This window comes from Paraburkholderia sp. 35.1 (genome assembly GCF_050436525.1).
GTDB classification, from domain to species: domain Bacteria; phylum Pseudomonadota; class Gammaproteobacteria; order Burkholderiales; family Burkholderiaceae; genus Paraburkholderia; species Paraburkholderia tuberum.
On the sequence record NZ_JBNDMJ010000002.1, the window covers coordinates 629763 to 1548815 of the forward strand.

Below are 919053 nucleotides of genomic sequence, written 5' to 3' on the forward strand. Positions count from 1 at the left end.
TTGGTGTGAAGTTCTTCGAGCACTTCCTGTACATCGCGGAAGCGGTCAGTTGCGACGACGGCTGCGACACGGGCCTGTGGGACAGCGAGGACGAATTCTTCTACGACAAGCTGCGCCTGCCCGACGGCAGCAGCATGCCGATGCGCGTTCGCTCGATCGTCGGACTGATACCGCTGTTCGCCGTGCACGTGCTCGAGGAGCGACTGCACGGCGGCTTGCCGGGCTTGCGCGAGCGCCTCGTGTGGTTTCTCGAGCATCGGCCTGATCTCGCGAAGCTGGTGTCGCGCTGGAACGAGCCCGGCAAGGGCAACGCGCTTTTGCTGTCGCTGCTGCGCGGGCATCGGATGAAGGCGTTGTTACGGCGCGCGCTCGACGAAAGTGAATTTCTTTCCGATCACGGCGTGCGGGCGTTGTCGCGTTGCCATCGCGATCATCCGTTCGTGTACCAGCACAACGGCAACAGCTTCTGCGTCAAGTATCTGCCGGCCGAATCCGATACCCGTGTGTTCGGCGGCAATTCGAACTGGCGCGGGCCGGTGTGGATGCCGGTCAACTATCTGCTGATCGAATCGCTGTACGAGTTTCATCGCTATTACGGCGATGATTTCCGCGTCGAGTATCCGACCGGGTCGGGCCAGAAGTTCTCGTTGAGCGAAATCGCCGACGAACTCGCGCGCCGCGCGACCACGCTGTTCCTGAAGGACAAAAACGGCGAGCGGCCGGTGATGGGCGCGTACCCGCTGCTGCAGGCGGACCCGCGTTCGCAGGATCTGATCCTGTTCCATGAGTATTTTCATGGCGATAACGGTCGTGGCGTCGGGGCTTCGCATCAGACCGGCTGGACCGGGCTCGTCGCGTTGCTGTTGCAGCCGCGCGCCATGGCGGCATCGGGCAACGTGCCGCTGGCGGGGGAACCGGCGCCGGTGGCCGCGCCCGCGCCCGCGCCGATTCCGGTGCCGGCGGCTTCTGCCTCCGCGGTAACGCCGGCGGTGGCGAAAGAACCGGTACCGTCGCTCGCGGCCGCGACGACGAAGTAAGCACGCCGCACGCTCACGCGCGAACGCAATTGAACTGTGCGGCAGCGCCCGTGGTCTTTCATATATCGCCGCGTTCGTTCTATCGGCTTACCGAGGTCCAAGTGAATCCCATGTCGACCACACCGAACCCTTCCGCTTCTCCCGATCAACCCAACGCAACGCCCGCGCTGAGCTGCAAGCTCAGCGCGAACCGATACGACGCCCTGTCGTCGCCGGCCGGCAAGAAGCCCGCGCCGCCGTGCACGCTCGTGATCTTCGGCGCGGGCGGCGATCTGACCAAACGTCTGTTGATGCCGGCGCTCTACAACCTCGCGGTCGATGGCCTGCTCGACGACAGCATGAAGATCATCGGCGTCAATCACGGCGAGCGCGAAACGCGCGAATGGTGCGACGAACTGCATACCTCGCTGCAGAAGTTCGCCGCCGACAAGGCCAGCACCTTTCACGCCGGCAAGCTCGACGACAACGCATGGAACTGGGTCGCGCAGCGCCTCGAATACATGGCGGGCGAGTTCGAATCCGACGATACGTTCGCGAAGCTGAAGCAGAAGCTCGATCAGTCGAAAGGCGGTAACGCGATCTTCTACCTCGCGGTCGGCGCGCGTTTTTTCAAACCGATCACCGACCGGCTCGGCAAAGCCGGCCTGCTGAAGGAAGGCGACGGCGCAAACGGCGGCTTTCGGCGTCTCGTGATCGAGAAGCCGTTCGGCACCGATCTCGCATCGGCGCGCGATCTGAACGCGCACATCCTGTCGTATGCGCGGGAGTCGCAGGTGTACCGCATCGATCATTTTCTCGGCAAGGACACCGTGCAGAGCATCCTCGCGGTGCGCTTCGCGAATGCGATGTTCGAGCCGATCTGGCGGCGCGAGTACATCGATTGCGTGCAGATCACGGCGGCGGAAACGATCGGCGTCGAGGGGCGCGGCAGGTTCTACGAGCAGACCGGCGCGTTTCGCGACATGGTGCCGAACCACCTGTTCCAGCTGCTCGGCATCGTCGCGATGGAGCCGCCGAATTCGTTCGAGGCCGAAGCCGTGCGAAACAAGAAGGCCGAGCTGTTCGACGCAATCCAGCCGCTGACGTCCGCCGACGTCGTCTTCGGCCAGTACGAAAAAGGGCCAGCCGGCGTGGGCTATCGCGAGGAGCCCGACGTCGCGCCCGGCAGCACGACGGAAACCTACGCGGCGGCGCGCGTGTTCGTCGAGAACTGGCGCTGGGCCGGCGTGCCGTTCTATCTGCGTACCGGCAAGCGGCTCGCGGTGCGTCGCACCGAGGTTTCGGTGCAGCTGAAGCCGGTGCCGTTCCGCCTGTTCCGCGATACGCCGGTCAACGCATTGACGCCGAACGTGCTGACCATTCGCATCGATCCCGAGCACGGCTCGAGCTTCGATTTCAACGTGAAGGTGCCGGGGCCGGTGATGCAGGTCGGTCCGGTACAGTCGTCGTTCAACTATGGCGACTTCTTTGCGGAAAGCGCGAACGTCGGCTACGAGACGCTGCTGTACGACTGCATGTTTGGCGACGCGACGTTGTTTCAGCGCGCCGACAGCATCGAGACGAGCTGGTGCGCGGTCGACGACGTGCTGCATCCGAGGAGTGGCGGCGCGGTTGCCGTGCGCGGCTATGCGGCCGGCAGCGACGGGCCGGCCGAAGCCGACGCGCTGCTCGCGCGCGATGGCCATGCGTGGCGCCCGTTGCAGCAGAAAGCGCCCGGTGGCAAGTCGTAGCGGCAACTTTGAACCAACCCGCAGACCCGCATCACAACCGCCTCAACACAATCGGGAGACATCGTGGCAACACGCAACAAGAACGCAGTGAAACGGAATGCGCCGACAAGCGGCGGCGAGCACATCCTCGCGATCGATGTCGGCGGCACCGGCCTGAAGGCCGCGATCATCGACGCCGACGGGCAGATGAAAACCGAACGCGTGCGCGTTGCGACGCCGCATCCGTGCACGCCGGATCAACTGGTGGACGCGCTCGCGCAACTCGTGGCTCCGCTCATCGAGCAGGTGCGGCCCGTCCGTATCTCGATCGGGTTTCCGGGTGTCGTGCGCAACAACCGCATTCTGACCGCGCCGCACTTCGGCATCGAAGGATGGCACGACATTGCGCTCGCGGATTCGCTCGCGCAGCGCCTGGGCGGACTGCCGGTGCGGATGATCAACGACGCCGAAATGCAAGGCTTCGCGGCGATCGAAGGCCACGGCCTCGAATTCGTGCTGACGCTCGGCACCGGCGCCGGCACCGCGATGTTTCGCGATGGCGAACTGATGCCGCATCTGGAGCTCGCGCATCATCCGGTCAGCAAGAAGGGCGTGGCGTACGACGAATACATCGGCGAGGCCGCGCGCGAGCAGATCGGCAACAAGCGTTGGAGCCGGCGTGTCGAGAAGGTGATCCGCATTCTCGAGTCACTGGTCAATTACGACAAGCTGTGGATCGGCGGCGGCAACGCGGCGCGCATCAAGTTTTCGCTGCCGGCGAACGTGGCGACCGTATCGAACGACGCGGGGATCGAGGGCGGCGCGAAATTGTGGCATCCGCTGTCGGTGCGCGAGACGCGACAGTATCCGGAGGCGACGCAGAAGACGGGGCGGTTCAAGCCGAAGTGAGGCGGTGGATTGCCGCCGCCATCACGTATCCAGTGCCGCGGCTCCACGTCCAACGGTTCATATCAACCCCTCAACGATTGCCAAGGCGATCCGTGCCCGAGCACTGGTCAGCGCTTCGACGCTGGACGTGCTCATAACTACTTCGGCTCTGCTGGCAACGGATTATCTTGCCGGTAAGTGCGCTTGGGGTTAATGACCAAACGCTTGACCTGTGCGTCCAATTCCTTACTGTGATACAGGTCCAGACACTTCAGGAAATCGAAACGGACACCTTCAGTTTCCGATTCAACCAGCGGGTTTTGATAATTTCGCGCCAAATAATTGTCCACCAAGGTTTTGATCGCGTCTGGAGCCTTCTCCAAGTCGTAGTAAGTCCAGTCTCGCAATGCACTGACGCTGCTTCCCGCATCCATAGCAGCATCTTTGTCGTTCCTGTAGGCGGTCGCTATGCAAGTAGCCAGAACCATGTCTTTGTAATTCTGTGCATAAGTACGTGCTCCAGCTTGAGGAGTCGCACGTTGATCGCCTTTTGCATAGCAAGCAGACATGCCGAAGATGAGGGCAAAACCAGTTAGGATGCCAGCCCCGACCTTCTTCACGGCAAACTCCAGAAGTTCGCGCGGTCAGTGCGATACTTCGCCTCAGGTTCGTTGAAATAGCAGTGGTCGTAACAGTAGTTTTCGCGCAATCCAGTTGTCCATCACGGGGTGACGGTCTCGTTCACTGCTTCCGCGGTTTGTCTAACGCCCGACGTTTGTCGTACTCGCGCGCAAGGTAAATGTTTTGCCGTCGAACGCGTAGTAGTAGGTTCCGTGCTCGGCGTTTTCATTGCGGCTACCGTGAGCGATCAGCAGGCAACTGTCTGCGCGATAGGCAAGCGGATCCGTGATGTCCAGCGGCCAATCGGAAACCGTGAACGGCAGCGAAGTGACGCGGCCCGAGTTCGTATCGATTGCCGCCGCCATCACGCAGCCAGCACCGCATCCCCACGTAGCGAGAACGTAGTGGCCCGCGAAGTTAATCGGCTCCTTTGCGGCTTCACGAAGAATGCTGCGGTAATGACGTGCCGTCGCGTCCGTGAATATCATGCGTGGCATCGCAGCGTGCCTGGACTCGACAGTGGCGGGACAATCCTCAAACCTGAGGACCGATTCCGCAAGGGCCAAACCGGATACTGCGCCGAACATCAATGTGGCAATAAGCCAGGACGAAAGACGCATCGTTTTAATACCAGTGGTGTTGTTGCCAGAATCCCCTGGCCATATTTGCGGAATGGTAGCGGCCATAAATGTAACGGATGCCGCCTTGGCACTCCTCCTTCGCATTACCGAATGATGCCTCTCCGCGCGGGTTCAAGCTGTATTGCGCGCGCAGCAGTTGAAACAGGCCACGTGCTGTTGAAGTCCCGTTGCGCGCATCGACGACACCGGCGGATTCCTGAGCCATGATCCATAGCAGATCGCTGAAATCCGTGTCTGGAATGCGCTCGGTGCGCATGGCGTCTTTCAGCGCATTCTGAACCGTGAGCGGCACAATGCTTGCCGGCTTCTCTTTCCATTGCGGCGGCGCAGTCTTCGTCGGGCGATGCGAGTGGGCGTGTTTTGTAGACATTCAGGCAACTCCATTTCTTTCTTTGAACGACAAAGGGCGAGAACGAATTAATCAATCGATCACGTAGGATCGCTATCTGTTTGATTCGCGTAGCCCCATGCGCAATATGCCGCCTCTTCCATCTCAAAACAACATTCTCGTTATAGTTGCTCTTTGAACTGCAACGCTCTCAACGGCACGTCCAACCCCGGAGACTCCCAATGACTCGCATCCACCTGACCCTCGCGCGGCGCCTCCTCTCCGTCGGCGCGTGCGCGCTGCTCGCTTACGCGAGCGCGCATGCGTATGCGGCACAGGCCTTCGCGGTGTCGTCGCCGGGACTGGCCGATGGCGGCACGCTCAACGCAAGCCACGCGGCGAGCGCGAACAATTGCGGCGGCGGCAACGTGTCGCCGGCGCTGCAATGGCATAACGCGCCGGCCGGGACGAAAAGTTTCGCGGTGACGATCTTCGATCCCGACGGCGCGAAAGGCCTCGGCCTCGTGCACTGGATCGTCTATGGCATCGCGCCTACCACGACCGGACTCGCCGAAGGCGAAGCCGCGCCGGCGGGCAGCGTCGCCGGCACGAATCGCACCGGCGGCCCCGGCTATTACGGCCCGTGTCCGCCCGTCGGCGAGGTACCGCATCACTACGTGGCGCAGGTCTATGCGCTCGATCTGCCGCCCGACGCATTGCCGGCCGGCTTGACGCGCGACGCGTTCCACGCCGCGATCAAGGATCACGTGCTCGCCGCGACGAGCACCGTGCTGCGCTACGGACGATGAAGACGCGCGGCCGAACGCCGGGCCGCGCCTGATCTGCCGGCGGGCGCCTAGCGCGCCGCGTCCCCCCAGCGATACTGCACGCTCGCTTCATCGATCTGAGTCTTGATCGCGGCGTCGAGCGTGAGCCCGGCCGCCGCGAGCGTATCGCTCAACTGCTCCGCGCGGCTCGCACCAATGATCGCCGACGTAATCAGCGGATTCGCGAGCACCCACGCAAGCGAGACCTTCGCCAGCGATTCGCCGGTCGGCGCGACGATCGCCTTCAGCCTTTCGATCGTGTCGAACTCGCGCTCATGCCAGTAGCGCTCCTGATACATCGCGCCAGCCTTGCCGACGCTTTCGGTGAAGCGCCCTTCGGCGGGCGTCGCGTCGAGCCGGTGCTTGCCGCTCAGCAGTCCGCCCGCGAGCGGGTTATACGGCATCACGGCCAGTTGTTCCTCGGCGGCCAGCGGCAGCAGCTCGCGCTCGATCTGGCGAAACAGCAGGTTGTAGCGCGGCTGGACCGACACGAAGCGCGCGACGCGGAGCACGTCCGCGCGCCCCAGTGCGCGCGCGAGCCGGTAGGCGAGAAAGTTCGACACGCCGATATAGCGCGCCTTGCCCGAGCGCACGATCGCATCGAGCGCTTCGAGCGTCTCGTCGAGCGGGGTCTTCGCGTCGTCGGAATGGAGCTGGTACAGGTCGACGTAGTCGGTGCCGAGGCGCTGCAAGGACGCGTCGATCGCATCGAGCAGGTGCTTGCGCGACGCGCCCTGGTCCCACGCGGCGGGCCCCATCTTGCCGACCGCCTTGGTCGCGACGATGAAGCGCTCGCGTTTGCCCTTCAGCCAGCGTCCGACGATTTCCTCGGTGCGCCCGGCCAGATTTTCGTCGCCGCCGAGCGGATAGACGTTCGCGGTATCGATGAAATTGACACCGGCGTCCGCGGCCGTGTCGAGGATGCGGTGCGATGCGGCTTCTTCGGTTTGCAGCCCGAAGGTCATGGTGCCGAGACACAGGCGAGAAACGGTCAGGCCGGTGCGGCCGAATTGGCGATATTGCATAAAGTCGACTCCAGAGGGAAGGAAAGCGCTGCCGAAGCGATGAAACTACATTGTTGTAAAAAGGATAAACCGAGTCGCGATTCGGTGTGCCTGACGCACGCCGGGATTGCTGACTTCCAGTAGATGTGAAATGATATTGATTCTCATTTAAACCTAGCCAGCCATCCCGTCATCTCCATCTCACACTACGGAGAGCGGCAGCCAGCCATATGCGGCTTTGTCATGAATTCGACGTCACTGATGCGGATCTGACAAACGCATTTCTGACGGGATTTCCATGCTCAATCACACGCCGCTCGCGACAGCGCTAGCGCTCGCTTTTGCCATTCCTTTGTCGACCCCGGCGCTCGCGCAAAGCGCGCCGCAGAACGCACAAACCAGCGCACGGAACGACACACCCGCCGCCGCGCCGACGCTGCCGACCATTGGCGTGCAGGCTCAGGCCGTTCAGCAGGACTTCCAGGCCGACCGGGCGACCGTCGGCGCCAAGACGCCGACCGCGCTGCGTGACATTCCGCAGACCGTCACCGTGATCAATCGCGACCTGCTCGCCTCGCAGGGCGCGACGTCGTTTGCGGACGCGCTGCGCAACGCGCCCGGCGTGACGATCGGCGCGGCCGAAGGCGGCCAGATCGGCAACAACATCAACCTGCGCGGCTTCACCGCGCAGAACGACATCTATCTGGACGGCTTTCGGGACCGCAACCAGTACTACCGCGACACGTTCGACCTCGAGTCGCTCGAGGTGCTGTACGGTCCGTCGTCGATGCTGTTCGGCCGCGGCTCGACCGGCGGCGTGATCAACCAGGTCAGCAAGAAGGCGAACCTGACGGACTCGGCGGAAGTCTCCGGCATGATCGGCACCGACGACCGCTACCGCTCCACCGTCGACGTGAATCACAAGCTCACCGACACCTCGGCGATCCGCCTCAATGCATTCGGCCAGAGCCTCGGCTCGACGCGCGACGTGATGAAGAACAAGGACTTCGGCGTCGCGCCGGAACTGCGCTTCGGCATCGGCACGCCGACCGAGATCACGCTGTCCGCGCTGATCCAGCACAACCACGACATGCCCGACTACGGCATCCAGGCGCTGAACGGCCGCCCGTCGCCGGTACCGAAGAACACGTTCTACGGTTTGACCAGCGACCGCACGATCCAGGACGTGCAGATCTTTACCGCGGCGATCAAGCACAAGTTCTCCGAGGACCTGACGCTGACGAACCAGACGCAGATCTCGCACTCGACCACCGACGCGCGCGAAACCGCGCCGCAAGCGGTGCTGACCGGACCGCTGTCGTCCAGCACAGCGTTGACCAACGGCAACTTCACGACGCTGTCGCCATCGCAGCTGTTCATCAAGCTGCAGAGTCATGACCGCGTGATCCAGAATCATGCGATCTACAACGACACGATGCTCGAATACAAATTCGACACCGGACCGATCAGGCACGACCTGATCGTCGGTGTCGAAGTGGGCCACGACAGCTATACGAACCAGGCGTACACGCGCAACAACCTGCCGATCGTGCCGATGCTCAATCCGCCGATCATGGGCACGCCGTCGAACGTGACGACGACGGTCGGCAACTACGCCGATTCGAGCGCGAACGAAATTGCCGCTTACCTGAACGACACGATTACGCTGACGCCGCACTGGAAGCTGATCGGCGGTGTGCGCTGGGATCGTTTCTCGGCGGGAATCCGCAATACGATTAGCGCGCCGGCTTACGCGAGCCAGACCAACTACTTCACGAGCGTGCGCGCCGGCGTCATCTATCAGCCGACCGACTGGCAGTCGTACTACGTGTCGTACGGCACGTCGTTCAACCCGTCGCTCGAAAACCTGACGGTCACGAACCTCACTCAGAACCTCGCGCCGGAATCGACGAAGTCGTATGAAATCGGCGGCAAGTGGGATCTGTTCGGCGGCAACATGTCGGTGACCTCGGCGATCTTCCGCGAGGAAAAGGACAACGCGCGCACACAGGTGTCACCGACCGAGTACCAGCTGGCCGGCAACATTCGCGTCGACGGCTTCCAGGCGGGCGTGACGGGGCACATCACCGACAAGTGGCAGATTTTCGGCGGCTACACGTACATGGACGCGACGATCCTGAAAGCGGCCGACGGCACGCAGGGCCACACGCCGGCCAACACGCCGCGCAACACGCTGACGTTCTGGACCACGTACGCGATCACGCCGCATTGGGAAATCGGCGGCGGTCCGATCTACATGTCGCCACGTTATGCGTCGAATACGAACTACGTGAAGGTGCCGGGCTACACGCGTTGGGACGCGACCGCGGCCTATCACGCGAAGAAGTACGACGTGCGCCTGAACCTGCTGAACCTCACCAACAAGTACTACTACGACGCGTTGATTCCGTCTGACGGCGGACGTTCGGTGCCGGGCATCGGCCGCACGCTGCTCGCGACGTTCGACTACCGCTTTTGACACGCGCTTTTGATACGCACTGAGCGCATGCGTACGGCTTGCCGCTTCTGCAAACGGCAAGCCGACGCGAAGGACACACTATGTTGCTGCACATTCCGAAGGTACTGGACGCCGGGCAGTTGCGCTTCATGCGCGAGCGGCTCGATCGAGCCGGCGACGCGTGGGTCGATGGCCGCGCGACCGCGGGCTATCAGGGCGCGCCGGTCAAGCGCAATCAGCAGATCGCCGAGCACTCGACGCTCGCGCGCGAACTCGGCGATGTGATTCTCGCGGCGATCGAACGCAATCCGCTGTTCATCAGCGCGGTGCTGCCCAACCAGGTCTATCCGCCGCTCTTCAACCGCTACGAGGGCGGCATGCAGTTCGGCAGCCACGTCGATGGCGCGGTGCGCGTGCTGCCGAACGGCGTGAAGCTGCGCACCGACGTGTCGGTGACGCTGTTTCTCAGCGCGCCCGACGAATACGACGGCGGCGAACTCGTGATCGAGGACACCTACGGCGTGCAGCAGGTGAAACTGCCGGCCGGCGACATGATCGTCTATCCGGCGACGAGTCTGCACCAGGTGACGCCGGTCACGCGCGGTGCGCGGGTGGCGAGCTTCTTCTGGGTGCAGAGCCTCGTGCGCGGCGACACGCATCGCGCGCTGCTGTTCGACATGGACACCGCGATTCAACGGCTCAATGCCACCCATGCCGACGAAGCTGCGCGACGCAGCCTCGTCGGCTGTTATCACAATCTGCTGCGCACCTGGAGTGAAACGTGAGCGTCTCGGACACCCTCGACATTCAACCGCCCGCGGCCGGCGAACATGACGCGCAGGAGCCGCGTCGGCTCGATGACCATAAACTGAAATCGCGCCGGCAGCGCTCGCGTCGCGCGACCTTCATCAAGTGGCTGCGCCAGGTGCATGGGTGGGTTGGACTGTGGGGCGCGGCGCTCGGTCTGCTGTTCGGCACGACGGGCTTCTTTCTGAATCATCGCGGCGGCCCGCTGCGCGTCTCGACCGGCGAGCCGCAGGTGTCGGTGATGCAGGTGCCGCTGCCGCAACCGGCGCCGCAAACGCCGCGCGAGCTCGCGAAGTGGCTCAAGCAGGAGCTGAAAATCGCCGGCAATCCGGGGCGCGTGCAGAAGGAAGCCGAGCATCCGGTGGCGTGGGGCGATCGCAGCGTCGTGCAGCCCGAGCACTGGCAACTGAGTTTCGGGTCGCCGAAGGAAAACACGTCGGCCGAATACTGGGTCGGCAACCACACCGTGACGGTCAAGCGCAGCGCGAACACCTTTCTCGCGATGCTGACGAACATGCACAAGGGTGTCGGCTTGGGCGTCGGTTGGGTGCTGCTGATCGATACGCTCGCGGGCAGCCTGATCCTGCTGTCGTTGACGGGCGTGCTGTTGTGGACCGAGTTGAACAAGCGCAAGACGGTGGGGCTCGCGCTCGTGGTCGGATCGATTGCGGCGGCGGTGGTGTTGGGGACGATGTAAGGGCGCAGCGCAACGCTTCGGGCGACGCCTGCGCGCTGGCGGGCAGGCTTTGATCGGTCCGCGCTAGAATCGTCGCAGACCTACTCCGCAGGCTCTGCCGCCATCCGCCGATGACCTCTTCCGCGAACCCCGTCGACACCGCGCTGACCACGCGGCGCTCGGTGCGCGCCTTTCTGCCGACACCGGTGCAGCGCGCCGACATCGAAGCGATTCTCGAAGCCGCCAGCCACGCACCGTCGGGCACCAACACGCAGCCGTGGAAGGTGTACGTGCTGACGGGCGAATCGCTCGCGCGTCTGTCGCGCGATCTGCTCGCCGCCTACGACGATCCGCAGCGCGACGAGCTGTACCAGGAGGAGTACGCGTACTATCCGCGCCAGTGGCAGTCGCCGTTCATCGACCGGCGTCGCAAGATCGGCTGGGACATGTATAGCCTGCTCGGCATCGAGAAGGGCGACAAGGCGCGCATGCACGAACAGCACTCGCGCAACTTCCGTTTCTTCGACGCACCCGTCGGCCTGCTGTTCACGATCGATCGCAGCCTCGAGCGCGGCAGCTGGCTCGACTACGGCATGATCCTGCAGGCGATCATGACGGCCGCGCGCGGGCGCGGTCTCGACACCTGTCCGCAGGCCGCGTTCATGCAGTTTCATCGACTGATTGCCGGACATCTCGGCTTGCCCGAAAACGAGCAATTTGTGTGCGGCATGTCGCTCGGTTTCGGCGACCCCAACGCGCCGGTCAATACGCTGCGCCCCGAGCGCGAACCGGTCGAGCGCTTCGCGCGCTTTCTCGATTGAACGCATCCCTCAGTCCCCACCCAGAGGCAAACGACAATGAAAACATCGCGGCGCCATTTCCTGTTGGTCAGCGCGGGCGTCGGCTCTTCGCTCGCGCTGTCTCGGGTCGCGTTCGCCGCGACCGTTCCCAATGCGCTCAGCGAGAGCGATCCGCAGGCGCAGGCGGTCGGCTATACCGAAGATGCGTCGAAGGTCGACAAGGCCAGATTTCCGAACTTCGCGGCCGGGCAATCGTGCGCGAACTGCTCGCTGTTCCAGGGCAAGGCATCGGACGCATACGGCGGCTGCACGCTGTTCGGCACTAAACAGGTCGCGTCGCGCGGCTGGTGCAGCGCGTATACGAATATGTGAGCACGCCGCCGTAGCGTTCGCAGCGGTGCTATAGCAGCGCCTTCAGCACGAGTTCGTGCGAGTGCCCGATCCACACGGCGGCGTCGCGATGATCGCGCAGCGCGTCGCCGGTGTTCGGATGCAGGAAGACATCGAGCGCGCCGTGATTGAGCGTGAGCCAGCCGACCACGTCGGCGAACTGCGTGTGCGCGAAGGCGAGCTGATACGACCACATCGGATGCGGCCCGACCGGCCGTTCGTGGAAGCGCCCGATCTGCAGTTTGTCGCCCCAATGCGCGTCGATCTGCTCGCGAAACGCCCAGGCGGCATCGCGGCTCGCCGGGTCGAAGTAGATGTGCGCGTGCCAGCTTTGTATCGCTGAAGCAGCGCGAAAAGTCATATCAGAGTTCATTGCCAGGCTCGTTCCGTATCAGTCTTTATCCGACATTCGTTCTGCTTCGCTTTCCGCCGGCGCGCGCGCTGCAAGTCGCATGTGAAACTGTGTCTGATCCTCGCCGACGATCTCGAAGCCAAGACGATCGTACAGCCGTTTGGCGGGATTGCCCTTGAGCACCTGCAAGCTGACCGGCAACGCTTCGGCCGCGGCGGCGCGCAGGATCGTGCGCAGCGCTTGCTCGCCGATGCCGCGACCCTGCAGCGCCGGCGCGATCTGCAACTGCACGACGAACCATTCGTCGTCGTTGCGATGCGCCTTCAACAAGCCCGCGGGCGCGCCGTCGATACAGACCACCTGCGCCGCGTCGTAGCGATGCAACAGGCGCGCGCGATGGACGTCGTCGTCGGTCGGCTCGCCGGCGCGCGCCAGGTGTTCGGTCATCGTCGTCTTGCGCAGTTCGAGCAGGAAGGCTTCGTCGTCGGGTTGCGCGGGGCGCAGGGTCAACCCGGATCGTTGGTCGGGCAGTTGGGCGGACATGTCGGCAAGGTGGTGGCGCGCGATGATCGTGCGAAGCGCTAGTAAGAATTGTCGTCGATTGTCGCGCCGGCTGCGCTTTTTTACCACGCGGCTATGTTGCAGTCTTCTCACTTTGCGATGCAGGGCGAACGCTCGATGCGGCGAGGCGCCGCCTGCTGCGCTGTGTGGCATGCGCATTGCTAAAGGTTGATTCGCTTTTCGCGGGCACGGTCGTCGACCCATCGCGGCCGCGCTTATCCGGGGACGTTCGCGTTATGCGGCGAACGTCGTAATCAACGTTGCGAGGTGGGCTATGACGATGATCGAGGTGGTACCCAGCGTCTCGGCAGATGGACGCGCGGTGATTTTCCAGCTTTCGTCGCAGGGACGAGACCTTGAATGCGCGGTCACGCGCGAGGCGCTCGAGCAGCACTTCTGGCTGCAACGCGGCGCGGGTGAGGCGCGCGTTCTGAAGACGTTCGCGGATGGGCGCAAACGTATTACGGCGATCGCCGAACGAAAAATGCTCGCGCGTCCCGGTGAGAAGGTCTTGCTGACGATCGACGATTTCTCCACACGCGGTTGACGTGCGTGGCGTGGCGCGCGTCATCGCTCGAAGCTGCACACGCGATGACGCCGGCGCGACGGCACCGGCTCCGCTCGGCCTGAATGCGGCCGGCTTCGCACTTCGCGTCTTTTCTCTCAGGCTTTCGCAGCACCGTTTCGGTGCAATCGCTGATTTCACATCGGGAGCTCCGTGGGGCCGCTGTTACATCGATTCGCCAAATTAACCCACCAAAGCGCTTCGGTTCGCTGAATTGCTTTCGCGCGTGCGCGCATACACTCTTTTCCATGGAGCGAGGAATCACCGCCCTCCATCGATGCGATCTTCCCCTCGTGTCGGATTTGAACCGTACCGTTGATAAGTAGTCTGCAGTTCGCAGTCCGCAGTTGACGCAATACAAGCGCGCAATGCATCGAGCACGAGCGCGAAGCAACAGGGGTAGCGGCCAGAAGTAGCAGATAGCGAGGACCGGCCCACATGCAGTCGCAATTGAAGTGGTAGTTTGAATCGGCAGTTGAAGCTTGCTGTCGAGCGGTAGAAATTGCCGGTGCAGTACACGTAAGCAATAGCTTTGCAGGTTAGGTGGTTATAGGTTGGCAGGCATCCACGCGCCCGCTCGGCCGTTCCATCCTGTCAGCCCTGTTCCTCGCGGAACAGGGCTTTTTTTTCGTCGCAACGAAGCGGGCTTCTTGTTTCTGGCGGCGTCGAACCGATATGCGGACATTGCGTTCTTCGATACGTTCGAAGCACGGGCGCGTCCGCATGGGGTGAACTGTCGGGCGCGAAATACGTCGGACGTTTGAGCGCGGCGTTTGCCGCCGTCGCGTGCCGAAGTCCGGGCGCGCTGCCGAAAGAAGGAGGTTGAATCGATGTCCAGCAAGTCGCGAGTTCGCAAGCCCGGCCGCACGGCCATGTCCCCGTTGTTGCGTTCTCTGACCCAGAGCCGCACCGCGCACGCGCCGGTCACGCAGACCATGCTGTTGCAGGCCTACGCCGCGCTCGATGCATTGCGCCGCGGCCACGGCGCGCGCATTCTGCACACGACGCTGAGCCGGCATTTGCTGGTGTCGCAGGAACTTGTGCATGCCGGATGGGGCGCCGACGCGCGCGCCGATATCGAAAGCGCGCATGCGGCGATGGTGCGGCTCGATGTGCGCGAGCGCCAGACTGGCCGCTGGTCGCTCGAAGACGACGACTACGCAAGTCTGTGCGCGGCGCTAGCGATTTTCGACGGACAGTTGTCGGCGGCGTCGCTGAGCGAGCTGGCGAGCGCGGAAGCGAAAATGATCGAAGGTTTGATGCGTTCCGCGCGACTGCGGGCGCTGGCGGAAGCGGCGGTTTGAGCGGCACGCATCTGGCGGCGCGCATTTCGAAAGCGTCGCGGGTCACCGGCGCTTCGCTCAATGCGCTATCGGCGAGCCCGGGCGAGTGGCTGCCCGCTGCGCTGCGTTTCGTCGAACGGCTGATACGACCATTTCAGCGCGGACGTAAATGGATTACGGACACATTGAAAGCGGCATCGACGTGTCGCGCGAGGCCGGCTGGTGCGCGTGGCGCGGCTTGTTACGAGTGTCCGTAGAAGTCCCGCCGGGCGCGTTTGCCGCTGCGATTCCCGCTTGCTAGACTGGCTGCGCCTGCTTGCCGCCTACCTGCTCGCGTACCTCCCGCATACCGCCGAGGCCAGGCGTCGCTGGCGTCGTTGCGATGCCGACGCGCGCGTACAACCGAGCCCTATCGGAGACATCATGTCCTACATGCTGCTGATCGTCGAACCCACGGACCAACGCGAGGAGCGCGCCGAAGCCGCGGGCCGCGACCTCTACGACCAGATGGTGCGTTTCTCCGAGAACCTGAAAGCGCGCGGCAAGCTGCTCGCGGTCGAGTCACTGACTTCGCAGAAGGACGCCGTGCGCGTGCAGGTCCGCCATGGCCAATCGAAGCTCGTCGACGGGCCGTTCGCCGAGGCGAAGGAGATGATCGGCGGCTTCTTTCTGTTGAACTGCGACAGCCGTGAAGAGGCCGTGGCGATCGCGCAAACCTGCCCGGCGGCGTCGTGGTGCACGGTCGAGGTGCGCAAGCTCGGACCGTGCTTCATCTAGGCACGCGTGACTCCCACTTCACTCGCTTCGGTATTTTCCCTGGGATGTGGGGACCGCCGCGCGTGTCGATCGGACCGTGCATCGCGCGTCGTATGAGTAAGGGGCGAGCCGGCGTGGCCCCGCCAGGCGATTCACAGGAATCCACTCACGACCAACCACTAACAACAAGGAGCAACGACATGCGATTCATGATCATCGTCAAAGCCACCGCCGCGAGCGAAGCCGGCGAGATGCCCGAACCGTCGCTGATCGCCGCCATGGGCGCCTACCACGAAGAACTCGCGAAGGCCGGCGTGCTGCTCGACGCGACGGGCCTGCAGCCGAGCTCGAAAGGCTGGCGCATGCGCTATAGCGGCGGCAAACGGAGCATCGTGGACGGGCCGTTCGTGGAGACCAAGGAGCTGATCGCGGGCTACACGTTGATCCAGGTGCGCTCGCGCGACGAGGCGATGGAATGGGCGCGGCGTTTTCCGGCGCCGTTCGGTGAGCACGCCGATGGCGAAATCGAGGTACGGCAGCTGTTCGAACTCGACGACTTCGAGCCGGGGCCGGAAGTCGAGCGCTTTCACAAGCTCGAAGAAGATCGCCGCTGATTTGATGGACTACGTCTGGGAGCTCGCATACATGGTCCTGAACGCGCAACCGCCGGCAGCAGGTGAAGGCTGACGCCGTGACGATACAGGCCACCCATCGTGCGATCGACGCTGTCTGGCGGATCGAATCCGCGAAGGTCATCGCTCACGTCGCGCGGATCGTGCGCGACGTGGGACTCGCCGAGGAACTCGCGCAGGACGCGCTGGTGGCCGCGCTCGAGCATTGGCCGGACGCGGGCGCGCCCGACAACCCCGGAGCGTGGCTGATGACGGCCGCGAAGAACCGCGCGCTCGATCGCCTGCGCCAGGAAGCGCTGCATGCGCGCAAGCGCGAGGAGCTCGGCCACGATCTCGACGCGATCGAAGCGCACGTGGTGCCCGATTTCGTCGATGCGCTCGACGCCGCGCGCGCCGACGACATCGGCGACGATCTGCTGCGGCTCATCTTCACCGCGTGCCATCCGGTGCTGTCGACCGATGCGCGCGTCGCGCTGACGCTGCGCCTGCTCGGCGGCCTCACCACCGACGAAATCGCGCGCGCGTTTCTCGTGCCGGAGCCGACCATCGCGCAGCGGATCGTGCGCGCGAAACGCACGCTGTCGGCGGCGCGCGTGCCGTTCGAGGTGCCGCAGGAGGACGCGCGAGCGGCGCGGCTCGCGTCGGTGCTGCAGGTGATCTACCTGATTTTCAACGAAGGTTATTCGGCCACGGCCGGCGACGACTGGATGCGCCCGACGCTATGCGAGGAGGCGTTGCGGCTTGGGCGCGTGTTGAGCGGACTCGCAGCCGACGAGAGCGAGGTCCACGGTCTCGTTGCGCTGATGGAGATTCAGGCGTCGCGTACGCACGCGCGCACCGACGCCCAGGGGCGTCCGGTACTGCTGCTCGATCAGGATCGCAGCCGCTGGGACCCGCTGCTGATTCGCCGCGGCCTCGCCGCGCTGGACAACGCGCATGCGCTCGGCGGCGAGAGCGGGCCGTATGCGTTGCAGGCGGCGCTCGCCGCGTGCCATGCGCGAGCGCGCCGCGCCGAGGACACCGACTGGGCGCAGATCGTCGCGCTCTACGATGCGTTGGCGCAGGTCGCGCCGTCGCCGGTAGTGGAGTTGAATCGCGCGGTCGCGGTGGGGATGGCGTTCGGGCCGGCGGCCGGACTCGAGATCGTCGATGCGCTCGCCGCCGGTTCGGCGCTCGCGAATTATCACTGGCTGCCGAGCGTGCGCGGCGATCTGCTGGTCAAGCTTGGACGCGTCGACGAAGCCCGCGCGGAGTTCGAGCGCGCCGCGGCGATGACGCGCAATACGCGCGAGCGCGAGTTGTTGCTGGAGCGTGCGCGCGGGCTCGCGGATTGAGGCTGGCACATTGGTGCTCGCGCACACGTCAGTGCCGCCTCAACGAATCAGCTGCCGCACCCCCAACGCAACGATCAAGCCGCCGCACACACGATCCACCCACCTCTTGCCGCGCCGATAAGCCGACGCGATGCGCTGATGCGACAGCGCCAGCGCGACGAACCCATACCAGCTGCTCGCGACGACGAACACCATGCCGAGCATCGCGGCGGACGTGCCGGTGCTCACATGCGCTGGCGCCGCCGAAGCTCTGGGTGAAAAGTAACGCGAGCATTCCGCTCATAGCCCGAAAAACGCCGCGCCCGCGGTCAAGACGCCCACTCCCGCGACGAGGTACGACAGATTGCGCAGCCAGTTCTTGCGCGTGAGCAGCGTGATCGCACACAGCGCAATCGCGACCTGAATCAGCAGCGTCGCCTGAGCCCAGCGGTGATGGCCGTGCAACAGCGTTTCGCTGCGCGTATCGGCGGCGACGACCTGTTTTTCGATCGCTTCTGCGTTCGCGCGGATCGGCTCCTTCTGCTGCTTGTATTTCTCGACGTCGGCGACGAACTTCGCGTGCGCGTCGCTATTGGGCGCCGACAGCGCCGCGCCGAGTTCCGCGAGGTTTTCCTTTTCGCCCTTCGCCTGGTAGTAGCTCCACTGGTTCGACGCTTCGGTCTTCTTGATCGCGGCTTCGTTCTTGTAGAACAGCGCGAGGTTTTCGGCGTTGCCGCTCTGGTACGCGCACAGCGCGCCGATCGTCGCGAGGATCGCGGTCATCACGGCCATGCGGCTCGCGAACGGATCGGCGTCGTGATGCGCGGCGTGGCCGGCGTGTTCGACGGCATGGTCGTGCGGACCGTGCACTTCATATTCTTCAGACATCAGATTCTCCGAGGCAATGCTTTTGTCGTTCTCGCCGGACGGGGCGGGCGCCCGGCGGCCTCAATCTTAGCGTGTCGCCGACGCCCGGAGGCCGCAGCTTCAATGCACTGTGTCAGAGGGACGGTTATTGCATGCGAATCACGACGCGCCCGCGCGTGCCGGCGGCGACCGCCTCGTAGGCTTCGCGCGCGCGGGCGAGCGGGAATTCCTGCGCGATCGCCGGGCCGCTCAGCTTGCCGTTGTCGAAGCCCTCGACGAGCGCCGTCATCAGCGGCGCCGATTCCGCGACGCCGAGCTTCGCGCTGTCGACGCCGAGCAATTGCGTCTCGTTGTGATAGAAGTCGATCAGATCGAACTCGACGCGGCGCTTGCCGGTCCCGCTGATTTCGAGCACGCGGCCGCGCCGCTTCGCGAGACTCAGCGCGGTCTCGAACGCGACACCGCCTACCGTGTCGTACACGACTTCCGCGCCCGCGCCGCCGGTCAGCTCGCGCACGCGTGCGGCCGCGTGTTCGTCGAACGCCACGTAGGCGTCGATCAGGCGGCCCGCGGGCGTGGCGGGATCGAGCGGCCGGCGGTCGACGGCGATCACGCGCGCGCCTCGCGCTTTCGCGATCTGCACGACCGCGCCACCGACACCGCCGCTCGCGCCAAGCACGGCAATGGTCTCGCCGACCTGCAACTTTGCGTATTCGACGGTGCCGAGCCACGCGACCACGAAGTTCACGCCGATCGCCGCCGCCTCGATGTGGCTCAACGCCACGGGCTTGCGCGACAGCGCCGCGACCGGAATGCCGAGGTACTCGGCGTGCGTGCCGTCGCGCGTGAAGCCGATGTCGCCGCCGGTCCCCCACACCTCGGCGTCGAGCCACGCGGCCGGGCCGTCCACCACCACGCCGCTGAAGTCGCGCCCCGGCGTGCGCGGCAGCACCGTATGTTCGAAATGGCCGGACACGTTCTTCACGTCGCTCGGATTGACCGAGGCCGCCATGACCCGCACGACCGCATGCTCCGCGTCGGCCTGCGGCGTCGGCAGATCGACGTATTCGAGCACTTCGGGGTTGCCAAAAGATTTGAACTGAATCGCTTTCATCGTGCGTGGCTCCGGTTGGTCTTGCGCCGCGTTGCGCAGCGAATGCACCGTAGTCTAAGTGATGCGAGTAAGGGCATCAGGACGACGGCTTTCAGATTTCGGACAACCCGCGCGCCGGGTACGCGATCACCCACGCTCTAACCCGCCTGACCCGCCTCGTCGGCCTTCGGCGCCTGAGCATGCCGCTGGTGTTCGGCGGCCAGAAACATGTACATCGCCGGCACGACGAACAACGTGAACAGCGTGCCGATCGACATCCCGGTGAAGATCACGAGCCCCATTGCGTTGCGGCCCGCCGCGCCCGCACCCGACGCGATCACGAGCGGCACCACACCGAGCACCATCGCCGCGGTCGTCATCAGGATCGGGCGCAGCCGCACGCCCGCCGCTTCCTCGACCGCTTCGCGCTTCGCGCGGCCCGCGCGCTGCAGTTCGTTGGCGAACTGCACGATCAGAATGCCATGCTTGCTGACGAGCCCCATCAGCGTGACGAGGCCGACCTGCGTGTAGATGTTCAGCGTCGTCAGGCCGATGTTGATGAAGATCAGCGCGCCGAACAGCGCCATCGGCACCGAGATCAGGATCACGATCGGATCGCGGAAACTCTCGAATTGCGCCGCGAGCGCGAGGAACACGATGATCGTCGCGAGCAGCAGTGTGATGACGAAGCCGCCCGACTCCTGCACGAACTGGCGCGACTCTCCCGAGTAATCGGCTGAATAGCCGGCCGGCGCGACCTGCGCGGTCGCCTTGCGCAGAAAATCGAGCACCTGACCTTGCGACACGCCCGGCACGATCACGCCGGAGATCGTCGCCGAGTTCAACTGCTGGAAGTGGTTGATCGATTCTGGCACGACGCTGTGCCGCAGATGCGCGATCGTCGACGCCGGAATCACGTTGCCGTCCGGCGTGCGCAGATAGTAGTCGAGCACTTGCGACGGATTGAGCCGGTCGATCTGCAACACCTGCGGAATCACCTTGTACGAGCGTCCCGCAATCGAGAAGTAGTTGACGTAGCCGCCGCCCAGCGCCGACCCGAGCGCCTCTCCGACGTCGCTCTGCGACAGCCCGAGCGAGGCCACCTTGTCGCGGTCGACGACGAGCGTCACTTCCGGCTTGTCGATTTTCAGGTCGCTATCGACGAAGAAGAACATGCCGCTCGCACGCGCTTTTTCCAGCACTGCTTGCGACACCTCGTTGAGGTTTTCGAACGGCTCGGTCGTGCTGATCACGAACTGCACCGGCAAGCCCTGCGCGCCCGGCAGCGGCGGAAACTGGAACGCCGCGACGCGCGCGCCCGCGATCTGATTCCACTTCTGCTGCAACTCCTGCTGCAGCACGGTCGCGTTCTTGCCGCGCTGGTCCCAGGTCTTGAACAGCACGCCGCCGATGCCCCGGTTGACAGTCGGCGAGCCCGTGAGCTGGAACATCTGCGAATATTCGGGCAGTGTCTTCGAAGCATCGAACACCTGGTCCGCGTAGGTCTGCATCTGCTGGATCGTCGCGTTGGGCGGCCCGATGATCTGCGAGAGCACGATGCCCTGGTCTTCCTGCGGCGCGAGTTCCGACTTCGAGGTCATGAACAGATACACGGTGCCGCACAGCAGCAGCGCGCCCATGATCACGAACACGGGCCAGGTGTCGAGCGTCGCATGCAACAGGCGGCCGTAGCCGCGATGCACGCGCTCGAACTGGCGGTCGACGAAACGCGCGAAGCGGCCCGACTCCTGCGCGGCGCGGAAGAAGCGCGAGCACATCATCGGCGACAACGTGAGTGCGATCACGCCCGACACCGTCACCGCGCCCGCGAGCGTGAACGCGAATTCGGTGAAGAGCGCGCCCGTCAGCCCGCCCTGGAAGCCGATCGGCGCGTACACGGCGATCAGCACGACGGTCATCGCGACGATCGGGCCGCCCAGTTCGCGCGCGGCGATCAGCGCGGCGTCGAACGGTGTCCTGCCTTCGTGCTTCATGTGCCGATCGACGTTCTCGACGACGATGATCGCGTCGTCCACGACGAGCCCGATCGCGAGCACGAGTGCGAGCAGCGTGAGCAGATTGATCGAATAGCCGAGCACCTGCATCACGAAGAACGTGCCGATCAGCGACAGCGGCATCGCGATCAACGGCACGATCACCGCGCGGAAGCTGCCGAGAAACAGGAAGATCACGACGGTCACGATCACGAGCGCTTCGACGAGCGTTTTGATCACTTCCCTGATTGCGGTGTTGACGAAGTCGGTCGCGTCATAAACGATGTCGCCCGTCATGCCGGTCGGAAACTGCTTCTGCAGATCGGGAAACACGGTTTTCACGCGCTTGGCCACATCGAGAATGTTCGCGTCCGGCGCGACCTTGATGCCGATGAACACCGACCGCTTGCCGCTGAACGCGACGTTGAAGTCATAGCTGTCGGCGCCGAGCACGACGTTCGCGACATCCTCGAGACGCACGAGCGAGCCGTTCTTCTGCTTGACGACGAGCTGCTTGAAGTCGTCGACGGTATGCAGGTCCGTGCCCGCTTCCAGGTCGACGCTGACCATTTGCCCCTTCGTCGTGCCGAGCGTGGCGAGATAGTTGTTGTTGCCGAGCGCGGTGTACACGTCGCTCGCGCTCACGCCGTGCGCGGCGAGCCGGGCCGAGTCGAGCCACGCGCGCATCGCGAACTGCCGCCCGCCGAGCACTTCGGCGGTCTGCACGCCCTGGATCGAATCGAGCTTGGGCTTGACCACGCGCAGCAGGTAATCGGTGACGTTGTTGCTTGGCAGCACGCTGCTGTAGAAGCCCATGTACATCGCGTCGGTGGTCTGCCCGGTCTGCACCGTCAGCACCGGCTGCTGTGCCTGCGGCGGCAACTGGTTGCGCACCGAGCCGATCTGCGTGTTGATCTCGGTCAGCGCGCGGTTCGCATCGTAGTTCAGACGCAGCGTCGCGATGATCGTCGACACGCCCGTGATGCTCGTCGACGACATGTAGTCGATGCCCTGTGCCTGCGCGATCGCCGCTTCGAGCGGCTGCGTGATGAAGCCGGCGATGGTGTCCGAGTTCGCGCCATAGTAGGCCGTCGTGATCGTGACGACCGCGTTCTCGGTCTGCGGATACTGGCTGACCTTCAGCACCGCGAGCGCGCGCAACCCGAGCACGAGGATCAGCAGGCTCACGACCGAAGCGAGTACCGGCCGGCGAATGAAGATGTCCGTGAACATGGTCGGGCGGCCTCGCTTATTGTTCCTGCGGCGTCGGATTCGGACTGTCCGACGGCTGCACGCGGTTGTCGATGATCAGCGGCGTGCCGTTCTTGAGCTTGATCTGGCCGCTCGTCACGACCTGCGTGCCGTCGTCGATGCCCTTCAGAATCGCCACCTGGTCGCCGCGCGTCGGCCCCGGCGTTACGAACACCTGCTGCGCGACGGGCAGCGTCTTGCCGTGCGCGTTGGGCTGCGTGCCGGGCTTCACGATGAACACGGTCGCGCCGTACGGGTTGTAGGTGATCGCCGTTTGCGGCAGGGTCAGGTAGCGCTGTTCGGCGCCCGAGTCGATCTTCACGTTCGCGTACATGCCGGGCAGCAGCTTGCGCTCGCGATTGTCGACGCTCGCTTCGATCTGTACGTTGCGCGTCGCGCTGTCGACTTTCGGGCTCACCGACTGGATCTTGCCGCTGAAGGTTTTCCCGCTGTACGCGTTGGTATCGACGCTGACGGTCGCGCCGATCGCGAGCTGGCCGAGCTGTTGTTGCGGTACCGAGAAGTCGGCGTAGATCGGATCGATGGCTTGCAGCGTGACGATCGCGTCGCCGGGATTCAGGTATTGCCCCGGATTGATCGTCGTGATGCCGAGGCGCCCCGCGAACGGCGCGCGAATCGTCTTCTTGTCGACGAGCGCCTGCTGTTGCGCGACCTGCGCCTTCTTGCCCTTGAGGTCGGCCGCATCGGCGTCGAGCTGCGCCTTCGCGATCGCCTTGATGTCGTACTGCGCGCGGTCGCGCTCGTAGACCGTCTGCGCGAGTTGGGCCGCGGCCTGCAGCGATTGCAGCAGCGCGACGTCGCTGTCGGCGTTGAGTCGCACGAGGATCTGTCCGGCTTTCGCTTCCTGCCCCGACACGAACGCGACCTCGCGCACGAGGCCGGCGACTTCGGTCGTCACGTCTACGCCGCGCACCGCGCGCAGGCTGCCGACCGCCGCGAGCTGCGGCTGCCACGACTGATAGTGGACCACCACCGCCGAGACCGTGGCGGGCGGCGCGGTGTTGGCCGTCATGAACTTCGCGAACATGTGCGCGCGAAACAGGTTGAAGCCGACCAGCGCGGCGAGCAGCAGGCCGACGCTGATCAACATGATCACCATCCGCTTTGTCATCGGTTTTCTTTCGGCCATCGTGATGTCCTTGCTCGGCTTGGGGCGAGGGCTGGGGTTGCGTCAGGGCACGGTCAATGTGGCGTTGCGGCGGTTGCCGTCGTTGCCGATGGCGACGACGTGTTCGACGCGCTCGCCGACGCGGCGGCCGGCGCGGCCGCGGACTCGGGCGCGGCGGCATTCCACCAGCCGCCGCCGAGCGCCTGGAACAGCGCCGCGGTATCGGCATAACGCGCGGCCTGCGCCTGCGCGAGACTCACGACCGTTTGCTGATACTGGCGTTGCGCGTCGAGCAGCGCGAGGTAGCTGACACCGCCGACGTGATACTGTCCGCGCGTCAGTTCGAGCGAATTGCTCGCGGCGCGCGACGCGTCGGTCTGCGCCTTGAGGCCGGTTGCGTCGTGTTCGAGCGCGCGCAGCGTGTCCGCAACGTTCTGGAACGCGAGCAGCACCGTCTCGCGGTATTGCGCGCCGGCCTGCTCGTAGGCGGCCTCGGCCGCGCGCTTCTGCGCGCTCAGCTGGCCGCCGTGAAAGACCGGTTGCAGCAAGCCCGCGCCGATGCTCCAGATCGTGCTGCCGGCCCTGAGCACCTGCGCGGGCGTCAACGCTTCGGCGCCGTAGCTCGCGGACAGCGTGATCTGCGGATACATCGCCGCGGTCGCGACGCCGACCTGCGCGCTCGCCTGATGCAGCGTGGCGTCGGCGGCAAGGATGTCGGGGCGCTGGTGCACCAGCGACGACGGCAGGCTCACGGGCAGCGTGTCGGGCAGCGAGAACATGTCGAGCGTGAAGTCGGGCACCGAGGTATCGCTCGGCAGCTTGCCGGCGAGTACCGCAAGCTGATGGCGCGCCTGATCGAGCTGCTGTTGCAGCGGCGGCAGCGTCGCGCGGGTCTGCGCGAGCAGCGTTTCCTGCGCGAGCACGGCCGTGCGGCTCACGCCGCCGAGTGAGAATTGCTGGTCGAGCACGTTCAGCTGCTGCTCTTCCTCGGTAGCGATCCGCTCGGTCGCGTCGATCTGCGCGCGCACCGACGCTTCCTTGACCGCCGCGGTCACGATGTTGGCCGATATCGTGAGATAGGCGGCCTGCAGCTGGAAGCGCTGATAGTCGATCTGCGCATGCAGCGCTTCGAGTTCGCGCCGCGCGCCGCCGAACACGTCCAGCTTGTACGAGACGTTGACCGACGCGTTGTAGAGATTGAATTCCTCGACGAGGCCGGGCTCGCCGAACGCGATGCCGTTGATCTTTTCGCGCGTGGCGCTCAGTTGCGCGTCGACGCTCGGCAGCAAGGTGCCGCCGGCTTGCGCCGTGTAATTCTCGCGAGCCTGTCGCAACGCCGCCTGCGCGGCGGCCATGTTCGGACTGTTGGCGATCGCCTCGCGGATCAGCGCGTCGAGCGGCTCGCAATGAAACAGCGTCCACCACGCGGCGGGAATGTCCCGGGCCGGCGCGAAACGCTGCGGCAGGCCTGCGGGGCCGGGCGCGGAGGCGGTCTGGTCGGGCAGCGGCGTGGTGGTGAAGGTGTCGGTGGCCGGTGCTGGCGGCGCGTGGTAGTCGGGGCCGACCATGCAGCCGGCCAGCGCGACGCAGCTGCACAACGCAACGTAGAGGCGCCGCCAGACAATACGCTGACTCACGTCGATCATCGATCTACCTTGTATCGCCAATGGCGGGTGGACCGGACGAAGATGTTCAGGGCACCCGAACGTTCTTGGAGTTGTCTTGCCGACGCTGGAATTTACCATGCACGGCGCGAACCGCGCTTGGCCTCGCGTTCGCTGGCGGACGAAGGTGGATACGAGATCACGTAGGAGGGCGGTGATGGCAGGCGGTGCTGCCGCTGTCTGCCACGCCCGGCGCGGTATTCACGACAATTTCACGGATTCGGGCACGCGGTTGGCTCGGCATCGCGCTTGGCGAACTGGTCGAGCTGTTGCCTGGTTATCGATCGTCTGGTTTTACCGGGCCTCGTCCGCCGCTCGGCGCTGCGCGATCAGATCGGCGAGCCGCTCGACCTGCTGCCCTTGCGCATCGAAATTGCCCGCGTCGAGCCACCGCTCATAGCACGAGCGCAATGCCGGCCACTCGCTGTCGATGATCGAAAACCACGCCGTGTCGCGATTGCGCTCGCGATAGACGATCGCCTGCCGGAAGATCCCCTCGAACGTAAATCCATAGCGCAACGCGGCCTTGCGCGACGGCTCGTTCAGCGAATCGCATTTCCATTCGAAGCGCCGATAACCGAGCTTGTCGAACACTTCGCCTAGCAGCAGGTACATCGCATCGGTCGCGATGCGCGTGCGCTTGAGCCGCGGCGAATACGTGACGTGGCCGACTTCGATCACGCCGTTGGCCGGATCGATCCGCATCAGCGAGAGCGTGCCGACCGGCTTGCCCGTCGCCAGGTCGATGACCGCGTAGTGCAGCGGATCTTTCGATGCCGCCATCTGCGTCAGACGCTCGCGATAGGCCGCGAGACTGTCGAACGGGCCGACCGCCAGATAGGTCCAGTCGCGGCCGTCGGTGGCCGAGCCGTACGCGTCGAAGAGGTCGGCCGCGTGGCGCTCGACGTCGACCGCTTCGAGCCGGCAATAGCGGCCGCCGAGCGGCTCGCGGCCCGGCGGCTGCGCGCCGTGCCAGCCGGGCAGGGGCGCGCCGATTGGCTGGCCGTAGGCGTTACGTGTGGGTTCCATGTCTGTTCTCCCGTCGATGAATGAGCGATGCCGGAGGATGCCGATGCGTGTCGATGCAGGAACGATACGGCAAACGTGGTATGTTCAAAAGATCCACGACGTGCTTATTCGATAGGTCCAGCCACCATGATCGAAATCATCGGACCGCTCGTCCATGCGGACGACGCGTTCGCCGCGAGCGGCGCCAGCGGGGCCAAGCGGCCCGCGCCGCTGCAAAAGCAGCTGATCGAACGTCTGCAGCAGGCGATTCTCGCCGGTCGTCTGCCGGCCGGGTCGCTGCTACCGTCGTCGCGGCTGCTCGCCGCCGAAATGGGCGTGTCGCGCAACACGGTCGTGATCGCTTACGAGCATCTTGCCGCGGTCGGCTACGTCATCGCCGATCGCCAGGGCACGCGCGTGAGCCCGCTGTCGAGCCCCGCCGCGCGCGGCGAGCGGGCGGCGGCGTCGGCCGCCCCGGAGGTCGTATACGCGGCGCGCGTCGAGCAGTTCGCGGCGTCGCACAAGCACGCCGACAACGGGTACGCGCTGACCCCCGGCACGCCCGCGCTGGACCGTTTCCCGCTTGCCGCGTGGCGGCGCGCGCTCGAACGTGCGATGGAGCGCGCATTACCACGCGCGCTCGGCTACGGCACGCCGGCCGGCGAGCCCGCGCTGCGCGACGCGATCGCCGCGCATCTGCGGATGGCGCGCGGCGTGCGCTGCGATGGCTCGCAGGTCGTGATCACCGAGGGCGCGCAGGAGGCGCTGAACCTGTGCGTGCGACTGCTGACCAATCCCGGCGATATCGCATGGATCGAGGACCCCGGGTATCGCGGCGCGAAGGCCGCTTTCAACGCGGGCGACTTGCGCACGCTGCCGATTCCCGTCGACGCCGAAGGCATGGCCGTGCCGGCCGACGCGTGGCACACGCATCCGCCGAAACTGATCTACACGTCTCCCGCGCATCAGTATCCGACCGGCGCGGTGCTGTCGGTGGCGCGGCGGCTTGCGCTGATTGCCGAGGCGCGGCGCTGCGGCGCGTGGCTGATCGAGGACGATTACGACGGCGAGGTGCGTCACACTGGCGAGCCGATCGCGAGCATGCAGGGCCTCGTCGACGCGGCGCCCGTGCTGTACGTCGGCTCGTTCAGCAAGACGATGTTTCCGGCGCTGCGCATCGGCTTCGTCGTGCTGCCTCGCGCGATCGCCGCGCATGCCGCTGTTGCGCTGCAAGAGATGCTGCGCGGCGGGCATCGGCTGGAGCAACTGGCGCTCGCGCATTTCATCGAAAGCGGCGAATTCGGGCGGCATCTCGGGCGGATGCGGCGGCTGTACCGCGAGCGGCAGCAGGCGCTGCGCGACGCGCTGGCCGAGCATTTTCCGGCGGCGACGATTCTTGGCGGCGATTGCGGCATGCATCTGACGCTGCGGCTGCCGGCGTCGCTCGACGATCGCGCGCTCACTGCGCGGGCGCAGGGGTTGGGGTTGAGTCCGCGCGCGCTGTCGGGGTTTTCGATCGGGGCGTCGGAGCGGACGAACGGGCTCGTGATCGGGTATGGGAATACGGAGGCGGAGCGCTTGGAGCCCGCGGTGAAAGCGCTGGCGGAGGTGGTGCGGCAGATGGAGGGCGAGGCGCGACCGGCTGCGAAGCGCGCGTCAAAACGGGGCGGAAAAACCGTCGTCCGGTCCCGCAAAAAACCCGCCCCGCCACGCCGTACGCCCGCCACTCCGGGCATGTAATTTTACGTCTGTCCGCCTGGCCCATGTCGCGCTATCGTGTCGTATGCGCGGCGACTTCGCAGGTCCGATGTGCTGGTTTGCCCGCATGTGCCGCGGTTGCCCGTCCCGTCGCGCGGCGGGTGTGGCGCCGGCGATGGGCACGAACAATGCGTTCAGTGTGGTTATCGATGACGATCTATCCGACCGGAGAAGACATGAAGGAAATCGAACCGACCCCGTGGTTTGACCTTGCCATCCATACGCCCGTACGCGAAGGCTGGTACGAAGTGCAGTTGGCGAGCGGGGACACGGCGTTTGCGAAATTTGGCGACGGCGTGTGGACCGAAAAGCCGTTGCTCGTATTCACGCACTGGCGCGGCCTGTGCGCCGATCCCTCGAAAGCCGCGGACGGCGCGGCCGAGTCGGTCGGCGCCGAAGCCACCGCGGCGCAGGGCGTGCGCGCCGCCTGGAACGCGTTCTTCCCGGGACTCGGCGACGAGCAGCACAAGCCGCTCAATGCGGTGCCGAACGGCAAGGCGCCGCATTGAGGGTCCCTTGAGATTCGTTTGAAGTCCGGTCGGGTGGCGGCTTGTGGGCCGCCGCCCGGCAGTTCGATTCGGCCGCCATCCGCGCGTGGTTCGAATCGCTCTCGTATCGCTCGGCCCTACGCCGCACCGCATATGTCCCGCCCCGCTACAATCAGCGTCATCCTTTCGACGCCATCACGATGCTATGAACGCCACCCGAGAAACCGTGGAATTGTCGCGCGCGACTCAACTGCTCAATCACGGACCCGTCACGCTGATCACGAGCGCACACGATGGTCGATCGAACGTGATGGCCGCGTCATGGGCCATGCCGCTCGACTTCAATCCGCCGAAGGTGGTGGTGGTCGTGGATAGCCGCACGCTGACGCGTCGCCTGATCGAGGCGAGCGGCGTGTTCGGGCTGCAGTTGCCGAGCCGCGGTTTCGCCGCGCAAACGCTCGCGGTCGGCACGCACGCGGGCGTCGAACTCGACAACGACGATCCCGACCTGCGCACATGCCATTACGTGGCCGGCGGTACCTTCTTCGCGACGGGCGATGCATTCGAGGTGGCGCCCGTCGCGGCGTCCGCGCAGTGACCGGGCTTAGGTGCTCCGTTCGGTTTCGCCTTCGGCGAAGGCTTTGAGCGCGTCGCCGGCGAGACGATAACGTACCCATTCGCTTTGCGGATTCGCGCCGATCGACTTGTAGAAGCCGATGGCCGGCTCGTTCCAGTCGAGCACGCTCCATTCGAATCGGCCGCAGCCCGTTTCGCAGGCGATTTGCGCGAGATGGCGCAGCATCTGTTTGCCCGCGCCGCTGCCACGCGATGCGGGCGATACGTACAGGTCTTCCAGATAAAGCCCCTGTTTGCCGAGCCACGTCGAATACGAAAAGAAGTACACGCAAAAACCGACTGGCTCGCCGTTCATTTCGCAGATCAGCGCTTTCGCGGCCGCGCCCTCGGAAAACAGGCTCTTCTCGATGTCTTCGACGCCGGCGACGACTTCGTGCTTGGCTTTTTCGTAGATCGCGAGTTCGGTGATGAAGCGCAGGATCAGGGGGGCGTCGGAAGCGGTGGCGGGGCGGATGTGGATCGTCAAGGTCTAGTGCTCGGTGAGTTCGGTGATGACTGCCGGCCGGCGGGCGCTACGCGCCAAATGCGCCGGCTTCGGAACAGACTCACATCGTAGCAAAGAGCCAAAGGTCCCGCCGCGAACGGACGGGGCCTCGGGCGTTTCCTACAGACCGAAGGCGAACAATTTCAGCGGCCCCGGTCCACTCGTCGAGCCAGAGCCCCAGAACACCACGCCGTCCGCAATGGCCGGCCCGGCATTGCATGCACCCCCGCTATTGAATGACCACAGGACTTTTCCGTTGGAAGAATCGAGCGCGTACATCGTGCCATTCGTGTAGTCGAGATTGCGTCCGAAGACCACGCCATTGGCGACACTGACGGCTGCCTCCGCGCGGCTTCAGAGCGGGTCCGGCGTGGTCCACGTCACTGCGCCGGTCGCGACATCGAGTGCGACGACGCTGCCGCGGAAACTCCACTGCCAGGCAGACGGAGGGACATAGGCGGCCATCAATTCTTCGTTCGATGTGGTTCCTACGAAAGCCGTACCGTTCGCGATGACGGCAGACTGCGTGACCATTGAATAGGTGGTTGAATCGACTTGCGTGTGCCAAAGCCGAATCTTATTTGCGGTCTTTAAGCCCGACCGCAATTTGCGTAGTCACCAATGAAAGCGCGGCAACTCCCCTTCAATCGAATGCCCTTCTACATCCCCGCCGGGTTCGTCGGCGAGAGTATGACGGGGTGGTGCGATTCGCGGCTGATTGGATGATCTGCCCGGCATGAGCGCGCGTTCGGACAGGAAGAGAGACCGAAACGGCACTGCCGCGCTTCAACTCTCCGGCAACACCGACTTACCGCGCCGCTTTTTCGGCTTAGGCTCGACACCTACTCGCGGGTCCCGCTCCAGCACGAGTGCCGTCAACTGCTCGACAGTGTCTTCAAACGCAGGATCCTCCTGCGGCACGTAAAGCCATTTCCCAAGCACCGGGTGGGGCTGCAACGCAGGCATATCGGTAATCAGAGCAGCATGGCGTTCCTGCGACGTACAGACGAGCAGCCCATTCCACGGCTTATCGCGATCGGCGGCAACCAGGCACAACAGCCCATCGATATACGCAGCGTCGCTACCAAACATCCGCCGACGCATATACGTCGGATCGCGTTCAAACGCGTCGAAGATCCACAGGAGCGAATTGCTGATCGAAGAGGGCATCGGCGGACAATCTCAGGAAGCGCGGGTGAACGATAAGCTTACGTAAATTCTCCAGACTCGGCAGCGAGCCAATTGAAGATCGAGCAAGTCCGGCTAGGTAAGATGTGTCCAACCTCGGCGACCATATCGAAACTCGCACGATCCAGACCATGTTAGCTCACACAGACGCCGCCGCTGCCTACACGAAGCGCTTCGAAGCCGTTCTCGCCTATATCGATGCAAACCTCGAGGGCGATCTGTCGGTCGACGCGCTAAGCCGCATCGCAAACTTCTCGATGTTCCATTTTCATCGACAGTTTGTCGCGTATGTCGGTGTGCCCGTCGCACGCTACGTGCAGTTGATGCGCTTGCGTCGCGCGGGCCGCCGCCTCGCGTCGCAGGCGTCGTGCCCGGTTCTCGATGCCGCGCTCGATGCCGGCTTCGACAGTCCCGAAGCCTTCAGCCGTGCGTTCAAGCGTGCGTTCGGCTTGGCGCCGAGCGCGTTTCGACGACATCCAACATGGCAATTCTGGAGTGCGAGTTTTGTTGTTCCCTATGTTTCGAGGAAACTGACCATGCAAGTGAAAATCGTCGATTTTGCGGAGACCCGCGTTGCCGCGCTCGAACATTGTGGTTCGCCCGGACTCGTCAATGAAAGTGCGCGCAAGTTCATCGATTGGCGTATTCAAAGCGGACAATCACCGGTGGCGTCGAGCCGAACCTTCGGCGTCCCGCACGGCAATCCAGACACGGTGCCAGCGGATGAATTCCGTTTCGATATCTGCGGAGAGATCGACGAGCCGGTCGCGCCGAATCTCTATGGCGTGCGCGAGCTCGTGATGCAGGGTGGACGGTGCGCGGTGGTTCGGCACACGGGATCGACCGACCACATCGGCGAGACGATCTACCCGGTCTATCGCGACTGGTTGCCTTCGAGTGGGGAAGAGTTGCGGGACCATCCGCTGTTTTTCCACTACCTCAGCGTCTATCCTGAGACGCCGCTGGATCAGTGGCAGACGGATATCTACATTCCGTTGGTGTGATTGGGATGGGTGTAATGAGCATGTGAGATGCCTGCTAGTGCGAAGCAAGTCGCTCCCAATTCTTCGCGAATGCTCATGTCCGAAGCCGCGGTTCGCTCGAACTTCAATTCGATTTCGGCATCGGTATCAATTGCATTGAGCGAGTGTTGCCGGATTGCTAATCCGGCAAAAAATGCAATTTCGAAATGTCTCTCTGGAATAAAGCCCGGTCTCTGCGAATAGTGGTTCGGAGCCGGTTTTTCTCGCCCCGGCCGCCCAGCGATAACAGTAGGCGCAAAGCCGGTTTTCGCTGCACGTACCTCGCGTCCTCACGGGAACCACGCAATACCTCAAATGTCAAAGATGTCACCCTTCCATTTTGGGGAGATATCAAATGGCTGCCACGCAATCAGGGGCGGTGCCCCTCTCGGATGAGGAGGCTCGGCGCCAGTTGCGCCGTGCTGTCATCGCCAGCACGATTGGTACCACAATCGAATGGTATGACTTCTTCCTGTACAGCATTGTCACGGGTCTTGTATTCGCGAAACTGTTCTTTCCTGAATCGGACCCGCTCGTCGGCACACTGCAAGCTTTTCTGATTTACGCTGTCGGCTTTATCGCGCGGCCGGTGGGCGCGGCGATTTTCGGCCACTATGGCGATCGCATCGGACGTAAAGCCACGTTAATCGTGACGCTGTTGCTGATGGGACTCGCGACGTTCGCCGTGGGCTTTGTTCCAACCTATGCGACGATCGGTATCTGGGGGGCAATCCTGCTCACGGCGCTGCGCTTCATTCAAGGTGTGGGCGTTGGAGGCGAGTGGGGCGGTTCGGTGCTGATGTCGATGGAGTGGGCACGTACCAACAAGCATCGCGGTTTCATCGCGTCCTGGCCGCAGTTCGGCGTACCGGCGGGATTGTTCGTCGCGAATCTGGTGGTGCTTGCCATCAGTCAGATCTCCGGCAGCGCATTTCTCACCTGGGGCTGGCGGGTGCCGTTTTTCCTCAGTATCGTGCTGGTCGCGATCGGCCTTTATATCCGCTTGAGTATCCTCGAGACGCCTATCTTCGCGAAGCTGCTCGCTGAGCGCAGGATCGAAAAGGCGCCGATGCGTGAAGTATTGCGCCGGCAGCCGAAAGACATTCTTCTGTCGGCTCTTGCGCGTATGGCGGAACAGGCGCCGTTCTATATTTTCACGGCCTTTATATTCACCTATGGTGTGATGAGTCTGGGCGTCACACGCGATCTGTTGCTCACGGCAGTGCTGGCCGCTTCGGTGCTGGAATTCTTCACGATTCCGCTGTTTGGTCACGTGTCTGATCTGATCGGACGTCGACGCATGTATGTGATCGGTGCCGCTGCTGTCGGGCTATTCGGCTTCCTGTACTTTTTCATGGTTGGAACCCATAACCCGATATGGATCTTCGCGGCCATCGTACTTTCGCTGGTGCCGCATGCGATGATGTATGGTCCCCAAGCCGCGTTGATCGCCGAATCGTTCACGGGGCGCTTGCGCTACAGCGGTGCGTCGATGGGCTATCAGTTGGCTTCCGTCATCGCTGGCGGTCCGGCACCGTTGATTGCGACGGCGCTTTATGCTTACTTCCATTCGGGATTTGCGGTGGCGTGGTATGTCTTCGCGTGCGCGGTGATTAGCGTGGCCGCCGCCATGCGATTGGGCGATTACACGAATAAGGACATTTCGCGGGAATACGACGATGTGCATGCATTGCATGACAGCAGACATGCCACTCCGTGAACGATCAGGCGGATGGCCGGCCACAACGGCCATCCACAACGGCCATCCGCCGAATCGACCATCAACTTTTCAGCGGCAACCAGACTTCGACTCCACCCATCCCCGTCACCGGGTCGAACTGCTCGCCATACCGTTCGAAATGCGGCGCATCGGCAGGCACGTGCCCTGACGCGGGCAACCACTGATTCCAGATCGTATTCATCGTGCGACGAATGCCTGAGATGTGCTCGCGATGAGTGAACACCGCATACCGTTGCGCGGCGATGCGCACACGACTCAACTCTGGCGGCAATGCGGAAAAGTCGCTGACTTCGACGCCGCACATGTAGTCGAAGTTACCCAGTTCATCGGCGTTATAGCCAACGCCATAAGCCACCTTGCCGACCTGTCCCGGCACCCTGCCGTACCAGGCGCCAAAGCGCTGCCATTGGGATGGGATCGCCTTGCTGCTGTCGCACGTATAGCGCTCGCTCAGTCCAGCGACGAGAAACGGTCGCGCGTCTTCGAAGCGCGGCGGGTCCAGACGGGTGAGAAGGGTTTCGTCCATTTTGATCGGCTCCACGATGGTCAGGTTGTCGAGATGACCCCGCGCGCGCAGCGCGTCGGGCGTGAGCCCGAACTGTTCGCGAAACGCGCGCGTGAATGCTTCGTGAGAGCCGTAGCCGGCGTCGAGAGCGACCGCGAGGATGTCGGGCGCACCATCGGCCAGACGTCGCGCGGCCTCGCTCAAACGCCGTGCGCGAACGTAGCGCATCACCGGCATCCCGGTGGCCGCTTCGAACGCGCGCGCGAGGTGAAAGCGCGATACGCAGCCACAGCGGGCGATGTCGTCGAGCGTCAACTCGCCGGCGAAGTGGCTTTCGATATACCAGAGCGCTTTTCCAACCGGGTTCATCTCGGCTCTCATGTCAGCATGAAGCCAGCATAGTCAGCGGCGAACTCACGCATTTGATCGCGCTTGCGGTTTTGCAGCCGCGGCGGAGGGCCGAGACGATTCCGCCGCGTCACCATGCACGCCCGCGGCGCCACCCGCCTGCCCCGGCCTCAGCAACAGCCCACCCAGCACGCCGGCCGCCGCCGCAAAAACCGCCCCAAACAGAAACGCGACGTGATACCCGCTGTTCAGCGCAGCCGCCGCACTCGACGACGCCCGCATCGCCTCGCTACGCGCGGCGGCAAGACTCGCGAGCACCGCAAGCCCGAGCGCCCCGCCCATCATGAACGATGTATTGACGATGCCCGACGCGAGGCCCGAATCGGCGGGATCGACGTCGCTCATCGCGGCGAGCAGCAGCGGATTGAACGCGATGCCCGCGCCAAAGCCGAGCAGCAACATGCCGGGCAACACGTCGGGTACGAAGCTGCCGTCGACGGGCGCACGGGCGAACAGCGCAAGCCCGCATGCCGCGATCAGCAGGCCGGCCGCGAGCGGACGACGCAGCCCGAAGCGCATCACCACGCGCGCCGACAAGCCCAGCGAAAAGAGTCCCATGATCAGGTTCGCGGGCAGAAACGCGAGCCCCACCTGCAATGGCCGATAGCCGAGCACGCGCTGCAGATACAGCGCCGAAATAAAGAACCACGCGAACATCGCCGCCGCCCACAACACGCCGACCAGGTTCGCGGTCGCGACATTGCGCAAACGCAGCAGAGCGAGCGGCATCAACGGGTGTTCGATTCTCGCCTCGATTGCGAGGAACACGGCAAGCAGCGCTAGCCCGACGAACAGCAGGCCGAGCGTTTGCGCCGAAGTCCAGCCCGCTTCGTTGCCGTTGACGATCGCATAGACCGCCAGCATCAGCGATGCGGTCACGCTGAGCGCCCCGGCCACGTCGAGCCGTTCGCCGTGCGCGTGGCCGCGCGCGGCGGGCAGTAGCGCGAGGCACAGCGCGTACACCGCAATGCCGATCGGCAGATTGACCAGGAAGATCCAGTGCCAGCTCAGCAGGTTGGTGAGCAGTCCGCCGAGCAGCACGCCGATGCTGCCGCCGCCCGCGCAGACAAAGCCATACACGCCCATCGCCTTCGCGCGTTCGCCGGCTTCGGTGAACAGATTCATGATCAGCGACAACGATACCGCCGAGACGATCGCACCGCCCAGGCCCTGCACGGCGCGCGCGGCGACCAGCAGCACCTGCGAATTCGCGAGGCCGCAGGCGAGCGAAGCGAGCGTGAAGAGCGTAATGCCGCTGAGAAACAGCTTGCGGTGTCCGTACAGATCGCCAAGCCGTCCGCCGAGCAGCAGGCAGCCGCCGAACGTAAGCATGTAGGCGTTGACGACCCACACGAGCGAAGTTTCGCTAAAGCCGAGATCGGCTGCAATGGACGGCAGCGCGACGTTCACGATGGTCGTGTCGAGCACGATCATCAGTACGCCGAGGCAGAGCACGATTAGCGCGAGCCAGCGTTGCTTGCCGTGGAGGGAATGGGTCATGCGGACGCCCCTTTACGCGGATTCGGTCGATCACCGACGATGGGTTTTCGAGTCTAGCACCCGCACATTTAGCGTCCAACTACGAAATCCTGGGCGGCGGCGCTGCGCGAAGCAGCGCGCGGTGGCGGCTTCGAGCGGGAAGGAAGGCCGTACCAGGGTTGCAGAAATCTCAGGTATCTACGTTTATATTAAGGATAGTTACGACTTCACCGACAAGCCTGGCGAGGCGTCGCAATATCTTGGCCATTGGAGCAAAAACGGGGTGATCGTTCTGGCGTACAACGGCGCGATGTCATATCTGAACGAACCGCGATTGTATTTTTCCTATCCCGTTGCACTGGGGAACCCCGAAAGTCAGGGGCAACGTGTACTACCCGGTTCACAATAAGGACTTTAGAGAGTGGGCAATAAAACACCAGCGAGGAGGTGACTTCGTGATCTATTCGGATCGAAAGCTTGTTCGAATCGACCCACCGATCAAGGTGTATTTATGAAACCGGGGCGATCGATCGGATGGGGCGCTGTAGTGCTCACAGTCGCGTTTGCCGTGCTTCTTGTCGCGACGCACACCGATCACAGGAATGCGAGCGAATGCATCAAAAGCACGTCAAAAAACGGCCGCTACACTGCAGAGCGATGCCTGCTCCAATGGAGAGGCGGCAACGACCCGGCTTATCTCGGTCAGGTCTACGACGCCGCGTCAGGCAAACTGCTAGTGCGCAGAACCTTCAGCACACCGGTTCCTGAATTGATTTGGGTGGACGACGAAGGCGTTTCATTTTCCCGCGGCGGCGGCGACGCGTCGTTTATAAAGCTGCCGCCGTCATTCTATGACCGCATGATCGCCAGATTTTCGTCGATTGGATGATGAGTTTTTCGGTCTTGCATGCCGCGATTAATACGCGCTGCCGGCGCGAGTCATTCGGATGATGCACAGCGACGGCAGCACCACTTCTTTAAACCTTCGACTTACCCCCCATCAACCCATTCGACGGCAACGTCTCGTCGAGCAACTTCCTCGCACTTTCAATCCCCGCCACCGGCAAGCCCTCCGGATCGAGCAGCCCCACCTGCACGAGCACCGAAGCCTGATCCCAATAGATATGCTCGTTATAGAGCTTGTCACCGCGGAAGCACACCACGGCGAGCATCGGCACCTCGAAGTACTTGCCGGTCGGCGCGACGCCCGGCAGCAGCCAGTCGATTTCGCAGCTATGCGTGCAGCTGAAAATGAATTCGTCGACGACACGATCCGAACCGATCGTGCGCGAAATCGGAATCAGCTTCGTGTCGGGCGGATTCGAGTTGACGAAGTGATGGGTGTAAAAGCGCTTCAGATTGTCATGCCCGACGCCGCCTGTCATCGTCGGCACGTGATTGACGTAGGGCTCGGCGACCATCGTCGGCATCACCGCGTCGACGTCGCGTGTCGCGAACTCGTGATAGCAGTGCGCTTCCCACAGCGCGTTCAGATCGTAGACCGGACCGAGCACCTTGCGCAGCAGCGCGAGCGTGCGCGAGTACGCCATCATCGCGGCGGGCTTGTCGTACTGTTTGCGCTGCGGCGCGGCGAACGCGTGATCGCAGCCGGGGTACACGTATTGCTCGATTTGCGCTCGCGTGCGCAGCGCGGCGCTGATGCGCTCGCGCGTTTCGGGTGGGCAGTGCGCGTCGTTTTCAGGGAAGTGGAACACCATCGGGCAGTTGATTGCCGATACTTCGTCGAGATGCGCTTCGAGGCCCACGCCGTAATAGCTGACCGCGCAATCGACGTCGGTGCGCGCCGCGCTCAGAAACGCGAGCTTGCCGCCGAGGCAGTAGCCGACCACGCCCACCTTGCCGGCCTGCTCGGGCAGTTCGCGTAACGCGGCGACGGTGGCGGCGATGTCCTTGACCGCGACATCGGCGTCGAACTGCCCCAGATAGCCGAGCGCCTCTTTCATGTCGGCGTCGCCGTAGCCAAGCGCAATGCTCGGCTTGATGCGCCAGAACAGATCGGGCACGAGCACGACGTAGCCTTCTTCGGCGTAGCGATCGGCGCTCGCTTTCATCGTGTCGTTGACGCCGAAGATTTCCTGCAGCAGCACGAGCCCTGGGCCCGAGCCCTGCGCGGGCCGCGCGACGTATGCGTTGAAACGGCCGCCATCGTGGGCGACGACTTCGATGAAAGAGCCGGCCATGCAGTCCGCCTCCAGTCTCACGAAAGATAGGGGTTACGTCATCATGCGCAACTCGAAACGTTTGAGCTTGCCGGTTTCGGTGCGCGGCAGCGCGCCGACGAACGTGATGACGCGGGGATATTTATACGGCGCGACGTTATTCTTAACGAAATCCTGCAGCTGCGCGACCAGTTTATCGTCGGCGGTGTAGCCCGGGTTCACCACGACGAAGGCTCGCACGATTTGCCCACGCGTTTCGTCGGGCACGCCGATCACGCCGCATTCGGCCACCGCCTCGTGCTGCATCAGCACGCTTTCCACCTCAGGACCGGAGATGTTGTAGCCGGCCGACACGATCATGTCGTCGGCGCGCGCCTGGTAGAACACGTAGCCGTCCGCGTCGAGATAGACCGAATCGCCCGGCAGGTTCCAGCCGTCGCGCACGAAGCGCGACTGCCGTTCGTCGGCCAGATAGCGGCAGCCGGTGGGGCCGCGCACCGCGAGTTTGCCGATCGTGCCGGGCGGCACGGGTTGCATGTCGTCGTCGACGGCTTGCACGACGTAGCCCGGCACCGCGCGGCCGATCGCGTTCGGCCGGATTTCCGCGCCTTGCGACGAAACGAAGATGTGGATCAGCTCGGTGCCGCCGATACCGTCGATCATGTCGATGCCGGTCGCCTCGCGCCACTGGCGCCGCGTCGAATCGGGCAGCGCCTCGCCGGCCGACACGGTCTTCTGCAGCGACGAAAGGTCATGTTGCGCGACGAGCGGCGCCATCTGCCGATAGAACGTCGGCGCGGTGAACATCACGGTCGCATGAAATCGTTCGACCACCTCGAGCAAGGTCTGCGGCGTCAACTTTTCGACCAACACCGTCGAGGCACCGACGCGCAGCGGAAAGCACAGCAGCCCGCCGAGCCCGAACGTGAACGCGAGCGGCGGTGTGCCGCAGAAGATGTCGTTCGCGCAAGGCTTCAGCACATGACGCGGGAACAGGTCGCACATCGCGATCATGTCGCGATGGAAATGCATGCAGCCTTTCGGCGCACCGGTCGTGCCGCTCGTGAACGCGATCAAACAGATGTCGTCCGCGGCGGTGTCGCTGGCGGTGAAGTATTCGGGCTTGTTGACGGCGAGCGTGTCGAGCGAATCGGCGGAGTCGTCGTGAAAGCGGCGGGTCTGTTTCAGCACCGCGCAGTAGAACTCGTCCCGCGGATTCGTGCAGCGCTCGAGTTCCGCGCTCAGGCGCGCGTCGCAAAGCGCGGCGCTGACCTGCGCCTTCTCGATGATCTGCTTGAGCTCCTTCGCGCGCAGCAGCGGCATGGTCGGCACGACGACGAGCCCGGCCTTCAGCGCCGCGAGTGTGGCGACGGCCATCTGCAATGTGTTCGGTCCGCGCAGCAGCACACGGTTGCCGGGGCGCAAGCCCATTTCATCGACGAGCACATGCGCGCTGCGGTTGACCCGCGCGAGCAGTTCGCCGTACGTGGTGGCTTGCGGCTTGCCGTCCACGTCGGACCAGATCGCCGGCCGGTCGCGATGCCCCGCCTCGATGGTCCGCTCCAGCAGTTCGGTCGCGCAGTTCAGCCTCGGCGGATAGGCGACGTCCGGATTGTCGAGCAGCAAGACGGGCCATTGATCCTGCGGCGGAAGATTGTCGCGCGCGAAAGTATCGACGTGTGCTGACGGTTCCATCATGGTCTCCCGAGGCGTTGAGCCGGAAAATGCGCTTCGTTCGGTGTGAAGGGCTTGCCTGTGCGTTCGGTACCTGTACGACGTTCAGTACGGAATCACCGCGGTGGCTTCGATCTCGACCTTCGCGCGGTCTTCCATCAGCGCGACGACCTGCACCGCGCTCATCGCGATGTCGTAGTCGCCGATCAGCTCGCGAAACGCGCGGCCGATGTCCTTCAGCGATGCGAGATACTCGCGCTTGTCGGTCACGTACCACGTGAGGCGCACGAGGTGTTCGGGCTTGCCGCCCGCTTCGCGCAGCACGGCGAGCAGATTCTTCAGCGCCTGCTCGGACTGCTGCGCGAAGTCATCGGACTGGAACTGCGCCTGTTCGTCCCAGCCGATCTGGCCGGCGATGAACACCTGCGTGCCGCTCGCAGCGACGCCGTTCGCATAGCCGCGCGGTTTGACCCAGCCGGCGGGAAGGAGAGCCTGTTTCATGAGCGATGCGCCTCGATGGAGGGGGCCGATAGAGCGTACGCCGCGAGCGCGCTCGCGACATCGCCGGGAATATCGATGGATTTGCCGCTGTCGAACGATATGAACACGAGCACCTGTTTAGAGCGGAAACGCGTTTCGCCGTTGCAATGACCGTGAATCTCGATGCCGATCGAACTGCGGCCGATGGTTCGGACCTTGAGCGTGAGCAGGATCGTTTCGCCCATCTGGCTCGGCCGCGAGAACTCGCAGTCGAGCTTGACGATCGGCAGTCCGATGCGGCGCCGCGCGATCATGTGCGCGTAGTCGATGCGCAAGCCCTCGTTGAACCAGTCTTCGACGAGCACGTTGGTCATCACGAGGTACTGCGGAAAGAACACGATGCCCGCGGGATCGCAGTGCGAAAAGCGGATGCGTATGGGCCGCTCGAACGAAGTGCTCATTGCGCATTCCCGTTCGCGGCGGCATGCGCCCTCAACAGATCGCGGCCGACGATCAGCTGCTGCACCTCGGTCGCGCCTTCGTAGATGCGCAGCGCGCGGATCTCGCGGTACAGCATCTCGACCGCGCTGCCGCTTTGCACACCCATGCCGCCGTAAAGCTGCACTGCCGCGTCGATCACCTGCTGCGCGCCTTCGCTCGCGTGCCACTTCGCCATCGCGGCTTCGCGCGTGACGCTTTCGCCCTGGTCGCGCAGCCACGCGGCGCGATAGACGAGCAGCGCGCTGCTGTCGATCGTCAACGCCATCTGCGCGAGCTTCGCCTGGGTCAACTGGAAGTCGCCGAGCGTCTGGCCGAACATCTTGCGCGACGCCGCGCGCGCGAGGCCCTCGGCCATCGCATGACGGGCAAAGCCAAGCGATGCGGCCGCCACCGAGGTGCGGAAAATATCGAGCGTGCGCATGGCGATCTTGAAACCTTCGCCTGGCGCACCTAGCATCTGGCTCTTCGGCACGCGCGCGTTCGTGAAGCGCAGGCGCGCGAGCGGATGCGGCGCGATTACGTCGATGCGCTCGGCGATGTCGAGGCCCGGCGTCTGCGCATCCACGATGAACGCGCTGATGCCGCGCGCGCCCGGCGCTTCGCCAGTGCGCGCGAACACCACGTAGAAGTCCGCGATGCCGCCGTTCGAAATCCACGTCTTTTCGCCGTCGAGCACGTAGTGCTCACCCTCTTCGCGAGCCGCGAGCGCCATCGCGGCGACGTCCGAGCCCGCTTGCGGCTCCGACAGCGCGAACGCGGCGATCGCCGTGCCGCTTGCGACGCGCGGCAGATAATGCGATTTCTGCTCATGCGTGCCCGCGAGCGAGATCGCGCCCGAGCCGAGGCCTTGCATCGCCAGTGCGAAATCGGCGAGGCCCGAATAGCGCGCGAGCGTTTCGCGCAGCAGGCATACGGCGCGCGTGTCGATCGTGTCGCCGTGCCCGCCATAGGCGACGCCGCCGACGCCGTATTTCAGCCAGCCGGCGTGGCCGAGTTCGCGCACCAGCAGACGGCAGGTCGCATCGGTGTGTCGCCATGCTCGTCATGCGTGTGATGCGCGCGGCACCATGCGTCGATGCCTGCCGCGAGTTCGCGATGACGCGGCTCGAAAAACGGCCACGCGAGCGGGCTGTGCAAATCGATCGGGGTGTTCTGATGGTCGGCGCTCAATTCAGTCTCCTTCGAACACCGGACGCGTCTTCGCCGCGAACGCGTTGTATGCGCGCTCGAAATCGCGCGTGCCCATGCAGATCGCCTGCGCCTGCGCTTCGGATTCGATCGCTTCGTCGATGCTCATACTCCATTCCTGGTGCAGCATCTTCTTCGTCATGCCGTGCGCGAAGCTCGGGCCGGCCGCGAGATCGGCGGCGAGCTTCTGTGTTTCTTCGATGAGCGCGGCCGGGTCGCACAGGCGGTTGTAAAAGCCCCAGGCGTGAGCTTCGTCGCCGCTTGCCGAGCGGCCGGTGAACAGCAGTTCGGCGGCGCGTCCCTGGCCGATGATGCGCGGCAGCATCGCGCACGCGCCCATGTCGCAGCCGGCGAGGCCGACGCGCGTAAACAGGAACGCGAGCTTGCTGCGCGCGGTGCCGAGGCGCAGATCGGAAGCCATCGCGAGGATCGCGCCGGCGCCCGCGCAGACGCCGTCGACGGCTGCGATGATCGGCTGCGGGCAATGGCGCATTGCCTTGACGAGGTCGCCGGTCATGCGCGTGAACAGCAACAACTCGGGCATCGGCAGATCGATCAGCGGGGCGATGATGTCGTGCACGTCGCCGCCCGAGCAGAAGTTTTCGCCCGCGCCGTGCAGCACGACGGCTTTCACGTCGGTCGCGTACGCGAGATCGCGGAACAGGTTGCGCAGCTCCGCATACGATTCGAAGGTCAGCGGGTTCTTGCGCTCGGGACGGTTCAGCGTGATCGTCGCGACCTTGTCGCTCACCGACCAGCCGACATGCTTCGCCTCGTAGCCTGCCAGGGTCAGGCGGTTGCCGGACAACAGTGCGTCGGCGTTGGATCGTGTCATGTATTCCTCCAGTGCGAAGTCAGCCTCTCAGGCTGTCGAGCAGATGCTGCTTGAGCTTGCCGAGGTCCTGATGCGTCTTCATCTTTTCGTCGAGGCTCAGGCCGCCGAACAGTTCGACGACCCATTGCTCGTGCGCGACGGCCATTTTGTCGAAGGCCTTGCGGCCAGCGGGCGTCAGGCACACGCTGATCGAGCGGCGGTCGTTCGGATCGGTGTCGCGCGTGACGAGCCCTTCTTTTTCGAGCTGATCGGTGATGCCAGTGACGTTGCCGCCCGTCACCATCAAACGGCGCGATAGCTCGGTCATCTTCAGGCCATCGGGATGTCGTTCGAGCTGCGCCATCAGATCGAATCGCGGCAGCGTGGTGTCGAATTCGGTGCGCAGACGTTTGCGCAATTCGGCCTGGACGAGGTTGGTGGTGGTCAGCATGCGCAGCCACAAACGCAGGCCCATGTGGCTGTCCGCACCGGTGCTCATTTCGAGGTCCACGACGTTCTCCGCGGGTTGAGCCACGCCTTTGCGCGACAGCTTCGCATCCGATGCCGCCGCCGACTTTTTTGCATTCGTTGATTTGCTCACATCACTTCTCCACCCGAAATGGAAATGGATTGCCCCGTGATCGCATCCGAGCCGGGGCGGCACAGCCACAACACCGCGTTCGCGACCTGCTCCGGATTCACGAAGCGGCGCTGCGGATTCGAGCGCAGCAGCGTTTCGCGCGCCTGTGCTTCGGTGCGCGAGGTCTTGCTCGTGATCTGTTCGAGCGAGGCATGCAGCAGCTCCGTTTCGGTGTAGCCGGGGCACACTGCGTTGACCGTGATGCCGCGCGTCGCGGTTTCGAGCGCGAGCGAGCGCGTGAGACCGATCACGCCGTGCTTCGCGGCGCAATACGCGGCGACGTACGCATAGCCGATCTGCCCCGCGGTGCTCGCGACGTTGACGATGCGGCCATAGCCACGCTCGAGCATGCCGGGCAGGACGGCGCGCGTGCCGAGAAACACGCCAGTCAGATTCACGTCGAGCATGCGTTGCCACAGCGCGATATCGGTGTGCGTGAACGGCGCGGCCTGCGCCTGGCCCGCGTTGTTCACGAGGATATCGACGGCGCCCGCCTGCTCGAATGCGCGCGCCACCGAATCTTCTTGCGTGACGTCCACGCTGATACACGCGACGTCGCCGAGCGCCGCGCATTGCTCGCGCTGCGTGTCGAGGCGTTGCGCGTTGCGGCCCATCAGCGTGACGCGCGCGCCGGCGCGCAGCAGCGCCTGCGCGATGGCCGCGCCGATGCCGCTGCCGCCGCCGGTGACGACCGCGTGTTGTCCGGCGAGAGGAGTGTCCGAGGTGTTCACACGGTTCCTTCGGCGCGTTGCGCGCGTTGTTGCGCCGTGAGGCCGGCGTTGGCGATGGCCTGCGCACGCTCGCGTTCGAGGTTGCGTTCGAGCTGCATTTTCGCGGCGGTATAGGGTTTCGGCCACGCGACGTCGAGATAGCCGATCTTTGCCGCTTCGTTCAACGTCCACGACGGATTCGCGAGATGCGGACGCGCGATCGCGCACAGATCGGCGCGACCCGCCGCGATGATGCTGTTCACGTGGTCCGCTTCCGAAATCGCACCGACCGCGATCGTCGCGATGCCGGCTTCGTTGCGCACGCGATCGGCGAACGGCGTCTGGAACATGCGGCCAAACACGGGCTTTTCTTCCTTGCTGACCTGGCCCGACGACACGTCGATCATGTCCGCGCCGGCCGCCTTGAACGCTTGCGCGATCTTGACGGCGTCGTCGGGCGTGTTGCCGCCATCGACCCAGTCGTGCGCCGAAATCCGCACCGAGATTGGCTTGTCTTGCGGCCACACCGCGCGGATCGCGCTGAATACCTGCAGCGGATAACGCAGACGGTTTTCGAGCGGACCGCCGTATGTGTCGGAACGGTGATTCGTGAGCGGCGACAGGAAGCTCGACAGGAAATAGCCATGCGCGCAGTGCAGTTCGAGCCAGTCGAAACCCGCTTCGATCGACATGCGCGTCGCCTCGACGAACTGCTGCTCGATGGCGCGCAGTTCGTCATGTGTGGCTTCGCGCGAATGCTGGCTGATACCGCGCAGATACTGCTGCGGCGACGCCGAAACGAGTGGCCAGTTGCCTTCGTCGAGCGGCTGATCGATGCCTTCCCACGCGACGCGCGTCGAACCTTTCGCGCCCGAGTGGCCGAGCTGGATGCCGATCTTCGCATCCGATTGCAGATGGACCAGATCGACGATGCGTTTCCATGCGACCAGATGCTCGGGCGCGTACATGCCCGGGCATCCGGGCGTGATACGCGCTTCGGGCGACACGCAGGTCATCTCGGTCATCACGAGCGCGGCGCCGCCCATCGCGCGCGCGCCGAGATGCATCAGGTGATAGTCGCCGGCCACGCCGTTTACCGCCGAGTACTGCGCCATCGGCGACACCATCACGCGATTTTTCAGCTTGACGCCGCGCACCTTCAAGGGGGTGAACATCGGCGGAATCGAATGCCTGTCAGCTGCGCGCTCGACACCCGCGCGCTTCGCGAGCCAGTCCTCGAAACCGGACAGATACTGCGCATCGCGCTCGCGCAGGTTTTCGTGCGAGATGCGCTGCGAGCGCGTGAGCAACGAATACGCGAACTGTTCCGGCTCGAACGACGTATAACGATCGACGTGCTCGAACCATTCGGTCGAATTGCGCGCGGCGTTCTGGATGCGCAGCACGTCGACGCTGCGTACTTCGGTGTAGTGCTTCAATGCGGCGGCCAGATCGTCCAGGTGCGAACCCGGGTGCGCGCTGATGCTGTTCGCGAGTTCGATCGCGTCTTCGAGCGCGAGCTTGGTGCCCGAGCCGATCGAGAAGTGCGCGGTGTGCGCGGCGTCGCCCATCAGCACGATCGGCGTTCGTGTGCCGTTCGCGTTGCTGCGCCAATGCACCCATTCCTTGTTGACGACGCGCGGAAAACGGATCCATTGCGACGAGCCGCGCAGATGCGCCGCGTTCGACATCAGCGCGTTGCCGTCGAGGTACTTCGCGAACAGCTTCTCGCAGAACGCGATGCTGTCTTCCTTGCTCATTTCGTCGAGACCGGCGGCGCGCCACACGCGTTCCGGTGTTTCGACGATGAACGTCGAGGTTTGATCGTCGAAGCGGTAGGCGTGCGCCTGGAACCAGCCGAATTCGGTTTGCTCGAACGCGAACGTGAACGCGTCGAACAGCTTCTTCGTGCCGAGCCACACGAAGCGGCAGTCGCGCACGTCGATGTCCGGCTGGTAGGTGTCCGCGTATTTCTGGCGCACGAGGCTGTTCAGGCCGTCGCTCGCGATGATCAGGTCCGCGTCGTACGCGCTGTCGTCCACGACCTGGGTTTCGAACACGAGCTTCACGCCGAGTTCTTCGCAGCGCGCTTGCAGGATATTCAGCAGACGTTTGCGACCGATGCCGCAAAAACCGTGGCCCGATGAGCGCACGCTGCGGCCGCGAAAGTGAATCTCGATGTCGTCCCAGTGATTGAACGCGTCGAGAATCGCCTCGGCGCTCGGGGCGTCGGCGGCGCGCAGATTGCCGAGCGTCTGGTCGGAGAACACGACGCCCCAGCCGAAGGTGTCGTAGGGGCGGTTGCGCTCGATTACCATGACTTCATGGCCGGGGTTGCGTTGTTTCATCAACAGACCGAAGTACAAACCGGCCGGACCGCCGCCGATACAGACTATGCGCATGCTGGTTCCCCAAAATGAACTCTGCGGTGAGATTAATTTAGGTTTTGATAGTTTAGATGTCAAGTAAATTTCGGGGACGCGCAACAAAGCCTGCATCGAAGCAGGCGAGAACTAGGAGGGCTTGGGCTACGCCCGGAGAAAAGCGCATTCGACTTGCAGCAAAAATCCGCGACGAACTTTTTTTGCGCACCGCAAAGGTTTCTGGCTATCGGGTTCTTCACTCATCGAAGGGCTACTTTGCTTCAGTCTTCCGCTCAAGTCGCATCCGTCCCGGTGGCTCGAAGTACGTGCCCAACCGCACCAGGCCGGTCTTCTTCATGTGGCACGTCATCTCGAAGCTCACGAGCACGCCGGGGTCCTGATTGTCGATGATCTCGACGTCGATTGCGCGAATCCGGGGTTCGTACTTCAAAAGCGTTGCCTCCATCTGCTGCCTGAGCAGGTGGGACGAAGCGGGCAGTGCCTTGTAGATGTTCGTGAGGTCCGGCAGGCCATAATCGGGCAGGTGCTTGAGCGCGCCCGCGCGCGTGTTGAGGATGCGCCGCACATTCTGCTGCACGCTCATGATTTCGAGCGTTCTGTCGTCGTAGGCATCGAGCGGCTCTCCGCCGATCTGGCCAAGGAGCATGTCGTAAAGGGACGGGCCTGCTGGCATCGTGCGCATCTCCTAGTGGTCTGCGTCAAACGGATTGCATCTTATTCAGCTTGGTGCGGGCACGCGTGACTTTCGCCAGAATGTCGGAAGCTTTAGCGGTCCAGATGAAGGGTTTTGGATCACCATTGTGCTTTTCAATGTACTGCTCGATCGTGCTGACCAACTCGGGTACCGAGCGAAAGGCTGACCGCCGTAGCTGGTTCTCGGACAGATCACGAAAGAAGCGTTCGACCATATTGAGCCAGGAAGCGCTGGTGGGCGTGAAATGCATGTGAAATCGTGGGTGCTTGGCCAGCCACGCCTTCACCTCGGGATGCTTATGAGTGGCGTAGTTGTCGGCAATCAAATGTAGTTCCTTACCCTTGGGGGTGCTGCGATCGATCTTGCGCAGGAAGCCCAGCCATTCTTGATGACGATGCTTCGTCTGGCACTGGCCAATGATGCTGCCATCGAGCGTGTTCATCGCGGCGAACAACGTCGTCACACCATTGCGCTTGTAATCGTGCGTCATCGTCTGACCTCGACCTCGCTTCATCGGCAAGCCAGGCTGGGTCCGGTCCAGAGCCTGAATCTGGGACTTCTCGTCACAACTGAACACCAGTGCGTGCTCAGGTGGATCGAGATAAAGGCCGACGATGTCCTCCAGCTTCTCGGCAAAGTGCTTGTCGTTCGAGACTTTGAAGGTTTCTATCCGATGCGGCTTGAGTCCATGCGCCTGCCAGATGCGCCTCACGCTCGCCTCGCTGACGCCGGCCACTGCCGCCATGCTGCGCGTACTCCAATGCGTCGCGTTATCGGGACGCTGCTGCATGGTCATCGCCACGATGGCCTTGACCTTGCGCGCAGAGATCTTCGGCTTGCGCCCGGGTCGCGTCTCGTCCCGCTCGATCCCCGCCACACCGTCCGCGATGAAGCGCGCTCGCCAGCGCGCCACCGTGCCTCGCCAGATACCCAACTGCACACCGATCTCTTTGTCTGTGTGGCCCAGTGCCGCGAGCAATATCATCTTGGCACGCTCGGCCAGTCGTACCGGAACCCTCCGCCCAGCCGCCCACGTTTCCAATTGTTTGCGCTGGCCTTCGCTCAGCTCAACTTTTGCCGCGATTCTCATGGGTTCTCCCTCATCACCTGGAAGGAGACTCGCAAATCGCGATTAAGTTGCATTATTTACGACGCACTACACTAGATGCCGGCGTCGGACGGCACACGTTCGCCCGTTTGCTCCACTGGTGGTGCGTTCGCCCCGGCTGCCGGCACATCATCGTGCTCAACAAAGTCGATCGTGAGATTCCCTTCAGACGAACCGGACAACTGGATTTCCGCCGGCGCGGCGCCCTTCGCCATCCGCGTGAGCAGTTCGCGCGACACGGCGGGCAGGATCCGCTGGTTGAGGAACGCATCGACGTTGCGCGCACCCGATTCACGCGCGAGGCAACGCTGCGCGAGTGAATCGGTCAGAGCGTCATCGGCGGTCAATGCGACGTCGTGCTGCCTGCGCAGACGGTCGGCGATTTTCGCGAGCTTGAGCCGCACGATCGAAGCGAGCGCATCTGCGTCCAGAGGGCGATACGCCAGCGCCTGGAAGCGCGCGAGCAGCGCGGGCTGGAAGTGCGCAACGAGCTGCGGATGGATCGCCTCGAGCAGTTCGGCCTGCGAGATGGCCGGGTTCTCCGCTGTCGCCTCGTCGATCTGCGCGCTGCCGAGGTTGGAGGTCATCAGGATCACGCAGTTGCGGAAGTCGATTTCGCGGCCTTCGCCGTCGCGCATCATGCCGCGATCGAACACCTGATAGAAGATGTCGAGCACATCGCGATGAGCCTTCTCGATCTCATCGAGCAGCACGACGCTGTACGGGCGTTGCCGCACCGCTTCGGTCAGGATGCCGCCGCGGCCATAGCCGACGTAGCCAGGCGGCGAGCCTTTCAGTTGCGACACCGTGTGTGCTTCCTGGTACTCCGACATGTTGATGGTCGTGAGCGCCGCCTCACCGCCGAATAGCACATCGGCAAGCGCAAGCGCTGTCTCGGTCTTGCCGACGCCCGAGGGACCAGCCAGCAGGAACACGCCGAGCGGCGTGCGCTCGCTCTTCAGCCCCGCCTTGGCGGTGCGCAGGCTCTCCGCGAGCGCGGCCAACGCATCGTCCTGTGCGACGACCCGCTTCGCGAGACTGTCCTCGATCGTCAGCAGGCTCCTGAGTTCGTCCTCGACAAGTTCGCCGACCGGCACGCCGGTCCACTCAGCGACTACGCGTGCGATCGCCTGCGCATCAACGTCCGCAAAAACCAGCGCTGTCCTGCCCTGTGCATCGGCCAGTGTCCGCTTCGCGCTCGCAAGCGCTCCGGCATCCGGTTTTGAATCTTTCGTGTCCCGCTGTACATGCAACGCCTGGACAAGCCCCAACTCATGCTCGTAGCGCGCCTGCAAAGCCATCAGTTCACTGTTCGCATCAGCAAGAGCAGCAATGAGCGCATCACGTCGCGGCGTGACGTCCGCAGTGACATTGCTAGCGCCGGCCCGTTCGTCCGCGTCGAGCGTCGAGCGTTCAATTTCGATCGCGGCGACTGCTGCGCGGGCACGCTGCAGCTCGGACGGCGGCGATTCCAGCCCCATGCGCACGCGCGCAGCGGCCGTGTCGATCAGGTCGACCGCCTTGTCGGGCAACTGCCGGGCCGGGATATAGCGGCGCGAGAGTTTCACGGCCGCGACGAGCGCTTCGTCGCGGATATGCACGTTATGGTGTTTCGCGTAGCGGCTCGCGAGCCCCCGCAGCATCAGACACGCTGCTTCGTCATCGGGCTCGTCGACCTTGATGATCTGGAAGCGCCGCTCGAGTGCCGCGTCGCGCTCAAAATATTCCTTGTATTCCGACCAGGTGGTGGCCGCGATCGTGCGCAGTTCACCACGCGCGAGCGCGGGTTTCAGCAGGTTCGCCGCGTCGGCGCCGCCGGCGGCGTTGCCCGCGCCGATCAGCGTGTGGGCTTCGTCGATGAAGAGCAGGATTGGCACGGGCGAAGCCTGCACCTCATCGATCACGTTCTTCAGGCGCTGCTCGAATTCGCCCTTCACACCGGCGCCTGCCTGCAGCAGGCCCAGGTCGAGCGTCAGAATGCGTACGTCGCGGATCACATTGGGCACGCTGCCTTCAGCGACGCGTAGCGCGAGGCCTTCGACCAGCGCGGTCTTGCCAACACCCGGCTCGCCGACGAGGATCGGATTGTTCTTGCGTCGCCGCGCGAGCACGTCGACCATCTGCTGGATTTCGCGTTCGCGCCCGAACACGGGGTCAATCTCGCCGCGACGGGCCTTGTCGGTCAGGTCGATGGCGAACCGGGCAAGTGCCTCGCCCTCGATCGGGCGTTGCGGCGCATGTTTCGTAGGCGCACTGGTGGCCGCCGGCGGTTGGGTTGCTTCGACTCCGGATGCTGGCGCTATCGCCGGTTCTGTTTCGTCGGGCTGGTTTTCGCAGGACTGGTGGCCGAGTCGCGGGATCAGGCGCTGGATCTGCGCGCTACTGACCGACAGCAGCGGCCACGCGTTTTGCGCACGCAGCACGTGCGGCGCGTCAACAATCGCCTGCAACAGATGACCGGAACGGATGGGCTGGTCAGCCTCCTGCGATGATGCCCAGTTCCAGGCATCCTGCAGCACGGTCGCCAGCTGCAGGGAAAGGGCGGGTTTGCCGCGCAGGTTGCGGGGCAGGTGATCGATCGCCGCGATCAGCGCGTCCCAGACGGCATTGATGTCGATTCCGTAGTGGCACAGGATCGCAGGAATGTCGCCGTCGTCTGCCTCGATAAGCTTGAGCAGCCAGTGCTCGACGGTGATCTCGTCCGCGAGGCGCGTCCGGCAGAGGCTCGCAGCCGCCTCGAGCGCTCTCGCGCAGTGCGGGTTGAGCCGGCGAAGCAGGTGGGTAGAGTCGCGCAGTGTCATATCAATGCCGTATCACGGAACGGGGCAGAAACGCCGCTCTACCCGTATCAAAAAAGTGCCAGCCCACGTACGGGGCTGGCAAAAAAGGAACCGGCTGCGGGCTGCAGTACCGGTTCCGGCACAACATGGCTTGTGGCCAGGATCAGGAACGCTCGTTCCAGGTATCCTTGTGGATGATGTTGCCGTCCTTGTACGACCACGTGATCGTCTCGTAGCGCAACTCGACCTCTTCGATGTGGTTGTGCTTCTCGTAGTCCGGATTCTTGATATCGAGCATCTTCGGGTTGACGGCCACGATCTTCACATTGTCGAGCCTGGTGTTGAAGTACTCTTTCTCCTTGCCCGCGTCGTCGATCTTGTACCACTTGATCTCGACCGACTTCAGCGTCTGACCGCTCGTCACCGCCTTGTACAGGTACGGCGTCGACGCATCGGTTTCCTTGGTCAGCTTGATCGGCTTGTGCACGCGCGTACCGGTCAGCTTGCCCGTGTTGCCGTCGGTCGGGATGTTCACGCCATGGTCGAACGCGACGAGCTCGACGCTGCCTTCGCGACCCTGGACTGTCACCGAACCCTTGATGTCCGCACCACCGTCGTCCTTGACCCACATGTAAGCCGGAATTGCCATCTTTCACTCCCTTTTCTGGTACTACGACAATCGCCCGGAGCCAGCCCCCGAGCCTCTGAAACCCGAAGCGTTCGCTTCGAGGGCTAAAAAAGGTCCTGCTATCTGGTCGAATCCTCCAACGGGATTTCTTTTGGGGCGTCCGGCACCAGCGTGATTTCGACGCGCCGGTTCCTGGCTCGCCCCTCCTGCGTATCGTTGCTCGCGATCGGCCGCGTATCGCCGTAGCCCTGGATCGCGAACTGCGTGGCGGCAATGCCCGACACCTCGATGAGCCAGTCGCGCACCGCGCCCGCGCGTGCGACCGACAGCGTCAGGTTGCTGTCCGGACTGCCAACGTTGTCGGTATAACCGGCCACGAGAATCCGTTTGTCCGGATGCGACCTGATCATTTCAAGCGCGCCGACCATCGCGCGCGTCGAGCCGGGCTTCAGTTGCGCGCGGCCGCTGTCGAACAGCGACATGCTGTCAAGCGTGACCACTGCAGGTGGAGGCGGCGGCGGCTGGTAGGTTGCGATCGCCTGGTTGAGCGCCGGCATCAACTGCGCACCGCGGTACATGCCGAAGGAAAGTCCGAGCGGCACCCCTGTGCGTGAATAGCGGTCGAGCTGGTCGCGATCGGCCACGAGAGCCTGCAGCGCATCGCGCTTCGCGGCGTCGTGTGCAGCAGGAATCATCGAATATCTTCCGAGATCCGCGCCGATACGGGTGATCAGCGCCTGATTGTTCCTGGCGGCGCCCCAAAACGCCACCGCGATCGCGCAGGCAACCAGAGCAACGGCGTGGGCGAGAGCCGCCAGGCGCGGCGACATCCACAACCGCCGCGGCATGGCCTCGATCAACGGCTGGGGCAGCGGCCACGGCAGCGGGGACGCCGGCAGTGCAGGCGGCACGACCCGGGTCTGCATTTCGACGTCGCGCTCCCAGGGCCTGCCCGGACCGCTCGCCGGCCCGCAATCGATCCAGCCCGCGCCGAACAGTGCCCACGGCGTGGCCGGCTGCCGGCGGTCGCTTAGCACGCCGATCACGACGCGCTGGGTCCAGCCGACGATCGAAGCCAGGCTTGCCGCGCGTGCCGCCACGGCACGGTCGCCTCCGGCCCGCTCAACTTCAGTTTCGGCCACCTGGACCACGGCTTCAAAACGGCTTGCGTCAGCCAGGCGCGTAGCCGATGACACGCCATACCACTGTGGCATCGCGAGTGTGGCCGGCGCATTGGTGAGCCGCTGGTAGACGGCAACAAAGCCTGGCAGGCGCACGCCGAGCATGCGCGAGGCGTCAGCGACGGACTGCCGCACGACGCGCAGATTCTGCGTCAGGACGTCTTCACCCGCGTGCAATGCCGGCGCAACCGACAGCACGACACCATCGGGTGCGCGCCCATCGCGCCACTGCTTTACGGCCACCGCAAGGCGGGGCAGATCCTGCAGCCGGTCGGCCCGTAGCCATATTGCGCCGTCGCCAACGTGTGCGAGACGTCGCTCTCCGGCAATCCGGTCGAACAGGTTCCCCAAGGCGTCGCCGGTCACGAGCACGAGCGGCATGCGGGTGCGCAGGTTGACCGGGATATTCGACGTAGCGGCGCCGAGTGCGGTCAGTACGTGTACGTTCTGTTCGCGCGCGCGTGAGAGCTGACGGGTGCGCAGCCAGATCAGTACCAGCCAGGACAGGACGATGGGGACAGTGAGCGTCCATGCGAGACCCTGTCCGGCGCCCGGTCCCACAGGGACTTCCGTTGGTCGAAGGAAGCCGCCCTGGGGGACAGGCAACACCAGCCAGATAACGGCGAGCGCGAGCGCGGCCATCAGTGTCACGATGGCACGGAACGGGTAACCCAGGCCCTCCAGCGCGCGGCTCTGCGCCTGGTCCAGTGTGCGGCTCGTGTTCCCGAGCGCCGGTCCGGACGGTTCGTGCAGATCGGACTTCACGGCCGCGGCGCCGTCGGTACAGCTGGTACGAGGTGGGCGAGCTGCGCATCGAGCACCTGTGCCCATATCAGCCAGATCACCGCGGCCGCCACGCACGCGAGGCCGGCAATCGCCCAGGGCGAGAGGCGGTAGAACCAGTCCGAGAACCGCCTGCCGGTACGATCGGCAAAGAAAGGGCGGGCAGCGACCGGGCGCCCCCCAAGGGGACTTCCTTCGGGGCGCAGTTTTTCGAGTTGCGTATTGAGTGAGGCGATCAGCACGGAACGCTTCGCTTCGCCTTCACGGGCGTAGCGGCCCATGAACCCCATCCCGAGGACCGCCGCGTAGCATTCGAGCAGCGCAATGTGCGGCGACGCTTCACGCATCCGCTGCTCGAGCCGTTCGAACACGCGTTCGCCCGCGTCATGCTTGCCAAACCGCTCGACCTGCAACGGCTGCGCATCCCAGACCGGCTTGTTCTGCGCACTCAGGTTGCGCAGTACGGCCTCGTCGAGCAGCCCGCATTGGGCAACCTCTGCGTCTTCGCGGACGTCCGCCGCAAAACCGCGCTGATCGAGCGCGGTTGAGAAACCCGCCATCAGCTGCTTGCAACGTTGACGCAGGGTAGCAGGGTCGTCCGTGTGGCCCCCCTCGGACAATCGCGTCACGAGCAGGGCCGTGTCGCGCAACAGGTCCCGGATACCACCGGCGGAAGTACGGTTCGCAGAGGCCGATCCACCCATCAGGGCGGTCTCGCCGCGGGCAGGGGTGAGCGTGTTCGTCAGCGTGCTCATGAGCGCAACACCGCGTAAAGTTCAAGCGACGCGTCGGGAACCGACGTCGGCAGGTAGATCTGGCAGGCGCGGGCGGCCAGCATCCGCGCGTGCGCGGGATCGCTCGCGTCGAGCGCAAAGTACTGGTTGTCCAGCCGCACCGGGATGGCGGCCGGCACACGCTGCACGGCCTTGAGTGGAATGCCTGGAAGCGCCGAATTGACGATGTGCTCGATATCGTCCGGCGCACCGATCTTGCAGAGCTTCGGGAACTGCTCGACGAGTTCGAATGCAGGCGACGCGGCGTGGACCGACAGGTACCAGTCGGCGGAACTCGCTACGATGCGCTCGTCGAGGAACTGGCCCGCCCACGTCGTCGGATTCCTGTGCGTGAGCCCGATCGACACCACACGCGACGGAATGATCGCGTCGAGCAGATCACGGATCTGTGTCTCGAGCCTGGCGAATACTTCATCGGCACGTACGTGGTCATACGCCGGAATGTCGCCGAGCTGCGAGCCGGTCGAGAACGTCATGAGGACGCTCGCGAGCTGGGCAAGCGTCGAGTACAGCCGCTCCGGAGGCTGGCCCGGATGCGTCGAGAAGAACCGCAGTTGCGGCCAGACCGTATGGATGCAGTGGAGCAACCAGAACAGCTGCACGTCGGCCACGCCGTATTCGGCAACCTGCTCGATCCGTTCGCTTCTACGCGAACCCAGCGCCGTGCTCTTCGCCTGCAGGATCTCGGCAAGACGATTGATCCGTTCGACGTGCAGCGCATGACTGCCAAGCGTCAGGCACGGTGGCACGTATCGGTGGTCGACCTGAAATTGCCCGCTCGTGGTACGCGTCAACCGGGCAATCGCACACACCGTGTCGTCGGCATGCGACTCGAAGTCGAACAGCAGTCGCACCGCATGGCGTTCGGCGGCAATCTCGGCCTCGCCGGTACCGTTGAGGTCGATGACCTTGACGAACTCCCGGTATGAGCGCCGCGGCCGCGCCAGCGTCGCTTCGTCGAACCGGCAGTTGCTGCCCGTGGCATTGAACAGCGGCAGGGCGGCCAGCACGACCACGCTCTGCACATCGGCCGGCAGTCCTTGCGTCAGATCACGTGCAGGCGGCAACGCATCGGTCACCGTGGAGTCGATCAGTGTGCCGTCCGGAAAACGCAGCTTCAGTCGGGTGAGCTTCAGACGCCCAGCTGCAAGCACTTCCTCGTCGATATCGATGCCCTGCGTGCCCCACGGCTCGGCGACGCAGGCGGCAGCGATCTGGTTCAACGTGAAGTCGACGTTTCGACCCAGCTGCTGGAAGTGCTGTTGGGTTAGGATCAGCCCTTCGTGAAAGAGCGGTTTATCGATCCGCATGGGTGTGGTTGTGCCGTTATCTTGGATTATGGTGAGTGGCGATTCTATACGCGTGACTTGTGATCCGTATACAGTTGCGAATAGTTAAGCATGCGAACTACATCAAATAGAGGATGATTATTTTTGAGATATTGTCCGTGCCCAGAATAGGCAATATTCTCGATGCATGGTTAGCGCGATGTTGCCATCGTACCGCCTCTACGATTGAAAGATTGTCAGAGAATGTCATGTCCTTGGAAGCCCATGCCAGTAACGGTTTCGTGAAAATTGGCACGCGTTCGCATACCTCGTTTATCAAATTATTCATATTGACGAGTCTGAATGCGCATTGAATTGACGATAATTAACAATCATTCACGATGTCTTTATAATCCGTATCGATTTCACAACGCCGACATACTTTGACTCGGTGCGGGTAAACCTGTTTAATAGCGCGTGGCAATAATGATCGCATGAATGGAGGCCGCGCTATGGGGTACCGCAAGGAGTCCTTCGCGAGCGAAACACGCATATGCGTGTGCGCCCGATCGAAAGAGGTCACCGCATCGCACCGGGCGAGTTCTGCGGGGATCCTGAACGTCGTTCAATAAGGAATACAAATGGACAGCTTCCAGCGCGAAATTCCGAAAAGTCGGGTTTCGATCACGTTAGATTTGCATACGGGCGGTGCCCAGAAGAAGGTCGAGCTGCCGTTGAAGCTGCTCGTCGCCGGTGACTTCAGCGCAGGCAAGGAACAGGCGCCGCTCGCCGAGCGCAAGAAAACGGACATCAACAAGAATAATTTTGATTCTGTTCTCGCTGACTACGCGCCGGACCTCAAGGTCGCTGCGGAAAACACCCTGGCTGGCGACGGCTCGGAACTGCCGGTGAACCTCTCGTTTCGCTCGCTGAAAGACTTCGAGCCGGAACAGGTGGCACGTCAGATCCCGGAGATGCAGGCGCTGCTGGCGGTGCGCAATCTGCTGCGTGACCTGAAATCGAATCTGCTCGATAACGGCACGTTCCGCCGTGAGTTCGAGAAGATTCTGAAGGATAAGCCGCTCTCTGACAAGCTGCGCGGCGAACTCGCACAGATCGCGACGGCGGCCACCCAGCCTGAAGGCCATGCCTGAACGGCGTCGGCCCAAGACGGCCTTCACCGCGTTCCATAACCGGACAGATATGCAGGTAGCGATAGTTTCGCAGACAGGACACGAAATGAATCCCACTGAATCGCAGCAAGGCGGCACGACCGAGACCGTCGTGCTGGACGCCCCGCAAGGCAATCATGACAGCAGCAGCGACAGCGTCTACGCGTCCCTGTGCAGCAAGATCAACCTGAAGCCCGTCGCCGAAGCGCGACCGCTCCTGGCCTTCCGCGACAACGACATCCTCTCTGAAGCGTCGGCCGACGAGCGTATCGCGCGCGGCATGGGCGCATTCCTGGATCTCGTGAGCAAGGCGAGCAAGCCGGTCGACCGGCTCGACAAGTCGCTGCTCGATTTCCACATCGGCCAGATTGACCGCCAGATCAGCCGGCAGCTCGACGCAGTGATGCATACACCGGAATTTCAGGCGCTCGAAGGTCGCTGGCGTGGTCTCAAGATGCTCGTGAGCCGGACAGACTTCCGTCGCAACGCGCGCGTCGAAGTGCTTGACGTGTCGAAGGAGGCACTGCACCGCGATTTCGAGGATACGCCCGAGATCATCCAGAGCGGCCTGTACCGCCTCACCTACATCGAGGAGTACGACACGCCGGGTGGTCAGCCGATCAGCGCGATGATCAGCGACTACGAGTTCGCGAACTCGCCGCAGGACGTGGCGCTGCTGCGTAACATCTCGAAGGTGGCGGCCGCCGCGCACATGCCGTTCATTGGCTCGGTCGGCGCCGCGTTCTTCGGCAAGCAGTCGATGGAGGAAGTCGCCGCGATCCAGGATATCGGCAACTACTTCGATCGCGCCGAGTACATCAAGTGGAAGAGCTTCCGCGACACCGACGATGCCCGCTACGTGGGTCTGACGATGCCGCGTGTGCTGGGTCGCCTGCCGTACGGCAAAGATACGACGCCGGTGCGTTCGTTCAACTATGAGGAAGCGGTCAAGGGTCCGGACCACGACAAATACCTGTGGGTCAACGCGTCGTTCGCCTTCGCCGCCAACATGACGCGCAGCTTTGTCAACAACGGCTGGTGCGTGCAGATCCGCGGCCCGCAGGCGGGCGGCAAGGTCGAGGACCTCCCGGTTCATCTGTACGACCTGGGCACCGGTGCGCAGCCGAAAATTCCGACCGAAGTGCTGATTCCCGAAACCCGCGAATTCGAGTTCGCCAACCTCGGCTTCATTCCGCTCTCGTTCTACAAGAACCACGACTTCGCGTGCTTCTTCTCGGCCAGCTCGGCGCAGAAACCGGCGCTGTATGAGACCAGGGAGGCGACCGCGAACAGCCGTATCAATGCGCGCCTGCCGTACATCTTCCTGCTCTCGCGCATTGCGCACTACCTGAAGCTGATCCAGCGCGAGAACATCGGCACGACCAAGGACCGGCGTCTGCTCGAACTTGAGCTGAACAGCTGGATCAAGGGCCTCGTGACCGAGATGAAGGATCCGGGTGACGAGTTGCAGTCGTCGCACCCGCTGCGTGAGGCGAAGGTCACGGTCGAGGACATCGAGGACAACCCGGGCTTCTTCCGCATCAAGCTCTTCATCATTCCGCACTTCCAGGTGGAAGGCATGGACATCGGCCTGTCGCTGGTATCGCAGATGCCGAAAGCCAAGAGCTGATCCGCATTACCTGATGTAACCCCCGCCGGGGCGCTGAAACATGCGTCCCGGCGTTGTCCTTTGCGATATGACGTGTGTTCAAGGGGTCTTTAGAAAATGTCGATGGTTTTGCCTTCCCAGGCCTATGAGTTGAAACTGGCGCCGCACCCGGCGCCGTTCTCGATCCTGAAGTTCAGCGGGCGCGACGCGCTCAGCGAGCTTTACCGGTACGAGATCGAATTCACGAGCCCGATGGCCGGAATTCCGATGGATCAGGTGCTGGGGCGCCCGGCGAAGTTCATCATCGACCCGATCGACCCGAAGATGGACTATCTGCGCAAGATGTTCGGCGAGAACGCTGGGCAGTTCAGCAAGATGCCGCCTGCACACACAGTCCACGGCATTATCACGAAGTTCGATGAACTCGGGACTTCGGCCGACGAGACGCGCTACAAGGTCGTGATGGAGCCGAAGCTCGCTGATCTGAATCGCGGCGTCACGAGCCGGCTGTTCCAGAAGCAGTCGGTCGAAGAAATCATTACCGATACGCTGCGCCACTATGGTTTCCGCGCGGGCGTCGATTTCGAGTTCAAGCTGCGTGCGAAATACAAGCGGCACGAGTACATCACACAGTGCGAGGAAACGACGTTTGCCTTCATCCAGCGGATCTGCGCGGAGGATGGCATCTGGTTCCGTTTCGAGCAGAAGCGCGATCACGCCGTGATTGTCTTCGGCGATGACCTGGACGCGTATGCCCGCAATCAGCGCATTGTGCCGTTCCGGCTTCACTCCGGGCTGGAAAGCGTCGGCGTAGATGCGATCAAGACACTTGAGCGATATACGCAGCGTGTCCCGGAAGCTGTCCGCCTGCACGACTATAACCACCGGCAGGCCGACGTGTCGTTGCTCGTCGAGGAAAACGCCGCACGCGGCGACAAGACGACCAACGCGGTTGACTATCGCTGGGGCGAACATTACGAGACCCCTGAAGAAGGGCGGCGCATTGCACGGCTGCGGCACGAAGCCTATCTCGCAACACAGATCACCTACAAGGCAACGGGTAACGCATTCGCCATCGAGGCTGGCGAGGTCGTACGGCTCGACCAGAACCCGGTCGATGCGCCGCATGGGCTGTTTATCACGTCGGTGGAATCCAGCGGTGGCCGCAGCCAGTCCTACACCAATACGCTCACGGCGATCCCGGCCGACCGGGTGTGGCGCACGTCGCTCGATACGATCAAAAGACCGGTGATCGACGGTATCCTGCCGGCGCGTATTACGTCGCCGGGCGGATACAAATACGCGTACCTGACCGAGCAGGGCTGGTACGTGATCAAGCTGCCGTTTGATCTCGACGAGTGGAGCCCGGGTGGCACCAGCCGGCCGGTGCGCCTGGCGAAGCCATACAGCGGCGACAATTACGGCCACCATTTTCCGCTGATCGATGGGGCGGAGGTAGCCATCATCCATACGGCGGGGGATCCAAATCGGCCCGTCATCATTGGTTCGATGCACGACAGCCTGCATCCCGACCTCGTCAATAACCTCAACAACACCCGGAACCTCATCGTGACCGCCGCGGGCAATACGCAGCGGATGGAGGACAAGGAAGGGATAGAGCACATCCACGTGATGACGCCGTTCCAGTCCAGCCAGCTGAACCTCGGGCACATGGTCGATACCGACGGCAAGGAACGGGGACAGGGCGCAGAACTCACCACTGACGGACATCTGGCGGCCAGGACGGCCAAAGGCATGCTGCTCAGTGCCGAAGCGCAGCCTGGTGCATCGGGCCAGCAGCTCGCAATGCCCAACGCGGATACCACCTTCCAGCAGGGCGAGGACATACTGCGCTCGCTCAATGAATCAGCGAGCGCCGCGAATGCGTGGCTGGCTGAGGTCGAACAGCAACGTACGCTTGTCGAACAGAAGCTCGCGAAACTCCAGAAGCCGGTGATCGTCGCGAGCGCTCCTGAGGGTATTGGTCTGGCGAGCGGTCAGCACATGCAGCTGGCAGCCGCAAAGCAGATGTTCGTCACGGCCGGGGCAGGACTCGACATTGGCGTGCTCAAGCGCATCACGGTTGCGGCCGGCGACGCGATTTCGCTCTTTGCGGCAAAACTCGGCATTCGGCTGTTCTCGGTAAAAGGCAAGGTGCAGTTGCAGGCCCAGGGGGATGCAATGGAGTTGATGTCGCTCAAGGACATGGTGGTGAGCTCCTCCGACGGAGAAGTCATGATCACCGGGCGCAAGGGAGTGACGCTCGGCGATGGATCGGGGGCCTATATCAAGCTGGCAGGCGGCAAGATCACCCTTGGCAGTCCGGCGGGTGAAATCGAGTTGAGGGGCAATCTGACTATCAATGGTCCGGACGGTAGCAGTTTTGCATTTCCTCAGTGGTCTGATGCGCCGCTCAAAGATGTCCAGCAACATATCAAACCGGGATTTTCAGGCTAACTGGAAACTGACATGACGACACAATCAAATCCTGAACCCCCGATGATCAGCTTCTCCTTTCCGTTCCGCGACGCGAAGGGAAAGGAGATCGTTGACGAACACGTGTTCTACGACTGGCTTGCCAGCGAGGGAAGTGGCAGTTTCGCGATCACCGGTTCTGGCATGTGGCACGGCGGAATTCATGTATCGGCGGACGGCGCCGGGAAACAGATCGACCTCAGGCACGGTGCGCGGTGCATTGCGGTCGGCGAAGTGGTGGCCTATCGGATGAATCGCATTGCGCTGGCCAGCCAGATTGCGGCCGGCAACGGCAAGCCTGCCCAGACCGGCCACTACAGCTCGGCTTTCACGCTGGTGCGGCATACGCTCGAATATCCCGCGAACAACCGGCTGACTTTCTTCAGCCTGTACATGCATCTGCAAAGCCTGGCCGACTATCAGCAGAACTCGATGCCGGCACCGGCCTACTGGGCACGGTCCTGCGAGGTGACGCAGTACGCCTCGGACAGACCCAAAACTGACCCGCACCTGGGCCCAGCCCCGACTGGGCAGGTGGGGCTGAATATTCATGCCGAGGCGGGAAGCCGCACGATCCTTGGGATCCTGCCCCGAGGGGCGCTGGTCCGTATCGGTGAGCGCGACCGTACCGGCAAATGGGGAAGAATCGAAGCGATCGAATCAGGCACGCCGATACCGCCGCGCGTGGCCAGTGTTGTGCAGCCAGGTGCCGATAAGGGCTGGCTTTACCTCAGCAAGGAGCATGGGCATGTGCTGCTTGCCGAGGTCGTGTCGGACGCGCAGTGCGACCAGGTGGTGATACCGGGGAAACCGATCCCCGTCAACGCTGGCGATCTGATCGGCCACCTCGGGCAGTACTGGCTGCCGGACGATCCGGCACGGGACAACAGGATGGTCCACATTGAGGTGTTCTGCGGCGACGAACTAAGCAGCTTCCTGTCGGGAAGTCGCAAGGCCGCAAAGAAGATCACCGATTTCGACAGGCTTCCCCTGCTGCGGATCGGCAAGGGTGTGAAGCTCTTTGCGGGTCATTCGATCAATGAAGAAGGTGCAGATGCCCCCGAAACGTCCGTGCTCCAGATCTACAGTCAGGCCGCACTCGATGCGCTGCCAGCCGAGAGCAAGGGACCCAAGGACGATGCGTATGGAGACGGCGAACCGTGGTGGAAAGTGACAAGCGCCGACAGTCGTCATGCTGATATCAGCGGCTGGGTGCGCAATCGTCAGATGCCACCCAATGGTGGTGTCACGCGCGAATCACCGCATGGATGGAAAGACTTCGAGACAGTCACAGGTTCCGACGCCGGCAATCCGACGATGTTCAGCACGGTCGATGCGTGGCTGGATCATATGCTCCGTGAGGACAAGCCCGCGACCGGTGATGCCTCAAGGCTCAAGCCAGTGGCGTCCAGCGTGTATCGGGAACTGTCACCGATGCGCAACGAGCAGCAGGCAGCGGATGAGTTGCGCGCGCACAAGGACGACAAATGGTTACGCTTCCGTGCGTCGCGTCTGATCCCGAAACATCGTAGCGAATGGGCCAGTCAAAGCGAATACGAGACCTTCTTCGACAAGGTACTGAAACGGGTAGCGAAAGAACCGTATCACGACGCAGAGATCGAGCGCGTTAAAAAACTTGTCTGGTGGGACGATGTTAAGAATGCAGTAAAGGGGCCGTTTCCGTCGAGTTCGGACGTTTATCATATCCACCCAATCTCACTTGTTGGGAATTTTTTATCTGGAGCGTGCTCGTGCGGAAAAGCCATAACCATGGAACAACTCCGAGCCATATTGCCGAGCGACGTCCTTCAGCATGGGCTATTTTATAAAGCCAATTTTGCTGGCGTTCGCAATTATTCCATTGAGAACTTTCTCTCTCTTTTGAATGAAAATATTCAAAAGCACGGAATCGTGAATTGCATCCATAAGGTCCATTTTCTTGCTCAATTTTCCCATGAATGCGATCAGCTACGAACAAACGAAGAATACCGAAATGGAGATGGATCCACCCCTGCGGGATGGAGTAATTACCGTGGCGGATCAAACTTCCATGGCAGAGGGTTGATTCAGCTAACCCATGACGATAACTACACCAAATATGGAAGCGCGGTTGGCAATTCTTCGATTGCAACAGATCCTGATATCGTAAGCCAGCAAGTAGCGCATACCGTGGAATCGGCATGCTGGTACTGGAGAAAGGGCAGCGCTTGGGGGGATATCAATCCAATGGCCGAGCGAAGCGATTTTCTAAATGTAACGATCGCAGTTAACGGAGGATATAGACACGTGTTTGAAAGAAACTCGCTTCTTCTGAAGCTAGCTCCGCTCCTCAAGCTGGATGAGTGCTGTAATGCGGTGAATGTCAAGCTTAAACACTTCGTATTCGCTGAGAGCGCCGTAGGTACCTCAAATTGGTACAACAATCATATATCCAAGGCGACAGAAGTCGAAGGTGCTTTAGCAGGTCTATAGATACCCACTAATGAGTGATGTCGCATGTTAAAATTCAATCTTCGCAGCTACATTTGTATATTAATTTTTACTCAGGTTGCATTTCTGGCCCTGCCCGCGCTATCCGCTGAGCTTATTGGGCAAACCATGTCCGGAGGCAATTTTACTCTGGAATTAAGTAGCGCTACTAAGCCCTCTAGTCCTGATGGGATTTGGGGACTCGCAACGGTGACCTACAAGGCCGGAAAGACGACGACTCCAGAAGTATATACATTTCCGGTTCAGGCTCCGCCGGTCATAAAAAAAATTGCATTCGGATTATTGGCAATTTCCGAGAAAAATGGCGGCATGAATGGCTCGTATAATGTGACATTTCTTTATCCTGGTGACGAAGGCCTAACAACTATCGGCGGGGTCGAGTCTGATTTGGATAACGGAAAATATATTGAGATAAACCGGATTTCACCGAAATGGATTAATAAATCCGGTGAAACTGAAATGGCGTATTTAATCCAATCAGTCTCAAAAAATAGATCAGGTTTCATTGGCCCAGATGGAAATCAAGCTCTTGACAACGCGATGATATTTTTCGCCATTCCCGATCTGATGAACGAGATTCGCAAGCAGGATTCTCTATTTTCTCATAGCTATACGAGCCAACTAAGCAATGAAGTCAATTCGTCGATCGCAAACCTGATACGTCGAAAGTTCCTGGGGAAAAGCGTTAGTCTGTGCGGCGACGATCAGTTCGATGTGTTTGTCTGCAAACTTGACAAAAGGGTCATCTCTGTCTGCTCCGGAAATATGAACGGCGCTGCAGTTCTTGAGTATCGTGCCGGCTCCGATCGGAAAATTGAACTGTCTTTGTCCAAGCAGATAGATAGCAACTATGTTGCCAACAAAGAGGCCGAATCGTTTGAGAACGGTGGATACAAATACACCGTCAAATTTGGAAATGGCGGGGACACGAGCTCGGGTGGTGTCATTGTTGAAAGAAAAGGAACGATTGTATCTAGCCAAAAATGCCAGCCTGAAATGATCGAACCGTACCTCATACCAAGAAAATAGAATAGATCATGTCAAATTTGATACTCGAAGGTGATTCGACCAGCCACGGCGGTAAGGTCATCTCTGGCTCGGACCGCATCCGGATTCGTGGTCGCCGTGCGGCCCGAAAAGGCGACCTCGTGTCGTGCCCCCTGCATGGCGACAACGAAATCATCGAAGGCAGTGATCGAATCAAAGATGGAGATGTTCCGCTTGCCCTGGACGGGCATCGCGCGCGGTGCGGATGCGTCCTGATCGCGTCGTCTGGGGCGGCGAGGATTCGCTGATGCCTGTTGACTTCGATGCACTTCCAGCACGGGGGGCCATTCCAGATGGGAGACAGGCAGTCGTACCCTGGCTGATCGCGGTGGTCATCATTGTCGCGGCCGGGGCTGCAACCAGTATTGCGACATGGCCGGCGGGACGACCTACGCAGACTCCGTGGTTCTGGATTCGCATGTTCGGACTGCCACTGCTTGTTTGGTTGGGGCTGTATTTCGGCTGGGGATTTCTGGGGGCTCACCGCTTGCGCAATGCTTTGGCTGACAATGCAGCCATTGATCGCAAGGAAGCGCGCCTGCACGGCGATGCGAGCGTGCCGTTCGCGGTCATGGCGCAGTCCTGGCGCTTTTCGGGCGACGCTGGCCAAAACAGACTCGAAGACGCGATGAAGACCCGCGAGTCCACAGAAAATCCGGCTGGCTCGGGCGGGCTTGTCATTCCCGGTCGAGCGTTTTTCCGGGGCAACGAGGCCGACGAATTGCGTCGGCACGCAGTCGTGCTTGAATGGCTGCTCGTTGAACTGATCAGGCCGCTGATGGCCCCGCTGAAGGCCGCTCACGGCCTCACCGTCTGGTTGTGTCTCGATTCGGATCTGACCGCGGATGTTGCAAAGACGGTGATTACCCGAGCGTGGGCAACGCTCGGGCTGAGGTACGCAGAGAAAGTCCAGTTGCTGGAGCCGATGTCGCTTTATTCGCTTGATGCCTGGTTCGACATGAGAGCGCGCAGTGCGCGTCATCTTGCGATCGCGGTGCAACTGAGAGGCGCCATTAGTGGCGGCATTCAGGCTGGACAGGCGGAAGCCGGCGCGGCAGTTCTGCTGACCGGCACGTCGGCCGAATCACCGGATTCGGGGGTACCAGTCCGCGTACACCGGCCCTCCAGGGGCACTGCCGGATCACTCGATGAAGTGGTTGCGAATGCATTGCGCTGGGGACATTGCGCTGAAGGCAGTATCGATACCGTCTGGAATCCGGGATTGGTTGAGCCGCTCGCGGCCGCATTGAGGAGTCTCGATGGTTCCGTGAATGAAGCGCCGGCCGTAGAGCTGGTTCGAACCATCGGCGATGCGGGTGTTGCCACCCCGTGGCTCGCACTGGCACTTGCCGCTGCAAACGCGCAGGAAAGCGTGAGCCCACAACTGATTCTGGATCAACAGGGCGGCGAATTGGTCGCAATGATATGTCGAAAGAAGACTTGAACGAAAAGGCTTCCGCAAGGGTGCTGATCTATCTGGGATGTGCGCTGGCAGCGCTGTTTGCTGGCGTCTGGTTGTGGTTATTGAATGAAGGCCCGCAGCGAGGCTGGCTTGCCGACAACCGGAGCGTTGTAGGCGTTACGCTCGTCGCCGGATGGTTCGCGTGCATGCTCATGGCCGCACTCTACGAGCGCGGCATTCGCCAGTGGGCAGCGGATTCGCGCGTCGCACGGGCGTTCGAGCAGAGTCGCCAGAAAAAACAGCAAACCGCCAGACCCGCAGACGGGCAACACTCCTTTGCATTCTCCGTTTCGCAACTTCGCGACTTTCTTCGGGAACGTCACGGTTGGTGCTGGCGTTATCGCGACCGCTGGTTGCTCATCGCAGGCGACGAGCCGCTCGTCAGGCGTCTTGTGCCCGGGCTCGCGGACACCGGCTACGCGATCACCGGCGATACCGTGCTGCTGTACGCGAAGCAGACCACCGACAAGCTCGATGCCGAATGGCTCGACCAGATCCGCCGTCTGCGCCGGCGACGCCCTGCCGACGCGATCGTAGCCGTGACGCGCAACCGGAGCTCCGCCAACACGCCGTTCGACGCGGAGGGCACCGCACAGCGGCTCGCACGTCACGCGCGCGCGCTACGCTGGGCGGCGCCCGCGTATCTGCTGAACGTCACCGACTTTGGCAACGAACCGTCTGGCCCCGGCGAAGCGATCGGCTTCACCTGGTCGAACGGGCGCATCCGTCCCGACGAAATCGACGCCTCGCTGCGGGGAATCGCAGACAATCTCGCCGACGCGGGTGTGATGCGTATCACGCAGGATCGGGATGACCGGTACCCGGCCGAGCTGTCGCGGCACATTGCGGGATTGCGCAGCGCATTGTCGGATCTGGTCATGCAGACCGGCCAGTCACGTCTGTGGCGCCATGCGGTTCATGGGCTGCTGTTCGCTCCACTGTTCGAGGAGCGGGAGCTGACCGCCCCCACTCCAGACTCCGAAGACGGCGAACCCCTGCCGCCGCAGCAACGCACGATCTGGCAAACGGTCGGCGACCATAGCCGCAGGATCCACGGCCGGCGCGTCGGTTCCTCGCTGTCGACCATGGCCGCGTGGGTAACGACGGCACTCGTCGGATGCTGGATCGCCGGCACGATGCTTTCGGGTTTCACCAATCGATCGACGATCCAGACGTCGGCCGACACACTGACGAAACTCTCGACAACGCAGGACCGCACGCAGGCGGCGCTCGCACTCGACAGCCTGGACAAGCAGCTCGACACCCTAGAAGTCCGTCAGCGCGACGGCGCACCGTGGACCACACGCTTCGGCCTGAACCAGGACAGCGTGCTGTTGACCGCCGCCTGGCCCGGCTACGAAAACGCCGTCAGCCGCATCCTCGTCGCACCGATCCGTCTGAAACTGGAGGAGCGCCTGCACCAGCTCGCCTCGCTCTCGGATGCGGAAATCGCCAGCGGCGGCAACGCGCAGGTCCAGGCCGCCTACGACACACTCAAGACCTACCTGATGCTCGCGAGGCCGGACCGCGCGGTTGCCGCATTCCTGACGCCGCAGCTGATTGCCACGGCCGTACCAGCGCGCCCGGCCAATTCCCAGCTCACGTCCGGCACGTGGGAAGACCTGCGCCAGCGTGCAATCGCGTTCTTTGCGAGTCACCTGGGGCGCCATGGATCCGCCGGGGACTCATCGCTCGCGATCGTTCCGGATGGCGCACTGGTGGCCACGGCGCGTCAGACCATCATCGGCGTGCGCGGCATCCAGAACTCGACTGACGCGATCTACCAGCAGATCCTCGACGACGCGAAGCCGAAATATCCGCCGGTGTCGCTCGCGACGCTGCTCGGCGATACGAGCAGCAAGGGGCTTTTCAATACCGCGGTGACCGTACCGGGCGTGTTCACGCGCACTGCGTGGGACGAGCGGATCTCGAAAGCCATCGACGACGCGAGCGAGCAGCGCAACGTGACCGGCGACTGGGTGCTCTCAGACGTCCACGCGAGCGCGCCGTCGACCGGCTCGCTGAAAGCCGAACTGCGTCAGCGCTATTTTGACGACTACGCGCGGGCCTGGGAGCTGTTTCTCAACAGCCTGCGCTGGCAACCCGCCCCGACGTTGTCAGGCACGGTTGACCAGCTGACGCTGCTCAGCGATCCGCAGCGCTCGCCGCTTGTTGCCCTGATGAACGCAGTGGTTTATCAGGCAGGCGCGGGCACCGCGACGCAATCGCTGTCCGATACGCTGATCAGCAAGGCGCAGCAACTTGTCGGCGCCGACGAGAAAGATCCATCGAAGCAGACCCTGCCGCAACTGGCACCGCTGGCCGTGGCCTTCGGACCGGTCCTGCGCCTGACGGGCAGCGACCTGGCTTCCCTGGCTTCGGGCGCGCCCGCAAACACGAAGGCCGCCACGCAGCTGGCGGCCACGGGCGACCTGAGCCTCGCGCGTTATCTCGAACGGGTGAGCGCGATGCGGCTGAAGGCGCAGCAGATGGTCGACAGTGCCGACGCGGACGCGATGGCCCGCGCGGCCGCACAATCCGTGCTGCAGGGCAAGACGTCTGATATCGCCGACAGCCGGGATTACGCGGGCCGTCTGGCTGCGAGCCTCGGCGAGCAATGGGCAGGCTTCGGCGATCTCTTTCAGGCACCGCTCGACCAGACCTGGCAGGTCGTGGTGCAGCCGGCCGCAGCGAGCCTGAACGACATCTGGCGCACGGCGATTGTCGCGGACTGGAACCGGACGTTCGGCGGCCGCTATCCGTTCGCCGATTCGGATAACGATGCCTCGCTGCCGGAGATGGCGCGCTTCATGCGTCCGGACAGCGGCGTCATCACCGGGTTCGTCACGACGCAACTGGCCGGTATCGTCGAGCGTCAGGGCGACCGATGGGTGGCGGCCCAAGGAGCAAACCACGGCGCGCTCACACTCGATCCGGGCTTCCTCGCGGACCTGAACAGGCTCACCCGCGTGGCGACCGTGCTGTTTCCATCCGGCGACGCGCATGTGCGCTATGAGCTACGCGCGGTACCCACACCAGGCGTGACCGACATGAAGTTCGTGCTGTCGGGCCGCGAGTTGCACTACTTCAACCAGAAGGAAGAGTGGACGCCGTTTATCTGGCCCGGCGACTCGCTGGAGAATCTCTCGCATATCGAGTGGCAGACCGAGCAGGGCGGGTTGCGCTCGGGGCTCGACGCCCAGGGCCGGTTCGGGCTGATCCGGCTGCTTGAGCACGCGAAGGTGTCGCCGCAGGACAGCGCGCGCTATCTGTTGACATGGACGCCGGACCGGAGCCAGGGCATTCCGCTGCGTGTACAGCTTCGCAGCGAGGCTGGAGCGGGGCCACTCGACGTGCTCGAACTACGCCACTTCACGCTGCCGCCGCGGATCTTCGTGACCAGCACGGCGAAAGGCGGACCGAAGCTCTCGGCCGTCAATCCGCCGCCACTGCCGCCGTCAGCGATTGCAGCAGCGAAACACGCTGCGATGCCGCTGCCGCATGGCGCGATGCCGGAGGTCGAGTAAATGCTGTCCGGTCTGCTCAAAACCCTGTTTCCTTCGCGTGATGCGGAGCAACTGATGCGCGCGCGTCTCGATGCGTGGGACGCGTGGCTGGACCCGTTACCAGGCGACCACGGTGTGGGCCGCGATCCGGGCTACGAGGATGCGTTCTTCGAACTGAAGGACGAGGCGAACAGGCTCTCCGCCATTGATGACGGCCTGATCGTGCGCTCCTGCGAGCAGCTCACGAAGGAAACCGGCAAGGATCTGCGCGTGGTGGGGTATTACGCGTTCGCGCGACTGCGCCAGGATGGGACGGCTGGCTTCGCGGACGGTCTGGAGCTTGCGGCCGCGCTGGTGGAGCGGTTCGGCGAGGCGCTGCTGCCCGCACGCGCCGAGGCGAAGAAGGGCGCGCTCGATATGCTGGCCACCACCCGCATGATCGATCTGCTTGAGAGCCGCGGCGAGTTCGCGCCGGCCGATCTCGAACGTGCGCTCGCCGCGCTCGATCTGCTCGTGACCCGCACCGGGGTGTGGCCGGAAGCGGCCCGTCCGAACCTGCGCCCCCTCGTGTCCCGTTTCGAGCGCAGCGACGATCCGGCACGCAGCGCGGAACCCGACTCGACCGCGCCCTCCGCTGTGGCAGGTTCCCCTTCAACATCCAGCGCGATCGGCTCCACGCGCGATCTGCTTGACCAGGCGCGCACGATGGCAACGTGGCTGCGTGATCAGGAAAACGGCTACCTGCCTTCCGTGCGGCTCGTGCGCAGCATCCGCTGGGACACACTCCACGAGGTGCCGCCAGCGGATGCGAGCGCACGCACGCGCCTCGTGCCGCCTCGCGGCGAACTTCGCCAGCAGATGAAACGGCTCGTGCTGCAGAAGCAGTGGCACGAACTGCTGGAGCGCGTCGAAGGGGCGTACATGGAGGGCGTGAACCACCTCTGGTTCGACCTGCAGTACTTCCAGCACGTCGCGCTCGACCACGTCGGTGCGCCCTACAGCACGTGGCGGGAACTGCTGCGCGCCGACTTCGCGTTGTTCCTCGAAAGGTTGCCCGGTATCGAGCGGCTCGCGTTCAACGACGGCACGCCGTTCGCCGACGACGCGACGCTCGAATGGATCGCCCGCCACGCGGTCGTGCGTGATCTCGAGGCGGGCGAAAGCGTTGCACCACTGTCCGTATCCGCTGACAGCGACGATGGTGCTGCTGGCGACTGGCCCGAGATTGAAGCGCAGGCGCGCGACATGGTGGCCGGCGACGGTATCGAGGCAGCCTTCGCATGGCTCGACGCACTGCCTGGCATCCGGACCGAACGCCAGCGCTACCTGCAGCGGCTCGTGATGGCGCGACTCGCCGATCATGCGGGCTGCGCCGATACGGCGATGGCGCTGCTGACCGAACTCGATGCTGCTGCCCGCTCGTTGCCGCTGATGCGCTGGGAGCCGGCGCTCATCTTCGAGGTCAAGCACCAGTTGATGCGTGCGCTGAAAGCGGCAAGCAGCCGCAAGGACGCGGACAAGCCGGCGCTCGCGCACCGCATCGGTCAGTTGCGCGACGAGCTGACTGTGCTCGACCCGTCCCGTGCGCTGACGCTGTCATAAGAGAACGAAAATAAGAGAACACCATGGAAAACGACGATCCGATCCTGCGCTACTACGAAGCCGAAATGCGCTATCTGCGCGAGTCCGGCAAGGAGTTCGCGAAAGCGCATCCCGACCGGGCGCGCATGCTCAACCTCGATCGCGTGGGCGAGCGCGATCCTTATGTCGAGCGCCTGCACGAAGGCTTCGCGTTCCTGACGGGGCGCCTGCAGCAGAAGCTCGACGACGAACTGCCCGAACTGACGGAAGGTCTCGTGAGCCTGCTGTGGCCACACTACCTGCGCATGATGCCGTCGCTGTCGGTCGTCGAGCTGATCCCGCTGGCCGAGACACTGCAGAAGACGGAAAACGTGCCTGCCGGCGTGCCGGTGCGTTCCGCATCCATCGCCGTGCCGCCGGCAGCGGGCGCCGAGGGCACCACGCCCAGGACTGTGCAGTGCCTCTACCGGACCACGCAGGAGGTGACGTTGCAGCCGCTGCGCCTCACGCATGCGGGCCCTACCGTGCGACATGACGGCCGCTCGGTGATCCGCCTCGGATTCCATCTGGACCAGTCTGCGCGACGCGAAGCGACGGACCTGTCCCGTGTGCGCCTCTATCTGAACGCCGATCTGCCGACCGCATTCGCGATGCATCTTGCGCTGACCCGCCAGGTTGATTCGGTTGCATGGCGGATCCCCGAAGTGCGTGATGGCGAGGTGCTGCCGCTGGCTGGCGTCACGATCGAACCGGCGGGCTTCTCAACCGAAGAGCGGTTATGGCCAAAAGCCGAGGCGTCGTTTTCCGGCTACCAGATGCTCCTCGAATATTTCACGTTCCGCGAGAAATTCCTCTTTGTCGACCTGTGCGGACTCGATGTTACGAAGCTGCCGGCGAGCACAACGCGCTTCGAACTGGAGATCGTGCTCAAGCGGGCGTATCCGTCCGACCTGCGTTTCAGCGCGGAGAACGTGCGGCTCTTCTGCACGCCGGTCATTAACCTGTTCGAGCTTGATGCCGCGCCGATCGTGATCGATCACCACGAAACGGAGTACCGGGTCGTCCCGGCCGGGCACCAGGGCGAGCATGTCGAAACATATTCGGTCGACGCGATCGAATCGTTCGACCATGTGACGGCTGAGCGTTACGAGTATGTGCCGTTCGCCACCTTCCGGCATCGCGGCGGCATGCTGCGCCATGAAGCACCCGAGCGCTATTTCCACACCCGCGTGCGGCCAGGCGTGACCGGTCTGCACGAAACATGGGTGATCCTCGGCGGCCACGCGTGGGAGACGATGGAGGATCTGCCCGAGGAGAGCGTATCGCTGCGCGTAACCGGCACGAACGGCATGCTGCCGCGCAAGGGTCTGCGCGAGGCCAGCATTGACGAACTGGCCGCAAGCACGCCCAATGTCGCGGGTGTACGCAACCTGGTGGCGCCGACGTTGCCGCTCTATCCGCCGACCGGCGACCGCTTCCAGTGGAGAGTCCTGTCGCACCTCGCGCCGAACTTCCTGTCGATGATGGACGCGGAAGTGCTGCGGGGCGCACTGGCGCTCTACGACTGGACCAACGACGAGCTGAACCGCCGACGCCTCGCCGGCATCCTGCATGTGTCGGAGGAACTGCTCGAGGAGGTGTCGGGCGGCTCGGTCGAGCGGGGCGTACTGATCGAAGTCACGCTCGATTCGCACGCGTTCGCGGGCGAAGGCGACGTGATGCTGTTCGGCGAACTGCTGCACCGTTTCTTCGGGCTGTATGCGGAGATCAACCTGTTCACGAAGCTCGCCATCGTGAGCCTGCCTTCGCAAACCCGTACCGACTGGCCGCGCAGCAAGGCGCAGCGCGCTCCCCTATGAAACCACGCGAGTTGCCGAATCTTGAACCGCTCGTGGCGTCATTGCTTGCGCGCGCGCCGAAGATGAATTTCATGCAGCTATGCAGGCTGCTCGAAGTGCGCGTACCCGATCAACCCGGCTTCGGCACGCGAGACACGCCGGAGCACGAGCCGGTGAGGTTCCGGCCGAGGCCGCGGCTGGGGTTCCCGGCCGGTGAGATCGCCGCGGTGGAATTCGATGACGGGTCGGACACATTCGGTCCCGATGCGCCGCCGACCGTGCGCACGACCTTCCTGGGCCTGTATGGCGTCGACGCCGCGGTGCCATCGCACATGATCGATGAGATCGTCCTGCGCGAGGAAGGACATGAAGCCGTCGAAGCGTTTCTCGACCAGTTCAACCACCGCTACGTGGCGCTGCTGTACCGCGCCTGGAAGAAGTACCGCTACCCGGAGAGTTTCCAGGCGGGCGGCACCGATGCGCAGTCGCGCAACCTCCTGTGCCTCGCCGGCTTCGGGTGGGGCGGGAAGCCGGCCCGGTCGGGTCTGCCGGATTCACGCGTGCTCGCGCTGCTGGGTCTGCTGGTCCAGCGCACGCGCACGCCCGAGGGACTCGCTGGTGTGGTGGCGCTGGCGGTGCCCGGTGTCGAGGTGCGTGTCGACGAGTTCTGCCCGACGGTCAAGCGTGCCGGACAGCCGCAGCCCCTCACGTCGTCAGGCAGGCTCGCCGGCGCTCAGGAAGACAGCAAGCGCCGCGGACTTGGCGGGGGCTACGTGCTCGGCAACCGCCTCGAGTATCGCAGCCGCGCCGTTCGAGTGACGCTGCGCCCTTCGGACGGTCAGCAGGCGCACGACATGCTGCCCGGCGCATGGCTGCATCGCGAGCTGATGGCGTTCATCCGCCTGTATGTGGGCACGAAGGCCGACGTACACCTGCGGATGGAGGTGTCGTCGCGTCTCGCGCCCGCGCCGTCGGTCGGCACGGCTGCGACCGGCCCGGCACCGCGGCTGGGATGGACCGTCGTGTTGCCGTCTGATGAGGAACGCATCATCACCATTGCGCTCGGCGTCTACGAAGTCTTTCCCACGCCCGGACCGAACCCGCATCTGGTTCCGCGCGCAGCCTGAATCTGGAGAAACCATGCCTTTACGTTTAACCGTGGCCGCCCTCGCGTCAGGTCTGCTGCTTTCCGCATGCGGCGCCTGGCAGTCCGTATCTGATACGACTTCCAGCGCGTATCACTCGGTGTTTTTCAGGCAGGTCAAGGTGCTTGACGTCGACCTGACCGCGCGTGCCGAGCTGAATCCGGATGACGCGGGCCGTTCGACGTCACTCGCGGTCCGCGTCTATCAGCTGAGGGATCGAAAGCTGTTTGACGGCGTATCCTACGACGATCTGCTGAAGAACGACAGGACAGTACTCGCGCAGGACCTTCAGGCCAGTATGGCAGCCGTCGTCAATCCTGGCGCATCGGTCAGCCTGTCTCAGCCCATGCAGGCAGACACGAAGTACGTGGCGATCGTCGCGTTCTATCGCAATCCCGGCAATGGCGATGGCTGGAAATACGTGATCATAAAGAAGAATCTGTCTGCCGATGCCCCGCTGAAGCTCACGCTGATGGATCAGGAACTGGTCGCATCCGGTGATCGCCAGAAGGACTAGCCGGAATGACACGACGTCCGGAAGTGTCTGGGCTTAACGTGTTTGCATGACGGGGCGGCCCGATGAAGACGCTTCGCGAACTGCAGCAGGAACTCGACCAGCTGGATGTTGACATCCGGCTCGCCCGTAAACACGAAACCGGATCGGGAGGTCCTGCGAAGTCGACAGCCCGGCGGACCCGACCGATCGCGACGGCGGTCGGCCGGTCAGGCTGCACAAAAGGCTGATGGCATGGACTCCCGCCCCCTTCGGGGCGACATTTACCTCACCAATTCCCGGGAGAACGTCAATGCCTGCACTTACCATTGGTCTGGATATCGCAAAGAACGTGTTTCAGGTTCATGGCGTCGATCGTCATGGCAAGACCGTTGTGCAGCGGAAACTTCGCCGAGCTGAGGTGTTGAAGTTCTTCGCAAAACTGGAATGCAGTCTGGTTGGTATCGAGGCCTGTCACGGCTCCCATTTCTGGGCCCGTGAGCTGCGATCAAGAGCGCTGAACAGCAGTCGCTGCAGTCGGTTCATCGCATGCGCCAACGGCTCATCCTGGAGCGGACAGCGAAATCGAATCAGATCCGGAGCATGTTTGCTGAAGAGGGGGTGATCTTCGCGGTCGGGGCTTCCGCAATTGAGAAAGGGAGTGGTTGAGCTCGTCAACAATCCCGATGCCCACATTACCGCATTGCTCAGACGGCTTGGCTCGATGTACCTCGAGCAACTGAAGGCACTGCAGCAATGGCTCGACGAACTTACTGCCGAGATAGCGGAGATCTTCAAGAGCAATGAAGCTTGCCAACGGCTCGCTACCGTTCCAGGAATCGGGCCAGTGATCGCGACCGCGCTCGTCAGCAGTGTCGGTGATCCGTCCCAGTTCAGGAACGGCCGGCAGTTTGCGGCCTGGCTGGGGCTGACGCCGAGGCAAAAATCAAGCGGAGGCAAAACCAGGTTAGGCGGTATCACAAAACGCGGCGACACCTATCTGAGAACCCTGCTTGTACAGGGCGCCCGCGCGGTCATGCACTTCGTGAACCGTCGCGACGATCGGCACAGTCGCTGGATCAAGGCTGTGATGCAACGCCGCCACGTGAGCATTGCTGCGATCGCCCTGGCGAACAAGACAGCGCGCATTGCATGGGCAATATTGACAGGTAACGGCTGCTTCCGAGGTGTGTAACAGGCAACAGATATTGAGTATTGCTTTATTTCTTTCGCGATTGCGCAAGAAGCGGCAAGCATGGCGAACCGGTCGGACCGGCGCTTGCAGATCCTGATATATCCGGCGGCTGCAGTACGAAGCCAGAAGGCCGATGAGGAGCAAGCGCGCAAATTTCCATGATGGCTCGTTCAGCAGCAAGCACATCAGAAGCCGAATGTACGGACGCAGTCGTGCCCCCTTCAAAGCGTCTTCGCCGGAAAGTCGCTCTCTTGCTTTCATCGATCTTTCGGCCGTTCTGGCTTCAAAGAAGCCGTTGCAGCTAGACTGGGCCGAACGGCAGCTCAGGGTCAGCGACAACCGCGGGCGGCGGCACCCTCGCAATGGATGTCGCTCGCCTGGTTGTAGCAAAATCTGGAGCCCCACCATGTATGCGATGCATTATGAAATCACCTTGCCCGCCGACTACGATATGCAGATCATCCGAAATCGCGTCGCGGACCGCGGGCACATGACCGACACGTTCGCTGGCCTTGGTCTCAAGGCTTACCTGATCCGCGAGCGCGACAAGGCAGGTGCGACGCTCAACCAGTATTCGCCGTTCTACTTGTGGAATGACACCGTTGGTATGAACCGTTTCCTGTGGGAAGGAGGCGGTTTCCAAGGCATCGTCGAATCGTTCGGACGGCCCGTCGTGCTGACATGGTCGGGCCTCCTGTGCCAGCGCGGACCGGCGTCCGGCGTATTGCCTTGCGCGGCGACGCGGGAGCGAGTGGTCGTTCCTCGCGAAGCCGATCTCGCGCAGGCCGCGCGAGATGCGGTCGCTGAGGTCGAGCGTATCGCACGGCATAGTAGTGTGATCGCCAGCGCCTGTGCGATTGATCCGCGCTCCTGGGAGCGTGTCACCTTCACGGTTTGGGCCGACACACCAGAAGCAGTTGTCCCAGGCGAACGCTACGAAGTGCTGCACTTGTCGCGCCCAGGCTTCGATGAACTGGCGCCGTCAACAGAATAGATAGCGCCAGCAGCCTAACGTTTCGTCCAGTCGGCGACCGCATTCAATTGCCGTCGGGCAGGCTACGCTGAGAACGCTCAATCTCTCATCGAGCAATGGCAGGACATCTCATTTGAGAACAGCCACAGGCCCGTCATGCATCTCTTGCCGATGCCCCCGGCCCACATTCTTGACGTTGGCGCCGGTATCGGAACCGATGCAGCTGCGTTAGGAGCTATGGGGCATACAGTTATGGCCGTAGAACCAGTGGACACGTTGCGCGTCGCAGGAATTGGGCTGCATTCGTCTTCCCGGATTGAATGGGTGGACGACAGTCTGCCGGATCTCATGTCTGTACGTTCGCGACGAAGAGAATTCGACTTGGTGATGCTCTCCGCCGTTTGGATGCATCTGGACGAAGACGAGCGTTGTCAGGCGATGTCGACCGTCAGCTCCTTGCTGCGGGAAGGTGCGATGGTGGTGATGTCTTTACGTCACGGTCCAGTCCCCGAAGGACGCCGAATGTTTGATGTTTCGGCAGCAGAGACCATTCGGTTAGCAAGCGCCCATAGCTTCAGGACTGTGCTAAATGTCCGGACCGAATCCACCCAACGAGGAAATCAGCGGATGGGTGTGACCTGGAGCCGGCTCGCCTTTGTCAAAGGTGGTGGGCAAGATTAGCTTCGATCCCTTCCATCGGCGGTGTCCGGCCATCATCAGCCTTTCGTCCGTGCGTGAGAAGAGACATACGAAGGTCGGCTTCATATCCGACAACGGCCCCTTGCGCTCGAGAGGCTACAGCTCCATCGCGAGTCTAATCGAACATCTCGGCTAAAGATCGAGCACCAGTACCTTGCTTCTCGCGCGCGATACGCAGGCCGTCAGGAATTCGGCCTTCTCGTCGTCGTTGAGAATGCAGTCGTTGTGCTCAACTTCCCCGGACAGATACCGCACCTTGCATGTCCCGCACAGCCCCGCATGACACGATGTTTCGATTGTGACGCCCGCTTGTTCGAGTGCGTCCGCGATGCTCTGATCGTTCGCGACTTCGATCATCTGTCCCGTGCTCGCGATCTTCACGCTGAACGTGTCCGCCACATCGTTCGCCGCGCTCGCGGGTTCGCTTCGCCCCGGCGCCTTGAAGTGCTCGAAGTGGACGGTGGCGGCGGGCCAGTGTGCGCTTGCATCCGCGCATGCCTGCATGAAACCAGCCGGACCGCAGTAATACACGTGCACGCCGTGCGACGGCTCGCTCAGCAAGCGGCGGATGTCGAGCCCCGCCTTCGGATCACCGCCGTCGAAGTGAAAGTGCACGCGGCCGTTCACGCGCATCGGCTCGAGTTCCCCGGAAAGCGCGGCACAGTCCGCATCTTTCGCGCAGTAGTGCATTTCGTATTCGATGCCGGCGTCTTCCAGCCAATGCGCCATCGACGTGAGCGGCGTCACACCGATGCCGCCCGCGATGAGGATCACCCTGCGCGCATCGTCGACGAGCTGAAATTGGTTGCGCGGACGGCTCACGCGCACGATGTCCTGCACATGCACGCGCTCGTGCAGCGCTCTCGATCCGCCACGGCCGCGCTCGTCGCGCAGCACGGCGATCACATAGCGATGGCGCTCGTTGGGTGCGTTGCACAGCGAATACTGGCGCACGAGGCCGTCGCCGAGATGGATGTCGATATGAGCGCCGGCAGTGAAGGCCGGCAACTCGGCGCCGGACGGATCGACCAGTTCGTAAGAGTTGATGCCTTTGCCTTCGAAACGAACCTGCCGCACGAGCAACTGGAGCGTGCTGCCGCCGGAGTTCGATGTCTGTTCGCTTGCCATTTTCCTGATCCCTCATATGTACTGCCGAATCCCGATTCGCCGCACGAGGCGCGCAACGCGCCCCTTGCTTGTCGTGGCGCTTCAGTTCTTCATCGATTGTTCGAGTTCCTCGAACTTCTCGCGCACGAACACTGCGCGTTCATCCGCCTTTAGCCGCTCGCTCTCGTTGAGGATCGAGACGATCGTCTTCGTGACCTTGCGGCGCCGCGCGACTTCTTCTTCGACCGTGTCGCCTTCGGGAATCTCGAACACGTTGCCCGAGCAATAGCTGTTGGGTGCGCCCGCGTTCGCACGGAACCACTCGGCGAAGCTCTGCGCCGATGCCGCCGGATTCGTGCCGCGCAGCGCATCGCGTAGCAACTTGCGAAAGAGGAAGAGGCCGGCGTCGAACTTCGTCGGGTTCTCGAGCGCGTGCACGGCGATCGGTCGCTGGCTGATGATCGCTTCGTAGTCGCCGGGCGCGTATTGCGCGGCCTTGTAGTTCTCGCGCTCGCGATGATTCGGCGGAATGGGCGGCAGATCCTCGAGCTTGTATTCGCCGAAGCGCTCGGGGCGCCGCATCGCGACCTGTCCTTCGAGAAAGTCGATCGACTCATAGCCGACGAGTTCCTTCTTGCCGACGCCGCGCGTATCGATGCCCGGGCCCATCACGCGCCAGCCGATCATCTTGCTGTTCTCGTCGTCGACGGGAACGGTCCAGCGGATGATGTGAAAGCGGCTGAACAGCTTCTTCTTCGATCCGTCTTCCGACGTGTACGCATGCAGGCTCAGATTCGGCAGCACCTGATGTTGCACGCGCACGAAGAGCCGGTCCTTATCGACTCGACGCGCGCCCGCGCAGGCGAGGCTGCGGCCCTGCTGCACCGGCACGAAGTGCATGTCGGGCGCGACTTCCATTGATGCCGCGCCGACCTCGTCGAATGTCGTGCCCTGGTACTGCCCATTCACGACATTCTTGCCGGCATGCAGCGCGGTGGGGTGATAGTTGTCGGCGGCGTTGTCCTGCACCTGCAGCCAATTGCAATGCTGGAAGTTGCTGTACGGCACAAGCTCGTCGCCCGGCAACACCGTGAAGTCGCCTTCCCATTCGGGAAAGGGCGGCTCGGCATCGGGCGGTCCCATGTACGCGAACACGAGGCCGTTGCGCTCGACCGCCTTGTACGCACCCTGCTGGATCGAGCACGCGAATTTCTCGGCTTCCTTCTCTTCGCCCTTCGGAAACGGCACATGCAGGCATGTGCCGTCCACGTCGAACACCATGCCGTGATAGCAGCACCGGATGCCGCGCTCCTGGATCGCGCCGTATTCGAGCGACGCGCCGCGGTGCACGCAATGCGCATGCAGCACGCCCACGCGCCCGCTGCCATCGCGAAACGCCACCAGTTCCTCGCCGAGGATCTTGAGATAACGCGGTGTGTCCGTCAGTTCGATCGACATGCACACGGGATGCCAGAACGCGCGCATGAACTCGCCCATCGGTGTGCCGGGGCCGGTCTCGGTGAGCTCGGGATCGTGGCCAGGCACCTTGCTTGTGTAGTAACCGCCGTACGGAATCAGCTTCTTCGACACGACATTGCCGCCGCTCGTCTTCTGTCCTTCCAGCTTGTCTTCCTTGATCGTCATCGCAAATCCTGTTTTGAGGTGGTGGAGTTGTCAGTCGCCGGCACTTTGAACGCCGAACTCGATATTCAGAACACCGTACTCTGTATCCAAAGATTAGTCGCGCGATACGGCGATGTCTCTATGGGTAAACGCGGAGATTCACCTTTTCCGCTTCAGCGCCGGACATTGACGCTCCCGCGGTGCGGTTATACCCTTGCCGTATTCTGTATCCATAAGCGAGCTTTGATCATGGCGACGAAACTGCTCAAGCTTCAGGCGCGCACCGACTACGTGGACGAGGTCTACAAGGTGCTGCTCGATGCCATTAGCTCTGGGACGCTCGCGCCCGGGACGCGCATCACGCAGGAAGAAATCGCCGAGCAACTTGCGGTGTCGCGCTCCCCGGTGTTGCAGGCGCTGCGCTTGCTCAAGAAGGACGGACTGGTGCAGGACGCGCCCGGTCGGGGTTTGCTCGTGACTCCGCTCGACGCGGCCTGGATCAGCCATCTCTATGAAATCCGCGGCGCGCTCGACTCGCTCGCCGCGCGTCTTGCCGCCGGTCGCGGCGCGAAGCTGGACAAGGCATTGATCACGAACGGCCGTCGCGCGTCGAAGGCCGACGACGTGAAGGCGATGATCGATGCCGACATGGCGTTCCACGCCGCGATCTATGCCGCGTCGGGCAATCCGCTCATCGTGGAGACCGCGCAGATGCACTGGGTCCATCTGCGACGGGTGATGGGCGCGGTGCTGCAGTCGTCGGGGCAGCGCCAGGCGATCTGGGACGAGCACGCAGCCATTGCCGCGGCCATCGCCGATGGCGACCCGCTGCGCGCGACGGAACTGACCGATCTTCATACGACTCGGGCGCGGCAGAATCTCGTCGAGCGGCTCGGGCAGGTGCTGAGCGATCGGCAGGAAGAAAAAGTGAGCTGATGCGATGATCCCGCGATCGCGGGATCTTTGCGTGGAGCGGGACTTCGCTCAAGCCCGCTTGCGCCGGCCGTTCACGAGTGCGGCCGGCACGGTGAAGACGAGCGCGCTGCCGATGATCAGGCTCGCCGCCAGCCCAAGTACGCCGTTGCCGGTCGATCCCGTGCCTGTCTGAATCAGCCCGATCACGTAAGGGCTCACGACACCCGATACGCTGCCGACCGAATTCGCCAGCGCAAGCCCCGCCGCCGCGGCGGCGCCGCCCAGGATAGCGGGCGGCAACACCCAGAACTGCGAAATTGTCGTCATCACGCCCATCGTGCCGATCGTGAGGGCGATCATCGCGATTGGCGTCGAATGGGCGAACGCGACGCTCGTGCACAGTCCGGCCGCTCCGACCACCCCGGGCAACGCGAGATGCCAGCGCCGCTCGCCGCGGGCGTCCGAGCTCTGACCGACGAGCAGCATGGAGACGGCCGCCGCCGCGTAAGGGATCGCGGAAAGCAGGCCGATATTGAGCGGATCGGCCACGCCGCTCGCCTTGACGAGCGTGGGCAGCCAGAAGCTTACGCCGTACAGGCCCATCGTGAAGAAGAAGTAGATCGCACTCAGGAGCAGCACCTTCGGATGCGTCAGGCCGTCCTTCACCGAATGCAGCGCGTGAGCCGGCTCTTCGTCCTTCAGGCCGGCTTCGAGCATGGCTTTCTGCGAGTCTGTGAGCCACTTCGCATCGGCGAGCTTGTCGTCGAGATAGAAGAACGCGACCAGCCCGAGGATCGCGGTCGGAATGCCTTCTATCAGGAACAGCCATTGCCAGCCCGCCAGCCCGTGCGATGCATTCATATGATTCATGATCCAGCCTGACAGCGGCCCGCCGACGACTCCCGACATCGGAATGCCCGTCAAGAAGAGCGCGGTGACCTTGCTGCGGCGCGAGGCCGGGAACCAGTACGTGAGATAGAGCAGGATCGCGGGGATAAAGCCCGCTTCGGCGACGCCCAGCAGGAAGCGCATGATGTAGAAGCTCATCGGCGTTCTGACGAACATCATGCTCGCCGAGACGATGCCCCAGGTGATCATGATGCGGGCGATCCAGCGGCGCGCGCCGACGCGCAGCAGGATCAGGTTACTGGGCACTTCGAAGAGAAGATAGCCCACGAAGAAGACGCCGGCGCCCGCGCCATAGACCGCGTCGCTGAACTTGAGCGCTTGCAGCATCTGCAGCTTCGCGAAGCTCACGTTGATTCGGTCGAGATACGCGCACAGATAGCACAGGAACAGAAACGGCAAGAGCCGCCATGTCACCTTCGCATAGGTGGACGACTCTCTGCCCTGGTAATACGCAACCGGACTGGGGGAACTCATTGTGGTGTCTCCTGGTGTTCAGGTTGCGGCGCAACGCTGCGTTTTTTAGCGCTCGTCTCGCGTTGTCGCCGTGCTCGGACTGCTTCAAAGGAATCATTCGAACATGTCCGGCTGCGTGGCGACGAGGTCGTCCCAGATCGCCTGAAAGTGCAGCCAGCCGATGTAGTCGCTGCCGACGTGCTCGCGGCTGTAGCGCGCGCGTTCGGGGGGGACGAGCTTGGGTGCGATGCCGGTCGACTCGACCAGCAGTTGCTGCTGGCAGCACCGTTCGAGCGCGATGAACCAGAACGCCGCCGATTCGATGCTGTGCCGGCTTGCCGTCAGAAGCCCGTGATTCTGGTGGATCGCGGCCTTCACGTCCCTGAACGCGTTCGCGACCTTGTGACCCGCCTTCACCTCGACGGCTACTTGTCCTGCCTCGTCGCCGATCACGACGTGATCCTCGTAGAACGCCGCGGCGTCCTGCGTGATCGGCTCGAGTTGCCTGCCGAGCGACGCGAACGCGGTGCCGTAGACCGTATGCGCATGGCACATCGCGACGATGTCCTGGTGCATCTCGTGCACGGCCGCATGCAGCACGAAGCCCGCGCGGTTGATTGCATGGCGCCCCTCGACGACGTGCCCTTGATGGTCCGCGCAGATCAGGTTCGAGACCTTCACTTGCGAGAAGTGGATGGCCATCGGATTGGTCCAGTAAAGGCCGGGATTCTCGGGATCGCGCACGGTCAGATGTCCGGCGAAGCCGTAATCGAACCCTTGCTGGGCGAACGCGCGACAGGCGCCGACCAGCCGTTCCTTCACATGCTGCCGCTGCGCGGCGGGATTCGAAAATGACGGAAGCTCCGGAAAGATGAGTCCTTCCTGCTCCGGCTGATAGATCGAAACCTTGCCGTCCTTGATCAGCGCCTGCGGCCGCGTTTCCATCACTGTTGCCATGGGGCGACTCCTTTTTGAAGTGAGGTTTGAACCGGTCGAAGCGGATTGCTTCGATGGGTCCTATGGTCGCGGTCGCTGCCGTCATTGACAAACGATGGCTGTTCATACAAAGATGAACCACATTCATGTTTCGGTGAAAGACATGAGACGAATTCCCAATTTCGTGCTGCTGCGCGCCTTCGAAGCGGCCGCGCGGCTGGAGAGCTTCACGCTGGCGGCCGAGGAACTGCATCTGACGCAGTCCGCGATCAGTCATCAGGTCAAGGAGCTCGAAGAATATTTCGGCCGGCCGCTGTTTCATCGACGCAATCGGCGGGTGGAAGCGACATCGGAAGGACGGCGCCTTTATGAGAGCCTCGGACGCGTTTTCGATGTGATCGAGGCTGCATGCAGCGAGGTCGCGCTCGCGCCCGATGCGCAAGTGCTCGCGGTGCACAGCGCGCCGAGCTTCGCCGCCAAGTGGCTCGGTCCGCGCCTGCCTGAATTCACGCAGGCGCATCCGGGCGTGACGATCCGTCTGTCGTCCGGTCCCGAGCCGATCGACCTCACCCGGGTGCATGAAGTCGATGTCGCCATCTCATACGCGGTCGCACACGAGCGCGCGGGCATCGTGACACGCGCGCTCGGCGCAGAACGCATCGTGCCGATGTGTTCGCCTGCGCTCGTGCGAAGCGGCGTTCCCATCGAGAAGCAGATCGGGGAAATGACGCTGATCGATTCCCAGCTCAGCCGCGTGACGTGGTCCGACTGGTTCGCGCTCAACGGACTCCCGTTTCCGTCGCGGGCGCGGCCCTCGTTCGATCGCGGGGCGCTCGCGATCTCCGCCGCTGTCGATGGCATGGGCGTCGCGCTCGAAACCACGCGTCTCGCCGAGCGCGAGTTGTCGCGCGGCGAACTGGTTGAGCTGGGCGCGGAGGTCTTCGAGCCGGTCTCCCGCGAGACGCATTTTCTGTCGTATCGCGTGAACGAGCGCAACACGGAGAAGGTGAAGTGCTTCTGCGACTGGTTGTGCGAGGAGGTGGGACTCGATGCTGCGCGCATCGCTTAATGCTGAGATCGAGTCTCCTTCTCCGGCTTCTTTAGAGAGGTCCGCGATCGCATATTCGATGAACATACGCGCGGCGATCCTCGTAGCCCGCCGCAGAGGAAGACTGCGTGGATTCTAAATGGGCTAGCCGCCCGGCCGCCCAAAGCTGATTGCGTGTACGTCTCCTCCGCATTGGCGGATTCAACCGGTCGATGCAACACAATGAACGTCGCATGAGCGGCGGGAGTGTTGCAAATGAAACAGAGGCGCCAGTCGCATACGCGAAAAGCAGACGTTCACAGCGCAGAGTCGGCGGCTATCTCAGCGCGCTGGCAGCGTGAATCCGGGAAGCGCCCATTTCCTGGGCCTTGTCCTCCAGCAATCAACGTTCGAGAGCAGCAAAGGTGCGATGACAATAATAGGTAAGCTCGTATCCCTGGTAAGCCGTCGGACCTTGCGGGCTGAAGGTCATGTCTTCGCCATAACGCCCGAGCGCATCGGGATTGCGGAAGGGATACACGCTGCGCTTGCGATGGCGCCAATGCTCTGTGCCGCGGCGATTCTCGGTCGTTCGGATATCGCTTTCGGAGCCGTCGCGGCGTTCTGGAACTGTCTCTGCGATCCGCAAGGGTCCAGGTCACAGCGCCTGAAGGCGATGGCCATCTTCACGGCCATGGGTGTTGTCGTCATGCCGCTGGCGTCCTATGCCGCGCATTGGGGCTATGCCGTCAGCATTGTCACCCTGTTTGTCCTGGTCTTCCTTTGTGGACTGACACGCTCCTACAAGCCCTCGCTCGGGCCTATGCCGGCGCAGGCGGGGTTGGTTGCCTCGCTCGCGGTCGTGATCGGAATTGCGTCGCCCGAGCCGCTTGCCGTTGCACTCGCTCATGGTGGCTATTTTCTGCTCGGGTCAGCCTGGACCATGCTGTTTTGCATCTTCCTCTGGCCCGTCCCGTTCCCACAGTCCGCGGGCTTCACGCTCGCGACGATCTTCGGCAGGCTCGAGGACATGGCCGGTTTTTTGGAGTCGCTGGATTCGCGGCCTGGAATGGATGTGCAGGGCTGGACCGAGTTCGATACCGTTCATCGTCGCGGGGTGCGCATGTCGATCGAGCGCGGCAGGGCATTGGCGGCGCATGATGTTCGCACCGGCCCTGATCTCGGGCCGGGCGTCGATGCCGCGGGCAGGGTGTTTTCCACGCTGATCGCAATCGGTCATGCCCGCCGCAACGCAGCGATTGCCGACGACGATGGATCGCGGCAATTGCTCCAGGGCCTGCGACAGTTGCTGCAAAGCGTGGCCGCGCAGGCACAGCAAGAACTGCCCATTGCCGATACGCTGGTAGCGCAAGCACACGCATTGTTGCGGCAGACGGCTGAACGGACGGACCAAACGGCAAGCGCCGTTGCCTTTGCGGCAAGGGCCATCGCTCGGCTCGCGGACGGGCGACACGCGCTCGCAATGGACCCCGAGACGCCCGCGCCTGCCGCCGCTCGCGCGGTCAAGATTGAAAGGCTGGTCTGGGACCATGCGCTGAGGGTGGCTGTCGCATCGGTGCTCGCTTTCATGATCGGCACATCGCTGAGTGTCACGTTTGCATACTGGGGCGTGATCGCTGCAATCGTCGTGACCCAACCGGTTTCCGCCAATACATGGTTGCGCGTGCTGGAGCGTGCATGCGGCAGCCTCATCGGCGCAACGATCGCCGCTGTTCTTCTGACGAGTCTGTCCGGTCCGGTTGCGGTGACATTGGCAATCTTGCCGCTTGCCGCGGTGACCGTCGCATTGAGGTTGGTGAACTACGGTCTGTTCGTTGTCTTCCTGACGCCGATGTTCATGCTGATGTCGGATTTCATCCATCCGGCGGAGGGATTGATTGTCGCTCGTCTTACCAATGAATTCGTCGGTGCCTGCGTAGGCGTGGCGGCGAGCTTTCTTCTCTGGCCGCCGAGGGAGAGTAACGCGCTGAATGCCGTGATCTCAGCCGCGATTTCGGCCAACATGGCATTCGCGTCCGCCGCGCTTCGGATGGCTGGAGGATCGACCGCCACCCTCGATCGCCTCCAACGCGAAGCCGGTCTGGCCAGCTCACGGCTTGAAGTTGCGAGAGAACGTATGCTCCTGGAGGGCCAGCGGCGATCTGCGCGGCTCGAAGAACTGCGGAACCTGACCGTCGCGGTGCGGGTGGTTTGCGGCGCCGCCGCGGTGATCGAAGTCCTTCGGAGCGGGGAACCGGACGCACATGACCGGGAAAGGGCCAATCGCTACGATGAGATGACCGCCACACTGCTGGAAGCCCTGACGTCGAGGGAAGCGATGCCACTGAATCAGTCTTTTGAAACGCCGGCAGATGACCTCGAACAGGCGATCCAGCATCTCGTGAGCGCATTTGATAGTTACGTGGGAACCGTATAAGAACGCCAGCGAGCCCCTGTTTGACCGCGGCCTTGCGTCGGAGAATTTCCGCGTTTTCATGACCGTATTCTTTCAAGAGAAATGACGGCAAGTCCGCGCTCGTTAGCATAGTCGCAAGAGCAGATGCTCACAGTTCCACGTGACAATTGACGACCGTGCACTGCAATTGAAAACGATCTATACACCAGCGTCGACCGGCCGGTATTGGCCGGAGCCCCTTACCGCGCGAGCGGTTTCGTTCGTTTTGGCCCCGACATAAGCCGCAAAAAGCGTCACACCGACCACGAGCCCTGCGACGAGCAACAAAGAAACAGGCCGGTATGCGGCAGCGCACTCCATTGCAGAACGGTCGCTACGACAGAAAATATCGCGAAGCCCCCGCGAGAGCCGTCGGCCATCCCAAGATCGCCAGCCTGCAATAGGCAATGCAAACGGCCGCCTGCGCAGCAAAGGCGGGTCCATGCTCCAGTGCGGCAAACACTGAGATCGGCCCCGACGTGAGCGGCATTCCCACCAGCAAACCGCCGATCGCATCACCCCAGCGACGACCGGCAAGGCTTGCGGTCAATAACAACAGCGGCGTAACGAGGAGCTTGAAAACAAGAACGATGACCACAGACCGGACTCCAGCAATGTCGGCTTTGAAGGACGTGCGAAGCGCCTCTGTTTTGCGTCAGATGAATGGCGCGATGTTCGCCATCGCCCGCGTCACGTAGATCTCCCTCTCGCCAACCGGGGCGACATGCTGCATCGCGGCGCGCGCAGCCTCGACGCCCTCCAGACGCGCGATCACCCACACGGCCAGATACTGCGAAGCCAGGCACCCGCCTGCCGTCGCGACATTCCCCTTCGCCACGAACGGCTGATTGAGCACCGGCACGCCCGCCTTTTCGACCCACGGTTTGGTAGTCAGATCCGTGCAGGCCGGAACGCCATCCAGCAGGCCCAGTTTCGCGAGTATCAGCGTGCCCGAGCATTGCGCGCCCAGCAGTTGGCGCGTCGGATCGAGCCGCAACTGCGACATCAGCGCGGCATCGGCGGCCACTCCACGTGTCTGTATTCCACTGCCGACCAGCACCGCGTCGGCCTCGCAAGCGTCCTTCAGCGACGCTTGCGCCTCCAGGACCACTCCGTTCATCGAACGGATCTTCGCCGCTGGGCTGGCAATCGATACCTGCCAGCCCGGCTTTCTGACCCGGTTAAGGATATTCAGCGCGATTAGCGAGTCGAGTTCGTTGAAGCCTTCAAAGGTCAGAATGGTGATGTGCATGACGTCCTCGGGCAGATGGAGAGGTTGTGAAAGATCATGGTAGGGCCGATAATCAATACAATCAAATTATTGTCATGGATACATTGAGCCATGCCTGGGGCCCGTTACAAGCAATTGGTTGACCGCTTTGCGGCTGACATCCGCGACGGCCGCCTTCCCCCCGGGACGCGTCTGCCCACGCACCGCGAGCTGGCTGCTCGCGAGGGCCTGGCGCTGGTCACCGCGACGCGTGTCTATGCCGAGCTTCATACGATGGGTCTGGTGAGCGGCGAAGCTGGCCGTGGCACATTCGTCAAGGAACCACTTCCTCGCGGCCAAGGCGTTGACTTGCACGCCTGGAGCGCCATTACGATCGACCTGAGCTTCAACTATCCCTCTGCACCGGGTCAGACAGACCTTCTTCGGGCAGCGCTGCGCCAGCTTGCGGCGGCCGGCGACCTCGAGTCGCTGCTTCGATACCAGCCGCACGGTGGCCGCGAGCACGAGCGCGCTACTGCGGCACGCCACCTGGCGAACCGAGGTCTGGCAGCAACAGCCGGAACGACGTTGCTCGTGAGCGGCGCGCAACACGGACTGACGACGGCCACTATGGCGCTGCTCGAACCCGGCGACGTGGTTGCCGTGGACGCGCTGACTTACCCGGGATTCAAGCTGGCCGCCGAGGCCGTTCGACTGGAACTCGTGCCGATCCCAGCCGCGGGGCGCGGCCCCGATCTGGACGCGCTGACGGCCCTATGCAAGCGACGACGCGTACGCGCCGTCTACGCAATGCCGACGCTGCACAACCCTCTTGGCTGGGTAATGAGCGCGCGGCGGCGCCGCGAGCTTGTCAGTATCGCTCGACAGCATGGACTGATCCTCATCGAGGACGGGGCCTACGCATACCTCGCAGAAGATGCTCCGCCGCCGTTGGCATCGATTGCTCCGGAGACGACGATCTATGTCTCGAGCTTGTCGAAGAGTGTCGCGACAGGTCTGCGCGTCGGTTTCGTCTGCGCACCACGCGAATGGATTCCCAGGCTTGAACGGGTAATCCGGGCCACGACGTGGAACACTCCCGCAACCATGACGGCAATCGCCTGCAACTGGATAAACAACGGCACGGTGGCCCGGCTCGAAGACGAGAAGCGGCGGGATGCGAAGACGCGCCAAATCCTTGCCGCCGAAGCGCTCGGCAAGCTTAAGACGATGAGCCATCCAGCGTCGTACTTCATCTGGATCCCCCTGACGCAGGAAGTCCGCGCCGACGCGATTGCGATGGCGCTGATGCGTGAGCGCATTTCAGTGTCGACGGCCCTGCCGTTCGCGACATCGACGCATGTACCTCACGCCATCCGCCTCGCGATTGGGTCCGTCGATCTGGCCACGCTGCGCCGGTCGCTGGAAACAGTGGCCCGGGTTATTACCGAACAGACCTACTGACCGGCAAGCGCGAGGGCGCGGTCTGTCCACCAGGATTGTCCGGCCGGGACCTGTCGTCTCACTACGACGTACTTTCTGTTGCGATGCAATCGTAGAACACGCCGCGACATACCCTTTCCCGACGACATCGCACGAAACGACCCTCGACACGGAATGCGTCGCTTTCGAGTTGCCAGCACAAGCATAAGACCGCTTCGTTCCTGCACAAACCGGTGCAAAACGGAAGGGAGAAATGTGCTGACTGGTGCGCAGCGCCCGCGCACGTCCGCAGCAGCCACCCTGGATGGATAGCATCGCGTTGTAAAGCGTCGAGGTCTCATCCCCGGACTGCGACGTGTGTGGTAGTGGCCGCACCTTCGTGTGCGGATTTTTTTTGCCTTTTGGAGGTAGGGAAATGAGGCTTGGTGCAAATGTCTCCTGTGTGCGTGAGTACCTCGGATGGACGCGAACCGAGTTCACGTATCGTTTCGCGCCCGCCACGTTCGACCATAACAACAGGAAGCGCTGCTACGACAATCTTCGTTCGCTCGAAGTGCGAAAGCAGCATTCGTCAGAATTGCTTGCGTGGATGGAACCCGTACTGAGAATCAGCGCCGCCGTGTTGCAGACCGACGATCTGACCCAACTCACGCATGATGCGATGTCATCGTTGCGTGCCCGGTATGTCGGCCCGCCGATGGATGCGCTTACGGCGGTGGTGAACCGGTGCTGTGATGGTGTCGAGCCGACGCCTGATGAATACCGGGCCGCTATGGAACAGGCGGATAAAGCCGGCAACCGCGAAGAGGTGTTGCAGTTGCTGGAGAAAATCGCAACAGAACGGCGCAAGTGGCATCGTGGTGGATCGCCCCTGAGGCCCAATCGCTGGAATCAGACGTAACGGCAAAAGGCCCGCGCGGTAGCGGGCCTCTTCGCAGGAAAAGGCCTCGCCGAGGCGGGGATAGCGAGCCGAACTCAGAGATCAACGAAACGCGGCAACAGGTCCTGATCGGCGAGGCGGATTTCGATATCGTTAGCCGCCTTGACGTGCTCCCGGTTGTTCACATCAAAGACTTCATCCGTCACGCTGACGATGATCGTGCCTTGCTGCTTGCCATCGCGCATGACAGGGATTAAGTCGCGCGCTTCCGGCACCTGGGCCGGCGCGAGAGCGTGCGGTAGGTAGAGCATCCAGCTTACGCCTAAGCGGTCATCAAAGACCTGTTGATCCTGATAAGCGCGCGGCCCGAACGTCACATACAGCGAGCGATAAAGCTCAGCCACTTTGGCTACAACTTCGGCCACGGATTTGTAATTGCCTAGCCGCGAAAGACCATTCGCTTTCTCATCCAGAGACAATTCGATGTTATTGGAAATAACTCCCGTGTCGATCATTAAGGACATGATGGCGGTCGCGCCGTCAGTTTGTCTTCCGTTCCATATGCCTATGACTTTCGGTCGATCAATTTTTTTCCCATGTCCATATTCTGCCTTCAAAACATCTATAGCAGCCTTCGACGCTGCTCCATTTGCGAAGACCTCATATTGAAGTGCATCTTGTTGCGTGTCTCCTGCGAGATACCAGTTCCCACCCAAGGTTTCGTCCTTGGTTGCAATAAAGTCGACAATGGCTTTAATGCGTTGAAGATGAAATTCGAATGCGCCTTTTGGTGCGGCAGCTTGATCCCGATGTTGTTCAAGTAAATTCACGATAATCACTCACGGTTGATGGACCGAAGGCACGCCAAACTGGCGAAGTGTGTTCATCATGTAAGCTCGCGTTTGCGGTGTCTCAAAGTACCACATTAATCTGCTCGGCGGATTGGCGCGAACAGCTTCTCCTTGAGTTGCTATTTGCTCCTGCATTTTTGTGAATCCTTTAAACGGAAATTTCAATTCCTTATTTTCTTTGAAAAATTGATCGTAATTTCCCTTGGCTTCCTGCAAGAGACATTGGGAATGCTGAAACCCATCAAAGTCTATGTCAAGCCAGTCCCATTCCATATTCCAGCCTTCGGCGGTCTCACGGCCTTTTCCGTCCGTTGTTATCGCATACTCGAAGCCGGTAATGCGCGCCTGGTAGCGTCGCGGCTCAGGGTTCATGCTGTGGTTCTTTCGCACCAGTGCGCCTTTCTCCGGGGGGCACTTGCACGGTCTTTCGCGTTCGCGGCTCCGGTCACGCGGCAGTTCGTCCCATCCGCCGTCTGCACCCGCGCCAGTACCGCTGCTGCCTGCGGGAGCAGCAGACGGTGCGGCGGTGGGGACCGGAACGGGCATAGGCATTGCTTGCACCATTGCGTTTGCTGCGCGTGCCAGCGTCGCCGGGAATGGAATACCCATCACCGTTTCTCCTTCATTTCCTGTTGTCTTTTACCCGTTGCCTGCATCAACATTTCGAATCGCTGTTCACCCGGAACTCCTGATTTGTACAGCCATGCTATGACCGCCGGAATGCTGTAAAACTCCGGCGTCGTTGCTTCCACATACAGGAAATCGACTATCGGCACGTCATGCGTGAAGCGGAGTAACTTTGTTCGCGCGAAGGCCGCATTAAGCCGGTCGCGCAAAGTCGGATCATTGGCCAGCGCGGGATAATCGCGCACGATATGACCACGGATAAAGTCCACATAGTTACGGTCTTCATAGGCTTTCAGAAGCGCCCATTGCCCTTCAGTAAATTCCATTGTCGTTGATGGTGAGCCGTTATCGTTCGTTGAGGTAGTGCCACGCGTCGGCAGCCCTGAAAAGCTCGCGCTCGCTCTTGCCGTGGCATACCGCATTGAGCGCATGCAGCACCCTGGGGTCCCAGAAGCGCAGCAGGGCGGCTCGTCCTTTCGGTATGCCGGTATTCAGGTGCGGGCGCAGCTTTGCGGCCTGCCTCTCCAGGCTTTCTGAGGTAATCAGCCAGATCACGCCAGGGCGGGCCTGTTCGAGTTCGCCCAAGTCCGCAAGATGGTCGCGCGCCGTCCTCGGATCAACCAGCCACGGCCCCGCGTGTGCGAGTGCCATGTCGTTCGTGCCCGCGAACAGCGAAACCGTCATGTGGTCTTCGGGCGTGAGTTGCTGGCCGGTATGCTGCTCGTACTGGATACCGTCCACTAGCGCCAGCACGTGGCCGCTGTGGTGCCGTTCCCCATACTGTCGAAGCTGTTCATTGACAGAGGCGGGAAGCATCAGCGCTCCAGGGTCATCGCGCCTTGCCCGGCAGCGTGAATCATGCATTCGAGACAGATGGACGACTGCGGAAGCACCGGCCAGGGCGTTGCGCCGTAGCGCGATAACGGGCCTCTTTTCTGCACGGTATTAGGGGAGCGTCCGCGACAATCGCACGCCCACGCGTAACCCAGGGCTTCGGCCATCTCGTAACCAGTTGCATACGACTTCAGCGTATCGAACGGAAACCATTCGCCGGTTTCGGCATTCAGCGCCATTGCCGACGGCATTGGCGGGAAGTTTGAGTAGACTGAATAAGTGATACGGCAAAGCCCGCACTCTTCCTTGTCCCCGGTTTCATCCAGTTTCTGTTGTTCCATCTGACCTCTGCTGTTTTCCAGACACATCCGACGAATTAACCATCTAAAACGCGACACGGTCAACGAATTTAAATTGAGATAAAACCGTTTTGACAGATCTTCACAATTGCTCTGTCTATCTCATTTTCAGGTGTAGTTTTCCAATCTCACCGTCCAACAAAAAAAGCGGCATTGAGCCGCTTTTTCCGTAAGTGATCGACGCCGGTTAGTGCTTTGTCCACGAAGCGTCCATAGCCGCCAGTTTCCCGTTCGCGCCCTGCGCAGCGTCAGCGAGAATCGCTGCGGCGTCCTGCGGTGTCAGTTGGCGGTTAGGAAGCCCCTTGGCGTCGAGTGCAAGCACCGTGAACAGTTCCTGATCGCAGCGGTTGGCGGCGTGGTAGTCCTCGCCGAGCTGGATCATCACCTCCAGCAGGTTCCGGTGTTCGTGCCTTTCCTCGGCAGTCACAGCAGGACTCCTGAACATCGAGGTCGCAAGTGTAATCAGATGTCGGAGTTGCCGCCCCTGCCGGTCGCAAAGATGGAAGGCGGCCAGCGCGAGCCGTTCATACTGGAGAGCGTCTACGGAGGGACGGGAGGGAGATTGCTGCTTCCTGGTGGGTTTGGTCATGCGCGGTCCCGGTTATCGTGAAAGATCGCCCGGACACATAGGGAGGTCCCGCGCGCCCTGGAAACCGACGAGATCGCCGGCGTGGTTGCGGCCTACCGGCACGGCGCTGAAAACGCCAGAAAGGCAGGGTTCGACGGCGTGGAAGTCCACTGCGCCAACGGTTATCTGCTTGACCAGTTCCTGCAGGACTCCACCAATCAGCGCACTGACGCATATGGTGGGTCGATCGAGAACCGTGCGAGACTGCTGCTCGAAGTCACGGACGCGTGCGTCGCCATATGGGGCGCCAACCGGGTCGGCGTGCATCTGTCTGCGCGCGGTGACGTGAAGTCGATGGGCGATTCGGACCTGCGGCAACCTTCGGCTATGTCGCAGGCGAACTCGGCAAACGCCGCATTGCCTTCATCTGCGCGCGTGAAGCGCTGGGAGACGACCGGCTCGGACCCGCACTGAAGGCAGCATTCGGTGGCATCTATATCGCCAACGAAAAGATGACCAAGCACACCGCCGAACGTTTGCTTGCGGTCGGCGAGGCCGACGCGGTTGCTTTCGGGCAGATGTTCATCGCCAACCCGGACCTGCCGCGCCGACTTAGATTGGACGCATCGCTCAATGAGCCGCGGTCCGAGATGTTCTATCACCCAGGACCAGAAGGGTACACGGATTACCCGGCGCTTGCCTGACCGTACAAATAGCCACCCCCGGGCCTCGCACCGGCGAGGCTTTCTTTGGGACGATCAGCCCAGACAACGGAGAAGCCCGCCAGGTCGACGTACGCTTGCACCAGGAGATGCCGCCTCGGACCTCATCCGCATAGCCAGCCAGGTGCCCATGGGTCAACGCCGTTCTTACCGTATGTTTCACAACTCAAGGCGAACATGGAAGCAGGGGTCGTCCCTATGCATGCACCGGCATCACAGACGAAAGCGAACGAATCGACAAGCCGCTTTTGGAGCAGGAGCTCTGGTCCCCCAGCGGTCAGTCGATGGCTAGCGAACAAACTTCGCCGTCCATCGCACCGGGAGCGCGGCCCATCCCGAAAGGGTCCGGGTGGGCTGCATCAGCTTGCAGGCATGCCCGGAATGCTGACGCCGAACGACTGAAGCAATAGCACCGCATTCAGCGCGAGGATGACGACCGTCGCGGCAATCGCTGCAATGTCCGTTAGCCGTCTATTGACGAACTCGCCCATGATGTCTTTGCGGCGGGTGAAGAGCACCAGCGCCACCATCGGGATCGGCAACGCAAACGAAAGAACGACCTGACTGATCACCAGCGCCTGGGTGGCATTCACGCCGAGGCCGACCACCACGAACGCCGGCACCATGGTCACCAGACGTCGCACCCAGACGGGAATCCGGAAACCGACGAAGCCCTGCATGATCATCTGGCCAGCCATGGTGCCGACAACGGAGCTGGAGATACCCGAGCTGATGAGCGAAATCAGGAAAACCGCCGCCGCGCCCGCACCGAGCAACGGCGTGAGCGTATGGTAAGCAGTTTCGATTTCCGCGACGTCGCGGTGGCCGGCATGGAATGCCGCGCTGGCCATGATTACCATAGCCATGTTGACGAGACCTGCGAAGAAAAGCGCAACGATGACTTCCCGGTTCGAGAAACGCAGCAGCGCGCGGTGCTCGCTCGCGTCGCTCGCCGGAGTCCGGCCCTGAGTCAGCCCGGAATGGAGATAGATCGCATGTGGCATCACGGTGGCGCCCACGATACCGACCGAAACGGTCAGCGCTTCCCGGTTCGGCATTGAGGGCAAGATCGAGTGCAATCCGGCCTGTCCCCATGCGACGGGCGCAATGAACAATTCGATCAGGTAACACAGACCGATCACAGCAACGAGCCCGCCGATGATGATCTCCATTGGCCGGTAGCCGCCTTTTTCAAACACGAGGATGCCGTATGTCACCACCGCGGTCACCGCCATGCCGGCCATCAACGGCATTTTGAACAGCAACGCGAGGCCGATTGCGCCACCGAGGAATTCGGCCAGGTCGGTTGCCATCGCAGCCACTTCGCTGACACACCACATGACGAAGACCGCCTTGCGCGGCAGTTGCTCGCGACACATTTCCGCCAGATTACGGCCCGTCACGATGCCGAGTTTGGCAGAGAGCGCCTGGAACAGCATGGCGATCACGTTGGCCATCAGTACCACCCACAGCAGCGTGTACCCAAACTGGGAACCGGCCTGGATGTTGGTCGCGAAATTGCCTGGGTCCATGTAGGCGATCGAGGCAATCACTGCGGGTCCGGCGAACAGCAGCGCAGAGCGCAAGCCGCGTCGTTTGCCGGCCAGCACATCGCGAATCGCAACAGTCGTGCGATCTGTGAGCGTATTTTTGCCGGCAGTGCTGTTCATGGACACTTCCCGACTTCTCTGGACGTACGTGGCACTGCTATTACTCCAGGTTCTTTAGCGCGTGATGGCAATATACAACGGCCAAACTCCGCGGATGATCGGGGCGGGTGCTGCGCAAAGCGCGCCCGGGGCCGCGGGAAGCTCGGTCAAATACGGCGAAATCGCATGCGCATCGTCAGCTTCGCCCGAAATTTGTTAGGCAACTGACAGGAAGCGCTTGAGCATCGCTCCATATCAGCGCCATTCGCAATTCGTCCTTGCGTGACGGTGAATCCATCCAGCAGAATGAGTGGTTAATTCTCTCATGCATGCCCTCCATGAAGCTTTCACGTCGCGAAGTACTTGGCCGTAGTCTGGCCATTCCCCTGAGTCTCGGCCTGTCGCCTTTCCTCGCCCTTCGTTCAGGTATCGCCAGCGCGGCGCCCCCCAATCTCGCTATCGTAATGAATTCCGGCGAAGCCAGCGTTTCGGTCATCGACATGGCGTCGCACAAGATCGTCCGGACATTGCCGACGTTGCGCGAACCCAGTCACTGGGCGCTTTCGCGCGACAGAAGCAAGCTCTATATTGCCGACGCCAGCGGCAATGCACTGTTCATTGTCGACCCGCACACCGGTTTGGCGCTTGGCCATAAGGTGATCGCCGATCCGTACCAGCTTGGCTTCACGCCGGATTTCCGCTACCTCGTCGTCAATGCACTGCGGCTCAACTATGTCGACATCTACCGCCCCGACGACCTGACGCTCGTCAAGCGCTTCTCGCCCGGCGGCATGCCGAGCCACCTCGACTTCTCGCCGGACTCGCGCTGGAGCTTCAACTCGATGCAGCAGTCCGGCACGCTCGTTTCATTCGACCTGACGAACCTGACGATCCGCTGGAAGTCGAACGTCGGATCGACCCCCGCCGGCGTGCTCTGGCACAACGGCAAGGTACTGGTCTGCGTGATGGGCAGCGACCATGTGGCGGAAGTCGATCCAGTGACGGGTAACGTGCTGCGGCGGGTGAAAACCGGCGTCGGCCCGCACAATGTCTTTCTTACGCCCGACGGTGCGACGCTCTACGTGAGCAACCGGATCGGCGGCTCGCTGGTGGCGCTCGATCCAACCACCCTCGAGCTTCGTCGTACCTATCCGTTCCACGCTGCGGGGCCAGATGATATTGCTGTTGGCCCCGACGGCAAGTTATGGGTGACGCTGCGTTTCCGGGAGCAGGTCGCCGTACTCGATCCAGCCAGCGGTAACTATGAGACCATTAATGTCGGACGCTCGCCGCACGGCATCTTCCTCCTCACCACCGAAATGAGCCGCCCAGGTCTCGTTACCGCCGAAATGCTCTAACGTCCATCATGCTGATATTTCTCGACAGATTCTTCAATATGCTGGCCGGTGAAATCGACCAGTATCTCGTTCTGCCGTTGCTGTATCACTTCGGCTGGATGCAATGGGAAGAGCTTTCCTTCGACTGGGCGCTGATCTGCGTCTATGGCCTCTTCGCGGTTATCGTCACGTATGCGGTTTGCTGGCCGCTCGAAGCACTCTTTCCGATCGAACGCTGGGATGACCGCAAAGCCGTCGTAACCGACGCGTTCTATACGATCCTCAACCGCGTGGGGGTGTTGCCTGTCGTCAGTTTCCTGCTGTTCTACCAGGTGCAGGTGTGGGTGAACGGCTTCGTGGTCGATCACGGCTACATACCGCCAACGCTTGAGACGTTGATACCGCCGCTTCTCGGACATCCGGTCATTACCTTCATCGCGTACGCGCTGATTCTGGACTGTGCCGATTACTGGCGTCACCGCCTGTCGCACTCATACCGTAGCTGGTACGCACTGCATGCGTTGCATCATGCGCAGCGGCAGATGAGTTTCTGGTCGGACGACCGCAACCATCTGCTTGACGACCTGGTCGCCGCAATCTGGTTCGGCATCGTCGGCCTCGCGATCGGTATTCCGCCGCTGCAGTTTCCACTGCTGTTCCTGTTCATGCGCTTCATCGAAAGCCTGAGCCACGCCAATATCAAGCTTTCGTTCGGCTGGCTCGGGGACCGGTTGATCGTCTCGCCACGCTTTCACCGGTTGCATCATGGCCTGCGCGCGGCCGGCCGCAATTCCTGTAACTACGGCGCCGTCTTCCCGATCTGGGACGTCGTGTTTGGTACAGCGGACTTCTCCGCCGAGTACCCGCCTACAGGCGACCGGCGCGCACCGGAATCGATGGCCACGGGCGGCTACATCGCACAGCAACTGGGCGGCTTGCAGTTTTTCCTTGAACAGTGGCGGCAACCGGCAAAGGCTCGCCGCAGTCCCTCCTGAGAACATCCCTGCATTGCGCCAATGCCCAAACGGGCCGGTTCATGTGCGCCTGGATTTGGTCTGGACCGGCTGGTGCAAAGAACCTGTCAGCAGACCGTAAAACATCTGCTCTGTGCCTTTGAACCTGAGGTGCGATAATTGCAGTTGCCGGTTTCAGAATGCCCGCATACCGGCATCTACCCGCTCTATCCCGCTATCCTCAGTTCAAAGAGCTCGAAGTGGTAAAGACTGTCAAGCAAAGATCAGGGCAAATACACGCCGCGATACGGCCTGCGCTCCGGCAACATAGGGGGCTGTCTCTCCCCGACGCGACGCGCCCGTCAAGGCGCCCATGGAGTGAATGATGTTGCGCAGAACCAGTTCCTGGTTTGTGCGTTACACGCTCCGCGCGCGCGTTCGCACGCTCGCGCGTAAAGCGATTGGGCTGGCAATCTTTGTCAGCGGTTCCGCAGTGATTGTCGTGTATCTGCTACGACGCGTCTCCGATGGCTAAACGTCAAAGACAGGCGTGGCGCATTTGATTTCCAGGCAGTGCCGCGATGCAAACGTCGGGCGTCTGGAGCTACAGAGCAGCGCCCTCGCGGCTGGCAGCCCGACGCTTCGACTTCCTTTCCCTGGTGTTCAGGCGCGATCGCCGGAGGCACAAGGCAGCCGTAGAACTCTACAGCACGAAAAACGCATCCATACATGGCCGGAGACCGTCCTCTAATTAAACTGGTCATCAATCTCTACCGCGTGATTCGTATGAAGGTCAAATTGGAAAGGCAATGACGAAGACGATACGCTGCCGGTGGGACAGTGGAGAGTTCGCGCTGGACGTGGATGAGGCCGGTAGCGGCGCTTCGGTCGTCCTCCTGCCGGCCCTGAGTACGATTTCCACGCGCCTGGAGATGCGCCCGCTGCTCGACTTGCTCGCGCCTCAGTTTCATGTGACGACGGTTGATTGGCCGGGGTTCGGCGATCAGGCGCGGCCAAAGGAAGAATGGTCGCCGGAGCTTCTCTCGGAGTTTCTTAACTGGTTTCTAAGCGACATCGTGGCACCACCGCACGCCATTGTGGCGGCCGGACATGCAGCCACCTATGCGCTTTACCAGGCCGTCTTGCGCTCAGATACGGTTGATCGCCTGGTCCTCATCGCACCGACGTGGCGCGGCCCGTTGCCGACGATGATGGGTGGCCACCGGGCCTGGTTCTCCCGTGTGCGCTCTGCCATTGATCACCCCCTCGCTGGCCCGCTTCTCTACCGGCTCAACGTCAGCCGCCACGTCATCACCATGATGGCGAGAGAACACGTTTACAGCGATCCTGACTGGCTTGGCGGCGATCGTCTCGCGGCCAAACTCGCCGTCACCCGTGCACCCGGAGCCCGGCACAGTTCGGTACGCTTTGTGACCGGTGCGCTAGACCGGGTCGCCAACCGTGCGGCGTTCCTTGATCTTGCGCGCCGAGCCAACATTCCGATCCTCGTGATCTACGGCGATCAGACGCCGCCGAAATCGCGTGTCGAAATGGAGGCGTTAGGACAATTGCCAAATGTTCAGGTTGAATGGGTCATGAAGGGCAAGCTCGCGATTCACGAAGAGTTTCCAGAAATCGTCTCCATTGCCATCAGGCGGTTTTTGACGAAGGAATCGCCGCTTTAGACGATCAACGACAGACGGGCATAGCCGGACGCTCCGCATTACAGACAGCGGGTTATCCGGGCGTCGCATAGCCACGCCAATATGGCCCGATTACGAATCGATGTGCACCGACACGCCGGTCGACGAGTAGACCGGCGTCGCCTTGTGGCCGTCGACCGTGATCGTCGTGAACCGCTTCGTCGCCCCGTTGCCATCGATCAGATCGATGGTGTCGCCGACCTTGGGCGCATAGCCGCTCACGAACTTCACGTGTAGCGTGCCGCCGTCGATGGTTAGCTGATTACCAACGTGCAGTTGGCCGGCGCCTTTACCGTCAACGTCGAGTTCGAGTGTCGTGCCGGCGAGCTGCGTGTACTTGCCGACGATGGACACGGGCGACGCCGCCGCGATGGTGATGCCACCCGCACCCACATACACGTCGCCCGTGCCGAACGCATTCGGAGAATCGGCCTCGAGCACGCCGCCACTTACCTGGGAGCCGCCCGACCAGGTGTTGTTGCCGCCGAGCTTCAAGGTTCCGCTACCCTGCAGCGTCAACTTCCCTGCGCCGGCAATGTCGTTGCGCCACAAATCCGACGCGTTGAATCCGCCCTGGGACGCATCCATCGAAACGATGACGCTGCCATGGAACGCACCATATCCGTCCCCGGCTGCAAACATGTTGAGGCGGCCCCACCCTTCCGCATCGTCCATGACCGGATAGCCGGAAGGAAGCTCGGTCGTTTTGAGCACCACGCGGCGCTGCTCAGCGCTCAGATACGGAAAGCGCGTCTCCAGTAACACCTCCGCACCCTTCGGCACAACGGGAGGCGCATTGGTCGATTCGATCGGAGCAAAGCCGAACGTCATACGGCGAGTGAAGTCCGCTTTGTTCGTCGCGTAGTCGGCGAAGCGGTCCGTCGCTGCCGTGCCGGAGTGGGCGAAAACGGCGAAGCTCGTCGAATTGGTATTCGTCGACTGCATCAGGGCCGCGTGCGCCTGGCTAAATGCGGCGCTCTTCAAGGTGGCGTTGCTCGGATCGGAAAGATTCGCAGCAGTCGCCGCAAGTGCAAACATTCGACCAGCAATGACGTCGAGCGGCGAGTGCATACCGGCGAAAATGCGGTTTTCGCCAAGTTCGAGGCCGCGGCTCGCCATCTCCTGGAACCGCTCCGGCAGCACGTAGGCCATCGTCATCGCGTCGCGCATGGCCTCCGCCTCGTGACCGCTGATAAATCCGCCATCGGTCGAAGGCGTGGTGCTCTCGGCAGGCACCAGAGTCGGATCTACCACGACACTCGTGCTCCAGCGGTATGGCCGGGCGTATTTGTAGAAGCGCTTGGCCGGCTCGGTGGACGCGTTGTTGCCCATGATGTTGAGCAGGTCGACAACCTGGCCGAAACTGGTGTTGCCGCCACTGCTGCCGACGCCGATGTTGTTGCCGTTGTCGTTGTACAGAACGATCGTCGCATCCGCCGGAATCGACGTGATGGTCGTTACCTGCTGCGCCGCCGCGCGCCACGCATTGGTGAGCGGTCCCATGCCATCGGTCACGCTATAACCTTTGCCGCGCCGGTCGTCGTAGTAGGCTGCGTCGGCCTGTGCCTGAGTCCGGTCGGTCGTCTCGGTGACCACGAATTGAATGTTTGCGGCATGGACGGCACTGTTCACGACAGCCCCACCCGGCGTACCGTCATTGGGTAGTCCTGTCCACGTGGACTGCACGACAGCCGGAAAGGAACCATTGGCGGGCGCGGAGACGCCCGCATCGACGATCTCGGTCAACGGTTGCCAGATGTCGAGGAATCGCGAGACGACACGCACGCCCGCATTCGTGGCGAGCGTCGCATATCGCGCATCGCCGCGCTGGTTAGTCGCAATCGTGTCGACGAACGCGGGCACGTCGGGGATTGCGGCGTTGTCGACAAAACCGGGGTCGGCCGGGGGCGCCGGGATCGTGGCCGTCGCCGTCGTCGTCGAAGTGTTCGAGGCGCTCGGCGTAGAAAAATCATTGCTACCACCGCACGCGGCTAGTACCGCCACGCTTGCGAGCACCGTGAGGCGCAGCGGGAGAGGGACGCGAAAATGAGGCATCACGAGACTTTCTTGTGGTTGTTGGTGGCGTCGGATTGTGCGGATGAATTATGACGGCATTGTTTCGACTGATTACGCGGTATCGGATATCGTGGCGCGATTCGCAGGTATCCCGGAAGACCTGATGGTGGAAGCTGCACATGCTTCGCAGACGTGTGAACGCAGAACTCCTTAGTATTTGATTGCGGCTCATCCACATTCGCGAAGCATGCGAAAGGTTTCATTCCGCGAGGTATTGGTGCAATGTCGATTCGGAACGCCAACCACAGGGCGATCCTTTAACGGACACCGTTTCGCGTGAGCCTAAAACCACCCCTTTACCGTCGCCACTCGCCAGACGACAAACATGACGAGGCCCACCGACGCGGCGGTCAACAGAATGAAGTCAATCGAGCGCACTAGCTTTTTCATATCGACGTTGGATCGGACGCGCGACGTCCGCATGAGAACCGGAAGTTAGGCGTGTGGAAGTATCGAAACGCGCTCGTCTGGAATGTCGAACGCTCACCAGCACTTCAGTGATGCGAGAAAAGCGCGTTATCTGAGGGCGTTGCGAAGGAAAGGCGATGTCCGGATTGCGAATTCACTACCGGCCCTGAACCGTAGTCGTTATTCGCGTGTGCCTGCCGCGGGCTGCTCTCGTCCGGATAGTGCAGTTTCGACTGATGGAGCGTGCCGTTCTGTTCGGCCTGTATGACGTTCGCTTCCACCTCGGAGCGAGTGACGGGCTGCGCCGACGAGAGCGCTGGAATGGCGATTGTGGTTGCGAGGATCGCATGAGCGATAAGTACTTTCATAAGTTGGCTCCTTGGTGAATAGGCAAATTTCGATGGATCGAATGGACCACGCTAACTGCATTGAAAGCGAGTCGATCTTCACGCTGAGGTGGACCGCGAACAGATAGCGATCGACGGGTGCCCGGTATTCAGTGCGTGGATATGAAGGTACGCCCTGCAACCTTAAAAGCCGCTTATCCCGTCTCCGAAAAATGCGCGGCATCCGCGAGCCATGTTCCGACCGTTTATCAGTGAAAAGGCGATCTGGCAGTCGTCTTTGACGAACCGGGTTCGCCTGACTCGCCAGGCACTGCGGACTGACCCGCCGCAATCGCGAATATCCGCACTGCGCCGCCAAACCGGCCATCATGGCGAGCATTCAGCAGATGTCTTTCGAGCGGACGGAGGCTTCGTTTGTTGCAAGCGCTTCAGTACCGCACGCTCCGACGCGCCTCGCGCTTGCTCGCATGGCGTGGACGACCGAACGGTCTGATCAAATCAGGGTCGGTAAATCTGTGCGCTATCGAACACACGCCGGTGAGTCGAATGTCCATGATTTACCGGTAAACGTCATCCCCCTAAGCCGTTTCGAAGTGGCCAGCCGGACTGACTTCGATGGGTGTCAGCATGGCTTGTGCGTAACGCGCTATATTTGAAATCTCACTGCGATGCGGCAATGCTCGTATTCGCCCGACAGGCGGCGATCTCGAGCTTCTTCTGCACGGCGACGCCCTACTTGCCGCGCGTGTATGCGCCGCGAAAGCTTCGTCTATCGTTGTGAGCGTTGGTGATTTTCAATCCCCGAGATTAACCGGGCTCGTGTTGGACCGTTGCAGACAGGCCTGGCTCGGGTCTTCCGCTTAACCACGACTTCACAGGACGGCAATATGTCACTTCGTATCAATGACACCGCGCCCAACTTCACCGCGCGGACCACGCAGGGCACCATCGATTTCCACGACTGGATCGGCGACCAATGGGCGGTCCTGTTCTCTCATCCGAAAGACTTCACGCCGGTTTGCACGACTGAACTGGGCTACATGGCGAAGATCGAGCCGGAGTTCACCAGGCGCAACGCGAAGCTGATCGGGTTGTCGGTCGATCCGGTCGAAGACCACGAAAAATGGGCCGCGGACATCGAGGAAACGCAGGGCGCCGCCGTCAAATACCCGATGATCGGCGACACCGACCTCGCGATCGCCAAGCTGTACAACATGCTGCCGGCCGACGCGGGCGATACCAGCGAGGGCCGCACCGCCGCGACCAACGCGACCGTGCGCTCGGTTTTCATCATCGGTCCCGACAAGAAGATCAAGCTGACGCTGACCTACCCGATGAGCACCGGCCGCAACTTCGACGAAATCCTGCGCGTGCTCGATTCGATCCAACTGACCGCCAAACACAAGGTCGCGACGCCGGTCAACTGGAAGCAGGGCGAAGACGTGATCATCACGTCCGCGGTCAGCAACGACGAGGCGCAGCAGATTTTCCCTGGTTTCAAGACTATCAAACCGTATCTGCGCACCACCAAACAACCGGGCTGACAGATGTGGCACGGCGGCCGCTTGCGGCCGCCGTGCCGACCTTCCTAAGGGATACAGATGATTTTTCGTCAGCTGTTCGATCCTGCTTCGTCGACCTACACGTACTTACTCGGCGACAGCGGCGAGGCGGTGCTCATCGACCCCGTCTACGAGCAGGTGCCACGCGATCAGGCGCTGCTGCGCGAGCTGGGCCTCTGGCTGCTCACGACGCTCGATACCCACGTGCACGCTGATCACGTAACCGGCGCGTGGCGCATGCGTTTGCGTTGCGGCAGCGAGATCGGGCTTGCCGGGGTCGTCGAGGCGAAAGGCGTCACGCGAGCGCTCGCGCATGGCGATCGGATCGACTTCGGCATGCGTCATCTGACCGTGCGCGCAACGCCTGGCCATACGAACGGCTGCCTGACCTACGTGCTCGACGATCTGAGCATGGCCTTTACCGGCGACAGCCTGCTGATTCGCGGCTGTGGCCGCACCGATTTCCAGCAGGGCAGTCCGCAGCAGTTGTTCGCGTCCGTGCGCGAGCAGATCCTGTCACTGCCGGACGACTGCCTCCTCTATCCCGCGCACGATTATCGCGGCATCACGGTGACGAGCGTGACCGAGGAGCGGCGCTTCAATCCGCGTCTGGGCGGCGACGTCGACGTCGGCGATTTCGCCGGATACATGAACAACCTGAATTTGCCGCATCCGAAGCAGATGGCGGTCGCGGTGCCCGCAAACATGCGTTGCGGGCAGCCGGAAGGCGGCGCCGAAGTTGCGACCGAAACGCCGGATTGGGCACCGTTGACGCTGCGCTTTAGCGGCGTGTGGGAAATCGAGCCGATGGCGCTGCTCGAGCATGGCGCCGCGTTTCAGATCGTCGATGTGCGCGAGGCGCCCGAGTTCATCGATCGTTTGGGTCATCTGCCGGGCGCGAAGCTGGTGCCGCTGTCGCAATTGACAGGGCGGCTCGATGAACTGGAGCGCGAGCGGCCGGTGGTCGCGGTGTGCCGGTCCGGCGTGCGCTCGGCGCAGGCAAGCGTGTTGCTGACGAAGGCGGGGTTCGGCAAGGTGGCGAATCTTGCCGGTGGGATGCTGCGGTGGAGGACGGAGGGGTTGCCGGTTGCGTCGGATAGTGTTTGAGGGGGAGTCGGCGCTTCGGAACCCCCACAAGCTCAGCCTCGACCTTGCCCCAAAGCCGCGCCAGCCTTCGAATAGCCAGCGCTCCGTTGCGCCGGCCGCGTGACCAGCCAGATCCCCCCGCATACGAGCACCAGCGCGACGAGATTCTTCAATTCCATGATGTTCTCGTTCAGACATATCGCGGATAGCAAAAGGTGAACGCAAATTCAAACAGACCGCCGCCAAAATTGACGACCATCACGCCGACGAATCCCAGCAGGCATCCAAGTGCCTTGCGTGGCGAGACCTTGTCGTTCTTGTAGATGAAATGGGCAAGCAGCGCACTGAAGAAGGTCGTTGTCGAATTCAGGATCGAACCGCGAACGCCGGTCGTGTAGGCGAGACCGATATAGAAGAAAACGTATTGAATGGGCGTTTGCGTGAAACCCAATAGCATCAGTTGTCCGCTATGGCGCCGATTCAAATCGAAAAGAGGCTTCTTCGAGAGGGTAGATTCCGAGCAACGCATAGCCAATTTTAATTGCCGGGTACGAACTGCCCCACAGCAGGCAGCATACGGTCGCCACAATGACGAGCACTTTCGGTTGGGTGAATAACCGCGCGGAATCGCGCGATCCGGTCGTTGCTGAAGGTACGGACATCTTTCTGGTGATGTTGTCTTTGTGCACTGTGTGGGCAGGCCACAGCAGTGCTTTTTTTGTAATGTCGGGCAGATGCGGCTGCTTCGCGTCTTGCCACGCGTCGCACGGGCACGCCAAATACGGCCGCTGAAACCCATCGGCCATCGAACGAAATGCCACGGGCGACCGGACGTTACGCCGGCTGCTATGTCCGCATCACTGTGTCGGGCGATCTTCCGACCATGCGCTGGCGAGTGCTGCGCACCTTCACACCTGCGGCGCAGGCACCCGTGGGTCCAGTCATTGTGCGCCGACCGGGCGATGCTCGCTCACGCGGCTTCGCCCGGTGCGGACGTCGATTGTCGATCCGCACGCGACTCGTTCGTCGTATAGATGGAACCGATCAGGTTCATCGCCCAGGAGCACATCATGCGCAAGCACATCGTTTCCATGTTCCTCAGTCTGGATGGCGTCGCTCAATCCCCCGGCGCGCCCGAGGAGGATGCCAGTGGTGATTTTCGTTTGGGTGGGTGGATCGTCCCTTACGCCGACGAAACGGTCGGCGCAAGTGTGCATCATCTGCTCGCACAGCCGTTCGAGTTGCTGCTAGGGCGTTGCACGTACGACATATTCGCGTCTTATTGGCCATATGTACCGGCCGATTCACGCAACCGCGACATGGCCGACCAGTTCAATCAGGTCCGCAAGCACGTGGCCACGCATCGATCCGATGCGCTCGGTTGGCACAACAGTCATGCGCTGAACGGAGACCTTGCCGACGCGATACGCGCGCTGAAACTTCAGGACGGTGCCGATCTATTGACGTTCGGCAGCGGCGACATCGTGCGCCAACTGCTGGCGGCGGGCCTCGTGGATGAACTCCAACTCCTGATTTATCCCGTCATGCTCGGGCACGGCAAACGCCTGTTCGGCAACGACGCGCAAGCGTCCGCCTTCAGGCTGGCACACGCGACGAGCACCCCCGGCGGCGTGCTGATCACGCGCTACACCCGCAACGGCGAAGTCCGAACCGGAACGTTCGAGTAAGCGCGAAGCTTCCGATCGACGCTTACAAACGGAGGCCTATTTCTTCCTCACGTCCCGCGCTCGCCTGCCACCCGCCACGGTATCGGCGAACAGGTCGATCACGACCTCGCGCAGCCAGCGATTGCCTTCATCCTGATGGACGCGCTCGTGCCACAACAAATGGATCGGCGCGGCGGGCAGCGTCATCGGCAGCGCGCGCAGGCTGAGCGAGAACGGCGTGGCCAACTCCAGAGCGAGGCGCTCGGGCACCGTGGCGATCAGGTCGGTGCGTTGCAGGATGTAGCCGACGCTCATGAAGTGCGGCACCGTCAGTCGCACCTGACGCCGCACGCCGCGCCGTTTCAGCCACTCGTCCACTTGACCGTGGCCGGTGCCGGCCGACACCACCACCAGATGCTCGGCTTCGCGCCACGCGGAAAGCGTGAGCGGCGCGTCCTCGAGTGGGTGAGCGCGCCTGAACAGACAGACGTAGTGCTGATCGAACAGACGCCGCTGATAGAAACCCCCCTTCAACTGCGGCAACAGACCGATCGCCAGGTCGACCCGGCCGTCGGCCATTTCGTTGCTCAGATTGACGCTCGTATTGCGCACCGTATTCATCGCGATGCCTGGCGCGACGCGCGACAATCGTTCCAGCAATGCGGGTAAAAACACGACTTCGCCGATGTCGGTCATACCGATCGTCATCGTACGGATCTCGCGCAGCGGATCGAAGCCCGTCACCGGATTGAGCGCGGCGTGCAAGGTGGCGAGCGCCTGCGAGACCGGTTCCGCGAGACGCAGCGCGAACGGGGTAGGCACCACGCCGCCCGGCGCCCGCACGAACAGCGGATCACCGAGCAGGCGGCGCAGCTTCGCGAGCGCATTGCTGACGCCCGGCTGGCTCATGTTCATTTGCTCGGCGACGCTCGCCACGCGCCGCTCCTGCATCAGCCGCTGGAACAGCAGCAGCAGGTTGAGATCGAGATCGCTCAGTTCCATGGTCTCGGCATGACCTAAGGTCATTCATTTCAGTGATGAAGTAGATTCATTTCATCTTATTGAGCAATGATCGTCTAGTGCTGAAAATACCAACACGGTATCCGCATGCGACGCGCCGGGCGCGCGTTCCAGAGTGGCCCGAATCGATAAACCCGCAAATCGGAGACACAATCATGAACCGGATGGATCTGAGCATCGCGATCGTCGGCGCCGGCATCGGCGGCCTTACGCTGGCGCTCGCACTACGCGAACATGGCATCGATGCGCAACTCTACGAGCAGACCGATGAGTTGCGCGAAGTGGGCGCGGCCGTCGCACTGTCGGCCAACGCGACGCGCTTTTACGAGCGCATGGGGCTACGCTCCGCGTTCGAAAACGTGTGCGCCGAAGTACCCGGGCTCATTTATCGTGACGGCCGCAGCGGCAGCGTCATTGGACATCATCGCGGCATGCCCAGCTATCGCGAGCAGTTCGGTGGCTCGTACTGGGGCGTTCATCGCGCCGATCTGCAGGCGGTGCTGTCGAAGGCAGTTGGTCTCGAGCACATCGAGCTCAGCCATCGCTTGATCGATCTCGTGCAGCATCCCGATCGCGTGAGTCTCGCGTTCGACAACGGTCGGCGCATCGATGCCGATCTCGTGATCGGCGCCGACGGCGCACGCTCGATCACGCGGCGCTGGATGCTCGGCTACGACGACGTGCTGTATTCCGGTTGCTCGGGCTTTCGTGGCATCGTGCCGGCCGAGCGCATGGACCTGTTGCCCGATCCGGAGACGATCCAGTTCTGGGTCGGGCCCGGCGGCCATCTGCTGCATTATCCGATCGGCGACAAGGGCGATCAGAACTTCCTGCTGGTCGAGCGTCATCCGTCGCCGTGGCCGTCGCGCGACTGGGTCATGCCGTCGACCGAAGGCGAGCAGCTGCGCCTGTTCAAGGACTGGCATCCGGCCGTCGTGCAGATGATCACGGCCGTGCCGATCAGTCAGCGCTGGGGCCTGTTTCACCGTCCGCCGCTTGGCCGCTGGAGCAAGGGCCGCGTGACGCTGATCGGCGATGCCGCGCATGCGCTCGTGCCGCATCACGGCCAGGGCGCCAACCAGTCGATCGAGGATGCCGTGGTGCTGGCCGCGCAACTCGCCAAGGCGGGCCCGGGTAAGTGGCGGGAAGCGCAGGAAGCCTACGAGCGTCTGCGCCGGGGCCGCACGCGCAAGGTGCAGTACGCGTCGATCAGCACCGCGGACGTGTTGCATCTGCCGGACGGCCCCGCCGCGCAGGAACGCAACGCGCGGCTAGGGGCGCGCGACAGCATGCTGCATCACCTCGACTGGATTCACGATTTCGATGCGCTCGCGCAAGAGCCGAGCGCGCGACAAGGCGGCACGTGGCTTTGAGCCTCTGCATGAGGCTTCAATAGGGAGGCGGTGGGCCGCATGCTCATGCCAGCCGCCTCTCTCCAGCCACTACGCGTCACATGCAGCCCATTGACCGAGCTTCGATTGCCCAAACTGGCATCGATATTGTGAAAAATGGGTTCGCGTGTGACGGCCATACGCTCCTGCACGGCATCGAGTGACCGGCAACGCGCGGCCTACCCGGCTCCGCGGCTTCCGATGCGAGCCGTAAATCCTGGAGTTCATGCGTTGCCTGGAAACCCGGCGCGTAATTCCCGGTGGAGAAATGTCGAATAGCGACAGCATGGAACCGCGTAGATCGGTCGTATTAGCTAGCGCCTGCTATCCGGGAAACTGCGCGCCGGTCGCAATTGCACCTATGTCGCTGCGATCGCAGCCCTTTGTGCTTGCGCTGATTCGCGGCTGACGGTCATTTCTACCAGCTGTCAATGGCCGGTAGCGGCTGGCGACACCACGCTCGGGGTCGCCAGCGTGTTGTTGCTCTTCGGAGCGGCGGTGGTGTCAGACGTCGAGCTGCTATTGCTGCTCGGCAGGCCCGAGTTCGGTGCCTTGGCGCCCATGCCGCTGTCCGAGTTGGTGGTGCCTGGCATGCCGTAGCCGCCCGTCGTTGCGCCGTTCATCTGGTTCGACGGACTAGCCGTGCTGCCGCCTGTACCGGTCGAACCGCTGCCGCTCTGGCCTCCGGCCGCCTGCGCAAAAGCGCCGCCCGACAGCGAGAGTGCGGCGACGGCCGCGACTAGTGTGATGGTTGCCTTGCTCATGATCCGCCCCTCCTTAATTGGACTCGAAGATAGACGCAGACAGTTGCCGCCTGCGCTACAGCAATGTCGCAAACAGCGTGCCGCGTGCTTTTGTAGGTAGCGAAGCGATCGGCGGAGCGCGAAGTGGCGGTCGTGGGGCGAATCCAGCCGTTGGATCGCACGAAATCTGCCGCGAAATAAGCCGCTCCCCGCCGGAATAAATCCCGCGCCGTTCTCGTTCATTGACCGTTAGGTCCTTTGCGCAGAACAAGGAGTGCGGTCATGAAGTCTCTACTCGCTCTATTCGGCGTCGTTGCATGCGGCGCGGCCGTCGCGACTCTGATGTCATGTGGCGGCAGTGGCTCGAGTTCGAGCAGCGCGAGCCCATCCGTCCAGTCGTCATTCGCAGCGACGGCCCTCGTATCCGATGGCGCGGTGCCCGCTGCACACACCGACGCTAATCTGAAAAACCCTTGAGACGTGGCCTTCAATGCCAAAGGTTTCGTCTGGGTCGCGGACAACGGCACCAACGTCGCGACGCTCTATGACGGCAATGGCGTGCCGCAATCGCTGGTCGTCACGATACCCGACGGCAAGAACGGCTCCGCATCGCCCACGGGCATCGTTTTCAATGGAACACAAAGCTTCCGCGTCACGGAAAACGGCAAGTCTGGAGTCGCTGCGTTCATCTTCACGGGCGAAGGCGGCACCATCACCGCCTGGGCACCGCCGTAGGGCCGACCAATGCGTTCAACGCGTCGAGCGGTCAGTCGATGGGACAGATCAATGGACCGAACGGCAGTCCGATCGTCGAGCTGGGCGCGTGGGGCATCGCGTTCGGCAACGATCTCAGCAATCAGCCTTCCAGCACGCTCTTCTTCGCGGCGGGGCCGAATGACGAAGCCGATGGCGTCTACGGAAGAATCGATCTGAATACGACGTCGAGCTCAGGTACGAACACGGGCACGAACACCGGCACAAGCGCGGGCGGCGGGATGAGCATTGGAATGTAGCGCTAAGCGCGCAATTGAGAAGCGCCGCTCTCGATGCGAGAGCGGCGGTATTGCTTATGCGGGGCGATGTGCGCCTGAGCAGTGCGTGTGATGATCGTCACATCCACGCGTGGTTGAGCACCAGCGATGTCAGGTCCTGACTGCCCTGACTCACATCTGATTCTGACGCCGGCATGCCCGCAATATCTGCTGAACCGCAAATGCCCCTCGCACGGTTTGCACATTCTGCAGCACACACACGTGATACGACTTTTCCCGCGGCAGAAGCAGTGCGCCATTTCGGTAAAGCGCGTTGCACGAATCGCTAATCACGCGTGCCGCGAAAGTGCTCTGGCTATTTCCTAGCGAACCCAGAATGCATTGATCGTAGTCTGGATTATCGGTGCCGAGCGCCGTAGCCGAAAGCGGCGTGGCGAGTGCGGTCGACATAAGCAGAGAGGCGGGCTTGATCATGAACGTGGGCGAGACCCTCAAGGGATATAACGGTGGGCAATCGTAGCATTTTGCGGTTCGGTGCAGCACCTGGCCGACACCCGTCTTATACTCGACCCGCGAGAGCGGGATCGATCTCGTTGTTTGTCAGGCCGAATTCCGCCATGCGAGCACGATGATCTGGCGAGCCCAGATATGAACGAAGGGCTTTGTTTACCGCCTGGATCAGATCGCTGTTACTCCTATTGAACGAGAATGCCCCGAGCGGAGGCTTCTGCTGCTTGCCCTTCGTTCCCGGTTCGTGCTCGATAGCCTCGAGCATTGAGCCTCCGATCCGGTTCGCAATGATCCGATTCCCCAAGGCCGTGCTCGCATACGCATCGACGGCGCCGGAGAGAACCGCTTCGACAGCGTCGGCCTGATGCTCGAAGACGACTATTTGGTCCTCGCTTACGCCAGACGCTTTCGCTGAGTCGTGCTGCACCTGTCCGGCTATGATGCCAAGGCGCGCATCAGCGCGTTTGGCAAGCGACACGTAGCTGTCGAGCGCTTTCGGGTTTCCAGTCCGAACCAGAAAACCGTCTGCGATCCCCCATACCGGGACGCTGAACGCGACCATATTGGCGCGTTCGCGTGTGACGAACAGCGGAACGTTCATATCCCACCTGCCTGCTTCAACGCCGGGCAGGAGTTCACTAAACGACGTCAGATGATGCTCGATCCGGGCTACGCCGATCGCCCGAAGAACCGCGTTGGCCAGATCGATGTCAGCGCCCGTGGGGGTACTATCTGGTTCCGTCCAACCGAACGGGGGTTCTTCGATGTACGCAATCGTTACCTTCATCGCTGTGTCTCGCCAATTGGGAACGGCCATCAAATGCCGGGCCGAATGTTGACGATTCTACTTACATGCGCGGTTGTCGTTGCGGCGGCTCTCTCTGAAACGAACGCGGTTATGCCTGGATCGGGTGTCGGTCTTATGGACGTTGGTTGGATTGCGCGGCATCGCTACGGAAACGCACCCACGTCTTCCGGTCAATCAATGGTCACAACCCTGTCACGCACTGCCTCAAGCGAACCGGCAGTTGCTCACGGAAAGATTTTTCGCGCTCACCACAATATTCGCGCTCCTGAAACGTCTTCAGGCGCATGGAACCGCCACCCACCTCGCACCCGATGACCGACCGAGACAGCGACATCACCGCGACCGTGGTGCGTGAGCGCACGAGGCTCGTCAATTTTATCCGGCGTCGAATACGCGACCCGGACGACGCCGAAGACATCCTGCAGGATGTGTTCCACGAATTCGTGCAGGCTTACCGGCTTCCCGCTCCGATCGAACAGGCGAGCGCGTGGCTTTTCCGTGCCGCGCGCAATCGCATCATCGATCGTTTTCGCAAGAAGAAGGAGCAACCGCTGACCGATCTGTCTGAGGCCGAGGACGAGACCACCGGTGAGTATCGCCTCGACCTCGCCCTGCCGGCGCACGATGCAGGCCCCGAAGCGCTTTACGCTCGCGCTGTATTGCTCAAGGCCTTGCAGGATGCGCTCGACGAGTTGCCGCCGAATCAACGTGAGGTATTTATCGCGCACGAGTTGGAGGGGCGGCCCTTCAAAGACATGGTGGCGGAAAGCGGCGTCACGCTCAATACGCTGCTCGCGCGCAAACGCTACGCGGTCTTGCATCTGCGAGCCCGACTGCAGGCCATTTATGACGAACTGGATATATAGAGGAGTCGAGGGATGAAGTTTCGAATCAGATATGTGGGCAAAGCGCTGCTGGTGGTGGTCGCCATAGCCGTGCTCGGATGGGTGGTCATGACGCTATGGAATTGGGTGATTCCGGCGCTATTCGTTGGCGCCCGTGCGATCGACTTCGCACACGCGTTGGGCTTGCTGGTTTTGAGCCGCATCCTGTTTGGCGGATTCCGCGGACACGGCGGCTGGCGCGAACGGCGTCACTGGCGCAAATGGGAAGCGATGACGCCCGAAGAACGGGAGCATTTCCAGACGGCATGGCGATCGGGCCGCGACCGGCGCGCGGGAGATTGAACATGCGCGAGAAATCAACGGACGACTGCAAACAGAAGCCGGGCGTGATTGCGCCAGTCGTCGACCTGAAACGTTGCGAAGGCAAGGGCGATTGCCTGGAGGTCTGCCCTGAGAATGTGTTTGAGATCCGGCGCATCGATGACGTCGATTATCTCAGCCTCGATTTGATGCACCGCCTCAAGCTACGCGTGCATGGAATGAAAGTCGCCTACACACCGAACGCGTACGCCTGCCGGTCGTGCGGTCTTTGTGTGACGGCGTGCCCTGAACGCGCGATCAAGCTCGTCAGAACGGCATAGCGTTACGCGTTTTAAGAAAAGCGCAGGCCGCCTGGCGCCGTGGTCAGTATTATCGATCTCCTCAAGGAGCGCACATGGCTTCATCAACCACGGATCTTCTGCGACAGCTTCACGAACAGAGCCAGACAGAAGTGATAGCCCGCGCACAGGCGCAATTTCAGGTATCGAGCGAGGAGTTTCTGAGTCTCGCGGAGGAATACGAAACGCTCGTACCTCGACTCCGTGGACGGTTTCTCGAAACGCTCGGGCTATCGAGCGAGGATTTCGAATCCTCGCAAGGCACTGCTCTATCGTTAGCCGTGTCAGCGGAAACGGGACGGTTCTTACGCAACATGGTGCTTTCGCACAAGCCGGCTCGAATCCTCGAGCTCGGCAGTTCCTGCGGCGTGTCCACGCTGTATTTCGCCGAGGCCCTTCGCACGTTAGGCAGTGGGACGGTTGTAGCGACTGAACTCGATGCTGTTAAGTGCGCACAACTTCGGGCCCACGTCAGAACGGCGGGCGTAGACGCTTATGTTGACCTGCGGGAGGGCGATGTATTCCAGACAGTTGCCGGACTGGACGGCACTTTCGACATGGTGTTTATCGACGTCTGGGCCAACACCTATCTGAATCTGTTCAAGCAGATTGAGCGCCTGCTACGCCCGGGATCTATCGTTCTCGCCGACAACATGTACACCGCCGAGGACGCCGTTCGGCCATACAAGCACTACCTCGACGACGATCCGCGCTTTTCGACCACGACGCTCGACTTTGAATCAGGGGTCGAATTTACAGTCGTCGTGTCATAGGCTGACGAAGAGTGGACGCCGTCCGGAATCCGGTTCATGTGCCGTTCAATCTGGGTTGCGAGCGGAGCAGCTTATGCGTTGCGGGCTTCGCGATGGTATGCGGCACATGACTCTCGAAGAACTCGTGCGTGAGTTACTTGACCACGATCGGACTCATTTGCTTGAACTCGCAGAACTTGATGACGAACTGAAGAAAACCGAAACACGCCCAAAGAGAGGACGACCGATATGAAGAACGGCCCGCCCGTCATTTTCATTCACGGCTTCATGGGAACCTTGGACGTATGGCAATACGAACCCAAGCACGCCTCCCCCGATTTGCTCGGCTATGGAGAGCATCGGTCCGTCCCGTTCGAGCAGATTTCCTTACCCGCGCAAGTCGAGCATATTCGCGGGTTCGCTGACGCACGCTTCGGAGCAAGACGTGTTGATGTCGTTGGTCACTCGATAGGCGGATCGATCGCGATGCTGTTTGCACACGCATATCCAGGAGACGTCCGCCGGATTGTCAATGTTGAAGGCAACTTCACGCAGGGCCCCCGGGGCCGCAGGCGGCGTATCAGCGATCCGACCTGCTGCGGCCCGCTGTCCGGCGTGACCGGGTCGTCGAGCGCGTCGACGAGCGTGCGCCGCCCCGCGTCGAGGATTTCGTCGGGAAGGCCGGATCGGCGCCTGCGATCGCACGCGACAGCACGAGCGCCCCGACCATCTGACTGAACGCTGCAATCGCATCGCGACGGGTTTGTTCCGTCGTCGCGCCTTCCGTGGCGATCATGGCTGCAAGCCGGTCGAGATACGCGGCGAGGCCGCGCGCGTAGGACGCACGCGCCGCGTCGGTCATCCGCAGAGCGTCGCCAGCGAAGCCGGACAGCGGGCACCCTGCTGCGAGGTTGTCGCGGTGCGAGGCGGACAGGTAGCGTGCCGCCTGCTTCCCCAGGCTGCCGCCGCTTGGCGAATCCGCGTAGTCTTGCATCGCCTTTTCCATGACCGCGGTGACCAGCGCATCCTTCGACTTGAAGTGGTTGTAGAAGCCGCCCTGGCTAAAACCGGCTTCCTTCATCAACTCCGTCAGCCCCACGGCATCGACTCCGCGTACCCGGAAAAGCCGCTCGGCGGCCGCGACGATCGCGCTGCGGTTCTCGGCGGCCTGCTGTCGTGACACCCCCATCGATCTCTCCCTTATAAGACGCCGGCCGACGTCGTGCGTCAGGCATACGACGCGATCGAGGCAGGGGCGGAGGAAGTGTCCACCGACGAGTTCACGCGGCAGGTGAAGGCCGGGTTGTCGGCAGGCGTCTATCTCGACGCTCCGGCGCCGCACTGAAGGGGCCGGAGCGCCCGCTCGTTGCGCGCGGGCATCTGGACGGAAAAGCAGGTCGCGGGCTGGAAGGAGGTGACCTCTGCGGTTCACGCAGCCGGCGGTCTGATCGTCTCCCAGTTCTGGCACGTCGGGCGACTCTCCGATCCCATCTTCCACGCCGGCGATATGCGCCACGAATGGCCGGTAGTGGCCGCGCGCTGCCCCATGCATGAGGGACCGTTTCCCGTGGCTCGTAAAGCGGCGATCTGCGGCAGGCGACCCGGAGCGCCCAGCCATCGCTACAAAAAGCGCAAGCATGACGCACGCGATCAAACTGGAGTTGCTCCAGTGCAGCTATCCGTGCGCGTATTTCAAGTACCTGCAGCACGGATTGCCCGCACGGGCTGTTAGCGTCCCGGGCTCACTCGCCTGGTGGCAAGGAAGCCTCAACCGCGGACCGCCGCAGTAACCACAATGAGAGCCGAGAAGATCAGCGCCGGGGCGAGATGCCGGAACGGTTCCCGATTTCGTAGCAACGTGAAGAGCGCACCGATCATGATCGCACCGGCCAGCGTTAGGCCTAAGACTCTGGTTTGTCGTCCAGCAAGAAGTGCCGCACTCAACAACTCGAGAGCGCCACAGAGCCACTGAAACCATGCCGGATAACCCCAGCGTGCGAAGTCGCGCTTCACCGCGCCGGGTCTTGCGAGATTGACCACCCCAGCAACCGCGAACAGAACCGCTACGATCGTCGCGAGGATCGATTCTAAAGACGCACTGTTCCACGCCATCGTCATGCTCCGTTGATTTGCTGAAAGTGTTTTTGTGCAGAGAGGTCCGCAATCAGGCCGGGGCCATGGGGCTCCCACGCAAGAACTCGGCGGGCATGCTGGCCGCTTACTGTCTGGTCGAGCGCCAGTGCGTCAGCGAACAGTCCAAGCGATTTGCGAGCATCGTCGAGCGACCAGAGTTCGACGCGATCGGCGCCGACCGAGGCCCGAATCGCTTCACCCATTTCGGCAACGGCAACGGCATCTTCCGCGACCACGTTGAAGATCTGTCCCGCGACCCGACCGTCCCCGCTTGCCGCCTGCTCCACCGCGCTCAGGTAAGCCGTGGCGAGATCGTCGACGTGAACGGCAGGCCAGTGATCGCGACCATCGCCGACGACCCTCACACTGCCGGTCTGACGGACCATCCCGGCAAGCATGCCGAAGACGCCACCGCCGTAGCCGTGCACCATCGCCGGCCTGAGAATCACTGCGGCAATCGAGCGGCTCGCCGCTAGCGCCCGCACATGTTGCTCCACTGCGGGCCGCCAGGCGATGAGTGGTGTCGGGTTCAGCGCCGAAGCTTCAGTCGCGGGCTCGCCCTCCGTATTGCCGTAGACCCAGGTGCCCGACGTATAGACAAACGCCGCGCCCGGCTGCAAATGCGAAAGCATCGCTACAGCCGCAGCCTCATCAACGGCACCGGCGGAAGCATCATTGGTCGACGCCATGTGCACCACGCCCTCGGCGGCCCCGGCAGTCGCAGCGAAAGACTGTGGCTCACGCAGGTCGCCGGAATGCAGTTTCACGCCGAGATCTGCCAGCGCGCTGGCAGCAGCCGACCTGTCCTGGCGCACCAGCGCCGTCACCTGATGGCCGCGGCTGATTGCCTTGCGCGCGACCGCTTGCCCGATGTAGCCAGTACCACCTGTCATGAACAGTTCCATAGCGTTCTCCTCGATGATTGCCTGCGAAGTTGATAAAGTCACACGAACGAGACTTGCCGGTCTCGTTCTGGCAAATCTAAACGAGACTGACCAGTCTTGTCAACTACTCGGCGATCTGTTATTTATCTGGGATGAACACACCCTCTCTCCCCGACCTGAGCCCGCTGCAACGCCGTAAGCGGTCCGCCATCCTCGAAGGCGCGAGAACCGTTTTTTTAAGCCAAGGTTTCGGCATGGCAACAATGGACGATGTCGCCGCGGCCGCTGGCGTCGGCAAACAGACGGTCTACCGCCACTTCAAGTCGAAGGAGGCGCTCTTCGTTGGTCTGGTGAGTTCGATGTGCGCTCAGGTGGGTGGACTTCTTGCCGGGGCTCAGGACGAGCAATCCGATGGATCACCCGAAGTCGAGTTGCACGAGTTGGGGTGGTTGCTGGCACGAAGCCTTATCGTGCCGGATTACCTGCGGCTTTACCGGGCCATCGTCGCTGAGGCCGAGCGTCTTCCGGAACTCGGCCAGGTGTTTTACGAAAATGGCGCAAAGGTCGTACGTGCCTTCGCGGCAAAAATTCTGCGAAAGCGATTTGACGAATCGACTGCTGTATTGCGGGCAGCGACATTCGTTCAGTTGGTGCTAGGCGACGCGTATCTGGAACTGTCAATTGGCTACACGGTGCCCGATGTTGAAGCGCGCTTTGCGCTGCAGATTGACGAGGCCGTGGCGGCTGCACTTCGCTAAAATGGGCCAACCCTGTCGGTTTTCCGCGTAGCGACCCTCCACATCAGTTCATTTTGACGCCGCGACCAAACTAAGCGCGTATGCTGGGGGTACCACCTTCTCACGCAACGCATCAGGAGCAACACCATGGCCAAGAGTCAATTACGCAGCACTCGCGAAGCGAAAAAGCCCAAGCAACCCGCGAAGCCGTCAGTGCCGGCAAAGCCGTTCAGCACGGTTCGTTCGCGGGTTGCGAACGAAGGTGTCGCCAAGAAGAAGACGTAAATCGGTTGGCCGCGGACACGCGGCACAGCGATCACATGCAACTTGTAACGTTCACCGCAGTAAATTGATATCTCCACATTGAAGGCGCAAACCGCTTCGGGAGGTGCATCATGATCCATCACCACTCGGACCCCACTTTTCGTGGGCTTCCGCTCACGGCCGAGCAAGACTCGGAAATTCGTCATTACCTGAACAGGAAGGCCAAGCTGGGCAAGCCATGGAATACTCCCGAGCTGCGCGGGATGCTTGAGGACATGCTGCTGCCGCCAAGTACCGAAGACGACAGCGAGAGCGATATCCCAGGCGACGCGTCGAGCGCCGCTGAGCGCGCAGCCGCGTTCGTCGATCAGGACATGGAACCAATCGAGGCATATGAGGAATTGCATGCCGCGATGGAAGCCGAAAGCATGAAAGGCGATCCGCACTAGCGGGAGCGCTCCGCGCAGGTAGTGAGCGTGCAATCCGGTCCATCTGAGGCGTAGAACGAAGGACGACACATGGCACTCAGTTTTTCCAACCCCAGCCGCAGCTATGATGGGATCAGGCATGGCGTGTGGTTCTGGGGATACGACAAAGCACGCGAGATTACCTTCTTTGTGGAAGACCGCGTACTGAAGCATTTCGACTCCGCCCTCGGTACTGACGAAGCCGAGGTGCTGGCCTCCTTCGACCGGAATCGCAATGAGATCCTGAAGGTCGCCATGACCCTCTATGCCGAGGGGCCGCAGACTCTCTACACGCTGCACTAAAGCTTCATCCGGTCACCCATGCTGAATGAGTTGATCCAGTTCAGGCGATCAACGCGTTTTCATACAGGCTCGATCCGCTGCTGCCCGTCGACGGCTTCCGCATCCTCAGGCTGTTTTTGATGCACTTCGGCCAGTCTCCGGGGCGATCGCTGACGACTTCTCGACCGTAGCCGACTCTTGATATCAGGACCGGCAAGGCAGTTATAAGTCTCCTTTGCCTGCCTACATTTGTGCATCCACGACCTGGAAGGTCGGGATGCAGGACACCTTGCACGTCTGGAGGCCCTACCATTGGTAGCGCACGCCGAGATCGCCCGCGACGCCACTACGGCGGACATTGCTGTCTCCACTCACGGCGAACTGGTAGCCGAACTGTCCGTAAAGGTTCAGCCGCTCCTTGAGCCTGGCGGTGACACCGCCGGCGAGCTCCAGTCGCGTGGCCTGCACATTCAGCGGCACCCGGTCATTGGCGAAGGTCGTGGTGGCCTGGGCATTGAAATCCCGCCACAGGTTGGCACGCACATACGGCTGCCACACCGCTCCCTGGCTGCCTTCGATGGTCCACTTCCCGCGCACGCCGAGGCGGCCACTCGCGCCCGAAGTGGAGCCGAGGGAGACTTCACCCAGACCATCGTTCGCGTCGGAGAACGACACGTGCTGCCAGATGATCTGCGCCTGCGGCTCCAGCTCGAAACCCGGGCCGAGCGGCAGCGGGATCGGATAGCCCCCCTCGAGTGATGTCGCGAAGCCCGTACCCCGGACCGGCAGATTCGCAAACTGAGTGGTCGCGGCGCCGTCGTAGTGCGTACCCTGCACAACCGCATCGACATACCAGCCACTGGGGCCGTAGTCCGTCCAGTAGCCTCCGCCTGTATATGCATTCAGATGCATTGAGCCGGTGTGCTCCAGCGTGTATCCGGTTGCCGCTGCGTTGGTGACCAGGCCATCGACATCTGCACTGCCGTAGCCGTATGCAAAGTAGACGCCTGCAGCGTCGCGATGACCGGGCCAGACGCTTCCACGCCATAGGTCGAGACCGGTCTGCACGCCTCCGACTCCGCCGCTCACGCGCGGATCGGTGTAAGCCTCGTAGCGGTTGTCGATCTGGCCGCCGAACACGCGTCCCCAGGCGGAGCTTGCCCAGCCCGAGCCGCCCGCGCCGCCGCTCTCCGTCGTGAGCGTGTCGCCGATGCGCTCATGGAGCGTCCCGAGCATCTCTACACCCATCTGCCGGGCGACCGGTTGAACTACGCCATAGGTGGCCAGTTCCGGCCCGATGATCGGGTAGACGCCTGGCGGCAGCGGATCCGGTGGGGGCTCGGTGCCAGGTCCAGTTTCCGGTTCCTCTTCGCTTCCCCCCGGTGGGGGCGGCACGACGAACGACGAGCGCAGAAACCAGTCCTCGGGATTGCTGCTGTTGACGCCACCGCGAAACAAACGATAGTCTTCGGCGCCACCGCGCGCCTCGCCGACGAGCGAAAAGGCGTCCGACGCCGTGGTGCCACCGTTGGTTGTCTCGACGACGAGAATGCCGTTCCCCGTCGTCAATCCACCGGAGCCGCCTGCGTTCGTGATACGTACGGCTGAAGGGTCGGCGCTGCCGCCGTTGATGATGAGTCTGTCCGACGGCGAGCCATCCAGACCGAGGAACGTGCGCAGCGCGAGCGTGCCGCCGGCACCCACGAAATTTTTGACAGTCATCGCACCGAATTGCCCTGCCGGGAGCCCGAAGCCCGGCTCAACCGTTCCGGCATTGGTGACGGTGTTCAAGTCCGTTCCTGTACCGCCCAGGGTTCCGTTCGCCTCCACATTGACCGGCGACTGCAACGAGCCGGTCAGATTGAGCACGCCATCGCGAACGTTGGTCGGACCAGTAAAGGTGTTCTGGCCGGATAACGTGAGCACGCCGTTGCCGGCCTTGGCCAGTGCCCCGCTTCCGGAGAGCACGCCGGACCATGTCGCGCCCATGCCGTTGGTGTCGATGGTCGACGTCGTGCCTCCGACCAGCGTTGCGTTGACGCCTGCGCTCAGCGCCGAACCCACCACCTGTATCGTTCCTCCACCGAGATTGAATGCATAGGTGCCACCCAGATTGTTGAAGTCGCCGAACAGCGAACTTCCGCCAATCTGCAGTGTGCCGCCCGACAGGTTATACGTGCCGTTGCCGGCCGCCGCGAGGAACAGTCTCGACGTGCTGCCGATCGCAAGGGTACCGCCGGTCTGGTTGATCGTACCGGTGCCCTGGTTACCCGTGGACGTGACGTTCGAGCCGATGAACAGCGTCCCATCAGCCACGTTGAAGGTGCCGCCGCTCAGATTGAGCGTGCCGCTGCTCGGGTTGCCTTGCGTATTGCGGCCGAGCGTCATGAAGTCGGTGGTGCTGTTGCCGAATGTGACCGTTCCGCCCGCCAGGTTGTAGGTGCCCGTACCGCCCTGGTTGCCGATGTTCAGCGACACCGGCGTGCCCGGCATACCGAAGACGACGTTGCCCGAAGTCTGCGTAACCGTGCCCGTGCCGCCGAAGTCGCCGACCTGGAGCGCGGAGTTGAACGTGAGCGTGCCGCCGCTCACGTTCAACGTGCCAGACGACGTCGATCCGGGGACCTGCGTCGCGAGGGTATTGCCGAGGCCCAGCGAAAGATAGTCGATCGCGGTGCTGCCGCTGGAGACCGCTAGTCCACCGCCCACCACAAAAGCCGAGCCGCCCTGAATCCGCGCACCGTTGATCGTGAACGTCCCTGCGCCAGTCTTGACGAAGATGCCGTGCAGCGCGTCGCTCGCCGTGCCGGCATTGATGATCGTGCCGGAGAAGTTGGTGCTCGTGTTATCGGTGCCAACCACCAGTATGTTCGTGCCGTCGATCACGGTGCCGCTACCCGACAGGTTCGGCAGCGGCACGACACCCGTCGCGACCCCCGGAATCGGAGTGGTTGTGACGCCCGAAATATCGAAGGTGCCGTTGTTTAACATCCCGCTGGTCAAACTGATGCTGCCGCTTCCCGTTAGCGCCAGCGTGCCAGCGGAGATGGTCGTCATGCCGGTATAGGTATTCGCATTGGTCAGCGCGAGCACGCCGTTGCCGGCCTTGGCCAGTGCCCCGCTTCCGGAGAGCACGCCGGACCATGTCGCGCCCATGCCGTTGGTGTCGATGGTCGACGTCGTGCCTCCGACCAGCGTTGCGTTGACGCCTGCGCTCAGCGCCGAACCCACCACCTGTATCGTTCCTCCACCGAGATTGAATGCATAGGTGCCACCCAGATTGTTGAAGTCGCCGAACAGCGAACTTCCGCCAATCTGCAGTGTGCCGCCCGACAGGTTATACGTGCCGTTGCCGGCCGCCGCGAGGAACAGTCTCGACGCGCTGCCGATTGCAAGGGTACCGCCGGTCTGGTTGATCGTACCGGTGCCCTGGCTACCCGTGGACGTGACGTTCGAGCCGATGAACAGCGTCCCATTAGCCACGTTGAAGGTGCCGCCGCTCAGATTGAGCGTGCCGCTGCTCGGGTTGCCTTGCGTATTGCGGCCGAGCGTCATGAAGTCGGTGGTGCTGTTGCCGAATGTGACCGTTCCGCCCGCCAGGTTGTAGGTGCCCGTACCGCCCTGGTTGCCGATGTTCAGCGACACCGGCGTGCCCGGCATACCGAAGACGACGTTGCCCGCGGTCTGCGTAACCGTGCCCGTGCCGCCGAAGTCGCCGACCTGGAGCGCGGAGTTGAACGTGAGCGTGCCGCCGCTCACGTTCAACGTGCCAGACGACGTCGATCCGGGAAGAGTTGGGGCATTGCCCAGGCCCAGCGAAAGATAGTCGATGGCGGCGTCGCTGCTCGTCGCCGCCAGTCCACCGCCAATCACGAATGCGGAGCCCCCCCGGATCCTTGCGCCGTCGATCGTCAGTGTTCCGCCGCCCGTTTTGACAAACTGGCCTTGTTGCGACGTTGGATCGCTCGCAACGCCAGCATTGTTGATCGTGCCGGAGAAGCTGGTGCTCGTGTTATCGGTGCCAACAAACAGGACGTTGTTGGCGGGGGTGTCGATCGTTTCGCTCCCGGAGAGATTGGGTCGTTCAGTCACCGTCTGCTGCGCCAATGCCGGCACGGGTGCAAGGCCCATGAGCCATATGGCATGGAGGATGCAGAAAGGGTTGAGTCGCTGGTGCCGCGTCGTCAGCGGAATCGTCAATCGACCGCGCGCGCCGCCGGCCAACGTGCTTAACGATGCGCGATGAATCGTTCTTGCCGCCACGACGACCCTCCGTTACCTGCCGGTGGAAGTTTGCCAAGTCAAGCGAGCTTGACTTCGGGAGACCGACCCATCGACGTTGACTTTGGAAAGCATCTCCCCGAACAGTCGTTGCCTTACTGGTTGTGCGCAAGCGATTGAGTTGTTGCCAAGTTCTGCTAAGGGTAGGTAGGCAGATTGATTTGTCAAGAATTAACCTGGAAGGCTTCGATTGCCCTCCTGTCATGCGAGTTACCATCGGCTCGCCACCCGAGAAAAGCGCCTGAGCATATCGTCGTGTCCCGATTGGATGTCCGCTTTCCAGATTGTCACTGACGTTTGACTGTCCCGGCGATGCTTCCGGTGAGCGGCTCTTCGTGGCCGAGCGCAGCCGTTTACCAACCGCGCGACAACCCGGTGATACTTCGGCATCCACACAGTCAGATCGCGCCCGCCTCAGTTAGAGATGCCTCGGACCCGCCGTGATGCCTCCCGCATCCGTTGGGACTTCTGCTTTCCCAACCATTGCAGCGATTCCTGCACGACCTCGGGCGGAACCTCATTGAATGACGCGCTGCGAATCAGCGCCTCGCTTGCGGCAATGTCGTTGAACTGCCCCAGCTTGTTCTGCACGGATGTCAATTCCTTGATGGTGCGACCGTGTCCGCCTTTGATAACGGGTTGAAAAAACTCCAGCAGGTACCTCAGTTTTTTGCCTGCCTTTCGAACGTCGTGAAGATCCTCCTCGTGGGTGTCCTCGCTGCGTGCAGCGCGTCTGCTTCGCTTTTGAAGTGCACGCTGCGCTAGACGGACACGCTTCTCGGCGAACGCCTGAATGGGTAGATTGTCGCAACGCGACAGCAGTGCGGTTTGCGCGCGAAGCAGGACATCGTTCAGAAACGCCTCGACATCGTCGCTTTTGATCATCGTCTGGCTATGCACCACCGCCTGCGCGCGCTTCTCGCGCGCCGCGGCCACCAGCAGTTCGATCGAAGCGCCGGACTCCTTGGCGGCTCTCAGCAGATCGCCTGCTATGTCCCAGTCACGGGTTCGGCCTGCCACGGCCGCAAGACGCTTGAATTCTTCGGTGGCTTGCGCGGTCGATTCCTCTCCGAGGTATGGAGAGTACGCCCAGTACAAAGCCCGAAGCTTTCTGAAAGCGACGCGAAGCTGATGAAACCCTTCTGCATCGCTCTGCGTGGATAGCTCTCTTGCCCTTTGCACGGCTTCGGCCACCACTGGCGCCGCCAGCGACGAGAAGGTACTGGCGATGGAACTCGTTTTTGAAAGTGATGAACCGGCCGTCCGGCGGTTGACTTTGAAGAGAGTGTTTGGCCGTGGCAAGGACCAGTCACCATCCATATTCATTGCAGCCTCGAGTCCGATAGAAAATTCATTTGCCGAGACCTTACCATAGCGACCCTCGACCGCCGAGATTGTGACGCGTTGATGACATACTTTAAGCTGCCGCGCGTCCGCTGTCCTCGCTTCGAAACATTACCGGCTTCTGCTGTTCTGTATTAGGATGCTCAACTATGTCTGGCAACGCCCGATACGCCGCCGCGTGGTGCGCATCTTGAGAGCATCTGGGGCATAAGTGGGAGTTCGGTTTGAAGAAACGCGCCACCGTGATCTGTCGCAGAGGTAAGCGAATCCTTCTGGTCGCACGTAGTCAAGCAAAGTGGGCTTTACCGGGCGGGATCCTCAAGCGTGGAGAACATCGCACGGACGCCGCACTTCGGGAACTCAAGGAAGAAACTCAACTATCCGGCAAGTCGGCCAAGCATCTCTTCGACTTCCGTGGCAAGCAGAAGCACCATCACGTGTTTTCCTGCGAAATCCCGAATCGGGCCAAAGCTCGCCCGAGTAACGAAATAGCCAGGTGTCGCTGGGTTCACATGGACGAGATCCGTCGCCTCATGACCAGCGGGCCGACGACCGATATCGTGAAGCTCATGTATCAGCGGCGCAGGAAGTAGCCCAGACCTTCAACTGATACCCCGGCGTCCGATTGCACTGCCAGGAACTAAACAAGCGAGGCCGGCGCACCAGCCTCGCTCAGAATTTCGAAGGCCCGAAAAACTACGCCGCGAACTTGAGCGCCTGTGCGAAATCCGCAATCAGGTCGTCGATATCCTCGATGCCGGCGGACAGCCGCAGCATGCCGTCGGAAATGCCCATCGCCTTGCGCGTTTCCGGCCCGGCTTCGAAAAAGATCGTCGGCGCGACGGGAATGATCAGCGTGCGCGTGTCGCCGAGACCGGTCGCCTTGACCGGCAGCTTGAGCGCGTTGACGACTTCGACCATGCGATCCACGTTGAGTAATTCGAACGACAACAGCCACGACGCGCCCTTGAACAGCGTCTGTGCGATCTCGTATTGCGGATGGCTCTTCAGGCCAGGATAGAACACGTTGCCGATCGCTTCGTGCCCTTCGAGAAACTGCGCGAGCGCGAGCGCATTGTCGCTGCTTTGCTTCACGCGCAAGGCGAGCGTTTCCGCGCCCATCGCGATCGAGTGCGCCTGCTCGGACGACAATGCCGCGCCCATGTCTCGCAGGCCTTTCTTGCGGATCTGCAGCAGCCCCTGATCCTTTGCCGCCGAACGCCGATAGTCGTCGGCGATGTTCGGATACGCGCTCCAGTCGAACAGACCGGTATCCGTCACCGCGCCGCCGAGGGCCGCGCCATGACCCGCGATAGTCTTCGTCAGCGAGTTGATGACGAGGCTCGCGCCGACCGCCTTTGGCTTGAACAATGCGGGCGAGGTAATCGTGTTATCGACGAAGTACACGATGCCGCGCTCACGGCACACGTCACCGATACCTTGCAGGTCGGGAATCTGCGTGCCCGGATTCGCGATGGTTTCGACGAACACCATGCGCGTATTCGGCCGGATTGCGTTCTTCACGTCGTCGACGTTGCACGCGTCGACGGTCGTGACTTCGACGCCGAGCGCCCGCAACGTGCCGAACAGACTGTTGGTGTTGCCGAACACGTAACGGCTCGACACGAGATGATCGCCCGCGCGCAGCAGCGTCAGGAACGTCGCGGTGATGCCGGCCATGCCTGTGCTGAAGCAGACCGTGCCGACGCCTTCTTCGAGGCTGGTGAGCTTGCGCTCGAGCGCGGCGGTGGTGGGCGTGCCCTGCCGTGCGTAATTGAAGCCGCCTTTCTTCGTGCCCTGGAACACGCCGATCAGGTCCTCGACGCGCTCGAAACCATATTGCACGGACGTATGAACTGGCTGACGCAAGGCACCGTGCTCGGTGCCCGCAATTCTGTCGCCGTGAACGATGCCAGTGGTGAAACCTTGCTTGTCCATTCCTTCTCCGCTTTTTTAGATCGATTGCTTCCAAGCGATTATCACCTGTAACCGCTCGCCGGCGAAGTCCTTGGCGTCCCGTCCGGCGGCGCGCGACACCCCGAATGGGCAAAACCCGCTCCGCGATGTCGCGCTGCGGGGTTGACTAGCCTCGCTGGCACGAACAGGCTCTAAGTCTTCATCGACCAGCACGGGAGCGAACGTGGCCGACCCTGATCATCCTGGTAGCAAGCCGAGGACGGCGCACATCATCGCCGCGCAGGCGAGCCCGTGCGACGAGCTCGTCATCCGCACGCAGCCAATCACGACCGGCCGCCCGTGCCAGCGCAAGCGCCTCGCGCTGGCCGCGACGATCGGTGGTTCGAGCATGGCGTTCATCGATGGCTCCGTCGTCAACGTCGCGCTGCCGGCCATTCAGAGCGAACTCGGCGCGAGCGTCGCGGCGATGCAGTGGGTCGTCAACGCGTATCTGCTGTTTCTCGGCTCCCTCGTGCTGGTCGGCGGATCGATGGGCGACAAGCTCGGCCGGCGCACGGTGTTCATCGCGGGCGTCGCGCTTTTCACGCTGGCGTCGGCCGCTTGCGGGTTTGCACCGAATACGTTTGCGCTGGTCGCCGCGCGCGCGGTTCAAGGCATCGGCGCGTCACTGCTGGTACCCAGCAGTCTCGCGATCATCGGCGCAGTGTTCGACGACGCAGCGCGCGGACGGGCAATCGGCACCTGGGCGGGCGTCGGCGCGATCACGTCGGCCGTGGGGCCGGTGGCGGGCGGCTGGCTCGTCGACGCGTGGTCGTGGCGCGCGATCTTCTTCCTGAACGTCCCGCTCGCGGCGCTGACGATCGCGCTCGCCATATCGGCGGTGCCCAACAGCCACGGGGCCGATGCGCCTGGACAGCTCGACTGGCCCGGCGCACTGAGCGCAGCCACGGGCCTCGCCGCGCTGACGTTCGGCCTGACCGAAGCATCGGCGCGTGGCTTCGCGCATCCGCTCGTATTCTGTGCGATTGGCGCCGGCGTGCTGATGCTCGCCGCATTCGTGACCATTGAGGCGCGCAGCCCCAACCCGATGATGCCGCTCGACCTGTTTCGCTCGCGCGACTTCGCCGGCGCCAACCTCGTCACACTGCTGCTTTACTTCGGCCTTGGCGGCACGTTCTTTTTCCTGCCGTTCACGTTGATCCGCGCGCATGGCTACACCGCGACCGAAGCGGGGGCGGCGCTGTTGCCGGTGCCTTTCATCATCGGTTTGCTATCGCGCTTCACTGGCGGTCTGACTAGCCGCTTCGGTTCGCGCACGCTGCTGACCGTTGGCCCGGGCGTCGCCGGAGTCGGGTTCACGTTGCTGGCGCTGCCGTTCGTGCGCGGCAGCTATTGGGCTGAATTCTTCCCTGCGCTAGTCGTGCTCGGGCTCGGCATGACGATCACCGTCGCGCCGCTTACCACGACAGTGATGGGCGCGGTGCCGAGCGACCGCACAGGCGTGGCGTCCGGCATCAATAACGCCGTTGCGCGCGTGGCGGGACTGCTGGCGATTGCGGTGCTCGGCATCGTATTCGTGTGGTCGCACCACGCGGCGCTATCGGCGCGCCTCGACGAACTGCATGTGCCGCAAGATACGCGCCAGAGCGGGCAATTGCTGGCGCCGGTCGAGCAAGCGGGAGGGGCGGCGGGCGACTCGCATACGCCGCGCGAGACATCCGTGGCGCGCGCGCAAGCCGATGCGATGACAGACGCGCTGCGGGCCGTCGCGCTCGTCTGCGCCGCGTGTGCGTTCGCCGGAGCGGGGCTTGCGATGGTCACCATCCAGCCGCTGAAACGGCCGGCGGTGGCGCGCCCGGAGTGAGATACGAAACTCAGTGGTGAACAGGCCGCACCGGGGACCCCGTCGGCCGGATCACCGCGGCCGCTCGCGCCTCGATTCTTGCCGCCGACGAAGTCGGTTGATGTGGCGCGCTGTCGTACCCGTTCATTTGTTCATCGATGACGAAATCCGCGACTCTCATCGCGTCCATCGCGTTGCCGTCCACGTCGTTCCACTCGCGAATCGCGCGATTGACCTTGGTTAGCGCGGTGACAGCAAGCAGTATGGCGTCGGTCTCGGTGATCTTGCCTTCGAGATCATCTACGAGGTAGTCCGCAACACGTAGAGCCGCGCCGACCAGATTGCTGTCGTCGCTCAAGTCCGTCAGTACCGCATGAACCACTGCGAGGCAAGCATCTTTGCGTGCAAGTGCGATGTCTGTCATGAGGTTCTCCAGAGTCCAGGTGCAAACACAATTTATTCCGGGTGCTCCCTGCATGTCGAATGCGCCCACCGCGAAGCCGCCACCGCGTTGCCTTTACCAGCGCTGATGGACGTGCGGCGCGATATGGCGCTGATAGACATCCCGGACCCGTTGCATTACCTCGTCGGACAGCGGCGCGAGGCTCGCGGCCGAGACGTTCGACGCCGCCTGGGCCGCGTTTTTACTGCCCGGGATGATGACGGAGACGGCATCCTCCATCAGGATCCAGCGCAGAGCCAGCTGCGCCATGGAGGCGTTCACGGGTACCAGGCCGCGCAGTTCATCGACCGCTTGCAACGCGACGTCGTAGGGCACGCCGGAGAACGTTTCGCCGACGTCGAACGCCTCGCCATGCCGATTGAATGCACGATGGTCGTCTGATGCAAAAGTCGAATCGGCGGACATCTTGCCCGTGAGCATGCCGCTGGCCAGAGGCACTCGCGCGATGACCGCAACGTCTTTCTTTTGCGCTTGCCTGAAGAACAGATTGGATGGACGCTGACGGAACATGTTGTAGATGATCTGCACCGAAACCACGTTCGGATATTCGATCGCCTTCAGCGCTTCTTCCACCTTTTCGACCGACACGCCGTAGTAGCGGATCTTGCCGGCGGCGACGAAGTCGTCCATTGCGTCGAACACCTCGGGACGGTAGTAAACCTCCGTCGGCGGGCAATGCAGCTGGACCAGGTCGAGCGTGTCGACGCCGAGATTCGAGCGACTCCGGTCGATGAAAGCTTCGAGCTCGCGCTTGTTCAGATAGCCGCTGGTCACATGCGGGTCGAGTCGGCGCCCGAGCTTGGTGGCGACAATCGGACGTTCGCCGCCTCGTTGCCGCAGCACGTCGCGGATGATCCGTTCGGAGCGACCATCGCCGTAGACATCGGCCGTGTCGATGAACGTGACACCGTTGTCGAGCGCGGCATTTAGCGCGGCCTTGGCGTCATCTTCCGCAACACTGCCCCACGAGCCGCCGATCGCCCATGCCCCAAAACCGATTTCCGACACATTCCAGCCGGTACGACCAAATTTTCTCGTCGAAAGCGTCATTTGGATGCTCATCCTCTGTTTTGTTGCGAAGTTGCGTCGCAGGGGGTTCATGACCCTTGCGGGAGCGCCGGCGGCCTTTGTACATAGTGTAGCAAGCGGACAGGGTCGTTGAAGTAGGGTATGCGTCCGGGCGGAATCGATGATCACCCGCGCGATGCGATGAAGTATGATTTCCACGGCATCGAAGCGGCCGCTCCGACAACAGGACGTGAAACCCGGATGAAGGAGGCGTAATGACAACCAACGCAGGTTCTGACGGCACCGCGAACGACGGGCTCGGCGGCACTCGCACGAGTGCACGGATTCCGGCCATCGCACCATCGCGAACCGCGCTTGTCGTCATGCACTACCAGACCGACATTCTCGGACTCTTTCCGTCGGTCGCGCCCGCCTTGCTCGCCAATACGCGCAGCTTATGCGACGCGGCCCGGGCCAAAGGCGTCAGCGTCTATTTCGCCAACCTCAGGTTCAGTCCGGGCTATCCGGAAGTCAGCCCGTTGAACAGGAACGGGCAGGAAATCAAAAGTCTTGGCCTCTTCCTCGCAGACCGGATCGCGCCAGAGTTGGGCCAGCAGGCCAACGAACCGCTCGTCATCGCGCATCGTGCGAGCGTGTTCTTCGGCACCGATCTGGAGGCGAAGCTTTCGGAGCAAGGTATCGATTCGCTGATCATGGTCGGCATCGCGTCGACCGGCGTCGTGCTCTCTTCGGTCGCGTACGCCAGCGACGCGGACTTCCGCCTGTATACGGTGAAGGATTGCTGTTACGACCCGGACCAGGTGGTCCACGAGCATCTGTTTGCTACCGCATTCGATTCACGCACAACGGTGCTGTCACTGACGGACGCGTTACTGCTGCTCGCGTAGACCAATATCGCCAGCTCGATTACGTCTTTCCCCGGCGTTCCGTTGGTTTCGCTACGAATAAACCCCGCTATCGCAGCAGCGCTTTCGGGCCGCCCGGCGTGACCGAGTAACCGTCGGTGCATGCCGTATTCGGCGATCACGATGAGTTACTCGCCACATCGGCATATGATTTGCTGGCTGATACTGGAAGAGAAACCAACCGGATGACATAACGTGGCGTCGAAAACAACGGGCATCGCCCCGCTCCAGATGTTCGAAAGCGTCGTGATCCGGTTGTACGACGGCGGCGTCCTGTCGCCGGCCGTGCTCGAACGTGTGATCGGCGCCTTCGCGCAAGCGGATGTCGACTGGCATGACACGGTGGAGGGCCGCTCCGTCGACGGTCGTTCACTGCACGAAATCGTCGCGCTGACGATGCTGCCGGGACAACCTGTCCGATCGGCATCGGCATCGTTCATGACCGTGATCGAACACATCGCGGGCGTCGCGCCGGATACGGACGAGAAAGCAGCGCAGCCAAAAACCGCGCGACGCAAAAAAACCGCGCCGCCCGTGGATGAAACGGACGCGGAGTCGGAGTCCGAATCGCAAGAACTGCTTGCGCAATTGTCGGGCGACGGACGATCCAGCAAGCGCCGCCGCGCGACCGAACCGGATCGGCCGGCGGGTTCGCGCGGCTATAACCCGTTCGTCAACGCACGGCCTCCGCGTTCGAAGAAGCCGTGACGCCGGTTGCCTTCGTCGACAGGAACGGTCGTTGGCATCGTCGTTCTGGTCGGCGACGAGCGGGTGAGTTGCACTGACATCGGAGGACGTCTCGCCGACGGGGGCGTTGGCCCGACCCGATTCCCCCGCTGCCGTACACTATCCGCTGGCCGCATCGCCCGCTGCCCGCCAGCTCCAACCCATGCCCACTTCACTCAGTCCCGCCAACTGGCTAATCGCCCGCCGCGATGCCGAAACCGGCATCGAGAGCCTGCGCGCGCATTTCGGCGGCCACGCCTACGATCCGCACGATCACGACGACATTTTGATCGGCTATACGGAGCAGGGCGTGCAACGCTTCCAGTGTCATCGGTCGTTGCACACGAGCGTGCCGGGCCGCGCGATCCTGATCGAGCCCGGCGCGCTGCACGACGGTCACGCGCCAGAGGCGGCCGGCTTCACCTACGCGATGCTGTATCTGCCGCAAGCCTGGGTCGAGCGCGCGGCGCGGCGGCTCGATCTGCCGGGACTGGCCGGCGTCGAGGCGGCGTTCGGCCATACGCTGGTCGACGACCGTGCGCTCATCGATGCGATCGGCCAGGCCTTCGCCGCGATCTACGGCAACGAGGGCCGGCTCGCGCGCGACCAGACGCTCGATCGTCTGCTGCTGCAACTCGGCGCCCAGCTACGCGATGCGCCGCTGACCGGCGACCCCGCCGCGTCACCTGCGATCACGCGGGTGCGCGATCTGTTGCACGAACACATGGACGGCAATCTCGGGCTCGACGAACTCGCCGAAGTTGCCGGCATCGACCGGTTCAGGTTGACGCGTCTGTTTCAGCGCGCGTTCGGCACCTCGCCGCACGCGTATCTGGTGCGCTTGCGCCTGCGCGCCGCGCGGCGCCTGCTCGCGACCGGCCGCACGCCCGCGCAGGTCGCCGCCGAAGTCGGCTTCGCGGATCAGAGCCATCTCGGCCGCTGGTTTCGTCGGGCGTACCGCATGACGCCGGCGGCGTACCGGCAGATGTGCACAAACGTTCCAGACTGATCGCGCGGCATCGTCGATCATGAGCGGCTCAACGAGGAGTCATCATGTTCGATACCAAAGTGGCGCTGATCGTGCGCAGCGATCTCGCGGTCTGGCAGAAGCTCAATGTGGTCGCGTTTCTCGCGACCGGTGTGGCGGCCGCGGCGCCCGATGCGCTGGGCGAACCCTACGAGGATGCCGCCGGGCACCGCTACGGCCGCATGCTCGGCCAGCCGATGATGGTGTTCGCCGCCGACCGGTTCGGTCTGCAGGGCGCGCATCGGCAGGCGTTGTCGCGCGAGCTCGGAATCGTGCCGTATGTGCACGCGATGTTTTCGACGGGGCATGACGCGGCGAATCGCGCAGTCTTTCGCGCCGAGGACGCGGCGAATCTCGATCTCGTCGGTCTCGCACTGCACGGACCGAAGAAAGCCGTCGATAAGGCCGTGAAAGGTTTGGCCTTGCACGAATGAGTCAACGAGTGCGCGAGCCGCTCGATTGTCGACGGTACTCGCGCCGAACTCTAAAAGAAAAACGTTTGCCGCGCCGGACGCGAATTGCGTTAAAAAAGGCTTATTCGGCGAATGCACGGGGCATATCCAAAGGGCATAGATCAGAAAGGCACAAGTAACGCACCCGCTCAATAGCGGATCGTGCCGCCATCGTGGCAATGCGATTGCAAGTCATTGTCGAGAAACGAATTGTCGGCGATTGCACCCGCGCGCTCGCCAACTCGTTTCAAATGATTCTTTGCAAAAACGGCTTTCTACAGCACGACATGCTCGCAAGAAATCCTTCATATACGTTTCATCCTGAATTTGACCTCAGTCAGAATTGAACGTGTTGATGTTACACTGCAACCCGCTGGAGCCATTCTGGCAAAGGGCTTTGGTGTTTCCAGCTCAACTGTGGTTTGAAACGCGTCCACGACTTGTCGCCGGTGTCGTGCGTGCGGCAGCCATTCACTGGACTTCTCCAACACCCTGCTGCGTTCCCGGATTCCTCAGGTACTAATACCGTGTACTCTCAAACGCAAATCGACCCGGTGATCAGCTTCCGCAACTCGCAGCGCGAGCACGTGCGTGGGACGATCATTAACCTCCAGAGAAAGTCTTTGGTCATGGAGGTCTATAACCCCTATTCCATCGTGCAGGTCAGCGAGGTGTTAAGCGAGCTGAGCGTGCGCATGGGCACCAAGAATGCCTATCTCGGCAAGGCGGTGGTGGTGAGTCTGGTGAACACCGGTCTGACCGCGGTGGTTTCGCTGGCACTCATCGACGAATGGCGCGAGCTTAGCGTTCTGCCCAATGAAGCGAAATCGGTCGGCCGGGAAGCAGAACTCTTTATTAGCGACTGGGACGCGCGCTTCAATATCCGGCGCGACTATCAGATCGTCGTGAACGAGATGCGCGCATTCCTGTCGGAAGTGTCGCGCTGGGTCGAGCAGGTCGACCTGACCGAGAGCTTGCCGAAGACCGAAGAAGGCAGGCTGCGCGAGGACCTGTTCTACGAGCTCGCCACGCCGATCATGCTCAAGATCAAGTTCTTCCTCGACCGCCTGGAGGAAGAGGCCGAGCGCGTCGACGCCGAGACCGCACCCGTGCATCGCACGTATGCGCAAGCGGCACTGCATCCGTTGCTGCTGCGCGCGCCATTCGTCTACCGCACGTTCACCAAGCCGCTCGGCTATGCCGGCGACTACGAGATGGTCAACCAGATCCTTAGCGATCCGCAGCAGGGACCGACCACATACTTCCAGATCGTCAATACCGCGTTCCTGCACGCGGCGGTCGCGACTGCGCACCGCAACCGCATCACGTTGCTGATCGACTTTCTGACGCGTCAGGCCGAAGCGGCGCGCGCTGCCGGCAGGCCGTTGCGCATCCTCAACGTCGGTTGCGGGCCCGCTTTCGAGATCCAGCGCTTCGTGCGCGAATATCCGCATCCGGAGCTGCTGTCGTTCGAGCTGGTCGACTTCAGCGAGGAAACGCTGGCGTTTACGAAGGACGCGATCGAAAGCTCGGCGAATGCCGCGGGCCATAAAGCCTCGGTGCAAATGGTGCATCAGTCGGTGCACGATCTGCTCAAGCGTAAAATTTCAACGGACCCCTCCGCGCGCGAATTCGACGCGGTGTACTGCGCGGGTCTGTTCGACTATCTGTCGGACAAGGTCTGCGCGCGTCTCCTGAGTTACTTCGCCGCTCGCACGCGAGCTGGCGGCCAGTTGCTGGTCACCAACGTCCATTCGGCGAATCCGGAGAAGTACGGGATGGAGCATCTGCTCGAGTGGTATCTGATTTATCGGAACGAAAGCGGCATGAGCTCGCTGCTTCCCGCCAACTCCACTGACCAGAAGCTCTACGTCGACGAGACCGGGGTGAATGTGTTCGCGGAAGCCACGATCCTCTGAAACCGTGTCGACATCCCTGTTCATGACTACCAGTCCCCTGCAGAGCGGCTATCAAACCGAGCTGGCCGACTTTCGCGTCACGTTCAGCCGGGGCGGCGCGTGCACAGCGATTGCGCTCGTGCTGCTCGGCGTGGGGCTGGATTACGCGCAGTATCCGCAGTATCAGACGTCGTTCGCGCTCGCGCGCCTGCTCGTGTCGTTGATGATCGGCGGTATCATCGCCTTGCTCGACACCAGCATGGGGCGGCGGCTTACTCCATGGCTGACGCTGTCCTGGCTGCTGCTGCCGCAGGCGATGATTTCATGGATGATCTGGCGCACCGATGGTGTTCTGTCGCCCTATTACATGGGCCTGAATCTGGCCATCTTCGCGTCCGGCATTGCGTTGCCATTCGGTCTGTGGCAAAACCTCGTGTTCGGCGTGCTGTCCTGCTTTCTGTATCTGCTGGCCTGCCTGTTGCCTCCGCATGACGGCGTGCCGCTCGGCACGATGACCGTCAATGTTCTGCTCCTTCTGTTCGCCGCTGCCGCAAGTGCGGTCTACACGTTTTTCAACGAACGTGTGCGCTTCATGCTGTTTCGCCTGAAGGCCGAGGTGTCCGAGAAAAACGCGGAGGTCTCCGCGAAGAACGCCGAACTCGAAGTGATCAATCGGCAGTTGCTCGACATCAAGGGCCAACTGCTGCAGCAGGAAAAAATGGCGGCGATCGGTACGCTCGCGGCCGGCCTGCTGCACGAAGTGAACAACCCGGTGAACTTCTGTCTGATGGCAATCGAGGTTGCGCTGGAAGAGCCGATCTCGAAGAAGGAGCCGACGCTGCAGGAATGTCTGGTCGATGCGCGGCAGGGCATGCAGCGGATCCAGCACATCGTGTCGGACCTGAAGACGTTCGCGTATCGCAAGCCCGGCGCCGAGGCGGAGCTGGGCACGCCGTTCCTGTTCGAAAAGGCGCTCGATTCGGCGATCCGGCTCGTCGGGCATGAATTGCGGGGCGTCACCGTCACGCGCGAGCTGCCCGCGGATACGCTGGTGCAGGGCGACGAGGCGGCCATCATCGGCGTGCTGATCAACCTGCTGTCGAATGCGGTGCTGGCGATGCGCAAGGCGGGCACGCCCGCGCCGGCGATTCATGTCAACGTCAGATGGACCGAAGACCGCCTGCATGTGACGGTAAAAGACAACGGGCCGGGCATCGCGCCGGAGCATCTCGCGCGCGTGTTCGAGCCATTTTTTACCACCCGCGAAGTGGGACAAGGCCTGGGCCTCGGGCTGTCGATCAGCTATGCGGTGATCGAGCGTCATGGCGGCCTGCTGTTTGCTGAGAGCGAGCAGGGAAGTTGGGCGTCATTCAGTTTCGATCTGTCGCCCGCACCCTGAGAAACACCATGAATGACATCCGACAGACACAGCCCACTCTTCTCTACGTCGATGACGAAGAGTTGGCCTGCAAATATTTCGCGCGCACCGTAGGTGCCGATTACGAGGTCCTGCTCGCGACGAGCAGCGACGAGGCGATCGCTATCCTCGAGCAGGACAACGCCCGCATCGCGGTGCTGGTCACGGACTTCCGCATGCCGGGGCGTGACGGTGGCGACCTGCTGCGCCAGGTGGCGCTGGAATATCCGCACATCGTGCGGATTCTGGTCACTGCTTATGCAGACGTCGAGATGTTATTGCAGACGGTCAACACCGGCGAGGTGTTCCGCATCCTCGAAAAGCCGCTGAAGCCGGCGGCAGTGCGCGATACGCTGCAACTGGCGTTTGATCGTTACCACGAACGCGCGATGCAGAATCAGCGCCTGATCGCCATCGACGAAACCCTGGCGTTCATCGCGCACGAACTGAACACGCCGCTCGCGGCGATCGCGTTGAACGCGCACAGCATCGAAGATCGCATCGACGCGGAGCGCGATGCGGAAGGCGAAATTCTCGGCGCCGCGAAATCGATGCGCGAGAGCGCGCAGTACTGCATGGCGGTGGTGTCGTCCTTCTGGCGCTCGGTGCACAACGGGCGGCGCCGGCAACTGGAGGGCGACGAGGCGCGCATCGAGAGTACCGCGCATGGGCTGATCTCGGCGTTGCTCGATACGTATCCGTTTACGACCGCGCAGCGCTCGTGGGTACAGGTCGACGTCGACAGCGACTTTGCCGTGCTCACGCAACCGAATTGCGTGGCGCTCGTGCTGTCGTCGCTGTTGTCCAACGCGTTGCGCGCGCTCGCGGATGTGCCGTCGCCGTCGGTGCGCTTTACCGTGACAACGGAACCCCACCCGAGCATCGGCATCTGCGACAACGGGCCGGGAATTCCGCCCGAGATCAAAGACCGCCTGTTGACGGACCCAATTACAACGCACGCGAAATCCGGGGGGAACGGCTTGGGCCTGATTCTATGCAACCGTGTCATGCAGTCCTGTGGCGGCGGACTCAGGATCGAGTCCACGTCGTGGGGAGGCACCACCGTAGTGCTGGATTTCCCCCATATCAAAGGTCAAACGCACAGGAGTTGTTGATGAACGAAGCAAAAGCCACAGAGGAGTTGGCGCCGGCGATCATTTTCGTCGATGACGAAGCTACCGCCGTAAAGTACTTCCAGCGTGCCATCGGAAGCCTGGCGCCGGTCCTGACTGGCGGCTCGGTGGAAGAGGGCAAGGCGCTGCTCGACGAGCACGGCGACAGGGTGGGGGTGCTGGTTTCCGACCAGCGTATGCCGGGCGAGTTCGGCAACGAGCTGCTGCGCTATGCGAGCGAGCGCTTTCCGCATGTCGTGCGGATCCTGACCACCGCGTATTCGGAAATCGATCAGACCGTCGCGGCCGTCAACCTCGGTCATATCCATCGCTACATCAAGAAGCCTTGGGACATCACGGCGCTGCGCATGGAGCTGAAGCAGGCGCTCGAGCTTGCCGAGCTGCGCAAGGAGCGCGATACGCTGGTGCGCGAGAAGCTGGGCGTGCTGCAAAAGCAGGTGGTCGCCACTCGCATCGGTCTGGTGCGTTCGCTGTCGGCCACGCTGATCGGGCCCGAGCGCTTTCAGCCGGTCGAGACGTATCTCGCCGCAGCGGTACTCGCCGACGTGCCGAACTCCGAGCCGGACTGGCTGCTGCAGGACTACTCCGATCTGATCGCGGCCGAGAGTGCCCGCAGCGGCGCGTTCGGTCATACGGTGGCCGCGCACCTCGCCACGCTGCGTAACCGTCACGGCAGCGCGAGCGTGACTGCGAGCGACGCACTGACGACGCTGGCCGGGGTATTTTCCGAGGCAGGCATCAATGTGCGCCGCGAAGGCGATGGTCTCGTGTGCGACCAGCCGGCCACACTCGCGGAGTTTCTCGCCGAGCCGGGCAACAACGCGGTGTCGAGCGGGCACGCGGTATGGCTGGCGAGCCTTCTGTGGCTCGACGGCAATGACGTTGCACTGCAGCCGGCCAGTGAAGGCGATGCGATCGCGTTCCGGCCGGCGCAGCGCGGTAGCGAGTTCGCCGCCGATCGCCTCGCCACGTGGATCGAGCAGTTCTGATGAGCTTGCTTCGAGGGCGCGGCGTCTGACGCGCCCATCCTGCTACCGGCTTCGCGCTGCAGCCCGCCGCGGCTAGCAGCGCGACGCTGCAAGCGTTGCCTGTCAGGCCTGACTTCTCAAGCCTGAACGCGCGGCGCGAAGCGCCGCGTACGAATCCATTTGGTCGCCACCCACTTGTCGCCCGTGCGCAGCGGCGTGCTCGCGTGCAGCGAGCTCGGATCGCACAGCCCGTAGCGGTTCCCATATTCGAAGTAGAGCGCGTGCCCGCGCTGCGGTGCGACCGACCAGCCAAGCTGCGGAAACACCGTCTCACCGCCGCCTTCGACGTCTTTCAGATACATCAGCAGCGTGCCCATGCGCTGGCCGCTGCGCGCGATCGACTCACGATTCGCTTCGTTGCTCGTCATCAGATAGTCGACGTGCGGCGTCGACTCCGCGCCTTCCTCATAGTGCAGCATTTGCAGGCCTTCGCCGTTTTCGACCGGGGTTGCCGTGAGTTCCGCGATGCGCGCCTCGATGCGCGAGATCAACGGCGTCTCGCCCAAACGGAAAAACATCCCGTGACTGCTGCGATGACCGGCGATCACATCGCGGCCGGTCACTGGATCGACGACGGCCGACCGGTCGAGCCGCGGCTGTGCGAGCGCGATCAGCTGCTCGCATTCATCGGCACTCAGGAAATTGGCGATGTGCACGGCGGCCGGTCGTTGCAGCCGCGACAGCACGCGCACCTTGCGCTCGCCGAGTTGGATCAGCGGAGCGTCGGGCACGCGCAGCGGCTCGGGCTGGTAGCTGAGCGGCGCGCTGCCGACTTCGAGCTTGTCGCCGGGCAGCGCCATACCGTACAGGAACGCCGATGCGACCGCATCGACCATCGCCGACGCGAGCTCGGCCGCGTTGTCGCGGTTTACCAGTTCGTTGACGATCGCTTGGGGCGCGACGCCGCGCGAAAGGTTGGCGGCGATCCAGTCGCGGACTTCGGCTGGGAAATTGACGGTGATGGACATCGGGGCGAGGTTGTGGGGTGTCGTGACAGTCGCGGCGCGCGCGACGCTGGCTCGCGATGATAGCGGACGATTGTGACGATTCTGGACGCACGGCCCGGTTGCCAGTTGGCTGTCGTCTGTTACCGCATATTGCGATGTCCCGCCGGGCCCATAACTCTGCCCATGCGGGTGTCCGTCCCCACGTGCCGCCCGATCGATGCCCCGGACTCTTCCAGCGGCCAACATGTTGCGCCCCTGTAACTCAAGGCCGGCGCAAGCCGGTTACATTCACGCATGCCCGTATTCAAGCCCTCGCCCCATTTCCTTACGTCTTCATAACAACACGTCCGGAGGCGTTCGACTGATGACAACGCGCGTGAACCATGGCACTTTTGCGCAGTCCCGTCAGCGGACGAGCTTCCAACCGAGTATCGACACCAATATCCGTTCCCGGAGATCAACATGAGCGAAACCGTGTCCCCGCCGCCAAAGCGCTCCCGACGCGGGCTCATCATTTTCGCGGTTGTCGTGCTCATGCTGGTCGCGCTCGTCGTGATTCATCTGATGACGCGCAAGAAGCCGGTGCGCGAGAACGCGGCGATCGTCGTCACCGTCGCGCAGGCGACGCTCGGTTCGATGCCGGTCACACTGAGCGAGCTCGGCACCGTCACGCCGATCGCAACCGTGACCGTGCTGCCGCAGCTGAGCGGCTATCTGACCGAAGTCGGCTATCAAGAAGGCCAGGAGGTGCAAAAAGGCCAGTTCCTCGCGCAGATCGATCCGCGCCAGTATCAGATCAGCAAGCAGCAGGCGGAAGCGACGCTCGCGAAAGACCGCGCGTCGCTCGCGCAGGCGCGCGCCGATCTCGAGCGCTATACGCAGTTGAACGAACGCAAGTCGATCGCGCAGCAAACCTTCGCGGATCAGCAATTCCTCGTGCAGCAGGACGAAGCGGCGGTGAAGGTCGACCTCGCCAACATCGCCCAATTCGATCTCGACCTCGCTTATTGCCGCATCACCGCGCCGATTGCGGGCAAGGTCGGCTTGCGGCTCGTCGATCCGGGCAACTACGTGACCGCGTCGTCGTCGACGGGCATCGTCGTCATCACGACCGTGAAGCCGACCACGGTGCAGTTCACGGTGCCGCAGGATTCGCTCGCGTCGATCGTGCAGCGTCTCGCCACCGGCGCGAAGCTGCCGGTCACCGCGTATTCGAGCGATAACTCGCGCGAGATCGCGACCGGCACGCTGTACGCGGTCAGCAACCAGATGGCGACCGCGACCGGCACCGTCACCTTGCGCGCGACCTTCGCGAACGACGACGAAACGCTGTTCCCGAACGAGTTCGTCAACGTGAAGCTGCTCGTCGACACGATGCAGAACGCGGTGCTCGTGCCGACCGCCGCGGTACAGTCCGGCGCGCCGGGCGACTTCGTCTATCTGGTCAATCCGGACAGCACGGTGTCCGTGCACAAGGTCAAGCTCGGACCGGGCGACGGCAAGAACACGGTGATCGTGTCGGGACTCGCGGCCGGCAACCCGGTCGTGACGGACGGCATGGATCGTCTGAACGACGGCGCGAAGATCCAGCCGGCGCATCCGAAGTCCGCCGCCGGCCCGAAAGCGCCCGCCGCCGCGTCCGAAGCCGCGCCGGCGTCGAGCGCGGCGGCATCGCCTGCGCCGGCCGCGTCCGAAGCCGCCTCGTCGTAACGGACCCCCGCGCCGATGAACATTTCCCGCCTGTTCATTCTTCGCCCGGTCGCGACGCTGCTGCTGATGATCGCGCTCGTGCTCGTCGGTCTGATCGCGATGCGCGTGCTGCCGGTGTCGTCGCTGCCGAACGTCGACTATCCGACGATTCAGGTGCAGACCTTTTATCCGGGCGCGAGCCCGACGGTGATGGCGACCACCGTGACCGCGCCGCTCGAGGTGCAGCTCGGCGAGATTCCGGGCCTGCAGCAGATGACCTCGTACAGTTCGGACGGGGCGTCGGTGATCACGCTGCAGTTCGATCTGTCGCTGAACCTCGACATCGCCGAGCAGAACGTGCAGCAGGCGATCAACGCGGCGAACAGCTATCTGCCGTCTGGCTTGCCGGCGCCGCCGACCTACGCAAAGGTCAATCCCGCCGACCAGCCCATTCTGACGCTCGCGGTCACCTCGAAGTCGATGTCGCTGACGCAACTGGAGGACGTCGCGAACAACCGCCTCGGCACGAAGATCTCGGAAGTGGCGGGCGTCGGCGTCGTGACGACGAGCGGCGGCAACGTGCCCGCGATCCGCGTCGAAGCCGACCCGCACAAGCTCGCCGCCTACGGTCTGAACATCGACGATCTGCGCACGCTGCTGAGCTATGTGAACGTGAGCCAGCCGAAGGGCAATTTCGACGGCCCCGATCTCGACTACACGATCAACGGCAATGATCAGATCACCGATCCGAAGGACTACCTCGACACCGTAATCGCCTACCAGAACGGCTCGCCCGTATTCATGCGCGACGTCGCGCGCGTAAGCCAGGCCGCCCAGGACGTCGAGCGCGGCGCCTGGTACAACGGCTCGCCCGCGATCGTGCTGAACGTGCAGCGCCAGCCGGGCGCGAACGTGATCCAGACGGTCAACCAGATCATGAAGGAGCTGCCGCAGCTCGAATCGACGCTGCCGGCCGGCATGAAAGTGACCGTGGTGTCGGACAGCACCGGCGTGATCCGCGCGTCGGTCGCGGACGCCGCGTTCGAACTGATTCTCGCGATCGTGCTGGTCGTCGCGGTGATCTTCGTGTTCCTGCGCAACGTGCCCGCCACGCTGATTCCGAGCATCTCGGTGCCGGTCTCGCTGATCGGCACGCTCGCGGTGATGTACCAGCTCAACTACTCGATCGACAACCTGTCGCTGATGGCGTTGATCATCGCGACCGGCTTCGTGGTCGACGACTCGATCGTGATGATCGAGAACATCGTGCGCTATCTGGAAGAGGGCATGTCGCCGCTCGAAGCCGCCCTCGAAGGCGCGGGGCAAATCGGCTTCACGATTCTGTCGCTGACTATTTCGCTGATCGCGGTGCTGATTCCGCTGTTGTTCATGGGCGGCGTGATCGGGCGGCTGTTCAGCGAGTTCGCGGTGACGCTCGCGGTCACGATCGTGATTTCGGCGGTCGTGTCGCTGACGGTGGTGCCGATGCTGTGCGCGCGGATGCTGCGCGCGCAGGCCGAGCGCCATCCGAGCCGCTTCGAGCGCATCAGCGAGGGCCTGTTCGACAAGACGCTCGCCGCCTACGAGCGCGGCCTGCGCTGGGTGCTCGATCATCAGACGCTGACGCTGATGGTCGCGATCGCCACCGTGGTGCTGACCGGCATCCTGTATGTGGTGATTCCGAAGGGACTGTTTCCGGTGCAGGACGTCGGCGTGATCCAGGGCATCAGCGTCGCCGACAACTCGGTGTCGTACGCGGCGATGGTGCAGCGCCAGAGCGCGCTCGCCGAGGCGGTCCTGAAGGACCCGGACGTGGTCTCGCTGACGTCGTACGTGGGCATCGACGGCACCAATGCGACGCTGAACAACGGTCGCTTCCTGATCAATCTGCGCGAGCGCGACCAGCGCTCGGACACCGCCCAGGAAATCGCGCGCCGGCTCGCGCAGGAAGTCGCGCACGTGCCCGGCGTGAAGCTGTTCATGCAGCCCGCGCAGGACCTGACGCTCGACACGACCGTGTCGCCGAACCAGTACAGCTTCGTGTTGCGCGGACCGAGCCAGCAGGCGTTCCAGAAGTACGTGCCGGAACTCGTCGCGCGCCTGAAGCAGATTCCGTCGCTGTCGGACGTGCAGAGCGATCTCAATAGCGACGGCCTCAGCGTGAACGTCGAAGTGAACCGGCAACTGGCCGCGCGCTTCGGCATCACGCCCGCGACGATCGACAACGCGTTGTACGACGCGCTCGGCCAGCGCATCGTGTCGACGATCTTCGAGCAGTCGGCCCAGTACCGCGTGATTCTGGTCGCGAAGCCGGAAACGATGCCGACCGTGCAGTCGATCGGCAATCTGTATCTGCCGAGCCAGACCAGCAGCACGGGTCAGGTGCCGCTTTCCGGCATCGCGAAGATCCAGATCGCGAAGGCGCCGCTCGTGATCAGCCATCTCGCGCAGTTTCCGTCGGTGACGGTGTCGTTCAATCTCGCGAAGGGCGCATCGTTGAGCACCGCGGTCAAGGAGATTCACCAGGCCGAGCAGTCGATCGACCTGCCGCCGTCGATCACGTCGTCGCTGCAAGGCGCGACCGCGGCGTTCGAGGATTCGCTCTCCAGCGAGGTCTATCTGCTGATCGCGGCGCTCGTTGCCGTGTATATCGTGCTCGGCGTGCTGTACGAGAGCTTCATCCATCCGGTCACGATCCTGTCGACGCTGCCGTCGGCCGGTATCGGCGCGCTGCTCTCGCTGATGCTCGCGGGTATGGATCTCGACGTGATCGGCATCATCGGCATCGTGCTCTTGATCGGCATCGTCAAGAAGAACGCGATCATGATGGTCGACTTCGCGCTCGATGCCGAACGCAATCATGGCAAGGCGCCGCGCGATGCGATCTTCGAGGCGTCGCTGCTGCGTTTCCGGCCGATCCTGATGACGACGTTCGCCGCGATGCTCGGCGCACTGCCGATGCTGCTCGGCACCGGCACCGGTTCGGAACTGCGCCGGCCGCTCGGTCTCGCGATCATCGGCGGCCTGACGCTGAGCCAGGTGCTGACGCTGTTCACGACGCCGGTGATCTATCTGTTCTTCGACCGTATGGCCACGCGTGTGAACCGCTGGCGCGCCGAGCGCGCTAAGCGCAACGGCGGCGACGAGCCGGGTGGGCGTCCGCCGGAAGGCGGCGCGGAGGGCACGCGGTGAACATCCCGGCGATCTTCATCCGGCGGCCGGTCGCGACGACGCTGCTCGCGATCGCGATCCTGATCTCCGGCACGCTCGCGTATTTCCGCATGCCGGTCGCGCCGCTGCCGAACATCGCGTTTCCGGTGATCGTCGTGCAGGCCAACATGGCCGGCGCGAGCCCGAATATCATGGCGTCGACGGTGGCCGAGCCGCTCGAGCGGCGGCTCGCAACCATCGCCGACGTCGCGGAGCTGACCTCGATCAGCTATGTCGGCTCGTCGTTGATCATCGTCGAGTTCGGCCTGAAGCGCGACATCAACGGCGCCGCGCGCGACGTCGAGGCGGCGATCCAGGCCGCGCGCGCCGATCTGCCCACCACGCTGCGCAGCAATCCGAGCTACCGCCAGTACAACCCGGCCGAGGCGCCGATCATGGTGCTGTCGCTGACCTCGGACACGCTGACCAAAGCGCAGCTCTACGACTCCGCCGATTCGGTGATCCAGCAGCAGCTGTCGCAGGTGCAGGGCGTCGGCCAGATCACGCTCGGCGGCGGCGCGTTGCCGAGCGTGCGCGTCGAGTTGCAGCCGGGCAAGCTCAATAGCTACGGGATCGGCATGGAAGACGTGCGCGCGGCGATCAGTGCGGCCAATGCCGACAGCGCGAAGGGGCATATCGACGTCGGCGATCAGCGCTACGTGGTCACCTCGAACGATCAGATCACGCACGCGGCGCCGTATCGCGATCTGGTGGTCGCGTATCGCGACGGCGCGCCGGTGCAGTTGCGCGACGTCGCCCAGGTGCGCGACTCGAACGAAAACATCCGCAACGCGGGGCTCTTCAACGGCAAGTCGGCGATTCTCGTGATCGTCTATCCGATGCCGGGCAGCAACGTGGTCAGCACCGTGCAGCAGATACGCAACGTGCTGCCCGCGATCGAAGCGACGTTGCCGAGCAACGTGCACGTCGATGTCGCGATCGATCGCTCGCAGTCGGTCACCTCGTCGGTCAGCGATACCGAGCGCACGCTGTTCATCGCGGTGCTGCTGGTGGTCGGCGTCGTGTTCATCTTCCTGCAGTCGCCGCGCGCGACGCTGGTGCCGGCGGTCGCGTTGCCGCTGTCGATCGTCGGTACCTTCGGGCCGATGTATCTGCTCGGCTATAGCATCGACAATCTGTCGCTGATGGCGCTGACCATCGGCACCGGCTTCGTCGTCGACGACGCGGTCGTCGTGCTCGAAAACGTCGTGCGGTACATGGAGCAGGGGTTGAGTCCGAAAGAGGCCGCGCTGAAGGGTGCGGGCGAAGTCGGCTTCACGGTGGTCTCGATGAGCCTGTCGCTGATCGCGGTGTTTCTGCCGATCATCCTGTTTCCGGGCATCGTCGGACTGATGTTCCATGAGTTTGCGATCACGCTGTCGATCGCGATCCTGATTTCGCTGGTGATCTCGTTGACGGTCACGCCCGCGATGTGCGCGTACGTGCTGAGCCGCGACAACGCAGGTCATTCGAAAGCGCGTTGGGCGCGGTGGATCGAGCGGCAGTTCGATCGCTTCAAGCACGTCTACGCACGCACGCTGATGGCCGTGCTCGATCATTCGCTGCTGGTGATCCTGCTGCTGTTCGCGCTGCTGGTCGGCAACGTGTTCATGCTGAAGCTGGTGCCGGCCACCTTCTTCCCCGAGCAGGACACCGGCATCGTGATCGGGCAGATCATCGCCGACCAGAGCATTTCGTTCACGGCGATGCAGAAGAAGCTCGCGCAGTTGCAGTCGATCGTGCAAAGGGATCCGGCGGTGCAGTCCGTCGCGGGCTTTACCGGCGGGCGCGCGCTCAATACCGCCAATGTGTTCATCGAGCTGAAGCCGCTGTCGCAGCGGCACGCAACGGCCACCCAGGTCGTCAACCGGCTGCGGCCGAAGCTCGACGAAGTGTCGGGCGCGCGGCTCTTTCTGCAGGCGCAGCAGGATTTGCGCATCGGCGGGCGGCAATCGGCGGCCGAGTACCAGTACACGCTGACGAGCGACGATTCCGCCGCGCTGTTTGCGTGGACGCCGAAGCTCGTCGCCGCGTTGTCGAAGCAGCGCGGGCGGCTGCTCGACGTGAACTCCGACTTGCAGCAGAACGGCCTGCAGAGCTACCTGACGATCAATCGCGCGACCGCCGCGCGCTACGGCTTTGCGGCGAATCAGATCGACAACGTGCTGTACGACGCGTTCGGCCAGCGCACCGTGTCGACGATCTACAACCCGCTGAACCAGTACTTCGTCGTGATGGAGGTCGCGCCTGAGTACTGGCAGTATCCAGAGACGCTGAACCGGATCTATCTGAGCACGTCCGCCGGCAATCCGACCGGCACGGCCGCGACACAGATGCCGCACGGCACGGTATCGGCAACGACTACCGCGACCACGACCGGCACGTCGTCGAACACGAACTCGCGCAACTCGGACGCGCAGTCGAACGCGACCAACAACAGCATCGCCAACAGCAAGGGCGGCAGTTCGACCGGTAGCGCGGACAGCACGGCCGCCGAAACGATGGTGCCGCTGTCGGTGCTGACCTCGTATAGGAACAGCCATACGTCGACGCAGGTGAACCACCAGAGCGGGCTCGTCGCCGCGACGATCTCGTTCAACCTGCCGGCCGGCGGGTCGCTGAGCCAGGCGGGCGCGGCGATCAACGAAACGATCCGCGAGATCGGCATGCCCGCGAGCATCCACGGCTCGTTCGCAGGCGCGGCGGCGGCCTATTCGCAGTCGATGGGCGTGGTGCCGCTGCTGATTCTCGCGGCGCTCGGCGTCGTCTACATCGTGCTCGGCGTGCTGTACGAGAGCTCGATCCACCCGCTGACGATTCTGTCGACGCTGCCATCCGCGGGCATCGGCGCGACGCTCGCGCTGCTGATCTTCGGCACGCCGTTTTCGGTGATCGCGATGATCGGCATCATCCTGCTGATCGGTATCGTCAAGAAGAACGGCATCATGATGGTCGACGTCGCGATCCAGTTGCAGCGCCAGCAACAGATGCCCGCGCGCGACGCAATCCACGCGGCCGCGCTGATCCGGCTGCGGCCGATCATGATGACGACATTCGCGGCCGTGCTCGGCGCGGTGCCGCTCGCGGTCGGCATGGGCCAGGGCGGCTCGCTGCGTCAGCCGCTCGGTATCACGGTGATGGGCGGGCTGATCCTGAGCCAGATGTTTACGCTCTATACGACGCCGGTGATTTATCTGTATCTCGACCGTCTGCGTGCACGGCTGGTCAGATGGTCCGCGGGGCTGCGCTGGAACCGCGACGCGAAGCCGGGACAAGCGGATACGAAGGCATGACGATGAAGATTTCGACTGAACGAATGACAGGATCTCGCGCCGGGTTGCCGAGCATCGCGACGCTCGCCGTCGCGCTGCTGGCGCTGTTCAACGCCGGCTGCATGGTCGGCCCGGACTATCACCGGCCGCAGGTCAGCGTGCCCGCCACGTACTCGGAACTGCCGGGCTGGACCCAGGCCGAGCCGAACGCGACCGGCCCGAAGGGCACATGGTGGAGCGCGTTCAACGATCCGTTGATCGACGAACTCGAACCGCTCGTCGCGGTGTCGAACCAGACCGTGCGCGTGGACTACGCGAACTACCAGCAAGCGCTCGCCGAAGTGCGCGCCGCGCACGCGGCCCTGTTTCCGACCATCGGCGCTACCGGTTCGGCGACGCGCGAACGCGCGAGCAGCGGTTCGGTCAGTGCCTCGGGAAGCTTCGTCAACGGTACGGCGACGCGCATCGTCAATTCGGGTTCGCTGGAAGGCAACGTGAGCTGGGCGCCGGATCTGTGGGGCCAGGTGCGCCGCACCGTCGAGGAAAACGCCGCGAGCGCGCAGTCGAGCGAAGCGACGCTCGCGAATGCGACGCTCTCCGAGCAGGTCGCGCTCGCGACCGCGATCATCGAGCTGCGCACCAGCGACGCGAACATCGACCTCCTGCAGCAAACGGTCGTCGCGTATCAGCACTATCTCGACGTCGTCACCGAGCAGGATCGCGCGGGCACGATTGCGCCGAGCGACGTGATCACCGCGCGCAGCCAGTTGAATACCGCGAAGTCCGATCTGATCGCGCTCGGCGTCGCGCGCGCGCAGAACGCGCATGCGATCGCGGTGCTGGTCGGCAAGAACCCGGAAGAGCTGTCGATCACGCATAGCACCGCGATGCCGGCGCTGCCGTCGGCGCCGGTCGGCGTGCCGTCGACGCTGCTCGAACGCCGCCCCGACATCGCCGCCGCCGAGCGCAAGATGGCCGCGCAGAATGCGGCGATCGGCGTCGAGGTGGCCGCGTATTACCCGGACATCTCGCTGTCGGCCGTGGCCGGATTCACGCAGTCGCCGCTGTCCGGTCTGCTGAAGGCCGCGAACTACGTGTGGTCGCTCGGCGGCAGCGCGACCGAGACGCTGTTCGACGGCGGCCTGCGCAGCGCGGATGTCGACGCGGCGAAGGCGGCCTACGACGCGGCCGTTGCCAACTATCGCGGCACGGTGCTGGGCGCGTTCCAGAACGTCGAGGACGATCTGTCCGGCCTGCGCATTCTCGCCGAGCAGGCGCTCGTGCTCGAAACGGCGGTGCGCGACGCGGACCGTGGCGCGGAGATCGCGTTCAACGAATACCAGGCGGGCACCGTCGATTACACGACGGTCGCGATTGCGCAAGCGACGCAATTGACGACGCGGCAGACCGCGCTGAACGTGCAGGAATCGCGCTTGCTGCACGCGGCGTCGTTGTTTGGCGATCTGGGCGGCGGGTGGTCGACCGATGAGCTGCATGATCCGCGGCATCCGGCGGCGGCTTCTTCGGCTGCCTCGGCACCTTCTTCGGCTTCCTCGCCTTCGGCTGCGTCTGCTTCATCGGCGACGTCATCGGCGACGTCTGCGGCTATCGTGCCGGGCGCGCGGCAAGTGCGGCACGATCAAAACGACTAAGGACGAGCATTGGCCAAAGGCATCCACGGGCAAGACGTCAGCGACCCGGTATCGACACCCGAAGACGACGCGCCACACCACGCACCACCGCCGCGCGAAGTGACCTCGCTCGGCCTCTTTCTGATCTTCGCCCGCATCGGTCTGACGAGTTTCGGCGGCGGACTGAGCGGCTGGTTCATGCGCGAGTTCGTGCACGACCGCCACTGGATGAGCGAGGACGAATTTCTCAACGGCCTCGCGTTGTCGCAGGCGCTGCCCGGTGTCAACGTGAAGAATCTGGCGATCTGGATCGGCTACCGGCTACTCGGCTGGCGCGGCGCTGTTGCGGGATTCTGCGGCATCATTTTTCCGGCGGCCGTCGTGATCATTCTGCTCGGCGCGTTCTTCTCGGCGATCGCATCGTTTCCGCTCACGCATATCGCGCTCGCTGGCGCCGCGGCCGGCGCGATCGGGCTGTCGCTGTCGATGGCGATCACCGCCGCACGCCGGCTGCCGCGCCGCGTGTTTCCGTATCTGGTGCTGCTCGCGACGTTCGCGGCCGCCGCGGTCTTTCGCGTGTCGCTGGTATGGACCGTGCTGATCGCCGGCGCGTTGAGCGTCGGCTATGAATACGTGCGCGAGGCGCGCCAGCCCTGATCGGCTTTTATCGCCGCTAGTCAAACTCCACAAAAGCTTCTGCCGTGCTCAGAATTCTTATCGCCCTGTTTTCGGTGTTCGCGCCGCTGTCGATCGTCACCGTCGGTGGCGGGCAAGGGATCATCCCCGAATTGCAGCGCCAGGTCGTCGACGTGCATCACTGGATGACCCATGCGCAATTTCTCAGCGACTTCGCGATCGCGCGGCTCGCGCCCGGTCCTGGCTCGCTGCTCGCGACGCTGATTGGCTATCAGGTCGGCGGATTCGGTGGCGCGCTCGTCGCGACCGTCGCGCTATTTGGGCCGACTGCGTTTCTGATGTATGGCGTCGTGCACGTATGGAACCGGCACGAAGGCGCGCGCTGGCTGAATGCGTTGCAGGCCGGGTTGCGGCCGGTGGCTGCCGGGTTGATTCTCGCGGCCGTCTACGTACTGCTCAAGGAGCTCGAAGGCGGGTGGATTGCGTGGCTCACCGCGGCCATCGCGACCGTGCTCGTGATGACGACGCGTATCAATGCGTTGGTGCTGATCGCGGGCGGCGCGGTTGTGTTTGTGGTTGCGCATTTTGCGGGGTTGCTGTAGCGCGCCACCGGAACTTTTTCCTAGTTGTGTGTAATTCGCCTGATCGTACTGGTCACGAGATCCACGTAGAACAGGTCGCCATTCTGGCCCGCCTTCAGATCCACCGGTCCTCCCTGCAGACCCCTTGCGAAAGTCTGGGGCACATTGTTCGGAGGTTGCATGGTCCAGATGCATTGCCGCAGAAGATCACCAAAGTACAGTGCGTTTTTGAATTGAGCAGGGTAGGTTGTGCTCGTATCGTCGGTAAACCCGATCGCAGAGATGACACTGCCGTTCTGGTCCGGCCCTCCGCCGTTCCGCTTGCCGCCGCAGGTTCTTCCACGACTGTCATCGGGTGAAATGTAGCTCGTGTGAGCGTACGCATAAAACGGCGCCGTGGCACCCGCGAACTTTCCGCAGTAGCCCGCGTTTTGATAGTCGGGCTCGGGAGCCGCAGCGAAGTTGGCGCCAGGGCTCCATCCTTCGTAGCACGGCCAGCCGAAGTCTTGGCCGTCGACAGTGACATGATCGATTGCCTCCCAACTGTTCCAGCCCACATTGCCGATATACAGCTCGTCCGTACTACCAGGCAGGCGGGCGAACCGGAACGGATTGCGTAAGCCTTGCGCCACCAGGGCAACGCTTTGAGTTGTCGAACCTGGGTTCGTGATCCGGAGAACAGCGCCGTCGCTATATGGAGACACGCCTTGACTGCGAAACGCGCCCTGCGGCAGATTCGTGCCATCGCCGCACGCAGTATCCAACTGTCCGTAGTCCACCTGATCGAAGCTCGCGCCGTCGCCAGCGCTAACGTAAAGCGTTCTGTTGTCAACTCCGAAGACTAGTCCGCCAATACTGTGAGACGTGTAGAAAAAACACCACGTTTGATTGCCTGACCGTGCGGGAGGGAGGATCTTCGTTTCGGTCGTGCCCGCTCCCGCCGTTGTCAGCAGCGAAAGCTGGCCGTGAGTCAGAACGTTTCCGCTACAGGCGCCTGTAGCTGGAGGCGTCGTGTAAAGCACGTAAATTTTGCCGTCGTTCCGAGGATCGACCGCAATCCCGAGAAGTCCCCGGTCGACATCGTTGCAGACTTCATTGCTGAGGTCGGCAATCAACGTACAGGTAGGCGTCGCCAGGTCGCAATTCCAAACCCTGCCGCCTTTTTCGGCGATGAAGACCCTGGTCCGGCTTGCGTTGAAACTGATTGCCGTCGGCTGATTGAGACAACCGCTGTATAAAATCCGCTCTGTAAATCCCTTTGGAAGCACCGGCTGCGGCCTGGTCGTGGAGACGGGCTGACATATGACCGATTGCCCAATGGCGACGGAGGTCGGTACACCAGGGTTGCTGGGAGGATTGGCGTGCGCCGGATCGGCGAAACATGCCAACCCCAGCAGCGCTGCCAGTATGACGATCGCGCGGGTCTGAGTTGCCCGCCAGAAAATAGGGGGCGACAACTTATCCTCCTGTTCGCGAGTTGAATACAAAAACACCAGCAGACGTACGACCGGAGCATTGACTGCTGTATGTGCATCGCGATTCGCGAATTGTGAATGGTTGAATCATAGGACTCACACCCGCGAATGGTGGCCAATTCTCTGCCGCCGCACGCCACCTCGCGCAAGCCGCATAACGTCCACTCACGCGTTTTCCATGTTGAACTGGCGACGCTGGAATAGGTGGCCTCGTTCAATCGTCATCCTTGGATGGCGCCGCTTGGCGAGATCCTGCCCCACATTTTTTCGCGTTAAATGCCCTAGGACATTAATTTCCTCCCCCGTTTCTGCCGCACTATGGGAGATCAAGCGAGACGACGCCGACTCCTCACGGAGCCAGCATCCACCACGACATAGGAGCAGCGGTGATCGAGCAGTGGCGCGAGGCCGTGCGCGCGGTGCACGGCGTGGAATCGAAATACAAGCGGCTGGTCAAGGCGATTGCCGGCGACATCGAGAACACGTCGCTGCCGCCGGGCGCGCGCCTGCCGCCGCAGCGCGACGTCGCCGCCGAACTCGCGATCAGCGTGCAGACCGTAACCAACGCATACAAGGAACTGGAGCGGCAAGGCCTGATCCGCTGCGAGGTCGGGCGCGGCAGCTTCGTCGCGGCGCGCGTCACCGAAACGATGTCGAGCTACATGCTCGATACGGCCGAGCGTTCGGTGGTCGACTTTTCGATCGCGCGCATCATTCACACGTCCGAGCATGACGCGATGTGGCGCAAGGTCTGCGCGACGCTGTCGACGCTCGACGATCAGCCGTGGATTCGCGCGTTCCGGCCGATCGCGGGCTTCGAGCATCATCGCCAGGCGGGTATTGCATGGCTCGCGTCGCTCGGCATGCCGGCTTCGGCCGATACGCTGCTCGTCACGAACGGCGCCGCCCACGGCATTTTTCTCGCGCTCGCTTCGCTGGTGGGGCCGGGCGACACCGTGCTGTGCGAAAGCCTGACGGATCACGGCGTGATAGGTTCGGCCAACGTGCTCGGCTTCACGCTGAAGGGCCTCGAGATCGACGAGTACGGCATTCACCCCGAGCATTTCGAGGAGATGTGCGACAGCGAGCGCATCTCGGCGCTCGTCTGCACACCGACGCTGAACAATCCAACCGTCGCGTTGATGCCCGATTCGCGGCGTCGCGCGATTGCGAAAATCGCCGAACGCTATGGCGTATACGTGATCGAGGACGACGTGTACGGGCCGTTGCCGGCCAAACATTCCACGCCCATTTCGAGCCTGATTCCGGATCTTTCGTTCTACTGCACGAGTTTTACGAAGTCGGTGATGGCCGGCTTGCGCATCGGTTATATGACGACGCCGCGCCGGCTTGCGCTGCGCGCCGAGAGCGTACTGCGCGTGAGCAGTTGGATGGCGACGCCGCCGATGGCCGAGGTCGCCGCGCGCTGGGTTGTCGACGGCACGGCCGCGCGGCTCGTCGAAATTCAGCGCGAGCGGCTCGGGAGGCGTCAGTCGCAATTGCAGCAGACGCTTGGTAAATATGTCCTGGGCGCGCATCCGCAGGCGCTTTCGGCGTGGCTGCGGGTGCCTGATCACTGGCGCACCGATCGGCTGGTGCGCGAACTGCGCAACCGCGACATCGCAGTCACGTCGCCCGATCCGTTTCTCGTGCGCGACGCCGACCGGCCCAACGCGGTGCGGGTTTGCGTCGGCGCCGAGGTCAGCGAAGACGCCTATAAAGCCGCGCTCGAAACGATGCGCGACGTGTTCGAGCAGTACCCGCAGGTGCACGATTTCACCTGATCGCGCCGGTGCGCGAATTGCGTAACGCTGACCGAAATGAACTAGGACAATAAAAATCCTTTTTTAGAACACTAGACTGGGCTGCATGGAAAGCGATGCGGTCGCGAGTCACTGCGTTTATCTGCGATAGCCGTGCCCGCATCGAATAGCGAATCGACCTCTTTGATGCAGGGCCTGGTGCATGTCCGTTCCATCGTCAACCAATCTTTTGTTAGCCGACATTTACCGCGCGCGCAGCCGTATCGACGCTCGCGTATGCCGTACGCCGCTCGTCGAATCGCCGAGCCTGTCGGCGCACGCGGGCACGCCGGTTTATCTGAAGCTCGAAACCGTGCAGCCGACCGGCAGCTTCAAGCTGCGCGGCGCGACCAATGCGCTCGCGCAGTTGGCCGAGCAGGGCTGCACTCGCGTGGTGACCGCATCGACCGGTAATCATGGCCGCGCGCTCGCGCATGCGGCGCGCGCGCTCGGTATGGACGCGACCGTGTGTCTGTCGCGCCTCGTGCCCGTTAACAAGGTCGACGCGGTACGGGCGCTCGGCGCGCACGTGCGCATTACCGGCCAAAGTCAGGACGAGGCCGAGCACGAAGCATTGCGGCTCGCGCGCGAAGAAGGCTATGCGTACGTGCCGCCATTCGACGATCCGCGCGTGATCGCCGGACAGGGCACGATCGGACTCGAAATCGTCGAGGCCTTGCCCGATGTCGCGAACATCGTCGTGCCGTTGTCGGGCGGCGGGCTGTTTGCCGGCATCGCGCTCGCGGCGAAAAGCACCAATCCCGCGATTGGCTTGACCGGCGTCACGATGGCGCGCGGCGCCGCGATGCATGCGAGTCTCGCGGCCGGACGGCCAGTGCTGGTCGAGGAAGTCGACACGCTCGCCGATTCGCTCGGCGGTGGCATCGGACTCGAAAACCGCTATACGTATGCGCTGACGCGCGATCTGATCGACGAGACCGTGCTGATCGACGAGGCGTCGATCGCGCGCGGCATCGCGCATGCGTATCGGCAGGAACGGCTCGTCGTCGAAGGCGCGGCGGCGGTGGGGATTGCCGCGGTGCTCGATCACGCGCTGCCCACTGAACGCATCGCGCGCGGGCCGCTCGTGCTCGTCGTGACGGGCGCGAACATCGATATGAATCTGCATCGGCGGATCATCGGCAACGAATCCTCGCAAGCCGCGCCGTCACCGAACTCACACACCCCATCATGACCTCGATCACGCTCCTTGGCGAAGCCGAGCTTCGCAAACTCGTGCCGCTCGATCTCGCGGCCATCGATCAGATCGAAGCCGCTTTTGTCGCGCTCGCGACCGAGGCGGTCGCGATGCCGCCGATCCTGCGGCTCGATCTGCCCGCGCATAACGGCGAAGTCGACGTGAAGACCGCGTGGCTGCCGCGCCTCGACAGCTTCGCGATCAAGGTCAGTCCAGGCTTCTTCGACAACCCGTCGCTCGGTCTGCCGAGCCTGAATGGTCTGATGCTGGTGTTGTCGGCGAAGACCGGACTGACCGAAGCGGTGCTGCTCGACAACGGCTATCTGACCGCGATACGCACGGCGGCCGCCGGCGCGGTCGCGGCGCGCTGGCTCGCGAAAGCGCACACGCCGCAGGTCGCAGTGATCGGCGCGGGCGAGCAGGCACGTCTGCAACTGCGGGCCTTGATGCTGGTGCGCCGCGTCGAACATGTACGCGTCTGGGCGCGCGACGCGGCGAGCGCGCTGCGTTTCTCCGCGGAAGTGAACGACACGCTCGGCGTGCGATGCGACGTCGCGGCCAGCGTTCATGACGCGCTCGCCGAAGCGGACGTCGCGATTACCACCACGCCGAGCCGCACGCCGCTGATCGAAGCCGCCGATCTGCATCCGGGCCTGCACGTCACCGCGATGGGTTCGGACGCCGAGCACAAGAACGAAATCGCGCCGGCCGCGCTGGCGGCGGTGCGCTACGTGTGCGACCGCGCGCAGCAAACGCGCGTGCTCGGCGAACTGCATCACGCGCTCGCCGCGGGCACGATGCGTGACGATGCGGCGATCGTCGAATTGGGCCAGGTGATCGCGAAACAGGCCGCGGGCCGCACGAGCGACGCCGACGTGACGATCTGCGATCTGACCGGAACCGGCGCGCAGGACACCGCTATCGCCGCGCTCGCATTGCAGCGCGCGCGTGCCGCGAAGGCGGGAACGACATTCGGCAACGACGCGCCGCTTAAATGACGCGCGATGAACGGCAATACGCCGCGCAAGCGGCTCACGAAGGAGTAGTACAGATGCGGGCATCCCCGATTCAACCGACGGTCGATTTCAATGCCGACGGCGAACAGCATGGTTTCCTGAAGCTGCCGCATTCGCACGACGTCTCCGCATGGGGCGCGGAGATGATCCCCATCACCGTGATCCGCAACGGCGAGGGAGCGACCGCGCTGCTAACGGGCGGCAATCACGGTGACGAATACGAAGGGCCGATTGCGCTGTCGAAGCTCGCCGCCACGTTGAAGGAGAGTGACGTACGCGGGCGCGTGATCATCGTGCCGTTCATGAATTTTCCGGCGTTTCGCGCGGGCACGCGCACGTCGCCGATCGATCACGGCAATCTGAATCGCAGCTTTCCGGGCAAGCCGGACGGCACCGTGACCGAGAAGATCGCCGATTATTTTCAGCGCTATCTGCTGCCGCTCGCCGACTATGTGCTCGATCTGCACGCGGGTGGCCGCACGCTCGACTTCGTGCCGTTCGCCGCGATTCACGTGCTGCCCGACGCGACGCAGCAGGCGCGCTGCGAGGCAGCGATGCGCGCATTCGGCGCGCCGTACTCGATGCGGATGCTCGAACTCGATAGCGTCGGCCTTTACGACACGGCCGTCGAGGAAGCAGGCAAGGTGTTCGTGTCGACCGAACTCGGGGGTGGTGGCACGGCGACCGTGCAGAGCGTGGCGATTACGGAGCGCGGTGTGCGCGGCTTTCTGCAGCATGCGGGAATCATCAGGCGAGATGAAGCAATGGGTCACTCGAGCGCGAGCACGAGCACGAGCGCGCCGCGCACGACGACGCTGCTCGATATGCCCGACGGCACCTGCTACACGACGAGCGAGCACGACGGCCTGCTCGAGCTGTGCAAGGACCTCGGGGAGATGGTCGACGGCGGCGAGGTGATCGCGCGGATCTACGACGCGAAGCGCACCGGCGCCGCGCCGATCGAGTATCGCGCGCGACGCGGCGGCATGCTGGCCGCGCGGCATTTTCCGGGGCTCGTGCGGATTGGCGACACGGTTGCGGTGGTCGCCGACGTGCTCGAACGAGGCATACCGGTAACGGTCTGAACGCGCGATGAAATTCGACCGCTACGATCTCGCGATTTTGCGCATTCTCGCGAGCGATGGACGCATCACGAAGTCGCGCCTCGCCGAAGAAATCAATCTGTCGATTTCGCCGGCATGGGAGCGCGTGAAGCGCCTCGAAGAAGAGGGCGTGATTCGCGGGTATCGCGCGGATATCGATTGGGTGCGCGCGTTCAAAGGCAGCCGCGTGGTGGTCGAGGTCACGCTCGCGCGTCATACCGCGCCGGACATGCGGCGCTTCGAGGAGCGCATCGCGGCCGCGCCCGAAGTCGTGCAATGCCTCGCGACGGGTGGCGGTGTCGACTATGTGATGCAGGTGCTGTCGCGCGATATCGACCACTATCAGCGCTTCATCGATACGTTGCTGACCGACGAATTGGGCATCGAAAAGTACTTCACCTATATCGTCACGAAGGTGGTGAAAAGCGGGGCCGAAGGCTTGCCTGAATGGGCGGAACAATCGATTGGCGAGAACGGCTGAGTGGCGCGCTACTTGCGGTCGAAGTACGACGAAAAGCCCCACCCGAAAAACCGATAACCATGCGGCGAATTGCAGAAAAAACGTAGCCTTCGAGAAGCGACAACAAAAAAAACCGCAGTGCCGGCGGACCTACAGTGATAGCAGACATCGCACAGAGGAGGTCGTCATGTTGCTGGGTCATCCGGTCTTATTCAAATCGCTGTGCTACGTGGATGGACGCTGGGTTCATAGCGCGAGCGCCGCGAGCGTCGCGGTGCAGAATCCCGCGAATCAGGAAGTGCTCGGCCATGTGCCAATGCTCGACGCGGCGCAGATCACCGCCGCGGTCGATGCCGCGCAGCGCGCGTTCGACACGTGGCGCTGGGTGCCGGTCGCCAAACGTTCGGCGCTGCTGTTGCGCTGGCATGAACTGATTCTGCGTCATCAGCAGGATCTCGCCGCGATTCTGTCGCTCGAACAGGGCAAGCCGCTTGCTGAAGCGCGCGGCGAAATTGCGTATGGCGCGAGCTTCGTCGAATGGTTCGCGCATGAGGTGCGGCGCCTGAATGGGCGCACGATTCCGACCCATATCGATGGCGCTCATCTGGGCACGATCATCGAGCCGGTCGGCGTGGCCGCGCTGATCACGCCGTGGAATTTCCCGTGCGCGATGCTCACCCGCAAGGCCGCCGCCGCGCTCGCCGCCGGTTGCACGGTGGTCGCGAAGCCCGCGCACGAGACGCCGTTCTCCGCGCTCGCGCTCGCGCAACTCGCCGAAGAAGCGGGCTTTCCGGCCGGCGTGTTCAACGTCGTGCTCGGCGAGCCGCAAATGGCGATGGAAACGCTGGTTTCAGATAGCCGCGTGCGCTCGGTCAGCTTCACCGGCTCGACGCGTGTCGGCGCCCTAGTGATGCAAACGGCCGCGCGGGCAGGCATCAAGAAGACCGCGCTCGAACTGGGCGGCAACGCGCCTTTCATCGTGACCGAAGATGCGGACCTCGAACAGGCCGTGCGCGTCGCGGTCGCGGCGAAGTTCCAGACCTCGGGCCAGGACTGTTGCGCGGCAAACCGGATCTTCGTCGCGCGTTCGTTGTATGAAGCGTTCGTCGCGCGATATAGCGATGCCGTGAAGGCGTTGAAAGTGGGCGGCGCATTCGACCCGAACGTGGACGTCGGCCCGCTGATGCACCAGGCCGCGTTCAATACGACCGTGCAGCGCGTCGCCGACGCGCGTGAGAAGGGTGCGCGTGTCACGGTAGGCGGCGCGGCGCACGAGCGCGGCGGCTGGTTCTTCGAGCCGACCGTGGTCGCCGATGCGGCGCCCGGCATGCGCATTTACGACGAAGAAAATTTCGCGCCGATCTCGGCAGTCACGCCGTTCGATTCGCTCGACGAAGTGGTCGAACGCGCGAACGACACCGAGTACGGACTCGCCGCCTACGTGTGCGCGAAAGATCTGAACACCGTGTTTCAACTGATCCGCCGACTCGACTTCGCGATGGTGTCCATCAACGGCGCGAAGTTCACCGGCGCACCGATTCCGTTCGGCGGCATCAAGTCGTCGGGGCTTGGACGCGAAGGCGGCGTCGAAGGCTTCGAGCCGTTTGTCGAGACACGTTATTTCTGCCTTGGCCAGCTTGGCTTGCCGGTCAGCGACAGCGCCCCCGCTCGTGCCGCTGCACATGCGATGGCGACGGACGCAATGGCCTGAACCTACCGATTCATTCATCCAGACATCACACGAAGGAGCGACCCATGACTCAATTCGATCAACTTCTGAGCGCCGATCGCGCGCACTTCATGCATCCGTCGACGCACGCGCACGATCACGCGAGCGGCGCGCTGCCGGGCCGGATCGTGACCGGCGCGAAAGGTATCCGCATCGAGGACCATCAAGGCAAGACTTTTATCGATGCATTTGCCGGCCTTTATTGCGTGAACATCGGCTACGGCCGCACCGAAGTGGCCGAAGCGATTTACGAGCAGGCGAAGAAGCTCGCGTATTACCACACGTATGTCGGCCACTCGACCGATACGATCATCGAGCTGTCGTCGCGCATCATCGACTGGTCGCCGCAGGGCATGAAGAAGGTGTACTACGGCATGTCCGGTTCGGACGCGAACGAAACGCAGATCAAGCTCGTCTGGTACTACAACAATGTGAAGGGCCGCCCGAACAAGAAGAAGATCATTTCGCGCGAGCGCGGCTATCACGGCTCGGGCATCGTCACCGGCAGTCTCACGGGATTGCCGAGCTTCCACCAGTTCTTCGATCTGCCGATCGAGCGCGTCAAGCATACCGTGTGTCCGCACTGGTATCGTCGCGCGCCGGCCGGTATGAATGAAACGCAGTTCGTCGCGTACTGCGTCGACGAACTCGAAAAACTGATCGCGCGCGAAGGCGCCGATACGATCGCGGCCTTCATCGGCGAACCGGTGATGGGCACGGGCGGCATCGTACCGCCGCCGGCCGGTTACTGGCCCGCGATCCAGCAGGTGCTGAAGAAGCACGACATCCTGTTGATCTGCGACGAAGTGGTGTGCGGTTTCGGCCGGCTTGGCTCGAAGATGGGTGCGCAGCACTACGGCATTCAACCCGATCTGATCACTGTCGCCAAGGGTTTGACGAGTGCTTACGCGCCGCTGTCCGGCGTGATCGTCAGCGAAGGCGTATGGGACGTGATCGATAAGGCATCGCAGGAATCGGGTGCGTTGGGGCATGGCTGGACCTATTCGGGCCATCCGATCTGCGCGGCGGCGGCGCTCGCCAACCTCGAGATTCTCGAACGCGAGAACCTGATGCAGAATGCGGCGCAAACCGGCGCTTATCTGCTGGAGCAATTGCATGCGGCGTTCGACTCGCATCCGCTCGTCGGCGAAGTGCGCGGCGTGGGCATGCTGGCCGCGCTGGAGTTCATGGCCGACAAGGATGTCCGCACGCCGTTCGATGCGGCGCTGAAGGTCGGGCCGCGTGTGTCGGCTGCCGCGATGCAGCGCGGACTGATCGCGCGGGCAATGCCGCACGGCGACATTCTCGGCTTTGCGCCGCCGCTGGTGACGTCGCGCGGCGACGTGGACGAGATCGTGAAGCTGACGCGCGAGGCGGTGGATGAGGTGGCGTCGCAGGTGTTTGCGCCGGCTGCTTCGCTTTGATCAAGTGAGGTGAACGAGAGCCTCGGCCGCTGCGATGCGGTTCATGGTCGGGGCTTTCATTTACTTCGTGCGGTAGTGCCGCCATAGCTTCATGATCGCCACGTAAGCTAGAGTCGCCGCGATAAGATTCATCGCGACCGTCACCGCGAAAAATAGGTCATCGGGATCGCGGATACCAAGCCGGTTGGCGACATGTAGCCATGCAAGCTCCTGGCTTCTGGGCATCGGTATGGGGTACGTGTGAACGTAAGGCAGGAAAAGACGGAACAGGCCGCAAAACAGCACGACCTTGAAAAGTCTACGGACAAGTGTTGCCATACGTGATGACCTCAATAGTTCCGTATGCCCGCAGGCCCGAACTGCGCGCGGGGATGGTGACAGTATGCAGAAGCGCGTTGCGGATTCTCATGAAATCGCTATAGCTCGGCAGTGTGATGCAGCCAAGTGAAATACCGCGGCCGCCTGCCGGATGCAACCGGAACTGCCCGCGCTTAATTCCATTAACCCAGGTTATGTCGTCAACGCTGCCATCATCCCGGTACAACGCGAACCACTCTTCGTGATGGGACGGACGGCCGACAATTGTATTCAGGCTGTCTTTCGCCTGCGCGTAAAGCCGAGAGCCGATGCCGCCCGTGGGCCGGTCTACGATCCAGTATTTTCCGGCAGGTATCGGGCCGCTATTCGGCACCGCCGTGCATCCGCCCCGATTCAGGTATTGGTCATTACCAGAAAAGGCGTTGAATGATCCAATCCCGAAAATGGTCAGCGGTGACAGAGGTTCGTTATTCACTAAAAACTTTCCCATATAAGCCATTTTTCAAGCCCCTTATTCGCGCTTTTTCCACGAGTCTGTGTATTTGATGTTGCCATCAAGGTAATGCCACGTGATACGGTCATACATCATGGAGACCGACTCAACGTGATTGAGTGCGGACGCCTGCGCCAGCTTGGTATTGGCCATGCCGGGGCTGATGCCGCACGCTTTCCCGCCTTCGAGCGTCATCACAAAATAGACTTCTTCTTTTCCTGCATCGTTGATGCGATACCACTTGATCTCCGCAGACGTCAGGCGTTTGCCCCTTCGCCACGGCCTTGTAAAGATAGGGCGTTGCTGCATCAAACTCTTTTTCAAACGAAACCGGGGAGTGCGTGCGTGCGCCGGTAATTCTCCCGTTGGCGTTATCGACCGGCAGTTTAACGCCGTGACCGAAACTGATGAGTTCAATACTTCCTTCTCGATCCTGAACGGTTGACGAACCCTTGATATCTGCACCGCCATCATCCTTTAGCCACATATGTGCGGGAATGCCCATGCTGAGTAAATGCTCCTTTGATTGAAAGCAGCGTTGATTTTCGGGAAAGGCGCACCTTGTCTGAGCGGCGCCTTCGCTACGCTGCCCCTAATGATGGACGACCGGACAGTGATTCAAGGCAAAGAAAAATGTAAATTGACAACAATTAACGATCGTTAGGCGCGAAAAAAAGCCCGCCTTGAAGGGCGGGCTCGCAGTGTGCCTGGTTCGCCGTCGAGGATTAATTGCAGCGGCCGGCGGCTTTATTGCATCGAGCGTCAGCGTGCGACCGAGTCGCCATAATGCCGATCCGGAATCACGACGATATTGCCAACAAAGCGCTTTTCCATGAACCGCGTCTGCGCATCATGAAACTTCGACAACGGATAACTCGCCGCGAGAACCGGCCGGATCGTCCCGTTCTGAATATAGTCGAGCACGCGTTTGAACGCACCGCGCGTGCCCTGCGACGATCCATTCAACTGCAACTGCTTCAGATACATCGTGCGCAGATCGAGCTGCACGACCGGACCTGCGATCGCGCCCGCGGTCGTATATCGCCCCTCGGGCCGCAGTACGTTCAGCAGCTTGCCGAACAGCGCCCCGCCGACAAGATCGGCGACTACATCGACGGCCCGCCCCTCGGTCATCCGTTCGACGTCCCCGACGAAATCGCCGCTGTCGCGCAGCATCACCCCTTGCGCGCCGAGCGCTATCACGGCCTCTTCCTTACCCTTGCTGACCACCGCATACGGAATCGCGCCGCGCGCGCGGCATAGCTGGATGATGGCCGAGCCGACGCCGCCGGACGCGCCGGTAATCAGCACCGTTTCGCCGTGCTTGACGGCCGTGCGTTCGATCATCTGCTCGCCGGTGTGATAAGCGCACCAGAACGTGGCGAGTTCGGCGTCGGAATAGGTGCAGTCGACCCGATGCGCGTTTTCCGCGGGCACGGCCGTGTATTCGGCGTAGCCGCCGTCGCGGCCGTGGCCGATGTAGTCGATGTCGGCGAGGCTGCCGTCGTCGCGGTTGTAGATCGACGCGTCGACGATCACGCGCTCGCCGATACGCGCGTCGCTGACGCCGCGACCCACCGCGACCACGCGTCCGACGATATCCGCGCCCTGAATGCGCGGAAACGTCAGCGTCGAGCGGCCGCGTCGCCACGTCGACACCGCTTGCGGATCGTCCTCGGTGCCGTAGGCGCCCTGGCGGACCCACACGTCGGTATTGTTGAGACCGCATGCGGTGACGTCGATCAGTACCTCGCCAGCCGCGCACGAGGGCGCCGGCACGTCGTCGCGATAGACCAGTTTGTCGAGGCCACCGTGCGCGGTCAGCACGACGGCCTTCATCGTTTTCGGAAGCATGTTTCCCCTTTCGTTGAAACGGGCGTCGTGCTTCGCGAGTTCACGCGGGCACGACGCCCGCGCAATCACGGTTTGACGAACAGCTTGCGTGGCGTCCTGCAAAAGGTCTCGACGCCGGTCCGCGTAATCAGAATGCTCTCGGTGATTTCGAGGCCCCAGTCGTCGAGCCACAGGCCCGGCATGAAGTGAAACGTCATGCCGGGTTCGAGGACTGTCTTGTCCCCAGGACGCAGGCTCATCGTGCGCTCGCCCCAGTCCGGCGGATAGCTCGCGCCGATCGGATAGCCGCAGCGGCTGTTCTTCTCGATGCCGTATTTATGCAGCACCGCGAAAAACGCATTGGCGATGTCCTCGCAGGTATTGCCGGGTTTCGCCGCGGCGAGCCCTGCCTCGATCCCTTCGACCACCGCACGCTCGCCCTCGATGAAATGCTTCGGCGGCTTGCCGAGGTACACGGTGCGCGACTGCGGGCAGTGATAACGCTTGAAGCAGCCGGCAATTTCGAAGAACGTACCGGCGTCCTTCGCGAACGGCGTGTCGTCCCAGGTCAAATGCGGGGCGGCCGCGTCGGCGCCGGTCGGCAGCAGCGGCACGATCGCCGGATAGTCGCCGCCATAACCGTCGATGCCGGTAATGCCTGCCGAGTAGATCTCCGCGACGAGGTCGTTCTTGCGCATACCCGGTTCGATTCGCTCGACGATGTGCGCGTGCATCTTCTCGACGATGCGCGCGGCCACGCGCATGTACTCGATCTCGCGCGCGGATTTGACCGCGCGTTGCCAATTGACTAGGCCGGTTGCGTCCTGCCATTTCGCGTCCGGCAAATGCGCGACGAGCGAGCGATAAGCGGCGGCGCTGAAATAGTAGTTGTCCATTTCGACGCCGATCTTCGCGTTGGCCCAGCCGCGTGCGGCGATCACGTCGCGCGCGAGGTAGTCCATCGGATGACGCGCGGTGGATTGCACGTAATGATCCGGATAGCCGACGATCTGATCGTGCTGCATGAAGACGGTGCGCTTGGCACCGTTCGCGTCCTGACCGCGGCCGAACCAGACCGGCTCGCCATCCAGCGCGAGCAGCACGCACTGATGCACGTAAAACGACCAGCCGTCGTAGCCGGTTAGCCAGGCCATATTGGTCGGGTCCGACACGATCAATAGTTCGATGCCGGCCGCCTGCATGGCCTTGCGCGTCTTGGCAAGACGCGCGGCGTACTCGTCGCGTTCGAACGGCAGGCGCACGACGGGCGCCGCGATTCGCGATTCGTGTTGCGTCGTATCTGACATCTTCCCCTCTCTCTGAGCATGACGTCGTTGCGGAAAGTGGCGCCCGGTGCAAGTGAACGGGGCGTCCACGGGTATCTCTCGCCGCAGTCTAATGCCGCGAAAAAACGCCGCTGAATGTGCTAGTTCAATGTTCGCGACGTTATCGACGGACGCTGCGTGTTTGTTGCAGTACACGCTGCGCCGCCCTGGCCCGCGTGTAGAAAAGAATTGTTCTAGAGCAATCTGGATCGCAAATATGGCTGCGTATTCTGGTTCGCACTACATGTACGACGAACGGGATCGAATCGATATGAACACCGCGCGAGTTACCGATCTGTTGAGCGCTTCAGGCATCGCCCCGGCAAGTCTTTTCTCCGAAGAGCGCGCGGTCGCCTCCGCAAGCACACCGGCGCGCCGAGACGAAAGCCCGGCGAGCAAGCCATTGATCCGGCTCGACCGGATCACGAAACGATATGGCGCGCTGACCGTGCTCGACGAACTGTCGCTCGACGTGATGCCCGGCGAGAAGCTCGCGCTGATCGGTCCGTCGGGATCGGGCAAGACGACGATCCTGCGCATCCTGATGACGCTGGAAACGATCGACGGCGGCCATATCGAAGTGGACGGCGAACAGCTGTTCCACATGCCGCGGCTGCCAGATGGTGCCCGCGAACGAACGGCATCTGCAGAAGATGCGCGAGAAGATCGGCATGGTGTTTCAGCACTTCAATCTGTTTCCGCACAAGAGCGTGCTCGACAACGTGACGCTCGCGCCGATGCTGACGAAGGGCGAGAGCCGTGAGTCGGCGCAGAGGCGCGCGCTCGAACTGCTCGACATGGTCGGCATGGCCGATAAGGCGAAGAGCCTTCCCGCGCAACTGTCGGGCGGGCAGAAACAGCGCGTGGCGATCGCGCGGGCGCTCGCGCTCGCACCGCGGATCATGCTGTTCGACGAGGTGGAGCAGCAACCTCGCGACCGCGTGGATGTGTTTGCGCCTTTGCGGCGAGAACGAGGCGAGGCCACAGCAGGGTCGTTTGATGACGCTGCCGTTGCTGATGCGCTGAGAGCACTGCGCCACGCCAATCATGTTGTTTTTCCCGAACGCGCGCGACGCGTCGCCGACGCACGCGTACGGATTACCGCACCCGTTGCGGGCTTTATGGAAAACCCCGATGCCTGCATCGTCCTAGAACATCGTTGCAGGCGCGGGTCGCCGGTATCGTGGATTCGGGCGACGTTGCCTGAGTCGCATAGAGACACCCCAGGAGAAGACATGCACTACGTACATTCATGGAACGCGCAGAGCGCGCAACCGCAGGCGCGCAGCTTGCTGCGACGCGCAATCGCGGCGTCGGCACTCGGAAACGCGACCGAGTGGTTCGACTACGGTATTTACGCCTACGGCCTGAGCTATATTTCGGCCGCGTTGTTTCCCGGCAGCACCGCGCAGGCCACGTTGTTCGCGCTCGCGACGTTCGCCATTTCGTTTCTGGTGCGTCCGCTTGGCGGCCTGTTCTGGGGGCCGCTGGGCGATCGCCTCGGCCGCAAGCACGTACTCGCGTTGACGATCATCCTAATGTCGGTCGCAACGCTGCTGGTCGGACTCGTGCCGACATACGCGAGCATCGGCTGGTGGGCACCGGTTATCCTCGTCGTTCTGCGGATGATCCAGGGCTTTTCGACGGGCGGCGAATATGGCGGCGCGGCGACTTTCATGGCCGAATACGCGCCGGACAATAAGCGCGGCTTTTGTGGCAGCTTCCTCGAATTCGCGACGCTGTCGGGCTTCTCGCTCGGCGCGTTTCTGATGCTCGGTTGCTCCGTCGTGCTCGGCAACACGGCAATGCATGCGTGGGGATGGCGTCTGCCGTTTCTGATTGCAGCGCCGCTCGGCCTGATCGGTTTCTATCTGCGCTCCAGGCTCGAAGACACGCCGGTCTTTCGCGAGCTCGAACAAACGATGCACAAGGAGCAGCATAGCTGCGTCACGCTGAAGGCATTGCTGCGCGACTATTGGAAACCGCTGATCCAACTCGGTGGACTCGTGGTTGCTTTGAATGTCGTCAACTACGTGCTGCTCGCCTATATGCCGACGTTCATGCAGAAGCAGCTCGGCATGAGCGACAACATGTCCCTGCTCGTGCCGCTGATCGGCATGCTCGCGATGATGGTGTTTCTGCCGTTTGCGGGAACGTTCTCGGATCGCGTGGGACGCAAGAACGTCTGGTGGTTTTCGCTGATTGGCCTGTTCGTCGCGGCGATTCCGATGTTCCTGCTGATGAAGCTCGGCGTGGCGGGCGCGTTCATCGGCTTTGCGGTGCTCGGGCTGTTGTACGTGCCGCAACTGGCCAGCATCTCGGCGATGTTCCCCGCGATGTTTCCGACCCAGGTCCGTTACGCGGGGATGGCGATTGCGTATAACGTGTCGACGTCGATTTTCGGCGGCACGGCGCCGATGGCGAACGAATGGCTGGTCGCGCATACGGGCAATGCGCTGGTGCCCGCTTATTACATGATGGCCGCGTGCGTGGTGGGGGCGATTGCGTTGATCTACGTGCCTGAAACGCGCGGGTGTTCGTTGCGCGGGCAAGGCATTCCGGGGAAGCAGGAAGTGATTGGTTGAAGTGACATGGCGTGGCCAACCGCGTATCGATGCAGTTCGGCCACGCGTGTTTGATTGAGCGTTTATTTCAGCTGGCTTTGCGCGAGCCTCGACTTCAGCAGTTCGTATTTCTCCCGCGACGTATCAGCGAACGCCGCCTCACGACTCGAACGCGTATCGTCGAATGGAATCGGCTCGGCAAACTGGCTGACCGTCAGATCCCATCTGCTGCCGTCGATCAGGTTGTAGAAGTGCGTGCCCCCCGACGTACGCGTCGTCAGAATCTCGCCACCGAAATAGTCCTGCATGATCAGAGACGTAACGCTGCAATGATTCTGCGCGGGATTCGTCGACGACCACGCGTGCGTGGGGCTCGACGTATCGCCGGCCCATACGCGTGCAAGGACGCGGTATAGATCGATGGGCGCCGCAAAGGTCTTCGATACGGCAGGCGTCTGTGCTTCCTGTGTCATGGCGGCAATCCTTCGTTCGATGAGCGGATAAGGTCGCGGAAAACAAAAAGCCCCGTCGTTGCCGGCGGGGCTTTCTGGCGCATGTCGCTGCGAATGATGTCTAGCGGCGTATGCGTATGCGAGTCCCCACAGGCAGTCCCACGCGGGCATGCGCATGATGATGCTTTGCAGTCGGGCGGTACGTGAGGGCTTGCATAGTGAGCGAGTGTGCCTTCGATTGCGCGACGCGTCAACGAATCATCGATAACTGCGTCGCGCTGACCGCTTACGACTTCGCGCCGCTCAGGATCGCGAGGCTCGGGCAGTAGTGCGTCGCGCTCAGATACGCGGCCTGCTGCGAGCGCACGCCTGCGCTGCTCGAGGTCGGCGGATCGATGAATACCTGCGCGTTGTTCGATCCCGCCGGTGCCGTCAGCGTCATCGTTACTGGGGATAGAAATGAACGTGGCGCGCGTCGAATCAGGCGTTCGACCGCGGATGGCTTGCGCCGATGTGCTTCAACGCAATTCAACCGCCGGACAGAACCGTGTCCTCGACTTCGTAGCGCTCATTGCCAACTGAAATCAGATTGATGCCGGCATGCTTGCGCGTCAGCGTGTCGCCGGGCATCGGCCGATCGCTCGCGGACGCGGCCGTGCCGACTACCCGGCCGTTGACGCCGAAGAAAATCGCCCGCGTGGCGCCATCGGGCCAGTAGACCACGACCGTAGTCGATCGATCGCTGTGATGCACGACGCCGAACTTGCACATCGTTTTGGTCTGTCCGTTGCCGCGCTCGCACGGCAACGTGCCGCTCGCGCTGATAGGCGATTCCTTCACGGGCCCGTGGCCGTTCTGCGAGCCGGCCTGAGCGCTTTCAGTCGAAATCGAAATCAGCGTCACACCTTCCGCTTCGCCGACCACGCGCGCGTGCCGCTGATGCCCGACGATCGCGCGCACGGCGGCGCTGTCGCGCGAGCCCGGACAGCCGACCAGCATCGCCATATGGTCGAGATAGTTCACGGTCGCGGCCGACTCGCCGAGCCGCCGGCATGCATCGCCCGAGTGCGGATAGCCATCGCCGAGCACGACGAACGACGCGGGCCATTCGAACGGCTTCTCCATGCCAGCGGCCTGCGCGGAAGTCGAAGCGCCACCGGCACCGAATGCAATCGCCGCAAGCGCGGCGCACAGCGCCGAAGCAAAAGACCGGGTCGTGCGTCGCATCGAAGTTCTCCTCGGCTTGCTCACGTTCGAGCCGCGCCGGCCGCCAACGCGGCCTGCGCCCGTTGCAGCCACTCGCGATTGTGCTCGCGCGCGTGGCGCGGCCAATGTTTGGCGTCATGCACGATTTCGGCATAGAGCGCGCCGGCGCGGCGGCGGTCCGCATCTTCCGGTTGCGCGGCGAGCCAGTCGGCGAACAGGCAGCGCGGCGCGACGTCGGTCGCACAGGTCAGCGCCTGTTCGAATGCCGCGCGTGCGCCCGGCGCATTCCGCGCGGCCAGCGTGCGCGCGTTCAGCAGCGCCGGCTCGCCCTGGTTGCGTGCCCGCGGATTGACCGAGAACAGATCCGCCAACGTCGCATCCGCGGCCGTGTAGTCGCCGAGCGCGAACTGCGAGCGCGCGAGACCGAGCAGCAGCGCGGGATCGTTTGCAAATGGGCCGTTCGCCGCGGTCTGGAAATGTTCGAGCGCTTCGCGCGGATTGCCGGCCGCGAGCAAGGCCTCGCCGAGCCGCATCCGATGCTGCACGGTCGGCGCGCGGTCGAAAGCGGCGCGCGCTTCACGCAGCGCGCGATTCGGATCGACGAATTGGGTGATCGCCTGCGTGGCCACGCGCGCGCCGCGCGAGTGGCGCAGACCCGGCAGATAGATTGCGAAGAAGTACACGACACTGCCGAGCAGCGGAAAAGCAAACAGAATGAATAGCCAGTAGATGCCCTGGTTATTGCGCATCGCGTGGACGGCGAAAAAGATCGCGATGAAAACGTGAAGACCAATTCCAAAAAAGTAGGGCATATCGATTCAACCTTCGAGCATGAGGAAAAGCGCGCCGCGAGCCCGTCTTTGGCGTAACCGGGCCCTAATGCAGCGAACCGACCCGCAGATACGCGAATAGAAGCGACAACGCCACGACGATCACGCCGGTGGCAATGACGAGACGGTTGGCCAACAGTCGGCGCATCGCAAGTCTCCTAGACGAAACTGTAGCGTTCGGAATGGTAGCGGATGCGCGGCACTTTCATTTCGCCGAGCGCCGTTTCGATCGCATCCATCATGGAGTCCGGGCCGCAGATGAAATACTCGTGATCGGCGAACTCGGGCGGGAGATGTCGCCGGAACATCGCGGCGTCGATGCGCCCGACTTCCCCGCTCCAGCCTTCGGGCGGGTCCGACAGCACATAGACGATGCGCAGATCGAGCCGCGCTTTCAGCGCATCGAGCTCCTCGCGGAAAGTCAGCGAGTCCCAAGTCTTGCCGCTGTACAGTAGCACGAGCGGACGTTGGTCGCCGCGATCGGCGAGCGAGCGGATCATGCTCATCATCGGCGTGATGCCGATACCGCCCGCGATCAGCACGTGCATGTCGGTCGGATGCCCGATCGTGAACGCGCCATACGGTCCGTCCAGATACACGCGCCGACCTGTTTCGATCGTCTTCACCTGGCTCGTGAAATCGCCGAGATTGCGGATCGTCATTTCGACGCGGCCGTTCGCGGCCTCGGCGCTCGACGAGAACGAAAAGGGGTGCCCGGTGATCCTGAACGGGCTGCCCCACACGTTGAGCCAGCCGAACTGGCCGGGCTTGAAGCGAAAGCCAGCGTGGCCGTCGGGCTGCATCACGAGCGTCGTCGTGTCGCCGCGTTCGGCGCGCACTTCCGCGATCCGGTACGGACGCCTGATCATGAAGAGCGGTTTGAACAGACGCACGTACAGCAGCAGCGCTACCCAGAATGCTGTCATGCAGATCCACAGCGTGCGCTTGAACGGATCGGTCAGATAGAAGCCCCAGCCGATCATATGCAGCACGCCGCCGAAGATCGCGACTAACGCGAGCCCGATATGCGACAAATGCCACAGCTCGTAACGAATCTTCAATTGCTTGCGCCATAGTGCGGTGATCACCAGCACGATCACCGAGCCGATCGACAGGAACGCGAACCACGCGCCCCACGGTACCTCGAGCAGCGAGCCGGGCATCGCGACCTTGTCCGAGCGGATCGCGAACAGGATCAGCGGATGCGCGACGACCAGGCTGACCGCGAGCAGCGACACACGTCGATGGAAATGATAGATAACGTCCTCGCCCCACGGCTCGGTCACGTGACGAAAGCGCGCGGTGAGGCCGAATTGCAGGCCCATCATCGCGAGTCCGGAATAGCCGAGCGCCACCGAGAATTCGGTGCCGAAGTTGCGCGCGGGCGGGAGCGTGCCGGTCAGCAGCGCAAACAGCGGCGCGAGAATGAACAGTAGATAGATGACCGACCAGACGGCCTTGCGCACGAGATCTCGAGACTGCATCGGTGCTTCTCCATGCCGGGTGCGGCGGTCCCGCTCGCGCTCAGTCCGCGTTCAAACGCAGGTGGTGAGCAGCAGCGCGGGCCCGAACGTGATCACGGTCGCGACAAGCGCCGCGATCAGGGTCCAGACGACGACGGTATGCATGAACGAGCTGATGCGTTCGGGACCAGGGTCGCGGGTCGCGGCGCGATAGCGCCATAGCCAGCCGAGCGCGATCAGATGCAGCAGCAGAATGATCGCGAGACTCGCGCGCAGCGGGCCGGTGGGCCACGCGAACGCGCAGCCGATCGCGTGCAGCGCATACAGGATCACGAACGCGAGACACCAGATCGCGAAGCCGACGGCGAGCCACCACAACCGCCGCGGCGAAAGCGGACGCGCATTCATGGTCTGGCTCCCAGCACGGCGACGAGGCTCGGCAGCGCGAGCACGAGTCCAAGCGCGATGATGCCCGTCGCCAGCGTGTAATCGACCCACAGGCGGGTGAGACGCAGATCGGTCAGGCGTCGCGCGGAAACGAAGCCCGCGCCGACGCGCAGCACGTTGCTGACGAGGAACAACAATCCGACGCCCGCGTGAACTGCGATGTACGTGAGCAGCGCCGCGGCCGTCGCGCCGAGCGCATGCTCGCGCGGATTCGGTGTCACGCCGTTGATCAGCATCACGCAGGCGATGAGCGCGACGATCAGCGCGATCGCGCTCAGCCCGATCGTGCCGTGCGGTTTGCGCTCGGCGGCGGCCGCGCGCAACGAGCCACGCGTGGCGGCTGCGGCCACCGCGAGCGCGACGGCCGCGACGAGCGCGAGCCCGCGGTTCGGATGCGGCGTCACGGTTGCCGGCCAGTTCGGCGCGGCAATCCACAGGTAGAACGTGCCGAAGATCAGCGAGGTGAACAGCGTGCTGTTCGCGATCAGCGCGCAGATCATCGAAAGCCATGACGGCGAACCGACGACCTCGGTATGCGGCGGCACGCTGACGCCTCGGCCGACCGGCAGCGCGCCGTAATCGCGTGCGTGCCCCGCGCTCTGGCCCGCGTAGATGAAGAGGCCAAACGTCACGAATGCGAATGCGACCGACAGCAGATAGAACTTGAACAGCATCGCGAGCACCGCCGCGGCGGTCACGAGCGCGGTGACGAGCGGCAGATACGTCGAGTTCGGCAGCACGATCAGCTGTTCGGGCTCGCCCGATGTCATATGCACGCCTAGCGTCTCCTGCCAGCCGTTGCGCGTGAAACCGAGGTAACCCTCGCCGCGCGCCAGAGAGGTCGCTAGCTGGCCCGGGGGCACCTTTTCGGTTTCGGCGTCCATGTGCGGGATCGACGCGAATGCGTACGGCGCGGGCGGAATCGGCATCGCCCATTCGAGCGTGGTCGATTGCCACGGGTTACGTCGCACGCGTTGGCCGAAACGCAATTGCACGACGATGTCGATCACGACGAGCGCGAAGCCGATCGTCATCACGAAGCTGCCCACCGACGACAGCAGATTGAGCCAGTTCCAGCCTTCGTCGCCGCTATAGGTGAAGACGCGCCGCGGCATGCCTAGCAGGCCGGTCAGGTGCATCAGGAAGAACGTCATGTTGAAGCCGATGAACACGAGCCAGAACGCCGGCACCGAAAGGTTATGCACGGCGGTGCGCCCGGTCAGCAGCGGCAACCAGTAATAGAACGCCGCGAGCATCGGAAACGCGAGCGCGCCGGCCACCACGTAGTGCAGGTGCGCGACGACGAAGTAGGTGTCGTGCGCCTGCCAGTCGAACGGCACGATCGCGAGCATCACGCCGGTCAGCCCGCCGCACGTGAACACGAAGAAGAAGCCGAAGATGTACAGCATCGGCACGTCCCAGCGCGGGCGGCCGTGCGACAGCGTGGCGAGCCACGCGAAGAACTGGATCGCGGTGGGCACCGCGACGATCGCCGAGCCCGCCGAGAAGAACGCGAGCGCCAGATGTGGAATGCCCACCGTAAACATGTGGTGCACCCAGATACCGAAGCTCAGGAACGCGAGCGCGATAATCGCGACGACGATCGTGCGATAGCCGACTAGCTTGCGGCGCGCGAACACGGGGATCATCGTCGAGAGCACGCCGGCCATCGGCAGGAAGATGATGTACACGTCCGGGTGGCCGAACAGCCAGAACAGATGCTGCCACAGCAGCGGATCGCCGCCGCGCGTCGGATCGAAGAACGGCAGGTTGAACGCGCGCTCCACCTCGAGCAGGATCGAGCCGAGAATCAGCGGCGGAAACGCGACGATCATCATCATCGCGGTGACGAGGATGTACCACGCGAAGATCGGCATGCGATCGATCGACATGCCCGGCGCGCGTATCTTGAGGATCGAGACGGTGAGTTCCACCGCGAGCGAAAGCGCTGAAATCTCGACGAACGTGATGCCAAGCAGCCACACGTCGGCGTTCAGTCCGGGCGTGTACACGTTCGAGCTGAGCGGCGTGTACATGAACCAGCCGCCGTCCGGCGCGGAGTGCAGGATCAGCGACACGGTCAGGATCGTGCCGCCGAACAGATAGCACCAGTAGCCGTAAGCGGTCAGCCGTGGAAACGCGAGGTCGCGCGCGCCGAGAAACTTCGGCACCAGGTAGACCGCGAAGCTTTCCACCATCGGGATCGCAAACAGGAACAGCATCATCGATCCATGCATCGTGAAGACCTGGTTATAGGTCTCAACATCCATGAAGGCCGCATGCGGCGTCGCGAGCTGCACGCGCGTGAGCATGCCGAGAATCCCCGCGATCGCGAAGAACACGAACGACGTGATCATGATGCGCAAGCCGAGGACGGTATGGTTGACCGAGGTAAGTCTCTGCACGCCTGGCCCGGTGGCCCAGATCGCGGCAAGCTGGCGATGCAGCCGCAGCGCGGTGATGCCCTGTGATGGCGGCTCGACGGGCACACTCATTTCTTCACCTCCCCGTTGGCGGCGGCGTTTTTGACAGCAGCCGGAAAATCTTCCGGACGATCGACGATCACGGTGAAGTGCATCCCCGCGTGACCGATGCCGCAAAACTGGTTGCATTGGCCGGCGTACTGGCCGGGCTGATCGGCCTGGATACGCAGCAGGTTGTGGTGGCCAGGGACCGCGTCGATCTTGCCCGCGAAGCGCGGAATCCAGAATGCGTGCACGACGTCCATGCTGGTCACGACGATGTCGACCGGCGTGCCCGCGGGCAGGTGCAGCACGTTCTCGGTTTCGACGTTGCCGAGCTCCGGATAGCGGAAGGTCCAGCGCCATTGCTGCGCGATCGCCTCGATGCGCGCGGGCGCATGCGCGCGCAGCGGCAGCAGCAGCTCGCCCGCGTACAGCGCGTAGCAGATCAACGGGATCAGGATCACTGCCGGCAGCACGAGACCGCCGAGCACGATCCAGCGCGCGGGCGACACGTGCGAGCCCCAGCCGGGCCGGAAGACCGTCATCAGAAACAGTACGAGCACCATCGCGAAGAGGATCGCGGCGCCCGCCAGCATCACCCACCACAGCCCGGCGATCGATGCGGCGGCAGGACCCGATGGCTCGAGCGTCGAGAGCGGCCCGGTGCAGCCGGACAACGCGGCGAGCGATCCGGCTTGGACGGCCAGGCGCAAGCAGCTATGATGGTTTGCACCACCAGGCACCCGATGCGAGGACACACCATCATGGCAAACAAAGGCAATGCTGGAAACGAGACGCGAAGCGAAGTGATGCTCGAGCTGTTGCGGCTCGACAAGGGGTCGGTGGTGGCGCTCGTCGGTCATCCGATTCACGTGATGATGGTGCATTTCCCGATCGCGTTCGTCGTCGCGACGTTGGGCGTCGACGTAATCTACTGGTGGACGGGCGACCCGTTCTGGATTCGCGCCGGCTTGTGGGCCGCCGGCTTCGCGTTCTGGAGCGGGGTGGCTGCGAGCGTGGTCGGTACCGCCGAGCTGCTGCTGGTGCGCGGTATCCGCCTGAAGGAAGCGAGCTGGTCGCATGCGGTCGCCGCGATGACGCTCGTCGCGCTCGCGGGTGCGAACTGGGGCGTGCGCCTTCATTACCCCGATGAGATCCTGCCGCATGGGCTCGTGCTGTCGGTGCTCAGCTCCGTGATGACGGGCTTCGCCGGCTGGCATGGGGGCAAGCTCGTGTTCGATCATGGCGTCGGAATTCTCGTTTCGCCGAAGGAGTGATGCAGCCAGCGGCCAAGTCCACCGGGCTCGAACAGATGCGGGGCCAGCAGGTTCGAGTCGATGTGAGGCTTGGCCAGCACGATCCAGATGATCGCGGCGATCACGATCAGATAAGCGGTGGTCAGCGCGATCGCCGAGGCACGGCTGAACCTGCCGTCAGGCAGATACAGATCGTGCAGTACGAGGCCGGCCAGCACATGCAGCATCGCCATGATGCCGACGAATACCATCTTCGCGGTGAACCATTCGACGAAGGTGGCCTGCAGAAAAATCAGCACGGTGCCGCTCGCAATCGCGACGAAAGCGGCGGGCGAGGTCAACTCCACGAACACGAGACGCGTGATGCGGTGCAGCCGGTCGAGTTCGGTGCCCGCCACGAGCCCGCGGCGCTGCCAGAACAGATACGGCAGCACGATCAAACCGCCCGACCAGACGGCGATCGCGGCCAGATGAATGAACTTCAGCAGGGTCGTCACAGCGCGGGCTCTCTGACGCGCAGGCTTGACCAGACGAGCGAAAGTCCTGCCGCGAGATAAGGGATCATCGCCAGTACCCACATCAACAGTCCGGCGAGTTGCTGGTCGGCGAGCGGGGTGAGCCCCCACGCGGCGGTGGTCGCGAAGTGCGCGACGTAGAGCGGCACCGGCGCGAACACGATCAACGCGCCGAGCAATCCCATATGGCCGATCGTCGCGACGAGCGCCATCAGCGCGGGGCCGGTCGGCAGCGACGGCGAGAAGATGCTGCGCCACATGAGCCATGCGCTGCCAAGCAAAGTAATCTGCATCAGCCAGTAGCCGGGTACCGTCGCGAGTCCCCACGCATAAGGCCCAGGCGCATGCCACAGCCAGATGATCACCGCATGAGCGGCGACCACCGGCACGAGCGGCGGATGCGCGAGGCGCGGCAGCGGAAACGCGAGGGCGAGCAATGGAGCTACTGCAGCGATCAAAATGACGTGATGAGTGACGCGTGCGGAGAACAATGCCGAGGACAACGCGCAGAGCGGCGACACGAACACGAGGGCCATCAATGCGACGGCGCCCCATCCCGCCCGTGCATTCGCCGAGCGGTTGCTGGCCACGAGCCATGCGAGCGCCGCGAGCGCGACGAGCAATGGCGGATCCGTATTCCAGCGCAGCCACAAGCTTTCAGGGACAGCCGCGGGACCACAGTAGGCGACAGGAAAATATGGCATGGGCGATGTCTTCAACGAGTCCAGGTGCTTCTTAGTACACGCAAGCAAACGCGTGACAGATAACGCCTTCGAATTGTCGGGACGGCTCACGATCCAACTGATCGCTCACGTACTCTAGCGCAAATAAACTGTTTAGGGACGGCTATCTGAATCCTGTAAGTTTTTGCGTGACAGAATGTTTTCAATTTGTCACTCGAGGCTTTTGCCGGCTGGATAAAAGCCGGTGTAATGGCGGCGGTAAGATTGCAATGGTGCGGCGCAATACTTCAGGCTGACCTGCCCGGCGTACTATGATGAAATCATGTGACGGAGGCCCGCCATGTTTCATGATCCCATCCGAATTCCCGCAATGATCGAATTGACATTGCTTGCGATCGTGCTGATCGTTGTCAGCATCGTACGCGCGAGGAAACAAAGGGAGCGGGCGCGGAATCGGGCCATGGCGGAGCAGCGAAGCTCTGATAAAACGCGAATGTAATATTCGCTTTTACCGCATCTTTTAAGACTTTCGTATTCAGCTATTTTGCTGGTCTTTGTTACTTCTATCGACCGTCTTCGTGTATCAGGGTCGGCACGCGCCGCGTCAATGAGCGGGCCGCATAGTCGGTGGCGTGATTCGCCTTGTTCGCGAGATCGACGGTCGAAAGGTCGAACGGCAAGCGCTTCTCGCGAAGCGTGACGAAGACGGACATCGCGTAGGGGCTGGCGAATTGGGCGTCGGTGTAGAGGTGGAAGGGCGGGTGTGCCACAGGGGCTCCGTTTTCGTTAGTCATCGATGTCGAGCTTCGAATACTAGCTGCTCGTCGCGCGCCATGCAGCCTTTCACCAGTGCGGATTGGCCATCTCGCAGGCGAGCAGGCAGCCTAACGCCGACACGGTGCCGACCGCGCCGAGACCAAATCCTGCGGTAAGGTTCTCCGCCGTCGTTGCGCAACACTGCAGCAGCGTTATCGACGTCAGCAGCGACGCGAGAGAAAGACGATACCGAAGTCGCGAAGAAGATGTGTGTCGTGGTGACATGATAGGTGTGCCGTGGCGGGCGCTCTTTCAGCGCATCAGCTTACGAGCATAGCGGTCCGCCATTTGTCGCATTCACCCGGGTTAGCGGCCCACAAGCGTCAGACCTTACCAGCTCTTGCGAGGCGCCGGGCCGCGCTCGAATTGTTCGCCGGGCAGCAATACGGGGTGAACGCCTCGTCGGTTTTTCGACCGGTATTGCAACTTCAGAACAATATCGCGCGAGGGGCTTCAAAAAAATAATCGAGCTGATACAATGGCGCCCCTCTGCCCAGGTGGCGAAATTGGTAGACGCACTATCTTGAGGGGGTAGCGCCGAAAGGCGTGTGGGTTCAAATCCCGCCCTGGGCACCATTTCGAATCGTCGATTCGAATCTTCAAGCGCTTCGCGCTTTCTTCAGACAACGGCGGCCATATCAGACCATCGCGTTGTCTCTGCTTCTGCGCTCAGAACTCGTTCCGATAGGCAAATAGCCCCGGAAGCCCGCCGCTCATCACGAATAGAATTTTCTGTCCGGCACTGTACTTCCCGTTGCTCACGTTTTCCACAAGACCCGCAAATGCTTTGCCGCTATACACGGGATCGAGCAACAGACCTTCCGTCGATGCCATCAGCCGAACAGCCGCGCGCATGTTATCGGTTGGAATGCCATAGCCGGGTCCGAGTTGCGCTTCGTCGATCGAGATGGCGTCATCACTCACGCTTAGGCCTGGGTCGATCAGCCGGACCGTCTGATTCGCCTTATCCAAAGTAACCGTGCGCGCGTGGCCAGCATTCCCATACACCGTGAATGCGGCAACACGCGACGGATCCAGGCCCAGCGCAACCAAACCCGCGACCAGCCCCGCATGCATGCCGCCGCTTCCATTCGGCACCACGACGCGATCGAAGGCCACGTTTTGCGCTTGCGATTGCGCGACGAGTTCAGCTGCGCAGTCCGCGTAGCCGAGACAACCGATCGGGCTCGAACCGCCCAACGGACACACATAGACGTTACGGCCCTGCGCTCGCAACTCGTTCGCGCGTTCCTCCGCGAATTGCAATGCGTTCACCGTGCCGGGAAGATCATGCACGCGCGCATCGAATAGCGCATCGAGCAACACGTTGCCGTTCTCCATGTAGTCGTGGTCGAAACGTGGCACGGTTCTCGTCAGCACCAGCTCGCATCGAAGTCCGACGCGAGCCGCCGCGGCCGCCGTGAGGCGCGCATGATTCGATTGCCGCGCGCCGACGGTAACGATGGTGTCCGCGCCGCGCGCGAGCGCTTCGCCAATCAGGAATTCGAGCTTGCGCAACTTGTTGCCGCCGCCACCTAGTCCCGTCAGATCTTCTCTTTTGACGTAGATGTCCGCCCCGCCGAGGCGAGCGCTCAGACGCGCAAGGTGCTGAATTGGCGTCGGGCCTTCGAGAAGTGCATGGCGCGGAAACTTTGATAAATCGAGGCGGTGCGATGAGGCGGAGTTCATGGTCGTGTGCGGGCAATTGAGTTGAAAGAGAGGTTTCCATTCATTTGACTGACGCAAAGTTCTCTTTGACTCGAGTGCTCAATGCGTCAACGTCCGAATCCCAGCCAGTAATTTATCAACTTCGGCGTCGGTGGTCAGATAGCTGACCGATGCGCGCGCGATCTGTGTCAGCCCTCTGCTAGTCATATCGAACGGCGTGTACGCGACGCCATTCGAGCCGATCGTGATGCCCTGTGCCGCCAACGCGCGTCGCACCGACATGGCATCGAGTCCGGCGACATTGAACGACACCAGACCTGATCGTTCGACACCCTGGTCGAGCACCCGCACGCCCTCCATCGCGGCCAACCGCTCGCGCAATGTCTGCGCGGCCCGATCGATCTGCGCGCGGATGTTGTCGATGCCGATTTCCAGCGCTTCGTCCAATGCATTCGCCAATCCGCAATGCAGTGCAAGCGACGCTTCCGATGATTCGAAACGCACGGCACCGTCGCGCAGTACAGGGTCGCCATTGACGTCGAGCGGCGCGGAATACGTGTCGACGAAGGCCGGCGTCAAGCGGGGCAGAAAATCCCGCCGGACGTATAGCAGCCCGGTGCCGCGCGGTCCACGCAGTGCCTTGCGGCCCGCGCCGGCCAGCACATCGCAGCCGACTTCGACGACGTCGATCGGAAGCTGTCCGACGGCCTGCGCCGCATCGATGAAATACGGAATGCCGTGACGGCGTGCTATCCGCCCAATCGCGGCGGCCGGATTGATCAGTCCGCCATTGGCCGGCAGCCACGTCAGCGCAATCAGTCGGACCCGGTCGTCGAGCATTGCTTCGAGCGCGCGAGGATCGACCCTGCCGCTCTCATCGGAAGGAATCGTCTCTATCGATGCGCCCGCGCGCTGCGCCAGAAGACGCATCGTCGCGAGATTGCCGCCCCATTCGTGCCGCGCAACGAGGATGCGTTGCCCCTCGCGCCACGGACCCAATGCCGCGAAAGCAGCGCCCCAGCCCGGCGAGTTGCCAGTCGTCAACGCGATCTCGGTGGGCTGAGCGTTCAGCAGTCGCGCGGCGAGCGTGCGCGCCCGTTCGGTCTGTTCGCGGGCAGCCGCGCCCGCTTCCATGGGTCCCATCGAGGCTTCGCGCAACAGATGCGCGTGAATCGCTTCGAGCGTGGCGGCCGACGGCAGCGACGCGCCCGCATGATTGAAGTGCGTGGTACTGCGCACACCGGGTGTGCGGGCACGTATTGCGTCGATGACAGCGGGCGACAGCGGAGAAGACATTGGCGGCTCCGAGTGTATGAGTTGAATTCAGACGTTCTTCAAGGCGACAACCGCTTCGACTTCGACGGCGACCCCTGCCGGCAGCGACGCAACATCCACCGCGCTGCGCGCATGACGGCCGGCGTGCTCGCGATGAACACGCTCGAGCCGGTCGCCCGTCGCCGCGACGATCTGCGCGACGACACCAACCCTTACCCTCCAGCATCATTCCTGCCACGCTTCTCCTTCCGGATACCAGTACCTGTCCAGCGTCCCTTCGAGCATCTCGATGCTATACCCGGCCCTTTGCGGCGGCATATAGTGCCCGTTGCGGATCACCACGGGATCCACGAAATGCTCGTGCAAATGATCGACGTATTCGAGCACGCGATTCTCGAGCGACGCCGACACGCAGATATAGTCGAACAGCGAAATATGCTGCACGTACTCGCACAAGCCGACACCACCCGCATGCGGGCACACCGGCACACCGAACTTCCCGGCCATCAGCAGTACGACGATCACTTCGTTGAGTCCGCCGAGCCGGCAACTGTCGATCTGGCAGAAGTCGATGGCTTGCGCCTGCAGCAGTTGCTTGAACATCACGCGATTGTGGCAATGCTCGCCGGTTGCGACGCCAATCGAACCGAGCCGCCGGCGAATCGCCGCATGACCGAGGATGTCGTCGGGACTCGTGGGCTCCTCGATCCACCACGGGTCGAACTCGGCGAGACGGCGCATGTTCGCGATCGCCTCATCGACGTCCCACACCTGGTTCGCGTCCATCATCAGCTTCCGGTTCTCGCCGATCTCTTCGCGCAGAATGCGCGCGCGCCGTACGTCTTCCTCCAGATCGCCGCCGACCTTCTGCTTGAAATGCGTCCATCCCTGCGCGACGCCTTCGCGCGCGAGACGGCGAATCTTGTCGTCGTCGTAACCGAGCCAGCCCGCCGATGTCGTATAGGCGGGATAGCCGTGCGCGAGCATTTCCTTTTCACGCTCGCCCTTGGTCTTCGCATGACGATGCAGCATCGCGAGTGCTTCGTGCGGCGTGATTGCATCCGTCACGTAGCGAAAGTCGAGGCAGCGCACGAGTTCTTCCGGGCTCATGTCGACCAGCAGCTTCCAGACCGGCTTGCCGACGGATTTCGCCCACAGGTCCCACACCGCGTTGACGACCGCCGCGGTGGCAAGATGAATCGCACCTTTGTCGGGGCCGATCCAGCGCAGTTGGCTATCCGAAGTAAATGCGCGCCAGAAAGCGCCCATATTCGCAGCGATATCTTCGAGCTTCTTGCCGACGATCAACGGCGTGAGTGCATTCACGGCGGTCACGCAGATTTCATTGCCGCGGCCAATCGTGAACGTGAGGCCGTGGCCGGTGAGATTCGGCGTGTCGGTTTCGAGCGTGACGTAAGTGGCGGAGTAGTCCGGCGCGGCATTCATCGCGTCGGAGCCGTCCAGCGAACGTGAGGTGGGGAACCGGATGTCCCGAACGGACAGCCTTGTGATCGTTGTCATCTGCGCACCCTCCGGGGCTGTGGCTCTCGGCTTGTCGTCCGCGGACGCAGACGGATCGGTTTCGTGCGCACGTTCTCTGTGCGCGCGTTCCTGCTGCGCGTACGGGTAAGCCCGGAGTTGCCAGATACCAGGCATCCCTAGGTATTTCCAGGCATTTGTACGCGTTGACAACGCGGCATTCACTTTCTAGCATGCTAGCATGTCTTCTCGAAATCAAGGCCTTCGTGAATTCCTCGACCGAACTTGAGAATGCCGCCGGGGACCCGTATGTCGCACTGCAAAAAGTCGGCGGCGGCGAGCGCGGCAGCTTGACCGACGCGGTCGAGGCGGCGTTGCGAGAAGCGATTGTTACGTTGGCGTTGGAACCCGGCATGATGATCGACAAGATGGCCGTGTGCGAACGCATGGGGGTGTCGCGCTTTCCGGTGTCATCCGCGTTGGCGAGGCTTGCGCATGCGGGTCTCGTCGAGGTTTTGCCGCAACGCGGCACGCGCGTCAAACCGATCGCGCTCGACGACATCCGCCAGCATCTGTTCATCCGCAGCGCACTGGAAGTCGAGACGGTGCGTGGGGTCGCGCTGATGCACGACAGGGCGACGCTCGACGCATTGGCAAGCAATCTCGATCAGCAGCGCAGTCTGGCTGGAAATGGCGAACGTCTGGCGTTTCACGCGCTCGATCTGGCTTTCCATGAAATCCTGCTCGACGCGGTGAAGCTGCCGCGCGTGAAGGAGATCGTCGCGGTGTCGCGCAATGCGCTGGACCGCGCGAGACAATTGCTCGCGAGTCCAGAACGGCTCACGCATACGCTGGAAGAGCACGAGAGCATCTTCAAGGCCCTCTGCGCCGGCGACGGCGATGCGGCCGCGAAAGCGATGCACGATCATCTCGACCAGGTCGTCGCCGAATTGCAGCGGTCCGCAAAAGAGCGGCCCGACCTGTTCGCGCCTTGAATGAAAGCTGGAATGAAAGCCGTTGTTCAAGCCGCAAAAAAGCTCCACCGTAAAAACGTTGGTGATATAGGCAGCCGTCGACAGACCCGCACATGAACCCACTCATTTCCGTCAACAATCTTTGCAAGAGCTTTCCGGGCGTAAGAGCGCTTCATGACGTCCGGTTCGAACTCATGGCCGGCGAGGTCCATGCGCTGATGGGCGAGAACGGCGCGGGCAAGTCGACGCTGATGAAAATTCTCGCCGGCGTCTATACGCGCGATTCCGGCGAAATTCTCTTCGACGGCAAGCCCGTCGATTTTCAAGGTCCGCGCGACGCGCAAGCTGTCGGCATCGGCATCATTCATCAGGAACTGCAACTGATGAATCATCTGAGCATCGCGCAGAACATCTTTATCGGCCGTGAGCCGCGCAAGGGTCTGGGTCTGTTCCTCGATGAAGACAAACTGAATGCGCAGGCAAGCGAGATCCTCGCCCGCATGCACGTGAAACTCGATCCGCGCACGATGGTCGGCACGCTGACCGTCGCGAGTCAGCAGATGGTCGAGATCGCGAAAGCACTGTCTTTCGATTCGCGCGTGCTGATCATGGACGAACCCACGTCCGCGCTCAACGATGCCGAGATCGCCGAGCTGTTCCGGATCATCCGTCAATTGAGAGAGCGCGGCGTCGGCGTCGTCTATATCTCGCACAAGATGGACGAGTTGAAGCAGATCACCGATCGCGTGACCGTGATGCGCGACGGTGAGTATGTGGCCACCGTGCCGACCGAGGGCACCGCCGTCGAGACGATCATCGGCATGATGGTCGGACGCACGCTGGGCGACGTGACGCCGGTCGAGAGCGCGCCGGTGAAAGGCGAACTCGCGCTCGAAGTGAGAAATCTCGTCGCAGGTCCGCTCGTGCGCGACGTCAGTTTCGAATTGCGCAAGGGCGAAATACTCGGTTTCGCAGGCTTGATGGGCGCGGGCCGCACGGAGGTCGCGCGCGCGGTGTTCGGCGCCGATCCGGTCGAATCGGGGGAGATACTCGTGAAAGGCGTGAAGGCGTCGATCAAGAGGCCCAGTGATGCGGTCAAGCGCGGCATCGGCTACCTGTCCGAAGATCGCAAGCGCTTCGGTCTCGCTACGGGAATGGATGTCGAATCGAACATCGTGATGGCCGATCTCGGCAAGTTCCTGTCAATCAATATGTTTCTGCGCCGCGGGCAGATTCGCAAAAGAGCGCAGCACTTCATCAAGCTGCTTGCGATTCGCACGCCTTCGGCGACGCAGCAGGTGCGGCTCCTGTCGGGCGGCAATCAACAGAAGATCGTGATCGCGAAATGGCTCGAGCGCGATTGCGACGTACTGTTCTTCGATGAACCGACGCGCGGCATCGACGTCGGCGCGAAAAGCGAAATCTACAAGCTGCTGCGCTCGCTGGCGGCGCAAGGCAAGGCGATCGTGATGATCTCCTCCGAGCTGCCGGAAGTTCTGCGCATGAGCGACCGCATCGTCGTGATGTGCGAAGGCCGCATTACCGGCGAGCTGTCCGCCGGCGAAGCGACGCAGGAGCGCATCATGCATCTCGCGACGCTGCGCGAAACCCTGAAAACGGTACAAGCCTGAAGAGGTCTACGACATGACATTGCGAACGGATACCGCGGCGCTGGACAACGAAAGGCGCACTTCCGGGCTGAAAGGCCGAATTTTCGCGCCGACCGCCGTGCAAAAGATGCTCGCGTTCGCGAGCCTTATCCTGTTGCTGGTGTTCTTCAGCTTCGCATCGCCGGCCTTCATGCAGATTGACAACATTCTCGGCATTTTTCAGGCGACAGCTGTGAACGGCGTGCTGGCGATTGCCGCCACGTTCGTGATCATTACGGGCGGCATCGATCTGTCGGTCGGTACGTTGATGACATTTACCGCCGTGATTTGCGGAGTATTTCTCACGTACTGGCATCTGCCGATGTGGACGGGCGTGCTCGCGGCACTCGCGACGGGCGCGGTGTGCGGCACGGTATCGGGTACGCTGACCGCCAAAATGAAGATCCCGCCATTCATCGCGACGCTCGGCATGATGATGCTGCTCAAAGGTCTTTCACTCGTCGTGTCGGCGGACAAGCCGATCTATTTCACCGATACCGAGAACTTCTACCGTATTTCCCAGGATTCGCTGATCGGCTATTTCCTGCCGGGCGTGCCGATTCCGAATGCGGTACTGATCCTGTTCTTTCTCGCGATCGTCAGTTCTATTACGCTCAATCGCACCGCGCTCGGCCGCTATACGTTCGCACTCGGCAGCAATGAGGAAGCGGTGCGGCTCTCGGGCGTCAATGTCGATCGCTGGAAGATCGCGATTTACGGCGTGGGCGGCGCGATCTGCGGCATCGCGGGTCTGCTGATCGCGTCGCGGCTGAATTCGGCGCAGCCGGCGCTCGGTCAAGGCTACGAGCTCGATGCGATCGCGGCGGTCGTGATCGGCGGCACGTCGTTGAGCGGCGGTTCGGGAACGATACTCGGCACCATCATCGGCGCTTTCATCATGAGCGTGCTGACCAACGGACTGCGCATCATGTCGGTCGCGCAGGAGTGGCAGATCGTCGTGACCGGTTTGATCATCATTCTGGCGGTGTATGCGGACATCCTGCGGCGCAGCCGGAGAAGTTGACGCAGGAGCAAGGAAGCAGCAAATAAGCAGGGAACGCAGGAGCAGGAGAGAGAGGGCACGTGAAGGCTCCCTCGAAAGCTCGATAGCGGCTTGATAGCCCAACCATTGGAGGAGGCCCCATGTTGAAGAGAAGACTGATCGGTATCGTGGTCGGTGTCGGTGCGCTCGTCGGCGGAAGTAGTCTCGCGTACGCGGACGAGCCGTATATTCCGCTTATTTCGAAAGGCTTCCAGCATCAGTTCTGGCAAGCCGTCAAATCGGGCGCCGAGCAGTCCGCGAAAGCGAACAACGTCAGGATCACGTTCGAGGGACCGGAAACGGAAGCGATGGTCGATAAGCAGATCGACATGCTGTCGGCCGCGCTCGCGAAGAAGCCGCAGGCGCTTGGCATCGCGGCGCTCGACAGTAAGGCGGCCATCCCCTTGCTCAAGCGCGCCCAGAACGAAAAGATTCCGGTGATTGCATTCGACTCGGGCGTCGACAGCGATATTCCGTTGACGACCTGCTCGACGGACAACGTCGCCGCCGCCGCGCTCGCCGCCGACAAGATGGCCGCGCTGATCGGCAATTCCGGCGAAGTCGGCGTGATCGTGCATGACCAGACGAGCCGCACCGGTGTCGATCGCCGCGACGGTTTCGTCAATCAGATCAAGTCGAAGCATCCGAACATCAAGATCGTGTCCGTGCAATACGGCGCCGGCGATCACCTGAAGTCCGCGGAAATCGCCAAGACCATGATCCAGGCGAATCCGAACCTGAAGGGTATCTTCGGTGCAAACGAAGGTTCCGCGGAAGGCGCGGCGATCGGCGTCAAGGAATCGGGCAAGAAACTCGTGCTGATCGGCTTCGACTCCGGCAAGGAGCAGAAGGAGAACATCATGTCGGGCTTGATGGCCGGCGCGATTACGCAGAATCCGGTCGGTATCGGCAAATGCACGGTCGACTCGGCGGTCAAGGCGCTGCACGGCGAGAAGCTGCCGAAGAAGATCGACACCGGTTTTTACTGGTACGACAAGACCAACATGAACGATCCGAAGATCGCAGCCGTGCTGTACGACTAAGCGAGGCCGGCGATCGCGACTCGGCAAGCCGAGGCTGCGACAATCATCAAAGAGGGAGAGCCACGATCTTCCTCTTTTTTATTGCCGTTCCGCAACTTCGGAATCGCGCTATATCGAGCGGTCCGTTGCGCCGCAACAACATGCAATCCGAACGCTCGTACTCCATCGAGCAAGTCGTGATTCGCGCTCATGCAGGGCTTTTGATCCACGGCTGCCGGTCATTTCACGCCATTGCATGCATTAATCTGATACTTTATGTTTATGTAATCGCTGCACGAGCCGTCCATTCGCATGCCGATTCGGACCCACCCACCGTCGAATGCGCAGGTCATGGCTTTTACCGAACCAAGGTCTCCATTTTCCAGGTGGGTCGTATCCTCGGCCCAGAACCTGAGTCCGGACAACCGGCAGATTCTGCTTGCCAACCTGTTCACGCGAACCGCATCGATCGTTTTCGCGTCGATTTGCGAAATCAGCGTATGCGCAACCGCGTATTATCTTTATCCGATTCCTCTATATGCCGCGTGGGGTATTGCGGTCGTCGCATTGCTGATCGCGCGGCTCACGCTGATCTGGTTATGCCGCACGCGGGCAGCCCTTGGGCTGCCCACGCCGACTTCCGCGTTTATTTTCGCGAGTCTGTTGTGGAGCGCGTTATTCGGGTTTGGCACATTCCTGTGCAATATCAGCGGAAGTCCCACGCTTTTTCTGCTTGGAAACGTCTGTGCGGTCGGTGTGATCGGCGGATTGTCCGGACGCAATGCGGGCACGCCGCGGCTTGCGTTATTGCAGATCGTTTTTATTCTCGGCTTTCTGAGTGTCGGCGCGGCGATGTCGCCGGGCAATGGCAAGCTCGTGCTGCTATTTCAGGCTCCGTTTTGCGCGGCCGGCTTCTTCACGGTTGCGCTGCGCAGTAATCGCGACACCGTTGCGTTGCTGCTCGCGCGGGAAAACAGTCATCGCCTCGCGCGCCAGGATAGCCTGACCGGTTTGCCGAATCGCGCGCGTATCAACGAGCTGCTGATCGAACGCACCGGCGAGAGTTCGACGCGGCAGGGCGAGGCGTTCGCGGTGCTGCTGATCGACCTCGACGGCTTCAAGGCGATCAACGACAGTCTCGGTCATGCCGCCGGCGACCAGATTCTGCAGGAAGCGGCCTCCCGTTTGCGCGATCTGCTGCCGAGCGGCGACCACGTTGGCCGCCTGGCGGGCGACGAGTTCGTCGCGATCTCGGACGACGCCGGGCAGCTTCGCGACGTGCGCGTGCTGGCCGATCGCATCGTCAGAACGCTGGCGCGGCCGTTCGTGTTGAGCGAAGCGCTCGTGCATATCGGCGCGAGCGTCGGCATCGCGCTCTATCCCGAACATGCGAAAACGGGTCCGCAATTGCTGATCTGCGCGGACCGCGCGTTGTACGGCGTCAAGCGCAGCGGCAAAAGCGCGTTCGCGATTTTCGATGCCGAGAAGCACGTATCCGACGAAAGCCTGAGCCTGCTGCGCAGCGACCTCGAAGGCGCGCTGAAGTCGTTCAATGGTTTGCGCATGGAGTATCAGCCGATCATCGATCTGCATACCGGCGCGGTAGCGGGCCGCGAGGCGCTGATTCGCTGGGCCCATCCGACGCGCGGCGAGTTGTCGCCGTCCGCGTTCATTCCGACCGCCGAGCGCACCGGCCTGGTCCTCGCGTTGGGTGAATGGGTGCTGCTGCAATCGTGCATGGCGGCGTCGGCGTGGCGCGACAAGGTGATCGTCGCGGTCAATGTATCGCCGGTGCAATTGCGCGAGGAATCGTTCGCATCGACGGTGACGGCAATACTTCGGAAAACGAGGCTGCCGCCGACGCGGCTCAACCTCGAGGTCACGGAAACGGCACTGCTGAACGACGACGAAGTGACTCGCCGCAATATCACCAGATTGCGCGCATTGGGTATCGGGCTGGCGCTCGACGACTTCGGCACCGGCTTTTCGACGATGTCCACGCTCGTGCGCTTCTCGTTCGACAAGCTGAAGATCGACAGTTCGTTCGTCCGCGAGTCCGTGCATCGGCGCGAATCGGCGGCCGTGGTGCGCGGCATCGTCGCGCTGGCGCGCGAGATCGGCATGCCGACCACGGCCGAGGGCATCGAAACCCAGGAGCAGCTCAATTTCGTGCGCGTATGCGGTTGCACGCATGCGCAGGGTTATCTGCTCGGCAAGCCGATGTGCAACCAAGAAATCGAGCAGTGCGAAGCGGTGCTCGACGCGCGTCTCGCCGACAAGGCCGCGCCTGCGGACTTTTGATATCCGTTACCGATGCGATCGAGGTCGTGATGTCGTCTCCCTTGCAATTTCAACTGCGAATCACCGCGTCGATGGAACTTGCCAACTCGCTGCGCGCGGACCCTTCGTGCGCCGCGCATCCAGCGCTACGTGCCATTTTGCAAACGCATCACGCAACGCTCAAATGCCAGTTCGATGCATTCGCCGACTACGTGAGCGAAGCGCAGAAAATGGGCATCGGGAACTACCCGCTTTATCAATGGACACGGCAAACCATCGAGAACCCGGAGAAGAAAGCGAAGTACCTGCAGTCGTTCACGCTCCACGTGAATGGCGACGAAGTGTATGACAAGGACGTCGCCGATGCCCTCGAGGCCGGCTTGTCGAAGCTGATCGACGCGAACGGTATTGTTCGCGTGTCACGGTACGACACGAATCCCGGAAACAATCCGCAGCCGCCCGCGCGCGTGTGAGGCAGCCGTTTAAATTTCACTCCGAAAGCTTCGTCGTTAAGCGATGTAACATTTGACGACATGCCATAAAGTTCGTGAGACGATGCAGCTTCACTTATTTTTGTGGGAGCGCGACATGGGACTTCTCGACGAAGTGGGCAAGATTGCCGGTGCGGTTGCCGCCGTTGAGGCCGCTGAGAAAGTCGATCCGCAAGCGGGTCTGCTGACCAAAGGCGTGGCCGCTATCGCCGGTTTCGAAGGCGCTGGAAAGCTGGAATCGCTGGTGGAAAAGAAAGAAGAAGAGAAGCAGGACGACGCCGACAACGCTCAGGCCGCGGACGATACAAGTTCCCAGACCTGAACGGACGTCAAGCGGATTGCCGGTTGCATGCGCGCGATCGAATCACGCGCTGCACCGGCAATCTGTTTTTATAGACCTTTCGATATCGAACCCTCCTTCCGCTATTCGCCCGATCTTTCATCGGGCTGTCATCGCCGTCCGGCTACGATCGTCCGTCACTTTCCGTCCGCGCTCGCCCCGCGGGGCGTTGTTTTGCGCTGGCATTCTTCCACCTGAACAACCATACCGGACATGTCGAACAGAAAAATCGTCAAGACAACGCCTGCCGATGAGCACGGCGCATCGATCGTCTCGCGTCGCGGCTTTCTGAAGTTCGCCGGCGCATCGAGTCTCGCGACGGCGGCGGGCGTGCTCGCATCGACCGCGCGCGGCGCCAATAGCGGCACACCCGATGGCACGCCCGAGCAGATCCATCTGACCTGGGGCAGCGACCCGACGAGCGAAATTACCGTGTCGTGGTCGTCGCTCGCGCCCGCGGTCAATCCGCAGGTGCGCATAAGCGGCGCCAATAACGGGGACCACGCGAAACATACGGTGCACGCGGTGCAAAGCACGTACACCGACGGCATCAACGGCGAGGTCGTATTCAACTATCACGCGCGCGTGCGCGAGTTGAAGGCCGACACGAGCTATCAGTACGAAGTGACGGCCGATAACGACGGCAATGCAGCGCAACCCTTCACCGCGAGTTTTCGTACCGCGCCGCGCGGCCGCGCGCCGTTTCGCTGGACGAGCTACGGCGATCTCGCGACGCCGAATACGAACTGGGTGCTGTCGTCGCCGCAAAGCCGCTTTGCGGTGGCGGCCGTCGAGCGCTTTCAGCCGCTCTTCCATCTGCTGAACGGTGACCTCTGCTATGCGAATCTGAATCCGACGCAGCAGCCCGAGGTGTGGCGCGACTTCGGCAACAACGCGCAGACGTCGGCGTCGAACCGGCCGTGGATGCCGTGTCCCGGCAATCACGAGCTCGAATTCAACAACGGCGAGCAGGGCCTTGCGTCGTATCTGTCGCGCTACGTGCTGCCCGATAATCACACGCGTTTTCCGGGCCGCTGGTACAGCTTCCGCGTCGGCTCGGTGCTGTTCATTTCGCTCGATGCGGACGACGTCGTCTATCAGGATGCCGCCGCTTTCGTCGCCGGGCCCGCGCCGCTGACGCCGGTCGCGAGTACCGGCAATCCGCCGATTCCGGCGGGCACGTCGCTGTACGTGCGCGGCTATAGCAATGGCGAGCAGACACGCTGGCTCGAAAAAGTGCTGCGGCATGCATTGCACGATAACGACGTGGACTGGATCATCGTGCAGATGCATCAGGACGCGCTCAGTTCGTCGAAGACCGGCAACGGTTCCGACAAGGGCATTCGCGAAGCGTGGCTGCCGCTGTTCGATCGCTATGGTGTGGACCTCGTGCTGTGCGGTCACGATCACGACTACGAGCGCAGCTATCCGGTGCGCGGTTGCAATCACAACAAGGGCACCGACATCGCGACGGGGCACCCGGTCGATACGTTGCAGCCCAAGCCGATCATGTCGGCGGTATCGGCGGGTGCATTGACGTTCGATACGAGCCACGGCACGATCCACCTGATTCTCGGCGGCGGCGGCACGAGCGCGCCGCTCGACGTGTATGGCGTCGATACCGGCACGGGCCTGCCGCAGGCGCGCATCTTCACGAAGCCGAATCGCCCGGTGCCGTCGACGACCGCGGGCACGTTTGTGCGCGCGAGCGCCGACGCGGTCGAAGACGCGATCTGGTCCGCCCAACGCGACACCGGCACCGGTTACGGCATCGCGGTGTTCGACTACGATCCGGGGCAGCCCGGCGGCGACACCACGATCACGATGAACTACTACCATGCGCCGGGCGCGGATCAGACGCCGACACCGGAATACGATCTGTTCGAGACGATCGAATTGAAGAAGAAGCGGCGCGGGTAGAAGGATAGATTTGATTCACTGATCGGCATTCAATTTTCAGGGGCCGCTCATCACGAGCGGCCCTTGTTTTTTCACGGTCACCGCAAAGAACAATGCCCCATTCATTTTGTTACACGTCTTACCGCCACAGACTCTCGTGGTTACAAAGGCCTTTCGAAAGCCCCGCTATACTCGGCGCCGTCTCACTAAAACAAAGACCCGATATGTCGAAGAAAATCATTCAGATGGTTGCCGTGGCTGCATTGAGCGCCGCGGCGTCGTTGCCGGCACTCGCCGGTGATATGAACAACATGCTCGGTGGCGCGCTCGGTGGCGTCGCTGGCGCGGCAGTCGGCGGCGCGGTGGGCGGCAGCACCGGCGCGGTGATCGGCGGCGCGGTGGGCGGCGGGGCGGGCGGCGCGGTCACGTCGAATCGTCGTGAACGTACCGGCGCGATCATCGGCGGCGCGCTCGGTGGCGGGGCGGGCACCGCGGCCGGCAACGCGATGGGCGGCCGCACCGGCGGCCTGGTCGGCGCCGCGCTCGGCGGCGGCGCGGGTTCGGCGCTCGGCGGCAACATCTCGCGCTCGAACTCGTATGCCAACGACTACTCGCGCGGCCACCAATCGGGCAAGCACCATCACAAGCATCGTCGTTACGACTGAGACGGCTTGACATCGACAGGGCCGGTCCGCGTCCGCATCACAGACGAATGCGGCGGCCTTCGTCCATCACGCATGCAGAACCAGTTTCTGAATACGCCAGTTCAGCAACTCGGCAACGAATAATACGTTTTCCGAAGGACACGCCATCTCGTGAATCCAGCCGAACTGCTTCGGCTGTTTGCCCGCTTTGCCAAGCACACCGAGCACTTTGCCGTCGAGCGTCATCTTGTAGATGCGGCCCGGAAACGCGTCGGCGCTATAGAGCACCTGATTCGGTCCCGGCGAGATGCAGATCGCCCAGGGCGAGCCCGGCGCGAACGTGCCCGCGGCGAGGTCCGCTTCGCTCGGCATGTTGCCGATCGCGGGGCGCGCGTCCGGCGGCACCGGTACGTCGATCGTGAACTGACGCAGGAACGTGCCCTCGGTATCGAACACCTGGATGCGCCGGTTGCTGCGATCGGCCACATAAACGTGGTCGTGCGCATCCACCGCGATGCTATGCGGCGTATGGAACTGCCCCGGTCCCGTGCCGCGATCGCCCCATGACTTCAGCCAGTTGCCGTCGCGATCGACCTTCGCGACGCGCGAGTTGATGTATCCGTCGCTGATATAGGTGTTGCCCGCCTTGTCCCACGCGACGTCGGTCACCTGGCGAAAGCGTCCGGGTTCGGACGGCAGCGGTGGATTCGGATGCTTGAGCGGCGCCGTCTCCTCGTCCGATGCTTCCTGCTTGCGGCCGAACACCATCGCGACGCGTCCTTCCGGCGTGAACTTGATCACCATGTCCGAGCCCTTGTCGGTGACCCAGATGTTGTCGTGCCGGTCCACCTTCACCGTGTGCGCGAATGACCACGCATACAGGTTGTGGCCGATCTCGCGCACGAAGCGTCCATCGGGCGCGAACTCGAGCAGTTGCGCGGCGGCCGCGCCATATGCGGGGCCGGTGGTGTTGCCGCGCGACAGCACGAAGATATGGCCATGCGAATTGAGCGCGACGCCCGAGCATTCACCGAAGTACCTGTCGTTCGGCAAACGTACGGGGTTGGCAATCGAGTCATAAGCAATCGTGGGCACGGCGGGTGTGTCCGCGGCGAACGCGGACGGCATGGCGAGTCCGGCGGCGCTACCCGCAAGCAGGCTCATGAAAGTCCGTCGGCTCATCGCCCGGTGGTCGGGACCGCCGCAGCATGCACAAAACGACTCGTATCGCTCGCTCATTCGTTGTCTCCTTTGGTCCATCGCTTGAAGTGTGCAAAGGCAAGCCTAGTGCACAAACTGTTTAATGGCTAAATCGTTTTGGCGATGCTGAAAGAGACACTTCCCGTTATGCGCGATCACGGGCTGGTGGTGGCAGATGCTGTCCAAGTCGCGGCGCGCGGCGCGCGGCGGCGCGGTACCGCTCGGCACCGCGAGCCGGCCCGCTTTGCTACTATGTAAGACCGCGACTGCTTAGGTCCCCTTTAGTCCCCTGTTGGTCCATCACACAAGGAGATTCGAATGAGCAAAGGTTATTGGGTGTCGTCGTACCGCAAGACGAACGATCCGCAGAAACTGGCCGCGTACGCGCAATTGGCCCCGGCCGCGGTGGCGGCGGCGGGCGGCAAGTTCCTCGTGCGAGGCGTGGCGGACGAGGCGCGCGAGCAGGGCCTCAAGGAGCGCACGGTCGTGATCGAGTTCCCGACGTACGAGGCGGCCGTCGCCGCTTACGAAAGCGAGGAGTACAAGAAGGCGCTGGCCGCATTGGGCGATGGCGTCGAACGCGATCTGCGCATCGTGCGCGGCACCGACTGACGCACGACCCGCAAGCGAACACTGCGCGGCACGCGCCGCGCAGTCACTCACTTCACCGCGCCGAGCGCGAGCCCCTTCACCATATAACGCTGCAACCACGCAAACACGATCGAAACCGGCAACGTCGCGCACAAGGTCGCGGCCATCACCAGATGCCATTCGACCACGTACTTGCCCGCGACCATATCGGTCACCTGCACGGTCAGCGTCTTGTTTTCCGGCGAGCGGATCAGCGTATAGACGACCGCGAACTCGTTCCACGCATTGATGAACGTGAAGATGGCGGTCACGACGATCGCCGGCACCGCGAGCGGCAGAAACACCTTGAACACCGCGCGCGTGCGGCTGCAGCCTTCGAGCCACGCGGATTCCTCGAGATCCTGCGGCACGGTCTGAAAGTACGACGACAGCATCCACACCGCGAACGCGATATTGAACGCCGCGTACGATACGATCACGCCGATCCTCGAATCGACCAGGTTGCCGTCGCCCCACGGAATCATCGCCGCGAGCCGGAATAGGCCGACCACCAGCAGGATCGGCGACAGCATCTGCGTGACGAGCAGGAACTGCCGATACAGGCCGCGTCCGCGAAATGGGAAGCGCGCGAGCGCGTAAGCGGCGGGCAGGCACACCGCGAGTGCGAGCGCGGTGGACAGGAAACTGATGATCGTGCTGTTGCGCAGCGCGACGCCGAAGTTGGCCGCGTCCCACATGTCGATGAAATTGCGCCACTGCCACTGCACCGGCAGCCAGCGCGCCGGATAGACGAAGATCTCCGAGGCCGGTTTGACCGCGGTGAAGAACATCACCGCGAACGGAAACAGTATGACGATCACGAGCGGCGTCAGTGCGATCCAGCACCACAGCGAGCGTTTCGTCTTCGCGCTCAGACTCATGATGGCACTCCTTCTTTCGCGCGTTGCAGACGTAGATAAGCGATCGAGAACACGAACAGCATCACGAGCATGATCAGCGAAACGGCTGCCGCTTCGCCGGGACGTCCGAGCCGGAAGCCGAGTTCGTACAGGTAAGTGACGAGGATGTGCGTGCTGTTGTCGGGGCCGCCTTGCGTCATCACCCAGATGATCGGAAACGAGTTGAACACGTAGATCACGTTCAGCAGGATCGCCATGTTGATGAACGGGCGCAGCAGCGGCATCGTCAATTGACGGAACTGCTGCCAGGCGCTCGCGCCGTCGATACGCGCGGCTTCGTAGATATCGCTTGGCACCGAAGACAGGCCGCCAAGAAAAATCGTCACCGTGAACGGAATCGACACTAGAATGCCGACCGCGATTTCGACGGGGAACGCGAACTCGGGCGTCGCGAGCCAGTGAATCGGCCCGCCGATCAGGCCGAGCCGCTGCAGCGTGACATTGACCATGCCGTAGTCGTCGTTGAAGGCCCAGCGCCAGACGACGGCGGTCATCGTCAAAGAGACGGACCACGGCAGCATCACGATCGTGCGCGCCACGCCGCGGCCGTGAAAGTCCTGATTCAGAATCAGTGCGACAGGTACCGAGATCAGCACCGTGCCGCCCACCACGCACACGGTCCAGATGATCGTACGGCGTACCGAATCGAGAAACACCGGGTCCTGAAACACGTTGATGAAGTTCTGCGCGCCGGTGAAGTCGCGGATCGCGCCGAAGCGCGATACCTCATGCAGCGATTGCCACACGATGTTGAAAATCGGATAGCTGATGATGAACAGCGCGAGCACGAGGCTCGGCGCAATCAGCAACCAGGGCGCCTGCGCGCGCGAAGAAACGGAACGGCTCATGCGTGCTCGATCGTAAGACGCGCCCGCTCTCTGGCGGCGGGCACGACGGAATGGGCCGGAGGGTGCATCGTGCTGCATAGGCTCGAATGTGGGAGTGGCGCGGCGCAACGCGCGGCGCGTGAGCTACGGCGCCGCGCGTCCCCTGTTCGTCTCGTTACTGTCAAAAGCCGCGTATCAGTGACCGAGCGACTTGTTCGCCTGCGCAGCGGCCGCATTCAACGCTTCCGCCGGTTGCGCCTTGTTCAGGTAGATCGCCTGCATCGCGTCGGTCACGGCCTTCGCGGTGTCTTCCCAGCCGGTCACGGTCGGCGCGAAGTGAGCCGTGGGCAGCAGCGCGACGAATGCCTTGATGTCCGGATCGTTGAACGCCGGGTCCGCCGCTTCGGCCTTCGTGGTCGGCAGGAAGCCTTCGGTCGTCGTGAACTCGACGCGCGGTTCCTTCGTGAACAGATAGTCGAGGAACTTCCACGCGGTCTTCTTTACCTTCGAGTTCTTGAACATCACGATCGAGTCGGTGACCGCGTAGGTGGCGTGCGTCGTGCCCATCGGCAGCGGATCGATGCCGTACTTCAGGTTCGGCGCTTCCTTCTTGATCTGCTTGGCGAGGAACGGCGCGGAGATCACCATCGCGACGCGGCCCTGCTTGAACAGGTTCTGCACGTCTTCGCGGCTATAGCCGGTGACGCCCGGTTGCGTGAGTCCCTGGTCGATCATCTGCTTGTACATCGTCGCGGCCTTCACGCCCGCCGGCGAATTGAACGCGGCCTTGCCGTCCTTGCCGACCACGTCGCCGCCCATCGTCCACAGCGCGTAGTAAAAGTAGACGTCGGTTTCGATTTCCTTGCCTTGCAGACCGAAGCCGGCGATGCCTTGCGCCTTCAGCTTCTTCGATGCATCGATCACCTCGTTCCAGGTCTTCGGGCCGTCGGGGTAGCCGACCTTCGCGAGCAGATCCTTGTTGTAGTACAGCGCGCGGGCGGAAGCGGCGATCGGCAGCCCGTAGGTCTTGCCGTTGATCTGGCCAGGCGCCAGGAACGGACCGATGAAGCGGGCCTTGAAGTTCGCGTCCATATAGCCGTCGAGCGGCTCGGCGACGTCGTCCTTCACGAAGTCGAGGAGCCAGCGCGTGCCGACGATCGCGAGGTCCGCGTTGGCGCCGCCGGAGATGTCCGTTTGCAGCTTCTGTTGCAGCGTGTCCCAGTTCACGTCTTCGATCTTGATGGTCGTGCCGGGATTGGCCTTCTCAAAGTTGCGGGCCATTTTCTCGAAGTACGGCGCGGTCGCGTCGCTGTAGTGAGCGACCGTCACGCGGACCGTCTCGGCATGGGCCGAGACGGCGATACCTGCAAACGCGAGCGCCACGGCGACTTTGCCGAGCGCGAGGGAAGCACGGGCATGCAACGACATTTTTCTCTCTCCTGTGGGTGGTTTGCTGCCGTCGCCGGCCGCCTTGGGTAAATTGTTTGAAAAAATCCTACATGACGCAAAATAGCTTGTCACGTAGGGTCTGCGATATTTTTTCTCGGGCTGTTTTGTGCATAAGATGCTGTAAAGCATGGGGTATTCTGCACGGCGCGACGGGGATGGAAACCCACTCTTCGGGATGGCCGGCAGTCGTCGCGGGTGGGATATGTAGGAAATTTACAGCGTTGCGCGTAGCGCGAGCCGGGTGGCGGACGGCGCCGGCAAGACGGCCGAAACGGCCAGGCCAACGAGCGAGGAACACATGGATCGTGTCGTATTGGTAACGGGCGCATGCGGCGGTATTGGCAGCGTGTTATGCGAACGCTTCGTCGAGGCGGGTGACACCGTGCTCGCGCTCGACATCGACGCGACCGCGCTGCAATCGTTGAGCGCGCGACTCGGCGCGCAACGGGGCGCGCAACGGGGCGCGCAACAGGGCGCGGACCAGGTCGTGCCGGTCGCGGTCGATCTCGGCGACGCCGCTGCGGTGCAGCACGCGGTGTCTGCGGCGGTCGCGCAGCGTGGACCGGTCGACGTGCTGGTCGCGAACGCGGGCGCGGCGCTCGGCGCGTCGCTCGCGAGCACCGACGCCGCAAGCTGGCAGCGCGACATCCATCTGAATCTGAACGGCACGTATCACACGGTGGAGGCGGTGCGCGCGTCGATGATCGAACGGCAGCGCGGCGCGCTCGTGCTGATCGGCTCGGTGAACGGTCTCGCCGCGCTCGGTCATCCGGCATATAGCGCCGCGAAGGCCGGCCTGATCAGCTATACGAAGGCGCTCGCGATCGAACTGGGCCGCTTTGGCATTCGCGCGAACATCGTCTGTCCGGGCACTGTGAAGACGCAGGCGTGGCAGGCGCGTGTCGACAAGAATCCTCAGGTGTTCGAGGAACTGAAGAAGTGGTACCCGTTGCGCGACTTCGCGACGCCCGACGACATCGCCGATGCGGTGCTGTTCCTCGCATCGCCGCAAGCGCGCGTGATCACCGGCGTCGCGTTGCCGGTCGACGGCGGCTTGATGGCGGGCAACCGCCTGATGGCGCAGGAGCTGACGCTCGAGTCGTTCTGAGCCGCGCGCGGCGCGTGCACTACGGCACCGGCAATACAACATCGGCAATACAACACACAGCAAGACAATGAGGACAGCATGGCAGCAGTGCAACTGAGCGGCATCTTCAAACGCTATGGCGACACCCAGGTCGTGCACGGCATCGATCTCGACATCGACGACGGCGAGTTCGTCGTGCTGGTTGGTCCGTCGGGCTGCGGCAAGAGCACGCTGATGCGGATGGTGGCCGGGCTCGAGGAAATCAGCGGCGGCGATCTGATGATCGGCGGCACGCGCGCGAATACGCTCGCGCCGCAGCAGCGCAACATCTCGATGGTGTTCCAGAGCTACGCGCTGTATCCGCATCTGTCGGTGTATGAAAACATCGCGTTCGGTCCGAGAATCCGCAAGGAATCCTCGGAGAAATTCAAGCCGCGCATCGATGCGGCCGCGAAGATGCTGAACCTCGGTGACTATCTGGACCGCTTGCCGCGCGCACTGTCGGGCGGTCAGCGGCAACGCGTGGCGATGGGCCGCGCGGTGGTGCGCGAGCCGTCGCTGTTCCTGTTCGACGAACCGCTGTCGAATCTCGACGCAAAGCTGCGCGTGCAGATGCGCACCGAAATCAAGGCCCTGCATCAGCGCTTGAAGAACACGGTGATCTACGTCACCCACGATCAGATCGAAGCGATGACGATGGCCGATCGCATCGTCGTGATGAACGCGGGACGTATCGAGCAGATCGGCCGTCCGCTCGAACTCTATGACCGGCCGGCGAATCTGTTCGTCGCTAGCTTCCTCGGCTCGCCGTCGATGAATTTCGCCGAGGGCGTGATCGTCAATCGCACGCAGGGTGCGGGCCTCGCGTTGAAGCTCGCGGACGGCAGCGAGGTCGCGCTCGAACGCACGCCTGCGTCGGCCGTGGTCGGTGCGAAGGCCACGCTCGGCGTGCGGCCCGAGCACGTCGAGATCACGACGCAGATACCGGATGCCGCGCTCGACGTCGAAGTGATCGAGCCAACTGGCGCCGAAACGCACCTGTACGGGAAAATAGGCGGCGCTTCGTGGTGCGTGACCACGCGCGAGCGCTCGAAGATCGAGCCCGGTCAGCGTGTCGCGCTGCGTCTGCCGGCCGAACACATCCATCTGTTCGATACGGAGAGTGGACGCAGGCTGGTCTGAACCGCGTGCGGCTTGAACTTTGATCAGGCCGATTCAAGCCGAACAAGCTGCGAGCGACGCGGATCCATATGAAACAGCCCCTAAGGAACACCGGGTGTCCGCACCGAACTTGATTCCCCACATCCGCAACGCACTCGCGAGTCTGCGGCCCGCCGAGCGCAAGGTCGCCGAGATGGTGCTCGCCGACGTCGACTTCGCGATGCGCGCGAGCATCACCGAACTCGCGCAGCGCGCCGACGTGTCCGAGCCTTCCGTCACGCGTTTTTGCCGCGCGATCGGTGCGCACGGTCTGCGCGACTTCAAGATGCAGCTCGCGCAGAGCGTCGCGGGCGGGCTGCCGTATGCATCGACCGCGGTCGCGCGCGACGACGACGTGCAGACCTTGATGGACAAGGTCGGCGAAGCGGCGATCGACGGCATCACGCATGCGCGCGGCGCGCTCGATCCTGCCGTGGTCGAAAGCGCGATCGCGGCGCTTTCGAGCGCCCGGCGCGTGTTTTTCTTCGGCGTGGGCTCAGGCTCGGGGCTCGTCGCGCAGGACGCGGCGCTGCGTTTTTTGCGCATCGACATCGCGGCGGCCGCGTTTACCGATGGTCATTTGCAGCGTCTATATGCGGGTCTGATGGAGCCGGGCGACGTCGCGTTTGCGATCTCGCATTCGGGGCGCAGCGTCGAAGTGAATGAAAGCATCCAGATCGCGAAGGAGCGCGGCGCGACGACGATCGCGCTGACCAACGTCGGCTCGCGACTCGCATGGCTCGCCGATATTCCGCTGCTGCTGCGCGTGGCGAGCCCGATCGATCCGAACACGCCGGGCGTGTCGCGGCTCGTGCATCTGTGCATCATGGATGCGCTCGCGATCGGCGTCGCGCTGAAGGCCGGGCCCGAGACGCTGGAAAAGATGCGCCACGCGAAGGCGCGGCTCATGCCGCATGAGCCGGAAGGGGCGGGCGGGTAAGGCGCGCACATTCCGCGACTTTCGTCGTCGCTCCAGGTAGAATCGGCTCGCAGCGTTCCCGTTTACGTCCGTCCGCCCATGTCCTCCCGTTCCGCCGACACCGCATCGCACGCCCCATCAACGACCACCGCCGAACGTGTGCCGACCCTGCTGCTGGCCGCCGCGCTATCGCTCGGCAGCGCGACAGCGCTCGGCTTCGCGCGCTTCGCGTACGCGCTGCTGTTGCCGTCGATGAAACTCGACCTCGGCTGGAGCTTCGCGCAGGCCGGCGCGATGAACACCGCCAACGCGCTCGGCTATCTGCTCGGCGCGCTCGTGTTTCCGCGCCTCGCGCGCCGCTGGTCGGCCGGCGCGCTGTTCGCGGCCGGTTGCGTGCTGACCGCGCTGCTGATGGCCGGCAGCGGCCTCACCGCCAGCACGCATGCGCTGCTGACGCTGCGCGTGATCACCGGTGCGAGCAGCGCGGCGATCTTCATCGGCGGCGGCGTGCTTGCGGCGCGGCTCGCGTCGGCGCGACCGCGCGACGCGGGACTCGTGCTCGGTCTGTATTACGGCGGTACCGGCTGGGGGATCGTTGCGTCGTCGGTGCTGGTGCCGGTGACGATCCTTGATGCCGCCCACGGCTGGCAATTCGCATGGTTCGCGCTCGCGGCGGCCTGCGCGGTGTTCGCCGCGGTCGCGATCGGCGCGTCGCGCAGAATCGAGCGCGCGTACACGAGCGCGGCGGCTGCGGCGCATGCAGCCGGCGCCACCCCCGCCACGGGCTGGCCGCACTTCGCGGCCGCGCTCGCGGGCTACGGGCTGTTCGGCGTCGGCTATATCGGCTACATGACGTTCATCGTCGCGCTGCTGCGCAACGCCGGCATGAGCGCGGCGGTCGTCACCGGTTTCTATCTACTGCTCGGCGCGGCGACCGTGGTGTCGGCGCGGATCTGGTCGACGCTGCTCGATCGCATGCGCGGCGGCCAGGCGCTCGCCCTGCTCAACGCGCTGCTGGCGATCGCGACGCTGCTGCCCGCGCTCTTCACGCAGCCGTGGGTCGCGTTCGTTTCGGGCGCGCTGTTCGGCGCGACGTTCCTGTCGGCGGTCGCGTCGACGACCGCGTTCGTGCGCCACAATCTGCCCGCGAGCCACTGGGCGAAGGGCATCAGCGCCTTCACGATTGTGTTCGCGTTCGGGCAGATCGTCGGGCCGGTCGTGATCGGCTGGGTGTCGGATGGCGCCGGGCTCGCGCGCGGGCTCGTGTATTCGGCGCTGCTGCTAGCGGCCGGCGCGGTACTCGCGGCGTGTCAGAAGACGTTGCGCGCGACGTGAGTCGCCTTGTGCGTGCTTCGTATTTAGCGATACGTCCAGCACCGATGCGCGACGAACGTGAGCGGCGGCACCACGCACACGACTAGCGCGATGCCGAGCGCGGGCGGCCCGCCCGCAAGCTGTCCGATACGCTGCGCGCGCGCCGCCGGATGCGCGCCGAGGAGCGGGCCGCGAAGATCGCGCTGAAGTTGCTGTTTCCGTTGATGTTCTGCATTTTTCCGGCGCTGTTCGTCGTGCTGATGGGGCCCGCGATGATTCATATCTATCGCGATCTGCCGCCGAGCATGGCGGGTGGCACATGACCACGCACTTCGTCGCGAGCGGATCGACATGGGGAATGAACGGAGAGAGCCGGTGGAACGCACGAGACAACGTGGCGCGGCGGCGGTGCCGATTCCGCAAACCGCGAGCTGAAGCGCGAAGGGCTCGTTATGAGTTGTCGCGTGTCTCGGCCGTGCGTCTGCCTTGGAAGATCGGCAGCCGCCAGCCATAGCGCAGCGACGCGAGCCGCGCCAACACGCAAGCCAATGTCGCGAACCACGGCGTCCACCAGTCCGTCCAGCCCGCGTACGAAAAACCGACTTGCACCGCCGCGCCTAACAGCGCGGCCGACGCATAGATCTCGCGTTCGAGAATCGCGGGTACGCGCGAGAGCACGACGTCGCGCATCACGCCGCCACCGACCGCGCTGACGATGCCGAGCAGAATCGCGAGTTCGGCATTGTGGCCATACGTGAGCGCTTTCTGCGCGCCCGACACCGCGAACAGACCGAGCCCGATCGCATCGAAGAACAGCACCGGCTGGCGCAGCCGGCGCACCTGCGGATACGCGAGAATCGTCACGGCCGACGCGGCGAGCGCGGTCGCCAGATAGCGCCAGTTCGACAGCCCCGCAGGCGGGATCGCGCCGATGCACAGGTCGCGCACGATGCCGCCGCCGCACGCGACCATGAAGGCGATCACGACGATGCCGAGCAGGTCGAGCCGTCGTTGACGCGCGGCCACCGCGCCGCTGATCGCGAACACGAAGGTGCCGATCAGGTCGAGAATGGTGTAGACGGCGTGTGAATTCACTGAGTGGTTTCGTGTTGATCGAGCCAGGCACCGGCCGCGCACAGCATGGCTTCGAGGCCGGTGCGCAGGGTCGGGTCGAGCACAGGTGCGAATTTCGGCGAGTGATTGCTCGGAATTTCGTTGAGTTTTTTCGCGGCGAGCGCCTGGCGGAACACTTCGGGCTCGGTGCCGCCGACGAACCAGAACGAGTACGGCACGTTCCATTCGCGGCCGAACACGCTGAAGTCTTCGCTTGCGGCGGCCGGCGGCGATTCGTACGCGCGCTCGCCGAACTGCGCCTCGAACGCGTTGCGCACACGCTCGGTCGTGGCCGCGTCGTTGATCGTCAGCGGGTAGCTCGATAGTGTCGTGAATTCTGGCTCGCGCGGCGCGTTCGACGCCACGCATTCGGCGCAGCAGATGCGGCGGATCGCGCCGAGCATGTACTCGCGCACGTCATCGTCGTAAGTGCGCATGTTGAGCTTCAGCGTCGCGTCGTCGGGGATGATGTTCTCTTTCGTGCCGGCTTGCAGCGAACCGATGGTCAGCACGGCGCTGTCGCTCGGCGCGATTTCGCGCGACACGATGGTTTGCAGACGCAAGGTCGTCGACGCTGCCATGATCACGGGATCGATCGACGTCTGCGGCTGCGAGCCGTGCGCGCCGCGCCCGAACAGCTTGATCTTGATGCTGTCGCCGGCCGACAGGATCGTGCCGCTGCGATAGCCGACCGAGCCCGCCGCGCCGACCATCACGTGCTGGCCGAGAATCACGTCGGGCTTCGGAAAGCGCGTGGTCATGCCGTCGTCGAGCATGCTGCGCGCGCCGCGGCCGACTTCCTCACCGGGCTGGAACACGGCCATCAGCGTGCCGCGCCATGCGTCGCGATGCCCTGCCATCAGACGCGCGACGCCGAGCAGCCACGTGACGTGCATGTCGTGGCCGCACGAATGCGCGACGCCGACTTCGAGCCCGTCTTCGTCTTTCGCCCTCACCGTGCTCGCATAGGGCAGGCCGGTCGCTTCGGCCATCGGCAGCGCGTCCATGTCGGCGCGCAGCATCACGGTGGGACCGTCGCCGTTGCGCAGCAACGCAACGACGCCCGTCACGCCGACGTTGCGCGTCACCTCGTAACCGAGCTTTTCCACGTAGTCCGCGACGATGCCCGCGGTGCGCACCTCCTGCATCGACAGTTCGGGGTGCGCGTGCAGGTCTTTGTAGATCGCTTCGAGTTCAGGCAGCAGCGCGTCGATCGCGCTCGACATCGTTTCGATCAGCTTCGACATGGAGGGCTCCTTGTTGCCATGAACGCCAGGGAAGGAAGGCGGTGGAATGCGGACCGTCTGTCAGGATTGCGCAGGCGGCGCGCTTGCGGACTCGCTTTCGAGCAGGCTGTGCGAAAGCTTGCCAAGCAGACGTTCGAGCGTTTTGCGTTCGTTCGCGCTGAGCGCCTTCGCCAGCTCGACCTCGAGCTCGGTGCCCACCGCTTCGGACGCCTGCGCGACCTCGAGGCCGTGCGCGGTGGCGCGTAACGCGATGCTACGACGGTCCGACGCATGCATGTTGCGCGTGATCAGGCCGCGCGTTTCAAGCTCGGCGAGGACTTTGGAAAGCAGCGTTTTTTCGATCAGCGCGCGCTGTGAAACGGATTTGGGCGTGATGTCGGGCTCCGCGCAGACGAGGCGCAGCACGCGCAACGCACGCACGTCGAGATCCCAGCGCTCGCGGTAGACCATATTCGCGCGGTTGATCAGCAACGCGCTGGTCAGGTCGAGCCTGAAAGTCAGGAAGTCCGAGTACAAGAAATTGCTCCGCTGTCGACCGTCATACGCAGTGCAGGCATTATAGGCAAGTAGTTGAAATTTTCAAATACTTGCACGGAGCGGAGGGCCGGCGCAGTCAAAGCTGTTTGCAATAGAACGTCGTCGCGCAAAACGCGCCGTCGGGCATCAGCGCGCAATTCGGCACGCTGCCGACGCGTAGCCAGCCGGCGCGCTGATAAAGCCGTTCGGCATCGCCGCCGGTCACGGTGTCGAGCACGAGAACCGATTTCTTCTCTTCCCGCGCGATGCGATCGAGTTCGCGCATCAGAGCGTGCGCTACGCCGCGCCGGCGTGCTTTTCTGTGCACGAGCATCTTCGCTACGTCGGCGCGATGTGGCTGATTTTCGGGTTGCGCGGTAATCAGCTGCACGGTGCCCACGATATCGCCGCTGTGATCTTCGGCGATCAGCACTACGCGCTCGCCACGCGCGACGCTCTCCACGACGTTGCGCCAGAACGCGAGCGCCGTGTTACGCGAGATCGGCAGCATGAAGCTGACCGATGCTCCGCCTTCCACGCAGTCGATCAGCACGTCGGCGAGCGCTTCGACGCAGGCCGAAGCTTCGTTCGCGCCGACGCGCCGTATGGTCACGTTATCGCTCATCCGTTTCTCCGTTCGTTGACTGGCGATGTGGTCAGCGCGACGAGATAGCGCGCGCGTTTGCGAGTGGGGTTACGGAACACGATCGGGCTGTCGAGCCGCATTGCCAGGCAGTCGCCGGTCTTGAGCCGCCAACTGGTGTCGCCGATCGTGATTTCCATCGACCCGTCGAGCATCCACACCTGTTGATGAATGTCCGCGTCGCGCGCGCCGGTTTCGTAACTGACGCGCTGACCGGCGGGAAAGTTGACCTCGACCAACTGGATCGCCGAGCGCGCGGTCGGCGACAGATGACGTCGCACATACCCCGAGCTCGGATCGGTCCACACCGCCTGCTCGGTCGCGCGACTGACCGGCGATGGCTCGGCAGCCGGCGCGCCATCCTGCTCGAATAGCGACGCGAGCGGCACGTTCAACGCGGTCGCGAGTTTGTCGAGCACGGTCGCGGTAGGGCTGCTCTGAGCGCGCTCGATCAGCGAGATATTCGAGCGGCTGACTTTGCTGCGCTCGGCCAGTGCATCGAGCGACCAATTTTGAGCGTCGCGCAGTTCTTTGATCCGGCGCGCGATCTGGGCGTTGATGTCCATGTAATCCAGTTTAAGGGATGCAGTTTCCAGTAAACTAGACGACGGCTTTTTTGTTGTCAATGCGCAAATGCCCACTCACCAATTTGAATAAAAACCCCCACAAAATTGCCGACTCTTTATTCGTTTTGATTCGCTAACTTTCAATTAGCCTGTGGCGGAAAAGCCTTACGCCCCATTACGCATAAAATTACACGTATTGGTATAAATACCGATGCTGTAGTGAGACTACATTCCTACATTACTCACCACGAAGAGTCGCTACAGCCCATCCAGTTGCGCCGATTCTTCTTCCCACAGGCAAACGTTTGCAGTCATCGCTGCATGCCTGTTTTCGCGTCCGCTTCCCACCCCCCGACGCGCTCCGTTGCCCCAGAAAAGCACAATTTCGGAGAGACACCTATGCAGAAGAAACTATGGCCGGCCGTCGCGATAGCGGCGGCCGTGAGCGCCGCTGCGCACGCGGAAATTCCCACTCCTGGTCTCGACTTCGCGCCCATGTCGACGGTGCTGAACGCGTTCGCGTCGGCAGCGGCGCATCGGCGCGCGGAAACGCTCGTCAACAAGATGACGATCGACGAAAAGCTGCAGTTCATTCACTCGGAGTACGCGATGTCCGCCGTGCCGGGCGGCGGCGCGGGCTACATTCAGGGCGTGCCGCGTCTCGGCATTCCCGACCTGAACATGGTCGACTCGGCCACGGGTTCGGGCAGCACCAACCAGCCATCGACGACCTTCCCGGCGACGCTCGCGGTAGCGGCGAGCTGGGACCGCGCGCTGTCGTGGAACTTCGGCAAGCAGATCGCGATCCAGTTGCGTCAGCAGGGCTTCGGCATGGGGCTCGGCGGTGGCACCAACCTCGCGCGTGAGCCACGCGGTGGCCGGCTCTTCGAGTATCTCGGCGAAGATCCGGTGCTTGCCGGCGAGATGCTCGCCGAGCGCACCGACGGCACGCAAAGCCAGAAGGTCATCGCGACGATCAAGCACTACATGGGCAACGAGCAGGAACATAACCGCGGCGGCGGCAATAGCCAGATCGACGAGCGCACGATGCGCGAGCTCTATCTGCTGCCGTTCGAAATCGCCGCGCGCCGCGCGCAGCCCGGCAGCGTGATGTGCAGCTACAACGAGGTCAACGGCATCCAGGCCTGCGAGAACCCGCACATTCTCAACGACGTGCTGAAGAACGACTGGCACTTCGAAGGTCAGGTGCAGTCGGACTGGGGCGCGACGCATAGCACGGCACCGGCGATCAATGCGGGTCTCGACGAGGAGGAAGACGTCGGTTCGACCGTCTATCTGACGCCCACGCTGGTCAAACAGGCGATCGCGAACGGCTCGGTGTCGACCGCGCGCCTCGACGACATGGTCGAGCGCAAGCTGTATGTGATGATCCGCACGGGCGTGATGGACGATCCGCCGAAGGGTGGCGCGACCATCGACTTCTCGGCCGCGAGAGCCTTCACGCAGTCGGTCGAAGAGCAGTCGATGGTACTGCTGAAGAACGCCAGCAATCAGTTGCCGCTCGCCGCTGGTTCGCTGTCGCGTATCGCGGTGATCGGCGGCCATGCCGACGCGGCGGTGCTGACGGGCGGCGGTTCAGGCAACACGCGCGATCCGGTGACGGGCGCGTTCGCCGGTTGCGGCGGCTTGACGTTCGGCACGGAGACGGGCTGCAGCTGGTGGACCAACCCGTGGCTGAAGCTGAATACGCCGATCGTGTCGGCGATCAAGGCGCTCGCGCCGCAGGCCACCGTGACCTTCGCCGGCAACAGCGATCAGCAGTCGCCGTTTGCCGCCTACACGCAGCAGCAGATCACCCAGGCGGCCACGCTGGCGGCCAACTCCGACGTCGCGATCGTCGTGGTCGCGCAGCCGGCCGGTGAGGATATCGGCGATCTGCCGAGCCTGGGCCTCGCGAATCCGACCAACCAGGATGCACTCGTCGAAGCGGTTGCGGCGGCCAATCCGCACACGATCGTCGTCGTCGAAAGCGGCAACCCGGTGCTGATGCCGTGGAAGGATAGCGTGTCGGCGATCATCGAAGCATGGTATCCGGGCGAAGGCGGCGGCAATGCGATTGCGAATGTGCTGTTCGGCAAGGTCAATCCTTCCGGCAAGCTGCCCGTCACGTTCCCGGTGCGCGACCAGGATACGCCGACGTGGGGCACGAATGGCGCGTTTGCGGCGAACCCGGTGTACGCCGAGAAGCTCGATATGGGCTATCGCTGGTACGACTCGCAGAACATTACGCCGATGTTCGAGTTTGGCTATGGCCTGTCGTACACGCACTTCGCCTACTCGGGTCTGTCGGTTCAGCATCTGCCGGGCGGCCTGATCGACGTGTCGTTCGACGTGCGTAACGATGGCCGCGTCGCCGGTGCGGAAGTGCCGCAGGTGTACCTCGGCGTGCCGTATCAGGGTGAACCGCCGCGGCGTCTCGTCGGCTGGGACAAGGTGGGTCTGAACCCGGGCGAATCGCGTCGTGTGCACGTTGTCGTGACGCAGCGCATGCAGAGCGTGTGGGATACGACGAGCAACCGTTGGCTCTATGTGCCGGGCAGCTCGGTGTACGTCGGCGCATCGTCGCGCGACATCCGTCTGCAGGGGCACGGCTAAATAGTGTGACGGTGTAGCGAATGCGGGCGCGCCAGGTTGCGCGCCCGCCTGAATTGTTGATTACGCTTTCAGCGTGTTCTTGTAGAACTTTCCATCCTTCATCACGATGCGCAGGTTCTGCTCCGGGTTCGCGATCAGGTCGAGATTCTCGAGCGGATTGCCGTCGACGAGCAGCAGATCGGCGTACGCACCTTCCTCGAGTACACCGAGCTTGCGCGGGTACGGATTGCGGTGCCCGGACAGCGCGAGTAGCTGGCCATTGGTGCCCGTTGCGATGCCCAATGCTTCGGTTGCGCTATACCACGCCTTCATATGCGTGAGCATCGTGCCTTGCCGTGCGGCCACGGCCTGCGAAAAGATCAGGTCCGTGCCGAACGCGACCTTGATGCCATGCTTGCGCGCGAGTTTGAAAACCCTGTCGGTGCCCGCGATCACCTGAAGAAATTTTTCGCGGATCGGTGGGGCGAGCGGACCCGCGTCGTCTTCGTTGACGAACGGCTGCGTGCTCAACCACGTGCCGTTCTTCGCCATCAACGCCGCAGTCCTGTCGTCCATCAGATGACCGTGCTCGATGCACTGCACGCCTGCCGCAACGGAGCGCTGAACCGCTTCGGACGTGTACGCATGCGAGAGGATATAGGTGCCCCAGTCGGCCGCTGTTTCGACGGCCGCGCGCAACTGCTTTTCGGTAAACGTGAGCATGTCGAGCGGGCTGCGCGGCGTCGATACCCCACCGGCTCCGACCAGCTTGATCTGCGTCGCGCCCTGAATGAACTGCTCGCGCACCCGCAAGCGGACTTCGTCTTCGCTGTCGGCGATCGCGAAGCCACCGTCCCGTTCCAGTTGGGTGACCTGGTTGCCGGCGCGCGGCAGATCGCTCAGCGCACGAAAATCGCCGTGACCCCCGGTGGTCGTGATCATCGCGCCGGACGGATAGATTCGCGGCCCGGAAATCATGCCGCTATCGATTGCCTGCTTCAGCGCGAATGACGGGCCGCCCGCGTCGCGTATCGTTGTGAAGCCGCGCAGTAACGTACGTTCGGCTTCAGCGCTTGCCGCAAGATGAACGAAAGCAATGTCGGATTGAAGGATGACCTGAATCGGCACTGCCGCGAGCAGCGCGTGCCAGTGCATGTCGATCATGCCGGGCATCATCACCTTGCCACCGCAATCGACGAGCGTTTTGCCGTCGATCGAAGCCGGTTGACCCCGACCCAACTGGCTGATGCTGTCACCCTCGACAACCATATAGAGACCGTCACGCAACGTCGACGATTTGCCATCGAACAAGCGGAAGTTCGTGAACAGCACCGGCTTGTCCGGCGGTGCTGGCGGTTGGGTGGTTTGAGCATTGCCAAGACCGGGCAGAACCAGGCTCAGCATCGAAGCGGCGAGACCGGTGACGAAGCCGCGCCGCGACAGATCGGCACTGATACGGCGGTTGGCATACTGCGCTTGAGACTTGTCACAAAGACATGAAAACGACGCACTGACTGCTTTATCGCCGATGTACTTTCCTGAAGGCATAGCTCACCTGTAACGTAGATCACCGTGCATCGAAAGCCGCCATCTGACTACATTTCACACCTGGCGACGCGAAAGTCAAGCCCGCACAGATTATCGCCTACGAACGAGGATGGCAAATTCCGCGTCGCTTGATACAAGCATTGAAATTGCATCTATTACTCGATTACGCGGTTGCAGCATGTAATTAGAAAAATATGCTTGCGACGGGCGAAAAGATCGGGCTATGCTCACGCCACGTATTCTGTAAGTGAATCCCCCGAAATAAGGCACGATTCCCTACCCTGCTTGGGGGGGAGATGCGCCAAACAAACGTCCCAATAGAGCGGATGCATCGGCTATTACAAACGTATTTTCTATCATCGCGATTATCGAGCGAGGCGATCGGTCATTCTTTTAACGCCGCTGCAATTAGAAACTCAACTATTTCACAATTTCGCCGCCACTCCATGAATGCCGGGATCGGAAAAGTCGCATTCAGTCTTTTTTAATTTTTCACGGAGAAACAGAAATGATCGATGTGTCAAAGCCGCGTATGCTCAAGGTGCTGGCGGGGGCCGGCTTGTCGCTGTTTGCCGTCACCGCGATGGCCGACGATACGCTCGGTTTGTCGGAAAGCCTGTTCTCCATCGGCGCGCCGGAAGTGACGCAGGCGCCTGGCGCGAGCGCGAGCCCGTGGCGCTTTGCGGTTGGCGCAGGGGTCGTGAACATGCCGAAATTTCCGGGCGCGAGTGGCACGAAATGGGAGGCGGTGCCGTCGGTGAGCGTGAATTACGACCGCTTCTTTATCGGCGCGAATCCAGACGCGGGCTCGGTGCTATCGCTGGGCGCATATCTGTATCGTGATAGTAACTGGCGCGTCGGCGCGGCGTTGACCTACGATTTCATCGAACCGCGCAGCGAGTCCGACGACTCGCGGCTGCACGGACTCGGCGACGTCAAACGCACCGCGCACGCGGAGCTGTTCGGTGTTTATACGTGGGAGTTCGTCACGGCGCGCGCGAGCGTTTTGACCGATATTGCCGGCAACGATCGCGGCACCGTCGCGACTTTCGATCTGTTGGGACGCTATCAACCCATTGCGCAACTGACGCTCAGCGCAGGCCCGGGCCTGACGTGGGGAAGCGACAAATACAACGAAACCTATTTTGGCGTGAATTCCGAGCAGAGCGCGCGCTCGGGATTGCCGACCTACTCGGCCAGCTCCGGTTTGAACCAGTTGCGCTTTTCAGTCAACGGGGTTTATCGGATCGCAACGCGTTGGAACGTTGGCGCGAGCGTGTCGTTCGCGTGGCTGCGCGGCGACGCGACCGACAGCCCCATCACCGAAAAGACGAGTCAGATTACGTACGGCCTTTTTGCCAATTACCTCTTTTAGTCGTCCGCCAAAAACGAAGGCCCGCTGCACCCGATCGCGTGGGTGCAGCGGGCTTTCCCGTTCTACGAGTCAGCAAGCGCTTCGTCAATTCTTCTGCGCGAGCAGCGCCTGAATCCTGGCTTCGGTCTGCGCATAGGCGCCTTCTCCAAAGTGCGTGTAGACGATATGACCTTGCTTGTCGATCAGATAGAACGCGGGCCAGTACTGGTTGTTATAGGCATTCCAGGTGGCGTACTGGTTGTCCTGCGCAACCGGATAGCTGATACCGAGCCGTTTCAGCGCGGTCTTCACGTTGCCGGTGTCGCGTTCGAACGGATATTCCGGCGTATGCACGCCGATCACCGTGAGCCCCTGATCCTTGTACTTCTGGTTCCAGCTTTTTACGTAAGGCAGCGTGTTGGCGCAATTGATGCAGCTATAGGTCCAGAAGTCGACGAGTACCACTTTGCCGCGCAATTGCTGCAATTTGAGCGGCTCGCTATTGAGCCATTGCGTGATGCCTGTGAGCTCGGGTGCGGGCGAGCCGCTTTCCGGCGGCGCGGCGATGGCGACCGTACTCGTCGCGATCAACGCGCAGGCGGCAAACGCGGTGGACAGTGCGAAGGTTTTCAAGCGGGTAGTCATGTCAAAGTCCTTTGAGTGAAGGGAAAAGACCGGCGAGCCGCGCGTACAGCAGCACGTCGTACTGCAAATAGATGGCGAGGGCGGTCAGCATCACCAGTACGCCGAATACCTGTTGCAGGCGCTCCGCGTGACGTGAGACCACACGGACATGACGCGTCACGTAATGGCCGCCGTAGATGATCGCGAGCATCGGAATCGCCGCACCGATCGCATACAGCGTGAGCAGCAGAGCCGACCAACCGAGATCCTGAGCCTTCACGACGAGCACCAGAATCGACGCGAGCACGGGGCCGGCGCAGGGCGTCCATACCGCGCCGAGCGACATGCCGAGCACGAAGCCGCCCGCGTTGCCGCTGCCGGGTTGCGTAGCTGGCGCAATGGCCGCGCCGATGCGCTCGAGCGGCCCTTGCAGTTGCGCGACGAGCCAGTCGTAAGGTCGCGGCCAGATACGCAGAAGCCCGGACAGTGCGAGCAACGCGATGCCGGTATTGCGCAGTACCTGTTGCGCGACGTGCACGGTGCTCGACACCGCGCCCAATAGCAGCGCGAAAGACGCGAAAGTCAGAATGAAGCCGGCGACGATGAACAGTGGCCGCGTGCGGCTCGGTCGTTCGACGGAAGTGCCGAGCAGGATCGGCATCACCGGCAGCACGCAGGGAGAGGCAATCGTCAGCAGCCCGGCGAGCAGGGCGAGCGGAGTTTCGAGAGTACTGTGCATGATGGGCGTTCCGTTGGCTGGGATGGCCGTATTGGAACGCCCGCACGTATCTGGTTTATGTCGGGGTCAGGCGCGCTTGCAATGTAGTGTGTCTGCGTATGGCGCGGATACATTGCGACACAAATCGGTTGAGCAACCGATGCGCGCGGGGGGCAAGGCGGCGGTAGCCGAACGCTGGATCAGCGCGCCCTGCGCTTACGCACCGCGGTTCCGGTCGCGGCTGCGACGCTATTTGCGCTGGACGTGGAGAACATCGGCATACGCTCCTCGATCCAGCGCAGCAATTCGAGAGGTCCCGGTGCGAGCGGCCGGCCGGTCTTGACGAGCACACGCGCCTGCGCGCCGGAAAACAGCGGATGCGCGATCGGTATCGTCGTCAATTCGCCACTCGCGATTTCGCGGTAGGCAGCGAATTCGCCGATCAGCGTCATGAAGTTGTCGACCGTCACGAAGCGCTTCAATGCGCTCAGTGAGTTGGTGGTCAGCGTCGCGGGAATCGACACGTTTTCGGCGAGTTCCGTCATCTTGACGACATGACCGATCCCAAAGGTGGGTGGCATCAACGCGAGCGGCCACGCGCGCAGGTCGTCGAGCGTCGCGGGTCGCTTGCGCTTCGCGAGCGGATGGTCGCTTCTTAGCAACAACACGACCGGCTGCGGCGAACTCGCGCGATGCTCGAGGCGCGCATGAGGCGGCGGATTGTACGCAAGCCCGATATGCGCACGACTTTCGGCGACTTCTTCCTGGATCGCGTCGACCGCGAGCATCGAGGCCGATTTCGAGTTCTGGATATTGGACGCAGAATGGCGCGAGCACATCGTCGACCAGCGTATCGACGAAGCCTTCGCTGACCGCGAGCCGGATCTGCCCTCGCTGCAGGCCTTTCAACGCATGCAATTGATCTTCGAGCTTCTCCTGCTGCGAACGGTAGCCGCGCCAGAATTCGAGCAGATGCGTGGCCGCTTCGGTCGGCCTGACTCCGCGCGGCTGCCGCTCGAACAGCACCGCGCCGAGTTCGTCCTCGAGCAGCTTGATCTGCCGCGTGATCACGGAGGGTGACGTATTGATGCTTTCGGCGGCGCCGCGGATGGTGCCGTGCGTGAGCACCTCGTTGAAGTAGCGAAGGCGTTGCTGGTTGATCTCGCGCATGTGATTTGTCGATTGCGGTTAATGTGTTGCCCACAAGGCAACGATTTGTGAACTTAGTTGCTCTTGCTGATGAAGGCTTGCGCTGTCACTATCCATCTCAAGCGGTGCGACAGCGGTAAGCCAGTGGTTCAGTCGTCAAGGCATCTCCGGTTTCAGATTCGTTCTACCCGTCTCGTTCGATTCGTTTCAGATTGCCATTGAAGTCTGCTCTGCCTGCACGGTGCCCGCATGCGGCTGTGCGATATCGCGCGCGAGCGGACCCGATCAATTCCGTATCAAAGCCTTTGCTTGAAGGAGAACAACCATGTCGGATCAGATCAATAGTCGCCGCCGCCGCTTTCTCGGAACGGCGGTTGCCGGTATCAGCCTGCTCGAATTGGGACTGGGCGGGCTCGCGCATGCGCAATCGGCCGACGCGGCCGGCAATGCGAAAGCGGGCGCGCGCGTGGCGTCGTTCGAGAAGATTCGCTCGATCAATGCGGGCACGCTGAACGTCAGCTACGCGGAAGCGGGCCCGCAGAACGGACCGGTGGTCATTCTGCTGCATGGCTGGCCTTACGACATCTACAGCTTCGCCGAAGTGACGCCGTTGCTGACGGCGGCCGGTTATCGCGTGATCGTGCCTTACCTGCGCGGCTACGGCGGCACGCGTTTTCTGTCGGCGGATACGCCGCGCAACGGTCAACAGGCGGTGGTCGCGGTCGACATCATCAACCTGATGGACGCGCTGAAAATCGACAAGGCCGTGCTCGGCGGCTTCGACTGGGGTGCGCGCACGGTGAACATCGTCGCCGCGCTGTGGCCGCAACGCGTGAAGGCGATGGTGTCGGTGAGCGGCTATCTGATCGGCAGCCAGGACGCGAACCGCGCGCCGTTGCCGCCGAAGGCCGAGCTGGCGTGGTGGTATCAGTTCTATTTCGCCACGGAGCGCGGCCGCGCGGGCTATGAAGCGAACCGTCATGACTTCAACAAGCTGATCTGGCATACCGCCTCGCCGAAATGGAATTTCGACGACGCCACGTTCGAGCGCTCCGCCGAATCGTTCAATAACCCGGACCATGTTGCCGTGGTGATTCACAACTATCGCTGGCGTCTGGGACTCGCGCAGGGCGAGCCGCAATACGACGAACTCGAAAAGCGCCTCGCCTCCGGACCGACGATCGCGGTGCCGACCATCACACTCGAAGGCGATGCGAACGGCGCCGCGCATCCCGAGCCCGCAGCATACGCGAAGAAGTTTACCGGCAAGTATCAGCACCGCAAAATCAGCGGCGGCATCGGCCATAACCTGCCGCAGGAAGCGCCGAAAGCCTTTGCGGATGCGATTCTCGACGTCACCCGCCTTTGATGGAGCCGGCGCGCGCCGGCTTCTTCTGAACGGAACCCCAGCAGTCGAACGTACGGCTGCTGGGGTTTTTTCATGAGCGGGCTGTTTGCAACCCCCCTGCGACCCGCACGACGCATGCGACGCCGGCCCTGCTCGGCAGGTTCGGAAGTGGGTTTTGGTATCGCAATGTATCAACGGCATACGCGGACAAACACGCTTGCAGAAATGGGGGGTGACGAAAACATTGCAGATACGTTGGAGCGTTCTAATGTCTTCACGCAAGGTTGATTCACAACGTTGCGTGTGAAACAGGCGGGACGTCACAGTGTATCCGCGTCGATGGCTTCGCGTCCCGCTCAATCCTTATCCCTGATGGTTCGATACCCGGAGAAGACTCATGAAACTCGTTCAATCGCTGATCGTCGCCGCACTCGTCGCCGTTCCCGTCGTTTCGTTCGCGCAATCGCAACCGCAACAGGCACTCACACGTGCCGAAGTCCGCGCGGAACTGGTCCAGCTGGAAAAGGCCGGCTACAACCCGGCCAGCGACAACACGCAATACCCGCAGAACATCGAAGCGGCCGAGGCGCGCATCAGCGCGGGCCATGACGCGCCCGCCTTCGGTGGCGTCGCGAACGGCAGTTCCGCTTCGGGCTCGCACGTGCCGATGAAGCGTGCGGCGGCGGATCGCGTGTACGACGGCTCCCACATCGTCGGCCTCGGTTCCATCTACGCGCATTCGTGATCGATGCAAATGAGCAGGCCGTCCGCGTGCATCGGCTCACGTCGACGCGCGGACTCCTTGTTTAACTCACCTGTCGAGACAAAAACGATGACCACGGTGCTGAAAAAAATTCTGGGTTCCGTTCTGTTGCTGGGCGGACTGTTCGCGTTGCAGGCCACGGAGTCCGCGCAGGCCGCGCCGTCCGATGACCTGAAGGGCAAGAACGTCGTTCTCGTACACGGCGCTTTCGCTGACGGGTCCAGCTGGGACAAAGTGATCCCATTGCTCGAAGCGCGCGGCCTGCACGTGGTGGCCGTGCAGAATCCGCTGAGCTCGCTCGCCGACGACGTGGCGGCAACCCGGCGCGTGATCGCGCAGCAGAACGGGCCTGTGATTCTGGTCGGCCATTCATGGGGCGGCGTGGTGGTCAGCGAGGCCGGCAACGACGACAAGGTGAAGAGCCTCGTGTACGTCGCGGCATTTGCGCCGGACAACGGTCAGTCCATTGCCGACATCACGAAGGACCAACCCGCGCCAGTCTGGGCGAGCGAATTGCGCAAGGACTCGGCGGGTTATCTGACGCTATCGACCCAGGCGGTGCTGGACGATTTCGCGCAGGATCTGCCGCTGCCGCAAAAGCGCCTGATCGCGGCGACCCAGCAGCCTTGGGCCGCTGGCTGTATCGACGACAAGGTGACGAACGCCGCGTGGCATGGCAAGCCGTCGTACTTCGTGGTGTCGGGCCGCGACCGCATGATCGATCCGTCCTTGCAACTGGAGATGGCGAAACACATCGACGCGAAGATCACGCGCGTCGCCACGAGCCATGTCGCGATGCTGAGCCAGCCGCAGGCCGTGGCCGACGCGATCATTGCCGCCTCGCGGGCCGCGCATTGAAGCGCGCGCAGTCTCGTCAATCAGATTGCGATTGACGGAATGCTCTTCATGCAGCGCAGCGCGAACATCGAGCGGCTATGGCGAATGCCTGCGATCTTGTTTTTGCTGATCGAGCAATGCGACATAGCCGCGGATATACCCTTCGTTTTCGAGGCTTCAGACAATGGAGATACGGCACGTTTGCGGCTTCACCGGTTCTGTCCCATCAGTACCTCGTCGAATGAAGCGCCTTGGTCGGCCAATCATCAGTACCTTTTGCTGGGCAGTACTTTTGCGCTGATATTCGCGTTGGGCGTGGCATCGGCGGCAATCTTCCCGCACCGTCTGCGTACGGTTCTACAGCGGCCGACGCGGCTGCGCATCGTGAACCGTCTGATGGGGAGCTTGCTGGTAGGGATGGGCACGCTGATGGCGGCGGTACGCTGACCATGAAACGATCCGCATACCGCCGCCGCGGGAACAACGTCATCCTTATCGTCTGTACCGCGCGATATCAATGGAAAATGAGGTACAGGATGATCAGTACGATCACTGGAACGCCGAGCAGCCAGCCAAGTAGGTAAGGCATGATGTCATCTCCTTTCGTATTGGAGTTCGAATACGCAGGAGTTTCAGCAGGCAGCGTGCCTGGCTCGAAGATGTCGATCTATTCGAGCAATCGATCGACGGCAACGCCGATGGTCCGCGTATCGGCTTTAGCCATATCGATGCCATAGCCGATTCCGAACTCGCGCCGGTAATAAGCGCGATCTGATTGGCCAGTAACTTTTCCATCGAGTGCTTCGGCAACGACGAAAAAGCGAAGCCGCCAACTACCGGCGCGCGACATCGCGCGGATAGACGGCGGCCCGCCTCATGTTCCAGTCCACTACGCGTGGTCTATATCACACCGGCAACCAGCAGAACGATCACCACGATCAGTACGATGCCGAGTCCACCGGTCGGACCATAGCCCCACGATCGGCTGTGTGGCCACGCTGGAAATGCGCCGATCAGCAGCAGAATCAGCACGATTAGAAGAATGGTTCCTAGCATGTTATGACCTCCGCCTGGTTGAGAGAGACCTGCTTTATCTACGTTGGCCACAAGGCCGCAGGGTAATCCCCAGGCAGCAAACCTTGTGCCCAAGGTCGATCCTTTAATCAGATCACCGGGACGGCGCGCGGCACGTGCGGAGATTCTCGAGCCAATTGAAACGGCACCTGTCGCGCTCAAAACCTGAGCCGGGTGCCGTTTTTCCAATTGCGGACACGTCGCGCGTCCTATAGATAGGTTCCGCTGATGCGGCCTTCGAAGATCGCGGTGTTGATGTCCCAATCGTCGACGGTACCCGTGCCGCCACCGTCCACCTTGACGACTACCGAGCGGCCGCCGCGCAGCGTCTTCATCTGTTCGGCGGTCAGCGTTTTCTCGTCGGATGGCTCGCCCGCGCCGGGCGGCAGGTCTTTGATGATCACAGTGGCTTTCATGGCATTTCTCCTTGACGTGGAAAGGCGAGCACAGTGCGGCGCCCGCATCGATTTCTGCAAGGCCTATGCCAATGTGAGGGAACGTGCGCCGCAACATGGAGCGGGGGCCGCGATGCGAAGCCTGGCAAGGATCCGCGCGATAGCCGCGTTGAATCGCACTGAACACGATCGCGATTGCGCGTCGATGTGTTTGCGCGCGTCCCACGAGTCACGAGCGAATGGTTGGGGCGCAGCGCAGCGTCGCGCGCGGCGAACTCAGGCGTCCAACACTCAATCGCAAGCGCAAACAGAAACGGCACGCGCCATATGCGCGTGCCGTGATGGTGAAACGCCCCGGCGAGGAATGCTAGCGGCGCTGGCGTCTACGCGGCGAAGCTGCTTCCGCGATACGCAGATGCGCGGCCGGAAAGCCCGGCGGGTACTCGACGACGCGCATCGCGGCCGGCACCAGCGGCGCGGCGAGACTCGAGCGCGCGCCGACACGGGCGCCGCCGACGATCGCGGCCATCGCCTCGCGGTCCAGTTCGACGCTTTCGGTCAGATCCTTGATGCTCAGCTTGGCCATGATGGCTCCAGAAAGACGCTCCGGCGGCCAGACCCGTTCGGGTGCCGGCCGCCGTGCTCGGAATGTGTTCGGCGTGTCATTCGTTGTGCTGAGGTCTCAACGCACTATCAGTATAGGAAATCCATTCGCGGCGCGCATGGCCATGGTGTTGCCGCGGCAGTGAAGGAACCCCCAGTCCCCCGCTGCTGCCCCGGCTTACACGGCGGAGTAATTGGCGCCCGACAGGATAGGGTCGACTTTCAGCTTCAGCGGCAGCGCGACGCCTGGGCCGATCGAACCGATGTCATTGAGCGCTGCGACGTTGACGATTTGCTGCTGAGCCAGATTCTGAGTGACGTTGACGTTGACGTTGACGTTGACGTTGGCGATGCCGGCAAGGCTGCCGAGACCACCAAGGCCCGAGGGCATGGGCACGTTGCTGCCGGTGCCGCCGGCGATCCCGGACATGGCCCGGCGGTCGAGTTCGCGCGTGCCGGACAGATCGCGAATCATGAGGGATGACATGGCGTTTCTCCAAAGACGTACGGAAAGCGGACATGAATGGCTCGCGGCGAAGCGGCCCGCGGCTGCGGGCGCCTCGCCGCACCACGCACTATTAGTGGTTGCTGTTGCTCGAATTGATATACGGCGAGAAGTCCGACGTGATGCCGGTGGCGAGCGCAACATCGTTGCCGTTGGCGTTCTGGAAGTTCAGTTCGTTACTGATCAGTTGCGTGGTGCTGGTGTTCTTGACGCTGGTCGGCGCATAAACCGGGGCGAAGCTGTTGTACTTGCTCGGGCCGAAGCCGCCGCGTACGGCTTGCATGGCTTTGCTGTCGAGTTGTTCGGTGACGGACAGGTCTTTGATCATCAGCGTTTTCATGGTGAGTCTCCTGAAAGAAGTGTTCGCAGTGTTGCGAGTGGTTTCGAGCAATTCGTTTGCTCGGACATCACTAATGCACAGGCTGTGCCAGTATTAATCAAGGATCCTGAGGAAATCGGCGAAGCCCAGTCGTATAAGGGTTTTGCGCGTGGAGGGACCACCGTGCCGGTCAGCTCGAAGCACGCTGACGCACTCGGAGCGGTGGCCGCCGTCCGACATCGCGGCGGACCCTGTTGGATGGCGCACGACATTGCGCGAGCCAGCACGCGGCGCGGCGCGCGGCTCATGCCTGGTTTGCCTGGTTTGCGAAAGCGCGGACCGGGAGCTAGTATCGAAACGGCACATGTAACTGGATACGACAGGTTTTCTATCGACCCGCGTGGCGTCGGTCGCATGCGACACGGTCCAGCGGCAACGGCGGTGCTTCGCACAAATGGCTAGCCTTGCGCGTGTGATTCTCGACTTCCAGAGCGGCGAGCTATCGCGTGACGAGTTCGTCGCGCAGCTCGACAGCGCGTTGGCGACCGAGCAACTCGGTCCGACGCGGCTGCTGGAGACGCTGTACGCCGCGCATCATCGGTCGCCGTTGCCCGACGATCTCTATCTGGAAGTGCGGCGGCGCATCGAGCTGCTGCGCGTGTCGAACGTCGCGGCGGGTGGCGAGGAAACCGGCATCCAGACCTCGGTCGATCTACCGTCGCTGCGGTCGTCGAGCGCTGGCAGTGCGGGCGCCGCGAGTACTGCCGGAAGCGCCGCGCACGAGACCATCAAAGGCATCGGCGATACGCTGAACAACCGCTTCGTGCTCGAGGAGTGCCTCGGCGTGGGCGGCATGGGCACCGTGTACAAGGCGCTCGATCTGCGCAAGCTCGAAGCGTCGGATCGCAAGCCCTATCTCGCGATCAAGGTGCTGAACGTCCAGTTTCGCGGCAATCCGAATTCGCTGGTCGCGCTGCAGCGCGAGGCGCGCAAGGCGCAGGTACTCGCGCATCGCAACATCATCACCGTCTACGACTTCGACCGCGACGGGCCGATCGTCTATCTGACGATGGAGTACCTGAGCGGCAAGCCCCTGAGCCAGCTGCTGCGCACGCCGGGCTATCAGGGCATGCCGGTGCGGGCCGCGCTGCCGATCGTGCGCGGCATGTGCGCGGCGCTCGCGTACGCGCACGAGCGCGGCTTCGTCCATTGCGATTTCAAACCCGCGAACGTGTTTTTGACCACGAATGCCGAAGTGAAAGTGATCGACTTCGGCATCGCGCGCGTATTCCAGCGGCCTGAAGAGGAGAGCGACGCGACGGTGTTCGATCCCGGCAGTCTCGGCGCGTTGACGCCGGCCTATGCGAGCCCGGAGATGATCGAGCATCGCGAGCCGGACCCGCGCGACGATATCTACGCGCTTGGCTGCATCACGTACGAGCTGCTGACGGGACATCATCCGTTCGATCGCCTGTCGGCCACGCAGGCGCGCAATGCCGATTTCAAGCCGCAGCGTCCGGCGAATCTCGATGCGCGACAGTGGCGCGCGTTGCGTGCCGCATTGTCGTTCGATCGCAATACGCGGATACCGAGCGTCGTGCGCTTTATCGCCGAGTTCGACAATGAAGCGCGCGCGGAGAAGTCCGGGACGCTCGCGTGGGTAGGGCTCGCAGGCCTCGCCGTCGTGTGCGCGGTCACCGTGGGCGTGTTCGCTTTTCGCTCGGGGTCCAGCCGGCACCAAGCCGCGCCAACCGAGGCGGCGCGATCGCAGGGCGATCAGGTCGATCGGGCGGCTGGGGCGTCCGCTGTCGCGCCTGCAACGAATGTCGCGCAGACAACGCCGGCGCCCGCGCCAAAGCCCGCGTTGACGCTCGCCGCGATCACGCCCACGCTTGCCCAGGTGCCCTGTTCGGCTCTATCGGGCGCGGTGCAGGACCACGCACTGACGGTACGCGGTTTCCTGTCGCAGCGATACGGTGCCGCGCATCTGAAGGAGACGTTGGCGGCGCTGCCTGGCGTCGATACGGTTTCGCTAGACGTGCGGCCGCTCGCCGACGATAAATGCGACTTCGTCAAAACGCTCGCGCCGTTTCTGGTGCGCAACTGGCAGGCGGGGCGCGTGGCGTCGCTGCAGATGCGTCCGCCAAGCGGTTTTCTGACCGAGAGCAACTCGCTGGTGGTCGACCTGAAAGCGCCGCCGTTCGATTCCTTTGCGACCGTCGACTACTACCAGCTAGACGGCCACGTCGTGCACATGGTGCCCAGTCGTCTGTGGCCGGACAATCAGATGCAGGCGAACGGCGGTCCGTACACGATCGGCAGCAATGCGGGCGATTGGACCGTATCGAAGCCGTTCGGCTCGGAAATGGTGGTGCTGGTGGTGACGCCGGTGCCGCTGTTCGACAAGCTGCGCCCGGAAAGCGAAGCGCGCGCTGTTTATCTGCGCGCGCTCGAGACCCGGCTCAAGCAGATTGGCGGTCAATACGGGCAGGATCGCCTGTTGGCGGACTTCGCCCCGATTACGACCAAACCCGCGACGCGATGATCCGTCAGGGAGCCAATCGACACGGCTTTTAGTGCAGATCCTTGACGACGCGAAAACCGTTCTGCGATTGGCGCACGCCCGCGCTGTATTTGAAGCGCGTCGCGCTGAGCATGTAGTCGCCGCCTTCGCGCCATGAGCCGCCGCGAATCGCGCGCATCTCGCAGCCGGGCGAGTCCCACGCGTGGCCATCGACGGGCGCGCCCTGATAGGTGTTGTGCCAGCAGTCGGCGGTCCACTCCCAGACGCCGCCGTTCATGTCGTACAGACCCAGCGGATTCGCGGCGAACGTGCCGACGTTTTCCGGGCCTTCCTTGTGCCACGGGTCGCCGCAGTCCTTGCAATTGGCGTTGCCCTTGCGCATCTGCTCGCCCCACCAGTACGCGGTCGTGGTGCCGGCGCGGTCCGCGTATTCCCATTCGGCTTCGGTCGGCAGACGGTACGGTTTGCCGGTCGTTTTGGCGAGCCACTTGACGTACTGCTGCGCGTCGTCCCAACTGAGATCACGCGCGGGTGCGGTCTTGATGCTATTGCTCTCCGGCGTCAGCTTCTGGCAGGCGCCGGCGGCGACGCACGCATTCCATTGCTCGACCGTCACGGGGAATTTACCGATCGCGAAGGGCGCGCCAATGCTCACGTGATGCACGGGCTTTTCCGACGGATCGTCGGTATTGCTGCCCATTGCGAACGAGCCGGCGGGTACCGCGACCATGACCGGACAGGCCGCGCAGTCGCGGATTTCACCGGCCGTCGGTGGATGGGCGACGGTCTTTTCGGCGAATGGCGCGGCAGCGGGGCGCGGCGGCGGCGCGGCTGCGCTGGCTTGCGTCGCGGGATGCATGACCTGGGCAGGCGGCGTGGGTGGCGCGACGTGACCGCTCTGCGTCGCGGGCGCGGCTGGCGGTGCAGCCGGCGCGGCACTCACCGCGGGAGTCGATGCCGCCGCGCGCAATCGATCGATACGCGCATGCGCGAGTGTGGCGAAGCGGCCATTCGGATAGGCCTTCAGATAAGCCTCGTAATCGGCTGGGTAGTTGCTGTCCTTGATCGAATCCCAGAACGTGATTTCGTATTGTTCGCCGCTTTCCTTGGGCATGATGCCGCGACTGCGCGGCGTGATGGCCCGACGCTCTGATGTATTCGACGACTCGATAGCGCCTTCGCCACTTGTGGGAATGGATGACCGCGCGACAGAGAGCCAGGGTTGCTGCGTTCCGCGTGTAGCGGCGCGTACTTCGGCGCCGACCTGTCGGAACAGCGCGGCGAGCGATCGAGACGATGCGTCGGCGTCGTTGAGCGCTTGCAGCAAGGCATCGGTATAGACGCCATGCCGCGGACCGTCCGCCGCGAAACCGCCCGGTGCGGTTGCATAGGCAATCACGGTGTTGGCAGCGATCCTCGGTTTATCGATCGCAACCGCGGCGGGGGCAAATGGATTGTCGAGGCACGTATCGAGAATCACGAGATTGAGCCGGCCGGCACGGGCGGATTGCATCGCATGCAAAACGGTATTCAGATCGACGCCGTTATTCAGTAGCGACACCGGCGCGCGGATATCGCCTCGCGCATCGAGTCCCACCGGCAAAAGCAGCGTTTGTGCGCCTACCTGCATGCCGTGTCCGGCGAAATAGAACACTCCGATATCGCCTGTTTGCAATCGTCGTTGAAATTCGTCGATGGCAGCGCGCATTTGCGGCGGCGTAGCATTCGTGCGCGTGATGACTTCGAAGCCACGCGCACGGAGCGCAGCGCCGATCGATTCGGCGTCGCGCGGCGCGTTGGCGCGGATCGGGTTAGTGGCGTCACCGTACTCGCCATTTCCGATCACGAGCGCGACACGCCGCGAATGCGTGTCGTCGCGTGACGAAGCAAAGGGTGAAAGGAGCAAAGCGGTGTCCGCCGGCCGCGCCGGATGACTCGCTACCCAAGCCGGGCTCGGCTCGATGCTTTCACGTTGCGTCGCGGCACCGGCACCGTCCCACTGCGCCTGGATTGCCCCAACCATGCACACCAGCAGGAATCGTCGCCACATCTTTATATCCCGTTTGTACCGGACAGAGTTCAGGCATTCGTGCACCAGGCTCGCGCTGCCCGCGCTCTTTATTAACGATAGCACGCGCTTTGCGTCACAACTGTCCGGGAGTCCTTAACGCGTCATACGGTTAACGAGCATTGCGTATCTTTTTGGCAAGTTACGTCCTAAGCTGATTCAGAAAGTCACGTCACTCGGTCGTTTTAACTAGGTGGGCTGCCTGCCGGTTTCGACCCGCGACATGCCGCTCGAACACCCGGATTGTCATCGATAGCCGGGCCCCAGCCATGACTCCTGTTCGGGAGAGTGCGCTATGCGAAGAACCCGTGTTTCCTTTCTTTTCGGCAGTCGTGATCCGGCGCAAGCGCATCGCGGCGGATTACGCGCGGCGGTGTGCGCGACGCTCGTCGCGGTCTGCCTCGGTATCGGCACTGGCGGCGTTGCGCGCGCCGAGCAGACGCCGTCTCCGCCGGGGGCCGAGGAGTACATCATCTGGCCGTCGGATGGCGCGGTGATTCACGGCGGCAAGCTGTGGGTGCGCATGGGGCTGCGCAATATGGGCGTGTGTCCGAAGGGCGTCGCGTTTCCGAATACCGGCCACCATCATCTTCTGATCGACACGGATTTGCCCGCGCTCGATCAGGAGATTCCATCGGATCGCCAGCACCTGCATTTCGGCGCGGGCGAAACCGACGCGCGCATCGAGTTGCCGCCCGGCAAGCACACGCTGCAGCTGATTCTCGGCGACCATAATCACGTGCCGCACGTACCGCCCGTGTATTCGAAGAAGATCACCATCACCGTGCTAAAGAACTAACGCGGTCCGTTCGTTCGAACCGGTCAAGCCGGAACGGAGAGTCCTGATGAAGAAGATCATTGCGGCCGCGGCATTCGTCGCAGCGGCGCTGACGGTATCGACCGCGCCGCAGGGCGCGTGGGCAGCGACGCCGTCGCCGCCCGGCGCTTACGCGTATATCGGCTATCCGAACGATGGCCAGGTGGTGCCCGCCAATAAACCGTTTCGCGTGTGGTTCGGTCTGCGTTTCATGGGGGTCGCGCCGAAAGGCGTGAAGTACCCGAACACAGGCCACCATCATCTTCTGATCGATACCGATCTGCCGCCGATGGATCAGGAGATACCCTCGGATCGCCATCATCTGCATTTCGGCGCGGGCGAAACGGAAACGATGATTTCATTGCCGCCGGGCAAGCATACGCTGCAGCTGTTGATGGGCGACGACATGCATATGCCGCACAACCCGCCGGTCTATTCGAAGAAGATCACGGTGATCGCGCGCTGACTGTCATCGAGCAGCCAACAATGTCGCGCGCGCTGTTGGCTGCGATCCACCATTCACTCGTCTCGCTGTGCCGCTCGTCAGCGTCGGGACAGCGGGTGCGATCTTCCTGGCCTTTGCTACAAGGCGTTCAGGACGCGAATGACGAAAGCAAGGCACTCCTGGCATAGCCCATGCATCAGTAGCGCCCGAGCAGACAAGTTGCTCGAACCCGACGCACCACGATGCGCTTTCCCACTCCCAGGAGATTTGCCATGAACACGCTGATGATCAAGGACCTGTCCAACACCGAACAACTCGACAGCAAGGCGATGAGCGCCGTGCGCGGTGGCAACGGCTACTATTCGATGCCGTCGTACCTCAGCTATGCGCCCGTCTATGCGCCGAGCAGCATCAAGAACGTCTCCACGACGCAGATGATCAACACGGAAATGAACATCCAGAGCGCTAACGGCAACGACTCGGCGCTAGTCAGCGGTACGGCCACCTACATCCAACCGACCATTTACTCGAGCAACGTCAACAACGGGTAGTGAGCGGCGCACACGCGGCCCGGGCGGCCGCGTGTGCGTGCCCCAACAGGCGCATCGCTCAAAAGACCGCTAATCCAATCGTCCTTTCCACGCATCCTTCGCGTATCCGCCGCTCCCCGCATCGACTTTTCCGCCGCTTCATTGCCGAAGCCGCGCGGAAGCGGCTCGGGCTGAAAAACCGGGCATCTCGCGCGAAACAGGCGGGTGCAACTGGAGACCACCGTGTCAGCATTGCCGGAATCATCGTTCGATTCGTCGTGTGATTCGCTGGACCTTCAGCGGGTTCCTGCTGAAGCCAGGACGCCTCGCCGCATAGCCCGTGTACTGCGCGGGATCTGCGCGGCAACGATGTGCGCTTTGGCAGTGAGCGCGTGCGTCGACGTCAGCATGCCGGCTTATCGACGCCCGGACACGCCGGCCAAGACATCGTGGTCGGATCGCAATGGCGCGCCGGTATCGGCCGCGGAGACGATCGAGCGCGACTGGTGGAAGGGCTTCCAGGATCCGTACCTCGATACGCTGATCGACAAGGCGATCGACGGCAACTTCGATATCCGGGTGCTGGCCGCGCGTATCGAAGTCGCGCACACGCAGATCAGCGAGACAGGCGCGGCCGCATTGCCGACGGCGGACCTCGGTGCCGGCGCCGACTACACGAAGACGACTGGCCAGCCTTTGACGAAGACGTACAACCTCGCGCTGCAGGTGAACTGGGACATCGACATCTGGGGCAAGGTCGAAAAAGGCGTGCAGGCGCAAAAGGCCGAATTCCACGCGAGCGAGGCGGATTGGCGCGCGGGATATCTCGAACTCGTCGCGAATGTGGCCAGTACCTATTTCCAGATCCTGCAATTCGACGACCAGATCGCACAGCAGCAAAAGACCATCGCCACGAACAAGCAAATCCTGGCGATCTACGAAGGCCAGGCGCGCAATGGGCTCGTGCCGCAAACGCAGGTGTTGCGCCAGCAGGCGGAGATCAACCGGCTCACCAACGATCTCTATGATCTGCGCCGATCGCGGGCGGTCTCCGACAACGCGCTATGCACGTTGCTCGGCGTGCCGGCCGGCGAATTCCATGTGCCGCAGGGCCATTTGCAGGAGCGCGTGAAATTGCCGGGCGTGCCCGATGGTTTGCCCGCGCAATTGCTGTCGCGCCGCCCCGACGTGGTGGCGGCCGAATTCAGGGTGCTCGAGGCCTATGACCTCGTCGGTCAGTCGAAGCTCGCGCAATTGCCGAGCATCGGCCTCACCGCGCAAGGCGGCACGGCAAGTTACGCGCTTAACCAGTTGCTGAAGTCGTTCACGTTCGGCCTGATGCCGAGCATCAATTTTCCGCTGTTCGATCCGGGCGTGCGCGCACATGTGAAGGTGACCGAGGCGCAATCGAAAGTCGCCGAGCAGCAATATCGCGTGGCCGTGATGGGCGCGTTCGAGGAAGTGGAGAACGCGCTCGTCAATCTGAGTGCCCATAAGGCGCAGCACGCGGAATTGCTGCAGCAGGTGTCGCGCCTGCAGATCGTCGCTGATCAGATCCAGTCGCAACTGCGCCTTGGCGTCGTCTCGCAGCTCGAAGTATTCGAAGACGAGCGGACCTTGCTGGAGGCGCAACAGGCGTTGCTGGAAAACCACCAATTGATTCTGTCCGACACGGTAACGCTTTATAAGGCGCTCGGCGGCGGATGGCCCGGTGTCGACGTGCAAGCGCAGGTCAAAGAGAAGTAACGAAACATTGAGCTAATCCACGAGTTGGCGTACCGCGCGGGTATTTCGTCGGCTGACGGCTTATCCGCGGTCTTCTCATCCGGCGATATCCAAATTGACACTCTCGATGCGTGACTTACAATCCTTTAGGGGTCAGCGTTTGCGTGGCTCTTCACGACAATATCGTTGCGCCGTTGTCCTTCGTCCAGTTCGCCCCGCGTTCCCGCCGCGGCAGGTAAACGCTTAGCGATCCAGATAAAATGGCCACCGGCGAAGCTCCGATTGCTGAAATGCGCGTGACAGTGGACGCTGCCTTCGACGTGGTGTTGTCACCGGTTGCCTGCGCGCAGCGCCCCGCGCTCGACGCCATTCGCATCGTCGACAACCTGTTCGCCATCGGCCGCATCGAAGCGCCGTTCAGCGACTATCCCGCACCATGGACCGCCGCGCTCTCGCGCCGACATGCGCGCGTTTTCATCGAGCATGGCGCGATTTATGTTGCCGATCTCGGCAGCAAGAACGGCACGACGGTCAACGGCATCGCGGTGCGACAAACCCCCGCGCGTGTACGCGCCGGCGATGAACTCTGCTTTGGCGGTGAATTGCGCTATCGCGTCGGCATCGAGCCGCGCGCGCGCGTCGTCACGGGTGGAAGCGCTTCTCCCCTCATTCATCTATTGCTGGTGCCGCAGCGCGATGACCTGGGTCTGCAACCGGTCGACGTGCTGGCTTTTCCATTTCTGGTCAGTAAAACGGACGAGGTTTTCTCGCGCTACAAAGACCGGTATCCGCATCAGGTCAATTACATTTCCCGGCGCCATGCGCACCTGTTTCTGAAGGGCGGCGAGCTCTATGTCGAGGATCTCGGCAGCACCAACGGCACGTTCGTGAATGGACAGCGGACCGGCGAATCGGCGCTTGCACTGGCGGAGGGCGACGTCGTTGCATTTGGCGGCGACCACTTCGTCTACAGGGTGTCGCTACAGGACTCCGCCGACGTCGAACCCACCGTGACCCAGCTCTCTCTTCAGCCCGCTGTCGACAGTGCCGCCGATGCCGACAAGACGACCTTCGTCGGCGCTGCGCATTCGTTTCTCGACATCTTTTGCGTCGATCCGGCGCTGCAACGCGAAGACGAAGTGAATGAAGCGGCGCAGCCGGGCTCCGCGCGCGCGAAGCGTGACGGAGTAGGGACGGCAAATGGCGCGCAGGGCGCCAAAGGTGCGCAGGCGGGGCATCCCGCCGATACGAGAGACGGCGCGAACGAAAGAAGCGGCAAAGCTAACAGCGCGGCAAGAGGTAAGCCGCGTCGCTGGAAGATGGTCGCCGGCGAACTCCACAAGGCGTTAGCGGACGGCGAGCGCACCAATGTGCGGCGCGCGGCGGCATGGGGCGCAGCGGGTATCGCGATCGTGGTTGCGCTTGGCGTGGGCCTTTATCTGCACGGTTCATCGGAACGGGAGTTGAAGAGCCTGCTCGCGAGCGGTGATTACTCGAGCGCCCTCACGATGGCGCGCGGCTATCTGGCCACGCATCCGGCGGACACGAAAATCAGCGCGCTCGCGAGCGAGGCGTTGTTGAAAGCGAACTTGCCGGGCTGGATCGAAGCCGTGCAAAAAGCGCAGTTCGACCAGGCCGACACGCTGCTGAAGAACATGAGGGCGTTGAGCGGAAATGACGCCGATGCCGCGTCGCTGGTCGGCGAATTGCAATGGGTCGGCGATCTCGAACGCTTCGTCGCGGCGCGTGGCGGCGTCGACGCGCCGATCCGCATGTATACGGACGAAGCGACGATCAACGGTCTGCTGCACCGCTGGGACGACGACGCGGCGAGTCACCAGCGCGCGCTCGATCGGATTGCGAGTTACGTGCCGGTCTTCGCGGAGCCCTACGCACACACGCTCAGCCATCTGCGCAAGCTCGAAAGCGACGATTCGGTGTACGTCGCCGCGATGGATCGGCTCAATGGCGTAATTCATACCGAACTTTCGCGCGACAAACCCGACGCGCTGCCGCCGGTACTCGACGATTACGCGCAGCGTTATCCGCGGCTCGCGGGGCTCGATAGAGTGCGCGACGATTTGCGCCAATACACCGGGTTGCTGAATGCCGCGTTGAGCCGTCAATTGACGTCATTGCTGGCGATGATGAAAACGGTGCGCTTCAGCACGCCGCCTTTTCAGGCGCAATTCCAGCAGCTTGCGGCGACGCGCTTGCCGTCGCCGGACATCGTTCAACGGCAGGACGCGGTCGATGCCGCGTGGCAGCGCGGCGACGCGCAGCAGGCGCTGAACGATTTGCAGTCGATGCCGGCGAGCCCGTGGTCCGATGTGCTCGCGGCCGAAGCGACGCACAAGCAGGCGTTGTCCGATCAATACAACGATCTGCGGAAAACGCGTGACGGGAAAGATTACGACCAGCGTCTGCTGTCGTTCTACGCGAGCCTCGATCCGCGGACCGACGCATGGTTCGTGCAGGCGATCCAGAAAGACGTGGCCGCATTGCATGACAAGGCACTCGCGCATGCGCAAGATCTGCTGGTGCGCGCGCAAAGCCTGTGGAAAGCGTACCGCGCGAACGGCCCGATCGGCGGCACGCAGCGGCTCGAAGCCGGCATCTCGCCGGGCTTTCGCAACGAGGCGCGTCTGCTGAGCGAGGCGCAGACGGCGGCACGCCAGGGCATGCGCATCTATACGCAGTTGAAGGCCGATCATCCCGCCGACTTCGATCGCCTGCTCGCGGATATCGAAGCCGAAGCGAGTTTGCAGCGCCGCTCGTTGACCGAGTTGCGCATGGTGCTGGACCCTGGGCTGCTGAAAGCGAAGCTCGCGTTGATTGGAGGCGATCAGAGTGAAACGCGATCCTCACCCTAGACCGTTGTCGGAGGCGCTCGAAGATCATAGCGTCGAAGGCATTGCGATTCTGACGTCCGAGCCGGTGCGGCTTGCGCGCGCGCTGATCTGGGCGATGGTCGCGCTCGTCGTGTCGGGTTTGCTGTGGTCGTTCGTCGGCCGCGCGGATGTGATCGTCAGCGCGCCCGGCACGTTGGCGCCGGAATCGGAGGTGCGGCGCATCTATACGCCGATCGACGGCGAACTCGCGGATCTGTATATCGCCGAGGGGCAGCCGGTGTCGAAAGGCGACGTGCTCGCGCGGCTCAATGCGCGCGGCGCGATCGAGGCAGCGAGCAACGCGTTACAGGCACAAGTGAAGCTCGAAGACGCCGAACGCGAATGGAAGCAGTTCCCGGAGAAGAAGGCGTTGATGGAACGCAAGGCCGCGTCGTTGAAGGCGCAACTCGAAGTCGAGGAGCGCTTGCACGAGAATCGCGTTTCAGAAGGCACGACGAAGCTTGCCGAAGGGCAGAAGGCCGAACTCGACGAAGCGCGCAGCTCGCTCGACAACGCGCGCCGCACGCGCGAAGCGGCGAATCAGGAACTCGATCGCTATTCGCGGCTGTTCGCGCAGCCGGGCGGCGGTGGCATTGCCGAATTACAGGTCGAGCAGAAACGCACGGCCGCGCTCGAAGCGGATAACGCCTACCGTGTCGCGCAGTCGAAGCTGGCCGAGCTCGACTTTCGTCTGAGCCATGAATACGCGCAGGCCAATGCGCAACTGGCGACGAGCGGCCAGCAAAGCACCGATCTGCAACTGCAATACGATCAGGCGGTGCGCGACATCACCGATGCGGAAGACAAACTGCGCGTGCAACTGCAAAGCGCGCGCCTCGAAGCCGATGCCGCCGCGCGGGTGCGTTTCGAGAACATCGATAAAGACAATTTTCTGCTGATTCTCGCGCCCGTTTCAGGCGTGATCACCGACGTCACGTCGACGCAGCGCGGCGACAAGATTCAGGCGAATGCACCGCTCGGCGGCATTGCGCCAAAAGACGCGCGGCCCGTGCTGAAGATCGAAATCTCCGAACACGACCGCGCCTTTCTGCACGTCGGCCTGGCTGTCAAAATGAAGTTCAACGCGTTTCCTTACCAGCGCTACGGGTTGATCAGCGGCACGCTCGCCTATATCTCGCCGGCGACGAAGCCATCCGCGCAGGACAAGCAACCGGTCTACGAAGGCCGTGTCACGCTGGACAAGGACTACTACCAGGTGGCCGGCACGCGTTATCCGCTGCGTTACGGCATGACCGCCAATGCGGAAATCGTCGTGCGCGAGCGGCGCCTGATCGACCTCGGTCTCGATCCGTTCAGAGAGGTGGCGGGTTGAGCGCGCGAATCAAACATCCACGAAAGGAGCCGAGCAAATGACCGCGATAGTGCGTATCGATGATGAAGTCGTGGACGTGGACGAGTTCATTCGTCTTCTGAAACTGACCGGCCAGTTCGAGAGCCTGGTCGAGCAGATCGTGCGCGACAAGCTTACCGTCCATGCGGCGAAGAAGCAGGGCGTCGCCGTCAGCGCCGACGAAATCCAGCAGCGCGCGGACCAGTTTCGCCGCGTGCGCGGCCTGCATCGCGCGGCGGACATGAATCATTATCTCGACGCGCTGCACGTGAGCCTCGACGAATTCGAGGCGTTCATTACCGACGGGCTTTATCAGGAGAAGATGCTCGACAACATCGGTAACGAGGCGGCGATCCATGATTACTTCGCGCTGAATTCACCGAAGTTCGACGCGATCGAAGTCAGCCATATCGTGCTCGATAGCGAAGGCAAGGCGAAGGAAATGATCTCGTACCTGCACGACGACCCCGACGCCTTCGGCGAGATGGCGCGCGAGCATTCGATTGCCGATACGCGCGAGTCGGGCGGCGTGATCGGCAAGGTACTGCGCGGTTCGCTGAAGCCCGATATCGAGGCGAAGATCTTCAATGCGGCGGTCGGCGATCTGCTTGGGCCGTTTCCGTCGGCCGACCGTTCGTGTTTCGAGATCTTCGCGGTCACGGCCAAATATCCGGCCACGCTCGATGCCGACGTGGCCACCGAAATCCGCCGTTTGCTGCGCGAGAGCTGGCTCATTGCCCGCGCCCAGGAACACGTGATCGAAGCGCGCTAGTGCCCGACTAGCGCCCGATAAAGCGAGGCTCACCGATACATGGACGCCCTCCAGACCGCGCCATCCGCGCCTTCCACCGCCGAATTTCTCGCTTCGGTGGAGATCCTGTCGCCGTTCTCGCGCGACGAAATCGAGCGGCTTGCCGAGTACGCGCAGGCAAAGTTCTATCCGTTCGGCGAAACGGTGTGCTCGGCCGGTGACGTGGCCGAAGGTCTCTATGTGATCCGCTCGGGCACGGTACGCATCTTCTCCGAGGAGCACGGCAAGGAAACCAGCATGGGCGTGCGCAAGTCGGGCGAGATCTTTGCCGACATTGCGATGTTGCGCTCGTATGTTCACGAAGCGTCGGTACGTTCGTCGGGCAAGACCGAAGTGCTGTTCCTTCCGCGCAGCGCGATCGAACCGGTGATGGCGGGCAACGCCGCCGCGTTGGCGTTCGTCGCCAGCTATGTGGCGATCAATTCGGCCGGGGGCTTCGTCGCGCAATTGTTCGATCTGCGCGGCAAGCTGAACAAGGCGGAACTCGAAGAGTACGTGCGCAGCGTCGGCGCAAAACGGGTCGCTGCCGGCAAGGAGATTCTGAAACAGGACGGCCGCGACGACAGGCGGCTTTATGTGGTGCGGCAAGGCCAGGTGCGCATCGTGCGGCAGGAGGAGGGCCACGACTATACGCTCGCGACGCTCGGCAAAGGGGAGATATTCGGCGAGAAGGCGTGCCTGATGCGCCAGGAACAGATGGCATCGGTCGTTGCAACCACCGACACGCGGCTGCTGGTCATCCCCGAGCGCACCGTTCATTTCATTCTCGAGCGCAATCCGAAACTGCGAGAAGTGCTCGACGAGCGCATCCGCTATGGCGACCGCGAATTACAGCGGCAAAAGCGGCTCGAACAGCGGCGCAAGCTGCCGTTGATGCTCGACCTGCAGAGCAAACCGGAACTCGGCGAGAAGATCATCCGGCGTTTCGCGCTCGTCGAGCAGGCCGAGGAGATGGATTGCGGCGCCGCGTGTCTCGCGATGATCTGCCGCCATTACGGCATTCCGATGACGCTCGGCAAATTGCGCGAACTCGCGAACGTGACGACGCAGGGTGCGACGCTCGACAGCCTCGCGCGCGCGGGCGAGTCGCTCGGCTTCACGACGCGCGGCGTGCAATGCACGTTCGATTCGCTGCGCGGCTTCGATCTGCCGTTCATCGTGCATTGGGAGGGCTATCACTACGTGGTCGTGTACGGGCTGTCGAAAGACTATGTCTGGGTGGCAGACCCGGCACTCGGTTTCAGAAAGCTGAGCGTCGAAGATTTCGAACGCGGGTGGAGCGGCACCTGCCTATTGTTTACCGGCGGATCGCAGCTGCTGCAGATGTCGGCCGAGCGCTCGCCGTGGATTCGCTTTGTCGGCTATCTGAAGCCGTACCGCAAGATACTCGGCTATCTGTTTCTGGCGACCTTCGTGATTCAGGTGCTCGGCGTGATTCCACCGCTGATCATTCAGAACATTCTGGACGGCGTGATCGTGCATCAGAACGTCAGTCTGCTGCATATGCTGATCGGCGGGCTCATCATCTCCAATGTCTTCACGCAGTTGATGTCGACGATTCGCGCGTATCTGGCGAACTTCATGGTTCGCAACATGGACTTCGCGATGATGTCGCAGTTCTTCAAGCATACGTTGTCGCTGCCGTTCTCGTTCTTCGCGAAGCGCAAGACCGGCGATATCTTCGCGCGCTTTCAGGAAAACCAGACGATCCGCGCGTTCCTGACCGAATCCACCGTGACGACCGCGCTGAATCTGCTGATGATCTTCATCTACTTCACGATCATGTTCGTGTACAACGTGAAGATGACGCTGGTGTTGATCGCGTTCGTGATTCCGATCATGGGACTCACGGTGATCGCGACGCCGAAGATCAAGGGCTACGCCCGCGAGGTGTTCACGGCGTCGACCGAGGCGAAGTCGTTCCTGATGGAAGCTCTGTCCGGCGTCGAGACCGTCAAGGGCATGGGCATCGAGCGGCCGGTACGGTTGCGCTGGGAGAAGAAATACGCAAAGGCGCTCGAATTGCAATATCGCGCTCACGCATTCAATATTCTGGTCGGCTTCGGCAGTCAATTGCTGAATGCGGCAACGACGATTGCGATTCTTTGGGTCGGCGCGAATCTGGTACTCGCGCGTGAATTGACGATCGGTCAGCTGATCGCGTTCAATGCATTCATGGGCAGCGTATTGAGTCCGCTGATGGGTCTCGTCGGCTTGTGGAGCATGCTCAACGATGCGGGTGTCGCGATGGAACGGCTCGGCGATGTGCTCGATATCGAGCCCGAACAGAAGCCGCAGGATTTGCCCTCGCGCGTGATGCTGCCGGAACTGCAAGGCGAAATCAGCCTGCAAGGCGTGTACTTCCGCTATGGCGAAGAGGATTCCGCTTATGTGCTGGAGAACATCAGCTTCGATATCAAGCCGGGTGAACTGGTCGCGATCGTCGGGCGCAGCGGGTCGGGAAAAACCACGCTCGCGAAGCTGCTGGTTGGCTTCTATCAGCCGAGCGAAGGGAAAATAACGATCGACGGCTATGACTCCGGCGTGATCGACAAGACTTATTTCCGCGCGCAAATCGGCTACGTGATGCAAAGCAATCTGCTGTTCTCGGGCACGATCGCCGAGAACATCGCAAGCGGCGACGACGCGCCGGAGCGCCGCCGCATCGAGGAAGTCGCGAAAATGGCCGACGCGCATGGCTTCATCAGCAAGATGCCGCTCGGTTATGAGCAGATCGTCGGCGAGCGCGGCATCGGTTTGTCGGGCGGTCAAATCCAGCGGCTTTGCATTGCGCGTGCGTTGTATCACGATCCGCGTCTGCTCGTGTTCGACGAGGCGACGTCGGCGCTCGACTCGCAATCGGAAAGCAATATTCTCGGCAATATGCACGACATCCTGAAGGGCCGCACGGCGGTGATCATCGCGCATCGGCTCAGCACGATCATGCGCGCGGACAAGATTCTCGTGCTGTATGAAGGCGCGATCGTCGAACAGGGCCGTCACGAGGAGCTGATCCAGCGCGGCGGCATGTACTATCAGCTCGTGCAGAAACAGTTGAGTGCATCATGATGAAGATACTCGACCAGATTGAAGAGGCGAGCCCCGCGATATCGTACGCGGGACTGATCGAGCGGATCGAGATCCTGCGCTCCACGTTGCGCTGGTCGTCGCGGCTCGAACGCGCCGATATCGACAAGCTGCTGAGGCAGGCCACGTCGTTGCGCGACGAAGTGATGCAGCTTTCGCACAAGGAGCGCTTCGTGCAGGCGGCCACCGCGGGCGAGCCGCAGACGAGCGCGGAGCAATCGCGCGGTGCGCGCCGCAAGGCGCTACTCGAACGCAGCTTCATTTTCGAGGGCACGTTCGGCGACAACCCGCGTTTGCTCGAATCGCTCGAAATCGCGGAAAAAGCGGCGCCAACGGATTTGCCGGTGTTGATCGATGGAGAAAGCGGCACCGGCAAGGAGCTGATGGCGAAAGTGATTCACGCGAATGGCGCGCGTGCGGACAAGCCGTTCATTTCGGTGAACTGCGGCGCGATTCCGGACAATCTGCTCGAATCCGAACTTTTCGGGCATCGCAAGGGCGCATTCACCGGCGCGTCGAGCGACCGCAAGGGAAAATTCGAAAGCGCGCATACGGGCACGATCTTTCTCGACGAAATCGGCGAGTTGCCGCTCGCGGGCCAGGTCAAGCTGCTGCGTGTGCTCGAGGCGCACGAGATTCAACGCGTCGGCTCCGACGAAACGATCGCGGTCGATACGCGCATCGTCGCGGCGACCAATCGCAATCTGCGCAAGCTCAGCGAGGAAGGCCGGTTCCGCGAGGATCTGTTCTACCGGCTCAGCGTGATTCACGTGACGTTGCCGCCGCTGCGCGAACGGCGCGACGAAATTCCGTTGCTGATTGCGTGGTTCTGCGACGAAGCGGCGGGCACGCTGAAACGCCGGCCAGTCAGGTTGACGCCGCGTTTGCGGGACTTTCTATTGAGCTACGCGTATCCGGGCAACATTCGCGAATTGCGCAACGTGATGTACCGCATCTCGTGTCTGGCTGCAGACATGGCCGACATCGAGCATTTGCCGCTCGATATGCGACCCGCCGCACCCGGTTCAGCGGCGGCGCAGGCGGAGGGCGGGCAGGCGAGCGGCGAGCAGCCGATCAGCGTCGCGAATCTGATGTCGTTGAGCGACGCGAAGCGGGCGGCCAGCGACGACGCCGAAAAAGCGTTCCTCGAACGCGGACTGCGTGAAGTCAGCGGGACCGTCGCCGAACTGGCGCGGCGCATCGATATGAATCGCTCGCACTTGCAGATGCTGCTGAAAAAGCACGGCCTGCATTCGAAGGATTTCCGCAATCGCAATGCGTCGCCCACGAAGAACGGCGCGAACGAGCGCGACGAGGAAGAAGACGAAGGCTGAGTGAACGACCACTGACCGCTCGGTGAAACGCGCGCCTGAAGATCATCAAGGCGCCGGGTTCAGCAAGGTCTTGTCCGCGGCATTCGGGTCCTGCGCTTCGACGACCACTGCGGTGATGTTGTCGCGCCCGCCGCGCGCGAGCGCGAGGTCGACGAGTTCGCAACTTGCGTTTTCGCGCTCCGCCGTGGTCAGCACGGCGGCGATCTCGTCGTCGCTCAGTTCGTTGCTGAGACCGTCGCTGCACAACAGGAACACGTCGCCATCGGCGACTTCGATCGCGTCGTCGTCGAGTTCGAGCGAATCCGTTGCCCCGACCGCGCGCGTGATCATGTGCTGCGCGGGATGATGGCGCGCCTCTTCGTCGGTGATGACGCCGAGCGAGCGCAGCTCCTCGACCTGGCTGTGATCGCGCGTCAGTTGCCGCAATTGCCCCGCGCGGTACAGGTAGATGCGGCTGTCGCCGGCCCACACGTAGCCGCAGAAGCGATCGCATGCAAGCAGCACGACCACGGTGCTGCCGATGCGCTGCACCTGGCGGCGCGCGGCTTCGTCGCGCAATTGACGGTTCGCGGTTTGCAGACGCGTGCGTACATCGGCGATCAGCATTCTGAGGCCGTGCGGCGCCGCCAGTTGAGTCAACGCGTCGATCACGGTGCGGCTGGCAACGTCGCCGACCGCGTGACCGCCCATCCCATCGGCGACAGCCCAGCGTCCCGCTTCGGGCTCGTCGAGGCAGGCATCTTCGTTGATTTCGCGGACCCGTCCCGTGTCGGAACGCGCGGACGACGTCCAGCGAAATTGGCTCTCGCATGTCACAACGGCTACACCATATCGTTTCGGTTGCGTGCGTCCGGAGACACGGTGAGGTTCGCGTTCGCGCCGGTGTTGCGTACGTCGACCGACTGGAACTGGTTGATCATCTGGTTAGCATAGAAGTTGTTGGAGACCTCGTACAGATTGACCACCGGCCCAATGCTCGGCGTTTGCGGCACGTACGGCTGAATCCAGCCATAGATCCATGGCGCGCCGCCGCCACCGCGAATCGCCGCCATCGCCTTGCGATCGAGCGCGAGGTTCAGCGAGAGGTCGTTCAATTTGATGCAGGACATGTCGTTCTCCGGTTGGCCGCGTGCGCAATGCGCGCGGCTGAATGGACTCTGCACCCAACGCCGCAAAGGCCATGCCAATCGGGGGCGGATTCGACGCGAAGCCCGCGGCGCATTGACTGGCGTGGCTTGCGCGGTTTTACCACGAACGCGGTCGACGCGATCGGTCGGCTCGCGGCCAACAAGCCCACATTCGAACAGGTGTGAGACCCAACACATTCGGCGGGGTCCCACGGGTTCTCCATTCAGTTGAAATCAACCCGCGACACGGCTCGCAAATGAGCGTCGCACACCAACAGATCAGTGCGATTTCTGTTGGTCCCGTCCTGACATCTTCCTCTTCAGAAAACCGCTCGATCGGCCGTCAACCCTGTAAACAGGGGTTTTCCGGCGCCTGGCCCGGATGATGCGAAAGCTGTCGCAACAGTGTTGGAAATGCGAACGAGGCCAGCCATGAACACCCAAACGCTCGATACACGCGACGACGACCCGCAATCCGCAGCCGCTTGCGACACCGCATCATCGACGATCGATCTGCCGATCGGCGCGCACCTAGTCACGCAACGCAACGGCTACGAACATCACGGCATCTATGTCGGCAATGGCCGCGTCGTGCACTACTCGGGCTTTGCGGCCTCCGCGCATCCCGGACCGGTCGAGGAAGTCGAACTCGCGCGCTTCGCCGCCGGCCATTCGCTGTCGGTTCGCGCGACGCCGAGCGCGATCTACGTCGGCGCCGATGCGGTGCGCCGCGCGCGCTCCCGCCTCGGCGAAAACCGCTATCGCCTGCTGACCAACAACTGCGAACACTTCTGCGCGTGGTGTCTGCTCGGCGAAAGCCGCAGCGAACAGGTGCATTGCTGCTTGCGCCATCCGAGCACGGGCATGCGCGCACTGCTGTGCCTCGTGAAGGCGTTTGTCGAGAGCGGGGCGAGGAACGAACACCGCGTGGCGCAACTCGCGCAAGTCGCGTGAACGCAGCGCGTCGGGAACGGGACGATTCGAGGAGAACATCATGGTAGCCGCAGAAAAAAGCTTGCACTGGGCCGTCGACAAATGGCTCGCGCCCACGCCGTCGATGCCCGCGCGCGTGGTGCGGTTCTGCCATCACGCGTCGCAACAGCAACGCTATGTATGTGTGCAGGCGTTGAAGCCGGAAGGATTGCTGTCGATTTTCTTCTTCCGCCACGGCGACGGTTCGTGGAACGTGTTCCCGCCGCAAGCCGAGCGGCCCGCGATGAACGGGTATTGCCGCACGGCCGCGTAGAAACTCATGCGTGACCCGCCGTGGCCGCTTCCGTGGCGAGCCACTGACTGAACAGCAACATCGCCGGCGTCATCGGCTTGCCCTTCAGGCAGGTCAGCCAGTAACTGCCCGCCTTGACCTCGACGTCGAACGGGCGCACCAGACGCCCGGTATTGATCTCCCTTTCGAACATCAACGCAGGCACGAGCGCGATGCCCGCGCCCTGTATCGCCGCTTCCACCATCAACCGCGACGAATCGAACACCGGTCCGCGCACCGGCCGCGGCGCGATGCCCGCGGCCGCGAACCAGTTCAGCCAGTCGTCCATGCGGTACGAGCGCAGCAGCGTTTCGTTGGCGAGATCGTCGGGCCGCGCGAGGCGCGCGGCGATCTCGGGCGTGCAGAGCAGCGCGAGCGGCGCGTCGAGCAGTTTGGTGGCGAGCGAGCCGGGCCAGGTGCCGTCGCCGAAACGGATCGCGAAATCGAGGCCCTCGGTCGCGAGGTCGACGAGGTTGTTATTGGTCAGCAGCCGCAGCTCGACGAACGGATGCGCGTCGCGAAACGACTTCAGGCGCGGCATCAGCCAGCCGAGCGCGAACGTGCCGACCACACCGACCGTCAGCACCTCGTGAAAATGCCCGCCGTCGAACTGCTTGAGCACCGCCTCGATACGATCGAACGCGTCGGACAGCACGGGGCGCAGCGCGAGCCCTTCGTCGGTCATCGCGAGGCCGCGCGGCAAACGCTTGAATAGCGCGGTGCCGAGCCGCTCTTCCAGCGAGCGGACCTGCTGGCTGACCGCGGCTTGGGTCACGTTCAGCTCTTGCGCCGCGCGCGTGAAGCTCAGATGCCGCGCGGACGATTCGAACGCGCGCAGCGCGTTGAGCGGAAGATACGGTCTCATGGTGCAGATACAAGATTTTCTTGTGAGTGGGCTAACTTATCACCATCGGCCCACTTCGCCGACTCCCTGTCTCTTATTCGCTAGTCGAATTGTGCGACACTAGGGCCACATCGACGGGGGCAATCGCATGCCCGGCGCCGCGCCAGACGCGCGATGGCGAGTCGGCAATGAAGAGCCGGCAATTGTGAGCAACGGTGAACGGCCGCCACGGATTGCCTCGATGTAGGTGGTGAGAAGTTGACTGTCCAGATGGAATGCTCGACATGTTCTGCCGACGTTCGTCCAGGTAAGCCGTCGGCTCGTGCAACCTTGCATCATTGCCCTCGATCGGGAGTCCGCTATGTCCGTGTATGTTCTGGCCTTGCTGATTGGCGTCGTCGCCGGCCTTCGCTCGATGATCGCCCCCACCGCCGTCAGCTGGGCCGCGCGTCTGGGATGGCTGCCGCTGCAAGGCACGTCGCTTGCCTTCCTCGGCTTCGCGGCCACGCCGTATATCTTCACCGTGCTGGCGGTCATCGAACTGATCACGGATCAATTGCCCGAAACGCCGAGCCGCAAGGTGCCGCTGCAGTTCGGCGCGCGAATCGTGCTCGGTGCGCTGAGCGGCGCGGCGATTAGCGGCGCGCATGGCGGCCTGGCGGGGGGCATGATCGTCGGGGTGGTGGGCGCGGTGGTCGGCGCGGTAGGCGCGGTGATCGGCACGCTCGGCGGCGCGAAGGTGCGCAGTTCGCTCGCCAGCATGTTCGGGCGCGATGCGCCCGCGGCGTTGATCGAGGACGTGGTCGCGATCGTCGCGGCTGCGTTGATCGTCGTATCGTTGCACGGGTTCTGACACAAATGCAAAAACGCGGCGGGACGCTTTGCGCGTCGCCGCCGCGTTCGGTCGCTGCCCGCAGCTTATTGAACCCGGGCGATTCGCACGGCCGTCGTGACTTGCGTGACCGGCGCCGCCGCCGTCGAACTCGCCGCCACGGGCGGCATCAGCTTGCCTTGCACGAGCAGCTGAAGCGTCTTCACGACCAGAATCGCGATGATCGCGTTCGCCACCACGAACAGAACCGGTGCCGCGAATTCGATCGGACCCGTCGCGCCGCGTTCGACGAGACGCAGGGCCATCGTCGGCAACGCCGCTACGCCGAAGCTGAACGCCCAGTAGCCGGGCACGAATGCCTGTTGGCGGATCCACGGCAGCAAACGCAGCAGCATCAGCGCCTGATAGAGACCGTAGCCAAGCAGCGCGTAGGCGAACAGGTCGGGCGTGCCGCTGGTGAGGCTCAAATACGCGACACCACCGACGACTGGCGGCGCGAGTTGCACGCCGAGGGTCGGGCGCAGCGCTTCGGGCAGCGGTTCATGCACGGCGGCGCGATGCAGGATCATCGATTCGAGCGCGAGCCACGCCAGCATGCCGCCGCCGAAAAACAGCTCGCCCAGTTGATGGAAGCCGAATGCGGCCGAGCTCGCCGCCGCGACGAAGCCCGCTCCGACCGTCGGCAGATAGATCGCCGGCGTGGTCAGTTCGGGCTTGCGGCCGCCTTGCCACAGCTTGCCCTGTAGATAGACGCCGAGCCCAAGTTGCGCGATCGCCGCGATGCCGTACAGCGTCAGCGCGAGGGTATGCGCGTACGGCTGCAGCAGTTGCGCGGCAAGCAGCGTCGAGATCGGCGCGAGCGCGACGAACGAAGACTGCACCGGATGATTCAGTTCGGCGCGTGCGTCGTCGGTCCGTGCGAACCACTTGTGCGCGTAGGCGAACAGAATGATGACCCAGACGGCGAGCGCCGCGATCGTCACCACGCTGCCGGCGACGGCCGGCAAGTGCCACAGGCGGATTGCGACGCGCCACAGGTTGGCCAGCGCCAACGAGCCCACCGCGATGCTCAAGAAGCCAGCGGGAACCGCACCACGATTGCTGTTCATGACGACCTCCGAAAGTTGCGTCGCGCTGCGGGTTGCTGGCCATGCGCGATCGATGGCCTACTGTAAAAGGCCACGGAGAATCGCAGAACGCTGCAAACGCTCGACAAATGGCGCGAGCGTCTCAAGCTGTGTTTTAGCGGGGGAAAGGGGCAGAGAAGGCGGGGGGAGGAAGGGCGGCCGTCAACCGCCCATGCGCACCAGCATCGCCAGCAGCTGGTCGAACGAAAGCGGCTTGCGCGCGTAGGCAAAATGTGGATTCGGCTGCACCGGAATGTCCGATGCGGCGCTGCACAGGATGATCGGAATCTCGCGCAGCTCTGGGTCCTCATACAGCGTCGTGCACAACTGGAGGCCCGACATGACCGGCATCATGCAATCGGACACGATGATATCGGGCCGGCTCGAACGGACCAGTTCGAGCGCGACGGAGCCGTTCGACGCCGTCCGTACCGCATAGCCGTGTCGTTCCAGCAGCAGCCGCCACACCGTGAGGATGTCGAACTCGTCGTCCACCACCAGAATGGTTTTCATGGGCGGCTAGGTTTTTCGCCCCAATTGCAGCGTGGCCGACAGGCCCGGCGTCGATTGGATGCCCGCGGCGCCGGGCGAGCCGTCGATCACGTCGAGTCCTTGCGACGAAATCGACAGTTCGCGCAGTGACGTGTCGTGCGCGCTTTCGCGTTGCTTCACCACCGAAATCACGCGCCGCAGTCCGCCTTCGGTCTCGGCGTAGCGCAGCAGCACGAGGTTTTCGGTCAACGCCGACACGCGCACGGCCTTCGCGTGACCCGGATCGCTGTACAGCGGCAGTTCCTCGGTGACGAGCGTCGTGACGGTCGCTTCGCGCAACTGATGCAGCAGTGCATTGAGGAACAGGCCGAAGCGCTCGGTACGCAACGCCGAATCGCGAAAGCCCTCGACGCCGTCGATCACGATGCGCGTCGCGCTGGTCTGCTTGACGGTGGCGAGCGCTTTCGACGCGATTTCATCGACCGCGAGTTCGATCGCCGGGTGCCAAAGCACCATCAGACGACCGTCCTGCCACGCATCGGCAAGCGCGATCGACACCGCTTCGGCCTTGCCGATGAGTCTCTGCGGACTCTCGTAGAAGCCGAGATACACGCAACGCTCGCCGCGTGCGAGACCGGCCGCGAGGAACTGCAGGCACAGCAGCGTCTTGCCGACGCCCGACGGGCCGATCAGCGTGGTCGTCGCGCCTTGCGCGAAGCCGCCGCCGAGCAGGTTGTCCAGGTGCAACAAGCCGAAGCCGAGCCGTGCTTTCAGATCGACGGGGCCCGCTTGCTCCGCGCACTGCGCTTCGAGGCGCGGGAACATCAGCAGCCCGCTGCCGGCGATGCGGAAGAAGTGCTTGCCCATCAGATGATCGCGCGCGCGCATCTTGTGCACTTCGATTTCGCGCGCGCGCCGCATGCCGTCGTGATAGCTGTTCAGCTCGATCAGACCGTCCACCAGCGTGTGCTCGGGATGCGACTCGTTGCCCGACAGCGGCGCGAGCAGCAGTGTCGTGCAGTCCATCGCGGCGACCAGCGCGTTCAGCTCGTGGATGAACTTCGACAGCGACAGCTCGGTTTCGCTGAATTCGCGCGCGCTGCGAAAGCCGTCGATGATCATCAGGCTCGGCCGGTAGTCGTAGATGCTCGACGCGATCAGCTTCAGGAAACCGTCGAGGCCGTCCTGCATCAGCTCGTGATAGCCGGACACGAACAGCATCTGCTGCGCGACCGCGGCTTCGTCGAAAAAGCTCAGGCCTTTCAGGTGACCGAGCAGCTTGTCGTGCGATTCGGCGATCAGCGTCATGTACAGCACTTTCTCGCCTTGCCGCACCCGATGAAAACCGATCTGGCTCGACAGGATCGTCTTGCCGGCGCCGGCCATGCCCTCCAGTAGATAGACGCCACCGCTCACCAGACCGCCGCCGAGGATCTCGTCGAAACCGGGCACGCCGGTTTCGACATTGCGTCGGGCCGCGTCAGGTCGCGCCGCGTCAGGCCGGGCCGCGTTAGGCCGGGCCGCGTTAGGTCGCGCTGCGTCGGACGGGCGGGACGTGTTGGATGCGTCGGTAGTCATTGTCGATGTGTCGTTCAAAGTGCAAGCGACGGCCTGGTCGTAACCGTCCTATGCTCAAATCCGTTGGGGCAGCAATCCCCATTCCCGATCGCGAGCGACAGTGTCCCGCAGCGTGAAATGCAGGGAGTCTATCCGGCAACGCGTGCCCGGCGAACGGCGTGTGCTCGACAGGGCGGCGTGAGAGGGCGAAAAAGGCCGGCGGCGAGGAGCCCGGTGCACGCGGTATGAGTGGGTAGCAAAGTGCGGTGGCCGGTCGAACTTGCAAACCGATGCAATGAAACGGAAAGGCGAGCGCTTCGCTCATACGGCGCCGCAGGCTTCGGTCGAGGCTGCCGACCACATAGGTCAGGTGCAGGTTCGAACGACGGCTGCGAGTGGCGCCGGCTTCGGCGGACGGCTTCTGATGCTGGTTCATGGTGTACCGGGTGACGCGCCTCGCCGTATACAATTCGGCAGCGCCTGATCCCAGCGGGCTTTCACCCGCCTATTTGCCAACCGATCCAACCCATGCCGAATCCGACCCGGGCCTTTCTTCTCGGCCCGCTCCTGAAAGGCGTTTCACGCTCCTTCTATCTGACGCTTCGCGTGCTGCCCATCGGCATGCGCGATCCGATCGGCCTTGCGTATCTGCTCGCGCGCGCGGCCGATACGATTGCGGACACTTCGCTGATCGCGCCAGGCCAACGCCTCGAATTGCTGCTCGCGTTGCGCGATCAGGTCAATGGCGTGGCCGTCGACAGCGCGCCGTTCCAGCGCATCGCCGCGGAAGTCGCGGGTCAGCAGGCGCAGTCGGATGAAAAGCTGCTGCTCGAATCGTTGAGCCCCGCGCTCGACGTGCTCGCGCAACTGAGCGAGTCCGACTGCCACTCGGTGCGCGCGATCGTCACGACGCTGACCGAGGGCATGGAATTCGATCTACGCACGTTCCCCGACGAACGCTCCGGCCAGATCGCGGCGCTGCGCGAATACGACGAACTCGATCGCTATACGTATCTGGTCGCGGGCTGCGTCGGCGAGTTCTGGACCACGATGACTTACGCGCACATGCCGGGCACGCTGAAAGAACAACCCGACACGATGAAGCAGCGTGGCGTGCGTTTCGGCAAGGCATTGCAGATGACCAACGTGCTGCGCGATTGCGGAAAAGATTTGCGCATCGGCCGCTGCTATCTGCCGCAGAGCATGCTCGAGCGCCACGGTCTGAGCGCGCGCGATCTGCTGCAACCGGCCAATTCGATGCGCGCGCGGCCACTGCTCGTCGAACTGCTGCGCAAGACGCTCGATCATTTCCGCGCGGCGCTCGACTATACGCTCGCGATTCCGGTGAGCGCGGTGCGCTTGCGGCTCGCCTGCCTGTGGCCGATCCTCATCGGCCTCGACACCTTACTGCTGCTCGCGGATAACGACGCGTGGCTCGATCCGGCGAAAGTGTCGAAGGTGACGCGCCATGACGTGTATCGGATCATCGCGTCATCGCTGCTGCTGGTGCCGTCGAATGCGCTGGTGCGCCATGCGATCAATAGCCGCATCGCGCGGATCGAGACTCGGCTGTAGGCGTAAACGCCTACGGTTGCGCGCACAGTCACCGCGCATCGAATAAAACTGAATCGCTTCAATGCACTACGAATCGCCCGCAGTAGTCGCGATTTATTCTGGATCATTGAATCTTCAACAATCGGGAAAGCCCCAGGCCACTGCATTCGCGCTTCACGTTAGTCTCTTCGAAAAGGAGGCGACCCATGCGACAAGCGTTCAATATTGCGTTGGTGCTTTTGCTTGGCTATCTGATGGCGGATCGGGCGTTGATGCGTGCGCAGGCGGGCGAGGTCGGCACGATTACGTGTCACCAGGGCGCGGCGCTCGTCAAATCGGACGCATTGAAAAAGGGCTTTGGTGACGCTGGCGCGAGCGCGCAGAGCGAGAGCTTCCTGTCGAGTTGCCTCGTGACCGGGCGTGGCCAGGTCGGCAATCTGATCGCACGCGACTGAGCGCGGGCAGCTGAGAATTCATCGCGGCGCACGCAGAGCGGCGCGAAAAAGCGCCCAGACCGTGAAGGCCTGGGCGAAGTCATCGGGAGCCCGATGACGGAGGTAACCACATACGAACTGGCCCGCGCTCGGAGATACCCGAGTCGCGGGCCAGTTCATTTGAATCGGGGTGCGCGTCGCAAGGACGCGCTATTTGGAAGTGCTCGCGGTTCGTTTCGCCGTAGGGCTTCGTGGCCACACAGCTGCGCTTGACGAACCGCCTGCCACCTACCGCTTACTGACCGAAGTAGACCGACTTCGGGCCACTCGTCGGAGCCGCATGGCTCGTTTGCGACGTACCGCTCACCACACCACCGAAGCCGGTAGCGGCTTGACCGACGCCGTTTTGCGCGTCGACGCGGGCTTGCGCAGCCTGGATGTCAGCCGGGTAGTGCGGGTCGGCGTGACCAGGTTGATAGCCGGCCTTTTCCAGTTGGATCAGCTCGGCGCGCACTTGAGCGCGGGTCACGGGCTGGTTGGCTTGCGCGAACGCGGCGACCGGAGCGGCGACAGCGACGGCGATGACAACGGCTTGAATCAGCGATTTCATGATACTTACCTCCAGTTCAGGGTTTTATCTTGCTGCGAACTTGCTTGTTCGTAGTCAGTGATTGCATTGTAATTTGGCGAACTGGACAGAGTAACTCGTGAGATAGGTAATGTTTGTTGCGAAAATTGATATAAATCGATGGAACTTTTAGGGTTAACACGTAAACGTGTGTCCAGTGTCACAGGAAATGAAAACTATGCGAGGTCGGTGAACGACTGCTGCCACAGTTCGTGATTGATCCGGGCGGTCGACATCCCTTGCGGGAGTAAGGTGGTCCGCGATTGCGTCAAATCGACCCCAAGCCGACCGTGAACCCATCACCACATATTCGGCAGTTTCCAAACTACAGCGGCCATCCATTCCTGCCAGTCGCTCGGCGCGTCATCGGCCCTGAGCGGACGACCGGAAGTACAGGCGTTCCCTTCAGTTAAAGTATCTGCGTCTGTTGCCGATATGCCGTGTGAGTGCCGACCCGTCAAGAGCTCTAAGCAGCCCTGTTTTATAAACATTCCGGTGCCGATCGATAGGCGTCGTCGATGACAAAAGATCGGCCGGCAGCGAGAAAGACATGTGATGAAATGCGCAGCGGCATGCCGGGCTTCGTCACAACTTACCGCTGCAGGGACGCCGCCATGGTTATGCAAGTGATTCGACCGCGATGAAAGTTTCACCGGTTTGCCATCGAATGCGCCCATAGCCTCTGCCGAGGGCCGCCCAATCCATGCCGAACCTGAAAAAGTGAACCCCACGTGCGACAAACTGAGTTTGGCTCCTTGCTGTCGGTCTTGGCCTGTTTCATTCTTTTCTCGTTGTGCGGTTGCCATCAGCGAGACCACGATTCTTCGAGCACGAGCGGGCCGGCCAGTACCACCATCACCGCCTTGGTCTGGGCTCCTGACTGGCCGGAAGAAATGCTTCAGATTGCTGCCGAATTCAGCAAGCTGAATCCGGACATACACGTGGATGTGCAGTTCATGATTGGCAATTCGGTGGAAGAAAATATCAAGCCGCGGATCGCCTCCGGCAACTTGCCCGATCTGGTGAGTATCAACCCGAATGCCTACGCGGCCGACCTGGCCGATCAAGGGCTCCTCGCCGACGTTAGCAAGACATCCGCCTGGAACAACATGCTCGATCCTCTCAAAAAAGACTGGACCAGTCGCCAATCCAGGCACTTTGGAATAGCTGGGGGAATGGCTACGACGTTGATCTATTACAACCAGGACATGTTTGCGAAGGCGGGGATCAGGGAGCTGCCGACCAATTTCAACGAATTCCTGGCGGTTTGCGAACAGCTCAAACGTGCGGGCTATACGCCAATAATGTGGAACGGCGGCTTCCCAAATATGCTCGGCAACGGCCCCTTCAGTTCAGGCTTTGCTAACAATGTGGTTGCGCGCGAGCCAGACTGGAAGGACAAAATCAGCGATGGCACGCTGGATTTGAACACCCCCCAGGTAGCGGATATTTTCGCCAGGATCAGGCTGATGCCGGAACGGGGTTTCGTACAGGAATCGTTCATGACAACTGGCTACGATGATGGCATACGGCTATTCAAGGAGGGCAAAGTCGCGATGGCTTTTCACGGTAGCTGGGCAGCCGGTCTGTTGCTGCACGGCAATCCGTTTGAAGTTGGCGTGCTCATCCCGCCCTGGAACGCGCCAGGCGAGCAGGTGGTGCCCGTGATCGGCAGCGAAACCGGGTTTGCGGTGTCGGAAACGCCCAACAAGGCCGCGGCAATGCGTTTTCTCGAGTTCATCGCTGGGCAGGGGTTTTCCATCCTCCAGATCAAGCGCCAGAACATTTCCCCATTCAAGCAGTTCCCGGGGACGGTGGTGAGCGATCAGAAGATTGTTGACTACACGAACATGGTCAGTCGCTATGCTGTGACCGGCAGCCCGTACTATTCGTTTCTACCTTCCAATTCCATCGAGCGCTTGCATAGATTGATACAGGATGTGCTGTTCGGGAAAATCACGCCAATGCAGGCTGCAAAACTCCTGGACGAGTCTGTTAAGAATGAAGCGAAGATGCACTACAAATGAGCCCACTGATCGCCTGGCTGCGAAGCGCATTCGCCTACTTCTCGTTGGATCTGCTGCGCCGGGTCGAAATTCGCTACCGGCTGATAACCGCGTTTATCCTGCTTTCGCTGATACCGATACTTGTCTCCAGCTACATATCGTATGTGGAGTCAACAGCAGAGTTCAAGCACAAAGCGGAGATATTTTCCAAAGAGGTAGTCAAACAGGTATCCAAAAACATCTCGTTGCGGATGGAGCAGATCGAGACGGAGAGCAGCCTTCTGGTGCTCTCCGATCAGGTTCAAGACGCGCTGACCCGCGTCGCACACGGCAATGAAAAGGAGCAGAGCGAAGCTCGCCAGGATCTGACCCGACTGCTCCTGGAGCACTACGGCGCGGTTGATTTCATCAACCAGAAATATTTTCTCGACAAGGACAACCGGATCACGGACACCCAGGCGTTCGCGCAATTGACGCGGAGTGTGGTGCATCTGGTCCAACAGGCTCCCGATCGAAATGGCCGGCCCTACTGGAGTAGCTATGACAACGGAGCCGGTCAGCAAGATCTCGGGATGGTGCGCGCCATCATCGACAAGAGCGACAATCGGCAGATCGGTAATCTGGTTCTAGTGATTCGCCCTGAGTATTTCTCATCGATTTTCAATGACGTCGCCGTGGGCAGTGGAACGGAGATCTATGTACTTGACGCCAGCAGCGACAAGCTGATTGTTCGTGCCGACGGCTCTTCAATGAGCACCGACGGAAAGGTTGAACCGGGTCTGCTCGAAAGAATCACAAACGCCGATCCGCACGGCGAGCCAAATGGCTTCGTCGACTTCCATGGCAAGAATGGCGACCGATATCTCGCTGCATACACGGGTATCGCCGGCACAAAATGGTTTGTGGTCAGCACGATCCCGGAGAAGAAGTTGACGGCGGAGGCACAGTCCGTACGCGATCAGATCATACTGGTGGGCATTTCGGGGTTTCTGCTTTCGATCTTCCTCGCCAACTTCATTTCACACAGCATCTCTGTACCGCTCAAAGATCTGGTGCGAAGGATGGACGACACCGGTAGCGATGCAGGCGCAGAGGCGGAGGCATCGATGGACGCGCGCAGTGAGATTGGCGCAAAGGATGAATTGGGCAGATTGGCGCACAGGTTCGAACGAATGAGTGCGGCGATCGGGCAGAAGATCCAGAAGATCAACGAGATCAACGCTTCCTTGGAGCAGACGGTCATCGAGCGAACGGCCGAGCTCGTCGCCAAAGAGCAGGAGTCGCGCACGTTGATCGAGAATTCACCTGACACGATCACGCGCTACGACCGGGAGCTGCGCCGCACCTACGCCAATCCGGCTTTCTGTGTCTCGGCGGCCCGCAGCCTTCGCGAATCGCTCGGCAAACGGCCCTCAGAGATACCGGGCGGTGCCAACGCGCTGGCTTACGAGAAGAAGATCAGCGAAACCATTGCAACCGGGAAAAGTCGCCAATTCGAACTGAGATGGCTCAGTAAGGACGGACAGGAACAGTGCAGCCATATCAGGCTCACTCCAGAGATCGACGCGTCGGGCGAGGTGAACTCCGTGTTGGCGGTCGGTCGTGATTTGTCGGACCGGATGGCATTCGAGGCAACGATATGGAAACAGGCTAATTACGATGCGCTGACCCATCTCCCGAACCGCCAGATGTTTCATGCCCGTCTCGAGCATGAAGCCGGCGTGTCCCATCGCTCCGGGCGGCCGATGGCCTTGATGCTGATCGATCTCGACCGCTTCAAGGAGGTCAACGACTCGCTCGGACACGATATGGGCGACATCCTGCTGATCGAGGCCGCGAGGCGCATTACCTCGTGTGTGCGTGAATTCGACACGGTCGCTCGACTTGGCGGTGACGAGTTCACGGTGATTCTGCCCGAGTTGGACGACACCGGGAGCATCGAACAGATCGCGAAGACGATCATCGCCACGCTGACCCAACCCTTCAAGCTTGGTCCGGACGAGGCTTTCATTTCTGCGAGTGTCGGAGTCACGCTTTACCCTAACGACGGGACAGAACTGGATGTTCTCTTCAAGAATGCCGACCAGGCTATGTACGCGGCCAAAGCCGCGGGGCGCAACCGTTTCCACTACTTTACGCCCGAGTTGCAAGTGGCGGCAGAAAAGCGCCAGCGTCTCACGAGCGATCTACGTACCGCCCTGCAAGCCGAACAGTTCCGTGTTTATTACCAGCCTATCGTCAATCTGGCGACGGGCGAAATTTACAAAGCTGAAGCGCTAATTCGCTGGCTCCACCCTGTGCGCGGCACGATCAGTCCATTGGATTTCATCGCATTGGCCGAAGACACGGGGCTCATCGTTCCGATCGGCGATTGGGTGTTCAAACAGTCCGTGCGCCAGGCGCATCAATGGCGCCGACGATTTCATCCATCGTTTCAGATCAGTGTCAACATTTCACCGGTGCAGATTCGCCAGGACAATCTGGTGTGTATCCAATGGTCGGAATACCTCATTCGGCAAGGCATGCCTAGACAGAGCGTGGCAATTGAAATAACCGAAGGGCTGTTACTGGACGCCGAATTGAACGAGAAGTTGCTGAGTTTCCGCGAGGCAGGAATCGGGATTTCGATCGACGACTTCGGGACCGGTTACTCGTCCTTAGCCTATCTGAAGCGCTTCGACATCGATTATCTCAAGATCGACCGTTCATTCGTACAGAACCTCGGTTTCGACGGCGGCAATCAGGCGCTCTGCGAAGCAATGGTCATGCTCGCTCACAAGTTGGGATTGCAGGTTATTGCCGAGGGGGTCGAGACGACGGATCAACGTGATTTTCTCGCCGCCGTGGGTTGTGACTTTGCGCAAGGCTTTTTGTATTCGGAGCCGGTTCCGTCTGATCAATTTGAGGAGCGGGTATGGCCGAGAGCCAGGGAGGCGGCTCACCAAGAGGTGCGCGACGAATCGTGAGCTATCGTCGAACGAGTGTATGTCAGGTATCGAGAAACGAACCCCGGTCACGGTAGTCTCGAACGGTCGAAAACAGTTCGACCTCAGTCCTCCGAGTTTTCGGGAGCAGCCATTGGACAGGCTGCGATCGGACGGGGCGCCAACGGCCGCAAAGGCCGGTCTCGCGACAGATGGACTCAACGCTCGAAAGTCCGTTTGCAGGCTTGAAGATACGCCTGAACGTGTATATCGAGGCATCGACCAACGGCGGCTTGTGGCCGAACCCAGTCCGACGTTTAACACGACGAGTGAGCCGCCATTCATCAGTCCGCGTCGGGCAGAGGTCGACCCCTATGCTCAGGTCGCAACTATGCGCAGATGGTCGGTCGCTGACGGCGCCGACCCAAGCATGGCACAGCTCTGGCAAGGCGGGCGAGTAAGGATCTGGACATAGTTCTCGTCTGTAGATGGCAGTGGTGGTCCCACTTCTGGAGATCACCATGGGCATCGTTCGCCGCCCCCACCGCACTGGCATAGACGGTTTTGCCGACCGGCCGTGGATAACTCTCGAAAGCCAGTTCATGGCGTCCACAGAATGGGTACCGCTCCATACGACTACGATGCACCTGTTACAGGCGGGCGTTCCATTCAACGTGATCGCCTTGTGGCTCGGTCACGAGAGCCCGATGACAACCCATCGCTACGTCGAAGCTGACCTCGCGATGAAGGAGAAAGCGCTCGGTCGGCTAGAGGCGCCCGATGCCAGGATTCGCCGGTATCAGGCACCGGGCTCGTTGCTTCGATTCCTGCAGACGCTGTAACTATGCGTAGGCTCCCCCCGGCGTCAGACTACTTGTCGTGTTATCTGAATCTTATAGACATGGTCCGGGGGCGGTAAAATCAGGGTGAATGAAAGCCTACTCAGCAGAAAGAAAAGAAGCGCTGGTGCGTCGCATGATGCCGCCGGAAAACGCGTTGGTCTCAGCGCTGGCCAGAGAAACGGGGATTACCGAACAGACGTTGTACACGTGGCGCCGACAGGCGAAAGGACAAGGGCTGGCCGTGCCGGGCGATGGGAAGAATCCCGAGGGATGGTCTTCGGAAGACAAGTTTGCAGTAGTGCTGGAAGCCGCCCCGCTCAACGCAGCGGAGCTGGCCGAGTACTGCCGGCGCAAAGGACTCTATCCCGAACAGATCGCGGCGTGGCGAGCGGCCTGCCAGGCAGCCAACGCGAATGCCACCGAGCAGGCACGCGAGCAGCGCCACCAGTCGAAAGACGACAAGCAGCGCATCCGGCAGCTCGAGAAGGAATTGCAGCGCAAGGAGAAGGCGCTAGCGGAAGCGGCGGCGCTGCTGATTCTGAGAAAAAAAGTCCAGGCGATCTGGGGAGACAAAGAGGACGATTGATCAACGTCCCGGATCGCCTGTTATGTATATCGTTGATACGCGAGGCGGCGCAGTCAGGCTGCCGGCTGGAGAAGGCTTGCGACGAGTTGGGCGTGAGCCTGCGCACGTTTCAGCGCTGGGTCGGTGACGGTGACACGGTACGTGCCGATGGTCGTACCACGACCGAACGGCCGCCGCCGGGCAACCAGTTGAGTGAGGCTGAACGGCAACAGATTCTTGAGGTAGCCAATAGTGCGGAGTTTGCCAGTCTGCCGCCCAGCCAGATCGTGCCGAGGCTGGCCGATCGCGGCGTGTATGTCGCATCGGAATCGAGCTTTTACCGCGTGCTGCGCAGCGCCTCGCAGCAGCACCATCGTGGTCGTGCGCGCAAGCCCTCGACCCGGGTAGTGACCAGTCATTGCGCGACGGCGCCCAATCAGGTCTGGTCGTGGGACATCACCTGGGTACCTGCGGCGGTCAAAGGACAGTATTACTACTGGTACATGATGCTGGACGTGTTCAGCCGCAAGATTGTCGGTCACGAAGTGCATGAGGCCGAATCGGCAGAACTGGCCGCGTTGCTGATGCGGCGTGCCAGTCTGGCAGAGGGCCTGGCAGGACGTCCCCTGGTGCTGCACTCGGATAATGGCAGCCCGATGAAAGGTGCGACGATGCTTGCCACCCTGGAGAACCTGGGGGTCGTGGCCTCGTTTAGCCGACCACGCGTGAGTAACGACAACCCGTACGCAGAGTCGCTGTTCCGGACCTGCAAGTATCGGCCCGACTACCCGCGCAAGCCGTTCGGCAGCGTTGATGAGGCGCGGGCCTGGACGCAGCAGTTCGTGCGCTGGTACAACCATGAGCACAAACACAGCGGCCTGAAATTCGTCACGCCGGCCCAGTGTCATAACGGCGTGGCGAATGCAGTTCTTGCGCAACGTGAGATCGTTTATGCGGAGGCCAGGCAGCGCAATCCACGGCGTTGGTCCCGATCGACGCGCAACTGGAAATTGAAGGATGAAGTCTGGCTCAATCCGGAGCGCATGCAACCGGAAGAACTAATGCAGTGCGCATGAGGTGACGCGACAAGTACGTTGACAACCGCCGGCTCCGCCAGCCCCTACCGCACCCCTTAAGGGGCTGGCCGCGTTCGCTATAACCATCTGCGCATAGTTGCGACCTGAGCATAGTGGCCGACCAGCGCCCGACGAACGAGCGCGACGATCGTCTCTGGCGTGCGAGCTATGCAAAGGGCATGAGCCGACCCGTTCGAGCCAGTCGCGATGCCGGTAAGCGGATGTTCATTTAACTGACAGCGCGACCGCGCGTTGACAATTTGGGCGCTGGCAGCAGCGAAATTTCATGCGCCCCGTTCTGTTCATTGCTTTTTGCGCTCGCCATTCGCCCGTTGATTGCGCGCCCAACCGTCGTCGGGTCGAAAACACATGGTCATTCGACATCGAAGGCGCTGAACACACCAATTTCGGCTCCGATACAATGCCGCCTTGAATTTCACACGAACTGCTAAGTACAACAATGACGCCTGCTACAACGTATCCCGTCGATGGATTGGTGACCGAACGTACGATATTGCGCGCCGTTAGTGAAGATTACGCGAGCGAACTACAGAAGTATCACACGGTTAATCGAATGCATCTCCAGCCTTGGGAGCCGTCGAGGCCAGAGAGGTTTTTTGAATTGGACACCATCGCTGACCGACTCCGCGCGATGGCTCATCAAACCGCATTTGGTACGGCTCTCCATCTTATGCTGTTTGAACGGGAAGGCGGTCAGTTGATCGGAGACTGCAACTTCACCAATATCGTTCGAGGACCGTTCCAAGCGTGTCATCTCGGGTTCTCTGTTGCAACGATGTTCGAAGGGAAAGGACTGATGCGAGAGGGCCTGACGGCCGCAATCGAGCATGTGTTCAGCGGTTTGAGACTGCACCGAATCATGGCGAACTATCGACCGGAGAACGTCCGCAGCAGACACTTGCTGGCTCGACTCGGCTTCGAGAAGGAAGGCGTGGCTCGATCGTACTTGAAGATCAATGGCTCTTGGGCCGATCACGTACTTACGTCACTGGTCAACCCGGACGATCTTGACTAGGCCAAAATTGGTGGCGTAATACGGGGCGGAGACTGATGGGCGGACACTGCCCATATGATTTCTGTCTAATTACCCAGCGTCCGAGTCGCGACCTAGATCGTCGATAATCTCGGCGGTGATGTCGAGCGGCTGGAATTGGCCGGATCGAGCCTGACTGATGCCGGCGCTAACGAATCCCGGAGCGGCCTTACTATCGCCGTGATCGGTCAATCACCGCGTCCGAGGATGGCACACTGCGCTCTAAATCAGCTCGGCGACGCGTACGATAATGAGCGCGGCCGGTACGAGCATTATTTGTGCACACACGGTCCCGAGAACACGCGCCCCGGCAAGGGTAGTGATCGCTCGCCGGAAGGTGTTTTCGGGGATTCGGCCTTCGATGACGTCGTCCGTCATGACGGAAACCTGCGGGTCAATGACCACCGCTAACACTACGGTCGCAAAGCCATTAATGACCGACGATAGATTGGCGCACGTCACGCGCAAATCTGGCTTGAGGTATCCCGCGTAGAGTGACGCAAAAACGCCGACAGTCCAGATCGCCATGGCGAAGATATTGAGAGCTATCACCGTCGCGGAGACACCGGTACCGCTCGCTAGCTGGGCGATGTTTTGGCGCGACGGAACCTGCGCGCCGTCCCGCAGATAGTTGATGCCGCCACGGCTAAAAATGTGGAGCAACAGGCGTGACAATGAACGATTAGCCTGGAAGTGCTCGACGGCGCGACTGAAATAGCGCTGGAACGTTGGGATCAGCAACGCGCCGATTATGCTTGCCGCCGTCGCGGTAATCAGGAAGAGCCGAAAGTCACCGAGCAGGCCCCCCTCAAGATGCCGAGCGATATCAAGCTCGACGCGCTTAGCTATGAACGGCCCTTGAAAGGAGTTCGCCGTGCGGGAGACAAGGGCGATGATTCCGAACAGAGAAAACGACACAGCGATACGCCGAGTGCGAACACCCGCGATCCGCACAGCGTAAGCCAGTGTCGCGATGACGTGAATTACGAATGTAAGTGCGCAGATGATAAAAAGCTGGGTGTCCATGCAATCCCGGCAAGGTTGGGTAGGAGTTGAAGTCTACCGGAGCGCCACCGCCCGGTTCGATTGTCACCGAATTGACGGTCGATACCGAAAGTCCGAAATTTGCCGCACTGCGTCCCGCGACATAGCACGACGATCGTCTGCGGTGTGCGCATCATGCAAAAGGCATAAAGCAACCAGGAGCGGGCCGTCGATCGTACGCGAGGCAGACGTTCAACCGGTCGCGCCGAGCCGTTGCCATCTCGCCTGCGGTTGTGCGCCCCGCATAGCGCATAGGACGCACAGCCGCCAATCTTTCGAGCGTCATACGCAGCCGTCCCCAAGTATCGTCGTTCCTTTGACAGTCCGGATCAGTCGTTGCCCGCGCTCACCGTCTTCGATTTGCCATCCCAAGGCTCTCAATGTGTCACGTAGGCGGTCCGCTTGGTCCCAGTCCCTGTTGGCGCGCGCCTTTTCGCGCTGCTCGGCCAACGCAGCAATGTCTGCCGGGATATCCCGCTTGTCCGGCTGCCAATCGGGCAGTCGTAACCCAAGTACCGAATCGAAGCTGTCAACGGTGGCCCGTCGCGTGGCAGGAGGCAAATCGCTCCTCACCAGATCCCACAGCACGGCTAGTGCGCGGGGTAGATTCAGATCCTGATTGACCTCAGCGTTGAACCGGGCGACAAAACGCTCATCCGCCGTACCACCGGTGGGCCAACTCGCATAGACGTTGCATAGCCGGTCGAGCGCGACCTTTGCGGCTTCAAGCGCATCCCAGTTGAAACGCAGGGAGCTTCTGTAGTGCGCCGTCAAGCACAGGTAGCGATACGCCAGCGGATCGACTCCGCGGTCGACCAGTGTCTGCAGGCGGAGGAAGTCACCGCCCGCCTTGGACATTTTCGTAGCATCCAGTGTAAGGAAATGGCCGTGCATCCAGAAGTTGGCGAGCCGGGTACCGTGCGCGGCTTGCGTCTGCGCGATTTCGTTGCTGTGATGCACGGCGATGTGGTCTTCACCTCCGCAGTGAATATCGAACCAGGACCCCAGGTACCTGGCCGACATCGCCGAGCACTCGATGTGCCAGCCGGGAAAGCCGCGTCCCCAAGGGCTGTCCCATTCCATCTGGCGCCGGGAATCAGCGGGGCTGAATTTCCATAGCGCGAAATCCGTGGCGCGCTTTTTCTCGCCTAGTGCAACCCGCTTGCCGGCTTGCAGGCCCTCATGGTCGAGGCGAGCCAGAAAGCCGTAATCGTCCTGCTTGCTGGTGTCGAAGTACACGCCATCTGCGGTCCGGTACGTGTAACCGGCGCGTTCAAGGGTGACAATGAAGGCGACCTGATCCGCGATATGGTCGGTTGCGCGGCACCAGACCGAAGGCTCCAGCAAGTTGAGCGCTCGCCAGTCGGCCAGGAAAGCCTCTGTATAACGCTCGGCGATCGCCCATGCCGACTCTCCTGTTCGCCGGCTTCCTTTCTCCATCTTGTCTTCGCCCTCATCGGCATCGGAGACCAAATGACCGACATCGGTGATATTGACGACGTGCTGTACGGGGTAGCCGTTTCGCATCAGGACGCGTCGGAGCACGTCTTCAAACACATAGGTCCGCAGATTGCCGATATGCGCGTGGTCGTACACCGTAGGCCCGCAGCAATACAGGCCGACGTGATCGGGTTGTATCGGCTTGAAGGGGCGCACGGCGCGCGACCAGGTGTCATATAGGACGAGTGGCATTGGAATTTTCGCGTGGTGGAGCGATCGTGAAAAGCAAAAAGGCCACCGGTTTCGCAACGGGTGGCCAGTTGAGGCTTGGACGTGACGCAGATTGGCGCGCTAGACGCAAGCTCCCCCTGGCAGGCCGTGACAGCATGCGTGAACGAGGCGGGAGGGGGAATGGGCGTAAGCGAGCATGAAAGGCATGTTAGAGCTTGCCGCTCCTTAGGTCAATGTCAGTGAGCGGCCGCTTTCGAGAGCCACTGTCGAGTGACGGCTTGTGGCCGGAGTTTGCCTTTTACGCGACCGGGCGACTTGCTGCAAAGCGGTCGAGCTGGCGTCGAATTGCATTACGCATGCATCATGAGGACCATGCCGAGTTTTGCAAAACGATTCGATAGCCGTCGTGATCCTCAAATGTTCTACCTGACACATCCCAATAAGGGTTGAGCGACGTCACGCAAACAAATCCGCTCTCGGCGAGGCGATCGCAAGTCGACCGCCACTCAACTCGATCCGGGGCGTAAAACACCAGCAAATCCTCACGTGTCGGTGTTGGCGCTACCGGATGTTCGCGGCACTGTGTGAACTCGAAGTGATAGTCCATGCCGGAACGTCCGAGCATCACCCCATCGAACCCCTGATGGTCTTGAAATTTTGCCAGCACAACCAGGCTGAGCGCGGCGCAATACATGCTTTCTGCCCGCGTAAGGTCACTGACAGGCCTGGCGATTCTGAGATGTGATTGCATCGGGCTTTGTTATCGGGTCGTTGGCCAAGAGTGTCAGAACATCGATCCTCAAGGATACGTCGAACGAAAATTGTCGCCAATTCTCGCCGCTTTGCCGAGTGACCGGTTGTGGCCGAACCCGGTCCGACGATGAGCTGACGGCGTGCTCCGCCATTGATGCCTCGGGTCGGGCAGCAGTCGGACCCGAAGCGGACCTTGGCATTTTCCGGAAGCAGCCGTTCGTGCCAGTGTCTCGCCACGTCTCCACGGGGCGAGGTCAATGAACGCAATCGAAATTAAATCTTGCGAATCCCAGGGCTGCAATCGTCAATGGCGTCCGTCCTACATCTGATTTTGACGTCGGCATGCATGCAGTATCTCGTTGACCGCAAATGCTCCTCTCACGGTCTGCACATTTTGCAGGACACACAGGTGATACGCTCTTTCGCGCGGCAAAAGCATTGCGCCATTTCTGTAAATCGCGTCGCACGAGTTGCTGATCTGGCGAGCCGCAAAGCTGCTCTGACTGTTTCCCAACGAATGCAGAATGCATTGATCGTAGTCTGGATTATCACTACCGTACGCTAGGGCCGAGAGCGGGGTGGCGAGCGTGATCGAGAGAAACAGATAGGCGAGTTTGAGCATGATTGCGACCAAGACTCAGGGATATAACGGCAGGCAGTTACCGATTATCAGCGATTCAGGCGTCAGTGTCGAATGACCGGTGGTGGCAGGGCCGAGTCAAACACTCGGCCCACCTATGTGAATGCCTCAGACCGACCCTCAACGGCCAATCGCGGTGCGCGCTCTCACTCGCAGAAAACTGACCGTTCCGTACGTTCAAGTGGCATTTTCGGGAACAACTATTCGACTTAGCCGCCGCTGGCCGGTCGCCACACCGACGGCGGCTTAAGCCAACAAGGTGCTGGGACCTGCGTCGTCATGGTGTTTCGCGTCCGCGGTCCGCGTGGGAGTCCGTTGTTTTGCGAGGAGAAAAGTTGAGCACGCCTGGTGAGGAACCGGAAGCCTAGTACCTCATCGATCGTGAACAGGAAAACGGTCGTAATGCCCTCAGAAAGAATGCTCACGCTCACAACAACCCGTCGAATTGAAGCGGAACGGTCGGTATCGGGGCAGCGCAGATAAAGTCACCGGACGCGAATTTAAAGAGGCCCCTCGTTGGAGGGGCCTTGATCTACGAAATCACCGTGTTTCTGTTAGTACGTCACAGAAGTCCCACTGCCAGTGAAACTGTGCTGGGTAGGAGCGTCATTTGCATAGTCGGCGACGGCCTGGATGATGTTCACGATCTGCTGCGGCAACCTGCCGCCGCTGACGGCGGCCATTGCAGTACGATCCATCTCAACGGCTACGGGGAGGTCTTTGATTACCAGCGCGTTCATTTCGATTCTCCAAGGGTAAATTAGTCAGTCAGGAATGTCAGAGCTTGTTTTGAGGGTGTAGATACTCCTCGATGAGGATCAAGGCAAAGTGCGTGCCAAACGGTGGCACCGCGGTAAGCGATCACACAACTAGTTGAAAATATTGGATTTTTAATGACGACCAGTGCGAATTGGTAGACAGACATGCGCGCTGCGACCGGTGGGTCGGATCCAACTCTCCGTCTGGCGCTGTGGGTTAGATCGCGACACATGCGGTCCGCCTCCGTATTCCGTGTTTGTACGATGTCCTCGAGGCTTAGAACCCGATCGAAGCCTGACGACAATGAGTCTGTCGCACGGTCGCTGAGGGAAACGCCGATTCGCTCCGCGGCTTTCCTCGTTTCAATGACGGGAGACGCTGTCAGTCAGCGAGACATTGCCCGGCTCTTCGATGTCTATCTGCACAAGCCGTTCTCCTGCGAGGCACTCATGCAGGTCATCGAAGACGCTCGCTGCAGCAGCGATGCGAATACTCGCCAAGCCGCCTGGACTAACTGTTGTCGACGGAAGCGCACACAACCCATGGTCGGAGGTTCAACGGCAAGCGTGCCCCACTACACAGGCAAATCCAGCGTCGAAAGGCTTCTGCGAGCCGTCTGTGCATACGGCGAATGGCATATAGCAGGGAGTACCGCCGCGTCTAAACTGAAATTGCCGCCACATCACGATCACGACTTTTCTCTGCCCACATTCCGACGTGTCTGGGTCCTCCGGCGCAGTTGCCCGACTCGACGAATCAATCCACCTGCCTTTGTCATCCGCTGAAAAGGGCGTAGTGACGGGCTGACGGGCGTTCAACGATGTGAGATCTGAACGATGGCCAAAAAATCTATGCGCGCACCAATTCTCGCCCTTTAATAAAGTGAACTAACGCCTTTGAACCGGAGGTCAGAATGGAGCAAGTTCTGCGTGCAGCGGTCATGCAAACGGGATCGGCCATGTTCGATGTCGAACGAACGCTGGCCAAGCTCGAACGGGACGTAGTCGCGGCCGTCGAAATGCCGCTTTTGCGCATGGCCATGTACGCGAAGCGAATACAGATTTATTGCGCGCCGACAGCGGACAGTCGGCCCACCTGGCTTGCTTCAATGCAGCACATTGCGATGGAAGGCCGCTGTTTTGTGCTCTCTGCGTGTCAGCATTTACGGCGTCGCGATGCGCCGGACAACTATGCTGCCGTCCAGGGCAACAATCCGGATACCGTTCTCATGCGTGGCGGCAGTTGCATAGTGGGACCACTAGGAGAGGTGCTTGCCGGGTCCGTGTTCGATGAAGACGCCCTGCTTGTTCACGAACTGGATCTCGCTGACCTCGCAAGGGGAAAATACGACTTCGATGTCGTAGGGCACTACGCACGTCCGGATATATTCCGCCTCCATGTAAATGAGTCGGTTACCCCACCCGTCGTTTTTGAGCAGAACCGTTGATTGCGCCTCGTCGGGCTGTTTCTCCGAAACGGCCTCGCACGGATGCCTAACGTCGGTCGCGACATCACCGAGGACATTCGGTCTCAGTATGCATTTCATTGCGGCACTTCACCGTGCCTTCCTGAAACAAGCGAATGATGCCCGGTTCTCGGGCGATGGAGGACGCTATGTATTCCTTGTTGCCAATATTGGGACCTGATCCTGACGCCCCCGTGAGCGCGGAAGCATACTCATTGGGTAATGATGGTCAGGCAGCCGGAACCACATTTGTGAACGACGAGGGGCAATCGCGGCCGGTTGGCGCGCAATGGCTAAACGGCTGGCTTACCTCTACCCTTGCGCCTCCGAATCACACGACCCTCTGGGGTATCAACGACGGCCTTATCGCTGTGGGCAGCATGTCAACGAACAACTACGCAACCGAGTCCGCCATCATCGTCGACGCCGGGAATGTGACTGACCTCTCGAACCTGGTCGCGCCGATCTCATGGGCGGCCGATGTTAACGATCAGGGGGTCGTTTGCGGCGGCGGCACTAACGGAGAGGGTTTCCTGTACAGCGTGCCCGCAAACCGTCTCGTTGCCACTGTTCCGGCGCTTAATCTTGCCGTGATAAACAACCAGGGAGAAGCAGTTGGCTTTAGTGATTCCGGGAAGCCGGGAGTACATAGCGTCGCGAGCGGCACCACAAAGATGCTGGATGCGATGGAAAGCGCGTACGGCATTAACGACGCCGGGGTAGCCTGCGGAGCAGCCGGCACGCCGCCCACATACAAGGCCGTTCCGGGAACGTGCGACACACGGCAGGCGACGCCGGTCTTTCAGCCTATCCCGCTGCCCGCTGGAGCAACCGAGGGTACTGCAACGGCAATCAACAACAGTGGTGATGTGGTCGGCAGTTGCGTGTTTGACGATCCGTCGTTAAACAACGGCTTTCATTTTGGAGCTTTTCTCTATCAAAACGGAACGACGACGCTTCTGGACAAGCTGATTTCGGATCCCGGATGGCATCTGGAGGTTGTGTTCGATATCAACGCTAGCGGACAGATCATCGGGATGGGGAAGCAGAACGGCACTGTGACGGCTTTCATGCTGTCACCCACGACGAGCTGGCCATGGTGGCATTTTCCGTTGCCGGTACTTGTAGGGCGCCTTCTCGGGGGTGTGGCCGATGACGCAGGTGGTTCGCTAGTTCTTGGCGGAAGACCGATTCCAATCGATCCGTGGGGCCCCTGGCTGCAACTACAGCCGGAAAAGCGCGATGCGCTCATTGCACTGGCGATCGACGAGATCGCGAGTTCTATCTTTGACGAAGCGACCCGCGTGCAGGTGCGAACGACGTTGGTTGAAGCCGCAACCAGCCGCCTGAAAGGTATGAATGTCAGATGCGGTCGAACCGGACCGCGGCAAACCTTGAAACGAAACGCGGAGATTCCCAGAAAGCACGGGCTTCCAGTGAGCTGGCTAAAGAAGTTTGGCCGCTAGCGTCAACCTGGCGGATTCAACCGGTCGATGCAACAGCTCGATCGAATCGTTCAGCCGGTGTTTCGCAATCCAGGGTCTTTCGTGGTCGCTCGTTCAGCCTTCGTCCCACTCGTGTAGACTGCGCGGTTGTCCCAACAGATCGACCACCTCGACCCGGCTCTTCCTCCTGGGTCCGGCGTGTGTCAATGCCCGCGTTCGACGCGCCCCCGACAACGCTTGATGGTTTTGACCAGCTGGTAGCAGACCCGAGCGAGTACTCGATCGAGCCGCCAGCGGAAAAACAAATAAAACGGATGCATTTCTGGAACACCCCCTGATTGAAGCGGAAATCGAATTGCTGGTTGATTGCCTGATCGGCGACGCCGCGCCGGACGAGGCAATCGATGTCGCGTCGAATTCCCGATCCAGCGAATTCGACATCGCGACACGCGCGCTCGCCGTCGACGGCTGGTGTGTCGTGTCGAACTTTTTGTCACAGAGCGAGACGCAGGCCTTATCGACCGAATGCATGGCCATGCACGACGCGCAGCTGCTGACACCAGCCCGTGTGGGGGCCAATCGCGCTGCCACACTTTTGCGCGGCGATAGCACGCACTGGTTCCAACCCGACGCGCTGAGCACGCGGCAGCAGGCGTTCGCCGATCGCATCGACGCGCTACGGAACGCGCTCAACCGCGACCTGTTTCTCGGTCTGGTCGATAGCGAATCACACTACGCGGTATATCCGCCAGGTGCCGGATACGCACGCCACCTCGACTGCCTGCGTAACAGCGACAGCCGCGTGATTTCCGCTGTGTTCTACCTCAACGAAGCGTGGCAGGACGCCGAGGGCGGCGCACTGCGGCTATACCTTGCCGATCAGTCTTATCACGACGTCTTTCCGCGCGCCGGAACGCTGCTCTTGTTTCTCTCGGCGGAGTTCGAACACGAGGTGCTGCCCGCCACGCGCGACCGCTTGAGCATTGCATGCTGGATGAGGCAGCGGGTGTAAGCCGAACCGCGTGCGCATCTGTGGTTAACGTCCAGGATCGCGCCCTTTCGGATCAGCTTGACAATCAATTGCCGGATTTCGTTAGTGCACAGTGCGGCATGGTGCCGATGGCATACGCGCGAAGCCAACGCCGAGTCACGACAATGTGGCCGAGCTCGGAAGCTCAATCAAGCCGTGAGCCCTCCTTTCGCCCCCGTCACCCCGGGTGCAGCAGACGCGGGAACAGAGTCCCCAAAAAGTAGCTCAGTGTTGAAGATTTTCCTCGCAATCTTCCCAGTACCGAAGCGGGTCGCGATGTTGTGGATAGTGTAAGTTGAGCCACTCTGACAACCTGGCCCAATCGGGATGGTTGGTACCAGTTTGAGCCGACCAGATCGACGACCTCTCAAGTACTTGACCGTTCACGCGATCACGGACGAGCAAGCTGCCCAGTCCGCTTGAACTGTTCGTCTGTGACTCAACCAGATACCGCGGCAGAATCCTGAGCTCAGCATCCTCGGCCCACCCGTATATGGCGCGGACCACGCCGGACGGATCTCGCAACTCTATGGGTCCGCTTTCCGGGCGAACGGCTGTCCAACCTTCAGGAAACTCAGTGACAACCTCGTTTTTACCTTCCCTTACCCACTTCGCGCGCCATGCCCTCGCCATCGACTCGCGCATGCGAGATACCGACTCGTAGGCAGCAGGCAACTCGATCGCCATCGGAAGAGTAATGAGGTTGTCTTTCCAGAGTTTGGCTTCGTCGTCGACGCGCTCGACCTCGTCGAACACCCCTGCATCGAATGGGTTCTCTGGCCGGCTCGATACTTTCACGTTCCCATTAGGCAGACCCTCGAAAAGGCGCTCAGCATCATGGCGGGTAAGTTTCGTCTTTCCTTTCTTCATTGGGCTCTCTGCAACAAGGTTGTCGCTAACGCGTAGGCCATAACGACCGAAATCGGGCGCCACTTCCTCTCACGCGCGTTTGAAGATGCTCACGCTCCTATTCTGCGCTATTCGCATGGTATACCGGCTTGCGCGGCGGCAATGGCGCGGCTTATGCCGCCGCTCCTGCCGCCGGACATCAGACGGGTCGATCCTCGCACAGGATCAGAGGATGAGCGGACGGGCGTCTATCGACTTCTCGCGAAGTCTCCTTCTACCACAGCGGTTATCGAATGGAAGGAGGTGGCAGAATCCGGGCAAGTGAACTGCCGTACACGACCCTGAGCAGCCCCTCGCCTTTGCCAACAACGGACGTTCGGAAATCAAGTACTGTTCGGAGGCGCAACTGCTTGTGTTTCCTCAAGAGATTCGAGCGCTGGACTTTCAGGTTCCAGTTCAGGGCGGGTCTTAAGCCAAAGTCCAAAGTCGCGCATGACGTCGACGACAGGCTTTAGCCGCTGCCCATCCTCGGTGAGTTGGTACTCCACCTTTACCGGCACTTCGGCGAACACTGTCCGTTGGACAAGGCCGACCTGTTCGAGTGCACGCAAATCAAGCGTCAACATGCGCTGCGATATTCCCGGGACATCCCTGCGCAGATCGTTGAACCGCTTTGGCCCATTCAGCAAATATGACACCAGCAGCAGGCGCCAGCGACCACCCAGCAAGCGCATTGCCTCTTCAACTGAACACCCTGTTGCGCTTATCTTCATTGCTTTTTCCCGCTTAAGTATATTTTTTGTACCTATACCACAAAATTCTGCCTTCTTCTCTTTTTATCCTCGATGGGCGATATTAGTTTCCACCCCACAAACGTGGCGGTACATGTTTTCGGTCATGAGGAAAAACGCATGAAGCTATATCACGCACCCGGTAGTTGCTCACAAGCGATTTGCATCGTCTTGCAGGAAACCGGGTTGAATACGGAAATCATCAAGGTCAATGCCCGCAAGCATTTATTGGATGACCGAACTAGCTACTACGATCTTGCCGAACTGGGATACGTACCGCTCTTGCAGCTAGACGATGGTACGTTTTTGCGTGAAGGACCTGTCATCGCGCAGTATCTTGCCGATCAGCGCCCCGAGTCGGGATTGGCACCCGCCCACGGCACGAGAGAACGCTACCAAATGCTTGAATGGCTCAATTTTCTGACTTCTGAAGTTCATAAAGGCTGTAAGCACCTCACGACGACCGTCGTAGACGACGGCGAGAAGCGACATCAAAGTGGTGCCCATCATTTTCGATTTGATGGACATCACTGTGACAGAGTCGGAAGCCAAGCCGGGTAGCCGCAAGGGACGCCCGAATTATGATCCCGAGTTTCGACGCCGGCTTGCGGCCGCGGCATGCGAGCCTGGTGCGTCGGTCGCGAAGCTGGCGCGGGACAATGGCATCAATGCAAACATGCTGTTCACCTGGCGGCGTCGCTATCGCGAGCAATTGCAGGCGGAAACGACGTCGCTGATTCCCGTGGCGGTGGTCCATGAAACGCCGCCGCAGCGCGTGACGATGCCCTCGGATGCAGGGGCCGTCGGCAACCGGACTACACGAGCCGGGACAATCGAGATCCGGTTCGGTGACCTGGTAGTCAAGGTGGACGGCATCGTCGACGCCGACACGCTACGCGTCGTGCTGGGCAGCGTGCGATCGTGATCTCTCTTCCCACGGGTACACGCGTCTGGCTGGTGGCAGGCGTCACCGACATGCGCTGCGGATTCCAGGGGCTGGCGGCGAAGGTGCAGACGGCGCTCGAGGACAATCCGCTGAGTGGCAACGTGTTCATCTTCCGGGGCCGGCGCGGCGATCTCGTGAAGGTCATGTGGGCGACCGAGGACGGGCTCTGGCTTCTTGCGAAGCGGCTTGAGCGGGGCCGCTTCGTCTGGCCGCAGGCCGATGGCGGCAAGGTCCATCTGACGGCGGCGCAATTGTCGATGTTGCTCGAAGGCATCGATTGGCGGCAGCCGCGTCGCACCGCTGCACTGTCGATGTTGTAAACCGAGCAGAAGACTCGTAAACTGCGCCGCATGTCGAACGGCGCCGAACTTCCTGACGATGTTGCAACCCTGCGAGCCTTGCTGGTCGAGGCTCGTGCCCAGCTTGCCGAGCGCGATCTGGAGATCGAGCAGCTCAAGGCGCAGCTCGACAAGCTTAGGCGTATGCAATTCGGGCGCAAGTCCGAGCAGTTGGACCGGGAGGTTGCACGGCTCGAAACCGCGCTCGAGGACTTGACGGGCGAGCGCGGCGTCTCTGATGTGCGGCGCGCCCGCCAATCAAGCGCGAGCACGCCTGTGGGCGACGCATCGCCGAAAGAAGCGCTGCCGCCGCATCTGCCACGCGAAGAACGCGTACTCGACGCCGACGCGACCTGCCCGAAGTGCGGCAGCGCCATGCAGCCGCTCGGAGAAGACGTGTCCGAGCAGCTCGCCCGCGTCGCGGCAATGTTCAAGGTGATTCGCACGATCCGGCGCAAGACGGTCTGTCCGTGCGGCCACCACTTCTCGCAGCCGCCGATGCCCGGCCTGCCGATTACGCGCAGCATCGCCCATCCGAGCCTGCTGGCCGACATCGTCGTCTCGAAGTACGCTGACCACGCCCCGTTGTACCGGCAGTCGCAGATTGCCGCGCGCGACGGCGTGAAGCTCGACCCGGCCAGCATGGGCCGCTGGGTCGGCCAGTGCGAGGCCCTTTGCGATGCACTGACCGAGGCACTGCGCCGCTACACGGTGGCACCGTCGAAGCTGCACGCGGATGACACGCCTATCCCGGTGCTCGAGCCGGGCAAGAAGAAGACGAAGACTGGGCGCCTGTGGGTGTATGTGCGCGATGACACCCGTTCGGGCTCGACCGAACCGGCCGCAGTGTGGTTTGCTTACTCGCCGGACCGCAAAGGCATCCATCCCCAGACCCATCTGGCCGGATTCGAGGGCATCCTTCAGGCCGACGCCTACAGCGGCTTCAACGAACTGTACGAGAGCGGCAAGATTCGCGAGGCTGCATGCTGGGACCACGCGAGACGGTACATATACGACGTGCATGCCCGAACGCCTACCGAGGCGACCCGGGAGGTGCTCGAGCTGATCGGTGCACTTTACGGCATCGAGGCGGACATCCGCGGCAAACCCGCCGCTGAACGGCTGCGCGTGCGGCAGGAGAAAAGCGTGCCGCTGCTGGCGACCATCAAGACGTGGATGACGGACAAGCTCGCAACGCTGTCGAAGAAATCCGAACTGGCCAAAGCGATCCGTTACTCGCTCAACCAGTGGGATGCGCTCGTGCTGTATTGCGAAGAGGGCCGTGCCGAGATCAGCAACGCCCTGGCGGAAAACGCGCTGCGCTGTGTGAGTCTGGGCCGCAAGAACTTCCTGTTCGCCGGCTCCGACAGCGGAGGCGAGCGGGCAGCCGCGATGTACGGTCTGATCGGCACATGCAAGCTCAACGGGATCAACCCGCGCGCCTACCTCGAATACGTCCTGACCCATATCGCTGACCATCCCATTAACCGCATCGACGAACTGTTGCCCTGGAACGTGGCCACGAAGCTGCCTCGGCAGTCTGGCCCATCGGCGTCTGCTGACACGTAACCCGATTCCCGATCATGCCTCACGCGGGCGCCGCGTTGCGGACGGCCGTCGCGAGGTGCTTACTAAAGGCTTCATCCCATTGCTCTATGCTGTCGCGGCGGGCAGATGGGTCGATACCGCTAGGCCAAAGCTCGAAAGCAGGTACGAGTGGATTAATCAGCAACTCGCTGGGAAGCAGTTTCTAATGGGAGACGTTTTCACCATCGCCGACGCCTATCTGTTCGCGCTAACGGGCTGGGGTAAGGCTACATGGATGCAGTCCGTGTACAACGCGAACGTTGATTTCAGTTTGCACCGTCACCTGCAGGCTTGGTACGAACGTGTCAGGGATAGGTCAACGGTCCAGCGCGTCCTGAGTGAAGAGGGATTTCTAGACAATTGAAGCGTGATGCCGGATGAGTTCTCGGTCGACTCCTTCTTTCGGCAGACGCAGGTCGTAAATTGTCAGCGATCTTACCGAGGGCGTCGACCGTCCGTTCCTGGCCGACTGCTGCCTGCTGGCGTTCAAGGCTGGATTGCGTCGCCGCCGAGGATCTGCATCAGAGTCTTCGCGTTACGCTGCCCTTGGTCCTCGTAATTGTTGTTCTCTACACCGACAACCGTTACCGGCGACGACGGAGGGCAGTGAACGACCCCACAACGGCCGTCCGGACTTATCGAAAGTGGCCGTTCGAAACATAGACCGCGCTAGCGGCGGGCCGGGGCTTTACGGTCATCCTCGATTAACATCGAAGCGGGATCAACGATTCGGTCGGTCCCGCTCCGCTCGCTCTGCCGAAACTACCACCCCGCTCGCGCGCTACCTATCATCGTCGCCACGATATATCCCGCAATGCGCGGATTCTCCTTGATTCGCCGGGTGCTGTAGCCATACCAGTCATGACCGTATGGCACATAGACGCGCACGTTGAAACCTTGCGCAAGCAGAGCGTCGCGCAGCGGTTCGCATATCCCTAGTAGCATCTGGAACTCGAATCGTGACCTGTCAATCCGCTCGCGGGGCAGCCAATCGATCAGCGCATCTATCAATTGAGCATCGTGCGTTGCAATACCTACGAATGCCCCCGCCTGTATTGCGCTCGAAACGTGCCGAACGAAGTGGGTATTGATAGCAGCACGGTCTCTCGATGCGCCGTCAACGAGATGCTCGTTTGCCTCTGCATAAATTCCCTTGCAAATGCGCATTGCGCTCTTGCGTGCCTGCAGCGAGACAATGTCCGTGTTCGTCCGCGTCAAATATGCCTGTAGTGCGATACCAACTGGATACCCCTCGGCTTCGAGCCTGCAGAAAGCGTCGAGCGTTTTCTGGGTGCAACTGACGTCCTCCATGTCGATGCACGCGCTGATTCCGTGCGGCGCCGCCGCCCGCAAAATCTTCGAGACACGCGCCAGGCACGCGTTTTCGTCGAGATGCAGCCCCAGCGCGGTTAACTTTATGGACAACTCGGTGCGCATATTTTCGGCACCGAGCGCCTGAACGAGATCGAGATAGTCGCGAGTCATCGACTCTGCCTGATCCAGAGAGGACGCAGTCTCGCCCAGGACGTCGATGGTCGTTCGGAAGCCTTTTGTGTCGAGCACGTGGATGCGCGCGAGGGCGTCGGCCAGCGTTTCGCCGGCAATGTAGCGGCGAGAAATCTTACGGATCAGTGCACGAGGAACGAGCGGGATGGCGCGAGCCGCCATCGTATTGAAAATACGCATGTTGTGGTCTCATGAAAATGCAATCGCACGAATCTAGAGGCAAAAAAATCGATTCGAGCGACATCACCGGACTGTTGTTCACAGGCCCGGGACGAACGCCAGCGTGGATGCAATTACCGCATCGACACAGGCTTTCAGTGCATTTTCGAGGGAGGCCAGGCAGCTGCGTGCATTGTTCGAATAGAGGTTTATACGGTTAACCGTGGGGCGGATCAAGGCCTGCTTTCGTTACTTCAGTTCGGCTCCGCGATCGTAGCACGAGCGAAGGAGCGCTGGTCGTGAACCGGTGAACGATCTTGGCCGACCTCTGCTTGACGACTATCGGCAGAAACCGACCCACAGTACACCCTCAGCTTTCTCGATCACAGACATTCACGAGGATCACGTCGACAGCTGCTAGGCTACCGGGTGTCTACCAAGGTCACACAGTCTCCACGGACCGGCATCTCGTTGCGGCCGCAGAGAAAAGCGGATAGGACCGGTCCGGATCGTACCCACAGTTGAACAAGACGCGTTGTCTTTAGAACCTGTGTGGCGCCGGACGAAAGCGCTGTGAACGGCGTCTGCACGCGTATGCCCGGATCCTGGCGCCTCTGGCTCACACTCTCCTACAAACGAAGACCGGACGCGCATTTCAGCGCGTCCTCCCAGAGCCGCAGTGTCAAAAGCCCGGCATCCTCCTCGCGCGCCAATGCTGCCGCTTCGCCCGCCCAGAGAAGCGAAAAATCGCTGTATCCACTTTTCTCGAACGCGACGCGAAGCGGATCCACTGCACCGGTTGCCAGCGGAAATGTCGGTGCGACCGCGCTCATCGGTCCTTGTTCGCGCATGAAGCGGGTCATCAATCCACGTGCCGGCCGACCCGTGTAAAGATTAGTCAGCCGTGTCATGTCGTCACGCGCGGCACGCAAGGCTGCGCGGTGAACGCCGGACCTGCCAGCCTGAGGCGTCATCAAGTAGGCCGTTCCCAACTGCACGGCACTCGCGCCAAGAGCAAAGGCTGCTGCAATCCCCCTTCCGTCGGCAATCGCGCCCGCTGCGATAACAGGTACGCTCACCGCGTCCACGATCTGCGGTAAAAGCGCAAATAAGCCCGGTTGCGCAGTGATATCGGTGGTGAGGAACATGCCCCGATGGCCGCCGGCCTCTGCGCCCTGCGCGATGATGGCGTCGACACCGCGACTCTCAAGCCAGCGCGCCTCGTCGACCGTCGTCGCGGAAGACACAATTATCGCACCGGTACATCTCACCCGCGCAAGCAGGCCGTCGTCAGGCAGCCCGAAGTGGAAGCTGATCACAGGTGGCCTGGTCTCTTCGATTACATCGCACATGGACTCATTGAAAGGCGCTCTGCCCGGTCCTCTTTGGGCAGCGGACAAATCAAGGCCGACTTCCCTGTAATAGGGGGCGAGTAATTCGAGCCATATCGCTTCAGCTTCCTCATCCAGGCTCGGCGAGACATGACAGAAGAAATTCACATTGAACGGAGCTGACGTTTCCGCGCGAATTGCGCCGATCTGTTCGCGCAGCTGCGCAGGAGTGAGCGCTGCACAACCAAGCGAACCTAGGCCACCTGCCTGGCTGACCGCAATTGCAAGGGGGCTCAGAGAACCGACCATCGGAGCTTGAACAAGAGGAATGCGGGAAGGGAGTGTCATTGTCTCGTCTGCAAGAAGGCTAATATTTTCCGAGGCGGACTTCGGAGATATTGGAGGTGGGATGCCCGCGCTGTTGGTGCAATCCTAGCTTGGGCGGTGAAGAGAGGCGATGTCACCTGCATTGCTGGCGAGCCGATTGTCGGCAATCCAGCCATTGACGGTGACTGACCGCAGTTGGCCGACTGCTGCCTGCTGGCGTTCAAGGCTGAATTGCGTCGCCGCCGAGGATCTGCATCAGAGTCTTCGCGTTACGCTGCCCTTGGTCCTCGTAATTGTTGTTCGCTACACCGACAACCGTTACCGGCGACGACGGAGGACCGTGAACGACCCGGAAGCGTCGTTCGGATTCGGGCTTTGGCAATGACCGCAAAGTATAGCTGTCGATTGCCCCATGAAGTTGATCGGGGCGTTAATCGGTCCCAGTTGCTGTCCCGGTGTTAGGCGCGCGCTCAAGATGAACACCCCTGTCCGACCTCATATTGAGCGCGCCATAACGCTATCCGAATCTTGTCCAATTTTTGGCTCACTGCTACTCGCTTGCTATTGCACATACATCCACATCCCGTATCACTAAAAATACCATGCTCATCATTGCATTCCACTATGACAGAATGGATCACTCACCGGCCGCCCGGCTTACCGGAGAAGTCGAACAGTGAAACGTTCTCCATCCTCGATCAGTTCTGGTTCGGTCCCATTGTGTTCTCGCATACATTTCACAATTTTGCGCGGAACACCCATGCCGGAATGTTCAAGGTATCCGTAGTCGCGCATAATGTCTTTGAGAAGTTGATTTCGCGCGGCGCGGCAGCCAGTAAGCATTCGTGCGGGTGTAATGCCGTTAGGCAAGCGGCCAGGAGAAGTGACTTCTAGCCGATCCTCATAGATCGAAAGCTCAATATCGGTGCTGGAAAGCAAATAGTCTCGATGCACCAGGGCGTTAACGATCGCCTCGCGAACAGCCTCGACGGGATAGGTCGGGCGGCTTTCGCGCCGCGCGCCGCCCTCCTCGAGTTGCCCGCCAATCGGCGTATTGCGTTGGACGAATGCAATGGCTTGCTCCACAAGACCGGCATCAACGATCTCGTCGGCATTGTTTAGCAAAGGAGACATAGGTCCCCGCAAAGCAGCTCTTTCACGGGCCGCGTAGTCTTTTTCTACGCCCGGATAAGCGACGGCATCGATGCCGGCTTGTGGCAGGAATCGATTTGGTGTCCGGCCGAACAGAAGAACGCCAGAAACAGTAATACCGTCCTCGACCATGATTTCCGTATTAAAGAGTAAGGTCTTCCACGCAGATTCATCATTGATATCCGGCGCATCTTGCCCTCTCACGTATACGAAATAATTCGATAGACGCCGCATGTCCAAATCGTCCAAGGTTGCGCCGGATACGGGTCGCAGTTCGGCACGGAAGCTGCCACGCTGCTGAAAAAGCCGGCCGAGTTCCTCCGGAGTTGGCTCGCGACTCTGGGTTCCAACTCGGATAAAATACGCATTCCTGTTGTTGTGCCAAAGGGTATGAACATCAAATCCGCGTGAAACACGCACAATCGCAACGTCCTTTCCCGGCTCAACGTCTTTGATCTGCTCGTAGAACGGAATCAGCCCTGGTCGTATTTTGTCTCGGCAGGCTGTCATAACCCACTCTTCTAGGCGTTGCCGCGTGATGCCGCTGATGCTTCCGTCATCCTCAACCCCCAACAAGACGATCCCGCCCTCAAGGTTGGAGAAGGCGACGAGTTCTTTCGCCAAGTCATGGTTTTGAATATCGTCACGCTTGAATTCGACGCCTGAGCTTTCGCCATTGCGGATGATTTCAAGCAATTCGGTGTGGGTCATGGTCATATCTAAAATCCATATTTCTGGCGGCGCATCTCAAAAGCGGCCTTACCGCCTTCAAGGATTTCTTCCACCATCTCGCGGACAGGCGCCATATCAATCGAGCCCACGTGCCGTTCGTTGATGCGCCCTTGAACAGCCTCATTTTGAACGCCGGTCGAAAGGCCGATAATTAGCTCGGCGTCGCCAAGCACAGGGATATTGGCATTGTGCGTCGAAAAGACGAATTGTCGCTTACGCTTTTCGTCCTTCATTGTCGGCACAACGCCTTCCGTGATGAAGCGATTGTCGAGATCGTCCTCGGGCTGATCTACGACGAGAGGGGCTTCCGACTCCAACAGCAGAAGCAGGAGAACGGCCGTTGCCTTTTGGCCGGTCGAGAGGGCCTCAATCGTTTGCCACGTTTCCGGGCCGCCTTCGGAGGAGGTGTTTAGCTCCATCTTGGTAGTCGCGGGCAACTCCAGCTCTTCCAGCCGCATGAAAATATCAGGCCCTGCCTGGGCAAGGCGCTCAGCAGCGGCGGGCGGAATGCTGTAGTTACTGACGAGCGAATCTTTACCCTCACGGCAGCGTTGCGCGAAGTCCAACAGCGACAGGGTATCGCGGCTTTTTAAGCGTTCCAGCAGTGCTGCAAGATTTCCGCCAATTTCATCACGCAAAAGCTTTTCTAGCGGTTCACGATTGCCGCCCATCGTAACCGCGGCCCGCACCCGGCCATACAGCTTTTTGGAGACACGCTTGGCTGCCTTCTCCAAGGCGCGATACTCGGCGGACTGGAGGTTGACCCACTCATCGAGCAAGTTGCGCCGATTTTGCTCGTACGCGACCAAGTCACGAGTGAGCGCTTCCTTTTTTTCCCGAAGCGGCCTTAATTCCTCGATCTGCCGGCGCAGACGGATGAACTCCTCGCCGTCAATCTTGGACTTCTGAAGTTCGCGCAAGAGGGCTTGGTAAGTGGCTTCTGCTGTTTGCTTGCGTTCGTCCCAACGGCTACGCAAGGCCGACAGGTTAATATCGGAGGTGGAAAGCGCCTGTTCAATCTGTCCGGCAATCGTTTGAAGTTGCGCGGTCACTTGGTCGAGAATCGCTGCACCCTCTAGCAGCATCTCACGGTTCGGGAGGCCTTCCAACGCCTTGGCGGATAGGAAAGCAGTATCGATCGGCAGAAGTCCGGCCAGTTCCTCGCGCAACGTCGAAACTGGAGACAGCCTTTCTTTGATGGTCCCCAAAATTCGCTCCTCCCGTACTAGGAGACTCTTCTCCTTCAATCGCTCTTCCAAACCAGCGTCCTGAAATCGCTTTTGCGTTTCTTCCAGGCTCGGCAAAAGGCTAAGGCGCTCCTCGATCAGCTTGATTTCCCGTTGCACATCATCGATCCGGCCGCGTGACCGTTCGAGTTCCAGGCGCAATTTCGCTTTTTGGGCGCCGGCATTCGGATCACGCTCGACAAATCGCTCCAACAGGAGCGTAAGCTTCTGTCGGCTCTTGGTTAGTTCAGAGATTTCGTGTTGGCCGAATATCTCAACGCCCGGTGCCACATCAAGAGGCGACAGGTTTAGAACGTTACCAAGCTCGTCCTTGACCACAGGCGGGTTGGGTATCGTCCGCTCGATCGTGTAATCATGCCTGGCGGGATGATGTGACCGCACGAGCAACGAGATCTTGGTACCACTTTTCAGGACGTGCTTCAGAACGCCTTGGTGGGCCTTGTTTGCCTCTTCTCCAATGGGATCGATGGCAAGGGCGTAGCGAAGGCTCTCGATGACCGTCGATTTCCCCGTGCCCCGCCCCCCCACCAGCACATTCAGGTTGCCGTTGAAATGCAGGCGCGTTCCGTCAAGGAATCCGCCTTCCCAAGTCATGGCGATGAACTCGGCATGGGGCTCGGGGTGGGGAGCGCGGTGCAGGCGTATCCGAGAGTCTGGATCGAGAAACGCTTGACGTAGGCCCTCTACCGACAGAGCCGACATTTTGATAAAGCAGCTTGATCGTGGCTCAGCCAATTCCTCTGGGCTGTTCACATCGGATGCATTGATAATGGCGACGCGTCGTTCTCGCCTATGCGCCGCATCCTTGTTCTCCAAGATGGCGCGCACGTTTTGCGGAGCGTCGTCAACTGCTCCAGGCAGGGCGCAGGCGTAGAGATCAGCGGATTTCCACGCATTCATGCGCGGCTGCCCCTCAAGGGTAGCCAACAGGCCGTTGTCTGCGGCGACGTGGGCGGCGATTGCGATGCCACCCTGATGGTGTACGCAGGCCAGTAGATCAAGGCAGTTCTTGTCGCCTAGTGGTGAGAGCGCTGCGTGATCGCGCACGCCCATTTCGCCAATAAAACGTTCCAGGAGATTGTCTTTGTCAGGATCATAGAGGCATAGAAAATGAACGCCATCACTGGTTGCCGCCTCGAAGCCGCCAAACGCGAAAATGCCAGCCGCCCGAACCGCATTGATTAGGCCAAAGGAATCACTAACGCGGTAGTGATCAGTGATGGCAATCGCTTCGATGCCATTGTTATGACAAGCCTCGATGATCGCGGCGTTATAGTCCGCCTCGTTTTGAAACGCGGACCGCTTGGCATGGCGAACGTGGTAAGCAAACGGGTTAACCTGAAGAGCGCAGCGATAAAAACGCGCGCCATTCGGCTGCTTCAGCGCTTGATTGAGCGCCTGAGATCGTGTCATATCGTTTTGCATCATCCCCATGTCCTGCTTGCAATTCAAGCTTATTCGCTCTGGTTCAGCATTAACCCGCATTCGGCAATTGATCGGAGACGTACTTTTCGGCAGCATCGCGGATAACCCAAGCGATGGAGACCTTCTTCTGCAAGGCGATGTGTTCGAGAAGACGATACAACTCGGGCGGAAAACTCACCGAGGCACGAACCGCCGCATCGCCCCTCGCTCTTACCCCTTCCTTATTCCTGCCGATTGTCATCATGAGTTCCGTTGGCTAAGATGCACCACTTTACACCATTATGATGCAATTCTCAGTGTGCTGCCGACGTTCGCAAGTATGGACCATGACAGCGGCACTCCGCGCCGGCGGGGCGTGAAGAAGGCTGGACGTAGCTAGCGTGGTGGATGTTGCGGGCAAAGTGGGGCATGTGTGCAGCCGCACTACCTCGGTGTGTCGGCCCAAGTCCTGTAGTTGCCTTGTCACAGGCCGTACATGCCCCAAACGGGTGATGATGTGACCTTCGTCTTTGCATGCCGAATGGCTGCTTGCTGAGAGGAACAGGCGTCTGAACGTCAGAGCGACGGCATAAGCGAACGACGCGTCTTGGCCGCACTGTGCCTGTCGCGTCGCGGCGACTGTCGCCCCCCACGTGATCCGCAGCAGCCGACCTATTCTGCCAAGAATCGCTTGATCGCTGCTGAAAATTCGACATCGTTGTCGAGCATCATCAGATGGCCGCTGTTGGCAATCGTGTAATCTCCAGCGCATTTTTTCGATGCCCAGTCTGGTACGTTCCAGCCTTTGCGGGAGTGCTCACCGGACAGCAAATACACCGGATGCCGATCGAAGACCTGCTCGAGCAATCTTAGGTAATCATCTTTTCCCGTCGTCGTGACTACAGATTGACCCATTGCGCGGAGAGTGGATGCTGGCTGATGAGCAAGCCACCGGGCGGCGATCTCGCCGACATACGGCGCAGATGTAGTAACGGAACTGCTGATCCAGGCTAGTGGGTCAGCACGAAAATCTGCCAGCATGGCGTCAGCCTCGCTCTGGTTCATCCGTCCTACCGACGCGGACCAGAACGCATCCTCCAACGTGAAATTCCCTTCGGCATTGACGATCCTGCGGATGTACTCAGGGTAGGTCCGAGCGAACAACATAGCGATCGCACCACCAACGGAATGACCAACTACGTCAACTGGTTTGCTTCCAAAACGGGCATCCACGAACGCTCGCAGATGCTCGACTTGGCCCGGTAGGGATATGGCATTGAACGGAACGTTTTGGTGCTCGCCGTACCCAAGCAGATCGGGCGCGGCATGCGGCAACTCGTATCCGGTGACGTCGAGCGTACCGATGAAGCCGTGAACGAAAACGACAGGAGGAACGTTGCTCATGCTTGTTAGATGGGAACTGTTTGAAGTCGTCGGGCCGGCATCTCGATGCGACGAGTGGCGAGCCGTTGAGGAAATTGTCAACGGTTTTGATCACCGTGTCGACTGTCTGTTTGTGGCCGTTGTTCGCGCGATAGCGCTTGTCGCCGGGAAAATAGCCGGCGGTGCTGCGCTGCGGCGGTCCGAACCGAAACTCCCAGTTTCTATGGCACGATTCACCGTCCGCTTCACTGATACCGTCACTGCCAACCGGCCACTGCGTCAAGACGATTGAAATAGTCGAAGAAATCCAAAGTCCCCGATTTCACGAACTCTGGCATCCGGCAACGTTCCGCACTACCACCGCTTTGCGGCGTGCTATTTCTCCGAGACCGGATTGACGGGCAAGGCCGTTTCTTCCGCATCGTTTCGCGCGATGCCCGGCGTCGCCTCACGGACCGATTGCCGCAAGCGCGTGAACGCCTGGCTCGTGCGTGCATCGCGTTGGTCGCGTGCGTCGTAGAAGTCCTTGCTGAGCCACTGGCCGAGACTCATCATCAGCGAGCCCAACGCGCTCTTGAAGCGCACCCATGCGTTGCCGGTGCGCGCCAGTTGCGCGGCCGCCTCGACCGCCTCGGCGGCGAGCCGGTCCAGTTCCGCGTGCAGATAGTCGGCGAAATGATGCAGGCCATGCTGATTGCCATTCGACGATTTGCGTTCCAGTTCGACGTGCTGCGCAATCAGCGATTGATTGGGCACGCGAATAAACGGAGGCGTATCGGTGCGCGCGCCGCCGCCACGGCGAATCGCCACACCGAGGTTCGCGGACGCCTCGGTGCGCTTGCCGAGCGGTGGCATTTGCCACTTGTCGCACAGGTACTTCAGCAGGCTGCAATGATCGAATCGTTCGTTGCACACGCCGGCTTCGCACCACGGTGACACCAGGATGGCGGGAACACGCACGCCGAGTCGTTTGAAATCGAAGCTCGCGGTGTGGTCGTCGGGTGCGAGCACGTCGGCCGGCGGCGATACGTGGTCGTAGAAACCGCCGTGCTCATCGTAGAGGACCACCAGTAACGTGCGTTCCCACAGCGCCTGATTCGAGCGCAGCGCATTGTAGGTATCCGCGATCAGCTTCTCTGCCTTCATGATGTTGTGCGGCGGATGATCGTCGTTCTGCGCTTCGCCGAAGTACTTCGGCTCGATCAGTACGAATTGCGGAAACTGACTGGCGGGTCCCGCTGCGTCCTCGAAGAATTTATCGAAAGAGCGGTAATTCGCGAGGTTTTCCGCGCGTCGCTGGTTCTTCAGCAGCAACGAGGCGGGGAAGTCGTAGAAATAGACGCTCCACGTTTCGCGCGCGGCGTTCAGCCGATCGAAAATCGTGTCCTGATCCTGCTCGGTGTACCAGTGCGGATTGAGCCCGTCGAGTCCCGAAGGCATTTCGATCTCGCCTTTCGACGTACCCGTCAGCGCGAAAAAACGGTTGGGCCACGTCGGCCCCGGCAATGACGAGAACCACCGGTCGCAAACGGTGAATTGCGAACCGAGCGTGTGCAGCGCGGGCAGAAAGCCGAGCGGGTAATAGCCCATCACCTCTTGCCGCGCGGCGAGGCTGCTCTTCGGGTAGTCGTTCACGAACGTACGCACGAAACCGCTGTTGTCGGCGGCGATCTGTTCCATCACGGCCTTGTGCTCGTGATTCGGATCGTGCTTCATCTGCCGCTCGCGCGTTTCACGCGGATAGAAGGTGTGGCCTTGACCGTCGGCGTTCGATTTGCCGGCCGCGTTGCGCACGCCGTCCAGTTTGTCGTGCACGGCGTCGAGGCAGCCGAGCATCTGGTCAAACGAGTGATTCTCCATCAACAGTAGCACGACGTGTTCGATCGGATCGTTCTGCGCGTTCTGCTCGACGTCACTCATCTTTTATCGCTCCACTCGGGACGGGATGGACTTCGCGTTGCCAACTTAGCGCAAAACGCGCGCCGGCGAAAGAGCCCTGCTTTGATGCGGACATGCACGCGACGGTCAATGTACTTCGTCGCGTGCATGACTCGCTTAGCGTAGCATCGACTCAACTGCCGCCCGAGAAGATCGGACCTTGCCCGCCCGGCGCGAACGATGGGAAGTGGTCGCCGGACGGCGCGGCCGCCGCCGGTGCGTGCGCTCCCGACTGCGACGCCGGTTCGCGCAACGTCAACGCGCTATCGGCCGTGATCGGCACGCTCGGCTTCGCGAGCAGCTCGGTCTTGCGCATCGAGCCGACCGACGTGCCGAAGTAATAGCCGATGATGCTGATCCACGCGGTTCCCAACGCGCCGACGATCACGTTGACGAGATCCTTGTTGGTACCCGGCAAAGGCTGGAACGCCATCAGCAGCAAAATGCCGAAGAAGCCGGTGGTGACCGCCATCGCGAGCACCTTCGGGACCCAGTCGCGATTGGCGACACCCATCGCGCGTGCATTCGCGGTGTCGCTCGTGGCGATGCGGGCCATGTCGGCGTCGTGCGCGAGGCTCGACTGCGCGGCCGTCACCATCAACTGCTGCAATTGCAGCGAATTCGCGCTTTCGGCCTGGCGAAGTTTTTCGAGTGCGCCGGGGTCGTTCAACGCGGGTTCCACGAAGGCCGGGTCGCTCGGCGTGCCGAGCGCGTGCGAGATGATCGCGGCGGCAGCGGTCACGCCGAGGCCGACCGGCCCCCCTACGAGCCCGGCGAGAAGCGGGGCGGTGCTGTTGATATTCTTCGCAACTTTAGACCAGTCCATCATGCTGCTCCCAGGAGAAGATTGGCTGCCATGCGTTCGGTCCAGCCGCGGCTGAAATTCGGCCACGAATGCAGGTTCCGCAGGTAGCGCAGACGATACGCGGCGAAGCGCATCACGAACTTCATCGGATCGGCGTTCTTGACCGCATCGAGCGTGTCGGGGCCGAACTTGCCGTCCTCCCTGGCGCCGGACGCTTTCTGCATCCACAGCACGACGAGGCCGCCGTTGTAGTTCGCATCGAAAATCTGGAAAGCCACGCGCGGATCGAGTTCGTCGAGATGCAACGGGTCCCAGTACCTGCGCTTGGCGATCCGATGGGCGGTATCGAGCGGCAGGTCTTTCATCGCGCCGTTATAGCCCTCACTGCGCGCGACGCGCGCCGTCACACCCCACATCGTTTCGCCGCCTGGATCGGCCGGATTGAAGCTGTACCCGCCTTCGTTTCCGATCAAGGCTTTGAATGCATCTTCGAAGCTGTCCATCGAACTGTCTCCTGTTCGGCTGTGTTGCCAACTCAAATGGCGAATGCGCGCGGCTCAGGCCGCTCGCATCGCCCGTCCTACGGCGTCGCGTACCGTATCGAGCGAGGCCCGAAGCGGGTACGACGTCATGGGATTCGAAACGGGCTTGACGTGCAGCTCAGGCCTCGATGTCCGGGTGTCGGCTTCGTCGGGCGATGCGTCCGTCGAGAGCGCCAGCTCGCGTTCGCGCGCCGACAACGTGCCGGCGTCGCGCTGCAATGCCTGTGCATACTTGCGCGCGGCCTCGCGCAGCGCGCCTTTGTGTTCCAGCGCGTGGCCCCATTCCACATAGGACGGCGCGAGATCGGGACGCAACGCGACGGCGTGCGACAGCTTGTCGATCGCTTCGTCGTCGTGGCCGGTTTTGACGAGCGCCTCGGCCCAGTCGTGCAGCGTGTCGACGGAGTCGGGGTTCATCTCGGCGGCCTGCCTGAATGCTTCGAGTGCTTCGCGATCGTGCTTCTTCGAATGCAACAGCACGTCGCCGAGCAGTCGCAGGTTTTCAGCGGTGCGCGACTTTTCCTTCGCGCCGGCCCGCAGTTCTTTTACCGCATCGTCGATGCGGTTCTGCTGTTCGAGTGCAATGCCGAGACTCGCGCGCAGCACCGCCGAGTGCTTGTATTGGGTCAATGCTTCGCGGATCTGCTGCTCGGCTTCTGTCGAGCGCTGCTGACTGTCGAGCAACCACGCCTTGCCCGCGACTGCCCATTGGGCTTGCTCGGATGATGGCAACGCGAGGACTTCGTCATAGATCCCGACGATCTCGCGATAGTCACATTGCGCGAGCGAGCATTTGGTCCTTTGCACCTGCGTGAACAGATGACTGGCGAGGATGTTAGGTTCGGCGAGGCGCATCGCCGTGACGGCGATGTCGCGCACGAGCTTTTCGAGGTCGCGCCCTTCGAACGGCACCGTGCTTTCGCGGCCGTTGAACGGTCCGTGTTCTATCTGCACGTGCGCGACGTATGAATCCGGGCTGTTATTCGTCTTCGTGATGCCGATGTGCACGGCGACATCGTCGCGTTTGAGCACGCCTTTGATGAAGCGCACCGTCGTCGCATACGACATTTCCTGACCCGGAATCTGGATGTCCTGTTGCGCGTCGTTGCTGGTCATCGTGTCGTGCGGAATCGATTCGGCATCCTGGCCGATTTCCTTCATCGCCGACATGATCCGCTCGGCGAGAAAGTTCGCTGTATAGCCGCGCTCGGTCAGCGTTTGCGGTGTCTCCACCGGCGGTACCAGCAATTGACGCGCGAGCACGCCGCGCACGACGAGGCAGATGGAGCCGATCGTCAGTAAGATGAACAACCAGGGCAAGACATACGGCCAGAGGCGTTTCGGTCCGCGGCCGATCACACGGGCGGTGTGCAAGCCGAACAGCACGAATCCGCTCGAATGATGACGATCGCGGCGATTCGCGGTGTGGGCGCGCCTGAACGGGCCGCCGTACCCGTTGGTTGACCGGCGTTGACTCTGTGCACTCGACATGACTCACCTCGCTTCGATCCGCGATCGATGTTGGCGATCGCCTGACTTGCGCGGTGGGGTATGCATCGAGCGTGCCATAGCGCATGGAACGGGCTGGCAGCCGGATGTTGGCTTCTGGTAGGGGATTGAAAGAAAGAAGTGTTGCGAGGTGGCCAACGTATTGCGAAAAACAGTTTGCTGGCGGGAGACAGGATGTGCGTTAGCAAATAAAAATGCCGCTCAGTCCAGAAGACTGAGCGGCATCGGTGCAGCGAACTACTGTTTGTGGACTCTGCGCTGCCGTGGCTTAAACCGAACTCGGCCGCCACTTCAACAATCGACTCTCCACCGCGGTCAGCAGGTAGTCGGCGGCAAGCGCGACCACCGCCAGCACGATCATCGCCGCGAACACGCCGGCCGCATTGAACGCGCCCTGGGCGGTGGAGATCAGCAAGCCGATGCCCTGCTTCGAGCCGAGAAACTCGCCGACCACCGCGCCGACCAGTGCAAAGCCGAAGCTCACGTGCAGGCTCGCGAGAATCCAGCTCAGCGCCGACGGAATCACGACCGAGGTCGTCACCTGACGGCGCGACGCGCCGAGAATCTGCGCATTCGCGATCATGTAGCGATCCGCTTCGCGCACGCCCTGGAACGCGTTGGCGAACACGACGAAAAACACCATCACGACCGCGAGCGCGACTTTCGATGCCATGCCGAGCCCGAGCGCGATCACGAACACCGAGCCGAGCACGACGCGCGGGATCGAGTTGGCGATCTTGATGTAGAGGCTGAACACGTCGGAGAGCAGCTTGTTGCGGCCGAGCACGATGCCGCAGAAGATGCCCCCGATCGAACCGATGATGAAGCCGAGCCCCGTTTCCTCGAGCGTGACCCACACCTGCGTGAGCAGCGGCCCTTGCGAGGTACCGTTCACGAACCAGTCGACGATCTGAGCGAAGATCTCGGTCGGCATCGAGAAGAAGAAAGGGTCGATCCACTTCAGGCGCGCGGACAGTTCCCAGCCGCCGAGCACGACCACGAGCAGGAGAATGCGCAGCGAAATCACCAGAACTTGGCGCTGGCGGATCTTCTTCTGCGCAATACGCTCGACGTGAGCGAGCGACGCGGCGTCGATGCCCGAGGGCATCATCTGTTGAGAGGTTGTAGACATGTTTGCCGTTCCTTGATTAACCGATCTGCACTTCTTCGCGCAGGTCATGCCAGATATCGCGCGAAATTTCGATGAAGCGTGAGTCGTAGCGGATCTCCGATGTGACGCGCGGTCGCGGCAGATCGATTTCGTAGACTTTCTTCAGCGTGGCGGGGCGGGCAGTTAGCACGAACACGCGGTCGGCGAGCGCAATCGCTTCTTCGAGGTCGTGCGTGACGAACACGACCGAGCCGGCGCCGCCCCACAATTGCAGCAACTCGTCCTGCATCAATGTGCGCGTCTGCATGTCGAGCGCCGAGAACGGCTCGTCCATCAGCAGGATTTCCGGCTTGTTGATGAAGGTCTGCGCAAGCGCGACGCGCTTGCGCATGCCGCCGGACAGTTGATGCGGATAGTGCTTGCCGAACTTGTCGAGGCCCACGCGGCGCAGCCATTCGTTTGCTTCATCGTAAGCGGCCGATTTCGAGCGGCCGCGATACAGCGGACCCGCCGCGACGTTGTCGAGCACCGAGCGCCACGGAAACACCGCATCGGCCTGAAACACGAAACCGATGCGCGGATCGATGCCGTCCACCGACACGCCCATCACGCGCACTTCGCCGGTGGTCGGCTTCAGCAAGCCGGTGATCATGCTGAGCGTGGTGGACTTGCCGCAGCCGGTCGGGCCGACCACCGCGACGAATTCGCCGCGTGCCACCGACATGCTGAAGTCGCGCAGCGCGATCGTGGCCTTGCCGTCCGGGGAAATGAAACGGCACGACACGTTGCGCATTTCGATCGCTGGCGTCTCGCGTGACATAGGTTGATTCATCGGCGGGTGCCTCGCAGTTCTGTGAAGATGAAAGAAGCGTTACTTCGACGCGGTCTTGACCGGCGCCGACACGTAGTCGTTGGTGTAGGTCTTGGCGAGATCGATATGCTTGCCCTTCACCGACGGATTGAATGCGGACAGCACCTTCAGCACCGTATCCGGGCCGTCGGCGGGCATCTTGCCGTCCTTCGTGAACATCGGCAGCGACGCCTTCAGCGCGTTCACGTACAGGTCCTTGTTGTTGCCGTAGTAGTCTTTCGGCATCTGCGCGGCGATGTCCTCGGCGCTATGCGTCGCGATGTAGTTCAGCGTCTTCGCGAACGCATGCGAGAGCTTCGCGGCCTCGTCCTTGTGCGCTTCGGCCCACGCGCGCTGCACGTAGAAGCTCGAAGCGGGGTAGGTGCCGCCGAGCGCGGCGCGCGTACCGTCCACGTTGCGCATGTCGACCAGCACCTTCGCGTCGCCGGTCTTCAGCAGTTGCGAGACGGTCGGCTCGGTGGTCATGCCGGCGTCGATGCGGCCTTGCTTGACGGCGGCGATGAAGCTGTTGTCCGCGCCGACCGGCAACATCGTGTATTGCGTCGACGGCACGCCCGCGCGCTGCGCGAGGTACTGCGTGAGGAAGCTGGTCGACGAACCGAGGCCGGTCACGCCGAGCGTCTTGCCTTTGACGTCGGCCATGCTCTTCAGCGAATCGGCCGCCTTCGTCGAGACCATTTCTACTTCGCCCGGCACCTGGCCGAAGACGACGAGCGCCTGCACTTCCTTGCCCTTGCTCTGCAGGTCGATCGTATGATCGTAGAAGCCGACCACGCCTTGCACCGCGCCCGCGAGCAGTTCGTTCTCCGCATCGACGCCGGCCGGCTGCGACAGGATCTCGACGTCGAGGCCTTCGTCCTTGAAGTAACCGAGCTGCTCGGTGAGCTTGGCCGGCAGATAGATGATCTTGGTGGCGCCGCCGACCATGATCGTGATCTTCTCGGCGTGAGCGGCGGCCGATGCGGCGGCAAGGGCGAACGCAACTCCTGATACAGCGGCAATCTGGCGCAAGGTACGCATGAAGCAGTCTCCTTAGGTGGGTCGCCGCGACCCCGTGGTGCGCGGCGCTTTTCTGGGTCAATGGAGGCGATTATAGAAACGCGAAACCTTCTGGCAGCTTTCGGGGTTTGGCGCGAAACATGGGTGTTAACCCGAAAATGCGCCGAAAATGCGCCGACATTGCGCGCGGATCGGCACCGCGCTCGCGGCGGGCACTGGACGTATGCGGCACACCACACGGTATGCGCGCGGCCCCCTTGTTTTAAGGCACAATCGACGACCTGACTTTTGCCGTTGCCGCCATGAAGCTGCTGCTGATCGAAGACAACCCCACGCTTGCGCACTGGCTCGCGAAGATGCTGGAGCAGGAGGCCTTCGCGCTCGACGCCGTGCAGGACGGCGATGAAGCCGACCGCCTGCTGCGCACCAATCACTACGACGTGATCCTGCTCGACCTGAACCTGCCGAAGCTGTCGGGCAAGAACGTGCTGCGCCGGCTGCGTCAGCGTGGCGACGCGACGCCGGTGCTGATCCTCACCGCGAGCGGCTCGATCGACGAGAAGGTGGAGCTGCTCGGCGCCGGCGCCGACGACTATCTGGTGAAGCCGTTCGAAGTGCGCGAGCTGATCGCGCGCATCAAGGTGGCGATTCGGCGGCAGTCGCCGTCGAAAGCGGGCGAGGTGGTGTGCGGCGATCTGTCGTTCGACATCGACACGCGCCAGTTCACGCTGAAGGGCGCGCCGCTGAACGTGACGCCGCGCGAGCGCTCGGTGCTCGAAGCGCTGATCCTGCGCCTCGGCAAGACAGTGACGAAGCCGGCGCTCGTCGATGCGATCTTCACGCTCGCCGACGAGCCGAGCGAGGATGCGGTCGAGATCTACATTTCGCGTCTGCGCAAGAAGCTCGATGGCAGCTCGGCCGCGATCGTCACGCTGCGCGGGCTCGGCTATCTGCTGCGCAAGCGGGAAGACGACCAGTAACGATGGCCAATAGCCTACGCATACGCCTGCTGTGGTGGCTGCTCGTCCCGCTCGCGCTTTATGTGTTCGTGACCGGCAAGACCGAGTACGACAACGCGCGGCACACCGCGAATCTGGTGCAGGACAATCAGCTGGTCGCGTCGGCGCGGATGATCGCGGGCGAGGTCGAATGGAGCGACGGCTTTCTGCGTGTCGATGTGCCGCCCGCCGCGCTCGAGATCTTCGCATCGCCATATCGCGACCAGGTGTTCTATAGCGTGCGTGTCGACGAGGGGCGGCTGCTCGCGGGTACGCCTGATTTCCCGCCGCGTCCGCTGCGGGCGCCCGACGTGCCGGATTCGTACTACACGCAGTTGCACGGCCAGCAGGTGCGCGCTGTCGACATCGTGCGGCTCATGTACGACAACGGCGCGACGCGTCCCGTGCGTGTGACGGTCGGCAAGACCGTGCGCTCGCGCGATGCGATGACGCAACAGCTGTGGCGGCCGCAACTCGTGCGCCAGTTCGAAATGATCGCGCTGGCGGTGGCGCTCGTTTGCATCGGGCTCACGTTCGAGTTGCGGCCGTTGATGAAGGTGAAAGACGAGGTGGCCGACCGCGATCCGATGCAGCTCGAACCGATTCGCGTCGAGCGTCTGCATACGGAACTGCGGCCCATCGTCGATGCGATCAATCAGTGCATCGCGCGGCTCGGCGTGCAGGTGGCGGCGCAGCGGCGCTTTATCGCCGACGCCGCGCATCAGTTGCGCACGCCGCTCACGCTGCTCGGCACGCAACTGCAATTCGCGCGGCAGCAGGAAGGCCTCAATCCCGCGCTCGACGAAGCGCTTGCCGCGATGCATCGCAGCAACCGGTCGATGGTCGGGCTCACCAACAAGCTGCTTTTGCTCGCGCAGGCCGAGGCCGCCGACAACTCGCAGCTCGCCATGGAACGCGTCGATCTGGTGCCGCTCGCGATGGAGGTCGTCGAAGACCTCGGCCTGCTCGCGCAGGCACGTGAAATCGATCTGGGCGCGGAATTGCACGGCGCGGCGCCGGTGCTCGGACATCTCGGCTTGTTGCAGGCACTGATCGCGAATCTCGCCGAGAACGCGATTCGCTATACGGGCAGCGGTGGTCACGTGACGGTCGCCGTGAACGCTGATACCGCGGCCAATGCGGTGACGGTCAGCGTGACCGACAACGGCCCCGGCATTCCGGCCGAATCGCGCAGCCGCGTGTTCGAGCCGTTCTTTCGTGCATCGACGGATACCGAGGGCACGGGCCTCGGTCTTGCGATCGTGCGCGAAATCGCGGACGCCCATCACGGCGAGATCACGCTGAAGGCGGGCGAGGGCGGCAAGGGTGTGCATATCGCCGTGACGTTTCCGCGCGCAACGCCGAAGTGATCGGGATAAACCCGAGGTTTGCGCAACATGCACAGCCGGGAAAAGCATCGGGAAGGGTTCGCACCTTCAAAATCACGGGCAGGCGACCCGCGCGGCGCCCAGACGCAAGATAACGGAGACAGCCCCAATGAAGCTTTCCTTGACGCGTTTCTCGCGCGCGGCCTATGCCGCCGTCGCGGCGTCGCTCGCGCTGTGCGCGCTCGCGAGACTCGCGACGTCTGCGCAAGCCGCCGCGCCGGAGAAACTCGCGATCATGGTGGGCGGTACCAACAAGCTCATCTATCTGCCGGCGCGTCTTGCCGAACAGCTCGGCTATTTCAAGGCCGAAGGGCTCGACGTCGAACTGCTGTCGCAGCCGACTGGAATAGACGGCGAAAACGAAATGCTCGCGGGCGCGGTGCAGGGCGTGGTCGGCTTCTACGATCACACGATCGATCTGCAGACACGCGGCAAGGAAGTGAAGACGATCGTCGTGTTCAGCCAGGTGCCCGGCGAAGTGCAACTGGTCGCGGCGAAATCGGCCGATTCGATCCGGAGCATGGCCGACGTGCGCGGTAAAACGCTCGGCGTGACGGGGCTCGGCTCGTCGACGAGTTTTCTCACGCAGTACCTCGCACAGCGCGCGGGCGTGCGGTCCACGCAATACACGCTGCTGCCGGTCGGCGCGGACAGCAGTTTCATCGCGGCGATGCGGCAAGGACGCATTCACGCGGGTATGACGACCGAGCCGACCGTTACTCAACTATTGAAAGCGGGCGACGCCAAAGTACTCGTCGACATGCGCAATGTCGATGGCACGCGCGCCGCGCTCGGCGGCATGTATCCCGCGTCGAGCCTCTACGTGCAAAGCACGTGGCTCGACGCGCATGCCGACGAAGCCGCGAAACTCGCGCGCGCATTCGTCAAGACGCTGCGCTATATGCACACCCACAGCGCGGAACAAATCGCCGCGCAGATGCCAAAAGAAGACATCGGCAACGACAGGGCGCTGTATATCAGCGCATTGCAGGCCTCGCTGCCGATGTACACCGTCGACGGCAAGATGCCAGCCGACGGTCCGCAGACGGTGCTGAAGGTACTGTCGAGCTTCAATCCGGCGGTGAAGGGGCGGCATATCGATCTGTCGCGCACGTTTACCGATCAGTTCGTCGATGAGGTGAAGCATTGAAAGCGGGCTGACCGCGGGGGTCGCTTCGAGCACAAGATGAAGCTTCACAATGGTTACGTCGTCGCGACGACGTTTGGCGCGAAGAACCAGTCGCAATTGACGACGGGTATTCGCACGCGATTCTGAGTTGCTGGACGGCTTGCGAATGCCACCTCACGACTTCCGCTCGCGTCCCGCACGCGTCTTGCCCGCTCCGCTGCTCGCGCGGGTCTGCGCCGCGAGTTCCTCGACCATCTCCCGCGCGGCCGTCTGCAACTCGGGCACATAGCGCCGCTTCGCTTCCGCGAGCGACACCGCGCGCGACAGGAACACTACGTTCAAGCTCGCGAGCACGCGTTCCTCGAACACGATCGCGACGGCGACCGCGCCGATCTTCCCCTGATCCGCCCAGTCGCCGTGATTCGAGCCGAACCCATCCGCGCGCACGCGTCGCACGAGACTGCGAATCAACGCGTCGTTCGACGCGAGCGCCTTCTGCTCCTCGCCGCCCGCGCCCGCGCGCAGCAGATCGAGAATGTCCTCGCGCTCCTCGTCGGGGCACATCGCGAAGTACGCGCGACCCGCCGCGGTCAGCAGGATCGGCAAACGGCGGCCGACCATCGCGCGATGAAACGACAGCGGACTGAAGCGGTGCGTGGTCTCGCGGACGATCATCGCGTCGCCGTCGGGCGTGGTCAGATCGGACGGCCACGCGACGCGTTGCAGCAGACGCCCCATCACCGGCGGCGCGATCGTCGCGATACGTTCGTCGTCGGTGAAGCCTTCGCTCAGCGCGCGCACCTTCAGCGTGAGCCGGAAGCTGTCGTCCGACGCGCTGCGCCGCACGAAGCCTTCCTCCATCAACGTTTCGAGCAGCCGCCGCGCGGTGGTGCGATGCAGGCCGGTCAGCTCGCTGATCTGCTGGCTCGTCGCGCGGCCGCTGTCCATCGAGTTGAGCGCCTGCAGCACCTGCAAGCCGCGCGACAGACCTCGCACATTCGTGTATTTGGTCACTTGAAACCTCAATCAAATCAACTATGTGCATTCTATGCACAATTTCCAGATTTTGTTGAGCGGGCAGGTGGCCGGTCCTAGACTGCCAACAAATCAACGATTTCATGGAGACGCAAGCTGTTGTCCGCAGGCGATTTTTCGCCATGGCGACAGCCGGTTCCCGCCGCCGCGCTCCGTGAATATCTCGACCCGGTCACTCTGGTCGACATACGGAGACAACATGCCCCAACCGCTCGACCCGGTGGCCGCGCAAGGCCACAGTGGACCCGTCACCACCGACGTCGCGATCATCGGCGCCGGCCCGGTCGGTTTGATGATCGCCAACTATCTCGGCCTGCAGGGCGTGCGCGTCGTGCTGATCGAAAAGCTCGACGGGATCATCGACTATCCGCGCGCAATCGGCCTCGATGACGAAGCGCTGCGCGTGTTTCAGTCCGTCGGCCTCGCCGATGCATTGCTGCCGCACACGACCCCCGATCACTGGATGCGCTTCGTCACGAGCAACGGTCACTGCTTCGCATCGATCGAGCCGCGCACCGACGAATTCGGCTGGTCGCGCCGCAACGCGTTCATTCAGCCGCTGGCCGATCGCGTGTTGTACGACGGCCTGCAACGCTTCCCGCACGTCGAGGTGCTGTTCGGCCACACGGTCGACTCGTTCACGCAGGACGGCAGCGGCGTCACGATCGAAGCGCAACACGCGCAGAGCGGCCGCCGCACGATCCGCGCGTCGTACATGGTCGGTGCGGACGGCGGCAACAGCTTCGTGCGCCGCACCCTCGACGTGCCGTTCGAGGGCCGCACGAAACCGAATCAGTGGATCGTCGTCGACGTGCGCAACGACCCGATCGGCTCGCCGCACGTGTACATGCATTGCGATCCGCGGCGCCCGTATGTGTCGGCCGCGCTGCCGCACGGGATTCGCCGCTTCGAATTCATGGTGATGCCCGGCGAGACCGAGGAAGAGCTGTCGAAGCCGCAGAACATGGCCGCGCTGATCCGCAAGGTGGTCGCCGAGCCGGAGAAGGTCGACTACATCCGCAAGCGCGTCTATACGCACAACGCGCGCCTCGCGAGCAGCTTCCGCGTGAAGCGCGTGCTGCTCGCCGGCGACGCCGCGCACATCATGCCTGTGTGGCAGGGCCAGGGCTACAACAGCGGTATTCGCGACGCGAGCAACCTCGGCTGGAAACTCGCGATGGTGGTCGAGGGCGTCGCCGGCGATGCGCTGCTCGATAGCTACACCGCCGAGCGCCGTTCGCATGCGCGCTCGATGATCCACCTCTCTGAGGTCGCGGGCGACATCTTCGCGCCGATGAGCCGCTTCGGCATCAAGTTTCGCGACGCGTTCGTGCGTACGTTCAACTGGTTCCCGGCGGTCAAGCGCTACTTCGTCGAAATGCGTTTCAAGCCGATGCCACGCTATGAAAGCGGCGTCGTATTGCTGGCGCGCACGCCGCGCAAGCATGGCTGGCTCGCGCGCGTGCTCAAACGCTCGGGGCATTCGGCGCCGGGCCGCCTGCTCGGTCTGATGAGCGAGAAGCGCGAGTCGCGGCTCGGCCGTCTGGTGTATGGACGCGACCCGCATTGTCATTCGCCGGTCGGCCGCATGTTCATTCAACCGCGCGTGCGCACTGAGAGCGGCGAGGTCGTGCGACTCGACGATGTGCTCGGCAACCGCTTCGCGATCGTCGGCTGGGGCGCGGAACCGACCTTCGGTTTGTCGGAGCAGGCGCGTGCGATCTGGCGGCGGCTCGGCGGCTGCTTCGTGGTCGCGAAGCCGGACACGCAGCTGTCTTTCCATGACGACGTGCCAGAAGACGTCATCGCGATCGGCGATGTGAACACGCGGCTGAAGGACTGGTTCACGCGAGTGCCGGAATCGGTCGTGCTGTTGCGTCCCGATCGTTTCGTCGCGGGCATGGGCTCGCCGCAGCAGGTGTCGCAACTCGTCGTCGAACTCGCGCAGCAGCTGCATCTCGACCTGGCGGGGCGGGCCGACGTGGCCGGTTCTGGCAACGAAGCAGCGTTCGCGCCCGATGCCGTCGCCACTTTCGCCACCGCAGCAACCGCCGGAGCCTGATATGCCGATGCTGCTCGAATGCCTTTCGCACACGCCGTTGCACGGCTATTACGATCCCGCGCCCGAAGTCGTCGCGGAAGTCGAGCGCGTGCATGCGGCAGCGCGTGCGCGCGTCGTCGAGTTCGATCCCGAACTGGTCGTCGTGTTCGCGCCCGATCATTACAACGGTTTCTTCTATGACGTGATGCCGCCGTTTTGCATCGGCGCATCGGCGAGCGCGATCGGCGACTTCAAGAGCCTCGCCGGTCCGCTGGAGGTGCCCGTCCATACCGCGCTCGACCTTGCCGAAGCGGTGCTCGCGAGCGACGTCGACGTCGCCGTCTCGTACCGCATGCAGGTCGATCACGGTTGCGCGCAAGCGCTGGAGATTCTGACGGGCGGCCTCGATCGATATCCGGTCGTGCCGGTATTCATCAATTCGGTGGCCGCGCCGATGGCTTCATGCCGCCGCGCGCGTCTGCTCGGCGATGCGTTGGGTCGAGCGCTCGCACGCTCGAAGCAACGCGTGCTCGTGATCGGCTCGGGCGGCATTTCGCACGAGCCGCCGGTGCCGGAACTCGCGGGCGCGAGCGAGGAAGTCGCCGAGCGTCTGATCGCGGGCCGCAATCCGTCGGCCGAATCGCGTGCGGCGCGTGAGGCGCGCACGACCGCGGCGGCGCGCGCGTTCGCCGCGGGCGACAGCCGTCTGCATCCGCTCAATCCGGAATGGGATCGCGCGTTCCTGAAGCTGCTCGAAGACGGCGAACTCACCGCGCTCGACGGTTTGACCAACCGCGCGATCACGCGCGAGGCCGGCAAGTCCGCGCACGAAATCCGCACGTGGATCGCCGCGTTCGGCGCACTGAACGCGAGCGGCCCGTATCGCGCGTCGCTCGATTACTACCGTCCGATCCCCGAATGGATCGCGGGCTTTGGCGCGATGCACGCGCGACCCGTGACGGCCCACGTCTAACCGAATCAGGAACCCGCTATGACCACTCAAAGCAATATAGACGCGCTCGCCCTGCGCCTGCGCGAATCGGAACGTACGCGCGCGACCATCGCGCCGTTGCGCGACGACCGGCGTTTCGTCGAACTGTCGAACCCGGCCGACGCCGAGGAGCTCGCGTACGCGGTGCAGCAGGCCAACGTGGCCGCGCGCATCGCGGCGGGCGAGCGCGTCGTCGGACGCAAGATCGGACTTACGTCGCCGGCGGTGCAGCGTCAACTCGGTGTCGACCAGCCTGACTTCGGCGCGCTGTTCGCATCGATGGCGTATGGCGACGGCCAGTCGATTCCTCTCGAGCAGTTGATTCAGCCGAAGGTCGAAGCGGAGATCGCGCTCGTGCTCGAACACGATCTGCTGTACGAGCGGCACACGTACGCCGATCTGATGCGCGCAACCGCGTATGCGGTCGCGGCGATCGAAGTGGTGGACAGCCGCATCGAAGGCTGGAACATCCGTTTCGTCGATACGGTCGCGGACAACGCGTCGAGTGCGCGCTTTGTGCTCGGCAGCCGGCCGGTCCTGCTGCGCGATATTGATCTCGCGGCCTGCGCAATGACGCTATCGAAGGATGCGGAAGTCCTGTCGCGCGGCAATGGCGCCGCGTGTCTCGGCAATCCGCTGAATGCCGCCGCCTGGCTCGCGGATCGCATGGTCCGGCTCGGCACGCCGCTGCGTGCCGGCGACGTGCTGATGACGGGCGCTTTGGGCCCGATGGTCGCCGTCAAGGAGCCGGGCACCTACTGCGCGCAGATCGAAGGTCTCGGCAACGTCCGCGCGACTTTTTCCGCATAAAGCATGCACTCGCAAGCACACGATTGGGAACTCATATGGCAAGCGAAAAACTGAAGGCCGCGATCATCGGCTCCGGCAACATCGGCACCGATCTGATGATCAAGATCCTGCGTCACGGCAAGCATCTCGAAGTCGCGGCGATGGTCGGCATCGATCCGAACTCCGACGGCCTCGCGCGCGCCGCGCGGCTTGGCGTCGCGACCACGCATGATGGTGTCGAAGGTCTGACTCGTCTACCCGTGTTCAACGACATCGACTTCGTGTTCGACGCGACCTCGGCCGGCGCACACGTCAAGAACGATGCGCTGTTGCGAAAGCTGAAGCCTTCGATTCGCGTGATCGATCTGACGCCGGCGGCGATCGGCCCGTACTGCGTGCCGGTGGTGAATCTCGACACGCATCTCGACGCGCCGAACGTGAACATGGTCACGTGCGGCGGACAGGCGACCATTCCGATGGTCGCGGCCGTGTCGCGCGTCGCGAAGGTGCATTACGCGGAGATCGTCGCGTCGATCAGCAGCAAGTCAGCGGGCCCAGGCACGCGCGCGAACATCGATGAATTCACCGAGACCACGTCGAAGGCGATCGAAGTGGTCGGCGGCGCCGCGAAGGGCAAGGCGATCATCGTACTCAACCCGGCCGAGCCGCCGGTGATGATGCGCGACACGGTCTATACGCTGTCAGAGCTGACCGACCTCGACAAGGTCGAGCAGTCGATCGAGCAGATGGCCGCCGCGGTGCAGGCGTACGTGCCGGGCTATCGCCTGAAGCAGAAGGTGCAGTTCGACGAAATCAGCGCGAGCGCGCCGCTGAACATTCCGGGCCTCGGCAAGTTCAGCGGTCTGAAGACCTCGATCTTCATCGAGGTGGAAGGCGCCGCGCACTATCTGCCCGCCTACGCGGGCAATCTCGACATCATGACTTCGGCCGCGCTCGCGACCGCGGAGCGCATGGCGCAGGCGCTCGTGCAGGCATCAGAGGCTTAAGGAGACTTCCCGCATGGACAAGAAACTGTATATCTCCGACGTGACGCTGCGCGACGGCAGCCACGCCATTCGTCACCAGTACTCGATCCAGAACGTGCAGGGCATCGCACGCGCATTGGACCGCGCAAAGGTGGACAGCATCGAAGTTGCCCACGGCGATGGCCTGCAGGGTTCGAGCTTCAACTACGGCTTCGGCGCGCACAGCGACCTCGAATGGATCGAAGCGGTGGCTGACGTGGTCGAGCACGCTCAGATCGCGACCCTGCTGCTGCCTGGCATCGGCACGATCCACGATCTGAAGGCCGCATACAACGCGGGCGCTCGCGTGGTGCGCGTCGCCACGCATTGCACGGAAGCGGACATCTCGAAGCAACACATCGAATACGCGCGCGAACTCGGCATGGACACGGTCGGCTTCCTGATGATGAGCCACATGACCACGCCGGAGAACCTCGCCATCGAAGCGAAGAAGATGGAGAGCTACGGCGCGACCTGCATCTATGTGGTCGACTCGGGCGGCGCGCTGACGATGAACGACGTGCGCGACCGCTTCCGCGCGGTGAAGGCGGTGCTGAAACCCGAAACGCAGACGGGCATGCACGCGCACCACAACCTGTCGCTGGGCGTGGCCAACTCGATGGTCGCGGTCGAAGAGGGCTGCGACCGTATCGATGCATCGCTCGCGGGCATGGGCGCCGGCGCGGGCAACGCGCCGCTCGAAGTGTTCATCGCGGCGGCCGAGCGCATGGGCTGGAATCACGGCACCGACCTCTACACGCTGATGGACGCCGCCGACGACATCGTGCGTCCGCTGCAGGACCGGCCGGTGCGCGTCGATCGCGAAACGCTCGCGCTCGGCTATGCGGGGGTGTATTCGAGCTTCCTGCGCCACTCGGAAGTGGCCGCGAAGAAATACGGCCTGAAGACCGTGGACATTCTCGTCGAGCTGGGCAAACGCCGCATGGTGGGCGGCCAGGAAGACATGATCGTCGACGTCGCACTGGATCTGAAGCGCGCGCACGCAACCGACGCTGTGGCTTCATGACCCGGACGCTGCGCGACGGTGCCGCATGCCGCGCGCGCAGCGTTCATTTCATCCAGCAAGGTCGCCGCAAGAGCGACGCTGACTCAACATTGGAGACTTTTATGCGGCAGTCAACGCAAGCAACGCAAACAACACAGTCGACGAAACCTCTTGCCGGCGGCGCGCTGACGATCGGGCTCTGCCTGATCGTCGCGCTGCTCGAAGGCGTGGACCTGCAATCGACCGGCCTCGCGGCACCGCGCATGGCGCGTGAATTTCATCTCGCGGTCGCGCAGATGGGCTGGGCGTTCAGCATCGGCGCGTTCGGGCTGCTGCCAGGAGCCGCGATCGGCGGACGTCTCGCCGACCGGCTCGGGCGCAAGCGCGTGCTGATGTGGTCGGTCGCGCTATTCGGCATCTTCTCGCTCGCGACCGCGCAGGTGTGGGACCTGAACAGCCTGCTCGCCGCGCGCTTTCTGACCGGCCTCGGTCTTGGCGCAGCGATGCCGAATCTGATCGCGCTGTGCTCGGAAGCGGCGCCGCCCCATCAGCGCAACACCGCGGTCGGCGCCATGTATTGCGGCATGCCGTTCGGCGCGGCGCTCGCGGCGGTGGTCGGCATCATCAGCCCGGGCGACGCGGGCTGGCGGCATATCTTCTACGTCGGCGGCTTCGGGCCGTTGCTGGTGCTGCCGCTGCTTGCGCTGTTCCTGCGCGAGTCGGCGCAGTTCGTCGCGGCGCGTGCAACCAAAGGCGCGCGACGCGATGCGTCGGCGAGCGTGACGCACGCGCTGTGGCAGGAAGGACGCGCGGGCACGACGATCGCGTTGTGGATCAGCTATCTCGGCACGCTGATCGTGCTGTATTTCCTGATCAACTGGCTGCCGTCGCTCGTCTTGACTCGCGGTCTGACGCGCGTCCAGTCCGGTGTCGTACAGATGATGTTCAACATCGGCGGCGGCATCGGCGCGATCGTGATCGCCGGCATGATGGACCGGATGGGCCGGCGCCGCACGGTCGCGGGCATGTATGTCGGCATCGTCGTTGCGCTCGGCGCGTTGCTGAGCGCGCATGGCGGCACGTCGATGGCGTGGGGCGGTCTGCTCGCGGGGCTGTTCCTGGTTGGCGGCCAGTCGGTGTTGTATGCGCTGGCGAGCAGCCTGTACCCGACCGAAGTGCGTGGCACCGGCGTCGGCGCGGCCGTGGCGGTGGGCCGTCTCGGCTCGATCCTCGGACCGTTGATCGCGGGGCAACTGCTCGCGATCGGTCAGGGTGCGAGCGTGCTGCTCGGCGCGAGCATTCCGCTGATCGCGGTCGCCGCGATTGGCGCGTGGCTCGTCGTGAATCGCTCGACACTTCGTTATACCCCGGTGGCCGCGCAATAGCTTTGCAGCCCGAAATACCGCGCGGGTCCGCCGTCAACGGCGACTCGCGGTCACTTGATCCGTGAAACAAAGGAATTCGACATGAGCAACACCAACACGCAAGCAGCGGCGATCACCGAGGAAGCGACCAGCCGATTCGTCCGCATCACCGAAGACGGCCGCGAGATGCAGCTCCACTACAACGACGTGGGGCAGGGTGCGAAAACGGTCGTGATGCTGCACGGCTCGGGACCGGGCGCGACCGGCTGGGCCAACTTCAATCGGAACGTCGAGCCGCTCGTCGCGGCGGGCTATCGCGTGATCCTGATGGACTGCCTCGGTTGGGGCAAGAGCGACCCGATCGTCTGCAAGGGCTCGCGCTCAGAACTGAATGCGCGCTGCCTGAAGGCGCTGCTCGATGCGCTCGATATCGAACGCGCGCATATCATCGGCAACTCGATGGGTGGGCATAGCGCGGTCGCGTTCGCGCTCGCCGAGCCGCAACGCGTCGGCAAGCTCGTGCTGATGGGCGGCGGCACCGGCGGCCCGAGCCAGTTCGTGCCGATGCCGACCGAAGGCATCAAGCTGCTGCAAGGGCTGTACCGCAACCCGACCATCGAGAACCTGCAGCGCATGATGAGCGTCTTCGTGTTCGACACGAAGGCGTTGACCGAAGAACTGATGCAAGCGCGCCTCGCGAACATGCTGGCGCGCCGCGATCACCTCGAGAACTTCGTCGCGAGCCTCGCCGCGAATCCGAAGCAGTTCAACGACTACGGGCCGCGCCTTGGCGAAGTAACCGCGCCGACGCTCGTGATCTGGGGTCGCGACGATCGTTTCGTGCCGATGGACATCGGCCTGCGGCTCGTTGCCGGGATGCCGAACGCCGATCTGCATGTGTTCGGCCGCTGCGGGCATTGGGCGCAGTGGGAGCATGCGGACAAGTTCAACCGGATGGTGGGGGAGTTCCTGGGACGCGGGCAATAAGCAGGGTTGTCGTTGTGGGCGACTGGTGCGTCGTTGCGGCGGCGGGCTGGTTGCCTCGTTTAGGTTTGGGTTCCTTTCTTCGCCGACTAACAGGCGATTTCAAGATCAAAAATGTAGAGTCAATGTAGATACGGGCGACTTGCTGTTTTCGCCGTGAGTATCTACAATGGATATACATTTGGAGCTGGGATATGGAACTCAAGATTCAGAAGTGGGGCAACAGCGCTGCAGTACGGTTGCCTACCGTGTTGTTAGAGCAAATTCATGCGTCGGTGGGCAGCTCGCTGAACGCGGACGTGCGCCCCGAGGGGGTGTTGCTTACGCCTGCGCGTCGCAAGTATTCACTGGATGAACTCGTCGCGCAGTGCGATCCGAAGGCGCCACCGCCAGCCGATCTCGACGTCTGGAGTGAAGTCAAACCGGCGGGGCGCGAAGCATGGTAAGGCGCATCAAGTTCGAGCGCGGCGATATCGTGCGCGTGAGCCTGAATCCGACGCCTGGCAAGGAGCAGCAAGGCGATTTCCGTCCCGCGCTGGTTTTGTCGCCTGCCGCATTCAATGCTCTTGGGGTCGCGCTCGTTGCGCCGATCACGCAGGGGGGGGAGTTCGCTCGATACGCTGGGTTCGCGGTACCGCTCTCGGGTTCGGGAACAGGGACTCAGGGGGTGGCTCTGGTGAATATGGTGCGCACTCTGGACCTCGAGGCCCGTGGCGCACGCAAAGTCGAGCGCGCTCCGGCCGAGGTAGTCGAGGACGCGCTCGCCCGACTTCAAACGATTCTGGAATGACGGGAAAGACGATACGAACTAAACCAATCCGCGGCGAGCGACCCCATCACTTCGCCGCCGGCATCCGAGTCACACTCTTCGGCACCCGCCCATCACTACCCGCGGCGTCGTCCGCTGGAGGGCAGCCGTCACGGCTCGGTGGCGGCATTTGCGGCTCGTCAATGCGACCAATTCGCATTCATCCAAAAATAATATTCCTCAAGTCATCTATAAGATATCTGTCTTAAGACCGGGGTAATCGGCGGCAAACCCTTGCCAGTCCTAGATCGACCCGTTTGGGTAGGGTCTCGCGACCTGTTTGTCTAGTCACATTTAGTGGAAAACGCGCATATACTCTCGGTCGTATCGCAAAACGAAGGTCGCGGGGTTGCGTCGTGCCGAACTGACGCCGTCAGCCGTCGCGTCACGGTTTGCGCTGGCCTCGACTGCCAACGCTCTGTCTATCACTTCCTAGCAAAGCATTAATCATGTCCACACCGCCGAAGATCATCTACACCCTGACCGACGAAGCGCCCGCACTGGCGACGTACTCGCTGCTGCCGATCGTCAAGGCGTTCACGCGCTCGTCCGACGTGCTCGTCGAAACGCGCGACATCTCGCTCGCCGGCCGGATCATTGCCGCATTTCCGGACTACCTGAGCGCGGAGCAGAAGGCTTCCGACGATCTGGCGGAGCTCGGTAGACTCACCATGCGCCCGGAAGCGAACATCATCAAGCTGCCGAACATCAGCGCGTCGGTGCCGCAGTTGAAGGCCGCGATCGCCGAGCTGCGCGACCAGGGCTATAAGCTGCCGTCGTACCCGGACGTCGCGACGACCGACGCCGAGAAGGACGTCAAGGCCCGCTACGACAAGATCAAGGGCAGCGCGGTGAACCCGGTGCTGCGCGAAGGCAATTCGGACCGCCGCGCGCCGTTGTCGGTGAAGAACTACGCGCGCAAGCATCCGCACAAGATGGGCGCATGGAGCGCGGACTCGAAGTCGCACGTCTCGCACATGAGCGATGGCGATTTCTACGGCAGCGAGAAGTCGGCGCTGGTCGCCCAGGCCGGTAGCGTGAAGATCGAACTGGCCGCCGCCGACGGCACGATCACGATCCTGAAGGCGAAGACGCCGGTGCAGGCAGGCGAAATCATCGACGCGTCGGTGCTGAGCAAGAACGCGCTGCGCAGCTTCATCGAAGCGCAGATCGCCGAGGCGAAGGCGAACGGCGTGCTGTTCTCGGTGCACCTGAAGGCCACGATGATGAAGGTCTCGGACCCGATCATCTTCGGTCACGTGGTGTCGGTGTTCTACAAGGACGTGCTCGCGAAGCATGCGGAAGCACTGGCCAAGGTCGGCTTCAACCCGAACAACGGTATCGGCGACCTGTACGCGCGTCTGAAGGATCTGCCGGCCGAAACGGCCGCGGCGATCGAAGCCGACATCGAGGCGCAGTACGAACAGCGTCCGCCGCTCGCGATGGTCAACTCGGACAAGGGCATCACGAGCCTGCACGTGCCGAGCGACGTGATCGTCGACGCATCGATGCCGGCGATGATCCGCGAGTCGGGCAAGATGTGGGGCGCCGATGGCGCGCTGCACGACGCGAAGGCGGTGATTCCGGACCGTTGCTACGCCGGTGTGTACCAGGCGGTGATCGAAGACTGCAAGAAGCACGGTGCGTTCGACCCGGTCACGATGGGCACGGTGCCGAACGTCGGGCTGATGGCCCAAGCCGCCGAAGAATACGGTTCACACGACAAGACGTTCCAGATCCCGGCGAACGGCGTGGTCCGCGTCACCGACGAAGCCGGCGCGGTGCTGCTCGAGCAGCCGGTGGAACAGGGCGACATCTTCCGTATGTGCCAGACCAAGGACGCGCCGGTCCGCGACTGGGTCAAACTCGCGGTGAACCGCGCCCGCGCTTCCAACACGCCGGCCGTATTCTGGCTCGACGCGGCGCGCGCGCACGATGCGCAGATCATCAGGAAGGTCGAGCAGTACCTGAAGGATCACGACACGAACGGTCTCGACATCCGCGTGATGACGCCGGTCGAAGCGACGAAGTTCTCGGTCGAGCGCATCCGCGCCGGCAAGGACACGATCTCGGTCACCGGCAACGTGCTGCGCGACTACCTGACCGACCTGTTCCCGATCATGGAACTGGGCACCAGCGCGAAGATGCTGTCGATCGTTCCGCTGATGGCCGGTGGCGGCATGTTCGAAACCGGCGCGGGCGGTTCGGCGCCGAAGCACGTGCAGCAGCTGGTCGAGGAAGGCTTCCTGCGCTGGGATTCGCTCGGTGAATTCCTCGCGCTGGCGGCATCGCTCGAGCATTTGGGCACCGCGTATCACAACCCGAAGGCGCAGATTCTTGCGAAGACGCTCGATCAGGCGACTGGCAAGTTCCTCGACAACGACAAGTCGCCGGCGCGCAAGGTCGGCGGTATCGACAACCGCGGCAGCCACTTCTACCTCGCGATGTACTGGGCCGAAGCACTGGCCGCGCAAACCGACGATGCCGCGCTGCAGGCGCAGTTCGCGGGCGTCGCGCAAGCGATGGCCGACAACGAGGCGAAGATCGTCGCGGAACTCGGCGCGGCGCAGGGCAAGCCGGTGGATATCGGCGGCTACTACCGTCCGAACGTCGAGCTGACTAGCAAGGCGATGCGCCCGAGCGTGACGCTGAACGCAATCGTCGATTCGGTGGCTTGAGCTCGCGCGGGCGACTGATGCGGTAAGCGCCGCGGCCGCACCTGCGCTGGCCCCGAAAGCCGCGCGGTAAGCACGCAGCACAACCGCGGCCAAAGCCGCAAGCAGGACCGCAAATACGACAATGGCGCCTTCGGGCGCCATTGTCGTTTCTACTGTCACTGCTACGTCGCCGTCGGTCATGCCCGTCCTTATACGTGAACGATTTCCCACTCGGCGAGCTTCTCCGGAATCTCGAGCGTCGACGTGTCGAGCTCCGACAGATGCTCGCAGCTCAGACCGCGCGCGAGGTCGTCGGCGGCCTGTTGCGGGCTCGAGAATTCTCCGAGCGTTTCGTTGCCGTAGGTGGCTTCCCAGCCGTCCTGACCCGGCAGAATGTAGAACGCTCCCTGCGTCGAACCAAAGCGAAAGCCTTTCATTTTTAGTCTCCCAGTTGCCAATAAAAAAAGCCGCGATTCGTGACGGCTTCTTCGCAATCTGCGGGATTTGGGTGGCCATGTCGCGAGGCCCCTCGAATCCGACTGCGTGAAGCGCGTGCTCTTGTGAAAGAGTCTACGTCAGCGAATCGGCGGGCAATTGGGCGTCGAGCCGGTCTTTATATTAAAAATATCTGTGTAAAAACAATGGCTTGTGCGATCCGTTTTGCGATGTGCAACGCCGCCGGGCATCGTGAAATGGCCGCTTTGTGCCCCGCAACATGATTTTTTACGACGCGCGGCATCGTTTCGTATCGTGAAAATTAGGGGCTGCGCGCCACGCGCGAAACGACGCTGTGCGGCCCTATGACGCGCCGAGCCGTTCGATCAGCATCGCGACGAAGGTCTCGGTCACCGGCGGCAAGGTTCGGCCGCGCTTTTTGATCAGCGCGATGCGCCGCGTGAACGCGGCTTCGTCGATCGGCGGCGCGACCAGCTCGGGCTCCGCGCGTACCTCGCGCGCCGACGCCGGCAGGATCGTGATGCCGAGCCCGGCGCGCGCCATCGCTACCGCGCTCATCATGTAGGTCGGTTCGCAGGCGATGCGCGGCTCACATTGCGCGTCGGCGAACGCGCTGTCGACGACCGCTCGCACGCTCGTGCCCTGCGCGGTCAGCACGAGCGGCTCGCTGGCGAGATCGGCGAGCGTGACGGGCTGGCGCCGCCGCGCGAGCGCGTGCTGCTTCGGCAGCACGGCGACGAGCCGGTCGAGGCCCGCATGCAGTACCTCGAGCCCGCTGTCGTTCAGCTCGCCGCCCGTCAGTCCGATATCGGCTTCCTCGTTGCGCACCAACGTGTTGACCATGCTCGCGACGACATCGCGCACCTCGAAGCCGACGCGCGGCACGGCTTTTCTCAGCGCCTGCACGAGCTCGGGCAGCACGCTCGCCGCGTAGGTCGGCAGACACGCGATGCGCACCGTGCCGCTCCCGCCTTCGCCGAGCGCGCGCGCATCGAGCAGCACGTGCTCCATGTCGTGCAGCGATTTCTGCAGCACGGGCAGCAGCTCGCGGCCGGTCGGCGTCAGGGCGACGTTGCGGCTGTTGCGATCGAACAGGCGCAGGCCGACCGTTTCCTCGAGCCGGCGAATCTGCACCGTCAACGCCGGTTGCGACAGATGCAGCCGCGCGGCCGCACGCGTGAAGCTGCCCGTTTGCGCGACCGCGATAAACGCGCGGATGTCCCGGAGATTCAGATCCATGATGATTTGTGATTGCTGCAATCAATTCATTTCAATTGCATTATTGCTGCCCCGAACTTACGCTCGATCACACTAAAAAACAACCTGGAGACAAGCTCATGCTGCCATTGCTGGGGCTGGCTACCATCGTCGTGCTGCTCGGCGCGATCCTGTCCAAACGCATGTCGCCGCTCGTCGCGCTGATCATCGTGCCGCTCGCGGCCTCGCTGCTCGGCGGCTTCGGCTTGCAGACGAGCAAGTTCGTCGTCGATGGCCTCAAGAGCCTCGCGCCCGTCGTCTGCATGTTCGTCTTCGCGATCCTGTACTTCGGCACGATCACCGACGCCGGTACGCTCGACCCGATCATCGAGCGCATCCTGCGCGCGGTCGGCACACGGCCCCCGCGCATCGTGATGGGCACCACGCTGCTCGCGCTGCTGATCCACCTCGACGGCTCCGGCGCCGTCTGCTTCCTCGTCACGATTCCGGCGATGCTGCCGCTCTACGACCGCCTGAAGATGGACCGGCGCGTGCTCGCCGCGGCGGTATCGATGGCGGCCGGCATCAATTTCCTGCCATGGACGGGGCCGATGATCCGCGCGTCCGCGTCGCTGCATCTGCCGATCTCGGCGTTGTTCAATCCGCTTATTCCGGTGCAGGCGATCGGCCTCGTATTTGTGTTCTCGATGGCGTACTGGCTCGGGCGGCGCGAGGAAAAGCGCCTCGGTCTCAACGCTGCGAGCGGTTCCGTGCCGATGCCCCAACGCGAACTGACGCCGGAACAACAGGCGCTGCGCCGCCCGCAAAACTTCTGGTTCAACATCGTGCTGACGCTCGTCGTGCTCGGCACGATGGTCGTGATGGGCGAGAAGATTCCGCCGGCGATCATGTTCATGGTGGGCCTGTGCATCGCATTGATGGTCAACTATCCGAATGTGGACATGCAGCGCAAACGGATCGACGCGCATGCGCGCGCCGCGCTGATGATGGCCGGCATCCTGCTCGCGGCCGGCGTGTTCACCGGCGTGATGCAGGGCAGCGGCATGCTGAAGGCGATGGCGCAGGCGGCCGTCGGCTTCGTGCCGCCGGCGATGGCGACTCATATTCCGATCGTGCTCGGCCTGCTGTCGATGCCGCTCAGCATGCTGTTCGATCCCGATTCGTTTTATTTCGGTGTACTGCCGGTGATCGCGGAAGTGGCCGGCCAGCTCGGCGTGCCGGCGGTGCACGTCGGTCAGGCCGCGTTGCTCGGACAGATGACCACCGGTTTTCCGGTCAGTCCGCTCACGCCCGCGACGTTCCTCGTGGTCGGGCTGTGCGGTATCGATCTGGCCGATCATCAACGATTCACGTTTCCCCTGCTGTTCGGCGCGTCGGTCGTGATGACGATCGCGTGCGTCGTGCTCGGGATCTTTCCACTGTGAGCTTCACTGAAGGAACGGGAGCACCATGACAGCCACTGAATCTCGACGCGTCGTTCGCATCGGCGCGGGCGCGGGCTATTCGGGCGACCGCATCGAACCCGCGCTCGAACTCGCAGAACACGGCCAGGTCGACTATCTCGTGTTCGAATGCCTCGCCGAACGCACGATCGCGATCGCGCAGCAGGCGCGCAGCAAGGACCCGGAGCTCGGCTACGACCCGCTGCTCGAAGCGCGCATGCGCGCGGTGCTGCCCGTCGCGGCGCGCAACGGCGTGCGTATCGTGTCGAACATGGGCGCGGCCAATCCGCTCGCGGCAGCGCGCCGGACCGCGCAGATCGCGCGCGAGTTGGGTCTCGGCGGCCTGAGGATTGCCGCAGTCACCGGCGACGACGTGCTCGACGTCGTGCGCGCGGGCGACTTCCATTTCGTCGAATCGGGCGAGGCGGTGGCCGCGCACGCGGACCGGCTGATATCGGCCAATGCGTACCTCGGCGCGAGCGGCATCGTCGAGGCGCTCGCGGCCGGCGCGCAGATCGTGCTGACCGGGCGCGTCGCCGATCCGTCGCTGTTCGTCGCGCCGCTGATCCACGAATTCGGCTGGCGCATGGACGACTGGCCGATGCTCGGCCAGGCGACGGTAATCGGCCATCTGCTCGAATGCGCGGGGCAGATCACCGGCGGCTATTTCGCGGACCCCGGTTTCAAGGACGTGCCGAATCTCGCGCGGCTCGGCTTTCCGATCGCCGAAGTTGCGCGGGACGGTTCAGTGGTGATCACGAAGCTCGCGCAAAGTGGCGGGCTCGTGACCGAGGCGACCTGCAAGGAGCAGTTGCTCTACGAGATCCACGATCCGCGTCGTTATCTGCAGCCCGACGTGGTCGCCGATTTCTCGCAGGTGCGCGTCGAGCAGGAAGCCGTGGACCGGGTGCGCGTCACCGGCGGTGGCGGCACCGAGCGCACCGCGACGTTGAAAGTGTCGGTTGCGTATTTCGACGGCTATATCGGCGAGGGGCAGATTTCGTACGGCGGACCCGGCGCGCTTGCGCGGGCGCGGCTCGCGCTCGATATCGTGCGCGAGCGTCTCGCGCTGACCGGCGTGCAGACGCGCGAGTTGCGCTTCGATCTGATCGGCGTGAACGCACTGCATGGTGACGCGGTGGCGGCCGGTCATGGCGAGCCGTACGAAGTGCGCGCCCGGGTGGCGGGACGCACGGCGTCGCTCGCGCAGGCGCTGCGCATCGGCAACGAGGTCGAGACGTTGTACACGAACGGACCGGCGGGCGGCGGCGGCGTGACGAAGGCGGCGCGCGAGGTGGTCGCGGTGCAGTCGGTGCTGCTGCCGCGCGAGTATGCGGCGCCGGCTTTCTCGCTGATGGAGGCTTGAGATGAAACTACGGGAACTGGCCCACTCGCGCACCGGCGACAAGGGCAATACGCTCAATATCTCGGTGATCTGCTACGACGCGCTGCATTACGAGCGGTTGCGCGATGTGCTGACGCCCGAGCGCGTCAAGACGCATCTGCGCGACGTGGTGCGCGGCGAGGTGGTGCGCCATGAGTTGCCGGGCCTTGCCGCATTCAACTTCGTGCTCGGCGACGCGCTCGGCGGCGGCGTTACGCGTTCGCTCGCGCTCGACGCGCATGGCAAATCGCTGAGCTCGGCGTTAATGGATCTCGACGTGGGGCAGTGAGGGCATTGCCGGCGGCGTGTCGTGTTGCGGGGCGGCCGCTCAGCCCCGCATGTGATCACACGCCAGCCTTCGTCAGGTCATGCGCGCGGCGCAGTCGCTCGCGGCTGTTGCTCAGATGCATGCGCATCGCGGCGCGCGCGTCGTCGGCATCCTGACGCTCGATCGCGCGATAGATCATCAGATGCTCGCCGAGCACGCTGCGCAACACCTCGATATGGTCTAGCTCCGCGATCTCCGCCGAACCGAGCCGGGTGCGCGGGCTGACCGAGCGGCCGAGCTGGCTCAGCACGTCGAAGAAATAGCGGTTGCCGCTCGCGCGCGCGATCTGCAAATGGAACTCGATGTCGTGTGCGAGCGTGTCGGTGCTGCCGCGCTCGAGCTCCGACTCGAATCGATCGAGCGCAGTGCGGATCTGCTTCAGGTTCCGCTCGGTGCGCCGCGATGCCGCGAGCGCGGCCGCGGCCGCTTCGACGTCGATCCGGAACTCGATGATCGCCATCACGTCGAGCATGCTGGTGAGATCGGCGGCGGGAAGCTGCATCGGCTTTTCGGCGGCGGGCGCGAGCACGAACGTGCCAATGCCATGGCGCGTCTCGACGATCCTCTCTGCCTGCAGACGCGAAATCGCCTCGCGGACCACGGAGCGGCTCACGGACAGCTGCTTCATCATCGCGACTTCGGTGGGGATGCGGTCGCCTGGCCTCAGCGCCCCGCGGCGAATCTCATCGGAAAGGGTGGCTACCACCTTTTCAGTTAGGCTGCTCATTTTTGTGGCTGGTTGACTGATCCTGCAAAGTATCGCACAGGACTGTACTCGATTCTGCCGCGTTCGGCGGCATCGGCGCGGGCTATTTTTTGCGTGCGGATGCGCGGTTGGGGGCGGGGATGAGGCGGACATTTGCGCAAACGCAAGGGCTGCAGACGACAGTCTGCCAATTGTAGACATCAGACGTCTTAGTTCGAGGCGGATTCCGGGTTGGTCAACAGGGTTATCAACCTTTGAATTTGCCATTATTTCAAGGCGATCCCTCGGGAAACACAGGGTAAACACCCCATTGGATTTGACAAAAGTAACGCGGTAGACTGTCGTCAGACAACATATCAGGCGTAGAGCAGGGTCTTGCACCCATCGGGTGCGCCGCGCTGCGTTCCACCAGGCCTCGTGGCCGACAGGGAGACACAACTTGACATCAGTTCTGACCACCGCGCTCGACCCGCTGGAATCGGCGGTCGCGAAGGTGAAGCGCAACGTGTTGCCGCTTTTCCTGATCATGTTCATCGCGAACTATATCGACCGCGTGAACATCGGCTTCGTCAACGCGCACATGAAGGCCGATCTCGGCATCGGCGCGGCCGCCTACGGGCTCGGCAGCGGGCTGTTCTTCATCGGCTACGCGCTGTTCGAAGTGCCGTCGAACGTGCTGATGCAGAAGTTCGGCGCGCGCGCCTGGCTCACGCGCATCATGGGCACGTGGGGGCTGGTGGCGGGCGCGATGGCGTTCGTCTGGAACGACACGTCGTTTTACGTGCTGCGGTTCCTGCTCGGCGTCGCCGAGGCGGGCTTCTTTCCCGGCGTCGTCTTTTACTTCACCCAGTGGCTGCCGCAAAAGGAACGCGGCAAGGCGATGGCGATCTTTCTGTCGGGCTCGGCGCTCGCGTCGGTGCTGTCCGGTCCCATCACCGGCTCGCTGCTGTCGATTCGCGGCTTCGGCCTGCAAGGCTGGCAGTGGATGTTCCTGATCGAAGGCGCGTTCTCGATCGCGCTGTGCGTCGTGAGCTGGTTGCTGTTGAAGTCGCGCATCCGCGACGCGCATTGGCTCACGGCCGAAGAACAGCGTCTGCTCGAACAATCGATCGCGGCCGAACAGGGCGAGCGCGAAGCGCAAGGCGGCGCGCATCTGCCGACGGTGAAGCTGCTGAAGGACCCGCAAATCGCGCTGTTCTGCTTCCTGTACTTCGCGATCCAACTGACCATCTACGCGGCCACTTTCTGGCTGCCGACCATCATCCGCAAGATGGGCGGCCTGTCCGACTTCGAGGTCGGCATGTTCAACGCGATTCCGTGGCTGATCTCGATGGTCGCGATGTACGGCTTCGCGGTCGTATCGGCGAAGTGGCGTCATCAGCAGGGCTGGCTCGCGGTCGCGCTCGTCATCGCGGCGGTCGGTCTGTTCGCGTCGACGTCGGGCAACCCGGTGTTCTCGTTCGTCGCGATCTGCTTCTCGGCGATCGGCTTCAAGGCGGCGTCGTCGCTGTTCTGGCCGATTCCGCAGGGCTACCTCGATGCGCGCGTCGCCGCCGGCGTGCTCGCGCTGATCAATTCGCTCGGCAACCTCGGCGGCTTCTTCGCACCGGCCACCTTCGGCTATCTGCAGCAACACACGGGCTCGATCACGGGCGGGTTGTACGGTCTCGGCGTCGCGTCGCTGCTCGCGGCGGCGGCCGGCTTCCTGACGCGCAACAAGCCCGGCAATCGCGAGCCGTTGCCCGATTCGTTGCGCGGCAACGCGCATTGACTACACTGACGGCTCGCATGCGGCCGTCGATTTTTCTGTATTCGAGTTCTCATCCGGTCCGGTCGAACACGCACGCAGCGCGCGGCGGCTTCCGCCGGCCGGCCTACTTCATCACACAGGTGCTTTTCCCATGTCCACCAAACCTACCGAATCGAACACCACGCCGGTCGTCACCGAACTGCGCGTTGTGCCCGTCGCCGGTCGCGACAGCATGCTGATGAATCTGAGCGGCGCGCATGGTCCGTTCTTCACGCGCAACATCGTGATTCTGCGCGACAGCGCGGGCCATACCGGCGTGGGCGAAGTGCCGGGCGGCGAGAACATCCGCAAGACGATCGACGACGCGCGGCCGTTCGTGGTCGGTCAGTCGATCGGCAATCTGCAGGCGATCCTGAACCAGGTGCGCACGCAGTTCGCCGATCGCGACGCTGGGGGGCGTGGCCTGCAGACCTTCGACCTGCGCACGACGATTCACGCGGTGACCGCGCTCGAAGCCGCGCTGCTCGACCTGCTGGGGCAGCATCTCGGCGTGCCGGTCGCGGCACTGCTCGGCGAAGGCCAGCAGCGCGACGAAGTGGAAATGCTCGGCTACCTGTTCTATATCGGCGATCGCAACAAGACCGATCTGCCGTACGCGAACAACGCCGGCGCGCGTGACGACTGGGAGCGCGTGCGCACCGAGGAAGCGCTGACGCCGGAGACGGTCGTGCGTCTTGCCGAGGCCGCGAAGGCGCGCTATGGCTTCAACGACTTCAAGCTGAAGGGCGGCGTGCTGCCAGGCGACGCCGAGATCGAAGCGGTCACGGCACTCGCCGAGCGCTTCCCCGAAGCGCGCGTGACGCTCGACCCGAACGGCGCATGGTCGCTCGCGGAAGCGGTGCGCCTGTGCCGTGACAAGCACGATGTTCTCGCCTACGCGGAAGATCCATGCGGCGCGGAGAACGGCTATTCGGGCCGCGAAGTGATGGCCGAGTTCCGTCGCGCAACCGGCCTGCCGACGGCGACCAACATGATCGCGACCGACTGGCGTCAGATGGGTCACGCCATCCAGCTGCAATCGGTCGATATTCCGCTCGCCGATCCGCATTTCTGGACCATGCAGGGCTCGGTGCGCGTCGCGCAGATGTGCAACGACTGGGGCCTCACGTGGGGTTCGCATTCGAACAACCACTTCGACATTTCGCTCGCGATGTTCACGCACGTCGCGGCCGCGGCGCCGGGCAAGATCACCGCGATCGATACGCACTGGATCTGGCAGGATGGTCAGTTCCTGACGCAAGATCCGCTGCAGATCGTCGGCGGTAAGGTCAAGGTGCCGCAGAAGTCGGGGCTTGGCATCGAACTCGATATGGATGCGCTCGAGAAGGCGCACGAGCTGTATCAGCAGCACGGCCTCGGCGCGCGCGACGACGGCATTGCCATGCAATATCTGATTCCGAACTGGAAGTTCGACAACAAGCGGCCGTGTCTCGTGCGTTAAGGACGATTCAACTCAATCAAAAAGCCTGGCGGGCTGCACGAAAGATGCGGTTCACCAGGCTTTTTTGTTTCCTTTTGCATTGCACGGTGCGAGATAGCCGCACCGCGGATGTCGGCGGCCATCATCGGGCCACTTGTCAGCTCTTGCGAAACACCACATGCGAAATCCGCTGCACCAGCAGCGCGGCCGCGAGCGATGCCACCGCCGTCAGCCACACACCGATATGAATCGACTGCACGAGCGCGTCGCGTGCGCTATCGATCAGCGCGAGCGTATCGAGTCCCGACTTCTTCATATCCGCAATCAGCTGTGTGCGCGACGCTTCGTCGATCAGGATGCGCAGATCGACGAAACGCGGCCGCCATTGCGATGAGGCCGGCTCTCCGAGCACGCTCATCGTGCGCGTGACGACGTTGCGATAGTGATGCTGCACGACAGTCGCGACGATGCTGGTGCCGAGCATGCCGCCGACCATGCGCGTCGATTGCAATAGCGCGGTCGTGATGCCGAAGCGCTCGCGTCCGGCGATCTCCTGGCCGAACACGTTCAGGTTGTTCAGGATGAAGCCGAGGCCGATGCCGACCGCGCCCATCGGCAGCACGATGCGCCAGTGCGGCGTGTCCGGATTGGCGAACGCGAGCGCGATCGACGCGAACATCAGCAGCCCGAAACCGATCGTCAGAATGCGCGTGGGCTTCTTCATGTGAATCACGATGCGCGTGTTCACCATACTACCGAGCGCGATGCACGCGGCGATCGGCGTCGCGAGCAGGCCGGCCTGCTGCGGCGAAAGACCGAAGCCGCCTTGCAGCAGCAAAGGCGCGAAGAAGATCAGCGAGAACATCACGAACCCGGACAGCATGCCGAGCGTGAATAGCGTGACGAGCTGCGCGTCCTTGAACAGATCGAGCGGAACGATCGGATGCGTGGCGCGCTTTTCGCACCTGAAGAGTGCGATCGCGCCGGCGATCACGCACGCGCCGAGCACGAGATTGCCCACGGTGAGGCCGTGCTTCGGCACCGCTTCGATAAACGCCTGCAAGCCGCCGAGCACGCCCGCGACGAGCCCCGCGCCGAGCCAGTCGATCTTTACTTCGCCGTCATGCGGCCGCCGGAAATTCGGCAGATGCATCCAGATGAAATAGAGCGCCGCCGCGCCCACCGGCAGATTGACGAGAAACGTCGAGCGCCAGCCGAGGTGCTCGCTCATCCAGCCGCCGAGCGACGGGCCGGCCGCCGTGCCGATGCCGTAGGCCGCGGCCAGCACGACCTGCCAGCGCACGCGGGTGCGCGGGTCGGGGAACAGATCGGGAATCGACGCGAACGCGGTGCCGACCATCATGCCGCCGCCAATGCCTTGCAGTCCGCGCGCGATCGCGAGAAACAGCATGCTGTTGGCGAGGCCGCACAACACGGACGCGACCGTGAACGTGATCACCGCGGCGATCACGAAGCGCTTGCGGCCGAAGTAGTCGCCGAGCCGCCCGAACACCGGCACTGTGACGACCGAGGCGAGCAGGTACGCGCTTGCGATCCACGCAAAATATTCGAAGCCGTGCAGCTCGGCGACGATCGACGGCAGCGCGGTGCTGACGACGGTCTGGTCGAGCGCGACCAGCATGTTGACGAGGCCGATGCCGAGCATCGCGTAAAGCGCGTGGCGAAACGGCAGGGCGGGGGCGGCGGCGGCGGAACTGACGGGGGCGGTGGAATTCACGGATCGGGCAGAAGGCGGTTCGGGGTGGACGCTGCACGGCGGATCGCGGTCAGGCTGCCGGCGATTGTACGCAGGTTGTCTGACGTCTTGAGGATTATACGGGTTTCCCCTGGTCAAAAGAATTCGTCGCGCGAAATACCACACGCCGCGGGAAAAAGGTGGTGCCCCGGGGCACGGCGCCGCACACGGGCCGCGGCGACTCCTGCATCGCCGTCCTCCAGTCGCGGACGCTGGCGCGCGCTTGCATCGTAGGGATGTGCGCGAGCGTACTGGACGGTGCGCACGGGTTCGCCCGAACGTGGTACGTTCGCTCGCGGAATATCCGATCGATGTGTTCGAGGAGGAACTCATCCTGCGTCGCGCCATGGCTTTCCTGCTGAAAACAGTCCGCGAAGCCTTGACGATCAGCGTCGGCGCGAGAGCGGTTTGGGGAGGTGGCGCGCTTCTGCTCTATGCGCACGGCGCAGCCGCCGTCACCGACACCGACATCGATACCGGCACCGGCGCCGCCTCAGGAATCAACCCCGGCTTCGTCTCGCTGTATGGCGTGATCGATACGAGCGTCGAAATCACCGACCCCGGTTCGGGCTGGGTCGCGCGCATGGACTCCGGCGCGTATCGCGGCTCGCGGGTCGGGCTGCATGGCGCGCAGCCGCTCGGGGGCGGCAACGCGATCGTGTTCACGCTCGAAAACGGCTTCAGCTCGACCGACGGCAGCGTGCAGGTGCCCGGCTCGATCTTCAATCGCCAGGCATGGATCGGCGCGAGCGGCAGCTGGGGCGAACTGCGCGTCGGCCGTCAGTATTCGCCGATCTATATTCCGTTCAAGGGCGATCTCGACGCGTTCGGCGCCGGCACGATCGCCTCGGGGCTCAACAATCTGTCAAAGATCACGCCGTATGCGAACAACGCGGTTGCGTATCTGTCGCCGCGCATTGCCGGCTTCAGTGCGACGCTGATGATGGCGATGCGCGATCCGTCCGAGGCCGACGGCAACGGCATCGACGGTTATTACGTGAGCGCGTCGTATCGGCTCGACCACCTGCATCTGCTGTACGCGCGCCAGCAGACGCACGGTGCCGGCGCGCTGCGCGCGAACCTCGGCGGCGCGAACTACGCCTTCGGCAAGCTGCGCGTGTGGCTGTCCTTTTTCAACGGCGATGGCGGCACGCCGGTCTATCACGGCGCGGGCGGCTCGCTGTCGGCGCAGTACAGTTTTTCGACCAATGCGCGTGCCTCGCTCGGCTATGCGCACGTGCGCGACTACACGACGCCTGGCGGCAGCGCGGACCAGTTCAGCGCGGCATTCGAATACAGCATGTCGCCGACGCTGCTGCTGTATTTCAGCGCCGCCTATCTCGCGAATCACGACGACTCGCGCTTCACGCTGCGCGGCGTCAACGTGACCGGGCTGCCCGTTGCCTATCCGGGCGCGCCGGTCGCGGGCGTCCAATTCGGTGTGATAGAGCGGTTCTAGCGCGCATCGCAATACGTCAAGCTTTCAGTCGAGTCATTCACCCATTGGATAAAAGCGCTTGAATGCGTGCGCGAAATCACATGTCGCGCGGGCCTGATTTCTGCGTCGCGTTTCACATAACGCGCAGATTCCGCGGGATCACGCTCGCGCGTTGGCACGATTCCGATTGAACAGAAAACGGGGTAGCGGCGCTATGCTAGCGGTTTCGTCTACTCGAGGAGCGACCGATGACCCAACACGCAGGTTCGATGATCACGTTCAACCGTCCCGACGGCAAGCAGCTACAGGGCTATCTCGCGAAGCCTGAAAAAACCGCGGGCGCGCCCGCGGTCGTCGTGATCCAGGAATGGTGGGGCTTGAACGACCAGATTCGCGGCGTCGCCGATCGCCTCGCCAAAGTCGGCTACTTCGCGCTGGTGCCCGATCTGTATCGCGGCAAGTCGACGGTCGAAGAGGATGAGGCGCACCACTTGATGAGCGGCCTCGATTTCGGCGATGCCGCAACGCAGGACGTGCGCGGCGCGGTCCAGTATCTGCAGCAGCACGCGGCGAAGGTTGGCTTGACCGGCTATTGCATGGGCGGCGCGCTGACGTTCCTCGCGCTGTGCAACGTGCCTGAAGTGGCGGCCGGCGTCGTCTGGTATGGCTTCCCGCCGCTCGACTATATCGACGCGTCGAAGATCAAGGTTCCGGTGATGGGCCACTGGGGTTTGCAGGACGAGTTCTTCGCCGCCGACACCGTCGACGCGCTCGAAAAGAAACTCACCGACGCGAAAGTCGACGTCGAGTTTCATCGCTATCTGGCGCGTCACGCGTTCGCGAACGAAACGGCGGTCGGGTCGGGCCGCATCGCGAGGACGCAATACGACCCGGTCTGGGCGCAACAGGCGTGGGATCGTACGTTGACGTTCTTTGGCCGCACGCTGTGGAAATGAGTTGGTGAATGGCGGAAGCGGACGGCTCGTCCGCTTCGTGAGAGTGCCCGCGGTCGTGGCGCTTTCTCGATACGGCCGTCCGATCTGTGCCGCACGTTGCCCACGATGGACGCGCCCGCGGCTCAGGAAGCGCTCCACATCTGCGCGCTGTTGACGGCGGCGGCGTTCGGCAAGGAAACAGGCTTGACCGGCAGTGCGCGGGCGGTGGCACGCACCGCGATGTTCACGGCAGCGCGCCGCTATATCGACGCAAATCCCGGCCAACCTGATCTGACGGTCGACTGCGTGCTGGCCATGTCGCAGCTGTCGCGGCCCACGCTGTATCGATTGTTCGAGCCGGAGGGTGGGCTTCACGCGTATATCCGCAACCAATGCATGGAGATGACAACGTGGTGAAGATCGATCCTGAGCGGCTGATGGCCGACCTCAAACGGCTGCGCGGTTTCGGCGCGACCGGTCCCGGCGTGGTCCGGCTCGCGCTGTCGCCGGTCGATCTGGCGGCACGCGAATGGCTGGTCGGCCGGATGACGGAGGCGGGGCTCGACGCGCGCATCGACGGCGTCGGCACCGTGTTCGGACGCTCGCGCAATAGCGGTCCCGCGCTCGTGATCGGCTCGCATACCGACACGCAGCCGACCGGCGGCTGGCTCGATGGCGCAATGGGCGTGATGTACGGGCTCGAAATCGCCCGCGCGCTAGCGGAGCATGACGCGACGCGGCACCTCGCCGTCGACGTCGCGTCGTGGATCGACGAGGAGGGCACGTTCTCGGGCCTGCTCGGCAGCCGCAGCTTCGTCGGCGAGGCGGTCGACGACTCGATTCGCGGCGCGACGAATCGGCAGGGCGAACGCCTCGCCGACGTACTCGAGGCCGCTGGACTGGCGGGCCGGCCGCGTGCGCGTTTCGAGGCAGGGCGCCAGGTCGCGTATCTGGAGCCGCATATCGAGCAGGGCGGACGTCTCGAAGCGATCGGCAAAGCGATCGGCGTCGTCACGACGATCGTCGGGTTGCGCGAATCGCGGCTGCGCTTCACCGGTCAGCGCAACCACGCGGGCACGACGCCAATGGCGATCCGCCGCGACGCGGGCGCGGCGCTCGTCGCGTTCATCGCGCGGATGAACGACGCGTTCGGGCAGCTGGCGGACGCGGATACCGTCTGGACCGTGGGCCGCATCGATCTCGATCCGGGCTCGATGAGCGTCGTGCCCGGCGCGGCCGACATGTACCTGCAATTCCGCGATGCGAACCCGGCACGGCTTCAGGCCATGGAACGCGCGCTCGCGGAACTGGTGCGCGATTTCAACGCGCACGACGCGGTGAGCGTCGAATTGCAGACGCTCGACGAGCCGATCGAACCCGTCAGCATGGACGCTACGCTCGCGGAGCACATCGCGCGAGCCGCCGAAGCACTCGCGCCGGGCCAGTGGCTGCGCATGCCGAGCGGCGCCGCGCACGACGCGCAGGTGATCGCGCGTTGCATGCCGGCGTGCATGATGTTCGTGCCGAGCATCGGCGGCGTGAGTCACGACTTTATCGAGGACACGGCCGAGGCGCATATCGTGCTCGGCTGCCAGGTCGCAGCGACGGCCGCGGCTTCGATGCTGCTGCAGCTATCGGCTGGGCATTCCTGAGGGCCGCGCTACTTCCACTTGTCGCCGAGCGCGTCGAGCCCGGCTTTCATCAGATCCTCGGGCAGCATCGCGATGCGCAGCTCGCAGTCGGCGTCGAGCGTCAGGAACCACGGTTCGGCAAGCGCGGGGATCGCCGATGCATCGGCGACCTCGACGACCGCCACCGCGCCGCGTTTGCCCTGCTGCTCGGTGAAGTAGATGGCTTCCGGTTTCATGTCCTCGAGGATCTTTCTCATCAGGTCGCCGATTCGGCCTTCGCGCACGAGTGTGCTGAACGGTTCGTTCGGTATTTGTATGTTGAGAAGCATGCGCATGTCATCCTCCTGTTCGATACCCCAAAGGGCATCTTAAGGATAGGTGTTGCATGCGCGGGCGATGGTGCTGATCGCGGACGAAGCATCGGCGATTACAGCCGGTGGGTGGCGCATCGTGCCGGGTGTGTGCGCTGCTTTAGCTACCGAACAGCGAACCCTGCGTTCCCCGGCTCGGCTGACGATGCGCCGGTTTCGCGGGCGCATCGTCCTTGACCGCTTGCGCCGCTCCCCGCTCAGGCGCCCGCCTTTGCGCGTGGTCCGCCGCTGCTTCGAGCGAGGTCTGCCCCGCCTCCAGCGAAAGCAGCAGCATCTTGTTGGCGAGGCCGCCGGCGAATCCCGTCAGCTCGCCCGACGCGCCGATCACGCGATGACACGGCGCGACGATCGAGATCGGATTCCGGCCGTTTGCCGCGCCCACCGCGCGCACCGCATTGACGTTGCCGATCTGCTGCGCGATCTCCGAGTAGCTGCGCGTCTGGCCGAACGGAATGGTCAGCAGCGCGCGCCAGACCTGCTTCTGGAACTCGGTGCCGTGAAAGTCGAGCGGCAGATCGAAGGCCTGGCGCGTGCCCGCGAAGTACTCGTGCAATTGCCGCGCGGTCTCGACGAGCACCGCTAGCTCGTTCGCTTCGCTCATCTCGCCGAGTCGCACGCGGTCAGGCTTGTCGTGCTCCCACAGAATCGCGGCGAGGCATTCGCCTTTCGCCACGAGCTTCAACTGACCGACCGGCGAATCGATCAACTTGTATGCATACGTCACTTTCTCAGGCTCCTGACAGGGTGGCGGCGCAAGGACTTGCGAGGCGGCGGCGTTTCGACGACCGGACGCGCAAAACTGCATGAAGGCTGCGCCGTTATCCGATAGTGTGTCGCTTGCGTGGCGCGAACGCGCTCCAGATATTGCTGTCTCATTCGCATTCGACATGGCCGCGACGGCCGTGACCCCCGCGACGCTCGCATCACTGTACCGCAGAGAACCCCAGATGACCTTCGACTCAGTAAAATCGACAGCTTCGGTACGACGCGCTGCGGGCGCTACCCGATCTTCTTTCCCACGACTGTGACCACGACTTTAGAACAACTGCGGGCCGGGCGACTGGCGGGTGCGCGCGAACTCAAACTCGCGTGCGGCCTGAGCGAATTTCCGCGCGAGATTTTCGATCTCGCCGATACGCTCGAAGTGCTCGACCTGTCGAACAACGCATTGACGACGCTGCCGGACGATCTGCCGCGTCTGCGCAAACTGCGCATCCTGTTCGCGTCCAACAACCCGTTCACCGAATTGCCCGGCGTGCTCGGCGAATGCGCGCAACTGAGCATGATCGGCTTCAAGTCGAATCGCATCCGCGAGGTGCCGGCGCGCGCGCTGCCGCCGCTGCTGCGTTGGCTGATTCTGACCGACAACGATCTCGAACGCTTGCCCGCGGAGCTCGGCCGCTGCACGCAACTGCAGAAGCTGATGCTTGCCGGCAACCGGCTGCGCGCGCTGCCCGAGGAGTTGGCCGCATGCACGCGGCTCGAACTGCTGCGGCTCGCGGCGAATCGTTTCGATGCATTGCCGCGTTGGTTGCTGGGTCTGCCGCGGCTTGCGTGGCTCGCGTATGCGGGCAATCCGTTCAACGCGGCGCTCGAACAGGCGGCGCTCATCGACACACCGATCAGCGGCATTCGTTGGGATGCGTTGCAGCTCGAACTGCCGTTGGGCGAGGGCGCATCGGGCGTCATCTATCGCGCGGCGCTGCACGCGGACAACGAGCCCGCGCCGCGTGCGGTCGCCGTCAAGCTGTTCAAGGGCGCGGTGACGAGCGACGGTTTGCCCGACTGCGAGATGGCTGCTTGCATTCGCGGCGGCGAACATGCGAACCTGATCCCCGTGCTCGGCAAGGTGATCGGGCATCCGTCGGATACGCATGGCCTCGTGATGGGATTGATCGATACGCGCTTCGCCAATCTCGCCGGCCCGCCGAGCCTCGCATCGTGTACGCGCGACATCTATCGCGACGACGCGCGCTTCGACCTTGCGACGGTGCTCGGTATCGCGAGCGGCATCGCGAAGGTCGCGAGTCATCTGCATCGGGGCGGCGTGATGCATGGCGATCTGTACGCGCACAATATCCTGCACGGCGGCGCGGGGCGCGCGCTGCTCGGCGATTTCGGGGCGGCGTCGTTTTTTGACGCCGGCGATCGCGAGCTCGCTATCGCGTTGCAGCGGCTCGAAGTGAGGGCGTACGGCTGTCTGCTCGAAGAACTGCTCGAGCGTTGCGAGGTATCCGGTGGACTCGACGCGCAACTCGCCGCCTTGAAGACGCGTTGTCTGAGCGAAGATATCGACAGCCGGCCGCTCTTCGACGAAATTGCCGCCAGCGTCGCGTCGTTCGATCGGCCCGTCCGCAACCGGCACGTCCGCAACCGGCACCTCCGCGAAGGAGTCAAGCCATGACGCAGAACATGCGCCGCCGCGTGCTGCTCGCGGGCGCGCTGGCCGCAACCGGTCTCACTGGCATCGCGCTGTTCGCGGACGATGCCGGCGCCGACGTGCTGCCCGGCACGAAGCCGAAGATCGCGCTCGTACTCAAATCGATGTCCGACCCGTTCACGGTCGCGATGGTCGACGCTGCGCGCAATTACCAGGACCACTTCTCGTCGCAATTCTGCCTGACGATTCGCGGCACGGCCAAACAGACCGACACCGCTGCGCAGATCCGCATGGTCGACGAGGCGATCAGGGCGAAGGTGAACGCGATCGTGATCGCGCCGACCGACTCGAAGGCGCTGGTCCCGGTGATCGCGCGCGCGATCAAGGCCGGCATCATCACGATCACGATCGACAACCCCCTCGACGATGCGGCGCAAGCGGCCGCCGGCATCTCGGTGCCGTTCGTCGGGCCGAACAATCGCAACGGCGCGAAGCAGGTCGGCCAATATCTGGCCACGCGGCTGAAGCCCGGCGATCAGGTTGGCATCATCGAAGGCATTTCGGTGAGCAGCAATGCGCAGCAGCGCACGGCCGGCAGCCGCGATGCGATGGATGCCGCGAGCGTGCAGGTCGTCGCGGTCGAGTCGGGTGACTGGGAGTACGGCAAGGCCCGCGACGTGGCCACGAAAATGCTGGCCGAGCATCCGCAGTTGCGCGCGCTGTTATGCGGCAACGACAACATGGCGATGGGCGCGGTCGACGCGATTCGCGACGCGGGTCGCGGCGGCGGCGTCTATGTCACCGGCTACGACGCGATCGATGCGATCAAGCCGCTACTCGCCGACGGCCGCGTGCTCGCGACGATGAACCAGTTCGCCGGCCGCCAGACCGTGTTCGGCATCGACTTCGCGTTGAAGGCGGTGACCGAGCGGCGCAAGCAGCGCGAGTTGTCGAAGGTGATCGAGACGCCGCTGCAACTGGTGACGGGCTGAAGCGTTGAGGCGGCGCGCGACGCGGCAGCGATTTTTTCCGTGGCATGATGATGTCCGATGTATTGGTATTCAACCACAACGAACCGCTGGGCCTGCCATGTCCTTCCATACCTGGTTGCTTTTCGCCGGTGCCTATCTGCTCACCACCATTTCGCCGGGACCGAACGTTCTGCTCGTGATCCGCAATTCGGTCCGCTATGGAAACCGCGGCGCGGCGGCGAGCGTCGCCGGTAATCTGCTCGCGCAAGGAGTCGTCGTCGTCCTCGTGGCGCTAGGTGTCGGCGCGGTATTGACGACGCTGCCACCGCTCTTCGTCGCGATGAAAGTGCTCGGCGCGGGTTATTTGGTGTATCTCGGCATCAGGCAACTGCGCGGCGGCAACAAAGAGGCATCGCGGGCCGCGCAGCCGGCGGGCGTCGCATCGTCCGCTTATACGTTCGAGCGCAAGAAGGTATTCCGCGAAGCCTTGCTCGTGTCGGGCAGCAATCCGAAGACGATGATCTTTCTATCGGCGTTCATGCCGCAATTCATCGACCACGAGCGCGGCCTGTCGGAGCAGTTCATCGTGATGTATCTGACGATCGCGGTCACCGTCGCGCTCGTGCACACCATTTATTCGCTCGGCGTGCGCGGTATCCATACGCGCGTCGGAGCCAGCCGTTGGGTCGCGGCCATCAAACGCGGCAGCGGGCTCGTCTTCGTCGCGCTCGGCATCAAGCTGCTGACCGCGCAACGCGGCTAGTCCGTCATGATGCCGGCAAGAAAATGAGCCGAATGCAAAGCATCGTCGATGTGAACGTGCTGTTCCTGAATGGGCAGGGCGAGTGCCTTTTCATCCAGCGCGCGAATACCGGTTTCAGGGACGGCCAGTACGCGTTGATTGCCGGCCATCTCGAACCGGGCGAATCGATCGAGGCATGCGCGATTCGAGAATCGAAAGAAGAAGCCGGTGTGACGATCGCGCCCGGCGCGCTCGAATTCAAACTCGTGATGCGGCGCGACTCGGACACGAACCGCATCAGCTTCTTTCTCGTGTGCCGTTCATGGCAGGGCGAACTGGCGAACATGGAGCCGCACAAGTGCTCGGGCTTCGTGTGGGCGAAGCCGGACCATCCACCGGCACCGGTCGTCGACTACGTGGCGGCCGCTCTCGCGCATATCCGCGACGGTGTGATGCTGGCCGATTTCAAGCCGTGATTCGCAGAGTTGCTGCTTATCTCGTCACTTTTGCTGACGATTTCCTGAACGAATCAAACCCGCAAAATCCCGCTGAATCGAGCGACGAAACGACCGCCAATTGACGCGGCTCCAATCGCGACGTTCGACGCGAAGGGCGACCTTCAGCACGGCGTGATCTCGCTGTACGACTACAAGGACGGCAAAAAGACGCTGCTGGACGTCGTCAAGATGTAACCGCGAGCGGTACGCCGCGAAAGCACAAGGGGCCGATCAAGCATTGCTTCATCGGCCCTTTGTTTTGACGGTAGCGAGATCGTTCGATCTCAGGTCATTGTGGTTACGGCACGAGCCACAACGCCACCGCGTAAATCACCAGCGACACCGCGAACGTCACCGCCGTATAGCCCATGACGCGCTGAATCCGGATACCCGCGATCGCGACGATCGGGACGGCCCAGAACGGCTGCAGCATGTTCGATACATTCTCGGCCATCGCGACGCCCATTGCGGTGCGCGGCACCGACGCATGCAGGCTGAGCGCCGCGGGCAGCACGAACGGACCCTGCACCGCCCAGTGGCCACCGGCGCTCGGCACCAGCAGCGTGATGATCAGCGAGCTCAGATAGCTCCACAGCGGCAGCGTGACCGGTGACGCGATCGTCACGAACGCTTTCGCGATCATCGACGCGAGACCCGTGCCCTTCATGATGCCCATGATCCCGCCGTACATCGGATATTGCAGCAGCATCGAGCCGGTCTGACGCGCGGCGCGGCGAATCGAATTCGCGTACGCGATCGGCGTGCGTTGCAGCGCGAGACCGATCATCAGGAAGATCAGGATCGTGTTGTTGATGTCGAGATCGAATCCTTCCTTGTGCCACGTCAGCGCCAGATAGCCGATGCCGAGCGCGAGCATCAGCAGTGTGCCGAGCATCGACTGTTCGAGGCGCGCCGCGAGCGATGTCTCGCTGCTCGCGCGGGCATGCGGGTCGTCGCTCGGCGCGTCGGCGGCTGCTTCGCCGCTCTGACGAAACGCGACGACGTTCTCCGCCTTCGGATGCATCTTGATGAAGATCGCGGTCATCACGACGACGACCAGCACGGTCGGAATGAACACGAACGGCGCGAAGATGGTTTCGCTGAGCGGCACCACGTGGCCGGTCGCTTTCTCGACGAGATTCAGCGCATTGCCGTGCGATGCCTGCGATAGCGCGATCGAACTTGACAGCCCGCTGTTGCAGATCGACCAGGCCGAATAGCTGCCCGCGACGAGCCATGCGAAGTCGACGTCGACGCGCCGCGCGATTTCCCGCGACAGCAACGCGCCGACGATGAGCCCGAGCCCCCAATTGAGCCACGCGGCAACCGCGACGACCGGAAACACGAGCAGCGCGGCACGCGTCGGCGAGTTCGCATGCGAGGCGAGCGCGCGCAGACCGCGTTGCACGATCGGCGCTTCCGCGATCGCGTAGCCGGTCGCGAGGATCAGGATCATCTGCAGCGCGAAGCCCAGAATGCCGAACGTGCCGGTGTACCAGGAGTCGAGCAGCGTCGGCAATGTGCCGTTCGGTGCGATCAGCATCGCCAGCACGGCGACGAAGAACGTCAGGCAGATCGACAGTACGAACGGGTCGGGCATGACCTGCTCGAAAACATAAACCAGCCCTTCGACGATGCCGCGCGAAGCGGCCGGTCGGCCGGCGGCGTGGGAGGGAGTGTCTCGCTTCATGTGTGTGACTCTGTGTAGTGCCCGGCCCTGTGCTGGGCGGAGGGGCGGGTACGGCGCGCCGGCGCGGGGTGCTGGCGCGTATTGGCGGCAAACTTGCCTTACCTGATCTTGATCACAGCGGACAGATTGGCGCGAATCCAGGAGGGTGGGCCCAGGCTTGGGCGCGCCTGGCCTCGAACCCGGTGTTGCGCTCGAAAAGACCTCTGTTTCCGTTTCGGTGTTCTTATGGTGAACACAGTTTCGTTAAACGAACGCTGCATTATTCGCGGTGAGCGCGGGCAATGTCAAGAAAAGGTGAAATCGGCTGAGCGGTGGCGGCATCGTTTAATACTTTCCTCGACCTAATTACGCAGAAAAAATATATTGGACGTCTTACTGGCGTTCTTGCACTATTCGTTCCCAGCGCAAAGTCCGCGCTGCGATCCCCGCCCGCGCGGGCGCTCATCAAAACCGATAACAGCAATACCTGAGGATACAGATGCCTAACTATCGCTCACGCACTTCGACTCATGGCCGCAACATGGCCGGCGCCCGCGCGCTGTGGCGCGCCACCGGCATGAAGGACGACGATTTCGGCAAGCCGATCATCGCGGTCGTGAATTCGTTCACGCAGTTCGTGCCGGGCCACGTGCATCTGCGCGACCTGGGCGCGCTGGTCGCGAAGCAGATCGAAGCGGCCGGCGGCGTGGCGAAGGAATTCAACACGATCGCCGTCGACGACGGCATCGCGATGGGCCACGGCGGCATGCTGTATTCGCTGCCGTCGCGCGAACTGATCGCGGACTCGGTCGAGTACATGGTCAACGCGCACTGCGCGGACGCGATGGTCTGCATCTCGAACTGCGACAAGATCACCCCGGGCATGCTGATGGCCGCGATGCGCCTGAACATTCCGGTCGTGTTCGTGTCGGGCGGTCCGATGGAAGCGGGCAAGATCAAGTCGCCGACCGACGGCCAGGTGATCGCGAAGATCGACCTGATCGACGCGATGATCAAGGCCGCCGATCCGAAGATCAGCGACGCCGAAGTCGCCGAAGTCGAGCGCAGCGCGTGCCCGACCTGCGGTTCGTGCTCGGGCATGTTCACCGCGAACTCGATGAACTGCCTGACCGAGGCGATCGGCCTCGCGTTGCCGGGCAACGGCACCATCGTCGCGACGCACGCATGGCGCAAGGGCCTGTTCGAGCAGGCGGGCAGCCTGGTCGTCGATCTGTGCCGCCGCTACTATCAGGAAGAGGACGCCTCGGTCCTGCCCCGCAGCATCGCCACCAAGCAGGCGTTCGAAAACGCGATGACGCTCGACGTCGCGATGGGCGGCTCGACCAACACCGTGCTGCACCTGCTGGCCGCCGCGCAGGAAGCGGGCGTCGATTTCACGATGTCTGACATCGACCGTATCTCGCGCAAGGTGCCGTGCCTGTGCAAGGCCGCGCCCATGACCGACAAGTACCACATCGAGGACGTGCATCGCGCGGGCGGCATCATCGGTATTCTCGGTGAACTCGCGCGCGCGGAGCTGCTCGATCTGTCGTGCGGCAACGTGCATAGCGGCACCCTCGGCAACGCGATCGCGAAGTGGGACATCGCCGGCGACGCGGGCGAGGAAGCGCAGAAATTCTTCCGCGCGGCGCCGGGCGGCATTCCGACCACGGTCGCCTTCAGCCAGGAAGCGACCTACGCGACGCTCGACACGGACCGCAAGAGCGGCTGTATCCGCAGCAAGGAAAACGCGTACTCGAAGGACGGCGGCCTCGCGGTGCTGTACGGCAATCTCGCGGAGAAGGGCTGTATCGTGAAGACCGCGGGTGTCGACGAATCGCAGTGGCTGTTCTCGGGTCGCGCGCGCGTGTTCGAAAGCCAGGACGACGCGGTCGACGCGATTCTCGGTGACAAGGTCGTGCCGGGCGACATCGTGGTGATTCGCTATGAAGGTCCGAAGGGCGGTCCGGGCATGCAGGAAATGCTGTACCCGACTTCGTATCTGAAGTCGAAGGGCCTCGGCAAGAGCTGTGCGCTGTTCACCGATGGCCGTTTCTCGGGCGGCTCGTCGGGCCTCGTGATCGGCCATGCGTCGCCGGAAGCGGCGGAAGGCGGCACGATCGGTCTGGTCGAAGACGGCGACGTGATCGAGATCGACATTCCGCAGCGCAAGATGCATCTCGCGGTGTCGAATGAAGAGCTCGCACGCCGTCGCGCGGCGATGGAAGCGCGCGGCGACGACGCATGGCAGCCGACCGATCGCGAGCGTGTCGTGTCGCAGGCATTGCAGGCGTACGCGGCGCTCGCGACCTCGGCCGATCGCGGCGCGGTGCGCGATATTTCGCAATTGAAGCGCAAGTAAAGCGCTGACTGGCGCGGATCAGCGCGGCGGCCCTTTTCGCGGTGACGCGACTGGGCCCCAATAGAGACCGGTATGCGGGCAACTGCATGCCGGTTTTTTTTTTGCGGTGGCAGTGCGAATGGACGATCGCTCAGGCGTCTCCTGCGCAGCCCTGCGCGGAGCCTTTCCTAAGCCGAAAAACTGAAAACGATGTCATCGGCACGCTGCGACGACCCCGCCAGCATCACGCAGTTTCTGCCGTTTGCTGATGAAAGAATCGCCGGAAGCCGTGGATCGCGAGGAGCGAGGCCAGTAGCAGCAACGCGCTTGCGCACAGTACGACGATATCCGATCGACGGAACAGAAGGAGCGTGGCCGTGACGGCCAGCAGGCCACTTGCCACACACCAATGGCGTATCCCCGGAACCTGAGCGCAAAACAGCGAGCCGAGAACGGCGACGCTCATCAGGCAGGACAGAATCGCGATGCCGATGAAGGCGTTCGGGATGGACATGGCAGCGCAACAATGGGTGTGATCCATGAAGGCTCCTGGCGCAACACCAGGTCGCGCCAGTTACATCCGCTGCCTCCGCACAAAGCGCATCTCGTACCGGAAGAATTTTTCGCGCCAGATCAAATTTCAACGATTTTCGCCCGACGATTTCCTTTCGAATCGCTGGACAGACTCATCTGGCGTCGACGTGACGGGCGGTCGCCACGCATAGCCGGATTTCGGCCTCATGCAACCTTCGCGTTACGGCCTGCTTGCGTCTATGCTTGACTCACTTGTTTGGCTGCCAACAACGCCGACGAGGTCTTCTGCAGTCTTCAATAATCGCCCGCTCACCAAGGGCAAACCCAACAGGAGAAAACCAGATGTCACGATCCATCACGCGGCGCGCTTTCATGGTGTTCTGTGGTTTGGCCTTCGCGGGTACGCTGACCTTGGCGCAAGCGGCGCCCGTCTCGTTCGAGGTGCCTTTGACGGGCGCCCAACAGGTTCCGCCGGTGCAGACGCCTGGCAGCGGCACCGCCAAGCTCACGTACGACCCCAGCACGCGGGTCGTCACCTGGAACATCAGCTTCAGCGGATTGACGAGTCCGGCCACGATGGCGCATTTCCACGGGCCCGCCCCGGCAGGTAAAAACGCAGGCATAAAAGTCTGGTTGTCGCAGAAGGGCAACATGGAGGTGACGAGCCCGATCACCGGTCAGGCCACGCTATCTCCGGACGACGCCAAGATGTTCGAAGCCGGTGACATGTACATCAACGTTCACACGAAGGACAATCCGAATGGCGAGATTCGCGGCCAGGTGAAGCCGCCGAAGGGCAGTTGATCCAGGCACGGTAGCCGCGCCCGGAGAGCGGGTTTGCGGCAGGCTCACAGATAAGCCGCGAGCAGCATCACCACGGCAACGCCGACGCCGAATGGCAGCAGCGCCAGCAGCGCTGGCGCCTGCCGCGGGGCGTCCACGGACGAGGGCAGCAGTTTGTAGCCGGTCAGCATCGGGCGCAGCAGGTTGTGTCCCTTCGCTACCGCGTAGAGGGCGATCACGAGCACGTGCAGCACCACCGCGGCAAGCAGCACGTACCAGACAAGGCCGTGCAACGCCGAGATTGCGTTGGCGAGCCACACGGGCACCAGTTCGCTAAACGGCCCTTCGTCGGCGATATCGTTGTTGACGTAGAGCCCGCTCAGCGTCTCGGTCAGCAGCAAGACGAGCAGAAATAGAACCATCCAGCCGCCGGCCGCATTGTGGCCTACCTGCACATCGGGCTCGCGATGAAACAGGCGGCGCAAATGACGAAGCGCAGCCGCGGGTGATGCCACGAAACTGCGAAAGCGGGCGGTCTCACTGCCAAAGCAGCCCCACAGCAGCCGGAAAATAACAAGGGCGAGCAGCGTCTCGCCGACGCGCACGTGCCAGTCGATCCAGTTCAGCTTCAACGTGACATACGCGGCCGTGACCAGCACGACCACCAGCCAGTGAAATAACCGCACCGGCGCGTCCCAGACAAGGACAGGGCGGGTTACGGGCTGGGTCGGCCGCGTGTCGGGTTCGTGAGCATCCATGTGTCGTACCTGCGTGCGCAATCGCGCTCGGACGAAAATCCGCGTGGCTCCTCGGCCACGCGGAAAATCGACGGAGCCGTGCTGGCAAATGAATTCAGTGTTTCGAGCGGGACCGGAAACTTCCCCACACTCTATCCGGCGGGAGCTTAAATCCGATTGCCACTCGAAGAGCAACTGGCGGCGGCGAGCGCGGTCGTTGGCGTCTGTTCAAGCCGATTGCCGCCCAGCGACTTGGCTTGATACAACGCCTGGTCGGCGGCTGAGAGCAGGTCGGTGAGGGAAGCCGTTTCGCGACTTGACTCGGCGAGTCCAATGCTGACGGTGGCGCGAATCCGGTCGCCGTCGGCGCCATGGGACATTGCGGCGAACCGGCTGAGAACGTTCTCGCCTAGCTTTTTTGCGCGGTCGCTGTCGTAGCCCGGCAGCAGGGCGGCAAATTCTTCGCCGCCGATGCGTGCAAGAATCGCGTCCGTACCCGTCACGGCTCGAACGGTTTCCGCGAATGACCTCAAAACCTCGTCGCCGGTCTTGTGCCCAAAGTGGTCGTTGATTCTCTTGAAGTGATCGAGGTCGAACGCAAGAAGTGTGACGGGTAGTCGATTTATGCCGCGGTCGCTGATAACCCGCTCCCCCTCTTCGAAAACAGCTTTCGATTTCCGAGGCGAGTCAGGTAATCCGTGCGGGACTCCTGCAAAAGCTCACCATGAATTTCTTCCCGGGTCAGCCGGAGCAACTATCAGCCGATCGGCATCGCGCGGGCCAATACAGGCACGATCGGGAACGATGTGTACTGGGACACCGACACCACGACCGCCACAGCCGGCGTCGTCTACGGCACGCCGATTCCCGCGGCGAACGGGCTGACCACCGCGCAGATGAGCACACCGGCATCATTCGTGGGTGATGACTTCAGTCCGACGGGGGTGTGGGCGATGCCTGCCGGCGCGACGCATCCGGTGCTGCGCTGGCAGCTGGCGCAATGACGCGTGACTAACCAAGCGGAAGTTGGAAAAAAATTCTAGCTTCCGCTGATTAGTTACCCCCTGACAAATGAACCAAAAGGCGGTCAAATTATCGCGGCCAGCGCACGGGCTGGCCAGTTGAGTCAGGCCCGCCCGCTCAACCCTCGCATCCGTCGGGCGAAATGGGCGCGCTCCGCATCGTCCATCAGCATGAGGAACTGATCCGCTTCCATATGAATCAGTTCTTCGTGATCGCCCGCCTCGAAGTAGACGTCGGGCTGGCCTGCCAGGCTGGATTCCAGGTAGGTTTTCATGCCATACGCCATACAAATTGGCGGCAGCGCTCCCACATCGCAGTCCTTGAATAATTCGCGCAGTTCGACTTCCGTGGCCAGGGCGAGCCGGCGCCCTGTCTTGCTCCAGAGTTCGGAGAGCTGCACGGCGTAAGTTGACGGCAGCACGGCGGCCACGTAGCCGTGTTCGTCTTCGAGGAGCACGGTCTTGGCGAGGCGGTCGCCCGGAATGTGCGCCGCAGCAGCCGTTTCGATACTCGAGTGGCTGTATGGGTGACGCACGACTTCGTAGCGGGAACCCTTGCTGCGCAGGCAGTCCTGCAAGGTTGGCGACATCGACATGGCACACCTCCTGTCGAATACCTGAAAAGGAATGAACAATTGCGATCTTTTCAGAATAGTTCACGCATCGGCAATACGCACGCCAGCTGAACGATTCCATCGAGCGATCGCGTCCACCGGTTGAATCCGCCGTTCCTCAGCTGACGTTGGTCGGCCGGTCCGGCGAACGGCACCTTTGGTCCGTGCGAGGCATGGCGCCGCCGCGGACCGAAAAAGTTCGCAAGCTGTTGATCGTTAAGGAACTGAGTTCTACCGTTCTCGCAGGTGCAGCCGATTTACAGGTAGCCTGCATTCGTCAACTTGACAACGCCCATCGTGAACCTCGAACGCAGCCATACCTTCTCCTTTAGCCCCGACGGCGAACATTTCCTGCTCGACGGCCTGCCGTTCCAGATTCGCAGCGGCGAGATGCATCCAGCCCGCATCCCGCGCGAGTACTGGCGACACCGGATCCGCATGGCAAGAGCGATGGGGATGAACTGCATCGCGTTGTACATCATGTGGAATTACCACGAGACGCATAGAGGCGTGTTCGACTTCCGCAGCGGGAATCGCGATATCGAGGCCTTCATCCGCCTGTGCCAAGCCGAGCAGATGTGGGTGCTGTTGCGCCCCGGGCCTTACGTGTGCGCGGAGTGGGATCTGGGCGGCCTCCCTTCCTGGCTGTTGCGCGATCCGGACATCCAGTTGCGGACCGACTCGGCCACCGATCCTCGCTACATGGCGGCGGTGGCTCGCTATATCGACGAACTGGTTCCGCGTATCAAGCCATTGATGAGCGAGCACGGCGGACCGATCCTGATGATCCAGATCGAGAACGAATTCGGTTCGTATGCGAGCAATCCGGCTTACCTCGAAGAGCTCAGGCAGCTTTGGCTAGCAGGAGGCATAACCGGGCCGTTCTACACCGAAGACGGTCTCCCGCAACTCGAACGCAATCGCACCACGGTAACGGGCGGCGCGATCGCGCTGAGCAACGGCGACGCAGCGCAGATCGCAACCGTGCGCCGCGAATTCCCCTCGGTGCCCGCGATGGCAGGCGAGGTGTACCCAGGGTGGCTCACGCATTGGGGCGAAGCGGGGTTCGCGGGCGTGGACTACGACCTCTCCAGTACCTTGGCCACGTTCATGCAGGCGCGACTGTCGTTCAACCTGTATGTCATTCACGGCGGCACGAGCTTTGGCTTTTTTGCCGGCGCGAACGTGGACGCTTCAGGCAACTATCAGCCCGACATCACGAGCTACGACTACTGCGCGCCGATCAGCGAGCAAGGCATGGCGACGCCGAAGTACATCAAGTATCGAGACCTGATCGCCAGCTATCTGCCCGAACCCTTGCCAGCCATACCCGAGGTCATCGCCACGCTTGACTGCGCAGGCGCTAAGGCCTTGATGCCAACGCTCTACGCCTCGATCTGGGACAACCTGCCCGCGGCACTGCCACGCGAGCATGGCGTCGAGCCGCAGTCGTTTGAACGCTACGGTCAGGCGTTTGGCTTCGTGCTGTATCACAAGTCTTTGCCGGAGCACGCGCGCGGTGTGCTGGATATCAGCGCCGTTCACGACTACGCAACGGTTTTCCTTGGTGAACGGTACGCGGGCGGCGTATCGAGAGCGCAACTGCCGCAGGAGTACGCGCAGTCGCTCCACATGATGCATCGCGCGCCGCTTGCCCTGCCTTCGGCGCGGCACAACCACGGGTCGAACCCGGACGGCCAGGTAGCGCTGGAGATACTCGTCGAGGCCATGGGGCGCGTCAACTTCGGACCCGCGATCGTTGACCGTAAAGGTCTGCTCGAGCCGGTCACGATGAAACACGTCGACGGCTCGCTCGCGTTGCTCGAGGAATGGGACATCTACCTGCTGCCGATGGATGAAACGTTTATCGCCAACCTCAACGAAGACTGCACGAACCCAGGGAAACCCGGTCTCTTTTATAAGGCGAACGTGCTGCTGACTGAAGTCGGCGACACCTGGCTCGACATGAGCAACTGGACCAAGGGTATCGTCTGGGTCAATGGCCACAATCTCGGACGCTACTGGAACATCGGCCCGCAAAGGCGCCTGTATTGTCCCGCGCCGTGGCTCGTGCAAGGTAACAACGAGGTGCTGGTCTTCGACCTCCATCAGATCGAGGCAAAGCCGATTCAACTGGCCGACAGGTTGTGCTAGCGCCTACGTATCGTCCCCCTTCACCGCTTCGCGGCGGCAACCGGCAGCAGTTCGAGCGTAAGCACTTCGAACGGCGCCAGTTGCACTGCTTGCGACAGATCAGCGTCCAGTTGAGCAGGAATACCGGAATCCCCCGCACGTCCAAGGCTGCGCGATTCGAATCGTGCCACCGCGTTATCCGGCAGTTCCAGTTGGCGCCGCAGCTCGAGTGTGAAGCGTTGCGTGCGACTGTGAGGATTGCGCAGCGTCACGATCGCCTTGTGCGGCGCCCACGCTGCCCAACCGTAGGCCGCCTGTTCGTCCGGCGCTCCGCCGATCCAATGACTGTCGCGAAGTATGTCGCCGTTTTCTCGCGCCCATCGGGCGGCGCGCGCAAGCACATCCCAGTCGTGCTCGCCCAGCAGCGCCGGCGTAATGTAGAGCTCCTGCAATTGCGTGCCGGTCCCGAAGTACGACCACACTTCGTTGGAGAATGCGTCGCCCGCCGACGCATTGAGGCGTGGATTGCACTGCGCGTAGAGGATGCCGTGCAGCATCAGCGAATTGAGTGGAAAGAACGGACTGCGCTCCACGACGTTGTGATACGTCTGCGTGTCGCGGTATGTGATCCAGCGCTCGCGGTTCGTGCCGCTGCCCGCCAGGCCATCGTCGCTGCCGCCGCGCCAGATGGAGTCGACGTGGCGCAGCCAGAACGGCGACGGATGCGTACCTGTGGTGAGATTAATGAAAATTTCGGGCTTGGCCGCGCGGATGTCCTCGATCAGTTGAATCGCCGCGTCCCAATCGCTGTCGAACAGGCTGCCGGGGAACACCCTGTCGGCATTGCCTGTGCCGTCGAACTTGAAATGGTTGACGCCGCCCTTGTCGAGCAAGTCCATCACGACTTCATGAAAGCGCCGGTAATACGTCGGCCCCGATAATGCGAGACCGTTGTCGATGACCTCATAACCAGCGGCACGTCCTCGCGTCACGCGTTCCTGTTTCGGCGCACCGTAGCCGCCCCACGGGGAAAGCCATATGCCGGGAGCGGCGCCGAATCGCGCGGCAGCGTCGCGCAGCGGAACGAAGCCATGTGGAAATGCCTTGCTGAAATGCCAGCCGCCGCCAAGGTCGTCCCAGCCATCGTCGAACAGAAGCGAATCGATCTGCACCCCGCGCGCTGTGTGCAACTCGTGGCCGATTGTTGCGATGCGCTCGAGCGCCTGCTCCTGCGTGTACGGCGTGAGGTAGCCGATGTCGCCCCAACTGTTGTAGTGCAGAAACGGGCGATACGGGCGAGCCCGTTCCCGCTCCAGATAGATGCCGAAGTCGCGCCGAACCTGGCCGTCGCTGGCTACACCTGCCACAGCGGAGTAGACCAGCGTCCTGTTTTTCTCCAGCGGCAACGCGCGATGCAGCATGAAGCTGAGGCTGTCGCCCTTCACCTGACTTGTCGCCAGCGGGTGCTCGAAGCCCAGATAGAAGTTGCCCGCAATGACCGGCGTGCCCTTGCGCTCACTACTGGCCCTGGCGCCTGGAGCGCGCGTCTTCAGCAATGAGACGGCAGCGATCGCTTCGTCCTGAAGAAGCGCCGTAATCGCCAGCTGGACGCGCAGATATCGTGACCCTTCGCACTGCTCCACGCTCAATTGCACCTTTAGGTGTCCATGTGTATCTACCAGGGAGACGCTCGCGCGTCGCCCTGCGATTCGTTCGCCCAAGCGGGACGCATGCGGGTTGGGTTCGAGCGCAGCGTCGCTCACGGGCGCAACGACCCTTAGCTCGGTCAGGCCGATGGTGGTTCCGTCAGCGAGCGTGAGCGTGAACGGCGCGACGATGCGTAACGTGCGTTTGCGCTCGCAATCGATCAGTGAGAAACCGGCGAGACGTTCGTCCTCGTTCGTCCAGCGCAATGCAATCGCGTCGTTGCCGAACGAGGAGATATGGCCCGTCGTCTGGAGCACGGGCATGCCAGTTTGCGTAGGCGAAGCATGGTTGGCGCGCATGGAGAAACCTGTCTCGGGCCAGAGGAAGAGATTTTCGCCGCCCCCGCGAATGGCGTCAGATAACGAACTGCGCCGTGGTGGAAGGCGCGAACAGTTTGTCGATAGTCATTATCCGTTCGGAAAGCCCCTGCGAATGGTGGTAGCGCAAGAACGCGTTGAGCACCGCTTCGTTGCCGGGCACACCGTAGCGCTCGCCCGAGGCGGCTCCGGAGCGGCGACTCTCAAATCCGCCAACGCGTACTTACGACCCGCAGGAGACGTTCGAATTTCCAGCAAGCGGTCCTTCAAACTGATAGAGCTTCAGCAGCGCAGTCGAGAGAGTCGAGCAGTCAGCGTTGTACCTTACAAACTTTATATTTTAGCCACGCCAGGATGTTCGGATCGGTGACTGCATGCGGATGCGTATCGTTAAGCGTCAGGTACCCGTAGAATCCGCCATTTTGGTCAACGATGACCGGTGGATCGGATGCAATGTCATTGCATGGGCTTTCAGAAGATATGTCCGATCCGTACTGGCCTATGTCGTTGAAGATGCTCCTCGGCGAAATGTCCGAGCCGTATTGGCCGATATCATTGTGAACCGAGTCGGATGCCACATCCGAGCAGTTCAGACAGCCCAAATATACGTCATGGTCTCTGCCCCCGAACAACATGAGTTTGACCTGGGACTGCGCCTGCGCAACGACTGAAGCTGTTGCCAGAACGATTAAAATTATCGAGTTTCTAGCATTCATTTTTCTGTGCCCCGCCTGTTCGTCGATCATGCCTAGGGTTCTGGCGATAGATTGTCAATTTAGGCAATTTAGGCAGCCATGTCGAACGTCCTCTTGTGGCCGACCTCTGACTGACGGCGATCGGTGGCACGCGACCCACTTCAGTCGGCCGCTGTTTCCCAAAGCGGCCATTCAATCCGCCGTCCCAGCATACGTTTTCGACCGAGAAACATTTAATATGCGTCGTGCACAACAATGCCGCAGATGTATTGTGCTGTTCGATAGGTGAAGTCGGACGGCCTAAGCTTTTTCATATCTTTTATGGTCCAGACCGACTTTGAACGGTCGAAGTCCCCAGTGGACGACATAATCGGCTTCATGCTTTTGTCGAAATACATTTCACTCACATTGCCCCAACTAAGATCGTTGCAGTTGATCATGGTCTCAGCGATCAAGGTCGTCATGACGTCACCGTCGAAACCTCGAACGCCTGGGTCCCACGTTACCTTCATAAAGGCCGTTCTATAATTTCCTTGTATGAGCTTGACGCTCGTCGGCAGAACGTATTCAGTGTGCAAGGATGTTCCTGTCTCGTCGCTGTCCGGTCCCGAAAAAGTCTTAACCCACGGTCCAGCAGCTGCCGCTGCAATTGAAGTGGCGCCAATAAGTACTGCGGCCACGAAAACTTGATTAATAGTCGTAGTCATATGTTGAATTAATTTCGTGATTGCCGTTCTCGGCGTCTGTGATTCGTTGAATTCCAATACTTCGATCTGCTTCGTTCGTCGGCGAGGGACATCATAGCCGAGATAGCGGTCACAGAGCATAGGAGCAGGTCCTTCCATCCGAGGGCACTATTGATCCTCGAGATTGGGTGCAAGACGGGGGAAAACTGCACAGACGAAAGAGCAATCCGATTGTCGGCGGTTGTCGACGGTCTGGAGCTCGAAGTCGAATGTCGCTTGTCGCCTCATTCGAGTCACCCATTCAGCATTGGCATTGGTCTCGCCGACACGAGACGTTCGCATGCAGAGCTGCAATCACAAGAACCGGTACGCTCCGTGCATCGGGATGGAGCGGACTGCCAGCTCGTCGGGCTTATTATCCGAAGGTCGTACGTTCAAATCTTACCCCCGCAACTTCGCCTTGATTAGAGCAGGATCACTTATGCCAACCATCTATCACTATTGCGACGCTAATGCCCTTCTTTCGATCGTTAAGAACAAAAAATTGTGGCTGAGTAGCACCACGAAAATGAATGATGTCAAGGAGGGGTCGGTCGTAGAAACCGCTCTCAGATATCGCCTAAGCAGACCCATGGATAAACTCACTCTTGAGGAAATTGATCCTTATATTAAAGTCGTTAAAGACGATATTTACGCGTGCTGCTTTTCTAGTGAAGGCGATTCCACTGTCCAGTGGATGAGTTACGCGGATTCTGGAAAAGGCTTCGCCATCGGATTCGATACTGAAAGATTGCTATCGCAATACCCTGATAGTTCAAGCATTGAGACGTTTGAGTCGTATTTCAAAGGCAATACAAAAAAGCTCCTTGAAACAAATAAAATAAAATTAAGCCCCGTGATATATTTTACAGATAAAAATAGATCTAAAATAATGCAGTTGATTTCCAATCTACTTAAAAAAATCGATGCGACCAAGGACGAAAATGAGCTTCACTATTACACCATCGCCCAGACTACCGCATGGTTCGATTCGATTACTAAGGATGCCGGGTTTAGTCACGAAGTCGAATACAGATTGACCCATACTCCAGAAGGATTGACGTTAGCTCAAATGATTGATACGTCGAATTACGAACCTTTGCGAGCTAGTGATCTTGATCCGTTGCTTTGGCGTGCATCGCGATACGGGCTCGCTCCTTACTATGAATTCTGCTTTCCCCCTGATGCGATAAAAGAGATTTTGATCGGTCCTCGCAATCCAGATCATCCTAATGTTTCGGCTCAGCATCTCGTAAAGCAATTTTGCGTGAGAAATGAAATTCCGCATGCTCGTGTTCAGAATTCTAAATCGCCATATCGAGGTTAAATCTGGCGATTTACCCGCTGTTCACCTATCGGTGGAAGGACGTTGTTTTGTCCGATATCCGCATAGGCCTTTAACCGATACCAAAACGGGTTGAATGGCCGAAACTTGTCGAATTTCAGCCATTTGTTGCCGTCGAGGAGCGTCGCTTCCTGGCCGCACTGCGTCCACGGTCGGGCGCGCACTTCATGCAAAAGGCATAACCGCAAACCCATTGCAGTTTCTTGTAGCCCGAATACGCGATCTTTAGTCATCACGTTATCAATAACATTATTAAGAAAGGGAGTTTTCATCGCCTACGACGGTAAATCTAAATTGATCGTTACCATCTCGCTTCCCACCATACTGAACCTCTACGCATGTCTGCGTGTGTCGACTGGATGTAGTATTGAAAATGTCCGAGTAGCTGGTTCGCCCAAAAAGAAAAATTCTGCACGTTCGATTTTTGAGGCCTGTTATCTGCATGTCGCTAAACGTAACCGGGTTACTGGAGACGGTCGTGTTGGGGAAGATCGTGGACCGTCCGTCGACGATCTCGTCAGCGCTCTCGAAAGCTGGAATGCCAGCCGAGTTAGGCAAGCACTCGCCCTTCAACATAATCATCGCCTTGACTGCCGGCGTTTTCCCCGGATTGGTCCAGCGCATACTGAATGCCCAACCATCTCCCTCTTTCCATTGCCCGTCAGTGGTGTCAAAAAAACCACTGTCTTGAAACCTCACGGGATCAACTTGCATAAGTGAAACCCATGCCCGTTCTGAAACCATATAGGCCTTGGCACTATCTCTTGCCACGTCGGCCGCTTCCTTCGCGGCAATAGCTGATTTTTCAGCTGTCGCACCTGCGGATTTTGCCTCTATCCAAAGCTTATTGGTCGACCACCAAAGGAGCATAGTACTGACCGCGAGTACGAACGTGAATAGTGCAACGGGGTCCTCAAAGAGTCTTTCCAACCAGTTCTTAACGTCCGGGTGCTCGTCTAACTTTTCGTTATTTTCAACCGGACCTTGACTAGATGGACTCACAGCAGCGATGCCAGGAAATGATGGGCCTGTTGCATGGTCTGATGCAGGCATCTTCTTCTCAGCTTCGACGTTAGACTGCCGATGCGCAGAGGTGTCGGCGCGTGATCCGGGGTTGGTTTGGCCAAGTACTGCTGACGAAACAAAAGCCAATGCGAGCAATAATGCTTTCATTCACATACCCTGGGAATAAACTGCGCCAAACGGGGACTGTGCTGAATCGATCATGTCAGTTGCGCACCCGGCCCGATTGTCGACGATCTTAGCTCACCAATCGTATGACCGAAAGTGGCCGCACCCGGCCGGATGGCGACCGTCTCAGTTCGTTCCCATGCGCAGGTCGCAACTATGCGCAGATTTACATAGCGACCCACTGCCGACCTTCGGCCCGGTGCGAAACCAACGGCTGCTTGCGGTGGCGGATTCAACCGGCCGTTGGTCGATGTTTATCGGGAGACGGCTGGTCAGCCGGCGTCGCAACGTTACTGTCCCGATGAGGGCGAGCCTTAGACAGGATTCGAGGCGGGCCGTCCTTCCAGCACGGCGGCGATATTGTCCAGCGCCGTAAAGCCCATCTGGTCGCGGGTCTCGATCGTTGCGCTGGCCATATGGGGCGTCAGGAACACGTTGTCGAGCTCAGCAAACCGCTTGTCGACGTTGGGCTCGTCCCGGTACACATCCAGAGCCGCGCTGAACAGATGACCCGACGTCAGGGCGTCATAAAGCGCATCTTCGTCCACCAGGCCGCCACGCGCCGCGTTAACGAAAATCGCGCCTGCGGGAAGGAGTCCAAACTCTCTTTTCGTCATGAGCGGGACGCTTCCACCCGGCACGTGCAGCGTGAGGACCTGGCAGTGCGGCAGCATTTCGTCGAGAGTGGCATAGAAGGTCGCGCCATTTTCCAGCGACGGGGCCGCACGGTGCATGTCCGTGTAGATCACGCGCATGCCGAATCCCTGCGCACGCTTAGCGACCGCCCGTCCAATACGCCCAAATCCGACGATGCCGAGCGTCTTGCCATTCACTCGCATACCCAGCATCTCGGTCATGCCGAACGATTTGCCCCATCCGTTGCGCATGATCCGTTCGTATTCTGACGCGCGACGGCACGCAGCCAGCAAGAGCAGCATGGAAAAATCGGCTGTGCACTCGGTCAACGCATCGGGCGCGTTCGTCACGACGATTCCCCTGTCACGAGCCGCCGCTACGTCCATGTGATCGAAGCCCGCGCTCGCGTTCGCAATAATCTTGACCGTCGAAGGCAGCGCGGCAATGTGTTCCGCTTGCAGGCCGGATTTTTTCCCGATGAGTACGGCCGGCACGTCGTGCTTCTTGCAGAAGTCGACGACAGACCACGAGTTCATATCGGACTCGGTCACGAAGGCATGGAATTCGGCCGCAGCGCGATTCGCCACGGCGGTGGGAACCGTTCGCGCAATCAACAGGCTGGTGCGTTTATCTTCCGACATGGTTTTTCCTTTGGTAGGCAGACGTCGAGAGAGTACGAAATCGCTGACCGGGCCGTCAATGTTGATTGGATGAATCAACTCCTCGGTGATGACACGCCCTATTGTTCGCGGCGCCTGCGCGTTGCGATTTGTTTCCGTCTTGTCCCTCTTCAATCTTGCTTGCGGCCACACGCGCATCAGGAAAACCCTGATGCGATCCCCATCCGCAAGGCCCGCGGATGTTGATTCAATGAATCAAGATTGCTCAACCCCTGATGCGAATGCAACTCTGTTTCCCATGTCCAATTGACTTGACGAGAGGAAAGGAAATGTCTGCATCGAAGAAGTTCGCAGCCGTGACGGGCGCCGGCTCCGGCATCGGCCGAACCGCCGCCGTCGCACTTGCTAACGCAGGATTCGCCGTCGCGCTGATCGGGCGCAGAGCCGAGCCGCTGCTGGAAACAAAGGAAGCAATCGGTAGGGCGGGGGGAGAAGCGGACGTATTCCAGGCCGACGTTGGCGACGCAGCATCGGTCGAGCACGCGTTTTCGGGAATTGCCGAGGCATTCGGTCGGCTCGACGTGCTGTTCAACAACGCGGGGCGTAATGCTGGGGCTGTCCCTCTGGAAGACTACGAAGTCGACTTCTGGAACGACGTCGTGGCCACCAATCTGACCGGCGTTTTCCTCTGCGCTCGCGCCGCTTATCGTTTGATGAAGGAACAGTCCCCGCAAGGCGGACGAATCATCAACAACGGATCGATCTCCGCCCACTCGCCAAGGCCGCACACCATTGCCTATACGGCAACAAAACATGCTGTGACTGGCATCACCAGATCGATCGCGCTGGACGGACGCGCATTCAACATCGCCTGCAGCCAGATCGACATCGGCAACGCCGCCACATCGCTCACTGAACGGATGAACCGCGGCGTACTGCAAGCGGACGGACGCCTGGCACCCGAAGCAAGAATGGATGTGACGCACGTGGCGAATGCAGTCGTGCACATGGCCAGTCTTCCGCTCGAAGCCAATGTTCTCAATATGACCATCATGGCGACCGCCATGCCGTTCGTCGGCCGCGGATAAATCGCCCTTAAGCCAACTAAAAAAACAACAGGCTAATGTTACGGAGACACCGATGAAAATCGCAGAGGAACAAACATTGCCAGTGGGAACCCCGGCTTACGCGGATACCACGAATCGCTCCAGAGTCCGCTACGTCGTGCTCTCGATGTTGCTCATGGCCACCATTCTGAATTACGTGGACCGGTCGGCGCTGGGCATCGTTGCGCCGGGCCTCTCGAAGGGGCTGGCGCTCAACAAGATGCAGATGGGCGAGCTGTTTGCGGCATTTGGTCTTGCCTATTCCATTGCGCTGGTGCCCGGCGGGGTGCTGACCGACATTCTCGGCTCACGCCTCGCCTATGCGCTGTCTCTGGTCGGTTGGTCATTCGCCACGCTGACGCAGGGTTTCGCGACCGGCTATCAGATGCTGCTCGGGTCGCGGCTCGCCATCGGCGCACTGGAGGCGCCGGCCTTCCCTTCAAACGCACGCGCCGTGACCTTGTGGTTTCCCGCCCGGGAACGCGGCTTCGCGACCAGCGTCTATGTAATGGGGCAATACATCGGGACGCCCTTGTTCACCGGAGTGTTGCTGTGGATCTTCGCCGCGTACGGTTGGCGGACGGTTTTTTATGTGACCGGTGGCTTCGGCATTCTGTTCAGTCTGCTCTGGTACCGGGTTTACCGCGATCCGCATCAGCACCCGCGCGTGAATGCCACCGAGCTGCAATACATCAATGAAGGTGCCGCGGCGACGCGCAAGCCCCGCGAGAAGTTCGACTGGCGCATGGCGCTCAAGCTGCTCAGCTACCGCCAGGTTCTCGCCATCTGTCTCGGAAAGTTCTGTAACAACACGCTGCTGGTCTTCTTCACCACGTGGTTCATGACCTATCTGATCGAAGCGCGTCACATGTCGATGATCAAGGTTGGGATCTTCCAGGCACTGCCTTTTATCGGCGCCACGGTCGGCATCCTCGCGGCCGGCTCCCTTTCGGACTTTTTTATTCGGCGCGGAGTGGCGCTTTCGACAGCGCGCAAGGCTCCGCTCATCATCGGCACGATGCTCGGCGCGTCTATCGTGCTTGTCAATTTCGTCGAGTCGAACGAGCTGGTGATCGCCATCCTGACGATCGCGTTCTTCGCGCAGGGCGTCGGGTCGATGTCGTGGGCCGCCGTTTCCGAAATCGCGCCTCGACAGTACGTGGGACTGACCAGCAGCATCACGAGCCTCGCGGCCAACATCGCGGCCGTCACCACGCCGCTCATGATCGGCTACATCACCCAGCACACCGGCCACTTCTACTGGGCCCTCAACCTGATGGGCGCGATCTGCCTGCTCGGAACGTTTTCGTATTCCGTGCTGCTGGGCAAGCTTTCCCGCATCGAACTGTGATGCTTTCAACTATACGGTGAAATCGGATGATTGAATTCAAGTGGGATCATCTGCAACTGTGCTCGGCGGACGCCGAAGCCACTGCGGCATGGTTTGCGCGCTGCCTGAACGCCGAGATCGTGCGTCGTCCTGGGCGAGTGGATTTGCGCATCGGCAGCATCGACCTTTTCATCACCTCGCTGGCGAGCGTCCAAGCCGGCCACCCTCGCTGCGAGCGGCAGCAGGGCATAGATCATTTCGGCGTGGTCGTGGACGATATCGACGCGGCGTTCGTGCATCTGTTGCTCTGCGACGCGGAAATCGTCGAACCGATCAAGCAGGTTCGCCCCGGCGTCAGAGCCTGCTTCGTGCGCTCGCCCGGTGACGTTCTCGTTGAGATACTGGAGCGGCGACCCGCCGAGATGACTTTTACCTGAAAAAACGTCAATATTGGCGCTGGATCGGTCGTGCTCGAGTGCAAGGCGCGATCTGCGTCGTCACTCCCCCGTTGCCCCGTTGCGCTGCATCACCTTGCTTGCCATCCCATGCGAAACTGGATCACTCTGACTGAAGCGGCTCGACAACTCGGAGTGCAGGCGCAGACTGTCTATGCGTATGTAAGTCGAGGTACCATCGCCGTCATGCCGGATCCGCTCGACCCACGCAAGAGCCTCTATCGCGCGGAGGACGTCGCCGGTCTGTGCCGAAAAAAGCAGGTGGGACGCAAGCGCGAAGCGCTCGCCGCCGGGACCATATTCGGTGCGGAACCCTGCATTTACAGCAGCATTACCACCTTCTCAAAAGGCCGGCCCTACTACCGGGGGCGGGATAGCATCCGGCTTTCGGACGCGGCGACGCTTGAAGACGTGGCGGCCATTCTCTGGAACGCGCGCGCCCCCGTTTCCTTCGAAAGCGGCGAGTTGCCGCTACAGGGCGACGAGCGCGGCAGGCAATGCGCGTTCACATCGCTGGCAGCGCTCGCGGCCTGTGGACACTCGACCCTCGGACGCACGGACAGCGCACTGCATGTCGAGGCCGGCCGGCTCGTGGCGCTCATCGCACAAGCGTTTGGTGCGCGACGCGGCGCGAACGCACAAATGACGCATGAGCGGCTCGCGCTTGGTTGGGGCCAGGACCGCGATGGCGCCGAACTTATCCGCCGTGCCTTAGTCCTCGTGGCCGACCATGAGATTACGAGTTCCGCGTTCGCCGCCAGGATTACCGCCTCCACCGGCGCGTCGCTGCCCGGATGCCTGCTCACGGGACTCGCGACTTTTTCCGGCCCACTGCATGGCGACGCGTCAGGCCGCGTGCGGGCCGTGTTCGACGACGTCGGAAGACTCGGTGCGCAGCACGTGGTTGCCCATCACTTGCAGTCGGCCATTCCAATCCCCGGGTTTGGACATCATCTGTATCCGGACGGCGATCCGAGGGCGGCCGCAGTGCTCGAAGTGCTGAATCCGCCTCAAGAGATCATGTCGTTCATCAACAAGGTGGTTGAGCTGACCGGGCTCAAGCCAAATATCGACGTTGCGCTTGCGGCCTTGACGGCTCAGCTGGCGTTGCCGCGCGATGCGTCGTTCGCGTTGTTCGCAACAGCCCGGAGCGTGGGTTTGCTCGCGCACTGCATTGAGCAACTCCGGGTGAGCAAGGTCATACGGCCACGAGGCCGCTATACCGGGCCGGCGCTGGAAGACGCCGCCCCCGAGTCGCCTGCGGAAGGCAGCGAGAATACGCTCGATCCAGCCACGCTCGACAAGAATCGCTTATTCAGGCCGGTTGGGCGCTGAGAGACGCGTCACCTGGATCTTTGCCGAAACAAAAAACCTCGACGCCGATCGGCTCTTGCCGAGAGGGCCGGCTTGTTCCAGTGGACGTAAGCGTTTTGAGCGAAGCGGCGTCGGTAGCTTCGAAGACGTTGCCACCATGCTGATGGCGATGGATGGGGCATGCGACGCCAGACCATGGCCGGATTGCGGACGGAAGGTGTGGAGTCTGGGCGGGAGCCGACATTCCAGGGGTTGCATCAACGTGCGTCCGAGCGGCCGCTCTTGGGCCGACTTCTGCCTGACGGCGGTCGGCGGCTCGCGACCCGGATCTGCCCTTCGCCCCAATGCGGACTCGGCGGCGGCTTTCAAAGTAGAACGGCCGCCTGGTGGTGCATCCGCGCTGCAGGCGCTTGCCGCCCATACGCAGTCGTTTTCGCCAGGGAGAACCGAGAACCCTAGCGTCCATTTGGGTAGCCCGTCACAACGCAGTACGTGCGATACTTCTCTGCCATCGCCATGCTATGCCACCAGGATCTCGAACTTTGTTATACATCCGTAAGTATTCGTATTTTTCCGTGTCGCGATGAGTGATTCTCGCAAGCGGGGGAGGTTCTTGGGGCGATTAGGCTATGTCTTGATTGTAGTGTTGCTGCGCGTCTTCGCAGTCCTTCCCTATACGCTCGTCGCAAGGTTCGGCAGCGCGCTTGGGGCAATGTTATATGCACTTCCAAGCTCCCGAAAGCATATCGCTCTCGTCAATCTGCGTCTCTGTTTTCCGGGCAAGAGCGAGCGCGAGTACGACGACCTTGCCAGAAACCATTTTCGCCACGTCGTTCGAAGCTATCTCGAACGAGGCATTCAGTGGTTTGGCAGCGCGCAAAGGATACGGAAGCTGGTCCACATCGAAAGTCGAATCGATCTGGAAGACAGGAATGCTCCACCGACCATCTTTCTGGGCTTCCATTTCGTGAGCATCGAGGTCGGCTGCATACTCTACTCAACGCGCCTGCCCGCCGCCTCACTGTATACACGCATGTCGAACGCGCGCCTTTGCAGTCTAGCCAAGCGGCAACGCGGCAGATTTGGCGCCGAGATGATTGAACGTTCGACAAGCGCCAGAAAGATCGTCGGCTTACTTCGTTCAGGCAAACCAGTCATGCTGGCTGCTGATATGGATCACGGCATACACAACTCCGTTTTTGTGCCGTTTTTTGGCGTCCCCGCGTGCACACTCACTTCGGTTTCGCGCCTTGCTCGACTGGCCCATGCGCGGGTTGTACCATTCGTGACTGAAGTATTGCCCGATTACCGCGGGTATAAGCTGACCATCTTCGAGCCGCTCAGCGACTTTCCTTCAGAAAGTGAGACGATCGACGCGCGCCGATTGAATGAATTTCTTGAAACGCAGATCAATCGGTGCCCAGAGCAATATTACTGGGTGCATCGACGCTTCAAGAATCGTCCACCGGGCGTGCCAGGTGTGTACTGAGCACACCGTCCGTAAGGCATGCGACCGTTCCTGGTTGTGTGCTTCCGTGAGGTAACGCAATGAGTTCGACTGACAGGCATAGGTCCGCTATCTGAGTGGACCGGACGTTTGAGTGTCTGTCCGAATGCTCGAGCGTATGGCCGTTCGTGGCCGGATGGCGACCGTCTCAGTTCGCCCCACTCCGGGCCAAACTCCAGCCGCGAAATGAAACTACCTTCCGCAGCGAGACGACGCGCACATGCTCCCAGATACGAGTGGCCGCGGCCCGGCACCTGCATCAAATGCGCTTGCCAACACGAGCAGGGCACCGCCGGGAACCCTGTCCGCTTACGCGCCGGCACCCGTCTCATCGAAGAATGAGGTTTTGTCCGTCCCGTTCGCTTTGGCGCGATACATCGCGCTATCGGCCTGGCGCATCAGGGCGTGTACATCAAGACGTTCGTCCGCGCTATTGGTACCGAGCATGCGCACGCCAATGCTGGCCGATACGGCGACGGGATGACCGCCGATCTCTCGAAGCCCATGAAGGATGTCGTGAATACCGTCGGCAATCGCGCGCGCGCCGGCGTCGTCATGCACGTGGCGGGCGAGCACCGCGAACTCGTCGCCTCCCAGGCGGGCAACCGTATCGCCGCGGCGAATGCGTGTCTGCAGACCGTTGGCGAAGCACTGCAACAGTTCATCACCCACCGCATGCCCATAAGCGTCATTGACGTACTTGAAGCCGTCGAGATCGATGAACAGCAAGACAGACTGTCCTTTATCGTCGTCTCGCGCCGCAGTCGCTTTGGCGATCGCCTGCTCGAGGCGAGTGCGGTTGCTGAGTCCTGTCAGAGGGTCCGTCGCAGCCTGCCGTTCGAGCCGATGCACGAGGGCCATCAAGTACACGGAAGTCGCCGCGATGCTGAGCATGATGCCCAATCCCACCGCGAGGTTTTCTCTCCACCACGGCTCGACGCGCATCAAAATCACGACGCCTGCAAGCGCAACTGCACATGAAAGTAGCAACGGCCGCTTGCCGTGGCGGCAACCGGCACCCACAAGGAACCAGAACACGACCCAGAGCAAGGGCAGCGCCACGCGCCCGCCGAGCGCCAAGGCAGTCATGACAAGCGCCTGGTCTGCAATGGTGGTGAGCGTCAATCGAAGGCGCGGCCGAACTGTCGCGGCGGTCGCGGCTACGTATGTCGCCACGCCGAATACAACGTATGCGAAAACCACGCCCAGAGTGTCATACGCGGCGGCCGTGCGTTGGAGCGCGGCGACGGCGATATAGCCGATCAACACGACCGTGCCCAGGCATATCCGGAGGAGCGCCTGCTCCTTCTCAGGTTGTCCGCGAAAGACACCTAGAAACGTTTGCTCATGCCAACGCTGCGCGCCCGGCCGCTCCATGCCGTGTACCCCGTCAATATTGTCTTTTGCAGAGCGGGCATTCTATCGCTTTTGCCGGCGACCAATGCTTCTTGCCGCTCTCTCCGTCCGCTTCCGAGGGTTGAACGGCCATTCCTGCCGCCGCGGCGACCGACACACATCCACGCTTGAAGCGGTACCAGCAAGCACCGGGTGCATGCCCAAATACCGGTTGGTCTTTTGAAACGCGCTGCTGCCATTAGGCTGTGTTGTGCGGTATGGCGGCTTTCGCGCCTTGCCTGGTCGCAACAATCTGCGTTCCGCGACGACGATTTTCCACGAACCACGTTTCGGGAGGGATCATGTCGCGTCATTCATCCAGACTGGCGATCCAGTCGCCCCCAACCCCGCGCAATGGGCTGTCCTTTTCGCTGCGTATGCCGGCGCGGCACTCATCGCGCCTCGGTCGCGGCCTTCCGCGTGGAACCGTGTTCTGCGCCCGCTGACGCTTGCACTATGGGTGCCGCTCGCGCTCACCGCGTGGTGCGTGCCGATGGCCCACGCGGCCGGACCGCTGCCGCAGGGCGGCGCCTTCGTCCGGGGCCAGGGCGCGATGACGAGCGGCACCACTTCGCTAACGATCGACCAGTCCTCGTCCCGTGGCGTGATCGACTGGCACAGCTTCTCGATCGGCAACGGCAACACCGTCGCCTTCAACAACGGGTCGGGCGCGACGCTGAACCCTGCGCCGACACTTTTTATCTGGATCGTGCGGACCGCCATCACCTACATCGACTGCATTTCGCTGGCGCCTGGCGCCTGGGGCCTGGGACCTGGGGCCTCAATCAGCATCAGGTCGAAATCGGCTCACTTAATCCTGGCCCGCTTGCAAGTGTCGAGCGGGTGCATGCGAGCAGCTCGCCCTTGCAGTTCGAGCCGGATCGATTCTTTGGGAGACGGTGCGGAAGCAGGAGGGATATCGTCCCTTGATATCAACTCCATATGGTCTATATACAAGCAGAGTGATTGTTGAAACCGGCAAGGAATTGGGAATGGACGACGCTACTTTCGGGGAGCAATTAGCTCCAAATGGAGACGCCGGGCTGCATTGGTCAAGCAGCGTCACGGTGACGATGCGTGTGAACGGCCAGCCGCGGGCCGCTACGGTGAACCCGCGCGTCACGCTGCTCGACTGGTTGCGCGAAGACTCGGGTCTCAGCGGCGCCAAGAAGGGCTGTAATGAAGGCGCATGCGGCACCTGCACCGTGCTGGTCGACGGCAAGCGGATGAACAGCTGTCTGACGCTCGTCGTGCAATGTGACGGCTGCGAGGTCACGACTGTCGAAGGTCTGGCCGCGTCCGACGGGACGCTGCATCCGGTACAGCAGGCATTTATCGAGCACGATGCCTTTCAGTGCGGCTATTGCACGCCCGGGCAAATCGTCTCCGCGGTCGCCTGCATCGCTGAAGGGCACGCGACCGATGAGGCGAGCGTTCGCGAATGGATGAGCGGCAATCTGTGCCGCTGCTCTTGCTATCCGCAGATCGCGGCGGCCGTGCTCGATGCCGCCGGCGCGGCCGGGTACGAACGATGAAAAACTTCGAATACGCGCGTGGCGCGACCGCGCAACAGGTAGTCGCGTCGTTGGCGGCGGGCAACGTGGCGATCATCGCGGGCGGTACGGAGCTGCTCAACTGGATGCGGCTCGGCATCGCAGCGCCCGATCGCGTCATCGATGTCGGTGGACTCACAGGTCTCGTTCGTATTGTGCGCGAGCGTGACGATCTGGTGATCGGCGCGCTGACGGACCTGAACGTGATCGGTGAAGACGCGCTCGTCGGCGCCCACGCGAGCGCGCTGGCTCAAGCCTGTCTGCTCGCCGCCTCGGCGCAGGTGCGCAACCGCGCGACGCTCGGCGGCAATGTGATGCAAAAGACGCGATGCGCTTATTTTCGTTCGGAAGCGCCGTTGCCATGGGGCTGCAACAAGCGCAATCCCGGGTCGGGCTGCCCGGCGCGCAATGGCATCAACGAACGGCATGCAATTTTTGGCTGGACCGATGCATGCGTCGCGGTTCAACCGTCCGATCCGGTTGTGGCACTGGCTTGTCTGGATGCGACAGCTGAGGTCATCGGGCCGAACGGCGGTCGAATGATCAAGATGACGGAGTTCCACCTGACGCAGCAGGAAGCGGCCGGCATGGGCGGCGACGCCGCCCGGCTCGAGACGAGACTGGCTGCCGACGAAGTGATCGTCTCCTTTCACATACCCATCCGCGCGGACGCACGATCGGCCTACGTAAAAGTCCGCGAGCGCGCCAGCTACGAATATGCGCTGGTCTCGGCAGCCGCATCCGTGGAGCTCGATCGGGATCGCATTGTGTCGGCGCGCATCGCACTTGGCTCGGTGGCGCAACGTCCGTGGCGCCTTCCAGCCGCGGAGGCGTCGCTGGCCGGGCAGGCGCCGACCAAGGAAGTGGTCACGCCGATTGTCGACGCGGCAATGAGCGACGCCCGGCCGCTCGCTCACAATGGCTACAAGGTGACGATGGCGCGCAATGCCGCGGTGCGTGCGTTACTGACGGCAGCAGGGCGATCATGAGCATCGGCACGGCGGTCTCCCGCGTGGAAGGCCAGGCGAAGGTCACGGGACAGGCGAAATTCGCGGCTGACAACACGCCGCCCGGCACGCTTCATGCGGCGTTGGTCGGCGCGCCCGTCGCGTCGGGCCGGCTGATCGACGTGGATGCCACCGCGGCACTTACCTTACCCGGTGTGGTGCGGGTGCTTACCGCGCACGATATGCCGCGATTCGGTGCGGTGCAGCCGCCAGCGGCGGTGCTCGCACTGCCGTTGCAAAACGACGCGATTCGGTACGAAGGCGAGCCGGTCGCAATCGTGCTTGCGGAATCCATCGAGGCGGCGGAAGCCGGCCGCGATGCCGTGCTTGTCCGTTGCGAGCGCGACGACCCCATCCTTCCCGGCGCCGCGACGCGCGAGCCGCCGCCCGAGCCACGCATGCTCGGCGACGATCTGGAGATGGGCGACGTCGATGCGATTTTCGGAACCGCAGAGGCAAGCGTGGCGGCGACGTATATTCAAGCCGCGCGTCACCACAATGCGATGGAGACATCGGGCACCGTTGCGCGATTCGAGCACGGCAAGCTCACGCTGTGGGATGCGGTTCAGGCGAGCGAGAATGTGCCGCTTGTCGTAGCCGCGGCACTCGGCATGAGGCCGGACGACATTCACGTGATCGCACCGCACACGGGCGGCGGGTTCGGCTCGAAGGGATATGTGTGGCCGCACCAGATTCTTGCCGCCGCCGCGGCACGCGTCGCGGGGCGGCCCGTGAAGCTTCATCTGCGGCGTCACGATCAGTTCGTCTGCGTCGGCTATCAGCCGTGGGTGAAACAGGACATCAAGCTTGCGGCAACGGCGGACGGCCGGCTCAGCGCCATCGATCACGAAATCGTCAATTCGAGCGCGATTGCGGACACGCATCTGGAGCCCGCAAGCGAAGCAAGCAAGACGCTTTATGCGTCGCCCGCCATTCGCACCAGGCAGTGGCTGGAGCGGCGCAACATCAAGCCGTGCCCACGCCAATGCGCGCGCCGGTGGAAGGTCCGGGGCTATGGGCGCTCGAAAGCGCGATGGACGAACTCGCCGTGGCGCTGAAGATCGACCCGCTCGATCTACGACTGGCGAACTACGCCGAGGTCGATCCGCATACGAACAAGCCTTGGTCGTCAAAAAAGCTTCGCGAGGCGTATGAGGAAGGCGCGCGGCTTTATGGCTGGCGCACGCGCGGCGAGACGCCACGACGAGACGGAGCGTGGCGCATCGGACATGGGATGGCGACGAGCTCAATGGGCAATTTCCGCTTTCCCGGCGGGGCGCGCGTGCGCCTGAGGTCCGACGGCACGGCGCTGATCGAGGCGAACACGCACGATATCGGCACCGGCACGCAGACGGTCTTTTGCCAGATCGCGGCCGAAGAGCTGGGCTTGCCGATCGAGAACGTGTCGATTGTGTGGGGCGATACCAACCTTCACCCGGCGAGTCCCGTCTATGGATCGAGCGCCACGGGCAGCACGGGAAGCGCGATCGCACTGGCTTGCCGGGAAATCAACGCGAAGCTCGATGCGCTCGGCGGGAAAGACGTTCGCGCGAGCCTGCGGCGGGCCAATCTACCGGAGATGGTCGCGGACGGTGCGTTCACGCTTCCGGGTGGCGCCAGCTTCAGCGCGGACGGCGACGGTACGCCATACGCGATGCGGACGTGGGGTGTGATCTTTGTCGAAGTAGGCGTCGATCCCGAGCTTGGCCTCGTGCGCTTGCGCCGGGCGGTGGGTGCCTATTCCGCGGGCCGGATCATCAATCCGAAAACGGCGCGAAGCCAGATGACGGGCGCGATCATCTGGGGTTGGGGCAAGGCGACGATGGAAGAGAGCGTGCAGGAGCCCAATACCGGTGGCTGGCTCGCGAAGAATCTGTCGAACGTGGCGGTCCCGGTGAATGCGGACATTCCGCTCGATATCAAGATCCACTTCGTCAATGAGTATGATCCGCATGCAAGTGCGATCGGTACCCGCGGCATCGGAGAACTCGGCGCGACCGGCGTGGATGCCGCAGTGGCCGCAGCCGTCTACGACGCCATTGGCTTGCGTGTGCGCGACCTGCCCATTTTGCCGGGCAAGATACTGGCAGGCCTTTCGAGTCAGCACGCCGCTGCGGGATAGCACCATCTGTGCCTTGTATGACAACGCTCGCTGACATATTGCACCCGCACACCGGGAGTTACAGATTTATTTCAGCGAGCGGATGTTCCCGCTGACCGGCGACCGGGAAGTGTCCCCACGGTTTTTCGCGATCCTGTACAGACTGTCGCGAGGCGCCTGCGAACGGCAGTTCACGAGCCCAATTGCGGCACATCGGCAAGTCGGGCATGTCCCGAAGTGCCCCCTCGGCAGATTGCTTTTCGCAGCAAGCCGGAAAAACGCTCAGTTCAGAGCCTATACACCCGCTCCGCATTGTCGTGAAATAGCGCGCGCCGCTCGTGGGACGAAAATTCTTGCGTAATTTCCTTGAATGCGTTGAATACGGCGTCATAGCTGCTAAACAGTTTGTCGACCGGGAAATTGCTCGCGAACATACAGCGGTTTGCCCCGAACGCTTCAATCGCGTGCAGCACGAACGGACGGATGCTATCCACCGTCCATTTCCAGTCTCCCATGCCCAGTCCGGATATCTTGCAGAAAACGTTGGGAGCCGATGCGAGCGATTTCATGCCCTGCTTCCAGCCTTCGATTTCTTCCGGCATCCGGTCGACTGGCATGCCGGTGTGGTTGAGCAAGTGAGGATCGATCAGTGAGAGCGCTTCGATGGCGATGGCCATCGAAGCCCGTTCGCTGTAGCGGGCGCACCCGCGCTGTAAGCGCGGCATGGCGATGTTTTCGGCGACGGATAGATGCGGCAGCAGCGCCAGTTCCTGATTGACCACGGCAATGGTGCCCGCGGCGACATGGCCGCCCACGGATGTGCCGATGTCCTGTCCGTCGAATTCGAGCGAGCCGCCGTCGCGGTCGAACTGGCCAGAGATGATTTTGATGAGCGTCGATTTGCCTGCGCCGTTGCCGCCCAGAAACGCGTGCACTTCGCCTGCGGCGATTGAAATATCAAAACCCTTCAATACGCTCGTGGGTCCGAAGCTTTTGACGATCGAACGCGCCGTCAGCAGAAAGGACGGATAATTCATCGCTGTCTCCTGCGCAGCTGTTGCGCTGCGCAATATATGTCTATGGTTTACCGCGGTGCTGCCGGTGCATTGACGCTGTCAGCATCAGGAAACTTCACAGCCCTGGTTACGCGGCTTGCCCACAGAATGGCAGTGCGGATGGCGTGCTAACAAGGCGGTTTCATTCAACTGCGACTGAAATAAATTTCACTATGCGCATCCCACCCGTGAAAGCCATCGTCGCTTTCGAGAGCGTGGCCCGAACCAGGAGCGTCAGCCGTGCATCCGAGGAACTTGGTCTGACCGCTTCGGCGGTGAGCCATCAGATCAGCAACCTCGAATCGATCATCGGCCAACCGCTTTTCTATCGGTCGGGCCGGGGTCTCGTCCTGACACCGACAGGCGAGCGCTATCTGTCGGACGTGACGGGCTCTCTTGCTGATCTGAGCCGCGCGACCGAGCGCGCATCGAGCCGCGCCGACGTCGATATCCTGCGTGTGCATTCCAGCCCCAGCTTCGGGCTCATGTGGCTGTTGCCCAGGCTCGAGTCGTTTCAGGAAGCCAATGGCGATATCCAGTTGAATCTGGCCTGCTCGTATGAAGATGTATCGTTTACCAGTGGCTACTACGACATCGACTTGCGGCATGGCTATGCGAACTGGCGCGATCTCGAGGTCAGGACACTGCGCAATGAATTCATCGCGCCGCTCGCCTCGCCGAGATATCTGGAAAGCCATCCGGTCAGAACGCCGGAAGACCTTCTGGAGCATCGTCTGATCTATTCGGAGACGCCGCTCGTCCAGTGGAAGCAGTGGTTCGGACGCACCGGCGTGTCCGCTGCGCACAAGACTTTCGATTTCTCGTTTGACCGCTCGTACATGTCGCTCGAGACGGCCGCACTTGGCCTGGGCATTGCGTTAGAAAGCCTGATGCTCGCGTCGGTACGAATCAAGGAAGGTGCGCTCGTGCCGGTATTCGCTGATTCGCACTCTGTCGAAGTGGGCGCGCATCATCTGGTCTATCCGCCCCAGAACGCGGAGCTCCCACGCGTTGCGCGGTTCATCGCCTGGATCGAGCGGGAAATCGGTCACAGGGACCGTACGGCGTAATGACTGCGCCGAATCGGCATCAGGGTATTCCGGTACGTGCATGAGCATGCGGGTTGTTTCGGCGCGTCGACACAGCGACCCGGCATGCCTCGCGGGCTGGCAGCCGGTTACCTGAAAATTTCTCAAGCATAGTTGAGCGCCACGGTGTTGATGCGAGTGACCGCGTGCCGGACACTGCGTCATCAGATCAACACCCAGGAGACAATCATGCTGCTCGACAACAAGGTCGTTATCGTCACGGGCGCGGCTTCACCGCGCGGAATCGGCAAAGCCACCGCCAAAGCACTGGCCGAGCAAGGCGCGCGAATCGTGATCCTCGACTTGCGCGAAGAAGACGCGAAACAGGCCGCTGCCGATCTCGGCGAAGCCCATCTCGGGCTCGCCTGCGACGTCACCGACAAAGACGCTTGCGTGAAGGCCGCAAAGGCGACGCTCGAACGATACGGCCGCATCGACGGCCTCATCAATAACGCCGGCATCACGCAGCCGGTGCGCACACTAGACATCACCGCCGAGGGCTTCGACGCAATCGTCGACGTCAATCTGCGCGGCACGCTCTATATGTCGCAAGCCGTATTGCCGGCGATGAAAGAGCAGAAAGGTGGCAGCATCGTGTGCATGTCGTCGGTGTCGGCGCAACGAGGCGGTGGTATTTTCGGCGGCCCCCATTACAGCGCCGCGAAGGCCGGCGTGCTCGGTCTTGCCCGTGCGATGGCGCGAGAGTTCGGTCCCGACAGCATTCGCATCAACTCGATCACGCCCGGTCTGATCCAGACCGACATTACCGGCGACAAACTCACCGCGGAGATGCGCGTGGACATCATCAAAGGCATTCCGCTTGGCCGGCTTGGCGATGCTGCCGATGTCGCAAACGCGTGCCTCTTTCTGGTGAGCGATCTGTCAACGTATCTCACCGGCGTCACACTCGACGTGAACGGCGGCATGCTTATTCATTGACTGACAGCGTGCGCCCGAGAGAGGGCGCTGAATTCCAGGTACCCGGGCCAACCCGGGGCCAGTGGATGGAGACAAACCATGAAATCCAAGAATACCGCTTCGCCCATCGAAGGCGGCGTGTTGCCCCTTGCCGACTCGCCCAGCTTCGAATCGAAGACCTACGCGAAAGTAAGCCGCCGGCTCATCCCATTCCTCATGCTGTGCTACCTTGGCGCATATCTCGATCGGGTCAACGTCGGCTTCGCGAAGCTGCAGATGCTCAACGATCTGCGCTTTAGCGAGACCGTCTACGGCATGGGCGCAGGCATCTTCTTTCTCGGCTATTTTCTGTTCGAAGTGCCGAGCAACCTCGTCCTTCACCGTGTCGGCGCGCGCAAATGGCTCGCGCGAATCATGCTCACGTGGGCGGTGATTTCCGCTAGCTTCGTGTTTGTGAAATCACCGACGGCGTTCTACGCGTTGCGATTTCTGCTGGGCGTCGCTGAAGCGGGCTTCGCACCTGGCGTAATTCTCTATCTGACCTACTGGTTTCCGGCTGCTCGCCGAGCGAAGGCGCTCTCGCTGTTTTTTATGGCGATTCCGCTGGCCGGCATAATCGGCGGCCCGTTGTCGGGCTGGATTTTGCACTCGCTGCATGGCACGCTGGATATGGCCGGCTGGAAATGGCTGTTCCTGCTCGAAGCGCTGCCTTCGCTCGTGCTCGGTATAGCGATCCTGCTGTATCTCGATGACAGCATTGTCAAGGCAAAGTGGCTCACCGAATCGGAAAAGACCCTGCTCGCACGCAATGTCGCGAGCGATAACGCGCATAAGATCGCCCACATCTCGGTCAGATCGTTCATCGGGGACCGTCGCTTGTGGCTTATGGCCGCGATCTACTTCTGCGTCGTGCTCGGGCAGTACGGTCTGACGTTCTGGCTGCCGACGATCATCCGCAAGTCCGGCGTTGCCGATCCGCTGTGGGTGGGACTGTTCACTGCGATCCCGTATCTGTGCGCCATCATCGCGCTGCCCTTGATCGGCATGAGCGCTGACCGTCGCCGCGAGCGCCGGCTGCACCTGGCGATTCCCATGCTGGTCGCCGCCGCGGGCTTCGCCGTATTGCCCACGCTCGGCAGCATCCCCGCCTCGATCGTCTGTTTGAGTATCGCGGCGGCAGGCATCCTCGCCTCGTCGTCGCAGTTCTGGTCGTTGCCGACAGCCTTGCTAGGCGGCATGTCTGCCGCAGCCGGAATAGCTGCCGTGAACTGCGTCGCCAATCTCGCCGGCTTCTTTTCTCCAGCGATCGTGGGCTGGCTGAACGACCTGACAGGTAAGTCAACAGCGGGGCTGATCTTCATCTCGACCGCTATCACGCTCGGTGCCTGCCTTGTCTTCCTGGTGCCCGCTAAAACCGTGAACCGCTGAACCTCCTTCACCCATTCCGACTGATCACAGGAGACGACATGAACAGTCCATCCAATGCCTCGACGGCATCGCTTGCCGAGCACGCTTACCGTATCCGCAGAAACGCCCTGTTGATGGGCGAAGTCCAGGGACAAGGCTACATCGGGCAGGCGCTCGACATCGCCGATGTGCTGGCCGTTGCTTACTTTGGCGCGATGCGCTATCGCCCCGAAGACCCTGAGTGGGAAGAGCGCGACCGCTTCCTGTTGTCCAACGGACATTACGCAATCGCGCTGTATGCGGCGCTGCTCGAAGCAGGCATTCTGCCGGCCGAAGAGCTAGAAACCTACGGCAGCGACGATAGCCGCTTGCCAATGTCCGGCATGGCCAGCTATACGCCTAGCATGGAGATGTCCGGTGGTTCGCTCGGCCACGGCCTGACCATCGCGGTCGGACGGTGCCTCGGACTCAAGCGCAAGCATTCTGCTTCGTTCGTGTACACGCTGTTCTCTGACGGCGAACTGGATGAAGGCGCGATCTGGGAAGGCATCATGTCGGCAAGCCACTGGAAGCTCGACAACCTGATCGCGGTGGTCGACGTGAACAACCAGCAGGCCGACGGCCCGTCCACGCAGATCATGGCGTTCGAGCCGCTCGTCGAAAAACTGGAGGCGTTCGGGTGGTTCACGCAACGCGTCGACGGCAACGATATTGCCGCCGTGGCCGCTGCGTTCGACGCGGCCCGCGCGCATCCCATTGCGCAACCGCGCATGATCATCGCCGATACACGCATGGGTTGCGGCGTGCCGTTTCTCGAAGAACGCGAGAAGAACCACTTTATCCGCGTCGATGCCCACGAATGGCAATTGGCGCTGCAGGCACTCGAAGCAGGGAGACAAGCATGAGCAACGCAACGACAAGCAAGCCGCGCCTGAAGACCTCGGCCATGATCGCCTCGATCGCCGGCGAAGGACAGATCACGCGTTCGGCGCCTTTCGGCCACGCACTGGTGGAATTGGCACGGCAGAACACGAACGTCGTCGGCATGACGGCCGACCTCGGCAAGTACACCGACCTGCACATTTTCGCCAGGGAGTTTCCCGAGCGCTACTACCAGATGGGCATGGCGGAGCAATTGCTGATGGGCGCCGCGGCCGGCCTTGCGCACGAGGGCGCGCAACCGTTCGTCACGACCTATGCGGTATTCGCTACGCGCCGCGCCTATGACTTCATGCATCAGGCCATCGCCGAGGACAACCTCGACGTCAAGATCGTCTGCGCATTGCCGGGTCTGACTACTGGCTATGGTCCGAGCCACCAGGCGGCTGAAGATATCGCGTTGATGCGCGCGATGCCGAACATGACGGTGATCGACCCGTGCGATGCGCTCGATATCGAACAGATGGTGCCGGCGATTTCCGCACATAAAGGACCGGTGTACGCGCGCCTGCTACGCGGCAACGTACCTGCTGTGCTCGACGAATACGACTACACCTTCGAACTCGGCAAAGCGAAGATGCTGCGCGACGGCGCCGACGTGCTGATCATCTCCTCCGGCATCATGACGATGCGCGCACTTGAAGCGGCGAAGGCGTTTGAAAAAGATCGGATCGACGTGGGCGTGCTGCACGTACCGACCGTCAAGCCGCTCGACACCGAGACGATTCTCCGCGAAGCGAAGCGCTCGGGTCGGCTCGTGGTGGTAGCGGAGAATCACACGGTAATTGGCGGTCTCGGCGAAGCGGTGGCGGCGGAACTGATGCGCGCGGGCGTGTCCTGTCCGTTCCGGCAGGTGGGACTGCCGGATGCGTTCCTTGCTGCCGGTGCATTACCTACGCTCCATGACCGCTACGGAATTTCCACGTCGACGATGGTTGAGGCGATCAAGCGGTGGTTGGTCTGAGGCAAGGCACTCGCCGTCAGACGGGTGACTCGGAATCAGGGGAAATTCGCGGCTGCCGAGGTGCGAATGTCCGGTTCAGGCTCCGTCGTTGGCTCCGCACGCTCCGACACATCATTCCCCTTCGCGTGCATGCACTCCAGGTACGCGAGATCGTATCTTTGCTGCACGTTCAGTTGTGCCCGCGGCACGTGGGCGTCGCTCGCAGCGCGCGTGTCGACACCGCTCGCCAGCTGCTCCCTCGCATACTGTTTGCACTGCGCATCGTCCCGCAGAAAAACGGTGAATGGCTTGTCGCGCCCCGGCTTCACGGCTACCGCCGGCCCTATGGGCTGCGACACGCATCCGGCGGCAACCGAGCAGGCCGTCACGGCAATCTTGATTCGACAAAGAATACTCACGGCGTCCGTCCCTATCCGAGGCTATCAAGACTACGCCAAGCGCGATACGCCGAGGCTGTTGGCTTACGCACCGCTGCAATGCAAGGTTGCGACGCAAACATCCCCGTCGGCGGCTGCGAACTCGGGTGCGTTATCTGGCGACTACCGCTTTGGTGGCAGCTATGCGTCGCCGCAGTCGCCGTCGCCCGCATGATCCCCGGGTTATCCGCAGCAGAAAAACGACGGGCTAACGGCGAGCGGCCCGATGTCTTAAGGGCGACGCAAATCCCGCGCGGCGTTACGATATCTGCGTTCAACCGACAGCCGATTCCTTCCGCCCGACCACCGCCCCATGGAACTGAAGCAGATCCAGTATTTCATCGCTCTCTTCGAGGAGGGCACCGTGACCCGCGCGGCCAAGCGGCTGAACATCGCGCAGCCCGCGCTCAGCATGCAGATTTCGAAGCTCGAAGCCGAAGTGCGGCAGACACTTTTCGCGCGCGGCCCGCATGGCATGGCTCCGACCGAAGCGGCGCGGCTCATGTACCGCCTCTACACGCCGATCATGCGCGACATCAAACATGCCCGCGAGCATCTGAGCCGGCGCGATGTCATCGTGACGGGACGCGTGTCGCTCGGGATGGTGTCGTCGGAGGCGCAAAGCGTGCTGCCCGAATCGCTCGCACGGTTCGACGCCCTTTTTCCGCAAGTCGAAGTGTCCGTCGCGGACGGCTTCAGCGCGCAACTCATCGACGCCGTCGAAGCGGGCCGACTCGATGCCGCGATCATCAACAAGCCGCGCGGGCGGCTCACGCTCGACGTGGAGCCGCTGCTGGTGGAAGAAATGGTGCTGGTGACGAGCGCGGCGCACGGGCCGGATCTGCCGGAGACGATGCATCTGGTCACGCAGTCCGGTATCGAATTTGTGCTCCCCACGCGCCGCAACGGACTGCGCGGCGCGCTCGACGCCGCCTTGATGGCCGCCGACGTCGTCATTCAGCCGAAGTTCGAGATCGATCTGCTCAGCACCATCGTGCAGTTCGTCGAGCAGAGCAGCATCGCGACGATCCTGCCGCGCGTCGTGGTGCAGGCGAAGGTGGACGAAGGCCTGCTGCGGGCGCGCACGATCGACTCGCCGCCGATCGTGCGTCACATCATTCAGGTCACGCACCCGAAGCGGCCGATCGGGCCGGCGGCGCAGGCGCTCATTGCGATCATCACCGAGGAGATCCGGCGCGTGACCACTGGCGCGCGGGCTTAGTGAAAACTCAACCGCCGCTCGGGCTCATCGGTTCACGCGCGCTGCACGACGCATCGCTGCGCGTGCCGAACAGCGTGTCGCAGATCGGGAACGTGAGGTTGAAGTTCTGCGTCGCCATAAGTTCGGGATCGTGATGCGTGACGTGCAGGCGCCGGACTGTGTTGATGAGCGGCACGCGGTCGAGAAACGGGCTGTCCGTCACATGCGAAAGCGTGTGCAGCCCTTCGTACATCAGATAGTACGCGGCCATGCAGCACATAGCGGTGCGCGGCCCATTCCGCCCAGTTGCCGAACAGAAAGAGCGGCACGACCGCGAGCCATTCCGCGAACGTCGGCGCATGAAGCTGCGCGGCGCAATAATTCGTCGCGAAACTTGTAGGATCGCGCGCGAATGTCGTCGTCATACTTCATGATGAGCGTCTCCTTTTTCTATCGGACGATGCGCGGGCGCGCTCTTCGGCGCGCCCGCCGATGCTTGCATGCTTCAGGACGGATTGCGCGCCGCCCCGTTTTCGAGCTTGCCGAGCGTCTCGGGCACGACGAACGCGCCGATCAGGAAGATCACGCTGATCGCGCCGACGAAGATCGCGAGCGTCGACGGCAACTGGCTCGCATCCTTCGCGACGAGCGAGACGAAGGTCGGCATCATCCCGCCGATCGCGAAGCCGATATTCCATGAAAGACCCGTCCCGGTCGCGCGGATCGCAGTCGGAAAGCGCTCGTTCAGGAAGATCAGGATCGGCGCATAGCCCGCGCTGCCGAGCGCGGAGAGCAGCACCGCGTACACGCCGATCATCGTGATGTTCTGCGCGGTCGGCAGCAGCACGAAGAGCGCAGGCAGCGCGACCAGCCGGATGAGGCCGAGCCACACGAACGCGCTCTTGCGCCCGATGAACGTGCTCAGATGCCCCGCCGCAACGGAGGCGACGACCACCGCCACGCTGCAGATCATCAGGATCGCGGCGGCCGCGCCGTTCGGCACGTGGCTCACGACCTTGAGGAAGGTCGGCAGATAGCCCGACGTGAGGTAATAGCCGCTGCCGCCACCGATGGTCAGCAGCAGGTTCACGAACAGCACCTTGCGATAGTCCCGCGAGAACAGCGTGCGAACCGGCGAGCGCACCACTTCCACCTGCCCGCTCTTGACCTGCGCGGCGGCCTTGGCGGCCTTCTCGGCGGCGAGCTTCTTCCAGAGCGGCGATTCTTCCAGGCTATTGAATACGAAGAGGCCGAGCAGCGAACTCAGGATGCCGGTAAAGAACATGCAGCGCCAGCCCCAGACGTCGAAGAGATCGCCGGGAAAAAGCGACGACATCGCGAGATACGTGAGCGACGCGAGCAGTGCGCCAAGGCCCGCGCCACCCGCCGCCGATCAGCCCCGAAACCGCGCCGCGATACTTCGGCGCGACGGATTCCGTGCCGATGGTATGCGTCGAAGCCACCACGCCGCCGACAAACACGCCCTGCACGAGGCGCAGCAGCATAAACAGGACCGGCGCGACGAGGCCCACCTGCGCGACCGTCGGCAGCATGCCGAAGGCCGCCGTCGAGAGGCCAACGCCAACGACCGCGACGATCATCGCCCCCTTGCGGCCATGACGGTCCGCGTAGGAGCCGAAAAGCGCGGAACCGAGCGGGCGCATCAGCAGCGTCACCGCGAACGACGCATAGACCGCCGCGAGCGAGAGCATCGCGTGCTCGGATGGGAAGAACAGACGCCCGACCACCGGCGCCACGTACAACAACACGAACAGGTCGAACAGATCGAGCGCCCAACCCATGCACGAGGCCACGACTGCGCCCATGACCTGGCGCTGATTGACGTGAAGCGCGGCGGCACCTTCTTGCGCTGCTACGGACATTTGCATCTCCTTGTATGTCACTGGGCCGTCTTTCGATCGCCCCCGTGTCGCAGGCACGTTTGTCTTTTGGCGTGCTCTTGTCGAGGTTAAAAAATCGTCAGTGCGCGGCGGCGAGCGGCGGCGCAGCGGAGTCGCTGGATGCGCCCGATGCCAAGCTCGCGCGTCGCTGCGCGACCATCGCGTGGGCGATCTTCTCGGCGATCATGATGGTCGGTATGTTGGTGTTGGCCGAAGGCAGTCTCGGCATCAGCGATGCATCGACCACGCGCAGTCCCTGCGCGCCGTGCACGCGCCCTTCGGTATCCGTGACGGCGTCGCGATCCTGCGCGCCGCCCATGCGGCATGTGCCGCTCGCATGCCACACGCCGAACACGTTCGCGCGGATGAAGTCGGCAAGCGCGCGGTCGTCGGCCAGGAGCGCGGCCATGTCCAGCCCGCGCGTGAAGAAGCGTTCGATCAGAAAACGACGCAGCGGCGCGGGCGTATCGAGCAGCGTGCCGAGCATCGAAGTCAAAAGCGCGTTGCGCTCGCCGACCTGGCTCAACGACTTAACGCGCGGAGAAAACGCCGCTGGAAAGAAGTCGCGCGGATCGCGTCCGAGCCCCGACGCCTCGACCACGTTCGCGAGCATCCGCACGCCGGTAGCGAGCCGTTGCAGATCGCGTTCGTCGTCGAGCAGATTCAGGTCGACACGCGCAGCGGCGGCGGTATCGGCGGATACGAGCTGCACGCGGCCGCGCGAGTACGGCCGGTTGCACCACAGGAAGAAAAGGCCCAGCCGGTTGCCCAGCTCGTGCCATGCCGCGCGTGTCGCGCTCGACACATACAGGTCCGACTCGTCGCAGCCCGCGACGCCGGAGCTCATGCGCGCGGCCATCATGCTGGCGCGGCGTCGCGCGAGCGGCATGCGAAAGCGCGGTTCGAGAAAATGACAGAACGTGAGCGACGGATGATCCTGCAGATTGCGCCCGACGCCCGGCCGATCCACCGCACACGCGATGCCGAGCGCCGCGAGTTCGCGGGCATCGCCGATACCCGCGCGCATCAGCAGCGCAGGCGACTGAAGCGCGCCCGCGCTCAGCACGACTTCGCCCGCCTCGAAACGCACGCGCTCGCCGCTTTGCGCCAGCGCGATCACGCCGCGCGCCGCCGCGCCTTCCATCACGATGTGCTCGACGCGAAGGTTCGAATACACCGTGAGATTCGGGCGCTTGCGCGTGGCTTCGTCGAGATAGGCGATGGCCGTGGACACGCGCTTGTCGTCGATGTTCGAGAACGCGCCGGGGAAAAAGCCGTCGCCAAATTCGCCGTTCTGATCCTGCAATTGCGCGACGCCATTCGCGCGCAAGCCCTTGGCGAACGCATCGCAGAAGGGCGGCCAGTCTTTCGGCATGATGCGGCGAATCGGCACGGGGCCGTCGCTGCCGTGCAGTTCGCCGCCCGGAAAGTTGACGTCGCGTTCCAGCTTGCGAAAGTACGGCAGCACGTCACGCCACGCCCAGCCATCGGCGCCGTTCGCAGCCCACTCGTCGTAGTCGCGCGGCAGGCCGCGATTGGCCGATTGCACGTTGATGCTCGACCCGCCGCCCATCACGCGGCCCTGCTCGTAGACGCGCGGCGCGGCGTCCCTGGTGGCTTTCGCCTTCAGGTCCGGCCAGATGTAGGTCTCGCCACAGAAGACGGGCATCGGATAGCCGTCGAGGATGGCGGCGGGCACCGCGCCCGGCGGCGTATCGGCGCCTGCTTCGATCAGCGCGACGCGCAGCGACGGCACGGCCGACAGCCGATGCGCCAACACGCATCCCGCAGAGCCGCCGCCCACGATGACGTAATCGAACCGTTCCATCCTCCGTCTCCTGTTCTTCTGTGACGCTGCTTATCAACTTCCGCGAAACACCGGCTTGCGCTTGCCATGGAACGCCTCGACGCCCTCGCGGAAATCGTCCGATGTGCGCAGCCGGCTATAGCAATGCCCTTCAAGTTCAATAGCAATGGAAAGCGGCGCATCTTCCGAATCGTTCAGCAGCTTCTTCGCGGTGCGCTGAGCGAGCGGTGAGAACGCGCGCAGTTCGTCGACGAGCGCATCGGTGGCGGTTTCCAGTTCCGTGTCGGCCACGCAGTCCACCGCAATGCCCCACTCGTAAGCCTGCTTCCCCGGAATGCGGCGCGAGCGCATCACGATGTCCTTCGTCCGGCCGATGCCGACCATCGCCTGAAGACGAGCCGAGCCGCCCGAGCCGGGAATCTGCCCGAGCTTTTGCTCCGGCAGCGCATAGAAGGTCGTTTCGGTGACGATGCGGAAATCGCAAGCCAGCGACAGCTCGAACCCCACGCCGAAGCAGAAGCCGCGATTGGCCGCGATCACCGGCTTCGAGCAACGGGCGGGCGCCGCGATATTCCACGCGAGCTTCGACACGTGCTCCGGCGACGCTTCCAGAAAGCCCTTGATGTCACCGCCGCTCGAAAAGTGCTCGCCCGTCGCGCGCACGACGATCACGCGCACGCGCTCGTCGTCGTCCAGCGCCTCGAAGACGAGGCGCAACTGGTCGCGCGCGCGCATCGAAATGACATTCAACGGCGGCCGATGCAGGATGATGTCGGCGCGCTCGCGTTCGGCGTCGATCTCGACCGAGAAGCCGTCGAGGTCTTGCAGCAGCGTCTGGCCGCGATGGTTCAAATCGCTCATATCGGATTACTCCTTTGTGGTCTGTGTAGGTTGAACGTTGCCGTCGGATGCGTATTCGCCCGCCGAGAGCTTGCGGCGCAGAATCTTGCCGACCGGCGACTTCGGAATATCGTCGACGAACACGTAGTCGCGCGGGCGCTTGAAGTTGACGAGGTCGGACTGGCGACACCAGGCGTCGAGCGCCTCGGCATCGACGTGTTCGCGGCGCTTGATGAACGCGACCACGCGCTGGCCCCAGCGCTCGTCCTTGACGCCCGCGACCGCGACTTCATCGACGGCCGGATGCAGCGAGAGCACCGATTCGATATCCACCGGCGAGATGTTTTCGCCGCCGCTGATGATCATGTCGTCGACGCGGCCGGTCACGTACAAATCTCCGTCGCGGTCGAAATAGCCGGTGTCGCCGGTGAAATACCAGCCCTCGCGCAGCGACTTCGCGTTCGCGTCCGGGCGGTTCCAGTAGCCTTCGAATGCTTCGTCGCCGAGCAGGTCCGCGATGATCTGGCCTTCCTCGCCGGCCTGTGCGATCTCATCGGGCGACACGGCGTCGAGCTTCACGACGCGCAGCCGCGTGTTCACGCCCGCGCGCCCGGCGCTGCCTGGCTTGCGCGTCGCGTCCTGATCGATGCTGACCGTGTAGACCTCGGACGAACCGTAGTGATTGACGAAGATCTCCGGCTCGAACGCAGCCGACAGGCGCTTGAGCAAACCATCGTTCATCGGCGCACCCGCGAAGCCTAGCTTTCTGACCGACGACGTATCGGTGCTGGCGAACGCGCTGTCCGCGAGCAGATCGTGATAAAGCGTCGGCACGAGATAGAGGCACGTGAGCGCGTACTTCGCGATGGATTCGAGCGCGAGCTTCGCGTTCCAGCGACGCACGCAGACGAAGACGCCATCGACGAGCGCCATCGAAAGCAGCGAGCGCACGCCCATCGTGTGATAAAGCGGCATCACGCCGAGCGTGCGTTCGCCGCGCCGGTACAGGTTCTGCGCGACGTGCGCGAGCGCGCCCGCGCGTTCATGTCGATGACGGCGCGGGACACCCTTCGGCTTGCCGGTCGTGCCGGACGTGTAGAGGATCAGCGAGATATCGTCGGCGGTGGCGTGCGTCGTCTCGCCGGTGCGCGTGCGTTCCGCGAGCAGCGCGTCGAAGGCCATCGTGCGGCCGGGGGCGTCGTCCAGACCGATGCGCAGCACGTGCTGCGCGGCGGCGCTTTCCACGACGGCATCGGCGCAAACGGGTTCGTAGACGATCGCCTTCACGCCCGCATCCGTCACGCAGTACTCGACTTCCTCCGGCTTCGCGCGCCAGTTGAGCGGCACGATCACGATGCCCGAGAATTGCCCCGCCCAGTGCAGCGTCGCCATTTCCCAGCGGTTTTGCAGCACGACGAGCAACCGGTCGCCGCGTTGCAGCCCGAGTTCGCGCAGGGCATCGGCGACATTCAGAATCATGCGATGCCACTGCGCATAGGTCAGTTGCATGTCGCCATCGACGAGCGCGAGCGCGTTCGGGCTGCGCTCGACGCTTTGCAGAAACGTGCGGCCGAGATCAAGCATGTTCGGCCTCCTTCTCGCCGCGCGCCTCGACCTGACGACGCGCTGCCACATCGAGCACGGCCGCGACGATCGGCGTATAGCCGGTACAGCGGCAGATATGGCCCGAGAGCATGTCGCGCACCTGATCCTCGGTCGGATTCGGCACCCGCTGCAGATAGTCCGCACATGACATCAGAATGCCCGCCGTGCAGAAGCCACATTGCAGCGCGTGATGGCGCTGGAACGCCTGCTGCAAATCGCCGAGCGTCTGGTCGGGCGCAAGACCTTCGACTGTGTCGATGCGCCGCGCATCGGCCTGCACCGCGAGCATCAGGCACGAGCGCGCCGCGACGCCATCCACGTGCACCGTGCATGCGCCGCACACGCCATGCTCGCAGCCGACATGCGTGCCGGTCGCGCCCAGTTCGTGGCGGATGAAATCCGACAGCAGTTCGCGCGGCTCGCAATGGCCGCTGCGTTCGCGGCCATTGAGCGTCAGCGTGATGCGCCGCTGCTCCCCTTGCCGCATGATGTTGTCCGATGTGTTGCTGCTCACGTAGCCTCCTCGATCACGCGCCATCCCAGTTGCCGGACGAGATTGCGTCGATATTTCGCGCTGATGTACGCGTCGTCCTGCGCGTTCAGTTTCCAGCTCAGGTCGTTCAATGCGCCGCGCAGGTCGTCGCCTGTCAGACGCGGCCAGCTTTCCGCCATCGGCCGGTCCGCGACGCCGCCGACCGCGATACGGATCGAATCGTCCGTCACCACCGCCGCGCACGCGACGATGGCGAAATCGCCGTGCCGCGCCGAGAACTCGGTGAACGCATAGCGTTCGCCGGGCTTCCTGAGCGGAAAGCGCACGGCTTCCACGAGTTCGTTTGGCTCGCGCGCGGTCATCAGCATTCCCTGAAAAAAGTCCTGCGCGGCGAGCGTGCGGCGCTTCTTTTTCGAGCGCAGCATCACGTCGCCGCCGAGCGCGGCCAGCACGAGCGGCAGTTCTGCGCTCGGGTCCGCATGCGCGACGGAGCCGCACACCGTCCCGCGATTGCGAATCTGAAAATGCGAGATATGCGGGAACGCCATCGCGAGCATCGGCACTTCGTCGCGCAGCGTGGGACGCCATTCGACGCTGCCTTGCGTCGCCGCCGCGCTCACGACGAGATGGCCTGCTTTGTCATCCACGCGCACGGCGTCGAGTTCGGCGGTGCGCGAGATATCGACCAACACGCGCGGCTGCGCGAGCCGCATGTTGAGCACGGCCATCAGCGATTGACCGCCCGCCAGCACGCGCGCGTCGTCGCCGGTTTGCGCGAGGGCGTCGAGCGCGTCTTGCGTCGTCATGGCGCGCAGATAATCGAACGGCGCGGGCTTCATACGTGCCTCCTGAAGCGGGCCAAAATCCGCGCAATCCACGACTTGCGCTGCTCGACGGGCTGGCCCGCCGCCTGCCGTCCGAGCGATTCGAACAATTGCTTGAGCACGACCTTCGCCGCGCCTTCGAGCATGCGTGCGCCGACCGCCGCCACCTTGCCCGACACCTGCGCTTCATAGTCATAAGTGAGGCGGGTGCCGGTTCCCTGCGGCGTCAGCTCGACGAGACCGTTGCCGCGCGCGCTGCCGAGCGGCGAGATGCCCGCGCCCGCGAGCCGCAGCCGGTGCGGCGCGTCGATCTCCGACAAGCCGATGCGCGCCTCGAAGCGCGCCTTGATCATGCCGACGCCCACCGTCACGTCCGCGCGATACTGATTCGGCGCGGTCTCGTCGAGCGCATGGCAGCCGGGAATGACCTTCGCGAGCGCCTTCGGGTCGAGCAGCACGCCGAACACGGCTTCGGGCGTCGCGGGCAAATCGACCGTGCCGCGCGCCGTCAACGCCTTGCCGCCCGGCGTCGCGGGCTTCGCAGCCGGTGCTTCGCGCAGTTCGGGCCGCGACGGTTCGGGATCGTCGATGCCGATCAGCGCCATCACTTTGGGCGGCGTGAGCGGCAGGCGGATATCGTCGACGCCGAGGGCATCGGCCACCGCATTCGCGATGCACGGCGGCGTGCTCATGTTGTTGCCTTCGCCGAGCCCCTTCGCGCCGAGCGGCGTGAAGGGCGACGGCGTCTCCAGATGTACGATCAACGGGTCGGGCACTTCGCAGGTCGTCGGCATCAGATAGTCGGCGAGCGTGCCGGACTGGAAACTGCCGTCCGCGCCGTAGCGGAACTCTTCCATCAGCGCCGCGCCGACGCCTTGCGCGAACGCGCCGCGAATCTGGCCATCGGCGAGTGCGGGATTGAGTAGCGTGCCGGCGTCGTGCGTCGTCACATAACGGTCGATGCGCACGCGCCCCGTCACGCGGTCTACTTCCACGCCGCACATGTCGAACGCGAAGCCATACGCCGCCGACGTGTTGATGCGATCCTGCTCGTCGGGCGCGTCCATGTGCGGCGGCGACCAGAAGACGCTCTCGCGCAGACCCGGCTCCTCGCCTTCCGGTAACAGCGCGGGCGCCCAGTGCGGCGCATTGCTTGCGGCGCGCGCGAACGGCAACGCGCGCTCTTCGGCACCGTTCGGAAAGACGCGCGCGCCTTCGAAGCGCACGTCGCCGGGCGCGCAGCCGAACTGCTTCGCGAGAATGCGCGCGAGCTTTTCGCGCACGCGGGTCGCGGCCAGATGCACCGTGCCGGCCACCGCGCCCGCGAATCGGCTCGAATAATTGCCCGCCGCGACGGACCACGCGTCCTTGTGCGTATCGAATTCGACGTTCACGACGATGTCCTTCGGGTCGAGCCCGAGCACATCCGCGACGACTTGCGCGCACACCGTCATGTGGCCCTGGCCCGCTGGCGTCGACGCGATGGTGACGACCACGCCGCCGAGCAGATCGACGCTCACCGTCGCGCTGGCGATCGCGCCGTTCTTCGGCCCGGCTTTCTTGCGGGCGTCGGGCGGCATCACAGTCGTGATGTATCCCATGTTCGATACCGACGGCTCCACGATCGCCGCGAAGCCGATGCCATAAAGACGCCCAACTTTGCGCGCCGCGTCGCGTCGCGCGACGAGTTCGTCGTAGCCGCCTTCGGTCATCGAGCGGCGCAGCGCTTCCTGATAGTTGCCGGAGTCGAGCAGCGCGCCCGCCGTCGCGCGATACGGAAAGGCATCGGCGGGAACGAAGTTGCGGCGGTACACATCGAGCACATCGAGCCTCAGTTCGACGGCGATACGCTGAATGAGCCGCTCCAGCGCGAAGTAGACCTGCGGTCCGCCGAAGCCGCGCACGAGGCCGGTCGGCGTCTTGTTCGTGAGCACGACGCGGTTGCGCACGACGAGATTCGGAATGGCATATGCGCCCGTCAGGCAGCCGTGCATCCGGTAGAAGGTCGCGGGTTCGGGCGCGCGCACGTAGCCGCCGATATCTTCCAGTTGATCGTAGGAAAGCGCGACGATGCGGCCATCGCTTTCAACGGCCGCTTCGATGGTCGAAAGACGCGCGGTCGCGGAAGTCGCCGCGCTCAGGTGTTCGAGCCGGTCCTCGACCCATTTCACCGGCGCGCCGGCCTTGCGCGAGGCGAGGCACATCAGCACGACATACGGAAACACCGCCTGCTTGACGCCGAAGCTGCCGCCGGAATCGCGCGGGGCCTTGTGACGCAGACGGTTCGCGGGAACGTTGAGCGCCATCGCCATGACGGCGTGCAGCGAAAACGGTCCCATGAAATTGGATGTGACGTCATAGCCTTCGCCGCCCGACAGATACTCGGCGATGACCACGCCGCATTCGATCGGCGCGCACGTGTTGCGCGGATAGTGCGCGACGAGCTTCACGCGATGCGGCGCGTTTTCGAACGCGGCTTCCGGTTCGCCATAGCGGAAACGCCGGTCGCTGATCACGTTGCTGCCGACGCGCTCGTGCAGCACCGGCGCATCGCCCCGCACCGATTGTTCGATGGACGTGACCGGATCGAGCATCGCGTAGTCGACCTTGATGAGGTCGAGCGCGTCTTCAGCTAGCGCGCGGGATTCCGCCATCACCACCGCCACCGGCTCGCCGACGTAGCGCACGCGGTCCATCGCGAGCGCCCACTGCTCCATCGGCGACTTCACGCCGACGACGAAGGGTCGCGACCACGGACGCAGATCGTCGCGCGTGAGCACGGCGTGCACGCCGTGCAGCTTCGATGCGGCTTCGGTATCGATGGAAACGAGTTCCGCATGCGCGTGCGGCGAGCGCAGAATCGCTGCGTGCAGCGTGCCGGGCTTCACGGCGATATCGTCGCCGTAGCGGCCGCGGCCCGTGAGAATCGCGGGGTCTTCGAAGCGCTGCATCGGCTGGCCGACGTGGCGCTGCGGCTTCGCGGCATCGCTGTCGGCCACGCGCGCGTTGATATCGGCAAATCCGGTTTCGCGCTGATTCATGGTGTCACTCCGTCATCTTCGCCGCGGCTGCCGAATTCATCGGCGAGACCGCTCCAGCGGCGCGCAATCTCGCCGTGCTCGATGCCGAGCAGATCCAGAATGCGCCCGACCGTGTGATCGACGACATCGTCGATGGTCTTCGGATGCGCATAGAACGCCGGCACCGGCGGCATTACGATGGCGCCCATTTCGGTCGCGAGCGTCATGTTGCGCAGATGCGCGAGATTGAGCGGCGTCTCGCGCGCGACCAGCACGAGGCGGCGGCGCTCCTTGAGCATCACGTCGGCGGCGCGGGTCAGCAGATTGTCCGCGAAGCCGTTCGCGACACCCGCGAGCGTTTTCATCGAACACGGTGCAATCACCATGCCTTCGCTGAGGAACGAACCGCTCGCCACGGCCGCGCCGATATCGCGCACGTTATGCACGACGTCCGCGAGTTGGTCGACGTCGCCGCGCGTGAGGCCGAGCTCCTGCGCCGCCGTCACTGCACCCGACGCCGACACGATCAGATGCGTCTCGTGCGTGCCGAGGCGCCGCAGCGCAGCGAGCAGCCGCACGCCGATGACCGCGCCGCTCGCGCCCGAGATGCCCACGACGATGCGCTTCTTCCGCTCAGCCATGATCGCGCGCGAGGTAGGCGTCGAGCGCGCTGTTGTCGGCGGCGACGAGCGCGGTCAGATCCGCGGTGTCCTGACCCGGGATGCGCACGCGTGTGAAGACATGCGCCGGATAGACGACCGGGCGCGTCGCGTCGAGTCCCATCTTCGCGCTGATGCCTTGCAGATGCGCGGGGGCGTCGTCGGGCTGGCCGACCGTCGTCGAGGGATCGAGCGGCGAGCCTTGCGCGCCCGCGATGACGACGAGATCGCGGTCGGCCTGAAAGCGCGTCGCAATCGCCCATTCGATTTCTGCGGGATCGTGCACGTTCACGTCCGTATCCACGACGACGACCAGCTTGATGTCGTAATGCGCGCCGAACGCGCAGAGAATCACGTTCTTCGCTTCGCCTTCGCGTTTCTTGTCGAACTGCACCCACAGGTGATACCGGCACACACCGCCTACCGACAGATGCACGTCCTTCACCGCCGGATGGCTGCGCTGAAGGTGCGCGAGGAGCGTCGCTTCGCGCGGAATCGCGCCGAGCAGCAGATGCTCCATTTCGGCCGGCACGATCGTATGAAAAATCGGGTCGCGCCGATGCGTCACCGCCGTCACTTCAATGACTTCGCGCGCTTCCTTCGCGCTGTAGTACTTTGGGAACTCGCCGAATGGGCCTTCCGGCTCGCGCACGTTCGGCAGAATGCGTCCTTCTATGACGATCTCCGCGAATGCGGGCACATGCACACCGCTCGTCACGCATTGCGCGACCGGCAGCGGCGCGCCGTGGAGCGCGCCAGCGATTTCGAGTTCGTCGTTATCGATCGGCGTGATCGCTTGCGAAGCGAGCATCGTCAGCGGATCGACGCCAATGGCGACGGCCACGTCGAGCGCATCGCCCGCTTCCTCGGCGGCGCGCTGGAACGCGTAGAGATGGCGCGGCAGCAGCAGTATCGCCATGCGATCGCGGCCATGCACCTGAATGCGGTTGATCGACACGTTCTGCACGCCGGTGCGCGGATTGCGCGCAATCACGAGACCTGCGGTGATGTACGGGCCGTTGTCATGCTCGCTATGCGTGGGAATAGGCAGAAGCGCGTGCAGATCGATTCCGCTCGTATGCACCACTTGCTGGCACGGCGCGTCCTCACGAGCAATGACTTTCGACGCGAGCGGCTCGGCGGCAGCGGCGGAAAAACGTGCGAGCAAAGCGGCTTCGTCGACGCCCATTGCTTCGGCAATCCACGCCCGCTTCGACATGAATCCGCTCACGACCGGAACCGCATGGCCGCCGGGGCGCGTGAAAAACGCCGCTTGCGTGCCGTCGAGGCGTTTGGCGATAGCGGCGAGTTCGTGTTCGAGCGCAACCGGCTTGTCGATGGTCGCGAGGCGTCCCGTCTTCGCGAGATGCGCGAGCCAGTCGCGCAGCGAAAGCGAGCCCGCCTCCGAGCCTTCCGGGGCCCACGAGAATGAGGAAATGCCGTTCTTTGCGGCATCGCGTATGTTCATCAGCGTCTCCATCTGTGCTGTGCCCGGCAAAGTGAGGCCGCAGCGAGCGATGGGGTCAAGCGTAGCGATATCGCGCCATAACTTCTAATAGTGTTTTCTGATGCGCTGGATCATTCACTCTTATATCAGTGTTAGCCCCGATGACAGCGTTCTTACGGTTACGTATCAATAGATCCGTCCCGCAACCCGTACTGGCGGGCGCGGGCGGCAACGGCGCGCGGCAGGCACGCACCGTTTGACGTGATAATGCAGGTGGTGGCTATTAGCATCGCTGATGCACGAGGGGTGAGATGGACCTCAAGCAAATTCAGTACTTCATCGCGCTGTTCGAGGACGGCTCGGTTACGCGGGCGGCCAAGCGCCTGAATATCGTGCAGCCCGCGCTCAGCATGCAGATCGCGAAGCTCGAGGACGAACTGCATCAGCAACTCTTCGAGCGCGGCGCGCACGGCATGGCGCCGACCGCGGCGGGGCGGCTGATGTATCGCCTGTTTCTGCCGATCATGCGCGACCTCGCACACGCGCGGCAGCAGATCGTTCAGCGCGATGAAGTCGTGACGGGACACGTCGGCATCGGGCTGATTGCGTCCGTCACGGAGAGCGTGCTCGCGGATTCGCTCTCGCGCTTTCATGCGCAATATCCGGATGTCGAAGTCACGGTCGCCGACGGCTACAGCGCGACTTTCATCGACTGGGTGGCGGGCGGTCAGCTGGATGCCGCGATCATCAACAAGCCGCGCGCGCGTCTGTCGCTCGACTCCCGCGCGCTGCTCGACGAAGAGATGGTGCTCGCAACCAGCGCCGCGCACGGCCCCGATCTGCCGCACGCCATTGAACTCGCGCAACTGCCCGAACTGGAACTCGTGCTGCCGACCAAGCGCCACGGCCTGCGCGGCGTGCTCGACAGCGCCGCGCAGCATGAAGACGTGCTGCTCGCGCCGCGCTTCGAAATCGACGTGCTCTCGACCATCCTCAAGCTCGTCGAAAACACGCGCTTTGCGACGATCCTGCCGCGCATCGTGGTCGAGCGCGCGGCGCGGCATGGCACCTTGCGCGCGTGCCCGATTCTCGCGCCGCGCATCGTGCGGCATGTCGTCTGCGTGAGCCATCCGCGAAGGCCGTTGAGCGCGGCGGCCGAAGCGCTGATCGCGATCATCGGCGACGAGCTGCATCAAGCCTCGAATATTTCGTGTAACGAACCATCCCCTTCTTTGAAGGAACGCTCCGCATGAACGCATCACGCTGGATTGCCGGCGAATGGACCGGCACGCCTACGCTCGACAGCATCGATCCCGCCACGGGCGAGGCCATCGGCCAGTTCGCCGACGGCGGCGCGGATGAAGCCGATGCCGCCATCGCCGCCGCGCGCCATGGGTTCGATCGCACGACGTGGGCGCAGGATGCACGTCTGCGCCAGGACGTGCTGCTCGGCGCGGGCTCCGGCCATGCGTTTCTGTCGCCGACGCTCGTCGAGCATGGCGATCCGAAGGCGTTCTTCTGTCAGGACGAGATTTTCGGGCTGTTCGTCACGCTCGAAGTTTTTGAAATCGAGTAGGAAGTACTTGAGAAGGCCAACGATACGGTCTTCGGCCTGTCGGCCAGCGTGTGGACGCACGACGGCGCGCGCGCGTTGCGCACCGCGCGGGCGCTGCGCAACGGGACAGTGTGGATCAACGATCACAACTAGTGGTCTGCGTCAAACGGATTGCATCTTATTCAGCTTGGTGCGGGCACGCGTGACTTTCGCCAGAATGTCGGAAGCTTTAGCGGTCCAGATGAAGGGTTTTGGATCACCATTGTGCTTTTCAATGTACTGCTCGATCGTGCTGACCAACTCGGGTACCGAGCGAAAGGCTGACCGCCGTAGCTGGTTCTCGGACAGATCACGAAAGAAGCGTTCGACCATATTGAGCCAGGAAGCGCTGGTGGGCGTGAAATGCATGTGAAATCGTGGGTGCTTGGCCAGCCACGCCTTCACCTCGGGATGCTTATGAGTGGCGTAGTTGTCGGCAATCAAATGTAGTTCCTTACCCTTGGGGGTGCTGCGATCGATCTTGCGCAGGAAGCCCAGCCATTCTTGATGACGATGCTTCGTCTGGCACTGGCCAATGATGCTGCCATCGAGCGTGTTCATCGCGGCGAACAACGTCGTCACACCATTGCGCTTGTAATCGTGCGTCATCGTCTGACCTCGACCTCGCTTCATCGGCAAGCCAGGCTGGGTCCGGTCCAGAGCCTGAATCTGGGACTTCTCGTCACAACTGAACACCAGTGCGTGCTCAGGTGGATCGAGATAAAGGCCGACGATGTCCTCCAGCTTCTCGGCAAAGTGCTTGTCGTTCGAGACTTTGAAGGTTTCTATCCGATGCGGCTTGAGTCCATGCGCCTGCCAGATGCGCCTCACGCTCGCCTCGCTGACGCCGGCCACTGCCGCCATGCTGCGCGTACTCCAATGCGTCGCGTTATCGGGACGCTGCTGCATGGTCATCGCCACGATGGCCTTGACCTTGCGCGCAGAGATCTTCGGCTTGCGCCCGGGTCGCGTCTCGTCCCGCTCGATCCCCGCCACACCGTCCGCGATGAAGCGCGCTCGCCAGCGCGCCACCGTGCCTCGCCAGATACCCAACTGCACACCGATCTCTTTGTCTGTGTGGCCCAGTGCCGCGAGCAATATCATCTTGGCACGCTCGGCCAGTCGTACCGGAACCCTCCGCCCAGCCGCCCACGTTTCCAATTGTTTGCGCTGGCCTTCGCTCAGCTCAACTTTTGCCGCGATTCTCATGGGTTCTCCCTCATCACCTGGAAGGAGACTCGCAAATCGCGATTAAGTTGCATTATTTACGACGCACTACACTAGCTGTTCGCGGAAGCGGAAACGGAAACGGGCGGCTACCGGCAAAGCGGGCTCGGGCGTCTGCACGGTTACGACGCGCTCGTCGACTTCACCGAGATCAAGCACATCTGCATGCCGGCGGGCATCGTGGAAGGCGTGGCTCCGCTTCGTTGATGCGCCAAAGGCGCGTGCTAGCGTCCGCCGCTATGCGGCATCAACGCGGCAAGCCGGATCGCGACCGCCACCGCGCCGCCATCGGGCCAACCCACCGCATCGCCCGCCTACGCAATCAGCGCTTCTTCAGCCTGGACGACGCGCTCGGTGACTATCTGCTCGATCTCCGGCGACCCGTGCCTCCGCTCGATCCGGCGATCGATTTCGCATTAAAATCAGTGGCTTAGGTCGAGATGGGAGAGGCGGGATACGGCGGATTTTTTGCGAATCCCGGCCGACCCTCCGTCTCGCTCAAAATACCGGAAGCCGAATCAGCGCGCTGAAAACCTGGCGCTCTCGTTACAACGTAATGGCGGGAATGTTCTATGACGCCGACTTTTGGTCCCTTCTACTCTCTACCGATCCTTACTTTTTGAAGCGCGATCGATTACGCATGTGGGTGATGCTTTCACGGCACGCTCACAGCAACTACGGGAGTATCGAATGTCTAAGGCACCGTCCCCTGAAGTCGATATTAGAACACTGCGCAAAGTCATCATGGCTGCCTCGATTGGTAACTTTGTTGAATGGTTCGATTTCGCAGCGTATGGTTTCCTCGCAACTATCCTCACTAGCGAGTTTTTTCCGAACAGCGATCCATCCGCGGGCCTCCTGAAGACTTTCGCGGTGTTTGCAGTGGCTTTCGCATTTCGTCCGGTCGGTGGCATAGTGTTTGGCGTAATTGGAGATAGGATTGGGCGCAAACGCACGCTGGCGCTGACCATCTTGATGATGGCCGGGGCGACCACACTGATCGGCTTGCTGCCGACCTACGCCGCCATCGGTGCTCTCGCGCCGTTGTTGCTAACCGTGATTCGCTGCGTGCAGGGCTTTTCGGCCGGTGGTGAGTATGCTGGCGCCTGTGCCTACGTAATGGAGCACGCCCCGCAAAACAAACGCGGCTGGTACGGCAGCTTTGTTCCCGTGTCGACTTTTTCTTCATTTGCGATCGCGGCCGTCGTCGCTTATGCGCTTGATGCAACGCTTTCAGCCGATGCAATGAGCGCGTGGGGATGGCGCGTGCCGTTCCTCGCCTCCGCACCCATTGGGCTCATCGGGCTGTACCTGCGCATCAGTCTCAATGAAACACCCGCCTTCCGCGCTCTTGAAGGCGAGCACCAGGTGGCGCATGCGCCGTTGCGCGAAACGTTCCGTACGCAGGCGGGCGGCATTCTGAAGCTCGGTGCATTTATTTCAGTGACAGCATTGTCCTTCTATACCTTTACTACCTATTTCGCGACATATCTGCAGGTCGTAGGACACATGAGTCGCGCAACTTCGCTGCTGATCACCGTTGTGGCACTTTTGTTTGCTGCGGCCATTTGTCCGCTTGCCGGCCTGTATTCTGATTTCGCCGGGCGCCGCATGACATTATTCACCACGTGCGCGCTGTTGATTGTAATCGTCTATCCCTCGTTCTCGCTCGCGGGCTCGGGACAATTTCTGTCAGCACTGATCGGCGTGGCAATGCTCGCGACAGGCGCGGTGTTGTCGGGCGTGGTTACGGCTGCGTTGTTGTCGGAAGTGTTCCCAACCAGGATGCGCTATACCGGGTCGGCCATTACCTATAACCTCGCCTACACGATCTTCGGGGGCACCGCGCCGTTGGTCGCTACCTGGTTGATCGGCACGACCGGAAACAATCTGTCGCCCGCTTTGTATCTGATCGCCGTATCTTTCATGGGCCTGATCGGCGGGATGATGCTTCCAGAAACTTCACGAATGTCCTTGCAAGATGTGGGCACTGACAACGACCCAGCTATAGGCGAGATGCTCGGAGCGCAGCGACCGCTCAGGTAGCCCGGATCGTTCGAAGCTTTCCCGAGACTGCCGGCCGGCACGACGCGCGGCTTTGGCGTCGGCGAATTCCGCGAGGTCGGCCGCCTGATCCTCGAAGTGTTCGATGCGCTGCGCACAGCCATAGCGACCCCACACGCCAGAAGCCTATACGGAGCATCGAATGAGCAATCTGCATGAGAACAGCATCATCATCGACGGCCTGAACATTTCGAAATTCGACCGCTCGGTGTTCGAGGACATGAGGAAGGGCGGCATCACCGCGGCCAACTGTACGGTGTCGGTGTGGGAGAGCTTTACGAAGACCGTCGACAACATCTCGTTGATGAAGCAGCAGATCCGCGCAAACAGTGAGTTGCTGACGCTCGTGCGCACCACCGAAGACATCGCGCGTGCGAAGAAGGAAAACCGCACTGGGGTGATCCTGGGCTTCCAGAACGCGCATGCGTTCGAGGACAACCTCGGCTATATCGAAGCCTTCGCCGACATGGGCGTGCGCGTCGTGCAGCTTTGCTACAACACGCAGAACCTGGTCGGCACCGGTTGCTATGAGCGCGACGGTGGGCTGTCGGATTTCGGCCGCGAAGTGATTACCGAAATGAACCGCGTCGGGATCATGGTGGATCTGTCGCACGTTGGTGGCAATACGTCGTCGGAGGCCATTGCGTTCTCGAAGAAGCCGGTCTGCTATTCGCATTGCCTGCCGTCGGGTCTCAAGGAGCACCCGCGCAACAAGTCCGATGAACAGCTGAAGGAAATCGCCGAGGCCGGCGGCTTCATAGGCGTGACGATGTTCGCGCCGTTCCTCAAGCGCGGAATCGATGCGACGGTCGAGGACTACATCGAAGCCATCGACTATGTCGTCAACCTGGCCGGCGAAGATACGGTGGGCATCGGCACCGATTTCACGCAGGGCTACAGCGTCGACTTCTTCGACTGGCTCACGCACGACAAGGGCCGCTATCGCCGTCTGACGAACTTCGGCAAGGTCGTGAACCCGGAAGGCATCCGCACGATCGGCGAGTTCCCGAACCTCACCGCGGCCATGCAGCGCGCAGGCTGGAGCGAGACGCGCATCCGCAAGATCATGGGCGAAAACTGGGTGCGCGTGTTCCGCGATGTCTGGGGCGCATAAGCACCGAAGCCCGATCCTCATTCATCGAAACGCGACGGGCGCCGTGACGAGCGCCCGCGCGAACCGAAACTCACCCCTCGGAGCACCCTCGCGATGCAACCGCAACTGCCGATCGACGTCGATCCGAACACTGGCGTCTGGACCTCTGACGCACTGCCGATGCTGTACGTCCCGCGCCATTTCTTCACGAACAATCACCAGGCTGTCGAAGAGGCGCTCGGGCGTGATGCCTACGCGGAGATCCTCTACAAGGCGGGTTACAAGTCGGCCTATCACTGGTGCGACAAGGAAGCAAAGCAGCACGGCATCAGTGGCATAGCCGTATTCGAGCATTACGCGAAGCGTCTTTCGCAACGAGGATGGGGCATTTTCACGATCGTCGAAGTCGATCCGGTGAGCGCGCGTGCGCGCGTCGAACTCCGTCACTCATCCTTCGTGCTGGCGCAACCGGGCAAGCACGGCAAGCTTTGCTACATGTTCGCGGGCTGGTTCGCCGGCGCTATGGACTGGGTGAACGACACTACTGAAGCCGGCGAGGGCGCTCCGCGCTCGCAGTCGAAGGAAGTGCAATGCGCAGCGGAAGGCCACGACCACTGCGTGTTCGAAGTGTCGCCAGTCGCGCAATAAACCGTTTTCTCGCAATAAGCTGACCTGAGATGCTGAGAGACGGCGCCAGAGCGTAGGCCATTGCGTTGCCACGCACGCCGCTCGCTCAACATACGCAATCACCGATCCTGGCACGACGCCGATACCCACGTCGGTCCCGCCGATGCCCGGCCTTTCTGGCCTAAGATATTTCAAAGGAGCATCCGTGCGAGGGGCATCATGAAAGCACTTATCGTTGCTGCGACATTGGCGGCTGGCTGTTCCCTCGCCTACGCGCAGACTTACCCGCAGGGAGCGCTGGCTGACCAAAGCATGGGGGCCTATAGAGCGCAATTGGAAGCGCAGAAGCAACAGATCGAACTCCAGAACGAACAACTCCAATTACTGAAACAGCAGCGCGACCTGGATTTGCTGAGGCAGCAGCGCCAATTTGACTTTCTCAGACAGAAGCGCTAGATCGCTGTGAGGCGCGGCACCCGCCTCAAGATCCGGCTTGGCAACGGCCATTGCAGCACCGAACGCTCAGTCTGGGTGGCGCCACTGGAGGGCATCAGGCGTTGAAGTCCTATACGCAAGTGAAGCATTCCTGCTCGCACCAGCCGAACGTCGCGACCGACACCGTGTTCGAAGCGGGGAAGAACTGCTTGTCATATCGATCGAGGGCGGCGGGGCGGATCAGCGCGAATGTCCCCGCCGCAGATCGCTCACGCACGCGGCGACCGCTCACATGACGTGAATGAGATTAATGTAACCGCTTCTTTAGATCGCTCAGTTCGGCGTGAACCGAACTGACTGCTTTCTTGATCCCGGCATTGACATTCGCAGCGCGTTCGCACGCTTTTTCCGCGCTGTCGCCGATCCGCTCAAGATCGTCCACCCATTGGCGCATGCGATCCTGATCGTTCGAAGCCATCACTTTCTTTGCCGACGCGGATTGTTGATCTAGCTCATCAACGCACTCGACGAGGTCCTTGGGGAGGGTGGCGTCGGCATGACAGGTTTGCGAAGCCTGCTCGATGGATTGCTGCAGGTGCGTGAAACGTTTCTGGATTTCGCTGGCTTGCATCATAGTGACACTCCTTGGTGAAAGCGTGTCCGACACTCTAAAACGAGCCTGGCGCGATTGCGGTGTACTGCGTTGGCGCCCATCTTGCCGCCCCCGTGCGGTTGAGCCAGCCGGCATCGTGCAGCGGCGGCGCTCCGGAGCCGGTCGAAGGGTGGCAAGACTTTAGTATAGGCGTTGCCGCTGCTCGCGCAGGTACGGCGCCGAACGTCCGCTCCAAACGACGACTCGATCCGGCGAGCGTAGTGGCGGGGACCTTCAGGAATTGTCGCCGGGACATCCGGGTCATTGAATGGCGCAAACCGGTTCTGGACAAAATGATATGGGCCGAGAACCGCCGAGCGCTATCTGCCGTTGCGGAATCGGATGCGAGCGCCGGCTTGGCGTTGCTGAATGGCGTGCTGGACACCAGCGTCGAAGAAAGCGATCCCGGCTCCGGGTGGATACCGCGTATGGACTCCGGTGTTTATCCCGGTGCGCCAGTCGTGGGCGTGCAACTCGGCGTAATTCAGCGAATCTAGTGAGCGCGACGCCGGACGGCCACTCCTGTTATCTCAACCAAGATTACTATTACTATCACTGCACCTCTCTCAACCGGTATTGCCGGGCTCTTCAAAAGGAACTCAATCATGGATCGAAATGAAGTCACGAAGAAAATCGTCGCCGCGAAAGTTGCCGGCAAGCTGACGTGGGCCGAGATCGCCGCGAAGATCGGCAAGAGCAAGGAGTGGACGACCGCCGCGCTGCTCGGTCAGATGACGCTCGATGCGAAACAGGCCGGCGTCGCCCGCGAGTTGTTCGATCTGACCGACGAAGAAACCGCGTGGCTGCAAATCGTCCCGTACAAAGGTTCGCTGCCGACCGCGGTGCCGACCGACCCGATGATCTATCGCTGGTACGAGATCGTCAATGTGTACGGCACCACGATCAAGGAGTTGATCCACGAGGAGTTCGGCGACGGCATCATGAGCGCGATCGACTTTTCGATGGATATCCAGCGCGAGCCGAATGCGAATGGCGATCGGGTCCAGGTGGTGCTCAGCGGCAAATTCCTGCCCTACAAGTCGTACTGATAGCGTCATCCGGCCAGGGCAAGCGACACGCCCGGCGCGCCGCCCAACGCTGCGGCGCCGGCAGAACCTGCCGCACTGGCGCGGATACCGTCCCTCCGGTTCGACCGGGCGACTGGCGTATGCGCGTTTCAGGAACTGCTCATTGTTGAGCTTGAATGGCTTCGGTTGCGGGTAACGGTCATCCAAACGCCTTTGGCGGTCGCCCTCTGGCACGTGGCCTTCCGGCTTCGTCCACTGGTCGGCTATCTCTATCGGGCTGAAAATCGCCGCGATGCGTCTCTCCAGGGTTTCCTCAGTTTGCTCTTCGGTGTCGCGATCCGAAAAGACAATGCGTTCACTCGACTCATAGCCGTCCCAGCTCTCTCTGAATTCGACCGGCCCGCCGAAGCACTGAGCGAAATCAATCGCCATTGCTCTGCATCCCCTATCTGTTCTTTATCGAGCTTACTATGCGTTACTAGGCTATTGTTTTCGATTGCGATGTGGATCTACAACGGCTGCAAAATGCTGGTCACGCTCGATGTCGCTGAGCTGTTGATGGACGATGACGGTCTCTACTTCACCTGCCCCATGTGCCACCGAATAACCGTCTGTGAACTTCGCCCGGCGAACGTCCGCTGCACTTTTGCAACGAGCCGTTGACGTTTCGGCGCGCGGCGGTCCGCTTGGGGTCGCGCAGAGACGTTCGAGACGCCCAGCGTAGCGCGCTTAGCGTACGAAAAGTCCGTTTAGGTGATGAACCGCTGCCCCGCGATCGAAATCCCCCGCCTGGGGTTGCCGCCGATCCAGGTTGCGGGCGGGTGAGCTTAGGCTCAGAATGATCCACCGAGGGTGCCCGTCGCCGGGCGACCCGGCAACCGTCAGGGAGGTAAGTCATGCGTATTATGGTGAAGTTCTCGTTTTCCGCTGATGCCGGCAACTCCGCCATCCGCGCCGGCAAATTAGAAAAAGTCTTCCAACAGCTAACAGAGGATCTGAAGCCCGAAGCCGCTTATTTCCACGCCGAGAATGGCGACCGGGGCGGCTTCTTCATCGTGAACATGGCGGAATCATCGCAGATTGCCGATACCGCCGAGCGGCTCTTCTTTGGTTTGAACGCCAAGATCGAACTCGTGCCGGTCATGAATGCCGATGACCTGCGCAAAGGTCTGTCGGGCGTGCAGGAAACGATCCGCCGCTACGGCTGAGTCCCTCTGGACGATGACCTCGCCCTTGCCGGCCGCCGCGTCGTAGTCGCGCTCGAGCCATAAGCGGGCATAGAACCGGAACGGAGCCAGCTTCTGATGGTCGCCGCGCAAGATCGCGTCGGCCTCGACGATCTCGGGCACGACGTCGGGACCGTAGTTGAGGTTCATGGCGAAGACGCAGCGCGAGCGGTTGTCGGCAGTGCCGAACCGCTCGCGCACGGCCTCCTTCGCGCGTTCTAGGCGCTTCTCGAGCTGGCCGAGGATCTGCCGGCCGCGCTCCACCATCCCCCGCACCACGGCGATGCCGTCATAGCCCGATGCCGTCATAGCCGCGCCGATCGGCAAAGGCGGCCGTTTCGTAATCGGGGTACCGTCAAGATTCGGACGTTTACGTACGTCAACGGCGAAACTGTCAGATTTGGTCCTGAGACTTTGCAGCGAGGGTGTCAATTTACGTTGGAAATACCCTTAATCTGACGCGTTCCCCGCCGGGCTCTGACGTCCGGCTGAAGTACGCTTCAACTGGACGACACGCAGGATTATGAGTCAGCAGTCGGCTAAGTGCGGCCCTCCGGCCGCTGATCCGCGCAGCCATTCGAGCGTCCGCTCTGCTCCATCAACCGGCTTATGATCGAAGCCAGCGAATTATCCTTTTCCGCTGATCGACATCATTCGTACATCTTGAGCATCTCCGCCAGCGCTCCTTCGATTATCCTGTTCGACAGACTCGGGTCATTCACGGCGCGAGCGAGCGCTATTGAACCAACGCAGGTGCTGAACATCATCACCGCTTTAGCATGGGCGTCTTCTGTATCCGGCAAAGACTGTGCGAGCAAAGCGATGATCTCACTGACACGTTCGGTGAATGCCTCGCGGGTTGCTTCGGGCGCGCGCGGTACGTCGTTGACTAGCGCTGAAATTGGGCAACCTCTGCCGAGGTTGTTCCGATGGCTTTCCGACACATATGTGCTTATCGCGCGCTCAGGCGCCGTCTTGAGCCCGTCCTGAATATGCTCGATGTCCTGCAATGCCATGATGAAAGCCTCCGTCACGAGCGCATCGCGTGACTCGAAATGCTTGTAGAAGCCGCCGACGGTTAAGCCGGCTTCTTTCATGATGTCGCCGACACTGATTCCCTCAATGCCGCGCTCGCGCAAACGCCGTGCGGCGACCTGCACAATCCGCTGATGCGTGGCCAGTTTGTTAGCTTGTGAGTGCCCCATTTTCCAGTCTCAAAGATGCATTGTGCTACGAGTCAACCTGAGGCAATGCCGTTCGCCCGGCGCTCCCGCAGCAGCGGTTAGGTCTCGCCCGACGACCTCACAATTGCCGTCAGTTGCAAAGTCCTGGCAATGCGAAAACCGAGCTCCCGATACAGACGAACGGCGGAAACATTATTCGTGAACACATGAAGGAACGGTATTCTGTCGCGTTCCTGGATGGTTGCCGCCAGGTGCTCCATCAACAGTCGACCCAACCCTCGGCCGCGCCACTCGGGGTGCGTGCACACGGCGCTGATTTCGACGTACTTGCCGGCAGTCATTCGTTCGCCCGCCATCGCCACCAGCCGGCCGCTCTCCCTGACGCCAAAGAAGTGACCCAATTCGTTGGTCCGGGCGTTGAATGGTCCAGGCTCCGTCATTTCGGCGAGTCGGAGCATATCAGGTGTGTCGTCGACACCGAGTCGCACGATCCGCTCATCGGACGATACGGTGAACCTGTTGGCGGCAACCATCTGATTTGCAACAGCCTCGCGCACCACGTCGAAGCCGGGCGGCAAGTCCGGTTTGGCCGCCGTGAAGAATGAAAGGCGCTGTCCCGGCTGGAGCATTGCTGCAACTTGAGAGACGCTTTGCGCGGTGTAATTTTGCGCGGCCCCGAACGGCGCAAATTCCGGGCGATACCGGGCTCCGCCTTCGCAGCGCTCGATGAAGGCCGGAGGCGCTTCGCTCAGAGCGATCCATACGGGATTGGCGAGGTATTCCTCGGTCCCGATCTCACTGGCTGCATCAATGTGGGAGGACTGCATGACAAGCTCCTGTTTTGTTCGTCTTCTCTGCTGTGGAATCGCGGTCAGGCGAACCGTGCCGCGTGCTTCCTGATAAAAGCCTGGACCGTCATCGGCGGAGTACCGGTCAAATCCTCAATGAAGGAATTGGTGCCGGCGAAAACGCCTTCCTGGTAATCGACGGCAACCGACAGGAGATGCTGCGTGAAAGTGTCGCTGAATTTTGCATCCGTATTCAGGCGCTTTTTGAACAGATCGAGATTGACTGGTTGGTACGAGACCGTCCTACCCAACGCCTGGCTCATCTCCGCCGCAATCTCATGGTGATTCATCTCGACCGGCCCGTAGAGCGGATAGACCTTGCCCGCGTGCGACGCCGGATCGCGAAGGATCGCGGCAATCACCCGACCCTGATCCTCGGCTGCAATGGGCGCATGGCGCCCTTCGCCAAAGGGCAGACGCAGCATCCCGTCCTTTTTGACGGACGCGACTTGACCCGGGTAGGTCAACCATTGAGCGAAGAACGTGGGGCGCAGATGCGTGACCGACGTGCCGGCCCAGTCGAACACCTGTTCCGAGATCCAATGGTCTCGCGCGGCATGGCTTTTCGCTTCACGGCGAGCCGAAATCTGCGACATGTTCACAATCGATTCGATTCCGGTCTCACGGGCGGCCTGTGCAAACGAAGCGCTGGCCGCTATCCCACCAGCTTCGATCGGATAAACGAAATAGGCCGATGAGATGCCTTGAAGAGCGCGTGCGACGTCGTCGATGTCCGAGAGATCGCCAACCAGCACCTCGACGCCCTGTGCGCGCAGCCGCTCTGAGCGAGCGTCCTCGCGTCGCACCAGGGTTCGTACCTGTTCGCCTGCAGCTAAAAGGGCCGTTGTCGCTGCTCCGCCCGTGTCACCAGTCGCGCCTGCGATAAAAAATTTACGAAAAGCCATTTGAAAGCTCCGCTCGATTCGTTAATTGGGAGGGTGATGAACGTTTCAGTCACCGGATCTGAGCTGGAGTATAGTCATAATCCTGAACGACGATAGATCAGAATTCCGTACTAGTCTTTTGCGGAATGCCGTTCTCGAGGCGGGCGGCAAGTGGGTCACGCTGCGCTTGCGAACTCACGCTGCAAATGGAATCGAAAACCGCGTCCTTTCTGGACGACCGACCACCGGAGAATGCTCCTGCCATGATCGCCCACACGTTCGCCTCACCCCGCCATTCCACGCGCTATTGGGAGGCCGGGCCCGCCGAGGGGCCACTGATGATCTTCCTTCACGGCTGGCCCGGGCTCGGTCTGATGTGGCGCGCGCAGATCGAGGCTTTCGCGTCGGAGGGCTGGCGCTGCATTGCACCGGACATGCGCGGATACGGCGGCTCATCGACACCAGGCGCGCCCGATGCCTATGCAGTCAAAGAGATCGTTGACGATATGGTCGAGCTTCATGACCATCTGGGCGCAAGTCCGGCAATATGGGTCGGCCACGACCTCGGAAGCCCGGTGGCCGGGGCGCTCGCTGCGCATCACGCGAAGCGCAGCCGTGCGGTTGTGTTCGTCTCCGTTCCGTATATGCCCGAGAGCTTCGGGTTGCGCAGTCTGCTGCCCCTGGTCGATCGCACGCTCTATCCCGCCGACCAGTATCCGGACGGGCAATGGGACTACTACCGCTTCTATCTGACGCATTTCGATCAGACCGTTACTGACTTCAATGCCGACATAGCTGCGACACTGGCGGCGATCTATCGGTCTGGAGACCCGAAATCCGTGGACCGCATCTATCGCTCTGCGCTGGTCTCGCGCAATGGAGGCTGGTTCGGGTCGGCACGTCGCGCGCCGACGGTGGCGCCGGGACGCGGCGCTCTGGCCGTCGGCTGACTTCGACGCGCGATCTCAGGAATCTGTTCATAAGCATGCGGGCCCGACAATGCACGCCCCTTCAATCCGGCGACCGCGTTTCGCACGCCTTCCATCACGGCCGCAAATCCGTCGAGTTCGGCGCGCCGTTCCCACATCGCGATCAGCGCCTTCTCTTGCGGCGTCGTGCCTAGCAATGCGGCCTTCGCGGGATACGCGTCCTCGATGTAGCGCCAGATTGCAGGGACTTCGCCGATCGCCGTGCCGTCTTCGAGTACAAGCGTCGGAAGCTGTCGGCGAGGATTGATCGCGACGTACGCATCGGAGAAATGCTCTTTCGCCCCAAGGTCCACCGCTTTCGTCGGAATCTCAATGCCTTTCTCGGCAAGAAAAATGCGGACTCGACGAGCGTTGGGAGAAGCCTTGGATTCGTAAAGCGTGAGATCGGTATTCATGTACTGGTCCAGTTCGATGAGAAGAGTTGACTCGCCCGCGAAGCAGTCGCTACGCAGGCGAGCATGTCAGGTCGCTTTAGCCTGCCGTCTTGCCGCCGTCGACCGTCAGGATCTGACCGGTGACGAACGCGGCGCCGTCGGCAGCGAGATAGAGCACCGCTGTGGCGATGTCGTCGGGCTTGCCGATGCGCGCGAGCGGCACCGTGGCGGCGAGCGCTGCCTTGTTTTCGGCGGTGCTGGTGAAGCGGTCCAGCATTCCCGTGTCGGTCGGCCCCGGCGCGACTGCGTTGACGCGAACACCCGTCGATGCAACTTCAAGCGCGGCCGATTTCGTGATGCCTTCGACGGCGTGCTTGCTGCCTGCATAGACCGATGCAAACGCAGCGCCTTCGTGACCGTAAGTCGACGAAATGTTGACGATGCTGCCGGCCTTTTGCGCGGTCATCACGCGCAGTTCATGCTTGAGACTCAGCAGCGTTCCGAGGACGTTGGTGTCGAACGTGTCGGCATAACTGTCGGCGGTCTGCTCGAGGACGGGCCCAGGCCGACCTTCGGTGCCGGCGTTGTTGACGGCCACGTCCAGCCGGCCGTAGCGGGCGACGGTTTGATCCACGAGGTTGCGGACTTCGTCGCCGCCCCGGCTTGTTGCGATTCTCGAACGCCTCCATCAACACTTCAAGTACCTAGAGGAACAGATCGGTGAGATTGACCAGGAGCTCGCACGTCAGCTCGCTGAGGACGAAGTTGGACAGCGCCTGATGAGCATCCCGGGAGTCGGCCCAGTCACCGCAAGCGCCTTGGCCGCAAAAATGGGCGACGCAAAGCAGTACGGACGCAGTCGCGATTTTGCGGCATCGGTTGGGCTCGTTCCCCGGCAATACAGCACGGGCGGCAAGACCAATCTTCTCGGGATCAGCCGACGTGGCGACAAAAATGTCAGGCGCCTGCTCGTCCTGTGCGCCCGAGCCTACATGCGATTTGCGACGACTTGAAAATTGATGACGTGAACGGCACACCGGCCTGACGAAGAACCTGAGCGTCAAAGAGGCTTTTCGAAGCCGATCCACTGTTAAGGATCATCAGGCGCGAATCTCATCGTGGCGCGGGGAGCAATCCCCACAACGACGCCGAATAGCTTTAGGCAAGCCAAACTCGCCATCGAAAATCAGGGTTGCAAAAACGGGGTGGACCATAGATTTGGCACATTGATGCCGTTCGGTCCCGGGGGCCCTCAATCGTGCCCGTTTCCCCGAAGGGAGGCGGGCGTCCATTCCATCTCGGTCGACAACAGCCGACGCCATCCGACCATTAGGAACGAATGGGCCCAAGCCTTTCATCGGGCACTAAAGGGAATGGCACTTACTTAAGCCTACATGGAGGAGAAGACGCGGGTAAGTGCTTGAAGAGAAAGGGAGGGGGCTGATCCAGGGATTGATACGATGGTTGTTACCAGGCAAACACCGTCTCATTCCAAAGATCAGCCCCCATGGATCGTAATGCACGAAGTCATCACAGGCAAACACGAAGCAGGGTTCAAAGCCGGGCGTGCAGGGCCCAGGCGGTAGACTACTTCAACATACTGACGAGCCCGGGGCTGTTGGGCATAACGGAAGCGTATTTGCCAGAACATCGGGAACGGCTGTATCCGCCGACGGTGACACTGTCGATGTTCATGCGCCAGGCGCTGGAAGAGGACGCCTCCTGTCAGAAGGCAGTCAACGGGTGGGCGGCGCAGCGAGCTGCCGACGGGCTGCGGCCCATGAGTGTGCGTACGGGAGGCTACTGCCGCGCTCGCCAGAGACTGCCGCTGACGATGGTGCGGGAGTTGGCGCGCGAGACGGGGCGCCAACTGCATGAGCAGGCCGAGGCTGCCTGGAAGTGGCGCGGGCGCCCGGTCAAGCTGGTTGACGGCACCGGGATCTCGATGCCCGATACGCCGTCGAACCAGGCCCGTTTCCCGCAGTCCAGTGCTCAGGCCGAAGGAGTGGGCTTTCCATTGGCCTATCTGGTTGCGGTGATCTGTCTGGCAAGCGGCGCAGTACTGGAGTCGGCGGTCGGAACTTACGCGGGCAAAGGCAGCGGGGAGCTGACGGCGTTTCGCATGCTGCAAGGCACGTTTCGCAAAGGTGACGTGATCGTCGCCGATGCCTTGTACTGCCACTACTTTCTGATGGCCTCAATGATCGCCGCCGGGGTGGACGTCGTGATGGAACAGCATGGGGCACGCCGCACCGACTTTCGGCGAGGCCGGTCCCTGGGCACGCGCGATCACATTGTGACGTGGCCCAAACCCCGGCAGCGTCCTGACTGGATGACGCATGAGCAGTACCAGGCCTTCCCCGATGAGCTGATGGTGCGCGAGTCCAGGCTGCATCACCGGGTGCTGGTCACCACGATGCTTGATGCACGCAAGACCAGCAAACAGGACCTCTCGCAGTTGTACGCCAGGCGCTGGAACGTGGAACTGGATCTACGTAACATCAAGACGACGATGGGCATGGATGTGCTGCATTGCCAGACTGCCCACATGAACGAAAAGGAGATCTGGGTCCATCTGCTGGCCTACAACGTGATTCGGCTGCTGATGGCTCAGGCCGCCAGTCACCATGCCACTGACCCGAGAACACTGAGTTTCAAACACACGGTGCAGTTATGGACTGAATGGCTGGCCAGAGGTCTGACGGCAACTCACAACCAGAGTCTCCTGTTCAACCTGATCACGCACTCTTGCGTTGGGAGTCGCCCCGGTCGCATCGAACCACGAATGCGCAAACGAAGACCGAAGTCCTACCCATGGCTGAAAGAGCCTCGTCACATCGCACGTGAGCGCGTCCAAAAATATGGGCACGCTCCACGGGCTTAAGTAAGTGCCATTCGCACTAAAGGCTGATCTCCTTACGGTAGGCGCTCGTGTATCTTGTATGCCCCTTGAAGCATCCCTGGCAAGATCCCTCTTGGGCTCGCATCACGAATGACAGCCTGAGTTTGTCGTCAAGCCGTCACTAGGCCATCCTCGAACGATTCGATAAGATCGGCGGGGACGACACGATAGACCGCAGCTCAGGGACCGGCTCGGACAGTGCTTTAAGATCCGGCGCAGGTCGCCGCAGCGCGTCGTCCGTAGCAAATGCCGCTTCGAGCGCCTCCGAAATGTCCAGCAACCGCCCATCTCCACGCGCTGGGCCGACCAACTGCACACCAAACGGCATGCCGGCATGATCGACCCCGCACGGCAGCGACAACGCCGGATTGGTCATCAGCGAAACGAGGTAAGTCAGTCCCAGCCAGCGATAGTACGTATCGAGCGGCTTGCCATTGATCGCTTCGAGATGCCATTGGGACCACGGAAATGGCGTGACGGACACCGTCGGCGAAACGATCACGTCATAGTGCTGCACGAGCGACTGGAAGCGTCGATACAGCGTCGTTTGCATCTTGTGCGCCCAAACGGCGTCGCCGAGCGTCATCGATGCGCCCAGCTCGAAGTTCGCGCGCGTATTGGGTCCAAGCTGCGACGGATCGCGCTCATAGATTTCCGCGAACTGCGCAACGAAGTTCTGCGCGCGCACTACGTCGAAGCATCGGTCGATGCCGCTCATGTCGATGCATACCGGTTCGCACACCGCCACGTGCCGTGCGATCTTGTCGACCTTCGCGCGGAACGTCGCGCGGGATGCGTCGTCGAGCGCGCATACCCCGAAGTCATCGGTAAAGCCGATGCGCAGCCCCGACGCATCGATCGGACGGCGCTGCGCAAGCGCGGCCGAATCGACGTCGTAAGATAGCGGATCGCGCGCGTCGAAGCCAGCCTGCGCGGCAAGCAGCAACCGCACATCGCCGACGGTACGTGCCATCGGGCCGCTCACGGTAATCGGTGCCCACCCGAGTTCGCGCCGGTCGCCCGGCACGAGTCCCGGCGATGGCCGCAGTCCCACAATCCCGCAGACCGCGGCTGGAATGCGCAGCGATCCGCCCGTGTCCGAGCCGGTGCAGAGCGGGAGCATGCCGGTTGCGAGCGCTGCGGCCGATCCGCCCGACGACCCCCCCGCGTTCAGCAGCGGCGCAAAGGGGTTGCCCGTCGCGCCCCAGACGTCGTTGCGGGTGTTCGCACCCGCGCCCATTTCGGGCGTGTTGGTCTTGGTTGTCACGATGGCGCCCGCCGCCCGAATGCGTGCGACCATCCCGTTGTCCTCGTCCGGAACGTTTGCGCGGAAGAGCTTCGAGCCATACGTCGTAAGTACGCCGGCGGTCTCTTCCAGGTCTTTCACGCCGATGGGCACGCCATGCAGCGAGCCGAGCGGCTCGCCACGCATCACCGCCGCTTCCGCGCGACGCGCTTCGTCGCGCGCACGTTCGAAACACGTCGCCGCCATCGCGTTGACGGCAGGGTTAATCGCTTCGATGCGCGCGATGCACGCGTCAAGCAGTTCGACTGGCGAGATACTGCGATCGCCGATCAGTCGGCGCGCATCGACGGCGGAGAGAGAGACGAGAGAGTCGTGCGTCATGGGCATCAAGGAGGAATCGGATAAGAGCTCAAGCCGCCGCTGGCGAAGGCAAGGCCTGCTCGACACAGGCGATGATCGCATCGCGCGTGTTCTCGAGATGCGCGTACGTCTGCTCATGCACGGCGCGCATATCGCGGGCGCGGTAGGCGTCGAGGAGATCGGCATGCTCGCGGTTGTTGCTGTCGAGGATATCGCTTTTGACGTGCATCGAGAGGGACACGTAAGGCCGCGCGACCAGCGACAGCCCTTCAACCAGTTCAGAGAGACGCGTGCCGGCGGCGCTCGCCATCAGATGCTTGTGGAACTCCTCATTGAGGATTGCCCATCTCTCGGACGACAATGTCGCGCACATTTCATCATGCACCTTTTCGGCGGCGGCGAGGTCGCCATCGGTGGCATGCGTGCAGGCGCGTTGGGACAGCATCGGCTCGAGCACCATGCGCAGTTCGTAGATTTCGCTGACGTCCGCGGCCGTGAGCGCGCGCGTGACGACGCCCTTGTTGGGATCGATCGAGACCAGCCCTTCCGCGCGCAGGTCGCGGAACGCTTCGCGCACCGGCGTCGTACTGACGCTGAGGCGTTTGGCGATCTCTTCCTGCCGCAGCCGCGAGTTCGGTGGATACACGCCGCTGAGAATCTCGGCGCGCAACGTGCCGAGCACGTATTGCTGAATCGTACGAAAGGGCTGGCTCATGCTCGTCTCCGTGAGCGGTCGTTATCGTATGTTGCGCATTTCGTCGATCAAATGGTGACGGCGCGTCTTTCGAACTTCAGCATGCTTTCGATGCGCGCGGCAACGCGCAGCAGCTTCGCATCATCGCCGAAAGCGCCGACGATCTGGAAGCCGAGCGGCAGATTTGCATCGCTCCAGCCGGAAGGCACATTGACGGCGGGCGCCCCCATCAGGCTCCAAGGTGCGCAGAAACGGGCGTCGCCCGTATCGGCGTGTCCGTGGGGCGCTTCACCGCTGGCGGGCAAGGTCACGAGCGCGTCGCAGCCTTGCAGCAGCGCGGCAGACTGCGAGCGCACCTGCGCCTGCAACAGCAAGGCTTGCTGATAGCGCTCGAGCGGCATCGCCTGGCCTTCGGACAACAGCACGCGCATGTGTTCGCTCATCAGCGCGGGCGCGCGTGCGGCTACATCGCCGACGGCGCGATACGCCTCGACCGCGAGAATCGTCAGTGTCGCTTCGCGCATTTGCGGCAGGTCCGCGCCGTAGTCCAACTCGACGATGCGCGCGCCGCCTTCGCTCAGCGTCCGCAGCGATGCATCGAAGTTGGCGTGTTGATGCGGCGCGATGAGTTCGTCCCAATACGGCGTGCGAACGACGCCGAGCGTGAGCGCGGAGGTGCCGCGCGGAAAGTGATCGCGCCACGCCGCTTCGCTTTCGACCGCCTGAAGAGCGCCTTCGACGAACAATGCATGCGCGACGGCGACATCGTCGACGGATCGCCCGAAGAATCCGACGTGATCGAGCGACGCAGCCAGCGGATGCACGCCTTCGCCCGGCACCGCGCGATACGACGGCTTGTAGCCGACGATGCCGCAATACGCGGCCGGGCGAATGATCGATCCGACCGTCTGCGTGCCGATGGCGAGTGGCACGATGCCCGCTGCGACGGCCGCCGCCGATCCGCTCGACGAGCCGCCCGGCGTGTGCGCACGGTTCCACGGGTTGACGGTCGCAGCCGGTCCGCGCCAGGCGAATTCGGTCGTCGCGGTCTTGCCGAAGACCGTCCCGCCGAGCGCGCGGATCATCGACACGATGCGCGCGTCGCGCTCGGGCCGATGCCCGTCGTAAGCCGGCGAGCCGTAGCCCGTGGGCATGTCGGCGGTATCGGCGAGATCCTTGACTCCGATGGGCACGCCCACGAGCGCACGCGCCACGGCGCCGCGCACGGCGTACGTATCCGGCCGATGCACGAAGGCCCGAAGCCACGGCTCCAGCGCATCGGCGCGGGCCTGCGCGTCCAGCAGCGTCGCGCGCGCGGCGGCTTCGTCGTGACGATTAGCGAGCAGTGTCGTGAGCAATGATTGATCTGATCGATTCATCGCTACTTGCTCGCGGCTGCGGCGAACGTGTTGTCGACGCCATTGGCATAAGTGACTGCGCCGGGTTTGATGTTGCCGATCGACTCCTGCAGATCGAGCGCATTGCGGAAGGCCTGCTCGGAAATATCGGGCGTGGCCGCATAGATCTTCTGATCGATGAGACGCTGCACCGCCGAATCGACGATCTTCGGATCGAGCGATGGGAATTCGGCGCGCGCGACGCTCTTCGCCGTGTCGTGCGATTGCTGAATCAGAGCTTCGGCTTCACCGATCGACTTCACGAACGCGGCTACCATCTTCGGCTTGCTCTTGACGGTGAGAGAGAGCGTGTCGATGGTCGAGAACGCATAGCCGCCCGGATACGCCTTCGGGAACGCATACACGATGCGATAACCCTGCGCGAGCCCCGTTTCCGCTTGCGGCATATAGAGCGCGGCGGCTTCCGAGCGCCCCGCCATCACCGGCGCGAGTTCGGTGCCGATCTGCACGGTGTTCATCTTCACGTCCGCGAGCTTCTGTTCGCTGATGAGCCGTTGCAGCAGATACGTGCTCGTCGACGGCGGCAGTGCGGTCGAGACGCTTTTACCTGCGAGATCGCCGACGCCCTTGACCGTCGAATCCTTCGGCGCGATCACCCACACCGGCACGCCGGCGACCACGTTGGCCACGTTCACGAGCGATGCGCCCTTGAGGTTGGCGAGCATGGCGGTCATCGGGTCTTGCAGCGAGAAGTCCGCATGACCGCCGATCACCGCTGCAACGCCCGCCGCGCCGCTGCCCGCGGTGACCTTCTGCACGGCAAGGCCGTTCTTCTCGAAGATGCCTTTGTCGATAGCCACATAGAGCGGCAGGTACTGGATCGACTGAAATGCCTGATAGATGACCACCGGCTCGGCGGCCTGAGCGCTCGTCGCGCCGATTCCGGATGCAACCAGACATGCGGCCGCGATACTATTGAGCAGAGCGTGTGTCTTCTTCATTTTTTCTTCCAGGAAATGATCTTCGCTTCCGCGAGTTGAACGATCCAGCTGAGAACCGAGGCCATCAAGGTCAGCACGATGATGCCGAGCCAGACGGTATTGAGATCGAAGAGCGAGCCCGCGACGAACACCGCGTGACCGAGCCCCGACTGCGATGCAATGTATTCGCCGACGACCGCGCCGATCAACGCGAAGCCGATGTTCACGCGCAGCGTCGAGAAGATCCACGGCAGCGCGCTCGGAACGATGAGCTTGGTGAAGATCATCGACGGCTTCGCCTTGAACGAATGGAAGAGATTGAGCAGGTCCTTGTCGACTTCACGCGCGGCGGCGCAGGACGAGATCATCGCGACGGCGAATGTGGAGATGCCGGCGAGCCATATCTTCGACGAGGCGTCGGAACCGAACCAGATCACGATGAGCGGTCCGAGCGCAATCTTCGGAATACTGTTGAGGATGACGGACAATCCTTCGGCAACACTCGAGACTGTCGGCAGGAACCACAGCAGCAGGCCGAGACCGATCCCGAGGCCGCTGCCGATGGCGAGACCCGCCAGCGTTTCATAGAGCGTGACCCAGGTGTCGGACACGAGCGTGCCCTGCGTCAGCCCGATGACGGCGGCCTCATAGATGCCGGACGGCGAGCCGAGCAGCTTGCCGTTGATCCAGCCCGCGCTAACGGCAAGTTGCCAGGCAACGACCATCGCAACGACGATACCGAAGACGGCGCCCGTCGTGCCGAACTTGCGGCGCGTACGGCGTACGGCTTTCCTTGGCGTGACGTTGGTGGACAGAACGGCTTCAGTCATGGACGGCTCCTGCAAGGATGCTCGATGGAGCGACTTCATCTGCGTCGCGCGAGGTGACGTGTCCGCGCAAACCGTTCCAGACACGCGCGTGATAGCCGCGGAACTCGGGCGCCTCGCGCGCGGAGACGGCATTGCGCGGTCCGTGCGTCGTCAGTTCGATGTCGATCTGGTCTTCGATGCGTGCGGGACGTCCGCCAAGCAGGATCACCCGATCGCTCATCGCGATGGCTTCTTCGATGTCGTGCGTGACGAGCACGACACTCGTGCCGCTTTGCGCACGCAGCGCGATGATGTCGTCCTCGAGTGCGAGACGCGTTTCGTAGTCGAGCGCGGAGAAGGGTTCGTCGAGCAGCACGAGCGTCGGATCGACGAGCAGTGTGCGCGTGAGCGCAACGCGCTGTCTCATGCCGCCTGAGAGCGAATGCGGATAGGCATCGGCGACGGCGCCGAGCCCGTAGCGCGCGAGCATCTGCCGCGCACGGGCGACATCATCGGGCCGGACCTTGCGATACAACTCAATGCCGAGCAGCGCGTTTTGCAGCACCGTGCGCCACGGCATCATCAGGTCCTTCTGCAACATATAAGCGATGCGGCCCGCTTCCCCATCTGCGCGTCTGCCGACCGATATCTCGCCTGACTGCGGCGTGAGCAGGCCTGAAATGAGATTGAAGAGGGTGCTCTTGCCCGCGCCGCTTCGTCCGACGATGGACACGATCTCGCCATGTCCCACGGAGAAGTCGAGCCGGTCGAAGATGGTCACGGTCGAGCGATCGGGCGATTGAAATCCGTGACTGAGCTGCCGCACGCGCAGCGGTTCCGCGAACGTGTTGACTGTTGCGTTCGATCCCTTCATGTCGTTCCTCGCAAGGTCTCGTACTGATGAAGTAGTTGCTGCAATGCATAATGCACAATCAAAAATCGGAAGCTGTCCTCGTCAAAAAAGTTTTTTCTCGGTGGACTCGCATGGGATGCGTCGGTGCGCAAGCTTGGTGCCGCTGCGCCTCTGCAGTGCGCGTCGTTGTGCGAATCGGTGCATGTTGCGATGAAACTGTGCGGGGCGAGGCGTGAATTCAATGGCACATTAATCGCTTCGTGCAAGTCTCTGGAACGACGTTCATTCCGTTGGAAAGCCACTGCAAAGAGACGATTGCAAAGACAGGAAGTGTTCGATCCGTGCACGAGCGATCAGCTGATAGCCGCCCGAATCGTCAGCTTGCTCGACGGCGACAGCCTTGATGCTGTCTATCGCGACTGGCCGCGTTCGGACGCCGCACCGATGGCGCGTGTCTCGAGAAGCGCTGACACCGATCGATGGCGAAGCGCGGCGCGCGCTGCTCGACGAGGCGCGAGATCGCGGCTGGGAGACTTACGTCGACGATTGCGCGAACCTGTTCTTTCGTCGCAACGGTCTCGAGGATCTGCCACCGGACCTGACCGGCAATCGATACATACGCAGGCGGACGCCTGGACGGCGCTTACGGCGGGCTGGCAGGGCTCGAAGTGCTTCGCGCGCTGGATCGAGCGGGCATCGCGACACGGCATCCTGTCGAGGTCGTCGCGTGGACGAACGAGGAAGGCAGTCGTTTTGCGCCCGGCGCGGGGGCTCGATTGCGTTCGTCGATCCCGCGTTGCTCGCGGGCTACCGCGAATCGCGCGACGCCGGAGGCATCCGGTTTGGAGATGCGCTGGATGAAGCGCTTGCGGCAACGCCCGTCATTGCGGTTACATGAAGGCCCGCTATCGTGGTTTGATGAAGAACATCGCCCAGATCACCACGGTTCGGGAAAGTCGAAGGACGCGATCGGACAGCAGCTCGCCGGTGAGAAATGCGACGGGAATAACGCCTGCCCACGCGAAATGACGCCTAATGCTATCAGCAACCTCCTTGCCAGTGGCTCCGTCGCGCAGCCGGATATCGGTGACGATGAGATCGGGAATGCGGCTGTCATCGGCGAGGATGACGTCAAATCCATCCATCGATTCTGCGGCGTGCACGAACGCGCCCGCGCTCGCGGCACGTTTCAGTGGAATGGTGACGAGCAAACCGACGACATACATCATCGGCACCATCGTGGCGTGCGCAATCACCGACTCCACGCGCGCGTCGACGCTCTGGCCGCTGGGCTTGAAATAGAGCATGACCAGGTAACTGACAACGCATAGCCCGATCAGCCACGCCGCCGTGATCCCTCGGAGCCGGAATGCCATGAATATCATGAAAAGGGAAAACGTCAGGATCGGATACGCTTGCCGCCAAGCCAGGTCGCCCGGATAGATCTGCACCATTCTCAGGACCGCGCACCAGCAACTGATCGTCCAGACACTGAGCAGCTCGACGGCCCTCCGCTCGACGAAATAGCATCGTTGAGATCCAGAACTGAGGGATCTATACACGCCGACGACGGTGAAGGTGACGGTTCGATAGTCGAAACATCCTTCTGGCCCGCGCCCCTCACCTAGCTGCCTCGGTAAAGCTCGACCATCTTCGCTGCTTCGCCATTTTTCTGGAAATCCTCCAGCTCGCGCATCACCTGCTCGCGTGTTTTTCCGGGGAGAACAGGATCTGCCGATGTGGCAGCCGGAACCGCGACCGCCGGAGCCTGCTGGGTGCTGCCAGCCGCTACGGACTCCTGCTGGTTGGTCGCTGATTGGGCGAAGCATCCATCTGCTGTCACTCCAGCCACCGCGACAAGACAGACGGTAACCGATTGATAAAGTTTCATGAGAGTACTCCTTCGAAGTTTAAGAGATCGGCCTGTTCACTCTCTCGCCGACCCACAGCATTCTTCGCACGAGCCAACGCAGATTCGGCCTCCTTGCGACGATCAGCCGATCCAGGTGCACTCGATGACTGCCCTGTCAGCGTTGCTGTCATATTCATTCTTGGTCAGCCGAAACGCCATCGCAACGCACATGCGTAGGCGATGAACAACCACCGTCGGCGAAAGATGTATGCACTGTCGATGTCCGATCCCAATCCCGATCCCGATGACGTGTCGGACATTCGCCTCCCGACGGCGGTCCTTCCTGAACCGTCCAGCTGCGGGCACGTCACGTCGCTGATACATTTGTGGCTGATGGTAGGGATGGCGACCTGCTATTCTGTTTTTATCGCACCGCGGCTACGGACGAGGGCGTTGTGCATCCGTGGCCTTCGACATCGCTTTCGCTGCAATTCGCCGCATTGCTCCGTTAGCCACGATCGGTGGAGATCTTTCCAGCCAGTGGTGCGGCGATAAAGCTCATCGATGTGGAGCACTATCCCACGGTGATTTTTCTGGTCCGGCAGGCCTTATGAAATTGTCAGGCTTCGTGGTACGCAAGTTTGCCTCGGCAGATCTCGAGCGCGCGTTCCGTACTGACTATGCGCGCCGCTACGCCGGCCAACGCAGGCTGGCTGGCGCCGCCAGCCTCCTGCTGTGGATCCTGTTTGCTCGCCGCGATTGGTGGCTGCTGAACCGGGTCGATCCCAGCATCATCTTTCACGTTGGCTATCTGCGGCTCGCAGGTGCCGTGGGTATGGCTGTGCCGATATGTTTGATGTGGGGACCGCGTGCCTTTGACGAACGCTGGGTGGTCGGATTGCTTTGCGTATGGATGCTGAGCTGCTGGTTCACCCTCTTGCAGTTGATGGAGCTTTACCCGGCGGCCCTGGCTTTCCGGGAAGTATTCCCCGAATTTTTACTTGTCCTTTTCACGATATTCACATTGCTCCGACTTCGAGCAATCACGGCAGCGTGGTTAGTCGGGCTGGGCGTTGTAAGCTTTCACCTTACCCTTTCTCTCTGGCCACGGACGGGCGCTTCCACGGTGGGCGCTGGCTGGGCGTCCCGTGGGTCTGTGTTGGCCATCATGTATTTTATGGGCGTTGTCATCTGCATTCAGTTTGAACGCGCTGCCCGCCGTGAATTTATGTTCAGGCGGACTTTGCGCGCAGCAAGCGCACGCGTTCAGGCGGCGTCCTCCGCTGTCAAACGGCAGAATGAACGCATGAGAGAGCTGGTCAGAGAGAAGGAACGGTTCTTTTCATCGGCCTATCACGACATCCAGCAGCCGCTCGCCGCAATCAACCTCTTCATCCGCAGCGCGCGGACAAAGCTCGAAGCTGGTCACGCCGCAACGCATGATCTCGACGTCATCGAGGAGACGGCAGGCGACATCCTCGACATGTTCAAGAACATTCAGGACTACAGCGAACTAGGTTCGTACGTTCCAAGCCTGTCGCCGATCGATACACAAGCCGTGCTGGCCGATGTTTTTGAACAATATCTTGAACCGGCGAGATCGCAGGGCATCGAAATCAGAAGCACCATGCGCTTGCGCCGCCCGCCGCCCATTGAAAGCGACCGCTCGCTGTTCAAGCGGGTATTGTCCAACCTCGTATCGAACGCGATCAAGAACACCCGCACGGGAGGCGTCGTTATCGGGTGGGTGGAGGTCGGCGAACGGCTTCGCATCGACGTCTGGGATACGGGCGTCGGTATCTCGCCCGCACATCGGGATGCGATATTCGCCGAGTACTATCAGATTGACAACCCGGGCCGCGATCGCTCGAAAGGCTTGGGGCTCGGGCTGTCCATCGTCCAACGGGTCATTGGGATTCTGCCGGGGCACAGCTTGAGGTTCTATTCGGTCGAAGGGCGCGGGTCGCACTTTTCCCTGTACGCTCCAATTTCGATAATGGCGCCGGTCATCGGGACGGAGGACCGAAAGGATGATGCATACACGTCCGTGCTCAAGGGCAAATACGTCCTGCTTTGCGACGACGAACCGACCGTTCTCGAAGGTCTGCGGCGGCTGTTTATCAGCGCGGGCGCACTCGTGGATACTGCCGGGTCAATGACGGGCTTCGAAGCGATTCTGGCCGATGAAGGCCGCGCACCCGACGTCCTCGTCACCGATATACGGCTGCGCGAAGGGCCAAACGGCATTGAGCTTGCCGAACGGATCAGGCGGCGTTTCGACTGGGCGGGCGCGCTGCCCGTTGCGTTCATCACGGGCGAGCTGATTTCCCCGCCATCACTTCGCGATTTTTCCCAGCCTTTCGTGTTGCTGCGCAAGTCTTCCGCGCCAGAAAACACGCTCGTTGAAGTCAGCCGGTTCGTTGCCGCCCAACAGCCGGCAGACTTTTGTCATGTGCGGGATCCGTGACTGGCGGAACGCCAAGTTTGATCCCTCTATCTGCAAGCATCACGATCAGTTCCGTACGGCGCCGCAGATTGAAATGCGCGAGCAGATGACTGATGTATTTCCGTACGGTAATGTCCTCGAGCCCCATTTTCAGCGCGATGACCTTGGATGGAAGCCCGCGCACCAGCCACGCCAAGGTTTCGAACTCTCTCGGAGTCAGTCCCAGTTCAGATGCGGTGCTCATTTCTGAGTTGCCTCCCGACTGCGGGTTCCGAGGTTCATCCGCGGGGGCGTCGTCTGTGCTCATGTCACGCCTGAGCGTCGCGATGCTTGACGCAGGCAGGAATACGCCGCCGGCCAGCACCGCGCTTATCGCCGCATGAAGCGCTTCAGGAGATGACGATTTGGGCACGTATCCCATGGCGCGAAGTTCGATGCATCGGCCAATGGTTTCCACGCTACCGTCGGCCGAGATCACAATCACCGGTAAAGACGGGCGCGACTCCTTCAATTCGGCAAGCGCGTCGCAACCGTGACCATCGGGAAGGTCGAGATCGAGAAAAACGATGTTCAGGAATTCGCCGAGCGCATGATTCAAACCTTGTGACAACGTACTCGCGTGCAGCAACTCGATGTCCGGAAAGATCTGTCTCAGCAGAAGCGCCAGTCCGGCTCTGAACAGTTCGTGATCGTCGACGATCAGCACGCGCATTCCATCGTCTCCCAGAACCGCTTTCGAAGCGGGCCGCAATGACGCAGCGGATGATGCTACATCCGTGGCGGTCTTGCATTGTGTCAGACCAATAGTACATGCAGTGTACCGATGCCCCGGACGGCGACGGCTGATCAATAGGACATTGCCTCGAATGTGGCGGTTTTTGCCCGTCGTTCGGCGATTCAAGCCTACCGGAATGACTGACAGGCCTTTGAAAACAGCGAAGACCGCGGCGACTCGATCAGACGAGCGGATCGCGGTCGAGTATGGTGATTGTTGCCACTAATTGTCGGCCATTTCTGGCCGCCGATAGTCGGATCTGTCGGACGACAAGGCAGCGGCGCCGTCGCAACGTTGTGATTAGAGCGGCCGGTGGCCCGGATCTGTCCCTTCAGGCCGGCCTTTGCAGTGTAGGAAAATCAGCTATGAGGAGGAAGTGTTCCTCTCCGCGTTGTCGGCGACTGTCTCATGTCGGGCCATGACGCGTCATTCGCCTCCCGCGTTGGAGGGACATTCAGACGTCGGATCCACATCGCAACCGGTCATTGACCTGTGCGACACAAACGCCGGTATCGGCCATCGCCTACCTGTCCACATACCGTTTCACTGTGGACTGGGGAGCACACGCTCCCTGTGGAGCAGTTTCAGGTCAATTTTCCGAGCGCCTCAGACGGGCCGGACACGACGGGTGGCTCAAGAAGGCGCCAAATGCCGTTTGGCGGCGATAAGCGTTTGTATCAAACAAGTTTAACTAGTCGAGATATGGTTTTCTAGCGTTAGGGCGAGCGCGAGTCGCTTGCGCTAACCGATCCCGATCCCGATCGATTAGATTGGATAACTCACGAGCGGACGCTTCAACTTGACCTGCTCGCGCAACGGTTGGCGGAAGAAATCTCCCTCTGGCACCGGCGTCTTCGGGCCAATCGCCACTTCGTCATCTTAAATCGTTGCACCAATTTATCTATTCAGTTGACTAAGGCCAAATTCAAATTCCCGTCTCAGTACGCCGGACACATCAATGAACATTTGTTCGGCCGTCATCTCGTTCTGCTCGATCTGAAGCGACATGAAGACGCCGTCCAGCAATTGAAGTAACATTCGCCCCATTCTTTGGGCAAGGCGCTTCGCACCGTCGGACTCATAGCCCTCTAAAAGGGGGGCCACAGATCGCTCGACATAATCCCTCCATTCGCGCCGGATCTTGACCGCAGCGTCCCGTATTTCATGGCGACTGGCTTGATGTTCGGTTGCGACGATCATCATAAGCCGCAAAAATTCCGGTGCCTGAACGAAGCCAGAAGCGAATACCATCAGCTTTTCATAGGGGTCGGTCTTCTGATCCGAAAAAGGCTTAAATTTCCGCCTCCATTCCTCTGCGGTAATGGTAAGGACTTCTGCAAAGAGCCTCTCTTTGGATTCAAACGCCCAATAGATTGACCCCGAAAGCACGTTCGCTTTTTTTGCGATCTTTGATATCGATGCCGCCGTGTATCCTTGCTCGGCAAACACCTCGCGTGCGGCCGCCAAGATCCGGTCGCGAGCGAGGTGCGGATCGACGTTTTTTTTTATTTTTTCGTTTGCATTAGGCATAAATCTTCTTTCTGAGTTTGTTTCAGCCCTCCATGATAACTGGGTTTTCCAGTCTGATCGGGGTGAATGGCGACGCGGTGCAAATCGCGCAGGGGCGCCTCGGCGGGTGCATCGAGGGTGCTGCGATCCAGCGGGAGCGTTGCATGCATGAGCGACGCCTCCTGGCGCGAACGGAACCAGGCTGGGCCGACGGCGCACGCGGGGACCGCATCGAAACCCAGTCTACTCGAACATGCGAGACGATGTGTCTGCCAGCCCGCCGTTGCCGTCGAAATCGCCTGGCAAGGCAGCTACGCGAGCGCGGGCCGATCCTGCCGGCGCAAACCGGACGACGCTCGCGGCGTAACCGCGCAACCGGCGTGGCTCGTCAGTGTTCGTCGGGCGCCACCAGCCCCGAGCGCTGCTGCCGGCCCCACGAGTGCCCGCCGCGCAGGAAGTGCAGCCAGCCGAGCAGCGCGCCGGTATGGCGAATCAGCTGGAACGTGAAGGGCTCGGCAAGCGCCGCCGCCATGGCCATCCACAGACTCGAGCTGGGGCGCTCGCCGGTCCAGCGGCGGTACAGGTGGATACACCAGAGATAGAATGCCAGGTCGACGGCGGTTTTCAGGCCGATCACGCTGAAAATCGACACCACGATCGCGCGGTGCCCGCCGAACAGAAAGCCGAGCAGCAGCGCGAACGCGGTCAAGCCGTAGATCGGCTGCATCGTATCGATCGCCTTGACCGGCAGCATCAGCATCCCGAGCGTGCCGTAGCGCGGATTGCCGGTCATGTCGCGATTCCAGTACTGAGTCTGCAGAAAGCCGGCGAACCAGCGGCGCCGCTGCCGCAGAAAGCTGCCGAGCGTGCCGGGCGCGTCCGTGCGCGCATGCGCGTCGCCGACCACGCGCACCGCCCAGCCGAGCCCGTGATCCACCGAATGGCGGCGCAGCCGGTGAATCAACTCGTAGTCCTCCACCAGACACTGTGGGTCGAAGCCGCCTACCGCCAGCAGCGCATCGCGCCTGAACGCGGCGAACGCGCCCGACACCAGCAGCAGGCTGTCGGCGCGCGTCCACGCAAAGCGCGCGATGAAGTTGCGCATGTACTCGTAGGTCTGGAACCACTGAAACAGGCGGCCCGACAGCGACTTGCCGCAGACCGGCACGAGAATGCCGGCCGCCGCGACGAGCTTCGGCTCGCTCGCGAACGCGGCGCGCATCGCGTAGGTGGCGTCGTCATCGAGCAGCGTGTCGGCGTCGACGGTCATCACGGTGTCTGTCGTCATCACGGTGATCGCTGCGTTCAGCGCGCGCGCCTTGCCGCTATGCGGCACGCGCAGCCAGTACAGATTGGGATAGAGCGAACTGGGCGCGCTCAGTTTGCCGTCCGCGGCCGGGGTCAGGCCGAAGCGCTCCGTGAGCAGCGCGCGCGTGTTGTCGGTGGAGCCGTCGTCGGCGATCACGATCTGCATCAGGCCGTGCACCTGCCGCAGCAACGCGGCAAGCGTCACGGGCAGCACGGCGGCTTCGTCATGCGCGGCGACGATCACGCCCATGGCCGGCAAGCTGCGCGTCTCCGAGGCCGGATCGAGCGGCGCCGCGGGGCGCAGGAGCGGCAACGTCTTCAGTGTGACGAAGGCCAGCAACAAGGTGTCGTAGGCCACATACGCGAGGCCGGTGGACCACGCCACCACGCCATGCAAAAAGAACGCCCGGGCGAACAGCAGTAGCCATACCACGACGACACTCAGGTGAATCAGCGTGCTCGGCAGCGGGGCGGGGCGCGGCAGAATGCGCGGCGATATGAGCGCGAGCGCCTGTTCCAGTGATCTCTTCAAAATGGCTGCTGAATCTGTCGATACCGCGTTGATAAAAGGCCTGCGTCAAAAGGAACAGCGACGGCCGTCACGGCACCATGCGTTTGAGCACCGACTTGCGATCGATCCATTGATGCTTGAGCGCACCGCCCACATGCATCAGAAGCATGGCGTAGAGCGCATAGCCGAGCCACGCATGCAGGGCGCCGAAGCGATCGTGCAAGCTTTCCTTCAGCGCCGGATCGAGACGCGTCACGTAGCCGATGCGCGGCCACGGGAACAGGTTGAACAGGCGCATCGGATGAGTCGCCGCGTCTTTCCAGGCCGAATCGTGCAACCAGCCCGACAGCGGCAAGCCGATCATGAGCAGATACAGCACGAAATGCGCGACGTGCGCGGCGCGCCGTTCCCAAGCCGGAAAGTCGGCCGGCAACGGCGGCGGCCGGTGCGACACGCGCCACAAGATGCGCAACAGCACGAGGCAGAGCACGGTGATGCCGATCGATTTGTGAGTATCGATCACCGGACGCACCCAGTCGTCAGGCAGCGAATCCGCGCTGAGCCCCAACACGACATTGCCGATCACCAGCACCGCGATGATCCAGTGCAGCAGCATCGCCGTGTGGGTGTAGCGCCACGAAGCCTGCGCAGTGCTCGACTGCGCAAGCGGGACAGGGGCCGGAGTGGTCATCGATGATTCCGTCCGGACATGAAGGCGATCCTGCACAACCTGTTTAAAACGGCGTCGTCCAAATAGTGCCTGCGTCTATAAATTGACCCCGATAGAATGTTCGCTTTTTGCCATTATTGATATAGAGGCCGCCGTGTACCCTTGCTCGGCAAACACCTCACACGCGTCCGCCAAGATGCGGTCGCGAGCGAGGTGCGGATCGACGGTTTTTTCGTTTTTCCGTTTGCATTAGGCATCAATCTTCTTTCTGAGCTTGTTTCAGCCCTCCACGATAACTGGATTTTCCAGTCTGCCTATGCCTTCAATTTCTACAGAGATGGGCTTGCCTGAGCGTCGGATATCCCAATGAGCCAGCATGAGATACTTGCCACCGATCCGCGGCTGCATCGCAGTGCCGCAATGCAGCACATCGCCTGGTTCAAGCGTCATGTATTTGGACGCGTGGGCGATAATCCTTTGTACCGAGAATGTCAAATTAGCCGTTGAATCTTCGAAGACAAGATCATCGCCGTCGAAGGAGTTGATCGTCAGCCGATTGGGGTCCTGAATTTCATCGCGCGTGACGATCCAAGGCCCCATCGGACCAAAGGTATCGGCACCTTTGGACAATGTGTGATACGTCAGATAGATCGAGCGCTCGTGCTCCTCGTCTCGTACGTGACGCCAGGTCAAAAGTTCCCGGTAGCCGCCACGGACCACCCCGGGAAGAACAATCTCCAGGCTGTCTTGTTCTTTCAGCCCGGGTGAGGTCACGTCATTCACGATGGTGTAGCCAAAGACGTGGTCGAGTGCCTGCGACTCCGCAATCATCTTGCCGCCGCGCCCAATCACTACCCCAAGCTCTGGCTCGGGGTGAGTCAGACCGAACTCTTCTCGCACGATTACGGGTCGTCCGCAACCTATCAGCGAGCTGGCAGGCTTGAGAAAGAAGGCGGGATTTGCAAACGGCCGAAATGCCAACTCTTGTCCCATCCGATTATTGATGGCGACGCCGATGATCTTACCAGGTCGAGAAAGCGGAGGGCACCACGAGACCTGGTTCAATGGAATTGGCTGGACTCCCAACAATGCCGCCGTGATCGTCTCCTGTCTCAAGCGATGATCGGCCATCGCTGCAATGAGCGCCTCAAGGGATTCCGGTGCTTGCGCACCCAATGCATCCTTGAGATCCACGACACCTGCGTCACACACGACGCCATAAGTCCGCCGCTGAGCGGTCTCGAAACTACAGAATCTCATTTGGGTACCTCCACGTTGCTTGACCAGTAGAAGTTGCCATGATACCGTGCCTTGGTTGAGCGATCAAGCAAGAGACAAATTTTTGTTCTCGGGCCGCCCGGCAAAAGGGATTAGATGGCGGCGCGAGCTGCCCTGGAGTGAGTAAATGGATTTCATGATGGTGTGCGCGTCGCACTCTCCCCTCTTGGACTTCCCTGCAAAGCAGAGTCGTTCGGTGCACAACGTTCTCGAGGCACTCGAGGGTCAGCGCGCGCGCATCGCTTCGTTCGCACCTGATCTGGTGATCCTCTTTGGCGTCGATCACTATGGGGGGCAGCAAATGAATTGCATGCCGTCGTTCTGTGTCGCGGTGCAAGCGACGGCGCTTGCTGATGTGGGGGGGACGCCGGGCCATCTCAACGTCCCCAGGGACCTGGCGGTGCAGGCGGTAAAGTCGATACGAGGGCAGGGTGTCGATACGACCGTTTCATACGCCATGGAGGTCGACCACGGCTTCTCGCAGGCACTGCAGTACCTGACCGGCGGGCTAGCCGTCTATCCTGTCCTGCCGATCTTCGTGAACTGCATCCAACCGCCATTCAGCCCCTATTCGCGCGCCCGAGCCTTGGGGGAGGCGGTCGGCAACTTTGCGCGCTCGCTGCCTCAGGCTCGCGTGCTCTTTATCGGCACCGGCGGGCTGGCCCACGACCCGATCCGGCTGTTTCCTCCGATCGACTCGGTGAAGGACCGATGGAAGCCCTATATCCTGCATGGCAAGGCACAAACGCAGGTGACGCAACAAGCCTGGATCGACTACGAGATCAAAGCCCACCGAACCATTGCCAAAGTCCTCGCTAGCGTCCTCATGCCAGCAAAACTGGCCGGGCTCAACGACGGCTGGGACAAGGCATTCATGGAGGCGTACTGCTCCGGTCGATTGGACCAGTTCGACGACTGGGATCCCGAGCAGGTGATGGCCAAGGCAGGAATTGGAGCAGTGGAAACGCAATCCTGGGTCGCCGCCGCAGCCGCCATGCATGTCGCAACAGGTGCTGTACCTCGCAAGGTATTTCAGGCGGTATCCAAAGAAATTGGCATTGGGTTTGGCATTGCGCAAGCCGGTCCAGCAAATGGGCGCAGTGCCTGCGCCCCCCAGCTTTGAACTGCTTCGGATCGGAGCCAGAGATCGCAGACAGTTTTTGATGGATAGGAATGCGAAGATAAGTCTCCGCACCGATTTGAAAAGAGTGCGCGGATCTCATCGCGGCTGCGGGCGTGCTTCGGCAAGCACCCATCGGACAAGCGGGATACACGCATGCAGACCGCTTCGGCATTCCGAAAAAGAAGCCTGCAAAAGGCATCGGGTCCATACATGCACGGTCAGCGCGATTTTCCCAAACCACGTGCTACCCCTGCTGCGTAGGTGTAAACGACAGTGTTGTCATGATGACGATACTGTCACCATGTGAACCGCATAAACGATCATTGCGTCGTGCGATGGGCGACGCGCATGCCGCATGCAACACAAATGCCGGCCGACGGGAGACAGCCATGAACCGATACCTGAATGTGTTGCCCCGCGCCCGCGCGACTTCGGGGATCGGATTTCACGGCAACGTCCAATTGCGCAGACATGACTGCGTGCTCACCATCGAAATTGAATATTGGAACGGTCGCCCGGCTTGTGTGGGTCATATCCCCTATCGGTGCGGGCAGGCTTGCGCCGAACGAAGGCCCGACAACCTATCGTGCGCGGCATCGCCCACCGCTGCTGGAGAAAATCATGGCGAACACGATGCGGCTAACCAGATATGCAACCTTGCCCGGGCTGCTGTTGCCGCTCAGTTCATGCGACCGATTGCAAGACCGGTTCATTGAGTCCCGCTCGGTGCGAGCGAGAACGCCATGCGCAACATCGAGGTCAGCCACGTACCCCTAAAGGCGGTTTGCGGAGCATTCATCCCAGCGGCTTCCAGAGCTTTCATCACGCACTGGCCTGTAGAAACGCTGGTCCAGAGCACTTGGTTGCCCAGCTAACGCGCCCGCCACGCTTCTTACAACCACGAGAAACACATGTTTTCCGGAGCCGATGGATGGCTCCGGTGGGCCACCGGTTGCCGTAGTTCTACAACAAAGAGGAGGAGACACAGATGTTGCATCGTTCCATTTATCTTGGCTTGGCGGCGGTAAGCAGCCTTACCGCTATGGTTGCGCATGCAGGGGAAGATTTCGACGTGAGGTACAACATTGCCGGCAGCATCGGTGGTGAAATGTTCACGCCCCCCGATACCACAGGGCTTGCCGTCGGTGTTGCCGCGACCTACATGGACATTCAGAAAGTGACCGGCAACGACGGTAATACGCTCACAGCCTCCATTCCGGGCGGAACCGTGCCCCTGCCCGCGCCGAAGCCTGCGGCGCTGTATCCCTCCTATGGCCCCAGCACTGCCCAGGTCGACTCCACAGGCACGTTCAAACTCTTCGACCTCGCCTTGGGCTATATCACTAGCGGCACCTACGGCGGCGGTCACCTGGTTTTCAGTGGCCTCCTGCCGTACGGCACCCAGACAAAGACGACTCAAGTCAACGCTTCAACGCCCGCTCTGCAGTGGAATCCGGCGGTTCCGGCCGCAACGCAAAGCGCTGTGGCGACCCAGTTCGGCGCATCATATCAAGGCAACCTTGCTAGCCAGGGAGCAAGTGCATCCGGCGACGTGTCGGGGATCGGCGACCTTGAATTGCAGGCTGGCTGGCTCTATACCGCCGAGCAGCTTCGTGTTGTGGCAGGCGCTTCACTTGTGCTGCCGACGGGCCAGTATAACGCGTCCAACCCGTCTGCCCCAGACATCGGCTTCGGCAATTTCTACACGGTGCGGCCGGCTGTCGAGGTGGCGTACCTACCGACCCCGAAGACTGCGCTCGCAGTAAAGCTGAGCATGGGTTTCAACACCAGGAATCGGGACGACAACGTGCGCAGCGGCAATTGGGTGGGTCTGGAAGGGGCGGCAGCATACAAGACTTTCATCGGAGTATTCGGGCTACATACCGTCTTCGTTCAGCAGGTTCAGGACGATTCCAACAACCCTTGGGGTTCGAGTCGGTATCAAACGCTGAATGCCGGTGGGTTCTTTACCACCAAAGTGCCGGTCCTGAATGCTGCGCTGACGTTTCAGTACATGGCGACGGTCAGGTCACGTAATGCAAGGGCAGGCAGCTTCAGTCAAATACGGCTGATCAAGGTCTTTTGACAGCGAGTAGCGATAGGGATCTCAAACGGGACTAACGTGACTTGCCCGTGCGGCTGTCTGCGCGCCCGTATCGGCGAGGACTCAGCGAGAAGCCCGGCTACCCGCCAGCGTGCTCGCGGTCAAACGAGATGTCCATCGGTCTTTGTCTGCAAGGTACAAACGACATTTGTGTCATGATGGCAATATCGTCATTTTTATATAGGGGCACGATGCTGCGCTCGCTCGATACGCTCGACCCGGCCGTGAATGTCAACACGAACCTGATCCCGCGCGCAGACGCCGCGCCGTTCGTAAATTCCGACAACAGCTTTCGAATATATTTCCAGTAGCACCGAGGACGTCATGAATCTGCATCGAAGACAACTATTGATAGGCGCCGGCATTGCGGTTGCCGGCGCAATGATAGGTGCCCGTGCTTTGGGCAAAGCTAAGCGTCCGCGCGCTCACTTTGGTGCGCGCCGCGCCCGGCAGCCGAACATTTTGCTGGTTGTCACCGACCAGGAGAGACACGGTTCATTGCTTCCCCAAGGCCTCCATCTACCTCATCGAGATCGGCTGTATGAACGCGCGATGAGATTCTCGGGCATGAACGGAGTAACCGGCCTTTGCTCGATGGCGCGCGGGAACATTTACACTGGACTTCACTATCAATACAACGGTGTCTACGAGAACGTGCCTGTTCCATTTGCGCACGACCTCTATGAGTGGGTTCCCACGCTCGGCACGATGTTGCAGGATGCCGGTTACGAAACCGCCTATTTCGGGAAGTGGCATCTGAGCCACCTGCCCTCCCAGCCGGGCGGAACCGATCGGATGCGGGCCCTATTGGCCAGCTATGGTTTCGCCATCAGCGACCAGGATCGAGAATTCGACGGCGCCCTCGCCGGGTTCGATGCTGATCGCGGCATCGCGGAGAAGGCCGCGCAGTTCATCGGCAGCCGACGAAACGCCCGCCAACCGTGGTTTGCGGCCGTCAACTTCGTCAACCCGCACGACATCATGTATTTCCTGGCGACGCAGCGCCAGTTCGAGACCTATGTCCAGCTGCCGATCGGCGGCGTGTCGCTCAAGCCCGCGCCCGACGATCCGCTCTTTCGGCAGAACCTCGGCTTCGACCTGCCAGCCAATTTCGGCAAGGATGCCGACAGTGGGCGGGTGTCTGCGCACAAGCTCTTCGAGTTGGACTATGACATGGGGCTCGGACGCATTCCGCTCGATGATCGCGACGCCTGGCGGAACTACCAGAATTACTACTTCAACTGCCTGCGAGACGTGGATCGCAACATCGGCATCGTTTATGACGCGCTGGATGCCTCCGGAGGGTGGAACGACACAGTGGTCGTCTTTGTGAGCGATCACGGCGAGCTGAGCGGGGCGCACGGGCTGCGTGGCAAAGGCAACGTCGTCTACCGCGAGAACTGCTCCGTGCCGTTCGCAGTCTGGCATCCCGATATGCCCGCTGGCGGGGACACCGCTGCCCTTGCCAGTCACATCGACATCGCGCCCACGCTCCTTGCCTTCGCCGGAATCAGCGAAGGCGAGCGACGTGCGGCGTATCCGCAGCTGCAGGGAGTGGACTTGTCGGAGGCAATCCATGCCAGCGACCGCGGAACGACGGGCAGTGGCCGCAAAGGCGTTCTGTATCAGTGGGACAGCCGCATCTACGGCGTGCCCCCCCAGGCGATCCAGGAGGTGACCTCGGCGCACGGCGCCCTGTCGAGGACACTTTTGATGACCAAGGGTCTGCTCCTGGAAGGCATGAAAACGAGAAGCGGAATGCGCGGCGTGTTCGACGGCCGGTACAAGTTTGCCCGCTACTTTCGGCCTACTGAACACAATGTGCCGGGCTCGTTTGCCGACCTCGTGCGATTCAACGATCTGGAGCTGTACGACACCAGGGCCGACCCGCTGGAGCAGACCAATCTGGCCGCCCGGCCGGGAAACGAGGCGCTGCTTTGGAAAATGGCCATGTTGTGCAACGAATTGATTGCCCTGGAGATCGGCGAGGATCGTGCGCAAATGCTGCCTGGTCCCCAGCTGCTGTGGAACGTAGGTTGACACCCACAACCGAGTGCCCCGTCAGGGTGATTAATGTCACAAAGAGCCGGTCGGAACCGGCGAAACGGATAAGCGGAGTTCCTAGTGGAAACAATTGCGCAGATGAGCGCTCGACCCGATGGGTGCGATGATCCGTTGCGGGGGACAGTCGGAGCGCTGCCGTCGGTCGTCGACGTGCTGGTCGTCGGCTTTGGGCCAGTAGGCGCCGCGCTAGCCAATTTGCTCGCGAGTCATGGCGTGCAGGTCCTGGTCATCGACAAGGCAACCGACATCTTCATGGCGCCGCGGGCCATCGCGCTGGACAACGAGGCACTGCGTATCTTGCAACTGGCGGGCGTGGCCGAAGGCGATTTCGAGACGCTGGCCATACCCTATGTGCGGATGCGCTCGCCGGCGCTGGGCGAGTTCGGCAAGGCCAACACGCTGGGTAGCCTGGACGGTCACCCGAAGCTCGTGACGTTCTATCAGCCGGACCTCGAGCGGTGCCTGCGCAGCCGGCTGGCGGGGTGTGGCCACGTGCAGACCGCCCTCGGGGTTTCGCTCAGCGGATTCCAGGCAGGGCAAGAGTTTGTCGTCGCGTCGCTGGACCTGGGTCAGGGGCGTACGCATTCGGTCCAGGCCGGCTACCTGGTCGGCGCAGATGGTGCCAGCTCGCTCGTGCGCCAACTGATCGGGCAGGAGTTCAAAGGCAAGACCTTCGTCGAGGACTGGCTGATCGTCGATGCCCGCAACGTCCCACGCCCGATCGACCATGTCGAGTTCAATTGCGATCACCGGCGGCCGACTCCGCATATGCCCGCACCCGGCGGGCGTGAGCGCTGGGAATTCATGCTGCGGCCCGGGGAGACGCGCGAGGACATGGAGTCCGAGGCGCGCATTCGCGAGCTGCTCGCTCCGTGGGGCAGCATTGACGACATGGTCATCGAGCGCAAGGCTGTTTACCGCTTTCACGCCAGGACGGTGAACGCGTTCAGCCAAGGACGCGTTTTCCTGGCGGGCGATGCCGCGCACATCACGCCGCCATTCGTCGGGCAGGGACTGGTCGCCGGGCTGCGCGATGCAGCCAATCTGTCCTGGAAGCTCGCCTGGGTCATTCGCGGGCGCGCCGCTGCGCAGATTCTGGAGACCTACGATCAGGAACGGCGTCCCCATGTGAAGGCGATGATCAATTTCGCGAAGTTGATGGGGAAATTGGTGATGCCGCGCAATGGCGGTCTCGCGCTGTTCACACACGGCTTGATGCGTATGGTGCGGCTCGTGCCACAGCTGCGCGCGCATTTCGAAGAACTGGGCCTCAAGCCGAAGAACGCCTATTCGCGCGGGCTCTTCGTCAAGGGCCGGACACGGACCAGGCTGGTGCGCGGCGCCGTCATTGCTCAGGGCTGGGTGCGCGGTTGCGACGGCACGACCTGCCTGAGCGACAACGTACTCGGCAAGGGCCTCACGCTGATCGGGTTCGGCAGCGACGCGGGCGCTGCGCTCGATAACGAGACGGCCACCGCGTTTGCCGCTGCCGGCGGCACTGTCGTTCAGATCGCGCATCGCGGGCAGCGGCTGCATCTTGCGCCAGGCGGCAGCTGGGAGGACCTGGACGGCGTCTTCCTTCCTCGCGTCGTATCGGTCGGCTGGGCCGCCGTGATCCGCCCTGACCGGACGATCCTCCACGACGGACCGGCGACCGAAGCGAGCCGGCTGGTGCGCGAGAGCCTGGCCTTGCTTGGCGCGCCGATCAGCGCCCCCGTCGGCGCGCCTGCGCCCTCTGTCGCACTTACCGTACCCTCCGCCTGAGGCTTCCCCCATGAACCTGACCACTGTACAACCGGCTCGCCATCCGCGCCCGACGACGAAAGCGTCGGCGCTGGCGTACCTGATTTTTGATCGCCCCGACCTCGCAAAAGCCGAGCAGTTTTTGAACGACTTCGGGCTTCGTACCGTGTCGCGCGACAGCGAACGGATGTTCCTGCGGGGCACCGGAGCCGCGCCTTTCTGCTACGTGGCTCGCAAGGCGGCGAAGGCCCGTTTCGTCGGCTTCGGCTTGCGCGTGAACAGCAGGGCCGATCTTGAGGCGCTTTCGCGCGTGCCCGGTGCATCGGACGTGGAGTCGTCGAAGTGGCCAGGCGGCGGCTACCGTGTGGGCCTGGTCGATCCGTCGGGTTTCCGCGTCGACGCAATATTCGGCCAGGCGCCGGCGTCAGCGCTACCTCATCGGCCGCCGCTGCCGTTGAACTCCGTGGACGCCGCAGTGCGCATCAACGGGACGCAGCGCCCGCCGGTGGGGGCGCCGGACGTCATCCGCCTCGGGCACGTCGTGCTCGAACTGGCCGACTTTCAGCAGACCTGCGCGTGGTACACGCAGCACTTCGGGTTCATCCCAAGCGACGTGCAGGTGCTTCCTGACGGCTCGCCCGCGGTCACCTTCATGCGGCTCGATCTCGGCACCACGCCCGCGGACCACCACTCGCTCGCGTTGGCCCAAGGCTTCGCACCGCTCTACAGCCATAGCGCATACGAGGTGGTGGACGCCGATGCGGTCGGGATGGGACAACGCGTGCTGCGCGAGCAAGGCTGGACGCACGCCTGGGGTATCGGGCGACACATCCTCGGCAGCCAGGTGTTCGACTATTGGCAGGACCCGTGGGGCGACAAGCACGAGCACTACTGCGACGGCGACCTGTTCACCGAAGACGCACCGTTGGGGGTGCATGCCGTCAGCCGCGAAGCGATGTCGCAGTGGGGGCCGACCATGCCGCGCAGCTTCACCAAACCCAGGTTCACGCCGGCCAGTGTGGCAGCGCTCATCCGCAACCTCCGGCACAGTCCCGACGTGACGGTGGAGAAGCTGAAAACGCTCGCCAAGCTGTTCGCCTGACGCGAGTCATTTTGCAAAGCCATTCGAGGCGTATTTATGTCACTGCACGTTCTGCATTACAAGCATCAAGGCCGCGCCCAGTGGGGCGTCGTCCGCAAGGGCATCGTCACGCCGATTCCGGGCGAGTTCGAGACGACGGCCGACTTCATCCGCATGAACCATATCGAGACGCTGTCCGCGTTGACCGGGCCGGCGATTCCCGAGTCCGAAGTGGAGTGGCTCTCGCCCGTCACGCGTAATCAGCAGTTCGTCTGTCAAGGCGCGAACTACCGCCAGCACATGATCGAATCGGGCATGGACCCGGATGCGAAGACGTTCAACATGATCTTCACGAAGGCGACGAGCTGTGTCGTCCCGGCCGACTCGCCCGTCGTGCGGCCCCAGGAAGTGCGCTTTCTCGACTACGAGATCGAACTGGGTCTGGTGATGAAGCGCGACATCACGTCCCGTCAGTCGATCACCGATGCGAATCTGCACGAGTACATCGCAGGCGCGGTGATCGTGAACGACTACTCGGCCCGCGACATCCAGATCCCGCAGATGCAGTTCTATAAAGGCAAGAGCTACCGCACTTTCGGCCCGGTCGGCCCTTACCTGTGTCTGCTCGAGCCGCGCGACATCCCGACGCTGCGACGACTCGATCTGACGCTGACCGTTAACGGCGCCGTACGCCAGAATGACTCGACGGCCAACCTCGTCTATGGTCCCGCGGAGACGCTGACCGAGCTGTCGGGTGTGCATGACCTGTATGTCGGCGACCTGCTCTCGACGGGCACGCCGTCCGGCTGTGCGCTCAGCGTTCCGTCCCCGGGCAAACAGAAGATTGCCGCACTGCTGCCTGAAGCAGTCAAGTGGAGGATGTTCATGAATGTGCAGGCGGGCAGGAGTCAGTATCTGAAGGCCGGCGACCTCGTCGAAGCGCGTATCGCCAGCCCCGACGGGCTGATCGATCTCGGCGTGCAGCGCAATCGCATCGTCGGAGAGGCAGCATGAAAGGGATCGCAAGCCAGGCGGACGTCCTTGCGATCGAAGCGCAAGGAGTGCCGGCGGATCTGCCCGCGAGCACCTACGAGATGATCTGCCGCGGTGCGGCCGTCGATCCGTCAGCGCCCGCGCTCTCGTTCTTTCTGCGTGCCGACGATCACCGGAAGGCGGAGTGCTGGACCTACCGGGAGCTCCTCCGTGACATCACTCGAACCGCGAATCTGTTTGCGCGCCTGGGCGTGCGCAGCGACTCCGTGGTGGCCTATGTGCTGCCGAATCTGCCGGAAACCCATTTTGTCATCTGGGGCGGGGAGGCGGCCGGCATCGTCTGCGCCATCAATCCCCTGCTGGAGGGCACTGCCATTGCCGACCTGCTCAATGCATCGGGGGCCAAGGTGCTCGTGACGCTGGCCCCGTTCCCGGGGACCGACCTTTGGCCTAAAGTGCAGGCCGTCCTTGACCGGGTGAACTCCCTGCAGCATCTGGTGCTCGTCGATCTCGCAGACCGCGTGCGAGGCCCGAAGCGGCTCGCGGCCCGGTTCCTGCAACGCCGTGAGTGTTCGAGGCTGCATGGCGGCGGCGGTGTTCGCAGCGCCGTTCCTTCGCACGTCGCGATCCATGATTTCGGCAGTGCGATCGCCCGGGAGTCCGGGGCCGCACTGGACAGCCGGCGCCGCTTCAGCGCCCACGAGTCGTCCTCCTATTTTTGTACCGGCGGCACGACCGGGTTGCCGAAGATCGCCATGCGCCGCCACCGCAATGAGGTCGCCAACGCCTGGAGCGTCGGCCAATTGTTCGGCGACAGCATCGGCCCGGGCAAGACGGTGTTCTGCGGGCTGCCGCTCTTTCATGTCAATGCCGTTCTGGCGACGGGGCTCGTGCCGTTCTCGCGGGGCGCACACGTGGTGCTCGGTACACCGCAGGGTTATCGCGGCGAAGGCGTCGTCAAGCGTTTCTGGGAAATCGTCGAACACCACCGCATCAACTTTTTCAGCGGTGTCCCGACGCTCTACGCGTCGTTGCTCGACGTTCCCGTGGGCGGTCGCGATATCGGTTCGCTCGAATACGGCCTGTGCGGCGCGGCGCCGATGCCGGTCGAGGTGTTCCGTGTCTTCCAGGAGCGCACGGGCATCAGGATTCTCGAGGGCTACGGGCTCACCGAGGGGGTTTGCGTGAGCAGCGTCAATCCGCCGCTCGGAGAGCGCCGGCTGGGGTCGATCGGGCTGCGTATTCCAGGGCAGGCGATGAAGGCCGTCATCGTCGACGACACCGGCCGATATGTCCGCGACTGCGTCGCGAACGAAGCCGGGATTCTCGTGATCTCCGGCCCGAACGTCTTTGCCGGTTATGCGCAGCCCGAGCAGAACAAGGGGCTCTGGCTGGATCTGGGCGATGGCAAGCGCTGGCTCAATACGGGAGACCTGGGGTGCTGCGATGCCGACGGCTATTTCCGGCTCACCGGCCGCAAGAAGGACTTGATCATTCGGGGCGGCCACAACATCGATCCCGCGACGATAGAGGAACCGCTTCACCGCCACCCCGCAGTCCAGATCGCCGCGGCGATCGGGCGGCCCGACGCGCACGCCGGAGAGTTGCCGGTGGCTTACGTCCAGCTCAAGCCCGGCGCGAACGCCACCGAGCAGGAACTGGCGGAGTTCGTGCGCCGCGAGATCAGCGAGCGGGCCGCACTGCCCAAGCAGATCCGGATCGTGGATGCGATGCCGCTCACTGCCGTCGGCAAGATATTCAAGCCGGAGCTGAAGCGGCGCGAAACGGCCGACGCGCTACGCTCGGCGCTCGTCGAAGCCGGCATTGCGGGCGCCCGCGTGAGCGTCGACGAGAACAAGTCGAGCGGCATCTCCCTGCAAATCGAACTTCCGGAAGCTGCGCTTGAAGCGAGGGCCAGTGCGGTAGTGGGGCGGTTCCCGTTTCCCTTCTCGATCGCGGCAGCCGCAGAGGCGGTGCGGGTGGGCAACAGGAAGACGGCAGGCGCGGACAATGAGGGCGGCCAATAGTCGGGTCGACAGGAAGCTATACAGGTTTGTGGTGATATGAACGAAGACCTTTTGGAGGCATTTCTAGCCATGACTTCTGCGGGAAAGAAAGCATTGGAGCCGCCCCTTGGGTGGAGAAGCCTGCGCGCACCTCGGTTGAGCCCACTGCGCCGGGACCAACTCCCGTTGATTCCGCGCGTGATGTTGAGGATCTTGGGAAAACGCGCACGCGTCAATGCACCCAATCTCTTCTTGACGTTGATGCGGCACCGGCGGCTCGTCCGTCCCTGGCGGAAGTTCGCCTCGACGCTCATGCCTTACGGGACGCTGAGCCGCATTGATTGTGAACTGGCCATCTTGCGCGTTGCGTGGAACTGCCGAAGCAAATACGAGTGGTTTCAGCATGTCAGCATCGGGCTGGGCGCCGGCTTGAGCCCGACCGACATCGCGAGGGTCGCCGAAGGCCCTGATTCGCCCGCATGGAGCGCACACCACGCGGCCGTGCTCAGAGCGGCGGATGAAATCCATCATGACCGGGTCATTGCCGATGCGACGTGGAGGCAACTTGCCGAGCAGTACGACGACAAGAAGCTGATTGAACTCTGCATGTTGATCGGCCACTACGAGATGTTGGCGTCTGTCCTCAATTCACTGGGGATCCAGGTGGAAGAATCGCTTGACAAGCGCGTCCTCGCCGCCGGTATTGGCGGCCCCGTGAACGATGACCGAGCCCAAAGCGCGCGATCGGCGCGAGCCCAATGAACGCGGGGCGGCAGCGCTGACACCCCGTCAGTGGCTTCAGGCTGTCACGCCGCGCCTCCTGACGGTGTTCTCCTTCGCAGTGGCCGGTTGGTTGAGCACCTCTGACATCAGGCCCGTTGGGAAACTCGCGAGCGTCGGGAGCGCTCGTGTCGCTAGCCGATCGGCAGTTTTGCCCGGCAGGCCGAGCGCGCGAAGGGCTGCCGCTGCACTTTGTTCGGCGAAATCCGGATCGCAGCCCGGCTGCAACATCGAATGCGTTGCGCCGAGGACGGCGCCGGCGACAACGTTGAGCGCCAGCGCAAGCGGCATTGGCCTGAAGCGGCTTGTTCGTATGCCGTTGGCCAGATCCCGTCGCGCGAAATCGAGCAGAAGCCCCGGTCCTTGCGCATCGGGCCAGCTCACGCGCACGAGGAAGCTGGCAACGACCGGGTAGTGCAGAGCGAGTCGCGACACCAGACGAATGCCGCAGGCGATTCGTTCAGCCGGGTCTTCGGATTGCAGGACGACCGGCTCGGCGAAAGCAATCAGCTCGTTTGCGACCGTCCCGGCCAGTTCCCGGATCAGCGCTTCCGGAGAGGCAAAGTATTTGTAGAACGTTCCCCGGGAGACTTCCGCGGCAGAGATCACATCATCGATCGACGTCGATGCGGGGCCTTTCTCCGCCACGAGACGAAGTGCGCTCTTCAGCAAGCGCGCCCGCATGCGCTCTCGGCGCTCTGCTGCGACGCGTGGGCGATGGTCAAGGGTTTTCATTCACACGATTGTACGCTGTCCGTACTCGATCAAACGACGATCCTGTCATGATGACTACAAGATCACTCGGACACGCGCGAAAACCACGCCAACCCCGCCACGATGGCACGGGCCGCATGACGTGCCGTTGACGTCATTCATACGTCGGGCTCGGACCAGCGCGAGGCGTGTTTTTTTCAACCGCCAGGCGCCCAACCGGAGGCGACGGCACTGGAGTAGCAGCGTTCCGGATGCATTGTCGAACAGGTATGAGTGTCGGCATTGTCATTATGACATATATGTTATTATATGCGCGCGCACTGTTCGCCATGTCGGTCGAACAGTGCGCTGCGGAGGAAGCAAGCCTGCTCCCATCCTGTGAGCTCCTTGTCTTCCCACCTGCAACGGTTAGTTCAGCCGCCATCGAGCGACGCCATCGAGCGCGCGTTTGCATTGAAGGCTAATTGACTCTCAGAAGGATTTCCTATGGCAGGCTCATGCAAGACCATTGCGATCTATGGCGGCGGAATCGGCGGTGCATTGCTCGCGCGGCGCCTGAGCAAAGACTTCAATGTCACGCTGATCGATCCGCTCGACTACTTCGAAGTACCGATGGCGGTGCCGCGAAGCCTCGTCGATCCTGAATTTGCCGAACCCGCGATGATCCCGTTCGCCGTCGCGTTGCCAAACGTCACGCGCGTCCGAGCGCGGCTTGTCGAATGGACCGCGAACGGGGGCAGGATTGCCGACGCGGACGGCCTGAGGAGCCTGGGGCGCGCCGATGTTTCCGTGCTTGCGACGGGCAGTCGTTTCTCCAGTTCGCTGATGCGATCGGAGGGCGAGACGATGGACGAGCGCAAAGCGTTCTATCGTCGCTTTCATGCGAGGTTGCTGGCCGCGGACAGGATCCTTATCGTCGGCGGCGGCCCCATCGGAATCGAAGTGGCAGGCGAGATCAGCGAAGCCTTCCCGCAAAAGCGCGTCACGGTCATCGAGGCAGGTGCACGAATCCTTGGCGGAACGTCTTTGCGACTGTCCGAGCATGCCCGAGGAGTTCTCGCGGCGCGCGGGGTGACGATCGTGACTGATGAGCGCCTTGCCGATGGCGCTGCGCCGTTACACGAGACTCTCGCACCCGCCGGGGAGGCGCTGACGAACCGTGGACGGTCGATCCGTTATGACCTCCTGATCTCGTGCATCGGCGGGCGGCCCAACACCGACTTCATGCGCTCTCAGTTCGGGCATCTGCTCGATTCAATGGGGCGCATCCGCGTCGACGGCCACCTGCGCGTGGCTGACGAGGATCGCGTCTTCGCACTGGGCGACATCACCGATCTGGCGGAGAACAAGATGGCTTGGCATATCCACGGGCAAGTCATCGTCGCCGAATCTAATATCCGTGCAGTACTGTCGGGCAGAGCCGGACCGCTGAAGGTCTATCGTCCGAAGACCAACGTCCCGACCATGGTGGTGACTCTCGGTAGTCGCGAGGGCGTCGCGCATCTGCCGGTGCTTGGCTTGGTGACGACGCCGTGGGTCAACAGGATGGCGAAATCGGCGCACATGCTTGTTCCGAAATTTCGCAAGGCGCTCGGGCTTGTCCAGGGCTAAGGACGGCCGGCGGGCCACCGTCGCTACCAGCGGTCTGCGGCGGGAAGTGCGCGGAGCTGGTTCCGGGACTGGTAACACTTGACGCCGCATCGTTGCGAAGTCCGCCGGGCATGGCGGCAAGGCAGGCTTGCGCCGCCTGTACGCAGGTCCGCCGTCCGGATGCCGTGGCCAGCAACACTTCGTCAGCAGCCGGCGCAGCAACCTCTGACGCGCTCGGCCGCTTTCGGGGAATCCACGTAGTGACATAGTCGTCACCGTGACGATAATGACACTATGCAGCGCGTGGCATGCTAATCCGCCAGCAAGGCGCCAATGTCATGAGTTAGAAATTCGCATTCAAAGCTCTCGCCATGCTCACCCGCACACACCGAAACCCCGCATACACATACTGATAATGCGGCTGAAACCAGTTGCGAAATTCCGGCCGCAGCATGCACAGCGCGGTACGCGCCGAGCCGCCCTTCAGCACGTAGTGCTGCCCATCGAAGAAGTTGGCCGAATAGCCGGGATAGAACGGAAACGCTTCGAAGCCCGGCAGCGCTTCGAAAAGCGTCGAGGTCCATTCCCAGCCGTTGCCGAACTGACCTTCCGCGCCGAACGTGCTGACGTTGTCCGGATGCGCGTCGACGGGCCGTGGATCCCAACTGCGGAAATCGAAGTTCCCCGATGCCGCTTGCGGTGCACCGTGCGCCGCGCGTTGCCATTGCGCCTCGGTCGGCAGGGTTTTGCCGGCCCAGCGCGCGTAGGCGCTCGCTTCGGCGTGGCTCACGTAGACGGGCCAGTCGAGCGGCAAGGGCACGTCGTCGAACATCGTGCGCAGCGTCCATGCGGGGCGACCGTCTTGCGCCGTGCGTTGCGACCAGCCAGCGGGATGCTCGATGCGCTCCGCTTCCTTCCATGCCCAGTCCTTCGGCGACCACCACTTCGGCTCGCGATAACCGCCGTCTTCGATGAACTCGAGGAACGCACCGTTCGTGACCATGTATCGATCGATCTCGAACGCGGGCACGTCCACGCTCATTTCGCCGAACTCATTATCCCAGCCGAAGCGGCCGGCCTCGCGCGGCATGCCGAGCACGGCCGTGCCGGCCGGCACGCTAACCATCGACGACAACGCGTCGCGCTGCTCATCGCTCGTCACCACCGGCTCGCGCAACGCGGTGTTCTTCTGCGCGAGAGGCAACTGATGGAGCATGTACGCGAGCGTTTCCGCATGCATCAACCGATGCTCGATCGCGACGTTCAGCAGCTGCACGGCCGCCTCGTCGTGCGCCGGGCTGCCGAGTTCGTGGAGCGCGGTGTCGATCTGCCGGCGCGCGCGCGTCGCGTACTCGCGCACGGCGGCGAGCGACGGCCAATCGCCGGGTTGATCGGTGGGAAAGCCGCCGTCTACCGGATCGATGCCGAAGGCGAACAACTGGTCGAGTTCCGGCGCGAAAGCCGGCAGATCGAACAGACGCTGGTCGAGCAGATTGCGATCGAACGCTTCGAGATGGCCGATGTAGAACACGACGCGGTGACGCTCGCGGATCGGCCGTTCATAGAGGTAGTCGGATTTGACGATCGCAAACAGTTCGTCGGTGACTTGACGCGCGTCGAGCAGGCGCTGCACGAGCGGATGATGCGGGACAGGGTCGCGATTCATTGGGGCCGGGTCTCCATGCAACACGGTTGCCGTGGGGGGACGGTCTGAAAACTCTACCCGCTCGCAGGCGGCGTGCCAAGACTAACAGCGCGACCGTCCAGGCCACTCTGGCCGCTAGATTCGCCGCAAGCCTTGGAGATCGACGATGTGAATGTGCTTGCCCCGCGTGTCGATCAGGCCGCGTTTTTGAAATCTTGACAGGGTACGGCTGACCGTTTCGAGCGTCATGCCGAGGTAGCTGCCCATGTCCTCGCGCGTCATTCGCAGATTGAATTCCGACCACGAGTAGCCGCGCTGCGCATTGCGCTGTGACATGTCCAGCAGGAAGGCGGCGACGCGTTCGTCGGCGGACAGCGAGCCGAGCACCATCATCTGCGCGGCTTCGCTGACGATCTGCGCGCCCAGTAGCTTGTGCATGCGCTCCTGGATCGAACTGATTTCGCGACACAGCAGCTTCAGCGCGCTATAGGGAACGATGCACACCGTGCTGTCTTCCAGCGCGACGGCGCTGCACGCATGGAGGTCCGCGCTGATGCCGTCGAGCCCGAGCGGCTCGCCGGCCAGACGCAGCCCGGTGACCTGCTCGCGGCCGTCGCGGTGGACCATCACGGTCTTCATCGAGCCGGAGCGCACCGCGTAGATATTGTCGAAGCGGTCGCCGCTGCGATACAGCGCTTCGCCGCGCGGCACCGAGCGCGCCGAACAGATCAGCGTTTCGAGCTTCGGCAGTTCCTCCGCCGACAGCCCCTGCGGCATGCAGATCTCACGCATCGAACAGCTGGAGCAGCGCGCGGCGGTACGTGCGGCTGCGCGTGCCGCCACGGCCTCGCGGTTGCCGGCGGAGCGGGTCGAGGAACGGGTCACAGCAGTAGGATTCAGCATGTTCGATTATTGGTAGTGGTGAAATTGTCCCACCCGCTATGACCCGCAACTGGCGGCAAAGTGACGCGTTCGCTGCTCGGCAGTCCGAGCAACGGCGGTGCTCTGACGAAGGTGAGAAGGTGAGTCGCCGCGGCCTATATCGACGTCGCCCGTCGACGCGTAGCGTGGCTCGATTCCGGCAAGGCAGGGCGTGGCGTGCCGCCCTGCGCCTGATGAAAGAGTCAGGCGGGTTCCTTGTCGGTGCCCGCGGCGGACGGTACCAGCAGAACCGGAAGAGTGGCCTGGCGCACGCAGCGTTCAGCGACGCTGCCGAGAATCAGCCGCTGAAAGCCACGCCGGCCGTGCGTGCCCATCACGAGCAGGTCGGCGTTGAATTCGGCGGCGGCCTGCAGCACGATCTCGGCGACATCGCCGAGCGACGAAGCCTCGGAGACCGCCGGGTCGCCCTTCACACCTTGCTCGGCCATCACTTTCGAAAACTCGGCACGCAGCTCCTGGCCTTCCTCGATCAGGCGGTTGCGCAGGATCGACGGGTCGTAGCCGGGCGCCTCGAAGTACATCGGGGTGTTTTCGACGACATAAAATGGCCGCAACACCGCGCCATTCGATTTGGCGAGATCGAGCGCCGCTTCGAACGCACGGCGCGAGGTATTGCTGCCGTCGACCGCTACAAGGATGCGTGTGTACATATCGGCTCCGCGTCAAAAATGCGTCTGCCACATTGCTAACCGCGGCAGGTTTATTGATCTTTTATACCAATGAAGCTTAGATGATTGCCCGAAAAGATGCACCGGACCAGGATGTAAATCAAACATTTGCCAAATATTCCGGCGCGGCGCGGACAAAATGGCGGACGCGGCGGCGTGCGCGAAGCAGCCTGGCATGCTTACAACCCGTAAAACTTTGCTGAAGCCGAAACAGGGTTGGCCTTACAATCAAGCCATATTCAGACAAGCTGGCCAGTCCGCTGATGAACGATCGAAAAACCAAGGGCTTACCCGACCAGATCTACGGCGACATTCTCAACCGCATCCTCGAAGGCGAGTACAAGGAAGGCGAGCGATTGCCGACCGAGCACGCGCTGGCGGAACGTTTCGCCACGTCCCGACCGACCGTGCGCGAAGCGCTCGCGCGATTGCGGGCCGACGGCATCATCTCGACGCGGCACGGCTCTGGCACGACCGTCGCGCGGCGCCCCGATCCGGACGTACGCCGCTTCGCGCCGCTCGAAACGCTGTCCGATATCCGCCGCTGCTATGAGTTTCGCATCGTGACCGAGGCGGGCGCGGCCGCGCAGGCAGCGCTGAAGGCCGACGCCGACGACATCGCCGCGATCCAGCACGCGTGGGACGAACTCGAGCGCATCATCGAGGCGCAGGGGATCGGCGCGAAGGATGACTTCCTGTTTCATCAGGCGGTCGCGCGCGCGTCGAAGAATCCGTTTTTCATCACGGTGATGTCGTTCATCGAGGAGCAGATCCTGTTCAGCATGAACCTGTCGCGCAATCTGTCGCTCGTCAAGACGGTGGAGCGGCAGCGGCTGGTGCAGGCCGAACACATGGCGGTGCTCGACGCAATCCGCCGCAAGGACGCGGCGGGCGCGGGGGCCGCAATGCGCGCGCATCTCGAGAACGCGCTGGAACGGATGTTCGGTTCCTGAGTCCGCGCGCGGGTGAAGGCGTCGCGACTTTTGTCAGGCCGCGCTTCGGCGCGGCTCAAGCAGCGACGGCGACCGGCCCGAACAGCGAGGTTAGCGTTTTCGCGCTCACCGCGACGTCGAGCGCGACGGCCCGCTCGATGCCAATCTGCAGCGGCGGCCCGAGCCGGCTGATGTCGAGGCCGGCACGGCGCAGCATGCGCTCAATCGGCGTGGTGGTCACCGTGACGTAATGCGTAATGCCCATGCGCTGCGCGAAGCGCATCACTTCCTGAATTGCGCGGATTGTCATATCCGTGAAACCAAACGACTGTTCCTCACCGCCGGTTTCGATCGCCCAGCGGCTCAGTTCCCAGATATGTCGCCCGACCGGCGCGGCCGCGCCATGCAGTAGCTGCGGGAAGGTGTCTTTCAGCATGTTCGGACCTTCGGTCGGCATCAGGCGCCAACAGCCGCGCAGCCGTTCGTCTTCGCCCTGAATCAGCATGTAGTACGGCCCGAGCGCGTCGTAGCCGTCTATCTCCATTCCCGCGATGGTCGGAATTTCCCAGCCGAGCCGGCCGTGAAAGACCCGGGCGCGCAAGCGGTACATCTCGTTGATCAGTTCGTTGTCGAATTCCTGCCGGAGTCCAATTCGGATCGTGGTTTGCATGACGTTCTCCTGTACGCGTTGGGGGGCTGCCAGATACGCAGGAAAACTTATGCATTCTGAATCTTTGCGCCACCTACCTACCTGGATAGGTGTGGATGCTTATCGGGTATATCAGAATTCAGACACGTCTTCGCCCCCAACCTACAAGGGTCCAAAATGGAACTCCTCGACAATCACTGGCAACCGCAAACCCACCTCCAGGCGCGTCCTTCGGAGGTCTCTTCGGCAGTGGATCGCGTTCTGATCATTGCCTATCGGAAGAAGAAAAAAGAGAGCCAGCGCCGTTTCTGGGCTCGCTTTGGCGTCACGCAATCGCGCGGCAGCCGCTTCGAGTCGGGCGCGGAGATCCCGGCGCCGGTGTCGATCCTGCTGGGTCTGTACTTCATGAAGACCGTGTCGGACGCCGATCTGGGTCGCGCCGAGCGTGTGATGTACAGCCGCGACGCGGCCGCGCTGCTCAACCCGGGTCAATAAGCCCAAGCTGCGCCGCGATCACGGCTGCCGCACGCCGCGAATTCACGCCGAATTTCGCCCTGATGTTTTTCATATGGAAGTTCACCACCGCTTCCGAGCAACTCAGGATGTGAGATATCTCCCACGTGGATTTGCCGCGTGCGGTCCATTTCAGACATTCTCGCTCGCGCGGCGTGAGCTTCGGCATCAAGGTCTGCGCATGTGAATTCAGATGCTGTTTGCTGGTGTCGATCACCAGGTCGCGCAACAGCACGAGGTTCGGCAACGCGGCGTTCACATGGCGCCTGAACCCGTCTGACGGCTTGTCGTCATTGACGAAGCACATCATGCCGGCTTCCTGATTCGGCCCATGAATTGGCAGCGTCACGCCCGCGCTCAGGCCGTACGAGCGAGCTTCCTCATACAGGGATTGCTGCGCCGGGCTGGCGAAAATCTCGGGCGTCCAGACCAGCGGCGATGAGCGTGACAGGCAGTGTGCGACCGTCGGATCGATATGCACCATGCCTTGCTCGTCGTACGTCTGGCGCCATGCCGGTGCGTAAGTGCTGCGCAGGTAAGCGTCCTCGAGACGCATGGTTGGCCGCGGCAGCATCGCGACCAGAATCTTGTCGAAGCCCCACGTTTCGGCAAAGCCCGTAATCACGCCGAACCATTCCGCCTCGTCGGCGGCGTCCAGTAGCGGTGCCATCTGCTCGATAAAGTGTAGCGGCAATTTTTTGGCTCTCTCAGGCTCGCAAACATCCCGTCCGCGGTTATTGGCAGACAAACTTCGGTCCGCTCTTTTGGTCCGCATAATCTATCACTAAAAACTCGAACGTAATGCGCCGGTGCGCCGCGGGGTAAACGATAGCCGCCACGTGATAGCAACGCCGGCGTCGCCTATTATTATCCTGATGGAAATAAATCTTTAACCCGGCCGGGCTTCTCGGGTGCGCGGCGCGGCTAATCGGCATCCGGCGACAGATTTTAATATGTTTCGTTGACAGCATTATTTCGTCGCGCTTTAAACTAAATCGTGTTTACTCGATTATCTCGGAAAGCGGGTTATTGCTCGCGGAAATTTCGTGATCGGCTCCCGCGCAATTCGCCGCGACGGCATGCTGGGCGATCGTCACGCGCAGGTTGTTTGACAACATTGTGATGCCGATGCTACCGTGAAACCTCCGCCTAGCGCGTTTCCGCGTCAACCATCATGAACGAATCACCGCTTAGCGACGGCGAGTTCGCCGCGTCGGTCATGGCCGTGCCGCCGCTCGCGCGCCGGGCCGACTACACGCTCGACCCTGCCCAGAATCTCGCGCTGATCCGCCATATCGAAGCGGGCGGTGTACGCACGCTACTGTATGGCGGCAATGCGAACCTTTATCACGTCGCGGTCAGCGAATACCGCGAGCTGCTGGACCTGCTCGCCGAGGCAGCGGGTCCCGGGACACGGGTGATTCCGGCGCTGGGTCCCGACTACGGCAAGATGCTCGATCAGGCGCGCATCCTCGCGCAGACGCGTTACCGCACGGCGATGGTGCTGCCGCTCGGCGGCTTCACGACGTCCGAGGGCGTCGAGACGGGCCTCACGCGGGTCGCCGACACGGCCGGCATGCCGCTCACGCTGTATATCAAGAGCGAAAACTACGTCGCTGTCGATACGCTCGCGCGGCTCGTCGAGCGTGGGACGCTGAGCGCGGTCAAATATGCGATCCCGCGCGACAACCCCGCTGACGATCCGTATCTGCGCCGGCTGCTGCAACGCGTGCCGGCCGCGAAGATCGTATCGGGCATGGGCGAGCGGCCGGCGCTCGTGCATCTGCGCGAGTTCGGACTCGCAGCGTGGACGACCGGAAGCGGCTGTATCGCGCCGAGCATGGTGATGGCGCTGCTGCGCGCGGTGCAAAGCGGCCGGAGCGCCGATAGCGCCGGTAGCGCCGATCACGACACCGCCCAACGTCTGTACGATGCATTCATGCCGCTCGAAACGCTGCGCAACGACATCTCGCTGATCCGCGTGCTGCACGATGCAATCACGTTCGCGGGCCTCGCCGACATGGGGCTGCTGCAGCCGCTGCTCAGTTCGACACCGCGCGAGCATCATGCGAAGATCGCGCAGACCGCGCGCACGCTGCTCGCTCTCGAGCGCGAGTTCGCGCCCACCCAATCGAACCGCTCCGACACGCAGACAACTCCATGACCGATCACAGCCGACGCTATCCCGATCCCTCCATCCGTGTGTTCGATCCGGGCTTCAAGTCGTTGATCATCGCGTCGGCGTCGGTCGAATGCCTGTATCAGGGCACGCGCTGGTCGGAGGGGCCGGTGTGGTTCGGCGATGGCCGCTATCTGCTGTGGAGCGACATTCCGAACGACCGCATCCTGCGCTGGGACGAAACGACGGGCGCGGTCAGCACGTTCCGTCAATCGTCGAACAATGCGAACGGCCATACGCGCGATCGCGAAGGGCGTCTCGTCAGTTGCGAGCACCTGACGCGGCGTGTGACGCGCACCGAGTACGACGGCTCGATTACCGTGCTCGCCGATCGCTATCAAGGCAAGCGCTTCAATTCGCCGAACGACGTGGTCGTCAAATCGGACGGCTCGATCTGGTTTACCGACCCGACCTTCGGCATCGAAGGTTTCTACGAGGGCGAGCAGCAGCAGTCCGAGCTGAAGGCGTGCGTGTATCGGATCGACGGCCAGTCGGGCGAGGTGTCGATGGTCGTCGACGACGTGCCCGCCCCGAACGGTCTCGCGTTCTCGCCGGACGAATCGCTGCTGTACGTGGTCCAATCGCGCGGCGAGCCGCGCAAGATCCGCGTATTCGATGTCGAGGCCAATGGCAAAGGCACGACGCTGTCGAACAACCGCGTGCTGATCGACGCGGGTCCGGGCACCCCGGACGGTTTTCGTGTCGACACGCATGGCAACTTGTGGTGCGGGTGGGGCATGGGCACCGACGAGCTCGACGGCGTGCGCGTGTTCAGCCCGCAAGGCGAGCCGCTCGGCCACATCGCGTTGCCAGAGCGTTGCGCGAACGTTTGCTTCGGCGGACGGCATCGCAACCGTCTGTTCATGGCGGCGAGCCACGGGTTGTATTCGCTGTTCGTCAATACGCAGGGCGTGCGCGGAGGTTGAGCGGTTGTCCGCTAACCAGACAACATGTATTGCTATCGCGGCGAGGGCTCGGGTTTGCCCTTAACCCGCGGTGCCGGGCATTGAACGACAAGGATTTCAGGTAAAACGAGCCATTTTCTCGTCCGACTCACACTCTCGACTATTTGCTTGACATCGGCTGTTGCGCTTCGCTATGTTCCCTTGGTAGAAAGACACCGCCCGCAACGCATCGACCAGCGGGCTTCCATACCAAGAAGCGAGGAGACGCAATGACTGTTTCGCACAGGTTGTCGTTCAAGCTGGTATCCGTCTGTATCGCCGCGAGCGCGGCGTTCACCCTTGCCGCGCACGCGGCCGATCCGGTCACGATCAATATCGTCGACGTGGCCGGCGATCTTCAACTCACGCAGAAGGGCTTCGAGGCGTTCAAGGCGAAGAATCCGAATCTCGTCGCGAACATCACGTTCACGAACGCGCCCGCGCCGCAATTGCCCGGCAAGATCAAGGCGATGCAGGCCGCGGGCCGCTCCGATATCGACCTCGTTTTGACCGGCACCGACGCGCTCGCGGCCGGCATCGAGCAGAACCTGTGGATCAAGCTGCTGCCCGACAACGCGGCGCAGTTCCCCGGCGTGCTCGACAAGTACGCGCCGGGCCCGCGCAAGATGCAGGATCTCGCGCAAGGCTACGGGCTCGAGGTCGCGTATATGCCGGCTGGTCCGCTGCTCGAATACAACCCGGCCAAGGTCAGCGATCCGCCGAAGACACCCGAGCAACTGCTGCAATGGTGCAAGGCCCACCCCGACAAGCTGATCTACGCGCGGCCGGCCAATTCCGGTCCTGGCCGCACGTTCCTGATGGGCTTGCCCTACGTGCTCGGCGACAAGGACCCGCAGGACCCGGTGCACGGCTGGGACAAGACGTGGGCGTTCCTGAAGCAGTTGAACGACTGCATACCGTACTATCCGGGCGGTACCTCGGCGGTGATGAAGGAACTGGGCGAAGGCACGCGCGACATGACCGTGACCGTGACCGGCTGGGACATCAATCCGCGCGCGCTCGGCATCGTGCCGGCCGACTTCCGCGTACAGCCGTTCGACAACATGACGTGGGTCAACGATGCGCACTACATGGTGATTCCGAAGGGCGTGCCGAAGGAAAAGCTCGACGTGCTGTACAAGATGATGAACTTTATGCTGGAGCCCGCGCAGCAGGCGCTGACCTATGACGACGGCTACTTCTATCCGGGTCCGGCGATCAAGGGCGTCACCGTCGAGCAGGCGCCCGCGCACAGCCAGGAGGTGCTGAAAAAGTATGGCCGCCCCGAATACGCGAAGATGTTGGCCGATCATCCGCATGCGTTGCCGCTGAACGCAGCGGCGATGGTCGCCGCCTTCAAGAAGTGGGATAGCGAGATCGGCGCGCAGAAGACCCAATAGGCCTTCACCAATGCGACGGGAAACGGGGCAAAACGCAGCGCGGCGTGAGGTTCCGCCGCGCTGCGTGTTTTCAGCGATCACGCGCGTCTCGGCTTGAGTGCCTGATGCGCCGCGCCCACCGCAAGCGCGGCACTCGCGACATCCGTCGCCTCACGCGGAGCAGGGAACCGCCATGAAGCATCACTTTGAGCAGTTGCGGCTCGATTCGGTCAGCCGCAGTTTCACGAACCCGCAAGGCCACGCGATCGCCGCGCTGCAGGGTCTCGATCTGACGATCCGGCGCGGCGAGTTCATCGCGCTGCTGGGGCCGTCGGGTTGTGGCAAATCGACGGCGCTGAACTGCATCGCCGGGTTGCAGCCGCTCACCGGCGGCGGCATCTGGCTCGACGAGCGGCGCATCGACGTGCTGCCGCCGGAAAAGCGCGGCTTCGGCATGGTGTTCCAGAACTACGCGCTGTTCCCGCATATGAGTGTGCTGGAGAACGTCGGCTTCGGGCTGAAAATGCGCGGCGTCGGCAGAAGCGAGATCGCGCGCCGTGCACGCGAGGCCTTGAAACTGGTGCAACTGACCGGTCATGAGCACAAGCTGCCCGGCCAATTGTCCGGTGGCCAGCAGCAGCGTGTCGCGATCGCGCGTGCGATCGTGATCGAGCCGCCGCTGATCCTGATGGACGAGCCGCTGTCGAATCTCGATACGAAGCTGCGCATCGAAATGCGCGCGGAAATTCGCCGCATCCATACGCAGCTCGAACGTGCGACGCTGTACGTGACGCATGATCAGGACGAAGCGCTGTCGATGGCCGATCGCATCGTCGTGATGAGGGAAGGCCTCGTGCAGCAGGTCGCGACGCCGAAGGAGGTCTATACGCGGCCGCGCAATCTGCATGTCGCGCGCTTCATGGGTTATCGCAATGTCGCCGAGTTCACGCTGGAGGGCATACAAGGCGATGGCGTCGTGGTCAGTGCCAACGGCGTGCGGCTCATCGGCACGCCGATGGCCGGCTTCGACGGCAAACGCGTGAGTGTCGCGCTGCGCCCCGAAGACATGGAGCGCGCCGAGCCCGGCGCCGACAACGCGTTCGAGGCGCTGATCGACGCGGTCGAATACGGCGGCCACGATTCGCTGCTGCGCGTGAAGACCGCGTTCGGCGACGTGTGGGCGCGCGTGACCGGTGAATGCGCGGAGGGCGAGCGCATCACGCTGCGCGCGCGGCCGTCGTGCGTGCTCGTCTACGACGCCGAGGCCGCATGAACACGCCGACGCTTGTCCCCCCGCTTACGTCCCGCGCGCCGCGCGATGCCAAGGCCTGGCTCGTCGCGCCCGCGCTGTTCTTTATCGTCGCGCTGTTCATCTATCCGTTCGCGTATGGTCTCGCGCTGTCGTTCCGGCCGATGAACGGCGGCGGCGTGTGGGCCAACTATCTGACGTTCTTCACCGACACGTCGATGTGGCCGACGATTTTCGTTACGCTGAAGCTGTCGGTGCCGGCCACGCTGATCAACGTCGGCGTGTCGGTGCCAGTCGCGTTCGCGCTGCGCCGCTACTCGCGGTATCAGAAGATCGTCACGACGCTGTTGGTGATCCCGGTGACGCTCGGCACCGTGCTGATCGCCGACGGCATGCTCACGTACTTCGGTCCGCACGGCTGGCTGCCTCAGGCGTTGCAGGCGCTGCATCTGTACACCCAAGAGGTGCGGCTCACGCACAACTTCACGGGCGTGTTGCTGTCGCTGATCGTGTCGGGCTTTCCGTTCGCGTTTCTGCTGACGCTGTCGTACGTGACCGGCATCGACCCGACGCTCGCAAGCGCGGCCGCGACGCTCGGCGCGAGTCCGTGGCAGCAGTTTCGCCGCATCTATCTGCCGCTGCTCGTGCCGGGGCTCACGATGGCCGCGTGTCTGTCGTTCGTGCAGGCGTTCTCGGTGTTTCCGTCGGCGGTGCTGCTCGGCGCGCCCGCGGGTCCGACGCGCGTGATGTCGATTGCCGCGGCCGAAGCCGCGTTCGAAAGCTACGACTATTCGCTCGCATCGGCGATCGCGATGGTGATGGGGTTCGTGCAACTGCTGGTGGTCGCCGCGCTGCTCGGCGCGCGCCGCTGGTTCTATCGTGGTCCCGTAACGGGAGGCAAAGGCTGATGACGACCGATCGCCGCGCGACGCAGCCCGACTGGTCCGCGTCCACCTCCGCTTGCGCGGCGCCTCAGCCGGGCGACGGCGCCCGCGAGCCAGCGCAACGTGCGCGTCAGCGCGCGAATCTGCCGGGCCGCATCTGGCAGGTGCTGGTATGGGCCGTGATGGCGTTCTTCCTGATCAACGTCGTGCTGCTGATTGCGACCGTCGCGGTGAATTCGATCGCGACGCGCTGGTTCGGCACCGCGTTGCCGCAAGGCTTCACGTTGCACTGGTATGCGCAGGCGTGGAGCGACTTCCAGCTCGCGAGCGTGCTGTGGGTGACCGTGCAGGTGGTCGGCGCGGTCGTGCTGCTGTCGGTGCTGCTCGGCGTGCCGGCTGCGTATGCGCTCGCGCGCGTGCAATTCCGCGGCAAGCGCCTTGCGATGCTGATCTTTCTGCTGCCGTTGATGGTGCCGCCCTTCACCTACGGCATTCCGATGGCGACCGCGATGTACAAGGTCGGACTCGCCGGCACGCTATGGGGCGTAATTCTTGCGAATCTCGTACCGGCGCTGCCGTTCGTGATTCTCGTGATGACGCCGTTCATCGAGCAGATCGATCCGAATCTCGAAGCGGCCGCGCGCATTTTCGGCGCGAACACGTTCCGCTATTTCCGTTATGTGCTGCTGCCGCTGCTCGTGCCGGGCATGCTGGCGGCGGGGCTGCTCGTGTTGGTGCGCACGATCGGCATGTTCGAGCTGACGTTTTTTACGGCCGGTCCGGCCACGCAAACGCTGGTGGTCGCGTTGTACTACGCTGTGTTTTCGACCGGCGTGCGCGCGCCGCAATCGATCGATGCGATGGCGATGATCTATATGGCGATCACGTTGGTCTGGGTGCTGATCGCACTACAATTCGTGAGCCCGACGCAGATCGTGTCCCGCGTGAAAGAACAGAGGCGCTGACGCATGGTCGGCCCCAATCGTGGAGTAGACGTTGACGAAGAGAAAGACCCCCGAGGAATTGCGTAGTCATCGCTGGTACGGCGCGAACGATCTGCGTTCGTTCGGCCACCGCTCGCGCACCGCGCAGATGGGCTACAACCGCGACGAATACGCGGGCAAGCCGGTCATCGCGATTCTGAACACGTGGAGCGAGATCAATCCGTGCCACACGCATTTCAAGCAGCGCGTCGAGGAAGTGAAACGCGGCATCTGGCAGGCCGGCGGCTTTCCGATCGAGCTGCCTGTGCAGACGCTGTCCGAGCCGTTCCAGAAGCCCACCACGATGCTGTACCGCAATTTCCTCGCGATGGAAGCCGAGGAGATGCTGCGCTCGTATCCCGCCGACGGCGTCGTGTTGATGGGCGGCTGCGACAAGACCACGCCCGCTTTGTTGATGGGCGCGATCTCGATGGATCTGCCCGCCATCTTTCTGCCTGCCGGCCCGATGCTGCGCGGCAACTGGAACGGCGTGACGCTCGGCTCGGGTTCCGATTCATGGCGCTACTGGGCCGAACTGCGCGCGGGCACGCTGACGCCGGACGACTGGCAGGGCGTCGAGGGTGGCATCGCGCGCTCGCCCGGTCACTGCATGACGATGGGCACCGCATCGACGATGACGAGCGCGGCCGAAGCGCTGGGCTTCACGCTGCCCGGCTTCGCGTCGATTCCCGCGCCCGATTCGCGGCATGCGCAGATGGCCGCGCAAACCGGCATGCGTATCGTCGAGATGGTGTGGGAGGATCTGAAGCCGTCGGACCTGATCACGGCGGCATCGGTCGATAACGCGGTGACGACTTGTGTCGCGCTGTCCGGGTCGACCAATTCGGTCGTGCATATGATCGCGCTTGCGCGGCGCGCGGGCATCGAGTTGACGCTCGACCGCTTCGACGAGATCGCGCGCCGCACGCCCGTGCTCGCGAACATCAGACCGACCGGCGCCTATCTGATGGAGGACTTTTTCTACGCGGGCGGTTTGCGCGGGCTGCTCGCGGAACTGGGCGAACTGATCGACGGCTCGCAGAAAACCGTGAACGGCCGCACGCTCGGCGAGAACCTTGCCGGCGCGCGCATTTTCAACGACGACGTGATCCGCCGCCGCACGAATCCGCTACTGCGCGACAGCAGCCTCGCGGTGCTGCGCGGCAATCTCGCGCCCGACGGCGCCGTGATCAAGCCCGGCGCGGCCGAGCCGCATCTGCTCGTGCATACGGGCCGTGCGGTCGTGTTCAGCGACTACGACGACATGGCCGCGCGCATCGACGACGACGCGCTCGACATCGACGAAAGCTGCGTGCTCGTGCTGCAGCACGCGGGGCCGGTCGGCGCGGGCATGCCCGAATGGGGTCAACTGCCGATTCCGCGCAAGCTGCTGCAAAAAGGCGTGCGCGACATGGTGCGCATCTCTGACGCGCGGATGAGCGGCACGAGCTATGGCGCGTGCGTGCTGCACGCGGCGCCCGAGGCATTCGTCGGTGGGCCGCTGGCGTTGGTGCGAAGCGGCGATCTGATCGAGCTCGATGTGCCGCGCCGCAGGCTGAATCTGCTGGTATCGGACGAAGAGCTCGCGCGCCGCAAGGCCGCGTGGGTCAAACCCGCTGCGCGCTTCGAGCGCGGCTATGGCGCCCTGCATCAGGCGCACGTGATGCAGGCGGATCAAGGCTGCGATTTCGACTTCCTGCAGCGCGGCGGCGTGAGTCCCGATAGCTCGGGCGAGCCGGAGATTCACTGAGGTTCAATACCCCACGCGATACACGCGCCCCGTCTGCGCCCCCTCCACACTGCGCAGATAAGCAAGCGCCGCGCGTTGCGCGCTGACGGGCTCGAAGCCGCGAAAGAACGGCGCGTAAGCCTCCATCGACTCGGTCAGCACGGTCGGACTCACCACGTTGATGCGCAGCCCGCGCGGCAGTTCGATCGCGGCGCCGCGCACGAAGCCCTCGAGCGCGAGATTGACGGTCGTCGCGCTCGCTCCTTGCGGGATCGGCTCGTCGCCCAGAATGCCGCTCGTCAGCGTGAACGATCCGCCGTCGTTCACATACGGCAGCGCCGCGAATACGACGTTGATCTGGCCCATCAACTTGTCGCGCAGCCCGACCCAGAACTGCTCGATGCTCATCTGCTCCAGCGGACCGAAATGCACCTTGCCGGTCGCGGTGACGACGCCGTCCACCTTGCCGATGTCGCGAAACAGTCGCTCGACGCTCGCCGGGTCCGTGCTATCGACGTGATATTGCCCGCGCGTCGCGCCCACCTCGATCACTTCGTGACGCGCCTTCAGCTCCGCGCGGATCGCCTGGCCCAGCGTGCCCGTGGCACCGATGACGACGATTCTTTTCATCCGCAACTCCATTAAACGAACCCACGTTAAACCAGGCAAAGCACGCACCAGAATAAAACAGTGCGTGCTGCGTGATTGCCTGATAAATCGGAATAAACCCGGTAATTCAAACGCGCGCGTATAAAGGGATGATACGCGCGCGCCTATTTCACCCGATGTAATTCGATTACGCGCGCAGGCCGCAAATGATTGAGCGCATAGTGAATGCGGCCACGATCGTGGCGCTGTCCGACCGGACGCGGGTCGTCGTACTGATGGTCGGCCGAGTAGACGTCGAGCGGCTCGGCCATGCCCTTGTCGATCACCGAGTAGCCCGGTTCGAGCGCGAGCAGCAGGTGGTTGCCGCCGACCCTGCTGTCGAAGCCGGCCATGCCATCGAGCGACTCGGGCACGCTGTTGTCGAGCGTCGCATTGCTGGTCGTGACCGCGTCGGGCGAGATCGCGCCGTGGCCCGCCAGACGGGCTGCTTCGCGGTTCTTGCCGTCGGTGTCGACCGTGCTGTCGTGCGTGCGGTCGTTGTGCAGGTCCGTGCTTCGTGGGTCCTTCGGGTCCGGTTTCGTACCGGCGTTTTCGGGTTTGCTGATCGCGCTGTTCATCGTGCATTCTCCTGAAGCAAACATTCGAAGAAAGAGCAAAAGCCGTTCCGACTGACACGGCGCCGCGGTGCGCGGGAGTCGCGATGCGTTGTCCGCCATCCTTCGATGCGAGTGGCGTTACCTCGCGATTAAACGGCGATGACGTCCGCGATTCATTTCGTTTTTTTCAATGGACGCGTATTTTCTACAGAGTATGATCTTACTCCTGCGACCGACGCGCGGATAAATTGACGGCATGCTCCGGCTGCTCCGGCATGGTGGGAAAAACTAACAAACAAATGGCCGCGCGACTGAGAAAATGTTACGGGGCTTCAGGGGCGGGTGACTCATGCACTTCGATGCTGCATTCACACATCGCGGCTATCTTTTGAATTGCGAACCGGCGCGCTCGGGCGACGGCTCCTGGCAACCGTATGTGGTGATCTCGCGCTCGAGCGACGGCGAACTGGTCGCTAACCGTTTCTTTCCCACGGAACTGCGCTTCTCCGACGAAGCCGCTGCCATCGCGCACGCGCGCGATTGGGCAGTGCGCTGGATCGACGCGAGCAGTCTGACTATCTGAAGTCAGGGAACGATGCGTGCGTGCCAGCGCACGTCGACGCAATGAATCCGAGCCGACCTGCGCGCTGCCGGGCGGGCACCGTTAAAACGCGGTAATCTCTGCTCGATAACCACTTCGAACCGTGCACGCCGCACGGCGCCGTCCCTTATGCCCAACGAGCCTTCCCATAACTGGGGCCTTGAACAGATCGTCGCCGACCTGCGCGCCTCGCGCGAGCAATTGCATCGCACGCGGCATCCGCTCGGCATTCGCGAATTGCCATCGCGCGAAGCGGTGGTCAATATCGTGGCCGGTCTGCGCGCCGCGATGTTCCCGACGCATTACGGCGCGCCCGATCTAACCGACGAAACGGTCGACTACTACGTCGGCCACACGCTCGAAAGCACGTTGCGGCTGCTCGCCGAACAGATTCGCCGCGCGCTGCGCTTCCTGCCCGAGTTCGGCGAGACGCCGGACGCCGAGTTGCGGGAGCGCGCGTTCGCGGTGGCGCGCGAGTTCGCGACGCAACTGGCGGGCATACGCGCGCTGCTCGTCAGCGACATCCAGGCTGCGTACACCGGCGACCCTGCCGCGCAGCACATCACCGAAATCCTGCTGTGCTATCCGGGCGTGTGGGCGATGACGCATCATCGGCTCGCGCATGCGCTGCATCGGCTCGGCGTGCCGCTGCTGGCGCGCTTCATCAACGAGATCGCGCACTCGGCGACCGGCATCGACATTCACCCGGGCGCGACGATCGGGCCGAGCTTCTTCATCGATCACGGCACCGGCGTGGTGATCGGCGAGACAGCGATCATCGGCGAGCGCGTGCGCGTGTACCAGGCGGTCACGCTCGGCGCGAAGAGCTTCGCGGCCGATGAGGACGGCACGCTGATCAAGGGCAACGCCCGGCATCCGATCGTCGAGGACGATGTCGTGATCTACGCGGGCGCGACGATTCTCGGACGCGTGACGATCGGGCGCGGGTCGGTGATCGGCGGCAACGTGTGGCTCACGCATAGCGTGCCGCCGGGCAGCAGCGTATCGCAAGGCAAGGTCCGCGAAGGAGAGCGCACCGACAACGGACGGCAATGATGCACGGCTAGCCGCCGCGCCCGCACGCCGGGCCGATAGCATCGCGCTGCGCCTAGCCGATCGGCCAATGGCGCAACCACGGCAACGCATGCATGCCATGCAGCCACACATGCTCGCCGATAAACCACGCGGCCGCCCAGGACGCCGCGACGACGATCAGATCGCAGTGCCCGCTATTCCATAGATTCAACGAATGTCGCCCGGCGATCCACGGCACGCCGAGCGGATTCGGCCAGTCGGCGAGCAGATGCATCAGGCCGCCGCACGCGAAGCCGAACGCGGGCGCCGCGAAGATCGAATGTCCGAGCGTGTGATACGACACCGCTAGCAGCGCGAGCCAGCCGATGCCCCAATGCGTCAACGTGCGATGCGTGATCCACAGCCGCCGCGCGCGCGACCACCATGCGACTTCGAGCCAGTCCGGCGCGGTGCTGCCGGCCACGCCGGCGATGAAGCTCAGCAGCACGCCAGCATGAAACGGACCGCCGCCGCTGCGCGCGACGATCGCCGCCGCGATGATGCCGGCTGCGAAACCGGTCGCATGATGCGCTTTGCTGGATGCCATCGAAACTCGCGGCACACGTGCCGCGCGAAAAACAAAGGGCGGCTATGTTCGCAGATGGGCGCGTAAAAAAATAGCCGATGCGCGAGATAAAAATTCGCGCACCGGCCTTCCGTGCATGACGCGCACGGCGTTCAAGCGCGCCGCGCCGCTCAGGTCGCGCAGCGCGCGATATCGAAGCGCATTTCCTCCTCGGGCGGATCGTCGGGGGCATGGGCCGGATGCACGACCTTGATGACCGTGTTGCCGTTGAGCGGGGTCAGCGTGACGAAGTACGAGTTGTGCGAATCGGCACCGACCGCAAGTTCGGTCGCCGCGCCGGCGTGCGAGGTGCGCACGCGCGGCAGACGTTCTTCGAGGCAGGCGGCGATGGACGCAGGCGTGCGTGACGACGACACGTACACGAGCGGTGCGGACGCATCGCGCGCGGAGCCGCCCGATGAACCGCAAGCGGCGAGGGTGGCGGTGAGGGCGACAGCTGGGGCAAGCATGAGAAGTCTTTTCATGATCCGATCGTCGGCATTCCCGGTCATGCATGGGAAGGTGAGGCGCGGGCGAAGCGCGATGCGCTGACGTACAGCGCGATGCTTCGCGACGAAGCTGCCGTGCAGGCGGCGCGGTTTCGCGGCGTCGCACGGCGGCCGGGGCAGTATACCGAGCATGTGTCGACGTCGTCACTAGCGCGGCCATGCGTTTATTGGTCTGACGGCAAACCGCCGTCAGAAGCGATGCCGCAGACCGACTGCCGCGGCGACCTGGTTGCCGGTCGACGACGGCGCAAGCGTATTGATCGCCGCGACGTTCGCGCCGAATCGGCATTCGAGCGAAAGTTGCTGCTTGCGCCCCGTTGACTGTCGATTCGCAGCGAAGTGTAATTGCCGCTATGCGGATATTTAATTGCGCGCCTTACAACGGTTTATTTCCGAATCGGGGATTATGTGAATTAATCGCGTAAGTGCAGGTCCGCAAAAGGAAATTATTTTTACGATGAATGGCGGGAGCCTCGCGGCGAGCAGAAGGGCAAAGCGGACGAGGCCGTTTGCGCTGATTCCCACGGTTTTGCGCAATGCAGTCTTTCGAAGAAAGCCTTAAATGGAGGGGGATGCCACTTATAATTTTGATAGACCCCTTCGACCAAAGGGTGTCTTTTTCATTTTTACACGCGGCTTTCGGGCCGCGTTTTTTTATCTGAAATTTAAAGCGGATTTATAAATCGTCGCGTAGGTGAATATAACTTTTCGCGCGTTGAGCGGCTGCGCCGTTCCGAACGCGCCTTGTCCGTTCGTCAGAGCGAGCAGGGCCAGGCGGGCTGGGCAGGTAGAATCGCGGGTTCGAAATCTGTTTGTGCGCCCCGCGAAGTGAGTGAACCTGTGATGACCGACACGCCCTTTCCCTCGACCGACACGAATGCCGAGTTCCTCGGACCGGACGACAGCGTGCATGAAGAACGTCTGTGGCGCGACAACGGCTGGACCGCGCGCATCATCAAGAACGAAGACGACGAAGGCTGGGCCGTCGAAATGATCAAGGACGGCGAGGCGGAGCCTGCGCTCGTCGGACCGTGGACGATGGGCCGCAACAAGAAGGATCCGAAGCCGCTCGACGTATCGGCATTCAACGCGCTCGTGAAAACCGCGGCGGAAGTGCTGCGTCGTCACGAGCAGCAGCTGCGCGCGCAACTGCACAAGACGGTGCGTGTGCCGAGCGCGGACGGCAACGGCGAACTCGACATCATGCTCGACATCGTCCCCGACGAAGACGAGCCGTATGCACTGTTGAGCGCGCTCGATATTTTCGGCGAGCAGATCGCGCAAGTGCAGGTTGCGCCGACGTTCAAGCTCAGCAAGGCGAGCGCCGCGGCGTGGGTGGCAAACGAGTTTCGTCGGCCGGGGTAAGTGGCGGTTGTAGGCGCGGTTGCGTCGTGATCGGATCCGCTGGTCGCTGACACTGCCGGCGATCATGGCGCAGTTGGCAGAGCGGCGCTGCTATTTCACTGGCCACTCGAACTGGCTCGTGGTCGAAGATATCGACGATCGTGGCGAAACGGTCGAATACGACGTCTCGCCAAACCCTAGCTGCGCTTGCAGAAAATCGCGGTGATGAGCGGCGCGACGTGATGCACGATCGCCGTGCTGCCGGCGTTTTCAAGCGCGCTTTTAACATTGTCGTCGCTGCCGAACACGACCGCGCCATACGCGGACTGGGCGACCGGTTCGCCGTCGCCGACCCGGAACATCGGGTCGTCCTTTTCGAAGCCCACCACCGCGAATACGCGGAAACCGAACGCGGTCAGATGCGCATCGGGCATCGGCGAGAACGCGTTGATCGAGTTGCTTTCGACGTGACTTGGCTTCGGTTTGATCAGCTGCTGCTGCATCAGATCGGCAATGAACTGGTGGCCGCTCTCATTGCATGTCAGCGGCGCGTCGAGCTCCACGGCGAACGAGGAAAGGGGCAGCGCGGCGGCGGCGGCAAACAGCAGAGGGACAAGGAGACGGTTCATGAGCGTAGGCGGGCGTCAACAGTCGATGTCGTGGATTAGCAACCACTGCGCCATCCCCCCCGGAGGGCACGAGCGGTGCTGCACATCGAACAGATTTTGCATGACTGGCACAACGGGATTCGCACTTTACAGCGATTCGGTGAATTCCGCTTTGTGACGGACACACGAACGGTATCTGCAAATTGCAGAGCAACGTATGGCATAACAGCAAGCTTTCAGAATCCCGTATATATTTCCGCCTTATGACTTCGCAACCCCGACCTCCAATCAACGTTCCGCCGCCACGTACGTGGGACGCCCGGCTCGCCCGCCGGCTCGTGACACCGCTAGTCGACAGCTGGGTCACCCCGAACCATTTGACCACGCTGCGCCTGCTGATCGGCGTCGCAGGCGCGCTGTGCCTTGCGCACGGGGGATTCGCGTGGGCCAATGCGGGCGCACTGCTGATCGTCCTGTCGAATTTCGTCGATCACACGGACGGCGAACTCGCGCGAGTGGGCGGCAAGTCGAGCCGCATCGGTCATTTTTACGACCTCGCCTGTGATGCGCTCGTGACCGTGATGCTGTTCGTCGGCATGGGTATCGGTGTCGGCGGCGCGCAGATCGACGCTTTGAAGCTCGCGCCCGGCGTGCTCGGCGCGGTGGCTGGTGTCGCGGTCGCCCTGATCTTCTTTTTGCGCATGCGGATCGAGGAAATGGTCGGCAAGGCCGGCACGAAGCAGGCGTCGATGGGGGGCTTCGAAACCGAGGACGTGCTGTACCTGCTGCCCATCGTCACGCTGACGAATGTCGTCGCGCCGTTCGTGGTGGTCGCGTCGATCGGCGCGCCGCTGTTCGCCGTATGGGTGGTGATCGACTACTGGCGCGTCGCGCGCCGTAGCGCTCGCCCGACGGCCAAGGCCGCCAGCGCGTCTGAATCCCGTCGACAGTGGGCCAGCAAATGAATCTGCACGCCGAAGACGACGTGATCGCGCCCGTGTCGTCAGGCACGCCCGTCGCGGCGCTCACGCCCGCGCCCGATGCCGACCGCGCGGTCGCCAGCCGTACCCGCACGTTCGACAACGCGCGTCTGCGTAAAGACTTCGCCGCGCAGGACGCGTTTCTGTATCTGGACGAGTTCCTCGCGCCGGAAGTGACCGCGCAGCTGGTACACAGCGCGCGCGCACTGCTCGACGAAGTGAACCGCAACTATCTGCCGGGTCACAAGCAGGGCGGCAGTGTCAGCCGCCATACGATCGACCGTCTCGCGCCGTTCATCGCCGAGCTGTATCGCTCGAAGGAGTTGATCGGCTGGCTCGAGCAGTTGAGCGGCGACCAGTTGCAGGTGTCGCCCGCCGACGATCCGCACGCCTACGCGCTCTACTACTACACGCGCCCCGGCGACCATATCGGCTGGCACTACGATACTTCGTATTACGACGGACGCCGCTACACGCTGCTGCTCGGCGTGATCGACGAATCGTCGTGCCGGCTCGACTACGAACTGCATACGCGCAATCCGGAGGTGCCGGACCAGCCGGGCTCGGTGCAGATTCCGCCGGGCGGCCTCGTGTTTTTCGATGGCGACAAGCTGCGTCATCGCATCACGGCGGCCGGGCCGAACGAGATGCGTGTGTCGCTGACGTTCGAATACGTCACCGATCCCAACATGCGGCCGTGGCGCCGCTTCGTTTCCAACATGAAGGACGCGATCGCGTACTTCGGTTTCCGCCAGGTGTTCCGTCAGATGGCCTCGCGCGGCAAGGACGCCGCGTGAGTCGGGCGGCCCTGCTTCTGCTGTCGATCGGCTCGGCGCTGTTCGTCGGCCTGCTCGCCTGGCAGGGCTTCGGCTCGGTGGCGTCGACCTTGCTCGCAGCCGGCTGGGGCCTCGCGGTCGTCGCCGCGTTCCACGTGGTGCCGCTCGTGCTCGATGCGGCTGCGATCGCCGTGCTGTTCAGGCGCGACCACCCCTCGCGTGACGGTGCGCATGAAGGTCCGGCAAGCGGTGCAACCAGCGGCGCGACGAGCGCTGCACGAGCCGAACCCTCGCTGCGCAATGCGCTGTCCGCGCGCTGGATCGGCGAGTCGGTGAATAGCCTGCTGCCCGCTGGGCAGATCGGCGGCCCGGTGGTGATGGTGCGTCAACTGTCGCAGCGCGGCATGCTGCTGCGCGACGCGGCCGCCGCGATCACCGTCAGCACGACCTGGCAGGCGCTCGCGCAAATCATGTTCGCGCTCGGTGGCCTCGCGATGTTCGGCGCGTACGCCGCGCATGGCACGCTGCACGACCTGCGCACCGCAACGCTGATTGCGACCGGCGTGCTCGGCGCGCTGATCGCCGCGTTCTACTTCGCCCAGCGGCGCGGTCTGTTCGGCCGGCTGCTGGGCGTGGTGTCGAAGGTGTTCGGCAAGCGCGACTGGTCGTCGCTGATGACGCGCGCGGAAGCCGTCGATGCCGCCGTGCAGTCGCTGTACCGCGAGCGCGGCCGCGTGGCGGCGAGCTTTGCGCTGAGCCTCGTGGGATGGGTCGTCGGCACGGCCGAGGTATGGCTCGCGCTGCGTTTTCTCGGTCATCCGGTCGGCTGGATCGACGCGCTGCTGCTGGAAAGCATCGGCCAGGCGATTCGCGGCGCGGCCTTCATGATCCCGGGCTCGCTCGGCGTGCAGGAGGGCGGCTATCTGCTGCTCGCGCCGCTGGTGGGTTTGCCACCCGACGCGGCGCTGGCGTTGTCGCTCGCCAAGCGTGCGCGTGAACTCCTGCTGGGCCTGCCGGGCCTGCTTGTATTGCACTTCAGCGAACGAAGCTGGCAACGGCGGCGCGCTCCACGGCGCGTGCCGGTTGCCGATTGACCCCCGTACTTTTTTCAAAGGACCGCGCATGCGCGCAATCATTCTCGCAGCGGGCCTCGGCCTGCGTCTCCAGCAGCCGCCGCAAGCCCAGTTTCCGAAATGCCTGTTGCAGTTCGACGGCATGAGCCTGCTCGAACGGCATCTGCAGATGCTCAAAACCGCTGGCGTGACCGACGTCGTGCTGGCGCTCGGTTTCCAGCCGGAATCCGTGCAGGCGGAACTCGCGCGCATCGACTGGCCGCACAAGGTCGAGACCGTGCTCAATCCGCGCTTCGATCTTGGCAGCGTGCTGACCGTGCATACCGTTGCCGACGCGTTGACGCGCGGCGGCGACGTGCTGCTGATGGACGCCGACGTGCTGTACGACGAGCGCATCCTGAGCGCGCTGGTGGCGGGCGAGTCGGTGAACCGTCTGCTGATCGACCGCGATTTCGAAGCGGGCGACGAGCCCGTCAAGCTGTGCCTGAAGGACGGCGTGCCGGTCGAGTTGCGCAAGCAGCTCGCGGTCACTCTGGAGTACGACACGATCGGCGAGTCGGTCGGTTTCTTCCGCTTCCGCGAGGAAACCGCGCGACGCTTCACGCAGATCGTCGCGGGCTATATCGACAGCGGCCGCGCGAACATGCCGCACGAAGAGGCGGTGCGCGACCTGCTGCTCGAGCGCAGCCAGGTGTTCGACACGGCCGAGGTGAGCGGCGCGCCGTGGATCGAGATCGACTTTCCGAACGACGTCGCGCGTGCCGCCAACGAGATCCTGCCGCAGTTGCAGCCGCTCGTCAGCGCATCGCGCTGAGGCGTCCGTGCCGCGCGCGAAGATGCACGGCAGCGCGCGATGGCACCCGGCAAAACCCCTTCGCGCGACAACATTTGTTGTCGCCGCGATGCCATAATCGACGCTTTCCATTGATGGCTGGCCGCCCGTCGCCATGACAATGCTGCTCGCTTTAGGCGCTTTCATCGTTCCGCTGATCGTCGCGTGCGCGATGTTCATGGAAAACGTGGACGGCACGGTCATCGTGACGTCGCTGCCGGTTCTGGCACGCGACCTCGGTCATGATCCGATCACGCTGAAGCTTGCGGTCACCGCGTATGTGATCGGCCTTGGCGTCTTTATCCCGATCTGCGGCTGGGTCGCCGACCGCTTCGGTTCGCGCACCGTGTTCCGCACCGCGATCGGCATCTTCATGGCGGGCTCGCTGCTGTGCGCGGCCTCCACTTCGCTCGATACCTTCGTGCTCGCGCGCTTCGTGCAGGGCATCGGCGGCGCGCTGATGGTGCCGGTGGGCCGCATCATCATCTTCCGGTCGCTTCCGAAGTCGGAGTTCATTCGCGCGATGAACTATCTGACGGTGCCGGCGTTGCTCGGTCCGGTGGTCGGGCCGCCGCTCGGCGGCTTTATCACGACCTATCTGCACTGGCGTCTGATCTTCGTGATCAACGTGCCGATCGGCCTGCTCGGCATCTGGCTCACCAACAAATACATCGCCAATACGCGCGAGCCGCATCCGGGCCGGCTCGACTGGCTCGGCTTCGCGCTGTCGGCTAGCGGGGCTTCGCTGTTCATGCTCGGGCTCTCGCTGGTCGGCGGCGAACTGGTGTCGACGGGACAATCGGTCGGCATGTGCGTGACCGGCATCGTGTTGCTGCTGCTTTATGTGCTGTATGCGAGCCGCGTCGCGCTGCCGGTGCTCGATCTGCGTTTGCTGCGCATTCCAAGTTTTCATGCGAGCGTGATCGGCGGTTCGCTGTTTCGGATCGGTCTTGGCGCCGTGCCGTTCCTGTTGCCGCTCGCGTTGCAGGAAGGGCTCGGCATGACCGCGTTCAGAGCCGGCGCGATCACGTGCGCGTCCGCGTTCGGTTCGATCTTCATGAAGACGGTGGCGTCGCGCATTCTCGAACGCTTCGGCTTTCGTACCGTGCTGATGGTCAACGCCGCGTGCGCGGGTCTCGCGATCGCCGTGTACGGGTTGTTCTTTCCCGGCACGCCGCATTGGGTGATCTGGTGCATCGTGCTGGTGGGCGGCTTCTTTCCTTCTCTGCAATTCACGTCGCTCAATACGCTGGCCTATGCCGATATTCCGGGCAGCGACGTCGGCCGCGCGACGAGTGTCGCGAGCGTCATCCAGCAGATGTCGCTCGGCCTCGGCGTGACGATCTCGGGCATCGTGCTGCAGATTTCGCATCGTGTGCAAGGGCATCCGAACATCGTGTTCTCCGATTTCTGGCCGGCGTTTCTCGTCGTCGGTCTGTTCTCGTGCCTGTCGATTCCGATTACGCGGCGGCTGCCGCGAGACGCGGGCGATGAGATCTCGCGCGGCAGTCGCGGGCGCGCGTAAGCCATCATACGGATGCCGTCGTCGTCGATGAGGAGGTCATGAAGTTGTTTCGCAACGTCAAAGCTTCAACCAGTGCTTCGATCAGCGGTCTTGCCCAGATCGCAATCCTTTGCGTTTCAACCGGGTTTCTCGAGGCGGCGCCTGCTGTCGCGAAAGCGCCCGCGAAGACGCAACCGGCCGTGCTTGCCGGTTCGGCGATTGCGGTGCCGGACTCATACAGCGCCGATGCCGCCGAGCAGATCTTCAACGAAGGCGGCAATGCGGTCGATGCGGCCGCCGCGATCGCCTTCACCCTTGCGGTCACGTTCCCGGATGCGGGCAACATCGGCGGGGGCGGGTTCATGACGCTGTACGTCGACAACAAGCCTTATTTCCTCGACTATCGCGAACGCGCGCCGCTCGCCGCGACGAAGAACATGTATCTCGACGACAAGGGCGAGATCATCAAAGGCATGAGCCTGGTCGGCTATCGCGCGGTGGGCGTGCCAGGCACCGTTGACGGCATGTGGCAAGTGCAGCGCCGTTTCGGCAAGCTGAAATGGCAGCAGGTGCTCGCGCCGGCTATTCACTATGCGCGCGACGGCTTCGTGGTCGCCCCGCAACTGCAGAAGCTGCGCGACGACGCGGCGAAGAACTTCGCGGGCAAGACCAATTTCGACACCTACTTCCGCAATCTGAAGCAGGGCGTCACCTTCAGGCAGCCTGACCTTGCCGCGGTCCTGCAGCGTATTTCCGATCAGGGCGCGAAAGATTTCTACACGGGCAAGACTGCGGATCTGATCGCCGCTTCAATGCGCGGCCACGGCCTGATTACGAAGGCCGATCTCGCGCAGTACAAGGCGGTTTGGCGCGAGCCGGTGCAGGCGAACTGGAACGGCTACCGCGTGATCACCGCGCCGCCGCCGAGTTCGGGCGGCGTCGGGCTCGTGCAACTGCTGAAGATGAAGGCCGATATCGCGCCCGAGTTCAAGAACGTGCCGCTCAATTCCGTGCAATACGTGCATCTGATCGCGGAGCTCGAGAAGCGCGTGTTCGCGGACCGCGCGCAGTATCTCGGCGACCCGGATTTCTACAAGGTGCCGGTCGCGCAACTGATCAACGACCCGTATCTGGCCAAGCGCGCGGCCGAGGTCGATCCGAATATGCCGTCGGACACGAAGAGCATTCAGCCGGGGCTCGGGACCTCGATGCCGGAGAAGGCGGAGACCACGCATTTTTCGGTGGTCGACAAATGGGGCAACGCGGTGTCGAACACGTACACGCTGAACGGCGCGTTCGGCTCGGGCGTCGTGGTGGATCGGGCAGGCATCGCGCTGAACGACGAGATGGACGACTTCTCCGCGAAGCCGGGCGCCGCGAACATGTTCAATGTGGTCGGCAGCGACGTGAATGCGATCGAGCCGAAGAAGCGCCCGTTGTCGTCGATGGCGCCGACGATTCTGACGAAGGACGGCAAGGTCGCGCTCGTGATCGGCACGCCGGGCGGATCGCGGATCTTCACGACGATCTTCCAGGTGATCAACGACATCTACGACTTCGACATGCCGTTGCCGGATGCGCTCGCCGCGATGCGTTTCCATCACCAGCTATTGCCGCCGAATACGATCTATTCGGAGCCGTACAAGCCGATCGAGGGCGAACTCGCCCAGCAGCTCGAGGCGAAGGGCTACAAGCTGGAAGGGCAGGAATTCACCGGCGATGTTCAGGTGATCAGGATCGATGGGGACGAGCCGGAGGCGGCGGCCGATCCGCGCGGGCGAGGGGTGACGCGGGTGGTTCGGTAGGGTTTCACTCTGGGCATCCAGGCAAGGCTGCCCAACGCAAAGTGCCCCATCACCCTGCCTGCTCCACCGGCGTCACCGTCAACTCCACCCGCTGCGCGCCGCGCAACACCGTCACGTTGACCGGCTTGTCGATACGCGAAGCATCGAGCGTGCGTTGCAGTGCATCCACATCCTGCACCGGCTGCGCGTCGATCGCGACCATCGTGTCGTCGGTGCGCAAGCCGCCGAGCGCCGCCGGACTGCCTTTGACGATCTCCATCACGCGCACGCCGCTTTGCGTGCCGAGCCCGAAGTAGCGCTGCACGCGCCGCGACAGCGGCGTCGTCGTGCCGGCCACGCCGATATACGCGCGTCGCACGCGACCGTGCGCGAAGATCTGCATGACGACCCACTTCGCGGTATCGATCGCGGTCGCAAAACAGATGGCCTGCGCGCCAGGAATGATCGCAGTATTCACGCCGATCACCTGACCCGCCGAATTGATCAGCGGTCCGCCCGAGTTGCCCGGATTCAATGCCGCGTCGGTCTGGATCACGTCGTAGATCATGCGGCCGGAGTTCGAGCGCAGCGACCGGCCGAGCGCCGAAACGACGCCGGTCGTCACGGTCTGTTGCAGCCCGAGCGGGTTGCCGACCGCAATGGCGATCTGCCCGACGCGCAGCTTCGATGATTCGCCGAGTTCGACATGCGGCAGCGGTTCCGGCGAACCGATGCGCAGCACCGCGAGATCGCTGCCGGGATCGTCGCCGACCAGATCGGCGTCGAACTTCGCGCCGTCGGCCAGCGTCACCTGGATATGCGTCGCGCCATGCACGACGTGGCTATTGGTCAGCAGGTAGCCGTCGGGCGTGAACAGGAAGCCCGAGCCAGTGCCGCCCCGCACGCCGCGCCCATGCGCGGACGCGTCGCCGGGCAGCCGGCGTTCGACGGCGATAAACGCGACCGCCTGCTGCACGCGCTCCAGTGCACCGATCACGGTGCGGGAGTAGGCGTCGAGCAGCGCGTCGTCGTCGCGGGTCAAAAGCTCGGTGGATTGGGGCCCGGGGGCGTCGGATGCGGCGCTCGACAGGTCATCGATGAAGCGTGGGCGGCTTCCCATAACGATGCTCCGGATAGACGGGCTCCGAGATGCGGGGCGCCGCGCGAGTTTTCAAGTGCATCGCGGGGGCGTCGGCGGCGTCCCGGCCGCGCCGCCAGACCGGTGGCCACAGCCCGTGAGACACTTTCCCGGGCGGGCCGTCGCTCGCCGCTCGCTCGCGCCACGGAGACCCTGTTCATGTCCGCATCTAACGCTTCAGCGCCGCAATCCCCGCAGCCGGGTCCACGCATCGAGTCGCTCTGTGCGATCACGCTCGCCACCAGCGACATGCAGCGCGCCGTCGCGTTCTACGAAGCGCTCGGCTTCCCGATCAAGTTCGGCGGTCCGCGCGAGGCCTTCACGTCGTTCGCGTTCGGCAGTTCGTATTTGAACCTGATCGCCGATGCGCGCGCGCCGGTCAACTGGTGGGGGCGCGTGATCATCTACGTGTCGGACGTCGACGCGTTCCATGCCAGGGCGGTGGCGGCAGGCTTGCAGCCGACGTTCGCGCCGTCGGATGCGCCGTGGGGCGAGCGCTATTTTCATATCACCGATCCGGACGGCCACGAACTGAGCTTCGCGCGGCCGCTGCCCTAGCGGCGGAAGTCGGGGCAAACTCGCTATCATGGGGTTATCACGCATGTGCAGCGGCCGCCCACGCGGTAACACGGCTGACACCTCGCGCTTCGATAATCGAACGCGACCGCGTCGCGCTAGCCGCCGCGCGCCATCCCATTCCTGTTGCGAGGAGAGCCGCAATGAAAGAGCCGGACCCGAGACCCGATATCGAACTGATGGCGGAGCGGCAACGCCGTTTCGAGGAAGACCTCATCGATGCCTACGACGAAGAACTCGAAATGGAGGTCGACGACCGCATCATCGACGGCCCGGACGGCTTTACGCCCGAGCATCGCGAGGCGCGCAAGCAGTACTTCCGCGAACTGTTCCGGCTGCAGGGAGAACTGGTCAAGCTGCAGGACTGGATCGTCGCGACCGGGCACCGGCTCGTCGTGATCTTCGAGGGGCGCGACGCGGCCGGCAAGGGCGGCGCGATCAAGCGCATCACACAGCGCCTCAATCCGCGCGTGTGCCGCGTGGCCGCATTGCCCGCGCCGAACAATCGCGAGCGCACGCAATGGTATTTCCAGCGCTATGTATCGCATCTGCCGGCGGGCGGCGAGATGGTGCTATTCGATCGCAGCTGGTACAACCGCGCGGGCGTCGAGCGCGTGATGAACTTCTGCACCGACGAGGAATACGAAGAGTTTTTCCGCTCGGTGCCGGAGTTCGAAAAGATGCTGGCGCGCAGCGGCGTGCAGATCCTCAAGTACTGGTTTTCGATCACCGACGAAGAGCAGGAAATCCGCTTCCAGAACCGCATTCGCGATCCGCTCAAGCAGTGGAAGCTGAGTCCGATGGATCTGGAAAGCCGGCGCCGCTGGGAAGCCTATACGCTGGCGAAGGAGGTGATGCTGCAGCGCTCGCATATCCCCGAGGCGCCGTGGTGGGTCGTGCAGGCCGTCGACAAGAAACGCGCGCGCCTGAACTGCATTCGGCATCTGCTGAGCCAGGTGCCGTATCACGAGATCGAGCATCCGCAGATCGACTTGCCGTCGCGTGTCTATCACGAAGACTATAGCCGTCAGCCGGTGCCTCAGTCGATGATCGTGCCCGAGGTGTATTAAAAGCGGATCGTATGAAATAGCCGGCCAACGAAAAAGCGCGGTACGTATATCAGCGTACCGCGCTTTTCTTCTTGCTTCGCCCCGCCAGATCGGCGAACTCAGAACACCGAACGGAACACCCAGAACAGTGCGCCCGCGAGCGCGATCGACGCGGGCAACGTCAGCACCCATGCGAGGATCAGACTGCGCACCGTGGCCCATTGCAGACCCGAGCCGTTGGCCGCCATCGTGCCGGCCACGCCGGAAGAGAGCACATGGGTCGTCGACACCGGCAGACCGTAGAGGTCGGCGGCACCGATCGTGACCATCGCGACGAGTTCAGCCGACGCGCCCTGGCCGTACGTCAGATGCTGTTTGCCGATCTTCTCGCCCACCGTAACGACGATGCGCTTCCAGCCGACCATCGTGCCGAGACCCAGCGCGATCGCGACCGCCACCTTGACCCACGGCGGAATGAACTTGGTCGCGTGGTCGATCTGGGTTCTGAAGTTGGCAATGATCTTCGCGTCTTCGGGCGAGAACTGCGGCTGATTGGCCTTCTGCATCAGACGGATCGCCTCGGAGGTGACATACATGTTGTTGCGCACGTTATCGACGATGCCTTGCGGCACCGCGGCCATCGAGCCCGACTCGGCGACCTGGCGACCGATCTGCTCGGTCAGCTGCTGCAGCGCCGGCAGCGTGGCGGGCGTCAGCTGACGGGTGCGCACGAAGGCCTCGACGTCGGCGCGCGGATCCGCGGAAGGCGCCGCGCCCTGCGTGTAGCGCGACAGCGTCGCCGCGGTTTGATGCGCGACCGCGACGAAGTTCTGCGTTTGCGCCGGCGTGACCGCCTTGTTCAGCGCGTAGGCGGTGGGCACGGTACCGATCAGGATCAGCATGATCAGCCCCATGCCTTTCTGGCCGTCGTTCGAGCCATGCGCGAACGACACGCCCGTGCAGGTCAGAATCAGCAGGCAGCGAATCCAGAACGGCGGCGGCTCCTTGCCCTTCGGCTCGGCATACAGCGCGGGCACGCGCACGACGGCCTTCAGGATCAGCAGCAGCAGGCCCGCAAGCAGAAAGCCCACGATCGGCGAAAACAGCAGCGACTTGCCGACGCCGAGCGCCTGATTCCAGTCCACGCCACTGGTGCCGTTCGCACCATGCAGCATCTGATTCATCAGACCTACGCCGATGATCGAGCCGATCAGCGTGTGCGAACTCGAAGACGGCAGGCCCAAAGACCACGTGCCCAGATTCCAGATGATCGCGGCGATCAGCAGCGCGAATACCATCGCGAAGCCGGCGCTGCTGCCAACCTGCAGAATCAACTCGACGGGCAGCAGTTGCAGCACGCCGAAGGCGACCGCTCCGCTCGACGTCAGCACGCCCAGAAAATTCCACGTGCCGGACCAGACCACCGCGATATTCGGCGTCAGCGAGTGGGTGTAGATGACGGTGGCGACCGCGTTGGCCGTATCGTGAAAGCCATTGACGAACTCGAAGCCGAGCGCGATCAGCAGCGCGACACCGAGCAGCAGATACGGCAGTACCGAGCTTTCGCGTACGGGCTGCAGATCGTCTATCAGATGAACGCCGCAGTACACGACGCCCGCGATGAGCAGGGCAACGAAAATAACCAGGCCCGCGTTACGGCCTTTGCCGCTGGCGGCGCCTGGTTGCGGATACGAAAGTTCCGGCATGACGTGAGCCCCAAAAAGTGGTCGCAGAGTTCTTGATGCTGCTTTCGCTGTGTGTCGCAACGATGACAACTACGTGACGGCGTTGGGGGTGCGGGAAAAGCAGGGGGCGGCGCGGCCTATGCTACGCCGCTCACGCCGGTAAATACTACGCAGGCTGGCGGACGGGAATAGTAAGATGTCCGAACCGGACTAAGCAAGTGATGAATAGCACGAGCGGCGAGCGGGCTTCGGTTGCGCTTACGATGCGCTGACTACTTCGCCGCTTGCGCTGCCACCGAGGGTGCGTTTATAAGCTTGCGCGACGATTTCCGCCGGTACCCCTTGCGACGGATCGCGGCCCATCGATTCGAGCGTTTCGGCGACCCACCCCGGGCTCACTACATTGACGCGGGCCTTGCCTCGCAACTCGAGCGCGGCCGAGCGAGCGAACGCTTCGACACCCGCATTGACGATGCTGACCGCGGCGCTGCCTTCCATCGGCTGTTGCGCGAGCACGCCGCTCGTCAGTGTGAACGAGCCGCCTTGCGACACATGGTCCACGCCGCAGCGCACCAGATTGACCTGCCCCATCAGTTTATTGGCAAGACTAAAAGAAAAGTCTTCGTCGCCAAGCGCCGCGAGCGGCGCGAATTTCGCGGAGCCGGCCGCGCAGATGATCGCGTCGAAGCTGCCGGCTTGCGCATACATCGCTTCGATGCTGCGTTTGTCCGACAGGTCGACGTGCAGTTCGGAGCCTTTGCGGCTCGCGCCGACCACGTCATGCTCGGTGGCGAGCAGCCTCACGATGTGCGAACCGAGCAGGCCGGTCGCACCGACAACGAGTATTCGCATACATCCTCCTAAGGTCTGTTTGCGGCAATTGCCGCACTGCACACTGCATCGTCGCCCGAGCACTCGCCGAAGCGTGCAACGCGCGATCCTATCGGTCGAGGATAGACGCTGCCGGCGCGACGCGCCAACGCGTGAGGGAAGAGCCGGCTGACACGCGCCGCGATCCTCCTGAGCATCATTTTTGCTACGCTGGAAGTAAGGTCATGTTTCCCGGGAGCGTCGATGAAGCAAGACAGCGAGACAGTCAACGAGCCGGTAGAGGACGAACCGGCACAGCGTGCCTTCACTTCCTATGCCGCGCCGCTCGTCGACGAGGCGATCCGGCTCGCCAAAGGGGTGCACGGCGACGCGTCACCCGAAGCGCTGCACAAACTGCGCGTTTCACTGCGGCGTTTGCGTTCGTTATGGTGGGCTTTCGCACCGCTGCTCGACAAGGGCGAAAATTCCCGGCAACGCGCGGTCTACAAGTTTCTCGCCACCGCGGCGGGTAAAACGCGCGATTGGGACATCCTGATCGCGTTGCTCAGGCAGCAAGACAGCGGCGCGCAAGCATTGATGCCGAAGCTCGAGCAGGCGCGCCGCGACACGCTGGCGACCAGCCGCGAGACGTTGTTGAACGCCGACGTCAAACACCTGCTGCGCGATGCGTTGGCCACCACTTCCGCGCAACTGCACGCCACGCACGATTCGGCTATTGCGCTGCGCAAATTTGCCGCTCGACGCATAGGGGCGTCGGAGCGCTCATTGAAAAAGCGCATCAAACGCGCGCGCCATGCGAAACGCTCGAATTACGCAGCCTTTCACGATGTCAGAAAAGCGGGCAAGAAACTGCGCTATCTGTTCGAGTTTTTCGGGCCGCTGCTTAAAACCAGCCATAAGCGCACGCTCAAGCGCCTGAAAAAAATCCAGAAGCGCTTCGGCATGCTCAACGATACCGTCGCGAGCGAAACGCTGTTGCGCGACAATGCCGCGTCGCTTGCCGACGCGGACCACATCGAAGCCGCGTTGGGTTGGCTCGACAGGAAACGCAAACGCCGCTTGCGCGCGGCGTCGGAGCTACTGGGCTGAGAGAGCGCGTTCGGTCCTCGCTAGCGCGGAGGATCCGCAGCCCAAAATGCACGGCGCACCGCGCTGCGGTCCGAAAGAATAGTCCGCGAAGGAGGCGAGGGGCGTGGCACCGCATGGGCTTTCGCTGCCTCATCGGCTGCGCCTGACGTTGCGCGCCGTTCGAGCCGGGATGACCCGCTATGTGGGCAACCGCCCGTGGGTGGCCGGCATCGCCGGCACGCTCGTCGCGTTGGCGATGTCGATCCGGACAGCGGTGGAGGTCGGCGAAGGCCGGAAGCGGGCGCGACGCGACAACAAACCGTTGTCGGTGCTGTTCATCGATATCGATCACTTCAAGCGTTTCAACGATACCTACGGCCATGAGAGCGGCGACGAGGTATGGGTCGCGGTGGCTGATTGCATCGCGTCCGTGGCGCTGCGCTCGGCCGATCTGGTCGCGCGCTACGGCGGCGAAGAGTTCGCGGTGGTGCTGCCGGATACGACCGCGCAGGGCGCGTTCGCGGTCGCGGAGCAGATTCGTCGCAAGGTGGAAAACCAGGTCATCGTGCGCGGACACGATGCGCCGCAGGCGGTGACGGTGAGCGTCGGCTGCGCAACGGCGCTGCCGAGCGCCACGGATGTCGCGAACGGACTCGAGCTGATGGCCGCCGCTGACGGACAGTTGTATGTGGCGAAGAACGAAGGGCGCAATCGCACCCGGTCGGCGCAGTGGGACGAGTATTCGGCGACGCAGGGGGTCTCGCGCACGGGGGCGGCGCCTTAACGCCAGGTGTTCGTTCGCGTGAGCGTGAGCGCCTTCCCGGCCCAGATTGTCGCGACGCAGCGCAATTCAGGCGCGCTCCGCACTGCGCGGCGCGAAGCCGCGCAACGTCACCGCCGCTGGCGTTTCGTCCAGCGACGCCGAGCGCGGCCGATTGGCGGCCGCACCATCCGCGTGAGCCAGCAAGCCCACCGGGAAGCCACGCCGCTGCCATGCATCGAGCCCGCCGCGCAGTGCGCGAATCCGCGTGTAGCCATTGCTGCGCATATGTTGCGAGACTTCGAGCGCGGTCGCGCTGTCCGGGCAGATGCAATAGATGACCATGTCGTGCGTGCGCAGCGCGCCGTCGATCTGCTCAGGCGAATGCGGATCGAGCGCGCGCGCGTCGGGAATCTGGCGTCGCAGATCGAGCAGCGGAGCGCCGGGCCGCGCATCGAACACGCGGGACGGCGCCATGCGGCGCAGGCGGCCGGAGCGCCGCCAGCGCGACGGCATGCTCGACGCGGCGGCACTTGCCGATGAAGCCTGCGTCGGCGCGGCCAGCATCGGCGCGGCTTGGGCCGACGTGGCTCGCGTGAACCGGCGCCGTTCGTAATATCGCAGATACAGCCGGTAGAGCAGATAGACGAGCGCCACCGCAAGAAGAATGTCGGCGATCGTGCCGCCGCGCTGCTCGACGAACGCGCGCAGCATATGCACCTCGCGTTCCACGGCCGCGCCGCCGAGCAGCCAGAACGTCGCCCACGCGATCACGCTCGCCAGATCCCATAGTGCGTAGATGCGGATGTCGACGGCGGTCGTACCCATCAGCGGCGGCGTAATCAGGCCGAGGCCGGGCACGAACTTCGAAATCGACACGAGCGGCACGCCATAGCGTTCGAATAGCGCGCGCGCGGTTTCCAGCCTCGTATCGACGGCGGGCGACAAGCGGCCGAGCCACGCGAGCAGTTTGCGTCCATACAGACGGCCCGCCGCGAACCAGGTGCCGTCGCCGATCAATGCGCCGAGCACCGCCGCGCCGAGGGTCGGCCAGAACGCCAGGGTGCCCGCAGCGATCGCCGAGCCCGCGAACAGCAGCATCGGCACGGCCGGAATCGGTACGCCGAGGCGCGTCAGCAGGACGTTGACGAACACGATAGCGCTGCCCCAGGTTGAAACCGCCGACAACGGAAACTCGACCAATTGAGGCGCTCCTGTTGCTGCTGTTGGGCTGGCATGCGCGGACGGCCGGTGTCGACCATCGGCCTCAATCGTCAATACGCAACTAACTGTCAACCCCGCGTGCCCACCGCAAGGTGGCCGGCGCGCTCGAAGAGAGTGCGCGCGGGCGCGCACGCTGGATTCGCAGGGGCGGGGGCTGCATCGTCAACGAACCACGAGTGGCCCCCGGGTCCACCTCATCAGGCATTCGGCACTGCCACCACGCCCGGATTCCCGACGATCGCCAGAAACTCCCGCCGTGTCGACGGATCGGTGCGGAACGTGCCGAGCATGCGCGACGTGACCATCGTGACGCCCGCCTTGTGCACGCCACGCGTCGACATGCACTGATGCGCGGCTTCGAGAATCACGCCCACGCCGGCCGGCTGCAGCACCTCGTCCAGCGTATCGGCGATCTGCACCGTCATCTTTTCCTGGATCTGCAGCCGTTTCGCGAACGCATCGACGAGGCGCGCGAGCTTCGAAATGCCGACCACGCGATGGTTCGGCAGATACGCGACGTGCGCGCGTCCGATGATCGGCACCATATGGTGCTCGCAATAGCTTTCGAAGCGGATGTCCTTCAGCACGATCATTTCGTCGTAGCCGTCCACTTCGGAGAAGGTACGCGCGAGGATGTCGCGCGGATCGACCTGGTAGCCGACGAAAAACTCGTCGTAAGCGCGCGTCACGCGTGCCGGCGTGTCGATCAGGCCTTCGCGCTGCGGATCGTCGCCGGCCCAGCGCAGCAGCACGCGCACGGCTGCCTCAGCTTCTTCGCGGCTCGGGCGTTCGGCGGCCGCTACGGGTTTGGTCTTCTTTGCCTTGCTGCTGGTCATGCGTCGTCCTCCTGGATCGCGCGTCGACGCTGCGCGGCGCGCGGGGTCAGTAACTGAGGTCATTGTTCCATGTTTTGCGCCGAAGGTGCCGATGCCCGTTTCGCGGCCGGGGCAGTCGCGGGCGTGCTGCGCACGGCTACTTCGGCCATTCGTCCATCGCATCGTTGAACAGCTCGGCGACCACGCCGCGCAGCCAACTGCCGCGCGGATCGTTATGAAACTTGCGATGCCAGTGCTGCCGCAGGTCGAAGCGCGGCAGCGGCAGCGGCGGCTCGACGAGCATGATCGACGCATGCTCCGACACGTACGCGAAGCCGATCGCGTGCGGCACGGTCGCGAGCAGGTCGGTGCGCGCGAGGATGAAAGGCAGGCTCATGAAGTGCGGCGTTTCGAGCACCGCGCGTCGCTTGATGCGCTTCTTTTCGAGGTACTGCTCGAGCACTTCCTGGCTGCGTCCCTCGGCGCGCACGACCGCATGCCCGGACGCCACGTATTGCTCGAGCGTGAGCGGCCCCTTCGACAGCGGATGTCCGCTGCGCATCAGGCAGATGAAGCGATGCGTGAAGAGCCGCTGCTGAAAGAAGTTGTTGCCCGCCAGGTCCGGAAAATAGCCGACGGCGAGGTCGACATCGCCCGATTCGAGCCCGCGTTCCACTTGCGACGGCGACAGCGTGACCGAGCGCAGTTTCGCGGACGGCGCGCGCTCGGCGAACAGCTGCAAAAGACGCGGCAGAAACACGATTTCGCCGACGTCGGACAGCGCGATCGAAAACGTGTGCGTGCTCGTCGCCGGATCGAAATCCTGCACGTCGAGCATGCCTTTCTCGATGCGCAGCAACGCGTCGCGCGCGGCGGGCAGGATCGCGAGCGCGCGCGGTGTCGGCTCCATGCCTTTCGATGTGCGCACGAACAGCGGATCGTCGAAGTATTCGCGCAGGCGGCCAAGCGCGGTGCTCACGCGCGGCTGGCTCACGCCGAGCTGCTCGGCGGCGCGGCTCACGTTGCGCGTGTCTTCCATCGCGACCAGATAGGGGATCAGGTTCAGATCCAGATGTGTCTCGGACATGCTTGTTATGGCTCGCGGGGCGGGCAGGGCAAGGGAATGCGTATGCCCTATCGCTATAGAGCCTAGTTGAAAAATCGCCCATAAGCATAGTGGGATTTTGCGCGGCCGGCATTTTCGCGCGCAGGGCGAGCGCTGGACGAGGGCATCCCGGACCTTCGCCGCCGCGCGTGGCGACCTATGATGAAGGGGGTTTCCCTGCCTTGACAACCCGCCCACAGGACAACCATAATCGCCGAAGCGTTCGCTAAACGAATCACTGTTCACGCAACGAACAATTCAGCGGCGAAGCAATCGAAGGCGCCAGCCCGCTCTCCCCCTCGCGAGCCGTCGCCAGCATGCCCGGAGACTGTTTCCGCGCGAGCCTTGCCGGTTACGGCTGTCAGCCCAGCGGCACGTAGCGCCCCCAAAGGAAATTCGACATGATCAACAAGATTTTCGAGACACTTCAATCGGCGGTCGCCGATATCCACGACGGCGCGACCGTCATGATCGGCGGCTTCGGCACGGCCGGCATGCCGTCCGAGTTGATCGACGCGCTGATCGAGCAGGGCGCGCGCAACCTCACCATCGTCAACAACAACGCAGGTAATGGCGATATCGGCCTCGCGGCGCTGCTGAAGGCCAAGCGCGTGCGCAAGATCATCTGCTCGTTCCCGCGCCAGACCGACTCGTATGTGTTCGACGCGCTCTATCGCGCCGGCGAAATCGAACTCGAACTCGTGCCGCAAGGCAACCTCGCCGAGCGCATCCGCGCCGCGGGGGCGGGCATCGGCGGCTTCTTCACGCCGACCGCGTACGGCACCAAGCTCGCCGAAGGCAAGGAAACCCGTCTGATCGACGGCCGTCACTACGTTCTCGAAGCGCCGCTGCACGCGGACTTCGCGCTGATCAAGGCGTACAAGGGCGATCGCTGGGGCAACCTGATCTATCGCAAGACCGCGCGTAACTTCGGACCGATCATGGCGAGCGCAGCGAAGACCGCGATCGTGCAGGTGTCGGAAGTGGTGCCGCTCGGCGGCCTCGATCCGGAAGAAATCGTCACGCCCGGCATTTTCGTGCAACGCGTGATCGCGGTGCCGCAAGCGGCGCATGCCCCCACGCCCAATCCTCACGACGCTGCTGCCTGACCCGGAGACCGACATGAAGAAACTGACTCGCGATGAAATGGCCAAGCGCGTTGCCCAGGACATCCCTGAAGGCGCTTACGTGAACCTCGGCATCGGCGTACCGACACTGGTGGCGAACCACCTCGCCGCTGACAAGGAAATCTTCCTGCACAGCGAAAACGGTCTGCTCGGCATGGGCCCGGCACCGGCGAAGGGTCAGGAAGACGACGAACTGATCAACGCCGGCAAGCAGCACGTCACGCTGCTGACGGGCGGCGCCTACTTCCATCACGCGGATTCGTTCGCGATGATGCGGGGCGGCCATCTGGACTTCTGCGTGCTCGGCGCATTCCAGGTGTCGGCGAAGGGCGACCTCGCGAACTGGCACACCGGCGCACCCGATGCGATTCCGGCGGTCGGCGGCGCGATGGACCTCGCGATCGGCGCGAAGCAGGTCTACGTGATGATGGAGCATCTGACCAAGCAGGGCGAGAGCAAGATCGCCGCCGAGTGCTCGTACCCGGTCACCGGTATCGGTTGCGTGACCCGTATCTATACGGACCTCGCAATGATCGACGTCACGAAGGAAGGCCTCGTCGTGCGCGAGATTTTCACGGACATCGGCTTCGACGAACTGCTGAAGCTGACCGGTGTGCCGATGACCGACGGCACGCAGGCCGCGCGCGCGGCCTGATGGTTGGCTGAGGCGTCGCGGCGGCGGTCTGCTTTGCGGCCGCGTCGATGGCGTCTCGTCTGAAAGCGGCATTGCGCGAACGGGCCAGCGTTGACGGGGCGAATTCCTCGTCAGCGCTGGCCTGGCAACTTCAGCGACGGGTTGTCCACGTTTGGCGCACAATACGCAGCACATACTGCGGCATACGCACGGCACGAGCGCTTGCTCCGCCACGGCGTCTGCTTCGAACCGCCGCGCGCCGTGCCGCTTCTTCGCTTCCGATTCCCTCAAACATCGTCGTCACCATGCTCGACTCCAGCGCCCGTCTGACTGGCCTTCTTTGCGGCACACAGCCGATGAACGACATCTGGGCGCCGCGTGCCACGCTGCAGCGGATGCTCGACGTCGAAGCCGCGCTCGCGCGTGCCTCTGCCGCGCACAAAGTCATTCCCGAATCCGCCGTCCCCGCGATCGAAGCGGCCTGCCAGGCCGACCAGCTCGACGCCGACGCGCTCGCACGCGACGCCGCGCTCGGCGGCAACCTCGCGATTCCGCTCGTCAAGCAACTGACTGCACGCGTCAAAGCCGCCGATGCCGAAGCTGGCAAATACGTGCATTGGGGCGCGACGAGCCAGGACATCATCGACACCGCGACGGTACTGCAACTGCGCGACACTTTCGACCTGCTCGACAGCGGCCTGCAAGCCACCTGCGACGCGGTCGCGAAACTCGCGGCCACCCATCGCGCGACACCGATGATCGGCCGCACGTGGCTGCAACAGGCGCTGCCGATCACGCTGGGTCTGAAGTTCGCGCAATGGCTCGACGCGCTGTTGCGTCATCGCGAGCGGCTCGGCGCGTTGCGCGAACGTGTGCTGGTGCTGCAATTCGGCGGCGCGGCCGGCACCCTCGCGAGTCTGCGCGAGGCGGCGCCGCAGGTCACGCAGTCGCTCGCCAAGGAACTCGGCCTCGCGGTACCGACCTTGCCGTGGCACACGCAGCGCGATCGCATCGCCGAGACGGCGTCGCTGTTCGGCATGCTGATCGGCACGCTCGGCAAGATCGCGCGCGACGTGTCGCTGCAGATGCAAACCGAAATCGACGAACTCGCCGAACCGGCCGCGGCCGGCAAGGGCGGATCGTCGACGATGCCGCACAAACGCAACCCGGTCGGTTGCGCGGCGGTACTGACGGCCGCGACGCGCGCGCCCGGCCTCGTGGCGACCGTGTTCGCCGGCATGGTGCAGGAGCACGAACGCGCGCTTGGCGGCTGGCAGGCCGAATGGGACGCGCTGCCGGATCTCGCGCGCCTCGCGGGCGGCGCGCTCGCGAACATCAAACAGATCGCTGCGGGTCTGAACGTCAACGAAGCGCGCCTCGCCGCGAATCTCGACGTCACGCACGGCCTGATCCTCGGCGAAGCGGTGATGCTCGCGCTCGGCGATTCCATCGGCCGGCTCGACGCGCATCATCTGGTCGAGCGCGCGTCGAAGGCGGCGATCCGCGACGGCAAGACGCTGTATGACGTGCTCGCCGCCGACGCGGCCGTCACCGAACATCTTTCGCTCGAGCGCCTGAAGCAGCTGCTCGATCCCGCTCAATACGTCGGCCAGGCGCACGCATATGTCGACGCCGCGCTGGCGCTTCACACCACGCGCGCGCAGCGCGCCCATTCCAAGGAGTAACCGGCATGCCCTACGCCGCAGTCAACGGCACCGAGCTTCACTATCGTATCGACGGCGATCGTCACGGCCACGCGCCGTGGCTCGTGCTGTCGAATTCGCTCGGCTGCGATATGTCCATGTGGACGCCGCAGGTCGCGGCGTTGTCGAAGCATTTCCGCGTGCTGCGCTACGACACGCGCGGCCACGGTCATTCGGAAGCGCCGAAGGGTCCGTACACGATCGAGCAGCTGAGCGGCGACGTGCTCGGCCTGATGGATACGCTGAAGATCGCGCGCGCGAATTTCTGCGGCATATCGATGGGCGGCCTGACCGGCGTCGCACTCGCCGCGCGTCACGGCGACCGCTTCGAGCGCGTCGTGCTGTGCAACACGGCCGCGCGCATCGGCTCGCCGGAAGTGTGGGTGCCGCGTGCCGCGAAGGCGCGCAGCGAAGGCATGTTTGCGCTCGCCGACGCGGTGCTGCCGCGCTGGTTCACGGCAGACTTCATCGAGCGCGAGCCGGTCGTGCTGGCGATGATCCGCGACGTGTTCGTGCATACCGACAAGGAAGGCTACGCATCGAACTGCGACGCGATCGACGCGGCCGACCTGCGGCCCGAAACGCCGGGTATCAAGCTGCCGACGCTCGTGATCAGCGGCACGCACGACCTCGCCGCCACGGCCGCGCAAGGCCGCGAACTTGCGCAGTCGATTCCGGGCGCGCGCTACGTCGAACTCAATGCCTCGCATATCTCCAACATCGAAAAGGCCGGTGAGTTCACGAAGACCGTGCTCGACTTCCTGACGGAGGCAAAATGAACGACGAAGACCGTTACGAAGCCGGTATGGAGGTGCGTCGCGCGGTGCTGGGCAACGCGCACGTCGACCGTTCGCTCGCGAACCGCACCGAGTTGACCGAGGAGTTCCAGAACCTGATCACGCGTTACGCATGGGGCGAGATCTGGACGCGTGAAGGTCTGCCGCGTCATACGCGTAGCCTGCTGACGATCGCGATGATGGTGGCGTTGAATCGCAGCGAAGAACTCGCGCTGCACCTGCGTGCCGCCAAAAACAACGGCGTGACGCGCGAGCAGATCAAGGAAGTGCTGCTGCAGACCGCGATTTACTGCGGCGTGCCGGCGGCCAACTCCGCATTCCATCTGGCCGACAAGCTGTTTCGCGAGGATGATGCGGCGGCCCCGGCGGCGAAGTCGTAAAGACTGAGCACACGTAACTGGCCCTGCGCATCGCGCAGGATCAGATCGAAGGTGAGGGCAGGCGTGCTCACGACGGACTCCGCAGCTTACGCAGGAAACGCTGCACGGCCACCCGCACGATCTGCTGCACCCGACGGTGGGTCGCCTTCGACACCGCGCGCAGTTCATCGAGCAGTTCCTGCGGCAAGTACTGGCGGTAGGACGGGTTGCGGTAGCGGCCGGCCATTTCAGTTCGTCCATTCCGACCGGCCGCGACAGGTCAGGATTGTCTTGCGTTCAATGCAGGCCAGCGGGCCAGGGCAATGAACCACAGCAGAATGACGTTCACCACCGGAATGAAGGCAAGCAGCGACCAGGCGCCCGCATATCCCGCCTTCTTCAGGATCAGCCATAGCGGGATAATCTCCGCGATGACGACAACAAGAACAAACACCAGCCAGTGCCATATGGAAAGAGCGCCCACGCATACCTCCATTTTTTAAAGTTGACGGGCAGAGCTGAGTATAACGACGCACGGCTGACTCCTTTTTCAATATTTCCGGCTGCCATCGATGCCGCACAGCCGCTGCGCTTTACGCGCGTAGTCCTGCAACGCGGTCAGTTTCCGTATGGTCGCATCCCCGTCGCTGGTGATACCGGGAAGATCGTCAGCAGCCGCCGCGTCAAGTCCGGCTGTACCGGCTCCATCAGCTCCAACCATCCGTTCGCATCCGACCGTGCGGGAGGCGGCCAGACACTTCCGCGCCACGCAGCAGGCCGTACTCGACGCGTGCGAAGACTGGGAGGGCGATGGTTACATGCGGCTCGCAACGGGCTTTCGCGCCGGAAGCGGTATCGGATCGATTGCCCGCCTTGGCGACTATCTCGTGGAAGCCTACAGACAGACCCGAACCAGACGTACAGGCCGCGCGGGCAAGGGGTGTAATGACTGAAACAGAGCGAGGCAGGAGCCTTATGACGCGCCGCTCGCAGGCAAAAAAAGACCCGCGCGATGCGGGTCCGGGTCTGAACTGGCGCGGTTCACTCGATATGCCTGTACCGAGTGTCCCCGCCGCCACGCTGCAACTGTTTCGAAACGATAAGAAACTGCTCGTCACTAATCGTACACTCCAGTTCGCCTATCTCGTACACAGCAATCAGCTTGATCTTATTTCCGTTTCGCTCCTCAAAGGTAATCTGATAGACCCCGCGCCACATTGGTTCGCCATCCTCATATTTACCGATCTTCTCGGACGCCAGTCGCACGGCCCTTGTTTTCGTAGCATCGAAATCCAGGGAGAGGATGTCAGTTTTTCTTAGCGCCATCTGGGCCACATAGGCCGGAAACCGGTCGCCGCATGGCGGGTATGGTCCGGGTTCCGCCAGGCATAGCGCGGGAAGGGATAGCAGCAGGACCGCAAAAGCGTGTTTCATGGATTCAAAGGACCTCACTCTATCTGCTTGAACATTCTGTCAGCCTCGACTCTTGACAGCAAATGCTTCGAAACGACAAAAACCTCTACGGCACTCATTGAGCATTCAAATTCGCCAGCGTCGTTCACAGCAATCACCTTAACCTTGTTTCCGTTTTTTTCGTGAAAGGTGATGTGATAGACCTCACGCCACAACTGTTCGCCATCCTCATCTTTTCCTATTTTCTCGGACGCCAGTTGCACGGCTTGGGTTTTCGTATAGTCGATATTGCCAAGCATGCCAGCCTTTTTTAGTCTCGCCTCGGCTATGTTGGTCGGCCACCTGTCGCATTGGGGTTCTGGTTTAGATTCCGCGAGGCATAACGCAGGAAGGGATAGCAGCAGGACTACAAGAGTGCGTTTCATGGATGTTCCACCCTAAGCATTCTGTCGCCACTGTTCCAGATTTTCTTGCGGTATGGCAAGTGCAGAACGATACATCCATTTGATGCGTTGCCGCGGTCAGTCTTGCTGTCGCCGTGGATCATGAAGCCGTCGCGCCCGCCCAAACTCGTTCCCGCAACAGGGTTGAGCCGCATCGAGAACGGTCCAGTTTTAGGGTGCGGAAACGGTGCCGTAATTTCATACAGACCGACGGGGATCGGTCCCAGGTCGCGGACATACTGGCTACCGTGTTTATTTTTGTGTACGCCCTTGCCTGCATATCCGTCATCGGTAATGAATTTGTCATCGTGATACAGCTCGCCGCTCGCATGTTTGTAAATCCACACCATCGTCTTTTCCTCATTGGTTGTACGAACCAACGATTACACCAGATCATCTGGCCGCACACAATTTTTAAGATATACGTCAGTTTGATCTGCATCCGCGTATCGAGCCGACAGAGGCAAGTGCAATTGATCGCGAAAGATCACGGCGAATATGAGTATGGGGCCGATTCGTGGGGAAAACAGAACCACGCCGCAACGATTGCCGGCGCAACACAATGTAAAGAATGCGAATCAAAGCAACAAAAAAGAACGCGAAGATGCAGTCGCAACGAACGTTCAAAACGCAAATGTGCAAAAGCCGGACGTTACGAAGGTCGGCGAAGTGAAGCCTCAAGCCACGAAAACCGCAGCAAACGAAAGCCGCAAAACGAAAACGCCTGTTACCGTTGTGAAGGAATGCGCGCCGTTCAGGATTGGTATCGAAGGAATCCGCACGGCATTCATTCGCGAATTCGGCGGGCGCCGATATTTTTTATGCGGTAGTCGTCGCTACGACGCTCACCGGCACCTGCACGCACACCGCGCGCAACACCGTCTCCTTGATCACCTCGCGCCAATGCGCGAGCGCCGCCTCGTCCATCAGCGGCTCGCCGAGAAACGCGCCGAGCGTGTACTGATTGGCGTTATAGAAATAGCCGAGCGACGCGATCATCAGATACACGTCGCGCGCCGCGATATCGGCGCGAAACACGTCCTGCGCGCGGCCCGCCTCCAATAGCCTCTGCACGACCGAAATCGCGTAGCCCGAAATCTCCTTGAGCTTCTGCGATTTTTTCGCATGCTTGCCCTGGTGCAGATTTTCGCTCGACAGCAGCGTCACGAACTCCGGGTGATCGAGGTAGTACTGCCAGACGAACTCGACCATCTGTTCGAGGCCATGCACCGGATCGCGCAGATCGAGATCGAGTTTGCTTTCCGCTTCGTTGAACTGCGTGTAGATCGTCTCCAGCACTTCGATGAACAACTGCTCCTTGCTGCCGAAGTAGTAATAGATCATCCGGTCGTGCGAACGTGCGGCCTTCGAAATACTTTCGATGCGGCCGCTCGCATAACCCTGCTTCGCGAACACCCTGATGGCCGCCTTCAGGATCTTGGCGCGCGTGTCCTGCGCCTGTTTCGCGCGGATACCGATGGCGCCCGGCTTGCGGGCGGCGGTGGGGCTCATGACGGTCTCGGATCTCGTTGTCAGCGTAGGTTTGAATGGCGGGCGCGCAGACTCGGCACGCCGATGCCGCATTGCACCATGATCCCGCGTGACGGAAAACACGTTGCACAGTCGATTTTGATCGAGTAGATTTCAATCGAGTTTGGTGTAGAAGATACTACATGAACGGTGAGTGACCGCAACATGAAAATGGGCGGCCCACGCGGAAATGCCCTGAAACCGGGACGATTCGCGCACCACGCAGCACCGCCAGTCATGTCGCGCCTGTGATGTCGTAGGGAACCCCACGATGACGGAACATACGAAGGTCGATTTCGGTGCAGAGAGTGTCGATCGCGATACCGCGTCGACGCCGGGCCCAACCGTGCTCGCAAAGTCGGCGCCGCGCAGCGAGCGCATGGCCGCGAACAAGATCGAATGCAATGCGTGTCCGGTGCTGTGCCAGATATCGGAAGGGCGCACCGGCGCGTGCGACCGTTATGCGAATGCGGATGGGCGGTTGATACGCGTCGATCCGGTGGTGTTTCTGTCGCGTGCGGATGATGCCGACGCCGACCAGGCAAATGCGACGATCGAATTCGGCGCACCCCCCGCCGCCGACCAAAGCACCGTCGAACCGGCCCTCTTCGTCACCGGCGTCGGTGCCTCCTCGACCTATCCCGACTACAAGCCCGCGCCGTTCATCGTCGCGTCGAAGCTCGACGACGTCGACATGGTCACCGTCGTCACCGAAGGCATCTTCAGCTATTGCAGCTTCAAGGTGAAGATCGACACCGACCGCTTTCTCGGCCCCGAACAGGCCAACGTGCGCTGCGACGGCGAGATCGTCGGTCACGTGAGCACGGCCGAATACGGCTCGCAGATGCTGAGCCTCGGCGGCGTCCATCATCTGACCGGCGGCAGCAAGAAAGAAGGCCGCGTGACCTGCGACATGATGCTCGCGCTCGGCAACAAGGAGGCGGTCGAGCTTGGTATCGACGGCGGCGCGAGTCTCGTGATTCGCGCCGGCGTCGCGCCGATCGTCGACGGTGTCGAGGAGCAGCGCATGCGCGTCGGCTGCGGCTCCGCGACGATCGGTATCTTCGCGAAGCAATGGTTCGGCCACGTCGATGAGGTGGTGGTCGTCGACGATCACATTACGGGCGTGCTGACCGAGCACCAGGCGGGCCGCTGCCTCGGCATGACGCGCTCGGGACTCAAGATACGCGGCCGCAAATCGACGCCTGGCCGCTATTTCCAGGTTGCCAATCCGGGCACCGGTTGGGGGGGCACCGACATTCAGGACCCGCTCGCGATCGTCGAAGGATTCGATCCGTCGGTCGCGAAGCCGGGCATGCGCGTGCTGATGGTCTCGACGACCGGCGAACACGCGCAATGGTACGAACTCGACGCACAGCTCGTGCCGCGCATCGCGCCGATGCCCGACGCGGTGCGCCGCACGGTCGAGCGGATCGGCGAGAACTGCGAGCCGTCGCTCGCGACGGTGCTGTTTCTCGGCGGCGCGGGCGGCAGTCTGCGCGCCGGCGCGACCGAGAATCCGGTGCTGCTCACGCGCGCGATCAAGCGCAAGCTCGTCAACGTCACGTGCGGCGGCGCGCCGGCTTATGTGTGGCCGGGCGGCGGCATCACCGTGATGGTCGACGTGACGCGCATGCCGGACCGCTCGTTCGGCACGGTGCCGACACCGGCGCTCGTCGCGCCGATCGAATTCACGATGACGTACGACACGTACCGCGATCTCGGCGGCCACGTCGAGGCGGTGCGCTCGTTGCAGAGCGTGCTCGCGAGCGGGCCGACGCATACGGAAGGCGCGCCGCTCGCGCGGCGGACGCTGGCTCGCGATCCGGACAATCCGTGGCCGCCTGCAATGCCCGGTTAAGCACCCTGACTAAAAAATCACGCGATGACCCCCACCCGAACCCGCCTCGACGAACACCGCTGGCATTGGCAGCACGGGCCGATCGACCTGATCCTCGGCGCCGACGGCGAGCCCGACGCGGTGCGTGCCGCATATGACGCATGCTGGGAGCGCTTCAGTCCTGTGCTGGAGGAGCTGGTCCGGGAATTGAACGTGCTTCGCCAACCAGTGCAGGCTGTGGCGGCACGACATGATTGCCCGCTTCGAGGGCCGGTCGCGACGCGTATGTGGCGTGCGTGTCATCCGCATCGTTCGAGCTTCATCACGCCGATGGCGGCGGTCGCGGGCAGCGTCGCCGACGAACTGATCGCCGCGTTCGCGCGCGACGGCATCGCGCGCGCCTTCATCAACAACGGCGGCGACATCGCGCTGCACCTCGCGGCGGGGCAGAAGTATCGCGTGGGCGTGTTGGCGGACCTCGCGCAAATTCCGGGCACGCGTTTCGCGCACGACCCTGCGCTCGACGCGCATCTGACGCTCGACGCTCGGCAGCCGATTCGCGGCATCGCGACGAGCGGCTGGCGCGGCCGCAGCTTCAGTCTCGGCATCGCCGACAGCGTGACCGTGCTCGCGCGCGATGCCGCGAGCGCCGACGCCGCCGCGACGATGATCGCGAACGCGGTCGATCTCGACCATGCGGGAATCGTGCGGCGTCCGGCGTCGTCGCTGAAGGACGATAGCGATCTCGGCGATCTGCTGGTGACCGTTGACGTGCCGCGTCTGCCGCAGCCGCTGATCGATTTCGCGCTCGCGCGCGGCGTCGATGTCGCGAAGCGGTTGCGCGACCAGGGTTTGATCGAAGGCGCCGCGCTGTTCCTGCAAGGACGGGCGCGGGTCACCGGCATCGACGATTCACGCGCGTTGTCCACCACGCGCGCTTCACTGACAACGGAGGCTCCGTGTTCGAAATACGCCGCGTGCTGACGCACGTCGAAGACATCTTCCACGAGTTCGGCCCCGCGCCCGCGCAGCCGCTCAGACGAGGCGCGATCGCCGCGGTGATGACGAATCCGTTCGCGGGCCGCTACGAGCCGAAAATAGAACCCGCGATGGAAGCGCTGAAGCCGCTCGGCTTCGAGATGGCGCAGCGGCTGCTGACGGCGATGGCGGTGCCGCATGCGTCGATCGAAAGCTATGGGAAGGGCGCGATCGTCGGCGCGCGCGGGGAACTCGAGCACGGCGCGCTATGGCATGTGCCCGGCGGCTACGCGATGCGCGAGCTGCTCGAAAAGCACGGCGTGCCGACCAACGCGATCGTACCGTCGACGAAGAAGGTCGGCGCGCCGTCCACCGCGCTCGACGTGCCGCTCACGCATGTCAACGCGAGCTACGTGCGCAGCCACTTCGATGCGATCGAAGTACGCGTGCCCGGCGCGCCCGCCGCCGACGAGATCGTCTACATCCTCGTGATGAGCACGGGGCACCGCGTGCATGCGCGGGTGGGCGGCCTCGCGAAAGAGGCGATCGTCGGCAAGGATGGCTTGCGCTGAAGCGGCGCGCGGCAACCATACAGCAAGGCAACGAAACTCGGAGAGCGCAAATGGCAATCAGGCTTCGCAAGCTGGTCGTGCAGGTCGACGAAACACGCATCGAAATGGGCCAGACCGTCGAGCCGCCCGCGCGCCGCGCGGTCGCGATTGCGGTGATCGATAATCCGTATGCGGGCCGCTACGAAGCGAAGCTCGACGCGCTGATCGAAGCTGGCGAGGAACTCGGCGCGCTGCTCGGCAAGCGCTGCGTCGAGGCGTTGGGCATCGCGCCCGGGGAGGCGCAAAGCTACGGCAAGGCGGCGATCGTCGGCGAGGCGGGCGAGCTCGAACATGCGGCCGCGATCCTGCATCCGAAGCTCGGCGCGCCGCTGCGCGCGGCGGTCGAAAAGGGCGCGGCGCTGGTGCCGTCGGCGAAGAAGATCGGTACGCTCGGCACCGCGATCGACGTGCCGCTCGGCCACAAGGACGCCGCCTACGTGCGCAGCCATTTCGACGCGATCGAGGCGCGCGTGGCCGATGCGCCGCGCGCGAACGAAATCGTCGTGGCGGTCGCGGTGACCGCGTCGGGCCGGCCGCTGCCGCGCATCGGCGGCTTGCAGGCGAGCGAGATCAAGGGCGAAGACGGTTTGCGCTGAACAATCGCTTTTTCGCCGCTTTTTTGCCTGCGCTTGTTGCGCGGGTTGTTTCGCTGGTAGTGTCCTGCCGTTGACGCGGGCGCGCATGGTGCCGCCCGCGCCGCAACGTCCGCCGATCGGGCCGCTGCGCATGTTGCGCGCGCGCCGTTCGACGAGCTGCCGAGGGTCGCGATGCTTTCGAATCTGCTGGTACAACTGGTCAATGGACTCGCCGACGCGTCGACGCTGTTTCTGGTCGCCGCCGGTTTGTCGTTGATCTTCGGCGTGACGCGCATCGTCAACTTTGCGCACGGCTCGTTCTATATGTTCGGCATTTACGTCGCGTATAGCATCGCGAGCCGCTTTGGCCACACGGTGGGCGGCTTCTGGCTGTCGGTGCTCGCCGCCGCGCTCGCGGTCGCGGTGTTGGGCGCGCTCGTCGAAATCGTCGTGTTGCGGCGGATCTATCAGGCGCCGGAGTTATTCCATCTGCTCGCCACGTTTGCGCTCGTGCTGATCTTTCGCGACGCCGCGCTATGGCTTTGGGGCCCCGACGATCTGTTCGGCCCGCGCGCGCCGCATCTCGCGGGCGCGGTCGACTTTCTCGGCCATCCGCTGCCCACGTACGACATCGCGCTGATCGTGATCGGTCCGGTCGTCTTGCTGCTGCTGTGGTACGCGTTGACGCGCACGCGTTGGGGCACGCTGGTGCGCGCCGCGACGCAGGATCGCGAGATGCTCGGCGCGCTCGGCATCAATCAGGCGTGGCTGTTTACCGGCGTGTTCTTCGTCGGCGCGTTTCTCGCGGGACTCGGCGGCGCGCTGCAAGGGCCGCGCATGTCGGCGAACCTGTCGCTCGACCTCGAGACGATCGGCAATGCGTTCGTGGTCGTCGTGGTCGGTGGCATGGGTTCGATTCCGGGCGCGTTCGTCGCGGCGTTGCTGATCGCCGAGATCAAGGCGCTGTGCATCGGTATCGGGCACGTGACGATCTTCGGCATCGGTTTATCGCTGAGCCGCTTCACGCTGGTGGCCGAATTCGTCGTGATGGCGGTCGTGCTGGTGGTGCGGCCTTGGGGTCTGCTCGGCCGCGCGAGCGCCGCGGTGCGCGCGATGGGTACGCCGGAAACGCCATTGCGTCCGGCGGGCAGGCGTCTGAAGGGGCTGGCCGCCTTCGTGTTGCTGGTGCTGGCGCTCGCGCCGCTTGCGGCCAACGCGTTCCCGTACATGCCGGTGCTGCTGGTTGAAATCCTGATTGCGGTGCTGTTCGCGGCGAGCCTGCATTTCATCATGGGTCCGGGCGGCCTGCATTCGTTTGGCCATGCCGCGTACTTTGGACTTGGCGCTTACGGCGCGGCGCTGTTTCTGAAGGTGCTGAATCTGCCGATGGAAGCCGCGTTGCTGCTCGGGCCGCTGCTCGCGGTGGTGGGCGCGCTCGTGTTCGGCTGGTTCTGCGTGCGACTGTCTGGTGTCTATCTGGCGATGCTGACGCTCGCGTTCGCGCAAATCGTCTGGTCGGTCGTGTTCCAGTGGGACGACGTGACCGGCGGCAGCAACGGCGTGCTAGGCCTGTGGCCGTCGAACTGGCTGTCGTCGCCGGTTGCGTTTTACTACCTGACGTTAGCGTGCGCGGTGCTCGGGGTGTGGCTGCTGCGCCGCATGCTGTTCTCGCCGCTCGGCTATGCGATGCGCGCGTCGCGCGATTCCGCGCTACGCGCCGAGGCGATCGGCATCGACGTGAAGCGGGTTCAGTGGGCGTCGTTCGTGATCGCGGCGTTGTTCTGCGGACTCGCCGGATCGCTGTACGCGTTTTCGAAGGGCAACATCTCGCCCGAAGTGATCAGCGTGAGCCGCTCGGTCGATGGCCTCGTGATGGTGCTGCTCGGCGGCTTGCAGACGTTGAGCGGGCCGATCGTCGGCGCGGCCGTGTTCACGTGGCTGCAGGACACGGTCGCGCGCCAGACCGACTACTGGCAGGCGCTGCTCGGCCTCGCGATCCTGCTGCTGGTGATCGCGTTTCCACAGGGTATCGTCGGCTTCATTCGCGAGCGTTTCGGCGACGCGAACGGCGATCAGGCCGACAAGACCAACGGCGGCGCCGCGTCGCCGTCGCAACGGGCCGCCGCGGTCAAGGAGGGGCTATGAGCCTGCTGCGCGTAAGCGGTCTGTCGAGATCGTTCGGAGGACTGAAGGCGGTCGATAACGTTTCATTCGATCTCGAAGCGGGTCAACTGCTGGCGCTGCTCGGCCCCAACGGCGCGGGCAAATCGACTTGTTTCAACATGGTCAACGGCCAGTTGCAGCCGTCGTCGGGTTCGATTCTGCTCGACGGTCACGAACTCGTCGGCATGCGGCCGCGCGATATCTGGCGGCGCGGCGTCGGCCGCACGTTCCAGATCGCCGCGACGTTCAACTCGATGACGGTGCTCGAAAACGTGCAAATGGCGCTGGTGTCGCGCGAGAAAAAGACCTTCGGCCTCTGGAAGCCAGCGGGCTTGCACCATGCCGACGAAGCGTTCGCGCTGCTCGAACAGGTCGGCATGGGCGCGCACGCGAAGCGCGCGTGCGGCGTGCTCGCGTATGGCGACGTGAAGCGCGTCGAGCTTGCGATCGCGCTCGCGAACCGGCCAAAGCTGCTGTTGATGGACGAACCGACCGCCGGCATGGCGCCGAAGGAGCGCAACGAATTGATGGCGTTGACCAAGCGGCTGGTGACCGAACACGAGATCGGCGTGCTGTTCACCGAACACAGCATGGACGTCGTATTCGCGTACGCCGACCGGATGATCGTGCTCGCGCGCGGCAAGCTGATCGCCGAAGGCGACGCCGACACGATCCGCAACGACGCGCGCGTGCAGGAGGTCTATTTCGGCACCGGCAAGACGTTCCGGCCGCACGCGCCACTGCAAGACGCGTCAGGCAGCGCGCGGGATCGTGGAGCATTGCAATGAGCGAACCGATGCTGAAAGTCTCCGGCCTCAACGCGTTCTACGGTCGCGCCCACATCCTGTTCGACGTCGGCCTCGAAGTCGGCCGCGGCGAGGTGGTCGCGCTGATGGGCCGCAACGGCGCCGGCAAATCGACGACGATGAAAGCGGTGATGGGACTGCTGCCGCGCCGCCACGGCGAAGTGATGTTTCGCGGCCAGAACATCAGCGCGCTCGCGCCGTACAAGATCGCGCGCATGGGCGTCGGTTTCGTGCCCGAGGACCGCCGCGTGTTCGCGGACCTGACGGTGATGGAAAACCTCGACACGGGCCGCCAGCCGCCGCGGGAAGGCGCGCCGCAATGGACGCCCGACAAGCTGTTCCGCCTGTTTCCGAATCTCGGCGAAATGCCGAAGCGCCCCGGCGGCCAGATGAGCGGTGGCGAGCAGCAGATGCTGACCGTGTCGCGCACGCTAATGGGCAATCCGTATCTGGTGCTGCTCGACGAACCGTCCGAAGGCGTCGCGCCGGTGATCGTCGAGCAGATGGCGAACATGATTCTCGAACTGAAACGCGAAGGGCTATCCATTCTGTTATCCGAACAGAATCTGCACTTCGCTGAGCTGGTCAGCGACCGCGCGTATGTGCTCGAGAAAGGGCAGATCCGTTTCAGCGGGACGATCGGCGAACTGGCACGGAACGAAACAGTGAGGCGCGCTTATCTGAGCGTGTGAATTCATCGGGTAGTGTCGGCGAAAGGAGAGGCAGATGGCGGCAGAGACGTTGACAGGCTTGTCGGGCAAGGTCGCGGTAACGAACATCGGGCTGCTGCTGTCGGGCGATATCGATCAGCCGATTCTCGACGCGGACACGCTGGTGATCGACGACGGCGTGATCGTCGCGCTCGGCCGCGAGAAAGACTGCGATCTCGAAGGCGCGCGCACGACGGTCGACTGCAAGGGCACGACGGTCGCGCCGGGCCTGATCGACTCGCACGTGCATCCGGTGTTCGGCGACTGGACGCCGCGCCAGAATCAGCTCGGCTGGATCGAGTCGAATCTGAACGGCGGCGTGACGACGATGATCTCGGCCGGCGAAGTGCATTTGCCTGGCCGTCCGAAAGACGTGCTCGGCGTGAAGGCGCTCGCGATCACCGCGCAGCGCTCGTTCGACGGCATGCGCGCGGCCGGCGTCGGTGGCGGCGTCAAGGTGCTGGCGGGCGCGCCGGTGATCGAGAAGGGCATGGTCGAGCAGGACTTCAAGGAGCTGTCCGAGGCCGGCGTGAAGCTGCTCGGCGAAGTCGGCCTCGGCAGCGTGAAGGGCGGCGAGGAAGCGCAACAGATGGTCGCGTGGGCGCGCAAGTACGGTATCCAGAGCACGATTCACACGGGCGGTCCGTCGATTCCGGGCTCCGGCCTGATCGATCGGGACGTGGTGCTCGCCGCCGATGCCGATGTGATCGGCCACGTCAACGGCGGCCATACGTCGCTGTCGTACCGGCACGTGTGCGATCTGTGCGAGCAGTCGAGCCGCGCGCTCGAAATCGTCCACAACGGCAACGAGCGGATCGCGTTGCTGACCGCGCGCCATGCGATCGAACTGAAATGCCCGCATCGGATCATTCTCGGCACCGATAGCCCGGCCGGCTCCGGCGTGCAACCGCTCGGCATTCTGCGCATGATCGCACTGATCTCGAGCCTCGCCGACGTCCCCGCCGAAATCGCGTTCTGCTTCGCGACCGGCAATACCGCGCGGCAGCGCCACCTGCGCCAGGGGCTGATCGAGCTGGGCCGTCCCGCCGATCTCGTGTTCATGGACCGCGCGCAGCATACGGCCGCCGACACGCTGCTCGAAAGCGTGCAGCTCGGCGATATTCCGGGTGTGGGGATGGTGATGATCGATGGTCTGATCCGCTGCCGGCGCAGCCGCAATACGCCGCCCGCGACCGAAGTGCCGGTGGTGCTGTGAACGCGCGGCGCGACAGGGTGCTCGCATCATGATGAACCGCGCCGCTCAGCTCGTGCTGAAGGTGAACGGCGCGACGCATGTGGTCAGCGCGGCGGCGCAGACACCGCTGCTCTACTTGTTGCGCAACGATCTCGCGCTGAACGGGCCGAAGTTCGGTTGCGGTCTCGGCGAATGCGGCGCCTGCACCGTGCTGCTCGACGGCATGCCGACGCGCGCCTGCGTGACGACCGCCGAAGTCGCGCTGGGCCGTGAGATCACGACGCTCGAAGGGCTCGGCACGCGCACCGCGTTGCATCCGGTGCAGCAGGCGTTCATCCACGAACAGGCCGCGCAATGCGGCTACTGCCTGAACGGCATGATCATGACCGCGAAGGCGCTGCTCGATCGCGATCCGCATCCGAGCGTCGCGACGATCCAGCGCGAGCTGTCGCGCAATCTGTGTCGCTGCGGCACGCATGTCGAGATCGTGCGCGCGGTGCAGCGCGCGGCGCAATTGCTCGACGCGCAAACGGACGTGGACGACGGAGCGCGCGTATGACCGGGCCGGACTTCAGCGTCGATCGTCGTGGCGCGACGCCGTCGCGCAAGCAGTTGTACGACGCGCACAGCGTGCTGCTCGTCGCGCGGCCGCCGCATGCACCGGTCAAGGCCGCGCGCGGCCAGCCGGGTTCGCGTTCTTCGTTCGTGCCGACCGAGGCGGATCTGTTTCTGGTCGTGCGAGACGATGGCAGCGTGGTCGCGTTCAACGGTCACGTGGACCTGGGCACCGGCATCGGCACCGCGCTCGCGCAGATCGTCGCGGAAGAACTCGACGTGCCTTTGACGCGTGTATCGATCGTGCTCGGCCATACCGGCGAAGCGCCGAACCAGGGGCCGACGATCGCCAGCGCGACGATCCAGATTTCGGCGGTGCCGCTGCGGCAGGCGGCGGCGCAAGCGCGTCAGTATCTGGTCGCGCAAGCGGCCGCGCGCCTGAATGTAGACGCGAACGATCTCGACGTGCAGGACGGCCGCGTGTTTCCACGCGATGGCGACCCGGCGCAGGGCATTCACTATGGCGAGCTGATCAAAGGCCAGCGTGTCGAACTGCTGCTGTCGAACGATGCACCTTTGAAACCGCCGCACGCGTATCGCGTCGTCGGTAAAAGCGCGCCGCGTGTCGACATTCCCGCGAAGGCGACCGGTGAGCTGAACTTCGTGCACGACGTGCGCGTGCCCGGCATGCTGCATGGACGCGTGGTGCGGCCGCCTTATGCGGGCGTCGCGCAGGGTGAGTTCATCGGGCATAGCCTGCTGGAAGTGAACGAAGCGGCGATTCGCGATTTGCCTGGCATCGTCAAGGTGGTCGTGATTCGCGATTTCGTCGGCATCGTCGCCGAGCGTGAGGAGATTGCGCAACAGGCGGCGCAGCGGCTCGACGTGCGATGGAAAACGGTCGATGGCCTGCCGCCGCTCGACACGAGCGAGCAGGTCGAAGCGGCGTTGCGCGCGAATCCGGCGACGCGGCGCGATCTGGTAATCGAAGGCGACGTGGATGCGGCGCTCGCGCAAGACCCGTCGCGCACGTTGGAACGCACTTACGTATGGCCGTTCCAGATGCACGCATCGATCGGCCCGTCGTGCGCGGTCGCGGACTATCGCAACGGAGACGGCAACGACACGCAGCTGAAAGTCTGGTCCGGCACGCAGAACCCGCATTCGCTGCGCGCCGACCTCGCGTTATTGCTGACACTCGACGAAGCGCGCATCGACATCGTGCGGATGGATGCGGCGGGCTGCTACGGACGCAATTGCGCGGACGACGTCGCCGCCGACGCCGCGCTGCTGTCGCGCGCGGTCGGCGCGCCGGTGCGCGTGCAGCTCTCGCGCGAGGACGAACACGCGTGGGAACCGAAGGGCGCCGCGCAACTGATGGACGTACGCGGCGCGCTCACCGCCGAAGGCGAACTGGCCGCCTACGACTTTGCGACGCGCTATCCGTCGAACGACGCCCCCACGCTCGCGCTGCTGCTGACCGGCACGATTGCCGCGCAGCCGCAGGTGTTCGAGATGGGCGACCGCACGGCCGTGCCGCCGTACGACTATCGCAGCATGCGCATCGTCTGCGACGACACGCCGCCGATCGTGCGCGCCGCGTGGCTGCGCGGTGTGTCCGCGTTGCCGAACACGTTCGCGCACGAGTCGTTCATCGACGAACTGGCCGAGCAGGCCGGCGTCGATCCGGTCGAATTCCGCCTCAGGCATCTGACCGATCCGCGCGCGATCGACCTCGTCAAGGCGGTCGCGGCGAAAGCCGGGTGGGAACCGCGCGAACCCGCGTTCAGAACGCGCGGCGAGGACGACGAAGACGGCAACATCGCGCGCGGCCGCGGCATCGCGTACGCGCGCTACGTGCACAGCAAATTCCCGGGGTTCGGCGCCGCATGGTCCGCGTGGGTCGCCGATGTCGAAGTCGATCGCAACAGCGGCGAACTGGCGGTCACGCGCGTCGTGGTCGGCCAGGACACCGGCACGATGGTCAATCCGGATGGCGTGCGTCACCAGATTCACGGCAACGTGATCCAGACGACGAGCCGCGCGCTGAAGGAGCAGGTCAGTTTCGGCGACAACGCGGTGACGAGCCAGGAGTGGGGCGCGTATCCGATCCTGACGTTCCGCGAAGTGCCGGTGATCGACGTCGTGATGATGCCGCGCCACGGCGAGCCGCCGATGGGCGCCGGCGAGTCGGCGTCGCTGCCCGGCGCGGCCGCCATCGCCAATGCGCTGTACGACGCGACGGGGGTGCGTTTCCGTCGCCCGCCGTTCACGCCGGAAAAGATCCGCGCCGCGCTCGCCGACGCGCAGGCGCAAGACGCGGCGGCGGCGCGCAGGAAAAAGCGCCGGCGGCGCGGCTTTTTCGGCTTGTTGGCCGCGGGCGCGGTCGGCTGGCTTGGCGCGCTGTCGTTCGCCTCGGGTTCCAGCGCGCCGCTTGCGCCGATCACGCCGCCGCTTGCAAGCGCGTTTGCGCCGGAACTGGTCGCGCGCGGCAAGCTGCTCGCGTCGCTCGGCAATTGCGCGGTTTGCCATACCGCCCACAACGGCGTGCCGAACGCCGGCGGCAAGCCGCTCGCGACCCCGTTCGGCATCGTCTACAGCACCAACCTCACGCCCGACGGCCAGACCGGGATCGGCCACTGGTCGCTCGAAGCGTTCGTGCGCGCGATGCGGCACGGCATCAGCCGCGACGGTCATCGGCTGTATCCGGCGTTTCCGTACACGTCGTTCCAGAACATCTCCGATGACGATCTGCACGCGCTCTACGCGTATCTGATGTCGCAAACGCCGGTGCGCAGCCGGCCGCCCGAAACGAAGCTCGCGTTTCCTTTCAGCGTGCGTCCGCTGATGGCTGCATGGAACGGCCTGTTTCTCGGCCGGACCGCGTTTGCCGCCAACCCCGCGCAGAGCGCGCAATGGAATCGCGGCGCGTATCTGGTGAATGGCCTTGGCCATTGCAGCGCGTGCCACACGCCGCGCAACGCGTTCGGCGCCGAGAAAACCGGCGCGGCGTTCATGGGCGGAGGCAGCGCCGAGGGCTGGGAAGCGCCCGCGCTGTCGGCGTTGTCGAATGCGCCGGTGCCGTGGAGCGAGGACGAACTGTTCCGCTATCTGCGCGACGGTCACGCGCCGTTGCACGGCGTCGCGGCCGGGCCGATGGCGCCGGTGATCGGCGATCTGGCGGCGCTGCCCGACAGCGATATCCGCGCGATGGCCGTCTATCTCGCGTCGCTCAATCCGCTGGAGCCGAACGCCGATCCGGCCGCGACCGCGCGCGAATACGAACAGGCCAGCGCGATGACGGGCGCGCCGGTCACGGCGGGTGCACGGCTTTTCGACGGCGCGTGCGCCGCGTGCCATCACGCTGGCAGCGGACCTCAGTTGTTCGGCGCACATCCGTCGCTGGCGCTGAACACGAACCTGCACGGCGCGACGCCGGACAGCCTGATTCGCGTGATTCTCGACGGCATCGGCTCGCCTGCGCGGCCCGAACTCGGTACGATGCCGGCTTACCGCGACAGTTTCAACGACGCCCAGGTCGCCGAGCTCGTGTCGTTCCTGCGCGCGCAGTTCGCGGGCGGCAAGCCGGCATGGCAGGACGTCGCCGCGAACGTGGCCAGAATCCGCGCGGAACCGCGCGAGCAATGAGCCGCCAGCCGTCGTCCGAAGGTGCGCAGGTCCACGCGCTTGCACGTCCTCACGTACGCATGTCTGACTAAAACCACCATTCCTTCTGATAACGGAGAAACGCATGACCACGCGCGCAGGATGGATCTCTCGCCTCATGGTGTCGACCGTGTGCTCGTTTGCCGCGCTCGGCGCGAGCGCACAGCAGACCATCAAGATCGGTGAGATCAATAGCTACAAGGCGCAGCCCGCCTTTCTCGGGCCTTACAAGCAAGGCTGGAATCTCGCACTCGAGCAGGTGAACGCGGCGGGCGGCGTGCTCGGCAAGCAGCTCGAAGTTATTTCGCGCGACGACAACGGCAACCCCGGCGACACGATCCGCGTCGCCCAGGAACTGATCGCGCGCGAGCAGGTGCAGGTGCTGTTCGGCGGCTTCCTGTCGAACACCGGCCTCGCGCTCGCCGACTTCGCGAAGCAGAAGAAGATCTTCTTCCTCGCGGCCGAACCGCTGACCGACAAGATCGTCTGGGCCGACGGCAACAAATACACGTACCGTCTGCGTCCTTCGACCTACATGCAGGTCGCGATGCTGGTGCCCGAGGCCGCGAAGCTGAAGAAGAAGCGCTGGGCGATCGTGTATCCGAACTACGAGTACGGGCAATCGGCGGCGGCGACCTTCAAGAAGCTGCTGACGGCCGCGCAGCCGGACGTGCAGTTCGTCGTCGAACAGGCGACGCCGCTCGGCAACGTCGACGCGGGCGCCGTGACCCAGGCGATCGCCGACGCGAAGCCCGACGCGATCTTCAACGTGCTGTTCGGCGCCGACCTCGGCAAGTTCGTGCGCGAGGGCAATACGCGCGGGCTCTTCAAGGATCGCGCGGTGGTGTCGCTGCTGACCGGCGAGCCCGACTACCTCGATCCGCTCGGCGCCGAAGCGCCGACCGGCTGGATCGTGACCGGCTACCCGTGGTATTCGATCGATACGGCCGCGAACAAGCAGTTCGTCGACACGTATCAGGCGAAATATCACGACTATCCGCGGCTGGGCTCGGTGGTCGGCTATTCGGCGCTGATGTCGATCGCGGACGGCATCAAGAAGGCGGGTTCGACCGATCCGGACAAACTCGCCGCCGCGTTCAAGGGGCTCAACGTGCAGACGCCCTTCGGCCCGATCATGTACCGCGCGCAGGACAATCAGTCGACGATGGGCGCGTATGTCGGCGTGACCGGCGTGAAGGACGGCAAGGGTGTGATGACGTCGTACCGCTATGTGGATGGCGCGAGCGTGCAGCCATCGGACGCCGAGGTGAAGAAACTGCGCCCGGCGGATTGAGGACGTGGCGCGCGGCGGTCCGTCGTGACTGCCGCGCAATGGCCGCGCGAGTGTTGGTGAATGCACGTCCGCAGCGGCTTTTGCCACGAGCGGGCGGCTTTGAAAACGGCGGTTGCCGTCGGCGAAACCTACTCTTCCGCGTCGTGCTCCGTGACGAAGCGCTTCAGATAAGCGAGCACGGCCGCTTCCATCGCGCGATGATCGGCGGTGTTTTTCGAGCCCGCGTTTTCTTCATCGCCGAACAGTGTGGACGGCGCGTTGTGCACGTCCACTTCCTGTCCCTCGCGGAACACGCGAATTTCGTGGACGTCTTCGACGTACTCGGCGATCCAGTGCACGCCCTCGATATGTGTGCCAGCGCGAACCGTAACTATCTTCATGGCTGTCTCCATGCAAGGCGGCCGATTTGAGTTAGCGCTTCGGCGCTTACTCCCGTCCCATGTCCACCACCATACGCCGTCCCGCCGACGCACGCGAGTCCCGCCGCGCAACCGCCGCCGGAGCATGGCGCGGATGGGCGCTCCGGCACGCTCGTTGCTAAATGATAGAGACTCACCCACAACCGGAGAACCGTCATGCCAGAGCAGAAAACCTTGAAGCGTGCCGCGGCCGATAAACGCGCCGGCAAATCAGCGAGTACTCAAGCGGGAGAGTTCGTCAAGGAACAGGTGGACAAGGTCCGCGCCGGCAAGCACGGCGTGCGCTCGCCGAAGCAGGCGATCGCGATCGGGCTGTCCGAGGCGCGGCGCGCGGGCGTCGACCTAAAGCCGCCGAAGAAGGGCGCCACGAGCGAGGCGACCCGCAAGAAAGCGCAGAAGGACAGCGCGGCGGGCAAGCACGAAGGCGCCGCGAAGAAGAGTGCGAGCAAGGAGTCGAGCGCGAAACGCTCGCGTGTGTCGGAGAGCGTGCTCAAGCGCGAGAGCAAGGCCGGGGCGTCGTCGGCGGCGATGTCGAAGCAGGCGAAGTCGGCGGCGGCCAAGCGGCCAGCCGCGAGCCGCTCGGCCGCAGCCAAAAAGGCTGCTGCGACGAAGGGCGCGGCTGGACGCTCCGCTGCCGCGAAAAAGGCCGCGCAAACGCGGGCGTCGCGCGCGCATCACTGAGCTTGCGGCTCGCAAAGCGGCAGCAATAAAAAAGAGCGGCGCACGCATGCGCGTGCCGCCGCTCTTTCGTCGTCGCCTGGTGGCGCGCTTGCGGGCCTTCTTACTGCACCGTCGCCAGCACCTCGCCAACGGTGCGGAAGAGCCGCGCGATCTGCTCTTCGTCGATGATCAGCGGCGGGGAGAACGCGAGGATGTCGCCGGTGAAACGGATCAGCACGCCTGCCTCGAAGCATTTGACGAACGCCTCGTAGGCGCGCGCGCCCGGCGCTCCGTCGCGCGATTCGAGCTCGATGCCCGCGACGAGGCCGAGATTGCGCACGTCCTTCACGTGCTTCGCGCCGCGCAGCCCATGCGCGGCGGCTTCGAACGTCGGCGCGAGGCTGGCCGCGCGCTCGAACAACTGGTCGCGCTGGTACAGATCGAGCGTCGCGATCGCGGCCGCGGCAGCCGCCGGATGCGCCGAATACGTATAGCCGTGGAACAGCTCGATCGCGCCCGGCGCGCCGCTACCCACGACCGTGTCGTGGATCGTGCGGCTCGCCGCGACCGCGCCCATCGGAATCGACGCGTTGTTGATCGCCTTCGCCAGCGTGATCAGGTCCGGCGTGACGCCGAAGTGTTCGCTCGCGGTCGCCTTGCCGAGGCGGCCAAAACCCGTGATCACCTCGTCGAAGATCAGCAGGATGCCGTGCTTCGTGCAGATCTCGCGCAGCTTTTGCAGATAGCCTTGCGGCGGAACCAGCACGCCGGTCGAGCCGGCCACCGGTTCGACGATCACCGCGGCGATCGTCGAAGCGTCGTGCAGCGCGACGATGCGCTCCAGCTCCTCGGCCAGATGCGCGCCCCATGCGGGCTGGCCCTTCGAGAACGCGTTGTGTTCGAGGTTGTGCGTGTGCGGCAGATGATCGACCGCCGGCAACAGCGCCCCCGAAAACGTCTTGCGATTCGGCGCGATACCGCCGACCGAAATCCCGCCGAAACCGACGCCGTGATAGCCGCGCTCGCGGCCGATCAGCCGCGTGCGCTGGCCTTCGCCGCGCGCGCGATGGTAGGCGAGCGCGATTTTCAGCGCGGTGTCGACCGATTCGGAGCCCGAGTTCGTGAAGAAGATGCGATCGAGCCCTTCCGGCATCAGCTCGGCAACCTTCTTCGCCGCTTCGAACGCAAGCGGGTGGCCCATCTGGAAGGTCGGCGCGAAGTCGAGCGTCGACAGCTGCTGCGTGATCGCGGCGACGATTTCATCGCGGCCATGGCCGGCGTTCACGCACCACAGCCCGGCGCAACCGTCGAGAATCTCGCGCCCGTCGGTGCTGCGGTAGTACATGCCCTTCGCCGATTCCAGCAGGCGCGGCGCGGCCTTGAACTGGCGATTGGCGGTGAAGGGCATCCAGAAGGACGACAGATCGTCGATGACGGGGCGCGAAGTCATGGCATCTCCTCGAAGTGGTGTCGGTTGGGGCTTTAAGCGTAGCCAAACTGTAGCCCTCGCGGTTTAATGGCGGCATAAACAGTTGACCAAGTGTAGTGTCAACCGTGCTGGTGGATTCGCGCGAACTGTTCCGGTAGGCGGGCGGTCCGCGGTCCGTCTTTTTGCCCCTCGTTTTTCGCCCGAAACATGATCGAACTGGACCTTCAACGCGACCGGCGCGCGGCGCCGACGCTCGTCGAACAGGTCGTGCAGAGCTTCGCGCGCGCGATCGACTCGCAATCGCTGCGCGCGGGCGCACTGCTGCCGTCGGTGCGGCAGCTTGCCCAAAGCCATGCGCTGAGCACCTTCACCGTGACCGAGGCGTACAACCGCCTGGTGTCGATGGGGCTCGTGGTCGCGCGGCGCGGCTCCGGCTATAGGGTTGCGGCGCGCTCGTCGTCCACGCGGGCGGCCGTCGCCGACTGGACGCCGCCGAGCCTGACCGCGACGTGGCTGCTGTCCGACGTGTTCGCCGATCACTCGGTGCCGATCAAGGCGGGCTGCGGCTGGCTGCCGAGCGAATGGACCAACGAGAGCGGCCTGCAGCACTCGCTGCGCGCGCTGAGCCGGGTGCCGGCCGCGCGGCTCGGCGACTATGGCCATCCGTACGGCTTCGCGCCGCTGCGCGAGCGCATCGCCGAACAACTCGACCGGCGCGGGCTGCCCGTCGACGTCGCGAACGTGCTGCTCACGCAGGGCGCGACGCAGGGGCTCGATCTGATCGTGCGCACGCTGCTGCGCGCGGGCGATGCGGTGATCGTCGAAGATCCCGGCTACTGCAATCTGCTGCAGATCCTGAAGCTCGCCGGGCTGGTCGTGCATGGCGTGCCGCGCACGCCGGCCGGCGTCGATACGGACGTTCTCGCAACGCTGGTCGCGCGGCACAAGCCGAAGGCGATCTTCGTCAACACCACGCTCCAGAATCCCACCGGCGCGACCTTCGGTATGTCGGCCGCGTTCCGCTTGCTGCAGATCGCCGAGCGCGAGCGCATCTGGGTGATCGAGGACGACGTGAGCCGCGAACTCGCGCCGGCCGGCGCGCCGCTACTGGCGGCGATGGAAGGCTTGCAGCGCGTGTTGCACGTCGGCGGCTTTTCGAAGACGGTGACGCCGTCGCTGCGCTGCGGCTATGTGGTGGCGGAGCAGGCGGTGCTGCGCGAACTCGCGCGCACGAAGATGGCGGTGGGGCTGACGTCGTCGGAAACGATCGAGCGGATCGTCGACAAGGTGCTGGTGGAAGGGCGTTACGCGCGCCACGTCGAGACGGTCAACGAACGGCTCAAGCTCGCGCACGTGGCACTCGAAGAACGGCTGGACGCGCTCGGGCTCGAGGTGTTTCACCGGCCGCGCGCGGGACTCTTCATGCTGGCGCGTCTGCCGATCGAAGCGGAGCGCGCCGCCGAGGTCGCGACCGCCGCGCTCGCGCACGGCATCTGGCTCGCACCGGGCTCCTACTTCCGTCCCGACGACGCGCCGAGCGCGTGGTTCCGCTTCAACGCGCCGTATTCGAGCGACGACGCGTTGTGGCGCTTCATCGAGCGGGTCGGGCAGGGGGCGTGGTAGACGCGGCGGCGCGCGTCGAAAGCTCAGCCGCCGTGCCCGATCAGCTTCAGCGCGATCGGATACAGCGACGCGACCAGCAGCAGCGCCATCGCGATGTTGAAGACGCGCAGCCGCTTCGGGTTCGACAGCACCTCGCGCATCGCGGTGCCGAAACCGGCCCACACGCAGATGCACGGAAAGCCGATCACATAGAACACCGCAGCCATCGCGACGGCGTTCATGCCGAAGCTGTTGCTCAGGTGAATCGTCGTCGCGGCGGTCAGCACCATCATCCACGCCTTCGGATTGACCCACTGAAACGCGATCGCCTCGTGAAAGCGCATCGGGCGACGCTCTCCGTTCCTGAGCTTCAGTTCGCCCGACGTGCCGATTTTCCACGCCAGATACAGCAGATAAGCGACGCTGACGACTTCGAGCACCGTATACAGCACGGGGAAATGCACGAACGCCTCGCCGAGGCCGATGCCGACCGACAACATCAACAGCACCACGCCGACGCTGATGCCGGACAGATGGGGCAGCGTGCGGCGAAAGCCGAAATTGACGCCCGACGCGAGCAGCATCGTGTTGTTCGGACCGGGCGTGATCGAGGTGACGAGCGCGAACAGGATGCCGGCGGGCAGCGCGCTGAGAGTGACGAAAGACATGGGGGCTCCGGTGTCGCCAACAGAAAACGGTGAGGCTCATTCTAGCGACAGGGGCCGGTACAGTACCTGTACGGTTTTGAAAATGATGTCCGGTACGGATCGATGATGACTTGATTGGCCGGAAAGCGTCGCCACGCGGCGTTTCAACACTCGGTAGTTAACATATGTTGCATTTATTTTTTTAATGGCAACATATGTAGACGGCTGGCGCAGCAGCCCGCCATCCATCAGGAACCTGCTGCACGATTGGAGATACCCATGAAAGTGATGAATTGGTCCACTGTTGCCATGCTCGTGGCGGCAACGTTGGCGAGTCCGGGCGCGTTTGCGCAGGACGCGACGTCCACGCTCGCGAAGATCCAGCGAAGCGGCGTGATCGCGATTGGCCATCGCGAGACGTCGGTGCCGTTCTCGTACGTCGACGCGAACAACGAGGTGGTCGGCTTTTCGCAGGACCTGTGCAACAAGGTCATCGATGCGGTCAAGGCGAAAACGAAGCGTCCGGACCTCAAGGTGCGCTTCATCCCGGTCACCTCGCAGAATCGCATTCCGCTCGTGCAGAACGGCACGGTCGATCTCGAATGCGGCGTGACGACCAATCTCGCGGCGCGCCAAAGCCAGGTGGCGTTCGCCGACACGTTCTTCGTCGCGACGACGCGTCTTCTGACGCGCAAGGACTCGGGCATCAAGGACTTTCCGGATCTCGCCGGCAAGACGGTCGTGACGAATCAGGGCACGACGTCCGAGCGCATCCTGCGCAAGATGAACGAGGACAAGAAGATGAACATGCAGATCATCAGCGCGAAAGATTACGGCGAAGGGCGTCTCACGCTCGAAAGCGGCCGCGCCGTCGCGTACATGATGGATGACGTGTTGCTTGCCGGCACGCGCACGCTGACCGCGAAGCCGTCGGACTGGATCATCACCGGCACGCCGCAATCGTCGGAAGCGTATGGCTTCATGTTGCGCCGCGACGATCCGGAGTTCAGAAAGCTCGTCGACGACACGCTCGAACAGGTGATGAAAGGACCGGAAATCCACACTATGTACGACCGATGGTTCATCAAGCCGGTGCCGCCGAAGAACATCAGCTTCGACTTTCCGATGAGCGATTCGCTGAAACAGCTGTACGCGCAGCCGAACGACAAGGCGCTCGAATAACGGCTTTGGCCGCTATTGCGCGTAGGAATGGTTTCTAGTGGCAGTCTTTTGCTCTTTCCTCTATACCTGGCTATAGGCGGCGCGTTTCGGTTGAACGTCGCCTATAGCGGGAACGGAGGTGCAAAGTGAAGAGGCCGATGGAATCTTCGCGGCGCGGACGGATTTTCCCCAGTGGAATTCTTCGTGCTGCGCTGGCGTTGGCAAGCGGCGTATTCATGGTGTCCGCAAACGCCGACGCACAAATGCGCGCGATTACGATCGTATCGGGCACCTATGGCGAGAATTGCGGCGCGCCGCGCGGCAACCTGACTCGTGAGCTCGAGCGTCATTGCAACGGACGGGAAACTTGCGATTACGCGCTGCCCGGCCTGCACAAAGGCGGCACGACAATGGCATGCCCACGCGACTTCCACGCCGAATGGCATTGCGACCACGCGGACTTCCACACGGCGGCGCTGGGTCCCGGCGCGAAATCGGGCGACACGCTCGTGCTGGGTTGCGTCGAGTCGCGTGGCGCGGGCAAATAGCTCCGTGCGCGAATAAAAAGGCCGAGGCCCTAACGGGTCTCGGCCTTTGATTTTTGCTGCGGTCTTTTTAGCTGGCTTTACGAACCGGCGCGAACCGGCGCGAAGCGCCGCTTGCTGAGCGACGGCCCGATACGACGGAACCGTTCCCGTTTGTGTTCTTCTTCGAAGTGCGCGAGCGACGGCTTGACCAGATCGCTGCGCGACAGGATCCCCATCAGACGCATGCTGTTGCGATCGGCGACCACCGGCAGGCGTTCGAGCCCCAGCACGGCGAGCCGCGTCGCCACCAGCCGGCAGGTTTCGGATGACAAGGCAAACGCGGTGTTGTGTTGCGCGAACACGTCGGCGAGCGTCATCGCGCGCTTGCGTTCCGTGTCCTCGGCGCAGAAGCGTTCGAGCAACATGCGGTCGGCCATGCCGATCACCGCGCCGTCGCGCACCACCGGATACGCGCGGCGCAGCTGGTTCGCGCCGAACAGCGTCTGCAGCGTTGCGCCGACCGTCGTGGCGGCATCGACCGATTCGACCGAGGCGGTCATCACTTCGTCGACATAGTGGCGCTCGAGCGGATCGACGCCGTACTCGCGATAGATGTGATAGCCGCGTCGCGCGATTTTCTCGGTCATGATCGAGCGCCGCATCACGACCGTGGAGAAGCCGTGCGCGATCAGCGTTGCCGTCAGTAGCGGCAACAGCGCGTTGGCGTCGTGCGTGAGGCCGAACGCTAACACGATGGCCGTCAGCGGCGCGCCGAGCGTGGCACCAAGCGTCGCGGCCATGCAGACGAGCGGCCACAGCGCCGGTTCGCTGCCCGGGAGCCAATGCGCGAGCACCGTGCCGAGTCCGGCACCGAGCATCAGGAGCGGTGCGAGCACACCGCCCGACGTGCCCGAGCCGAGCGCGATGACCCACATCACCGCCTTCACGGCGAGCAGCAAAAGGGCGACCTGCACCGCAATGTGCTGATGCAGCAGATCGCCGATCACGTCGTAACCGACGCCGAGCGCGCGCGGTTCGAGCCAGCCGCCGATACCGACGACGATGCCGCCGAGCGCTGGCCACCACATCCAGTGGATCGGCAGCTTGCCGAACAGGTCTTCCACCTTGTAGAGCGAGGCGGACAGGCCGGACGCCAGCGCGCCCGACAACCCGCCCGCGACCGCGCACGACAGCAGCGACCAGCCATCGGGCGCGGCAGTCTGTAGCGGAAACAGCGGACCTGTACCGAAGAAAATCACGCGGGCGAAGCCAGCGACCGCGCACGCCACCGCGACTGGCAGGAAGCTGCGCGGCCGCCATTCGAACAGCAGCAGTTCGATCGCGAGCAGCACGGCCGCGAGCGGCGTGCCGAACACCGCGGTCATGCCGGCCGCCGCGCCCGCTACGAGCAGCGTCTTGCGTTCCGCCGACGTGACCTTCACGCACTGCGCGATCAGCGAGCCGAGCGCGCCGCCGGTCATGATGATCGGGCCTTCCGCGCCGAACGGCCCGCCGCTGCCGATCACGATGCCCGACGACAACGGCTTGAGCACCGCCACTTTCGGCGACATCTTGCTCTTGCCGAACAGGATCGCCTCGATCGCCTCGGGAATGCCGTGGCCGCGAATCTTTTCGGAGCCGAAGCGCGCCATCAGCCCGACGATCAAACCACCGATCACCGGCACGCCGATCACCCAAATGCCAAGCGTATTGATGGCGGGCGAGCGGTCGACGAACGACAGCGTGCCGAAGAAAAACAGATTGGTGAACAGGCGAATCAGGTTCAGCAGAACAAAGGCGGCAATCGTGCTGACGAAGCCGATGCCTGCGGCGAGCGCGAAGATGCCGGGCAGCCGTGCATTCGCCGCGAAGTCGCGTTTATGGGAATCCATGCTCATGGTTAGTCGAGGTCGATCCGTGGAACCTGGAAGGAGCCTTCGAGCGATCTCAATTCGGCGCGATGCAGTTCCGCAAGCCGTTCGAGTACCCGTTCTCCCGCTCTTTCGAGGTGTACTTCAACCTGGCGGCGATCGGTCTCGCTGACCTGGCGGCGCACGAGATTCAGTGCCTCGCAGCGCGATACCAGCGCGACGACGCCGTGATGTTGCGCCTGCAGACGCTCCGCGAGTTCGCCGACGGTCGCCCAGTCGCGCTCCGGATAGCCCTTGATGTGCAGCAACAACAGGTATTGCAACGGCGTGATGCCCTCGCTTTGCGCGGCCTGCTCGGAGAAGCGCTCGAAGCGCCGCATCTGATAGCGAAACTGCGACAACTGCTCGAAATCGCTCTTAACGAGCTTGCGAGTCCGTACTTTCATGGCAAATCCGCCAATGTGAAGAAAACCGAAAATATATCACGTCATGATGTACTTGGGCGAATTGCGGCCGTCGCAACGGCATCGCGCGGCAGGTCTCCTCGGTCTTTTAGTTGAAAATCAGGCCGCCTCGCGGGCTCGGGTGGCGGTTTGCCGATACAGGCCGGAGATCAGGTCCACCTGCGTGATCATGCCGACCACGCGGCCCGCGCGATCGAGCACCGGGATGTGGTGATGGCCGAAGTTCGCGAACATCGGCACCCGTTCCGTGATCGGATCGGTGGCGGCGACGGTGCAGACGTCGGTGGTCATCACGCTGCCGACGTCCGACGTCCGACGTGCGAAGCGCATCGCCGCGCAGCCAGCCATCGAAGTAGTTGAGGATCGGACCGAGCGCCGGTGTCGATGTCGAGCAGTTCGTCACGGCGCCCGAGCACGGCTTTGACGTCTTCGCGGAATATTCGCGACAGGTCCGAGCAGCAGATACATCAGACCGCCGGTGAACGCGATGCCGAGAAGCGCGCCGAGGCACGAACGCGCACGCTCGTGCCATTTCACGGTGAGCGGTGCAGGGAGAAAGCTGGCAAGCCAGCCGAGAGCAAGGAGAGCGGGACAAGATAGGAGCAGAAAGTAGTCGATGATGCCGGGCCCGACATTACCGGGAAAACCTGGCAAGGCGAATACAGTCTGGTCATGATTATATGTCAATATGATATAAAAGTTCTCCGCCCCCCGCGCGGCGCGCGGAATCTGTCGCATCTCGCAGACAGTCGAGAACACAGCCGACGTGCTTCAGCATGGCCCTTAAATCACCCCTCGGCGCGTTCTTTTTTGTCACGTCGTGATATAAAATGAGAGCAGACGGATTGAGAGGACTGGTTGGCCGTTGCCTGATAGACCGATAAAGGAGCCATCATGATGATCACATTTCAATCGACGGCGTCGCCGGATGTCGTCATGCTCAGGGATCTCGCACAATATCTGCTTGGTCTGATCGGCAAGCGGCTCGGCGCGCGGGGCGTTATCAGCCGCGACGAGCTGCCCCGCGCGATCGATCGGCTCGAAACCGCCATCACCGAAGACGCGGCCGCGGAAACGACCCTCGAAGCATTGCACTGCTCAACCAGTAATCAACGCGAGTCGCGCAACCGGCTGTCGCAGCGCGCGTGGCCGTTTCTGGACATGATGCGTGCGGCGCGCGCCTCGGACGCGGACATCATCTGGGGGCTGTAGTTCGTCGAGGGAATCGCGATGAAACAACTTGCGTCGTGTCGACGTTTCGCAATCGTCCTTATTTCGGTTTGCGCCGTTCCGCTTGCCTATGCGTTCTCACCCGCGCAGCAGACCGGCCGATACCCGCAGCCGGTGTGCGGCTCTTGCGCCGCATCGTGCGGCACGGGGGTGCGAAGCAGTGTGATCGGCGTGTATGGCGGCACCGTTGTCGACCAGTTGTCCAGCGGAGCGGTGCTGCTCGTGAGATGGCCGAACGGTTCGCCGCACGAGGCATGGACCGCTCGGTCGCATGGCTATGGTTTGCCCGTCGACCCCGCGGCAAACGGTGCTCATGTTTTCTTTTTGTGGCCTGAGTCATAGCGCGGTGTTCCTGACCGGCGGCGCCAAGCAACCGCTATTTCAGGGCAGGGATTCGGTGGCCGCCGAAACTGGCGAATAGTGTCTGTTTGACGGCGTTTCTGTAGGTATTTGCGTGCATCGGTGTCGCGCGGTATATATCACGAACTGACATATAATTAATTGATCACGTGCCGCACGGCGCAAGGAGGTTCTCATGTCGAGCTTCAAGCGCATTCTTCTCTGCTACGACGGAACTCGCGAAGGACAACACGCGTTGAAGGACGGTGCCGCTCTCGCGCAAGACCTGAACGCTGAAGTGCACCTGCTTTCCGTGCTCAACAATACGGCGTGGATGCAGGGCGCGGACATTACGGCCGCGGTGCCGGTCGATTTCATCAACGAATCCGCCAAAACGCTGCTCGACGAGGGCTTACGGAAGCTCGCGGCACGCGGAATTCGCGCGACCGGTCATCTCGCGATCGGCGAACCACTCGATGAGATACCGTTTTTCGCTAACGATCTGAAGGCCGATCTGGTCGTCGTCGGTCATCGTCGCAGTCACGGACTCGCGCGATGGTGGGGTGGCCGGCACGACGGGCTGCTGCTCGATCGCGTGACGTGCAGCGTACTGGTCACGATGGGCGCGGCAACCGATGCGCCGGCCGCAGCCGCAGGCACGGGCGAGACCGCGCGGTCCGCCGAACATTCATGAGCGTTGTTTTGTGTGTTGTGTGTTGAGTTGTGTTGCGTTGGCACGGAGGCACACCATGAAAGACGTCGACGAACAGTTCAATCATCCTCAGCCCGTCAGGCACAGCGATAACGAAAAGAGCAAGCTGCCGCAGCGCGCCGCCGATGCGCAGCGGCCGAAGAAAAAACCCGAAGGCGAGCCGCCGGTCGAGTGACGAGGGGCGGCGCCACGCCGTTCAGTTCGCGCGGAAACACTAAAACGCTGCCAGCCCGAAAGCCTGGCAGCGTTTTAGTCATGCATGCAAACCGCTGGCACAGGCGACCGACATCACGTCAGACAATCAGAAGTCGGTGCTGACCGACAACAGGAACGTACGCGGTGCGCCCTGGGTCAGGTACGTCGTCGCGCCGTAGGCCGACACGGCTGACCAGTACGCCTTGTTCGTCACGTTCTGCACGGTGGCGCGCAACGTCGTCCTCTTGCCGTAGATGGACGTCTCGTAACGCGCCCCCAGGTCGAAGCGGTTCCACGACGGGATCGACAGCGTGTTGGCCGCGTTCGCTTCCTGCGCGCCGGTATGGATCCAGCGCGCGTTGACCGCGAGCCCCGGCACCATCGGAATGTCGTAATCGGCGCCCAGGTTGAACAGGAAAGTCGGCACGCCCACCGGACGGTTGCCGTCGTAGGTTCCGCCTTGTGTGTTCTCGAGCGTCGCGTCCATCAGCGAAGCGCCGGCCAGCAGACGCAGGCCCTTGAGCGGCTCGCCATGCACTTCGGCTTCGAGACCGCGATGGCGTTCGTTGCCGTTCAGGCCATAGATATGCGTGGCCGGGTCGGTGAACGCCGACGGCTGTTCGATCTGGAAAGCGGCAAACGACGCACCGAGCCTTTCGGTGTCGTACTTGAGACCCACTTCCCACTGCTTCGTGCGGACCGGCGCCAGTTGTTGACCGTAGTTCAGCGTGCTCGCCGGCGCGATGCTGCCCGCGGCCAGCGCTTCGCTGCGGTTCGCGAAGATCGACACGTTCTGCGTCGGGCGCAGAACGAGGCCGAACAGCGGCGTCGTGATGCCGTCGCTGTAGTTGCCGCTGCCGATGCCCGTGTTGTCGTAGTTGGCCGTCGCGATCTCCTGGCGACGCGCACCGACCGTGAACAGCACCCGGTCATGCAGGAAGCCGAGCGTGTCGGACGCGGACACGCTGCGGATCACCGTGGTGGGAGAACTGATGGCAAAAGTGGATGTTTTCGATGAGGTCGAACGGCCGCGACGCGCGGGGTTTGACGCCGCTGCAGCCGCGGTACAGCGCTTGCTACCCACCCAAAGGTTTACTCGCAGGCCGCCATACATGCCACGAAATCCGACTACCTGCCAGAGGTGGAGCGCCCGAGAGGTCCAGCTATTGCACGGCGTGCCGCGCGTGCTCGTCATCGACGACAACGAGAACGCCGCCGAAGCGCTTGCCACCTGGCTTTCCTACGAGGGTGTCGAGGCGCGCGCCGCGACCGGCTGCACCGCGGCGCTGCACTGCGTGCGCAACTGGGTGCCCGACGTCGTCGTGCTCGACATCATGATGCCGGAGCGCGACGGCTACGAAACGGCGAGCGCGCTGCGCCGCTATCTGCCGACGCACAGTCTCGGCATCGTCGCGTTTACGTCGCTGGACGAGGACCACGTGAGGCAAACCGGCCGCGAGCGCCACAACTTCGACGGTTATTGCCAGAAGGGCACGGCGCCGGCCACGCTGCTCGCACTGCTGCGAGGGTTGTGGCGCGGCTAGCGAGGGGGCGCGCGTCGATAAAAAAACGCGGCGGCGTGGACATCGCTCCACACCGCCGCGCTTTTCAACCGCGCTCTTTAGTCGGACCCGCAACCCGCCGCGCTCAACCGCTCAGCTCTTTCGCGCGGTCTGCATCCAGCCGGCTTGCACGCCGAACTGCGCGATCTGTTTCGCGACTGCATCGGCGAGGCGCTTTGCATCGTCCGACACGCCCGCGCGCTTCGTTTCGGTCACGCCGTGCAGGCCCGCGCCGGCCGCTGCCGCGGTCGCGACGGTGCCGGCCGCCGCGCCGACCCCGGCGGTTTCGACCATGCCGGGCATCTTGCCGCTGTCCGCGTTGGCCGTGAAGCTCTGCACGACATGCGGCGTGCCGTCCGCGGGCTGGTAGACGATCCGCACCGCGCTGCTCACCTCGCTCTTGCCCGCGCCCAAGCCGATCAGCGTGCGGCGGCGGCGATTGCCGGCGTCGATCGTCTCGAAGCTGCCCTGCACGAGCAGCACGTTCTGGCCGGCGGGCACCGGCGCGTCGGTGCGCACCGCGTGCAGACCCATCGCCTGCAGCTGATGGACGATCTCGTCGGCGACCTGCTCGCGCACCTGGGCGGCATCGGCAACCTGCTTCTGCGCGTCCGACGAGCCCGACATCTGCGTCTTCAGTTTTTGCAGCATGCCGCCGTTGTCGAGCTTGACCTGCTGCGGATCGGCATCGAACGTGTAGACGTAGATCGTGTCCGGATGCATCGTCGATTGCGTGCCTGCGTCGGCCGTCGCGGACGTGCTCGTCGCGCTCAGATTCGTCACGCTGGCGCCGGCGCAGCCGCTCAGCAGCGCGCCGCCGCACACGAATGCCATGCAGGTGAAACGGGCGGCGTTCTTTTTGATGAAGTTCACTGAAGTCAACATGATGATCCTGTGGTCGGCACGCGGTGCCAGTCTGTTCGAGTCCGTCGCCGATGATCGGGCAACCGTGGGATCGTCGATCATCGGCGAAGGGATTCGCACGTGAAGCCTTTCGATCTCATGCGTCTGTGATTCGTCACGCACCGGCAGCGAACGAAGTATGGGTGAGCGGCTCGCCGAACTCCATTCAACAATTATTTCGAGCGATGTCACGGCGAAACGAAGAAGAGCGCGCGGACGTCGAGCCGCCGATCAGCTCAAAGCGAGCTTGACGATGCAGCACAGGACGAAAACTAGCAGGGCGGCGGCAATGGCCATGTCCAGCGGATAGCGCATTCCTTCACCCTGCCCTGACGTTGCGGAGCTCCTATCGTAATCACCTGACGGAAGATGAAAAGCATCAGTGAAGCGCCAATGTGGGACAGGCAACGTAGCCGCGGAAAGCCGCGCGGGGCGGGGCGGCAGGAGCGCTTCCACCCATCGGCGAGATGCGGCGATGGAGCGGTCGCTCGAACGCGCTCGCATGCTCCGGCGCAAAGATAAAGCGCCATGTGGCGCGGCGCTTTATTCGCAATTCGCGATGAGAATTTATTGCGGTTGTGCCGCTGGCTGACCCGGCGGCGTGCCATGCGGCGCCTTGTTCGCCGCCACGAGATCTTCGGCGGGACTCGTGCGTAGCGTCGCGATCGCCTGCTCGGGATTGGCGGGCTTCAGCTGCTCGCGCGCGAGCGAGTCGTACACGTAGTGACGCAGCATCGGGTCCTGGGTCTTGTTCAGCACGTCGCGGTAGACGGCGACGATCTCGCCTTCATGACCGTTTAGCGCGTACAGACGGCGCAGTTGTTCAAGATCATTGATCACCGCGAAAGCTGGGCTCGGATGACCCATCATCGGACCATGCCCCGGCGGCCCGTCGCCGCGCGGGCCGCCGTCGTGCATAGCGGCGCGCGGCTCTGCGGCGCAGACCCCGAAGCGACGCACGTTGCCGTGAACCGGTTTTCGCCAGGGTGAGTCCGCTGGCGCAACCCAGCCGGATAGCGCATGATTGCTCCGATGTGCCGTGCGACCCCAAAAGCAGCTTGCTGTGGCGGCACGCGCGGCGCACGCAGCCGCCGGCATCGGCGTCGCGCCTGGTGCGGGCGACGCAGAGGCGATGAGTTTTCAACCGCAAGGAGGATTTCGCATGGACCGACCCGATGCAGCCAATCCGTTTGGCGATCTAACCAAAATGCTGGAGCAGTTCAAGCTCCCCGGATTCGACGTGCCCGCCATCATGGAAGCGCGCCGAAAGGACATGGAAGCGCTGGTTCAGGCGAATCAGACAGCATTCCAGGGGATGCAGTCGCTCGCGCAGAAACAGGCCGACATGCTGCGCACCACGCTGGGCGAGCTACAGGCGCTGACTGTGCAGCTCACGGCGGCCGGCACCGCGCCGTCGAGCAAAACCGCGGAGCTGATCCAGCAGAGCCTGCACAAATCGCTCGCCGACATGCAACAGCTCGCACAAGCCGCGTATCAGACCCAGGCGGAGTCGTATGGGGTGATCGCGAAACGCGTCGAGGAGAACGTGCAGGAGTTGAAGTCGCTTCTTCAGCAACAGAAGAAGTAGCGCACGCCGCGAGTTCCGGACGATCTATGACGCGGAGGGCCGCCAGGCCCTCCGCTTTTTTTTTGGTGCGCCAGGCATGGCGCGTAGCGCCGTGACTGGCGCTGTCCGACCCGCTGTGGTGGCGAGCCGGATGACTTGGGGGTGAAAGTCCTCTGCACACCCGGCAAGGGGAAGTGCTAGCTGAACGGCAAGGGTGTCCGTCGTAAGGCGGAATCTGAAGGAAGCCGCAGGCAAAATGCTGGCCTGACGAACAGGAAGCGGATATCAGGCGGTGTGGCGGGGTGAGCAGTCCAAGATCTGTAAAGCCCAATACTTGCACGGAACGCCACGACGTAGATCCGACAGGCATAAGCAGGAAGGTCGCGCGCATTACCCTGGGAGCCCCGTCAGTCTGCCTTGTGCTACTGGCATCGCAAGGTGCCGGGATGGGCTGGCGGGAGTCAGCAGAGGCCATAGTAGCGGCTCGGAACCGGAGCAGTGAAGGGCCGAACCTGACGAGAGTGGATAGTCACGCGTGCTCTCTGAGCGTTTGGGCACAAGTCTCGGCACAGCCGGGAGCCTGCGATCAAACTTGACGGCCGGAAGCCTGAGAGAGGTTGGGGTGTCCATTGAACGACAGGCGACACGACGAACGAAACGAAGCTCGCTGGAGCAATCCAGTCGTCAGGAAACGCCGGATACGTGATCCGTACGTCCGGTGTTGTGGGAGGACGGCGGGGGCAACCCCGCCTCCTACCCGATCCCGTCGGAATTCGCGTTGCAAGTCTCATGTAGTCAGAGGAATGCGGACTCCGCCCGCTCGTTATTCGGCAGACGCTTACATCGATGAACAAGCGCTGCTCACGTTCGCAACTTTTACGCGTGGCGGCCGCAATTTCCGCAGTCGGTCAGTTCTAAATGTCAGACGGAAACCGAATAAGCGTCAAAGCATTGTCGCCAAAAGGCTTTTGCCCACGCTGATCAAACCCGGTCGATCGATTCAACAACTCCGAACAGTTTCAATCGCGCCGCAAACGATGCCGCGCGCCATTCCCCTGACTAAAGTTTCGCCTCGCCTTTCCGTAGACGCATTCACGCAGCCCAACCGGCGTGAAGGCAACCGGCTTTGCCGGTCAGGTGTGCGCCCCTAGTCTCGCGTTTGTGATCGGCTAGATGCAGGTCGCGGCGTTTCACCTCGAAGGAAATTTCTTGAAACCGATGCTTCTCACCCGCATTGCCTGCGCAATGCTCGGGGCAAGCTGCGCGTTGCCGTTCGGCGCGCACGCGACGCTCGGCCATAACGCCAGCACCGTCGACGGCGATCGGACGCGCCTGCATGCGGTTGCTCGCGCGGCCAGCGCACAGGGCGCGTATTCGGTGCATGTGCTGACGCTGCCGTCCGGCACCCAGGTGCGCGAATACGTGGCGGGCAACGGCATCGTGTTCGGCGTCGCGTGGGACGGCCCGACGCTGCCCGATCTGAAGGCGACGCTCGGCGCGTCCTTCGATGCCTACGTGGCCGCCAGCGCGGCGCGGCGCGGCGCGCCGCTCGCGGTCTCGAACAGTGACCTCGTGGTGTTCTCGAGCGGCCATCTGCGCGCGTTCACCGGCTACGCCTATCTGCCGCAGGCGGTGCCCGCGGGCGTCGACGTCAGCGTTATTCAATAACGGAGCGAATCATGCGATCCAGGTCTTCGTGGATGACTCTGCTGGGTGCGGCGCCCGTCGTGGTTCTGGCGCTGCTGTTGAGCGCGTGCGGCGGCGGGGGCGGCAGCGCGAGCACCACGGGCAATTCGAGCACCTCCAGCAACTCGAACGGTTCGGGCAGCTCGACCAGCTCGTCGGGTTCGACCGTGACCAACACGTCGCCGTCGCCGCAGGTGCTGGCCGCCAACGCGGTGCGCGTGACGGTCGACTCGGGCGTCAGCAACGTGCCGAACATGCCGTTCGTCAGCGTCACGATCTGCGCGCCCGGCACCAGCAACTGCCAGACGATCGATCACGTGCTCGTCGATACCGGCTCGTGGGGCGTGCGCGTGTTCGCGTCCCAATTGCCCGCGTCGATGAGCCTGCCGCAGCAGCAGGACGGCTCGGGCAACCTGGTTGCCGAATGCATGCAGTTCTTCGACGGCTACACGTGGGGCGCGGTGAAGCTCGCCGATGTGCAGATCGCGGGCGAAAAAGCCGCTGCGCTGCCGATCCAGGTGATCGATCCGGGCTACGCGTCGCTGCCGGGCGATTGCGCGGCCGTCGGCGCGGCGCGCAATACGCCGGCCGCCTTGCAGGCGAACGGCATTCTCGGCATCGGCGTGTTCAAGCACGACTGCGGCGCGAACTGCGTGCAGCAGGCGATCCCCGCGACCTACTATGGTTGCGGCGGCACCAGCTGCACGTCGATACCGCTCGCGCAGACGTACCAGGTCGCCAATCCGGTGCCATACTTCGCGACCGACAACAACGGCTCGATGCTCAGTCTGCCGACTGTGTCGGGCGGCGCGCCATCGGTGTCGGGGCAACTCGTGTTCGGCATCGGCACGCAGAGCAACAATGCGCTCGGCGGGGCGCAGGTGGTCGGTGTGAGCCCATCGAACGGCACGTTCACGACGGTGCAGAACGGCACCACGTATACGCGCAGCATTATGGACAGCGGCTCGACGGGACTCTTCTTCCAGACCACCTTGATGCCGGCCTGCGCGAGCCCGAACAGCGCTTATTACTGCCCGAGCTCGACGCAGCAGTTGAGCGCGATGATCGAAGGCGTGAATGGCGCGACGAGCGCGGTGACGTTCAGCGTCGGCAATGCGATGTCGATCGCGCAGACTGATAGCGGCGACTCGGCATTGCCGCTGCTCGCGGGCCCGGCATTCGTCACGTCGACGGTGTTCGACTGGGGGCTGCCGTTCTTCTACGGTCGCAATGTCTATGCGGCGATCGAGCAGCAGTCGACGCCGGGTGGGACGGGGCCTTATGTGGCGTACTGAAGTGGCGTACTGAAGTCGCGTATTGAAGTGGCGAGCCGAGCGCGTGTAGCCGGTTGCTCGCGGCTCGATGATGAGCGTCATATGCGCCCGCTGCCGGCTGGTCCGGCGGCGGGCTTTTTTATGCGCTTGTTGGCTCGCGGTCGCCCCGCTTGTCGCGCTTGTCACCCGCTGCCGCGATCACGCGATGCACAAAGCGCAACTTGTCGACCACCGGCGCGGCGAGCGTGAACGGATAGCCGTCGGGCATGCCGAGACTGCGATTCAGACTGTTCAGCGCATAGGTGAGCGGAAACCAGCGCTTCATCAGATTGCCGAAGCTCGCGTCCTCGACCGGCGTGCGGTCGGTCAGCGTCGGCTCGCTCGGATCGTCGGGCAGCAGCGCGAGGCCGTAAGACGTCGACGTGTCGAGCACGTCGACGATCAGCAGATAGTGCGCCCATGTCTCCGCCCAGTCTTCCCAGGGATGCATCGTCGCGTAAGCGCTGATGTACGACGCCTGCCAGTCGGCCGGCGCGCCGTCGCGGTAGTAGGCGTCCAGCGCTTCGCCGTAGTCGGCCTGCTCGTCGCCGAACAGCTTGCGAAACGGTTCGAGCCAGCGCGGCTCGGTTTCGATCAGGTGGCGGAAAAAGTAGTGGCCCGTCTCGTGGCGGAAGTGGCCGAGCAGCGTGCGGTACGGCTCGCCCATCGCGGTGCGCACTTTCTCGCGATGCGCGTCGTCGGCCTCGGCGATGTTCAGCGTGATCAGCCCGTTGTCGTGACCGGTCATCACGGGCTTGCCGGCGCCGCCGTCGGCGAGAAACTCGAAGGCGAGACCGCGCTCGGGGTCCGCGTCGCGCGATCGCACGTCGAGGCCAAGCTCGCCCAGCGTGTACAGCAGACGCCGCTTCGCGACTTCGAGCCGGTACCAGTAGAGCCGGTTTTCCGGTTCGCTCAGGTTCGGAATCGTGCGGGTCAACTGGCAGGCGTAGCACAGCGTGTCGGGCGAATCGGCTGGGATCATCCAGTTGCAGACGTTTTCGACCGCGTAGTTGTGGCATTGTCGGAACAGCGCGCCATTCGCCTCGGGATGCAGGCTGCGCCAGCGGCCGTCGCCGGCGTCCCCGAACGCGCTGATTTCCCGCAGTTCAGGCAGATAGCCGAGCAGCGACTCGCAGCGCTCGCAGCGGACGTTCTCGTAGAACACGAGGTGCGCGCAGCGATTGCAGTGGAAGGTTTTCATCGGGCGGGCCTCGTGATCGGTGCTATGTCGTTTGCGATGATGAGCCATGGTAAGCGGCATCATCAACGCGATAGCGGACGAAAGCCGGTCGCAATCTTCATGCCGCGATTGCAAGACGTCACCGCTTTAACGCACAGTACGGTCATGATCGTGCATCGGCGCTGCGCCGCTTTGGTGCACGGTCCGAGGCGAGCCCGCGGCAGGGCGCGAGGTACGCAACGCAAACGCAGTTCAGACAACACCAAACGATTCATACGGGTTTATCCAGCAACGGCATAGAGCTTGCTTTTTTGGCGGGCTGCCCCCCTTCGTCGAGGAGTCCGGAGTGTCCATACGCGTCGCGTTGCATCACGTTACCCATTACCGCTACGACAGGCTGGTCACGCTGTCACCCCAGGTCGTGCGGCTGCGGCCCGCGCCGCATTGTCGTACGCCGATCCTGTCGTACTCGATGCGCGTCGAACCCGCGAGGCACTTCATCAACTGGCAGCAGGACGCGTTCGCCAACTATCAGGCGCGGCTCGTGTTTCCCGAGCAGACCCGTGAGTTCAAGGTGAGCGTCGATCTGGTCGCCGAAATGGCCGTCTACAACCCGTTCGACTTCTTTCTCGAACCGTCGGCCGAGCAATTTCCATTCGACTACGCGCCGGAGCTGGCGGCCGAACTCGCGCCCTACCGCGTGAAGCGGCCGATGACGCCGCGCTTCGCCGAGTTCGTCGCGAGCATCGACCGCACGCCGGCCGGCACCGCGAACTTCCTGGTGGCGCTGAACCAGCGGCTGCAACGCGAGATCCGCTACCTGATCCGGATGGAGCCGGGCGTGCAGACGCCGGAGGAAACCTTGACCAATGCGGCGGGCTCGTGCCGCGATTCGGGCTGGCTGCTCGTCGAGACGCTGCGGCAGCTCGGCTTCGCGGCGCGCTTCGTGTCGGGCTATCTGCTGCAGCTCGCGCCCGACGTCAGATCGATCGACGGCCCGAGCGGCACCGAGGTCGACTTCACCGACCTGCACGCGTGGTGCGAAGTCTACCTGCCAGGGGCGGGCTGGATCGGGCTCGATCCGACCTCGGGGCTGTTCGCGGGGGAAGGGCACATACCGGTCGCGTGCACGCCGGAGCCGGGCAGCGCGGCGCCGATCTCGGGCGCGGTCGACGAAAGCGAGGTCGAGTTCGGACACACGATGTCGATCGAACGCGTGCTCGAGTCGCCGCGCGTCACGAAGCCGTATAGCGAAGCCGCGTGGCACGACGTGCTGAAGATGGGCGCGCGGGTCGACTACGAACTCGCCGACATGGACGTGCGACTGACGATGGGCGGCGAGCCGACCTTCGTATCGGTGCGCGATCGCGACGCCGCCGAATGGAACACCGACGCGCTTGGACCCACCAAGCGCGGCTACGCGGTCGCGCTGGTGGACCGGCTGCGCGACCGCTACGGCGCGAACGGCTTCCTGCATATCGGCCAGGGCAAGTGGTATCCGGGCGAGCAACTGCCGCGCTGGGCGATGTCGCTGTACTGGCGCGCCGACGGCGAGCCGTGCTGGCACAACCCGGCCCTGTTCGCCGACGAACGCGAGCCGGGCCGCTACACGGCCGCCGACGCGCAACGCTTCATCGCGCATCTGGCCGCGAAGCTGTCGCTCGACCCCGACTGCATCCAGCCCGGCTACGAAGACACCTGGTACTACCTGTGGCGCGAGCGCCGCCTGCCGGTGAACGTCGATCCGTTCGACGCGCGGCTCGACGACGAGCTCGAACGCGTGCGACTGCGGCGCGTGTTCGACGCGGGGCTCGCGAGTCCGTCAGGCTACGTGCTGCCGCTCGGCCGCGAGCGCGGCGCGCCGGGCATCACGCCGACGTGGATCACGGGCCGCTGGTTCTTCCGCGACGACCGCATGTATCTGATTCCCGGCGATTCGCCGATGGGCTACCGGCTGCCGCTCGAATCGCTGCCGTGGGTGTCGAAGACCGACTATCCGTATCAGCACGCGCACGATCCGTTTGCACCCCCGCAGCCGCTGCGCACGGCCGCGCAGTTGCGCGTGCAGTACGAAGGCGGGCGCGAGGGCCGGCAGATCACCGAGGAACAGACCAGCGCGCGGCAGGCGGCCGCGCTGTCGCTGCCGGCGGCCGATCTGCTGAGCGGCATGCCGCACGGCGGCGTGCTCGCGTATGCGCCGCAGCGCCATGACGAATCGCTGCCCGCGCTTGGCGAATCGTCGAAGGACACGCTGCGCACCGCGGTGTGCGTCGAGGCGCGCGACCCGAAACGCGCGGCCGGCCCGGAAGCCGAAGCCGATTCGTTCGGCAGCGGCCGTACGCTGCTGCACGTATTCATGCCGCCGCTGACCGATCTCGACGACTATCTCGACCTGCTCGCCGCAGTCGAAGCGACGGCCGCGGAGCTGAAGATGCAGATCGTGCTCGAAGGCTATCCGCCGCCGCGCGATCCGCGTCTGAAAGTGCTGCAGGTGACACCGGACCCCGGCGTGATCGAAGTCAACATTCATCCGGCCGCGAACTGGGACGAGCTCGTCGATCACACCGAGTACCTTTATCAGTCGGCCGCGCACAGCTATCTGAGCAGCGAGAAGTTCATGCTCGACGGGCGCCATACTGGCACCGGCGGCGGCAATCACTTCGTGCTCGGCGGCGCGACGCCGGCCGACAGCCCGTTCCTGCGCCGGCCCGATCTGCTCGCGAGCCTGATCGCGTACTGGCACAACCATCCGTCGCTGTCGTATCTGTTCTCGGGGCTGTTCATCGGACCGACGAGCCAGGCACCGCGCGTCGACGAAGCGCGCAACGATCAGGTCTACGAACTCGAGATCGCGTTCTCCGAACTGCAACGCCAGGTCGATCTGCTCGGCGGCCGCGACAGCGGCAACCTGCCGCCGTGGATGATCGACCGCGCGCTGCGCAACATCCTGATCGACGTGACCGGCAACACGCACCGCGCCGAGTTCTGCATCGACAAGCTGTATTCGCCCGACGGCCCGACCGGCCGCCTCGGCCTGCTGGAGCTGCGCGGCTTCGAGATGCCGCCGCACGCGCGCATGAGTCTCGTGCAGCAACTGCTGCTGCGCGCACTGGTCGCGCGATTCTGGCGCATGCCGTACACGCAGCGGCTTACCCGCTGGGGCACCGAGTTGCACGATCGCTTCCTGCTCGGCACCTTCGTGAAGATGGATTTCGACGACGTGCTCGCCGAGCTCGGCGAAGCCGGCTTCGCCTTCGAAAGCGCGTGGTTCGCGCCGCACTTCGAATTCCGCTTCCCGCTCGTCGGCGAGATGACGCTGAGCGGTATCGACCTGACGATCCGCAATGCGCTCGAACCATGGCACGTGATGGGCGAGGAGGGCGCCAGCGGCGGCACGGTGCGCTATGTCGATTCGTCGGTCGAGCGGCTCGAGGTGCGCGCGCTCGGGTTGAACGGCAATCGTCACGTGCTGAGCGTCAACGGCGTGCCGGTGCCTTTGCAGCCGACCGGCCGCGTCAGCGAGTACGTGGCCGGCGTGCGTTTTCGCGCGTGGTCGCAGTCGTCGGCGCTGCATCCGACGATCGGCGTACACGCGCCGCTCACGTTCGACCTCGTCGACACATGGAGCGGCCGCTCGCTCGGCGGATGCCAGTATCATGTCGCTCATCCGGGCGGGCGCACCTATCAGACCTTCCCGGTCAACGCCTACGAGGCGGAAAGCCGGCGACGCTCGCGTTTCTTCGCGTCGGGTCATACGCCGGGGCCGCTCGCCGTGGGCACGCCGCAGCGCAGCCTCGAGTTTCCGTTCACACTCGATCTGCGCCACAGTTGAAAAACACGCATCACTGACATCAGACGACCTTGGCCTTTCAATCGACTTTGCCCTTCGAGGCGTCCGCGCTGCCGGCGGACGCTTCGTCCCTGTTGCGATTGCTGCCGGGTCATGACGGACATTGGGACGAGCTGCGCGACGCGTCGGGCGCGCTGCGCGAGCCGTGGCGGCAGTTCTTCGCACTGCTCGACGAAGACGGCGTGGCGCGGCTCGCGGACCATCACGCGTCGATCGCGCAGCAGATCCGCGACAACGACATCAGCTACAACGTCTATGCGGACAACGGCAAGTCACGGCCATGGGCGCTCGACCTCCTGCCGTTCCTGATCAGCGAGGCCGAGTGGGCGCACCTCGAGCGCGGCGTCGCGCAGCGCGCGCATCTGCTCAACGCGATCGTTGCCGACATCTACGGACCGCGGACGCTGCTCGAAGATGGCCGACTGCCGCCCGCGCTGGTGTTCGGCCATCCGGGCTATCTGCGTTCGGTGAAGGGCTTCACGCCGCCCGGCGGTCAGTATCTGCAGGTCGTCGCGCTCGATCTCGCGCGTACGCCGGGCGGCGAGTGGAGCGTGATCGCGCATCGCACCGAGGCGCCGTCCGGTCTCGGCTACGCGCTCGAAAACCGCCTGATCGTGTCGACGCTCCTCGCGGAGCCGTTCCGCTCGCTGCGCGTGAGCCGGCTCGCGCCGCTCTATTCGCAACTGATCGCGACGCTCGTGCAGGCTGCGCAAGCGACGATGCGCAATGAGGAAAGCGCTGACGCGTCACCGCATATCGCGCTGCTCACGCCCGGGCCGTACAGCGAAACCTATTTCGAGCATGTGTTTCTGGCGCGCTATCTCGGCGTCACGCTGGTCGAAGGCAAGGATCTGACCGTGCGCGGCGACCGGCTCTATCTGAAGACCCTGGCCGGCCTCGAACGCGTGCACGTCGTGCTGCGCCGGCTCGACGACGCATTCTGCGACCCGATCGAACTGCGCGCCGATTCGACGATCGGCGTGCCGGGGCTGTTGCAGGTGATGCGCGCGGGCAATGTGATCGTGTCGAACGTGCCGGGCTCGGGGTTCGCCGAGTCGCCGGCGTTGCACGGTTTCATGCCGGGTATCGCCGAAGCGTTGCTCGGCGAAGAACTGCTGCTGCCCGGCGTGCCGACCTGGTGGTGCGGCGAACGGGCCGCGCGCGAGCATGCGTTCGCGCATCTCGACGACGCGTTCATCGTGCCGACCTGGCCGCTCACGGGACGCGACGCGCCGCCCGGCATCGAAGGGGGCAGGCAGCCGCTCGCGGCATGGCGCGAGCGCATCGACGCGTTGCCCGACGCGTTCACGATCCAGCAGGAGCAGCGCTTTTCCTGCACGCCGCGCTTCGAGGAGGGCACGATCGGCGGAAGGCCGTCGGTGCTGCGCGTCTATGCGATTGCCGACGTCAACGGCGGCTGGCACGTGATGCCGGGCGGTTTCACGCGCATGGCCGCGGAGCGTCAGACCACGGTATCGATGCAGCACGGCGGCAGCAGCGTCGATACCTGGGTGCTGTCGAGCCAGCCAAGCTCGACCTTCACACTGCTGCCTTCGCCGATGCAGCCCGCCGATCTCACGCGCAAGCATCGTACGGTATCGAGCCGTGCCGCGGAGAACCTGTTCTGGGCGGGCCGCTACGGCGAGCGGGCGGAAAACAACGTGCGTCTGCTGCGGCTGATTCTCGGCTCGCTCGAAGGCAACGACGCCGATTCGATGTTCGCGACGCTGGTCGAACTCGCGACATGGTGCGGCCTCGTGCAGTCGGGCGACCTGGCGTCGCCGCACGGGCTGCCGTCGCCGCAGACGTTCGAGCGCGCGCTCGTCGCGAATCTCGGCGAGAGCGCGGGCAGCGTCAGCATCAGCCAGAACCTCAATTGCCAGGCGCGCGCGAACGGCGAGGTGCGCGGGCGTTTGTCGAATGATCATTGGCGCATGATCCTCGCGGCGCGCAACGACTTTCAGGACGCGTTGCAGGTGTTGTCGCCAGCCGTGGGCGCGGGCAACGGCGGCGCGGGTGCCACGAGCAGCGGCAATGCGTTCGATCGCTACGACCGCGTGACGCTGGCGAATGCGCTCGAGCATCTGTCGGTGCAGCTATCGGCGATCAGCGGCGCGCAGGGCGACCGCATGACGCGCGATGAGGCGTGGCGGCTGCTATTCGTCGGGCGTCATATCGAACGCGTCGCGACGATGGCCGCGTTCATGCGCGGCGTCGCCGTGAACGGCCAGCTCGCGACGCCGGCCGGCTTCGATCTGCTGCTGCAAATGTTCGACAGCACGCTCACGTATCGCTCGCTGTATCCGGGACGTTTCGAAGTACCGGCGCTGCTCGATCTGCTCGTGATCGAACCGCATAATCCGCGCGGCATTTATGGCGTGTACGAGCGCCTGCGCAACAAACTCGACGAGATCGCCATCGCGGCGGGCAGTGTGCGGCATCGGCCGTTCGCGGAGCTGCTGCCGCCCGTCGAATCGCTGCCGACGCTCGAATCGCTGTGCGAGGTCGACGAACAGGGCTCGTATGGCAAGCTGATTGCGCTGTGCGATCAGATCGGCAGCTTCGCCAATGCGGCCGCGCATGAGATCAGCGCGCGCTATTTCAGTCACGCGACCACGGTTGCCTCGCAGGTGTGGGCATGAAGAACGCGTCGACGGTGCTGTCTGTTTCGCATCGCACTGTTTACCATTACTCGACGTATGTCGAAACCGCGCAGCATCTGGCGACGATCCGGCCGCTCGCGTGTCCGTGGCAGCGTGTGATCTCACGCAGCGAGCGGATCGAGCCGCAGCCGTCGTATCAGCATAGCCGCATCGACGCATTCGGCAACGACGTGCTGTACTTCGCGCTCGATGCACCGCACGAGCGCCTGCAACTCGTCAGCGAAACCACGGTCGCACTGACGCCGCGCTGGACCAACCTCGACGCCGAGGCCACCCCGCCCTGGGAGACGGTGGCCGAGGCGCTGCGGTTTCGCGTGGGCGGCGCGTTCTGTGCCGAGGCGGAGTACTGCTTCGCTTCGCCGAATATTGCGCTGCGGCCGACGCTGCGCGCCTATGCGTTGCCGAGCTTCACGCCCGGCCGGCCGCTCGTCGCGGGCGCGATCGATCTGATGCATCGGATTCACGAGGACTTCGCGTACAAGCCGTCGGCGACGCTGTTCGACACGCCGGCCGAACGCGCGTTTGAGCTGAAGAGCGGCGTGTGTCAGGATTTCGCGCAGGTGATGATCGGCTGTCTGCGCTCGCTTGGTTTGCCCGCCCGCTACGTCAGCGGCTATCTGCGCAACGATCCGCCGCCGGGACACCCGCGCCTGATTGGCGCGGATGCTTCGCACGCTTGGGTATCGGTGCATTGTCCGGCCAGCGGCTGGATCGATCTCGATCCGACCAATGACGTGCTCGCCGATCTGGATCATGTGACGCTCGCGATCGGGCGCGATTACAGCGACGTGTCACTGCTTCGCGGGACGATTCTTGGCGGCGGCGCGCATCGGATGGAAGTCGGGGTGACGGTGCTGGAGTTGTGATTGCGGGCGCGGTTCTGTGCCGGTATTGGACCGAGGTCGGCCAACTATTCGCCCCGCAACTCATTGTCGAGCAGAACGCGAATAAAGCCGAATCGCGTTGACTGTCTGTGGCCCGGAACGCTGATCGACCAGCTGCGATTATTGGCCTTCTCGCGCAATTCAGGCTCCGCTAGAAGTCCTGCTGTGACTGTCGAGGAAAGACACGAACGCCGCAACCTGCTGGAGCTCATGATCCAGATCGGCGAGAACTACCACGCGACCAATCGCACCAATCAGGAACTGTTCACCGTGCTTGCGCTTGACGCCAAGCGGCTTCCTAACCGCCAACTGACACCGGGAGACGCGGCGGCGCTTCTCGCTGACCCTGCGCAGGGCGCGAACGGGAAACTGGCGGCTATGGACGCTTCATGGGCAAAGCACTGACCAGCGTCGGTCACTTACGGTAAAAGCGGCTCAATGCCGCTTTTTTTGTTGGACGGTGATATTGGAAAACTGCACCTGAAAATGAGATGGACAGAGCAATTGTGAATATCTGTCAAAACGGGATTATCTCGAATTAAAGTCATTGACCGTGACCCGTTTAAATGGTTTATTCGATAGATGTTTTGCTGGAAAACAGAAGAGGTCAAATGGGAAAACTGAAACAGGATGGTGCCGTGGGCAAGGAAGAATGCCTGCTTTGCCGTATCACCTATTTAGTCTACTTAAACTTCACGCCAATACCGTCTGCAATGGGTCTGAATGTCGAATCCGGCGAATTTTTCCCGCGGGATGGACTTCAGTTGTATCCGATCTGAACCATAACGCGGAGGGTAAGCTGATGATGCTCTTACGGGTGCTCAATGGTCTGATGGTCTGAGAGCGCGAATTAACCTATGAGAGGGTCCAATGTATGAAAGGATGCGCTCCGCAGAGGCGATCATTGCAGAAATGAAGGCTCGCTTTGCGGATATGTTCGAAAGATCAGATAACCGGGAATGTCTTGATTGCCGTATTACATTCAAGATATACAAAGAGTGGCCTGATATGCCTCATGCAATGACGACGAATTTGAAATCCGGGGAGCGGATTCCGATTAATGCGATCAGGGCTCTCCCATCCGGGTACGACATGAGGCAGGCATTAGGGCAAGGCGAGGGGTGCCTCTGTCGCAATCGACCTGCGGGCCCGTTCGATGAACGATTCACCATCAGGGATTACAACGGCAACCCTGTGCCAGATGTGCGATACCGGATTCTCGCCGAAGGCAAAGAAATCTGTAGCGGCAAGACAAACGCAGCCGGGCAGACTTCTCGCGTTACAACGCAGGGTTTCAAGTTTCTTGCGATTGAAGTGGAGCGCTAGCAAAGTGAACGACAACACCGAATGGGTAACTCTCGATGACACTGCTTTTACAAACACGACTCCTGGTTCAAATAGGGACGTCACGATCAACACGGCCTCTATCTGCTCGAACATGACCAACAAGGAGTTTCGCAGACAGGCTATGCGGGCACGCGATATCGGTGTCGAGTTAATCAAAAAACGCATTGAGGGCCTTGCACGTTGGGACACGAAAGAGCAGGACCGGGTGACGACCTTCTTTGCAAGTGCGGATGTACATGCAAAGAGGGTACTTAGCGAAGGGCTTCCGAGATTGCTTGCAGCGATGCAGCAACTGGAGCCAGAAAGGATTGTGCGATGGGACAGCCGACAGTGAAACAAACAGGCACCTGTCGTGTGCGGTCACGCCGGATTCGGGCGCCAATCACGCCGCAGTCTGCAAACCAGATTCGGAAAAACGGGTTATCGCTATTTACTCGAAGTTTTGTGAAAGTCCATTTGCCCAGTTGTGGGGAATATGCAAGGTCAAGACGATAATCCATGAATGTACGCACTTCACAGACACTTTTAATTCGCAAGACCACATGTATCTCGACAGCGAAGCGGGGGCGATGATCTTCGCGAGAAATAAGCCTCATCAGGCGATTAGCAACGCGGACAGCATCGCTGGCTACATAGCGACATTCGATGGAGTTAATATCGCACCATGAGTAGACAACCGATTTTGCGCGGTGGCCTTCTCGCGGCATTGCTTGCCGTGTGGTTTTGCTTGGGACGCCCGGTTAATGCTTGTACTATCGGAGAGGTAGCGGCTATTGAGTTGCCATTCAACACGGTCGAACTTTCAAAGGAAAATCGGCGCGCAATCGCAGAGGCGGTGGAAGAGGCAAAGAAGTGGTCTGACGTGCAGATTCAGGCGATTGTGATGGCCGGTGCATATATTGGCGAGCACGATCTTGACGTTTTGCAGGAGCGCCGTGGGGAAAACGTGCAAGCGTATTTGAGGAAGCTCGGTATCAGAAGTGAGAATATCTATATCGTGCCGAAAACTCTTACGGATGGGTTCGTGGTGAAGCGGGCTGACGGTGAACTAGCTGTCCGCCAGATCGAAGTTGAGTTGCATCCGATCTGTAAAGGTAGCTGCGCATGGATGTGCAACGATCCAAGAGTGACCCCACGCACCAAGGTTATCAACCCGTAAGCACAAGAATAGGGCCCGGCCTCGGCGGGGCTTTTCATTCCAGCGCGAAACAGAATCACAGATCGCGCGCCGAGGCATGCAGCGACCGGGCACCACCACGACCGAGCATAGGCGATATCACCGATGAACTCGATGTCGGTCAGCACGAAGCCGTTAGGACCCATCCAGCTCAGTTCAACATCCTGCAGCGGCGGCAGCGGTTGCGCATCTGCCGAGCCGGATTGCTGGAAGCTCGCCACCTTGCTGGTGCGCTTGTATTGCGCGGACTGTTCGTGATTAATGGTTACGTCGCCGCACACCGGCTCGGCAGCTTCGATATCGCGTTTATGCCGGTCTTTGCCGCGCTCGCGCATCGGTGTGGCAAGTACTCTCATGGGCTTCGTAAGGGCTATCAGGATCAGGAATTCTCGGCACGGGGACAGCGCGAACCATTCCAGCGCCTTTACCGCGTGACTCGCAGAAGCCCCATCATTGTCACAGCGTTGCGCCGCGCGATATCGCGATAGCAGTTGTTGAACAGGACGTGTGTGCGCGCCGTGCGCCCCGCAATGTCCTCAATCGGTGGCGCGAGTTCGCGAAGCTCGTCGTCGCTATCGTCATGGTTGAACCGTTCCGCCGCCGACTCGGCGCCGCTCCATGTCGACGCGTTGCGGCCATGCAGCCGTACGATCGCGAGTTCGGGCGACGTCGCTTCCCAAACTGAGTGCGCGCGCTTCGTCACGCCCTCCGGCGCATCGACAATCACGTGAACGATCCCGCGTTCACGCTCCATCGCAAGGCTTGACTCGCGGTGCTTCTCGCTCAACCAGCTCTCGTGCCGAAATTCGAACGCGGTCACAAACGGGTGCATGCGCTCGGCGCAGTGCTCGACGAGCCTCATCGCTTTCGGTACTGCGGTTATCCAGTGCGGAAACTGGAATAGCACCGCGCCGAGCTTGCCCGCCACACGTGCAGTGGCTGCAGGGCCGCAAAGAAGCGCGCCCACAGTTCCTCGATAACTGGCGGCGGTACATCCTTGTAATAGAGATTCTCATGAGGTCGCGCGGGTAACGATCGAGGTCGGTTCACGACCCGTAACTGCCTTTCGACTCCTACCGTTGAGCGACCGCACTTGGTCCAGCAGCGGGCGGTCGCAGCCGCGAACGCCACATCACCTCTCGGTTGAAGGCACGAGCCCGCGATCGATCGCCAGTCACGGTGCCTGGCCTGATCTGATGAAAAAGCGCTACTGCGAAACTGGCGCGTTAGATGGTGCGTCCGCTGGCATCTGCGGTAGTGGCACTGCTGCTGCGTTGTTCGTGCCGCTGCCCGTCGCTCCCGTTTGCCCGCGATGGCCTCGGTGCGAACTGCGTACCACGGTGGGCTCGCTCGCCGCCACCGGCCGCATTGGCGGATGCGCGATGTACTGAAAGTTTTCATTAACCGCGCTATTGCCCGTATCGAACGACCGGTGGATGAACACGCTGCTACTAACGGGTGAACTGGCTTGCGCGAAAGCCATCGGCCCGATCGACATCATGGCTGCGCCCACCGCCGCACTCACGGCAAGAATGTGCATGAGCAGACCGGCATTACGGGCTGTCGGACGTGCTTTCAATTTACGTCTCCTTCAATATACGTGCGGTTCGCAACCGCTTGCAGCGGGCAGCCGTTTTACCGTTGGGTACGCTGGCTCAAAAAATTGGCCCACGTTGAGGAGGCGCGGGCCGAGCGGAGAAAAACACGAAGCGCTGCCGGGGGAAAAGGCCAGACCAGTCTAGTCCGAGTCATGGAAAAGAAGGTTTCATACTGGATTACAGGTGTTACTCGATATAACTGATCGATGAATCGCGCCGGGAATTCTCCGGATCTGGTGCGAGTTGCCTGCTGCCCACTCCCGAAACAGCGCTTGAAAATGAAGCTGGCTCGTCCGGCGAATCATCGGTCGCCGTCGCTTCGCCAAGTGGCGACTGATAGCTCATCCGCAGACGTTCGCCAACCGACTGCGAAGGACCGTTCGTGGCCGGGTCCTGCCCGATGCGGTCGGCGGGAGTCGGCCGGATATAGCCTTTCAACATTCACGTTAGCGGCCTGTCATGACCGAATGGTGCCGGGAAGCCTCAATACGAGATTTCGAAATGTGATTTCCACTGAACCATATGTGCGAGTTCGAAGGTCGAGTCGTTCATACGATTTTCGTGAAACCGTCGGCGCTCCAGCGTTCGCTCCCCACGCCGTGATGAACGAAGAACAAACCATCGGGATCATACTGATCCTTAATGGCGAGCAGCCTGCTGTAATTTGAGCCCCAGAAGGACCGCTGCCAGTCCGCGTCGAAAAAATTGCTTTCCGCCACGTAGGAACCGGCGTCTGGAACCAGCTTGCGCACCTCGGCCATTGCACGTCCGATGGCCTGCCGGTCCCGGCGCGCCAGCGCGGTGTCGGGCTCGTGGCCCTGAATGCCGGGATACGCGGGCGGCCCCTCCGCCCCGGCGATAAGCAACGCGAAGGCGTCCAGCGCGGCCGGGTTCGTGGCGGTGTTTCTCGCGGCAGCGACAGCCTCCGCCGGTGCACCCGCCAAGCCCTTGTTGACGTGCAGCGACACGCTCCATTGACGGGTCGCCGCAAACAGCGTGTCGGCCAGGGTTTGACGCCGGTCATCTTGCAGCAAGGCCGCGGGGAGCCACGCGGACTCGTAGCCGTGTAGCACTTGTCCCGCCTCTCCGCGATTACCCGACCAAAAGATATTGTCGTCGGGTGCGCCCGGCCGGTCGTCGGTGCTGATGAAGCCGAGGAGCTTCTTGAACAGGGTTGGAGCCCAGAAACTGCGGGCCGAGATGGCGACAATCTTCAGTGGCGAGAACTCGACCTTGAAATCGTCCGGGGACGCGGCAAGCGTATCCATGAACGGCTGCCAGATCGCTTGCGCTTCACTGCGACTGAGCCCCTGGAATACCATCGAGATAGTGAGGACGTTGTCGCGGCGAAATCTGATCTGTTCGCCCCAGTGCGGGTTCATCAGGTTCTGATTATAGAAGTCGATGATCACGCCAATCAGCCGGCGAAACGCAGACGTCGATGCCGCCTTGATCGTCATGTTCACCGCGCCGAAGGTCTCAGGCAATTCGTGGACCCGCAGCGTGAGCCGGGTGACCACGCCTAGGCTGCCACCGCCGCCGCCTTTCAGCGCCCAGAATAGATCGGGATTCGTGCAGGCATTGGCGATGCGGACGGCGCCATCTGCCGTCACAACTTCCGCTTCGAGCAGGCTTCCCGCGGCCAGTCCGTAGGCCTTGGAAAAGCTGCCGAACCCGCCGCTTTGGATCAGGCCAGCCACGCCGACCGTCATGCAGCCGCCACCTTGCACGTAACCGCCCGCCTTGGTAGTGACCGCATCGTAGACGTGCGCCCAGAGCGCGCCGGCACCGGCCGTGACCGCCCTCACCGGTGCCGCATGTCCCTCGCATCCTGTGCCGACAAACGCGTCCTGCACGGTGATGTTGTTCATTTTTCGCGTCCAGACCAGCAGAGAGTCCGGCGCATTCGATGTGCCTTGATAGCTGTGGCCGCCGCCCTTCACCACGAGGCGGAGATTGTTCCGACGTGCGAAGTTAACGGCGACGACGACGTCATTCGTGTTGCGGGCAGCCACCGCGTAGACGCTGGGTGTCGATGTCCACGCGTCAACCCAGCCGAGGGTTTGCGTTAGGCCCACCTCGTCGCCGAGAAAATAGGGGTTCTTGAGCTCCCTGAATAGTTGCCTGCAGTCGTCACTATCGGGCGCGTTCAGGCAAGCCACCAGGGGCGATTGCACTTTCACCAGTGCATTGCCGACCTGCTGGCTGAGTTCGTTCCAATGCGCCTCGCACGGCCAGCCTGGATCGCCCGGACGCACGCGAGTGAACGCTCCGGATACCGCCGCTTGCGCCGAGGCGAGCATCTGTTTCCGAGCACCATGCAAAAATGTGATTCCGACCGCAATTTGCAAAATGCGTCGTCTTTTCGAGGACGTGGTTTTGTTTGAAGGTTTCATCGGCATGCGTGAAATCTCAATATGGTTGCAACCCGGACGACTGAGAAACCGGCGGAACTCTTCGAATAATGGGGTGACCGGAAGACGTGCCTCAAGCGTTCGAAGTCCGCCAACCGTTCACCGCAAATCGTTAGCCCCCAGCCCACCGCCGGACAGATTTTCAACGACTTAGCCTTCGGGGTCGATTGGCCGAAACCTGTCCCACGACGACGCGCTGAGCTCGACCCGCAAGAGGTTAAGGCAACTTGGAAAAAGGCAACGACGTGCGCGGCGAGGCGACGTATGTCATCGCTGGCTCGCGTGTTGGGGGGTGTGCGCGTAATCAATGGTACGTCGTCGTAGACGACTGCAGCTTCGTCAGCACGCCGCGTTTGAACTGGAACCAGCCTTGCGAGCTTTGCATCACGACTTCATCGCCTTGCCAGAACACGCGCTTGACCGTCATGCGCTTACCCGAGCGTTGCACAAGCGGCGGATGGTGGCGAAAGTCGTACAGCACCGGGCCGGAATCAGTCTGCACGAGCGTGCGCGTGACGCTGTCATTTGCATTGCCTACGTCGTCGAAATGCGTGAGCATGCTCGCGCTAAAGCGATCGAAAATTTCCTTGTCGAGCATCCCCACGAAATCGCCGTCGACGCGCACGAATTGCAAGTTACCCGAGGGCGTGACGAGCGGGCCGGACGCGTTGCTTTGCGCATGAACGCAAGTCACGAAAGAGGTGGCTGCGAGCCCAGCGAGGAACAGTCGTCTCATGTTTTCCTTTTAGATTCAGCGGCGTCTCCGACGACGGAGCACGACCCGCAATCTTTCCTTGGGAACATTGTCGTCAATTTTGGCCGAGACGTCGAAGGTCTTTAACTGGCCGACCTCTGCCAGATGACGCCACGGGCCTGAATTCGCGAGCTGCGTCTCGCGCGGAAGGCCGAGGCCGACCGCTTGAGACACTCGTGACTGACAGCAATAGGGAATCGAAAATGGTGCAATGAGGTTGTTCCGGCAAATTCATCTTCCGTAGAAACGCCTTGTAGCGCAGATGGATTTCAGATTTTTACCAGCGGATGTTATTCATCGACTAACTCGCTTGGAGTCCGTGATCCAGCGTCTCGCGGTAGGCAATTCAGCAAGCGAGAACAAGCGGACATCGCCATGAAAAAAGGGTTTTAGCATACCAACCATAACCCGTAGCCATGCGAGATCCGTAACCACTGCGACGTGGCTGAAATCGTGCCAGTGCCTCAGCCCGAACGCGCCGTCATCCCAAAGCGCTCCAACCTCAAATCCCGTGAACTCTTTCCCAACGACATAGAGCATCTTGATCGGCCCCTTGCCCATCATCGCCTCAGCCTTGGGTATGAGTGTACTTTTGTAGTCGTCGTGCGTAACCTTGCCCGTGGCTTCGATCGCGAGCACATCTTGCGGTAACCCATCGATGAATTTGAACATCGCCGTCCCCCATTGGTTCTCCGCAGTGCAATTCGGTGCCTGCGGCCGCGATGATGCGTTCCTATTGTAGGCTCATGAGCGACCGCTTCGGGTAACAGTTCTCGCAGGGTCAGTGACCGCTCATGGCCGGCCGACAAGAGGCGGACACGAATGCGCAGCCGGCAACCTGCGTCCACCGCTTAGCGTGCTTTATTGTCGGAATTATGAAGCCGCCCCTTCATGCGCGGCCGGGGTGCCGGAGCCGGTTCGGCATCAGCCGACTGTTCCAGCAGGCTCGCGATGTCGCGATCGATGGCCGAAAGGATGCGTTGCTTGGGGTGCCCGTCGAGATTCGGTTTTTGTCGCCCCGACGGCATGCCGTGTCCCGCCCCACCCGGGAAGGGACGCACGAGTCCCGATTGGATTGAAGGTTAGAATCCCGCGCGTGTGCGCCGCGCGCTCGAATAATTACCTATGGGCACACACCGGAACGAGCGCATGGCAATCGTCAAGGGCACGCCCGGGTTCGCCGAGCGCCGGGTCGCGGACTTCGACTACAGCATGTTCAGGAAGGCGACATAACCGCCGTGCCGTTTCGGACTAGAATCCTCTGAGGAGGAGTCAGTGATGTCAGCTCTCAAGCGCATCGATCGGGGCGATTCCGCCTATCAGGCCGCGCTGAACAGGACGACCCGCTACCCTGCGGAGCACGTCACATTGACGGCTAGCTCAAGGAAGAGGCTGCGCCCCTGTGTGCCGCATCGAAAGGTCGGGCGCGGCAAGGTCGGCATCGGCGGCAAGTAGGCATCCGCAACCCTTGTATGGCGTCGGGCTTTAGAAGGTGGCTTGACGTGAATTGGCTGTCCGGCGCGAGCACGGATGAGACGTGGTTCGTGACCGACAATCTTGCGATATAGGTAGCCTGCCCCGCATTCGGTGATACTGGTCACAGCTGGGCAGGTACCCGCCAGCGGAGGCGGGACAGGTCGTCCAGAAGCGGCGTTTCGAATGTCGCTGATCGACCCGTAACTGCCTTTCGACTCCTACCGTTGAGCGACCGCACTTGGTCCAGCAGCGGGCGGTCGCAGCCGCGAACGCCACATCACCTCTCGGTTGAAGGCACGAGCCCGCGATCGATCGCCAGTCACGGTGCCTGGCCTGATCTGATGAAAAAGCGCTACTGCGAAACTGGCGCGTTAGATGGTGCGTCCGCTGGCATCTGCGGTAGTGGCACTGCTGCTGCGTTGTTCGTGCCGCTGCCCGTCGCTCCCGTTTGCCCGCGATGGCCTCGGTGCGAACTGCGTACCACGGTGGGCTCGCTCGCCGCCACCGGCCGCATTGGCGGATGCGCGATGTACTGAAAGTTTTCATTAACCGCGCTATTGCCCGTATCGAACGACCGGTGGATGAACACGCTGCTACTAACGGGTGAACTGGCTTGCGCGAAAGCCATCGGCCCGATCGACATCATGGCTGCGCCCACCGCCGCACTCACGGCAAGAATGTGCATGAGCAGACCGGCATTACGGGCTGTCGGACGTGCTTTCAATTTACGTCTCCTTCAATATACGTGCGGTTCGCAACCGCTTGCAGCGGGCAGCCGTTTTACCGTTGGGTACGCTGGCTCAAAAAATTGGCCCACGTTGAGGAGGCGCGGGCCGAGCGGAGAAAAACACGAAGCGCTGCCGGGGGAAAAGGCCAGACCAGTCTAGTCCGAGTCATGGAAAAGAAGGTTTCATACTGGATTACAGGTGTTACTCGATATAACTGATCGATGAATCGCGCCGGGAATTCTCCGGATCTGGTGCGAGTTGCCTGCTGCCCACTCCCGAAACAGCGCTTGAAAATGAAGCTGGCTCGTCCGGCGAATCATCGGTCGCCGTCGCTTCGCCAAGTGGCGACTGATAGCTCATCCGCAGACGTTCGCCAACCGACTGCGAAGGACCGTTCGTGGCCGGCCGGCGACATCCGCGTCAGTCTAGCGAATTCGCGCCGGCAATCCGGCTATCACGTTCCTTCGCCGTGGCTCTGCGGTCCAGATAAGCCCTGCGATTGCTGCTCCCATCGGGTCATTACATCAAGGCGCCGAAAACCATAACGCTGTTCAAGTGCGTGGCGCAGCGGCGCAGTTCGTCAAAATGCAGCACGGACTCTCAAAGATTCCAAGCGCGCGAGAGCGCCGGTAGGTGGCGGCGCCACTGCTTCTGTTTTCTTCCGACCACCTGCGCGAGCCCTAGTCGCGCACTCAGGCGGTTCGGTCCATTGCGTAGCTCGTCCGGGTACATCTGTTAGGCCACCAGCCCTGGGACGATCGTCGGCGGCGGGCGCACATCGGATGGCATTGGGCGTAATGGTGTTGACTTTGCGATGAGGTTCAGTTGGTTGCCGGTATTCAAGTCAGTTCAGCCATAATGTAGAAAACGTCGCCGGAGTTCACCCGCTCATGAAGTCTCGTTGCTTGGCAGCAGTTCTCGTCGTTCTCGCTACCGGCTGCACATCGACTCCGGCGAACAATCAGCCGGCGGTCGATACGAACGCCTACATCCTGCATGTTCCAGACGGCGCACAGTCCGCTGACTCCACGTCAAGACCACCGAGACTCACTGTCGGCACCAGCTATTCCGACACGCAACTTATTCTGCCGTGGTTCCTCAACGACATCATCGACTTCGTCAACTATCGCTAGTCTGGTGCGCGGGGGCACTCGGGTGCGTTCCTTCCTCTGCGAATCTACGGTTGAGCGTGCGTACAGATGTGTGCAATGCCTGCGCAAGATCCTGTATGGTTACCGGCTGCGCAATATTCTGTTCAAGATAGTCGCGCGTTTTAGCCACGATGGAACCGTGATGAAATGCGCTGAATGTCCAGTCTTCCAGCTCGTGAAAGACGGACTGCGAAGGGATATCGCTGTCCATCGGCTGACAAAGTCGAACACGAGCGTGGCAGTGCTGGCGTTCGATCTTGGCTTTTCCGACGCCACCAGTTTCTGCCGCGCATTTAAACATTGGAGCGGCAGTAGTCCTTCTGACTATCGCAAGGGCACCCGTCAGGGTGAGTGATGAGAAAGAGTCATGTCTGACTACGTTTTAAACGATTTTGAATGCCCGTGTCGAACGGCTGGAACTGGGCCGAACTACGCCAATCATCGGGCGCGTGTGCCGGACGGTGCGTCAGTTGGCCAACGAGGGTAAGGCTTACGAGTACGACGAGACGGTGGCCCATTTGGCGCTGTCATCGGACTACCCCGAGTCGACCCCGACGTTGCCCATTGACTGGCAGTTGCCGTGCGGTGCTTTCAAGCAGGGCGCCGGCCCGCAGTAAGGCTATGTGCAAGGATTCCATCAACCTACGACTCCCGCCCGCGTTCTCACGAAGGCCGTCGGGCGTTTCTTCCCGTGCATTTTCGGTGTGATTCGGAACGCGGAATTTTCCTCGGTAGGCCCGCTTGCGTGCACCGCCAGCGGCAACAAAAGGCGCGCGGGGCGATCCTGTGGTTAGCGTGGCTAGAAACAGCGGGCGGGCGTGACGGTAGTGCTGGCGTGACAGCGCGTATGCCTCAAATCGGCCAGGTGAACTATGATGGTAGAAGCTGTATTCATCAGCGCAGGAGCACATCATGACCTCCAATCCATCCGCTGAGCCGACCGGCACCTCTCTCGACCCCGCGAAAACTTCCGCCGGCAAGACTCGCCAGCCCGATCCGAAGGGCCTGATAAATCCGGCCCCAGACGACCTTCCTAACGCCGACGCGGCAGAGCCCGAGCCTCACGAGCACCTCCCGTCCAGAAGCGACGACAACTGATTCAACACCGCAGGTGCCGACGTCGTCCGCATGACAATCCACGCGGCAGATTCGCGAGTGGTTCGCGCATGCTTTCGCGCCGACGCCGTGAAGTCGGGGAGCGCTCGCGGTTCACGCAAATGGCTCGATGCATTTCGTCCAACAAAGTCACGGCCCAGTTTGAACCGCACAGGAGCAAATCATGCAGAACGTGCTGGTAGGTTATGACGGGTCGGCGTCCGCGCAATATGCCGTTGCTTTCGCGGTCGATCTCGCGAAGCGTTTCGACGCGCGCTTGCATGTGCTCGTCGTCGCGCGCACGCCGGACTGGGGTGCGATAGAAGTTGAGCGAAAAAATCTGATCGATCTGGAAGTGCGCCATGCCACCGCGATCCTCGACGACATCAAGGCGAAGCTCGCCGCTTCGATCGGGGCCGTGGAGTTCGATCTGGTGGTCGGCCCGCCGGCAAAGGAGATCGTGCTGTACGCGGAGCGGCATGCTATCGACCATCTCGTGGTGGGGCATCGTGGACATACGCCGTTCGATCGCTGGCTGATCGGTTCGGTCGCCCGCCAGGTGCTCGCCTACGCGCCGTGCGCGGTCACCATCGTGCGCGATCCGGCGACGATGAAAAAATCGCGGCATGAGAGCGAAGCACCATCGGCATAAAATCCGCAAACTGCTGCAGATGATGGGCTCAGGACAAACGCGACCGATTCGCAAGCTGGAAGCGGCTTGAGCGTAGAGACGCTGAGAACGCTTGCGTTGACGAACAAAAGCTCGCATGGCCGCGCCTATCAGTTCGCTGCCGAAACGCCGGAGCTCATGATTCGCATGCTGATCGTGGGTTACTGCTTCGGTGTCCGGTCCGAGCGACGGCTATGCGAAGACCTTTGAGCTTCCTCGACGACATCATCAACTTCGTCAACTGTCGCCAGGCATCGAGCGCGTCGCGCGGCTCTTGACATGATCGATGAACGCACGCAGCTTCGGCATGATCTGGCGGCGGCTCGGATAGTAGAGAAACACGCCCGGGACCATCGGCGCGTACGCCTTCAGAACGTGCACCAGCTTTCCCGTTCGCAACCCCTCGGCGGCCATCGGCTCGGGTAGCTGGGCAAGGCCAATGCCTTCGATCGCCGCGCCCAGCACGCTCGGAAAATCGCTGGCGATGAAAGGACCGGAGACGGCGATCTCGATCGGCTGGCCGTTGTCGTTGAACGACCACAACGCGAGCGCGCCGCTGGAGCGCCGCCAGCGAATGCATGCATGCTCGCGCAGGTCGTTCATTTGCTCGGGGCGGCCGCGCGCCGCGAAATAGGCGGGACTTCCCACGACGACAAAACGGAACGGTGCCGTGAGCGGGACCGCGACCATGTCGGCGGCGACGAACTGACCGAGCCGGATGCCGGCGTCGAAGCCTTCCGTCGCGAGATCGATCAGCTCCTTGCTGGCCGCTATTTCCACCTCGACCTCTGGATTGGCCTTGCAGAATGACGCGATCAGCGGCTCCAGCAGGATCGGCACGACTGCACGCGGCACGGAAAGACGCAACAGGCCGGACGGTCGCTCGCCGAGTCCGCGCGCCACCTCGCCGGCGGCGACGAGTTCCTCGAAGGCGGGCTTGGCCCGAGCGAGAAAGCGCTCGCCGGCTTCGGTCAAGCCGACGCTGCGCGTGGTGCGGATGAAGAGCGTCGCACCGAGGCGGGCTTCGAGCACACGCACCGCCTGACTGACGGCCGACGGCGTCACGCCCAGTTGCGCGGCGGCCCCGCGAAAACTGCGATGCTCGGCAACGCTGAGGAAGACTTCGACGCCGTCGAGCGCGCCCTGCCTGACTGTGAAGTTCTGCTTCATAGCCTGTCAACATTGTGAGGAATAGTCACCCGCGCGAGACGATGGTACACCTAACACCTGCGCGTCCAACACTCGACAAGGAGGCACCATGTCATCGCGGCTTCTGTTCCAGTTGCACCTCGTTTTGGGCTATCTCGCCTGGCTGCTGTGCTTCGGCACCTACGTGTGGCCGAAGCTCAAGTCGATGGCTCCGTTCGACGCGCAACGCGCGATCGCCACGTTGCACAGCTTCCGCTTCTTCGGGCTCGCCTTTCTGTTGCCTGGTGTCGTCAGTCCGCAACTGTCCGCGAGCTTCGCCGTGTTCGCCGCCTATGGGGATTTCGCCACGGGGGTGCTGGCGATGCTGGCGTTGCTGACGGCCCGGATACGTCCGCTTTTCTGGTCGTTCGTCGTCGCTTTCAATCTGGTTGGTATGGCCGACCTGATCATCGACTACTACCATGCTACCGCGGCCGATCTGCCCGCGCATGCAGGCGAGCTGGGCGCCTTGTACGCGATTCCGATCATCTATGTGCCGACGCTGGCGATCACGCATGTTGCCGCCTTCTATCTGATGTTGCGCCCTCGGCTGAAGCGGCGTCACGCCCGTCCTTCCGTCGGCCGTGACATTTCCCAGGCGTAGCCTGCTGCACTGGCCGCAGTTCGGCCACGTAACGAGGAATCCGATCAGCATCGAGCGACGTTTTTACGCCTTCCACCTGCGTTATGCTGTCGGTCGTCGAGTCGATGCTCGCGGCCTGAACTAAGCAGGTGCGCAAACCCGGCCTGATGCGGCCGGGTGGTACCCTTCACTGGCACTTCCGGCTTTCATGCATGCGACCTGATTCTCGCGTCCCTTGGCCCGACGACGCGAGCAACCGCCCGGAACGACCACTGAACTCAGCGAGGTGCCGACGTGAAATACTGCATGCTATTGCTGCCGCTCGTTCTCGCCGCCTGCGCACAGGCACCGGAAGTGACCGCGCCGGCGCCATCGGCAACCACGGCCGCCGCCAACCCGGCGTCGCCGACCGGCACCGATCTTTTGACCCGATACCACTGGCAACTGAACAACGCGATCGATCGCAATGGCACGCACATCGATGCCCTGTTCGTCCGCCCAGACAGGCCAGTGCAGCTCGACTTCAGTCCGTACCGGATCACCGTCGTCAATAGCTGCAACAGCATGGGAGCAGGCTACACCGTCAGGAAAGGGTATTTGCAGATCGGCCCGATGGTCAGCACGATGATGGCCTGCCACGATGCCGCGCTTGCCGCACTCGACGATGCGATCTCGCAGCGTGTACGCGGCAGCGTCAACGTGACCCTGCTCGCGCGGGACAACGCGCCGAGCCTGCAACTGGTCACCGATAGCGGCGACACGCTGAGCTTTACCGGTGTGCCCACGGCCGAGACGCGCTACGGCGGCCCCGGTCAAATTGCGTTCCTTGAAGTGGCGGCACAGTCCGTGCCGTGCAACCATCCGTTGATGCCGAACGCGCAATGTCTGCTCGTGCGCGATCGCTTCTTCGACGAGCAGGGCCTGGCGACCGGCACGCCTGGTCCGTGGCACCCGTTGAATCAGGATATCGAAGGCTATACGCACACGCCGGGCATCCGCAACGTCTTGCGCGTGAAGCGTTTCACAGTCAGGAACCCGCCTGCCGATGGGCCGTCGGTCGCTTATGTGCTCGACCTGGTCGTCGAATCGGAGAAGGTCGGGCAGTAATGCTTCTTCAAACGTGCCGCCAGGCACATTGGCGGCCTCCTGGGCCGACGTTGGTTGCGATGTACACAACGAGGCTCACTGTAGACGTGAACGTCGCGGCGAATTTCACCTGCGCAAGCCAGTAGGCACTGTTCAACTGACGTTGAAATGCACGCGGATGTTTTGCGTGCTTTCGACGGGCCGGCCATCGCGCAGCGCGGGAAAAAAGCGCCAGCGCCGCAACGAGTCGAGCAGCAGCTGATTGAGACGGGGGTTCGGCGTTGCGTGAATGAGCTCGACATCGACCGAGCCGTCGGCGTGGATCGTGAAGCGGGCTGTCGCGATCGTCTGATAGGCCTGCTCGCGCAAGTCGTCGGGCAGCGTCGGTAGCGGTTGCGAGATGGAGCGGGCGGCGGTGTTGGAGCTTGCCGAGGCGGCTGGAGCGGCGTCGCGCTGTGCGGATGATTGCTGCGATCCCGCGGCGGCCGTTTGTTCCGGCTGATCATCTTGCGACGGGCGTTGTGTCTGACTAGCAACCGGTACCGACGGCGCTGCGGCAGCGGGCGTCGTCAGCGTCTGCGGCCTGGTTGGCACAGGCGGCACCGCGCGATGCGCTGAGGTACGCGATTGCATCTGCGCGTGCCGTGGCGCCTGTTCCGCTGGAACCGCAACCGGAGTTTGCGACGGACGGGATTCAGGCGGCGCAGGCTCGTCGAGCACGACCACGCGCATATCCAGTGGAGCAGGCGGTGGGGCTGGCTGACTCGACTTCAGCAACCCGGACGAGAGCGCCGCCAGCACCAGAAGCCAGATACCCAGCGAGATCAGACAAGCGACGGCGGTACGCAGCGGTCCCACAACGTGCCCCCCGAACAGCTCGCGGCAAGCTTTAATCACGATGCACGGCGATCAGAAAGTGTTCGGCGCCCGCGCGTCGCGCCGCGAGCATGGCCTGCACGACCGCGCCGTGACCCGCGTGATCGTCGGCCGCGATGACGACGTTGCCGTCCGCGCGCAGCAGGCGCTTCACTTCAGGCTCGATCTGATCCGCGCGAACGACGTGGCGATTGATCGAGACCTCGTTGTTGCCGTTCACCGATATCGTCAGCGGCTCGCTCGTGCTGATCGGCTGCGCGCGTCCCGAAGGCAGATTGATCCGCACCGCGTCGAGACGTTGCATCGCCAGCGAGGCGAGCATGAAGGTCGCGAGCAGAAAGAACATCACGTCGATCATCGGAATGATTTCGATGCGGCCGCGCCGCGAGGCGCGCGAGCGTTTGAGTTTCATCAGCGCTCGCCTCGCGCCTCTTGTTGCAGGCGCAGCGCGCTGAGTCGCGCGTTGGCGAACAGTTCGAGTTCATCCATCAGACGCTCGAGCCGCCGTGAAAAATAGTTGAACGCGAACAGTGCGAAGACCGCGACGATGAGTCCGATCGCGGTCGCCACCAGCGACTGCGCCACCCCGCCCGTGACGCCGCCCGGATCGACGAGTCCATTGCCGCCGAACAGCTGGAATGACTTCATCATCCCGACGATCGTGCCGAGCAAGCCGAGCAGCGGCGCCGCCGTGACGATCGTCTCCAGTAGCCACAGACCGCGGCCCATGTCGCGCTCGATCTGCGACGCGATCGATTGCGCCGACGCCTCGCGCAGCCACAGCGGCGAGTCTGATTCCGACAGCCACGGCGCGGCCATGCGCCGAAACGCGTGGTGCGGGGCGAGGCGGTCGAGACGGTTGTCATCGGCTGACGACGTGGGTTGCAAAACACGCGCCGGTGCGCTTGCGAAGCGGGCAAACACATACGCCCGCTCGATGATGATGGTCAATGCGAGCACGCCGAGCACGCTGAGCGGATACATGATCCATCCGCCGGTGCGCATCGCCGCGATAAAGCCTGTCCATTCCTGCATGATGATTCTCCCTGCCGTCGATCAGAAGTACTTGGTCACGCCCGCATAAACCGCGAAATGCGGACCGTACTGCGGCGCGCCGACGCCGATGCCCGAGCCGTCACGCAACTCGTACACGCGGTTGAATGCGTTGATCACCACCAGACGCGCGTCGAACTTGCCGATCATCGGCTCGTTGAAGTGCTGGATTACGCCGAGGTTGAACTGCGCATAGACGGGCAGGCGATCGGTGTTCGCAAAGCCGCTGCGCAGGCCGGAGCCGACGATTCCGTCGAACGTGAAGGTGGTTTGGTGGAAGTCGTATGCCGCGCCGAACGATGCGGTCACGCGCTGGTCGTGATCGAGGTACACCCAGTTGTTCGAGATGTACGCCAGTTCGTCCGCACCGAAATTGAACTGCGCGGAGTTGATGTTCTTGCCTTGCGCGCGGCTATACGCGAGGTTCAGATACGCGGAGAGATTGTCCTGTTTGTAGTTGGCGGTGAATTCGACGCCATACGTTCTGCCGTACTGGTAGTTGAACGGCGTGTAGATCAGCGCGGAGCCGAACTGTCCTTCGTCGAGCAGGTCGGTCGATTTCTTGTAGTACGCGTCGAGTCCGAGCGTGACGGCAGGGCCGAGTTTCTGCGTGATGCCGAGATCGAAATAGTGGCTGCGTTCCGGCTGTACAGGATCGTTCTGCGTTACCGAACTCTGATTCGTCGTGCCGTCGAACTTCGATATCGTCGAGCCGGACACGAGTTCGAACGGCGGCGGCGTGAAGTAGCGCGCGTAGCCGGCGTGCAGCGTCGTCGACGACGTGAGCGTGTAGACGAGGCCGACGCGCGGGCTCAACTGGCTCGCGCTCGTGTACTCGTCCATGCGGTCGTAGCGCAAGCCATAGTTCAGCGTGAGCCGGTCGGTCAGCTTCCATTCGTCCTGCGCGTACAGGCTGTACAGATAGCCGGTCTTGCTGCTGCTGTCCTGGATGTTGAAGGGCACGTCGGAGAGCTGGTTGCCGTCCGCGTCGGCGGGGAACACAGACACGTTATTGTCGAATATCGCGTGTTCCTGCTGGAAGAAGACGCCCGCGCGAACCGTGTGACTGTCGTTGATGCGCCAGGTCGTATCGACCTGCACGCCGTTGGCTGTGTTGCTATGGAAGTCCTCCGATGCTACCCCGTTGAACATCAGGTCGCCGATCGGATCGGGGTTGAACTTCGTGCGCGTATAGCGCGTAAAGAAGGCGACCTGGTAATCGAGCGCGCCGCCGTTGGTGCCTTGAAGCGCGAGCGCCGCGAAATTGTTCAGCTCCGATTGCGTTTCGTTCAGTTGCGACGAATCGAACGTGCTGTGGCCGTTGAGCGCGAAGTTCGGCGTGAGCCCCGGCGTGTTCGGAATCTCGAACTGGTTGCTGGTCGCGCCGAACAACAGACTCACACGCGTGAGCGGATTGATCAGATACGACAGATAGCCGAATGCATTGCCCTGGCGCGTGTGATCGTGAATCGCACTGGCGCTCGCCGTCGGATTCTCGATGCCGAGATTGTTCATGCCGAGCGAGCCGCTCAGGTAGTAGCTGAACGGTCCCTCGCTGCCGAACACGTCGGCGCTCGTTTTGACGGTCTGATGGCTGCCGCCGAATACGTCGATCGAGCCGCCGCTGCCCATGTCGCCCGATTTGGTGCGGATGTCGACGATACCGGCCGTGCGGTAGCCGTACTGCGCGGGCAGGGCGCCAGTGAGCAGGTTCATTTGATCGATGATGCGCGTGTCGAGCGACTGGCCGAAGCCGCTGATCGGCTCCGGAATGATGATGCCGTTGATCCGGTATTGCAAATTGGCGTGCTCGCCGCGCACGTGCAGCTGGCCGTACGAGTCGTTGGCGACGCCGGGCGCTTGCAGCAGCACCTGATTGAGCGGCGTGTTCGCGCCCGCCGGCATCGTGTCGATGTCCGCCTGCGTGAAGCGATAGACGCTGCTGCCCGTTTCGGGCAGCAAGCCGTTGCGGGCAGCGTTCAGACGTTGTGCGTTGACCTGCACGTCGAGTGTATCGCTCTTTTGCAGTTGTACGCTGACGCTCGCCGGGGCGCCGGACTGGGCGGTCGCGATGCTGCTGCCGCTTGCAAAACCGGCCGCGGTGACGACGACCGCATACGTGCCGGGCGCCACGCCGTCGATGGAGAAGTGGCCCGACGTGTCCGTGTTCGACGTGCCGATGGAGGCGCCGCTCGCGTCCTGTACCTCCACTTTCGCGTGAGCGACGGGATGGCCCGCGGGATCGGAGACCGTGCCCGTCAACATGGCGTTGCCTGGCGCACCCCATGCGTTCGAGATGGCGGTACAGAACACGATCGCCGCCTGTGCGGTCAGTGTGCGGTTTTTCATTGTTGTTGCTCGCGCTAAGGACGATGCGTTGATAAACAGAAGCGTTCGGCAAAAGCTCACCCACCTCGCCCCTGGCCGGCAGGGGAAGGACAGGCGAACTGGAGGTTGACGACGCGCGATGGCAGGCCCGTCGATCAGGCCTACTTTTCGATGAGAACGGTAATGGCGATGACGGTCATAAGTGGTCGTTGAGCATGGACTGTCCGCTCATAGGTCGGACGGATTTTGTTGGGCGTCGCAGTGGGCCGGTGTGAAAAACGGCAAGGCTGGAGCGCCAATTTTTGGTCATGTTATAACATAACAATTACAGGTGGCAAGTCGCAAGATGAAGGCCGCCGTAGCGCAACGGGTGAGGCATTTGCCCGTTGCCATTCGAAAAACTTGACACAGTGCATATGCACACATAAACTCTGCTCCATGAACCGTCCTCTCTCCTACGACGAATGCAACTGCTTCGCGCTGCGCCAGGCGGCGCGGCACGTCACGCAGATGTACGAGCGCCATCTCGGCAGCGTCGGGCTGACCGCTGCGCAGTTCACGATCCTCGCGAAGCTCGCGCGCACACCGAACCTGCCTATGGCGGAGCTCGCGGACGCGATGGTGATGGAGCGCACCACGCTGGTCCGCGCGATGAAGCCCCTGCAGCGCGACGGCCTCGTGCTGGCCGAGGCGGCGGATCACGACAACCGCACGTTGCTGTTCAGCCTGACGGAAAAAGGCGAGACGACGTTCGATCAGGCCTCCGTCGCATGGCGCGCCGCACAGGACGAATTCGAAAAGAAGTTCGGCCGCGCCCGCGCAAAGACGCTGCGTACCGAGCTGTTCAGCATCACCGGTTAGATCGCGCGTAGGAACCCGCTTCGGCGGGTTTTATGACGCCGCTTAATGTGCATATGCACTAACGAGCAAAGGAAGTGCAGCGAATGGAAGCGCTTTTCGACGACGACTGCTTTGCGATCCGCCAGGCCGCGCGTCATATATCGCAGATCTACGACCGGCACCTGTCGAATGTCGGGCTGACCATCACGCAGTTTTCGCTGCTGGGGCGCCTGAAGCGCACCGGTCCGATGACGATGAAGCAGATTGCCGAGGCCATGCGCATGCAGCGCACCACGCTGGTCCGTACGATTCAACCGCTGCGACGCGACGGGCTGGTGTCGAGCGAGGCGATGGGCGCGGATGCGCGCGCGCTGGTGATCTCGCTGACCGCCGCGGGCGAAGAGCGGCAAGACGCAGGCCGCGCTCATTGGTATGCCGCACAGGCCGAGTTCGAGCACCGCTTCGGCGAGGAGCGCGCGGCTGCACTGCGCACCGAGCTGTTTGCGATCACCCGGGATACGCTTTGACATAAACGCTGAAGATAGCGGAGGCCGGCGCACTGCGCCGTTTTTTTCAATCTGAAGAGTGCATACGCACATATCGACACCATGTCCACAACTCCTTCGACCGTCGCGCCGCCAAGCGCGGTACAACCCGCCAGACAGGTGCGGCGTATCCCGTGGATGCTGCTCGCGATCCTCTCCGTCCTCGTCGCGCTGGCGCTTGCCACTTCGTACTGGTTCTTGGTCGGCCGCTTCGTCGAGAGCACCGACGATGCGTACGTCGGCGGCGACGTCACGGTGATGGCGCCGAAGGTCAACGGCTTCGTCACCGACGTGCTCGTGCACGACAACGAGTTCGTGCACGCCAACCAGGTGCTCGTGCGTCTCGATGCCCGCGACTACGACGCGCGCCTCGCCCAGGCCAGCGCAGAAGTGGAGAGCGCGCAGGCCGCCGTCACCGAACTCGAAGCGAAGAAATCACTGCAACTCGCGGCGATCAACGAGCAGGCCGCCGAGGTCCGCGCGTCGGGCGCCGAGCTCACACGCAGCGCCGCCGACCAGACGCGCTACCGCGAGCTCGTGAAAGACGACGCGGTGTCGAACCAGGTCGTCGAGAAGGCCGACGCCGATCTGGCCAAAGCGCGCGCCGCGGTCGATCGCAGCAGCGCGGCGCTGCTCGCGGCGCAACGCCAGATCGCGGTGCTCGACGCTCAGATCGGCGACGCGAAAGCGCGCATCACGACCGCGCAGGCCGCGCAGCGCGTCGCCGCGTTGAACGTCGAGTACACGACGATCCGCTCGCCGATCGATGGCTATGTCGGCAATCGCACCGCTCGCGTTGGGCTGCTCGCCAACGCGGGCGTGTCGCTGCTGACCGTTGTGCCGGCGAGCGGTTTATGGATCGACGCGAACTTCAAGGAAGATCAGCTGCGCAAAATGCATTCGGGCGACAGCGTCGACGTCGAACTCGATGCCTCGAGCACAACGCTGCACGGCGTGGTCGACAGTCTTGCACCGGCGACCGGTGCGACCTTCAGCGTCTTGCCCGCGGAAAACGCGACCGGCAACTTCACGAAGATCGTGCAGCGCGTGCCGGTGCGCGTGCGCCTCGACGTGCCGAAGGACATGCAGGGCGTGCTGCGTCCGGGCCTGTCCGCGACCGTGAAAGTGCACCTCGATGCGGGCCATCCGGCCGCGCAGGGATGAACCGATCATGACTCACGCTTTTGACAACCCCGCCGACCAGCCGACCCGCACCAAGGTCTTCGCATTCGCGCTGATGTGCCTCGGTTTTTTCATGGCGACGCTCGATATCCAGATCGTCGCATCGTCGCTGCGCGATATCGGCGGCGGACTGTCCGCCAGTCAGGATGAACTCTCCTGGGTACAGACCTCGTATCTGATCGCGGAGATCATCGTGATTCCGATGTCGGGGTGGCTCACGCGCGTGTTCTCGACGCGCTGGGTCTTCACCTTCTCCGCGTTCGGCTTCACGGTCACCAGCATGCTGTGCGGTCTCGCGTGGGACATCAACTCGATGATCCTGTTTCGCGGTCTGCAAGGCGCGCTCGGTGCCGCAATGATCCCGACCGTGTTCACGACCGCGTTCGTACTGTTTCCCGGCAAGCAGCGTTTGATCGCGTCGACGACGATCGGCGCGCTTGCGTCGCTTGCGCCGACGATCGGCCCGGTGATCGGCGGCTGGATCACGTCGCAATGGTCGTGGCACTGGCTGTTCTATCTGAACCTGGTACCGGGCGTCGCCGTGACGCTGTTGGTGCCGAAGTACGTGCATATCGACAAGGTCGATCTGTCCTTGCTGAAAAAGGGCGACTACTTCGGCATCTTGCTGATGTCGGGTTTTCTCGGTTGCCTCGAATACGTGCTCGAAGAGGGACCGCGCAAAAACTGGTTCGGCGACGACGTGATCGTGCTGTGCGCGTGGGTCGCGGCCATCTGCGGCTTTCTGTTCCTCGTGCATGCGTTCACCGCGAAGGAACCGATCGTCGATCTGCGCGCACTGGCGTTGCGCAATTTCGGTATCGGCAGTCTGCTGTCGTTCATTACCGGGATCGGCATCTTCTGCACCGTGTTTCTGACGCCGGTGTTTCTTGCGCGCGTGCGCGGCTTCGATTCGTTGCAGATTGGTCTCGCGTTGCTGTCCGTTGGCTGTTTTCAGTTGCTCGCGCTGGCCGCCTACTCGACGCTCGCGCGCTTCGTCGATATGCGCATGCTGATGGTGTTCGGACTCGCGCTGTTTGGCATCGGCTGCTATCTGTACGTGCCGTTGACGAACCAATGGGGCTGGCAGCAGTTGCTGATTCCACAAGCGTTGCGCGGAATTGGCCAGCAGTTCTGTATTCCGCCGATCGTGACGATGGCGCTGGGTGCGTTGCCGCCGTCGCGGCTGCGCTCCGCGAGCGGGCTGTTCAATCTGATGCGCAATCTCGGCGGTGCGATCGGCATCGCGGTCAGCAGCACGATGTTGAACGACCGTTTGAACCTGCACTACGAACGGCTCGACGAACATCTGAATGCGGGCCGTCCGGTCGTCGAATCGATCTTGCAGAAGCAGGCCGAGTATCTGTCGGCCGTTGGTGGTGATGTCTTGAACGCCGCGAGTGCGGGGCTCGCCGAATTGCACGCGGCATTGATGCGCGAAGCGCTGGTGCTCGCATTCTCGGACGCCTTTCTGGCGGTTGCGCTGTGCTTCGTGGTCGGCTTGCTGAGCGTGCTGTTTTCGCGCCCGTTCGGCAACAGCGCGCCCCCGCCCGATGCCCATTAGGAGACCAACATGAAACGAATCGTGATGAAGTTACTGGCGAGCGCGGCGTTCCTGACGCTCGCGGCCTGCGCGGTGCAACCCGCGATGCACGCGGATTTGCCGCATACGGTGCAGACGCTCGCGCCGGCCGCGTGGAGCGTCGACGCGCCGCAAGACAGCATGAACACCGATGCCTGGTGGGCGCAATTCGGCGACCCGGTGATGCATCAGCTGATCGAATCGGTGTTGACCGGCAACCTCGACGTGCAGGCCGCGGCCGAACGCGTGAAGCAGTCGCAGGACCTGGTGACGCAGAATCGCGCGGCGCTGCTGCCGGAGCTGAATGCGAACGCGGGCGCATCGACCGAGCGGCAGAACACGCCGCCGCCGCTCGGCTATGTGCGCCAGGCCGGCTTCGGCCTCGCCGCGAGCTGGACGCCGGACGTGTTCGGCGGCGAACGTCTCGCGGTGCTCGCCTCGCAGGCGCAGGTGTCGGGTAGCGTTGCGGCGCTGAACCAGTTACGGCTCGCGCTCGCCGCGAACACGGCGGCTGCGTATATCGATCTACGCTGGGCGCAGGCGCAATTGCAGATCCTCGACGACAACGAGCAGATTCGCAGCCGCGCGCTGAAGCTCACGCAGGAGCGTCTGCATTACGGCCTGTCGACGCAGCTCGACGTCGCCCGCGCGCAGAATCAGTTGCAGGACTTGCAGGCGCAGATTCCGCGTATGCAATCGGCGGTGCAGCATCAACTGAGTCTGATCGCCGTGTATTCGGGGCGAACGCCGGAAAGCCTCGATACGCTGCTGCTTTCCAACGCGCGCGAGATTCCGGTGCCTGCGCAAAGCGCGCCGCAGGTGTTGCCGTCCGACGCGTTGCTGCATCGACCCGACGTGCGCACCGCCTATGCGCTCGTCGAACAGCGTGCGGCGGAAGTGGGGGTATCGAAGGCGCAGCGCTATCCGCAGTTCAAGATCAACCTGACGAATGGGCTGCTCGCATCGTCGTACCTTGGCTTGCCGACGCTGACCGACAATCTGTTCAGCGCTGCGTTGAATGCGACGAGCCCGATCTTCAACGCCGGGCGCATCACCGCGAACATGGACGCGAGCGAGAGCCGCATGCGCGAATCGCAGCTCGGCTTGCAACAGACGATGTTGCAGGCGCTGAAGGAAGTCGAGGACAATCGCAGCGATCTCGTCAGCGGCGCGGTGCAGGTGCAGCGCCTGGCCGGTGCGCTCGATGCGTCGAATCACGCGCTGCGTTTGTCGACCGAGCTGTATAAGGGCGGTGCGTCGAGCTTCCTCGATGTGCTCGACGCGCAGGAAGCGTATCTGCGCGACTCGGAGTCGCTCAACCAGGCCCGTCGCGAGCACGCGCTTTCGGCGATCGCGCTGTACCGGTCGCTGGGGGGCGGGTGGGAGCAGGGGGAAACGGTGGCGGCGCAGTGAAGGCAGCGAGGCGCGTGACGCTGAACCGATCCCCCAATCTTTGCTACATTCCTGCACAAGCACCGAATATGCGGCACCCTGAAGATGCGTCCGCCAGCGACGCGCATGATCGGCAAATCGAAATCTTTCAAGAGGCTCAAGATGCGAATTCTGGTAGTAGGAGCGGGCGCGGTAGGTGGTTATTTCGGCGGACGTCTGGCCGCGGCGGGGCAGGACGTGACCTTCCTCGTACGCGCCGGTCGCGCGGAAAAGCTACGGAGCGACGGCCTCGTCATCAACAGCCCGCGCGGCAATCTCCAGTTGCCCGACGTGAAGACGATACTGGCCGGTGTCGCCGCCGAGCCGTTCGACCTCGTGCTGCTGAGCTGCAAGGCCTACAGTCTCGACGACGCGATCGATTCGTTCACGCCGTTCGTCGGCGAAGACACGCTGATCCTACCGATGCTCAACGGCATGCGCCATATCGACATGCTGACCGCGAGCTTCGGCAAGGAGCGCGTGCTCGGCGGTCAGTGCGTGATCGCCGCGACGCTCGATGCCGAGCAGCACATCGTGCATCTGAACGACATGCACGCGATCACGTTCGGCGAACTCGTGGGCGGCACCTCGGAGCGCACTGAGGCGATTGCCGATGCAATGTCCGGCGCGAACTTCGACGTCGCAATCAGCGACAACATCCTGCTGCGCATGTGGGAAAAATGGGTGTTCCTCGCCACATTGGCCGCGAGTACGTGCTTGATGCGCGGTTCGGTCGGCGATATCCTGGCTGCGCCGGACGGCAAGCGCGTGATTGAAAATCTGCTCGGCGAATGCCGCGCGGCGGCCGAGCACAACGGCTTCACGATGGCCGCGGACTTCGACGTGCGCGCCACCCAGGTGCTGCTGACGCCGTCGCCGCTGACCGCGTCGATGCTGCGCGACGTCGAAAACCGCTCGCACACCGAGGCGGATCATATCCTCGGCGACCTGATCTCGCGCGGCGGCGACGCGCAAAAGGACGAACACGGCGTGTCGCTGCTGCGCATCGCCTATAGTCATCTGAAGACGTACGAAGCTCGCCAGACCCGCACTTCCTGACGGCTCGCCGCGGCCAACGCGAACGCGGATCGGGCGGATGGCGCGACGCACGCGAGCGCCGCCGCAACCTGACGATCGGAGGTCAAGCATGCCGGCTCCAACTGGATCGGTGCCCGCGCTCAGCGCCGCTTCCGCGACCGTGTTCTCGATCGGCATCGTGTTTCTCGGCTACTGGGGTATGTATGAGCCGACTGCCTGGCACAAGGCCGACGTCGCGGTCTTTGTGCTCGCGCTGGCCGGCTTCGCGTGCCTGGGCCTCGTGCCATGGATGGCGACGAGTCCCGTCGAGCCGGAGAACAGCGACTCACGCGTGCGTATCGCGCGGCATCTGTTTCTCGCGGGCGTGACCGCAATCTGGCTCGCGGTGGCGGTTTCCGTGATCTTCTGAAGCTCCGCGAAGACGCGCCGCCGCTCACTCCGGCATCTTCCTGAACGAGACCGCAATGCGGTTGCAGCCGTTGATCGCAACGATCAGCGGCGTCAGGTCGCTGATTTCCTGCTCGCTGAAATGCGGCTTCACCGCGTCCCATACCGTATCCGGCACGCGCGTTTGCGCGACCAGCGTCACCGCCTCCGTCGATTCGAGCGCCGCGCGTTCGCGCGTCGGGCGTCCGTGGCGGTAAGCTTGCGTTCGCCACTGGTCGGTCGAAATAACCCTTTCGCCGTTATTTGAGGTAACCACCCGAATGGACATTCACATCGCGATCGAAGGCCATCACGATCTGTCCGGACAGATTTATCGGCAGTTGCGCGCGGGCATTCTCGAAGGGCGCCTTGCCGGCGGCACGCGTCTGCCGTCCACGCGCGATCTCGCGACGCAGCTCGGTGTGTCGCGCAAGACCACGCTCGACGTATTCGAGCGGCTGCTGTCAGAAGGTTATCTGAGCGCCCGCGCCGGTTCGGGCACCTTCGTCGCCGACGGACTCGAACGGTTGCCGGCCGAGCGTTCCGCCCACGCGCGCGCGGCGGCTCGTTCGAGCGAGCGGGCCGCCGCGCAAGCGAAGGCCGCCGCGCGCGCGCAGCCGCTGTGGGAGCAGATGCCCGACAGTCTGCCGTTGCCGCGGCCGTCGGTGCCGTCGCCGCTCGACTTTATCGGCGGCGCGACCGACAAGACGCTGTTTCCCTTCGACGTCTGGCGCCGCTGCGTGAATCATGCGCTACGCGGCCAGGCGCGCAGCCCCGGCACCTATCGCGACGCCGCGGGGGAGCAGCAGCTGCGGCTCGCGATCTCGCGCTACCTCGCTTTCAACCGTGCGGTGTCGAGCAACTGGGAAGACGTGATCGTCACGCAGGGCGCGCAGCACGCGCTCGATCTGATGGCGCGCATCACGCTGCGGCCCGGTGAAATCGCGGCCATCGAAGACCCCGGCTACCCGCCCGCGCATGCATGCTTCAAGGTGACCGGCGCGCGCGTGGTGCCGGTACCGGTCGATCGCGAAGGCCTGATCGTCGGCAAGCTGCCGGACAAGGCACGGCTCGTCTACGTGACGCCTTCGCATCAGTTTCCGCTCGGTATGCCGATGAGCCTCGAGCGTCGCGTCGAACTGCTCGAATGGGCGCAAAAGCGCGGCGCGGTCATCATCGAGGACGACTACGACTGCGAGTACCGTTTCGAAGGCCGGCCGATGGAGCCGCTGAAGAGCCTCGATCGCGCTGGCCTCGTCGCCTACGTCGGCACGTTTTCGAAGACGATCTTCCCCGAGCTGCGGATCGGCTACCTGGTGCCGCCCGCGTCGTTGCACGGCCCGCTGCTAAAGGCGCGGCAGATCGCCGATTGTCACGGCTGCACGCTGACGCAAACGGCGCTCGCGTCGTTCATGCTCAATGGCGACTTCGCGCGCCATCTGCGGCGTATGCACAAGGCTTACGCGGCCCGCCGCGCGATGCTGCTCGAGCATCTGCAAGGCGGTCTCGCACGCTGGTTCGAGCCGATCGTGCCGACCGCCGGCATCCATCTGGCGGCGCGGCTCAGGGGGCCGTTGGCGTCGCTCGGCGAAGAGGTGCTCGTTGCCGCCGCGCGTGAAGCGTCGATCGGCCTCTATGGACTCGCGCCATTTCACCATCGCGTGACACCGCAGCCTGGGTTGATCTTCGGCTATGGCAGCATCGCGGCCGAACATATCGACACGGCGCTGACGACGCTCGCCGACATCCTGCAGCGCATCGCACGCTGAAACGGAGCTCGCCGCAAGCGAGGCGTAGGCATCGTCGAAACGTTGGGGGGGCGTTGCTTGACCCGTCAAACGAAGAAAATGCCCTGTTTCAAGGGACGAAAACACCGGCTCGCCCCGACGCAACCGCCTCGAAACCACGGCCGAAACGAACTGTAACGAGCGTTACTCCTGCATGTCAAAGAGCTCGCCACGCACGTTTTAGGCGCTAAAACAGGGACTAAAACGTGTTGCACCGTCGGCGCCGCGCAAAAAACTTCGTCGCAATACATAAAAGAGTCGCGCAAATCGCTTTAGCGCTTGTAGAATCCGGCGTTGAAGCGTGCACATACGGTGTGCGCTTCGAGCAATTCACTGACCACAACAGGTAGGAGAAACATGCCGACTTCCGCAAAAAAGGTGGCCAAGAAGGCTGCTGCCCCGGTACCGACCAAGAAGGTTGCTGCAAAGAAAGTTCCTGCGAAGAAAGCCGTCGCAGCCAAGAAGGTCGCCGTGAAGGCGTCTGGCGCACCGTCGCCGATCAAGGACACCTTCACGAAGGCCTCGTTGGCAGCTCACATCGCTGAACGCGCTGCAGTGGAACCGAAGACCGCCAAGGCCGTGCTGGCCGCGCTCGAAGACACGATCCTCGGCACGGTGCACAAGAAGGGCGCTGGCGAATTCACGCTGTCGGGTCTGCTGAAGATCGTCGTGCAGGCTGTGCCGGCGAAGAAGAAGCGCTTCGGCAAGGACCCGTTCACGGGTGAAGAGCGCTGGTTCCCGGCCAAGCCGGCCAGCGTGCGCATCAAGACACGCGCGCTGAAGAAGCTGAAGGACGCAGCGGCAGCCTGAACGCGTTGCTCGCACGACTCAGGCGTCGGCATGGCGCTGTCGTGTTTAACCATGCCTGACGTTTGAGTGCGTGAAAAAGCGCCTGCATGCAGGTGATCGAAGTCCCCGTGGATGAAGATTCACGGGGACTTTTTTATGCGCTCGCTTCGTAGTGCGCGTCGAGTCCATTGGCGAAACGGCAAGCGCGCCCTCTCATAGTGTGCTCCCTGATGGCGCACACGCACCTGACTGGCGCATCATGATCCACGACAGTACGATCGAGGCAATCCGACGCCCTGCGGATGCGCCGTTAGGGGGCACGTCAACGCGCTCTATCCCGACACATTCAATGGCATAACGCTTGCTTAATCGAAGGTCGAATACCGAATGCGCAGCGCATTCGCCTTCTATTTGACAACAAGACTGGGGCTGACATGCGATGCTATGACGAGATGCGCCATCACGCCGATGGCGTACGGCCGCATTACGCGCGCTTTGAGCGATGGTTGGACAGTCAGGGCGATGAAGCGATCGCACGCAAGCGCGCGGAAGCGGACCTGCTGTTCCGGCGCGTCGGCATCACGTTCGCAGTAAACGGCGACCTGTCAGGCACCGAGCGGCTGATTCCCTTCGATCTGATTCCGCGCATCATCCCGCGCGGCGAATGGCAGACGCTCGAAGCGGGTTTGCGACAGCGCGTGCAGGCTCTCAATCTGTTTATCCACGACGTCTATCACGATCGCAACATCGTGCACGCGGGCATCGTGCCGGCCGACCAGGTCTATACCAACGCGCAGTATCGTCCCGAGATGCAGGGCGTCGACGTGCCGCTCGGTGTTTACGCGCATATCGCGGGCGTCGACGTGGTGCGCGCCGGCGATGAAGGAGAATTCTACGTACTCGAAGACAATCTGCGTGTGCCGTCGGGCGTGTCGTACATGCTCGAAAACCGCAAGATGATGATGCGGCTCTTCCCCGAACTGTTCGTGCAGAACCGCATCGCGCCGGTCGCGCATTATCCCGACCTGCTGCTCGATACGCTGCGCTCGGTCGCGCCCGCGGGCGTCGACGATCCGGTCGTCGTCGTGCTGACGCCGGGCATGTACAACTCCGCGTATTTCGAGCATACGTTCCTCGCGCAGCAGATGGGCGTCGAGCTCGTCGAAGGCAAGGATCTGTTCGTCGACGACAACTACGTGTTCATGCGCACCACGCAAGGACCGAAGCGCGTCGACGTGATCTACCGGCGCGTCGACGACGATTTTCTCGATCCGCTTGCGTTTCGCCCCGACTCCGCGCTCGGCGTACCGGGTCTGCTCACCGCCTATCGCGCCGGCCGCGTCGCGCTCGCGAACGCGATGGGCACCGGCATCGCCGACGACAAATCGATCTACCCGTACGTGCCCGACATGATCGCGTTTTATCTTGGCGAAAAGCCGATTCTGAACAACGTACCGACCTATCAGTGCCGTAAGCCCGAGGATCTCGCCTATACGCTCGCGCATCTGCCGGAGCTGGTGGTCAAGGAAGTGCACGGCGCGGGCGGCTACGGGATGCTGGTCGGCCCCGCCTCGACGAAGGCCGAAGTGGAGGCCTTCCGCGAGCGGCTGATCGCGCGTCCGGCCGGTTATATCGCACAGCCCACGCTGGCGCTGTCCGCGTGTCCGACTTTCGTCGAATCGGGCATCGCGCCGCGCCATATCGACCTGCGGCCGTTCGTGCTGTCGGGCAAGACCACCACGATGGTGGCGGGCGGCCTCACGCGGGTCGCGTTGCAGGAGGGCTCGCTCGTCGTCAATTCATCGCAGGGAGGCGGGACCAAGGACACCTGGATGGTCGACTGACGCGGTTGCCGCCGCGCTTTTCGCCTCGCTCGCAACAGAGCAGAGCAGGGCGCGACACTCGCAACCTGATGCGCGCTGGCGCTCAACGGATAACCAGCGCGGACCTTCGTCGCTGACGAAGGCCTCGCGCGTTCAGATCACAGACATGGAACGTCGTCATGCTTAGCCGAACCGCCGATCACCTCTTCTGGATGGCCCGCTATATGGAGCGTGCGGAGAACACCGCCCGCATGCTCGACATCAACCTGAAGGCGCAACTGCTGCCGCAGACGGCCGAACAGGAGGCTCGCGCGCAGCGCTCGGTGCTGCGCATCTCCGAGCTCGAAAGCGCCTTCGCGCAGCGCTACGACGAACCGACGCGCGAGCACATGCTCGACTTCATGATCGCCGACGCAAGTAATTCGTCGAGCATTCATTCGTGCCTGCAGGCCGCGCGTGAAAACGCCCGCGCGGTGCGCGGCACGCTGACGACCGAGTGGTGGGAAACCATCAACGACACGTGGCTCGAATTCAACGAGCGGCTCGCGAGCGGGCAGGCCGCGAGCAATCCGGGCTCGTTGTTCGAGTGGGTCAAGTTCCGCTCGCATCTGTCGCGCGGCGTGACGATCGGCACCGCGCTGCAGGACGACGCGTTCTTCTTCACGCAGCTAGGCACGTATCTGGAGCGCGCCGACAACACCGCGCGGATTCTCGATGTGCGTTTCGCGAACGTCGAGCCGAATTCACGCGACGCGGCGCGCCAGCTCGAGGACTTCTATTACTGGACCTCGATCCTGAGTTCGGTGTCGGCGCTCGAGATCTACCGCAGGGTATATCGCGACGTCGTGACGCCCGCGCGCGTCGTCGAGCTGATGATCCTCAATCAGCAGATGCCGCGCTCGCTGCTCGCCTCGCTCGACGGCGTGTGCAGCAATCTCGCGATGCTGCGCACCTCGGGCTCGAACCAGTGCGAGCGCTTCGCCGGCAAGCTGCGCGCCGAGCTGTTGTATGCCGACATCCGGCAGATTTTCGAAAGCGGTCTGCACGCCTATCTGACGCAGTTCCTCGCTCGCGTGTTCGATCTGGGCAATCTGGTGGCGCGTACTTATCTGATGCTGCCAGTGGCCTGACGGAGTTTTCTCATGTACCTGACGATCCGCCACGACACCTCTTACCGCTACGAAGCGACGGTTCACTATTCGATCCAGCAGTTGCGCCTGACGCCCGCGAGCGGCGCCGGACAGACCGTGCGGCGTTGGAACATCGACGCGCCGGGCAAGCTCGACGCGACGCTCGACGCCTACGGCAACGTGCTGCACACGCTCGTCATGAACAAGCCGCACGACGAGATTCATCTGCGCGTGTCGGGCGAGGTGGACACGATGCCGCTCGTCGACGGCGTGCTGGGTGATCCGCCCGGCCCGATTCCGCTCGAGCATTTCACCTGCGCGACGCGTCTGACCGAAGCCGACGGCGCGATCCGCGAACTGGCGGAGTCGGTGGCGAATCTGGCGAGCCCGGCAAGCCTGCTCACGCTGTCCGAGCAGATCGTGCAGCGCGTGCAGTACCGGCCCGGCGTGACCGAGGTCACGAGCACGGCCGCCGAGGCGCTCGCGCTCGGCAAAGGCGTGTGCCAGGACCATGCGCATCTGATGCTCGCGTGCTGCCGCGCGCGCGGCGTGCCGGCGCGCTACGTAAGCGGATATATCGAACCCGGCGACGTGCCGCATGGCGCGAGTCACGCGTGGGTCGACGTTTGGCTCGAAGGCAAAGGGTGGATTTCGATCGACGTCACGCATGCCGGGTTTGCCAGCGAGATCTACTGCCGGCTCGCGGTCGCCCGTGACTATGAGGCCGCGGCACCGGTGCGCGGCCGACGCATCGGCGGACTCGAAGAGGAGCTTCACGTGGCGGTGGCGGTCAGCGCGCAGATGTCGCAGTAGCCGCGTTGCAACGCCAACGCGCGCGACCGCATTTAACATTCCTGCCACGTGTTCGGAATCAGCTGCCAAAAAGCTGCAAAAAAGGGCCGTAAACACGGATAAAAGGCGCCTGTGCGCCGCATTACAATAGCCCCGTTCCTTTGCCTTCCGCGGATTCCTTATGACTTACTGCGTAGCGATGGCCGTCAACGACGGCCTCGTATTTTTGTCCGACACGCGTACCAATGCGGGCGTCGATCACATCAGTACCGCGCGCAAGATGTCGGTGTTCGAGCAACCCGGCGAACGCATGCTGGTGCTGCTCGGCGCCGGCAATCTGTCGATCACGCAAGCGGTGCTGCACGAGCTGTCCGAGCCCGCCGATGCCAGCGAGCCCACGCTGTGGAGCGTGCCGACCATGGCGGACGCCGCGCGCGTGGTCGGCAGCGCGGTGCGTCGCGTGCATGAGCGCGAGGCCGAGGCGATGCAGAAGTTCGGTGTCGACTTCAATTGCAGCTTCATTCTCGGCGGCCAGATCGCGGGCAACCGGATGCGCCTTTTCATGATCTACGCGGCGGGCAATTTCATCGAGGCGTCGGCCGTGAATCCGTATTTCCAGATCGGCGAGGCGAAGTATGGCAAGCCGATCATCGACCGGGTGCTGACGCCGTCCACACCGCTCGACGAGGCCGCGAAGTCCGCGCTGATCTCGATGGACTCGACGCTGCGCTCGAACCTGTCAGTGGGCTTGCCGCTCGATCTGCTCGTGTACGAGAAGGATGCGCTGCGGGTCACGCGGTTCGTGTCGATCGATCGCGACAACGCGTACTTCGACATGCTTCACCGCACGTGGGGCGAGCGTCTGCGCCAGGTGTTCGCCGAGATTCCCGATCCGGACTGGCAGCGGTCGCTGGATGCGCCGTCGCCGCAGTCGGAGCGGGCGCTGGTGCTATATCGCGCGCCGGTCGGCGCCGATGGCGTCGAGCATGAGCACGATGTGTCGCCCGCGCAGATTCTCGCGCAGGCCGACAAGGGCAAGGCGCAGCGGCGCTAGCTGCGTTGGGTTCGGAGCGCGGGTCAGGCTCGCTCGGGCCCGCACCACAACCTCAGGACGAAAAAAAACCAGCCATCGGCATCGCCTCTGGCTGGTTTCTGGTCTCTGGCTCCGCAGCCCGTCGGCTGCGTAGCAGGTCCGATTCGAAGTCCGATTAGAACTTGTGACGGATACCGAGGCTGACCATGACCTGGTTGCTGGTGCTCGACTGGTTGCCATACGAACCGATCGAAGCCGTGGACGAAACGAGTGCGCCCGTAGCCGGATCACGCTGGTCGCCGCTTGCATGCTGCCATGCGGCGACCGTGTACACGTCGGTGCGCTTCGACAACGAGTAGTCGCCGCCCAGCGAAACCTGGTTGTACGTTGCCTTCGCGTCGCCCGTACCGCGGGTGTACGCGTAGCCGATACCCAGCAGGGCTGCCGGCGTGATCTGGTAGCCGACGTACACGCGGCCGACGTTGAAGATCTGCGTCGACGTGAACGCCGATTGTGCGTCCGGCTTGTAGCGCGCGTTGCTGTACGACAGGTTAGCCGTCAACGGGCCCGTCACGTACTGAGCAGCTGCCGAAGCGATACTGATCGACTTCGCCGTGGTGTAAGCCTGGTTGATGCCTGCGTTGTTCGGGAAGTTCGTGTCGAACGTAGCGCCGGGGACCGTCGTGCTGTTCCAGCCCGTGCGGACAGGAAGGTTGGTGCTTGCGTTGTCAGTCCTCAGGTAGCCACCCGCGACGCTGAACGGACCCGTTGCGTACGTTGCTGCGCCGCCCCACGTTTGACCCGAACCCGTCGCGCCTGCGACGCCGCCCAGAGCGTACATGCCTTCGACCTGGAAGCCCGAAAACACCGGCGACACATACTTCAGCGAATTGTTCACGCGGAAGCTGTTGTCGTTGTTGTCGACGTCACCCGGCGTAGCGAACGTGCTGCCGAAGTAGTTGTCGCCCGTCAGCGGCTGGATCATGTCGACCAGCGGGTCGTATTGACGACCAGCTGTGAAGGTGCCCCAAGAGTCGCCCGTCAAACCGACGTAAGCCTGACGACCGAACATCAGGCCGCCTTGACCGAGCTTGCCGGTGTTGATGTCAAAGCCGTTTTCCAACTGGAAAATTGCCTTCAGGCCGCCGCCGAGGTCTTCCGTGCCCTTCAGGCCGAAACGGTTACCTTGCAGGTTGCCGCCAAACATTTGTACGAGGCTACCGCCGTTGGGCGTAGCGTTGTTCACGTACTGGACCGATTCATCCAGCACGCCATACAGGGTCACGCTGCTTTGCGCGTGAGCGATACCGGCGACGCCGAGGAGCGCCAGCGAGAGGGTAGACAGTGCGATTCGTTTCATCCATTTCTCCACGCAGATGATTGTTCGTTGTTGCGGAAAGCAGAATAGCTCAGCGGCTCGGCGGGGTAGAAACGGAAAAAAAAGAGTGTCGCCAAAAACTGACAATCGATGCAAACCCTTGTATTTAAAGCTCTCAACGATTGTTTCCATTTGCGCAACATTTATTGGTCTGATGTGCATTATTGTTGATTTGTTGATAGTGACTGGATGAACGAACGCACGATGAGCATCGATTTGTATGCTAAATGTAACCTAGTCGTGTCCACGTCCACTCGTCTTTGTAGTGAAATCATAAAAAGAGACGGCTGACGAAAGGACTGGACAGGCTGGACAGAAGGGGCGCGTTGTGTGTCCAGGCGCAATCGACTGGATTGACGGCACAACACGTGCATCTATCAGGGTATGGACGGTAGCGTGGTGAGAAGCGCCCGCTTCAGCGCCGGTCGGCGCCACGGCGCGCCATGGCCGCGGCCGTGAGCCCTGCGGCGGCCGCGAGCAGCACCGAGGTCCACGGGTTGCGTCGCACGTAGCGGTCGGCGGCCGTCGCCTGGCGGCGCGCTTCGACGAGGGCGGACGCCGCGAAACGGGTGGCTTGCGCTTCGGCGTCGAGCACCTTGCGCGTAACGTCCACCGCGGTCTCATGCGCGGAGCGCCTTTGCGCCGCCGCGTTGATTCCCGCGGGCAGCGGCGTAGCCGTTTGGCTGGCAACACCCACAGCAGCGGGAGCAGACGGCGCGGCATTTGCCGCGACGGTCGATGCCGCCAGTACCGACGCGAGCTTCGCGCGGCTGCCCGGCGGCGACTCGCCCTGCATGCCCCAGCCGCCACGCGGATCGTGCAGCCGGCCGCGCGCCGCCGAGAACTCCGCGCCGAGCAGCAGCACCAACGCCGAGAAGTACAGCCACATCAGCAGCACTGCGAGCGAGCCGGCCGCGCCGAACGCGCTGGCCATTCCCGCATGCGCGAGATACAGCGCGAACAGCTTCTTGCCAGCCGTGAACAACACGGCCGCGACGATGCCGCCCACCACCGCATCGCGCCACAGCACCCGAGCGTCGGGCAGAAACTTGAGCAGTCCGGCGAACGCGAAGATCAGCACGAACAGCCCGACGCCGAGCTGCAGCAGATTGCCGATCACGACATACGGCGAGTCGCCCCACAGCCAGTTGCCGATAAAGACGATCACCGTATCGAGCACCAGCGACACGATCAGCAGGAACGCGACGCCGAGCACGAGCCCGAACGAAATCAGTCGCACCCGCACCAGCGCGAGCCAACTGGAAGTGCGCGGCCCGCTGTACGGCCACACTATATTGAGCGCGCTGTTCAGCGACGAGAACGTCGCCGACGCGCCGATCGCCAGCAGCGAGAACGAGATGATCGTCGCGATGCCGCCTTTGGCGCCCGCGTGATGCGCGTTCTCGACGATCGTCTGCACGCCGGCCGCGGCCTGGTCGCCGATCAGCCCGTTGATGTGGCCGAACAGCTCGCCGCGCGCGGCCGCCGGGCCGAAGAACCAGCCGGCCACCGCGAGCACCATCACGAGCGTCGGCGCGAGCGAAAACGCCGCATAGAACGCGATGCTCGCCGCCAACGCAGGACAGCGGTTCTCCGCGAACTGCCGCAGTGCGCCCATCGCCCAATTGGCCTGATGACGCGCGGCCTGCTGGAGGTTCTCGCGAGAGAGCGTGTCGATGTCCATGATCGTGTCTGAATCGTGAGGGCGCCTTCAGGGTGTTTGCTTCGTTGCCTTTCGCAAACCTCGTGCCCGTCACTATACAAGTTAAGCGGCGCGCTGCATGGCCTGCGTTCATGGCCTGTTTTGCGGCCCGTTTTGCGGCCCGTTTCGCGGCCGCCCGCGCATACCGCTAGAATGCAGCGGGTTAATGTCACCTTTCCGCTCATCATGCATTCGCACGAACTCGTACAGCAACTGGACGTCATCGAGCGCGACCAGTGGAGCGCGCATCTGCCCGCGCATGTCATCGAACAATTGCCGGCGCGCGGGATCACGGTGTTCGCCGTCACCGACGACGCCTCCGACACCGCCGCATTCAGCGCTCGCTACGGCTTCGGTCTCGAAGACTGCGCGAACACGATCGTGATCCGCTACAGGAAAGAGGGTGGCGAGCACTATGCGGCGCTCGTGTCGCTCGGCTCGCGGCGGCTCGACATCAACGGCGCGGTGAAGGCCGCGCTCGGCGCACAGCGGCTGTCATTCGCGAAGCGCGAGGCGGCGGTCGAGCATAGCCAGATGGAGTTCGGCGCAATTACCGCGTTCGGTCTGCCGGCCGACTGGCGCATCCTCGTCGACGCCGCCGTGATGGAGCGTGCGCAGATCGTGATGGGCGCCGGCGTGCGTGCGGCCAAGCTGCTGACGTCGCCCGACATGCTGCGGCAATGGCCGCGCTGCGAGGTGGCGGCGCTGACGCTGCCTGCGGACGGAAACCCGCAACCTTGAAGCCGCACTGAAGTTTTCCTCCGTCGAGCCGTTAATCCCGACAACGACATGAAACGTTTGCGGCGTCCGTTCGCGCGGACAGCCGCCGACCACGACAAGGGATACGGAAGATGGAACGGTTTCGCCTGAAAGTGCGGCTGTGGCTCGCGCTCGCGGTGATGTGCATGGGCATTCTGGCGATCGGCCTGTGGGGGGCGTTCAAGACACGAGACACGATGATCGCCGATCGCGAGGGCGAGCTGAAGAACGTGGTCAGCATCGCGTACAGCGTGCTCGATCGCTACAACGCGCTCGTCGCGGCCGGCACGATGCCGCTCGCCGATGCGCAGCGCGCCGCGATGGACGACCTGCGCGCAATGCGCTACGACGGTGCCGGCGGCTATCTCGTGCTCGAAGACAGCCAGGCGCACGTGCTGATGCATGCCACGCGCGCCGACCTCGTCGGCAAGGACATGACCAACGTCACCGATCCGGACGGCCGCCACGTGTTCAAGGAAGGTTCCGAGCAAACGCAGCGCGAAGGCGAGGCCTTCGTCCATCTGCAGTTCCCGAAGCCCGGCACCGACAAGCTTGCGCCGAAGATCAACTACATGCGGCTTTACAAGCCGTGGGACTGGACCATCGTCACCGGCGTCTTCACGGACGACATCGACGGCGTGTTCTACCGCACCCTCGTGCAATACGTGATCGCGGCGGTGGTGCTTTGCGCGCTCGTGTCACTGGTGATCGGCGTGATTCTGCGCAGCATTCTGCGTCAGCTTGGCGGCGAACCGGCGTACGCGCTGCAGATCGCGTCGCGTATCGCGGACGGCGACCTCGACGTGGTCGTCGACGCGAAGGCCGGCGACAGCACGAGCCTGCTCGCCGCGATGAAACGGATGCAGCAGCGTCTCGCGCAGGCGATCGAGCAGATTCGCGCCGGCGCGACGCTGATTTCGTCGGTATCGAACGAGATCGCCGCGGGCAATTCGGACCTGTCGCGCCGCACCGAGCAGCAGGCGGCCGCGCTCGGCGAGACCGCGTCGAGCATGGAGCAGATCACCGCGACCGTGCGTCAGAACGCCGACAACGCGAAGCAGGCGAGCCAGCTCTCGCACAACGCGTCGGAGACCGCGGCGCGCGGCGGCGCGGTGGTCGGTCAGGTGATCGACACGATGCGCGGGATTTCACAGTCGTCGCACCGGATCGGCGACATCATCGGCGTGATCGAAGGGATTGCGTTCCAAACCAATATTCTCGCGTTGAACGCGGCCGTCGAGGCGGCGCGCGCGGGCGAGGAGGGCCGCGGTTTCGCGGTGGTCGCGGGCGAAGTGCGCACGCTCGCGCAACGCAGCGCGGCGGCCGCGAAGGAGATCAAGGCGCTGATCGAGGAATCGGCCGCGCAGATCGCGGGCGGTTCGGAGCACGTCGGACGCGCGGGTGACACGATGCAGGAAGTCGTGCAGGCGGTACGTCGTGTCAACGACATCATGGGCGAGATCAGCGCGGCGTCGGCCGAGCAGACCTCGGGCATCGAGCAGGTCAACATCGCGGTCGCGAGCATGGATCAGACGACGCAGCAGAATGCGGCGCTCGTCGAGGAGGCGAGCGCGGCGGCCGATGTGCTGAAGACGCAGACCGGGCAGTTGTCGGCGGCGATCGCGGTGTTCCGGTTGCCCGAGCAGCGCTAAAGCACCAGGCCGCATTGTCGACGCGCGCGAGAATTCACCGCGCGCGGGCTCGCAACGCGGTGCGTGCCTCACGCCAAGCCGATCCCCGCGCGGCTCAACAATTGGCGGTTGCGCTCCGACAGATTCTTCATGCGCAATTGCTTGCCTGCCTTGCGATAGCGCTCGGCCAGACCCTGCAACGCGGCGAGCGCCGAATGATCGGCGAGCAGCAGGTGACTGCAATCGACGGTCACGCTCGCCGGGTCGCGCGCCGGATCGAACAGCTCGTGAAAGCGCGTCGTCGACGCGAAAAACAGCGTGCCGCGCGGCACATAGGTCTTATGGCCCGCTCGATCCTCGGCATGCGTGTGAATTTCGCGCGCGTGCTGCCACGCGAAGTTGAGCGCGGCGATCACGATGCCGCACATCACCGCGATCGCGAGATCGGCAAACACGGTGATGACCGTGACCGCGACGATCACGAGCGCGTCGTTGCGCGGCACCTTGCCGAGCACGCGCAGCGATCCCCACGCGAAGGTTTGCTGCGCGACCACGAACATCACGCCCACCAGCGCCGCGAGCGGAATTCGCTCGATCAGCGGCGACAGGAACAGGATGTACAGCAGGATCATCACGCCGCTGACGATTCCCGACAGCCGCGAGCGTCCCCCCGAATTCAGGTTGATCATGGTCTGGCCGATCATCGCGCAACCGCCCATGCCGCCGAACAGCCCCGATGCGAGGTTCGCCGCGCCGAGCGCGACGCATTCGCGATTCGGCTGACCGCGCGTTTCGGTGATTTCGTCGGTCAGGTTGAACGTCAGCAGCGTTTCGAGCAGACCGACGATCGCGATCAGCACGGCGTACGGCAGGATGATGCGAAGCGTCTCGAGATCGAGCGGCACGTCGGGCAGATGCAGCGTCGGCAGATTGCCGGCGACATGCGCCATGTCGCCGAGCGTGCGCGTCGGCAGATGCAGCAGCTGCGTGAAAAGGCCGATGCCGAGAATGGCCATGAGCGCCGGTGGCACGGCTCGCGTAAGTCGAGGCAGCAGATAGACGATCGCCATCGTCAGCGCGACGAGCGCGCACATCGTCGCGAGCGCGCTGCCGTGCAGCCAGGCTTCGCCGTGCGGCGTGACCGTTTTGAAGTGAGCGAGCTGCGCGGTCGCGATGACGATCGCGAGTCCGTTGACGAAGCCGAGCATGACCGGATGCGGGACCATGCGGATCAGTTTGCCGAGCCGCAATATGCCGAACAGCATCATCAGGAGGCCGCTCACGATCACGGTCGCAAGCAGATACTGCGCGCCGTGCTCGACGACGAGCGCGACGATCACGACGGCCATCGAGCCCGCCGCGCCCGAAATCATGCCGGGACGTCCGCCAAATAGCGCGGTGACGGTGCAGATAAAGAATGCGCCGTACAGACCCATCAACGGATTCAGATGGGCGACGAGCGCAAAGGCGATGCATTCGGGCACCAGCGCGAACGACGAGGTCAAGCCTGCGAGCACGTTGCTGCGAATGCCGGACAGCCACGCGGGCCGACCGGAAGCGGGACTAGCGGTGTTCATGTTCTACGAGGTGGCGCGCGAGCGCAATGCTGAGGCTTGTATGGGCTGCGCTGAACTGGCGTGGCAACGCGCGGCTGCGCGAAGGATTGCGTCCGCTGGGCGCGGACGGTTGACGAAAGGCGTGAATTCTACCGTAGCGCGATGAACGGCGCTGGCGAAGCGGACGAGAACGCTATGGCCTGAACGCGCGGCGCGGATCTGTCGCGCAATCGCGCGGTGCGCTCGCGCCACAAGTCCGCAAGAGGGAAAGCTCCGCTCGGATACTCAGATAATCAGCCGCGACACCTTCGTGCCCTCGAGCGACACGCCGGCCATCAAGCCGCCGTTGGTCAGCACGAAAGCCTGCACCGGGCTCGTCGCGGTCGACGAATCGACCGCTCCGTTCGCGCCGACTTTCAGCACGGCGACGGTCGCATTCGCGCCGACTGCCCAGCCCTGGCTGTGCATGAATTCGTCGAGCGCTTCCTGCGTCATGAACAGAAACACGAGCGCCTTCGACTGTGCGCCGATCTGCAACCCGAACGAGCCCGCGACCGTGCTGTAGTAGCCGACCGTGCGGCCGCCGATGCGCATCGCCCCTTCACCATACTGTCCGCCGACCCAGAAGCCGGCCGAGATCACCGATGGAAACACCAGCACGCCACGCGCTTTCGCAACGAGCTCACGCGCACCGTCGACGTTTTCGTAGAGACGCGCGAGCGTCGAGTCGACGCCGGCGTTGATCGTGTCGCGCTTGCCGGCGTTGGCAGACGGCGATGCGTTCGAGGACGGCGAAGTCGTCGTGCAACCGGTGAGGCTCAGGCCTGCGACGGCCAATGCAGCGCTGCCGGTCATGATGAATTGTCGTCTGCGCATGACGGTTTTCCTTTGCGTTTCTCACGCGTGTTGTACGTTTTGGAAGAGTGCGGCGAGTCGCCTGCTTTGCTTTGTTCTCATCTGTACGCTGGAGGTTCCGTGCGCGCGGTCATCGCAGCCGGGCGGCGGCGTGCCGCGACGTTCGCATCGCGGACCTCACCGCTCAAATAGCAGATAGCGTGCCCAAGGGCCGCGCCGCCTTGCGCGAGAGCGGCGCGGCCATTGCAGTTCGGGTTATTGCGCCGCTTTCCGTCACGCGCCGTCGCTACGCCGTTGGGCGAATGTTCTGGTTATGGCGGAACAGGTTGCGCGGATCGTAGCGGTTCTTCACGGCGACGAGCCGCTCATAGTTGGGCCCATAGGCATCCGCGATACGGCCGCCTTCCTCCTGCGTCATGAAGTTGACGTACACGCTGCCTAGCGCAAAGGGGCGCGACGCGTCGAAAAAGTCGCGCGCCCATTTGACACAGCGCTCGTCGTCGCGCGCATCGTCCCAGCGGCCGTGCACGTTCATCGCGTATTGCGTCTCGCGACTTGGGTAAGCGGTCGCATCGACCGCCACGCGCTGCGTTTGCGCGCCGATCAAGCCGAAGAAAATTTCGCATTGCGCGGACGGCAGTGTGTCGATCGCGCGGATCAGCGCGTCGATCAGTCCATCGTCGATGGTGGCGAGGTTGTGCGACTTCCAGTAGTTGCGCGCGCCCGGCGTGAGCAGCGGATCGAAGGCCTGTTGCCAAACTTCATAAGGCATCGGACCGAGATGTTCGCCGAGCGGCTTGCCGAAGCCGCGCACGGCTTCCACCGCGGCTGGGCCTTTTTCGACCGGCCCGTTGTAGCACATCGCCAACACGAGCACGGGTTGGCCGTGCACGTCGGGCGGCAGGAACGGCAGCGGTGGCGCGAGCCGCGCGACGGCCCAGACGGCCAGCTCGTCGGGCATCGCGGGCACGGCATCGCGGTATTTGATCAGCGCTTCCTTCGCGTCGGCGAGCGGCAACACGACGAGGCCGCCATACACGAGCGGGCCGACCTCATGCAGCGCGAACTCGAATAGCGTAACGACGCCGAAATTGCCGCCGCCGCCGCGAATCGCCCAGAACAGATCGTCGTGCGAAGTGGCGCTCAGGCGGCGCAATTCACCGTCCGCGGTGACGATGTCGGCCGCAACGAGGTTGTCGACCGTCATGCCGTAGCGGCGGCTCAACCAGCCGAAGCCGCCGCCGAGCGTCAGACCCGCGACGCCGGTCGTCGAGTTGATACCGAGCGGCGTCGCGAGTCCGAATGCCTGCGCTTCGTGATCTAGATCGTGCAGCGTCGCGCCCGGTTCGACATAGGCGCGCCGCGCTTGCGGGTCGATGCGCACCGATTTCATCGTGGACAGATCGAGCACGAGGCCGTCGTCGCACACAGCGCTACCGCCGATGTTGTGGCCGCCGCCGCGAATCGCGAGCGGCAGGCCGTTGTCACGCGCGAAGGCGACGCCGCGGCGCACGTCGGCAACACCCGCGCAGCGCAGGATCATCGCGGGAGAACGGTCGATCATTGCGTTCCAGATGCTGCGCGCCGTGTCGAAGCCCGGCGTGTCGGGCAGCAGAAGCTGACCGCGAAGTCCGGATTTGAATTCGTCGACCGCGCTGCTGGAGATAGTAACCATGTTGTACCTCGTCGAAGAGGGGAAGGCGCTCGCAGAACACTGCTCCGCAGACCAACCAAAAATGCGGGCGGTGAATGAAAGCGGATTGAGAGGTTCGGCTGCGTGCAGTAAACGGGGCGACGCGTCGAAGTCAAACAAAGGTTTACCCGCGTTCGTGGGCGATTCCGCGCGGTGGCTCGCGGGGACAGGCTTTTGCGGGCAGGGCAACGACGATACGCGGCGGTACTGCCGAAGATGGTGGGAATGCTCCGGGAAAAGCGTGCGCGCTGATGTGTTGGTTATCCGACGCGCTGGTGGTTGTGCCACGACACTTTGCATATGGGCGTGGCTCGTGATCGCGTGCGACCGAGACACACGTTCGACGACTGTGCGAGGTAGCGCACATCGCGACAGCAATTTTCGCGACGCACGCGCATTGCCCGACGACGCGTAATGTTTCGCACGCGCGTTTCGGTGATTTTCATTGCGTTGTCTATTGGGTTGCTCTCATTGGGTTTTTCCTATTTCTATTTTTATGTGCGAATGGCCACATGAATAAAACCAATGATGTGTAAATGGTCAGTATTTGTCCGATAAAACCAAAGGCTAATTTTCGTTTTTCTGATCAGATTGCATTAGGCGCGAAATTTTTTAACTTCCTGTCTGAAGAATGTGGAGTAGCGGATTTGGCGGGCGGATCGTCGTTTAACGCCGCCTGACGGGCCATATCGGCAATATCGCATTGCGTGGTCTAGCGCACGGTCGAGCGATTGCGCTGCGAATAACTTCAACGTCCATCAAGCCTCGCTGTGCGGCTCTCACGATCACGTGCGCGCACGGCCAGCCGATTCTCTCGAAGCACGCCAAATCGGACCGGGGATTTTCCGTGAGAGAAGTGTTTAGTGCGAACGAATTTTTAATTCGCATAAAGCGAAGCTGCGCAAAGGCTTTGACTTTTCGTTTTGTTGACGAGCGGAGATTCACTCGTTAATTGGACCGGTCTTTTTGGTGAAATAATTCGGAGAGTGAAATGAAGAAGCAAAGCGGGGACGCGTGGATATTGGGAACGCGACGGGCGGCTTTGGCGGTCGCGGTCAGTCTTTATGCGGCGATGGCGGGTGCGCAGACGAATTCGGGGAGCACCGCCGCGCCGGCAACGGATCCCGCAGTGATGGTGCTCGCCGAGGCTAGAGTGCACGGCGGATGTTCGTCGGGCGGCGGGCCGGGCTGCACGTCGCAGGGATTCGGGCAGCTCGGGGCGGGCGCCTTCGGCGTCGCGGCGGCGGGGCTCGGCCCGACATCGCCCACCGGCTCGCCGGCGGGCAACGGGACGTCCTCGACGGGCACGGGAAGCGGTGGCGGGAATAGCTCGGCTAATTCCGGCCCGGGCGGGGTGGGCCCGGGAAATACCGGCGGCAACAACGGCAACGGCGGTGCCGGCGATAACGGTAACGGCGGCGCGGGTAGCGGTGGTGGCGGGAATGGCTCGGGGAATGGCGGCACGGGCGGCGATGGCGGCGGTACCGGAGGCGGTGATAACGGCGGGGACGGTGGTGGGGATGGTGGTCATGGTCATGGTCATGGGCATGGGCATGGGCATGGCGGCGATGGTGACGGCGATGGCGGCCATGGACATGGCCACGGTGGTGATGGTGATGGTGATGGTGACGGCGGTCATGGTCATGGTCATGGGCATGGGCATGGTCATGGTCATGGTCATGGGCACGGCGGCGATGGTGACGGCGATGGCGGCCATGGTCATGGGCACGGCGGTGATGGTGATGGCGATGGCGGTCACGGCCATGGGCACGGTGGCGATGGTGACGGCGATGGCGGCCATGGTCATGGGCACGGCGGCGATGGTGACGGCGATGGCGGCCATGGACATGGCCACGGCGGTGATGGTGACGGCGATGGCGGCCATGGACATGGCCACGGTGGTGACGGCGATGGCGGTCACGGTCATGGCCACGGTGGTGATGGTGATAGCGGCCATGGCCAAGGCGGTGACGGTGACGGCGATGGCGGTCGCGGTCATGGTCACGCTGGCGATGGTGACGGCGATGGCGGTCACGGTCATGGTCACGCTGGCGATGGTGACGGCGATGGCGGTCACGGTCATGGTCACGCTGGCGATGGTGACGGCGATGGAGGCCATGGCCATGGGCACGGCGGTGATGGTGCCGGCGATGGCGGTCATGGCCATGGCCAAGGTGGTGATGGTGATGGCGGTCGTGGCCACGGTGACGGCGGCCGCGGCGATGGCGGCCACGGCGCCAGCGGTCATGGCGACGGCGGTCATGGCGACGGCGGTCATGGCGACGGCGGTCATGGTGACGGCGGCCACGGCAGCAGCGGTGGCGAAGGCAAAGGCGGTTCCGGCCACGGCGGCCATGGTGGTGAAGGCGGCGGCCAGGGCAACGGCGGTTCCGGCAACGGTGGCCATGGCGGTGAAGGCGGTGGCGGCCAGGGCAACGGCGGCTCCGGCCACGGCGGCCATGGTGGTGAAGGCGGCGGCCAGGGTAACGGCGGTTCCGGCAACGGTGGCCATGGCGGTGAAGGCGGTGGCGGCCAGGGCAACGGCGGCTCCGGCCACGGCGGCCATGGTGGTGAAGGCGGCGGCCAGGGTAACGGTGGTTCCGGAAACGGTGGCCATGGCGGTGAAGGCGGTGGCGGCCAGGGCAACGGCGGCTCCGGCCACGGCGGCCATGGTGGTGAAGGCGGCGGCCAGGGCAACGGCGGTTCCGGCAACGGTGGCCATGGCGGTGAAGGCGGTGGCGGCCAGGGCAACGGCGGCTCCGGCCACGGCGGCCATGGCGGTGAAGGCGGCGGTGGCCAGGGCAACGGCGGCTCCGGCAACGGCGGCCATGGTGGCGGCGAAGGCAACGGCGGCTCCGGCAACGGAGGCCATGGTGGCCGTGGCGGCAACGGCGGCAACGGCGGCAACGGCGGCAACGGCGGCGGTCAAGGCAGCGGCGGCCACGGTGGCGGCTACGGCGGCGGTGGCTCCGGCAATGGTGGCCACGGCGGCGGCAACCACTAACCAGTGGCAGGAGTCCCGCGAACCTTGCGGGGCTCCCGAGGGTGGAGGCCGGCGCCGCCCGGCCTCCACATCGACCGCGCTCGCGCGCCGCGGGGAGTTTGCAGCGAAAGAGCCAGCAAAAAACCCAGCCAGCGAACCGGCAAACCAATCCGCAAACAAAAAACCAACCAGGCAACAAAGTGGACGGCCCCCGCCGTCCACTCAACTCCTCAACTCGATCACTCTCTGCTGTACCACCAGAAAAACCCTCTCCCCCAGAACGCGCCCCGTCTCACGCGCGCCTCCGGTAAAACTACCGAACGCCGGCAGCACCCCCCGATCGATCCCAAAGCGAAAGCACGGTACACGCGCTGAATCGGTCCGCGTCGCGATCCGAAGGACCGGATGCACATGCCCCGCGAGCACATACGCGTGATCGACCGTATGCGGGCGATGGCACAGCGCCTAGGCCCCGATATGCCACGGCTCGCGCACGGACTCGACATCCAACGTAAGCGGCAACGCACCGGCATGCCGATCGTGATTGCCCTCGACGAGCACCACGCGCCTCGACGCATGCCGCGCGCGCCACGCATGCAACGCATCGAGCGTGAGCGTCGACAGCGACTCGCGCGCATGCAGCAGGATCGCCGAGAAACACCAGCGTCGTCGGCTCGAACTCGGTGATCAGACGTTCGATCCGCAGCAGATTCTCCGCGGTCGAACCAGTCGGCACTGGAATGCCGCGCGCGCGAAACACCGCATCCTTACCGAAATGCGCATCGGCGATAAAAAGCGCGCGCAGCGCCGGATCGAAACACGCGCGCAAGCTCGACAGCACGAGAGGTCGTCCGCCGACGTCGATCGCGAGCGAGGTCGGCTTCATCGTTGCGCCGCCCGTTCGGGCTCGGCCAGCACTCGCTCGACGCGATCGGCGAGCTTCTAGGTGCTGACTTTTTCGCGCAGGCGTCCGACGATCAACGGAAACGCGAACGGGGTCGGCTTCTTGGGCCGCGTGAGCACGACGCGGTTCGCGTTCATTCGTTCGAGCGCAATACGAATGCGCCGCACGTCGAGTTCCTGCAGCAGTACTTCGGTGTCGGCCTGGCCCAGCAGCAGATTGCCGCGATCGTGCTGACGAAAGATCTCGTAGAAAAGCCCGCTCGATGCCTGCCATTGCCGCGCGCTCTTCTGCTGTCCCGGATGCGCCTGAAACACGAGTCCCGACACTCGTGCAATCTCGCGAAAACGTCGCAAGGAGAGTTCGGACGAATTGAGGCTCGCAAGAATGTCGTGATCGAGTTCGTCAGGTGAAAGCAGGCCATCCTGTAATTGCGCGGCCCAATCGAAAGCCTGCGCGCACAGCAATTCGAAACCGTAGTCGTTGATCGAAATCGAAAACGTGCCGGGCTTGTCGCGCGCGACTCGCCACGCGAGCAGAGCGCCAAGTCCGATATGCGCAATGCGTCTCGCGAACGGATAGCAGAAGAAGTGGTGACCCTCGCGCGATTTGAGCAGCTCGACGACGAGTACGTCCGGCTCGGGCAACGCCGACCACTTCTGCTGCAATTCGAGCAGCGGCCGCACCGCGCGCAATTCCGGTTCGTCGTAGATGCCGTCGGCGGCGCGCGCGAGCATCGTCAATGTGGCGTCGGCGAGCTCGGACGATAGCGGCATGCGGCTGCCGGCCCATTGCAGCGGCGCGCCGCCGCCTTCGACGAAACCCAGCGTCCAGTCGAACTCCTGCTGCGTCAGATCACGATATGCATAGGTATGCAGAAGTTCATCGTACAGCTCGAGCGCGTCGAAGCCACCGCCGATCGCAACGGTGACAGGGTGCTGCACCAGCACGTCGAACGGCATTGCGGCGTATCGCGGCTTTCGATCTGCTGCTTGTCGACGGCTTCACGCGCGGCCGCCGCTTCGATCAATTCGAGCGCATGCGTCGGCACGATCGTCACGCGAGACGGCAAACCGGGCGCATGTCCCGAGCGGCCCGCGCGCCGCATCAAGCGCGCGACGCCTTTTGGCGAGCCGATCTGGAACACCTGTTCCACCGGTAGAAAATCGACGCCGAGGTCGAGACTAGACGTACACACGACAACCTTTAGCAAGCCGTTCTTCAACCCACGTTCGACCCACTCGCGTACCTGCTGATCGAGCGAGCCGTGATGCAGCGCGATCACTCCGGCCCACTCGGGGCGCGCATCGACCCGCGCCTGTTGCGCGCGGCTGCGCGGAATCCGGCGCGGCCTTGGCGCGCGAACACGCTCGTCGGAGGGGGCTGGCGCTGCGCAGGGATCGCAAGCGGGGTCGTCGGAATGGGCCGGCTCGGTCATCGAAAGCGTTCTCAACGGGTGTGGCGGATTCGCTTGCCGGCGACTCGCGCCGGACGTTCATGTGGGCCGCGGGGTCGCGCGACGGTTCAGCGAGGTTCCTGATGGGCGCGCAACGACCCGCGGCATCGGGCAATATGTGGGAGCCTCGGCCGACACCCGATCCGTTACAATCAAACGGACTACCCCACTGGAGATTCGCTTTGAAATCACTCGTTGCTTTGCTGGCCGCAGCCGTTCTGTCCTCGACCGCGATGGCTGCCGCGCCGACCACGGAGAAGCTGCCGTCCGGCGTCATCGTCGAACATCTGACGCAAGGCATGGGCCCGCAACCGTCCGCGACCGACGTGGTAAAGGTCAACTATCGCGGCACGCTGCCCAACGGCACCGAATTCGATAGCTCGGCCAAGCATGGCGGGCCGGCCACGTTCCCGCTCAATCGCGTGATTCCGTGCTGGACGCAAGGCGTGCAGAAGATGAAAGTCGGCGGCAAGGCGCGACTCACGTGCCCGGCGGCGACCGCATACGGCGATCGCGGCGTCGGCCCGATTCCGCCGAATACCGATCTGACCTTCGAAGTCGAACTGGTCGACATCGTCAAATAAAGCACGCGAGCGGCGCTAAAGATGCACTGACACCCGAGCCTCGCTGCGCCAATCGCAGCGAGGCTTTTTTATGGGCGCCGAATGGCCTGCCAGGGGATTCACCATGAAACGTGACAAAAGTAGCGTGCAGGTGGCCAGCATTGGTTTTACCGGCAAGAGCGCCCAGAAATTTTTCGGTTTGCTGAAGGACGCCCATGTGCGCACGGTGCTCGACGTTCGCCTCAACAACACGTCGCAACTCGCGGGCTTTGCGAAAAAGCAGGATCTGCCTTACTTTCTCGACCAGTTGTGCAATGCGGCGTACGTGGAAATACCGGAACTGGCTCCCGAGCCGGACCTGCTCAAACGCTACCAGGGCAAGCAATTGAGCTGGGAGAACTTTCGGGAGGAATATTTCGACCTCATCGCGTGCCGCCGCGTGGAAAGTAATCTGGATATCGCGCTATTCGAATCGGCTTGCCTGCTTTGCAGTGAACATTTACCACATCATTGCCATCGGATGTTTGCGCTCGAATATCTGAACCAGCACTGGAATAGTCGTCTTTCCGTTACACATTTGACCTGACGGGCGCCGATCGGGCCAGGTTACGTTTTTCCGCCTCATTGGCCGGCGGCTTTCCGTGCCGGCAGGTTACATCTCGCCGGCCGCGCCCGCGGTTCCTTCAGTAGCCCGAATGGTTGCGGGGCGCGAAACGTGGAAAAGCGCGTCCAGTACGCATGTTTTTTCAATGCGTGCGCCGCTCGCTCGTTTACTATCTACTCACGCGCAGCTCCCTCTATTCGTCTCGCCCTATCGCCGGCCACGAACCGGCCGTGATTACGCGCGCCAGGAGCGCTTGCCATGAACATCGACTTTCATTACGGCGTGGTCTACATTGCCGCGCGCGTCGGCGGCATGACGGCCGGCGATGCGCAAACCATCGCGCATGCCTGCCAATATGTCGACGACGCAACGACGAGCGGAATACTGCGGTTCAAAGGCGGCGAGACATTCGAGCGATTCGCGACCGCGCACAAGTTATTCGATTACGCCAATACCGAGAACGACCAGAACCGGCTCGTGTGGACGCCGTTCCATTTTCTGCCGGCTGGCGAGGGTGAAAGTCTCGAGGAAAAGGCGGTTTGCCGGCCCGACAGTGAAGTTGCGCGCGAAGTCGTGCGGCGCGCGATCCGGCAGCGCGATTCGGAGACCGCGTTGCACCGGCTCGGCGTGACGCTTCATACCTATGTCGATACGTGGGCGCACCAGGGATTCGCGGGCATCGAAAGCCCGTGGAATCGCGTGCATCTTCTCGAGGCACAGGATTGCACGCGCAAAGGCTGGCTCGCGAGCCTCGAACTAGCGGTCGCGCATCTGATCGAGCATGTCGAGGAGGACGTTCTGACGATCGCGTTGCCGGTCGGCCATGGCGCCGCGTTGCATTATCCCGACCAGCCATGGGCGCGCTGGCATTACATAGACGGCCGCAATCACTTCATCTCACGACATAATTTGCCGGATTTCGTGCAGGCGGCGGACATGAGTTGTCGTGTCGTGCGAGCTTATCTGGCCGGACGCGAAGATTTCGAAAACCAGCCAGGCATGCCGGACGACGTTAAAGACGCGCTGACCCGGCTGCTCGATACGAACCGCGAACCCGACGACAACCTGCGTCTGAGAACCGTTTGCGAATGGGTGAATGCAGGCCGTATTCCAGGTTTGAAAGAACCCGTGCCCGGCTATATCGCCAAAGGACAAGGATCGTGGAAGTACCAGGCCACCGGTTTGTTGTGCGATGACGACACCGGGGACAGACCGGAGTGGACGACCGCCTTCGAGAAGAGCGACTACCGGCTCTTTCACGACGCGGTCAAACAGCACCGTTTCGTGACCACTCAGGAGATCTTGCCCGCGCGCGGATTACGCATTGCCTAAGTGATCGGAGCAGGGCGCGTCGCCGCGAACGGAGATTCGAAGATCATTGCCGCGTCTCTCGTGCGAACGTTTGCGGCGGCGCCCGTATTCTCCAGTCACTGCATTCGGGCTTGCTGATGCGGCGCAGCCTGAGCCGCCGCCTGCTGTTCTTCGGCGTGCTTTTTGGCCATATGCCGTCCGACGATACAGCCGCCGACCGCGCCGACCACCGCATGATGTCCCGCGTAGTGCCCGGCGACGCCGCCCACTACCGCTCCTTTCAGGCAACCGGCCGCGATCGCGGTGCCGGCCATTGCCAACGAGACTGCCGTTGCCCCGAGGGCGATCCGAATAAAACCAGCTTTCATTGCAAGTACCATCGTGTTTGAGTGGATCGGAATTAGGGTGGCCCGGCGTCCATTTCAATAGCCGCCGCAAGCATGGCGGCTGACAAAGGACTCTCTATTGGCCATACGTCCGCCGCTGGGCACGGATATGAAGTGTAAATGGACTTGGCCGGTACAGGAGCAACAGGTGCTGCAAGATCGTAACGGCACGTTACCGGAGCCGGGGCGGTGTCTTTGCACGCGTCGTCAGTGGCGTTTCGCGCATGCTTGAATCCGTTCGCTATAGCGGGCCACGAAAAAAGACCGTTTTCAAATAAAAAGTGGACTACTCTCCTTTGAATATCCAAAGGCCTGGCTATAGTAGAAGCGACTAATGCCAGAAAGCACGGCGGCGCCCTTTCTGTCGCCGATGCGGATGACGGGGAAACACAAATGACGCCATCGAATGCAGCGATCTATCAGACCAGGACTTGCACGCCGGAGTCGTTGCGCACGCTCGCGAGCTTTCTCGAATTGGCGCTCGACGAGGGTAAAAGCGTAGTCGTGATGCGGATCGGCAAGCAGGCGCGCAGCGTTTATGTCGGAAATCCATCCGGGGCATTGGAGGATTTAACGGATTCCGGCGTCGTCGACGCTTTCCAGGCAGATGAAATGCTGGTACTGACCCGCCTGGGCCTGAACCGGATAACGGCGGACGGTCAACACTACCGCTTCATACGGAGTGTGAGGTACATTGCCGATCGCCAGGTCGTCGTTTTTACACCTATCTGAGTGGTGGTGGAACCGAAATGAAAAAGAAGAATCAGGAGGGAGGGAAAAGGAAGAAAGCTTCGATGACCCGGTAAAAAACCTGAAAGCTTCGTTATTTGAACGCCGCATCGGTGCTCGTATCGATGTATTGAAGCTCGGGATAGGTCAATACACTGCCTTTCTTCCGTCATTCATGGCATAGTTCGACGATTACCACATAAGGAGCAATCAAATGCCTTCGTTAGAGCAAATCCAAGCCAAGCTTAAGAAGCTCCAGGAGCAAGCTGACGTTCTCATTGCCAGAAAAGCACAAGCCGCGGTCGACCAGATTCGCGAATTGATGCTCAAGCACGGTCTCACGACTGCCGATCTCGAAGCACAGGCGAAGGCACGACGTGCCGCGCGAGGTCTGAATGGCAATCCGGCGGGTCGCGGAAGACCTGCGGGTGCGAGCAAAGCCGCCAGGTCGGCAACCCCGGCGAAGTATCGCGACCACAAGACCGGCGCGACCTGGACGGGGCACGGCCGCGCGCCTGGCTGGATCGCCGGCGTGAAGGACCGCACGGCGTTCCTGATCGACGCTGCGAGCGCAAGCAAGCCCGCGGCTGCTCCCGCCGCGAAGGGCGGCAAAGGACAGCCGAAAGGCGCCCAGCCGCCGAAGTACCTGAATCCGAAAACCGGCGCGACCTGGAGCGGCCGCGGTCCGGCGCCGGCATGGCTCGCGGCCGTCAAGGACCGCAGCAAATTCCTGATCGATGACGCGAGCATGGCTGCCGCTCCGAAAGCGGCGAAAACGGCGGCAAAGAGCAGCCAGGCGAAAGCGACCGCGAGTGCGGTAGGCAAGAAGACCGCGGCGAAAAAAGCAACGCGCAAGACGGCCGTGAAAAAGACCGCAGCCAAAAAGGCCACTCCCGCAAGCCGGAAAGCCGCGGTGAAGAAGACCGCCGGCCGCAAAAGCGTTGTGAAGGCGGCAAGAAAAGCACCGGCGCGCAAGGCTGCTGCAAAGAGTACGGCCGCACCCGTCGCGGCGGCTCCCCAAACGCCAGAGACGCAAGCAAGCGCGTAATAGCCGTGGAGTCGTGAAGTAGATGGTTAGCACGTTCGATGCACCCCGGCAGGAAGATCAGGTCTTCCTGCTGGACTCCGCTCCTCATCCGGCAGCCGATGCGGCCGAACCATTCATCGTCGCCAGCGATCGCCGCGTGATCCTCACTTATCCGATCGCGGAGTCGGACTTTGATCGGTTCGGGCCATTCGATCCCGACGACGATCCTTTTTGCGCAGTGCTGTTCGCCGACGCCATCTTTCACCGTCTCGGGCCGCCGGGCGATGACGATCGCGCCATTCATCCGCTCGCGGCCCAAGGTCTCGTCGGCTGCGCGGTGCATGAAGTCGTCAATTCGTCGTTGTGCGCCGAGATTGCCGCCGTGGCGACAGACTCCGTCGCCATTGCTCCCGAGGCACCGGCGCGGCGGCATTTCGTCATTACGTTTCAGGCATCGACGTTCGAATGCGTGGCGTCGGACTATACGGTCATCGGCGTATTCGGCGCGGGCGAAATCGCAAGCCGCGAGGCGTTTGCATTGGTCAGATAAAGCGTTGGAACCAGAAAGCAAGGCGCGGTCCTGATCCGGGCACGCGCCGTGCATGACGTGCTGATAGTGAAAGCCAGGCACGAGTGCGGCATTCCCCCGTCGGATGCGGGAGTCGTATGCCGTGACCCGCCGCCTGCCATCGAGGCCACGCATGCTGACCATTTCTATTACCGCGTTCGTCACGCTCGTGATCGTTCTCCTGATCGCCAATCTGTGGAGCGGCGAGAAGAAAATAGAACACAGAATCGAGCGGCTTTATAAGAGCGAAGATCCGCAATTCCTTCGTTCGATGGGTTTATTGCTCGGTCCACCCGTGGTGCCGGGTAATCGCTTCGAGATGCTGCTCAACGGCGACCAGATCTTTCCGTCGATGCTCGAGGGCATTCGGTCGGCGCGCGAAACCATCACATTTGAAACGTTCATTTACTGGTCTGGCGAGATCGGCGGACAGATTGCGCGTGCGCTTGCCGATAAGGCGCGCGAAGGTGTCGCCGTGCATGTACTGCTCGACTGGGTCGGTTCGTCGAAAATGGATCGGCACTATCTGCAACTGCTGCGGGAGGCCGGCGCCGAAGTGGTCAGGTATCACAAGCCGCATTGGACCGGACTCGGCCGCATGAACGACCGTACGCACCGCAAACTATTGGTGATCGACGGCCGGATCGGTTTTACCGGCGGGGTCGGCATAGCGCCGGAGTGGACTGGCAATGCGCAGGACGAAAAGCATTGGCGCGATACGCATTTTCGCGTGACGGGTCCAGTGGTCGGCCATATGCAGGCCGTGTTCATGGACAACTGGATCAAGGCGACCAGCAGCGTATTGCACGGTCCCGAGTATTTTCCGCACATCGATGCCGAGCCGAAAGGAGCGGGCCAGGGTCTCGCGCATATGTTCAGCAGTTCGCCGTCGGGCGGCAGTGACGACATGCAGTTGATGTATCTGATGGCCATCACCGCCGCCACGCGCAGTTTGCAGCTTGCGAGCGCGTACTTCGTGCCCGACAAGCTCACCATCAACGCGATCGTCGAAGCCGCGAAACGCGGCGTGAAAGTAGAGATCGTCACGCCGGGCAAACGCATCGACACGCACACGGTGCGCGAAGCGTCGCGTGCGTGTTGGGGCGATCTACTTAAAGCGGGCGTCGAGATCTACGAGTACCAGCCGACCATGTTCCATTGCAAGTTGCTGGTAGTCGACGAGTACATGGTGTCGGTCGGCTCGACGAACTTCGATAGTCGCTCGTTCAAGCTGAACGACGAAGCGAACCTGAACATCTACGACCGCGATTTCGCCACGCAGCAGACCGCCGCGTTCGACGACGACATCGCGAAGTCGAAGCGCGTCACGCTCGAAGCATGGACGCGGCGTTCGTTCACCGAGAAGCTCGTCGAGAAATTCGTGCGGCTACTGGACACGCAGCTTTGAATGCCGGTGCGAACGAGACGAAGCGCCGACGGATCAGTGAACGGCGCTGCTCAGATACGCCTCGACGTCGGGGCGCACTGCTCGCTTGCCGTTGCGGCGTTCAACGGCAGCCACGTCGACGAGGCGCGCCTTTGCGTGTTGATACGCATTGGCAAAGCCGCGCAGTTGTTGCGTGACCGGACGGTCGTCGAGCCGGCGTCGTGTGAGCGCTTGCGCGATGCTGCGTTCGATCAGCGCCAACTGGTGTCGATATAGTCGATGCACCGCTCGCGGCAGCGCGAGGATATTGCACCAGCGCATCGAGATTGGGCGTGTTGATTTCGCCGCCGAACGCGTGGATGTCGGAGTAGCCGAGACTACCGCGCTAATTGCCCGGATCGAGCACGGGCTTGTCCGGGTCCGCCTGGGTGCGGTAAGGCAACTGCGCGGCGTGAGGATCGGTGATCGTGTTGTCGATCACGCGCTCGACGTCCGCCGTTTTGGCGAGTTCGGTGAGGAAAGTCTTCTTGTCGAAGCTCGGCGCGACGCAGCCTTCGACGTAGATAAAGCGGCGTTGCAGCGTGAGCCATAGCGTCGATTGCTCGCGCCAGTGCGTCGCGACGTTCAGATTCGCGAGACGCCGTTGCACGCTCTCGGCGATTTCCGCGTCGTACAGATACGCGTTCGGCAAACGGCAACGGCCTTCGATCCAGCAGCTATTGCCGCGTTCGATTCTGTAATGGCTATCGTCGAGCCATTCCTTTTCGGTTTCGAATGGGCCAAGCGGAGTTGGGCAATCGGCGATCGCTTTGGATATCTGCAGGAATGGATCGTGGCCGCGATTGACGCGCGCCGGTTCGCCATAAACGCGAGCCGTGGCCACGCAAATCATCAGACCGGCAAGACTCAGTTCGAACACGCGCTTCATGCCGTGGTCGCTCCAGGTGTGGACCGCTCATTATCGCGCGCCCGCGAACCTCAACGCTTGTTGCGCCGGTTCTCGACCGCGAACTTGATCAACTCGGCCTGTCCTTCGATATCGAGCTTGCGCTTCAGATTCAGTCGATGCGTCTCCACGGTTCGCACCGACAGATCGTTGCGCTGCGCGATCTGCTTGCTCGACAGTCCCTCGGCAAGCGCATCGAGAATGTCGCGCTCGCGCGGCGTCAAGCGTTCGACCGGCGATTGCGTTGCCGATGCCTGGATCAGTCGAGCACCGATCTCCGCGCTGAAGAACGTCTTGCCGTCGAGTACCGCGCCGATCGCCTGAATGATTTCGAGCGCCGGCGAATCCTTCAGAACGTAGCCGCTCGCGCCCGCGCGCACCGCCTGCGTCACGTATTCGAGGTTGTCGTGCATCGACAGCATCAGCACACGAATCGCCGGAAAGCGCTCGTGAAAGAGGCCCGCCAACGCAATGCCGTTCATGCCGCTTTTCATGCCGACATCCATCAGCGCCAGATGCGGCGCCTGTCGTTCGGCCAGCGCGAGCGCTTGCTGCGCGTCGCCCGCTTCGCCGACCACTTCGAAGTGGCGCACTGCTTCGAGCCGTGCGCGCAGACCGTCGCGCACGAGCGGATGATCGTCGACGAGCAGCAGACGCGCGATGGAAGGAGAGGTCGTGTCGTTCATGATCAGAGTTCCTGCAGGGACGGCACCGTTGCATGCGTCGTGGGCAGCGGCACGCGCGCGGCGACGACGGTGTGCCCCGGCTGCGAGTTCAGCGACAGCGTGCCGCCGAGCGCTTCGAGCCGTTCGCGCATGTTGCGCAGGCCGACACCTTCACGTCCGCCGACGAATGCTTCGGTCACGTCGAAACCGCGGCCGTTGTCGGAGATCGTCAGCGTGACCGCATCGCGCGAAACCTCGAGCGCAAGCGCCGCGCTCGACGCCTGCGCATGTCGCACGATGTTCGTCAGCGCTTCCTGGGCGATGCGAAACAGCACGGTGTTGACCGTGTCGGGCAACGTGGCGGCATGCGTATGCGCGATCTGCGTGAAGCCGAGCGCGATGCCGGACTCGTCGCCGAGTTCGCGCGTCAGTTGTTCGAGGGCGGCCGCGACACCGAGATCGTCGAGCATCGACGGACGCAGCGCATGAGAAATGCGCCGGACTTCGCGCAGCGTATCGCCGAGCCGCGTGAGTCCGGTGGACAGGGCGGCCTCGGCGGCGGGCACGCGTGCGTCGCCGCGTTCGAGCCGCGCGAGCGCCGATTCGAGCAGCAGCTTCACGGACACCATCATCTGGCTGATGCCGTCGTGCAATTCGCGCGACAGGCGCGCTCGCTCGTTTTCCTGCGACTCGACGACCTGCTGCGCGAGCCGCTTCAGCTTCGCGTCGGCACTGCGATATTCGGTCACGTTCAGCACGAGTGCGCACAGCGCAATGACCGCGAGACCAGCCACCGCGATCGCGTCGATCCACTTCATCGTGCGATCGATATTGGCCGCGGCCTCCTCGTCGATGTGCGCGAGCGTCGTGTCGATGTCGTCGAGATAGATGCCGGTGCCGAGCATCCAGCCCCAGCGTTCGAGCGGCACCACGTAGCCGAGTTTCGACTCCTCCTTGCCGGTCGACGGCCGATGCCACAGATAGCGCACATAGCCGCCGCCGCGCGCGGCTGCGGCGAGTAGCTGCTGGATCGTCGGCGTGCCCTGGCTATCGCGCAACGACCACAGATCCCGACCCACCAGATCCGGCTCGCGCGGATGCATCAGGGTGCGGCCGTGCAGGTCGTACACGAAGAAGTAGCCGTCCTCGCCGAAATTCATCTTTTCGAGCACCGCGAGCGCACGCGTGCGCAGCAGCGCGTCGTCGCGTGCGTTGTCGCCGCCGGCCTCGTAGAGCGGCGCGATCGCAGTCGTCGCGAGTTCGACGTAGTGCTTGAGCTCGATCTCCTTACTCGCCATGTACGCGGCCTGGGTGGTCGCGTGCTGCCGCTCGGCGAGTGCGGTCGCTTCGCGGCGCACGCCCGTCTCGATGCTGGCGATCGCCACCAGAAAGGGCACGATCGCGAGCAGCACTATCTTTGCTTTGAGTTTCATCGTTGAAAGAAGCCAGTCAACGGGCTACGTAATATTACGTAGACGGCTTACGTAGTTGCGCGCTTGAAAGCAAGTGCGCGAAGGCGAATACTACATGCCCGTCGCATACCGCGCCGCGCGAGGCCTGGCGCTCGAGTGTGCGACGTTCCCCGATTTTCCGCCTGACCTCAGGCAACCGGGCATTTGCGCGTCGGGCCACGAGCCATCGCGCGCGCTGTCGATAATACTCAGGAGACGTTCGTGGAGACCTCCCCCTCGGCCAGCCGTTCATGGCTCTGGCTCATTTTGCTGATCCCTTATATCGCGCTGCTGTGGCTGCCGTTCTATAACGATGCGCATCCGCCGCTCGCAGGCTTTCCGTTCTTCTACTGGTATCAGTTTCTGTGGGTGCCGTTGACCTCGCTGCTGATTTACATCGTGTATCGAGGTCTCAAATGAGCGATCTGAATCCTGTGAACCCGGTTGCGATGACGGTCTTCATCGCGTTCTTCGTGCTCGTCACGGTGATCGGCTTTTTTGCCGCGCGCTGGAAACGCGGCGATCTGACGCAACTGCACGAGTGGGGTCTCGGCGGACGGCAGTTCGGCACGGTCATTTCGTGGTTCCTCGTCGGCGGCGATTTCTATACCGCCTATACGGTGATCGCGGTGCCCGCGCTCGTTTATTCGGTGGGCGCGTATGGCTTCTTCGCGCTGCCGTACACGATCATCGTTTATCCGTTCGTGTTCGCAGTGATGCCGAAGCTGTGGAAGGTTGCGCACGCGAAGAACCACATCACCGCGGCCGACTACGTGCACGGCGAGTACGGCGGCAAGTGGTTCCCGGCGGCCATCGCGCTGACCGGCATCGTCGCGACGATGCCGTATATCGCGCTGCAGCTGGTGGGCATGCAGGTCGTGATCAAGGGGCTCGGCGTCAGCGGCGAATTGCCGTTGATCGTCGCGTTCGTGATCCTCGCGCTCTATACGTATGCAAGCGGCCTGCGCGCGCCGGCGATGATCGCGTTCGTCAAGGACATCATGATCTATATCGTCGTGATCGCGGCGGTATGGCTGATTCCGGTGAAGCTCGGCGGCTATGGGCACGTGTTCGCACTGGCCGATGCGCACTTCCAGGCGAAGGGCGGCGCGACCGGTATCCTGCTGAAGCCGAATCAGTACACGGCGTTCGCATCGCTCGCGCTCGGCTCGGCGCTCGCCGCGTTCATGTATCCGCATACGATGACGGCGGTGCTGTCGTCGGCGTCGGCAAAGACGGTGCGCAAGAACGCGATCTTCCTGCCGGCCTACACGGTGCTGCTCGGCCTGATCGCGCTGCTCGGCTATATGGCGATCGCCGCTGGCGTGAACGTGAAGTCGGCAAGCGACGTGGTGCCGACCCTCTTCGGCACGCTGTTCCCGTCGTGGTTCGTCGGTTTCGCGGCTGCCGCGATTGCGATCAGCGCGCTGGTGCCGGCCGCGATCATGTCGATCGGCGCGGCGAATCTGTTCACGCGTAATCTGTGGCGTCCGCTGGTGTCGCCGAACATCTCGCCCGAGGCGGAGGCAGCCAATGCGAAGATCGTTTCGCTGGTCGTCAAGTTCGGGGCGCTGCTGTTCATCGTGTTCCTGCCGACGCAGTATGCGATCGATCTGCAACTACTCGGCGGCGTGTGGATTCTGCAAATTTTCCCGGCCATCGTGTTCACGCTGTACACGCGCCGTCTGAACACGCCGGGTCTGTTCGTCGGCTGGCTCGTCGGTATCGTGCTCGGCACGGGCCTCGCGATTTCGCAAGGGCTCAAGCCGGTGTATGGCCTGCATTTCGGCCACGAGAACTATCCGCTGTATATCGGCCTGATCGCGCTCGTCGCGAATATCGTCGTGAGCTTCGCGGTGTCGGCAGTGTCGCCGCGACGGGCTGCCATGACGGCCTGATCGACGGTTGTCCGGCTCGATGAAGAACGCCGCGGGCTGTTGGCCCGCGGCGTTTTTTTATTGCTTCGACGGCTGGCGGCTTGGTTGGAGGTGTGCCGTGAGGGTGGCTTTAGCGTGAGATGACGATAATTGTGCGATGAAGGCGGAGATTTCGAGCGGGCCTCAGACCCTCCGGCTAAAACCGCTCGACTCGAAACGGCCGCGGATCGACCAGCGTCTGCTCGCCGGTCATCATCTCGGCGATCAGCCGCCCCGTCACCGGTCCGAGCGTCAGACCATGATGCGCATGGCCGAACGCGAACCACAGTCCCCGATGTTTCGTCGCGGGCCCGATGATCGGCATCATGTCCGGCGTGCACGGGCGGCGTCCCATCCACGGTTCGGCATCCAGACGTTCGCCGAGCGGAAACAGCGTGCGCGCGATCGGCTCGACCGCGTCGAGTTGCACCGGCGTCTTGGCCGCCTCGGGGCGCGCGATTTCGGCGCCCGTGGTCAAACGGATGCCGCGCGCCATCGGCGCGAGCACATAGCCGTGTTCCACGTCGAGAATCGGATGGTTGAGCCGCGCGCTCCGACGCGGCGCGTAGTGCATGTGATAGCCGCGCTTGACCGCGAGCGGCAGCCGATACCCGAGCCGCGTGCTCGCGCGATCCGACCACGGTCCGAGCGCGATCACCGCCGACTCGGCCGTGATCGCCCCGTCCCGCGTCTCGACCTGCCAGCCTTCACGCAGCGTGTCGGCATCGCCGATGAAGAACCGTCCCCCGAGCGCTTCGAAGTACCGCGCGTATGCGGTGACGAGCGCGTTCGGATCGCTGACCGAATCGGATTGCGGATAGCGCAGCCCGCCTTGCAGCCGCTTGTCGAGATCGGGTTCGAGCTGTTGCAGGCGCGGCGCGTCGAGCGTTTCGAACTCGACGCCGTACTCGCGATGCCACTGTTCGGCGAGGCTGGTTTCGGCGTCGCGCGCGGCGGCATGGCGAAACACCTTGATCCAGCCGATCGGCCGCAGCAGCGCGCTGGCACCGGCGTCCGCGGCAAGCGCGCGATGTTCGCTGACACAATGCTCGATCAGCGTCGCGTACGATTTCGCGATTTCCGCGTGCTTCGCCGGATGCGAGTTGCGCCAGTAGCGCCACAGGAACGGCGCAACCTGCACCATCGCGTCGGCGTGATAGCGCACGTCGGGCGACTGGTTGCGCGCGTAGCGCAGCAGGGTGCCGAGCCCGCGCGGAAACGCGTACGGATAGACGCCTTCGCGCTGGATCAGCCCGGCGTTGCCGAACGAGGTCTCGTTGCCCGCCTGCTTACGGTCGATCAGCGCAACCGCGCGGCCGCGTTTCTGCAGATGCACGGCGACGCACACCCCGACAATGCCGGCGCCGAGCACCACGGTATCGAATTTCATGCTCCCTGTCCGCCTTGCGTGTGTTCTGTGTGTTGTCGACGCTCCGCCGTGTTCGTGCGCAGCGAGGCGCCAGCTTTCATCTTATACAGGGATAGGTCCGCTTCGCTATTGGCAAAAAAGCCGCGCTCGGGAAAACGCCCGAATGCCAGGTTCGATCGGGCAAAACCGTGTCTTTCGACGCACGATCGAGCGGGCGACTTAGGACTCGCTGGCGTCTGCGTGTAAACTGCTGACTTTTTTGCGTCCGGTGGTATGTTGCAAGCCCCTCAGGGCAGCGCCCTCACTGGGCCTGCGCTCGTTCGCTTACTGGCCCGTCTCGCCGAGGCCGACGTCGCCGAATCGCGACAATCGCTGGCGGATCGGCTGAGCCAGTGGCTCGGCTGGACCGACGCGATCGCGTTGTCGTCCGCGCTGGATGGCAAGCCGCCGTCCGTCGCTGGTGGCGCGCGCGCGTTCGGCCGTGCGGAAGAGGAAGAGTGCACGCGCGTGCGCCGCTCGCTGGTGAGCGCAATCGTGAGCGATAGCGTGCTCGCCGGCTCACGGCGGCGTGGCCCGTCGCCGTCGTCCGCCCGGATGTCGGCGCCGCGCGTGGCGGTCGACACGCAGGCCGACTACGCGGTGTTCCGACAGCGCTATCTCGCGCTTCAGCAGTCGATGGAAACGGCGATCGGTACGTTGCGTGGCCGGCTGCGCGCGTTGCTGGCGACGCAGGCGCCGTCGCTCGCGCGGCTCGCGGTCGTCGATGCGGTGATGGAGCGTGCGCTGGGCGAGCGCGAGCGGACTTTGCTCGGCGCGGTGCCCGGGTTGCTCGGCGGGCACTACGAGCGCTTGCGCGAGGGTGAGAAGCGGAGGTTGGCGGAGGCGGAAGCAGCGGCCGAAGTTGCCGCCGATGCCGATCCCACGCGGCAGCAGTCGGCCGAAGTCGAAGCCGGCGCTGCAGCCATGCAGCCGGAAGCAGCCTTGGCTCAAGTCAAAGCAAGCACCGCAGCCACGCGGCTCGCCAGGTCGACCGACGGCGGCAACGCTGCCGCGCCGCTCGCGTCCGAGGCGTGGCTCGACGTCTTCCGCAAGGACATGCAGAGCGTTTTGCTGGCCGAGCTGGAGGTTCGTTTTCAACCGGTCGAAGGGCTGCTCGCGGCTCTTCGCGTCTGCTAACTGGGACCCCATGTCCAGATATCGTATCGATCTCGTTGTATTTCTCGCGGGGCTCTCCGCGGCGTGCTGGATCGCCGTCGGTTATGCCGTTTCCAATCCGCTCGCGTTCGTCGTCACGCTGCTGATCGGCGTCTTCTACGTGCTAGGCGCGCTCGAATTGCGCCGCTATGGTCAGGCGACCGCCACGCTGACAGGCGCGCTCGCCGGGTTGTCCGGACCACCGCCGAGCCTCGCCGCGTTTCTCGAAGCTGTCCATCCGAGTCTGCGCAATAGCGTGCGGCTGCGCGTCGAAGGCGAGCGCGTCGCGTTGCCGGGACCCGCGCTGACGCCGTATCTGGTCGGTCTGCTGGTGCTGCTCGGCATGCTCGGCACGCTGCTCGGCATGGTGATGACGCTGCGCGGCACCGGCCTTGCGCTGGAGAGCGCGAGCGACCTGCAGGCGATCCGCGCATCGCTGGCCGCGCCGGTCAAGGGGCTGGGCTTCGCGTTCGGCACGTCGATCGCGGGTGTCGCGACGTCCGCGATGCTCGGGCTGCTGTCCGCGCTGTCCCGCCGCGAGCGGCTCGAAGCGGCGCAACAGCTCGACGCGAAGATCGCGACGACTTTGCGCGTCTACTCGCAGAGCCATCAGCGCGAAGAAAGCTTCCGGCTGCTGCAACGCCAGGCCGAAGCGACGCCGCTGCTGGTCGAACGTCTGCAGACGATGATGAGCGCGCTCGAACAGCAGAGCGCCGCGTCGAACGAGCGGCAGATCGCGAGCCTCGACGCGTTTTACGGCCGCACCGAAGCCGCCTATCTGCGGCTCGCCGGTGTGATCGAGCAGTCGCTGAAGGACAGCGTGACCGGCAGCGCGCAGGCCGCCGGCAAGGCCCTGCAGCCGGTCGTCGAAGCGACGATGGCCGGCCTCTCGCGCGAAACCGCCGCGTTGCACGACGCGGTGACCCAGGCCGTGCAGCGCCAGCTCGACGGCATGTCGAGCGGCTTCGCGGCGACCAGCGCGAACGTCGCCGAGATTTGCCACAGCGCGCTCGCCGGACATCGGCAGGCGAGCGACGAGTTGGCCGCGCAACAGCGCGCTTCGGTCGAACGCGTTGCGGAAGCGTTCGAACAGCGCTCGCTCGCGCTGCTCGACGGCGTGTCCGCGCGGCTCGAAGCGACGGCGAGCGGCATGTCGCAGGCCTGGGGCGACGCGTTGGCTCAGCAGCAAAGCGCGGGCGACCAACTCGCCGCCAACAACGAACAGGCGTTGGCGCGCGCCGCCGCGACGTTCGAGCAGCATGCCGCGGCGTTGCTGAGCGCGGTCGGTAGCTCGCATGCGAATTTGCAGACCGAACTGAGCGCGCGCGACGAGCAGCGTTTGGGCGCGTGGGCCGAGGCGCTCGACGCGATGGGTGCGAAGCTCAGCGAACAATGGCGGCAGAGGGGTGCGCAAGCCGCCAGCCATCAGCAGCAGATCTGCGACGCGCTTGCGCAAACCGCACGCGATATCTCCATGCAGACGCAAACGCATGCCAGCGCGACGATCGCGGAAATCGATCGACTGGTTCAAGCCGCGGCTGAAGCACCGAAGGCGGCGACAAACCTGCAAGCCGAACTCGCCGCGCGCGACGAACAGCGCTTCGCGGCATGGACCGAAGCGCTCGCCGCGATGACCGCAAAGCTCGACGAACAATGGCAGCAAACGGGTTTGCAAACTGCGACCCGTCAGCAGCAAATCTGCGACGCACTCGCGCAAACCGCACGCGATATCTCCGCGCAGACGCAAACGCATGCCAGCGCGACGATCGCAGAAATCGAGCGCCTCGTGCAAGCGGCGTCCGAAGCGCCGAAGGCCGCTGCCGAAGTCGTCGCGGAGCTGCGCCAGAAGCTCTCCGACAGCATGGTCCGGGACACCGCGATGCTCGAAGAGCGCAGTCGTCTGCTCGCCACGCTGGAGACGCTGCTCGACGCAGTCACCCACGCGTCGACCGAGCAACGCACGGCCGTCGATGCCTTGGTCTCGACGTCGGCGGGTCTGCTCGAACGCGTCGGTAATCGCTTCACCGAGCACCTCGAGCACGAGACCGGCAAGCTCGGCACGGTCGCCGCGCAGGTCACCGGCAGCGCGGTCGAAGTCGCGAGCCTCGGCGAAGCATTCGGCGCGGCCGTGCATACCTTCGGCGAAGCGAACGACAAGCTCGTCGCACATCTCGAACGCATCGAAGCAGCGCTCGACAAATCGCTCGCGCGCAGCGACGAACAGCTCGCCTACTACGTCGCGCAGGCGCGTGACGTGGTCGACCTCAGCGTGATGTCGCAGAAGCAGATCGTCGAAGACCTGCAGTTGCTGGCCGCGCAGCGCGCGACCGCTGGAGCCGACGCGGTATGAGCGAGGACATCGACGGCGGCGTGGAAACCTCCGCGCCGATCTGGGCCGCGTTCGGCGATCTGATGTCGGTGCTGGTCGGCGCGTTCGTGCTGATTCTGGTCAGCGTGATCGGCGTGCAGCTCGAACTGTCGAGCAAGCTCGAGCAGGAGGTCAAGCAGCGCCAGGCTGAAACGCAGCGCCGCAAGACGCTCGAACAGGCACTCGCGGGACCGCTCGCGGCGGGGCGCGTGACGCTCGTCAATGGGCGCATCGGCATTAGCGGCAACGTGCTGTTCGCGCTGAACTCCGCCCAGCTGCAGCCTGAGGGTCGCGCGCTGCTGAAGAGTCTCGCCGGGCCGCTGTCCGCGTATCTGCGCGCGAGCGATCAGATTCTGATGGTCAGCGGCTTCACCGACGATCAACGCCTGCGCGAAGGCAATCGACGCTTCGCCGATAACTGGGAGCTGTCGGCGCAGCGCGCGTTGACGGTCACGCGCACGCTGATCGACGAGGGCGTGTCGGCGTCGTCGGTGTTTGCGGCGGCGTTCGGCTCGGAGCAGCCGGTCAGTTCGAATGCCGACGAACCCGGCCGCGCGAAAAACCGCCGCGTCGAAATCGCGCCGGTGCCGCGGCCGTCGAGTGCGGCGGCAGCGGAGAAGTCCGGTGCTTGACGACGCGATCCACACGGCTCGCGCGAGGCTCGATGCATGGCGCGCGAGCGGCGCGGCTCGGCTCGATCCGGTGCGCTTTCATCTGCTCGACGCGCTTACGCGGCGCGCGGCACAGCACAGCGGCGAGCCGCGACGAGTGCTCGAGCAACGATTGGCAGGACTGCTGGCCGACTATACGGCCGAGGTCGAGCGTGCCGCTGCGGACGAGAGCGCGTCGCAAGCCACGTCCGGTGACGCCAACGCGGCCAACGACGCCACGCTCGCGGCGCTGATCGAACGCCTCGCCCGCCACCACGCGCGCGCCGATGCTCCGCACGGTGCCGCCTATCCCGATCTGCCCGCAGTCGACTACTTCCGCGAAGTCTGGTCCAAACTGCGCACCGAAAAGCAGTTGCGCCAGTCGCTCGCGCAGGTGCCAGGCAACGCGGGGCCGCTCAATTCGAGCAGCCTCGTACATCGCGCGCTGTCGTTGATGCGCGAGCTGTCGCCGGAATATCTGAAGCAATTTCTGTCGTATGTCGATACGCTGTCGTGGCTCGAGCAGATGAACGGCGGCGCACCGCTCGAGAAGGAAGCGCCGCGCGCCGCGACGACCGGCAAGGGCGCTCGCAAGAAGGCGCGCTGATGCGCTAACGGCGGTTGGAATTTGCGTGCGCCAAGCCGCCGAAGCGTTCAGTCGAAGTCGAACACATCGAAAATCGAGCGCTTCTTTTGATACCCGCGATGTTCGTCGCGACGCTCCTCGTAACGCTGCCGCTCGCTTTCCAAGGCACGCTCGCCGCGATCGAGCCATACGCCTCGACAGTCCGGACAGTAATCGTTTCGATCGAGCGGCGCTCGGTCATCAGCAGACCGGTCGTTTTGCAGACTGGGCATTTCATCACGGCATCACTCCTCGCTGCTTGCCAGACGTTTCGTTTTCGCGCGCCGCGCGAGCATGTTCATCGCCTCGACGAACGCGGAAAACGCCATCGCCGCATAGATATACGCCTTCGGAACGTGCGAGCCGAAACCATCGGCGATCAGTGTCATGCCGATCACGAGCAGGAAGCTCAGCGCCAGCATCACGATGGTCGGATTGCGATCGATGAAGCGCGCGAGCGGCTGCGCCGCGAACAGCATCACCATGATCGACACGATCACCGCGACGAACATGATCGGCAGGTGCTCGGTCATGCCGACCGCGGTGATGATGCTGTCGACGGAAAACACGAGGTCGAGCAGGATGATCTGGCCGATCGCGGCCGCCACGGTCAACTGCACGGTCGAGCTGGTTTTCGCGGCGAGTTCGTCAGCGGGGATCATGTGCTGACGGATTTCGGTGGTCGCCTTCCACACGAGGAACAGGCCGCCGCCGACGAGGATCAGATCGCGCCACGAAAAGCCATGATCGAACAGCGTGAACGCGACCGCGGTCAGCTTCGTGATCCACGCGATGGTGCTGAGCAGAAGCAGCCGCATCACCAGCGCGAGCAGCAGCCCGATGCGCTGCGCGCGCGGGCGTTGCGCTTCCGGCAAGCGGTTGCTGAGGATCGAAATGAAGATCAGGTTATCGATGCCGAGCACGATCTCCATCACGATCAGCGTGACGAGCGCGGCCCACGCGGCGGGATCGGCAACGAGTGCGAACAGGGAGTCCATGAGGTGGCGGAATCGAGTGCGCCGCGAGCGGCGGAACCGCCATCATGGGCCTATTCGCGGTTCGAATGAACCAGTGATAACCTGAACGACGTTTCGGATTTTTCGAAGTATCGGATCAGCATGCTCAACTATCGTCACCTGTACTACTTCTGGATCGTCGTGAAGGAGGGCGGCTTTGCGCGCGCGGCCGGGCGGCTCGACATGGCCGTGCAGACGATCAGCGCGCAGGTGCGCGAGCTCGAGAAAGCGCTTGGGCGCCAGCTGTTGAAGCCGGCCGGGCGCGGCGTCGCGATGACCGAGGCCGGCGAGCAGGCGTTCGATCGCGCGGAGCAGATTTTCCAGCTGGGCGAGGCATTGCTCGACGAGATGCGCGAAGCGAGCGGCGCGGACTCGGTGCGGCTCGCGGTTGGGCTGTCGGATGGGATTTCCAAGCTCGCCGCGCATGCGTTGCTCGCGCCGGTGCTGGCCACGCCGTCGCTCAGGCTGCTGTGTCACGAGGGGGAGCCCGCGCAGCTGTTGTCGGAGCTTGCGCTGCATCGGCTCGATCTGGTGCTCGCCTGTCAGCCGGCGCCGCACGGCGCGGATCTGCGCGTGCTGAGCCAGCGCGTCGCGGGCTCGCCGGTCGACTGGTACGGGCCCGCGCAGGTCGTGCGCAAGTCGGCGCGCGACGGCTTTCCGCTCTGTCTCGCTGACCTGCCCGTGCTGCTGCCGACCCGTCACGGCGCGCTGCGCGCGCGGCTCGACCGATGGTTCGAGTCTCAGGGAATCAGGCCGCGCGTCGTCGGCGAATTCGAGGACAGCGCGTTGATGGCGGTGTTCGCGGCGCGCGGGCTCGGCGTGTTTCCGCTCGCCGAGCTCGGCGCCGAAGATCTCACGTTATCGAGGGGCTTGCGCTGGCTCGGCCGCGCGGACGGCGTGATCGAGGAGAATTCACGCAATCCGCTCGCGACGCGGCCAGCATCATGCGCTCGCGTCGCGGGTGATCGCGGCGGCGCAGTCGTGAGGGCATTGCACTGTCGCGGCGCGCCACGCCTGCGCCGCGCGAGATCAGAACGCGTGACGCATGCCCACCGTGACCGCGACCCGCGTATTCGTCGACGTCGGCGGCAGCGTGTTGAGAGTCGCGTGCGACAACACCGAATCGGCCGGCGGGCCCTGCGCGTACGAAAGGCCGAAGCCGTACGAGCTGTGGTTCGCGAAGTTGCCGGCCTTTGCTAAACGAGTACATCGTCTCGAACGTGAGACCGTGGTAAAGCGAAATCGGAACAAATACGCGCCCATCTGTGGGAATTTGCGCACATCGTGTAGAGCCCGTGAGCGTCGTCAAGGGCGACGAGCCGCCCTGGCCGTTTCATCGACACATGGCATAGTGATTGAACCCATCATCACCGGAGGCCGGCATGCGCATCCAGACATCCTTTCTTTTCGACCTCGACGGCACGCTCGTCGACAGCGTCTATCAGCACGTGCTGGCGTGGAAAGAGGCGCTCGACAGCGAAGGTATCCCGCTGTCCGTCTGGCGTATCCATCGCAAGATCGGCATGAGCGGTGGGCTGTTCACGGACCAGTTGCTGCGTGAGACACACGGCGAGATCAGCGTCGAACGCGCCGAACGGCTGCGGCACGCGCATGCGGCCGCCTATCAGCGGATGCGCGCCCAGGTCTGTCCGCTGCCGGGCGCGCGCGAACTGCTCGACGCGCTGACCCAGGCCGGCACGCCGTGGGCCGTCGCGACGAGCGGGCGGATGGAAACCGCCGCGCTGAATCTGGCGGCGCTCGGCGTCGATCCGGCAAAGGCGGTCGTCGTCACGCGCGACGACGTCAAATACGCGAAGCCCGATCCCGACCTGTTCCTCGCCGCGGCCGAGCGGCTCGGCGTGTCGATCGAGCACACGGTCGTGGTGGGCGACAGCATCTGGGACATGCTTGCGGCCCGCCGCTGCCGCTCGCTCGGTGTCGGCCTGCTGTCGGGTGGCTATGGCACCGAGGAACTGGAGCGCGCGGGGGCGTTGCGCGTCTACGACGATCCGGCCGATCTGCTCGCGCACCTCGACGAGGTGGCGTCGCGGCCGTGAGCCCCGCGTCGCTCAGGGTTTGATGATGGGCGGCTCCGCGGCGGGCTGCGTCGGTCCCACCTTCGACGATTCGCGGACGAGCCGATCGGTCATCGCCGACGCGACCGGATTCGTGCCGCGGCCGCTACCCGCGCCAGCCCCCGGGGGACTGGCAGACTGCAACGGCACGGTGACGCCGGACGGCATCGGCAGCGACGGGTCGGGTTTCGCCGATTCCTTGACCAGTTGTTCCGTCAGCATCGCGGCGACCGGGTTGGCGCCGTTCGGGTGCGTGTCGTCGCGCCGGCGGGCATGGGTCTGGTCGATGCGCGGCCCGTACTGCGGCCTCGGTTGAGCTTTTTCCTGTGCGTACGACTGCGACTTCGATGGGGCGTGCGTGCCTGCGGCCGGATTGGCCGCGGGCGACGCTGCGTTATCGATGCGGCCGCTCGCGGTCTGGCTCGATTGGGGCGTGACGCTCGGCACGGGCGCGGCCGCTGTGGCGGGCAGGGACGGGGCGGGGGCGGGCGCCGCAGCAGGCGCCTGAGCGGCTCCCGGAGCCGGAGTGGCCGACTCCATCTGCGGCAGCGCCGATTGCGGCGCGGGCGGGCTCACGGGTTGCGCAGGCCTCACGCTGGCGCCAGCGGCACGCGTCGCATCGGTCTGCGGTTCCGATTCCACCGCGCCGGTGACGCTGCGGGTCACCGCGCCGGTCACGGCCGGCGCCTGATCGTCCCTTGGGTACAGCAGATAACCGGCGACGCCCGCATCGACCACGAGCAGCCCGACTATCATCATCTTGCCGGTATTCGTCATATCTAAGCAACAACCATTAAGCAACTGCGATTGACTGATGATAAACGACCATTTCGACATCGACGCTTCTTGTCGGCATATTGCGGCGCGTCACGATGATTGATGTCCGAACGGCCCTGGCACGAACGGCGCGCGCTTGCCGCTAAAGCCATTCGCCGGCACGACAGAAGCGGACATTTTTTCCGCATGCCGCGATTTTCTTTTTCGACCAATTAGTCCCCGCAATTGCGCGGCCGGCGCCTGCAGGAATGCGATTTAAGTTGTGCCGCCAATGCGCGGAGCCTGTACTATACGAACCATTGCAGACGACCGGCAGCCACGGTTCGATTATCCGGCGTGTGAAAGCGATTTGCAGCGACTGGCTCGCAGCGCACATGCCGGCAGGCCCGCGCCAGGCTGCGCCACCCGAGACGCGCGAACAGCGTCGATAGCGGCGCGAACAGCGACGGCAGGCGGTCACCGGTAGTAGCGACAAGAACCCATTGATCATGCGGACCCGCGGGCGAGGCATCGCCCGGCATTCCTTGGGCAGTCGCTTGGCGAAACGTCAGATCGACCGACCAGTCGGTCGGGGACCTTCGCGGCGGCGTGAGAAACACGTGAAGATATGAACAACTTTATTCGACCTCCCGTTTTTTACCCGTCCACAGTAGTTTTCGTCGACGACAACGACAGCTACCTCGACGCGCTCCGCCGTTTCTTCCCGGGCACCTACACGAACCTGTTTTTCACGCGTCCGCAAGCGGCCCTCAACTACATCCGCCAGCACGCACGCGAGAATTCGCTCGAATTCGCGGCAGCGTCGGCGTGTCTGAGCGAACCGGGCGTCGAGCGCTTCGTCGAGACCTCGGCGGAGCGCGACATCGTCGCGCAGCCGTCGCGCTTCGAGGAAGTGGCGGCGGTCGTCGTCGACTACGACATGCCGGGCATCGGCGGCGTCGAGTTTTTGTCGTCGATCTCGCACCTGCGTTGCGCGAAGGTGTTGCTTACCGGCGTCGCCGATGAAACCGTCGCGGTGAAGGCCTTCAACGCCGGCATCGTCGACCTGTACCTGCGCAAGACCGACGCGGATTCGGCCAATCGCCTCACGCATTTCCTGAAGGACGCCAAAAGCCGCCATTGCGCGGAGTCGGGCTGGCTCGCGCTCGGCGAAAACGGCATGACCTACTGCGATCCGCGCACGCGCAAGATGATCGACGAAGTGGTGGCCGCTCAGGGCATCGTCGAGTATTACTGGCGGCCCGAGCAGAACGTGATCCTGATGTTCGACGCCGCGGGCAACCCGAGCGTGTTCGTCGCGTGGGCCGAGAACGACTGGATCTCGCAGGGCGAGATCGTCGCCGACGAGGGTGGCCCGTCCGACCTGCTGCGCCAGCTCGCCACGCGCGAGGTGATGCCGCTGTTCTGGCCGGACCTCGCGTATCGTGGCGGCATGAAGTTCCGGTCGCTGACGCCCCAAAGCATTCCTGGCTGGGACGACGCGTTTTTCGGCTGGACCCGCATAGAGCCGGCCGAGGTCGGCCTCGATCTCGTCACGTTCGCGCAGTGGCGCGGCGACCACAATTGCTGAGCCGCGATAACGCGCCGGGCGTGGCGGTGCACATCGTCGCGCTAATGGCGTGCGTTTTCGCGGAGAAATTCGCATACAGCCCTGTGCATGGCCTGCACGCCGGGGCTTGTTTCAAGCGCGCGCCAGCATCCATGCACGAGCCCCGTGCCGACCAGCAGCCGGGCATCTCCACCAGCTTCGCGAATCCGCTCGACGAACACGCGCGCGTCGTCGCGTAGGGGGTCGTGCTCGGCGCCGATGGCCAGCGTCGGCGGCAATTCGTCGAAGCGGGTTGCGGCGAGCGGGATCGTCCACGCGGGGCCGGGCGTTGGGTCGGCTTCCTCTCCTTTTCCCCAGTAAGCGTCGCGAAACTTATGCACGTCCGCGAGCGTCAGCATTGGCGCATCGGACTCGGTGTCGCGCGCGGGCAATTGCGGCTCGGTGCCGAGCATCGGATAGACGAGCGCGATGCCGCGCACCCCGCTCGCACATTCGTCACGCAGGCGTAGCGCGACGCTTGCCGCGAGCGTGCCGCCGGCGCTATCGCCCGCGAGTTGCAATGCGGCGCGCTCTGGGAGGTCGAACGGCAGGCGGTGGTTCAACGCGGCACGCGTGATCGCGAGGCAGTCGTCGTGCGCGGCCGGCGCGCGATGCTCAGGCGCGAGCCGGTAGTCGACCGCGATCACGTCGAGGCCGGTGTCGGCGGCGAGGCGCGCCGTCACCATCTGATGACTGTTCAGCGAGCCGAGCACGAAGCCGCCGCCATGAAAATACAGCACCGTGCCGCGGATCGTGCCGTGTTCGCTTGCCTTCGCTGGATGCCGGTAGAGCCGTAGCGGGATCGCATGGCCCGCGTCGGTGCGAAAGCTTGCGTCCTGTGTGGTGAGTTCGCTGGGCAGTGGCGGCGTCAACGTCGCGGCGTAGCGGTCATACAGCTCGCGCTGCTCGCGCGGCGTCATCGCCGCGTGATGCGACGGATAGAGCGCGCTCGCTCGTTCGATAAAGGCGGCGATTTCCGGCTCGAGCATGGTCACTCCGTTTGAGTAGTGTTTCCCGTTTGCGCTGCGCATGGCAAAGCGATCACACGTCCCGCGAAACGCGCCGGCGGCAATGCCGCATGGGCTTGCGCGAGTTCGTGTACGCGCGCTTTGACGTCCGGATCGAAAGCAACGCCGCGCGCTCCGCTGGTATCGACGTGCAGCAGCATCTGCTCGCCCGCGGCGACGGGGCCGGTGCGTTGGCTTTGCGTCGTGTCCAGCGCAAACATTTCGACGTACACGTGAATACGTTTCGCGTCGTAGCCGAGCACGCGCATGTCGACACGCACCTGCGTGCCTTGTTTGATTTCATGCAGATAGTTGAGATGCGCTTCGAGCGTGTAGATCGATCGATGCCGCTCTTTGCGCACCGCATCGGGCAGGCCGATCAGATCGATCAGCCCGTCGACCGCGAGACTGAAGATCAGCAGGTAGAACGCGTCGCGCATGTGACCGTTGTAATCGACCCATTCGGCGCGCACGCCGTCGCGGTAAGAGGGCAGGGCAACGGGATGCGACATGAGCGTCTACCTCCTCGATCGAATGCGATGGCTGCGGCGCGTCGTTGGGCGTTATCAGTGTAGTGCATCGCGTTGAGGCTGCGCCGGAACGTGGTGGCCTCGAATTGTGGCCGCTATAGCAACAGTGAATTCATGGTTCAGGGCTTACTACGTGGCTCGACCGGCTTCTAAACTGCCTTAACCGCTGCGGATGGCCGATGGTCGCACCAGGCTCCGCGGCAATCGCATGAAGCCATCTCGGGAGGTTGGAAATCATGAAGTCCATCAGGTCGCTGATCGAAGCAGGGGCTATCGCCGCTCTCGTTGCCGCGCCGCTCGCGGCGTTTGCCCAGTCGAATCCGGCCGATCAGCCGCTCGCGCGCGCCCGGGTCCGCACCGAACTGATTCAGCTCGAAAAGGCCGGTCATGATCCGTCCAATGCGAACGTGATCGACTATCCGGCCAATATCCAGGCGGCCGAAGCAAAGGTCGCGGCGCAAAACCAGGCTGCGCAGAATAGCGGCTACGGTGCGCCGTCGAATGGCTCGTCGCAGCGCGGTGGCCGCACCGATTTCGCGCCGACTTCGTATTCCGTGCCGGTGGTGAATTACACGCGTTGATTGCAGCGTGTACAACTAACGTCACTTCCGAAGTGCAGCAACGCGACACCGTCGAATCTGACGAGCGGCGCGGCCGACAGCACGGGCTGAGGCTTCGGTTCACCGTTCGTCGTGAGCCCGACGGGCGCGGGCGCCGACCAGCAGCGCATCCTCGGTGCGGGCGCGACCTACGATTTCGGCTTCGTCAACCTGCTCGTCTGCGCCGAAAGGCGAGCGAGACGATGCCGCGCGACACGAGCGCGATGCCGGCCGCGGCGAGCGGCTTCAGCACCTCGCCCGCGAACACGAGTGCGCCGACGAACACGAGCATCGGCGAAAGACCGCGCGCAATCGGATAGACCTGAGCGAAATCGCCGCTTCTGTACGCGCGAATCAGCGCGAGCAGATAGCCCCATTCGAGCACTGCCGACGCAACGATATACGGCCACGCGGCCAGCGCCGGCAGCGGCAGCAACAAGGCCGGAATGGCGTTTTGAATCCGGCTGCTCAGTGCCGCGCGCGCGACGCGCGCCGTCCTCAGATCACCCGTTCACGCAGCCACGCCGAGCCGAGATCGATCACCGTCACGACGACGATCACCATGATCATCACCGCGGCGGTCTGCGCATAGTTGAACGAGCGGATCGCTTCGTACAGCACGACGCCGATGCCGCCCGCGCCGACCATGCCGACCACCATCGCCGAGCGCACGTTCGACTCGAAGCGATACAGCGCGTACGAGATCCACAGCGGCAGCACTTGCGGCAGCACCGCATAGACAATTTCGTCGAGGCGCGTCGCGCCGGTTGCGCGCACGCCTTCGGCCGGGCGCGGATCGATCGCCTCGACCGCTTCTGCGAACAGTTTGGCGAGCACGCCCGTCGTATGCACCCACAGCGCGAGCACGCCGGCGAACGGCCCGAGGCCGACCGCGACGATGAACAGCATCGCGAAGACCATTTCGTTGATCGCGCGGCATGCGTCCATCAGGCGGCGCATCGGCTGCACGACCCACTGCGGCGCGAGATTGTGCGCTGACATCAGGCCGCAAGGCACCGCGCAGACGAGGGAGAGCGCGGTACCCCAGATCGCGACCGCCAGCGTCACGTACATCTCGTGCACGTAGCTGCGCCACTCGGTGAAGTCGGGCGGGAAGAAGTCCGCGGCGAACTGGCCCATGTTGGCCGAGTCGCTGAGCAGATCGAGCGGCCGCATGTCGGCGCCGTGCCATGCACCGCCGAGTACCGCGAGCACCGCGATCCAGCCGAGCAACGACCACCAGCTGCGCTTGCCGGCACGATCTTTATCTTGCGCCGTCCGCGCGGCGGCCGCTTCGCTCGCGCGCGCGGGCGACGTGCTCAGATCGGCGGAGTTCATTGCTTCGACTGTGCGTTGCTGAGCGCGCTCAGCTTCGCGTCGAGAGCGGCCAATTGCGTCTTGCGGTCGCTATCGGACAGATGTGCATCGTTCTCGATCTTCTGCTTCTGCTGGAACAGCACGATCTCGCGAATCGGCAGCAGTTGCTGATCCGACGATGCCTCGAAGCCGCTGTACTCGGTGATGCCGGCCATCACCGCTTTTTCGTGCAAATCGGTTTTCGCGTAGTTCAGGAAGAACTTGCGCAGCTTGTCCTTCGTCGCTTCCGGCAGATCCTTGCGCCACACGAGCGGGTCCGAAGGAATCAGCGGCGAGGTCCACAGCACGCGCACCTGCGCGAACTTGTCCGGATGCTCGCGCTTCAGCGTTTCCATCATCATGCTGTTGTTGGTCGCGATGTCGATCTTGTTGTTGACGACGGCCAGCAGATTCGCTTCGTGGCTCGACGGCAGCACGCTCTTGAACGACGTGTAGACCGGCGCGTTGTGCTTCGCGAACAGGTAGTAGCCAGGCACCAGCGTGCCCGACGTCGAGTTCGGATCGCCGAACCCGAGCGTCACGCTCTTCGTGTCCTTGAACACGTCGTCGAGCGTCTTGAAGCGGCTGTTCACGTTGGTGATCAGCAGCGAGTAGTAGCCGCTGTCGCCGTTCGCGTGCTGCGCTTTCGCGAATACTTCGCCACTCGAACGATCGACGGCTTCGATCGCCGACGCGTTGCCGAAATAGCCGACCTGCACCTTGTTAAAGCGCATGCCTTCGATGATGCCCGCGTAATCGGTCGCGAAGAATGCCTTCACGTTCAGGCCGGTCTGTTTCTTCATGTCATCGATCAGCGGTTCCCAGCGTTGCTTGAGCACCGCCGACGAATCGGTCGAGATGATTCCGAGGTTGATGTCCTCGGCGTGGGCCGCGGCGATGCAGGCGAAAGCGGCAGCGCCGGCCGCGAGCGTGATCAGGGAGCGCAGGAATTTCATCGGTTGAGATCCGGTTGAGTGGACGGAGAGAATCAAAAGCGCGCGACAGCGTGCGCGGTTCAGTTCGACGGCGCGGCGTTCAACGCGAACGCGTAGCGCGCGGCGGCGGTGTCGGGGGTGTCAGGCTCGTCGTGAGTTTCGTCTGCGTCGTGCGTCGCGTCGTCGAGCAGTTCGCGCGCATCGCCGCCGTAGAGTTTCTTTAGCAGCGCCGGTGTCAGCGCACTGGAAGGGCCGTCATAGACCACCTTGCCGCGACGCAGCGCGACCGTGCGCGCGCAGTACTGCAGCGCGATGTCGACCTGATGCAGCGACACCAGCACCGTGATCCGGTGCTCGACGTTCAGCGCTTGCAGCATGTCCATCACGCGGCGCGACGACTCGGGATCGAGCGAGGCAATCGGCTCGTCGGCGAGCACGATTTGCGCACGTTGCACCAGCGCCCGTGCGAGCGCGGCACGTTGCTGTTGACCGCCCGACAGGTTCGCGGCCCGCTCGCGCGCATATTCGCCGATCCCGACCTCGTGCAGCGCGGCCCGCGACAGCGCGCGTTCCGCGCGCGGGAAGCGGCCGGAGAGACGGCGCCACCACGGCAGGCGCGCGAGCGCGCCGATCAGCACGTTGGTTTCGACCGACAGCCGGTTCACCAGATTGAACTGCTGGAACACGAAGCCGATGTCGCGGCGAATGCTGCGCACCTCGCGCACGATGCGGCCGTTCTGCTGGATCGGCCGGCCGAGAATCTCGATTTGCGACGGCTGCGCGTCCGACGCGGTAAAGCCCGCGATATGCCGCAGCAACGTCGATTTTCCCGAGCCGGACGCGCCGATCAGCGCGACCATTTCACCGGGCGCGACGCGCAGATCGATTTCGTCGAGCGCTTTGCGGCCGTTACCGAACGTCTTGCTCAAACGCTCGATTCGAATAGCTTCACGGATCGCTTCCATCTGTATTCCCTCTTGCATGCGGCCACTGCCGGCAGGTGTGGGCTCATTCTAGGAAGCGACTGTGACGGTTGAGTGAAGGCATCGCAACGTCTAGACGACTACATCTTTGTGCGTGGCGTTTTCCGCTGTGTCATGTGTCGTCAGGATGGCAAAACGAAGTCATTGCGAAGTCATTGCGAAGTCAGTGATTCAAACGGAAATTGACATACGGATGACACGATTCGCGTGCACACGTGCGCGCTCGCGCGTGCTGACACACAGCCAGGCTATAGTGCGGGTTTTCCGGCCCTCCTTAATAATCCCGACACTCCGGTCACGCCGTCATGCCGACTCCTTTGAGCTTTCTTCCGGACAGTTTTGCCGAATATGAAGATCTCAAGTCGATACTCGACCAGGGCAGGGCGAGCTTCGAAATCCGCGCGGTCTGCGAGACCGAGGTACGCGGCCGGCGCTTTTCCGTCTACACCGCGAGCATCGGTTCATCCGATCCGCTCGCGCCGGCCATTGGCTTTTTCGGCGGGATTCACGGGCTCGAGCGAATCGGCTCGCAACTCGTCCTCGACTATATGCGCGCGCTGCTCGCTCGGCTCGAATGGGACGAATTGCTGGTGCGGCAATTGCAGTCCATCCGGCTGATCTTTTTACCGATCGCGAATCCCGGCGGCATGTGGGCAGCGACGCGCGCGAATCCGCGCGGCGTCGACCTGATGCGCAACGCACCGCAAGACGCCGACGCGCGCGTGCCGCTGCTGGCGGGCGGCCAGCGCGTCGGCGCGTGGTTGCCCTGGTATCGCGGCCGCGCGGGCGAGCCGATGGAGGTCGAGGCGGCCGCGCTGCTGCATGTCGTCGAGACGCAGCTCGCCGCGCGGCCGTTGAGCATCGCGCTCGATTGCCATTCCGGCTACGGCTGGAGCGACAGCATCTGGTTTCCGTACGCCCGAACCCGCCGGCAGATGCCGCATCTGCCCGAAATGTACGTGTTGAAGAGCATGTTCGAACACGCGCATCCGCATCACGGCTACACGTTCGAGCCGCAAAGCCATCAGTATCTGCTGCACGGCGATCTGTGGGACTACGCGTATGACCGCACGCCGGCGCCGAACGTCTTTCTGCCGATGACGCTCGAACTCGGCTCGTGGCTGTGGATCAAGAAAAACCCGCGGCAGTTGTTTTCGCGGCAGGGCATGTTCAATCCGGTCATGGAGCATCGCACCGCGCGCGTGCTGCGGCGCCATGCGAACCTGTTCGACTTCCTCGCGCGCGCGGCGTTTTCGGCGCAGCGCTGGCTGCCGCAAGGCAATCGTCGCGAGCAGTTGCTGCAAAGCGCGCTCGATCACTGGTACGGGCCGGATCGCGTATGAGCACATGGATTCTGCTGCGCGGACTGACGCGGGAAACGCGGCATTGGGGGCGCTTGCCGGCGGCGTTGCGCGAAACCCTGGGTCAAATTTCGGGCGATCGCTTGCGCGATGCAACCCCAGCCGCAACGAGCACGACCGGCTTGCGTTTGCTGCTGCTCGATCTGCCTGGCAACGGTGAATACGTGCGGCGGCGCGCGCCCGCGAGCGTCGCGGGCATGGTCGCATTCGTGCGGCAGGCAGCGCTCGAAACGGGTGTGCCGGGCCCCTACAACGTGCTCGCGATGTCGCTCGGCGGCATGGTTGCGACCCACTGGGCACAGCGTCATCCCGGCGAGATCGAACGGCTCGTGCTGATCAATACGAGCATGCGGCCATTCAGCCGCATGCACGAGCGGCTGCGGCCGTCGGCGTGGCCTGGTCTGCTCGGCGTCGCGGCGCATTGGAGCGATGCCGCCGATGCCGAGAGCGGCATCCATCGACTCACGTGCAATAACCTCCACACCTTGGGCGCGGATCTCGCTGCCTGGACCGCGATTCGCCGCAGCGCGCCGGTGAGCCGCGCGAATGCGCTGCGGCAATTGTGGGCGGCCGCGTGCTTTAGCGCGGCGCCCGCCGCGCCGGAGTGTGCACTGCTGATTCTGTCGTCGGAAGCCGATGGGCTCGTCAACCCGGTCTGTTCGGCGAAGCTCGCGGCGGCGTGGGGCGCGCCGCATCGCAAGCATTCGTGGGCCGGCCACGATCTACCCCATGACGATCCCGCGTGGACGGCCGCGCAGATTCGCGCGTGGCTTACCCAGCGCGCCGAGAATAGCGATGCGGCCGCGCCGGCACCGGCGCCCGCAAAGCCCGCGCGCTGAGCCGCGCACGGCGTTGCCGCGCCGCAGCGATGCTAGGGCCTGGCGATTCTTCGACGACCGGTCAGCGGGTATTACCTGACTGCGCGAAACGGCCGTATCGCGTACGGCAGGCGCATAATTCCAAGTCAGACGTTGCCTGCGAATCACGCGATACTCACCATTGCCGCCAGCCGGGGGAGTCGATCATGCAAGCAAAGAACGAAGAAGCCGTCACACACCTGCTGAACGATGTTGTCGAATTTGCGCGGGGGCGGTTGCCGGAGCCGGCCTTCAATATCGTCGAACCCTTCCTGCGGCATTACTACGATTTCGTCGACGCGGGCGATCTGCAAAGCCGCTCGATCGCCGATCTGTACGGCGCGGCGCTGGCCCACTGGCAGACCGCGCAGCGCTTCGTGCCGGGCGAGCAGCGGCTGCGCGTGTATAACCCGATCCTCGAACAGCATGGCTGGCATTCCGATCACACGGTGATCGAAATCGTCAACGACGACATGCCGTTCCTCGTCGATTCGGTCGCGATGTCGGTCAACCGGCATCGGCTCGCGCTGCATTCGGTCGTCCATCCGGTATTTCGGGTCTGGCGCGCGCCGGACGGCAGCATCGCGCGCGTGAGCCAAGGTGCCGAAGAAGCCGGCGATACGCGCTCGCATCTGACCTCGTGCATCCATTTCGAGGTCGATCGTTGTGGCGATGCCGCAAAACTCGACGCATTGCGCGACGACATCGCGCGCGTGCTCGGCGACGTGCGCGCGGCGGTCGAGGATTGGCCGAAAATCATCGAACGCGCGAAGCAGACCATTCAAGATATGAAGGTGCGCGAAACCGGTCCCGAGGGCGTCGAAGCGCGCGCGTTCGTCGAATGGATGGTCGCCGATCATTTCACGTTCCTCGGCCATCGTGATTACGAACTGGTGCAGCACGACGGCGGCTTCGGTTTGCGGGCGGTCGCGGGCTCCGGTCTCGGCATTCTGCGCGATGCGCAGCAGCCGGGCGGCGCGGCGGAAGTCACGCCGTTGCCGCCGGCGGCAACGGAGATCATCTCCGGGTCGTCGCCGATCTTTCTGACTAAGGCCAATTCGCGCGCCACGGTGCACCGGCCCGGCTATCTCGACTATGTCGGCATCAAGCTGAGCGGCGCCGATGGCAAGGTGACGGGCGAGCGGCGCTTCATCGGCCTGTATACGTCGACCGCTTATTTCGTGTCGGCTGCGGAGATTCCGATTGTGAGGCGCAAATGCGCAAATATCGTCAGACGCGCCGCATTCCTGCCGAAAGGTCATCTGGCGAAATCGCTGGTGACGGTGCTCGAGACCTATCCGCGCGACGAATTGTTCCAGGCCGACGAGGACCAGCTATACGACACCGCCCTCGGCGTGCTGCATTTGCAGGAGCATCAGCGCACGCGGCTGTTCGTGCGGCGCGATCGCTTCGATCGCTTCGTATCGTGCCTCGTGTTCGTGTCGCGCGACAAGTACAACACCGATCTGCGGCAGCGCATCGCGAACCTGCTCGCCGACGCATTCAATGGCGAGAACGTCGAATTCACGCCGCTGCTGTCGGAGTCGACGCTCGCGCGAATTCATTTCGTCGTCCATGCCAAGGCGGGCGGCATGCCGAGCGTCGACACGCGCGAGCTCGAAGCGCGCCTCGTGCAGGTCGCGCGACGCTGGCAGGACGATCTGGCCGACGCATTGCTCGACGCGTACGGCGAAGAGCAGGGCAACCGTTTGCTGCAGCACTACGCCGATTCGTTCCCGGCCGGCTATCGCGACGACTATCCGGCGCGCACGGCCGTGCGTGATATCGAACTGATCGAGCGCGTGCAGGGCAGCGAGCGGCTCGCGATGAACCTGTACAGGCCGATCGAATCGGGACCGCGCGCGTTCCGTTTCAAGGTGTATCGCGCGGGGCTGCCGATCGCACTGTCGCGCAGCTTGCCGATGCTCGAACATCTGGGCGTGCGCGTCGACGAAGAGCGGCCTCATCTGATCGAGGCGCCCGGTGCGATGCCCGCGTGGATCCACGACTTCGGCCTCGAACTCGCGGACGATACCGAGTTCGACATCGAGCGGGTCAAGGATCTGTTCGAACAGGCGTTCGAGCAGGTGTGGACCGGCACGATCGAAAGCGACGACTTCAACCGCCTCGTGCTGCGCGCGCAGCTCAATGCACGCGAGGTGACGATTCTGCGCGCTTACGCGAAGTATTTGCGGCAAGTCGGTTCGACGTTCAGCGACGCGTATATCGAACGCGCGGTGACCGGCAATCCGGCGATTGCGCGCATGCTCGTCGACCTGTTCATCGCGCGCTTCGATCCGGCGCTCGGCGCGGTACGCGAGGCCCGCGTCAACGCTTGTCTGGAGACGATCGACAGCGCGCTCGACCAGGTGCCTAATCTCGACGAAGACCGCATCCTGCGGCAGTTCCTCGGCGTGATCAAGGCGACCAAGCGCACCAACTACTACCGCCATGACGCTCAGGGCCAACCGAAGCCGTATCTGTCGTTCAAGTTCGATCCCGCCCAGGTGCCCGGCTTGCCCGAGCCGAAACCGATGTTCGAGATCTGGGTTTATTCGCCGCGCGTCGAGGGCGTCCATCTGCGAGGCGGGCGCGTCGCGCGCGGCGGCCTGCGCTGGTCTGATCGGCGCGAGGATTTCCGCACGGAAGTGCTCGGCCTGATGAAGGCGCAGATGGTGAAGAACGTGGTGATCGTGCCGGTCGGCTCGAAGGGCGGCTTCGTCGTCAAGAATCCGCCGCCGCAGGGCGAGCGCGATGCGTGGATGCGCGAAGGCGTCGCGTGTTATCAGACCTTCCTGCGCGGCTTGCTCGACGTGACCGACAATCTGGCGAGCACCGACGTCGTGCCACCGCCTGACGTGGTGCGCCACGATCCCGACGACCCGTACCTGGTCGTCGCCGCCGACAAGGGCACGGCCACGTTTTCCGACTACGCGAATGCAATCTCGCAGGAATACGGTTTCTGGCTCGACGACGCGTTCGCGTCGGGCGGCTCGGTCGGCTATGACCACAAGAAGATGGGCATCACCGCGCGCGGCGCGTGGGAGTCGGTCAAGCGGCACTTCCGCGAAATCGGCGTCGACACGCAGAGCGAGGACTTCACGGTGGTCGGTGTCGGCGACATGTCGGGCGACGTGTTCGGCAACGGCATGCTGCTGTCGCCGCATATCAAGCTGCTCGCCGCGTTCGATCACCGCCATATCTTTCTCGATCCGAATCCCGATCCCGCGGCGAGCATGGCGGAGCGCGCGCGGCTCTTCATGCTCGACCGTTCGAGCTGGGCCGATTACGATCCGTCGCTGATCTCCGCCGGCGGCGGCGTGTTCCCGCGCAGCGCGAAGACGATTCCGCTGTCGACGGCGGTGCAGGTGGCGCTCGGGATCAGCGCGGCGGCGCTCTCGCCGGCCGAGCTGATGCGCGTGATTCTGCAGGCGCCGGTCGATCTGCTTTACAACGGCGGCATCGGCACCTATGCGAAGGCGAGCCGCGAGACCAATCAGCAGGCGGGCGATCGCGCGAACGACGCGATCCGCGTGAACGGTGCGGATCTGCGCTGCAAGGTCGTGGCCGAAGGGGGCAATCTCGGCTTGACGCAACTCGGGCGCATCGAGTTCGCGCAGCGCGGCGGCCGCATCAATACCGATGCGATCGATAATTCGGCCGGTGTCGATTGCTCCGATCACGAGGTCAACATCAAGATTCTGCTGGGCCTCGTCGTCGCCGACGGCGAGATGACGGAGAAGCAGCGCAATGCGTTGCTTGCCGAAATGACCGATGAAGTCGGTCTGCTCGTGCTGACGGACAACTACTATCAGACCCAGGCTTTGTCGATCGCGGGCCGGTTTGGCGTGGCGCTGCTCGATGCCGAAGCGCGCCTGATGCGCTATCTGGAGAAGGCGGGGCGGCTCAATCGCGTGATCGAGTTTCTGCCCACCGACGAGGACATCGCCGAGCGCGCGGCCGCGAAGCAGGGACTGACGACACCCGAGCGCGCGGTGCTGCTCGCGTACAGCAAGATGTGGCTCTATGACGCGCTGCTCGAATCGTCGATGCCGGAAGACCCGCTCTCGTTAGCGATATGTTGATCGAGTACTTTCCGAAACCTCTGCAGCAGCGTTTCCGCGAACCGATGCAGCGCCATCCGCTGCGCCGTGAAATCCTCGCGACGCATCTGACCAATGCGCTCGTGAATCGCGTCGGCTGCGAGTTCGTGCATCGGCTGATGGAGGAGACCGATGCACAGCCCGGCGACATCGTGCGCGCGTGCATCATGGCGCGCGACGTGTTCGATCTCGATCAGATCTGGCGCAGCATCGACGCGCTCGACAACCGCGTTCCCGACGACGTGCAGGCACGCATGTTCGCGGAGGTCGCGCGGCTCGTCGAACGTTCGGCGCTGTGGTTCCTGCGGCATCTGCAAACGGGCGCGGCCGGCGACGATGTGACCGGCTTGCTCGCGCGCTGTCGCGACGCCGCGCAGCGTCTCGCGCCACAATGGCCGGCGCTGTTGCCTGGCGCGGACCTCGAAGCGTTGTCGGAGCGGCAACGGGTGTTCGTCGATGCGGGTGTCGATAGCGATCTCGCGGTGCGGATCGCGAGCGGCGAGGTGTCGGCCGCTCTGCTCGATATCGCCGAAGTCGCGTCGACGTGCGGGCGCAATCTCGAACAGGTCGCGGGCGTCTACTTCGCGCTCGGCACGCTGCTGAATTACAGCTGGATCAGCGAGCGCGCCGCCTCGTTGCCGGCGCCGACGCATTGGGACATGCTCGCGCGCGCATCGGCGCTCGCCGAACTAGCGCGGCTCAAGCGCGCGCTGACCACGAGCGCATTGGCCGGCGCGACCGATGCGTCGACGCCCGATTCGCTGGTGCAAGCGTGGCGCGACAAACGCGCGGCACAGCTCGAGCGTTATACGCGCCTGCTGACCGATCTGCGCGCGACGGGCGGCGCGAGTCTTTCGGTGCTGCTGGTTGTCGTACGGGAGATGGCGGCGCTCGAGAGGGCGTGAGTCGCACGAATGGTGCAAAGGACGCCTGGGGAACTGGCGGCACGACGGCACATCAGGTCCGATTCCTGCGAGCGGGTGTGTCGTTGTCATCCATAATATCGAGTACTTGCCGATCACTTCGCTCGTGCAATACCCAACAATACCCAGCCCACTCACCGACCCCCGCCAGCAGATGAAAGAAGAATCGCCGAAAGCCATTTTCTACGCACTCGCCGCCAACTTCGGCATCGCCGTCTGCAAGTTCGCCGCGGCGGCGTTCACCGGCTCCGGATCGATGTTCGCCGAAGCGATTCACTCCACCGCCGACTGCGGCAATCAACTGCTGCTGCTATTCGGACTGCGCGAAGCGCGCAAGCCGGTGAGCCCTTTGCATCCGATGGGCAGCGGCCGCGAAATCAACTTCTATTCGCTGCTGGTTGCGTTGCTGCTGTTTTTCGTCGGCGGTGCGTTTTCGGTGTATGAGGGCGTGCATCGACTGATTGCGCGCGAGCCGTTGCAATATGCGTTCGTCGCGTTGGCGGTGCTCGGTGTGTCGGTAGTGCTCGAATCGCTATCGTTGTGGGGCGCGGTCAAGGAGATTCGCAAGACGCATCCGGATAAAAATCTGTGGCACTGGTTTCGCGAAACGCGCGAATCGGATCTGCTGGTCGTGGCCGGCGAAGATATCGCCGCGCTATTCGGTCTCGCGATCGCCTTCGTCGCGGTGCTATCGACGATGGTGACCGGCAGCCCCGTGTATGACGCGCTCGGCTCGGTGGGGATCGGTTTTCTGCTGATGACGATCGCGTGGCTCGTCGCGCGTGAAGTGAAGTCGATGCTCGTCGGCGAATCGGCGAGCCCGGAAGTGCGCAGCGCCATCGACGCGCATCTGCGCGCGCGTCCCGAGATTCGCGGCATCATCAACTTGATCACGCTGCAGTGGGGGCGTCACGTGGTGGTGGCGGTGCAGGCGGAAATGATCGACTACGCGAGCGGCCGCGCGATGGTCGATGCGATCAACGTCATCGAGGCCGATCTGCAGGCCACGTTTCCTCAGGTGCGCTGGGTGTTCTTCGAACCGGATGTGCCGCGCAATTAAAGAAGACTTCTCCACTCGGGCATGAATCGGGTCCATGAACCCCGCGGACGAGAGGAGGCGAGAGGAGGCGAAGCGACGTGCGCTGCGATCGCGGGTCATTCCGCCCGTCCCGACTGGATGCCAGTACGCTTCACAGCGTTTATTTGAACCCCGCCACCGCATGTGGCACATACAGTTCTTCGAGCCGGCGAACTTCGTCGTCACTGAGCTTCAACGAGAGCGCCGCAACCGCATCGTCGAGATGATGCAGTTTGGTAGCACCAACAATCGGCGCGGTAATCGGCTTCTTCTGCAGCACCCACGCTAGCGCAACCTGCGCGCGCGGCACGCCGCGCTCTTTCGCGATCTCGCTGACCCGCTCGACGATGCGCCGATCCGCTTCCTGCGTGTGCGCGTACAGCGTGCGGCCGAATTCATCGGTTTCCGAGCGCGCGCTTTCGGTGTCCCAGTCGCGCGTCAAGCGTCCGCGGGCAAGCGGACTCCACGGAATCACGCCGATGCCTTCGCTTTCGCACAGCGGCAGCATTTCGCGCTCTTCCTCGCGGTACAGCAGATTCACGTAGTTCTGCATCGTCACGAAGCGCGTCCAGCCATTGCGCTCGGCCACCTGCAGCGCCTTGGCAAACTGCCATGCGTACATCGACGACGCGCCGAGATAGCGCGCCTTGCCGGCTTTCACGACGTCGTGCAGCGCTTCCATCGTTTCTTCGATCGGCGTGCCGTAGTCCCAGCGATGGATCTGATACAGGTCGACATAGTCGGTACCGAGCCGCCGCAGGCTGTTATCGATCTCCGCCATGATCGCCTTGCGCGACAGCCCCGCGCCGTTCGGGCCCGGATGCATGCGGCTATTGACCTTGGTGGCTAGCACGATCTCATCGCGCTTCGCAAAGTCCTTCAGCGCACGGCCGACGATTTCCTCGCTGGTGCCGTCCGAATAGACGTTGGCCGTGTCGAAGAAGTTGATGCCGTGATCGAGCGCCTGCTTGATGAAAGGCCGCGCGGCTTCGTCGTCGAGCGACCAGGGGTGCGTGCCGCGCGAAGGTACGCCATAACTCATACAGCCGAGACAGAGACGCGATACATCGAGGCCGGTGCGGCCGAGTTTCACATAATCCATCGTGTTGCTCCTATAGTGAAGCGCACAAACCCGCTGCGAGGGAAGGAAGTTCGATTATAGGGAAACGACAGCAAGCGCGTCGTCACAGGCCGCACCGCTTTCGATCGCTTCAATGCAAATGCGCCCGCGAAGCCACTTCGCGGGCGCATGACGCCGAGTGCCGTGAACGACAGCCAACGCTCAATGCTGTACCGGGCGATACGGTGTCCACACGGGCGTGTCGGTATTCCAGTTGTCGAGTTCCGATGGTGTCATGATGTGCTCCTCGATGAAGAGGCGCGCAGTTTTGCGCCGCAAGCGCGCCGGGTTCTGAATCAACTTCTTCTAACTCGTTACTGGCCCTCCGCAACGCGCGTCACTTCGCCGTTCGTTCCTTCCTGCAACGCGATGCGCGCGGCTTGCGTCTGGCCGATCAGGCCTTTGTCCGGATACGAGGTGCGATTCAGTGAGGGCAGCGAGCCGTCGCGATACGCGGCGACCAGTTCGGCCTTGACCTCGGCGCGTGTCTTCGTGCTCGCGCTCGGCGCCGGTTGCGTGTCATACGTTCCCGCGCGGCCGATACCGCCGCCGCCTTGCGCAAATGCCGGAACGCTGACGAGCAGTGACAGAGCGAGGCCTGCCAACAGATTGCGTTTCATGATTCACTCCTGTCGATTCATTGGCAGCGCGATGGCGCCGCGACAGGGTGAAATGTAGACGTCGACGCGGTATGGATAAATCGCGGTTTTGCGAAATGAATTGTCGCGATTCAGGAACAATCGCGAGCGAGGCTTCATCGGGGCCGTGCGATTGCACGGTTGCCGCGGCATTGGCGCCGCGGCTGGAATTCACTGTTTCACTTCCCGTACTTCATGCGACCCATTCGGTCATCACCGGCGTGTCGAGTGCCGGCGCGGACTCGCGCTGCTCGAATGTGCGCTTCGTGCAGGTGGCGTCGAGAGTGCCGCGTCCGCTCAGCAATGGGCAACGATCGAACAGCTCCGCGATCCAGTCTACGAAAACGCGGACTTTCGGCGACAGATGACGACTGTGCGGATAGACTGCCGAAATCGGCATCGGCAAGGGTTTCAAGTCCGGCAGTACTTCGACGAGCTGACCCGAGCCCAGATGCGGCAGCACCATGAAGCGCGCCGGCTGAATCAGGCCGAAGCCTTCGAGTCCGCAGGTCACGTAGGCATCCGCGTCGTTGACCGACACGATGCTTTTCATCTTCACTTCCACTTCGTTGCCGTTCACCAGGAACGCCCAGTCGAGCGTGCGTCCCGTGCGGCTCGAGAAGTAGTTGACGGCTTTGTGATTGTCGAGATCTTCGAGCGAAGCGGGCACGCCCGCGCGCTTGATGTAGTCGGGCGACGCGCAGGTCACGCCCTCGAACAGACCGATGCGGCGCGCGACCAGCGACGAATCCTGCAACGCGCCGACACGCACCACGCAATCGACACCTTCTTGCAGCAGATCGACGGGCCGGTCGGTCAGGCCCAGTTGCAGATCGATGTCCGGATAGCGCGTGTGGAATTCGCACAGCGACGGAATGACGAGCAGACGGCCAATCGAGCCCGGCATGTCGATGCGTAGCTTGCCGTGCGGCTTCTTGTTGCCGCTCTGGAAACTCGCCTCGGTCTCTTCGACATCCGCGAGGATGCGCACGCAGCGCTCGTAGTACGCGGCGCCATCGGGCGTCAGCGACAGACGGCGGGTGGTCCGGTGCATCAGCCGCGTGCCGAGAAACGCTTCGAGGTTCTGAATAATCGTAGTAACCGATGCGCGCGGCAGGTCGAGCGTTTCCGCTGCGCGGGTAAAGCTGTTGGTGTCGACGACGCGCGTGAACACTTGCATGGCCTGAAGCCGGTCCATTGCAAACCTCCAGAAGGGGCTGGTGCACAGGCGGGAATGGAGTCCGCGAAAACAATCACAACGGGATTGTTCAAAGGCACCGAATTGTGTTGCCGGATTATAGGCATTTATTTGCGAGTCTGCCGAACCCACAATTCGCACCATTGAAGTTCTATGCGCATTTGCGCGGCTCGACATGGATGCATTCAAATCGCCGTACCCGCCTTTTTCCACCGGCGTTTCCGCCGAAGACACTGGCGCTGAGGCCAACGACCCGACACTTGAAGTCACCGACGTGGATATCGATGGGTACGCTCAACCCATTACGTTGCGGCTGTATCGGCTGACGAAAAAAACCGCGTTGCCGGTGCTGCTTTATTTTCACGGCGGCGGTTTTACGAAGGGTTCGATCGAGTGCGCGGACTTCGCCGCGCGGTATTTCGCAGAACATTTACCGGCGCTCGTGGTGTCGGTCGGCTATTCGCTCGCGCCGCGGTTTCCGTTTCCAGCCGCGCCGGAAGACGCGCATCGCGCGGCGCTGTGGGTGCAGACGCGGGCGCGGGCGTTTGGTGGCAATAGCAGAAAGATCGGCGTGGCGGGCCATGACGCGGGCGGCCAACTCGCCAATTGTCTTGCGTTCATCGCGCGCGATCGTGGCGACGTGCCGATCAGCGCGCAGGCGCTGTTCGGCCCGATGCTGGATCCGAGCCTGACGCGGCTCGGCGACGAGCAGCGGCTCGGTTCCGACATCACCGCGCGCGAGTGCGCCGCGTGTTATCGCGCGTATCTGCCGCAAGCGTCTCAGCGCATGCATCCGTATGCGGCGCCGCTCGAATCGTCGCGGCTCGCCGGCTTGCCGGCCACGCTGATCGCGACCGCGCAGAACGACGTGCTGCACGTCGAGGCCGAGAAGTATGCAAGCAATCTGATCGACGCGGGCGTGCAGACCCAGGTGGTGCGCTTTCCGAGCGTGTCGCACGCGGCGCTCGCCGATCATCCGCCCGCTTTGCAGGAAGCGGTGCGCTTTTTCCAGTGGCGCTTCGACGCGCGCGCTCATCGATAAACAGAAATTCAATCAACGATACCGGGAGCTACACATGACTATCCTTCCTCTTTCCCGCCGCCGCGTGGCGTTAGCCGCCGTGGTCGTCGTCGTCCTTGCGGGGCTTGGCACGTTTGGCGCGATTCGTGTCGATGCGAGCTCGCCGGCCGCCCCCACCATCGTGCCGGAAGTGGACGTGGCGACCGTCGTGCAGAAGACGATCACCGACTGGCAGTCTTATTCGGGCCGTCTCGAAGCCGTGCAGAAAGTGGACGTGCGTTCGCAGGTGCCGGGCACGATCGTGTCAGTGAACTTCAAGGACGGCGCGCTCGTGAAGCAGGGCGACACGCTGTTCGTGATCGATCCGCGTCCGTACGCGGCCGAAGTCGATCGCGCGCAAGCGCAGCTCGCGGCCGCGCAGGCACGCACCGGCTACACGCAAAGCGACTGGGAACGCGCGCAACGGCTGATCGTCGACAACGCGATCGCCAAACGCGACTACGACGAGAAGCAGAACGCCGCGCGCGAGGCGAGCGCGAACCTGAAGGCCGCGCAAGCCGCGCTGGAAACCGCGCGCATCAATCTCGGCTACACGAAGATCGTCGCGCCGGTGTCGGGCCGCGTGTCGCGCGCGGAGATCACGGTCGGCAACGTGGTGTCGGCGGGCGCCAGTTCGGTGCCGCTGACGACGCTCGTGTCGGTGTCGCCGATCTACGCGTCGTTCGACGCGGACGAGCAGACCTACCTGCAATACCTGAGCCGCGCGAAGGACGGCAGCAAGGTGCCGGTCGAACTCGGTCTCGCCGATGAATCCGGCTACTCGCGCAGCGGCACGATCGAGTCGGTCGACAACCGGCTCGACACGTCGTCGGGCACGATCCGCGTGCGCGCGAAGTTCGACAACGCGGACGGCGCGCTGATTCCGGGCCTCTACGCGCGCCTCAAGGTGGGGGGCAGCGCACCGCATCCGGCGCTGTTGATCGACGATGCTGCGGTCGGCACCGACCAGGACAAGAAGTTCGTGCTGGTCGTCGATCAGGGCAACCACGTCGTTTATCGCGGGATCACGACGGGTTCGATGCAAGGCAATCTGCGCGTCGTCAAGGACGGTTTGAAGCCGGGCGATCGGATCGTCGTCAACGGCGTTCAGCGTGTGCGTCCCGGCGATACGGTCCGAGCGCACATGGTGCCGATGACGACCGACGACGACCCGAACAGCGCAGCGCTCGCGCAGTCGCGTGCCAAGGCCGAGGCCGGCGCGAAAGGCAATTCGTGAGCCGCATGCTCCAACGCGCATGCTCCAACGTTAAGAGCTTCCAATGAACATATCCAAATTCTTCATCGATCGCCCGATCTTCGCAGGCGTGCTATCGGTATTGATCCTGCTCGGGGGCATCATCTCGCTGTTCAAGCTGCCCATTTCCGAGTATCCGGAAGTGGTGCCGCCTTCGGTGGTGGTGCACGCGCAGTATCCGGGCGCGAATCCGAAGGTGATCGCCGAGGCGGTCGCCGCGCCGCTCGAAGAGCAGATCAATGGTGTCGAGAACATGTTGTACATGCAGTCGCAGGCGAATAGCGACGGCAATCTGACGCTGACCGTCACGTTCAAGCTCGGCACCAATCCCGACCTCGCGACGCAGCTCGTGCAGAACCGCGTCAATCAGGCGCTGCCGCGTCTGCCGGAAGACGTGCAGCGGCTCGGCGTGACGACGATCAAGAGTTCGCCGACGCTGACGATGGTCGTGCACCTGATCTCGCCGAACGATCGCTACGACATGACGTATCTGCGCAATTACGCGCTGCTCAACGTGAAGGATCGGCTCGCGCGGATTCAGGGCGTCGGCGAAGTGCAGCTGTGGGGCTCGGGCGATTACGCAATGCGTATCTGGCTCGATCCGCAGAAAGTCGCGCAGCGCGGTCTCACGGCGACCGAAGTCGTCAACGCGATCCGCGAGCAGAACATCCAGGTCGCGGCCGGTGTGATCGGTGCGTCGCCGTCGGTGCCGGGCACGCAGTTGCAGTTGTCGGTGAATGCGCGCGGCCGTTTGAAGACCGAGGGCGAATTCGGCGACATCATCGTGAAGACCGCGCCCGACGGCGGCGTGACCTATCTGCGCGATATCGCCCGGATCGAGCTCGCGGCGTCGGAATATGGCCTGCGTTCGCTGCTCGACAACAAGCCCGCGGTTGCGCTCGCGATCAACCAGGCGCCGGGTGCGAACTCGCTCGCGATTTCAGAGCAGGTGCGCGCGGCGATGAAGGAACTCGCCGAAGACATGCCGGCCGGCGTCGAATACCGGATCGTCTACGACCCGACGCAGTTCGTGCGTTCGAGTATCGAGGCGGTGATCCATACGCTGCTCGAAGCGATCGCGCTGGTCGTGATCGTCGTGATCGTGTTCCTGCAGACGTGGCGCGCGTCGATCATTCCGTTGATCGCGGTGCCGGTGTCGATCGTCGGTACGTTCTCGCTGCTGCTTGCGTTCGGCTTCTCGATCAACGCGTTGTCGCTGTTCGGCATGGTGCTCGCGATCGGTATCGTGGTCGACGATGCGATCGTCGTGGTGGAGAACGTCGAGCGCAACATCGAAAGCGGGCTCAGTGCGCGCGATGCGACCTACAAGGCGATGCGCGAAGTGAGCGGGCCGATCATCGCGATTGCGCTGACGCTCGTCGCCGTGTTCGTGCCGCTCGCGTTCATGACGGGTCTCACGGGCCAGTTCTACAAGCAGTTCGCGATGACCATTGCGATCTCGACGGTGATCTCGGCGTTCAATTCGCTGACGCTGTCGCCGGCGTTGTCCGCGCTGCTGCTGCGCAGCCATGGCGAGAAGGAAGACTGGCTGACGCGTGTGATGAATCGTGTGCTCGGCGGCTTCTTCAAGCGTTTCAACAAGGTCTTTCATCGCGGTTCGGAAGCGTATGGCCGCGGGGTGAGCGGCGTGCTGCGCCGCAAGGGCGCGATGCTCGCGGTGTACGCGATCCTCGTCGGTGCAACCGTGTTGATGGCGCGGGTCGTGCCGGGCGGCTTCGTGCCCGCGCAGGACAAGGAGTATCTGATCGCGTTCGCGCAGTTGCCGAACGGTGCCTCGCTCGATCGCACGGAGAGGGTGATCCGCGATATGAGCGCGATCGCGCTGAAGCAGCCGGGCGTGGAAAGCGCGGTGGCCTTCCCTGGTCTGTCGGTGAATGGCTTCACGAATAGTTCGAGCGCGGGCATCGTGTTCGTCACGCTGAAGCCGTTCAAGGAGCGCGGCAACAAGAAGCTCTCGGCAGGCGCGATTGCCGGTGCGCTGAACCAGCAGTACGGCGCGATCAAGGACTCGTTCGTCGCGGTGTTCCCGCCGCCGCCGGTGCTGGGGCTCGGCACGCTCGGCGGCTTCAAGATGCAGCTCGAAGATCACGGCGCGCTCGGTTACGCGGAACTCAACAAGGCTGCCGAAGCATTCGTGAAGCGCGCGGCGCAAACGCCCGAACTTGGGCCGACCTTCTCCAGCTATCAGATCAATGTGCCGCAACTGAACGTCGATCTCGATCGCGTGAAGGCGAAGCAGCTCGGCGTGCCGATCACGGACGTGTTCGACACGATGCAGATCTATCTGGGCTCGCTGTACGTGAACGACTTCAACCGCTTCGGTCGCGTGTATCAGGTGCGCGTGCAGGCGGATGCGCCGTTCCGTCAACGCGCCGACGACATCCTGCAACTGAAGACGCGCAACGCGGCGGGCGAGATGGTGCCGTTGTCGTCGCTCGTCACGGTGACGCCGACCTACGGACCCGAGATGGTGGTGCGCTACAACGGCTACACGGCGGCCGACATCAACGGCGGCCCAGCGCCCGGCTTTTCGTCGGGACAGGCGCAGGCCGCGGCCGAACGCGTGGCCGCCGAGGTGCTGCCGCGCGGCGTGAAGCTCGAGTGGACCGACCTCACGTATCAGCAGATCCTCGCCGGCAATGCGGGCATGTGGGTGTTCCCGATCAGCGTGCTGCTCGTGTTCCTCGTGCTCGCCGCGCTGTACGAAAGCCTGACGCTGCCGCTCGCCGTGATCCTGATCGTGCCGATGAGCGTGCTGTCCGCGCTGACCGGCGTGTGGCTCACCGGTGGCGACAACAACATCTTCACGCAGATCGGTTTGATGGTACTGGTGGGCTTGTCCGCGAAGAACGCGATCCTGATCGTCGAGTTTGCGCGTGAGCTCGAACACGACGGACGCAGTCCGCTGCAGGCCGCGATCGAAGCGAGCCGTCTGCGTCTGCGGCCGATTCTGATGACGTCGATCGCCTTCATCATGGGCGTGGTGCCGCTGGTGTTGTCGAGCGGCGCGGGCTCGGAGATGCGTCACGCGATGGGCGTCGCGGTGTTCTTCGGCATGCTCGGCGTCACGCTGTTCGGCCTGATGCTGACGCCGGTGTTCTATGTGGTGCTGCGTTCGCTCGCGGGCGGGACGATTCGCGTCGCGCAGAAGGATGCGCCGCGCTACGGCGCGCCCGTTACGGACGCCTGAGGAGAAAACAACAATGAAACGCTTTGAATCTCGCTTTGAATCTCGCTTTGTATCTTTGCGCGGATGGGGCCGCGCGGCCGCGAGCGGTTTGCTGATCGCGCTGCTGGCCGCTTGTTCGGTCGAGCCGACGTACAAGCGGCCCGACGTCGATACGCCGGCGGCGTTCAAGGAAGCGCCCGCGATGGCGACGTCGGCTGCGGCGGCGTCAAGCGTGGCGGCTGGTTCGGCCGCGTCGGCGCAAAACACCGGTACGTGGAAGCCGGCCCAGCCCGCCGACGACGCCCTGCGTGGCGAATGGTGGAAGGTTTTCGGCGACCCGCAGCTCGACGCGCTCGAAGAGCAGGCCGCCGCCGCGAACCAGGACCTGAAGGCCGCAGCCGCGCGCGTGCAGCAGGCGCGTGCGGTCACGCAGGCGGCGAAGTCCGACTGGTTCCCGAAGCTCGACGCGGGCTTCGGCCCGACCCGGGAGCGTGCGTCGGCGGCGTCGCAATTCCTGCCGGACAGCGCGGGCGGCACGACGGGCACGATCTGGCGCGCGCAGGTCGGCGCGTCGTATGAGGCGGATCTGTTCGGGCGGGTCAGCTCGAACGTGAACGCGTCGCGCTCGGACGAACAGCAGAGCGAAGCGCTGTTTCGCTCGGTGCAACTGTCGTTGCAGGCCGACGTCGCGCAGAACTACTTCCAGTTGCGCGAGCTCGACACCGACCAGGATCTGTATCGCCGCACCGTCGCGTTGCGCGAGGACACGCTGAAGCTCGTCGAGCGGCGCTTCAAGGAAGGCGATATCAGCGAGCTGGATCTGTCGCGCTCGCGTAACGAGCTCGCGAGCGCGCGTGCCGATGCGGTCGGCGTCGCGCGGCAACGGGCGGCCTCGGAGCATAGCCTCGCGATTCTGCTCGGCAAGCCGCCCGCGGATTTCTCGTTCGCGGAACAACCGCTCGCGCGGGTGGCGGTGCGCGTGCCGCCGGGTTTGCCGTCGGCGCTGCTCGAACGCAGGCCGGACATCGCGGCAGCCGAACGCGCGATGCAGGCAGCGAATGCGCGCGTCGGGCTCGCGAAGTCGGCGTTCTTCCCGAAGCTCGACATCACGGGCGCGTTCGGCTTTGAATCGGCGACGCTCGGCGATCTGTTCATGTGGTCGAGCCGCGCGTTCATCCTCGGTCCGTTCGCGGGTACCGCGCTGACGGTGCCGATCTTCGACGGCGGCCGCCGCAAGGCCAATCTCGCGCAGGCCCGTTCGAAGTACGACGAGGACGTCGCGCAATATCGCCAGCAGGTGCTCGTGGCGTTCCGTGAAGTCGAGGACAATCTTGCCGATCTGCGCTTGCTCGACGATCAGATGCGCGAGCAGAACGACGCGGTCGATGCGTCGCAGCGCGCGGCGCATCTGTCGCGCACGCAGTACACGGAGGGCGCGGTCAGCTATCTCGACGTGATCGATGGCGAGCGGCAGGTGCTGCAGTCGCAATTGCAGGCGAGCCATCTGGCGGGCACGCAGGCGGTCGCGACCGTGAATCTGATTCGCGCGCTCGGTGGCGGTTGGGGTGATGTGACGGCGGGGGATACGGCGGTGGGGGCGGCGCCGGTGCCGGTTGGTGCTTCCGGCGGCGCGGCGGCTTCGCTGGCTGCGGCTTCCGGCTCTGCGGCCGGAGCCGCATCGGTTTCAGCGCAGCAGCAGGTGGCGAAGCGCTGAATTCCTGAGCCTGTTGGCAAGCGCTTCATCGACCTCATCAACGACGCTTGGCATTCTCGGCGCGACGGTGATGCCGCATAACCTGTATCTGCACTCGTCGATCGTGCAGACCCGCACGGTGAAGCGCGATCCGGCCAGCATCCGCTCGGCGATCGGCATGTCACGCATCGACACGATTGCATCGCTCGTGATCCCGGCGCTGATCGGTGTGCGGATGCTCGGCAATGGCGCGGTTGGCCAACTGCTCGTCGCGAGTCAGGTCGTGCTGAGCCTGCAACTGCCGTTCGCGCTGTATCTGCTGATCCGCATGACGAGCGACCGATCGCTGATGGGCGAATTCGCCAACACGCTGCCGACGCGCCTGCTCGTGTGGACGCTGTTTGTTGCGATCAGTGCGGCGAATCTGTGGCTCGTTGCCCAGACGGTGGGGCTGGCCGGTTGATCTGAACGACCGGTATTCGGCACGCCGGTTTGCCCGGCGCGAAGGCGAAAAAAATCCGCGCAGTTCAATCGCTGCGCGGAATCATGTGAGCTTCGGTTCGAATCGGGTCGAGCGCGTCTCGCGACGGCGAATCGATCGGTCAAGCGGCCTGCGCAACCTGCGCCGCATCGAGCGCTTCCCGGCGCGCGGCTGCTGCCTTCTTCGTCTTGCCGGCACGCGACGGCGGCTGGCAGGCGCCGCACACGACGTTGTGCTGCAGGTCGTGCTTGTGCGCGACGAACTTGCCGGTACAGCGGCAGCATCTGGTCAACTGCAGGATGTCGGCGTCGAAGAAACGCACGAGCGTCCACGCGCGCGTCAGATCGAGCACCGGCTCGGTTTCGCTGTGCTGACAGTGTTCGAGATACAGCCGATAGCCCTTGGTCAGCGCATCCAGATGCGAGCAGCGCGCTTCGTTCTTGAGGAACAGGTACGTGTTGTAGAACAGCGACGCGTGAATGTTCGCGAGCCACGTCATGTACCAGTCCGCCGAGAACGGCAGCATGCCCTTGGGCGGCGATACGCCCTTGACCTCGCGATACAGGCGGATCATACGGTCGCGCGACAGCGTCAACTCGCTCTCGAGCACCTGCATGCGGGCGCCGAGCTCGATCAGTGCGATCGCGCGAAATACTTCCTGTGCATCTTCGGTCAGGCTTCGCTTGAGCATTGCAGTCCCCTCGATCAGGCAAATTGCTCGGCGGGCTGGCCTGCAAGCAGGATCGCCGTGTGGGTCGGTGCAATTGCGGTGTGCTTCGTCGTTTGGGTCAACGCCGACAGCATCGCGTGGTCGTTGAAGCGGAAGAAGCACAAAAGTTGGTCGGAAGCGGCCAGCTTGACGATTTGCGCGAGCGACAGCCCGGCAAGCAAGTCAGCCAGTTCCGACGACAGTCCCAGCCGGAACATTCCGACCGGTTTGTCCTCGCGCAACATGCGTTGCGCGAGCATGATGTAAGACAAGTTGATCTCGCGGATTGAATCCAGCGTCTCGCTGCTACGGTCCATTATGTCTGTTTCCGAAGCCCCGAATTACTATGTCGGCTTTGCGCCGTTATGTCTTTTCTGCCTCGCCGGCAACGTGGCCTCCGGCTATATGTTGCTATCTGCTACAGACAGCGAACATTTGATACAAGACGTTACATTTCGTAACAGCTCGGACGAATTGTATGAAGGCTAAAACCAGAAATCAACCCTTCTCAAAAAAATATCTCAAAAAACTACATCATTTTTCGGTAAGTTTTTCACGCCATTGTAATGAATGATGCCAAGTGAATTTATAGCCTTTTGACACTGGCTTCTAATCCATGAAAACCCTTGCTGGATGGGAAGTCTGCGCGATTGTCAGAGGCGTGCGTCCGCACCGCGCGGCGATCGGTAAACTTGTTTTGGATTAGAAAGGAACAGATAGCGATGGAATATACGGTAATAAATACTCGTGCTGGGCGGCGCGTGAGGGGCGGATGGAGCCTGTAACCGTATGAAGCGTCCCCCGTTACAAACTACGCAAACGAGGGCCGGATTTGTAACGGCTCGATGAGGAAGGGCAGCCGGTCTGTCGCACGCGTTCGACCCCGAGACCGAACAGCGGTCGCAGACGCGTACCGATCACGTTGCGGACGGAGGCTGCGAGAAGCCAGTGCCGTGCAGGCTGTCTGACACGATGTCGGTGCGATAGGACGACATTACAACGTTGACGAGGGGCCGGGAATGGCCGCAAGGAGGCGTCGTCAATGATTCCCGGGGGCGCTACGCGAGGAATCGCGCCATCAGATCCTCGTCATGGAACACCCCGTCGACGTTCAAGGCGCCGACTTCGCACCCATATTTGCGAAAGCCGAGCGATTCATACAGCCTGCGCGCCACGTCGTTGCGGCTACCCACGGTTAGCTGCACCTGTCGCAAACCGTCGACGCGCGCCGCGCGCGTCAGCAACTCGCCGAGCAGCGCGCGCCCGACCCCACGACCAGCCGCTTCCTGTGCGACATACATGCCGACCACGTTCGCCTTGTGCCGCTCCTTGTGGGCTTTATTACGCAGCAGACCGACGACGCCGATCAGCGGAGCGTCGGCCGACGCATACGCGCCAAGCAGAAACGTACCTTCCGTCTCCGAGCCCTGCAGTGTCGCGTCATGCTGCCCGGCGCCTTTCGCCAGCGCTTCGTCGTGGCTTTGTCCGAACGAAGCGGGGTGCGCCTTCAGCCCGCGCAGACGAAGCTGGAAATAGGCGTCCCGGTCGGCGGGTCCGAGTTGGCGGATCAACAGGGTGTCGGCGTTGACGGACATCTCACTTATTCGTGGCGAGTGGAGTGGAGGTACGCGAGCGGCTAGCCGCGCTGGTGTTCGGCAAATTCGCGCAGCGCCGACGCGGTTTGCTGATCCGCCGGAAAGAACGCCTCGATGGCGAGTTCCGACAGCGTAACGTCCACGGGCGTGCCGAACACCGTGGTGGTGCTGAAAAACGACAGCACGCCAAGCGGCGTACGCAGCCGCAATGGCACGGCGATCTGGTTGAGGACTGCATCGTCCAGCGTCGAGGCGTCTGCGTCCGGCGGCGCGGGGTAGCCGGCCAGTTCGTCGCGCAGTGCGCTCAGCGTGTCGTCGCCGCTGACGTCGATCTGCCGTTGCAGGCGGCCCAGCACATGCTCGCGCCACGCATGCCAGTTGACGATCGACGCCGCAATGCCTTGCGGATGCAGACTCAGGCGCAGTGCGTTGACCGGTGGCTTCAACAGTTCGGGACTCGCGCCGCTCAACAACGGCGCAATCGCATTGTTGGTCGCGACGATGGTCCAGTGCCGGTCGATCGCGAGGGCCGGGTAGGGCTCATGTCCTTTGAGCACCAGTTCGACGGCTTCGCGCGCGGCGGCGAGCTGCGGGTCGGAGAGGGCACGTTCGCGAAACAGCGGCGCGTAACCGGCCGCGACGAGCAGAGCATTGCGCGCGCGCAACGGCACGTCGAGGCGCTCGGCGAGATGCATGACCATTTCCCGGCTCGGTAGCGCGCGCCCCGATTCGACAAAGCTCAGATGGCGGGTCGAAACGTCAGCCTCCGTGGCGAGCAGCAACTGACTCATGCGCCGCCGCTGACGCCATTCGCGGAGAAGTTCGCCGACCGCCCGAGTGCCGATCGGCGCGGATGATGGAGCCGCTTGTGCAATAGAGAGTGTGTTCATGCCACCGATCATAGTCAAAGCGTGCAAGCAATCGATTACCTGAGAGGTAATGCCCCGCCAATTTCAGTCAACGAGACGCGTGCCCGGCTCAGGCGGGAGCCAGGCGCAACGGCACGGCGGTGAATTTGACGCCGATCGCACTCGCCAGTTTGAGGACCGTGTCCATGCGTGGCTTGGAGCCGGGCGCGAGTGTCTTGTAGAGGCTTTCGCGGCCCAGGCCCGCTGCCGCGGCGATCTTCGTGATGCCGCGTGCCTTGGCGATATCCGCGATGGCGGCGAGCAGCAGATCGGAGTCGCCTTCGTCGAGGGCGGCGTTCAGATAGGCCGCGACCATTTCGTCGTTGTCGAGGTACTTCGATGCATCGAAGCGTGCCGTTTTGATCTTGCTCATGACCGTTCCTTTCTGATGGTTGTCCACATTGCTCCGGCATGCCTGATATCCGCCTGCTGCGTGGACTTGTTACCCCCGCAGAGCAGCAGATACATCATGCGTTCCTCGCGCGCGTAGTAGACCCGGTAACCCGGCCCGCAATCGATGCGCATCTCGAACACGCCGTTTTCCAGCAACTTCGCGTCGCCGAAAAGCCCGCGTTCCGCGCGGCGGATCCGCACGAGAATTTGCGCCTTCGCCTTGAGGTCGGTGAGGCCGTGAAGCCAACGGTCGAACTCTTCGGTGCGGTTGATCGTGTACACGCGCGGTGTTTCGATCTGCGGATGATTGTATCTCCGGGGATACGGTCGTGCAAGCGCGAAAAGCGTCTCGATAAAGCGGTCCAAGCGGCCCTCCTGTTCATTGCATTGCCCGCCTCGCGATGTCGTCGGCGGGCTTCGATGAGTCACTTGAGGTTAGCGGTGCGAAGGTTTTTTGACGACTCGGCCGAATGACCTATTTGGCGAGAAAAACAGTGAAAAGCGCTGCGTGACAGCGAAGGCTGCATCCGCTTGATTACCTCTCACGTAATCGACGCAATGCACGCGAGCCGTCAATCTTCATTCCGAGCCCGCCGCATGCGATGCGTATGCCGCGCGAAGTGCTCAGTCCTGTCAATCGAGGAGTTTGAGATGAATGCGCATACCGATTTGATCGACCGTTATTTCGATACCTGGAACGAGACCGACGGCGCGCGTCGTCGCGAGTTGATCGCGGCAACGTGGAGCGCCGATGCCGACTATCGCGACCCGCTGCTGGCGGGCGCGGGCCACGATGGCATCGACGCCATGATCCGCGCGGTGCATGAGCGTTTTCCGCATCACACGTTTCGCCGTACGACCGACGTCGACGGCTTCGCGAATCGCCTGCGCTTCTCGTGGGCACTGACGACCCCCGCGGGCGAGGCGATCGTGAAGGGCTCGGACTTCGGCGTGGTGGACGCGCATGGGCGTCTGCAAGCGGTCACCGGTTTTCTCGACGAAACCCCCGGCGCCGCCTGAGGCGTCTTTCACGGAGACGATCATGCATGAGCCCGCCGCTGCCAAGCCCGCACAAGTCCATCTCGCGTTGCTGCGCGTCGCGGCCGCGCTCGATGCGTTATCGAGCGCGATCGCCGGTTTCGCGCTGCTCGGCGGCGCGCGGGCGTTCATGTTCATCGCACTGCTCGGTTGGCGCGAGCCGGTGCTCGGCGGCGCGGGGCTCGTGCTGCTCGCTCTGGTCGGATGGCTGCGCTGGCAATGCGGTGCGAGCGCAGCGCCGCAAGACGTCCGGCGCGCTTGCTACAATCGATCGTCGTGCGGATGAAGCGTGACACGCATCGTCTTGCGCAAAGCTCACGACCTCACCCCTCAGCATGTTCCCAACCGAACGACCTGGAGACCCCGTGCTGAAAAATCTGGACCCGCTACTGAACGCCGATATCCTGCACGCGCTGCGCTCGATGGGCCACGGCGACGAGCTCGTGATCTGCGACGCCAACTTCCCGGCCGACGCCGTCGCGCGCGATACCGTGCTCGGCAAGCCGCTGCGTCTCGACGGCGTCAGTTCGCCGCGCGCGATCCGCGCGGTGTTGTCGGTGCTGCCACTCGACACCTTTATCGAGCATCCCGCGTCGCGCATGGAAGTGGTTGGCGAGCCGCACACGATTCCCGCGGTGCAGCGCGAAGCGCAAGCCGAGGTCAACGCGGGCGAGGGGCGCGAGGTGCCCTTCGTGTCGATCGAGCGGTTCGCGTTTTACGAGCGTGCGCGCGAGGCATACTGTGTGATCGCGACGGGCGAGGAGCGCGGCTACGGCTGCTTCGTATTCACGAAGGGCGTGTTGCTCGCGCCGGACGCGCCACGCGTATAGTCGCTACCACCTTTCTCGATTCATCACGACAAACCCATGAGCTTCCAGCTAGCCAGTCTCGATCATCTCGTTCTGAACGTCGCCGACGTCGAAGTGAGCGCGGCGTGGTACGCGCGGATGCTCGGCATGCGACGCACCGAGTTCGCGTCGCGCACCGGCACGCGCGTGGCGATGAACTACGGCAATCAGAAGATCAATCTGCGTCCCGCGTCGGCCGATACCGTCGCCTGGTTCACGTCGCGCGAGGCGGTGCCGGGCACGGCGGACCTGTGCTTCGTGACCACCGCAAGCCCGGACGACGTCAAGGCGCACTGGCTTGCGCAAGGCGTCGCTATCGAGGCGGGGCCGGTGGAGCGCGACGGCGCGCGCGGCAAGATGACCTCGGTGTATTGCCGCGACCCGGACGGCAACCTGATCGAGGTCGCCACGTATCCGTCAGCTTGAGCGGGCTTGGAAATCGCGGCCATTGCTCATATGCTCAGGGGCGAGGCGGGGAACTGAGCCCGTCCATTCGGGTCTGCTGCTTATTCATTACAGGAGTCCCCCCATGTCGCGTCCCGTCGATTTCGGCATTATTTTCATCGCCCGTCTTGCGCTTTCCGTGCTGTTCCTGTGGAGCGGGGTGATGAAACTGCTGGGCTATGCGGGCTTCGTCGGCTACCTGCATTCGAAAGGTGTGCCGTTCGTGCAGATCGCCGCGCCGATCGCAACCGCGATCGAGGTGCTCGGCGGCCTGCTGCTCGTGGTCGGCTTCAAGGTACGGCCGCTCGCGCTGATCATGGCGGCGTATACGGTCGCGACGGCGGTGCTCGGCCACGACTTCTGGAATATCACCGACCCTGCGTTGCAGCACGACATGGTGATTCATTTCTGGAAGAACATCGGAATCGCGGGCGGTTTCCTGCTGCTGTTCGTTACCGGCGCGGGGCGTCTGAGCATCGACAACGCGCGCGCGCCGCGCGGCGGACTCGGCGGCCTGTAAAGCGGGCTGCAAAGCGTGAGCGCGCGCAGTCGGCGCGGCCCGCATCCTGCTACACGGCAGGATTTCCAATCCGCGCCAATCATGGGAGCAGATGATGATTCAGAACTTCGAGCAAATGATCGGCGGCAAGCCCACGCAACTGTGCGCGAGTCTCGGCGAAGGGCCGACGTCGCATCGTGTGATCATCAGCCTCGCCGAGTCGGCGAAGACGCTGGTGGTTCTGGATGCGTCCGGATTCATCGGCACGCTGAAGGCGGACATCGAGGACCCGGAAAAGCTGCTCGCGGATGCGATCGCCAAAGCGCGCAACGAAGGCCTGATCGAGCGCGCAATCGCTACCGGCACGATTCAGGAGGCGTCGCTGTAGGCGCCTGCATTACACACCGCTTACTTACTCGCGGCGCTCGCGCCGCGCGCAGACGATGCCGCCGCGTGCGGCTCCGGATGCACGAAACACGCGAGCACGAGACCCAGCACCAGCAGTCCCACCGAAATAGCCGTCGCCGCTTGCATCCCCGGCACGATCTGCGTCGCGGCCGCACCGCCCGCGAGCGCGCCGAAGGCCGCCACACCCACCGCGCCGCCGGCCTGGCGCGCCGTGTTCAATACCGCCGACGCCGTGCCCGCGCGCCGCGCTTCGGTCGATGCGAGCACCGCCGTGGTCATCGCCGGCACCGCGAGTCCCATACCCGACGGAATCAGCAAAAACGGCAGCAGCAGGCCAATCAGCGGCGTTTCGGCGTCGACGAGATGCAGCAGACCATAGCCGAGACCGGCCGTGATCGCGCCGAGGATCATCGGCACGCGCACTCCCAGGCGGCCGATCACCCAGCCGCTCGCGACGTTCGAGATCAGGAAGCCGCCCGTCAGCGGCAGGAACGCGAGGCCCGCCTGCAACGGCGTGTAGCCGCGCACGCGCTGCAGGTAAAGGCTCAGCACGAACACCATGCCGTAATACGTCAGATTCACGCAGATGCCGAACAGCACTGCCGCGCTGAACGTGCGCGTGCCGAACAGCGACAGCATCGGGCGCGCGACGCGCGCTTCGACGAACACGAACGCACCCGCCGCCAGCAGCGCCAGCACGAAGCCGCCGGCGACCAGCGGATGCGCGAGCCCGAGCGGCCGCCATTCGATCACCGCGGCGACGAACGCGGTTAGCGCGACGATCGCGAGACACTGGCCGCCGAGATCGATGCCGCGTGGCGTCGCGCCGGTGTTGCCGCGAGCGGCGGCCGGCACGCCGCGTTGCGAGGTTTGCGGACGCGGAATCCACAGCAGTGTCGCGAGCAGGCCGGCCGCGCAGATTGGTAGGTTGACGAGAAAGATGCTGCGCCAGCCGAACGCCGCGATCAGCAGACCGCCAGCCACCGGCCCGGCCGCGATCGAAATCGCGCCGGAGGCGGTCCACAGGCCGACCGCGCGTGCCCGCAGCTTCGGTTCGTGGCCGAACGACTGATTGAGCAGCGCGAGCGAATTCGGCAGCATCGCGGCCGCGCCGATGCCCTGCACCGCGCGTGCGGCGATCAGCATCGGGGCGTCGAGCGCGAGCCCGCAGGCCAGCGACGCGAGCGCGAACAGCACGATTCCGCACGCATACATGCGCCGCGCGCCGAAGCGGTCGCCGAGCGCGCCGGCCGACAGCATCAGCACCGCAAACGCGAGCGTGTACGCATCGACGACCCATTGCAGGCCCGCGACGTTCGCGTGCAGGTCCGCGCCGATTCGTGGCAACGCGATGTTGACGATGGTCACGTCGAGTTGCGTGACCACGAAGCCGACGCTGACGGTCGCGAGAACGCGACCGAGGGCGGGCGAAAAGGAGGGTGTGGATGAGTTCATGACTGCATCGTAAGCCCGATGCAGCGCGCCACGTTTCGGCGTGGCGTGAAGTATGGATGTCGCCGGATCAGCGCGCCCGCGGCGCATCCTTGATGAACAGCGCGGTCAGCGCGCCCAGCACGCAGATCGCCGCGACGTACAGCGGCGCGGCCAGCGGGTTCGACTTCATCATCAGCGATACGGCGATCGGCGTCAGACCGCCGAAGACCGCATACGCGACGTTGTACGAGAACGAGATGCCCGAGAAGCGCACCACCGGCGGGAATCCGCGGACCATCACGAGTGGAATCGCGCCGATCACGCCGACGAAAAGTCCGGCCAGTGCATACAGCGGCACGAGCAGGGACGTATCGACGGCCAACTGGCGAAACATCACGTAGTACGTGATCGCAAGCGCAACACCGCCGACGAAAATCGTGCGACCCGCGCCGATGCGTCCGGCGATCGAACCCGCCACCACGCAGCCGATCGTCAGGCACAGCGTCGCGACACAGTTCGCGAGCAGCGCGGTGGCCGGCTCGATGTGAAATTGCTTTTGCAGCAGCGTCGGCGTCATCAGGATCACGACGACGATCGCCGCCGACAGCATCCAGGTGAGCAGCATCGACACGATCACCGCGCGGCCGTGATCGCGCAGCACGGCCTTCAGCGGCACTTCCGCGGCGATCGCCTTGCGTTGCTTCAGTTCGGCGAACACCGGCGTCTCGTGCAACCAGCGGCGCAGATAGACCGAGAACATACCGAACACGCCGCCGATCAGGAACGGAACACGCCACGCATATTCGGAAATATCGGCCGGCGTGAAATGGCGATTGACCGCCGACGCAATCAGCGAGCCGAGCAGAATGCCCGCCGTGAGGCCGGCCGTCAGCGTGCCGCACGCATAGCCGACGTGCCGCCCGGGCACATGCTCTGCGACGAACACCCATGCGCCCGGGACTTCGCCGCCGACCGCCGCGCCCTGCATCACGCGGAACAGCAATAGCAGCACCGGCGCGAGCACGCCGATGCTCGCGTAGGTGGGCATCAGGCCCATCAGCAGCGTCGGCACCGACATCAGCAGCACGCTCAGCGTGAACATGCGCTTGCGGCCGAACAGGTCGCCGAAGTGCGCCATGATGACGCCGCCGAGCGGCCGCGCCAGATAACCGGCCGCGAAAATGCCGAAGGTCTGCACCTGACGCAGCCAGTCCGGCATCGCCGCCGGGAAGAACAGCTGGCCGATCGCCGGCGCGAAGAAAACGAAGATGATGAAGTCGTAGAACTCGAGGGCTCCGCCGAGCGCGGCGAGACCGAGTGTCTTGTAATCGCTGTGCCCAAGCGGGCGGGGGGTGACAGCCTGCGCTCCACCCAGATTTGTCGCTTGCATTGCCATGTCTTTTGATGAATTGTGAGCCACGCGGGAGACGCGTGGACATACGGCGGTCGTCGGGCGAGAAGTGTGGCAGGCGCTGGGTAGAGCACGGGACACGGGCGCGCCGTCCTGATAGGGCGGGCGCGCTGACGACGGAGGCCGGCGCGGATTTTACAGGATGAAAGCGGAAGTCCTGCGGAAGCGCCCAGTTGGGCGAAAAAAGCGGCGGAAAATCGGAATGCTCCGAAGGGAGGGACCGGGGTGCGGCTCGGAGAATGGTCTGCATGTCCTTGTCGAGAGTCTATCCCATGCGCATTGCAGTTCTTCAGCGTGACCCAGTCATGCGTCAGTCCATTGAATCAAGTCTGGTGAGAGCCGGCCATTTCTGCGCGGCCTATGACGACGGCGTTGCGTTGTCGAGGTCGCTCGTGCGCTCCACGATGGATCTGCTGGTGCTCGACTGGCAGGATATGCGGCCCGCCGGCGCGGAGCTGTTGCGCTCGGTGCGCCGCGTGGCAGGCGAGCACGTGCCGATCATCTTCGTGTCGGACGACGGCTCGGAGGAAAGCATGGTGCGCGCGCTCGCCGGCGGTGCCGACGATTACCTCGCGTTGCCGCTGCGTGACGCCGAGTTTCGCGCGCGAGTCGCGGCGCTTCTGCGGCGCGCGTATCCGGAGCGTTTCAGCGCCGCGACCTGTTTCGAGATCGGCCCCTATTGCTTCGACACGATCGGCCGGGCGGTCACGCTGCGCGGCGAGCCGGTGCCGCTGTCGCCCACCCAGTACCGGATCGCGGCGCTGTTCTTTTCCAACGTCGATCGCGTGATGTCGCGCGACCATATCTTCGCGACGGTGTGGGGCCGCGAACTGCGCGAGTGCACGCGGACCATCGACAGTCACGTGTCACGGCTGCGTCTGCTGCTCGCGATCGAGCCGCACAATGGTTTCCGGCTGCAGCCGGTATACAGAAGCGGCTACCGGTTGCTGCAGCTTCACGACCATGTGCTCAGGGAGTGAAGATTGGCAGTGGGCGCGTACGGCCTGAGGTCGCCAGGGCCAGGTATATGCTGAAATCCGCGTTGCAGCCCGTCGCGCTCGCCAGCGGTGTTCATTCTCCTTACGTGTCCGTATCGGTTAGCCGGGTTGCCGTGTTTGCGCCGAGGGTCGTCGACGCCGATACCGAATAGCGGGACGTTTCGCGCGCCGCGCGCGCGGCGGCTCACGCATCGCGCCGCTATGCCGAAATCGTCTCAATCCGCGCGTACGCGCACCAAGACCCGCCGGCCCGCGATTCCTACCATGGGCGACATGAAAACCCTCAACATCATCGACTCGCACACCGGCGGTGAGCCCACCCGCCTCGTGGTGTCGGGTGGCCCGGATCTGGGCGGCGGCACGCTCGCGCAACGGCTCGAGGTGTTCCGCACCCGCTTCGACGACTGGCGCGCCGGCATCGTCACCGAACCGCGGGGCTCGGACGTGGTGGTCGGCGCGTTGCTCTGCGAGCCCGACGATCCGACTTGCGCGGCCGGCGTGATCTTCTTCAACAACGTCGGCTATCTCGGCATGTGCGGGCACGGCACCATCGGGCTCGTCGTGTCGCTCGCGCACATGGGGCGGATCGGGCCGGGACGACACCGCATCGAAACGCCGGTCGGCATGGTCGAGGCGACGCTGAACGAAGACGGCGGCGTCGCGGTGCGCAACGTGCCCGCGTATCGCCACCGCAAGGCGGTGCAGGTCGACGTGCCAGGCTATGGCGCACTAACCGGCGACATCGGCTGGGGCGGCAACTGGTTTTTCCTCGTCGCCGAGCATGGGCACGAGCTCGAAGCCGCGAACATCGCGAGCCTGACGGCTTTCAGCTCGGCGATTCGCGACGCGCTGATCGCACAGAACATCACCGGCGCGAACGGCGCGCTGATCGACCATATCGAGCTGTTCGGACCGGGCTCGCGCGAGGGCCTCGACAGCCGCAGCTTCGTGCTGTGTCCCGGCAATGCGTACGACCGCTCGCCGTGCGGCACCGGCACGAGCGCGAAGGTCGCGTGTCTCGCGGCCGACGGCAAGCTCGCCGAAGGCGCGGTGTGGCGCCAGGAGAGCATCATCGGCAGCGTGTTCGAGGCGAGCTATCGCACGGCGGGCGACGGCGTCCACGTGATTCCGACCATCACCGGTCACGCGCACATCATGGCCGAAGGGTGTCTGTGTTTCGACGAGCGCGATCCGTTCGCGTGGGGTATCCGGACCGCATGAGCCCGGACGCGCTGATCATCGGAGCGGGTATCGTCGGTGCCGCGTGCGCGGCGGAACTGGCCGCGCTCGGCATGCGCGTCGAGGTGCTCGATGCGCAGCGCATCGGCGGCGGCGCGACGGCGGCCGGCATGGGCCATATCGTCGTGATGAACGACTCGCCCGCCGAATTCGCACTGAGCCGCTATTCGCGCGAGCTATGGCTCGAGCTCGCGCCGCAGCTGCGCGCGCGCGACGCGTTCGCGCGCTGCGGCACGCTGTGGGTCGCAGCCGACGACGAAGAACGGCAAGCCGCCCGCGCAATGCAGGCGGCGTTTGAGAGCCAAGGCGTCGCCGCGCAATTGCTGGACTCGGCCGAACTGCGCGCCTGCGAACCGGCGCTCGCACCGTCGATGGCGGGCGGCTTGCGCATCGAGCACGACAGCATCGTGTATGCGCCGACCGCCGCCGAATGGCTGCTCACGCAGTCGCCGCATGCGGCGAATATCAGCGTGCGACCTGGAGCGCCGGTCGCGTCGGTCGGTGCGGGTGGCGTGACCCTGGCATGCGGCGAGCGCACCAGCGCGGCGCACGTGGTCGTCGCGAACGGCCTCGGGGCGGCGCAATTGTTGCCGTGGCTGCCGTTGCTGCCGAAGAAAGGCCATCTGCTGATCACCGACCGCTACCCGGGGCTGATCCGTCATCAACTGCTCGAACTTGGCTATATCAAGAGCGCGCATCACGCGACCGGCACGTCGGTCGCGTTCAACGCACAGCCGCGTCCGACCGGGCAACTGCTGATCGGCTCGTCGCGCCAGTTCGAAACAACCGATCCCGCCGTCGAAATGCCGGTGCTCGCCCGGATGCTGCAACGCGCCGCGCAGTATCTGCCGCGGTTGCCGGCGCTCAGCGGCATCCGCGCGTGGACGGGGTTTCGCGCCGCGTCGCCGGACGGCCTGCCGCTGATCGGACCGGCCGGCGAGTTCGCGCCCGACGTCTGCTCTGGCTCCGCGTACCGCCTATGGCTCGCGGTCGGCCACGAAGGGCTTGGCGTGACGACCTCGCTCGCGACCGCGAAACTACTCGCGGCGCAGATCGCGGGCCATGCCGCGCCGATTCCGTGCGAACCTTATCTACCGATGCGTTTTGCAGAGCAGGTGGCTCATGACCGACACTGACGCGGCCCGCATCCGTTTGACCGTCGACGGCCGCAGCATCGAAGTGAAACCCGGCACGACCATAGCCGCGGCGCTCGCGATCGCGGGTGTGCGCGGCTCGCGGCTGTCGGTCAAGGGCGAGCCGCGCGAAGCCTTGTGCGGGATGGGCGTGTGCCAGGAGTGCCGCGTCGCGATCGACGGTCGCGCGCACGCGCTCGCGTGCCAGACGCTATGCCGCGACGGCCAGCGCGTGCAGACACGAAACGGGACAGTACACGCATGACGCAGCACTTCGACATCGTGGTGATCGGCGGTGGTCCGGCCGGGCTCAATGCCGCGCGAGCGGCGGCGCAGGCGGGCGCGACTGTCGCGCAGATCGATGATAATCCGCGCGCCGGCGGCCAGGTCTGGCGCCAGGGGCCCGCCTATCCGCCTCAAACAGCGTTGCATGCGTTGCTCGCGGCGTTGCAATCGCAGCAAAACTTCACTTACTGGCCATCGACGCGCGTGATCGCGCCGCTCGGCGCGCAAGGCTTGCTGCTCGAATCCGCCGAACACGGCGGCGTGTCGATCACCTATGACAGACTGATTCTTGCGACCGGCGCGCGCGAGCGTCTTCTGCCGTTTCCCGGCTGGACCTTGCCCGGCGTGACCGGCGCGGGCGCATTGCAGGCGCTGATCAAAGGCGGCATGCCGGTGCGCGACGAACGGATCGTGATCGCCGGCAGCGGCCCCCTGCTGATGGCCGCGCTCGCCACCGCGCGAGAGGCCGGCGCGCGCGTGATCGCGGTGGTCGAGCAGGCATCGGCGGCCGAGGTCGCGCGTTTCGGCGTGTCGCTGCTGCGCGAGCCCGCGAAGCTGCGTCAGGCGATCAGCCTCACGCGCGGCTTCGCGGGACTGCGCTACTGGACCGGCAGCATCGTGAGCGAAGCCCGTGGCGCGCAGCGCGTGCAACAGGTGACGATCCGGCGCGGTGAACGCGAGGTGACGCTCGATTGCGACCGCGTCGCGTGCGGCTTCGGACTGCTGCCGAACGTCACGCTGGCCCAGGCGCTCGGCTGCGCGATCAACGACGCGGGCGAAATCGTCATCGACGACGGACAGCGCACCTCGCTCGAACGCGTTTATGCAGCGGGCGAGTGCACGGGCGTCGGCGGCGCTGAGCTCGCTGGCGCGGAAGGCGAGATCGCCGGTCTCGTGGCGAGCGGCGCGGCGAGCACGCAACGCGCCGCGCTGGCGGCGCTCGTCGCGCAACGCGCTCGCTGGCGGGGCTTTGGCGCGCGCGTCGCGGCGTCGTTCGCATTGGGCGAGGCCGCGCGCACGCCGCCCGCCGACGCGACGCTGTTGTGCCGTTGCGAGGACGTGAGCGTCGGCGAGGTGCGCCGCTGCGCCGACTGGCGTGACGCGAAACTGCAGACGCGCTGCGGTATGGGCCCTTGCCAGGGGCGCATCTGCGGTGCGGCCGCGAGCCTGTACTTCGGCTGGCCGGCCGCCGCGGCGCGTCCGCCGTTCAGTCCGGCGCAAATCGGCACGCTGATGAGCGCCGCCGAACCGCCGACTGCGGCGCCATGACGGCTTCGCGCTTACCCTCGGTAGATATTGGCGGGCGACGCGCGGCTCTATAATCGACCGCAATCAACCGCACGAGCAGGCTGCCCGGCCGCACCGGCGCAGCGATCCGCGAACGCAACCTAACGCAATCAACCAGGCACGCACCCACGGAACCGCACGATGAACACGCTGGCGCATCCGCTCGAAACTGACGATACGACGTTGTCCGGCATGCTGTCGCATTTCAGGTTGCTCGAGCCGGTATTCGATGCAATGCCGGACGTCGTGTTCTTCGTCAAGGACGCCGACGCGCGGTATGCGCTCGTCAACCGCACGCTCGCTTCGCGTTGCGGCTTCAAGGAAAAGGCCGCGCTGCTCGGCAAGACCGCGGAAGACGTGTTTCCGCGCCGCTTCGGGCGCATCTATACCGCGCAGGACAAGGCGATCATCGGCGTCGGCAACCAGATGCTCGATCAGCTCGAACTGCATCTGTATCCGGGCCGTCAACCGGGCTGGTGCCTGACCTGCAAACAACCGTTGCGCGATGCGACGGGCAAGGTGGTCGGCCTCGCCGGCATCTCCCGCGATCTGAAAGCCGACGAAAGCAGCCATCCGGCCTACAGCCGGCTTGCCGCCGTCGTGCAGTCGATCCAGCAGAATTACGTGCAGCCGCTGAACCTGAAGCAGCTTGCGGCGATGGCGGACATGTCGGTCGCGCAGCTGGAGCGCTACTTTCACAAGGTGTTTCATCTGACGCCGCGCCAGGTGCTCCTGAAAACGCGACTCGATGCGGCGACCGCGCTGCTGGTGTCGCACGACAAGGTCACCGACGTCGCCGCGCGTTGCGGCTACACCGATCACAGCGCGTTCACACGGCAATTCAAGGCGACCGTCGGCGTCACACCGACCGAATACCGGATGTTGCTGCACGGTACGCTGCGCGGCTGAACGGCGTCGCACGTGTCATGGCGGGTCGCGCGCATCACTACTACGTGTACGTCGTCGCGCTCGACGACAAGGTGTGGAACGAGGCGCCCTTTCGTCGCGCGAATCCTGGTTACCGTTTCGACAAGCCGTGCGTGTACGTCGGCATGACGGGGCTCGACCCGGACTTGCGCTTCGATCGGCACAAGGCGGGCATTCAGGCGAATCGCTATGTGCGCGACTATGGCCTGCGTCTGATGCCCGAACTGTACGAAGCGTTCAACCCGATGCCTTACCGCGGCGCGCAGGATATGGAAGTGGAATTGGCTATCGGGCTGCGCGAGGCGGGGTATGGGGTATGGCAGGCTTGAAAGGCTTGACGCGGCCGAATTCCATTGTGACGATCGTGCTCAATGTGCTCGCCGCCATGCGATGACGCTTGCCGGCACTACGATTGCGATGGCGACGATATATCCCGAAACGACCAGCACAAAGTTGCCCCAAGCCTCGACATCGTAGGGGGCGGGCTCCCAAAGCGATTCGTGGCGCTTTTTAATGAGATCGAGAGACGCGTTACGAATTGGATGTTTCCTGGTTTCTAAGGCATCTGGCTTCTCGGATTATTCGAGCCGATATGGGTGCACAGTTTCTATGTGGTTTGCCAGCGATCATCTTGATCTTTCGTACTTGCTTAAAACGCTTTAGAAATTACAGCATGTTCTGTCAGAATCATCCGTCGCCCATAGCCAGATGGTGAATCGACCTGTTAGCGTGAAGATCCGATAGTAATAAGAGGATTTTTTGCATGTCACAGGCGAATGAATCAGACGGCGTCCGCATTGTACTGAGCGCCCCGCAACTGGCAGCTGTACTGGCCCGTCAGTCAATTAGCCCGACTGAGATGCTTGCCAACCGACTATGGGGCGGTTGGCAGGTTCTCGGCGGTGTACTGGAAATGGTCGGCGCGGGTGCATTATGCGTGCTGCCAGAGCCGACGATGGCAAGCAAGGTCGGTTGCGTCGTGTTTGGCGTGCATGGCTCGGACACGGCGGTGGCGGGTCTGCGACAGGTCTGGACTGCGCAGGATACCAGCACGCTCACCCAACGCGGTGCCGCAAAGCTTGCCGAGGCGATGAAAGCCAGTCCTGACATGGCGAACAATATCGGTCTGTCGCTTGAGATGATCGTGCCCTTCGGCTTCGCTGGCTCAATCAAAGCTGCACGCGCGGCGAGCGTCACGATGGGCCGGATCGATCTGGAAATGCACGAGGCGAAAGCGCTCCATCCAAGGATTGGTGGGCATACACTCGAAAAGCATGTGGGGCGCACTGAAGTGCAGTTGCGCGAGCGACTAGTACGTGAACCAAAGCGGCAAACGGTTTCGTCGTTTAGGAATTTGCAGTGTGCGCAATGGGCAATTTCAGAGGTTATGCGGTACGACGCGTCTCGCATCAAAATATGGGCGCAGTCTGCATCTCGGAACAAGCCACTCGAATTGGAAAAAGATGTGGGGAGGAAGGTCGGTTACGGAATATCCAGAAAAACAGGTGTTTTGACAGAAATGAGTATCGTGCACGTGGTTCTGAAATATGAAACCTACAACGGCATGCCATACTACGTTCTGACGGCGTATCTATACTGAGGTCGGATAAATGCGACATTCTGAGTATCCTGAACTGAGCCAATTATTTGGTGTTTATCTGAATCAGGATTTCGATATATGGGGTGATACCATTCCTGCTATTGTTGCATGCTACAAAAGAGATAGTCCGGTGGCGGACCATAAATCAATGCTTGCTGAAATAGACAGGTTTGAGAAAAGGCACCCACATGATCTCGATATTGCATTCGAACAGATGTATGGGCACGAGTTCGCTCCAGAGCCGTGGGGTCACACGACCGCCTCATTTCTTCAGGAGTTGAAGCGACTCCTAAGCGAGTAGTCCCCGATCGCACCATCTGACGGCGCGTCTACAACCTATGTGCGGGACTACGGCTTACGGCTGATGCCCGAACTGAACTATACGAAGTGTTCAACCCGATGCCTTACCGCGGTGCGCAGGAGATGGAAGTAAAGTTGGCGATCTCCGAAAAGGAAACAGCCCGATCAGCGTAAGTCGATCGGGCTGTTTTAGTCGGGCTGACCATCTCATTAAAGCCGCGTCAACGCAAAGCGTTGACGCGGCCTCAGATGACCGGGTCGCGAGCCGATCTGCTTACTTCACCCCAAGCCCTCGCAACACCGCATTACCCTCGGACGTCAGACGGATATGCGGCGTGCCCGCATCGTTCGAAACGGTCTCGACGAGACCTGCTTCGTAAAGCTGCGGAATTTCGGGTTTTGCGGATGCATCGATCGGCGCGTGCAGCAGCAGCAGCAGCGTCGCGAGCTCGTGATGGCTCAACAGACGGCGCAGGATAGTAGGCCGTTTGGCCGGTGTTTCGTTGGTGTTGATTTCGGGCTGATTCATGGAGCGCACCTCGTGCGGGGACATGTCCGGGGATCTTGCGGACGAAGTCTTAAACGATTCTTAAGACTCCATTGTCCTGTAACACCGTGACATGAACGTTGCAATGGATCAGATTCCGGCGCCTGCAACTTCGCCTTTATGCGCCACAAAGCCTTATGGCGCGCAGGTTTTGCTTGCCGATTCGATCCACAGGTTGCTTACATGACGCTTGCCCGCATAGAAACGGTAAGTTGTCGCGCCGTTGTCGCTGCGTACCTTGACGACGTTCGAGTCGCCGAAGTCGAGCATCTGACCCTGCGGGATCCCGGTCGACTTGAACGCGGCGTTGTGATGATTGGCCATCTGCGTCAGACAGGCGACCACGTCGTCGACGGAACGCTGTGTCGTCGTGTCCGTGACGGGTTCGCCGGAATCCGGGTCTTTCTGGAAATACGCGCAAGCGCTGAGCAGTAGCGAAAGGGACAGGACTGCAGCGAACTTCTTCATATCTCTCCTGGCGTTGATTCGGCGATTCGGCTGAGCAGGCGCCATTATATCGAGACGGCGAGCCTGTCCCGATCGGGGACGCAGGTCGCCTGCCTGAAAAGACGAAATCCGTATCGACGCGGCGACTTCCAATGACGAAGCCGCCGTCGTGCCTCCGGTGTCCGCCCGTTACTTGCGCCGCTGCGCCTGCGCCGCGAGCCGCACCGCCGCATTGGCCGCGCCGTAGCCGACATAGCCGCCGCGCCGCTCGACGATCTCGAGGAAGAAGCGCTGGTCGAGTTGCTCCGTATAAGCGTGGAAAAACTCGCCGCCGCGTTCGTCGCGGTCGTACAGGATATTGTTCGCGCGCATCGCTTCGAGCAGCGTGTCGGACAGCGCGTAGCGGGCCGCGAGGTCGTCGTAGTAATTGCGCGGAATGCGCAGGATCGGCACGCCGTCGGCGACGAACTCGGGGAGAGCGCTGAAGATGTCGCCGGTGCTGAACGCGACGTGGTTCAGTCCGGAGCCGTGATACGTGTGCAGCGCCTCGGCCACCGCCGTATGGCGATCCACCGATGCATTCAGCGCGATCCGCACCGAGCCGTCGGGGCTGCGCAGCGCGCGGCTGCGCACGAGGCCGTACGGATCGGGAACGAGCACCCCCGGCTCGGCCAGGAAGCCGAACGCGGTGCGCAGAAACAGCACCCACGTATCGAGCGCACTCGCCGGCACCGACAGACACACGTGATCGATGCGCTCGAGCGGTCCCACCTCGGTCGGGCCGTTGACGTCGGTCAGCACGAAATCGGCCTCGAACAGCGTGGGCTGATCGGGCGTTTCGTCGACGAAATAGTTGAGACTGCCATCCGGCGCCTGCACGGCCGGCAGCACGCGCTCGTTCGGCCCGATCTGGCCGGAGAACGGCGCGTAGCCAAAGCCGGCCGCGCGCTCGAATGCGTGGCTCGCGTTATCGACACGAAACGCCGATGCGCACAGCGACAAACCATGCTGCTGAAAAAACGCGTTTGCGAACGAGTCGGGCTCGGCGTTTAGCACGATCGAGGCCGCGCCGTGCTGATACAGCGTTACGTCCTTCGAGCGATGCTGGCCGGCCTGGCGAAAGCGCAGCTTGCCGAGCCAGTCGGCTAGCTGCGTGCGCGTGGTGTGATCGACCGCGAATTCGAGGAACTGATAGCCGACGTGCGCGGGAGCGGCGGGCGAGCGGTACAGGCCGCCTGTCGTTTTGCGCGGCTGCTGTTGCTCTTCGAGCAGCGCGCGAGTTTGCTCTTCGAGGAACAACAACGAGCGATGGCCATCGGCGGCCGTGATCGTGGTGGGGGCGGCGCGAAAGCCGTCGTTGAAGATTTCCAGCGAAAGCGGGCCCTTGTAGCCAGCTTTGACGACCTGCGCGGTGAAGTTCGCGAGATCGAAGTCGCCCTGGCCGGGGAAGCAGCGGTAGTGGCGGCTCCATTCGAGCACGTCCATCGCAAGCTTCGGCGCGTCCGCGATCTGCACGAACGCGATGCGCTCGCCAGGAATGTCGGCGATTGCGTCGGGCGTGTCGTTCAGCGACAGCGTATGAAAGCTGTCGAGCACGAGCCCGAGATTTGGATGATTCACGGCGTCGACAAGCTTCCACGCGTGGCGATAGGTCTTTACGTGCCTGCCCCAGGCGAGCGCTTCGTAACCGGCGAGCACGCCAGCCGCTTCGGCCGCGCGGGCGAGCGCGCCCAACTGGTCGATCATCAGCGAGTCGTCGCAGATCGTGTCCGGCGACACGTTGCTGCACACGAGGATGCGGTCCGTGCCTAGCTCGTGCATTACGTCGAACTTGCGCTTCGCGCGGTCGAGATTACGCTCGAGCCGTTCGGGACTGACGCCGTCGAAATCGCGAAACGGCTGGAACAGCATGATCTTCAGGCCGAGGTCGTCGGCGATGCGGCGCACGTCGGCGGGCGAGCCGTCGAAATACAGCAGGTCGTTCTCGAAGATTTCGACACCTTCGAAACCCGCCGCGCGGATCGCGCTCAGCTTCTCGACGAGGGTGCCGCTAATCGACACGGTGGCAATCGAACGTTGCATGAACGGCTCCTGCAAAAACGGACAAACGAGGGGGAAACTCAGGGAAAAACCGCGGCGGCGCGCCTGGAGGCGCGGCCTGCCGGGCTTGCTGCAATGCGCAAAAACGAGCTAGTTCGTTACGTACTGAAGCAAGACGCAGGCCAGAATACCCCACACTACCCGGGAGTTTCGATAGTCTATACAAACTAACTAGATGGTACAAATTCGTAGAAACCCCGAATGACGACGACGGCCGATGCGCGCACACTTCGCCATGCGTCGAAGAACCGCCGCGGGTGCCGCGGTTCGAGTCGCGCCTTATTTTGCGGGAGTCGTTGTCATGAGCTTTGCCTCCGTACTGGTCCTGAACGGACCGAACCTCAATCTGCTCGGCACGCGCGAGCCGGCCATCTATGGCGCGCAAACGCTCGACGACGTCGCGACGCTGTGCCGCGACGCGGGCGAGCGCCTCGACCTCGCGATCGACTTCTGCCAGTCGAACGCCGAGCATCAGCTGATCGACTGGCTGCACGCGGCGCGCACCAAGGTCGACGGCATCGTGATCAATCCGGCCGCTTACACCCATACGTCGGTCGCGATCGCCGACGCATTGAGCGCGATCGAAAAGCCCGTCATCGAGGTGCATATCTCGAACGTGCATCGGCGCGAAGCGTTCCGGCATCACTCGTACGTGTCGGCGGTGGCGGACGCGATCATCGTCGGCTGTGGCACGCAGGGCTATGTGCTCGCGCTGGAACGGATGGCGACGATTCTTAAGAATAGGGCGGCGAAATGAACACTCAAGCGAACACTCAAGCGAACACTCGGGGAAATTCCCGGACCGACGCGCAGATCGCCGCGTTGGCCAATGCGCAGGCGAGCTTGCGGGCCACTCCCCACTCCTTTCTGGTCGGCCTGATCGGCTCGGGCATCAGCGGTTCGCTCACGCCCGCGATGCACGAGGAAGAGGGCAGCAAGCTCGGACTGCACTATGTCTATCGACGCATCGATCTCGATGCGCAGAAGCTCGACACCGCCGCGCTGCCGGAGCTGCTGACGGCGGCCGAACGGATGGGTTACAACGGCCTGAACATCACGTATCCGTGCAAGCAGGCGGTGATTCCGCTGCTCGACGAACTGTCCGACGACGCCCGCGCGCTCGGCGCGGTCAACACCGTGCTGTTCAAGGACGGCAAGCGCATCGGTCACAACACCGACTGGTCCGGCTTCGCGCGTGCGTTCCAGCGCGGCCTGCCGGACGTGTCGCTGGAACGCGTCGTGCAGCTTGGCGCCGGCGGCGCCGGCGCGGCGGTCGCGCATGCGGCGCTGAACATGGGCGCGCAGTCGCTGACGCTGTTCGACGTCGATGCCGCCCGCGCGCAGTCGCTCGCCGACGAGTTGCAGGCGCGTTTCCCGAAAGCCAAGGTCAGCGCGGGCACGTCGCTCGAAGATTCGCTCGGCGTCGCGCAAGGCCTGATTCACGCTACCCCGACCGGTATGGCTAAAATGCCGGGCCTGCCGCTGCCGGCCGAATTGCTGCACCGCGACCTGTGGGTCGCCGACATCGTCTATTTCCCGATTCGCACCGCGCTGCTGCAGGCGGCCGAGGCGCTTGGCTGCCGCACGCTGAGTGGCGGCGGCATGGCGGTCTACCAGGCGGTCGACGCCATGCGTATTTTCACGGGCCTCGAGCCGGACGCCGAGCGCGTCTACACCCACTTTCAATCGTTGTTGCAACGCTAACCGGCCGCGTAGAGACCGGCACCCAAGCTGATCGAGGAGACAAGCACGCCATGACGCAATCGTTCCAATCCAGCTCCGCGGGCTCGCCCGCGCAGAACAAGGCGGCGAGCCCCGCGCGCCGTTCGAAGGCCCGTTACAAGATCCTCGCGCTGCTCGCGGTCGGCACGATGATCAACTATCTCGACCGCACCGTGCTCGGCATCGCGGCACCGCAGCTGACGAAGGAGCTCGGCATCAACGCCGCGCTGATGGGCCTGCTGTTCTCCGTGTTTTCGTGGAGCTACGTGGCCTCGCAGATTCCGGGCGGCCTGTTTCTCGACCGCTTCGGCAGCAAGCTCACCTACTTCCTGTCGATGACGTTCTGGTCGCTCTGCACGCTCGCGCAAGGGCTCGTGGGGAGCATCGGCGGGCTGTTCGCCTTCCGTCTCGGCCTTGGCGTTTCGGAGGCGCCATGCTTTCCGACCAATAGCCGCGTGGTCGCCACGTGGTTTCCGCAAAGCGAGCGCGCGATGGCGACCGGCACCTACACGGTCGGCGAATATATCGGCCTCGCGTTTTTCAGCCCGTTCCTGTTCATGCTGATGGGCGCATTCGGCTGGCGCTCGCTGTTCCTCGTGGTCGGCGGCGTCGGTATCGCGTTCGGCGTGGTGTGGTGGCTGCTGTATCGCGAGCCGCGCGATCATCCGTCGGCGAATCAGGAAGAGCTCGACTATATCGAGGCGGGCGGCGGTCTCACGCAACGCAACAAGGATGTCGCGGGTGCGGCCGCGGGTGCAGCCGATACGGCGGCATCGAAGAAGAGCGGCTTCCAATGGGGCACGATTGGCCAACTGCTCAAGCATCGCCAGTTGACCGGCATCTGCCTCGGCCAGTTCGCGGGCAATTCGACGCTGGTGTTCTTCCTCACGTGGTTCCCGACGTATCTCGCCACCGAACGTCATATGGCGTGGCTGAAGATCGGCTTCTTCGCGATCATGCCGTTCATCGCGGCTTCGATCGGCGTGATGTTCGGCGGCGTGTTCTCCGACTGGCTGCTGCGCCGTGGCAAATCGCCGAACGTCGCGCGCAAGCTGCCGATCATCGCGGGTCTGCTGCTCGCGTCGACGATCATTCTCGCCAACTATGTCGAGAGCAACGTCGTGGTGATCGCGATTCTGTCGGTGGCGTTCTTCGCGCAGGGCATGGCCGCGCTCGGCTGGACGCTGGTGTCGGATATCGCGCCCGAGGGCTTGCTCGGCGTGACCGGCGGCATCTTCAACTTCGCCGCGAACCTGGCGGGTATCGTGACGCCGCTCGTGGTGGGCCTGATCGTCGCGGCGACCGGTTCGTTCGTGGGCGCGCTGGTGTTTATCGGTGTCATCGCGTTGATCGGCGCGCTGTCCTATATCTTCGTCGTCGGCGATATCAAGCGGATCGTGCTGGTGGATTGAGTCTTCCCGCTGAACGCGCTGCGTTTCTCGAAGCGATAAAAAACGGGATGTGGCTTTCACCACATCCCGTTTCCATTTCAGCCGGTCGCCGCGCAACCGGCGTCAATCTTCCTTCTTCACGAACCGCAAGATCGCATCGACGATCATCGCCCGATGCCGCGCCCGCAGCCGCGGATGCGACGGATCGCGCCCAAACGCGGTGCCGAACGTATGCCGGTTGCCCACGCGATGGAAACACAGCGAGCTGATCATCAGATGCAGATCGATCGGATCGATGTCGCTGCGGAACTGGCCCGCCGCGATGCCGCGCGCGAGCAGATCCTCGATCGTGTGAATCACGGTGACGTTGCGTCCTTTGAACGTCTTGACCTGCTCGACGTACTTCGCGCCGTGAATGTTTTCGATCGTCACGAGGCGCACGAAATCGCGCTGGCGGTCGTGGTAGTCGAACGTGAATTCGACCAGCGCGCGCATGCCTTCGACCGGATCGAGTTCGCTGATGTGCAGGTCCTGTTCGAGCGCGCGAATGTCTCCATACACCTTTTCCAGCACCGCCTGGTACAACCCTTCCTTGCTGCCGAAGTAGTAGTACAGCATGCGCTTGGTGGTGTTCGTGCGTTCCGCGATCGCGTCGACGCGGGCACCCGTCAGCCCCATCGCGGAGAACTCTTGGGTCGCGACGTCGAGGATGTTGCGCTTAGTCTGCTCGGGATCGTATTTGCGAGGGGCGTCGGTACGCCTGGCGCCGGTACGTCGCGCGTCGGCGTGCGGCGTGCCAGACACGATGCCGTTGGTATCAGGCTCGGCGGCCTTGCTTCCCTTTTTCATTGTGGTTTCGAGCGGCAGTGACGGCGCATTCTAGCATGGCGAAATGGGCCTCTGGCGTGGGTCCCGGGCATCGACGAAGGCATCTCGAAGGAGCTTGCGTGGCGCTTACGCGACCGGGCGCGTGGGCCGGCGGCGCGCGGCAAGTGCGTCGCGTGTTTGCATTGCGGTGTACGTGAGCTGCGCGGCCGCGAGGCCGAGCGCGCCGTACGTGCGCGTGAGGCCGAAGGTCGCGAACGCGTCGGGCACCGGCCGTTCACCGGAGATAGCCGCGGCCAGCAGTTCGCCCGACACCGTGGTCGGCGCCATGCCGTGTCCGCCGAAACCGACCGCGTACCAGACGCCGTCCGTGCTTTGGCCGATCTGCGGCATCTTGTGTCGCGCGTAGCTCATCAGGCCGCCCCATGCGTGCTCGATGCGCACGTCGCGCAGCTGCGGATAGACCTTCAGCAGGTCCTGTCGCAACAGATGCGCGATCGCCTCGGGCTCGCGGTCGCGCACGGAGATGCGGCCGCCCCACAGGATGCGCGTGTCGGGCAACGGGCGGTAGTAGTCGAACGCGAAGCGGGTGTCATAGACCGCGGCGCGTGTGGCGATTGCGTCGTGCAAGCGTTCGCCGAGCGGCTCCGTTGCCATCACGTATGTGGCGATAGGCAGCACCGCGCGCTCGACGCGCGCGTACACGTTGCGTGCATAGCCGCCGCCCGCCATCACGACGTGACGCGCGTCGAGCGCACCTTGCGGCGTCTCGACGACGAAGCCCGCGCCGTCGCGCCGCAAGCTGACGGCCGGCGAGCGCTCGTGTATCGTCACGCCCGCTTGCGCGGCCGCCGCGGCGACGCCGACAACGTACTTGAGCGGATGAAAATGGAACGCGTTGCGCTCGAACAGGCCGCCGTGATAGCGGCTCGTTTTCAGTTGCGCGGCGAGTTGGTTGGCAGCGATCGGTTCCCAGTCGACGCCGAACGAATCGCGCATCAGACGCCGTTGCGCTTCGAGACGCGCAGGTTCGTCGAACCAGTTCGCGAGGATCACGCCGGCATCGGTCGCGTCGCAATCGATCCGATAGCGCGCAATTCGCTTGCGCATCAGCTCGACCGCGTCGGTGGTCAGCGCATAGAGTTCGCGCGCGCGAGTCGGCCCGAGCGTCTTCAGCAGGTCGGCGCAATCGAGGCTGTAGCCGCCGAACACGAAGCCGCCGTTGCGTCCCGATGCGCCGAAGCCGACCTGCTGCGCCTCGAGCACGACGACGTCTTCGACGCCGCGTTCGGCGAGTCCCAGCGCGGTGGAGAGTCCCGCAAGTCCGCCGCCGACGATGCAGACGTGCGCGCTGCGTCGGCCGTTGAGCGGCGCGTAGGCGGAGGAGCGGGTGACGGTGGCTTCGTAGAAACTTTGCATGGGGCGCGAGCTTGTGGACACGCCCTAGGTTAGCGGCAATCGCGTGTGCCCGTCCAGCCCGCGTGAGCGCGCACGTCGACAGGCGCCCCGCCGCGCTTCGTTCTGCGTTATCGACCCCAGCGCAACACCAGCGGATCGAGCCGGCGTGCGATCTTCAACAGTCCTTCGCGCGTCGCCGGATGCATCTGCGGCAGCGGGTGACGCACCGCGTCCGAACCGATCACGCCGCCTTCCTTCATCAGCGCCTTGCACGATGCGAGGCCGCCCTGGCGATTCTCGTAGTTGATCAGCGGCAGCCACTGCTGATAGTGCACGGCGGCGGCCTCGGTATCACCGGCCGCATAGGCATCGACGATCAGGCGGATGCCATCGGCATAACCGCCGCCCGTCATCGAGCCGGTCGCGCCCGCATCGAGGTCGGCCATCAGCGTGATTGCTTCCTCGCCGTCCCACGGACCGACGATCGCGTCGCCGCCCAGTTCGATCAGCTCGCGCAGCTTGTTCGCGGCCTGCGGCGTTTCGATCTTGAAGTACGACACGTTGTCGATCTCGCGCGCCATACGAGCGAGGAACGGCGCGGACAACGGCGTGCCGCTGACCGGCGCGTCCTGGATCATGATCGGAATCTGGATGGCATCGGACACCGTACGATAGAACTCGTAGACGCCGCGCTCGCCGATGCGGATCGTCGCGCCGTGATACGGCGGCATGACCATCACCATCGCGGCGCCCGCGGCCTGCGCTGCGCGGCTGCGCTCCGCGCACTGGTACGAGCTGAAGTGCGTGGTCGTGACGATCACCGGCACGCGGCCCGCGACGTGTTCGAGCGCGAGATGCATCAGTGTGTCGCGCTCGTCGTCGGACAGCGCGAACTGCTCGGAGAAGTTCGCGAGAATGCACAGGCCGTTCGAGCCGGCGTCGATCATGAAATCGAGGCAGCGCTTCTGGCCTTCGAGGTCGAGACGCCCGGCGTCGTCGAAGATCGTCGGCACGACGGGGAAGACGCCGCGCAGGGCGGGAGAGTGTGACGCTTGGCTCATGGCGATGTGGTCCGTACGAGGATGGAAGGATTGCGCTCGAGCCCGCGAACGGGCGGCGCAACTGGATGAATGTCTCCTTCGGCGACTATACGGCGCTGGGCCTCGCGGGTATATTGAATTGTTTCCATATCGTGATCGCTTTTGCGACTCACCCCACCGATGAAAGACACGCTCAGCGTCCTGCTGTCGAAGCTGCGCATGAAGCAGCTGCATCTGCTGATCGCGCTCGACGATCACAAATCGCTGCACAAAGCGGCCGGCGTGATGTCGATGACGCAATCGGCGGCGAGCAAGGCGCTGCAGGAGCTCGAATCGATGCTCGACGCGCCGCTTTTCGAGCGCTCGAAAAGCGGCATGATCCCGAACCAGCTCGGTCATTGCGTGATCCGATATGCGCGCGTCGTGACGTCGGACCTGACCGCGCTCTGCCAGGACGTCGCCGAAATTCGTTCGGGGCGCGGCGGGCGGCTCGCGCTCGGCGCGATCATGGGCGCGATTCCCGACTGCGTGGTGCCCGCGCTGAATCAATTGCATGCGGCGCAACCGGGTCTGTCGATCGAAGTGGTCGAGGACACCAGCGCACGAATGCTCGCGCAGCTCGACGACGGGCGGCTCGATCTGGTGGTCGGCCGAGCGGCGGTCGCGGCCGATCCGTCGAAGTATCAGTATCGTCCGCTCGGCGACGAGCCGTTGGCGGTAGTGGTCGGTTATCAGCATGCGCCGTTGCCGCGCCGCGAGATGATGTTGCGCGATCTCGCCGGGCATCGCTGGGTCATGTATCCGTCACACATGCCGCTGCATGCGCTGCTCGAACGCGAGATGGATCTCGCCGGCCTCGACATGCCCGACAATCCGATTTCGACGGCTTCCACATTCGTGACAGTTGCACTGCTGCAAAGCAGCGCCGAACTCGTTTCGCTGCTGCCGAGTGCAATTGCTGGGCCGTTCGTGCGGCACAAGATGCTGCGCGTCGTGCCGGTCAGGCTCAAATCGCCATCGCAGACGTTCGGCATCGTCACGCGCAAGGGCGGCGTGCTGTCGCCGCCGGCGGAACGGTTTATCGCGCTGTTGCGTGCACAGACGAAAGCGCGAATTTAGGCGCTGCGCAAACAGGTTGCTCCGCTGTCCGCCCGGTTGCCGGTAAGAATGCCAGCCAAAAAGCGACTTTCTTTCGGCAAGGCCCGCCAGAAACGGCAAAACCGCCCGAAAAGGCGGTTTGTTGTTCGTGTGAAAGAGCTTCAATATCTCATGCCGGTTCGCGTTTTGTCATCCGACGCCAGCAGGTGTTGTAGCCGCGACACTGTCGCATCAATCCGAACCGATGAGGGTTTCTCGTTCCGAGCTACACTGCTTTGAATGAACTGAGCCAGGCTCGACCCCCTGGCCATCGCTCGGGGAGAGCAGCCATGAATCGGCCACCGCTTCGGTTTCCGCTTCGCGTGACCAGCACCGTGACCGTGCGGAGCTGGCGTTGGCTCAAATGGGGGCTTGGCGCGTTTTTGCTGCTCGCGGTGGCGCTGATTGCGCGGCTCGTGCAGATCGAGATCGAGACCTCGCGACTGCAGGCGCGGTACCTTTCCGAGCTGACCCGCGACGTCGCCTTTTCGGTCACCGACGGTCCCAGTCATTCCATCCGCTTTCCGCAAGCCGACAAGGGCCCGTACGACGCGCGCCTCGGCTACGCGCTGTTGCCGGCTATCCAGCAGCGTCTGTTGCAACGTGGCTTCGAAATCAGCTCGCAGGCGCGCGATTCAGAACGCATGCTTTCGCTAGCCGATGACGGCCTGTTCCTGCCTTACGACGAAAAAGACACGGCCGGCCTGCAATTGTTCGACGGCACCGGCGTGCCGCTATACAGCGCTCAGTTTCCCGGTCGCGTGTACGACAGCTTCGGCGCGATTCCGCCGCTCGTGGTGAATTCGCTGCTGTTCATCGAAGACCGCTATCTGCTCGATCCGGATCAGCCGAACCGCAATCCGGCGATCGACTGGGGGCGCTTCAGCCGCGCGCTCGTCGACCAGGGCGCGCGCGTGTTCAATCGTCATCAACAGACGCCCGGCGGCAGCACGCTCGCGACGCAGATCGAGAAATTCCGTCACTCGGCGGGCGGCCGCACCGCGACGCCGCCGGAAAAGCTGCGGCAAATCGCGTCGGCGTCGGTGCGCGCTTATCTGAACGGACCGCAAACGCTGCCCGCGCGCGAACAGATCGTAGTCCATTATCTGAACTCGGTGCCGCTTGCCGCGCAGCCCGGCGTCGGCGAAATCAACGGTATCGGCGATGGGCTCGCCGCCTGGTATGGGCGCGATTTCCGCGAGACCAACCGGCTGCTGAAGGCGCCGTCGACCGAAGCAAATCTGCCCGACCAGGGTCTGGCGTTTCGCGAAGTGCTGTCGCTGATGATCGCGCAGCGCGCGCCGTCGTTTTTTCTGCAGCGCGGCTATCCCGAGCTCGAACGGCTGACCGACAGCTACATGCGGCTGCTCGCGAGTGGCGGCGTGATCACCGAGCAGTTGCGCGACGCGGCGCTGGCGGCGCACGTCGAACTGCATCGCGCGCCGCGCAGCACACCGGATCTCGGTTCGTTCGTGTCGCGCAAGGCCGTCACGTCGATGCGCTCGCATCTGCTCGCCGCGCTCGGCGTGCGTAGTTTCTATGAACTGGACCGCCTCGACGTGCAGGCGACAGGCACGCTGAACAATGACGTGCAACAAGCCGTTGCCGAGCGCCTCGCCGCCGCCGCGACGAAAGACGGCGCGAAGGCCGCGGGTCTCGTCGGCTACGAAATGTTGCGCGGGTCCGACGATCCGTCGCATATCGCCTACAGCTTCACGCTGTTCGAGCGGCACGGCGACGCGAACCTCGTGCGCGTGCAGACCGATAGCGTGAACCAGCCGTTCGACATCAATTCCGGCGCGCGCCTGAACCTCGGCTCGACCGCGAAACTGCGCACCGTCATCACGTATCTGCAGATCGTCACCGATTTGCACACACGGTACGCATCGCTGAGCAATGCCCAGCTGAAGGCGATCACGCCCGATCCGAACGATCGGCTGACGCGCTGGGCGATCGACTATCTGCTTCACACGCGCGACCATTCGCTGCAGCCTATGCTCGACGCCGCCGTCGAGCGTAAATACTCGGCGAGCCCGGGCGAAACGTTCTTTACGGGCGGCGGCGCGCAGACCTTCACGAACTTCGAGTCCGACGACAACAGCCGCATCCTGACCGTGCATCGCGCGTTCCAGCATTCGGTGAACCTCGTGTTCGTGCGGCTGATGCGCGATATCGTGCACTATGAAATGGTGCAGACCACCGGGCCGTCGTCGCAATGGCTCGGCGATCCGGCGACCCGCAAGATGTACCTGACGCGTTTCGCCGATCAGGAAAGCCGCGTGTACATGAAGCGTTTCTACACGAAGTACCACGGCAAGACGCCTGACCAGCAGATCACGCTATTGCTGCTCGGGGTGCGCAAGTCGCCCCCGAAAGTGGCGACCGCGTTGCGCAGCGTCGCGCCGGATCAATCGAACGCGTGGTTCAACAAGTTGATGTACGCGGCGCTGAAGAACACGCCGGCGGCTTCGATGCTCGACGACGAAGATCTCGCGAATCTGTACGACAAGTACGGCATCAACCGCTTCAACCTGAACGACCGCGGCTATATTTCGAGTGTCCATCCGCTCGAACTATGGACGCTGAACTACCTGCGCTCGCATCCGGATGCGACGCTGGCGCAGATCGAAGCCGCGAGCCAGGACGTGCGCCTGTCGACTTACTCGTGGCTCTTCAAGACGCGCTATCACGTGACCCAGGATCACCGCATCAAGCGCATGGTCGAACTGCGCGCCTACGACGCGATCGGCAAATCGTGGCAGGCCCCTCGGCTATCCGTTCGCGTCGCTGACGCCCTCGTATGCGGCGGCGATCGGCGCGTCGGGCGATCGTCCGGCGGCGCTCGCGCAACTGATCGGCGTGATCACGAACGGCGGCAACAAGGTGCCGACCGAAACGCTGACGCAAATCGACTTCGCGAAGGACACGCCGTACGAAACGCATTTCAGGCGCGCGGTGGTCGCGCCGCAGCAGCAGGTGTCGCCGGAGATTGCCGGGGAGGTGCGGATGCTGTTGCGCGACGTCGTGACGGGTGGCACCGCGAGGCGTCTCGCGCAAGGCATGACGTTCCCGAACGGCGAAACGCTCGAAGTCTATGGCAAGACCGGCACCGGCGATCAGCGCTTGAACGTGTACGCGAAGGGCGCGCGGTTGATCGAGTCGCGCAAGGTGAATCGCAGCGCGACCTTCGTGTTCGCGCTCGGCGACCGCTTCTACGGCACGTTGACCGCGTGGGTGCACGAGCCGTATGCCGCGCGTTACGACTTCACGAGTGCGCTGGCGGTGCAGTTGCTGAAGTCGATGGCACCGGCGTTGCAGCCGTTGCTCGACAAGCCGGTTCAGAAAACCGCGACGGCGGCGCCGGCGGGATCGACGCCCGCGGCGACGAAAGTTGCCGCGCAGTGAATCGCTCACCGCTCGTTATAACCCGTCTCCGACGCCGCCGGCTTCAGGAACAGCTCATGCACCGGCGCGAAATGCGCATATAGCGGCAGAATCGCACCGCCCATCGCGCGGGCATCGGCGCCGATCGCGCCTTCGAGCAATTGCGGCCGCACCATCCCTTCCCATTCGAAACGATCGAGCACGCGCTCGGTGCGGCGAATGATCTCGCGCAGCAGTAGCCGGTCGAACTCGCCGTCGATCACGACGGCTTCGAGATCGAGCAACGCGGCCGCATTGGTTAGCGCATTCGCGATCGCCGGGCACGCGCTGTCGAGCCATCGCTCGGTATGCCGCCACAACTCGGGCGACAACGCGCGATGATCATGCGCCGCGGCCGCCGGCGCGCCCGCATCGCTGAACAGTCGTTCGAGCACGAAGCCCGATGCCGCGTGCAGCAACTGCCGCGCGGGTTTGCGTGCGCCGCCTTCGCGCAGCGGGATCGAGCCGACCGCGCCCGCGTTGTCGTGCGGACCGCCATGCAGACGTCCGTCGATCACGAGACCCCCGCCGATGAACGTGCCGACGAACAGATACAGGAAGTTGTGGATGCCGCGGCCCTGGCCCATCACGAGTTCGGCGGCGCAGGCGGCCGTGGTGTCCTTGGCGAACTCGACGGGCAGGCCGGTTATCGTCGCGATGCGCGCGCGCAGATCGATGTCGTTCCAGGCGTCGAGCGCGTCGGGCGGCGCGCCGAGAAAGTCGCGCCAGCCGCCGAGCCACAACGGCGCCGCGACACCGACGCCGACCACCTTGCCCGCCTTCGCGCCGAGCGTCTGGTTCACGCGCGCGAGTTTGTTTTCGAGCGCGGGGAACAGCGCGCGCGGATCGGGATATGCATACTCGAATACGTCGCGGCATACGATGCGCCCGGCGAAGTCCATCGCGAGCACGTCGAGACTGCGGCGTCCGACCTTGATACCGATCGTGTACGCGCCGTCCGCGCACAACGCGATCGGGACCGACGGCTGGCCGATCTTGCCGCGCACGCGCGCGTGCTTTTCGAGCAGGCCGTCGGCGATCAACCGGTCGACGATCATCGACACCGTCTGCATCGAAAGACGCGTGAGGCGGCCGACCTCGGCCTTCGGCAGTGGTCCATGCAAGCGGATCGTTTGCAGGACGATGCGCTCGTTGAATTGCCGCATGCCGACCTGATTCGAACCGACTGTGCGTTTGACCGGCGAACGCCTGCTGGTGCTGGGGGTGTCCATTGTCGTGTACCGGCCTCGTGGCTCAGCGGATTGGGCGGCGCGTCATGCGATCGCCTTCACGTCGGCTTCCTTCGCCCCGGTCATGATCGCGACCGCTTCCGACATGTGCACGTCCTTCGTATTGACGAGCGCCGCGCGCCGGCCGAGCCGCTGGATATGGATGCGGTCCGCGATCTCGAACACGTGCGGCATGTTGTGGCTGATCAGAATCACCGGCAGGCCACGCTCGCGCACGCGCCGGATCAGTTCGAGCACCATGTTGCCTTCCTTCACGCCGAGCGCGGCGGTGGGCTCGTCCAGAATCACCACGTGGCGCGCGAATGCCGCGCTGCGTGCAACGGCGACGCCCTGGCGCTGGCCGCCGGACAGCGTTTCGACCGCCTGGCGCATCGAGCGAATGCCGATTTGCAGATCCTTCATGGCGGCGGTCGCTTCGTCGAGCATGCGGCGCTTGTCGATCATCTTGAACAGCGAGCCGCGCCAGCCGGGCTTCAGCAATTCGCGGGCGAGAAACAGGTTTTCGGCGATGCTCATCGCCGGCGCGACGGCGAGTTCCTGGTACACGGTCTCGATGCCTTGTGCGCGCGCATCGAGCGGACTGCGAAACTTGACCGGTTTGCCGTCGAGCAGAATCTCGCCTTCGTCGGGCACCGTCGCGCCCGAGAGCGCCTTGATCAGCGACGATTTGCCCGCGCCGTTGTCGCCGATCACCGCGAGGATCTCGCCGGGCAGCACTTCGAAATCGCAACCGTCGAGCGCGGTCACGTTGCCGTAACGTTTGACGAGCCCGCGTGCCTGCAGAACCGGCATCGCAGCGGACGTGGAAGGGGAGGCGGAGGTCAACATGACAGGGCTCCTGTGCGGGATCAACGGCCGCGGTGCGAGAGTTTATCGGCGGCGACCGCGAGAATCACGAGGATGCCGGTGATCAATACCTGGTACACCGAGGAAACACCGATCAGCGTCAGGCCGTTACGGAATACGCCGACAATCAGCGCTCCAAGCAAGGTGCCGACGATCGAGCCGCGTCCACCGAACAGACTCGTGCCGCCGAGCACGACCGCGGTGATGCTGTCGAGGTTCTCGGTTTGCCCGGCCTGCGGATCGCCGACACCGGTGCGCGCTACCGACAGCAGCGCGGCGATGCCGTATATCGCGCCGGCAAGCGTGTAGACGGTCAGCAGAATCCGCTGCGACGACAGGCCCATCAGTCGCGCGGCCTCGGCGTTGTTGCCGAGCGCGTACAGATGCCGGCCGGGCACCGTGTCGCGCAGCACGAACCACGTGCCCAGATACATCAGCAGCGTCAGCACGGTGCCGTACGTGACTTCCGCCGGTCCGAGCCTGAACGTGCTGCCGAGGAACATGATCGCATCGGGCAGGTTCGACACGCTTTCCGCGTTCGAGTAGATCTGCGTGAGCGCAAACGCGATGTTCAGCGTACCCAGCGTGACGATGAACGCCGGCAACTTGATGCGCGTGATCAACAGACCGTTCAGTAAGCCGAACAAGGTGCTGGCGCCGATGCCGCACAGAATCGCGAGGATCGGCGGCACGCCGAGCACGACCGCGAACTTCGTCATGATGATCGAGCCGAAGGCCATTACCATGCCGCAGGACAGATCGATGCCACCGGTCAGCACGATCAGTGTCTGGCCGATCGCGATGACCGCGACGACCATCGTCTGTTGCAGGATCAGCGACAGGTTCTGGAACGATAGAAAGCGGCTGCTCTGCGAGACAAAGAATGCGCAGGCCAGCACCAGCGCGATCAGCGGTCCGATTTCGGACAGCGACGGCAGGTGCTCGGTGAAAGACGGGCGCGGCCGGCCGGCGGGCGCGGAAGGGGTCGACATGATGGCAGTCCTCGGTACATGAGCGTGACATGAAGGTCACGCGGCAACTCAATTGGCGGCCCGGTGCGACGCGCAACGGGCTGCTATGCAATGCGCGTTACTTGTTGCCCCAGCAGTTGTCGAGGCCGAACTTCGTGTCTTTGCTGTCGATGCCGGACATCGGCTTGTCGGTGATCAGCGTGACGCCGGTGTCGTGATAACCCGACACCTTCTTGCCGGTCTTCGCGTAGTCGACGCCGGCGGTGACGCCGAGCGCGGCCATCTTCAGCGGATACTGCTGCGAGGTCGCCGCGATCGCGCCGGCCTTCACGTTGCGCACGCCTTCGCAACCGCCGTCGATCGACACGATCATCACGCCCTTGTCCTTACCCGCCGCCTTCAGCGCGCGATACGCGCCGGCCGCGGCCGGTTCGTTGATCGTGTAGACCACGTTGATGTCGGGCGCTTTCTGCAGGCAGTTTTCCATCGCCGTCTGACCTTTCGCCTGATCGCCGCGCGTGTCCTGGCTGCAGACGATCGATGGATCGCCTTCCTTGATGCCGAAGCCTTCGAGGAAGCCGTTGTGGCGCAGCACGCCGACCGACACGCCCGGCGCGAGATCGAGCGTGGCGATCTTCGCGGGCTTGCCGTTCAACGCGGCCTTCGCATATTTGCCGATCAGCACGCCGGCCTTGAAGTTGTCGGTGGCGAACAGGGCGTCGGTTGCGTCCTGCGGATCGGTCGGCGTATCGAGGGCGATGACCATCACACCGGCCCGCGCGCGCCTTCTTGATGCTCGGCACGATCGCCTTGGTGTCGCTCGGCGTGATCAGGATTGCTTTCGCGCCGGCCGTCATCATGTTTTCGATCGCGGTGACCTGACTCGCGTTGTCGCCGTCGAACTTGCCGGCGGCCGTGATCAGTTTCGCGCCGTCTTTCGACGCGGCCGCGTCCGCGCCCTGACGCATCTTGACGAAGAACGGGTTCGTATCGGTCTTCGTGATCAGACCGATGACGGGCTGGTCGGCGGCCTGACTCGCGCTTGCGCACCACAGCGCCGCTGCCGCGGCGCACATCGACGCGATTGTCCTGGCGACAGGACGCCTGTGGGAATTCAGATTCATGAGACGCTCCTCCGGTTATTGGCAACGACGTATGGGACTGCAGATAGATCGAAACTGCGAAGCTGCGGGCTTGACGTTTGACGATGACGCTTCGACGTAATGTGGTCCGAAGGAAATCGCCTAAATCACTTGGGTTGATTTAGTACAGCAGGCCCGCGACTGCTCGTCAAGGAAATGTGAACGCGGAAATTCGCCGCGCCGCGAACCGCGTGCAGGCTGAGAGCCTTGTGTGGTAATGCTTTGGCGCTGTGCTGCAGTGCGAAGCGGCGCTTCTCCGCTTGGGGAAAGTCCTGGCCCGTCTGAAAGCGGGTTGAAATGTCAGCGGTGGTTTTTCAACGCAATTCGAGGTGCGTAACGCGCTTTTTCAGTGGGCGATGAATGTTTGCGAGAGGTTGCGGCGGAACAGCGCTTGCGCGCGGCGACTGAATGCGAACTTTTCGGAGAGACCCATGCCTTCGCACTGGTGGCAGCGACGACTTTCTGGTCACCGCGGCGTTGGCCGCGCTCGCATGCGAAACGGTCCAGGCGCGCGTCCGGACGTTCGCACAGGTGTCGTTCGCGCCACGCATCGGTGTGCCCGCGCAATTGCGCGTTACTGCAACCTTGCGGCGCGGCTGTAACCGCCACATCAACCCGAACGCGGTGCGGCCGTCGATGCGCGCACGACCAGTTTCGGCTCGGACGAAATCCGCATCGGCACGTGCGCCGGCATGTCCCGCGCGGCGCGTCCCGGCTGTCCGTACGAAGTCTCGATCAGCTCGCGCAGCAGTTCCACTGCAAGTCCAGCGACCTCGACCGTCGGCACCGCCACCGTCGTCAGTGCGGGGCGCGACTCGCGCGCGAGCTGGATGTCGGTGATGCCGATCACGGACAGATCGTCCGGCACGCGCAGGCCCAGATCCGCGGCCGCGTGCATCGCGCCGAGGGCAGGCAAATCGTTGGTCGCGAAGATCGCGCTGAGTTGCGGATCGGCTTCGAGCAGCGCGCGGGCCGCCAGGTAGCCGCCGTGGATCGTGTCGGCCGCGTGTCGAACGCGATTTCTCGTCACACCGGCCGCGCGCAACGCGTCGACGAAACCTTCGAAGCGCGCCACGTGAATGCCCGACACCTTGCTGCCGACGATCGCACCAAAGCGCCGATGCCCGAGTTCGAGCAGATGCTCGCCAGACAGCTTGCCGGCCAGCCGGAAATCGACCGCGACGCACGGCAGCCCGGGCGGCTCGTTGGGCCGCTCCCACATGCACAGCACGACCGGCGTGCCGCGCGCTTCGGTCTCGTGCAGATCGGCGAAATCGAGGTTCGCGTTGGTCACGAGCACGCCTTCGGACAAGGTGCCGGCGATCTGGTCGAGGTACGCGCGGCCGCTTAGCGGATCGTCGTTGGTATTGCAGATGATCACGAAGTGGCCGCTCGTGCGCGCAGCGCGTTCGACCGCGAGCGCGAACTCCGGATAGAACGGATTCGCGATGCTCGACACCATTAGCGCGAGCGTCGGCGCGCGGCCCTCGGCGAGCGCGCGTGCGGCGAGATGCGGGCGATAGCCGAGCGCCGCGACTGCCTCGAGCACGCGTTGCCGGGTCGTTTCGCCAACGCGGCCGCGCTTGCGCAGCACGTTGGACACGGTCGCTGGCGTGACGCCGGCATGACGCGCGACTTCGCTGAGTGTGGGCATGATATGGTCAGTATTTGGGATGGCTGTCCGACATTTGCGTCGCGGCGCGAGGCGCGGCAACATCTGTCATCGAACAACGTACAAAACGATATCGGAGACAGACCAACGATCGCCTTGCGATCGATTTTTCGGTCATGCTGATTAAGCGCTTAATCTCCGACTTCGCACCGATTAAATCACGGAGTCGATGCAATGGCGAGCATTTCGTTACGAGGCGTGCAGAAGGCGTATGGCGACGGTGCGCCGGTGATTCGCAACGTCGATCTGGACATCGGCGAAAACGAGTTCTGCGTGTTTCTCGGCCCGTCGGGTTGCGGCAAGTCAACGCTGTTGCGCATGATCGCCGGGCTCGAGGATGTGACCGACGGCGACCTGTCGATTGGCGGGAAGATGGTCAACGACGTGCCGGCCGCGCAGCGTGGCGTAGCGATGGTGTTCCAGAGCTATGCGCTGTTTCCGCACATGAGCGTGTTCGAGAACATGGCGTTCGGCCTGAAACTCGCGAAGACCCCGAAGGATGAAATCGAGCGCAAGGTGCGTGAGGCCGCGCGCATCCTGCAACTCGAGGCACTGCTCGAGCGCAAGCCGAAGGCGCTGTCGGGCGGGCAGCGGCAGCGCGTCGCGATCGGCCGCGCGATCGTTCGCGAGCCCGGCGTGTTTCTGTTCGACGAACCGCTGTCCAATCTCGATGCAACCTTGCGCGGACAAACGCGCGTCGAAATCGCGCGTCTGCATAAGCAGTTTGCGAAGGCGAGCGTGGTCTACGTGACGCACGATCAGATCGAAGCGATGACGCTCGCCGACAAGATCGTGCTGCTGCATTCGGGCAAGGACACCGAGCGTTACGGCAGCATCGCGCAAATCGGCGCGCCGCTCGAGCTGTATCACCGCCCGAAAAGCCGCTTCGTGGCCGGCTTTATCGGCTCGCCGCGAATGAATTTCCTGCCGGGCAAGGTGGCGTCACTCGATGCGCAGGGCGTGCTCGTCACGCTCGATCACACCGGCGAGAACGTGCGTGTGCCGGTCAGCAGCGCCGGACTGCAGCCAGCGCAGCCGGTCACGCTCGGCGTGCGTCCCGAGCATCTCGAGTTCGTCGATGCATCGGCCACGACGAATGCGGCCGCGTCGCAAGACGGCGTGCTCGCGCGCACCGTATCGCTCGTCGAGCAGCTTGGCGAACACAGCTACGTGCACCTCGATCAACCCGGCGGCGCCGTTCTGATCGCCAAGGCGCCCGGCAACACGCGCCTCTCTCCAGGCGATCGCGCGAGTCTGCGGGTGTCGCGCACGGCCTGTCATCTGTTTACCGAGGACGGTTTCGCGGCCGCGTCGCTCGAATCCGTCGAACACTACGCTTGAAAAACACTGGGGACATAGGGATGCGTCTTGGAGTCTGTTATTACCCGGAGCACTGGCCCGAGTCGATGTGGGACGACGACGCGCGCCGGATGAAAGCGCTCGGCATCGAGCAGGTGCGGATTGCGGAATTCGCCTGGAGCCGGATCGAGCCGACTCCCGGCGAATACGACTGGGGCTGGCTCGATCGCGCCGTCGACGTGCTCGGCGCGGCTGGCCTGAAGGTCGTCATGTGTACGCCGACCGCGACGCCGCCGAAGTGGCTGATCGATCGTCATCCGGAGATCTTGCCAATCGGCGCCGATGGACGTCCGCGCGCGTTCGGCTCGCGGCGTCATTACGACTTCTCGTCGCCCGCGTATTTCGAGGCGTCGCGTCGTATTTGCACGGCGGTGGCGGAGCGTTACGGCAAGCATCCGGCGGTCGCTTTCTGGCAGACCGATAACGAATTTGGCTGTCATCACACGGTGGTCAGCTATTCGCCGGCCGCGGTCGCGCGCTTTCGCGAGTGGCTGAAGGCGCGTTATCGCACGATCCAGGCGTTGAACGAGGCGTGGGGCACAGTGTTCTGGAGCATGGAGTACCGCGGCTTCGAAGAAATCGACGCGCCGGTCGGCACCGTGACCGAGGCGCATCCTTCGCATCGTCTCGACTACCGGCGCTTCGCATCCGACGAAGTGGCGCGCTACAACCGCATGCAGGTCGAGATCATTCGCGCGCATTCGCCGGGGCGGCCGGTCGCGCACAACTTCATGCAGCTCTTCACCGAGTTCGATCACTACAAGGTCGCGGCCGATCTCGACGTCGCAACGTGGGACAGCTATCCGCTCGGCGCGCTCGAAGAGCAGTGGTTCGCGCCGGACATCAAGGCGCGCTGGTTGCGCAGCGGTCATCCGGACTTCGCGTCGTTCAATCACGACGTGTATCGCGGCATGTCGAAGCTGCCGTTCTGGGTGATGGAGCAGCAGCCGGGACCGGTGAACTGGGCGCAGTGGAATCCGGCGCCGCTGCCGGGCATGGTGCGGCTGTGGAGCTGGGAAGCGTTCGCCCACGGCGCGGGCTGCGTGTCGTATTTCCGCTGGCGTCAGGCGCCGTTCGCGCAGGAGCAGATGCATGCGGGGCTCAATACGCCCGACAACCGGCTCGACGTCGGCGGCAATGAAGCATCGCGGGTGGCGTCCGAAATTCACGCGGTGCTCGCCGGGAGCGCCGACGCCAATGCGTCGATCCGCTCGAAAGTCGCGCTCGTCTACGACTATGAAGCGAAGTGGTTGTTCGAGATTCATCCGCAGGGCGCGGACTTTCACTATCCGCGGTTCGCGTTCGAGTACTACTCGGCTTTGCGCGCGCTCGGACTCGACGTCGATGTCGTGCCGGCCGATGCATCGTTCGATGGTTATAGCCTCGTCGTCGTGCCGCCGCTGCCGGTCGTGCCCGACGATTTCGCCGAACGTCTCGCGCGCTCGGGCGCGCAGGTCGTGCTCGGTCCACGCACCGGATCGAAGACGCGCGAGCTGCGGATTCCGGCGAATCTGCCGCCGGGCGCATTGACGTCGGTGCTGCCGCTGCGCGTGTGGCGCGTCGAATCGATGCGGCCGAACGTGACCGAAGCCGTGGTGCTCGAACAGCAGGGCGGTGCCGCCGAGGGCTTCGCGCGACACTGGCGCGATTTCATCGACAGCGATGCATCATCTTCATTCGACGTGCGCGCGCGTTTCGCGGACGATCATCCGGCGTACGTGCGAAGCGGCGCGTATCACTACTTCGCGAGCCTGTTCGACGACGCCTTGACCGTGCGCCTGTTCGCGCGCATCGCGCAGGAAGCGGGCCTCGAAACGCAGGCACTCGGCGACAGCGTGCGCATCAGCCGTCGCGGCGGACTGACGTATGTGTTCAACTATGGCGATAGCACCCACGCGCTCGACGACATTTCCGACGACGCATTCGTGATCGGCTCCCGGGAGGTGGCGCCGCAAGGGGTGGCGGTCTACCGCTCGCAATAGAAGTCCGGCCTTGGCAATTCCACGCAGTCATTCGATATAGAAGCGACAACGACGTAAAAACCATGGAAAGAAGGAGACAGTCAGGATGAAACTGAAACCACGCAAGATTCTGTTGGCGCTCGCGCTGGCCGCGGTTGCCGCGGGGACCTCGGTCGTCGGCACCGCGCAGGCGGCCACGCTCGCGATGAACATCGCGTACAAGGGTGCGAGCCAGCGCGCGGTTTGGCAGCAGGTGGTCGACGAGTTCAAGAAGGCGCATCCCGGGATCGACGTGAAGGTATCGTTCATCGATGAGGAAGCCTACAAGGTTCAGTTGCCGGGTTGGCTTTCGACTGTCGCGCCGGATATCGTCAACTGGCACGACGGCGAGCGTATGGCGTATTACGCGCAGCGTGGCCTGTTCGAGGATCTGACCGGCGACTGGCAGAAGAACGGCTGGAACGACATGTATGCGTCGACGAAGGAAGCATCGTCGTACAAGGGCAAGCAGTATGCCGCGCCGACCGTGTACTACTCGTGGGGGATGTTCTATCGCAAGGACCTGTTCGAGAAGGCCGGCATCAAGGGCGAGCCGAAAACGTGGGACGAGTTTCTCGACGCCGCGAAAAAGCTGAAGGCCGCCGGCATTGCACCGATCGCGGTGGCGGGCCGCGATGCCTGGACGCTGGCCGGCTGGTTCGATTATCTCGATCTGCGCCTGAACGGCAATGCGTTTCACCAGAAGCTGATGGCCGGCGAAATTCCGTACACCGATCCGCGCGTGAAGAAGGTCTATACGACGTGGAAGCAACTGATCGACGACGGCTACTTCATCAACAATTCACTGTCCTACGATCTCGACGCGGTGCAGCCGTTCCTGTTCCAGGGCAAGGCTGCCATGATGCTGATGGGGACGTTCATTGCGGCGGGTTTCCCGGACAACGTGAAGCCGCAAATGGGGTACTTCCAGTTCCCCATCATCGACTCCAAGGTGCCGACCGCCGAGGACGGGCCGGTCGAATCGCTGCATATTCCGTCGAAAGCGAAGAACAAGTCCGATGCGCACACGTTCCTTGCGTTCGTCGAGACGCCTCAGATCGGTGCGCAACTCGCAAAGGGACTCGGCTCGTTGTCGGCGAACAGCAAATCGCCGGAGCCTGAAGATCCGATTTCGAAGATCGGCTTCCAGATCCTGTCGAACACGAAGGGCGGCATTGCGCAGTTCTACGATCGCGACATGACGAAGGAAATGGCCGACGAAGGGATGAAGGGGATGCAGCAGTTCGTCTCCGATCCCTCGAAACTGGACGACATCCTCGCGCAGCTCGAGCAGACGCGTCAGCGTATCTACAAGAAGTGAGCGGCGGCGGCCGCAAGGCCGCTGTCCGATGCATCGGATTGGATCGGGAGATTGATCGTGTCGCATTCCGTCAGCCGTCGTAGCGTCGACGGTCCTGTTGAACCCGGCGGCCCGGGCTTGCCGGCGTCGAGCGGTGCGCTGAGCGGCGCGTCGGTCGCGTCGCGCCGGCGCGGCCCGACGCCGACCGCACGGCGGCAGCGGCGCGCCGCGTTCCTGTTTCTCGCGCCGGCCTGCTTCATGGTGGCCGTGTACGTGGTGTGGCCGATCCTCTCGACGATCCGCCTGAGCTTCTTCAACTGGGATGGGATGACCGAGCCGACCTTCATCGGCCTCGCGAACTATATCGAGCTGGTCCATACGCCCACGTTCTATACGGCGCTCAAGAACAACCTGATCTGGCTCGTGCTGTTTTTGCTCGCACCGCCGATGGGCCTCGCCGTCGCGCTGTATCTGAATCAGGCGGTGGCGGGCATCCGCATCGTCAAGTCGCTGTTTTTCGCGCCATTCGTGTTGTCGGGGGTCGTGGTCGGACTGATCTTTTCATGGTTCTACGATCCGACCTTCGGCCTGCTCGCGATGATGCTCGGCCACGGCGTGCCGGTGCTCGGCGATCCGCGCTATGCGACGCTCGGCATCGTGTTCGCGGCGCTGTGGCCGCAAACCGCGTACTGCATGATTCTTTATCTGACCGGCTTGACCACGTTGAACGCCGAGCAGATCGAAGCTGCGCGAATGGAAGGCGCGCAGGGCTGGTCGATGCTCTGGCATGTCATCCTGCCGCAGTTGCGGCCCACGACGTTCATGGCGATCGTCGTGACGATCATCGGCGCGCTGCGCAGCTTCGATCTGATTTCGGTGATGACGGGCGGCGGTCCGTTCGAAAGCTCGACGGTGCTCGCCTATTTCATGTACGACCAGGCGATCAAGTACTACCGCATCGGCTATTCGGCGGCGATCGCGGTGGTGCTGTTCGGCATCATGCTCGTGTACATCGTCTATCACCTGCGGCGGATGCTGCGCGCCGAGCAATGAGGAGCCGCTGATGTTTCCGATTCCGATCGACAAATGGAAGCCGGCCACGCGCCGCGCATACAAACTGACGTTGCCGATTGCACTCGTGATCTGGCTGTTGCCGATGATCGCGGTGCTGGTCACGTCCGTGCGTTCGACCGAAGAACTGAGCGAGGGCAATTACTGGGGATGGCCGAAGCACTTCGCGATGTTCGATAACTATCGCGAGGCATTGACGACGTCGCCGATGCTGCATTACTTCTGGAATAGCGTGCTGATTACGGTTCCTTCCGTAGTGGGTTCGATCGCACTCGCGGCGATGGCGGGCTTTGCCTTGGCGATCTATCGCTTTCGCGGCAATTCGACGTTGTTCGCGACGTTCGTCGCGGGCAACTTCGTGCCGATCCAGGTGTTGATGATTCCGGTGCGGGATCTGTCGTTGCAACTCGGTCTGTTCAATACCGTGAGCGCGCTGATTCTGTTTCATGTGTCGTTCCAGACCGGCTTTTGCGCGCTGTTTCTGCGCAACTTCATCAAGCAACTGCCATTCGAGCTGGTCGAGGCGGCGCGCATCGAAGGGGCGAACGAGTGGACCGTGTTCTTCAGGATCGTGCTGCCGCTGATTCGTCCCGCGCTCGCGGCGTTGGCGATCCTCGTGTTCACGTTCGTGTGGAACGACTATTTCTGGGCCTTGTGTCTGACGCAAGGCGATGACGCCGCGCCGATCACGGTCGGCGTGGCCGCGCTGAAAGGGCAGTGGACGACCGCGTGGAATCTCGTTTCGGCGGGATCGATTCTGGCGGCGCTGCCGTCGGTCATGATGTTCTTTGCGATGCAGAAGCATTTCGTTGCGGGTCTGACGTTTGGCGCGACGAAGGGGTGATGCTGTTCACGCGTGGCGCTGCTGCGTAGAGAAGGGTTGCCCGCGGAAGCGGGCTTTTTTTCGGCGTGGCGAACCGCTGCTCGCACGCTGACTTCTCGATCAACGCTTTTCAGCTGACGCCGGGTTGACCCGCTGCATAACGGCATTCAACGCCGCGCGCGCACTATCGAGAGGCCGCTTGCCTTCGCCGACTTCGCTCGCGAGGTCCAACTTCTGCTACGGGTATGGCTGCTACCCGTATCAACCATCGAACGAGGCCTTCCTGCCTGAAAACAGGAAGGAAGGCGCCTGCCGCTATCAGGCCGGATCAGCGTACTTCAGCGTCCACGTCAGCGTACGGCTGGTGCCGCCCGTCAACGCGAACGGGTTGGTCGTACAGGCGAAGTTGGAGTGCAACTGTCCAATCGGCGTGGTCGACAGCGGGTTCGTCGCGGGGCTATTCGTGTAGCTGACCGAGTAGCCGTCGCTATTCGCCGTCGTGTTCAGGAAGTCCGCGAACGACGTGTAGTCCGTTTCCACCGCGAGGTTGCCCGTCAACGTGCCCGAGCTCAGCGTATCGGTGCGCGTGATCGAGCTCTTGGCGGATGTCATCACGGTGTGCACCTGCAGATCGAGATCCGTCGTGGCCACCAATTCGCCCGCTCGCCGCCCATCGGATAAGATACGGCCCGCCATGCATTTTTTAGAACGGAAGGAGTGGTTTCAATGATCGAACCGAGCAACGTTTTCAAGGAAAATCTCGCCAGAATGCCGGCGATCGACGGCATCGCACGCATCGATCTGGTCAACGGCAGCGGTACCGTGGTCGCTAGCATCGAGAACAAACCTGGCAAGCAGGGCTCGCTCGCGGTGTACAACTACCTGCGCGGCGCGTTCGGCACGCTCGACGCGAAGGCGGCCGAACACGGCCTCGCGCTGTTTGCCGAGCATACGGCCGACGCGCGCAACCGTCCGGGCGCGCATCCGAACGTCGACCACCTGCTGGCGATTGCCGCTGGCGGCGAGGCATTGCGCATCGATGTTGCTCCGGCAGCTTGAGGCCGCTCAAAGTCTTTTCCGCGCCGGCAAGGTAGACGTTTTCCTGCCGCTGCCGCGAATTTCCAACGCCCCGGCGGCGGGATTTGCGGCCCACCTGCGCTAATTGCTCGATAAAAACCCTCGTTTTTCCCGAAGCCCCCGGATTGGCTTCAGATTCGGCTTCTGTTCGGTGAATTGAAACGCGGGGGGCGGCGCACACTGGGTTCGTCCCGTCGCGTATATCGCGCTTTTCCGTCAGGAGCCCCGGATGTCTTCCCGTCACGACAAACCCCACCGGTTCGACGCCGACCTGCCGGAACTCGCCACCTCGGAACGGGATCAGCCGACGCCGGGTCCGGACGACCGCGCGATGCGCGAACTGCAACGCGGTTCCGAAGCCATCGTGCGTCTGGCCACGCAGGCACACGCGGCCGTCGCCCGGAGCGACGAAGCCGGCGCGCAAGCCGCGCGCCAATCGCTCGAAACGCAGCTGACGTTCACGACCGCCCTGATCGATGAGCTGCTGTTCGGTGCGCCCGAGCGGTCCACGCTGCATTGACAGCCTACGCGGCAGCATCACCGTACTATCCCGAAGTACCGGAAACTGACATGAGCGCTTTGACCGTCATTCTTTGCATCTGGGCCATGGTCGCGTTTTGCGCGGTCCTGTTCATCCGCGGCGCGAGTCCGCGCGTCGAGCGTGAGGCGGAGCAGCCGCGTGCTCGTCCGTCGCGCTATTCGATCGCCGAGTAACGCGCACGACCAACGACGCGGAACCAACGGGGTAACATGAGGAGCGCCGGCGCCACTGCCGGCCGGCACCGACGATGTTCCCCACGGAGGTTCCCGTATGGACACACATTCGATTCTCGGCATGCTGCATGCCGAAGAGGCTTTGCTGATCTCCATCGTGCGGTCGCTGCCCGACGATATCAAGCGCAGGATCGCCAACGACTTTCACGAGCAGGCGCAACTCGCCGAAAGCTCGCATCTGAATCCCACCACGAACCGCGAAACGAGCGACGCGTTCAAGGCCCATGTCCGACGGCTGTCGAACATGCTTGCTTCGTTGTCGTAACCCGGTCGCGCAACGGCGACCCCGACGTGTCGCTCCTGAGCAAGGACTCGACGCAGGCCGTTGCCCGCGTGCCGATACCGGCGTCGGCACCCGCACCGGTCGCGCCCGCTGCGCAAGCTCCCGCGTACACCGTGAACGGTGTGCCGCAGGATCCGCTCAAGGTCGACCTGCCGCAGAAGAGGTCGCTTGCCGGCGATGAATTACGGCAGTTCGAGTCGCGTGTCGCGCAATGACCGCGCTGCTGTAAGCCGCTTGCCGTCTCAACTTTGCGACACGCCGGTCCGCATGATTCAGGCGCGCTTTCGTCGCATGACGTGTCGGCATGTTGACTGGTACGGGTCGCAAACCTTGGTCCGTCAATGCGCGTTCGGGTTTTCCCGCGCGCGTCGAACGACGTGTGCGAGCCAGCACGAAGGCGTCGGGGCATCCCCGCGGCATCTCATTTCCGATGCATTGCGTGCGATCAGGCCCGCTTCGAAGTGCCCCGGCAGGCATTTCTCCATACGTAGCAAGCCTTCATTCCAGCATGGCATAGCCATTGCAATGACGAATGCACAAGAACTACACATGTTGCAGCCGGGATTTCACGCAGTGAACAAATGCCGACGGCAGCAAAAATCTTCGCGATTCGCGCCCGGGGAGCTTGGCGCAACTTGCGAGGTGCGGCGGGGCCAATAGCAAACGGATGTCGACAAACAACGACGACGCGAGCGGACGATACGGCTGCATCTAACGTCCGCTCGCGATCGTGACGGCGTGAAGCGATGACCCCGCCATTTTTTTCCGTGCTTGCGGGTGAAGCCGAATTCGCGGCGGGCCCCCGCTAAAGGGCGCTTGCGCGCGGGCCGGCGGGCTGCGAAGATCATGCTAACGACCGCCGCATCAGGGAATTCCATGTTAGCGTCGAGCCCATTTCCCGCATTGCTGCACCACGCGAGCCTGTGGCTGCAAGCCTACGCGCTCGTGCTGGTCATGATGGGCGTCGGTGCGTTGCTCGAGCGTCGCTGGCCAGCCGCATTGCTGCAATCGCGCGCGGGGCAGCGTCTGAACATGGCGTATGCGGGTCTGTATCTGGCCTTGGCGGAAGCCACGAAGCCGCTGACGGCGGCCGCGAGCGTCGCGATCGTCAATGCACTCGGCGGCGGGATGGTGGTGCTGGTGTCGCGCGGGTGGGGCGCGCTCGCTTCGTTCGTGATCGTGCTGCTGACGATCGATTTCCTCGAATACGCGTTTCATCGCTTGCAGCACACATGGCCCATCCTGTGGAAGCTGCATTCGCTGCACCATAGCGCGGTGGATTTCAACGTGACGATCACGTTGCGGCATCATTGGATAGAAGTGCTGCTCAAGGGCTGCCTGCTTTATCCGCTCGTCGGCGTACTGTTCAAGGTCGAGCCGTGGATCGTCGGTGCGACCTCGATCGTGTTCATGTTCGGCAACTATTTCGCGCATCTGAATCTGCGCATGGACCTTGGCCGCTACGTCACGTGGGTCAACAATCCGCAGTATCACCGGCTGCATCACTCGATTCGCGCCGAGCATTTCAATCACAACTTCACGCAGCTATTGCCGATGTGGGATCACGTGTTCGGCACGCGTTGGGTGCCCGCGAAACACGAGTGGCCCGCCACCGGTCTCGACGATGGTACGCAGCCGAGCTCGCTGCTCGGCGCGTTCAGCTGGCCATTGGGTCAGCATGCGGCACGCGATGCGTTACCCGTTCGCAAGCCGCTTGCCGTGCTCGATAAGAAAGCGAAATAACGCTGGCTACGCGGGTTGCGCGGCGCGCACCGCCTTGCCGCCCAGCAGCGACACGATCAGCGTGGCCATCACGAGCACGCCCAGCGCCGCGCGCAGGCCGAGCACGCCGGCACCGAAACCAATCAGCGGCGGCCCGACCAGAAAGCCCGCATAGCCGAACGTGGCCGCCATCGACACGCCGATCGCCGGCGTTGCGCACGAGCGACCCGCCGCGCTGAAAATCACCGGAACGATATTCGCGAGACCGATGCCGACCATCGCGAAGCCGACGCACGCGGTCAGCACCGTCGGCAGGCTCAGCACGAGCGCGAGTCCGGCGAGCGCGATCAGACCGCCGAGCGCGACGACCTTGCTCGAACCGAAGCGCCGCACCGATGCATCGCCGGCGATCCGGCAGGCCGCCATCGAAAACGCGAACGCGGAGTAGCCGATCGCGGCGACGCTCGCTTCCTGGTTCAACGTGGAGCGCAGGTACACCGCGCTCCAGTCGGCCACCGCGCCTTCGACGAGCATGCACATGAACGCGAGCAGCGCCAGTTTCATCACGCTGCTGTCGGGCCATGCGAAGCCGCTCGACGCGGCGGCCGCGCGCGGACCGATATCGCGCAACGCAAACGACGCGGCGAAAATGATCAGGGCCGCGATCAACAGATCGGGCGCGAACAGCCCGCCCACGACGCCGACGCCGCTTTTCTGCAACATCGCGCCGCTCGCCGCGCCAAGCAGGCCGCCCGCGCTCCACGCGGCATGAAACGACGACATGATCGGCGCGCGCCAGCGTGTTTCGATCGCGCTCGCATGTCCGTTCATCGACACGTCGAGCGCGCCGTTCGACGCGCCAAGCGCAAACAGCACCAGGCACAACGTCAGCATGCCCGGCGCGAGCGCGGGCAACGGCAACGCGATCGCGAATGCCGCGCCGAGCAGCGCGGTGGCGCGGCCGCTGCCGACGCGCGGCGCGAGCTGTCCCGCGAGCGGCATCGCAACGATGGCGCCGAGCGCGAAGCAGAACAGCGCGATGCCGAGCGAGGTGTCGCTGAGCGCCAGGCTTTCCTTGATGCGCGGCACCTCGACCGCCCATGCGCCGATGCCGAAACCGTTGGCGAGAAAGACGGCGAGCGTCGCGATGCGTTCCCTGACGAGTGAGTTCATGGACGTGCCGCCATCACGTTATCGCAGACGGCCCGGAGGCTCGCGACACGCGCGTCCGGCACGTCCGCTTCGACGAACAGATAATCGACGGCCGAAACAGGCGCTACCGCGAACGGCGCCGCTGTCATGAGCTTTTCCGAGGTCAGTGCGATGGCGATCTGGCTACTCGCTTTGACCATCGCGCGTTTCAGTTCGGCGTCCTCTGCGTCGAATACGGCGACGCCTTCATCGGGGTCGAAGGCGCAGGCGCCGAGAAAACAGAGGTCCGCGCGGATCTGCTGGATCTGCAGCAGCGCGGTCGCGCCGAGCGAGCCCGCCGCGCCGCCGGCGATGCGGCCGCCGATCAGGATCACGTCGATACCGGGGCGGTTCAGCAGCCGCGCGCAGGCCTCGGGCGAATTCGTGACGACGCTCAGGCCGGCGTTGTCGGGCAGCGCCGACGCGATCGCGACGTTCGTCGTGCCCGCGTCGAGCAGCACGATCTGCTTCGGACGAACGATCGATACGGCCGCCGCGGCAAGGCGTGCCTTGCGATCGACGGCCTCATGCATGCGCAGCGCCGCGGGTTTGTCGGCGGGCGACATCAGTAGCGCACCGCCGTACACGCGCTTGCAGTGCCCCTGATCCGCGAGATCGCGCAGATGACGGCGCACGGTGTGCTCGGAGATCTGCAGCTCGGCGGCCAGCTCGGCCGCGAGCACGCGACCATGCGTGCGCAATCGCTCCAGAATCAGTGCTTCGCGCTGCTCGGGCAGTAGCCCGTTGATTGCATCTTCCCGGGTTCGCTGCATGGGTCTCGTCTCCGTTTCGGAGTGAATCGATCATAAACGAGCAAAATATATCGTAAACGCTCGTGAGGCACAAGCGGTGCGCCCCGGCTCGTCTTGATCTCACGCGACGCCGTTCGGTTCCGGTCGTGAGTCACGGCCGAAAACCAGCCGGTCGAGCAGCCACACCGCGACGAGCGTTGCGCCCATCAGCGGGAAAACGACGCCGAGAAGCGCGAGGCCGGTTGTCCAGCCACGCATCGGCGGTGCGGCGCGCTCGCGCGACGGCGCGCCGAGCGAGCGTTGCGGCCGACGTTTCCACCACATCACGAAGCCGGTCACAGCGAGCGCGCCAAGGCCGAGCGAAATGGCTGCGCACAGTATCTGATTCGCGACGCCGAAGTAGCGACCCATATGCAGCGAGGTGCCGTACGACACGGCCTTCGCGATCGCGCCGTAATCGCCGTAGCGAATGTCCTTCAGGATCGCGCCGCTGTATTGGTCGACGTACAGCGTGCGTTCGTCTTTGGGATTCGCGGGGAAATAGGAGAGCGTGTAGACGCCGGCTGCGGAGTTCGGCAGCACGATGCGGTAGCCGTCCGCGATACCGAGCGACGCGGCGAGCGCGACGATATGCCCGAGCGACAGAGGCTGCGCCGCGTCGGTGGCCGCGGAAGAGGGCACGCTCGCGTTGCCCACGGCCCACGGCGTCAGCGGCAACGGCAGGTCGTCCATGACCATGCCGGGCATCGAGTCCATGTCGGCGCGCGTGGCATGCGCGAGCGTGACGCTCGCGTGGTCCGGGTGGTCCGAGGGCGTTCCCGGCACGATGGAGCGCAACGGCAAACCGCCCCACGCGCCCGGCGGAGCGCCAAGCTTCGTCGCGGTCGCGAACGCCTTGAACTGCTTGCCCCAGGAGCCGGTCCACGGCAGCCCCGTCAATACGAACGCAAGTGCGCCAAGGGCGAGCCAGATGCCGATCACCGCGTGAAGACTTTTCCATAGCGGACGTCCTTTCAGCGCCAGGCGCGGCAGCAGCACCGCGCGCGCGGTCGTTTTGCCGCGCGGCCACCATAGTGCGACGCCGGTGCCGATCATCACGAGCGTCCAGCATGCGGCCAGTTCCATCAGCAGTTCGCCGGGCTTGCCGAGCAGCAGCTTGCGATGAAGCATGCGATCCACCTGCATCAAGCGATGCTCGACGCTCAGCGTGCCCAGCACCTCGCCGCTATACGGATTCAGATAGATGCTCTGCTGCGAGCCGTCCGCGAGACGAAATACGAATTCGGCGCTGCGTTGCGGATCGCGGGTGATCACGGCGGTCGTCGCGATCGAGCCGGGCGGCATCGCCGCGCGCGCTTTCGCGAGCAGCGCGTTGTCGGCCAGCCTCGGCACGGCTTGTGGTGCGACGACCAGTTGCTGTCGATAAAGCAGCGGCTCGATCTGCGGCTGGAAGCAATACAGCGTGCCGGTGATGGCGAGCACGAGTAGAAAAGGCATCACGAAGAGGCCCGCATAAAAATGCCAGCGCCACAGTGTTCGATAGCCTGGATGTGTCGGGCCGCTCGTGGCGGCGGTTGTACCGTTCTGCGCGCGCACGCGTTCGGCGGTTCGAGTCGTGGACATGAAATCCTCGTCGGGCAAATGGGTCGATGGTTCGTGTGCGACAAGCGGTTTGCCGCGTCTCGCATCAGGCTTAGATATGCAGCTTCGCTTCGACATAAAACGTGCGGCCCGGATACGGGTGGTAGACGAAGTAGCGCGCGTCGAACAGGTTGTCGACGCCGATGCCGAGTTCGCTGAGCTTCGTCGGCTTGAACGTGAACTTCGCGTCGACAACCGTGTAGGTGCTGGTGCCGCCGAACACGTTGGGGTTCGTGTCGGTATTCGTCAGCGTGTTGTACTGACGACCCGAGTAACGCGCAGCGAGCGTCAGCGCCGCGCGCGCGTCGAAGTGATACGTCGCGGCAAGATTCGCGCGCCACAGCGGAATGCGGTAGAAGTACTTGCCGACCGAGGCCGGATTCCGTGCGTTCTCGAGGATCTTCGACTGCGTGTACGCGACGCTCGCGAGCAGATCGAGCCCGCGCACGAACACGTCCTCGCCCGAATAGCTTGCTTCGACGCCGCGCGAGCGAACCTTGCCGATGTTCTGGAAGTTCGTCACGCTCGGAATCACGGTGGTGTCGGTCTGACTGAAGATCGTGTTCTTCACGTCGTCCTGAAAGAGGGAGAAGCGGAACACGCCATTCCAATGCGCCCATTCGGCGCTCAGCTCTTTCGACAGATCGTCTTCGGGCTGCAAATATGGATTGTTGTTGACGATCGCGGAGCCGTTGATTTGCCCCTGGAACAGTTCGCTCGCGGTCGGAAAGCGATACGCGCGAGCGATCGACGCGCGCAAAGTCAGCTCGTCGCTGACATCGAACGATAGCGACGCCTTCGGCGAAAGGTGGCGCTGGCTGGCATCGCTGTACGCGATCGTCGTGCCGGGCAGCGACTGTGCGCCATCGTAGGCTTGCCAGTCTTCATAGCGCGCGCCGTAGACGAGCTTCCAGCGCGGCAGAAAGCGCCACGCGTCCTGCGCATAAAGAGCTTGCGTCTGCGTCTTGCCGGTGAACGCGTTGGCGAACGAGGTCGCGTCGCCGTCGCGCCAGTTCAGCGTGTTGTAGGTCTGGTTGTCGACGAAGTAGTTGTCGTAGTGGTAGCCGACGCTCAGTGCGTGATTGGCCAGTCCTGGCTGGTTCGTCGCGGGCGTATAGGTGCCGCGCAGGTCCAGCGTCTTCCAGCCGGTGCCGTCGTTGAACAGCACGGTGCCGGGGCCATTGCCCGGACCGCCGGCACTCGCGGTGCGTGCGACGCCATTGCCGATGTCGTAATACGAGGCGATCGCCTCGCCGTTCCAGCCGGTCGCGTTGCGCGTTTTCAGCGACACGCCGTAGAGCCAGTTCTCGCTGTGCCCGACACCCGGCGCAAACGCGGCCACCGGAATCGTGTAGTGGTAACCGTTGATCGATACGTTGCCGCTGTACACAGGGTTGCCGGCCGCGTCGCGCAGGAACGTCGATGTTTCGCTGTTGTACGTCTGGTGCCAGTAGCCGAGGGTGAAGCCGCCCTGCAGCGTCGGCGTGAAGTCGTACTGCATCTTCAGCTTGAACTGGTCCTGCACCGTGTGCTCGATGCCTTCGCCGTTCACACCGAGCACGGCCGTCGGCGCATTGGTCTGGTTGTTGTAGAAATAGGCGCCGGTGACGGGCGTGTCGCCGGCCTTGGCGGGCGTGGTCGATTTAGCGAGGGTTGCGAATTGCAGCGGCTGACTCGTGTTCTCGAGATGATTGACGCCGAGCCGGTACGAGAACTTGCCGATGCTATCGCCGATCGACGCGCTCGCTTCGCTGCCGTTGAAGCTCTGGTTCACGCCGAACAGGCTGAAGTGCTGCGTGAATGCCTTCACGTCGGCGTTGGCCTCGAACTGCTTTGGCATGCGCGTGCTGATCAGCACGGTCGCGCCGAGCGAATTGCCCGGATACAGCGCGGAAAACGGCCCGTAGATTACGTCGACCTGCTGGATTTCGTCGGGATACACCATCGACCAGCGCGGCGGAAACGAATAGCTATTGCCGAGCAGGTTGCTCAGCAGCAAGCCGTCCGCATAGACGAGGCCGCGCGCGCTCTGCGTATTGCTGGTGCCGCGCACCGCGATGATTGAATTCAGATCGCCGATAAAGCGCTTGCGTACCGCCAGGTTCGGCATGTACTTGAGCACGTCCTCGGTGTTGACGACGTTCCAGTTCGCGAACTGATCGCGCGTCACGGTTTCGACGGAGGCCGGCAGGTTCGGGTCGACGGCGCGCGGTGCGGCGCTCGCGCTTGCGCTTGCGCTCGCACTGACGCTGACGGCGGGCAGCGTCGCGTCGGTGTTTGCGTCGGCGGCATGCGTGGGTGTTGCGACGAAAGCCGGCACGAAGGCAGGCATGAGCGCGGGCCAAAGAACTGAACGACGAACCGCGCGACGAGCGGAAAAGACAGCGTCACGGCGGACGCAATAAGAGAGCCTTCGCAGCGCGAAGTTGAACATGAGCGTTTCCTCGATGCATTGAACAGGCGATCGCAGGCCTCGTCGATGTGGGCGACGAAGGCGCGATCAGAACCGGTAGCGATCAGGAAACGGCAGGTGGGGCGCGCGGACGTCCCGACGGGAAGGCGCCAAGCGGGGTGAAGCGGGTGGACAGCGTGGGCGGCGCGGTGCCGGCCAGCGGCAGCGCGGCCGGCGGCTCGACGGCGGCGAGCGTCGGCATCGCGACGTGATGTTCGAGCAGATGACAGTAGCCGCAGGCGCCGAATGCCTCGTCGTGGCTTAGATGCACGGGCGCGGGGCTGGTTTGAGCGACGACGCTCGCATCGCTCACATTGCTTGCACCAGCCGGGTGAAGCGCCGAACATAGCGCGGCAATCGGCTCGTGGGCGCGGCCCGATTCGAGCAACTGACTCATGAGCGGCGCGAACGCGACGAGCCACATGGCGACGAGGCCAAGCCATGCGGTCAGGTGGTTGCGCGAGTGTCGAGTCATGATCGTCGAAGAAAAGACGGGCGCGATTCTAGCATCACCGCGCGATTCTTTCATTCGTAATGACGGGCATAACGGCGGATTAGACGATGAAACAGCGCTCATTTCGGGGCGCTGAGGCCGAGGCGACAACCAGCGAGCCGTGGCGCTATGTTCGGCCGGGCAGTTCGTCGACGCGTTGCCCCTCGTCGCGCCGCAGCTCGAAGACTCCGCCTTGCCGAACGATCAGCGGGCCGAAGCGTTCAATATTGCCGGTGCGTGTTCGTTCGCGCTGGGTCAGTGGGCGAGCTCGGTCGAGCGCGTGCGGCAGGCGTGCGTCGAGCGATTCGGCGGCGCGCTATGACGCCTCTGTGAGCTGCATGTGATACAGGCCCCACGGCGACAATTCGAAGCGGTCCTTCAGTGGCTTGGCCGCGAGTTCGGGAATCTGATCGGCGTCGTAGATCGCCCATAACGGCCCCACGCCGCCGAGCGCCAGCGGCTTGCCGTCCATTTGTGTCGCGACGATGAAGTGATACTCGCGCACCTTGTCGAGCGTCGTCAACACCGCGTAGCCATCGACCGCGTGCATGACGATTTGCGTGCTGCCCGCGTCGGGCGCGCCGACGTTTGCGAGCACGTCGGTGAGCAGCGGGCCGCTAAACGTATGCATGTGCGCATCGTATTCGATCGTCGGATGGATCGTCACGGTCTTCATGCTGGCGAGCCACGGCAGATCGACGCCGTACGCTTGCGAAAACTTCACCTGGTGCTTCGCCAGCAGTTGATCGAAAGCCGGATTGAGCGCGCCGCGATTGCTGTGCTTGATCGCGCCGGAGATCGTCAGGACGACCGGAGACGGCCCGCATTCGGCGTGCTCACGCTTCGCGCCGAATGCGGGCGCGACCGCCGCGCCCAGTGCCGCGGCGCTGGTCAGGAACTGGCGTTTGTTCATTACGTTTTCTCCGGGTGTCGTCGATGCGCCGCGTGGTGAGGTGCGCGCTCTTCTATTGTCGGAGAATTGTCGCCGCACGTGATATGGCGATGCTTCATTAACGCGTCATTCGCTATGCTATTTCCGCTTGCGGTTCGCGCCGGAGCCGGCACGGTTCCTTGCGCGGCGGTCCAATGCGGTGCGCGTCTTCGCAGGTTTATGACGAAGTCCTTTTCCAATGCCCAGGGACGCACGAACCAGGCGCAACGCAAGAAGCCTCCACTCTTTGTCGCCCTGATCAATGGAAGTGCTCAGTTCGCGCCGATACTGACGGTGCGCGTCACATCGACGACCGACAGCCGGATCGCGTCGATCAATGCGCGCGCGGCCGGTGACGGCGTGCCCGCCGCGCGCATCGTCAGGCCGATCTCGCGCCGCGTGTTGTGCAGCGGTACATCGAGCACCACCAGTTGCCCGGACTGAATCTCGTGATGCAACTGCTGCGCCGACAAGGCCGCCGCCATGTCGGTACCGAGCAGCAGGCCGCGAATCACCGCGAGGTCGGCGGTCTCGACGGTCGGCAGAGGCGGCTTCACCTTCATCCGCTTGAATTGCGTTTCGAACAGCGCACGCGCCGGCGCGTTGCTGCGCGGCAGAATCCACTGCGCGTCGCGCAGACCCATGATGGTCAGATCGTGCGCGTGAGTCAGCGGATGACCGCGGCGCACCAGCACCACCATGTCTTCCGACATCAGCCGCTCGTTTTTCAGGCCGCTCGTCGCGTCGTTGTCGCGCAGCGCGCCGAGAATGAAATCGATGTCGCCCGCGCGCAGACCGGCCACGAGCGTCTCGTAGGCGCTTTCGTCGGTCACCACGCGCACGCCCGGATTCTCCGAGGTCATTCGCGCGATCGCCTTCGGCAGGATCAGCGTGCGCCCGAGCGGCAACGCGCCGACTGTCACCGAGCCCTGAATCTTGCCGTGCAATGCGGCGATATCGTCGGGGACGTGGCGCAGTTCGTTCAGCGCGCGGCGTACGTGAAGCAGGAACGTCTCGCCCTCGGCCGTCAGCAGAATGCCGCGCGGGCTGCGGTGAAACAGACTCAGTCCCGAGCCGCTTTCGAGTACCCGGATCGCGGTACTCACCGCGGGCTGGCTGATGCCGAAGGTTTTTGCCGCGCTCGGCATATGCCGATGCCGCGCGAGCGCCGCGAATAGTTGCAACCGCCGCGTGTTGAGCAGATACGCGGGCAATGCGCCTTCCGCGACGGGCCGGCGGCGCGTCTGTCGCGCGGTGCACCATCGGGAGAGTTCTTCGAGTTCAGCGAAGATCCGCTCGCACCGATGCAGCACCGCGCGGCCGACCGGAGTGGGCAGCATGCCCGAAGGACCGCGATCGAACAGCGGTTCGCCGAGCGCCGACTCGAGCTCCTGCACGGAGCGCGTGACCGCCGACTGCGCGCGAAACAACGCGGCCGCCGCGCGCGTCGCGCTGCCCGTATCGGCGACGAGCCGGAATGCGCGCAGTTGCGCGAGATTGAGCAGGTCCTTGCTGCTGACCGATAGCGGCGCTTTGGCGCTCGCCTGGCTGGTTGAGGCGGAAAGCGTGTCGTTGCTCATGCCGCGCCCGCGATCAGATGCAACGACGGCAGCGACAGATTCAGACTTTCCTTCGAGATATGCGTGTGCTCCTTCATCAACGCATCGACGCGCGCGCCTTCGCCTTTTTTCAGCGCGTCGACGATCGCGTGATGCTGGCGATGCGCGTACATCAGCATCATGAATTGACGCTCGCGCGCGGATTCGTCGAACGCGATCGTGAACGGCGACACGAACGGCACCTTGTCGTTCAGACTGAGCGCGGCCGTGACCGCCTGGTTCTGCGCCGCGTCGACGATCAGCGCATGAAAGCGGCCGTTCATCTGCGCATAGCGCACGTCGTCGCCTGGCTGCAGATGCTTTTGCTCGAAGATCGCGTCGCCTTCACGCAGGCAGTCGTCGAGCGCGGCGGCGAGCGCGGGGCTCACGCCGTTTTCGGCGACCGAGCGCGCGGCGAGTCCCTCGAGCACGCCGCGCACGTCGATCGCGTCGAGCACGTCGCGCACGCTGAAGCGGCGCACGACGTAACCGCGCGAGCCCGAACGATCGAGCAGGCCTTCCGACGACAGCACGCTCAACGCATAACGCAGCGGCGTGCGCGACACGCCGAGCCATTGCGCAAGCTGCGCTTCGACGAGCCGCTGCCCGGGCGACAGTTCGCCCGACAGGATCTTCTCGCGTAAGGTCTGCACAATCGCTTGCTGGGTGGTCTCGTTCATCGTTTCGTCGCTCGTCGGAAGCAGCGCAGTATAGCCACGCGTGCAGCACCGCTCCAAGCCTTGGAAATGTGCGTTGCGAGTTGTTTTCCGGGCCATCTGTTTTGTTTATCGCGAGCCGAGATGCCGAGGCGTCGCGGAAGGCTTGCCTCACGGGCTTGGGATACCGAGGGAGCCCTGCGCGGCGTGGGTCGGGGTGCGCTTCATCCGCGCTCCGGCCGCGCAAATGCCGGGTTTTTACTCATCAACCCGGCGCTGCCTGAGGTATACCCGTGCTTCCCGTATCGCGGCACAATTTCTATCTTTGTATCCCAAGACGGTCGTGGTGACTAGCGCGGTCAACCTGGCGACCTATCCGATTGGCAGCAGCACGAAGTGACGGAAGAGAACGAATATGGCAAGAATCATTGGTGGTATCGGCACGTCCCATGTGCCCACGATCGGGTTGGCGTACGACAAGGGCAAGCAGAACGAACCGGCATGGGCGCCGATGTTCAAGGGTTATGAACCGGTGGCGCAGTGGCTGGCCGAGCACAAGCCCGACGTGATGGTGATGTTCTACAACGACCACGCGAACAGCTTCTTCTTCGACTGCTATCCCACGTTCGCGCTCGGCGTGTCGCTTAACCACGAGTTCGCCGATGAAGGCGCCGGCAAGCGTCCGCTGCCCGACATCGCCGGTCATCCGGATCTCGCGATCCATATCGTCGAGCAACTGGTCGCCGACGAATTCGATCTGACCGTCTTCCAGGACCGCCCGCTCGATCACGGCGTCAATTCGCCGCTGTCGCTGATGCTGCCGCATCAGGGCGGCTGGCCGCTGTCGCTGGTGCCGCTCGAAGTGAACGTGCTGCAGTATCCGCTGCCCACCGCGAATCGCTGCTACCGGCTCGGCCAGGCGCTGCGTCGCGCGATCGAATCGTTCGAGCAGGATCTGAAGGTCGTGGTGGTCGGCACGGGCGGGCTGTCGCACCAGGTGCATGGCGAACGCAGCGGCTTCAACAACACCGAATGGGACATGGAATTCCTCGACCTGATCGTCAGCGATCCGGAGCGTCTTGCCGCGATGAAGCACGTCGATTACGTGCGCCTCGGCGGCGCGGAAAGCGTCGAGACGATCATGTGGCTCGCGATGCGCGGCGCGCTGGGTCAGAAGGTCCGCGAACTGCATCGCAACTACTACCTGGCGACCAGCACCGCGATGGCCGTGACGATCTACGAAGAAGAGGTGGCGTAATGAATCCGCAACTGGTTGGCGTCGAAGAACTGACCGGCACGTATCCGTTCGATATCCGCCAGAGCATGAAGGCGATGCGCCTGAACCGCTTTTTCTGGCAGATGCGCGAAGCGTCGGCGCGCGCACTGTGGCTCGAAAACCGCACCGCCTCATACGATGCGGCCGGCCTGACGCCGGAAGAACGCACGCTGGTCGACAACACCGACTGGATCGGTCTGATCCGTTATGGGGTGTCTTTCTTCGTGCTCGAGAAGTTCGCGCGTGTGGTGAAGATCACCAATCTCGGCGTGTACGCGAGCATGCGCGGCGAAACGCTCGAAGCGTTTCTGAAGACTCGTCAGGTACCCGACGCCGTTTAAAGGCCGCGCATCAAGGCAGCGCTGTCCGCTGGGTAATCCGATTTGAAGTTCCGATGTGTAGTTCAAGCCACCCGGCTTACTTCGACCCGGCCGTGATTATCGGCGGGTTCATGTCGCATATCTTCTTTGCTGTGCCGTTGGTGTTGACCGTCAAGCGGTTGAAAGGTAAAGGGCTTTGGCTATCCCTCGAAAACGGCCGCACGCTCGCGTCTGTCGTGATCGACGGGGATAACGACACGGGTGTCGCTCATTTGCGCTGGTTCATCGTCGACGATCCTTTGCGCGGCTCCGGGATTGGACGGCAATTGCTGTCGCATGCCATGCGTTTCGTCGACGAGCGGTTCGACGAAACCTATCTATGGACGTTCAAGGGGCTCGACGCGGCGCGTCATCTGTACGAGTCATTCGGCTTTCGGCTAAGTGAAGAATCGGAAGGCACGCAATGGGGAACACGCGTGGTCGAGCAGCGTTTCAACCGGCTTTGCGCAAGGAAAGGCGATAACGGTACTGCGTGATCGGCGCGGCAGCGAACTCGACGCCGTCGGTCAATGCGCGAGGACCGCCGCCGCGATCCGGTCGGCCAAATCGCCGAGAACGCGGCTCAACGCGGCCGCCTGCGCGAGCGCATCGTGTCCATTGATCGCGGAGTCGAGCGTCACCTGCTGCCGCAGCGTCGCCTGATCCGAGTGCCCGGCCAGCAGCGTCCACTCCGCTTGCAGCGTCAGCGTGCCGCTCGGGTCGGCCGTGGCATTCAGCACGGTGACGACCAGCGTGCGCGTGCCGGGCGGCGCGGGTGCATCCGGAACGACGAACGATCCGGCGGGCAGCCGCGTGAGCAAGTCCTGGGCGAGCGTTTTGCGCATCATCTGAGCGAGCGGTGCGCCCCACAGGTCGCTATCGTCGATCGTCAGCCGGTTCTGCGAAGCCAGCGTGACGACTTCGAGCCGATCGAGCACCGCGGGAATATGCACGGCGGTCAGTTGAATCGGTGGGATCGGCGCCGTGGCGGGCGGCGCGTCGGCGGGCATCGGGTTCAACGTCACATAGCGTGTCGGTATGCTGTGTCCGCATCCGGCGAGCGTCATCGCCGCGACGGTTACGACAAACGCCGCCGTCCTGACGCTCGTCGCGAGCAATGCCGCGACGGCGCGTCCGACGGGGAACGTGGACCTCGTCATCATTGAGCCTCCTGCTGCCTGCCACGGATCAGCGCCTCCGGATGGCGGTCGAGATAGTCGGCCAGTGCCCGAATCGAGCGTGCGGTGTCGGTCAGCTCCTGCATGGCGGCAGGCAGGTCGTTCTGGCTCGACGCGTCGCCGCCTAGCGTCCGGTTCGCCGCGGCAACGGTGCGATCGGCCGCGTTCGCCGTCTCGCGCAATTGCGCGACGAGCGGACCGATCTGTGGCGAGACCTGCTGCAACGTGTGATCGATCTGCGCGACCGAGTGGTCGATGTGCGTCAGGCTGTCCTTAATCTGAGGCGAGGAACTGAGCGCGTTGATATGCGCGGCGATACTGCGGACCTGTTCGCCGGTTTGCCGGATCGGAAGATCGTCGATTTTCTGGATCACCTCGTTGGCCTTGGCCATCGTCGTGTCGAGATTCGCGGCGGCGACACTCGGAATGACGGGCAGGCCGTCCTCGCTGGCGAGCGTCGCCACCGGCGCGCCTTGCACGAAGTCGAGGTTGATCTTGTCCGCGCCGACGAGCGGCGGATCTTGCGATAACCGCGCGCGCAAGCCTGTGGCGACGAGGCGGGTGAGCATGCCGTCGACGAGCGGGCGCCAGTCCCCGTTGGCCGGTGGCGGCGCGCCGACGATGCCAAGCTGCGACGGGTTCAGCGCGATCTGCACCGGGGTGCTCAGCGCGCCCGTGCGTGCGTCGTAGTTCAGGCGCACGCTGGTGACGGTGCCCACGTCGAAACCGCGCAATTGCACATCGGCACCACTCTTCAGGTCGCCGACGGCGCCCTCGAAGCGCACCAGATAGGTGACGACCGGGCCGTGCCCCGGCGCGAGCGCGGGGCGGCGATCGACACCGTCGAAATGCGATGCCGGTTCGCCGGGCCCGGGCTCCATCACGATCTCGGGGCCGGTCAGCACTCCCTTGATCGACGCTGGATCGTTGAGATCCACGTGTGCGCCGCGCAGATAAAACCTGGTCTCGCTGCGCAGATACTTTTTTTCGGCGCGATCTATCTTGAGCTCGGCTTTCACGTGTCGGCCATCGGGCGCGAGCGTAATCTCCGAAACGGCGCCGACCTTCACGCCGCGCAGCGTGACGATCGTGTCGTCGGGCTTCATGCCGTACGCGTTGTCGAAGGTTACCGTGACCGTCTCGCCATGATGCATCAACGCGCGAACGCCGAGCCATCCGGCCATCGCGAAGGCTGCGACCGGCACCGCCCAGATCCAGCCGGGCCAAGAGCTGCGCCGCACCTGAGCTTGCGAACGACGGGGACGCGTGCCGCTCATCGCTTGCTCCGCGGGTGGACGTCCCACATCAGGCGCGGGTCGAATGCGCGCGAAGCGGCCATCGTCAGAAACACGACCAGCGCGAACGCGGTGGCGCCAATGGCGGGTCTCGCCGCGGCGATGCCGTCGAACCGGACCAGCGGCACGAACGCCGCGATCGTGAACACGTCGACGTACGACCATCGGCCGAGTTCGTCGATCAGGCGGTACAGATGCGCCTTGACCCGCAGATGCCGGCGCGAACGGCGCCGAACGGAGACGACGAACCATGCCATGCCGAGAATCTTCGCCACCGGAATGACGATGCTCGTACAGATGATCAGAATGCCGAGCGGCCACAGGCCAGCGTGAAACAGCTGGTAGACGCCGTCGATGATCCGGGTTGAGTGGGTCCGCCCGAGTTGCATCGAAGTGGTCATCGGAAAGAGGTTGGCCGGGATCGTCAGAACGAGCGCGGCGAGCGACAGCGCAGCCGCGCGCACGACGGCGTCGGTTTTGCGAGCGCGCAACGTCAGTCCGCAGCGAGGGCACGGACGCCCCTCCTGCGACATCGGCACGACCAGATCGCAAACCGTGCAGGACAGCGGCGCTTCATGTTCCGGCAACTCGTTTTCCGCGGCGATCGCGCGCCACACGGTTCTCCGGTCGAGCGACGCGCGCGTGAGCATCGACAGCAGCGCCGCGGCGATGAAGCAGTAGCCGCCGGGGGCGATCGTGCCGGTCAGATTCTGCGTCACGCGCGCGTAACCGACGAAGCAGCCGACCAGATAGACATCGGGCATGGTCCAGATATCGAGCGAGGTGGTCCAGCGAAACAGCGCGCCGATTCCTCTGGTACGCCGGCCGAGCCGCAGCGCGGCGAGGACGATCACGAGGCCGCCAAAGCGGATGAATGGCAGCACGATACCGAAGGTGCCGAGCAGTACCGCGAGAATGAACCAGCCATCGTTCCACATCTGCACGATGCCCGACGACAGCAGTGATGAGCGTTCGACGCCGAGCATATGGACATACATCAGGGGCGCGAGGTTGGCCGGAAACAGTAATACGAAGGTCGCGCTCGCGCAGGCGAGCGCCGCGGTCTGGCTTCGGCCGCTACGCCGCTCGAGCGGAAAGTGACAGGCGCGGCAACGCGCGTAGGTATGGGCGGTGAGCGGCGGGATGTCTTCGAGCGCGCCGCATTCGGGGCAGCCGATCGTCATGCGACGTTCTCCATCGGCTGTCCGTTTTCAGGCGGGCAGCGCGTTGCGAATGAGGTTTCGCCGATCATCACTCGACCCCTGGCGCCGTTTGGCGCGTGCATGCACGGCAGACGCGCTGGTGCGCGCCAGTTCTTGTCCTCCACTAGCATGGCGCGTTCCCGGCCCGGCCTCGGCGCGCCGGGCAGCGCGGACGAACGGCGGCTGCGGTGTGGCGTCAGTCGGGTGAGCGGTTCCGATCCGCTTCGCTTTGCGAGCCGGGCGGCGTGCCCGGTTTGGTGTCCGGCGCCGCTGACGGGCCGGCGTCGGCAAGGATCAGCAACCTCGACGACAGCGCGTCGGGATGGCCCGGCTTGAACCAGTTCATCTCGGGAATGCGTGAATCGGTCAGGTAGATCGTGCCGTCCGGCCCTTCCGCGAACGTATCCGGCCATCGCAGGCCGGGCTCGTGCAGCAACGTCGTCAATGTCGCGCCGTCCCATACCTTCACCGCGTGTTCTTCGACCGCGGTAATCAGCAGCCGTCCCGTCCGGTCGATGTGCAGCCCGTCGGCGGGGCGATGCTCAAGCACTTTCTCGACGCGGTTGCCGACTTCATCGGTCGCGAGCGTGGTATCGCGAAGCGCTTCGGTGGGCACGCGGTAAAGCGTTTTGCCCTTCACCGCCTGCCAGTACACATACAGTCCATCGCGAGTGAGCGCGATGCCGTCGGCCGCCAATTCGACGCCGCGTCCATCGGGACGCCGCAATGGTGCGCCGCCTGCATGGACCGTGACGCCCGGATCCGTTTGCGTCGACGGATGCCCGTCGAGCACGCGGCGCGCTTGACCGGTGCCGAGATCGACCACCACGATCGCGCCGCGTGTTCCAGAGTCCGTGATGTAGGCGAAACGGCCGTCGGGACTGATGCGCACGTCGTTCAGATAGCTGCCCTGAGGCGCGATTTCGAGCGTGAACGCAATGCAGCCGACGACGCTATCCGTCGCAAGATCGATGCGGACCAGTTTAGGGGCACCCGGCACGACGAACGCCTGGGCCGGCGCGCCGGGGTCGAGTACCCACAGGTTGTTTTGGGAATCGCACAGCATCGCCTGCACGCAGACCCAGCGATCCTGCGGGTTCAACTCGTCACGCCTGGCATTGCGCCAGCCGTTCCATCGATCGTCGGGATAAGGACGGACGTCGCCATCGGGTGTGAGTACGCCGACGGAGATCGGCGCGTCTTCTGTCCAGCGCGGGAAGTTGACGAAGATGCGTCCGTCCGCGGCGACGGCGACGCCGGTCACCTGGTGCCCGAACGACGCAATCTCGCGCAGATGCGGCAGCGAGCCGTCGTCACCGGCGCTCGATGCAGGCGCGGCGGTCAGTGGAACCCGATCCGCGGCGGTTGGCGTGGCGGTGTCTTTCATGGGCTGTCTCCGGGACAGGACGGAAATGTCAGTATTCAGCAAACCGAATGCCGCGTGCAAAGATAAAGTAAATCGTAATCCGCGAATCTTTCGGAAGGTATTCAACGTGAATTGCTGACAGCCCTTTATGCGAATCGTTTGACTTTCGCGCGAGCAGAGAACGGTACTGCGCGCAATAGGGAAAGCCGAGTTGTCGCGTGGCGCTTGATACGACATGGCGCGCTAAAAGGCCGCGTTGCTACTACGTCATTCAGGGCGAAAAGAATCGCTCCGCGGCGGCGTGCGGAGCCGCCGTACCAAACGGTCCATTTCGGCAACTCTGACTCTCAGGGTTTCTCCTGACTCGCCTTTGGACCCGCCGTGTCACTCGTGCGCTACACCGCTCATTTGCAAAGAAAAAATAATGCCGACGTCTAAGGAATGTGCTAGAAAATAACAATTGCACGCGCAGACAAATAGCCACGCCTGCAAGTAAAAATTTCGGCTTTCAATACTCTTAATCGGCCGCGAGGTGGATCGTGAGAACAAGGACGCTTTGGGGGCTCGGGGTGACGACGGTCGCTTCGGTGCTAACGCTGCAATGTTATCCAGCGTGGGCCGACGGACCCGAAGCGGCGTATGCGTCCGACGACGAGGTGCCGGCCGGCTCGCTCAGTCCGAACGAGTACAAGGTCAATGCGGACGGCATGAAAGAAGATCCGAATGCGAAGATGTCGGACGTGGCCCGCGCGTATCGCAATGGCTATATCAACCGCGGCAAGCAGGATCAGGCCGATTACCAGGCAATGATCGACTCGCACAATCACGGTCAGCGGCAACCCGCCAGGACCGACGTCGCGCGGGTCGACGTGCCGCCGCTGCCGCCGGGCGTTCCCGAAGACGATAACTCGAAGTACACGAGTATTCCGCCGCAGCCTCAGAAGCCGCGGCCGGTCCAATACGCGCAGCGTCAGGTGCCGCAACCGCCGCCGCAACAGCAATATCAGCAGGTGTACCAGCAGCCGCAGTACGCGCCGCCGCCAATGCAATACCAGCAGGCGCCGGCCTACGCGCAGATGCAGCCGGTCTACGACAACCAGCCGGTATACGTGCGGCAGGACTATCCTCAGCCGCCCGTGCAGTACGTGCCGGTTTATCCGCAGGCGCAATACGATGAAATGCCGCAGGTCGTGGAAACGGTGGTTCAACCGGTCGCGCCTGTCGCTTATCAGGTTTATCGTCCGCCGGTCTATTGGGCGCAGCCGCGCGTGTATGCGTATCGCGCGCCGGTCTACAGCTATCGTATGTGGCGTTGAGGTATTGCGCGAGTCGTGGCGGCGTTGCGCAGCAATGGAACGCCGCGGCGAATACTCGCACGCATCGATTGATTGGCCGATAGAAAGTACTCAGCCCGCCGCATTCGTGGCGGGCTGAGTACTTTCTTTTATTCGTTTTGCGCTAGTGGCCGCTGGCACCTCTCGTGCGCACATTCAGATGGTTATTCACCTGTCTGACTCCGCGCACCGATCTCGCGACACTGCCGGCGCGTTGCACCTGAGCGCGCTGCGGTACCCAACCGGTCAGCGTCACGATACCGCGGCGCGCCTGCACGTGAATCGACGTTGAATGCAGGTTCGGTGTGCGTGCGAGCGCGCGCCGCACGTCGCGCGCAAGCTCGCTATCGGGTCTGTTGCGAGCCGGCGATGCCGCGATGGATTGGCTTTGCGCGGAAGCATCGTTCGGCATGCCGCCACTGGTTTGCGCATTCGCACAGGTCGCAGTGCCGATCGCAATTGCTGCCGCGGCAATGGCGCCAATTAGGGTGCTCGCGCTGTCTTTTCTCACAAGTCCTCCTGTACCACCTGATTGTCGCTCGCCGCGCAGCAGATCGACCTTGGGGCTATTGCGGTTGCCCGTTGCCCAATAGCGCGTCCGTCGTGAGGACCGTGCAGTACTCTTGATCGAGGTTGGCCAGTGACATCGCGTGAATGTCGTCGGCGCTGCGCGGCGTTCCGTTCCAGTCGGTCCGTGCAAAAGTGAAACAGCCGTCGGCCACTAGATAGGTATCGAAACCGAGGTTGCCGGCCATCCGCACCGTGGCCTCGACCGAGTTGTTGGTGATGACACCCGCCACGACCAGCGTCGTGTGGCCGGCGGCGCGCAGGCGGTCTTCGAGTCCCGTGCCGATGAACGCGTTATTCGTGCGTTTCGCAATCACCGGTTCGTCGGGCAACGGCACGTTCGACGCCTTGAATTCGTGTCCCGCCTGACCCGGCCGGTAGTGCGACCCAGGCTCCGTCGAGTCGTGCCGCACATGCCACACCGGCCAGCCTCGGCTACGCCAATGCGCGAGCAAGCGGCTCACCTGCGTTTCGGCTGCGGGATTGTTGCGCTCGCCCCAGCTCGGATGATCGATCGCGCGTTGCAGATCGATCAACAACAATACGGCGCCGGCGGAAGGAGCGGGAGAACGCATGGGTCGAATGAGTCTGTGTGGGTGTCGATATGATTCTGGCAGACTTTACCGTATTGGCGCCGTCAATAGCCATGTATGATGGCGGGCTCGCGCCCGGCAGGGCGCCCTGCGCGGGCGGCTTGCGCGGATCGCGCGCCGTCTGCCGCGCCCACCGGGCCGCAACGCATTCATTCACGATGATCCAGAGGAAGACCGCCATGACGGCTGCAACGCAATTCGACCAGGTTTCTGTTGTCAAACGAGCCAACGTGTACTTCGACGGCAAGTGCGTGTCGCACACCGTGCTGTTCGCCGACGGCACGCGCAAGACGCTCGGCGTGATCCTGCCCGGCACGCTGAACTTCGGCACCGACGCGCCGGAGCTGATGGAAGTGCAGGCGGGCAAATGCCGCATCCGTCTCGACGGCAGCGATGAGTGGAAGACCTATGGCGCGGGCGAATCGTTCTCGGTGCCTGGCAAGAGCCGCTTCGATATCGATGTGGTTGAAACGCTGGACTACGTTTGCAGCTATCTGTAAGCGGCTTTAAGGCGCGTGCAGTGGGATAAGAAAGACCTATTGCAAGCAGCCGGGACGGCTTGGACAATGGACCCAGGCTATCTTTGCTCAGATGTGTTGAAGAGACAACACGCAAGCATTCGCGAGTGCGTGCTTGAGCCAGGTGCTCAGAATGGGCCGTCCATTGCGCTTCGCTTCGACGATGAACCTTACGCTGTCTCTTTCGCCACGATCTCCTCGATCACCTGCACGAATTGCTCGACCGGCTGGCCGCCGGTCACCAGATAGCGGCGGTTGAAAATGATCGACGGCACCGATTGAATGCCCATTTCCTGATTGTTCTTTTCCGCTTCGCGCACTTCATCGGCATACGCGCCGCTCGTCAGCACGTCGCGCGCTTCGTTGGCGTCGAGTCCTACCGACTGGGCCGCTTCGACCAGCACGTCATGGTTGCCCGGATTCTTGCCGTCGGCATGATACGCGCGCAATAGCGCGAGCTTCAGCGGTAACTGGTGGCCCTTCAGGCCGGCCCAATGCAGCAGGCGGTGCGCGTCGAACGTGTTGTAGGTGCGGATGCGCGGACCGAAATCGAAGCCGACGCTCGCGCCGCGTTCGCGGATCATCGCCTGCGTTTCGGCGATCTGCGCGGCCGTGCGGCCGTATTTCTTGCCGAGATACTCGACGATGTCTTCGCCGTCCGGTGCCATCTGCGGATTCAGTTCGAATGGATGCACGACGATACGCGCGTCGATTTTGTCCTGAAGCCGCGCGAGCGCGAGCTGCAGCGACGACAGGCCGATCGCGCACCACGGGCAGGCGATGTCGGAAACAAAATCGATGGTGAGCTGCTGTTTCATGGTTGTCCTGGCGGAATGAACTGCGATGCGGCGGCGGCAAGTGCGGCCGCAACGAAACCGACAGCGTAGCGTGAATCGTCCGTCCGTGCAGTGCGGCTGAATTTGACCGCAAGACCCGGAGTGTTTTCCCGCCACCACACTCGTACACTAAGTTCATCGAGCTACCTACCTTGATGGCGCGGGCGACGAGCCCGCGCCGCCCACTCATCGACGATGAACGCAATCGCTCCCACCCAAACGATCGACCACCGCGTCGACGCACTCGACTGGCCGCGGATCGAACACGATCTCGATCAGTACGGCTGCGCCGCCGTGCCGCAACTGTTGACGCCCCGCGAATGCGACGCGCTGAGCGCGCTCTATACACGCGACGCGCTTTATCGCAGCCGCGTCGTCATGGCGCGCCACGGCTTCGGTCGCGGCGAATACAAGTACTTTGCGTATCCGCTGCCGTCGCTCGTCGGCGGCTTGCGCGGTGCCCTTTATCCGCACCTCGTGCCGGTCGCGAACCGCTGGAACATGGCGATGGGCATCGACGTGCGCTATCCGCCGAAACATGCGGATTTCATTCGACGCTGCCGGGACGCCGGCCAGGTGCGTCCGACGCCGCTGATCCTGCAATACGGCGAGGGCGATTTCAATTGCCTGCATCAGGATCTGTACGGCGAACACGTGTTCCCGCTGCAGGTTGCGGTACTGCTGTCGGAGCCGGGGCGCGACTTCACAGGCGGCGAGTTCGTGATGACCGAGCAGCGTCCGCGCATGCAGTCGCGTGCCGAAGTCGTGCCGCTCGCGAAGGGCGACGCGGTCGTGTTCACCGTGAACAGCCGGCCCGTGCAGGGTACGCGCGGGCCGTATCGCGTGAATCTGCGGCACGGCGTGAGCCGCCTGCGCTCGGGACATCGGCATACGGTCGGCATCATCTTTCATGATGCGCTGTGAGGGCCGCTGTCGGCGCAATGGCGCAACACCGCGTGCCGTGAGACGATAACGGCCACGATTCCAGCGATCTGCCGCCATTGTCGTGAGATCCGTCGCCTCGTCCCATGGAAAACCTGCTCAAGAAACTCGATCTGACTTCGCTGCGTCTGTTCGTCGCCGTTTGCCAGGAGCGCAATATCGCGCGCGCGGCGCAGCGCGAGTTCATCGCGTCGTCGGCGGTGAGCCGGCGCATCGCCGAGATCGAGGCGCTGATCGGCCTGCCGGTGATTCAGCGGCAGTCGCGCGGCATTACCGTGACGCCGGTCGGCGAGACCGTGCTGCGCTACGCGCTCGCGATCATCGGCAATATCGAGCAGATGAGCGCGGAGTTGTCGCGCTTTTCGACGGGCGTCAAAGGGCGCGTGCGGGTGGTTGCGAATCTGTCGTCGATCGTGCAGTTTCTGCCTGAAGACGTGGCCGCGTTCGGCCGCGCGTTCCCGGATGTAGCGATCGAACTCGAAGAAGAAAACAGCGCGGACGTGCTGCGTATCGTCGACGAACACGGCGCGGACTTCGGCATCTGCAATCCGGTTGCTGGAAGCGAGGCGTTCGAGCAGGTGCCGTACCGCCAGGACCGGCTCGCGGTGCTCGTGCCGGGTGGGCATCGGCTCGCCAGCGCGGCGCGGGTGAACTTCGACGATCTGTTGCACGACAGCTTCGTCGGCTTGCGCAGCGAAAGCGCGCTCACACGTTTGCTCGCGCAGCAGGCGGCGAGCGCGGGGCGGCAGCTCGAGGTGCGCATGCGCGTGAGCAGTCTCGATGCGCTGTGCCGGATGGTGCATGCGGGGCTCGGCATCGCGATCGTGCCCGAGCCGGTCGGCCTGCTCTACGTGAACACGCTCGACGTGCGGCTGCTGCCGCTTGCCGATGCGTGGGCGGAGCGTCATCTGATCATCATCTTCAAGGCGCGCGAGCAGTTGAGCGCGAGCGCGGCCGCGCTGGTGTCGTTCCTCGGCAATCCGCCTTAGACGATTCCACCACCCGCACTGCGCGCCACCGCTCCGCCATCGAGCATTCGCGAAACGAGACGGCAGCGTTGCCGCACCGGCACTTCGGCATCCGCCTTGCGCACCGTATAGTGAGCGCAAGGAGAACGCAGTGATGAGCGATACGATTCGTTTGGACGGCCGCGTGCTGTACCTGTCGCAAGACCCGGCCGTGATCGAGGCGCAACTGGCCGGCGAAAACTTCACTCGCGACACGGCGGGGCCGTTGCGCGACAACGTGTCGACGGACGAGATCACGCCCGTCACCGTAATGCTCACCTACGACGAGCGCCTCGGCCAGTACCCGTACGTCGGCTTCAAGGCCGGCGAGCGTCTGCCGATCGGCCGCAATGCGGTGAAGGACGGCGGCTTTCGCGTGACGGTGGCCGGCAAGCGCTACGGCAAGGGCTCCTCGCGCGAATCGAGCCCGCTCGCGGAGTTGTCCGCAGGTATTCGCCTGATCGTTGCCGAGAGCTTCGAGCGTATCTATCAGCAGAACTGCGACAACATCGGCATTCTGACCACGACCGATTTTTCCGTGCTCGATCGCTTGCTCGCAGGCGAAGCGGTGCCGATCGACGAATTCCTCAAAGGCCGCGACTCGCTCACGCAGCAGATCATCCGCAGCGGCGGGCTGCTTGCGTATAGCCGGTTTGCGGAGTGGCCCGCGCCGGGCGGCCGCGCGAGCGATGCCCCGAACGAGGCGCCGGGCGCCGAGCCGAAAACGCTGGTCGAGAAGATCATCGACCGTCATCTGCATCCGGGCACCGCGAGCGCGCAGCGCGGCGACGGCGTGTTCATCGCCGCCGACTGGCGCTTCAGCCACGACTATTTCACCGGCATGTGCGCGCATCTGATGCATCGGGCGTTCGGCAAGCCCGCGCCGCTGCATGCGCCGGATCACATCATCGCGTTCCAGGATCATCTGGTGCTCGCGCCGCAGAGCATCCCTCACGTGCGCGACGGTCTGTTGCCGGGCGTCGCGAATCTGATGGAAGGCCACACGTCGTTTTCGCGCGGCTACCCGGTGCGCTCGCACGGCGCGCTCGATGGTGTGCCCGGCTCCGAGGGCATCTGTCATGCGTTGATGGCCGAGCAATACGCGCTGCCGGGCCAGGTAGCATGCGGTACCGATTCGCACACGCCGCATTCGGGCGCGCTCGGCTGCCTCGCATTTGGCGCGGGCGCGACCGAAATCGCCAATAGCTGGGTCACGGGCTACGTGCGCTGCAAAGTGCCGGAGACGCTGCGCATCGAGATCGACGGTCAGTTGCGCGACGGCGTGACCGCAAAGGACGTCGTGCTGCATCTGCTGCGGATGGAGGCGATTCGCTCGGGCGGCGCGATCGGCCTCGTGTTCGAATACGGCGGCGCGGCGGTGCGCGCGATGTCGATCGACGAACGTGCGACGCTGACCAACATGGTCGCGGAACTCGGCGGCTTCACCGGCATCGTCGAACCGGACGAGTGCACGGTCGCGTTCCTGAAGGAGCGGCGCGGCGTCGATTTCGTGCTGGAAGGCTGGATGAAAAGCGACGCGGACGCGACCTATCGCGACACGATCCATATCGATGCGAACGCGATCGAACCGATGCTCGCGCGTCCGGGCGACCCCGGCAATGGCGTGCCGGCGACGCGGCTCGAACAGGACGTCGCGATCGATATCGCGTACGGCGGCTCGTGCACCGCGGGCAAGCGCGAGGACTTCGATTTCTATCACGAGGTGCTGCGTTGGGGCGTCGAGCACGGCCTACGGGTGCCCGAGCGCACGCGTTTGTATCTGCAATTCGGGACGATGGCGGTGCGCGCGTATTGCGAGGAGCAGGGCTATCTGCCGGTGTTCGAGCGCGCGGGCGTGACGCTCGTGATGCCTGGCTGCGGCTCGTGCGCAAACTGCGGACCGGGACAATCGGCCAACCCGAACGACGTGACGATCAGCGCGATCAACCGCAATTTCCCCGGCCGTTCGGGACCAGGCGACGTCTGGCTCGCGAGCCCGTACACGGTCGCGGCGAGCGCGCTGGCCGGGAAAATCACCACGTTCGAACAATTGCAACGCGGGCACGGCTAGAATGCTGGCCGGACTCCGGCCGACCCATCGTGGCGCGTGCGACGCGCGACAAGACGCGAGGCCGGCATCGAACCGGCCGCGGTAAGCGATCAGCCCTGCCGTAAAAGCAGTCGCAACAGAAGGAGACAGACAACATGGCATTCCCCGATCCCGCGGGGTCCGTCGCGCGCAGCGGCGGTACCGTGGCGCATTCCACTGACGCGGCCGGCAGCGCCGAGCGCGGCGCGCCCGCGCAGGTGACGGGCCACGCATCGCTCGACGCCGGCAGCATTTCGGCGCGCCTCGACCGCTTGCCCGCCACGCGCTCCGTCTGGAAGCTGGTGGTGCTGCTGAGCCTCGGCTTCTTCTTCGAACTCTACGACCTGCTGTACTCCGGCTATATCGCGCCGGGCCTCGTGAAAAGCGGCATGTTGACCGCGACCACGCATGGCCTGTTCGGCTCGACCGGCGTCGCGAGTTTCATCGCCGCGCTGTTTGGCGGCCTGTTTATCGGCACGATCGCGTGCGGTTTCCTCGCGGATCGCTTCGGGCGGCGCGCGGTGTTCACCTGGTCGCTGCTGTGGTACACCGCGGCGAACCTCGTGATGGCGTTTCAGGAGACCGCGACGGGCCTTAATTTCTGGCGCTTCGTCGCCGGTGTCGGCATCGGCGTCGAACTGGTGACGATCGGCACGTACATCTCCGAGCTGGTGCCGAAGCAGATCCGCGGCCGCGCGTTCGCGTGCGAGCAGGCGGTCGGCTTCACGGCCGTGCCGGTGGTCGCGTTTCTATCGTTTCTGCTGGTGCCGCGCACGCTGTTCGGTCTGGACGGCTGGCGCTGGGTCGTGCTGATCGGCGCGCATGGCGCGCTATTCGTCTGGTGGATTCGCCGCGCGTTGCCGGAAAGCCCGCGCTGGCTCGCGCAGCAAGGACGTCTCGCCGAAGCCGACCGCGTGATGAACGCGCTCGAGGCGAAGGTACGTCACGAATATGGCCGCGAGTTGCCGCCGCCGGCGCCGCCGGTGCCGATCCCACCGCGCGGCAGCTTCCGCGACATGTGGGTGCCGCCGTACCGCAGCCGCACGCTGATGATGACGATCTTCAACATCTTCCAGACGGTCGGCTTCTATGGCTTCGCGAACTGGGTGCCGACGCTGCTGATCAAGCAGGGCATCACGATCACGACGAGCCTGATGTATTCGAGCGTGATCGCATTGGCCGCGCCGCTCGGTCCGATCATCGGGCTGTTTATCGGCGACCGCTTCGAGCGCAAGACGGTGATCGTCGTGATGGCCGGCGTCAATATCGTGTGCGGGTTGTGGTTCAGTCAGGTATCGGGTGCGGTGCTCCTCGTGAGCCTCGGAGTGTGCCTGACGCTGGCCGGCAACATCATTTCGTACAGTTATCACGCGTACCAGACCGAACTGTTTCCGACCAGCATCCGGGCGCGCGCGGTCGGCTTCGTCTACTCGTGGAGCCGCTTTTCCGCGATTTTCACGGCCTTTCTGATCGCGGCCGTGTTGCGCTACTTTGGCACGACCGGCGTGTTCGTGTTCATCGCGGGCGCGATGCTGATCGTGATGCTGGCGATTGGCTTGATGGGGCCGAAGACGAAAGGGCTCGAACTCGAGAAGATATCCACCTAGCGAAGGCCGGCTGTCGAGCCGGCCCGCCGCCATGTGCTGTATTGGCTATGCCCTCAATGGAATGCACGGTCAGAGCGCCGGCCTTCCTGCAAAGCGGGGTCCAGGACTGCTTCAGGTGCCCACAGGACGGATCGACAGCGCGTTCTTGACCGAAGTTACGCCAGGTACCCCTTTCGCCACCTCGGTTGCCCGGTCGCTTTCTGCCTGAAGCGGTACGCTGCCCTGCAGCGTGACAGCACCATCGCGGGCGCGAACTGTGATATTGGCCGTGGAGATGTTCCTGTCTTTCACCAGCGCATTTCGAACCTGACGCTGTAGCGCCCGGTTCGCTGCTTTCATTGACTTGTAATGCGATCGGGCTTCGGGCGTCGTGGTCGGGGCAGACGCAGGGGCGTTAGCGTTGCTCGCCTGCGCATAGGCGTGAATCGAACCCGAAATCAGAAGGGCGGTACCGACCAGTTTGACGGCGTGGATTGCTTTCATGCATCTTCTCCTGTCGTTGCAGATCGTTGGGGCTACAGATTCAGGGATATCACACACACGCCCCCACAATATTTCTGAGGCGGATCAAATGGCACTATAGGACAATAAAGGGTTAGGTCAAGCAACAATGCAAATCCCGCCAATTGCGCGAACAACCGAAGAAATTAGAATACTTCAAATTATGATGGCGCTCTAACTCTGTTGATAGGGTTGCAAATCAAAACCAGGGATTAGTTTTTTTCCGCCTTTAATCACGGATTACCGGCGTCTGATTGACATTTTTAGCCGTCCCCGATGTAGCGGCACAGTTACATTGCGCCGTCGATTTACGCCGGCCTCGGGAGCGCGGAGCATGCGATACGCGACCCGCGGCAACTCGCCCTGCCGCACCTTTGCTGTGCATAACACGCACTCCGATGAAGAGGCCGAGCCCCGTCCATGGTGAAGTAGGCAATTCGTCCATGCTCGCAGTCGCGCGTTCGCCGCCCCGATCAAAACAACTGCTTCTGCCCCGACATCAGCGTCGTGAAATCGTCGCGTAGCAACGGCAGAATCGCGTCGGCAACCGGCTGCAATTGCCGCGTCAGATAGTGCTCGTAGTCGATCGCCGAGCGCAGCGTTTCGAGCGGCTCGGGGCCGGCCACCGTCATCACATAGCTGATCCAGCCGCCGTTCTGATATTGCAGCGGACGTCCCTGCTGGCGATTGAACTCATCGGCGACGCGTGCCGCGCGCACATGCGGTGGCACGTTGCGCTCGTAAGCGTCGATCGGTCTGCGCAACTGCTTACGATAGACGAGCTGATCGTCGAGCCGGCCGGCGAGCGTATCGCGCACATAGTCGCGCACGTAATCCTGATACGGCTGCTGCTTGAAGATGCGCCGATACAGTTCCTGCTGAAACTGCTGCGCAAGCGGCGTCCAATCGGTGCGCACGGTTTCGAGCCCTTTGTAGACCACGTCCTCGCGGCCGTCCGGCAATACCGTAAGTCCTGCGTAGCGTTTCTTGCTGCCTTCCTCGGCACCGCGCACCGTCGGCATGAAAAAGCGCCGATAGTGCCGCTCGAATTGCAGTTCCAACGCACTGTCGATACCGAAGCGCGCCTGCAGCTTCTGCCGCCACGCCGCGTTGATATGTTCGACGAGCGCGCGGCCGATGCGCGCGGCGTCTTCCTCGTCATGCGCGTGCCTGAGCCAGACGAAGGTCGAATCGGTGTCGCCGTAAATCACTTCGTAGCCTTGCGCCTCGATCAGCTCGCGTGTCGTGTGCATGATCTCGTGGCCGCGCATCGTGATCGACGACGCAAGCCGCGGATCGAAGAAGCGGCAACCGGTCGAGCCTAGCACGCCATAGAACGCGTTCATGATGATCTTCAGCGCCTGCGACAGCGGCTTGTTGTGCTCGCGCTTGGCCGCTTCGCGTGCCTGCCACACCTGCGCGACGATCGACGGTAAGCAGTGACGCGTGCGTGAAAAGCGCGCGCCGAGAAAGCCCGGCACCGAGCTCGCGTCGTCGGGATGCAGCATGCCTTCGACCAGACCGAGCGGGTCGATCAGAAACGTGCGGATGATCGACGGATACAGGCTCTTGTAGTCGAGCACGAGCACCGAGTCATAGAGCCCGGGCCGCGAATCCATCACGAAGCCGCCGGGGCTCGCGGCGCCGGCCACGTCGCCGAGATTCGGCGCGACATAGCCCTGCCGATGCATGCGCGGCATGTACAGATGCGTGAACGCCGCGACCGAGCCGCCGCTGCGATCGGCGGGCAGGCCGGTCACGGTCGCGCGTTCGAGCAGGAACGGCAGCAACTCGGTCTTCGCGAAGATACGCGTGACGAGCTCGCAGTCCTTCAGGTTGTAACGCGCGAGCGCGGGCTTGTCTTCGTCGAAGCGGCGCTGGATTTCGTCCATGCGCTGATACGGATTGTCGATCGCTTTGCCTTCGCCCAGCACCGAGCGCGACACGTATTCGAGGCTGAACGACGGGAAGCTCCACGTCGCCGAACGCAATGCCTCGATGCCGTCGATGACCCAACGACCCGCCACGCCCGCGAAAAAGTGATTGCGCGTGACGCCGTGTTCGCGCCACTCCATCACCGCGCCGCCTCGTCCGATGCGCAGCGGCACGCGATACTGCCCGGCATGTTGTTGCAGTACCTTCAGGTCGAACTGCACGAGGTTCCAGCCGATGATCGCATCGGGATCGTGCCGCTCCATCCACTCGATCAGCTTTTCGAGCAGCTGTGCGCGGGTTTCGCAGTATTCGAGCTTGAAGTCGATGGCGTCGGTGACGTTGCCGATGTTGCCGAGGTTGCCATTCGGCGGCCCAAGCATATACACCTGCCGCTCGCCGCAGCCTTCGAGCGCGATCGAATATAGCTCGGCATGCGCGCTCGTTTCGATGTCGAGCGACACGAGCTTCAACGGCGGACGATAGTCGTTGGACGGTTTGAGTTCGCTGTCGAGCCAGGGGCCATCGAGCCCCGGACCATTCTGCCGCGGCACGCCGCTGAACCACACCGGCGCGGTGATGAAGCGCTCCATCATGTAGCGCTCGGGCGGCTGGATATCGGCTTCGTAGACATCGACACCGCTTTCTCTAAGGCGCTTCTCGAAGCCCTTCAATTGCCGGTATTGCGCACAGTAAAGCCCGCTGACCGGCCGATGCTGGAAGTCGCGCAATTCGAGCGAACGCAGATCGAGCGGCGCGTCGCGGCGCAGGATCGTTTCGGCGCGTTCGCGATGTTCGGCCGGAATGAAGGCGACGGACGGCTGAGGGCGCAGACGGATGTGGCGCGGCCCGCTGTCCGTGGCCAGCCAGAACTCGATTTCCGTGCCGGCGGGCGTGTCCCGCCAATGTCGGGTCAAAATGAAACCCTGCTCGAACTCAGTCAAACTTCCACCTTTAAAGCGGCGCAATCGTTGCGCGATTTTACCGCCGCAGGCAGGGACTGTTGAACGGGCAATGAAAAGGGCGCTTCGTACTGAAGCGCCCCAACCAGCACGGCTTCATCTCTTCAAAGCCGGTTCAGTTCGTTCCCGGTTCGCTCAAGCTTCGAGCGCCAGCGTCGCGAACGTGGCGAGCCAGTGCTCGCCCATGTAGTCGCCGGTCACATGCGGCAGCGCGCTGTGCAGATGACGCTCGGCCGCATCGAACAGCACGGTGCGACGCACGTCGCCGGCGGGCAGCGCACGCGCGAGCGCACGCTGGCACCACGCGCGGCTCAGATTGAGCCCGTCCAGATGCGCGATCTTGCCGTCGCTGCGATCGGTCACGGTGACGGGCTCGAACAGCGTCGCCGGTTTTTTCGCGCCGAGGTCCGGCAGGAAGCGTCCGAACCAGTCGGTGAACTGCGCCGACGGCAACACACGCCGCATCAACTCCGCTTCCATCAGCGACGGCGACAGGAATTCGTCGCCGGCCGGCTCCCATGCCTGACACGCGACGTCGTCCAGATACCAGCGCTCCGCGGTGCTGACGATCAGCGCCTCGAGCGATTCGCGCGAGGTTTGCCGCGCGAAATCGAGCGTCAGCGCGAGCGCGAACGCCATGTTGAAGTGAGTGCCGACGCGCAGCGGATAGGTTGCTTTCGGCAGGAACTCCTCGAAGCGCTCGACGAACGCCTGAGTGAGCGGCGCGAACGTCTTCGCACAGCGCGCGGCTTCCGAGATTTTCATCGACTGCAACTGCGCGCCGAGCGCGAGCAGCCACGCCCAGCCATACGGCCGCTCGAAGCCGCGGTTGTGCGGCAGCTCCAGATACGCGAGTTCGCCGGCGACGTTCGCCGCGGTGAAATGCTCGTCGACCACGGCGACGATGCGCGCGGCCTCGGGCAGATCGGGGAAGCGTTCGAGCAGATGCAGGATCAGCCAGTAACCGTGCACGCACGAATGCCAGTCGTAGCTGCCGTAGAAGATCGGATGCAAGGCGCGCGGACCCTGCACGTCCTGCGGTCCTTCGAGCGAGTGCGTGAGCTTGTTCGGGTATTCGCGCGTGAGGTGGGCGAGCGCGACATTGGCGAATCTGGACGCGAATTCGCGGGTGAGCTGGGTGGTCATCGGCGGTTCCTCAGAAGCGGAATACGAACACGTACGACAGTATGGTGTTGACGATCGGCAATAGTAAAGCGGTCGGCCATTGCGCCTTGATCACGCCGTTCCGGTCCTTCAGTTCGAGCAGCGCGGCGGGGACGATGTTGAAGTTCGCCGCCATCGGCGTCATCAGCGTGTCGCAGAAACCGGATTCTTCGTTTCGACGAAGGGCGCGTACTTGAGCGTCAGCGTACCGACCAGCGTGATGAGAGCACGCGGCCGGTGGTGGCCGCATGCAGGCGCCCGAACGCGCTGACGATCTCCACCGTCTGCAAGCCGCCGGCCATCCCGGTCGCGACGCCGGCGATCGTCATCACCAGCAGCGCGTTGAAGCGCAATGCGAAGCCGAGTGCCACGCTCGGCACGCCAATCAAAACCCCCATCCGGCTCTCCTTGCTTCGTTTCCTCGACGCTTGGCGACGGAATCTAACGCGAGACTTTATTGATAAATAGTCGATAAAATCTACTCATCGGGTAAACGCCGAGAAAGTGGCAGCGTGTGCGGGAAACGATCAACCCGCGGTCATACCCTCCGCCGTCAACTGCCGCAACTGCTCCAGCAGCTTGACCGCCGGGCTCGGCAGAATCCCCTGGCGCCGCCGGAACGCGGTCAACGTGCGCCGCCCGACCACGCTTGGGACGCCGAGCGTATCGAACACGCCGGCCTTGCTTTCGGTCACGTACATCGTCGACGCCATCCAGCTCAGAAAGCCCGAACGCGCGACCAGGCTCTTCAGCGCCGTGACCGAGCGCGTTTCGACGACGACGTTCGGCAGTCCCAGCCCGCGCTCGGCAAACACGCTCTGCATGTGCTCGAACGGGCCGGTGCCGCGTGGCGGAATCGCCCAGCGTTCGCCCAGCGTGTCGGCGAGCGTGAGGTCGGGCTTGCGCCGCAGCGGATGATCGAGCGCGGCGACCACGTAGCTCGCGTCTTCCCAGCGGCAATCGGCGATCGCGGTGATCTCGTCGGTATCGGGCACGGCCATGCTGAGCGCGAGATCGATCTGACGTTTGACGAGCGCATCGGCGAGCCGGTCCCACACGCCCTCGATGATCTCCACGCGCAGGTTCGGCCACTTCGTCAACACGCCGCTCACCGCGAGCGGCAGCACGAGGCTCGCGATGCTGCCGACCGCGCCGACGCGGATCGTGCCGCGCGCGAGGCCGCGCATCGCGTCGATTTCCTCGCGCGCCTGTTCGGCTTCGCGTTGCAGCAGGATCGCGTGCGGCAGCAGTGCCTCGCCGACCGCGGTCAGATGCATGCCGCGCGAATGCCGCTCGAACAGCGGCGCGCCGACCTGTTCCTCGAGACGTCGGATGGTCCGGCTCAAGGCCGGCTGCGTGATGTGCAGCGCTTCGGCGGCGCGTCCGAGGCTGCCGCTCTCGACGATCACCGCGAACGCCTGCAGTTGTTGCAGGTTGTAAGTCATGCCGAAAGGTAATGCCTTTTTGCGAATTGGGCAATTTTCGGCTACCCCGGCGGCCGTGATAATGGCCATTCGATTTTTCGCGCTCACCAGACAGGAGACTTCGCATGACAAGCAGCGCGCCGCAGCAGAATCAGGCACACGCAAAAGAACAGAGCACGCCGTGGACCGTACGCGACGCGGTCATCGACTTCGCGCGCCGCGTCGGCATGACGTCGATCTTCGCGAACCCGGGCTCGACCGAGCTGCCGATGTTCCGCGATTTCCCCGCGGATTTCCGCTACGTGCTCGGTCTTCAGGAAGCGGTCGTGGTCGGCATGGCAGACGGCTACGCGCAGACCACCGGCAACGCGGCGTTCGTGAACCTGCATTCGGCGGCGGGCGTCGGCAATGCGATGGGCAATATCTTCACGGCGTTTCGCAACCGCACGCCGCTCGTCGTCACCGCGGGTCAGCAGGCCCGCTCGATCCTGCCGTTCGAACCGTTCCTCGCCGCGACCCAGGCCACCGAATTGCCGAAGCCCTACGTGAAGTGGAGCATCGAGCCGGCTCGCGCGCAGGATGTGCCGCTCGCGATCGCGCGTGCGTACGCGATCGCGATGCAGGAGCCGCGCGGCCCGGTGTTCGTGTCGATTCCCGCCGACGACTGGGATCAGCCTGCCGAGCGCGTGGCCGACCGCGAGGTCGCGCACATCATGCGACCCGATCCGGCGATGCTCGAACGCATCGGCACGGTGCTCGACGCGTGCGAGCGGCCCGCGTTCGTGGTCGGTGGCGCGGTCGATCGCGCGGACGCGGCGGCTGAAGTCGTGCGCCTCGCGGAGCGGCATTCCGCGCGCGTCTACGTCGCGCCGATGACCGGACGTTGCAGCTTCCCCGAAACGCACCGGCTGTTCGCGGGCTTTTTGCCGGCGCTGCGTGAGCGCATCGTCGAGTTGCTCGGCGCGCACGATGCGATCTTCGTGATCGGCGCGCCAGCGTTCACGTATCACGTCGAAGGCAGTGGTCCGCATGTGCCGTCGGGTTCGCGGCTGTGTCAGTTGATCGACGATCCGGGCATTGCCGCATGGACGCCGCAGGGCATCGCCGCGGTCGGCAACGTGCGGCTCGGCGTGCAGGATCTGCTCGCGCGCGCCGCGCCCAAAGCGCGCGAGTTGCCCGCGCCGCGCGCGGTGGCGCCGCGAGCGCTGCCGCCCGCGCGGGGCGAGCGGATGTCGGTCGCATTCGCGTTGCAGACACTCGCCGAAGTGCGCGATCCCGATGGCATCGTCGTCGAGGAAGCGCCGAGCTCGCGGCCCATCATGCAGACCTATCTGCCGATCGCGCGCGCCGGCACGTTCCTGACGATGGACAGCGGCGGCCTCGGCTACGGCATGCCGGCGGCGCTCGGCGTTGCGCTTGCGCGGCCGGGCGAGCGCGTGATCGCGCTGATCGGCGACGGTTCGAGCATGTACTCGATTCAGGCGATCTGGAGCGCGGTGCAGATGCAGCTGCCGATCACATTCGTGATCCTGAACAACACGCGCTACGCGGCGCTGCAGGATTTCGCGGCGGTGTTCGGTTTCGCGCCTGGCGAGACCGTGCCGGGCACGGACCTGCCGGGCCTCGACTTCGTGACGATCGCGGCGGGCATGGGTTGCCCTGGCGCGCGCGTCAGCGAGGCGGCTGAACTTGCCGACGTGTTGCGTCGCGCGCTGACCGAAGGTGACGTGAAAAGCGGTCCCACGCTCGTCGAAGCGATCGTCGCGTAACGGTGCTTCCCATTCACGAAAAGGAGAGAGACCTACGATGAAAAACGTATCGATGCTGATCGGCGGCGAGCAGACACAGGCGCGCAACGGCGCGAGCTTCGAGCGCCGCAACCCGCTCGACGGCGAAGTCGCGACGCGCGCGCCGGCCGGGACCGTCGAAGATGCCGTGGCCGCCGTCGATGCCGCCGCGGCCGCCTTTCCGGTATGGTCCGCGCTCGGACCGAGCGAGCGCCGCGCGCTGCTGACGAAGGCCGCGCACGCGCTCGAAGCGAAGGCCGACGCCTTCGCGGCCGCGATGGCCGCCGAGACCGGCGCGTCGGGCATCTGGGCCGGCTTCAACGTGCATCTCTCGCTCGATCGCGTGACGCCGGACATGCGCATCTATCACGACGAATCGTTCGGGCCGGTCAAACCGATCGTGCGCGTGCGTGGCAAGGAAGCCGCAATCGCGTGTGCGAACGACAACGAATACGGCCTGTCGGCGGCGGTGTTCAGCCGCGACACGGCGCGCGCGCTGAACGTCGCTAAACGCATCGAGTCGGGCATTTGTCACGTGAACGGCCCGACCGTGCACGACGAAGCGCAGATGCCGTTCGGCGGCGTGAAGGCGAGTGGCTTCGGCCGCTTCGGCGGCAAGGCGGGGATCGCGGAATTCACCGATCTGCGCTGGGTCACGCTGCAAACGATGCCGCGTCACTATCCGTTCTGATGAGGCGCGACGCGATGGGCTCGCTGTTCGGCGGCCAACTCGCCGAAGCGGGCCATCGCGTCGCACCGTCCTGCCGACAGCAAAAAAAATCGAACAACGCGCGTGCAGCGCAAACAACGGAGACAGGTTCATGAGTTTCGTTCCTCCCGCTTCGGCCGCGGCCTCGACCGCGACCGCGCGCGACGACGCGGCGCTCGCCGGCATCGCGCGCGGCGGCAACACGGTCGACATCGGTCATGCACTCGACGACGGCCCCTACACGTTGCTGCAGAAAATCGCGGTGGTGCTCGCGGCGCTGTCGATCGTCGTCGACGGCTTCGACAGCCAGCTGATCGGCTTCGCGATTCCGATGCTGGCCAAGGAGTGGGGCATCACGCGCAACGCATTTGCGCCGGTGGTTGCGTCGGGGCTGGTCGGCATGGGTATCGGCAGCGCGTTCGCGGGGCTGTTCGCCGATCGCTTCGGCCGCCGCTGGGCCGTGATCGGCAGCGTGTTCGTGTTCGGCCTGGCGACCTGCGCGATCAGTCTCGCGCCGAACGTCGCGGCCATTGCGGCGCTGCGCTTTATCGCGGGGCTCGGCATCGGCGGCGCGCTGCCGACATCGACGACGCTGACCGCCGAGTGCACGCCCGCGCGTTTTCGTACCTTCGCGGTGACGGCGACCATTCTGTGCGTGCCGCTGGGCGGTATGGTCGCCGGATTGTTCGCCGGCCGGATGCTGCCGGTTTATGGCTGGCGCGGTCTGTTCGTAGCGGGTGGTGTGCTGCCGCTCATGCTCGCCCTCGTCCTGCTCGCGGCGCTGCCGGAATCGCCGCGTTTTCTGGCACGCCGTCCGCATCGCTGGCCCGAACTCGTGAAGCTGCTGCGGCGCATGGCGCGCGACGTGTCGGCCGATGCGAGCTTCACCGATGTGCGCGAACAAAGCGCTGAGAAACACGTCGGCTTTGCCGCGCTGTTCCGCGATGGCCGTTCGCGCGACGCCGTCGCGATCTGGGGCGCGTTCTTCATGTGCCTGCTCGCGGTGTATGCGGCGTTCAGCTGGCTGCCGTCGATGCTGACGAGTGAGGGCTTGAGCGTGTCGCTCGCGGGCTATGGCCTGAGCGCGTACAACCTCGGCGGCGTAATCGGCGCGGTGCTGTGCGCGCTGGCGATCGGGCGCTACGGCTCGCGCTGGCCGCTGCTGCTGTGCTGCGCGGGCGGCGTCGCGAGTGCATGGATGCTGCTCGGCGTCAGCGCGACGCAGCATACGGCGTTGATGATCGTCGGTCTCGGCTTGCACGGTCTGTTCGTCAATGCGGTGCAATCGACGATGTACGCGCTGTGCGCATACGTCTATCCGACCAGCGTGCGGGCGACGGGCACCGCGTCGGCACTCGCGTTCGGCCGCGTCGGCGCGATTCTGAGCGCATTCGCCGGTGCCGCGGTGATCACGGCCGGTGGCGCTTCGGGCTATCTGCTGATGCTCGGTATCGCAATGGTCATCGTGCTGATCGCGCTGGCGGTGGTGCAGCGGCATATTCCGCGTCGCGGCGCCGCGAGCGCGCGCTGATCGACGCGACGTCTCTCGCGGTGCGTTCGTATCGCGAGGGACTTTTTCGCGCGATCTGATTTTCCCCTATGCAAGAACCTGTTTCTCGCGCATCGCGGCGGTTTCCACTTGCCCCATGCACGAGCGACGCTATCAACCTTGCTGAATATAAACCGGTAACGCCACTGCATTCGCCGCCGGATCGCCGGCCGCATTGGTCGGCAAATACTGTGTCTGAAACGCGGTGAACATCGCGGCAAACCCATCGGCGCGCTGCACGATCACCGCGCCGTCCTGGAACGCGCCGTTTTCGTTGTAATGCGGGCCGCGCGGATTGCCCTGATTCATGTGAGTCTCGTGAAGGCCGTCCTTCTTCGGCAGAAACAGAAAGCCGAACCCATAGACCACGATGCCCGCGGTGGTCGGTGTCCAGAAATCGCGGTTGTGCAACTGGCCGCTGCCGTTGTCGTAGGGCAGACTTTGCGACGGCTTGCTTTCGTCGATGGTGAGGATTTCGTCGATGATGTCGTTGACGTCGGCGCGGTTGCCGTTTTGATCCTCGTAGGGGACCGGCCGCATGCGGTGAATGTCGAGCAGGCTGCTGTCCTGGAAGTAATCGAGCCGTGGAAAGCCGCTCGTGTAGAGGCCGAGGTTCAGGGGCTGCAGTTTCGCGGTGAGTGGATCGGCGAAGTTCAGATCGGCATAGAAGTACACGTCGTCGTTACCGCTTGCGCCCGGTTGCGTCGACGCCGAATTGACGACGATGTTGAATGGCGTGTTGTCGTTGCCAGTCACCGTGATCACATAGTGCGGACTGCCTATATACGAATCTTTGAAAGGCGCCGCGCGCAGCAGTTTTCCCTTGAACATGCAGTATTCGTTCATGACTGAATGACCTTCTCGAAGTTGACGATCGGAAAGCGACGTATCCAAGCATACGGTGCTACACGTCGATAAACAACCGCGCCCGCTGTCATACGCTTGCAATGTTTTTATCTCATCGCTATTGCGGTGTGCGAGCAATGATCATTACGCGTGGCGCTACGGGTTGGAGACGCGCAAGGAGAAGGCGTGGCATTTCCTCGCGTCGGACGACGGCTGACGGCCAGGCGGCCGTCGAACAGATCAACGAGGGGTGCTCGACGGAACGAAGTCGCCCGGTCAATGCGCCCGCGATCGGCGACCTGTTCGATCTTTTCGACTTCGACCGGGACGCCGACGAGCACGGGCATCATGACGGGTCGCACCCGGACCATGACGCAGGCAACGGCGGTAAGGGCTGGTGGCCTCTCTGACCATAACCTGGAACGCTCGCGCGACCGGTACAACGTAAAGTAGGACCGCCGCGCATTCCGGCGGCGGTCACGGGGGGCAGATGATTGGTGCGATCCTGCGGCTGACCGGCGATTTGAAGGCTGTGCGGGCACTCGAGGGCTGAGGGAAACTGAATCGCAACCATGCAGTGCTATCGAATGCCCACCTGCCGCGCGGTCGCATCGATCGCCGCTTCTGCCTTCGAGACGATTTCGTCGATTTCCGGCCGGCTGACCACGAGCGGCGGCGACAGCAGCATCCGGTCGCCGCTCGCGCGCATGATCAGATTGCCGTTGAAGCAGAAGTCGCGGCAGATCGTACCGACATCGCCGCCATTCGCGAAGCGCTTGCGCTCGAGCGGCTTCTCGGCGAGTTGCACGCCCGCCACGAGGCCCGCGCCGCTGATCTCGCCAACGATAGGATGACCGGCGAACGTCTCACGCAGCTTCTTCTGAAAGTACGGACCCGTATCTACTTTGACGCGCTCCACGATCCTCTCGTCGCGCAGCAGTTTCAGATTCGCAAGCGCGACGGCCGCCGCGACCGGATGCCCGGAGTAGGTGAGGCCATGATTGAAGTCACCGTTGTCGATCAGTGCGCGGGCGACGCGATCATGTAGACCGACAGCCCCCATCGGCACGTAACCGCTCGTCAGTCCCTTCGCGAGCGTGATCAGGTCCGGCTCGAAGCCGAAGTGCTGATGCGCGAACCATTCGCCGGTTCGGCCGAAGCCGCCGATCACTTCGTCCGCGACGAGCAGCACGTCGTACTTGCGGCAAATGCGCTCGATTTCCGGCCAATACGTGCCAGCCGGAAAAATCACGCCGCCCGCTCCCTGGAAAGGCTCACCGATAAATGCGGCGACATTGTCCGCACCGAGTTCGAGAATCTTCGCTTCGAGCTGCCGCGCGCGAGCCAGCGCGAATTCTTCCGCCGTCTGATCGCTTGCCGCTTCGCCGAAGAAATAGGGCTGATCGATATGTACTATGTTCTCGACTTTCGATGGCATCTGCTCATGCATATAAGCCATGCCGCCGAGCGTGCCGCCCGCGATCGTCGACCCGTGATAAGCGTTTTTGCGCGCGATGACGAACTTCCTCGCGGGCTGTCGTTGCGTCGCCCAGTATTGATGGACGATGCGCAGCACGGTGTCGTTGCCTTCCGAGCCGCTGTTGCAGTAGAAGAAGTGATTGAATGGCGCGGGCGTCAGTTCGGCGAGCAGGGCAGACAGTTCAATCACGGGCGGATGCGTCGTCTTGAAGAACGTGTTGTAGTACGGCAGTTCCCGCATCTGCCGGAATGCGGCGTCGGCCAGTTCCTGGCGGCCGTAGCCGACGTTCACGCACCACAGTCCCGCCATGCCGTCGATGATCTTGTTGCCCTCCGAGTCCCACAGGTACACGCCTTGCGCCTTGACGATCACGCGAGAACCCGCGCGATTGAGCGAGCCCATATCCGAAAACGGATGGATGTGATGCGCGGCATCGAGCGCGCGGTATTCGGCGGTGCTGCGAGATGTGGCTTGCGAGGTCGGCGCGTCCTTCGTGCCGCCATGCTGCGACGTTTCCTTTTGCGCATACATTACGTCTTCATTCTTATAGCTCATACTGCCCTCCGTCTTTTCAAGGTTCTCATTGACCGATTGGCCCGCAGCACTCAAACGTGCAGCAGCAAGTGCCGGCGTTCCCACGAACTGATCACGCGGAAAAACGCTTCGTATTCGGTCTCTTTCAACGCGAGATACGCGCGGACGAACTGCTCGCCGAGTACTTCGGCAATCGGCTCGCACGCGCTCATCGACGTCAAGCCTTCTTCGAGATTGCGCGGTAATTGATAGGGCAGGGCATAGCCGTCGCTCGCCAGCGGTTCGGTCGCGGCGAGCCGCTGCGTGATGCCGAGATAGCCCGCCGCCAAGGTCGCGGCAATCGCCAGATACGGATTGCAATCGACACCCGGAATCCGGTTCTCGATGCGGCGCGCGACCGGAGCGGAATGCGGAACCCGGAAGCCGACCGTGCGATTGTCATAACCCCACGCGACATTGATCGGCGCGGCCATGAAACGCGACAGACGCCGGTACGAATTGATGTACGGCGCGAAGATCGGCATCAGCGCCGGCGTGTATTTCTGCAAGCCGGCGATATAGCCGGTGAACAGCGAGGTCGGCTCGCCGTCGGCGGCGGTGAAGAGGTTGCGGCCGGTTTCCATATCGACGAGGCTTTGATGCATGTGCATCGCCGAGCCCGGCTCACCTTCCATCGGCTTCGCCATGAAAGTCGCGTACATCTTGTGACGCAACGCCGCTTCGCGCACGGTGCGCTTGAAGAGAAACACACTGTCCGCGAGCTTGAGCGGATCGCCGTGCATGAAGTTGATTTCCATCTGCGCGGCGCCGACTTCGTGTATCAGCGTATCGACTTCGAGTTCCTGCACGTCGCAGTACTCGTAGATGTCTTCGAACAACGGGTCGAATTCGTTGACCGCTTCGATCGAATACGCCTGGCGTCCGGTTTCCGCGCGACCCGTACGTCCGACGGGCGGTTGCAACGGCAGATCGGGATCGCGGTTCATGTCGACCAGATAGAACTCGAGCTCCGGCGCGATCACCGGTTTCCAGCCGCGCGCCTTATATAGATCGAGCACTCGCCGCAACACACAGCGCGGCGAGATTTCGACCGGGGTGCCGTCGAAATGCACGCAATCGTGAATCACCTGCGCGGTGGGGTCGACTGCCCACGGAATCATCCGGATCGTGCTCGCGTCGGGTACGCACACCATGTCGGGATCGGTGACGCCGGTCAGCGAATCGCTTTGCGGATAGTCGCCGGTGACGGTCTGGATCATCACCGCCTGCGGCAGACGCATCGATTCGCCCGATTCGAACTTGCTGCGCGGAATGATCTTGCCGCGCGCGATGCCGGCCATGTCCGGAATAATTGCTTCGATTTCGGTGACATGATGCTTTTTCAGAAATTCGTCGACGTCATGCATGATTGTTCTCTCTGTTTTGGTCCGCGATCTGGGTCATGTGTGCAGGGTTTCGTGTATTCATGCGCGGGCGACACGCGTCGCCGAAGGCGCGAAATATCGCGCGGCGAGGTGGGAAAACGCGAAGGCGAGTCGACGCCAAAGCGAATCCGCGCAATAACGCGCAGCGCTTACCCGATTAGAAGCGGCTCGATTGAATCCGTCGCGATGCGCGGTGATCAGTCAGTGCCGCGCGGACGCAAGCAGCCAGCTCGCGAAAACGCGAGCAAACGGACGAATCGAGCAGCGAAAAGAGATGAAAGAGGAGAGGCGCTACGGCAGCAGCGAAGCGACTTCGTCTGTGCGCACCGCGATGAACGCGCGCGCGGAGAGGACGTTGCGGCGTCGAACGGAACGACGCGACAGGACTGTGATGACGGACAGAAAGCGGCGAAACGCAAGGCTGCCGTTGCTGCCGTCGGCGCTGGCGCCGTCAGCGCAAGTACAACGCGCCTGACTGCGATTCCAATTCACCAAAGGGCCTCGGACTCTCACGATGACACTCGACTGGCGTAGTTGAGGGCATTGAACGGCCTGTTTCGAATCCACAGCGGATATTGAAGAAACAGGACACGGGTTGATCGAGAAGAAACGGTACTGGACGGTAGTAGCTTAATTCGCCGCGCCGCCCACAAGATCTCCCACTAGCTAGGATATACGAGCTAAAAATGCCGTCAATTTATTTTTAGATTTTGGCAAAGCGGCATCGAGCGTGATGCCGCGTGTTTCGTCTACTGTTCATTCACTCCGCAAGACGTACGGCGATCTTCGCGGCGGTTCTGGTCGGCTTTAGCACAGGTGGCGAGTCGGCGATGTGAAAGAACGCCGACGAAATCGCGCGCGACCGACGAATGGGCGCGGCGCACGACGCGGCGCGGCATGCATGCGCCGCGCGGCAAGTGGATCAAACCGGTTTGAGAAGCATGATTTGCCTCGCTTCAGGCGAGGCGGTCCGGGAAGAGGCCCGTTGCCTCACGCATCCTCGGACGGATCATAGGGCACCACGCGCTCATGCTCGTCCGCGTGATTGCGCGCGACGATCGCGCGCGCCGGGGCGTTCGCGTCGAGATTGAACGGCTGATGCGGCACGCCCGGCGGAATGAACAGGAAGTCGCCCGGCTCGGTGATGACCGACTCGCGCAAGCCCGGGCCGTAGCGCGTCTCGATCTTGCCTTCGAGCATATAGATCGCCGTCTCGTAGTCGGCGTGAAAGTGCGGCTCCGCATGGCCGCCCGGCGGGACCACGACCATGTACATCGACAGCCCGGTGCTGCCCGCGGTGCCCGCCGAAATGCCGACGAAATAGGGCAGCCGCTGCATCGTCGCGATTTCCCGTTCGGGCCGCAGCTTGACCACCGGGGCCCGCGCGTCGTGTGTAACGTTTGACATGGTCGCTCCTTTCGTCGCCGCCGTGCCGGGCGGCTTCACGCATGCCGAGCTGAAAGTCTAGACGATACGGGCGGCAATGTGGGACGTGATCGAGCGGACCTGGTGAAGCGCGGGCGAGCGCGAAATCGCGTTGCTACAATGGTCGGAATACCCCGACAGAGATCACGGAGACAGCGCATGGCCACGCTTCAGCCCATCAGCCGCTACCCGGTGCCCGAGCCGAGCGAGTGGCCCGAAGACATCAGTGCCCGCATTCTCGAAGTGCAGGAGAAAGCGGGTTTCGTGCCGAACGTGTTTCTGACGCTCGCGCATCGGCCCGACGAATTCCGCGCGTTCTTCGCTTATCACGATGCGTTGATGCTGAAAGAGGGCGGTCTAACGAAAGGCGAGCGGGAGATGATCGTGGTCGCGACGAGCGCGGTCAACGATTGTCTTTACTGCGTGGTCGCCCACGGCGCGATTCTGCGCATCTACGAAAAAGCGCCGCTGCTCGCCGATCAGGTCGCGGTCAATCACCGCAAGGCCGACATCACGGACCGCCAGAAGGCGATGCTCGATTTCGCGCTGAAGGTGTGCCGCGCGTCGGGCGCGGTCGACGAAGAAGACTTCCAGACACTGCGCGGCCACGGCTTCACCGATGAAGACATCTGGGACATCGCGGCAATCACCGCGTTTTTCGGGCTGTCGAACCGGATGGCCAACGTGATCTCGATGCGTCCGAACGACGAGTTCTATCTGATGGGGCGTGTGCCGAAAGCCGCGGCGGATGCACCGAAAAAGTAGCCTCGACTGGAATCGCTTCAGCATCTCTATCGGCAATTCGCGTCACGCCTGCACGGGGCGAGATGAACGCCGCGCGGGCGTCATCACCACGGTGTCGTCGATCGGGAAATGCAGCAGTGCCGCGATCAATCCCGCCGCGACCGTCGCTACCCATAGCAGTGAGTACGAGCCCGTCAGATCGAACACGAGGCCACCGAGCCACGCGCCGAGAAACGAGCCGATCTGATGGCTCAGAAAGCACACACGCCGAACAGGCTGCCGAGGTGACGCGTGCCGAACACCTTGGCGACTAGCCCGCTCGTCAGCGGTACGGTGCCGAGCCACGTGAGGCCCATCACCGCCGCGAAAATCACCACGGACACAGCGCTTTTCGGCAGCGCGAAGAATGCGGCGATCGTCGCGCTGCGAATCAGATAAAGCCAGCCGAGCACATGATGTTGGCGGAACCGGCCGCCGAGCCAACCACATGCCCAACTGCCCGCCATGTTGAACAGGCCGATCAACGCAAGCGCGGTGGCGCCCAGCCCGATCGGCATATGACACAGCGTCAGATACTCGGGCAGATGCGTCGCGATGAACGCGAGCTGAAAGCCGCAGGTGAAGAAGCCGAGCGTCAGCAAGCGGTAGCCGCGATGGCGCATCGCTTGTGACAGAACCTCGCGCAGCGGCGCCGCGGGCGCGTCCTCGAACCGCGCCTGAGCCGTCGCGTGGATCGGCGCACGCCGGTCGAGCACGATGCCGCGCGGCGCGATCAGCAGCATGGCGAAAGCGAGCACGAATAGCGATGTCGCGATGCCCGAATGCAGCCGGATGCCTTGTACGAGCGGCACCATCAGCACCTGTCCGGCGGAGCCGCCCGCGCTGACGAGCCCCATCGTGACGCTGCGCTTCTCCGGCGACGCAACGCGGCCGACCGCTGGCAACACCACGCCGAAGGTCGTGCAGCTCACGCCGATGCTGACCAGCAATCCCATGCCGGTCACCAGCAGCGCACCGCTCGGGGCGACGCCGACAGCCCGAGGCCGGCCGCGAACGTCGAAGCGCCGAACGCGACCACCGGCGCCGAGCCATAGCGATCGGCGGCCGCGCCCGCGAACGGCTGCGCGAAGCCCCACACGAGGTTGTGCAGCGCGATCGCGAAAGCGATCAACGTGACCGGCAGACCACGGTCGAACGAGAATGGGCCGATGAACAGGCCGAAGGTCTGGCGGATGCCCATCGCGGCGCTCAGGATCAGCGCACCGGCGACGATCACGAGCGTCGTGGTGACGGTCGTCGCGGGAGCGAGGGCGGGGGCGGGTTGCTTGCTATGGGTCGTCGACATGGCGGCTCCTCTTTGGCCACCATCGTCGCAGCCCGCCGCGCAGCCGGCAAAGGAAAAGATGTCGACGACAGGTGAGTGTGGCTCACCTATGCGCTGCTACGTCGTCGTCCGCCGCCGCGTCCGCATGCGCGTCGAAGGCCGCCGCCTCGTCGACGAGCCAACGTTTGAAATCGGCGATCTCGGGCCGCCGGATCGCGCCGTCCGCATTCTCCGCGCTGACCAGCCAGTAGGCGGTAGTCGATGCGACGGTGGGCGCGCAGCCGGACGTCAGCTTCCCGCATCAGCGAACTCGCACTCCCGACCCCAACGAGACATCCGACCTTGGATTTGCAGTCGTCCGTTGCCAAGCGGGATCTGGCCATTCAGGAAACCGGTTCCGCGCACTGGCGATACCACGGCAACCGAGAGCCGCGTCGGAGTAATCGGCCCCCTCAAGGATCGAGTTGCCAACGCAGTACGGGATGGGTCGCGCCGGCCGGCAATGCCCAGACGCCGGTTGAACTGAAGTCGAACGTCGGGCCGAAGCTCGATGGCACGCTCATCTGCGCGGTGGTGAGTCCATTCGCGATCGGCACGGGGGTACCCGTGCCCACGCCGACCGTGGCTCCGGTTGTCTGCGTGTCCCAGAAGACGTCGTTGGCGATCGTGCCGGTATTGCTGGTCGCAACACCGAGCGCGGGCGGCCCCAAGCCTGGGATAATTTCCTGGACGACGTTGCCCGTCGCGAAGGATTGCTCGATCGTGCCGGTGTTGCTTTGAACGAGCGCGGCGCTCCCCCGGCCAAAGCAGAGCCCGCCGCCGCCACCACCGCAGTAGTCGGGCGTGAACGTAACGGTCCCGGTCGCATATGACTGCGTAATCAGACCGTCGTTGGTGCCTACCAGACCGCCGGCGCCTTGAGTGTGAGCAAAGGCATTCACGGTGCCCGTCCCAAACGGTGGCGGGATGTCCGGGCTTTGGGCTTCGTACGACTGCCGGATCACGCCGGTGCTGGAGTTGTATCCGACGAGGCCGCCCAACACGCCCTCGCTCACCATCGCCGCGTCGCTGGACGTGCGTGTGATCGTGCCGTAATTCGACCCCAGCAGGCCGCCGCTCCTCGAAGAGATCGAGACGAAAGCGTTAGACAGCGAAAGGCTGCCACTCGTCTGGGCGTGCGCGATCAGGCCGTCGTTGACGCCGGCCAGGATGCCAAAGGAGCCATAGCCGCTGATGCTGACGAAGCCATTTACGCTGACGTTGCGAACGACAGCCGTTGCGCCGATCACACCGAACAGACCACTCGCTGCCTCGGGATTCGCCGGATCGCTTGTGGCGGGAACACTCTGCCGCGCATTCAGATTCGAGATCGTTTGGCCCATGCCGTCGAACTGTCCAGCGAACGGCGCGGCGCCTGTTCCGATCGGTACATAAAGACCTGCGCCGTAGCTTGGCGTGCTGATGTCGATGTCCTTGCCGAGCGCATAGTTGCCAGCAAGATCGAGCGATACGTTTTCCAGATCCGCGAGCGAATTGACGAGCCGGTAGCCGGTAATCTGAGTGATCAGTCCGCTGTCGGACGGTGCCGTCCAGGCCGTGTTGGCAAGCAGCGTCCCCGGCGCGTAGGTGCCGTTCATGTCGTACAGCGCGCTGACCGTCCCGGTGCTTTTCGACCAGTCGATCGTGCCGCCGTTCGTCACGCTGCCGCCGTTATCGATGCCCGTCGCGTCCGCGCGCAGCGTGAGGTCACCAGAACCCGTGTCGCGGATCTTCGTGCCCGACGAAAGCGCGACGTTATGGTAAGCCGCGAGCGTCAGCGCCGACGCACCGTGCCAGTCGATATCGGATGCGATCAGCAGGTCTCCGGCCGCACCATTGGCGCCGATGGTCGTCAGGTCGACCGTGCTGCCCGCATTCAGGCTGCGCTCGAGCGCACGCGCGACTGAGGCGTCCACGGTGAGCGCTGGCGTCGCGATGTTCCATCGACCGGCGTACACGGCGGCGCCCCGCTGGAACGACAGTTGCGCTGCCTCGGTATCAACCGTGCCTCCGCTGCCGTCAGCGTTCTTCGCCACGATCGCGCCTTGTTGCGACACCATGCCGTCGTCCGCCACGAGCCACACGTGGCCGTCGCGGGTCGCCGTGCCCGTCGCACGGATGCGCGCGCCGCCGCCCGCGAGCGCGTACACGTTGCCGTCCGCGGCTTGCAGGCTGATCTGCGCGGCGCGCGTGATACCCGAATCAATCACATTGCCCGCGCTGCCCGCCTGGACGAATACCTGTTGGCCGCTCGACGAGTCCTGCAGCAGCACCTTCGATCCGGCCGCGAATTCCGCCGTGCCCTCAGGCGCATTGACAGTTCCCGCGTTGATCACGGTCCGGGCGAGCAGGAACACGTCGCCGCCACTGGAGCTGATCTTCCCGAGATTCACGACTACTGCGGCCGAGTTGCCCGACAGGGTAAGCGCGCCGCCGTTCATGAACGCGCAGTCGCATGTGTCCAGCGTGGATGCAACGAAGCGTCCGCCCGTCGCCACCACGCCGGATCGACCCACGACGATGCCTTGCGGATTGATCACGTAGACACTGCCCGTGGCACTGAGCATGCCGAGGATCGCTGAGAGCGAGCCACCCGTCACCCGGTTCAGGGTTGCGCCCGTGCCGTTGGCGAACGTGACGCTGTTGTGCCTGCCGATCGAGAAGCTGTTCCAGTCGATCACACCGCGTGTCGAACCGGGTTGCGTGATCACGAGGCTGTTGCCCGCGCCCGCTATCGTGCCAGTGCCAGCGACGTAATGGCCGCCCTGCGGCAGGCTGCCCGCCGCGAACGCCACGGGTGTCAGGCAGAGTCCCGTCAGCGAAATGCCGATAGCGAGCCAGAGGTGTCCGCGCGAGTGCTGTCGATTCCGTGCGCGTCCCGCGGACCGAGGTCGTTCCGGACGTGACATACAGCCCCCTTTCCGCATGCATGCGGAATGGCCGCCAACGACCCGCGGAGCCGACCGGAGACGCGTGAGTCGCCGTGTCTGAAGAATAGCAGTTGGCGTCGCGCATGCATGCCGATATCTCAGCGTCTGGCGCCTTCTTATGGGGGCTTTTGTGCCATCTGACGCGTGGCGAGACTTATGATGCGCGTCGATAAGATCCGACGCCAAATTGCGTCAGGGCAACAAGAGCAGCGACTGCGTCTTCTACTGTGTCGGTCTCAAGGTATCTCAACAATCTGATCGAACAGGACCATCGCCACATCAAGTCCCGGACCAATGCCATGCTCGGCTTCAAGCGTTTCAGGAACGCCGCGATCACTCTGGCCGGCATTGAGTTGATGCATGGCATTAGCGAAGGCCAATTCAATCTCGCAAAGCTCGGCCTCAAAGATGCCACTGTACCCACCGTATGGAATGTGCCCACCGTATGGAATGCGGTCCTGTCTTATCAATTATCTGCGCCACGCAGGAAGTTTAAGCGCAAACGCCGGCAATCGGCGGCCCTGTGCCACTTAGCCAGGCTGTCCGCCGCAGCCGGGTTGTATTGCGCCGGCCATCCGGAGCTCGTGCGCCGCCGCCTCGTCGATAAGGATGGGAGCCGCGAGGCTTAACGAATGGATCCCTACGACAGTTCATCGGCAGCGCATGCGCAAGACTTCAGGGCCAGCATGGGGGCGCGCTGCCTAGTGCGCTAGCCGGCAAATCCCAGTGCACGTCGACGCCGGCGATCCGCCACGGCGCCGCAATGCGGCGAGCCGGCCCCCATGGAGTCGATTCGATCGCCGCGCTCGCGTCGGCTGCGGATTCCGAGGCGAGCGAGGTATCGTCCCACGGTGCGTTGAAGTCGATGAGCAGTCTTGCGGTCCGGGCGAGCGAGAGTCGCGCGCGCGTCGCGATGCCGTGCTCGAGCCGGCGCTTCAGGCCGCGCAGCACCGCGGCCGCCACCAGATAGCCGGTGGCGTGGTCCAGCGCCTGCACCGGTAGCGGGACGGGCGAGGCGGATGCGCGCCAGCGCATTCCCGCGTCGGCGATGCCGCTGCTCATCTGCACCAGGCTATCGAAGCCGCGACGCATCCCCCAAGGTCCGCTCCAGCCGTAAGCATCGAGGCTGACGTCTACGAGCCCGCGCGCGAGGCGCTCGCGCGTGGCCGCGTCAAAGCCGAGCCGGTCGAGCGCGCCCGGGCGCAGGCCGTGCACGAGCACATCGGCGTCCGCCAGTAGCCCAGCAAACGTCGTATGTCCGGATAACGTTTTCAAGTCGAGCCGGGCGCAGCGCTTGCCGAGCGTGACGTCCGGCACGGCGCCGGGCTCGTCCCAGTCCGGGGGATCGATGCGCAAGACCGTCGCGCCCAGGCCCGCAAGAAAGCGCGTAGCCGTCGGCCCGGCGAGCACGCGCGTCACGTCGAGCACGCGCACGCCGTCAAGCGGTCGCTTGAGCGCGATGGGCCAGCCAGGCACGGTGCCAGTTGGCCCCTTGTCGTACGCGACGACCGGTTCGGCCGCTACCGCGCTGCCTTGCGGATGCGTACGCCACGCGTCGGCGTCGCGCATCTGCGCGGCACAACCGCCTGCATCGATGATCGCCTGTTCGAGGTCGGCGCCTTCCCATGTCGCGACGGCTGCGGCGGCCGCGTGGCGGTCGGCGACCGCGCCGAGCGTGCGACGCACGGCCGCCCGGTGATGAGCCGCGTTAGCATGCAGGCGGATCCAGCCATCGCGGGTCGGGTAGTCGCCCGTCAATGGATCGCGCAACGGGGGAACCTGCCAACCGTCCGGGCGCAGCGACGTCGCAAACCAGAACGAGGCAAGCCGCCGGTCGACTTCGACAGCCGCGGGTTGGCGGGTCTGAAAGGGGGATGAAGTGGGCTCGTCCGAGAGCGAGCGCGCGGCGTGCGGATGCGCATGCGCGAGCAGTTCGTCGACTGCGAGCGCCGCGGCGGCGACCGACGCGGCGGCGAAGTCGGTGACTGCGAACGCCGACGGCAGACTGCCGGTGCCGCGAAAGGCGAGTCGGTCGACATCGTCGGCCTGGCCGCCGAGCGCATTCCACAGGGTGCGGGTCAGGGCGAGCGAGGCAGACGACATCGCGTTGCTCCTTGCCGAATCAGAATTCGAGATCGACGCCCTTGGTTTCCGGCGTCGCGAGGATCGCCAGGATTGCCGCCACGGCGTAGACCATCACGAAGAGACCGATATAAATATAGGCTCGATGGATCCCGTACGCATGCAGGATCAGGCCGGCGATGATCGGAATGAGCCCCCCGCCGTAGACCTGCGACACCTGATAGGCGGCGCTCGCGCCCGACGCGCGGTAGCGCGTCGGGAAGTTCTCGGTGTAGAAGGTCGGGATCGCGCCATATCCGAAGCCGAACACGAAGCCGAAGCCGATCACCTCGGCGAGCACCGCGAGCCAGAAGTTGCCGGTGTTGATCAGGTAGAAATAGGGGATCGCCCACACGAGGAAGACCACGGCCGAGATCAGCAGGATCGTGCGTCGGTTGATGATGTCCGCGAGCAGCGAGCCGATGATCATGAACACCAGCATCGAAGCGGCAGCGATGAGGCCGATCGTTTCCGCGAGTGTTCCGGCGAAGCCGACCGCTTTCATGTAGCTCGTGCCGAACACGAAGCTCAGGAAGAACGCGCCGCCGAACATCGCGTTCACGAGCGACGTGCGCAAGATGCGTAGCGGCATTTCCTTCCACACGCGAGCGGCCGGACTTTTGAGCGTTTCGGCGCCATGCTTGAAGCGCTCGAACACGAAGCTGTCCATGGTGCGGGTCCGGATCACGATGCCGACGATCGCCACCGCGAAGCCGACATAAAAGAAGATCCGCCAGCCCCAGGCGGTGAACTGCTCGGGCGACATCAGCGACTTGACCAGGATGACCGAGCCGAAGCCGAGGAGGAGGCCAAGCGGGATCGCGAATCCGACCCAGGCTCCCCAGAACGCGCGACGCTTTGACTTCGCTGCCTGCTCGACGACCCACGTCGCAGCGGTGCCGAATTCGGCGCCGAAGCTGATGCCCTGCACCAGGCGGAACAGGATCAGGAGGATGGGGGCGGCGGCGCCGATGCTGTCGTAAGTCGGCGTCAGTCCGATTAAAAGCGTGCTCACGCCCATCAGCAACAGCGCATAGACCATCGCGTCCCTGCGGCCTTTGCGATCGGCGATGTTCCCGAAGATGAACGCGCCTACGGGGCGGATCACGATGCCCAATCCGTACACGCCGATCGCGGCCGCGATGGCGGCGAGATTGGGCAGCTTGAAGAAGATCTCGCCCCAGACGGTGGCGGCGATAATCCCCGTGACGAGGAAGTCGTACTGCTCGATGACCGACCCGATGATGCTGGCCAGCGCAACCTTGAAAATCTGCTGCTGCGAGGGCGCTGCTACACCTTTTTCGATTGTTGCCATTTTTTGTCTCCGTGCGCTCGTTAACCGTATCCTGGAGCGTGATGTGCGCCCCGTCGGAGTGTGGTCCGAATCATCCGCGTTTCTGCGTGCTTTTATTAATTAAAGCTATTCTCTGTCTGCAGTCTACTGCGTTAATCGTCGGCAAGGCTCAGGCAATTCGGCTGGCGGCGCTCGATCGCCCACTTGAGCAATGCTGCCGCGCGCAGCGGCCCATGCGCGAATTTTCCGTAAGGCATCGTCAGGAACAAGGCGATCACTGCGCCCAGATGAAGCGCGAGCAGCGTAGGCATCGCCGCGCTCGCGCGCCACGCGGCGAGCGCGAGTCCGCTCACGGCGATGAACAGCAGCATCGCAATGAAGCCGAGATCCATCGGTTTTTGTTGCGCATCGCCCTGCAGCGGGTGTCGGCGCAGATTCAGCCATCCGAGGCCGAGCGTGCCGGCCGTGATGCCGATGCCGCCCGCGATGCCCAGCAGCGCCGGCAGGCTCATGTACGCATACGGCGCTTCGAGACCGAGCCGGTAGTGATAGAGCGTGGCGACGCTCGTTGACAGGAAGCACAGCAGAAAGCCGTAGAAGGTGGTCTGATGGAAGTGTCGGCGGGCGAGCGAGAAGCGGTCGTCGTCGTTGTTGCAGCCGTCGCCGTGGCCGCCACCGAGATACTTGAGCGTGGCCACCGCCGCGCCGGCCTCGGCCGTTTCCGCGGCACTCGCCACGCCGGGCCCCATCTCGCGCCAGAAGCGCCGCACGCCGACGCCAAGCGCAACGACCGCGAACAGGAACACCGGCGCGAACACGCCGACCATCAGCCGGTGCGGGAATACATCGTAGAAGCTGCCTCCGGGCGCGGCGCGCCATAGGGTGCCGCGCAGCGCGAGCGCGAGAATCAGGAACAGCGCGAAGCCGGCGGCGAGTGCCAGCGAGACCACGAGCCCGTTGCGCTCGTAAAGTCTGCCGAAAGCGCTTGGCCACGCGTAAAGGCGGTACGTGCGCAGGCGCACGCGAGCCATCGCCTGAGGCACGTTCACCGCGAACTCATGCGGCGGCGCGTACTGGCACGCGTGCAGGCACGCGCCGCAGTTGTGGCACAGGTTCGCGAGGTAATGCACGTCGGCGTTGCCGAACTCCAGACGCCGTGTCATCGCTGGAAATACCGCGCAAAAGCCTTCGCAATAGCGGCATGCATTGCAGATCTGCAGGATGCGCGCGACTTCGTTCTCCGCGGTGGCGGCGGGTGGGACGAACGACGAACCATCCGCCGCGGCCCGGGCATCGCGGATCAGGATCTCAAGCGGCTGCATCTGCGTGTTCCTGGCGTGCTGCGGCGGCCGCGTTGCTCCCCGCGATGCGGCCGAAGGCCGTTCCGATGCTCATGCCGACGCCCGCCGTGTAACCTTGGCCGAGCACGTTGCCCGCCATCATTTCGCCCGCCACGAACAGGTTCGGGCTGGGGACGCCGCCGAAGTGGACGGCGGCTGTCTGATCGGTCTTGAGGCCGAGATAGGTGAAGGTGACGCCCGGCCGCAGCGCATAGCCGAAGAAGGGCGCGGTGTCGATCGGACGCGCCCAGTGTGTCTTGGCCGGCGTGAGGCTTTCGGTGTGGCAGTCGTCGAGCTGCGTGTGGTCGAACGTGCCGGGCCGGCACGCCGCGTTGTAGGTGTCGAGCGTCTGCATGAAGCGCGCATCGTCAAGGTCGAGCGCGCGGGCGAGTTCCCGCAGGCTGTTCGCCCGCGCGCCGGGAAACACGGGCGGCATGAAACGGCCGACGGCTTTTGCATCGATTATCGAATAGGCAATCTGGCCCGGTTGCTGCGCGACGAGCCGGCCCCAGATCGCATAGCGCTTTGGCCAGAAGTCCTCGCCTTCGTCGTAAAAGCGCACGGCCTCCCGGTTGACGACGATGCCGAGCGATACGCAATCGATGCGCGTGCAGATTCCCCCATCGTAGAGCGGCGCTCGCGCGTCGATCGCAACCATGTGAGCCTGCATCGGGTCGCCGATGCGGTCCGCGCCGGCGTCGAGCATGAAGCGCAGCAGCGTGCCGTTGTTGAAGCGCGAGCCGCGGATCAGGAAGTTGTCGGCCGGGTACTCGCCGCGCTCGTTCTGTCCCCACGCGGCGCGCAGCCACTCGCGGTTCGATTCGAAGCCGCCGGCTGCAAGCACGCAGCTGCGCGCCGCGATGCGTTCGTCGGCCATATAAGCCGCGACGAAGCGCGGGCCGTCGAGCTCGAGCCGGTCGACGGGCGCATCGTAGCGTATCTGTACGCCGAGCTGCCCGGCGCTGCGGTAGTACGCGTTGACGAGCGCCTTACCGCCGCCCATGAAAAACGCATTGGTGCGCGCCGTATGGAGCGCGCCCGACAGCGACGGCTGGAAACGCACGCCGTGACGGTGCATCCACGGACGGCAGCTCGACGAGGCCCGGATCACGAGGCGGGCGAGCGCTTCGTTCGTCTGCCCGCCCGTGACCTTCAACAGGTCCTGCCAGAACTCCTCTTCGGGATACTCGCCGACGAGCACGTCCTGAGGGGTATCGTGCATGCAGCGCAGATTGCGCGTGTGCTGTGAATTGCCGCCGCGCCATTCGCGCGGCGACGTTTCGACGAGCAGCACCGAAGCGCCCGCTTCGCGCGCCATCAGCGCCGCGCAGAGGGCGGCATTGCCGCCGCCGATTACAAGGACATCGACCATGTCAATTGCAACCAGAATATCCAACCAGGGTATCGATCGATTGGAAATAAGCACCAATCACGCCCGCGCTGTCCGATGAGCATTTCGATCTGAACGATCTCGTCGCATTATGCGCGCTAATGGACCTTGGCAGTTTCCGGAAGGCAACCAACACGGTGCATCTATCGCAACCGCACCCGACGTCTGCGATGCCATCGCCATCGACATGAATGCCTTTTCCAGGTGGTTCGCCTGCCGTTACAAATGCAGTGCGTCTCGACGGCGCGTCATGAACCGGTAGTGCGATAGTGCTCACAAGAAGCCGGTCATACCGGTGGTGATTTCCTTCGTGCTCGCCCTACACTTATACTTACGCGACAGTGGGTGAACTCGTCGCGTGGATTATCGGCTGTGGCCAGGATCGATCCAGCGGTCACGGCTGCTGCCACGCACATGAGCGCAGACATCTCCGCTCTCTGGCGAACCGGAGTCAACCATCGCCGGTACGATCCTGCCGTGAACCGGCTTCGGAGGATGGGGCCATGCGCATGAACCTTGCACGCAAGCTGATCCGGTCTCACCTGATCGAGGGCGACATGACGCCTGGCGCGGAGATCGGCATCTCGATTGACCAGACGCTGACGCAGGACGCGACCGGCACGCTCGTGATGCTGGAGCTCGAAGCCATGGGACTGGACCGGGCGAGGACCGAAGTCAGCGTGCAGTATGTGGACCATAACCTGATCCAGGAGGACTACCGCAATGCCGACGATCACCTCTTTCTGAAGAGCGCCGCGCAACGCTTCGGACTGTGGTACTCACGGCCCGGCAACGGGGTCAGCCATCCGTGTCATCAGGAGAACTTCGGCAAACCGGGCAGGACGCTGCTCGGCTCTGATAGTCACACGCCCGCCGCTGGCGCAATCGGCATGCTGGCCATCGGTGCGGGCGGACTCGAGGTCGCGCTGGCGATCGCAGGTGAGCCGTTCTTCACGCGCATGCCCGAGATCTGGGGCGTGAAACTGACGGGCCGGTTGCCCGACTGGGTAAGTGCGAAGGATGTGATCCTCGAGATGCTGCGCCGTCATGGGGTCGATGGCGGCGTCGGCAGGATCATCGAATACTACGGTCCAGGGCTTGATGGACTCAGCGCCATGGACCGGCATGTCATTGCAAACATGGGTGCCGAACTCGGTGCGACCACCACCGTTTTCCCCTCCGATCAGGAGGTCCGGCGCTTCCTGCGTGCGTGGGGACGGGAAGCCGACTGGACCGAACTGATAGCTGACCCTGGTGCGACCTATGATGTTCGTGACGAAATCGATCTCGGGCGCCTCGAGCCGCTGATCGCCATGCCGTCGAGCCCGGACAACGTGGTTCCCGTGCGCGAGGTCGCGGGCGAGCCGATCCATCAGGCTTACATCGGTTCATCCGCCAATCCCGGTTACCGCGACTTCGCGATAGCGGCAACCATGGTGCGTGGACGCGCCGTCCATGACCGTGTGTCGTTCGACGTGAATCCCACCTCGCGGGCACAGCTCGAAATGCTCGTGAGCGACGGCCATATCGTGAACCTGCTTCATGCCGGCGCGCGCCTGCATCAGGCCGGCTGCAACGGCTGCATCGGCATGGGTCAGGCACCCGCAACCAACGGGTTGTCGCTGCGCACCGTGCCGCGCAATTTCCCCGGCCGCTCGGGCACACCCGAAGACAGGGTGTGTCTCGTCAGCCCCGAAACCGCCACTGCGTCGGCCCTCACGGGTGAGATCACGGATCCGCGCACGCTCGGCATGCCGTATCCGCGCGTTGCCGATCCCGATCATCCGATCGTCCATCGCGAGATGTTCGACCCTCCGCTTTCCGCTGAAAAAGCGTTGCGGGTGACGCTGCTCAAAGGCCCGAATATCGCCCCACTGCCGGCGTTCGAATCGCTGCCCGACATGATCGAAATGCCGGTGATGCTGAAGGCGGGAGATAACGTCTCCACAGATGAAATCATGCCGGCCGGCGCGCGGGTGCTGCCGCTTCGCAGCAACATCCCGGAAATTGCGAATTTTGCGTTCGAGCGAATTGACCCTGCCTATGCGCGGCGTGCGAAGGAAACCGGTGATCATCTTGTTATTGGCGGATCCAACTACGGACAGGGTTCGAGTCGCGAACACGCGGCGCTGGCGCCACGCTTTCTCGGACTGCGCGTTGTACTGGCGAAAAGTTTCGCACGCATCCACGCGCAGAATCTCGTTAATTTTGGCGTGCTCGCGCTGGCCTTTGACGATCCCGCCGACTATGACGGCATTGCGGTCGGCGACGTGCTGCGGCTTGATGGCGTCCATGATGCGCTGACCAGGAGCCACGGACTGACCGTCAAGAACACAACGCGGGGCGGCACCTTCGAAGTTCACCACGCGATGTCGCCCCGGCAGGTCCAGTATGTACTGAGCGGGAGCCTCATCAACTGGATGAAGGAGCGTCTTGCGGGCCACGCGGGAACCACCAGTGCAACATGATCCGCTCCCGCTCGACGCCGCCGGCGTCGCCGGACTGTGCGCAGATCCTCGTGCTGCCGAATGATTTCGCCATCCGCATCGTCTCCTCACGCAACAGTCCTGTCGACGGTCCCCGTTACCGGCTGACCGTGCGCGCAATCCGGGGTACGCTGCAGGTCGTAGCTGCATGGAAAGCGCTCGGGCAATACGCCGCTGATGTTGAGCAGGTCCAGATCGGTATTGACAACCGTCACGGCTTCGAGGAGATCACCTTCACGTTCGGCGACATTTCGTCCGGAGCGCTCGTCCGGTTGGTGAGACGGCAGATCGCGCTGCCCTGGACGCTCGACGCCTATTTCTATTCCGACAACGACGCGACCGCCTGATCTGTACGCGCATATGCAAAAGCGGTGTGTGACCTATCGGCTCGCGTTCGTGTCGGACGAGACCTGCAACAGGAGCCCGCGGATGGCGTTGAGCAGGCAGACTGCCTGCACCGGCTTCAGAAGAAACACGTCCCACGGCCGCCCTGCCAAGGGCGGCGCAAGCGTGCCGGCGGCCATAACCAATAGAATTCCCGCTGTTGCGCGACTGCGCCGCAGGCGCCAGCACAGTTCCACACCATCGAGCCGGGGCATTTTCCAGTCCGTCACAACCAGCGCCGGTGATTCGATACCAGCCGCGGCTAGTGCCGCCTCCCCGTTCTGTGCGGTCAAAACGTGATAACCCTCCGGCTCCAGCAGGAACCGGAGGGCGGTCAGGATGTTGGGATCGTCACCGACAACAAGGATGGTGGACACCGCAGTATTACCGATAATGAGACTTTCAAATTGCTGAAACCGCAAGCATTTTTCATTCCAGCATGCCGCCCGTTGCCATCAAGCGGAGTTCGCTCTAGCCCGCCGTTCGCCAATCGCGAGCGGCGCGATGGCAAACGACTTCCGCTCCATCGGATCCGGACGTGGGCTGCCGCCGAATAACCCGCCGCAATCGCCGATAAGTCGGAATACTGGTAGATCGCTGTAGGGTCTATAACCAGTATCGGGAAGCGTGGGGAATGTTGACCCGAGCAGGTTTGGTGATCACGACCGGAGGAAACCATCACCAGTCTTTTCGAGCCCGATGGAGGCTCTGATAATCATATAGCCGTCCTACCGGAACGGCGCGAGGCCGGCTATATGATTATCAAAGCCGTCGCCAAGTCTGCGGCGTGGGCAATATCAGCGGTAAACAAGATCGGCGCAGATGTGGATGATACTAACCAATGCGAGGTAACTCGTCCGGCAGCAAAGTCTCCTTTTCGAGAAGAAGTTTTGCCCCTTCGTCTAACTGCTTTCGGTGCGTTCTCAGGATTTCCATTGCGGCGTTCGCTGCATCCCGCACCAGGGCGCGCACGGCGCAGTCGATTTCCCGTGCGGTCTCCTCGCTATACTCGCGGGTGACCGAAGCCGGATCGCCAAGGAAGGCGTTCGGTTGCGATTCATAGGCCATTTGTCCCAAATCTTCGGACATGCCGAAGCGCGTGACCATCATCCGGGCTATATGCGTCGCTTTTGCCAAATCATCCGCCGCTCCGGAGGATATCTCATCGAAGACAAGCGCCTCGGCTGAGCGGCCGCCAAGAAGCACGGCCATCTTCCCCCTGAGCTCGGTACGGCTCATCAGGAAGCGATCGTCGGTCGGGCGTTGCATTGTATAGCCCAGAGCGCCGATGCCGTGCGGCACGATTGATATCTTCTGAACCGGATCTGCGCCGGGCGTGACCAACGCCACCAGAGCGTGCCCCATCTCATGGAACGCCACGATCTCCCGCTCCTTTGGAATAAGTAAGCGGCTCTTCCGCTCCAACCCTGCGACGATCCGCTCGATCGCAACGGTGAAATCCGTGATGTCAACGGATTGAGCATCACGCTTTGTCGCCTGGAGAGCTGCTTCATTCACCAGATTTGCCAAATCGGCACCGGAGAATCCTGGCGTGAGCGCCGCGATCTGCTCAGGTTCGATATCCTTTCCTGCTCGTATTCCCTTCAGGTATATCTTGAGAATAGCAATACGCCCGGCCTTGTCTGGTCGATCTACAAGAACCTGGCGATCAAACCGTCCCGCGCGTAGAAGGGCAGGGTCGAGAACTTCCGGCCGGTTTGTCGCGGCCAGCAGCACGATGCCTGTTTGAGGGTCGAAGCCATCCAACTCCATCAAGAGTTGATTGAGTGTCTGCTCCTTCTCGTCGTGCCCTCCCAAGGATCCGATGCCGCGCGCTCGCCCCAGTGCGTCGAGTTCGTCGATGAAGATGATGCATGGCGCGACTTTGCGGGCTTGCTCGAACAAATCGCGGACGCGTGCTGCTCCAACTCCTACAAACATTTCAACAAATTCCGATCCGCTGATCGAAAAAAATGGGACGCCCGCTTCACCAGCAACTGCGCGGGCGAGCAATGTTTTTCCTGTTCCCGGCGGGCCGACCAGCAGCACACCTTTCGGGATGCGGGCACCGAGACGGCCATGATGCTGCGGCCTCTTCAGGAAATTGACGATCTCGATCAATTCGTCTTTTGCTTCATCGACTCCCGCTACATCCTCGAACGTAACCTTGGTGTCCTTTTCGACAAAGATCCTGGCTTTACTCTTGCCGATTGTCATGAGCCCGCTCATGCCGCCTTGTTCGGCAAGACGCCGGGCCGCGAACATCCATATGCCGACAAAAAATACCGCAGGCAGCACCCACGACAAAATATCACTAACCAGGTGGTTATCCACCACACCGGTCACCTTCACGTTGTACTTGTCCAGCAGGGCGTAGACGTCAGGCCGGACCAGCACGGTCGAATATAACTGGCGCCCATCGGCCAGCGGTTTTGACAGCTTGCCGTCAAGGAGATTGCCACGCACGTTGACGGCTTCTATTTTTCCGTCCTTCAGAAGCTGCTCGAACTGGCTAAAAGGGATCGTCTCGACTTGCTGTCGGGCGACCCACCAACTCTGGAACAGCAGAATGGCGATGACTGCGGCAATTGTGTAACCGATATTGAAGTGCGTCTGCTTGTCCACCGTCGCCTCCGTATCAACAGCTGCCGTTTGCGTTGTTTTTGAGGGGCACCTCTGCAGCGCGACAGGACGCGCATTCGGGGCCACTTTACGCCCTAGCGGTCGGCGCTACCTGTGCAGACCACCTTATACTGGCTACCGGCCCTCCCAGCACGTCAAGATATCTCTAAGACAAGCCTCGCTCGCGTCGCTGGCTTCGCCCATACTCAGGACGTCGAGGGATCGGATATCCGCCCGTGCGGTCAGGCCTTTCGAAAAAAAACGGCTCTGGACTTGCTGTCTCGCAACTGGGCGGCGCCATCACGGAGCTTTCTTGCCTTCGGAGCCATGTCCCACGCGACGCAGCGGCCGCGTAAGGCTGGCGAAAAGCACCGCAAGGATACCGGTCAGAAATATTCCGTCGAACGTCCCCGCTCCGCCGATCGAGGCTATTGGCGCAGCAAGACCCTGAATGCGTCCCAGATTGAGCAGATCCGCACCAATGAGTGTGCCCAGGCTTCCGCTGATATAGGCGAGCGGAGCAGCGAGGTTGGGCGAGAGCAGAAGCGCGACCACGGCAGCAGTCATCACGGGAACGAAGACTGGCAATGCGATACCGAATCCAGGGATGGGATGGGCCAACGGGTGGCACACTGCAGCGACGAGGGCAATCGCGACGGGACCCCGGAGCCACAGGTGATGTCTGAAAAGCAAATAGAGCGACATCAAACCCGGAATGAGCGCTCCGCCGACATTTACCGCTATGACCGTCCCGGGCCATTCGACGACCACTGGCACTACGTAGTGCATCCCGAAGAAAACGATCTCTTGCCCGGACCGTACTTCCTGCGCCGGCAACTCGGCTAGCGGGATGTTGAAATAGCTGCCTGCCAGCATTCCGAGGAGCAGAAGCAGGGCGGCGCCGAAGCTTATACCGAGGCGCATGGATACGTAGTGCAACGCCCCGATCCGAAGAAGGCCCACGAGGAGGAGAAATATCCCCACCAGCATCGAAAAGAATGGAAGCGGAAGAGGGAAATAGTGGAGATGGCTTAACTGCATGGGCGATTGTCCTCTTTTACAGCATAGAGGACGTCTGCAGCGGCCGGTTAGTTCGCGTTTTTACCTACTTCGAACGTTGGGCTTTGTCACGTTGCCGATCACCGGACGAATCGTGTTCAGGCGAAACAGTCGCTCAGAAAACAGCAGACGGATTCCGGGTGAGACCGGTGAAAAGACGCCAGGCTTCAAACCGGGTCGCAAGCTGCTTTCGATAAAGCGAAGCGCGCAGCAGATGACGCTTGAGCGCGAAGTGTTGTCGGATCGGACCGAAGCACGACAGGAACGCCTGCGTGCGCCCGGGCAGGCGGAAACCACGCATACGTCGCTCGCGTTCACGCGTGGGCTGATGGCTGTTCTCTGCACCGTTGTTGACGCGAGCGGCCGCCTTGACGAACACATGCTTCACGTTCGCCAGCTCCGGGATTTCGGTCTTTGCTGCGGGGTAACTGGGCAACTGGTCAGTGACGATCTTCTTCGGCACCTCGGGACAGCGCAGGCTGAGCTGGAACCTGAAATACCAGTGTACCGCGTGGCTGATGACTGACGCCGGGAACCGGTGACCGTGATACAGCGATTTCGTTTTCTTCACCACTTCCTCTTAACTGACCGCAGCGCCAACGTGACAAAGCCGTTCGAAGCAGCACCACAAAAAAAGAGCCTGACGCAGAGGTAACCTGCCGGCGATTATATGCTGAAGCTTTCCCCTGAAAGCCAAGTCTGGTGGGGGTTCGGGGAATATTTTCTGCTTTCGGTGGACGGGCAGAAAAAATGGTCAAATCCCAACGATCGGGAATTTATTCGTGGTGGACAACTCAAATACAAAGGGAACGTAAGGTCGCGGCTTCCCGACCTGTTCACGATCCCAAGCCACGTACGCACGTCCATGACAAACCAGACGAAGCAGGCGGACAAACCGTGCGCAATCCATTTCCCTTGATCGGGGCCCACCGTCGCGCATGAGATAAGCAATTCCACAACTGCGTCGGGCGCGCATCGCGCCGTACAACCATACGTCAATGCGCCTCGTCCGGTTTCATCCTTGGCAGTTAACAATGCGATGGCTGACTTTCTCGGTAACCGAAGGTTAAAGAACGGAGGAATTCGCCGTGTCAAAGCAACTTTTGTTTGTCAGTGCTGCGTGCGTTTGCATCTTGACCTGCGGCCAGGCTCATGCAGCCTGCACCACCACAATCGGCAGTGTGATGGCGTTGACCGGATCGCTGGGCGTGCTCGGCCAGCAGATTGCCAAAGGCGTGCAGCTGGCTGTGTCGGATCTCAACGCGGCCGGCGGCGCCAACGGCTGCACTGTGGATCTGGCTCTGCTGGATGACCAGACCGCACCCTCCGTTGGAGTGGATGCAGCCAAGAAGCTGGTCGACGTGCAGCATGTGCCGGCCATCGTCGGCGCGCTTTCGAGCGGTGTCAGCGGAGCCATCCTGACCGCCGTGGCTGTGCCGGGCAAGGTCGTGCTGATTTCTCCCGCCTCCACCTCGCCGACCTTCACCCAGCTCGCGAAGGACGGCAAGACAGACGGCTACTGGTTCCGGACGGCACCCTCGGATGCGCTGCAAGGCGTAGCGATAGCTAAGGTTGCACTCGATGCCGGGATAAAGAAGGTTGCTGTGCTTTATCTGAACAATGCCTACGGGCAGGGGCTCAGCTCCGAGTTCGCCAACGCGTTCACGAAGCTCGGGGGCGCGGTCACGCAAAACGTCGTCTACAACCCGAGCCAGGCCTCCTATCGCGCGGAAGTCAGCAAGGCAATGGATCCAGCACCTGATGCGCTATTCCTGATCGGCTATCCGGGCGACGGCACGACCATTGCGCGCGAATGGATTTCAGCCGGAGGTCCGCAGAATTTTCTTCTGCCCGACGGGCTGGAATCCCAGGATTTCGTCAATGACGTGGGCACGCAGTACATGAAGCATGTACACGGCACGGCGGCCGGCTCGGAGACGACGCCTTCGCTTGCGACCTTCAAGCAGGAGTTCCAGACCAAGTTCGGCGAATTACCTACGCAAGCCTATATCCCCAACGCTTATGACGCGACGGTCATCATCGGCCTCGCCATCGACTACGCGAAGCGTGCCGACGGCATGGCCATCCGCGACGCCATCCCCAAGGTGACCGATCCTCACGGCAAGAAAGTCTATGCCGGTGCGGCCGAGCTCAAGAAGGCGGAAAAGATGCTCGCGCAACACGAGGTGATCCAGTATGTGGGCGCATCGGGGCCGCTGCAGTTTGACCGGTACGGAGACATCAACGCCCCCATGGTGGTCTGGTCTGTGGACAGCGGCGGAAAAGTCAAGCCGACGGGCATGGTCACGGTGAATCAGATCAAGGAGCTACGCAGCAAGATCCAGTAGCGGCACCAGGTTTCGAACAAAAGAGCCTGCTGCAAGGCTTGACGCCGATCAAACCGCGATTCCTCAAGGCGGTAACGCACCGTACCCCTCGAGGCATTCGCGGCTGGGCGGCGGCGTTTCGGGAAGGACACTGCGCGAATGCTGGAAGTCAAACAGCTCGTCAAGGAGTTTGGAGGATTGCGTGCGGTCGACGGCGTGTCCTTCACCTTGCGCGCTAACACCATCACCGGCTTGATCGGGCCGAACGGCGCTGGCAAGACCACGCTTTTCAACACCATTGCCGGCGTGCATCGGCCGACGTCGGGCGACATTTCGTTCCTCGGCCGGCGCATCGACGGCCTGGCGCCCCACAGGATCTTCCACGAAGGACTGGTACGGACGTTTCAGATTCCCCGCCCGTTTGCCGAAATGACCGTGCTCGAGAATTGTATGCTCGTGCCGCCCCGCCAGGCCGGCGAGCGCTTCTGGAACAACTGGTTCAGCCGCCCGCAGGTGCGCGCCGAAGAACGTGCCTGCCGCGACCGCGCTCAGGAAGTATTGGCCTTCGTCGGCCTCTCACCGCTAGCGGGCGAATACGCCAAAAATCTCTCCGGCGGCCAGCAGAAGCTTCTCGAACTGGCCCGCGTGCTGATGGCGGACCCCAAGCTCGTCCTGCTCGATGAACCTGGGGCCGGGGTCAATCCGACTTTGCTCGTTACCATCATGGACAAGCTGCATGAACTCAATGCCCGGGGCATTACGTTCCTTATCATCGAGCACAACATGGACCTGATCATGACGTTGTGTGATCCGATCCTCGTGATGGCACAAGGCAAGCTGATCCTGGAAGGGTCGCCGACGACGGTGCGAAGCGACCCGGGCGTCCTCGATGCCTACCTCGGCGGGGTTCCGGAATGAACGCCCCGGCGCTCTACGCGCATGAGCTGGTGGCCGGCTATGTGCCAGGCGTGGACATTCTGCGCGGCGTGGAGCTCATGGTCGGACGCGGTGAAATCGTCACGGTGCTCGGTCCCAACGGCGCGGGCAAGTCCACGCTGATCAAGGCGATTGCCGGCTTGGTGGCGGTGCGCTCGGGCACAGTGCAACTGTTCGGGGATGACATCGGGGGCGTGGCCGCGCACCATATGGTGGAGCGGGGCCTGGCCTACGTGCCGCAAACCAACAACATCTTCAGCCGGCTCAGCATCGAGGAAAACCTCGAAATGGGCGCATACATTCAAGGCAACCGAGCCGACATCCGGCGCGGCATCGAACAGATGTTCGAGCTGTTTCCGCGGCTTCGGGAAAGACGCAGGCAAGCTGCCGGCATGCTCTCGGGCGGCGAACGGCAGATGGTGGCGGTCGCGCGTGCGTTGATGGCAAATCCCAAGGTGCTGATGCTGGACGAACCCTCGGCGGGACTGTCGCCGAAACTGGTGGGCGTCGTATTCGGCAAGGTGCGGGAGGTGCGCGACCTGGGGGTCACCATTCTGGTGGTCGAGCAAAACGCCAAGGCCGCCCTGGCGATCTCCGACCGGGGTTACGTGCTGGCCGAGGGTCGAGATCAGATGACGGGCCCCGCCAGTGAACTGCTCGCGAACCCCGAAGTGGGTCAGCTGTATCTGGGCGTTCGGCGAGGTCTGTCATGATCGCGCAATACGTCGCCGACGGGGTCATTCTTGGATCGACTCTGGCCTTGGGAGCCATTGGCCTCACGCTGACCTACAACATTCTGCGTTTCGCCAACTTCGCCCACGGCGAATTCCTCACCTTCGGCGCCTACTTCGCGCTGTTGCTGACTGCGCTCTTTGGGACCGGAACCGCGCTGGGTCCGGTAACCTTCGGCGGACCCTTCCTGCTGGCGATCGTGGTCGCCGGCATCTTGACCTCCGGAGTGGCGCTAGTACTCGACTGGCTGCTCTACCGGCTGCTACGAAAAAGCGAAGTGGCGGTCACGCTGGTGATTGCATCGTTTGGTGCATCGCTGATGTTACGCAACCTTGTGGTCTTCATCTGGGGCCCCCAGCCCGAGTACTACTCGCGCAGCATCGCCATCGCCAGGGAAATTCTTCCCGGCGTGCGACTGACCGCCGACGAGGTCTTCGTCGTTGCGCTGACGCTCGCCCTGATGATCGCGCTACATCTCTTCCTGACGCGCACCCGGCTGGGCAAGGCCATGCGCGCCGTGTCGGATAACCCCGCATTGGCGAGCGTCACCGGCATCGACGTGCAGGGCATCATTCGCTGGACCTGGGTGGTAGGTGGCAGCCTGGCGGCGATCGCCGGCGTGCTGTACGGCCTGACCGTGCAAATCTCCCCGGAGATGGGCTTCAATCTCATCCTGCCGATGTTTGCCGCCGCCATCCTCGGCGGCGTGGGCAGCATTTACGGCGCGGTGCTGGGGGGGCTGATAATCGGCCTTGCCGAATCCATGTCGGTGCCGATCCTCGGGTCGGCATACGAGCCGGCGGTCGGGTTCTTCCTGATGTTTCTGATCCTCCTCGTCTATCCCAAGGGGATTCTGGGAGAGCGTTCATGAGCGGGATGATCTCCTATCTGGTTTTCTTCCTCATCCAGGCATCGATTTTTGCCGTGGTCTGCCTGGGACTGAATCTGCAATGGGGTTACACCGGACTCTTCAACATCGGCATATCCGGATTCTTTCTGATGGGAGCGTATGCTTTCGCAATCTTGTGCGGACCGCCCTACGACACACATCTCGGCGGCTTCGGCCTGCCGTATTTCGTCGGTCTGGCCGGCGCCCTGTGCGCCGCTGCCGTGGTCGGCTTCATCGTCGGGATTCCCACCCTGCGGCTGCGTGAAGACTATCTGGCGATCGTGACGATCGGCATCGGCTCCATCCTGCAACTGATTTCGTTGAACGCTTCCTCCTTGACGGGCGGGAGCCGGGGAGCCAGCAGTATTCCAAGACTGCTGCCCGGATTGTTCCAGTCCGTGTTGGGTGTCAACCTGCTAATGCTCGGGTTCATGGCCGTACTGGTCCTGATCATCTACCGGGCTCTCGAAGCCATGGTGCGCTCCCCCTGGGGCCGGGTTCTCAAGGCCATCCGGGAAGACGACACCGCCGCTTCGTCGCTCGGCAAGAATCCCTTCCTCTTTCGACTACAGTCTTTCGTGATTGGCTCCGCCCTCATGGGTTTGGGCGGTGCTCTTTACGCCAGCTTCATTGGCTTCATCAGTCCGGAAGACTTCTTGCCCGTCTTCACGTTCCAGATATGGACCATGCTGATCGTCGGCGGTAGCGGCAATAACAAAGGGGCAATCCTGGGCGCCGTACTGATGTGGGCCGTCTGGACACTGAGCGGCAGCGCGGCTCAGGCCGCACTGCCGGTCCACCTGCAGGTCAAGGGCGGGGCCGCGCAGGTCATGCTGATCGGGCTCGTGCTCATGCTGACACTCATCTTCAGGCCGCGCGGCCTGGTCGGAGAGGAAGCGACGGTATCTCGAGAGGCGCACGTGCTCCCGCGCAAACCGGAGTAGCGCGTATTCGCAGCGCGAAAGCCGATGACGGAAACGAGGTAGCCGCGCTTCAGGAGTCGCACGATTGAACCCGCTGGACCGCAGGTCTTCATGGGGGGTCATCGATACTCAAAGGGAGGTATCGGCCGATCGTAAGTGACAACAAGCCGAGCATTCGAGCAACGAGTCGGCGCACCAAACGAGTTCCGGTGTCAGCGGCCATTCGAAGCGCTGTCGCTTCGACGGCGGGTTATGATGCGTAGCGGACATCTTCGGATGGGGTAGTCACTCGGCTGTTCGTGTCGCGACCTCAGCCCGTTGTTGCAACTGCGACACCGCAGCCAACCAGCAGCAACCCTTGCGCAAAAGGAAGCCATCGCGCTTGCGGCAGCATTTTTTCGAGCATCACGTAGATCGACAGAGCGGCAACCCAAAGCACGTTCATGACGCCAAACACGAAGAGCAACGCCATGAGCGCCCCGCAACAGCCGACGCAATAGGCCCCATGCCGGAACCCCATGATCCAGGCACCGAGGCTGCCGTCGCGCCATTCGGTCAGAAGAAAACCGAGGGGGGAAGCACACTTGCTAAGGCACGCATGCTTTAAAGGTGTCAGCTGGAAGACTCCAGCAATGACCAGGAGAGCGCCCCCAAGCAGCGGGGTTGCGCGCCGGGCAGATCGAGCACCTGGATGTGGCGGCCCCCAAGCAATGGGATGGCCGAGAGCTTCGTCAAAACGATGAAGCGCGATTACGTTTCGTGGATGCCCAAGCCTGACGCGAGAACTGCGCTGCAGAACTTGGCCATTGCGTTCGACCACTACAACGAGTCCCATCCGCACAGCGCCCTGAAATACCGGTCGCCACGCGAGTTTCGCCGGCGAACAAATTCTCCAACCTAAGCGTGACCGCGTGTCCGGTCACGCAGGGGTAAGTCCAACGCGATAACCGAACACAGCAGGCGCTTCAAGTGCGGCTCGCGTCCATCCCGACGATGGTTCATTCAGATATTGCACCACGGCGCTCGAAGGTTCATTTGGCATTGTCTGCCGATTGGAATCGATCAGGGCTTTGTGGTCGTCCGGGTACGTGCCGTAGGTCGCTGCCTCCGGCGTGTTCTTGTCGCACATCGGCGCAACCCGTGAGCACGCCTGCGATCAATACCGCTGCGCTCGCGGCCCTCAGCTTCGTTTTCATCATTTCACCTACGCGGACAGGTTTTTCATACGGCTTCTTATCTCTTGTCTGTACTTTTTGTGGCGCCAATATAGCCAGAGCAAAGAGGCGAGTGCCACTAATCGAGGAGCTAGACCTTCGTTGTTAGAGACTTCCACTCTTTACTCCTTGCCGGTCTCCTGGGGCACTGACAAGTTTATTACGCTCTACGGTTCTGATCGGGACTGGATTGCAGTGGCCCGGTCAGGCCCTAAAAGCCGGGAGGGGGCGGCAAAGGTGGGCCGGGTGGGGGGGACAGCGATGGCAGGGATGGCGGGGACGACAGGGACGGAGGGGACGGAGGGGACGGAGGGGACGGAGGGGACGGAGGGGACGGAGGGGACGGAGGGGACGGAGAGCGCGGCAGGGACGGACGGGGCGGCAGGGACGGCAGGGACGGAGGGGACGGCAGCTTTGGCAACCCACCTACGGGCGGCTTCAGCATATCGATAACGGATTTCAGCTTTTGGGCGATGGCCTCGGTGACCGCCTTTTTCGCCTCGTCCGCGAGCGCCTCGCACACGGCACGGATGATCTCGGGCGGAGTGGCGCCGTTTGTGGTCGCGCCGATATTGACGAGATGCAGCGGAGGTAGCGGTACCGTAAGCGCGCCTCCGGGCAGGTGAATGTCAAGTGAAAGTGTGCCGCCCATGACGGTGAGCTTGCGGATGATGACCTTGCGCGCGTTGCTGCCGGCCCGGATGGCGGCCGGGGTGGTGGAATAGGCCTGGGCGTTATTTTTGATGGTCTCCAGGTTGCTGGTGGCGGTGGGACTTTGCGCCTTGTAAGTAATCTGCGGCGCGATGACTGTGGCGGAATCAACGATGACAGGGCCGCCGCCGAGAAGTGAGCCGCTTTCCACCTGCAAGGCGATACGGTCCACCACTACGGCGTAGGGCGAAGAGAAACCAGTGGGGTTGCCCACGGTAAGTCCATCAAGCGCGCCCACGCCGGTGAAGGGCGAGAATTCGACGCTACCCACGAGCACCTGCGTCTGGGTCGCAAGGGCGCCTTCCGTCTCGATGGCGGACTTGATGGATGGTTCGAACCGGGCGAGCAGGGTCCACAGCGCAATAGCGGCGACGGCGAGCAGGATGGCAACGGCAAGTCCGAGAGTTTTTTGCATGGTGTTGGGTGATCCATGAAAGGCGGTGGCCCGTCCAGACGCGCGACCGTGCTAATCAGCAGTCGCCAATATTGACTACAGAAGTGGCTTGGAAATGGAAAAATGGGAAGGCGGTCTGAAGGGGCTTTGTTCGGATGAGGCTACTCTGCAATACCCCCATCCGAGCAGCGCGGGGGCAAGGTGTTGAGTGCGCAGCGCAAGGGGGACTGAAGGGGCAAGCGGTTGAGCGCGAAGCTCGAGTCCGGCGATAGGTCGTTGCGACTGACCTTGCCAGCCGCAACGACCTCAGCTTAGGACTGTTGAAAACAGGTCACTCTGCCTGAACCTTCTTCGGCTTAGGCGGCGATTGCACCTTCGCGTACTGGAACTCAGGCGTTGCCTTCAGGGCGTCCTTCGTGGCGCCCGGCAGATATAGATTGCCGCCGCGCACGTCGAGTGCGGCGATGGGCACAGCTACGTCATGCGTGGCGACGCCGAGGAAGCCGCCTGTAGCGACGATGGCCGCCGACACGGAGCCGTCCGGGGCCACGATCAGATCTTTGACCGCGCCGATTTTTTCGTTCTGGTCGTTGTAGACCGATTTGCCCAGCACGCTCTTCTTGACGCTCCATCCCTGCAAAAGCGCCTGCGACTGCTGAATAGTGACGCTCAGAGTCTGTGTGCCGGCGACCTGTGCGTGCGCATCGATACATGCTGCAAGTGCCACTGCTACCAATACTGCCTTCAAAGCCATATCGTTCACTCCATGGTTAGATTCGGTTTCTGGCACGTTCTTCGTGCCCCCAATAGTGTAAGTTGACAATACCGTTTTGCTCTACTAATCGGCGCTGTCGATCCGAACCAGCGCTTGTGCGTCCAGCAAGCTGTGTTGCAGCCATTCGTAAGTGACGTAGGCCAGCCCGCCGTCGCCCCAGCCCGATGACCAGGAGTTCTTAATGATGAAATATCCGCCGCCCGCGACCTGATCGCTGTCCTGGTAGCCGACGACTAGAATTTCGTGACCGCACAGGCTGGTCCCGCAGCTGTCCGCCTTGATGACCCACGACACGACGCCGCCCTTGTACGTCGCAACCTGAAAGTCGAGGTTCGCGTTGATGGCCATGACCACAGGGTAGCCGCGATACAGCGCTTGCTTGATCCGGCCAATGGACGCATAGAGCTTGTGCGCCGTGGTCGTCCGAAATCCTGAGGAACTCGCTGCGGTAGGATCCTGCTGCCGGGTATCGCTGCCGCCACCCTGCGCCTCGGTACCCGAGCAGGTGGCATTGGGATACTTGCGGTTGTAGTTGGTGCAATACTTGTCATCGCCATTGTATGGCCAGGATTTCTCCGGAACGAACTTGGTCTTGTTGTCGACGAATGCAGCGATGGTGTCGTACGGGTCGAGTCCGGCGTTGTTCCAGGTGTTGGTCAGTCGCTTTCCCTGGAAGTACGTGTTCTGTTCCGACAGTTTAGTACTGTTCTGCTGCCTCGAGAGCAGCAATTCCGTTGCGGCGTTCAGGGAGAACGCTACGCACGTGCCCCGTTCGCTCTGATCTTTGATATCGCTCTTCAGGGATTCGAGATTCGTGATAAGAGCGCTGTGGCCCACCCCCAAGGAGTCCGAATCGGCCGTGTCACAACCTTCCAGGCCGCTCGGGCAACTGTTCTTGCTCGCCTGGGTCAGCCGCACCTTGTAGTTGCCGAAGAGTTGGACCATCGAGTCGGAGACCCCGACGTTGGAAACAAGGTCCTTTCCCACGTCCTGGTAGCTGATCACCTGACGGGTGACGCTGGAGAGGTCGGCCTCATAGCGGGTGTCGCTTCTCGCGTCACCGTAGCTCGGCGCGTAGAAGCCGGTATCTGAGGAGCTGTTACTGTTACTGTTACTGTTACTGTTACTGTTTCCACTGCTGCCATCGCCCCCGCCGCCCCCGCAAGCTTGAAGCGAAAAGAGAATGACGAGCAGAGTTAGACGGGCAAGTTTCATGAGATTTTCTTGTCGGCGCCGGCGCGACGGCGCTGCCGCGAACACAAACGACGCGATGTTTTGACGAACCCCGATTTGGCTCAAAGCCACCTGCGCGGGTCAGACCGGGGACCATTGTGGCGTAAAGCGCGACTGCGTCGGGTACGGCCTTACACTACAGCCGCCACCCGAATTGGGCTATCACACGAAAGTCTGGAACGCCTGTACGGTGGGATATACCGGCACCGCGTTTAGCGTTGCTTGGATATGCGGGCGCATAGTGATGCCTTCAGGATCGGGGGCGTACACCACCTTGGCAACGGAGTCCGCGTCGCCCCTTACTAGCGCCGCATTGCACGGATCGAATAGCGACGCGATTTCGTGATAGACCTGCGGTACGTGGACTTCGCCTGCAAAGACGCCAGTGCTGAAAACAACTGCAGCGGCGATCAGAATCTTCTTCATCTTTGCCTTCACTTCATTTAAATGGGACGCCGACGCGGCATCGGGGAACTACGCCCCATTAGTGGCTCTGGTTATGCGCGAACCTCTCAGCTATCGCCAGTTACCCCTGACTGGCAAGCAGCGCCAACATCAACAGAGCGGTTCGGTTGATTTCGGGATCCTGAGATTAATGCCGCCCAATCGCTCGCCCGCGACGACGAGTGGCGACATTACACCCAAAGTTGATTCTATCGTCAACTGTGATGTTGTTATTTTGTTTTCAGCGGACGCTGAGTCGGTCCTGGCGCGAAAGAAGGCGCAGTTGCGGCGCCGCGGAGGACGGTAAATCGGCTATCAGGGGGTGTCGTTGCAGCCGAACTCCCGTAGACCATGTAGCGGCGATAATGGGCGACCCCCAGCGACCCGATACTCAGCAGCCTGCGCTGGCCCGGCCGGCTGCTGGCCGTGAAAGAGGAAGATGCCTTGGCTAACCATGCGTTTTGCAATTTCGGCGAGAAGCGAGTAGAGGCAATCTGCGACGATCTGAACGCACCAGGCGTTCGGGTCTGTGAACGCACCGGGTTGCAACTGGAAGGGGTGTTGCGACAGGAGCGGCGCGCTCCAGATGGTAGTTTGCGGACTACGCGCATCTATTCAAAGCTGGCTTGACCTCTCGCTGGGCTGGGCGAGTATTGGCCAGTTTGGGACGTTCAATGTTGGCGGCCAATTTGTCGACAATCGGATCGACCCGTTGCCTGCGGACCAGACACGGGAAACGAACGCGATGGAATCCGCCAACATACGAGCCTGACTGGTCCGCAGTGGCTCAAAATTCAATCGGCGCGGATACTCCGCCTGCGTGGGGCTATGATGACCACGTCGGCTACCGTGAGTGACGACGCCCCATGAACCGTTTCCTGATCGTTATTGGCACACTGTGCATTCTTGCCGGCCTCGGATGGCATTGGCTCGCGCGCATCCCGTTCGGGCGACTGCCCGGCGACATCCATATCGTCCGCGACGGATTCAACTTTCACTTCCCGATCGTCACGTGCATCGTGCTTTCGGTCGTGGCGTCCGTGCTGTTGTGGTTCTTGCGGCGTTGAGCGCGGCTCCGCGTCGGAGCATACAATGGCGACGAACTGTAGGCGCAAATCGGTCGGAAAGCCTGATCAGGAGCCGATCGCAAGTTCACACGTGTCGACGAGTTGCTGCCCTGGTACGTTGCCGACAGATTGCGCCAAGCGAACTGACCCACCAAACCAAACCGTTTGACAGTCGCGACTCGTGTTGAATGGCCGTTGTACCCTGGCGCTCAGCTGCCTGACCAAAGCCGATTCTCGAATGACGGCAATGGCCGAATTGTGCGGGTAGCTCGTCCGTCAGGTTCCGGAGTAATGCGGCCGCTCCAACGGCAGATTTCCCGGCTCGCTGAACGGCAAGTTGTGGCCGAAAGTGCCATTCTTTGAACGATGCCATCAGGCGGATCGTCGGCCAAATCTGCGAGTCGCGAGTCGCACGCGGCTATCGTGACCGACCGCCCGCTTCCGGGAGGCACCCGGCGGTGCCGTGCCAGTGCTTGACCCTAGCTGATCGGGATGGAAAGAGCCTTAAACGCGGGTAGTGGCGATCGCGGTACGCGGCCGCAGCGTCGCCATGACCAGGTACATGCCGCCGCCGATCGCTACGCCGAAGAACCAGCCATATGTATTCCACCAGGCCGGCAGCAGGTTAGTGAAGTTGGGCAGGAAGGTCGAAAACACGCTGCCGACCGCCGCCGCGGCCAGCGCGTTGACGTTCCAGCCGCTTTCGTAGCGATACTCGCCGTGCTCCTGGTAGAGCGCCGCAACGTTGACGTTGCCCTTGGCCACCAGATAGTAGTCCACCAGGATGATTCCCAGCAGCGGGCCCATCGTGGCGCCGATGGCGTTGACGAAGTGCGCGGCGTTGCCTTCCCACGGCGCAAACGGGTAGAGCGCCAGCGCGATGGCTGCGGCGATGAAACCGCCCTTCTTGAAGCTGATCTGCCTGGGGAACGTGTTGGAGATGTCGAACGCCGCCGAGACGAAATTGGCCACCACGTTGATGCCTAGCGTGGCGACTGCGAAGGTCACCGCCGCGATGAGTGCCAGTATCCAGCTATCGAACTTGGCTGAGATCTGCTCGGGGTGCAGCAGCACTTCGCCGTACACCTTGAAGGCGGCGATGGTGGTGACGCCGGCGACCAGCGAGAACGCAATCAGGTTGACCGGCAGGCCCCACAGATTTCCTTTCTTGACTGCGTCGCGGTTTTTCGCGTAGCGCGAGAAGTCGCAAAAGTTCAGGTACAGCGCCGCGAAGTAGGTGATCCAGGTCGCGCCTACGGCCATCAGCGCCCAGAACGAGCCGGGCTCGCCGCTGACGCCGGCGTCCTTGGTCTTCTCGAGCAGCGCGTCCATCGGAATGCCATGCTCGAACGAGAAGCCGCCCGCCTTGACGCACAGGCCGATCGCCAGGATCAGCATCGCGATCCACACCGCCGGACCGGCCAGGTCCTGGAATTTGCGCACCGTTTCCATGCCCTTCTGAATGATGAGCAGCTGCAGCGCCCAGACGATGAAGTAGCAGATCACTTCCAGCCCCGAGTGGCCGAGAAAGTGCGTGCCCTTGTGGAACTCCATCAGGCTGGTGCTGCGGATCAACAGCGCGACTATCGCGCTCGAAGCCGCTGCTGTCTGCGCGCCGTACCAGAAGCAGGCCACCACGGCGCGCACCAGCGCCGCGAGGTTGGCGCCCCACACGCCGAAAGAGGCGCGCGCAAGCACCGGATATGGCACGCCGGTCTTCTCGCCGGCGTAGCCGATCAGATTCATCAGCGCGAAGATCACGAGTGAGCCGAGCCCGATCGCCAGCACAAAGTTGGTAAAGCTGCCGCACAGCAAGAACAGGCTGGCGGCGAGGTAGTAGCCCCAGAGGCTGTGCACGTCCGAGGTCCAGACGTTGAAAATGCTAAAGGCACCCCAGTTGCGCACCCTGGCGGGTGCGAGATCTTCGTTGTAGAGGCCGGGGGAAGGGTTGCGGATTTCCATCTGTCGTCTCCTTTGAGTTCGTGGAAATGAGGAACCACCGCCAGACGACCCTGGGCGGCGATGCCCCCGCGTCTGAAGCAAGCTCGTATGCAAGAACTGTATGTACTTTGCGGCACGGCAATGAATGGGTTAACCCTAATCGAGAGGCATGTCGGCGCAAGCCAACAATCCGATCCCACGCACAATGAGCGCAATCGCAAATTCGTCGTTGTTGTCCATGTGACCGCGCAAATCAATAAAATTGCGCGACGCTTACCGTTGCTGCGTCCCGCTCGCAATCTATGGGGCCGTTGATGTGGAGATGGCCGGAGGCCCCCCTCGTCGAAGGGTTCGATGTGAGGGCAGCCCGATTCAAATGCCGTGTTTGATTGACCTCCGATGGTCCCGCATCGGGCGACAGCTGGCGTTCGTCAGTTCAGATGCGATCTCAAATGGTAGAAGTGGATCGGGTGCCGCCGAACGCAACCGGCGGTGCTCAGCCCCCTCACCGAAGTTTGCTGTCGGACCGGGTTCGGCCAGCTACTGACGTTGGTCGGCACCTTCTCGCGGACGTTCCGACGTCTGCTACCCCGCAGTACCCGCCGCTCGGGCAGGCACGCTCCGTCTTGTTGTACTGCAATATGTTTGTTCGACGCCCGGCCCGCTTCATCGTCTCGATGATATACACGAGTATAAGAGCCCGACGCTCGCGTACGACTGCGGCAACCGTTCGTAGAATGGCCGTCTTGGGAGCATCCGCATACCATGGTTCCATGGACGGTGCGATTGTTATTTAGGAGGCGAGGATCGAATCGGCAGGTCTTAGTTTGGACGCTTGTGAACTGTTGTAGGACATCACCCGGCCAACGCGTTGACACAATGAGTCTCCTCAGGTTCCTACCTCCGCACCCCTGGGAAAAACGGAACCTGCTTCGAAGCCGGCTTCCGCCGGCTTTTTTTTACCGAGCGGTCAGCGAGCGGCGGAACGCGCCTGCCACCGGTAGCCAGGCGCAGACCCCGGCCAAGTACGGCGCGTCGACCTCGACCTCGGGCCGAGGTTTCACCGTCGGCTGAGGTACAAGCCGTTGATTTGTTGCACATCGACGACGGCCAGAGCCAGGTACTTGCCGGCCGGGAATGCCCAATGAAGTTCGGGCTGCGGGTCATAAGGAGAGGAAGACGATGAAAAAGATCGGATACCCCCGCTTCACCGCCATCGAGCTGTGGATCCTCGCCGTCTCCATCGTCATCGCAGTCGGAGTACAGATATGAGTGTAGCGCCCACGCCGGCGCATCGCTCGCGCCTCCCTCCGAACGACTTTTCCGACTGTCTGCTCCGCAGCTAAAGCTCCCGTTGAGATACCGTCGGTCGAGGGGCAGAAGTGGGTCGCAAGTACTCGTTCGCTTTCCGCGGGACGAGTCATTCGCGACCACAGACCTGTGGATGACAGGAAAGCGCCCCAAATGCCCGATATCCTGCAGCGCGTCGCCTTCGCGGTGATCGGCCGCTCGCCGATCGACAGGCTTGTCGCGTTCAAGCAGGAGCGCGGCTGGCGGCATCTGCGGCTGTATTCGTCGGGCGGCAACGCGTTCAATCGCGATTACGCGGCCGAAGATCCCGCCGGCGACGACCTTCCCGCGCTGAACGTATTCACGCGCACGGGCGGCGTCGTGCGGCACTTCTGGGCCGAGGAGATGGGGCCGTCGACGTCGGACCCCGGACAGGATTCGCGCGGCGCGCCCGATCTGATGCCGTTGTGGACGATCCTCGACATGACGCCGGGCGGCCGTGGCACCGACTGGTATCCGAAGCTGGCGTATTGAGCGGCGCTGCCATGGAGCGATCGAGCGCTACGAATGCGTCTGCGCCGCGTGGCTCTGGGCGAGCGCGGTCCACAGAAACGTGCCGACCGCGCTCGCCCGCATCGGCAGGCTGAACAGATAGCCCTGCACCGCGCGCGCGCCGAGCGCCTTCACGACCTGGGCCTGCAACGGCGTTTCGAGTCCTTCGACCACGCATTCGAGCCCGAGGTTGCGGCATAGATCGATCACGGATTTGATGATCTTCTTCGATGCGCTGTTGGTATCGACGTCGCTCACGAAGCTGCGGTCGATCTTGATCGCGTCGAATGGCAGCCGATGCACGTAGCTGAGGCTCGAATAGCCGGTGCCGAAATCGTCGAGCGACAGCCGGCAGCCGGCCTGCTTCAGCATCGTCATCGCGCTGTGCGCCTGCTCGAAATCGCGCGTCAACGCGGTTTCGGTCATTTCGAACGTCACGCGATGCGGCGACACGCCGCTTGCCGCGACGATGTCGATCAGGCGGCGCGCGCGCGCCGACGTCGAGATATCGATCGCGGACAGGTTGAACGACAGATACAGATCGGCGGGCCAGTGCGCGACCTCGGCGAGCGCCTGGCGCAGCAGCACGTCGGTGATGCCGAGGATCAGCTCGGTCCGCTCTGCAATCCGAATGAATTCCTCCGGCCTGACCATGCCGAGCCGCGCGTTGTGCCATCGACCGAGCGCTTCGAGGCCGATCGGCCGGCGCGTGAGCAGATCGTAGATCGGCTGGAACTCGAGGAACAGTTCCGCTTCGAGGTCCGCATGGCGCAGCTCCTGCGTGACGAGGCTTAGACGCCGCATCTGCGTTTCGTGTTCGGTCGAGAAAATCACCGGCATACCGCGGCGGTTTTCCTTGCCGACATAGAGCGCGGCGTCGGCGCGTTCGAACACCTGCGCGACCGTCGAGCCCGCGTCGGGAAACGCGGCCCAGCCGATCGTGCCCGACAGCTCCGCGACATTGTCGGCGACTTGATAAGGCTGGCTGAGCGCATCGCAGATACGCTGTCCCAACTCGACCAGCGCTTCGTTCGACACCTTGTGGCGCACGAGCACGCCGAATTCATCGCCGCCCAGACGCGCGAACATCAGGCCCGTTTCGCCGATCGACACGAGCCGAGTGCCGACTTCCTGCAGCACGAGGTCGCCGCTCGCGTGACCGTAAATGTCGTTGACCTGCTTGAAGCCGTCCAGATCGATGAGGCCGACGTTGAAGCCGCCACCGGTTTCGAGCGCCTGCTCCGATATCGCGCTCAGCGCCGCGAAGAAACTGCGCCGGTTCGGCAGGCCGGTCAGACTGTCGATGCTGGCGAGCCGGTAGTTGTCGTCGCTGAGCCGTTGGGTGTTGTGCTGGCTTGCCCGCAGTTCGCGTTGCGCGTGCACCGCGTCTGCAAACGTGCGCCAGTAAAGCTGGATGACCGCCGCGAGCGCGACGCCGACCAGCGCCATGTCGACCGCCATCGCGAAGAACACCGGCGAGCCGCTCGACACGAGGAAGCCGGAGAAACTCAGGATGACGATGCAAAGCAGCAGAAGCGCGGGCTTGCGCAGATGGATCAGGCAGAACATGCTGCCGACCAGCGTCGTCGCCATATAGAACGCGACCTGCCCCTGCTGGTAGGCGGTGCCGTACGGAAACAGCAGCACCGACCAGCCGCTGAACGCGACGCCGAACACGCCGACGATCCATGTCACGCTGCGCAATTCGCGGACCGCCTGAGCGTCCGTCATCTTATGGTTGCGTTTGCGCCACCAGCGCACGCAGCGAAACACACACAGCGCGCCGAGCGTGCCGGGCACATACATCGACAGCCAGGCCGGCGCGCTGTCCAGATGCGTCGCCGCCATCGCCGCCGTATTGACGAGCAGGATGAAGTAGAGAAGCGGTACCTGGCGGCGGAACGCGTGCAACTGCGCACGCATCAGCTCCCGGTCGCCCTCGGCGACCGACAGTACCTTCTTCAATCTCGCAAGCCAAGCCATCGCCATCCCTTTAACGTTTGCGCGCTAAACGCAGCTGTTTATATCGGCGCGAGGCTGATTAACTTGAGCGCTCAAAGGGGTAACGGAGCATCGCAGTCAAGGGTCGGTGAACCCGGCTGCGCGCTTACGGATAGTCGGGCGGTAAGTACTACCTGGCGGCGCGTGTTGGCGGCGCTGGAACCAGACGTTTTTGCCGGATGTCGATCGCGAGACTCGAGCAAAAGGCGGCCTTCGCGCATGCTCAAAGCGTGGGGCACGACAGCACCCGCTGCGGCCGCATGGCGGTGCCGGGCTGGCCGGCCGGCGCGGGCGTGCCACGCGGCGCGGCCGAGACGAGCCGGACCGCGTCGGCGCCAGCATTCGCGAGCACGTATTTTTCCGGGCTGTCATCCGGCTGCCAGTACGCGCGAAACACGTCGCCGTCGCTGAACACGAGCAGCTTGCCGTGCACCGTTTTTCCGCCGCCAACGAAGTCGACCGGTTCGCCGTCGCGTAGCGAAAAGCTCTGCGCGGCGCTGGAGTTCGTCGCACCGACGAGGGTCGCGCACGCGTTGTCGTCGGCCGCGGCCGCCGCCGACGACAACGCGGCGAGCAGCGCGCATGTTGCAAAGTGGCGAATTCTCACTTCTTTATGTCTTGCCGATAGTTAACTTGTGACATGTGTCGCAAATGGCGCGCCTGCGCATCGCGAAAAGGGCTATCGTCATCGGGAAGCCGGCGCGGGATCGCGTAACGCGACCTAAAGTACTGAAATTGCAACGGATTGTGATGCGCGGCGAACGCTCATGAGGCGGCGCGCGCGCATAAGCTCGCGATTCTTATGGCAGTTTGGGGCGCAAAAACGTCAAACCGGCGGCTTTGCCTTGATACAAGCCTTACACCAAGGGTTTGCGCGAAGGTGCGCCTATGCGTTAGTGTGTCGGTCCCGGCGCCTCAGAGGGCGCCGGTTCCATGATTACCATACGGGAAGTGCTATGAACAAACAGGAACTGATTGATGCAGTCGCCGCAGCGACGGGCGAAAGCAAAGCGGCAACCGGCCAGACCATCGACGCGATCGTCGAGGCAGTGACCAAGGCCGTGGTGAGCGGCGATACGGTGCAACTGGTCGGTTTCGGTTCGTTCTCGACCGGCGCGCGCGCGGCACGCGTGGGCCGCAATCCGTCGACGGGCGAAGAGATCCAGATCGCCGCGGCCAAGACGGTGAAGTTCACCGCAGGCAAGGCGTTCAAGGAAGCCGTCAACGCGTCGTAAGCAACGCGCTTCACGCCGGAGCATTCGCGATGCGCGCTGCAGCCCCGCTGTGAGGCGCGCGTGAGTGATGCGTCGGGCGTGAGGATCACGCGCTGCCCAGCCCGGCCAGGCGACTCGCCGGCAACTGGTGCGGCGCGTGTGTCTGGCTCCTTGAGCCAGACGTTCGTGGGCTCGACCGGCTTCGATCGAGTCTAAAGCGGACCCGCCGCGGCCATCGCGATCGGGCGGTCCGTGCGTTGCCCTGTCAGCCCGCGCGACGCTTGCGGGTTGCCTCGGCGAGCGTGGCGAGCACCGGTTCGGTTTGCGCCCAGCTCACGCAGGCATCCGTGATCGACACGCCGTAACGCAACGGCACATCGGCCTTCAGGTCCTGACGGCCTTCTTCCAGATGACTTTCGAGCATCACACCGATGATGCGGCGCTCGCGCTCCGACAGTTGCCGCGCGATATCGTCCGCGACCTCGATCTGCCGCAAGTGCGATTTGTTCGAGTTCGCATGCGAGCAGTCGATCATCACCTGCTCGCGCAGACCCGCTGAACTCAGCGCTTCACAGGTCGCCTGCACCGACGCGCTGTCGTAGTTCGGCCCTTTCTTGCCGCCGCGCAGGATCACGTGCGCGTCGTCGTTGCCGCGCGTTTCGAAGATCGCGGCCATGCCCATTTTCGTCATGCCCATGAACGCGTGGCTCGCACGCGCCGCGACGATCGCGTCGGCGGCGATCTGCACGCCGCCGTCGGTGCCGTTCTTGAAGCCGATCGGGCAGCTCAGTCCCGACGCGAGCTGACGATGACTCTGGCTCTCGGTCGTGCGCGCGCCGATCGCACCCCACGCGATCAGATCGGCGATGTATTGCGGGCTCAACAGGTCGAGAAACTCGGTCGCCGTGGGCAGGCCCAGACCGTTGATGTCGAGCAGCAATTGCCGGGCGAGACGCAGGCCTTCGTTGATGCGGAAGCTGCCGTCCAGACGCGGATCGTTGATGTAGCCTTTCCAGCCCACCGTCGTGCGCGGTTTCTCGAAGTACACGCGCATCACGATCAGCAGATCGTCCCGGTAGTGTTCGGCGGCGGCCTTCAGCTGGCGCGCGTATTCGATCGCCTGGTCGTGGTCGTGAATCGAACAGGGGCCGACGATCAGCACGAGCCGGTCGTCGCGGCTGTGCAGAATGTCGGCGATTTCGACGCGAGTCTTCTCGACCAGCGACTGCACCGCGGGCGGCACCGGCAGTTCGTCCTGCAGCAGCGCGGGGGAAATCAGCGGACGAACCGCGCCGATGCGCACGTCGTCGATGCGCGTGGTGTCCTGGGTGGCGTCGGCCGAGCCGACTTCCTGATCGTGCAGGGGATTGTCGAGGGCGCTCAAGATGTTCTCCGCAATCGGTTGATGAGGCGGCCTTGCCGCCTGATTATGCGAGCGCCGCCGCGATGAGGGCGTGCGGGCGCCGCGTGGGTTTGAGGTGGACCGTGCGGGTTGAATTACTGCGTGCCTCGGGCGAGGTTTGACGCAAGGTCTTGCGTCGGGCTTGACGCGAAGCCGACGCGACCGCGCACGGATGCGCTGGCGCGATTATGACACCCGCGCCGGCCTCATGGCAGGTGGACCGGCGGGCAGGCGGCGCGGCGGATTCAGAGCTTCTTGAGCAACGCCATCGCAGCGGCCGGATTGCGCTCCTTGAAGCCGCTGATCACATATAGATAGACGTCGCGCGTGGCGGCTTTCGCGGGCGGCTCCGCGCAGGTCTCGAGATCGTCGGGCGTGATGCCCGCGGCGAGCCGGCGCGCGCGTTCGGCCCATGCGTCGAGCGCTTTCGTCGAATAGCCTTTGGCTTGCTTTTCGCTCGTGCCCATGATGCGCGCGTAGACGAACGGCGCGGTGATGTCGGCGATCTGCGGATACTCGCTGTCGGCCGCGAGCACGACCGCGACCTTGTACTTGCGCGCCAGCGCGATGAGTTCCGGTGTCCTGAACGAATCGTGACGAACCTCGACCGCGTGCCGCAGCTTCTGTCCTTCGATGCTCGCGGGCAGCAGCTTCAGAAAGGCCTCGAAATCGTCGGCGTCGAATTTTTTGGTCGGCGCGAACTGCCAGTTGATGGGCCCGAGCTTCTGCTTGAGCAGCAGCACGCCGCTTGCGAAGAATCGCTCGATCGTGTCGCCGGCTTCGGCGAGCACCTTGCGGTTGGTCGCGTAACGCGGCGCCTTTAGCGAGAACACGAAGTCGTCGGGCGTCTCCTGATACCACTTCTCATAGCTGGCCGGTTTCTGCAAACCGTAGAACGTGCCGTTGATCTGGGGGGAATCTTGTAAGGCTTGCCAGTTAAGGCTGGTATCGCAGAGCTAGCAGTGCGGCTACCCACTTGGCTACCCAGCTGCGTTCCAGCGCCGATTCCAGTCTCAACAGCCATACCGTACGTCGCTGCAGACTGCACCGGAGGCCGATAAAGATTGAGGGGAGAGGATTGAAATCGCTGGGATGGAGGTCGCGTCATCGGCCGATGCCGCCGGTCGTCGGTCGGACGTCGCGTTCGGCGAACTGCACACGCGCGGTCCGTGGGTGATCAAGCGGTATTTCCAGAAGGATGACTCGCCGCTCGAACGCAGCGTACGCGTCCGCACGCGTAGCGGCCATCCAGATCGCCTGCAGGTCTGCCTTCGCGCGTCCCTGTTGCGACTTCGGCAGCAAAGTTCGAACTCGTGGCCATCAGGGCTAACCAACACAATGCTCTTCATGGCTTCATTGTTTAGCCCGTCGAGAGCGACTGTTGCCCCAAAAGCCTTGGCGCGATCCAGAAATATATGCAAGGCGGATACGTCAAATTCGAACACAGGAACGCATCCGCTCCCGACGAACTCATCGCCAAAATCATTTAGCAGCAACCCGAAGCGGACTTCACCGAGCGAGAATTCGGTCCACTTATCCGACCTGCGGTTCGGCGCGCGTTCCAACAGGTTTTCCCAGAAAGCAGAACCGCGTTCCATGTCCGACACTTTCAAATAGGTGGTTCTAATCCGCATTGAATGCTCCAAGAACGTTTGTCGGAAAGGCGCAACAGATAATAGAGGTTTCAAAAGTTTCACGTAAACAATTAATTGTCCACGATCTATGCACGAATATAGACTGACCGTTCGTGGCCGAGCATCGCCTCATGCGACTGGCATATCCCCAGCAATAGGCAGTTGCTTTCCCATCTCGAACGCACGAAGCTCGTAGCCAAGTTCCTGATACAAATCGACCGCCTGTTCATTAAACGCCCAAACGGTCAGCCTTATGTCGTTGGCACCGTTTTTTCGTGCCCACTCTTCAGCAAGTTTCATCAGCGTGCTCCCGACGCCGCGTCCCCGCAGTCGTTCCAAAACAGCGACTGAGCCAATGCGGCCAACGGTCAACGGTTGCAACAGTGGACTTGTCGGCTGCATCACTTGAACGGTGATAAAGCCGACCGCCGTGCTGCCATGCTCGGCGAGAAACATGGCTCGATCTTCTCCCTGAAGGCTAGATAGCCAGTGCGGCTTGTCTCGAGCGAACTCTTCAGTGGCGTTTGCATAGACGTCAGGGCGTGCCTGATGGTGGATCGCGTTCAAGATTTGACCCAACTCGCAAATTTTCAAAATGTCGTCCACGGTTGCGCGGCGATAGCTTATCGAGTCGGTCATCTTCAGCTCTTGATGGTAAGGAAATAAAAAAAGGCGCCTTAAGCGCCTTGGTCGTTTGCACATGGAATGGACCGTGAGGTCGAATTCCTTGCTATGGACGTAACGACCCACGGCGCAGCGGATAGCGACCGTGATGATGGTGGTGAGCCTTGCTCGGGACGTTACGAAGTTCCATGCTGTCAATATTGGCACAAAAACAATTTCTGCGCGGCACATTATTTTTTTGAGTGGCGGCTGTGTCTAACCGGGCATATCGGCCAGCAACGCCCATCGCTCGTGGTCGCGCCATTCGCCATTTATGCGGAGATAGCGAGGAGAAAAACCTTCCTGTTTAAAACCCAACCGCCGCACAAGTGCGATCGACGCGATATTCCCTGGTTGAATATTTGCCTCCACCCGATGCAATTTAAGTTCGCTGAAAGCATAGATCACAGCTGCCCGTACCGCGTCCGTCATCAACCGTGCCCGGGCGAAGTTCGACATTCCGTAATACCCGAGATAGGCGCTGCGAAAAGCGCCCATTTACTATTTCGTTAATGTTCACCACACCGGCAATTTGAATCGATGCCACTTCACGCGCAATGAGGCCGACGTTCGACCCGGTGAGACCACCTGAAAACCAGTTATCGAAGCCCGTTTGATCGGTAAAGGATGTGACCCAAGGCAGGTGATAGTCCTGACTTGCTGAGTTTGCGGCGATCAAATCGGCGGCGTCGGCACGGATCACTCGGCTTAGCTGAATGCCACTCATGATGCTCCATCGTATAGGCGTGTGCAGGGCTTGAATTGTCGCCGATCCAACAGAGATGGATCAATCTCCAGAGTTGGCCGAACAGGGTCCGACACGTGTCTCAGTCGTCTAGCTCAATGCGATAACGAAGAGTTTCCGCGAATCCATAGGCGGCGGTCTTTTTGAACCGGTCAGTCAGGACACCACTGCATGCTGCGATCACCCGCTGTGAGGCTATATTTTCAGGATCAACCGTTAGTTCCACGTAGGGCAAGCCTTGCAGCCTCGCTTCGCCAAGCATCAAATTGAGCGCCTGCTTGGCGTAGCCGTTGCCTCGCTTCCACGGCACGACTGAGAAGCCGATATGTCCGAGCACATACGGCGGCAATTCGGCAGATGCAGCCTGCCAACGAAATCCGATCGCACCGCTAACATCGCCGTCCCAAATCCATCGGATGATGCTTGGAAGACGGGCAACGGTCGAGCCATCGGGCAAAGGAATCGGGCCGCCTGATGCTGTCGGATCATCCAGCCCGTCGACGAATGCCTCTGCGTTCAACTCGATAGCATTCAACTGTTCGCGCGCAGCGACCTCCTTACGAACATTGTCAGGTGACCATCCCGCCTCAAGGGCCGAAACGTAGCTTGCCAGCAACGCAGTCGTAGGCCTCAAGAGTTCGATCTCAGTTGTCATTTTTCTTCGCCTCAGGAGGAATGATTGACAACAGTTTAAGCGGCGGCGTCGAGTGTCTCAAGGTGGCCGGCTGGTGCCTGATGACGCTCCGTGGGAGCCGACGCACAAGGGCCCTCCGATACGCCTTGGCAAGGTGGTAACCGAGGGTTTCACGGGATGAAACTTTCGCTCGTATCCGCCGATAACTCGAGCAGGAACCATCTGGATGGCCCCCGGACAGTCCGCCGGCGCCACACGGCGCGCCCATACACATGCCACTTCGCACGGCAGCCCTGCGCGGTTTCCATTCATTTGCACGAGGACTCAGGATGCACAAGCTCAGTTTTACGCAGAAGCTTTGGCTGCCGTTGATCATCAGCCTCGTCGCGTTGCTCGCCGTCTCCGTATCGGCGGCGTGGCAGTCGCGCGAAACGCGCATCGAAGAACGTAAGCACGACCTCACGAACATCGCGCACGTCGGACTCAGCATCGTGACGGAGTATGCGGCGCTGGCGCAAAGCGGCGCGTTGCCGGAGGCGGATGCCCGCAAGCAGGCACTCGAACGCCTGCGCGGCGTCCGCTACGGCGAAGACGGCTACTTCCTCGTGATCAATTCGAAGCCGCAGATGGTGATGCATCCGATCAAGCCGGCACTCGAAAGCAAGGATCTCGCGGGCAGCGCCGATGCCGACGGCCGTCACCATTACGTGACGTTCGCGTCGACCGCACAGGCGCCGGACGGCGGCTTCGTCGACTACGTGTTCCCGCATTCAGGCGCGGCGTCGACACAGGCGGTCGGCAAGATCGGCTACGTGGTGCGCTATGCGCCGTGGGATTGGATCATCGCAACCGGCGCCTATGTTGACGACATCGACGCTGCGTTCATGGCGTCGTTGTGGCTGATCGGCGCGATCTTCGTGGCCGTGTCCGCGGTCCTCGTGACGCTCGTCGCGGTGACGAACCGCAGCATCGCGCGCATGGTCGGCGGCGATCCGGCCTATGCGGCGAACGTGGCGGACGCGATCGCATCGGGCGACCTGACGGTGGCGATCCGCACGCGCAACGGCGACACGTCGAGCCTCCTACACGTAATGCAGCGGATGCGCGACGCGCTGACGGGTACCATCTGCCAGATCAAGCATGCGTCCGACAACGTCGCGTGCGGCGCGAACGAGATCGCGAACGGCAACGCGGACCTGTCGTCGCGCACCGAGAGCCAGGCGGCGTCGTTGCAGGAAACGGCGTCGAGCATGGAGCAGATGACGGCGATGGTCCGCCAGACTGCAGACAACGCGCGCACTGCCAGCGAGCTTGCGGCCGGCGCCGCGAAAATCGCGAACCGCGGCGGCGACATGCTCACGCAGGCCGTCGCGGCGATGAAGGGGATCTCGAACGAATCGGGTCGCATGGTCGAGATCATCGCGACGATCGAGGGCATCGCATTCCAGACCAACATCCTCGCGCTGAATGCTGCGGTTGAGGCAGCACGCGCGGGCGAGCAAGGCCGCGGCTTCGCAGTCGTCGCGAGCGAGGTGCGCAGCCTCGCGCAGCGTAGCGCGACCGCGGCGAAGGAAATTCGCGAGCTGATCAGTCATGCGGTGGGCAGCGTCGGCAGTGGTGCAACGCTGGTCGAAAACACCGGCTCGACGATTGACGAAGCGCGCGACGCGATCATGCGTGTGACCGGTGTCGTGCAGGAAATCGCTGCGGCCGCGGCGGAACAGAGCGCTGGCATCGACCAGGTGAATCTCGCGGTCACGCAGATGGACAGCATGACGCAGCAGAACGCGGCGCTCGTCGAGCAGGCGGCGGCCGCGGCACAGTCGCTGAAGGAGCAGGCGATGAGTCTGCAACGCGCGGCCGCGGCGTTTCAGGTGGGGGACGCTGACGCTAACGGCGGTGCACAGCTCGCGCCGGCTTCGGCGCAGCACCGCGCAGTGTTCGCGTAAGGACGCGCGCCGCAATCTCGCGGCGAACCTCGCGTTTCATGGCACGTCTGCGCGTTTTTTTGGACCGTCATCTTGCCACCCGGAGCGGCCGTTCGGATTGGCGCAACTTCAATGACTGCTTCCGGGGTGCAACTGCCCGCCGTATTGCCAGGTTTGCGCGTGCAACATCACCGGCGGCCGACAGTGGGACGACTTCCCGATCAACCCAGCCGTAGGCATCGCATACGTGACCACATATCGCGAGAACACGATCCGATCGCGTGGGCCTCGAGCACGACGGTAATCGCAACGGCAGAACGGTGATCGCGGGAGGGCCTTTCACACCGGCAATCGCCGGTCCTTCAGCGGGCGCCTAGGGGCGTGCGTCGGGTGACTATGGATGCATCCCGACATCACGGCCGATGGTGGAACCTCCGGACCGCCCGACAGCGTATTTCGTACCGCAAAGCAGCTGCCGGGTCGAGTTGCCAAGGCTCGCGTAGGGCGGCAGCGGCGTTCGACTGGCTTTGATGAGAGCAGTTGCGACACACTCGCGCACCACCGCGCCAGTTTCTCCATTGCCGCCTATTACCAAAGTGATATAGCGGCAGCGAGGCTCGGAAATCATACTGGTTCCGACCTGCCGCACACACGAGCTCGCTGCACAGTTTCCGATGTTTTTCCAGCTTGCAAGCAAGTGCGGCCGGTAGCCCCTGCAAGGGGCAGCGCCGGCGCTCGCCTCTACACGTCGCGACGGCGCGTTGCGTCCACATTCTTTTTTGACGGAGACTCCTATGAAAACAGTGTTACTCGTCGCGGGTGGGCTATTGTGCGCGTGCGCCTGGCACGCCAGCGCGCAAAACATCACTGCAAATCCAACGACCGCAGCACAGCCTGACGCGATGAATTCGGAAGGTCCCGACCCTTCGGGAAGCTCGATGTCCGGCGGACATAGCGTGGGTGACGGAAAGACCCGCGCCGAAGTCTATCAAGACCTCGTGCACTCGCAGCAGAACGGCGAGGCAGCGCGGTTGCAGGAACTCTTCAAAGGTAGTGGCAAGTGAGCCTGCCTGGAGCGGGCAAACTGCGGCTCCGGAGAAAGGAGGGAAAACCAAAATGGCGTCTTTCGACGAACCGTCGATTCTCTCCGAATACAACCGCGGGGAGAAGCTGATTGCCGGCATCGTGCTCGCCGTCGTCACGTTCTGGCTGTTCGCCAAGACGACCTTGAACGTGCTGCAGTCCATGTGGGCGGATCTGCAAATCGACGATGGCCTCAGTGACATCGCCGTCAGCATCACCGCCCTCTTTTCTGGCGTTTTCATCGTCGTCGCAGGCTGGTTGGCGGACAGGGTCGGCCGCGTGAAAATCAATCAAGGGAGCGTCGCGCATTGTCCTGCTTCGAGCGTAGTTTGTCGGCCTCCAGTCTGCGCGTGACCAGATGGATCAGGTAAGTCGCAAACTCGGGATCCTGATAGTACATCCGCATTGCATCGGCCGCGGAAACCGTCAGCAACTCGCATTCACTCTTGCAACAGGCCGTCCAGGTGCGGCGATGGTCCGGCGAGAAAAGTCCGATCTCTCCGAGGATCGTGCCAGCGCCAATATCGACTCCGATCTCCTGAAGGCTGACCGTCCCGCGCAACACATAGTAGAGCGCGTCGCTTGGCGCATCCTTGCGAAACAGCACGTCTCCGCGTTTGAAGCGACGGGGAGGCAAATCAGAGAGGAGCCGCTTGATGGCGAGCTGCGCATCGAGCGCCTGATGAAGCTGTGCATCGCCGACCTGATCGAGCCGCGCGGCCGCGATGCTGGCCTGCCTGCGACTCTCGACCTTGAGCGCTTTATACACCGTATAGAGATGCACTTTTACTGTCCCTTCCGCGATATTGAGTTGCCTCGCGATCGACTTGTTCGACTCGCCGCGCGCCGCGAGGGCCAGTACTTCGATCTGGCGTGGCGTCAGCATGCGGTTGTTCATCGCAGGGTCGGGAACCACGCGCGAATCCGTGGTTGCGCCACGCGAAGCTTGCGTGTGCTCTATTGCAGAGAACGTTGCCGGCAGGTATGCCGCGCCAGCCAGCACCACCTGTAGCGCGTCGCACAACGCTTGCGCGGACTGCGACTTGTTCAGGCAGCGCGCCACACCGGCAGCCATGAAGGAGTCGATAGTCTGCTGACCGATCTCGCTCAGCAATGCGAGCGCTGGCAAATGCGGGAAGACGCGCCGCAATGCGTTCAGCACATCGAGTGCTTCGTTTTGATGGTCGCCATCCAGTATCAGCAGGTCTGCGCGGGTCCAGTCTTCGAAAGCGGTGATCCCGGTGATCCGATAGTCCGCACATGTCACCTCGATACACTCTTCGAAGTCGCGGACTAGGCGTGCAACGCCCTCGCGGAACAAACCGGTCGGTGCGATGAGGATGATATGCATATGCGTCACTTCTTGCGTCGATATCGTTCGCCGCGAATGCGAGCGCGTACTGCTCGAGTCCGAGACGCTGGAGCCATTGCGCGATGTCCATATTCGTGGCCTGCATTCGATGCCAGCCGGCACGCGCGAGCTTGCCGCACCGGTTTGGCTCCGGCGCGACGCGATGCGATTCGCAAACGTCAGACAAAAATCGGGCGCACCGCTCGCCAATGCAATCGGCCCCAGCTTGGCACTGAACCGGGCCGATGAATACCCAGTGTAGGCGTACAACTCGCACGGCGCATGATGTTCGACGGCGTTTCGAGTCACGACGGGTACTGGGCAGCGCGTCCCACCTCTCCCTCGCTTTTTTCGCGGAATTCATGTGAAGCCGGGCCAGACCGTCTCCGATATCCCGCTCCGTTCGCGCTTCGCGGGCCAATTCGATTCTCCAGAGCCTGCGTGAGCGGCTCGCCGCGAGTCATCCGGTGCCGGTCCGTTTCATCGTGCTCGATTTTGCATCGACTCAGGGCATGGACGCGTAGGTATCGATCAGCTTCGTCAAGCTAAGTCAGCTAAGCGCAGCGAAGAACGCGGACCTGGTGCCGACTGCGCTGACGCCGTGTTCACGCGACCTGCTCACGAAAACCGGGACACTTAAGCTCCGGATTCGTGAATTCGTTTCGCTCGACGTGGGTCTGGAGTAGGTCGAAGACGAGTTGCGCTCGGCGAACTCGCGTGCGACAGGGCACGGCTACGACTTTCGCGCGATGCTCGCGCGGCATTTCACGACCAGCGGGTTGAGCATGCTGCCGGTCGATGATGGACGGTCGGTCCGGCCGCGCAACGGGTTCATCGGTTTTTCGTCAAGATCATCGCTGCTCGACTTGCCTTCGCGTTGATGAGGCATTGCGTGCGGCGTTGTGAACGGTTTGCGCATCGTGGGCGCCTTCCTGCTCAGTGAATGAACGGCGACATACGTGAACGACCAACAAACGCTCAATAGAAGGGGCGCCGCTTTGACACGTAGGCGAACGTGTCATGTCCCGCCCCCTTGCTGTCGTCCGACTCCGCGCGACCAAAGCGGCGACGTGTCGCACGTCTGCCGGTGTTCCTTGCCGTTTTGTCCCACGCGGGAAAATGGCGGACGCCGCGTGCTGGCTCGGCCTATCCTATGGAAGGAGCGCTCCCGCCTGTCGGGCAAGGGCGCGCCAGCGGGAGCGAATCCATGAGCAGGGTGAATCTCCGGCGCAAGCAAGTCCTTGTGTCTTTCGCGCTACCCACGATCATCGTAGCGTTTGCGTTTTCAGGTATTGCAGTAACGGCGCACGCCGACACGGTTCGGATTACCGTCTCGCACTACAGTGACGCGACTGGCCCATACTTCAACAAGATGGCTCACGAGTTCGAGAAAGCTACCCCTGGTACGACAATCAAGATCGAAGAAGTAAACTGGGATGCGCTGCAACAGAAGCTCCAGACCGACATCATGGGCGGCGCGAACTCGGACCTCGCGATTGTCGCTACCCGTTGGTTGCTGGATTTCGTTCACGACGACGTCGCTGAGCCCCTTGATGGCTACATGGACGCCAGCTTCAGGGATCGCTTCATTGGCCAGATCCTGGCGCCGGGCGAAATCAAAGGCAAGGTGTATGGCTTGCCGCTCGCTGCTTCAACACGCGCGCTGTACTACAACAAGGATCTGCTCGCGAAAGCTGGCTATCCGAATGGCCCGAAGACCTGGAACGACGTAATCGATGCGTCGAAGAAGCTGAAAGCGATGCATATCGCCGGCTTTGGTCTTCAAGGCAAAGAGATCGAGACAGATGTCTACTTCTACTATGGACTCTGGAGTTACGGCGGAGATGTGATCGGCAAGGACGGCAAGGCTGCTTTCAATTCGCAGGCTGGTGTGAAAGCCGCAACGCTGTACAAAACGATGATAGACGACGGTCTGACCGAACCGGGAGTCACCGGCTATAACCGTGAAGGCGTTCAGAACCTGTTCAAGCAGGGCCGTGTGGCGATGGTTATCTCCTTGCCTTTCCTGTCGAAACAAATCGCGAAGGAGGTGCCAAATCTCAAGTACGGCATTGGTCCCATTCCGATGGGAACGACGCAGGCCACTTATGCGGTGACAGATTCGATCATGATGTTCAAGAACTCCAAGGTCAAGAAGAGCGCCTGGAAGTTTCTCGACTTCCTCTTCACAAAGAGCCCGCGCGTCGAATTCTCGAAGACGGAAGGCTTCCTGCCCACGACGAAGGCCGAAGCAAGCGATCCGGCACTCAATGGCCCAGACACCAAGGCGTTCATCGCACTGTTGCCGAACGCACGGTTCGCACCGACTGTCACTGGGTGGGAATACACCGCGAAAGTCGTGTCGGATGCCATGCAGTCCGTCTACCTGGGAAAAGCTCAACCCGCCGCGGCATTGAATGCGGCAGCCGAAAAGGCAAACCGGTCGCTGGGTAAGTAAGGCGACTGGGGTAATTGAGATCTGATGCAGACCGGCGCGCAAGCGGCTCTCGGCAAACCGGGGCGAGGTGAGACGATGTTCAGCCAGTCAATGGTTTGATGCCCATTTCCCGGCAAAGCGATGCGGCGTCTGCTGCACTTCTCTCGCCCAAAGCTTTATCTCCGCCCATCTTTTGCAGCCAAGACAGGCCATATAGGCACTGTGCTTGCAAAGGACGCATTCCGAGGTCGTGGGCGATCATCAACGCCATGCGATAGTGATTGTGAGCTTCCTCAATCCGAGGTGCGGTAGCGTTGCCATCCGAGACAAGATCTCCCAACAGGCACCCGGCCCAGGCCTCGTTGCCTCGTTCGCCGGAGGCTCGTGCCAGGTCAATGGCATGATGTGCATGAGCAAGGGCTTCATCCTCTCGACCAGCGAGCTGGCACACTCGACCGAAAATCGAGAGCACGAGCGAATGTCCGAACGTTAAATTGCTCGCCGCTGCCTGGCGAACTGCCTCGTTCAGAAGAACCAGTGCCTCCTTGGTCCGGCCCAGCGAGCCATACGCCGCCCCCAGACAGGAGGCTATTCGGGGAACGTAGTATGGAAACTCAGCCTTGCACATGGCCAATGCGGGCTCAAGTGTCTCGACAGCAACGTCGAGATTGCCTTGAACAAGGTGCATCCGTCCGACACCGTGGCCAGCAAAGATCAGTTGCTCTGGCTCATTTATCCCTCGGGCCATGTCCATCGCCTCCTGTCCAAGGGCAGCAGCCTCGTCGAACCGGCCAAGTTCGGCAAGACACAGCACCAGCCAGATACGAGCGTTGACGCGCGTGTATTTCACGTAAGTCTCATCGGGTCCGAGGCCGTGGCCATGGCCTTCATGTAGGAGTGCCAGCGCCTGCCGAGCATGCACCATCGCGCGCTCATAGTTTCCGCAGCCATACCGTGATCGTGCCAGCGTCATGGTCGCCCAAGCCTTCGCATCGGGGTCGCTTCGCCGCTCCGTCAACGCGAGGGCGCGTTCCCCTGCCTCGACGGCGCCGACCGAATCGCCTAGCGAACCGAGCGCGAACGCCAGCCTTGATAGAACACGCGATAGGCGTACCTCGTCACCAAGCCCTTCGGCAAGATCTTTCGCGTTCTCCAGATTCGCGCGGTTCCGTGTCACTTCTCCGAGCGCATGCAGGGAGTGGCTAAGATCCCATCGGATGTCGATGATTTCTCCGAGTGTGTCGGCCGAGGACGGCAGGACCGCAAGGGCAGTCAGGGCTTTCTCGAACAAGACCGACGCCTCCCGATGTGCGGCGCGTTTTGCAGTATTGTGACCGGCACGCAGCCACAGCCGGGCTGCCTTTTCAGTCAATCCGGCCTGGGCGCAGTGTTCAGCCAGGATTTCCGGTCGTTGCTCCGCTACGTCAGAAAAATGATTCTCGAGCTCCATTGCGATGCGGGCATGCAGTTGCTGTCGCCGGTCCCGCAGCAGGGAGCTGTACGCGGCATCTTGCACCAGGGCGTGCTTGAAGGTGTATTCCGCATCCGGTGGTGCCCCGTGCCGGAACACCAGTTCGGCACCGACGAGATGGTCCAATGCGTCGTCCAGGCGCTCCGTGGGCATCGACGCGACCGCGCTGATGAGCTCATAGGAAAATTGCCGGCCAATTGCAGCGCCGATTTGTGCTACATCCCGCACCGGGGCCAGGCGATCGAGCCGCGCCATCAGCGAAGCGTGCAGCGTCATCGGGATCGCCAGTGGCGGCAGCGGACGATCGAGGACGTAGCGCCCGTTCTGCTCGCGCAGTACGCCGCTCTCGAGCACTGTCTTGGTCAGTTCTTCGACAAATAGCGGTATTCCATCCGTATGCTCGATGATCCGGTCTGTAATCTCTTTCGGCAGTGCCTTGCCAAGGGTTATCCGCTCGATCATCTCGGCTTGCTGCCGAGGGTGCAGACGATTGAGAGTAAGGAGCGTCACCTCTGAGCGGCCGATCCACCGAGATACGAACTCAGGCCGGAACGTGACAATCAGCAGGACAGGCAGGGTTGCAATACGATCGACAAGATGGTCCAGCGCTTCGAGCGAGCTGGGATCGGCCCAATGCACATCTTCGAACAAAATCAGCAGCGGGTGGCGCATTGCCAGGCCCTTGATCTGCGCAACAATCGTGCTAAGGGTCCTATCTTTGTACTGCTGCGGCGTAAGATTCAGTGTTGGATATCGATCTTCCGTCGGAATCGATAGCAACGCCGCCACCAGCGGAACAGCTTCGCCCAGATTGTCGCCTGCGAACGCGAGCGCCGCCTCCAGTTTATCGAGGCGTTGTTCAGCCGTATCGTCGCGCCGCAGACCGGCCGCACGTTCGAGCTGGGAAATAAACGGGTAAAAGGCGCTTTCCTGATGGCGGCGCGAGCAGAAATACCGCAAGCGGTCGTGCGGCTCGAATTGAAGCCGCTCTTCAAGAGAGGTGGTCAGCCGCGACTTTCCGATACCCGGCTCGCCTACAAGCAGCACAACCTGCCCCTCACCATTCTTCGCCCGCTGCCATCGGCGAAGCAACAACTCGATTTCTTCGTCGCGTCCGACGATCGGCGTCAACGTGGTCGCGTGCAGCGCCTCGAAGCGGCTTTCGACCCCGCTGGGGCCGAGTACTTGCCAAACCCGCACCGATTCGTCAAAACCCTTCACGGTCACGAGGCCCATGTCGCGGTAGTCAAACAGCCCAGCCGTCAGCCGCTGCGTGCTCGTAGAAATCACCACTGTTCCGGCTTCGGCCAACGTCTGCAGCCGGGCAGCGAGATTGGGTGTCTCACCGACGACGCCAGGCTCCTGGGCTTCGCCCTCACCCGTCAGATCACCGACTACCACTACGCCGGTGGCAATCCCGATCCGCACCCGCAAACTTTCGTCGATCCCGAAATCGAGATTGCCGATGGTTCGCACCAGCGCCAGCCCAGCACGTACAGCCCGCTCGGCATCGTCCTCATGCGCTTGAGGATAACCAAAATAGGCCAGCACACCGTCACCCATGTACTGGGCAATGACGCCACCGGCCTTGGTAACTACATCCGCGCAACCCCGGTAATAAGCGGCGAGGATCTTCCGCATGTCTTCAGGATCGAGCCGCTTCGAGAGGGCAGTCGAGCCGACGAGATCGCAAAACACGACGGTGAGTTGGCGTCGGTCCGCGTCATCTCGTGGCAAGGGCGTGGCCACGGTTGGAGATATTGCAGCGGCGCTGTCGCCAAGCTGGTTAATTGCACGCAACATTTTGCGGCGATGGCCAAGCAAGACGCCAAGATCCTTGAGATCCTGGTCCGTCAGATCGCGGAGGACCGAGGGATCGATACCATTCTCGGCAAAGCTATGGACATACTCGGACAAGCCGAGTGATGCCAGCCACTCTTCAATGCTTCCCACCGTTTGTCTCCTGAAGACGGCTGCCTCATGCAAGGGTAGGAAAAATATTTGTTCCGCGCTTGTCGACAATCAAGGGGCCGGCCGGCTGCAACCAGACAGTATTGATTCAACTTGTCGTCCGGTGCGATTGACGCACGATTTATTCGGCTTCTGACGAATCCAGAACCGGCGGTAAGATCGTTTCCGTGGACCGTGCCCAAGCCTGCGTGTCAGATCTTCAAGCGGCGGCTGGGGCGCGGGACGTCCGGGATGGATCGCAGGTTCGCGTTCGCGTGGGCGCTCGACCGTGTCCCAGCGCGAGGGGCCGATATCTAGCTGTTTCGCAAGAGCAAAGGAACCGGTGCGATGCTTTGCTACATGGGCCATGTACTGACTGACAATCGGCACGGCCTGGTAGTCAACGCGCAGGTGACGCTGGCGACGGGCACCGCCGAGCGCGACTGCGCCGCGCAAATGCTTGCTGACGCCGCGAAGGTGGCCCCGGGCGGCATTACGGTCGGGGCAGACAAGAACTACGACACGGCCGGCTTTGTTGCCACCTGTCGAGCAAATCGCGTCACGCCTCATGTCGCGCAAAACGATGGGCGTCCAGGAGGCTCAGCGATTGACGAGCGAACCACGCGTTGGCCGGGTTACGCGGTCAGCCAGCAAAAACGTAAGCGGATTGAGCAGGTGTTCGGATGGGGCAAGACAGTCGGACGAATTCGACAGGCGATGTATCGAGGACTTGAACGCGTGGACCAGCTCTTCGTGCTGACGCAGGTCGGCTACAACCTGACGCGTATGCGTACACTTGCCCGTTGAGGGCCGGGATGCAGTGGATAACATCGATATGGTGAAACCGTTAGCAGCCTCGAACGCCCGGAAACGCGTTCCGCGTTTCAGAAGTGCGAACTCAGGATCCGTCGCAATGCACCTGAGTGCATCAACGACGGATATTTCAACAGCCTGCTAATGGTGTCGTGCCTGCTAATTTTCTACCGGGTGACCCATGGCCGCGGTGAAAGCAATAGAATCTGTCGGAAGCGCGTGCGCCGGTTTTGCCGCTTCGGGTCGTCCCGGTTTTAATGAACGAGATATTCCAACGTTCTTGCTTTAGGTCGGCCATGTGCGCACGGGGCGAGGCTTGCTTGGGTGACGAAATCCAGCATTATTTCGAGTCCATCGCGGTCCGCCGTTGCATGAATGCCGTCGTGACTCCTCGGGTGAGCGAGTCCTTGGCGTAATCAAATAAATTTCAGATGCCCAACAACGACACTCCCGAACCACAAGCCGTCTGTGATCCGATTTCCCGAAGTGCGATCTTCCTCACACTCACGGTAGCGCGCGGCGAAGGCCCAGCCGACACCGTGCGTGAATGGTGCGGCGACATTGCCGCGCTGGTCCGCGCGGTCGGCACGCGCGCGCCTACCGCTAACCTTTCTTGCGTGTGCGGCTTCGGTTCCGAAGCGTGGAATTTTCTTTTCGGCGCGCCGCGTCCCGCGTCGCTGCATCCTTTCATCGAGGTCGGATCGGGCGAGCGCCGCGCCATTGCCACACCCGGAGACATCCTGCTGCATATCCGCGCGGATCACATGGATCTATGCTTCGAGCTCGCGTCACAGTTGCTCATCAAACTGGGCGACGCCGTCACGGTCGTCGACGAGGTGCAAGGTTTTCGCTACTTCGACCTGCGCGACATGGTGGGCTTCGTCGACGGCACGGAGAACCCTTCAGGGAGAAGCGCCCCGAACCACACGATCATCGGCGAGGAGGATTCGGAATTCGCGGGCGGCAGCTATGTGATTGTGCAGAAGTACTTTCACAATATGGATGCATGGGATGGCCTGACGGTGGAGCAACAGGAAAAGATCATCGGGCGCAAGAAGCTGTCCGACGTCGAACTAGACGCGGCTGTGAAGCCCTCGTGCTCGCATAGCTCGCTCACGACCATCGATGAGAACGGCCAGGAGATCAAGATCCTGCGGCACAACATGGCCTTCGGCCGTCCTGGCGCAAAGGAGTTTGGGACATACTTCATCGGCTATGCGCGCACGCCCGCGCCGATCGAACAGATGATCGAAAACATGTTCGTCGGTCGCCCGCCGGGCAATTACGACCGATTGCTCGACTACAGCCGCGCAGTGACGGGCGGTCTCTTCTTCGTGCCGTCCGCCGATCTGCTCGACGCGCTCCCGGGCAGAGGCTCTGCGGCGGCGTCGACGTCATCTCAGCCGTCCAGCACCGCCATCAAATGAAACAAGCCGCAGGGGAACATTGAACATCGGCTCACTTAAAGGAACTTCACAATATGAATAACCTGCATCGCGAGCTTGCGCTGATTTCCGAGGACGCATGGGAACAGATGGAAGCCGAAGTGGCGCGCACCTTCAAGCGCTCCGTCGCGGGGCGGCGCGTCGTGGACGTGAAAAGCCCGGGCGGCAGGGCCCCGGCGGCCATCGGAACGGGGCACCAGACGAGCGTCGCGGCGCCGAGGAAAGGCGTGTCGGCGAAGCTCTGCGACGTCAAGCAATTGGTGCAGCTGAGCATGCCGTTCACGCTGCAGCGCGAGGCGACGATAGCGTGGAGCGCGGCTCGAACGACGGCGACTGGCAGCCCGCGAAGACCGCCGCGAGCGAGCCGGCACTCGTCGAGGACAGCGTAGTCTTCGAAGCTGCGGCTCGCGGGCGGGTTGTGTCGCGATAAGAATGGCAGGACGAGGCGGGCGCAGCGAAAATCCTTGAAGCCCATCGTGGGCTTGATGATACGTTTGATGGCGCGATGGTCCTGCTCGACAATGTTGTTGAGATACTTGTTCTGCCGGATTTTGATGGGCGTTTGCCGGTCGGCGTTGATGGCTTGCAGGGCGGGCAGATTGGCACCGCTCTTATCCGCGGTGATGGTCTGCGGCTCCCCGTTCCGCTCGATGGCCTTCTCGAAACAGCGATGGGCGGCAGCCTTGTCGCAATGGGCTCGAAGTAGGAAATCGACGGTATTGCCGGCCTTGTCCACCGCGCGGTACAGATACTTCCACTGGCCGCTCACTTTGATATAGGACTCATCCATCCTCCAGCTCTTGCCGACCGGTCGCTTATGTTGGCGAAACGCTTTTTCGAATAACGGCACGAGCTTGATGACAGCGGTGTACCGTCGAATGGTCCACCTCGACACCGCGTTCTGCCATCATTTCCTCAAGGTTTCGCAGGCTCAGCGAGTATGCCACGTACCACCGCACGCACAACAGCATCACATCCAGTGGATAGTGCAGTCGCTTCAGCACCTTGGCGATGCCAGGGAGCAACGTCTTGCGCGGCGTCTTCGTCGTCTTGGCCATCGTGGTCGTCAGCAATTTCCGTCCGCCAAATTTTACCTCAACGCCTTGTTGGGACAGAACCAGACCGGGCCCATGCGAGCATGAGGACGCTGTCAGGCGACACGCGTCCGACACGCCTGACACTTTCCTCAACCGGACAAGATCCTCTGGAAGCTCACATGCTGAGCTTAATGGTCGCCTCATTTGAGATTGCTTCTGGACTGTTTCGTTCAGACGAGTGGAAATGTTGGACGCGCCTGCCTTGAACCAATCACAAGGCAGGACGACGGGCAGGATCGGTGACAACTCCTCGCCGCTACTGGCTTTTATAACAGCGTGTCCGCTCCAGTTACCCGGGCCGACTTGCGCCGGTAGCCCGTGGTCGCGAGCAGCAGGCTGCGCGTGTACTCGTGCTCGACCTGCTGCGCTCGAATGGAAGCGATATCGCGCTGCTCGACAATCTCGCCATTACGCATGACCGCGACGCGCAAGCAGAGAAAGCCGACCACCGCCAGGTTGTGGCTCACGAGCATCATTGTGAGATTGCGTTCGCGATGAAGCCGTCGCAGCAGGTTGAGGATTTCGGCCTGCACGGACACATCGAGCGCGGACGTCGGCTCATCGAGCAGCAGCACGCGCGGTTCGACAATCAGCGCCCGTGCAATCGCGACGCGCTGCCGCTGCCCCCCCGACAACTGATGCGGATAGCGGAAACGATACGCCGGACCCAACCCGACTTCGCGCAGCGCATCGACAATGCGTTCTTCCTGCCGGCCGATGCCGTTGATGGTCAGGGGCTCGCGCAAGGTCTGATCGACTGTGAAACGCGGATGCAGTGAGCCGTACGGATCCTGAAAAACCATCTGTACGTCGCGTCGAAAGGAGCGGTCGATCTTCTCTCCGTGCACGTGCGAGCCGATCTTCATATGGCCGCCAGCGACGGGCGCGAGGCCCGTCAACGCGCGCAGGATCGTCGACTTGCCGGAACCCGATTCGCCGACCAGCCCGAACACTTCTCCTTCGTCGACATGAAAGCTGGCCTGGCGCACTGCGTCGAAGTTACCGGTTTTGGTCCTGAAGCGGACCGTCAGGGCGTTAACATCAATCATGCTGATTCTCCTGCCGATTGCGTGAGCCATGCTGCGTCCCGCTTCAGCACGGGCAGTTCATCGGGCGGATTGATGAGCGGTGGATTCGCCGCGAGCAGGGCGCGCGTATAGGGATGCTGGGCGTGGACGAGATCGCGCGCCGCGCAGGTTTCCACCACACGTCCCGCAAACATCACGACGACGCGGTCGCAGAACGACATTACAAGGGGCAGGTCGTGGCTGATCAAGATCAGGCCTGTGTCGTGCTTTTCGATCATCGCGTCGAGAATCCCGAGCACCTGCATCGAGGCGAGCACGTCGAGCGCGCTGGTCGGCTCGTCGGCGATGAGCAGACGCGGTCCGGACGACACCATCATGGCGATCATCACGCGCTGCCCCATGCCACCCGACAACTCATGCGGGTAGGCATCGGCGACACGCTCCGGATTGCGGATATGCACCGCTGCCAGCGCCTCGATGATCTTCTCGCGCATCTCGCGACGGCTGAACTTCGAACCGTGCAGTTCGAACGCTTCGCGCATCTGTTGCGCGATGGTCATCACCGGGTTGAGCGAGTATTTCGGATCTTGCAGGATCATGCCCATCTGCTGGCCGCACAGTTGCCGGCGCTTTCGCACCGACATTGCCAGCAGATCCTGACCGTCGAACTTCATCGCCTTCGCATGGCATTGCGCCGCAGGCGGCAGCAGGCCGAGTAGCGCACGCCCGGTGAGCGATTTGCCAGAACCGGATTCGCCGACGATGCCAAGCCGCTCGCCGCGCTGCAGCGTCAGCGAAAGGCCACGCACGGCTTCGGTCAATTCGCCGCCATGACCGCGAAAGCCAATTCGCAGGTCGTCGATTTCACACAGGGGTTGGGTCGTAACGGCTGGCATGTCAGCCTCCATGGCGCGGATCGAAGACGTCTCGCAGACCGTCGCCGAGCAGGTTGAAGGCGAGGCTCACCAGCAGAATGGCAAAGCCCGGAATGGTGGCCACCCACCACGAATCGAGCAGCACGTTGCGGCCCGACGCGACCATGAAACCCCACTCGGGGCTCGGCGGTTGCGCGCCGAGGCCAAGGAACCCAAGACCCGCGACAGTGAGAATGATGCCGGCCATATCGAGCGTCGCGCGCACGATCACCGACGACGAGCAGAGCGGCATGATATAGCGCAGGAGGATGCGCATCCGCGACGCGCCCTGCAAGCGCGCGACGTGAATGAAATCGGCTTGCACGAGCCGCAGCGTTTCCGCCCGCGCGAGGCGTGCATAGGCCGGCCAGGCCGTAATCGAAATGGCGATCACCGCGTTGATGACACCGGATCCCAGCGCGGCCGCGAAAGCGAGCGCGAGCACGATCTTCGGAAACGCGAGCGCCACGTCGGTGATCCGCATCAGCACGTTGTCCACCCAGCCGCCAAAGAAGCCAGCAGTGGTGCCGATCAAAAGGCCCACCGGAACCACGATCACCACGACGAGAATCGCAATCGAAAGCGTGAGCCGTGAGCCGTAGACAAGACGCGAGAGGATGTCCCGGCCAAGCTGGTCGGTGCCGAACCAGTGCGATGGCGAACCCGGCGGCAGCAGGCGGTCGGAGAGGACTTGCTGCAGCGGATCGTGCGGTGCGATCAGCGGCCCGATTGCCGCGATGATGATCAGCAAGGCCAGAATCACCAAGCCGAGGACCGACAGCGGGTTGCCCGCGAAGCGTCGCCAGCGCCGGTAAGCGAGGCCGAGTGCGGCCTGCTTGCGTGACGCGGGCGTGTCACTCAGCAGCCAGTCTTTCCATCGTCGGGGCACGGCATTCATCGGCCAGTCCTGCATTTGCATAGATTGATCGGTTGGGGGAAGCACGAGGGAAATCTCCGGAACATCAGCGGGCGCGCGGATCGAACACGCGATAAAGCGCATCGGTCAACAGGTTGAGCGCGATGAACGTGACGCCGATCACGAGCGTGCTGCCAAGCACGGCGTTCATATCGGCGTTCAGCAGGGCGCCCGTCAGATACGAACCGATACCGGGCCAGGCGAAGACGATTTCGGTCAGCACCGAGCCTTCGAGCAGATAGCTGTACGTGAGTGCGATCACGGTCAGGAGCGGCACGGCGATATTGCCGAAGGCGTGACGCCAGATCACCCGGCGCTCGGGCAAGCCTTTCGCACGTGCCGTGGTGATGTACTCCTGACTGAGTTGCTCGAGCATGAACGAACGCGTCATGCGGCTCAGATAGGCGACCGAGTAGTAGCCGAGAATGGCAGCAGGCAGGGCGATATGCGAGAACGCATTGAAGAACACGTCCCATTCGCCCGCCATGAGAGAATCGATGAGCAGGCTGCCTGTGTGCGTATCGACCATCCCGTCGAATACCGGATCGACGCGTCCCGGACCCGCTACCCAGTGCAGCTTCGCGTAGAACAGCAGCAGGCCCATCAGCCCGAGCCAGAACACCGGTACCGAACTGCCGACGAGGCCGACAAAGCGCGCGACGTGATCGATCCAGCGGTTGTGGCGCACGGCGGCAATCACCCCGAGCGGCACACCGATCAGTACGCCAATGATGGTCGACAGGGTCGCGAGTTCGAGCGTCGCGGGAAACACACGCTGGATGTCTTCGATAACAGGATGCGCGGTCAGTAGCGACATGCCGAAGTTGCCATTCAGCACATCGCGCACATAGATCAGGAACTGCACGGCGAGCGGCTTGTCCAGCCCGAGCTGGAGACGCGCCGCCGCGTAGGCCGTCGCCGACGCGCGATCGCCGAGAATCGCCAGCACCGGATCAATCGGAATTTTACGGCCAATCACGAACGTGACCGCCAGCAACCCGGTGAAGGTGATCACGAGCGTGATGATCCAGCGCACGAGGCGCAAGGTCCAGCGCACGCTGGCGCTTTCAGCTGAAAGCGCGCGCATGCGCTCGAAAGTCGTGAAGGGAGTCGACATGATGAGTTCCTCGGTCGAAGGCGAAGCCTGGACAGTATCGCCTTCGCCGCAAACGTTACTGCTTCTTCAGATCACGATACGACACGAGGTCGTTGATCGGACCCACCTCGAGTCCCGTCACGCCCGGTCGCGCGGCCACTTGCGAGACCTGCTGGAACATGATCACGAAGGGTGAGTTCGCGAGCATCTGCTTCTGCATCGTCTGGTACAACTCGGCGCGCTTCGCTGTCGACGATTCGGCGAGCGCGGCGTTGGTCTCCTTCGTCAGGCCAGGAATGTCCCACGAGTTGCGCCAGGCGAGCATCTTGTAGGCCGACTTGTCGGAATTGTCCGGATTCCAGGTGAAGCCCTGGGCGTTGCTGTGCGGGTCGATGTAGTCAGCGGACCATTCACCGATATAGATGTCGTGCGAGCGCGAGCGGTACTTTGCAAGCGTCTGCTTGTTGTCCCCGGGGATGATCTGAACCTTGATGCCGCCTTGCGCAAGATTGGCCTGCACGGCTTCGGCGATTTCGCTGTACGGGTAGCCGTTACGCACGTCCATCGTCACGGAAAAGCCATTCGGAAGCCCGGCTTTTGCCAGCAGCGCCTTGGCCTTCGTGACGTTCTGCTGGTAAGGGTTCGTGTTCAGCGCGCCGAGAAAGCCTTCCGGAAGGAACGTTTCGTGCACTTTGTAGGTGGTTTTAGCGACGTTGCTCTGGATACCGTTATAGTCGATCAGCCACTTCATCGCTTCCTGGACTGCCGGTTTTGCCAGGTTCGGATTCTTGACGTTCAGGCCGAGGTACAGAAGCGTCGCTTGCGGCACCGCGGTCACATGCGTCTTGCCGGACTTGGTCAGTGCGACGAGATCGTCCGGACTCAGGTTGCGCGCCACATCGACGTCGCCGTTCTCGATCAGCAGGCGTTGGCTCGATGCTTCCGGCACGTGACGCAACACGATACGCTTCATCGCGAGCGGTAAGCGATAACCGTCGAAGCGCTGCAGTACGATGCTCTCGTTGGCGGTCCATTTGACGAGCTTGTAGGCGCCGGAGCCGGCCTCGTTGGTGCGCAGCCAGTCGTTGCCGAAATCATTGCCTTTCTGGTGCGTGAGCAGCAACTGCTTGTCCACCACCGATGCAGGCCACGCGCCGAGTACGTTCAGGACAAACGTCGGCGCGTATTTCTGGTCTGTCGTCACACTGACGGTTGTGTCGTCAACCTTCTTTACGTTGTTAAGCACATTGTCCCTGGTCAGGCCGATGCCTTGCAGCACGGCCGCCGCGCCTTTGTCGAGCAGGACGGTGCGCTGGATCGACCACGCGACGTCGTCGGCGGTCAACGGATTGCCCGAGTGGAACTTTAGACCCGAACGGATCTTGAACGTGAAGGTCAGGCCGTCGGGGCTCACGGTCCATGATTGTGCGACATCGCCGTTGAACTTCGAGCGGGTCTTTCAGATCGACCCGCACCAGCCGGTCATACGTATTCGCCACATATTCTTCCGGCACCAGCTCGTAGACTTCGCCTGGATCGAGCGTGGTGAATTCGTCGAGGAGCGTGGCCATGACGAACATGTCTTTCGGCGTCGCCGCCGCAGCGGGGCTGGCCGCTGTGAACGACAAGGTCAAGGCGGAGGCGATCGCTGCCGCCGTCAGTGCATTGCGCGATACCAGTTTCATTGCCGCTCCATAAGGAATGGGGTAGAGCCTGTCAGGGAACAACGGATGGAGAGATCGAACGCCACTACATGAGATGCAACGGACCGCTTTCGCTGTTGTCGATCAGCGGCAGCGCACGGGAGCCTGGCAGCTCGTAATGCCACCATTCGCTCTTGATGTGCGCAAAACCGGCGCCGTGCATGATGCCGAGCAGTAACAGGCGGTTGCGCTGCACGTGCTCGGGCAGGCCCGTATGGAAGTGTTCGGACTCGATCGTCATGGCGTCGAAGGCCGTGCCCATGTCGAGTTCATTGCCGCTGGCATCCAGCAGCGTCAGGTCGATCGCCGTGCCGCGGCTATGGTTCGAACCACGGCCAAGCTCAGCGATGTAGGTGGGATCGGGCAGGAAATCCCACAGCACCTGTTGCGCCTGGGGCGGACGGTAGGCGTCGAAAATCCGCACTGTCAGGCCGGCGCCGCGGGCAATTTCAACTCCCTTGCGCAAACCGGCTTCGGCGGGTTCGAGCAGCAGGCAGTGAGCCATCTTGTAGATGGGCTTGCCGGTCAGGTTGCGCTCGGTGGCATAGACGAGGTCGATGTCCACGCCATGCGTGGCGGCGGTAATTTCGATGAGTCGCGGTCTTGTCATGGAGGGCGCGGTACGATGCCGGATATGAGAGGGTTCAGAGATCGAACTGGTTAAATTCGCCTTGCAGCTCGCGATTGCGCGCGACGCGTTCGTCGATGGCGGCCCCCAGTTGCGCGACGATCGCGGTAATCAGCAGGTTGAACAGGCAGGTGAGCGGCGCCAGAGAGTCCCAGAACTGGCCGACGTCGGTTTTGACCTGCAACAGGTCGCAGTCGAATTCGCGAGCCCAGGGACAATAGATGTCGGTGACCAGCGTGAACGGCACGCCACGACGTGTCGCGGCTTCACAGTAGGGGCGCGCGATCATCGAGTAGGCGCGCGTATCGGTAATGACGAGGTACGGTGAGGCAAACTCCGAGTTCAGCGAATCGACATATGAGCCGGACATACCGTCGGAGTAGAACACGCGCGCACGGATGTATTCGAGGTAGCTGTAGAACGCGTTGCTGATGCCGCGCGTCGACTGGATGCCGAGGATATACACGGCATCCGCATTGGAGATGCGCTCCGCGATGCGGGCGAACATGGGCGATTGCGCCAACTGGTACACATGCCGGATCGCGTCGATTTCGAGTTCTAGCGAGCGGGTCAGGGCGCCGTTCTCGCCGTTATGCGCGGTGTTGCCGGACTGTCCGGACACACGCCGGTATTCGTCGAGCCGGTCGGTAATCATCCACGGGCGCGCTTGTGCGCCGCGCAGCTCGCGCTTGAGGTCGTCGAGGTTGCGATAGCCGACGCTGCGCAGAAAACGCCCCACAGAAATTCCGCTCGTGGCCGTCTGCTGCGCAATTTGATCAGCGGTCTCGAGTCCGAGTCGTTCGAGATTCGCCAGCATGTAGCTGGCGATGCGCTTGGCCGTGGGGGTAAGCTCGGTAAAGTGGGCTTCGACGGTTTGTGCGAAAGCGGTCGGCATGTCAGTGCATGTGGGTTTGGTTAATTGCCTGTCGTTTTCTCAATCAATGACATGCATCTAACAAAACCAATAAACTCAGCGCCAGCTTAAAAATTCAATTGGCTGCGACTGTCTCATAGCTTTTGTCAGACCTGGTCTCGCACTTGAAGGAAATTCACTTCGGTTCGCCGTTACGGTGGTGGGACAATTATGGAGGGCCTCATTGATTGATGGGGCACAGCTAGCACCCTGAATTTGGCGGATTGCGTCAACCCAAGCAAGGGACCATAGCATCCGATGTCTGGTAGCGGACCGCCAGGCGCTCGACCTCACGTACGCTTGCTCATTATGTCCGGGGCCATCGCGGAGCCGTCGCAATAAATCCGGTATCGAGGCAAACTGCACATTTCGCCGGAGTGTGCGGCGCGACGTCCGGTCACGCTGCTTCGCAAACTTCTTTCCTATTGGGCGCCACGGATGCCGGCGCCGAACTGATACTGTTGTTAGTCCGCGATCGGCCAGAAACGGCCCGTCACGATCTGTTCGCGAACGTCAACTAATGAGGAGCGAGCCGCCCTTCGACGCGGCGACGCCTCGATCGATAGCTGCGCCTGAAAGCGGTCAAGGCCGGGTCCTGCTCTTTTATCTGGTCGGGGCAAGCCGCGCAGCGGCGCGTCAGGCCGAAGGCGAAGCTCGCGGGGAGACGGTGGGCAACGAGGGAACCGCCGTCAGGCAGCTGTCCACAGCCTCGTGCTGTGGGCAGCGTCGTTGTCCACGGGCGGGCGCGGGATGATCGTCATAGCAAGACGTAGATGTCGAACAAAAAACTTGACAGACCCACTCAGGGCATGACTCTACCGTAAGTACGCGTTCGCCGATGTGAGAGTCGTCGCTCCGGAGCCGGCTCGGGCGAACGGCCGGTTAGCACCGTGCAGCCGCCCGGTGAGGGTCGGTAGCTGAGCGTCTGCAATGGCAGAGTAGCAGGCAGTGGTAATTGCGCGCACAACGACTGAAGTTCGGACAGGACGGACGCTCGTCGACCAGGATGGGTACGACGGGACACTGTTTTAGTTCGGCCATTCACCGAAGGCAACGGTGGAAGTTCGCTACCCACTTGGATGAATACATAAGTCCGAACCGAAAGCGTTGTTTGGGTTTACTCGAAGCAGCCATTGGAGGAAAAATTGGCTGCTGGACCGAAGTTGCTAATGCTGTGACGCGCCAGCTTGAGAGCGAAGCCTTTGCGGGCTTCGCACTTTTTCGTTGCGTGCGCCTCGGGTTCTGCTCGCAATACGATCAACGCGTACGCATATCGCTCAACTTTAGCCTGTCACAGGCGCTCGATGATGGCTTTTGCCGCGTCCGGATTGCGTTCCTTGAAGCCGCTGATCACGTAAAGGTAAACATCGCGCGCGCTTTTTGCGGCTGCCTTGGCCTCGACGGGTTCGATATCTTCAGGAATGGTGCCTGCGGCAAGCTGGCGTGCGCGCTCGGCCCACGCATCGAGCGCCTTCTTCGAATAACCTTGGGCCTGCTTTTCGGACGTCCCCATGATGCGCGCATACACAAAGGGTGCGGTGAGACTGGCGATCTGAGGATAATGGCTATCGCCTGCGAGTACGATCGCCACGCCATATTTGCGCGCCAGCGCGACAAAGGCTTCGTTGCGGAAACTCTCGTGTCGAACTTCGACGGCATGCCTTAGCGTGAGTCCGTCGAGCTTCCTGGGCAGCAACGCGAGAAACGCTTCGAAGTCGTCTGCGTCGAATTGCTTGGTTGTGGCGAACTGCCAGTTGATCGGACCGAGTTTTTGTTTCAGATGCACGAGGCCACTGCCGAAGAAGCGTTCGATATTGTCGCCGGCCTCGGCCAGCACACGCCGGTTGGTCGCGTAGCGCGGCGCCTTGAGTGCAAATACAAAATCGTCAGGCGTCTCGTCGCGCCACTTCATATAGCTCTCGGGTTTCTGCAAGCCATAGAATGTCCCATTAATTTCGATGGTCGTCAGCTGGCGGCTCGCGTATTCGAGCTCGCGTTTTTGCGTCAGATCCGGCGGATAAAACACCCCGCGCCATGGGCCATAGGTCCAGCCTCCAACGCCAACCCGGATTCGCGGTTTCGTGCGTGTCGCCATATGCGGTTTTCCTCGTAGCTCCGGGTTGCCTCGGGGCGCTCAGGTGTCGATTCCAACTCAATAGCTGTACCGTGCGTCCATGCAGGCATGACCTGCGGGTCGTTATTACAACTGTCTCGCCAATGGTAGCGGACAACACCCACGCCTGTCTGCTAGTAGCAGCCTAAGCAGGTTCACCTGGTCAGTGCCGAGCCGCAGCAGTTCAACGGCGCAACACTGCCGCCGGGCACACGGTTGCTGCATCGCGACCAGATGGACGCATTGCAGAAGGAACTGCGGGACGTCGAGGGCGTGACCGCGATTGTCTATGCGCAGACTTGCGCGGCGGAAAAGCGGCGCCGCAGAAAGCAGAAAAAGCTGGTTGATCCTGCGCGCCGCGTGGTCATCAACGAAGAAGTTTGCGAAGGCTGTGGCGATTGCGGCGTGCAGTCGAATTGCGTCTCCGTGATGCCGTTAGAAACCGATCTCGGCCAAAAGCGGACTATCGATCAAAGCTCCTGCAACAAGGATTTCTCCTGCGTGAAGGGATTTTGCCCAAGCTTCGTTACCGTCGAGGGCGGTCAGTTGCGTAAAGCCGCAAAGGCGCGTGTTGCGGTTCCAACGGGGTTGCCCGCGCCGAAAATCGCGGGGCTGTCACGTCCCTACAACGTCGTAGTCACGGGCGTTGGAGGAACTGGTGTGGTCACGCTCGGTGCTCTGATGGGGATGGCTGCACATATCGAAGGCAAAGGAGTTCTGGTTCTCGACATGGCAGGCATGGCGCAAAAGGGTGGCGCAGTCATGTCGCATATCCGCATCGCTCAGACCCCGGACGCATTGCACGCGGCGCGAGTGGCGTCGGGCAAAGCTGACCTTCTGCTCGGCTGCGACATGATGGTTGCTGCGAGCAAAGACGCGAAGACGTTAAGTAGCCCGCTGCGCACGCTTGCGGTCGTCAACCTCGACGTTGCTCCGACCGGGACTTTTGCGCGGGACCCCGACTGGCAGGCAGCGCCTGCAGGACTGCTGAGCCAGGTCAAGGCGAATACGCAAGTGACCGAGGCGCTGGAGGCGTCGCGGATCGCTACAGCGCTGATGGGCGATGCTGTAGCGACGAACGTTTTTCTGTTGGGATACGCGTGGCAGAAGGGTTTGATTCCTCTCGAGGAGCGCTCCCTGCTACAGACGATCGAACTGAATGGCGCGGCAGTGGAGATGAACAAGTCGGCCTTTGCATGGGGGCGACAGGCCGCGCTGGACCTTTCCATCGCTCGCGCGGCAGCAGGTCTGGAAAAAGTAAGCATCATGGCGATGCCTCAGCGCAAAGCGTCTCTTCAACAGATTGTCGCAGATCGCGTGGGTAGATTGACGGCGTATCAGAATGCGGCCTACGCGAAGCGGTACGAGGATTTCGTCCAACAAATCGCGTCGCTTGAATCGAGCCGTGTGGGTGGTGACCGATTTACTCGCGAGGTGGCGATCAGTCTGTACAAGCTGATGTCCTGCAAGGACGAGTATGAGGTCGCTCGCCTTTTTACGGAGACAAGCTTCCTCACACGGCTCCGTGGACAATTCGAAGGGGATTTCAAGCTTCGCTTCCATCTTGCGCCGCCCCTGCTGGCGAAGAAGGACGAGAAAGGCCACCTCATCAAGAAGCAGTACGGCGGCTGGGTCGTCCCTGCGTTTCGCCTGCTCGCGAAAGCGAAATTTCTGCGCGGCACCGTGCTTGATCCGTTCGGCTACACGGCGGAACGGCGGGACGAGCGTGCTGCGATCGGAGACTACCAGAAGCTCGTGAAACGTCTTGTCGAAAGTCTTGACGAAGCGCATATGACGACACGGATTGAGCTTGCGAAGTTGCCGCAGACGGTTCGTGGATTCGGACATATCAGGGAGCGCAATGCGGCCGCCGCTGCGAAGACCGCCGCGGCGTTGTTGGCAAACGGTGAGACCGCGAGACAGGCAACACCTCCTCGATCAAAGGTGTTGCAACGACCGGTTGAATCCGCCCTATACAGGAGACATGCAATGGTACAAATTCCTGGACTCAAATTCCCGCTCGGCGAAGAGATCGAAATGCTGCGCGACAGCATTGCGTCGTTCGCCGCCAAGGAAATCGCGCCGCGCGCGGGGGAAATCGATCGCACCGATCAGTTTCCGATGGACCTGTGGCGCAAGTTCGGCGATCTCGGCGTGCTCGGCATGACGGTCTCCGAAGAGTACGGCGGCGCGAACATGGGCTACACCGCGCACATGGTCGCGATGGAGGAAATCTCGCGCGCCTCGGCCTCGGTCGGCCTCTCGTATGGCGCGCATTCGAACCTGTGCGTGAACCAGATTCATCGCAACGGCAGCGAGGCGCAAAAGCGCAAGTATCTGCCGAAGCTCGTGTCGGGCGAGCACGTCGGCGCGCTCGCGATGAGCGAGCCGAACGCGGGCTCGGACGTCGTCAGCATGAAGCTGCGCGCGGACAAGAAGGGCGACCGCTACGTGCTCAACGGCACCAAGATGTGGATCACCAACGGCCCCGATTGCGACACGCTGGTCGTCTACGCGAAGACCGATCCCGAAGCGAATGCGCGCGGTATCACCGCGTTCATCGTCGAGAAGGGCATGAAGGGCTTCTCGGTCGCGCAGAAACTCGACAAGCTCGGCATGCGCGGTTCACACACCGGCGAACTGGTGTTCCAGGACGTCGAGGTGCCGGAGGAAAACATCCTCGGCGAGTTTAACGGCGGCGTGAAGGTGCTGATGAGCGGTCTCGACTACGAGCGCGCGGTGCTCGCGGGCGGCCCGACCGGCATCATGGTCGCGGTGATGGACGCGGTCGTGCCGTATATCCACGACCGCAAGCAGTTCGGCCAGTCGATCGGCGAATTCCAGCTGATCCAGGGCAAGGTCGCCGATCTGTACACGACGCTGCAGGCATGCCGCGCGTATCTGTATGCGGTGGGCCGCCAACTCGACACGCTCGGCAACGACCATGTGCGCCAGGTCCGCAAGGACTGCGCGGGCGTGATTCTGTACACGGCCGAAAAGGCGACCTGGATGGCTGGCGAGGCGATCCAGATTCTCGGCGGCAATGGTTATATCAACGAGTATCCGGTCGGTCGTTTGTGGCGCGATGCGAAGCTCTATGAAATTGGCGCGGGCACGAGCGAGATTCGCCGCATGTTGATTGGCCGCGAACTGTTCGCGGAAACGATTTAAGCGCGCGCGGGAAAAAGGAGACTAAAACGATGCCCTTCATCGAATCAAAGCTGAACCCCCGCTCGGACGACTTCCGCGCGAACGCGGCGGCGCTCGAAGCGCTCGTCACAGTCTTTTGCGCTCGAGAAAAATTTTACAAATTCGAAGCAGTGAGATAATTTATATTATCGCGTCATTCATTTCGCACATGAAAAGTTGGCACCATGGAAACGCGTCAGACCCAGGAGCCCGCCGGGCAGGGTTTCCCCAATGCCGACTCGCTTGCCGCCCTGCGCAGCTGGTATGCGGGCCTGTCCTCGCGCGCAGCCGTGGCCCGCTACCTGGGCGGGCGCAGGGCGGCAGGCGTTTCCTCGCGGGGTCTCATCGGAGACATCCGCAGGCAACTGATCGCCTTTGCGCATAGCCGGCATCGGCCCGATCTGGCGGCAGTCTTCGAACATACACCCACGCAACGGCACGCACGGGCGGGCACGGTCGAGCGCACGATCAGGACGCTTGGATCGTTGCCCGTACCACAACCGCAGGTGACCGACGACGTCGCGCTGTGGTTCGCGCCGCGCACAGTGCGGGCGCTGCATGCGCACGGCATTCGTACGCTCACGGATCTGACGGTACGCATTCCGCGCCGGCGCCAGTGGTGGACCCGGATCAAGGGGCTCGGGGCGACCGGCGCGCACGCCATCGAAGCGTTCTTCGCCGCGCACCCTGCCTTGACCGAGCGTGCCCGTGCCTTGATCACGCTCACGCAGCCGGCCGGTATCGTGCCGTGGGAGCAGCTACGGCTGCCGCATGAAGTCGACGGTTCGCAGGGTACGTTGCGCGCCCCGCGCGAGACCTGCACGCTCAATGCCACGAACGACTACGAGGCCGTGCAGGCGTGGCTCGCGCTGCACGAAACAGTCACGACGCAGCGCGCCTACCGCAAGGAAGCCGAGCGGCTGATCCTCTGGGCCATCGTCGAGCGAGGCCGCGCGTTCTCGTCGCTGACGACCGACGACGCGATTGCATACCGGACGTTTGTACGCCGTCCCTCGCCCCGTGAACGCTGGGTCGGTCCCCCGCGACCGCGTGATTCTGTCGAATGGCGCCCCTTCACAGGCGGCCTGTCGGCGCGCTCGACTGCCTACGCATTGACGGTCCTCTCGGCGCTGTATCGATGGCTCATCGAGCAGCGCTACGTGCTGGCCAACCCCTTTGCCGGCGTCAAGGTTCGCGGCGCGGCGCTGCGCCCCGAACTCGACACGACGCGCGGCTTCACCGAGGGCGAGTGGCTGCTGCTGCGGGCCTTTGCGGACGGTCTCGAGTGGTCGTACGGCTGGTCCGGACCGGCCGCACAGAGGCTGCGCTTCCTGCTCGACTTCGGCTACGCGACGGGCCTGCGCGCGAGCGAACTCGTGGGCGCCGTGCTGCGCGACATCCGTGCTGACGGGCACGGCGAGTCGTGGCTTCACCTCATTGGCAAAGGCAGCAAACCCGGCAGGGTGGCGTTACCCCCGCTGGCAACCGATGCGCTTGATCAATATCTGCTTGAACGACGGCTGCCGGTCTCACGGGAGCGCTGGAGCCCGGCGACGCCAATCCTCGCCAGCCTCGGCGAGAATGAGGGCGCGGGTATTACGGGCGCGCACCTGTGGCGCGTCATGCGCCGGTTCTTCGTGGAAGCCGCTGGCGTGCTGGAGGGTGATCATCCGCTGCTGGCGGAAAAACTGTGCCGCGCGAGCCCGCACTGGATGCGGCACTCCCACGCCAGTCATGCACTCGCGCGCGGCGCGGAACTGACGAGCGTACGCGACAACCTGCGCCACTCGTCCATCTCAACGACCTCGATGTACCTGCGCGGAGACGACCTCAAGCGCGCCCGGCAGTTCGCTGAGGCCTTTGGACGTCGCATCAGGAAACAGCGTACACCGTCTGACTTGCAGTGAAATCAGCGCCTTCGACCATCATGCCTTCGATCAATACGGATCATCTTGCGCCCAACATCACGCCGACGGGTCATCTTCTTGCGGTGCCGAAAACCGATGCTTCCCCTGTGCCGGAAGACATCGCGCTCGACCGCGCTTTTCAGGCCGGCGCAGGCCACGGTCTGCTCTATCTCGGCAGCACGGTAATCGGACGGGCACTGCCCCCCGCCTGGGGCTGGTGGCGCGACTTCGCCATGCGTTACGTCACCGCGTTGTGCACGACGGCCACAGACGGGGACATCGCAGTCGCCGAACCGGACGCCCGGGACATCGGGAGGCTGATCGACGATGCCCCACCCATGACGGGCGTCGAATATCTCACGCCGCAAGTGCTCGCGACCCTGTGGGGCGAGATCGACAGCGCCCTGCGTCAGGAGTTGGTCCGCACGGGTGGTTCGCTTCAGGCATTTCTCAAGTCGCGTCACCCCACCTGGAATCTGGTGGGCCGGGTCCACTTCAATCTTGCCGAGAACCGGAAAGACCCTGAGGCCCCCTTCGCTTTTCTGGCCACTTATACGGCGCGCGTCTCCGCGCATGGCAAGACCCAGCATCAGCCCCTGTCGCGCTCGCTCGAGGAATTTTCCGGCACGCGCAACAAGGCGCAGCTTCTTTCGCTGCTGCTCCCCGTTCAGCGGGCGGCCGAGTGTTGCGACTGGGTGCGCTCCATGCTTGAGTCGCGCGAGATCTATCATCCGCTGCGCTGGACGCCCACCGAGGCCTGGCACCTGCTCCAGGATCTGCCGGCACTCGAGGCCGCCGGCATCATCGTCCGGCTGCCCGGTACGTGGACGACGGGTCGTCCCGCGCGGCCGAGCGTCACGGCCAGTGTGGGCACGAAACCGCCGTCGCTCGTCGGCAAGGATGCCTTGCTCGATTTCAACCTGGCAGTCTCGCTCGAGGGCGAACCATTAAGCCCCGCCGAAGTCCGAAAGCTGCTCAAGGGCGCCGACGGCCTGCAGTGGATCCGCGGGCGCTGGATCGAGGTGGATACCCGGAAGCTCGGCCGTCTTCTGCAACGCTTCGAAGATCTCGGGCAAGCCGCGCAATTGGGGCTCCCACTCAACGACGCGCTACGCCTGCTGGCAGGCGTGCCGGGCAATGATGCCGAAGTGCCTGAAGAACACGACTGGGCGCAGGTCGTGGCCGGTCCCTGGCTGGCCGATACCCTTCAGAACCTGCGTCAACCGCAAGGCCTGGCTCGCGTCGAGCCGGGCCCCGGGTTGCATGCGCAGCTTCGACCGTACCAGCACGCAGGCGTGCAGTGGCTCTACCTGCTCAGCCGGCTCGAACTGGGTGCGTGTCTGGCCGACGACATGGGGCTCGGCAAAACGATCCAGATCCTCGCGCTGCTCCTCATCCTGAAGCGCGAACAGCGTGATCCACGTCCCAGCCTCCTCGTTGCGCCGGCCTCCTTGCTGGCCAACTGGGCCTCGGAAGCCGAACGCTTTGCGCCCGGTCTGCGCGTCCTGGTCGCCCACCCCTCCGTCACGCCCGCCGAGACCCTGCGCGGCCTCGATGAGGTGCGGCTCGCCCAGACCGACCTCGTCATCACCAGTTTTGGCGCGCTGCTTCGCCAACCCGCGCTGGAGACGATCCGATGGCGCCTGGCGATCGTCGACGAAGCGCAGGCAATCAAGAACCCCGGAGCCAGGCAGACCCGGCAGGTCAAGAAGCTTCAGGCGCAGTCGCGCATCGCCCTGACAGGTACCCCCGTGGAAAACGGCCTGGCGGACCTGTGGTCCATCTTCGATTTCACGCATCCGGGCCTGCTGGGCTCGGCGAAGGATTTCGCCGGATTCAGCAGGCGTCTCGCGAAAGCCGGGCACTTCGGTCCGCTTCGCTCGCTCGTGCGACCGTACATTCTGCGCCGCCTGAAGACGGACAGGAATGTCATTGCCGATCTCCCGGAAAAGACCGAGCTCAAGGCCTGGTGTCACCTGAGTCCCGTCCAGGCCGCACTGTACGAGCACGCGGTTCAGGACCTGGCCGCCGCGCTCGACGGTGCACAAGGCATCGAGCGCAAGGGCATCGTGCTGAGCTACCTGATGCGTTTGAAGCAGATATGCAACCATCCGTCCCAGTGGCTCGGCGACGCGGCATGGAAGCCTGAGGCCAGCGGCAAATTTGCGCGTCTGCGGGAACTGGTCGACGTGATTGCCGCCAAGCAGGAAAAGGTACTCGTATTCACGCAGTTTCGCGAAACCACCGAGCCCCTGGCGGCGTTTCTGGGATCACTGTTTGGCCGCGAGGGTTTGATCCTGCATGGCGGCACCCCGGTCGGAAAGCGGCGCGAGCTGGTCAGGCTTTTTCAGGAAGACGAATTGACACCCTTCTTCGTGCTGTCGCTCAAGGCAGGGGGATCGGGGTTGAATCTCACGGCTGCCTCCCACGTGATTCATTTCGATCGCTGGTGGAATCCGGCCGTGGAGAATCAGGCGACGGACCGGGCCTTTCGCATCGGCCAGCGCAGGAACGTGCTGGTGCACAAGTTCGTCTGCCGGGGCACAGTCGAGGATCGGATCGACCAGCTAATCGAAACGAAGCAGCAACTGGTGAAGGATGTGCTCGAAGGCGGAGCGGAGCTGCTGCTGACTGAAATGACCGATCGGGAGTTGCTCGATCTCGTCAGGCTCGATATACATCGTGCGCAGGAAACCTGACTACGCAAAGGGAATGTGATGGGTTACTACGGTGGATGGAAACCTTATGTCCCGGTGGCTGAACGCCGGAGAAAAGCCGAACAGCAGGTCGCGAAAGCAATCAAGACCGGCAGGACGCTGTCGCCGATCGCGCCGTATCGCGGCGCCATCGCGAAAACCTTCTGGGGCAAGGCGTGGTGCGATAATCTGGAGCGCTACAGCGACTACGGCAATCGCCTGCCGCGCGGGCGCACCTACGTCCGTAACGGTTCGGTGATCGATCTGCAGATCACGGCGGGCAAAATACACGCACAGGTCATGGGATCGAGCCTCTACACGGTCAAGATCGACGTCAGTGCGTCTGCCAATCAACACTGGCGCACGTTGGTCGCCGACTGCGCGTCATCGATCGATTCCATGGTCGAGCTGCTGCAGGGCAAGCTATCGGGCGCCGTGATGGAACGGATCTGCAAGCCGGGCACGGGGCTCTTTCCCTCGCCGAAGGATATCCGGTTCGGTTGCAACTGCCTCGACTGGGCGTCAATGTGCAAGCATGTGGCCGCGGTGCTGTACGGTATCGGCGCCCGGTTCGACCAGCAGCCCGAACTGCTCTTCACGCTGCGGGGTGTGGACGCCGCCGATCTCGTCAGCAGCACGGGTGCCGGATTGTCCGCAGCGGGACCCGCGCCAGCGTCGGGCAAGGTTCTCGACGACGCGGCCCTGGGCGACGTATTCGGTATCGAGATCGACACCGGCAGCGAGCCGCTCGCCGCATCTCCTGCTGCACGCAAACGGACAGGCAGGCAGTCCGCTGCGCAAACGAGCCGGGTTCCCACGCCATCGACCCCAGCGAAACCGGCAGCGAGTGCGAAATCGACCTCGAAAGGCAAAACGGCGGCACCCAAAACGGTGGTCAAATCCGTCGTTGCCGCAAAACCTGCTGGCAAGGCGCGTGCGGACGCACCAGGGGCGACCCGTTCAGCAAGCGCGAAATCGACCTCGAAAGGCAAAACGGCGGCGCCTAAAGCGGTGGTCAAACCCGTCGTTGCCGCAAAACCTGCCGGCAAGCTGCGCGCGGGGGCTCCAAAGGCGCCCCGTTCAACCGCCACGCAAAAACCGCCCACACGTTCGCCGGCGACACCACGACCCCCACAGAAAGCAAAAACATCCCGATGAGGTCACCGTCATGGTCGCCGTCAAATTCGATGATCTTTCCTCGGCCTTCGACTTCGTCAGCTATGCAGCGCCGATGGAACACCAGGCGTATATCTCGCTCGATACGGGAAAAATCTACTGGATTTCCGATGCCATCGACACGATCGAGGAGGCGATTCCCGAGGATCTGGAAGACCCGGATCGCTACCTCGCGATACCGCACAAGAACGAACTTGATCTCGGAAGCAGTCTCGCCCTGCGCTTTGCCGCACAGCAGCTGCCTGCGCGTTATGACCAGATTGAAGGGTTTTTCCAGCGGCGAGGGGCATACGCGCGCTTCAAGGATTTACTCGAGCGCGAAGGTGCTCTGGAACGCTGGTATGCGTTTGAAGCCGACTCTGTCGAAAAGGCACTAAGGCAATGGGGCGCTGAAAACGGGCTCGAGATTCTTGATTGAGAGGCGACGCGTCGGGTGAGACAGGCCAAAGTCTCTCGCTACACAGCGTACCATCTTTACGTCAATCAGCCGGAAACCCTGCTACACAAGGCTCTTCAGCCCGGAATTCGTCACAGAACTGAAAAGGCACCAACTTTTGTAGTAGTTCGTATCAACTTTAGTTCGTTTGACAACTACGACGGGGCCTGCCTCAACGCGGGTAGTGACGCGACCCTGGTCTCGAATCCCGATGGTGGCGTTGTTCAGCTCAGGCGGCGCGCTGATGCTGAGAAAAAGCGGCTCGTGGAGCTGCGCAAGAGCGGGCTGCAGAAGATACCCGCCGGCCGCGTACAGAGTATGCAATCGCTTCCCGATGCGATGCTCGGAATAACGGAGCCCGATGCGTTGTACGCGTTCGTGAATGACGTGTTACCTCTTCTGCGCGACTAGGGCTGGCGCGTCACCATGACAGCTGAGTTCCGCTTCAACGTGATCGAGATCCATGCCATCGACGGGACGGCGCACCATGCCGGCGACGGCTGGTTCGATCTGGAAATGGGCATCGCGGTGGCCGGGGTTACCACCTGACTGAAGCTGCCATTAACTTTCAGTCGACCCTTGCAGTGTTCAATGCACTGCGATCGGTCAAATTTTTCCTTTTGGACTCGTTGAATTAGCATCGTTTTGACGAAAAATTCACGAATTACAGCCAACCCTCTTGTGAAGCCGAGAATCTCGTCTGAGTCACGGTCAACTATGATCTATCCGTTTCGCCGTTGGTACGGGCGCAGCTGCCATCGGCAGGCTTGCGACCCGGACCGGAATGCCGCGTGTTGTCGCTTCTATCTCAGTGATGCCGATTCTTCCCAGCTCCGGCTCGACAAAGAGCGCGTACGGGATAACCCTGTCTGTCTTTGTCCGTAAGCCTCCGTCCAGAACCGATTTCAGTAAGCGATAGTCGTCAAAGGAAGCGTGTGTGAACATGGGCGTGCCGGGAACTTCACCGATTGCCCACGTGTTCTGTGCAGTCGTTGCGAGTCGCTCGTCTGTGACGATGAAGCCGCGCAAATCAACTTCAACTCCTGCCGCGTCAAGACCAATATCTCGGGCGTTGGGGATACGCCCTGCCGCGACGAGAATATGCGTGCCCCGTACGGCGCTGCCGTCTGCGAGGGTGATTGTTACTTCCTGCCCAGAATGTCCTTCGACCCGTGCAGCCCTAACGTTCATACGTATAACCGTCCGGCAGCGGGTCATTAACGACCTGACCCGACATGCCGAATCACTGGGCTACGTTCCGCAGCCCAAACAGCCTGACATATTCAAATCACGAAAATGGAGGACCCCGTAGTTTTTCGAGCCTCCAGGTCCTGATGTGCCTGCACCGCGTCCTCCAGGGCATACCGCTGATTGATCCCGATGCGGATGCGGCCTGCCGCCACATGGCCGAATAGCTCATCGACCAGTTCTGCCTTCTCGGCCGGATCGGCGATGTAGTCGGCGAGACCCGGGCGGGTCACGTACAGCGAGCCCTTGCGGGCCAGAATTGCCGGATCGAACGGCGGGATTTTGCCGGAAGCGGTGCCGACGCAGACCAGCAGGCCGCGGCGCTTGAGAGAGTCTAGCGAGGACATGAAGGTGGTCTTGCCCACGCTGTCGAAGACCACGGACACGCCCACTCCGTTGGTGAGTTCCCGCACGCGCTTGGCCACATCGTCATGACTATAGTTGATCGTGTGATCACAGCCGTGGGCGCGCGCCACCTCCGCCTTGGCGTCAGTCGAAACCGTACCGATCACCGTCAGGCCGAGCAGTTTGGCCCACTGCGAAACGATCAGGCCAACACCGCCTGCTGCGGCATGCAGCAGCACGGCGTCGCCAGCTTTGAAAGGGTAGATTCGGCGCACCAGGTAGGCGGCGGACAAGCCCCGCATGGTCATGGCCGCCGCAGCTTCGCAACTGATGGCCTCCGGCAGCTTGATCAGCGGCGCGGCAGAAATCAGCCGCTCCGTGCTGTAGGCGCCCAGCGTGTTGATGAAGCCCGTGTAGGTCACACGGTCGCCGACCGCCAGATGGGTCACGCCCGCACCGATGGCCTCGACCACGCCGGATGCCTCGTTGCCGAGGCCGCTGGGCAGCGGAACCTCGTAGATACCGCCGCGAAAGTAGGTGTCGGCAAAGTTAAGACCCACTGCCACGTGGCGGACGCGCACCTCTCCCGGTCCCGGCTCTCCAACTTCAGCGTCCTCAAAACGAAGGACCTCGGGACCGCCGGTTTCGTAGAATTTAACGACTTTTGCCATGTTGTCTCCTGTCGACCAGAGTTGGCGCTTTAGCGCCTTACTCTGGTCCCATGCAATATCTGCGGTCGACCAGAGTTGGCGCTTTAGCTGTCGACCAGAGTTCGCGCTTCAGCGCGCTACTCTGGTCCCATGCAAAGCCCTTACTCTGGTCCGATGCAAGCTGGTTGCGGATATGTATCGACTGCCGCAGTTCGTCTGCGGCTCGCTAGCGCTTACTTCACCCTTGGGTCGGCTTGCGCAGGAAGCCCTGGTTGCCACCGTTACGATTGGGCGCGAAGCCGTTGGCCTGAAGCGTCTCGTCAGCCGTGTCGTAGAAGACCCCAATCTTCATGATCTCTCGCGCCTGTTTCGCTGTCGCGATGGGACGGCCAAATTCGCCTGAAATGCGCACCAACTGCTTGATCTGCTCGACGGAGCTCATCTTGCCCGTGCGGGTCTGGTTCCAGAGCACATCCTCGATGCCGCACCGCACATGCAGACCCAAGGCGATGCCAATCATATTCACGGGCAGCACATTTAGCACCGAACTCTCCACCGTCACCACTGCGCCGTCGGGCGCAGCACGCAGGAAGTTGGCCAGGTTGTAGATGTTCGCCTGATCCATGCCGCCGCTGATAGCCACCCAGTTCATCACCAGTGGCCCCTTGTAGACACCGCGGCGAATCATCCGCTCGATCGTTTCAAAGCTGTTGATGTTGTAGCACTGAAACTCACTTTGGATTCCGGCGGCTGTCAGGCGTCGGATGTGCTCTTCGGCCCAGCTGGGATTCGAGGGGACAATCATGTCCTTGTAGGTTGCATAGAGGTGCGGGAATCCTCGCGAAACACCCTTGAAGTCATCCATACCGGCATGCTCTGTCACGTTCATCTGTGTCGTGTTGACGGTGACAGTCACCTGGTCGGGCTTCGGATCGAGTTCGGCCAGCATATGCCGCGTGTCATCGCTTAGCCATTGGGCGGCTTGGCCCTCGGATTCAGGCGCGAAGCTGATGGAACCGCCCACCTGGATGACCATTTCCGGCACGCGGGCGCGCACCCCGGCGATCAGTTCATTGAACATGGACAGGCGCTTGCTGCCCTTGCCATCGGCTTCGCGCACATGCAGATGCAGCACGGTGGCACCAGCTTCGTAGCAATCCACCGCCTTCTGGATCTGCTCCTCCATGGTGACAGGGATATCTTCCGGGAAGTCTGAGGGAATCCAGCCCGGCGCATAGGGAGCGGCTGTAATGATCAGGGGCTGCTGGTTCTCGGGATACAGGTGGCCGTCAAGGAAGTTCATGGTGATGGATCTCCAAATTGAAATTGTGAATAGTGAGAATGTCGAACTGGATGAGAAAGCTTTAGTACGCCATTCGCAGCACCATCGAGTGTCTGATGCGCCCAGTGAATCATCTGGCCCGCCGTCACTTCCTGCTTTACATTGCATGCCTTGCACTTGACTTTTCATGACAGTAATCCGCTGACGCAAGAGCGCCGGATCATCGACTGCCGCATCCACGATCCCGACAGCGACGGCAGGACGAAACGAGATCAAGTGCACATCATGCTGACCAATCTGGTTCATTGTCAGCACCTGACTTTCATCGGGGTCCTGATGAGCCATTGGCATGCCGCGCGCGATTCTGTCGGAAGCAATGTGCTGCGCAATGAATCGTTCCTTCTTCAACGTGCTTCTCAGCGGCTTAGACAATGAGACGGATGCGTCGGCGTGACGTCATGGTGGGTCGGCATCACAATGCCGACCATGCACGCATAGCAAAGCGCTTCATGAGTCATCGGAGTGAGATTCCCCCTCGGGACAAACCCTGAGGCAATCCGCGCCGCAATCCGTCGAGCGGCATGAGTTTTGTTCACCAATATCTTCGCAAATGGCTGCGTCGAGAGCATCGGAATCCCTCCGTTCATTGACTTCACATCGGCCGCGGCAGTGCAAGGCCACTGTGGTTCACAGTGTATCCCCATAAAATAATAATGTCGACAAAAATAGAGATGCGGAATCTGTCGCGGGTGTCGTGGTCGCTTGTCGCGAAGCCATATACCGTTCTGCCTGCCGGGTCGACTCAGTATAAGTATTAATGTCGACATCAACAATTTTAGAGGATGATCGGCATTGTCAGTGTTCGGTCGGCAAGCCGGGCCGTTGCAGGAAGGCCCCGGAATCGTCGAGGGATCGTCAAGTTGCGCATCCCGTCCAAATCAGTCGACGGGCATGAAAAGAGGGCGCCATGAAGCGGAAAATCGTCGATATCGACGCGCCGTCGTCGTTATTGAGCGGCGGCGCGTATGCGGGGTCGTCGGTCACCCTGGTTGGGGCGATCGCCGCCGGCCTTCTGTATAGAAGTCGTCGGCGACATCGTTCAGTTCCACAGCTCCAATACCGGGAAGATCTTTCGCTACATGAACGCGCGCATGCACCGATTGCGCCGGCAGCGGGGATCGACGACCCCGCGCCATTCGGTAACAGGCAAGCATCCGCCCGGGCTCGCCCGGTCATCATAAAAGGCAGAGGCGACGTCAATGAAACTGAAGTGGAGCGGAGTAGCAATACTCGCGGTATTCGCCAGCGCAGCGCATGCGCAGTCGTCGGTCACGTTGTATGGCGCAATCGATTCGGGCGTTTTCTTTCAGAGCACGGCGGCGTCCTCGTTCGCGCCGAACGCCCACAACAACGGGCACGTGTACGGCATCAAGGACGGCAGCCTCTATGGGAGTTTCTGGGGCATCAAGGGGACCGAAGACATCGGCGGCGGCTACAAGGTCAACTTCAGGCTACAGGGGGTGTTCAACAGCAGCAACGGCAAGGTCGGGCTGCCCGACACGACGGGCACGACTGCGATATTCAACCAGCAGACGACGGTCGGCCTCTCCGGACCGTTCGGCACGTTCGACGCCGGACGGCAATACACGCCGATGATCTACGCGATGGCCGATACCGACGTCCGCGCGGCGCAGTACTTCGGCAGCATCCTGGGCGCATGGCTCGGGCTGAACCAGGCCGCCGGCTGGCCCGGGACGAACACGAATGTGCCCCTCGGCGCGTTGTATGACAGCAACGCGCTCGTCTACCAGACACCGAAGTTCTACGGCGCGTCAGCCGCGCTCGAGTACGCGCCGGGCGGCGTGGCGGGCCAGATTCAGGGCGGTACGCGCGAATCGGCGGTGCTCAGGTATTCGAACTACGGCCTCAATCTGTCCGCCGTCTACTACAACGCCCACGACACGAACCTCGCGGCGGCCGCGCCGACCGGGTACGACAATAACCGCCTCTATTATTTCGGCGCGAAGTACACGTTCCGCGGCGTATCGGTGTCGGCGTCGTACGGGATCGGCAAGAATCCGTCGAACACGCGCCTCGCGGACTACGAAATGATTTCGGGTGGTCTCGGCTATCAGTTCACCCCGTTCTTCAAGATCACGTCTGGCTTCTACTACCTGAAGGATCGCAACAACTCGGCGAACCATTCGAGCGAATACGCAGTGGGCGCGGAATACAGCCTGTCGAAGCGCACGATAGTCTCTGCGCAGGTCGGGTACGTTGCGAACCGCGGGACGATGAACCAGACGATCATGTACGGCCAGATCGTCGCGCCGGGCGTATCGACCACGGCCGCGATGATCGGCCTGCGTCACAGCTTCTGATGCATTGAAATCGAAACGGAGAGCAACGATGAAAACGATGAATGGACTCAGGGTGGCTCTTGGCGTCGCGATCGCGGCAGTGTCGATCGGTGCGTGGGCGCAGGACGGCGCGTCGGCAGGGGCATTGGCTGGCACCGCAGCCTCCGCGTCGAGCGGCATGACGGCCAAAGCCGCGCGGCAGGCGAATCGCGCGCTGCGACGCAAGGTGTACGCAGCGCTCGCGAAGCACAAGGAGATTGACGCGGGCAACATCAGCGTCACTGCGAAAGGCGGCGCCGTGATGATCAGCGGCACTGTCCCGGAGGCGTCGCAGATCAATACCGTCACGGAGGTCGTGAATGGCGTCGCGGGGGTGGCGTCGGTGACCAGCAAGCTCACGGTGCAGCGGCCGTTCGGTCAGTAGTGCAGCGCGCAGGCCAGTTCAGTTTGAATTGACAGACTTGCCCAATGGATTTGAATCTGATTCGAGTCTGCAAACCGGGTGCGACTTTTCCCGGTCGACTGCGCCTTGCGGGAGTCAGGGTTTCCGATGGACCGTAATGATCGATCGTCGACTAGGCGACGAAGACCATTAACTCGCGCGCTATATCGCGCTTGGCCGGAGTTAAAGCCATGAACGAAGCGGTTCTCAAGCATCGCGATGGCGCGGTGCAAGTGATGTCCATCAACAACGCGACCGCGCGCAATGCGGTGACTCATGAGTTATGTGATGCCCTTCCGGCCGCGCTGGCTGAAGCGCAGGCCGATCCGGGTATAGGCGCAATCGTTCTCACCGGCGTTGGCAATGCCTTCTGCGCTGGCGGCGATCTGGACCGGCATGCGCAACGACCCACGACGACGCTGCTGGAGCTTCGCGCAGGAATCGAACGTCTGCATGACCTGATCCGCTCGATTTGCAGTTGCAGCAAGCCGGTGATCGCCGCAGTCGAAGGTTCAGCGTGCGGGTTTATCGATTGCGCTCGCGTGTGACATGCTGGTTGCCGCTCGCAATGCGTCTTTCTTTGTGGCGTATGGGAAGGTCGGCCTTTCGCCCGGCGACAGAACCGCCGTGCTCCGTCCGAATTCGTCTCACGGCGAGTGCTGACGGAACTATGCCTGACGGGCGAGCCTGTCACGGGCGAACGCATGCATGGTTTGGGTATCGTCAACCGCCTCGTTGACTCAGGGCGCGCGCTCACCGAGGCGATCTCCATGGCAGTGACGTTCGCGACCGGTCCGCAGCGGGTGATCGTCCGGATCAAGAAATTGCGTCGTCACGCTGACAATACCCTCGAAGCGCAACTGGAACTCGAAGCCCGGCATGTGATGGAGTCTGTCGCCCTTCACTGATATGCAGGCCGGCCGTTCACGTAAGGAGGAACCTGTCATGAAAGTCATCTCTCACCTCGACAAGGTGCGACGCCTGGCGGTGCTTCGGCAGCACCTCGACCCGTTAGCCGACTTCGAATTGTGGTTCTGGACCACGCTGACCGCGAGCATCAACGTGTTCAACGCAACGCTTCATCTCGCTGGTCTGACGCGTGACGACCCTGTGTTCTCCACCATTCCCGGCGTGCACGTTGTGAAGCAACCGGACGGCAGCTACGCACGCGAGTTGCGTGGGCTCGGCGATGTGAGCCATGTGGGCTGGCCGGAGATCGCGGGAGACGTACCTCAGGCCATTCGGCAACTCGAACACGCGTTGCATACCATCGAACATCACCGGGATCCATGCATTCGCGGAGATCGCGTTCCAGTACAAGCCATTGTCGACGAATGTGAGCAAGCGTTTACACAAGTCATGTACACATTCGAACAGGCGTTGAAGGGTACCGAGTATGAAAACAGAGAATCATCGGCTCAAGGCTGAAAACATCGAGACGTCACTGAGGTTTCTCGGCAAAGATGACTGGGAAATGAAGATTGAGGCAGCGATGCTGGCTGGGACACACTGGGCGAACTATGCGCTGCATCGCCGCGGCGTCACTTCAGACAGTGAGGACATCGTCCACAACTCGATGCTGGTCGTGAACATGCTGCGCAAGTATTCCCTTGCGGAAGGCGCACTGCTTGGTGCGCTGACCGAAATCGAGGAGCTTCGCCCTCTTTATGTTCGGGGAGATTTGCCAGACGGTTCTCGCGCCGCAGCGCGAGCGCTGGAATTGCTTCAGTTGATCAGCGCGCTCGCCAGGCGCCCGCCATGACTGCTTCAGCAGAGAGCGTCGCGATGATCCATCCGGCTATGCAAGCTCCAGTTGCGCGATCAAATGAGTGCTCACGCACTACCGACAGCCCGAGCGGCGGCATCAATAACTCGCGATCAACCCGGCCTGCGGCGGGCGCGGCGCACGGCTAGCCATACCTGCCATCGTATTTCGCGACCGACCAAGCCTAAGGTACATAACTTAATGTCGACATAAATAAAATGGTCTGCTATCGTGTTTGTACAGATGCAGGGCAACAATATTTTACGGTTTCGTAAAGCTGCGGCGCCACGCGGCGACGGTGGGGGAATTGGCGAAATTCCTACCAGAACAAGGAGATATCGCTCATGATTAAGGTAGAAAGACTGACCGCTTGCATTGGTGCCGAGGTGTCCGGTGTGAGCCTGGGGGATGCGTCTCGAGATGCATCGCTGTTCGCAGAAGTCAAGGCTTTGTTGCTTAAGCACCGAGTCCTCTTTTTTCGAGATCAAGATATCTCTCGGAAAGAGCATGTAGCCTTTGCGAGCCGTTTCGGGAAATTGGAAGAACATCCGGTTGCGGAGAGCGATCCGGAAAACCCGGGTCTCGTGCAGATCTATCGGTCGGAACAAAAGAATCCTTACGAAAATAACTATCACAGTGACGGACTTTGGCGGCCGAACCCATCTATGGGCGCCGTGCTGCGCTGCGTCGAGTGTCCAGAGGTTGGGGGTGACACCATCTGGGTCAACATGGTAGAGGCTTATAAGCAACTACCAGAAGAGATCAAGAAGCGCATCGAGGGATTGAGAGCAAAAAGCAGCATTGAGCACTCGTTCGGTGCGGCAATGGATCTGGAGGAACGAAGAAAACTTGCGGCGCGGAATCCAGAGGTGGAGCACCCTGTCGTGCGGACGCACCCGGAGACTGGCGAAAAGATTCTATACGTCAGCAGCTTCACGACGCATTTCGCCAACTACCATACACCTGAGAACGTGCGTTACGGTCTGGACAAGACGCCAGGTGCGAGCCTTCTGCTGAATTATCTGCAGAGCCAGGCATCGATCCCTGAGTATCAGGTTCGCTTCCGGTGGAAACCGAACAGTATTGCCATCTGGGACAACCGGCCAACGCAGCACTACGCGGTAATGGATTATTGGCCGGCTCCGCGCAAGATGGAGCGAGCAGGAATCGAAGGCGATAAACCATACTAACCGTTTGCCTGTCCTCGCGAGGCTCGAGGTGTTCGGGCTCCAGCCCGTGGTCGCAGTCCGGTTTTGTATGGATCTTTGATTGCCTCGGTCAGCGCGTCGTCATGGCTGTCGCCCTTGGTACCCACCGTATACTCGATACGCCCGTTGGCCAGGGAGTTGTTGTCGACATTACAATGCTGGAGACTATAATGGTCAAAGGATTAAATTCGACGAAAATTCATTGCGCTATACGCCATGGCCCGAAATAAAACGCAGAACCTTCCCGATCTTTCCTCGCTTCTTACGCCCAAGAATTCACTGATGCTGGCAGTCGAGCGGGCGGTGCTGCGTGGGCAGGACTGGGCGTATGCCTCGGTGCCGATTGCCGAGCAGATCGCTGCCCGGCTGGCCGGGGTCATTACGCTTGACCTGGTGAAGTCGGGGCAACGCTTGCTGGAGAAAGATATCAGCGAGGTGTTGCACGTCAGCCGCGCGCCGGTGCGCGAAGCGATGCGTATTCTGGAGCGGGACCGCCTGGTTGAGTTTCAGGCCAGGCGCGGGGCGATTGTTACGGCGCCCGACGAGAATGAACTTCGGGACATTTTCCGTGTGCGCAGCGTGCTTTACGTCACGATGTTGGAGCAGGTGGCGCGCGAAAGCCCGTCCGAACTCGAGGCGTTGCTGACCGCGCATATGCCAAGGCTAATCAGGGCGGCCGAGGAGTCGGTAGACGCCTATGCTGTGGAAAGCTTCCTCCTGAATTTCAACACGGTCGATCTGTGCCGCAACCGGCTTCTGGTCGATGTCCTGCACTCCATCTCATTGCGAACCCTGCGATATGTCCGGCTAGGATTTGTGGCTAAGCCTCAATCGGTTCGCACATCTTTAAAGGTCTGGGGCGCGCTGCAGAAGGCCGCGATCAAACGGGACAACAAGCTACTGCTTTCCCTTGCAGCCTCGCGGCTGGACGACGCCAGGGATGCTGCCATTCGCGCAATCGTTGCAAAACCGGCAGACAGTCGACCTGCACGTGCCCCAAAGGCGGCGCGGGCCGAAGGAGCCGCCGCCTCTACAGAGTGAGTCGCTCCCGGCGTGCTCTGGACGGTTGAATCCGGATTGCCCGGCGTTCCATCTTTTGGAACGCCGCGGTGGGTTTTCCGCTGCCAGTGACCCGTCTATCGTGGCCGCGATGCGGCACGAATTGATTGGAACATTCCCTGCATAGTGGCGGCACGTTGGGATGTCATGTCGTCGGAATCGACTTCGCTTCCCGCTCATCCATCCTCTCCTGGACGCTGGTACGCTCACCTAATAGCAGACACCGTATACCAGCACCTCCGGTTGTTTGCTACACGCCGATGCGGGGATCATGCTCCCGCGTCAGCGGATTCGCGTACACGCAGAGCATCATGCCGATCCCGCGATCAGGCCACGCACGTTCCACTTTACTTGCGCCGGACCAGCTCGATCCGGTGCGAGAAATCCCTATCGAGGAACGTTTCGTCGTGCCCCCAATATTAGGAACCTTAGCTTTGCTTGGGGCCTACGCCGCTTCGAAACAGTTCGTTTCTGCGCTCAGGCGTGACGTTTCGCGTGCGGATAATAATTAATGTCGCCAAAAATAATTCTCGGTGCTATCCTGAAATCAGTGTCCGTCGTCTGGCGCTTCGCAGCCGCAAGGGAGGCTTTGGTGCAACACTTATACGGAGGGTGTTCATGCTGGCGAGCGCCTTCCGCAAGTCATCAAGACGCTTGAAATAAGCGTCGAAATCCAAAGCGCGCGCGGCGATACAAAGAAAGCGTTCGGCGATGCTGGCGGTCAGCAGAAACTACTGCCGGTCCCGGTTTAGCGGTCTTGCTTCACACGGGCCAGACGACGCCAGGCGGCACGATTCAATATGAATTTAGAGAATCATTGGAGGAGACAGAATTGAGCCCTTATACAAGTAACGTAGTGCCGGCCGAGTCGGCGGCGGCTACCAGTGGCGCCCGAGTCTACGCCTGGGTGGTATTTGCATTGATGTTTTGCCTTTTGCTGTCTGACTACATGTCGCGGCAGGCGCTCAATGCCTTGTTTCCGATCTTGAAAGTGCAGTGGCAGCTGACCGATACAAAGCTCGGTTCGATTAGCGGCGTGGTGCCGTTGGCGGTCGGCGTGCTGACCCTCCCATTTTCCATAATCGCGGACCGTTGGGGACGTGTCAAAAGCATTGCACTGATGGCTGTGCTGTGGAGTGTTGCCACGCTGGGGTGCGCGATTGCAAGCAGCTACAACGAGATGTTTCTCGCGCGCATCTTCGTTGGTGTTGGCGAGGCTGCTTACGGAAGTGTCGGACTCGCGATGCTCATGAGCATCTTTCCAAAGCGTCTGCGCTCTACCATTGCCGGCGGCTTTACGTCTGCCGCTGCCTTTGGGTCCGTGCTCGGTGTTTCGCTTTCCGGCGTCGTTGCGACTCGCTTTGGCTGGCGCTGGTCGATGGGCCTGATGGCGGTCTTTGGTTTTGTGCTGGTGATCATTTACTTCTTCGTCGTCTCGGAAAAAAGGCTCGCGCGTGCGCATGCGGCCAATGCGAGCGGAACGCCGGTGGCCGAGCGTCTGAAACTGACGCCCCAAGCGCTTTTCTCTGGTCTGTTTCCGTCCCGTTCCGTCTTTTGTGCGTACCTTGGCAGCGCCCTGCAGATCTTCATTCAGGGCACGCTTTTCGTGTGGCTGCCCAGCTACCTGAATCGCTACTGGGACATGCCTGTCAGCAAGGCGGCCGTAGCGGCGGCCGGCCTTGTCCTTGTCAGCGGCATGGGCCAACTCCTGTGCGGTGTGATCACCGACGGGATCAGCCGAGACTCGTCGCTTAAGCGGTGGAACATGGCCATTGGTTATTGCCTCGTGCTGGGCATCCTGCTGGCGGTCGCGTTCCGCTTGCCACCGGGCAATCTGCAGCTCGCGCTCCTTGCGCCCGCGGTGTTTTTCCTTGCCAGTTCGTTCGGCACATGTAGCGCGATTATTGCTGGGGCAACACCGCCAGCTATCCATGGCTCGGCATTTGCAACACTGACGCTGTTCAACAATATATTAGGCCTCGCAGCGGGTCCCTTCTTCACCGGTGTGATAGCGGACTCGGTGGGTCTTCAAGGCGCGTTGCGCCTGCTTCCCCTCGCGGCAGTTCTGCCCTTGACGGTGTACCTCATTGGCCGGTGGTGGCACATCGCGGAAGCGCGACGCGGCTGAGCGTGCTGCCGGCGTGGCGAACCTCCTCGACTGGACGGTTTCTGATGTCCATGTTCCGGGTGGTTCGCCTTGATGGGCCAGCTACACCGCTTACGCCGGGCGAGCTTTGTGCTCTGCACAGCATCGATGGCCGGGATCGCATTGCCGCGTGACGTTTCCGTCTTGCCACGGCGGTGCCGGAACTCGCGTGCGAGCCTGGCTGACCATTACCAACGCAGCACATCGATTTTGCCTGCTCGCGGCTATCGATCTGGAAGGTTCACAAACATATGAAGCTGTCTTTCGTCCAGAAGCTCTGGCTGCCGCTGATCCTGAGCCTGTTGTGTCTCGCGGGAATATCGATCTACGAAGCGTATCAGACGAGAGAGGTGCGGCTGGACGAGCGCAAGGCGGACCTGAAACACGCGTCGGAGCTCGCCTTGAGTGTCGTCAAGACCTTTGGCGACCAGGTGGCAGCCGGCTCGATGCCCTTAGCGGAAGCGCAGAAACGCGCCATGGACAGCATCCGGAACATGCGGTTCGGCAAAGATGGCTATTTCATGATCCTCAATTCGCAGTCGCACATCCTGATGCACCCGGCGAAAGCGGAGCTGAACGGCATGGATGTCGTCGACTACAAGGATCCGAACGGTGTGTATCTCTTCAGGGAGATGGTCGCGGTCATCAAACACGACGGTAAGGGCTTTACCGCCTATACCGCTGCAAAGCCGGGAGTCACCGGATTTTTGCCGAAAATCGCCTGTAGCGTGAGCTATCAGCCGTGGGACTGGATTCTCGCGACGGGCCTCTATGTCGATGACCTCGATGCGGCATTCCACTCGTCGCTGTATCAGAGCCTCGGGATTCTGGTGGTATTGGCCGGCGTTTTATCGGCTGTCGTAGTACTGCTCAACCGTGGCATCCTCCGCTCACTGGGCGGAGAGCCGTCTTATGCCGCCGAGATTGCCAACCAGATTGCTAACAACGATCTGACCGCCGTAGTGAAGACCGCCCCAGATGACCGCTCAAGCCTGCTGTTTTCAATGAAGCGCATGCAGGAGCAACTTATGCAAACGATCGGCGCGATCAAGATCTCGGCCGACTCGATTGCCACCGCCGCTCATCAGATTGCAGCGGGTAACCAGGATCTGTCGCAACGCACCGAAGAGCAGGCCGCCTCGCTCGAGGAAACCGCCTCTAGCATGGAGCAACTGACCTCTACCGTTACCCAGAATGCCGACAATGCGAGTCAGGCCAACCAGCTCGCGGCACGGGGCGCCCAGGTGGCGGAGCAGGGCGGCACCGTGGTGTCACGCGTGGTGGAAACCATGGAAGGCATCAATGCCAGCTCGGACAGGATCGCCAATATCGTTGGCATCATCGAAGGTATCGCCTTCCAGACGAATATCCTTGCGTTGAATGCGCGGCCGTCGAAGCGGCGCGGGCGGGCGAGCAAGGGCGGGGTTTTGCGGTGGTGGCCTCCGAAGTGCGTTCGTTGGCATAGCGTTCTTCGGCGGCAGCCAAGGAAATCAAGGATCTGATCCGCGATTCCGTCGAACGGGTGCGGACAGGCGCCGGCCATGTACAGGAAGCCGGAACGAAGATGCGCGAGATCATTCACGAGATCCGGCGCGTGAGCGCTGCGTCGCAGGAACAGAGCAAGGGCATCGGCCAGGTCAACCAGGCCGTCACGCAGATGGACGAAGTCGCACAGCAGAACGCGGCCCTGGTCGAAGAGGCAGCGGCCGCAGCCAGCTCGCTCAAGTCACAGGCAGGCGACCTGAAAACCGCCGTTTCGATGTTCAGGCTGGACGTTTCGCACGACGCCGGCGCCAGGGGGCTGTCGCAGCCCTGAGTTGCGCTCCGACTGCTCATTCGCGCCAGTAAGAGCGTCTTCGCTCGCTATTCACCAGAAACTCCTGCAAATACGGACTTGCTATGTCAAACCTGAATCCATCGCTGCCGCTCGCGGGTGTACGCGTGCTCGATCTTTCCCGCGTACTGGCGGGCCCGTGGTGCGGCATGGTGCTGGGCGACCTCGGCGCCGAAGTCATCAAGGTCGAGCACCCGAAACGCGGCGACGACACGCGCGATTGGGGCTTGCGCGTCGGATCGACCGAGACGGCCTATTTCAATAGCGTCAACCGCAACAAGCGCTCCGTGAGCCTCGACCTGCAAACCGCCGAGGGCCAGCAGATCGCGCGGGATCTGGCTCAGAAGAGTGACGTCGTGATCCAGAACTTCAAGTTCGGCGGCATGGAGAAGCTGGGTCTCGGCTACGAGCAACTGAAGCAGGACCACGAGGATCTGATCTACTGCTCGATTTCCGGCTACGACCGCACGGGACCGGAAGCCGCGCGTCCCGGCTACGATCTGGTGGTTCAGGGCGAGGCCGGGCTGATGGCGCTCAACGGCGAGGCCAACCAGCCCCCGTTGAAGTTCGGGATTGCCGCAGTCGACATGTTCACCGGGATGTACTCGGCCCAGGCGATTCTGGCGGCGCTCTTCGAGCGTCAACGAACCGGCAAGGGATACCACATTGAAATGGCGCTATTCGATTGCGGACTGATGATCACCTCGTATTGCGGGGTGGAAGCGCTGATCTCGGGCGAAGACACGCCGCGTTACGGAAACGCGCATCCTTCAATCGTACCTTACGGTGTGTTCGATGCCGCGGATGGGCCGCTCGTCATCACGGTCGGCAACAATAAACAGTTTGAGCGCTTTTGCCGGGAGGTAATCGAACGGCCCGATCTTGCCGAGGACGATCGCTTTCAGACCAATATCGGCCGCGCCGCGAATCGGGCGGTACTGGTGCCAGAAATCGATCGCGAAATTGGACGAAGAGAGCGCCGCAGTCTGCTCGACCGTTTGACGCAGGCCGGCATTCCATGCGGTGAAGTTCTCGGGCTCCACGAAGCGCTGACCTCGAAGCGCGCGAGGGATGGCGCGCTCGTGACGGCGCATCCGCATCCCGAGGTTGGCAGCACGCAAGTCCTCGCTCCGCCCTGGCGCTTCGACGGCGCGCGCTTGCCGGTACGAACCGCGCCGCCTCGACTGGGGGAGGGCACGGACGACGTGCTCCAGACGTTGCTCGGGCTGTCCGGTGAGCAACTCTCCCGGTTGAAGGCTGACGGCGTCATTTGACGTCGCGCGCGGACCCAACATTGCGCCCCTGATTACGTGATCCGATGCCGGGACTTTTCTCCACGGGACCAAGCCTCCGACCGACATCGCCATTCGTCTCGGGTACGACATGGAGCGTGTGCTGGCGCGTCTGACGGGACGCGTAGTTCAACTGAGCCGGTTTTCGGGAGTGTTGCACGCTTACGCAGACACTCGTCATCATTTTGAGAGAACAGTATGAAGATTCTGGTACCAGTCAAACGCGTGGTCGATTACAACGTGAAAGTCCGAGTCAAGTCGGATGGCATGGGTGTCGACATCGCGAACGTGAAAATGTCGATGAACCCGTTCGACGAAATCGCGGTTGAAGAAGCCGTTCGTCTGCGGGAAGCGGGTGTGGCGACCGAAGTGATCGCCGTGTCGTGCGGTGTGACGCAGTCGCAGGAAACACTGCGTACGGCGCTGGCCATTGGCGCGGACCGCGCGATCCTGATCGAGTCGAACGAAGACCTGCAGCCGCTGGCCGTCGCCAAGCTGCTGAAGGCGCTGGTCGATAAGGAACAGCCTGGGCTGGTCATCCTCGGCAAGCAGGCCATCGACGACGATTCGAACCAGACTGGTCAGATGCTGGCTGCGCTGGCGAATCTGCCGCAAGCCACATTCGCCTCGAAGGTTGTCGTGGCCGACGGTAAGGCTACGGTTTCGCGTGAAGTCGATGGCGGCGCCGAAACGCTGTCGCTGACGTTGCCCGCTGTGATCACGACCGATCTGCGCCTGAACGAGCCGCGTTACGTCACGCTGCCGAACATCATGAAGGCCAAGAAAAAGCCGCTGGAAGTCGTCAAGCCGGAAGACCTTGGTGTTGACGTCACGCCGCGTCTGAAGACGCTGAAAGTCGCCGAGCCGCCGAAGCGCTCCGCCGGCGTGAAGGTGCCGGACGTGAAGACGCTGGTCGAGAAGCTGAAGACCGAAGCCAAGGTGCTGTAAGGGAGACGGACGAAATGACGAATCTGGTAATTGCAGAACACGACAACGCGTCGATCAAGGCCGCGACGCTGAACACGATTGCAGCGGCGCAGAAGATTGGTGGCGATATTCACGTGCTGGTGGCAGGGCACAACGCACAGGCTGCGGCCGATGCAGCGGCGAAGATTGAAGGCGTCAGCAAAGTGCTGCTCGCCGACGCGCCGCAACTTGAAGCAGGTCTCGCTGAGAACATCGAAGCGACGGTGCTGAACATCGCGAAGGACTACACGCACATCCTCGCGCCGGCAACTGCTTACGGCAAGAACATCGCGCCGCGCATCGCCGCGAAGCTCGATGTCGCGCAGATCAGCGACATCACCGCAGTGGATTCCGCCGACACGTTCGAGCGCCCGATCTACGCCGGTAACGCGATCGCAACGGTGCAATCGCAAGACCCGATCAAGGTCATCACGGTGCGCACGACCGGTTTCGACGCCGTGGCGGCCGAAGGCGGCAGCGCATCGGTGGAGAAGATCGAAGCGGCAGCAGACAGCGGCATCTCGCAGTTCGTTAGCCGTGAGGTGACGAAGCTGGACCGTCCGGAACTGACCTCGGCGAAGATCATCGTCTCGGGTGGCCGCGGTCTGGGCAACGGCGAGAACTACACGAAGGTTCTGGAGCCGCTGGCCGACAAGCTGAACGCCGCGCTGGGCGCATCGCGCGCGGCAGTCGATGCGGGCTTCGTGCCGAACGACTACCAGGTCGGCCAGACCGGCAAGATCGTCGCGCCGCAACTGTACGTGGCCGTCGGTATCTCGGGTGCAATCCAGCATTTGGCCGGCATGAAGGACTCGAAGGTCATCGTGGCGATCAACAAGGACCCGGAAGCGCCGATTTTCAGCGTCGCCGATTATGGTCTGGTGGGCGATCTGTTCACGATCGTGCCGGAGCTCGTTAGCGAGCTCGGCTAACCACCACTAACGCAACACTTCCTCATGAGACTCCATCCTGAATGTGAGCAGGTTCGGGCCCAGGCTCGCCGGCGCGGGCGGCTTCATCAACATCTCGCAGGCTGCGAAGAAGGTTGTGTTTGTCGGAACCTTCACTGCTGGCCGGCTGCGGCTCACCGTCGGCAACGGCAAGCTCAGGATCGTCGAGGAGGGCGCCGCGCGCAAGTTCGTGAACGAAGTGGAGCACCGCACCTGCAGTGGCCGTTATGCGGTGAGCCGGAAGCAGGTGGCGCTCTACGTGACCGAGCGATGCGTTTTCCGGCTCGCCGAGGACGGACTCGAACTCATTGAGATCGCGCCCGGGGTGGATCTGGAAAAGGACATTCTCGCCCTGATGGATTTCCGGCCGATCATGTGCGAAGCGCCGCGACTCATGGACGCGCGCATCTTCCATGTGGAGCCGATGGGTCTGCGTGACGAAATGCTGTGCCTGCCACTGGAAGAACGCTTCACCTACGATCAGCAGCAAAACCTGTTCTTTGTGAATTTCGAAGGCTATACGGTCAAGTCGCTCGCCGACGTGGAGCGTATCCGCAGTCTCGTCGAAGCGAAACTCGGTCTGTTCGACCACAAGGTGTATGCGATTGTTGATTACGACAACTTCGCCATCCTGCCCGACGTGCTCGACACCTATTCCGTGATGGTGAAAGGACTGATTGAGCGTTTCTATTCGTAAGTCACCCGCTACACCACCAGCACATTCCTTCGTGCCAAGCTGGGGGATGCCTTGCGGAACCGCGACGTCGCCCCGTACATCTTTGAAAGCGCGGAGGAGGCGCAGGCGCATCTGCGCGAACTAGGGCAGGCGGACCAATCCTGACGTATGTTGCGGGCAAACTCGCCCGCAACATGACTTCATGGTGAAGCCCTTGAAAGGGCTGGGCCTAAAGGACCTTGCCGGTCACGCGCCCATCACTTCCGGCGGGTGCCTCGCGACGTAGCGCCCCGGCGCTGGCTCGATCGGCTTGTATTTCGCATTGCCCGCCCGCTTAGGCGCTTTGATCTGCTTGCCCGCATGCGGTTTCAGCCAGTTAATCCAGTGCGTCCACCAGCTTCCCGGCTGCGACTTCGCCGTCGCAAGCCATGCCTGCGGGTCATCGCCGAGCGTGCCGTCGACCCAGAAGCTGCGCTTGTTCTTCGATGCCGGATTGATGACGCCCGCGATATGTCCGCTCGCGCCAAGCACGAATTGCGTCTCGCCGCCCACCAGTTGCGTCGAGCGATACGCGCCCTGCCACGGAACAATGTGATCTTCCTGCGTGCCGAAGATATAGCTCGGCATGTCGATCCGCCCAAGGTCCACCGGCGTGCCGCACATCGAGAGCCGCCCTGCCTTGCACAGGTTGTTCTCGAGATACATGTTGCGCAGATACCAGGCGTACATCGGGCCGGGGAGGTTCGTATCGTCGGCATTCCAGTACAACAGGTCGAAGGCCTGCGGCGCACGGCCCTTCAGGTAGTTGTTGACGACATACGGCCAGATGAGATCGTTGGCACGCAGGGTCTGGAAGACGAAGCCAAGTTCGCCGCCCGGATAGATGCCGCCGCGCCCGATGGTCTGCTCGCGCTGCGACACGCCCTGTTCATCAATGAACACGCCGAGATCGCCCGGGTCGCTGAAATCGAGCATGGTCGTGAGCAGCGTGAGGCTTGCCACCGGCTCGTCGCCGCGCGCGCGCAGCACCGCGAGCGCTGACGACAGGATCGTGCCGCCCACGCACCAGCCGACCGCGTTGACCTTGTCAGCGCCGCAGATCGCGCGCCCGACCTCGATCGCCTTGATCGCGCCCTTTTCAATGTAGTCGTCCCAGGTGATGTGGCCCAGGTCCGCGTCAGGGTCGCGCCACGACACGAGGAACACCGTCTGCCCCTGTTCGCACGCGAAACGCACGAACGAGTTCTCCGGCTGGAGGTCGAGGATGTAGAACTTGTTGATGCAGGGCGGCACGATCACGAGCGGCCGCTCGGCGACCTCGTCGGTGAGTGGTGCGTACTGGATCAGCTGGAACAGTTCGTTCTCAAACACCACCGAGCCTTTTGACACGGCCACGTTGCGGCCTACCTCGAAGGCAGTTTCATCGGTGATCGAGATCCGGCCGCGCTTCAGGTCTTCGAGCAGATTGGCGAAACCGGTACGCACGCTCTCGCCCCGCGTCTGAAGCGCGGTTTTCATCGCCTCGGGGTTGGTGGCGGCGAAGTTGGCCGGGCTCATCGAGTCGATGAACTGACGCGCGTAGAAACGCAGCTTGTGCTTTTCCTTCTCACCGAGGGCCGTCGCTTCGACCATGTCGCTGAGCAGGCGCGAGTTGAGCAGGTATGTCTGCTTCAGAAGACTGTACCAGGCATTGTCGTTCCAGGCGTCCGCGCTGAACCGCCGGTCACCGCGCTCGGGCTGGACGGTCGGCGCCGGGGCTTTCCCGGTAGCGCTCGCGACCATGCCCATGTACAAGGCCATCTGCTGCTGCCAGTAATGGGCTTGCGCCTGGGTCAATGCCAACGCCGGCACCGGCGTGCTTCCTGCGCTGGCGGGTGCATCACCGCTCATGCCGGTGAAGGCGTGCAGCAGGCTCTGCCCGGATTTGAAGAAACCCTGGACGAACTCGTCCGGCATATTGAACGGGGAAACCATGCTATCTCCTGAGTCCCGTCGTCAGCATCTCTTAACTCCCTCCTGGCGGCGAGTGTCCCGGCTGACGAGCTTCTGAATTGAATGGGTCAAGCCCCAGATTCCTGTCCCGGCTCAATATACCGCAGCTTGAGTTGCAGTATGCACCGTGCGCACTGGCCGCGACCCAAAGTCATCCGCACGGCGCACGCCATGCGCAGGCGCCTCCTTTGATCTCCTATGCAGAAGGTCGCCTGGCCGTGTGCTTACCCGGTCGCCAGACCATGTGCCTGATCTGTCGAGTGCGAGCGGGTAAGTGGAGCAAGATCGAAACGCTTGTCGAACTCATCGACGAGATAGCTGCCGATCGGCAACGCGGAGGTCGCCGCCGGTGAAGGTGCGTTGCATACGTGCAGGCTGCGCTGTGACGAACGGATCAGGAAGTCATGCACCATGCTGCCGTCCGCCATCACAGCCTGCGCGCGTACGCCGGATGGGTAAGGCTCGAGGTCGGACAGTTCGAGTTCCGGACAGTATCGGCGGCACAGTTCGAGATAGCCCCGTTTCCACAGCGAGTTGCGCATTTCGATGAGCCCCGATGTGCCATGCTTTCCGAGCATCTTCCAGAAGCCCGGGAACGCTGCCATGCCGGCGAGATCCTTCAGATTTGCGTCGCGCCAGCGATAGCCCTCGCGCGCCAGCGCCAGCACGGCGTTTGGACCCACCGTGATATATCCTCCGATCATGCGCGTCAGGTGCACGCCGAGAAAGGGCAGCTCAGGATCTGGCACCGGATAGATCAGGTGCTTCACGATGTCGTTCTTCGACGCCGGCAACCGATAGTATTCGCCGCGAAACGGCACGATCCGAAAATCGAGATCGACATTGCACATCTTCGCGAGGCGATCCGCCATCAGCCCTGCGCAGACGATGGCGTGCTTTGCCCGGAAGCGGCCGCCCGAGGTCTCCAGAGTAATGCCGTTTTCGTCCTCGTGGAGCGCGTCGACACGCTGGTTCAGCAGAATCTGCGCGCCTTGCTCCTGCGCGAGTCGCGCCATCGTCATGGTCATGCCCGGATAGTCCGCGATGCCGCTCGACGCCACGCGGATCGCCGCGCGACCCGCGATGCGCGGCTCAAGTTCCCTCAACGCCGCCTCATCGAGCATCTGTGGTTCGAGCCGGTTCTGCTCGCAACGTGCGTAGAGCGCATTCAGCCTTTCGATTTCGACGTGTTCGGTCGCGACGATCAGCTTGCCGCATTGCTCGACCCGCACGTCATGGCGGCGGGCGAACTCATAGGTCGCGGCGGCACCTCGCCTGCAGAACTCGGCCTTGAGGCTTCCCGGCGCGTAGTACACGCCGGCGTGGATCACGCCGCTGTTGTGACTGGACTGGTGAGCTGCGAGTGAGGCCTCCTTCTCGAGCAGCAGCACGCTCAGTCCCGGATGACGTTCGATCAGTTGCGTGGCCGTCGATACACCGACGATGCCACCGCCTACGATAAGGACGTCGGCGTCATAGCCGCGGTGATGCTGGACGGTTGTCATTTTGAGAACACTCCGCGTTGGCGCATCAGTTCACGATGAAGCGCCGGATCCTTCTTGAACGGCGCCCGGCCGTGCAGCCAGAAATAATTGTTGAGGACCACGAGGTCGCCCACGGGAAGCGGTACCCCGCGCGTCGCGGAGGACGCTTCCATCGACGCCGACAAGTCGTGCAGATAAACCGCTTCGGCGGATGAACGGGGCTGCACGAATTGATCGATGAACGACATCGCCAGGCCATACTCGGTCTGGAAGAACACGGGGCGTTCGACTTGCGCATCGACGTTCTTCGAGCCGGGCGCCTTGTAGAGAAATGGCCGGGTGCCGAGTGGATTGTTGAGGAAAGTGTCGCGCTCGCTCCAGTCGTCGAGATGCATGAAGCGCGACTCGCCGCCGAGCGCGTTCTTTTCCGCGAACTTCATCATGAGCAGCCATTCGGTCGGCTCTTCGACAAAGGTTCCGTCTGTGTGCAGCGTGAACAGGCGGTATGCCTGACGCAGGTATGAGTCGCTGTTGTCCGTGTCCTTCACGAGGAAGCGCGCGTAATACGTGCCGGACATCGCGTCGTGATTCGCCGGTCCAAGCAGGTACCCGACTGCCGTTCCGAAAAGGACGAAATCGCGAGGATCGGTGGTCCCGTCCTGGACGCCTAACGTGAATCCTCCGGTGGATCGGTCCCGCACGAGTTGCCGAAGGGCCGGGGCGAAACTGTCGCCGACTGCGCGCTCGAGTGCGTCCGCAACCATAAAGCGCATGAACGGTACGTACTCGAGGTTCTGGAGGTCGATGTCTTTGACTGAAGAGAAGAATTTCTGCAACGCGTCACGTTGCACCGTGATATGACGCAGACGTTCGTGATGCGGATGACGCTCGATCGAAAACTTCAGTTGCGAATCGACCGGTGCGGCCATCGGCAATGCGGTGACAGAGCTCATGAATGTGTCCTTGTGAAGAAAGTATGGTTATTTGACTCCTTATCTGTGATTCGTTAAATACGTATAAACTGTTTTTTTATTTGCAAATCGAGATTAAAGATGATCGATAGCCGGCAACTCAAACTATTCGTCGCATTGGCCGAAGATTTGCACTTCGCTCGCACAGCCGACCGGCTCGATATCGCACAATCGGTGCTCAGCCAGCAGATCAAGAGGCTCGAAACCGATCTCGGCGTACGGCTGCTCAACCGCAACAAACGTGCGGCGATCACGCTAACCAATGCAGGCGACGTTTTTCTGTTCGAAGCCAAGGCCGCACTGCGGCAACTGGAGCGCGCCGACCGCATCGGGCGTCTGGCCGCAAGAGGAGAAGCAGGTCACGTCGCGCTCGGCTATATCGGCTCGGCCGTTACGACCGGGCTGCTGCCCGATACGCTCAAGGCATTCAGGATGGCGAGCCCGGACGTCCGCATGCACATCGTGGCGATGGAAACACCGACGCAACTGGAACGTTTGTCGGACGAGACCCTCGATGTCGGTTTCATTCGGCCTCGCGCGCACTATCCCGACGGGGTCACAGCCAAAGTCGTTCAGCGCGAACGCTTGCTGATTGCTCTGCCGGCGGACAGCCCACTCGTGCGCGCGAAAGCCGTGAAGGCTTCCCAGTTGCGGAGGATGTCATTCATTGCGCCGCAGTTCAATGAGGCGGCCGGCTTCGCGGAGGATCTCGCCAGACTTGGCCGCGTCGGTGGGTTCGACGCGCAACCGGAGTATCGGGTCAACGATTTCATTACTGCGGTCAGCATGGCGTCTGCGGGCTACGGGGTAGCCCTCGTGCCTCAATCCATCCAGGGATTCGCCCAACCCGGCGTGGTGTTCAAACCTTTAAGCGACTTCGAAGATCAGGTCGAACTCGCAGTGGCGTATCGTGTTCGCGAGCATTCGCCTTGCGTGCGGGGGTTCATCGATACAGCGCTGTCATACGGCGGCCTCGCTAAGCGCCAGGGGACGAGTTGACACTGGGCTACAGCACCCCCGGTTCCTTCACGCGCTGGATCAGCCGTCCTCGGCGATACACATGGCTTAGTAAAGGGTTATGCCCTTCTCGCCGGCGCAGGTGCTGTCTGTCGTCCGTGCACTGCGCCGCGCGCCGCCCGGCTCTCCTTGGCGCTGCAACCGAATTGCGTGTGATACCAGCGGGAGAATGCGCTCGGAGCGGAAAAACCGAGTAGGGTCGCCACCTCGGTCAACGGACGATCGCTCTCGATGACATGACGCGTGCTGAGTTCCTTGCGGACGTCGTTGACGATCGACGAGAAGCTCTGCCCCTGTTCCGCCAGCCGGCGCTGGACTGTGCGGCACACCACGCCGAGGTGCTCGGCCACCTGTTCGATGCCGCAGCGTCCACTGGGTAACAGCAGCAAGATCGTGCGCCGCACGTCCTCAAGCACGGTCGCCTGCTTCGACGCGACAGACGCGTCTAGCAACTGCTGCGCGTAGCGCACCATCGCGGGATCGGCTGACGGGTTGCGTGCGTCGAGATCGCCCTTCGCGCAGATGATGCAGTTGAAGTCATAGTTGAACTCGACGCAACCGCCAAAAAACCGTTGGTGTGTACTCGTGTCGTGCGGCGCCGGATGTTCGAAGCACACCCGCCGCGGTTGCCAGTCGGCCTTGAGGAGCTGGCGTATCAACCGCACCATGACACCTAGCGCCAGTTCGACCCTTTGGCGCGTCGGCTGATGCGCATTGCCCGCAATGACCGCTTCGCGAATGATGACCAGTTCACCGCATTCCTCGACCGCCAGCGAAAGTGCATCGTTGAGCAAGGACTGATAGCGCATCAGCATGTCAAGCGAGTCGCGCAGCGTCGCCTGGTCGCGGATCAGCAATCCTACCGCCCCAAGATTGGACAACCGGCGCGACTCGGCCATGCACAGTCCGAAACTCTCGTTGCCCGACATGGTTGCAGAGGCATGCAGCAGTTGCCCGACACGCTCGACCGGAATCATGAGGTCCGGCTCGCGCAGTACGCCCGGGCTTAACCCCGCGTCAAGGAGCATCCGCACCGGGTCCAGTCCGGCGGCACGAGCGACCTCGCTGTAGTTGGTGAGGCTCGCAGCGCGGACAAGTGACGACATCTGAGAGCTGAATAGAAGACTGGCACAGAATGGTAAGTCCCTGTCATGTAATGTCAAGCGGGGGAAACCCGTCACACCCACACTACGTCACGCCACACCCACACTACGTCACGCGCGTTTTCGTTGGAAGAAAGACACCGTTGCGTTCCGGGGCAACCGCTCAACCCAGCACTGCGCAGTGATGGACTAACCGCCGTGCCACCGCAAGATGGAACGCATCACCCTCATCGGTGACATGCCTTACTGAATGATCGACATGAACTCTATGACGCCAACCGTTCTCATCGTCCCTGGCCTGCGTGAGCATGTGCCGGACCACTGGCAGACCCTGTTGGCCGCGAAGTTGCCCCCTGCATGCAGCGTCGCCCCGCTTGAGCACGACAAGCTGAGCTGCGCGGCCCGCGTCGACGCGATCGACCGCGCTCTGGCCACCATCGAGGGGCCCGTGATCATCGTGGCGCACAGCGCCGGCGCGATGATGGTCGCCCATTGGGTGGCCCGGGGTGCGACACGCGAGGTACGCGGCGCACTGCTTGCGGCACCCGCGGATCTCGAGACGCCCATGCCGGCAGGCTACCCGGCAATCGACGTACTGAAAGAGCATGGCTGGCTGCCGATACCGCGCGGCAGATTGCCGTTTCCGAGCATCGTTGCGGCCGGCTGCAACGATCCTCTGACGCGTCTCGATCGCGCCAGCGAGTTCGCGCAGGCGTGGGGCAGTCGCTTCGTCGAACTCGGCGAGGTCGGGCATCTGAATCCGGCCTCGGGCCATGGCGAGTGGCCGCGGGCCGAAGAGTTCATTCGCGAACTCTCATGACCGAACGATCGCCACGTGCCACTGGCGGGGAAAAAAGGGACGGGCCTGCGGGATTTGAAGACGACAGTGCCCGAGCCACGCATCGAAGGCGTGGGATTTTCTATGAGGAATGCGCGACATGTCGTTTGAAACCATCGATACCGGTTGTCGCAATGATGAAGACCTTCCCTGGATGCCTTACGCGCCGTATTCGGACGACGTGCAAATCAAGTACTTCAAGATCGATCCGGTCCGCGGCGAAACGATCAGCCTGTTAAAGATACCGCCGGGCGCGAAACTCGCGACGCATCACCACACCAGCACCGTGATTGTCTATACGGTTCGTTGTAGCTGGAAGTATCTGGAGCACGATTGGGTCGCAAGGGAAGGGAGCGTGGTCTACGAGACTGCCGCCACGAGTCATACGCCCATTGCCGTGTCGGACAGTGAAGTTGTCACGTTCAATGTCGTCTCTGGCGAGCTGCTTTATCTCGACGGAAAGGGCAACTTGGCCGCGACAGAAAACTGGCGCACTGCGATGCGCCGCTATCTTGATCATTGCCACAAGGACGGCATCGAACCGAAGGATCTCTCGAGCTTCTCGCAGTAAGTCAGCGCAGGGGCACGGGTGGCGAGATCTTGCGCTCGCACCTGGCACGGCACATAACGCCAAACTGAGGATAACCATGAGTTCGATGAATAGGAGTGTTGTCGCCCGATACTTCGACCTGTCAGATCTGACGGTCGTCGTCACGGGTGCAGGGTCAGGCCTGGGCCGCCAGGCGGCGCGCACGCTAGCCGCAGCCGGCGCGCAGGTCGCGCTGCTGGGCAGGCGGGCCGATCCGTTGAGCGAGACAGAACACATGATCGTGCGGGATGGCGGCGTAGCGCGCCACTTTCCGGTTGATGTCACGGACCAGGAGGCGGTTGCTCTCGTGTTCGACGAAATCCAGCGAACCATGGCGCCGCTCTGGGCGCTCGTCAACAATGCTGGAGCGGGCGGTCGCGCCGCGTTGATCGATGTCGACGCGCAAATGTTCGACCGCGTGTTTGGCGTCAATACGAAGGCCGCGCTTCTCACGGCAACGGCGTTCGCGCGACGGCTGGTCGCCAGCGCGCTGCCCGGACGCATCATCAACATCTGTTCGCTCGCTGCGCAAACGCACTCGCCGAATCTGTCGATCTATAGCGCGAGCAAGGCGGCGCTCGAGCATCTGACCCGATCGATGGCTCACGAATGGGCGTCTTACGGCATCAATGTCAACGCGATCAATCCGGGCTTCATCGAGACCGACATCAATCGTGCACTGTTTCAGACGCTGGCCGGCAAGAAGATTGTTGAAGGACTGCCGCGCCGACGGCTCGGCACGCCCGAAGCGCTCGACGGTGCGTTGTTGCTGCTTGCATCGCCGGGGAACGATTTCATGACGGGCGCGACGCTTTCGGTCGATGACGGGCAGCGCTTCGTGATGGGTTGATGCGCGCGAAGTCAGGACCGTGGCCGGTATTTCAAAAATGTTAGGAGACAAGCATGCACGTGATACCCGATGACCCTGAGGGCGGCAACAACGACGACTACCTGACGAGCAGGCGGCAGGCCTGGTTTGCCTTTGCGATGACCTTCGCGCTCATGTTTTTCGATTTTATCGACCGGCAGGTGATCGTCTCGCTATTTCCCCACATCAAGAGCGAATGGAACCTGAGTGACAAACAGCTGGGTTCCCTGGTTTCCATCATTTCCATCGTGGTGGGGGTGGGGGGATTGCCGGTAGCGCTGGTGGCAGACCGCATGGGCCGTGTAAAGAGCATCGTGGTGATGGCTATCACCTGGAGCCTTGCCACGATCTCGTGCATGTTCACGACCAACTACAGTCAATTGTTTGCGGCGCGTGCGATGGTGGGGGTGGGTGAAACCGGCTATGGCTCGGTAGGAGTAGCCCTTATCTCGACACTGTTTCCCAAGCGCTTGCGGAGCGCCGCGCTCGGCATCTTCTACGCTGCTCCATCGCTGGGTTCAGTACTCGGTGTGGTGTTGGGGGGCATGATCGCGGCGAGGTGGGGCTGGAAGGCCGCCTTTGGTGTGGTCGGTGTACCTGGGCTCGTGCTGGCACTGCTTTATCTCTTCGTGCGCGACTACAAGACGGTGGCACTGACGCCAGGCTTGAACCAGGCGACCCGGTCTCTGGGCGGGACGCTCAAGCACATCTTTGTCACGATGGCGCGCACGCGAACGCTGCTATGGGTTTGCGTTGGAGCGGCGGCACAACTGATTACGGTGTCAGCCATGTGGTCGTGGCTGCCCAGCTACCTGAACCGTTTCCACGGCATGGCCCCGGAGGCTGCAGCCAAGTCGGCCGCGGCGGTGGTGTTGGTCAGCGCGTTTGGCTGCACGTTCTGGGGCATCGTGGTGGGCCGCCTGGCACTTCGCACACCGCGCAACAAACTGTCCGCGCTGAGAGGTGGCCTCGTTCGTTCAGACAGGATCTGCGAGTTTTTAAGTGGAATCGCTGAGGCAGTCAAGCTGCCGATTTTATCGCTGGCAGCGTCGCGAAGTATGCTTCATCCGGTGTCTGGTCGGCGAGCTTCGAATGAGGCCGGTTCTGGTTATACCAGTTCAGGTAATTGCCGATTGAGCGGCGGGCGTGGCTGACCGAGTCATATGCTTTCAGATAAACCTCTTCATATTTGACGCTGCGCCACACCCGTTCGACGAACACATTGTCACGCCAGGCACCCTTTCCATCCATGGACAGAAGAACGTTCCGGCTGAGTACCGCGTCGGTGAATTCGGTTGCGGTGAACTGGCTGCCTTGATCCGTGTTGACGATCTCAGGCAGCCCGTATTTCGCAAACGCTTCCTCCAGCGCCTCGACAGCATGGCAACTCTCCAGTGTGATCGCCACCCGGTGTGCCAGCACCCGACGGCTCGCCCAGTCCACTACGGCTGTCAGATAAACGAAGCCGCGCGCCATCGGGATGTAGCTCGTATCGAGTGCCCAGACCTGATTGGCCCGATCGATCTTCCTGTTGCGCAGCAGGTACGGCCAGATCCTGTGGGCCGCATGCTTGCGGCTCGTGTTGGGCTTGCGATACAACGCCTCGATGCCCATGCGCTTCATCAGGGTGCCGACGTGCCTGCGTCCGACCTTGATGCCTTCGCGACGCAGCAGCCGTGCCAGCATTCGCGCCCCTGCAAATGGATGCTCAAGGTGAAGCTCGTCAATCCGGCGCATCAATTTCAGATCCGCTTCGCTGACGCCACGCGATCGGTAATAGACGCTCGACCGGCTGATGCCTACCAGCCGGGCCTGCTGTGTCATCGGCAGGGCGTGATCACGATCGATCATCGCCTTACGCCCAGCAGTCCCGCCTTGCTGAGCGCGCTTTCTAAAAAATCGTTCTCCAGCGTCAACTGCCCAATCTTCGCGTGCAGCACCTTCACGTCAACGGGCGGTGCCGCCGACGCCGCGTTGCCCGCTTCGAACACATCGGCAACCCGCTCCTGCAGTTGCTTCTTCCAGTCCGTGATCTGGTTTGGATGGACATCAAACTGCTGGGCCAGTTCTGCCAGCGTCTTGTCGCCCTTAAGCGCCGCGAGTGCCACCTTTGCCTTGAACGCCGGTGAGTGTGTCCGTCGGTTTCGTTTCGTCATCTTCTGGTTCCTTGTCGCCGGCCATTATGACCGACTCACGCCCCAGCTTTTCCACTCAACGAACTGTCCGAATTCTCGGCGCCACCTCTCTGTCCGTGTTGTGCCTGATCACATCGGTGATTCTCGTGGTGGCGTTTGGCGGCTCATACACGGGGAATGCACAGTTCAAGCTGATCCTGCTTGGCGGTTTCTTCATGAACTGCACCGTCGGTTTGGTTGCCGGTGTTGCCATGGACGTCATTCACCCAGGTGTGCGCTCGACCGGCGCGGCCGTACTTTCCCTGTTTCAAAACGTGCTTGGACTGGCGGTGGGTCCGTTCCTGGCGGGTGTCCTGTCTGACCAATGGGGTTTGCAGTGGGCACTGACCGTCATTCCTCTCTTCAGCATATTGGCCGCGGTGCTTTTTGTCATCGCAATGCGCAGTTATGACTCGGATGCGGCCGGTATCTCCGACGTGAAGCTGGATGTGGCGCCAGCCCTCACCGGCACCCTGGGCACCGGCGCCGCGGTCTGAGTTGGGGGGGCGGTCAAGGAGACGCCGTGGCGCCGTGTGCCAAGCACCTTTGGATACGGCGTCAGAAAATTCTCTCCACGCCACTGGCCTCGCGCTGGTTGTTTCTTTCCTTACTCCCGACCTGCCTTTGGAAACATGACATGAACTTTCTCGACGGTTCCCTTTACCCTGAAAACCAGCAACCCCTGATCATCACGGCCGCGCCCTATGCCCCAGGATGGCTGCCGTCCGACTTCCCTGAGGACATCCCGGTCACGATGGAGCAGCAGATCCAGAAGGCTGTGGATTGCTATAACGCCGGCGCTACCGTGCTGCACCTGCATGTTCGCGAACTCGACGGCAAGGGCAGCAAGCGCCTGTCGAAGTTCAACGAGCTAATCGCCGGTGTGCGCGCCCGCGTACCCGAGATGGTCATCCAGGTGGGCGGCTCGATCAGCTTCGCGCCTGAGACCGAAGGTGCCGCGGCCAAGTGGCTGAGCGACGACACGCGCCACATGCTGGCCGAGCTCGATCCCAAACCCGATCAGGTCACGGTGACGATCAGCCGCAATGGGACCCGAGCGAGGCCCAACGTTGGATTTGCAGCAGGTGGTTGTTAATTGAGTGGGGCATGCCAAGAATGTGAGCATCAGATGACCGATGCTTGCGTTCCTTTGCTTTTCCTGACCCAGCAAGCATTTCACGCTCGCGCCGAAGTGATCGGCACGACGTTCGTTATCCCTCGCTCGCAACGCACTAGATAGTCGGACCACAACTGCAGCGCGACGCGCAGTTCCGGAACCTCTACGCGCACGTCGTAGATTCCTTCGATGCCCCGGCGTTTATGGTTCAATGCCAGTTCGCTAATCTCGTTTGACACTCCGAGGTTGCGCATGTGACCTTTCGCGGTGCTGCGGGTGTCGTGTGGCGTGAAGTAGCGCGTGTTGAACACGTGATCGTCTTGAAGCCCCGACAAGACGTCCCACAGGGTGGTCACGCTCATATGACTCCCCTCGCGCGTGTACATCCCTGGCAGCAGGTATTCCGAGTCCCCTGACATCTCCATCAACTCTTGAACCCATTCGGTCAGGGCCGGACTGAGAGGGATCAGCATTCCGTGGCGCGTCTTGACGTTTTCCGGTACGACCCACCACGTCCCTTTGTCGAGGTCAAAGTCGTCCTTTTTCGACTTAACCAACTCGGCGGTCCGGACGCACGTCCCGAGCAGGCAGCGAAACATCAAACCGTACCTTCGACCCGCTGCATGGTCTATCTTAGACAGGATGTCGTGCAGTTCCTCAGCTGTTAGCATCACGCGTTTTCTCGGAGGAGGCGTGGCTCCCATGATGGCCTCGAGCGAAATGCCAGCACAGGGGTTCGCGTTGATGAGGCGTCGGCCGACCGCGTGATCAAAGAGGCGCGACACCGAGCACAGGATCTGTTCTGCCATCGACCAACTGCTGACGCGTTCGATCATGAGCACGATATCCGCAGCAGTCACGACGGACACGGACAGGGGGCCAAGGGTGGGGCGGATCCTCTTCTTGAAGTGTCGCTTGCGAGCGCCGGCGCTCCCCTCGGCCAGCGAGGACATGATCTTTTCTTGATAGTCGTCGATCAGCAGATTGAGGTCCAGTCCGCGGCAGCTCGCGCCTTCTTGATGCGCTTCTCGCGCGCCGGGTCGCCGCCGCCATCGATCTTGACCCGGTGCTGCCGGGCGAGCTTGCGTGCCGCGGCGAGGGACATGTCCGGGTAGTTGCCAAGCGTCAACTCGCGCCGGGTGTTGCCGCCGAGACGGTAGCGAAGAATCCAACTCGCGGTCCCGGTCTTTGACAGCGTAAACGTGAGGCCGTCACCGTCCGATTTGGCAACCGGCTCACCTCTGCTTATCCAGGCGCGGAGTTGGATATCGTCCAGAACGTGAAGCTGTTTGGGCATGTCGTAGCTCCTCTGGTGGACTTGCCCATTATAGCTACCCACACGTGTTTCAAGCCACCCAACTAGTGGTCTGCGTCAAACGGATTGCATCTTATTCAGCTTGGTGCGGGCACGCGTGACTTTCGCCAGAATGTCGGAAGCTTTAGCGGTCCAGATGAAGGGTTTTGGATCACCATTGTGCTTTTCAATGTACTGCTCGATCGTGCTGACCAACTCGGGTACCGAGCGAAAGGCTGACCGCCGTAGCTGGTTCTCGGACAGATCACGAAAGAAGCGTTCGACCATATTGAGCCAGGAAGCGCTGGTGGGCGTGAAATGCATGTGAAATCGTGGGTGCTTGGCCAGCCACGCCTTCACCTCGGGATGCTTATGAGTGGCGTAGTTGTCGGCAATCAAATGTAGTTCCTTACCCTTGGGGGTGCTGCGATCGATCTTGCGCAGGAAGCCCAGCCATTCTTGATGACGATGCTTCGTCTGGCACTGGCCAATGATGCTGCCATCGAGCGTGTTCATCGCGGCGAACAACGTCGTCACACCATTGCGCTTGTAATCGTGCGTCATCGTCTGACCTCGACCTCGCTTCATCGGCAAGCCAGGCTGGGTCCGGTCCAGAGCCTGAATCTGGGACTTCTCGTCACAACTGAACACCAGTGCGTGCTCAGGTGGATCGAGATAAAGGCCGACGATGTCCTCCAGCTTCTCGGCAAAGTGCTTGTCGTTCGAGACTTTGAAGGTTTCTATCCGATGCGGCTTGAGTCCATGCGCCTGCCAGATGCGCCTCACGCTCGCCTCGCTGACGCCGGCCACTGCCGCCATGCTGCGCGTACTCCAATGCGTCGCGTTATCGGGACGCTGCTGCATGGTCATCGCCACGATGGCCTTGACCTTGCGCGCAGAGATCTTCGGCTTGCGCCCGGGTCGCGTCTCGTCCCGCTCGATCCCCGCCACACCGTCCGCGATGAAGCGCGCTCGCCAGCGCGCCACCGTGCCTCGCCAGATACCCAACTGCACACCGATCTCTTTGTCTGTGTGGCCCAGTGCCGCGAGCAATATCATCTTGGCACGCTCGGCCAGTCGTACCGGAACCCTCCGCCCAGCCGCCCACGTTTCCAATTGTTTGCGCTGGCCTTCGCTCAGCTCAACTTTTGCCGCGATTCTCATGGGTTCTCCCTCATCACCTGGAAGGAGACTCGCAAATCGCGATTAAGTTGCATTATTTACGACGCACTACACTAGCTACCCGTTTCAAAGTGGATGTTATCGGCCAAAAATGGACGCTATAGGAAGGTAGCTGATTGAATATATTAAAAAAAAAGACTGACCGGACGGTGGCGGATGCTGCCGGAAATCAATCCATATGAGTGCCGTTGATCTCGATCGACGTCAGATGCCGGCTCGCATATTCGAGTTCGCGGCTTTGCGTCAGGTCTTCCGGATAAAACGGCCCGCGCCACGGCGCATAGGTCCAGCCGCCGATGCCGATGCGAATGCGTGCGGCGGACGTGGATCCGGACGACGTTTCGGTTGATTTTTTCGTTGGCGCTTTCTTTGCGGCTTTCGGTTTGTCGCCGCGTTCTTCGCCAGACTTCTCGCTTCGCTTGTTGCTTTCCTTCGCGCTTGTCGCTGCGGGCACTTGGGCTCTCCTTCGGGCTGCGGCGGGAAAGCTCGTAGATTAGCCGCTTTTCTCGCGGCGCGCGGCGCTTGCCGGGCGGCCGGGGGCCTCGGCCTTGCCTTCGCCGGCCGCGGCGCTGGCTTCGTCGAAACGACGGCTAGCTGCGGCCACTTCCACGCGAAAGCGCTGCAACGCGCCGAGCGCGAGGTCGGGCGGCGTCAGCGCGACCCACAGCACGTCGATCAACTGATCGGCGGTGGCGTCGATATCGATCTGCCGGTTCGTCAGCGTCGCGTCCCACAGCACATGCTCCATCGGGCCGAACACCATCGAGCGCAACAGGCGCAGCGGCATGTCGGAGCGAATCTCGCCGCTTTGCTGGCCTTGCGCGAGCACGCGCATCAACGGCGCGGTGTAGCGGCGCTGCAGCTCGGTCAGCGCTTCGCTCAGTTCGTGATGCCGCGCGCGGCCTTCGGACAGCACCAGCGCGCACAGATCGGTGCCATTCACGAGCATCAGCCGCAGATGCATGCGCACGATGAACGCGAACTGCTGGCGCACGTTGCCGTCGCGCGGCAGGCCCGCTTCGATCGCGTCGATGATCTCGTCGTACCAATCGCCGATGACACGAGCGCACAACTCGCGCTTGCCGCGAAAGTAGCTGAACACCGTCGCCTCGGAAACGCCCAGGCGCTGCGCGATTTCCGCGGTCGTCGCGCGTTCGAAGCCCTTTTCGGAGAACACGTCGCGCCCCGCCTGAAGAATCTCCTTCACGCGCTGCTGCGACTTGCGCCCGGCCGGCTGGCGACGGGAGACAGGTAATCCGGCCTTCTCGGCAACCGTCATATGAGTAAAATTCAGATTTTTGGTGCGGATTGGGGCTCGAGCTGGCGTTTGAACGCTGCGTCTGTGCCCGATGAGCGCGATCGTAGCACCGAATCGGCCAGCTAATGCGGGTTTGTAAATTTCTGAGTAACACTCAGAAATACCTATTGACGCTTACGTCAATCTGGCGTGAAATGCGCGTTGACATGCTTTCGCGTGCCGCTTCGCGTTCCACCAGCGGCCGCCCACGAACTCAGGAGACACCGCAATGCCCAATCTGCCCGGTCTGCAGTTCCCGCTCGGCGAAGAGATCGCAATGCTGCGCGACAGCATTGCGTCGTTCGCCGCCAAAGAAATCGCGCCGCGCGCCGGGGAAATCGATCGCACCGATCAGTTCCCCATGGACCTGTGGCGCAAGTTCGGCGACCTCGGCGTGCTCGGCATGACGGTTACCGAAGAGTACGGCGGCGCGAACATGGGCTACACCGCGCACATGGTCGCGATGGAGGAAATCTCGCGCGCCTCGGCATCGGTCGGCCTGTCGTACGGCGCGCATTCGAACCTGTGCGTGAACCAGATTCATCGCAACGGCACCGACGCGCAGAAGCGCAAGTATCTGCCGAAGCTCGTGTCGGGCGAGCACGTCGGCGCGCTCGCGATGAGCGAGCCGAACGCGGGCTCGGACGTGGTCAGCATGAAGCTGCGCGCCCAGAAGAAGGGCGATCGTTACGTGCTGAACGGCACCAAGATGTGGATCACCAACGGCCCCGACTGCGACACCCTGGTCGTCTATGCAAAGACCGATCCCGAAGCGAATTCGCGCGGCATCACGGCGTTCATCGTCGAGAAGGGCATGAAGGGCTTCTCGGTCGCGCAGAAGCTCGACAAGCTCGGCATGCGCGGCTCGCACACCGGCGAGCTGGTGTTCCAGGACGTCGAAGTGCCGGAGGAAAATATCCTTGGGGCATTGAACGGCGGCGTCAACGTGCTGATGAGCGGTCTCGACTACGAGCGCGCGGTGCTCGCGGGCGGCCCGACCGGCATCATGGTCGCGGTGATGGACGCGGTCGTGCCGTATATCCACGACCGCAAGCAGTTCGGCCAGTCGATCGGCGAATTCCAACTGATCCAGGGCAAAGTCGCCGATCTGTACACGACGCTGCAGGCATGCCGCGCGTATCTGTACGCGGTGGGCCGCCAACTCGACACGCTCGGCAACGACCATGTGCGCCAGGTCCGCAAGGACTGCGCGGGCGTGATTCTGTACACGGCCGAAAAGGCGACCTGGATGGCTGGCGAGGCGATCCAGATTCTCGGCGGCAATGGTTATATCAACGAGTATCCGGTCGGTCGTTTGTGGCGCGATGCGAAGCTCTATGAAATTGGCGCGGGCACGAGCGAGATTCGTCGCATGCTGATCGGCCGGGAGCTGTTTGCCGAAACGCTGTGATGCAAGCGCGCGTGAGCCCCCTCAATACGCCGCACTTTGGAGAAGCGACGTCATGCCGATCATCGAATCGAAACTGAACCCACGCTCGGACGACTTTCGCGCGAACGCGGCGGCGCTCGAAGCGCTCGTCGCCGATCTGCGCGCGAAGATCGAGCAACTCGCGCAGGGCGGCGGCCAGGCCGCGCGCGACAAGCACACGAGCCGCGGCAAGCTGCTGCCGCGCGAGCGGATCGCGCAACTGCTCGATCCGGGCACGCCGTTTCTCGAACTGTCGCAACTCGCCGCGTACGGCATGTACAACGACGACGCGCCGGGCGCCGGCGTGATCACCGGCATCGGCCGGATCGCGGGACAGGAGTGCGTGATCGTCTGCAACGACGCGACCGTGAAGGGCGGCACCTACTATCCGGTCACCGTGAAGAAGCACGTGCGCGCGCAGGAAATCGCCAGCGAAAACCGCTTGCCGTGCGTGTACCTCGTCGACTCGGGTGGCGCGAATCTGCCGAATCAGGACGACGTGTTTCCCGATCGCGATCACTTCGGCCGCATCTTCTACAACCAGGCGAATCTGTCGGCCGCGGGCATTCCGCAGATCGCGGTCGTGATGGGCTCGTGCACCGCGGGCGGCGCGTATGTGCCGGCGATGAGCGACGAGTCGATCATCGTCAAGAACCAGGGGACGATTTTTCTCGGCGGCCCACCGCTCGTCAAAGCCGCGACCGGCGAAGTGGTCAGCGCCGAAGATCTCGGCGGCGGCGACGTGCATACGCGTCTGTCGGGCGTCGTCGATCATCTTGCGCAGAACGATGCGCATGCGCTCGGGATCGCGCGCAGCATCGTCGGCCATCTGAACCGCGTGAAGCCGGCGCCGCTCGTATTGCAGGAGCCGAAGCCGCCGCGCTACGACACCCAGAGCATCTACGGCGTGATTCCGGTCGACACGCGCAAGCCGTTCGATATCCGCGAAGTGATCGCGCGTATCGTCGACGATTCCGCGTTCGACGAATTCAAGGCGCGCTACGGCACCACGCTCGTCACCGGCTTCGCGCATATCTGGGGGCACCCGGTCGGCATCGTCGCGAACAACGGCATTCTGTTTTCCGAGTCGGCGCTGAAGGGTACGCACTTCATCGAGCTGTGCTGCCAGCGCAAGATCCCGCTCGTGTTTCTGCAGAACATCACCGGCTTCATGGTCGGCCGCAAGTACGAAAACGAAGGCATCGCGAGAAACGGCGCGAAGATGGTCACCGCGGTCGCGACCGCGAAGGTGCCGAAGTTCACGGTGATCATCGGCGGCTCGTTCGGCGCGGGCAACTACGGCATGTGCGGCCGCGCGTATTCGCCGCGCTTCCTGTGGATGTGGCCGAACGCGCGCATCTCGGTGATGGGCGGCGAGCAGGCCGCTTCGGTGCTCGCCACCGTCAAGCGCGATGGCATCGAAGCGAAGGGCGGCAACTGGAGCGCGGAGGAAGAAGAGGCGTTCAAGCAGCCAATCCGCGAGCAATACGAGCGTCAGGGCCATCCGTACTACGCGAGCGCGCGGTTGTGGGACGACGGCGTGATCGACCCCGCGCAAACTCGCGACGTGCTTGGGCTGGCTTTGTCGGCGGCGATGAACGCGCCGATCGAAGACACGCGTTTCGGCGTGTTCAGAATGTGATGGCCCACGGCGCCGCGACGCGACGACGCAAGGCGAAGGAGTGCTACGCATGCAATACGAAACGCTGAAGGTCGAGTTTGCCGGCCAGATCGCGACGGTCACGCTCAATCGTCCGGACGTGCGCAACGCGTTCAATGAAACGATGATCGCCGAGCTGACTGCCGCATTCACCGCGCTCGACACGCGCGACGACGTGCGCGCGGTCGTGCTCGCCGCGAACGGCAAGGCGTTCTGCGCGGGCGCCGACCTGAACTGGATGAAGAAAATGGCCGGCTACTCGGACGACGAGAACCGCGCCGATGCGATGCGGCTCGCCGGCATGCTGTCGGCGGTGTATCGCTGCAACAAGCCGGTGATCGCGCGCGTGAGCGGCGACGCATACGCGGGCGGCATGGGCCTGATTGCCGCGTGCGACATCGTCGTCGCGGTCGACAGCGCGCACTTCTGCCTGTCCGAGGCGCGGCTCGGGCTGATTCCCGCGACGATCGCGCCATACGTGATTCGTGCGCTCGGCGAGCAGGCGTCGCGGCGCTACTTCCTCACCGCCGAGGCGTTCGACTGCGCGACCGCGTTGCGGCTGGGATTGGTCAGCGAAGCGGTGAGCGCCGAGCGGCTCGATGCGATGGTCGCGCAGCTCGCGCAGACGCTGTGCGCGAACGGCCCGCAAGCGGTGCGCGCCTGCAAGCGGCTCGTGCAGGACATCGCGGGCCGAGAGTTGAGCGACGCGCTGATCGAGGACACCGCCGTGCGGATTGCGAAAACGCGGGCCGGCGCAGAGGGCCGCGAAGGCGTGTCGTCGTTCCTCGAAAAGCGCACGCCGGGCTGGCGCAACTGACATGCTCCGCTAACAACCATCGCCCCGTACCGCCCATTTCATCGAGACACTCATGTTCAACAAGATCCTGATCGCCAACCGGGGTGAAATTGCGTGCCGCGTCGCGGCGACCTGCAAGCGGCTCGGCGTCGCGAGCGTGGCCGTCTATTCGGACGCCGACGCCAACGCGAAACACGTCGCCGCCTGCGACGAAGCGGTGCATATCGGCGGTTCGACGGCGGCGCAAAGCTATCTGCGCATCGAGCGGATCATCGAAGCCGCGCGCGCGACCGGCGCGCAGGCCGTGCATCCGGGCTACGGCTTTCTTTCGGAAAACGAAGACTTCGCGCATGCGTGCCAGGCGGCCGGCATCGTCTTTATCGGACCGCCGGTCGAAGCGATTGCCGCGATGGGCTCGAAGGCCGCCGCGAAAGCGCTGATGCACGCGGCCGCGGTGCCGCTCGTGCCCGGCTATCACGGCGACGACCAGGAGCCGCAGCTGTTGCAGCGCGAGGCGGACACGATCGGCTATCCGGTGCTGCTGAAGGCGAGCGCGGGCGGCGGCGGCAAGGGCATGCGCGTGGTCGAGCGCAGCGCGGACTTCGCGGCCGCGCTGCTGTCGTGCAAGCGCGAGGCGGCGAGCAGCTTCGGCAACGATCGCGTGCTGATCGAGAAGTATCTGACCCGGCCGCGTCACGTCGAGGTCCAGGTGTTCGCCGATCAGCACGGCGGCGCCGTTTATCTGTTCGACCGCGACTGTTCGGTGCAGCGGCGTCATCAGAAAGTGCTCGAGGAAGCGCCCGCGCCGGGGCTCCCGGCCGAGGTCAAGCGCGCGATGGGCGAAGCGGCCGTGGCCGCCGCGCGCGCGGTCAACTACGTTGGCGCGGGTACGGTCGAGTTCATCATGACGCCGACCGGCGAGTTCTATTTCATGGAGATGAACACGCGGCTGCAGGTCGAGCATCCCGTCACCGAGATGGTGACGGGGCAGGACCTCGTCGAATGGCAGTTGCGCGTTGCCGCGGGCGAGAGTTTGCCGCTCACCCAGCAGCAGTTGAAGCTCGACGGCCACGCGATCGAGGCGCGCATTTACGCAGAGCATCCGGCGCGCGGCTTTCTGCCGTCCACCGGCACGCTCAAGCATCTGCGCATGCCCGAAGGCGTCGAGTTCGCGATCGACGCGGCCGGGCTCGGCGAGCCGGGCCGCAAGGCGCCGGTGCGTATCGACAGCGGCGTGCGCGAGGGTGACACGATCACGCCGTTCTACGATCCGATGATCGCCAAGCTGATCGTGCACGGCGCGACGCGCGAGGAGGCATTGGCGCGCCTCGCGCGTGCGCTGCATGCCTGCGAGGTGGTCGGGCCGCACACGAACGTCGAGTTTCTGCGGCGCATCGTCGCGAGCGAACCGTTCGCGAGCGGCGAGCTCGACACCGGTTTGATCGAGCGTCATCACGACGTGCTGTTCGCGCCGGCACGGAAGCCGTTCAAGGAAGCGCTCGCGCTCGCGTGCGCCGCGTTGTTGACGCGCGAGGGCGGCACCGCGCACGGCGCGTCGCCGTGGGACGCCTTGTCGCACTGGCGGCTCAATAGCGGCTACACGCAAACGCTCGGCTGGCGCGTGATCGACGACGGCGCCAACGACGACAGCCCCGACGCGTTCACGGTCGTTTTCGCGCGCAACGGGGACACGCAAGTGCTCGTGCAAACACTCGAACACGACGGCGTGCGCGAGGACTTCACATGGTCGGTCGGCGCGGGCGCCCATGAATTCCGCGCGACGATCGGCGATGCGCGCGTGACGGGGCGTGTATTCGTCGACGGCGACAGGTTCCACGTGTTCTGCCATGGCGAGACGCTCGGATTCGAATGGCAGAACCTGCTCGCGCATGCCGCGGATGCCGAGCACGGCGAAGGCCGTCTGACCGCGCCGATGCCGGGCAAAGTGATCGCGGTGCTGGTCGAACCAGGCGCGGTGGTCGAGAAGGGCGCGCCGCTGATCGTGATGGAAGCGATGAAGATGGAGCATACGATCGGCGCCCCGGCGGCGGGCACGGTCGCCGAGGTGCTGTATGCGGTCGGTGATCAGGTCACCGACGGCGCGCAACTGCTGGTGCTGGAGGTGCAGCAGGCGGGTGAATAAGCGCGTCGAGTGGCAGATGAGCGAGTAGGTGAATCAAGCGAGCCGCTCGTAGCCCGCGGCGCGCGCTTCGCTTTCCAACTCGCCGATGCGCGCGTAGTCGGTCAGCGGCAACGTCGAAAAACCCCTTAAACGCAGGCGTTTTGCGCGCTCGGGGCGCACGCTCAGCGCCTCGTTCAACGCGTCGCGCAACGCGGCGATCGTGGCCGGCGGCACATTGGCCGCGGCGATCAGCGGCAAGCCCGGCGAGGCGGCGGTCATGCCGATCGCGCGCACGCGCCCCGCGAGTTCCGGCAGCACGTCGCAAACGAAGGCGAAGGTCACGCAGTCGATCGCGGCGACGTCCGCGCGATTGTCCGCGACCGCGCGCAGCGAGCCGAGATGCGAGCCCGTGCGCAGCACCGCGCCGAAGAACATGCCGGCGCGCGCGAGCGGCGCGACCGCGTGACGAAATGCGTTCATGCCGCTGTTCGAATCGTCCTGGTTGTAGGCGGCGCGTGCGCCTCGGCACGAGGCGAGTGAGTCGAAGCGCGCGTCGGCGGGCGTGACCAGTACGCTCGAGTAATGCGCGCCGTCGCAGCCGGGCGCATCGAAACAGGGTGTCGCGACCAATTGCACCTGCGCGTGCAGCCCCTGCATCAGCGGATAACCGCAGGTCTGGGAAATCAGCAGATTCGGGCGCCGCCAGAAGCCGTGCAGTTCCTCGTCCGGTTCGACGATGCGGCACGCAGGCTTGACCCGGCGCAGCACGTCGTCGAGCCACTCGCGCCATTCGAGGTCGAGCGCGGGTGTCACGTTGTACATCGGCAGGGCGGCGATCCAGCTCATGAAGGCGTTTCTCGCGCCTAATGTCTGACCAATTTGAATTCGTCGAGACCGAGCCGCACCGGCTCGCTCGGCGTGAACTGCCATCGCTGCGCGGCTACGGAGAGGATCTCGTCCTGCGCATCCTCGAACGCGACCAACAGGTCCTGCTTGCGACGACTCACGGCGCCACAGAACTCGACCAGCGCGTCGGCGCTGACTTCAAAGATCTGCGCACGATCGTCGCAGCACACGCGGAACGCGACCGTCGCGCATTCCGTCACACAGGGCCGGAACCCTTCATCGACATAGACCGACATGGCGAACTCCTTCGGACGCCTGAATCGACAGAATGACAAACCGCGCCTGCCAGGTATGTGGGAGAACCGGCATTGACGGCCAAATGCCCGGCGCCGCGGCAGGCGCGACGGTCCGGAAGCTGGCGGAAAGTAAGCCAGAAACTGGCGGCGGACTCGTTGAAGTCCGAGCCAGGGCCGCGGCGTGAACCGTGGCCGGAGGGAGACGGCGGCGGTTCGAGTCGCCATCGGTCTCGCCTGCTGGTGGGCCGCCCCGGGTCAGAATCGCGGCGGCACTGCTCAGAAAACGCTTAAATCGTGCGCTCCAATCCAATGTCGAAATCGACGCGAGAGCCGCTCGCGCCGGTCTCGGACTGTGTTTGGATTTTCTCACCAATCTCGCGGTGCAGATCGGCGTAGGTATCCACTTTACGATTAGCGCGCGTTTTGTGCAGGCGATGCGTCCGGCGGGGCTGGCCGGGTTGCGTGAGCGGCCGGGATATTGAGCCGACGGATCAGCGGGCCCAATGTCGTTGCCTGAATCAGTAGGCTGAATACCACGACGAGATACGTGACGCCGATGAACATTTCGCGCCCGTGAAACTCCGGCAGCGACAGCGCGAGCGCAATCGAGATGCCGCCGCGCAGTCCGCCCCACGTCAGCACGACAGCCGAATGCGGACTGAGCCGCCGGAAGTTCTGCAGCGCGAGCAGCGGAATCGCGACGCTGACGCCGCGCGCGAACAGCACGACCGGAATCGCCGCCAGCCCGAGCCAAACGATCTCGACGCGCAGCGACAGCGCAATGATTTCGAGTCCGATCAGCCCGAACAGCACGAGATTGAGCAACTCGTCGAGCAGGTCCCAGAAGTTGAACAGATGCTCGCGCGTCTTCTCCGACATCGACGTCGACGCGCCGTGATTGCCGATCACGAGCCCCATGATCACGACCGCGAGAGGCGCTGACACGTGCAGCGCTTCGGCGAGACTATAGCCGCCGGTCGCGAGCGCGAGTGTGATCAGGATTTCGACTGGATAGCTGTCGATACCTCGCAGCAACAGCGACGCGCCGAAGCCGAGCGCCGCGCCGAGCACGAGCGCTCCGGCGACTTCGCGCAGCAGATCGAATGCGATCGCGCCCCCGGAAAACTCGTTCGCGCCGGTCGCGAGTCCGACTAGCGTGACGAATGCGACGACGGCCGTGCCGTCGTTGAACAGCGATTCGCCGGTAATCTTGGTTTCGAGGCTTTCGGGCGCCGCCGCGCGCTTGAGCACGCTGAGTACCGCGATCGGATCGGTCGGCGAGATCAGCGCGCCGAACACGAGACACCACAGCAGGCTCACCGGCTGGCCGAGCCATTGCGCCGCGTAGTAAAAGCCGAAGCCGACCACCGCGATCGAAATCAATACGCCGATCGTCGCGAGCATCAGCACCGCGCGCCGCTGCGTGCGCATCTTCGACAGATCGACGTGCAGCGCGCCGGCGAACAGCAGCAGACTTAGCAGGCCGTGAAACACGATGTCGGCAAAATCGATCTGCACGACGATCTTGCGCGCGGCGATCGCCATCGCCGGATAGTAGAACCCGAGCGCAGAAATGCCGACGCAGACGACGAGCCCGACCGCGGTGATGCCGAGCGTGTCGGGCAACCTGATGAATCGATAATTGAGGACGCCGAACAGCGCGACGATGGCGAACAGCGCACCGGCAATCTGGAAGACGCTCATCGTGCACGCTCCCCCGCTTCGCGGCGGCGCGAACGCGTGATCACGGTGGCACCGAGGTAGCTTGCGCGACAAGGCATAAAACAGGCAGGCAGAGAATGCCGACACAATTGCGATATTGAACCAGCGAGATGTTTCACCAGCAATTCCTTATTCAGGCTCATTCAATCCGATAAGCGATCTGCGGTCTGTAATGACACGATCTTTGCCGCTGGCGATCGAGCGACGTACCGGGACGGACGCTTTATTCAAACGCAGCGGACGATGCGGCCAGACGCAGCGTACTTTTTATTGGACCACGAGCGGATGACGGCGAACCGGGCGGAGCCAGGCTCGCCAGACGGGCGCCACGATGGGCAGTGGCAGTGTTCGGACTACCGAAGCGCCGGAGGAGTTCCGGTCTTTATTTTGGGATATAGCTTTTTATTTCGAGATGGTTCGCGGGGCTTGATTCATCGAGGCTATTCAATCGAATCTGAATAAACGGTATGAATTTGTAATCCGAATTTGCCAGTCCGATGACTTCACATTGCATGGAGCCTTGTGATTCATTGTTCCAAAATCTGTAAAGCATATATCTAATCTCACAGTAAAACTGTTTTGCTCGTCATTGAGCATGGTTGACGCCGGAATTGGCAGGTCGAGAGCAGGGCAAGCCCTAGCCGGGAATTGCCGAGGATATGACAATTGTTGACAAACGCGAGTCGAGAATGATGCAGCATAGATACATGGCGAAATGCTGTTATGTAGCAATGGGTGAAGACGGAGAAGAGCATGGAGCAAACCTATCGTTATCGGGGATTCGACATCGTGGTCAACGCGTTGCGCGCGACCGATATGTCCACCCGTGTCGGCAGTGCCACGGCGCGGCGCGCGTACGTGGCGAGCGTCACGTTGAAGACGCGGCTGATCGGCGACGAGTGGTCGACCGCTTTCCGGGTAGCTTCGGTGCCCGGTCGTTCGTCGACCGATCTGCGGGAAGTGCTGGCGGCTGGATTCGCGGCCGCCACTCGGGTCGTCGACGACGTGGTGAGCGTGATGGGCGATGGGTTCGCGCGCAAGGCGGCCTGAGTTCCACACGGGGCGCTCGGCGCCGTGGTGCCACGCGGCAGCGTAATCGCGCACAGGGGTGCCCAAGCGGTCCCGGCGTTTCAAAGCGCTCGCGATCGTTGACCGTCGACTACGGTTGTCGGTCGTGGCGAGCGTCGAAATAACCACGCGTATCCCCGCGGTGCGTGTGGGTCCCAGGCAGGGCGTGTTCGTCTCCTCAGCGTCCTGTTGTTTTAATCCCGCCCCCCTGTGCGGGATTTTTTTTGGTGCGCCAGGCATGGCGCGTAGCGCCGTGACTGGCGCTGTCCGACCCGCTGTGGTGGCGAGCCGGATGACTTGGGGGTGAAAGTCCTCTGCACACCCGGCAAGGGGAAGTGCTAGCTGAACGGCAAGGGTGTCCGTCGTAAGGCGGAATCTGAAGGAAGCCGCAGGCAAAATGCTGGCCTGACGAACAGGAAGCGGATATCAGGCGGTGTGGCGGGGTGAGCAGTCCAAGATCTGTAAAGCCCAATACTTGCACGGAACGCCACGACGTAGATCCGACAGGCATAAGCAGGAAGGTCGCGCGCATTACCCTGGGAGCCCCGTCAGTCTGCCTTGTGCTACTGGCATCGCAAGGTGCCGGGATGGGCTGGCGGGAGTCAGCAGAGGCCATAGTAGCGGCTCGGAACCGGAGCAGTGAAGGGCCGAACCTGACGAGAGTGGATAGTCACGCGTGCTCTCTGAGCGTTTGGGCACAAGTCTCGGCACAGCCGGGAGCCTGCGATCAAACTTGACGGCCGGAAGCCTGAGAGAGGTTGGGGTGTCCATTGAACGACAGGCGACACGACGAACGAAACGAAGCTCGCTGGAGCAATCCAGTCGTCAGGAAACGCCGGATACGTGATCCGTACGTCCGGTGTTGTGGGAGGACGGCGGGGGCAACCCCGCCTCCTACCCGATTCAGTCGACATTGCGGGCGCTCGGTAATGCACTGCCACATCCGCACGAAAAAAGCATGTTTAGCTCGCGATTTATGTCGGCTGCGTGAAATGCGGGTGAAAAAGCAAGCGGAACAAATAATGCTTATTTGAAAATCCTTTCTGTTTGCCGTTATTGTCTCCGTGGCGGGGACGGTTCAGACCGATAGTCCCGATCCTCATGAACGGCCCGCGCGCATGAATGCGGCGGACGGCACACTGGCCACGTGATCGCTTGCTAATGGAGCAGCAAGGAAAAAAGCCTCGAACACGAGGCGTGATCGAGGCTGCCGAAGGACAGACTCAATGCCTGTCCGGGAAGGTCGATCGGACCCGTGATCGACCTTGCCCACTATAGCCAGTTATCCGCCGAGCAACTGTGAACAAATGTCGCGGTCGAATCGACCGGCGAATTCGCGAATAAATCTGAATCGTAGCGTCGGATTCGATTAGCAGCGCGCACAGGCTTTCCGGCGGGCGAGATCGCCGCAGTCGAATTCGCTGCTGATCCGGATTCCCTGGTCAATGCCGCGGCGCCGACCGTGCGCACGACGTTCATGGGTCTTTACGGCGTCGACGCGGCGATGCCGTCGCACATGATCGACGAGATCGTGATGCGCGAGGAAGGGCACGAAGCGGTCGAGGCCTTTCTCGATCAGTTCAATCATCGTTTCGTCACGCTGCTGTATCGGGCGTGGAAGAAGTACCGCTATCCGGAAAGCTTTCGCGCGGGCGGCAGCGATGCGCATTCGCGCAATCTGTTGTGCCTCGCCGGCTTTGGCTGGGGCAACAAGCCGCAACGCGCCGGCTTGTGCGATTCGCGGATGCTCGCGCTGCTCGGCCTGCTGATCCAGCGAACGCGCACACCTGAAGGGCTCGCGGGCGTGATCGCGCTCGCGGTGCCCGGCGCGGACGTGCGCGTCGATGAGTTCTTTCCCGCGCTCGCGCGCGCGGGCGAGCCGCAGCCGCTGACGTCGTCGGCCGGACCCGCGCCGCGCCTCGGCTGGACGACCGTGCTGCCTGCCGTGAACGAACGCCTGATCGACGTCGCACTCGGGGTCTATCGGGCGCTTCCGAAGCCCGCCGCCAATCCGTACCTGACTCATGCCGCGTCATGAACGACGCGCCGAAAGGACCATTGATGAACCTTCGTTTTACCGTTTCCACCGTTGCGTCCGCCGCGCTGCTGTCGGCATGCGGCGCCTGGCAATCCGTATCGGACGCGTCGTCGAGCGCTTATCACGCGGTGTTTTTCAAGCAGATCAAGGTGCTCGACATCGATCTGTCCGCGCGCGAAGCGCTGAACCCCGACGATGCTGGTCGTGCGACATCGGTCGCGGTGCGCGTGTATCAGCTGAAGGACCGCAAGATGTTCGATGGGGCGTCGTACGATGATCTGCTGAAGAACGACCGCACGGTGCTCGCGCAGGACTTGCAGGCGAGCATGGCATCGGTGCTGAATCCCGGTGCGTCGGCGAGCCTGTCGCAACCGATGCGGGCCGACACGAACTATGTGGCGGTCGTCGCGTTCTATCGCAATCCGGGCAGCGGGGATGGTTGGAAATATGTAATCGAGAAGAAGACGCTCGATGCGGACAAGCCGTTGAAGATATCGTTGATGGATCAGTTTCTAGTGCCGGCGGGCAGAGCGGCCCACGATTAAGTGGGCCGCCGACTCAATCCGTGCGACCGAGATAGCCCGGTAGCCCCAATGCAGAGTCGCTCCTGGCCAGCTTCAAGGCTTCCTTGAGCAAAGCTGTGAACTTTTCGTCGCTATCGGGCTGCGGCAACGTCGCGCGAAAGAAGTCGGCCCAGCGAAATTCTTCCAGCGGGACACTGGTTTTTTCATAGCCGCCGGCATCGCGGACCGCTGCCGCGAGGCTTCGGTATTCATCGTCCTTCATTTCCCACACGTGCTCCGCCAATTCGGCAAACGGCCGGCGCATGCCTTGCGCGTCATACGGAAAGGTCCATCGTTGGTTTTCCATGCTGAGCCAGAACGATGCCCACGTGTACGACGAAAGATCCCGCACCAGCACGACCGGAACCGCGCGCACGCCCACCTGCCACAGCGCCGCCACCACATGGTGATGATCGATCGCGAACGGTATGCCGTTGGGTCCGCAGACGACCGGTATCGGCTTTTCGGCGATGGCCATCTCCAGGTCATGGCTGCTCAGGGACCGGTATTGGCGGGCTTTTTCGCGGACCTCCCGCGCGCCGTGGGTCATTTGTGTGGGACGGAGCTCTTCGATTTGCCGCGTGTCCATGTCGGTCTCCTTGTCTGGATGCGTTGACGCGGCTCCCGCAAATTTCATGCCGCCGGGCGAGGCGTCGCCCACTTTCCGCCAGACGTCTACGGCGCATCGTCCACACACAGCACCGGATCGCTGACCAGACAATCCGCATCAGACGCGGCAGGCCCGGTCGATTCCGGCACGATGTCGATTCATCCAGTTAGCGCCGCGACCGGCAAGCCTCTCCATGACCGACTTCACTGCACGCAGGTAAACGAGCTCGCGCTGTTCACGTCGCCCGCGCCGTTATAGCTGGGCCACGCCGGATACTGGCATAGCGGCCGCGTGCGTCCCGGCACACCCTCCGTGTCGGTGACCACCTGGTGCGCCGGCGGTGTGCCGTGCTCGACCCAGTTCTCCAGCGTCGTCAGCGAGTCCCACGATGCATTGAACTCGGTGCCGACCGCGTGCTGCAGCCCCGGAATCTCATAGAAGCGCGCGAACGAGCCGACCGCGCCAAAGCCCATCGTCACCAGCATGCGCTGATAGTAGATCTCGGTTGCCCGCGTGCTGACGGTCTGATCGACGGTGCCGTGCGCCATCAGCAACTTGCCGCCGTGCCGCATGAAGGGCGTCAGGTTCGCATCGGTCGCGTCAAGCCCCGACAGCATGCTGACGCGGCCGGACCATCGACCGGCAATCGCGGGGTTGTACTGCAGCGAGTCTGCGTCCGGGTTGTCCATCACCGTGTAGCGGACGAAGTCGTCGGCGATCTGGCCGTCGAACATCGCGGTGCTTTGCAGCGGATACGACGGCTGCGTCGTGCCGAGCGCGAGCGTCGTGACGGTGCCTTCGAGCGGTGAACTGCCGCCCACCCCGAGATCGGCGCCATACACGTTATAGCCGGGATACAGCGTTTCGCCGCTTTCGAGCGGGTACGCAAACACGAGCGGCGTGTTCATCGTGTTCAGCGCCGCGATCTGCCGGTCCGACAGGCAGGTGTCGCCGCGCGCGATACCGCCGGCGCAACGCAAAGGCTTGCCGTCGACGCTGGCCGTCGCCGGGTTGAACGTCGCATTGCACGCCTGCACGTTGCTGATGAGACCGTCGACCACGCCGTCGAGTCCGTCGCAAGCCTGCATGACCGCGTTGAGCAGCAGCGCGCGCTGCGCTGTGTCGAGATACGCGCCGGGCGCTGCGAAGCCTTCGGTCACGCGCAATTGCTGAAGGCTCAGCGTCGTAAAGTCGTACGCGGGATAGAACGCGATGATGCCGTCCCAGTCGCGCGGCCAGCGCTGCGCGACGGTCAGCGCCTCGCGCCCGCCAGTTGAGCCGCCCGCGAAATACGCCCTGGACGGATGCGTGCCGTAATGCGCGTCGATGATCACGAGCGAGGCGTCATGCGTTTTCTTCAGCGCTTCTCCCATGAAGTTGTCGTAGGCCTCGGCGTTGACGGAGAACGCGCCGTTCACCGAACCGTTGCTCGCCTCGTGCCCGGAATCGCTCGCGAACACCGCGTAGCCGCGCGACAACGGTCCCGGCAGAGCCGCCGGCGCGCTCGGCACGTTACCTGTGATGGCGGGAATCGAGCCGTCGAACCCCCCGCCGCCGAGCATCAGGATCTTGCCGTTCCACTGGTCCGGCAACGCGACGTTGAACAGGATGTCCGGCGCGGATGGATCGACCGGATGAATCGCGCCGGCCACGAGGCAGTACGATCCGGTAGCCGTCGCGCCGCTGCCGCTCGCCGCCACCTGGGTCGTCGAGGTGACGACGGCGCCTGTCGTCGGCAGACCGATCTCACGGGCGCGGATGGTCAATCCATTCAGATTCGGACAGCTGAGTTTCGATCGGGGTGGCGGCTCGTGCCTTTTGCATGCCTCGCCCTGGCATTGTCCTGCTGTCGAACCCGCGTACGCGCCGTGGCTCCACATGGCGCACAGCGCCAGCACACAGCACGCCCCCACCCACGACGGCACGCGCCCACGCGCGCGCCACGACTCTCTGCTCAAGTTCATCGCCGTGTCTCCTTCCAATGAGGCCTGGAGACGGCACCGGACGTCGCGGCATCAGCCCCCTATGCCATGACGTACCCATGACCTTTGACCTTTGTTGTTTTTGCCAACGGCGCGGCCACCGCGTGCGCAACGCCACGTCGCGTCTTGCGCGCAATACCGCCCGACACCGCATATCCGCACTTGTATTCGATTTGGTAGAAGTCTTTCATCGGCCTGTCGATGTGGTTCCGGTCGGCCAAAATCAACCAATCAATCATAGTCGCTAACTCACGCAACGCGCGCCGAATCGTCATCGCGGGCACGCCAGAGTGTCGTACTCGCTCGACACTGCGAAGCCCGGTGCGAGGTTGATGGCCAATTCTGCGAGCCTGTATGCGCAAACTGCGTCGGAGCCCGAACCTCATCAAGTCACCCGCGCGGAAGTCATGCACGAACTCGAGGAGCTGGAAGCGGCCGGATATAACCCGTCGGTCGGCGACGACGGTTCGTATCCCGCCGACATTCAAGCTGCCGAAGCGAAGGTCGCGGCCATGCATCGAGCGGAAAGGGGCGCGGCGATGAGTGCGGGACAGAGCGGGCAACCGGTGCGCACGCATTGAGGGCAAAGGCGAGAACCGGAATGGGACCGGGTTGGCTGCGTCATCGTATGTAGGTCGAGGCCGCCAATCGCGGATTGCGCGCGGTCGTCGCGGAGCTGTTCGTCAGTTGGAGCAGTCGCTCGTTGCTCCCGCTGCGGACAAAGGCACGAAGCTTTCGCACTGAACCAGATTCTCCGCATTCATCGGCTTCGTCAAAAAGAACCCTTGCACGTAGTCGCAGCCTGCGTCGCGCAGCGCATGCAACTGTTGATTCGTTTCGACACCTTCGGCTGTCACTTTGATGCCGAGTTCGTGCGACATCTGAATGATGCCCCGGACGATCGACGCGGCCGCCGCGTCGCGTCCCAGCGTTGCCGTAAACGAGCGGTCGATCTTGACGATGTCCGGCGAAAAATCGGCCAGATAACGCAGGCTCGAGTATCCCGTTCCGAAGTCGTCGATGGCGATGCGCACGCCAAGTCGCTTGAGCGCCATCAGCGTTGCCTGCGCGAGTGAGGGGTTTTCCATCAACGCGCTTTCGGTCAGTTCGATCTGGAGGCAGCGCGGCGGCACCCGGTGTTTTCGCAGCGCCTGGTCGACTATGGCGACAAGCGAGTCATCCCTGAGCTGACGCGCGGACACGTTCACCGACATGGACAGCTCTTTCCTGCCGGCGGCCTGCCAGACGGCCAGTTGAGCGAGGGCCGCGTCCACGACCCATGCCCCGACTTCGACGATGAACCCGCTTTCTTCGAGGATCGGAATGAAGCTGCCCGGACCCACCAGGCCTCGTGCTGGATGATTCCATCGAACCAGTGCTTCGACGCCTTTCACCGCCAGAGAGGCTGGCTCATGAATACCCTGGAAATGCAGCACGAATTGGTTCGACGCCAGCGCCGTGGGCAAATTGCACTCGAGTTCGAAATCGCCGAGCACGTCGCTGGATGCTTCGTCGGCGAACCGGAAGCCGTTGCGACCGCCTTTTTTCGCCGCATACATCGCGATATCCGCGCTCGTCAGCAGCGCCTCGTGATCGCGGCCGTGCTCGGGAAAGATCGATATGCCGATCGACGCCGTGACGAATGGCGCGGCGTGGTCTTTTCGAACGTCGCTTGAAAACAGGTTCAGCAGAGACTGCGCCAGGCTCGCCAACGTGGCCTTGTCGCTCTCGCCCCTGACGATCACCGCGAACTCGTCTCCGCCGAGGCGCGCTACACAGGCATCCGGCGCAAGCGCTCCCTGAATGACTTTGGCGATGTCCTGCAACAGACGGTCAGCGGCCGTATGGCCCAGCGTATCGTTCAGGACCTTGAATCGGTCGAGATCGACGAACATCAGACTGAAGGCGACGTTCTGCCTGCAAAGCGTCTTCATCTGGCGGATCAGCGCACCCCGGTTAGCCAAACCCGTCAGGCCATCGGTGTAGGCCAGACGGTCGAGCGCCGCGAGGCGTTCCTGTTCCAGCGTGATGTCTTCGCTGACACCGACGATGCGCACCACGTTCGCGGAGCCGTCGCACACGGGATAGGCCGTGCTTCTGATCCAGCGCAGGCAACCATCCGGACGGCGGATGCGGTATTCGACGCGACCTTCCGCCACTTCGGACGCGACGCGGTTCATCTCGGCGAGCAATGGCTCCAGATCCTCCGGCACCACGAGATCGAGCCACGCGGAAGGCCTGTTGCCAAGCTCTTGAGGCGTAATGCCGAACACGCTTTCGACACCTGCGCTGACATGATGACAGTGTTCAAAATGCGAGCTATACGAATAGAACACGAGCCGGACATGCAACTCCATCTCATGCATCAATTCATCGCGTTCGCGCAGTGTCTTCAACAACTCGGATTGCTGGGTGACGTCCTCGGAAGCACAAAGCAGCGCGCTCACCGCACCGTCGTCGCCCGTCACTGGCGTGAGCGTGGAGTTCCACCACCTGGTACGCCCCCTCGTCGTCGCGCAGCTTCCAGTGAACGATGTGCTCTTGCCGGAAACGGCGCCCGCCAAAGCCTTCTCGGCCGCCGTGCGGTCCTCGCCGGTCCAGAATGCGAGCCAGTCCGCGCCGGACAGTTGCTCCGGTGACTCCGCTTCCATCAACATCGCGCCATGCTCCGACACCCGCAGCATTTTTCCGTCGGTAGCGAGCACCTTCAGGCAGTCGCGATTCGCGTGCAGAAGCCCGCTCGCCAGTGCGGTGGCGGCGCTTTGCCGCGCGTAATCCAGGCCGAGTTTGCGACGAACGATCGCGAGACCGGCGACGCCCGACACCATCGACAATGCGACACGTAGGGTAATCGCCGCTTCACCGGCCGCTTGATGCACAAGAGCACCGATGCCAACGCCGGCAACGACGGCAATGCAGAGACTCGACAACGGTATGGTCCTGCGTTAACCGTACCGCGACAGGAAATAGGAAAGAAACTGCTGGTTGCGGGCTGACCAGCCATTGGCATGTGCGTCGCTATCGACCCGGGACTCAATCGGTTTGGTTTCTTTAGGGCACGAAGCCGCTTTGAATCTCACGCTGTTCTCCGGCTACCGGGTTGAGCGACGGCTCGAACGCTGCGAGCCGGCCCCACTTTTATTATTACGGTAGGAAGTCACAAATCTTTAATGCGGGGAAACGCGCGGGAACCGCGGTTCGCATGAGATCGGGGGCGGATTGCGCGCCCATCAGCCTTGGTGGGGCTCGACCTGCGCGAACTGACGAATGCGCTGCGCAAGAGCGGGTATTCCCGAGTCGCGAGCCACGTAGTGAGCGACCTGCCGGGTGGCCAGATCGATGGTCACCTGATCGTCGGGGGTCTTCGTGTTGGGTCCGTCAACGGCGGGATGGTATTCGATACGCAGTTGCCTCGCGTTGGCGACGAGCCGTAAATAGCCGAAGTTGCGGTCGTCGTAGCTTTCGAGGACCACGGCATCCGTGTCTTTCGACGCAGCCTGGATCAGTTGCGGCGCGCGAAGGGGCGGCTGTCCGTTGGTGGTGAGTCGCTGCACGGCGTGACCGCCGTTCCCGCAAACGATGTAAGGGATGTGGGTGCCATCGGAACGGGTTCGCGTAAAGCGCTGATAGTTGTGCGCGTGTCCCGCGAGGTCGGCATGCGGCCAGATACCGACCTCATTGCAAACCGTATCGATCTGCTGTTGCATTTCGACGCTCCAGCCATGACGGCCGCGCGCCACATAGGGCGGATGGTGATGCGCGAAAAGCAGGGCGCCTCGATAGTTCTCTTTCTTCACCCGCAATAACGCCGCTTTCAGGAACTTCAGCTGGCTGTTGCCGATGTGACGGTCCGCGATCACGCCTGGGTCCTCGAGCGTATTGCTGTACAACGCAATGATGCGCACGAACGGCGCCTCGAACGTGAAGAAAACGCCTGGCTGAATTTGCGCCGTCCGTGAAAGGTTGCCCGCATCGGGAGAGACCTGGAAGCAGTCGGAGCAGAAGTTCCTCAGAAACGCCTGCAGGCTCTTCTCATGCTGCAACGGCGAAACCATTCCGTCGTGATTGCCGGCAGCGGCGAGAATCGGCGCATGATAGTTGCGGTACGGATCATAGAACTGATCGTAGTAGTACTGCGCTTCGCCAAAGCTGTAGACGATGTCGCCCAGCAGGAAGTTGAATTGCGGCACCTCGGCGGGATCGGCTTCGTCGAAGTCGCTGACCATCTTGTCCGAAACTTCATTCTGGGTGGCCGGACCTTTCGTACTGCCGCAATCGCCGGTGGCGTGAAAGACGATCTGTCCGTTCGCGCTGATCGTATCGAGGAGCTTCTGGTTGTTGTCCACCACCGCCGCAAACGTCAGCCGGGGCTCGGTGCCGCCGCGCGGTGGCGGAAACGGCAGCGCCTTCAGCTTGTGCTCGCGGTTCAGTTCGTCGATGACCTTGTAGGCTGCGGCATCGGATGCGTGCCTGACCACGAAAGTTTGCGGGTCCGGCGTGGGTTGTGGCTGCGAGAAAACGGGCGCGGCGAGAATCCTGTCGCTGCGGTTGCCGCGTGCGGCTGACGATTCATCTGAACGCTTTTTCGGCATTTGCAATCCTCCTTGATCGTCGAACGGGAGCGGCCACGCTGTTGTCGGCAAAACCGTCGGCATGTGACGGCGCTGGCGCGGGCCGGATGCACCGTTCAGACGAACCTGAAACGGGGAAGTTCAGATTCGCTTGCCGTTGCGCAACCCGTGCGGCCCGAATTGCGGCGCACCGCTGTTCCGTGCGAAAGCCGGGTTCACGGTGGCACGCGTCTGTTACGACGGTACGAACACGCCCACAGCCGCCAGCGCCATCGCGAGCGTTGCGAGCCATCCTCCCCAGGCCAGCACGCCCTTGACGGCGAACTGTCCCATGACCCGCCGGCTTCGCGCCATCAGCATCATGATGACCATGATCGGCACCGCGGTAACGCCATTGATCACCGCGCTCCAGTACAGCGCGCGGATCGGGTCGAAATGCATGAACGTGATGGCCACACCGCCCAGGATGGCCAGTGCGATCACCGCATAGAATTCACGCGCGAGCGTCAGATGCAACGCGAGACTGCTGCGCCAGCGAAAGCTGCCCGCGGCGGCGTAGGCGGCCGAGCCGGCGAGGACCGGCAGCGCGAGCAGGCCGGTTCCGATGATGCCGAGCGCAAACAGGACGTAAGCGAAGCGCCCGGCAAACGGCTCGAGCGCGCGCGCGGCATCGGCCGAGGTTTTCACGTCGATGTGATGCAGATGCAGCGTAGCCGCCGCCGTCAACATGATGAAGAATGCAATGAAGTTGGACACCCCCATGCCAACCCACGTATCGAAACGGATCCTTCGCAACTGCGCGGGCGCCTGGTGCGGTACGCGGCGCAACGGCGCCTGTTCCGGTGCCGAGCGCATTTCTTCGACTTCCTGCGACGCCTGCCAGAAGAACAGGTACGGACTGATCGTCGTGCCCAGCACCGCGACGACCATGGTCAGATAGTCCGACGTCAGCGAGATGCGCGGCAACACAATGGCGCGCGCGACTTCACCCCAGGGGACCGGAACGATGAATGCGACCGCGACGTACGCGAGAAGCGAGAGGGCGGTCCACTTCAGAACGCGCGCATAACTGTCGTAGGGGACAAAAATCTGCAGAACGACGCAGAGCGTCCCGAGGCCGACGACATAAAGGTGCTGCGGACCTGGCAGCAGCAATCCGGCCGCGGCGCCCATCGCCGACAGATCGGCGGCGATGTTGATCACGTTCGCCACGACGAGCAGGGCGACCGCGCCGTACAGCAGCCATGCTGGATAATGCGCGCGTATGTTGGACGCGAGGCCCTTGCCGGTTACCCGGCCAATCTGCGCGCTCACCAGCTGTATTGCGGTCATCAATGGATACGTGATCAGGATCACCCACAGAAGATTGAATCCGAACTGCGCGCCGGCCTGCGAATAGGTGCCGATTCCTGACGGATCGTCGTCCGCGGCGCCCGTGATCAGGCCAGGGCCCAGGCGTCTGATCCAGGATCGCTCCACGGAATCGCGTACGGCGGATTCCGGCTCGATCAATTCTTCGTCGTTCATATATGTGTCACCTCGCGGCAACGTTTAGCAAGTCGCGGGCCCGGGTGTTCGGGCCGGCGTCGCGCGGCTTCGGGAGGCGGGCATAGGAATCGGCTGCACATCATGGACGCGCTCGACGAGCGCACCGGCGAAGATGCGCAAGGCGCCTCCGCTGACAGTGCGCGGAAATGCGGGTTTCTAAACGGGAGTAACGAACTTTGGGCCGTGCCGGCGGACACCGTCACGCATGGTGTGCAAGAGGCTTCGTCCGCAACTGGATCTCGTCGATCGCGTCAGGCAAGTCTTCGAGCACGATTGGCTCGGCGCGGCTCAGTCCAGTCGCGGCTTGAACGCATACTGCCCAATCTCGCCGCCGCGCGCGACCACCGCCGTGCTCTCGGGAATTTCCTCCCAAAAGCCCGCCAAGTCTGCGAGCGGCTCGGACAACACGAGGAACGCATTCTCGCCGGCCGTCTTGATGCGCTCGTCGTCGGGATACAACTCGCGCAGATGACGGAACGACGTGCTGTGAAACAGCGAGCGCGACTGTCCTTCGCTCGAATAGCGGACCGCGATAATCTGCTCGCCGTCGGTCGCGCACACGGTCATGTTCAGCGGTTCATCCACGCCATGCCGGCGGCCGGTGGCTTCGACGAATCCGACCATCCGTTCGAGCGCGGTGACGGGCGCGAGCTCCAGCCCGAAGGTCAGCGCGAGAAAAAACAGCACCTCGGAATCGGTCGAGCCTTCGATGGACGGGAACAGATCGGGGTCGATCGTCACCATCAGGTCGCGGCGCACCGCCGGATAGTTGCGCACCAGGCCGTTGTGCGCGAACAGCCAGCGGCCGTGGCGGAACGGATGACAGTTGGTTTCCTGCGACGGCGTGTCGGTCGCCGCGCGCACGTGCGCGACGAACAGCGGCGAGTGGATTGCCCGCGCGGCCTCGCGTAAATTGCGGTCGCTCCACGCGGGCTGGATGCAGCGGTAGCGAAACGGAATGTCAGTGGGATGTCCATACCAGCCGATCCCGAAACCGTCGCCATTGGTGGTGGTGGCGCCGAGCCGGGAATGCATGCTCTGATCGATCAGCGAATGCCGGGCGTTGAACAGCACGGTTTCGAGCTGAAGCGGATTGCCGGTATAAGCGAGCCAGCGGCACATGATTGCTCTCCTGTCGGTTGCGCGTGACACTACACCACCCGCGGGCGGCGATTGTAGGACCAAAGTCCGATTGAGGCAGACACCGTACCTGTCACTATGCCAGATGGCGTTTAGGTGCTTGCGTGCCGGGCATCGCTTTGAGCTTGCACCGGCCTGATCTGACAGAGGCAGCACGCGCATGAGCCACTTTCTGGACAGGTTACGTTGCTTCACGGCCCCCCGTCCCCAGTTCTCGGATGGTCATGGTGCTGTCACAGATGAAGACGGCAATGGGAGGATGCTTACCGCCAGCGCTGGCAGCACGACAAGATAGTTCGCTCCATGGGCGTCGTCACCGGGATCGTCTGGGTTTCGCTGATCCTGACCTACCTGTCGGAAGTGCGGCGCACACCGGTCGTGGGTTCCGTCGCTTAGCCGTATTCGTGTTTGCTCGGCGCGAGTGGTCGACTGCGCCGTTGCCGTTCGATGGACCTCCCCCGCAAAAGACGAGGCGGCACATGTGCAGCACTGAGATTCGCGCAGGCTGCAGGCTCTGCCAGCCAGCCTGCTTTCTTGCTGATGGAGGTGCCGATGAAACGCCGTGAACTGTTGGTTGCGCTGGCCGCAGGCGCGCTCGCCGAGGGTTCTACCGGCCTGGCGCAGGCAAGCCAGGCGAAATTCACCGGTCAGATCGATCTGCCCAAGCCCAACCTCAAAGGCACGATGTCCCTCGAAGAAGCCATCGAGAAGCGCCGGTCCGTGCGCAGATTCGCGCCAAAACCGCTGCCGGTCGAGGCCATTGGCCAACTGCTGTGGGCCGGGCAGGGCATCACCAGCTCGGACGGCAAGCGCGCGGCTCCGGCGGCCGGCGCTTTGTACGCGCTCGAACTTTACGTGGTGACCGCCACGGAGGTGATGCACTATCTGCCTGATGGCCACCGGGTCGAGACGCGGGCGACCCACGACCTGCGCCCCGAGCTGAGAGCACTGGCGGTCAACCAGGCGTCCGTCGAGGCGGCCCCGGCCTTGCTCGTGGTGGCCGCCGATCCCAGTCGGCTGAGCGCGAGGTATGGCGGGAGAGCGAATCTGTATGCCGATCTCGAGGTCGGGCACGCGACCCAGAACATGCTGCTCCAGGTCGTCTCGCTTGGGCTCGTCGCGGTGACCGTGGGCGCCGTCGACGGGGCTCCGGCGGCGCGCAAGCTCGGCCTGCCTCACGCCCAGACCGTCGTCTATCTGGTCCCGGTAGGTTTTCCGGTCTAAGTCATTGCGTGAGAATGAAATGAACGCGCCCCACCCGCGAACGAAAGGTGCTCGATACTTTCAAACAGGACCTGGACCTCGCGTTCGATACGCTGACGGCAATAGAAGACACCTACAAGGCATCGCCCGCTCCCTGACACGCGGTCCTTCCCGGCGGGACGGCCGGCGCGGACATCGATGCACCGGCCAGCAGTGCGGCAAACGCGAACTTCGAAGGAGCGGGTATCGTGTGTGCCATGTCAACTCCGCGTGGTGCCTATGAAGCCGATTCTCGTGCGCTCGACCCTGGTGGAATATTCGAAGCGTCGTGCTGTCCGTTTCGCGATGACGGTGATCGCGACGATCATGGCCGGATGCGTTTCCTCCTCACAACTGAGCGGTCATGTCACGCCTTCGCAAGCTTCCGAGGCGAAGGCGCTCGACCTGGCGGTCGCCAATCCGCAACGCAGTCAGACCGCCCGGGCGCGCGACGTCTATCGTCACCCGGCGCAGACGTTGCGCTTCTTCGATCTGAGTCCGACGCAAACCGTGCTGGAGATCGCGCCGGGCGGCGGGTGGTACACGGACATTCTGGCGCCCTATCTGCACGACGCGGGTCACCTGTACGAAGCACAATATCTGAGCACGTCCGCGGACCTGGCCTCGGAAGACCGGTCAATCGATGCAGAGTATTTGCGTAAGCTCGCGGGCGCCCCCGCAATCTACGGGAACGTCGTGGTCGGCACATTGCACGCGGGCCAGTTTTTCGGCTTCGATGCACACGAGCGGTTCGATCGCGTGCTTACTTTTCGCAACATTCACAACTGGATCAAGGATGGGCAGCTCGATGCCAATCTGCGTGCGTTCCATGACGCGCTGAAGCACGGAGGCGAACTTGGTGTGGAAGAACATCGCGCCCGGCCCGGCTCGACGGTACAGCAGATGATCGAAACCGGATATGTGACTGAAGCTTTCGTGATTGACCGGGCACAGGCGGCCGGCTTCGTGCTCGCGCAACGCAGCGAAATCAACGCGAACGCGCGAGATACGAAAGATTATCCGCATGGCGTATGGTCGCTGCCGCCGGGCTACGCGGGCGGTGACGTCGACCGCTCGCGCTACGCCGCAATCGGTGAATCGGATCGCATGACGCTGAGATTCGTCAAGCCTTAGCGTGTTCTACGGGCGCCAGCCGCGAGCGGTAATCGGCCGACGCGTTGGGCTGCGCTCAGTTTGTTGCACGACCCGCAGTAGCGTATCGACACAGTCCAGCGCGTCCGACAGTCGCCCGAGCACGATCAGCGAGCGGGCCGCATCGAGACGACCGTGAAACATCGCGTCGCGCGGTCCGGTCCGTTCCACCATGTCGATGAGCTGCCTGATCTCGGCCTTGACCCGCGGGTAGTCGGCGGGCCAGTAGCGGGCAATCCAGTTGCGTAGTGCGCGGATCAGCACCATGCAATCGTCGTACTCGCACTGCACGCTATCCATTGTCACCCTCATTCGTATCCCGCCCGGTGCCGCAAGCGGGATGTCGACTCTTCCCAGCTCAGTCTCATTGCCTGTTCGCTTTTTGCAGATCGCACGACTCCGAAGCTCGATCGTCCATCTGCGGCCCCCATTGGGGGGAAACCACCCCCCCAATCTCGCCTGCATCTGTGAACGAAGCAAGCGGCGCGCCACGTGTCGCCGCCCGGTCGTGAGCTTGGTCCAGCCGATCGCGCGCGTTGTCGACCCGCGCCGCGAGGTTCCCGCCACGTTGACCCATTGCCAATGAAGTGACGCAGCGCGTCGACAGCGGCTGCCCGGCGGCTTCTATCGCATCCGCCACAACGGTCTGCCTGCCGCCGACGCGGGGGGCCAATGTCGCGAAGTTGCGAGAGCTGCTGGACGTTGTGTTGACGTCGAGTCTTTCGTTCGCTCACCAGATTTCGGGCAAGGCAGGACGGCCGGGTAGCTGCATCGTCGCGCTCGGAAACAAATCGTTCGATTCGAACGGGTTCTCTCTTGCGATTCAGACTACCGCTTCGATGCGTACCGGCATCGCGCTCATTACCGGCATGGCGTTGATCGGATCAAGACCAACTGTAGTGCTGAGCAACTGGTTTGGATTGGCGCCGGCGTAGGTTTCGGGCTCCTCGTCGGGCATCGGTCCCCAGCCGTGCGGGATGGACACGACGCCTCGGCGCAGTGCGGCGTCCGCTTTGACGATAGCTCGAATGCGGCCATGCGGCGAAACAATGGCCACGCACTGGCCTTCGGTCAGTCCTTGAGCAGCCAGGTCATCGGGATGCACAAAGGCCGGATTGAACGGCATGCGTCGACGGACCGCGGGCAGGTGGTGGTACATGGTGTTCTGCACGTCGCGCACGCGCCGCACCGCCAGGCGATGCGTGAACCCCGGCGGCGCCCCCGCTTCGTTCAGTACGCCCGCCAGTTCGCACTCGACGTCGTCCGGCATCACGTCGAAGCGCGCGGCGTTCCCTGGCTCGCCGGGCTGAACGATCATCGGTTCGATCTCGTAGACTTTCCCTTGTGGGTACAGCTTCAGTTCGTCAAATGAGATCGAGCCGTGGCGAACCAGGATCGCAAGCAGCTCTTCGGTGGTCGGCGCTGCGCGCATATCGAGCGGAACGTCGTCGAATATGATGGTCTTGCCCAGGCGCCGCGCCAGATCCCAGAATACGAACCAGTCGTCCACGACTTCTGATCCCTCCGGCGGCGTCGCCACGGCGGCCGAGTATTGTGCGTAAGGCTGAAACATGATGTAGGACTCATAGTCGCGCGAATGCAGGTCGGCGCGCTCGAACATCAGCTTCGGTGGAATCACATAGTGCGCGAGCCGCGCAGTGTTAGTCATGAAAGGCTCGATGCATACCAGCAGTTGCAGTTGGCGCAGCGCATCGGCGATGCGGCGCTGGTCGGGCACGGCGTCGACTGGATTGCCGCCGTCGACCAACAGCGCGCGGATCTGGCCGGCGCCAGGCGTAGTGATTTCCTGGGCCAGCGTGCCGCTCATCTTCTGGCCGAACAGCATGCCATAGCCGCCGACACGGCTCTTCCAGCCGGATTCCCAGGAACGGCGTGGCGCAATCACTTCGGCCCGGCGCTGGTAGCGTGGGGCGACTACGCCGGGGTTCGGTACAGGGTCGCCGGGGCGAGCGAAGCGGCCACACACGACGTTGAGGCATTCGACCAGATGCTCGGCCAGATTGGAGTGCGGCGCCATGTTGGGCCCGGTTCCCGACGCGGCCGAGCCACGCTTGCGGCGCAGGCCGCCGGCCTCCCGCACGGGTTCCGCGAAGGCCGCAGCGGCGGCTTCGAGCCCTTCGACGCTTACGCCGGCGCGCTGGGCGACGTATTCGGGCGTGAACGGCTCGACCGCGCGCGCCAGTCGTCGCAGGTCCTTGACGTAGCGCGCGCAGAATTCGGCATCGTGCCAGCCGCGACACAGAATGATGCGCAGCAGGCCAGCCAGGACGGTCGGGTCCTCGCCCGGCAGCACCTGCAGGAAGACATCGGCATGGCGGGCGGTCTCGGTCTCTCGTGGATCGATCACCACCAGCTTAAGGCCGCGCTCCTTCGCTTCGTGGAGCTGCTTGACCGGATTCTGCAATGCAAAATTGAACGTGGATAGCGACACCAGCGGATTGGTGCCGACGAACAATAGCGCGTCGGCGAGCGCATACGGATCTTTGCCGGCAGCCCAGCCGCCCAGTCGCTCAAATGCCACCCATTTGGCCGACTGGTCGATGGTCATTGTGGAGAAAAACGAATTCGAACCCAGCGCCGCGAGGAAGGCGGGCAACATATGATTGGCGGCGAGGTTAGAGTAGTTCATGGTGCCGCGAAAGGCTGCGACCGCATCGGGGCCGTGGCGCTCGATCAGTGCCTGGAGTTGCGCCGCGATCTCGGCCAGCATCACGTCAAGCGGCATCTGCACGAAGCTGCCATCGGGCTGCCGTTTCAGCGGGTGCAGGACCCGCTCGGCGCTGTTATGCGCCTCATGCAGATACGCACCCTTAATGCAGGCGTAGCCGCGCGTGAGCGGATTGTCGCGGTCGCCGCGCGCAGCAACGACGCGTCCGGCGTCGTCCAGGGTCAAGCGCAGTGAACAGTTGCCGGCGCAGATGCGGCAGGCGGTGACGGCTTCGCGTGGCACGGCGAGCTCCTCGTGTAGTGTGGCCCACACCTCGTAACCACCCACAACTTTCGGCGTAAAGGTTAAAGCCGTGCCGGATACCTGCGCGATGACAGAGCACCCGCATACGACTAGCGTTAGATCGCCGCCAGGTTGCGGCCGTTCATTCGCTATTATAAACGACGTTCATATTTTGGCAAATAGCCCGGTGACCTGTTGCGAGCGCCGCTGCCCGACCGACACTGTCATCGAGAGGCCTCGCTGTTCTAGCGCCCTGCTGCTGTCTCACACGACTTTGGCGCGCCGTGCTTTCGCCCGTTGTCGGCCAGAGGGCGATGCCCGCGTCTCTCATATGAATGACGGCTGAGTCCGTGAAACCGGCCCGTCGCGCCTTACGTCCGCAGTACCGCCGGAGGGCCGAGCGAACGGGCGTAGTTCGCAATGGGCGCTTTGAGCTGCTTCATGCAAAATAGCCGCATCCAGGATGTGGAGGATGACTCGTGGGTATCAACTTCGACTTGAACGACTTGCAGGCGTTTCGAGCAGTAGTGGAACTGGGAAGCTTCCGCAAGGCCGCCGAGGCGGTGAGCATTTCGCAGCCGGCCTTGAGCCGCCGGATCGACAAGCTCGAGGAAGCACTCGGCGTGCGTCTATTCGAGCGCACCACGCGCAGCGTCACGCTCACCACCGTCGGCCGGGTATTCGCGCCGAGCGCCGAGCAGCTGCTTGATGATCTCGACGTCGCGTTGCTTGGCATCCGCGATGTTTCTTCGAGCCGACTGGGACGTGTCACCATCGCCTGCGTGCCTTCGGTGGCCTACTACTTCCTGCCGAGCGCCGTCGCGAGCTATCACCGCCGCTTCCCGCGCATCAGGGTCAAGATGCTGGATATGAGCGCGAATGAGGTGCTTGGCGCCGTCATCAGCGGAGAGGCGGATTTCGGCGTGAGTTTTCTGGGCAGCCAGGAGTCCGAGGTCGAGTTCAAGGTTCTGCTGCAGGAGCGCTTCGTGGCCGCCTGCCGCCGTGATCACCCGCTCGCCCGCAAAAAACGCGTGACCTGGAACGAGCTTTACGAGCACGAGTACGTCTCGGTGGACAAAACTTCCGGCAACCGACTGCTGCTCGATCAGGCGCTGTCGGCCGTGGCGCCGCGTGCGCCGAGCGTCTGCGAGACGCGTCACGTAACGACCATGCTCGGTTTAATCGAAGCGGGGCTCGGTGTCGCCGCAGTGCCGTCGATGGCCATGCCCGGGCGCGATCACCCCATCCTCACGAGCGTGCCGCTCGTTGAACCAGTGGTGAAGCGGCGCGTGGGAATCGTGAGACGCCGCGGACGTCCACTTACACCGGCTGCGCAGGAGTTTCATAGAACGATTGTCGAGATGAAGCGCGGCGGCGTCGCATGCAGCGATGCCGTGGGCAATAACACGTCTCCAAAAGAGCGGCCAGGCAGGAAAACCGCATCATGAGGTTGGCAAGACCGCTTCGATCGCTCTATCTGCAGGTTTTGCTGGGCATGATGCTCGGCATGGCGCTCGGTCACTTCTTGCCGCAAGCGAGCCCGCTGCTCAAGCCCTTTAGCGACGGGTTCATCGGCCTCGTGAGGATGATGATTGCGCCGATCGTTTTCTGCACGATCGTCTCGGGGATCACGTCGCTTGCGAGCGGGAAGGCCATCGGGCGCACAATTTTTCAGGCGCTGGGATTCTTCTATTTTTTGACAGCCGTGGCGCTTGCGCTCGGACTCGTCACGGCCTTCGTGCTGCGACCCGGCGCGGGCATGCACATCGACGCTAACCATCTGGACGCGAGCATCCTCGCGCAATATGCGAAGCACGCGCAGCCGGGCGGCCTTGTCGCATTTGCGCTGAGCGTCATCCCCGAGACGATGTTTGGCGCCTTCGACAAGGGCGAGGTGCTGCCGGTGCTGCTGCTCTCGCTGCTCTTCGGCTTTGCGCTAAATTCCTGTCCGGAGGCGGGCAGGCCGGTGCTCGCGCTCATCGACGGCATTGCCCAGGCTCTGTTCCGCATCCTCGCGATGATCATGCGACTCGCTCCGCTCGGGGCATTCGGCGCGATGGCTTTCACGGTGGGCCGCTTCGGCATCCGCTCGGTCGGATCGCTCGGGATGTTGATGGTGTCCTTCTACGTGGCATGCATGCTGTTCATTGCGCTGGTGCTCGCTCCGCTCGCGCGGCTGCACGGCTTCGCACTTTGGCGGCTCTTGCGCTACATGCGCGAGGAGTTGCTCATCGTTCTCGCGACGTCGTCGACGGAGCCGGTACTGCCGCGCCTGATCGCGAAGCTTGAGGCGCTCGGCTGCGACAAGGGCGTTGTGGGGCTTGTGCTGCCCGCAGGCTACTCGTTCAATCTCGACGGCACCGCGATCTATCTGACGCTCGCCTCGATGTTCATCGCGCAGGCGTGCGACGTGCCGCTTTCCGCGCCGCAGATCGCGATGATGCTCGCCGTTATGTTGCTCACGTCCAAGGGGGCGGCGGGTGTGTCGGGCAGCGGATTAGTGGCGCTCGTCGCGACGCTGACGGTGATTCCCGATCTGCCCGTCGCCGGGGTGGCGCTACTGGTGGGCATCGACCGCTTCATGTCCGAGGCGCGCGCCCTGACGAGCGTGATCAGCAACGCCTGCGCGGTGATCTTCGTTTCCATGTGGGAGGGTGCTTGCGATCGTACGCGTCTTGCGCGAATGCTCGGGGCGGCAGCGCCAGGCGGCGCGGACGGTGCGGGGGATCCCGCGAGAGATACCTCGGGGATGTGACAGGAAGGCCGCCTGAGGCAAGCCTTCATTCAGGTTTGCGTCAATGAGCGGAGACGGTATCTAGCCCGGTCGATTTGACGTCTGCCTGTACGCCAGGTGAAGCGAGGTAGTCGAGCAGGGCTTTCGCTTCCTTCGGATGCTGTGCGCTGACGGGAATGCCGCCGGCGAAACGCGTGACCGACTGCAGGGACTCAGGAATCTTTCCGACGAAGGTCGCCCCCTTGACGGGCAGCAACTCGCTCACCTGCTGGAAGCCGATTTCGTAGTCGCCGTTCGCCACCACCGAGGCTACTGGAATCCGCGGGATCATCTTCGCCTTCGGCTTGACCTGATCCTCGATGCCGAGCTTCCTGAACAACTCCCGCTCAATGTAGACACCGCTTGCGCTGTCCGAGTACGCGATCGACTTCGCATGCAGCAGGGTCTGCCGAAGACCTTCTGCCGAACTGATATCGGGTTTCACCGCTCCTTCGCGCACGACCATGCCGATGCGCGAGTCGGCCAGCTCGACCCGCGATCCGGGGATGACCTTGCCTTTCCGGATCAGTTCGTCAAGCGCATATCCGACCATGATAACGGCGTCGGCGGGCTCGCCACGCTCAAGCCGGTTGGGGATCGCTTCGGGCGATTTGCCCATCGACGGACCAAGCGCGGTGTCGAGCGTGTTGCCCGTCTCGGATGCGAACTTCGGGCCGAGCACCTTGTACGCTGCGGTAAAGCCACCCGAGCTCATGACGTGCAGGTCGGCGGCTTGCACGTTCGCCGCAACAGCCGAGGTTGCGACCAGTGCTGCGCCGCATAGTTTCAGAAACAGATTTCTCATGATCGGAGTCGTGTCAGATTGTGTGTTTAGCCGCATGCGGAGCGAGACGCGAATCAGTGCGCCGGAGTCAGCGTCGCTGCGCGGCGGCGATAGAGTGCAAACGTCGCCATCAGGGCGCACGCTGCCGCGAAGCTCATCCAGTAGCCGGGTGCGGCCTTGTCGCCAGTCATGTGAATCAGCGCCGTGGAGATCGCCGGTGTGAAACCGCCGAATACGGCGGTCGCGAGGCTATAGGCGAGCGAGAAGCCCGCGACGCGTACCTGCGCCGGCATCACTTCCGTCAGTGCGACGATCATCGCGCCGTTATAGATGCCGTACATGAACGAGAGCCAAAGGAGGGCGAGCAGCATGTTGAGGAAGCTGGGCGCGTGAGCGAGCAGCGACAAGGCCGGGTGCGCGGTCACGATGGCGAGCACCGTCATGGCGATGAGGAGCGGCCGGCGGCCGATCCTGTCGGAGAGGGCTCCGCCGATCGGCAGCCACACGAAGTTCGACACGGCCACACACAGCGTCACAAGCAAACTATCGGCGGTGCTGAGGTGCAGGACCGTCTTGCCGAAAGTCGGCGCGTAGACCGTGATGAGATAGAAGCTCGCGGTGGTCATCGCCACCAGCATCATGCCTGCAATCACGACGGTCCAGTTCTGGACCAGCGTCGTGAATACCTCCTTCATGCTCGGGCGATGCTGGCGAGCCTTGAACTCCTCGGTTTCCTGCAGATTACGACGCAGCACGAAGAGGAACGGCACGATCATGCAGCCGACGAAGAACGGCACGCGCCATCCCCACGCCGCGATGGTAGCGGCGTTCAGCGATTGGTTGAGCGCGAAGCCGAGGCCCGCGGCCACGACGATCGCCACCTGCTGGCTCGCGGACTGCCAGCTCGTGAAGAAGCCCTTGCGGCCGGGCGTGGCCATCTCGGCGAGATACACCGACACGCCGCCCAGCTCCGCACCCGCGGAGAAGCCCTGCAACAACCGCCCGAGCAGCACAAGCGCGGGCGCCACAAGGCCAATGGTCGCGTAGCCCGGCACGAACGCAATGAGGATGGTGCCGCTCGCCATGATGGAGAGCGTGACGATGAGCCCCTTGCGGCGGCCGACGTCGTCGATGTACGCGCCGAGAACGATCGCGCCGAGCGGGCGCATCAGAAAACCGGCACCGAAGACCGCGAACGTCATCATCAACGAGGCAAATTCGCTCCCGGCCGGAAAGAAGACGTTGGCGATCTGCGTCGCATAGAAGCCAAACAGAAAGAAGTCGAACTGCTCCAGAAAATTTCCGGCCGTCACGCGGAAAACCGCCGCGGCCTTTGAATGTCCCAGCGAAAGGGTAGAGGGCGAGGGGTGCATCAATGTGTCTCCTGAAATCCCGAGATATGCGGTGGTCCCGCTCTTTGTCTGTTCGGGAATTTTGGCCCGTGGCCAATCAAACGATAAGTGCAATCTTCCGAACGATTGATGTCGAATGGTTATCAATCGGCGCCTCTTTTTCGCCGCCGCGCGTTAGCTGTGCGCCAGCGCGTGGCGGCGACCATCAGAGGCCAGCGGTCAGGCCACGAAACGACACTGGGAAGCGGCCGTACGCGTGTCCATATTGCGTCCGCGGTTCAAATGATCGTCAATTTCCGCAGCGCAGCCCAGCATGCGCGGATAGAGGAAGATCGTGAACGCGGCCGTTTCAAGGTCCGCCTCGCTGAACTCCCCGCGCTTGAGCGGCTGCCACAGCATCTTCAACAGCAACGCGGCAATCACGGCATCGACATTGACGCAATAGACATTGCGCGAGACACCTGCGTCGAACAAAGCCTGCACCAGCACACGGTAAAACGCATGAAACGCGTTGTACTCGCCGCGGGCTTCATAAAGGTTGGCGATGAAGATTTCCCGCGGGTCGTGGTTCACCGGCTTGTCTTTGAAGACCGGATGATTAATACCCGGAAGTTTCGCAATATCGAGGCTCCCCAACTGCTTCTGGCGCGTCTTGTACTGCGCGTATCGCTCGACGGAGCGCCGGGCGAGCGCTTCGAGGTCCACGGTATGACGAGCATCGGTCGGATCTTCAAGGCCGCTGCTGCGGAACGCCTCGTTGAGGAACGCAATGCCTTCGTAGCCGTTGCCGCCATGCGTATATCCAGTGTGCGTGAGGAACCCCGCCAGAGCCTTGTTTAGCTGCACCCGTTCGGGACTTTCCGGGCCATCGGCAGATACTGCGCCCTTTGCGCCTTGCGCCGAAATGGCGCCGGGTCCGTTCGTGAGCAGCAAACCGACAAGGGTCTTGAACGCGAAAAGGTCGTCGGCAGTCGGTTTCAGGTTTAGCAGCGCTGCGAAGGCGATTTCCGTCAGAGTGCGTTCGCCGAGTAATTCTTCGGTGGCGAAGCCGCAAAATCCGTCCGGGCCGTGCCGCGAGGCGTCCGCTGAGGCGCCGATCATGGTGCCGAAGAGCTTTGTCCACCACGGCAAGCTTTCTGCGGTCAGGCGGGAGATCCGCTTGCGCATGAGCGGGCCCCAGGCGAGTGTCGTCGTGATCGCCGCGAGTACTGCTTCCAGGCGCGGATGGCCCGGGCCACACGACAGCCATCGGATGATTGCGGAACTTACGCCGCGCGAGGCGAGCCCGCCCAGCATGGCTTGCGCCTCTGGATCGGGTTCATCGCAGAACAGCGCTGCAGTGTCCGCGGTGTGGACGGCCTCGACATCAAAGGTCTCGTCGAACGCGTCCGTGAGCTTGGCTGTCGCGAAGGCGTCGATCATCAGTGCTGCCGCCTCGCGCGCAGCACGCTGGCGATTCGGCCCGACGATCGCCGCCGCGGCCGCGAGCACGGCATTGGGCGCATTGCCCGCCTCGCGCGAAGCCTGCGCGGCCGCCAGTTCCGGTGTCCCGTGCAGATTCACTGCAGCGCCAACAGCCACGTCGATGAGCTTTGTGTCGTTTGCCCCGCCGAACTCCCGCAACAGCGCGAGGCAGATGTTCTCCTCGAGCGAGCGCGTCGCTGCTTCGAGCATGGATACTCCGTGCAGGCTGCTCACCTGCGTTTTTGCGTCCATCTGCGAGGCGCCCGAAGCGTCCTTCAAGGGTTGGCGCGGCGGGATTGCGCCGATCTGGCTGTTCGCCCGCGTAATCTGTTCGTTGTACGGCGCGACTGCTTCCACGACCGGCAGGGCGAGGTCGTCTGGCAGTTCGATCCCCTGATCCGAGCCAAACCACGGTTTGAGCGCGAGGCTGCCTTCCGGCTCAAAGTCGGGCATCGTCGCGTTCGCGCGCATCACTGCGGTGAGCGCGGCGGGAATGTGCGCGATGTTTGTCACGACGGCGCCCTTCACCGAGCAGCATGGATCGTCCGGCGTAAAAAGACGCTCGACGCCGAACTTCTCCATGAACCAACGCTCCTTGGCAAGAGCATCGTCGGCGCCGCCCGCCATTGCGCCCGCATGCCCCACCGCGCGCGTCAGACGACTCTTCCAGCGGCCTACCACGCAGGCAATGACGGGTTTCGTAAATGTGGCGTCGGCCTCGTAGTAGCCGCCCGGCTCGCAGTACAGTACGGCAGCCTTGCTGCGCGCGTCGTTGGCGAGGGCAAAGGCGAACTCCGGCGCTGCATAATGGATGTAGACGTCCTTGCCGCTGGATACGACGGTCGTTGTACCCCAGCCGCTCATGCGCAGATATTGCGCAATGGTGGTGCTAAACCCGCCCGAGTTGGAAAAGATCGCGATCGAGCCCCGCCGCAAAGTTGCGCCGGGATCATCGCCGCCGAGCGCACCCCCGATGCGCACCCGCTGCCAGGAGTCCGCGACGCCCAGCCCGTTCGCGCCAAAAATGTCGATGCCTGCTTGCTGGCCCATCGCGCGAATTTCCCGGGCGTCGTGCACGGAGATCTTCTCCGTAATGATAAAAATCTTGCGCAGATCGGGATTGACGCGGATCAGTTCGGCCACCCCATCGCGCGCGGCCGACGGCGGCAGATAGACGACGCCGCAATTGAAACGATGCCCGGCTTCGAGGCCTTCGCGCACGTTGTTATAGACGGGGATGTCGCCGGCAGGCGTCACGAGCACCTGCCCGCGCTTGCCAGGCGCAGTGCCGAATACGATATTCCCACCGGAAAACGCGTGGCTCACCGGCGTCACGTCCGACGACTCGCCTCCCAGAATGTTGAGCACACAAACGCGGTCCTCGCGCGTGACTATTTGTGCAAGCGACTGGATGCCGACGAAATACCTGAAATGATTATTGCCTTGCTTGACCATGTCGATCTCCTTACGCCTTTGCCGTATCCGCCTGCGGTTGCGTCTGACGTGCGCCGATGCGCGCTGCGACCTGCGCGCGCCCTCCCGATTGCATCCACGCATCGGCCTTCCGTGCGTACTGGATCACTTCGCTGATGTCGGAGTCAAAGCCGAACAGGCGATAGGGAAGACCGAGCGAATCACAGGTGTCGCGCAGTGCCGACATGCCACGAACAAGGTTTGGACCGCCGCGCCCAAGGACGACATAAAGCGGGGTGGGACCGTGCTCGCTGAAGTGCTCGCGCAGCGCATCGGCCATCGCGCGCAGTGTTTCGTAGATATCGGTGTTGTTGGACTTGCCGCCAATGATGAACAGTACGTTGGACTGCTTCAGCCAATGCCGGAAGCAGATGCGCGCCACTTCCTTCATTTTTTCGTAGGGAGGATTGCCGCCGAAATCCGAAGAGATGATGGCTGCGTCGCCCAACATCTCCGTGACGAGCGAGTTGGCCCCGCCGCCGAACGTGGGCGCGAGGATCGTTCCCTTGTCATTGATCACATAGACATCGCTTTGACCCTGGTGCGTGCGAAGCTGGTTGATCTCCTGCTCGAAGTCTGAGTAGTCGGCAGCGAACAGGTGAGCAGGCAGGCCGAGGCGCGAGAAGCGCGGGTCGTCACGGTCGAACCCGCACTTGAAGTCGCAGGCCACGGGTGTGAGCCGACCGTTCTTGTTCTCGCGCATGCGGATCGGATTCAGTTCGAGCGTCGTCATGCCGAAGTTGTGAAAGAGCTCCCAGAGCTTCGGCAATTGCTGCACGAGTGGGGAAATGATCTCGCGCGGCGCGCCGATCTCGCTCAGCGCATTCGCGACGACGAACGCCTTCAGGCCGGTCAATGCATCAAAGGGCACCATTGCCACGAGCTTTGGATCGACCTCTTCGATGTCCATGCCACCCGCGTGCGACAGCGTCATGGTGGGAGCGCGAAAGCGGGTGGAATCGGTGATCGAGAAGTAGACTTCATGTTTGGCCGGTACGCCTGCTTCGAACGTGACGCCGTTCGCCTTGGCCCTCACATGACCCACGACGTGCTCGGCGAAGTACAGCCGCTCTTTCTCGGCGAGCGCCGTCTTGAGATCTGTCGCGCGCCCGAGCAACCCGGCCTTGCCCTTCTTGCCCACGCCGCCCTTGAATACCGGCTTGATAAAGACCTGCCCGTGGCGGTCGATCAGCGACTTTATCTCCTCTTCGCTGGCGCTCGGCCCCAGCACTTCGCTGGCCGGGAATCCGACGAATTGCAATAGGCGCGCGCCGTGCAACATTCCGGTGATCTGCATATGAGTGTCTCCTGAAATTCAAGGCAATGACGAATGAAGCAGGTACTGAGTCCGTTTAGCTCGCTGCGCAAGGCGCGAAAGCTCGTCTGCCGTGGACTCGCTTGAAAGCGGCGGCAGGATTCACAACGCGAGGTGGGTCATGCGAGATCGGCATCGGCTACCGTTGGCGGCACCCGTGACCGGGTTGCACTGGAATGCGGCGAAACGCTGTTCTGCGTTTCGCGCCTGTCTCCGATGCGTTCTCTGTCGACGCGTTTATGAACTTCTTGAGCATCGATATTTGCTCAAGACGCCCCGAACGAGAAGTGCAATTTTTTGAAGCATTGATGTTCAACGGTTATCAATATCGTCGAACGCCGTTACGTTGTGGCGACAAGTGCTGCTTTCATGGTGGGCCTCACGGCGATGTTCAGGATTGCGCAGGGAACTGGCCGAGCTGAAGGAACACCGGTCGACTTCGCAACTCAACCCAGTCGCACGCGGCCAGCTTTACCGTCGGCATCGTTGGGCGCAACTTTCTTGATGTCACTTCCGACCCAACGCTCTTCAGAAGATTTCAGATGCGATCGCATCGCCGCTTCTGCAGCAATAGGGTCTCCTGCTTGCAGTGCATGCAGAACGTTTTCGTGCTCCTCAACCGCAGCCATCCATGTGGCCGTATTTTCGACGAGTTCGCTAATCCTCGCCCCGATCGGATCGCGCCTCGCGTCAAACAGATCGGCCACATACCGGCTCAACACCGTATTGCCGGCCGTTTCCGCGATGATCAGGTGGAATTGCCGGTCCGGTTCCACAGGAGATTTGCCGGCAGAGGCGAGGCGATGCATCGCATCCACGCTGCGCCGCAACCGGTCCAGAGAGCCGGCCGTAAGCCGCGTGCTGGCGAGCACGACGAGGCTGCCTTCGATGACGGCCCGGGCCTGCATGATTTCCGTCGGACTTTCGCCTAATACAGCCAGTGACCCTTCACGTTCGTTTGCGGTTTCGAGCACATAGACGCCCGAACCCATGCGGGTCTCGACGCTGCCGCCGATTTCCAGTGCGATCAACGCCTCGCGCAGAGACGGGCGCGAAACACCCAGTTGCTGCGACAACTCGCGCTCCGGCGGCAGTCTGGACCCCGGCGGGAAATCCCCTCCGTGGATGAGGCCGCGAATCTGGTCGGCGACTAATTGGTAAAGCCGCTTTGGCTCGGTCTGTTTCATTTTGCTGCCGGAAGGATAAATGGCCCGGGTCGTCCGTCGACCAGCGATCAAAGTCTACCACGCAAGCCTGACAAGGTTTTCAGCGCATTTTGCAGGAACAGTTCGGGTTTGCCCTTGGTAAGGCCAGAAGAAGTATCTTGCAAATTGGCTTGACCAAAATCGCCGTTTATTCTTTAATCTGCATCAGATTGGCCTGACCGATGGCAGCGCCTCGACACAAAAGAAGGAGACACGTGTGACAGATCTGAGCACTGACCTGGCCCCGCGCGTGGCGGACGGCTTCGCGTTAAAGGAACCCCCGGAGCTATTGAAACTGAGCGGGCTGGGCAAGCGGTTTCCCGGTGTCGTTGCACTGGAGGACGTGCACTTCGAATTGCGCCGCGGCGAAGTACACGCGATTTGTGGCGAAAACGGCGCCGGCAAGTCAACCCTGATGAAAATCGTCAGCGGGCAATACCAGCCGGATGCCGGCACGATCGTTTTTCGCGGCATGCAAAGGCGGTTCGCGTCCTCACTCGAGGCACAGGAAGCAGGCATTGCGATCATTCACCAGGAACTGAACCTGGTGCCCCACCTGTCGATTGCGGAAAACATCTACCTGGCACGCGAGCCCAAACGCGGGCCGTTCATCGATCGCGCACGACTGAATGGGAACGCCCAGCGCGCGCTCGCCCGCATTGGATTGTCGTTGCCGCCCACGAGGCTGGTGGGGACGCTGTCGATCGCCCAGCAACAGATGGTCGAAATCGCCAAGGCGCTCTCGCTCGACGCCCAGGTGCTGATCATGGACGAACCCACTTCGTCGCTCACGGAATCCGAAACCATGCACCTGTTCCGGATCATCAAGGAGTTGCGCGAGAGCGGGGTCGGCATTGTCTACATCTCTCATCGTCTCGATGAAATGAAGCAGATTGTCGATCGCGTGACGGTGCTGCGCGACGGGCACCACATTTCAACCGACGATTTCGCGGCGACCAGCATGGATGAAATCGTTGCGCGAATGGTCGGCCGGGCGCTGAACGATGCGTACCCGCCGCGCCGCTCGGTCCCGACGCAAGACGTGCTGCTGCGTGTCGACAATCTGTCGCGCGCACCGGCATTTGGGCCGGTTTCGTTCGAACTGAGGCGAGGCGAGATTCTCGGCTTTGCCGGTTTGATGGGCGCAGGCCGGACCGAAGTGGCACGGGCGATTTTCGGCGCTGACCAACCGGACGGCGGCGAGATTCATATCGGGAGCGAGCGCGTCTCGATCCGCTCGCCTATCGATGCGATTCACCACGGTATCGCGTACCTGTCGGAAGACCGCAAGAGCGACGGTCTCGCGCTGAAGATGCCGGTCGCGACCAACCTCACGCTGGCCAATATCGAGGCGGTGTCGGGTCGCGCCGGCTTCATTCGTTTCGCCGAAGAAGCGGCCATCGCACAGCGTTACGTCGAAACGCTCGGGATCCGCACGCCGACCGTCCATCAACTCACGCGCAACCTGTCCGGCGGCAATCAGCAGAAGGTTGTGATCGGCAAATGGCTGTTTCGCAAATCGAAGATTCTGTTTTTCGACGAGCCCACGCGCGGCATCGATGTCGGCGCGAAATACGCGATCTACACGCTGATGGACCAGCTCGCCGCGCAGGGCATCGGCGTTGTGCTGATCAGTTCGGAATTGCCTGAAATTCTCGGCATGTCCGATCGCGTCGCGGTATTCCACGAAGGCCGGATCGCCACGATCCTGGAGACGCGCCACACCAATCAGGAAGAAATCATGCACTTCGCATCGGGACGAAATCATGCTTGAAATAACATCCGAACAGACCACTACTGTCGACACCAGCGCGAAGCTCCGGCGTCGCGACCTGATTCAGAAATTTGCCGCGCTCGGCAGTCTGATCATGCTGGTGGCCGTCTTTTCATTGACCAGTTCCGCTTTCTTCTCGGTCGACAATGGCATGACAGTGGCCTTGCAGGTGACGTCGATTGCCTATCTCGGCGTGGCGGCAACCTGCGTGATCATTACGGGCGGAATCGACCTGTCCGTGGGTTCCGTACTCGCGCTGTCTGGTGTGGTCGCCGCGTTGCTCGTCAAGGCTGGCGTGCCGATTCCTCTCGGCATGCTCGGCGGCGTCGTGGTGGGCGGCCTGTGCGGATTCGTTAATGGCCTGTGCGTCACGCGTATGGGTCTGCCGCCTTTTATCGCCACGCTCGGCATGATGCTGGTCGCGCGTGGTCTCGCGCTTCAGATCACTGGCGCGCGCCCGGTTTCGGGACTCGGCGACGCGTTCGGCGAACTCGGAAATGGCGCGTTGTTCCGCATCTCGCATATCGGGGCAGACGGGTTCCCCGATACGGTATTTCCGGGGATCCCGTATCCCGTGATCATCATGGTCGTGTTGGCGGTGGCCGTGTCGATCATGCTGACGCGCACCTCGCTTGGCCGCCACATCTACGCAGTCGGATCGAATGCCGAAGCCGCGCGGCTCTCCGGCGTCAATGTCCGCCGCGTCACCTTGTTTACCTATGTGCTGTCCGGCGTGCTCGCCGGTCTGACGGGCTGCGTGCTGATGTCGCGCCTCGTCACGGCGCAACCGAACGAAGGCGTCATGTACGAGCTCGATGCGATCGCCAGCGCCGTGATTGGCGGGACGTCCCTGATGGGCGGTGTAGGCACGATCTCCGGTACGGCCATCGGTGCGTTTGTGATCGGGGTGCTGCGCAATGGCCTGAACATGAACGGCGTATCGAGTTTCATCCAGCAAATCATCATCGGACTGGTCATTCTCGGCACGGTCTGGATCGACCAGGTCAGAAACCGTCGATGAAGCACATCGAATGAAGCCATTCGAGAAGTCCAACAAAGCAGTGCAATCACCAACCCAAGGAGTGAGACATGAGAAAGATGTATCTGGCATTGGCCGCCGCACTTTTGACCGCAGTGACGGCGCACGCGAATGCAGCGAACGGAGAGATCGCCGTGATCGTCAAGACGGCCAACTCGAATTATTGGCAGAACGTGCAAAAGGGTGCAACGGAGGGCATGAAAGGGCTGAACGGCTACACGATGACGTTTCAGGGACCGGCGACCGAGTCAGCCGTGGCGGACGAGGTCAATATGGTCGAGAACGCGGTGAACCGGCATGTCGCGGCGATCGTGCTCGCGCCGTCCGATCCTGACGCGCTGATCCCGGCAATGAAGAAGGCCTGGGAGGCAAAAATTCCGGTCGTCCTGATCGATTCGCTCGTGTCCGATTCCGGCAAGCAGTATTACCAGTCGTTTCTCTCGACCGATAACGTCAAGGCCGGTGAGTTGTGCGCGAAAGCGATGATCGACCGTGTCGGACAGACGGGGAAAGTCGCTGTGATGTCGTACGTCGCCGGCGCCGGTTCCGAGATTGGCCGCGTGGGTGGGTTCCGGAAGTATCTCGCGCAGCATTCGAAGCTGCAGATTGTCGGACCGTTCTACTCGCAGTCGCAGATGGCGACCGCGCTCAATCAGACCACCGATGTGCTGTCGGCCAATCCGGATCTGAAGGGCATCTTCGGTGCAAATGAACCGACTGCTGTGGGAATGGGGCGCGCGTTGGCGCAGTCCGGGAAAGCCGGCAAGGTCGTCGCGATCGGCTTTGACGGCAACCAGGACCTCCAGGGCTTCATCAAGGACGGAACCATCCAGGCCATCGCTGTCCAGGGCTCGTATCAGATGGGCTACAAGGGTGTCAAAACGGCGGTGGATGTCATCGAACACAAGCCGGTTACGAAGCAACTGGATACCGGCGTCGTGATGGTCGAGAAGGACAACATCGATCAGCCCGCCGCGAAGAATGTCTTGTATTGAAGCGCGATGCGGACGACGCCCGGCGGCGTTGTCCGCCCTTGAGTCCAGCGCTACTCAAGACGCGCTGTGAAGCGTTGAACATCCGGCAATGAATGCCTGGGAACGGAATTCCTGATGAAAGCAAGTGATCTGCGTGAGGTGTCGCGTGCCGGGGTGCAACTGAGCGCACTGGGTATGGGCTGTTCGCAACTTGGCGGCTTGTATCGCACGATGCCGCCGGAACAGGCGCGCGCGCTGATGGACGAAGCATGGTCGCTCGGTCTGCGCTATTTCGACACTGCACCGTTCTACGGGTACACGCTTTCGGAACGCCGCGTGGGCAACGCGTTGTCAGCGCGGCCACGCGACGAGTTCGTGCTGAGTACGAAAGTCGGCAGGCTTCTTCGGCCGGATCCGACTGTTCAATGCGGCGACGACGGCTGGGCTGAGCCGCTTCCTTTCCGGCCGCACTACGACTACAGCTTCGACGGCGTCATGCGGTCTTTCGAAGACAGCCAGCAGCGTCTCGGTATTGCGCAGATCGATCTGCTGTATGTGCATGACATCGGTCGAATGACACATGGGGATGCAAACGTCGAATTCTGGAAACAGCTTACAGAAGGGGGCGGTTTCCGCGCGCTCGACACGCTGCGCAACGCGGGGGTGGTCAAAGCCATCGGCCTCGGCGTGAACGAGTGGCAGGTCGCGCATGAAGCCATGCAGGAATTACAACTCGATGTGACGTTACTGGCGGGCCGCTATACCCTCCTCGAGCAGGATTGTCTCGCGCCGTTTCTCGACAATTGCGTACGGTATGGGAATTCGATCGTGGTCGGCGGTGTGTTCAATTCTGGCGTGCTGGCAGGTAACGGCAAGTTCAATTACGGGGACGCCCCCGCCGGTGTCGTGTCGCGCGTCAACCGGCTGGCTGAGGTTTGCCGCGAATTCGAGGTTCCGCTACCCGCCGCGGCACTGCAGTTTCCGCTTGCGCATCCTGCGGTTGTGTCGTGCGTGGTGGGCGCGCGCAGTGTCGAACAACTCCAGCAGAACGTCGCGTGGTTTGAGCAGGCGCTGCCAGCCGGATTGTGGCAGGAACTGAAGTCGGACGGTCTGATCGCGGACACCGCACCTGTGCCCGAGGTGGTCGAGTGAGCCTGTGTATCGACGCACATCACCATTAATAGGGAGAATGTAGTGCAACGAATGGGAATGGTCATCGGTATCGATCCGCAGCACATCGACGAATACAAACGCTTGCATGCGCAGGTGTGGCCGACGGTGCTCGATCGCCTGAAACGCTCGAATGTCACCCGCTACTCGATTTTCCTGCGGGAGCCCGAGAACCTGCTGTTTGGTTACTGGGAATACGTCGGAACTGACTATGAAAGCGATATGGCCGAGATTGCGAGCGACCCGGAAACACAACGTTGGTGGAGCCTGTGCGGCCCGTGCCAGAAACCGTTGGTGAGTCGTGCGCCGTCGGAACACTGGGCACGGATGGAAGAGGTCTTTTACCTCGAATAGCGTTGTCTCGACACGGCACTCGTTTGACCTCGCCATGAAGAAACAAATTAACCGGGCTCGCATCGAAACCGCACTATGGCTTCGCGGGTTCTGTAGCTGAAAAAGGAAACCTCATGCTCACTATTATTTGTGAAACTCCCGGCGTACTACGCGCTGAGACGCGCTCACGGCCGCCGCGCGATCGCGGCGAAGTGTTGCTGCGCGTGCGACGCGTCGGCGTATGCGGCACCGACCTGCACATCTTTACCGGCAATCAGCCATTTCTCGCCTACCCCCGCGTGATGGGACACGAACTGTCGGGCACGGTCGAAGAAGCCGACACGGATTCCGGCCTGGACGCCGGCGACCCGGTCTACGTGATGCCCTACCTGTCATGCGGTCAGTGCATTGCCTGCAGGAACGGAAAAACGAACTGCTGCGTGAACATTCAGGTATTGGGCGTGCATCGTGATGGCGCATTGACAGAGTATCTGAGTTTGCCGCGTCAGTTCGTTCATAAGGCTGAAGGAATCACGCTCGATCAGGCGGCAATGATCGAGTTTCTCGCCATTGGCGCGCACGCGGTTCGTCGCGCGGACGTTCAGGCGGGACAGCGCGTGCTGGTGGTCGGTGCAGGTCCGATCGGTATGGCCGCAATGATCTTTTCACGTCTGCGCGGGGCCACGGTGACGGCGCTCGATACACGGCTCGATCGTCTCAACTTCTGCGCTGAGAAAATTGAAGTGGCGGCTACTGTGCAAATCGGTGATACCGACGTCGACGAGCTGGCGAAACTCACCGACGGCGAATTCTTCGATGTGGTCTTCGATGCGACGGGTAATCCGGCTGCCATGGAGCGCGGCTTTGAGTTTATTGCGCACGGCGGGAAATACGTGTTGATTTCCGTGGTGAGAGACAAGATCACTTTCTCCGATCCGGAGTTCCACAAGCGCGAAGCCACCTTGATCGGAAGCCGCAATGCGACTGCGGAAGATTTCGAAACTGTTCTCAGGGCCATGCGTGCCGGTCAGGTGCCCGATGCGGCACTCAACACGCACCGGATGAAGCTTGCCGATGTTCCTGCCGAATTTTCGAAATTGCTCGAACCGTCCGAAGGTGTAGTGAAAGCCATCATCGAATGCTGACTCTGACGCATATCGGATATTTGCCATGAGCCAGCCAATTCTCCAGTTCGGCACTAGCCGCTTTCTTCAGGCGCATGTCGACCTGTTTGTTTCGGAAGCCATGACGCGGGGTGCCGCGCTCGGTGGCATTACAGTCGTGCAGACCACCAGCAGCCAGTCCAGTCAGAAGCGTATTGCAGCGCTGGCAGAGGGCGGGCGATATCCGGTACGGGTTCGAGGCATGCGTCACGGCGTGCTGGTGGACGAGATGCTGAGCGGCGACGCGGTGCGCGCAGCATGGCACGCCGAGTCTCATTGGGCACAAGTGCGAGACGCCGTGGCAGAGCACGTCGAAGTGATTGTTTCCAATACGGGAGACAGGGGATTCCGGCTCGATGACCGAGATACCGCGACGCTCGTGAATCATCCGGAGCGCGTGCCACAGAGCTTTCCGGCCAAGCTGCTGGTGTTGCTTCATGCCCGTTGGGAACGAAACCCTGATGCGCCGCTCTCCCTTTTTCCATGCGAACTCGTGGTCAATAACGGCGATACGTTGCGCGAACTTGTCGTGACTCTCGCGGTAAAGTGGCGGCTGCCGGAGCCGTTCACTACCTACCTTCGAACGCGTTGCATATGGGCCAATTCGCTCGTTGACCGCATCGTTTCGCAGGCGATCGAACCGGTGGGCGCCGTTGCCGAACCGTATGCGCTCTGGGCGATTGAGCAGCAGCCGGGGCTGGTTCTACCCTGCACTCATGAAAACATCGTTTTGACTGACGATCTGCAGCACTTCGAGCGCCTGAAGTTGTTCCTGCTCAATCTCGGTCACAGCTATCTGGCGCAGCGGTGGCTAGAGGACCGCAGACCGGTTGACGAGACCGTATGTCAGGCAATGAACGACCCGATACTACGCGCCAGCCTGGAAACTGTCTGGGCGGAAGATGTGCTCCCGACATTTGCGGTCCTCGGTCAGCGCGAGCAGGCTCTCGCCTATCTCGTCGAGTTACGCGAGCGCCTACTCAATCCGTTTCTTGAGCACCGGATAGCGGACATCGCGCAGAATCACACAGAGAAATTGCAGCGGCGTTTTCTGCCGCTCGTGCAACTTGCCGACAAACTCGGCGTGAAGCCTGGACCGCTGCGAATACGAGCGATGCTGGAGCGCGTCGCATGTCGTTTGCCTTGACGTTCTTCACGTCCTCATAGATGTACGACGCGATTATCGACCGGTCCCGCGTTACATTTCCGACGTCGGCCCTCGTAACGCGGCGTCCGACGGACTGGATGTTGTCGACTGCACGAAAGAGCTGAAGTCGTTCGACGAGTCGGCGGCGCTCGTCGGCAATCTCGATCTGGTCATTACCGTATGCACGTCGGTTGCTCATCTGTCGGGCGCGCTCGGTGTGCCGACACGGCTGCTGCTCGACGTCGACCCGCATTGGGTGTGGATGCTCGGGCGCGACGACAGTCCGTAACACCACGGCACGCTTTTCAAAACCGATTCCCGGCGCAAATTCGGGAATAATCGGACGCCCAATAAAAAGCAAACGTTTGACTGACCATATTTAACATTTTAAACGCTTAACTTTGCTCTGAAATAGCCGATATTTAGATTGGAATTATTTGGGGCCACTCATTAAGTTCCGCTGTACAATACGCGCCGCTTACACGCTCGTACCTCAGCGGCGGGGCCCTCGGTTGCCTTGGCTGAAAAATAAGACCCTGGGCGCGGCTCTCCTGAAGAGGTCTCTAAAGGGCGAGTGTATCAACGGTGCCGCCTCACGATTTGGGAATTATTATGGCGGACGCAATAATGTAACGGAAATAATGGTTATCCTTATTCCTAAGTAAAAATTACAGCAGATTGCCCGACCGGTACGCGGTGCAGTCTGCAACAAACAATATGGGCAGTTCGACGGGGATGGCGTATGAGCAGTGCATCAGACATTTCGAATCTCTTCCAGATGTTGGGCGTGAGCCCGTCGCATTATCAAGAAATAGAAAGAATCGAGCAGGGGCAAGGTTCGCGTGGGCGTTGGTCCATGCAGACCACCTCGTCGCCAGGGGACACGACCCGGGACGACTCGGCTCGCGAGGCTGAAGCCGTTCTTCCCACCGATGTGACTGAAGTGGCCCCCGCCGCGCCGCCGCAGCTGATTGCGCCAGCCGTCCCCGCTGCCGTGTCCGGATCTCTTCCGGTATTGCAAGCCGCCCCCGAACAGCCGGTCCTTCAGTTCAATCCCGAACCTGTCACCGCTCCTCAACAGCCGGACTCTCTGAGCGCCGTGTTTGCGCGCCTGCGGGAACGGAGTGAGCCTCAAGAAGGTGTTCCGCAACGCCAGACGTCATGAACTTCGTCACAGTCTTTTCCGTCAATGACGGCCTGGTTAAAACCACGGTGGCCGCGAACCAGCGCGTCGTGCCGAACCGGCGCACGCGCTAGAAGACCTTTCCATGGCACAGATCAAACGCAGGCTGAGCAAGACGGAGCCGCGGCGGCAAACGCGCAACACGGACCAGAGTGACGATGCCGGAAGTTGGGACGACAAACTTCTGGAAGCGGGGACACGGCTATGGGCGTCGAACTGGCTGCGGCTGGCAGTGACGCTATTGGCCGCGCTGTTGTTCACTTCTGCCATGACGGTCAATCTGGCCGCGTCGAAGCAATGGACGTTTGGCATCCTTTGCATGGTCGTCGCGGTTCTGCTGAACCGCATTCGCGGCAGGATCATCACGGTGTCCCTGGTGGCATTGTCGGTGTTTGTGTCCTTGCGCTACCTGTACTGGCGCCTGACGCAGACGCTGTCCTTTACCACCTCGCTCGACATGACCTTCGGCTGCCTTCTGCTGCTGGCCGAAGGGTACGCGGTGCTCATGCTGTTGTGCAGCTACTTTCAGACGCTCTGGCCTTTGCATCGCCGGCCTGCGCGATTGCCGGCCGATAGCTCGGCGTGGCCGACGGTGGATGTGTACATTCCCACGTTCAATGAGCCGCTGCAGGTCGTGCGGCAGTCGGTGCTGGCCGCCACGCTGCTCGACTGGCCGGCCGACAAGCTGCGCGTGTATGTGCTGGACGACGGCCGTCGTGACGAATTCCGGCAATTCTGCGAGCAGGCTGGCGTGGATTATCTGACCCGGCCGGACAACGCGCATGCCAAAGCAGGCAATCTCAACGCGGCACTCTCCAGGACGAGCGGCGAGTACATCGCAGTGTTCGACTGCGATCACGTCACCACGCGCTCGTTCCTGCAGGTCTGCATGGGTTGGTTCCTGAAAGATCCGAAGATGGCCATGGTGCAGACGCCGCACGTCTTCTACTCGCCCGATCCGTTCGAGCGCAACCTCGAAACCTTCCGCAAGGTGCCCAACGAGGGTGACCTGTTTTACGGCGTGCTGCAAAACGGCAACGACTTGTGGAATGCCGCTTTTTTCTGCGGTTCCTGCGCGGTGCTGCGGCGTTCGGCGCTGGAGGATGTAGGCGGCGTGGCGACGGAAAGTGTCACGGAAGATGCGCTCACCGCGCTCAAGATGAGCACGAGGGGCTACAACACGGCCTATCTCGCCATCCCTCAGGCAGCGGGTCTCGCCACCGAGAGTCTGGGGCGTCACGTCGGTCAGCGCATACGCTGGGCACGAGGCATGGCGGAAATATTCCGTCGCTTCAACCCGCTGTTGATCGCGGGGCTAACACTGCCTCAGCGTCTGTGTTACCTGAGCGCGATGATGCACTTTTTCTTCGGCTTGCCGCGCATCGTGTTTCTGATCACACCGATGGCGTATCTGTTCTTTGGCGCGCACGTCTTTCATGCTTCCGCGCTGATGGTGCTGGCCTATGTCGTGCCGCACCTCGTCATTTCGAGCCTCGGCGCCTCGCGCATTCAAGGGCGTTTCCGACATTCGTTCTGGAGCGAAGTCTACGAAACGGTACTGGCCTGGTACGTGATTCTGCCCGCGTTGCAAGCCGTACTCTTTCCAGGCAGCAAAGGCTTCAACGTGACGTCCAAGGGCGGGGTGATCCGTCAGTCCTTCCTGGACTGGGCGATGGCCCGGCCCTACATCGTTCTGCTGCTCATCAATCTGACCGGATTCATGGTGGGTGTCGCAGGTCTGATCCGCAGTCCGGGCTGGCCCGAAGCGACGAGCATTCTGTTCAACCTGGTATGGGTAACCTACAACATCATGAACCTCAGCGCGGCCGCGGGCGTAGCGAGCGAATCGAGACAGTTGCGTCTCGCTCCGCGGGTCCAGATCGAACTGCCGGCCGCCGTGATTCACGCCGACGGAACTCGCATCGACTGTCAGACCAGCGACTATTCGCACGGTGGTCTGGGGCTGGTGCTGCCTGAGGGCGCACCGTTGCCGGAGCACGGCGATCGCATCACGGTGGCGGTGTTGCGCGACGACTACGAGGACGTTTTCCCGGCCGAAGTGCAGGTGTGCCGCGGACGCACCATCGGCGTGAGTTTTCCGACCCTGACGATCGCTCAGGAGCGCGCCTGGATAGGGGCGACGTTTTCGCGCGCCGACAGTTGGATCGCCTCATGGGGCAGCTATCGTCCCGACAGGCCGCTGCGAAGCCTGTTTGAGGTGCTCGGCGTCGGCATGCGCGGCTTCGGGGAGTTGTTCCGGCATCTGTTCCTGGGTGGGCGTGAGCGCCTTGGCCGTTCGTCCGCAGACCCGGCAAGCGACTTGGGAACAAAGCAATCGTGAGTGTCGGCTACCTGTCGCTTTTGCGCTCCTTGACGAGCGCGCGCCGGTTGGGCGCGGTGTTGTGTTCGGTCCTGTTGCTCGGAGCGGGCGACGTGCTGGCCGCGACGGTGCCCGCGTCGGCTGTCCCGGTCGATGCCGTGCGGCAAAGCCCGCACCCGGAACTCAGCGCGGCGGCGCCGGCCGACGCGTATACCTACCGGATCCCGCTGCTGCGGCAAAACGCGGAACAGGGATTGACCTTGCTCGGCGAGGATGCCTATGCGGGCATGGACTTCGGTTTGCGCCGCGACGAGCGCGTAGTCAGCGCGCGGCTCGTGCTGGACTACAGTTACTCGTCCACCTTGCTGCCTACGCTCTCACATCTCAAGGTGTTGCTCAACAGCGTTGTGGGGGCGACCGTAGCGTTGCCCGAACCGGCGCCGCGGACGCCGGCGCATATCAGTGTGGATCTGCCGGTGTCGCTGCTGTCCGGGTTCAACCAGCTCACCCTCGAGTTGATCGCGCATAGCAAGGCGAGCGATCAGGGCAACAATCCGCTGAGTTCCGACCTGTGGCTGAAGCCCGGGCCGGACAGTGCGCTGGAACTGACCGTGGTTCCGGCGACCCTGTTTAGTGACCTGTCGCAACTGCCCGCGCCGTTCCTCGACGTGCGCGATGTGCGCAGGGTGGAGCTGCCCGTCGTGCTGCCGCAAGCGCCTCGCGCGCAGCGCCTCGAATCGGCCGGTATCGTGACCTCGTGGCTGGGTGCGCAGGCGGGCTATCGCGGTGCGCACTTCTCCGCGAGCCTGGGTGCGATACCCGCGCACGGACATGCGGTGGTGCTCGCGCTGCCGGGCGAGGTGCCGGGCTTGACCCTGCCTGCGGTGGAAGGGCCGATGCTGGCCATCGTGCCCAACCCCAATGACGCTAACGGCAAGCTGCTGCTGGTCATGGGCCGCAACGACGCGCAGATCCGCGAGGCCGCGACCGCGCTGGTGCTTGGCGCAAAGACGCTGTCGGGCTCTCTGGTCAAGATCGACGCCCCGGTTTCCGTTGTGCCGCGCAAGCCTTATGACGCACCCAACTGGCTGCCGGGCGACCGCCCGGTGCAGTTGGGCGAGATGCTAGCGGTGGACCGCTTGACGGTGCAGGGCTTTCGCCCTGGGGCGATCAATGTGGACCTGCGTCTGCCGCCGGGTCTGTTCGGTTTTGACAACAGCGGCGCGGTGCTGAACCTGCATTACCGTTATACGGCCCGTCCGGAGTCAACGCGCTCGGAGCTCGGTGTGCTGGCCGGCAACACGCCCCTGCAGACCTTGCCGCTGACAGGCGACGCGTCGGACGGTGATGCGGTGATACGCGTTCCGACCTATCTGCTGCCGCCGTTGACGACGCTGCAATTCGACTATCGCTACGAGTCGGTGGCGCCGAAAGACCACGTCGAGGATGTGCCCGGCGGCCCGCTCCTGAGCGCCATCGATCCGACTTCGACGATCGACATTTCCCAACTGCCGCGTTACGCAGCCATGCCGGATCTGCGCGCCTTCGCAGACGCAGGCTTTCCGTTCACGCGGATGGCCGATCTGTCCGAGACGGCGGTGATCCTGCCCGCACAGCCGGTCGCTGGCGACTATTCCGCTTACCTGACGCTGATGGGCAGCATGGGTCAAACCACGGGTTATCCGGTGCTGGGCGTGACGGTGGGCGATCCAGCGCAGGTTGACGCGCTGCGTCGCAAGGACCTGCTCGTGCTGGCGTCGGGCGATAACCAGCCCTTGCTCAAAGCATGGCGTGATGATCTGCCGCGCGGCTTCTTCGCTCCGGTTGCTTCATCGGACCGCTGGATCGCCGCGTGGTGGGAAAAGCTGACGGGTGGGCATGCGCAGGCTGAACGCGAGGCCGCCATCGCCGCACTGTATGGCAGCGACGACCATGACGGCATGTTGGCGGGACTCGAGTCGCCGCTGGCTCGCGGCCGCAGCGCGGTGGTCGTATCGGGCAATACGCCGGACGGTCTCGACGCTGTCGTGGACGTGCTGCAAGCCAACCGCTACCTCATCAGCAAGCGTCCGGACGACAAGATCAGCGGCAGCCTCGTGGTCGTGCATGACGGCACGCTCACCACGCTGAGCAACGATCAAAGCTATTTCATCGGGTCCTTGCCGCCTCGGCTCGCGCTCGAATGGTTCTTCGCGAGCCACATCCTGCTGCTGCTCGTGGCGACGCTCGCCAGCGTCGTGCTCATAGGTTTGCTCGGCGGCGTGTTTCTGCACCGGCGTGCCCTGAATCGATTAGACCTGGATATTCCCCAGACATCGCAACGTGAAGAAGGACGAAGAGGTTCTCATGTTTAGAAGACGGCCTGACATCTCCCGGGCACGCCTTGCGCGTTGCATGACTGCGCAACCAGTATGGCCGGCACTGTTGCTCGGTTGTATGTTTGTCACATCGACGCTAACCCAGGCCGCGCAACCAGCGGCGGCTGCCGCCGCTGCGCGGCAGGACGCGTCGGCTTCGGCCGGTGGCGCGGCCAACCCGTCCGCGCGGCCGGCAACGGCAGATAGCAACGCGGCGCCGCTGCAGTCCGCGCCGGACGCCGGAGCCGCTACCGCGGCTTCTTCGACGGTGACCTATTCGCTGCAGCAACTCGGCGCGCAATACGCGCTCAACCTGCGCGGCGTCGACGGCAGCAATACGCTGCCGGTCGGCGTGCGCGACGATCGGGTCGTCACAGGTGCGCGACTGAACCTGCGCTATGCCTATTCGCCGGCGCTGCTGCCCGATCTGTCGCACATCAATGTGCTGGTCAACGATCAGGTGGCGGCATCGATCGACGTGCCCAAAAACACGTCCGGCACCAACCTGCAGCGCACTATCACGCTGCCGCCGTATCTGTTCACCGCGAACAGCAAGCTGCGTCTGCAACTGATCGGCCACTACACCAACCAGTGCGAAGACCCGCTGCATTCGAGCCTGTGGGCCAACATCAGCAACGACAGTACGCTGAGCATCGACACCCAGCCGCTGGCGCAGGCCGGCGATCTGGCTCGCCTGCCGCGACCCTTCTTCGACGAGCACGATATTCGCCGGTTGGACCTGCCGTTCGTGTTCGCCGGCAATCCTGATACGGCCGCGCTGGAAGCGGCTGGCGCCGTGTCGTCGTGGTTCGGCGCATTGGCGAAATATCGCGGCGCGCAATTTCCGGTATCGATCTCTACCGTGCCTGCCAGGGGCAACGCGGTCGTCATCGTCGACAGCGCGGCGCAAGCGAGCCTGGCGGACTCGCCGCTGCAAGGTCCGACTCTCGCCGTCGTGACCAACCCCAACGATCCCAACGGCAAGCTGTTGCTGGTGATGGGCCGTGACGGCAAGGAACTCAAGCAGGCCGCCGACGCGCTGGTCACGGGCACCCAGACGCTGTCGGGTTCGAGCGCGCTCATCACGCGGTTCGCCGACCTCGCGCCGCGCAAGCCGTACGATGCGCCGCGCTGGCTGCGCACCGACCGTCCGATGTCGTTGGGCGAACTCGTCGATACCAAACAATTGCAGGTGTCGGGCTACAGCCCCGATCTGATCCGCATCAATATGCGCGTGCCGCCCGACCTGTTCGGCTGGCATGCACCCAACGTGCCGATCGACCTGCATTACCGCTATACGCCGCAGCCTTATATGGTCAATTCGTCGCTGCTGTTCAGCGTCAGTGACCAGTTCATGAAGTCGATTCCGCTGCTCTCGCTCGAACGGCTCGAGGGCGGCAGCAAGCTGCGGGGTGAAGTTTTGCCCGACAGCAGCCTGCCGCGCCAGGCGAAACTGGAAGTGCCGCTGGAGGCGCTGTTGCAGCCGAATACCCAGTTGCAGTTCCGCTACATGTACGACTACATCAAGCAGGGCGAGTGCCGGGACATCATCATCGACAACGTGCGCGGCGCGGTCGATCCCGAATCGACGATCGATCTGTCGCAGTATCCGCACTACATCGCCATGCCGAACCTGGCCTCGTTCGCCCAGGCGGGCTTCCCGTTCACGCGCATGGCCGACCTGTCCGGAACGGACGTCGTATTGGGCCCCAACGCGGGCACACCGGAATACAGCACGTATCTGGCGGTGATGGGCCGCATGGGCGATTCGACCGGCTATCCGGCGCGCGGCGTCATCGTGCTGCGCGGTCAGCGCATCGACGCGATGCCGTCCGACAAGGATCTGCTCGTGATCGCCTCGGGTGCGGACCAAGCCTGGCTCAAGGACTGGGCGCGGACCATGCCCGCGGCGTATGACCACAGCGCGCAGTTCGCCGTCTCGGATCTGCCGGGTCGCGTGCTGGGCTGGTTCCATGCCAACCCGCGGCTCGACGCCGAACCCCGCCGCCTGTCGCTGGCCTGGTCGGGGCCGGGCGTGAGCGCCGTGCTCGCAGGCTTCGAATCGCCGAAGCAACCGGGCCGCAGCGTGGTCATGCTGGCCAGCAATCAGCCCGACGGCCTGACGGATGCGGTCTCCGCGTTGCTGGATGCGCCGAACTCGGGCAAGCAGCCCATCCAGGGAAGCCTCGTGTCGATCCGCGGCACGGAAGTCGATTCGCTCGTGAGCGAGCATACCTACTACGTCGGGCATCTCGGCGTCTGGCGCGGCCTCGACTGGTGGCTGGCTTCATTCGGCCTGTCGCTCGCGTGGGTGCTGAAGGCGCTGGGCATCATCGCGCTCGTGCTGATCGCGGTTGGTCTGTTTTCGTTCTTGCGGCGCCGCCAGGCCCGGCGTGACGCTGAAGCCCGTGAGCGGCTGCGGGCATCGCGGCAGCAACAATCATAATCAAGGAAAGTCATGGTAGTCAGACGCAGCCGCAACCGGGCCTGGATTCTCGGACTGATGGTCGCCTCGGTCGGCCACCCGGGCTGGGCGCTGGATGCTACGTCCAACATGCTGCTGGAACAGGGCCGCTACTGGCAAACGCATGACAAGCCCGATCTGGCCGCGCAGTCCTGGTCGAAACTGCTGCTGAGCGACCCGAAGCAGCCCGAGGCGCTGTATGGGATGGGCACGATCGCCGTCGGCAAGCAGCAGTTCGCGGCGGCGAACGGGTATCTGGCCAGACTTCGTGCGGCCGCGCCGGACAGCCGCTTCGTGCCGCTGCTCGAGCAGAGCTTGCGCCTCGCGGTCGAACCGGGTAAGTCCACCTTCGCCAAGGCGCGCCAGATGGCGCAAGACGCCGTCAACCAGAAGGATCAGGCCGCGTTGTTGGCGGCCATCGCCGAATATAACAAGGCCTTGGGCGGTAAAGCGCCGCAGGGCAGTGTGGCGCGAGAGTATTACAGCTATCTGGGCTATACGGATGGCGGTGTGGATCAGGCCATCCAGGGCCTCGAGCGCCTGAATGCCGAGACGCCGAACGATCCGAACACCATGTTGCCGCTGGCCCAGCATATGGTGCGCGACGAACAGGATCGCGCGGCGGGTGTCGCCCTTCTGGAAAAGCTTGCCGCTCGTCCGGACATCGGCGGCGAAGCGACCGAAGTCTGGCGCTCCGTGCTGACTTGGGTCACGCCCACGCCGAAAAACAGATCGTGGTTTGAAGACTATCTCAAGCTGCATCCGGACGACGACGAAATACGCCATCAGATGCTGGCGCCGCATCCGCTCGCACCGGCCGGTCCGGTCGTGGATGCACGACTGACACGCGGTTTCGCCGCGTTCAAGTCAGGCGACATCACCACGGCCGAGCAGTCCTTTTCCGCTGTGCTGCGTGACAAACCCGACAGCACGGATGCGCTGGGGGGACTGGGCCTCGTGCGCATGCAGCAAGGCGACCTGGCGCAGGCGCAGACGCTGCTGTCGCGGGCGGTGTCGCGTCCGGGCGCGGGCGCGAACTGGGCCAAGGCCCTCAATTCCGCGCGCTACTGGCTGCTGGTGAACCAGGCCGAGGGCGCGCAAAACGTGGGCGACTTCGCCGCCGCGCGACGCGAACTCGATCAGGCGCTGCGGCTGGATCCAGCCGAGCCGGGCGGGCGCAATGCGTCGGCCCGGTTGGATGCGGCGCAGGGCGATCTGACGCGTGCTGAAAAGGGCTACCGCGACGTGCTGGCGAGAAGCCCCGATAACCGCGAGGCGGCGAGCGGCCTCATCGATATCCTGGCGCAGACGGGACGCGCCGATGAGGCCCAGAAGTTGATCGACGGCATGTCACCCGAGCAGAAGGCCGGCATCGGCGGGCTCGATCGGCTGCGCGCCGCCGTCGCCGCCGCTCGGGCCGATGCCGCCGCGCAGCGTGGCGATCTGAGCGCGGCCCGGCACATTCTGGAAGACGCCCAGCGCAGCGCGCCCGACAACCCGTGGATTCGTCTGGAACTGGCGCGCTACGATCTCAAACAGGGGCATGCCGACGAAGCGAAGCAACTCGTCGACGGCCTGCTCGTCACGAACCCGGACAATCCCGAAGCGCTCTATGCGAGCGCGCTGCTGGCCATGCAGATGGGCGACTGGACGCGCGCGCAGGACACGATGACGCGCATCTCCACCGCCTCGCGCACGCCGAACATGGTTGCGACGGCGCAGCAGATCGATTTTCAGATGGTCGTGGCGCAAGCCTCGCAAACGGCGCTCGAAGGCAATCTGGAGGATGCGCGCAGTATGCTGGCGCGGCTCGAACCCGCGGCGGGTCAAGACCCGGCCAAGGTGGGCGCGTTGGCGCAGGCGTATGTCGACGCGGGCAATACGCCGCGCGCCATGAGCCTGATGCACGGGCTGATGCCTAACGGTCTGCAGGGCAGCGGACCGGATGTGCAACTGGCTTATCTGGGCCTGTTGCTCAAGACCGGCCAGTATGTCCAGGCCGGGCTCGCGATGCGCGAGTTGCACGGCCGGACGCTGACCGCGGACCAGCGCCGGCAACTGGACGAACTGAACTACCTCTACACGGTGCGACTGGCTGACCAGCAACGTCAGCAAGGTGACCTCGCGCAGGCCTACGACACGCTGGCGCCGATCCTCGCGAAGCGGCCCAACGACAGCCTCGCCACGGCCGCGCTCGCGCGCATGTACGCCGCCGATGACAAGTATGACCAGGCACTGTCGCTTTACCAGAAGGCGCTCGTCAACGACCCCAACAATCCGGGTTTGCAACTGGGCGTCGCGATGGCGGCAGTGCAGGCCGGCAAGAACAGCGTTGCCGATGCGGCATTGAAAGAGGCCGTTGCGAAGGCGCCCAACGATCCCGACGTGCTGGCCGGCGCCGCGCGCATTTACGTCATGCAGGGCAAGACCCGCGAAGCGCAGTCGCTGCTGGAATCCGCCATTGCCGCCAAGGAAAAGCGGCTCGGCGTGCAGGCGCAAGACGTCCACGTGGCGGGCAATCCCTTTGTCCACCACGACGACGCTCACCGTCGTCAGGACCGCCACCGTCGCCTGCCCGCTGCCGAAACGTTCGCCCCGCAACCCGCGGCGCCGGACAGCGTGCCGGCGAACCAGAAGCCTGGTTTCGGGCCCGCTGCTGCTCCGGCTGCTACCGCGGCGAGCGCGACTGCCTCGACCGTGACATCCACGGCTGCGCGCGAGCGCTCGTCCTCTGCTCCATCCGCTCTGCCAACCGTGGCGGGCACGCCGGTCGGCGGCCTGGCGCCGCAAGACACGGTCGCGGTGAGCGAGCCTCAGGACGGTTCGCCGTCGCTCGAGGAAATGCGTAATGAACTCAGCGACCTCCGTGCGCAGCGTTCACCGGAAGTCAGGGGTGGGCTGTTCGTCTCGTCGAACAACGCAGCACCCGGTACGGGTCAGTTGACGAGCGTGCAGCAAGCTCTGGAAGGGGTGCTGCCGGTCGACAACGGCAAGCTTTCCATTCGCGTGACGCCGGTTGAACTCGAGGGCGGCACGTTGGCTACCGACGTCTTCAGCGCCAGTCAGTTCGGCGGCGGCCCGGCCGCCACCCGGGCGCAGCAGGCCGGCAAGGTCGCCGCACCGGGCAAACAGACCGCCTACGGCGTCGGTCTGGGTCTCGGCTACGAGACTGGGAACTGGATGGCCGACATCGGCACCACGCCTTTGGGTTTCAAGTACACCAATGTCGTTGGCGGCGTGATGTTCAGGAACTCCATCGATGCCGGGCAGGGCAGTTGGTTCAACGTGGGCGTATCGCGCCGCGCCGTGACGGACAGCATCACGTCTTTTGCTGGCTCGACCGATTCGCGATCCGGCTTGAGCTGGGGCGGCGTGACTGCCACCGGCGTGCATGGTGCGATCGGCCTCGACAATCAGGACTACGGCGTCTACGGCTACGGTTCCGCGAAATACCTGGACGGCCATAACGTCCAGTCCAACGTCGGTGCCGAGGTCGGCGCCGGGACGTACTGGTACCTGCTGCGCACGCAGAACAGCATGCTGAGCGCGGGCGTGAACCTGAGCGGCATGATCTACGACCACAACGAAAACAACTTCACCTACGGCAACGGTGGCTACTTCAGCCCGCAGCGGTTCTATGCGTTCAACCTGCCGCTCACGTGGGCGCAGCGTTCGGAGCGCTGGACCTACAAGCTGCAAGCGGCCGTCGGTGTGCAGTACTACCACCAGGCCGGCTCGGCGTATTTCCCGACCGACAGCGGGTTGCAGGCCGCAGCAGTCTCAGCGGCTTCGACGATTGGCCTCGCCGACGGCGCGATCCATCCCGACCAGTCCTCGACCGGCTTCGGCTACAACCTGCTGGCCACGGCCGAATACCGCTTCACCAATCATCTGACTGGCGGAGCCTCGGTGGGCGCCAACAACGCGTCCAGCTACCGGCAGTGGGCGGCGGGCCTGTATCTGCGCTATACCCTTGCGCCGCAGACGAAGGCACTGGATATGCCGGTCATCCCTTACCAGTCGCATTACAGCGATCAGTAGCCCGCCATACTGATCGATCGGACATTGATTATTTTTCAGGAGTCGAAGAGTCATGCTTGCTTCCGTACTTGCTGGTCTCAGCATTCTCATCGTCGGCGATAGCCATCTGAGCGAACCCGGTTATCTCATCGATACGTTGCAGGATCAGTTGATCGCCGCTGGCGCGCAGGTGCATACCTACAGCGTCTGCGGCAGTATTCCCGGCGATTGGGTGAAGTCCGTGCCCGGCACATGCGGTGGCGCCGAGCGTAACGGCAAGGCGCCCCTGGTCATCGACCACAACGCGAAGACCCAACCCGTCGATCAATTGATCGCCGCGAACAAGGCCAAGCTCGTCATCATCGTCCAGGGCGACACGATCGGCGGATACAGCAAGGACGATTTCCCGAAGGCCTGGGCCTGGCAGCAGGTCACGGCGCTGACGCAAGACCTGGCCGCCAACAAGACGGCTTGCGTCTGGGTAGGGCCGGTCTGGGGCACCGAGGGCGGCAAGTACCAGAAGAGCTTCGCCCGTGTGAAGCAGCTGTCGTCTTTCCTCGCCGCCAATGTCGCGCCGTGTCAGTACATCGACTCGCTCACGTTTTCCAGGCCGGGCGAATGGGCGACGGTCGATGGTCAGCATTTGACGACGACCGGCTACAAGTACTGGGGCACGGACATCATGAAGGCACTGGTCAAGCTGCCTGTCGTTCCGCAGAAATGACGCGCCGGGCTTCGAGCTGCGCCTGTCCAGGTTTCCCGTTTGAGAAAAGAATGAAAAATTTCCTCTCCTCCCTGTTGTTGTCCGGCTTCGCTCTGTCCGGTCTCGGTTTGTCCGTGCAGCCGGCCATGGCCGCAGAAATTCCGCTATACCCGACCGGTCCCGCAGAGGACTCGTCGTTCGTGCGTTTTGTCGATGGCGGTTCGGGTCCGGTCGACGTGAGCGCGGTGGGGTCGAAAGCGCGTCTGACGCTCGACGCCGCGAACCCGGCCACTCACTTCCTTCCGATCGCCGCCGGCAAACCGGTGGCCGGCACACTGAGAGCCGGTAGCGCGCACCAGGACGTATCGGCGACGGTGCAGCCTGGCGAGTTCGTCAGCATCGTTGCGCTCGATGGCGCGGATAAAGCGGGTGGCCTGCATACGGTGACGGTCCGCGAAAAACCCGACGACTTCAATGCGCTCAAAGCTTCGGTGGCTTTCTACAACCTCGACGCTGGCTGCGCGGCACCCACGCTGAAAGTGCCGGGTCGCGACATCGTGCTGCTCGACGGCGTGGCTGTGGGACAAGCCAGGCGGCGCCAGGTCAACCCGGTCGCCCTCTCGGTGCAGCTGGTCTGCGGCGGCCAGCCTGTGGGGCAGCCGCTCAGCCTGGGTACGCTCGCGGCGGGGCAGCGTTATACGGTGTTGCTCGTGCCGGGCGGGGCGCATTCGCGCATCTTCATGGCGAACGACGCGGTGAGCCACTGATCGCATTTGCGCCTCCTCCTTGAAAGCGACGCCGCTCATCGCCGATTTCCGGCTGTTCCCCGTTTTTCATCTGGTTACGACGGGCAGAGCGGGGTTCGGTGTGTTTCGCGATGGCGCGTCGGTCCAGATATCTTTTTCGATTGAGAACGATGCATGGTTTTCGCGTCCCTCGAATTCCTAACGCTGTTTCTGCCGGCCTTTCTGGCGATCTACGTCGCGTTGCCCGCGCGATGGCGCAATGGCGTGCTGCTGTTTTGCAGCTGGCTTTTCTACGGCTGGTGGAGCCCGGTCTTTCTGCTGCTGTTCATCGCGCTCACCTTCTGGGGCTGGTTCGGCGGCATGGTTATAGACAGGGCGCCGAGCCAGCGTGCACGCGGTGGCTGGCTGGCCGTGTTCATCGTCGTCAACGTCCTGATATTGGGCTGGTACAAGTACGCCAACATCGTGGTCGATAGTCTCGACAGTGTGCTGGGGGCAGGCCATGCAGGGTCCATCCCCTGGCGACACGTCGTGCTGCCCATCGGGCTTTCGTTCATCGTGCTGCAATCCATCTCCTATCTGATCGACGTGCAGCGCGGCACGGTGGCGGCCGATCGCAGCGTGATCCGTTACGGCGCCTATCAGGGGATGTTCGTGCATCTGATCGCGGGGCCGATCATTCGCTATGCGTGGGTGAGGCGCGAGCTGGTGTCGCGCGAGATCGACTGGGACGGTTTTGCAGCCGGCGCAAGGCGGCTCATGGTGGGCATGAGCATGAAGGTGCTGGTGGCCGACACACTCTCGCCGATGGTCGACGCGATCTTCTCGTTGCACGCGCCCACGCTGGCCGACGCCTGGCTGGGCTGCGGTTTCTACACGCTGCAGCTGTTCTTCGATTTCGCGGGCTACAGCGCCATGGCAATCGGGTTGGGGCAGATGCTGGGCTTTCGCTTTCCCGAGAACTTCAAGCATCCGTACCTTGCCAGCAGCATTCAGGATTTCTGGCGCCGTTGGCACCTGTCGTTGTCGAGCTGGATACGCGATTACCTGTACATCCCGCTAGGCGGCAACCGCCACGGTGAGTGGCAAGCCTGCCGCAATCTGTTGCTGACCATGGCGATCGCCGGCCTGTGGCACGGCGGCGATAGCTGGAACTTCCTGCTGTGGGGCCTCGCTCATGGCATCGCCCTGATGGTCGCGCGCCTCTGGCGCCGGTTCGACATGCCGACCATGCCGTCCTGGTTATCGCACGTGCTGACGCTGGTTTTCGTCATGCTCGCGTGGACACTGTTTCGCGCGGCGGGTTTCCCTGCCGCGCTCGCCATGTATCGCGGCCAGTTCGGTTTGAATGGCATCGGCCTGAGCGACGCGACGCTCGTGTTGCTGCGGCCCGTGCACGCTCTGGCTGCCGGGTTGGGCATCGTGTGCGTGCTGCTGCCGCTCTGGCAACAGCGTTGGGATAGCCTTCCCGACACGGCGCTGCGGCAGCTATGGCAGGCGGGGTGGCCGCTAGCGGGTTTTCTGTTGTCGTTCGGTCTGATCGTCGCGCGCGGCGCGGTGCCTTTCCTCTACTTCCAGTTCTGACGCCATGGAAGATCCCAAGCCGCTACCTCAATTACCCGCCTCGCGCGCCAGCAAGATCGCTGCCGTCATCCTGATGGTCTTCCTGTTCGCGGGCCTGCTTTCCAATCTCAGGTTCGCGTCGACGACCGAATCGGTGTTGCCTCATGCCGTGACCCGGGCCGGCATTCTGGACGGTACGGTATCGAAAGAACTCGCCAATCGCATGGCCGATACGCCGATCGCCGCCGACGCGGCGCGCGCGCAGCGTGCGCTGGGCTGGCTGACGCTGCACGATCTGGGGCCGCGCGTGCGGCAGGGCTGCCCGGGCTGGTTGTTCCTGCGCGACGAACTCAGCGTGTATGCCGATAGCGACAGTCATCTCGCCACGCGCGCGGACACGGTGGCCGCCGTGCAGCGCGAGCTGGCGAGGCACGGTATCGCGTTGCTGGTCGTCGTGGTGCCCGACAAGTCGCGTATCGAGCCGCAACATCTGTGCAGTCTGTATCGTCCGGTTTCGTTGGGTGCGCGTCTCGCTGACTGGACCTCGCGTCTGACCGCTGACGGCGTGCAGGTGCTGGATCTAAGTGCGGCGCTGCGTGGCGCGCCGGGCGGCGCTTTTTTTCGGACTGACACGCACTGGACCGAGGACGGCGCGGGTGCCGCGGCGCAGGCCGTGGCGCAGCGCATCCGTGCGATGGGGGTCCCGCTGGGTTCGAGTAAGCCCGACTATCGCGTCACGGACACGCCTCCCGGCCGGCGGCCCGGCGATCTTGTGCGTCTGGCCGGCCTGGATGATTTGCCGCCGTCCTGGCAGCCGAGGCCTGAGATTGCGGCCAGCCGTGACTACATTCCTCAGGCTCAGGCGGCCGCGTCAGCCGACGATCTGTTCGGCGATGCCGATCTGCCTGGCATCGCCGTGATCGGCACTTCTTATTCGACGACGTCCGATTTCGTGCCTCAGCTCGCTTTGGCACTCGGAACAGGCGTGGGTAATTTCGCACGCGAGGGCGGCAAGTTCGGCGGCTCGGCGCGCGCCTATTTCGCGAGTCCGGCTTATGCTCAGACACCGCCCAGGCTCGTCGTTTGGGAATTGGACGAACGGGATCTGCAGTCGCCGCTCGAAGCGGAAGATACGGTCGTCGTGCCGAAATCCAGCGCCATAGACTCACGGACTCCGCATGTCGAAGCCAGCACACTTTAACTGCCATAGCTTGATGGCGATGATGCTAGGGGCGGGCGCGCTGCTATACGCCGATCTGCCCATGGCTGCGCCGCTGCCGGTGACCATTACGGTGGATGCCGCGGCCAACCGGCATCCAATCAGCCCGCTCATCTATGGCTTGAACTTCGGGACGGCGGAAATCCTGCGGGATCTGCGCGTGCCGATCAACCGCTCGGGCGGCAACACCGCTTCGGCTTACAACTGGCGGGTCGACGCTCACAACACGGGCCAGGACTGGTTTTTCGAAAGCCTGCCGACCGATCCAAAAGACATCTACCAATATAACGACCGTTTCGCGGCGCTTACCCGTGACGGACACGCTTTACCGATGCTGACCATCCCGATGATCGGCAGGGTAGCGCGACTCGATAAGGACGGTAAGCCGCTCGTCAGTTTTTCGGTCAACAGGTACGGCAAGCAGCAGAGTGTCGACGCTCACGGTTTGTCTGACGCGGGCAACGGCATCGCACCCGACGGCACGCCTATCAGGAACGACCCGGACGATGCTTCGTTGCTGGACGATCCGCAGAGCCAGCAGGAGCGCGTCAGGCAACTCATGCGTGGATCCGGTAGTGCCGGCTCGGACGGTGTGCATTACTACCTGATGGACAATGAGCCGAGTCTGTGGCAACTCAACCATCGCGACATGCATCCCATCGGCGCCCATGCCAGCGAGGTAGCGAACAAGGTGATCGCCTATTCGCACGCCGTGAAGGCGGCAGACCCGGGCGCGCGGGTCGTGGCGCCGGAAGAGTGGGGTTGGACCGGGTATCGCTTTAGCGGCTTCGATCAGCAGTACTTCGCCGCGCACGGTCAGGGCAATCCGCCGGACAGGGAAAACGAAACGCGAGGCATGGATTACGTCCCATGGCTGCTCACGCAATGGAAGCAGGCCGGCCGCCCTGTCGACGTTTTCAGCCTGCACTTTTACCCACAAGGCGGAGAATTCAAGGAAAACCAGAATGCGGCCACGGCTGAAACGCCTGCCATCGAACTCGCCCGTAACCGCTCCACGCGCGACCTGTGGGATACGAGCTACAAGGATCCGACCTGGATCAATAGCGTGGTGGCCCTGATTCCGTTGATGCGGCGGTGGGTCGACAGCTATTACTACGCGGGTACGCCGATCGCGCTGACGGAATACAGTTGGGGCGGCGATACGACCATGAACGGCGCCACGGCCCAGGCCGACGTGCTGGGCATCTTTGGCCGGGAAGGGTTGGACATTGCCACGCGCTGGGGCACATTGAATCGGGACATGCCGGTCTACAAGGCGATCAAGCTCTATCGCAACTACGATGGCCAGGGCTCGGGCTTCGGCACCACCAGCATCGCCGACACGCAGCCCGACCCGGATCGGGTCTCGTCCTTTGCCGCCGTGCGTGATCACGACCGCGTCATGACCATCGTGGTGATCAACAAGCAGCTTGATCAACCGGCTGACGCCACCATTGCGATCAACAACTTTGATGTGATTCAAGGCAAAGCCCAGACCTGGCAACTCATGGACAATGCCATATCCCGTCTGCACGACACCGACTATGCGAGCGGCCAATTGCACCTTACTCTGCCGCCGAAAACCGTAACCTTGCTGGTTTTGCACGGCGCGGGCCGGCAATGACTCCGTTACTCGCATGCTGGTGCGGGCCAATTCTGCGTGTTCGGCAAACGCTCAATGATCGTCCGCGACGCGGCACGCGTGATCGAGCAGCCCTTCGGCCGTGCCGCTGCCGCCTTCGATGTCGATGCCGCTGTTGACGATCAGCCAGCCATCCCGAGCCGCGGACGGGCCCGCGCCGGTAACCAGGATGGTTTGCGTGGCCATCGTCGCCGGATCAGGATTGTCGCGGGCGACGATCCGGAACGGGTTGTCGGCGCCGCTCAGCGAGTTCACCCGCATGATCCTGTAGCGCTCGCCATCGAGCGTCTGCCAACGCCACTCGCCGGGCGTATCGTGAGCGTGATCGGCGAGCGCGGCGCTGACTTCACGCCGCATGCAATCGATGTGGATATGCAGCTGGTTTTGCGAGCGACGAGATTCGGAGTTGATTTCGAGGCCGAGCTGATCGTCGGGCAACTCGCGTTTGACCGCTTGCTGCACGTAATGACGCGAATCCCACGCGTCACGCCAGTAGTCCTTCGCATCGGGCGCGACGATCAGCGGACTTTCGATGCCGGTGATGCGATCGGTCGGCATCAGCAGAAACTGCGAGCGGCCGAGAATGTCCTTCAGGACGACGTAGCGTTTGTCGAGATCGACGACCGTGCATTGACCCGGTGTGCCCGTTGCCTGCTGCGACGGCACGCAGCGGATGTCGACGATCTTCCACAGCGCGTTGGAATCGACCGTCGCGAGGCGCGCGCAGGCGCTGGCGGCGAAAGCGACCGCGAGCACGGCGCTCAAGTGAACGACGCGGCGTACGAGGCCGTGAGATGAGAGGGCGGTGGCGGGGTTCGTCATCGTCGCTTAGGGGGAGGTTCGGGCGGGCAAAGCGTCGGAATGCGGGCTGCAACGCGCAGGCATTAAAGCACAAACCTGATGGCGCGCACGTGAAGCACGGGCTTCAAAGCACCGGCGCGGGCAACGTTCCCAGTACCTGTTCGAACGCGACACCGATGGCCAGCAGGCGCCTGTCCGAGCCGAGCGGTCCATCGAGTTCGAGGCCGACCGGCAGCCCGCTCGCGCTGATACCCGCCGGCAGCGACAGCCCCGGAATGCCGGATGTGCTGGCCGGGTCGGTATTACGCAGGAACGCTTCCATCGTATCGATTGGTGGACCGCCGTCGATCGTGACCGTCGACGAGCCGTTCAGATCGTCGATCGGTACCGCGACGAGCCGCGTCGTCGGAAACAGCAACGCGTCGAGACCGGCATTCGCGAACGTCGCGGCGACGTAGTTCCGCAGCCGCGGTCGCCAGTAGTTGAGCGCCGCCGAGTAGTGCGAGCCGAGCACGTCGGCGAGCACGTCGTCGTAGATCGCGCGCACATCCGGGCTCGCGATGCGCACGGCCAGTGCGGCGACGGTTTGCACCGGCGCCCGATTCGCGACCAACCACGCGAGCACGTCGTCGCGCGCTTCGTGAATGGCGAGCGGAGCGCCGACCATCCCGTTCAGATACTCCAACTCACTCATCGCGACCGGCACGAACGTGACGCCCGCCGCTTCGAGCTTTTGCAGTGCGGCGCGCGCGACGTCCTCGACCTGTCGCTCGAGAGCATCCCACAGCGGCGCGGGCAAGCCGATGCGCAAGCCATCGAGCGCAATCGCAGGCAACGTGCCGTCGCCGGTGATCACACCGTCGAGCAGCGCCAGGTCGGCGACGCTGCGTGCCATCGGCCCGACGGTGTCGCGCGTATGGCTGATCGGCACCACCGCGTTGGGGTCGTGATAGCGCCGCTCGGCACCGCCATTGCCGACTGATGGACGCAAGCCCGCGGTGCCGGTCAGCGCGGCCGGGATGCGGGTCGAGCCGCCGGTGTCGGTGCCGAGTCCGGCGGGCGCGATGCGCGCGGCGATCGCCACCGCGGTGCCGCCCGACGAGCCGCCCGGTATCAGCGACGGATCGTACGGATTGCGCACCGGCCCCGCGTGCGCGGACAGGTTGGTACTCGTGATGCCGAACGCGAGTTCGTGCATGTTGGCCTTGCCGAGCACGATCGCGCCCGCGTCGAGGAGGCGTTGCACCGATGGGGCGTTGGTGTTCGGCACGAAGCCCGCGAGCGCGGGCGTGCCGGCCGTCGTCGGCAGACCTGCGGTGTTGATGTTGTCCTTGACGACGATCGGCAAACCGGCGAGCGGCAGACGTGCCCGCTCAGTCGGCGGCAATGCGTCGATGCGCTGCGCCGCGGCGAGCGCGCCGTGGAAGTCGAGCGTGGTGAGCGCATTCAGGTGCGTGAGCGCGGCGGCGCGCGCGAGCAGGGTGGCGACGTAGTCGGCGGCTTTGAGGCGGCCCGATTGCAGCGCCTCGACCGCTTGTGTCGCGCTGAGCGCGAGCTGTGCGTCGACGGTCCATGTCATGACCGGCGTCTCCGTATCGATGGGTGCGTCGCGGGCGGCGCGAGTTTCGACTGCATCCGTCGAAGTAGCGGACAGGTCACGCGGGCGGACAGCGAACGCAAGGGTTCACCTATTCTGGCACATCCGCCTCAAACCCGATGCCGGGCGATGCGCAACGCTTGTCGTGCTCGCTGTCATCGACATCGATGCGCTCCGGGATCGCCTTATTGGTGATTATCGATCCACATACGCCCCCAGTCCGACGCGTAGGCGAGCGCATGCTCTTCGTCGAAGAAGTAGTCGAGCGCGTCGAACGAATAAGCCTTGCGCGTATTCTCGTCGCGCTGCTCGATCGTCAGATTGGCGGCGAATAATCCGTTGGGGAGCAGTTGCGTTGCCGCTTCGACCTCGTAGCCCTTGTAGCGGATGTGTGAGTTCATGATCTTGACTTGTCTGTGTGCCCGCGAATGTCGTGCGGAATACCAATGCGTGCGGCGCGGCCCTGTCGTTGCCATAGGTGAGTGAAGCGGCGGGCAGGTCAAGCGTAGGGCGCGCTCTGCAGCGGTTGAACCAATCTTTCGTCGAAAGCAAACCAGCGCGGGGCCGCAGTGGTAATCAGAAGCCCGGATTGGATCGAAGTCGCTGTGTCCGGTGACTCTATTCGCGTGGAGGCGCGGTGTCTGTTATGTGGCGCACGGTCGCTCGGCGCAAAGCGTGGCGCCGCGCGCGATTGCGGCGGCGTCACGGTGCCTGGGGGAGTATTCAGACCGGGTGCAGGACGCGCGCGGGACGACCGTCAGTGGCGATGGAGGTGGCGGGGCTCGGTGCGCCGGCCAGGCTCGCAGTCGCATGGCTCGACGCGGCGGGCGTGCCGTGCGCACGCTGTGCATTGAACGCGAGCGCGAACTGCGCGGCCTGCTGGCCGACGGTCGCGAGTTGCTCGATCACCTTCGGATCGGAGCAGCTGTCCGCGCTATCGAAGCGCGTCTCCAGCGTGTTGATGCCGGCACCGAACGGCGTCGGCCAGCCACGCAGTGCATGCACGATCGAGCGAAGCGACGTCAGCACGGAGCCCGCCGCCTGCCAGCCGTAGGCGGTGACGATGCAGCCCACCGCGCGGCCATCCAGATACGGGCGCTCGTCGGCGCGCAATTCCTCGAGCGTGTCGAGTGCGTTTTTCACGAGCCCGGACACGCCGCCGTGATAGCCGGGTGTCGCGATGATCACCGCGTCCGCGCGACGCACCGCCTCGATCAGCTCGAGTTGTTCGTCGGTGCGGGCCGGCTGTTCTGGCGCATAGTGTGGCAGGCTATGCAGAAAAGTGCCGCCGAACAGGCGGGTATGGGCGCCCGCGGCTTCGGCGCCGCGCAACGCGAAGGCGAGCGCGCGCTCGGTCGACGAGGCCGCGCGCGTCGTACCGCCAATACCGACGACGAGCGGCGGGCGGAAATGATCGGATCTGCTCAACGAAATGCTCCTTCGATTGCGGTTCACGGTGCGGTTTATGCGGAACTCATGCAGCGGTAGCAACGCACGTGCATGGCCGCGAACGGACCGGCCGGAGCGAACCGGACTTTGAAGCGTCATCTTAATGAGCGGCCGCCGCGCGGCTAAGGACTTTTTGTTCTAACGATATAACCATGCATGAGCAGGTCGCCGAGCCGCTTTGCAATGCACGTGAGCGCGCGGCCGATAAGCATATGGCGAACCGTTGGTTGGGCGCGTGCGGGTCTGACGGTAAGATGGGCTCGTCTCCTCCATGACATCTCCTTAGACATGGGACTCGGTCTCGCTACGCAAGTGGTGGGGCCTTTTTTTCGTGGGCCGTTGGAGGACAATGCGCCGCCGTGCCATCGCGGCAATGCCGGCATGCGCGTGCTTGCGTGGACGCCGGGTCACGATGACGCCGCTTTTAGCATGCTACGATGCCCGCAGTGATTTTTCGCGAGATCGAGTCCAGCATGGCAACCCTGTATGAGACGCTCGGCGTGCCCGCGCACGCCACCGACGACGAAATCAAGCGGGCCTACCGGAAAGCCGCGATGAAGTGGCATCCGGACCGCAACCACGGTGCCGAGGACGTGGCGCGCGCGGCGTTCCAGGAAATCAAGGACGCGTACGCGATCCTGTCCGATGCCGAGCAGCGCAACGTCTACGACGCGGTCTACACCGAGCAGATGCGCGAGTGGGAGGCGCAGCACACGCGTCGGCAACGCGCGCAGGCGAAGCGCGAGGCAGCGGCGCGCGCGGCCGACGAAGCCGCGTATGCCGAGATGGTGTCGATCGCGATCCGCTTCGCCGACCAGGGTCACAATCGCGACGTGCTGTTCGGCGTGCTGCTCGGGCGGCAATGCCAACCGCAGCGCGCCGCGCAGATCGCCGACAGCGTCGCGGCGTTGCAGGCCGCGCGTCGCGACGAGGCGGACGCCGCGCAAAACGCCCAGCGCGCGGGAAAGACCGCGAAGAGCGCGCAAGCGGCGCAAGCCGAGGCGTCCGAGCCCGAACTGGCGGACCCCGCGCAAGACACCGGCGCGGCCTCGCAAACCGCCCCTCACGACACGCAGCCTTCCAGACGCGAGAACCATGCGAAGCGCGACGAAACCGTCAGCGACATGCATCCGGCCGGCGCGCTCGGCAACCTGTGGTTTCAGTTCCTCAACAGCCTGAAGTTCTGACCCGCCGCCGACGGCGACCGGGCCGAGCCCATCGTGCCGGACCGGCGGGCCGGCGGCAGCGTCGGTTGATCTGGCAAATATTGACAGGGTGCTGAAACAGTGGGCCGGACACTGGTACACTGCCCATCGTTCGCAAAGTTGTGCTCTGTGCCCGTGAGTCGAGATACCTGGTGCGAATCCCGAGGCGCAAATAATAAAGACGCCATAGTGTCACGGGGGCGCAAGACTGGAGCGGCACAATTCCGCCCAGAGGCCAATAAAAAAACATCGGTACGGGGTAAGCGTGTCCAGAATATATAAGGTGTTGTTTCTCTGCCGCGATAATTCGATCCGCAGCATCATTGCCGAAGCTTTACTGCGCGAACTGGCGGGGCACCGGTTCGACGCGTTCAGCGCGGGCCCTGAACCGGCCGCGCGCCTTCATCCACTCGCGGTCGCGCAATTGCGGCCCGGCATTTCCGGGCGCGCGGTGCTGAGCCCTAAAAGCTGGCTCGAATTCACCGGCGAATGGGCGCCGCGCATGGATATCGTGATCGCGCTCGACGAATTCGTCGGCGGACTGCACGCGCCGGTATTTCCCGGCGCACCGGCGTTCGTCTATTGGACCATTACCGATCCGCTCGCGGGCGGCCACGGGTCCGCTGACGAGCAGGCCTGTCTTTTCGACAAGACCTTCTGGCAGATCGTCCGGCAGGTCAGCGCGCTTATCGAGCTGCCGCAATATGCGCAGCCTGCCTCGAATCACGCGAATCTCGTCGATGCGGCGAATGCCGCCAATGCGGGGAATACGGTGAATGCCGTCAATGTGGCAAGCGGTGGCGCAAAACCGGTGCGTGGCACGGCGGTTCGTTTCGAAGCCGCAGCCATTGTGCCCGCGCCTTCGAGCGCGGCGGCCTGCACCTAGCGGTTATTCGGGCGCCCGAGCCGCGTGCCGGCGAACGGGTCATTCGACCAGTCCACCTGTTTTTTCGGTTGGGGCGTGGGCGCCGGTTTTGTGGCCAATTCGAAATGCTCAATGCTCTGGCCGGCACTAATAGCCTGCTTCAACCATTGCGGCATTTCGCCATTGCCGTCCCAGCTGTCTCCGGTCGCATTGCGATAGCGCTCAGCCTTTTTGGCCAATGACTCGGTCGCCAGCGCTGCGGCAAGGTCTTCTGGTCTGATACCAAACTCTTCCATACGATGGCGGAGATAGGCAATCATGCTATCTCGCTTCCTTTCGTCCATAGGATATTCGTCCTTCTAAAACGTGCAGCGTGCTGTCGAAGACAGATTGCGGGGAAAAAGCTGCGAAGCGTCGAGCCCGACTGAATGGGGCCGCCCCGCGGTGGGGTTGTCGATTGACGGAAATGCCATGTGCCGGGTTAAAAAACGTTGCTCCCTGAATTGCAATACGGCCTCGGACAAAGACGGCCGCTGGAACAACCGACCCTCGAACCGAGAGTCTCGATCAGCAAATATTTCAGCATGTCGCAACGCGACGAACGAGGCCGGTAAGCCTGACGTTCGCTATGAAAAACTCTGTGTCTCGATGCAATGATTGCGAATGGATGGAGTCATTCCACGCTGTCCGTCTTTCACCGGACTTTCGTCGATGTGCGGGTTCGCTTTTTGTGCGTTGTAGCAACATGATAGCGCAATGCGCGAGCAAAGCACGCTTAGTTCACGTTGAATTTGTCGGTGAATGCGGTTTATCGAACGGTGTGGACGATTGGCGACACTGCTGGATGCTCCTGGATTGAATTCCGGGGTGCGCGAACTATAAAAGAAGGACGACAAGCTGCGAATGCAGACTTACAGCCGCCTTGTGCGCGCCGATTCCGCCGACGCTCGGGAACGCGTCGAGTATCGGGCGCAAGCGCGGTAATTCTTCATCTGTTTAGTTCGGTGACCCGTCGCAGCAGTAGCGCATTGGCATCGCTCCGTTCCTCGGCCCGATTGGGCAGGTTGGCTGTTCGCGGATCAATTCTTGTGGAGGACGAACACTGCTGCGCCGGATTCGAGGAGTCCGGAAATGAGAGTACGTATATTGATGATTGCCGCGACCGCCGTTCTGTTTCTCGCGCCGAGAACGGCCATCGCCGAGGAGTTGAGCGGCCAGGCGGAGCACGCCGTGTCGGGTCGCGCGATGATGGAGCACGATGCGGACGAATCGGCGCAGGCGACGACCGACATGTCGTTCGGTCAGAACTGGGACCCGCGCGAGCAGGGCATACGCAACGCGTCGTATGGTGGTGTTCCGGCGGGCGAGTCGCAAGCGGGAGGCCGGCGCAGCCAGTCATGCTCGTTCAGCACGGAGTGCAAGACTTATTTCGGTCAATGACCAGAGTTCGCGAGCGGCAGCGGGGCGCCAGGAACGACCCCGGATCGCGAGGCAACGAACAGGTGCCGAGCGCTGCCGCCGCCGCCTTTCACGCGCTTGATCGCAAGCGCATGCCATTTCACGCGGATGCCAATTCCCGCTGGGCATCAGCGCAGCGCTCGCCGAGGCGAGCGACGATATCGTCGACGCCGCGCGCCGCGTCGTTTTCCGCCGCTTCGTAGTAGCCGCGGAACTCCTCGAGCAGAGCGCGCCATGACCCATGCCAGCGCGTTTCTCTTAGACAGGCGCCGGACGAATCGGCAATACGCAATACGCCGTTGTCCGGATAGAACGTCAGCGTGACGAGGAGGCCGTCGATGACGCAGGCGGCGGTGCAGGGGCGAGTCGTGACCATGTGTGGTGTCCTTCGATAAACAATGTGTGTGCGTTAGACGGTGACGCGAGCTTTAGCAAACGCTGTGCCTGTGATGCCCACATGACCGTGGCCATCGGCTCAAGCGTTCTTTTCGTTGCCTTGACGGCAAAATTCGCTCGATCAATAACCCGTGTTCGCAGTATTCCAATGATTGACGACAATTTTTTGTATTCGTCGCGCAGCGATGCGTAATCGCTTCAGTATCATCCATTAAGGGTTTGTGCGGAGTCGTTCGGCGATTGCCAATCTGCCGCGCGCCCACCGCTTTTCAATGCATATCGAATGCGCCGATTCGACTGTTGTCAGGCAACCGGACAGAGTCAGAGCGAGGACGGCGTCGCCGGGCATCTGAGCTCAGCGAATTGCAGCGATCATATTTTTATGGCAAATGAATCGCCCACCGTCATAAAAGATTTGACGCGGCAAACCCGATTAATCGGGAATGGCGATGCGCATTCACTTGTCTTGCCATTCCTTTGCGCGTTTGCTAGCATCCCCGAAACCGTTTGAAATAGTCATAACGTTCGGCAATTTCCGGACCCGCTCACGTTGGGTCGCCCGGTAGTCCATCTCGTTGCGAGGAATATGTTATGGCTAGCTTTCTACCCCTCCGCTGACGCTCGCGGGAACGCATGCGCAAAGCCGCGCGGCGCCTTGCGCAAGCTCATCCGCCACGACTCCGCATACCGATTGCATCGCATGGAGAAGCACGCGCTTTTTGCGATTGGCTCTCCGGGACAAATCGACGCATTAGAAAGGAACCGCCATTGGTTTCAGAAAGCGTAACCCCGTCCGATAAAAGCGATTAATAGTCCGTTTTTTCTTTTTATTCGAAGCGACTGCACTTGCCGGTGCTAAGCGTAGTACGCGATCTGCGACAAAACATTTGCCGTAACATCGACGCAATCAAAAGGAGCATTTCATGGCTTGTAATTCAACGGACTCCGGGCTCATGCGGGTGAAGGCGATCGCGGTTGCGTTGGTGGTTTGCGTCGCCGCGGCGGGTCCGGCGCTGGCACAGGACAACGCGGCCGCGTCCGCGCCGGAACAGCGGGCAATTGGCGCCGCCGCGCTGCTGCACGTTAAGGCGCGCGTCGTCGCGATCGATCCCGCGACGAACAGCGTGACGCTGCGCGGCCCGCAAGGCGGCGAGGAAACTTTCGACGTGAATCCGCAAGCCGCCGACGTCAGCAAGCTGCATGTCGGCGACGTCGTGACGATTGCGTACAAGAAGGCGGTGCTGGTCGGCGTCGACAAACTCGCGCCGAACGGAATCCGCCAGCGCATCGATACCGAAGTCACGCAGCCTGCGGCCAACGGTGTCGTTGCATCGGCGCGGCGCATCGAGGTCGTCGCGACGGTGCGCAAGATCGATCGCAAGAAGCGCACGATCACGCTGCGCGGGCCGTCGCGCACGGAAACGCTCGACGTGGCGCCGGACATTGCGCTCGAGAAACTGAAGGTCGGCGATTCGGTGCGCGCGGTGTTCGTCTCGGCCATCGCGGCGTCGGTGTCGCGCAATGGCGCGGACGTCAAATAACGGCGATCGAGAAGGCTTAAATAAACTACGCTGAAGCGTATCGAGGTGCGCGGCGTCGAACCGCAACCGGCGGTTCGACGCCGCGCCGGCCATTGCGGCTCAGGTTTCACGATGGTCATCGCGTCGCGCGTGAAGGAGCGGGGAATGGAACAGAGCGAAACGGAAACCACTGCCGAATCGGAGCGCAAACGGCTGGTCCGCAGCAAGATACACGTGGGCCTCGCGGCGCTCGGCACGTTGTCGTCGGTGTTCGGGATCGGCATAGCGATCATCGGCGGGATCAACTTCGACCAGACCAAGGTGCTGGTCGGCGTCGGCATCATCGTCGTGTCGACCATTCTGTATGTCTCGATGCTTTTCGTCGCTGCCGATGATTAGCCGCTTCGCTTCCCTTTAGCGCCCGCTCCCCGCTGCCGATCCACTTTTGCTATCGCCCCCTCCAATAGTCGAATTGTTGGCGCATCGCACCGCCCGTATATTGACCGCAGCGATATACAACAACTCGATGGCACGCCGCACGGCGGCCTACAGGAGCACAGCAATGAATCGGATCGATCTGGAGGGGCGCACGGTCGTCATCACCGGCGGCGCGCGTGGCATCGGCTACGCGGTCGCGCAGCGGGCGTTGCGCTCGGGCGCGTCGGTCGCGTTGTGGGACGTCGATAGCGAACGGCTCTCGCGCAGCCAGCGCGAGCTGAGCGAACTCGGTAAGGTCAGCGCCATCACGGTCGAGCTGACCGACGACGCCGCGGTTCAGCAGGCCACCGCGCAAACGGTCGCCGGGCACGGCTCGATCGACGTGCTGATCAACTGCGCGGGCATCACCGGCGGCAACGGCACGACCTGGGAGCTTGCGCCCGACATGTGGCGCCGCGTGATCGACGTGAATCTGATCGGCCCGTACCTGACCTGCCGCGCGGTCGTGCCGCAGATGCTGAAGCAGGGCTACGGCCGCATCGTCAATATCGCGTCGGTGGCCGGAAAGGAGGGCAATCCGAATGCTTCGCACTACAGCGCATCGAAAGCGGGGTTGATCGGGCTCACCAAGTCGCTCGGCAAGGAACTCGCGACCAGAAACATCCTCGTCAATGCGGTCACGCCGGCCGCGGCCAAGACCGAAATCTTCGATTCGATGTCGCAGCAGCACATCGACTACATGCTGTCGAAGATTCCGATGAACCGTTTCCTGCTGCCGGAAGAAGCGGCGTCGCTGATCCTGTGGCTGTCTTCCGAAGACTGCGCGTTCAGCACCGGCTCGGTATTCGACCTGTCGGGCGGCCGCGCCACCTATTGAGCGCGCTGCTCGCGCATTGCTCACGCAGTGCTCACGTCCCGCAGCGTATTGCACACGCGTCGAACGCGCGTTGTCGAGCCGCTTCCACGCCTCTCTCACGGAGCCCTTTCATGGCCATGCCTACCATCCGGCACGTGCGTGCCTTCATCGTTCGCGGCGGCGGCGCGGACTATCACGACCAGGCCGGCGGACACTGGATCGACGATCACATCGCGACGCCGATGGCGCGTTATCCCGAGTACCGCCAGAGCCGCCAGTCGTTCGGCATCAATGTGCTCGGCACGCTGGTCGTCGAGATCGAAGCGAGCGACGGCACCGTGGGCTTCGCGGTGACGACCGGCGGCGAGATCGGCGCATTTATCGTCGAGAAGCATCTCGCGCGTTTTCTCGAAGGGCAGCTGGTGACCGACATCGAGAAGATGTGGGATCAGATGTACTTCGCGACGCTTTACTACGGGCGCAAGGGCGTCGTGCTGAACACGATTTCCGGTGTCGATCTCGCGCTGTGGGATCTGCTCGCGAAGGTTCGCAAGGAGCCCGTGTATCAACTATTGGGCGGTCCGGTGCGCGACGAGCTGGTGTTCTATGCGACCGGCGCGCGGCCCGATCTCGCGAAGGAGATGGGCTTCATCGGCGGCAAGCTGCCGTTGCAGCATGGTCCCGCGGAAGGCGAAGACGGACTCAGGCAAAACCTCGACAAGCTCGCCGACATGCGCTCGCGCGTCGGCGACGACTTCTGGCTGATGTACGACTGCTGGATGAGCCTCGACCTGCGCTACGCGACGCGGCTCGCGCAAGGCGCGCACGAATACGGCCTCAAATGGGTCGAGGAATGTCTTCCTCCCGACGATTACTGGGGTTACGCCGAACTGCGCCGCAACGTGCCACGCGGCATGATGGTGTCGACCGGCGAGCACGAGGCGACGCGCTGGGGCTTCCGGATGCTGCTGGAGATGCAGTGCTGCGATCTGATCCAGCCCGACGTCGGCTGGTGCGGCGGCATCACCGAGCTGATCAAGATTTCCGCGCTCGCCGATGCGCACAACGTGATGGTGGTGCCGCATGGGTCGTCGGTGTACAGCTATCACTTCGTCGTCACGCGCCATAACTCGCCGTTCTCCGAGTTTCTGATGATGGCGCCGAAAGCCGACGAAGTCGTGCCGATGTTCCACCCGCTGCTGCTCGACGAGCCGGTGCCGGTGAACGGGCGCATGAAGGTGCCGGACACGCCGGGCTTTGGCGTGCGGCTCAATCCGGAATGCGCGCTGGTGCGGCCCTATCAGCATTGAACGTGTCGAACGTTTTGAACCTGTGCCGAACGGCGGATCGCCGCAAAGGAGATTAGGGTGCTGCTCAAGGACAAAGTCGTGATCGTCACCGGCGGCTCGCGCGGCATCGGACGCGCGATCGCGGTGGCCTGCGCGCGCGAAGGCGCGGACGTGGCGATCAACTACTGGGGCGACAACGACGCATCGTATGGCCGGCGCTCGGCGGTCGAGGAAGTCGTCGGCGAAATCGAGGCGTTGGGGCGGCGCGTGATCGCGGTGGAAGGCAACGTCGCGGCGCGCGACACCGGCCAGGAGCTGGTGCGACGGACGCTCGACGCGTTCGGCAAGCTCGACGTGCTCGCGAGCAATGCCGGCATCTGCCCGTTTCACGCGTTTCTCGACATGCCGGCGGACGTGCTCGAATCGACGGTCGCGGTCAATCTGAACGGCGCGTTCTTCGTCACGCAGGCTGCCGCGCAGCAGATGAAACAGCAGGGCACCGGCGGCGCGATCGTCGCGACGAGTTCGATCAGCGCGTTGGTGGGCGGCGGCATGCAAACGCATTACACGCCGACCAAGGCCGGCGTGCATTCGCTGATGCAGTCGTGCGCGATTGCGTTGGGGCCGTTCGGCATCCGCTGCAACTCTGTCATGCCGGGCACGATCGCGACCGATCTGAACGCCGAAGATCTCGCCGACGAAGCGAAGAAGGCCTACTTCGAAAAGCGCATTCCGCTCGGCCGCCTCGGGCGTCCCGACGACGTCGCCGATTGCGTCGTGTTTCTCGCCTCGGACCGCGCGCGCTATGTGACGGGCGCCGCGCTGCTCGTCGACGGCGGCCTGTTCGTGAACCTGCAATAAGCGACGCGCGATGCGGGCGTCAATTGACCGTGACGGGCGTAGTCGGCGTGCCGGGTGCGGCGGCCGGATCGTCGCGCGCGAGGTCGCGCGAGAAGCCGCGCAGCAGTTCGATGAAGCGCAGCGCCGGCTCGGCGAGCTGCTCTTCCTTGCGCGTGAGAATGCCGAAACCGGCGAGACTCTTGCCGATTTCGAGTGGCAGCGCGACCAGCAGCCCGCCGCGCACATGATCGCGCACGACCGACTCCGGCAGCATCGCGACCGCATCGTAATTCTCGAGCAATTGCAGCGTCGCGAAGATCGACGCGCATTCGGTCAGATTGACTGGCGTGGCGAGCCCGGCACGCGCGAGTTCTTCCTCGAACAGCACGCGCGCCGGACTCGTGATGGGTTGCGCAACCCACGGCCATGCGACCAGTTCGCGCAACGTGATGCGCGTGCGCCGCGCGAGCGGATGCACGGCGCGCACGACGAGCAGCAGCGTTTCGCGCGCGAGCGGCTCGAAGCTGAAGTCGTTGTGCTGCAGAGGGTTGGTCAGGCGCCCCAGCGCGAGATCGACCTCGCGCCGATGCAGCAATTGCACGACCTGATCGCTTGTTTCACCGAGGATGCGCACGCTGAGCAGCGGGCTTTCGGTCTTCAGCGCGGCGACCGACATCGCCAGCAGATCGGGCGCGGCGCCCATGATCGCGCCGACGGTCAACTGGCCGTGACCGCCGCGGCGTTTGACATCGAGGTCTTCGGCGAAGCGTGTGAGCTCGGCGAGCGCACGGCGCGCGTATGCGAGCGTGACGACGCCGAGCGGCGTCGGCGTCATGCCGCGCGCGTTGCGCTCGAACAGCAGGAAGCCGAACGCTTCCTCGATGTCGCCGAGCATGCGGCTTGCGCTCGGTTGCGCGACGTTGACGGTCTCGGCGGCCTGATGCAGGTTGCGGGTGTCGTCGAGTGCGACGAGCAGGGCGAGATGCTTGAACTTGAGACGATTGACGAGTGCGACGGCGGCTGAATGTTGGCTCATGGTGCCAGTAGGAGTGCCCGTGCGATTCGGTTTGTGGATCGACCAATCCCAACAACGGATTGAGAGGCTATCGATGCAGGAATTATAGTCGTCCGAAGAGGTCGACAGGAGACAGGCCGCCATGGAGACAATCGCTTTTCGGATGGTGCTGAACCCCGGCATGCGCGAAGAATACGAACGGCGTCATACGCAGATCTGGCCCGAGCTCGTTGACGCGCTGCACAACGCCGGCGTGCGCGACTACCGGATTTTCTTCGACCCCGACACGCATCATCTTTTCGCGGTGCTCTCGCGCACCAGCGGTCACACGATGGACCAGTTGCCGCAACTCGACGTGATGCGCAAATGGTGGGATTACATGGCCGACATCATGCAGACCGCGCCCGATCACACGCCGCTGTCGCAGGCGCTCGAACCGGTCTTTCGTCTCAGTCATTGAGTCGCGCTGAACCCAGCTGAACCCCGCAACGACGCACGAACCTCGAAACGCTTTTCACCGGACGAAGGTGCCGCATGCAGGTTGTCGATTCGCATATCCATCTGTGGGATCTGAAGACGCATCGCTATCCGTGGCTGGAGAACCCGGGCGTGTCGTTCGTCGGCGATGCGCGCGATCTGAAGCACGACTATCTGCTCGACGATCTGCTCGGTGAAGCGGGCGACATCGACGTGCTGAAGCTCGTGCACGTCGAAGCGAATCACGATCCGGCCGATCCCGTCGAGGAAACGCGCTGGTTGCAGTCGATCGCGGATCGCGACGCCTCGCGCGGCATGCCGAATGCGATCGTCGCCGCCGTGGACCTGTCCGCGCAAAATGCGCCCGAGTTGCTCGAAGCGCATGCGTCGTTCGCGAATACGCGCGGCATCCGGCAGATTCTCAACGTGCACGACAACAAACTGTTCGATTACGTCGGCCGTCATTACATGCGCGAGCCGCGGTGGCGCGAGCATTTCGCGTTGCTGCGCCGTTACGACCTGTCGTTCGATCTGCAACTGTATCCGTCGCAAATGGAGGAGGCGGCCGCCTTGGCGCGTGCGCATGCGGACACGCTTCTGGTCGTCAATCATGCGGGCATGTTCGTCGATCGCAATAGCGTGGCCGGTTACCGCGCGTGGCGCGAAGGCATGCGCCTGCTCGCGGCGTGTCCGAACGTCGCGGTGAAGATCAGCGGGCTGGCGATGTTCGATCATCACTGGACCGTCGAAAGCCTGCGGCCTTATGTGCTCGAAACGATCGATACGTTCGGCGTCGAACGCGCGATGTTCGCGTCGAATTTTCCCGTCGACCGGCTATTTGGTTCGTATACGGATTTGTGGCGCGCGTATGCGGCGATCGTTGGCGATGCGAGCGAGGCTGAGAAGGACGCGCTGTTTCGGCGCAACGCGCAACGGTACTACCGGATTTGACGCGCGGCGCGTCGAAGAGAAGACAGCCGCAAAAAAGGAGACACGCAGTGCAGCCATCCCCTTCCACGGTGCCGCGACTCGAATTGCGGCACGCGAGCAAATCCTTCGGCCGGGTGCGCGCGCTGTCCGACGGCGACCTCGTGCTGTGGCCCGGCGAGGTGCATGCGCTGCTCGGCGAGAACGGCGCGGGCAAATCGACGCTCGTGAAAATTCTCGCCGGGGTGCATCAGCCCGACGCCGGCGAGCTTCTGGTGAAGGGCGAGCCACGTCGCTTCGCGACGCCGGCCGAAGCGCGCGACGCCGGGCTCGCGGTCATCTATCAGGAGCCGACGCTGTTCTTCGATCTGTCGATCGCGGAGAACATCTTCATGGGCCGGCAGCCGGTCGACCGCTTCGGCCGCATCCAGTACGACGCGATGCATCGCGAAGTGGACGGACTGCTCGCGTCGCTCGGCGTCGAGTTGCGCGCGGATCAACTGGTGCGTGGTCTGTCGATCGCGGATCAGCAGGTGATCGAAATCGCGAAGGCGTTGTCGCTGAACGCGAGCGTGCTGATCATGGATGAACCGACGGCCGCATTGTCGCTGCCCGAAGTCGAGCGGCTATTCGCGATCGTGCGCAAGCTGCGCGAACGCGACGTCGCGATTCTGTTCATCACGCACCGGCTCGACGAAGTATTCGCGCTGACGCAGCGCGTGACGATCATGCGCGACGGCGCGACAGTCTTCGACGCGCTGACCGCCGATCTGAGCACCGACGCGATCGTCGCCAAGATGGTCGGCCGCGATCTGCAAACGTTCTATCCGAAGGCCGATTGCACACCGGGCGACGTGCGTCTGTCGGTGCGCGGCCTGACGCGCATCGGCGTGTTCAAGGATGTCTCGTTCGACGTGCGCGCCGGCGAGATCGTCGCGCTCGCGGGCCTCGTCGGCGCGGGACGCAGCGAGGTCGCACGGGCGATCTTCGGTATCGATCCGCTCGATTCGGGCGAAGTGTGGCTGACCGGCAAGCGGCTCGACACCGGCAAGCCCGCGGCCGCGGTGCGCGCCGGGCTCGCGCTGGTGCCGGAGGATCGCCGCCAGCAAGGGCTCGCGCTCGAACTGAGCATCGCGCGCAATGCGTCGATGACGGTGCTCGGACGGCTCGTTCGGCATGGGCTCATTTCGACGCGCAGCGAAACGCAGCTCGCCAACAAGTGGGGCACGCGTCTGCGCCTGAAGGCGAGCGACCCGGAGGCGCCGGTCGGTACGCTGTCGGGCGGCAACCAGCAGAAGGTCGTGCTCGGCAAGTGGCTCGCGACCGGCCCGAAAGTGCTGATCATCGACGAACCGACGCGCGGCATCGACGTTGGCGCGAAAGCCGAGGTGTATGGCGCGCTCGCCGAACTCGTGCGCGATGGCATGGCCGTGCTGATGATTTCGAGCGAGCTGCCCGAGGTGCTCGGTATGGCCGATCGCGTGCTCGTGATGCACGAAGGCCGCATCAGCGCGGAGCTCGCGCGCGCCGACGCGAACGAGGAGCGCATCATGGGCGCCGCGCTCGGTCAGGGACTTTCACCATTGGGACGTGCAGCATGATGCGCCATTCCACCCATCCCGCGCCGGTGCGGCGGTCGCTGCCGAAGCGTTCCGCCGCTTCATCGGGCGGCCTCGTCGCGAGCGTCGCGAAGAGCCGCGAAACCACGTTGTTCGTCGTGCTGATCCTGCTGATCGCGGGGACCGGGCTTGCGAAGCCGCAGTTCCTGAATCTGCAGAACCTGCGCGACGTGCTGCTGAACGTGTCGATCATCGGTCTGCTGACGGCCGGCATGACCGTCGTGATCCTGATGCGGCATATCGATCTGTCGGTCGGCTCGACGGTGGGTATCAGCGCGTACGCGGTGGGCAGCCTGTACGTTGCGTTCCCGCATATGCCGGTGCTCGTCGCGCTGGCCGCGGGGCTCGCGATCGGGCTTGTCGCGGGCGGCATCAATGCGCTGCTCGTCGCGGTGGGGCGCGTGCCTTCGCTCGTGGCGACGCTGTCGACGCTGTACATCTTTCGCGGCGCCGATTACGCATGGGTGCACGGCGGCCAGATCAACGCGACCAGTCTGCCCGACGCGTACTCGCGGCTCGCGACCGGCACGCTGCTCGGCATCCCGACGCTCGCGCTGATCGCGATCGTCGTACTCGCCGGCCTGTCGGTGTATCTGAAGCAGTTTCGCGGCGGTCGCGAGCACTATGCGATCGGCTCGAATCCGGAAGCCGCGCGGCTCGCGGGCGTGAACGTCGAGCGTCGCGTGATGTCGGGCTTTTTGTTGTCCGGCGCGATTGCGGGCTTTGCGGGCGCGTTGTGGCTCGCGCGCTTCGGCACCGTCGATGCCAGCACCGCGAAGGGCATCGAATTGCAGGTCGTCGCGGCGGCGGTGGTCGGCAGCGTCGCGATTACGGGCGGCGTCGGCACGATCCTCGGCGCGACGCTCGGTGCGCTCGTGCTCGGCGTGATCAGCATCGCGCTCGTCGTGCTGCACGTGTCGCCATTCTGGGAGCAGGCGATCCAGGGCGCGCTGATCGTCGCCGCGATCGCCGCCGATACGCTGCTGGCCCGCTCCGTCGCCAAACGCATGATGAGGAAACGCGATCATGGCTAAACCCGATTCCGCGCTGCTCACGCGCAAGCGCGAAACGCCGCTGCAATGGGAAGTGTTGCTGGTGATCGTGCTGATCGTGTCGCTGGTGTTGGGCCGCTGGCTGTCGCCGGTGTTTCTGACCGGCGCGAACCTGAGCAACGTATTCGCCGATCTGACCGAGATCGCGCTAATGGCGCTGCCGATGACGCTGATCATCGTCGCCGCCGAAATCGATCTGTCGGTCGCGTCGGTGCTGGGCGCGTCAAGCGCGCTGATGGGCGTGCTGTGGCACATGGGTCTGCCGATGCCGGTCGTGATCGTTGTGGTGCTGATCGGCGGCGCGCTGGCGGGCCTGCTGAACGGCCTCGTGATCGTCAAGCTGAACCTGCCGTCGCTCGCGGTCACGATCGGTACGCTCGCGCTGTTTCGCGGTCTCGCGTATGTGCTGCTCGGCGATCGGGCGGTCGCGGATTTTCCGGCCGCGTATACGGCGTTCGGCATGAACACGCTTGGCCCCACGTTCATTCCGTTGCCGTTCGTGATCGTGATCGCCGCCGCCGTGCTGTTCACGGTTCTGCTGCAAGCCACCGCGTTTGGCCGCAGTCTCTATGCGATCGGCGCGAATCCGACCGCCGCCGCGTTCTCCGGCATCGAGGTCGCGAAGATCCGCTTGCGCCTGTTCGTGCTGTCGGGTCTCGTCAGCGCGCTCGCGGGCATCGTCTATACGCTGCGCTTCACGAGCGCGCGCGGCGATAACGGCGAGGGCTTCGAGCTGTCGGTGATCGCCGCGGTGCTGTTCGGTGGCGTCAGCATTTTCGGCGGACGCGGCTCGATGGTCGGCGTGCTGCTGTCGCTGCTGATCATCGGCGTGCTCAAGAACGCGCTGACGCTCGACGACGTATCGAGCGAAACGCTGACCATCGTGACCGGCGTGCTGCTGCTCGCGTCGGTGCTGATTCCGAACCTCGTCGCGCGCTGGCGGGCGGCGCGCGACCGGCGTTTCATCGCGAAGTCCGCAGCCACGTCTTCTTCATCCGCAACCTAGCTTCCCCTCTCTGTCCAACAACAACGCAGGAGACACTTCATGTTCAAACCTCTACGTCACACCGGCATGGCCGCGCTCTGCGCCGCGTTGCTCGCGATCAGTTGCGGCGGCGCGTTCGCCGCGGAACTGAAAAGCGGGCTGAAGATCGCGTTCGTGCCGAAGCAGATCAACAACCCGTACGAAGTGATCGCCGACGACGGCGGCCTCGCCGCGATCAAGGAATTCGGCGGCGTGGGCAAGGCGGTCGGGCCGTCGGATGCGGGCGCGTCGTCGCAGGTGTCGTACATCAACACGCTGATCACGCAGCGCCAGGACGCGATCGTGATTGCCGCCAACGATGCGAACGCGGTCGTGCCGTATCTGAAGAAGGCGATGGGTCAGGGCATCAAGGTCGTCACGTTCGACTCCGATACCGCGCCCGAGGGCCGCCAGCTGTTCGTCAATCAGGCGAACGCCGAAGGCATCGGCCGCGGCCAGGTGCAACTGGTCGCGAAGCTGATGGGCGGCGAGGGCGAATTCGCGATTCTGTCGGCGACGCCGAACGCGACGAACCAGAACACCTGGATCAAGTGGATGCAGGAGGAACTGAAGAAACCGGAGTACTCGAAGATCAAGCTCGTCAAGATCGCGTACGGCAACGACGACGATCAGAAGTCCTTCGTCGAAACGCAGGGCTTGCTGCAGGCGTATCCGAACCTGAAGGCGATCGTCGCGCCGACGACGGTCGGCATCGCGGCGGCGGCGCGCTATATCTCGTCGTCGTCGAGCAAGGGCAAGGTGGCGGTGACGGGCCTCGGCACGCCGAACCAGATGCGCGCGTTCGTGAAGAACGGCACCGTGACCGCGTTCCAGTTGTGGGATCCGAGCGAGCTCGGCTATCTGGCCGCATACGCGGCGGCGTCGCTCGCGTCGGGCACGATCACGGGTAAGGAGGGCGAAACGTTCGACGCCGGCAAGCTCGGCAAGCGCACGATTGGCGCGCACGGCGAAATCATTCTCGGGCCGCCGACCACGTTCGATGCGAGCAACATCGACAAGTACAACTTCTGAGCTTCGGCAACGCCGACTGTCCACCTGATCGCCGTTGGCGGTTCGTGGGCAGTCGGCGCAGCGGATCTCGGGGATTTCGCGTGCGGTCCGCTCAGCGGCGGATCGCAAAACGCCGCGCATAAGCGGCGGATGGTGAGCCGCTTCCCCACACCGCGCCATCGATCAGTTCCCTTGTGACGTCCTCGCCGGGCACCGGCACGTTCACGCGCGCGGCGGCCTCGCGATACAACTGCGTCTGGTTGATGCGCGCGGCGACCGCGTCGTAGTCGTTGTGCGCATCGATGATCCCCCAGCGCTCGAACTGCGTGAGGAACCACGCGCCTTCGAATGGATGCGGATAGTTGACCGCGCCGTCGTCGAAGAAACGCATCGGCAGGCGGCGCGGGTTCGCCGTGTCGAGGTGGTCGCCGAGCCGCGCCGCGATCAGCGTCTCGTCGATACCGATGTAATCGGGCCGCGCGAGCCAGCGGGCGATCTCGTCGCGATGCCCGGCGCCGTCGAGCCAGCGGCACGCTTCGAGCACGGTCTGCACGAGCGCGCGGGTCGTGCGCGGATGCGCATCGACGAAATCGCGTCGGCAGGCGAGCACTTTCTCGGGATGCTCGGGCCACACCTCGCTCGAATAAGCGATCGTTTTGCCGACACCATGCGCCTCGGCCATTTCATTCCACGGCTCGCCGACGCACAGACCGTCGAGCCGGTCTTCGGCAAGCGCGGCGACCATTTGCGGCGGCGGAATCGCGACACTGTCGATGTCGCGCAACGGATCGACGCCTTGCGCCGCGAGCCAGTAGTACAGCCACATCGCGTGCGTGCCGGTCGGGAAGGTGTGCGCGAACACCGGCTTGCGGCCGAGCGTGGCGAGCGCCTCGCGCAATGTCCCATGCTTCGCGAGCGCCTCGGCGAGCCGATTCGAGAGCGTGATCGCCTGGCCGTTGCGGTTCAGCACCATCAGCACGGCCATGTCGGTGCGCGGGCCGCCGAGGCCGAGCTGCACGCCATACACGAGCCCGTAAAGCGCGTGCGCGGCGTCGAGATCGCCGGCTAGCAGCTTGTCGCGCACGGCGGCCCACGACGGCTGGCGGCACAGTTCGAGCGTGAGCCCGTGCGCATGGCCGAACTCGAGCAGCTTCGCCGCGATCAGCGGCGCCGCGTCGGACAACGCGACGAAACCGAGCCGCAGATGGGTCTTTTCAGGCGGCTCCGCAAAGGCCGCGGCGGTGACGGAAGTGGCTGGATTCATGAGCGCATCATTTGAGCGAGCCGGCCGACGCGACGACCTCGCGCGCCACCTCGGCGAGTTTGACGCCCTGATTCATCGCGCGTTTGCGCAGACTCGCGTAGGCGGCCGGTTCGGTGAGTTTCTGCTGATCCATGAGCAGGCGTTTCGCGCGATCGATCAGCTTGCGCTCGGCCAGTTCGTTTTCGGCCTGCGCGAGCCGCTCGCGCAATTGCGACTCCTGTGCGAAACGCGCGAGCGCGACTTCGAGAATCGGCGCGAGCCGCTCGGTCGCGAGGCCTTCGACCAGATACGCGGTGACGCCCGCGTTGACCGCTTGGCGGATCAGTTGCTGGTTCGCGTCGTGGCTGAACATCAGCACGGGGCGCGGGGCGGTCGCGTGCATCACGGCGAGCTGTTCGAGCGTATCGCGCGACGGCGACTCCGTATCGATGATGATGACGTCGGGCCGCTCGTCCTGAACCGCGCGATGCAGCGCCTGCGGCGTCGCGGTGCCGGAGAGCATTTCGCAGCCGAGACAGGCGAGCGCGTCGCGCAGATCGCCGATCGGTTTGTCGGTGTCGGTGACAAGGAGAACACGCAGCATGGAGTCGGGGGAAGGGACATCTGACTATCTGTAAAGCAATGGATATGCCAGCCTTCGCGCGACGGGGCTTGGCGAGGTGTGTGAACGCATTCGCGCGAATGGCGGGGACATCGATTGTAAAGGATATTTTTGGCGGGCGATCGCGCGAATGCGATCGATCGTCGCTGCGAATCGTCCGCGAAAGAGGTGACGCGGCCACGCCGGTCGCGCTGCACCGGCGAGGGGCATGCAGGACAGCGGACGCCCGATGCACCGAAGCGGCGCATCGCGTTCGTCGCGACCACCGGCAGACTGGTCAGCAATGACAATGACGCGCCGTAGAAGCTCAAGCCGGTCGCGTCCGCGAATCGTCGTCATCAACGGGCTGATCGAGGTCAGCAGCGGGCGCAGATGGAGCTGGAGGAGCGGGTGGTCGAGCAGGTGCGCAAAAGCGCGGGTGGGGAGGATTTGGGGGCGGTGTTTGGAGTTTAGCGAGACGCGCTGCGACGTGCGTGGTCGCCGAAGCGGCGTGCCGCCAGATTCCAATCAAGACGCCGCGCGTGTTGCGGCGTACGACGTTCGCGCATGCGCTGGAGAGCACCCCGAATGTCAGGGAAGACGTCTATTTCACGCGCTTGGGCGGCGAGGCTGACGTAGCGCGTTCAAGCAGAACGCGGAGTCGGAAGGTATGGCGCGAGTCTGTCGGGCCTCGCGCTTTCGCATGGGTTCGGGCGGGCTGCCCGCATCGCCTGCACAACATCACAGGTACGCAGGGCGGCGCCGTGACCCCTGCTTACCTCCGCCGCGCCGCGTGCCGTGGCGCACCGCCGCCACTCGCACGCTCGTCCTTGTGGCGGAAATTGATCCGCCCCTTGGTCAGGTCGTAGACCGACAATTCGAGCGTCACGCGATCGCCCGCGAGAATACGGATATGGTTCTTGCGCATGCGCCCGGACGCATAGGCGCCGACCACGACGCCGTTGTCGAGCGTCACGCGGTAGCGGCTATCCGGAAGCACTTCGTCGACGATACCGTCAAGTTCAAGCAGTTCTTCTTTCGCCATGCATAACTCCTGGTCGATGGGATAAAGGGGAAATAGGGGAAACCGGCCGCAGGCATTGCGAGCGGCGCGACTGTGGATTCGTTTGAAAAGCAGCGGCGCCCGAAAGCACGCTGGGCGACATGAGTGACGCGCCGATGACGCCGCTCAAAGATCGGTGACCGACTGACCGCTCACCTGGCCGTCGATCAGCCGTTCCGCATGCGCCATGCACGCGATGCGCGCCTTGCCCATGCCGTCGAACGGAAACAGATACTGCAGGCGAAATACCCGGCCGTCGGCCGCCGGATTGGCGCCGACGCGGCAGATGCGCACCGAAGCGTCGTAACCGGCGCCCGGATTGCGGGTCGCTGGCGCGCCCGCGGGGCGGCGCGGATAAACGAGCGGGTGAATTTCGTAACCTTTGTAGGTCTTGACTGCTGGATTCATGAAAAACATGTCCTGTATTGCGCGGTCCACGCGCCGCGTGCGGGGCGCCGCTTCCGGCAACGCTCCTTTGACGCGTCACGGCGCGGACCGGCGGCGCAGCACCGATGGGCGCGCCGCGTTAAAAATGGTTGGCACAGGCCTGGTGGACCCGGCGGGCTCAATGACAATGGCTCGAGCGGTCGCGCGAAAACGCGGATTCGACCGAAAAAACGCTGAAGCGGCGCGTCAATTCGGGCGCCGGACGCATGATGCTGAACCGCTCGGTGTACTTCTCGCGACGGCGAATACGGGCGGCGCATTGCCGGAGTGACGGGATCGCAGATAAGGGCGGTCGAACAGTCGGGGGTGGTGCGGAGATGCCGGGTTGAGACTGCCTGGTGCTGCCAGTGCTATATGGGTGCGAGGTGCAACAATTGCAACATGATGCCTGAAATAGGCCTGATTGGATAGTGCAAACTTCAGCGCACGACCGGAACGCCCGACTGGCGGGGCTTCGCGGGCAGTTGGCGAAGTCGTGTCGGATGCGGGACCGATGACGGGCTCGCGAATCGCGCGAGTGGCGCGCGCGAGGCTCCTATTCGAACGCGTGCGTCAGCGCGACGTCTCGGCGACGCGCTTCCGCAATTCGCGCGCGGCCGCCAGCGGCAGGCGCGCATCGTCCCAGCCGGTCAACCATTCGACTTCCTTGGCCGTGAAGACCTGACCATGGTTGCGCAGCGCGTACTGCAGCGAATCGATGATGTGGTTGCGAATGATCTCCGGCGTGCGCTTGTCGTCGAGCACGGCGCGAAGCGCTTCGAGTGTGGCCATCGGTTGGTTCCGTTCGGTCGGGTGTCGGCGGATCAGTGTTTATCGCACGAAAAAAATGCGCTCGCGAGGTAGACAAAATTGCCGTCCGGCGTCGAGTCGCGGCGCCAGCGCGAGGCCGCTACAATGGCGGCTTCCTGAATTGCGGACCGAGCGGGCGCGCCGGCGTCCACGGCGGGCATCTGGCTTCGTCGTCATCCGCTATCGCGCGCCGCCTCCTTCGAACCTCGCGTTTTTTCCATGCGCAACCCGAACGTGTCTCCTGTCAAAGACCTGCTGCTGAAGCGCTACGCGCCGATCGCCGACGGCATCGCCGCGCTGCTCTATCCGTGCGCCGAGGTGGTGATTCACGATCTGCGCGATCAGACCATCGCGTATCTGGTGAACAATCTGTCGCGGCTCGAGGTGGGCGCGCCGTCGGTGCTCGACGACGCGCACTTCGCGGCGCGCGGCCAGACCATCGGCCCCTACGAGAAGCTGAACTGGGACGGCCGCCGCATGCGCTGCGTGAGCAACATCCTGTTCGACGACGACGGCAAGCCCGCCGGCATTCTGTGCGTGAACTTCAACATCGCGGTGTTCGAGGATGTGCGCTCGACGCTCGATCTGTTCATCAAGGGCGGCGCGATGACGGACGCGCCTGCCGACGATCTGTTCCGCGACGACTGGCAGGACCGCATCAACACGTATCTGCACACGTGGCTGCGCGACCGGCAAATCGGCATCAATGCGCTGACGCGCGAGCACAAGCGTGAAATCGTCGAGGCGCTGCACGCGCAGGGCGCGTTTCGCGGCCGCAGCTCGGCGAATTACGTGGCCGCGGTGCTGACGATGGGCCGCGCGACCGTCTACAAGATCCTGAAGCAGATGAAAGAGGGCGGCTAAGCTCAGGCGCGCCGTGCTTGAAAATGCTTCGACGACGCCCAAAATAAGGTCAAACACCATGCGCTACCAACACTACAAAGGCGGCATTTACGAGCTGGTCTGCGAGGCCACGCTCGAGTCGGATCCGACGGTCACGATGATCGTCTACAAGGCGGCCAATGGAACGATCTGGACCCGTCCAGCGACGGTGTTTTTCGAGCTGGTAGAGCAGGAAGGCGTCGAGGTGCCGCGTTTTGCGCCGCTCGATGAGTTCAGCAACGAGGCAGATGCGTCCCCCGCGGACTCACCCATGCTGCCGTAATCACAGGAACAGGAAAACCGAATGCGTCTTTTGCTTGCCATCATTCTGCCGTGGCTGCAGTTTTTCACGATCGGCCGTCCGTTTGCGGGCATCATCTGTCTGATTCTGCAAATCACGCTGATCGGCTGGGTGCCGGCGGCCATCTGGTCGGTGTATTCGCTGAGCCAGTACAACACGGACAAGAAAATCGCCCGCGCAATGGGCAACGGGCGCTAAGACACAGCGCGTGAAAGCGTCGGCGAGCGGGGCGCCAGGCCCCTACGCTCCCGCTCACTGTGCCGGTATCGCGACCGCATCCGGCACTTCGATCACCAAGTCGGTTTCCGCGACCGCCACGCACGGCAGGATATAACCGTCCGCCTTTTCCTCGCGGCTCACGCCGGGCCAGTCAATCGAGTAGCGCACACGCCCGGACGTCATCCGGCACAAGCATGTTCGGCACGTGCCGTTGCGGCACGAACGCGGCAAACGCAGATTGGCGAAAGCGGCGGCTTCGAGAATCGTCAGCGAATCGGGCGCTTCGAAGCTCTGGCCGAGCGGTTCGACGCGAACCACAGGCGGGCGGGTGGGGGCGGACATTGTGCAGGTCAATGACTAGGTGCGCGACACTTTACACGGGATCGGACACCGCTTTATGGCGCGCCGCAACATCGGCGCGTCAGCCGCGCCTTCAAGAAAAAATCGGGGAAATCTTGCACCTGGCCCGAACTCGTCTAAAGTAAATCAATTCACCTCCGCGTGGCGCGAACTGACGATGCCGCGTCGAGGCGACGGCCCGCGCCGGCTGCATGGGACAAGGAGGAACGAGCGGCGGACGCGATAGCAAGCAATCAGCGCGTGCATTACCCGAGCGCATCGTGCGCGCACTCTTCCAGGTGACTCCCATGCAGATCCAATTCCCGAACGAAGCCCCTGAATATTCAGGTCGCGAACTTACTTTGGCGTTTCCGGCAATGGTCGATGGGCAGAGGGTGGAGTGCATGATCACTGCGGAAGCGCTCGAAGATCACTTCGGCGCCGCGTCCCCCCGGCTGGAGGACATGATCGTCGCGTTCGACGCGCACCGGCCGCGCATCGAGGCCGCCACGCGCCGGCTGTTGTCGGAAACGCGCGCGCAGTGTCTCGTGCTCAGAAGCGGTTACGTGCGGTTTTACGAGGCGAACTGGCGTAACTGACCAATCTGAAATTATCGGCTGGCTACCGGTACCGAAGCTTCGGCAAGCGCGACTGCTGCCGAAGCGCGAAGTTCGGATTCACCCGTGCCGCTACCGCTGGCTGGCCTGCGCGCAAGCCGCGACCGCGTGCAATGCATCGGCGGCACGCAGCCAACTCCATTACTTTCAAATGATCCGCCGCAGCGCCCGATCCTTGAACACCACATGGTGCGCGATCGCCGCGAGCGCGTGCAGTCCGATCACCCAATAGAACACGTTGCCGAGCCACTCGTGCGCGTCCTTCAACAGCGGCCGCGCGATCGCATCCGCACGCACCAGCGTGAAGCTGATGTCCGTCCATGCGAGCGACACCGGCCGCCCGCCCGCATTGACCATCAGCATGCCGAGCAGCGGCTGGGCGAAGATGAACACATAGAGCGCGAGGTGCGCGGAGCGCCCGAGAAAAGCGAGCAGCCGATTGCTTTCGAGCTCCTCCGGCGCGCCGGCCCACAATCTCCACAGCAGCCGCAACACGGCCAGCCCGAGCACCAGCGTGCCGGCCCAAAAATGCACGCCGGTCCAGAACGCGCGGCTGTCGGAGCCGCGCGGGCCGCGGATTTCGATGGCCAGATAGGCCAGCGCGACCAGCAGAAAAATCATCCAGTGAAAGAAAATCGCGGGCTTCGTGTAGCGGTCCGTCGTGCGGTTATATGAGGACATCGAGGCTCCTGGGGTGGCGACCCGTGCCGCAGCGACCCGGTCGATCGCGACCCGGTCGATCATCATTCGAAACATCGGATGATAAACGGTCCCCGAAGCCGACGACACATTCGACCCCCCGGCCGCGCGACCTCCTCATTCGCTGCCGAGATAGAAATACCGGAACAGGAAAATCGCCGCGATGATCCACACGACCAGCTTCACCTGGCGCGCCTGGCCCGTCAGCAGCTTGAGTCCCGCGTACGAGATGAAGCCGAACGCGACGCCGTTCGCGATCGAGTAGGTGAACGGCATCAGCAGCGCGGTCAGCGCGGCCGGCACGACTTCGGTCGCGTCGTCCCACGGCAGGTCGACCAGTTCGCGCAGCATCAGGCACGACACGTACAGCAGCGCGGGCGCGGTCGCATACGGCGGCACCACTTCGGCGAGCGGCGCGAAAAACAGCGCCGCGACGAACAGCACGGCGACCGTGATCGCGGTCATGCCGGTACGGCCGCCGACCTGCACGCCCGATGCGCTTTCGATATACGCCGTCGTCGACGAAGTACCGAGCATCGAGCCGGCGAGAATCGCGGTGCTGTCCGCGAGCAGCGCGCGGTTCAGGCGATGCATCTTGCCTTCCACCAGCAGCCCCGCGCGGTTCGCGACGCCCATCAGCGTGCCGGTCGCATCGAACAGCTCGACGAGGAAGAACACCAGCACCACGTTCAGCACGCCACTCGACAGCGCGCTGCGGATATCGAGCTGGAACAGCGTCGGCGCGATCGACGGCGGCGCGGACACGATGCCGTGAAACTGGTTGCCGCCAAAGAAAAAGCTCAGGATCGTCACGCCGACGATACCGATCAGGATCGAACCGCGCACACGCATATGATCCAGCGTGACGATGCCGAAGAAGCCGACCGCCGCGAGCACGACGTGCGGGTCATGCAGATTGCCGAGCGTGACGAGCGTGGCCGGATTGCCGACCACCACGCCGGCCGACTTCAGCGAAATGATCGCGAGAAAGAGACCGATGCCGCCGGTGATCGCGATGCGGATCGAATGCGGGATGCCCTTGACGATCACCTCGCGCACGCGGAACAGTGTGACGATCAGGAACAGGCACCCGGAGATGAACACCGCGCCGAGCGCGGCCTGCCACGTGTAGCCCATGCCCTTGACGACCGTGTATGCGAAGTACGCGTTCAGGCCCATGCCGGGCGCAAGCGCGATCGGGTAGTTCGCGTACAGACCCATGATCAGCGACGCGAGCGCGGCCACGAGGCAGGTCGCGACGAACACCGCGCTCTTCGGCATGCCGGCGTCGCCGAGAATCGCCGGGTTCACGAAGATGATGTAGGCCATCGTCAGGAAAGTGGTCACGCCGGCTAGCACTTCGGTGCGCAGGGTGGTGTCGACGGCGTCGAAGCCGAAGTAGCGTTTGATCGAGTCCATGTGGCGGGTTTCCTCTCTTTCGTCGTTCAGACAGTGTTTTTGTCATCGAGGCGGTGACAGAGCGGCGCAGCAAGGCAGGCCGCGCGGCGGCGTTACGACGGAATTGTAATCACGCATGGCAGCGCCCCGGCGCCTGTGGCGGCGCCAGCAGGCCGCCCGGGCCCGTCAGGCGGGCGGCTTGCCGTGCGACTGTGGCGCCTGCGCATCACCGCGAGGCGCCTGACGCGCGAGCCAGCGATCGAGTTCGCCAGCAAACGCCTTGCCATCGCGCGCGCTGAAGGCGGCCGGTCCGCCCGTGTCGACGCCGCTCGAGCGCAACTGGTCGAGCATCGAGCGCATGCGCAGCCGTTCTTCGATCGTTCCGGGCGTGTACCAGTTGCCGCGCGGATCGAGCGCGTGGGCATTTTTTGCCAGCACGGCGGCGGCGAGCGGGATGTCGGCGGTGATCACGAGGTCGCCCGCGACGACGCGCTCGACGATCAATTGATCGGCGGCGTCGAAGCCGGCCGGCACCTGGATCGCGCGGATCAGCGGCGACGGCGGCACGCGCAGGAACGAATTGGCGACCAGCGTCAGCGGCATGCCGGTCCGGCGCGCCGCGCGATACAGCATGTCCTTGACGACGGCCGGGCAGGCGTCGGCATCGACCCAGATTGGCATGGTGCGGGTTCCGGCTGTGTGCGGCTGGTTTGCTGCGTGGGGGATGGAGGGACCGGATGATACCTTGGCGCGACGCAAGCCTTGCCATGCCGCTCGCGGCGGGCGGCATTCAGGCTGCTGCGACTACGCCAGCCGCGACCGCTTTACTGCACGGCCGTCCGGGCGTTGCCTTGCTGCTGCTCGCGGTGTTGCGCGACGATGCGGCTCGCGCGCTGCGCGTTCTCCGGATAGTCGATCCAGTCGAACGGATCGTAGCCGGCGGCGAGCCATTCCGCGAGGTCAGCGCGGACCTGGGCGCGCGTTTTCGGCGCCGACGGGTCGGCGGGCTGCGTCACCGCTTGCGCGTAGACGGTGCTGATACCCACGGCGGCCAACAGCGCGCCGAGTCCAATGCGGGAAGACAGTTTCATGGCGGGCTCCTGCGGAGCGGAAAAACAGCCGGACCTGGTGGTTTTTCGGTGCGCCGGGTAAGGCGGTACAAGCAACGCACCACTTCTGCCGGCAAATCGAACCCGCCGCGAGCCTCGTTCGCCACGTCAGCGCAAGCAACGCGCAAGCGGGCGGGTATGCCGAAAAGTCGACGCTAATCCGCGCCGAATGGATGTCCTGACAAATATCGTCCTATCACGCCGATGGCTTGTTGAAGCGTTCCAGCCCCGCACTCACGAGGTCGATCGGCAGCGGAAACACGATCGTCGAGTTCTTGTCGGCGGCGATCGTCACCAGCGTCTGCAGATAGCGCAACTGCATCGCCTGCGGTTGCCGCGCGAGCGTCTGGGCCGCCTCCAGCAACTGCTTCGATGCCTGCAACTCGCCTTCCGCGTGAATCACCTTCGCGCGCCGTTCGCGCTCGGCTTCGGCCTGACGCGCAATCGCGCGGATCATCGTTTCATTGATATCGACGTGCTTGATCTCGACGATCGATACCTTGATGCCCCACGCGTCGGTTTGCGAGTCGAGCACTTTCTGGATGTCGGTGTTCAACTGCTCGCGCTCCGACAGCAGCTGGTCGAGGTCGTGCTTGCCGAGCACCGCGCGCAGCGTCGTCTGCGCCAGCTGGCTGGTCGCCTCGAAGTAGCGCGCGACCTGGATCACCGCCTTCTCCGGATCGACGACGCGGAAATACACGACCGCGTTGACCTTGACCGATACGTTGTCGCGCGTGATCACGTCTTGCGTCGGCACGTCGAACACGATGGTGCGCAAATCCATGCGCACCGCCTGCTGCACGATCGGAATGATCAATACGAGCCCGGGCCCCTTGACCTTCCAGAAGCGGCCGAGCATGAACACGACGCCGCGTTCGTACTCGCGAAAAATCCGCACCGACGACGCAATCAGCACGACCACGAGCAGGATCAGGATGCTGCCGAAGCCGAATGTGAAGCCGATCATGAGCGTTCTCCTTGTAAGGCGTCGACCGACGTGACGGGCACCACGGTCAGTGTGAGGCCGTTGCGCGCCGTCACGCGCACGCTCTGACCCGGTGCTGCCGGCGTGGTGCTCGAGACGCGCCAGCGCTCGCCGTGCACGCGCGCCCAGCCGGCCAGCGGGCCGCCCGCCGCGTGTTCGGGTTCAGGCAGCAAGCCGCCGTCCAGCACCACGCCGAGGCAGCCGATCAGCGCCTCCGAGCCCGTCACCACCGGCCGCCGCCGCGCGCGCAGCGCGAGCCGCGACACGCCGAGCACGAACGCGACGCTGAACACGACGACCGCGGCGATCAGCGGCAGCGGGATGCCATAGCCGGGCACGCCGGTATCCATCAGCATCGTTGCGCCGACCACGAACGCGACTACGCCGCCGAAGCCGAGCGAGCCGAAGGTCGGCAGGAACGCTTCGCCGATCAGGAAGGCAATGCCGAGAAAGATCAGCCCGAGGCCGACGTAGCTGATGGGCAGCATCTGCATCGCGAACAGGCCGAGCAGCAGGCTGATCGCGCCGACTACGCCGGGCAGCACGAAGCCCGGATTGGCGAATTCGAAGAAAAGGCCATACATGCCGAGCATCAGCAGAATCAGCGCGACGCTCGGATCGGTGATCACGGCGAGAAAGCGGCTGCGCCAGTCGGGTTCGAGCGTGATCAGCGGCGCATGCGCGGTGTGCAGCGTGACGCTGCCCGCGCTCGTGACGTACGTGCGGCCGTCCACCTGGCGCAGCAGGTCCGGCACGTCGCGCGCGACGATATCGACGACGTGCTGCGCGAGCGCTTCCTCATCGGACAGGCTCACCGCTTCGCGGACCGCGCGCTCGGCCCACTCGGCGTTGCGGCCGCGCATCTGCGCGAGGCCGCGGATGTAGGCGGCGGCATCGTGAACCTGCTTGCGCAGTTCGGTCGATTGGGTGTCGAGTGGCAGAGCGCTCGCGGCTTCGGATGATGCGCCGGGTGACGCAGGCGCAGGCGCGGACGCGCCGCCAGGCAGCGTGCGCATGTGCGGCAGCCCCGGCGTACCTGGGGTGGCTGGCGTTGCCGGCGGGCCGCCGGCGGGCGGCTCGTTGCCGCCGATGCCCATCTGGATCGGCGTCGCGGCGCCGAGATTGGTGCCCGGCGCCATCGCCGCGATATGGCTCGCGTAGACGATGTAGGTGCCGGCGCTGGCCGCGCGCGCGCCGCTCGGCGCGACGAAGGTCGCGACCGGCACCGGCGAGGCGAGGATCGCCTTGATGATCTGCCGCATCGACGTATCGAGGCCGCCGGGCGTGTCGAGTTGCAGGACCGCGAGCTGTGCACGCTGGCTGGCCGCGCGCTGCAAGCCCCGCACGATGAAATCGGCGGTGGCCGGTCCGATCGCGCCATTCACCGGAATCACGACGACGCTGTTGGCGGTCGCGGCGGCGACGTTCGCCGCGCTCGCCGCATTGGCCGCTTGCAGCGGCGCCAGCGCTTCGCGCGTCGCGAAGCCGAACGCGCATAGCACGCCGAGCACGGCGATGCCGCGCATCAAACGGCCCACGATGCCGCCGCGGATAAGCGGCCTGCGCGGACCGGACTGCCGGAGCGGGAGACGCGGAGTCGTGTTCATCGCTGACGGCCGTCGCGCCAGCCGGTGCGAACCGGCGGCGCGGGCCCATACCCTCGATCAAGGCTGGCCTGTTGCCGCTTAAAGCTTAGTCCGATTCGGCGCGTCGCGTGAGATCGAGCCCCGCGGCCCGGGCCGGCCGGTAGTCGGTCGGGCGCATGCCGGTCCATTTGCGGAACGCGCGATGAAACGCGCTCGGCTCCGCGAAGCCGACGGCGTTGGCGATATCGGCGATGGTGCGCTGCGTGCGCTGCAGTTCGGCGATCGCGATGTCGCGCCGCAGCGCGTCCTTGATCGACTGATACGTGTGGCCCTCCTGCTTCAGGTGCCGCCGCATCGTCGCCTCGGCGACGTGCAGGCGCGCGGCCATCTGATCGGCCGCGGGCCAGCCCGACATCGGCAGCGCGCGCAGCGTCTTGCGCACGCGCGCGGCGAGCGAACCCGGATTGCGGTACTTGACGATGAAGCTGCCCGGCGCATCGCGCAGAAACGGCCGCGCCGAGCGCGAAGTCTGGATCACCGGCAGTTCCAGAAACGCAGGGTCGAGATCGACGGACGACTCCGGCTCGTCGAAATACATGTCTTCGCAGAACATCAGCCGGTATTCGTGCGCGGCCGGCGGCGCGGCGCAGCGAAAGCGCGCTTCGAGCAACGGAATGCGCCGGCCGACGAGCCAGCACACGAGCCCGTACACGAGGATGAAATACGTCGCGTAAGCGAACATCGCCGGCTTGCGCGTGCCCGCGCGCTCGACGAACTTCAGGCGCACGCGCTGCGCGTCGGTGTCGATCGTCGCGCCGAGATCGTCGAGCACGAGCCGCATGAAGCCGACCGCGCGCGCAAGCGCCTGCGCGCCGTTGCGCGCGCCCAGCGCCGTCTGCGTCATCGCGATGAAGCTGCCGCATTTCATCGGATGCGAGTCCTGGCCGAAGAATTCGTCGTCGAGCGCGCGTGCGATGCCGGCCCACAGCGCGCCGTATTGCGCCGACGATACCCGGCTTTTCGGCGACGCGAGCATCGCCGCGGCAATGCCGGCCGCTTCGGCGAGCGTTCGCGCGTCGAGGCCGCGCGCCGTCGCGAGCGCGAGCGTTTCCTCGACGAGACTGACGGAGATCGTGCCTTTGTCGCTTTTCATCGGGATTCGGCTTTTCTGGCAAAAGCGCTCAGCATAGGCTGGGTCGTGGTTCATGAAGCCCCCTGAAATGGCGAGGCTCCATGCACGTGCATGGTAGCAGTATGGCAAAAGCGCTCAGCAAGAATGAGCGGAGCGAGCATCGAACGGCGCGGGCCGCTTGCCTACACTTCCCGCATCACCGCGATCGCCAGCACGGCCGTCAGCACCAACGAGGACGCAGTCATGGACAGCTTCTACACCGACGAACAACGGATGATCCGCGACGCCGCGCGCGACTTCGCGACCGAATGCCTCGCGCCGCACGCGGCGCAATGGGATCGCGACGCGCAACTGCCGGCGGGGGTCGTCGCGCAGCTGGGCGAACTCGGCTTTCTGGGCATGATGGTGCCGGCCGAGTGGGGCGGCTCCTACACCGATTACGTCGCCTATGCGCTCGCGCTGGAAGAGATCGCGGCCGGTTGCGCCGCCTGCGCGACGCTGATGAGCGTGCACAACTCGGTCGGCTGCGCGCCGATCCTGAACTTCGGCAGCGCCGCGCAGAAAGACCGCTATCTGCGCGAGCTCGCCATCGGCCGGACGATCGGCGCGTTTTGCCTGACCGAGCCGCAGGCGGGCTCCGAGGCGAACAATCTGCGCACCCGCGCGGAGCGGCGCGACGGGCAGTGGATTCTGAACGGCAGCAAGCAGTTCGTGACCAACGGCGCGCGTGCCGGTCTCGCAATCGTGTTCGCGGTCACCGATCCCGAGCGCGGTAAGCGCGGCCTGTCCGCCTTCATCGTGCCGACCTCGACGCCGGGTTTCGACGTCGGCCGGCCGGAGCACAAGCTCGGCATTCGCGCGTCCGACACCTGTCCGATCTCGCTCGATCAGTGCGCGGTGCCCGAGGCCAATCTGCTCGGCGAGCCGGGCGAGGGTCTGCGCATCGCGCTGTCGAATCTCGAAGGCGGACGCATCGGCATCGCCGCGCAGGCAGTCGGCATTGCGCGCGCCGCGTTCGACGCCGCGCGCCGCTACGCGAACGAGCGCGAACAGTTCGGCAAGCCGCTGAAAGACCACCAGACGATCGCGAATATGCTTGCCGACATGGCGACGCGCCTGAATGCCGCGCGCCTGCTCGTACATCACGCGGCACGGCTGCGCTCGGCGGGGCGGCCGTGTCTGTCGGAGGCGTCGCAGGCGAAGCTTTTCGCGTCGGAGCTTGCGGAGGAGATCTGTTCGAACGCGATCCAGATTCATGGCGGCTACGGCTATCTGGAGGATTATGCGGTCGAGCGCCACTATCGGGATGCACGGATCACGCAGATTTACGAAGGGACGAGCGAAGTGCAGCGGATGGTGATCGCGCGCCATGTTTGAGGGCGGCGTTTGAGCGCACAATAGCCTGGCCGTGGATGCTCGCCTGGATCTCCGCGGCGAAAAAAACCGAGCGCGCCCCGCGCCACTCGCAACTACGTTGCATGAGACCGAAGTAAGCGCTAAAGCGCTAACTCTGGTCGACAGGAGACGACGATGACAGCAGCGAAAGCCTTTCTCGAAGCGCGCGATCTGCTAGTGCGCCATCGCACCGACTACGAGCGCGCGTACCGCGAATTCGCGTGGCCCGCGCTCGGCGAGTTCAACTGGGCGCTCGACTACTTCGATGCGATCGCGCATGACAACGACAACCCCGCGCTGTGGATCGTCGACGATCCTTCCAGCGACGGCCTGCGTCTGTCGTACGCGCAGATGTCGGAGCGCTCGTCGCGGATGGCGAACTTTCTGCGCGGCGCGGGCGTCGGCCGCGGCGACCGTGTGCTGCTGATGCTGCCGAACCGCGTCGAGCTATGGGACGTCATGCTCGCCGCGATGAAGCTCGGCGCGATCGTGCTGCCCGCCACCACGCAGCTATCCGCCGAGGACGTGCGCGACCGCGTGCAGATCGGCGGCGCGAAGTTCGTCGTGGTCGACAGCGCGGAGCTGGGCAAATTCGATGCGCTCGACGTGCCGCTCACCCGCCTGTCGGTCGGTGCGCCGCGCGACGGCTGGATCGATGTTGCCGCCGCGTACGAGGCTTCGCCGCATTTCACGCCGGACGGTGTCACCCACGCCAGCGATCCGCTGTTGCTGTACTTCACGTCCGGCACCACCTCGAAGCCGAAGCTGGTCGAGCATACGCACCAGAGCTATCCGGTCGGGCATCTGTCGACGATGTACTGGATCGGCCTGCAACCCGGCGACATCCATTGGAACATCAGCTCGCCGGGCTGGGCCAAGCACGCGTGGAGCTGCTTCTTCGCGCCGTGGAACGCGCAGGCCTGCGTGTTCGTGTTCAACGTCCCGCGCTTCGTGCCGAAAGACACACTCGCCGCGCTCGTGCGCTTCAACGTCACCACGCTGTGCGCGCCGCCGACCGTCTGGCGCATGCTCGTGCAGGAGCCGCTCGGCGACTATCCGGTGAAGCTGCGCGAAATCGTCGGCGCCGGCGAGCCGCTGAATCCGGAGGTCATCGAGCGCGTCAGGCACGCGTGGGGCATTACGATTCGCGATGGCTACGGCCAGACCGAAACGACCTGCCAGATCGGCAATTCGCCGGGCCAGCCGGTCGTGGCCGGCTCGATGGGGCGTCCGTTGCCGGGCTACCGGGTCGAGCTGCTCGACGCCGACGACCAACCGGTCGGCGAAGGCGAAATCGCGCTGCCGCTTGCCGAACGGCCGCTCGGCCTGATGACGGGTTACGCGAACAACGCCAACGCGACCGCGCAGTCGATGCGCAACGGCCTCTATCGCACCTCGGATGTCGCGCTGCGTCGCGACGACGGCTACTACGTGTACGTCGGCCGCTCGGACGACGTGTTCAAGTCGTCCGACTATCGCCTGAGTCCGTTCGAACTCGAAAGCGTGCTGATCGAACACGAGGCGATCGGCGAGGCGGCCGTCGTGCCGAGCGCGGACGCGTTGCGTCTTGCGGTGCCGAAGGCGTTCGTCACCGTGCGTCACGGCTACGAAGCCGGTCCCGAACTCGCGCGCGCGGTGTTCGCGTTCTCGCGTGAAAAACTCGCGCCGTACAAGCGGATTCGCCGTCTGCAATTCAGTGAACTGCCGAAGACGATCTCCGGCAAGATCCGCCGCGTCGAATTGCGGCGCCGCGAAATGGAGCGCGCAGCCGAGCCCGCGCGTCTGCCGGACGAGTATTGGGAAGAGGATTTTCCCGACTTGCGGTGACTGTCTTTATTCCTCGCCATTGCTGGTTTGCCGCCCCGGTTTGAATCGCACGCGTTGAATTCGAGCTTCGGATTCGACGCGTCGGGGCACTGTTTTCTAAATCACAGGAGTTTCAGCATGAGCACCCTTGCTTCGAACGAGACCGGCCGCGACGTTGCCGGCGCCGTGGCCACCGTCAAACTGCTGATCAACGGCGAGTTCGTCGAATCGAAGACGACCGAGTGGCGCGACATCGTGAACCCGGCCACGCAGGCGGTCCTCGCGCGCGTGCCGTTCGCGACCGTCGCGGAGGTCGACGCGGCGGTGCGCAGCGCGCACGCCGCGTTCAAAACGTGGAAGGACACGCCGATCGGCGCGCGCATGCGCATCATGCTGAAGTACCAGGCGCTGATTCGCGAGCATATGCCGCGCATCGCGAAGACGCTGTCGGCCGAGCAGGGCAAGACGATTCCCGATGCCGAGGGCGACATCTTCCGCGGTCTGGAAGTCGTCGAGCACGCGTGTTCGATCGGCACGTTGCAGCAGGGGGAGTTCGCCGAGAACGTCGCCGGTGGTGTGGACACCTACACGCTGCGCCAGCCGCTCGGCGTATGCGTCGGCATCACGCCGTTCAATTTCCCCGCGATGATCCCGCTGTGGATGTTCCCGATGGCGCTCGTGTGCGGCAATACCTTCGTGTTGAAGCCATCCGAGCAGGACCCGCTGTCGACGATGCAGCTCGTCGAACTGGCGCTCGAAGCCGGCGTGCCGAAGGGCGTGCTGAACGTCGTGCACGGCGGCAAGGAAGTCGTCGATGCGCTGTGCACGCATGAACTGGTGAAGGCGATTTCGTTCGTCGGCTCGACGGCGGTCGGCACGCACGTGTATCGCCTCGGCAGCGAACACGGCAAGCGAGTGCAGTCGATGATGGGCGCGAAGAACCACGCGGTCGTGCTGCCCGACGCGAATCGCGAACAGACCCTCAACGCGCTCGCCGGCGCCGCGTTCGGCGCGGCCGGTCAGCGCTGCATGGCGAGTTCGGTGGCGGTGCTGGTCGGTGCCGCGCGCGAGTGGCTGCCCGAACTCGTCGCGAAGGCGAAGACGCTGAAGGTCAACGCGGGTCACGAGCCGGGCACCGATGTCGGGCCGGTCGTGTCGCGCGCCGCGAAGCAGCGCATTCTCGGTCTGATCGACGCGGGCGTGAAAGAGGGCGCGACGCTCGTGCTCGACGGCCGCGATGTGAACGTGCACGGCTACGAGCAGGGCAACTTCATCGGCCCGACGGTGTTCACCGACGTGACGGCCGACATGGAAATCTACCGCACCGAAATTTTCGGGCCGGTGCTCGCGGTGCTGAACGTGGCGACGCTCGACGACGCGATCGCGCTCGTCAACGCGAACCCGTTTGGCAACGGCGTTGGCCTCTTCACGCAAAGCGGCGCGGCGGCGCGCAGGTTCCAGAGCGAGATCGATATCGGCCAGGTCGGCATCAACATTCCGATCCCGGTGCCGGTGCCGTTTTTCAGCTTCACCGGTTCGCGCGGCTCGAAGCTTGGCGATCTCGGTCCCTATGGCAAGCAGGTCGTGCAGTTTTACACGCAGACCAAGACGGTCACCGCGCGCTGGTTCGACGACGACACCGTCAACGATGGCGTCAACACGACGATCCGCCTGCGTTGAAGGCACTGAGGGCACACCCGGAGACGACACCATGAAAATAGGCTTTATCGGACTCGGCAATATGGGCGCGCCGATGGCGCTGAACCTGCTGAAGGCGGGCCACGCGCTCAACGTGTTCGACCTCAGCGCGCAAGCTGTGCGCACGCTCGTCGACGCGGGCGCGCAGCCGGCCCGCTCACCGCAAGCCGCCGCGAGCGAGGTCGAATGCGTGATCACGATGCTGCCCGCCGCGGCTCACGTGCGCAGCGTGCTCGTCGCGGACGATGGCGTTCTCGCCGGCATCGCGCCGGGCGTGCCGATCATCGATTCGAGCACGATCGATCCCGCCAGCGTGAAAGCGTTTGCCGAACTCGCCGCGGCTCATGGCAACAACTTCGTCGACGCCCCGGTCTCGGGCGGCACCGGCGGCGCGGCGGGGGGCACGCTGACCTTCATGGTCGGCGGCAGTGCGAGCGCGTACGAGCAGGTCAAGACAGTGCTGTCGGCGATGGGAAAAAACATCGTGCATTGCGGCGACACCGGCACGGGCCAGGTCGCGAAGATCTGCAACAACCTGGTGCTCGGCATCTCGATGGCGGGCGTCGCCGAGGCGATGTCGCTCGGCGAGGCGCTCGGTATCGACACGAAGGTGCTCGGTAGCATCATTAATACGTCGACCGGGCGCTGCTGGAGTTCGGACACGTATAACCCGATGCCGGGCGTGATCGAGACCGCGCCGTCCTCGCGCGGCTATACCGGCGGCTTCGGCACCGACCTGATGCTGAAAGACCTCGGCCTCGCCACCGATGCCGCGCGCGGCGTGCGTCAACCGGTCTATCTCGGCGCGCTCGCGCAGCAGCTCTATCAAACGATGAGCGCGAACGGCGCGGGGCGCCTGGACTTTTCGGCGGTGATCAAGCTGTATCGCTCGCGTGAGCGCGGCGCTAACGGCCAGGGAGGCACGCAATGATCGACCTCGATTACGCACATGACGGCGCCGTTGCTTTGATCACGTTGAAACGGCCCCCCGCGAACGCTTTCACGCCTGACGGTCTGCTGCAATTGCAACGCACCGTCGAGCAGTTGAACGCCGATGCGCGCGTGCGCGCGCTCGTGATCACCGGCGACGGTCCGAAGTTTTTCAGCGCGGGCGCCGATCTGAACACGTTCGCCGACGGCAATCGCGAAGTCGCGCGCACCGCGGCCGCGCGTTTCGGCGCGGCCTTCGAGGCGCTGCAGAACGCGCGGCCCGTCGTCATCGCGGCGCTCAACGGCTTTGCGATGGGCGGCGGTCTCGAATGCGCGCTCGCCTGCGATATCCGCATCGCCGAGCAGCATGCGGTGCTGGCGCTCCCCGAGACGGCGGTCGGTCTGCTGCCATGCGGCTGCGGCACGCAGACGCTGCCGTGGCTCGTCGGCGAAGGCTGGGCCAAGCGGATGATGCTGACCGGCGAGCGCGTCGATGCGGCGACCGCGCTCAGCATCGGTCTCGTCGAAGAAGTGGTGGAGCGCGGCGCCGCGCGTGAGGCCGCATTGAACATGGCGCAGCGCGTCACCGGTTTGAGCCCGCAGGCGGTCAGCTTCAGCAAGGAGCTGATCCATCAGGCGCGGCATGGCGTGCCGCGCGCCGCCGCGCTCGCGCTAGAACGCGAGCGCTTCGTCGATCTGTTCGATGGCGCCGATCAGCGCGAGGGCGTCAACGCGTTCCTCGAAAAACGCGCGCCGCGCTGGCAGACGAGCCGTGCATCGCGGGAGACGCAGCGATGAGCACTTTGCGCGGCTTTGCGGTCGAAATGCGCGCCGCGACGAACCCGCAAGCCGAACCCGACGTGCTGTTTCGCGTCGTCAACCGCGTGGCGATCATCACGCTGAACCGGCCTGCCGCGCTCAACGCGCTGTCGCACGCGATGGTGCGCGAACTCGCGGTGCTGGTCGAGCATTGCCGCACCGATGCCGGGATCGTCGCGCTGGTGCTGAAGGGCGCTGGCGACAAGGGCTTTTGCGCGGGCGGCGACGTGCGTGAGGTACATCGGCTCGCGACGCAGGGCGACCCACGCTGGCTCGCGTTCTTCGTCGACGAATACCGGCTCGATTACGCGTTGCACACGTTTCCGAAGCCGGTGGTCGCGCTGCTCGACGGCATCGCGATGGGCGGCGGCATGGGCCTCGGCCAGGCGGCGCGGCTGCGCATCGTGACCGAACGCAGCCGCATCGCGATGCCGGAGACGCGCATCGGCTTCGTGCCCGACGTCGGCGCGAGCCGCTTTCTGAGCGTGATGTCGGCCGAGCTTGCGCTGTATGTCGGGCTGACCGGCGCGACGCTAGCGGGCGCCGACGCGATGCGCCTGCAACTGGCCGACCTGTGCGTGCCGGCCGACTGGCTCGCGAGCTTCGAGGAACGTTTGCAGCGCATGTCGCACGACGGCGAGCGCATCGACGCGCTGCGCGCCGTGTTCGAGCCGCCGTGCAATATCGTGCCGCACGCGCCGCTCGGGGCGCTGACGCAACTGATCCTGCGCCACTTCGACCGGCGTTCGGGCGTCGAGCGCATCGTCGCGACGCTGCGTCAGGATCTCGAACGCGAACCGCCGCGCGAGGTGCGGCAATGGCTGCAAGCGACCTACGACGCACTGACCGCCCATTCGCCGACGATGCTGCACGTGACGCGCGAAGCGCTGCTGCGCGGCCGGCAGATGACGCTTGCCGATTGCTTCCGGATGGAGCTCGGCATCGTGAAGCGCTCGATCGAGGAAGGCGATTTCCGCGAGGGCGTGCGCGCGCAACTGATCGACAAGGACCGTCGGCCGCGCTGGTCACCGGCGACGCTCGCCGATGTGCAACCCGAGCGCGTGCGGCATTTCCTGAGTTCGCCGTGGCATGGCGACGCGCATCCACTGGCGGCGCTGGGCGCGGAGCATGGCGACTGACTTGCGCGGCGTATCGCATGCCGCGCGGGGCGCGCGGCCCGGCGCACCCGCGCCCGCCCTTAGGTCTGCTTGGCATGTCCCGCCCATCAGCCGCCGGTGCCAATTGTGGTCTGGCGGACACAGACTACGCGCGCCAATTGACATCTTTCCGGGCGCAATCTTAGATAGATAGTTCAGCCCCGTCCCGACCGGCAAAGCCTGCTCGCAGCCCTCATCACGGCGCTCGTCCGACCTACGGTGCGTTTATACGTCACCGCTTCCCGCATTCCCGTGCTCTTGATCGATCAGGAGGCAATGCGTATGGAAAAGCCGTCAGATGAGAATCGCCGCTCCAAACCCTTCGGCGACAAACCCGCTTCCCATCTCGAGCAGGGCCCTCATGCAAAAAAGCTCGTCCTCACTGCGCTAGGCGGCATTGCGGTTCTGGTGGGCAGCGGTATCTACTGGGTGGTGACATTTTCGCATCGCGTGCCGGATGCGGATTGCTTTCTTCCCGGCATCGAGTGCGTTAAAAAGATCGCCGCGGTGATGAAGGAAGTCAGCGACGCGGATCGCGCAACCAGCATGGGCGAGAGCTGGCTGCTTGCGTTGCTGGTCACGGCCTTCACGTTCCTCGTGTTTTATGTCCACATTTGCCGTGGAGAAGAAGAACGGGCGCGGACCCTCGCGGAACGCGAGTTCGAGGAGAAGAAGCGTATCGCGGAAGAGGAAGGCGAGGCCGCTTCCGACGTCGACTCCCGCTCGAAGGGTGTAGTCGGCATCCTGCGAAGCTGGTTCGCGTCGCGCTGGTGCATTCCGGTGTTCTGCTACGTCCCCGCGGTATTGCTGTTCGGCGGAGAGATATGGGAGGGCTATACCGATGCGGTCGTACTCGCATTGGCGCTCGCCGCCATTTACGTGGCCGCCGAACACTATTGCGCGCTCGAGCAGCAACGCAAGCTCGTCGACGAGCAGGAAGCGGTGCTCGAGACCATCCGCAAGGAACTCAGCGACAAGGTGGCCAGCATCGATAACGCGATGGGAACCCGCTATGGTCTTCGCGTGATCTACGACGCCTATCGCGACCCGAACCACGACCAGTCCCGCGCAGAGGAGAGGAAGCGCTTGCAGCCGGGCGCGGCGCACCAGGCTCACGGCGGCGCGGCGAACGTTCAGGAGTCTGAAAAAGGCATTTTTTCGATCTATCGTTTCTTCGATATCGACAAGCAATGGTGGGCGCGCGAGTCCTGGGACGGCTATCGCAGCAGCCCCGCGGCGACGCTCTATCGGACCTTGAAGGAAGGCGCGCGCACGAAGATGACGCTGGTGACGCCCCTCGAATATCCCGAGTTCGACGACGGCTCGATGCAGGACAAGGCACTCTTCTTCGGCAAGTTCATTGGACTCGTATGGCATTACGTCGTGCTGTGGCACGTACGGCGCGCGCTCGAGGCCGACTCGAAAGACGTCGTGTGCGAACACAAGATCCGCATTGCGCAGACTTCGCTGTGGCTGCATGTGGTCGACCGGACCGTCTATCAGATTCTCGGCGACGATCGCGGCAAGGACGTCAAGGTGCGCAACCTGACGCACGACATGGATGAGATCTCGGTATCGCTCGCCCGCTGGGCCAAGCGTGAAATTCAAACGCTGGCGGCGCGTGGCCCGACCGTCGAGGAGTACATCTGCACCTGCCTGACCGATGCCCATCAGGCCATACCCGCGGACGGCGCGGCCACCTTCGGACAGAACGAGGATCACATACTCGAAAGACTCGGATTCAAGGAATGGGCGAACGAAGGAGACGCGCCATCGGGAATTCGCAAGCGAGTGTTGGCCGCGCGCTGCAAGGGATTGATCCGGGATGCCGTGGCGATCATCGCCACGTCCGAGCCGGGGCAGACGGCGAGCATCGACGGCCAATGCGATCCGTCGATCGAAGAGATAGCAGCGGAGGTCGAGTGATGACTACTTCCATCGATGCGATGCTGGCCGACCTGGAGATCATCAGCGACCTGGTGATGTCCATCGTGGTACCGACGAAAAACACGGACCGCTCGAACTTCACGACGCCGATCTCGCTGATGGTCAGACACCACCTGGTCGGCGGGCAGTCGCCGCTTGCCGGTCGCGACGTGCGCGGTCTCGTCGACCGGCTCAAGCACTGCGCCGGCGCGCTGTGCAAGGTCGGATCGGGCAAGAAGCTGCTCGCCGATTCGCAGTTGATGCGGGGCATTCCTGCGGCGCCATATCAGGCGAATCAGTTCTACGTCGAGTTGCTGACGGCGGTGTCGCTCGGTCTTTACTTTCTCGGCGTGCCGATTGGCGAGCCGTGGGACCTGGTGCAGACCTGGGCCGACGAGGAGGGGGGCGGGCTACCAAACGGCATCTGCGTGGCGAAGGCGATCGGCGATATCGTGCGCTCGTCGCGCAAGTGGCATCCCACGCTGCCGGTGGAAGCCGATGCGAACGAGCGCGCCAAACGCAGGGCGTCGACGGATCTGATCGTCCATTCGTTCCTGCCGATGATCCTGTTTCGCGATCTGATCCTGTGGGGCGGCGGACAGCCGGAACCGGAGAATTCCGGGCTGCCGGAACATCCGTCGATCCGCAGTCAGACGGCGACCGGACCCACCGAAGGCGACGAGTCGGATGAACGGTCTTTGCTCGTGCCGTCGATCCATGCGTTGGGCCGCTGTTACGAAGTGTTGCAACTGCAACTTTACCTGAGGGCCGGTTATCCGATTTACTATGCCGTGCCAGAGGCCATTCTGAAGACCGAAATCTTGCGGTCCTGTGCGGCGGGAAAATCCACCGAGGAGTGCTGGGAAGAAATGTGCACGTTCCTGCGTGACAAGATCTTCCGCGGCAAGCTGCCCGACGCCGGCAATCTGCAGAAGCAGTGCGTCTACGTGATCGACCGGACCAAGCCTCCCGCGTGCTTCATCAATCACGATGCGGGGCTGCTGACCTTCGAAGGCATCGATCTCGACGTGGGCAGCCGCGAACTGCCGCTACCGGCGAGTTACATGCTCGATGAACGCAGGGAGCGCTACCGCAAGAGAGTGCTTTCGTTCAAGCCGGCCGATGACGAAGCCGCGCTGCGAAACCTCTTGAATGGCGCAAAGAACAAGGAACTTTTCAAGCATATCTTTCATGGCGCGAAAGATGATCATCCTGATCCGGCTCACGGCAAGGATGCCGCCAACGACGCCGCGAAGGACACCGTCACGGTGAGGTGACGATGCGCGGCGCACTGGGTATCGGGAACGCCGGATGCTAGGAATTTTAAGGTTGCTCCGACGCGGATCGCCTCTGGCGAAGCGATCCGCGCCATAACGAGGCGCGTCGCGCCGTACGTTGGCTGTTTCGTTGCAACGCCAGCAGGCAACTCCACAGTCAAACCTAGCAGGAAGGCACCATGGACAGGAATCGTGTAGAAGGTACAGCGAAGGAGCTCAAGGGCTCGGTCAAGGAAGCGATTGGCAAGGTCACCGGCAATCGCGCGAAACAGGCCGAAGGAGCGGCCGAAAAAATAGCCGGCAGGATACAGGCGAGAATCGGCGAAGAAACCGAAGAGGTACGAGAGCGTGTGAAGAGTTAGCGAGCCGAAACTTCACGTACCCGCAGCTTCATTTATCCCGCCCCCCGGTTTCGGGCGCATCAAGTCAGGCACGCAAGCCGTGCAGTGACGCACCGCGTGCGTAGCGCCTCGCACGCTGCCGGTGCTCGCCGCGTCGCGCCCTCGCGGCGCGGCGTTCGACACCCGGAACGTGTAAATTTCTGTTACGGTCCAGAGTCAGCCGGCGCACTCGTCGCGCCGGCGCCGCATCGCCCATTCGAGGACGCTTCATGCTGGGATTCGACGTCGGCGCGGCCAGGAAAGTCTGGACCGCGTCTCTGCTCGCGCTGCTATTTTTCCTCATCTATATCGCGTCGACGACGGTGCTCGTCGTCGTGTTCGCGGTGTTTTTCAGCTATCTGATCTACCCGATGGTGGTGCTGGTCGAACGCGTGAGGCCGCGCCGCATGCCGCGCGTCGTGTCGATCGCGGTCGTGTTCGTCGTCGTGGTCGCGCTGCTCGCGGTGGTTGGCTCACTGTTCGGCGTGGAATTGCAGGATCAGGCGACGCGCCTCTTCACGCAACTGCCCGCGCTGCTGCGCACCGATGTGCCGAACCGTTTTCCGCTGCCGCATTTTCTCGAACCGCTGCGCGAGCGGATCGTCGATTTCGTGCGCAGCCAGATCGAGACCGGCTCGGACAACGCCGTGCCGTTGGCGCGCAGCCTCGGGCTCGGCGTCGTCCACGCGGCGAGTAACCTGATCTACCTGGTGCTGATTCCAATCCTGAGCTTCCTGCTGATCAAGGACGGCGAACGGATGCGCGACGCGTTTCTGGGTTTGCTGAACAGCCGGCATCGCGTGCTGTGGAACGAGATCGTCGTCGATCTAAACGTGCTGCTGTCGAAGTACGTGCGCGCGCTGCTGTTTCTGTCGCTCGCCACGCTATTTAGCTACGGCGTCGTGTTCTCGCTGCTCGGCGTGCCGTACGCGTTTCTGCTCGCGGTCAGCGCGGGGCTGCTCGAATTCGTGCCGTTCGCGGGGCCGCTTGCCGCGGTCGCGATCACGCTCGTGGTCGCCGTGTTCAGCGGCTATCCGCACCTGTTGTGGCTCGTGATTTTTATCGGGCTGTACCGGCTGTTCCAGGACTACGTGCTCAATCCGTATCTGATGAGCGAAGGCGTCGAGGTCAGTCCGTTTCTGGTGATCGTCGGACTGCTCGCGGGCGATCAGCTGGGCGGCGTCGCTGGGATTTTTCTCGCGGTGCCCGTGATCGCGACGCTGAAAATCGTGATCGGCCGGGCGCGCGTGTTTTACTCGGCGTCGCACGGGCAGGGCGAGGCCGCGCGGCGCGCGCTGACGGGCAGCACCGACGATGAGGCGTAACGCGCGGCGCGCAGTTGGCGCAGCGACACCGCGCGCTGCCTGGCATCGCTAACCTTCTCCAGCGATGTGAGCTTCGATGCCGGCGCGAGGCATCGTCGCGCCAGCGGCGCTGGCCGCCGCCACTTCGCGCGGCACGCCCTTCACGCGCGAGACCCACAGCACCGCCGCGCATGCGACCGCCACCGCCGCCCAGCCGACGGTTCCATACCCGGCGATGCGGCCATCAGCCGACGTGCTCAGCATCAAGCCGCCGAGCCACGCGCCAGTGCCGGTGCCGAGCGCCTGCAGCGCGCTGTTCGCGCTCAGGAACGCACCGCGTCGCGCGGGCTCGGGGACCGTGGTCAGCAGTGCCTGCATCGGCACCATGCGGCCGTTCATCAACACGAGGAAGCACGGGAAGAACAGCACGAGCGCGTAGAACGGCAGGTTCGGCAGATGCGTGATGAACAGCACCGGCACGAACGACAGCAGCGCCGCGCAGCGAAACACGCGCTGCGTGCCGAAGCGGTCGGCGAATCTGCCGACGAGGCGCGACGTGAAGAAGGTCGCCGCACCGCCGGCCATGTACAGCCACGACAGCTGTCGCGGCGCGACGCCGTGATTGGCGACCAGCATCGGCGCGATGAACGGGATCACCAGCATGTGCGCGATCATCATCATGAACGTCAGCGCGAACGCGTTCAGATGGCTTCGGTTGCTCAGCAGGCGCCACAGCTCGGGCAGTACTTCCGCGAGCGGCGGCTGCCGGCGGCTCAGATGCGCGGCCAGCGAGGGCACCTGTTGCGAGGCCGCGAACCACACCAGCAGCGACAACGCGACCAGCAGGAAGAACGGCGCCGCCCAGCCGAACTGCGCGCCGAGCATCACGCCGGCCGGCACGCCGGCGATCGCCGCGAGCGAGAACGCGGTCATGATCGTGCCGGTCGCGGCGCCGCGCCGTTGCAGCGGGATCACGTCGCCGACGATCGCCATGATCACGGAGCCGAGCACGCCGCCGGTGATGCCCGCGAACGCGCGCGCGGCGAGCAGCAGCGCGAAGCTCGACGCGAGCGCGCACGCGAGGTTCGACAGCGCGAACAGCGCGTAAATGGTGAGCAGCAGACGGCGCCGGTCGAAGCGGTCGATATAGGTCGCCGCGAATAGGCCCGAGAGCCCCGAGCACCACGAATACGCGGATACGGCCGTCGCGAACGCGGCCGGCGCGATCTGGAACGCGCTCATGATCTGCGGGCCGAGCGGCATCATCACCATGAAGTCCATGATGATCGTGAACTGCGTGAGCGCGAGCAGCCACAACAAACGACGCTCGTGCCGTGCAGTGATTGAGTACATCGCTTGATTTCCTTTTGTCGTTGTTCGAAGTACGCCGCTAATGCCGCGAGCCACGCGAGCAGAAGCTCAGTCGTCGATCGTTTCGTGGACCGCGACCGCGCCCTGTTTCCAGTAGCTGGCCGCGCGAATCCGCGTTTTGTCGACGCCGCGCTCGCCGCACAGATGTTGACGCACCGCGCGGATCGTCGCCGCTTCGCCGGCGGCCCACACATAGCCTTCACCGTTCACCGGCAGCCAGGTATCGCGCACCGCGTGCAACAGCGCTTCGCTGCGCGCGCCGGTCCGGGTGTCGGCTTCGCTGCGATAGCACCAGACGAGGTGCAGCTCGGCCTGCGTCGTGAACTCGATGCGCGCCGACGGATCGGCGACCTCGATCACCGCGGCGACGCGCGTGCCGGCCGGCAACTCTTCGAGACGGCGCGCGATCGCGGGCAGCGCGGTGTCGTCGCCGATCAGCAGATGCCAGTCGAAGCCGGTCGGAATCACCAGCGAACCGCGCGGGCCGCCGACGCCCAGATACTGGCCGGCCTGCGCCTGGGCGGCCCACGTCGCCGCGGGGCCCGCGTCGTGCATCGCGAACTCGATGTCGAGCTCGCGGGCGTCGCGATCGAAACGGCGCGGCGTGAAATCGCGCGCGGTCGGCCGCTTGCCTTCCGGGAACACCGGGCCGTTGGGGCCGGCTTGCGGCAGCGTAGGTTTGTCGGCGCCGGGGTCGGGGAAGAAGACCTTGATGTGGTCGTCGAACGAGGCTGAGACGAAGTCGTCCAGATCGGCGCCGGTGAAGGTCACGCGAATCAGGTGCGGCGTCAGCGCGCGCACCTGCTTGACCTGCAGCAGACGAAACTTCAACGGATGCCGTACGCGATGCACGGCGAGATCAGGGCGAGTGTTTTGCTCTTGCATGTGGGCGATGCTCCAGTTCGGTTCGGGAGGACGCGCGGGTCGCCTCGTGGACGGGCGCGCGCGCGTTGTCAGGTGGTCGGCTCGCTGTCGTTGCCGGGCTTTGCGATGTCGCCACGGTTGCCGCCTTCGATTTCTTTGGCCGCGCGCATCAGGATCGCTGCGATGCGGCGCTGTTCGTCGGCCGGCGCGTTGTCGCGGCGCAGCAGCGCGTTCTTCAGCGTGCGGCGCGCTTCATTCAGCTCGGGCACCCAGCCGCCTTCGCTGACGTCGGCCGGCTCCTCGCCGGCAAACGCGCGGCGCACCGAATCCATCTTGCGTGCGATATGCGAGAGTCGCGCGAGCATCAGCTCGACGCGCTCGCGGTTCGCGGCCAGATATTCGCGGCCCGCATCCGCCAGCTCATAGCGCTTGCGGTTGCCTTCGAGCTGCACGGTGACGTAGCCGAGTTCTTCGAGATAGGTCAGCGCTGGATAGACCATGCCGGGGCTCGGGCTGTAGAAGCCGTTCGAGCGCGTTTCGAGCGCCTTGATCAACTCGTAGCCGTGACTCGGCTGCGCTTCGATCAGCGATAGCAGCAGCAGTTGCAGATCGTCGGAGCTGAATTTGCGGCCGCGCGGGAAACCATCGCCGTCGCCGCCGAAGCCGCCGGGGCCGCCGGGGCCGCCGCCACCGTATCTGCCCGGACCGCCGAAACCACCGCCGAAGCGCGAGCCACGGCCGCCGAAGCGCCACTCGTGATGGCGGCCAAAGGCGTGACGCAAAACGTGCAGCAGGTAGTGGTGGCGGGCGCCGGAGGATGCTTCGGCGGCGCCCAGGTCGGCGACTTCGCTCGCCTGCGGCGACGGAAGGCGGAAACCGGCGTGAAAGCGGTCGCGCGCGCCGCGCGGACCGGAAAAATGATGAGGATGACGCATCTGGGACTCTCCTATGAGTGTCGTAAGATGCATCTTAAGATATATATCTTAAGATTGTCTGTCAAACTCTTTTTGCGGTGGTATCGGCGCACAACAAAGTTTGCGGCATACGAAAACCCCGCCTTCAGAGACAACAAAGTCTGCAGCAAGTCCAAAAAGCGCATTGCAATGCAGCATTTTCTGCCGGGGTCAGCAGGGTTTGAACGCCTGATAGTAGCGCGGAAGCAATGGCTATTTTTCGGTCGCTTAAATAGGGATGGATTGAAGTGATCCCGTGCCCCGGATCAAGCAGACGTCTGCGACTCATGACTTTCGGACTCTTGCTCATGCGGAGATTGCCGCTCTTGCCGAAGACGCGCAACGTCCACTGGTCGGCCTCGTCGACATTGATCCGCGGCAGCGCCAGATCCTCATTCCACACCAGCTCCGCCACGGAATGCATGCTGGCGCTCGGAGATGGTATGGCTGACTACATGAGGGTGCGCATTCGTCCCGCCGGAGGCGGCGCTCCACGAATGTTTCGATGCGCTTTCATGCCGGTGGCCTTCTTAAGGCGGGAAGGAGGTGCGGGCCAGGCTCGTGACTAGCCCATCGCCCGAATCGGGCGACATTCGCGGGCAGTTTCGAGTGGCGCAATGTCTTGAGGTTTGTTCGATGCCTGCCCATGTCCGTGGACTCGGGGTGCGCGCCGGCGCGTGCGGGCAGGCGTTGAATAAACCTGAAGGGAGGAAACCGCGGAGTGCTCTGATGCAATGGAGTCTTCGGGGCTATGGCGATTGATTGCCCGGGATGGCGAGCGGTGTTGCGGGATGCGTGGTCAGGCGGGAGGCCGGCTGAGGGCTGAGGTTGTGCCGAAGCGGTGCAGTGGCGCCATCGTGATGGCGGAACAGACGTGCAAGGGCCTGTGCGAAGCGACAGACGCAAAGGTCTGCTCGTGGGCCGCGTTGCCGCAAAGCCGAGGGTCGGGTTGTTCGTCCTGGAACAGTGGCGCTCATATCTCGCCCCGGCGCGTGGGTGGTGCGCGGATCGGTGCAGTGCGCGCAAGGATATCGATGACGATCATCGGCGCGCCGCAGTGCCGGCAGATGAAGGCAGGGCGCGTTTCGATGACGGTTTCGTGAGCTGATGTGTTGACGTCGGTCGCGACGTGCAGCAGTTCGCGGACCTTCGCGAGACTGGCGCGGCGCACCGGGTTGGCGAGCAGTCCGTAGTGACGGATACGATGGAAGCCGCCGGGCAGCACATGCAGCAGAAAATGAAATGAACGCGTCCCACCCGAGTATATGAGCGCAAAGGAAGCTGGATCCTCACAGGCCGATGTGCCTACGTGGAAAATACGAAGTTTCCAGGCAAACCGGAGGATCCGTCGTGAAGCTTACGCCAGTTGGGATTGACATTGCGAAGTCGGTGTTTCAGGTCCACTACGTCGATCAGGAAACCGGAGAAATCGTGAACAAGCCGATCAAGCGGGCAAAGTTTCTCGAGTACTTCGCGAACCGGGCTCCGTGCCTGATCGGCATGGAGGCGTGCGGCGGATCGCACCACTGGGCCCGGCAACTTACGAACATGGGTCACGTGGTAAAGCTGATGCCGGCGAAGTTTGTGAAGGCGTTCAACATCCGCAACAAGAACGATGCGGCAGACGCCCGTGCAATCTGGATGGCTGTGCAGCAACCCGGCAAGGCCGTCGCGGTGAAGACCGAGATACAGCAGGCGATGCTGGCGCTACACCGTATGCGGCAGCAGCTGATCAAATTTCGCACGATGCAGATCAACAACCTGCGTGGACTGCTGATGGAATATGGAGAGATCATGAGCAAGGGCCGGAACAAGCTGAACAAAGAGATACCGGTCGTGCTCGAACGGATCGCGGAGCGCCTGCCTGCCGTGCTGATCGATACGTTTCGCGAGCAGTGGAATGGACTGGCGAAGCTGGACGAACAGGTTGCCGAGATCGAGCGCCGGATGCGCGAGTGGAAGAAGGACGACAAGGCGGTGAAAGCGGTTAGCGAAATTTGCGGCGTCGGGCTGCTGACGGCAACGGCAGCCGTCTCAATGATGGGTGATCCGAAAGCATTCAGTTCGGGGCGGGAGTTTGCCGCATGGGTTGGCATCGTGCCGAAGCAGACCGGCTCGGGCGGAAAAGTGAACCTGCACGGGATCAGCAAGAGAGGCGACACCTATTTACGGACACTGCTGATCCACGGCGCGCGTAGCGTAATAGAGCACGCAAAGGAGCCCGGCGAGTGGGTCGAGCAGATGATGAAGCGGCGACCAAAGAATGTGGTGGTCGTTGCATTGGCGAACAAGATGGCGCGGACGATCTGGGCTGTGCTGGCCCATGACCAGCCGTACCAGAAGGCCTACGTGAGCGTGAAGCCCGTCTGAATGGTTCACGCGAAGCAGAAGATCAACGGTTAACACAGGGTGAACGTCGAAAGGTTGCGCAGCAATCGAGTGTGATGACAAACCAGGTAGGACCGGGACTCGCTAAACCTGAATGCGCCGTCGAGCTTCGAGCTCGCGCAGGAAATGAGGTGCGAGTCAGCGTATTTCATAGAGGCCCGCAGCAGCAATACTGGCTGCAACAAGGCCGGATATAAAGCTGCAGCCCATCCTGTCTGTCTGAACACACGAAAACTGTTGCAAACGGGACGCGTTCATATAAAGCGGCGCATGAACTCGCCGGCTTCGAGGGTCATGGTCTTGTAGCGGGTGTGCCCCTTCGCACGGTAGTCCTTCCAGCGGAAGGTCACGCCGCGTTCATCGAATGCAGGCAGGCGCTGGCTGGAGATCGCGACGCGGTGCGTATAGCGCGACAGGTACGCGAGCACTGCTTCGGGTCCTGCAAAGGGACGCTTTGCGTAGACGACCCATTCGCAGGCACGCAGCGGCGCAAGCCACCCGTCAAAGACAGCTGGGTCGGCAAGTTCAGCGTACTGGCCGAAGAACTGCAGGTGGCCGTGCCGGTGCGCGTCCGTGAGCGCTTCGAGCAAGCGCCTGCGGAACAGGCGCGATAGCACACGTACCGGCAGGAAGAAGCCGGGCCGGCATCCGATCCACCGCTGACCATCGGGCGACAGCCCACCACCGGGGACGATACCGTGTACGTGCGGATGATGCGTGAGTGCCGAGCCCCAGGTGTGCAGCACGAGCGTCGCGCCGATCTGGGCGCCGAGGTGCTTCGGATCAGCGGCAATGGTGCGTAGCGTTTCGGCGGCGATATCGAACAGCAGCCCGTAGATGACGGCCTTGTTGTACCAGGCGATGGCACTGATGGGCGCGGGCAGCGTGAAGACGACATGGTAGTACCCGACCGGAAGCAGATCGGCCTGGCGTGCCTGGAGCCAGCGATGCGCAGCACTGCCCTGGCACTTCGGGCAATGACGGTTGCGGCAGGAGTTGTAGGCAACCTCGATCCGGTCGCAGCCGGCGCAGCGCAGCACATGCCCCCCGAGTGCCGCACTGCGGCACTGTTCGATGGCCGACATGACCTTCAGCTGCCCCAGGCTCAGCGCTACCGTGCGCCGCCACGCCGGCCCGCAGGCGCGGAAGATATCCGCGACCTCCAGCACGGGGTGCTCCGCGTGCGGCCGGGCTAGCCGGCGGGCAGGCGGTCCAGCGGACTGACCACCTTGCGCAGGAGGTCAGTGGCAACCTGGGTATAGAGCGTGGTGGTCTCGATCTGCCTGTGTCCAAGGAGCACCTGGATCACGCGGATATCCTCCTTCTGTTCCAGCAGGTGCGTGGCAAAGGAATGCCTCAGCGTGTGCATGGATACGCGCTTGTCGATGTTTGCGGTCTCGGCGGCCGCATGGATGGCGCGGGTCAGTTGCCGCGTGCTGAGCGGGTCGATCGGATCGAGGCCCGGAAAGAGCCACCCGCCATCGAGCATGCAGCCCTGGGCACGGGCAACGCGCCACCAGACGCGCAGACGTTCGAGCAGGACCGGCGAGAGCATCGCGTAGCGGTCACGGCGGCCCTTGCCCTGCTCGATGCGCAGGGTCATGCGCTGGCTGTCGATGTCGCTGACCCTGAGGGCGACCACTTCGCTCGCACGCAGCCCGGCGCCATAGGCGACCGACAGCGCGGTCTGATGCTTGAGGTTTCCGGCTGCCGCGATGAGCCGGCGCACCTCCTCGGGGCTGAGCACAACCGGGAGCGTGCGAGGCACGCGTACCGGCTGCATCCGCGCCATCAGCTCAGGCCGGCCGGGCGTGACTTCGAAGAAGAACTTCAGACCGCTGATCGCGGCGTTCAGCGACACCGGCGACGCGCCGTGATCGACCAGATGCAGCTGATAGTCCCGGAGGTCCTCGACAGTGGCGGTATCGGGTAAACGCCCGAGGTATCGGGCGAACTGACGTACGGCACGCAGGTAGGCGGCCTGGGTCTTGGGTGCGAACTTGCGCATGCGCAAGTCCTCAAGCATACGGCGGCGCAGCGGGCTGATGCCCGGATCGGAGGAGGTCATGATGGGGCTCCTGCTGGAGGACGAGGCGGATTGCCTCAACCACCAACATAAGCGCCGGCGCCACTGGCCTCCCATTCGCCGCCAGAGACGGGCCGCAGCCCCCTACCGCGCGAGCGGTTTAGTCCTGTCGGCCTTTGCCGACGTTCGGCGATAGGGAGCCGTGCGTCGGCTGCAGGTTGGTTTGCTGCCATTCGTAAACCGGCGTCGGCGAATGGCACTTCGCACTGTCAACGAGTGAGTCTTCCCGACCCACAGCGGTCTCCCGATCCGCCGCCTGGTAAATGGCCGTTTCCGAGGTGCAATGGTCAATCGCACGTGGCCCCCGCGTGCACGTCATGGGTCATTTCCGACATCCATCTGTCGAGGTTGATGAGGCCAGCACAACCAATTACATTCCCGACCTTCGGACCGTTGAGTATGGCTGGCCGCGCGGGCTAGACAGAAGCATGAGGGCATGAGTTATGCGGGCAGCTCCTCGGCATACGGTCGCATAGGTGCAAATTGGTGCCGGTTACGAATTCGAACTGATCAGCACTGCTCCGTTGCGACCCGTACGTTCGATATGCGCGATCGCGTCGGCAAACCGGGCCAGATCGTAGTCGGCCTCCACGTCAAACTGTTCGGGCGCGGCGCGACCGATCTCGATTGCCTCCGCCACGTCCTCGCGACGCTGTTCAGCCGACGTGTTCTGCATCCAGCGCGAAGACGACACGCCCTTGAACATGATCTCGTGATGCGCCAGCCCAATGGATGGGAACGTGATGGGTTCTGGGGCGAGTCCGCCATAAAACAGCAGGGCACCGTCGCCACCGAGCAGCCCGATGAGACGGCCCACCATCGCCCCG

812 protein-coding genes, 1 tRNA gene and 68 pseudogenes (2 of these 881 running past the window's edge) are annotated in these 919053 nt (G+C 62.9%); 479 read left to right on the plus strand and 402 right to left on the minus strand.

The genetic code is table 11. The annotated features are described in order from the left end of the window. The 3 genes from OKW27_RS08720 to OKW27_RS08730 form a co-directional block, all read left to right on the plus strand. Positions 1-1037: the 3' portion of an MGH1-like glycoside hydrolase domain-containing protein gene (locus tag OKW27_RS08720; protein ID WP_429333220.1), read on the plus strand. 1786 nt of this gene lie to the left of the window's left edge; the window shows 1037 of its 2823 coding nt (coding positions 1787-2823); its start codon lies off the left edge, out of view; the stop codon is at positions 1035-1037. Between the two features lie 110 nt (positions 1038-1147). Then, positions 1148-2767 carry a glucose-6-phosphate dehydrogenase gene (gene zwf / locus OKW27_RS08725; protein ID WP_429334569.1) on the plus strand — a complete coding sequence of 540 codons (1620 nt, stop codon included), beginning with the start codon at positions 1148-1150 and terminating at the stop codon, positions 2765-2767. Positions 2768-2830: 63 nt separating this feature from the next. After that, positions 2831-3655, plus strand: coding sequence for an ROK family protein (locus OKW27_RS08730; RefSeq protein WP_429333221.1), 825 nt, complete (start codon positions 2831-2833; stop codon positions 3653-3655). Between the two features lie 137 nt (positions 3656-3792). Here the strand turns inward: OKW27_RS08730 and OKW27_RS08735 are convergent, their stop codons facing one another. The 3 genes from OKW27_RS08735 to OKW27_RS08745 form a co-directional block, all read right to left on the minus strand. Further along, on the minus strand, positions 3793-4203 hold the full coding sequence (locus tag OKW27_RS08735) for a type VI secretion system amidase immunity protein Tai4 (protein ID WP_429334570.1): 411 nt from the start codon (positions 4201-4203) through the stop codon (positions 3793-3795). Between the two features lie 192 nt (positions 4204-4395). After that, on the minus strand, positions 4396-4875 hold the full coding sequence (locus tag OKW27_RS08740) for a hypothetical protein (protein ID WP_143037232.1): 480 nt from the start codon (positions 4873-4875) through the stop codon (positions 4396-4398). 4 nt (positions 4876-4879) lie between these two features. Continuing rightward, a complete protein-coding gene (locus tag OKW27_RS08745) occupies positions 4880-5266 on the minus strand; it encodes a hypothetical protein (protein WP_184057874.1) in 387 nt (128 codons plus the stop codon). A gap of 200 nt (positions 5267-5466) precedes the next feature. On the opposite strand from OKW27_RS08745, the gene OKW27_RS08750 reads away from it, so the two are divergent. After that, positions 5467-6033, plus strand: coding sequence for a YbhB/YbcL family Raf kinase inhibitor-like protein (locus OKW27_RS08750; protein ID WP_184057876.1), 567 nt, complete (start codon positions 5467-5469; stop codon positions 6031-6033). 47 nt (positions 6034-6080) lie between these two features. On the opposite strand, the gene OKW27_RS08755 is transcribed toward OKW27_RS08750, so the two are convergent. Further along, positions 6081-7076 carry an aldo/keto reductase gene (locus OKW27_RS08755; RefSeq protein WP_429333222.1) on the minus strand — a complete coding sequence of 332 codons (996 nt, stop codon included), beginning with the start codon at positions 7074-7076 and terminating at the stop codon, positions 6081-6083. A gap of 277 nt (positions 7077-7353) precedes the next feature. On the opposite strand from OKW27_RS08755, the gene OKW27_RS08760 reads away from it, so the two are divergent. From OKW27_RS08760 to OKW27_RS08780, 5 genes are all read left to right on the plus strand, one after another. Then, positions 7354-9534 carry a TonB-dependent receptor gene (locus OKW27_RS08760; RefSeq protein WP_429333223.1) on the plus strand — a complete coding sequence of 727 codons (2181 nt, stop codon included), beginning with the start codon at positions 7354-7356 and terminating at the stop codon, positions 9532-9534. Positions 9535-9614: 80 nt separating this feature from the next. Next, entirely contained in the window at positions 9615-10298 is a 684-nt protein-coding gene (locus tag OKW27_RS08765) for a Fe2+-dependent dioxygenase (RefSeq protein WP_429333224.1), read from the plus strand. Further along, the gene (locus OKW27_RS08770; protein ID WP_429333225.1) at positions 10295-11017 is read left to right on the plus strand and encodes a PepSY-associated TM helix domain-containing protein; all 723 of its coding nucleotides are present in this window, start codon (positions 10295-10297) and stop codon (positions 11015-11017) included. Before OKW27_RS08765 ends, OKW27_RS08770 begins: the two co-directional genes overlap by 4 nt. A gap of 110 nt (positions 11018-11127) precedes the next feature. Beyond that, positions 11128-11817, plus strand: a complete 690-nt coding sequence (locus OKW27_RS08775; RefSeq protein WP_429333226.1) for a nitroreductase — start codon at positions 11128-11130, stop codon at positions 11815-11817. A 36-nt stretch (positions 11818-11853) separates the two neighbouring features. Next, entirely contained in the window at positions 11854-12168 is a 315-nt protein-coding gene (locus OKW27_RS08780) for a high-potential iron-sulfur protein (protein ID WP_090807936.1), read from the plus strand. Positions 12169-12196: 28 nt separating this feature from the next. Here OKW27_RS08780 and OKW27_RS08785 read toward each other — a convergent pair whose 3' ends face one another. Continuing rightward, positions 12197-12547, minus strand: a complete 351-nt coding sequence (locus OKW27_RS08785; protein ID WP_090810310.1) for a DOPA 4,5-dioxygenase family protein — start codon at positions 12545-12547, stop codon at positions 12197-12199. Positions 12548-12577: 30 nt separating this feature from the next. Further along, positions 12578-13081, minus strand: a complete 504-nt coding sequence (locus OKW27_RS08790; RefSeq protein ID WP_429333227.1) for an N-acetyltransferase family protein — start codon at positions 13079-13081, stop codon at positions 12578-12580. A gap of 292 nt (positions 13082-13373) precedes the next feature. Here OKW27_RS08790 and OKW27_RS08795 point away from each other — a divergent pair, with 292 nt between their 5' ends. From OKW27_RS08795 to OKW27_RS08815, 5 genes are all read left to right on the plus strand, one after another. Further along, positions 13374-13646, plus strand: a complete 273-nt coding sequence (locus OKW27_RS08795; protein WP_090807933.1) for a DUF1488 domain-containing protein — start codon at positions 13374-13376, stop codon at positions 13644-13646. An 848-nt stretch (positions 13647-14494) separates the two neighbouring features. Then, complete coding sequence (locus OKW27_RS08800) at positions 14495-14968, plus strand: hypothetical protein (protein ID WP_090810306.1); 474 nt, start codon at positions 14495-14497, stop codon at positions 14966-14968. A gap of 402 nt (positions 14969-15370) precedes the next feature. Beyond that, positions 15371-15724, plus strand: a complete 354-nt coding sequence (locus OKW27_RS08805; protein ID WP_090807928.1) for a YciI family protein — start codon at positions 15371-15373, stop codon at positions 15722-15724. A gap of 179 nt (positions 15725-15903) precedes the next feature. Next, positions 15904-16317, plus strand: a complete 414-nt coding sequence (locus tag OKW27_RS08810) for a YciI family protein (protein ID WP_429333228.1) — start codon at positions 15904-15906, stop codon at positions 16315-16317. 77 nt (positions 16318-16394) lie between these two features. After that, entirely contained in the window at positions 16395-17669 is a 1275-nt protein-coding gene (locus tag OKW27_RS08815) for an RNA polymerase sigma factor (protein WP_429333229.1), read from the plus strand. 39 nt (positions 17670-17708) lie between these two features. On the opposite strand, the pseudogene OKW27_RS08820 reads toward OKW27_RS08815, so the two are convergent. The 7 genes and pseudogenes from OKW27_RS08820 to OKW27_RS08850 all read right to left on the minus strand — a co-directional run. Continuing rightward, positions 17709-17918 (minus strand): annotated as a pseudogene (locus OKW27_RS08820) (LysE family translocator); the annotation flags it as partial. A 30-nt stretch (positions 17919-17948) separates the two neighbouring features. Next, positions 17949-18536 carry a DUF4337 domain-containing protein gene (locus OKW27_RS08825; protein WP_184052885.1) on the minus strand — a complete coding sequence of 196 codons (588 nt, stop codon included), beginning with the start codon at positions 18534-18536 and terminating at the stop codon, positions 17949-17951. A gap of 124 nt (positions 18537-18660) precedes the next feature. Continuing rightward, positions 18661-19629, minus strand: coding sequence for a quinone oxidoreductase family protein (locus OKW27_RS08830; protein ID WP_429333230.1), 969 nt, complete (start codon positions 19627-19629; stop codon positions 18661-18663). Positions 19630-19766: 137 nt separating this feature from the next. Then, positions 19767-22835, minus strand: coding sequence for an efflux RND transporter permease subunit (locus OKW27_RS08835; RefSeq protein ID WP_279613335.1), 3069 nt, complete (start codon positions 22833-22835; stop codon positions 19767-19769). A gap of 16 nt (positions 22836-22851) precedes the next feature. Further along, entirely contained in the window at positions 22852-24003 is a 1152-nt protein-coding gene (locus OKW27_RS08840) for an efflux RND transporter periplasmic adaptor subunit (RefSeq protein WP_429333231.1), read from the minus strand. A 53-nt stretch (positions 24004-24056) separates the two neighbouring features. Beyond that, on the minus strand, positions 24057-25628 hold the full coding sequence (locus tag OKW27_RS08845) for an efflux transporter outer membrane subunit (protein WP_429333232.1): 1572 nt from the start codon (positions 25626-25628) through the stop codon (positions 24057-24059). Between the two features lie 312 nt (positions 25629-25940). Further along, complete coding sequence (locus tag OKW27_RS08850) at positions 25941-26675, minus strand: GNAT family N-acetyltransferase (protein WP_184030479.1); 735 nt, start codon at positions 26673-26675, stop codon at positions 25941-25943. 126 nt (positions 26676-26801) lie between these two features. Between OKW27_RS08850 and OKW27_RS08855 the strand changes: the two genes are divergently transcribed. From OKW27_RS08855 to OKW27_RS08865, 3 genes are all read left to right on the plus strand, one after another. Continuing rightward, on the plus strand, positions 26802-28394 hold the full coding sequence (locus tag OKW27_RS08855) for a PLP-dependent aminotransferase family protein (RefSeq protein WP_429333233.1): 1593 nt from the start codon (positions 26802-26804) through the stop codon (positions 28392-28394). Positions 28395-28588: 194 nt separating this feature from the next. Continuing rightward, positions 28589-28921: a hypothetical protein gene (locus tag OKW27_RS08860; RefSeq protein ID WP_184052897.1), complete on the plus strand. Its 333-nt coding sequence runs from the start codon at positions 28589-28591 to the stop codon at positions 28919-28921. Between the two features lie 184 nt (positions 28922-29105). Next, complete coding sequence (locus tag OKW27_RS08865) at positions 29106-29498, plus strand: flavin reductase family protein (RefSeq protein ID WP_090807910.1); 393 nt, start codon at positions 29106-29108, stop codon at positions 29496-29498. A 6-nt stretch (positions 29499-29504) separates the two neighbouring features. Here the strand turns inward: OKW27_RS08865 and OKW27_RS08870 are convergent, their stop codons facing one another. From OKW27_RS08870 to OKW27_RS08880, 3 genes are all read right to left on the minus strand, one after another. After that, positions 29505-30002: an N-acetyltransferase family protein gene (locus OKW27_RS08870; RefSeq protein WP_429333234.1), complete on the minus strand. Its 498-nt coding sequence runs from the start codon at positions 30000-30002 to the stop codon at positions 29505-29507. Between the two features lie 138 nt (positions 30003-30140). Then, positions 30141-30299, minus strand: a complete 159-nt coding sequence (locus tag OKW27_RS08875) for a PQQ-binding-like beta-propeller repeat protein (RefSeq protein WP_429333235.1) — start codon at positions 30297-30299, stop codon at positions 30141-30143. A gap of 507 nt (positions 30300-30806) precedes the next feature. Further along, on the minus strand, positions 30807-31190 hold the full coding sequence (locus OKW27_RS08880; RefSeq protein WP_429333236.1) for a hypothetical protein: 384 nt from the start codon (positions 31188-31190) through the stop codon (positions 30807-30809). Between the two features lie 149 nt (positions 31191-31339). Here OKW27_RS08880 and OKW27_RS08885 point away from each other — a divergent pair, with 149 nt between their 5' ends. Further along, positions 31340-32212: an AraC family transcriptional regulator gene (locus tag OKW27_RS08885; RefSeq protein ID WP_429333237.1), complete on the plus strand. Its 873-nt coding sequence runs from the start codon at positions 31340-31342 to the stop codon at positions 32210-32212. A 373-nt stretch (positions 32213-32585) separates the two neighbouring features. Next, entirely contained in the window at positions 32586-33950 is a 1365-nt protein-coding gene (locus OKW27_RS08890) for an MFS transporter (protein ID WP_429333238.1), read from the plus strand. 61 nt (positions 33951-34011) lie between these two features. Here OKW27_RS08890 and OKW27_RS08895 read toward each other — a convergent pair whose 3' ends face one another. Further along, complete coding sequence (locus tag OKW27_RS08895; protein ID WP_090807901.1) at positions 34012-34845, minus strand: AraC family transcriptional regulator; 834 nt, start codon at positions 34843-34845, stop codon at positions 34012-34014. 45 nt (positions 34846-34890) lie between these two features. After that, entirely contained in the window at positions 34891-36384 is a 1494-nt protein-coding gene (locus OKW27_RS08900) for a DHA2 family efflux MFS transporter permease subunit (protein ID WP_090807900.1), read from the minus strand. 121 nt (positions 36385-36505) lie between these two features. Here OKW27_RS08900 and OKW27_RS08905 point away from each other — a divergent pair, with 121 nt between their 5' ends. The 3 genes from OKW27_RS08905 to OKW27_RS08915 are packed head-to-tail and all read left to right on the plus strand — an operon-like array spanning position 36506 to position 37252. Beyond that, positions 36506-36772, plus strand: coding sequence for a DUF6402 family protein (locus OKW27_RS08905; protein ID WP_429333239.1), 267 nt, complete (start codon positions 36506-36508; stop codon positions 36770-36772). Continuing rightward, the gene (locus OKW27_RS08910; RefSeq protein ID WP_429333240.1) at positions 36750-36878 is read left to right on the plus strand and encodes a DUF6402 family protein; all 129 of its coding nucleotides are present in this window, start codon (positions 36750-36752) and stop codon (positions 36876-36878) included. Before OKW27_RS08905 ends, OKW27_RS08910 begins: the two co-directional genes overlap by 23 nt. After that, a complete protein-coding gene (locus OKW27_RS08915; RefSeq protein WP_429333241.1) occupies positions 36875-37252 on the plus strand; it encodes a hypothetical protein in 378 nt (125 codons plus the stop codon). Before OKW27_RS08910 ends, OKW27_RS08915 begins: the two co-directional genes overlap by 4 nt. A gap of 88 nt (positions 37253-37340) precedes the next feature. On the opposite strand, the gene OKW27_RS08920 is transcribed toward OKW27_RS08915, so the two are convergent. From OKW27_RS08920 to tssK, 16 genes and pseudogenes are all read right to left on the minus strand, one after another. Beyond that, on the minus strand, positions 37341-38564 hold the full coding sequence (locus OKW27_RS08920; protein ID WP_187611598.1) for a dienelactone hydrolase family protein: 1224 nt from the start codon (positions 38562-38564) through the stop codon (positions 37341-37343). A 33-nt stretch (positions 38565-38597) separates the two neighbouring features. Further along, positions 38598-40238 (minus strand): AMP-binding protein, encoded by a 1641-nt coding sequence (locus OKW27_RS08925; RefSeq protein WP_429334571.1) that lies wholly within the window; start codon positions 40236-40238, stop codon positions 38598-38600. A gap of 84 nt (positions 40239-40322) precedes the next feature. Beyond that, positions 40323-40718 carry a RidA family protein gene (locus tag OKW27_RS08930; RefSeq protein ID WP_090807891.1) on the minus strand — a complete coding sequence of 132 codons (396 nt, stop codon included), beginning with the start codon at positions 40716-40718 and terminating at the stop codon, positions 40323-40325. After that, complete coding sequence (locus OKW27_RS08935) at positions 40715-41158, minus strand: acyl-CoA thioesterase (protein ID WP_429333242.1); 444 nt, start codon at positions 41156-41158, stop codon at positions 40715-40717. Before OKW27_RS08935 ends, OKW27_RS08930 begins: the two co-directional genes overlap by 4 nt. Beyond that, positions 41155-42368, minus strand: a pseudogene (locus OKW27_RS08940) (acyl-CoA dehydrogenase family protein). Before OKW27_RS08940 ends, OKW27_RS08935 begins: the two are co-directional and overlap by 4 nt. Position 42369: 1 nt before the next feature. After that, positions 42370-43221 (minus strand): enoyl-CoA hydratase family protein, encoded by an 852-nt coding sequence (locus tag OKW27_RS08945; protein WP_187611602.1) that lies wholly within the window; start codon positions 43219-43221, stop codon positions 42370-42372. A 19-nt stretch (positions 43222-43240) separates the two neighbouring features. Next, a complete protein-coding gene (locus tag OKW27_RS08950; protein ID WP_429333243.1) occupies positions 43241-43801 on the minus strand; it encodes a MarR family winged helix-turn-helix transcriptional regulator in 561 nt (186 codons plus the stop codon). Next, entirely contained in the window at positions 43798-44571 is a 774-nt protein-coding gene (locus tag OKW27_RS08955) for an SDR family NAD(P)-dependent oxidoreductase (protein ID WP_090807882.1), read from the minus strand. Before OKW27_RS08955 ends, OKW27_RS08950 begins: the two co-directional genes overlap by 4 nt. Then, on the minus strand, positions 44568-46952 hold the full coding sequence (locus tag OKW27_RS08960; protein ID WP_429333244.1) for a bifunctional salicylyl-CoA 5-hydroxylase/oxidoreductase: 2385 nt from the start codon (positions 46950-46952) through the stop codon (positions 44568-44570). The genes OKW27_RS08955 and OKW27_RS08960 overlap by 4 nt, the downstream gene beginning before the upstream one ends. 232 nt (positions 46953-47184) lie before the next feature. Then, positions 47185-47607 (minus strand): type VI secretion system baseplate subunit TssE, encoded by a 423-nt coding sequence (gene tssE, locus OKW27_RS08965; RefSeq protein ID WP_429333245.1) that lies wholly within the window; start codon positions 47605-47607, stop codon positions 47185-47187. Positions 47608-47632: 25 nt separating this feature from the next. Next, entirely contained in the window at positions 47633-48718 is a 1086-nt protein-coding gene (locus tag OKW27_RS08970; protein WP_429333246.1) for an IS630 family transposase, read from the minus strand. A 71-nt stretch (positions 48719-48789) separates the two neighbouring features. Next, complete coding sequence (gene tssH / locus OKW27_RS08975; protein WP_429333247.1) at positions 48790-51537, minus strand: type VI secretion system ATPase TssH; 2748 nt, start codon at positions 51535-51537, stop codon at positions 48790-48792. 142 nt (positions 51538-51679) lie between these two features. Beyond that, on the minus strand, positions 51680-52165 hold the full coding sequence (locus tag OKW27_RS08980; RefSeq protein WP_090807873.1) for an Hcp family type VI secretion system effector: 486 nt from the start codon (positions 52163-52165) through the stop codon (positions 51680-51682). A 98-nt stretch (positions 52166-52263) separates the two neighbouring features. Continuing rightward, positions 52264-54090 (minus strand): OmpA family protein, encoded by a 1827-nt coding sequence (locus OKW27_RS08985; RefSeq protein WP_429333248.1) that lies wholly within the window; start codon positions 54088-54090, stop codon positions 52264-52266. Then, positions 54087-54863, minus strand: a complete 777-nt coding sequence (locus OKW27_RS08990; protein ID WP_429333249.1) for a DotU family type IV/VI secretion system protein — start codon at positions 54861-54863, stop codon at positions 54087-54089. Before OKW27_RS08990 ends, OKW27_RS08985 begins: the two co-directional genes overlap by 4 nt. Then, positions 54860-56212, minus strand: a complete 1353-nt coding sequence (tssK, locus tag OKW27_RS08995; RefSeq protein ID WP_429333250.1) for a type VI secretion system baseplate subunit TssK — start codon at positions 56210-56212, stop codon at positions 54860-54862. The genes OKW27_RS08990 and tssK overlap by 4 nt, the downstream gene beginning before the upstream one ends. 599 nt (positions 56213-56811) lie before the next feature. On the opposite strand from tssK, the gene tssB reads away from it, so the two are divergent. From tssB to OKW27_RS09070, 15 genes and pseudogenes are all read left to right on the plus strand, one after another. Continuing rightward, positions 56812-57324 (plus strand): type VI secretion system contractile sheath small subunit, encoded by a 513-nt coding sequence (gene tssB / locus OKW27_RS09000; RefSeq protein ID WP_090807869.1) that lies wholly within the window; start codon positions 56812-56814, stop codon positions 57322-57324. Between the two features lie 85 nt (positions 57325-57409). Next, positions 57410-58972, plus strand: coding sequence for a type VI secretion system contractile sheath large subunit (gene tssC, locus OKW27_RS09005; RefSeq protein ID WP_429333251.1), 1563 nt, complete (start codon positions 57410-57412; stop codon positions 58970-58972). A gap of 96 nt (positions 58973-59068) precedes the next feature. Beyond that, a complete protein-coding gene (locus tag OKW27_RS09010) occupies positions 59069-61408 on the plus strand; it encodes a type VI secretion system Vgr family protein (protein WP_429333252.1) in 2340 nt (779 codons plus the stop codon). A 12-nt stretch (positions 61409-61420) separates the two neighbouring features. After that, positions 61421-63898 carry a glycoside hydrolase family 19 protein gene (locus OKW27_RS09015; protein ID WP_429333253.1) on the plus strand — a complete coding sequence of 826 codons (2478 nt, stop codon included), beginning with the start codon at positions 61421-61423 and terminating at the stop codon, positions 63896-63898. 24 nt (positions 63899-63922) lie between these two features. After that, positions 63923-64945 carry a hypothetical protein gene (locus tag OKW27_RS09020; RefSeq protein ID WP_429333254.1) on the plus strand — a complete coding sequence of 341 codons (1023 nt, stop codon included), beginning with the start codon at positions 63923-63925 and terminating at the stop codon, positions 64943-64945. 8 nt (positions 64946-64953) lie between these two features. After that, positions 64954-65211, plus strand: coding sequence for a PAAR domain-containing protein (locus OKW27_RS09025; RefSeq protein WP_429333255.1), 258 nt, complete (start codon positions 64954-64956; stop codon positions 65209-65211). Continuing rightward, positions 65211-66407, plus strand: a complete 1197-nt coding sequence (locus OKW27_RS09030) for a hypothetical protein (protein ID WP_429333256.1) — start codon at positions 65211-65213, stop codon at positions 66405-66407. The genes OKW27_RS09025 and OKW27_RS09030 overlap by 1 nt, the downstream gene beginning before the upstream one ends. Next, complete coding sequence (locus OKW27_RS09035; protein ID WP_429333257.1) at positions 66389-69952, plus strand: ImcF-related family protein; 3564 nt, start codon at positions 66389-66391, stop codon at positions 69950-69952. The genes OKW27_RS09030 and OKW27_RS09035 overlap by 19 nt, the downstream gene beginning before the upstream one ends. Beyond that, a complete protein-coding gene (gene tssA, locus OKW27_RS09040) occupies positions 69953-71533 on the plus strand; it encodes a type VI secretion system protein TssA (protein WP_429333258.1) in 1581 nt (526 codons plus the stop codon). It begins immediately after the preceding gene. A gap of 23 nt (positions 71534-71556) precedes the next feature. Then, complete coding sequence (gene tssF / locus OKW27_RS09045; RefSeq protein WP_429333259.1) at positions 71557-73371, plus strand: type VI secretion system baseplate subunit TssF; 1815 nt, start codon at positions 71557-71559, stop codon at positions 73369-73371. Further along, positions 73368-74477: a type VI secretion system baseplate subunit TssG gene (gene tssG / locus OKW27_RS09050; RefSeq protein WP_429333260.1), complete on the plus strand. Its 1110-nt coding sequence runs from the start codon at positions 73368-73370 to the stop codon at positions 74475-74477. Before tssF ends, tssG (OKW27_RS09050) begins: the two co-directional genes overlap by 4 nt. Positions 74478-74490: 13 nt before the next feature. Next, positions 74491-75012, plus strand: coding sequence for a type VI secretion system lipoprotein TssJ (tssJ, locus tag OKW27_RS09055; RefSeq protein WP_429333261.1), 522 nt, complete (start codon positions 74491-74493; stop codon positions 75010-75012). Between the two features lie 289 nt (positions 75013-75301). Beyond that, a pseudogene (locus OKW27_RS09060) lies at positions 75302-76183 on the plus strand (IS110 family transposase). 406 nt (positions 76184-76589) lie between these two features. Further along, the gene (locus OKW27_RS09065; protein WP_090807840.1) at positions 76590-77177 is read left to right on the plus strand and encodes a DUF4865 family protein; all 588 of its coding nucleotides are present in this window, start codon (positions 76590-76592) and stop codon (positions 77175-77177) included. A 150-nt stretch (positions 77178-77327) separates the two neighbouring features. Continuing rightward, the gene (locus OKW27_RS09070) at positions 77328-77837 is read left to right on the plus strand and encodes a class I SAM-dependent methyltransferase (RefSeq protein ID WP_429334572.1); all 510 of its coding nucleotides are present in this window, start codon (positions 77328-77330) and stop codon (positions 77835-77837) included. A gap of 150 nt (positions 77838-77987) precedes the next feature. Here OKW27_RS09070 and OKW27_RS09075 read toward each other — a convergent pair whose 3' ends face one another. Beyond that, positions 77988-78983 (minus strand): PDR/VanB family oxidoreductase, encoded by a 996-nt coding sequence (locus OKW27_RS09075; protein WP_429333262.1) that lies wholly within the window; start codon positions 78981-78983, stop codon positions 77988-77990. A gap of 81 nt (positions 78984-79064) precedes the next feature. Then, entirely contained in the window at positions 79065-80606 is a 1542-nt protein-coding gene (locus tag OKW27_RS09080) for a Rieske 2Fe-2S domain-containing protein (RefSeq protein ID WP_090807834.1), read from the minus strand. A 228-nt stretch (positions 80607-80834) separates the two neighbouring features. Between OKW27_RS09080 and OKW27_RS09085 the strand changes: the two genes are divergently transcribed. Further along, on the plus strand, positions 80835-81521 hold the full coding sequence (locus tag OKW27_RS09085) for a GntR family transcriptional regulator (RefSeq protein ID WP_429334573.1): 687 nt from the start codon (positions 80835-80837) through the stop codon (positions 81519-81521). A 48-nt stretch (positions 81522-81569) separates the two neighbouring features. On the opposite strand, the gene OKW27_RS09090 is transcribed toward OKW27_RS09085, so the two are convergent. Continuing rightward, positions 81570-82883 carry an MFS transporter gene (locus OKW27_RS09090; protein WP_429333263.1) on the minus strand — a complete coding sequence of 438 codons (1314 nt, stop codon included), beginning with the start codon at positions 82881-82883 and terminating at the stop codon, positions 81570-81572. A 93-nt stretch (positions 82884-82976) separates the two neighbouring features. After that, positions 82977-83819 carry a class II aldolase/adducin family protein gene (locus OKW27_RS09095; RefSeq protein WP_429333264.1) on the minus strand — a complete coding sequence of 281 codons (843 nt, stop codon included), beginning with the start codon at positions 83817-83819 and terminating at the stop codon, positions 82977-82979. Between the two features lie 142 nt (positions 83820-83961). On the opposite strand from OKW27_RS09095, the gene OKW27_RS09100 reads away from it, so the two are divergent. Then, a complete protein-coding gene (locus tag OKW27_RS09100; RefSeq protein ID WP_429333265.1) occupies positions 83962-84867 on the plus strand; it encodes a LysR substrate-binding domain-containing protein in 906 nt (301 codons plus the stop codon). A gap of 316 nt (positions 84868-85183) precedes the next feature. After that, entirely contained in the window at positions 85184-87262 is a 2079-nt protein-coding gene (locus OKW27_RS09105) for an FUSC family protein (protein ID WP_429333266.1), read from the plus strand. Between the two features lie 352 nt (positions 87263-87614). On the opposite strand, the gene OKW27_RS09110 is transcribed toward OKW27_RS09105, so the two are convergent. Together OKW27_RS09110 and OKW27_RS09115 are read right to left on the minus strand one after the other, a co-directional pair. After that, positions 87615-87878 (minus strand): hypothetical protein, encoded by a 264-nt coding sequence (locus tag OKW27_RS09110; RefSeq protein ID WP_176079019.1) that lies wholly within the window; start codon positions 87876-87878, stop codon positions 87615-87617. Positions 87879-87935: 57 nt separating this feature from the next. After that, entirely contained in the window at positions 87936-88532 is a 597-nt protein-coding gene (locus OKW27_RS09115) for a DJ-1/PfpI family protein (protein ID WP_429333267.1), read from the minus strand. A 90-nt stretch (positions 88533-88622) separates the two neighbouring features. Between OKW27_RS09115 and OKW27_RS09120 the strand changes: the two genes are divergently transcribed. Continuing rightward, entirely contained in the window at positions 88623-89954 is a 1332-nt protein-coding gene (locus OKW27_RS09120) for a PLP-dependent aminotransferase family protein (protein ID WP_429333268.1), read from the plus strand. A 394-nt stretch (positions 89955-90348) separates the two neighbouring features. Then, on the plus strand, positions 90349-90834 hold the full coding sequence (locus tag OKW27_RS09125) for a hypothetical protein (RefSeq protein WP_429333269.1): 486 nt from the start codon (positions 90349-90351) through the stop codon (positions 90832-90834). A 74-nt stretch (positions 90835-90908) separates the two neighbouring features. Here OKW27_RS09125 and OKW27_RS09130 read toward each other — a convergent pair whose 3' ends face one another. The 6 genes from OKW27_RS09130 to OKW27_RS09155 all read right to left on the minus strand — a co-directional run bounded on the left by OKW27_RS09130 (position 90909) and on the right by OKW27_RS09155 (position 94073). Continuing rightward, positions 90909-91643 (minus strand): immunity 52 family protein, encoded by a 735-nt coding sequence (locus tag OKW27_RS09130; RefSeq protein WP_429333270.1) that lies wholly within the window; start codon positions 91641-91643, stop codon positions 90909-90911. A 9-nt stretch (positions 91644-91652) separates the two neighbouring features. Then, entirely contained in the window at positions 91653-92273 is a 621-nt protein-coding gene (locus tag OKW27_RS09135; protein ID WP_429333271.1) for a restriction endonuclease fold toxin 5 domain-containing protein, read from the minus strand. Further along, the gene (locus tag OKW27_RS09140; protein ID WP_090807817.1) at positions 92273-92617 is read right to left on the minus strand and encodes a hypothetical protein; all 345 of its coding nucleotides are present in this window, start codon (positions 92615-92617) and stop codon (positions 92273-92275) included. The genes OKW27_RS09135 and OKW27_RS09140 overlap by 1 nt, the downstream gene beginning before the upstream one ends. Before the next feature lie 19 nt (positions 92618-92636). Further along, positions 92637-93107, minus strand: a complete 471-nt coding sequence (locus OKW27_RS09145) for a DUF4123 domain-containing protein (RefSeq protein ID WP_429333272.1) — start codon at positions 93105-93107, stop codon at positions 92637-92639. Continuing rightward, positions 93107-93466 carry a hypothetical protein gene (locus tag OKW27_RS09150; protein ID WP_244145157.1) on the minus strand — a complete coding sequence of 120 codons (360 nt, stop codon included), beginning with the start codon at positions 93464-93466 and terminating at the stop codon, positions 93107-93109. Before OKW27_RS09150 ends, OKW27_RS09145 begins: the two co-directional genes overlap by 1 nt. A 205-nt stretch (positions 93467-93671) precedes the next feature. Beyond that, positions 93672-94073 carry a hypothetical protein gene (locus OKW27_RS09155; protein ID WP_429333273.1) on the minus strand — a complete coding sequence of 134 codons (402 nt, stop codon included), beginning with the start codon at positions 94071-94073 and terminating at the stop codon, positions 93672-93674. Positions 94074-94121: 48 nt separating this feature from the next. Here OKW27_RS09155 and OKW27_RS09160 point away from each other — a divergent pair. Continuing rightward, positions 94122-94756: pseudogene (locus OKW27_RS09160) on the plus strand (alkene reductase); the annotation flags it as partial. Between the two features lie 377 nt (positions 94757-95133). Here OKW27_RS09160 and OKW27_RS09165 read toward each other — a convergent pair. Beyond that, a complete protein-coding gene (locus OKW27_RS09165) occupies positions 95134-96444 on the minus strand; it encodes an Nramp family divalent metal transporter (RefSeq protein WP_429333274.1) in 1311 nt (436 codons plus the stop codon). Between the two features lie 317 nt (positions 96445-96761). Between OKW27_RS09165 and OKW27_RS09170 the strand changes: the two genes are divergently transcribed. The 3 genes from OKW27_RS09170 (at position 96762) to OKW27_RS09180 (ending at position 100398) form a co-directional block, all read left to right on the plus strand. Then, positions 96762-97781, plus strand: a complete 1020-nt coding sequence (locus OKW27_RS09170) for a YncE family protein (protein WP_429333275.1) — start codon at positions 96762-96764, stop codon at positions 97779-97781. Between the two features lie 8 nt (positions 97782-97789). Continuing rightward, complete coding sequence (locus OKW27_RS09175; RefSeq protein ID WP_429333276.1) at positions 97790-98755, plus strand: sterol desaturase family protein; 966 nt, start codon at positions 97790-97792, stop codon at positions 98753-98755. Positions 98756-99522: 767 nt separating this feature from the next. Continuing rightward, positions 99523-100398 (plus strand): alpha/beta fold hydrolase, encoded by an 876-nt coding sequence (locus OKW27_RS09180; RefSeq protein ID WP_429333277.1) that lies wholly within the window; start codon positions 99523-99525, stop codon positions 100396-100398. Between the two features lie 90 nt (positions 100399-100488). Here OKW27_RS09180 and OKW27_RS09185 read toward each other — a convergent pair whose 3' ends face one another. Together OKW27_RS09185 and OKW27_RS09190 are read right to left on the minus strand one after the other, a co-directional pair. After that, entirely contained in the window at positions 100489-102471 is a 1983-nt protein-coding gene (locus tag OKW27_RS09185; protein WP_429333278.1) for a phosphatase PAP2 family protein, read from the minus strand. 515 nt (positions 102472-102986) lie between these two features. Continuing rightward, the gene (locus OKW27_RS09190; RefSeq protein WP_429333279.1) at positions 102987-103268 is read right to left on the minus strand and encodes a DUF4148 domain-containing protein; all 282 of its coding nucleotides are present in this window, start codon (positions 103266-103268) and stop codon (positions 102987-102989) included. An 866-nt stretch (positions 103269-104134) separates the two neighbouring features. Here OKW27_RS09190 and OKW27_RS09195 point away from each other — a divergent pair. Together OKW27_RS09195 and OKW27_RS09200 are read left to right on the plus strand one after the other, a co-directional pair. Continuing rightward, a complete protein-coding gene (locus OKW27_RS09195; RefSeq protein WP_184058000.1) occupies positions 104135-104791 on the plus strand; it encodes a peroxiredoxin in 657 nt (218 codons plus the stop codon). Between the two features lie 57 nt (positions 104792-104848). After that, entirely contained in the window at positions 104849-105916 is a 1068-nt protein-coding gene (locus tag OKW27_RS09200) for a rhodanese-like domain-containing protein (RefSeq protein ID WP_429333280.1), read from the plus strand. A 32-nt stretch (positions 105917-105948) separates the two neighbouring features. On the opposite strand, the gene OKW27_RS09205 is transcribed toward OKW27_RS09200, so the two are convergent. Beyond that, complete coding sequence (locus tag OKW27_RS09205; protein WP_279613318.1) at positions 105949-106074, minus strand: hypothetical protein; 126 nt, start codon at positions 106072-106074, stop codon at positions 105949-105951. Between the two features lie 11 nt (positions 106075-106085). Continuing rightward, positions 106086-106694, minus strand: a complete 609-nt coding sequence (locus OKW27_RS09210; RefSeq protein ID WP_429333281.1) for a DMT family transporter — start codon at positions 106692-106694, stop codon at positions 106086-106088. 271 nt (positions 106695-106965) lie between these two features. Between OKW27_RS09210 and OKW27_RS09215 the strand changes: the two genes are divergently transcribed. Further along, the gene (locus OKW27_RS09215; RefSeq protein ID WP_429333282.1) at positions 106966-107583 is read left to right on the plus strand and encodes a dihydrofolate reductase family protein; all 618 of its coding nucleotides are present in this window, start codon (positions 106966-106968) and stop codon (positions 107581-107583) included. Positions 107584-107619: 36 nt separating this feature from the next. Here OKW27_RS09215 and OKW27_RS09220 read toward each other — a convergent pair whose 3' ends face one another. Next, positions 107620-108564 (minus strand): LysR family transcriptional regulator, encoded by a 945-nt coding sequence (locus OKW27_RS09220; protein WP_429333283.1) that lies wholly within the window; start codon positions 108562-108564, stop codon positions 107620-107622. A gap of 173 nt (positions 108565-108737) precedes the next feature. Between OKW27_RS09220 and OKW27_RS09225 the strand changes: the two genes are divergently transcribed. Beyond that, a complete protein-coding gene (locus tag OKW27_RS09225) occupies positions 108738-109955 on the plus strand; it encodes an FAD-dependent monooxygenase (protein ID WP_090807791.1) in 1218 nt (405 codons plus the stop codon). 446 nt (positions 109956-110401) lie between these two features. Here the strand turns inward: OKW27_RS09225 and OKW27_RS09230 are convergent, their stop codons facing one another. Further along, entirely contained in the window at positions 110402-110737 is a 336-nt protein-coding gene (locus OKW27_RS09230; protein WP_090807789.1) for a hypothetical protein, read from the minus strand. A gap of 261 nt (positions 110738-110998) precedes the next feature. Between OKW27_RS09230 and OKW27_RS09235 the strand changes: the two are divergent. Then, positions 110999-111729, plus strand: a pseudogene (locus OKW27_RS09235) (hypothetical protein). 150 nt (positions 111730-111879) lie between these two features. Here OKW27_RS09235 and OKW27_RS09240 read toward each other — a convergent pair. Then, positions 111880-112182 carry a VF_A0006 family four-cysteine protein gene (locus tag OKW27_RS09240; protein WP_429333284.1) on the minus strand — a complete coding sequence of 101 codons (303 nt, stop codon included), beginning with the start codon at positions 112180-112182 and terminating at the stop codon, positions 111880-111882. An 85-nt stretch (positions 112183-112267) separates the two neighbouring features. Then, positions 112268-113005: a transporter substrate-binding domain-containing protein gene (locus OKW27_RS09245; RefSeq protein ID WP_429333285.1), complete on the minus strand. Its 738-nt coding sequence runs from the start codon at positions 113003-113005 to the stop codon at positions 112268-112270. A 305-nt stretch (positions 113006-113310) separates the two neighbouring features. Between OKW27_RS09245 and OKW27_RS09250 the strand changes: the two genes are divergently transcribed. The 6 genes and pseudogenes from OKW27_RS09250 (at position 113311) to OKW27_RS09275 (ending at position 116020) form a co-directional block, all read left to right on the plus strand. Then, positions 113311-113892, plus strand: a complete 582-nt coding sequence (locus OKW27_RS09250) for an RNA polymerase sigma factor (RefSeq protein WP_176078998.1) — start codon at positions 113311-113313, stop codon at positions 113890-113892. A 12-nt stretch (positions 113893-113904) separates the two neighbouring features. Next, a complete protein-coding gene (locus OKW27_RS09255; RefSeq protein ID WP_429333286.1) occupies positions 113905-114213 on the plus strand; it encodes a hypothetical protein in 309 nt (102 codons plus the stop codon). A 2-nt stretch (positions 114214-114215) separates the two neighbouring features. Then, complete coding sequence (locus OKW27_RS09260; protein WP_429333287.1) at positions 114216-114512, plus strand: 4Fe-4S dicluster domain-containing protein; 297 nt, start codon at positions 114216-114218, stop codon at positions 114510-114512. Between the two features lie 74 nt (positions 114513-114586). After that, a complete protein-coding gene (locus tag OKW27_RS09265) occupies positions 114587-115303 on the plus strand; it encodes an O-methyltransferase (RefSeq protein WP_429333288.1) in 717 nt (238 codons plus the stop codon). 37 nt (positions 115304-115340) lie between these two features. Beyond that, a pseudogene (locus tag OKW27_RS09270) lies at positions 115341-115535 on the plus strand (DinB family protein); the annotation flags it as partial. Next, the gene (locus tag OKW27_RS09275; protein ID WP_429333289.1) at positions 115532-116020 is read left to right on the plus strand and encodes an alpha/beta fold hydrolase; all 489 of its coding nucleotides are present in this window, start codon (positions 115532-115534) and stop codon (positions 116018-116020) included. The pseudogene OKW27_RS09270 and the gene OKW27_RS09275, both read left to right, overlap by 4 nt. A 328-nt stretch (positions 116021-116348) precedes the next feature. Here the strand turns inward: OKW27_RS09275 and OKW27_RS09280 are convergent. After that, positions 116349-116471 (minus strand): annotated as a pseudogene (locus OKW27_RS09280) (TetR/AcrR family transcriptional regulator); the annotation flags it as partial. Between the two features lie 6 nt (positions 116472-116477). Here OKW27_RS09280 and OKW27_RS09285 point away from each other — a divergent pair. Continuing rightward, positions 116478-116627: pseudogene (locus OKW27_RS09285) on the plus strand (short-chain dehydrogenase); the annotation flags it as partial. Positions 116628-116657: 30 nt separating this feature from the next. Then, positions 116658-116792: pseudogene (locus OKW27_RS09290) on the plus strand (alkene reductase); the annotation flags it as partial. A 257-nt stretch (positions 116793-117049) separates the two neighbouring features. Here OKW27_RS09290 and OKW27_RS09295 read toward each other — a convergent pair. Both OKW27_RS09295 and OKW27_RS09300 read right to left on the minus strand, forming a co-directional pair. Next, positions 117050-117394 (minus strand): DoxX family protein, encoded by a 345-nt coding sequence (locus OKW27_RS09295; protein WP_244145114.1) that lies wholly within the window; start codon positions 117392-117394, stop codon positions 117050-117052. Between the two features lie 2 nt (positions 117395-117396). Continuing rightward, on the minus strand, positions 117397-118320 hold the full coding sequence (locus OKW27_RS09300) for an NAD-dependent epimerase/dehydratase family protein (RefSeq protein WP_429333290.1): 924 nt from the start codon (positions 118318-118320) through the stop codon (positions 117397-117399). A gap of 131 nt (positions 118321-118451) precedes the next feature. Between OKW27_RS09300 and OKW27_RS09305 the strand changes: the two genes are divergently transcribed. Next, positions 118452-119057, plus strand: coding sequence for a TetR/AcrR family transcriptional regulator (locus OKW27_RS09305; protein ID WP_429333291.1), 606 nt, complete (start codon positions 118452-118454; stop codon positions 119055-119057). A 137-nt stretch (positions 119058-119194) separates the two neighbouring features. On the opposite strand, the gene OKW27_RS09310 is transcribed toward OKW27_RS09305, so the two are convergent. Next, positions 119195-119440, minus strand: coding sequence for a hypothetical protein (locus tag OKW27_RS09310; protein ID WP_429334639.1), 246 nt, complete (start codon positions 119438-119440; stop codon positions 119195-119197). Here OKW27_RS09310 and OKW27_RS09315 point away from each other — a divergent pair. Together OKW27_RS09315 and OKW27_RS09320 are read left to right on the plus strand one after the other, a co-directional pair. Continuing rightward, the gene (locus OKW27_RS09315) at positions 119432-119749 is read left to right on the plus strand and encodes a hypothetical protein (protein ID WP_090807765.1); all 318 of its coding nucleotides are present in this window, start codon (positions 119432-119434) and stop codon (positions 119747-119749) included. The genes OKW27_RS09310 and OKW27_RS09315 overlap by 9 nt on opposite strands. 69 nt (positions 119750-119818) lie before the next feature. After that, positions 119819-120070 carry a DUF1488 domain-containing protein gene (locus OKW27_RS09320; protein WP_018425166.1) on the plus strand — a complete coding sequence of 84 codons (252 nt, stop codon included), beginning with the start codon at positions 119819-119821 and terminating at the stop codon, positions 120068-120070. A 285-nt stretch (positions 120071-120355) separates the two neighbouring features. Here the strand turns inward: OKW27_RS09320 and OKW27_RS09325 are convergent, their stop codons facing one another. Both OKW27_RS09325 and OKW27_RS09330 read right to left on the minus strand, forming a co-directional pair. Then, positions 120356-124141, minus strand: a complete 3786-nt coding sequence (locus OKW27_RS09325; protein WP_429333292.1) for an autotransporter outer membrane beta-barrel domain-containing protein — start codon at positions 124139-124141, stop codon at positions 120356-120358. A gap of 603 nt (positions 124142-124744) precedes the next feature. Next, complete coding sequence (locus OKW27_RS09330; RefSeq protein ID WP_429333293.1) at positions 124745-125656, minus strand: CHAD domain-containing protein; 912 nt, start codon at positions 125654-125656, stop codon at positions 124745-124747. A gap of 242 nt (positions 125657-125898) precedes the next feature. Between OKW27_RS09330 and OKW27_RS09335 the strand changes: the two genes are divergently transcribed. Continuing rightward, a complete protein-coding gene (locus tag OKW27_RS09335; protein WP_184070277.1) occupies positions 125899-126267 on the plus strand; it encodes an NUDIX hydrolase in 369 nt (122 codons plus the stop codon). Between the two features lie 103 nt (positions 126268-126370). Here OKW27_RS09335 and OKW27_RS09340 read toward each other — a convergent pair whose 3' ends face one another. Continuing rightward, the gene (locus OKW27_RS09340) at positions 126371-127612 is read right to left on the minus strand and encodes a cystathionine gamma-synthase family protein (RefSeq protein ID WP_429333294.1); all 1242 of its coding nucleotides are present in this window, start codon (positions 127610-127612) and stop codon (positions 126371-126373) included. Between the two features lie 202 nt (positions 127613-127814). On the opposite strand from OKW27_RS09340, the gene OKW27_RS09345 reads away from it, so the two are divergent. After that, entirely contained in the window at positions 127815-129455 is a 1641-nt protein-coding gene (locus tag OKW27_RS09345) for an MFS transporter (protein ID WP_429333295.1), read from the plus strand. A gap of 10 nt (positions 129456-129465) precedes the next feature. Here OKW27_RS09345 and OKW27_RS09350 read toward each other — a convergent pair whose 3' ends face one another. After that, positions 129466-129858, minus strand: a complete 393-nt coding sequence (locus OKW27_RS09350; RefSeq protein ID WP_429333296.1) for a hypothetical protein — start codon at positions 129856-129858, stop codon at positions 129466-129468. Positions 129859-129951: 93 nt separating this feature from the next. Next, positions 129952-130947 carry an aldo/keto reductase gene (locus tag OKW27_RS09355; RefSeq protein ID WP_429334574.1) on the minus strand — a complete coding sequence of 332 codons (996 nt, stop codon included), beginning with the start codon at positions 130945-130947 and terminating at the stop codon, positions 129952-129954. A 233-nt stretch (positions 130948-131180) separates the two neighbouring features. On the opposite strand from OKW27_RS09355, the gene OKW27_RS09360 reads away from it, so the two are divergent. The 8 genes from OKW27_RS09360 (at position 131181) to OKW27_RS09395 (ending at position 139473) form a co-directional block, all read left to right on the plus strand. After that, entirely contained in the window at positions 131181-131813 is a 633-nt protein-coding gene (locus tag OKW27_RS09360; RefSeq protein WP_429333297.1) for an isochorismatase family cysteine hydrolase, read from the plus strand. Positions 131814-132026: 213 nt separating this feature from the next. After that, positions 132027-132539: a hypothetical protein gene (locus OKW27_RS09365; RefSeq protein WP_429333298.1), complete on the plus strand. Its 513-nt coding sequence runs from the start codon at positions 132027-132029 to the stop codon at positions 132537-132539. Positions 132540-132720: 181 nt separating this feature from the next. After that, on the plus strand, positions 132721-133566 hold the full coding sequence (locus OKW27_RS09370; protein ID WP_429333299.1) for a helix-turn-helix domain-containing protein: 846 nt from the start codon (positions 132721-132723) through the stop codon (positions 133564-133566). Between the two features lie 44 nt (positions 133567-133610). Continuing rightward, positions 133611-134018, plus strand: a complete 408-nt coding sequence (locus OKW27_RS09375) for a DUF2000 domain-containing protein (RefSeq protein ID WP_090807737.1) — start codon at positions 133611-133613, stop codon at positions 134016-134018. 545 nt (positions 134019-134563) lie between these two features. Beyond that, positions 134564-135955, plus strand: coding sequence for a class I SAM-dependent methyltransferase (locus OKW27_RS09380; RefSeq protein ID WP_090807735.1), 1392 nt, complete (start codon positions 134564-134566; stop codon positions 135953-135955). Between the two features lie 22 nt (positions 135956-135977). Then, the gene (locus OKW27_RS09385; RefSeq protein WP_090807732.1) at positions 135978-137333 is read left to right on the plus strand and encodes a sensor histidine kinase; all 1356 of its coding nucleotides are present in this window, start codon (positions 135978-135980) and stop codon (positions 137331-137333) included. Between the two features lie 8 nt (positions 137334-137341). Next, positions 137342-138466: an ATP-binding protein gene (locus OKW27_RS09390; RefSeq protein ID WP_429333300.1), complete on the plus strand. Its 1125-nt coding sequence runs from the start codon at positions 137342-137344 to the stop codon at positions 138464-138466. After that, complete coding sequence (locus OKW27_RS09395) at positions 138466-139473, plus strand: response regulator (protein WP_429333301.1); 1008 nt, start codon at positions 138466-138468, stop codon at positions 139471-139473. The genes OKW27_RS09390 and OKW27_RS09395 overlap by 1 nt, the downstream gene beginning before the upstream one ends. A 116-nt stretch (positions 139474-139589) precedes the next feature. On the opposite strand, the gene OKW27_RS09400 is transcribed toward OKW27_RS09395, so the two are convergent. Next, complete coding sequence (locus tag OKW27_RS09400) at positions 139590-140480, minus strand: 2OG-Fe(II) oxygenase (protein WP_429333302.1); 891 nt, start codon at positions 140478-140480, stop codon at positions 139590-139592. Between the two features lie 441 nt (positions 140481-140921). Between OKW27_RS09400 and OKW27_RS09405 the strand changes: the two genes are divergently transcribed. From OKW27_RS09405 to OKW27_RS09430, 6 genes are read left to right on the plus strand one after another with little or no spacing between them, the layout of a single operon-like run. Then, positions 140922-142169 (plus strand): efflux RND transporter periplasmic adaptor subunit, encoded by a 1248-nt coding sequence (locus OKW27_RS09405; RefSeq protein WP_429333303.1) that lies wholly within the window; start codon positions 140922-140924, stop codon positions 142167-142169. A 15-nt stretch (positions 142170-142184) separates the two neighbouring features. After that, complete coding sequence (locus OKW27_RS09410; RefSeq protein WP_090807722.1) at positions 142185-145340, plus strand: efflux RND transporter permease subunit; 3156 nt, start codon at positions 142185-142187, stop codon at positions 145338-145340. Next, complete coding sequence (locus tag OKW27_RS09415; protein ID WP_429333304.1) at positions 145337-148651, plus strand: efflux RND transporter permease subunit; 3315 nt, start codon at positions 145337-145339, stop codon at positions 148649-148651. The genes OKW27_RS09410 and OKW27_RS09415 overlap by 4 nt, the downstream gene beginning before the upstream one ends. Next, on the plus strand, positions 148648-150282 hold the full coding sequence (locus tag OKW27_RS09420) for an efflux transporter outer membrane subunit (protein WP_429333305.1): 1635 nt from the start codon (positions 148648-148650) through the stop codon (positions 150280-150282). The genes OKW27_RS09415 and OKW27_RS09420 overlap by 4 nt, the downstream gene beginning before the upstream one ends. A gap of 9 nt (positions 150283-150291) precedes the next feature. Then, positions 150292-150918, plus strand: coding sequence for a chromate transporter (locus OKW27_RS09425; protein ID WP_090807716.1), 627 nt, complete (start codon positions 150292-150294; stop codon positions 150916-150918). A gap of 44 nt (positions 150919-150962) precedes the next feature. Beyond that, on the plus strand, positions 150963-151499 hold the full coding sequence (locus OKW27_RS09430; RefSeq protein WP_429333306.1) for a chromate transporter: 537 nt from the start codon (positions 150963-150965) through the stop codon (positions 151497-151499). A gap of 20 nt (positions 151500-151519) precedes the next feature. On the opposite strand, the gene OKW27_RS09435 is transcribed toward OKW27_RS09430, so the two are convergent. Further along, positions 151520-152935, minus strand: a complete 1416-nt coding sequence (locus OKW27_RS09435; RefSeq protein ID WP_429333307.1) for a PQQ-dependent sugar dehydrogenase — start codon at positions 152933-152935, stop codon at positions 151520-151522. A 404-nt stretch (positions 152936-153339) separates the two neighbouring features. Here OKW27_RS09435 and OKW27_RS09440 point away from each other — a divergent pair, with 404 nt between their 5' ends. The 7 genes from OKW27_RS09440 to OKW27_RS09470 all read left to right on the plus strand — a co-directional run bounded on the left by OKW27_RS09440 (position 153340) and on the right by OKW27_RS09470 (position 161685). Further along, positions 153340-154737, plus strand: coding sequence for a PLP-dependent aminotransferase family protein (locus OKW27_RS09440; protein WP_429333308.1), 1398 nt, complete (start codon positions 153340-153342; stop codon positions 154735-154737). A gap of 181 nt (positions 154738-154918) precedes the next feature. Further along, positions 154919-155950 carry a hydroxyectoine utilization dehydratase EutB gene (gene eutB, locus OKW27_RS09445; protein ID WP_429333309.1) on the plus strand — a complete coding sequence of 344 codons (1032 nt, stop codon included), beginning with the start codon at positions 154919-154921 and terminating at the stop codon, positions 155948-155950. After that, positions 155947-156951: a cyclodeaminase gene (locus tag OKW27_RS09450; RefSeq protein ID WP_429333310.1), complete on the plus strand. Its 1005-nt coding sequence runs from the start codon at positions 155947-155949 to the stop codon at positions 156949-156951. The genes eutB and OKW27_RS09450 overlap by 4 nt, the downstream gene beginning before the upstream one ends. 53 nt (positions 156952-157004) lie before the next feature. Next, positions 157005-158054: a N(2)-acetyl-L-2,4-diaminobutanoate deacetylase DoeB gene (gene doeB / locus OKW27_RS09455; protein ID WP_429333311.1), complete on the plus strand. Its 1050-nt coding sequence runs from the start codon at positions 157005-157007 to the stop codon at positions 158052-158054. A 7-nt stretch (positions 158055-158061) separates the two neighbouring features. Beyond that, on the plus strand, positions 158062-158553 hold the full coding sequence (locus OKW27_RS09460; RefSeq protein ID WP_187610663.1) for an Lrp/AsnC family transcriptional regulator: 492 nt from the start codon (positions 158062-158064) through the stop codon (positions 158551-158553). Positions 158554-158719: 166 nt separating this feature from the next. Next, complete coding sequence (locus OKW27_RS09465; protein ID WP_429333312.1) at positions 158720-160243, plus strand: NAD-dependent succinate-semialdehyde dehydrogenase; 1524 nt, start codon at positions 158720-158722, stop codon at positions 160241-160243. A 44-nt stretch (positions 160244-160287) separates the two neighbouring features. Beyond that, on the plus strand, positions 160288-161685 hold the full coding sequence (locus tag OKW27_RS09470; protein WP_429333313.1) for an aspartate aminotransferase family protein: 1398 nt from the start codon (positions 160288-160290) through the stop codon (positions 161683-161685). 60 nt (positions 161686-161745) lie between these two features. Here OKW27_RS09470 and OKW27_RS09475 read toward each other — a convergent pair whose 3' ends face one another. The 6 genes and pseudogenes from OKW27_RS09475 to doeA all read right to left on the minus strand — a co-directional run bounded on the left by OKW27_RS09475 (position 161746) and on the right by doeA (position 165636). Next, a complete protein-coding gene (locus OKW27_RS09475) occupies positions 161746-162003 on the minus strand; it encodes a hypothetical protein (RefSeq protein ID WP_429333314.1) in 258 nt (85 codons plus the stop codon). After that, the gene (locus tag OKW27_RS09480; RefSeq protein WP_429333315.1) at positions 161984-162502 is read right to left on the minus strand and encodes a DUF2778 domain-containing protein; all 519 of its coding nucleotides are present in this window, start codon (positions 162500-162502) and stop codon (positions 161984-161986) included. The genes OKW27_RS09475 and OKW27_RS09480 overlap by 20 nt, the downstream gene beginning before the upstream one ends. Before the next feature lie 12 nt (positions 162503-162514). Next, positions 162515-162805, minus strand: coding sequence for a type VI secretion system tube protein TssD (tssD, locus tag OKW27_RS09485; protein WP_429333316.1), 291 nt, complete (start codon positions 162803-162805; stop codon positions 162515-162517). Between the two features lie 13 nt (positions 162806-162818). Continuing rightward, a pseudogene (locus tag OKW27_RS09490) lies at positions 162819-163001 on the minus strand (type VI secretion system tube protein Hcp); the annotation flags it as partial. Positions 163002-163258: 257 nt separating this feature from the next. Further along, on the minus strand, positions 163259-164350 hold the full coding sequence (locus tag OKW27_RS09495) for an alcohol dehydrogenase family protein (protein WP_429333317.1): 1092 nt from the start codon (positions 164348-164350) through the stop codon (positions 163259-163261). Positions 164351-164415: 65 nt separating this feature from the next. Further along, on the minus strand, positions 164416-165636 hold the full coding sequence (gene doeA, locus OKW27_RS09500) for an ectoine hydrolase DoeA (RefSeq protein ID WP_187610658.1): 1221 nt from the start codon (positions 165634-165636) through the stop codon (positions 164416-164418). Positions 165637-165898: 262 nt separating this feature from the next. On the opposite strand from doeA, the gene OKW27_RS09505 reads away from it, so the two are divergent. The 3 genes and pseudogenes from OKW27_RS09505 (at position 165899) to OKW27_RS09515 (ending at position 168239) form a co-directional block, all read left to right on the plus strand. Beyond that, positions 165899-166417 carry an ATP-binding cassette domain-containing protein gene (locus tag OKW27_RS09505; protein WP_425199375.1) on the plus strand — a complete coding sequence of 173 codons (519 nt, stop codon included), beginning with the start codon at positions 165899-165901 and terminating at the stop codon, positions 166415-166417. After that, positions 166326-166511, plus strand: a pseudogene (locus OKW27_RS09510) (ATP-binding cassette domain-containing protein); the annotation flags it as partial. The gene OKW27_RS09505 and the pseudogene OKW27_RS09510, both read left to right, overlap by 92 nt. Before the next feature lie 378 nt (positions 166512-166889). Next, positions 166890-168239 carry an MFS transporter gene (locus tag OKW27_RS09515; RefSeq protein WP_184072726.1) on the plus strand — a complete coding sequence of 450 codons (1350 nt, stop codon included), beginning with the start codon at positions 166890-166892 and terminating at the stop codon, positions 168237-168239. Positions 168240-168301: 62 nt separating this feature from the next. Here OKW27_RS09515 and OKW27_RS09520 read toward each other — a convergent pair whose 3' ends face one another. The 8 genes from OKW27_RS09520 to coxB all read right to left on the minus strand — a co-directional run bounded on the left by OKW27_RS09520 (position 168302) and on the right by coxB (position 175794). Continuing rightward, positions 168302-168691, minus strand: coding sequence for a YunG family protein (locus OKW27_RS09520; RefSeq protein ID WP_090807683.1), 390 nt, complete (start codon positions 168689-168691; stop codon positions 168302-168304). Between the two features lie 265 nt (positions 168692-168956). Continuing rightward, positions 168957-169112 carry a hypothetical protein gene (locus OKW27_RS09525; RefSeq protein WP_167368682.1) on the minus strand — a complete coding sequence of 52 codons (156 nt, stop codon included), beginning with the start codon at positions 169110-169112 and terminating at the stop codon, positions 168957-168959. A gap of 86 nt (positions 169113-169198) precedes the next feature. After that, complete coding sequence (locus tag OKW27_RS09530) at positions 169199-169897, minus strand: hypothetical protein (protein WP_429333318.1); 699 nt, start codon at positions 169895-169897, stop codon at positions 169199-169201. Between the two features lie 20 nt (positions 169898-169917). After that, positions 169918-170688, minus strand: a complete 771-nt coding sequence (locus OKW27_RS09535; protein ID WP_090807679.1) for a tetratricopeptide repeat protein — start codon at positions 170686-170688, stop codon at positions 169918-169920. A gap of 176 nt (positions 170689-170864) precedes the next feature. Next, on the minus strand, positions 170865-172190 hold the full coding sequence (locus OKW27_RS09540) for a ferredoxin reductase family protein (protein ID WP_090807677.1): 1326 nt from the start codon (positions 172188-172190) through the stop codon (positions 170865-170867). Positions 172191-172241: 51 nt separating this feature from the next. Further along, complete coding sequence (locus OKW27_RS09545; RefSeq protein WP_090807675.1) at positions 172242-172577, minus strand: hypothetical protein; 336 nt, start codon at positions 172575-172577, stop codon at positions 172242-172244. Next, positions 172574-175111: a cytochrome c oxidase subunit I gene (gene ctaD / locus OKW27_RS09550; protein WP_429333319.1), complete on the minus strand. Its 2538-nt coding sequence runs from the start codon at positions 175109-175111 to the stop codon at positions 172574-172576. Before ctaD ends, OKW27_RS09545 begins: the two co-directional genes overlap by 4 nt. Next, entirely contained in the window at positions 175108-175794 is a 687-nt protein-coding gene (gene coxB / locus OKW27_RS09555) for a cytochrome c oxidase subunit II (RefSeq protein WP_090807672.1), read from the minus strand. The genes ctaD and coxB overlap by 4 nt, the downstream gene beginning before the upstream one ends. A gap of 51 nt (positions 175795-175845) precedes the next feature. Between coxB and OKW27_RS09560 the strand changes: the two genes are divergently transcribed. Beyond that, positions 175846-176358 (plus strand): DUF2231 domain-containing protein, encoded by a 513-nt coding sequence (locus OKW27_RS09560; protein WP_184061538.1) that lies wholly within the window; start codon positions 175846-175848, stop codon positions 176356-176358. Here the strand turns inward: OKW27_RS09560 and OKW27_RS09565 are convergent. From OKW27_RS09565 to OKW27_RS09575, 3 genes and pseudogenes are all read right to left on the minus strand, one after another. Then, on the minus strand, positions 176322-176834 hold the full coding sequence (locus OKW27_RS09565; protein WP_429333320.1) for a CopD family protein: 513 nt from the start codon (positions 176832-176834) through the stop codon (positions 176322-176324). The genes OKW27_RS09560 and OKW27_RS09565 overlap by 37 nt on opposite strands. After that, the gene (locus OKW27_RS09570; protein WP_244144895.1) at positions 176831-177556 is read right to left on the minus strand and encodes a cytochrome c oxidase assembly protein; all 726 of its coding nucleotides are present in this window, start codon (positions 177554-177556) and stop codon (positions 176831-176833) included. The genes OKW27_RS09565 and OKW27_RS09570 overlap by 4 nt, the downstream gene beginning before the upstream one ends. Before the next feature lie 551 nt (positions 177557-178107). After that, positions 178108-178329 (minus strand): annotated as a pseudogene (locus tag OKW27_RS09575) (glutathione S-transferase N-terminal domain-containing protein); the annotation flags it as partial. 513 nt (positions 178330-178842) lie between these two features. On the opposite strand from OKW27_RS09575, the gene OKW27_RS09580 reads away from it, so the two are divergent. Continuing rightward, positions 178843-178927, plus strand: a tRNA-Leu gene (locus OKW27_RS09580). Positions 178928-179020: 93 nt separating this feature from the next. Here the strand turns inward: OKW27_RS09580 and OKW27_RS09585 are convergent. From OKW27_RS09585 to OKW27_RS09600, 4 genes and pseudogenes are all read right to left on the minus strand, one after another. Continuing rightward, positions 179021-180040, minus strand: coding sequence for a D-cysteine desulfhydrase family protein (locus OKW27_RS09585; protein WP_429333321.1), 1020 nt, complete (start codon positions 180038-180040; stop codon positions 179021-179023). A gap of 78 nt (positions 180041-180118) precedes the next feature. Then, entirely contained in the window at positions 180119-181315 is a 1197-nt protein-coding gene (locus tag OKW27_RS09590; RefSeq protein WP_429333322.1) for an aminotransferase class V-fold PLP-dependent enzyme, read from the minus strand. 27 nt (positions 181316-181342) lie between these two features. Then, positions 181343-181504: pseudogene (locus tag OKW27_RS09595) on the minus strand (RidA family protein); the annotation flags it as partial. A gap of 15 nt (positions 181505-181519) precedes the next feature. Then, positions 181520-182815, minus strand: coding sequence for an L-fuconate dehydratase (locus OKW27_RS09600; RefSeq protein ID WP_429333323.1), 1296 nt, complete (start codon positions 182813-182815; stop codon positions 181520-181522). 191 nt (positions 182816-183006) lie between these two features. On the opposite strand from OKW27_RS09600, the gene OKW27_RS09605 reads away from it, so the two are divergent. The 9 genes from OKW27_RS09605 (at position 183007) to OKW27_RS09645 (ending at position 193135) form a co-directional block, all read left to right on the plus strand. Beyond that, the gene (locus OKW27_RS09605; RefSeq protein WP_429333324.1) at positions 183007-183768 is read left to right on the plus strand and encodes a GntR family transcriptional regulator; all 762 of its coding nucleotides are present in this window, start codon (positions 183007-183009) and stop codon (positions 183766-183768) included. A 92-nt stretch (positions 183769-183860) separates the two neighbouring features. Further along, the gene (locus tag OKW27_RS09610) at positions 183861-185378 is read left to right on the plus strand and encodes a sugar ABC transporter ATP-binding protein (protein WP_429333325.1); all 1518 of its coding nucleotides are present in this window, start codon (positions 183861-183863) and stop codon (positions 185376-185378) included. A 13-nt stretch (positions 185379-185391) separates the two neighbouring features. Further along, a complete protein-coding gene (locus OKW27_RS09615; RefSeq protein ID WP_090807656.1) occupies positions 185392-186420 on the plus strand; it encodes an ABC transporter permease in 1029 nt (342 codons plus the stop codon). Positions 186421-186539: 119 nt separating this feature from the next. After that, complete coding sequence (locus OKW27_RS09620; protein ID WP_090807654.1) at positions 186540-187481, plus strand: ABC transporter substrate-binding protein; 942 nt, start codon at positions 186540-186542, stop codon at positions 187479-187481. Positions 187482-187811: 330 nt separating this feature from the next. Next, positions 187812-189761 (plus strand): putative bifunctional diguanylate cyclase/phosphodiesterase, encoded by a 1950-nt coding sequence (locus OKW27_RS09625; protein ID WP_429333326.1) that lies wholly within the window; start codon positions 187812-187814, stop codon positions 189759-189761. Between the two features lie 29 nt (positions 189762-189790). Then, positions 189791-190213 (plus strand): hypothetical protein, encoded by a 423-nt coding sequence (locus OKW27_RS09630; protein ID WP_429333327.1) that lies wholly within the window; start codon positions 189791-189793, stop codon positions 190211-190213. Between the two features lie 115 nt (positions 190214-190328). Beyond that, on the plus strand, positions 190329-190553 hold the full coding sequence (locus OKW27_RS09635) for a hypothetical protein (protein ID WP_090807650.1): 225 nt from the start codon (positions 190329-190331) through the stop codon (positions 190551-190553). Between the two features lie 231 nt (positions 190554-190784). Then, positions 190785-192491 (plus strand): purple acid phosphatase family protein, encoded by a 1707-nt coding sequence (locus tag OKW27_RS09640; protein ID WP_429333328.1) that lies wholly within the window; start codon positions 190785-190787, stop codon positions 192489-192491. A 203-nt stretch (positions 192492-192694) separates the two neighbouring features. After that, positions 192695-193135, plus strand: coding sequence for a hypothetical protein (locus OKW27_RS09645; RefSeq protein WP_090807646.1), 441 nt, complete (start codon positions 192695-192697; stop codon positions 193133-193135). Positions 193136-193201: 66 nt separating this feature from the next. On the opposite strand, the gene OKW27_RS09650 is transcribed toward OKW27_RS09645, so the two are convergent. Then, positions 193202-194353 (minus strand): peptidyl-alpha-hydroxyglycine alpha-amidating lyase family protein, encoded by a 1152-nt coding sequence (locus OKW27_RS09650; RefSeq protein WP_429333329.1) that lies wholly within the window; start codon positions 194351-194353, stop codon positions 193202-193204. 279 nt (positions 194354-194632) lie between these two features. Between OKW27_RS09650 and OKW27_RS09655 the strand changes: the two genes are divergently transcribed. Then, a complete protein-coding gene (locus OKW27_RS09655; protein ID WP_018423759.1) occupies positions 194633-194926 on the plus strand; it encodes a DUF1330 domain-containing protein in 294 nt (97 codons plus the stop codon). A 47-nt stretch (positions 194927-194973) separates the two neighbouring features. Here OKW27_RS09655 and OKW27_RS09660 read toward each other — a convergent pair whose 3' ends face one another. The 3 genes from OKW27_RS09660 to OKW27_RS09670 form a co-directional block, all read right to left on the minus strand. Beyond that, positions 194974-195825 (minus strand): carbohydrate ABC transporter permease, encoded by an 852-nt coding sequence (locus tag OKW27_RS09660; protein WP_090807642.1) that lies wholly within the window; start codon positions 195823-195825, stop codon positions 194974-194976. Further along, positions 195822-196712 (minus strand): carbohydrate ABC transporter permease, encoded by an 891-nt coding sequence (locus OKW27_RS09665; RefSeq protein ID WP_090807639.1) that lies wholly within the window; start codon positions 196710-196712, stop codon positions 195822-195824. Before OKW27_RS09665 ends, OKW27_RS09660 begins: the two co-directional genes overlap by 4 nt. 174 nt (positions 196713-196886) lie before the next feature. Next, on the minus strand, positions 196887-198119 hold the full coding sequence (locus OKW27_RS09670) for an ABC transporter substrate-binding protein (RefSeq protein ID WP_429333330.1): 1233 nt from the start codon (positions 198117-198119) through the stop codon (positions 196887-196889). 319 nt (positions 198120-198438) lie between these two features. On the opposite strand from OKW27_RS09670, the gene OKW27_RS09675 reads away from it, so the two are divergent. The 5 genes and pseudogenes from OKW27_RS09675 to OKW27_RS09695 all read left to right on the plus strand — a co-directional run. Next, on the plus strand, positions 198439-199248 hold the full coding sequence (locus OKW27_RS09675; RefSeq protein ID WP_429333331.1) for an SDR family oxidoreductase: 810 nt from the start codon (positions 198439-198441) through the stop codon (positions 199246-199248). Positions 199249-199326: 78 nt separating this feature from the next. Beyond that, positions 199327-200409, plus strand: coding sequence for an ABC transporter ATP-binding protein (locus OKW27_RS09680; RefSeq protein ID WP_090807635.1), 1083 nt, complete (start codon positions 199327-199329; stop codon positions 200407-200409). A gap of 94 nt (positions 200410-200503) precedes the next feature. After that, complete coding sequence (locus OKW27_RS09685; protein WP_429333332.1) at positions 200504-201367, plus strand: MurR/RpiR family transcriptional regulator; 864 nt, start codon at positions 200504-200506, stop codon at positions 201365-201367. 78 nt (positions 201368-201445) lie between these two features. Further along, positions 201446-202681 carry a YbfB/YjiJ family MFS transporter gene (locus tag OKW27_RS09690; RefSeq protein WP_429333333.1) on the plus strand — a complete coding sequence of 412 codons (1236 nt, stop codon included), beginning with the start codon at positions 201446-201448 and terminating at the stop codon, positions 202679-202681. A 101-nt stretch (positions 202682-202782) separates the two neighbouring features. Continuing rightward, positions 202783-202983 (plus strand): annotated as a pseudogene (locus OKW27_RS09695) (type II secretion system F family protein); the annotation flags it as partial. Positions 202984-203110: 127 nt separating this feature from the next. On the opposite strand, the gene OKW27_RS09700 reads toward OKW27_RS09695, so the two are convergent. The 5 genes from OKW27_RS09700 to OKW27_RS09720 all read right to left on the minus strand — a co-directional run bounded on the left by OKW27_RS09700 (position 203111) and on the right by OKW27_RS09720 (position 206745). Continuing rightward, on the minus strand, positions 203111-203755 hold the full coding sequence (locus OKW27_RS09700) for a trimeric intracellular cation channel family protein (RefSeq protein WP_090807629.1): 645 nt from the start codon (positions 203753-203755) through the stop codon (positions 203111-203113). Then, positions 203752-205020 (minus strand): M20 family metallopeptidase, encoded by a 1269-nt coding sequence (locus OKW27_RS09705; RefSeq protein WP_429333334.1) that lies wholly within the window; start codon positions 205018-205020, stop codon positions 203752-203754. Before OKW27_RS09705 ends, OKW27_RS09700 begins: the two co-directional genes overlap by 4 nt. Positions 205021-205080: 60 nt before the next feature. Continuing rightward, positions 205081-205536, minus strand: a complete 456-nt coding sequence (locus tag OKW27_RS09710) for a MarR family winged helix-turn-helix transcriptional regulator (RefSeq protein ID WP_184024455.1) — start codon at positions 205534-205536, stop codon at positions 205081-205083. A 97-nt stretch (positions 205537-205633) separates the two neighbouring features. Continuing rightward, positions 205634-206161 (minus strand): N-acetyltransferase family protein, encoded by a 528-nt coding sequence (locus OKW27_RS09715; protein WP_429333335.1) that lies wholly within the window; start codon positions 206159-206161, stop codon positions 205634-205636. Further along, positions 206158-206745 (minus strand): helix-turn-helix domain-containing protein, encoded by a 588-nt coding sequence (locus tag OKW27_RS09720; RefSeq protein ID WP_429333336.1) that lies wholly within the window; start codon positions 206743-206745, stop codon positions 206158-206160. Before OKW27_RS09720 ends, OKW27_RS09715 begins: the two co-directional genes overlap by 4 nt. 399 nt (positions 206746-207144) lie before the next feature. On the opposite strand from OKW27_RS09720, the gene OKW27_RS09725 reads away from it, so the two are divergent. Next, the gene (locus OKW27_RS09725; RefSeq protein WP_429333337.1) at positions 207145-209361 is read left to right on the plus strand and encodes a beta-glucosidase; all 2217 of its coding nucleotides are present in this window, start codon (positions 207145-207147) and stop codon (positions 209359-209361) included. Between the two features lie 60 nt (positions 209362-209421). Here OKW27_RS09725 and OKW27_RS09730 read toward each other — a convergent pair whose 3' ends face one another. Beyond that, complete coding sequence (locus OKW27_RS09730) at positions 209422-210888, minus strand: amidohydrolase family protein (RefSeq protein WP_429333338.1); 1467 nt, start codon at positions 210886-210888, stop codon at positions 209422-209424. Between the two features lie 508 nt (positions 210889-211396). On the opposite strand from OKW27_RS09730, the gene OKW27_RS09735 reads away from it, so the two are divergent. Further along, on the plus strand, positions 211397-212263 hold the full coding sequence (locus OKW27_RS09735; RefSeq protein ID WP_090807601.1) for a MipA/OmpV family protein: 867 nt from the start codon (positions 211397-211399) through the stop codon (positions 212261-212263). Positions 212264-212347: 84 nt separating this feature from the next. On the opposite strand, the gene OKW27_RS09740 is transcribed toward OKW27_RS09735, so the two are convergent. The 3 genes and pseudogenes from OKW27_RS09740 to OKW27_RS09750 all read right to left on the minus strand — a co-directional run bounded on the left by OKW27_RS09740 (position 212348) and on the right by OKW27_RS09750 (position 214754). Beyond that, entirely contained in the window at positions 212348-212887 is a 540-nt protein-coding gene (locus tag OKW27_RS09740) for a thioredoxin family protein (protein ID WP_184061592.1), read from the minus strand. A 1-nt stretch (position 212888) separates the two neighbouring features. Continuing rightward, on the minus strand, positions 212889-213605 hold the full coding sequence (locus tag OKW27_RS09745) for a cytochrome c biogenesis CcdA family protein (protein ID WP_090807599.1): 717 nt from the start codon (positions 213603-213605) through the stop codon (positions 212889-212891). A gap of 179 nt (positions 213606-213784) precedes the next feature. Further along, positions 213785-214754 (minus strand): annotated as a pseudogene (locus tag OKW27_RS09750) (LysR family transcriptional regulator). Positions 214755-215058: 304 nt separating this feature from the next. Here OKW27_RS09750 and OKW27_RS09755 point away from each other — a divergent pair. The 3 genes from OKW27_RS09755 to OKW27_RS09765 all read left to right on the plus strand — a co-directional run bounded on the left by OKW27_RS09755 (position 215059) and on the right by OKW27_RS09765 (position 217702). Then, positions 215059-216102 (plus strand): alpha/beta fold hydrolase, encoded by a 1044-nt coding sequence (locus OKW27_RS09755; RefSeq protein WP_429333339.1) that lies wholly within the window; start codon positions 215059-215061, stop codon positions 216100-216102. A gap of 376 nt (positions 216103-216478) precedes the next feature. Further along, a complete protein-coding gene (locus OKW27_RS09760) occupies positions 216479-216826 on the plus strand; it encodes a DUF4148 domain-containing protein (protein ID WP_429333340.1) in 348 nt (115 codons plus the stop codon). Positions 216827-216913: 87 nt separating this feature from the next. After that, entirely contained in the window at positions 216914-217702 is a 789-nt protein-coding gene (locus tag OKW27_RS09765) for an alpha/beta fold hydrolase (RefSeq protein WP_090807595.1), read from the plus strand. Between the two features lie 20 nt (positions 217703-217722). On the opposite strand, the pseudogene OKW27_RS09770 reads toward OKW27_RS09765, so the two are convergent. Further along, positions 217723-217800, minus strand: a pseudogene (locus OKW27_RS09770) (AsnC family transcriptional regulator); the annotation flags it as partial. A 157-nt stretch (positions 217801-217957) separates the two neighbouring features. On the opposite strand from OKW27_RS09770, the gene OKW27_RS09775 reads away from it, so the two are divergent. Then, entirely contained in the window at positions 217958-218128 is a 171-nt protein-coding gene (locus tag OKW27_RS09775) for a hypothetical protein (RefSeq protein ID WP_410452386.1), read from the plus strand. 453 nt (positions 218129-218581) lie between these two features. Here OKW27_RS09775 and OKW27_RS09780 read toward each other — a convergent pair whose 3' ends face one another. The 5 genes from OKW27_RS09780 to OKW27_RS09800 all read right to left on the minus strand — a co-directional run bounded on the left by OKW27_RS09780 (position 218582) and on the right by OKW27_RS09800 (position 220598). Continuing rightward, the gene (locus tag OKW27_RS09780) at positions 218582-218737 is read right to left on the minus strand and encodes a DUF3309 family protein (RefSeq protein ID WP_018423731.1); all 156 of its coding nucleotides are present in this window, start codon (positions 218735-218737) and stop codon (positions 218582-218584) included. A 227-nt stretch (positions 218738-218964) separates the two neighbouring features. After that, positions 218965-219171, minus strand: coding sequence for a hypothetical protein (locus OKW27_RS09785; protein ID WP_090807594.1), 207 nt, complete (start codon positions 219169-219171; stop codon positions 218965-218967). 346 nt (positions 219172-219517) lie between these two features. Beyond that, positions 219518-219736: a hypothetical protein gene (locus OKW27_RS09790; protein ID WP_184005151.1), complete on the minus strand. Its 219-nt coding sequence runs from the start codon at positions 219734-219736 to the stop codon at positions 219518-219520. A 195-nt stretch (positions 219737-219931) separates the two neighbouring features. Beyond that, positions 219932-220240 carry a hypothetical protein gene (locus OKW27_RS09795; protein ID WP_429333341.1) on the minus strand — a complete coding sequence of 103 codons (309 nt, stop codon included), beginning with the start codon at positions 220238-220240 and terminating at the stop codon, positions 219932-219934. Positions 220241-220331: 91 nt separating this feature from the next. After that, positions 220332-220598, minus strand: coding sequence for a hypothetical protein (locus OKW27_RS09800; protein ID WP_429333342.1), 267 nt, complete (start codon positions 220596-220598; stop codon positions 220332-220334). A gap of 433 nt (positions 220599-221031) precedes the next feature. Between OKW27_RS09800 and OKW27_RS09805 the strand changes: the two genes are divergently transcribed. Then, entirely contained in the window at positions 221032-223122 is a 2091-nt protein-coding gene (locus tag OKW27_RS09805) for a protein kinase domain-containing protein (protein WP_429333343.1), read from the plus strand. Positions 223123-223150: 28 nt separating this feature from the next. On the opposite strand, the gene OKW27_RS09810 is transcribed toward OKW27_RS09805, so the two are convergent. Continuing rightward, positions 223151-224215 (minus strand): formylglycine-generating enzyme family protein, encoded by a 1065-nt coding sequence (locus OKW27_RS09810; protein WP_425199376.1) that lies wholly within the window; start codon positions 224213-224215, stop codon positions 223151-223153. A 105-nt stretch (positions 224216-224320) separates the two neighbouring features. Then, positions 224321-225151: pseudogene (locus OKW27_RS09815) on the minus strand (caspase family protein); the annotation flags it as partial. Positions 225152-225464: 313 nt separating this feature from the next. Between OKW27_RS09815 and OKW27_RS09820 the strand changes: the two are divergent. The 9 genes from OKW27_RS09820 (at position 225465) to OKW27_RS09860 (ending at position 238160) form a co-directional block, all read left to right on the plus strand. Further along, positions 225465-225968 (plus strand): DUF4399 domain-containing protein, encoded by a 504-nt coding sequence (locus OKW27_RS09820; RefSeq protein WP_429333344.1) that lies wholly within the window; start codon positions 225465-225467, stop codon positions 225966-225968. Positions 225969-226014: 46 nt separating this feature from the next. Beyond that, entirely contained in the window at positions 226015-226452 is a 438-nt protein-coding gene (locus OKW27_RS09825) for a DUF4399 domain-containing protein (RefSeq protein ID WP_090807583.1), read from the plus strand. Between the two features lie 251 nt (positions 226453-226703). After that, on the plus strand, positions 226704-226982 hold the full coding sequence (locus OKW27_RS09830; RefSeq protein ID WP_090807581.1) for a hypothetical protein: 279 nt from the start codon (positions 226704-226706) through the stop codon (positions 226980-226982). A gap of 348 nt (positions 226983-227330) precedes the next feature. Then, entirely contained in the window at positions 227331-228707 is a 1377-nt protein-coding gene (locus tag OKW27_RS09835; protein WP_429333345.1) for an efflux transporter outer membrane subunit, read from the plus strand. A gap of 239 nt (positions 228708-228946) precedes the next feature. Then, positions 228947-231559 carry an FHA domain-containing protein gene (locus OKW27_RS09840; RefSeq protein WP_429333346.1) on the plus strand — a complete coding sequence of 871 codons (2613 nt, stop codon included), beginning with the start codon at positions 228947-228949 and terminating at the stop codon, positions 231557-231559. Further along, positions 231537-232910, plus strand: coding sequence for an HlyD family efflux transporter periplasmic adaptor subunit (locus OKW27_RS09845; protein WP_429333347.1), 1374 nt, complete (start codon positions 231537-231539; stop codon positions 232908-232910). The genes OKW27_RS09840 and OKW27_RS09845 overlap by 23 nt, the downstream gene beginning before the upstream one ends. 37 nt (positions 232911-232947) lie before the next feature. Then, the gene (locus OKW27_RS09850) at positions 232948-233700 is read left to right on the plus strand and encodes a peptidylprolyl isomerase (protein ID WP_090807575.1); all 753 of its coding nucleotides are present in this window, start codon (positions 232948-232950) and stop codon (positions 233698-233700) included. A gap of 39 nt (positions 233701-233739) precedes the next feature. Beyond that, positions 233740-236808 (plus strand): peptidase domain-containing ABC transporter, encoded by a 3069-nt coding sequence (locus tag OKW27_RS09855; RefSeq protein WP_429333348.1) that lies wholly within the window; start codon positions 233740-233742, stop codon positions 236806-236808. After that, positions 236805-238160 (plus strand): sigma-54 interaction domain-containing protein, encoded by a 1356-nt coding sequence (locus OKW27_RS09860; protein WP_429333349.1) that lies wholly within the window; start codon positions 236805-236807, stop codon positions 238158-238160. Before OKW27_RS09855 ends, OKW27_RS09860 begins: the two co-directional genes overlap by 4 nt. A 45-nt stretch (positions 238161-238205) precedes the next feature. Here the strand turns inward: OKW27_RS09860 and OKW27_RS09865 are convergent, their stop codons facing one another. Both OKW27_RS09865 and OKW27_RS09870 read right to left on the minus strand, forming a co-directional pair. Beyond that, positions 238206-238976: a PP2C family protein-serine/threonine phosphatase gene (locus tag OKW27_RS09865; RefSeq protein ID WP_090807568.1), complete on the minus strand. Its 771-nt coding sequence runs from the start codon at positions 238974-238976 to the stop codon at positions 238206-238208. 5 nt (positions 238977-238981) lie between these two features. Next, positions 238982-239269 (minus strand): hypothetical protein, encoded by a 288-nt coding sequence (locus tag OKW27_RS09870; protein ID WP_090807566.1) that lies wholly within the window; start codon positions 239267-239269, stop codon positions 238982-238984. A 450-nt stretch (positions 239270-239719) separates the two neighbouring features. Here OKW27_RS09870 and OKW27_RS09875 point away from each other — a divergent pair, with 450 nt between their 5' ends. Next, positions 239720-240241 carry a lecithin retinol acyltransferase family protein gene (locus OKW27_RS09875; protein WP_090807562.1) on the plus strand — a complete coding sequence of 174 codons (522 nt, stop codon included), beginning with the start codon at positions 239720-239722 and terminating at the stop codon, positions 240239-240241. 40 nt (positions 240242-240281) lie between these two features. Then, positions 240282-240533 (plus strand): hypothetical protein, encoded by a 252-nt coding sequence (locus OKW27_RS09880; protein ID WP_184061610.1) that lies wholly within the window; start codon positions 240282-240284, stop codon positions 240531-240533. A 4-nt stretch (positions 240534-240537) separates the two neighbouring features. Here the strand turns inward: OKW27_RS09880 and OKW27_RS09885 are convergent, their stop codons facing one another. Beyond that, entirely contained in the window at positions 240538-241416 is an 879-nt protein-coding gene (locus tag OKW27_RS09885) for a LysR family transcriptional regulator (RefSeq protein ID WP_429333350.1), read from the minus strand. Positions 241417-241756: 340 nt separating this feature from the next. Here OKW27_RS09885 and OKW27_RS09890 point away from each other — a divergent pair, with 340 nt between their 5' ends. After that, a complete protein-coding gene (locus OKW27_RS09890) occupies positions 241757-242248 on the plus strand; it encodes a DUF4126 domain-containing protein (RefSeq protein ID WP_090807556.1) in 492 nt (163 codons plus the stop codon). Between the two features lie 65 nt (positions 242249-242313). Here OKW27_RS09890 and tehA read toward each other — a convergent pair whose 3' ends face one another. The 3 genes from tehA to OKW27_RS09905 form a co-directional block, all read right to left on the minus strand. Continuing rightward, the gene (gene tehA, locus OKW27_RS09895; RefSeq protein WP_429333351.1) at positions 242314-243336 is read right to left on the minus strand and encodes a dicarboxylate transporter/tellurite-resistance protein TehA; all 1023 of its coding nucleotides are present in this window, start codon (positions 243334-243336) and stop codon (positions 242314-242316) included. A gap of 180 nt (positions 243337-243516) precedes the next feature. Continuing rightward, on the minus strand, positions 243517-243867 hold the full coding sequence (locus OKW27_RS09900) for a response regulator (RefSeq protein WP_090807552.1): 351 nt from the start codon (positions 243865-243867) through the stop codon (positions 243517-243519). A gap of 6 nt (positions 243868-243873) precedes the next feature. Next, complete coding sequence (locus OKW27_RS09905) at positions 243874-245424, minus strand: RAD55 family ATPase (protein WP_429333352.1); 1551 nt, start codon at positions 245422-245424, stop codon at positions 243874-243876. A gap of 507 nt (positions 245425-245931) precedes the next feature. On the opposite strand from OKW27_RS09905, the gene OKW27_RS09910 reads away from it, so the two are divergent. Then, positions 245932-246978 (plus strand): phytoene/squalene synthase family protein, encoded by a 1047-nt coding sequence (locus OKW27_RS09910; RefSeq protein ID WP_090807549.1) that lies wholly within the window; start codon positions 245932-245934, stop codon positions 246976-246978. Between the two features lie 185 nt (positions 246979-247163). Beyond that, complete coding sequence (locus OKW27_RS09915; protein WP_129961873.1) at positions 247164-247412, plus strand: hypothetical protein; 249 nt, start codon at positions 247164-247166, stop codon at positions 247410-247412. Positions 247413-247686: 274 nt separating this feature from the next. Here the strand turns inward: OKW27_RS09915 and OKW27_RS09920 are convergent, their stop codons facing one another. Then, entirely contained in the window at positions 247687-248001 is a 315-nt protein-coding gene (locus OKW27_RS09920; RefSeq protein ID WP_184024579.1) for a DUF4148 domain-containing protein, read from the minus strand. An 809-nt stretch (positions 248002-248810) separates the two neighbouring features. Here OKW27_RS09920 and OKW27_RS09925 point away from each other — a divergent pair. The 5 genes and pseudogenes from OKW27_RS09925 (at position 248811) to OKW27_RS09945 (ending at position 256468) form a co-directional block, all read left to right on the plus strand. Further along, positions 248811-250046, plus strand: a complete 1236-nt coding sequence (locus tag OKW27_RS09925; RefSeq protein ID WP_429334575.1) for an ABC transporter substrate-binding protein — start codon at positions 248811-248813, stop codon at positions 250044-250046. Then, positions 250043-252991, plus strand: a complete 2949-nt coding sequence (locus OKW27_RS09930) for a bifunctional diguanylate cyclase/phosphodiesterase (protein WP_429333353.1) — start codon at positions 250043-250045, stop codon at positions 252989-252991. The genes OKW27_RS09925 and OKW27_RS09930 overlap by 4 nt, the downstream gene beginning before the upstream one ends. 587 nt (positions 252992-253578) lie before the next feature. After that, positions 253579-253791, plus strand: a pseudogene (locus OKW27_RS09935) (integrase); the annotation flags it as partial. An 88-nt stretch (positions 253792-253879) separates the two neighbouring features. Then, positions 253880-255432, plus strand: a protein-coding gene (locus tag OKW27_RS09940; protein ID WP_429333354.1) for an IS3 family transposase whose coding sequence is annotated in 2 segments (ribosomal slippage) — positions 253880-254342 and positions 254342-255432 — 1554 coding nt in all. Because the reading frame shifts where the segments join, the coding sequence is not laid out codon by codon here. Positions 255433-255892: 460 nt separating this feature from the next. Beyond that, positions 255893-256468, plus strand: coding sequence for a GNAT family N-acetyltransferase (locus tag OKW27_RS09945; protein WP_429333355.1), 576 nt, complete (start codon positions 255893-255895; stop codon positions 256466-256468). A 240-nt stretch (positions 256469-256708) separates the two neighbouring features. Here OKW27_RS09945 and OKW27_RS09950 read toward each other — a convergent pair whose 3' ends face one another. The 5 genes from OKW27_RS09950 to OKW27_RS09970 all read right to left on the minus strand — a co-directional run bounded on the left by OKW27_RS09950 (position 256709) and on the right by OKW27_RS09970 (position 261334). Beyond that, positions 256709-257512: a lipid II flippase Amj family protein gene (locus OKW27_RS09950; RefSeq protein ID WP_429333356.1), complete on the minus strand. Its 804-nt coding sequence runs from the start codon at positions 257510-257512 to the stop codon at positions 256709-256711. Between the two features lie 300 nt (positions 257513-257812). After that, positions 257813-259222 (minus strand): cysteine--tRNA ligase, encoded by a 1410-nt coding sequence (gene cysS, locus OKW27_RS09955; protein WP_429333357.1) that lies wholly within the window; start codon positions 259220-259222, stop codon positions 257813-257815. A 340-nt stretch (positions 259223-259562) separates the two neighbouring features. Continuing rightward, a complete protein-coding gene (locus OKW27_RS09960; protein ID WP_429333358.1) occupies positions 259563-259952 on the minus strand; it encodes a VOC family protein in 390 nt (129 codons plus the stop codon). 321 nt (positions 259953-260273) lie between these two features. Beyond that, positions 260274-260576, minus strand: a complete 303-nt coding sequence (locus OKW27_RS09965; RefSeq protein WP_184046296.1) for a VF_A0006 family four-cysteine protein — start codon at positions 260574-260576, stop codon at positions 260274-260276. Positions 260577-261148: 572 nt separating this feature from the next. Beyond that, on the minus strand, positions 261149-261334 hold the full coding sequence (locus OKW27_RS09970) for a hypothetical protein (protein ID WP_090807524.1): 186 nt from the start codon (positions 261332-261334) through the stop codon (positions 261149-261151). A gap of 932 nt (positions 261335-262266) precedes the next feature. On the opposite strand from OKW27_RS09970, the gene OKW27_RS09975 reads away from it, so the two are divergent. The 3 genes from OKW27_RS09975 (at position 262267) to OKW27_RS09985 (ending at position 265275) form a co-directional block, all read left to right on the plus strand. Next, on the plus strand, positions 262267-262800 hold the full coding sequence (locus OKW27_RS09975) for a nitrilase-related carbon-nitrogen hydrolase (RefSeq protein ID WP_429333359.1): 534 nt from the start codon (positions 262267-262269) through the stop codon (positions 262798-262800). 167 nt (positions 262801-262967) lie between these two features. Further along, positions 262968-264284 carry a hypothetical protein gene (locus tag OKW27_RS09980; RefSeq protein ID WP_429333360.1) on the plus strand — a complete coding sequence of 439 codons (1317 nt, stop codon included), beginning with the start codon at positions 262968-262970 and terminating at the stop codon, positions 264282-264284. Between the two features lie 334 nt (positions 264285-264618). Further along, the gene (locus OKW27_RS09985) at positions 264619-265275 is read left to right on the plus strand and encodes a 2OG-Fe(II) oxygenase (RefSeq protein ID WP_429333361.1); all 657 of its coding nucleotides are present in this window, start codon (positions 264619-264621) and stop codon (positions 265273-265275) included. A gap of 243 nt (positions 265276-265518) precedes the next feature. On the opposite strand, the gene OKW27_RS09990 is transcribed toward OKW27_RS09985, so the two are convergent. Both OKW27_RS09990 and OKW27_RS09995 read right to left on the minus strand, forming a co-directional pair. Next, entirely contained in the window at positions 265519-266163 is a 645-nt protein-coding gene (locus OKW27_RS09990; protein WP_090810246.1) for a hypothetical protein, read from the minus strand. A 362-nt stretch (positions 266164-266525) separates the two neighbouring features. Next, entirely contained in the window at positions 266526-266915 is a 390-nt protein-coding gene (locus tag OKW27_RS09995; RefSeq protein WP_429333362.1) for a winged helix-turn-helix transcriptional regulator, read from the minus strand. Between the two features lie 138 nt (positions 266916-267053). Between OKW27_RS09995 and OKW27_RS10000 the strand changes: the two are divergent. From OKW27_RS10000 to OKW27_RS10020, 5 genes and pseudogenes are all read left to right on the plus strand, one after another. Beyond that, positions 267054-267377 (plus strand): annotated as a pseudogene (locus OKW27_RS10000) (glutathione S-transferase N-terminal domain-containing protein); the annotation flags it as partial. Between the two features lie 76 nt (positions 267378-267453). Further along, on the plus strand, positions 267454-267858 hold the full coding sequence (tnpA, locus tag OKW27_RS10005) for an IS66-like element accessory protein TnpA (RefSeq protein ID WP_090805423.1): 405 nt from the start codon (positions 267454-267456) through the stop codon (positions 267856-267858). Positions 267859-267890: 32 nt separating this feature from the next. Beyond that, a complete protein-coding gene (gene tnpB, locus OKW27_RS10010) occupies positions 267891-268199 on the plus strand; it encodes an IS66 family insertion sequence element accessory protein TnpB (protein WP_429332363.1) in 309 nt (102 codons plus the stop codon). Between the two features lie 30 nt (positions 268200-268229). Next, positions 268230-269786 (plus strand): IS66 family transposase, encoded by a 1557-nt coding sequence (gene tnpC / locus OKW27_RS10015; RefSeq protein WP_429332362.1) that lies wholly within the window; start codon positions 268230-268232, stop codon positions 269784-269786. Positions 269787-269850: 64 nt separating this feature from the next. Next, a pseudogene (locus tag OKW27_RS10020) lies at positions 269851-270168 on the plus strand (glutathione binding-like protein); the annotation flags it as partial. Between the two features lie 398 nt (positions 270169-270566). On the opposite strand, the gene OKW27_RS10025 reads toward OKW27_RS10020, so the two are convergent. The 6 genes from OKW27_RS10025 to OKW27_RS10050 form a co-directional block, all read right to left on the minus strand. Beyond that, positions 270567-271490 (minus strand): proline dehydrogenase family protein, encoded by a 924-nt coding sequence (locus OKW27_RS10025; RefSeq protein WP_429333363.1) that lies wholly within the window; start codon positions 271488-271490, stop codon positions 270567-270569. Between the two features lie 608 nt (positions 271491-272098). Beyond that, positions 272099-273148 carry an NAD(P)H-dependent flavin oxidoreductase gene (locus tag OKW27_RS10030; protein WP_429333364.1) on the minus strand — a complete coding sequence of 350 codons (1050 nt, stop codon included), beginning with the start codon at positions 273146-273148 and terminating at the stop codon, positions 272099-272101. Between the two features lie 636 nt (positions 273149-273784). Next, on the minus strand, positions 273785-274996 hold the full coding sequence (locus tag OKW27_RS10035) for an ATP-binding protein (protein WP_429333365.1): 1212 nt from the start codon (positions 274994-274996) through the stop codon (positions 273785-273787). A gap of 2 nt (positions 274997-274998) precedes the next feature. Then, positions 274999-277686, minus strand: a complete 2688-nt coding sequence (locus OKW27_RS10040) for a TrlF family AAA-like ATPase (protein WP_429333366.1) — start codon at positions 277684-277686, stop codon at positions 274999-275001. A 46-nt stretch (positions 277687-277732) separates the two neighbouring features. Then, positions 277733-277927, minus strand: coding sequence for a CopG family transcriptional regulator (locus tag OKW27_RS10045; RefSeq protein WP_429333367.1), 195 nt, complete (start codon positions 277925-277927; stop codon positions 277733-277735). Between the two features lie 407 nt (positions 277928-278334). Then, complete coding sequence (locus OKW27_RS10050) at positions 278335-279066, minus strand: alpha/beta fold hydrolase (RefSeq protein WP_429333368.1); 732 nt, start codon at positions 279064-279066, stop codon at positions 278335-278337. Between OKW27_RS10050 and OKW27_RS10055 the strand changes: the two genes are divergently transcribed. After that, on the plus strand, positions 279065-279337 hold the full coding sequence (locus OKW27_RS10055; RefSeq protein WP_429333369.1) for a hypothetical protein: 273 nt from the start codon (positions 279065-279067) through the stop codon (positions 279335-279337). The two genes, OKW27_RS10050 and OKW27_RS10055, sit on opposite strands and share 2 nt — an antisense overlap. Positions 279338-279420: 83 nt before the next feature. Here the strand turns inward: OKW27_RS10055 and OKW27_RS10060 are convergent, their stop codons facing one another. The 7 genes from OKW27_RS10060 to OKW27_RS10090 form a co-directional block, all read right to left on the minus strand. Next, positions 279421-280965: an alkaline phosphatase family protein gene (locus OKW27_RS10060; protein ID WP_429333370.1), complete on the minus strand. Its 1545-nt coding sequence runs from the start codon at positions 280963-280965 to the stop codon at positions 279421-279423. A gap of 151 nt (positions 280966-281116) precedes the next feature. Beyond that, complete coding sequence (locus tag OKW27_RS10065) at positions 281117-281809, minus strand: hypothetical protein (RefSeq protein ID WP_090807513.1); 693 nt, start codon at positions 281807-281809, stop codon at positions 281117-281119. Beyond that, on the minus strand, positions 281809-282291 hold the full coding sequence (locus OKW27_RS10070; protein ID WP_429333371.1) for a glycoside hydrolase family 108 protein: 483 nt from the start codon (positions 282289-282291) through the stop codon (positions 281809-281811). Before OKW27_RS10070 ends, OKW27_RS10065 begins: the two co-directional genes overlap by 1 nt. A gap of 54 nt (positions 282292-282345) precedes the next feature. Further along, complete coding sequence (locus tag OKW27_RS10075) at positions 282346-283821, minus strand: tetratricopeptide repeat protein (RefSeq protein ID WP_429333372.1); 1476 nt, start codon at positions 283819-283821, stop codon at positions 282346-282348. A gap of 286 nt (positions 283822-284107) precedes the next feature. Then, a complete protein-coding gene (locus OKW27_RS10080) occupies positions 284108-284971 on the minus strand; it encodes an ABC transporter permease (protein ID WP_429333373.1) in 864 nt (287 codons plus the stop codon). Positions 284972-284987: 16 nt separating this feature from the next. Beyond that, on the minus strand, positions 284988-285782 hold the full coding sequence (locus tag OKW27_RS10085; protein ID WP_429333374.1) for an ABC transporter ATP-binding protein: 795 nt from the start codon (positions 285780-285782) through the stop codon (positions 284988-284990). Positions 285783-285821: 39 nt separating this feature from the next. Continuing rightward, positions 285822-286841 carry an ABC transporter substrate-binding protein gene (locus tag OKW27_RS10090; RefSeq protein WP_018423693.1) on the minus strand — a complete coding sequence of 340 codons (1020 nt, stop codon included), beginning with the start codon at positions 286839-286841 and terminating at the stop codon, positions 285822-285824. A 281-nt stretch (positions 286842-287122) separates the two neighbouring features. Between OKW27_RS10090 and OKW27_RS10095 the strand changes: the two genes are divergently transcribed. The 3 genes from OKW27_RS10095 to OKW27_RS10105 all read left to right on the plus strand — a co-directional run bounded on the left by OKW27_RS10095 (position 287123) and on the right by OKW27_RS10105 (position 290356). Next, a complete protein-coding gene (locus OKW27_RS10095) occupies positions 287123-287800 on the plus strand; it encodes a response regulator (RefSeq protein WP_018423692.1) in 678 nt (225 codons plus the stop codon). Between the two features lie 2 nt (positions 287801-287802). After that, positions 287803-289188, plus strand: coding sequence for a sensor histidine kinase (locus tag OKW27_RS10100; protein WP_429333375.1), 1386 nt, complete (start codon positions 287803-287805; stop codon positions 289186-289188). A 127-nt stretch (positions 289189-289315) separates the two neighbouring features. Then, complete coding sequence (locus OKW27_RS10105; protein ID WP_429333376.1) at positions 289316-290356, plus strand: ABC transporter substrate-binding protein; 1041 nt, start codon at positions 289316-289318, stop codon at positions 290354-290356. Positions 290357-290509: 153 nt separating this feature from the next. Here OKW27_RS10105 and OKW27_RS10110 read toward each other — a convergent pair whose 3' ends face one another. Beyond that, positions 290510-291349 carry a DNA-binding transcriptional regulator gene (locus tag OKW27_RS10110; RefSeq protein ID WP_429333377.1) on the minus strand — a complete coding sequence of 280 codons (840 nt, stop codon included), beginning with the start codon at positions 291347-291349 and terminating at the stop codon, positions 290510-290512. 220 nt (positions 291350-291569) lie between these two features. Between OKW27_RS10110 and OKW27_RS10115 the strand changes: the two genes are divergently transcribed. The 10 genes from OKW27_RS10115 (at position 291570) to OKW27_RS10160 (ending at position 303056) form a co-directional block, all read left to right on the plus strand. After that, positions 291570-293432, plus strand: a complete 1863-nt coding sequence (locus tag OKW27_RS10115) for a bifunctional 3-(3-hydroxy-phenyl)propionate/3-hydroxycinnamic acid hydroxylase (protein WP_429333378.1) — start codon at positions 291570-291572, stop codon at positions 293430-293432. A gap of 1 nt (position 293433) precedes the next feature. Next, a complete protein-coding gene (locus OKW27_RS10120; RefSeq protein ID WP_429333379.1) occupies positions 293434-294384 on the plus strand; it encodes a 3-carboxyethylcatechol 2,3-dioxygenase in 951 nt (316 codons plus the stop codon). A gap of 18 nt (positions 294385-294402) precedes the next feature. After that, a complete protein-coding gene (locus OKW27_RS10125; protein WP_429333380.1) occupies positions 294403-295212 on the plus strand; it encodes a 2-keto-4-pentenoate hydratase in 810 nt (269 codons plus the stop codon). A gap of 35 nt (positions 295213-295247) precedes the next feature. Further along, on the plus strand, positions 295248-296198 hold the full coding sequence (locus OKW27_RS10130) for an acetaldehyde dehydrogenase (acetylating) (protein ID WP_429333381.1): 951 nt from the start codon (positions 295248-295250) through the stop codon (positions 296196-296198). Between the two features lie 13 nt (positions 296199-296211). Further along, positions 296212-297243, plus strand: a complete 1032-nt coding sequence (gene dmpG / locus OKW27_RS10135) for a 4-hydroxy-2-oxovalerate aldolase (RefSeq protein ID WP_429333382.1) — start codon at positions 296212-296214, stop codon at positions 297241-297243. A 101-nt stretch (positions 297244-297344) separates the two neighbouring features. Beyond that, entirely contained in the window at positions 297345-298607 is a 1263-nt protein-coding gene (mhpT, locus tag OKW27_RS10140; protein WP_429333383.1) for a 3-(3-hydroxy-phenyl)propionate transporter MhpT, read from the plus strand. Positions 298608-298688: 81 nt separating this feature from the next. Then, positions 298689-299573, plus strand: a complete 885-nt coding sequence (locus OKW27_RS10145) for an alpha/beta fold hydrolase (RefSeq protein ID WP_429333384.1) — start codon at positions 298689-298691, stop codon at positions 299571-299573. A 191-nt stretch (positions 299574-299764) separates the two neighbouring features. Beyond that, positions 299765-300016: an AbrB/MazE/SpoVT family DNA-binding domain-containing protein gene (locus OKW27_RS10150; protein WP_184011680.1), complete on the plus strand. Its 252-nt coding sequence runs from the start codon at positions 299765-299767 to the stop codon at positions 300014-300016. After that, a complete protein-coding gene (locus tag OKW27_RS10155; protein ID WP_090807495.1) occupies positions 300010-300360 on the plus strand; it encodes a type II toxin-antitoxin system ChpB family toxin in 351 nt (116 codons plus the stop codon). Before OKW27_RS10150 ends, OKW27_RS10155 begins: the two co-directional genes overlap by 7 nt. A gap of 467 nt (positions 300361-300827) precedes the next feature. Further along, positions 300828-303056, plus strand: a complete 2229-nt coding sequence (locus OKW27_RS10160; protein WP_429333385.1) for an NADP-dependent isocitrate dehydrogenase — start codon at positions 300828-300830, stop codon at positions 303054-303056. 188 nt (positions 303057-303244) lie between these two features. On the opposite strand, the gene OKW27_RS10165 is transcribed toward OKW27_RS10160, so the two are convergent. Both OKW27_RS10165 and OKW27_RS10170 read right to left on the minus strand, forming a co-directional pair. Further along, positions 303245-303472, minus strand: a complete 228-nt coding sequence (locus OKW27_RS10165) for a hypothetical protein (protein ID WP_090807491.1) — start codon at positions 303470-303472, stop codon at positions 303245-303247. Between the two features lie 361 nt (positions 303473-303833). Continuing rightward, positions 303834-304730 (minus strand): LysR family transcriptional regulator, encoded by an 897-nt coding sequence (locus OKW27_RS10170; protein WP_429333386.1) that lies wholly within the window; start codon positions 304728-304730, stop codon positions 303834-303836. A 98-nt stretch (positions 304731-304828) separates the two neighbouring features. On the opposite strand from OKW27_RS10170, the gene OKW27_RS10175 reads away from it, so the two are divergent. Genes OKW27_RS10175 through OKW27_RS10185 form a run of 3 tightly spaced genes read left to right on the plus strand, consistent with a single transcriptional unit; the run spans position 304829 to position 307824 of the window. Then, a complete protein-coding gene (locus OKW27_RS10175) occupies positions 304829-306133 on the plus strand; it encodes a CitMHS family transporter (protein WP_429333387.1) in 1305 nt (434 codons plus the stop codon). A gap of 25 nt (positions 306134-306158) precedes the next feature. Then, positions 306159-307517, plus strand: coding sequence for an acyclic terpene utilization AtuA family protein (locus OKW27_RS10180; protein ID WP_429333388.1), 1359 nt, complete (start codon positions 306159-306161; stop codon positions 307515-307517). A 1-nt stretch (position 307518) separates the two neighbouring features. Beyond that, positions 307519-307824, plus strand: a complete 306-nt coding sequence (locus OKW27_RS10185; protein ID WP_184061648.1) for an AtuA-related protein — start codon at positions 307519-307521, stop codon at positions 307822-307824. Between the two features lie 55 nt (positions 307825-307879). Here the strand turns inward: OKW27_RS10185 and OKW27_RS10190 are convergent, their stop codons facing one another. After that, complete coding sequence (locus tag OKW27_RS10190) at positions 307880-308590, minus strand: FadR/GntR family transcriptional regulator (RefSeq protein ID WP_090807481.1); 711 nt, start codon at positions 308588-308590, stop codon at positions 307880-307882. Positions 308591-309008: 418 nt separating this feature from the next. Between OKW27_RS10190 and OKW27_RS10195 the strand changes: the two genes are divergently transcribed. Both OKW27_RS10195 and gudD read left to right on the plus strand, forming a co-directional pair. Continuing rightward, positions 309009-310340, plus strand: a complete 1332-nt coding sequence (locus OKW27_RS10195) for an MFS transporter (RefSeq protein WP_429333389.1) — start codon at positions 309009-309011, stop codon at positions 310338-310340. A 130-nt stretch (positions 310341-310470) separates the two neighbouring features. After that, positions 310471-311820, plus strand: a complete 1350-nt coding sequence (gene gudD, locus OKW27_RS10200) for a glucarate dehydratase (RefSeq protein WP_429333390.1) — start codon at positions 310471-310473, stop codon at positions 311818-311820. Between the two features lie 136 nt (positions 311821-311956). Here gudD and OKW27_RS10205 read toward each other — a convergent pair whose 3' ends face one another. Continuing rightward, positions 311957-313465 carry an MFS transporter gene (locus tag OKW27_RS10205; protein WP_429334576.1) on the minus strand — a complete coding sequence of 503 codons (1509 nt, stop codon included), beginning with the start codon at positions 313463-313465 and terminating at the stop codon, positions 311957-311959. A 370-nt stretch (positions 313466-313835) separates the two neighbouring features. Here OKW27_RS10205 and OKW27_RS10210 point away from each other — a divergent pair, with 370 nt between their 5' ends. From OKW27_RS10210 to OKW27_RS10225, 4 genes are all read left to right on the plus strand, one after another. After that, positions 313836-315014, plus strand: coding sequence for a porin (locus OKW27_RS10210; protein ID WP_429333391.1), 1179 nt, complete (start codon positions 313836-313838; stop codon positions 315012-315014). A gap of 227 nt (positions 315015-315241) precedes the next feature. Next, complete coding sequence (locus OKW27_RS10215; protein WP_429333392.1) at positions 315242-315949, plus strand: dienelactone hydrolase family protein; 708 nt, start codon at positions 315242-315244, stop codon at positions 315947-315949. A gap of 105 nt (positions 315950-316054) precedes the next feature. Beyond that, positions 316055-316345, plus strand: coding sequence for a hypothetical protein (locus OKW27_RS10220; protein WP_429333393.1), 291 nt, complete (start codon positions 316055-316057; stop codon positions 316343-316345). Further along, positions 316339-317580 carry a Zn-dependent hydrolase gene (locus tag OKW27_RS10225; protein WP_429333394.1) on the plus strand — a complete coding sequence of 414 codons (1242 nt, stop codon included), beginning with the start codon at positions 316339-316341 and terminating at the stop codon, positions 317578-317580. Before OKW27_RS10220 ends, OKW27_RS10225 begins: the two co-directional genes overlap by 7 nt. An 8-nt stretch (positions 317581-317588) precedes the next feature. On the opposite strand, the gene OKW27_RS10230 is transcribed toward OKW27_RS10225, so the two are convergent. Both OKW27_RS10230 and OKW27_RS10235 read right to left on the minus strand, forming a co-directional pair. Continuing rightward, positions 317589-317894 carry a panthothenate synthetase gene (locus tag OKW27_RS10230; protein ID WP_090807469.1) on the minus strand — a complete coding sequence of 102 codons (306 nt, stop codon included), beginning with the start codon at positions 317892-317894 and terminating at the stop codon, positions 317589-317591. Between the two features lie 136 nt (positions 317895-318030). Beyond that, the gene (locus tag OKW27_RS10235) at positions 318031-318654 is read right to left on the minus strand and encodes a methylated-DNA--[protein]-cysteine S-methyltransferase (RefSeq protein WP_090807467.1); all 624 of its coding nucleotides are present in this window, start codon (positions 318652-318654) and stop codon (positions 318031-318033) included. 300 nt (positions 318655-318954) lie between these two features. Here OKW27_RS10235 and OKW27_RS10240 point away from each other — a divergent pair, with 300 nt between their 5' ends. The 5 genes and pseudogenes from OKW27_RS10240 to OKW27_RS10260 form a co-directional block, all read left to right on the plus strand. Then, positions 318955-320334: a leucine-rich repeat-containing protein kinase family protein gene (locus OKW27_RS10240; protein ID WP_429333395.1), complete on the plus strand. Its 1380-nt coding sequence runs from the start codon at positions 318955-318957 to the stop codon at positions 320332-320334. After that, positions 320331-321302, plus strand: coding sequence for a substrate-binding domain-containing protein (locus tag OKW27_RS10245; protein ID WP_429333396.1), 972 nt, complete (start codon positions 320331-320333; stop codon positions 321300-321302). Before OKW27_RS10240 ends, OKW27_RS10245 begins: the two co-directional genes overlap by 4 nt. 97 nt (positions 321303-321399) lie before the next feature. Beyond that, positions 321400-322044 (plus strand): LysE family translocator, encoded by a 645-nt coding sequence (locus OKW27_RS10250; RefSeq protein ID WP_429333397.1) that lies wholly within the window; start codon positions 321400-321402, stop codon positions 322042-322044. 23 nt (positions 322045-322067) lie between these two features. Next, positions 322068-322499 (plus strand): NUDIX hydrolase, encoded by a 432-nt coding sequence (locus OKW27_RS10255; protein WP_090807459.1) that lies wholly within the window; start codon positions 322068-322070, stop codon positions 322497-322499. Positions 322500-322619: 120 nt separating this feature from the next. Further along, positions 322620-322715 (plus strand): annotated as a pseudogene (locus tag OKW27_RS10260) (ABC transporter substrate-binding protein); the annotation flags it as partial. A 103-nt stretch (positions 322716-322818) separates the two neighbouring features. Here OKW27_RS10260 and OKW27_RS10265 read toward each other — a convergent pair. After that, positions 322819-324210 (minus strand): short-chain fatty acid transporter, encoded by a 1392-nt coding sequence (locus OKW27_RS10265; protein ID WP_429333398.1) that lies wholly within the window; start codon positions 324208-324210, stop codon positions 322819-322821. 478 nt (positions 324211-324688) lie between these two features. On the opposite strand from OKW27_RS10265, the gene ilvD reads away from it, so the two are divergent. Next, a complete protein-coding gene (gene ilvD, locus OKW27_RS10270; RefSeq protein WP_429333399.1) occupies positions 324689-326551 on the plus strand; it encodes a dihydroxy-acid dehydratase in 1863 nt (620 codons plus the stop codon). A 223-nt stretch (positions 326552-326774) separates the two neighbouring features. Here ilvD and OKW27_RS10275 read toward each other — a convergent pair whose 3' ends face one another. After that, a complete protein-coding gene (locus OKW27_RS10275; protein ID WP_429333400.1) occupies positions 326775-327071 on the minus strand; it encodes a hypothetical protein in 297 nt (98 codons plus the stop codon). A 335-nt stretch (positions 327072-327406) separates the two neighbouring features. Here OKW27_RS10275 and OKW27_RS10280 point away from each other — a divergent pair, with 335 nt between their 5' ends. After that, positions 327407-327868: a CHRD domain-containing protein gene (locus OKW27_RS10280; RefSeq protein ID WP_090807453.1), complete on the plus strand. Its 462-nt coding sequence runs from the start codon at positions 327407-327409 to the stop codon at positions 327866-327868. A 44-nt stretch (positions 327869-327912) separates the two neighbouring features. Here the strand turns inward: OKW27_RS10280 and OKW27_RS10285 are convergent, their stop codons facing one another. Together OKW27_RS10285 and OKW27_RS10290 are read right to left on the minus strand one after the other, a co-directional pair. After that, positions 327913-328605 carry a cytochrome b/b6 domain-containing protein gene (locus tag OKW27_RS10285; protein ID WP_090807451.1) on the minus strand — a complete coding sequence of 231 codons (693 nt, stop codon included), beginning with the start codon at positions 328603-328605 and terminating at the stop codon, positions 327913-327915. A 146-nt stretch (positions 328606-328751) separates the two neighbouring features. Next, positions 328752-329338: pseudogene (locus OKW27_RS10290) on the minus strand (GGDEF domain-containing protein); the annotation flags it as partial. Positions 329339-329390: 52 nt separating this feature from the next. Here OKW27_RS10290 and OKW27_RS10295 point away from each other — a divergent pair. Further along, entirely contained in the window at positions 329391-329588 is a 198-nt protein-coding gene (locus OKW27_RS10295) for a hypothetical protein (protein ID WP_341809942.1), read from the plus strand. Between the two features lie 122 nt (positions 329589-329710). Here OKW27_RS10295 and OKW27_RS10300 read toward each other — a convergent pair whose 3' ends face one another. Then, a complete protein-coding gene (locus OKW27_RS10300) occupies positions 329711-330202 on the minus strand; it encodes an aminoacyl-tRNA deacylase (protein ID WP_090807449.1) in 492 nt (163 codons plus the stop codon). Positions 330203-330502: 300 nt separating this feature from the next. Here OKW27_RS10300 and OKW27_RS10305 point away from each other — a divergent pair, with 300 nt between their 5' ends. Then, the gene (locus OKW27_RS10305; RefSeq protein WP_429333401.1) at positions 330503-332374 is read left to right on the plus strand and encodes a beta-galactosidase; all 1872 of its coding nucleotides are present in this window, start codon (positions 330503-330505) and stop codon (positions 332372-332374) included. Positions 332375-332394: 20 nt separating this feature from the next. On the opposite strand, the gene OKW27_RS10310 is transcribed toward OKW27_RS10305, so the two are convergent. From OKW27_RS10310 to OKW27_RS10320, 3 genes are all read right to left on the minus strand, one after another. Beyond that, entirely contained in the window at positions 332395-334359 is a 1965-nt protein-coding gene (locus OKW27_RS10310; protein WP_429333402.1) for an enterotoxin, read from the minus strand. A gap of 329 nt (positions 334360-334688) precedes the next feature. Next, positions 334689-335123 (minus strand): hypothetical protein, encoded by a 435-nt coding sequence (locus OKW27_RS10315; protein ID WP_429333403.1) that lies wholly within the window; start codon positions 335121-335123, stop codon positions 334689-334691. Between the two features lie 182 nt (positions 335124-335305). Beyond that, on the minus strand, positions 335306-335899 hold the full coding sequence (locus OKW27_RS10320; RefSeq protein WP_429333404.1) for a hypothetical protein: 594 nt from the start codon (positions 335897-335899) through the stop codon (positions 335306-335308). A 490-nt stretch (positions 335900-336389) separates the two neighbouring features. On the opposite strand from OKW27_RS10320, the gene OKW27_RS10325 reads away from it, so the two are divergent. Further along, positions 336390-337124 carry a DUF2971 domain-containing protein gene (locus OKW27_RS10325; protein ID WP_429333405.1) on the plus strand — a complete coding sequence of 245 codons (735 nt, stop codon included), beginning with the start codon at positions 336390-336392 and terminating at the stop codon, positions 337122-337124. Here OKW27_RS10325 and OKW27_RS10330 read toward each other — a convergent pair. The 3 genes from OKW27_RS10330 to OKW27_RS10340 all read right to left on the minus strand — a co-directional run bounded on the left by OKW27_RS10330 (position 337121) and on the right by OKW27_RS10340 (position 339610). Continuing rightward, entirely contained in the window at positions 337121-337414 is a 294-nt protein-coding gene (locus OKW27_RS10330) for a hypothetical protein (protein WP_429333406.1), read from the minus strand. The genes OKW27_RS10325 and OKW27_RS10330 overlap by 4 nt on opposite strands. After that, positions 337395-338315, minus strand: a complete 921-nt coding sequence (locus tag OKW27_RS10335; protein ID WP_429333407.1) for a hypothetical protein — start codon at positions 338313-338315, stop codon at positions 337395-337397. The genes OKW27_RS10330 and OKW27_RS10335 overlap by 20 nt, the downstream gene beginning before the upstream one ends. Positions 338316-338647: 332 nt before the next feature. Further along, on the minus strand, positions 338648-339610 hold the full coding sequence (locus OKW27_RS10340) for a 2-hydroxyacid dehydrogenase (protein WP_429334577.1): 963 nt from the start codon (positions 339608-339610) through the stop codon (positions 338648-338650). Positions 339611-339918: 308 nt separating this feature from the next. Between OKW27_RS10340 and OKW27_RS10345 the strand changes: the two genes are divergently transcribed. From OKW27_RS10345 to OKW27_RS10365, 5 genes are all read left to right on the plus strand, one after another. After that, entirely contained in the window at positions 339919-340677 is a 759-nt protein-coding gene (locus tag OKW27_RS10345) for an SDR family oxidoreductase (protein WP_187631276.1), read from the plus strand. 52 nt (positions 340678-340729) lie between these two features. Further along, positions 340730-342046: an MFS transporter gene (locus OKW27_RS10350; protein ID WP_090807439.1), complete on the plus strand. Its 1317-nt coding sequence runs from the start codon at positions 340730-340732 to the stop codon at positions 342044-342046. A 26-nt stretch (positions 342047-342072) separates the two neighbouring features. Further along, positions 342073-342462 (plus strand): VOC family protein, encoded by a 390-nt coding sequence (locus tag OKW27_RS10355; protein WP_429333408.1) that lies wholly within the window; start codon positions 342073-342075, stop codon positions 342460-342462. A gap of 108 nt (positions 342463-342570) precedes the next feature. Then, complete coding sequence (locus tag OKW27_RS10360) at positions 342571-343815, plus strand: citrate synthase (RefSeq protein ID WP_187613146.1); 1245 nt, start codon at positions 342571-342573, stop codon at positions 343813-343815. Positions 343816-344377: 562 nt separating this feature from the next. Then, positions 344378-345283 (plus strand): lipid A biosynthesis lauroyl acyltransferase, encoded by a 906-nt coding sequence (locus OKW27_RS10365; RefSeq protein ID WP_429333409.1) that lies wholly within the window; start codon positions 344378-344380, stop codon positions 345281-345283. A 327-nt stretch (positions 345284-345610) separates the two neighbouring features. On the opposite strand, the gene OKW27_RS10370 is transcribed toward OKW27_RS10365, so the two are convergent. Then, positions 345611-346678 (minus strand): diguanylate cyclase domain-containing protein, encoded by a 1068-nt coding sequence (locus tag OKW27_RS10370; protein ID WP_429333410.1) that lies wholly within the window; start codon positions 346676-346678, stop codon positions 345611-345613. A gap of 253 nt (positions 346679-346931) precedes the next feature. On the opposite strand from OKW27_RS10370, the gene OKW27_RS10375 reads away from it, so the two are divergent. Genes OKW27_RS10375 through OKW27_RS10395 form a run of 5 tightly spaced genes read left to right on the plus strand, consistent with a single transcriptional unit; the run spans position 346932 to position 351378 of the window. Further along, positions 346932-347669 carry a hypothetical protein gene (locus tag OKW27_RS10375; protein ID WP_429333411.1) on the plus strand — a complete coding sequence of 246 codons (738 nt, stop codon included), beginning with the start codon at positions 346932-346934 and terminating at the stop codon, positions 347667-347669. 19 nt (positions 347670-347688) lie between these two features. Further along, positions 347689-348231 (plus strand): (2Fe-2S)-binding protein, encoded by a 543-nt coding sequence (locus OKW27_RS10380; RefSeq protein WP_429333412.1) that lies wholly within the window; start codon positions 347689-347691, stop codon positions 348229-348231. Beyond that, entirely contained in the window at positions 348228-349238 is a 1011-nt protein-coding gene (locus OKW27_RS10385) for an FAD binding domain-containing protein (RefSeq protein ID WP_429333413.1), read from the plus strand. Before OKW27_RS10380 ends, OKW27_RS10385 begins: the two co-directional genes overlap by 4 nt. Continuing rightward, the gene (locus OKW27_RS10390; RefSeq protein ID WP_429333414.1) at positions 349235-350314 is read left to right on the plus strand and encodes a xanthine dehydrogenase family protein molybdopterin-binding subunit; all 1080 of its coding nucleotides are present in this window, start codon (positions 349235-349237) and stop codon (positions 350312-350314) included. Before OKW27_RS10385 ends, OKW27_RS10390 begins: the two co-directional genes overlap by 4 nt. Next, positions 350242-351378 carry a xanthine dehydrogenase family protein molybdopterin-binding subunit gene (locus OKW27_RS10395; protein ID WP_429334578.1) on the plus strand — a complete coding sequence of 379 codons (1137 nt, stop codon included), beginning with the start codon at positions 350242-350244 and terminating at the stop codon, positions 351376-351378. The genes OKW27_RS10390 and OKW27_RS10395 overlap by 73 nt, the downstream gene beginning before the upstream one ends. A 266-nt stretch (positions 351379-351644) precedes the next feature. Here the strand turns inward: OKW27_RS10395 and OKW27_RS10400 are convergent, their stop codons facing one another. Then, a complete protein-coding gene (locus OKW27_RS10400; protein WP_429333415.1) occupies positions 351645-352394 on the minus strand; it encodes an amidohydrolase family protein in 750 nt (249 codons plus the stop codon). 191 nt (positions 352395-352585) lie between these two features. Here OKW27_RS10400 and OKW27_RS10405 point away from each other — a divergent pair, with 191 nt between their 5' ends. The 5 genes from OKW27_RS10405 to OKW27_RS10425 all read left to right on the plus strand — a co-directional run bounded on the left by OKW27_RS10405 (position 352586) and on the right by OKW27_RS10425 (position 357728). Further along, positions 352586-353482 (plus strand): LysR substrate-binding domain-containing protein, encoded by an 897-nt coding sequence (locus tag OKW27_RS10405; RefSeq protein ID WP_090807426.1) that lies wholly within the window; start codon positions 352586-352588, stop codon positions 353480-353482. A 207-nt stretch (positions 353483-353689) separates the two neighbouring features. Then, complete coding sequence (locus OKW27_RS10410; protein ID WP_090807424.1) at positions 353690-354439, plus strand: SDR family NAD(P)-dependent oxidoreductase; 750 nt, start codon at positions 353690-353692, stop codon at positions 354437-354439. Positions 354440-354517: 78 nt separating this feature from the next. After that, positions 354518-355846 carry an MFS transporter gene (locus tag OKW27_RS10415; RefSeq protein ID WP_429333416.1) on the plus strand — a complete coding sequence of 443 codons (1329 nt, stop codon included), beginning with the start codon at positions 354518-354520 and terminating at the stop codon, positions 355844-355846. Positions 355847-355884: 38 nt separating this feature from the next. Next, entirely contained in the window at positions 355885-356730 is an 846-nt protein-coding gene (locus OKW27_RS10420; protein ID WP_429333417.1) for a transketolase, read from the plus strand. Further along, positions 356727-357728, plus strand: a complete 1002-nt coding sequence (locus OKW27_RS10425) for a transketolase family protein (RefSeq protein ID WP_090807419.1) — start codon at positions 356727-356729, stop codon at positions 357726-357728. The genes OKW27_RS10420 and OKW27_RS10425 overlap by 4 nt, the downstream gene beginning before the upstream one ends. 35 nt (positions 357729-357763) lie before the next feature. Here the strand turns inward: OKW27_RS10425 and OKW27_RS10430 are convergent, their stop codons facing one another. Further along, entirely contained in the window at positions 357764-358036 is a 273-nt protein-coding gene (locus tag OKW27_RS10430) for a hypothetical protein (protein ID WP_429333418.1), read from the minus strand. A gap of 421 nt (positions 358037-358457) precedes the next feature. Between OKW27_RS10430 and OKW27_RS10435 the strand changes: the two genes are divergently transcribed. After that, positions 358458-359366, plus strand: a complete 909-nt coding sequence (locus tag OKW27_RS10435) for a LysR family transcriptional regulator (RefSeq protein WP_090807413.1) — start codon at positions 358458-358460, stop codon at positions 359364-359366. Between the two features lie 7 nt (positions 359367-359373). Here the strand turns inward: OKW27_RS10435 and OKW27_RS10440 are convergent, their stop codons facing one another. The 10 genes and pseudogenes from OKW27_RS10440 to OKW27_RS10485 form a co-directional block, all read right to left on the minus strand. Further along, complete coding sequence (locus OKW27_RS10440; RefSeq protein WP_260321338.1) at positions 359374-359616, minus strand: hypothetical protein; 243 nt, start codon at positions 359614-359616, stop codon at positions 359374-359376. A 234-nt stretch (positions 359617-359850) separates the two neighbouring features. After that, positions 359851-361228, minus strand: a pseudogene (locus OKW27_RS10445) (MFS transporter). Between the two features lie 97 nt (positions 361229-361325). Next, positions 361326-363074, minus strand: coding sequence for a GMC family oxidoreductase (locus tag OKW27_RS10450; protein ID WP_429333419.1), 1749 nt, complete (start codon positions 363072-363074; stop codon positions 361326-361328). 33 nt (positions 363075-363107) lie between these two features. Continuing rightward, the gene (locus OKW27_RS10455; protein WP_090807408.1) at positions 363108-363914 is read right to left on the minus strand and encodes an enoyl-CoA hydratase/isomerase family protein; all 807 of its coding nucleotides are present in this window, start codon (positions 363912-363914) and stop codon (positions 363108-363110) included. Between the two features lie 6 nt (positions 363915-363920). Next, on the minus strand, positions 363921-365477 hold the full coding sequence (locus OKW27_RS10460) for an AMP-binding protein (RefSeq protein ID WP_429333420.1): 1557 nt from the start codon (positions 365475-365477) through the stop codon (positions 363921-363923). After that, a complete protein-coding gene (locus OKW27_RS10465) occupies positions 365470-365985 on the minus strand; it encodes a (2Fe-2S)-binding protein (RefSeq protein ID WP_244145040.1) in 516 nt (171 codons plus the stop codon). The genes OKW27_RS10460 and OKW27_RS10465 overlap by 8 nt, the downstream gene beginning before the upstream one ends. A 23-nt stretch (positions 365986-366008) precedes the next feature. After that, on the minus strand, positions 366009-366830 hold the full coding sequence (locus OKW27_RS10470) for an FAD binding domain-containing protein (protein ID WP_429333421.1): 822 nt from the start codon (positions 366828-366830) through the stop codon (positions 366009-366011). Next, entirely contained in the window at positions 366827-369856 is a 3030-nt protein-coding gene (locus OKW27_RS10475) for a xanthine dehydrogenase family protein molybdopterin-binding subunit (RefSeq protein ID WP_429333422.1), read from the minus strand. The genes OKW27_RS10470 and OKW27_RS10475 overlap by 4 nt, the downstream gene beginning before the upstream one ends. Continuing rightward, complete coding sequence (locus OKW27_RS10480; protein WP_090807398.1) at positions 369853-370476, minus strand: UbiX family flavin prenyltransferase; 624 nt, start codon at positions 370474-370476, stop codon at positions 369853-369855. Before OKW27_RS10480 ends, OKW27_RS10475 begins: the two co-directional genes overlap by 4 nt. Then, on the minus strand, positions 370469-371962 hold the full coding sequence (locus tag OKW27_RS10485; RefSeq protein ID WP_429333423.1) for a UbiD family decarboxylase: 1494 nt from the start codon (positions 371960-371962) through the stop codon (positions 370469-370471). The genes OKW27_RS10480 and OKW27_RS10485 overlap by 8 nt, the downstream gene beginning before the upstream one ends. Positions 371963-372252: 290 nt before the next feature. Between OKW27_RS10485 and OKW27_RS10490 the strand changes: the two genes are divergently transcribed. From OKW27_RS10490 to OKW27_RS10500, 3 genes and pseudogenes are all read left to right on the plus strand, one after another. Continuing rightward, complete coding sequence (locus OKW27_RS10490) at positions 372253-373194, plus strand: LysR family transcriptional regulator (RefSeq protein WP_187613161.1); 942 nt, start codon at positions 372253-372255, stop codon at positions 373192-373194. Further along, positions 373191-373517 (plus strand): aldehyde dehydrogenase family protein, encoded by a 327-nt coding sequence (locus OKW27_RS10495; protein ID WP_429333424.1) that lies wholly within the window; start codon positions 373191-373193, stop codon positions 373515-373517. Before OKW27_RS10490 ends, OKW27_RS10495 begins: the two co-directional genes overlap by 4 nt. A gap of 12 nt (positions 373518-373529) precedes the next feature. Further along, positions 373530-373649 (plus strand): annotated as a pseudogene (locus OKW27_RS10500) (aldehyde dehydrogenase family protein); the annotation flags it as partial. A 9-nt stretch (positions 373650-373658) separates the two neighbouring features. Here OKW27_RS10500 and OKW27_RS10505 read toward each other — a convergent pair. Next, a complete protein-coding gene (locus OKW27_RS10505; protein ID WP_429333246.1) occupies positions 373659-374744 on the minus strand; it encodes an IS630 family transposase in 1086 nt (361 codons plus the stop codon). A gap of 257 nt (positions 374745-375001) precedes the next feature. Here OKW27_RS10505 and OKW27_RS10510 point away from each other — a divergent pair, with 257 nt between their 5' ends. From OKW27_RS10510 to OKW27_RS10530, 5 genes are all read left to right on the plus strand, one after another. Beyond that, on the plus strand, positions 375002-375196 hold the full coding sequence (locus tag OKW27_RS10510; protein ID WP_429334640.1) for a hypothetical protein: 195 nt from the start codon (positions 375002-375004) through the stop codon (positions 375194-375196). 256 nt (positions 375197-375452) lie between these two features. After that, positions 375453-376808 (plus strand): MFS transporter, encoded by a 1356-nt coding sequence (locus OKW27_RS10515; RefSeq protein ID WP_187613164.1) that lies wholly within the window; start codon positions 375453-375455, stop codon positions 376806-376808. A gap of 160 nt (positions 376809-376968) precedes the next feature. Continuing rightward, a complete protein-coding gene (locus OKW27_RS10520; protein WP_090807390.1) occupies positions 376969-377940 on the plus strand; it encodes a dipeptidase in 972 nt (323 codons plus the stop codon). A gap of 93 nt (positions 377941-378033) precedes the next feature. Next, on the plus strand, positions 378034-378567 hold the full coding sequence (locus OKW27_RS10525; RefSeq protein WP_090807388.1) for a DUF5943 domain-containing protein: 534 nt from the start codon (positions 378034-378036) through the stop codon (positions 378565-378567). Between the two features lie 198 nt (positions 378568-378765). Then, positions 378766-379002: a hypothetical protein gene (locus tag OKW27_RS10530; protein ID WP_429333425.1), complete on the plus strand. Its 237-nt coding sequence runs from the start codon at positions 378766-378768 to the stop codon at positions 379000-379002. 286 nt (positions 379003-379288) lie between these two features. On the opposite strand, the gene OKW27_RS10535 is transcribed toward OKW27_RS10530, so the two are convergent. Next, positions 379289-379615 (minus strand): hypothetical protein, encoded by a 327-nt coding sequence (locus OKW27_RS10535; protein ID WP_429333426.1) that lies wholly within the window; start codon positions 379613-379615, stop codon positions 379289-379291. A 623-nt stretch (positions 379616-380238) separates the two neighbouring features. Between OKW27_RS10535 and cynS the strand changes: the two genes are divergently transcribed. Together cynS and OKW27_RS10545 are read left to right on the plus strand one after the other, a co-directional pair. Next, positions 380239-380682 (plus strand): cyanase, encoded by a 444-nt coding sequence (gene cynS, locus OKW27_RS10540; RefSeq protein ID WP_429333427.1) that lies wholly within the window; start codon positions 380239-380241, stop codon positions 380680-380682. 192 nt (positions 380683-380874) lie between these two features. Beyond that, entirely contained in the window at positions 380875-381324 is a 450-nt protein-coding gene (locus OKW27_RS10545) for a hypothetical protein (RefSeq protein WP_429333428.1), read from the plus strand. A gap of 407 nt (positions 381325-381731) precedes the next feature. Here OKW27_RS10545 and OKW27_RS10550 read toward each other — a convergent pair whose 3' ends face one another. The 4 genes from OKW27_RS10550 to OKW27_RS10565 form a co-directional block, all read right to left on the minus strand. Next, a complete protein-coding gene (locus tag OKW27_RS10550; protein ID WP_429333429.1) occupies positions 381732-382196 on the minus strand; it encodes a hypothetical protein in 465 nt (154 codons plus the stop codon). A gap of 341 nt (positions 382197-382537) precedes the next feature. Beyond that, positions 382538-383092, minus strand: a complete 555-nt coding sequence (locus tag OKW27_RS10555) for a TetR/AcrR family transcriptional regulator (RefSeq protein ID WP_429333430.1) — start codon at positions 383090-383092, stop codon at positions 382538-382540. A gap of 77 nt (positions 383093-383169) precedes the next feature. After that, positions 383170-383898: a GNAT family N-acetyltransferase gene (locus OKW27_RS10560; RefSeq protein WP_429333431.1), complete on the minus strand. Its 729-nt coding sequence runs from the start codon at positions 383896-383898 to the stop codon at positions 383170-383172. A gap of 44 nt (positions 383899-383942) precedes the next feature. Further along, entirely contained in the window at positions 383943-384824 is an 882-nt protein-coding gene (locus OKW27_RS10565; RefSeq protein WP_429333432.1) for an NmrA family NAD(P)-binding protein, read from the minus strand. A gap of 242 nt (positions 384825-385066) precedes the next feature. Here OKW27_RS10565 and OKW27_RS10570 point away from each other — a divergent pair, with 242 nt between their 5' ends. Next, on the plus strand, positions 385067-385753 hold the full coding sequence (locus OKW27_RS10570; protein WP_429333433.1) for an alpha/beta fold hydrolase: 687 nt from the start codon (positions 385067-385069) through the stop codon (positions 385751-385753). On the opposite strand, the gene OKW27_RS10575 is transcribed toward OKW27_RS10570, so the two are convergent. Then, positions 385654-386187 (minus strand): glutathione S-transferase, encoded by a 534-nt coding sequence (locus OKW27_RS10575; RefSeq protein ID WP_429333434.1) that lies wholly within the window; start codon positions 386185-386187, stop codon positions 385654-385656. The genes OKW27_RS10570 and OKW27_RS10575 overlap by 100 nt on opposite strands. Before the next feature lie 76 nt (positions 386188-386263). Then, positions 386264-386821: pseudogene (locus tag OKW27_RS10580) on the minus strand (SDR family NAD(P)-dependent oxidoreductase); the annotation flags it as partial. Between OKW27_RS10580 and OKW27_RS10585 the strand changes: the two are divergent. Together OKW27_RS10585 and OKW27_RS10590 are read left to right on the plus strand one after the other, a co-directional pair. After that, positions 386820-387164, plus strand: a pseudogene (locus tag OKW27_RS10585) (transposase); the annotation flags it as partial. The pseudogenes OKW27_RS10580 and OKW27_RS10585 sit on opposite strands and share 2 nt — an antisense overlap. 509 nt (positions 387165-387673) lie before the next feature. Continuing rightward, the gene (locus OKW27_RS10590) at positions 387674-389050 is read left to right on the plus strand and encodes an IS4 family transposase (RefSeq protein WP_429333435.1); all 1377 of its coding nucleotides are present in this window, start codon (positions 387674-387676) and stop codon (positions 389048-389050) included. A gap of 139 nt (positions 389051-389189) precedes the next feature. On the opposite strand, the gene OKW27_RS10595 is transcribed toward OKW27_RS10590, so the two are convergent. Genes OKW27_RS10595 through OKW27_RS10620 form a run of 6 tightly spaced genes read right to left on the minus strand, consistent with a single transcriptional unit; the run spans position 389190 to position 395389 of the window. Further along, positions 389190-390695: an amidase gene (locus OKW27_RS10595; RefSeq protein WP_429333436.1), complete on the minus strand. Its 1506-nt coding sequence runs from the start codon at positions 390693-390695 to the stop codon at positions 389190-389192. Positions 390696-390723: 28 nt separating this feature from the next. Beyond that, positions 390724-391389, minus strand: coding sequence for a GntR family transcriptional regulator (locus OKW27_RS10600; protein ID WP_429333437.1), 666 nt, complete (start codon positions 391387-391389; stop codon positions 390724-390726). A 47-nt stretch (positions 391390-391436) separates the two neighbouring features. Then, complete coding sequence (locus OKW27_RS10605; RefSeq protein WP_429333438.1) at positions 391437-392747, minus strand: amidase; 1311 nt, start codon at positions 392745-392747, stop codon at positions 391437-391439. Positions 392748-392749: 2 nt separating this feature from the next. Then, complete coding sequence (locus OKW27_RS10610; protein ID WP_090807372.1) at positions 392750-393727, minus strand: ABC transporter substrate-binding protein; 978 nt, start codon at positions 393725-393727, stop codon at positions 392750-392752. Next, complete coding sequence (locus OKW27_RS10615; protein ID WP_429333439.1) at positions 393724-394536, minus strand: ABC transporter permease; 813 nt, start codon at positions 394534-394536, stop codon at positions 393724-393726. Before OKW27_RS10615 ends, OKW27_RS10610 begins: the two co-directional genes overlap by 4 nt. After that, the gene (locus tag OKW27_RS10620) at positions 394529-395389 is read right to left on the minus strand and encodes an ABC transporter ATP-binding protein (protein ID WP_090807368.1); all 861 of its coding nucleotides are present in this window, start codon (positions 395387-395389) and stop codon (positions 394529-394531) included. The genes OKW27_RS10615 and OKW27_RS10620 overlap by 8 nt, the downstream gene beginning before the upstream one ends. Positions 395390-396036: 647 nt before the next feature. Here OKW27_RS10620 and OKW27_RS10625 point away from each other — a divergent pair. Beyond that, positions 396037-396081, plus strand: a pseudogene (locus tag OKW27_RS10625) (hypothetical protein); the annotation flags it as partial. 192 nt (positions 396082-396273) lie between these two features. Here OKW27_RS10625 and OKW27_RS10630 read toward each other — a convergent pair. Next, positions 396274-396822 (minus strand): hypothetical protein, encoded by a 549-nt coding sequence (locus OKW27_RS10630; RefSeq protein WP_429334641.1) that lies wholly within the window; start codon positions 396820-396822, stop codon positions 396274-396276. A 170-nt stretch (positions 396823-396992) separates the two neighbouring features. Continuing rightward, positions 396993-397259, minus strand: a complete 267-nt coding sequence (locus tag OKW27_RS10635) for a hypothetical protein (RefSeq protein WP_090807364.1) — start codon at positions 397257-397259, stop codon at positions 396993-396995. 424 nt (positions 397260-397683) lie between these two features. Between OKW27_RS10635 and OKW27_RS10640 the strand changes: the two genes are divergently transcribed. Then, positions 397684-399687, plus strand: coding sequence for a hybrid sensor histidine kinase/response regulator (locus tag OKW27_RS10640; RefSeq protein ID WP_429333440.1), 2004 nt, complete (start codon positions 397684-397686; stop codon positions 399685-399687). Here OKW27_RS10640 and OKW27_RS10645 read toward each other — a convergent pair. The 6 genes from OKW27_RS10645 to OKW27_RS10670 all read right to left on the minus strand — a co-directional run bounded on the left by OKW27_RS10645 (position 399629) and on the right by OKW27_RS10670 (position 405633). Beyond that, positions 399629-400378 (minus strand): response regulator transcription factor, encoded by a 750-nt coding sequence (locus OKW27_RS10645; RefSeq protein ID WP_429333441.1) that lies wholly within the window; start codon positions 400376-400378, stop codon positions 399629-399631. The genes OKW27_RS10640 and OKW27_RS10645 overlap by 59 nt on opposite strands. A 960-nt stretch (positions 400379-401338) precedes the next feature. After that, positions 401339-401971: a TetR/AcrR family transcriptional regulator gene (locus tag OKW27_RS10650; RefSeq protein ID WP_090807358.1), complete on the minus strand. Its 633-nt coding sequence runs from the start codon at positions 401969-401971 to the stop codon at positions 401339-401341. Continuing rightward, positions 401947-402120 carry a hypothetical protein gene (locus tag OKW27_RS10655; RefSeq protein WP_429333442.1) on the minus strand — a complete coding sequence of 58 codons (174 nt, stop codon included), beginning with the start codon at positions 402118-402120 and terminating at the stop codon, positions 401947-401949. Before OKW27_RS10655 ends, OKW27_RS10650 begins: the two co-directional genes overlap by 25 nt. 218 nt (positions 402121-402338) lie before the next feature. Continuing rightward, entirely contained in the window at positions 402339-403790 is a 1452-nt protein-coding gene (locus OKW27_RS10660) for a glycosyltransferase family 2 protein (protein WP_429333443.1), read from the minus strand. A gap of 67 nt (positions 403791-403857) precedes the next feature. Next, on the minus strand, positions 403858-404460 hold the full coding sequence (locus OKW27_RS10665; RefSeq protein ID WP_429333444.1) for a cytochrome b: 603 nt from the start codon (positions 404458-404460) through the stop codon (positions 403858-403860). A 258-nt stretch (positions 404461-404718) separates the two neighbouring features. Further along, positions 404719-405633 carry a fumarylacetoacetate hydrolase family protein gene (locus OKW27_RS10670; RefSeq protein WP_429333445.1) on the minus strand — a complete coding sequence of 305 codons (915 nt, stop codon included), beginning with the start codon at positions 405631-405633 and terminating at the stop codon, positions 404719-404721. Between the two features lie 211 nt (positions 405634-405844). On the opposite strand from OKW27_RS10670, the gene OKW27_RS10675 reads away from it, so the two are divergent. The 9 genes from OKW27_RS10675 (at position 405845) to OKW27_RS10715 (ending at position 417593) form a co-directional block, all read left to right on the plus strand. Then, positions 405845-406840 carry a hypothetical protein gene (locus OKW27_RS10675; protein WP_429333446.1) on the plus strand — a complete coding sequence of 332 codons (996 nt, stop codon included), beginning with the start codon at positions 405845-405847 and terminating at the stop codon, positions 406838-406840. Between the two features lie 389 nt (positions 406841-407229). Next, positions 407230-407556: a hypothetical protein gene (locus tag OKW27_RS10680; RefSeq protein WP_143037216.1), complete on the plus strand. Its 327-nt coding sequence runs from the start codon at positions 407230-407232 to the stop codon at positions 407554-407556. A gap of 272 nt (positions 407557-407828) precedes the next feature. After that, positions 407829-408926 (plus strand): transporter, encoded by a 1098-nt coding sequence (locus OKW27_RS10685; protein WP_090807349.1) that lies wholly within the window; start codon positions 407829-407831, stop codon positions 408924-408926. A 342-nt stretch (positions 408927-409268) separates the two neighbouring features. Then, positions 409269-410984: a sulfatase-like hydrolase/transferase gene (locus OKW27_RS10690; RefSeq protein ID WP_429333447.1), complete on the plus strand. Its 1716-nt coding sequence runs from the start codon at positions 409269-409271 to the stop codon at positions 410982-410984. A 102-nt stretch (positions 410985-411086) separates the two neighbouring features. After that, on the plus strand, positions 411087-412772 hold the full coding sequence (locus OKW27_RS10695) for a bifunctional 3-(3-hydroxy-phenyl)propionate/3-hydroxycinnamic acid hydroxylase (RefSeq protein WP_429334579.1): 1686 nt from the start codon (positions 411087-411089) through the stop codon (positions 412770-412772). Positions 412773-412782: 10 nt separating this feature from the next. Further along, a complete protein-coding gene (locus OKW27_RS10700) occupies positions 412783-413853 on the plus strand; it encodes a VOC family protein (RefSeq protein WP_184063243.1) in 1071 nt (356 codons plus the stop codon). Between the two features lie 36 nt (positions 413854-413889). Then, positions 413890-414846, plus strand: a complete 957-nt coding sequence (locus OKW27_RS10705) for a fumarylacetoacetate hydrolase family protein (protein ID WP_429333448.1) — start codon at positions 413890-413892, stop codon at positions 414844-414846. Continuing rightward, the gene (locus tag OKW27_RS10710) at positions 414843-416852 is read left to right on the plus strand and encodes an acyl-CoA synthetase (protein ID WP_429333449.1); all 2010 of its coding nucleotides are present in this window, start codon (positions 414843-414845) and stop codon (positions 416850-416852) included. Before OKW27_RS10705 ends, OKW27_RS10710 begins: the two co-directional genes overlap by 4 nt. A gap of 36 nt (positions 416853-416888) precedes the next feature. Beyond that, on the plus strand, positions 416889-417593 hold the full coding sequence (locus tag OKW27_RS10715) for a carboxymuconolactone decarboxylase family protein (protein WP_429333450.1): 705 nt from the start codon (positions 416889-416891) through the stop codon (positions 417591-417593). Between the two features lie 36 nt (positions 417594-417629). Here OKW27_RS10715 and OKW27_RS10720 read toward each other — a convergent pair whose 3' ends face one another. Next, positions 417630-418346 carry a TetR/AcrR family transcriptional regulator gene (locus tag OKW27_RS10720; RefSeq protein WP_429333451.1) on the minus strand — a complete coding sequence of 239 codons (717 nt, stop codon included), beginning with the start codon at positions 418344-418346 and terminating at the stop codon, positions 417630-417632. A gap of 465 nt (positions 418347-418811) precedes the next feature. Here OKW27_RS10720 and OKW27_RS10725 point away from each other — a divergent pair, with 465 nt between their 5' ends. Then, the gene (locus tag OKW27_RS10725) at positions 418812-419936 is read left to right on the plus strand and encodes an NAD(P)/FAD-dependent oxidoreductase (RefSeq protein WP_429333452.1); all 1125 of its coding nucleotides are present in this window, start codon (positions 418812-418814) and stop codon (positions 419934-419936) included. 322 nt (positions 419937-420258) lie between these two features. Here the strand turns inward: OKW27_RS10725 and OKW27_RS10730 are convergent, their stop codons facing one another. The 3 genes from OKW27_RS10730 to OKW27_RS10740 form a co-directional block, all read right to left on the minus strand. Continuing rightward, positions 420259-421581, minus strand: a complete 1323-nt coding sequence (locus OKW27_RS10730; protein WP_429333453.1) for an SUMF1/EgtB/PvdO family nonheme iron enzyme — start codon at positions 421579-421581, stop codon at positions 420259-420261. A gap of 114 nt (positions 421582-421695) precedes the next feature. Further along, the gene (locus OKW27_RS10735) at positions 421696-422463 is read right to left on the minus strand and encodes a helix-turn-helix domain-containing protein (RefSeq protein WP_429333454.1); all 768 of its coding nucleotides are present in this window, start codon (positions 422461-422463) and stop codon (positions 421696-421698) included. A 221-nt stretch (positions 422464-422684) separates the two neighbouring features. Next, positions 422685-423152 carry a universal stress protein gene (locus OKW27_RS10740; protein WP_090807329.1) on the minus strand — a complete coding sequence of 156 codons (468 nt, stop codon included), beginning with the start codon at positions 423150-423152 and terminating at the stop codon, positions 422685-422687. A 281-nt stretch (positions 423153-423433) separates the two neighbouring features. On the opposite strand from OKW27_RS10740, the gene OKW27_RS10745 reads away from it, so the two are divergent. After that, positions 423434-424123 (plus strand): FadR/GntR family transcriptional regulator, encoded by a 690-nt coding sequence (locus OKW27_RS10745; RefSeq protein ID WP_090807327.1) that lies wholly within the window; start codon positions 423434-423436, stop codon positions 424121-424123. A 55-nt stretch (positions 424124-424178) separates the two neighbouring features. Here OKW27_RS10745 and OKW27_RS10750 read toward each other — a convergent pair whose 3' ends face one another. Then, positions 424179-424772 (minus strand): acyl-homoserine-lactone synthase, encoded by a 594-nt coding sequence (locus tag OKW27_RS10750; protein WP_090807325.1) that lies wholly within the window; start codon positions 424770-424772, stop codon positions 424179-424181. 156 nt (positions 424773-424928) lie between these two features. Between OKW27_RS10750 and OKW27_RS10755 the strand changes: the two genes are divergently transcribed. Beyond that, the gene (locus tag OKW27_RS10755) at positions 424929-425246 is read left to right on the plus strand and encodes a hypothetical protein (RefSeq protein WP_013092374.1); all 318 of its coding nucleotides are present in this window, start codon (positions 424929-424931) and stop codon (positions 425244-425246) included. Here OKW27_RS10755 and OKW27_RS10760 read toward each other — a convergent pair. Continuing rightward, a complete protein-coding gene (locus OKW27_RS10760) occupies positions 425230-425934 on the minus strand; it encodes a helix-turn-helix transcriptional regulator (RefSeq protein WP_090807322.1) in 705 nt (234 codons plus the stop codon). The genes OKW27_RS10755 and OKW27_RS10760 overlap by 17 nt on opposite strands. Before the next feature lie 504 nt (positions 425935-426438). On the opposite strand from OKW27_RS10760, the gene OKW27_RS10765 reads away from it, so the two are divergent. The 7 genes from OKW27_RS10765 to araD all read left to right on the plus strand — a co-directional run bounded on the left by OKW27_RS10765 (position 426439) and on the right by araD (position 434632). After that, on the plus strand, positions 426439-427428 hold the full coding sequence (locus OKW27_RS10765; protein WP_429333455.1) for a dihydrodipicolinate synthase family protein: 990 nt from the start codon (positions 426439-426441) through the stop codon (positions 427426-427428). Beyond that, entirely contained in the window at positions 427425-428369 is a 945-nt protein-coding gene (locus OKW27_RS10770; RefSeq protein ID WP_429333456.1) for an SMP-30/gluconolactonase/LRE family protein, read from the plus strand. Before OKW27_RS10765 ends, OKW27_RS10770 begins: the two co-directional genes overlap by 4 nt. Before the next feature lie 248 nt (positions 428370-428617). Next, a complete protein-coding gene (locus OKW27_RS10775) occupies positions 428618-429787 on the plus strand; it encodes an extracellular solute-binding protein (RefSeq protein ID WP_090807316.1) in 1170 nt (389 codons plus the stop codon). Positions 429788-429959: 172 nt separating this feature from the next. Continuing rightward, a complete protein-coding gene (locus OKW27_RS10780; RefSeq protein WP_429333457.1) occupies positions 429960-431039 on the plus strand; it encodes an ABC transporter ATP-binding protein in 1080 nt (359 codons plus the stop codon). Then, positions 431036-431923 (plus strand): ABC transporter permease, encoded by an 888-nt coding sequence (locus OKW27_RS10785; RefSeq protein ID WP_429333458.1) that lies wholly within the window; start codon positions 431036-431038, stop codon positions 431921-431923. Before OKW27_RS10780 ends, OKW27_RS10785 begins: the two co-directional genes overlap by 4 nt. Continuing rightward, positions 431923-432864 carry an ABC transporter permease gene (locus tag OKW27_RS10790; RefSeq protein WP_090807310.1) on the plus strand — a complete coding sequence of 314 codons (942 nt, stop codon included), beginning with the start codon at positions 431923-431925 and terminating at the stop codon, positions 432862-432864. The genes OKW27_RS10785 and OKW27_RS10790 overlap by 1 nt, the downstream gene beginning before the upstream one ends. Before the next feature lie 31 nt (positions 432865-432895). Then, positions 432896-434632, plus strand: coding sequence for an L-arabinonate dehydratase (gene araD, locus OKW27_RS10795; RefSeq protein WP_090807308.1), 1737 nt, complete (start codon positions 432896-432898; stop codon positions 434630-434632). Between the two features lie 3 nt (positions 434633-434635). Here araD and OKW27_RS10800 read toward each other — a convergent pair whose 3' ends face one another. Together OKW27_RS10800 and OKW27_RS10805 are read right to left on the minus strand one after the other, a co-directional pair. Beyond that, positions 434636-435241, minus strand: coding sequence for a short chain dehydrogenase (locus OKW27_RS10800; RefSeq protein WP_090807306.1), 606 nt, complete (start codon positions 435239-435241; stop codon positions 434636-434638). Positions 435242-435384: 143 nt separating this feature from the next. Next, positions 435385-435837, minus strand: coding sequence for a DUF3005 domain-containing protein (locus tag OKW27_RS10805; protein ID WP_184024819.1), 453 nt, complete (start codon positions 435835-435837; stop codon positions 435385-435387). Positions 435838-436165: 328 nt separating this feature from the next. On the opposite strand from OKW27_RS10805, the gene OKW27_RS10810 reads away from it, so the two are divergent. Together OKW27_RS10810 and epsC are read left to right on the plus strand one after the other, a co-directional pair. Then, positions 436166-436399, plus strand: a complete 234-nt coding sequence (locus tag OKW27_RS10810; protein WP_013092363.1) for a hypothetical protein — start codon at positions 436166-436168, stop codon at positions 436397-436399. Between the two features lie 147 nt (positions 436400-436546). Beyond that, positions 436547-437473 (plus strand): serine O-acetyltransferase EpsC, encoded by a 927-nt coding sequence (gene epsC, locus OKW27_RS10815; RefSeq protein ID WP_090807303.1) that lies wholly within the window; start codon positions 436547-436549, stop codon positions 437471-437473. 52 nt (positions 437474-437525) lie between these two features. On the opposite strand, the gene OKW27_RS10820 is transcribed toward epsC, so the two are convergent. Continuing rightward, the gene (locus OKW27_RS10820; RefSeq protein ID WP_184063278.1) at positions 437526-438038 is read right to left on the minus strand and encodes a metal-dependent hydrolase; all 513 of its coding nucleotides are present in this window, start codon (positions 438036-438038) and stop codon (positions 437526-437528) included. A 149-nt stretch (positions 438039-438187) separates the two neighbouring features. Beyond that, positions 438188-438697, minus strand: coding sequence for a hypothetical protein (locus OKW27_RS10825; RefSeq protein ID WP_429333459.1), 510 nt, complete (start codon positions 438695-438697; stop codon positions 438188-438190). 711 nt (positions 438698-439408) lie between these two features. On the opposite strand from OKW27_RS10825, the gene OKW27_RS10830 reads away from it, so the two are divergent. Next, positions 439409-439930, plus strand: a complete 522-nt coding sequence (locus OKW27_RS10830; protein ID WP_429333460.1) for a hypothetical protein — start codon at positions 439409-439411, stop codon at positions 439928-439930. 176 nt (positions 439931-440106) lie between these two features. Here the strand turns inward: OKW27_RS10830 and OKW27_RS10835 are convergent, their stop codons facing one another. Further along, on the minus strand, positions 440107-440538 hold the full coding sequence (locus OKW27_RS10835; protein ID WP_187631301.1) for a hypothetical protein: 432 nt from the start codon (positions 440536-440538) through the stop codon (positions 440107-440109). Between the two features lie 242 nt (positions 440539-440780). On the opposite strand from OKW27_RS10835, the gene OKW27_RS10840 reads away from it, so the two are divergent. The 6 genes from OKW27_RS10840 (at position 440781) to ggt (ending at position 447487) form a co-directional block, all read left to right on the plus strand. Next, complete coding sequence (locus OKW27_RS10840; RefSeq protein ID WP_429333461.1) at positions 440781-441482, plus strand: CDP-alcohol phosphatidyltransferase family protein; 702 nt, start codon at positions 440781-440783, stop codon at positions 441480-441482. Continuing rightward, positions 441479-442294, plus strand: a complete 816-nt coding sequence (locus OKW27_RS10845) for a HalD/BesD family halogenase (protein WP_429333462.1) — start codon at positions 441479-441481, stop codon at positions 442292-442294. Before OKW27_RS10840 ends, OKW27_RS10845 begins: the two co-directional genes overlap by 4 nt. Continuing rightward, positions 442291-443367, plus strand: coding sequence for a lysylphosphatidylglycerol synthase domain-containing protein (locus OKW27_RS10850; protein ID WP_090807288.1), 1077 nt, complete (start codon positions 442291-442293; stop codon positions 443365-443367). Before OKW27_RS10845 ends, OKW27_RS10850 begins: the two co-directional genes overlap by 4 nt. Positions 443368-443395: 28 nt before the next feature. Beyond that, entirely contained in the window at positions 443396-444160 is a 765-nt protein-coding gene (locus OKW27_RS10855; protein ID WP_429333463.1) for an NTP transferase domain-containing protein, read from the plus strand. A 139-nt stretch (positions 444161-444299) separates the two neighbouring features. Next, positions 444300-445703 (plus strand): MFS transporter, encoded by a 1404-nt coding sequence (locus tag OKW27_RS10860; protein WP_090810228.1) that lies wholly within the window; start codon positions 444300-444302, stop codon positions 445701-445703. A 38-nt stretch (positions 445704-445741) separates the two neighbouring features. Beyond that, positions 445742-447487: a gamma-glutamyltransferase gene (ggt, locus tag OKW27_RS10865; RefSeq protein ID WP_429333464.1), complete on the plus strand. Its 1746-nt coding sequence runs from the start codon at positions 445742-445744 to the stop codon at positions 447485-447487. Positions 447488-447536: 49 nt separating this feature from the next. On the opposite strand, the gene OKW27_RS10870 is transcribed toward ggt, so the two are convergent. Next, positions 447537-448586 (minus strand): S1C family serine protease, encoded by a 1050-nt coding sequence (locus OKW27_RS10870; RefSeq protein WP_429333465.1) that lies wholly within the window; start codon positions 448584-448586, stop codon positions 447537-447539. Positions 448587-448763: 177 nt separating this feature from the next. On the opposite strand from OKW27_RS10870, the gene OKW27_RS10875 reads away from it, so the two are divergent. Next, positions 448764-449162, plus strand: a complete 399-nt coding sequence (locus OKW27_RS10875; RefSeq protein ID WP_090807279.1) for a VOC family protein — start codon at positions 448764-448766, stop codon at positions 449160-449162. 161 nt (positions 449163-449323) lie between these two features. Beyond that, positions 449324-450250, plus strand: coding sequence for a polyphosphate kinase 2 (ppk2, locus tag OKW27_RS10880; protein WP_429333466.1), 927 nt, complete (start codon positions 449324-449326; stop codon positions 450248-450250). A 98-nt stretch (positions 450251-450348) separates the two neighbouring features. On the opposite strand, the gene OKW27_RS10885 is transcribed toward ppk2, so the two are convergent. Beyond that, a complete protein-coding gene (locus tag OKW27_RS10885; protein WP_090807275.1) occupies positions 450349-451935 on the minus strand; it encodes an inorganic phosphate transporter in 1587 nt (528 codons plus the stop codon). Between the two features lie 237 nt (positions 451936-452172). Next, positions 452173-452766, minus strand: coding sequence for a short chain dehydrogenase (locus tag OKW27_RS10890; protein WP_090807273.1), 594 nt, complete (start codon positions 452764-452766; stop codon positions 452173-452175). Positions 452767-452988: 222 nt separating this feature from the next. Between OKW27_RS10890 and OKW27_RS10895 the strand changes: the two genes are divergently transcribed. Together OKW27_RS10895 and OKW27_RS10900 are read left to right on the plus strand one after the other, a co-directional pair. After that, a complete protein-coding gene (locus tag OKW27_RS10895; protein ID WP_429333467.1) occupies positions 452989-453834 on the plus strand; it encodes a CHAD domain-containing protein in 846 nt (281 codons plus the stop codon). 274 nt (positions 453835-454108) lie between these two features. Further along, positions 454109-454597 (plus strand): annotated as a pseudogene (locus tag OKW27_RS10900) (GGDEF domain-containing protein); the annotation flags it as partial. A 66-nt stretch (positions 454598-454663) separates the two neighbouring features. Here OKW27_RS10900 and OKW27_RS10905 read toward each other — a convergent pair. From OKW27_RS10905 to OKW27_RS10915, 3 genes are all read right to left on the minus strand, one after another. Further along, positions 454664-455776 (minus strand): VTT domain-containing protein, encoded by a 1113-nt coding sequence (locus OKW27_RS10905; RefSeq protein WP_429333468.1) that lies wholly within the window; start codon positions 455774-455776, stop codon positions 454664-454666. Positions 455777-455994: 218 nt separating this feature from the next. Next, positions 455995-456633 carry a GTP cyclohydrolase I FolE gene (gene folE, locus OKW27_RS10910; RefSeq protein WP_429333469.1) on the minus strand — a complete coding sequence of 213 codons (639 nt, stop codon included), beginning with the start codon at positions 456631-456633 and terminating at the stop codon, positions 455995-455997. A 136-nt stretch (positions 456634-456769) separates the two neighbouring features. After that, positions 456770-457699 (minus strand): LysR family transcriptional regulator, encoded by a 930-nt coding sequence (locus OKW27_RS10915; RefSeq protein ID WP_090807267.1) that lies wholly within the window; start codon positions 457697-457699, stop codon positions 456770-456772. Positions 457700-458118: 419 nt separating this feature from the next. Here OKW27_RS10915 and OKW27_RS10920 point away from each other — a divergent pair, with 419 nt between their 5' ends. The 5 genes from OKW27_RS10920 to pcaC all read left to right on the plus strand — a co-directional run bounded on the left by OKW27_RS10920 (position 458119) and on the right by pcaC (position 462358). Further along, positions 458119-458826 (plus strand): 3-oxoacid CoA-transferase subunit A, encoded by a 708-nt coding sequence (locus OKW27_RS10920; protein ID WP_429333470.1) that lies wholly within the window; start codon positions 458119-458121, stop codon positions 458824-458826. Between the two features lie 13 nt (positions 458827-458839). After that, positions 458840-459499 carry a 3-oxoacid CoA-transferase subunit B gene (locus tag OKW27_RS10925; protein WP_429333471.1) on the plus strand — a complete coding sequence of 220 codons (660 nt, stop codon included), beginning with the start codon at positions 458840-458842 and terminating at the stop codon, positions 459497-459499. Between the two features lie 284 nt (positions 459500-459783). Beyond that, the gene (locus OKW27_RS10930) at positions 459784-461163 is read left to right on the plus strand and encodes a 3-carboxy-cis,cis-muconate cycloisomerase (RefSeq protein ID WP_429333472.1); all 1380 of its coding nucleotides are present in this window, start codon (positions 459784-459786) and stop codon (positions 461161-461163) included. Positions 461164-461168: 5 nt separating this feature from the next. Then, positions 461169-461960 carry a 3-oxoadipate enol-lactonase gene (gene pcaD / locus OKW27_RS10935; protein WP_090807263.1) on the plus strand — a complete coding sequence of 264 codons (792 nt, stop codon included), beginning with the start codon at positions 461169-461171 and terminating at the stop codon, positions 461958-461960. Continuing rightward, the gene (gene pcaC / locus OKW27_RS10940; protein ID WP_090807261.1) at positions 461957-462358 is read left to right on the plus strand and encodes a 4-carboxymuconolactone decarboxylase; all 402 of its coding nucleotides are present in this window, start codon (positions 461957-461959) and stop codon (positions 462356-462358) included. Before pcaD ends, pcaC begins: the two co-directional genes overlap by 4 nt. A 67-nt stretch (positions 462359-462425) precedes the next feature. Here the strand turns inward: pcaC and OKW27_RS10945 are convergent, their stop codons facing one another. The 6 genes from OKW27_RS10945 to OKW27_RS10970 all read right to left on the minus strand — a co-directional run bounded on the left by OKW27_RS10945 (position 462426) and on the right by OKW27_RS10970 (position 465705). Further along, positions 462426-462584: a hypothetical protein gene (locus tag OKW27_RS10945; RefSeq protein WP_429333473.1), complete on the minus strand. Its 159-nt coding sequence runs from the start codon at positions 462582-462584 to the stop codon at positions 462426-462428. A 33-nt stretch (positions 462585-462617) separates the two neighbouring features. Then, positions 462618-462821 (minus strand): hypothetical protein, encoded by a 204-nt coding sequence (locus OKW27_RS10950; protein ID WP_008922557.1) that lies wholly within the window; start codon positions 462819-462821, stop codon positions 462618-462620. A gap of 557 nt (positions 462822-463378) precedes the next feature. After that, entirely contained in the window at positions 463379-463771 is a 393-nt protein-coding gene (locus OKW27_RS10955) for a hypothetical protein (RefSeq protein ID WP_184063218.1), read from the minus strand. 14 nt (positions 463772-463785) lie between these two features. Further along, positions 463786-464175, minus strand: coding sequence for a hypothetical protein (locus OKW27_RS10960; protein ID WP_429333474.1), 390 nt, complete (start codon positions 464173-464175; stop codon positions 463786-463788). Next, positions 464172-464543: a tlde1 domain-containing protein gene (locus OKW27_RS10965; protein WP_429333475.1), complete on the minus strand. Its 372-nt coding sequence runs from the start codon at positions 464541-464543 to the stop codon at positions 464172-464174. Before OKW27_RS10965 ends, OKW27_RS10960 begins: the two co-directional genes overlap by 4 nt. 469 nt (positions 464544-465012) lie before the next feature. Further along, the gene (locus OKW27_RS10970) at positions 465013-465705 is read right to left on the minus strand and encodes a TetR family transcriptional regulator (protein WP_429333476.1); all 693 of its coding nucleotides are present in this window, start codon (positions 465703-465705) and stop codon (positions 465013-465015) included. Between the two features lie 289 nt (positions 465706-465994). On the opposite strand from OKW27_RS10970, the gene OKW27_RS10975 reads away from it, so the two are divergent. The 11 genes from OKW27_RS10975 to OKW27_RS11025 all read left to right on the plus strand — a co-directional run bounded on the left by OKW27_RS10975 (position 465995) and on the right by OKW27_RS11025 (position 480116). Next, positions 465995-467584 carry a 6-hydroxynicotinate reductase gene (locus tag OKW27_RS10975; protein ID WP_429333477.1) on the plus strand — a complete coding sequence of 530 codons (1590 nt, stop codon included), beginning with the start codon at positions 465995-465997 and terminating at the stop codon, positions 467582-467584. 24 nt (positions 467585-467608) lie between these two features. Then, the gene (locus OKW27_RS10980) at positions 467609-468547 is read left to right on the plus strand and encodes a UPF0280 family protein (RefSeq protein ID WP_429333478.1); all 939 of its coding nucleotides are present in this window, start codon (positions 467609-467611) and stop codon (positions 468545-468547) included. Further along, positions 468523-469113: an amino acid synthesis family protein gene (locus tag OKW27_RS10985; protein ID WP_429333479.1), complete on the plus strand. Its 591-nt coding sequence runs from the start codon at positions 468523-468525 to the stop codon at positions 469111-469113. Before OKW27_RS10980 ends, OKW27_RS10985 begins: the two co-directional genes overlap by 25 nt. Before the next feature lie 50 nt (positions 469114-469163). Then, a complete protein-coding gene (locus OKW27_RS10990; protein WP_027195794.1) occupies positions 469164-469748 on the plus strand; it encodes an amino acid synthesis family protein in 585 nt (194 codons plus the stop codon). A gap of 171 nt (positions 469749-469919) precedes the next feature. After that, a complete protein-coding gene (locus tag OKW27_RS10995) occupies positions 469920-471872 on the plus strand; it encodes an ABC transporter permease (protein ID WP_429333480.1) in 1953 nt (650 codons plus the stop codon). Further along, the gene (locus tag OKW27_RS11000; protein WP_429333481.1) at positions 471869-472678 is read left to right on the plus strand and encodes an ABC transporter ATP-binding protein; all 810 of its coding nucleotides are present in this window, start codon (positions 471869-471871) and stop codon (positions 472676-472678) included. Before OKW27_RS10995 ends, OKW27_RS11000 begins: the two co-directional genes overlap by 4 nt. Next, positions 472675-473388 carry an ABC transporter ATP-binding protein gene (locus OKW27_RS11005; protein ID WP_429333482.1) on the plus strand — a complete coding sequence of 238 codons (714 nt, stop codon included), beginning with the start codon at positions 472675-472677 and terminating at the stop codon, positions 473386-473388. The genes OKW27_RS11000 and OKW27_RS11005 overlap by 4 nt, the downstream gene beginning before the upstream one ends. A gap of 34 nt (positions 473389-473422) precedes the next feature. Then, entirely contained in the window at positions 473423-474622 is a 1200-nt protein-coding gene (locus OKW27_RS11010) for an amidohydrolase family protein (RefSeq protein WP_429333483.1), read from the plus strand. Between the two features lie 31 nt (positions 474623-474653). Then, on the plus strand, positions 474654-475160 hold the full coding sequence (locus OKW27_RS11015; RefSeq protein ID WP_429334580.1) for a (2Fe-2S)-binding protein: 507 nt from the start codon (positions 474654-474656) through the stop codon (positions 475158-475160). Next, positions 475157-478804 carry a molybdopterin cofactor-binding domain-containing protein gene (locus OKW27_RS11020; RefSeq protein WP_429333484.1) on the plus strand — a complete coding sequence of 1216 codons (3648 nt, stop codon included), beginning with the start codon at positions 475157-475159 and terminating at the stop codon, positions 478802-478804. The genes OKW27_RS11015 and OKW27_RS11020 overlap by 4 nt, the downstream gene beginning before the upstream one ends. 103 nt (positions 478805-478907) lie before the next feature. Beyond that, positions 478908-480116 (plus strand): ABC transporter substrate-binding protein, encoded by a 1209-nt coding sequence (locus OKW27_RS11025; RefSeq protein WP_429333485.1) that lies wholly within the window; start codon positions 478908-478910, stop codon positions 480114-480116. Between the two features lie 128 nt (positions 480117-480244). Here the strand turns inward: OKW27_RS11025 and OKW27_RS11030 are convergent, their stop codons facing one another. Next, positions 480245-480496 (minus strand): hypothetical protein, encoded by a 252-nt coding sequence (locus OKW27_RS11030; protein ID WP_018423554.1) that lies wholly within the window; start codon positions 480494-480496, stop codon positions 480245-480247. A gap of 195 nt (positions 480497-480691) precedes the next feature. On the opposite strand from OKW27_RS11030, the gene OKW27_RS11035 reads away from it, so the two are divergent. Further along, entirely contained in the window at positions 480692-481216 is a 525-nt protein-coding gene (locus OKW27_RS11035; RefSeq protein ID WP_090807227.1) for a DUF6496 domain-containing protein, read from the plus strand. Between the two features lie 100 nt (positions 481217-481316). Here the strand turns inward: OKW27_RS11035 and OKW27_RS11040 are convergent, their stop codons facing one another. Then, a complete protein-coding gene (locus OKW27_RS11040; RefSeq protein ID WP_429333486.1) occupies positions 481317-482645 on the minus strand; it encodes an aspartate aminotransferase family protein in 1329 nt (442 codons plus the stop codon). Between the two features lie 186 nt (positions 482646-482831). Here OKW27_RS11040 and OKW27_RS11045 point away from each other — a divergent pair, with 186 nt between their 5' ends. Continuing rightward, complete coding sequence (locus OKW27_RS11045; protein WP_429333487.1) at positions 482832-484247, plus strand: PLP-dependent aminotransferase family protein; 1416 nt, start codon at positions 482832-482834, stop codon at positions 484245-484247. Between the two features lie 23 nt (positions 484248-484270). Here OKW27_RS11045 and OKW27_RS11050 read toward each other — a convergent pair whose 3' ends face one another. Next, positions 484271-484894: a LysE family translocator gene (locus tag OKW27_RS11050; protein WP_184007090.1), complete on the minus strand. Its 624-nt coding sequence runs from the start codon at positions 484892-484894 to the stop codon at positions 484271-484273. 258 nt (positions 484895-485152) lie between these two features. On the opposite strand from OKW27_RS11050, the gene OKW27_RS11055 reads away from it, so the two are divergent. Both OKW27_RS11055 and OKW27_RS11060 read left to right on the plus strand, forming a co-directional pair. Further along, complete coding sequence (locus OKW27_RS11055) at positions 485153-486055, plus strand: glutamate/aspartate ABC transporter substrate-binding protein (RefSeq protein ID WP_090807219.1); 903 nt, start codon at positions 485153-485155, stop codon at positions 486053-486055. A 215-nt stretch (positions 486056-486270) separates the two neighbouring features. Then, on the plus strand, positions 486271-486582 hold the full coding sequence (locus tag OKW27_RS11060; RefSeq protein WP_260330386.1) for a hypothetical protein: 312 nt from the start codon (positions 486271-486273) through the stop codon (positions 486580-486582). Between the two features lie 77 nt (positions 486583-486659). Here OKW27_RS11060 and OKW27_RS11065 read toward each other — a convergent pair whose 3' ends face one another. The 4 genes and pseudogenes from OKW27_RS11065 to OKW27_RS11080 all read right to left on the minus strand — a co-directional run bounded on the left by OKW27_RS11065 (position 486660) and on the right by OKW27_RS11080 (position 489634). Next, on the minus strand, positions 486660-488459 hold the full coding sequence (locus OKW27_RS11065) for a chloride channel protein (protein WP_429333488.1): 1800 nt from the start codon (positions 488457-488459) through the stop codon (positions 486660-486662). Positions 488460-488461: 2 nt separating this feature from the next. Further along, positions 488462-488878, minus strand: a complete 417-nt coding sequence (locus OKW27_RS11070; RefSeq protein ID WP_090807212.1) for a MarR family winged helix-turn-helix transcriptional regulator — start codon at positions 488876-488878, stop codon at positions 488462-488464. A gap of 117 nt (positions 488879-488995) precedes the next feature. Continuing rightward, a pseudogene (locus tag OKW27_RS11075) lies at positions 488996-489263 on the minus strand (CBS domain-containing protein); the annotation flags it as partial. A 32-nt stretch (positions 489264-489295) separates the two neighbouring features. Next, the gene (locus OKW27_RS11080; protein ID WP_429333489.1) at positions 489296-489634 is read right to left on the minus strand and encodes a hypothetical protein; all 339 of its coding nucleotides are present in this window, start codon (positions 489632-489634) and stop codon (positions 489296-489298) included. A 156-nt stretch (positions 489635-489790) separates the two neighbouring features. On the opposite strand from OKW27_RS11080, the gene OKW27_RS11085 reads away from it, so the two are divergent. The 3 genes from OKW27_RS11085 (at position 489791) to OKW27_RS11095 (ending at position 491352) form a co-directional block, all read left to right on the plus strand. Then, entirely contained in the window at positions 489791-490108 is a 318-nt protein-coding gene (locus OKW27_RS11085) for a DUF1840 domain-containing protein (RefSeq protein WP_090807209.1), read from the plus strand. Positions 490109-490661: 553 nt separating this feature from the next. Further along, on the plus strand, positions 490662-491159 hold the full coding sequence (locus OKW27_RS11090; protein ID WP_187614167.1) for a universal stress protein: 498 nt from the start codon (positions 490662-490664) through the stop codon (positions 491157-491159). Between the two features lie 55 nt (positions 491160-491214). After that, the gene (locus OKW27_RS11095; RefSeq protein ID WP_167368721.1) at positions 491215-491352 is read left to right on the plus strand and encodes a hypothetical protein; all 138 of its coding nucleotides are present in this window, start codon (positions 491215-491217) and stop codon (positions 491350-491352) included. Between the two features lie 126 nt (positions 491353-491478). Here the strand turns inward: OKW27_RS11095 and OKW27_RS11100 are convergent, their stop codons facing one another. Then, a complete protein-coding gene (locus OKW27_RS11100) occupies positions 491479-492567 on the minus strand; it encodes a TonB-dependent receptor (protein WP_429333490.1) in 1089 nt (362 codons plus the stop codon). On the opposite strand from OKW27_RS11100, the gene OKW27_RS11105 reads away from it, so the two are divergent. Further along, a complete protein-coding gene (locus tag OKW27_RS11105) occupies positions 492485-492916 on the plus strand; it encodes a response regulator (protein WP_429333491.1) in 432 nt (143 codons plus the stop codon). The genes OKW27_RS11100 and OKW27_RS11105 overlap by 83 nt on opposite strands. 111 nt (positions 492917-493027) lie before the next feature. Here the strand turns inward: OKW27_RS11105 and OKW27_RS11110 are convergent, their stop codons facing one another. Further along, positions 493028-493768 carry a DUF4410 domain-containing protein gene (locus OKW27_RS11110; RefSeq protein WP_429334581.1) on the minus strand — a complete coding sequence of 247 codons (741 nt, stop codon included), beginning with the start codon at positions 493766-493768 and terminating at the stop codon, positions 493028-493030. On the opposite strand from OKW27_RS11110, the gene OKW27_RS11115 reads away from it, so the two are divergent. Beyond that, complete coding sequence (locus OKW27_RS11115; protein ID WP_429334642.1) at positions 493692-493922, plus strand: hypothetical protein; 231 nt, start codon at positions 493692-493694, stop codon at positions 493920-493922. The two genes, OKW27_RS11110 and OKW27_RS11115, sit on opposite strands and share 77 nt — an antisense overlap. A gap of 482 nt (positions 493923-494404) precedes the next feature. Here the strand turns inward: OKW27_RS11115 and OKW27_RS11120 are convergent, their stop codons facing one another. Next, positions 494405-494755, minus strand: a complete 351-nt coding sequence (locus OKW27_RS11120) for a hypothetical protein (RefSeq protein ID WP_429333492.1) — start codon at positions 494753-494755, stop codon at positions 494405-494407. Between the two features lie 244 nt (positions 494756-494999). Here OKW27_RS11120 and OKW27_RS11125 point away from each other — a divergent pair, with 244 nt between their 5' ends. The 3 genes from OKW27_RS11125 (at position 495000) to OKW27_RS11135 (ending at position 498385) form a co-directional block, all read left to right on the plus strand. Continuing rightward, positions 495000-495425 carry a phasin family protein gene (locus OKW27_RS11125; RefSeq protein WP_184025089.1) on the plus strand — a complete coding sequence of 142 codons (426 nt, stop codon included), beginning with the start codon at positions 495000-495002 and terminating at the stop codon, positions 495423-495425. Between the two features lie 1197 nt (positions 495426-496622). After that, complete coding sequence (locus OKW27_RS11130) at positions 496623-497072, plus strand: DUF2844 domain-containing protein (RefSeq protein WP_429334582.1); 450 nt, start codon at positions 496623-496625, stop codon at positions 497070-497072. Between the two features lie 11 nt (positions 497073-497083). Then, entirely contained in the window at positions 497084-498385 is a 1302-nt protein-coding gene (locus OKW27_RS11135; protein WP_429333493.1) for a DUF3443 domain-containing protein, read from the plus strand. Between the two features lie 118 nt (positions 498386-498503). Here OKW27_RS11135 and OKW27_RS11140 read toward each other — a convergent pair whose 3' ends face one another. Then, positions 498504-499604, minus strand: coding sequence for a zinc-binding metallopeptidase family protein (locus OKW27_RS11140; RefSeq protein ID WP_090810223.1), 1101 nt, complete (start codon positions 499602-499604; stop codon positions 498504-498506). 325 nt (positions 499605-499929) lie between these two features. On the opposite strand from OKW27_RS11140, the gene OKW27_RS11145 reads away from it, so the two are divergent. The 9 genes from OKW27_RS11145 to OKW27_RS11185 all read left to right on the plus strand — a co-directional run bounded on the left by OKW27_RS11145 (position 499930) and on the right by OKW27_RS11185 (position 509486). Continuing rightward, positions 499930-503415: a DUF2126 domain-containing protein gene (locus tag OKW27_RS11145; RefSeq protein ID WP_429333494.1), complete on the plus strand. Its 3486-nt coding sequence runs from the start codon at positions 499930-499932 to the stop codon at positions 503413-503415. A 29-nt stretch (positions 503416-503444) separates the two neighbouring features. Beyond that, on the plus strand, positions 503445-506075 hold the full coding sequence (locus tag OKW27_RS11150; RefSeq protein WP_429333495.1) for a circularly permuted type 2 ATP-grasp protein: 2631 nt from the start codon (positions 503445-503447) through the stop codon (positions 506073-506075). After that, a complete protein-coding gene (locus OKW27_RS11155) occupies positions 506072-506962 on the plus strand; it encodes a transglutaminase family protein (protein WP_429333496.1) in 891 nt (296 codons plus the stop codon). Before OKW27_RS11150 ends, OKW27_RS11155 begins: the two co-directional genes overlap by 4 nt. A 228-nt stretch (positions 506963-507190) precedes the next feature. Further along, positions 507191-507385 (plus strand): hypothetical protein, encoded by a 195-nt coding sequence (locus tag OKW27_RS11160; protein WP_429333497.1) that lies wholly within the window; start codon positions 507191-507193, stop codon positions 507383-507385. A gap of 206 nt (positions 507386-507591) precedes the next feature. Continuing rightward, positions 507592-507759 (plus strand): hypothetical protein, encoded by a 168-nt coding sequence (locus OKW27_RS11165; protein WP_167368718.1) that lies wholly within the window; start codon positions 507592-507594, stop codon positions 507757-507759. A 91-nt stretch (positions 507760-507850) separates the two neighbouring features. Further along, on the plus strand, positions 507851-508306 hold the full coding sequence (locus OKW27_RS11170) for a hypothetical protein (protein ID WP_429333498.1): 456 nt from the start codon (positions 507851-507853) through the stop codon (positions 508304-508306). 4 nt (positions 508307-508310) lie between these two features. Then, positions 508311-508661, plus strand: a complete 351-nt coding sequence (locus OKW27_RS11175) for a hypothetical protein (RefSeq protein WP_429334643.1) — start codon at positions 508311-508313, stop codon at positions 508659-508661. Then, positions 508564-508995, plus strand: coding sequence for a M35 family metallo-endopeptidase (locus OKW27_RS11180; RefSeq protein WP_429334583.1), 432 nt, complete (start codon positions 508564-508566; stop codon positions 508993-508995). The genes OKW27_RS11175 and OKW27_RS11180 overlap by 98 nt, the downstream gene beginning before the upstream one ends. Further along, entirely contained in the window at positions 508992-509486 is a 495-nt protein-coding gene (locus OKW27_RS11185; RefSeq protein WP_429333499.1) for a hypothetical protein, read from the plus strand. The genes OKW27_RS11180 and OKW27_RS11185 overlap by 4 nt, the downstream gene beginning before the upstream one ends. Positions 509487-509928: 442 nt before the next feature. Here OKW27_RS11185 and OKW27_RS11190 read toward each other — a convergent pair. From OKW27_RS11190 to OKW27_RS11215, 6 genes and pseudogenes are all read right to left on the minus strand, one after another. Continuing rightward, a pseudogene (locus tag OKW27_RS11190) lies at positions 509929-510518 on the minus strand (DUF72 domain-containing protein); the annotation flags it as partial. A 193-nt stretch (positions 510519-510711) separates the two neighbouring features. Continuing rightward, positions 510712-511083 (minus strand): hypothetical protein, encoded by a 372-nt coding sequence (locus OKW27_RS11195; RefSeq protein ID WP_429333500.1) that lies wholly within the window; start codon positions 511081-511083, stop codon positions 510712-510714. Positions 511084-511288: 205 nt separating this feature from the next. Next, positions 511289-511543, minus strand: coding sequence for a hypothetical protein (locus OKW27_RS11200; protein WP_090807184.1), 255 nt, complete (start codon positions 511541-511543; stop codon positions 511289-511291). A 107-nt stretch (positions 511544-511650) separates the two neighbouring features. Further along, a complete protein-coding gene (locus OKW27_RS11205) occupies positions 511651-513504 on the minus strand; it encodes an FAD-binding protein (RefSeq protein ID WP_429333501.1) in 1854 nt (617 codons plus the stop codon). 316 nt (positions 513505-513820) lie between these two features. Further along, on the minus strand, positions 513821-514252 hold the full coding sequence (locus OKW27_RS11210) for a hypothetical protein (RefSeq protein ID WP_090807180.1): 432 nt from the start codon (positions 514250-514252) through the stop codon (positions 513821-513823). A gap of 312 nt (positions 514253-514564) precedes the next feature. Next, positions 514565-514942: an STAS/SEC14 domain-containing protein gene (locus tag OKW27_RS11215; RefSeq protein WP_429333502.1), complete on the minus strand. Its 378-nt coding sequence runs from the start codon at positions 514940-514942 to the stop codon at positions 514565-514567. A gap of 606 nt (positions 514943-515548) precedes the next feature. On the opposite strand from OKW27_RS11215, the gene OKW27_RS11220 reads away from it, so the two are divergent. Further along, positions 515549-515725: a hypothetical protein gene (locus OKW27_RS11220; RefSeq protein WP_429333503.1), complete on the plus strand. Its 177-nt coding sequence runs from the start codon at positions 515549-515551 to the stop codon at positions 515723-515725. Positions 515726-516098: 373 nt separating this feature from the next. Here the strand turns inward: OKW27_RS11220 and OKW27_RS11225 are convergent, their stop codons facing one another. Continuing rightward, positions 516099-516470: a hypothetical protein gene (locus OKW27_RS11225; protein ID WP_429333500.1), complete on the minus strand. Its 372-nt coding sequence runs from the start codon at positions 516468-516470 to the stop codon at positions 516099-516101. A gap of 894 nt (positions 516471-517364) precedes the next feature. Here OKW27_RS11225 and OKW27_RS11230 point away from each other — a divergent pair. The 5 genes and pseudogenes from OKW27_RS11230 to OKW27_RS11250 form a co-directional block, all read left to right on the plus strand. After that, positions 517365-517607: a hypothetical protein gene (locus tag OKW27_RS11230; protein ID WP_429333504.1), complete on the plus strand. Its 243-nt coding sequence runs from the start codon at positions 517365-517367 to the stop codon at positions 517605-517607. A 22-nt stretch (positions 517608-517629) separates the two neighbouring features. After that, complete coding sequence (locus OKW27_RS11235) at positions 517630-517980, plus strand: helix-turn-helix domain-containing protein (protein WP_429333505.1); 351 nt, start codon at positions 517630-517632, stop codon at positions 517978-517980. Between the two features lie 557 nt (positions 517981-518537). Then, complete coding sequence (locus OKW27_RS11240; protein ID WP_429333506.1) at positions 518538-518723, plus strand: hypothetical protein; 186 nt, start codon at positions 518538-518540, stop codon at positions 518721-518723. A 181-nt stretch (positions 518724-518904) separates the two neighbouring features. Continuing rightward, positions 518905-519372 carry a universal stress protein gene (locus tag OKW27_RS11245; protein ID WP_184063493.1) on the plus strand — a complete coding sequence of 156 codons (468 nt, stop codon included), beginning with the start codon at positions 518905-518907 and terminating at the stop codon, positions 519370-519372. 147 nt (positions 519373-519519) lie between these two features. Then, positions 519520-519597 (plus strand): annotated as a pseudogene (locus OKW27_RS11250) (transposase); the annotation flags it as partial. Between the two features lie 30 nt (positions 519598-519627). Here OKW27_RS11250 and OKW27_RS11255 read toward each other — a convergent pair. Continuing rightward, a complete protein-coding gene (locus tag OKW27_RS11255; RefSeq protein ID WP_429333507.1) occupies positions 519628-520560 on the minus strand; it encodes a LysR family transcriptional regulator in 933 nt (310 codons plus the stop codon). A gap of 88 nt (positions 520561-520648) precedes the next feature. On the opposite strand from OKW27_RS11255, the gene OKW27_RS11260 reads away from it, so the two are divergent. Together OKW27_RS11260 and OKW27_RS11265 are read left to right on the plus strand one after the other, a co-directional pair. Continuing rightward, positions 520649-521182, plus strand: a complete 534-nt coding sequence (locus OKW27_RS11260; protein WP_090807165.1) for a hypothetical protein — start codon at positions 520649-520651, stop codon at positions 521180-521182. Between the two features lie 273 nt (positions 521183-521455). Next, positions 521456-522268 carry a DUF4377 domain-containing protein gene (locus tag OKW27_RS11265; RefSeq protein WP_429333508.1) on the plus strand — a complete coding sequence of 271 codons (813 nt, stop codon included), beginning with the start codon at positions 521456-521458 and terminating at the stop codon, positions 522266-522268. Positions 522269-522400: 132 nt separating this feature from the next. On the opposite strand, the gene OKW27_RS11270 is transcribed toward OKW27_RS11265, so the two are convergent. The 4 genes from OKW27_RS11270 to OKW27_RS11285 form a co-directional block, all read right to left on the minus strand. Continuing rightward, on the minus strand, positions 522401-522880 hold the full coding sequence (locus OKW27_RS11270) for an energy transducer TonB (protein ID WP_429333509.1): 480 nt from the start codon (positions 522878-522880) through the stop codon (positions 522401-522403). A 256-nt stretch (positions 522881-523136) separates the two neighbouring features. Then, positions 523137-523535 carry an ExbD/TolR family protein gene (locus OKW27_RS11275; RefSeq protein WP_090807161.1) on the minus strand — a complete coding sequence of 133 codons (399 nt, stop codon included), beginning with the start codon at positions 523533-523535 and terminating at the stop codon, positions 523137-523139. Further along, complete coding sequence (locus tag OKW27_RS11280; RefSeq protein WP_090807159.1) at positions 523535-524158, minus strand: MotA/TolQ/ExbB proton channel family protein; 624 nt, start codon at positions 524156-524158, stop codon at positions 523535-523537. Before OKW27_RS11280 ends, OKW27_RS11275 begins: the two co-directional genes overlap by 1 nt. Before the next feature lie 21 nt (positions 524159-524179). Beyond that, entirely contained in the window at positions 524180-526525 is a 2346-nt protein-coding gene (locus tag OKW27_RS11285) for a TonB-dependent receptor (RefSeq protein ID WP_429333510.1), read from the minus strand. Positions 526526-526942: 417 nt separating this feature from the next. Here OKW27_RS11285 and OKW27_RS11290 point away from each other — a divergent pair, with 417 nt between their 5' ends. The 7 genes from OKW27_RS11290 to OKW27_RS11320 all read left to right on the plus strand — a co-directional run bounded on the left by OKW27_RS11290 (position 526943) and on the right by OKW27_RS11320 (position 533528). Then, positions 526943-527365 (plus strand): MarR family winged helix-turn-helix transcriptional regulator, encoded by a 423-nt coding sequence (locus tag OKW27_RS11290; protein ID WP_090807156.1) that lies wholly within the window; start codon positions 526943-526945, stop codon positions 527363-527365. Positions 527366-527448: 83 nt separating this feature from the next. After that, positions 527449-527871 (plus strand): MarR family winged helix-turn-helix transcriptional regulator, encoded by a 423-nt coding sequence (locus tag OKW27_RS11295; RefSeq protein ID WP_429333511.1) that lies wholly within the window; start codon positions 527449-527451, stop codon positions 527869-527871. An 81-nt stretch (positions 527872-527952) separates the two neighbouring features. Next, positions 527953-529053, plus strand: coding sequence for an HlyD family secretion protein (locus OKW27_RS11300; protein WP_429333512.1), 1101 nt, complete (start codon positions 527953-527955; stop codon positions 529051-529053). 7 nt (positions 529054-529060) lie between these two features. Further along, positions 529061-530632: a DHA2 family efflux MFS transporter permease subunit gene (locus tag OKW27_RS11305; RefSeq protein ID WP_429333513.1), complete on the plus strand. Its 1572-nt coding sequence runs from the start codon at positions 529061-529063 to the stop codon at positions 530630-530632. 9 nt (positions 530633-530641) lie between these two features. Further along, positions 530642-532063 carry an efflux transporter outer membrane subunit gene (locus OKW27_RS11310; protein ID WP_429333514.1) on the plus strand — a complete coding sequence of 474 codons (1422 nt, stop codon included), beginning with the start codon at positions 530642-530644 and terminating at the stop codon, positions 532061-532063. A gap of 141 nt (positions 532064-532204) precedes the next feature. After that, a complete protein-coding gene (panE, locus tag OKW27_RS11315; protein WP_429333515.1) occupies positions 532205-533140 on the plus strand; it encodes a 2-dehydropantoate 2-reductase in 936 nt (311 codons plus the stop codon). 88 nt (positions 533141-533228) lie between these two features. Then, on the plus strand, positions 533229-533528 hold the full coding sequence (locus OKW27_RS11320) for a hypothetical protein (RefSeq protein WP_090807148.1): 300 nt from the start codon (positions 533229-533231) through the stop codon (positions 533526-533528). Between the two features lie 24 nt (positions 533529-533552). On the opposite strand, the pseudogene OKW27_RS11325 reads toward OKW27_RS11320, so the two are convergent. Then, positions 533553-533741: pseudogene (locus OKW27_RS11325) on the minus strand (carboxymuconolactone decarboxylase family protein); the annotation flags it as partial. Between the two features lie 85 nt (positions 533742-533826). On the opposite strand from OKW27_RS11325, the gene OKW27_RS11330 reads away from it, so the two are divergent. The 6 genes from OKW27_RS11330 (at position 533827) to OKW27_RS11355 (ending at position 540920) form a co-directional block, all read left to right on the plus strand. Continuing rightward, complete coding sequence (locus tag OKW27_RS11330; RefSeq protein ID WP_429333516.1) at positions 533827-535314, plus strand: PLP-dependent aminotransferase family protein; 1488 nt, start codon at positions 533827-533829, stop codon at positions 535312-535314. Positions 535315-535689: 375 nt separating this feature from the next. Then, positions 535690-536142 carry an HU family DNA-binding protein gene (locus tag OKW27_RS11335; RefSeq protein ID WP_090807144.1) on the plus strand — a complete coding sequence of 151 codons (453 nt, stop codon included), beginning with the start codon at positions 535690-535692 and terminating at the stop codon, positions 536140-536142. 413 nt (positions 536143-536555) lie between these two features. Then, positions 536556-537965 carry a circularly permuted type 2 ATP-grasp protein gene (locus OKW27_RS11340; protein ID WP_090807142.1) on the plus strand — a complete coding sequence of 470 codons (1410 nt, stop codon included), beginning with the start codon at positions 536556-536558 and terminating at the stop codon, positions 537963-537965. Positions 537966-538123: 158 nt separating this feature from the next. After that, complete coding sequence (locus OKW27_RS11345) at positions 538124-539074, plus strand: alpha-E domain-containing protein (protein WP_090807140.1); 951 nt, start codon at positions 538124-538126, stop codon at positions 539072-539074. 12 nt (positions 539075-539086) lie between these two features. Then, positions 539087-539887, plus strand: a complete 801-nt coding sequence (locus OKW27_RS11350) for a transglutaminase family protein (RefSeq protein WP_429333517.1) — start codon at positions 539087-539089, stop codon at positions 539885-539887. Between the two features lie 160 nt (positions 539888-540047). Further along, positions 540048-540920 carry a peptidase gene (locus tag OKW27_RS11355; RefSeq protein ID WP_429333518.1) on the plus strand — a complete coding sequence of 291 codons (873 nt, stop codon included), beginning with the start codon at positions 540048-540050 and terminating at the stop codon, positions 540918-540920. A 154-nt stretch (positions 540921-541074) separates the two neighbouring features. On the opposite strand, the gene OKW27_RS11360 is transcribed toward OKW27_RS11355, so the two are convergent. Both OKW27_RS11360 and OKW27_RS11365 read right to left on the minus strand, forming a co-directional pair. Next, on the minus strand, positions 541075-542259 hold the full coding sequence (locus OKW27_RS11360; protein WP_429333519.1) for a porin: 1185 nt from the start codon (positions 542257-542259) through the stop codon (positions 541075-541077). Positions 542260-542692: 433 nt separating this feature from the next. Continuing rightward, a complete protein-coding gene (locus tag OKW27_RS11365; protein WP_090807133.1) occupies positions 542693-543961 on the minus strand; it encodes a YihY/virulence factor BrkB family protein in 1269 nt (422 codons plus the stop codon). Between the two features lie 204 nt (positions 543962-544165). On the opposite strand from OKW27_RS11365, the gene OKW27_RS11370 reads away from it, so the two are divergent. Next, a complete protein-coding gene (locus OKW27_RS11370; RefSeq protein WP_187611309.1) occupies positions 544166-544720 on the plus strand; it encodes a YbaK/EbsC family protein in 555 nt (184 codons plus the stop codon). A 110-nt stretch (positions 544721-544830) separates the two neighbouring features. Continuing rightward, complete coding sequence (locus OKW27_RS11375; protein ID WP_429333520.1) at positions 544831-546390, plus strand: methyl-accepting chemotaxis protein; 1560 nt, start codon at positions 544831-544833, stop codon at positions 546388-546390. A 68-nt stretch (positions 546391-546458) separates the two neighbouring features. Here the strand turns inward: OKW27_RS11375 and OKW27_RS11380 are convergent, their stop codons facing one another. The 6 genes and pseudogenes from OKW27_RS11380 to OKW27_RS11405 form a co-directional block, all read right to left on the minus strand. Then, a complete protein-coding gene (locus OKW27_RS11380; protein WP_429333521.1) occupies positions 546459-547946 on the minus strand; it encodes a SulP family inorganic anion transporter in 1488 nt (495 codons plus the stop codon). Positions 547947-548210: 264 nt separating this feature from the next. Further along, positions 548211-548801: a BPSL1445 family SYLF domain-containing lipoprotein gene (locus tag OKW27_RS11385; RefSeq protein WP_184007138.1), complete on the minus strand. Its 591-nt coding sequence runs from the start codon at positions 548799-548801 to the stop codon at positions 548211-548213. 265 nt (positions 548802-549066) lie between these two features. Then, entirely contained in the window at positions 549067-550455 is a 1389-nt protein-coding gene (locus OKW27_RS11390) for an FAD-binding oxidoreductase (RefSeq protein ID WP_429333522.1), read from the minus strand. 895 nt (positions 550456-551350) lie between these two features. Then, positions 551351-553459 carry a hypothetical protein gene (locus tag OKW27_RS11395; RefSeq protein ID WP_429333523.1) on the minus strand — a complete coding sequence of 703 codons (2109 nt, stop codon included), beginning with the start codon at positions 553457-553459 and terminating at the stop codon, positions 551351-551353. A gap of 219 nt (positions 553460-553678) precedes the next feature. Next, positions 553679-554342 (minus strand): annotated as a pseudogene (pdeM, locus tag OKW27_RS11400) (ligase-associated DNA damage response endonuclease PdeM). Positions 554343-554398: 56 nt separating this feature from the next. Further along, positions 554399-555678: pseudogene (locus OKW27_RS11405) on the minus strand (helicase-related protein); the annotation flags it as partial. Positions 555679-556046: 368 nt separating this feature from the next. Here OKW27_RS11405 and OKW27_RS11410 point away from each other — a divergent pair. The 3 genes from OKW27_RS11410 to OKW27_RS11420 all read left to right on the plus strand — a co-directional run bounded on the left by OKW27_RS11410 (position 556047) and on the right by OKW27_RS11420 (position 558312). After that, positions 556047-556397: an FKBP-type peptidyl-prolyl cis-trans isomerase gene (locus tag OKW27_RS11410; protein WP_429334584.1), complete on the plus strand. Its 351-nt coding sequence runs from the start codon at positions 556047-556049 to the stop codon at positions 556395-556397. A gap of 103 nt (positions 556398-556500) precedes the next feature. Then, the gene (locus OKW27_RS11415) at positions 556501-556962 is read left to right on the plus strand and encodes a DUF488 family protein (protein ID WP_429334585.1); all 462 of its coding nucleotides are present in this window, start codon (positions 556501-556503) and stop codon (positions 556960-556962) included. Positions 556963-557238: 276 nt separating this feature from the next. Beyond that, positions 557239-558312 carry a DUF6765 family protein gene (locus OKW27_RS11420; protein ID WP_184064180.1) on the plus strand — a complete coding sequence of 358 codons (1074 nt, stop codon included), beginning with the start codon at positions 557239-557241 and terminating at the stop codon, positions 558310-558312. A 95-nt stretch (positions 558313-558407) separates the two neighbouring features. Here the strand turns inward: OKW27_RS11420 and OKW27_RS11425 are convergent, their stop codons facing one another. After that, complete coding sequence (locus tag OKW27_RS11425) at positions 558408-558659, minus strand: hypothetical protein (RefSeq protein ID WP_429333524.1); 252 nt, start codon at positions 558657-558659, stop codon at positions 558408-558410. Between the two features lie 411 nt (positions 558660-559070). Here OKW27_RS11425 and OKW27_RS11430 point away from each other — a divergent pair, with 411 nt between their 5' ends. From OKW27_RS11430 to cls, 4 genes are all read left to right on the plus strand, one after another. Continuing rightward, on the plus strand, positions 559071-559409 hold the full coding sequence (locus OKW27_RS11430) for a hypothetical protein (protein ID WP_090807114.1): 339 nt from the start codon (positions 559071-559073) through the stop codon (positions 559407-559409). Between the two features lie 211 nt (positions 559410-559620). Next, the gene (locus OKW27_RS11435) at positions 559621-560454 is read left to right on the plus strand and encodes an H-NS family nucleoid-associated regulatory protein (protein WP_429333525.1); all 834 of its coding nucleotides are present in this window, start codon (positions 559621-559623) and stop codon (positions 560452-560454) included. A gap of 22 nt (positions 560455-560476) precedes the next feature. After that, positions 560477-560983 (plus strand): hypothetical protein, encoded by a 507-nt coding sequence (locus OKW27_RS11440; protein WP_429333526.1) that lies wholly within the window; start codon positions 560477-560479, stop codon positions 560981-560983. A gap of 151 nt (positions 560984-561134) precedes the next feature. Next, positions 561135-562409, plus strand: a complete 1275-nt coding sequence (cls, locus tag OKW27_RS11445; RefSeq protein ID WP_429333527.1) for a cardiolipin synthase — start codon at positions 561135-561137, stop codon at positions 562407-562409. Between the two features lie 33 nt (positions 562410-562442). On the opposite strand, the gene OKW27_RS11450 is transcribed toward cls, so the two are convergent. The 4 genes from OKW27_RS11450 to OKW27_RS11465 form a co-directional block, all read right to left on the minus strand. Continuing rightward, positions 562443-562649, minus strand: coding sequence for a hypothetical protein (locus tag OKW27_RS11450; protein ID WP_244144817.1), 207 nt, complete (start codon positions 562647-562649; stop codon positions 562443-562445). Between the two features lie 124 nt (positions 562650-562773). Further along, positions 562774-563316 carry a hypothetical protein gene (locus tag OKW27_RS11455; protein WP_429333528.1) on the minus strand — a complete coding sequence of 181 codons (543 nt, stop codon included), beginning with the start codon at positions 563314-563316 and terminating at the stop codon, positions 562774-562776. 50 nt (positions 563317-563366) lie between these two features. Next, the gene (locus OKW27_RS11460) at positions 563367-564020 is read right to left on the minus strand and encodes a response regulator (RefSeq protein WP_184046652.1); all 654 of its coding nucleotides are present in this window, start codon (positions 564018-564020) and stop codon (positions 563367-563369) included. A 2-nt stretch (positions 564021-564022) separates the two neighbouring features. After that, entirely contained in the window at positions 564023-565432 is a 1410-nt protein-coding gene (locus OKW27_RS11465; protein ID WP_429333529.1) for a cache domain-containing protein, read from the minus strand. Between the two features lie 240 nt (positions 565433-565672). On the opposite strand from OKW27_RS11465, the gene OKW27_RS11470 reads away from it, so the two are divergent. After that, positions 565673-565870 (plus strand): DUF3311 domain-containing protein, encoded by a 198-nt coding sequence (locus tag OKW27_RS11470; RefSeq protein WP_429333530.1) that lies wholly within the window; start codon positions 565673-565675, stop codon positions 565868-565870. Beyond that, entirely contained in the window at positions 565867-567348 is a 1482-nt protein-coding gene (gene mctP, locus OKW27_RS11475) for a monocarboxylate uptake permease MctP (protein WP_429333531.1), read from the plus strand. Before OKW27_RS11470 ends, mctP begins: the two co-directional genes overlap by 4 nt. A gap of 175 nt (positions 567349-567523) precedes the next feature. Here mctP and OKW27_RS11480 read toward each other — a convergent pair whose 3' ends face one another. Next, positions 567524-568756 carry an NAD(P)/FAD-dependent oxidoreductase gene (locus tag OKW27_RS11480; protein ID WP_429333532.1) on the minus strand — a complete coding sequence of 411 codons (1233 nt, stop codon included), beginning with the start codon at positions 568754-568756 and terminating at the stop codon, positions 567524-567526. Positions 568757-569008: 252 nt separating this feature from the next. Between OKW27_RS11480 and OKW27_RS11485 the strand changes: the two genes are divergently transcribed. The 4 genes from OKW27_RS11485 to OKW27_RS11500 are packed head-to-tail and all read left to right on the plus strand — an operon-like array spanning position 569009 to position 573554. Beyond that, positions 569009-569911, plus strand: coding sequence for a DUF3348 domain-containing protein (locus OKW27_RS11485; protein WP_429333533.1), 903 nt, complete (start codon positions 569009-569011; stop codon positions 569909-569911). A 10-nt stretch (positions 569912-569921) separates the two neighbouring features. Further along, positions 569922-572279 carry a DUF802 domain-containing protein gene (locus tag OKW27_RS11490; protein ID WP_429333534.1) on the plus strand — a complete coding sequence of 786 codons (2358 nt, stop codon included), beginning with the start codon at positions 569922-569924 and terminating at the stop codon, positions 572277-572279. Continuing rightward, positions 572276-572929 (plus strand): OmpA family protein, encoded by a 654-nt coding sequence (locus OKW27_RS11495; protein WP_090807091.1) that lies wholly within the window; start codon positions 572276-572278, stop codon positions 572927-572929. Before OKW27_RS11490 ends, OKW27_RS11495 begins: the two co-directional genes overlap by 4 nt. After that, a complete protein-coding gene (locus tag OKW27_RS11500; RefSeq protein WP_429333535.1) occupies positions 572922-573554 on the plus strand; it encodes a DUF2894 domain-containing protein in 633 nt (210 codons plus the stop codon). Before OKW27_RS11495 ends, OKW27_RS11500 begins: the two co-directional genes overlap by 8 nt. Before the next feature lie 47 nt (positions 573555-573601). Here the strand turns inward: OKW27_RS11500 and OKW27_RS11505 are convergent. Then, positions 573602-573810, minus strand: a pseudogene (locus OKW27_RS11505) (zf-TFIIB domain-containing protein). Positions 573811-573817: 7 nt separating this feature from the next. After that, positions 573818-574570, minus strand: coding sequence for a TerC family protein (locus OKW27_RS11510; protein WP_429333536.1), 753 nt, complete (start codon positions 574568-574570; stop codon positions 573818-573820). A 120-nt stretch (positions 574571-574690) separates the two neighbouring features. Here OKW27_RS11510 and OKW27_RS11515 point away from each other — a divergent pair. Beyond that, positions 574691-575573: pseudogene (locus tag OKW27_RS11515) on the plus strand (LysR family transcriptional regulator). Between the two features lie 397 nt (positions 575574-575970). Next, on the plus strand, positions 575971-576645 hold the full coding sequence (locus tag OKW27_RS11520) for an HAD family hydrolase (RefSeq protein ID WP_018423463.1): 675 nt from the start codon (positions 575971-575973) through the stop codon (positions 576643-576645). Positions 576646-576657: 12 nt separating this feature from the next. On the opposite strand, the gene OKW27_RS11525 is transcribed toward OKW27_RS11520, so the two are convergent. Continuing rightward, on the minus strand, positions 576658-577440 hold the full coding sequence (locus OKW27_RS11525; RefSeq protein ID WP_429333537.1) for a hypothetical protein: 783 nt from the start codon (positions 577438-577440) through the stop codon (positions 576658-576660). Between the two features lie 607 nt (positions 577441-578047). Here OKW27_RS11525 and OKW27_RS11530 point away from each other — a divergent pair. After that, positions 578048-579010, plus strand: coding sequence for a response regulator (locus OKW27_RS11530; RefSeq protein WP_184064225.1), 963 nt, complete (start codon positions 578048-578050; stop codon positions 579008-579010). Between the two features lie 41 nt (positions 579011-579051). On the opposite strand, the gene OKW27_RS11535 is transcribed toward OKW27_RS11530, so the two are convergent. Together OKW27_RS11535 and OKW27_RS11540 are read right to left on the minus strand one after the other, a co-directional pair. After that, positions 579052-580017 (minus strand): alpha/beta hydrolase, encoded by a 966-nt coding sequence (locus OKW27_RS11535; protein ID WP_429333538.1) that lies wholly within the window; start codon positions 580015-580017, stop codon positions 579052-579054. Between the two features lie 2 nt (positions 580018-580019). After that, positions 580020-580547 carry a thioesterase family protein gene (locus tag OKW27_RS11540; RefSeq protein ID WP_429333539.1) on the minus strand — a complete coding sequence of 176 codons (528 nt, stop codon included), beginning with the start codon at positions 580545-580547 and terminating at the stop codon, positions 580020-580022. A 254-nt stretch (positions 580548-580801) separates the two neighbouring features. Here OKW27_RS11540 and OKW27_RS11545 point away from each other — a divergent pair, with 254 nt between their 5' ends. Beyond that, entirely contained in the window at positions 580802-581146 is a 345-nt protein-coding gene (locus OKW27_RS11545) for a DUF4148 domain-containing protein (RefSeq protein ID WP_429333540.1), read from the plus strand. A 199-nt stretch (positions 581147-581345) separates the two neighbouring features. Here OKW27_RS11545 and OKW27_RS11550 read toward each other — a convergent pair. The 4 genes and pseudogenes from OKW27_RS11550 to phnC all read right to left on the minus strand — a co-directional run. Continuing rightward, positions 581346-581600: pseudogene (locus tag OKW27_RS11550) on the minus strand (EamA family transporter); the annotation flags it as partial. Positions 581601-581662: 62 nt separating this feature from the next. Further along, positions 581663-582502 (minus strand): phosphonate ABC transporter, permease protein PhnE, encoded by an 840-nt coding sequence (gene phnE, locus OKW27_RS11555; RefSeq protein WP_184064237.1) that lies wholly within the window; start codon positions 582500-582502, stop codon positions 581663-581665. Continuing rightward, on the minus strand, positions 582499-583476 hold the full coding sequence (gene phnD, locus OKW27_RS11560; RefSeq protein WP_090807067.1) for a phosphonate ABC transporter substrate-binding protein: 978 nt from the start codon (positions 583474-583476) through the stop codon (positions 582499-582501). The genes phnE and phnD overlap by 4 nt, the downstream gene beginning before the upstream one ends. 59 nt (positions 583477-583535) lie before the next feature. Next, on the minus strand, positions 583536-584420 hold the full coding sequence (gene phnC / locus OKW27_RS11565) for a phosphonate ABC transporter ATP-binding protein (protein WP_090807065.1): 885 nt from the start codon (positions 584418-584420) through the stop codon (positions 583536-583538). A gap of 323 nt (positions 584421-584743) precedes the next feature. On the opposite strand from phnC, the gene OKW27_RS11570 reads away from it, so the two are divergent. The 4 genes and pseudogenes from OKW27_RS11570 to OKW27_RS11585 all read left to right on the plus strand — a co-directional run bounded on the left by OKW27_RS11570 (position 584744) and on the right by OKW27_RS11585 (position 592742). Continuing rightward, positions 584744-585781, plus strand: coding sequence for a M14 family zinc carboxypeptidase (locus OKW27_RS11570; protein WP_187611215.1), 1038 nt, complete (start codon positions 584744-584746; stop codon positions 585779-585781). Beyond that, positions 585778-586638 carry an alpha/beta fold hydrolase gene (locus OKW27_RS11575; protein ID WP_429333541.1) on the plus strand — a complete coding sequence of 287 codons (861 nt, stop codon included), beginning with the start codon at positions 585778-585780 and terminating at the stop codon, positions 586636-586638. Before OKW27_RS11570 ends, OKW27_RS11575 begins: the two co-directional genes overlap by 4 nt. Positions 586639-586823: 185 nt before the next feature. After that, positions 586824-591664, plus strand: a pseudogene (locus OKW27_RS11580) (NAD-glutamate dehydrogenase). Positions 591665-591836: 172 nt separating this feature from the next. Continuing rightward, positions 591837-592742 (plus strand): cation diffusion facilitator family transporter, encoded by a 906-nt coding sequence (locus OKW27_RS11585; RefSeq protein ID WP_090807058.1) that lies wholly within the window; start codon positions 591837-591839, stop codon positions 592740-592742. A gap of 139 nt (positions 592743-592881) precedes the next feature. On the opposite strand, the gene OKW27_RS11590 is transcribed toward OKW27_RS11585, so the two are convergent. The 4 genes from OKW27_RS11590 to OKW27_RS11605 all read right to left on the minus strand — a co-directional run bounded on the left by OKW27_RS11590 (position 592882) and on the right by OKW27_RS11605 (position 595716). After that, positions 592882-593862 carry an aldo/keto reductase gene (locus OKW27_RS11590; RefSeq protein WP_018423448.1) on the minus strand — a complete coding sequence of 327 codons (981 nt, stop codon included), beginning with the start codon at positions 593860-593862 and terminating at the stop codon, positions 592882-592884. 180 nt (positions 593863-594042) lie between these two features. Next, positions 594043-594180: a hypothetical protein gene (locus OKW27_RS11595; protein WP_018423447.1), complete on the minus strand. Its 138-nt coding sequence runs from the start codon at positions 594178-594180 to the stop codon at positions 594043-594045. Between the two features lie 14 nt (positions 594181-594194). Beyond that, positions 594195-594500, minus strand: a complete 306-nt coding sequence (locus tag OKW27_RS11600) for a DUF4148 domain-containing protein (RefSeq protein ID WP_090807054.1) — start codon at positions 594498-594500, stop codon at positions 594195-594197. A gap of 211 nt (positions 594501-594711) precedes the next feature. Continuing rightward, on the minus strand, positions 594712-595716 hold the full coding sequence (locus OKW27_RS11605) for a LysR family transcriptional regulator (RefSeq protein WP_018423444.1): 1005 nt from the start codon (positions 595714-595716) through the stop codon (positions 594712-594714). 175 nt (positions 595717-595891) lie between these two features. Between OKW27_RS11605 and OKW27_RS11610 the strand changes: the two genes are divergently transcribed. The 5 genes and pseudogenes from OKW27_RS11610 to OKW27_RS11630 form a co-directional block, all read left to right on the plus strand. Further along, positions 595892-596758: an alpha/beta hydrolase gene (locus OKW27_RS11610; RefSeq protein ID WP_090807050.1), complete on the plus strand. Its 867-nt coding sequence runs from the start codon at positions 595892-595894 to the stop codon at positions 596756-596758. 34 nt (positions 596759-596792) lie between these two features. Next, positions 596793-598013 carry an efflux RND transporter periplasmic adaptor subunit gene (locus tag OKW27_RS11615; protein ID WP_184054203.1) on the plus strand — a complete coding sequence of 407 codons (1221 nt, stop codon included), beginning with the start codon at positions 596793-596795 and terminating at the stop codon, positions 598011-598013. A gap of 43 nt (positions 598014-598056) precedes the next feature. After that, the gene (locus OKW27_RS11620; protein ID WP_429333542.1) at positions 598057-601242 is read left to right on the plus strand and encodes an efflux RND transporter permease subunit; all 3186 of its coding nucleotides are present in this window, start codon (positions 598057-598059) and stop codon (positions 601240-601242) included. A 13-nt stretch (positions 601243-601255) separates the two neighbouring features. Next, the gene (locus OKW27_RS11625) at positions 601256-602935 is read left to right on the plus strand and encodes an efflux transporter outer membrane subunit (protein ID WP_429333543.1); all 1680 of its coding nucleotides are present in this window, start codon (positions 601256-601258) and stop codon (positions 602933-602935) included. A 10-nt stretch (positions 602936-602945) separates the two neighbouring features. Continuing rightward, positions 602946-603377, plus strand: a pseudogene (locus tag OKW27_RS11630) (divalent metal cation transporter); the annotation flags it as partial. A gap of 139 nt (positions 603378-603516) precedes the next feature. Here OKW27_RS11630 and flhC read toward each other — a convergent pair. The 6 genes from flhC to OKW27_RS11660 form a co-directional block, all read right to left on the minus strand. Beyond that, the gene (gene flhC, locus OKW27_RS11635) at positions 603517-604086 is read right to left on the minus strand and encodes a flagellar transcriptional regulator FlhC (protein ID WP_018423439.1); all 570 of its coding nucleotides are present in this window, start codon (positions 604084-604086) and stop codon (positions 603517-603519) included. Positions 604087-604100: 14 nt separating this feature from the next. Further along, a complete protein-coding gene (gene flhD, locus OKW27_RS11640) occupies positions 604101-604421 on the minus strand; it encodes a flagellar transcriptional regulator FlhD (RefSeq protein ID WP_090807045.1) in 321 nt (106 codons plus the stop codon). A 741-nt stretch (positions 604422-605162) separates the two neighbouring features. Continuing rightward, the gene (locus OKW27_RS11645) at positions 605163-605699 is read right to left on the minus strand and encodes a GNAT family N-acetyltransferase (protein WP_090807044.1); all 537 of its coding nucleotides are present in this window, start codon (positions 605697-605699) and stop codon (positions 605163-605165) included. Between the two features lie 41 nt (positions 605700-605740). Next, entirely contained in the window at positions 605741-606589 is an 849-nt protein-coding gene (locus tag OKW27_RS11650) for a helix-turn-helix domain-containing protein (RefSeq protein WP_429333544.1), read from the minus strand. An 88-nt stretch (positions 606590-606677) separates the two neighbouring features. Further along, positions 606678-606980, minus strand: a complete 303-nt coding sequence (locus OKW27_RS11655) for an addiction module antidote protein (protein WP_090807042.1) — start codon at positions 606978-606980, stop codon at positions 606678-606680. Continuing rightward, on the minus strand, positions 606977-607366 hold the full coding sequence (locus tag OKW27_RS11660) for a type II toxin-antitoxin system RelE/ParE family toxin (protein ID WP_429333545.1): 390 nt from the start codon (positions 607364-607366) through the stop codon (positions 606977-606979). The genes OKW27_RS11655 and OKW27_RS11660 overlap by 4 nt, the downstream gene beginning before the upstream one ends. 285 nt (positions 607367-607651) lie before the next feature. Between OKW27_RS11660 and OKW27_RS11665 the strand changes: the two genes are divergently transcribed. The 6 genes from OKW27_RS11665 to OKW27_RS11690 all read left to right on the plus strand — a co-directional run bounded on the left by OKW27_RS11665 (position 607652) and on the right by OKW27_RS11690 (position 610217). Beyond that, the gene (locus tag OKW27_RS11665) at positions 607652-608020 is read left to right on the plus strand and encodes a nuclear transport factor 2 family protein (protein ID WP_176379337.1); all 369 of its coding nucleotides are present in this window, start codon (positions 607652-607654) and stop codon (positions 608018-608020) included. 22 nt (positions 608021-608042) lie between these two features. Further along, a complete protein-coding gene (locus OKW27_RS11670) occupies positions 608043-608324 on the plus strand; it encodes a hypothetical protein (RefSeq protein ID WP_090806947.1) in 282 nt (93 codons plus the stop codon). Between the two features lie 79 nt (positions 608325-608403). Beyond that, on the plus strand, positions 608404-608868 hold the full coding sequence (locus OKW27_RS11675) for an RbsD/FucU family protein (RefSeq protein ID WP_429333546.1): 465 nt from the start codon (positions 608404-608406) through the stop codon (positions 608866-608868). Positions 608869-608904: 36 nt separating this feature from the next. After that, positions 608905-609312, plus strand: a complete 408-nt coding sequence (locus tag OKW27_RS11680) for a VOC family protein (protein WP_090806942.1) — start codon at positions 608905-608907, stop codon at positions 609310-609312. 103 nt (positions 609313-609415) lie between these two features. Then, positions 609416-609850: a DoxX family protein gene (locus tag OKW27_RS11685; protein ID WP_429333547.1), complete on the plus strand. Its 435-nt coding sequence runs from the start codon at positions 609416-609418 to the stop codon at positions 609848-609850. 94 nt (positions 609851-609944) lie between these two features. Continuing rightward, positions 609945-610217 (plus strand): hypothetical protein, encoded by a 273-nt coding sequence (locus OKW27_RS11690; RefSeq protein WP_429334586.1) that lies wholly within the window; start codon positions 609945-609947, stop codon positions 610215-610217. Between the two features lie 20 nt (positions 610218-610237). On the opposite strand, the gene OKW27_RS11695 is transcribed toward OKW27_RS11690, so the two are convergent. Continuing rightward, positions 610238-611692, minus strand: coding sequence for an MFS transporter (locus OKW27_RS11695; protein WP_429333548.1), 1455 nt, complete (start codon positions 611690-611692; stop codon positions 610238-610240). A gap of 67 nt (positions 611693-611759) precedes the next feature. Next, positions 611760-613061: an MFS transporter gene (locus OKW27_RS11700; protein WP_176078860.1), complete on the minus strand. Its 1302-nt coding sequence runs from the start codon at positions 613059-613061 to the stop codon at positions 611760-611762. A gap of 293 nt (positions 613062-613354) precedes the next feature. Between OKW27_RS11700 and OKW27_RS11705 the strand changes: the two genes are divergently transcribed. The 9 genes from OKW27_RS11705 (at position 613355) to OKW27_RS11745 (ending at position 620852) form a co-directional block, all read left to right on the plus strand. Beyond that, entirely contained in the window at positions 613355-614062 is a 708-nt protein-coding gene (locus OKW27_RS11705; RefSeq protein ID WP_429334587.1) for a response regulator transcription factor, read from the plus strand. Between the two features lie 282 nt (positions 614063-614344). Then, the gene (locus OKW27_RS11710) at positions 614345-615301 is read left to right on the plus strand and encodes a 4-hydroxyproline epimerase (protein WP_187611235.1); all 957 of its coding nucleotides are present in this window, start codon (positions 614345-614347) and stop codon (positions 615299-615301) included. Then, complete coding sequence (locus tag OKW27_RS11715; RefSeq protein WP_429333549.1) at positions 615298-616455, plus strand: NAD(P)/FAD-dependent oxidoreductase; 1158 nt, start codon at positions 615298-615300, stop codon at positions 616453-616455. Before OKW27_RS11710 ends, OKW27_RS11715 begins: the two co-directional genes overlap by 4 nt. Next, a complete protein-coding gene (locus OKW27_RS11720; protein WP_090806929.1) occupies positions 616442-616717 on the plus strand; it encodes a 2Fe-2S iron-sulfur cluster-binding protein in 276 nt (91 codons plus the stop codon). The genes OKW27_RS11715 and OKW27_RS11720 overlap by 14 nt, the downstream gene beginning before the upstream one ends. Then, positions 616714-618006: an NAD(P)/FAD-dependent oxidoreductase gene (locus OKW27_RS11725; RefSeq protein WP_429333550.1), complete on the plus strand. Its 1293-nt coding sequence runs from the start codon at positions 616714-616716 to the stop codon at positions 618004-618006. Before OKW27_RS11720 ends, OKW27_RS11725 begins: the two co-directional genes overlap by 4 nt. 159 nt (positions 618007-618165) lie before the next feature. Continuing rightward, complete coding sequence (locus OKW27_RS11730) at positions 618166-618933, plus strand: AraC family transcriptional regulator (protein WP_090806925.1); 768 nt, start codon at positions 618166-618168, stop codon at positions 618931-618933. Positions 618934-618950: 17 nt separating this feature from the next. Then, the gene (locus OKW27_RS11735; protein WP_429333551.1) at positions 618951-619280 is read left to right on the plus strand and encodes a hypothetical protein; all 330 of its coding nucleotides are present in this window, start codon (positions 618951-618953) and stop codon (positions 619278-619280) included. Between the two features lie 434 nt (positions 619281-619714). Then, on the plus strand, positions 619715-620551 hold the full coding sequence (locus tag OKW27_RS11740; RefSeq protein ID WP_429333552.1) for an RNase A-like domain-containing protein: 837 nt from the start codon (positions 619715-619717) through the stop codon (positions 620549-620551). 10 nt (positions 620552-620561) lie between these two features. Next, positions 620562-620852: a contact-dependent growth inhibition system immunity protein gene (locus OKW27_RS11745; protein ID WP_429333553.1), complete on the plus strand. Its 291-nt coding sequence runs from the start codon at positions 620562-620564 to the stop codon at positions 620850-620852. Between the two features lie 273 nt (positions 620853-621125). On the opposite strand, the gene OKW27_RS11750 is transcribed toward OKW27_RS11745, so the two are convergent. The 3 genes from OKW27_RS11750 to OKW27_RS11760 all read right to left on the minus strand — a co-directional run bounded on the left by OKW27_RS11750 (position 621126) and on the right by OKW27_RS11760 (position 623927). Continuing rightward, positions 621126-621380 (minus strand): hypothetical protein, encoded by a 255-nt coding sequence (locus tag OKW27_RS11750; protein ID WP_090810191.1) that lies wholly within the window; start codon positions 621378-621380, stop codon positions 621126-621128. A 153-nt stretch (positions 621381-621533) separates the two neighbouring features. Beyond that, positions 621534-621866, minus strand: a complete 333-nt coding sequence (locus OKW27_RS11755) for a hypothetical protein (RefSeq protein ID WP_090806920.1) — start codon at positions 621864-621866, stop codon at positions 621534-621536. 168 nt (positions 621867-622034) lie between these two features. Further along, a complete protein-coding gene (locus tag OKW27_RS11760; protein WP_429333554.1) occupies positions 622035-623927 on the minus strand; it encodes a bifunctional sugar phosphate isomerase/epimerase/4-hydroxyphenylpyruvate dioxygenase family protein in 1893 nt (630 codons plus the stop codon). A 319-nt stretch (positions 623928-624246) separates the two neighbouring features. On the opposite strand from OKW27_RS11760, the gene aroQ reads away from it, so the two are divergent. The 3 genes from aroQ to OKW27_RS11775 are packed head-to-tail and all read left to right on the plus strand — an operon-like array spanning position 624247 to position 627079. Further along, on the plus strand, positions 624247-624702 hold the full coding sequence (aroQ, locus tag OKW27_RS11765; RefSeq protein ID WP_429333555.1) for a type II 3-dehydroquinate dehydratase: 456 nt from the start codon (positions 624247-624249) through the stop codon (positions 624700-624702). Further along, positions 624699-625649, plus strand: a complete 951-nt coding sequence (locus OKW27_RS11770) for a shikimate dehydrogenase (protein ID WP_429333556.1) — start codon at positions 624699-624701, stop codon at positions 625647-625649. Before aroQ ends, OKW27_RS11770 begins: the two co-directional genes overlap by 4 nt. Positions 625650-625699: 50 nt before the next feature. Then, positions 625700-627079 carry an MFS transporter gene (locus OKW27_RS11775; protein WP_187617331.1) on the plus strand — a complete coding sequence of 460 codons (1380 nt, stop codon included), beginning with the start codon at positions 625700-625702 and terminating at the stop codon, positions 627077-627079. A 102-nt stretch (positions 627080-627181) separates the two neighbouring features. On the opposite strand, the gene OKW27_RS11780 is transcribed toward OKW27_RS11775, so the two are convergent. The 3 genes from OKW27_RS11780 to OKW27_RS11790 form a co-directional block, all read right to left on the minus strand. Then, on the minus strand, positions 627182-627907 hold the full coding sequence (locus OKW27_RS11780) for a TetR/AcrR family transcriptional regulator (RefSeq protein WP_429333557.1): 726 nt from the start codon (positions 627905-627907) through the stop codon (positions 627182-627184). A gap of 105 nt (positions 627908-628012) precedes the next feature. Further along, complete coding sequence (locus tag OKW27_RS11785) at positions 628013-629302, minus strand: NAD(P)/FAD-dependent oxidoreductase (RefSeq protein ID WP_429333558.1); 1290 nt, start codon at positions 629300-629302, stop codon at positions 628013-628015. Between the two features lie 107 nt (positions 629303-629409). Continuing rightward, entirely contained in the window at positions 629410-630342 is a 933-nt protein-coding gene (locus OKW27_RS11790) for a dihydrodipicolinate synthase family protein (RefSeq protein WP_429333559.1), read from the minus strand. Positions 630343-630501: 159 nt separating this feature from the next. Between OKW27_RS11790 and OKW27_RS11795 the strand changes: the two genes are divergently transcribed. Both OKW27_RS11795 and OKW27_RS11800 read left to right on the plus strand, forming a co-directional pair. After that, a complete protein-coding gene (locus OKW27_RS11795; RefSeq protein WP_090806904.1) occupies positions 630502-631440 on the plus strand; it encodes a LysR family transcriptional regulator in 939 nt (312 codons plus the stop codon). Positions 631441-631748: 308 nt separating this feature from the next. Then, a pseudogene (locus OKW27_RS11800) lies at positions 631749-634863 on the plus strand (transglycosylase domain-containing protein). 5 nt (positions 634864-634868) lie between these two features. Here the strand turns inward: OKW27_RS11800 and OKW27_RS11805 are convergent. The 5 genes and pseudogenes from OKW27_RS11805 to OKW27_RS11825 all read right to left on the minus strand — a co-directional run bounded on the left by OKW27_RS11805 (position 634869) and on the right by OKW27_RS11825 (position 640744). Beyond that, on the minus strand, positions 634869-636113 hold the full coding sequence (locus tag OKW27_RS11805) for an ROK family transcriptional regulator (RefSeq protein ID WP_090806900.1): 1245 nt from the start codon (positions 636111-636113) through the stop codon (positions 634869-634871). A gap of 42 nt (positions 636114-636155) precedes the next feature. Next, positions 636156-636959, minus strand: a complete 804-nt coding sequence (locus tag OKW27_RS11810) for an ATP-binding cassette domain-containing protein (protein ID WP_208524305.1) — start codon at positions 636957-636959, stop codon at positions 636156-636158. A 20-nt stretch (positions 636960-636979) separates the two neighbouring features. Beyond that, positions 636980-637969 (minus strand): ABC transporter permease, encoded by a 990-nt coding sequence (locus tag OKW27_RS11815; RefSeq protein ID WP_090806896.1) that lies wholly within the window; start codon positions 637967-637969, stop codon positions 636980-636982. A gap of 97 nt (positions 637970-638066) precedes the next feature. Beyond that, positions 638067-639072, minus strand: a pseudogene (locus OKW27_RS11820) (sugar ABC transporter substrate-binding protein). Positions 639073-639700: 628 nt separating this feature from the next. After that, complete coding sequence (locus OKW27_RS11825) at positions 639701-640744, minus strand: LacI family DNA-binding transcriptional regulator (RefSeq protein WP_429333560.1); 1044 nt, start codon at positions 640742-640744, stop codon at positions 639701-639703. A 192-nt stretch (positions 640745-640936) separates the two neighbouring features. Between OKW27_RS11825 and OKW27_RS11830 the strand changes: the two genes are divergently transcribed. The 5 genes from OKW27_RS11830 to OKW27_RS11850 all read left to right on the plus strand — a co-directional run bounded on the left by OKW27_RS11830 (position 640937) and on the right by OKW27_RS11850 (position 647336). Continuing rightward, entirely contained in the window at positions 640937-642103 is a 1167-nt protein-coding gene (locus OKW27_RS11830; RefSeq protein ID WP_429333561.1) for an ABC transporter ATP-binding protein, read from the plus strand. Positions 642104-642123: 20 nt separating this feature from the next. Beyond that, positions 642124-644103, plus strand: a complete 1980-nt coding sequence (locus OKW27_RS11835) for a beta-galactosidase (protein ID WP_429333562.1) — start codon at positions 642124-642126, stop codon at positions 644101-644103. 85 nt (positions 644104-644188) lie between these two features. Continuing rightward, on the plus strand, positions 644189-645442 hold the full coding sequence (locus tag OKW27_RS11840) for an ABC transporter substrate-binding protein (protein ID WP_090806886.1): 1254 nt from the start codon (positions 644189-644191) through the stop codon (positions 645440-645442). Positions 645443-645499: 57 nt separating this feature from the next. Next, entirely contained in the window at positions 645500-646474 is a 975-nt protein-coding gene (locus tag OKW27_RS11845) for a carbohydrate ABC transporter permease (protein WP_090810189.1), read from the plus strand. A gap of 10 nt (positions 646475-646484) precedes the next feature. After that, positions 646485-647336 carry a carbohydrate ABC transporter permease gene (locus OKW27_RS11850; RefSeq protein WP_018423397.1) on the plus strand — a complete coding sequence of 284 codons (852 nt, stop codon included), beginning with the start codon at positions 646485-646487 and terminating at the stop codon, positions 647334-647336. A 297-nt stretch (positions 647337-647633) separates the two neighbouring features. Here OKW27_RS11850 and OKW27_RS11855 read toward each other — a convergent pair. Further along, positions 647634-647960: pseudogene (locus OKW27_RS11855) on the minus strand (hypothetical protein); the annotation flags it as partial. Positions 647961-648041: 81 nt separating this feature from the next. Between OKW27_RS11855 and OKW27_RS11860 the strand changes: the two are divergent. The 6 genes and pseudogenes from OKW27_RS11860 to OKW27_RS11885 all read left to right on the plus strand — a co-directional run. Next, on the plus strand, positions 648042-648374 hold the full coding sequence (locus tag OKW27_RS11860; RefSeq protein WP_429333563.1) for a DUF2322 family protein: 333 nt from the start codon (positions 648042-648044) through the stop codon (positions 648372-648374). A 247-nt stretch (positions 648375-648621) separates the two neighbouring features. Beyond that, entirely contained in the window at positions 648622-648912 is a 291-nt protein-coding gene (locus tag OKW27_RS11865; protein WP_429333564.1) for a hypothetical protein, read from the plus strand. A 50-nt stretch (positions 648913-648962) separates the two neighbouring features. Beyond that, positions 648963-649106: a hypothetical protein gene (locus OKW27_RS11870; RefSeq protein ID WP_167368704.1), complete on the plus strand. Its 144-nt coding sequence runs from the start codon at positions 648963-648965 to the stop codon at positions 649104-649106. Positions 649107-649203: 97 nt separating this feature from the next. Continuing rightward, positions 649204-649431, plus strand: coding sequence for a hypothetical protein (locus tag OKW27_RS11875; RefSeq protein ID WP_429333565.1), 228 nt, complete (start codon positions 649204-649206; stop codon positions 649429-649431). Positions 649432-649457: 26 nt separating this feature from the next. Beyond that, complete coding sequence (locus tag OKW27_RS11880) at positions 649458-649664, plus strand: hypothetical protein (RefSeq protein WP_429333566.1); 207 nt, start codon at positions 649458-649460, stop codon at positions 649662-649664. A gap of 913 nt (positions 649665-650577) precedes the next feature. After that, positions 650578-651015 (plus strand): annotated as a pseudogene (locus OKW27_RS11885) (sterol desaturase family protein); the annotation flags it as partial. 183 nt (positions 651016-651198) lie between these two features. On the opposite strand, the gene OKW27_RS11890 reads toward OKW27_RS11885, so the two are convergent. The 5 genes from OKW27_RS11890 to OKW27_RS11910 form a co-directional block, all read right to left on the minus strand. Next, positions 651199-652344, minus strand: a complete 1146-nt coding sequence (locus tag OKW27_RS11890; RefSeq protein WP_429333567.1) for an MFS transporter — start codon at positions 652342-652344, stop codon at positions 651199-651201. After that, the gene (locus tag OKW27_RS11895) at positions 652341-653135 is read right to left on the minus strand and encodes a DeoR/GlpR family DNA-binding transcription regulator (protein WP_429333568.1); all 795 of its coding nucleotides are present in this window, start codon (positions 653133-653135) and stop codon (positions 652341-652343) included. Before OKW27_RS11895 ends, OKW27_RS11890 begins: the two co-directional genes overlap by 4 nt. Before the next feature lie 99 nt (positions 653136-653234). Then, positions 653235-654737 carry a PepSY-associated TM helix domain-containing protein gene (locus OKW27_RS11900; RefSeq protein ID WP_429333569.1) on the minus strand — a complete coding sequence of 501 codons (1503 nt, stop codon included), beginning with the start codon at positions 654735-654737 and terminating at the stop codon, positions 653235-653237. Between the two features lie 70 nt (positions 654738-654807). Then, positions 654808-657087 carry a TonB-dependent receptor gene (locus OKW27_RS11905; RefSeq protein WP_429333570.1) on the minus strand — a complete coding sequence of 760 codons (2280 nt, stop codon included), beginning with the start codon at positions 657085-657087 and terminating at the stop codon, positions 654808-654810. A 184-nt stretch (positions 657088-657271) separates the two neighbouring features. Then, complete coding sequence (locus tag OKW27_RS11910) at positions 657272-657682, minus strand: DUF2946 domain-containing protein (protein ID WP_429333571.1); 411 nt, start codon at positions 657680-657682, stop codon at positions 657272-657274. Between the two features lie 139 nt (positions 657683-657821). Between OKW27_RS11910 and OKW27_RS11915 the strand changes: the two genes are divergently transcribed. Next, positions 657822-658022: a hypothetical protein gene (locus OKW27_RS11915; RefSeq protein WP_184064755.1), complete on the plus strand. Its 201-nt coding sequence runs from the start codon at positions 657822-657824 to the stop codon at positions 658020-658022. Here the strand turns inward: OKW27_RS11915 and OKW27_RS11920 are convergent. The 3 genes from OKW27_RS11920 to OKW27_RS11930 form a co-directional block, all read right to left on the minus strand. Next, a complete protein-coding gene (locus tag OKW27_RS11920) occupies positions 658017-658613 on the minus strand; it encodes a molybdopterin-dependent oxidoreductase (protein ID WP_184064395.1) in 597 nt (198 codons plus the stop codon). The two genes, OKW27_RS11915 and OKW27_RS11920, sit on opposite strands and share 6 nt — an antisense overlap. Before the next feature lie 290 nt (positions 658614-658903). Further along, positions 658904-660211: a LysR family transcriptional regulator gene (locus OKW27_RS11925; RefSeq protein ID WP_429333572.1), complete on the minus strand. Its 1308-nt coding sequence runs from the start codon at positions 660209-660211 to the stop codon at positions 658904-658906. Next, on the minus strand, positions 660208-660909 hold the full coding sequence (locus OKW27_RS11930; protein ID WP_429333573.1) for a GntR family transcriptional regulator: 702 nt from the start codon (positions 660907-660909) through the stop codon (positions 660208-660210). Before OKW27_RS11930 ends, OKW27_RS11925 begins: the two co-directional genes overlap by 4 nt. Positions 660910-661300: 391 nt before the next feature. On the opposite strand from OKW27_RS11930, the gene OKW27_RS11935 reads away from it, so the two are divergent. The 3 genes and pseudogenes from OKW27_RS11935 to OKW27_RS11945 all read left to right on the plus strand — a co-directional run. Beyond that, the gene (locus OKW27_RS11935; RefSeq protein ID WP_429333574.1) at positions 661301-662143 is read left to right on the plus strand and encodes a gallate dioxygenase; all 843 of its coding nucleotides are present in this window, start codon (positions 661301-661303) and stop codon (positions 662141-662143) included. Further along, positions 662143-662502, plus strand: a complete 360-nt coding sequence (locus OKW27_RS11940; RefSeq protein ID WP_090806862.1) for a protocatechuate 3,4-dioxygenase — start codon at positions 662143-662145, stop codon at positions 662500-662502. Before OKW27_RS11935 ends, OKW27_RS11940 begins: the two co-directional genes overlap by 1 nt. A gap of 161 nt (positions 662503-662663) precedes the next feature. Continuing rightward, positions 662664-663017: pseudogene (locus OKW27_RS11945) on the plus strand (GNAT family N-acetyltransferase); the annotation flags it as partial. Between the two features lie 30 nt (positions 663018-663047). On the opposite strand, the gene OKW27_RS11950 reads toward OKW27_RS11945, so the two are convergent. The 4 genes from OKW27_RS11950 to OKW27_RS11965 form a co-directional block, all read right to left on the minus strand. After that, complete coding sequence (locus tag OKW27_RS11950) at positions 663048-663683, minus strand: PqiC family protein (protein ID WP_429333575.1); 636 nt, start codon at positions 663681-663683, stop codon at positions 663048-663050. Next, on the minus strand, positions 663680-664975 hold the full coding sequence (locus OKW27_RS11955) for an MlaD family protein (protein ID WP_429333576.1): 1296 nt from the start codon (positions 664973-664975) through the stop codon (positions 663680-663682). The genes OKW27_RS11950 and OKW27_RS11955 overlap by 4 nt, the downstream gene beginning before the upstream one ends. Continuing rightward, entirely contained in the window at positions 664972-666177 is a 1206-nt protein-coding gene (locus OKW27_RS11960) for a paraquat-inducible protein A (protein WP_429333577.1), read from the minus strand. The genes OKW27_RS11955 and OKW27_RS11960 overlap by 4 nt, the downstream gene beginning before the upstream one ends. A gap of 214 nt (positions 666178-666391) precedes the next feature. Beyond that, positions 666392-667582, minus strand: a complete 1191-nt coding sequence (locus tag OKW27_RS11965; protein ID WP_429333578.1) for an L-dopachrome tautomerase-related protein — start codon at positions 667580-667582, stop codon at positions 666392-666394. 518 nt (positions 667583-668100) lie between these two features. Between OKW27_RS11965 and OKW27_RS11970 the strand changes: the two genes are divergently transcribed. After that, on the plus strand, positions 668101-668877 hold the full coding sequence (locus OKW27_RS11970) for a hypothetical protein (RefSeq protein WP_429333579.1): 777 nt from the start codon (positions 668101-668103) through the stop codon (positions 668875-668877). A 142-nt stretch (positions 668878-669019) separates the two neighbouring features. On the opposite strand, the gene OKW27_RS11975 is transcribed toward OKW27_RS11970, so the two are convergent. Beyond that, entirely contained in the window at positions 669020-669406 is a 387-nt protein-coding gene (locus OKW27_RS11975) for a BON domain-containing protein (protein ID WP_090806852.1), read from the minus strand. A gap of 55 nt (positions 669407-669461) precedes the next feature. Then, the gene (locus OKW27_RS11980; protein WP_429333580.1) at positions 669462-670037 is read right to left on the minus strand and encodes a cysteine hydrolase family protein; all 576 of its coding nucleotides are present in this window, start codon (positions 670035-670037) and stop codon (positions 669462-669464) included. 197 nt (positions 670038-670234) lie between these two features. Between OKW27_RS11980 and OKW27_RS11985 the strand changes: the two genes are divergently transcribed. Next, on the plus strand, positions 670235-670555 hold the full coding sequence (locus OKW27_RS11985) for a pyrimidine/purine nucleoside phosphorylase (RefSeq protein ID WP_008917257.1): 321 nt from the start codon (positions 670235-670237) through the stop codon (positions 670553-670555). Positions 670556-670743: 188 nt separating this feature from the next. Here the strand turns inward: OKW27_RS11985 and OKW27_RS11990 are convergent, their stop codons facing one another. After that, entirely contained in the window at positions 670744-671391 is a 648-nt protein-coding gene (locus tag OKW27_RS11990; RefSeq protein ID WP_429333581.1) for a DsbA family oxidoreductase, read from the minus strand. Between the two features lie 213 nt (positions 671392-671604). Here OKW27_RS11990 and OKW27_RS11995 point away from each other — a divergent pair, with 213 nt between their 5' ends. The 4 genes from OKW27_RS11995 to OKW27_RS12010 all read left to right on the plus strand — a co-directional run bounded on the left by OKW27_RS11995 (position 671605) and on the right by OKW27_RS12010 (position 677054). Then, positions 671605-672333, plus strand: a complete 729-nt coding sequence (locus OKW27_RS11995; RefSeq protein WP_429333582.1) for a 2OG-Fe(II) oxygenase — start codon at positions 671605-671607, stop codon at positions 672331-672333. Positions 672334-672437: 104 nt separating this feature from the next. Continuing rightward, the gene (locus OKW27_RS12000; RefSeq protein WP_090806843.1) at positions 672438-673340 is read left to right on the plus strand and encodes a LysR family transcriptional regulator; all 903 of its coding nucleotides are present in this window, start codon (positions 672438-672440) and stop codon (positions 673338-673340) included. 133 nt (positions 673341-673473) lie between these two features. Continuing rightward, entirely contained in the window at positions 673474-675429 is a 1956-nt protein-coding gene (locus OKW27_RS12005) for an aconitase family protein (RefSeq protein WP_429333583.1), read from the plus strand. A 134-nt stretch (positions 675430-675563) separates the two neighbouring features. Next, positions 675564-677054: an MFS transporter gene (locus OKW27_RS12010; protein WP_090806839.1), complete on the plus strand. Its 1491-nt coding sequence runs from the start codon at positions 675564-675566 to the stop codon at positions 677052-677054. Between the two features lie 111 nt (positions 677055-677165). On the opposite strand, the gene OKW27_RS12015 is transcribed toward OKW27_RS12010, so the two are convergent. From OKW27_RS12015 to OKW27_RS12040, 6 genes and pseudogenes are all read right to left on the minus strand, one after another. Next, entirely contained in the window at positions 677166-677537 is a 372-nt protein-coding gene (locus OKW27_RS12015) for a BON domain-containing protein (RefSeq protein ID WP_429333584.1), read from the minus strand. Between the two features lie 491 nt (positions 677538-678028). After that, positions 678029-680431: a DNA polymerase II gene (locus OKW27_RS12020; RefSeq protein WP_429333585.1), complete on the minus strand. Its 2403-nt coding sequence runs from the start codon at positions 680429-680431 to the stop codon at positions 678029-678031. Positions 680432-680584: 153 nt separating this feature from the next. Next, positions 680585-681595, minus strand: a complete 1011-nt coding sequence (locus OKW27_RS12025) for a DUF2891 domain-containing protein (RefSeq protein WP_090806833.1) — start codon at positions 681593-681595, stop codon at positions 680585-680587. A 10-nt stretch (positions 681596-681605) separates the two neighbouring features. Further along, positions 681606-681779: pseudogene (locus OKW27_RS12030) on the minus strand (5-oxoproline transporter, DUF979 family subunit); the annotation flags it as partial. 34 nt (positions 681780-681813) lie between these two features. Continuing rightward, entirely contained in the window at positions 681814-682011 is a 198-nt protein-coding gene (locus OKW27_RS12035) for a 5-oxoproline transporter, DUF969 family subunit (RefSeq protein ID WP_429333586.1), read from the minus strand. A gap of 129 nt (positions 682012-682140) precedes the next feature. Beyond that, positions 682141-683058 (minus strand): LysR family transcriptional regulator, encoded by a 918-nt coding sequence (locus OKW27_RS12040; RefSeq protein WP_429333587.1) that lies wholly within the window; start codon positions 683056-683058, stop codon positions 682141-682143. 104 nt (positions 683059-683162) lie between these two features. Between OKW27_RS12040 and mdlC the strand changes: the two genes are divergently transcribed. From mdlC to OKW27_RS12055, 3 genes are all read left to right on the plus strand, one after another. Continuing rightward, positions 683163-684806: a benzoylformate decarboxylase gene (mdlC, locus tag OKW27_RS12045; protein ID WP_429333588.1), complete on the plus strand. Its 1644-nt coding sequence runs from the start codon at positions 683163-683165 to the stop codon at positions 684804-684806. A gap of 52 nt (positions 684807-684858) precedes the next feature. Next, the gene (locus OKW27_RS12050) at positions 684859-685515 is read left to right on the plus strand and encodes an aldehyde dehydrogenase family protein (RefSeq protein WP_429334588.1); all 657 of its coding nucleotides are present in this window, start codon (positions 684859-684861) and stop codon (positions 685513-685515) included. 130 nt (positions 685516-685645) lie between these two features. Continuing rightward, a complete protein-coding gene (locus OKW27_RS12055; RefSeq protein WP_429333589.1) occupies positions 685646-687064 on the plus strand; it encodes an MFS transporter in 1419 nt (472 codons plus the stop codon). A gap of 132 nt (positions 687065-687196) precedes the next feature. Here the strand turns inward: OKW27_RS12055 and OKW27_RS12060 are convergent, their stop codons facing one another. From OKW27_RS12060 to OKW27_RS12080, 5 genes are all read right to left on the minus strand, one after another. After that, a complete protein-coding gene (locus OKW27_RS12060; protein WP_429333590.1) occupies positions 687197-687928 on the minus strand; it encodes a DUF2278 family protein in 732 nt (243 codons plus the stop codon). A 580-nt stretch (positions 687929-688508) separates the two neighbouring features. Next, entirely contained in the window at positions 688509-689963 is a 1455-nt protein-coding gene (locus OKW27_RS12065; protein ID WP_429333591.1) for an aspartate aminotransferase family protein, read from the minus strand. 50 nt (positions 689964-690013) lie between these two features. Next, positions 690014-691348, minus strand: a complete 1335-nt coding sequence (locus OKW27_RS12070) for a glutamine synthetase family protein (protein WP_429333592.1) — start codon at positions 691346-691348, stop codon at positions 690014-690016. A 309-nt stretch (positions 691349-691657) separates the two neighbouring features. Beyond that, a complete protein-coding gene (locus tag OKW27_RS12075) occupies positions 691658-691879 on the minus strand; it encodes a hypothetical protein (RefSeq protein WP_026226309.1) in 222 nt (73 codons plus the stop codon). Positions 691880-692356: 477 nt separating this feature from the next. Next, positions 692357-692773 (minus strand): cupin domain-containing protein, encoded by a 417-nt coding sequence (locus OKW27_RS12080; RefSeq protein ID WP_429333593.1) that lies wholly within the window; start codon positions 692771-692773, stop codon positions 692357-692359. A 177-nt stretch (positions 692774-692950) separates the two neighbouring features. Here OKW27_RS12080 and OKW27_RS12085 point away from each other — a divergent pair, with 177 nt between their 5' ends. Beyond that, positions 692951-693556 carry a peroxidase-related enzyme gene (locus OKW27_RS12085; RefSeq protein WP_429333594.1) on the plus strand — a complete coding sequence of 202 codons (606 nt, stop codon included), beginning with the start codon at positions 692951-692953 and terminating at the stop codon, positions 693554-693556. A 42-nt stretch (positions 693557-693598) separates the two neighbouring features. Here the strand turns inward: OKW27_RS12085 and OKW27_RS12090 are convergent. The 3 genes and pseudogenes from OKW27_RS12090 to OKW27_RS12100 form a co-directional block, all read right to left on the minus strand. After that, positions 693599-694880, minus strand: a pseudogene (locus OKW27_RS12090) (MFS transporter). Positions 694881-694962: 82 nt separating this feature from the next. Continuing rightward, a pseudogene (locus tag OKW27_RS12095) lies at positions 694963-695157 on the minus strand (transcriptional regulator); the annotation flags it as partial. Positions 695158-695311: 154 nt separating this feature from the next. Next, positions 695312-697807: a filamentous hemagglutinin N-terminal domain-containing protein gene (locus OKW27_RS12100; protein WP_429333595.1), complete on the minus strand. Its 2496-nt coding sequence runs from the start codon at positions 697805-697807 to the stop codon at positions 695312-695314. A 254-nt stretch (positions 697808-698061) separates the two neighbouring features. On the opposite strand from OKW27_RS12100, the pseudogene OKW27_RS12105 reads away from it, so the two are divergent. Next, a pseudogene (locus OKW27_RS12105) lies at positions 698062-698211 on the plus strand (DDE-type integrase/transposase/recombinase); the annotation flags it as partial. 292 nt (positions 698212-698503) lie between these two features. Here the strand turns inward: OKW27_RS12105 and OKW27_RS12110 are convergent. The 4 genes from OKW27_RS12110 to tcuA all read right to left on the minus strand — a co-directional run bounded on the left by OKW27_RS12110 (position 698504) and on the right by tcuA (position 703955). Then, positions 698504-699931 (minus strand): CoA transferase, encoded by a 1428-nt coding sequence (locus OKW27_RS12110; RefSeq protein WP_090806806.1) that lies wholly within the window; start codon positions 699929-699931, stop codon positions 698504-698506. 19 nt (positions 699932-699950) lie between these two features. Next, complete coding sequence (locus OKW27_RS12115; RefSeq protein WP_429333596.1) at positions 699951-701264, minus strand: MFS transporter; 1314 nt, start codon at positions 701262-701264, stop codon at positions 699951-699953. Positions 701265-701395: 131 nt separating this feature from the next. Then, positions 701396-702565: a tricarballylate utilization 4Fe-4S protein TcuB gene (tcuB, locus tag OKW27_RS12120; protein ID WP_429333597.1), complete on the minus strand. Its 1170-nt coding sequence runs from the start codon at positions 702563-702565 to the stop codon at positions 701396-701398. Further along, entirely contained in the window at positions 702552-703955 is a 1404-nt protein-coding gene (gene tcuA / locus OKW27_RS12125; RefSeq protein ID WP_429333598.1) for an FAD-dependent tricarballylate dehydrogenase TcuA, read from the minus strand. Before tcuA ends, tcuB begins: the two co-directional genes overlap by 14 nt. Before the next feature lie 359 nt (positions 703956-704314). Here tcuA and OKW27_RS12130 point away from each other — a divergent pair, with 359 nt between their 5' ends. Both OKW27_RS12130 and OKW27_RS12135 read left to right on the plus strand, forming a co-directional pair. After that, on the plus strand, positions 704315-706441 hold the full coding sequence (locus OKW27_RS12130; protein ID WP_429333599.1) for an aconitate hydratase: 2127 nt from the start codon (positions 704315-704317) through the stop codon (positions 706439-706441). Further along, a complete protein-coding gene (locus OKW27_RS12135) occupies positions 706438-706806 on the plus strand; it encodes a hypothetical protein (RefSeq protein WP_429333600.1) in 369 nt (122 codons plus the stop codon). The genes OKW27_RS12130 and OKW27_RS12135 overlap by 4 nt, the downstream gene beginning before the upstream one ends. A gap of 33 nt (positions 706807-706839) precedes the next feature. Here the strand turns inward: OKW27_RS12135 and OKW27_RS12140 are convergent, their stop codons facing one another. The 4 genes from OKW27_RS12140 to OKW27_RS12155 all read right to left on the minus strand — a co-directional run bounded on the left by OKW27_RS12140 (position 706840) and on the right by OKW27_RS12155 (position 711095). Next, a complete protein-coding gene (locus OKW27_RS12140; protein WP_429333601.1) occupies positions 706840-707265 on the minus strand; it encodes a response regulator transcription factor in 426 nt (141 codons plus the stop codon). 412 nt (positions 707266-707677) lie between these two features. Continuing rightward, complete coding sequence (gene ftsH / locus OKW27_RS12145) at positions 707678-709468, minus strand: ATP-dependent zinc metalloprotease FtsH (protein ID WP_429333602.1); 1791 nt, start codon at positions 709466-709468, stop codon at positions 707678-707680. A 297-nt stretch (positions 709469-709765) separates the two neighbouring features. Beyond that, positions 709766-710506, minus strand: a complete 741-nt coding sequence (locus OKW27_RS12150) for a DUF1614 domain-containing protein (protein ID WP_429333603.1) — start codon at positions 710504-710506, stop codon at positions 709766-709768. Between the two features lie 133 nt (positions 710507-710639). Beyond that, positions 710640-711095, minus strand: a complete 456-nt coding sequence (locus OKW27_RS12155) for a DDE-type integrase/transposase/recombinase (protein WP_429333604.1) — start codon at positions 711093-711095, stop codon at positions 710640-710642. 99 nt (positions 711096-711194) lie between these two features. Between OKW27_RS12155 and OKW27_RS12160 the strand changes: the two genes are divergently transcribed. The 6 genes from OKW27_RS12160 (at position 711195) to OKW27_RS12185 (ending at position 716352) form a co-directional block, all read left to right on the plus strand. Next, complete coding sequence (locus OKW27_RS12160; protein ID WP_429333605.1) at positions 711195-711443, plus strand: hypothetical protein; 249 nt, start codon at positions 711195-711197, stop codon at positions 711441-711443. A 169-nt stretch (positions 711444-711612) separates the two neighbouring features. Further along, complete coding sequence (locus OKW27_RS12165) at positions 711613-712872, plus strand: ABC transporter substrate-binding protein (protein ID WP_143037205.1); 1260 nt, start codon at positions 711613-711615, stop codon at positions 712870-712872. A gap of 138 nt (positions 712873-713010) precedes the next feature. Further along, on the plus strand, positions 713011-713769 hold the full coding sequence (locus tag OKW27_RS12170) for an ABC transporter ATP-binding protein (RefSeq protein WP_090806789.1): 759 nt from the start codon (positions 713011-713013) through the stop codon (positions 713767-713769). Beyond that, positions 713766-714500, plus strand: a complete 735-nt coding sequence (locus OKW27_RS12175) for an ABC transporter ATP-binding protein (RefSeq protein WP_090806787.1) — start codon at positions 713766-713768, stop codon at positions 714498-714500. The genes OKW27_RS12170 and OKW27_RS12175 overlap by 4 nt, the downstream gene beginning before the upstream one ends. Then, on the plus strand, positions 714497-715390 hold the full coding sequence (locus OKW27_RS12180; RefSeq protein ID WP_090806785.1) for a branched-chain amino acid ABC transporter permease: 894 nt from the start codon (positions 714497-714499) through the stop codon (positions 715388-715390). The genes OKW27_RS12175 and OKW27_RS12180 overlap by 4 nt, the downstream gene beginning before the upstream one ends. Then, positions 715387-716352, plus strand: a complete 966-nt coding sequence (locus OKW27_RS12185; protein ID WP_429333606.1) for a branched-chain amino acid ABC transporter permease — start codon at positions 715387-715389, stop codon at positions 716350-716352. The genes OKW27_RS12180 and OKW27_RS12185 overlap by 4 nt, the downstream gene beginning before the upstream one ends. A 289-nt stretch (positions 716353-716641) precedes the next feature. On the opposite strand, the gene OKW27_RS12190 is transcribed toward OKW27_RS12185, so the two are convergent. Next, positions 716642-717127: a DUF2182 domain-containing protein gene (locus tag OKW27_RS12190; protein ID WP_429334589.1), complete on the minus strand. Its 486-nt coding sequence runs from the start codon at positions 717125-717127 to the stop codon at positions 716642-716644. On the opposite strand from OKW27_RS12190, the pseudogene OKW27_RS12195 reads away from it, so the two are divergent. Further along, positions 717032-717232: pseudogene (locus OKW27_RS12195) on the plus strand (integrase core domain-containing protein); the annotation flags it as partial. The gene OKW27_RS12190 and the pseudogene OKW27_RS12195 sit on opposite strands and share 96 nt — an antisense overlap. 524 nt (positions 717233-717756) lie before the next feature. On the opposite strand, the gene OKW27_RS12200 reads toward OKW27_RS12195, so the two are convergent. From OKW27_RS12200 to OKW27_RS12215, 4 genes are all read right to left on the minus strand, one after another. Further along, on the minus strand, positions 717757-718671 hold the full coding sequence (locus OKW27_RS12200) for a hypothetical protein (RefSeq protein WP_429333607.1): 915 nt from the start codon (positions 718669-718671) through the stop codon (positions 717757-717759). A 310-nt stretch (positions 718672-718981) separates the two neighbouring features. Then, positions 718982-719404: a PRC-barrel domain-containing protein gene (locus OKW27_RS12205; RefSeq protein WP_090806779.1), complete on the minus strand. Its 423-nt coding sequence runs from the start codon at positions 719402-719404 to the stop codon at positions 718982-718984. 84 nt (positions 719405-719488) lie between these two features. Then, positions 719489-720640: a C1 family peptidase gene (locus tag OKW27_RS12210; RefSeq protein ID WP_429333608.1), complete on the minus strand. Its 1152-nt coding sequence runs from the start codon at positions 720638-720640 to the stop codon at positions 719489-719491. A gap of 180 nt (positions 720641-720820) precedes the next feature. Next, the gene (locus OKW27_RS12215) at positions 720821-721084 is read right to left on the minus strand and encodes a hypothetical protein (protein WP_090806775.1); all 264 of its coding nucleotides are present in this window, start codon (positions 721082-721084) and stop codon (positions 720821-720823) included. Positions 721085-721968: 884 nt separating this feature from the next. On the opposite strand from OKW27_RS12215, the gene OKW27_RS12220 reads away from it, so the two are divergent. Further along, positions 721969-722169, plus strand: coding sequence for a DUF2905 domain-containing protein (locus OKW27_RS12220; RefSeq protein WP_090806773.1), 201 nt, complete (start codon positions 721969-721971; stop codon positions 722167-722169). Between the two features lie 504 nt (positions 722170-722673). Here the strand turns inward: OKW27_RS12220 and OKW27_RS12225 are convergent. Next, positions 722674-724131 carry an NCS1 family nucleobase:cation symporter-1 gene (locus OKW27_RS12225; RefSeq protein ID WP_187611735.1) on the minus strand — a complete coding sequence of 486 codons (1458 nt, stop codon included), beginning with the start codon at positions 724129-724131 and terminating at the stop codon, positions 722674-722676. 87 nt (positions 724132-724218) lie between these two features. Here OKW27_RS12225 and OKW27_RS12230 point away from each other — a divergent pair, with 87 nt between their 5' ends. Continuing rightward, entirely contained in the window at positions 724219-724425 is a 207-nt protein-coding gene (locus OKW27_RS12230; protein ID WP_429333609.1) for a hypothetical protein, read from the plus strand. Between the two features lie 1146 nt (positions 724426-725571). Next, positions 725572-725934 (plus strand): annotated as a pseudogene (locus tag OKW27_RS12235) (DUF899 family protein); the annotation flags it as partial. Positions 725935-725961: 27 nt separating this feature from the next. Here the strand turns inward: OKW27_RS12235 and OKW27_RS12240 are convergent. Beyond that, positions 725962-727935: a putative bifunctional diguanylate cyclase/phosphodiesterase gene (locus OKW27_RS12240; protein WP_429333610.1), complete on the minus strand. Its 1974-nt coding sequence runs from the start codon at positions 727933-727935 to the stop codon at positions 725962-725964. Positions 727936-728176: 241 nt separating this feature from the next. Continuing rightward, entirely contained in the window at positions 728177-728560 is a 384-nt protein-coding gene (locus OKW27_RS12245) for a hypothetical protein (protein WP_176078989.1), read from the minus strand. 349 nt (positions 728561-728909) lie between these two features. Here OKW27_RS12245 and OKW27_RS12250 point away from each other — a divergent pair, with 349 nt between their 5' ends. Next, positions 728910-729188, plus strand: coding sequence for an HU family DNA-binding protein (locus OKW27_RS12250; protein ID WP_013092091.1), 279 nt, complete (start codon positions 728910-728912; stop codon positions 729186-729188). A gap of 244 nt (positions 729189-729432) precedes the next feature. Here OKW27_RS12250 and OKW27_RS12255 read toward each other — a convergent pair whose 3' ends face one another. The 6 genes and pseudogenes from OKW27_RS12255 to OKW27_RS12280 form a co-directional block, all read right to left on the minus strand. Next, the gene (locus OKW27_RS12255; protein ID WP_429333611.1) at positions 729433-730551 is read right to left on the minus strand and encodes a 3-deoxy-7-phosphoheptulonate synthase; all 1119 of its coding nucleotides are present in this window, start codon (positions 730549-730551) and stop codon (positions 729433-729435) included. 263 nt (positions 730552-730814) lie between these two features. Further along, positions 730815-731486, minus strand: a pseudogene (locus OKW27_RS12260) (DUF72 domain-containing protein); the annotation flags it as partial. A gap of 96 nt (positions 731487-731582) precedes the next feature. After that, positions 731583-732203 (minus strand): VOC family protein, encoded by a 621-nt coding sequence (locus OKW27_RS12265; RefSeq protein ID WP_429333612.1) that lies wholly within the window; start codon positions 732201-732203, stop codon positions 731583-731585. Positions 732204-732332: 129 nt separating this feature from the next. Continuing rightward, positions 732333-732842, minus strand: a complete 510-nt coding sequence (locus OKW27_RS12270) for a GNAT family N-acetyltransferase (RefSeq protein ID WP_429333613.1) — start codon at positions 732840-732842, stop codon at positions 732333-732335. A 240-nt stretch (positions 732843-733082) separates the two neighbouring features. After that, positions 733083-733593: pseudogene (locus OKW27_RS12275) on the minus strand (GNAT family N-acetyltransferase). 100 nt (positions 733594-733693) lie between these two features. After that, entirely contained in the window at positions 733694-734266 is a 573-nt protein-coding gene (locus OKW27_RS12280; RefSeq protein WP_429333614.1) for a GNAT family N-acetyltransferase, read from the minus strand. 308 nt (positions 734267-734574) lie between these two features. Between OKW27_RS12280 and OKW27_RS12285 the strand changes: the two genes are divergently transcribed. From OKW27_RS12285 to OKW27_RS12295, 3 genes are all read left to right on the plus strand, one after another. Next, a complete protein-coding gene (locus tag OKW27_RS12285; RefSeq protein WP_429333615.1) occupies positions 734575-736194 on the plus strand; it encodes a methyl-accepting chemotaxis protein in 1620 nt (539 codons plus the stop codon). A gap of 773 nt (positions 736195-736967) precedes the next feature. Further along, positions 736968-737237 (plus strand): hypothetical protein, encoded by a 270-nt coding sequence (locus OKW27_RS12290; protein ID WP_090806748.1) that lies wholly within the window; start codon positions 736968-736970, stop codon positions 737235-737237. 52 nt (positions 737238-737289) lie between these two features. Continuing rightward, positions 737290-737610 carry a hypothetical protein gene (locus tag OKW27_RS12295; RefSeq protein WP_429333616.1) on the plus strand — a complete coding sequence of 107 codons (321 nt, stop codon included), beginning with the start codon at positions 737290-737292 and terminating at the stop codon, positions 737608-737610. Here the strand turns inward: OKW27_RS12295 and OKW27_RS12300 are convergent. Further along, complete coding sequence (locus tag OKW27_RS12300) at positions 737543-738607, minus strand: LuxR C-terminal-related transcriptional regulator (protein WP_429333617.1); 1065 nt, start codon at positions 738605-738607, stop codon at positions 737543-737545. The two genes, OKW27_RS12295 and OKW27_RS12300, sit on opposite strands and share 68 nt — an antisense overlap. Positions 738608-739814: 1207 nt before the next feature. Here OKW27_RS12300 and OKW27_RS12305 point away from each other — a divergent pair. Further along, positions 739815-741065: an ABC transporter substrate-binding protein gene (locus OKW27_RS12305; RefSeq protein ID WP_429333618.1), complete on the plus strand. Its 1251-nt coding sequence runs from the start codon at positions 739815-739817 to the stop codon at positions 741063-741065. A 79-nt stretch (positions 741066-741144) separates the two neighbouring features. Here the strand turns inward: OKW27_RS12305 and OKW27_RS12310 are convergent, their stop codons facing one another. After that, the gene (locus OKW27_RS12310; protein ID WP_429333619.1) at positions 741145-744468 is read right to left on the minus strand and encodes an AAA family ATPase; all 3324 of its coding nucleotides are present in this window, start codon (positions 744466-744468) and stop codon (positions 741145-741147) included. A gap of 315 nt (positions 744469-744783) precedes the next feature. Here OKW27_RS12310 and OKW27_RS12315 point away from each other — a divergent pair. From OKW27_RS12315 to OKW27_RS12325, 3 pseudogenes are all read left to right on the plus strand, one after another. Beyond that, positions 744784-745272: pseudogene (locus tag OKW27_RS12315) on the plus strand (transposase); the annotation flags it as partial. A 437-nt stretch (positions 745273-745709) separates the two neighbouring features. Further along, positions 745710-746766: pseudogene (locus tag OKW27_RS12320) on the plus strand (Dyp-type peroxidase). Then, positions 746759-747144, plus strand: a pseudogene (locus tag OKW27_RS12325) (family 1 encapsulin nanocompartment shell protein); the annotation flags it as partial. The pseudogenes OKW27_RS12320 and OKW27_RS12325, both read left to right, overlap by 8 nt. A gap of 15 nt (positions 747145-747159) precedes the next feature. On the opposite strand, the pseudogene OKW27_RS12330 reads toward OKW27_RS12325, so the two are convergent. The 6 genes and pseudogenes from OKW27_RS12330 to OKW27_RS12355 all read right to left on the minus strand — a co-directional run. After that, a pseudogene (locus OKW27_RS12330) lies at positions 747160-747781 on the minus strand (IS6 family transposase); the annotation flags it as partial. A gap of 305 nt (positions 747782-748086) precedes the next feature. Further along, positions 748087-748869: an ABC transporter ATP-binding protein gene (locus OKW27_RS12335; protein ID WP_429333620.1), complete on the minus strand. Its 783-nt coding sequence runs from the start codon at positions 748867-748869 to the stop codon at positions 748087-748089. Next, entirely contained in the window at positions 748866-749744 is an 879-nt protein-coding gene (locus OKW27_RS12340) for an ABC transporter ATP-binding protein (protein ID WP_429333621.1), read from the minus strand. The genes OKW27_RS12335 and OKW27_RS12340 overlap by 4 nt, the downstream gene beginning before the upstream one ends. Before the next feature lies 1 nt (position 749745). Next, on the minus strand, positions 749746-750660 hold the full coding sequence (gene nikC / locus OKW27_RS12345; RefSeq protein ID WP_429333622.1) for a nickel transporter permease: 915 nt from the start codon (positions 750658-750660) through the stop codon (positions 749746-749748). Positions 750661-750724: 64 nt separating this feature from the next. Then, positions 750725-751795, minus strand: a complete 1071-nt coding sequence (locus OKW27_RS12350) for an ABC transporter permease (protein ID WP_429333623.1) — start codon at positions 751793-751795, stop codon at positions 750725-750727. Positions 751796-751850: 55 nt separating this feature from the next. Then, positions 751851-753354, minus strand: a pseudogene (locus OKW27_RS12355) (ABC transporter substrate-binding protein). On the opposite strand from OKW27_RS12355, the gene OKW27_RS12360 reads away from it, so the two are divergent. Continuing rightward, complete coding sequence (locus OKW27_RS12360; protein ID WP_429334644.1) at positions 753344-753472, plus strand: hypothetical protein; 129 nt, start codon at positions 753344-753346, stop codon at positions 753470-753472. The pseudogene OKW27_RS12355 and the gene OKW27_RS12360 overlap by 11 nt on opposite strands. Before the next feature lie 51 nt (positions 753473-753523). Here OKW27_RS12360 and ddpX read toward each other — a convergent pair whose 3' ends face one another. The 3 genes from ddpX to OKW27_RS12375 form a co-directional block, all read right to left on the minus strand. Further along, a complete protein-coding gene (gene ddpX / locus OKW27_RS12365) occupies positions 753524-754087 on the minus strand; it encodes a D-alanyl-D-alanine dipeptidase (protein ID WP_090806730.1) in 564 nt (187 codons plus the stop codon). Positions 754088-754121: 34 nt separating this feature from the next. Beyond that, a complete protein-coding gene (sapR, locus tag OKW27_RS12370) occupies positions 754122-755000 on the minus strand; it encodes a sap1 transcriptional regulator SapR (RefSeq protein ID WP_429333624.1) in 879 nt (292 codons plus the stop codon). Between the two features lie 1309 nt (positions 755001-756309). Then, positions 756310-757113, minus strand: a complete 804-nt coding sequence (locus OKW27_RS12375) for a DUF72 domain-containing protein (protein WP_429333625.1) — start codon at positions 757111-757113, stop codon at positions 756310-756312. 447 nt (positions 757114-757560) lie between these two features. Here OKW27_RS12375 and OKW27_RS12380 point away from each other — a divergent pair. From OKW27_RS12380 to OKW27_RS12420, 9 genes and pseudogenes are all read left to right on the plus strand, one after another. Then, positions 757561-759006: pseudogene (locus OKW27_RS12380) on the plus strand (DUF6537 domain-containing protein); the annotation flags it as partial. A 114-nt stretch (positions 759007-759120) separates the two neighbouring features. Next, entirely contained in the window at positions 759121-760302 is a 1182-nt protein-coding gene (locus tag OKW27_RS12385) for an isovaleryl-CoA dehydrogenase (RefSeq protein WP_429334590.1), read from the plus strand. 29 nt (positions 760303-760331) lie between these two features. Further along, complete coding sequence (locus OKW27_RS12390) at positions 760332-760460, plus strand: hypothetical protein (protein WP_279613329.1); 129 nt, start codon at positions 760332-760334, stop codon at positions 760458-760460. Positions 760461-760505: 45 nt separating this feature from the next. Then, positions 760506-762227 (plus strand): site-specific integrase, encoded by a 1722-nt coding sequence (locus tag OKW27_RS12395; RefSeq protein ID WP_090806718.1) that lies wholly within the window; start codon positions 760506-760508, stop codon positions 762225-762227. Positions 762228-762247: 20 nt separating this feature from the next. Continuing rightward, complete coding sequence (locus tag OKW27_RS12400; RefSeq protein ID WP_429333626.1) at positions 762248-764926, plus strand: DEAD/DEAH box helicase; 2679 nt, start codon at positions 762248-762250, stop codon at positions 764924-764926. Between the two features lie 18 nt (positions 764927-764944). Then, positions 764945-766081, plus strand: a complete 1137-nt coding sequence (locus OKW27_RS12405) for a hypothetical protein (protein ID WP_429333627.1) — start codon at positions 764945-764947, stop codon at positions 766079-766081. 10 nt (positions 766082-766091) lie between these two features. Further along, positions 766092-766517 carry a UPF0158 family protein gene (locus OKW27_RS12410; RefSeq protein WP_090806713.1) on the plus strand — a complete coding sequence of 142 codons (426 nt, stop codon included), beginning with the start codon at positions 766092-766094 and terminating at the stop codon, positions 766515-766517. 15 nt (positions 766518-766532) lie between these two features. Next, entirely contained in the window at positions 766533-766946 is a 414-nt protein-coding gene (locus OKW27_RS12415; RefSeq protein WP_090806711.1) for a hypothetical protein, read from the plus strand. Positions 766947-766961: 15 nt separating this feature from the next. Next, the gene (locus tag OKW27_RS12420; protein ID WP_341809960.1) at positions 766962-767084 is read left to right on the plus strand and encodes a hypothetical protein; all 123 of its coding nucleotides are present in this window, start codon (positions 766962-766964) and stop codon (positions 767082-767084) included. Between the two features lie 195 nt (positions 767085-767279). On the opposite strand, the pseudogene OKW27_RS12425 reads toward OKW27_RS12420, so the two are convergent. The 3 genes and pseudogenes from OKW27_RS12425 to OKW27_RS12435 form a co-directional block, all read right to left on the minus strand. Next, positions 767280-767732, minus strand: a pseudogene (locus tag OKW27_RS12425) (FAD-dependent oxidoreductase); the annotation flags it as partial. An 86-nt stretch (positions 767733-767818) separates the two neighbouring features. After that, a complete protein-coding gene (locus tag OKW27_RS12430) occupies positions 767819-768799 on the minus strand; it encodes a quinone oxidoreductase family protein (RefSeq protein WP_090806707.1) in 981 nt (326 codons plus the stop codon). Between the two features lie 217 nt (positions 768800-769016). Then, positions 769017-770081, minus strand: coding sequence for a 3-keto-5-aminohexanoate cleavage protein (locus OKW27_RS12435; protein WP_090806705.1), 1065 nt, complete (start codon positions 770079-770081; stop codon positions 769017-769019). A 1238-nt stretch (positions 770082-771319) separates the two neighbouring features. Between OKW27_RS12435 and OKW27_RS12440 the strand changes: the two genes are divergently transcribed. From OKW27_RS12440 to OKW27_RS12505, 14 genes and pseudogenes are all read left to right on the plus strand, one after another. Beyond that, positions 771320-772441, plus strand: a complete 1122-nt coding sequence (locus OKW27_RS12440) for a porin (protein WP_429333628.1) — start codon at positions 771320-771322, stop codon at positions 772439-772441. Between the two features lie 28 nt (positions 772442-772469). Continuing rightward, positions 772470-772844, plus strand: coding sequence for a BON domain-containing protein (locus OKW27_RS12445; RefSeq protein WP_090806701.1), 375 nt, complete (start codon positions 772470-772472; stop codon positions 772842-772844). 209 nt (positions 772845-773053) lie between these two features. Then, positions 773054-773410 carry an enoyl-CoA hydratase-related protein gene (locus tag OKW27_RS12450; RefSeq protein ID WP_429333629.1) on the plus strand — a complete coding sequence of 119 codons (357 nt, stop codon included), beginning with the start codon at positions 773054-773056 and terminating at the stop codon, positions 773408-773410. A gap of 108 nt (positions 773411-773518) precedes the next feature. Next, complete coding sequence (locus tag OKW27_RS12455; protein WP_429333630.1) at positions 773519-773770, plus strand: hypothetical protein; 252 nt, start codon at positions 773519-773521, stop codon at positions 773768-773770. A gap of 37 nt (positions 773771-773807) precedes the next feature. After that, complete coding sequence (locus OKW27_RS12460) at positions 773808-774290, plus strand: hypothetical protein (RefSeq protein WP_176079014.1); 483 nt, start codon at positions 773808-773810, stop codon at positions 774288-774290. Further along, positions 774259-774624 carry a hypothetical protein gene (locus OKW27_RS12465; protein WP_090806699.1) on the plus strand — a complete coding sequence of 122 codons (366 nt, stop codon included), beginning with the start codon at positions 774259-774261 and terminating at the stop codon, positions 774622-774624. Before OKW27_RS12460 ends, OKW27_RS12465 begins: the two co-directional genes overlap by 32 nt. Before the next feature lie 350 nt (positions 774625-774974). Next, complete coding sequence (locus OKW27_RS12470) at positions 774975-775817, plus strand: TauD/TfdA dioxygenase family protein (protein WP_090810166.1); 843 nt, start codon at positions 774975-774977, stop codon at positions 775815-775817. Between the two features lie 234 nt (positions 775818-776051). Continuing rightward, positions 776052-776876 (plus strand): GntR family transcriptional regulator, encoded by an 825-nt coding sequence (locus OKW27_RS12475; RefSeq protein ID WP_429333631.1) that lies wholly within the window; start codon positions 776052-776054, stop codon positions 776874-776876. 850 nt (positions 776877-777726) lie between these two features. Beyond that, positions 777727-779022 carry an MFS transporter gene (locus tag OKW27_RS12480; protein WP_429333632.1) on the plus strand — a complete coding sequence of 432 codons (1296 nt, stop codon included), beginning with the start codon at positions 777727-777729 and terminating at the stop codon, positions 779020-779022. Between the two features lie 269 nt (positions 779023-779291). Further along, positions 779292-780856 (plus strand): annotated as a pseudogene (locus OKW27_RS12485) (methyl-accepting chemotaxis protein). An 83-nt stretch (positions 780857-780939) separates the two neighbouring features. Next, a complete protein-coding gene (locus tag OKW27_RS12490; protein WP_429333633.1) occupies positions 780940-782148 on the plus strand; it encodes a CaiB/BaiF CoA transferase family protein in 1209 nt (402 codons plus the stop codon). Between the two features lie 216 nt (positions 782149-782364). Continuing rightward, a complete protein-coding gene (locus tag OKW27_RS12495; protein WP_090806690.1) occupies positions 782365-783114 on the plus strand; it encodes an electron transfer flavoprotein subunit beta/FixA family protein in 750 nt (249 codons plus the stop codon). 14 nt (positions 783115-783128) lie between these two features. Then, positions 783129-784064: an electron transfer flavoprotein subunit alpha/FixB family protein gene (locus OKW27_RS12500; RefSeq protein WP_429333634.1), complete on the plus strand. Its 936-nt coding sequence runs from the start codon at positions 783129-783131 to the stop codon at positions 784062-784064. Between the two features lie 43 nt (positions 784065-784107). Beyond that, positions 784108-784779, plus strand: a complete 672-nt coding sequence (locus OKW27_RS12505) for a hypothetical protein (protein ID WP_429333635.1) — start codon at positions 784108-784110, stop codon at positions 784777-784779. Between the two features lie 225 nt (positions 784780-785004). Here the strand turns inward: OKW27_RS12505 and OKW27_RS12510 are convergent, their stop codons facing one another. From OKW27_RS12510 to glaH, 3 genes are all read right to left on the minus strand, one after another. Further along, complete coding sequence (locus tag OKW27_RS12510) at positions 785005-786732, minus strand: PHA/PHB synthase family protein (RefSeq protein WP_090806685.1); 1728 nt, start codon at positions 786730-786732, stop codon at positions 785005-785007. A gap of 242 nt (positions 786733-786974) precedes the next feature. Continuing rightward, the gene (gene lhgO, locus OKW27_RS12515) at positions 786975-788255 is read right to left on the minus strand and encodes an L-2-hydroxyglutarate oxidase (RefSeq protein WP_429333636.1); all 1281 of its coding nucleotides are present in this window, start codon (positions 788253-788255) and stop codon (positions 786975-786977) included. Beyond that, positions 788252-789187 (minus strand): glutarate dioxygenase GlaH, encoded by a 936-nt coding sequence (glaH, locus tag OKW27_RS12520; protein ID WP_429333637.1) that lies wholly within the window; start codon positions 789185-789187, stop codon positions 788252-788254. The genes lhgO and glaH overlap by 4 nt, the downstream gene beginning before the upstream one ends. 99 nt (positions 789188-789286) lie before the next feature. On the opposite strand from glaH, the gene OKW27_RS12525 reads away from it, so the two are divergent. After that, complete coding sequence (locus OKW27_RS12525) at positions 789287-790204, plus strand: LysR substrate-binding domain-containing protein (RefSeq protein WP_429333638.1); 918 nt, start codon at positions 789287-789289, stop codon at positions 790202-790204. Positions 790205-790281: 77 nt separating this feature from the next. Here the strand turns inward: OKW27_RS12525 and OKW27_RS12530 are convergent, their stop codons facing one another. Beyond that, positions 790282-791328 (minus strand): AraC family transcriptional regulator, encoded by a 1047-nt coding sequence (locus tag OKW27_RS12530; RefSeq protein ID WP_429333639.1) that lies wholly within the window; start codon positions 791326-791328, stop codon positions 790282-790284. A 256-nt stretch (positions 791329-791584) separates the two neighbouring features. Between OKW27_RS12530 and OKW27_RS12535 the strand changes: the two genes are divergently transcribed. The 4 genes and pseudogenes from OKW27_RS12535 to OKW27_RS12550 all read left to right on the plus strand — a co-directional run. Continuing rightward, positions 791585-792145, plus strand: coding sequence for an RBBP9/YdeN family alpha/beta hydrolase (locus tag OKW27_RS12535; protein ID WP_090810162.1), 561 nt, complete (start codon positions 791585-791587; stop codon positions 792143-792145). Positions 792146-792263: 118 nt separating this feature from the next. After that, entirely contained in the window at positions 792264-792734 is a 471-nt protein-coding gene (locus tag OKW27_RS12540; RefSeq protein WP_429333640.1) for a 2,4'-dihydroxyacetophenone dioxygenase family protein, read from the plus strand. Between the two features lie 76 nt (positions 792735-792810). Next, positions 792811-793602: an SDR family NAD(P)-dependent oxidoreductase gene (locus OKW27_RS12545; RefSeq protein WP_429333641.1), complete on the plus strand. Its 792-nt coding sequence runs from the start codon at positions 792811-792813 to the stop codon at positions 793600-793602. Between the two features lie 53 nt (positions 793603-793655). Continuing rightward, positions 793656-794579: pseudogene (locus OKW27_RS12550) on the plus strand (MFS transporter); the annotation flags it as partial. Between the two features lie 61 nt (positions 794580-794640). On the opposite strand, the gene OKW27_RS12555 reads toward OKW27_RS12550, so the two are convergent. Beyond that, positions 794641-795776 (minus strand): IS3 family transposase gene (locus OKW27_RS12555; protein WP_429333642.1). Its coding sequence is split into 2 segments (ribosomal slippage): positions 794641-795512 and positions 795512-795776, totalling 1137 coding nucleotides; the frame shifts between segments, so codons are not numbered across the junction. Between the two features lie 26 nt (positions 795777-795802). On the opposite strand from OKW27_RS12555, the gene OKW27_RS12560 reads away from it, so the two are divergent. Both OKW27_RS12560 and OKW27_RS12565 read left to right on the plus strand, forming a co-directional pair. Then, positions 795803-796291: a hypothetical protein gene (locus OKW27_RS12560; protein WP_429333643.1), complete on the plus strand. Its 489-nt coding sequence runs from the start codon at positions 795803-795805 to the stop codon at positions 796289-796291. Positions 796292-796431: 140 nt separating this feature from the next. Then, positions 796432-796836, plus strand: a pseudogene (locus OKW27_RS12565) (3-keto-5-aminohexanoate cleavage protein); the annotation flags it as partial. Between the two features lie 134 nt (positions 796837-796970). Here OKW27_RS12565 and OKW27_RS12570 read toward each other — a convergent pair. The 5 genes and pseudogenes from OKW27_RS12570 to OKW27_RS12590 form a co-directional block, all read right to left on the minus strand. Then, positions 796971-797864: a tyrosine-type recombinase/integrase gene (locus OKW27_RS12570; protein ID WP_429333644.1), complete on the minus strand. Its 894-nt coding sequence runs from the start codon at positions 797862-797864 to the stop codon at positions 796971-796973. Between the two features lie 23 nt (positions 797865-797887). Next, positions 797888-798208 (minus strand): Arm DNA-binding domain-containing protein, encoded by a 321-nt coding sequence (locus tag OKW27_RS12575; RefSeq protein WP_244145138.1) that lies wholly within the window; start codon positions 798206-798208, stop codon positions 797888-797890. A 75-nt stretch (positions 798209-798283) separates the two neighbouring features. Further along, entirely contained in the window at positions 798284-799369 is a 1086-nt protein-coding gene (locus OKW27_RS12580; protein ID WP_429333246.1) for an IS630 family transposase, read from the minus strand. A 199-nt stretch (positions 799370-799568) separates the two neighbouring features. Beyond that, a pseudogene (locus tag OKW27_RS12585) lies at positions 799569-799697 on the minus strand (DUF72 domain-containing protein); the annotation flags it as partial. Positions 799698-799880: 183 nt separating this feature from the next. Continuing rightward, positions 799881-800666 carry a TetR/AcrR family transcriptional regulator gene (locus OKW27_RS12590; RefSeq protein WP_429333645.1) on the minus strand — a complete coding sequence of 262 codons (786 nt, stop codon included), beginning with the start codon at positions 800664-800666 and terminating at the stop codon, positions 799881-799883. A 247-nt stretch (positions 800667-800913) separates the two neighbouring features. Between OKW27_RS12590 and OKW27_RS12595 the strand changes: the two genes are divergently transcribed. The 4 genes from OKW27_RS12595 to OKW27_RS12610 are packed head-to-tail and all read left to right on the plus strand — an operon-like array spanning position 800914 to position 806712. Next, entirely contained in the window at positions 800914-802095 is a 1182-nt protein-coding gene (locus OKW27_RS12595) for an isovaleryl-CoA dehydrogenase (protein WP_429333646.1), read from the plus strand. 52 nt (positions 802096-802147) lie between these two features. Then, entirely contained in the window at positions 802148-803755 is a 1608-nt protein-coding gene (locus OKW27_RS12600; protein WP_090806672.1) for a carboxyl transferase domain-containing protein, read from the plus strand. Positions 803756-803804: 49 nt separating this feature from the next. Continuing rightward, the gene (locus tag OKW27_RS12605) at positions 803805-804590 is read left to right on the plus strand and encodes an enoyl-CoA hydratase/isomerase family protein (protein WP_429333647.1); all 786 of its coding nucleotides are present in this window, start codon (positions 803805-803807) and stop codon (positions 804588-804590) included. 52 nt (positions 804591-804642) lie between these two features. Continuing rightward, positions 804643-806712: an acetyl/propionyl/methylcrotonyl-CoA carboxylase subunit alpha gene (locus OKW27_RS12610; RefSeq protein WP_429333648.1), complete on the plus strand. Its 2070-nt coding sequence runs from the start codon at positions 804643-804645 to the stop codon at positions 806710-806712. Positions 806713-806745: 33 nt separating this feature from the next. On the opposite strand, the gene OKW27_RS12615 is transcribed toward OKW27_RS12610, so the two are convergent. The 3 genes from OKW27_RS12615 to OKW27_RS12625 form a co-directional block, all read right to left on the minus strand. Next, positions 806746-807537 (minus strand): phosphate/phosphite/phosphonate ABC transporter substrate-binding protein, encoded by a 792-nt coding sequence (locus tag OKW27_RS12615; RefSeq protein ID WP_429333649.1) that lies wholly within the window; start codon positions 807535-807537, stop codon positions 806746-806748. A 17-nt stretch (positions 807538-807554) separates the two neighbouring features. Continuing rightward, positions 807555-807833, minus strand: coding sequence for a DUF1488 family protein (locus tag OKW27_RS12620; protein ID WP_018423012.1), 279 nt, complete (start codon positions 807831-807833; stop codon positions 807555-807557). 411 nt (positions 807834-808244) lie between these two features. Further along, complete coding sequence (locus OKW27_RS12625) at positions 808245-809537, minus strand: cation:proton antiporter (protein WP_429333650.1); 1293 nt, start codon at positions 809535-809537, stop codon at positions 808245-808247. 771 nt (positions 809538-810308) lie between these two features. Here OKW27_RS12625 and OKW27_RS12630 point away from each other — a divergent pair. The 3 genes and pseudogenes from OKW27_RS12630 (at position 810309) to tssJ (OKW27_RS12640) (ending at position 813206) form a co-directional block, all read left to right on the plus strand. Next, positions 810309-810605: a hypothetical protein gene (locus OKW27_RS12630; RefSeq protein ID WP_090806660.1), complete on the plus strand. Its 297-nt coding sequence runs from the start codon at positions 810309-810311 to the stop codon at positions 810603-810605. 1378 nt (positions 810606-811983) lie between these two features. Next, positions 811984-812661, plus strand: a pseudogene (tssG, locus tag OKW27_RS12635) (type VI secretion system baseplate subunit TssG); the annotation flags it as partial. Between the two features lie 23 nt (positions 812662-812684). Continuing rightward, positions 812685-813206, plus strand: coding sequence for a type VI secretion system lipoprotein TssJ (gene tssJ / locus OKW27_RS12640; RefSeq protein WP_429333651.1), 522 nt, complete (start codon positions 812685-812687; stop codon positions 813204-813206). Positions 813207-813219: 13 nt separating this feature from the next. Here tssJ (OKW27_RS12640) and OKW27_RS12645 read toward each other — a convergent pair whose 3' ends face one another. The 3 genes from OKW27_RS12645 to OKW27_RS12655 form a co-directional block, all read right to left on the minus strand. Beyond that, on the minus strand, positions 813220-813813 hold the full coding sequence (locus OKW27_RS12645; protein WP_429333652.1) for a ParB-like protein: 594 nt from the start codon (positions 813811-813813) through the stop codon (positions 813220-813222). A gap of 224 nt (positions 813814-814037) precedes the next feature. Beyond that, on the minus strand, positions 814038-815798 hold the full coding sequence (locus tag OKW27_RS12650; protein ID WP_429333653.1) for a tannase/feruloyl esterase family alpha/beta hydrolase: 1761 nt from the start codon (positions 815796-815798) through the stop codon (positions 814038-814040). Positions 815799-815857: 59 nt separating this feature from the next. Then, positions 815858-816091 carry a hypothetical protein gene (locus tag OKW27_RS12655; RefSeq protein WP_187610729.1) on the minus strand — a complete coding sequence of 78 codons (234 nt, stop codon included), beginning with the start codon at positions 816089-816091 and terminating at the stop codon, positions 815858-815860. A gap of 15 nt (positions 816092-816106) precedes the next feature. Here OKW27_RS12655 and OKW27_RS12660 point away from each other — a divergent pair, with 15 nt between their 5' ends. Then, a complete protein-coding gene (locus tag OKW27_RS12660; RefSeq protein WP_410451207.1) occupies positions 816107-816397 on the plus strand; it encodes a DUF4148 domain-containing protein in 291 nt (96 codons plus the stop codon). A 102-nt stretch (positions 816398-816499) separates the two neighbouring features. On the opposite strand, the gene OKW27_RS12665 is transcribed toward OKW27_RS12660, so the two are convergent. From OKW27_RS12665 to OKW27_RS12680, 4 genes are all read right to left on the minus strand, one after another. Beyond that, on the minus strand, positions 816500-818746 hold the full coding sequence (locus tag OKW27_RS12665) for a sensor domain-containing protein (protein ID WP_429333654.1): 2247 nt from the start codon (positions 818744-818746) through the stop codon (positions 816500-816502). 300 nt (positions 818747-819046) lie between these two features. After that, on the minus strand, positions 819047-820408 hold the full coding sequence (locus tag OKW27_RS12670) for a metallophosphoesterase family protein (RefSeq protein WP_429333655.1): 1362 nt from the start codon (positions 820406-820408) through the stop codon (positions 819047-819049). A 213-nt stretch (positions 820409-820621) separates the two neighbouring features. Beyond that, positions 820622-821914, minus strand: coding sequence for an NRAMP family divalent metal transporter (locus OKW27_RS12675; protein ID WP_429333656.1), 1293 nt, complete (start codon positions 821912-821914; stop codon positions 820622-820624). A 309-nt stretch (positions 821915-822223) separates the two neighbouring features. Next, complete coding sequence (locus tag OKW27_RS12680) at positions 822224-823057, minus strand: class II glutamine amidotransferase (protein WP_429333657.1); 834 nt, start codon at positions 823055-823057, stop codon at positions 822224-822226. A 178-nt stretch (positions 823058-823235) separates the two neighbouring features. Here OKW27_RS12680 and OKW27_RS12685 point away from each other — a divergent pair. The 3 genes and pseudogenes from OKW27_RS12685 to OKW27_RS12695 form a co-directional block, all read left to right on the plus strand. Further along, a pseudogene (locus tag OKW27_RS12685) lies at positions 823236-823378 on the plus strand (nitrate reductase); the annotation flags it as partial. Between the two features lie 249 nt (positions 823379-823627). Next, the gene (locus OKW27_RS12690) at positions 823628-824299 is read left to right on the plus strand and encodes a SagB/ThcOx family dehydrogenase (RefSeq protein WP_429333658.1); all 672 of its coding nucleotides are present in this window, start codon (positions 823628-823630) and stop codon (positions 824297-824299) included. 258 nt (positions 824300-824557) lie between these two features. Continuing rightward, positions 824558-825451 (plus strand): class I SAM-dependent methyltransferase, encoded by an 894-nt coding sequence (locus tag OKW27_RS12695; RefSeq protein WP_184062804.1) that lies wholly within the window; start codon positions 824558-824560, stop codon positions 825449-825451. Between the two features lie 6 nt (positions 825452-825457). Here the strand turns inward: OKW27_RS12695 and OKW27_RS12700 are convergent, their stop codons facing one another. Both OKW27_RS12700 and OKW27_RS12705 read right to left on the minus strand, forming a co-directional pair. After that, positions 825458-825769, minus strand: a complete 312-nt coding sequence (locus tag OKW27_RS12700; protein WP_429333659.1) for a hypothetical protein — start codon at positions 825767-825769, stop codon at positions 825458-825460. A gap of 523 nt (positions 825770-826292) precedes the next feature. Then, a complete protein-coding gene (locus OKW27_RS12705) occupies positions 826293-828440 on the minus strand; it encodes a molybdopterin-containing oxidoreductase family protein (RefSeq protein WP_429333660.1) in 2148 nt (715 codons plus the stop codon). A gap of 479 nt (positions 828441-828919) precedes the next feature. Between OKW27_RS12705 and OKW27_RS12710 the strand changes: the two genes are divergently transcribed. After that, entirely contained in the window at positions 828920-829888 is a 969-nt protein-coding gene (locus OKW27_RS12710) for a LysR family transcriptional regulator (protein WP_090806635.1), read from the plus strand. Next, complete coding sequence (dctA, locus tag OKW27_RS12715; protein WP_429333661.1) at positions 829885-831195, plus strand: C4-dicarboxylate transporter DctA; 1311 nt, start codon at positions 829885-829887, stop codon at positions 831193-831195. Before OKW27_RS12710 ends, dctA begins: the two co-directional genes overlap by 4 nt. Positions 831196-831235: 40 nt before the next feature. Here the strand turns inward: dctA and OKW27_RS12720 are convergent, their stop codons facing one another. The 5 genes from OKW27_RS12720 to OKW27_RS12740 all read right to left on the minus strand — a co-directional run bounded on the left by OKW27_RS12720 (position 831236) and on the right by OKW27_RS12740 (position 838788). Further along, positions 831236-832018 carry a substrate-binding domain-containing protein gene (locus OKW27_RS12720; RefSeq protein ID WP_429333662.1) on the minus strand — a complete coding sequence of 261 codons (783 nt, stop codon included), beginning with the start codon at positions 832016-832018 and terminating at the stop codon, positions 831236-831238. Between the two features lie 53 nt (positions 832019-832071). Then, on the minus strand, positions 832072-833370 hold the full coding sequence (locus tag OKW27_RS12725) for an MFS transporter (protein WP_090806631.1): 1299 nt from the start codon (positions 833368-833370) through the stop codon (positions 832072-832074). A gap of 198 nt (positions 833371-833568) precedes the next feature. Continuing rightward, complete coding sequence (locus OKW27_RS12730) at positions 833569-836268, minus strand: CoA-binding protein (RefSeq protein ID WP_429333663.1); 2700 nt, start codon at positions 836266-836268, stop codon at positions 833569-833571. A 10-nt stretch (positions 836269-836278) separates the two neighbouring features. After that, positions 836279-837583, minus strand: a complete 1305-nt coding sequence (locus OKW27_RS12735) for an ATP-grasp domain-containing protein (protein ID WP_429333664.1) — start codon at positions 837581-837583, stop codon at positions 836279-836281. A gap of 464 nt (positions 837584-838047) precedes the next feature. After that, positions 838048-838788: a FadR/GntR family transcriptional regulator gene (locus tag OKW27_RS12740; protein WP_187626522.1), complete on the minus strand. Its 741-nt coding sequence runs from the start codon at positions 838786-838788 to the stop codon at positions 838048-838050. Positions 838789-839032: 244 nt separating this feature from the next. Between OKW27_RS12740 and OKW27_RS12745 the strand changes: the two genes are divergently transcribed. From OKW27_RS12745 to OKW27_RS12830, 18 genes and pseudogenes are all read left to right on the plus strand, one after another. Continuing rightward, the gene (locus tag OKW27_RS12745) at positions 839033-840580 is read left to right on the plus strand and encodes a sugar ABC transporter ATP-binding protein (protein ID WP_429334591.1); all 1548 of its coding nucleotides are present in this window, start codon (positions 839033-839035) and stop codon (positions 840578-840580) included. Further along, complete coding sequence (locus tag OKW27_RS12750; protein WP_184031637.1) at positions 840573-841601, plus strand: ABC transporter permease; 1029 nt, start codon at positions 840573-840575, stop codon at positions 841599-841601. The genes OKW27_RS12745 and OKW27_RS12750 overlap by 8 nt, the downstream gene beginning before the upstream one ends. Positions 841602-841669: 68 nt before the next feature. Beyond that, positions 841670-842614 carry an ABC transporter substrate-binding protein gene (locus OKW27_RS12755; RefSeq protein WP_429333665.1) on the plus strand — a complete coding sequence of 315 codons (945 nt, stop codon included), beginning with the start codon at positions 841670-841672 and terminating at the stop codon, positions 842612-842614. Positions 842615-842728: 114 nt separating this feature from the next. After that, a complete protein-coding gene (locus OKW27_RS12760) occupies positions 842729-843745 on the plus strand; it encodes an aldo/keto reductase (RefSeq protein ID WP_187610742.1) in 1017 nt (338 codons plus the stop codon). A 57-nt stretch (positions 843746-843802) separates the two neighbouring features. Next, on the plus strand, positions 843803-844117 hold the full coding sequence (locus OKW27_RS12765) for an L-rhamnose mutarotase (protein WP_429333666.1): 315 nt from the start codon (positions 843803-843805) through the stop codon (positions 844115-844117). Positions 844118-844230: 113 nt separating this feature from the next. Continuing rightward, positions 844231-845241 (plus strand): zinc-binding alcohol dehydrogenase family protein, encoded by a 1011-nt coding sequence (locus tag OKW27_RS12770; protein WP_429333667.1) that lies wholly within the window; start codon positions 844231-844233, stop codon positions 845239-845241. Positions 845242-845266: 25 nt separating this feature from the next. After that, positions 845267-846406: a mannitol dehydrogenase family protein gene (locus OKW27_RS12775; protein ID WP_429333668.1), complete on the plus strand. Its 1140-nt coding sequence runs from the start codon at positions 845267-845269 to the stop codon at positions 846404-846406. A 91-nt stretch (positions 846407-846497) separates the two neighbouring features. After that, positions 846498-846692, plus strand: a pseudogene (locus OKW27_RS12780) (tetratricopeptide repeat protein); the annotation flags it as partial. 456 nt (positions 846693-847148) lie between these two features. Next, the gene (gene bcsR, locus OKW27_RS12785) at positions 847149-847571 is read left to right on the plus strand and encodes a BcsR/BcsP family cellulose biosynthesis protein (RefSeq protein ID WP_090806611.1); all 423 of its coding nucleotides are present in this window, start codon (positions 847149-847151) and stop codon (positions 847569-847571) included. Between the two features lie 103 nt (positions 847572-847674). Next, positions 847675-849930, plus strand: coding sequence for a UDP-forming cellulose synthase catalytic subunit (gene bcsA / locus OKW27_RS12790; RefSeq protein ID WP_429333669.1), 2256 nt, complete (start codon positions 847675-847677; stop codon positions 849928-849930). Continuing rightward, positions 849927-852263 carry a cellulose biosynthesis cyclic di-GMP-binding regulatory protein BcsB gene (bcsB, locus tag OKW27_RS12795; RefSeq protein WP_429333670.1) on the plus strand — a complete coding sequence of 779 codons (2337 nt, stop codon included), beginning with the start codon at positions 849927-849929 and terminating at the stop codon, positions 852261-852263. The genes bcsA and bcsB (OKW27_RS12795) overlap by 4 nt, the downstream gene beginning before the upstream one ends. 82 nt (positions 852264-852345) lie before the next feature. Then, positions 852346-854712 (plus strand): cellulose biosynthesis cyclic di-GMP-binding regulatory protein BcsB, encoded by a 2367-nt coding sequence (gene bcsB, locus OKW27_RS12800; protein ID WP_429333671.1) that lies wholly within the window; start codon positions 852346-852348, stop codon positions 854710-854712. A 57-nt stretch (positions 854713-854769) separates the two neighbouring features. Then, positions 854770-858771, plus strand: a complete 4002-nt coding sequence (locus tag OKW27_RS12805) for a cellulose synthase subunit BcsC-related outer membrane protein (protein ID WP_429333672.1) — start codon at positions 854770-854772, stop codon at positions 858769-858771. A gap of 52 nt (positions 858772-858823) precedes the next feature. Beyond that, a complete protein-coding gene (locus OKW27_RS12810) occupies positions 858824-859474 on the plus strand; it encodes an SGNH/GDSL hydrolase family protein (RefSeq protein WP_184066211.1) in 651 nt (216 codons plus the stop codon). 50 nt (positions 859475-859524) lie between these two features. Then, positions 859525-860220 carry a cell division protein FtsQ gene (locus OKW27_RS12815; RefSeq protein ID WP_429333673.1) on the plus strand — a complete coding sequence of 232 codons (696 nt, stop codon included), beginning with the start codon at positions 859525-859527 and terminating at the stop codon, positions 860218-860220. Between the two features lie 153 nt (positions 860221-860373). Further along, complete coding sequence (locus OKW27_RS12820) at positions 860374-861783, plus strand: MBOAT family O-acyltransferase (RefSeq protein WP_429333674.1); 1410 nt, start codon at positions 860374-860376, stop codon at positions 861781-861783. Between the two features lie 4 nt (positions 861784-861787). Next, positions 861788-862963: an alginate O-acetyltransferase AlgX-related protein gene (locus OKW27_RS12825; protein WP_429333675.1), complete on the plus strand. Its 1176-nt coding sequence runs from the start codon at positions 861788-861790 to the stop codon at positions 862961-862963. After that, positions 862941-864605, plus strand: a complete 1665-nt coding sequence (locus OKW27_RS12830; protein ID WP_429333676.1) for a glycoside hydrolase family 44 protein — start codon at positions 862941-862943, stop codon at positions 864603-864605. Before OKW27_RS12825 ends, OKW27_RS12830 begins: the two co-directional genes overlap by 23 nt. A gap of 51 nt (positions 864606-864656) precedes the next feature. Here the strand turns inward: OKW27_RS12830 and OKW27_RS12835 are convergent, their stop codons facing one another. From OKW27_RS12835 to OKW27_RS12850, 4 genes are all read right to left on the minus strand, one after another. Then, positions 864657-865445 (minus strand): CDP-diacylglycerol diphosphatase, encoded by a 789-nt coding sequence (locus OKW27_RS12835; RefSeq protein ID WP_090806590.1) that lies wholly within the window; start codon positions 865443-865445, stop codon positions 864657-864659. Positions 865446-865548: 103 nt separating this feature from the next. After that, positions 865549-867003 carry an indoleacetamide hydrolase gene (iaaH, locus tag OKW27_RS12840; RefSeq protein ID WP_429333677.1) on the minus strand — a complete coding sequence of 485 codons (1455 nt, stop codon included), beginning with the start codon at positions 867001-867003 and terminating at the stop codon, positions 865549-865551. A gap of 203 nt (positions 867004-867206) precedes the next feature. After that, on the minus strand, positions 867207-867422 hold the full coding sequence (locus OKW27_RS12845; RefSeq protein ID WP_008917353.1) for a hypothetical protein: 216 nt from the start codon (positions 867420-867422) through the stop codon (positions 867207-867209). A gap of 322 nt (positions 867423-867744) precedes the next feature. Further along, positions 867745-868569, minus strand: coding sequence for an NADPH-dependent FMN reductase (locus OKW27_RS12850; protein ID WP_429333678.1), 825 nt, complete (start codon positions 868567-868569; stop codon positions 867745-867747). 374 nt (positions 868570-868943) lie between these two features. Between OKW27_RS12850 and OKW27_RS12855 the strand changes: the two genes are divergently transcribed. Both OKW27_RS12855 and OKW27_RS12860 read left to right on the plus strand, forming a co-directional pair. After that, positions 868944-869657, plus strand: a complete 714-nt coding sequence (locus tag OKW27_RS12855; RefSeq protein WP_429333679.1) for a J domain-containing protein — start codon at positions 868944-868946, stop codon at positions 869655-869657. Positions 869658-869940: 283 nt separating this feature from the next. Continuing rightward, on the plus strand, positions 869941-870561 hold the full coding sequence (locus tag OKW27_RS12860) for an arsenate reductase ArsC (protein WP_429333680.1): 621 nt from the start codon (positions 869941-869943) through the stop codon (positions 870559-870561). Here OKW27_RS12860 and OKW27_RS12865 read toward each other — a convergent pair. Next, on the minus strand, positions 870558-870884 hold the full coding sequence (locus OKW27_RS12865) for an H-NS family nucleoid-associated regulatory protein (RefSeq protein WP_429333681.1): 327 nt from the start codon (positions 870882-870884) through the stop codon (positions 870558-870560). The genes OKW27_RS12860 and OKW27_RS12865 overlap by 4 nt on opposite strands. A gap of 787 nt (positions 870885-871671) precedes the next feature. On the opposite strand from OKW27_RS12865, the gene OKW27_RS12870 reads away from it, so the two are divergent. After that, complete coding sequence (locus OKW27_RS12870; RefSeq protein ID WP_167368698.1) at positions 871672-871980, plus strand: hypothetical protein; 309 nt, start codon at positions 871672-871674, stop codon at positions 871978-871980. Positions 871981-872098: 118 nt separating this feature from the next. Here OKW27_RS12870 and OKW27_RS12875 read toward each other — a convergent pair whose 3' ends face one another. Beyond that, positions 872099-872374 carry a hypothetical protein gene (locus OKW27_RS12875; protein ID WP_090806576.1) on the minus strand — a complete coding sequence of 92 codons (276 nt, stop codon included), beginning with the start codon at positions 872372-872374 and terminating at the stop codon, positions 872099-872101. A gap of 943 nt (positions 872375-873317) precedes the next feature. On the opposite strand from OKW27_RS12875, the gene OKW27_RS12880 reads away from it, so the two are divergent. From OKW27_RS12880 to OKW27_RS12900, 5 genes are all read left to right on the plus strand, one after another. Then, positions 873318-873935, plus strand: coding sequence for a copper-binding protein (locus OKW27_RS12880; RefSeq protein WP_429333682.1), 618 nt, complete (start codon positions 873318-873320; stop codon positions 873933-873935). A 144-nt stretch (positions 873936-874079) separates the two neighbouring features. Further along, positions 874080-874313, plus strand: coding sequence for a hypothetical protein (locus OKW27_RS12885; RefSeq protein WP_429333683.1), 234 nt, complete (start codon positions 874080-874082; stop codon positions 874311-874313). A gap of 163 nt (positions 874314-874476) precedes the next feature. After that, a complete protein-coding gene (locus OKW27_RS12890; RefSeq protein WP_429333684.1) occupies positions 874477-875229 on the plus strand; it encodes an SDR family NAD(P)-dependent oxidoreductase in 753 nt (250 codons plus the stop codon). A gap of 110 nt (positions 875230-875339) precedes the next feature. Further along, positions 875340-876518, plus strand: a complete 1179-nt coding sequence (rhmD, locus tag OKW27_RS12895) for an L-rhamnonate dehydratase (RefSeq protein WP_090806572.1) — start codon at positions 875340-875342, stop codon at positions 876516-876518. 57 nt (positions 876519-876575) lie between these two features. Beyond that, positions 876576-877358, plus strand: a complete 783-nt coding sequence (locus OKW27_RS12900; protein WP_187610757.1) for an SDR family NAD(P)-dependent oxidoreductase — start codon at positions 876576-876578, stop codon at positions 877356-877358. A 19-nt stretch (positions 877359-877377) separates the two neighbouring features. Here OKW27_RS12900 and OKW27_RS12905 read toward each other — a convergent pair whose 3' ends face one another. Then, positions 877378-878373, minus strand: a complete 996-nt coding sequence (locus OKW27_RS12905) for a LysR family transcriptional regulator (protein WP_429333685.1) — start codon at positions 878371-878373, stop codon at positions 877378-877380. Positions 878374-878494: 121 nt separating this feature from the next. Between OKW27_RS12905 and rhaM the strand changes: the two genes are divergently transcribed. From rhaM to rhaS, 6 genes are all read left to right on the plus strand, one after another. Then, positions 878495-878812 (plus strand): L-rhamnose mutarotase, encoded by a 318-nt coding sequence (rhaM, locus tag OKW27_RS12910; protein ID WP_429333686.1) that lies wholly within the window; start codon positions 878495-878497, stop codon positions 878810-878812. Positions 878813-878886: 74 nt separating this feature from the next. After that, positions 878887-879780, plus strand: a complete 894-nt coding sequence (locus tag OKW27_RS12915; protein ID WP_429333687.1) for an amidohydrolase family protein — start codon at positions 878887-878889, stop codon at positions 879778-879780. 47 nt (positions 879781-879827) lie between these two features. After that, positions 879828-881357 carry a sugar ABC transporter ATP-binding protein gene (locus OKW27_RS12920; protein WP_429333688.1) on the plus strand — a complete coding sequence of 510 codons (1530 nt, stop codon included), beginning with the start codon at positions 879828-879830 and terminating at the stop codon, positions 881355-881357. Beyond that, on the plus strand, positions 881354-882409 hold the full coding sequence (locus OKW27_RS12925; RefSeq protein WP_429333689.1) for an ABC transporter permease: 1056 nt from the start codon (positions 881354-881356) through the stop codon (positions 882407-882409). Before OKW27_RS12920 ends, OKW27_RS12925 begins: the two co-directional genes overlap by 4 nt. Beyond that, complete coding sequence (locus tag OKW27_RS12930) at positions 882402-883433, plus strand: ABC transporter permease (protein WP_090806558.1); 1032 nt, start codon at positions 882402-882404, stop codon at positions 883431-883433. The genes OKW27_RS12925 and OKW27_RS12930 overlap by 8 nt, the downstream gene beginning before the upstream one ends. A 39-nt stretch (positions 883434-883472) precedes the next feature. Continuing rightward, on the plus strand, positions 883473-884483 hold the full coding sequence (rhaS, locus tag OKW27_RS12935; RefSeq protein ID WP_429333690.1) for a rhamnose ABC transporter substrate-binding protein: 1011 nt from the start codon (positions 883473-883475) through the stop codon (positions 884481-884483). 91 nt (positions 884484-884574) lie between these two features. Here rhaS and OKW27_RS12940 read toward each other — a convergent pair whose 3' ends face one another. From OKW27_RS12940 to OKW27_RS12955, 4 genes are all read right to left on the minus strand, one after another. Next, positions 884575-885726 carry a CmpA/NrtA family ABC transporter substrate-binding protein gene (locus OKW27_RS12940; protein ID WP_429333691.1) on the minus strand — a complete coding sequence of 384 codons (1152 nt, stop codon included), beginning with the start codon at positions 885724-885726 and terminating at the stop codon, positions 884575-884577. Positions 885727-885733: 7 nt separating this feature from the next. Next, the gene (locus OKW27_RS12945) at positions 885734-886309 is read right to left on the minus strand and encodes an ANTAR domain-containing response regulator (protein WP_090806551.1); all 576 of its coding nucleotides are present in this window, start codon (positions 886307-886309) and stop codon (positions 885734-885736) included. A gap of 772 nt (positions 886310-887081) precedes the next feature. After that, entirely contained in the window at positions 887082-887351 is a 270-nt protein-coding gene (gene infA / locus OKW27_RS12950; protein ID WP_090806547.1) for a translation initiation factor IF-1, read from the minus strand. A 144-nt stretch (positions 887352-887495) separates the two neighbouring features. Beyond that, positions 887496-887777, minus strand: a complete 282-nt coding sequence (locus OKW27_RS12955) for a hypothetical protein (RefSeq protein ID WP_184054546.1) — start codon at positions 887775-887777, stop codon at positions 887496-887498. Here OKW27_RS12955 and OKW27_RS12960 point away from each other — a divergent pair. Beyond that, complete coding sequence (locus OKW27_RS12960; protein ID WP_429333692.1) at positions 887776-888087, plus strand: hypothetical protein; 312 nt, start codon at positions 887776-887778, stop codon at positions 888085-888087. The genes OKW27_RS12955 and OKW27_RS12960 overlap by 2 nt on opposite strands. A gap of 281 nt (positions 888088-888368) precedes the next feature. Here the strand turns inward: OKW27_RS12960 and OKW27_RS12965 are convergent, their stop codons facing one another. Continuing rightward, positions 888369-888587 (minus strand): hypothetical protein, encoded by a 219-nt coding sequence (locus OKW27_RS12965; protein WP_090806545.1) that lies wholly within the window; start codon positions 888585-888587, stop codon positions 888369-888371. A 237-nt stretch (positions 888588-888824) separates the two neighbouring features. Between OKW27_RS12965 and OKW27_RS12970 the strand changes: the two genes are divergently transcribed. The 3 genes from OKW27_RS12970 to OKW27_RS12980 are packed head-to-tail and all read left to right on the plus strand — an operon-like array spanning position 888825 to position 889986. Then, entirely contained in the window at positions 888825-889469 is a 645-nt protein-coding gene (locus tag OKW27_RS12970; RefSeq protein WP_018425410.1) for a helix-turn-helix transcriptional regulator, read from the plus strand. A 58-nt stretch (positions 889470-889527) separates the two neighbouring features. Continuing rightward, positions 889528-889770, plus strand: a complete 243-nt coding sequence (locus OKW27_RS12975; protein WP_429333693.1) for a DUF1653 domain-containing protein — start codon at positions 889528-889530, stop codon at positions 889768-889770. A 21-nt stretch (positions 889771-889791) separates the two neighbouring features. After that, positions 889792-889986, plus strand: a complete 195-nt coding sequence (locus OKW27_RS12980; protein ID WP_090806541.1) for a YqaE/Pmp3 family membrane protein — start codon at positions 889792-889794, stop codon at positions 889984-889986. A 54-nt stretch (positions 889987-890040) separates the two neighbouring features. On the opposite strand, the gene OKW27_RS12985 is transcribed toward OKW27_RS12980, so the two are convergent. After that, positions 890041-890349 carry a 2Fe-2S iron-sulfur cluster-binding protein gene (locus tag OKW27_RS12985; protein WP_429333694.1) on the minus strand — a complete coding sequence of 103 codons (309 nt, stop codon included), beginning with the start codon at positions 890347-890349 and terminating at the stop codon, positions 890041-890043. Positions 890350-890654: 305 nt separating this feature from the next. Between OKW27_RS12985 and OKW27_RS12990 the strand changes: the two genes are divergently transcribed. Next, entirely contained in the window at positions 890655-890945 is a 291-nt protein-coding gene (locus OKW27_RS12990; protein WP_026226687.1) for a DUF1488 domain-containing protein, read from the plus strand. 165 nt (positions 890946-891110) lie between these two features. Here OKW27_RS12990 and OKW27_RS12995 read toward each other — a convergent pair whose 3' ends face one another. From OKW27_RS12995 to OKW27_RS13025, 7 genes are all read right to left on the minus strand, one after another. Then, positions 891111-891644, minus strand: a complete 534-nt coding sequence (locus OKW27_RS12995; RefSeq protein WP_090810140.1) for a cytochrome b — start codon at positions 891642-891644, stop codon at positions 891111-891113. Positions 891645-891779: 135 nt separating this feature from the next. Then, entirely contained in the window at positions 891780-893081 is a 1302-nt protein-coding gene (locus OKW27_RS13000; protein WP_429333695.1) for an NCS2 family permease, read from the minus strand. A gap of 165 nt (positions 893082-893246) precedes the next feature. Then, positions 893247-893741, minus strand: a complete 495-nt coding sequence (locus OKW27_RS13005; protein ID WP_090806534.1) for a YaiI/YqxD family protein — start codon at positions 893739-893741, stop codon at positions 893247-893249. Between the two features lie 143 nt (positions 893742-893884). Next, positions 893885-894151 (minus strand): DUF4148 domain-containing protein, encoded by a 267-nt coding sequence (locus tag OKW27_RS13010; RefSeq protein ID WP_090806533.1) that lies wholly within the window; start codon positions 894149-894151, stop codon positions 893885-893887. 214 nt (positions 894152-894365) lie between these two features. Continuing rightward, positions 894366-895136 carry a slipin family protein gene (locus OKW27_RS13015; protein ID WP_090806531.1) on the minus strand — a complete coding sequence of 257 codons (771 nt, stop codon included), beginning with the start codon at positions 895134-895136 and terminating at the stop codon, positions 894366-894368. Further along, positions 895133-896761: an NfeD family protein gene (locus OKW27_RS13020; protein WP_429333696.1), complete on the minus strand. Its 1629-nt coding sequence runs from the start codon at positions 896759-896761 to the stop codon at positions 895133-895135. Before OKW27_RS13020 ends, OKW27_RS13015 begins: the two co-directional genes overlap by 4 nt. A gap of 85 nt (positions 896762-896846) precedes the next feature. Then, entirely contained in the window at positions 896847-897893 is a 1047-nt protein-coding gene (locus tag OKW27_RS13025; protein ID WP_429333697.1) for an AraC family transcriptional regulator ligand-binding domain-containing protein, read from the minus strand. 222 nt (positions 897894-898115) lie between these two features. On the opposite strand from OKW27_RS13025, the gene OKW27_RS13030 reads away from it, so the two are divergent. From OKW27_RS13030 to OKW27_RS13075, 10 genes are all read left to right on the plus strand, one after another. Then, complete coding sequence (locus OKW27_RS13030) at positions 898116-899249, plus strand: acyl-CoA dehydrogenase family protein (RefSeq protein WP_429334592.1); 1134 nt, start codon at positions 898116-898118, stop codon at positions 899247-899249. Between the two features lie 153 nt (positions 899250-899402). Further along, positions 899403-901094 (plus strand): AMP-binding protein, encoded by a 1692-nt coding sequence (locus OKW27_RS13035; RefSeq protein ID WP_429333698.1) that lies wholly within the window; start codon positions 899403-899405, stop codon positions 901092-901094. A 117-nt stretch (positions 901095-901211) separates the two neighbouring features. After that, entirely contained in the window at positions 901212-902753 is a 1542-nt protein-coding gene (locus OKW27_RS13040) for a CoA-acylating methylmalonate-semialdehyde dehydrogenase (RefSeq protein WP_429333699.1), read from the plus strand. 31 nt (positions 902754-902784) lie between these two features. Then, positions 902785-903702, plus strand: a complete 918-nt coding sequence (gene mmsB / locus OKW27_RS13045) for a 3-hydroxyisobutyrate dehydrogenase (RefSeq protein ID WP_429333700.1) — start codon at positions 902785-902787, stop codon at positions 903700-903702. After that, the gene (locus OKW27_RS13050; RefSeq protein ID WP_429333701.1) at positions 903699-904499 is read left to right on the plus strand and encodes an enoyl-CoA hydratase; all 801 of its coding nucleotides are present in this window, start codon (positions 903699-903701) and stop codon (positions 904497-904499) included. The genes mmsB and OKW27_RS13050 overlap by 4 nt, the downstream gene beginning before the upstream one ends. Then, a complete protein-coding gene (locus tag OKW27_RS13055) occupies positions 904496-905659 on the plus strand; it encodes an enoyl-CoA hydratase/isomerase family protein (protein ID WP_429333702.1) in 1164 nt (387 codons plus the stop codon). The genes OKW27_RS13050 and OKW27_RS13055 overlap by 4 nt, the downstream gene beginning before the upstream one ends. Positions 905660-905959: 300 nt before the next feature. Next, a complete protein-coding gene (locus tag OKW27_RS13060; protein ID WP_429333703.1) occupies positions 905960-907603 on the plus strand; it encodes a hypothetical protein in 1644 nt (547 codons plus the stop codon). Continuing rightward, entirely contained in the window at positions 907603-908880 is a 1278-nt protein-coding gene (locus OKW27_RS13065) for a hypothetical protein (RefSeq protein WP_429333704.1), read from the plus strand. Before OKW27_RS13060 ends, OKW27_RS13065 begins: the two co-directional genes overlap by 1 nt. 179 nt (positions 908881-909059) lie before the next feature. Further along, entirely contained in the window at positions 909060-909242 is a 183-nt protein-coding gene (locus OKW27_RS13070; RefSeq protein ID WP_018425391.1) for a CsbD family protein, read from the plus strand. A gap of 248 nt (positions 909243-909490) precedes the next feature. After that, entirely contained in the window at positions 909491-910585 is a 1095-nt protein-coding gene (locus tag OKW27_RS13075; RefSeq protein WP_090806509.1) for an AI-2E family transporter, read from the plus strand. Between the two features lie 48 nt (positions 910586-910633). Here the strand turns inward: OKW27_RS13075 and OKW27_RS13080 are convergent, their stop codons facing one another. From OKW27_RS13080 to OKW27_RS13100, 5 genes and pseudogenes are all read right to left on the minus strand, one after another. Continuing rightward, the gene (locus tag OKW27_RS13080; protein WP_184011232.1) at positions 910634-911917 is read right to left on the minus strand and encodes an MFS transporter; all 1284 of its coding nucleotides are present in this window, start codon (positions 911915-911917) and stop codon (positions 910634-910636) included. A 66-nt stretch (positions 911918-911983) separates the two neighbouring features. After that, positions 911984-912820 carry a siderophore-interacting protein gene (locus OKW27_RS13085; protein WP_429333705.1) on the minus strand — a complete coding sequence of 279 codons (837 nt, stop codon included), beginning with the start codon at positions 912818-912820 and terminating at the stop codon, positions 911984-911986. Between the two features lie 68 nt (positions 912821-912888). Then, on the minus strand, positions 912889-913734 hold the full coding sequence (locus OKW27_RS13090) for a PadR family transcriptional regulator (protein WP_429333706.1): 846 nt from the start codon (positions 913732-913734) through the stop codon (positions 912889-912891). 124 nt (positions 913735-913858) lie between these two features. Then, a complete protein-coding gene (locus tag OKW27_RS13095; protein ID WP_429333707.1) occupies positions 913859-914176 on the minus strand; it encodes a hypothetical protein in 318 nt (105 codons plus the stop codon). Between the two features lie 549 nt (positions 914177-914725). Beyond that, positions 914726-914989, minus strand: a pseudogene (locus OKW27_RS13100) (transposase); the annotation flags it as partial. Positions 914990-915102: 113 nt separating this feature from the next. On the opposite strand from OKW27_RS13100, the gene OKW27_RS13105 reads away from it, so the two are divergent. Next, the gene (locus tag OKW27_RS13105) at positions 915103-916122 is read left to right on the plus strand and encodes an IS110 family transposase (protein WP_429332134.1); all 1020 of its coding nucleotides are present in this window, start codon (positions 915103-915105) and stop codon (positions 916120-916122) included. 275 nt (positions 916123-916397) lie between these two features. Here the strand turns inward: OKW27_RS13105 and OKW27_RS13110 are convergent. From OKW27_RS13110 to OKW27_RS13120, 3 genes and pseudogenes are all read right to left on the minus strand, one after another. Continuing rightward, a pseudogene (locus OKW27_RS13110) lies at positions 916398-917309 on the minus strand (IS91 family transposase); the annotation flags it as partial. Between the two features lie 23 nt (positions 917310-917332). Continuing rightward, positions 917333-918208 carry a tyrosine-type recombinase/integrase gene (locus OKW27_RS13115; protein WP_429332195.1) on the minus strand — a complete coding sequence of 292 codons (876 nt, stop codon included), beginning with the start codon at positions 918206-918208 and terminating at the stop codon, positions 917333-917335. 511 nt (positions 918209-918719) lie between these two features. After that, positions 918720-919053: the 3' end of an alcohol dehydrogenase catalytic domain-containing protein gene (locus OKW27_RS13120; protein ID WP_429333708.1), read on the minus strand. The gene runs 683 nt beyond the window's last position; only the last 334 of its 1017 coding nucleotides appear in the window; its start codon lies beyond the right edge, outside the window; the stop codon is at positions 918720-918722.

Bases quoted from the DNA above. Each gene is read 5' to 3' on its own strand.
- OKW27_RS11120 (WP_429333492.1), bottom strand. From the start codon at position 494,755: ATGCACGACGGCGGCCCGCGCGGCGACGGGCCGCCGGGGCATGGTCCG.
- OKW27_RS12180 (WP_090806785.1), top strand. From the start codon at position 714,497: ATGATCGCGCAATACGTCGCCGACGGGGTCATTCTTGGATCGACTCTG.
- OKW27_RS09215 (WP_429333282.1), top strand. From the start codon at position 106,966: ATGCGCAAGCACATCGTTTCCATGTTCCTCAGTCTGGATGGCGTCGCT.
- OKW27_RS12835 (WP_090806590.1), bottom strand. From the start codon at position 865,445: ATGACGAACCCCGCCACCGCCCTCTCATCTCACGGCCTCGTACGCCGC.
- OKW27_RS09615 (WP_090807656.1), top strand. From the start codon at position 185,392: ATGACATTGCGAACGGATACCGCGGCGCTGGACAACGAAAGGCGCACT.
- OKW27_RS09835 (WP_429333345.1), top strand. From the start codon at position 227,331: ATGTGCGCTTTGGCAGTGAGCGCGTGCGTCGACGTCAGCATGCCGGCT.
- OKW27_RS09995 (WP_429333362.1), bottom strand. From the start codon at position 266,915: ATGAAGATAAGCGCAACAGGGTGTTCAGTTGAAGAGGCAATGCGCTTG.
- OKW27_RS10255 (WP_090807459.1), top strand. From the start codon at position 322,068: ATGAGCCGAATGCAAAGCATCGTCGATGTGAACGTGCTGTTCCTGAAT.
- OKW27_RS10075 (WP_429333372.1), bottom strand. From the start codon at position 283,821: ATGTCGAGTGCACAGAGTCAACGCCGGTCAACCAACGGGTACGGCGGC.
- OKW27_RS10335 (WP_429333407.1), bottom strand. From the start codon at position 338,315: ATGAAAGCATTATTGCTCGCATTGGCTTTTGTTTCGTCAGCAGTACTT.
- OKW27_RS10855 (WP_429333463.1), top strand. From the start codon at position 443,396: ATGCGCGCAATCATTCTCGCAGCGGGCCTCGGCCTGCGTCTCCAGCAG.
- OKW27_RS10090 (WP_018423693.1), bottom strand. From the start codon at position 286,841: ATGCGTACCTTGCGCCAGATTGCCGCTGTATCAGGAGTTGCGTTCGCC.
- OKW27_RS11645 (WP_090807044.1), bottom strand. From the start codon at position 605,699: ATGTCCGTCAACGCCGACACCCTGTTGATCCGCCAACTCGGACCCGCC.
- aroQ (WP_429333555.1), top strand. From the start codon at position 624,247: ATGAGCTTTGCCTCCGTACTGGTCCTGAACGGACCGAACCTCAATCTG.
- OKW27_RS09570 (WP_244144895.1), bottom strand. From the start codon at position 177,556: ATGCCATATTTTCCTGTCGCCTACTGTGGTCCCGCGGCTGTCCCTGAA.
- OKW27_RS10760 (WP_090807322.1), bottom strand. From the start codon at position 425,934: ATGGCACCGCTACTGGACGCCGCCGACGAGGCGGAATGGTTCGGCGTG.
- OKW27_RS10595 (WP_429333436.1), bottom strand. From the start codon at position 390,695: ATGACGCACGACTCTCTCGTCTCTCTCTCCGCCGTCGATGCGCGCCGA.
- OKW27_RS10920 (WP_429333470.1), top strand. From the start codon at position 458,119: ATGATCAACAAGATTTTCGAGACACTTCAATCGGCGGTCGCCGATATC.
- OKW27_RS12430 (WP_090806707.1), bottom strand. From the start codon at position 768,799: ATGGCAAAAGTCGTTAAATTCTACGAAACCGGCGGTCCCGAGGTCCTT.
- OKW27_RS11870 (WP_167368704.1), top strand. From the start codon at position 648,963: ATGAGCGCTTTGACCGTCATTCTTTGCATCTGGGCCATGGTCGCGTTT.
- OKW27_RS10355 (WP_429333408.1), top strand. From the start codon at position 342,073: ATGATTGAATTCAAGTGGGATCATCTGCAACTGTGCTCGGCGGACGCC.
- OKW27_RS11165 (WP_167368718.1), top strand. From the start codon at position 507,592: ATGGGAAAACTGAAACAGGATGGTGCCGTGGGCAAGGAAGAATGCCTG.
- OKW27_RS12700 (WP_429333659.1), bottom strand. From the start codon at position 825,769: ATGGATAGCGTGCAGTGCGAGTACGACGATTGCATGGTGCTGATCCGC.
- OKW27_RS12475 (WP_429333631.1), top strand. From the start codon at position 776,052: ATGGCCCGAAATAAAACGCAGAACCTTCCCGATCTTTCCTCGCTTCTT.
- OKW27_RS10720 (WP_429333451.1), bottom strand. From the start codon at position 418,346: ATGAAAACCCTTGACCATCGCCCACGCGTCGCAGCAGAGCGCCGAGAG.
- OKW27_RS10350 (WP_090807439.1), top strand. From the start codon at position 340,730: ATGAAAATCGCAGAGGAACAAACATTGCCAGTGGGAACCCCGGCTTAC.
- OKW27_RS11940 (WP_090806862.1), top strand. From the start codon at position 662,143: ATGAATCCGCAACTGGTTGGCGTCGAAGAACTGACCGGCACGTATCCG.
- OKW27_RS10610 (WP_090807372.1), bottom strand. From the start codon at position 393,727: ATGAAGAAGACACACGCTCTGCTCAATAGTATCGCGGCCGCATGTCTG.
- OKW27_RS11615 (WP_184054203.1), top strand. From the start codon at position 596,793: ATGACTATCCTTCCTCTTTCCCGCCGCCGCGTGGCGTTAGCCGCCGTG.
- OKW27_RS11280 (WP_090807159.1), bottom strand. From the start codon at position 524,158: ATGCAGGAATGGACAGGCTTTATCGCGGCGATGCGCACCGGCGGATGG.
- OKW27_RS09870 (WP_090807566.1), bottom strand. From the start codon at position 239,269: ATGTCCTGCATCAAATTGAACGACCTCTCGCTGAACCTCGCGCTCGAT.
- OKW27_RS11890 (WP_429333567.1), bottom strand. From the start codon at position 652,344: ATGAACTCACTCGTCAGGGAACGCATCGCGACGCTCGCCGTCTTTCTC.
- rhmD (WP_090806572.1), top strand. From the start codon at position 875,340: ATGGCCATGCCTACCATCCGGCACGTGCGTGCCTTCATCGTTCGCGGC.
- OKW27_RS10205 (WP_429334576.1), bottom strand. From the start codon at position 313,465: ATGCTCGGCATCGGCCTCGTCAACATGCTGGTCGCGCTCGACCAGACC.
- OKW27_RS11345 (WP_090807140.1), top strand. From the start codon at position 538,124: ATGCTTAGCCGAACCGCCGATCACCTCTTCTGGATGGCCCGCTATATG.
- OKW27_RS09185 (WP_429333278.1), bottom strand. From the start codon at position 102,471: ATGCCTCATTTTCGCGTCCCTCTCCCGCTGCGCCTCACGGTGCTCGCA.
- phnD (WP_090807067.1), bottom strand. From the start codon at position 583,476: ATGAAATTCCTGCGCTCCCTGATCACGCTCGCGGCCGGCGCTGCCGCT.
- OKW27_RS10645 (WP_429333441.1), bottom strand. From the start codon at position 400,378: ATGCGCGTGCTGATCGTCGACGATCACGAACTGTTCAGAGCCGGACTG.
- OKW27_RS12880 (WP_429333682.1), top strand. From the start codon at position 873,318: ATGGCTTGTAATTCAACGGACTCCGGGCTCATGCGGGTGAAGGCGATC.
- OKW27_RS12390 (WP_279613329.1), top strand. From the start codon at position 760,332: ATGCCCTTCATCGAATCAAAGCTGAACCCCCGCTCGGACGACTTCCGC.
- OKW27_RS09100 (WP_429333265.1), top strand. From the start codon at position 83,962: ATGAGACGAATTCCCAATTTCGTGCTGCTGCGCGCCTTCGAAGCGGCC.
- OKW27_RS10895 (WP_429333467.1), top strand. From the start codon at position 452,989: ATGAAGCAAGACAGCGAGACAGTCAACGAGCCGGTAGAGGACGAACCG.
- OKW27_RS09790 (WP_184005151.1), bottom strand. From the start codon at position 219,736: ATGGCCAAGCTGAGCATCAAGGATCTGACCGAAAGCGTCGAACTGGAC.
- OKW27_RS11260 (WP_090807165.1), top strand. From the start codon at position 520,649: ATGTCATCGCGGCTTCTGTTCCAGTTGCACCTCGTTTTGGGCTATCTC.
- OKW27_RS11730 (WP_090806925.1), top strand. From the start codon at position 618,166: ATGAACACGCTGGCGCATCCGCTCGAAACTGACGATACGACGTTGTCC.
- OKW27_RS10315 (WP_429333403.1), bottom strand. From the start codon at position 335,123: ATGATCGACGAACAGGCGGGGCACAGAAAAATGAATGCTAGAAACTCG.
- OKW27_RS12340 (WP_429333621.1), bottom strand. From the start codon at position 749,744: ATGCCAGCCGTTACGACCCAACCCCTGTGTGAAATCGACGACCTGCGA.
- OKW27_RS12625 (WP_429333650.1), bottom strand. From the start codon at position 809,537: ATGAGCGTCTTCCAGATTGCCGGTGCGCTGTTCGCCATCGTCGCGCTG.
- OKW27_RS11055 (WP_090807219.1), top strand. From the start codon at position 485,153: ATGAAAGTGATGAATTGGTCCACTGTTGCCATGCTCGTGGCGGCAACG.
- OKW27_RS10525 (WP_090807388.1), top strand. From the start codon at position 378,034: ATGCAACCGCAACTGCCGATCGACGTCGATCCGAACACTGGCGTCTGG.
- OKW27_RS11850 (WP_018423397.1), top strand. From the start codon at position 646,485: ATGTTTCCGATTCCGATCGACAAATGGAAGCCGGCCACGCGCCGCGCA.
- OKW27_RS11865 (WP_429333564.1), top strand. From the start codon at position 648,622: ATGTCTTCCCGTCACGACAAACCCCACCGGTTCGACGCCGACCTGCCG.
- OKW27_RS10980 (WP_429333478.1), top strand. From the start codon at position 467,609: ATGACCCCCACCCGAACCCGCCTCGACGAACACCGCTGGCATTGGCAG.
- OKW27_RS11755 (WP_090806920.1), bottom strand. From the start codon at position 621,866: ATGAAGAAGTTCGCTGCAGTCCTGTCCCTTTCGCTACTGCTCAGCGCT.
- OKW27_RS11050 (WP_184007090.1), bottom strand. From the start codon at position 484,894: ATGTCTTTCGTCACTCTCAGCGCGCTGCCCGCCGGCATCCTGTTCGCG.
- OKW27_RS09890 (WP_090807556.1), top strand. From the start codon at position 241,757: ATGTCCGTGTATGTTCTGGCCTTGCTGATTGGCGTCGTCGCCGGCCTT.
- OKW27_RS12965 (WP_090806545.1), bottom strand. From the start codon at position 888,587: ATGGCCACACTCGAAGCGCTTCGCGCCGTGCTCGACGACAAGCGCACG.
- OKW27_RS10400 (WP_429333415.1), bottom strand. From the start codon at position 352,394: ATGAATTATCCGTCCTTTCTGCTGACGGCGCGTTCGATCGTCAAAAGC.
- OKW27_RS10560 (WP_429333431.1), bottom strand. From the start codon at position 383,898: ATGCAGTCCTCCCACATTGATGCAGCCAGTGAGATCGGGACCGAGGAA.
- OKW27_RS10265 (WP_429333398.1), bottom strand. From the start codon at position 324,210: ATGAAGCGAGACACTCCCTCCCACGCCGCCGGCCGACCGGCCGCTTCG.
- OKW27_RS09195 (WP_184058000.1), top strand. From the start codon at position 104,135: ATGTCACTTCGTATCAATGACACCGCGCCCAACTTCACCGCGCGGACC.
- dmpG (WP_429333382.1), top strand. From the start codon at position 296,212: ATGGACAAGAAACTGTATATCTCCGACGTGACGCTGCGCGACGGCAGC.
- OKW27_RS12070 (WP_429333592.1), bottom strand. From the start codon at position 691,348: ATGCATGACGTCGACGAATTTCTGAAAAAGCATCATGTCACCGAAATC.
- OKW27_RS08785 (WP_090810310.1), bottom strand. From the start codon at position 12,547: ATGACTTTTCGCGCTGCTTCAGCGATACAAAGCTGGCACGCGCACATC.
- tssC (WP_429333251.1), top strand. From the start codon at position 57,410: ATGAATCCCACTGAATCGCAGCAAGGCGGCACGACCGAGACCGTCGTG.
- OKW27_RS10765 (WP_429333455.1), top strand. From the start codon at position 426,439: ATGAACGAATCACCGCTTAGCGACGGCGAGTTCGCCGCGTCGGTCATG.
- OKW27_RS13095 (WP_429333707.1), bottom strand. From the start codon at position 914,176: ATGCATTCCGTGGCGGAGCTGGTGTGGAATGAGGATCTGGCGCTGCCG.
- OKW27_RS12495 (WP_090806690.1), top strand. From the start codon at position 782,365: ATGAAGATTCTGGTACCAGTCAAACGCGTGGTCGATTACAACGTGAAA.
- OKW27_RS09465 (WP_429333312.1), top strand. From the start codon at position 158,720: ATGTTGCTGGGTCATCCGGTCTTATTCAAATCGCTGTGCTACGTGGAT.
- OKW27_RS09980 (WP_429333360.1), top strand. From the start codon at position 262,968: ATGTATTCCTTGTTGCCAATATTGGGACCTGATCCTGACGCCCCCGTG.
- OKW27_RS12680 (WP_429333657.1), bottom strand. From the start codon at position 823,057: ATGTGCCGCTGGCTCGCTTATACCGGCAATCCGCTTCAGCTCGAAACC.
- OKW27_RS11060 (WP_260330386.1), top strand. From the start codon at position 486,271: ATGGTGTCCGCAAACGCCGACGCACAAATGCGCGCGATTACGATCGTA.
- OKW27_RS10455 (WP_090807408.1), bottom strand. From the start codon at position 363,914: ATGAGCGATTTGAACCATCGCGGCCAGACGCTGCTGCAAGACCTCGAC.
- OKW27_RS09155 (WP_429333273.1), bottom strand. From the start codon at position 94,073: ATGACCAAACCCACCAGGAAGCAGCAATCTCCCTCCCGTCCCTCCGTA.
- OKW27_RS13030 (WP_429334592.1), top strand. From the start codon at position 898,116: ATGGACAGCTTCTACACCGACGAACAACGGATGATCCGCGACGCCGCG.
- OKW27_RS11650 (WP_429333544.1), bottom strand. From the start codon at position 606,589: ATGAACACACTCTCTATTGCACAAGCGGCTCCATCATCCGCGCCGATC.
- OKW27_RS11735 (WP_429333551.1), top strand. From the start codon at position 618,951: ATGGCGGGTCGCGCGCATCACTACTACGTGTACGTCGTCGCGCTCGAC.
- OKW27_RS10320 (WP_429333404.1), bottom strand. From the start codon at position 335,899: ATGCTCTGTGACCGCTATCTCGGCTATGATGTCCCTCGCCGACGAACG.
- OKW27_RS11720 (WP_090806929.1), top strand. From the start codon at position 616,442: ATGACCGACACTGACGCGGCCCGCATCCGTTTGACCGTCGACGGCCGC.
- OKW27_RS10820 (WP_184063278.1), bottom strand. From the start codon at position 438,038: ATGGCATCCAGCAAAGCGCATCATGCGACCGGTTTCGCAGCCGGCATC.
- OKW27_RS11810 (WP_208524305.1), bottom strand. From the start codon at position 636,959: ATGTTGACCTCCGCCTCCCCTTCCACGTCCGCTGCGATGCCGGTTCTG.
- OKW27_RS10830 (WP_429333460.1), top strand. From the start codon at position 439,409: ATGACCGACACGCCCTTTCCCTCGACCGACACGAATGCCGAGTTCCTC.
- ddpX (WP_090806730.1), bottom strand. From the start codon at position 754,087: ATGACAAGACCGCGACTCATCGAAATTACCGCCGCCACGCATGGCGTG.
- OKW27_RS09125 (WP_429333269.1), top strand. From the start codon at position 90,349: ATGAGGCTTGGTGCAAATGTCTCCTGTGTGCGTGAGTACCTCGGATGG.
- OKW27_RS09360 (WP_429333297.1), top strand. From the start codon at position 131,181: ATGACAACCAACGCAGGTTCTGACGGCACCGCGAACGACGGGCTCGGC.
- mhpT (WP_429333383.1), top strand. From the start codon at position 297,345: ATGCGGCAGTCAACGCAAGCAACGCAAACAACACAGTCGACGAAACCT.
- ggt (WP_429333464.1), top strand. From the start codon at position 445,742: ATGAAGTTGTTTCGCAACGTCAAAGCTTCAACCAGTGCTTCGATCAGC.
- OKW27_RS11425 (WP_429333524.1), bottom strand. From the start codon at position 558,659: ATGAAAGCTGGTTTTATTCGGATCGCCCTCGGGGCAACGGCAGTCTCG.
- OKW27_RS09690 (WP_429333333.1), top strand. From the start codon at position 201,446: ATGTCCTCCCGTTCCGCCGACACCGCATCGCACGCCCCATCAACGACC.
- OKW27_RS09135 (WP_429333271.1), bottom strand. From the start codon at position 92,273: ATGGGTATTCCATTCCCGGCGACGCTGGCACGCGCAGCAAACGCAATG.
- OKW27_RS09540 (WP_090807677.1), bottom strand. From the start codon at position 172,190: ATGCAGTCTCGAGATCTCGTGCGCAAGGCCGTCTGGTCGGTCATCTAT.
- OKW27_RS10150 (WP_184011680.1), top strand. From the start codon at position 299,765: ATGGAACTCAAGATTCAGAAGTGGGGCAACAGCGCTGCAGTACGGTTG.
- OKW27_RS12740 (WP_187626522.1), bottom strand. From the start codon at position 838,788: ATGAAACAGACCGAGCCAAAGCGGCTTTACCAATTAGTCGCCGACCAG.
- OKW27_RS13060 (WP_429333703.1), top strand. From the start codon at position 905,960: ATGGAAAAGCCGTCAGATGAGAATCGCCGCTCCAAACCCTTCGGCGAC.
- OKW27_RS10930 (WP_429333472.1), top strand. From the start codon at position 459,784: ATGCTCGACTCCAGCGCCCGTCTGACTGGCCTTCTTTGCGGCACACAG.
- doeB (WP_429333311.1), top strand. From the start codon at position 157,005: ATGCGGGCATCCCCGATTCAACCGACGGTCGATTTCAATGCCGACGGC.
- cls (WP_429333527.1), top strand. From the start codon at position 561,135: ATGCTGACCATTTCTATTACCGCGTTCGTCACGCTCGTGATCGTTCTC.
- OKW27_RS11180 (WP_429334583.1), top strand. From the start codon at position 508,564: ATGCAAAGAGGGTACTTAGCGAAGGGCTTCCGAGATTGCTTGCAGCGA.
- OKW27_RS11570 (WP_187611215.1), top strand. From the start codon at position 584,744: ATGCCGACTCCTTTGAGCTTTCTTCCGGACAGTTTTGCCGAATATGAA.
- OKW27_RS10300 (WP_090807449.1), bottom strand. From the start codon at position 330,202: ATGTCGATGTCGCCAACCTTGCAGGACTGCCTGCGCAGCAAGGGTTCC.
- OKW27_RS11415 (WP_429334585.1), top strand. From the start codon at position 556,501: ATGAAACGTGACAAAAGTAGCGTGCAGGTGGCCAGCATTGGTTTTACC.
- OKW27_RS12760 (WP_187610742.1), top strand. From the start codon at position 842,729: ATGAAAGCAAGTGATCTGCGTGAGGTGTCGCGTGCCGGGGTGCAACTG.
- OKW27_RS13115 (WP_429332195.1), bottom strand. From the start codon at position 918,208: ATGACCTCCTCCGATCCGGGCATCAGCCCGCTGCGCCGCCGTATGCTT.
- OKW27_RS08875 (WP_429333235.1), bottom strand. From the start codon at position 30,299: ATGTACGCGCTCGATTCTTCCAACGGAAAAGTCCTGTGGTCATTCAAT.
- ppk2 (WP_429333466.1), top strand. From the start codon at position 449,324: ATGAAAGAGCCGGACCCGAGACCCGATATCGAACTGATGGCGGAGCGG.
- tssF (WP_429333259.1), top strand. From the start codon at position 71,557: ATGGAAAACGACGATCCGATCCTGCGCTACTACGAAGCCGAAATGCGC.
- OKW27_RS11785 (WP_429333558.1), bottom strand. From the start codon at position 629,302: ATGCAAAGTTTCTACGAAGCCACCGTCACCCGCTCCTCCGCCTACGCG.
- OKW27_RS11540 (WP_429333539.1), bottom strand. From the start codon at position 580,547: ATGTCGCATCCCGTTGCCCTGCCCTCTTACCGCGACGGCGTGCGCGCC.
- OKW27_RS11930 (WP_429333573.1), bottom strand. From the start codon at position 660,909: ATGAACGAGACCACCCAGCAAGCGATTGTGCAGACCTTACGCGAGAAG.
- OKW27_RS11035 (WP_090807227.1), top strand. From the start codon at position 480,692: ATGCCAGAGCAGAAAACCTTGAAGCGTGCCGCGGCCGATAAACGCGCC.
- OKW27_RS12300 (WP_429333617.1), bottom strand. From the start codon at position 738,607: ATGCATATCATCCTCATCGCACCGACCGGTTTGTTCCGCGAGGGCGTT.
- OKW27_RS11380 (WP_429333521.1), bottom strand. From the start codon at position 547,946: ATGAACACCGCTAGTCCCGCTTCCGGTCGGCCCGCGTGGCTGTCCGGC.
- OKW27_RS13010 (WP_090806533.1), bottom strand. From the start codon at position 894,151: ATGAAACTGTCTTCCCGCATTGGACTCGGCGCGCTGTTGGCCGCCGTG.
- OKW27_RS12695 (WP_184062804.1), top strand. From the start codon at position 824,558: ATGAAGCCGATTCTCGTGCGCTCGACCCTGGTGGAATATTCGAAGCGT.
- OKW27_RS10050 (WP_429333368.1), bottom strand. From the start codon at position 279,066: ATGAGCAACGTTCCTCCTGTCGTTTTCGTTCACGGCTTCATCGGTACG.
- iaaH (WP_429333677.1), bottom strand. From the start codon at position 867,003: ATGACATGGACCGTCGACGCACAGCTCGCGCTCAGCGCGACACAAGCG.
- OKW27_RS11010 (WP_429333483.1), top strand. From the start codon at position 473,423: ATGGCGGCAGAGACGTTGACAGGCTTGTCGGGCAAGGTCGCGGTAACG.
- OKW27_RS10775 (WP_090807316.1), top strand. From the start codon at position 428,618: ATGACTGTTTCGCACAGGTTGTCGTTCAAGCTGGTATCCGTCTGTATC.
- OKW27_RS12990 (WP_026226687.1), top strand. From the start codon at position 890,655: ATGCAGATCCAATTCCCGAACGAAGCCCCTGAATATTCAGGTCGCGAA.
- OKW27_RS08900 (WP_090807900.1), bottom strand. From the start codon at position 36,384: ATGACCCATTCCCTCCACGGCAAGCAACGCTGGCTCGCGCTAATCGTG.
- OKW27_RS11600 (WP_090807054.1), bottom strand. From the start codon at position 594,500: ATGAAACGCAATCTGTTGGCAGGCCTCGCTCTGTCACTGCTCGTCAGC.
- OKW27_RS10680 (WP_143037216.1), top strand. From the start codon at position 407,230: ATGAACCGATACCTGAATGTGTTGCCCCGCGCCCGCGCGACTTCGGGG.
- OKW27_RS10565 (WP_429333432.1), bottom strand. From the start codon at position 384,824: ATGGCTTTTCGTAAATTTTTTATCGCAGGCGCGACTGGTGACACGGGC.
- OKW27_RS13065 (WP_429333704.1), top strand. From the start codon at position 907,603: ATGACTACTTCCATCGATGCGATGCTGGCCGACCTGGAGATCATCAGC.
- OKW27_RS11230 (WP_429333504.1), top strand. From the start codon at position 517,365: ATGAAGTCTCGTTGCTTGGCAGCAGTTCTCGTCGTTCTCGCTACCGGC.
- OKW27_RS09600 (WP_429333323.1), bottom strand. From the start codon at position 182,815: ATGACAACGATCACAAGGCTGTCCGTTCGGGACATCCGGTTCCCCACC.
- OKW27_RS12305 (WP_429333618.1), top strand. From the start codon at position 739,815: ATGAGCAGGGTGAATCTCCGGCGCAAGCAAGTCCTTGTGTCTTTCGCG.
- OKW27_RS11185 (WP_429333499.1), top strand. From the start codon at position 508,992: ATGAGTAGACAACCGATTTTGCGCGGTGGCCTTCTCGCGGCATTGCTT.
- OKW27_RS08830 (WP_429333230.1), bottom strand. From the start codon at position 19,629: ATGAAAGCGATTCAGTTCAAATCTTTTGGCAACCCCGAAGTGCTCGAA.
- OKW27_RS11275 (WP_090807161.1), bottom strand. From the start codon at position 523,535: ATGAAACTCAAACGCTCGCGCGCCTCGCGGCGCGGCCGCATCGAAATC.
- OKW27_RS12025 (WP_090806833.1), bottom strand. From the start codon at position 681,595: ATGACCACCCAGCTCACCCGCGAATTCGCGTCCAGATTCGCCAATGTC.
- OKW27_RS10115 (WP_429333378.1), top strand. From the start codon at position 291,570: ATGCCCCAACCGCTCGACCCGGTGGCCGCGCAAGGCCACAGTGGACCC.
- OKW27_RS12360 (WP_429334644.1), top strand. From the start codon at position 753,344: ATGACGAACATGTCTTTCGGCGTCGCCGCCGCAGCGGGGCTGGCCGCT.
- OKW27_RS11535 (WP_429333538.1), bottom strand. From the start codon at position 580,017: ATGCTCGAGCCGGAAATCGCCGCCTTTATCGAACGAGCGAGCGCGCTC.
- OKW27_RS09460 (WP_187610663.1), top strand. From the start codon at position 158,062: ATGAAATTCGACCGCTACGATCTCGCGATTTTGCGCATTCTCGCGAGC.
- OKW27_RS10750 (WP_090807325.1), bottom strand. From the start codon at position 424,772: ATGCAAACCACGATCCGAATTGGACTCCGGCAGGAATTCGACAACGAA.
- OKW27_RS09820 (WP_429333344.1), top strand. From the start codon at position 225,465: ATGCGAAGAACCCGTGTTTCCTTTCTTTTCGGCAGTCGTGATCCGGCG.
- OKW27_RS10040 (WP_429333366.1), bottom strand. From the start codon at position 277,686: ATGATGCAAAACGATATGACACGATCTCAGGCGCTCAATCAAGCGCTG.
- OKW27_RS09145 (WP_429333272.1), bottom strand. From the start codon at position 93,107: ATGCTTCCCGCCTCTGTCAATGAACAGCTTCGACAGTATGGGGAACGG.
- OKW27_RS12420 (WP_341809960.1), top strand. From the start codon at position 766,962: ATGACAGCTGAGTTCCGCTTCAACGTGATCGAGATCCATGCCATCGAC.
- OKW27_RS11030 (WP_018423554.1), bottom strand. From the start codon at position 480,496: ATGAAGATAGTTACGGTTCGCGCTGGCACACATATCGAGGGCGTGCAC.
- OKW27_RS09910 (WP_090807549.1), top strand. From the start codon at position 245,932: ATGCCGAATCCGACCCGGGCCTTTCTTCTCGGCCCGCTCCTGAAAGGC.
- OKW27_RS11135 (WP_429333493.1), top strand. From the start codon at position 497,084: ATGCGATCCAGGTCTTCGTGGATGACTCTGCTGGGTGCGGCGCCCGTC.
- bcsA (WP_429333669.1), top strand. From the start codon at position 847,675: ATGGCACAGATCAAACGCAGGCTGAGCAAGACGGAGCCGCGGCGGCAA.
- OKW27_RS10030 (WP_429333364.1), bottom strand. From the start codon at position 273,148: ATGACACTCCCTTCCCGCATTCCTCTTGTTCAAGCTCCGATGGTCGGT.
- OKW27_RS08930 (WP_090807891.1), bottom strand. From the start codon at position 40,718: ATGAAACAGGCTCTCCTTCCCGCCGGCTGGGTCAAACCGCGCGGCTAT.
- OKW27_RS09915 (WP_129961873.1), top strand. From the start codon at position 247,164: ATGCGACAAGCGTTCAATATTGCGTTGGTGCTTTTGCTTGGCTATCTG.
- OKW27_RS09975 (WP_429333359.1), top strand. From the start codon at position 262,267: ATGGAGCAAGTTCTGCGTGCAGCGGTCATGCAAACGGGATCGGCCATG.
- OKW27_RS12465 (WP_090806699.1), top strand. From the start codon at position 774,259: ATGAAAACAGAGAATCATCGGCTCAAGGCTGAAAACATCGAGACGTCA.
- OKW27_RS10480 (WP_090807398.1), bottom strand. From the start codon at position 370,476: ATGGCTGAGCGGAAGAAGCGCATCGTCGTGGGCATCTCGGGCGCGAGC.
- OKW27_RS10735 (WP_429333454.1), bottom strand. From the start codon at position 422,463: ATGCTGAATCCTACTGCTGTGACCCGTTCCTCGACCCGCTCCGCCGGC.
- OKW27_RS12040 (WP_429333587.1), bottom strand. From the start codon at position 683,058: ATGACTTACAACCTGCAACAACTGCAGGCGTTCGCGGTGATCGTCGAG.
- OKW27_RS10570 (WP_429333433.1), top strand. From the start codon at position 385,067: ATGATCGCCCACACGTTCGCCTCACCCCGCCATTCCACGCGCTATTGG.
- OKW27_RS11255 (WP_429333507.1), bottom strand. From the start codon at position 520,560: ATGAAGCAGAACTTCACAGTCAGGCAGGGCGCGCTCGACGGCGTCGAA.
- epsC (WP_090807303.1), top strand. From the start codon at position 436,547: ATGCCCAACGAGCCTTCCCATAACTGGGGCCTTGAACAGATCGTCGCC.
- OKW27_RS10450 (WP_429333419.1), bottom strand. From the start codon at position 363,074: ATGGAACGGTTCGATTACGTCATCGTGGGCGGCGGCTCTGCGGGATGC.
- OKW27_RS12560 (WP_429333643.1), top strand. From the start codon at position 795,803: ATGACCGACTCACGCCCCAGCTTTTCCACTCAACGAACTGTCCGAATT.
- OKW27_RS10955 (WP_184063218.1), bottom strand. From the start codon at position 463,771: ATGAAACACGCTTTTGCGGTCCTGCTGCTATCCCTTCCCGCGCTATGC.
- OKW27_RS11490 (WP_429333534.1), top strand. From the start codon at position 569,922: ATGTCCAGATATCGTATCGATCTCGTTGTATTTCTCGCGGGGCTCTCC.
- flhC (WP_018423439.1), bottom strand. From the start codon at position 604,086: ATGCTCAAGCGAAGCCTGACCGAAGATGCACAGGAAGTATTTCGCGCG.
- OKW27_RS11040 (WP_429333486.1), bottom strand. From the start codon at position 482,645: ATGACTTCGCGCCCCGTCATCGACGATCTGTCGTCCTTCTGGATGCCC.
- OKW27_RS12160 (WP_429333605.1), top strand. From the start codon at position 711,195: ATGCTGAAGCTTTCCCCTGAAAGCCAAGTCTGGTGGGGGTTCGGGGAA.
- OKW27_RS11910 (WP_429333571.1), bottom strand. From the start codon at position 657,682: ATGACTCGACACTCGCGCAACCACCTGACCGCATGGCTTGGCCTCGTC.
- OKW27_RS12285 (WP_429333615.1), top strand. From the start codon at position 734,575: ATGCACAAGCTCAGTTTTACGCAGAAGCTTTGGCTGCCGTTGATCATC.
- OKW27_RS11665 (WP_176379337.1), top strand. From the start codon at position 607,652: ATGAATGCGCATACCGATTTGATCGACCGTTATTTCGATACCTGGAAC.
- OKW27_RS11410 (WP_429334584.1), top strand. From the start codon at position 556,047: ATGGCTGCCGCGCCGACCACGGAGAAGCTGCCGTCCGGCGTCATCGTC.
- OKW27_RS09610 (WP_429333325.1), top strand. From the start codon at position 183,861: ATGAACCCACTCATTTCCGTCAACAATCTTTGCAAGAGCTTTCCGGGC.
- cynS (WP_429333427.1), top strand. From the start codon at position 380,239: ATGGATCGAAATGAAGTCACGAAGAAAATCGTCGCCGCGAAAGTTGCC.
- OKW27_RS12435 (WP_090806705.1), bottom strand. From the start codon at position 770,081: ATGAACTTCCTTGACGGCCACCTGTATCCCGAGAACCAGCAGCCCCTG.
- panE (WP_429333515.1), top strand. From the start codon at position 532,205: ATGCGAATTCTGGTAGTAGGAGCGGGCGCGGTAGGTGGTTATTTCGGC.
- OKW27_RS11525 (WP_429333537.1), bottom strand. From the start codon at position 577,440: ATGACGAATACCGGCAAGATGATGATAGTCGGGCTGCTCGTGGTCGAT.
- OKW27_RS10395 (WP_429334578.1), top strand. From the start codon at position 350,242: ATGCGCGCGCCGGTGGAAGGTCCGGGGCTATGGGCGCTCGAAAGCGCG.
- OKW27_RS09200 (WP_429333280.1), top strand. From the start codon at position 104,849: ATGATTTTTCGTCAGCTGTTCGATCCTGCTTCGTCGACCTACACGTAC.
- OKW27_RS09660 (WP_090807642.1), bottom strand. From the start codon at position 195,825: ATGAGTCTGAGCGCGAAGACGAAACGCTCGCTGTGGTGCTGGATCGCA.
- OKW27_RS09680 (WP_090807635.1), top strand. From the start codon at position 199,327: ATGGCAGCAGTGCAACTGAGCGGCATCTTCAAACGCTATGGCGACACC.
- OKW27_RS11695 (WP_429333548.1), bottom strand. From the start codon at position 611,692: ATGAACTCATCCACACCCTCCTTTTCGCCCGCCCTCGGTCGCGTTCTC.
- OKW27_RS09860 (WP_429333349.1), top strand. From the start codon at position 236,805: ATGATGAAGATACTCGACCAGATTGAAGAGGCGAGCCCCGCGATATCG.
- OKW27_RS11025 (WP_429333485.1), top strand. From the start codon at position 478,908: ATGACCACGCGCGCAGGATGGATCTCTCGCCTCATGGTGTCGACCGTG.
- OKW27_RS11370 (WP_187611309.1), top strand. From the start codon at position 544,166: ATGCATTCGCACGAACTCGTACAGCAACTGGACGTCATCGAGCGCGAC.
- OKW27_RS09635 (WP_090807650.1), top strand. From the start codon at position 190,329: ATGGGACTTCTCGACGAAGTGGGCAAGATTGCCGGTGCGGTTGCCGCC.
- OKW27_RS11285 (WP_429333510.1), bottom strand. From the start codon at position 526,525: ATGAAAAACCGCACACTGACCGCACAGGCGGCGATCGTGTTCTGTACC.
- OKW27_RS13070 (WP_018425391.1), top strand. From the start codon at position 909,060: ATGGACAGGAATCGTGTAGAAGGTACAGCGAAGGAGCTCAAGGGCTCG.
- OKW27_RS11205 (WP_429333501.1), bottom strand. From the start codon at position 513,504: ATGCCGATGAAACCTTCAAACAAAACCACGTCCTCGAAAAGACGACGC.
- OKW27_RS12000 (WP_090806843.1), top strand. From the start codon at position 672,438: ATGGAAAACCTGCTCAAGAAACTCGATCTGACTTCGCTGCGTCTGTTC.
- OKW27_RS09400 (WP_429333302.1), bottom strand. From the start codon at position 140,480: ATGTCCATCACCGTCAATTTCCCAGCCGAAGTCCGCGACTGGATCGCC.
- OKW27_RS09225 (WP_090807791.1), top strand. From the start codon at position 108,738: ATGAACCGGATGGATCTGAGCATCGCGATCGTCGGCGCCGGCATCGGC.
- OKW27_RS10810 (WP_013092363.1), top strand. From the start codon at position 436,166: ATGCACTTCGATGCTGCATTCACACATCGCGGCTATCTTTTGAATTGC.
- OKW27_RS12830 (WP_429333676.1), top strand. From the start codon at position 862,941: ATGTCGAAGCCAGCACACTTTAACTGCCATAGCTTGATGGCGATGATG.
- OKW27_RS12035 (WP_429333586.1), bottom strand. From the start codon at position 682,011: ATGGGGGTTTTGATTGGCGTGCCGAGCGTGGCACTCGGCTTCGCATTG.
- OKW27_RS09785 (WP_090807594.1), bottom strand. From the start codon at position 219,171: ATGAAAGCCACTGTGATCATCAAAGACCTGCCGCCCGGCGCGGGCGAG.
- OKW27_RS11460 (WP_184046652.1), bottom strand. From the start codon at position 564,020: ATGAACGACACGACCTCTCCTTCCATCGCGCGTCTGCTGCTCGTCGAC.
- OKW27_RS11495 (WP_090807091.1), top strand. From the start codon at position 572,276: ATGAGCGAGGACATCGACGGCGGCGTGGAAACCTCCGCGCCGATCTGG.
- OKW27_RS10870 (WP_429333465.1), bottom strand. From the start codon at position 448,586: ATGGGAAGCCGCCCACGCTTCATCGATGACCTGTCGAGCGCCGCATCC.
- OKW27_RS11485 (WP_429333533.1), top strand. From the start codon at position 569,009: ATGTTGCAAGCCCCTCAGGGCAGCGCCCTCACTGGGCCTGCGCTCGTT.
- OKW27_RS10465 (WP_244145040.1), bottom strand. From the start codon at position 365,985: ATGCGGCAAGGGGAGCAGCGGCGCATCACGCTGACGCTCAATGGCCGC.
- OKW27_RS11085 (WP_090807209.1), top strand. From the start codon at position 489,791: ATGATGATCACATTTCAATCGACGGCGTCGCCGGATGTCGTCATGCTC.
- OKW27_RS12250 (WP_013092091.1), top strand. From the start codon at position 728,910: ATGAACAAACAGGAACTGATTGATGCAGTCGCCGCAGCGACGGGCGAA.
- OKW27_RS08735 (WP_429334570.1), bottom strand. From the start codon at position 4,203: ATGTCTGCTTGCTATGCAAAAGGCGATCAACGTGCGACTCCTCAAGCT.
- tssJ (WP_429333651.1), top strand. From the start codon at position 812,685: ATGAACCTTCGTTTTACCGTTTCCACCGTTGCGTCCGCCGCGCTGCTG.
- OKW27_RS10095 (WP_018423692.1), top strand. From the start codon at position 287,123: ATGAAGCTGCTGCTGATCGAAGACAACCCCACGCTTGCGCACTGGCTC.
- OKW27_RS09960 (WP_429333358.1), bottom strand. From the start codon at position 259,952: ATGCAATCACATCTCAGAATCGCCAGGCCTGTCAGTGACCTTACGCGG.
- OKW27_RS10485 (WP_429333423.1), bottom strand. From the start codon at position 371,962: ATGAACATACGCGATGCCGCAAAGAACGGCATTTCCTCATTCTCGTGG.
- phnE (WP_184064237.1), bottom strand. From the start codon at position 582,502: ATGAACTCCGCCGATCTGAGCACGTCGCCCGCGCGCGCGAGCGAAGCG.
- OKW27_RS09480 (WP_429333315.1), bottom strand. From the start codon at position 162,502: ATGGCTTATATGGGAAAGTTTTTAGTGAATAACGAACCTCTGTCACCG.
- OKW27_RS10055 (WP_429333369.1), top strand. From the start codon at position 279,065: ATGCTTGTTAGATGGGAACTGTTTGAAGTCGTCGGGCCGGCATCTCGA.
- OKW27_RS09735 (WP_090807601.1), top strand. From the start codon at position 211,397: ATGATCGATGTGTCAAAGCCGCGTATGCTCAAGGTGCTGGCGGGGGCC.
- OKW27_RS08755 (WP_429333222.1), bottom strand. From the start codon at position 7,076: ATGCAATATCGCCAATTCGGCCGCACCGGCCTGACCGTTTCTCGCCTG.
- OKW27_RS11420 (WP_184064180.1), top strand. From the start codon at position 557,239: ATGAACATCGACTTTCATTACGGCGTGGTCTACATTGCCGCGCGCGTC.
- OKW27_RS09315 (WP_090807765.1), top strand. From the start codon at position 119,432: ATGATCCATCACCACTCGGACCCCACTTTTCGTGGGCTTCCGCTCACG.
- OKW27_RS11070 (WP_090807212.1), bottom strand. From the start codon at position 488,878: ATGAAAGTACGGACTCGCAAGCTCGTTAAGAGCGATTTCGAGCAGTTG.
- OKW27_RS12410 (WP_090806713.1), top strand. From the start codon at position 766,092: ATGGTCGCCGTCAAATTCGATGATCTTTCCTCGGCCTTCGACTTCGTC.
- OKW27_RS09310 (WP_429334639.1), bottom strand. From the start codon at position 119,440: ATGGATCATGATGCACCTCCCGAAGCGGTTTGCGCCTTCAATGTGGAG.
- OKW27_RS12115 (WP_429333596.1), bottom strand. From the start codon at position 701,264: ATGGCAACAATCGAAAAAGGTGTAGCAGCGCCCTCGCAGCAGCAGATT.
- OKW27_RS12015 (WP_429333584.1), bottom strand. From the start codon at position 677,537: ATGAAAGCAATCCACGCCGTCAAACTGGTCGGTACCGCCCTTCTGATT.
- OKW27_RS12150 (WP_429333603.1), bottom strand. From the start codon at position 710,506: ATGCAGTTAAGCCATCTCCACTATTTCCCTCTTCCGCTTCCATTCTTT.
- OKW27_RS10180 (WP_429333388.1), top strand. From the start codon at position 306,159: ATGACAGCCACTGAATCTCGACGCGTCGTTCGCATCGGCGCGGGCGCG.
- OKW27_RS12135 (WP_429333600.1), top strand. From the start codon at position 706,438: ATGATCCGCTCCCGCTCGACGCCGCCGGCGTCGCCGGACTGTGCGCAG.
- OKW27_RS10070 (WP_429333371.1), bottom strand. From the start codon at position 282,291: ATGGACAGCTTCGAAGATGCATTCAAAGCCTTGATCGGAAACGAAGGC.
- OKW27_RS11110 (WP_429334581.1), bottom strand. From the start codon at position 493,768: ATGGCATTCGTGTGCGGCGGCGCGCTGCTGAGCGGCTGCGCCGGCGCC.
- OKW27_RS09030 (WP_429333256.1), top strand. From the start codon at position 65,211: ATGCCTGTTGACTTCGATGCACTTCCAGCACGGGGGGCCATTCCAGAT.
- OKW27_RS12650 (WP_429333653.1), bottom strand. From the start codon at position 815,798: ATGAACTTGAGCAGAGAGTCGTGGCGCGCGCGTGGGCGCGTGCCGTCG.
- OKW27_RS12530 (WP_429333639.1), bottom strand. From the start codon at position 791,328: ATGTCGTCACTTGTCCGCGCTGCGAGCCTCACCAACTACAGCGAGGTC.
- OKW27_RS12805 (WP_429333672.1), top strand. From the start codon at position 854,770: ATGGTCGCCTCGGTCGGCCACCCGGGCTGGGCGCTGGATGCTACGTCC.
- OKW27_RS12460 (WP_176079014.1), top strand. From the start codon at position 773,808: ATGAAAGTCATCTCTCACCTCGACAAGGTGCGACGCCTGGCGGTGCTT.
- OKW27_RS10715 (WP_429333450.1), top strand. From the start codon at position 416,889: ATGAACGAAGACCTTTTGGAGGCATTTCTAGCCATGACTTCTGCGGGA.
- OKW27_RS08795 (WP_090807933.1), top strand. From the start codon at position 13,374: ATGACGATGATCGAGGTGGTACCCAGCGTCTCGGCAGATGGACGCGCG.
- OKW27_RS09520 (WP_090807683.1), bottom strand. From the start codon at position 168,691: ATGACACAGGAAGCACAGACGCCTGCCGTATCGAAGACCTTTGCGGCG.
- OKW27_RS12820 (WP_429333674.1), top strand. From the start codon at position 860,374: ATGGTTTTCGCGTCCCTCGAATTCCTAACGCTGTTTCTGCCGGCCTTT.
- OKW27_RS09740 (WP_184061592.1), bottom strand. From the start codon at position 212,887: ATGACTACCCGCTTGAAAACCTTCGCACTGTCCACCGCGTTTGCCGCC.
- tssH (WP_429333247.1), bottom strand. From the start codon at position 51,537: ATGACACTGCGCGACTCTACCCACCTGCTTCGCCGGCTCAACCCGCAC.
- OKW27_RS08750 (WP_184057876.1), top strand. From the start codon at position 5,467: ATGACTCGCATCCACCTGACCCTCGCGCGGCGCCTCCTCTCCGTCGGC.
- OKW27_RS09560 (WP_184061538.1), top strand. From the start codon at position 175,846: ATGGCAAACAAAGGCAATGCTGGAAACGAGACGCGAAGCGAAGTGATG.
- OKW27_RS09395 (WP_429333301.1), top strand. From the start codon at position 138,466: ATGAACGAAGCAAAAGCCACAGAGGAGTTGGCGCCGGCGATCATTTTC.
- OKW27_RS09800 (WP_429333342.1), bottom strand. From the start codon at position 220,598: ATGAAAACGCTGATGATCAAAGACCTGTCCGTCACCGAACAACTCGAC.
- OKW27_RS08880 (WP_429333236.1), bottom strand. From the start codon at position 31,190: ATGCCCTCTTCGATCAGCAATTCGCTCCTGTGGATCTTCGACGCGTTT.
- OKW27_RS09535 (WP_090807679.1), bottom strand. From the start codon at position 170,688: ATGCCCTACTTTTTTGGAATTGGTCTTCACGTTTTCATCGCGATCTTT.
- OKW27_RS11375 (WP_429333520.1), top strand. From the start codon at position 544,831: ATGGAACGGTTTCGCCTGAAAGTGCGGCTGTGGCTCGCGCTCGCGGTG.
- OKW27_RS09305 (WP_429333291.1), top strand. From the start codon at position 118,452: ATGAACACACCCTCTCTCCCCGACCTGAGCCCGCTGCAACGCCGTAAG.
- OKW27_RS11685 (WP_429333547.1), top strand. From the start codon at position 609,416: ATGTCGCGTCCCGTCGATTTCGGCATTATTTTCATCGCCCGTCTTGCG.
- OKW27_RS11015 (WP_429334580.1), top strand. From the start codon at position 474,654: ATGAACCGCGCCGCTCAGCTCGTGCTGAAGGTGAACGGCGCGACGCAT.
- OKW27_RS09245 (WP_429333285.1), bottom strand. From the start codon at position 113,005: ATGAAGGTAACGATTGCGTACATCGAAGAACCCCCGTTCGGTTGGACG.
- OKW27_RS10440 (WP_260321338.1), bottom strand. From the start codon at position 359,616: ATGGCCGCGTACTATCTGATGTACGAAGGGCTGCACACGCTTTCGCAT.
- OKW27_RS09220 (WP_429333283.1), bottom strand. From the start codon at position 108,564: ATGGAACTGAGCGATCTCGATCTCAACCTGCTGCTGCTGTTCCAGCGG.
- OKW27_RS09075 (WP_429333262.1), bottom strand. From the start codon at position 78,983: ATGGCAAGCGAACAGACATCGAACTCCGGCGGCAGCACGCTCCAGTTG.
- OKW27_RS09715 (WP_429333335.1), bottom strand. From the start codon at position 206,161: ATGAGCGATAACGTGACCATACGGCGCGTCGGCGCGAACGAAGCTTCG.
- OKW27_RS09390 (WP_429333300.1), top strand. From the start codon at position 137,342: ATGAATGACATCCGACAGACACAGCCCACTCTTCTCTACGTCGATGAC.
- OKW27_RS09765 (WP_090807595.1), top strand. From the start codon at position 216,914: ATGACCACGGTGCTGAAAAAAATTCTGGGTTCCGTTCTGTTGCTGGGC.
- OKW27_RS10190 (WP_090807481.1), bottom strand. From the start codon at position 308,590: ATGAGCAGCCTAACTGAAAAGGTGGTAGCCACCCTTTCCGATGAGATT.
- OKW27_RS11130 (WP_429334582.1), top strand. From the start codon at position 496,623: ATGCTTCTCACCCGCATTGCCTGCGCAATGCTCGGGGCAAGCTGCGCG.
- OKW27_RS08780 (WP_090807936.1), top strand. From the start codon at position 11,854: ATGAAAACATCGCGGCGCCATTTCCTGTTGGTCAGCGCGGGCGTCGGC.
- OKW27_RS12080 (WP_429333593.1), bottom strand. From the start codon at position 692,773: ATGTCAAACGTTACACACGACGCGCGGGCCCCGGTGGTCAAGCTGCGG.
- folE (WP_429333469.1), bottom strand. From the start codon at position 456,633: ATGACCAGCAGCAAGGCAAAGAAGACCAAACCCGTAGCGGCCGCCGAA.
- rhaS (WP_429333690.1), top strand. From the start codon at position 883,473: ATGTTCAAACCTCTACGTCACACCGGCATGGCCGCGCTCTGCGCCGCG.
- OKW27_RS11455 (WP_429333528.1), bottom strand. From the start codon at position 563,316: ATGAAGCGCGTGTTCGAACTGAGTCTTGCCGGTCTGATGATTTGCGTG.
- OKW27_RS10380 (WP_429333412.1), top strand. From the start codon at position 347,689: ATGGACGACGCTACTTTCGGGGAGCAATTAGCTCCAAATGGAGACGCC.
- flhD (WP_090807045.1), bottom strand. From the start codon at position 604,421: ATGGACCGTAGCAGCGAGACGCTGGATTCAATCCGCGAGATCAACTTG.
- OKW27_RS09015 (WP_429333253.1), top strand. From the start codon at position 61,421: ATGACGACACAATCAAATCCTGAACCCCCGATGATCAGCTTCTCCTTT.
- OKW27_RS11200 (WP_090807184.1), bottom strand. From the start codon at position 511,543: ATGTTGAAAGGCTATATCCGGCCGACTCCCGCCGACCGCATCGGGCAG.
- OKW27_RS09730 (WP_429333338.1), bottom strand. From the start codon at position 210,888: ATGCCTTCAGGAAAGTACATCGGCGATAAAGCAGTCAGTGCGTCGTTT.
- OKW27_RS09265 (WP_429333288.1), top strand. From the start codon at position 114,587: ATGGCTTCATCAACCACGGATCTTCTGCGACAGCTTCACGAACAGAGC.
- OKW27_RS11305 (WP_429333513.1), top strand. From the start codon at position 529,061: ATGACTCACGCTTTTGACAACCCCGCCGACCAGCCGACCCGCACCAAG.
- pcaC (WP_090807261.1), top strand. From the start codon at position 461,957: ATGAACGACGAAGACCGTTACGAAGCCGGTATGGAGGTGCGTCGCGCG.
- OKW27_RS09585 (WP_429333321.1), bottom strand. From the start codon at position 180,040: ATGAACTCCGCCTCATCGCACCGCCTCGATTTATCAAAGTTTCCGCGC.
- OKW27_RS12890 (WP_429333684.1), top strand. From the start codon at position 874,477: ATGAATCGGATCGATCTGGAGGGGCGCACGGTCGTCATCACCGGCGGC.
- OKW27_RS09720 (WP_429333336.1), bottom strand. From the start codon at position 206,745: ATGGACATCAACGCCCAGATCGCGCGCCGGATCAAAGAACTGCGCGAC.
- OKW27_RS08835 (WP_279613335.1), bottom strand. From the start codon at position 22,835: ATGTTCACGGACATCTTCATTCGCCGGCCGGTACTCGCTTCGGTCGTG.
- OKW27_RS09900 (WP_090807552.1), bottom strand. From the start codon at position 243,867: ATGAAAACCATTCTGGTGGTGGACGACGAGTTCGACATCCTCACGGTG.
- OKW27_RS11715 (WP_429333549.1), top strand. From the start codon at position 615,298: ATGAGCCCGGACGCGCTGATCATCGGAGCGGGTATCGTCGGTGCCGCG.
- OKW27_RS11605 (WP_018423444.1), bottom strand. From the start codon at position 595,716: ATGGACCGGCTTCAGGCCATGCAAGTGTTCACGCGCGTCGTCGACACC.
- OKW27_RS12975 (WP_429333693.1), top strand. From the start codon at position 889,528: ATGCGCTACCAACACTACAAAGGCGGCATTTACGAGCTGGTCTGCGAG.
- OKW27_RS11760 (WP_429333554.1), bottom strand. From the start codon at position 623,927: ATGCAACGTTCGATTGCCACCGTGTCGATTAGCGGCACCCTCGTCGAG.
- OKW27_RS10215 (WP_429333392.1), top strand. From the start codon at position 315,242: ATGACCCAACACGCAGGTTCGATGATCACGTTCAACCGTCCCGACGGC.
- OKW27_RS09725 (WP_429333337.1), top strand. From the start codon at position 207,145: ATGCAGAAGAAACTATGGCCGGCCGTCGCGATAGCGGCGGCCGTGAGC.
- OKW27_RS12400 (WP_429333626.1), top strand. From the start codon at position 762,248: ATGCCTTCGATCAATACGGATCATCTTGCGCCCAACATCACGCCGACG.
- OKW27_RS12490 (WP_429333633.1), top strand. From the start codon at position 780,940: ATGTCAAACCTGAATCCATCGCTGCCGCTCGCGGGTGTACGCGTGCTC.
- OKW27_RS12855 (WP_429333679.1), top strand. From the start codon at position 868,944: ATGGCAACCCTGTATGAGACGCTCGGCGTGCCCGCGCACGCCACCGAC.
- OKW27_RS11875 (WP_429333565.1), top strand. From the start codon at position 649,204: ATGGACACACATTCGATTCTCGGCATGCTGCATGCCGAAGAGGCTTTG.
- OKW27_RS11905 (WP_429333570.1), bottom strand. From the start codon at position 657,087: ATGCCTGCCTTCGTGCCGGCTTTCGTCGCAACACCCACGCATGCCGCC.
- OKW27_RS12215 (WP_090806775.1), bottom strand. From the start codon at position 721,084: ATGAAGAAGATTCTGATCGCCGCTGCAGTTGTTTTCAGCACTGGCGTC.
- OKW27_RS09875 (WP_090807562.1), top strand. From the start codon at position 239,720: ATGAACACCCAAACGCTCGATACACGCGACGACGACCCGCAATCCGCA.
- OKW27_RS11160 (WP_429333497.1), top strand. From the start codon at position 507,191: ATGATCCAGATCGGCGAGAACTACCACGCGACCAATCGCACCAATCAG.
- OKW27_RS11920 (WP_184064395.1), bottom strand. From the start codon at position 658,613: ATGAACAAACGCCAGTTCCTGACCAGCGCCGCGGCACTGGGCGCGGCG.
- eutB (WP_429333309.1), top strand. From the start codon at position 154,919: ATGTCCGTTCCATCGTCAACCAATCTTTTGTTAGCCGACATTTACCGC.
- OKW27_RS10705 (WP_429333448.1), top strand. From the start codon at position 413,890: ATGTCACTGCACGTTCTGCATTACAAGCATCAAGGCCGCGCCCAGTGG.
- OKW27_RS11045 (WP_429333487.1), top strand. From the start codon at position 482,832: ATGATCGAACTGGACCTTCAACGCGACCGGCGCGCGGCGCCGACGCTC.
- OKW27_RS11830 (WP_429333561.1), top strand. From the start codon at position 640,937: ATGGCGAGCATTTCGTTACGAGGCGTGCAGAAGGCGTATGGCGACGGT.
- OKW27_RS11320 (WP_090807148.1), top strand. From the start codon at position 533,229: ATGCCGGCTCCAACTGGATCGGTGCCCGCGCTCAGCGCCGCTTCCGCG.
- OKW27_RS12970 (WP_018425410.1), top strand. From the start codon at position 888,825: ATGCGCAACCCGAACGTGTCTCCTGTCAAAGACCTGCTGCTGAAGCGC.
- OKW27_RS11620 (WP_429333542.1), top strand. From the start codon at position 598,057: ATGAACATATCCAAATTCTTCATCGATCGCCCGATCTTCGCAGGCGTG.
- OKW27_RS11895 (WP_429333568.1), bottom strand. From the start codon at position 653,135: ATGCAGCGAACCCGGGAAGATGCAATCAACGGGCTACTGCCCGAGCAG.
- OKW27_RS10330 (WP_429333406.1), bottom strand. From the start codon at position 337,414: ATGAAAACTCCCTTTCTTAATAATGTTATTGATAACGTGATGACTAAA.
- OKW27_RS12220 (WP_090806773.1), top strand. From the start codon at position 721,969: ATGAACCGTTTCCTGATCGTTATTGGCACACTGTGCATTCTTGCCGGC.
- OKW27_RS09230 (WP_090807789.1), bottom strand. From the start codon at position 110,737: ATGAGCAAGGCAACCATCACACTAGTCGCGGCCGTCGCCGCACTCTCG.
- OKW27_RS10435 (WP_090807413.1), top strand. From the start codon at position 358,458: ATGGAACTGAAGCAGATCCAGTATTTCATCGCTCTCTTCGAGGAGGGC.
- OKW27_RS09810 (WP_425199376.1), bottom strand. From the start codon at position 224,215: ATGCCCAAGGAAAGCGGCGAACAATACGAAATCACGTTCTGGGATTCG.
- OKW27_RS11795 (WP_090806904.1), top strand. From the start codon at position 630,502: ATGAAAGACACGCTCAGCGTCCTGCTGTCGAAGCTGCGCATGAAGCAG.
- OKW27_RS09210 (WP_429333281.1), bottom strand. From the start codon at position 106,694: ATGGGTTTCAGCGGCCGTATTTGGCGTGCCCGTGCGACGCGTGGCAAG.
- OKW27_RS09090 (WP_429333263.1), bottom strand. From the start codon at position 82,883: ATGAGTTCCCCCAGTCCGGTTGCGTATTACCAGGGCAGAGAGTCGTCC.
- OKW27_RS11790 (WP_429333559.1), bottom strand. From the start codon at position 630,342: ATGAGCCAAGCGTCACACTCTCCCGCCCTGCGCGGCGTCTTCCCCGTC.
- OKW27_RS10490 (WP_187613161.1), top strand. From the start codon at position 372,253: ATGGACCTCAAGCAAATTCAGTACTTCATCGCGCTGTTCGAGGACGGC.
- OKW27_RS11435 (WP_429333525.1), top strand. From the start codon at position 559,621: ATGCCTTCGTTAGAGCAAATCCAAGCCAAGCTTAAGAAGCTCCAGGAG.
- OKW27_RS09655 (WP_018423759.1), top strand. From the start codon at position 194,633: ATGAGCAAAGGTTATTGGGTGTCGTCGTACCGCAAGACGAACGATCCG.
- OKW27_RS10250 (WP_429333397.1), top strand. From the start codon at position 321,400: ATGTCCTTCCATACCTGGTTGCTTTTCGCCGGTGCCTATCTGCTCACC.
- OKW27_RS10550 (WP_429333429.1), bottom strand. From the start codon at position 382,196: ATGACGGCATCGGGCTATGACGGCATCGCCGTGGTGCGGGGGATGGTG.
- OKW27_RS09170 (WP_429333275.1), top strand. From the start codon at position 96,762: ATGAAGCTTTCACGTCGCGAAGTACTTGGCCGTAGTCTGGCCATTCCC.
- OKW27_RS09920 (WP_184024579.1), bottom strand. From the start codon at position 248,001: ATGAAATCGCTGATTCAAGCCGTTGTCATCGCCGTCGCTGTCGCCGCT.
- OKW27_RS11210 (WP_090807180.1), bottom strand. From the start codon at position 514,252: ATGAGACGACTGTTCCTCGCTGGGCTCGCAGCCACCTCTTTCGTGACT.
- OKW27_RS08775 (WP_429333226.1), top strand. From the start codon at position 11,128: ATGACCTCTTCCGCGAACCCCGTCGACACCGCGCTGACCACGCGGCGC.
- OKW27_RS10080 (WP_429333373.1), bottom strand. From the start codon at position 284,971: ATGTCTACAACCTCTCAACAGATGATGCCCTCGGGCATCGACGCCGCG.
- OKW27_RS12050 (WP_429334588.1), top strand. From the start codon at position 684,859: ATGCTGATCGGCGGCGAGCAGACACAGGCGCGCAACGGCGCGAGCTTC.
- OKW27_RS10675 (WP_429333446.1), top strand. From the start codon at position 405,845: ATGGATTTCATGATGGTGTGCGCGTCGCACTCTCCCCTCTTGGACTTC.
- OKW27_RS08805 (WP_090807928.1), top strand. From the start codon at position 15,371: ATGTCCTACATGCTGCTGATCGTCGAACCCACGGACCAACGCGAGGAG.
- OKW27_RS08790 (WP_429333227.1), bottom strand. From the start codon at position 13,081: ATGTCCGCCCAACTGCCCGACCAACGATCCGGGTTGACCCTGCGCCCC.
- OKW27_RS10555 (WP_429333430.1), bottom strand. From the start codon at position 383,092: ATGGGGCACTCACAAGCTAACAAACTGGCCACGCATCAGCGGATTGTG.
- OKW27_RS10065 (WP_090807513.1), bottom strand. From the start codon at position 281,809: ATGGACTGGTCTAAAGTTGCGAAGAATATCAACAGCACCGCCCCGCTT.
- OKW27_RS12055 (WP_429333589.1), top strand. From the start codon at position 685,646: ATGAGTTTCGTTCCTCCCGCTTCGGCCGCGGCCTCGACCGCGACCGCG.
- tcuA (WP_429333598.1), bottom strand. From the start codon at position 703,955: ATGGTCGATGTCCTTGTAATCGGCGGCGGCAATGCCGCCCTCTGCGCG.
- OKW27_RS09320 (WP_018425166.1), top strand. From the start codon at position 119,819: ATGGCACTCAGTTTTTCCAACCCCAGCCGCAGCTATGATGGGATCAGG.
- OKW27_RS08855 (WP_429333233.1), top strand. From the start codon at position 26,802: ATGATCGAAATCATCGGACCGCTCGTCCATGCGGACGACGCGTTCGCC.
- OKW27_RS11080 (WP_429333489.1), bottom strand. From the start codon at position 489,634: ATGCGACAGATTCCGCGCGCCGCGCGGGGGGCGGAGAACTTTTATATC.
- OKW27_RS10630 (WP_429334641.1), bottom strand. From the start codon at position 396,822: ATGGTGCAGATCTATCCGGGCGACCTGGCTTGGCGGCAAGCGTATCCG.
- OKW27_RS12290 (WP_090806748.1), top strand. From the start codon at position 736,968: ATGAAAACAGTGTTACTCGTCGCGGGTGGGCTATTGTGCGCGTGCGCC.
- OKW27_RS12885 (WP_429333683.1), top strand. From the start codon at position 874,080: ATGGAACAGAGCGAAACGGAAACCACTGCCGAATCGGAGCGCAAACGG.
- OKW27_RS12405 (WP_429333627.1), top strand. From the start codon at position 764,945: ATGGGTTACTACGGTGGATGGAAACCTTATGTCCCGGTGGCTGAACGC.
- OKW27_RS12175 (WP_090806787.1), top strand. From the start codon at position 713,766: ATGAACGCCCCGGCGCTCTACGCGCATGAGCTGGTGGCCGGCTATGTG.
- OKW27_RS10060 (WP_429333370.1), bottom strand. From the start codon at position 280,965: ATGAGTGACGTCGAGCAGAACGCGCAGAACGATCCGATCGAACACGTC.
- OKW27_RS09755 (WP_429333339.1), top strand. From the start codon at position 215,059: ATGTCGGATCAGATCAATAGTCGCCGCCGCCGCTTTCTCGGAACGGCG.
- OKW27_RS12110 (WP_090806806.1), bottom strand. From the start codon at position 699,931: ATGTCGTCTGCCTCGCTCGCCCTGACCCGCACCCTGTGGAATGCGCTC.
- OKW27_RS08960 (WP_429333244.1), bottom strand. From the start codon at position 46,952: ATGCGCATAGTCTGTATCGGCGGCGGTCCGGCCGGTTTGTACTTCGGT.
- OKW27_RS09645 (WP_090807646.1), top strand. From the start codon at position 192,695: ATGTCGAAGAAAATCATTCAGATGGTTGCCGTGGCTGCATTGAGCGCC.
- OKW27_RS09065 (WP_090807840.1), top strand. From the start codon at position 76,590: ATGTATGCGATGCATTATGAAATCACCTTGCCCGCCGACTACGATATG.
- OKW27_RS09190 (WP_429333279.1), bottom strand. From the start codon at position 103,268: ATGAAAGTACTTATCGCTCATGCGATCCTCGCAACCACAATCGCCATT.
- OKW27_RS10365 (WP_429333409.1), top strand. From the start codon at position 344,378: ATGAGTGATTCTCGCAAGCGGGGGAGGTTCTTGGGGCGATTAGGCTAT.
- mdlC (WP_429333588.1), top strand. From the start codon at position 683,163: ATGACAAGCAGCGCGCCGCAGCAGAATCAGGCACACGCAAAAGAACAG.
- OKW27_RS13085 (WP_429333705.1), bottom strand. From the start codon at position 912,820: ATGCAAGAGCAAAACACTCGCCCTGATCTCGCCGTGCATCGCGTACGG.
- glaH (WP_429333637.1), bottom strand. From the start codon at position 789,187: ATGAGCTCTGTCACCGCATTGCCGATGGCCGCACCGGTCGATTCGCAA.
- OKW27_RS12510 (WP_090806685.1), bottom strand. From the start codon at position 786,732: ATGGTTTCCCCGTTCAATATGCCGGACGAGTTCGTCCAGGGTTTCTTC.
- OKW27_RS08845 (WP_429333232.1), bottom strand. From the start codon at position 25,628: ATGATCGACGTGAGTCAGCGTATTGTCTGGCGGCGCCTCTACGTTGCG.
- OKW27_RS09340 (WP_429333294.1), bottom strand. From the start codon at position 127,612: ATGGACAAGCAAGGTTTCACCACTGGCATCGTTCACGGCGACAGAATT.
- nikC (WP_429333622.1), bottom strand. From the start codon at position 750,660: ATGAATGCCGTGCCCCGACGATGGAAAGACTGGCTGCTGAGTGACACG.
- OKW27_RS09475 (WP_429333314.1), bottom strand. From the start codon at position 162,003: ATGGCAACACTTGTCCGTAGACTTTTCAAGGTCGTGCTGTTTTGCGGC.
- OKW27_RS09165 (WP_429333274.1), bottom strand. From the start codon at position 96,444: ATGAACAGCACTGCCGGCAAAAATACGCTCACAGATCGCACGACTGTT.
- OKW27_RS11835 (WP_429333562.1), top strand. From the start codon at position 642,124: ATGCGTCTTGGAGTCTGTTATTACCCGGAGCACTGGCCCGAGTCGATG.
- ctaD (WP_429333319.1), bottom strand. From the start codon at position 175,111: ATGAGTGTGCCCGTCGAGCCGCCATCACAGGGCATCACCGCGCTGCGG.
- OKW27_RS09405 (WP_429333303.1), top strand. From the start codon at position 140,922: ATGAGCGAAACCGTGTCCCCGCCGCCAAAGCGCTCCCGACGCGGGCTC.
- OKW27_RS10275 (WP_429333400.1), bottom strand. From the start codon at position 327,071: ATGGATCACACCCATTGTTGCGCTGCCATGTCCATCCCGAACGCCTTC.
- OKW27_RS09625 (WP_429333326.1), top strand. From the start codon at position 187,812: ATGGCTTTTACCGAACCAAGGTCTCCATTTTCCAGGTGGGTCGTATCC.
- OKW27_RS11155 (WP_429333496.1), top strand. From the start codon at position 506,072: ATGAAGAACGCGTCGACGGTGCTGTCTGTTTCGCATCGCACTGTTTAC.
- OKW27_RS10230 (WP_090807469.1), bottom strand. From the start codon at position 317,894: ATGCGCATGCTTCTCAACATACAAATACCGAACGAACCGTTCAGCACA.
- OKW27_RS09650 (WP_429333329.1), bottom strand. From the start codon at position 194,353: ATGAGCGAGCGATACGAGTCGTTTTGTGCATGCTGCGGCGGTCCCGAC.
- OKW27_RS11100 (WP_429333490.1), bottom strand. From the start codon at position 492,567: ATGACGAGCACGCGCGGCACGCCGTGCAATAGCTGGACCTCTCGGGCG.
- OKW27_RS09355 (WP_429334574.1), bottom strand. From the start codon at position 130,947: ATGACGCTTTCGACGAGAAAATTTGGTCGTACCGGCTGGAATGTGTCG.
- OKW27_RS08885 (WP_429333237.1), top strand. From the start codon at position 31,340: ATGTTAGCTCACACAGACGCCGCCGCTGCCTACACGAAGCGCTTCGAA.
- OKW27_RS12570 (WP_429333644.1), bottom strand. From the start codon at position 797,864: ATGTCCTCGCTGGCCGAGGGGAGCGCCGGCGCTCGCAAGCGACACTTC.
- OKW27_RS12545 (WP_429333641.1), top strand. From the start codon at position 792,811: ATGAGTTCGATGAATAGGAGTGTTGTCGCCCGATACTTCGACCTGTCA.
- OKW27_RS11310 (WP_429333514.1), top strand. From the start codon at position 530,642: ATGAAACGAATCGTGATGAAGTTACTGGCGAGCGCGGCGTTCCTGACG.
- OKW27_RS09830 (WP_090807581.1), top strand. From the start codon at position 226,704: ATGAACACGCTGATGATCAAGGACCTGTCCAACACCGAACAACTCGAC.
- OKW27_RS08825 (WP_184052885.1), bottom strand. From the start codon at position 18,536: ATGTCTGAAGAATATGAAGTGCACGGTCCGCACGACCATGCCGTCGAA.
- OKW27_RS13075 (WP_090806509.1), top strand. From the start codon at position 909,491: ATGCTGGGATTCGACGTCGGCGCGGCCAGGAAAGTCTGGACCGCGTCT.
- OKW27_RS13040 (WP_429333699.1), top strand. From the start codon at position 901,212: ATGAGCACCCTTGCTTCGAACGAGACCGGCCGCGACGTTGCCGGCGCC.
- OKW27_RS10220 (WP_429333393.1), top strand. From the start codon at position 316,055: ATGGACGCGCCCGCGGCTCAGGAAGCGCTCCACATCTGCGCGCTGTTG.
- OKW27_RS09385 (WP_090807732.1), top strand. From the start codon at position 135,978: ATGACTACCAGTCCCCTGCAGAGCGGCTATCAAACCGAGCTGGCCGAC.
- OKW27_RS12185 (WP_429333606.1), top strand. From the start codon at position 715,387: ATGAGCGGGATGATCTCCTATCTGGTTTTCTTCCTCATCCAGGCATCG.
- OKW27_RS11815 (WP_090806896.1), bottom strand. From the start codon at position 637,969: ATGTCGACCCCTTCCGCGCCCGCCGGCCGGCCGCGCCCGTCTTTCACC.
- OKW27_RS11985 (WP_008917257.1), top strand. From the start codon at position 670,235: ATGACGGCTGCAACGCAATTCGACCAGGTTTCTGTTGTCAAACGAGCC.
- OKW27_RS11925 (WP_429333572.1), bottom strand. From the start codon at position 660,211: ATGAGCAACGACACGCTTTCCGCCTCAACCAGCCAGGCGAGCGCCAAA.
- OKW27_RS10245 (WP_429333396.1), top strand. From the start codon at position 320,331: ATGACGCAGAACATGCGCCGCCGCGTGCTGCTCGCGGGCGCGCTGGCC.
- gudD (WP_429333390.1), top strand. From the start codon at position 310,471: ATGTCCACCAAACCTACCGAATCGAACACCACGCCGGTCGTCACCGAA.
- OKW27_RS12580 (WP_429333246.1), bottom strand. From the start codon at position 799,369: ATGAGAATCGCGGCAAAAGTTGAGCTGAGCGAAGGCCAGCGCAAACAA.
- OKW27_RS11625 (WP_429333543.1), top strand. From the start codon at position 601,256: ATGAAACGCTTTGAATCTCGCTTTGAATCTCGCTTTGTATCTTTGCGC.
- OKW27_RS09240 (WP_429333284.1), bottom strand. From the start codon at position 112,182: ATGATCAAGCCCGCCTCTCTGCTTATGTCGACCGCACTCGCCACGCCG.
- OKW27_RS10125 (WP_429333380.1), top strand. From the start codon at position 294,403: ATGACCACTCAAAGCAATATAGACGCGCTCGCCCTGCGCCTGCGCGAA.
- OKW27_RS12960 (WP_429333692.1), top strand. From the start codon at position 887,776: ATGAAAAACATGTCCTGTATTGCGCGGTCCACGCGCCGCGTGCGGGGC.
- OKW27_RS12915 (WP_429333687.1), top strand. From the start codon at position 878,887: ATGCAGGTTGTCGATTCGCATATCCATCTGTGGGATCTGAAGACGCAT.
- OKW27_RS10185 (WP_184061648.1), top strand. From the start codon at position 307,519: ATGAAACTACGGGAACTGGCCCACTCGCGCACCGGCGACAAGGGCAAT.
- OKW27_RS09825 (WP_090807583.1), top strand. From the start codon at position 226,015: ATGAAGAAGATCATTGCGGCCGCGGCATTCGTCGCAGCGGCGCTGACG.
- OKW27_RS09175 (WP_429333276.1), top strand. From the start codon at position 97,790: ATGCTGATATTTCTCGACAGATTCTTCAATATGCTGGCCGGTGAAATC.
- OKW27_RS09745 (WP_090807599.1), bottom strand. From the start codon at position 213,605: ATGCACAGTACTCTCGAAACTCCGCTCGCCCTGCTCGCCGGGCTGCTG.
- OKW27_RS08810 (WP_429333228.1), top strand. From the start codon at position 15,904: ATGCGATTCATGATCATCGTCAAAGCCACCGCCGCGAGCGAAGCCGGC.
- OKW27_RS11585 (WP_090807058.1), top strand. From the start codon at position 591,837: ATGAAAGAAGAATCGCCGAAAGCCATTTTCTACGCACTCGCCGCCAAC.
- OKW27_RS08765 (WP_429333224.1), top strand. From the start codon at position 9,615: ATGTTGCTGCACATTCCGAAGGTACTGGACGCCGGGCAGTTGCGCTTC.
- OKW27_RS09375 (WP_090807737.1), top strand. From the start codon at position 133,611: ATGTTCGATACCAAAGTGGCGCTGATCGTGCGCAGCGATCTCGCGGTC.
- OKW27_RS09640 (WP_429333328.1), top strand. From the start codon at position 190,785: ATGTCGAACAGAAAAATCGTCAAGACAACGCCTGCCGATGAGCACGGC.
- OKW27_RS10730 (WP_429333453.1), bottom strand. From the start codon at position 421,581: ATGAATCGCGACCCTGTCCCGCATCATCCGCTCGTGCAGCGCCTGCTC.
- OKW27_RS11355 (WP_429333518.1), top strand. From the start codon at position 540,048: ATGACTTACTGCGTAGCGATGGCCGTCAACGACGGCCTCGTATTTTTG.
- OKW27_RS10475 (WP_429333422.1), bottom strand. From the start codon at position 369,856: ATGAATCAGCGCGAAACCGGATTTGCCGATATCAACGCGCGCGTGGCC.
- OKW27_RS10995 (WP_429333480.1), top strand. From the start codon at position 469,920: ATGCTTTCGAATCTGCTGGTACAACTGGTCAATGGACTCGCCGACGCG.
- OKW27_RS11065 (WP_429333488.1), bottom strand. From the start codon at position 488,459: ATGAGCATGGATTCCCATAAACGCGACTTCGCGGCGAATGCACGGCTG.
- OKW27_RS08980 (WP_090807873.1), bottom strand. From the start codon at position 52,165: ATGGCAATTCCGGCTTACATGTGGGTCAAGGACGACGGTGGTGCGGAC.
- OKW27_RS11995 (WP_429333582.1), top strand. From the start codon at position 671,605: ATGAACGCAATCGCTCCCACCCAAACGATCGACCACCGCGTCGACGCA.
- OKW27_RS12500 (WP_429333634.1), top strand. From the start codon at position 783,129: ATGACGAATCTGGTAATTGCAGAACACGACAACGCGTCGATCAAGGCC.
- OKW27_RS12725 (WP_090806631.1), bottom strand. From the start codon at position 833,370: ATGCACCCCTCGCCCTCTACCCTTTCGCTGGGACATTCAAAGGCCGCG.
- OKW27_RS08760 (WP_429333223.1), top strand. From the start codon at position 7,354: ATGCTCAATCACACGCCGCTCGCGACAGCGCTAGCGCTCGCTTTTGCC.
- OKW27_RS12280 (WP_429333614.1), bottom strand. From the start codon at position 734,266: ATGACAACTGAGATCGAACTCTTGAGGCCTACGACTGCGTTGCTGGCA.
- OKW27_RS10155 (WP_090807495.1), top strand. From the start codon at position 300,010: ATGGTAAGGCGCATCAAGTTCGAGCGCGGCGATATCGTGCGCGTGAGC.
- OKW27_RS11300 (WP_429333512.1), top strand. From the start codon at position 527,953: ATGTCCACAACTCCTTCGACCGTCGCGCCGCCAAGCGCGGTACAACCC.
- OKW27_RS11105 (WP_429333491.1), top strand. From the start codon at position 492,485: ATGCCACGAAATCCGACTACCTGCCAGAGGTGGAGCGCCCGAGAGGTC.
- OKW27_RS08915 (WP_429333241.1), top strand. From the start codon at position 36,875: ATGAAACCGGGGCGATCGATCGGATGGGGCGCTGTAGTGCTCACAGTC.
- OKW27_RS11270 (WP_429333509.1), bottom strand. From the start codon at position 522,880: ATGCAATCGCGTACCTCAGCGCATCGCGCGGTGCCGCCTGTGCCAACC.
- doeA (WP_187610658.1), bottom strand. From the start codon at position 165,636: ATGTCAGATACGACGCAACACGAATCGCGAATCGCGGCGCCCGTCGTG.
- OKW27_RS10340 (WP_429334577.1), bottom strand. From the start codon at position 339,610: ATGTCGGAAGATAAACGCACCAGCCTGTTGATTGCGCGAACGGTTCCC.
- OKW27_RS10170 (WP_429333386.1), bottom strand. From the start codon at position 304,730: ATGGATCTGAATCTCCGGGACATCCGCGCGTTTATCGCGGTCGCGCAA.
- OKW27_RS12265 (WP_429333612.1), bottom strand. From the start codon at position 732,203: ATGCGGATTAGAACCACCTATTTGAAAGTGTCGGACATGGAACGCGGT.
- OKW27_RS12985 (WP_429333694.1), bottom strand. From the start codon at position 890,349: ATGTCCGCCCCCACCCGCCCGCCTGTGGTTCGCGTCGAACCGCTCGGC.
- OKW27_RS11465 (WP_429333529.1), bottom strand. From the start codon at position 565,432: ATGAAACTCAAAGCAAAGATAGTGCTGCTCGCGATCGTGCCCTTTCTG.
- tnpC (WP_429332362.1), top strand. From the start codon at position 268,230: ATGTCGAACGGCGCCGAACTTCCTGACGATGTTGCAACCCTGCGAGCC.
- OKW27_RS10655 (WP_429333442.1), bottom strand. From the start codon at position 402,120: ATGCATGCAACGCTCCCGCTGGATCGCAGCACCCTCGATGCACCCGCC.
- OKW27_RS12765 (WP_429333666.1), top strand. From the start codon at position 843,803: ATGGTCATCGGTATCGATCCGCAGCACATCGACGAATACAAACGCTTG.
- OKW27_RS10405 (WP_090807426.1), top strand. From the start codon at position 352,586: ATGCGCATCCCACCCGTGAAAGCCATCGTCGCTTTCGAGAGCGTGGCC.
- OKW27_RS11775 (WP_187617331.1), top strand. From the start codon at position 625,700: ATGACGCAATCGTTCCAATCCAGCTCCGCGGGCTCGCCCGCGCAGAAC.
- OKW27_RS10510 (WP_429334640.1), top strand. From the start codon at position 375,002: ATGCGGCATCAACGCGGCAAGCCGGATCGCGACCGCCACCGCGCCGCC.
- OKW27_RS11220 (WP_429333503.1), top strand. From the start codon at position 515,549: ATGTCAGCTCTCAAGCGCATCGATCGGGGCGATTCCGCCTATCAGGCC.
- OKW27_RS08740 (WP_143037232.1), bottom strand. From the start codon at position 4,875: ATGCGTCTTTCGTCCTGGCTTATTGCCACATTGATGTTCGGCGCAGTA.
- OKW27_RS10665 (WP_429333444.1), bottom strand. From the start codon at position 404,460: ATGACCACTCCGGCCCCTGTCCCGCTTGCGCAGTCGAGCACTGCGCAG.
- OKW27_RS13035 (WP_429333698.1), top strand. From the start codon at position 899,403: ATGACAGCAGCGAAAGCCTTTCTCGAAGCGCGCGATCTGCTAGTGCGC.
- OKW27_RS13050 (WP_429333701.1), top strand. From the start codon at position 903,699: ATGATCGACCTCGATTACGCACATGACGGCGCCGTTGCTTTGATCACG.
- mctP (WP_429333531.1), top strand. From the start codon at position 565,867: ATGAGCGATCTGAATCCTGTGAACCCGGTTGCGATGACGGTCTTCATC.
- OKW27_RS11750 (WP_090810191.1), bottom strand. From the start codon at position 621,380: ATGAATCAGCCCGAAATCAACACCAACGAAACACCGGCCAAACGGCCT.
- OKW27_RS11440 (WP_429333526.1), top strand. From the start codon at position 560,477: ATGGTTAGCACGTTCGATGCACCCCGGCAGGAAGATCAGGTCTTCCTG.
- OKW27_RS11840 (WP_090806886.1), top strand. From the start codon at position 644,189: ATGAAACTGAAACCACGCAAGATTCTGTTGGCGCTCGCGCTGGCCGCG.
- OKW27_RS09495 (WP_429333317.1), bottom strand. From the start codon at position 164,350: ATGCTTCCGAAAACGATGAAGGCCGTCGTGCTGACCGCGCACGGTGGC.
- OKW27_RS09525 (WP_167368682.1), bottom strand. From the start codon at position 169,112: ATGACGCTGACGGCACCGGCGGGATCGAACAACGCGCAGGTATTCATC.
- OKW27_RS09180 (WP_429333277.1), top strand. From the start codon at position 99,523: ATGACGAAGACGATACGCTGCCGGTGGGACAGTGGAGAGTTCGCGCTG.
- OKW27_RS10650 (WP_090807358.1), bottom strand. From the start codon at position 401,971: ATGCCTAATGCAAACGAAAAAATAAAAAAAAACGTCGATCCGCACCTC.
- tssK (WP_429333250.1), bottom strand. From the start codon at position 56,212: ATGCGGATCGATAAACCGCTCTTTCACGAAGGGCTGATCCTAACCCAA.
- OKW27_RS10825 (WP_429333459.1), bottom strand. From the start codon at position 438,697: ATGCTCGGTATACTGCCCCGGCCGCCGTGCGACGCCGCGAAACCGCGC.
- OKW27_RS10890 (WP_090807273.1), bottom strand. From the start codon at position 452,766: ATGCGAATACTCGTTGTCGGTGCGACCGGCCTGCTCGGTTCGCACATC.
- OKW27_RS10120 (WP_429333379.1), top strand. From the start codon at position 293,434: ATGCCGATGCTGCTCGAATGCCTTTCGCACACGCCGTTGCACGGCTAT.
- OKW27_RS09260 (WP_429333287.1), top strand. From the start codon at position 114,216: ATGCGCGAGAAATCAACGGACGACTGCAAACAGAAGCCGGGCGTGATT.
- rhaM (WP_429333686.1), top strand. From the start codon at position 878,495: ATGGAGACAATCGCTTTTCGGATGGTGCTGAACCCCGGCATGCGCGAA.
- OKW27_RS10975 (WP_429333477.1), top strand. From the start codon at position 465,995: ATGACGGAACATACGAAGGTCGATTTCGGTGCAGAGAGTGTCGATCGC.
- OKW27_RS12595 (WP_429333646.1), top strand. From the start codon at position 800,914: ATGCCCAATCTGCCCGGTCTGCAGTTCCCGCTCGGCGAAGAGATCGCA.
- OKW27_RS09330 (WP_429333293.1), bottom strand. From the start codon at position 125,656: ATGAATATGGATGGTGACTGGTCCTTGCCACGGCCAAACACTCTCTTC.
- sapR (WP_429333624.1), bottom strand. From the start codon at position 755,000: ATGCCGACCGCTTTCGCACAAACCGTCGAAGCCCACTTTACCGAGCTT.
- OKW27_RS08925 (WP_429334571.1), bottom strand. From the start codon at position 40,238: ATGGAACCGTCAGCACACGTCGATACTTTCGCGCGCGACAATCTTCCG.
- OKW27_RS10990 (WP_027195794.1), top strand. From the start codon at position 469,164: ATGGCAATCAGGCTTCGCAAGCTGGTCGTGCAGGTCGACGAAACACGC.
- OKW27_RS09085 (WP_429334573.1), top strand. From the start codon at position 80,835: ATGGCGACGAAACTGCTCAAGCTTCAGGCGCGCACCGACTACGTGGAC.
- OKW27_RS12335 (WP_429333620.1), bottom strand. From the start codon at position 748,869: ATGATTGATGTTAACGCCCTGACGGTCCGCTTCAGGACCAAAACCGGT.
- OKW27_RS10325 (WP_429333405.1), top strand. From the start codon at position 336,390: ATGGATAAACTCACTCTTGAGGAAATTGATCCTTATATTAAAGTCGTT.
- OKW27_RS10415 (WP_429333416.1), top strand. From the start codon at position 354,518: ATGAAATCCAAGAATACCGCTTCGCCCATCGAAGGCGGCGTGTTGCCC.
- OKW27_RS11480 (WP_429333532.1), bottom strand. From the start codon at position 568,756: ATGAAATTCGATACCGTGGTGCTCGGCGCCGGCATTGTCGGGGTGTGC.
- OKW27_RS09965 (WP_184046296.1), bottom strand. From the start codon at position 260,576: ATGCTCAAACTCGCCTATCTGTTTCTCTCGATCACGCTCGCCACCCCG.
- OKW27_RS10460 (WP_429333420.1), bottom strand. From the start codon at position 365,477: ATGCTTGATCTCGGCCGCACGTTTCTGCAAAGCGTCGAGCGCAGCCCG.
- OKW27_RS11740 (WP_429333552.1), top strand. From the start codon at position 619,715: ATGTCACAGGCGAATGAATCAGACGGCGTCCGCATTGTACTGAGCGCC.
- OKW27_RS11245 (WP_184063493.1), top strand. From the start codon at position 518,905: ATGCAGAACGTGCTGGTAGGTTATGACGGGTCGGCGTCCGCGCAATAT.
- tssB (WP_090807869.1), top strand. From the start codon at position 56,812: ATGGACAGCTTCCAGCGCGAAATTCCGAAAAGTCGGGTTTCGATCACG.
- OKW27_RS12600 (WP_090806672.1), top strand. From the start codon at position 802,148: ATGCCGATCATCGAATCGAAACTGAACCCACGCTCGGACGACTTTCGC.
- OKW27_RS10165 (WP_090807491.1), bottom strand. From the start codon at position 303,472: ATGAAAGGCTTTCGCTTTGGTTCGACGCAGGGAGCGTTCTACATTCTG.
- OKW27_RS10130 (WP_429333381.1), top strand. From the start codon at position 295,248: ATGGCAAGCGAAAAACTGAAGGCCGCGATCATCGGCTCCGGCAACATC.
- OKW27_RS11335 (WP_090807144.1), top strand. From the start codon at position 535,690: ATGCCGACTTCCGCAAAAAAGGTGGCCAAGAAGGCTGCTGCCCCGGTA.
- OKW27_RS09080 (WP_090807834.1), bottom strand. From the start codon at position 80,606: ATGACGATCAAGGAAGACAAGCTGGAAGGACAGAAGACGAGCGGCGGC.
- OKW27_RS11385 (WP_184007138.1), bottom strand. From the start codon at position 548,801: ATGCGCAGACGACAATTCATCATGACCGGCAGCGCTGCATTGGCCGTC.
- OKW27_RS12540 (WP_429333640.1), top strand. From the start codon at position 792,264: ATGTCGTTTGAAACCATCGATACCGGTTGTCGCAATGATGAAGACCTT.
- mmsB (WP_429333700.1), top strand. From the start codon at position 902,785: ATGAAAATAGGCTTTATCGGACTCGGCAATATGGGCGCGCCGATGGCG.
- OKW27_RS12270 (WP_429333613.1), bottom strand. From the start codon at position 732,842: ATGACCGACTCGATAAGCTATCGCCGCGCAACCGTGGACGACATTTTG.
- OKW27_RS11575 (WP_429333541.1), top strand. From the start codon at position 585,778: ATGAGCACATGGATTCTGCTGCGCGGACTGACGCGGGAAACGCGGCAT.
- OKW27_RS09705 (WP_429333334.1), bottom strand. From the start codon at position 205,020: ATGTCGAAGCTGATCGAAACGATGTCGAGCGCGATCGACGCGCTGCTG.
- OKW27_RS12955 (WP_184054546.1), bottom strand. From the start codon at position 887,777: ATGAATCCAGCAGTCAAGACCTACAAAGGTTACGAAATTCACCCGCTC.
- OKW27_RS11745 (WP_429333553.1), top strand. From the start codon at position 620,562: ATGCGACATTCTGAGTATCCTGAACTGAGCCAATTATTTGGTGTTTAT.
- OKW27_RS10740 (WP_090807329.1), bottom strand. From the start codon at position 423,152: ATGTACACACGCATCCTTGTAGCGGTCGACGGCAGCAATACCTCGCGC.
- OKW27_RS09095 (WP_429333264.1), bottom strand. From the start codon at position 83,819: ATGGCAACAGTGATGGAAACGCGGCCGCAGGCGCTGATCAAGGACGGC.
- OKW27_RS11805 (WP_090806900.1), bottom strand. From the start codon at position 636,113: ATGGACACCCCCAGCACCAGCAGGCGTTCGCCGGTCAAACGCACAGTC.
- OKW27_RS09620 (WP_090807654.1), top strand. From the start codon at position 186,540: ATGTTGAAGAGAAGACTGATCGGTATCGTGGTCGGTGTCGGTGCGCTC.
- OKW27_RS11965 (WP_429333578.1), bottom strand. From the start codon at position 667,582: ATGAAAGACACCGCCACGCCAACCGCCGCGGATCGGGTTCCACTGACC.
- OKW27_RS11530 (WP_184064225.1), top strand. From the start codon at position 578,048: ATGAACAACTTTATTCGACCTCCCGTTTTTTACCCGTCCACAGTAGTT.
- OKW27_RS09840 (WP_429333346.1), top strand. From the start codon at position 228,947: ATGGCCACCGGCGAAGCTCCGATTGCTGAAATGCGCGTGACAGTGGAC.
- OKW27_RS12375 (WP_429333625.1), bottom strand. From the start codon at position 757,113: ATGGCGACACGCACGAAACCGCGAATCCGGGTTGGCGTTGGAGGCTGG.
- OKW27_RS11980 (WP_429333580.1), bottom strand. From the start codon at position 670,037: ATGCGTTCTCCCGCTCCTTCCGCCGGCGCCGTATTGTTGTTGATCGAT.
- OKW27_RS12925 (WP_429333689.1), top strand. From the start codon at position 881,354: ATGATGCGCCATTCCACCCATCCCGCGCCGGTGCGGCGGTCGCTGCCG.
- ilvD (WP_429333399.1), top strand. From the start codon at position 324,689: ATGCCTAACTATCGCTCACGCACTTCGACTCATGGCCGCAACATGGCC.
- OKW27_RS10600 (WP_429333437.1), bottom strand. From the start codon at position 391,389: ATGAGCCAGCCCTTTCGTACGATTCAGCAATACGTGCTCGGCACGTTG.
- OKW27_RS12395 (WP_090806718.1), top strand. From the start codon at position 760,506: ATGGAAACGCGTCAGACCCAGGAGCCCGCCGGGCAGGGTTTCCCCAAT.
- OKW27_RS08850 (WP_184030479.1), bottom strand. From the start codon at position 26,675: ATGGAACCCACACGTAACGCCTACGGCCAGCCAATCGGCGCGCCCCTG.
- OKW27_RS09675 (WP_429333331.1), top strand. From the start codon at position 198,439: ATGGATCGTGTCGTATTGGTAACGGGCGCATGCGGCGGTATTGGCAGC.
- OKW27_RS08800 (WP_090810306.1), top strand. From the start codon at position 14,495: ATGTCCAGCAAGTCGCGAGTTCGCAAGCCCGGCCGCACGGCCATGTCC.
- OKW27_RS09300 (WP_429333290.1), bottom strand. From the start codon at position 118,320: ATGGAACTGTTCATGACAGGTGGTACTGGCTACATCGGGCAAGCGGTC.
- OKW27_RS11670 (WP_090806947.1), top strand. From the start codon at position 608,043: ATGCATGAGCCCGCCGCTGCCAAGCCCGCACAAGTCCATCTCGCGTTG.
- OKW27_RS12610 (WP_429333648.1), top strand. From the start codon at position 804,643: ATGTTCAACAAGATCCTGATCGCCAACCGGGGTGAAATTGCGTGCCGC.
- OKW27_RS12645 (WP_429333652.1), bottom strand. From the start codon at position 813,813: ATGGACACGCGGCAAATCGAAGAGCTCCGTCCCACACAAATGACCCAC.
- tssG (WP_429333260.1), top strand. From the start codon at position 73,368: ATGAAACCACGCGAGTTGCCGAATCTTGAACCGCTCGTGGCGTCATTG.
- OKW27_RS10495 (WP_429333424.1), top strand. From the start codon at position 373,191: ATGAACGCATCACGCTGGATTGCCGGCGAATGGACCGGCACGCCTACG.
- OKW27_RS11510 (WP_429333536.1), bottom strand. From the start codon at position 574,570: ATGGACTCCCTGTTCGCACTCGTTGCCGATCCCGCCGCGTGGGCCGCG.
- OKW27_RS11360 (WP_429333519.1), bottom strand. From the start codon at position 542,259: ATGAAACGAATCGCACTGTCTACCCTCTCGCTGGCGCTCCTCGGCGTC.
- OKW27_RS10085 (WP_429333374.1), bottom strand. From the start codon at position 285,782: ATGAATCAACCTATGTCACGCGAGACGCCAGCGATCGAAATGCGCAAC.
- OKW27_RS13080 (WP_184011232.1), bottom strand. From the start codon at position 911,917: ATGTACTCAATCACTGCACGGCACGAGCGTCGTTTGTTGTGGCTGCTC.
- tehA (WP_429333351.1), bottom strand. From the start codon at position 243,336: ATGAACAGCAATCGTGGTGCGGTTCCCGCTGGCTTCTTGAGCATCGCG.
- OKW27_RS09545 (WP_090807675.1), bottom strand. From the start codon at position 172,577: ATGAATGCGCGTCCGCTTTCGCCGCGGCGGTTGTGGTGGCTCGCCGTC.
- OKW27_RS12005 (WP_429333583.1), top strand. From the start codon at position 673,474: ATGAGCGATACGATTCGTTTGGACGGCCGCGTGCTGTACCTGTCGCAA.
- tnpA (WP_090805423.1), top strand. From the start codon at position 267,454: ATGGACATCACTGTGACAGAGTCGGAAGCCAAGCCGGGTAGCCGCAAG.
- OKW27_RS11020 (WP_429333484.1), top strand. From the start codon at position 475,157: ATGACCGGGCCGGACTTCAGCGTCGATCGTCGTGGCGCGACGCCGTCG.
- OKW27_RS10885 (WP_090807275.1), bottom strand. From the start codon at position 451,935: ATGCCGGAACTTTCGTATCCGCAACCAGGCGCCGCCAGCGGCAAAGGC.
- tssA (WP_429333258.1), top strand. From the start codon at position 69,953: ATGCTGTCCGGTCTGCTCAAAACCCTGTTTCCTTCGCGTGATGCGGAG.
- OKW27_RS08990 (WP_429333249.1), bottom strand. From the start codon at position 54,863: ATGAGCACGCTGACGAACACGCTCACCCCTGCCCGCGGCGAGACCGCC.
- OKW27_RS10025 (WP_429333363.1), bottom strand. From the start codon at position 271,490: ATGCGTATTTTCAATACGATGGCGGCTCGCGCCATCCCGCTCGTTCCT.
- tssJ (WP_429333261.1), top strand. From the start codon at position 74,491: ATGCCTTTACGTTTAACCGTGGCCGCCCTCGCGTCAGGTCTGCTGCTT.
- infA (WP_090806547.1), bottom strand. From the start codon at position 887,351: ATGGCGAAAGAAGAACTGCTTGAACTTGACGGTATCGTCGACGAAGTG.
- OKW27_RS09410 (WP_090807722.1), top strand. From the start codon at position 142,185: ATGAACATTTCCCGCCTGTTCATTCTTCGCCCGGTCGCGACGCTGCTG.
- OKW27_RS10410 (WP_090807424.1), top strand. From the start codon at position 353,690: ATGCTGCTCGACAACAAGGTCGTTATCGTCACGGGCGCGGCTTCACCG.
- OKW27_RS12450 (WP_429333629.1), top strand. From the start codon at position 773,054: ATGAACGAAGCGGTTCTCAAGCATCGCGATGGCGCGGTGCAAGTGATG.
- OKW27_RS13020 (WP_429333696.1), bottom strand. From the start codon at position 896,761: ATGAACACGACTCCGCGTCTCCCGCTCCGGCAGTCCGGTCCGCGCAGG.
- OKW27_RS10945 (WP_429333473.1), bottom strand. From the start codon at position 462,584: ATGGCCGGCCGCTACCGCAACCCGTCCTACCGCCAGTACTTGCCGCAG.
- OKW27_RS10425 (WP_090807419.1), top strand. From the start codon at position 356,727: ATGAGCAACGCAACGACAAGCAAGCCGCGCCTGAAGACCTCGGCCATG.
- OKW27_RS09590 (WP_429333322.1), bottom strand. From the start codon at position 181,315: ATGTCTTCTCCGCTGTCGCCCGCTGTCATCGACGCAATACGTGCCCGC.
- OKW27_RS12775 (WP_429333668.1), top strand. From the start codon at position 845,267: ATGAGCCAGCCAATTCTCCAGTTCGGCACTAGCCGCTTTCTTCAGGCG.
- OKW27_RS12655 (WP_187610729.1), bottom strand. From the start codon at position 816,091: ATGACGATTCGGCGCGCGTTGCGTGAGTTAGCGACTATGATTGATTGG.
- OKW27_RS12295 (WP_429333616.1), top strand. From the start codon at position 737,290: ATGGCGTCTTTCGACGAACCGTCGATTCTCTCCGAATACAACCGCGGG.
- OKW27_RS09070 (WP_429334572.1), top strand. From the start codon at position 77,328: ATGCCCCCGGCCCACATTCTTGACGTTGGCGCCGGTATCGGAACCGAT.
- OKW27_RS09470 (WP_429333313.1), top strand. From the start codon at position 160,288: ATGACTCAATTCGATCAACTTCTGAGCGCCGATCGCGCGCACTTCATG.
- OKW27_RS10105 (WP_429333376.1), top strand. From the start codon at position 289,316: ATGAAGCTTTCCTTGACGCGTTTCTCGCGCGCGGCCTATGCCGCCGTC.
- OKW27_RS12735 (WP_429333664.1), bottom strand. From the start codon at position 837,583: ATGCAGATCACCGGAATGTTGCACGGCGCGCGCCTATTGCAATTCGTC.
- OKW27_RS12200 (WP_429333607.1), bottom strand. From the start codon at position 718,671: ATGCAAAAAACTCTCGGACTTGCCGTTGCCATCCTGCTCGCCGTCGCC.
- OKW27_RS12825 (WP_429333675.1), top strand. From the start codon at position 861,788: ATGGAAGATCCCAAGCCGCTACCTCAATTACCCGCCTCGCGCGCCAGC.
- OKW27_RS13015 (WP_090806531.1), bottom strand. From the start codon at position 895,136: ATGATCGGCTTCACATTCGGCTTCGGCAGCATCCTGATCCTGCTCGTG.
- OKW27_RS09795 (WP_429333341.1), bottom strand. From the start codon at position 220,240: ATGTCATCCCTCATGATTCGCGATCTGTCCGGCACGCGCGAACTCGAC.
- OKW27_RS10745 (WP_090807327.1), top strand. From the start codon at position 423,434: ATGAACGATCGAAAAACCAAGGGCTTACCCGACCAGATCTACGGCGAC.
- OKW27_RS10360 (WP_187613146.1), top strand. From the start codon at position 342,571: ATGCGAAACTGGATCACTCTGACTGAAGCGGCTCGACAACTCGGAGTG.
- OKW27_RS10605 (WP_429333438.1), bottom strand. From the start codon at position 392,747: ATGAATCGATCAGATCAATCATTGCTCACGACACTGCTCGCTAATCGT.
- OKW27_RS09670 (WP_429333330.1), bottom strand. From the start codon at position 198,119: ATGTCGTTGCATGCCCGTGCTTCCCTCGCGCTCGGCAAAGTCGCCGTG.
- OKW27_RS11095 (WP_167368721.1), top strand. From the start codon at position 491,215: ATGAAAGACGTCGACGAACAGTTCAATCATCCTCAGCCCGTCAGGCAC.
- OKW27_RS12755 (WP_429333665.1), top strand. From the start codon at position 841,670: ATGAGAAAGATGTATCTGGCATTGGCCGCCGCACTTTTGACCGCAGTG.
- OKW27_RS11780 (WP_429333557.1), bottom strand. From the start codon at position 627,907: ATGAAAAAGGGAAGCAAGGCCGCCGAGCCTGATACCAACGGCATCGTG.
- OKW27_RS11680 (WP_090806942.1), top strand. From the start codon at position 608,905: ATGAGCTTCCAGCTAGCCAGTCTCGATCATCTCGTTCTGAACGTCGCC.
- OKW27_RS10915 (WP_090807267.1), bottom strand. From the start codon at position 457,699: ATGTCCGAGACACATCTGGATCTGAACCTGATCCCCTATCTGGTCGCG.
- OKW27_RS11545 (WP_429333540.1), top strand. From the start codon at position 580,802: ATGAAGTCCATCAGGTCGCTGATCGAAGCAGGGGCTATCGCCGCTCTC.
- OKW27_RS09760 (WP_429333340.1), top strand. From the start codon at position 216,479: ATGAAACTCGTTCAATCGCTGATCGTCGCCGCACTCGTCGCCGTTCCC.
- OKW27_RS09025 (WP_429333255.1), top strand. From the start codon at position 64,954: ATGTCAAATTTGATACTCGAAGGTGATTCGACCAGCCACGGCGGTAAG.
- OKW27_RS09420 (WP_429333305.1), top strand. From the start codon at position 148,648: ATGACGATGAAGATTTCGACTGAACGAATGACAGGATCTCGCGCCGGG.
- OKW27_RS12670 (WP_429333655.1), bottom strand. From the start codon at position 820,408: ATGCCGAAAAAGCGTTCAGATGAATCGTCAGCCGCACGCGGCAACCGC.
- OKW27_RS10960 (WP_429333474.1), bottom strand. From the start codon at position 464,175: ATGAAACGCACTCTTGTAGTCCTGCTGCTATCCCTTCCTGCGTTATGC.
- OKW27_RS09350 (WP_429333296.1), bottom strand. From the start codon at position 129,858: ATGACAGACATCGCACTTGCACGCAAAGATGCTTGCCTCGCAGTGGTT.
- OKW27_RS09020 (WP_429333254.1), top strand. From the start codon at position 63,923: ATGTTAAAATTCAATCTTCGCAGCTACATTTGTATATTAATTTTTACT.
- OKW27_RS13025 (WP_429333697.1), bottom strand. From the start codon at position 897,893: ATGAAAAGCGACAAAGGCACGATCTCCGTCAGTCTCGTCGAGGAAACG.
- OKW27_RS10805 (WP_184024819.1), bottom strand. From the start codon at position 435,837: ATGAACAGCGCGATCAGCAAACCCGAAAACGCCGGTACGAAACCGGAC.
- OKW27_RS12065 (WP_429333591.1), bottom strand. From the start codon at position 689,963: ATGAGCTATAAGAATGAAGACGTAATGTATGCGCAAAAGGAAACGTCG.
- OKW27_RS10695 (WP_429334579.1), top strand. From the start codon at position 411,087: ATGAGCGCTCGACCCGATGGGTGCGATGATCCGTTGCGGGGGACAGTC.
- OKW27_RS12605 (WP_429333647.1), top strand. From the start codon at position 803,805: ATGCAATACGAAACGCTGAAGGTCGAGTTTGCCGGCCAGATCGCGACG.
- OKW27_RS12810 (WP_184066211.1), top strand. From the start codon at position 858,824: ATGCTTGCTTCCGTACTTGCTGGTCTCAGCATTCTCATCGTCGGCGAT.
- OKW27_RS09140 (WP_090807817.1), bottom strand. From the start codon at position 92,617: ATGGAATTTACTGAAGGGCAATGGGCGCTTCTGAAAGCCTATGAAGAC.
- OKW27_RS11900 (WP_429333569.1), bottom strand. From the start codon at position 654,737: ATGTCCACGACTCGAACCGCCGAACGCGTGCGCGCGCAGAACGGTACA.
- OKW27_RS10590 (WP_429333435.1), top strand. From the start codon at position 387,674: ATGGATCGTAATGCACGAAGTCATCACAGGCAAACACGAAGCAGGGTT.
- OKW27_RS12225 (WP_187611735.1), bottom strand. From the start codon at position 724,131: ATGGAAATCCGCAACCCTTCCCCCGGCCTCTACAACGAAGATCTCGCA.
- OKW27_RS12575 (WP_244145138.1), bottom strand. From the start codon at position 798,208: ATGCCCAAACAGCTTCACGTTCTGGACGATATCCAACTCCGCGCCTGG.
- OKW27_RS12085 (WP_429333594.1), top strand. From the start codon at position 692,951: ATGGCCACGCTTCAGCCCATCAGCCGCTACCCGGTGCCCGAGCCGAGC.
- OKW27_RS10160 (WP_429333385.1), top strand. From the start codon at position 300,828: ATGTCCACACCGCCGAAGATCATCTACACCCTGACCGACGAAGCGCCC.
- OKW27_RS12240 (WP_429333610.1), bottom strand. From the start codon at position 727,935: ATGGCTTGGCTTGCGAGATTGAAGAAGGTACTGTCGGTCGCCGAGGGC.
- OKW27_RS08745 (WP_184057874.1), bottom strand. From the start codon at position 5,266: ATGTCTACAAAACACGCCCACTCGCATCGCCCGACGAAGACTGCGCCG.
- OKW27_RS12690 (WP_429333658.1), top strand. From the start codon at position 823,628: ATGAAACGCCGTGAACTGTTGGTTGCGCTGGCCGCAGGCGCGCTCGCC.
- OKW27_RS09530 (WP_429333318.1), bottom strand. From the start codon at position 169,897: ATGCGACGCACGACCCGGTCTTTTGCTTCGGCGCTGTGCGCCGCGCTT.
- OKW27_RS10785 (WP_429333458.1), top strand. From the start codon at position 431,036: ATGAACACGCCGACGCTTGTCCCCCCGCTTACGTCCCGCGCGCCGCGC.
- OKW27_RS10505 (WP_429333246.1), bottom strand. From the start codon at position 374,744: ATGAGAATCGCGGCAAAAGTTGAGCTGAGCGAAGGCCAGCGCAAACAA.
- OKW27_RS11330 (WP_429333516.1), top strand. From the start codon at position 533,827: ATGGACATTCACATCGCGATCGAAGGCCATCACGATCTGTCCGGACAG.
- OKW27_RS11770 (WP_429333556.1), top strand. From the start codon at position 624,699: ATGAACACTCAAGCGAACACTCAAGCGAACACTCGGGGAAATTCCCGG.
- OKW27_RS10925 (WP_429333471.1), top strand. From the start codon at position 458,840: ATGAAGAAACTGACTCGCGATGAAATGGCCAAGCGCGTTGCCCAGGAC.
- OKW27_RS11390 (WP_429333522.1), bottom strand. From the start codon at position 550,455: ATGGTTACTATCTCCAGCAGCGCGGTCGACGAATTCAAATCCGGACTT.
- OKW27_RS08840 (WP_429333231.1), bottom strand. From the start codon at position 24,003: ATGGCCGAAAGAAAACCGATGACAAAGCGGATGGTGATCATGTTGATC.
- OKW27_RS12060 (WP_429333590.1), bottom strand. From the start codon at position 687,928: ATGAACGAATACTGCATGTTCAAGGGAAAACTGCTGCGCGCGGCGCCT.
- OKW27_RS09035 (WP_429333257.1), top strand. From the start codon at position 66,389: ATGTCGAAAGAAGACTTGAACGAAAAGGCTTCCGCAAGGGTGCTGATC.
- OKW27_RS12230 (WP_429333609.1), top strand. From the start codon at position 724,219: ATGCAAGAACTGTATGTACTTTGCGGCACGGCAATGAATGGGTTAACC.
- OKW27_RS09970 (WP_090807524.1), bottom strand. From the start codon at position 261,334: ATGAACGCGCTGGTAATCAAAGACCTCCCCGTAGCCGTTGAGATGGAT.
- OKW27_RS08860 (WP_184052897.1), top strand. From the start codon at position 28,589: ATGAAGGAAATCGAACCGACCCCGTGGTTTGACCTTGCCATCCATACG.
- OKW27_RS10575 (WP_429333434.1), bottom strand. From the start codon at position 386,187: ATGAATACCGATCTCACGCTTTACGAATCCAAGGCTTCTCCCAACGCT.
- OKW27_RS10685 (WP_090807349.1), top strand. From the start codon at position 407,829: ATGTTGCATCGTTCCATTTATCTTGGCTTGGCGGCGGTAAGCAGCCTT.
- OKW27_RS08920 (WP_187611598.1), bottom strand. From the start codon at position 38,564: ATGGCCGGCTCTTTCATCGAAGTCGTCGCCCACGATGGCGGCCGTTTC.
- OKW27_RS10535 (WP_429333426.1), bottom strand. From the start codon at position 379,615: ATGATGCAAGCCAGCGAAATCCAGAAACGTTTCACGCACCTGCAGCAA.
- OKW27_RS10385 (WP_429333413.1), top strand. From the start codon at position 348,228: ATGAAAAACTTCGAATACGCGCGTGGCGCGACCGCGCAACAGGTAGTC.
- OKW27_RS10635 (WP_090807364.1), bottom strand. From the start codon at position 397,259: ATGAAACTTTATCAATCGGTTACCGTCTGTCTTGTCGCGGTGGCTGGA.
- OKW27_RS09945 (WP_429333355.1), top strand. From the start codon at position 255,893: ATGACGCCTGCTACAACGTATCCCGTCGATGGATTGGTGACCGAACGT.
- OKW27_RS12615 (WP_429333649.1), bottom strand. From the start codon at position 807,537: ATGAGCTGGATCGCCGCCCTGCCGATGTACAACGTGACACCCGCGCTC.
- zwf (WP_429334569.1), top strand. From the start codon at position 1,148: ATGTCGACCACACCGAACCCTTCCGCTTCTCCCGATCAACCCAACGCA.
- OKW27_RS12445 (WP_090806701.1), top strand. From the start codon at position 772,470: ATGAAAACGATGAATGGACTCAGGGTGGCTCTTGGCGTCGCGATCGCG.
- OKW27_RS12930 (WP_090806558.1), top strand. From the start codon at position 882,402: ATGGCTAAACCCGATTCCGCGCTGCTCACGCGCAAGCGCGAAACGCCG.
- cysS (WP_429333357.1), bottom strand. From the start codon at position 259,222: ATGCCACTCGTCCTATATGACACCTGGTCGCGCGCCGTGCGCCCCTTC.
- OKW27_RS08890 (WP_429333238.1), top strand. From the start codon at position 32,586: ATGGCTGCCACGCAATCAGGGGCGGTGCCCCTCTCGGATGAGGAGGCT.
- OKW27_RS09255 (WP_429333286.1), top strand. From the start codon at position 113,905: ATGAAGTTTCGAATCAGATATGTGGGCAAAGCGCTGCTGGTGGTGGTC.
- OKW27_RS08865 (WP_090807910.1), top strand. From the start codon at position 29,106: ATGAACGCCACCCGAGAAACCGTGGAATTGTCGCGCGCGACTCAACTG.
- OKW27_RS11170 (WP_429333498.1), top strand. From the start codon at position 507,851: ATGTATGAAAGGATGCGCTCCGCAGAGGCGATCATTGCAGAAATGAAG.
- OKW27_RS09250 (WP_176078998.1), top strand. From the start codon at position 113,311: ATGGAACCGCCACCCACCTCGCACCCGATGACCGACCGAGACAGCGAC.
- OKW27_RS12590 (WP_429333645.1), bottom strand. From the start codon at position 800,666: ATGACGGTTGCCGAGAAGGCCGGATTACCTGTCTCCCGTCGCCAGCCG.
- OKW27_RS09275 (WP_429333289.1), top strand. From the start codon at position 115,532: ATGAAGAACGGCCCGCCCGTCATTTTCATTCACGGCTTCATGGGAACC.
- OKW27_RS12770 (WP_429333667.1), top strand. From the start codon at position 844,231: ATGCTCACTATTATTTGTGAAACTCCCGGCGTACTACGCGCTGAGACG.
- OKW27_RS10530 (WP_429333425.1), top strand. From the start codon at position 378,766: ATGAAAGCACTTATCGTTGCTGCGACATTGGCGGCTGGCTGTTCCCTC.
- OKW27_RS11240 (WP_429333506.1), top strand. From the start codon at position 518,538: ATGACCTCCAATCCATCCGCTGAGCCGACCGGCACCTCTCTCGACCCC.
- OKW27_RS08895 (WP_090807901.1), bottom strand. From the start codon at position 34,845: ATGAACCCGGTTGGAAAAGCGCTCTGGTATATCGAAAGCCACTTCGCC.
- OKW27_RS10835 (WP_187631301.1), bottom strand. From the start codon at position 440,538: ATGAACCGTCTCCTTGTCCCTCTGCTGTTTGCCGCCGCCGCCGCGCTG.
- OKW27_RS12210 (WP_429333608.1), bottom strand. From the start codon at position 720,640: ATGAAACTTGCCCGTCTAACTCTGCTCGTCATTCTCTTTTCGCTTCAA.
- OKW27_RS09630 (WP_429333327.1), top strand. From the start codon at position 189,791: ATGTCGTCTCCCTTGCAATTTCAACTGCGAATCACCGCGTCGATGGAA.
- OKW27_RS12100 (WP_429333595.1), bottom strand. From the start codon at position 697,807: ATGTCACGTCCGGAACGACCTCGGTCCGCGGGACGCGCACGGAATCGA.
- OKW27_RS11860 (WP_429333563.1), top strand. From the start codon at position 648,042: ATGATCGAACCGAGCAACGTTTTCAAGGAAAATCTCGCCAGAATGCCG.
- OKW27_RS09885 (WP_429333350.1), bottom strand. From the start codon at position 241,416: ATGAGACCGTATCTTCCGCTCAACGCGCTGCGCGCGTTCGAATCGTCC.
- OKW27_RS13090 (WP_429333706.1), bottom strand. From the start codon at position 913,734: ATGCGTCATCCTCATCATTTTTCCGGTCCGCGCGGCGCGCGCGACCGC.
- OKW27_RS09450 (WP_429333310.1), top strand. From the start codon at position 155,947: ATGACCTCGATCACGCTCCTTGGCGAAGCCGAGCTTCGCAAACTCGTG.
- OKW27_RS12850 (WP_429333678.1), bottom strand. From the start codon at position 868,569: ATGACGCTTCAAAGTCCGGTTCGCTCCGGCCGGTCCGTTCGCGGCCAT.
- OKW27_RS11340 (WP_090807142.1), top strand. From the start codon at position 536,556: ATGCGATGCTATGACGAGATGCGCCATCACGCCGATGGCGTACGGCCG.
- OKW27_RS12995 (WP_090810140.1), bottom strand. From the start codon at position 891,644: ATGTCCTCATATAACCGCACGACGGACCGCTACACGAAGCCCGCGATT.
- OKW27_RS10515 (WP_187613164.1), top strand. From the start codon at position 375,453: ATGTCTAAGGCACCGTCCCCTGAAGTCGATATTAGAACACTGCGCAAA.
- dctA (WP_429333661.1), top strand. From the start codon at position 829,885: ATGAGGTTGGCAAGACCGCTTCGATCGCTCTATCTGCAGGTTTTGCTG.
- OKW27_RS08970 (WP_429333246.1), bottom strand. From the start codon at position 48,718: ATGAGAATCGCGGCAAAAGTTGAGCTGAGCGAAGGCCAGCGCAAACAA.
- OKW27_RS12750 (WP_184031637.1), top strand. From the start codon at position 840,573: ATGCTTGAAATAACATCCGAACAGACCACTACTGTCGACACCAGCGCG.
- OKW27_RS09930 (WP_429333353.1), top strand. From the start codon at position 250,043: ATGAGCCCACTGATCGCCTGGCTGCGAAGCGCATTCGCCTACTTCTCG.
- phnC (WP_090807065.1), bottom strand. From the start codon at position 584,420: ATGGAAGCGATCCGTGAAGCTATTCGAATCGAGCGTTTGAGCAAGACG.
- OKW27_RS10035 (WP_429333365.1), bottom strand. From the start codon at position 274,996: ATGACCATGACCCACACCGAATTGCTTGAAATCATCCGCAATGGCGAA.
- pcaD (WP_090807263.1), top strand. From the start codon at position 461,169: ATGCCCTACGCCGCAGTCAACGGCACCGAGCTTCACTATCGTATCGAC.
- OKW27_RS09780 (WP_018423731.1), bottom strand. From the start codon at position 218,737: ATGCTAGGAACCATTCTTCTAATCGTGCTGATTCTGCTGCTGATCGGC.
- OKW27_RS09605 (WP_429333324.1), top strand. From the start codon at position 183,007: ATGCTAGCATGTCTTCTCGAAATCAAGGCCTTCGTGAATTCCTCGACC.
- OKW27_RS12845 (WP_008917353.1), bottom strand. From the start codon at position 867,422: ATGAACTCACACATCCGCTACAAGGGCTACGAGGTCGAAGCGGCAACG.
- OKW27_RS10875 (WP_090807279.1), top strand. From the start codon at position 448,764: ATGTCCGCATCTAACGCTTCAGCGCCGCAATCCCCGCAGCCGGGTCCA.
- OKW27_RS11295 (WP_429333511.1), top strand. From the start codon at position 527,449: ATGGAAGCGCTTTTCGACGACGACTGCTTTGCGATCCGCCAGGCCGCG.
- OKW27_RS10615 (WP_429333439.1), bottom strand. From the start codon at position 394,536: ATGACTGAAGCCGTTCTGTCCACCAACGTCACGCCAAGGAAAGCCGTA.
- OKW27_RS10790 (WP_090807310.1), top strand. From the start codon at position 431,923: ATGACGACCGATCGCCGCGCGACGCAGCCCGACTGGTCCGCGTCCACC.
- OKW27_RS12620 (WP_018423012.1), bottom strand. From the start codon at position 807,833: ATGTCGGTCTATGTCGATGAAGGGTTCCGGCCCTGTGTGACGGAATGC.
- OKW27_RS09115 (WP_429333267.1), bottom strand. From the start codon at position 88,532: ATGCACATCACCATTCTGACCTTTGAAGGCTTCAACGAACTCGACTCG.
- OKW27_RS12440 (WP_429333628.1), top strand. From the start codon at position 771,320: ATGAAACTGAAGTGGAGCGGAGTAGCAATACTCGCGGTATTCGCCAGC.
- OKW27_RS10285 (WP_090807451.1), bottom strand. From the start codon at position 328,605: ATGGATGCTCACGAACCCGACACGCGGCCGACCCAGCCCGTAACCCGC.
- OKW27_RS12535 (WP_090810162.1), top strand. From the start codon at position 791,585: ATGAACTCTATGACGCCAACCGTTCTCATCGTCCCTGGCCTGCGTGAG.
- OKW27_RS09515 (WP_184072726.1), top strand. From the start codon at position 166,890: ATGCACTACGTACATTCATGGAACGCGCAGAGCGCGCAACCGCAGGCG.
- OKW27_RS11935 (WP_429333574.1), top strand. From the start codon at position 661,301: ATGGCAAGAATCATTGGTGGTATCGGCACGTCCCATGTGCCCACGATC.
- OKW27_RS11690 (WP_429334586.1), top strand. From the start codon at position 609,945: ATGATTCAGAACTTCGAGCAAATGATCGGCGGCAAGCCCACGCAACTG.
- OKW27_RS12675 (WP_429333656.1), bottom strand. From the start codon at position 821,914: ATGAACGACGAAGAATTGATCGAGCCGGAATCCGCCGTACGCGATTCC.
- OKW27_RS09205 (WP_279613318.1), bottom strand. From the start codon at position 106,074: ATGGAATTGAAGAATCTCGTCGCGCTGGTGCTCGTATGCGGGGGGATC.
- OKW27_RS12875 (WP_090806576.1), bottom strand. From the start codon at position 872,374: ATGGTCACGACTCGCCCCTGCACCGCCGCCTGCGTCATCGACGGCCTC.
- OKW27_RS10345 (WP_187631276.1), top strand. From the start codon at position 339,919: ATGTCTGCATCGAAGAAGTTCGCAGCCGTGACGGGCGCCGGCTCCGGC.
- OKW27_RS11350 (WP_429333517.1), top strand. From the start codon at position 539,087: ATGTACCTGACGATCCGCCACGACACCTCTTACCGCTACGAAGCGACG.
- OKW27_RS11365 (WP_090807133.1), bottom strand. From the start codon at position 543,961: ATGGACATCGACACGCTCTCTCGCGAGAACCTCCAGCAGGCCGCGCGT.
- OKW27_RS09370 (WP_429333299.1), top strand. From the start codon at position 132,721: ATGCCCACTTCACTCAGTCCCGCCAACTGGCTAATCGCCCGCCGCGAT.
- OKW27_RS11725 (WP_429333550.1), top strand. From the start codon at position 616,714: ATGACGCAGCACTTCGACATCGTGGTGATCGGCGGTGGTCCGGCCGGG.
- OKW27_RS10310 (WP_429333402.1), bottom strand. From the start codon at position 334,359: ATGCGCGCCAACCATGCTTCGCCTACGCAAACTGGCATGCCCGTGCTC.
- OKW27_RS11955 (WP_429333576.1), bottom strand. From the start codon at position 664,975: ATGAGCGGCACGCGTCCCCGTCGTTCGCAAGCTCAGGTGCGGCGCAGC.
- OKW27_RS12630 (WP_090806660.1), top strand. From the start codon at position 810,309: ATGGAGCAAACCTATCGTTATCGGGGATTCGACATCGTGGTCAACGCG.
- OKW27_RS09805 (WP_429333343.1), top strand. From the start codon at position 221,032: ATGGCTAGCCTTGCGCGTGTGATTCTCGACTTCCAGAGCGGCGAGCTA.
- OKW27_RS11960 (WP_429333577.1), bottom strand. From the start codon at position 666,177: ATGACGATCGGCTGCCCCGAATGCGGCGCGCTCGAAGACATCCCGCCG.
- OKW27_RS10770 (WP_429333456.1), top strand. From the start codon at position 427,425: ATGACCGATCACAGCCGACGCTATCCCGATCCCTCCATCCGTGTGTTC.
- OKW27_RS11700 (WP_176078860.1), bottom strand. From the start codon at position 613,061: ATGCAAGCGACAAATCTGGGTGGAGCGCAGGCTGTCACCCCCCGCCCG.
- OKW27_RS11655 (WP_090807042.1), bottom strand. From the start codon at position 606,980: ATGAGCAAGATCAAAACGGCACGCTTCGATGCATCGAAGTACCTCGAC.
- OKW27_RS10045 (WP_429333367.1), bottom strand. From the start codon at position 277,927: ATGATGACAATCGGCAGGAATAAGGAAGGGGTAAGAGCGAGGGGCGAT.
- OKW27_RS10700 (WP_184063243.1), top strand. From the start codon at position 412,783: ATGAACCTGACCACTGTACAACCGGCTCGCCATCCGCGCCCGACGACG.
- tssD (WP_429333316.1), bottom strand. From the start codon at position 162,805: ATGCAGCAACGCCCTATCTTTACAAGGCCGTGGCGAAGGGGCAAACGC.
- OKW27_RS09150 (WP_244145157.1), bottom strand. From the start codon at position 93,466: ATGGAACAACAGAAACTGGATGAAACCGGGGACAAGGAAGAGTGCGGG.
- OKW27_RS09010 (WP_429333252.1), top strand. From the start codon at position 59,069: ATGTCGATGGTTTTGCCTTCCCAGGCCTATGAGTTGAAACTGGCGCCG.
- OKW27_RS11005 (WP_429333482.1), top strand. From the start codon at position 472,675: ATGAGCGAACCGATGCTGAAAGTCTCCGGCCTCAACGCGTTCTACGGT.
- OKW27_RS08935 (WP_429333242.1), bottom strand. From the start codon at position 41,158: ATGAGCACTTCGTTCGAGCGGCCCATACGCATCCGCTTTTCGCACTGC.
- OKW27_RS09990 (WP_090810246.1), bottom strand. From the start codon at position 266,163: ATGAAGAAAGGAAAGACGAAACTTACCCGCCATGATGCTGAGCGCCTT.
- OKW27_RS12980 (WP_090806541.1), top strand. From the start codon at position 889,792: ATGCGTCTTTTGCTTGCCATCATTCTGCCGTGGCTGCAGTTTTTCACG.
- OKW27_RS10370 (WP_429333410.1), bottom strand. From the start codon at position 346,678: ATGGAGCGGCCGGGCGCGCAGCGTTGGCATGAGCAAACGTTTCTAGGT.
- OKW27_RS09295 (WP_244145114.1), bottom strand. From the start codon at position 117,394: ATGGCGTGGAACAGTGCGTCTTTAGAATCGATCCTCGCGACGATCGTA.
- OKW27_RS11215 (WP_429333502.1), bottom strand. From the start codon at position 514,942: ATGTTCAAATTCATCGATGGGTTACCGCAAGATGTGCTCGCGATCGAA.
- OKW27_RS12905 (WP_429333685.1), bottom strand. From the start codon at position 878,373: ATGAGCCAACATTCAGCCGCCGTCGCACTCGTCAATCGTCTCAAGTTC.
- OKW27_RS13005 (WP_090806534.1), bottom strand. From the start codon at position 893,741: ATGCCAATCTGGGTCGATGCCGACGCCTGCCCGGCCGTCGTCAAGGAC.
- OKW27_RS13055 (WP_429333702.1), top strand. From the start codon at position 904,496: ATGAGCACTTTGCGCGGCTTTGCGGTCGAAATGCGCGCCGCGACGAAC.
- OKW27_RS12385 (WP_429334590.1), top strand. From the start codon at position 759,121: ATGGTACAAATTCCTGGACTCAAATTCCCGCTCGGCGAAGAGATCGAA.
- OKW27_RS11090 (WP_187614167.1), top strand. From the start codon at position 490,662: ATGTCGAGCTTCAAGCGCATTCTTCTCTGCTACGACGGAACTCGCGAA.
- OKW27_RS08945 (WP_187611602.1), bottom strand. From the start codon at position 43,221: ATGACACGATCCAACGCCGACGCACTGTTGTCCGGCAACCGCCTGACC.
- OKW27_RS12010 (WP_090806839.1), top strand. From the start codon at position 675,564: ATGGCATTCCCCGATCCCGCGGGGTCCGTCGCGCGCAGCGGCGGTACC.
- OKW27_RS10780 (WP_429333457.1), top strand. From the start codon at position 429,960: ATGAAGCATCACTTTGAGCAGTTGCGGCTCGATTCGGTCAGCCGCAGT.
- OKW27_RS10520 (WP_090807390.1), top strand. From the start codon at position 376,969: ATGAGCAATCTGCATGAGAACAGCATCATCATCGACGGCCTGAACATT.
- OKW27_RS10840 (WP_429333461.1), top strand. From the start codon at position 440,781: ATGACTTCGCAACCCCGACCTCCAATCAACGTTCCGCCGCCACGTACG.
- OKW27_RS11950 (WP_429333575.1), bottom strand. From the start codon at position 663,683: ATGATGACGAGGTCCACGTTCCCCGTCGGACGCGCCGTCGCGGCATTG.
- OKW27_RS09665 (WP_090807639.1), bottom strand. From the start codon at position 196,712: ATGAGCCGTTCCGTTTCTTCGCGCGCGCAGGCGCCCTGGTTGCTGATT.
- OKW27_RS11825 (WP_429333560.1), bottom strand. From the start codon at position 640,744: ATGCCCACACTCAGCGAAGTCGCGCGTCATGCCGGCGTCACGCCAGCG.
- OKW27_RS10390 (WP_429333414.1), top strand. From the start codon at position 349,235: ATGAGCATCGGCACGGCGGTCTCCCGCGTGGAAGGCCAGGCGAAGGTC.
- OKW27_RS12815 (WP_429333673.1), top strand. From the start codon at position 859,525: ATGAAAAATTTCCTCTCCTCCCTGTTGTTGTCCGGCTTCGCTCTGTCC.
- OKW27_RS12940 (WP_429333691.1), bottom strand. From the start codon at position 885,726: ATGAATCCAGCCACTTCCGTCACCGCCGCGGCCTTTGCGGAGCCGCCT.
- OKW27_RS13000 (WP_429333695.1), bottom strand. From the start codon at position 893,081: ATGGACTCGATCAAACGCTACTTCGGCTTCGACGCCGTCGACACCACC.
- OKW27_RS11990 (WP_429333581.1), bottom strand. From the start codon at position 671,391: ATGAAACAGCAGCTCACCATCGATTTTGTTTCCGACATCGCCTGCCCG.
- OKW27_RS10620 (WP_090807368.1), bottom strand. From the start codon at position 395,389: ATGAAGGGATCGAACGCAACAGTCAACACGTTCGCGGAACCGCTGCGC.
- OKW27_RS11140 (WP_090810223.1), bottom strand. From the start codon at position 499,604: ATGAAAACCTTCCACTGCAATCGCTGCGCGCACCTCGTGTTCTACGAG.
- OKW27_RS10145 (WP_429333384.1), top strand. From the start codon at position 298,689: ATGAGCAACACCAACACGCAAGCAGCGGCGATCACCGAGGAAGCGACC.
- lhgO (WP_429333636.1), bottom strand. From the start codon at position 788,255: ATGACAACCGTCCAGCATCACCGCGGCTATGACGCCGACGTCCTTATC.
- OKW27_RS09855 (WP_429333348.1), top strand. From the start codon at position 233,740: ATGGACGCCCTCCAGACCGCGCCATCCGCGCCTTCCACCGCCGAATTT.
- OKW27_RS11000 (WP_429333481.1), top strand. From the start codon at position 471,869: ATGAGCCTGCTGCGCGTAAGCGGTCTGTCGAGATCGTTCGGAGGACTG.
- OKW27_RS12525 (WP_429333638.1), top strand. From the start codon at position 789,287: ATGATCGATAGCCGGCAACTCAAACTATTCGTCGCATTGGCCGAAGAT.
- OKW27_RS11705 (WP_429334587.1), top strand. From the start codon at position 613,355: ATGCGCATTGCAGTTCTTCAGCGTGACCCAGTCATGCGTCAGTCCATT.
- tssE (WP_429333245.1), bottom strand. From the start codon at position 47,607: ATGCCAGCAGGCCCGTCCCTTTACGACATGCTCCTTGGCCAGATCGGC.
- OKW27_RS12350 (WP_429333623.1), bottom strand. From the start codon at position 751,795: ATGTCGACTCCCTTCACGACTTTCGAGCGCATGCGCGCGCTTTCAGCT.
- OKW27_RS10710 (WP_429333449.1), top strand. From the start codon at position 414,843: ATGAAAGGGATCGCAAGCCAGGCGGACGTCCTTGCGATCGAAGCGCAA.
- OKW27_RS11520 (WP_018423463.1), top strand. From the start codon at position 575,971: ATGCGCATCCAGACATCCTTTCTTTTCGACCTCGACGGCACGCTCGTC.
- OKW27_RS10800 (WP_090807306.1), bottom strand. From the start codon at position 435,241: ATGAAAAGAATCGTCGTCATCGGTGCCACGGGCACGCTGGGCCAGGCG.
- OKW27_RS10280 (WP_090807453.1), top strand. From the start codon at position 327,407: ATGTCACGATCCATCACGCGGCGCGCTTTCATGGTGTTCTGTGGTTTG.
- OKW27_RS11290 (WP_090807156.1), top strand. From the start codon at position 526,943: ATGAACCGTCCTCTCTCCTACGACGAATGCAACTGCTTCGCGCTGCGC.
- OKW27_RS10860 (WP_090810228.1), top strand. From the start codon at position 444,300: ATGCTGCTCGCTTTAGGCGCTTTCATCGTTCCGCTGATCGTCGCGTGC.
- OKW27_RS10690 (WP_429333447.1), top strand. From the start codon at position 409,269: ATGAATCTGCATCGAAGACAACTATTGATAGGCGCCGGCATTGCGGTT.
- OKW27_RS10100 (WP_429333375.1), top strand. From the start codon at position 287,803: ATGGCCAATAGCCTACGCATACGCCTGCTGTGGTGGCTGCTCGTCCCG.
- OKW27_RS12945 (WP_090806551.1), bottom strand. From the start codon at position 886,309: ATGCTGCGTGTTCTCCTTGTCACCGACACCGACAAACCGATCGGCGAT.
- OKW27_RS12870 (WP_167368698.1), top strand. From the start codon at position 871,672: ATGAGAGTACGTATATTGATGATTGCCGCGACCGCCGTTCTGTTTCTC.
- OKW27_RS11125 (WP_184025089.1), top strand. From the start codon at position 495,000: ATGGACCGACCCGATGCAGCCAATCCGTTTGGCGATCTAACCAAAATG.
- OKW27_RS10470 (WP_429333421.1), bottom strand. From the start codon at position 366,830: ATGAAGCCCGCGCCGTTCGATTATCTGCGCGCCATGACGACGCAAGAC.
- OKW27_RS11590 (WP_018423448.1), bottom strand. From the start codon at position 593,862: ATGGATTATGTGAAACTCGGCCGCACCGGCCTCGATGTATCGCGTCTC.
- OKW27_RS09850 (WP_090807575.1), top strand. From the start codon at position 232,948: ATGACCGCGATAGTGCGTATCGATGATGAAGTCGTGGACGTGGACGAG.
- OKW27_RS10175 (WP_429333387.1), top strand. From the start codon at position 304,829: ATGCTGCCATTGCTGGGGCTGGCTACCATCGTCGTGCTGCTCGGCGCG.
- OKW27_RS09505 (WP_425199375.1), top strand. From the start codon at position 165,899: ATGTACGACGAACGGGATCGAATCGATATGAACACCGCGCGAGTTACC.
- OKW27_RS12720 (WP_429333662.1), bottom strand. From the start codon at position 832,018: ATGAGAAATCTGTTTCTGAAACTATGCGGCGCAGCACTGGTCGCAACC.
- OKW27_RS10725 (WP_429333452.1), top strand. From the start codon at position 418,812: ATGGCAGGCTCATGCAAGACCATTGCGATCTATGGCGGCGGAATCGGC.
- OKW27_RS11710 (WP_187611235.1), top strand. From the start codon at position 614,345: ATGGGCGACATGAAAACCCTCAACATCATCGACTCGCACACCGGCGGT.
- bcsR (WP_090806611.1), top strand. From the start codon at position 847,149: ATGAGCAGTGCATCAGACATTTCGAATCTCTTCCAGATGTTGGGCGTG.
- OKW27_RS09880 (WP_184061610.1), top strand. From the start codon at position 240,282: ATGGTAGCCGCAGAAAAAAGCTTGCACTGGGCCGTCGACAAATGGCTC.
- OKW27_RS11610 (WP_090807050.1), top strand. From the start codon at position 595,892: ATGGATGCATTCAAATCGCCGTACCCGCCTTTTTCCACCGGCGTTTCC.
- OKW27_RS10845 (WP_429333462.1), top strand. From the start codon at position 441,479: ATGAATCTGCACGCCGAAGACGACGTGATCGCGCCCGTGTCGTCAGGC.
- OKW27_RS10965 (WP_429333475.1), bottom strand. From the start codon at position 464,543: ATGGTGTGGATTTACAAACATGCGAGCGGCGAGCTGTATCACGATGAC.
- OKW27_RS10970 (WP_429333476.1), bottom strand. From the start codon at position 465,705: ATGAGCCCCACCGCCGCCCGCAAGCCGGGCGCCATCGGTATCCGCGCG.
- OKW27_RS12865 (WP_429333681.1), bottom strand. From the start codon at position 870,884: ATGGACGAAAGGAAGCGAGATAGCATGATTGCCTATCTCCGCCATCGT.
- tcuB (WP_429333597.1), bottom strand. From the start codon at position 702,565: ATGCAGCCGCTTGAGATCCTGATCCGCGATGCCCGGGCCGCGGCGGAT.
- OKW27_RS10755 (WP_013092374.1), top strand. From the start codon at position 424,929: ATGGAACTCCTCGACAATCACTGGCAACCGCAAACCCACCTCCAGGCG.
- OKW27_RS09905 (WP_429333352.1), bottom strand. From the start codon at position 245,424: ATGACTACCGACGCATCCAACACGTCCCGCCCGTCCGACGCAGCGCGA.
- OKW27_RS12170 (WP_090806789.1), top strand. From the start codon at position 713,011: ATGCTGGAAGTCAAACAGCTCGTCAAGGAGTTTGGAGGATTGCGTGCG.
- bcsB (WP_429333671.1), top strand. From the start codon at position 852,346: ATGTTTGTCACATCGACGCTAACCCAGGCCGCGCAACCAGCGGCGGCT.
- OKW27_RS12730 (WP_429333663.1), bottom strand. From the start codon at position 836,268: ATGGTCAAGCAAGGCAATAATCATTTCAGGTATTTCGTCGGCATCCAG.
- OKW27_RS09120 (WP_429333268.1), top strand. From the start codon at position 88,623: ATGCCTGGGGCCCGTTACAAGCAATTGGTTGACCGCTTTGCGGCTGAC.
- OKW27_RS09950 (WP_429333356.1), bottom strand. From the start codon at position 257,512: ATGGACACCCAGCTTTTTATCATCTGCGCACTTACATTCGTAATTCAC.
- OKW27_RS10420 (WP_429333417.1), top strand. From the start codon at position 355,885: ATGAACAGTCCATCCAATGCCTCGACGGCATCGCTTGCCGAGCACGCT.
- OKW27_RS12205 (WP_090806779.1), bottom strand. From the start codon at position 719,404: ATGGCTTTGAAGGCAGTATTGGTAGCAGTGGCACTTGCAGCATGTATC.
- OKW27_RS11430 (WP_090807114.1), top strand. From the start codon at position 559,071: ATGACGCCATCGAATGCAGCGATCTATCAGACCAGGACTTGCACGCCG.